Annotated in this window: 822 protein-coding genes, 12 tRNA genes, 6 rRNA genes, 2 other RNA genes, 19 pseudogenes and 1 riboswitch (2 of these 862 only partly in view); of the genes and pseudogenes, 504 read left to right on the top strand and 357 right to left on the bottom strand. The window is 60.2% G+C overall.

Annotated elements, in window-relative coordinates:
* Both lysA and C4J87_RS25070 read right to left on the bottom strand, forming a co-directional pair.
* Positions 1 to 962 carry the 5' portion of a diaminopimelate decarboxylase gene (gene lysA / locus C4J87_RS25075; protein WP_124368795.1) on the bottom strand. The gene continues 286 nt to the left of window position 1, outside the view, so only the first 962 of its 1,248 coding nucleotides appear in the window; its start codon is at positions 960 to 962; the stop codon falls past the left edge of the window.
* Positions 963 to 971: 9 nt separating this feature from the next.
* Positions 972 to 1,139: a lipoprotein gene (locus C4J87_RS25070; RefSeq protein WP_003195417.1), complete on the bottom strand. Its 168-nt coding sequence runs from the start codon at positions 1,137 to 1,139 to the stop codon at positions 972 to 974.
* Positions 1,140 to 1,377: 238 nt separating this feature from the next.
* On the opposite strand from C4J87_RS25070, the gene cyaY reads away from it, so the two are divergent.
* The 3 genes from cyaY (at position 1,378) to rnk (ending at position 2,476) form a co-directional block, all read left to right on the top strand.
* Positions 1,378 to 1,710 (top strand): iron donor protein CyaY, encoded by a 333-nt coding sequence (gene cyaY / locus C4J87_RS25065; RefSeq protein WP_124364942.1) that lies wholly within the window; start codon positions 1,378 to 1,380, stop codon positions 1,708 to 1,710.
* Positions 1,711 to 1,712: 2 nt separating this feature from the next.
* Entirely contained in the window at positions 1,713 to 1,931 is a 219-nt protein-coding gene (locus C4J87_RS25060) for a DUF1289 domain-containing protein (RefSeq protein ID WP_124368794.1), read from the top strand.
* A gap of 131 nt (positions 1,932 to 2,062) precedes the next feature.
* Positions 2,063 to 2,476 (top strand): nucleoside diphosphate kinase regulator, encoded by a 414-nt coding sequence (gene rnk / locus C4J87_RS25055; RefSeq protein WP_124364940.1) that lies wholly within the window; start codon positions 2,063 to 2,065, stop codon positions 2,474 to 2,476.
* On the opposite strand, the gene C4J87_RS25050 is transcribed toward rnk, so the two are convergent.
* From C4J87_RS25050 to C4J87_RS25040, 3 genes and pseudogenes are all read right to left on the bottom strand, one after another.
* Positions 2,473 to 5,313 carry a class I adenylate cyclase gene (locus C4J87_RS25050; protein WP_124368793.1) on the bottom strand — a complete coding sequence of 947 codons (2,841 nt, stop codon included), beginning with the start codon at positions 5,311 to 5,313 and terminating at the stop codon, positions 2,473 to 2,475. The genes rnk and C4J87_RS25050 overlap by 4 nt on opposite strands.
* A 169-nt stretch (positions 5,314 to 5,482) precedes the next feature.
* Positions 5,483 to 5,736 (bottom strand): annotated as a pseudogene (locus C4J87_RS25045) (TIGR02647 family protein).
* Positions 5,737 to 5,833: 97 nt separating this feature from the next.
* Positions 5,834 to 6,118 (bottom strand): hypothetical protein, encoded by a 285-nt coding sequence (locus C4J87_RS25040; protein WP_124364938.1) that lies wholly within the window; start codon positions 6,116 to 6,118, stop codon positions 5,834 to 5,836.
* Between the two features lie 126 nt (positions 6,119 to 6,244).
* On the opposite strand from C4J87_RS25040, the gene C4J87_RS25035 reads away from it, so the two are divergent.
* On the top strand, positions 6,245 to 6,904 hold the full coding sequence (locus C4J87_RS25035) for a glutathione S-transferase family protein (protein ID WP_124368792.1): 660 nt from the start codon (positions 6,245 to 6,247) through the stop codon (positions 6,902 to 6,904).
* Positions 6,905 to 6,942: 38 nt separating this feature from the next.
* On the opposite strand, the gene argH is transcribed toward C4J87_RS25035, so the two are convergent.
* Positions 6,943 to 8,337, bottom strand: coding sequence for an argininosuccinate lyase (argH, locus tag C4J87_RS25030; RefSeq protein ID WP_124368791.1), 1,395 nt, complete (start codon positions 8,335 to 8,337; stop codon positions 6,943 to 6,945).
* Positions 8,338 to 8,840: 503 nt separating this feature from the next.
* On the opposite strand from argH, the gene C4J87_RS25025 reads away from it, so the two are divergent.
* The 7 genes from C4J87_RS25025 to rsd all read left to right on the top strand — a co-directional run bounded on the left by C4J87_RS25025 (position 8,841) and on the right by rsd (position 15,229).
* Complete coding sequence (locus tag C4J87_RS25025; RefSeq protein WP_124364935.1) at positions 8,841 to 9,587, top strand: LytTR family DNA-binding domain-containing protein; 747 nt, start codon at positions 8,841 to 8,843, stop codon at positions 9,585 to 9,587.
* Positions 9,588 to 9,725: 138 nt separating this feature from the next.
* Positions 9,726 to 10,667 carry a hydroxymethylbilane synthase gene (gene hemC, locus C4J87_RS25020; RefSeq protein ID WP_124364934.1) on the top strand — a complete coding sequence of 314 codons (942 nt, stop codon included), beginning with the start codon at positions 9,726 to 9,728 and terminating at the stop codon, positions 10,665 to 10,667.
* Entirely contained in the window at positions 10,664 to 11,422 is a 759-nt protein-coding gene (locus C4J87_RS26505; RefSeq protein WP_256679929.1) for a uroporphyrinogen-III synthase, read from the top strand. Before hemC ends, C4J87_RS26505 begins: the two co-directional genes overlap by 4 nt.
* A gap of 18 nt (positions 11,423 to 11,440) precedes the next feature.
* On the top strand, positions 11,441 to 12,556 hold the full coding sequence (locus C4J87_RS26500) for a uroporphyrinogen-III C-methyltransferase (protein ID WP_256679928.1): 1,116 nt from the start codon (positions 11,441 to 11,443) through the stop codon (positions 12,554 to 12,556).
* 5 nt (positions 12,557 to 12,561) lie between these two features.
* Positions 12,562 to 13,803, top strand: coding sequence for a heme biosynthesis protein HemY (locus C4J87_RS25010; protein WP_124368790.1), 1,242 nt, complete (start codon positions 12,562 to 12,564; stop codon positions 13,801 to 13,803).
* A 237-nt stretch (positions 13,804 to 14,040) separates the two neighbouring features.
* Positions 14,041 to 14,553, top strand: coding sequence for a disulfide bond formation protein B (locus C4J87_RS25005; protein ID WP_124368789.1), 513 nt, complete (start codon positions 14,041 to 14,043; stop codon positions 14,551 to 14,553).
* Between the two features lie 217 nt (positions 14,554 to 14,770).
* On the top strand, positions 14,771 to 15,229 hold the full coding sequence (gene rsd, locus C4J87_RS25000; protein WP_124368788.1) for a sigma D regulator: 459 nt from the start codon (positions 14,771 to 14,773) through the stop codon (positions 15,227 to 15,229).
* A gap of 52 nt (positions 15,230 to 15,281) precedes the next feature.
* Here the strand turns inward: rsd and C4J87_RS24995 are convergent, their stop codons facing one another.
* Positions 15,282 to 15,959 carry an FKBP-type peptidyl-prolyl cis-trans isomerase gene (locus tag C4J87_RS24995; RefSeq protein WP_124368787.1) on the bottom strand — a complete coding sequence of 226 codons (678 nt, stop codon included), beginning with the start codon at positions 15,957 to 15,959 and terminating at the stop codon, positions 15,282 to 15,284.
* A gap of 191 nt (positions 15,960 to 16,150) precedes the next feature.
* Between C4J87_RS24995 and C4J87_RS24990 the strand changes: the two genes are divergently transcribed.
* A complete protein-coding gene (locus C4J87_RS24990) occupies positions 16,151 to 17,173 on the top strand; it encodes an AlgP family protein (protein WP_124368786.1) in 1,023 nt (340 codons plus the stop codon).
* Here the strand turns inward: C4J87_RS24990 and C4J87_RS24985 are convergent.
* Positions 17,170 to 17,634, bottom strand: a complete 465-nt coding sequence (locus C4J87_RS24985; RefSeq protein WP_177412803.1) for a TIGR02444 family protein — start codon at positions 17,632 to 17,634, stop codon at positions 17,170 to 17,172. The genes C4J87_RS24990 and C4J87_RS24985 overlap by 4 nt on opposite strands.
* A gap of 50 nt (positions 17,635 to 17,684) precedes the next feature.
* On the opposite strand from C4J87_RS24985, the gene C4J87_RS24980 reads away from it, so the two are divergent.
* The 5 genes from C4J87_RS24980 to C4J87_RS24960 all read left to right on the top strand — a co-directional run bounded on the left by C4J87_RS24980 (position 17,685) and on the right by C4J87_RS24960 (position 23,440).
* Positions 17,685 to 19,595: an ATP-binding cassette domain-containing protein gene (locus C4J87_RS24980; protein ID WP_124368784.1), complete on the top strand. Its 1,911-nt coding sequence runs from the start codon at positions 17,685 to 17,687 to the stop codon at positions 19,593 to 19,595.
* Positions 19,595 to 20,167, top strand: coding sequence for a mechanosensitive ion channel family protein (locus C4J87_RS24975; RefSeq protein ID WP_015886482.1), 573 nt, complete (start codon positions 19,595 to 19,597; stop codon positions 20,165 to 20,167). The genes C4J87_RS24980 and C4J87_RS24975 overlap by 1 nt, the downstream gene beginning before the upstream one ends.
* Before the next feature lie 88 nt (positions 20,168 to 20,255).
* A complete protein-coding gene (locus C4J87_RS24970) occupies positions 20,256 to 20,888 on the top strand; it encodes a LysE family transporter (RefSeq protein WP_124368783.1) in 633 nt (210 codons plus the stop codon).
* Positions 20,889 to 21,089: 201 nt separating this feature from the next.
* The gene (locus C4J87_RS24965; RefSeq protein ID WP_124368782.1) at positions 21,090 to 22,982 is read left to right on the top strand and encodes a cytochrome c/FTR1 family iron permease; all 1,893 of its coding nucleotides are present in this window, start codon (positions 21,090 to 21,092) and stop codon (positions 22,980 to 22,982) included.
* Between the two features lie 2 nt (positions 22,983 to 22,984).
* Complete coding sequence (locus C4J87_RS24960) at positions 22,985 to 23,440, top strand: YaiI/YqxD family protein (RefSeq protein ID WP_124368781.1); 456 nt, start codon at positions 22,985 to 22,987, stop codon at positions 23,438 to 23,440.
* Positions 23,441 to 23,546: 106 nt separating this feature from the next.
* On the opposite strand, the gene elbB is transcribed toward C4J87_RS24960, so the two are convergent.
* Positions 23,547 to 24,212: an isoprenoid biosynthesis glyoxalase ElbB gene (elbB, locus tag C4J87_RS24955; RefSeq protein WP_124368780.1), complete on the bottom strand. Its 666-nt coding sequence runs from the start codon at positions 24,210 to 24,212 to the stop codon at positions 23,547 to 23,549.
* Between the two features lie 113 nt (positions 24,213 to 24,325).
* Here elbB and C4J87_RS24950 point away from each other — a divergent pair, with 113 nt between their 5' ends.
* A complete protein-coding gene (locus C4J87_RS24950) occupies positions 24,326 to 25,561 on the top strand; it encodes a sterol desaturase family protein (protein ID WP_124368779.1) in 1,236 nt (411 codons plus the stop codon).
* Here the strand turns inward: C4J87_RS24950 and C4J87_RS24945 are convergent.
* On the bottom strand, positions 25,542 to 26,177 hold the full coding sequence (locus tag C4J87_RS24945) for a DedA family protein (protein WP_124364920.1): 636 nt from the start codon (positions 26,175 to 26,177) through the stop codon (positions 25,542 to 25,544). The genes C4J87_RS24950 and C4J87_RS24945 overlap by 20 nt on opposite strands.
* 208 nt (positions 26,178 to 26,385) lie before the next feature.
* Between C4J87_RS24945 and C4J87_RS24940 the strand changes: the two are divergent.
* Both C4J87_RS24940 and ppk1 read left to right on the top strand, forming a co-directional pair.
* Positions 26,386 to 26,634 (top strand): annotated as a pseudogene (locus C4J87_RS24940) (porphobilinogen synthase); the annotation flags it as partial.
* Positions 26,635 to 26,678: 44 nt separating this feature from the next.
* Positions 26,679 to 28,901 (top strand): polyphosphate kinase 1, encoded by a 2,223-nt coding sequence (gene ppk1 / locus C4J87_RS24935; RefSeq protein WP_124368778.1) that lies wholly within the window; start codon positions 26,679 to 26,681, stop codon positions 28,899 to 28,901.
* Positions 28,902 to 29,045: 144 nt separating this feature from the next.
* Here the strand turns inward: ppk1 and ppx are convergent, their stop codons facing one another.
* Positions 29,046 to 30,548 carry an exopolyphosphatase gene (gene ppx / locus C4J87_RS24930; RefSeq protein WP_124364918.1) on the bottom strand — a complete coding sequence of 501 codons (1,503 nt, stop codon included), beginning with the start codon at positions 30,546 to 30,548 and terminating at the stop codon, positions 29,046 to 29,048.
* 483 nt (positions 30,549 to 31,031) lie between these two features.
* Between ppx and C4J87_RS24925 the strand changes: the two genes are divergently transcribed.
* From C4J87_RS24925 to C4J87_RS24910, 4 genes are all read left to right on the top strand, one after another.
* On the top strand, positions 31,032 to 31,688 hold the full coding sequence (locus tag C4J87_RS24925) for a DUF1120 domain-containing protein (RefSeq protein WP_124368777.1): 657 nt from the start codon (positions 31,032 to 31,034) through the stop codon (positions 31,686 to 31,688).
* A gap of 135 nt (positions 31,689 to 31,823) precedes the next feature.
* A complete protein-coding gene (locus C4J87_RS24920) occupies positions 31,824 to 32,507 on the top strand; it encodes a fimbria/pilus chaperone family protein (RefSeq protein ID WP_218566964.1) in 684 nt (227 codons plus the stop codon).
* A 7-nt stretch (positions 32,508 to 32,514) separates the two neighbouring features.
* Complete coding sequence (locus C4J87_RS24915; RefSeq protein ID WP_124368776.1) at positions 32,515 to 35,016, top strand: fimbria/pilus outer membrane usher protein; 2,502 nt, start codon at positions 32,515 to 32,517, stop codon at positions 35,014 to 35,016.
* Positions 35,006 to 35,545 carry a hypothetical protein gene (locus C4J87_RS24910; protein WP_124368775.1) on the top strand — a complete coding sequence of 180 codons (540 nt, stop codon included), beginning with the start codon at positions 35,006 to 35,008 and terminating at the stop codon, positions 35,543 to 35,545. Before C4J87_RS24915 ends, C4J87_RS24910 begins: the two co-directional genes overlap by 11 nt.
* On the opposite strand, the gene C4J87_RS24905 is transcribed toward C4J87_RS24910, so the two are convergent.
* From C4J87_RS24905 to C4J87_RS24890, 4 genes are read right to left on the bottom strand one after another with little or no spacing between them, the layout of a single operon-like run.
* Positions 35,517 to 36,254, bottom strand: coding sequence for an amino acid ABC transporter ATP-binding protein (locus tag C4J87_RS24905; protein WP_124368774.1), 738 nt, complete (start codon positions 36,252 to 36,254; stop codon positions 35,517 to 35,519). The genes C4J87_RS24910 and C4J87_RS24905 overlap by 29 nt on opposite strands.
* Positions 36,241 to 36,891 (bottom strand): amino acid ABC transporter permease, encoded by a 651-nt coding sequence (locus C4J87_RS24900; RefSeq protein WP_124364913.1) that lies wholly within the window; start codon positions 36,889 to 36,891, stop codon positions 36,241 to 36,243. The genes C4J87_RS24905 and C4J87_RS24900 overlap by 14 nt, the downstream gene beginning before the upstream one ends.
* Positions 36,888 to 37,556, bottom strand: a complete 669-nt coding sequence (locus C4J87_RS24895) for an amino acid ABC transporter permease (protein WP_124364912.1) — start codon at positions 37,554 to 37,556, stop codon at positions 36,888 to 36,890. Before C4J87_RS24895 ends, C4J87_RS24900 begins: the two co-directional genes overlap by 4 nt.
* 17 nt (positions 37,557 to 37,573) lie before the next feature.
* Positions 37,574 to 38,359, bottom strand: a complete 786-nt coding sequence (locus tag C4J87_RS24890; protein WP_064454657.1) for a transporter substrate-binding domain-containing protein — start codon at positions 38,357 to 38,359, stop codon at positions 37,574 to 37,576.
* Positions 38,360 to 38,613: 254 nt separating this feature from the next.
* On the opposite strand from C4J87_RS24890, the gene C4J87_RS24885 reads away from it, so the two are divergent.
* The 7 genes from C4J87_RS24885 to C4J87_RS24855 all read left to right on the top strand — a co-directional run bounded on the left by C4J87_RS24885 (position 38,614) and on the right by C4J87_RS24855 (position 46,679).
* Positions 38,614 to 39,309: a FadR/GntR family transcriptional regulator gene (locus C4J87_RS24885; RefSeq protein ID WP_124368773.1), complete on the top strand. Its 696-nt coding sequence runs from the start codon at positions 38,614 to 38,616 to the stop codon at positions 39,307 to 39,309.
* 120 nt (positions 39,310 to 39,429) lie between these two features.
* Positions 39,430 to 39,759, top strand: coding sequence for a thioredoxin TrxA (gene trxA, locus C4J87_RS24880; RefSeq protein ID WP_124368772.1), 330 nt, complete (start codon positions 39,430 to 39,432; stop codon positions 39,757 to 39,759).
* A 234-nt stretch (positions 39,760 to 39,993) separates the two neighbouring features.
* Positions 39,994 to 41,253 carry a transcription termination factor Rho gene (gene rho, locus C4J87_RS24875; protein ID WP_003176825.1) on the top strand — a complete coding sequence of 420 codons (1,260 nt, stop codon included), beginning with the start codon at positions 39,994 to 39,996 and terminating at the stop codon, positions 41,251 to 41,253.
* A 157-nt stretch (positions 41,254 to 41,410) separates the two neighbouring features.
* Positions 41,411 to 43,393, top strand: coding sequence for an acyltransferase family protein (locus C4J87_RS24870; RefSeq protein WP_124368771.1), 1,983 nt, complete (start codon positions 41,411 to 41,413; stop codon positions 43,391 to 43,393).
* 59 nt (positions 43,394 to 43,452) lie between these two features.
* Positions 43,453 to 44,919 (top strand): 4-hydroxy-3-polyprenylbenzoate decarboxylase, encoded by a 1,467-nt coding sequence (ubiD, locus tag C4J87_RS24865; RefSeq protein ID WP_124368770.1) that lies wholly within the window; start codon positions 43,453 to 43,455, stop codon positions 44,917 to 44,919.
* Positions 44,919 to 45,887: a CDP-6-deoxy-delta-3,4-glucoseen reductase gene (locus tag C4J87_RS24860; RefSeq protein WP_124368769.1), complete on the top strand. Its 969-nt coding sequence runs from the start codon at positions 44,919 to 44,921 to the stop codon at positions 45,885 to 45,887. Before ubiD ends, C4J87_RS24860 begins: the two co-directional genes overlap by 1 nt.
* A gap of 138 nt (positions 45,888 to 46,025) precedes the next feature.
* Positions 46,026 to 46,679, top strand: coding sequence for a gamma-glutamylcyclotransferase (locus C4J87_RS24855; protein WP_124364902.1), 654 nt, complete (start codon positions 46,026 to 46,028; stop codon positions 46,677 to 46,679).
* On the opposite strand, the gene glpT is transcribed toward C4J87_RS24855, so the two are convergent.
* Both glpT and C4J87_RS24845 read right to left on the bottom strand, forming a co-directional pair.
* Positions 46,676 to 48,013 carry a glycerol-3-phosphate transporter gene (gene glpT, locus C4J87_RS24850; protein ID WP_124368768.1) on the bottom strand — a complete coding sequence of 446 codons (1,338 nt, stop codon included), beginning with the start codon at positions 48,011 to 48,013 and terminating at the stop codon, positions 46,676 to 46,678. The genes C4J87_RS24855 and glpT overlap by 4 nt on opposite strands.
* A 295-nt stretch (positions 48,014 to 48,308) precedes the next feature.
* Entirely contained in the window at positions 48,309 to 49,286 is a 978-nt protein-coding gene (locus C4J87_RS24845; protein WP_124368767.1) for an NADPH:quinone oxidoreductase family protein, read from the bottom strand.
* A 150-nt stretch (positions 49,287 to 49,436) separates the two neighbouring features.
* On the opposite strand from C4J87_RS24845, the gene C4J87_RS24840 reads away from it, so the two are divergent.
* The gene (locus C4J87_RS24840) at positions 49,437 to 49,844 is read left to right on the top strand and encodes a flagellar basal body-associated protein FliL (protein ID WP_124368766.1); all 408 of its coding nucleotides are present in this window, start codon (positions 49,437 to 49,439) and stop codon (positions 49,842 to 49,844) included.
* Positions 49,845 to 49,913: 69 nt separating this feature from the next.
* Here C4J87_RS24840 and C4J87_RS24835 read toward each other — a convergent pair whose 3' ends face one another.
* The 6 genes and pseudogenes from C4J87_RS24835 to C4J87_RS24810 all read right to left on the bottom strand — a co-directional run bounded on the left by C4J87_RS24835 (position 49,914) and on the right by C4J87_RS24810 (position 52,859).
* Positions 49,914 to 50,321, bottom strand: coding sequence for a hypothetical protein (locus tag C4J87_RS24835; RefSeq protein ID WP_124368765.1), 408 nt, complete (start codon positions 50,319 to 50,321; stop codon positions 49,914 to 49,916).
* A 320-nt stretch (positions 50,322 to 50,641) separates the two neighbouring features.
* Positions 50,642 to 51,091 carry an EVE domain-containing protein gene (locus C4J87_RS24830; protein WP_124368764.1) on the bottom strand — a complete coding sequence of 150 codons (450 nt, stop codon included), beginning with the start codon at positions 51,089 to 51,091 and terminating at the stop codon, positions 50,642 to 50,644.
* A gap of 348 nt (positions 51,092 to 51,439) precedes the next feature.
* Positions 51,440 to 52,068, bottom strand: a pseudogene (locus tag C4J87_RS24825) (5-formyltetrahydrofolate cyclo-ligase).
* Between the two features lie 58 nt (positions 52,069 to 52,126).
* A non-coding RNA gene (gene ssrS, locus C4J87_RS24820) (6S RNA) lies at positions 52,127 to 52,305 on the bottom strand.
* 30 nt (positions 52,306 to 52,335) lie between these two features.
* Positions 52,336 to 52,653 (bottom strand): cell division protein ZapA, encoded by a 318-nt coding sequence (locus C4J87_RS24815; RefSeq protein ID WP_005792389.1) that lies wholly within the window; start codon positions 52,651 to 52,653, stop codon positions 52,336 to 52,338.
* The gene (locus tag C4J87_RS24810; protein ID WP_003177365.1) at positions 52,650 to 52,859 is read right to left on the bottom strand and encodes a TIGR02449 family protein; all 210 of its coding nucleotides are present in this window, start codon (positions 52,857 to 52,859) and stop codon (positions 52,650 to 52,652) included. The genes C4J87_RS24815 and C4J87_RS24810 overlap by 4 nt, the downstream gene beginning before the upstream one ends.
* 138 nt (positions 52,860 to 52,997) lie before the next feature.
* On the opposite strand from C4J87_RS24810, the gene C4J87_RS24805 reads away from it, so the two are divergent.
* The 8 genes from C4J87_RS24805 to gcvH all read left to right on the top strand — a co-directional run bounded on the left by C4J87_RS24805 (position 52,998) and on the right by gcvH (position 62,063).
* Entirely contained in the window at positions 52,998 to 53,555 is a 558-nt protein-coding gene (locus tag C4J87_RS24805) for a YecA family protein (protein ID WP_124368763.1), read from the top strand.
* A gap of 20 nt (positions 53,556 to 53,575) precedes the next feature.
* Complete coding sequence (gene pepP, locus C4J87_RS24800) at positions 53,576 to 54,898, top strand: Xaa-Pro aminopeptidase (RefSeq protein ID WP_124368762.1); 1,323 nt, start codon at positions 53,576 to 53,578, stop codon at positions 54,896 to 54,898.
* Complete coding sequence (gene ubiH / locus C4J87_RS24795; RefSeq protein ID WP_124368761.1) at positions 54,895 to 56,082, top strand: 2-octaprenyl-6-methoxyphenyl hydroxylase; 1,188 nt, start codon at positions 54,895 to 54,897, stop codon at positions 56,080 to 56,082. Before pepP ends, ubiH begins: the two co-directional genes overlap by 4 nt.
* A gap of 61 nt (positions 56,083 to 56,143) precedes the next feature.
* Positions 56,144 to 57,361, top strand: a complete 1,218-nt coding sequence (locus C4J87_RS24790) for a 2-octaprenyl-3-methyl-6-methoxy-1,4-benzoquinol hydroxylase (protein ID WP_164487699.1) — start codon at positions 56,144 to 56,146, stop codon at positions 57,359 to 57,361.
* A 176-nt stretch (positions 57,362 to 57,537) separates the two neighbouring features.
* Positions 57,538 to 58,542: an extracellular solute-binding protein gene (locus C4J87_RS24785; protein ID WP_124368759.1), complete on the top strand. Its 1,005-nt coding sequence runs from the start codon at positions 57,538 to 57,540 to the stop codon at positions 58,540 to 58,542.
* A 228-nt stretch (positions 58,543 to 58,770) separates the two neighbouring features.
* Positions 58,771 to 60,387, top strand: a complete 1,617-nt coding sequence (locus C4J87_RS24780; RefSeq protein ID WP_124368758.1) for an iron ABC transporter permease — start codon at positions 58,771 to 58,773, stop codon at positions 60,385 to 60,387.
* Between the two features lie 156 nt (positions 60,388 to 60,543).
* Positions 60,544 to 61,626 carry a glycine cleavage system aminomethyltransferase GcvT gene (gcvT, locus tag C4J87_RS24775; RefSeq protein ID WP_124368757.1) on the top strand — a complete coding sequence of 361 codons (1,083 nt, stop codon included), beginning with the start codon at positions 60,544 to 60,546 and terminating at the stop codon, positions 61,624 to 61,626.
* A gap of 53 nt (positions 61,627 to 61,679) precedes the next feature.
* Positions 61,680 to 62,063 carry a glycine cleavage system protein GcvH gene (gene gcvH, locus C4J87_RS24770; protein ID WP_124368756.1) on the top strand — a complete coding sequence of 128 codons (384 nt, stop codon included), beginning with the start codon at positions 61,680 to 61,682 and terminating at the stop codon, positions 62,061 to 62,063.
* Positions 62,064 to 62,112: 49 nt separating this feature from the next.
* On the opposite strand, the gene C4J87_RS24765 is transcribed toward gcvH, so the two are convergent.
* The 6 genes and pseudogenes from C4J87_RS24765 to C4J87_RS24740 all read right to left on the bottom strand — a co-directional run bounded on the left by C4J87_RS24765 (position 62,113) and on the right by C4J87_RS24740 (position 67,361).
* Entirely contained in the window at positions 62,113 to 63,255 is a 1,143-nt protein-coding gene (locus C4J87_RS24765; RefSeq protein ID WP_124368755.1) for a DegT/DnrJ/EryC1/StrS aminotransferase family protein, read from the bottom strand.
* 163 nt (positions 63,256 to 63,418) lie between these two features.
* A complete protein-coding gene (locus C4J87_RS24760; RefSeq protein ID WP_124364886.1) occupies positions 63,419 to 63,733 on the bottom strand; it encodes a DUF2388 domain-containing protein in 315 nt (104 codons plus the stop codon).
* Between the two features lie 68 nt (positions 63,734 to 63,801).
* Positions 63,802 to 64,248, bottom strand: a complete 447-nt coding sequence (locus C4J87_RS24755) for an NfeD family protein (RefSeq protein WP_124368754.1) — start codon at positions 64,246 to 64,248, stop codon at positions 63,802 to 63,804.
* Between the two features lie 10 nt (positions 64,249 to 64,258).
* Positions 64,259 to 65,179 (bottom strand): SPFH domain-containing protein, encoded by a 921-nt coding sequence (locus C4J87_RS24750; protein WP_124364884.1) that lies wholly within the window; start codon positions 65,177 to 65,179, stop codon positions 64,259 to 64,261.
* 77 nt (positions 65,180 to 65,256) lie between these two features.
* A pseudogene (locus tag C4J87_RS24745) lies at positions 65,257 to 66,941 on the bottom strand (GspE/PulE family protein).
* An 81-nt stretch (positions 66,942 to 67,022) separates the two neighbouring features.
* Positions 67,023 to 67,361 (bottom strand): hypothetical protein, encoded by a 339-nt coding sequence (locus C4J87_RS24740; protein WP_124368753.1) that lies wholly within the window; start codon positions 67,359 to 67,361, stop codon positions 67,023 to 67,025.
* A 127-nt stretch (positions 67,362 to 67,488) separates the two neighbouring features.
* Here C4J87_RS24740 and C4J87_RS24735 point away from each other — a divergent pair, with 127 nt between their 5' ends.
* The gene (locus C4J87_RS24735; protein ID WP_124364881.1) at positions 67,489 to 67,959 is read left to right on the top strand and encodes an Lrp/AsnC family transcriptional regulator; all 471 of its coding nucleotides are present in this window, start codon (positions 67,489 to 67,491) and stop codon (positions 67,957 to 67,959) included.
* 117 nt (positions 67,960 to 68,076) lie between these two features.
* Here the strand turns inward: C4J87_RS24735 and C4J87_RS24730 are convergent, their stop codons facing one another.
* Entirely contained in the window at positions 68,077 to 69,444 is a 1,368-nt protein-coding gene (locus C4J87_RS24730; protein ID WP_124368752.1) for an inorganic triphosphatase, read from the bottom strand.
* Positions 69,445 to 69,601: 157 nt separating this feature from the next.
* Here C4J87_RS24730 and argE point away from each other — a divergent pair, with 157 nt between their 5' ends.
* The 11 genes from argE to C4J87_RS24675 all read left to right on the top strand — a co-directional run bounded on the left by argE (position 69,602) and on the right by C4J87_RS24675 (position 81,364).
* Positions 69,602 to 70,750, top strand: coding sequence for an acetylornithine deacetylase (argE, locus tag C4J87_RS24725; protein WP_124368751.1), 1,149 nt, complete (start codon positions 69,602 to 69,604; stop codon positions 70,748 to 70,750).
* Between the two features lie 136 nt (positions 70,751 to 70,886).
* On the top strand, positions 70,887 to 72,185 hold the full coding sequence (gene argA, locus C4J87_RS24720; protein WP_124368750.1) for an amino-acid N-acetyltransferase: 1,299 nt from the start codon (positions 70,887 to 70,889) through the stop codon (positions 72,183 to 72,185).
* Positions 72,186 to 72,320: 135 nt separating this feature from the next.
* A complete protein-coding gene (locus tag C4J87_RS24715; protein ID WP_124365247.1) occupies positions 72,321 to 73,469 on the top strand; it encodes a DDE-type integrase/transposase/recombinase in 1,149 nt (382 codons plus the stop codon).
* A 638-nt stretch (positions 73,470 to 74,107) separates the two neighbouring features.
* Positions 74,108 to 75,481, top strand: coding sequence for an OprD family porin (locus C4J87_RS24710; protein ID WP_124368749.1), 1,374 nt, complete (start codon positions 74,108 to 74,110; stop codon positions 75,479 to 75,481).
* A 271-nt stretch (positions 75,482 to 75,752) separates the two neighbouring features.
* A complete protein-coding gene (locus tag C4J87_RS24705; protein ID WP_015886425.1) occupies positions 75,753 to 76,391 on the top strand; it encodes a peroxiredoxin in 639 nt (212 codons plus the stop codon).
* Between the two features lie 307 nt (positions 76,392 to 76,698).
* Positions 76,699 to 77,292, top strand: a complete 594-nt coding sequence (ssuE, locus tag C4J87_RS24700; RefSeq protein WP_057723407.1) for an NADPH-dependent FMN reductase — start codon at positions 76,699 to 76,701, stop codon at positions 77,290 to 77,292.
* A gap of 94 nt (positions 77,293 to 77,386) precedes the next feature.
* Positions 77,387 to 78,355, top strand: coding sequence for a sulfonate ABC transporter substrate-binding protein (locus tag C4J87_RS24695; protein WP_124364876.1), 969 nt, complete (start codon positions 77,387 to 77,389; stop codon positions 78,353 to 78,355).
* Between the two features lie 25 nt (positions 78,356 to 78,380).
* A complete protein-coding gene (ssuD, locus tag C4J87_RS24690; RefSeq protein ID WP_124364875.1) occupies positions 78,381 to 79,529 on the top strand; it encodes an FMNH2-dependent alkanesulfonate monooxygenase in 1,149 nt (382 codons plus the stop codon).
* Positions 79,530 to 79,538: 9 nt separating this feature from the next.
* Positions 79,539 to 80,327 (top strand): aliphatic sulfonate ABC transporter permease SsuC, encoded by a 789-nt coding sequence (ssuC, locus tag C4J87_RS24685; RefSeq protein WP_124364874.1) that lies wholly within the window; start codon positions 79,539 to 79,541, stop codon positions 80,325 to 80,327.
* The gene (gene ssuB, locus C4J87_RS24680) at positions 80,324 to 81,130 is read left to right on the top strand and encodes an aliphatic sulfonates ABC transporter ATP-binding protein (RefSeq protein ID WP_124368748.1); all 807 of its coding nucleotides are present in this window, start codon (positions 80,324 to 80,326) and stop codon (positions 81,128 to 81,130) included. Before ssuC ends, ssuB begins: the two co-directional genes overlap by 4 nt.
* Before the next feature lie 18 nt (positions 81,131 to 81,148).
* The gene (locus C4J87_RS24675; protein WP_003176783.1) at positions 81,149 to 81,364 is read left to right on the top strand and encodes a molybdopterin-binding protein; all 216 of its coding nucleotides are present in this window, start codon (positions 81,149 to 81,151) and stop codon (positions 81,362 to 81,364) included.
* Positions 81,365 to 81,494: 130 nt separating this feature from the next.
* On the opposite strand, the gene C4J87_RS24670 is transcribed toward C4J87_RS24675, so the two are convergent.
* A complete protein-coding gene (locus C4J87_RS24670) occupies positions 81,495 to 82,124 on the bottom strand; it encodes a TetR/AcrR family transcriptional regulator (protein WP_124368747.1) in 630 nt (209 codons plus the stop codon).
* A 227-nt stretch (positions 82,125 to 82,351) separates the two neighbouring features.
* Positions 82,352 to 83,728 carry a glutamine synthetase family protein gene (locus tag C4J87_RS24665; RefSeq protein ID WP_124364871.1) on the bottom strand — a complete coding sequence of 459 codons (1,377 nt, stop codon included), beginning with the start codon at positions 83,726 to 83,728 and terminating at the stop codon, positions 82,352 to 82,354.
* 610 nt (positions 83,729 to 84,338) lie between these two features.
* Between C4J87_RS24665 and C4J87_RS24660 the strand changes: the two genes are divergently transcribed.
* The 7 genes from C4J87_RS24660 to C4J87_RS24630 all read left to right on the top strand — a co-directional run bounded on the left by C4J87_RS24660 (position 84,339) and on the right by C4J87_RS24630 (position 92,715).
* Positions 84,339 to 85,697 carry a glutamine synthetase family protein gene (locus C4J87_RS24660; RefSeq protein WP_124364870.1) on the top strand — a complete coding sequence of 453 codons (1,359 nt, stop codon included), beginning with the start codon at positions 84,339 to 84,341 and terminating at the stop codon, positions 85,695 to 85,697.
* A gap of 58 nt (positions 85,698 to 85,755) precedes the next feature.
* Positions 85,756 to 87,120 carry an aspartate aminotransferase family protein gene (locus C4J87_RS24655; RefSeq protein ID WP_124368746.1) on the top strand — a complete coding sequence of 455 codons (1,365 nt, stop codon included), beginning with the start codon at positions 85,756 to 85,758 and terminating at the stop codon, positions 87,118 to 87,120.
* Between the two features lie 192 nt (positions 87,121 to 87,312).
* Positions 87,313 to 88,407, top strand: coding sequence for a polyamine ABC transporter substrate-binding protein (locus tag C4J87_RS24650; protein WP_124369030.1), 1,095 nt, complete (start codon positions 87,313 to 87,315; stop codon positions 88,405 to 88,407).
* A gap of 208 nt (positions 88,408 to 88,615) precedes the next feature.
* On the top strand, positions 88,616 to 89,710 hold the full coding sequence (locus C4J87_RS24645; RefSeq protein WP_124368745.1) for a polyamine ABC transporter substrate-binding protein: 1,095 nt from the start codon (positions 88,616 to 88,618) through the stop codon (positions 89,708 to 89,710).
* 64 nt (positions 89,711 to 89,774) lie between these two features.
* On the top strand, positions 89,775 to 90,917 hold the full coding sequence (locus C4J87_RS24640) for an ABC transporter ATP-binding protein (protein WP_043046984.1): 1,143 nt from the start codon (positions 89,775 to 89,777) through the stop codon (positions 90,915 to 90,917).
* Positions 90,914 to 91,834, top strand: a complete 921-nt coding sequence (locus C4J87_RS24635) for an ABC transporter permease subunit (RefSeq protein ID WP_057014223.1) — start codon at positions 90,914 to 90,916, stop codon at positions 91,832 to 91,834. The genes C4J87_RS24640 and C4J87_RS24635 overlap by 4 nt, the downstream gene beginning before the upstream one ends.
* On the top strand, positions 91,831 to 92,715 hold the full coding sequence (locus C4J87_RS24630) for an ABC transporter permease subunit (RefSeq protein ID WP_124364867.1): 885 nt from the start codon (positions 91,831 to 91,833) through the stop codon (positions 92,713 to 92,715). Before C4J87_RS24635 ends, C4J87_RS24630 begins: the two co-directional genes overlap by 4 nt.
* Before the next feature lie 198 nt (positions 92,716 to 92,913).
* Here the strand turns inward: C4J87_RS24630 and C4J87_RS24625 are convergent, their stop codons facing one another.
* Positions 92,914 to 93,552 carry an HD domain-containing protein gene (locus C4J87_RS24625; protein WP_124364866.1) on the bottom strand — a complete coding sequence of 213 codons (639 nt, stop codon included), beginning with the start codon at positions 93,550 to 93,552 and terminating at the stop codon, positions 92,914 to 92,916.
* 210 nt (positions 93,553 to 93,762) lie between these two features.
* Between C4J87_RS24625 and C4J87_RS24615 the strand changes: the two genes are divergently transcribed.
* Positions 93,763 to 94,728, top strand: coding sequence for a GlxA family transcriptional regulator (locus tag C4J87_RS24615; protein WP_124368744.1), 966 nt, complete (start codon positions 93,763 to 93,765; stop codon positions 94,726 to 94,728).
* A 1-nt stretch (position 94,729) separates the two neighbouring features.
* On the opposite strand, the gene C4J87_RS24610 is transcribed toward C4J87_RS24615, so the two are convergent.
* Both C4J87_RS24610 and C4J87_RS24605 read right to left on the bottom strand, forming a co-directional pair.
* Positions 94,730 to 97,084, bottom strand: a complete 2,355-nt coding sequence (locus C4J87_RS24610) for a penicillin acylase family protein (protein ID WP_124368743.1) — start codon at positions 97,082 to 97,084, stop codon at positions 94,730 to 94,732.
* Between the two features lie 28 nt (positions 97,085 to 97,112).
* Complete coding sequence (locus C4J87_RS24605; RefSeq protein ID WP_124368742.1) at positions 97,113 to 97,688, bottom strand: DUF6436 domain-containing protein; 576 nt, start codon at positions 97,686 to 97,688, stop codon at positions 97,113 to 97,115.
* Positions 97,689 to 97,787: 99 nt separating this feature from the next.
* On the opposite strand from C4J87_RS24605, the gene C4J87_RS24600 reads away from it, so the two are divergent.
* Positions 97,788 to 98,729 (top strand): alpha/beta hydrolase, encoded by a 942-nt coding sequence (locus C4J87_RS24600; protein ID WP_124368741.1) that lies wholly within the window; start codon positions 97,788 to 97,790, stop codon positions 98,727 to 98,729.
* Positions 98,730 to 98,775: 46 nt separating this feature from the next.
* Here the strand turns inward: C4J87_RS24600 and C4J87_RS24595 are convergent, their stop codons facing one another.
* Positions 98,776 to 99,528, bottom strand: coding sequence for a DUF2059 domain-containing protein (locus C4J87_RS24595; RefSeq protein WP_124368740.1), 753 nt, complete (start codon positions 99,526 to 99,528; stop codon positions 98,776 to 98,778).
* 131 nt (positions 99,529 to 99,659) lie between these two features.
* Between C4J87_RS24595 and C4J87_RS24590 the strand changes: the two genes are divergently transcribed.
* Positions 99,660 to 100,292, top strand: a complete 633-nt coding sequence (locus C4J87_RS24590) for a 2OG-Fe(II) oxygenase (RefSeq protein WP_124369029.1) — start codon at positions 99,660 to 99,662, stop codon at positions 100,290 to 100,292.
* A 122-nt stretch (positions 100,293 to 100,414) separates the two neighbouring features.
* Here C4J87_RS24590 and C4J87_RS24585 read toward each other — a convergent pair whose 3' ends face one another.
* Entirely contained in the window at positions 100,415 to 100,894 is a 480-nt protein-coding gene (locus C4J87_RS24585) for a transporter substrate-binding domain-containing protein (RefSeq protein ID WP_124368739.1), read from the bottom strand.
* Positions 100,895 to 101,027: 133 nt separating this feature from the next.
* Here C4J87_RS24585 and C4J87_RS24580 point away from each other — a divergent pair, with 133 nt between their 5' ends.
* Complete coding sequence (locus C4J87_RS24580; RefSeq protein ID WP_124364859.1) at positions 101,028 to 101,468, top strand: DUF4399 domain-containing protein; 441 nt, start codon at positions 101,028 to 101,030, stop codon at positions 101,466 to 101,468.
* 68 nt (positions 101,469 to 101,536) lie between these two features.
* On the opposite strand, the gene serA is transcribed toward C4J87_RS24580, so the two are convergent.
* The gene (serA, locus tag C4J87_RS24575) at positions 101,537 to 102,766 is read right to left on the bottom strand and encodes a phosphoglycerate dehydrogenase (protein WP_034116292.1); all 1,230 of its coding nucleotides are present in this window, start codon (positions 102,764 to 102,766) and stop codon (positions 101,537 to 101,539) included.
* 205 nt (positions 102,767 to 102,971) lie between these two features.
* On the opposite strand from serA, the gene C4J87_RS24565 reads away from it, so the two are divergent.
* The 4 genes from C4J87_RS24565 to C4J87_RS24550 all read left to right on the top strand — a co-directional run bounded on the left by C4J87_RS24565 (position 102,972) and on the right by C4J87_RS24550 (position 107,211).
* A complete protein-coding gene (locus C4J87_RS24565) occupies positions 102,972 to 104,366 on the top strand; it encodes an FAD-binding oxidoreductase (RefSeq protein ID WP_124368737.1) in 1,395 nt (464 codons plus the stop codon).
* Between the two features lie 24 nt (positions 104,367 to 104,390).
* Complete coding sequence (locus C4J87_RS24560) at positions 104,391 to 105,056, top strand: fumarylacetoacetate hydrolase family protein (protein ID WP_124368736.1); 666 nt, start codon at positions 104,391 to 104,393, stop codon at positions 105,054 to 105,056.
* Between the two features lie 199 nt (positions 105,057 to 105,255).
* A complete protein-coding gene (locus C4J87_RS24555) occupies positions 105,256 to 106,182 on the top strand; it encodes an SdiA-regulated domain-containing protein (protein ID WP_124368735.1) in 927 nt (308 codons plus the stop codon).
* A gap of 120 nt (positions 106,183 to 106,302) precedes the next feature.
* Entirely contained in the window at positions 106,303 to 107,211 is a 909-nt protein-coding gene (locus C4J87_RS24550) for an SdiA-regulated domain-containing protein (RefSeq protein WP_124364855.1), read from the top strand.
* Here the strand turns inward: C4J87_RS24550 and C4J87_RS24545 are convergent, their stop codons facing one another.
* On the bottom strand, positions 107,212 to 109,158 hold the full coding sequence (locus C4J87_RS24545; RefSeq protein WP_124368734.1) for an autotransporter domain-containing protein: 1,947 nt from the start codon (positions 109,156 to 109,158) through the stop codon (positions 107,212 to 107,214).
* Between the two features lie 334 nt (positions 109,159 to 109,492).
* Complete coding sequence (gene rpiA, locus C4J87_RS24540) at positions 109,493 to 110,164, bottom strand: ribose-5-phosphate isomerase RpiA (protein ID WP_124368733.1); 672 nt, start codon at positions 110,162 to 110,164, stop codon at positions 109,493 to 109,495.
* Positions 110,165 to 110,302: 138 nt separating this feature from the next.
* Between rpiA and ilvA the strand changes: the two genes are divergently transcribed.
* Genes ilvA through C4J87_RS24520 form a run of 4 tightly spaced genes read left to right on the top strand, consistent with a single transcriptional unit; the run spans position 110,303 to position 114,011 of the window.
* Complete coding sequence (gene ilvA, locus C4J87_RS24535) at positions 110,303 to 111,817, top strand: threonine ammonia-lyase, biosynthetic (protein WP_124364852.1); 1,515 nt, start codon at positions 110,303 to 110,305, stop codon at positions 111,815 to 111,817.
* Between the two features lie 40 nt (positions 111,818 to 111,857).
* A complete protein-coding gene (locus tag C4J87_RS24530) occupies positions 111,858 to 112,271 on the top strand; it encodes a DUF2269 family protein (RefSeq protein ID WP_124368732.1) in 414 nt (137 codons plus the stop codon).
* Between the two features lie 10 nt (positions 112,272 to 112,281).
* A complete protein-coding gene (locus C4J87_RS24525; protein ID WP_124368731.1) occupies positions 112,282 to 113,547 on the top strand; it encodes an SDR family oxidoreductase in 1,266 nt (421 codons plus the stop codon).
* Positions 113,544 to 114,011 carry a DUF2269 domain-containing protein gene (locus C4J87_RS24520; protein ID WP_124368730.1) on the top strand — a complete coding sequence of 156 codons (468 nt, stop codon included), beginning with the start codon at positions 113,544 to 113,546 and terminating at the stop codon, positions 114,009 to 114,011. Before C4J87_RS24525 ends, C4J87_RS24520 begins: the two co-directional genes overlap by 4 nt.
* A gap of 95 nt (positions 114,012 to 114,106) precedes the next feature.
* On the opposite strand, the gene C4J87_RS24515 is transcribed toward C4J87_RS24520, so the two are convergent.
* Entirely contained in the window at positions 114,107 to 114,763 is a 657-nt protein-coding gene (locus C4J87_RS24515) for an HAD family phosphatase (protein ID WP_124368729.1), read from the bottom strand.
* A 143-nt stretch (positions 114,764 to 114,906) separates the two neighbouring features.
* On the opposite strand from C4J87_RS24515, the gene C4J87_RS24510 reads away from it, so the two are divergent.
* The gene (locus C4J87_RS24510) at positions 114,907 to 115,386 is read left to right on the top strand and encodes an RNA pyrophosphohydrolase (RefSeq protein ID WP_003176750.1); all 480 of its coding nucleotides are present in this window, start codon (positions 114,907 to 114,909) and stop codon (positions 115,384 to 115,386) included.
* Positions 115,387 to 115,408: 22 nt separating this feature from the next.
* Positions 115,409 to 117,688 (top strand): phosphoenolpyruvate--protein phosphotransferase, encoded by a 2,280-nt coding sequence (gene ptsP / locus C4J87_RS24505; protein WP_124364847.1) that lies wholly within the window; start codon positions 115,409 to 115,411, stop codon positions 117,686 to 117,688.
* A gap of 125 nt (positions 117,689 to 117,813) precedes the next feature.
* Here the strand turns inward: ptsP and C4J87_RS24500 are convergent, their stop codons facing one another.
* Positions 117,814 to 118,560: an NRDE family protein gene (locus C4J87_RS24500; RefSeq protein ID WP_124368728.1), complete on the bottom strand. Its 747-nt coding sequence runs from the start codon at positions 118,558 to 118,560 to the stop codon at positions 117,814 to 117,816.
* A gap of 218 nt (positions 118,561 to 118,778) precedes the next feature.
* On the opposite strand from C4J87_RS24500, the gene lgt reads away from it, so the two are divergent.
* Together lgt and C4J87_RS24490 are read left to right on the top strand one after the other, a co-directional pair.
* Positions 118,779 to 119,591, top strand: a complete 813-nt coding sequence (gene lgt, locus C4J87_RS24495) for a prolipoprotein diacylglyceryl transferase (RefSeq protein WP_122542012.1) — start codon at positions 118,779 to 118,781, stop codon at positions 119,589 to 119,591.
* 51 nt (positions 119,592 to 119,642) lie between these two features.
* Positions 119,643 to 120,476: a thymidylate synthase gene (locus C4J87_RS24490; RefSeq protein ID WP_124364845.1), complete on the top strand. Its 834-nt coding sequence runs from the start codon at positions 119,643 to 119,645 to the stop codon at positions 120,474 to 120,476.
* 133 nt (positions 120,477 to 120,609) lie between these two features.
* Here the strand turns inward: C4J87_RS24490 and cadR are convergent, their stop codons facing one another.
* Positions 120,610 to 121,050: a Cd(II)/Pb(II)-responsive transcriptional regulator gene (gene cadR / locus C4J87_RS24485; RefSeq protein ID WP_124368727.1), complete on the bottom strand. Its 441-nt coding sequence runs from the start codon at positions 121,048 to 121,050 to the stop codon at positions 120,610 to 120,612.
* 85 nt (positions 121,051 to 121,135) lie between these two features.
* Between cadR and C4J87_RS24480 the strand changes: the two genes are divergently transcribed.
* From C4J87_RS24480 to C4J87_RS24455, 6 genes are all read left to right on the top strand, one after another.
* Positions 121,136 to 123,388 (top strand): heavy metal translocating P-type ATPase, encoded by a 2,253-nt coding sequence (locus C4J87_RS24480; RefSeq protein ID WP_124368726.1) that lies wholly within the window; start codon positions 121,136 to 121,138, stop codon positions 123,386 to 123,388.
* Positions 123,389 to 123,404: 16 nt separating this feature from the next.
* A complete protein-coding gene (locus C4J87_RS24475; protein WP_124368725.1) occupies positions 123,405 to 124,268 on the top strand; it encodes a LysR family transcriptional regulator in 864 nt (287 codons plus the stop codon).
* 261 nt (positions 124,269 to 124,529) lie between these two features.
* Complete coding sequence (locus C4J87_RS24470) at positions 124,530 to 125,594, top strand: putative 2-aminoethylphosphonate ABC transporter ATP-binding protein (RefSeq protein ID WP_124368724.1); 1,065 nt, start codon at positions 124,530 to 124,532, stop codon at positions 125,592 to 125,594.
* A 7-nt stretch (positions 125,595 to 125,601) separates the two neighbouring features.
* Positions 125,602 to 127,308 carry a putative 2-aminoethylphosphonate ABC transporter permease subunit gene (locus C4J87_RS24465; RefSeq protein WP_177412818.1) on the top strand — a complete coding sequence of 569 codons (1,707 nt, stop codon included), beginning with the start codon at positions 125,602 to 125,604 and terminating at the stop codon, positions 127,306 to 127,308.
* Between the two features lie 20 nt (positions 127,309 to 127,328).
* On the top strand, positions 127,329 to 128,351 hold the full coding sequence (locus C4J87_RS24460; RefSeq protein WP_124364839.1) for a putative 2-aminoethylphosphonate ABC transporter substrate-binding protein: 1,023 nt from the start codon (positions 127,329 to 127,331) through the stop codon (positions 128,349 to 128,351).
* A gap of 128 nt (positions 128,352 to 128,479) precedes the next feature.
* Positions 128,480 to 129,610 carry a TIGR03364 family FAD-dependent oxidoreductase gene (locus C4J87_RS24455; protein WP_124368722.1) on the top strand — a complete coding sequence of 377 codons (1,131 nt, stop codon included), beginning with the start codon at positions 128,480 to 128,482 and terminating at the stop codon, positions 129,608 to 129,610.
* Positions 129,611 to 129,617: 7 nt separating this feature from the next.
* On the opposite strand, the gene C4J87_RS24450 is transcribed toward C4J87_RS24455, so the two are convergent.
* Together C4J87_RS24450 and C4J87_RS24445 are read right to left on the bottom strand one after the other, a co-directional pair.
* Positions 129,618 to 130,985, bottom strand: a complete 1,368-nt coding sequence (locus tag C4J87_RS24450; RefSeq protein WP_124368721.1) for a DUF3482 domain-containing protein — start codon at positions 130,983 to 130,985, stop codon at positions 129,618 to 129,620.
* Complete coding sequence (locus C4J87_RS24445) at positions 130,978 to 132,357, bottom strand: DUF2868 domain-containing protein (RefSeq protein WP_124368720.1); 1,380 nt, start codon at positions 132,355 to 132,357, stop codon at positions 130,978 to 130,980. Before C4J87_RS24445 ends, C4J87_RS24450 begins: the two co-directional genes overlap by 8 nt.
* Before the next feature lie 69 nt (positions 132,358 to 132,426).
* Here C4J87_RS24445 and C4J87_RS24440 point away from each other — a divergent pair, with 69 nt between their 5' ends.
* Positions 132,427 to 132,939 carry a dihydrofolate reductase gene (locus tag C4J87_RS24440; protein ID WP_124368719.1) on the top strand — a complete coding sequence of 171 codons (513 nt, stop codon included), beginning with the start codon at positions 132,427 to 132,429 and terminating at the stop codon, positions 132,937 to 132,939.
* Positions 132,940 to 133,126: 187 nt separating this feature from the next.
* On the opposite strand, the gene C4J87_RS24435 is transcribed toward C4J87_RS24440, so the two are convergent.
* Positions 133,127 to 134,191 (bottom strand): IS4 family transposase, encoded by a 1,065-nt coding sequence (locus C4J87_RS24435; protein WP_124368718.1) that lies wholly within the window; start codon positions 134,189 to 134,191, stop codon positions 133,127 to 133,129.
* A 207-nt stretch (positions 134,192 to 134,398) separates the two neighbouring features.
* A complete protein-coding gene (locus C4J87_RS24430) occupies positions 134,399 to 135,790 on the bottom strand; it encodes an L-cystine transporter (protein WP_124368717.1) in 1,392 nt (463 codons plus the stop codon).
* 241 nt (positions 135,791 to 136,031) lie between these two features.
* Here C4J87_RS24430 and C4J87_RS24425 point away from each other — a divergent pair, with 241 nt between their 5' ends.
* Positions 136,032 to 137,090, top strand: coding sequence for a haloacid dehalogenase-like hydrolase (locus C4J87_RS24425; RefSeq protein ID WP_124368716.1), 1,059 nt, complete (start codon positions 136,032 to 136,034; stop codon positions 137,088 to 137,090).
* A 193-nt stretch (positions 137,091 to 137,283) separates the two neighbouring features.
* Here C4J87_RS24425 and ilvD read toward each other — a convergent pair whose 3' ends face one another.
* Entirely contained in the window at positions 137,284 to 139,125 is a 1,842-nt protein-coding gene (ilvD, locus tag C4J87_RS24420) for a dihydroxy-acid dehydratase (protein ID WP_057723488.1), read from the bottom strand.
* 384 nt (positions 139,126 to 139,509) lie between these two features.
* Here ilvD and C4J87_RS24415 point away from each other — a divergent pair, with 384 nt between their 5' ends.
* The gene (locus C4J87_RS24415; protein ID WP_124368715.1) at positions 139,510 to 139,968 is read left to right on the top strand and encodes a transposase; all 459 of its coding nucleotides are present in this window, start codon (positions 139,510 to 139,512) and stop codon (positions 139,966 to 139,968) included.
* A gap of 123 nt (positions 139,969 to 140,091) precedes the next feature.
* Here C4J87_RS24415 and C4J87_RS24410 read toward each other — a convergent pair whose 3' ends face one another.
* Both C4J87_RS24410 and C4J87_RS24405 read right to left on the bottom strand, forming a co-directional pair.
* Complete coding sequence (locus tag C4J87_RS24410; RefSeq protein ID WP_124368714.1) at positions 140,092 to 141,252, bottom strand: MFS transporter; 1,161 nt, start codon at positions 141,250 to 141,252, stop codon at positions 140,092 to 140,094.
* 154 nt (positions 141,253 to 141,406) lie between these two features.
* On the bottom strand, positions 141,407 to 142,603 hold the full coding sequence (locus C4J87_RS24405; protein WP_053127951.1) for a class I SAM-dependent rRNA methyltransferase: 1,197 nt from the start codon (positions 142,601 to 142,603) through the stop codon (positions 141,407 to 141,409).
* A gap of 295 nt (positions 142,604 to 142,898) precedes the next feature.
* On the opposite strand from C4J87_RS24405, the gene C4J87_RS24400 reads away from it, so the two are divergent.
* Complete coding sequence (locus C4J87_RS24400; RefSeq protein ID WP_177412816.1) at positions 142,899 to 143,711, top strand: HDOD domain-containing protein; 813 nt, start codon at positions 142,899 to 142,901, stop codon at positions 143,709 to 143,711.
* A 21-nt stretch (positions 143,712 to 143,732) separates the two neighbouring features.
* Complete coding sequence (mutM, locus tag C4J87_RS24395; protein ID WP_124368712.1) at positions 143,733 to 144,545, top strand: bifunctional DNA-formamidopyrimidine glycosylase/DNA-(apurinic or apyrimidinic site) lyase; 813 nt, start codon at positions 143,733 to 143,735, stop codon at positions 144,543 to 144,545.
* Between the two features lie 116 nt (positions 144,546 to 144,661).
* On the opposite strand, the gene C4J87_RS24390 is transcribed toward mutM, so the two are convergent.
* From C4J87_RS24390 to C4J87_RS24370, 5 genes and pseudogenes are all read right to left on the bottom strand, one after another.
* Entirely contained in the window at positions 144,662 to 144,913 is a 252-nt protein-coding gene (locus C4J87_RS24390) for a YfhL family 4Fe-4S dicluster ferredoxin (protein ID WP_003195146.1), read from the bottom strand.
* A 102-nt stretch (positions 144,914 to 145,015) separates the two neighbouring features.
* On the bottom strand, positions 145,016 to 145,495 hold the full coding sequence (gene coaD / locus C4J87_RS24385; protein WP_049711086.1) for a pantetheine-phosphate adenylyltransferase: 480 nt from the start codon (positions 145,493 to 145,495) through the stop codon (positions 145,016 to 145,018).
* A gap of 103 nt (positions 145,496 to 145,598) precedes the next feature.
* A complete protein-coding gene (locus C4J87_RS24380) occupies positions 145,599 to 147,194 on the bottom strand; it encodes a GMC family oxidoreductase (protein ID WP_124368711.1) in 1,596 nt (531 codons plus the stop codon).
* 37 nt (positions 147,195 to 147,231) lie between these two features.
* Positions 147,232 to 147,777: a twin-arginine translocation pathway signal protein gene (locus C4J87_RS24375; protein ID WP_124368710.1), complete on the bottom strand. Its 546-nt coding sequence runs from the start codon at positions 147,775 to 147,777 to the stop codon at positions 147,232 to 147,234.
* A gap of 28 nt (positions 147,778 to 147,805) precedes the next feature.
* Positions 147,806 to 149,232 (bottom strand): annotated as a pseudogene (locus C4J87_RS24370) (coniferyl aldehyde dehydrogenase).
* A gap of 144 nt (positions 149,233 to 149,376) precedes the next feature.
* Here C4J87_RS24370 and C4J87_RS24365 point away from each other — a divergent pair.
* Positions 149,377 to 150,048 (top strand): TetR/AcrR family transcriptional regulator, encoded by a 672-nt coding sequence (locus tag C4J87_RS24365; RefSeq protein WP_124368709.1) that lies wholly within the window; start codon positions 149,377 to 149,379, stop codon positions 150,046 to 150,048.
* A gap of 33 nt (positions 150,049 to 150,081) precedes the next feature.
* Entirely contained in the window at positions 150,082 to 150,936 is an 855-nt protein-coding gene (locus C4J87_RS24360; protein WP_124368708.1) for a sulfurtransferase, read from the top strand.
* Between the two features lie 58 nt (positions 150,937 to 150,994).
* Here the strand turns inward: C4J87_RS24360 and C4J87_RS24355 are convergent, their stop codons facing one another.
* The 4 genes from C4J87_RS24355 to C4J87_RS24340 form a co-directional block, all read right to left on the bottom strand.
* The gene (locus C4J87_RS24355; protein WP_124368707.1) at positions 150,995 to 151,990 is read right to left on the bottom strand and encodes a hydrolase; all 996 of its coding nucleotides are present in this window, start codon (positions 151,988 to 151,990) and stop codon (positions 150,995 to 150,997) included.
* A gap of 132 nt (positions 151,991 to 152,122) precedes the next feature.
* Positions 152,123 to 152,728: a 16S rRNA (guanine(966)-N(2))-methyltransferase RsmD gene (rsmD, locus tag C4J87_RS24350; protein ID WP_124364821.1), complete on the bottom strand. Its 606-nt coding sequence runs from the start codon at positions 152,726 to 152,728 to the stop codon at positions 152,123 to 152,125.
* Positions 152,728 to 154,218, bottom strand: a complete 1,491-nt coding sequence (locus C4J87_RS24345; RefSeq protein ID WP_124368706.1) for a pitrilysin family protein — start codon at positions 154,216 to 154,218, stop codon at positions 152,728 to 152,730. The genes rsmD and C4J87_RS24345 overlap by 1 nt, the downstream gene beginning before the upstream one ends.
* On the bottom strand, positions 154,211 to 155,566 hold the full coding sequence (locus tag C4J87_RS24340; protein WP_124368705.1) for a pitrilysin family protein: 1,356 nt from the start codon (positions 155,564 to 155,566) through the stop codon (positions 154,211 to 154,213). Before C4J87_RS24340 ends, C4J87_RS24345 begins: the two co-directional genes overlap by 8 nt.
* A gap of 231 nt (positions 155,567 to 155,797) precedes the next feature.
* On the opposite strand from C4J87_RS24340, the gene ftsY reads away from it, so the two are divergent.
* The 4 genes from ftsY (at position 155,798) to rpoH (ending at position 159,858) form a co-directional block, all read left to right on the top strand.
* Positions 155,798 to 157,186: a signal recognition particle-docking protein FtsY gene (gene ftsY, locus C4J87_RS24335; RefSeq protein WP_124368704.1), complete on the top strand. Its 1,389-nt coding sequence runs from the start codon at positions 155,798 to 155,800 to the stop codon at positions 157,184 to 157,186.
* Positions 157,183 to 157,854, top strand: coding sequence for a cell division ATP-binding protein FtsE (gene ftsE / locus C4J87_RS24330; RefSeq protein WP_003213784.1), 672 nt, complete (start codon positions 157,183 to 157,185; stop codon positions 157,852 to 157,854). Before ftsY ends, ftsE begins: the two co-directional genes overlap by 4 nt.
* Complete coding sequence (gene ftsX, locus C4J87_RS24325; RefSeq protein WP_124368703.1) at positions 157,851 to 158,873, top strand: permease-like cell division protein FtsX; 1,023 nt, start codon at positions 157,851 to 157,853, stop codon at positions 158,871 to 158,873. The genes ftsE and ftsX overlap by 4 nt, the downstream gene beginning before the upstream one ends.
* Positions 158,874 to 159,003: 130 nt before the next feature.
* Entirely contained in the window at positions 159,004 to 159,858 is an 855-nt protein-coding gene (rpoH, locus tag C4J87_RS24320) for an RNA polymerase sigma factor RpoH (RefSeq protein ID WP_003176698.1), read from the top strand.
* 123 nt (positions 159,859 to 159,981) lie between these two features.
* On the opposite strand, the gene mtgA is transcribed toward rpoH, so the two are convergent.
* Complete coding sequence (gene mtgA, locus C4J87_RS24315; RefSeq protein ID WP_124368702.1) at positions 159,982 to 160,704, bottom strand: monofunctional biosynthetic peptidoglycan transglycosylase; 723 nt, start codon at positions 160,702 to 160,704, stop codon at positions 159,982 to 159,984.
* Between the two features lie 74 nt (positions 160,705 to 160,778).
* Between mtgA and C4J87_RS24310 the strand changes: the two genes are divergently transcribed.
* The 4 genes from C4J87_RS24310 (at position 160,779) to trmB (ending at position 163,015) form a co-directional block, all read left to right on the top strand.
* Positions 160,779 to 161,159 (top strand): DUF423 domain-containing protein, encoded by a 381-nt coding sequence (locus C4J87_RS24310; RefSeq protein ID WP_124364815.1) that lies wholly within the window; start codon positions 160,779 to 160,781, stop codon positions 161,157 to 161,159.
* Positions 161,160 to 161,230: 71 nt separating this feature from the next.
* On the top strand, positions 161,231 to 161,431 hold the full coding sequence (thiS, locus tag C4J87_RS24305) for a sulfur carrier protein ThiS (protein ID WP_124368701.1): 201 nt from the start codon (positions 161,231 to 161,233) through the stop codon (positions 161,429 to 161,431).
* Between the two features lie 54 nt (positions 161,432 to 161,485).
* The gene (locus tag C4J87_RS24300) at positions 161,486 to 162,280 is read left to right on the top strand and encodes a thiazole synthase (protein ID WP_124364814.1); all 795 of its coding nucleotides are present in this window, start codon (positions 161,486 to 161,488) and stop codon (positions 162,278 to 162,280) included.
* Positions 162,281 to 162,289: 9 nt separating this feature from the next.
* Positions 162,290 to 163,015, top strand: coding sequence for a tRNA (guanosine(46)-N7)-methyltransferase TrmB (gene trmB, locus C4J87_RS24295; RefSeq protein WP_124368700.1), 726 nt, complete (start codon positions 162,290 to 162,292; stop codon positions 163,013 to 163,015).
* 175 nt (positions 163,016 to 163,190) lie between these two features.
* Here trmB and C4J87_RS24290 read toward each other — a convergent pair whose 3' ends face one another.
* From C4J87_RS24290 to C4J87_RS24245, 10 genes and pseudogenes are all read right to left on the bottom strand, one after another.
* Positions 163,191 to 163,991 carry a pentapeptide repeat-containing protein gene (locus C4J87_RS24290; protein ID WP_124368699.1) on the bottom strand — a complete coding sequence of 267 codons (801 nt, stop codon included), beginning with the start codon at positions 163,989 to 163,991 and terminating at the stop codon, positions 163,191 to 163,193.
* A gap of 97 nt (positions 163,992 to 164,088) precedes the next feature.
* Positions 164,089 to 164,412, bottom strand: a complete 324-nt coding sequence (locus C4J87_RS24285; RefSeq protein WP_016972961.1) for a DUF3392 domain-containing protein — start codon at positions 164,410 to 164,412, stop codon at positions 164,089 to 164,091.
* A 19-nt stretch (positions 164,413 to 164,431) separates the two neighbouring features.
* Positions 164,432 to 165,634, bottom strand: coding sequence for a radical SAM family heme chaperone HemW (gene hemW, locus C4J87_RS24280; protein ID WP_124368698.1), 1,203 nt, complete (start codon positions 165,632 to 165,634; stop codon positions 164,432 to 164,434).
* The gene (rdgB, locus tag C4J87_RS24275) at positions 165,631 to 166,227 is read right to left on the bottom strand and encodes an RdgB/HAM1 family non-canonical purine NTP pyrophosphatase (protein ID WP_164487697.1); all 597 of its coding nucleotides are present in this window, start codon (positions 166,225 to 166,227) and stop codon (positions 165,631 to 165,633) included. The genes hemW and rdgB overlap by 4 nt, the downstream gene beginning before the upstream one ends.
* Complete coding sequence (locus tag C4J87_RS24270) at positions 166,224 to 166,658, bottom strand: DUF4426 domain-containing protein (RefSeq protein ID WP_124368696.1); 435 nt, start codon at positions 166,656 to 166,658, stop codon at positions 166,224 to 166,226. The genes rdgB and C4J87_RS24270 overlap by 4 nt, the downstream gene beginning before the upstream one ends.
* A 21-nt stretch (positions 166,659 to 166,679) precedes the next feature.
* Positions 166,680 to 167,300 carry a methionine biosynthesis protein MetW gene (metW, locus tag C4J87_RS24265; protein ID WP_124364809.1) on the bottom strand — a complete coding sequence of 207 codons (621 nt, stop codon included), beginning with the start codon at positions 167,298 to 167,300 and terminating at the stop codon, positions 166,680 to 166,682.
* 7 nt (positions 167,301 to 167,307) lie between these two features.
* A pseudogene (locus C4J87_RS24260) lies at positions 167,308 to 168,446 on the bottom strand (homoserine O-acetyltransferase).
* A 309-nt stretch (positions 168,447 to 168,755) separates the two neighbouring features.
* Positions 168,756 to 169,343, bottom strand: coding sequence for a YggT family protein (locus tag C4J87_RS24255; RefSeq protein ID WP_124364807.1), 588 nt, complete (start codon positions 169,341 to 169,343; stop codon positions 168,756 to 168,758).
* A gap of 25 nt (positions 169,344 to 169,368) precedes the next feature.
* Positions 169,369 to 170,187, bottom strand: coding sequence for a pyrroline-5-carboxylate reductase (gene proC / locus C4J87_RS24250; protein ID WP_124368694.1), 819 nt, complete (start codon positions 170,185 to 170,187; stop codon positions 169,369 to 169,371).
* 33 nt (positions 170,188 to 170,220) lie between these two features.
* A complete protein-coding gene (locus C4J87_RS24245; protein WP_124368693.1) occupies positions 170,221 to 170,907 on the bottom strand; it encodes a YggS family pyridoxal phosphate-dependent enzyme in 687 nt (228 codons plus the stop codon).
* 57 nt (positions 170,908 to 170,964) lie between these two features.
* Here C4J87_RS24245 and C4J87_RS24240 point away from each other — a divergent pair, with 57 nt between their 5' ends.
* A complete protein-coding gene (locus C4J87_RS24240) occupies positions 170,965 to 171,999 on the top strand; it encodes a type IV pilus twitching motility protein PilT (protein ID WP_124368692.1) in 1,035 nt (344 codons plus the stop codon).
* Positions 172,000 to 172,139: 140 nt separating this feature from the next.
* Here the strand turns inward: C4J87_RS24240 and C4J87_RS24235 are convergent, their stop codons facing one another.
* Positions 172,140 to 172,778, bottom strand: coding sequence for a C40 family peptidase (locus C4J87_RS24235; RefSeq protein WP_124368691.1), 639 nt, complete (start codon positions 172,776 to 172,778; stop codon positions 172,140 to 172,142).
* Positions 172,779 to 173,027: 249 nt separating this feature from the next.
* On the opposite strand from C4J87_RS24235, the gene C4J87_RS24230 reads away from it, so the two are divergent.
* Positions 173,028 to 173,456: an NINE protein gene (locus tag C4J87_RS24230; RefSeq protein WP_124368690.1), complete on the top strand. Its 429-nt coding sequence runs from the start codon at positions 173,028 to 173,030 to the stop codon at positions 173,454 to 173,456.
* 71 nt (positions 173,457 to 173,527) lie between these two features.
* On the opposite strand, the gene C4J87_RS24225 is transcribed toward C4J87_RS24230, so the two are convergent.
* From C4J87_RS24225 to gshB, 7 genes are all read right to left on the bottom strand, one after another.
* Positions 173,528 to 174,799, bottom strand: coding sequence for a dihydroorotase (locus C4J87_RS24225; protein WP_124368689.1), 1,272 nt, complete (start codon positions 174,797 to 174,799; stop codon positions 173,528 to 173,530).
* Positions 174,796 to 175,800: an aspartate carbamoyltransferase catalytic subunit gene (locus tag C4J87_RS24220; RefSeq protein WP_124364800.1), complete on the bottom strand. Its 1,005-nt coding sequence runs from the start codon at positions 175,798 to 175,800 to the stop codon at positions 174,796 to 174,798. Before C4J87_RS24220 ends, C4J87_RS24225 begins: the two co-directional genes overlap by 4 nt.
* A gap of 25 nt (positions 175,801 to 175,825) precedes the next feature.
* Positions 175,826 to 176,332, bottom strand: coding sequence for a bifunctional pyr operon transcriptional regulator/uracil phosphoribosyltransferase PyrR (gene pyrR / locus C4J87_RS24215; RefSeq protein WP_124368688.1), 507 nt, complete (start codon positions 176,330 to 176,332; stop codon positions 175,826 to 175,828).
* Positions 176,333 to 176,479: 147 nt separating this feature from the next.
* Positions 176,480 to 176,917 (bottom strand): Holliday junction resolvase RuvX, encoded by a 438-nt coding sequence (ruvX, locus tag C4J87_RS24210; RefSeq protein ID WP_003213744.1) that lies wholly within the window; start codon positions 176,915 to 176,917, stop codon positions 176,480 to 176,482.
* Positions 176,917 to 177,486, bottom strand: a complete 570-nt coding sequence (locus C4J87_RS24205; RefSeq protein WP_124368687.1) for a YqgE/AlgH family protein — start codon at positions 177,484 to 177,486, stop codon at positions 176,917 to 176,919. Before C4J87_RS24205 ends, ruvX begins: the two co-directional genes overlap by 1 nt.
* A 200-nt stretch (positions 177,487 to 177,686) precedes the next feature.
* Positions 177,687 to 178,592: an energy transducer TonB gene (locus C4J87_RS24195; RefSeq protein ID WP_124368685.1), complete on the bottom strand. Its 906-nt coding sequence runs from the start codon at positions 178,590 to 178,592 to the stop codon at positions 177,687 to 177,689.
* Between the two features lie 77 nt (positions 178,593 to 178,669).
* Complete coding sequence (gene gshB, locus C4J87_RS24190) at positions 178,670 to 179,623, bottom strand: glutathione synthase (protein WP_124368684.1); 954 nt, start codon at positions 179,621 to 179,623, stop codon at positions 178,670 to 178,672.
* Between the two features lie 239 nt (positions 179,624 to 179,862).
* Between gshB and pilG the strand changes: the two genes are divergently transcribed.
* From pilG to C4J87_RS24160, 6 genes are all read left to right on the top strand, one after another.
* Complete coding sequence (gene pilG / locus C4J87_RS24185) at positions 179,863 to 180,270, top strand: twitching motility response regulator PilG (RefSeq protein WP_124364796.1); 408 nt, start codon at positions 179,863 to 179,865, stop codon at positions 180,268 to 180,270.
* 46 nt (positions 180,271 to 180,316) lie between these two features.
* A complete protein-coding gene (gene pilH, locus C4J87_RS24180) occupies positions 180,317 to 180,682 on the top strand; it encodes a twitching motility response regulator PilH (RefSeq protein ID WP_034116227.1) in 366 nt (121 codons plus the stop codon).
* A gap of 12 nt (positions 180,683 to 180,694) precedes the next feature.
* Entirely contained in the window at positions 180,695 to 181,219 is a 525-nt protein-coding gene (locus C4J87_RS24175; RefSeq protein WP_124368683.1) for a chemotaxis protein CheW, read from the top strand.
* The gene (locus C4J87_RS24170) at positions 181,216 to 183,255 is read left to right on the top strand and encodes a methyl-accepting chemotaxis protein (protein ID WP_124368682.1); all 2,040 of its coding nucleotides are present in this window, start codon (positions 181,216 to 181,218) and stop codon (positions 183,253 to 183,255) included. Before C4J87_RS24175 ends, C4J87_RS24170 begins: the two co-directional genes overlap by 4 nt.
* A gap of 99 nt (positions 183,256 to 183,354) precedes the next feature.
* Entirely contained in the window at positions 183,355 to 189,168 is a 5,814-nt protein-coding gene (locus C4J87_RS24165) for an Hpt domain-containing protein (RefSeq protein WP_124368681.1), read from the top strand.
* A complete protein-coding gene (locus C4J87_RS24160; protein ID WP_124364792.1) occupies positions 189,161 to 189,616 on the top strand; it encodes a chemotaxis protein CheW in 456 nt (151 codons plus the stop codon). Before C4J87_RS24165 ends, C4J87_RS24160 begins: the two co-directional genes overlap by 8 nt.
* 112 nt (positions 189,617 to 189,728) lie before the next feature.
* On the opposite strand, the gene C4J87_RS24155 is transcribed toward C4J87_RS24160, so the two are convergent.
* Complete coding sequence (locus tag C4J87_RS24155) at positions 189,729 to 190,016, bottom strand: HigA family addiction module antitoxin (protein WP_124368680.1); 288 nt, start codon at positions 190,014 to 190,016, stop codon at positions 189,729 to 189,731.
* Positions 190,017 to 190,757: 741 nt separating this feature from the next.
* Between C4J87_RS24155 and C4J87_RS24150 the strand changes: the two genes are divergently transcribed.
* The 11 genes from C4J87_RS24150 (at position 190,758) to madM (ending at position 199,084) form a co-directional block, all read left to right on the top strand.
* Positions 190,758 to 190,997, top strand: a complete 240-nt coding sequence (locus tag C4J87_RS24150; RefSeq protein ID WP_124368679.1) for a DUF6124 family protein — start codon at positions 190,758 to 190,760, stop codon at positions 190,995 to 190,997.
* A 61-nt stretch (positions 190,998 to 191,058) separates the two neighbouring features.
* A complete protein-coding gene (locus C4J87_RS24145; protein WP_124368678.1) occupies positions 191,059 to 191,688 on the top strand; it encodes a nucleotidyltransferase domain-containing protein in 630 nt (209 codons plus the stop codon).
* A 266-nt stretch (positions 191,689 to 191,954) separates the two neighbouring features.
* Complete coding sequence (gene mdcA / locus C4J87_RS24140; RefSeq protein WP_124368677.1) at positions 191,955 to 193,625, top strand: malonate decarboxylase subunit alpha; 1,671 nt, start codon at positions 191,955 to 191,957, stop codon at positions 193,623 to 193,625.
* Positions 193,626 to 194,459, top strand: coding sequence for a triphosphoribosyl-dephospho-CoA synthase (locus C4J87_RS24135; RefSeq protein ID WP_124368676.1), 834 nt, complete (start codon positions 193,626 to 193,628; stop codon positions 194,457 to 194,459).
* Positions 194,459 to 194,758, top strand: a complete 300-nt coding sequence (locus C4J87_RS24130) for a malonate decarboxylase subunit delta (protein ID WP_124368675.1) — start codon at positions 194,459 to 194,461, stop codon at positions 194,756 to 194,758. Before C4J87_RS24135 ends, C4J87_RS24130 begins: the two co-directional genes overlap by 1 nt.
* Complete coding sequence (locus C4J87_RS24125) at positions 194,751 to 195,593, top strand: biotin-independent malonate decarboxylase subunit beta (RefSeq protein WP_124368674.1); 843 nt, start codon at positions 194,751 to 194,753, stop codon at positions 195,591 to 195,593. The genes C4J87_RS24130 and C4J87_RS24125 overlap by 8 nt, the downstream gene beginning before the upstream one ends.
* Positions 195,590 to 196,360: a biotin-independent malonate decarboxylase subunit gamma gene (gene mdcE, locus C4J87_RS24120; protein WP_124368673.1), complete on the top strand. Its 771-nt coding sequence runs from the start codon at positions 195,590 to 195,592 to the stop codon at positions 196,358 to 196,360. Before C4J87_RS24125 ends, mdcE begins: the two co-directional genes overlap by 4 nt.
* A complete protein-coding gene (locus tag C4J87_RS24115; protein WP_124368672.1) occupies positions 196,354 to 196,950 on the top strand; it encodes a malonate decarboxylase holo-ACP synthase in 597 nt (198 codons plus the stop codon). Before mdcE ends, C4J87_RS24115 begins: the two co-directional genes overlap by 7 nt.
* The gene (gene mdcH, locus C4J87_RS24110; RefSeq protein WP_124368671.1) at positions 196,947 to 197,846 is read left to right on the top strand and encodes a malonate decarboxylase subunit epsilon; all 900 of its coding nucleotides are present in this window, start codon (positions 196,947 to 196,949) and stop codon (positions 197,844 to 197,846) included. Before C4J87_RS24115 ends, mdcH begins: the two co-directional genes overlap by 4 nt.
* A gap of 67 nt (positions 197,847 to 197,913) precedes the next feature.
* Positions 197,914 to 198,318, top strand: coding sequence for a malonate transporter subunit MadL (madL, locus tag C4J87_RS24105; RefSeq protein ID WP_124364782.1), 405 nt, complete (start codon positions 197,914 to 197,916; stop codon positions 198,316 to 198,318).
* A gap of 1 nt (position 198,319) precedes the next feature.
* Positions 198,320 to 199,084: a malonate transporter subunit MadM gene (madM, locus tag C4J87_RS24100; protein ID WP_046069909.1), complete on the top strand. Its 765-nt coding sequence runs from the start codon at positions 198,320 to 198,322 to the stop codon at positions 199,082 to 199,084.
* Between the two features lie 119 nt (positions 199,085 to 199,203).
* Here the strand turns inward: madM and C4J87_RS24090 are convergent, their stop codons facing one another.
* Complete coding sequence (locus C4J87_RS24090) at positions 199,204 to 200,118, bottom strand: LysR substrate-binding domain-containing protein (protein WP_124368669.1); 915 nt, start codon at positions 200,116 to 200,118, stop codon at positions 199,204 to 199,206.
* Between the two features lie 143 nt (positions 200,119 to 200,261).
* Here C4J87_RS24090 and C4J87_RS24085 point away from each other — a divergent pair, with 143 nt between their 5' ends.
* Complete coding sequence (locus C4J87_RS24085) at positions 200,262 to 200,879, top strand: hemolysin III family protein (protein WP_124368668.1); 618 nt, start codon at positions 200,262 to 200,264, stop codon at positions 200,877 to 200,879.
* A gap of 15 nt (positions 200,880 to 200,894) precedes the next feature.
* On the opposite strand, the gene C4J87_RS24080 is transcribed toward C4J87_RS24085, so the two are convergent.
* A complete protein-coding gene (locus C4J87_RS24080; RefSeq protein WP_124368667.1) occupies positions 200,895 to 201,797 on the bottom strand; it encodes a LysR family transcriptional regulator in 903 nt (300 codons plus the stop codon).
* 107 nt (positions 201,798 to 201,904) lie between these two features.
* Between C4J87_RS24080 and C4J87_RS24075 the strand changes: the two genes are divergently transcribed.
* Together C4J87_RS24075 and C4J87_RS24070 are read left to right on the top strand one after the other, a co-directional pair.
* Positions 201,905 to 203,146 carry a D-amino acid dehydrogenase gene (locus tag C4J87_RS24075; protein ID WP_124368666.1) on the top strand — a complete coding sequence of 414 codons (1,242 nt, stop codon included), beginning with the start codon at positions 201,905 to 201,907 and terminating at the stop codon, positions 203,144 to 203,146.
* A gap of 27 nt (positions 203,147 to 203,173) precedes the next feature.
* Positions 203,174 to 204,076: a transporter substrate-binding domain-containing protein gene (locus C4J87_RS24070; RefSeq protein WP_124368665.1), complete on the top strand. Its 903-nt coding sequence runs from the start codon at positions 203,174 to 203,176 to the stop codon at positions 204,074 to 204,076.
* 137 nt (positions 204,077 to 204,213) lie between these two features.
* On the opposite strand, the gene C4J87_RS24065 is transcribed toward C4J87_RS24070, so the two are convergent.
* Both C4J87_RS24065 and C4J87_RS24060 read right to left on the bottom strand, forming a co-directional pair.
* Positions 204,214 to 204,933, bottom strand: coding sequence for a 16S rRNA (uracil(1498)-N(3))-methyltransferase (locus C4J87_RS24065; protein ID WP_124368664.1), 720 nt, complete (start codon positions 204,931 to 204,933; stop codon positions 204,214 to 204,216).
* Positions 204,934 to 205,017: 84 nt separating this feature from the next.
* Positions 205,018 to 206,424, bottom strand: a complete 1,407-nt coding sequence (locus C4J87_RS24060; RefSeq protein WP_124364775.1) for an adenosylmethionine--8-amino-7-oxononanoate transaminase — start codon at positions 206,422 to 206,424, stop codon at positions 205,018 to 205,020.
* A gap of 272 nt (positions 206,425 to 206,696) precedes the next feature.
* Between C4J87_RS24060 and C4J87_RS24055 the strand changes: the two genes are divergently transcribed.
* Both C4J87_RS24055 and C4J87_RS24050 read left to right on the top strand, forming a co-directional pair.
* Entirely contained in the window at positions 206,697 to 207,248 is a 552-nt protein-coding gene (locus C4J87_RS24055; RefSeq protein WP_124368663.1) for a cytochrome b, read from the top strand.
* A gap of 32 nt (positions 207,249 to 207,280) precedes the next feature.
* Positions 207,281 to 207,880, top strand: a complete 600-nt coding sequence (locus tag C4J87_RS24050; RefSeq protein ID WP_124368662.1) for a YceI family protein — start codon at positions 207,281 to 207,283, stop codon at positions 207,878 to 207,880.
* Positions 207,881 to 208,045: 165 nt separating this feature from the next.
* Here C4J87_RS24050 and C4J87_RS24045 read toward each other — a convergent pair whose 3' ends face one another.
* From C4J87_RS24045 to ahcY, 5 genes are all read right to left on the bottom strand, one after another.
* Positions 208,046 to 209,932, bottom strand: coding sequence for a DEAD/DEAH box helicase (locus tag C4J87_RS24045; protein ID WP_124368661.1), 1,887 nt, complete (start codon positions 209,930 to 209,932; stop codon positions 208,046 to 208,048).
* 222 nt (positions 209,933 to 210,154) lie between these two features.
* Positions 210,155 to 210,958 (bottom strand): ABC transporter substrate-binding protein, encoded by an 804-nt coding sequence (locus tag C4J87_RS24040; protein ID WP_124368660.1) that lies wholly within the window; start codon positions 210,956 to 210,958, stop codon positions 210,155 to 210,157.
* Between the two features lie 63 nt (positions 210,959 to 211,021).
* On the bottom strand, positions 211,022 to 212,104 hold the full coding sequence (locus C4J87_RS24035; protein WP_124368659.1) for a hypothetical protein: 1,083 nt from the start codon (positions 212,102 to 212,104) through the stop codon (positions 211,022 to 211,024).
* Positions 212,105 to 212,193: 89 nt separating this feature from the next.
* Positions 212,194 to 213,039, bottom strand: a complete 846-nt coding sequence (gene metF / locus C4J87_RS24030) for a methylenetetrahydrofolate reductase [NAD(P)H] (protein ID WP_124368658.1) — start codon at positions 213,037 to 213,039, stop codon at positions 212,194 to 212,196.
* A 282-nt stretch (positions 213,040 to 213,321) separates the two neighbouring features.
* Positions 213,322 to 214,731 (bottom strand): adenosylhomocysteinase, encoded by a 1,410-nt coding sequence (ahcY, locus tag C4J87_RS24025; protein ID WP_124364768.1) that lies wholly within the window; start codon positions 214,729 to 214,731, stop codon positions 213,322 to 213,324.
* Between the two features lie 21 nt (positions 214,732 to 214,752).
* A riboswitch (S-adenosyl-L-homocysteine riboswitch) is annotated at positions 214,753 to 214,859 on the bottom strand.
* Positions 214,860 to 215,057: 198 nt separating this feature from the next.
* On the opposite strand from ahcY, the gene C4J87_RS24020 reads away from it, so the two are divergent.
* Positions 215,058 to 215,462, top strand: coding sequence for an acyl-CoA thioesterase (locus C4J87_RS24020; RefSeq protein ID WP_124364767.1), 405 nt, complete (start codon positions 215,058 to 215,060; stop codon positions 215,460 to 215,462).
* Positions 215,463 to 215,606: 144 nt separating this feature from the next.
* Complete coding sequence (locus C4J87_RS24015; protein WP_124368657.1) at positions 215,607 to 216,494, top strand: formate/nitrite transporter family protein; 888 nt, start codon at positions 215,607 to 215,609, stop codon at positions 216,492 to 216,494.
* Here the strand turns inward: C4J87_RS24015 and C4J87_RS24010 are convergent.
* Positions 216,488 to 217,747: a sodium:proton antiporter gene (locus C4J87_RS24010; RefSeq protein WP_124368656.1), complete on the bottom strand. Its 1,260-nt coding sequence runs from the start codon at positions 217,745 to 217,747 to the stop codon at positions 216,488 to 216,490. The genes C4J87_RS24015 and C4J87_RS24010 overlap by 7 nt on opposite strands.
* Positions 217,748 to 217,935: 188 nt before the next feature.
* Between C4J87_RS24010 and C4J87_RS24005 the strand changes: the two genes are divergently transcribed.
* Positions 217,936 to 218,322 (top strand): MAPEG family protein, encoded by a 387-nt coding sequence (locus tag C4J87_RS24005; protein ID WP_124368655.1) that lies wholly within the window; start codon positions 217,936 to 217,938, stop codon positions 218,320 to 218,322.
* Positions 218,323 to 218,381: 59 nt separating this feature from the next.
* On the opposite strand, the gene C4J87_RS24000 is transcribed toward C4J87_RS24005, so the two are convergent.
* From C4J87_RS24000 to ubiE, 9 genes are read right to left on the bottom strand one after another with little or no spacing between them, the layout of a single operon-like run.
* Positions 218,382 to 219,089, bottom strand: a complete 708-nt coding sequence (locus C4J87_RS24000; protein WP_124368654.1) for a 16S rRNA (uracil(1498)-N(3))-methyltransferase — start codon at positions 219,087 to 219,089, stop codon at positions 218,382 to 218,384.
* Positions 219,086 to 219,877, bottom strand: coding sequence for a twin-arginine translocase subunit TatC (gene tatC / locus C4J87_RS23995; RefSeq protein ID WP_124368653.1), 792 nt, complete (start codon positions 219,875 to 219,877; stop codon positions 219,086 to 219,088). The genes C4J87_RS24000 and tatC overlap by 4 nt, the downstream gene beginning before the upstream one ends.
* Positions 219,874 to 220,260 (bottom strand): Sec-independent protein translocase protein TatB, encoded by a 387-nt coding sequence (gene tatB, locus C4J87_RS23990; protein ID WP_124364759.1) that lies wholly within the window; start codon positions 220,258 to 220,260, stop codon positions 219,874 to 219,876. The genes tatC and tatB overlap by 4 nt, the downstream gene beginning before the upstream one ends.
* 10 nt (positions 220,261 to 220,270) lie before the next feature.
* Positions 220,271 to 220,549, bottom strand: coding sequence for a twin-arginine translocase TatA/TatE family subunit (locus C4J87_RS23985; protein ID WP_124364758.1), 279 nt, complete (start codon positions 220,547 to 220,549; stop codon positions 220,271 to 220,273).
* Between the two features lie 25 nt (positions 220,550 to 220,574).
* On the bottom strand, positions 220,575 to 220,907 hold the full coding sequence (locus C4J87_RS23980; RefSeq protein ID WP_124364757.1) for a phosphoribosyl-ATP diphosphatase: 333 nt from the start codon (positions 220,905 to 220,907) through the stop codon (positions 220,575 to 220,577).
* 2 nt (positions 220,908 to 220,909) lie between these two features.
* Complete coding sequence (hisI, locus tag C4J87_RS23975; RefSeq protein WP_065893709.1) at positions 220,910 to 221,302, bottom strand: phosphoribosyl-AMP cyclohydrolase; 393 nt, start codon at positions 221,300 to 221,302, stop codon at positions 220,910 to 220,912.
* A 41-nt stretch (positions 221,303 to 221,343) separates the two neighbouring features.
* Positions 221,344 to 222,948, bottom strand: a complete 1,605-nt coding sequence (ubiB, locus tag C4J87_RS23970; RefSeq protein ID WP_124364756.1) for a ubiquinone biosynthesis regulatory protein kinase UbiB — start codon at positions 222,946 to 222,948, stop codon at positions 221,344 to 221,346.
* Positions 222,945 to 223,568: an SCP2 domain-containing protein gene (locus C4J87_RS23965; protein ID WP_124368652.1), complete on the bottom strand. Its 624-nt coding sequence runs from the start codon at positions 223,566 to 223,568 to the stop codon at positions 222,945 to 222,947. The genes ubiB and C4J87_RS23965 overlap by 4 nt, the downstream gene beginning before the upstream one ends.
* Positions 223,568 to 224,338 (bottom strand): bifunctional demethylmenaquinone methyltransferase/2-methoxy-6-polyprenyl-1,4-benzoquinol methylase UbiE, encoded by a 771-nt coding sequence (ubiE, locus tag C4J87_RS23960; RefSeq protein ID WP_003171186.1) that lies wholly within the window; start codon positions 224,336 to 224,338, stop codon positions 223,568 to 223,570. Before ubiE ends, C4J87_RS23965 begins: the two co-directional genes overlap by 1 nt.
* A 144-nt stretch (positions 224,339 to 224,482) precedes the next feature.
* On the opposite strand from ubiE, the gene C4J87_RS23955 reads away from it, so the two are divergent.
* The 3 genes from C4J87_RS23955 to C4J87_RS23945 all read left to right on the top strand — a co-directional run bounded on the left by C4J87_RS23955 (position 224,483) and on the right by C4J87_RS23945 (position 226,177).
* A complete protein-coding gene (locus C4J87_RS23955) occupies positions 224,483 to 224,758 on the top strand; it encodes a polyhydroxyalkanoic acid system family protein (RefSeq protein ID WP_124368651.1) in 276 nt (91 codons plus the stop codon).
* Between the two features lie 105 nt (positions 224,759 to 224,863).
* The gene (locus tag C4J87_RS23950) at positions 224,864 to 225,286 is read left to right on the top strand and encodes a phasin family protein (protein WP_124368650.1); all 423 of its coding nucleotides are present in this window, start codon (positions 224,864 to 224,866) and stop codon (positions 225,284 to 225,286) included.
* A 12-nt stretch (positions 225,287 to 225,298) separates the two neighbouring features.
* Positions 225,299 to 226,177, top strand: coding sequence for a phasin family protein (locus tag C4J87_RS23945; protein ID WP_124368649.1), 879 nt, complete (start codon positions 225,299 to 225,301; stop codon positions 226,175 to 226,177).
* Between the two features lie 217 nt (positions 226,178 to 226,394).
* Here C4J87_RS23945 and C4J87_RS23940 read toward each other — a convergent pair whose 3' ends face one another.
* The 10 genes from C4J87_RS23940 to C4J87_RS23895 form a co-directional block, all read right to left on the bottom strand.
* Positions 226,395 to 227,015 (bottom strand): TetR/AcrR family transcriptional regulator, encoded by a 621-nt coding sequence (locus C4J87_RS23940; RefSeq protein ID WP_124368648.1) that lies wholly within the window; start codon positions 227,013 to 227,015, stop codon positions 226,395 to 226,397.
* 28 nt (positions 227,016 to 227,043) lie between these two features.
* Positions 227,044 to 228,726: a class II poly(R)-hydroxyalkanoic acid synthase gene (gene phaC, locus C4J87_RS23935; RefSeq protein WP_124368647.1), complete on the bottom strand. Its 1,683-nt coding sequence runs from the start codon at positions 228,724 to 228,726 to the stop codon at positions 227,044 to 227,046.
* A gap of 89 nt (positions 228,727 to 228,815) precedes the next feature.
* Entirely contained in the window at positions 228,816 to 229,661 is an 846-nt protein-coding gene (gene phaZ, locus C4J87_RS23930) for a poly(3-hydroxyalkanoate) depolymerase (protein WP_124368646.1), read from the bottom strand.
* 149 nt (positions 229,662 to 229,810) lie between these two features.
* On the bottom strand, positions 229,811 to 231,490 hold the full coding sequence (gene phaC / locus C4J87_RS23925; RefSeq protein WP_124368645.1) for a class II poly(R)-hydroxyalkanoic acid synthase: 1,680 nt from the start codon (positions 231,488 to 231,490) through the stop codon (positions 229,811 to 229,813).
* 248 nt (positions 231,491 to 231,738) lie between these two features.
* Positions 231,739 to 232,116, bottom strand: a complete 378-nt coding sequence (locus C4J87_RS23920; protein ID WP_124368644.1) for a gamma-butyrobetaine hydroxylase-like domain-containing protein — start codon at positions 232,114 to 232,116, stop codon at positions 231,739 to 231,741.
* A gap of 149 nt (positions 232,117 to 232,265) precedes the next feature.
* On the bottom strand, positions 232,266 to 233,603 hold the full coding sequence (gene hslU / locus C4J87_RS23915) for an ATP-dependent protease ATPase subunit HslU (RefSeq protein WP_124364746.1): 1,338 nt from the start codon (positions 233,601 to 233,603) through the stop codon (positions 232,266 to 232,268).
* Between the two features lie 37 nt (positions 233,604 to 233,640).
* On the bottom strand, positions 233,641 to 234,171 hold the full coding sequence (hslV, locus tag C4J87_RS23910; protein WP_124368643.1) for an ATP-dependent protease subunit HslV: 531 nt from the start codon (positions 234,169 to 234,171) through the stop codon (positions 233,641 to 233,643).
* 224 nt (positions 234,172 to 234,395) lie between these two features.
* Positions 234,396 to 235,097 carry an SPOR domain-containing protein gene (locus C4J87_RS23905; RefSeq protein ID WP_124368642.1) on the bottom strand — a complete coding sequence of 234 codons (702 nt, stop codon included), beginning with the start codon at positions 235,095 to 235,097 and terminating at the stop codon, positions 234,396 to 234,398.
* Position 235,098: 1 nt separating this feature from the next.
* Positions 235,099 to 236,835 carry an arginine--tRNA ligase gene (gene argS / locus C4J87_RS23900; protein ID WP_124368641.1) on the bottom strand — a complete coding sequence of 579 codons (1,737 nt, stop codon included), beginning with the start codon at positions 236,833 to 236,835 and terminating at the stop codon, positions 235,099 to 235,101.
* Between the two features lie 235 nt (positions 236,836 to 237,070).
* Complete coding sequence (locus C4J87_RS23895) at positions 237,071 to 239,290, bottom strand: primosomal protein N' (protein ID WP_124368640.1); 2,220 nt, start codon at positions 239,288 to 239,290, stop codon at positions 237,071 to 237,073.
* A 251-nt stretch (positions 239,291 to 239,541) separates the two neighbouring features.
* Between C4J87_RS23895 and rpmE the strand changes: the two genes are divergently transcribed.
* The 3 genes from rpmE (at position 239,542) to C4J87_RS23880 (ending at position 242,042) form a co-directional block, all read left to right on the top strand.
* Positions 239,542 to 239,775, top strand: coding sequence for a 50S ribosomal protein L31 (gene rpmE, locus C4J87_RS23890; protein WP_005784030.1), 234 nt, complete (start codon positions 239,542 to 239,544; stop codon positions 239,773 to 239,775).
* Positions 239,776 to 239,789: 14 nt separating this feature from the next.
* A complete protein-coding gene (locus tag C4J87_RS23885; RefSeq protein ID WP_124368639.1) occupies positions 239,790 to 240,593 on the top strand; it encodes a thermonuclease family protein in 804 nt (267 codons plus the stop codon).
* A 180-nt stretch (positions 240,594 to 240,773) separates the two neighbouring features.
* Positions 240,774 to 242,042 carry a malic enzyme-like NAD(P)-binding protein gene (locus C4J87_RS23880; RefSeq protein WP_124364741.1) on the top strand — a complete coding sequence of 423 codons (1,269 nt, stop codon included), beginning with the start codon at positions 240,774 to 240,776 and terminating at the stop codon, positions 242,040 to 242,042.
* Between the two features lie 142 nt (positions 242,043 to 242,184).
* Here C4J87_RS23880 and C4J87_RS23875 read toward each other — a convergent pair whose 3' ends face one another.
* Positions 242,185 to 244,647 (bottom strand): penicillin-binding protein 1A, encoded by a 2,463-nt coding sequence (locus tag C4J87_RS23875; protein ID WP_372238446.1) that lies wholly within the window; start codon positions 244,645 to 244,647, stop codon positions 242,185 to 242,187.
* A gap of 220 nt (positions 244,648 to 244,867) precedes the next feature.
* Between C4J87_RS23875 and pilM the strand changes: the two genes are divergently transcribed.
* The 11 genes and pseudogenes from pilM (at position 244,868) to C4J87_RS23815 (ending at position 260,915) form a co-directional block, all read left to right on the top strand.
* On the top strand, positions 244,868 to 245,524 hold the full coding sequence (gene pilM, locus C4J87_RS23870; protein WP_256657828.1) for a type IV pilus assembly protein PilM: 657 nt from the start codon (positions 244,868 to 244,870) through the stop codon (positions 245,522 to 245,524).
* Positions 245,521 to 246,072 carry a PilN domain-containing protein gene (locus C4J87_RS23865; RefSeq protein WP_124368636.1) on the top strand — a complete coding sequence of 184 codons (552 nt, stop codon included), beginning with the start codon at positions 245,521 to 245,523 and terminating at the stop codon, positions 246,070 to 246,072. Before pilM ends, C4J87_RS23865 begins: the two co-directional genes overlap by 4 nt.
* Positions 246,069 to 247,037 carry a pilus assembly protein PilP gene (locus C4J87_RS23860; RefSeq protein WP_124368635.1) on the top strand — a complete coding sequence of 323 codons (969 nt, stop codon included), beginning with the start codon at positions 246,069 to 246,071 and terminating at the stop codon, positions 247,035 to 247,037. Before C4J87_RS23865 ends, C4J87_RS23860 begins: the two co-directional genes overlap by 4 nt.
* A gap of 141 nt (positions 247,038 to 247,178) precedes the next feature.
* A pseudogene (locus tag C4J87_RS23855) lies at positions 247,179 to 248,432 on the top strand (type IV pilus secretin PilQ); the annotation flags it as partial.
* A 4-nt stretch (positions 248,433 to 248,436) separates the two neighbouring features.
* Positions 248,437 to 248,955, top strand: coding sequence for a shikimate kinase AroK (aroK, locus tag C4J87_RS23850; RefSeq protein WP_124368633.1), 519 nt, complete (start codon positions 248,437 to 248,439; stop codon positions 248,953 to 248,955).
* A gap of 125 nt (positions 248,956 to 249,080) precedes the next feature.
* On the top strand, positions 249,081 to 250,181 hold the full coding sequence (gene aroB / locus C4J87_RS23845) for a 3-dehydroquinate synthase (RefSeq protein ID WP_124368632.1): 1,101 nt from the start codon (positions 249,081 to 249,083) through the stop codon (positions 250,179 to 250,181).
* 10 nt (positions 250,182 to 250,191) lie between these two features.
* Positions 250,192 to 251,754 (top strand): SPOR domain-containing protein, encoded by a 1,563-nt coding sequence (locus C4J87_RS23840; protein WP_124368631.1) that lies wholly within the window; start codon positions 250,192 to 250,194, stop codon positions 251,752 to 251,754.
* A 349-nt stretch (positions 251,755 to 252,103) separates the two neighbouring features.
* Positions 252,104 to 256,549, top strand: a complete 4,446-nt coding sequence (gltB, locus tag C4J87_RS23830) for a glutamate synthase large subunit (RefSeq protein ID WP_124368629.1) — start codon at positions 252,104 to 252,106, stop codon at positions 256,547 to 256,549.
* A gap of 32 nt (positions 256,550 to 256,581) precedes the next feature.
* Positions 256,582 to 258,000, top strand: a complete 1,419-nt coding sequence (locus tag C4J87_RS23825; protein ID WP_124368628.1) for an FAD-dependent oxidoreductase — start codon at positions 256,582 to 256,584, stop codon at positions 257,998 to 258,000.
* A gap of 243 nt (positions 258,001 to 258,243) precedes the next feature.
* A complete protein-coding gene (gene hemE, locus C4J87_RS23820) occupies positions 258,244 to 259,311 on the top strand; it encodes a uroporphyrinogen decarboxylase (protein ID WP_124368627.1) in 1,068 nt (355 codons plus the stop codon).
* Positions 259,312 to 259,811: 500 nt separating this feature from the next.
* Positions 259,812 to 260,915 carry a GlxA family transcriptional regulator gene (locus C4J87_RS23815; RefSeq protein ID WP_124364728.1) on the top strand — a complete coding sequence of 368 codons (1,104 nt, stop codon included), beginning with the start codon at positions 259,812 to 259,814 and terminating at the stop codon, positions 260,913 to 260,915.
* Here the strand turns inward: C4J87_RS23815 and C4J87_RS26490 are convergent.
* The 6 genes and pseudogenes from C4J87_RS26490 to C4J87_RS23785 form a co-directional block, all read right to left on the bottom strand.
* Positions 260,914 to 261,033: pseudogene (locus C4J87_RS26490) on the bottom strand (outer membrane lipoprotein carrier protein LolA); the annotation flags it as partial. The gene C4J87_RS23815 and the pseudogene C4J87_RS26490 overlap by 2 nt on opposite strands.
* Positions 261,030 to 261,293 (bottom strand): hypothetical protein, encoded by a 264-nt coding sequence (locus C4J87_RS23805; RefSeq protein ID WP_124368626.1) that lies wholly within the window; start codon positions 261,291 to 261,293, stop codon positions 261,030 to 261,032. The gene C4J87_RS23805 and the pseudogene C4J87_RS26490, both read right to left, overlap by 4 nt.
* Positions 261,294 to 261,517: 224 nt before the next feature.
* Entirely contained in the window at positions 261,518 to 262,009 is a 492-nt protein-coding gene (locus C4J87_RS23800; RefSeq protein WP_124368625.1) for a thioesterase family protein, read from the bottom strand.
* A gap of 26 nt (positions 262,010 to 262,035) precedes the next feature.
* A complete protein-coding gene (locus tag C4J87_RS23795) occupies positions 262,036 to 263,001 on the bottom strand; it encodes an L-carnitine dehydrogenase (protein ID WP_124368624.1) in 966 nt (321 codons plus the stop codon).
* 144 nt (positions 263,002 to 263,145) lie between these two features.
* Complete coding sequence (locus C4J87_RS23790; protein WP_124368623.1) at positions 263,146 to 264,033, bottom strand: 3-keto-5-aminohexanoate cleavage protein; 888 nt, start codon at positions 264,031 to 264,033, stop codon at positions 263,146 to 263,148.
* Between the two features lie 72 nt (positions 264,034 to 264,105).
* Positions 264,106 to 265,050, bottom strand: coding sequence for a choline ABC transporter substrate-binding protein (locus C4J87_RS23785; RefSeq protein ID WP_124368622.1), 945 nt, complete (start codon positions 265,048 to 265,050; stop codon positions 264,106 to 264,108).
* Positions 265,051 to 265,243: 193 nt separating this feature from the next.
* Between C4J87_RS23785 and C4J87_RS23780 the strand changes: the two genes are divergently transcribed.
* Positions 265,244 to 266,188 carry a GlxA family transcriptional regulator gene (locus C4J87_RS23780; RefSeq protein ID WP_164487696.1) on the top strand — a complete coding sequence of 315 codons (945 nt, stop codon included), beginning with the start codon at positions 265,244 to 265,246 and terminating at the stop codon, positions 266,186 to 266,188.
* Positions 266,189 to 266,366: 178 nt separating this feature from the next.
* On the opposite strand, the gene C4J87_RS23775 is transcribed toward C4J87_RS23780, so the two are convergent.
* Positions 266,367 to 266,783: a DUF3010 family protein gene (locus C4J87_RS23775; RefSeq protein ID WP_124368620.1), complete on the bottom strand. Its 417-nt coding sequence runs from the start codon at positions 266,781 to 266,783 to the stop codon at positions 266,367 to 266,369.
* A 40-nt stretch (positions 266,784 to 266,823) separates the two neighbouring features.
* Complete coding sequence (locus tag C4J87_RS23770) at positions 266,824 to 267,225, bottom strand: lysozyme inhibitor LprI family protein (RefSeq protein WP_124364720.1); 402 nt, start codon at positions 267,223 to 267,225, stop codon at positions 266,824 to 266,826.
* 218 nt (positions 267,226 to 267,443) lie between these two features.
* Here C4J87_RS23770 and C4J87_RS23765 point away from each other — a divergent pair, with 218 nt between their 5' ends.
* From C4J87_RS23765 to C4J87_RS23740, 6 genes are all read left to right on the top strand, one after another.
* On the top strand, positions 267,444 to 268,421 hold the full coding sequence (locus tag C4J87_RS23765; protein ID WP_005792153.1) for a dipeptidase: 978 nt from the start codon (positions 267,444 to 267,446) through the stop codon (positions 268,419 to 268,421).
* Positions 268,422 to 268,472: 51 nt separating this feature from the next.
* Positions 268,473 to 269,003 carry a DUF5943 domain-containing protein gene (locus C4J87_RS23760; protein ID WP_124368619.1) on the top strand — a complete coding sequence of 177 codons (531 nt, stop codon included), beginning with the start codon at positions 268,473 to 268,475 and terminating at the stop codon, positions 269,001 to 269,003.
* Positions 269,004 to 269,018: 15 nt separating this feature from the next.
* The gene (dgcA, locus tag C4J87_RS23755; RefSeq protein ID WP_124368618.1) at positions 269,019 to 271,079 is read left to right on the top strand and encodes a dimethylglycine demethylation protein DgcA; all 2,061 of its coding nucleotides are present in this window, start codon (positions 269,019 to 269,021) and stop codon (positions 271,077 to 271,079) included.
* Positions 271,080 to 271,251: 172 nt separating this feature from the next.
* Complete coding sequence (gene dgcB, locus C4J87_RS23750) at positions 271,252 to 273,195, top strand: dimethylglycine demethylation protein DgcB (protein WP_124368617.1); 1,944 nt, start codon at positions 271,252 to 271,254, stop codon at positions 273,193 to 273,195.
* Positions 273,195 to 274,415 carry an electron transfer flavoprotein subunit alpha/FixB family protein gene (locus tag C4J87_RS23745; RefSeq protein WP_124368616.1) on the top strand — a complete coding sequence of 407 codons (1,221 nt, stop codon included), beginning with the start codon at positions 273,195 to 273,197 and terminating at the stop codon, positions 274,413 to 274,415. Before dgcB ends, C4J87_RS23745 begins: the two co-directional genes overlap by 1 nt.
* 10 nt (positions 274,416 to 274,425) lie before the next feature.
* Positions 274,426 to 275,196 carry an electron transfer flavoprotein subunit beta gene (locus C4J87_RS23740; RefSeq protein WP_124368615.1) on the top strand — a complete coding sequence of 257 codons (771 nt, stop codon included), beginning with the start codon at positions 274,426 to 274,428 and terminating at the stop codon, positions 275,194 to 275,196.
* Positions 275,197 to 275,823: 627 nt separating this feature from the next.
* Here the strand turns inward: C4J87_RS23740 and gbcA are convergent.
* Positions 275,824 to 277,119, bottom strand: coding sequence for a glycine-betaine demethylase subunit GbcA (gene gbcA, locus C4J87_RS23735; RefSeq protein ID WP_124368614.1), 1,296 nt, complete (start codon positions 277,117 to 277,119; stop codon positions 275,824 to 275,826).
* A gap of 284 nt (positions 277,120 to 277,403) precedes the next feature.
* Between gbcA and gbcB the strand changes: the two genes are divergently transcribed.
* The gene (gene gbcB, locus C4J87_RS23730; RefSeq protein ID WP_124364713.1) at positions 277,404 to 278,504 is read left to right on the top strand and encodes a glycine-betaine demethylase subunit GbcB; all 1,101 of its coding nucleotides are present in this window, start codon (positions 277,404 to 277,406) and stop codon (positions 278,502 to 278,504) included.
* Between the two features lie 106 nt (positions 278,505 to 278,610).
* On the opposite strand, the gene C4J87_RS23725 is transcribed toward gbcB, so the two are convergent.
* The 3 genes from C4J87_RS23725 to C4J87_RS23715 all read right to left on the bottom strand — a co-directional run bounded on the left by C4J87_RS23725 (position 278,611) and on the right by C4J87_RS23715 (position 280,662).
* On the bottom strand, positions 278,611 to 279,144 hold the full coding sequence (locus C4J87_RS23725) for a transposase (RefSeq protein WP_124368613.1): 534 nt from the start codon (positions 279,142 to 279,144) through the stop codon (positions 278,611 to 278,613).
* 83 nt (positions 279,145 to 279,227) lie between these two features.
* Positions 279,228 to 279,428: a hypothetical protein gene (locus C4J87_RS23720; protein ID WP_124368612.1), complete on the bottom strand. Its 201-nt coding sequence runs from the start codon at positions 279,426 to 279,428 to the stop codon at positions 279,228 to 279,230.
* 193 nt (positions 279,429 to 279,621) lie between these two features.
* Positions 279,622 to 280,662: a low specificity L-threonine aldolase gene (locus C4J87_RS23715; RefSeq protein ID WP_057723604.1), complete on the bottom strand. Its 1,041-nt coding sequence runs from the start codon at positions 280,660 to 280,662 to the stop codon at positions 279,622 to 279,624.
* Positions 280,663 to 280,752: 90 nt separating this feature from the next.
* Between C4J87_RS23715 and C4J87_RS23710 the strand changes: the two genes are divergently transcribed.
* From C4J87_RS23710 to fdhA, 8 genes are all read left to right on the top strand, one after another.
* Positions 280,753 to 281,481, top strand: a complete 729-nt coding sequence (locus C4J87_RS23710) for a TraX family protein (protein ID WP_124368611.1) — start codon at positions 280,753 to 280,755, stop codon at positions 281,479 to 281,481.
* 252 nt (positions 281,482 to 281,733) lie between these two features.
* Positions 281,734 to 282,987, top strand: coding sequence for a serine hydroxymethyltransferase (gene glyA, locus C4J87_RS23705; protein WP_124368610.1), 1,254 nt, complete (start codon positions 281,734 to 281,736; stop codon positions 282,985 to 282,987).
* A 22-nt stretch (positions 282,988 to 283,009) separates the two neighbouring features.
* Positions 283,010 to 284,260 (top strand): sarcosine oxidase subunit beta, encoded by a 1,251-nt coding sequence (locus C4J87_RS23700; RefSeq protein ID WP_010207084.1) that lies wholly within the window; start codon positions 283,010 to 283,012, stop codon positions 284,258 to 284,260.
* Between the two features lie 15 nt (positions 284,261 to 284,275).
* Positions 284,276 to 284,578, top strand: coding sequence for a sarcosine oxidase subunit delta (locus C4J87_RS23695; protein ID WP_122487201.1), 303 nt, complete (start codon positions 284,276 to 284,278; stop codon positions 284,576 to 284,578).
* Positions 284,575 to 287,592, top strand: coding sequence for a sarcosine oxidase subunit alpha (locus tag C4J87_RS23690; protein WP_124368609.1), 3,018 nt, complete (start codon positions 284,575 to 284,577; stop codon positions 287,590 to 287,592). The genes C4J87_RS23695 and C4J87_RS23690 overlap by 4 nt, the downstream gene beginning before the upstream one ends.
* 133 nt (positions 287,593 to 287,725) lie before the next feature.
* Positions 287,726 to 288,358, top strand: coding sequence for a sarcosine oxidase subunit gamma (locus C4J87_RS23685; protein ID WP_124368608.1), 633 nt, complete (start codon positions 287,726 to 287,728; stop codon positions 288,356 to 288,358).
* A gap of 120 nt (positions 288,359 to 288,478) precedes the next feature.
* Positions 288,479 to 289,336 carry a formyltetrahydrofolate deformylase gene (gene purU / locus C4J87_RS23680; protein WP_124364704.1) on the top strand — a complete coding sequence of 286 codons (858 nt, stop codon included), beginning with the start codon at positions 288,479 to 288,481 and terminating at the stop codon, positions 289,334 to 289,336.
* A 137-nt stretch (positions 289,337 to 289,473) separates the two neighbouring features.
* A complete protein-coding gene (fdhA, locus tag C4J87_RS23675) occupies positions 289,474 to 290,673 on the top strand; it encodes a formaldehyde dehydrogenase, glutathione-independent (RefSeq protein WP_065885453.1) in 1,200 nt (399 codons plus the stop codon).
* A 140-nt stretch (positions 290,674 to 290,813) separates the two neighbouring features.
* Here the strand turns inward: fdhA and C4J87_RS23670 are convergent, their stop codons facing one another.
* The gene (locus C4J87_RS23670; RefSeq protein WP_124368607.1) at positions 290,814 to 291,272 is read right to left on the bottom strand and encodes an anti-sigma factor domain-containing protein; all 459 of its coding nucleotides are present in this window, start codon (positions 291,270 to 291,272) and stop codon (positions 290,814 to 290,816) included.
* A 125-nt stretch (positions 291,273 to 291,397) separates the two neighbouring features.
* Between C4J87_RS23670 and C4J87_RS23665 the strand changes: the two genes are divergently transcribed.
* Positions 291,398 to 291,970, top strand: a complete 573-nt coding sequence (locus tag C4J87_RS23665; protein ID WP_124364702.1) for a DUF2780 domain-containing protein — start codon at positions 291,398 to 291,400, stop codon at positions 291,968 to 291,970.
* Here the strand turns inward: C4J87_RS23665 and C4J87_RS23660 are convergent.
* On the bottom strand, positions 291,967 to 292,854 hold the full coding sequence (locus C4J87_RS23660) for an acyltransferase (protein WP_124364701.1): 888 nt from the start codon (positions 292,852 to 292,854) through the stop codon (positions 291,967 to 291,969). The two genes, C4J87_RS23665 and C4J87_RS23660, sit on opposite strands and share 4 nt — an antisense overlap.
* A 222-nt stretch (positions 292,855 to 293,076) precedes the next feature.
* Here C4J87_RS23660 and C4J87_RS23655 point away from each other — a divergent pair, with 222 nt between their 5' ends.
* From C4J87_RS23655 to creD, 4 genes are read left to right on the top strand one after another with little or no spacing between them, the layout of a single operon-like run.
* Positions 293,077 to 293,541 (top strand): ATP-dependent zinc protease, encoded by a 465-nt coding sequence (locus C4J87_RS23655; RefSeq protein ID WP_124369028.1) that lies wholly within the window; start codon positions 293,077 to 293,079, stop codon positions 293,539 to 293,541.
* Between the two features lie 9 nt (positions 293,542 to 293,550).
* The gene (gene creB / locus C4J87_RS23650) at positions 293,551 to 294,219 is read left to right on the top strand and encodes a two-component system response regulator CreB (protein ID WP_124368606.1); all 669 of its coding nucleotides are present in this window, start codon (positions 293,551 to 293,553) and stop codon (positions 294,217 to 294,219) included.
* On the top strand, positions 294,219 to 295,658 hold the full coding sequence (gene creC / locus C4J87_RS23645) for a two-component system sensor histidine kinase CreC (protein WP_124368605.1): 1,440 nt from the start codon (positions 294,219 to 294,221) through the stop codon (positions 295,656 to 295,658). The genes creB and creC overlap by 1 nt, the downstream gene beginning before the upstream one ends.
* 51 nt (positions 295,659 to 295,709) lie before the next feature.
* Positions 295,710 to 297,059, top strand: a complete 1,350-nt coding sequence (gene creD, locus C4J87_RS23640; RefSeq protein ID WP_124368604.1) for a cell envelope integrity protein CreD — start codon at positions 295,710 to 295,712, stop codon at positions 297,057 to 297,059.
* Positions 297,060 to 297,233: 174 nt separating this feature from the next.
* Here creD and C4J87_RS23635 read toward each other — a convergent pair whose 3' ends face one another.
* The 8 genes from C4J87_RS23635 to C4J87_RS23595 all read right to left on the bottom strand — a co-directional run bounded on the left by C4J87_RS23635 (position 297,234) and on the right by C4J87_RS23595 (position 306,272).
* Positions 297,234 to 297,863 carry a glutathione S-transferase N-terminal domain-containing protein gene (locus C4J87_RS23635; protein ID WP_124368603.1) on the bottom strand — a complete coding sequence of 210 codons (630 nt, stop codon included), beginning with the start codon at positions 297,861 to 297,863 and terminating at the stop codon, positions 297,234 to 297,236.
* Positions 297,864 to 298,041: 178 nt separating this feature from the next.
* Positions 298,042 to 298,224, bottom strand: coding sequence for a hypothetical protein (locus C4J87_RS23630; RefSeq protein ID WP_124368602.1), 183 nt, complete (start codon positions 298,222 to 298,224; stop codon positions 298,042 to 298,044).
* Positions 298,221 to 299,324 carry a PepSY domain-containing protein gene (locus C4J87_RS23625; protein WP_124368601.1) on the bottom strand — a complete coding sequence of 368 codons (1,104 nt, stop codon included), beginning with the start codon at positions 299,322 to 299,324 and terminating at the stop codon, positions 298,221 to 298,223. Before C4J87_RS23625 ends, C4J87_RS23630 begins: the two co-directional genes overlap by 4 nt.
* Before the next feature lie 63 nt (positions 299,325 to 299,387).
* Positions 299,388 to 301,817 carry a TonB-dependent siderophore receptor gene (locus tag C4J87_RS23620; RefSeq protein ID WP_124368600.1) on the bottom strand — a complete coding sequence of 810 codons (2,430 nt, stop codon included), beginning with the start codon at positions 301,815 to 301,817 and terminating at the stop codon, positions 299,388 to 299,390.
* A 206-nt stretch (positions 301,818 to 302,023) separates the two neighbouring features.
* Positions 302,024 to 302,992 (bottom strand): FecR domain-containing protein, encoded by a 969-nt coding sequence (locus C4J87_RS23615; protein ID WP_124368599.1) that lies wholly within the window; start codon positions 302,990 to 302,992, stop codon positions 302,024 to 302,026.
* On the bottom strand, positions 302,989 to 303,507 hold the full coding sequence (locus C4J87_RS23610) for an RNA polymerase sigma factor (RefSeq protein WP_124364692.1): 519 nt from the start codon (positions 303,505 to 303,507) through the stop codon (positions 302,989 to 302,991). The genes C4J87_RS23615 and C4J87_RS23610 overlap by 4 nt, the downstream gene beginning before the upstream one ends.
* Before the next feature lie 138 nt (positions 303,508 to 303,645).
* Positions 303,646 to 304,353, bottom strand: a complete 708-nt coding sequence (locus tag C4J87_RS23600) for a PolC-type DNA polymerase III (RefSeq protein ID WP_124368597.1) — start codon at positions 304,351 to 304,353, stop codon at positions 303,646 to 303,648.
* Positions 304,350 to 306,272 (bottom strand): putative nucleotidyltransferase substrate binding domain-containing protein, encoded by a 1,923-nt coding sequence (locus tag C4J87_RS23595; protein WP_124368596.1) that lies wholly within the window; start codon positions 306,270 to 306,272, stop codon positions 304,350 to 304,352. Before C4J87_RS23595 ends, C4J87_RS23600 begins: the two co-directional genes overlap by 4 nt.
* A gap of 246 nt (positions 306,273 to 306,518) precedes the next feature.
* Between C4J87_RS23595 and C4J87_RS23590 the strand changes: the two genes are divergently transcribed.
* A complete protein-coding gene (locus C4J87_RS23590) occupies positions 306,519 to 306,965 on the top strand; it encodes a response regulator (protein ID WP_124368595.1) in 447 nt (148 codons plus the stop codon).
* A gap of 665 nt (positions 306,966 to 307,630) precedes the next feature.
* Here the strand turns inward: C4J87_RS23590 and C4J87_RS23585 are convergent.
* Entirely contained in the window at positions 307,631 to 309,808 is a 2,178-nt protein-coding gene (locus tag C4J87_RS23585) for a malate synthase G (RefSeq protein ID WP_124368594.1), read from the bottom strand.
* 267 nt (positions 309,809 to 310,075) lie between these two features.
* On the opposite strand from C4J87_RS23585, the gene C4J87_RS23580 reads away from it, so the two are divergent.
* Positions 310,076 to 310,588 carry a glycine cleavage system protein R gene (locus C4J87_RS23580; RefSeq protein WP_124368593.1) on the top strand — a complete coding sequence of 171 codons (513 nt, stop codon included), beginning with the start codon at positions 310,076 to 310,078 and terminating at the stop codon, positions 310,586 to 310,588.
* A gap of 222 nt (positions 310,589 to 310,810) precedes the next feature.
* Here the strand turns inward: C4J87_RS23580 and rarD are convergent, their stop codons facing one another.
* The 5 genes from rarD to C4J87_RS23555 all read right to left on the bottom strand — a co-directional run bounded on the left by rarD (position 310,811) and on the right by C4J87_RS23555 (position 316,543).
* Positions 310,811 to 311,695: an EamA family transporter RarD gene (gene rarD, locus C4J87_RS23575; RefSeq protein WP_124368592.1), complete on the bottom strand. Its 885-nt coding sequence runs from the start codon at positions 311,693 to 311,695 to the stop codon at positions 310,811 to 310,813.
* A 168-nt stretch (positions 311,696 to 311,863) separates the two neighbouring features.
* Entirely contained in the window at positions 311,864 to 312,838 is a 975-nt protein-coding gene (locus C4J87_RS23570; RefSeq protein WP_124368591.1) for a serine/threonine protein kinase, read from the bottom strand.
* A 167-nt stretch (positions 312,839 to 313,005) separates the two neighbouring features.
* On the bottom strand, positions 313,006 to 314,904 hold the full coding sequence (locus C4J87_RS23565) for a PhoX family phosphatase (RefSeq protein ID WP_124368590.1): 1,899 nt from the start codon (positions 314,902 to 314,904) through the stop codon (positions 313,006 to 313,008).
* Positions 314,905 to 314,983: 79 nt separating this feature from the next.
* On the bottom strand, positions 314,984 to 315,748 hold the full coding sequence (locus tag C4J87_RS23560) for a TOBE domain-containing protein (protein WP_124368589.1): 765 nt from the start codon (positions 315,746 to 315,748) through the stop codon (positions 314,984 to 314,986).
* Between the two features lie 57 nt (positions 315,749 to 315,805).
* Positions 315,806 to 316,543, bottom strand: coding sequence for a ComF family protein (locus tag C4J87_RS23555; protein ID WP_124368588.1), 738 nt, complete (start codon positions 316,541 to 316,543; stop codon positions 315,806 to 315,808).
* A 92-nt stretch (positions 316,544 to 316,635) separates the two neighbouring features.
* Here C4J87_RS23555 and bioB point away from each other — a divergent pair, with 92 nt between their 5' ends.
* From bioB to C4J87_RS23505, 10 genes are all read left to right on the top strand, one after another.
* Complete coding sequence (bioB, locus tag C4J87_RS23550; RefSeq protein ID WP_124368587.1) at positions 316,636 to 317,691, top strand: biotin synthase BioB; 1,056 nt, start codon at positions 316,636 to 316,638, stop codon at positions 317,689 to 317,691.
* 129 nt (positions 317,692 to 317,820) lie between these two features.
* The gene (bioF, locus tag C4J87_RS23545) at positions 317,821 to 319,002 is read left to right on the top strand and encodes an 8-amino-7-oxononanoate synthase (RefSeq protein ID WP_124368586.1); all 1,182 of its coding nucleotides are present in this window, start codon (positions 317,821 to 317,823) and stop codon (positions 319,000 to 319,002) included.
* A complete protein-coding gene (locus C4J87_RS23540) occupies positions 318,995 to 319,726 on the top strand; it encodes an alpha/beta fold hydrolase (RefSeq protein ID WP_124368585.1) in 732 nt (243 codons plus the stop codon). The genes bioF and C4J87_RS23540 overlap by 8 nt, the downstream gene beginning before the upstream one ends.
* Entirely contained in the window at positions 319,719 to 320,531 is an 813-nt protein-coding gene (gene bioC, locus C4J87_RS23535; RefSeq protein WP_124368584.1) for a malonyl-ACP O-methyltransferase BioC, read from the top strand. Before C4J87_RS23540 ends, bioC begins: the two co-directional genes overlap by 8 nt.
* A complete protein-coding gene (gene bioD, locus C4J87_RS23530) occupies positions 320,528 to 321,208 on the top strand; it encodes a dethiobiotin synthase (protein WP_124368583.1) in 681 nt (226 codons plus the stop codon). The genes bioC and bioD overlap by 4 nt, the downstream gene beginning before the upstream one ends.
* A 106-nt stretch (positions 321,209 to 321,314) precedes the next feature.
* On the top strand, positions 321,315 to 321,596 hold the full coding sequence (locus C4J87_RS23525) for a pyrroloquinoline quinone biosynthesis protein PqqE (RefSeq protein ID WP_124364675.1): 282 nt from the start codon (positions 321,315 to 321,317) through the stop codon (positions 321,594 to 321,596).
* A gap of 333 nt (positions 321,597 to 321,929) precedes the next feature.
* Entirely contained in the window at positions 321,930 to 323,735 is a 1,806-nt protein-coding gene (locus C4J87_RS23520; protein WP_124368582.1) for a phenylacyl-CoA dehydrogenase, read from the top strand.
* A gap of 281 nt (positions 323,736 to 324,016) precedes the next feature.
* A complete protein-coding gene (locus C4J87_RS23515; RefSeq protein ID WP_124368581.1) occupies positions 324,017 to 325,306 on the top strand; it encodes a diguanylate cyclase in 1,290 nt (429 codons plus the stop codon).
* Between the two features lie 89 nt (positions 325,307 to 325,395).
* Positions 325,396 to 327,165, top strand: coding sequence for an acyl-CoA dehydrogenase C-terminal domain-containing protein (locus C4J87_RS23510; protein WP_124368580.1), 1,770 nt, complete (start codon positions 325,396 to 325,398; stop codon positions 327,163 to 327,165).
* A 139-nt stretch (positions 327,166 to 327,304) separates the two neighbouring features.
* Entirely contained in the window at positions 327,305 to 329,083 is a 1,779-nt protein-coding gene (locus C4J87_RS23505; protein WP_124368579.1) for an acyl-CoA dehydrogenase C-terminal domain-containing protein, read from the top strand.
* A gap of 227 nt (positions 329,084 to 329,310) precedes the next feature.
* Here the strand turns inward: C4J87_RS23505 and C4J87_RS23500 are convergent, their stop codons facing one another.
* A complete protein-coding gene (locus C4J87_RS23500) occupies positions 329,311 to 330,210 on the bottom strand; it encodes a LysR family transcriptional regulator (RefSeq protein WP_124368578.1) in 900 nt (299 codons plus the stop codon).
* A 209-nt stretch (positions 330,211 to 330,419) separates the two neighbouring features.
* Here C4J87_RS23500 and C4J87_RS23495 point away from each other — a divergent pair, with 209 nt between their 5' ends.
* Both C4J87_RS23495 and C4J87_RS23490 read left to right on the top strand, forming a co-directional pair.
* Positions 330,420 to 331,682 (top strand): aspartate aminotransferase family protein, encoded by a 1,263-nt coding sequence (locus C4J87_RS23495; RefSeq protein ID WP_124368577.1) that lies wholly within the window; start codon positions 330,420 to 330,422, stop codon positions 331,680 to 331,682.
* A 182-nt stretch (positions 331,683 to 331,864) separates the two neighbouring features.
* A complete protein-coding gene (locus C4J87_RS23490; RefSeq protein WP_003194776.1) occupies positions 331,865 to 332,023 on the top strand; it encodes a YqaE/Pmp3 family membrane protein in 159 nt (52 codons plus the stop codon).
* A gap of 5 nt (positions 332,024 to 332,028) precedes the next feature.
* On the opposite strand, the gene pqqE is transcribed toward C4J87_RS23490, so the two are convergent.
* The 9 genes from pqqE to C4J87_RS23445 all read right to left on the bottom strand — a co-directional run bounded on the left by pqqE (position 332,029) and on the right by C4J87_RS23445 (position 340,915).
* Positions 332,029 to 333,210 carry a pyrroloquinoline quinone biosynthesis protein PqqE gene (pqqE, locus tag C4J87_RS23485; protein WP_124364668.1) on the bottom strand — a complete coding sequence of 394 codons (1,182 nt, stop codon included), beginning with the start codon at positions 333,208 to 333,210 and terminating at the stop codon, positions 332,029 to 332,031.
* Complete coding sequence (gene pqqD, locus C4J87_RS23480; protein ID WP_124368576.1) at positions 333,152 to 333,427, bottom strand: pyrroloquinoline quinone biosynthesis peptide chaperone PqqD; 276 nt, start codon at positions 333,425 to 333,427, stop codon at positions 333,152 to 333,154. Before pqqD ends, pqqE begins: the two co-directional genes overlap by 59 nt.
* Complete coding sequence (gene pqqC / locus C4J87_RS23475) at positions 333,424 to 334,176, bottom strand: pyrroloquinoline-quinone synthase PqqC (protein WP_124368575.1); 753 nt, start codon at positions 334,174 to 334,176, stop codon at positions 333,424 to 333,426. The genes pqqD and pqqC overlap by 4 nt, the downstream gene beginning before the upstream one ends.
* Before the next feature lie 9 nt (positions 334,177 to 334,185).
* Entirely contained in the window at positions 334,186 to 335,097 is a 912-nt protein-coding gene (gene pqqB / locus C4J87_RS23470) for a pyrroloquinoline quinone biosynthesis protein PqqB (RefSeq protein ID WP_078739427.1), read from the bottom strand.
* A 71-nt stretch (positions 335,098 to 335,168) separates the two neighbouring features.
* The gene (pqqA, locus tag C4J87_RS23465; protein WP_003194766.1) at positions 335,169 to 335,243 is read right to left on the bottom strand and encodes a pyrroloquinoline quinone precursor peptide PqqA; all 75 of its coding nucleotides are present in this window, start codon (positions 335,241 to 335,243) and stop codon (positions 335,169 to 335,171) included.
* A gap of 158 nt (positions 335,244 to 335,401) precedes the next feature.
* Entirely contained in the window at positions 335,402 to 337,765 is a 2,364-nt protein-coding gene (gene pqqF, locus C4J87_RS23460) for a pyrroloquinoline quinone biosynthesis protein PqqF (RefSeq protein ID WP_124368574.1), read from the bottom strand.
* A 48-nt stretch (positions 337,766 to 337,813) separates the two neighbouring features.
* Positions 337,814 to 338,608 (bottom strand): carbon-nitrogen hydrolase family protein, encoded by a 795-nt coding sequence (locus C4J87_RS23455; protein ID WP_124368573.1) that lies wholly within the window; start codon positions 338,606 to 338,608, stop codon positions 337,814 to 337,816.
* A 10-nt stretch (positions 338,609 to 338,618) separates the two neighbouring features.
* Entirely contained in the window at positions 338,619 to 340,301 is a 1,683-nt protein-coding gene (locus tag C4J87_RS23450) for an NAD(P)/FAD-dependent oxidoreductase (RefSeq protein ID WP_124369027.1), read from the bottom strand.
* Positions 340,302 to 340,468: 167 nt separating this feature from the next.
* A complete protein-coding gene (locus C4J87_RS23445; protein WP_124364663.1) occupies positions 340,469 to 340,915 on the bottom strand; it encodes an Lrp/AsnC family transcriptional regulator in 447 nt (148 codons plus the stop codon).
* 738 nt (positions 340,916 to 341,653) lie between these two features.
* Between C4J87_RS23445 and C4J87_RS23440 the strand changes: the two genes are divergently transcribed.
* From C4J87_RS23440 to C4J87_RS23425, 4 genes are all read left to right on the top strand, one after another.
* Positions 341,654 to 342,106 (top strand): hypothetical protein, encoded by a 453-nt coding sequence (locus tag C4J87_RS23440; protein WP_124368572.1) that lies wholly within the window; start codon positions 341,654 to 341,656, stop codon positions 342,104 to 342,106.
* The gene (locus tag C4J87_RS23435) at positions 342,103 to 342,714 is read left to right on the top strand and encodes a hypothetical protein (protein ID WP_124368571.1); all 612 of its coding nucleotides are present in this window, start codon (positions 342,103 to 342,105) and stop codon (positions 342,712 to 342,714) included. The genes C4J87_RS23440 and C4J87_RS23435 overlap by 4 nt, the downstream gene beginning before the upstream one ends.
* 267 nt (positions 342,715 to 342,981) lie before the next feature.
* Positions 342,982 to 344,187: a nucleoside triphosphate pyrophosphohydrolase family protein gene (locus C4J87_RS23430; protein WP_124368570.1), complete on the top strand. Its 1,206-nt coding sequence runs from the start codon at positions 342,982 to 342,984 to the stop codon at positions 344,185 to 344,187.
* Positions 344,188 to 344,191: 4 nt separating this feature from the next.
* On the top strand, positions 344,192 to 344,866 hold the full coding sequence (locus C4J87_RS23425) for a uracil-DNA glycosylase (protein WP_124368569.1): 675 nt from the start codon (positions 344,192 to 344,194) through the stop codon (positions 344,864 to 344,866).
* Between the two features lie 157 nt (positions 344,867 to 345,023).
* Here C4J87_RS23425 and C4J87_RS23420 read toward each other — a convergent pair whose 3' ends face one another.
* The 7 genes and pseudogenes from C4J87_RS23420 to rpsU form a co-directional block, all read right to left on the bottom strand.
* Positions 345,024 to 345,869, bottom strand: a complete 846-nt coding sequence (locus C4J87_RS23420; RefSeq protein WP_124368568.1) for a hypothetical protein — start codon at positions 345,867 to 345,869, stop codon at positions 345,024 to 345,026.
* A 426-nt stretch (positions 345,870 to 346,295) separates the two neighbouring features.
* Positions 346,296 to 346,493: pseudogene (locus C4J87_RS23415) on the bottom strand (tyrosine-type recombinase/integrase); the annotation flags it as partial.
* Positions 346,494 to 346,556: 63 nt separating this feature from the next.
* Positions 346,557 to 346,633 (bottom strand) — tRNA-Ile (locus tag C4J87_RS23410).
* Between the two features lie 17 nt (positions 346,634 to 346,650).
* Positions 346,651 to 350,394, bottom strand: coding sequence for a bifunctional diguanylate cyclase/phosphodiesterase (locus C4J87_RS23405; RefSeq protein ID WP_124368567.1), 3,744 nt, complete (start codon positions 350,392 to 350,394; stop codon positions 346,651 to 346,653).
* Positions 350,395 to 350,527: 133 nt separating this feature from the next.
* A complete protein-coding gene (rpoD, locus tag C4J87_RS23400) occupies positions 350,528 to 352,378 on the bottom strand; it encodes an RNA polymerase sigma factor RpoD (RefSeq protein ID WP_124368566.1) in 1,851 nt (616 codons plus the stop codon).
* A gap of 67 nt (positions 352,379 to 352,445) precedes the next feature.
* The gene (gene dnaG / locus C4J87_RS23395; protein WP_124364660.1) at positions 352,446 to 354,416 is read right to left on the bottom strand and encodes a DNA primase; all 1,971 of its coding nucleotides are present in this window, start codon (positions 354,414 to 354,416) and stop codon (positions 352,446 to 352,448) included.
* 441 nt (positions 354,417 to 354,857) lie between these two features.
* Positions 354,858 to 355,073 (bottom strand): 30S ribosomal protein S21, encoded by a 216-nt coding sequence (gene rpsU / locus C4J87_RS23390; RefSeq protein ID WP_002551877.1) that lies wholly within the window; start codon positions 355,071 to 355,073, stop codon positions 354,858 to 354,860.
* A gap of 202 nt (positions 355,074 to 355,275) precedes the next feature.
* Between rpsU and tsaD the strand changes: the two genes are divergently transcribed.
* Complete coding sequence (tsaD, locus tag C4J87_RS23385; RefSeq protein ID WP_124364659.1) at positions 355,276 to 356,301, top strand: tRNA (adenosine(37)-N6)-threonylcarbamoyltransferase complex transferase subunit TsaD; 1,026 nt, start codon at positions 355,276 to 355,278, stop codon at positions 356,299 to 356,301.
* Between the two features lie 19 nt (positions 356,302 to 356,320).
* Here tsaD and plsY read toward each other — a convergent pair whose 3' ends face one another.
* A complete protein-coding gene (plsY, locus tag C4J87_RS23380; RefSeq protein ID WP_124368565.1) occupies positions 356,321 to 356,890 on the bottom strand; it encodes a glycerol-3-phosphate 1-O-acyltransferase PlsY in 570 nt (189 codons plus the stop codon).
* Positions 356,891 to 356,964: 74 nt separating this feature from the next.
* Between plsY and folB the strand changes: the two genes are divergently transcribed.
* Both folB and folK (C4J87_RS23370) read left to right on the top strand, forming a co-directional pair.
* Positions 356,965 to 357,318, top strand: a complete 354-nt coding sequence (gene folB, locus C4J87_RS23375; RefSeq protein ID WP_124368564.1) for a dihydroneopterin aldolase — start codon at positions 356,965 to 356,967, stop codon at positions 357,316 to 357,318.
* On the top strand, positions 357,309 to 357,827 hold the full coding sequence (folK, locus tag C4J87_RS23370; RefSeq protein ID WP_124368563.1) for a 2-amino-4-hydroxy-6-hydroxymethyldihydropteridine diphosphokinase: 519 nt from the start codon (positions 357,309 to 357,311) through the stop codon (positions 357,825 to 357,827). The genes folB and folK (C4J87_RS23370) overlap by 10 nt, the downstream gene beginning before the upstream one ends.
* A 54-nt stretch (positions 357,828 to 357,881) precedes the next feature.
* On the opposite strand, the gene C4J87_RS23365 is transcribed toward folK (C4J87_RS23370), so the two are convergent.
* The 11 genes and pseudogenes from C4J87_RS23365 to C4J87_RS23315 form a co-directional block, all read right to left on the bottom strand.
* Positions 357,882 to 359,114 carry a multifunctional CCA addition/repair protein gene (locus tag C4J87_RS23365; protein ID WP_124368562.1) on the bottom strand — a complete coding sequence of 411 codons (1,233 nt, stop codon included), beginning with the start codon at positions 359,112 to 359,114 and terminating at the stop codon, positions 357,882 to 357,884.
* A 63-nt stretch (positions 359,115 to 359,177) separates the two neighbouring features.
* Positions 359,178 to 360,743 carry a SpoVR family protein gene (locus tag C4J87_RS23360; protein ID WP_124364655.1) on the bottom strand — a complete coding sequence of 522 codons (1,566 nt, stop codon included), beginning with the start codon at positions 360,741 to 360,743 and terminating at the stop codon, positions 359,178 to 359,180.
* Positions 360,740 to 362,011, bottom strand: coding sequence for a YeaH/YhbH family protein (locus tag C4J87_RS23355; RefSeq protein ID WP_124368561.1), 1,272 nt, complete (start codon positions 362,009 to 362,011; stop codon positions 360,740 to 360,742). The genes C4J87_RS23360 and C4J87_RS23355 overlap by 4 nt, the downstream gene beginning before the upstream one ends.
* Before the next feature lie 113 nt (positions 362,012 to 362,124).
* Positions 362,125 to 364,047, bottom strand: a complete 1,923-nt coding sequence (locus C4J87_RS23350; RefSeq protein WP_124368560.1) for a PrkA family serine protein kinase — start codon at positions 364,045 to 364,047, stop codon at positions 362,125 to 362,127.
* Between the two features lie 285 nt (positions 364,048 to 364,332).
* Positions 364,333 to 364,661 (bottom strand): annotated as a pseudogene (gene glpE, locus C4J87_RS23345) (thiosulfate sulfurtransferase GlpE).
* 9 nt (positions 364,662 to 364,670) lie between these two features.
* Complete coding sequence (locus C4J87_RS23340; RefSeq protein ID WP_124368559.1) at positions 364,671 to 365,522, bottom strand: symmetrical bis(5'-nucleosyl)-tetraphosphatase; 852 nt, start codon at positions 365,520 to 365,522, stop codon at positions 364,671 to 364,673.
* Positions 365,522 to 365,902 (bottom strand): Co2+/Mg2+ efflux protein ApaG, encoded by a 381-nt coding sequence (gene apaG, locus C4J87_RS23335; protein WP_124364650.1) that lies wholly within the window; start codon positions 365,900 to 365,902, stop codon positions 365,522 to 365,524. Before apaG ends, C4J87_RS23340 begins: the two co-directional genes overlap by 1 nt.
* 195 nt (positions 365,903 to 366,097) lie before the next feature.
* Entirely contained in the window at positions 366,098 to 366,910 is an 813-nt protein-coding gene (gene rsmA / locus C4J87_RS23330) for a 16S rRNA (adenine(1518)-N(6)/adenine(1519)-N(6))-dimethyltransferase RsmA (RefSeq protein WP_124368558.1), read from the bottom strand.
* Positions 366,907 to 367,896 carry a 4-hydroxythreonine-4-phosphate dehydrogenase PdxA gene (pdxA, locus tag C4J87_RS23325; RefSeq protein ID WP_124368557.1) on the bottom strand — a complete coding sequence of 330 codons (990 nt, stop codon included), beginning with the start codon at positions 367,894 to 367,896 and terminating at the stop codon, positions 366,907 to 366,909. The genes rsmA and pdxA overlap by 4 nt, the downstream gene beginning before the upstream one ends.
* On the bottom strand, positions 367,893 to 369,227 hold the full coding sequence (locus tag C4J87_RS23320; protein ID WP_124365212.1) for a peptidylprolyl isomerase: 1,335 nt from the start codon (positions 369,225 to 369,227) through the stop codon (positions 367,893 to 367,895). Before C4J87_RS23320 ends, pdxA begins: the two co-directional genes overlap by 4 nt.
* A complete protein-coding gene (locus tag C4J87_RS23315) occupies positions 369,208 to 371,982 on the bottom strand; it encodes an LPS-assembly protein LptD (RefSeq protein WP_124368556.1) in 2,775 nt (924 codons plus the stop codon). Before C4J87_RS23315 ends, C4J87_RS23320 begins: the two co-directional genes overlap by 20 nt.
* A 130-nt stretch (positions 371,983 to 372,112) precedes the next feature.
* Here C4J87_RS23315 and C4J87_RS23310 point away from each other — a divergent pair, with 130 nt between their 5' ends.
* From C4J87_RS23310 to C4J87_RS23300, 3 genes are read left to right on the top strand one after another with little or no spacing between them, the layout of a single operon-like run.
* Positions 372,113 to 373,138: an aminoglycoside phosphotransferase family protein gene (locus C4J87_RS23310; protein ID WP_124368555.1), complete on the top strand. Its 1,026-nt coding sequence runs from the start codon at positions 372,113 to 372,115 to the stop codon at positions 373,136 to 373,138.
* A complete protein-coding gene (murU, locus tag C4J87_RS23305) occupies positions 373,135 to 373,809 on the top strand; it encodes an N-acetylmuramate alpha-1-phosphate uridylyltransferase MurU (protein ID WP_124368554.1) in 675 nt (224 codons plus the stop codon). The genes C4J87_RS23310 and murU overlap by 4 nt, the downstream gene beginning before the upstream one ends.
* A gap of 1 nt (position 373,810) precedes the next feature.
* Positions 373,811 to 374,578: a TerB family tellurite resistance protein gene (locus C4J87_RS23300; protein WP_124368553.1), complete on the top strand. Its 768-nt coding sequence runs from the start codon at positions 373,811 to 373,813 to the stop codon at positions 374,576 to 374,578.
* A 143-nt stretch (positions 374,579 to 374,721) separates the two neighbouring features.
* Here the strand turns inward: C4J87_RS23300 and C4J87_RS23295 are convergent, their stop codons facing one another.
* Positions 374,722 to 375,696 (bottom strand): alpha/beta hydrolase family protein, encoded by a 975-nt coding sequence (locus C4J87_RS23295; RefSeq protein ID WP_124368552.1) that lies wholly within the window; start codon positions 375,694 to 375,696, stop codon positions 374,722 to 374,724.
* A 77-nt stretch (positions 375,697 to 375,773) separates the two neighbouring features.
* On the opposite strand from C4J87_RS23295, the gene C4J87_RS23290 reads away from it, so the two are divergent.
* The 10 genes from C4J87_RS23290 to trpE all read left to right on the top strand — a co-directional run bounded on the left by C4J87_RS23290 (position 375,774) and on the right by trpE (position 387,580).
* Positions 375,774 to 377,768: a histidine kinase gene (locus C4J87_RS23290; protein ID WP_124368551.1), complete on the top strand. Its 1,995-nt coding sequence runs from the start codon at positions 375,774 to 375,776 to the stop codon at positions 377,766 to 377,768.
* A gap of 18 nt (positions 377,769 to 377,786) precedes the next feature.
* Positions 377,787 to 378,416, top strand: a complete 630-nt coding sequence (locus C4J87_RS23285; RefSeq protein WP_124368550.1) for a response regulator transcription factor — start codon at positions 377,787 to 377,789, stop codon at positions 378,414 to 378,416.
* A gap of 203 nt (positions 378,417 to 378,619) precedes the next feature.
* The gene (locus tag C4J87_RS23280) at positions 378,620 to 379,732 is read left to right on the top strand and encodes an ABC transporter ATP-binding protein (protein ID WP_124368549.1); all 1,113 of its coding nucleotides are present in this window, start codon (positions 378,620 to 378,622) and stop codon (positions 379,730 to 379,732) included.
* A gap of 43 nt (positions 379,733 to 379,775) precedes the next feature.
* Complete coding sequence (locus C4J87_RS23275) at positions 379,776 to 380,816, top strand: ABC transporter substrate-binding protein (RefSeq protein WP_124368548.1); 1,041 nt, start codon at positions 379,776 to 379,778, stop codon at positions 380,814 to 380,816.
* A gap of 211 nt (positions 380,817 to 381,027) precedes the next feature.
* A complete protein-coding gene (locus tag C4J87_RS23270) occupies positions 381,028 to 382,254 on the top strand; it encodes an ABC transporter permease (protein WP_124368547.1) in 1,227 nt (408 codons plus the stop codon).
* 12 nt (positions 382,255 to 382,266) lie between these two features.
* On the top strand, positions 382,267 to 383,091 hold the full coding sequence (locus C4J87_RS23265) for an ABC transporter permease (RefSeq protein WP_124364637.1): 825 nt from the start codon (positions 382,267 to 382,269) through the stop codon (positions 383,089 to 383,091).
* Positions 383,092 to 383,307: 216 nt separating this feature from the next.
* The gene (locus C4J87_RS23260; protein ID WP_124368546.1) at positions 383,308 to 384,456 is read left to right on the top strand and encodes an iron-containing alcohol dehydrogenase; all 1,149 of its coding nucleotides are present in this window, start codon (positions 383,308 to 383,310) and stop codon (positions 384,454 to 384,456) included.
* Positions 384,457 to 384,540: 84 nt separating this feature from the next.
* Positions 384,541 to 385,215: a ribulose-phosphate 3-epimerase gene (gene rpe / locus C4J87_RS23255; RefSeq protein ID WP_065937054.1), complete on the top strand. Its 675-nt coding sequence runs from the start codon at positions 384,541 to 384,543 to the stop codon at positions 385,213 to 385,215.
* Positions 385,212 to 386,030: a phosphoglycolate phosphatase gene (locus C4J87_RS23250; protein ID WP_124368545.1), complete on the top strand. Its 819-nt coding sequence runs from the start codon at positions 385,212 to 385,214 to the stop codon at positions 386,028 to 386,030. Before rpe ends, C4J87_RS23250 begins: the two co-directional genes overlap by 4 nt.
* Before the next feature lie 68 nt (positions 386,031 to 386,098).
* Positions 386,099 to 387,580, top strand: coding sequence for an anthranilate synthase component I (trpE, locus tag C4J87_RS23245; protein WP_124368544.1), 1,482 nt, complete (start codon positions 386,099 to 386,101; stop codon positions 387,578 to 387,580).
* Positions 387,581 to 387,716: 136 nt separating this feature from the next.
* Here the strand turns inward: trpE and estP are convergent, their stop codons facing one another.
* On the bottom strand, positions 387,717 to 389,639 hold the full coding sequence (gene estP / locus C4J87_RS23240) for an esterase EstP (RefSeq protein ID WP_124368543.1): 1,923 nt from the start codon (positions 389,637 to 389,639) through the stop codon (positions 387,717 to 387,719).
* A 424-nt stretch (positions 389,640 to 390,063) separates the two neighbouring features.
* Between estP and C4J87_RS23235 the strand changes: the two genes are divergently transcribed.
* The 4 genes from C4J87_RS23235 to C4J87_RS23220 all read left to right on the top strand — a co-directional run bounded on the left by C4J87_RS23235 (position 390,064) and on the right by C4J87_RS23220 (position 393,402).
* A complete protein-coding gene (locus tag C4J87_RS23235) occupies positions 390,064 to 390,657 on the top strand; it encodes an aminodeoxychorismate/anthranilate synthase component II (protein ID WP_124368542.1) in 594 nt (197 codons plus the stop codon).
* 9 nt (positions 390,658 to 390,666) lie between these two features.
* Positions 390,667 to 391,716 (top strand): anthranilate phosphoribosyltransferase, encoded by a 1,050-nt coding sequence (trpD, locus tag C4J87_RS23230; RefSeq protein WP_057723690.1) that lies wholly within the window; start codon positions 390,667 to 390,669, stop codon positions 391,714 to 391,716.
* Positions 391,713 to 392,549 (top strand): indole-3-glycerol phosphate synthase TrpC, encoded by an 837-nt coding sequence (gene trpC / locus C4J87_RS23225; RefSeq protein ID WP_124368541.1) that lies wholly within the window; start codon positions 391,713 to 391,715, stop codon positions 392,547 to 392,549. The genes trpD and trpC overlap by 4 nt, the downstream gene beginning before the upstream one ends.
* Positions 392,550 to 392,706: 157 nt before the next feature.
* Positions 392,707 to 393,402, top strand: a complete 696-nt coding sequence (locus tag C4J87_RS23220; protein ID WP_124368540.1) for a lipoate--protein ligase family protein — start codon at positions 392,707 to 392,709, stop codon at positions 393,400 to 393,402.
* On the opposite strand, the gene crp is transcribed toward C4J87_RS23220, so the two are convergent.
* Entirely contained in the window at positions 393,399 to 394,043 is a 645-nt protein-coding gene (gene crp, locus C4J87_RS23215) for a cAMP-activated global transcriptional regulator CRP (RefSeq protein WP_124364629.1), read from the bottom strand. The genes C4J87_RS23220 and crp overlap by 4 nt on opposite strands.
* A 245-nt stretch (positions 394,044 to 394,288) precedes the next feature.
* Between crp and C4J87_RS23210 the strand changes: the two genes are divergently transcribed.
* The gene (locus tag C4J87_RS23210) at positions 394,289 to 394,711 is read left to right on the top strand and encodes an OsmC family protein (protein ID WP_124364628.1); all 423 of its coding nucleotides are present in this window, start codon (positions 394,289 to 394,291) and stop codon (positions 394,709 to 394,711) included.
* A gap of 141 nt (positions 394,712 to 394,852) precedes the next feature.
* On the opposite strand, the gene coq7 is transcribed toward C4J87_RS23210, so the two are convergent.
* The 6 genes from coq7 to hemJ all read right to left on the bottom strand — a co-directional run bounded on the left by coq7 (position 394,853) and on the right by hemJ (position 399,266).
* Complete coding sequence (gene coq7, locus C4J87_RS23205) at positions 394,853 to 395,500, bottom strand: 2-polyprenyl-3-methyl-6-methoxy-1,4-benzoquinone monooxygenase (protein WP_124364627.1); 648 nt, start codon at positions 395,498 to 395,500, stop codon at positions 394,853 to 394,855.
* Between the two features lie 84 nt (positions 395,501 to 395,584).
* Positions 395,585 to 395,923 (bottom strand): histidine triad nucleotide-binding protein, encoded by a 339-nt coding sequence (locus tag C4J87_RS23200; RefSeq protein WP_124364626.1) that lies wholly within the window; start codon positions 395,921 to 395,923, stop codon positions 395,585 to 395,587.
* A 45-nt stretch (positions 395,924 to 395,968) separates the two neighbouring features.
* Complete coding sequence (locus tag C4J87_RS23195; protein WP_124368539.1) at positions 395,969 to 396,757, bottom strand: SDR family oxidoreductase; 789 nt, start codon at positions 396,755 to 396,757, stop codon at positions 395,969 to 395,971.
* A 62-nt stretch (positions 396,758 to 396,819) separates the two neighbouring features.
* Complete coding sequence (locus C4J87_RS23190) at positions 396,820 to 397,782, bottom strand: DUF805 domain-containing protein (RefSeq protein ID WP_124368538.1); 963 nt, start codon at positions 397,780 to 397,782, stop codon at positions 396,820 to 396,822.
* A 69-nt stretch (positions 397,783 to 397,851) separates the two neighbouring features.
* Positions 397,852 to 398,814 carry a nitronate monooxygenase family protein gene (locus C4J87_RS23185; protein ID WP_124368537.1) on the bottom strand — a complete coding sequence of 321 codons (963 nt, stop codon included), beginning with the start codon at positions 398,812 to 398,814 and terminating at the stop codon, positions 397,852 to 397,854.
* 23 nt (positions 398,815 to 398,837) lie between these two features.
* The gene (gene hemJ / locus C4J87_RS23180) at positions 398,838 to 399,266 is read right to left on the bottom strand and encodes a protoporphyrinogen oxidase HemJ (protein WP_124368536.1); all 429 of its coding nucleotides are present in this window, start codon (positions 399,264 to 399,266) and stop codon (positions 398,838 to 398,840) included.
* 135 nt (positions 399,267 to 399,401) lie between these two features.
* Between hemJ and argC the strand changes: the two genes are divergently transcribed.
* Positions 399,402 to 400,436 (top strand): N-acetyl-gamma-glutamyl-phosphate reductase, encoded by a 1,035-nt coding sequence (argC, locus tag C4J87_RS23175; RefSeq protein WP_010206935.1) that lies wholly within the window; start codon positions 399,402 to 399,404, stop codon positions 400,434 to 400,436.
* 164 nt (positions 400,437 to 400,600) lie between these two features.
* Positions 400,601 to 400,951: an iron-sulfur cluster insertion protein ErpA gene (gene erpA / locus C4J87_RS23170; RefSeq protein ID WP_003176443.1), complete on the top strand. Its 351-nt coding sequence runs from the start codon at positions 400,601 to 400,603 to the stop codon at positions 400,949 to 400,951.
* A 75-nt stretch (positions 400,952 to 401,026) separates the two neighbouring features.
* Here erpA and C4J87_RS23165 read toward each other — a convergent pair whose 3' ends face one another.
* Together C4J87_RS23165 and C4J87_RS23160 are read right to left on the bottom strand one after the other, a co-directional pair.
* Complete coding sequence (locus C4J87_RS23165; RefSeq protein WP_124368535.1) at positions 401,027 to 402,118, bottom strand: anhydro-N-acetylmuramic acid kinase; 1,092 nt, start codon at positions 402,116 to 402,118, stop codon at positions 401,027 to 401,029.
* A 3-nt stretch (positions 402,119 to 402,121) separates the two neighbouring features.
* Positions 402,122 to 403,534, bottom strand: coding sequence for a peptidoglycan DD-metalloendopeptidase family protein (locus C4J87_RS23160; RefSeq protein ID WP_124369026.1), 1,413 nt, complete (start codon positions 403,532 to 403,534; stop codon positions 402,122 to 402,124).
* Between the two features lie 208 nt (positions 403,535 to 403,742).
* Between C4J87_RS23160 and tyrS the strand changes: the two genes are divergently transcribed.
* From tyrS to bfr, 55 genes are all read left to right on the top strand, one after another.
* Positions 403,743 to 404,942: a tyrosine--tRNA ligase gene (gene tyrS / locus C4J87_RS23150; protein WP_124368534.1), complete on the top strand. Its 1,200-nt coding sequence runs from the start codon at positions 403,743 to 403,745 to the stop codon at positions 404,940 to 404,942.
* A 497-nt stretch (positions 404,943 to 405,439) separates the two neighbouring features.
* Positions 405,440 to 406,976: ribosomal RNA gene (locus tag C4J87_RS23140) — 16S ribosomal RNA — on the top strand.
* Between the two features lie 82 nt (positions 406,977 to 407,058).
* Positions 407,059 to 407,135, top strand: a tRNA-Ile gene (locus C4J87_RS23135).
* Between the two features lie 30 nt (positions 407,136 to 407,165).
* Positions 407,166 to 407,241, top strand: a tRNA-Ala gene (locus C4J87_RS23130).
* Between the two features lie 249 nt (positions 407,242 to 407,490).
* Positions 407,491 to 410,382 (top strand): 23S ribosomal RNA (locus C4J87_RS23125).
* Between the two features lie 168 nt (positions 410,383 to 410,550).
* A 5S ribosomal RNA gene (rrf, locus tag C4J87_RS23120) occupies positions 410,551 to 410,666 on the top strand.
* The 16S, 23S and 5S rRNA genes sit together here with 2 tRNA genes alongside, the layout of an rRNA operon.
* 158 nt (positions 410,667 to 410,824) lie before the next feature.
* Positions 410,825 to 411,781 carry a bifunctional biotin--[acetyl-CoA-carboxylase] ligase/biotin operon repressor BirA gene (birA, locus tag C4J87_RS23115; RefSeq protein WP_124368533.1) on the top strand — a complete coding sequence of 319 codons (957 nt, stop codon included), beginning with the start codon at positions 410,825 to 410,827 and terminating at the stop codon, positions 411,779 to 411,781.
* Complete coding sequence (locus C4J87_RS23110; RefSeq protein ID WP_124368532.1) at positions 411,771 to 412,520, top strand: pantothenate kinase; 750 nt, start codon at positions 411,771 to 411,773, stop codon at positions 412,518 to 412,520. The genes birA and C4J87_RS23110 overlap by 11 nt, the downstream gene beginning before the upstream one ends.
* 7 nt (positions 412,521 to 412,527) lie before the next feature.
* The gene (locus C4J87_RS23105; protein WP_124368531.1) at positions 412,528 to 412,974 is read left to right on the top strand and encodes a hypothetical protein; all 447 of its coding nucleotides are present in this window, start codon (positions 412,528 to 412,530) and stop codon (positions 412,972 to 412,974) included.
* 141 nt (positions 412,975 to 413,115) lie between these two features.
* Positions 413,116 to 413,200: transfer RNA gene (locus tag C4J87_RS23100), tRNA-Tyr, on the top strand.
* A gap of 23 nt (positions 413,201 to 413,223) precedes the next feature.
* Positions 413,224 to 413,297 (top strand) — tRNA-Gly (locus C4J87_RS23095).
* Between the two features lie 26 nt (positions 413,298 to 413,323).
* Positions 413,324 to 413,399, top strand: a tRNA-Thr gene (locus tag C4J87_RS23090).
* Between the two features lie 163 nt (positions 413,400 to 413,562).
* Positions 413,563 to 413,638 (top strand) — tRNA-Trp (locus C4J87_RS23085).
* 45 nt (positions 413,639 to 413,683) lie between these two features.
* Complete coding sequence (gene secE / locus C4J87_RS23080) at positions 413,684 to 414,052, top strand: preprotein translocase subunit SecE (protein WP_005791990.1); 369 nt, start codon at positions 413,684 to 413,686, stop codon at positions 414,050 to 414,052.
* Between the two features lie 9 nt (positions 414,053 to 414,061).
* A complete protein-coding gene (nusG, locus tag C4J87_RS23075; RefSeq protein ID WP_003176436.1) occupies positions 414,062 to 414,595 on the top strand; it encodes a transcription termination/antitermination protein NusG in 534 nt (177 codons plus the stop codon).
* Between the two features lie 116 nt (positions 414,596 to 414,711).
* Entirely contained in the window at positions 414,712 to 415,143 is a 432-nt protein-coding gene (rplK, locus tag C4J87_RS23070) for a 50S ribosomal protein L11 (RefSeq protein WP_003176435.1), read from the top strand.
* Positions 415,143 to 415,838 carry a 50S ribosomal protein L1 gene (rplA, locus tag C4J87_RS23065; RefSeq protein ID WP_003232403.1) on the top strand — a complete coding sequence of 232 codons (696 nt, stop codon included), beginning with the start codon at positions 415,143 to 415,145 and terminating at the stop codon, positions 415,836 to 415,838. Before rplK ends, rplA begins: the two co-directional genes overlap by 1 nt.
* Positions 415,839 to 416,037: 199 nt before the next feature.
* Positions 416,038 to 416,538, top strand: coding sequence for a 50S ribosomal protein L10 (rplJ, locus tag C4J87_RS23060; protein ID WP_003232405.1), 501 nt, complete (start codon positions 416,038 to 416,040; stop codon positions 416,536 to 416,538).
* 78 nt (positions 416,539 to 416,616) lie between these two features.
* The gene (gene rplL, locus C4J87_RS23055; protein ID WP_003176432.1) at positions 416,617 to 416,982 is read left to right on the top strand and encodes a 50S ribosomal protein L7/L12; all 366 of its coding nucleotides are present in this window, start codon (positions 416,617 to 416,619) and stop codon (positions 416,980 to 416,982) included.
* Positions 416,983 to 417,201: 219 nt separating this feature from the next.
* Positions 417,202 to 421,275, top strand: a complete 4,074-nt coding sequence (rpoB, locus tag C4J87_RS23050) for a DNA-directed RNA polymerase subunit beta (protein WP_057724824.1) — start codon at positions 417,202 to 417,204, stop codon at positions 421,273 to 421,275.
* A gap of 64 nt (positions 421,276 to 421,339) precedes the next feature.
* Positions 421,340 to 425,539 (top strand): DNA-directed RNA polymerase subunit beta', encoded by a 4,200-nt coding sequence (gene rpoC, locus C4J87_RS23045; protein ID WP_124364615.1) that lies wholly within the window; start codon positions 421,340 to 421,342, stop codon positions 425,537 to 425,539.
* A 216-nt stretch (positions 425,540 to 425,755) separates the two neighbouring features.
* Positions 425,756 to 426,127, top strand: coding sequence for a 30S ribosomal protein S12 (rpsL, locus tag C4J87_RS23040; protein ID WP_002555494.1), 372 nt, complete (start codon positions 425,756 to 425,758; stop codon positions 426,125 to 426,127).
* Between the two features lie 118 nt (positions 426,128 to 426,245).
* The gene (gene rpsG / locus C4J87_RS23035; RefSeq protein WP_002555493.1) at positions 426,246 to 426,716 is read left to right on the top strand and encodes a 30S ribosomal protein S7; all 471 of its coding nucleotides are present in this window, start codon (positions 426,246 to 426,248) and stop codon (positions 426,714 to 426,716) included.
* Positions 426,717 to 426,746: 30 nt separating this feature from the next.
* The gene (gene fusA, locus C4J87_RS23030) at positions 426,747 to 428,852 is read left to right on the top strand and encodes an elongation factor G (RefSeq protein ID WP_124368530.1); all 2,106 of its coding nucleotides are present in this window, start codon (positions 426,747 to 426,749) and stop codon (positions 428,850 to 428,852) included.
* A gap of 30 nt (positions 428,853 to 428,882) precedes the next feature.
* The gene (gene tuf, locus C4J87_RS23025; RefSeq protein ID WP_003176426.1) at positions 428,883 to 430,076 is read left to right on the top strand and encodes an elongation factor Tu; all 1,194 of its coding nucleotides are present in this window, start codon (positions 428,883 to 428,885) and stop codon (positions 430,074 to 430,076) included.
* A 159-nt stretch (positions 430,077 to 430,235) separates the two neighbouring features.
* The gene (gene rpsJ, locus C4J87_RS23020; RefSeq protein WP_003186070.1) at positions 430,236 to 430,547 is read left to right on the top strand and encodes a 30S ribosomal protein S10; all 312 of its coding nucleotides are present in this window, start codon (positions 430,236 to 430,238) and stop codon (positions 430,545 to 430,547) included.
* A gap of 81 nt (positions 430,548 to 430,628) precedes the next feature.
* On the top strand, positions 430,629 to 431,264 hold the full coding sequence (gene rplC / locus C4J87_RS23015) for a 50S ribosomal protein L3 (protein ID WP_003176425.1): 636 nt from the start codon (positions 430,629 to 430,631) through the stop codon (positions 431,262 to 431,264).
* Between the two features lie 12 nt (positions 431,265 to 431,276).
* Positions 431,277 to 431,879: a 50S ribosomal protein L4 gene (rplD, locus tag C4J87_RS23010; protein WP_057014518.1), complete on the top strand. Its 603-nt coding sequence runs from the start codon at positions 431,277 to 431,279 to the stop codon at positions 431,877 to 431,879.
* Positions 431,876 to 432,175 (top strand): 50S ribosomal protein L23, encoded by a 300-nt coding sequence (gene rplW / locus C4J87_RS23005; RefSeq protein WP_002555488.1) that lies wholly within the window; start codon positions 431,876 to 431,878, stop codon positions 432,173 to 432,175. Before rplD ends, rplW begins: the two co-directional genes overlap by 4 nt.
* Positions 432,176 to 432,189: 14 nt before the next feature.
* Positions 432,190 to 433,014 (top strand): 50S ribosomal protein L2, encoded by an 825-nt coding sequence (gene rplB / locus C4J87_RS23000; protein ID WP_003176423.1) that lies wholly within the window; start codon positions 432,190 to 432,192, stop codon positions 433,012 to 433,014.
* Positions 433,015 to 433,030: 16 nt separating this feature from the next.
* Complete coding sequence (gene rpsS / locus C4J87_RS22995) at positions 433,031 to 433,306, top strand: 30S ribosomal protein S19 (protein WP_002555486.1); 276 nt, start codon at positions 433,031 to 433,033, stop codon at positions 433,304 to 433,306.
* A gap of 11 nt (positions 433,307 to 433,317) precedes the next feature.
* The gene (gene rplV, locus C4J87_RS22990; protein ID WP_003103908.1) at positions 433,318 to 433,650 is read left to right on the top strand and encodes a 50S ribosomal protein L22; all 333 of its coding nucleotides are present in this window, start codon (positions 433,318 to 433,320) and stop codon (positions 433,648 to 433,650) included.
* Between the two features lie 13 nt (positions 433,651 to 433,663).
* The gene (rpsC, locus tag C4J87_RS22985; RefSeq protein ID WP_003176422.1) at positions 433,664 to 434,350 is read left to right on the top strand and encodes a 30S ribosomal protein S3; all 687 of its coding nucleotides are present in this window, start codon (positions 433,664 to 433,666) and stop codon (positions 434,348 to 434,350) included.
* A gap of 12 nt (positions 434,351 to 434,362) precedes the next feature.
* Positions 434,363 to 434,776 carry a 50S ribosomal protein L16 gene (rplP, locus tag C4J87_RS22980; RefSeq protein ID WP_003232424.1) on the top strand — a complete coding sequence of 138 codons (414 nt, stop codon included), beginning with the start codon at positions 434,363 to 434,365 and terminating at the stop codon, positions 434,774 to 434,776.
* Positions 434,776 to 434,967, top strand: a complete 192-nt coding sequence (gene rpmC / locus C4J87_RS22975; protein WP_002555481.1) for a 50S ribosomal protein L29 — start codon at positions 434,776 to 434,778, stop codon at positions 434,965 to 434,967. Before rplP ends, rpmC begins: the two co-directional genes overlap by 1 nt.
* Positions 434,968 to 434,969: 2 nt before the next feature.
* Positions 434,970 to 435,236, top strand: coding sequence for a 30S ribosomal protein S17 (gene rpsQ, locus C4J87_RS22970; RefSeq protein WP_003176419.1), 267 nt, complete (start codon positions 434,970 to 434,972; stop codon positions 435,234 to 435,236).
* 23 nt (positions 435,237 to 435,259) lie between these two features.
* Complete coding sequence (rplN, locus tag C4J87_RS22965; protein WP_002555479.1) at positions 435,260 to 435,628, top strand: 50S ribosomal protein L14; 369 nt, start codon at positions 435,260 to 435,262, stop codon at positions 435,626 to 435,628.
* A gap of 11 nt (positions 435,629 to 435,639) precedes the next feature.
* The gene (rplX, locus tag C4J87_RS22960; protein ID WP_003176416.1) at positions 435,640 to 435,954 is read left to right on the top strand and encodes a 50S ribosomal protein L24; all 315 of its coding nucleotides are present in this window, start codon (positions 435,640 to 435,642) and stop codon (positions 435,952 to 435,954) included.
* Between the two features lie 20 nt (positions 435,955 to 435,974).
* Positions 435,975 to 436,514 carry a 50S ribosomal protein L5 gene (rplE, locus tag C4J87_RS22955; RefSeq protein ID WP_003176415.1) on the top strand — a complete coding sequence of 180 codons (540 nt, stop codon included), beginning with the start codon at positions 435,975 to 435,977 and terminating at the stop codon, positions 436,512 to 436,514.
* 13 nt (positions 436,515 to 436,527) lie between these two features.
* Positions 436,528 to 436,833 carry a 30S ribosomal protein S14 gene (gene rpsN / locus C4J87_RS22950; RefSeq protein ID WP_003176414.1) on the top strand — a complete coding sequence of 102 codons (306 nt, stop codon included), beginning with the start codon at positions 436,528 to 436,530 and terminating at the stop codon, positions 436,831 to 436,833.
* Between the two features lie 209 nt (positions 436,834 to 437,042).
* Entirely contained in the window at positions 437,043 to 437,435 is a 393-nt protein-coding gene (gene rpsH / locus C4J87_RS22945; protein ID WP_003176413.1) for a 30S ribosomal protein S8, read from the top strand.
* 12 nt (positions 437,436 to 437,447) lie between these two features.
* Complete coding sequence (gene rplF, locus C4J87_RS22940; protein WP_003176412.1) at positions 437,448 to 437,981, top strand: 50S ribosomal protein L6; 534 nt, start codon at positions 437,448 to 437,450, stop codon at positions 437,979 to 437,981.
* 10 nt (positions 437,982 to 437,991) lie between these two features.
* A complete protein-coding gene (gene rplR / locus C4J87_RS22935) occupies positions 437,992 to 438,342 on the top strand; it encodes a 50S ribosomal protein L18 (protein ID WP_017135964.1) in 351 nt (116 codons plus the stop codon).
* A 3-nt stretch (positions 438,343 to 438,345) separates the two neighbouring features.
* A complete protein-coding gene (gene rpsE / locus C4J87_RS22930) occupies positions 438,346 to 438,846 on the top strand; it encodes a 30S ribosomal protein S5 (protein WP_003176409.1) in 501 nt (166 codons plus the stop codon).
* A 2-nt stretch (positions 438,847 to 438,848) separates the two neighbouring features.
* Positions 438,849 to 439,025 carry a 50S ribosomal protein L30 gene (gene rpmD / locus C4J87_RS22925; RefSeq protein ID WP_003176408.1) on the top strand — a complete coding sequence of 59 codons (177 nt, stop codon included), beginning with the start codon at positions 438,849 to 438,851 and terminating at the stop codon, positions 439,023 to 439,025.
* Between the two features lie 3 nt (positions 439,026 to 439,028).
* Positions 439,029 to 439,466: a 50S ribosomal protein L15 gene (gene rplO, locus C4J87_RS22920; protein ID WP_003176407.1), complete on the top strand. Its 438-nt coding sequence runs from the start codon at positions 439,029 to 439,031 to the stop codon at positions 439,464 to 439,466.
* Positions 439,467 to 440,795 carry a preprotein translocase subunit SecY gene (gene secY / locus C4J87_RS22915; RefSeq protein WP_003194637.1) on the top strand — a complete coding sequence of 443 codons (1,329 nt, stop codon included), beginning with the start codon at positions 439,467 to 439,469 and terminating at the stop codon, positions 440,793 to 440,795. It abuts the gene before it with no gap.
* A 28-nt stretch (positions 440,796 to 440,823) separates the two neighbouring features.
* Positions 440,824 to 440,940: a 50S ribosomal protein L36 gene (gene rpmJ / locus C4J87_RS22910; RefSeq protein ID WP_002555468.1), complete on the top strand. Its 117-nt coding sequence runs from the start codon at positions 440,824 to 440,826 to the stop codon at positions 440,938 to 440,940.
* Positions 440,941 to 441,069: 129 nt separating this feature from the next.
* Positions 441,070 to 441,426, top strand: coding sequence for a 30S ribosomal protein S13 (gene rpsM, locus C4J87_RS22905; protein ID WP_003210063.1), 357 nt, complete (start codon positions 441,070 to 441,072; stop codon positions 441,424 to 441,426).
* Between the two features lie 30 nt (positions 441,427 to 441,456).
* Positions 441,457 to 441,846, top strand: coding sequence for a 30S ribosomal protein S11 (gene rpsK / locus C4J87_RS22900; protein WP_002555466.1), 390 nt, complete (start codon positions 441,457 to 441,459; stop codon positions 441,844 to 441,846).
* Between the two features lie 18 nt (positions 441,847 to 441,864).
* Complete coding sequence (gene rpsD, locus C4J87_RS22895) at positions 441,865 to 442,485, top strand: 30S ribosomal protein S4 (RefSeq protein ID WP_003176404.1); 621 nt, start codon at positions 441,865 to 441,867, stop codon at positions 442,483 to 442,485.
* A 22-nt stretch (positions 442,486 to 442,507) separates the two neighbouring features.
* Entirely contained in the window at positions 442,508 to 443,509 is a 1,002-nt protein-coding gene (gene rpoA, locus C4J87_RS22890; RefSeq protein WP_003176403.1) for a DNA-directed RNA polymerase subunit alpha, read from the top strand.
* A 41-nt stretch (positions 443,510 to 443,550) separates the two neighbouring features.
* Positions 443,551 to 443,937 (top strand): 50S ribosomal protein L17, encoded by a 387-nt coding sequence (gene rplQ / locus C4J87_RS22885; RefSeq protein WP_007918448.1) that lies wholly within the window; start codon positions 443,551 to 443,553, stop codon positions 443,935 to 443,937.
* Positions 443,938 to 444,173: 236 nt separating this feature from the next.
* Positions 444,174 to 445,622, top strand: a complete 1,449-nt coding sequence (locus C4J87_RS22880; RefSeq protein WP_124368529.1) for a catalase — start codon at positions 444,174 to 444,176, stop codon at positions 445,620 to 445,622.
* 155 nt (positions 445,623 to 445,777) lie between these two features.
* Positions 445,778 to 446,242, top strand: a complete 465-nt coding sequence (gene bfr, locus C4J87_RS22875) for a bacterioferritin (RefSeq protein WP_003176400.1) — start codon at positions 445,778 to 445,780, stop codon at positions 446,240 to 446,242.
* Positions 446,243 to 446,307: 65 nt separating this feature from the next.
* Here bfr and uvrA read toward each other — a convergent pair.
* Positions 446,308 to 449,141 (bottom strand): annotated as a pseudogene (uvrA, locus tag C4J87_RS22870) (excinuclease ABC subunit UvrA).
* Positions 449,142 to 449,319: 178 nt separating this feature from the next.
* Between uvrA and C4J87_RS22865 the strand changes: the two are divergent.
* The 3 genes from C4J87_RS22865 to tam all read left to right on the top strand — a co-directional run bounded on the left by C4J87_RS22865 (position 449,320) and on the right by tam (position 452,095).
* Positions 449,320 to 450,714 (top strand): MFS transporter, encoded by a 1,395-nt coding sequence (locus tag C4J87_RS22865; RefSeq protein WP_124364611.1) that lies wholly within the window; start codon positions 449,320 to 449,322, stop codon positions 450,712 to 450,714.
* 9 nt (positions 450,715 to 450,723) lie between these two features.
* Entirely contained in the window at positions 450,724 to 451,239 is a 516-nt protein-coding gene (locus tag C4J87_RS22860) for a single-stranded DNA-binding protein (protein ID WP_003232445.1), read from the top strand.
* A 94-nt stretch (positions 451,240 to 451,333) separates the two neighbouring features.
* The gene (gene tam / locus C4J87_RS22855) at positions 451,334 to 452,095 is read left to right on the top strand and encodes a trans-aconitate 2-methyltransferase (RefSeq protein ID WP_124368528.1); all 762 of its coding nucleotides are present in this window, start codon (positions 451,334 to 451,336) and stop codon (positions 452,093 to 452,095) included.
* 16 nt (positions 452,096 to 452,111) lie between these two features.
* On the opposite strand, the gene C4J87_RS22850 is transcribed toward tam, so the two are convergent.
* On the bottom strand, positions 452,112 to 452,675 hold the full coding sequence (locus tag C4J87_RS22850) for a cysteine hydrolase family protein (RefSeq protein ID WP_124368527.1): 564 nt from the start codon (positions 452,673 to 452,675) through the stop codon (positions 452,112 to 452,114).
* A 249-nt stretch (positions 452,676 to 452,924) separates the two neighbouring features.
* Here C4J87_RS22850 and C4J87_RS22845 point away from each other — a divergent pair, with 249 nt between their 5' ends.
* Together C4J87_RS22845 and C4J87_RS22840 are read left to right on the top strand one after the other, a co-directional pair.
* Positions 452,925 to 454,034, top strand: coding sequence for a DUF3182 family protein (locus tag C4J87_RS22845; protein WP_124368526.1), 1,110 nt, complete (start codon positions 452,925 to 452,927; stop codon positions 454,032 to 454,034).
* Entirely contained in the window at positions 454,024 to 454,779 is a 756-nt protein-coding gene (locus tag C4J87_RS22840) for a S9 family peptidase (RefSeq protein WP_124364607.1), read from the top strand. Before C4J87_RS22845 ends, C4J87_RS22840 begins: the two co-directional genes overlap by 11 nt.
* 127 nt (positions 454,780 to 454,906) lie before the next feature.
* On the opposite strand, the gene C4J87_RS22835 is transcribed toward C4J87_RS22840, so the two are convergent.
* From C4J87_RS22835 to C4J87_RS22820, 4 genes are read right to left on the bottom strand one after another with little or no spacing between them, the layout of a single operon-like run.
* On the bottom strand, positions 454,907 to 455,860 hold the full coding sequence (locus C4J87_RS22835; RefSeq protein WP_124368525.1) for a lysylphosphatidylglycerol synthase domain-containing protein: 954 nt from the start codon (positions 455,858 to 455,860) through the stop codon (positions 454,907 to 454,909).
* The gene (clsB, locus tag C4J87_RS22830) at positions 455,850 to 457,112 is read right to left on the bottom strand and encodes a cardiolipin synthase ClsB (protein ID WP_124368524.1); all 1,263 of its coding nucleotides are present in this window, start codon (positions 457,110 to 457,112) and stop codon (positions 455,850 to 455,852) included. The genes C4J87_RS22835 and clsB overlap by 11 nt, the downstream gene beginning before the upstream one ends.
* Positions 457,109 to 457,885 (bottom strand): endonuclease/exonuclease/phosphatase family protein, encoded by a 777-nt coding sequence (locus C4J87_RS22825; protein WP_124368523.1) that lies wholly within the window; start codon positions 457,883 to 457,885, stop codon positions 457,109 to 457,111. Before C4J87_RS22825 ends, clsB begins: the two co-directional genes overlap by 4 nt.
* Positions 457,882 to 458,808 carry a DUF72 domain-containing protein gene (locus C4J87_RS22820; RefSeq protein ID WP_124368522.1) on the bottom strand — a complete coding sequence of 309 codons (927 nt, stop codon included), beginning with the start codon at positions 458,806 to 458,808 and terminating at the stop codon, positions 457,882 to 457,884. The genes C4J87_RS22825 and C4J87_RS22820 overlap by 4 nt, the downstream gene beginning before the upstream one ends.
* Before the next feature lie 187 nt (positions 458,809 to 458,995).
* Between C4J87_RS22820 and C4J87_RS22815 the strand changes: the two genes are divergently transcribed.
* A complete protein-coding gene (locus tag C4J87_RS22815) occupies positions 458,996 to 461,086 on the top strand; it encodes a mechanosensitive ion channel family protein (protein WP_124368521.1) in 2,091 nt (696 codons plus the stop codon).
* Positions 461,087 to 461,193: 107 nt separating this feature from the next.
* Here C4J87_RS22815 and C4J87_RS22810 read toward each other — a convergent pair whose 3' ends face one another.
* Complete coding sequence (locus C4J87_RS22810) at positions 461,194 to 465,441, bottom strand: DEAD/DEAH box helicase (RefSeq protein ID WP_124368520.1); 4,248 nt, start codon at positions 465,439 to 465,441, stop codon at positions 461,194 to 461,196.
* A gap of 166 nt (positions 465,442 to 465,607) precedes the next feature.
* Here C4J87_RS22810 and C4J87_RS22805 point away from each other — a divergent pair, with 166 nt between their 5' ends.
* Entirely contained in the window at positions 465,608 to 466,492 is an 885-nt protein-coding gene (locus C4J87_RS22805; protein ID WP_124364600.1) for a sugar nucleotide-binding protein, read from the top strand.
* Positions 466,493 to 466,618: 126 nt separating this feature from the next.
* On the opposite strand, the gene C4J87_RS22800 is transcribed toward C4J87_RS22805, so the two are convergent.
* The 5 genes from C4J87_RS22800 to C4J87_RS22780 all read right to left on the bottom strand — a co-directional run bounded on the left by C4J87_RS22800 (position 466,619) and on the right by C4J87_RS22780 (position 470,673).
* Positions 466,619 to 467,317, bottom strand: a complete 699-nt coding sequence (locus tag C4J87_RS22800; RefSeq protein WP_124368519.1) for an OmpW family protein — start codon at positions 467,315 to 467,317, stop codon at positions 466,619 to 466,621.
* 224 nt (positions 467,318 to 467,541) lie between these two features.
* Positions 467,542 to 468,063 carry a DUF3299 domain-containing protein gene (locus tag C4J87_RS22795; protein WP_124368518.1) on the bottom strand — a complete coding sequence of 174 codons (522 nt, stop codon included), beginning with the start codon at positions 468,061 to 468,063 and terminating at the stop codon, positions 467,542 to 467,544.
* A gap of 11 nt (positions 468,064 to 468,074) precedes the next feature.
* Positions 468,075 to 469,340, bottom strand: a complete 1,266-nt coding sequence (locus C4J87_RS22790; RefSeq protein ID WP_124368517.1) for an ABC transporter permease — start codon at positions 469,338 to 469,340, stop codon at positions 468,075 to 468,077.
* A gap of 1 nt (position 469,341) precedes the next feature.
* Positions 469,342 to 470,052, bottom strand: a complete 711-nt coding sequence (locus tag C4J87_RS22785; protein WP_124368516.1) for an ABC transporter ATP-binding protein — start codon at positions 470,050 to 470,052, stop codon at positions 469,342 to 469,344.
* Between the two features lie 6 nt (positions 470,053 to 470,058).
* On the bottom strand, positions 470,059 to 470,673 hold the full coding sequence (locus tag C4J87_RS22780) for a DUF2796 domain-containing protein (RefSeq protein ID WP_124368515.1): 615 nt from the start codon (positions 470,671 to 470,673) through the stop codon (positions 470,059 to 470,061).
* Between the two features lie 131 nt (positions 470,674 to 470,804).
* Between C4J87_RS22780 and C4J87_RS22775 the strand changes: the two genes are divergently transcribed.
* Positions 470,805 to 471,146: a hypothetical protein gene (locus tag C4J87_RS22775; RefSeq protein ID WP_124368514.1), complete on the top strand. Its 342-nt coding sequence runs from the start codon at positions 470,805 to 470,807 to the stop codon at positions 471,144 to 471,146.
* Here the strand turns inward: C4J87_RS22775 and trxA (C4J87_RS22770) are convergent.
* The 3 genes from trxA (C4J87_RS22770) to C4J87_RS22760 form a co-directional block, all read right to left on the bottom strand.
* Positions 471,143 to 472,015, bottom strand: coding sequence for a thioredoxin (gene trxA, locus C4J87_RS22770; RefSeq protein WP_124368513.1), 873 nt, complete (start codon positions 472,013 to 472,015; stop codon positions 471,143 to 471,145). The two genes, C4J87_RS22775 and trxA (C4J87_RS22770), sit on opposite strands and share 4 nt — an antisense overlap.
* Positions 472,016 to 472,119: 104 nt before the next feature.
* Positions 472,120 to 472,776, bottom strand: coding sequence for a methyltransferase (locus tag C4J87_RS22765; RefSeq protein ID WP_124368512.1), 657 nt, complete (start codon positions 472,774 to 472,776; stop codon positions 472,120 to 472,122).
* Positions 472,773 to 473,228 carry a YbaY family lipoprotein gene (locus tag C4J87_RS22760; protein WP_124364591.1) on the bottom strand — a complete coding sequence of 152 codons (456 nt, stop codon included), beginning with the start codon at positions 473,226 to 473,228 and terminating at the stop codon, positions 472,773 to 472,775. Before C4J87_RS22760 ends, C4J87_RS22765 begins: the two co-directional genes overlap by 4 nt.
* Positions 473,229 to 473,367: 139 nt before the next feature.
* On the opposite strand from C4J87_RS22760, the gene nrdR reads away from it, so the two are divergent.
* From nrdR to C4J87_RS22705, 11 genes are all read left to right on the top strand, one after another.
* Positions 473,368 to 473,832, top strand: a complete 465-nt coding sequence (nrdR, locus tag C4J87_RS22755; RefSeq protein ID WP_124368511.1) for a transcriptional regulator NrdR — start codon at positions 473,368 to 473,370, stop codon at positions 473,830 to 473,832.
* A complete protein-coding gene (gene ribD, locus C4J87_RS22750; RefSeq protein WP_124368510.1) occupies positions 473,829 to 474,956 on the top strand; it encodes a bifunctional diaminohydroxyphosphoribosylaminopyrimidine deaminase/5-amino-6-(5-phosphoribosylamino)uracil reductase RibD in 1,128 nt (375 codons plus the stop codon). The genes nrdR and ribD overlap by 4 nt, the downstream gene beginning before the upstream one ends.
* A gap of 48 nt (positions 474,957 to 475,004) precedes the next feature.
* Positions 475,005 to 475,667, top strand: a complete 663-nt coding sequence (locus tag C4J87_RS22745; protein ID WP_124368509.1) for a riboflavin synthase — start codon at positions 475,005 to 475,007, stop codon at positions 475,665 to 475,667.
* Positions 475,668 to 475,682: 15 nt separating this feature from the next.
* Positions 475,683 to 476,774 (top strand): bifunctional 3,4-dihydroxy-2-butanone-4-phosphate synthase/GTP cyclohydrolase II, encoded by a 1,092-nt coding sequence (ribBA, locus tag C4J87_RS22740; protein ID WP_124368508.1) that lies wholly within the window; start codon positions 475,683 to 475,685, stop codon positions 476,772 to 476,774.
* An 89-nt stretch (positions 476,775 to 476,863) separates the two neighbouring features.
* On the top strand, positions 476,864 to 477,340 hold the full coding sequence (gene ribE, locus C4J87_RS22735) for a 6,7-dimethyl-8-ribityllumazine synthase (protein ID WP_122539990.1): 477 nt from the start codon (positions 476,864 to 476,866) through the stop codon (positions 477,338 to 477,340).
* Positions 477,337 to 477,837 carry a transcription antitermination factor NusB gene (nusB, locus tag C4J87_RS22730; protein WP_101273191.1) on the top strand — a complete coding sequence of 167 codons (501 nt, stop codon included), beginning with the start codon at positions 477,337 to 477,339 and terminating at the stop codon, positions 477,835 to 477,837. The genes ribE and nusB overlap by 4 nt, the downstream gene beginning before the upstream one ends.
* 16 nt (positions 477,838 to 477,853) lie before the next feature.
* Positions 477,854 to 478,819 carry a thiamine-phosphate kinase gene (thiL, locus tag C4J87_RS22725; RefSeq protein ID WP_124369025.1) on the top strand — a complete coding sequence of 322 codons (966 nt, stop codon included), beginning with the start codon at positions 477,854 to 477,856 and terminating at the stop codon, positions 478,817 to 478,819.
* 54 nt (positions 478,820 to 478,873) lie between these two features.
* Positions 478,874 to 479,599: an ABC transporter substrate-binding protein gene (locus C4J87_RS22720; protein ID WP_124368507.1), complete on the top strand. Its 726-nt coding sequence runs from the start codon at positions 478,874 to 478,876 to the stop codon at positions 479,597 to 479,599.
* A gap of 129 nt (positions 479,600 to 479,728) precedes the next feature.
* A complete protein-coding gene (ribA, locus tag C4J87_RS22715) occupies positions 479,729 to 480,346 on the top strand; it encodes a GTP cyclohydrolase II (protein WP_124368506.1) in 618 nt (205 codons plus the stop codon).
* A complete protein-coding gene (locus tag C4J87_RS22710; RefSeq protein WP_124364584.1) occupies positions 480,343 to 480,762 on the top strand; it encodes a nuclear FMR1 interacting 1 family protein in 420 nt (139 codons plus the stop codon). The genes ribA and C4J87_RS22710 overlap by 4 nt, the downstream gene beginning before the upstream one ends.
* Entirely contained in the window at positions 480,759 to 481,544 is a 786-nt protein-coding gene (locus C4J87_RS22705; RefSeq protein ID WP_124368505.1) for a cobalamin-binding protein, read from the top strand. Before C4J87_RS22710 ends, C4J87_RS22705 begins: the two co-directional genes overlap by 4 nt.
* Positions 481,545 to 481,587: 43 nt before the next feature.
* Here the strand turns inward: C4J87_RS22705 and C4J87_RS22700 are convergent.
* The 5 genes and pseudogenes from C4J87_RS22700 to ycaC form a co-directional block, all read right to left on the bottom strand.
* A pseudogene (locus C4J87_RS22700) lies at positions 481,588 to 483,479 on the bottom strand (TonB-dependent receptor domain-containing protein).
* A 137-nt stretch (positions 483,480 to 483,616) separates the two neighbouring features.
* Positions 483,617 to 485,515, bottom strand: coding sequence for a 1-deoxy-D-xylulose-5-phosphate synthase (gene dxs, locus C4J87_RS22695; RefSeq protein WP_124368504.1), 1,899 nt, complete (start codon positions 485,513 to 485,515; stop codon positions 483,617 to 483,619).
* Positions 485,516 to 485,625: 110 nt separating this feature from the next.
* The gene (locus C4J87_RS22690) at positions 485,626 to 486,513 is read right to left on the bottom strand and encodes a polyprenyl synthetase family protein (RefSeq protein WP_124368503.1); all 888 of its coding nucleotides are present in this window, start codon (positions 486,511 to 486,513) and stop codon (positions 485,626 to 485,628) included.
* Positions 486,510 to 486,752: an exodeoxyribonuclease VII small subunit gene (locus tag C4J87_RS22685; protein ID WP_124368502.1), complete on the bottom strand. Its 243-nt coding sequence runs from the start codon at positions 486,750 to 486,752 to the stop codon at positions 486,510 to 486,512. The genes C4J87_RS22690 and C4J87_RS22685 overlap by 4 nt, the downstream gene beginning before the upstream one ends.
* A 329-nt stretch (positions 486,753 to 487,081) precedes the next feature.
* Positions 487,082 to 487,714 (bottom strand): isochorismate family cysteine hydrolase YcaC, encoded by a 633-nt coding sequence (ycaC, locus tag C4J87_RS22680; RefSeq protein WP_057724871.1) that lies wholly within the window; start codon positions 487,712 to 487,714, stop codon positions 487,082 to 487,084.
* A gap of 516 nt (positions 487,715 to 488,230) precedes the next feature.
* On the opposite strand from ycaC, the gene C4J87_RS22675 reads away from it, so the two are divergent.
* Positions 488,231 to 488,467 carry a hypothetical protein gene (locus tag C4J87_RS22675; RefSeq protein WP_124368501.1) on the top strand — a complete coding sequence of 79 codons (237 nt, stop codon included), beginning with the start codon at positions 488,231 to 488,233 and terminating at the stop codon, positions 488,465 to 488,467.
* Between the two features lie 293 nt (positions 488,468 to 488,760).
* Here the strand turns inward: C4J87_RS22675 and C4J87_RS22665 are convergent, their stop codons facing one another.
* The 9 genes from C4J87_RS22665 to C4J87_RS22625 all read right to left on the bottom strand — a co-directional run bounded on the left by C4J87_RS22665 (position 488,761) and on the right by C4J87_RS22625 (position 498,145).
* Entirely contained in the window at positions 488,761 to 489,531 is a 771-nt protein-coding gene (locus C4J87_RS22665) for a S24 family peptidase (RefSeq protein WP_124368500.1), read from the bottom strand.
* Positions 489,532 to 489,740: 209 nt separating this feature from the next.
* Entirely contained in the window at positions 489,741 to 490,268 is a 528-nt protein-coding gene (ppa, locus tag C4J87_RS22660; RefSeq protein ID WP_003176323.1) for an inorganic diphosphatase, read from the bottom strand.
* Positions 490,269 to 490,376: 108 nt separating this feature from the next.
* Positions 490,377 to 491,192: a zinc-dependent peptidase gene (locus C4J87_RS22655; protein WP_124368499.1), complete on the bottom strand. Its 816-nt coding sequence runs from the start codon at positions 491,190 to 491,192 to the stop codon at positions 490,377 to 490,379.
* Positions 491,193 to 491,198: 6 nt separating this feature from the next.
* Positions 491,199 to 491,855 carry a DedA family protein gene (locus C4J87_RS22650; protein WP_046069710.1) on the bottom strand — a complete coding sequence of 219 codons (657 nt, stop codon included), beginning with the start codon at positions 491,853 to 491,855 and terminating at the stop codon, positions 491,199 to 491,201.
* A gap of 301 nt (positions 491,856 to 492,156) precedes the next feature.
* Positions 492,157 to 492,615 carry an N-acetyltransferase gene (locus C4J87_RS22645; protein WP_124368498.1) on the bottom strand — a complete coding sequence of 153 codons (459 nt, stop codon included), beginning with the start codon at positions 492,613 to 492,615 and terminating at the stop codon, positions 492,157 to 492,159.
* 91 nt (positions 492,616 to 492,706) lie between these two features.
* Positions 492,707 to 493,540, bottom strand: coding sequence for an ethanolamine ammonia-lyase subunit EutC (gene eutC, locus C4J87_RS22640; RefSeq protein ID WP_124368497.1), 834 nt, complete (start codon positions 493,538 to 493,540; stop codon positions 492,707 to 492,709).
* Positions 493,537 to 494,931, bottom strand: a complete 1,395-nt coding sequence (locus tag C4J87_RS22635) for an ethanolamine ammonia-lyase subunit EutB (protein WP_124368496.1) — start codon at positions 494,929 to 494,931, stop codon at positions 493,537 to 493,539. Before C4J87_RS22635 ends, eutC begins: the two co-directional genes overlap by 4 nt.
* 53 nt (positions 494,932 to 494,984) lie before the next feature.
* The gene (gene eat, locus C4J87_RS22630) at positions 494,985 to 496,418 is read right to left on the bottom strand and encodes an ethanolamine permease (protein WP_124368495.1); all 1,434 of its coding nucleotides are present in this window, start codon (positions 496,416 to 496,418) and stop codon (positions 494,985 to 494,987) included.
* A 206-nt stretch (positions 496,419 to 496,624) separates the two neighbouring features.
* Positions 496,625 to 498,145: an aldehyde dehydrogenase family protein gene (locus C4J87_RS22625; protein WP_124368494.1), complete on the bottom strand. Its 1,521-nt coding sequence runs from the start codon at positions 498,143 to 498,145 to the stop codon at positions 496,625 to 496,627.
* Positions 498,146 to 498,416: 271 nt separating this feature from the next.
* On the opposite strand from C4J87_RS22625, the gene C4J87_RS22620 reads away from it, so the two are divergent.
* The 4 genes from C4J87_RS22620 to C4J87_RS22605 all read left to right on the top strand — a co-directional run bounded on the left by C4J87_RS22620 (position 498,417) and on the right by C4J87_RS22605 (position 502,718).
* Positions 498,417 to 500,324 carry a sigma-54-dependent Fis family transcriptional regulator gene (locus C4J87_RS22620; RefSeq protein WP_124368493.1) on the top strand — a complete coding sequence of 636 codons (1,908 nt, stop codon included), beginning with the start codon at positions 498,417 to 498,419 and terminating at the stop codon, positions 500,322 to 500,324.
* Positions 500,325 to 500,465: 141 nt separating this feature from the next.
* Positions 500,466 to 501,815: a UDP-N-acetylmuramate:L-alanyl-gamma-D-glutamyl-meso-diaminopimelate ligase gene (gene mpl, locus C4J87_RS22615; protein WP_124368492.1), complete on the top strand. Its 1,350-nt coding sequence runs from the start codon at positions 500,466 to 500,468 to the stop codon at positions 501,813 to 501,815.
* Positions 501,812 to 502,441: a flavin prenyltransferase UbiX gene (ubiX, locus tag C4J87_RS22610; protein ID WP_124368491.1), complete on the top strand. Its 630-nt coding sequence runs from the start codon at positions 501,812 to 501,814 to the stop codon at positions 502,439 to 502,441. Before mpl ends, ubiX begins: the two co-directional genes overlap by 4 nt.
* On the top strand, positions 502,434 to 502,718 hold the full coding sequence (locus tag C4J87_RS22605) for a YceK/YidQ family lipoprotein (RefSeq protein ID WP_124368490.1): 285 nt from the start codon (positions 502,434 to 502,436) through the stop codon (positions 502,716 to 502,718). Before ubiX ends, C4J87_RS22605 begins: the two co-directional genes overlap by 8 nt.
* 137 nt (positions 502,719 to 502,855) lie before the next feature.
* On the opposite strand, the gene C4J87_RS22600 is transcribed toward C4J87_RS22605, so the two are convergent.
* The 3 genes from C4J87_RS22600 to C4J87_RS22590 form a co-directional block, all read right to left on the bottom strand.
* A complete protein-coding gene (locus C4J87_RS22600; RefSeq protein WP_124364566.1) occupies positions 502,856 to 503,497 on the bottom strand; it encodes an oxidoreductase in 642 nt (213 codons plus the stop codon).
* Between the two features lie 29 nt (positions 503,498 to 503,526).
* A complete protein-coding gene (locus C4J87_RS22595) occupies positions 503,527 to 505,245 on the bottom strand; it encodes a C13 family peptidase (RefSeq protein WP_124368489.1) in 1,719 nt (572 codons plus the stop codon).
* A 105-nt stretch (positions 505,246 to 505,350) separates the two neighbouring features.
* Positions 505,351 to 505,806, bottom strand: a complete 456-nt coding sequence (locus tag C4J87_RS22590; protein WP_124368488.1) for a MaoC family dehydratase — start codon at positions 505,804 to 505,806, stop codon at positions 505,351 to 505,353.
* 180 nt (positions 505,807 to 505,986) lie between these two features.
* On the opposite strand from C4J87_RS22590, the gene C4J87_RS22585 reads away from it, so the two are divergent.
* From C4J87_RS22585 to C4J87_RS22570, 4 genes are all read left to right on the top strand, one after another.
* A complete protein-coding gene (locus C4J87_RS22585; RefSeq protein ID WP_124368487.1) occupies positions 505,987 to 506,340 on the top strand; it encodes a CidA/LrgA family protein in 354 nt (117 codons plus the stop codon).
* Positions 506,337 to 507,053 carry an LrgB family protein gene (locus tag C4J87_RS22580; RefSeq protein ID WP_124368486.1) on the top strand — a complete coding sequence of 239 codons (717 nt, stop codon included), beginning with the start codon at positions 506,337 to 506,339 and terminating at the stop codon, positions 507,051 to 507,053. The genes C4J87_RS22585 and C4J87_RS22580 overlap by 4 nt, the downstream gene beginning before the upstream one ends.
* Before the next feature lie 21 nt (positions 507,054 to 507,074).
* Entirely contained in the window at positions 507,075 to 507,665 is a 591-nt protein-coding gene (locus tag C4J87_RS22575) for an LON peptidase substrate-binding domain-containing protein (RefSeq protein ID WP_124368485.1), read from the top strand.
* A gap of 101 nt (positions 507,666 to 507,766) precedes the next feature.
* Positions 507,767 to 507,982 (top strand): hypothetical protein, encoded by a 216-nt coding sequence (locus C4J87_RS22570; RefSeq protein ID WP_124368484.1) that lies wholly within the window; start codon positions 507,767 to 507,769, stop codon positions 507,980 to 507,982.
* Here C4J87_RS22570 and C4J87_RS22565 read toward each other — a convergent pair.
* Positions 507,976 to 509,292 carry a bifunctional DedA family/phosphatase PAP2 family protein gene (locus C4J87_RS22565; protein ID WP_124368483.1) on the bottom strand — a complete coding sequence of 439 codons (1,317 nt, stop codon included), beginning with the start codon at positions 509,290 to 509,292 and terminating at the stop codon, positions 507,976 to 507,978. The two genes, C4J87_RS22570 and C4J87_RS22565, sit on opposite strands and share 7 nt — an antisense overlap.
* A gap of 146 nt (positions 509,293 to 509,438) precedes the next feature.
* The gene (locus tag C4J87_RS22560) at positions 509,439 to 510,122 is read right to left on the bottom strand and encodes a DNA-3-methyladenine glycosylase (protein WP_124368482.1); all 684 of its coding nucleotides are present in this window, start codon (positions 510,120 to 510,122) and stop codon (positions 509,439 to 509,441) included.
* A gap of 175 nt (positions 510,123 to 510,297) precedes the next feature.
* On the opposite strand from C4J87_RS22560, the gene C4J87_RS22555 reads away from it, so the two are divergent.
* From C4J87_RS22555 to C4J87_RS22495, 13 genes are all read left to right on the top strand, one after another.
* Positions 510,298 to 511,563: a glutamate-5-semialdehyde dehydrogenase gene (locus tag C4J87_RS22555; RefSeq protein WP_124368481.1), complete on the top strand. Its 1,266-nt coding sequence runs from the start codon at positions 510,298 to 510,300 to the stop codon at positions 511,561 to 511,563.
* Positions 511,563 to 512,207: a nicotinate-nucleotide adenylyltransferase gene (gene nadD / locus C4J87_RS22550; RefSeq protein WP_124368480.1), complete on the top strand. Its 645-nt coding sequence runs from the start codon at positions 511,563 to 511,565 to the stop codon at positions 512,205 to 512,207. The genes C4J87_RS22555 and nadD overlap by 1 nt, the downstream gene beginning before the upstream one ends.
* A 69-nt stretch (positions 512,208 to 512,276) precedes the next feature.
* The gene (rsfS, locus tag C4J87_RS22545; RefSeq protein WP_003176298.1) at positions 512,277 to 512,771 is read left to right on the top strand and encodes a ribosome silencing factor; all 495 of its coding nucleotides are present in this window, start codon (positions 512,277 to 512,279) and stop codon (positions 512,769 to 512,771) included.
* A 9-nt stretch (positions 512,772 to 512,780) separates the two neighbouring features.
* Positions 512,781 to 513,248, top strand: a complete 468-nt coding sequence (gene rlmH / locus C4J87_RS22540; RefSeq protein WP_003176297.1) for a 23S rRNA (pseudouridine(1915)-N(3))-methyltransferase RlmH — start codon at positions 512,781 to 512,783, stop codon at positions 513,246 to 513,248.
* Between the two features lie 15 nt (positions 513,249 to 513,263).
* Positions 513,264 to 515,162: a penicillin-binding protein 2 gene (gene mrdA, locus C4J87_RS22535; protein WP_124368479.1), complete on the top strand. Its 1,899-nt coding sequence runs from the start codon at positions 513,264 to 513,266 to the stop codon at positions 515,160 to 515,162.
* A 31-nt stretch (positions 515,163 to 515,193) separates the two neighbouring features.
* Positions 515,194 to 516,297 (top strand): rod shape-determining protein RodA, encoded by a 1,104-nt coding sequence (gene rodA / locus C4J87_RS22530; RefSeq protein ID WP_065952056.1) that lies wholly within the window; start codon positions 515,194 to 515,196, stop codon positions 516,295 to 516,297.
* A 17-nt stretch (positions 516,298 to 516,314) separates the two neighbouring features.
* Complete coding sequence (gene mltB / locus C4J87_RS22525) at positions 516,315 to 517,325, top strand: lytic murein transglycosylase B (protein ID WP_124368478.1); 1,011 nt, start codon at positions 516,315 to 516,317, stop codon at positions 517,323 to 517,325.
* The gene (locus C4J87_RS22520) at positions 517,325 to 518,329 is read left to right on the top strand and encodes a septal ring lytic transglycosylase RlpA family protein (protein ID WP_124368477.1); all 1,005 of its coding nucleotides are present in this window, start codon (positions 517,325 to 517,327) and stop codon (positions 518,327 to 518,329) included. The genes mltB and C4J87_RS22520 overlap by 1 nt, the downstream gene beginning before the upstream one ends.
* Positions 518,330 to 518,507: 178 nt before the next feature.
* Positions 518,508 to 519,665, top strand: a complete 1,158-nt coding sequence (locus tag C4J87_RS22515; RefSeq protein WP_124368476.1) for a D-alanyl-D-alanine carboxypeptidase family protein — start codon at positions 518,508 to 518,510, stop codon at positions 519,663 to 519,665.
* An 84-nt stretch (positions 519,666 to 519,749) separates the two neighbouring features.
* Positions 519,750 to 520,025 carry a DUF493 domain-containing protein gene (locus tag C4J87_RS22510; protein WP_048724650.1) on the top strand — a complete coding sequence of 92 codons (276 nt, stop codon included), beginning with the start codon at positions 519,750 to 519,752 and terminating at the stop codon, positions 520,023 to 520,025.
* Positions 520,025 to 520,672, top strand: a complete 648-nt coding sequence (lipB, locus tag C4J87_RS22505) for a lipoyl(octanoyl) transferase LipB (protein WP_124368475.1) — start codon at positions 520,025 to 520,027, stop codon at positions 520,670 to 520,672. The genes C4J87_RS22510 and lipB overlap by 1 nt, the downstream gene beginning before the upstream one ends.
* A gap of 25 nt (positions 520,673 to 520,697) precedes the next feature.
* A complete protein-coding gene (lipA, locus tag C4J87_RS22500; protein ID WP_164484599.1) occupies positions 520,698 to 521,699 on the top strand; it encodes a lipoyl synthase in 1,002 nt (333 codons plus the stop codon).
* 150 nt (positions 521,700 to 521,849) lie between these two features.
* On the top strand, positions 521,850 to 522,770 hold the full coding sequence (locus tag C4J87_RS22495) for an LD-carboxypeptidase (RefSeq protein WP_124368474.1): 921 nt from the start codon (positions 521,850 to 521,852) through the stop codon (positions 522,768 to 522,770).
* A 128-nt stretch (positions 522,771 to 522,898) separates the two neighbouring features.
* Here C4J87_RS22495 and C4J87_RS22490 read toward each other — a convergent pair whose 3' ends face one another.
* From C4J87_RS22490 to leuS, 5 genes are all read right to left on the bottom strand, one after another.
* Positions 522,899 to 524,224 (bottom strand): lytic murein transglycosylase, encoded by a 1,326-nt coding sequence (locus tag C4J87_RS22490; protein WP_124368473.1) that lies wholly within the window; start codon positions 524,222 to 524,224, stop codon positions 522,899 to 522,901.
* 62 nt (positions 524,225 to 524,286) lie between these two features.
* Entirely contained in the window at positions 524,287 to 524,451 is a 165-nt protein-coding gene (arfA, locus tag C4J87_RS22485) for an alternative ribosome rescue factor ArfA (RefSeq protein WP_003176285.1), read from the bottom strand.
* A 210-nt stretch (positions 524,452 to 524,661) separates the two neighbouring features.
* Positions 524,662 to 525,699 carry a DNA polymerase III subunit delta gene (gene holA / locus C4J87_RS22480; protein ID WP_124364548.1) on the bottom strand — a complete coding sequence of 346 codons (1,038 nt, stop codon included), beginning with the start codon at positions 525,697 to 525,699 and terminating at the stop codon, positions 524,662 to 524,664.
* Positions 525,700 to 525,738: 39 nt separating this feature from the next.
* Entirely contained in the window at positions 525,739 to 526,344 is a 606-nt protein-coding gene (gene lptE / locus C4J87_RS22475; protein WP_124368472.1) for an LPS assembly lipoprotein LptE, read from the bottom strand.
* Between the two features lie 90 nt (positions 526,345 to 526,434).
* Positions 526,435 to 529,041 carry a leucine--tRNA ligase gene (gene leuS / locus C4J87_RS22470; protein ID WP_124368471.1) on the bottom strand — a complete coding sequence of 869 codons (2,607 nt, stop codon included), beginning with the start codon at positions 529,039 to 529,041 and terminating at the stop codon, positions 526,435 to 526,437.
* A gap of 261 nt (positions 529,042 to 529,302) precedes the next feature.
* Between leuS and C4J87_RS22465 the strand changes: the two genes are divergently transcribed.
* Together C4J87_RS22465 and C4J87_RS22460 are read left to right on the top strand one after the other, a co-directional pair.
* Positions 529,303 to 529,620, top strand: a complete 318-nt coding sequence (locus C4J87_RS22465) for a hypothetical protein (RefSeq protein WP_124368470.1) — start codon at positions 529,303 to 529,305, stop codon at positions 529,618 to 529,620.
* Between the two features lie 92 nt (positions 529,621 to 529,712).
* Positions 529,713 to 530,474 (top strand): YdcF family protein, encoded by a 762-nt coding sequence (locus tag C4J87_RS22460; RefSeq protein ID WP_124368469.1) that lies wholly within the window; start codon positions 529,713 to 529,715, stop codon positions 530,472 to 530,474.
* Between the two features lie 121 nt (positions 530,475 to 530,595).
* Here C4J87_RS22460 and lnt read toward each other — a convergent pair whose 3' ends face one another.
* The 5 genes from lnt to miaB all read right to left on the bottom strand — a co-directional run bounded on the left by lnt (position 530,596) and on the right by miaB (position 535,948).
* Complete coding sequence (lnt, locus tag C4J87_RS22455; protein WP_124368468.1) at positions 530,596 to 532,119, bottom strand: apolipoprotein N-acyltransferase; 1,524 nt, start codon at positions 532,117 to 532,119, stop codon at positions 530,596 to 530,598.
* Between the two features lie 8 nt (positions 532,120 to 532,127).
* Positions 532,128 to 532,967: an HlyC/CorC family transporter gene (locus tag C4J87_RS22450; RefSeq protein ID WP_122483878.1), complete on the bottom strand. Its 840-nt coding sequence runs from the start codon at positions 532,965 to 532,967 to the stop codon at positions 532,128 to 532,130.
* A 27-nt stretch (positions 532,968 to 532,994) separates the two neighbouring features.
* Positions 532,995 to 533,468: an rRNA maturation RNase YbeY gene (gene ybeY, locus C4J87_RS22445; RefSeq protein WP_124368467.1), complete on the bottom strand. Its 474-nt coding sequence runs from the start codon at positions 533,466 to 533,468 to the stop codon at positions 532,995 to 532,997.
* Positions 533,461 to 534,465 carry a PhoH family protein gene (locus C4J87_RS22440; RefSeq protein ID WP_124368466.1) on the bottom strand — a complete coding sequence of 335 codons (1,005 nt, stop codon included), beginning with the start codon at positions 534,463 to 534,465 and terminating at the stop codon, positions 533,461 to 533,463. Before C4J87_RS22440 ends, ybeY begins: the two co-directional genes overlap by 8 nt.
* A 154-nt stretch (positions 534,466 to 534,619) precedes the next feature.
* On the bottom strand, positions 534,620 to 535,948 hold the full coding sequence (gene miaB / locus C4J87_RS22435) for a tRNA (N6-isopentenyl adenosine(37)-C2)-methylthiotransferase MiaB (protein WP_124368465.1): 1,329 nt from the start codon (positions 535,946 to 535,948) through the stop codon (positions 534,620 to 534,622).
* 132 nt (positions 535,949 to 536,080) lie between these two features.
* On the opposite strand from miaB, the gene C4J87_RS22430 reads away from it, so the two are divergent.
* Complete coding sequence (locus C4J87_RS22430; RefSeq protein ID WP_003194436.1) at positions 536,081 to 536,407, top strand: DUF1820 family protein; 327 nt, start codon at positions 536,081 to 536,083, stop codon at positions 536,405 to 536,407.
* Between the two features lie 12 nt (positions 536,408 to 536,419).
* On the opposite strand, the gene C4J87_RS22425 is transcribed toward C4J87_RS22430, so the two are convergent.
* From C4J87_RS22425 to C4J87_RS22410, 4 genes are all read right to left on the bottom strand, one after another.
* The gene (locus C4J87_RS22425) at positions 536,420 to 536,974 is read right to left on the bottom strand and encodes a tetratricopeptide repeat protein (RefSeq protein ID WP_057724919.1); all 555 of its coding nucleotides are present in this window, start codon (positions 536,972 to 536,974) and stop codon (positions 536,420 to 536,422) included.
* Between the two features lie 226 nt (positions 536,975 to 537,200).
* On the bottom strand, positions 537,201 to 538,484 hold the full coding sequence (hemL, locus tag C4J87_RS22420; protein WP_124364539.1) for a glutamate-1-semialdehyde 2,1-aminomutase: 1,284 nt from the start codon (positions 538,482 to 538,484) through the stop codon (positions 537,201 to 537,203).
* An 11-nt stretch (positions 538,485 to 538,495) separates the two neighbouring features.
* Positions 538,496 to 539,125: a thiamine phosphate synthase gene (thiE, locus tag C4J87_RS22415; protein WP_124368464.1), complete on the bottom strand. Its 630-nt coding sequence runs from the start codon at positions 539,123 to 539,125 to the stop codon at positions 538,496 to 538,498.
* A 49-nt stretch (positions 539,126 to 539,174) separates the two neighbouring features.
* Positions 539,175 to 539,972, bottom strand: a complete 798-nt coding sequence (locus tag C4J87_RS22410) for a hydroxymethylpyrimidine/phosphomethylpyrimidine kinase (protein WP_124368463.1) — start codon at positions 539,970 to 539,972, stop codon at positions 539,175 to 539,177.
* Positions 539,973 to 540,248: 276 nt separating this feature from the next.
* Here C4J87_RS22410 and C4J87_RS22405 point away from each other — a divergent pair, with 276 nt between their 5' ends.
* The 4 genes from C4J87_RS22405 (at position 540,249) to C4J87_RS22390 (ending at position 546,734) form a co-directional block, all read left to right on the top strand.
* Positions 540,249 to 542,648, top strand: coding sequence for a hybrid sensor histidine kinase/response regulator (locus C4J87_RS22405; RefSeq protein WP_124368462.1), 2,400 nt, complete (start codon positions 540,249 to 540,251; stop codon positions 542,646 to 542,648).
* Positions 542,649 to 542,716: 68 nt separating this feature from the next.
* Positions 542,717 to 544,369: an acyl-CoA dehydrogenase family protein gene (locus C4J87_RS22400; RefSeq protein WP_124368461.1), complete on the top strand. Its 1,653-nt coding sequence runs from the start codon at positions 542,717 to 542,719 to the stop codon at positions 544,367 to 544,369.
* 185 nt (positions 544,370 to 544,554) lie between these two features.
* On the top strand, positions 544,555 to 546,027 hold the full coding sequence (amn, locus tag C4J87_RS22395; RefSeq protein WP_164484569.1) for an AMP nucleosidase: 1,473 nt from the start codon (positions 544,555 to 544,557) through the stop codon (positions 546,025 to 546,027).
* A gap of 71 nt (positions 546,028 to 546,098) precedes the next feature.
* Positions 546,099 to 546,734 carry a pseudouridine synthase gene (locus C4J87_RS22390; protein ID WP_124368460.1) on the top strand — a complete coding sequence of 212 codons (636 nt, stop codon included), beginning with the start codon at positions 546,099 to 546,101 and terminating at the stop codon, positions 546,732 to 546,734.
* Here the strand turns inward: C4J87_RS22390 and C4J87_RS22385 are convergent.
* Positions 546,729 to 546,938, bottom strand: a complete 210-nt coding sequence (locus C4J87_RS22385; RefSeq protein ID WP_025999909.1) for a DUF2788 domain-containing protein — start codon at positions 546,936 to 546,938, stop codon at positions 546,729 to 546,731. The two genes, C4J87_RS22390 and C4J87_RS22385, sit on opposite strands and share 6 nt — an antisense overlap.
* A 197-nt stretch (positions 546,939 to 547,135) precedes the next feature.
* The gene (locus tag C4J87_RS22380) at positions 547,136 to 547,615 is read right to left on the bottom strand and encodes an Lrp/AsnC family transcriptional regulator (RefSeq protein ID WP_003194418.1); all 480 of its coding nucleotides are present in this window, start codon (positions 547,613 to 547,615) and stop codon (positions 547,136 to 547,138) included.
* Positions 547,616 to 548,033: 418 nt separating this feature from the next.
* Between C4J87_RS22380 and C4J87_RS22375 the strand changes: the two genes are divergently transcribed.
* On the top strand, positions 548,034 to 549,050 hold the full coding sequence (locus C4J87_RS22375; protein WP_124368459.1) for a DUF6515 family protein: 1,017 nt from the start codon (positions 548,034 to 548,036) through the stop codon (positions 549,048 to 549,050).
* Here C4J87_RS22375 and C4J87_RS22370 read toward each other — a convergent pair.
* Positions 549,047 to 549,940, bottom strand: a complete 894-nt coding sequence (locus C4J87_RS22370) for a cation diffusion facilitator family transporter (protein ID WP_124364531.1) — start codon at positions 549,938 to 549,940, stop codon at positions 549,047 to 549,049. The two genes, C4J87_RS22375 and C4J87_RS22370, sit on opposite strands and share 4 nt — an antisense overlap.
* A 10-nt stretch (positions 549,941 to 549,950) precedes the next feature.
* Entirely contained in the window at positions 549,951 to 550,370 is a 420-nt protein-coding gene (locus C4J87_RS22365; protein WP_124368458.1) for a polyribonucleotide nucleotidyltransferase, read from the bottom strand.
* A gap of 247 nt (positions 550,371 to 550,617) precedes the next feature.
* Between C4J87_RS22365 and hrpB the strand changes: the two genes are divergently transcribed.
* Positions 550,618 to 553,128, top strand: a complete 2,511-nt coding sequence (hrpB, locus tag C4J87_RS22355; RefSeq protein ID WP_124368457.1) for an ATP-dependent helicase HrpB — start codon at positions 550,618 to 550,620, stop codon at positions 553,126 to 553,128.
* An 83-nt stretch (positions 553,129 to 553,211) separates the two neighbouring features.
* Here the strand turns inward: hrpB and C4J87_RS22350 are convergent, their stop codons facing one another.
* The 4 genes from C4J87_RS22350 to C4J87_RS22335 all read right to left on the bottom strand — a co-directional run bounded on the left by C4J87_RS22350 (position 553,212) and on the right by C4J87_RS22335 (position 558,841).
* On the bottom strand, positions 553,212 to 554,168 hold the full coding sequence (locus tag C4J87_RS22350) for a TauD/TfdA family dioxygenase (RefSeq protein WP_124368456.1): 957 nt from the start codon (positions 554,166 to 554,168) through the stop codon (positions 553,212 to 553,214).
* 30 nt (positions 554,169 to 554,198) lie between these two features.
* Complete coding sequence (locus C4J87_RS22345) at positions 554,199 to 554,936, bottom strand: TSUP family transporter (protein WP_005791677.1); 738 nt, start codon at positions 554,934 to 554,936, stop codon at positions 554,199 to 554,201.
* A 327-nt stretch (positions 554,937 to 555,263) separates the two neighbouring features.
* Positions 555,264 to 557,720, bottom strand: a complete 2,457-nt coding sequence (locus tag C4J87_RS22340) for a membrane-bound PQQ-dependent dehydrogenase, glucose/quinate/shikimate family (RefSeq protein ID WP_124368455.1) — start codon at positions 557,718 to 557,720, stop codon at positions 555,264 to 555,266.
* A 218-nt stretch (positions 557,721 to 557,938) separates the two neighbouring features.
* Positions 557,939 to 558,841, bottom strand: coding sequence for a GntR family transcriptional regulator (locus C4J87_RS22335; protein ID WP_124368454.1), 903 nt, complete (start codon positions 558,839 to 558,841; stop codon positions 557,939 to 557,941).
* Positions 558,842 to 559,030: 189 nt separating this feature from the next.
* On the opposite strand from C4J87_RS22335, the gene C4J87_RS22330 reads away from it, so the two are divergent.
* Positions 559,031 to 559,783: a hydroxypyruvate isomerase family protein gene (locus C4J87_RS22330; protein ID WP_124368453.1), complete on the top strand. Its 753-nt coding sequence runs from the start codon at positions 559,031 to 559,033 to the stop codon at positions 559,781 to 559,783.
* Between the two features lie 18 nt (positions 559,784 to 559,801).
* Here the strand turns inward: C4J87_RS22330 and C4J87_RS22325 are convergent, their stop codons facing one another.
* A complete protein-coding gene (locus C4J87_RS22325) occupies positions 559,802 to 560,890 on the bottom strand; it encodes an endonuclease/exonuclease/phosphatase family protein (protein ID WP_124368452.1) in 1,089 nt (362 codons plus the stop codon).
* A gap of 41 nt (positions 560,891 to 560,931) precedes the next feature.
* Entirely contained in the window at positions 560,932 to 561,591 is a 660-nt protein-coding gene (locus tag C4J87_RS22320; protein WP_124364524.1) for a YciC family protein, read from the bottom strand.
* A gap of 180 nt (positions 561,592 to 561,771) precedes the next feature.
* Between C4J87_RS22320 and C4J87_RS22315 the strand changes: the two genes are divergently transcribed.
* From C4J87_RS22315 to C4J87_RS22305, 3 genes are all read left to right on the top strand, one after another.
* Entirely contained in the window at positions 561,772 to 562,503 is a 732-nt protein-coding gene (locus C4J87_RS22315) for a DUF2076 domain-containing protein (RefSeq protein WP_124368451.1), read from the top strand.
* Between the two features lie 118 nt (positions 562,504 to 562,621).
* Positions 562,622 to 563,098 carry an NYN domain-containing protein gene (locus tag C4J87_RS22310; protein WP_124364522.1) on the top strand — a complete coding sequence of 159 codons (477 nt, stop codon included), beginning with the start codon at positions 562,622 to 562,624 and terminating at the stop codon, positions 563,096 to 563,098.
* A gap of 42 nt (positions 563,099 to 563,140) precedes the next feature.
* Entirely contained in the window at positions 563,141 to 563,752 is a 612-nt protein-coding gene (locus C4J87_RS22305) for a PolC-type DNA polymerase III (RefSeq protein ID WP_124364521.1), read from the top strand.
* 124 nt (positions 563,753 to 563,876) lie between these two features.
* On the opposite strand, the gene C4J87_RS22300 is transcribed toward C4J87_RS22305, so the two are convergent.
* On the bottom strand, positions 563,877 to 564,185 hold the full coding sequence (locus C4J87_RS22300; protein WP_124368450.1) for a DUF3077 domain-containing protein: 309 nt from the start codon (positions 564,183 to 564,185) through the stop codon (positions 563,877 to 563,879).
* A 518-nt stretch (positions 564,186 to 564,703) separates the two neighbouring features.
* On the opposite strand from C4J87_RS22300, the gene yedA reads away from it, so the two are divergent.
* Both yedA and C4J87_RS22290 read left to right on the top strand, forming a co-directional pair.
* Positions 564,704 to 565,600, top strand: a complete 897-nt coding sequence (gene yedA, locus C4J87_RS22295; protein WP_124368449.1) for a drug/metabolite exporter YedA — start codon at positions 564,704 to 564,706, stop codon at positions 565,598 to 565,600.
* Between the two features lie 48 nt (positions 565,601 to 565,648).
* Positions 565,649 to 566,983, top strand: a complete 1,335-nt coding sequence (locus C4J87_RS22290) for a DEAD/DEAH box helicase (protein WP_124368448.1) — start codon at positions 565,649 to 565,651, stop codon at positions 566,981 to 566,983.
* Positions 566,984 to 567,105: 122 nt separating this feature from the next.
* Here the strand turns inward: C4J87_RS22290 and C4J87_RS22285 are convergent, their stop codons facing one another.
* Both C4J87_RS22285 and C4J87_RS22280 read right to left on the bottom strand, forming a co-directional pair.
* Positions 567,106 to 568,332: a TIGR03862 family flavoprotein gene (locus tag C4J87_RS22285; protein WP_124368447.1), complete on the bottom strand. Its 1,227-nt coding sequence runs from the start codon at positions 568,330 to 568,332 to the stop codon at positions 567,106 to 567,108.
* A 171-nt stretch (positions 568,333 to 568,503) separates the two neighbouring features.
* On the bottom strand, positions 568,504 to 569,424 hold the full coding sequence (locus C4J87_RS22280) for a histone deacetylase (protein WP_124368446.1): 921 nt from the start codon (positions 569,422 to 569,424) through the stop codon (positions 568,504 to 568,506).
* Positions 569,425 to 569,500: 76 nt separating this feature from the next.
* Between C4J87_RS22280 and C4J87_RS22275 the strand changes: the two genes are divergently transcribed.
* The 3 genes from C4J87_RS22275 to C4J87_RS22265 are packed head-to-tail and all read left to right on the top strand — an operon-like array spanning position 569,501 to position 571,562.
* Positions 569,501 to 570,070, top strand: coding sequence for a GNAT family N-acetyltransferase (locus C4J87_RS22275; RefSeq protein ID WP_124368445.1), 570 nt, complete (start codon positions 569,501 to 569,503; stop codon positions 570,068 to 570,070).
* Between the two features lie 38 nt (positions 570,071 to 570,108).
* Positions 570,109 to 570,978 (top strand): acyl-CoA thioesterase II, encoded by an 870-nt coding sequence (gene tesB, locus C4J87_RS22270; RefSeq protein ID WP_124364513.1) that lies wholly within the window; start codon positions 570,109 to 570,111, stop codon positions 570,976 to 570,978.
* On the top strand, positions 570,975 to 571,562 hold the full coding sequence (locus C4J87_RS22265; protein WP_124368444.1) for an HAD family hydrolase: 588 nt from the start codon (positions 570,975 to 570,977) through the stop codon (positions 571,560 to 571,562). Before tesB ends, C4J87_RS22265 begins: the two co-directional genes overlap by 4 nt.
* A 317-nt stretch (positions 571,563 to 571,879) precedes the next feature.
* Here the strand turns inward: C4J87_RS22265 and C4J87_RS22260 are convergent, their stop codons facing one another.
* From C4J87_RS22260 to C4J87_RS22250, 3 genes are read right to left on the bottom strand one after another with little or no spacing between them, the layout of a single operon-like run.
* A complete protein-coding gene (locus tag C4J87_RS22260; RefSeq protein WP_124368443.1) occupies positions 571,880 to 572,854 on the bottom strand; it encodes an alpha/beta hydrolase in 975 nt (324 codons plus the stop codon).
* Positions 572,855 to 573,745, bottom strand: coding sequence for a neutral zinc metallopeptidase (locus C4J87_RS22255; RefSeq protein WP_124368442.1), 891 nt, complete (start codon positions 573,743 to 573,745; stop codon positions 572,855 to 572,857).
* 55 nt (positions 573,746 to 573,800) lie between these two features.
* Complete coding sequence (locus tag C4J87_RS22250; protein ID WP_124368441.1) at positions 573,801 to 574,214, bottom strand: lipoprotein; 414 nt, start codon at positions 574,212 to 574,214, stop codon at positions 573,801 to 573,803.
* A gap of 186 nt (positions 574,215 to 574,400) precedes the next feature.
* On the opposite strand from C4J87_RS22250, the gene C4J87_RS22245 reads away from it, so the two are divergent.
* Positions 574,401 to 575,279, top strand: a complete 879-nt coding sequence (locus C4J87_RS22245) for a DMT family transporter (RefSeq protein ID WP_065935812.1) — start codon at positions 574,401 to 574,403, stop codon at positions 575,277 to 575,279.
* Here C4J87_RS22245 and C4J87_RS22240 read toward each other — a convergent pair whose 3' ends face one another.
* Positions 575,280 to 576,614 (bottom strand): MFS transporter, encoded by a 1,335-nt coding sequence (locus C4J87_RS22240; RefSeq protein WP_124364508.1) that lies wholly within the window; start codon positions 576,612 to 576,614, stop codon positions 575,280 to 575,282.
* Between the two features lie 210 nt (positions 576,615 to 576,824).
* Here C4J87_RS22240 and quiC point away from each other — a divergent pair, with 210 nt between their 5' ends.
* Positions 576,825 to 578,723, top strand: a complete 1,899-nt coding sequence (quiC, locus tag C4J87_RS22235) for a 3-dehydroshikimate dehydratase QuiC (RefSeq protein WP_124368440.1) — start codon at positions 576,825 to 576,827, stop codon at positions 578,721 to 578,723.
* Between the two features lie 74 nt (positions 578,724 to 578,797).
* On the top strand, positions 578,798 to 579,463 hold the full coding sequence (locus tag C4J87_RS22230; RefSeq protein WP_124364506.1) for a TetR/AcrR family transcriptional regulator: 666 nt from the start codon (positions 578,798 to 578,800) through the stop codon (positions 579,461 to 579,463).
* Positions 579,464 to 579,526: 63 nt separating this feature from the next.
* Here the strand turns inward: C4J87_RS22230 and C4J87_RS22225 are convergent, their stop codons facing one another.
* Together C4J87_RS22225 and aroQ are read right to left on the bottom strand one after the other, a co-directional pair.
* Positions 579,527 to 580,375 (bottom strand): shikimate dehydrogenase, encoded by an 849-nt coding sequence (locus tag C4J87_RS22225; protein WP_124368439.1) that lies wholly within the window; start codon positions 580,373 to 580,375, stop codon positions 579,527 to 579,529.
* The gene (aroQ, locus tag C4J87_RS22220) at positions 580,375 to 580,821 is read right to left on the bottom strand and encodes a type II 3-dehydroquinate dehydratase (protein ID WP_124364504.1); all 447 of its coding nucleotides are present in this window, start codon (positions 580,819 to 580,821) and stop codon (positions 580,375 to 580,377) included. The genes C4J87_RS22225 and aroQ overlap by 1 nt, the downstream gene beginning before the upstream one ends.
* A gap of 363 nt (positions 580,822 to 581,184) precedes the next feature.
* On the opposite strand from aroQ, the gene C4J87_RS22210 reads away from it, so the two are divergent.
* Positions 581,185 to 581,652 carry a DUF2442 domain-containing protein gene (locus C4J87_RS22210; protein ID WP_124368438.1) on the top strand — a complete coding sequence of 156 codons (468 nt, stop codon included), beginning with the start codon at positions 581,185 to 581,187 and terminating at the stop codon, positions 581,650 to 581,652.
* Positions 581,653 to 581,686: 34 nt separating this feature from the next.
* Here the strand turns inward: C4J87_RS22210 and trmA are convergent, their stop codons facing one another.
* On the bottom strand, positions 581,687 to 582,766 hold the full coding sequence (trmA, locus tag C4J87_RS22205; protein ID WP_124368437.1) for a tRNA (uridine(54)-C5)-methyltransferase TrmA: 1,080 nt from the start codon (positions 582,764 to 582,766) through the stop codon (positions 581,687 to 581,689).
* On the bottom strand, positions 582,763 to 584,058 hold the full coding sequence (locus C4J87_RS22200) for an NCS2 family permease (protein ID WP_124364502.1): 1,296 nt from the start codon (positions 584,056 to 584,058) through the stop codon (positions 582,763 to 582,765). Before C4J87_RS22200 ends, trmA begins: the two co-directional genes overlap by 4 nt.
* Before the next feature lie 188 nt (positions 584,059 to 584,246).
* Here C4J87_RS22200 and C4J87_RS22195 point away from each other — a divergent pair, with 188 nt between their 5' ends.
* The 4 genes from C4J87_RS22195 (at position 584,247) to C4J87_RS22180 (ending at position 588,480) form a co-directional block, all read left to right on the top strand.
* A complete protein-coding gene (locus C4J87_RS22195) occupies positions 584,247 to 584,693 on the top strand; it encodes a DUF4879 domain-containing protein (RefSeq protein WP_124368436.1) in 447 nt (148 codons plus the stop codon).
* 96 nt (positions 584,694 to 584,789) lie between these two features.
* Positions 584,790 to 585,314, top strand: a complete 525-nt coding sequence (locus C4J87_RS22190; protein ID WP_124368435.1) for a (2Fe-2S)-binding protein — start codon at positions 584,790 to 584,792, stop codon at positions 585,312 to 585,314.
* The gene (locus C4J87_RS22185; protein WP_124368434.1) at positions 585,311 to 586,300 is read left to right on the top strand and encodes a xanthine dehydrogenase family protein subunit M; all 990 of its coding nucleotides are present in this window, start codon (positions 585,311 to 585,313) and stop codon (positions 586,298 to 586,300) included. The genes C4J87_RS22190 and C4J87_RS22185 overlap by 4 nt, the downstream gene beginning before the upstream one ends.
* The gene (locus C4J87_RS22180; protein WP_124368433.1) at positions 586,297 to 588,480 is read left to right on the top strand and encodes a xanthine dehydrogenase family protein molybdopterin-binding subunit; all 2,184 of its coding nucleotides are present in this window, start codon (positions 586,297 to 586,299) and stop codon (positions 588,478 to 588,480) included. The genes C4J87_RS22185 and C4J87_RS22180 overlap by 4 nt, the downstream gene beginning before the upstream one ends.
* Before the next feature lie 129 nt (positions 588,481 to 588,609).
* On the opposite strand, the gene C4J87_RS22175 is transcribed toward C4J87_RS22180, so the two are convergent.
* Positions 588,610 to 589,860 (bottom strand): MFS transporter, encoded by a 1,251-nt coding sequence (locus C4J87_RS22175; protein WP_124368432.1) that lies wholly within the window; start codon positions 589,858 to 589,860, stop codon positions 588,610 to 588,612.
* Positions 589,861 to 590,178: 318 nt separating this feature from the next.
* Between C4J87_RS22175 and C4J87_RS22170 the strand changes: the two genes are divergently transcribed.
* The 3 genes from C4J87_RS22170 to C4J87_RS22160 are packed head-to-tail and all read left to right on the top strand — an operon-like array spanning position 590,179 to position 592,810.
* The gene (locus C4J87_RS22170; RefSeq protein ID WP_124368431.1) at positions 590,179 to 591,621 is read left to right on the top strand and encodes a cytochrome ubiquinol oxidase subunit I; all 1,443 of its coding nucleotides are present in this window, start codon (positions 590,179 to 590,181) and stop codon (positions 591,619 to 591,621) included.
* Position 591,622: 1 nt separating this feature from the next.
* The gene (gene cydB, locus C4J87_RS22165) at positions 591,623 to 592,630 is read left to right on the top strand and encodes a cytochrome d ubiquinol oxidase subunit II (protein WP_124364495.1); all 1,008 of its coding nucleotides are present in this window, start codon (positions 591,623 to 591,625) and stop codon (positions 592,628 to 592,630) included.
* Positions 592,631 to 592,642: 12 nt separating this feature from the next.
* Positions 592,643 to 592,810, top strand: a complete 168-nt coding sequence (locus C4J87_RS22160) for a DUF2474 domain-containing protein (RefSeq protein WP_065886906.1) — start codon at positions 592,643 to 592,645, stop codon at positions 592,808 to 592,810.
* Between the two features lie 66 nt (positions 592,811 to 592,876).
* Here the strand turns inward: C4J87_RS22160 and C4J87_RS22155 are convergent, their stop codons facing one another.
* Both C4J87_RS22155 and C4J87_RS22150 read right to left on the bottom strand, forming a co-directional pair.
* Positions 592,877 to 594,001, bottom strand: a complete 1,125-nt coding sequence (locus tag C4J87_RS22155; RefSeq protein WP_124368430.1) for a class I SAM-dependent methyltransferase — start codon at positions 593,999 to 594,001, stop codon at positions 592,877 to 592,879.
* A 142-nt stretch (positions 594,002 to 594,143) separates the two neighbouring features.
* The gene (locus C4J87_RS22150; RefSeq protein WP_124368429.1) at positions 594,144 to 594,854 is read right to left on the bottom strand and encodes a LuxR family transcriptional regulator; all 711 of its coding nucleotides are present in this window, start codon (positions 594,852 to 594,854) and stop codon (positions 594,144 to 594,146) included.
* A 430-nt stretch (positions 594,855 to 595,284) separates the two neighbouring features.
* On the opposite strand from C4J87_RS22150, the pseudogene C4J87_RS22145 reads away from it, so the two are divergent.
* Positions 595,285 to 596,060 (top strand): annotated as a pseudogene (locus tag C4J87_RS22145) (ferredoxin--NADP reductase).
* 43 nt (positions 596,061 to 596,103) lie between these two features.
* Here the strand turns inward: C4J87_RS22145 and mscL are convergent.
* Positions 596,104 to 596,520: a large-conductance mechanosensitive channel protein MscL gene (gene mscL / locus C4J87_RS22140; RefSeq protein WP_124368428.1), complete on the bottom strand. Its 417-nt coding sequence runs from the start codon at positions 596,518 to 596,520 to the stop codon at positions 596,104 to 596,106.
* Positions 596,521 to 596,807: 287 nt separating this feature from the next.
* Here mscL and katB point away from each other — a divergent pair, with 287 nt between their 5' ends.
* The 6 genes from katB (at position 596,808) to yjiA (ending at position 604,034) form a co-directional block, all read left to right on the top strand.
* On the top strand, positions 596,808 to 598,349 hold the full coding sequence (gene katB, locus C4J87_RS22135; RefSeq protein ID WP_124368427.1) for a catalase KatB: 1,542 nt from the start codon (positions 596,808 to 596,810) through the stop codon (positions 598,347 to 598,349).
* 58 nt (positions 598,350 to 598,407) lie between these two features.
* Entirely contained in the window at positions 598,408 to 598,947 is a 540-nt protein-coding gene (locus tag C4J87_RS22130) for an ankyrin repeat domain-containing protein (protein ID WP_124368426.1), read from the top strand.
* Positions 598,948 to 598,983: 36 nt separating this feature from the next.
* Positions 598,984 to 600,351, top strand: coding sequence for a DNA repair protein RadA (gene radA, locus C4J87_RS22125; protein WP_124368425.1), 1,368 nt, complete (start codon positions 598,984 to 598,986; stop codon positions 600,349 to 600,351).
* Between the two features lie 305 nt (positions 600,352 to 600,656).
* On the top strand, positions 600,657 to 602,723 hold the full coding sequence (locus tag C4J87_RS22120) for a carbon starvation CstA family protein (RefSeq protein WP_124364489.1): 2,067 nt from the start codon (positions 600,657 to 600,659) through the stop codon (positions 602,721 to 602,723).
* A 15-nt stretch (positions 602,724 to 602,738) separates the two neighbouring features.
* A complete protein-coding gene (locus C4J87_RS22115) occupies positions 602,739 to 602,936 on the top strand; it encodes a YbdD/YjiX family protein (RefSeq protein ID WP_003176208.1) in 198 nt (65 codons plus the stop codon).
* A gap of 138 nt (positions 602,937 to 603,074) precedes the next feature.
* The gene (gene yjiA / locus C4J87_RS22110) at positions 603,075 to 604,034 is read left to right on the top strand and encodes a GTPase (RefSeq protein ID WP_124368424.1); all 960 of its coding nucleotides are present in this window, start codon (positions 603,075 to 603,077) and stop codon (positions 604,032 to 604,034) included.
* A gap of 126 nt (positions 604,035 to 604,160) precedes the next feature.
* On the opposite strand, the gene glyA (C4J87_RS22105) is transcribed toward yjiA, so the two are convergent.
* Entirely contained in the window at positions 604,161 to 605,414 is a 1,254-nt protein-coding gene (glyA, locus tag C4J87_RS22105) for a serine hydroxymethyltransferase (protein WP_124368423.1), read from the bottom strand.
* Between the two features lie 397 nt (positions 605,415 to 605,811).
* The gene (locus tag C4J87_RS22095) at positions 605,812 to 609,663 is read right to left on the bottom strand and encodes a bifunctional diguanylate cyclase/phosphodiesterase (RefSeq protein WP_124368421.1); all 3,852 of its coding nucleotides are present in this window, start codon (positions 609,661 to 609,663) and stop codon (positions 605,812 to 605,814) included.
* Positions 609,664 to 609,948: 285 nt separating this feature from the next.
* Here C4J87_RS22095 and ettA point away from each other — a divergent pair, with 285 nt between their 5' ends.
* Positions 609,949 to 611,613: an energy-dependent translational throttle protein EttA gene (gene ettA, locus C4J87_RS22090; protein ID WP_124368420.1), complete on the top strand. Its 1,665-nt coding sequence runs from the start codon at positions 609,949 to 609,951 to the stop codon at positions 611,611 to 611,613.
* 87 nt (positions 611,614 to 611,700) lie between these two features.
* On the opposite strand, the gene C4J87_RS22085 is transcribed toward ettA, so the two are convergent.
* Positions 611,701 to 612,621 (bottom strand): LysR family transcriptional regulator, encoded by a 921-nt coding sequence (locus C4J87_RS22085; RefSeq protein ID WP_124368419.1) that lies wholly within the window; start codon positions 612,619 to 612,621, stop codon positions 611,701 to 611,703.
* Between the two features lie 95 nt (positions 612,622 to 612,716).
* On the opposite strand from C4J87_RS22085, the gene C4J87_RS22080 reads away from it, so the two are divergent.
* From C4J87_RS22080 to gdhA, 7 genes are all read left to right on the top strand, one after another.
* Entirely contained in the window at positions 612,717 to 613,910 is a 1,194-nt protein-coding gene (locus C4J87_RS22080) for an MFS transporter (protein ID WP_124368418.1), read from the top strand.
* A 34-nt stretch (positions 613,911 to 613,944) separates the two neighbouring features.
* Positions 613,945 to 614,769, top strand: coding sequence for a hypothetical protein (locus tag C4J87_RS22075; RefSeq protein ID WP_124368417.1), 825 nt, complete (start codon positions 613,945 to 613,947; stop codon positions 614,767 to 614,769).
* Between the two features lie 32 nt (positions 614,770 to 614,801).
* Positions 614,802 to 616,031, top strand: coding sequence for an MFS transporter (locus C4J87_RS22070; RefSeq protein WP_124368416.1), 1,230 nt, complete (start codon positions 614,802 to 614,804; stop codon positions 616,029 to 616,031).
* A 39-nt stretch (positions 616,032 to 616,070) separates the two neighbouring features.
* Positions 616,071 to 617,300, top strand: coding sequence for a pyridoxal phosphate-dependent aminotransferase (locus tag C4J87_RS22065; RefSeq protein WP_124368415.1), 1,230 nt, complete (start codon positions 616,071 to 616,073; stop codon positions 617,298 to 617,300).
* 23 nt (positions 617,301 to 617,323) lie between these two features.
* Entirely contained in the window at positions 617,324 to 618,169 is an 846-nt protein-coding gene (locus tag C4J87_RS22060; protein WP_124368414.1) for a hypothetical protein, read from the top strand.
* A 45-nt stretch (positions 618,170 to 618,214) separates the two neighbouring features.
* Positions 618,215 to 619,105, top strand: a complete 891-nt coding sequence (aepX, locus tag C4J87_RS22055; RefSeq protein ID WP_124364479.1) for a phosphoenolpyruvate mutase — start codon at positions 618,215 to 618,217, stop codon at positions 619,103 to 619,105.
* A gap of 210 nt (positions 619,106 to 619,315) precedes the next feature.
* Positions 619,316 to 620,653, top strand: coding sequence for an NADP-specific glutamate dehydrogenase (gdhA, locus tag C4J87_RS22050; protein WP_124368413.1), 1,338 nt, complete (start codon positions 619,316 to 619,318; stop codon positions 620,651 to 620,653).
* Here the strand turns inward: gdhA and C4J87_RS22045 are convergent.
* From C4J87_RS22045 to C4J87_RS22030, 4 genes are all read right to left on the bottom strand, one after another.
* Positions 620,650 to 621,147, bottom strand: a complete 498-nt coding sequence (locus C4J87_RS22045) for a GreA/GreB family elongation factor (protein ID WP_124368412.1) — start codon at positions 621,145 to 621,147, stop codon at positions 620,650 to 620,652. The two genes, gdhA and C4J87_RS22045, sit on opposite strands and share 4 nt — an antisense overlap.
* Positions 621,148 to 621,228: 81 nt before the next feature.
* Positions 621,229 to 621,585: a hypothetical protein gene (locus C4J87_RS22040; RefSeq protein ID WP_124368411.1), complete on the bottom strand. Its 357-nt coding sequence runs from the start codon at positions 621,583 to 621,585 to the stop codon at positions 621,229 to 621,231.
* A 290-nt stretch (positions 621,586 to 621,875) separates the two neighbouring features.
* Positions 621,876 to 623,729, bottom strand: coding sequence for a DUF4105 domain-containing protein (locus tag C4J87_RS22035; RefSeq protein WP_124368410.1), 1,854 nt, complete (start codon positions 623,727 to 623,729; stop codon positions 621,876 to 621,878).
* 92 nt (positions 623,730 to 623,821) lie between these two features.
* Positions 623,822 to 624,310, bottom strand: coding sequence for a DUF3015 domain-containing protein (locus tag C4J87_RS22030; protein WP_124364474.1), 489 nt, complete (start codon positions 624,308 to 624,310; stop codon positions 623,822 to 623,824).
* Positions 624,311 to 624,576: 266 nt separating this feature from the next.
* Here C4J87_RS22030 and C4J87_RS22025 point away from each other — a divergent pair, with 266 nt between their 5' ends.
* Positions 624,577 to 627,015 carry a Lon protease family protein gene (locus C4J87_RS22025; protein ID WP_124368409.1) on the top strand — a complete coding sequence of 813 codons (2,439 nt, stop codon included), beginning with the start codon at positions 624,577 to 624,579 and terminating at the stop codon, positions 627,013 to 627,015.
* A gap of 576 nt (positions 627,016 to 627,591) precedes the next feature.
* Positions 627,592 to 627,909 (top strand): hypothetical protein, encoded by a 318-nt coding sequence (locus tag C4J87_RS22020; protein WP_124368408.1) that lies wholly within the window; start codon positions 627,592 to 627,594, stop codon positions 627,907 to 627,909.
* 5 nt (positions 627,910 to 627,914) lie between these two features.
* Here the strand turns inward: C4J87_RS22020 and C4J87_RS22015 are convergent, their stop codons facing one another.
* Positions 627,915 to 629,738 carry a hypothetical protein gene (locus C4J87_RS22015; protein ID WP_124368407.1) on the bottom strand — a complete coding sequence of 608 codons (1,824 nt, stop codon included), beginning with the start codon at positions 629,736 to 629,738 and terminating at the stop codon, positions 627,915 to 627,917.
* Between the two features lie 163 nt (positions 629,739 to 629,901).
* Here C4J87_RS22015 and C4J87_RS22010 point away from each other — a divergent pair, with 163 nt between their 5' ends.
* Positions 629,902 to 630,390, top strand: a complete 489-nt coding sequence (locus C4J87_RS22010; RefSeq protein ID WP_057724985.1) for a TIGR00645 family protein — start codon at positions 629,902 to 629,904, stop codon at positions 630,388 to 630,390.
* Between the two features lie 15 nt (positions 630,391 to 630,405).
* Here the strand turns inward: C4J87_RS22010 and C4J87_RS22005 are convergent, their stop codons facing one another.
* The 7 genes from C4J87_RS22005 to C4J87_RS21975 all read right to left on the bottom strand — a co-directional run bounded on the left by C4J87_RS22005 (position 630,406) and on the right by C4J87_RS21975 (position 636,738).
* On the bottom strand, positions 630,406 to 631,845 hold the full coding sequence (locus C4J87_RS22005; protein ID WP_124368406.1) for a glycosyltransferase family 39 protein: 1,440 nt from the start codon (positions 631,843 to 631,845) through the stop codon (positions 630,406 to 630,408).
* Between the two features lie 122 nt (positions 631,846 to 631,967).
* Positions 631,968 to 632,375, bottom strand: a complete 408-nt coding sequence (locus C4J87_RS22000; RefSeq protein ID WP_124364468.1) for a hypothetical protein — start codon at positions 632,373 to 632,375, stop codon at positions 631,968 to 631,970.
* Positions 632,372 to 633,064, bottom strand: a complete 693-nt coding sequence (locus C4J87_RS21995; protein ID WP_124368405.1) for a helix-turn-helix domain-containing protein — start codon at positions 633,062 to 633,064, stop codon at positions 632,372 to 632,374. Before C4J87_RS21995 ends, C4J87_RS22000 begins: the two co-directional genes overlap by 4 nt.
* 204 nt (positions 633,065 to 633,268) lie before the next feature.
* Positions 633,269 to 634,165: a LysR family transcriptional regulator gene (locus tag C4J87_RS21990; RefSeq protein WP_124368404.1), complete on the bottom strand. Its 897-nt coding sequence runs from the start codon at positions 634,163 to 634,165 to the stop codon at positions 633,269 to 633,271.
* A gap of 132 nt (positions 634,166 to 634,297) precedes the next feature.
* Positions 634,298 to 635,197 carry a bestrophin family protein gene (locus C4J87_RS21985; protein WP_124368403.1) on the bottom strand — a complete coding sequence of 300 codons (900 nt, stop codon included), beginning with the start codon at positions 635,195 to 635,197 and terminating at the stop codon, positions 634,298 to 634,300.
* Between the two features lie 37 nt (positions 635,198 to 635,234).
* Positions 635,235 to 636,215, bottom strand: a complete 981-nt coding sequence (gene moaA / locus C4J87_RS21980; protein WP_372238445.1) for a GTP 3',8-cyclase MoaA — start codon at positions 636,213 to 636,215, stop codon at positions 635,235 to 635,237.
* A gap of 262 nt (positions 636,216 to 636,477) precedes the next feature.
* A complete protein-coding gene (locus tag C4J87_RS21975; RefSeq protein WP_124368401.1) occupies positions 636,478 to 636,738 on the bottom strand; it encodes a DUF6124 family protein in 261 nt (86 codons plus the stop codon).
* A gap of 623 nt (positions 636,739 to 637,361) precedes the next feature.
* On the opposite strand from C4J87_RS21975, the gene C4J87_RS21970 reads away from it, so the two are divergent.
* Positions 637,362 to 638,165, top strand: a complete 804-nt coding sequence (locus C4J87_RS21970) for an HNH endonuclease (RefSeq protein ID WP_124368400.1) — start codon at positions 637,362 to 637,364, stop codon at positions 638,163 to 638,165.
* 73 nt (positions 638,166 to 638,238) lie between these two features.
* On the opposite strand, the gene C4J87_RS21965 is transcribed toward C4J87_RS21970, so the two are convergent.
* Together C4J87_RS21965 and C4J87_RS21960 are read right to left on the bottom strand one after the other, a co-directional pair.
* Positions 638,239 to 640,110, bottom strand: coding sequence for a DUF2075 domain-containing protein (locus C4J87_RS21965; protein WP_124368399.1), 1,872 nt, complete (start codon positions 640,108 to 640,110; stop codon positions 638,239 to 638,241).
* 24 nt (positions 640,111 to 640,134) lie between these two features.
* Positions 640,135 to 640,518, bottom strand: coding sequence for a nucleotide pyrophosphohydrolase (locus tag C4J87_RS21960; protein ID WP_103387517.1), 384 nt, complete (start codon positions 640,516 to 640,518; stop codon positions 640,135 to 640,137).
* A gap of 1,075 nt (positions 640,519 to 641,593) precedes the next feature.
* Between C4J87_RS21960 and C4J87_RS21950 the strand changes: the two genes are divergently transcribed.
* The 5 genes from C4J87_RS21950 (at position 641,594) to C4J87_RS21930 (ending at position 648,262) form a co-directional block, all read left to right on the top strand.
* Complete coding sequence (locus C4J87_RS21950) at positions 641,594 to 641,872, top strand: type II toxin-antitoxin system HigB family toxin (protein ID WP_124368398.1); 279 nt, start codon at positions 641,594 to 641,596, stop codon at positions 641,870 to 641,872.
* A complete protein-coding gene (locus C4J87_RS21945; protein ID WP_124368397.1) occupies positions 641,862 to 643,076 on the top strand; it encodes an ImmA/IrrE family metallo-endopeptidase in 1,215 nt (404 codons plus the stop codon). Before C4J87_RS21950 ends, C4J87_RS21945 begins: the two co-directional genes overlap by 11 nt.
* On the top strand, positions 643,073 to 644,215 hold the full coding sequence (locus tag C4J87_RS21940; protein WP_124368396.1) for a beta family protein: 1,143 nt from the start codon (positions 643,073 to 643,075) through the stop codon (positions 644,213 to 644,215). Before C4J87_RS21945 ends, C4J87_RS21940 begins: the two co-directional genes overlap by 4 nt.
* Before the next feature lie 232 nt (positions 644,216 to 644,447).
* Positions 644,448 to 645,524 carry an RNA-directed DNA polymerase gene (locus C4J87_RS21935; protein ID WP_124368395.1) on the top strand — a complete coding sequence of 359 codons (1,077 nt, stop codon included), beginning with the start codon at positions 644,448 to 644,450 and terminating at the stop codon, positions 645,522 to 645,524.
* Between the two features lie 164 nt (positions 645,525 to 645,688).
* The gene (locus C4J87_RS21930) at positions 645,689 to 648,262 is read left to right on the top strand and encodes a hypothetical protein (protein ID WP_124368394.1); all 2,574 of its coding nucleotides are present in this window, start codon (positions 645,689 to 645,691) and stop codon (positions 648,260 to 648,262) included.
* Positions 648,263 to 648,549: 287 nt separating this feature from the next.
* On the opposite strand, the gene C4J87_RS21920 is transcribed toward C4J87_RS21930, so the two are convergent.
* The 6 genes from C4J87_RS21920 to C4J87_RS21890 form a co-directional block, all read right to left on the bottom strand.
* Positions 648,550 to 649,527 (bottom strand): integrase domain-containing protein, encoded by a 978-nt coding sequence (locus tag C4J87_RS21920; RefSeq protein ID WP_124368392.1) that lies wholly within the window; start codon positions 649,525 to 649,527, stop codon positions 648,550 to 648,552.
* A gap of 951 nt (positions 649,528 to 650,478) precedes the next feature.
* Positions 650,479 to 651,735: an integrase domain-containing protein gene (locus C4J87_RS21910; RefSeq protein WP_055128739.1), complete on the bottom strand. Its 1,257-nt coding sequence runs from the start codon at positions 651,733 to 651,735 to the stop codon at positions 650,479 to 650,481.
* Between the two features lie 187 nt (positions 651,736 to 651,922).
* Positions 651,923 to 652,319: a transfer-messenger RNA gene (gene ssrA, locus C4J87_RS21905) on the bottom strand.
* Positions 652,320 to 652,412: 93 nt separating this feature from the next.
* Positions 652,413 to 652,691, bottom strand: coding sequence for a hypothetical protein (locus C4J87_RS21900; protein ID WP_124368391.1), 279 nt, complete (start codon positions 652,689 to 652,691; stop codon positions 652,413 to 652,415).
* Between the two features lie 136 nt (positions 652,692 to 652,827).
* The gene (locus C4J87_RS21895) at positions 652,828 to 655,638 is read right to left on the bottom strand and encodes an FAD-binding and (Fe-S)-binding domain-containing protein (RefSeq protein WP_124368390.1); all 2,811 of its coding nucleotides are present in this window, start codon (positions 655,636 to 655,638) and stop codon (positions 652,828 to 652,830) included.
* A gap of 70 nt (positions 655,639 to 655,708) precedes the next feature.
* A complete protein-coding gene (locus C4J87_RS21890; protein ID WP_124368389.1) occupies positions 655,709 to 657,403 on the bottom strand; it encodes a lactate permease LctP family transporter in 1,695 nt (564 codons plus the stop codon).
* 250 nt (positions 657,404 to 657,653) lie between these two features.
* On the opposite strand from C4J87_RS21890, the gene C4J87_RS21885 reads away from it, so the two are divergent.
* Positions 657,654 to 658,421, top strand: a complete 768-nt coding sequence (locus C4J87_RS21885; protein WP_124364453.1) for a GntR family transcriptional regulator — start codon at positions 657,654 to 657,656, stop codon at positions 658,419 to 658,421.
* Positions 658,422 to 658,458: 37 nt separating this feature from the next.
* Here the strand turns inward: C4J87_RS21885 and smpB are convergent, their stop codons facing one another.
* Positions 658,459 to 658,941 (bottom strand): SsrA-binding protein SmpB, encoded by a 483-nt coding sequence (gene smpB, locus C4J87_RS21880; protein WP_003176160.1) that lies wholly within the window; start codon positions 658,939 to 658,941, stop codon positions 658,459 to 658,461.
* 169 nt (positions 658,942 to 659,110) lie between these two features.
* Here smpB and C4J87_RS21875 point away from each other — a divergent pair, with 169 nt between their 5' ends.
* Positions 659,111 to 659,545, top strand: coding sequence for a type II toxin-antitoxin system RatA family toxin (locus tag C4J87_RS21875; protein ID WP_124368388.1), 435 nt, complete (start codon positions 659,111 to 659,113; stop codon positions 659,543 to 659,545).
* Positions 659,538 to 659,840: an RnfH family protein gene (locus C4J87_RS21870; RefSeq protein ID WP_124368387.1), complete on the top strand. Its 303-nt coding sequence runs from the start codon at positions 659,538 to 659,540 to the stop codon at positions 659,838 to 659,840. Before C4J87_RS21875 ends, C4J87_RS21870 begins: the two co-directional genes overlap by 8 nt.
* Before the next feature lie 55 nt (positions 659,841 to 659,895).
* Here the strand turns inward: C4J87_RS21870 and C4J87_RS21865 are convergent, their stop codons facing one another.
* Positions 659,896 to 660,423 (bottom strand): outer membrane protein assembly factor BamE, encoded by a 528-nt coding sequence (locus C4J87_RS21865; RefSeq protein ID WP_124368386.1) that lies wholly within the window; start codon positions 660,421 to 660,423, stop codon positions 659,896 to 659,898.
* Between the two features lie 98 nt (positions 660,424 to 660,521).
* Here C4J87_RS21865 and fur point away from each other — a divergent pair, with 98 nt between their 5' ends.
* Positions 660,522 to 660,926, top strand: a complete 405-nt coding sequence (fur, locus tag C4J87_RS21860) for a ferric iron uptake transcriptional regulator (RefSeq protein WP_003194220.1) — start codon at positions 660,522 to 660,524, stop codon at positions 660,924 to 660,926.
* Positions 660,927 to 661,012: 86 nt separating this feature from the next.
* Here the strand turns inward: fur and recN are convergent, their stop codons facing one another.
* On the bottom strand, positions 661,013 to 662,686 hold the full coding sequence (gene recN, locus C4J87_RS21855) for a DNA repair protein RecN (RefSeq protein WP_124368385.1): 1,674 nt from the start codon (positions 662,684 to 662,686) through the stop codon (positions 661,013 to 661,015).
* A 254-nt stretch (positions 662,687 to 662,940) separates the two neighbouring features.
* On the opposite strand from recN, the gene grpE reads away from it, so the two are divergent.
* The 8 genes from grpE (at position 662,941) to C4J87_RS21815 (ending at position 673,409) form a co-directional block, all read left to right on the top strand.
* Positions 662,941 to 663,501, top strand: a complete 561-nt coding sequence (gene grpE / locus C4J87_RS21850; protein WP_057725007.1) for a nucleotide exchange factor GrpE — start codon at positions 662,941 to 662,943, stop codon at positions 663,499 to 663,501.
* A gap of 102 nt (positions 663,502 to 663,603) precedes the next feature.
* Positions 663,604 to 665,520 carry a molecular chaperone DnaK gene (gene dnaK / locus C4J87_RS21845; protein ID WP_124368384.1) on the top strand — a complete coding sequence of 639 codons (1,917 nt, stop codon included), beginning with the start codon at positions 663,604 to 663,606 and terminating at the stop codon, positions 665,518 to 665,520.
* Between the two features lie 318 nt (positions 665,521 to 665,838).
* A complete protein-coding gene (dnaJ, locus tag C4J87_RS21840; protein WP_124364447.1) occupies positions 665,839 to 666,963 on the top strand; it encodes a molecular chaperone DnaJ in 1,125 nt (374 codons plus the stop codon).
* A 10-nt stretch (positions 666,964 to 666,973) separates the two neighbouring features.
* Positions 666,974 to 667,780, top strand: coding sequence for a 4-hydroxy-tetrahydrodipicolinate reductase (dapB, locus tag C4J87_RS21835; protein WP_053137815.1), 807 nt, complete (start codon positions 666,974 to 666,976; stop codon positions 667,778 to 667,780).
* A 259-nt stretch (positions 667,781 to 668,039) separates the two neighbouring features.
* Positions 668,040 to 669,176, top strand: coding sequence for a glutamine-hydrolyzing carbamoyl-phosphate synthase small subunit (gene carA, locus C4J87_RS21830; RefSeq protein WP_124368383.1), 1,137 nt, complete (start codon positions 668,040 to 668,042; stop codon positions 669,174 to 669,176).
* A gap of 105 nt (positions 669,177 to 669,281) precedes the next feature.
* Positions 669,282 to 672,503 (top strand): carbamoyl-phosphate synthase large subunit, encoded by a 3,222-nt coding sequence (gene carB / locus C4J87_RS21825; RefSeq protein ID WP_124364444.1) that lies wholly within the window; start codon positions 669,282 to 669,284, stop codon positions 672,501 to 672,503.
* Complete coding sequence (gene greA, locus C4J87_RS21820) at positions 672,500 to 672,976, top strand: transcription elongation factor GreA (RefSeq protein WP_124364443.1); 477 nt, start codon at positions 672,500 to 672,502, stop codon at positions 672,974 to 672,976. The genes carB and greA overlap by 4 nt, the downstream gene beginning before the upstream one ends.
* A 28-nt stretch (positions 672,977 to 673,004) precedes the next feature.
* A complete protein-coding gene (locus C4J87_RS21815; RefSeq protein ID WP_124368382.1) occupies positions 673,005 to 673,409 on the top strand; it encodes an MFS transporter in 405 nt (134 codons plus the stop codon).
* A gap of 9 nt (positions 673,410 to 673,418) precedes the next feature.
* Here the strand turns inward: C4J87_RS21815 and C4J87_RS21810 are convergent, their stop codons facing one another.
* The gene (locus C4J87_RS21810) at positions 673,419 to 673,727 is read right to left on the bottom strand and encodes a YhbY family RNA-binding protein (RefSeq protein ID WP_124364441.1); all 309 of its coding nucleotides are present in this window, start codon (positions 673,725 to 673,727) and stop codon (positions 673,419 to 673,421) included.
* Between the two features lie 105 nt (positions 673,728 to 673,832).
* Here C4J87_RS21810 and rlmE point away from each other — a divergent pair, with 105 nt between their 5' ends.
* From rlmE to C4J87_RS21730, 16 genes are all read left to right on the top strand, one after another.
* Positions 673,833 to 674,483 carry a 23S rRNA (uridine(2552)-2'-O)-methyltransferase RlmE gene (rlmE, locus tag C4J87_RS21805; protein ID WP_032862906.1) on the top strand — a complete coding sequence of 217 codons (651 nt, stop codon included), beginning with the start codon at positions 673,833 to 673,835 and terminating at the stop codon, positions 674,481 to 674,483.
* 200 nt (positions 674,484 to 674,683) lie between these two features.
* Positions 674,684 to 676,594: an ATP-dependent zinc metalloprotease FtsH gene (gene ftsH / locus C4J87_RS21800; RefSeq protein ID WP_124364440.1), complete on the top strand. Its 1,911-nt coding sequence runs from the start codon at positions 674,684 to 674,686 to the stop codon at positions 676,592 to 676,594.
* Between the two features lie 8 nt (positions 676,595 to 676,602).
* Positions 676,603 to 677,454, top strand: a complete 852-nt coding sequence (gene folP, locus C4J87_RS21795; protein ID WP_124368381.1) for a dihydropteroate synthase — start codon at positions 676,603 to 676,605, stop codon at positions 677,452 to 677,454.
* Between the two features lie 16 nt (positions 677,455 to 677,470).
* Positions 677,471 to 678,808 carry a phosphoglucosamine mutase gene (gene glmM, locus C4J87_RS21790; protein WP_124368380.1) on the top strand — a complete coding sequence of 446 codons (1,338 nt, stop codon included), beginning with the start codon at positions 677,471 to 677,473 and terminating at the stop codon, positions 678,806 to 678,808.
* Between the two features lie 66 nt (positions 678,809 to 678,874).
* Complete coding sequence (gene tpiA / locus C4J87_RS21785; protein ID WP_003194193.1) at positions 678,875 to 679,630, top strand: triose-phosphate isomerase; 756 nt, start codon at positions 678,875 to 678,877, stop codon at positions 679,628 to 679,630.
* Between the two features lie 4 nt (positions 679,631 to 679,634).
* Positions 679,635 to 680,018, top strand: coding sequence for a preprotein translocase subunit SecG (gene secG / locus C4J87_RS21780; RefSeq protein WP_010206600.1), 384 nt, complete (start codon positions 679,635 to 679,637; stop codon positions 680,016 to 680,018).
* A 21-nt stretch (positions 680,019 to 680,039) separates the two neighbouring features.
* Positions 680,040 to 680,125 (top strand) — tRNA-Leu (locus C4J87_RS21775).
* Between the two features lie 96 nt (positions 680,126 to 680,221).
* Positions 680,222 to 680,298: transfer RNA gene (locus C4J87_RS21770), tRNA-Met, on the top strand.
* Positions 680,299 to 680,438: 140 nt separating this feature from the next.
* Positions 680,439 to 680,897 carry a ribosome maturation factor RimP gene (rimP, locus tag C4J87_RS21765; RefSeq protein ID WP_164484568.1) on the top strand — a complete coding sequence of 153 codons (459 nt, stop codon included), beginning with the start codon at positions 680,439 to 680,441 and terminating at the stop codon, positions 680,895 to 680,897.
* A gap of 47 nt (positions 680,898 to 680,944) precedes the next feature.
* Complete coding sequence (nusA, locus tag C4J87_RS21760; RefSeq protein WP_057725019.1) at positions 680,945 to 682,426, top strand: transcription termination factor NusA; 1,482 nt, start codon at positions 680,945 to 680,947, stop codon at positions 682,424 to 682,426.
* Between the two features lie 27 nt (positions 682,427 to 682,453).
* Positions 682,454 to 684,970 (top strand): translation initiation factor IF-2, encoded by a 2,517-nt coding sequence (gene infB / locus C4J87_RS21755; protein WP_124368379.1) that lies wholly within the window; start codon positions 682,454 to 682,456, stop codon positions 684,968 to 684,970.
* A 159-nt stretch (positions 684,971 to 685,129) separates the two neighbouring features.
* Complete coding sequence (gene rbfA / locus C4J87_RS21750; RefSeq protein ID WP_003176137.1) at positions 685,130 to 685,525, top strand: 30S ribosome-binding factor RbfA; 396 nt, start codon at positions 685,130 to 685,132, stop codon at positions 685,523 to 685,525.
* Between the two features lie 3 nt (positions 685,526 to 685,528).
* Entirely contained in the window at positions 685,529 to 686,446 is a 918-nt protein-coding gene (truB, locus tag C4J87_RS21745) for a tRNA pseudouridine(55) synthase TruB (protein WP_003176136.1), read from the top strand.
* Positions 686,447 to 686,560: 114 nt separating this feature from the next.
* Positions 686,561 to 686,830, top strand: a complete 270-nt coding sequence (gene rpsO / locus C4J87_RS21740; RefSeq protein WP_003176135.1) for a 30S ribosomal protein S15 — start codon at positions 686,561 to 686,563, stop codon at positions 686,828 to 686,830.
* 194 nt (positions 686,831 to 687,024) lie between these two features.
* Positions 687,025 to 689,130, top strand: coding sequence for a polyribonucleotide nucleotidyltransferase (gene pnp / locus C4J87_RS21735; protein WP_124368378.1), 2,106 nt, complete (start codon positions 687,025 to 687,027; stop codon positions 689,128 to 689,130).
* 296 nt (positions 689,131 to 689,426) lie between these two features.
* Positions 689,427 to 690,047, top strand: coding sequence for a BON domain-containing protein (locus C4J87_RS21730; protein ID WP_124368377.1), 621 nt, complete (start codon positions 689,427 to 689,429; stop codon positions 690,045 to 690,047).
* A 294-nt stretch (positions 690,048 to 690,341) separates the two neighbouring features.
* Here the strand turns inward: C4J87_RS21730 and C4J87_RS21725 are convergent, their stop codons facing one another.
* The 8 genes from C4J87_RS21725 to C4J87_RS21690 form a co-directional block, all read right to left on the bottom strand.
* Positions 690,342 to 693,275, bottom strand: coding sequence for a DUF748 domain-containing protein (locus C4J87_RS21725; protein WP_124368376.1), 2,934 nt, complete (start codon positions 693,273 to 693,275; stop codon positions 690,342 to 690,344).
* Positions 693,276 to 693,362: 87 nt separating this feature from the next.
* A complete protein-coding gene (locus C4J87_RS21720; RefSeq protein ID WP_124368375.1) occupies positions 693,363 to 694,379 on the bottom strand; it encodes a class I SAM-dependent rRNA methyltransferase in 1,017 nt (338 codons plus the stop codon).
* Between the two features lie 125 nt (positions 694,380 to 694,504).
* Complete coding sequence (acs, locus tag C4J87_RS21715) at positions 694,505 to 696,442, bottom strand: acetate--CoA ligase (protein ID WP_124368374.1); 1,938 nt, start codon at positions 696,440 to 696,442, stop codon at positions 694,505 to 694,507.
* Positions 696,443 to 696,546: 104 nt separating this feature from the next.
* The gene (pgi, locus tag C4J87_RS21710; RefSeq protein WP_124368373.1) at positions 696,547 to 698,211 is read right to left on the bottom strand and encodes a glucose-6-phosphate isomerase; all 1,665 of its coding nucleotides are present in this window, start codon (positions 698,209 to 698,211) and stop codon (positions 696,547 to 696,549) included.
* Between the two features lie 228 nt (positions 698,212 to 698,439).
* Positions 698,440 to 699,291 (bottom strand): pantoate--beta-alanine ligase, encoded by an 852-nt coding sequence (gene panC / locus C4J87_RS21705; RefSeq protein ID WP_124368372.1) that lies wholly within the window; start codon positions 699,289 to 699,291, stop codon positions 698,440 to 698,442.
* On the bottom strand, positions 699,288 to 700,088 hold the full coding sequence (gene panB / locus C4J87_RS21700) for a 3-methyl-2-oxobutanoate hydroxymethyltransferase (protein WP_124368371.1): 801 nt from the start codon (positions 700,086 to 700,088) through the stop codon (positions 699,288 to 699,290). The genes panC and panB overlap by 4 nt, the downstream gene beginning before the upstream one ends.
* Positions 700,089 to 700,410: 322 nt before the next feature.
* Positions 700,411 to 700,893 (bottom strand): 2-amino-4-hydroxy-6-hydroxymethyldihydropteridine diphosphokinase, encoded by a 483-nt coding sequence (folK, locus tag C4J87_RS21695; RefSeq protein WP_124368370.1) that lies wholly within the window; start codon positions 700,891 to 700,893, stop codon positions 700,411 to 700,413.
* A gap of 2 nt (positions 700,894 to 700,895) precedes the next feature.
* Complete coding sequence (locus C4J87_RS21690) at positions 700,896 to 702,299, bottom strand: polynucleotide adenylyltransferase PcnB (RefSeq protein ID WP_124368369.1); 1,404 nt, start codon at positions 702,297 to 702,299, stop codon at positions 700,896 to 700,898.
* A 193-nt stretch (positions 702,300 to 702,492) separates the two neighbouring features.
* Here C4J87_RS21690 and C4J87_RS26190 point away from each other — a divergent pair, with 193 nt between their 5' ends.
* Positions 702,493 to 702,828: a hypothetical protein gene (locus C4J87_RS26190; protein ID WP_164487674.1), complete on the top strand. Its 336-nt coding sequence runs from the start codon at positions 702,493 to 702,495 to the stop codon at positions 702,826 to 702,828.
* A 164-nt stretch (positions 702,829 to 702,992) separates the two neighbouring features.
* Here C4J87_RS26190 and C4J87_RS21685 read toward each other — a convergent pair whose 3' ends face one another.
* The 5 genes from C4J87_RS21685 to dksA form a co-directional block, all read right to left on the bottom strand.
* Positions 702,993 to 704,423, bottom strand: coding sequence for a sigma-54 dependent transcriptional regulator (locus tag C4J87_RS21685; RefSeq protein WP_124364425.1), 1,431 nt, complete (start codon positions 704,421 to 704,423; stop codon positions 702,993 to 702,995).
* 22 nt (positions 704,424 to 704,445) lie between these two features.
* The gene (locus tag C4J87_RS21680; protein WP_164487673.1) at positions 704,446 to 707,400 is read right to left on the bottom strand and encodes a sensor histidine kinase; all 2,955 of its coding nucleotides are present in this window, start codon (positions 707,398 to 707,400) and stop codon (positions 704,446 to 704,448) included.
* Positions 707,384 to 707,560: a hypothetical protein gene (locus C4J87_RS21675; RefSeq protein WP_003176118.1), complete on the bottom strand. Its 177-nt coding sequence runs from the start codon at positions 707,558 to 707,560 to the stop codon at positions 707,384 to 707,386. Before C4J87_RS21675 ends, C4J87_RS21680 begins: the two co-directional genes overlap by 17 nt.
* A 62-nt stretch (positions 707,561 to 707,622) precedes the next feature.
* Positions 707,623 to 708,510, bottom strand: coding sequence for a tRNA glutamyl-Q(34) synthetase GluQRS (gene gluQRS / locus C4J87_RS21670; protein WP_124368367.1), 888 nt, complete (start codon positions 708,508 to 708,510; stop codon positions 707,623 to 707,625).
* An 84-nt stretch (positions 708,511 to 708,594) separates the two neighbouring features.
* Complete coding sequence (gene dksA, locus C4J87_RS21665) at positions 708,595 to 709,038, bottom strand: RNA polymerase-binding protein DksA (RefSeq protein ID WP_003194150.1); 444 nt, start codon at positions 709,036 to 709,038, stop codon at positions 708,595 to 708,597.
* A 318-nt stretch (positions 709,039 to 709,356) separates the two neighbouring features.
* On the opposite strand from dksA, the gene C4J87_RS21660 reads away from it, so the two are divergent.
* Together C4J87_RS21660 and sfsA are read left to right on the top strand one after the other, a co-directional pair.
* Positions 709,357 to 710,529, top strand: a complete 1,173-nt coding sequence (locus C4J87_RS21660; protein ID WP_124368366.1) for a pyridoxal phosphate-dependent aminotransferase — start codon at positions 709,357 to 709,359, stop codon at positions 710,527 to 710,529.
* Positions 710,529 to 711,242, top strand: a complete 714-nt coding sequence (gene sfsA / locus C4J87_RS21655) for a DNA/RNA nuclease SfsA (RefSeq protein WP_124368365.1) — start codon at positions 710,529 to 710,531, stop codon at positions 711,240 to 711,242. The genes C4J87_RS21660 and sfsA overlap by 1 nt, the downstream gene beginning before the upstream one ends.
* Here the strand turns inward: sfsA and C4J87_RS21650 are convergent.
* Positions 711,239 to 711,556 carry a Rieske 2Fe-2S domain-containing protein gene (locus tag C4J87_RS21650; protein ID WP_124368364.1) on the bottom strand — a complete coding sequence of 106 codons (318 nt, stop codon included), beginning with the start codon at positions 711,554 to 711,556 and terminating at the stop codon, positions 711,239 to 711,241. The two genes, sfsA and C4J87_RS21650, sit on opposite strands and share 4 nt — an antisense overlap.
* 155 nt (positions 711,557 to 711,711) lie before the next feature.
* Here C4J87_RS21650 and C4J87_RS21645 point away from each other — a divergent pair, with 155 nt between their 5' ends.
* From C4J87_RS21645 to C4J87_RS21635, 3 genes are read left to right on the top strand one after another with little or no spacing between them, the layout of a single operon-like run.
* Positions 711,712 to 712,590: a hemin ABC transporter substrate-binding protein gene (locus C4J87_RS21645; protein ID WP_124368363.1), complete on the top strand. Its 879-nt coding sequence runs from the start codon at positions 711,712 to 711,714 to the stop codon at positions 712,588 to 712,590.
* A 50-nt stretch (positions 712,591 to 712,640) separates the two neighbouring features.
* Complete coding sequence (locus C4J87_RS21640; RefSeq protein WP_164487693.1) at positions 712,641 to 713,624, top strand: iron ABC transporter permease; 984 nt, start codon at positions 712,641 to 712,643, stop codon at positions 713,622 to 713,624.
* Positions 713,624 to 714,391 (top strand): heme ABC transporter ATP-binding protein, encoded by a 768-nt coding sequence (locus tag C4J87_RS21635; RefSeq protein WP_124368361.1) that lies wholly within the window; start codon positions 713,624 to 713,626, stop codon positions 714,389 to 714,391. Before C4J87_RS21640 ends, C4J87_RS21635 begins: the two co-directional genes overlap by 1 nt.
* 208 nt (positions 714,392 to 714,599) lie before the next feature.
* On the opposite strand, the gene C4J87_RS21630 is transcribed toward C4J87_RS21635, so the two are convergent.
* The 3 genes from C4J87_RS21630 to C4J87_RS21620 form a co-directional block, all read right to left on the bottom strand.
* Entirely contained in the window at positions 714,600 to 714,872 is a 273-nt protein-coding gene (locus tag C4J87_RS21630; protein ID WP_124364416.1) for a TfoX/Sxy family protein, read from the bottom strand.
* A 196-nt stretch (positions 714,873 to 715,068) separates the two neighbouring features.
* Positions 715,069 to 715,413 carry a pentapeptide repeat-containing protein gene (locus C4J87_RS21625; protein WP_124364415.1) on the bottom strand — a complete coding sequence of 115 codons (345 nt, stop codon included), beginning with the start codon at positions 715,411 to 715,413 and terminating at the stop codon, positions 715,069 to 715,071.
* Positions 715,414 to 715,505: 92 nt separating this feature from the next.
* On the bottom strand, positions 715,506 to 717,062 hold the full coding sequence (locus C4J87_RS21620) for a bifunctional aminoglycoside phosphotransferase/ATP-binding protein (RefSeq protein WP_124368360.1): 1,557 nt from the start codon (positions 717,060 to 717,062) through the stop codon (positions 715,506 to 715,508).
* A gap of 118 nt (positions 717,063 to 717,180) precedes the next feature.
* Here C4J87_RS21620 and mrcB point away from each other — a divergent pair, with 118 nt between their 5' ends.
* The 20 genes and pseudogenes from mrcB (at position 717,181) to C4J87_RS21515 (ending at position 744,489) form a co-directional block, all read left to right on the top strand.
* Positions 717,181 to 719,505 (top strand): penicillin-binding protein 1B, encoded by a 2,325-nt coding sequence (gene mrcB / locus C4J87_RS21615; RefSeq protein ID WP_124368359.1) that lies wholly within the window; start codon positions 717,181 to 717,183, stop codon positions 719,503 to 719,505.
* Positions 719,506 to 719,521: 16 nt separating this feature from the next.
* Positions 719,522 to 720,256: a M48 family metallopeptidase gene (locus C4J87_RS21610; RefSeq protein WP_124368358.1), complete on the top strand. Its 735-nt coding sequence runs from the start codon at positions 719,522 to 719,524 to the stop codon at positions 720,254 to 720,256.
* Positions 720,256 to 720,585 (top strand): YqcC family protein, encoded by a 330-nt coding sequence (locus tag C4J87_RS21605; RefSeq protein WP_124368357.1) that lies wholly within the window; start codon positions 720,256 to 720,258, stop codon positions 720,583 to 720,585. Before C4J87_RS21610 ends, C4J87_RS21605 begins: the two co-directional genes overlap by 1 nt.
* A 431-nt stretch (positions 720,586 to 721,016) precedes the next feature.
* Positions 721,017 to 722,740, top strand: a pseudogene (locus tag C4J87_RS21600) (acetolactate synthase 3 large subunit).
* Positions 722,741 to 722,742: 2 nt separating this feature from the next.
* The gene (gene ilvN / locus C4J87_RS21595) at positions 722,743 to 723,234 is read left to right on the top strand and encodes an acetolactate synthase small subunit (protein WP_003176102.1); all 492 of its coding nucleotides are present in this window, start codon (positions 722,743 to 722,745) and stop codon (positions 723,232 to 723,234) included.
* Between the two features lie 46 nt (positions 723,235 to 723,280).
* Positions 723,281 to 724,297, top strand: coding sequence for a ketol-acid reductoisomerase (gene ilvC, locus C4J87_RS21590; protein WP_003212125.1), 1,017 nt, complete (start codon positions 723,281 to 723,283; stop codon positions 724,295 to 724,297).
* A gap of 146 nt (positions 724,298 to 724,443) precedes the next feature.
* Positions 724,444 to 725,301, top strand: coding sequence for a CDP-diacylglycerol--serine O-phosphatidyltransferase (pssA, locus tag C4J87_RS21585; protein WP_070994366.1), 858 nt, complete (start codon positions 724,444 to 724,446; stop codon positions 725,299 to 725,301).
* A 63-nt stretch (positions 725,302 to 725,364) separates the two neighbouring features.
* On the top strand, positions 725,365 to 726,378 hold the full coding sequence (gene msrP / locus C4J87_RS21580) for a protein-methionine-sulfoxide reductase catalytic subunit MsrP (RefSeq protein WP_124368356.1): 1,014 nt from the start codon (positions 725,365 to 725,367) through the stop codon (positions 726,376 to 726,378).
* Complete coding sequence (gene msrQ, locus C4J87_RS21575; protein WP_124368355.1) at positions 726,378 to 726,998, top strand: protein-methionine-sulfoxide reductase heme-binding subunit MsrQ; 621 nt, start codon at positions 726,378 to 726,380, stop codon at positions 726,996 to 726,998. Before msrP ends, msrQ begins: the two co-directional genes overlap by 1 nt.
* Before the next feature lie 489 nt (positions 726,999 to 727,487).
* Positions 727,488 to 729,024 (top strand): 16S ribosomal RNA (locus tag C4J87_RS21565).
* 82 nt (positions 729,025 to 729,106) lie between these two features.
* Positions 729,107 to 729,183, top strand: a tRNA-Ile gene (locus C4J87_RS21560).
* Between the two features lie 30 nt (positions 729,184 to 729,213).
* Positions 729,214 to 729,289 (top strand) — tRNA-Ala (locus tag C4J87_RS21555).
* A gap of 249 nt (positions 729,290 to 729,538) precedes the next feature.
* Positions 729,539 to 732,430: ribosomal RNA gene (locus C4J87_RS21550) — 23S ribosomal RNA — on the top strand.
* A 157-nt stretch (positions 732,431 to 732,587) separates the two neighbouring features.
* A 5S ribosomal RNA gene (gene rrf / locus C4J87_RS21545) occupies positions 732,588 to 732,703 on the top strand.
* Between the two features lie 135 nt (positions 732,704 to 732,838).
* Positions 732,839 to 736,291, top strand: a complete 3,453-nt coding sequence (gene recC / locus C4J87_RS21540) for an exodeoxyribonuclease V subunit gamma (protein WP_124368354.1) — start codon at positions 732,839 to 732,841, stop codon at positions 736,289 to 736,291.
* Positions 736,288 to 739,959, top strand: a complete 3,672-nt coding sequence (gene recB / locus C4J87_RS21535) for an exodeoxyribonuclease V subunit beta (RefSeq protein ID WP_124368353.1) — start codon at positions 736,288 to 736,290, stop codon at positions 739,957 to 739,959. Before recC ends, recB begins: the two co-directional genes overlap by 4 nt.
* The gene (recD, locus tag C4J87_RS21530; RefSeq protein ID WP_124368352.1) at positions 739,956 to 742,025 is read left to right on the top strand and encodes an exodeoxyribonuclease V subunit alpha; all 2,070 of its coding nucleotides are present in this window, start codon (positions 739,956 to 739,958) and stop codon (positions 742,023 to 742,025) included. Before recB ends, recD begins: the two co-directional genes overlap by 4 nt.
* 142 nt (positions 742,026 to 742,167) lie before the next feature.
* Positions 742,168 to 742,734 (top strand): YfiR family protein, encoded by a 567-nt coding sequence (locus C4J87_RS21525; RefSeq protein WP_124368351.1) that lies wholly within the window; start codon positions 742,168 to 742,170, stop codon positions 742,732 to 742,734.
* Complete coding sequence (locus C4J87_RS21520) at positions 742,731 to 743,993, top strand: diguanylate cyclase domain-containing protein (protein ID WP_124368350.1); 1,263 nt, start codon at positions 742,731 to 742,733, stop codon at positions 743,991 to 743,993. Before C4J87_RS21525 ends, C4J87_RS21520 begins: the two co-directional genes overlap by 4 nt.
* Before the next feature lie 4 nt (positions 743,994 to 743,997).
* Positions 743,998 to 744,489 carry an OmpA family protein gene (locus tag C4J87_RS21515; RefSeq protein WP_124368349.1) on the top strand — a complete coding sequence of 164 codons (492 nt, stop codon included), beginning with the start codon at positions 743,998 to 744,000 and terminating at the stop codon, positions 744,487 to 744,489.
* A gap of 160 nt (positions 744,490 to 744,649) precedes the next feature.
* Here C4J87_RS21515 and C4J87_RS21510 read toward each other — a convergent pair whose 3' ends face one another.
* On the bottom strand, positions 744,650 to 744,940 hold the full coding sequence (locus C4J87_RS21510; RefSeq protein ID WP_124368348.1) for a DUF3077 domain-containing protein: 291 nt from the start codon (positions 744,938 to 744,940) through the stop codon (positions 744,650 to 744,652).
* Positions 744,941 to 745,652: 712 nt separating this feature from the next.
* Here C4J87_RS21510 and hxsA2 point away from each other — a divergent pair.
* The 4 genes and pseudogenes from hxsA2 to hxsC all read left to right on the top strand — a co-directional run bounded on the left by hxsA2 (position 745,653) and on the right by hxsC (position 748,845).
* Entirely contained in the window at positions 745,653 to 745,937 is a 285-nt protein-coding gene (gene hxsA2 / locus C4J87_RS21505) for a His-Xaa-Ser repeat protein HxsA2 (protein WP_124368347.1), read from the top strand.
* Positions 745,937 to 746,239 (top strand): His-Xaa-Ser system protein HxsD, encoded by a 303-nt coding sequence (gene hxsD / locus C4J87_RS21500; RefSeq protein WP_124368346.1) that lies wholly within the window; start codon positions 745,937 to 745,939, stop codon positions 746,237 to 746,239. Before hxsA2 ends, hxsD begins: the two co-directional genes overlap by 1 nt.
* The gene (hxsB, locus tag C4J87_RS21495; RefSeq protein WP_124368345.1) at positions 746,232 to 747,689 is read left to right on the top strand and encodes a His-Xaa-Ser system radical SAM maturase HxsB; all 1,458 of its coding nucleotides are present in this window, start codon (positions 746,232 to 746,234) and stop codon (positions 747,687 to 747,689) included. The genes hxsD and hxsB overlap by 8 nt, the downstream gene beginning before the upstream one ends.
* Positions 747,683 to 748,845 (top strand): annotated as a pseudogene (gene hxsC / locus C4J87_RS21490) (His-Xaa-Ser system radical SAM maturase HxsC). Before hxsB ends, hxsC begins: the two are co-directional and overlap by 7 nt.
* 52 nt (positions 748,846 to 748,897) lie before the next feature.
* Here the strand turns inward: hxsC and C4J87_RS21485 are convergent.
* Positions 748,898 to 749,848, bottom strand: coding sequence for a LysR family transcriptional regulator (locus C4J87_RS21485; protein ID WP_124368344.1), 951 nt, complete (start codon positions 749,846 to 749,848; stop codon positions 748,898 to 748,900).
* 125 nt (positions 749,849 to 749,973) lie between these two features.
* On the opposite strand from C4J87_RS21485, the gene C4J87_RS21480 reads away from it, so the two are divergent.
* The 4 genes from C4J87_RS21480 to C4J87_RS26185 all read left to right on the top strand — a co-directional run bounded on the left by C4J87_RS21480 (position 749,974) and on the right by C4J87_RS26185 (position 753,447).
* On the top strand, positions 749,974 to 751,491 hold the full coding sequence (locus C4J87_RS21480) for a CoA-acylating methylmalonate-semialdehyde dehydrogenase (protein ID WP_124368343.1): 1,518 nt from the start codon (positions 749,974 to 749,976) through the stop codon (positions 751,489 to 751,491).
* Between the two features lie 15 nt (positions 751,492 to 751,506).
* Entirely contained in the window at positions 751,507 to 752,394 is an 888-nt protein-coding gene (mmsB, locus tag C4J87_RS21475; RefSeq protein WP_124368342.1) for a 3-hydroxyisobutyrate dehydrogenase, read from the top strand.
* 303 nt (positions 752,395 to 752,697) lie between these two features.
* On the top strand, positions 752,698 to 753,234 hold the full coding sequence (locus tag C4J87_RS21470) for a GNAT family N-acetyltransferase (protein WP_124368341.1): 537 nt from the start codon (positions 752,698 to 752,700) through the stop codon (positions 753,232 to 753,234).
* A gap of 39 nt (positions 753,235 to 753,273) precedes the next feature.
* Complete coding sequence (locus tag C4J87_RS26185; RefSeq protein WP_164485272.1) at positions 753,274 to 753,447, top strand: hypothetical protein; 174 nt, start codon at positions 753,274 to 753,276, stop codon at positions 753,445 to 753,447.
* Between the two features lie 62 nt (positions 753,448 to 753,509).
* Here the strand turns inward: C4J87_RS26185 and C4J87_RS21465 are convergent, their stop codons facing one another.
* Both C4J87_RS21465 and C4J87_RS21460 read right to left on the bottom strand, forming a co-directional pair.
* On the bottom strand, positions 753,510 to 753,854 hold the full coding sequence (locus C4J87_RS21465) for a cupin domain-containing protein (protein WP_124364396.1): 345 nt from the start codon (positions 753,852 to 753,854) through the stop codon (positions 753,510 to 753,512).
* A 246-nt stretch (positions 753,855 to 754,100) separates the two neighbouring features.
* Entirely contained in the window at positions 754,101 to 755,249 is a 1,149-nt protein-coding gene (locus C4J87_RS21460; RefSeq protein WP_124365247.1) for a DDE-type integrase/transposase/recombinase, read from the bottom strand.
* A 248-nt stretch (positions 755,250 to 755,497) separates the two neighbouring features.
* Between C4J87_RS21460 and kynB the strand changes: the two genes are divergently transcribed.
* Both kynB and kynA read left to right on the top strand, forming a co-directional pair.
* The gene (gene kynB, locus C4J87_RS21455) at positions 755,498 to 756,148 is read left to right on the top strand and encodes an arylformamidase (RefSeq protein WP_124368340.1); all 651 of its coding nucleotides are present in this window, start codon (positions 755,498 to 755,500) and stop codon (positions 756,146 to 756,148) included.
* Positions 756,145 to 757,017 (top strand): tryptophan 2,3-dioxygenase, encoded by an 873-nt coding sequence (gene kynA / locus C4J87_RS21450; protein WP_124368339.1) that lies wholly within the window; start codon positions 756,145 to 756,147, stop codon positions 757,015 to 757,017. Before kynB ends, kynA begins: the two co-directional genes overlap by 4 nt.
* Before the next feature lie 43 nt (positions 757,018 to 757,060).
* On the opposite strand, the gene C4J87_RS21445 is transcribed toward kynA, so the two are convergent.
* The 4 genes from C4J87_RS21445 to antA form a co-directional block, all read right to left on the bottom strand.
* The gene (locus C4J87_RS21445) at positions 757,061 to 758,461 is read right to left on the bottom strand and encodes an amino acid permease (protein ID WP_124364393.1); all 1,401 of its coding nucleotides are present in this window, start codon (positions 758,459 to 758,461) and stop codon (positions 757,061 to 757,063) included.
* Between the two features lie 71 nt (positions 758,462 to 758,532).
* On the bottom strand, positions 758,533 to 759,540 hold the full coding sequence (gene antC, locus C4J87_RS21440) for an anthranilate 1,2-dioxygenase electron transfer component AntC (RefSeq protein ID WP_124368338.1): 1,008 nt from the start codon (positions 759,538 to 759,540) through the stop codon (positions 758,533 to 758,535).
* Between the two features lie 149 nt (positions 759,541 to 759,689).
* Positions 759,690 to 760,181 carry an anthranilate 1,2-dioxygenase small subunit gene (gene antB, locus C4J87_RS21435; RefSeq protein ID WP_124368337.1) on the bottom strand — a complete coding sequence of 164 codons (492 nt, stop codon included), beginning with the start codon at positions 760,179 to 760,181 and terminating at the stop codon, positions 759,690 to 759,692.
* Positions 760,181 to 761,572, bottom strand: coding sequence for an anthranilate 1,2-dioxygenase large subunit (gene antA / locus C4J87_RS21430; protein WP_124368336.1), 1,392 nt, complete (start codon positions 761,570 to 761,572; stop codon positions 760,181 to 760,183). The genes antB and antA overlap by 1 nt, the downstream gene beginning before the upstream one ends.
* Positions 761,573 to 761,884: 312 nt before the next feature.
* Between antA and C4J87_RS21425 the strand changes: the two genes are divergently transcribed.
* Positions 761,885 to 762,877 carry a helix-turn-helix domain-containing protein gene (locus C4J87_RS21425; protein ID WP_124368335.1) on the top strand — a complete coding sequence of 331 codons (993 nt, stop codon included), beginning with the start codon at positions 761,885 to 761,887 and terminating at the stop codon, positions 762,875 to 762,877.
* A 131-nt stretch (positions 762,878 to 763,008) separates the two neighbouring features.
* Here the strand turns inward: C4J87_RS21425 and C4J87_RS21420 are convergent, their stop codons facing one another.
* Positions 763,009 to 763,884, bottom strand: coding sequence for a LysR family transcriptional regulator (locus C4J87_RS21420; protein WP_124368334.1), 876 nt, complete (start codon positions 763,882 to 763,884; stop codon positions 763,009 to 763,011).
* A gap of 114 nt (positions 763,885 to 763,998) precedes the next feature.
* On the opposite strand from C4J87_RS21420, the gene C4J87_RS21415 reads away from it, so the two are divergent.
* Genes C4J87_RS21415 through catA form a run of 3 tightly spaced genes read left to right on the top strand, consistent with a single transcriptional unit; the run spans position 763,999 to position 766,400 of the window.
* Positions 763,999 to 765,126 carry a muconate cycloisomerase family protein gene (locus C4J87_RS21415; protein WP_124368333.1) on the top strand — a complete coding sequence of 376 codons (1,128 nt, stop codon included), beginning with the start codon at positions 763,999 to 764,001 and terminating at the stop codon, positions 765,124 to 765,126.
* 12 nt (positions 765,127 to 765,138) lie between these two features.
* Complete coding sequence (gene catC / locus C4J87_RS21410; protein ID WP_124368332.1) at positions 765,139 to 765,429, top strand: muconolactone Delta-isomerase; 291 nt, start codon at positions 765,139 to 765,141, stop codon at positions 765,427 to 765,429.
* Positions 765,430 to 765,470: 41 nt separating this feature from the next.
* Positions 765,471 to 766,400 carry a catechol 1,2-dioxygenase gene (gene catA, locus C4J87_RS21405; protein WP_124368331.1) on the top strand — a complete coding sequence of 310 codons (930 nt, stop codon included), beginning with the start codon at positions 765,471 to 765,473 and terminating at the stop codon, positions 766,398 to 766,400.
* A gap of 124 nt (positions 766,401 to 766,524) precedes the next feature.
* Here catA and C4J87_RS21400 read toward each other — a convergent pair whose 3' ends face one another.
* Positions 766,525 to 766,998, bottom strand: coding sequence for an Lrp/AsnC family transcriptional regulator (locus tag C4J87_RS21400; RefSeq protein ID WP_124368330.1), 474 nt, complete (start codon positions 766,996 to 766,998; stop codon positions 766,525 to 766,527).
* Between the two features lie 143 nt (positions 766,999 to 767,141).
* On the opposite strand from C4J87_RS21400, the gene kynU reads away from it, so the two are divergent.
* Together kynU and C4J87_RS21390 are read left to right on the top strand one after the other, a co-directional pair.
* Positions 767,142 to 768,392 carry a kynureninase gene (gene kynU, locus C4J87_RS21395; protein ID WP_124368329.1) on the top strand — a complete coding sequence of 417 codons (1,251 nt, stop codon included), beginning with the start codon at positions 767,142 to 767,144 and terminating at the stop codon, positions 768,390 to 768,392.
* Positions 768,393 to 768,548: 156 nt separating this feature from the next.
* Entirely contained in the window at positions 768,549 to 769,955 is a 1,407-nt protein-coding gene (locus C4J87_RS21390; RefSeq protein WP_124368328.1) for an amino acid permease, read from the top strand.
* On the opposite strand, the gene C4J87_RS21385 is transcribed toward C4J87_RS21390, so the two are convergent.
* On the bottom strand, positions 769,901 to 770,797 hold the full coding sequence (locus C4J87_RS21385) for a LysR substrate-binding domain-containing protein (RefSeq protein ID WP_124368327.1): 897 nt from the start codon (positions 770,795 to 770,797) through the stop codon (positions 769,901 to 769,903). The two genes, C4J87_RS21390 and C4J87_RS21385, sit on opposite strands and share 55 nt — an antisense overlap.
* A 92-nt stretch (positions 770,798 to 770,889) precedes the next feature.
* On the opposite strand from C4J87_RS21385, the gene C4J87_RS21380 reads away from it, so the two are divergent.
* From C4J87_RS21380 to C4J87_RS21365, 4 genes are all read left to right on the top strand, one after another.
* Positions 770,890 to 771,657 carry a sulfite exporter TauE/SafE family protein gene (locus C4J87_RS21380; protein ID WP_124368326.1) on the top strand — a complete coding sequence of 256 codons (768 nt, stop codon included), beginning with the start codon at positions 770,890 to 770,892 and terminating at the stop codon, positions 771,655 to 771,657.
* 29 nt (positions 771,658 to 771,686) lie between these two features.
* A complete protein-coding gene (locus C4J87_RS21375; protein WP_124368325.1) occupies positions 771,687 to 772,583 on the top strand; it encodes a LysR family transcriptional regulator in 897 nt (298 codons plus the stop codon).
* 103 nt (positions 772,584 to 772,686) lie between these two features.
* Positions 772,687 to 773,580 carry an NAD-dependent epimerase/dehydratase family protein gene (locus tag C4J87_RS21370; RefSeq protein WP_124368324.1) on the top strand — a complete coding sequence of 298 codons (894 nt, stop codon included), beginning with the start codon at positions 772,687 to 772,689 and terminating at the stop codon, positions 773,578 to 773,580.
* Between the two features lie 194 nt (positions 773,581 to 773,774).
* Complete coding sequence (locus tag C4J87_RS21365; protein WP_124368323.1) at positions 773,775 to 775,220, top strand: SulP family inorganic anion transporter; 1,446 nt, start codon at positions 773,775 to 773,777, stop codon at positions 775,218 to 775,220.
* 2 nt (positions 775,221 to 775,222) lie between these two features.
* Here the strand turns inward: C4J87_RS21365 and C4J87_RS21360 are convergent, their stop codons facing one another.
* Positions 775,223 to 775,597: a lysozyme inhibitor LprI family protein gene (locus C4J87_RS21360; protein ID WP_124364376.1), complete on the bottom strand. Its 375-nt coding sequence runs from the start codon at positions 775,595 to 775,597 to the stop codon at positions 775,223 to 775,225.
* 245 nt (positions 775,598 to 775,842) lie between these two features.
* On the opposite strand from C4J87_RS21360, the gene C4J87_RS21355 reads away from it, so the two are divergent.
* Genes C4J87_RS21355 through C4J87_RS21340 form a run of 4 tightly spaced genes read left to right on the top strand, consistent with a single transcriptional unit; the run spans position 775,843 to position 779,941 of the window.
* Positions 775,843 to 777,192, top strand: coding sequence for a gluconate:H+ symporter (locus tag C4J87_RS21355; RefSeq protein ID WP_256679910.1), 1,350 nt, complete (start codon positions 775,843 to 775,845; stop codon positions 777,190 to 777,192).
* Positions 777,193 to 777,217: 25 nt separating this feature from the next.
* Positions 777,218 to 778,078 (top strand): MurR/RpiR family transcriptional regulator, encoded by an 861-nt coding sequence (locus C4J87_RS21350; RefSeq protein ID WP_124364374.1) that lies wholly within the window; start codon positions 777,218 to 777,220, stop codon positions 778,076 to 778,078.
* A 1-nt stretch (position 778,079) separates the two neighbouring features.
* Positions 778,080 to 779,543, top strand: coding sequence for an amidohydrolase family protein (locus C4J87_RS21345; protein ID WP_124368321.1), 1,464 nt, complete (start codon positions 778,080 to 778,082; stop codon positions 779,541 to 779,543).
* Positions 779,544 to 779,572: 29 nt separating this feature from the next.
* Positions 779,573 to 779,941 (top strand): glyoxalase superfamily protein, encoded by a 369-nt coding sequence (locus tag C4J87_RS21340; protein WP_124368320.1) that lies wholly within the window; start codon positions 779,573 to 779,575, stop codon positions 779,939 to 779,941.
* Between the two features lie 47 nt (positions 779,942 to 779,988).
* Here the strand turns inward: C4J87_RS21340 and C4J87_RS26760 are convergent.
* Together C4J87_RS26760 and C4J87_RS26755 are read right to left on the bottom strand one after the other, a co-directional pair.
* Positions 779,989 to 780,582: pseudogene (locus C4J87_RS26760) on the bottom strand (methyl-accepting chemotaxis protein); the annotation flags it as partial.
* 309 nt (positions 780,583 to 780,891) lie between these two features.
* Positions 780,892 to 781,908 (bottom strand): annotated as a pseudogene (locus C4J87_RS26755) (methyl-accepting chemotaxis protein); the annotation flags it as partial.
* A 300-nt stretch (positions 781,909 to 782,208) separates the two neighbouring features.
* Here C4J87_RS26755 and C4J87_RS21330 point away from each other — a divergent pair.
* Positions 782,209 to 782,826 (top strand): FKBP-type peptidyl-prolyl cis-trans isomerase, encoded by a 618-nt coding sequence (locus tag C4J87_RS21330; protein WP_124364370.1) that lies wholly within the window; start codon positions 782,209 to 782,211, stop codon positions 782,824 to 782,826.
* 99 nt (positions 782,827 to 782,925) lie between these two features.
* On the opposite strand, the gene C4J87_RS21325 is transcribed toward C4J87_RS21330, so the two are convergent.
* The 3 genes from C4J87_RS21325 to C4J87_RS21315 all read right to left on the bottom strand — a co-directional run bounded on the left by C4J87_RS21325 (position 782,926) and on the right by C4J87_RS21315 (position 784,841).
* Entirely contained in the window at positions 782,926 to 783,183 is a 258-nt protein-coding gene (locus C4J87_RS21325; protein ID WP_124368318.1) for a hypothetical protein, read from the bottom strand.
* Between the two features lie 159 nt (positions 783,184 to 783,342).
* A complete protein-coding gene (locus C4J87_RS21320) occupies positions 783,343 to 783,684 on the bottom strand; it encodes a zinc ribbon domain-containing protein YjdM (RefSeq protein WP_017254008.1) in 342 nt (113 codons plus the stop codon).
* A 188-nt stretch (positions 783,685 to 783,872) separates the two neighbouring features.
* Entirely contained in the window at positions 783,873 to 784,841 is a 969-nt protein-coding gene (locus C4J87_RS21315; RefSeq protein WP_124364369.1) for a polyprenyl synthetase family protein, read from the bottom strand.
* 239 nt (positions 784,842 to 785,080) lie between these two features.
* On the opposite strand from C4J87_RS21315, the gene rplU reads away from it, so the two are divergent.
* The 7 genes from rplU to C4J87_RS21280 all read left to right on the top strand — a co-directional run bounded on the left by rplU (position 785,081) and on the right by C4J87_RS21280 (position 790,722).
* The gene (rplU, locus tag C4J87_RS21310) at positions 785,081 to 785,395 is read left to right on the top strand and encodes a 50S ribosomal protein L21 (protein ID WP_003176051.1); all 315 of its coding nucleotides are present in this window, start codon (positions 785,081 to 785,083) and stop codon (positions 785,393 to 785,395) included.
* A gap of 34 nt (positions 785,396 to 785,429) precedes the next feature.
* Complete coding sequence (gene rpmA / locus C4J87_RS21305) at positions 785,430 to 785,687, top strand: 50S ribosomal protein L27 (protein WP_003176049.1); 258 nt, start codon at positions 785,430 to 785,432, stop codon at positions 785,685 to 785,687.
* A 193-nt stretch (positions 785,688 to 785,880) separates the two neighbouring features.
* On the top strand, positions 785,881 to 787,104 hold the full coding sequence (cgtA, locus tag C4J87_RS21300) for an Obg family GTPase CgtA (protein ID WP_124364368.1): 1,224 nt from the start codon (positions 785,881 to 785,883) through the stop codon (positions 787,102 to 787,104).
* A 110-nt stretch (positions 787,105 to 787,214) separates the two neighbouring features.
* Entirely contained in the window at positions 787,215 to 788,333 is a 1,119-nt protein-coding gene (gene proB, locus C4J87_RS21295) for a glutamate 5-kinase (RefSeq protein ID WP_124369024.1), read from the top strand.
* A 15-nt stretch (positions 788,334 to 788,348) separates the two neighbouring features.
* Complete coding sequence (locus C4J87_RS21290; protein WP_124364367.1) at positions 788,349 to 788,813, top strand: CreA family protein; 465 nt, start codon at positions 788,349 to 788,351, stop codon at positions 788,811 to 788,813.
* Between the two features lie 102 nt (positions 788,814 to 788,915).
* Positions 788,916 to 789,398 carry a glutathione peroxidase gene (locus C4J87_RS21285; protein ID WP_124368317.1) on the top strand — a complete coding sequence of 161 codons (483 nt, stop codon included), beginning with the start codon at positions 788,916 to 788,918 and terminating at the stop codon, positions 789,396 to 789,398.
* Positions 789,399 to 789,618: 220 nt separating this feature from the next.
* The gene (locus C4J87_RS21280) at positions 789,619 to 790,722 is read left to right on the top strand and encodes an NADH:flavin oxidoreductase (protein ID WP_124368316.1); all 1,104 of its coding nucleotides are present in this window, start codon (positions 789,619 to 789,621) and stop codon (positions 790,720 to 790,722) included.
* Here C4J87_RS21280 and C4J87_RS21275 read toward each other — a convergent pair.
* Together C4J87_RS21275 and cysZ are read right to left on the bottom strand one after the other, a co-directional pair.
* The gene (locus tag C4J87_RS21275; RefSeq protein WP_124368315.1) at positions 790,691 to 791,893 is read right to left on the bottom strand and encodes a glycosyltransferase family 1 protein; all 1,203 of its coding nucleotides are present in this window, start codon (positions 791,891 to 791,893) and stop codon (positions 790,691 to 790,693) included. The genes C4J87_RS21280 and C4J87_RS21275 overlap by 32 nt on opposite strands.
* A gap of 54 nt (positions 791,894 to 791,947) precedes the next feature.
* A complete protein-coding gene (gene cysZ, locus C4J87_RS21270) occupies positions 791,948 to 792,712 on the bottom strand; it encodes a sulfate transporter CysZ (protein ID WP_124368314.1) in 765 nt (254 codons plus the stop codon).
* On the opposite strand from cysZ, the gene C4J87_RS26180 reads away from it, so the two are divergent.
* Both C4J87_RS26180 and trxB read left to right on the top strand, forming a co-directional pair.
* Positions 792,711 to 792,878: a hypothetical protein gene (locus tag C4J87_RS26180; protein WP_164485271.1), complete on the top strand. Its 168-nt coding sequence runs from the start codon at positions 792,711 to 792,713 to the stop codon at positions 792,876 to 792,878. The genes cysZ and C4J87_RS26180 overlap by 2 nt on opposite strands.
* Before the next feature lie 127 nt (positions 792,879 to 793,005).
* On the top strand, positions 793,006 to 793,968 hold the full coding sequence (gene trxB, locus C4J87_RS21260) for a thioredoxin-disulfide reductase (protein WP_003194076.1): 963 nt from the start codon (positions 793,006 to 793,008) through the stop codon (positions 793,966 to 793,968).
* Between the two features lie 125 nt (positions 793,969 to 794,093).
* Here trxB and C4J87_RS21255 read toward each other — a convergent pair whose 3' ends face one another.
* The 6 genes from C4J87_RS21255 to C4J87_RS21230 are packed head-to-tail and all read right to left on the bottom strand — an operon-like array spanning position 794,094 to position 797,020.
* A complete protein-coding gene (locus C4J87_RS21255; RefSeq protein WP_164487672.1) occupies positions 794,094 to 794,435 on the bottom strand; it encodes a HopJ type III effector protein in 342 nt (113 codons plus the stop codon).
* Positions 794,428 to 794,724, bottom strand: a complete 297-nt coding sequence (locus C4J87_RS21250; protein WP_124368312.1) for a DUF1244 domain-containing protein — start codon at positions 794,722 to 794,724, stop codon at positions 794,428 to 794,430. The genes C4J87_RS21255 and C4J87_RS21250 overlap by 8 nt, the downstream gene beginning before the upstream one ends.
* Positions 794,725 to 794,740: 16 nt before the next feature.
* Complete coding sequence (gene folX, locus C4J87_RS21245; RefSeq protein ID WP_003194073.1) at positions 794,741 to 795,112, bottom strand: dihydroneopterin triphosphate 2'-epimerase; 372 nt, start codon at positions 795,110 to 795,112, stop codon at positions 794,741 to 794,743.
* Between the two features lie 2 nt (positions 795,113 to 795,114).
* On the bottom strand, positions 795,115 to 795,675 hold the full coding sequence (folE, locus tag C4J87_RS21240; protein WP_124364359.1) for a GTP cyclohydrolase I FolE: 561 nt from the start codon (positions 795,673 to 795,675) through the stop codon (positions 795,115 to 795,117).
* Positions 795,676 to 795,694: 19 nt separating this feature from the next.
* The gene (gene folM / locus C4J87_RS21235; RefSeq protein WP_124364358.1) at positions 795,695 to 796,405 is read right to left on the bottom strand and encodes a dihydromonapterin reductase; all 711 of its coding nucleotides are present in this window, start codon (positions 796,403 to 796,405) and stop codon (positions 795,695 to 795,697) included.
* A 57-nt stretch (positions 796,406 to 796,462) separates the two neighbouring features.
* Positions 796,463 to 797,020, bottom strand: coding sequence for an antibiotic biosynthesis monooxygenase (locus C4J87_RS21230; RefSeq protein WP_124368311.1), 558 nt, complete (start codon positions 797,018 to 797,020; stop codon positions 796,463 to 796,465).
* A gap of 211 nt (positions 797,021 to 797,231) precedes the next feature.
* Here C4J87_RS21230 and C4J87_RS21225 point away from each other — a divergent pair, with 211 nt between their 5' ends.
* A complete protein-coding gene (locus C4J87_RS21225; RefSeq protein WP_124368310.1) occupies positions 797,232 to 798,191 on the top strand; it encodes a MerR family transcriptional regulator in 960 nt (319 codons plus the stop codon).
* A 2-nt stretch (positions 798,192 to 798,193) separates the two neighbouring features.
* Here C4J87_RS21225 and C4J87_RS21220 read toward each other — a convergent pair whose 3' ends face one another.
* Complete coding sequence (locus tag C4J87_RS21220) at positions 798,194 to 798,799, bottom strand: hypothetical protein (RefSeq protein ID WP_124368309.1); 606 nt, start codon at positions 798,797 to 798,799, stop codon at positions 798,194 to 798,196.
* Positions 798,800 to 798,856: 57 nt separating this feature from the next.
* Positions 798,857 to 799,324, bottom strand: a complete 468-nt coding sequence (locus C4J87_RS21215; protein WP_124364354.1) for a PAS domain-containing protein — start codon at positions 799,322 to 799,324, stop codon at positions 798,857 to 798,859.
* Between the two features lie 129 nt (positions 799,325 to 799,453).
* Between C4J87_RS21215 and C4J87_RS21210 the strand changes: the two genes are divergently transcribed.
* The 7 genes from C4J87_RS21210 (at position 799,454) to C4J87_RS21180 (ending at position 809,216) form a co-directional block, all read left to right on the top strand.
* Entirely contained in the window at positions 799,454 to 799,906 is a 453-nt protein-coding gene (locus tag C4J87_RS21210) for a flavodoxin (RefSeq protein WP_124368308.1), read from the top strand.
* Positions 799,907 to 800,095: 189 nt separating this feature from the next.
* Positions 800,096 to 800,878, top strand: a complete 783-nt coding sequence (locus C4J87_RS21205; RefSeq protein WP_124368307.1) for a class II aldolase/adducin family protein — start codon at positions 800,096 to 800,098, stop codon at positions 800,876 to 800,878.
* Positions 800,878 to 801,780 (top strand): alpha/beta fold hydrolase, encoded by a 903-nt coding sequence (locus C4J87_RS21200; protein ID WP_124368306.1) that lies wholly within the window; start codon positions 800,878 to 800,880, stop codon positions 801,778 to 801,780. Before C4J87_RS21205 ends, C4J87_RS21200 begins: the two co-directional genes overlap by 1 nt.
* A gap of 130 nt (positions 801,781 to 801,910) precedes the next feature.
* On the top strand, positions 801,911 to 802,822 hold the full coding sequence (locus C4J87_RS21195) for an SDR family oxidoreductase (RefSeq protein ID WP_124368305.1): 912 nt from the start codon (positions 801,911 to 801,913) through the stop codon (positions 802,820 to 802,822).
* A gap of 483 nt (positions 802,823 to 803,305) precedes the next feature.
* A complete protein-coding gene (locus tag C4J87_RS21190) occupies positions 803,306 to 805,087 on the top strand; it encodes a DUF1302 domain-containing protein (protein WP_124364349.1) in 1,782 nt (593 codons plus the stop codon).
* 25 nt (positions 805,088 to 805,112) lie between these two features.
* Positions 805,113 to 806,471: a DUF1329 domain-containing protein gene (locus tag C4J87_RS21185; protein ID WP_124364348.1), complete on the top strand. Its 1,359-nt coding sequence runs from the start codon at positions 805,113 to 805,115 to the stop codon at positions 806,469 to 806,471.
* Positions 806,472 to 806,714: 243 nt separating this feature from the next.
* Positions 806,715 to 809,216, top strand: coding sequence for a LuxR C-terminal-related transcriptional regulator (locus C4J87_RS21180; protein WP_124368304.1), 2,502 nt, complete (start codon positions 806,715 to 806,717; stop codon positions 809,214 to 809,216).
* Here the strand turns inward: C4J87_RS21180 and C4J87_RS21175 are convergent.
* Positions 809,213 to 810,088, bottom strand: a complete 876-nt coding sequence (locus C4J87_RS21175) for a helix-turn-helix domain-containing protein (RefSeq protein WP_124369023.1) — start codon at positions 810,086 to 810,088, stop codon at positions 809,213 to 809,215. The two genes, C4J87_RS21180 and C4J87_RS21175, sit on opposite strands and share 4 nt — an antisense overlap.
* A 136-nt stretch (positions 810,089 to 810,224) precedes the next feature.
* Between C4J87_RS21175 and C4J87_RS21170 the strand changes: the two genes are divergently transcribed.
* A complete protein-coding gene (locus C4J87_RS21170) occupies positions 810,225 to 811,127 on the top strand; it encodes a DMT family transporter (protein ID WP_124368303.1) in 903 nt (300 codons plus the stop codon).
* A 109-nt stretch (positions 811,128 to 811,236) separates the two neighbouring features.
* Here the strand turns inward: C4J87_RS21170 and norR are convergent, their stop codons facing one another.
* Positions 811,237 to 812,781, bottom strand: a complete 1,545-nt coding sequence (gene norR, locus C4J87_RS21165) for a nitric oxide reductase transcriptional regulator NorR (RefSeq protein ID WP_124368302.1) — start codon at positions 812,779 to 812,781, stop codon at positions 811,237 to 811,239.
* Between the two features lie 147 nt (positions 812,782 to 812,928).
* Between norR and hmpA the strand changes: the two genes are divergently transcribed.
* The 15 genes from hmpA to C4J87_RS21085 all read left to right on the top strand — a co-directional run bounded on the left by hmpA (position 812,929) and on the right by C4J87_RS21085 (position 829,907).
* Positions 812,929 to 814,110: an NO-inducible flavohemoprotein gene (gene hmpA, locus C4J87_RS21160; protein ID WP_124368301.1), complete on the top strand. Its 1,182-nt coding sequence runs from the start codon at positions 812,929 to 812,931 to the stop codon at positions 814,108 to 814,110.
* 220 nt (positions 814,111 to 814,330) lie between these two features.
* The gene (locus C4J87_RS21155) at positions 814,331 to 814,837 is read left to right on the top strand and encodes a disulfide bond formation protein B (RefSeq protein ID WP_124364343.1); all 507 of its coding nucleotides are present in this window, start codon (positions 814,331 to 814,333) and stop codon (positions 814,835 to 814,837) included.
* A 791-nt stretch (positions 814,838 to 815,628) separates the two neighbouring features.
* The gene (gene cyoA / locus C4J87_RS21145) at positions 815,629 to 816,570 is read left to right on the top strand and encodes a ubiquinol oxidase subunit II (protein ID WP_124359764.1); all 942 of its coding nucleotides are present in this window, start codon (positions 815,629 to 815,631) and stop codon (positions 816,568 to 816,570) included.
* A 3-nt stretch (positions 816,571 to 816,573) separates the two neighbouring features.
* A complete protein-coding gene (gene cyoB / locus C4J87_RS21140) occupies positions 816,574 to 818,592 on the top strand; it encodes a cytochrome o ubiquinol oxidase subunit I (protein WP_124364342.1) in 2,019 nt (672 codons plus the stop codon).
* Positions 818,593 to 818,595: 3 nt separating this feature from the next.
* Positions 818,596 to 819,222: a cytochrome o ubiquinol oxidase subunit III gene (locus C4J87_RS21135; RefSeq protein ID WP_124368300.1), complete on the top strand. Its 627-nt coding sequence runs from the start codon at positions 818,596 to 818,598 to the stop codon at positions 819,220 to 819,222.
* Entirely contained in the window at positions 819,222 to 819,557 is a 336-nt protein-coding gene (gene cyoD, locus C4J87_RS21130; protein ID WP_003194051.1) for a cytochrome o ubiquinol oxidase subunit IV, read from the top strand. Before C4J87_RS21135 ends, cyoD begins: the two co-directional genes overlap by 1 nt.
* An 11-nt stretch (positions 819,558 to 819,568) precedes the next feature.
* On the top strand, positions 819,569 to 820,456 hold the full coding sequence (cyoE, locus tag C4J87_RS21125) for a heme o synthase (RefSeq protein WP_124364341.1): 888 nt from the start codon (positions 819,569 to 819,571) through the stop codon (positions 820,454 to 820,456).
* Between the two features lie 102 nt (positions 820,457 to 820,558).
* Complete coding sequence (gene queC / locus C4J87_RS21120; protein WP_124368299.1) at positions 820,559 to 821,257, top strand: 7-cyano-7-deazaguanine synthase QueC; 699 nt, start codon at positions 820,559 to 820,561, stop codon at positions 821,255 to 821,257.
* Between the two features lie 774 nt (positions 821,258 to 822,031).
* Positions 822,032 to 823,117 (top strand): pyridoxal phosphate-dependent aminotransferase, encoded by a 1,086-nt coding sequence (locus C4J87_RS21115; RefSeq protein ID WP_124368298.1) that lies wholly within the window; start codon positions 822,032 to 822,034, stop codon positions 823,115 to 823,117.
* A 197-nt stretch (positions 823,118 to 823,314) separates the two neighbouring features.
* Complete coding sequence (locus tag C4J87_RS21110) at positions 823,315 to 824,028, top strand: helix-turn-helix transcriptional regulator (RefSeq protein ID WP_124368297.1); 714 nt, start codon at positions 823,315 to 823,317, stop codon at positions 824,026 to 824,028.
* A gap of 249 nt (positions 824,029 to 824,277) precedes the next feature.
* Entirely contained in the window at positions 824,278 to 825,342 is a 1,065-nt protein-coding gene (locus C4J87_RS21105) for a fatty acid desaturase family protein (RefSeq protein ID WP_124368296.1), read from the top strand.
* A gap of 4 nt (positions 825,343 to 825,346) precedes the next feature.
* A complete protein-coding gene (locus tag C4J87_RS21100) occupies positions 825,347 to 826,318 on the top strand; it encodes a proline dehydrogenase family protein (RefSeq protein ID WP_124368295.1) in 972 nt (323 codons plus the stop codon).
* A gap of 13 nt (positions 826,319 to 826,331) precedes the next feature.
* Complete coding sequence (locus C4J87_RS21095) at positions 826,332 to 827,582, top strand: ATP-grasp domain-containing protein (protein ID WP_124368294.1); 1,251 nt, start codon at positions 826,332 to 826,334, stop codon at positions 827,580 to 827,582.
* Positions 827,582 to 828,784 (top strand): MFS transporter, encoded by a 1,203-nt coding sequence (locus C4J87_RS21090; RefSeq protein WP_124368293.1) that lies wholly within the window; start codon positions 827,582 to 827,584, stop codon positions 828,782 to 828,784. The genes C4J87_RS21095 and C4J87_RS21090 overlap by 1 nt, the downstream gene beginning before the upstream one ends.
* A gap of 1 nt (position 828,785) precedes the next feature.
* Complete coding sequence (locus C4J87_RS21085; RefSeq protein WP_124368292.1) at positions 828,786 to 829,907, top strand: aminotransferase class V-fold PLP-dependent enzyme; 1,122 nt, start codon at positions 828,786 to 828,788, stop codon at positions 829,905 to 829,907.
* 9 nt (positions 829,908 to 829,916) lie between these two features.
* Here C4J87_RS21085 and C4J87_RS21080 read toward each other — a convergent pair whose 3' ends face one another.
* The 8 genes from C4J87_RS21080 to C4J87_RS21045 all read right to left on the bottom strand — a co-directional run bounded on the left by C4J87_RS21080 (position 829,917) and on the right by C4J87_RS21045 (position 836,952).
* A complete protein-coding gene (locus C4J87_RS21080; protein ID WP_124368291.1) occupies positions 829,917 to 830,633 on the bottom strand; it encodes a hypothetical protein in 717 nt (238 codons plus the stop codon).
* A 102-nt stretch (positions 830,634 to 830,735) separates the two neighbouring features.
* The gene (locus C4J87_RS21075) at positions 830,736 to 830,990 is read right to left on the bottom strand and encodes a Txe/YoeB family addiction module toxin (RefSeq protein WP_124368290.1); all 255 of its coding nucleotides are present in this window, start codon (positions 830,988 to 830,990) and stop codon (positions 830,736 to 830,738) included.
* The gene (locus C4J87_RS21070) at positions 830,987 to 831,241 is read right to left on the bottom strand and encodes a type II toxin-antitoxin system prevent-host-death family antitoxin (RefSeq protein ID WP_124368289.1); all 255 of its coding nucleotides are present in this window, start codon (positions 831,239 to 831,241) and stop codon (positions 830,987 to 830,989) included. The genes C4J87_RS21075 and C4J87_RS21070 overlap by 4 nt, the downstream gene beginning before the upstream one ends.
* A 93-nt stretch (positions 831,242 to 831,334) precedes the next feature.
* On the bottom strand, positions 831,335 to 832,585 hold the full coding sequence (locus C4J87_RS21065) for an aspartate aminotransferase family protein (RefSeq protein WP_124368288.1): 1,251 nt from the start codon (positions 832,583 to 832,585) through the stop codon (positions 831,335 to 831,337).
* A 105-nt stretch (positions 832,586 to 832,690) separates the two neighbouring features.
* Positions 832,691 to 833,704 carry a diguanylate cyclase domain-containing protein gene (locus C4J87_RS21060; protein WP_124368287.1) on the bottom strand — a complete coding sequence of 338 codons (1,014 nt, stop codon included), beginning with the start codon at positions 833,702 to 833,704 and terminating at the stop codon, positions 832,691 to 832,693.
* A gap of 117 nt (positions 833,705 to 833,821) precedes the next feature.
* On the bottom strand, positions 833,822 to 835,714 hold the full coding sequence (locus C4J87_RS21055; RefSeq protein WP_124368286.1) for an alkaline phosphatase D family protein: 1,893 nt from the start codon (positions 835,712 to 835,714) through the stop codon (positions 833,822 to 833,824).
* Positions 835,715 to 835,827: 113 nt separating this feature from the next.
* Positions 835,828 to 836,034: a hypothetical protein gene (locus tag C4J87_RS21050; protein ID WP_124368285.1), complete on the bottom strand. Its 207-nt coding sequence runs from the start codon at positions 836,032 to 836,034 to the stop codon at positions 835,828 to 835,830.
* Between the two features lie 129 nt (positions 836,035 to 836,163).
* Complete coding sequence (locus C4J87_RS21045) at positions 836,164 to 836,952, bottom strand: VacJ family lipoprotein (protein WP_124368284.1); 789 nt, start codon at positions 836,950 to 836,952, stop codon at positions 836,164 to 836,166.
* Between the two features lie 164 nt (positions 836,953 to 837,116).
* Between C4J87_RS21045 and C4J87_RS21040 the strand changes: the two genes are divergently transcribed.
* Positions 837,117 to 837,827, top strand: coding sequence for a response regulator (locus C4J87_RS21040; protein WP_124368283.1), 711 nt, complete (start codon positions 837,117 to 837,119; stop codon positions 837,825 to 837,827).
* Entirely contained in the window at positions 837,824 to 839,143 is a 1,320-nt protein-coding gene (locus tag C4J87_RS21035; protein ID WP_124368282.1) for an ATP-binding protein, read from the top strand. Before C4J87_RS21040 ends, C4J87_RS21035 begins: the two co-directional genes overlap by 4 nt.
* Before the next feature lie 15 nt (positions 839,144 to 839,158).
* On the opposite strand, the gene C4J87_RS21030 is transcribed toward C4J87_RS21035, so the two are convergent.
* The 3 genes from C4J87_RS21030 to C4J87_RS21020 all read right to left on the bottom strand — a co-directional run bounded on the left by C4J87_RS21030 (position 839,159) and on the right by C4J87_RS21020 (position 842,586).
* Positions 839,159 to 841,402 (bottom strand): ATP-binding protein, encoded by a 2,244-nt coding sequence (locus C4J87_RS21030; RefSeq protein WP_124368281.1) that lies wholly within the window; start codon positions 841,400 to 841,402, stop codon positions 839,159 to 839,161.
* The gene (locus tag C4J87_RS21025) at positions 841,399 to 842,013 is read right to left on the bottom strand and encodes a biliverdin-producing heme oxygenase (RefSeq protein WP_124368280.1); all 615 of its coding nucleotides are present in this window, start codon (positions 842,011 to 842,013) and stop codon (positions 841,399 to 841,401) included. The genes C4J87_RS21030 and C4J87_RS21025 overlap by 4 nt, the downstream gene beginning before the upstream one ends.
* A gap of 192 nt (positions 842,014 to 842,205) precedes the next feature.
* Positions 842,206 to 842,586 carry a response regulator gene (locus tag C4J87_RS21020; protein ID WP_124364322.1) on the bottom strand — a complete coding sequence of 127 codons (381 nt, stop codon included), beginning with the start codon at positions 842,584 to 842,586 and terminating at the stop codon, positions 842,206 to 842,208.
* Between the two features lie 225 nt (positions 842,587 to 842,811).
* Here C4J87_RS21020 and C4J87_RS21015 point away from each other — a divergent pair, with 225 nt between their 5' ends.
* A complete protein-coding gene (locus tag C4J87_RS21015) occupies positions 842,812 to 843,186 on the top strand; it encodes a cytochrome c family protein (RefSeq protein ID WP_124364321.1) in 375 nt (124 codons plus the stop codon).
* A gap of 48 nt (positions 843,187 to 843,234) precedes the next feature.
* On the opposite strand, the gene C4J87_RS21010 is transcribed toward C4J87_RS21015, so the two are convergent.
* The 4 genes and pseudogenes from C4J87_RS21010 to C4J87_RS20995 form a co-directional block, all read right to left on the bottom strand.
* Positions 843,235 to 843,576: a hypothetical protein gene (locus tag C4J87_RS21010; protein WP_305955278.1), complete on the bottom strand. Its 342-nt coding sequence runs from the start codon at positions 843,574 to 843,576 to the stop codon at positions 843,235 to 843,237.
* A 145-nt stretch (positions 843,577 to 843,721) separates the two neighbouring features.
* A complete protein-coding gene (locus C4J87_RS21005) occupies positions 843,722 to 844,009 on the bottom strand; it encodes a colicin E3-like toxin immunity protein (protein ID WP_124368279.1) in 288 nt (95 codons plus the stop codon).
* A 43-nt stretch (positions 844,010 to 844,052) separates the two neighbouring features.
* Positions 844,053 to 844,331, bottom strand: a pseudogene (locus tag C4J87_RS21000) (detoxification); the annotation flags it as partial.
* Between the two features lie 741 nt (positions 844,332 to 845,072).
* On the bottom strand, positions 845,073 to 845,444 hold the full coding sequence (locus tag C4J87_RS20995) for a PH domain-containing protein (protein ID WP_124364317.1): 372 nt from the start codon (positions 845,442 to 845,444) through the stop codon (positions 845,073 to 845,075).
* Between the two features lie 136 nt (positions 845,445 to 845,580).
* On the opposite strand from C4J87_RS20995, the gene C4J87_RS20990 reads away from it, so the two are divergent.
* Positions 845,581 to 846,210, top strand: coding sequence for a LysE family translocator (locus C4J87_RS20990; RefSeq protein ID WP_124368278.1), 630 nt, complete (start codon positions 845,581 to 845,583; stop codon positions 846,208 to 846,210).
* A gap of 1 nt (position 846,211) precedes the next feature.
* Here the strand turns inward: C4J87_RS20990 and C4J87_RS20985 are convergent, their stop codons facing one another.
* Positions 846,212 to 846,943 (bottom strand): NBR1-Ig-like domain-containing protein, encoded by a 732-nt coding sequence (locus C4J87_RS20985; RefSeq protein WP_256679907.1) that lies wholly within the window; start codon positions 846,941 to 846,943, stop codon positions 846,212 to 846,214.
* A gap of 194 nt (positions 846,944 to 847,137) precedes the next feature.
* Between C4J87_RS20985 and C4J87_RS20980 the strand changes: the two genes are divergently transcribed.
* On the top strand, positions 847,138 to 847,944 hold the full coding sequence (locus tag C4J87_RS20980) for a 2OG-Fe(II) oxygenase family protein (RefSeq protein WP_124368277.1): 807 nt from the start codon (positions 847,138 to 847,140) through the stop codon (positions 847,942 to 847,944).
* A 25-nt stretch (positions 847,945 to 847,969) separates the two neighbouring features.
* Positions 847,970 to 848,617 (top strand): LysE/ArgO family amino acid transporter, encoded by a 648-nt coding sequence (locus C4J87_RS20975; RefSeq protein ID WP_124368276.1) that lies wholly within the window; start codon positions 847,970 to 847,972, stop codon positions 848,615 to 848,617.
* Here the strand turns inward: C4J87_RS20975 and C4J87_RS20970 are convergent.
* The 6 genes from C4J87_RS20970 to C4J87_RS20945 all read right to left on the bottom strand — a co-directional run bounded on the left by C4J87_RS20970 (position 848,579) and on the right by C4J87_RS20945 (position 854,414).
* Positions 848,579 to 848,908: a hypothetical protein gene (locus tag C4J87_RS20970; RefSeq protein ID WP_124368275.1), complete on the bottom strand. Its 330-nt coding sequence runs from the start codon at positions 848,906 to 848,908 to the stop codon at positions 848,579 to 848,581. The genes C4J87_RS20975 and C4J87_RS20970 overlap by 39 nt on opposite strands.
* A 218-nt stretch (positions 848,909 to 849,126) precedes the next feature.
* On the bottom strand, positions 849,127 to 849,507 hold the full coding sequence (locus tag C4J87_RS20965) for a cupin domain-containing protein (protein ID WP_124368274.1): 381 nt from the start codon (positions 849,505 to 849,507) through the stop codon (positions 849,127 to 849,129).
* Between the two features lie 121 nt (positions 849,508 to 849,628).
* Entirely contained in the window at positions 849,629 to 849,964 is a 336-nt protein-coding gene (locus tag C4J87_RS20960; RefSeq protein WP_124368273.1) for a hypothetical protein, read from the bottom strand.
* A gap of 134 nt (positions 849,965 to 850,098) precedes the next feature.
* On the bottom strand, positions 850,099 to 852,456 hold the full coding sequence (locus C4J87_RS20955; RefSeq protein WP_124368272.1) for an FdhF/YdeP family oxidoreductase: 2,358 nt from the start codon (positions 852,454 to 852,456) through the stop codon (positions 850,099 to 850,101).
* Positions 852,457 to 852,609: 153 nt separating this feature from the next.
* Positions 852,610 to 853,290, bottom strand: coding sequence for a DUF4276 family protein (locus C4J87_RS20950; protein WP_124368271.1), 681 nt, complete (start codon positions 853,288 to 853,290; stop codon positions 852,610 to 852,612).
* Positions 853,287 to 854,414, bottom strand: coding sequence for an AAA family ATPase (locus C4J87_RS20945; RefSeq protein WP_124368270.1), 1,128 nt, complete (start codon positions 854,412 to 854,414; stop codon positions 853,287 to 853,289). The genes C4J87_RS20950 and C4J87_RS20945 overlap by 4 nt, the downstream gene beginning before the upstream one ends.
* A 651-nt stretch (positions 854,415 to 855,065) precedes the next feature.
* On the opposite strand from C4J87_RS20945, the gene C4J87_RS20940 reads away from it, so the two are divergent.
* Positions 855,066 to 856,529: a hypothetical protein gene (locus tag C4J87_RS20940; protein WP_124368269.1), complete on the top strand. Its 1,464-nt coding sequence runs from the start codon at positions 855,066 to 855,068 to the stop codon at positions 856,527 to 856,529.
* Positions 856,530 to 856,706: 177 nt separating this feature from the next.
* On the opposite strand, the gene C4J87_RS20935 is transcribed toward C4J87_RS20940, so the two are convergent.
* A complete protein-coding gene (locus C4J87_RS20935; RefSeq protein ID WP_124368268.1) occupies positions 856,707 to 858,221 on the bottom strand; it encodes a P-loop ATPase, Sll1717 family in 1,515 nt (504 codons plus the stop codon).
* A gap of 570 nt (positions 858,222 to 858,791) precedes the next feature.
* On the bottom strand, positions 858,792 to 859,370 hold the full coding sequence (locus tag C4J87_RS20930; RefSeq protein ID WP_124368267.1) for a hypothetical protein: 579 nt from the start codon (positions 859,368 to 859,370) through the stop codon (positions 858,792 to 858,794).
* A gap of 655 nt (positions 859,371 to 860,025) precedes the next feature.
* On the opposite strand from C4J87_RS20930, the gene C4J87_RS20925 reads away from it, so the two are divergent.
* A complete protein-coding gene (locus C4J87_RS20925; protein WP_065936621.1) occupies positions 860,026 to 860,334 on the top strand; it encodes a DUF3077 domain-containing protein in 309 nt (102 codons plus the stop codon).
* 163 nt (positions 860,335 to 860,497) lie between these two features.
* On the opposite strand, the gene C4J87_RS20920 is transcribed toward C4J87_RS20925, so the two are convergent.
* A tRNA-Leu gene (locus tag C4J87_RS20920) sits at positions 860,498 to 860,582 on the bottom strand.
* Positions 860,583 to 860,690: 108 nt separating this feature from the next.
* On the opposite strand from C4J87_RS20920, the gene queA reads away from it, so the two are divergent.
* The 6 genes from queA (at position 860,691) to C4J87_RS20890 (ending at position 866,766) form a co-directional block, all read left to right on the top strand.
* The gene (gene queA / locus C4J87_RS20915; RefSeq protein ID WP_124368266.1) at positions 860,691 to 861,740 is read left to right on the top strand and encodes a tRNA preQ1(34) S-adenosylmethionine ribosyltransferase-isomerase QueA; all 1,050 of its coding nucleotides are present in this window, start codon (positions 860,691 to 860,693) and stop codon (positions 861,738 to 861,740) included.
* Between the two features lie 5 nt (positions 861,741 to 861,745).
* The gene (tgt, locus tag C4J87_RS20910; RefSeq protein ID WP_164485297.1) at positions 861,746 to 862,861 is read left to right on the top strand and encodes a tRNA guanosine(34) transglycosylase Tgt; all 1,116 of its coding nucleotides are present in this window, start codon (positions 861,746 to 861,748) and stop codon (positions 862,859 to 862,861) included.
* 43 nt (positions 862,862 to 862,904) lie between these two features.
* On the top strand, positions 862,905 to 863,243 hold the full coding sequence (yajC, locus tag C4J87_RS20905) for a preprotein translocase subunit YajC (RefSeq protein WP_003175975.1): 339 nt from the start codon (positions 862,905 to 862,907) through the stop codon (positions 863,241 to 863,243).
* A gap of 62 nt (positions 863,244 to 863,305) precedes the next feature.
* The gene (gene secD / locus C4J87_RS20900) at positions 863,306 to 865,177 is read left to right on the top strand and encodes a protein translocase subunit SecD (RefSeq protein WP_124368264.1); all 1,872 of its coding nucleotides are present in this window, start codon (positions 863,306 to 863,308) and stop codon (positions 865,175 to 865,177) included.
* A gap of 9 nt (positions 865,178 to 865,186) precedes the next feature.
* On the top strand, positions 865,187 to 866,101 hold the full coding sequence (secF, locus tag C4J87_RS20895) for a protein translocase subunit SecF (RefSeq protein ID WP_124368263.1): 915 nt from the start codon (positions 865,187 to 865,189) through the stop codon (positions 866,099 to 866,101).
* A gap of 122 nt (positions 866,102 to 866,223) precedes the next feature.
* Positions 866,224 to 866,766, top strand: a complete 543-nt coding sequence (locus tag C4J87_RS20890) for a glycine zipper 2TM domain-containing protein (RefSeq protein ID WP_005791197.1) — start codon at positions 866,224 to 866,226, stop codon at positions 866,764 to 866,766.
* 221 nt (positions 866,767 to 866,987) lie between these two features.
* Here C4J87_RS20890 and suhB read toward each other — a convergent pair whose 3' ends face one another.
* A complete protein-coding gene (gene suhB / locus C4J87_RS20885) occupies positions 866,988 to 867,803 on the bottom strand; it encodes an inositol-phosphate phosphatase (RefSeq protein WP_003175971.1) in 816 nt (271 codons plus the stop codon).
* 145 nt (positions 867,804 to 867,948) lie between these two features.
* Here suhB and trmJ point away from each other — a divergent pair, with 145 nt between their 5' ends.
* From trmJ to C4J87_RS20780, 21 genes are all read left to right on the top strand, one after another.
* The gene (trmJ, locus tag C4J87_RS20880; RefSeq protein ID WP_124368262.1) at positions 867,949 to 868,719 is read left to right on the top strand and encodes a tRNA (cytosine(32)/uridine(32)-2'-O)-methyltransferase TrmJ; all 771 of its coding nucleotides are present in this window, start codon (positions 867,949 to 867,951) and stop codon (positions 868,717 to 868,719) included.
* 2 nt (positions 868,720 to 868,721) lie between these two features.
* The gene (gene cysE, locus C4J87_RS20875) at positions 868,722 to 869,504 is read left to right on the top strand and encodes a serine O-acetyltransferase (RefSeq protein WP_124364300.1); all 783 of its coding nucleotides are present in this window, start codon (positions 868,722 to 868,724) and stop codon (positions 869,502 to 869,504) included.
* 299 nt (positions 869,505 to 869,803) lie between these two features.
* The gene (iscR, locus tag C4J87_RS20870) at positions 869,804 to 870,295 is read left to right on the top strand and encodes a Fe-S cluster assembly transcriptional regulator IscR (RefSeq protein ID WP_003194020.1); all 492 of its coding nucleotides are present in this window, start codon (positions 869,804 to 869,806) and stop codon (positions 870,293 to 870,295) included.
* 50 nt (positions 870,296 to 870,345) lie between these two features.
* The gene (locus C4J87_RS20865) at positions 870,346 to 871,560 is read left to right on the top strand and encodes an IscS subfamily cysteine desulfurase (protein WP_124368261.1); all 1,215 of its coding nucleotides are present in this window, start codon (positions 870,346 to 870,348) and stop codon (positions 871,558 to 871,560) included.
* A 99-nt stretch (positions 871,561 to 871,659) separates the two neighbouring features.
* Positions 871,660 to 872,046: a Fe-S cluster assembly scaffold IscU gene (gene iscU, locus C4J87_RS20860; protein ID WP_003175965.1), complete on the top strand. Its 387-nt coding sequence runs from the start codon at positions 871,660 to 871,662 to the stop codon at positions 872,044 to 872,046.
* 28 nt (positions 872,047 to 872,074) lie between these two features.
* Entirely contained in the window at positions 872,075 to 872,398 is a 324-nt protein-coding gene (gene iscA, locus C4J87_RS20855; RefSeq protein ID WP_003209680.1) for an iron-sulfur cluster assembly protein IscA, read from the top strand.
* A gap of 8 nt (positions 872,399 to 872,406) precedes the next feature.
* A complete protein-coding gene (gene hscB, locus C4J87_RS20850) occupies positions 872,407 to 872,928 on the top strand; it encodes a co-chaperone HscB (protein ID WP_014719822.1) in 522 nt (173 codons plus the stop codon).
* 51 nt (positions 872,929 to 872,979) lie between these two features.
* Positions 872,980 to 874,842: a Fe-S protein assembly chaperone HscA gene (gene hscA, locus C4J87_RS20845; RefSeq protein WP_124368260.1), complete on the top strand. Its 1,863-nt coding sequence runs from the start codon at positions 872,980 to 872,982 to the stop codon at positions 874,840 to 874,842.
* Positions 874,843 to 874,845: 3 nt separating this feature from the next.
* A complete protein-coding gene (fdx, locus tag C4J87_RS20840) occupies positions 874,846 to 875,187 on the top strand; it encodes an ISC system 2Fe-2S type ferredoxin (RefSeq protein ID WP_057723961.1) in 342 nt (113 codons plus the stop codon).
* Between the two features lie 14 nt (positions 875,188 to 875,201).
* A complete protein-coding gene (gene iscX, locus C4J87_RS20835; protein WP_017846180.1) occupies positions 875,202 to 875,402 on the top strand; it encodes a Fe-S cluster assembly protein IscX in 201 nt (66 codons plus the stop codon).
* A gap of 91 nt (positions 875,403 to 875,493) precedes the next feature.
* Complete coding sequence (ndk, locus tag C4J87_RS20830; RefSeq protein ID WP_003175956.1) at positions 875,494 to 875,919, top strand: nucleoside-diphosphate kinase; 426 nt, start codon at positions 875,494 to 875,496, stop codon at positions 875,917 to 875,919.
* A gap of 29 nt (positions 875,920 to 875,948) precedes the next feature.
* Positions 875,949 to 877,097 carry a 23S rRNA (adenine(2503)-C(2))-methyltransferase RlmN gene (gene rlmN / locus C4J87_RS20825; protein ID WP_124368259.1) on the top strand — a complete coding sequence of 383 codons (1,149 nt, stop codon included), beginning with the start codon at positions 875,949 to 875,951 and terminating at the stop codon, positions 877,095 to 877,097.
* Positions 877,098 to 877,109: 12 nt separating this feature from the next.
* Positions 877,110 to 877,868, top strand: a complete 759-nt coding sequence (pilW, locus tag C4J87_RS20820) for a type IV pilus biogenesis/stability protein PilW (RefSeq protein ID WP_124368258.1) — start codon at positions 877,110 to 877,112, stop codon at positions 877,866 to 877,868.
* Complete coding sequence (locus tag C4J87_RS20815) at positions 877,868 to 878,839, top strand: RodZ family helix-turn-helix domain-containing protein (protein ID WP_124368257.1); 972 nt, start codon at positions 877,868 to 877,870, stop codon at positions 878,837 to 878,839. Before pilW ends, C4J87_RS20815 begins: the two co-directional genes overlap by 1 nt.
* Positions 878,840 to 878,841: 2 nt before the next feature.
* Positions 878,842 to 879,951 carry a flavodoxin-dependent (E)-4-hydroxy-3-methylbut-2-enyl-diphosphate synthase gene (gene ispG, locus C4J87_RS20810; RefSeq protein ID WP_124368256.1) on the top strand — a complete coding sequence of 370 codons (1,110 nt, stop codon included), beginning with the start codon at positions 878,842 to 878,844 and terminating at the stop codon, positions 879,949 to 879,951.
* A gap of 23 nt (positions 879,952 to 879,974) precedes the next feature.
* Positions 879,975 to 881,264 carry a histidine--tRNA ligase gene (gene hisS / locus C4J87_RS20805; RefSeq protein WP_124368255.1) on the top strand — a complete coding sequence of 430 codons (1,290 nt, stop codon included), beginning with the start codon at positions 879,975 to 879,977 and terminating at the stop codon, positions 881,262 to 881,264.
* Positions 881,265 to 881,305: 41 nt separating this feature from the next.
* A complete protein-coding gene (locus tag C4J87_RS20800; protein WP_124364292.1) occupies positions 881,306 to 881,947 on the top strand; it encodes a YfgM family protein in 642 nt (213 codons plus the stop codon).
* Positions 881,940 to 883,091 (top strand): outer membrane protein assembly factor BamB, encoded by a 1,152-nt coding sequence (bamB, locus tag C4J87_RS20795; protein ID WP_124368254.1) that lies wholly within the window; start codon positions 881,940 to 881,942, stop codon positions 883,089 to 883,091. The genes C4J87_RS20800 and bamB overlap by 8 nt, the downstream gene beginning before the upstream one ends.
* A 272-nt stretch (positions 883,092 to 883,363) precedes the next feature.
* On the top strand, positions 883,364 to 884,833 hold the full coding sequence (gene der / locus C4J87_RS20790) for a ribosome biogenesis GTPase Der (RefSeq protein WP_076949869.1): 1,470 nt from the start codon (positions 883,364 to 883,366) through the stop codon (positions 884,831 to 884,833).
* Between the two features lie 115 nt (positions 884,834 to 884,948).
* Positions 884,949 to 886,097, top strand: coding sequence for a pyridoxal phosphate-dependent aminotransferase (locus C4J87_RS20785; protein ID WP_124368253.1), 1,149 nt, complete (start codon positions 884,949 to 884,951; stop codon positions 886,095 to 886,097).
* A complete protein-coding gene (locus tag C4J87_RS20780) occupies positions 886,085 to 886,876 on the top strand; it encodes an amidohydrolase (RefSeq protein WP_124368252.1) in 792 nt (263 codons plus the stop codon). Before C4J87_RS20785 ends, C4J87_RS20780 begins: the two co-directional genes overlap by 13 nt.
* A 144-nt stretch (positions 886,877 to 887,020) precedes the next feature.
* Here the strand turns inward: C4J87_RS20780 and leuA are convergent, their stop codons facing one another.
* The 3 genes from leuA to xseA form a co-directional block, all read right to left on the bottom strand.
* Complete coding sequence (gene leuA, locus C4J87_RS20775; RefSeq protein WP_124368251.1) at positions 887,021 to 888,700, bottom strand: 2-isopropylmalate synthase; 1,680 nt, start codon at positions 888,698 to 888,700, stop codon at positions 887,021 to 887,023.
* A gap of 324 nt (positions 888,701 to 889,024) precedes the next feature.
* Entirely contained in the window at positions 889,025 to 889,846 is an 822-nt protein-coding gene (locus C4J87_RS20765; RefSeq protein WP_124368250.1) for a peptidoglycan DD-metalloendopeptidase family protein, read from the bottom strand.
* 3 nt (positions 889,847 to 889,849) lie between these two features.
* Positions 889,850 to 891,229 carry an exodeoxyribonuclease VII large subunit gene (xseA, locus tag C4J87_RS20760; RefSeq protein WP_124368249.1) on the bottom strand — a complete coding sequence of 460 codons (1,380 nt, stop codon included), beginning with the start codon at positions 891,227 to 891,229 and terminating at the stop codon, positions 889,850 to 889,852.
* A gap of 123 nt (positions 891,230 to 891,352) precedes the next feature.
* Here xseA and C4J87_RS20755 point away from each other — a divergent pair, with 123 nt between their 5' ends.
* The 4 genes from C4J87_RS20755 (at position 891,353) to guaA (ending at position 896,170) form a co-directional block, all read left to right on the top strand.
* The gene (locus C4J87_RS20755; protein ID WP_124368248.1) at positions 891,353 to 892,120 is read left to right on the top strand and encodes a sulfite exporter TauE/SafE family protein; all 768 of its coding nucleotides are present in this window, start codon (positions 891,353 to 891,355) and stop codon (positions 892,118 to 892,120) included.
* 138 nt (positions 892,121 to 892,258) lie between these two features.
* A complete protein-coding gene (locus C4J87_RS20750; protein ID WP_124364282.1) occupies positions 892,259 to 892,807 on the top strand; it encodes a sugar ABC transporter ATPase in 549 nt (182 codons plus the stop codon).
* Positions 892,808 to 893,041: 234 nt separating this feature from the next.
* On the top strand, positions 893,042 to 894,511 hold the full coding sequence (gene guaB, locus C4J87_RS20745) for an IMP dehydrogenase (RefSeq protein WP_015885726.1): 1,470 nt from the start codon (positions 893,042 to 893,044) through the stop codon (positions 894,509 to 894,511).
* 81 nt (positions 894,512 to 894,592) lie between these two features.
* A complete protein-coding gene (gene guaA, locus C4J87_RS20740; RefSeq protein ID WP_124368247.1) occupies positions 894,593 to 896,170 on the top strand; it encodes a glutamine-hydrolyzing GMP synthase in 1,578 nt (525 codons plus the stop codon).
* 68 nt (positions 896,171 to 896,238) lie between these two features.
* Here the strand turns inward: guaA and C4J87_RS20735 are convergent, their stop codons facing one another.
* The 3 genes and pseudogenes from C4J87_RS20735 to mltF all read right to left on the bottom strand — a co-directional run bounded on the left by C4J87_RS20735 (position 896,239) and on the right by mltF (position 901,154).
* Positions 896,239 to 899,286, bottom strand: coding sequence for a membrane-targeted effector domain-containing toxin (locus C4J87_RS20735; RefSeq protein WP_124368246.1), 3,048 nt, complete (start codon positions 899,284 to 899,286; stop codon positions 896,239 to 896,241).
* Positions 899,287 to 899,351: 65 nt separating this feature from the next.
* A pseudogene (locus C4J87_RS20730) lies at positions 899,352 to 899,525 on the bottom strand (UTRA domain-containing protein); the annotation flags it as partial.
* A gap of 168 nt (positions 899,526 to 899,693) precedes the next feature.
* Positions 899,694 to 901,154: a membrane-bound lytic murein transglycosylase MltF gene (gene mltF / locus C4J87_RS20725; protein ID WP_124369020.1), complete on the bottom strand. Its 1,461-nt coding sequence runs from the start codon at positions 901,152 to 901,154 to the stop codon at positions 899,694 to 899,696.
* A gap of 286 nt (positions 901,155 to 901,440) precedes the next feature.
* Here mltF and purL point away from each other — a divergent pair, with 286 nt between their 5' ends.
* Together purL and C4J87_RS20715 are read left to right on the top strand one after the other, a co-directional pair.
* On the top strand, positions 901,441 to 905,337 hold the full coding sequence (purL, locus tag C4J87_RS20720; protein ID WP_124368245.1) for a phosphoribosylformylglycinamidine synthase: 3,897 nt from the start codon (positions 901,441 to 901,443) through the stop codon (positions 905,335 to 905,337).
* Between the two features lie 4 nt (positions 905,338 to 905,341).
* Entirely contained in the window at positions 905,342 to 905,653 is a 312-nt protein-coding gene (locus C4J87_RS20715) for a YqfO family protein (RefSeq protein ID WP_124368244.1), read from the top strand.
* 65 nt (positions 905,654 to 905,718) lie between these two features.
* Here C4J87_RS20715 and C4J87_RS20710 read toward each other — a convergent pair whose 3' ends face one another.
* Together C4J87_RS20710 and C4J87_RS20705 are read right to left on the bottom strand one after the other, a co-directional pair.
* On the bottom strand, positions 905,719 to 910,392 hold the full coding sequence (locus C4J87_RS20710; protein ID WP_124368243.1) for a dermonecrotic toxin domain-containing protein: 4,674 nt from the start codon (positions 910,390 to 910,392) through the stop codon (positions 905,719 to 905,721).
* A gap of 159 nt (positions 910,393 to 910,551) precedes the next feature.
* Positions 910,552 to 911,631 carry the end of a membrane-targeted effector domain-containing toxin gene (locus tag C4J87_RS20705; RefSeq protein ID WP_177412802.1) on the bottom strand. It continues 4,920 nt past the right edge of the window, so 1,080 of the gene's 6,000 nt are visible here — the last part of the coding sequence; the start codon falls outside the window, past its right edge; its stop codon occupies positions 910,552 to 910,554.

Below are 911,631 nucleotides of genomic sequence, written 5' to 3'. Positions count from 1 at the left end.
TTCATCCAGGCCTGGTACAGCGCCGGGCGGATCAGGTCGTTCATCGCCGCGTCGACGATGGCGAAGTCCTTGTGTTCGGTGTGCTTGAGGTACTCGACCTGGGTGAGCAGCAAACCGGCATTGGCGACGATGTAGCGGCCCGGCTCGAACATCAGCGTCAGGTCGCGGCCTTCGATACGCTCGCGCACAGCCTTGATGTAGTCGGCGATCAACGGCGGTTCTTCATCGCGATACCGCACGCCCACACCGCCACCCAGATCGATGTGGTGCAGGTAGATGCCGCAATCGCCGAGGCGGTCGATCAGCGCCAGCAGGCGGTCGAGCGCATCCAGGAACGGCGGCAGGGTGGTCAGTTGCGAGCCGATATGGCAGTCGACACCCAACACGTCCAGGTTCGGCAATTGGGCGGCGCGGATGTACACGTCTTCGGCGTCGACAATGGCGATGCCGAACTTGTTCTCCTTGAGGCCGGTGGAAATGTACGGGTGGGTGCCCGCATCGACGTCCGGGTTGACGCGCAGGGAGATCGGCGCGCGAACGCCCATTTCGGCGGCCACGACCTGCAGGCGCTCCAGCTCGTCGGTGGACTCGATGTTGAAGCAGTGCACACCCACTTCCAGGGCGCGGCGCATGTCTTCGCGGCTCTTGCCGACGCCGGAGAACACGATCTTGTCGGCCTGGCCACCGGCGGCCAATACACGTTCGAGTTCGCCACGGGACACAATGTCAAAACCAGCACCCAGACGCGCCAGGACATTGAGTACACCCAGGTTGGAGTTGGCTTTCACCGCGTAGCACACCAGGTGCGGCACGCCTTCCAGCGGGTCGGTGAACGAGCGGTATTGCACTTCGATATGTGCACGGGAATACACATACGTCGGGGTGCCAAAGCGCTCGGCAATCGCAGACAGCGCCACGCCTTCCGCGAACAGCTCGCCGTCCCGGTAGTTAAAAGCGTCCATGAGGGTCCCTTAGTAAGTGTCGTGCTTGTGCGCTTTCGATGGCTTTTGCGACGACTGCGCCTGTTCGTTCGGGTCTTTGCTGTCGTCGGGCAGGTACAGCGGGCCTTTTTGACCACAGGCACTAACGAGGCAAGCGACCGCGACGAGCGCAGCAAGGGAAGAGATCAGGCGCTTCATGGCGAAATCCTTGAATATGCATTAATTGCGCCCGAGTATACCGACCACCCGCCAGCTTGCCTATGCGCCGCAATACCCGTCCGGCGGGGGTTTGCTGAGAGGGTCGGGAAGCGGACTACGCTGTTTGAGGATATTTCACGCAGTCAATCGCGTTGAAATCGGTATCCTTTGCAATCGGCGGGGCGCGTCCGTATCGTGCGGCGCTTGAGCAGAACCAGACACTTTTGAGGTTGCCACAATGAGTTTGACCGAAGCCCGTTTTCACGACTTGGTGGATGCCACCCAGGAGAAGCTGGAAGATATTTTCGACGACAGCGACCTGGATGTGGATCTGGAAAACTCGGCCGGTGTGCTGACCGTCAAATTCGAGAGCGGCCAGCAACTGATCTTCAGTCGCCAGGAACCGCTGCGTCAGTTGTGGCTGGCGGCGCGCTCCGGTGGCGTTCACTTTGACTATGACGAAGACAGCGGCAAATGGCAGTGCGACAAAAGTGAAGAGTTGCTGGGCGAGATGCTCACGCGGCTGGTCGAGGAATATACCGGCGCCGAGCTGGACTTCGACGAGATCTGACAGTGACCCAGCCTGCTCCCGTACGCCCGCCCAAGCCGCTGTTCAGCAACGTCAGCCCGGCGGTGCCGTCGCCTTGTATCAGTTTGTGTCGCCTGGATGAGCAAAAAATCTGCCTCGGCTGCTTCCGGCATGTCGAAGACATCCGTGAATGGCGCTCCGCCGACGATGCCCGGCGTCGAGTGATCTGCGCGCAGGCCGAGCAGCGCCGGGCCCACGCCTGACGCCATCTTGTTTATTTGTGACGCTGTGGTAGTGTCCGGGTACGCCTCAACTCATCGAGGCCCGTGAGAACCCCGCCTTTTCCTGGCGGGGTTTTGCTTTTTTGTGCAGAAAAAAGGAGTCTGCCTGAATCATGACCACCGCACCGTCCATCATTCTTACCCGTCTTGACGTGCAGCGTCTGGAGCAACTGATCGACCGCTTGGGCGACGAGTTTCCCGGCGTCGAAGCGTTGCAGGCCGAACTCGACCGCGCCGAAGACGTGGTTGGTCACGATGAAGTGCCTGCAACTGTCGTGACCATGAACTCCAGCGTGCATTGCCGTGAACAAGGCAGTGGCAAGGACTATCACCTGACCCTGGTTTACCCCAAGGACGCGAACGCCGACGAAGGCAAGATCTCGATCCTGGCGCCGGTCGGCAGTGCTTTGCTCGGCCTGCAAGTGGGCCAGCACATCGATTGGCCTGCACCGGGCGGCAAGACCCTCAAGCTTGAATTGCTGAGTGTCGAAGGCCAGCCCAAAGACGGCGGCGCCTTCCCGCTTTAAATCTGGCTCAGGGCTTCATTGAGCGCGAGCTCCAGCTCGGCCTTGTAGCGCAGGTACAGATTGCTCGGGCTTTGCACGTCGCCGAGCAGGCCCGACAGATCGAGGTCGGTGATGTAGCAACGGTAACGCTCGGGTTCCCGGCGTTGCCCGATGATCTCCCGGGCGACCACCGCAAACAGCTGGTCGCCAAACTCCATTTCGGAAAATTCCCGCTGATTGCAGTACAGCGTGACACCCACCTGGCCGGGCGCCGCCTTGCCGATAATCGCCTGCACGTCATAAAACGGCTTGTTGGCCGGGTGTTGCGGCGCCGGCCTTGGTTCGACAACGCGTGCGCGGGCGCTGCCCGATGGCAATAGTTGGTAGTACAGCGTTTGTACTTCGCCCAGCGGCTGTTGGGTGTCCAGCGGTGACAGCGCTTCGCGGCGATAGATGATCGACAGCAGGAACCGCTGCAGCGGTGCCAACAGGCTCTGTTCATCATGAAACGGCAAGCGCTGCTGCCAGAGCGCGTTGAATTCGTCGAGCACATACAGTTCGGCGAAGCCTTCATTGACCCGGTAGAACACTTGTATGCAATCGGCCTGGCCCATGGGCAGCAGCAGCGCCAGGTCGTGGTCTTCCAGCGCCATGGCGTCCAGGTGCCACGGGCTGTAGCTGGCCAGCTCTTCGCTGAGGTAGGCGACCAAGGCGTCCTGGGTCGGCAGTGACACGTGGGTGGCCTGGCCGGGAATCAGTTCCATGACGTGATAGTGCTGCTGCACCTGGAGCAGGTAGCGGTGGTTGCTTTGGCCGAGCAGCAGATGCTGTGCGGTGTCGAATATTTCTTCGACGCGCTGGGCAATGAACTGCGCTCGGTTGTGACAGAAACAGCGCACCCGCAACCGCGGCAAATGAGCCGGCGGCAGTTGGTTGAGGTAGTCGCGCAGGCAGTCGAGCAGCGCATGGGGCCCGTCGTAGCGGCTGACCATCACCTCGTTCCAGCTATTGAGCGTGACCTGGTCCAGGGTCAGTACCAGGTTTTCACGCACGCCGGCGTAACTCAGGGAGTCGGTGCGCTCGGTGGTCATCAGAATGTTCAGGTCGCGGTGATGCTTGAGTGGGTCGACGCCGACGTTGATCAGCAACAGCACTTCTTCCGGTACCGCCGAACGCAACAGGCGCGCCTCATCGACGCTGGCCAGGGGCAGGGCGATGGTCTGTTGCAGGCTGCCCAGCAGGTTGAACAACTCGAACTCGGTCATGTCGCTGGCGCCTGGGTGCAGCGCCAGGCGCGTGCTGCTGTCGATCACACCGTTGCGATGGCACCAGGTGAGCATTTCCAGCAGGTCGCGGCTGCGTTTGATCGGCGCGAAGTGCTCCCATTCCAGAGCCGTGAGGTTGCCGTTATACAGGCCCCAGTGGTGCTGGCCCGGCTCCTTGCGGTTAGGGGAGTGCACCAGGGTCAGGGTGTCTTCGGCCAGGTCCGGGGCAATCCCGGGGTTGATGAACTCGACCTTGCCGGCCTTGCGCTCAAAGGCTGCGTACAAGCGCCGGCCCAGCACATTGAGGTCGCGCTTGTTGATCAGGCTGACGGTCTGTTCCGTACGAGCGAACTGGGTGAGGAAGCGGTAGCTGTAGTTCAGCTCGTTGACCAGGGCACGGCGCTCGGAAGCGACCTGACGCACCTTCCATTGGCTGCGGCTGTCCAGCAGGGCCAGTTGGCGCTGGTCCCAACCCCACTCATCGGCCAGGCGCTCCAGTAGCAGTCGTTGCCAACTGGCGGTTCGCTGGCCGGCGCTGAGCTTGCGATTGACCTTCAGGTACAGGCTGCGCCGTACCAGTTCCAGACGCTCGGGTTCATTGCGGGCCTTGAGGTATTCCTCGATGCGGCGGTAGACCACGATGTACGGGTCCAGCTCGTCCAGGTCCAGCTGATTGGCAAACACCGCGCGCTTGAAGCGCAGGCTCAGGCAGTGCACGTTGGGATGTTCGCTGGCGTAGACCTCGGTCAGCAGCAGCTTGAGCACCGATTTATAGGGCGACTCGATGCCCTTGAACAGTTGCCACAGCCCGGCGCCGATGAATTCCCCTGGAGGAATGCGCGCCAGATGGCCGAGGTCGAGGGTTTCGTCGGCGCGAATGAAGCGTTTGGAGATCAGCGTGTGGGTGAACTCGGCGTAGCGGCTTTCTTCGTACACCGGGACCAGCCACCAGATCGGCGTGCGTCCGGCCAGCCAGATGGCGGTGCGGTAGAACTCGTCCAGCAGCAAATAGTGCTGGGTGGTGCCGCAATCGTCGGAACTCAGTTGGGTGTCCCGTTCACCGAGCACAAAGCGCGTCGGTTCGATCAGAAAGAAATGCGCCTCGGCACCCATGCTCTGGGCCCAGGCTTCCAGCAGTTGGCACTTCTTGCGCAGCTCGGCCAGTTCGTTTTCATTCAGGTCCGGAGCGTGACACACCCACACGTCCATATCGCTCTGATCCGCCTGGGCCAACGTGCCCAGGCTGCCCATCAGGAACAGGCCGTGGATCGGGCGGGGCGGGTTGCCATGGCGCGGCTTGTAGGAGAACGAACGGGTCAGGCGCTGGGCTTCGGCCAGGGCCTGGGCATCAGGTTCGAAATTCGACAGCCCGGCCGGTGTGCCGCTGGAGACATAGCCCGGCAGCAAAGGGTGATTAACGTGGAAAAACAGCGGCAACAAGGTGAGCACGCTTTGTTGGCGCGGGGTCAACCCTTCGACGGTCCGGGCCATGCGGCCTTCATTGAGGGCCATGAAACGCGCGCGCAATTGGGTCAGCACCTTACGGTCGATGCCTTCGTCCAGGTCGGGGCGGATTTCATGGGTGCGGGTCATGTCGAATTCGGTGGCTCGCAGGGCCCGACGTGGGCGGCCGTGTAGGAGTTTACAGACAGTAGCGTAGGAGGTTTAGAGGGAAATGGCGGTTGGCGCTAGAATTTTGCACCTTGCACAGCAACGCCCGTGGAATCCGCAGCGGGGCGGACTCCATGGGCGGGATCAGGTGTCAGGCGGCTTCTTTGGTGGAGGCGGTGGTCAAGATAGTCAGCAAGGTCTGCGCTTGCTCGGCGGCGTCCCGGCCAAGGCTGGTCAGATAGCCTCCATCCGGTTGGTCGATAAGCCCTTTCGCATGGAGACGCTTGGCAGCGGCGATGGCGGTGGGGGCGGCGGTCTGATGGACTTTCAGACCTTCCTTGGTGCTGTCCAGGGGAAGAGTACAAGGATTTCCAGTTCGGCAACCAACTCAGGGGTATACGACATAAGGACTCCAGACTTTCTAAAATTTATTAGAGGCTAGCAGGCCATAAGGTGAACGCACTTTGCCGAACTGTCCAGCGTGTTGCTGCGCGGCCGAGGGTTATTGTTTTTCCGGCGGCAACTCAGGCAATGCTCGCAGCGCTGTTTCATACCACTGGGTATCAAAAGCGCGGTCTTCGTCCAGCATTGCATCGATCTCGAAGGCCAGCACATGGGCCATGAGATTCAGAATCTCTTCGCGCTCATAACCGACCAGCGTCAGTTTGTTGAACGTGGCCTTGGCTGCTGGCGGGTTGTCGCTTTCGATCTGGTTTTCAATCGCTTCGATCAGCGTGTTTTCGGTGAATTCTTCTTCGTCATTGTCGATATCGGTCGGCTCGCTCATGGCAGGCTCCTCAAGGAAAGGGCGCCAGTCTAACTCCATTCAGGCGGGTGATGCTGCTGGTCAGGCCGTGCCTCAGCGTCTATAACGCTTGCAGCCAACCCCACACCCGGCCTGGAGGCGTTCGCAATGCTCAAGCTCTACGGTTTTTCGGTCAGCAACTACTACAACATGGTCAAGCTGGCGCTGATGGAGAAAGGCCTGCCTTTCGAAGAGGTGCCTTTTTATGCAGGACAAACGCCTGAAGCCCTGGCGGTAAGCCCACGAGGCAAAGTGCCGGTGCTCGGCGTCAAGCAAGGCTTCATCAATGAAACCAGCGTGATCCTCGAATACATCGAGCAGACTCAGGAAGGGCCTGCGCTGCTGCCGGCCGAGCCGTTTCAGCGCGCCCAGGTGCTGGCGTTGTGCAGGGAGATCGAGTTGTACATTGAATTGCCCGCACGGGCGTGCTTCGCCGAGGCGTTCTTTGGCATGCATGTGCCGGAGGCGATCAAGGAGAAAGCCCGAGCCGAATTGTTGCTTGGCGTCGGTACGTTAGGCCGGCACGGCAAGTTCGCGCCTTATGTAGCAGGGGAGCGCTTCACCATTGCCGATCTGTATTTCATGTACAGCATGAACCTCGCCTGTGCCGTGGGCGAGAAACTGTTTGGGCTGGATTTGCTGGCTGAAATGCCAGCGGCGAAGGCGCTGCTGGAGCGTTTGAATGCGATGCCCAATGCGCAAAAGGTCGAGGCGGACCGGCAGGCGGCGATGCCTGGGTTTATGGCGATGATTGCGGCTAAAAAGTGATCAAGTGTGGGAGGGGGCTGGCCCCTCCCACATTTTATTCAGCGGCTGGCGAGCAGGGCCTTGCCGCGTACCACTGCTGCCTTCACCTGCGCCGGCGCGGTGCCGCCTACGTGATTACGGGCATTCACCGAGCCTTCCAGGGTCAGCACGGCGAACACGTCCTGCTCGATCTGGTCGCTGAACTGGCGCAATTCTTCCAGGCTCATTTCAGCCAGGTCCTTGCCGGTGTCCACGCCGTATTTCACGGCATGGCCCACGATTTCATGGCAGTCACGGAACGGCAGGCCACGCCGCACCAGGTAGTCGGCCAAGTCGGTCGCGGTGGAGAAACCCCGCAAGGCTGCTTCGCGCATGATCGCGTGCTTGGGCCTGATCGCCGGGATCATGTCGGCAAACGCACGCAGCGAGTCGCGCAGGGTGTCGGCGGCGTCGAACAGCGGCTCCTTGTCTTCCTGGTTATCCTTGTTGTAGGCCAGCGGCTGGCCTTTCATCAGGGTCAGCAGGCCCATCAGTGCGCCGAATACGCGGCCGCTCTTGCCACGCACCAGCTCGGGCACGTCGGGGTTTTTCTTTTGCGGCATGATCGAACTGCCGGTGCAGAAACGGTCTGGCAGGTCGATGAACTGGAATTGCGCGCTGGTCCACAGCACCAGCTCTTCGGAGAAGCGCGACAGGTGCATCATCGCGATGCTCGCGGCGGCGCAGAATTCGATGGCGAAATCACGGTCCGACACACCGTCCAGGGAGTTGCCGCCGACGGCGTCGAAACCCAGCAGCTGCGCGGTGTACTCACGGTCGATCGGGTAGGTGGTGCCCGCCAGCGCGGCGCTGCCCAACGGCATGCGGTTGGTGCGCTTGCGGCAATCCACCAGGCGCTCGTAATCGCGGCTGAGCATTTCGAACCAGGCCAGCAGATGGTGGCCGAAGGTCACGGGCTGAGCGGTCTGCAGGTGAGTGAAACCGGGCATGATGGTGTCCGATTCACGCTCGGCCTGTTCCAGCAAACCTTTCTGCAAGCGGGTGATTTCAGCCAGGATCAAGTCGATTTCATCGCGCAGCCACAGGCGGATATCGGTGGCCACCTGGTCGTTACGGCTGCGACCGGTGTGCAGCTTTTTGCCGGTCACACCGATGCGATCAGTGAGGCGAGCCTCGATGTTCATGTGCACGTCTTCCAGGTCGACGCGCCAGTCGAACGTACCGGCTTCGATCTCGCCACGGATGGTGGTCAGGCCATCGATGATGCTGTCGCGCTCGGCGTCGGTGAGTACGCCGACCTTGGCCAGCATCGTGGCATGGGCGATGGAGCCCATGATGTCGTGGCGGTACAGGCGCTGGTCGAAGGTGACGGAGGCGGTGAAGCGCGCGACGAAGGCGTCGACGGGTTCACTGAAGCGGCCGCCCCAGGACTGGTTGGTCTTGTCGGTGCTCATGGATTCGCTCGTGATCTGCTTAAAAGAGGCGTGGAGGTGTGCCGCCGATAATAACAGGGTTGTCCGCAGACGCGGTGCTGTGGGCGGACGGCAATTTTATTTGTGCAAAGGATGGCTAAGTGCCTTGCCGCCGACCGCGTCCGGGACGAGACTGGGAGCAGGTTCTTATTGAAACGATATTTGACGATTGAGCAATATCGTCTCAGCGAGCGTCTACAGTTGGACTGAGAGTGTGCGAATGCACCAAAGTCGGGTCATGCGGTCAGAGCCCAGACTATCCATTAAAAAAGGGGGGTATTCGGATTGTGTATCAGCAAACCCTACGACGCTGCGCGAATGCAGCGGGTCTTGGGCGCTATTGAACAGGTCCGGGTAAATTTGGGTGCCGCTCCCAGGGCACTTTTTGCCGCTCGCGCTAGTCTTAGCGTGGATCGCTGTGACGCAAGTCACCGCACCTGTCTACGCTATCCTTGTGCGAGACTCACGCAGGAATCCAGCGCTATATGAATGTCCTGATCGTTGATGACGAACCCCAAGCCCGCGAGCGACTGAGCCGTCTGGTCAGTGAACTCGAGGGTTATACAGTCCTTGAGCCGAGCGCCACCAGCGGCGAGGAGGCGTTGACGTTGATCGACAGCCTCAAGCCGGATGTGGTGTTGCTCGATATCCGTATGCCGGGCCTCGATGGTCTGCAAGTTGCCGCCCGCCTGAGCGAGCGCGAGTCGCCCCCTGCCGTGGTGTTATGCGCGGCCGAGGAAGAGTTTTCTGCACAGACGCTGGAAGACAGCGGTGTCAGTTTTCTCGTCAAACCGGTGACTGGCGAAGCATTGCTCAAGGCCTTGAAGAAAGCCGAGCGCCCCAGCCGTGTTCAGCTCGCAGCCCTGACCCAGCCTGCCGCCCAGAGTGGTAACGGCCCCCGCAGCCATATCAGTGCACGCACCCGCAAGGGCATCGAGCTGATTCCCCTCGGTCAGGTGGTTTATTTTATCGCCGACCATAAATACGTGACCTTGCGCCACGAAGCCGGCGAAGTGTTGCTCGATGAGCCGCTCAAAGCCCTGGAAGATGAATTCGGCGACCGCTTCGTGCGTATCCATCGCAATGCGCTGGTGGCCCGTGAGCGTATCGAACGCTTGCAACGCACGCCTCTGGGGCACTTTCAGCTGTTCCTCAAGGGGCTCAATGGCGATGCCTTGATCGTCAGTCGGCGCCATGTCGCCGGCGTGCGCAAGATGATGCAGCAGCTTTAACCCAGAGGCCCTGGCGAGCTGCGCAGTCCTTATCCCGGTGCGACGCGGCCAGGGAGGCCCCGCACTTGCTGATTCAAATCAAAGCGTATTTGCCTGAGCTGTTATTATCTGCCGTATCTATTCAGTACGGATTGATCCATGTCTTCTCGCGAAATCCGCATCGCCACCCGTAAAAGTGCCCTGGCCTTATGGCAGGCCGAATACGTCAAAGCACGCCTTGAGCAGGCTCACCCTGGCCTCAGGGTGACCCTGGTACCCATGGTCAGTCGCGGCGATAAATTGCTGGACTCGCCACTGTCGAAAATTGGCGGCAAGGGCTTGTTCGTCAAGGAACTGGAGACCGCGCTGCTGGAGAACGAAGCCGACATCGCCGTGCATTCGATGAAAGACGTGCCCATGGATTTCCCTGAAGGCCTGGGCCTTTTTTGCATCTGCGAGCGCGAAGACCCACGCGATGCCTTTGTTTCCAACACCTATGCCTCCCTGGATGACTTGCCCCTGGGCAGCATCGTGGGCACCTCCAGCCTGCGTCGCCAGGCCCAGTTGCTGACCCGTCGCCCCGACCTGCAGATCCGCTTTCTGCGCGGCAACGTCAACACGCGCCTGGCCAAGCTGGATGCGGGTGAGTACGACGCGATCATCCTCGCAGCGGCCGGCCTGATCCGCCTGGGTTTCGAAGACCGCATCACCCATGCAATCAGCGTCGAGGACAGCTTGCCCGCTGGAGGGCAGGGTGCGGTCGGCGTTGAATGTCGCACCGCCGACAGCGAAATTCATGCACTGCTCAAACCGCTTGATCACGCGGACACCGAGGTTCGCGTCACCGCCGAGCGTGCCCTGAACAAGCACCTCAACGGTGGCTGCCAGGTACCGATCGCCTGCTATGCCGTGCTCGAAGGTGAGAACCTGTGGTTGCGTGGCCTGGTCGGGGACCCGGACGGCGGCACGCTGCTGACCGCGCAAGTGCGCGGCCCGCAACGTGAGGCCACGGCGCTGGGCATCCAGGTCGCCGAGGAATTGCTGAGCAAGGGCGCTGGCGCCATTCTGCAAAAAGTCTACGGCGAGGCCGGCCCGCAGTGACCCCGTGGCGATTGCTGCTCACACGGCCTGCCGAAGAATCGGCAGCCTTGGCGGCGACATTGGCCGATGCGGGTGTTTTCAGCAGCCAGCTGCCCTTGCTGGAGATCGAAGCCTTGCCGGTCACTGCTGAGCAACGGGCAGTCTTCGGGGCGCTGCAGCGCTACTGCGCAGTGATCGTGGTGAGCAAGCCGGCGGCGCGTCTTGCCCTGCAACAATTGAGCGCGCCCTGGCCGCGACTGCCGTGGTTCAGTGTCGGTGCCGCAACTGCACAGATACTGGCCGAGCAGGGTCTGGACGTGCACTATCCGCCAACGGGTGACGACAGCGAGGCCTTGCTTCAATTGCCGGCGTTGCGCGAGGCTATCGCACTCCCTGGTGCCAGGGTGTTGATCCTGCGCGGCGAGGGCGGTCGGGAGCTGCTCGCGGAGCGTTTACGCGAGCGAGGTGTTAGTGTCGACTATCTGGAGTTGTATCGCCGTTTGCTTGCGGCCTACGACCCAGGCGCACTGACGCAGCGCATCCAGTTGGAACGCTTGAACGGCGTGGTGGTCAGCAGTGGGCAAGGTTTTTTACACTTGCAGGCCGTGGCCGGCTCCGATTGGCCTGAGGTGGCGCAGCTGCCGTTGTTCGTGCCCAGCCCGCGCGTCTACGAGATGGCGCGGGCCGCTGGCGCAGAAAAAGTTGTGGATTGTCGCGGCGCGAGTGCTGCGGCTTTGTTAGTGGCGTTAGGGAGTCATCCCGTTCCCACTCTCTGATACGCAAAGGACGGATACGTGAGCGAAACAGCCTTGCCTAAAGATGAAGCTCAGCCCGCGCTCGATGCGCCGGTCGGAACGCCGGTCGCCGCGCCACGCCGTGGCAATGGCCTGGCAGTCGTCGCTCTGCTGCTTGGCGCTGCGGGCGTTGCCGCCGGCGGCTGGGGAATCTGGCAGGTCCGTGCCCTGCAAGCCAGCAGCCAGCAGCAACTGGGTCAGGTACAGACCCTGGATGAGCAATCCCAGAGCCTCAAGCAGAGCCAGCAACAGTTGGCCGCCCGCCTGGCGCAATTGCCCGGCGCCGATGAGCTGGAAGAGCGCCGACGCCTGGTCGCACAGTTGCAGGGTGACCAGCAGCGCCTGAACCAGCGCCTGGAAACCGTACTGGGTGCCAGCCGCAAGGATTGGCGCCTGGCCGAGGCCGAGCATCTGATTCGTCTGGCCAGCTTGCGTCTGTCGGCCTTGCAGGACATCAACAGCGCTCAGTCGCTGGTCCAGGGTGCCGACGAGATTCTGCGTGAGCAGAGCGACCCCGGCGCGTTCGCGGCGCGCGAGCAACTGGCCAAGAGCCTGGCGGCGCTGCGCAGCACCGAACAGCCGGACCGCACCGGGTTGTACCTGCAGTTGGCCGCATTGCGCGACCAAGTGGTGCAACTGGCGGCGATCGCCCCGGAGTATCAACTCACGGAGCCCGCTTCCCAGGGCCGCCCGACCAGCGATACGGGCAATCAGTTGAGCCAATGGTGGGAGCAGGTATCCCGTTATTTCCGTATCGACTTCAATCCCGATGACAACATTCGTCCGCTGCTGGCGGGCCAAGGGTTGAATCAGGTGCGCCTGGCCCTGAGCCTGGCGCTGGAGCAAGCGCAGTGGGCAGCACTCAACGGCGAATCGGCGGTGTATAGCCGGTCGCTGGGTGAAGCGCGCAGCGTACTGCAGGATAACTTCAACCAGGACAACCCGCAGAGCAAGGCGATGCTGGCGCGTATCGCCGAGCTCGAGCCCAAGGCTGTGTCAGTGGTGACGCCTGACCTGGCCGCGAGCCTCGCGGCTGTGCAGGCGTACCTTGAGCGTCGTCATCTGTCTGCCGACGAAGCCAAGGCTTCGGCTGCCAAGCCTGCGACCCAGGAGTAGAGCCGATGAAGCGTTTCTATGTGATCCTGGTGCTGGCAATTGCGATCGCCCTGGCGTTGGCCGTGGGTATTTCGAAACACACCGGCTACGTGCTGATTACCTATCCTCATGTGCTGCATTACGAATCGAGCCTGTGGGCCACCTTGGTGGCGGTGTTTGCCATAGGCCTGGCGATCTATCTGTTTCGCGTCCTGCTGAGCCTGGTCACTGCCTCGGGTGGCGTGGTCAACCCCTGGTCGCGGCGCAATCGCAGCCGCCGTGTGCAGATTGCAATCGAGCAAGGCCAGATGGACCTGGCCGAAGGCCGCTGGGCCAGTGCCGAACGCCACCTGCACCGCGCTGCGGAAGCGGAGCGCCAACCACTACTGTATTACCTTGGTGCGGCGCGTGCGGCCAATGAGCTGGGACGTTATGCAGAGTCGGATGGTTTGCTGGAGCGCGCGCTGGCTCGCCAGCCCCAGGCGGAACTGGCCGTTGCCTTGAGCCATGCGCAATTGCAGATGGACCGTGGTGATACTGAAGGTGCCCTGGTCACCCTGCAGGCGATGCATGAGCGCCATCCTCACAATGCCCAGGTCCTGCGACAGCTGCAGCGGCTGCACCAGCAGCGCGGTGATTGGTCGGCGGTGATTCGCCTGTTGCCTGAACTGCGTAAGGACAAGGTGCTGCCGGCCAGTGAACTGGCCGAACTGGAGCGCCGGGCCTGGGGAGAAAACCTCAGCCTGGCCGCACACCGTGAGGAGCCGGGCGAGGCCGGCTTGCGGTCTCTTGATCGCGCCTGGGAGCAACTGACTTCAGCCCAGCGTCAGGAGCCGCAACTGGTGTTGGCGTATGCTGACCAACTGCGTCGACTGGGTGCGGACGCCAAGGCCGAGGAAGCACTGCGCGGTGCGCTCAAGCGCAGTTACGACAGCCATCTTATTCGGCTCTACGGCCTGCTGCGCGGCAGCGACCCGGCCCGTCAGTTGAAGTTTGCCGAAGGCTGGCTGAAGGATCATCCGGGCGATGCCAGCCTGTTGCTGACGCTGGGCCGTCTGTGCCTGCAGAACAGCCTGTGGGGTAAGGCACGTGATTATCTGGAAAGCAGCCTGCAGGTGCAGCGCAATCCCGAAGCCTGCGCCGAATTGGCCCGCCTGCTGGCCCAATTGGGTGATACCGAACGCAGCAACCAGCTGTTCCAGGAAGGCTTGGGGTTACTCGACAATCGTCTGCTGGCCTCACCGTTACCAGCCCCCGCCCGAGCTTGAAGTAGGAAAGGAGCGATGGGTTGGCTCGGACGGATCCAGAAGCCAATCCCATAACCCTATGTAAACATTCGGCTTAAGTGGGCTCGTAACCAATTCTTACGTCTTGAAGGGCGATTTCCTCAGTGTGCTGGCGGGATCTCCCTGTGTTTTAGCGGAATTGTCTGCTCCAAGGCGTATTGAAAGGGGTCGGGCCTTTCCTCTACCGTAGCGACCTATCTCTTGCGGTGCGGATAAACAATGTCTTTGGCCCCCTTACGCTCCTTGTTTTTCCTGGCGTTCATGGCCGGTGCGCTGACGTTGGGCGTGTCTTTCTATCTGGAATATGGCGCACTGTTGCAGCCATGCTTTTTGTGCCAGGTGCAACGGTTGTTGCTCGCCGCCTTTGTACTGATCAACCTGATCGCGGCCCTTCATAACCCTGGCCGCTCCGGCGTGTATGTGTATGGGCTGGCGAGCATGGGATGTGCGGCTTTTGGCGCCGTCACCGCCGGGCGCCAGGTGCTGCTGCAGAACACTGCGTCGGACCAAATGCCGAAGTGCTGGCCAACCCTTGATTACATGATTGAAAACCTGTCGTTTTGGCAGGCTGCTCGGTCAGTCTTCAAGGGTACTGTCGATTGCGTCGAAATCAATTGGACGCTATTTGACCTCAGCCTGCCGGAGTGGAGTCTGTTGTTTTTCGTGGCGATGCTGATTCTGGGTGCCACGCCGCTTTCTCGCTTGTTGCTCAGTCGGCGTTATCTAGCGTAAAGCGAGGAAAATACGGTTCATGTCGTAGGACGGGATTAAACGCTTGTATGAACTTTCTCTCCTGCGTACCTTGAAGCCATAGTGATGCGGGCATAATCTGGCCCGCACGCGTTATCGAAACCGCTTGTCAGGCGTGGCCTTGTCCGACTGCCGCTTTAACCTTGAAGTGTTGCACGGGCACACGGCAGCAGCGTCCCCATAGGGAAGAGAGATCATCATGCTGGAAAGTTGTCAGAATGCTCAGGAACGCTGGGGTGGGGTGCACAAGCTGATCGACAGCTGGTTGAAAGCACGCCACGAACTGGTTCGGGCCTTTGATGCGCTCGGTGCCAAGCCAGAGGCACTGGCCGAGAAGCGCGAGCCGCTGCAAGATTTCTGCGCAGTGCTGGTGGATTATGTGTCTGCAGGTCATTTCGGCGTCTACGAGCAACTGACCAAGGAGGCAGAAGCGTTCGACGATCAGCGTGGCCTGAAGTTGGCAGAGACCCTTTACCCGCGCATCGATGTCATCACCGAAAAGCTGCTGGCGTTCACTGACCTGTGCGATGCGGGGAAGTGTGTTGCTGAAAAATTCAAGGAGCTGGGCGCTCTGTTGCATGAGCGCTTCGAACTGGAAGATTGCCTGATTGAAGTGCTGCACAACGCTCACAAAGAAGAGCCGGCTACACCGGCATGAAGCGTTGAGATGCAATTAAAAACGGTGCGCATGTCGCACCGTTTTTTATGGGCTAGTGGCGAGTCCCGAGCAATTCGATTTCGAAGACCAGGGGGGTGTAGGGCGGGATCAATTCGCCTGCGCCGTCCGCGCCATAGGCTTGGGCCGAGGGAATGACCAGGCGCCATTTCGCGCCCACCGGCATCTGTTGCAATGCACTGCTCCAGCCACTGATCACGCTGTCCAGGCGAAACCATTGGGGTAGTGCGCTCTGATCGAACACGCTTCCATCGGGCAGTCGACCCACGTATTTCACCTGCACTTCATCAGTTGCCAACGGCTTGTTGCCGGTGCCCGGCGTCAACTCGGTGACCAAGATGTCGTCCGCCAATTCGCGCACACCCTTTGCAGCTTTTTCCTTCGATAAAAATTGCTGTTCGGCAGCGAGTGCTTTTTCGCTCTGCGGCACTTGGGCGTCGGTGGCGTTCTGTGCCTCATGCTGAGCAAGAATTTGTTCGATGCGGGTGTCATCCAGTGCCAATGGTTTGCCTTGGTAGGCTTGTTTGAGACCGTCGACCAGGGCTTGGATCTGCAAGTCGGGCACCTCCTGGCGCAGACGTTCACCGAGGCTGGCGCCCAGGCTGTAGGCGAGGTCGTGCTGGTCTTGAGTAGCGGTTTTTGGCGGCGATTGCTCGCTCGCATCGGCGCTGAAAATCGCCAGGCCAAGCACTAGGAAAAGGTAACGCAACATGGGTGTTCTCCGCCGAAAGTGCGACGGATTATGCCAGCGTGAGTGGCTGAGCAGTGGGGTGGTTTTCTGTTATATCGATAAGAATTTTCGTACGTTGCAACGCAACGCAAACGATACTGTCAACATGGCCTAGCGGCGGTAAGAGCAGAGGGCTAGTATGAGCCGCACCCACGTCAGCCAGGAGGTAAACCATGTCGGCCAAACAGAAGCCTGTAAATACCCCGTTGCACTTGCTCCAACAATTGTCGGGCAGCTTGCTCGAACATCTGGAAAGCGCTTGTTCCCAGGCCTTGGCCGATGCAGAAAAACTGCTCGCCAAACTGGAAAAACAACGCGGCAAAGCGCAAGAAAAGCTGCACAAATCCCGCACCAAATTGCAAGACGCCGCCACTGCCGGTAAAGCCAAGGCACAAGCCAAGGCCAAAGACGCAGTTAACGAACTTGAGGACCTGCTGGACGCCCTCAAGGACCGTCAAACCGAAACCCGCACCTACATTTCCCAGCTCAAAAAAGACGCTCAGGAAAGCCTGAAACTGGCCCAGGGCATTGGTCGTGTGAAAGAAGCCGTCTCCAAGGCCCTTGGCGCGCGTACGCCGGCAAAAGCCGTCACCGCCAGCGCGGCCAAAAAGCCAGCCAGCAAAGCTGTTGCAGCGAAGGCGCCGGCTAAAATTGCCGCCAAGCCAGCTGCTAAAACTGCTGCTGCGAAACCAGCCACCAAGCCAGTTGCCAAAACCGCTGCTGCGAAACCAGCCGCCAAGCCAGCTGCCAAAACCGCTGCTGCGAAACCAGCCGCCAAGCCAGCTGCCAAAACTGCTGCTGCGAAACCAGCCGCCAAGCCAGCTGCCAAAACTGCTGCTGCGAAACCAGCCGCCAAGCCAGCTGCCAAAACTGCTGCTGCGAAACCAGCCGCCAAGCCAGCCGCTAAAACCGCTGCTGCGAAACCAGCCGCCAAGCCAGCTGCCAAAACCGCTGCTGCGAAACCAGCCGCCAAGCCAGCCGCTAAAACCGCTGCTGCGAAACCAGCCGCCAAGCCAGCCGCTAAAACCGCCGCTGCCAAACCAGCCACCAAGCCAGCTGCTAAAACCACTGCTGCCAAGCCAGCAACTCCTGCGGCACCTGCCGCTACTCCGGCAACGTCCTCCGCTCCAACCGCATCGGCCAGCAGCACCTCTGCACCGGTAGCGCCAAGCACCACCCCAACCAGCGCTTCCTAAGTGCGGGTGACCCCAACGCGCAGCTGCTGCAGCGCGTTGTGGTCAAGGTCGGCGGCTTCGCTTGCCAGGTCTTCAAGCCATTCGTATTGCCCTTTCCCCTCGTTGGTCGGCCATGTCTTCGCCAGCGCTTCCAGGCGTGTCAGTAATGCTCGCTCGGCCTCCAGTTCCAATGCTTTGACCTGACGCCGTAATTCAGCCAACTGCGCATCCTGCTGTGCCAGCGCCCGCCATTGCACGCGGACTTCGCGCAAGGGTTCGACGACACGCGTGCGCCATGGCCGCGCAAGCTGCTGCAGCGCCACCACGCGTTCGGGCAACCGCGCCACACCCCGTCGCTCGAGCCACGCACCACACAGCAACAGGCACACATCCGCGCCTTGCGCCTGCAACCGCAGGCAAGCAGCCTCCACGCCGGGGCGGGCGTAAGTCGAGAGGGCAAAGCTCCACAGGTCAGCGCACATATTCACACCCAAGCCAGCGGCCAACGAAGCTGGTAGACTCCGCCGCCATTATGATCCGACTTCAAAGCCTAACATTACAGCGTGGCCCGCAGCGTCTTCTTGAAGATGCCGAGCTGACCCTGCACGCCGGTCACAAAGCCGGCCTGATCGGTGCCAATGGCGCCGGTAAATCCACGTTGTTCGCCCTGTTGCTGGGTGAGCTGACCCCGGATTCCGGGGACTGCCTGCTGCCGGCCGACTGGCGCATCGCCCATATGCGCCAGGAGATCGACACCCTGGACCGCATCGCGATCGACTACGTGCTCGATGGCGACCTGCGCCTGCGCCAGGTGCAACACGACCTCGCCGCCGCAGAACAAGCCCAGGACGGCGCCGCCCAAGCCCGCCTGCATTCTGAGCTGGACAGCGCCGACGGCTACACCGCCGACGCCCGCGCCCGCAAGATGCTCGCCGGCCTTGGGTTTACCAACGAACAGATGGATCGCCCGGTCGCCGACTTCTCTGGCGGCTGGCGCATGCGCCTGAACCTGGCCCAGGCGCTGATGTGTCCTTCGGACCTGTTGCTGCTCGACGAGCCGACCAACCACTTGGACCTTGATGCGATCCTGTGGCTGGAAGACTTCCTCAAGAACTATCAGGGCACCCTGTTGCTGATTTCCCACGACCGGGATTTCCTCGACGCCGTGGTCGACAATATCGCCCATGTCGAACAGAAGAAAATCACGCTCTATCGGGGCGGCTACACCGCCTTCGAGCGCGCCCGTGCCGAACGCCTGGCCCAGCAGCAACAGGCTTTCGAGAAGCAGCAGGCGCAGCGCGCGCATATGGAAAGCTATATCGCCCGGTTCAAGGCCCAGGCCACCAAGGCGCGGCAGGCCCAGAGCCGGATCAAGGCGCTGGAGCGCATGGAAGAACTATCGGCGGCCCATGTCGATTCGCCGTTCGACTTCGTGTTCCGTGAGTCGGTGAAAATCTCCAGCCCCTTGCTCGATCTGTCGGATGCGCGCCTGGGTTATGGCGACAAGACCATCCTCGAGAAGGTCAAGCTGCAGCTCACGCCTGGCGCACGCATCGGTTTGTTGGGGCCTAACGGCGCGGGCAAGTCGACGCTGATCAAGAACCTGTCGGGCGAACTGGAGCCCTTGGCCGGCCGCCTGACCCGTGGCGAGAACACCGTGGTGGGCTACTTCGCCCAGCATCAACTGGACTCGCTGGATTCCAAGGCGAGCCCGCTGTTGCACCTGCAGCGCCTGGCGCCCACCGAGCGCGAACAGACCCTGCGTGATTTCCTCGGGGGTTTCGACTTCCGTGGCGCGCGTATCGATGAGCCGGTGCTGAATTTTTCCGGTGGCGAAAAGGCACGCCTGGCCCTGGCCCTGATCGCCTGGGACCGCCCGAACCTGCTGCTGCTCGACGAGCCGACCAATCACCTGGACCTGGAAATGCGCCTGGCGCTGACCATGGCCCTGCAGGAATTCAGCGGCGCGGTACTGGTGGTGTCTCACGATCGCCACCTGCTCAAAAGCACCACTGATAACTTCCTGCTGGTGGCCGACGGCAAGGTCGAGGAATTCGACGGCGACCTGGACGACTATGCGCGCTGGCTGACCGACTACCGTCTGCGCAATGCGCCGGCCAGCAACACACCGGTCAACCCGGACAAGACCGATAAGAAAGCCCAGCGCCAGGCTGCCGCCGCACTGCGTCAGCAGTTGGCGCCGCACAAGCGCGAAGCTGACAAGCTGGAGGTCGAGTTGGGCAAGGTGCATGAGCGCCTGGCCAAGATCGAAACCAGCTTGGGCGACAGCGCTGTGTACGAGGCCGCGCGCAAGGATGAACTGCGCGACCTGCTGGCCGAACAGGCCCGGCTCAAGGTGCGTGAAGGGCAACTGGAGGAATCCTGGATGGAAGCCCTCGAAGTGCTTGAAACCCTGCAAGCGGAGCTGGAGGCGCTGTCCTGATGGAAGCGTTGCAGCTGCCTTTGCCGGCGCAATGGATCGAGCCTGTGTGGATCGGCGTGCAAATCCTGCTGATCCTGCTGGCGGGTTATCTTGCCCAGCGTTTTGTCGCCAAAGGCCTGACCCGCCTGGGTGAACGCTATCCATTCCCGCCACAGTTGTTGATGCCGCTGCGCGGTGGCCTGCGCTGGCTGATCATGGGCAGTGCGCTGATCTTCGTCTTGGGCCGCCTGGGCGTATCCGCCACGGTGCTGTGGACGGCACTGTCAGGCTTTGTGGCAGTGGCGGCGGTGGCGTTCTTCGCCATGTGGTCCGTGCTGTCCAACTTGCTGTGCGCGATCTTGATCTTCACCGTGGGGCCGTTTCGCCTCGGCGACATCGTCGAACTGGTGGACACCGTCGACAAACCCGGTGTGAAAGGGCGCGTCGTGGCGATCAATCTGCTCTATACCACGCTGGTCGAGGTGGCAGAGGCCGGTACGGACAGCGCGATGGTACAAGTGCCCAACAGTCTGTTCTTCCAGCGCTCGGTGCGGCGTTGGCCCGGTACCCATGTGTTTCCTGGCGACCGCTAGAAATCACCGCCTGCAAAAATTGATAGCCAGCCTTTGGCCGGCAGCGTTAGCTTAAGGCACAACCGCAAACTCCTTTCCGAGGTGTGCAATGGCACTCGACACGTGGCTGGCCTTTTTCCTGGCCAGTTGGATCATCTCCCTTTCCCCCGGCGCGGGCGCCATCGCTTCGATGTCCAGCGGCCTGCAATACGGTTTCGTACGCGGTTACTGGAACGCCATTGGCCTGCAGCTGGGCCTGGCGATGCAGATTGCCGTGGTGGCGGGCGGCTTGGGTGCCATCCTGGCGACGTCCTCCACCGCGTTTTATGCGATCAAATGGTTTGGCGTGGCGTACCTGGTCTACCTGGCCATCAAGCAATGGCGCGCCTTGCCCATGGACATGACCGATGACGCTGCGGTGCGCCCGATTGGCAAGCCGATGGCCATGATGTTCCGTGGTTTTCTGGTCAACGCCAGCAACCCGAAGGCGTTGGTATTCATGCTCGCGGTATTGCCGCAATTCGTGAATCCACAGGCACCGTTGGCGGTCCAGTACCTGATCATTGGTGCAACGATGATCAGCGTCGATATGATCGTGATGGCCGGTTATACGGGGTTGGCCTCGAAAGTCCTGCGCCTGTTGCGCTCGCCCAAGCAGCAGAAGCGCGTGAACCGCACATTCGCCGGGTTGTTCGTCGGCGCCGCCGGTTTCCTCGCCAGCCTGCATCGCGCCACGGTGTAATTGACGAAACCGGATCAAAATGTGGGAGGGGGCTTGCTCCCGATGGCGGAGTATCAGTCAGCTCATCGCTAGCTGAACCACCGTTATCGGGAGCAAGCCCCCTCCCACATTGGTTTTGTGGCAATGCCAAATAACACCTTGAGTCAAATCCGTTAAAGCTCAACAATAGTGTTACTTCGTATTTCCACTTGAGATTCATTCATGACTGCCCCCTTCCGTTTTCTCGCCTGGCTGGTGCTGCCAGCGTTGATGTCGTGCAGCTTCAATCTGTTGGCCGCGACGGCCGAAGGCGCACCCCAGGCGTTGCATCTGCTTGACTACATTTGCGCCGACTATCCGCCCACTGTGGAGGCGGGCAAGGTGGTGGACGAATCGGAATTTCGCGAACAGGTGGAGTTCTTGGGCGTGCTGCAGGGTCTGGTTGCGCAACTGCCGGAAAAGCCCGAACGCGTCGAGTTAATCAAGGGCGTTGATGAGTTGCTCGCGGCAGTCACCGCCCATGCAGACGGCGCAACTGTCGCCCGCCAGGCCCGTCAATTGGGCGCCAGGCTGGCGGTGGCGTATGAAGTCAGCCAGGCGCCGGCGATCACTCCCGACCCTACGCGCGGTGCTCCGCTATATGCCCAGCATTGTTCGGTGTGCCACGGCACGGCCGGCGCTGGCGATGGCCCGGCAGGCATGGGCATGACCCCGCCGCCCGCTAACCTGCGCGATGCCACGCGCCTGGATCGCCTGAGCCTCTACGCGATCTATAACACCCTGGGCCTGGGTGTCGAAGGCACTGATATGCCGTCCTTTGCCGACCAGTTGGATGACCGCCAGCGCTGGGACCTCGCCACCTACATCGCAGGTTTCACGGCTGACCCGGCTGCGGTCAACAGCGAACACACCTTCAACCTGGCCGACCTGGCACGCCAGACGCCCAACGAAGTACTGGCCGCTGACGGCCCGGCGGTGGCAGCGACCTTCCGCGCCCAACGCGCACAGCCGCCGCAGGTCAAGCGTGGCCCGGCACAGTTGCTCGACTACACCGCTGCCACCCTGGACAAAAGCCTGGCCGCGTTCCGTAACGGCGACCACGAACAAGCCTATGACTTGTCGGTAGCCGCTTACCTGGAAGGTTTCGAGCTGGTGGAAAGCTCGCTGGATAACGTCGACGCCAACGTGCGCAAAGACACCGAGAAGGCGCTGATGGCCTACCGCCAGTCCTTGCAGGACGGGCTGCCGATCGAACAGGTGCAACAGCGCCTGGATGCAGCCAAGGGCAAGCTCAGCGAGTCCGCCGGCTTGCTCGGCGGCGATGGCTTGAGCTGGTCGTTGAGCTACATCTCCGGTTTGCTGATCCTGCTGCGCGAAGGCCTGGAAGCGATCCTGGTGCTGGCGGCGATCCTGGCCTTCCTGCGTAACACCGGCCAGCAATCGGCGGTGCGCAGCGTCAACGTCGGCTGGGGCCTGGCGCTGTTGGCCGGCTTGGCTACCTGGGCGCTGGCGGCGTATGTGATTGATGTCAGCGGCGCCCAGCGAGAATTGCTGGAAGGCTGCACAGCACTGTTCGCCAGCGTGATGGTGCTGTGGCTGGGCGTATGGATGCACGACCGGCGCCACGCGGCGGCCTGGCAGGACTACATCAAGAGCAGCCTGGTGGGCGGTGGTGGGCGTTTCGGCTTTGCGCTGCTGGCCTTCTTCTCGGTGTACCGCGAATTGTTCGAAGTGATCCTGTTCTACGAAACCCTGTGGCTGCAAGCCGGCCCGGCCGGGCACAACGCGGTGCTGGCCGGTGGCGCCACCGCATTGGTGCTGCTGGTGGGCCTGGCCTGGGTGATTCTGCGCGGTTCGGCGAAGCTGCCGTTGGCGCTGTTCTTCGGTATCAACGCCGCGCTGCTGTGCGCACTTTCGGTGGTGTTCGCCGGGCATGGCGTCAAAGCATTGCAGGAAGCGGGCGTCTTCGGCACGCGGCCGGTGGCGTTCTTTGACTTCGACTGGCTGGGCATTCACGCCGATGCGTATTCGTTGAGTGCGCAGGCCGTGGCGATCCTGGCGATTGTGGTGCTGTATGGCCGCAGTCGCCTGGCCGAGAAGCGGGTGGCGGCATAGTCATGCGGGTGTGGATCGATGCGGACGCCTGCCCGCGGGCGGCCAAGGATCAGGTGGTGAAGTTCGCCCTCAAGCGCCAGTTTGACGTGGTGCTGGTGGCCGGTCAGAGCCAGATCAAACCCAGCTTTGCCTGTGTGAAGCTGATCGTAGTGCCCAGTGGTCCCGATGCGGCCGATGACTACCTGGTAGAGCACGCCATGCCGGGCGAGTTGGTGATCTGCAGCGATGTGCCCTTGGCCGACCGCCTGGTCAAGAAGGGCATCACGGCCCTCGACCCGCGCGGCAAAGAGTTCAGCCCGGCAAACATGAGTGAGCGCCTGGCAGTGCGTAACCTGTTCACCGACTTGCGCGAGCAAGGCCAGATGGGCGGCGGGCCACCGCCGCACAGCGAGAAGGACAAACAGGCGTTCGCCAACGCGCTGGACCGCCTGCTCACCCGTTTGATGAAACCTGTGTAGGAGCGCGCTTGCTCGCGAAGAACGGCAACGATAACGCGGGCACTCCGGATAAACGCGGCGCCCTCAGGTTCTTCGCGAGCAAGCTCGCTCCTGCAGAAAGAGGGCGTTAGTCGTCTTCGTGGGTCAGTTCAAGCACCCGGTCCACGAGCTTGTTGATGCCCGACGCCACCTCGCTGATATTTTTGCCCAGCATATACGCCGGTGTACTCACCAACTTGCGTGCCTTGTCCTCAACGATATCTTCCACCGTGCATTCCTGATGGGTGGCGCCCATTTTGTCCAAGGCCGCTGCGGTATCGGTATCGTTGCCGATGGTGCAGATCACGCCCGGGCCGTAGATTTTTGCGGCCAGGGCCGGGGAAATGCAGATCAGCCCCACCGGCTTGCTCGCTTCGGCAAAGGCTTCCGCCAGCTCCAGCACCTGCGGATTGACGCTGCAGCCGGCGCCTTCCACTGCGAAATTCGACAGGTTCTTCGCCGCGCCAAACCCGCCCGGCACGATCAGCGCATCGAAGTCAGCCACGTTGGCCTCACGGATATCTTTCACCGCGCCTCGGGCGATGCGCGCTGACTCCACCAACACATTGCGCGATTCGGGCATTTCTTCGCCGGTAAGGTGGTTGATCACATGCAGCTGCGCAATATCTGGCGCAAAGCACTCAACCTGAGCGCCGCGCTGGTCCAGGCGCAGCAGGGTGATCACGCTTTCATGGATTTCTGCACCGTCGTACACGCCACAGCCGGAAAGGATCACTGCAATCTTTTTGCTCATGGGCATTTCTCCTGATTCATGGCGTTAAATGTCTACTAATTTGTAACCTGTTGCCAATGGGATCTCATGGGACTGCACTAATCTGATGTAACAAAAATAGACCGGACTAGCCCATGGACTTCGTGCCTTACGCGGTACCGTTTTTCATTGCCTTGATCGTGGTGGAGCTGCTGGCTGACCGCTGGCGCGGTGCGCGCAACTATCGAGTAGCCGACGCTATCAACAGCCTCAGCACCGGCGTGCTGTCTACCACCACCGGGTTACTGACCAAAGGCGTAGGTTTGCTCACCTACGCATTCGCCCTCAAGCACCTGGCGCTGATCGAATGGTCGGCCCAGAGCGTGTGGACCTGGGTGTGCGCCTTTGTGCTCTACGACTTCTGCTACTACTGGCTGCATCGCCTGGGCCATGAGCGCAATATCCTGTGGGCTGCGCACTCAGTGCACCACCAGAGCGAGGACTACAACCTCACCACCGCATTGCGTCAGACCAGTACCGGCTTTTTGTTGAGCTGGATCTTCTACCTGCCCCTGGCCGTGCTCGGTGTGCCGTTGGTGGTGTTCGTCAGTGTGGCTTCGCTCAACCTGCTGTATCAATTCTGGGTGCATACACGTCACGTGCCCAAGCTCGGCTGGTTCGAGGTGTTCTTCGTTACACCGTCCAATCATCGTGCCCACCACGCGCAGAACGCCCTCTACATGGATCGCAACTATGGCGGGGTGTTCATTTTTTGGGACCGCTTGTTCGGCACGTTCCAGGAAGAAGACGACAACGAACCGGTGATTTTCGGCGTGACCACGCCCCTGGCCAGTTGGAATCCGCTGTGGGCGAACCTGCAGTTTTATGCGCAGTTGTGGAGCGATGCCCGTCGTACTGAGAACCGCTGGGACAAGCTGCGCATCTGGTTCATGCGCACCGGCTGGCGCCCCGCAGATGTAAAAGCCAACTACCCGATAGCCAAGCCGGACCTGGCCCGGTTCCGCAAATTCGAGGTGCCGCTGGATACGCGCCAGCAGGTCTACGTTGCCGTGCAGTTTGCGGCTTATGTGGGGTTTGGCAGTTATTTGATGAATTTCGCAGAAGGCCTGCCCATGGCGGCGCTGGTGCTGGGCTGGGGCGCGATGGCCCTGGGGCTGTTCACGCTGGGGGTCGCACTGGAGAATCGCCCGTGGGCGCTGAAGGCAGAAGGGGTGCGCCTGGGGCTGAATCTGCCGTTGGTATGGCTGGCCCCGTGGGTCGGGCTATGGCCGGCCAGTACTCTGGGCTGGCTGGCCCTGCTGAGCTACAGCCTGCTCAGCGTGATTGGCCTCTACTGCTGCAGAAGCCGGGTTACTCGCCTGGCGTCTTAGGGGGTTCGACCGGGGCGGGTTCGGCAGCGAGCCGGGCCTTGGCTTCGGCACACGCCTCGCGGGCGATGCGGGCGTTCTTGACGCGGCGTCGCAGCCACAGGCCCAAGCCCAGCACCAGCAAGGCGCCCAGCACCCACAGCTCGTATTTCTTGACACTGCCGAGCATGCCTTCGAGTACCGCGCCGAAATGATAGGCCGCAGCCCCTAGCGCAGCCGCCCATATCGCCGCACCGATACCGTTGAGGATCAAATACCGCAGAGGTGGGTAGCCGGACAGGCCAATCGCCACTGGCATCACCGTGCGCAAACCGTAGACGAAGCGAAAGCTCAGCACCCAGATATCCGGATGCTTGCGGATATGTTCCAGCGCCTTGTCGCCCATCAATTGCCAGCGCGGTTTGCGCGCGAGCAATTTGCGGCCGTGCTTGCGCCCCATGTAGTACCACAGCTGGTCGCCGGCGTAGCTGCCGAAAAAGGCAACGACCACCACCAGGTTGATATCCATGTATCCACGGAACGCCAGGAAGCCTGCGAGCACGAGGATGGTCTCGCCTTCGAAGAACGTGCCGAGGAAGAGGGCAAAGTAGCCGAAGTCATGCAGAAATTGTTGAAGCATGGTCTAGGGTGCTGGCGAAATGAACGCGCAGCCTACGCCTTCACGAAGATTCATGAAAGTATCGAGATGTGTCACGAAGTGAACAATTCCTACGCAAATGCCGAATGCGACTTCAGGTCGCATCGATAAGCACAACTGTCATTCATTCGTCATAATGGCCGCTTATAACTGCACCGCCCGCCCGTAAACGCGGGCTCAGGAGTCTGTCGTGAGCTTTATCCCCGCCAACCGGCTATTTCCCGCCACACGTCTGCGCCGCAACCGCCGTGATGATTTTTCTCGCCGTCTGGTACGTGAAAATGTACTGACGACGAATGATCTGATCCTGCCGGTATTCGTGCTGGACGGTGAAAATCGCCGGGAAGCGGTGGCCTCGATGCCGGGGGTGGAGCGCTTGAGCATTGACCTGCTGCTCGAAGAAGCCGCCCATTGGGTGGAACTGGGAATCCCGGCGCTGCCCAATTGCTTAGAGAGCAACCATAGCCCTCACAGGAACACTCGATGAATACCGAAGGACTTACAGAAGTTGCCGTAAAAGACGCTCATCCGGTGGTTGAACAAGTCACCGAGACCCCGCCGGAGCTTGAGCCTGCCCCGCCTGTGGTGGCCGCCGAAGCGCCAGCGCCGGCGCCAGTGGCCGTGGTTACCAACCTGGATGACAGCAGCCTGTACATCCACCGCGAGCTGTCCCAACTGCAATTCAACATTCGGGTGCTGGAACAGGCGCTGGATGAGTCCTATCCGTTGCTGGAGCGGCTCAAGTTCCTGTTGATCTTCTCGAGCAACCTGGACGAGTTCTTCGAGATCCGCGTCGCCGGCCTCAAGAAGCAGATCACCTTCGCCCGTGAGCAAGCCGGTGCCGACGGCCTGCAACCGCACCAGGCCCTGGCGCGCATCAGTGAGCTGGTGCACGGCCATGTGGACCGCCAATACGCGATCCTCAACGATATCCTGCTGCCGGAGCTGGAAAAACATCAGGTCCGCTTCATCCGTCGCCGGCACTGGACCACCAAGATCAAGACCTGGGTGCGCCGTTACTTCCGTGACGAGATTTCACCGATCATCACCCCGATCGGCCTCGACCCGACGCACCCGTTCCCGTTGCTGGTGAACAAGAGCCTGAACTTCATCGTCGAGCTCGAAGGCATCGATGCCTTCGGCCGCGACTCGGGCCTTGCGATCATCCCGGCGCCGCGCCTGCTGCCACGGATCATCAAGGTACCCGAAGAGGTAGGGGGCGCTGGCGATAATTATGTATTCCTGTCGTCGATGATCCATGCGCACGCCGATGACCTGTTCCAGGGCATGAAGGTCAAGGGCTGCTACCAGTTCCGCCTGACCCGTAACGCTGACCTGGCGCTGGACTCCGAAGACGTCGAAGACTTGGCCCGTGCCCTGCGCGGAGAGCTGTTTTCGCGGCGCTACGGCGATGCGGTGCGCCTGGAAGTGGCGGATACCTGCCCGAAACACTTGTCGGATTACCTGCTCAAGCAGTTCAACCTGGCCGAATCCGAGTTGTACCAGGTCAATGGCCCGGTGAACCTGACGCGCCTGTTCAGCATCACCGGCCTGGACAGCCACCCGGAGCTGCAATACAAACCGTTTACACCGCAAATCCCGAAACTGCTGCAAAACAGCGAGAACATCTTCAGTGTGGTGAGCAAGCAGGACATTCTGCTGCTGCACCCCTTCGAGTCGTTCACCCCGGTGGTCGACCTGCTGCGTCAGGCCGCCAAGGACCCGCACGTCCTGGCTGTGCGCCAGACGCTGTATCGCTCCGGCGCCAACTCGGAAATCGTCGATGCACTGGTCGACGCTGCGCGTAACGGCAAGGAAGTCACGGTGGTGATCGAGCTGCGAGCGCGCTTCGATGAGGAGTCCAACCTGCAACTGGCCAGCCGCCTGCAAGCAGCCGGTGCGGTAGTGATCTATGGCGTGGTCGGCTTCAAGACCCACGCCAAGATGATGTTGATCCTGCGCCGCGAAGCCGGTGAAATCGTGCGTTACGCCCATTTGGGCACCGGCAACTACCACGCCGGCAACGCGAAGCTCTATACCGACTACAGCCTGCTGACGTCCGACGACGCCCTGTGCGAAGACGTCGGCAAGTTGTTCAGCCAGCTCATCGGCATGGGCAAGACCTTGCGCATGAAGAAGCTGCTGCACGCGCCGTTCACCCTGAAGAAGGGCATGCTCGACATGATTGCCCGCGAGACCCAGTTTGCCCTCGAGGGCAAGCCGGCGCACATCATCGCCAAATTCAACTCGCTGACCGATCCGAAGATCATCCGCGCGCTGTACAAGGCCAGCCAGTCGGGCGTGCGCATCGACCTGGTGGTCCGTGGCATGTGCTGCCTGCGCCCCGGCATTGTCGGCGTCTCGCATAACATCCATGTGCGCTCGATCATCGGCCGTTTCCTGGAGCACACGCGGGTGTTCTATTTCCTCAACGGTGGCGAAGAGCAGATGTTCCTCTCCAGCGCCGACTGGATGGAGCGCAACCTCGACAAACGCGTGGAGACCTGCTTCCCGGTGGAGGGCAAGAAGCTGGTCATGCGGGTCAAGAAGGAGCTGGAAAGCTACCTGACCGACAACACCCACAGCTGGAGCCTGCAGTCGGATGGGCGGTATGTGCGCAACACACCGACCGGCAACCAGAACCCGCGCAGTGCGCAGGCCACGTTGCTGGAGAAGCTGGGCAGCCCGATTCTGACGGTGAATTAAGCAAGGTTCGCTGCAATCCAATGTGGGAGGGGGCTTGCCCCCCGATGGCGGTGTCTCAGTCAAAGTATCAAGTGACTGACACACCGCATCGGGAGCAAGTCGAATCGTCGCACCGCCCCTCCCACATTTGTTTTGCGGTGTTCTTTAATGCAGGTTCAGGCTGAACCCCACCCGCGTCAGCCACTCCGCTTCCTGGGCGAAGTCCGCCTGGGTCAGCTGGTTTTCATCCAGCCAGCCTTTGGGGAACATCACTTCCAGGCTGTCGCCGTCGGCGCGCAGCTTCACCTGGGGCATTTCCTGGGTGCCACGGATGTGGTGGAACAGGATGGCAAAGCGCAACAGCGCGCACAGGCGAATCAGCTTGATGCCGTCTTTGCCGAACTCGGCAAATTTGTCCCTGGGAATATTGCGGCGGTGGCCGCGCACCAGCAGCGCGAGCATCTGTTGGTCTTCCCGTGAGAACCCGGCCAGGTCCGAGTGTTCGATCAGGTAGGCGCCGTGCTTGTGGTAATGGTAATGGGCGATGTCCAGGCCCACCTCGTGCACCTTGGCGGCCCAGCCCAGCAGTTCACGCCACACGCCGTTTTGCAGGTCCCAGTCATCGGCCACCTGGTCGAAGGCGTGCAGGGCTTTGCGCTCTACGCGCGCCGCTTGCTCCACGTCTACGTGGTAACGCTCCATCAACGAGCTGAGGGTGCGCTCACGCACATCTTCATGGTGATGGCGACCGAGCAGGTCATAGAGCACACCTTCGCGCAGGGCGCCGTCACAGTGGTCCATGCGTTGCAGTTCGAGGGCGTCGAAAATGGCTTCAAGAATCGCCAGGCCGGCGGGGAAGATGGCGCGGCGGTCAGGCTTGATGCCGTCGAAGTCGATCTTCTCGGCATCCCCCAGCTTGAACAGCTTGCGCTTGAGCCACGCCAGGCCTTCGGCATTCACCTCGCCGGTGCCATGGCCGCCGGCCTTGAGCGCCAGGCCGATGGCACGGATGGTGCCGGAAGAGCCGATGGCTTCATCCCAGCTCAGGCGGTGCAGGGCGTGTTCGATGCTCATGATCTCCAGCCGCGCCGCCGTGTAGGCCTGGGCATAGCGCGCCGGGGTGATCTTGCCGTCCTTGAAATAACGCTGCGTGTAGCTGACGCAGCCCATCTGCAGGCTTTCGCGCAGCAGGGGTTCGAAACGCTGGCCGATGATGAATTCGGTGCTGCCACCGCCAATGTCCGCCACCAGGCGTTTGCCCGGGGTGTCAGCCAGCGTGTGGGAGACCCCGAGGTAAATCAGGCGTGCTTCCTCGCGACCGGAAATAACCTCTACCGGATGCCCGAGGATTTCCTCGGCGCGATGGATGAATTCGTTGCGGTTACGGGCCTCACGCAAGGCGTTGGTGCCCACTATTCGTACAGCGCCAGGCGGCATGCCGTTGATCAGTTGCGCAAAGCGCTTGAGGCAGTCGAGGCCGCGCTGCATGGACTCTTCATTGAGCTGGCGTTCGTCGTTGATCCCGGCAGCCAGTTGCACTTTCTCGCCGAGCCGCTCAAGGATGCGGATTTCACCGTTCTGGGCCTTGGCCACGACCATGTGAAAGCTGTTGGAGCCCAGGTCGATGGCAGCGATCAGGGACAGGTTCTTGGCTTGGGATTGCGGCATGGTTTGGGGTCTCGGTCGATAACCTTGCCATCGTGCCACGATCGACCGCTGGAGCCAACGCGTTGTGCTTCGGTAATTTTTCTGCGGCTGTCTGTGGGGGTAATTTGTGAGATATGTGGGATGTCATCGAATGACAAGCGGGGGAGTAGTGAATTAATTTTGTAGGAGTTTTAACTTCGCCTCGTAGTAAAGCCGCGTTTTGATTTTCCCTACAGGACGCGTTTGATTATGTCATCGGGTATTTTGTTTTAGCCTACTTTTAAATTGGGTTTAAATGACCAGCAGGTTTTACCGTTCTCACATTAACCCAGGCGTTATCTGATTCTTTAATGAAGCACCAAGGCGACACACTGTCACCCGGCAATTTTGCCTTGGTGTTATTTATGTGTCGTTGTAGACATCCAGGAAGATAAACCGTTTGGCGATGGAACCGCCAAGACGAACGTAGAGAGCACCTGTTAACTTTCAAGTGACAGGTCGAATATGAAAAAAATTGTTGGATTGACCCTGGGTCTCGTTTGCCTGGCGGCAAACATTGGCGCACATGCTGCCACCAGCGCAGAACTGATCGTCAGGGGGGTCATCAAGCCCGCCGCCTGTAACCTCAGTATGAGCGGCGGTGGCATTATCAACTACGGCGATATTCCTTCGGGCCAACTGTCCCAGACGGCGTTTAACGCGCTCACCGAAAAAACCACGCCTATCACCGTCAGCTGCGGCAATACGCCTGTCCAGTTCGGGCTCAAATTTGTCGACCTGCAGGCCGGCAGCAAGGTAACGGGCATCCTCACTGCGCTCGGGGGTGGTTACACCGAGGCGAACAACTTTGGTTTGGGGACTGTGGCCGGCCGGAGAACGGGTGGCTTTGCCGTTACCCTCAGGGACCTGCGCTCGCCGACCGCAACACTGTTTCCGATCATGCGAATCAGCGCCGGCGCCTGGCAGAACAGTGATGGCAAAGTCGCACAAGCGCCCAGCCAATATTCCTGGCGCAGCAGCACGGCCGCCACACCCGCCTCTATCAACCAGTTGACCGGGACGATTGCTGTGCGCGCGGTGATCAATAAAGGCCAGGACCTGGACCTGAGTCGTGACGTTACCCTTGATGGGCGCGCAACACTTGAATTGAGTTACATCTAAGCGACATAACAACAGTCGACCAAGAAACATGTGTTTCTGGTCGGCTGTTTTAAAGCGCGCCCGACGCTAAATAGTCAACTTCAAGGTTGTGGGGAACACAGAGTGCTTAGTCGTCCCGTAAGAAAGAGTACGCGTTTGTTATATGCACTGTTGCTCTTGTGCTTTGTCGGTGTTGCGGTGGCTGATGGTATGTTGCCGGAAACCACGGTCATTGTATTGAACGAAGAGCAGGGTGAAGCGACGATAAACATCAAGAATACCGACGCGGCTCCAGCGCTGCTGCATTCGGTAATAGAAAACATACCGGAAGATGTGGAACCGCTCTTGATCGTGACGCCGCCTATTGCGCGGGTGGAAGGGGATGAAACGCAACTGGTGCGTTTCATCAGCACGTTGAAGGCCCCGTTGAAGACTCAGCGGCTCAAACGCGTGTCTTTCGAGGGCATTCCCCAGGCGCGTGCTGCGGGCGGTGCGACCATTGGTATCACCTTGCGGCAGAATTTGCCGCTGATCCTGCATCCCCAAGGCCTGCCGGTTCATCACACGCCCTGGGAGCTGCTGAAGTGGCGACGTACAGGGCAACGTTTGACGGTCCACAACGATAGCGCTTATGTGGTGCGCATGGCTCCGCAGGTTCGGTTATTGCCCCAGGGAGCCCTGGCTACGCTGCCGCGCACCTACATTTTGCCGGGCGAAGCGCTGGCGGTGAAGGTTGAAGGACCCTTGGAGGAACTGACTGATATAGAGATTCAACCGGCCACGATCTACGGCTTTTCGGTAGAAAACTACCGGGCCCCGATCAATACCGACGGGGGTTGATCGACCCATGACAAACCTGTCGAGTCACCGAACCGGAGCTTTTTTATGGACCCGCCGACCCACGTTGCTCATGGGGATGGCAACACTGTGGAGCTTGCCTGGCGTTGCCCCTGCCTTGGAACTGGGCGAGGGCTTTGACCTGGCGGCATTGACCACGCACGGCATTGACCCGAAAGTCTCGGACTACTTCCGCACGGCGGCGCGCTTTCGCGAGGGCACCCAGGTGGTGGGGTTGAAAGTCAACGGCAACCCGCTCGGCTTGGTGGACGCCCAGTTCGATGCCGATGGGCAATTGTGCTTTACCCCGGCATTGCTGGACAAAGCCGGGTTGGTCAAACCCACTGCCATCGTCCGCAAAGGCGCCACTGCCGACCAGGCATGCCATGACTTTCTGGGGGCGTTTCCCACGACCATGGTGCGGCTGCGCCCTGGCAACGATGAAGTGGCGCTGGTGGTGCCTACCTCATCACTGCGCGAACCGCAGTGGGAGGCCGGGGAGTTCGCCCGGGGCGGTGCGGCGGGCTTGTTCAACTATGATGTGCAGGGTTTCGACAGCCATTCGCGCAGTGGGAACAACCGATTCGTGTCGGCTTACACCGAAGCGGGTTTCAACCTGGGTGATTGGATTCTTCGCAGTCGTCAAATCTACGTCTCCGATAACGGCGTGACGCACAACGAGCACCTGTATGCCTATGCGCAGCGGGATATCGCCGCGTTGCGCTCGACTTTCCAGGCGGGCCAGCTGTCCAGCAACAACCCGCTGTTTGGTGGCATCCAGCTGTCGGGTGTGCAGTTTTCCCCCGACGGCCAGTCGCGCGTGCCGGCGGGCAGCAATAACGCGGTGGTGGAAGGCCTGGCACAGAGTCAGTCGCGGATCGAGGTGCGTCAGTCCGGTGTGTTGATCCACAGTACGCTGGTGCCCGAAGGGCCTTTCCGACTGACCGGTTTGCCGCTGCTCAACGGCACAAGCGACCTTGAGGTCAGTGTGATCGATGTACGCGGGGGCCGACGCAGCTTCGTGGTGCCGGCGGCTTCGTTCGCCGGCGCCGCGCCGGCGGCACCCGGTTATTACTTGTCCCTCGGCAAACTACGTGAAGAGACGCAGGGCGAGGGGCCATCGCCCGTCGTCGCCATGGGCAGCGGGACGTGGGGCCTGGGGCGCGACTCAACGGGTGGTTTCGGCTTGTTGAGTACCGACGAGTACTGGTCGGCAGGTGGCACGTTGAGCAGCGTGTTTTTCCAGCGAGTGTCGGTGGGCGCGCGTCATAACGTGTCCCGCGACAGCCGTCATGCCGTGTCCGGCTCACGCAGTAGCGTGTCCGTGAGCAGCCCGGTATCCGCCAACGTCGAGCTCAACCTCAGCGCAACCAGCCAGACCCGCGGCTATCGCGAGGTGATCGAGGCCGGCCGCCCGACCACGGCCGACGTGCTGGCGTCACGCTTCAAGAATCAATACACGGCGGGCGTGACATGGGTCGACGCCACCCTGGGTGCCTTCTCCCTGGGCTATACCCGTAGCGCTCAATTTGACGGGCAATCGAGCGAACACGTGTTCGCCTCATGGAACAAATCGTTTCGCTATGCCGATGTTGCGTTGATTGCCGACTCCCAGGTAGGCAGCACTCAGGCGCGCCGCGACGCCACTCGGGAGCGAAACCGGCGCGACACCGTCCTCGATGATGATTTGTCCTTGCGGTTGCAGGTCAGCGTGCCCCTGGGCGGTGATCGTCGTGTGAACAGCTATATCAGCCGCCGTGGGGGGCAATCCCGTACCGGTACGGCGCTCACTGAACGGGTCAATGAGTATGTGAACTATGAAGTGGGTGTCGAGCGCGACCTCAGTGCGCAGGAGCAATCGATGCGCGGCCAGGTAGACCTCACGCCGCGTTACACCCGAGTCGGTCTGGGTGTCAGTCGCGACCCGTTGGGCACCAGTTACACCGGGCAATTGCAAGGTGGCGTGGTCGCTCACCAAGGTGGGATTACCTTCTCGCCTTACACGGTGCAGGACACGTTTGGTATTGCGTCGGTGGGCGATATTGGCTCTGCAAAAATCGACACCCCGCAAGGCCCGGTGTGGACCGACTTCACCGGCCAGGCCGTGCTTCCAGGCTTGCCTGCCTACACCAACAGCCATATCGAGGTGCAAACCCAGTCCTTGCCAAAACGCGTTGATCTGAAGAACGGCACCCGTGTGCTCGCCGCAGGCCGCGGTTCCGTCAACACCGTGGCATTTGATGTGGTGAAGGTGCGCCGCATGCTGGTCAACGCCAGCGATGATCAAGGCCGGCCACTGCCTCAGGGCGCGGCGGTATTCGGCAAGGGCGATCGTTTTCTGACCAGCGTAGTGGGCGAAGGCATGATCTTTCTGAACGACGTGAACGAGGTGCAAGACCTGAGGGTTTCGTTGCCGGACTCGGCCAGTTGCCTGCTGAATATTTCCCCTGGGAGCCAGCCTGATAATGACAAGTTCTTCGATACAACAGCGGCGGTGTGCCATGGTCGGTAAGCTTATATGCCTCGGCTGTGCGCTGTTTTGTACGGTGTTGCTGGCTCAGGGGGCGCACGCCGAAAACTGCCGATTGTCCGTGAGCCAACCGCGTATCGACTACGGGGTCATTCGCCGGGAGGCGCTGGTCGAAAGCACCACCGTGACGCTCGACACGCGCACGCTGCAGCTCAACGTGTTGTGCGTCGAGCCGTCGGTGATGGCGTTGCGGTTTATCGGTGCCGCCGATGGGCAAGCGTTCCGTTTTGGCCGGCAGGGGCGGTTGCGGCTCAGCCTCAAGCATGCACAGGTGGATGGGCGTGCCGTCGACTGGGACCTGCCCGGCGGTGGTGCGGCTGGGCAGTTATTACCGGGCCAGGTCCTGACGGCACGCGTCGCAGGGAGGCCGGTAACAGGTCAGCGCTTGACCGCCCAGGTCGACATCGACACCGACCTGCCCGCCGAGGCGCTGCAAGTGCGGAGCCAGACGTCGCTGGAGGGGCAGGGTCGTTTCGAGCTGGTCAGCCCGGCTGTTCAACTGAACCGATGAAGTTGGCGAGCTCCGGCGTCTGCGGGTTGGCAAACAGGAGCTTGGGGTCGCCCACTTCATGCACCTTGCCTTGGTGCATGAACACCAGCTTGTCACCGACTTCCCGGGCGAAGCGCATTTCGTGGGTCACCATGATCAGCGTCATGCCATCTTTAGCCAGTTGGCGCACCACGCTGAGCACTTCGTTGACCAGTTCCGGATCGAGGGCCGAGGTGATTTCGTCGCACAGCAGCACCTTGGGTGACATGGCCAGGGCGCGCGCAATCGCCACGCGTTGTTGCTGGCCGCCAGACAGCCGGTCGGGGAAGGCATCGAACTTCTCTCCCAGGCCAACGCGTTCCAGCATCTGTTTGGCCAACTGCGCTGCCTTGGCTTTGGGCACTTTCTGCACCACTTGTGGCGCAAGCATGACGTTTTCGCCAACGGTCAAATGTGGAAACAGGTTGAACTGCTGGAACACCATCCCGACCTTCTGCCGCAGGCTGCGCAGGTCGGCGCGGGCGGCGTCGAGGTATTCGCCATCGACTTCGATCACGCCGTCGTTGATCGATTCCAGGCCATTGAGGGTACGCAGCAAGGTGGATTTACCCGAGCCACTGCGGCCGATGATCGCCACCACCTGGCCCTCTTCAACGGAGAGGTCGATGCCCTTGAGTACGTGATGATCGCCGTAATACTTATGCAGGGCGGAAATTCTAAGCAGAGGCATGCAGTCTCCTTTCCAGGTAGCGCGCACTGAGGGACAAGGGGTAGCAGAGCAGGAAGTAACCGAGGGCCACCAGGCCGTAGACCATGAAGGGTTCGAAGGTGGCATTGGCGAGCATGCCGCCGGTCTTGGTCAGTTCGGTAAAGCCGATGATCGAAGTCACGGCGGTGCCTTTGACCACCTGCACCGAAAACCCCACGGTCGGCGCCACGGCAATGCGCAGGGCCTGGGGCAGGATCACGTAGCGCAGTTGTTCAAGGGGGTTGAGCGCCAGGCTGGCCGATGCCTCCCATTGCCCATGGGCAATGGAGTCAACGCAGCCGCGCCAGATTTCGGCCAGGTAGGCGCTGGTAAACAGGGTCAGGGCGATGGCCGCCGCCAGCCAGGGCGAAATATCCACCCCGAGCAACGCCACACCGAAAAACACCAGGAACAGTTGCATCAGCAGCGGCGTACCCTGGAACAGTTCGATATAGGTGCGGGCGACATTGCGCGGGAATGCCTTGTGACTGATGCGCATCGCCATCACCAGCAGGCCGATCACACCGCCGCCTATGAACGCCACCAGCGACAGCAACAGCGTCCACTGCAGGCCGGTGAGCAGGTTGCGCACGATGTCCCAGAAGGAAAAATCACTCATCGGCTGTTCCTCATCACATAGCGGCGGCCGATCCAGTTGAGCAACTGGCGAATCATCAACGCCATGCACAGGTACACCAGGGTGGTCAGGGCATAGGTTTCAAAGGCGCGGAAATTGCGCGACTGAATGAAGTTGGCGGCAAAGCTCAGCTCTTCGGTAGCGATCTGCGAACAGACGGCCGAGCCAAGCATCACGATGATGATCTGGCTGCTCAGGGCCGGCCACACCTTGCCCAGTGCCGGCAGCAGCACCACATGGCGAAACGCTTCGAAACGCGTCATGGCCAATGCCGCCGCAGCCTCCAGTTGCCCGCGCGGTATGGCCTGGATACCGGCACGGATGATCTCCGTGGAATAGGCCCCCAGGTTGATCACCATCGCCAGTACGGCGGCTTGCCACTCGGTGATTTTCAAGCCCAGGGACGGCAGGCCGAAGAAGATGAAAAACAGCTGCACCAGAAAGGGCGTGTTGCGGATCAACTCGACATACACGCCGAAGCACCAGGCGAATGGCTGAATCTTCCATGCCCGCACGACTGCACCGACGGTGCCCAGGGCCACTCCCAGGAGTGCGCCGATAGCCGTCAGCTCAAGGGTAAACAGGGCGCCGCGTAACAACAGGTCGGTGTTGGCCAGCACCGGTACAAAGTCGAATTGATACGCCATCAGTCAGCTCCGTCGCGTCACAGGTCAGCCGGCAGCGGCTCTTTGAGCCACTGCATAGCGTTCTTTTCCAGACTGCCATCAGCCTTCGCCGCGACCAGTATCTGGTTGACCTTCTCCAGCAACGCCGGCTCGTTCTTGTTCACACCCACGTACACCGGGGAGTCCTTGAGCTTCACCTTCAGCGCCGGTACGCGTTTCGGGTTGCGCTCGCTGATCGCCACCATCACCACGTTGCCGCTGGCGATCAGGTCGACCTGGCCGGCCAGGTAGGCGGCGATAGTCGAATTGTTGTCTTCAAAGCGCTTGATGGTCGCCTCTTTGGGCGCGACAGCCGTCAGCTCGATGTCCTCGATGGCGCCACGGGTCACGCTGATGGTCTTGCCCTTGAGGTCGTCGGTGGTGCTGATCGCCGCGTCAGGCGGGCCGAACACGGCGAGGTAGAAAGGCGCGTAGGCCTTGGAGAAATCGATAACTTTTTCGCGCTCGGGGTTCTTGCCCAGGCTGGAGATCACCAGGTCGACCTTGCCGGTGGTGAGGAAGGGGATGCGGTTGGTGCTATTGACCGGAGTCAGCTCCAGCTTGACCTTGAGCTGGTCGGCCAGCAGCTTGGCGGTGTCGATGTCCAGGCCGCGGGGTTTCATGTCGGGGCCCACCGAGCCGAACGGCGGGAAGTCCTGCGGCACGGCGACCTTGAGGGTGCCTCGGGCAACAATGTCGTCCAAACCGTTGGCCTGGGCGGGTGCCTGGCTCAGCATCAGGCTGGCAAACAGGGCAGTGAGCAGGGCGCTGTAGCGCTTGGTCATGGCAACTCTCCGAGAAGGGCGAAGGAATTTTCTGAGTTTGCCCAGTGCACAGCCCATGCCAGCGCTCATTGAATTGTCTGTAAGGCACGGATCCGTTGGGGTGGGATGGTCTTACTGGTCTGAACAGTCATTAAGCTTTTCGCACCCTTTTCGAGCGCCGTAAAAACCCCGCGAGCCCCTTTGGGGCGTGGCTTGCCGGCAGGCGTGAATAGCTTTACAACTAGCCGCTCAGTTGACTGGAACCTTGAGTTTTTATGAATTCCATCGCCCAAGCCGTACCGGAAGCGGCCCTGCAGGCCATCCGCAAACTGATCAAGGAGCAGGGCTTCGGGCCGGGCGATGCATTGCCCTCGCAACGCGATCTGGCGGTGCGTTTGGGCGTGAGCCGGGCATCGTTGCGTGAGGCGTTATCGTCCTTGAGCGCCTTGGGTGTGGTGAGTGTGCAGCCGGGCAAGGGCGTGTTTGTGCAGGCGCCGGACCCACCGTCCGAACTCGCCTGGCCGTTTGCGGCGCAGGCCACGCCGCTGGAGATCTTCCAGCTGCGTTACGCCCTGGAAGGGTTTGCGGCAGGGTTGGCGGCGGTCACATTGACCACCGACGAGCTCGACAGCCTGGAAGACAATGTCGAGGCGATGCGCAAGGTGCTCAAAGCGGGTGACTTTGAAGCTGCCGCCCGGCTGGACTTCAAGTTTCACCAGCACATCCTGCTGGCCAGCGGCAACCAGGCGATGGTGAGCATTCTGAGCGCCAGCGCCGATGTATTTCTGGAAAGCCAGAAACTACCGTTCATCCGACCAGAGCGCGCCATGGAAACCTGGCAGGAGCATCGCAGGATTTTGCGTGCCCTGGCCCGGCGCACCAGTGCGGCGGCGCAGAAAACCATGCAGGAACATGTACGTAATGCCGCATTGCGCACGGGCATTGCCTTCGTCATACCCGTCGCACCGTGAACCGGCGATATGCAAAGTCATGCGTCGCCATAGCAAGACTCAATCAGAGGCGGCTTCCTGAACGGGGGAAGGGCGGCTATGATGGGCAACGTTTTTTTTGCTTACATTCCGGAGACATCCATGAGCAACGATCTTATCAAGCACGTCACCGACGCGACCTTTGAGGCCGAAGTACTCAAGGCTGCCGGCCCGGTGCTGGTTGACTACTGGGCCGAATGGTGCGGCCCTTGCAAAATGATCGCTCCGGTCCTGGACGACATTGCAACCACTTATGAAGGCAAGTTGACCATTGCCAAGCTGAACATCGACGAGAACCAGGAAACCCCGGCCAAGCACGGCGTGCGTGGTATTCCAACGTTGATGCTGTTCAAGAACGGCAACGTCGAAGCCACTAAAGTAGGCGCGCTGTCGAAGTCCCAACTGCAAGCCTTCCTCGACGCCAACATCTAAGCGTCGCCAAAAAAGCCCCGAAAATCTCGGGGCTTTTTCGTAAAACAGGGCTAGACGCTCCGAAATTCAGGTGGTACATTCGGCCCCGCACTGGTTTCTCCACTGCCCCCTGCAAGCCGTCGCCGACGCATTCCTTTTCGATTAGTACGCGATCCTGTCGCCTTCTCTGCGGCGCGGCCTCATTAAGCCAAAAGCTTAATTTCCCCCCTCCATAAATGATTACGTCATTCCTATATGAATCTGACTGAACTCAAGCAAAAGCCGATTACCGACCTGCTCCAACTGGCCGAAGAAATGGGCATAGAAAATATGGCCCGTTCGCGCAAGCAGGACGTGATTTTCTCCCTGCTCAAGAAGCACGCGAAAAGCGGCGAGGAAATCTCCGGTGATGGCGTGCTGGAGATTCTCCAGGACGGCTTCGGCTTCCTCCGCTCCGCAGACGCTTCCTATCTTGCCGGCCCAGACGATATCTACGTCTCGCCAAGCCAGATCCGTCGCTTCAACTTGCGCACCGGCGACACCATCGTGGGCAAGATCCGCCCTCCGAAGGAAGGCGAGCGTTACTTCGCTCTGCTCAAGGTCGACACGATCAACTTCGATCGCCCAGAGAACGCGAAAAACAAGATTCTCTTCGAGAACCTGACCCCGCTGTTCCCGACCGTGCGCATGAAGATGGAAGCCGGTAACGGTTCCACCGAAGACTTGACCGGCCGTGTGATCGACCTGTGCGCCCCCATCGGCAAGGGCCAGCGTGGCCTGATCGTTGCGCCGCCGAAAGCCGGTAAAACGATCATGCTGCAAAACATTGCAGCGAACATTGCGCGTAACAATCCTGAAGTTCACCTGATCGTGCTGTTGATCGATGAGCGTCCGGAAGAAGTGACCGAAATGCAGCGCACCGTGCGTGGCGAAGTGGTTGCCTCGACGTTCGATGAGCCGCCAACCCGCCACGTGCAGGTTGCCGAAATGGTGATCGAGAAGGCCAAGCGCCTGGTCGAGCACAAGAAAGACGTGGTGATCCTGCTCGACTCCATCACCCGTCTGGCCCGTGCCTACAACACCGTGATCCCGAGCTCCGGCAAGGTGCTGACCGGTGGTGTCGATGCCCACGCCCTGGAGAAGCCAAAGCGTTTCTTCGGCGCCGCGCGCAACATCGAAGAAGGCGGCTCGCTGACCATTATCGCCACCGCGCTGGTTGAAACCGGCTCGAAGATGGACGAAGTGATCTACGAAGAGTTCAAGGGTACCGGCAACATGGAGCTGCCCCTGGACCGTCGTATCGCTGAAAAGCGTGTGTTCCCGGCCATCAACATCAACCGCTCCGGCACGCGCCGCGAAGAGTTGCTGACTGCCGACGACGAACTGCAGCGCATGTGGATCCTGCGCAAGCTGCTGCACCCGATGGACGAAGTGGCCGCCATCGAGTTCCTGATCGACAAGCTGAAAACCACCAAGACCAACGACGAGTTCTTCCTGTCGATGAAGCGCAAGTAAAACCGCGTTTCAGGTCCGAAAAAGGGCGCCCCCAAAGGGGCGCCATTTTTTTTGCGTCGAGATTCATCGGGTTTTATGGCATAAGTGTCCGTTAAGTAACAAAAATTGTACGCACGACTACGCTCACTCCTTTCGTCACAGACTGACCACAATTCTTATGACCACTCTTGCTTACCGCAGAGACATCGATGGCCTGCGTGCCATCGCTGTCCTCGCCGTCGTGTTGTTTCACTTCGGCGTTCCTGGCCTTACCGGCGGTTTCGTTGGCGTTGACGTTTTCTTCGTTATTTCCGGTTTTCTGATCACGTCCATTATCTGGCGCGAGCGCCAGGCCGGACGCTTCAGTTTCATTGATTTCTGGGCCCGCCGCGCACGGCGCATCCTGCCGGCGCTGTTTGTAATGATTGCAGCGACACTGGCGGTGGGCTGGTTCCTGTTGGCGCCCAAGGACTATGAGGAGTTGGGGCGGTCGGCGCACTATCAGGTGACCTTTACCTCAAATTTGCTGTTCGCGCGTCAACATGGCTACTTCGATGCGTCCTCTGACATCAAGCCTCTGCTGCATACCTGGTCGCTGGCGGTAGAAGAGCAGTTCTATATTGTCTTCCCGCTGCTGCTCACGCTGCTTTCAAGCCGCTTGAAGCACTGGCGCCTGGCGCTGTTCGCGGTGTTGCTGGGCTCTTTTGGCATGAGCGTCTGGGCGGTTGAGCATGAGCCGCAAAAAGCGTTTTTCCTGCTGCACCTGCGGGCCTGGGAGCTGTTGGCCGGCGCGATGCTGGCGGTGCTGCCCAAATATGAGTGGCGCGCCTCGCCCGCCCTGGCGCAGGGGGTCAGCCTGGCCTCCCTGGCGCTGATTCTGATCGCCGTATTGGGTTACGACGCGAAAACCCCTTTCCCCGGCGCTACCGCGCTATTGCCGGTGCTGGGTGTAATCGGGCTGATCTGGGCCAACGGGCAGCAACACACCTGGGTCGGGCGCCTGTTGAGCACGCGGCTGATGGTCGGTATCGGGCTGATTTCCTATTCCTGGTACCTCTGGCATTGGCCGGTGTTCGTGTACGCCAACTATGCTGCGGTGGATGGCTTGAGCACCCTGGAATTGGCCGGGTTGATGCTGCTCTCGTTGGTGCTGGGCTACTTGTCCTGGCGCTTCGTGGAAACGCCGTTCCGGGAAAAACGCCTGTTGGCGGCCCGCAAGTCGATTCTGGCGGCAGCCATGGTCGGCATCCTGGGGCTGGGCTTTACGGGCCTTGCGATACGTGAATTCGACGGCGTACCTTCACGGTTGTCCGAGCAGGCGTTGCGTTTTGCCCAGGCGAAGAAGTGGAGCCCGGAGCTGCTGGCGTGCATGGCTGACAAAGACACGCCCGACGAGCGGTTGTTCTGCCATTTTGGTCCGCCAACCCAGTCCGTCTCGGCGCTGGTATGGGGTGACAGCCATGCCACCGCGCTGATTCCGGCACTCAAAGAGGGCGCTGATCGCCACGATATCAGCCTGGTTGAAGCCAGCTTCGCGGGCTGTATTCCGTTGGATGGCCTGGAGAATATTGCCCGGTGCGCGCATTTCAACCGTCGCGTCGAGAAGGCGATGGCCGAGAAAAAATTCAGCGATGTGGTGCTGGCGGCGCGCTGGAGCCTGTATGTCTATGGGCAAATGTCGGGTGACAAAGAGCATGCGCTCAAGGACCCCAGCACTGGCGAGTATGTGCGTGCGGTCGCCGAGCAGCGCTTTGCCCAGGGCCTGCGCGAGCGCATCCAGGCGCTGCGCGCTGCCGGGCATAAGGTCTGGCTGGTCAAGGAGGTGCCGCTGCAGGAAATCATCGTGCCTTACCGCCTCAGTCGCCTGGCAATGATGAACCGGCCGGTGGACGGTGAAGGGCTTGCCGTGGCCGAGCATGTGAAGCGCCAGGCCTTTATTACCCAGCTGTTTGACGAGCTGGCGGCGGCCGACAGCGGTGTCAGGGTGCTGGACCCCGCGCCCTTGCTGTGCGGCACCGACGGCTTGTGCCGGGTGGAACTCAATGGCCGCGCGCTGTACACCGATGATAACCACCTTTCCGACGTAGGCGCGCGGCACATCGAGGCCTTCCTGGAGCCGTTGTTCAGTTCGCTGCAATCACGGGGGTTGACGGCCAATTAAGCTGCCAGCCGCCTCTAGAGCAGGTAGGATGTACGCCTATTTTACGGGTGGCATGGTTAATGAAATTCAAGGATCTTCGGGATTTCGTGCAGCAACTTGAGCAGCGCGGAGAGTTGAAACGTATCCAGATGCCGATTTCACCGGTACTGGAAATGACTGAGATTTGCGACCGCACCTTGCGCAACAAGGGCCCGGCGCTGCTGTTCGAGAACCCGACCGGCTTTGACATCCCGGTGCTCGGCAACCTGTTCGGCACCCCCGAGCGCGTCGCCTTTGGCATGGGCGCCGAGGCGGTCAGCGAGCTGCGCGAGATCGGCAAGCTGCTGGCCTTCCTCAAGGAGCCCGAGCCGCCCAAAGGCTTGAAGGACGCCTGGTCGAAGCTGCCGATCTTTCGCAAGATCATTGCCATGGCGCCCAAGGTGGTCAAGGACGCGGTGTGCCAGGAAGTGGTCATCGAAGGCGATGACGTCGACCTGGCCATGCTCCCGGTGCAGACCTGCTGGCCCGGCGATGTCGGCCCGCTGATCACCTGGGGCCTGACTGTCACCAAGGGCCCGAACAAGGACCGACAGAACCTCGGCATCTACCGTCAGCAAGTGATCGGCCGCAATAAAGTGATTATGCGCTGGCTGAGCCACCGTGGCGGCGCCCTGGACTTTCGCGAGTGGTGTGAAAAGCATCCGGGCCAGCCGTTCCCTGTGTCCGTGGCCCTCGGCGCCGACCCGGCCACCATCCTGGGCGCCGTGACGCCGGTGCCGGACAGCCTGTCCGAATACGCTTTTGCCGGCCTGCTGCGTGGCAACCGCACCGAATTGGTGAAGTGCCGCGGTAATGATCTGCAAGTGCCGGCCACCGCCGAAATCATCCTCGAGGGTGTGATTCACCCCGGTGAGATGGCCGATGAAGGGCCTTACGGTGACCACACGGGTTATTACAACGAAGTCGACAGTTTTCCGGTGTTCACCGTCGAGCGCATTACCCATCGGATCAAACCGATCTACCACAGCACCTACACCGGCCGGCCACCAGACGAGCCGGCCATTCTCGGCGTGGCGCTGAACGAAGTGTTCGTGCCGATCCTGCAAAAGCAGTTTCCGGAAATCACCGACTTCTACCTGCCGCCGGAAGGTTGCTCGTACCGCATGGCCATCGTCACCATGAAGAAGTCGTATCCGGGCCACGCCAAGCGGGTAATGCTGGGCGTGTGGTCGTTTTTACGACAATTCATGTACACCAAGTTCGTTATCGTCACTGACGACGACATCAATGCCCGCGACTGGAATGACGTGATCTGGGCCATTACCACGCGCATGGACCCCAAGCGCGACACGGTAATGATCGACAACACGCCCATCGATTACCTCGATTTTGCCTCGCCGGTTTCAGGCCTTGGGTCGAAAATGGGCCTGGATGCCACTCACAAATGGCCGGGCGAAACTACCCGCGAGTGGGGCCGGGTGATCGTCAAGGATGACGCAGTGACTGCTCGCGTCGATGCAATCTGGAAAGAATTGGGAATAGATTGATGCGTGTAACCTTGCAACCTTCCGGCGCGGTCCTGGAACTGGACCCTGGCGAACGAATTCTCGATGGCGCGCGCCGCCTGGGCTACGAATGCCCGCAGGCCTGTCGCAACGGCGTCTGCCACGTGTGCGCGGCGCTGCTGGTGGAGGGCCGGGTGCAGCAGGCGGGTGAGGTGCGTGACCATGGTGAGTTCTACACCTGCATCGCCGAGCCGCTGGAAGATTGCATTGTCTTGTGGGATGGCGTGCTGGCGCCGGGAGAACTGCCGTTGCGCAAGTTGGCGTGCCAATTGAGCGAATGCGTGGAAGTCGGCGGCGATGTGTGGCGCGTGCGCCTGCGCGCCCCGGCGGGCAAGGCCGTGCGTTACCACGCCGGGCAATACCTGATGATCGAGCGTGAGAACGGCGAGAAGTCGGCGTTTTCCCTGGCGTCGGCGCCTCACTGTGGACGCGAGCTGGAACTGCACGTACTGGCCCGCGAAGACAGCGCACGCAACCTGTTGGACCAGCTCCAGCGCAATCAGATGGCCCGCATCGAACTGCCGTTCGGTGACACTCACCTGGCGGAGCTGCCGGACGGGCCGCTGGTGCTGATCGCCGCCGGTACCGGCATGGCTCAGATGCACAGCCTGATCGAGCATTGCCGGGCGTCCGGCTTCAAGCACCCGGTGCACTTGTACTGGGGCGTGCGTCGCCCGGAAGATTTCTACGAGATCGAGCACTGGGATCAGTGGCGGCAACTGCCCAACCTGTTCCTGCACAAAGTCGTCAGTGACCTGTGCGGCTGGGAAGGACGTTGCGGGTTGCTGCATGAAGCCGTGTGCGAAGACATTGCCGACCTTAAGGCCGTGCATGTATACGCCAGTGGATCCCCGGCGATGATCTACGGCACGCTGGATGCGTTGGTCGACGCCGGTATGGATGCGCACCAGATGCGCGCTGACGTGTTTGCCTACGCCCCACGGCCCTGAGCAGATCAAATCCGGCAGCACCATTGCGCCGCCAATCTCGCCTACAGCACTTTTTCGCCGTACGGTTACAGCGGCGCGTTTTATTACGGTAAAGTCGCTTACAACTGGTAATACATAGGAGGCGTACCGCTTTTCGCCATGACCGCCATTGAAACCGATCTTTTGCAGTTGGCTTACCCTCCGCGGCTCGACTTGGGGCCGCAACTCACTCACGAACAATTGATGAGCTCGATGCAGGCCACCATGGCTCGGCACAAGGGTGGGCCGGTCTGGCTATTTGCATATGGTTCGCTGATCTGGCGCCCGGAATGTTCATCCACCGAGCGGGTACGGGCGCGGGTCCATGGTTATCATCGGGGCTTGTACTTGTGGTCGCATGAGCACCGGGGTACGCCGGAGCTGCCGGGTTTGGTGTTCGGGCTGGATCGGGGCGGCTCGTGCAGCGGGTTTGCTTACCGCTTGCCGGAAGATCAGTTGGAAGCTTCGCTCTATGCGTTGTGGCAACGCGAGATGCCTTACCCGTCCTATCGGCCGCACTGGCTCAGTTGCCGGCTGGAAGATGGCAGCCAGGTACAGGCGTTGGGGTTTGTGCTGGAGCGGCACTTGCCCAGCTATGCCGGCAACTTGCCCGATATCGTGCTCAACCATGTGCTGCAAAGCGCTTGCGGGCGTTACGGCACCACTCGCGATTATGTCGAGCAGACCGTCAACGCCCTGCGCAGCCACGCCATGCCAGATAAAAACCTGGAGGCGCGGCTCAAGCGTTGTGCAAAGGATTGCTCAGGCGGTTAACGCGCCGAGCTGACACTGTTGGTGTGCCACAGCGTTGGGATCAGAAAGGCAATCGCCAGGACGCACGCGCCGATCAACAGCACGAAACCGCCGTCCCAACCGAAGTGGTCCACCGTGTAGCCCATCGCCGCACTCGCGGCCACCGAACCGCCCAGGTAGCCGAACAGGCCGGTGAAGCCCGCAGCCGTACCGGCGGCTTTCTTCGGTGCCAGTTCCAGCGCCTGCAGGCCGATCAGCATCACCGGGCCGTAGATCAGGAAGCCGATGGAAACCAGAGCGATCATGTCGACCGTTGGATTGCCCGGCGGGTTAAGCCAGTAAACCAGGGTTGCCACGGTCACCAGCGCCATGAACACGATGCCGGTCAGGCCACGATTGCCACGGAAGATCTTGTCCGACATCCAGCCGCACAGCAGCGTGCCCGGGATACCGGCCCACTCGTAGAAGAAATACGCCCACGACGACTTGTCGACCGTGAAATGCTTGGCTTCTTTCAAGTAGGTCGGAGCCCAATCCAGTACGCCGTAGCGCAGCAGGTAGACGAACACGTTGGCGAACGCGATGTACCACAGCATTTTGTTGCGCAGCACGTACTTGACGAAGATTTCCTTGGCGCTGAATTCGTCTTCGTGGCTGGCGTCGTAGCCTTCCGGGTAGTCGTTCTTGTACTTTTCGATAGGCGGCAGGCCCACCGATTGCGGGGTGTCACGCATGGTAATGAAGGCAAATGCCGCCACCGCCAGCGCCACCGTGGCCGGCACATAAAATGCCGCATGCCAGTCGTTGAACCAGGCCATGCCTAAGAGGAACAGCGGGCCGATCAGGCCGCCGCCGACGTTGTGCGCCACGTTCCACACCGACACCACGCCGCCGCGTTCCTTCTGCGACCACCAGTGCACCATGGTCCGCCCACTCGGCGGCCAGCCCATGCCCTGGGCCCAACCGTTGATGAACAGCAAAATGAACATCATGGTCACGCTGGACGTTGCCCAAGGCGCGAAACCGAAAATGAACATCACCCCCGCTGAAACCAGCAGGCCGAAGGGCAAGAAGTAGCGCGGATTGGAGCGGTCGGACACCAGGCCCATGAGGAACTTGGACAGGCCGTAGGCAATCGCGATGGCCGACATCGCCAGGCCCAGTTCCCCACGGGTGTAACCCTCGTCGATCAGGTAGGGCATGGCCAGGGAGAAGTTTTTGCGCAGCAGGTAGTAGCCAGCGTAACCGAAGAAAATACCGGCGAAGATCTGCCAGCGCAGTCGTCGGTAGGTAGTGTCTATTTTTTCTTCAGGCAGGGGCGCCTGATGTGCGGCAGGTCGAAAGAAAGCAAACATTCAAGAGCTCCAGATTTCTTGTTTTGACTGCGGATGCGAATGTTACAGTTTCGTTACCGAAAATAGCATTGCCTCTTATCTGCAAACACAGGAAATCAAAGCAATTGCATGTTCTCTTATGAACATGTCGCGAATAGATAAGGTGTGGTCGTAAGTGGATTCTGCAGGCGCTGGAGATCCAAATGTGGGAGGGGGCTTGCCCCCGATAGCGGTGGTTCAGTCAACATATGTGTCAACTGATCCACTGCAATCGGGGGCAAGCCCCCTCCCACATTGTTCGCATTTCAACTGGCTATCAGCGGGTCTGAACGACCACCTTACCCACCGCCTTGCGCTGCCCGAGATCATTGATCGCCTGGGCCGCCTGCGCCAGCGGATACACCTGCGACACCAACGGCTTCAACTTGCCCTCGCCATACCAGGTGAACAACTGCTGAAAATTCGCCGCATTGTCCTGGGGCTGACGCTGAGCAAACGAACCCCAGAACACCCCCACCACCGCCGCGCCCTTGAGCAGTGCCAGGTTCACCGGCAGTTCCGGGATGCGCCCGCTGGCAAAGCCCACCACCAACAAGCGGCCGTTCCAGGCGATCGAGCGGATGGCCTGGTCAAACAGGTCGCCACCCACGGGATCGTAGATCACATCGGCGCCGTTGCCACCGGTCAGGCGCTTGACCTCGTCCTTGAGGCTGGCTTCGCTGTAGTTGATCAGCTCATCGGCGCCGGCCGCCTTGGCCACCGCCAGCTTGTCGGCGCTGCTGGCGGCGGCGATCACCCGGGCGCCCATGGCCTTGCCGATTTCCACGGCGGCCAGGCCCACGCCACCGGAAGCGCCAAGCACCAACAGGGTTTCGCCAGGTTGCAGGTTGGCCCGCTGTTTCAGCGCGTGCATCGAGGTGCCGTAGGTCATGCTGAAGGCGGCGGCGGTGTTGAAGTCCATGCTCGGCGGGATCGGCAGCACGTTATAGCCCGGCACCGCGACCTGCTCGGCAAAGCTGCCCCAGCCGGTCAGGGCCATCACGCGATCACCGACTTTCAAGTGACTGACCTTCTCCCCGACCTCACTCACCACGCCCGCCGCTTCGCCACCCGGCGAAAACGGGAAGGGCGGCTTGAACTGGTACTTGCCTTCGATGATCAGGGTGTCCGGGAAATTCACCCCGGCCGCGTGCACGTCCAGCAGGATTTCGTTCTGCTTGATCGCAGGGCTGGCGATCTCTTCCAGCACCAGGTTTTCGGCGGGGCCGAAGGCTTTGCACAGCACAGCTTTCATCGGACTATTCCTTTTGGCGTCGTGGCCGATAAGTGTAGGAGGGTACGCCCGTGGGTCAACGAGCATGCCCGCGCCTGATGAGCCCCCATAAGCTTGTGCTCAGCCTTGCTAGCGTTATGCTACCCGGCAACCGAATTCGAGGAATGAACTGTGAAAGCGTGGATCCTATTGATGCTGGCCCTGACCTTGCCGATGGCGGCTCAGGCCGAAGAAGCCAAAGAGGGCGAGGCGCCGAAGGTCAGCTATATCAGCCTGAGCCCGCCGTTCGTGGGTAACTACGGCCTGGATGGCACGGCGAAACTCAAGGTGTTCAAGGCTGACATCGCCCTGCGCGTGACCGGGTCCGAAGCCGCCGCGGCGGTGAAGGCAAACGACGCCTTGATCCGTAACCAGTTGGTGGCGCTGTTTACCCAGCAGACCAACGAGGCCATGAGCACCGTTGAAGGCAAGGAAAAGCTGCGCCAGGAAGCCCTTAAGCAAACCCAGCAAGTGATGAATGACGAGACGGGCAAGCCGGTGGTTGAGGATTTGTTGTTCAATAACTTGATTATTCAGTAACTGTTGATTAACGAAGCCTGCGGCTCGCGTGGCAAGCCGCAGGCTCGTTGGTGTTTACAATTGAAGTAATTATTTGAGAATCACGCCTTTCCTGTCGTATCTGGTTGTTCCACATGGATCAACATGAAAGTTGAATAAAAATGTAAAAATCATCCCCGGAGGATAATAGGGCACATCCATAGATGAAGGCCAATTAATCCATTGTCCATTCTGTATTGGTTCTATCGCCAATATTGGGCCGAACCTAACTTCAAATCTCTGGTTCTGCCCTTGGTTCGCACCGCTGAATCTATACCTTCGAGTTTTAAGGGTGAATACACTTCCAGAAGCGGCGTACTCAACCTCTACGTCGCCCTTGAATCCCCATGATGGATATTCTCCTGTTACGGTCATTATTCCCGTGGGGTTGTTTTTATCGATAATGATGGTAGTAATATCACCACATTCGGAGTGCTTGGATGTCGTTATATCAGGCATGGCTATTCCCTTAAGTAATGAGTGCGACTAGTTGCTCAAGTTTCGGTGACAACCGTTACGCCAAAGTAAGCACTAAGGAGAAAGAGCCCGCTACTGTCATAAGTGACAGTTCTTTATGTTGTTTTCTCTGATTTCTATTCTTTTTATAACCGAAGGGTCTTAAGTGCTTGTCCCAAGAGGCAAGACTTCTCCTGAACCGCGACAGCGCCACCGCAAAAAACAACAGTCAATCCCCGCACCAGTAAGTCCGGTACATCACGCATACCCCGCATCCCGGTCCAGTGGCATACTGCCGCCTGATAGCAACAGCATCGGCACAGTTAAAGCAGTCGAAGAATCGCAGCCCATTGATCCGACGTGACCGACATCACCGAAAGCCGGCTGCCCTTCTGCACCAGTGGCAACTCGACGAGCGTGGTTTGCTGTTTCAAGTGACTCAGGCCAAGTACCTTGGGGAAGGTTTTGACGTGGGACACGGTGATCGCACTCCACGGGTTTTTCTCCGCGCTGGCCTTGGCGTCGAAATAATGGCTGTCCGGTTCCAGCGCGGTGGGGTCGGGGTAGGCGGCCTGGGTAATTTTGCCGATGCCGGCAATGCCGGGCTCCGGGCAACTGGAGTGATAGAAGAAAAACTCATCGCCCACCGCCATGGCGCGCAGAAAATTGCGCGCCTGGTAGTTGCGAACCCCGTCCCAGCGCGTTTCGCCGAGCTTTTCCAGGTCGTTGATGGAGAGCTCGTCGGGCTCGGATTTCATCAGCCAGTAGGCCATTTCGGGGCTCCTGAGAAAGGCATTGGGCAAGTTGTCGGGCAATGCCATGACAAACCGACAGTCGGTTGGCGTCAAGGTTTGCGTGTTGGTTCACGTTACCGCAGAATGCCGGCTTTTAAGCTTGGTGCAGCTGCAACGGACTACTTTGGAACGTTGTTGTCATCGTGTACGAGGTGCCTGAAGGGGGGCAATCGATGCAACGTAAACCGGATTTACTATGGATTTTGGTAATTTTGTTTGGTCTGGGCGTCGTGACCACCGGGTATGCCCAGAGCCTGTGGTCGAACAAGACCGATGCGCCGGTTGAACTCTCGCCTGTGCAACAGCAATTCAAGCGTTAACACGGTTTTAACCGCGTCGCGGTTCCAGCGACGTTTCTGCGACAAACCATTGCTTATCGGTGACAGTGCCCGCCAGCGGCACGTCCCAGCTCGCCTGCGCCAGGCGATCGACTTGCTGACATTCATGGGCCAGCCCCAGCAGCGTCGGCTTGCGCCAGGTTTTTCGCCTGGCGAGGTAGGCCAGGCTGCGGTCATAGAATCCGCCCCCATGCCCAATCGCCCACCCTCATTATCGAACCCCACCAACGGCAGCAGCACCAGGTCCAGCGCCCATACCTTGCGTTGGTGCCGTGCATTGGCCCGTGGCTCCAGAATGCGAAAGCGGTTGGGCAACAACTTATCCCCAGGCCGCACGCGTTGGAACACCATCTTGGTACGTGGCCACGCACTCAGTACGGGCAGGTAAGTGGCCTTGCCCTGGCGCTGGGCAGCGCGCAGCAGCAGACGCGGATCGATTTCGCCGTCCGTCGGTAGATATAAGGAAATATGTTTGGCCCGGCGAAACAGCGGGTGCTGTGCCAGTTGCCGATACAGGCCGCAGGCGGCCTGGCGCTGCTCGCGGGGCGTGAGGGCGCGGCGGGCTTTGCGCAACATGCGTCGAAGTTGCGGACGGGAAAGCGGCGCAGGTTCGGTCATGACTTTTCGGCTCATAAAACAATGCCAGTCCTGGGACTGGCATTGAGTTTGGGAATTCAGGCTCCCCGACAGAACCGCTGTCGACTAAGCCCTTGAACCCGAAAGTTCAAGGTGGAAGAAGCAGTAGGCTTTAAGGCTTTCCGTCTAGCGGACATGCACACCAGCCCAACGTGCAACTTCCAGGGTAGTGCGAATCGGCTCCGGGACATCGCCGACTGGCAAGCACGCCAGGGAGTGGGGCGAGTATACCTTAAACAGACTCGGCAATCAGCCCTTGGGTGCGTCTGAATCGGTGGAAAGCACCAGATCAACGCGTTCGAGCAGGTCACGCACTTGCTCGCGGGTCGAGCCGCTGGCCTGCACGTCAGGGCGTTCCTGCTTATGCAACAGGTCGTGGGTAATGTTCAGCGCGGCCATCACGGCGATGCGGTCGGCGCCGATCACTTTGCCGCTGCTGCGGATTTCACGCATCTTGCCGTCCAGGTAGCGGGCAGCGCTCACCAGGTTGCTGCGCTCTTCCTGGGGGCAGATGATCGAATATTCTTTGTCGAGGATCTGCACGGTAACGCTATTGCTTGAACTCATGAGTCTTGCTCCAGGGCCTTCAGGCGCGAAATCATCGATTCGACCTTACGCCGGGCGATTTCGTTTTTTTCAATGAGGTGAGCGCGTTCCTCGCGCCAGGTTTTTTCCTGAGCTAGTAGGAGTCCGTTTTGACTCTTAAGTTGCTCGACCCGATCAATTAGCAGTTCGAGTCTGGCCATCAGCGCTTGCAGGTCGGTGTCTTCCATTGGGTTCCACTGGATTTGTCTGATGAATGGCAACTGCAGGATAAACGATCTGACGCCCTCGATAGTCTTGGTACGTCTGCCGGTGCTAGGATACAGCGCTCCATTCTAGACATTGCGCCGTCTGGCGCCTAGCTCACCATGCCCATTCAGAACTCCCCGTACGACGCTTTTTCCAAACTGCTGAGCACCAGCGGCCATCCTTGCTCGCCTGCCGAACTGCACGGCGTGCTGTTGGGCCGCAGCTGCACCGGTGTCGGCTTCGATGCCGACAACTGGCTGGCCGATGTGGCCGAGCTGCTGGAGAAAGAACCCGAAGAAAACGTGCGCAATGCGCTGATCGGCCTGCAAGAGATGGTCAAGGGCGAGCTGACCGGTGATGACGTCACCGTGGTCCTGCTGCTGCCCACCGACGATGCGCCGCTGGCCGAACGCGCCGCCGCGCTGGGCCAATGGTGCCAGGGTTTCCTCCACGGTTTCGGCGTGAACGCCGGTGGCCTGGAGCTGAGCGACGACGCCAAGGAGGTGCTGCAGGACCTGGCCGCCATCTCCCAGGTGCAGGACGCCCTGGAAGAGTCCGAGGACGGCGAGGGCGACTACATGGAAGTCATGGAATACCTGCGCGTTGCGCCGTTGCTGCTGTTCACCGAGACCAAAAAGTCCGCTGAGCCTGCTTCGCCCAAGCCGTCGCTGCACTAAACGAGGAAGCCCATCTGCCCATGATCCATATCCCCAAAGCGGAATACACCCGTCGCCGCAAGGCGCTCATGGCGCAGATGGAACCCAACAGCATCGCGATCCTGCCGGCCGCCGCCGTGGCGATCCGCAATCGTGATGTGGAGCATGTCTACCGCCAGGACAGCGACTTCCAGTACCTGAGCGGTTTTCCCGAACCGCAAGCGGTGATCGTGCTGATGCCCGGTCGCCAGCATGGCGAGTACGTGCTGTTCTGCCGCGAACGCAATGCCGAACGCGAATTGTGGGATGGCCTGCGCGCCGGCACCGAAGGCGCGATCCGTGATTACGGGGCTGACGACGCGTTTCCCATCACCGACATCGACGACATCCTGCCCGGCCTGATCGAAGGCCGTGACCGGGTGTATTCAGCCATGGGCAGCAATGCCGAATTCGACCGGCACGTGATGGAGTGGATCAACGTGATCCGCTCCAAAGCGCACCTGGGCGCCCAGCCGCCGAACGAATTCGTTGCTCTGGATCATCTGCTGCACGACATGCGCCTGTATAAATCGGCGGCGGAAGTGAAGGTGATGCGCGAGGCGGCGCGGATTTCCTGCGCGGCCCATGTGCGGGCGATGCAGGCCAGCCGTGCCGGCCTGCATGAGTTCAGCCTGGAAGCCGAGCTGGATTACGAGTTCCGCAAGGGCGGCGCGAAAATGCCGGCCTATGGCTCCATCGTCGCGTCCGGGCGTAACAGCTGCATCCTGCATTACCAGCAGAATGACGCGCTGCTCAGGGACGGTGACCTGGTGCTGATCGACGCCGGTTGCGAGATCGACTGCTACGCCAGTGACATCACCCGCACCTGGCCGGTCAATGGCAAGTTTTCGCCCGAGCAGAAGGCGATCTACGAAATTGTGCTGGCTTCCCAGGAAGCCGCCTTCAAGCAGATCGCGCCGAACAAGCATTGGAACCAGGCGCATGAGGCGACCGTGCAGGTCATCACTGCCGGGTTGGTCAAGCTGGGGTTGCTGCAAGGCGACGTTGACGAGCTGATCGCCAGTGAAGCCTACCGCGCCTTTTACATGCACCGCGCCGGCCACTGGCTGGGCATGGATGTGCATGACGTGGGCGAGTACAAAGTGGGCGGTGAATGGCGCGTGCTGGAAGTCGGCATGGCCTTGACCGTGGAGCCGGGGATCTATATTTCACCGGACAACCAGAACGTAGCGAAGAAGTGGCGTGGCATTGGCGTACGCATCGAGGACGACGTGATAGTGACCAAGCAAGGCTGTGAAATCCTGACCGGCGCGGTGCCCAAGACGGTGGCCGAGATCGAAGCACTGATGGCGGCTGCCCGATGAGCCGGGTCAACCTGGCGATCATCGGTGGCGGCCTGGTGGGCGCGAGCCTGGCCCTGGCGTTGCAGGCCGGGGCCAAGGCGCGCGGCTGGAAAATCGCACTGATCGAACCCTTCGCGCCGGGTGACAGCTATCAGCCGAGCTACGATGCGCGTTCTTCGGCGTTGTCATTCGGCGCTCGCCAGATTTATCAGCGCCTGGGCGTCTGGCAAGCAATTTCCCGGCGCGCGGAGCCGATCAAACAGATTCACGTGTCGGACCGCGGGCGTTTCTCTACCGCACGCTTGTCGGCCCTGGAAGAAGGCGTGCCGGCCCTGGGGTATGTGGTGGAAAACGCCTGGCTCGGCCAATGCCTGTGGCAAGGCCTGGACAAGGACGTGGTGAGCTGGCGCTGCCCGGCGGAAGTGACGCGCATGGAGCCGCTGCCCGATGGCTATCGCCTGACCCTCAATGACGAAACCGTACTGGAATGCGAGCTTGCGGTATTGGCCGATGGCGGTCGTTCCGGTCTGCGCGAGCAGCTTGGCATCGGCGTGAAAACCCGGCCCTACAACCAGAGCGCGCTGATCGCCAATATCACCCCGAGCGAAGCCCACAATGGCGAAGCGTTCGAGCGTTTCACCGATGAGGGGCCAATGGCCTTGCTGCCGCTGCCGGACAACCGCTGTGCGCTGGTCTGGACCCGCATCGGCATGGACGCCCAGCGCCTGGCCAACCTGGATGAGCGCAGCTTCCTGAGCGAATTGCAGGGCGTGTTCGGCTATCGCCTGGGCACCCTGAAACAAGTGGGCGCGCGGCATCTTTATCCGCTGACCCTGGTGGAAGCGGAAGAACAAGTGCGCTCGCACCTGGTGGTGCTCGGCAATGCCGCGCACAGCCTGCACCCGATCGCCGGGCAAGGTTTCAACCTGTCCCTGCGCGATGCCAATGCCCTGGCCGAAGCCTTGCTGGCCGGGCCGGCAGTGCCGGGTGACCTGGCGACACTGCAACGCTATCGCGAGCGCCAGCGCCTGGACCAGCAACTGACCGTGGGTTTCTCCGACCAGGTCACGCGCCTGTTCGGCAGCGGGCAACCGTTGGTGGCGCTAGGGCGCAACATGGGCCTGCTTGGCCTGGACCTGTTACCGCCGGCCAAACGCTGGTTCGCCCGCCAGGCTATGGGGCTGGGGGTGCGCTCCAATGTTTGAGCCGGCCCATCACTTTATTGGCGGCCTGTGCCGCACACGAGACAAGGCTTAAAGCATGGACATGCACGCAGATGTGCTGATTGTCGGGGCCGGAATGGTCGGAAGCGCCCTGGCGCTGGCGTTGCAGGGCAGTGGCCTGCAGGTGTTGCTGCTTGACGGCAGCCCGCTGAGCGTCAAGCCGTTCGAGCCTGCAGCGGCGTTTGAACCGCGGGTGAGCGCGTTATCCGCCGCCAGCCAGCGCATTCTGGAGCGCCTTGGCGTGTGGGACGGCATCGTCCAGCGCCGCGCCAGCCCGTATGGTGAGATGCACGTGTGGGACGGCAGCGGCACCGGGCAGATCCACTTTTCGGCAGCCAGCGTACATGCCGAGGTGCTGGGACATATCGTCGAGAACCGTGTGGTCCAGGATGCCTTGCTGGACCGCTTGCATGACTGCGACCTGGGGCTGCTGGCCACTGCGCGCCTGGAGCAGATGCGTCGCTCTGGAGATGACTGGCTGCTGACCCTGGCCGATGGGCGCAAGCTGCGCGCGCCGCTGGTGGTCGCCGCCGACGGCGCCAACTCGGCGGTGCGCCGCCTGACCGGCACTCCCACCCGTGAATGGGATTACCTGCATAACGCCATCGTGACCAGCGTGCGCAGCAGCCAGCCGCACCGGCGCACGGCGTGGCAACGCTTCACCGATACCGGCCCGCTGGCGTTTTTGCCGCTGGTGCGCGATGGGCAAGAGGATTGGTGCTCGATTGTGTGGTCGACCACGCCGGCGGAGTCCGAGCGCCTGATGGCCCTGGATGATGAACGCTTTTGTGATGAATTGGAGCGCGCCTTTGAAGGGCGCCTCGGCAACGTGATCAGCGCCGACCCGCGCGTCTGCGTGCCGTTGCGTCAGCGCCACGCCAAACGCTATGTGGCCGAAGGCCTGGCATTGATTGGCGATGCGGCTCACGTCATCCACCCGTTGGCGGGGCAGGGCGTGAACCTGGGATTTCTCGATGCCGCGGTGCTGGCTGAAGTGCTGCTGGCGGCCAACGAACGCAGTGAACGTCTGGCGGATGTGAAGGTGCTGAGCCGCTACGAGCGGCGGCGCATGCCGCATAACCTGGCGCTGATGGCGGCAATGGAGGGCTTCGAGCGCTTGTTCCAGGCCGATCAACTGCCGTTGCGCTGGCTGCGCAATGCCGGTTTGAAAATGGTCGACCAGTTGCCCGAAGCCAAGGCATTGTTTGTACGCCAGGCCCTGGGCTTGACCGGCGACCTTCCGGAACTCGCCAAACTGTGAACTGAAATGCGGCACCCTGTGGGAGGGGCGGTGCGACGATTCGACTTGCCCCCGATGAGGCCATCAGCCCTCACGCATACCTCCGACCGTGCAACATCTGGTAACGCCTCCAGCAAGCGGTACCAAATGTGAGTCCTTATCATTTGCGCTCTTTTTGCAAATGAGCGACCGCACCCATGTTGGCACCCAAGCGCCTCCTGACTGCCCTGGCACTCACCCTGATCGGCAGCACCGTCGTGCAGGCCGCCGACGAAGTGGTGGTGTACTCCTCGCGCATCGACGAACTGATCAAGCCGGTGTTCGACGCCTACACCCGCAAGACCGGTGTACAGGTCAAATTCATCACCGATAAGGAAGCGCCGCTGATGCAGCGCATCAAGGCCGAAGGCGAAAACGCCACCGCCGACCTGCTGCTCACCGTCGACGCCGGCAACCTCTGGCAGGCCGAGCAGATGGGCATCCTGCAGCCGTTCACCTCCGAGGTGATCGACAAGAACATTCCGTTGCAATACCGTTCTTCGGCCCACGCCTGGACCGGCTTGAGCCTGCGCGCGCGGACCATCGCCTATTCCACCGACCGGGTAAAACCGGGCGACCTGACCACCTACGAAGCCCTGGCCGACAAACAGTGGGAAGGCCGGCTGTGCCTGCGCACGGCGAAAAAGGTCTACAACCAGTCACTGACCGCCACGCTGATCGAAACCCATGGCGCGAGCAAGACTGAAGAAATCGTCAAAGGCTGGGTGAATAACCTGTCCACCGACGTATTCTCCGACGATATTGCGGTGCTGGAGGCGATCAATGCCGGGCAATGCGATGTGGGTATCGTCAACACGTACTACTACGGTCGCCTGCACAAGCAGAAGCCGGACCTGGCGGTGAAGCTGTTCTGGCCGAACCAGGGCGACCGTGGCGTGCATGTGAACCTGTCGGGCATTGGCCTGACCAAGCACGCACCACACCCGGCGGCGGCCAAGGCCCTGGTGGAGTGGATGACCACGCCCGAGGCGCAGCAGATTTTCGCCGATGTGAACCAGGAGTTCCCCGCCAACCCAGCGGTAGCGCCGTCGGCGGAGGTGGCGAGCTGGGGCAAGTTCGTGGCCGACACCTTGCCGGTGGAAGTGGCGGGCAAGCGTCAGGCCGAGGCTATCCGCTTGATGGATCGCGCCGGCTGGAACTGATTTTGTAAATCGCCGCAGATCAAAAAATGTGGGAGGGGGGCTGATTCACCGCCATGCCACTGTAGGAGCGAGCTTGCTCGCGAAAAACGTACAGGCAACGCGTTCATTCTGGATAAACGCGGGGGCCCTGAGTTCTTCGCGAGCAAGCTCGCTCCTACAAAAAGCCTTAACAGGCTGTAGGGCACGTCCCCTCCACAGTGTTGTGTTCACCCTCCAGAGAATTAAGCCTTGGCCCATCCCGCCCAACGCCGCTGGTACCTGCCGGTCTTCAGCGTCGCCGCCCTGGTGCTGCTGCCGCTGAGCGTGCTGTTGCTGTCCTGGCAAAGCGTCGACGCCCAGATCTGGTCCCACCTCTGGGACACCCAGATGCCACGTTTACTGGGTAACACCTTGACCCTGGTGCTCGGCGTCGGCTTTGGCGTGACGTTGCTGGGCGTAAGCCTGGCCTGGCTGACCAGCCTCTGCGAATTCCCCGGCCGCCGCTGGTTGGACTGGGCACTGATGCTGCCCTTTGCAATTCCGGCCTACGTGTTGGCGTTCGTGTTCGTGGGACTGCTGGATTTTGCGGGCCCCGTGCAAACCCTGCTGCGCGACGTGTTCGGCGCCGGGCTGCGCCTGCCGCGTGTGCGCTCCACCAGTGGCGTGATCATCGTATTGGTGCTGGTGTTCTACCCCTATGTCTACCTGCTGGCGCGCTCTGCATTCCTGGCCCAGGGCAAGGGCTTGATGGAAGCGGCGCGGGTGCTGGGCCAGTCGCCCTGGCAAGCATTCTGGCGCGTGGCGCTGCCCATGGCGCGGCCGGCGATTGGGGCGGGTGTCGCCCTGGCCTTGATGGAAACCCTGGCGGATTTCGGTGCGGTCTCGGTGTTCAATTTCGACACGTTCACCACCGCCATCTATAAAACCTGGTACGGCTTTTTCAGCCTGTCCAGCGCAGCCCAACTCGCCAGCCTGTTGCTGCTGGTGGTGATGCTGGTGCTGTATGGCGAACGGCGCGCCCGTGGAGCAAGCCGACCCAGCAACGAGCGCCCGCGAGGCAAGGCGTTGTATCACCTGCGTGGGTTCAAGGCGGCAGCGGCCAGTGGCTGGTGTGGCTTGGTGTTCGCCTGCGCGTTTGTGATTCCGGTGCTGCAACTGGTGGTGTGGTTCTGGCAGCGTGGCCGGTTCGACCTGGATGAGCGCTACACCGGCCTGATCCTGCACACCCTGTATCTGGGCGGGATTGCGGCGCTGATCACCGTCGGCGTGGCGCTGATACTGGCGTTCGCCAACCGCCTTGCGCCGACTCGGGCGATTCGCTCCGGCATCAGCCTGGCCAATGTCGGTTATGCCTTGCCCGGATCGGTGCTGGCGGTGTCGATCATGCTCGCCTTCAGCTACCTGGACCGCGAACTGGTGGTGCCGCTGTCGGGCTGGCTGGGCGGTACGGGCAAACCGTTGCTGCTGGGCAGCCTCTCGGCGCTGGTGCTCGCCTATCTGGTGCGGTTCCTGGCGGTGGCCTACGGGCCGCTGGAAAACAGCCTGGCGCGTATCCGTCCGTCGTTGCCCGAGGCCGCACGAAGTCTGGGGGTGAGCGGCCCACAACTGTTTTGCAAGGTGTATCTGCCACTGTTGCTGCCCGGCACCCTGAGCGCGGCGCTGCTGGTGTTCGTCGATGTGCTCAAGGAAATGCCCGCCACCTTGCTGATGCGCCCGTTTGGCTGGGACACCCTGGCGGTGCGGATCTTTGAAATGACCAGTGAAGGGGAATGGGCGCGGGCCTCGCTGCCGGCGCTGACCCTGGTACTGGTTGGGTTGTTGCCGGTCGTCGGGCTGATCCGACGCTCCGCACGACAAATCGGTTAGGTGCCAGTCCTACAGCTTGCGGCTACAATGCGCGGCATTCGGTGTGCCGCGTCTTTCGAGGCGGGTTGGCGCATGTGTCTGCTGGCCTTGTAATCCAAGGCGCTCGGCACTGGCGGCAACTCTGCGCACCTTCGCCAAGCCCGGAAGGAGAAACCCATGGGACAGCGTACGCCTCTGTATGACCTGCATCTCGCCCTCGGCGCGAAAATGGTCGATTTTGGCGGTTGGGATATGCCTTTGCATTACGGCTCGCAGGTTGAGGAGCACCATCAGGTGCGGCGCGACTGCGGGGTGTTCGATGTATCTCATATGACCGTGATCGATGTCAGCGGCCTTCAGGCCAAGGAATGGCTCCAGCACTTGCTGGCCAATGACGTCGATCGATTGCACGGCTGCGGCCGCGCGTTGTACAGCGCCATGCTCAATGAGCAGGGCGGGGTAGTGGACGACATGATCGTCTACCGTACCGAAACCGGTTACCGGCTGGTGGTCAACGCCGCCACCCGTGACCAGGACATGGCCTGGATGCAGGCGCAACTGGGCAGCTATCAAGTGCAACTCCAGGAGCGCCCCGAGCTGGCCATGCTCGCCATTCAAGGTCCCTATGCGCGGCACAAGATCGCCGAATTGGTGACCCAGTCCCGTGGCACCCTGATCCATCAGCTCAAGCCCTTCGAAGGCCAGGCCGACGGCGACTGGTTTATTGCCCGCACCGGTTACACCGGCGAAGACGGCCTGGAAATTGTCCTGCCTGCAGACCAGGCGCCGGGTTTTTTCAACGATCTGGTGGGCGCCGGTATTTCCCCCATCGGCCTCGGTGCCCGCGACACCCTGCGCCTGGAAGCCGGCATGAACCTGTATGGCCAGGATATCCACCAGCAGGTATCACCCCTGGCCGCCAACATGGCTTGGAGCATCGCCTGGGAGCCCGCCGGGCGAAATTTCATCGGCCGCGCCGCGCTGGAGACGGAAAAGGCTGCCGGGGTGCAATTCAAATTAGTGGGACTGGTCCTGGAAGAACGGGGGGTTCTGCGCGCTCACCAGGTGGTTCGTATCGCCAATGTTGGCGAAGGAGAGATCACCAGTGGTAGTTTCTCACCTACGCTGAGCAAATCCATTGCCCTGGCGCGCGTACCGACGGCGACTGCCGACCGGGCCGAAGTGGAAATCCGCGGCAAGTGGTACCCGGTGCGAGTGGTCAAGCCGACCTTCGTACGCCATGGCAAAACCCTGATCTAACTATTTTCCGGCAGGCCTATGGCCGCTGACATTTCTTCTTGAGGACACAGACTATGAGCAATATCCCTGCCGACCTGCGTTTTGCCGAAAGTCATGAGTGGGCCCGTCTGGAAGCCGACGGCACCGTGACCGTCGGGATCTCCGACCATGCACAGGAAGCCTTGGGTGATGTGGTGTTTGTTGAACTGGCTGAGGTTGGTGCCACTTTTGAAGCGCAAGGCCAGGCGGGTGTGGTTGAGTCGGTGAAGGCTGCTTCGGATATCTACTCGCCGGTTGCTGGCGAGGTGATTGCGGTCAACGAAGAGTTGAGCGGTAGTCCTGAGCTGCTGAACTCTGACCCGTATGGCGCCTGGATCTTCAAGCTCAAGCCAAGCAACTCGGCTGATCTGGAAAAACTGCTCGACGCTGCCGGCTACAAAGCCGCTATCGGCGAGTAAACGCAAAACCCAATGTGGGAGGGGGTTTGCCCCCTCCCACATTATGTGATCAGCTTGCTTTCAGTACTGCTTTGACCGCCGCCACAGCCCGCTCTACATCCGCCTCTGTCATCGCCGTAAACATCGGCAACGACACGATCAGACGCCCAACACGCTCCGCCACCGGGAACATGCCTTCCTTGAACCCTTGTGCCCGATACAGGCTCAGCAGGTGGATCGGCGGGTAGTGATAACCGATGCCGACGCCGTGGGCATGCATCCGCTCCATAAAGGTGGCGCGGGCAGGCAAACCGTCCTGACGCTCCGGCAATACCAGCTGGAACAGGTGCCAGTTGCTGTTTTCGAAGTCGGCAGGCGGCAGTTGCGCGCCGTACACTTGTTCAAAATCACTGCCGAAGCATTCGAAGTAATGCCGAGCCAGGTTCTGGCGATGGGCGGTGATCTTCTCGATGTGGGCAAACTGCCCCAGACCAATGGCGGCGGCGATATCGGTCATGTTGAATTTGCCACCCAACACGTCCACATCCAGGCCATCAAAACCGCTGCGGGTCACGCCTTGCAGGCGGTATTTCTCAGCCAGACGGGCTTCTTCGGCGTTGTTGAGCACCAGGCAGCCGCCTTCGGATGAGGTGATGTTCTTGTTTGCCTGGAAACTGAACGACACAAAGTCGCCGGTAGCGCCGATGCGTTGCCCGTCCCAACTGGAACCCAGGGCCTGGGCGGCGTCCTCGATGATGCGCAGGTTGTACTTGTTGGCCAGCGCGTAAAGCATCGGCATGTCCAGGGGCAAGCCGGCCAGATAGACCGGGATGATCGCCTTGGTGCGCGGGGTTATCGCGGCTTCAACCTGGGCCAGGTCGATGTTGCGGGTCACCGGGTCGATATCGGCAAATACCGGAGTGGCGCCTACCTCCAGAATAACGTTGGCCGTGGCAACCCAGGAAATCGGTGTGGTAATGACTTCATCCCCAGGCCCGATACCGGCGATACGCAGGGCAATTTCCATGGTGCAGGTGCCGGAGTTGAAGGTGCGTACCGGCCGGCCGCCGAAATATTCCGACAGCTGCGCTTCGAACGCCTGCACCTTCGGCCCGCTGGTGATCCAGCCCGAGCGCAGCACATCGCCGACCGCCGAGATGGTGGCTTCATCAATGGTAGGTTTGGAAAACGGCAGGAAGGGCTGTTGGCTCATGACGAAGAGGGCATCCGTTTCAGGTAGGCGATGAGTAATGGACGTGTCAGCCCTGCATGGTTGCACGGCTCGACTGAATATAGCCTGTCGCCCGTGAATGATTCGTCACGCTCCAGGCAAAAAAATGCCGCTTGAAAAAGCGGCATTTTTTAACGTGCAGGTATTACTCGGTTACAGCGTTCTTCGCGAGGATGGCGTTGGCCAGTTCCATATCCGTGGCTTGCAGGCCAGGGTTATCAGCACGGACCTTCTGCATGGCCGCTTCCAGGTACGGGCCGCGAATGCCGCCGTTGCTGGCGACGAAGCTGCCGGCGTCGTCCTGGGCGGCGACTACCAGCTTGTGGTCCTTGAAGGTCAGGTAGGTCGAGCCGGTGGTGGCACCCGACGAGATGACATTACGCCAGAAGCTATCGGCCATGGCTGAGCCGACAGGGAGGGAGAGCACAGCGAGGGTTGCGACAGCATATTTAAGACGCATGATGGGTGACTCCGGTGGGTTATCTGTACATTTTGATTGTAGTTAACCTGATCCAGTTCCATCACTGACTAAACAGTTTCAACCTTTAAAACCACCCCATCCTGGCCAACCACGCGCACTTGAGCGCCTACGGGCGCATCGGCACCGGTGACCATCCATACGCCATCGCCGACTTTAACCTTGCCCCTGCCATCCACGATCGCCTGATGCACCACGAAGGTGCGTCCGATCAACTCTGAACCGCGCTCATTCAAGCCGGGTTGATCGCTGGCCTTGGCGCCGCTGCGTTGGCGTTTCCACCAGTACACGGCCGTCAATATTGACAACAGGGCGAACAGCAGCAGTTGCCACTCCAGCCCCAGGGGCGGGACGATAAACTTAATCACTCCCACGGCGGCTGCGGCGATACCCATCCACAGCAGGTAGCCTCCCGCGCCGAACACCTCGAGAATCAACAACACGGTGCCCAGCGCCAGCCAGTCCCAGAACGAAAGGTGCTGCAGGAAATCCCACATGATGGCGACCTCAGCCTTTCTTGTTGTCGAAAGCCGCTTTGACGATCTCGCCGATACCGCCCACGGCACCGATCACCTGGCTGGCTTCCAGCGGCATCAGGATCACCTTGCTGTTGTTGGCCGACGCCAGCTTGCCCAGAGCATCGATATATTTCTGCGCGACGAAGTAGTTCACCGCCTGCACGTTACCGGATGCGATCGCTTCCGATACCACCTGGGTCGCCCGGGCTTCAGCCTCGGCCTGGCGCTCACGCGCTTCGGACTCAAGGAAGGCGGCCTGGCGGCTACCCTCGGCCTCGAGGATCTGCGCCTGTTTCTTGCCCTCGGCGGTGAGGATCGCCGAGGCTCGCAGGCCTTCGGCTTCGAGGATCTGCGCACGCTTGATCCGCTCGGCTTTCATCTGCCCGGACATGGCCGCCATCAGGTCGGCAGGCGGGCTGATGTCCTTGATTTCGATACGGGTGATCTTGATGCCCCACGGTGCCGTGGCCTCGTCGACGGTGCGCAGCAGTTTTTCATTGATACCGTCGCGCTGGCTCAGCATCGCATCCAGCTCCATGGAGCCAAGCACCGTACGGATATTGGTTTGCAGCAAATTGCGGATGGCATGCTCGAGGTTGTTCACCTCATACGCGGCCTGGGCCGTGTTTACCACTTGGAAGAAGCACACGGCGTCGATCTGTACGGTGGCGTTGTCGGCGGTAATCACTTCCTGGGGAGGAATATCCAGCACGCTTTCCATCACGTTGATCTTGCGGCCGATGCGGTCCATGACCGGGATGATGATGTTGAGGCCAGGCTTGAGGGTGTTGGTATAGCGGCCGAAACGTTCGACTGTCCACTGGTAGCCCTGGGGCACCACTTTGAAACCCATGAACAGGATGGCAATGGCCAGCCCCACGAAAAGAAGCAGTACGGTTCCGATCTGCATAACGATTCCCTATCTGATGATGTCAGTGACACGACGTTCGGCCGAGTGTAACGGTCTCGTCACGGATAAGGACGGTTTCACTGCCCAACAAACAAAGGATTTGTTTCTGAATCCCCAGGGGTCACCCTCAGGACTTCCGCCATCGTCGTCAGCCCGGCCTTCACCTTTTGCAGGCCGGCCATGCGCAGGCTGTGCATGCCTTGCCCGAGAGCCGCATGGCGCAAGGCCTGCACGTCCGCGCCAGGGGTGATCAGCGCCTTGAGGGTTTCGTCCACCGTCATGATTTCATAGAGCCCGGCTCTGCCCCGATAACCACTGTCGCGGCATTCCACACAGCCGGCGGCTTCGTAAGCGTCGGCCACGGCGCGTTTGCAATGGGAGCACAGCACACGCACCAAGCGTTGTGCCATGACGCCTATCAGCGTTGCCTTGATCAAATAATGAGCGATCCCCAGTTCCTGCAAGCGGCTGATCGCGCTCGGCGCGTCGTTGGTATGCAGGGTCGACAGCACCAGGTGCCCAGTCAGCGCGGCCTGGATCGCCATTTCGGCGGTTTCCTGGTCGCGAATCTCGCCGATCATGATGATGTCCGGGTCCTGGCGCAGTAGCGCGCGGATACCGCTGGCGAAGGTCAGGTCGATGTTGTGCTGGACCTGCATCTGATTGAACGCCGGCTCGACCATCTCGATGGGGTCCTCCACCGTGCACAGGTTGACCTCCCGGCTCGCCAGTTGCTTGAGGGTGGCGTAAAGCGTGCTGGTCTTGCCCGAGCCGGTCGGGCCGGTGACCAGGATGATGCCGTGGGCCTGTCGGGTCATGGCCTGCCAGCGCTGTTGATCTTCGGCAGACAAACCCAACTGGTCGAAATCCTTGAGCAGCACCTGGGGATCAAAAATGCGCATGACCAGCTTCTCGCCAAAAGCGGTGGGCAAGGTCGAAAGGCGCAGTTCCACTTCAGCCCCGCCGGGGTTTTCATCTTGATGCGCCCATCCTGGGGTTTGCGCTTCTCTGCCACGTTCATACGGCCAAGGCTTTTCAGGCGGCTGACGACAGCGGTGGTGACCTGCGGCGGAAATTGGTAGACGTCATGCAACAGGCCATCGATGCGAAAGCGCACACGACCCTGTTCGCGGCAGGGCTCTATATGAATATCGCTCGCCCGCTGACCAAAGGCGTACTGCAGCAGCCAGTCGACGATATTGACGATATGCGCGTCATCGGCGTGCGGCTCCTTATCGCTGGCGCCGAGGTTGAGCAGGTCGGCATTGCCGGGCGCTGCCATTTTTTGATCAGCCCCACTGACCGATTTGGCCAACCGATAGAACTCGCTGATGCAGCGCTGGATCGCCTGGGGGTTGGCTACCACGCGCTTGATCGTGCGTTTGAGTACTTGGGAAAGCCCGGCCTCCCAGCCACTGACATGGGGTTGAGCGCTGGCGACGGTAACGCTGCGCGCATCTACGGCGACTGCGAGGATGGCGTGGCGCTGCGCAAAGGCATGGGACATCAGCGGCACCACCGTCGCGACGTCGATCTTCAGCGGGTCAATGCGCAGATAAGGTTGCTCGACCTGCCGGGCCAGCCATTGGGTTAACGTTTCCAGGCACGGCCCTTCGGCGGCGATACGCTCCAGGGGATGCTGGGCGCTGGTGGGCGCGGACGACAACCGTTGCGCCGTCTCTGCCGTGATCAGCTCCTGCTCGAGCAATGCAGGCAGCAGTTGATGCAGTTCCAGGGGGCGGTCTGGCAGGACGGCGGACATGAGGGTTTCCTGGCGGGCGTTGGGTGTAATCCCAGGCTAGCCAGCTTCTGAAAATTCTGCGTGTGCGTGTATTGCAGGTTTTTACCGCGACGTTGCGGCCACGGCTTGAAGCCGCGCGCAGTCAGCCGGCCGCAGTTCCAGGGAACACACGCTGATCAGGTTTCGAATCTTTTCACCGATCACCTGGGCGCGGTGCCAGCTCAGGCCGCCCATCATGATGTCGATGCGCAGCAGGTCGTCTTCCCTGTTCACGCTCACCTGATTGGGCGTGAGAAATTGCAGCGCGAAGTAATTCAACACTCGACACAGCACGTCCGGCTCCGCCTCCGCGACGATCCGATAATGCGCCTCGCAGTGCAGGCTATCGACGGCCCATGCATCGGCGCGGGTAACAGAGTGAGCGGTTTCGACGGCGTGCATGCTGATTCTCCAAATTTGACTGAAGAAATTTTTACACGCAGCGGCTGAGATTTCTTATCTAAAATCGAAGAGATTGGCAGATAATCGAATCAATCAATTCAACCTAATCAACTTATAAGGTATTTCTATGCAAAGCGAACTGGACGCTTATGACCGTCGTATCCTGGCCCTGCTCCAAGAGGACGCTTCGCTCTCCAGCGCACAGATCGCCGAGCAGGTCGGCCTCTCGCAGTCACCATGCTGGCGGCGTATTCAGCGGCTCAAGGAGGATGGCGTGATCCGTGGCCAGGTCACCTTGCTGGACCGCAAGAAAATCGGCCTCAACACGCAGATTTTCGCCGAGGTCAAACTCAACGCCCACGGTCGGTCCAACTTCACCGAGTTTACCGAGGCGATTCGTGGCTTTCCGGAAGTGCTGGAGTGTTATGTGCTGATGGGCGCGGTGGATTTTCTGTTGCGCATTGTTGCGTCGGATATCGAGGCGTACGAGCGGTTTTTCTTCGACAAGTTATCGATGGTGCCGGGGATTCAGGAGGTTAATTCGATTGTGGCGTTGTCGGAAATAAAATCCACAACCAGCCTGCCGGTATTGCGCTAGCAGGTCCGGCCCTATCGGGGGCAAGCCCCCTCCCACATGTGACTGCATTCCAAAGTAGGAACTCGGTCAATAGTGGGAGGGGCGGTGCGAAGATTCGACTTGCCCCCGATGGCGATATTACAGACGCAGCAAAGTCTTCCAGGCACGATTCTGATAAACCGCAATCGCCTGGTGCATCCGCGCATCCAGCGACTCATCGGTAATCGGCTGGTTAGCCAGGTGCGCCAGCTTGTTCAGCTCGCCGTACAAACGGTCCAGTTCCGGAATTTCCACCACCTGACGTGCATGGTGCAGCCAGGCCTGGATGCGTTCGATACGCGGCAGTTGCTCGGCCAGGTCTTCCGGTTGCTGCTGGTAGCGCGGCAGTTGCAGGGCAACGGCGTCGTCGGCCAGCAGGCGCGGTAGCCAGTTGGTGATTTGCGCAGCGCCCTGGCGGTTGCCGCGCACGTTACGCTCGGCGGTCCAGGTGCGGGCCAGCAGCCAGCGCGAGGTGTTCAGGGAGAACAGGCCCCAGCGTACGTCCTGCAGCTCTTCAACGAACTGCTCCGGCGCGGCTTTGCGGATGTCTTCATCGTCGTCACCGGCCTGGACCAGCGGGCGCCAGTCTTCCAGCAACGCATCCAGGACACTGCGCAATTCGCTGGTGGATTGACGCGGCGCGGCCTGGCCGAGGCTGCCGATCAGCGCGCGCAATTCGCCGAGGGTCTCGACCCAGTCCTGCAGCAAGCGCCAGTGGCCATTGAAACGATATTGTTCGGCCAGGCGCTGGCTGCTGCCCAGCAAGTGCCACATGATTGCGGCGAAGGCATCGTCCAACGGCATTTCGGCGTGGATCTGCGGTGCCGGCAGGCTCAAGGAATAGCTGCTGGCGTCGTACAGGCGATAGCCACGTTCGGCCTTGCTGATGTCACAAGGCATCAGCGCCAGGGTCGCGGCCAGTTCGGCGGCCAGTTCCAGCAGGGCGGCCGGTTCGCCTTCGCGCAGTTCCAGTTCCAGCTCGCAGATTTCTTCCTTCTGCTTGCCGACCACCACGTGGCCCAGGTCCAGGGCGGCTTCGATCACTACCTTGGCCTTGCCGCGACCCCAGGCGATTTCAGCGCGCTCGCGCACGAAGTCGGTGGTGAAGATCGGCTTGAGGGTCTTTTTGTCCAGCTCGACCAGTTGCTCGGGCCAGCATTCGCCGTCGAGTTTCTTCACGTCGAGCTTGGCCTTGGGCAGGTCCCAGTTGTATTCGTTGCGTTCCGACAAACCGGCGACGCTCTGACCACGGGTCTTGAGGGTCTGGATGATGTCGTCACCGTCCTTGCGCAAGCGCAGGGCCACCTTGGCCTGGGCCAGGTCGCGCTCGGGGGTGTCGAAGTACTGGTTCATCAACTCACGGCGTTCCCAGCCACTTTTGTTGCGTTTTTTCAGTAGCGGGTGCTCACGTAGCGCGGCGAGTGTTTCGCGGCTGACACGGAGCTTGATTTCGGTTTCTTTCTGCATGGCCGGAAAATCCAGGATCGGGAGCGCAGCCGGGGAAAAGTGTGGCTGCCAAGGTCGTGCAGTGTACAGGACTGAGCCCGGCAACGTGCCGCAACGGTTTATTGTGTCGTGCAGATGGCTCTATAGTGGGGTTCATCCGGGAAGTTGGAGACCGCGCATGCCGTTACCGTCCATGAAAGAGCAGTTCGCCGCGTTGATTGCCGCGCCGTCGGTCAGTTGCACGCAGGCGTCGCTCGACCAGACCAATCGCCCGGTGATCGACCTGCTCGCCACCTGGCTGGGCGACCTGGGCTTCTCCATCGACATCCAGCAGGTCAGCCCTGGCAAGTTCAACCTGTTGGCAAGTTTCGGCAGTGGCCCCGGTGGCCTGGTGCTGGCTGGTCATAGCGACACGGTGCCCTACGACGCGGCACTGTGGGAAACCGACCCGCTCAAGCTGACGGAAGTCGACGGCCGCTGGGTAGGATTGGGCAGTTGCGACATGAAGGGTTTTTTTGCGCTGGCGATTGAAGCGGTGCTGCCGCTGCTGGACCAACCGTTCAAGCAACCGCTGCTGATCCTCGCCACCTGCGATGAAGAAAGCTCCATGTCCGGTGCCCGCGCACTGGCCGAGGCGGGGCGGCCATTGGGCCGGGCGGCGGTGATCGGCGAACCGACCGGCCTCAAGCCGGTCCGCCTGCACAAAGGCGTGATGATGGAACGCATCGACATCCTAGGGCGCAGCGGCCATTCGTCGGACCCAAGCCTTGGTCACAGCGCCCTTGAAGCCATGCACGACGCCATCGGCGAGCTGCGCGGCCTGCGCCTTGCCTGGCAGCGCGAATACCGCAACCCGCAGTTCAGCGTGCCGCAGCCGACCCTGAACTTCGGCTGCATCCATGGCGGCGACAACCCCAACCGCATCTGTGGCCAATGCTCCCTGGAGTTCGACCTGCGCCCCCTGCCGGGCATGGACCCTGCGGTGCTGCGCGCCGCCATCCGGCAAAAACTCGAGCCCCTGGCCGAGCGGCATAAGGTCAAGATCGATTACGCGCCGCTGTTCCCGGAAGTACCGCCCTTCGAGCAGCCGGAAGACGCCGAGTTGGTGAGGGTGGCGGAACGTTTGACCGGCCACCGTGCCGAAGCAGTGGCGTTCGGCACCGAAGCGCCTTATCTTCAGCGCCTTGGTTGCGAAACCCTGGTGCTCGGCCCTGGCGATATCGCCTGTGCGCACCAGCCGGGTGAATACCTCGAAATGTCACGCTTGACGCCTACAGTGCGTCTATTGCGGGAACTGATCGAACATTACTGCCTGAAACCTGCATAAATTAACCCCTGCCTGTTCGTACATAGAAAGGAGAGTGAGCGTGTCGCCAAGCCTGTTCCGACGATAACCATCAGCCCGCTGTGCGCTTTCACGATTGATCCTTTTTTGGCTGCTTTTTATTACAGGCCCAGGTGTTATGCCCGACTACGTTAATTGGCTTCGTCACGCTTCGCCCTACATCAACGCCCACCGCGACTGCACCTTTGTGGTCATGCTGCCTGGCGATGGGGTGGAGCACCCGAACTTCGGCAATATCGTCCACGACCTGGTGCTGCTGCACAGCCTGGGTGTGCGACTGGTGCTGGTGCACGGCTCGCGTCCGCAGATTGAAGCGCGCCTTGAAGCGCGCGGCCTTACCCCGGCTTATCACGAAGGTTTGCGCATTACCGATGCGGCGACGCTCGAGTGCGTGATCGACGCGGTGGGGCAGTTGCGTATTGCCATTGAAGCGCGCCTGTCCATGGACATGGCGTCATCGCCCATGCAGGGCTCGCGCCTGCGGGTGGCCAGCGGCAACCTGGTGACCGCGCGGCCAATCGGTGTGCTCGAAGGCGTGGACTATCACCACACCGGCGAAGTGCGCCGGGTCGACCGCAAGGGCATCAACCGGCTGTTGGACGAGCGCTCCATCGTACTGCTGTCGCCGTTGGGTTATTCGCCCACCGGTGAGATTTTCAACCTGGCCTGCGAAGACGTTGCCACCCGTGCCGCCATCGACCTGGGCGCCGACAAATTGCTGCTGTTTGGTGCCGACCTGGGCCTGATCGATGAAAACGGCCGACTGGTGCGTGAGTTGCGTCCGCAGCAAGTGCCGGCGCACCTGCAGCGCCTGGGCAGCAACTATCAGGCCGAGCTGCTCGATGCCGCCGCCGAAGCCTGTCGTGGTGGGGTGGGGCGCAGCCATATTGTCAGCTACGTCGAAGACGGCGCCTTGCTCACCGAACTGTTCACCCGCGACGGCGGCGGTACGCTGGTCGCCCAAGAGCAATTCGAACTGGTGCGCGAAGCGGCGATTGAAGACGTCGGCGGTTTGCTCGACCTGATCAGCCCGCTGGAAGAGCAGGGCATCCTGGTGCGTCGTTCCCGGGAAGTGCTCGAGCGCGAGATCGAGCAGTTCAGCGTGGTCGAGCGTGAAGGCATGATCATCGCCTGCGCGGCGTTGTATCAGATCGCCGATTCGGATGCGGGTGAGTTGGCGTGCCTGGCGGTGAACCCGGAATACCGCCATGGCGCACGCGGCGATGTGTTGCTCGAGCGCATCGAGACCCGTGCCCGGGCCCAGGGCCTGAAGACCTTGTTTGTCCTCACCACCCGCACCGCCCACTGGTTCCGTGAGCGCGGCTTTGTGCCAAGCAGCGTGGACCGCCTGCCGTCGGCGCGAGCGTCGCTGTACAACTATCAGCGCAACTCGAAAATTTTCGAGAAGGCCCTGTAAACCTAATCCACCAAAACACACACGTATCCAAATGTGGGAGGGGGCTTGCCCCGGTACAAACCGGGGACATCGTTTACATTTCTAACCGGGGACATGGTTTACAGGTTAATACGCATGATCAGGAGGTAACTGATCATGCCCTGGAACCAAGAGTCTCCGATGAATCAACGAATCAGACTGGTCGCTGACTGGCTTTCTGGTAACTACACCAAAAGCCAGCTGGCGCGCCGCTTTAACGTAAGTCGGCCTACCGTCGACAAATGGATCGGCCGGCACAATGGCGATTTAAAGTCTTTAGCCGAACTGTCCCGACGCCCTCACAACAGCCCCAATAAAATCGACGATGAAATCCTGGCCCGTGTGGTGGCGATGAAGGAGGCGCACGATAAATGGGGTCCGAAGAAGCTTCTCGAGCTATTGCGACTTGAAGATCCCTCCATCGCCTGGCCTTCCCCAAGTACAGCAGGCCAATGGCTTGATCGACTTGGGCTCGTCCAAAAGCGGCGCTTCAAGCGCAGACACGGTACTTCCCCTGTAGCAATGCGCGAGGCCAACGAACCTAACCAGACATGGTGCGCCGACTACAAAGGGCAATTCAAAATGCATAACGCGCAGATGTGCTTCCCTTTGACCATCACAGACCACGCGTCCCGGATGATTTTGGCGTGCAGGGCTCATTCAAAGATCAAGACTGAACCTGTTAAACACGCCTTTGAGAGACTATTTGAGGAGTACGGCATGCCCGAAGTTATTCGGTCGGACAACGGTGTTCCGTTTGCCTCTCCTGGCCTGGCAAGAATGTCCACGCTGGCAGTTTGGTGGATACGTCTGGGCATCTATCCGGAGCGCACCATGCCAGGAAGACCGGCCCAAAATGGTCGCCATGAGCGGATGCACCGTAGCTTGAAACTGGAGCTGCCCTTAGGAGAAAACTTAATCGAGCAGCAGCTTTTGCTGGAGCATTTCAGGCATGAGTTCAATTACGTGCGCCCTCATGAAGCGCTCGGTATGAAGCGTCCAGGGGACGTGTATGTGCCGTCTACCCGGATTTACCCAGGATGCTTGCCGGATGTGGCGTATCCGTCCGAAATGAAGGTTCGAAGCGTCAGGCAGGACGGGTCGATCAAGTGGAAAGGCAAGTTGGTATTTATCAGCGAGGCGCTGTCAGGGGAGCAGATAGGGCTTAAAGAGGCTGAGGATGATGTTTGGGATTTGTACTTGTGTGATTATCCCCTGGGAAGGCTTGGGCGAGGTATGACCCGCGTCCAAGCCTCAAATGTGTAAACGATGTCCCCGGTTTCAGATGTAAACGATGTCTACGGTTCTACACCCCGATAGCAGTGGGTCAGTTAACTGATAAGTCGCTGACAGACCGCAATCGGGAGCAAGCCCCCTCCCACATTTGAGCCCTGCGCCTTCAAAAACTTTACCAAGGCTTCAGAACCTTTCATTCGTGCCGATACGATAAAAAGGCCGTCGCGTTGAAACCAAAAGAAAGTAATCCCGATACAAAAACTGTAACAAATTGACGGGAGGATGTGCCTTTGGCCATGATGGCGTCGCCTTTTTGATCGTGGGTGACGTATGCAGCAGAACGTCAACACTAAGCGATCTAAAAAAGCGCTGATAAATACCCTTTAGGAATTAGCTTATGGGATGGTCGGTCTAGCCTGACCAGCCCGGTGCGTGAATGCGCTTATTCCTGAATCGTATGAAAAAGAATGAAACAATTCTTTTTGGGTGTATGAAAAACTCATTACCCTGCAGGGACCAAATCAACTGCGGTTAGACGAAGGTAGTAGGCACGCAAGGTTAGGATTGACTTGGTGGTCACTATCTGGCGCTAATCGCGCATCTGTGGATCAAGGGCGTCAGACCCGAGACCAAAGAAATACAAAAATTAGAAATGAGAGGAGCGGTACATGAAGAAGTCCACCTTGGCTGTGGCTGTAGCGTTGGGCGCCATCGCCCAGCAAGCAGGCGCTGCCGGTTTCATCGAAGACAGTAAAGTAACGCTGGGTCTGCGTAACTTCTACATCAACACCGACAACCGCGACTCGGCCGCTGGTACTGCAGCCAACAAGCGTGCCGGTGTGCAAAACAAGCAGGAAGAATGGGGCCAGGGCTTCGACCTGCGCTTCATCTCCGGTTACACCCAAGGCACCGTAGGCTTCGGTCTCGACGCTATCGGCCTGCTGGGTGTTCGCCTGGATTCCGGCGGCGGCACCAACGGCGCCACGGCGAGCTCCTACGGTGGCACCGTGTTCCCGAGCAAGTCCAATGGCGAAGCCGTTGATAACTACTCGAGCCTGGGCCTGACCGCCAAAGCCAAGATATCCCAGACTGAACTGAAGCTCGGTACGCTGCAGCCAAAACTGCCGGTCATCGTGACCAACGACGGTCGTCTGCTGCCGCAGACCTTCCAGGGTGGCCAGATCACCAGTAACGATGTCTACAAAGACCTGACGCTGGTTGCCGGCCAGATCGAAAAAGCCAAGGGCCGTAACTCCAGCAACGTCGACAACCTGTCGATCGCCGGTGCCAACTCCCGTGGTGCAAACTGGCGCGACAGCAACAAATTCTACTACGCCGGTGGTGACTACAAGATCACCAAGGACCTGACTGCCCAGTACTACTACGGCAATCTGGAAGACTTCTACAAGCAGCACTTCCTGGGCCTGACCCATAACTGGGCCATCGGTCCTGGCGTACTGAAGTCTGACCTGCGTTATTTCAACAGCTCGGATGACGGCAAGAACGGCCACGAGTCGGCTTACTTCTCCTCGGGCAACTACAGCGGCGTGAACTCCGGTCGTGGCAAGGTCGATAACAACCTGTACAGCGGCCTGTTCCTGTACACCGTTGCCGGTCATACCTTCGGTGGTGGTTACCAGGTCAGCAACGGCAGCAGCGACTTCCCTTGGTTGAACCAAGGTGACGGCTCGTCGGCTTACCTGACCACTGACATGCAAATCGCCAAGTTCGCCCGTGCTGGCGAACGTACCTGGCAAGCTCGCTACTCCTACGACTTCGCCAAGGTTGGCGTGCCTGGCTTGACCGCCGGTGTCGTGTACCTCAAAGGCACCGACATCGATACCGTCAACGGTAGCCGTGCCGAGTTCACCGGCCAGTCCGAGTGGGAACGTGACATTACGGTTGCGTACGTTGTTCCAGAAGGCGTGTTCAAGAACGTCGGCGTTGCCTGGAAAAACGCTATGTGGCGCAACGATGTTGCTGCCGCGCGCGATCAGGACGAAAACCGTGTAATCGTCAGCTACACCTACGCGTTCAAGTAACTGCTTAAAGCCTTGCCCGGCGCAATGCCGGGCAAGGTGTGTTGCTTTCAAGTCGGGCTCAACCCCCGCAAGCCCTTCCTGAAATCCCTCTTGGTACAGCGTCTCAAGGCCTTCTCGAACCTTGAAACGATGTTGATCCTCGTCCGCTCCCAAGTCCAATGAACAGATTTTTATATTCCTTTATCGTCTAGATAAATCGATATTTATTCTTTTTAAAATCTTCCCAAACCCTGCACAGTGGGCTCCATAAGCACTCATCAGGAGCCCCACCATGAGCCTAAGACTGGGCGACATCGCCCCCGACTTCGAACAGGATTCCAGCGCCGGCAAGATTCGTTTCCACGAATGGCTGGGCGATAGCTGGGGTGTGCTGTTCTCCCACCCGGCGGACTTTACCCCGGTGTGCACCACCGAACTGGGCTTCACCGCCAAACTCAAGGATGAATTCGCCCAGCGCGGCGTCAAGGCCATCGCCTTGTCGGTTGACCCGGTGGACTCGCACCACAAGTGGATCGAAGACATCAACGAAACCCAGAACACCGTCGTCAATTTCCCGATCCTGGCCGATGCCGACCGCAAGGTCTCGGACCTTTACGATCTGATCCACCCCAATGCCAGCGACACCCTCACCGTGCGCTCCCTGTTCGTGATCGACCCGAACAAGAAAATCCGCCTGACCATTACCTACCCGGCCAGTACCGGACGTAACTTCCACGAAATCCTGCGGGTGATCGACTCGCTGCAGTTGACCGACAACCACAAGGTCGCCACCCCGGCCAACTGGCAGGACGGCGATGAGGTGGTAATCGTGCCGTCGCTCAAGGATGAGGAAGAGATCAAGAAACGCTTTCCCAAGGGCTATAGGGCGGTGAAGCCGTACCTGCGGCTGACCCCGCAACCCAATCGTTAACACAGGACCCATGTGGGAGGGGGCTTGCTCCCGATTGCGGTGGGTCAGTCAATGCACTTGTTACTGAAAGACCGCTATCGGGAGCAAGCCCCCTCCCACATTTTCACCGTTCACATAGCAGGGGTTTTTCAGGCCGTTTCGACGGCCTTTTTTTTCGCCTGGCGATCTGTTTATCCCATATGTTTTTATGGAATAAACAAATGAATAAATAAGATTTAAAGATATATAAATCTACTGCTAAGGTCTGTTCCATCTTGGCGCCATCGCCACACAGCGAACCGCCGACACTTGCTCAAGGAATACTTGCATGCTGGTCGTAACACTTGGAGGCAGTCCCAGTCAGCGTTCCCGCTCCGGGGTCTTGCTGGAGAAAACCCGTCAATGGTTGCAGGACCAGGGCGTGGAAGTGGTGAGTTACCAGATCCGCGACTTTCCGGCCGAAGACCTGCTGCATGCACGGTTCGACAGCCCCAAGGTCATCGACCTGTTGCAGCAAGTGGCGAATGCCGATGGTTTGGTGATCGCCACGCCGGTGTACAAGGCCTCGTTCTCCGGTGCCTTGAAGACGGTACTCGACCTGCTGCCTGAGCGCGCCCTGGCCCACAAGGTGGTCTTGCCGATGGCCACCGGTGGCAGCATCGCGCACATGCTGGCGGTGGATTACGCCCTCAAGCCCGTGCTGTCGGCGCTCAAAGCGCAGGAATTGCTCCATGGGATCTTTGCCGAAGACAGCCAGATCGCCTACGGCGAAGGCAGTGCCCAGGCGCAATTGGTGCCCGTGCTTGAACAGCGCTTGCAGGAAGCCCTGGAGCAGTTTTACAGCGCCATGGCCCGCCGCCCGAAACCGCTCGACCCGCATGTACTGAATGAACGCTTGTTGAGTGCTCGCTGGAGCATTTAAGCCTTACCCCGACATCTGGAAACACTCACCTTACTCAGCCGCCAACGGCCAAGCAGGTGCCGCCAATACCCTAATCGCACATTTGGAGAGCGCCATGCGCACTGTCATTTTGCGTCGCGGTCTGGTCGCACTGTTTGCTGCGGCTGTGTCCTTCGGCGCCATCGTTCAAGCCCACGCCGCAGAAACCCTGCGCATCGGTTACCAGAAATACGGCACGCTGGTGCTGCTCAAGGCCAAGGGCACCCTGGAAAAACGCCTGGCTGCCCAGGGCGTGCAGGTGCAATGGACCGAATTCCCCGGTGGCCCGCAATTACTCGAGGGCCTGAACGTCGGCTCCATCGACTTTGGCGTCACCGGCGAAACCCCACCCGTGTTCGCCCAGGCCGCCGGTGCGGACCTGCTTTACGTGGCCTACGAGCCGCCCGCGCCGACCAGTGAAGCGATCCTGGTGCCCAAGGATTCGACGATCAAAACGGTGGCCGAGCTCAAGGGCAAGAAGATCGTGCTGAACAAAGGCTCCAACGTGCACTACCTGCTGGTTCGTGCGCTGGAAGACGCCGGCCTTGCCTACACCGACGTGAAAACCGTGTTCCTGCCGCCCGCCGATGCCCGCGCGGCCTTCGAACGCGGCAGTGTGGACGCCTGGGTGATCTGGGACCCGTACCAGGCCGCCGCCGAGAAACAGCTGCAAGCGCGCACCCTGCGCGACGGCACCGGCATTGCCGACAACCACCAGTTTTACCTGGCGACCAAACCCTACGCCGAACAGCACCCCGAAGTGATCAAGGCGCTGGTGGAAGAAGTGCGCGCCGTGGGCGAATGGTCCAAGGCCAACCCGCAGGAAGTGACGGACCAGGTCGCGCCGCTGCTCGGCCTGCCCGCTGATATCACCCTGACCTCGGTGAAACGCCAGGGCTACGGGGCGCTGTTCCTGACGCCCGAAGTGGTCGCGGCCCAGCAGAAAATCGCCGACAGCTTCTACCAGCTCAAATTGATTCCCAAGCCCTTGAGCATCAAGGACGTGATCTGGACCCCACCCGCCTCGGTTGCCAAAGCGCCGTAATCCGACTTCTTCAGGAGACAACTCCATGAGCCTCAATATTTTCTGGTTCCTGCCTACCCACGGCGACGGTCATTACCTTGGCACCGCCGAAGGCGCTCGCGCCGTCGATCACGGTTACCTGCAACAAGTGGCCCAGGCCGCTGACCGCCTGGGCTTCGGTGGGGTGTTGATCCCCACCGGGCGCTCCTGCGAAGACTCGTGGCTGGTGGCCGCCTCGCTGATTCCGGTGACCCAGCGTTTGAAATTTCTGGTTGCGCTGCGCCCCGGGATCATTTCCCCGACGGTGGCCGCGCGCCAGGCGGCGACCCTGGACCGCCTGTCCGGTGGCCGTGCGCTGTTCAACCTGGTGACCGGCGGTGACCCGGAAGAACTGGCCGGCGACGGCTTGTTCCTCAGTCACGAAGAGCGCTACCAGGCGTCGGTGGAATTCACGCGCATCTGGCGTCGCGTGCTGGAAGGCGAGACCGTGGATTACGACGGCGAGCACATCAGCGTCAAAGGCGCCAAGTTGCTCTACCCGCCAATCCAGCAGCCACGCCCGCCGCTGTATTTCGGCGGTTCGTCCGAAGCGGCCCAGGACCTGGCAGCCGAACAGGTGGAAATGGTACTGACCTGGGGCGAACCCCCGGCAGCGGTGGCGGAAAAAATCGAACAAGTACGGGCCAAGGCCGCCAAGCTTGGGCGCACCCTGCGCTTCGGTATTCGCTTGCATGTGATCGTGCGTGAAACCAACGAGGAGGCGTGGAAAGCCGCCGATAAACTGATCTCTCACCTGGACGACGAAACCATCGCCCGCGCCCAAGCGTCCCTGGCGCGCTTCGACTCGGTGGGCCAGCAGCGCATGGCGGCCTTGCATGGCGGCAGTCGCGACAACCTGGAAGTCAGCCCCAACCTGTGGGCCGGGGTCGGCCTGGTGCGCGGCGGTGCGGGCACTGCGCTGGTGGGCGATGGCCCAACGGTTGCGGCACGGGTCAAGGAATATGCAGACCTGGGCATCGACACCTTTATCTTCTCCGGTTATCCCCACCTGGAAGAGTCGTATCGGGTCGCAGAACTGCTGTTCCCGCACCTGGATATCGAACGTCCCGAACTGCCGAAAAGCGCCGGCTACGTCAGCCCGTTCGGCGAGATGGTGGCCAACGACATCCTTCCCAAAGCTGCGTCGCAGAGCTGAGGGGGTGCCATGAACCTGGAAAAATTCAGCCATCGCGTAGCGCCCTGGGTGCTGCCGATTCTATTGCTGGCGGTGTGGCAGTTGTCGGTGACGGCAGGTTGGCTGTCCACGCGCATTCTGCCGGCGCCCAGTGCGGTCATCGAGGCTGGCATCAACCTGGTCCGCAGCGGCGAAATCTGGACGCACCTGGCGATCAGCGGCTGGCGCGCGGGCCTGGGCTTTGTGATCGGTGGCAGCATCGGCCTGGCCCTGGGCTTTATCACCGGCCTGTCGAAGTGGGGCGAGCGTCTGCTGGACAGCTCGGTGCAGATGATCCGCAACGTGCCGCACCTGGCGCTGATTCCCTTGGTGATCCTGTGGTTCGGGATTGACGAGACCGCGAAGATTTTCCTGGTGGCCCTGGGCACGTTGTTCCCGATCTACCTGAACACTTACCACGGCATCCGCAACGTCGATCCGGCGCTGGTGGAAATGTCGCGCAGCTACGGCTTGTCCGGCTTCAGCCTGTTCTGGCAAGTGATCCTGCCGGGCGCGTTGCCGTCGATCCTGGTGGGCGTGCGCTTTGCCCTGGGCTTTATGTGGTTGACGCTGATCGTGGCGGAAACCATCTCGGCCAGTTCGGGCATCGGTTACCTGGCGATGAACGCCCGCGAGTTCCTGCAGACCGACGTGGTGGTGCTGGCCATCGTCATGTACGCGATCCTCGGCAAGCTGGCCGACCTGGCGGCGCGAGGCCTGGAACGGGTGTGGCTGCGCTGGCACCCGGCGTATCAAGTGAATAAGGGAGGTGCGGCATGACGGCTCAACAACCCCCGCGCCTGCTCAAGGGCATCCCCCTGGCGGTGCGCAAATTGCGCAAATCCTTTGGCGCTCGCGAAGTGCTCAAGGACATCGACCTGCATATCCCGGCCGGCCAATTCGTGGCGGTGGTCGGCCGCAGCGGCTGTGGCAAAAGTACCTTGCTGCGCCTGCTGGCGGGGCTGGACAAAGCCAGTGGCGGCGAGCTGCTGGCGGGTTCTGCGCCGCTGCATGAGGCAATCGAAGACACGCGGCTGATGTTCCAGGAAGCGCGCTTGCTGCCGTGGAAAAAGATCATCGACAACGTCGGCCTGGGCCTTACGGGCAACTGGCGCCCCAAGGCGTTGCAAGCGCTGGAGGCGGTGGGCCTGGCCGAGCGCGCCGAGGAGTGGCCGGCGGCCTTGTCCGGCGGCCAGAAGCAGCGCGTCGCGTTGGCACGGGCCCTGATTCACCAGCCGCGCCTGTTGCTGCTTGACGAACCGCTGGGCGCGCTGGATGCCCTGACACGTATCGAGATGCAGCAACTGATCGAAAACCTGTGGCGCAAACACGGCTTTACCGTGCTGCTGGTCACCCATGACGTCAGTGAAGCCGTGGCGATTGCCGACCGGGTCATCCTGATCGAAGACGGCGAAATCGGCCTGGACCTGATGGTGGACCTGCCTCGTCCCCGCGCCCGAGGTTCACATCGCCTGGCTGCGCTGGAAGCCGAAGTGCTCAACCGCGTGCTGTCGCTGCCCGGCTCACCGCCGGAACCCGAACCTGTTTCACCGCTGCCGACGCAATTGCGTTGGGCTCAATAACTCGCAGAGGAAAAAATCATGACTATCAAAGCCATCAACGTGCGTAACCAGTTCAAAGGCACCATCAAGGAAATCGTGGTGGGCGATGTGTTGTCGGAAATCGACGTGCAGACGGCGTCCGGCATCGTCACCTCAGTGATCACCACCCGTTCGGTCAAGGAGCTGGAGTTGGTGATTGGCAGTGAAGTGATTGCCTTCGTGAAATCGACCGAGGTGTCGATCGCCAAATTGTGAGTGTTTTGATCGTTCCCACGCTCTGCGTGGGAATCCCGCCTGGGACGCTCCGCGTCCCGCTGCATAAAAGTGACGCAGAGCGTCATGGGATGCATTCCCACGCAGAGCGTGGGAACGATCATTAGAAGAATCACCGCTTGGGCAAATACGCCGGCAAATAAAGCCCCACATACGCATCAAACACCCGCATCCCTTCCTCCGCCATGCGCGGCGTGATCTGCCCATGCTGGTGCACCGAACGCGCATACACGCGGTCGCTGAGCTCCAATGCCAGGGCGAACACATCCACATCGCTGGGTAACGTCGGCACTTCGAAATGGCGATTGAACACGTCGAGCATCAGATCCCCCAATTCCAGGTCATGCTGACGATCCGCCTGGGTGACTTCGGTCAAGCCATGCTGGGCCAGAATCAACTGACGGGCTGCGGCATCATTGCTGTAGACGGTGAGCATGCGCTGTTCGACGATGCAGGACAGGTCGCGCCAGGTCTGGAGCGAGTCATGTTCGATGGGCGCCTGGATGGCCGCGCGGAAGGCTGCATGCACATCCGTCGTCAACGCCTCCAGTAACGCCGGCACGCTGGCGAAAAAGTGGTACACCGACGAGGGCGGGATCTGCGCGCGTTCGGCCACGCTGTAGATCGACAAGCCGGCCACGCCTTCGGCCGCCAGCAAGGCGCGGGCGGCGTCCAGGATCGCGTCGATCCGGGCCTGGCTGCGGGCGCGGGGTTTGCGAGGGGCGGCGGGGCGGGGGGGCATGGAAGTCTCCTACAGGGCAGCGGGCATTGTATGAGCAGGAAGGTGTGTTGTCTGCCCAGTCGCTATCGGGAGCAAGCCCCCTCCCACAGTTGACTGCATTCTAAAGTTGGAACTCGGTCAGTGTGGGAGGGGGCTTGCCCCCGATGAGGCCAACTCGGTCTTCCGAAAGAAACCCAAAAAAAAGCCGCAGGCTAGAAGCCTGCGGCGTTTTCTTATCCAGCAACCGCTTAAACGGTATGCAGATACCAGTTGTACTCAAGGTCGGAGATGGAGTGTTCGAACTCTTCCAGCTCACTTTCCTTACAGGCGACAAAGATATCGATGTATTTAGGATCGATGTACTTGGCCATCACCTCGCTGTCATCCAGCTCGCGCAGGGCATCGCGCAGGTTGTTCGGCAGGCTTTGTTCGTTCTGCTCGTAGCTGTTGCCTTCCACGGGAGCGCCCGGTTCGATCTTGTTGGTCAGACCATGGTGCACACCCGCCAGGACCGAAGCCATCAGCAGGTAAGGGTTGGCGTCGGCGCCGGCCACGCGGTGTTCGATACGCACGGAGTCGGCAGTGCCGGTCGGTACGCGAATCGCCACGGTGCGGTTGTCCAGGCCCCAGCACGGCGAGTTCGGCACGTAGAACTGTGCGCCGAAACGACGGTAGGAGTTGACGTTGGGGCACAGGAACGCCATTTGGGCGGGCAGGGTCTCGAGCACACCGCCGATCGCGTGACGCAATGCGGCGTTCTGCTCGGGATCCTCGCTGGCAAAGATGTTCTTGCCGTCTTTGTCCAGAATGGAGATGTGTACGTGCAAACCGTTGCCTGCCTGGCCTGGGTAAGGCTTGGCCATGAAGGTGGTGTCCATCTCATGGTCGTAGGCGATGTTCTTGATCAGGCGCTTGAGCAGTACCGCGTAGTCGCATGCCTTGATCGGGTCGGCGACGTGGTGCAGGTTCACTTCGAACTGCGCCGGGGCACTTTCCTTGACGATGGCGTCGGCCGGGATGCCTTGCTCTTTGGCACCTTCCAGAATGTCCTGGAGGCAGTCGACGTATTCGTCGAGGTCGTCGATCAGGTAGACCTGTGTCGAGTGCGGGCGTTTGCCGGAAATCGGCGAGCGAGGCGGTTGTGGCCGGCCGTTCACGTTCTCCTGGTCGATCAGGTAGAACTCAAGCTCGAAGGCGGCGCAGATGGTCAGGCCCATGTCGTCGAACTTGCTCACCACTTGGCGCAGCACTTCGCGCGGATCGGCGAAGAAGGGTTCACCTTCCAGTTCGTGCATGGTCATCAGCAGTTGCGCGGTGGGGCGCTTTTGCCAGGGCTCATTGCACAGGGTGTCGGGGATTGGATAACAGATTCGGTCAGCATCACCGATGTCCAGGCCCAGGCCGGTGCTTTCCACCGTAGAGCCGTTGATATCCAGGGCAAATAAAGAGGCAGGCAGGTTAATGCCCTTCTCGTAAACCTTGTGGAGGCTGGTGCGTTCGATGCGCTTACCGCGCACCACACCATTCATATCCGCAATTAGAAGGTCTACGTACAGAACCTCAGGATGATCCTTAAGGAACGCGTTCGCTTCGTTAAGCTGAACGGCACGCGGGGGTACCGACATGATGCAACACCTTTGTTGTTAAAAATATCAATCATTGATCTTTTCTGGTTTCAGTCAACCCGAACGGCATGCCGAAGTCAAGCGAGGCCTTTTTTGCCCTGAAAAAGCGCCAGGGCGCCTTTTTTGGGGCTTTTTGGGGCGGTTTTTTGGGTTTGAGGGTCTTGGGACCTGCAGGCTTGAGCGGGCCGTGTTGTATTTTTTACGGGGGTGTTGTGTAAAAAAATGAACAAGGCTAAGCTCGATTCAAACCCATAACAGCAATAATACCGGGGTGCTTCATGTCTCGCCTGCCGCCAACTGGCGTCTTGGCCTGCTTCAGCCAGGCTGTGTGTTCCGTTTATTCCTGCAGCGTGTATCCCTGCGCACCGGCCAATATTCTTGACGCTTGGGCCAACCCTCTCTTTTCCCCTTCGTTTGTCTCAACGGTGCCGCTCGGCAGCGCCAATGCAGAGTGCTGCTCATGATTCTGCACAAGTTTGGCGTGAGGAATGCAACGCTGCAGCAAATGGCAGGTAAGCTCCTACCCTGAGTGAACAAAACGACGCGGATGCTGCGTCAACCAACGCCTGGCCTTTTAATGGATGCCAGGAAACCCAGCCCAGAGGCATTTATGAGTAACAACCTCGACCAGCTCACCGATTGGTTGAAAGACCACAAGATCACAGAAGTCGAATGCATGATTGGCGACCTCACCGGCATCACCCGGGGCAAGATCTCGCCGACCAACAAGTTCATCGCCGAAAAAGGCATGCGCCTGCCCGAGAGCGTTCTGCTGCAGACCGTGACCGGCGACTATGTCGAAGACGACATCTATTACGAATTGCTCGACCCGGCCGACATCGACATGATCTGCCGCCCCGACCAGAACGCGGTATTCCTGGTGCCCTGGGCCATCGAGCCGACCGCCCAGGTGATCCACGACACCTACGACAAGCAAGGCAACCCGATCGAGCTGTCGCCGCGCAACGTGCTCAAGAAGGTCCTCAAGCTCTACGCCGACCGCGGCTGGCAGCCCATCGTGGCGCCGGAGATGGAGTTCTACCTGACCAAGCGCTGCGAAGACCCGGACTTCCCGCTGCAACCGCCAATCGGCCGCTCCGGTCGCCCGGAGACGGGCCGCCAGTCCTTCTCTATAGAAGCCGCCAACGAATTCGACCCACTGTTCGAAGACGTCTACGACTGGTGCGAGCTGCAGGAACTGGACCTCGACACGCTGATCCACGAAGACGGCACCGCGCAGATGGAAATCAACTTCCGTCACGGCGATGCGCTGTCCCTGGCCGACCAGATCCTGGTGTTCAAGCGCACCATGCGTGAAGCGGCGCTCAAGCACAACGTGGCCGCCACCTTCATGGCCAAGCCGATGACCGGCGAGCCCGGCAGCGCGATGCACTTGCACCAGAGCATTATCGAGATCGCCACCGGCAAGAACGTCTTCTCCAATGAAGACGGGACCATGAGCCAACTGTTCCTCAATCACATCGGCGGCCTGCAGAAATTCATCCCCGAATTGCTGCCTTTATTCGCCCCCAACGTGAACTCGTTCCGCCGCTTCCTGCCCGACACCTCGGCGCCGGTGAACGTGGAGTGGGGCGAAGAAAACCGCACCGTGGGCCTGCGCGTACCGGATGCCGGCCCGCAGAACCGCCGCGTGGAAAACCGCTTGCCGGGTGCCGATGCCAACCCGTACCTGGCGATTGCCGCCAGCTTGCTGTGTGGCTACATCGGCATGGTCGAAGGCCATAACCCGAGCGCACCCGTGGTGGGGCGTGGCTACGAGCGACGCAACCTGCGCCTGCCGCTGACCATCGAAGACGCGCTGGAACGCATGGAAAACAGCAAGACCATCGAGAAATACCTGGGTCAGAAGTTCATCACGGGCTACGTCGCGGTCAAGCGGGCCGAGCATGAAAACTTCAAGCGCGTGATCAGTTCGTGGGAGCGGGAATTCCTGCTCTTTGCCGTCTGATGCGCCGGGCGCGCTGCTGGAACAGCGCGCCCCCACCTGAAATGTCTAGGAGATCGGTATGTCCAGCAACAACCCGCAAACCCGTGAATGGCAAGCCTTGAGCAATGATCACCACCTGGCGCCGTTCAGCGACTTCAAGCAATTGAAAGAGAAAGGCCCAAGGATCATCACCAAAGCCCACGGCGTTTACCTGTGGGACAGCGAAGGCAACAAGATCCTCGACGGCATGGCCGGCCTGTGGTGCGTGGCGATCGGCTACGGTCGCGATGAACTGGCAGACGCCGCCGCCCGGCAGATGAAAGAACTGCCGTACTACAACCTGTTCTTCCAGACCGCTCATCCGCCGGTACTCGAACTGGCCAAAGTCATTTCCGACGTCGCACCCGCGGGCATGAACCACGTGTTCTTCACCGGTTCCGGCTCCGAAGGCAACGACACCATGTTGCGCATGGTCCGCCACTACTGGGCGATCAAAGGCCAGCCCAACAAGAAAACCATCATCAGCCGCAAGAATGGCTACCACGGCTCCACGGTGGCCGGCGCCAGCCTGGGCGGCATGACCTACATGCATGAACAGGGTGACTTGCCGATCCCGGGCATCACCCACATCGCCCAACCGTACTGGTTTGGCGAAGGCGGCGACATGAGCCCTGAAGAATTCGGGATCTGGGCCGCCAACCAGTTGGAAGAAAAGATCCTGGAGCTGGGCGTGGACACGGTCGGTGCGTTTATTGCCGAGCCGATCCAGGGCGCCGGTGGCGTGATCGTGCCGCCCGACAGCTACTGGCCGCGCATCAAGGAAATCCTCGCCAAGTACGACATCCTGTTTGTCGCCGACGAAGTGATCTGCGGTTTCGGCCGTACCGGCGAGTGGTTCGGCAGCGATTTCTACGACCTCAAGCCCCACATGATGACCATCGCCAAAGGCCTGACCTCGGGCTACGTGCCCATGGGCGGCCTGATCGTGCACGACGATGTGGTGGCCGTGCTCAACGAAGGCGGAGATTTCAACCACGGTTTCACCTACTCCGGGCACCCGGTGGCGGCGGCGGTGGCCCTGGAAAACATCCGCATCCTGCGCGATGAAAAAATCGTTAACCGTGTACACGACGAAACGGCACCGTATTTGCAGAAACGTCTGAGGGAACTGGCGGACCATCCACTGGTGGGTGAAGTGCGCGGCGTGGGCATGCTCGGTGCAATCGAGCTGGTGCAGGACAAGGCCACGCGCAAGCGTTACGAAGGGAAGGGCGCGGGCATGATCTGCCGCACGTTCTGCTTCGAAAATGGCCTGATCATGCGCGCCGTGGGCGACACCATGATCATTTCGCCGCCGCTGGTGATCAGCCAGGCCGAAATCGACGAACTGGTGACCAAGGCCCGCCAGTGCCTGGACCTGACTTTGGCGGCATTGCAGGGCTAAGTGCTAGGCTCAGTGCGCAGCGGCTTTCGGGTGCTGCGACTGTGTAGATAAATGTGGGGGCCTGTTGAAAGCGGGCCCCCGAACTTGCCAGACTGTCGTCCTGTTTTGTTGCCCTTTGGCTGGGCCCGAAACACCTACAACTTGCGGCCCCAAAAAGAAAAATCGGAGCATCACCCAATGAAGGCATTAGGTTTGAAGAACGCTGGCAAGACCCTCCTCGCCTTGTCCCTGATGGGCGCAATGGCGAGCGCGGCCCAGGCGGACAATAAAGTGCTGCACGTCTACAACTGGTCCGACTACATTGCACCGGACACCGTCGCCAACTTTGAAAAAGAGTCCGGCATCAAGGTGGTGTACGACGTGTTCGACAGCAACGAGACCCTGGAAGCCAAGTTGCTGGCAGGCAAGTCCGGCTACGACATAGTCGTACCGTCGAACAACTTCCTCGCCAAGCAGATCAAGGCCGGTGTCTACCAGGAGCTGGACACGTCCAAGCTGCCCAACTACAGCAACCTGAACAAATCCCTGCTTAAGGCCGTGTCGGTCAGCGACCCGGACAACAAGCACGCCTTCCCGTACATGTGGGGCTCGATTGGTATCGGCTACAACCCGGAGAAGGTCAAGGCTGCGCTGGGCGTGGACAAGATCGATTCGTGGGATGTGCTGATGAAGCCGGAAAACATTGCCAAGCTGAAAAGCTGCGGCGTGAGCTTCCTCGACTCGCCGACCGAAATGCTGCCGATCGCCCTGCATTACCTGGGCCTGCCGACCGACAGCCAGAAGAAGGCTGACCTCAAGCAAGCCGAAGACCTGTTCCTGAAAATCCGCCCTTCGATTGGCTACTTCCACTCGTCCAAGTACATCTCGGACCTGGCCAACGGCAACATCTGCGTGGCCGTAGGTTATTCGGGTGACATCCAGCAGGCCAAGTCCCGTGCGGCTGAAGCCGGTGGCAAAGTCAAAGTGGCCTACGACATTCCGAAAGAAGGCGCCGGCAGCTTCTTCGACATGGTCGCCATCCCGAAAGATGCTGAAAACGTCGAGGCCGCGTACGCATTCATGAACTACCTGCTCAAGCCGGAAGTCATGGCGTCGATCACCAACAGCGTGCGCTTCCCGAACGGCAACGAGAAGGCCACCGCGCTGGTCGACAAAGACATCACCAGCGACCCGGGCATCTACCCGTCGGCAGAAGTGCAGGCCAAGCTCTACGCGATTGCCGACTTGCCGGCTGCTACCCAGCGTGAAATGACGCGCAGCTGGACCAAGATCAAATCCGGTAAATAAGCCTTAAAACCTGTGGGAGGGGGCTTGCCCCCGATGGCGTTGTATCAGAAACACATGTGCAAGCTGACACACCGCCATCGGGGGCAAGCCCCCTCCCACACATTAGATGAAAGAAAGTTTTGCCGGATCGGTTTATCGAGGGTAAGTTGCGCGCCGGTTTTGTTGCCGGGCAACAACTCTAGGGCCAACTATTTAAGAGGACCTCCACTTGCCAATTTCTTTATTTCGCAAAGCCTTGCTGGTGGGTGCAGGTATCACGCTGGCTGTCAGCGTGCAGGCCGCACCGACCGTGCATGTTTATAACTGGTCGGACTACATCGGCCCCGACACATTGGCCAACTTCGAAAAGGCCACCGGCATCAAGCCCGTCTATGACGTGTTCGATTCCAACGAAACCCTGGAAGGCAAGCTGCTCGCCGGGCGTACCGGCTACGACGTGGTGGTGCCGTCCAACCACTTTTTGGGCAAGCAGATCAAGGCCGGGGCGTTCCAGAAGCTGGATAAGTCCCTGCTGACCAATTACGCCAACCTTGACCCGGCATTGCTCAAGCGTCTTGAGAAAAATGATCCGGGCAACGCCTACGCCGTGCCGTACCTGTGGGGCACCAATGGCATCGGTTACAACGTCGACAAAGTGAAGGAGGTGCTGGGCGTCGACAAGATCGACTCCTGGGCCATGCTGTTCGAACCGGAAAACATGAAGAAGCTCGCCACCTGCGGTGTTTCATTCATGGACTCGGCCGATGAAATGCTGCCGGCCGTGCTCAACTACATGGGCCTGGACCCGAACAGCACCAACCCGGCCGACTACAAGAAGGCCGAGGAAAAACTGCTGAAAGTACGGCCCTACGTGACCTACTTCCATTCCTCCAAATACATCTCGGACCTGGCCAACGGCAATATTTGCGTGGCGGCCGGTTTCTCCGGTGATGTGTTCCAGGCCAAGGCCCGCGCAAGCGAGGCGGGCAAAGGCGTGAACATCGCCTACGCGATTCCCAAGGAGGGCGGCAACCTGTGGTTTGACGTGCTGGCGATCCCCAAGGACGCCGCCAATGTCAAAGAGGCTCACGCCTTCATCAACTATTTGCTGCAACCTGAAGTGATCGCTCAGGTCAGTGATTACGTCGGTTATGCCAACCCTAACCCCGGGGCGGACAAACTGATGGAGCAATCGATACGCACCGACGCAGCGGTTTACCCACCGCAGGCGGTTCTCGACCGGACATTCGTCAACTTCGAGCTACCCCCGAACGTGCAGCGTTTAATGACCCGTAGCTGGACCAAGGTCAAGACGGGCAAGTAAGGCTCAAACTATTCAAGGTTCGCCTGCACCGGGCGAGCTGTACTCTTTTTTGGGAGTTTCGTAAATGGCAGTTGCCTCCGGCGCCTATAAGAAAGCCCTCGAGGGCGACCAGACACCGAAAAAGGTGTTGGTCAAAATCGACCGGGTCACGAAGAAGTTCGACGAGACGATTGCGGTGGACGATGTGTCCCTGGAAATCAAGAAAGGCGAGATCTTCGCCTTGCTCGGCGGTTCGGGGTCGGGCAAGTCCACCTTGCTGCGCATGCTCGCAGGCTTCGAGCGCCCGACCGAAGGCCGCATCTACCTCGACGGTGTGGACATCACCGACATGCCGCCCTATGAGCGGCCGATCAACATGATGTTCCAGTCCTACGCCTTGTTCCCGCACATGACCGTGGCACAGAACATCGCTTTCGGCCTGCAACAGGACAAGATCCCCAAGGCTGAAGTCGACGCCCGCGTGGCCGAAATGCTCAAGCTGGTGCAGATGAGCCAGTATGCCAAGCGCAAGCCGCACCAGCTGTCCGGCGGCCAACGCCAGCGTGTGGCCCTGGCCCGTTCCCTGGCCAAGCGCCCGAAACTGCTGCTGCTCGATGAGCCGATGGGCGCCCTCGACAAGAAGCTGCGCTCGCAGATGCAACTGGAGCTGGTCGAGATCATCGAGCGCGTCGGCGTGACCTGTGTGATGGTGACCCACGATCAGGAAGAGGCCATGACCATGGCCGAGCGCATCGCGATCATGCACCTGGGCTGGATCGCCCAGATCGGCAGCCCGATCGACATCTACGAAACGCCCACCAGCCGCCTGGTGTGCGAGTTCATCGGCAACGTCAATATCTTCGACACCCAAGTGGTGGACGACGCCGAAGGCCACGCCGTGCTCAAGTGCGCCGACCTGGACCGCGATATCTACGTGGGCTACGGCATTGCGACTGCGGTGGAAGACAAGTCAGTGACTTACGCCATCCGCCCGGAAAAACTGCTGGTCACAACAGAAATGCCGACCTGCGAACACAACTGGTCCAGCGGCAAAGTCCACGACATCGCCTACCTGGGCGGCCACTCGGTGTTCTATGTGGAGCTGCCGAGCGGCAAGCTGGTGCAGTCCTTCGTCGCCAACGCCGAACGCCGTGGCCAGCGCCCAACCTGGGGCGACCAGGTGTACGTCTGGTGGGAAGACGACAGCGGCGTGGTACTGCGCTCATGAACATGAAGAAATTCAAGCGGCGCTTGGATCGCATCGTGCCCAGTGGCAAGCAGGTGGTCATCGGGATTCCCTTCCTCTGGCTGTTCCTGTTTTTCGCCCTGCCGTTTTTCATCGTGCTGAAAATCAGCTTTGCCGAAGCCGATGTGGCGATCCCGCCCTACACCGAGATCTACACCTACGTTGAGCAAAAGCTGCAAGTGGTGCTGAACCTGGCCAACTACAGCTTGCTGGCGGGCGATGAGCTCTACATCGCCGCGTACCTGGGCTCGCTGAAGATGGCGTTTTTCAGCACGCTGCTGTGCCTGCTGATCGGCTACCCGATGGCCTACGCCATCGCCACCGCGCGCAAGGAAATGCAAACGGTGCTGGTGCTGCTGATCATGATGCCGACCTGGACCGCGATCCTGATCCGCGTCTATGCGTGGATGGGCATCCTCAGCAACAACGGTTTGCTCAACGGCTTCCTGATGTCCATGGGGCTGATCAACGAACCGCTGCAGATCCTCAACACCAACATCGCGGTGTATATCGGCGTGGTCTATTCGTACCTGCCGTTCATGATCCTGCCGCTGTACGCCAACCTGGTCAAACACGACCAGAGCCTGCTGGAAGCCGCATCGGACCTGGGCTCGAGCACCTTCAACAGCTTCTGGAAAATCACCGTGCCGCTGTCCAAGAACGGCATCATCGCCGGCTGCATGCTGGTGTTTATCCCGGTGGTGGGCGAGTTCGTGATTCCTGAACTGCTCGGCGGCCCGGAAACCCTGATGATCGGTAAAGTGCTGTGGCAAGAATTCTTCAACAACCGTGACTGGCCGGTGGCCTCTGCATTGGCCGTGGTGATGCTGGCGATCCTGATTGTGCCGATCATCCTGTTCAACCGCAGCCAGGCCAAAGAGCTGGAGGGCAAGATATGAAGCGCTTTCGTTTCTCCAGCTTCATGCTGGTCGTGGGGTTGCTGTTCATCTACCTGCCGATGCTGATCCTGGTGATCTACTCGTTCAACGAATCCAAGCTGGTGACGGTGTGGGGCGGTTGGTCGATCAAGTGGTACGTGGGCCTGCTGGACAACACCCAGTTGATGGGCTCGGTGGCGCGTTCCCTGGAAATCGCCTGCTACACGGCGGTGGCGGCGGTGGCGCTGGGTACGCTGGCGGCGTTCGTGCTGACACGCATCAGCCAGTTCAAGGGCCGTACGCTGTTCGGCGGCCTGGTCACGGCGCCGCTGGTGATGCCGGAAGTGATCACCGGTCTGTCGCTGTTGCTGCTGTTCGTGGCCATGGCGCAGATGATCGGCTGGCCCCAGGAGCGTGGCATTGTCACCATCTGGATCGCCCACACCACCTTCTGCGCGGCGTATGTGGCGGTGGTGGTGTCGGCACGTTTGCGTGAACTGGACCTGTCGATCGAAGAAGCGGCGATGGACCTGGGCGCGCGGCCGTGGAAGGTGTTCTTCCTGATCACCATCCCGATGATCGCGCCATCGCTGGCGGCGGGCGGCATGATGTCGTTCGCGCTGTCGCTGGATGACCTGGTACTGGCCAGCTTCGTCTCGGGCCCGGGTTCGACCACCTTGCCGATGGAAGTGTTCTCGGCCGTGCGCCTTGGGGTCAAACCTGAGATCAACGCGGTGGCCAGCCTGATTCTGCTGGCGGTGTCGCTGGTGACCTTCCTGGTGTGGTTCTTCAGCCGTCGGGCCGAGGAGCATCGCAAGAAAGCAATCCAGCAAGCGATTGAAGAAGCGGCGGCGGATGGCTGGAAACAGCCGGACGCGCGCCGGGCGCCCGCACCGGTCTAACTGCCGGAACTGGGTCCAAATGTGGGAGGGGGCTTGCCCCCGATAGCAGTGTGTCAGTCAGCACACCTGATACTGATACACCGCCATGATCGTTCCCACGCTCCGCGTGGGAGCGCCTCCTGTGACGCTCTGCGTCACGCTTTTAGAAGCTGACGCGGAGCGTCCTGGCCTGCATTCCCACGCAGAGCGTGGGAACGATCAAGTCCAGGGTGAAGTACGAATCACCTCGACAAAATTCATCGGCTTGAACCCCGGCTCCTGATCCACCAGCACGTCGGTCTTCACGTTGCCAAACGTGGTCTGCGGGCGATGACGCAAGCCGTCGGCGAACGCGCAGATGATGCATTCCTTGAATCCCTCACCGCGTGGATGCGCATGCACCACGGCTTCGCGCTGCACGTTGCTGAACGCGGCGTAGTCCAGGCCCAACACGTCCATCTCCACCCCTGCCGTCACCAGCGCTACGGTCGGGCGCAGATGCTGCGGCACGCCCGGCGTGGTGTGCAGGGCAATGGACAGCCATACCTGTTCGATATCGTCATCACTGAGCCCATAAGGCTTGAGGAAAGCGGCCGCCGCGTTGGCGCCGTCCACTTCGAAGCGTTCGTCGGCGCTGCGATGGCCTTCCACCAGGCCGAGGTCGTGGAACATTGCGCCGACGTACAGCAACTCCGGGTTGTACGCCAACTGCTTGCGCTCACCGCTCAATGCGCCGAACAGGAATACCCGGCGGGAGTGGTGGTAGAGCAGGTCGGACTCGATGTCGCGGATGTATTCAGTGGTGGCCCTGGCCAGGGCGCTGTCTGGGATCTTGATACCGGCGATGGTGGTGCTCATGGGGGTTCTCCTCTGGGAAGCATCCAGTCTGGTGGTGCTTGCGTGCGAGGGCTATTGCGGCGAGGGAGCGATCCCGGCCAATGTGCCGACACATCGTGCCAAGGCAAAATCGGCTAGGGTAAGGCCTGCGACAATCCAAATGTGGGAGGGGGCAAGCCCCCTCCCACAGGGTTCTGTGTTTTATTCAGCTAAGAAAAGGTGTCTGTGAGCATGGGCAAAACCGTCGCCATCCTGATCTTCCCTGGCGTCCAGTCACTGGACGTGACCGGGACTATGGATGTGTTCTGCGAGGCCAACCGCTTCCTCGCGGCTGAAGACCACTATCAGCTGGACGTGATCGGCTTTGCACACGGCAGCATGGCCTGTTCCAACGGGTTGTCATTGCAGGCCCACCGGCATTACAGCGAGGCCCTGCAGGCTTATGACCTGTTGCTGGTCGCCGGTGGCCCGCAGTTGCCGTTCGAAGATTTTGGCCCGGCCTTCGATGACTGGCTGCGCGCCGCCGCGGCGCGGGCCCGGCGTTTTGGTTCGATCTGCAATGGCGCCTTTATGCTGGCCCGCGCCGGTCTGCTGGACGGTAAAACCGTTACTACCCATTGGGGAGACGCCGCTGACCTGGCCCGGTTGTGCCCCTCGGCCCATGTCGAAGCCGACCGCCTGTATGTGCAGGACGGCAACCTCTACACCTCGGCCGGGGTCACGGCGGGGATCGACCTGTCGCTGTACCTGCTGGCCCAGGACCATGGCCCGGAAGTCGCGTTGAGCGTGGCCAAGCGCCTGGTGGTGTTCACCCAGCGCTCGGGCGGCCAGTCACAGTTCAGCCCATTTCTCACGCCCCATGCCGAAACCACCTCGGCGGTGGCGCTGGTGCAGTTGTACGTGCTGGCGAACCTGACCGGGGACCTGGGCATTGCCGACCTGGCCAGGGCGGCGAATATGAGTGCGCGCAATTTCTCCCGGGTGTTCGCCCGTGAAGCGCGGGTTACGCCGGCGGAATTTGTCGAGAGGGCGCGGGTGGATGCGGCGCGGGTCATGCTCGAAAGCACGCACGCACCGCTCAAGACGGTGGCCTACCAATGCGGTTTTCGCGATGCGCAGCACATGCGCAGTGTGTTCAACCGTCGGCTGGGCGTGACGCCGCAACAGTTCAGGCTCAATTTTGCAGCGCCCGTCTAGCTTATCTGGCCGGTAGCAGCTTGAGGGTGCCACGGGTATTGGCCGTGATTTCCTCTTCATTGAAATGCGCCTGCTCGTAGCCGCCTTCGATATAGGTTTGCGCCTGATCGCTGTAGTGAGCATCAAAGGGCACACCGCTTTGCCCCACCGGGTTGATGGTCAAGGCATGGGCAGCGTCGGCGAAGTCGATCAGGCGGCGGGTCGAGGGGCCGTAGGTCACCGGCCAGGGCGCCGGGCCGATCATGGCGGTCTGGTTGTTCGGCACTTCGTGACTGCCCGGTGCCGCGAAGGGGCCCACGTTGAATAGCCTGTCCAGCGGCTTCTGCATGCCCAGCGGGTGGCCGTGGGTCAGGGTGTGCGCCTTGCCCCACTGCCACTGGGACGGGTCATCGCCGAAGGTGGCTTTCAGGTGCGCCAGGCTGTTGTCCCAGGCCAGCTTGACGGTGCCGGCTCGCGTGCCGTTCCACCAGGGCGAATCCGGCGTGGCGACCAGGCGTGGCAGGGCGGCGTCGATCACGCGGGTGCCGAGCAGGGTCTTGAACATAGCGTCGCCCAGCTTCGGGTGGAAGGTGGCGTCAGCGAGGTTGAACAGCAATTGGTTGAACAGGGTGGCGCTGGTGGAATCCAGCGGGTAGTCGCCTTTCCAGCTTGCCAGTTGCTCCACCAGCTTTACCTGCGCCGGGTCTGTGACCACCTCACGCAGCATCGGCAACAGCGGCGCCAGCAGGCGCGGCCCAAAGGCAGTGGTGGTGCCCAGTTGCAGGGCCTGGCTGTTGTTGACGTCCCACTTCACGCTGTTGTCGCTCAACTGCGCATTCAGCTGCTGGCCACGGTCGGCCAGGTTGTAATAACCGGGGATCTCCATGCCGATGGGTGACGCCGGCTGGGCATTGGCGGAAACCACATAGCCGCGCGCCGGGTTTTCTTCCTGGGGGTTGGCGCTGAAAGGGTAGAAACCCAGCTTGTCGGCCTGGGCGGTACTGCCGTCGAGGATGAACGCCGGGTTGACGCCGGCCGGGCGTATCGGCAATTGCGCCGCCGCCCACCAGCCAATATCGCCCTTGGCATTGGCCCACACGATATTCAGCCCAGGCGCCGAGACGTTGGCCGCCGCCGCACGTGCCTTGGCCAGGGAGTCGGCACGGTTGAGCTGGTAGAAACCCTCGAGGATCGGGTTTTCGCTGTCGAGGAACGCCCACCACATGGCGATCGGCGTGGTGCCGGCGTTTTCACCTAGCACGTCATTGACGATCGGGCCGTGGGGCGAGCGGCGCAGGGTCAGCGTGACCGGGGCCTGGCCCTTGACCTGGATCTGCTGTTCGCTGCTGCTCATGTCGACCCACTGGCCGTGATACCAGACCTGGTTGGGGTTGGCCGGGTTGACCTTTTCGGCGATCAGGTCGAGGTCGTCGTTCTGGAACATGGTCAGGCTCCAGCCGAAGTCCAGGTTGTGCCCGAGGAAGGCCACCGGCACCAGCGCGTTGTGGTAGCCATACAACTCAAAGCCGGGCGCCGACAGCTGCGCCTCGTACCACACCGACGGCACCGAGAAGCGGATATGGGGGTCGCCCGCCAGCAATGGTTTGCCACTCTGGGTGCGACTGCCGCTGATGGCCCAGGCATTGCTGCCTTCAAATTGCGGCAAGCCGTTGTCAGCCAGGGCCTGCTCGCTCAGGCTGGCGAGAGCGCCAAGGGTCTTCCAGTCGCCGGCCGCCAGGTTAAGGGCGCCTTTGGCTTGCCAATCGAGGTCGAAGACCTTGAGGTAGTCGCTGCCCAGTTGGTCGCGCACGTAAGTCAGCAGCGGTTCGGTACGAAAAGCCGCAGCAAAGCTGTAGGCCATATACCCGGCGACACTGATGGAGTCCTCGGCGGTGAACGGGCGCTTGGGGATGCCCAGCACGTCGAACTCCATCGGGCTGGCGTGGCTGGCCTGATATTGGTTGATCCCGTCCAGGTAGGCTTGCAGGGCCTTCCAGGCGGCCGAGTCGGTGTTCATGTGCTCGACGTAGCTTGAGGCGCGCTCGCGAATCCGCAGACTGCGAAACAGCTTATCGGTCTCCAGCAGCTTGGGCCCGAGCACCTCGGCCAGCTCGCCACGGGCCAGGCGGCGTATGATTTCCATCTGGAACAGCCGGTCCTGGGCATGCACATAGCCCAGGGCGCGGTACAGGTCGGGCTCGTTGCCGGCGCGGATATGCGGCACGCCACGGTCGTCGTAGCGCACCGTGACCGAGCCTTGCAAGTGCGCCAGGGTGACCGTGCCCTGGCGGGTGGGTTGCTTGCTGTAGACGTACCAGCCGGCGCCGAGGGCGACCAGCACAACCAGCACCACGAGAGCCTGCAAGACACGCTTCATCGACTTTCCTTAACCCTGAATGGACAGACTACGGTTCCTTAGGCCACGAACAATAGCAGCCCACCGCCAGGGTGTGCGTGGCATTCACTTCGCGCCCGGCTTCGAGGGCCTTGAGGATCGGCTCGATAAAACTGTTGTTGGAATTGCACGTCAGCCCTTCGCTGTACGGCCCGAAATACGCCAGCTTGCCCGTACGGTCCCAGATGCCCACGGCCGGGCTGGCCGGCACCTGATCGGCGCCGGGCAGGGCGTCGAGGGTTTTCATCTGGCGCAGGGTGTCCGGCAGGGCGCCGTGGCTGCCGGCCTTTTGCAAGGCATAGAACTCGACACCCTGCGGCGCGTATTGCTCGATCAGCTCACTCAGGTGTTGCTGGTTACCGACATTGCACGGGCAGGCCGGGTCCCAGAAGTGCACCAGGCGAATCGGCCCAGGCCCGCGCAGTGCGGCGGGCAGTTGCAGCGTATCGCCGGAGAACACCGCCGTGTGTTCGCTGAAGGCGCGCAGGTAACGGCCCTGGAACCAGTCATACGCGGCCCACAGCACGGCGGTGCAGATAATCAGCACCAGGCTGGCGAACAAGGCAGTGCGGTAGGGCTGTCGCATTCAGAGGTATCCTCGCGGGTCGCGTAGCTTGCCATGCTTGTCCTGACAGATGAATATCGCAGCTCGATATTTATCTTCACCGTCAGTCTGGAAGCCTTTATGCCCGTTAACTTTGACCCTGATCATCTGCGCGAAAGCTTGCGGCCCCTGGTGGATGCGCAGCCTTTGTCAGCCGAGGCGCGGGTCTATCAACGTTTCTATGGCCTCGACCTGGGCGCACGCAAGGTGCCGGCCGTGAGCCGTCTGGGGTGCTTGGAGGTGGGCGGGTTCGAGGTGGTGGCGCAGGTATGGTGGCCGCCTGCGCCGGTGGCGACAATGTTCATGTTCCACGGCTTTTACGACCATATGGGACTGTACCGCCACGTAGTGGATTGGGCGCTGGACCAGGGTTTCGTGGTGATCGCCTGCGACCTGCCGGGCCATGGCTTGTCCAGCGGCGTGCGTGCCAGTATTGATGAGTTTGCGGTGTACCAGGACGTAGTGCAGGCGCTGTTCGCCGAGGCCCAGGCGCTGCAATTGCCGCAACCCTGGCACCTGTTCGGGCAAAGCACCGGCGGCGCCATCGTGGTGGATCACCTGCTCAACCACGGCTCCGAAAGCCCGGCCCAAGGCAAGACCTTTCTGCTGTCGCCGCTGGTACGTCCGCGTGCATGGGGCTGGTCGCAAGCCAGCTATTACCTGCTGCGCCCGTTCGTCAAAGGCATCGCGCGACGGTTCAGCGATAACTCCAACGACCCGGCCTTCAAACCCTTTCTCGAAGCCGACCCGTTGCAGCCGCGCCAACTGCCGACCGCCTGGGTAGGCGCCCTGGCGCGCTGGATCAAACGCATCGAAGCCGCACCGCGCAGCCCACGGCGGCCGGTGATTGTGCAGGGTGAAGAGGATATGACGGTGGATTGGCAGCACAATTTGCAGGTGCTGCGCAGCAAGTTCGACCAGCCCGAGGTGTTGATGCTCAAGCGCGGCAGGCATCATTTGGCCAATGAGATTCCAGAGATTCGCGAAGAGTATTTCCGATACTTGACGAGCCATCTGACCTGACACGATCCAAATGTGGGAGGGGGCAAGCCCCCTCCCACATTTTTTTCTACTGCGTAAGGCTTGAGGTGCTTTGGCCGACAGCCAGTCCTGCGCGGATGGCGGCGAGCGCTGCCTGGTAATACGCCTTGCCTTCCGGCGATTCGGCAAACGTCGCGAATTCTTCCAACTCCGGGTCAGACAAATCCCGATAGACATACAACAGCGTGTTATTCAGATCCTTATCGATCTGCTGCATCAGTCGCTCACGCTGCCCATTCAACATGCCCTGAGCCTGACCACCGCCCAACAGGCCGGGGATCATCTGGCTCAAGCTGTCCGCCGCCACGCCGGCAATCGCCAGGCTGACTTCGGCGCCCGCTTCCCGCGCGGGCAAAGCCTGGGCCAGGTGGCCGATGATCAGGCTGCGGGTGGCGTCGGCTTGGATTTTCGGCAGGCCCTGGGCGTTTTTCGCCAATTGGTCGCGACGTGTGGCGAGCAGTTCGGCGGCGACAATCTTGCGGCCCAGGGGCGACTGGAAAAAACTCAGGGCCGGTTTCGGGTCCGCCAGGTGCTTGCGCAACTGGGCCTCGGCGCGCTGGTCCATGGCCTGGGCCGCGAAGCGTTTGTTGCTGTTGTCCACCAGCGCCTGGTACACCGCCGGCGGCAGGCTGTTGCGGTAGCGCTGTTGGGCGGCACTGAGGGCGTCATTGAAATGCGCACGTTGTTCGGCCCAGCCGGCAACCTTGTACAACTGGTCATGGCCGTCTGCCCAGGCGGGCAAAACGCAGAACATCAGCAAGGAAAGAAACAAACGACGCATAAGGACTCCTGTCAGTCGGCCACTATTGTCCGTGTCGGGCGTAGGATTTGTCGAGAAGTCCTATCAGTCACCTGACTAAAGTGTATTCGAGCGCTCGACGGCGCTGTCGGATTTACAGGCGTATGGATACTATGCGCGCCATGCAAATGCCCCTTGATCACCCCCTGCTGCAACGCATTGTCGACGACCTGGCCGAACAAGGCTGGTCGCAGCAGAATGCCTTCCTGCCCCAGGCTCTGACCCTGGAGCTGGCGGCTGAGTGCCGTAAACGTGCGGCTGAAGGTGAGCTGGCGCCGGCGGCGGTGGGGCGCGGGCCCGCCCAGGAAATTCGCGAGGGGATTCGCGGCGACCACATCCAGTGGCTGGAAGAGGGCGATGCCGCCGTCTGCGATACCTACATGGCGGTAATGGACAGCCTGCGCCTGGCCATGAACCGTGGCCTGTTCCTTGGCCTGGAAGACTTCGAAAGCCACTTCGCGATGTACCCGCCCGGGGCGTTCTACCTCAAGCATGTGGATCGTTTTCGCGACGATGACCGGCGCATGGTCTCGGCCGTGATCTATTTGAACGACGCCTGGCTGCCCGAACACGGCGGGCAGTTGCGCATGTACCTCAAGGGTGGCATCGAACACGACGTGGCGCCTACCGGCGGCAGCCTGGTGGTGTTCCTCTCCGGCGAAGTGCCCCACGAGGTCCTGCCTGCCACGCGTGAACGCCTGTCCCTGACCGGCTGGTTCCGTCGGCGCGGTAACGAGCCGTTTTAAGCCGGCGTCAAGTCTTGCCTGGAACAAAATGTGGGAGGGGGCTTGCCCCCGATAGCGGAGTGTCAGTCAGTTGATCTCTGGCTGACACTCCGCCATCGGGAGCAAGCCCCCTCCCACATGGGTTATCGCGTATTTCCGTCGAGCCACTTCTCTTCCAGCGCCTTTAACCGACCATCATCCTTCACCCGCTTCAACGCATTGTCCAGGCTGCTCTTGAACGCCGGATTGCCTTTCTGGAACGGGATCACCAGCTCCGGCGTCTGGTGATACGCCGCGCTGAAATCGAACTGATCCTCAAGCTCGGCAGTCATAGCGATATGGTTAAGCGCCACGTCATATTTGCCGGTCGCCACGCCAGGCAGCAGGTCGGCATCATCGGTGGTGATAAACGAGGAACGCACGTCCATCTCCTTTGCCAGCAGTTCACCCAGCTCGACCTCAAAGCCGGTGAGCTTCTCGCCCTCCTTGAAATTGTAAGGCGGGGTGTTGGCTTCAAGGGCGATGCGCAGCTCACCGCGATCGTTGACATCATCGATCAGCTCGGCGTGAGCCGGGGCGCTCAGAAGGGGAAGCAGCAGTAACAGGCCAGGCGAAAAGCGCATGGTCACTCCTAAAGAATTCGTACGGGCGAGACGCCGTTCAGCATCGCTTTGCTATGGTGTCGAGTGCCTTGGACAGCAATTTGTCGCGAAGTTGTCATAACCCTACAGATTTCACGAAAAACTGGAGAAGCGAATGAAAGCCCTTTTGTCCCGTGCAACCCTGGCCTCTTTGATGCTGGGTGCTTCGATGTTGGCCACTGCCGCCGACGGCATCCCGCGCAGCGCGCCGCCTGAAGGCGCGAAAGTATTCATCGTCTCGCCCAAAGACGGCGCCACCGTCGATAAGACTTTCACCGTGAAGTTCGGCATGGAAGGCCTGAAACTGGCGCCGGCCACCGACCAGACGGCCGGCACCGGCCACCACCACTTGCTGATCGACCAGAAAGAATTGCCCGATGCGAAACTGCCGATTCCGGCCACCGACACCGTGATCCATTACGGCAAGGCTCAGACCGAAACCGAATTGACCCTGACACCCGGCAAGCACACCTTGCAACTGGTGGCCGGCGACAAACTGCACATGCAGTTCAACCCGACGGTCGCCTCGAAAGTCATCACGGTTAACGTCAAGTAAGCGCTGTTCAGGCATAAAAAATGGGAGGCCCCTGCGGGCCTCCCATTTTTTATGCCGCATTTAAAGCGTCAGAACAACACCCGGCTACGAATAGTGCCGTTGATGTGCTGCAGCTTCTCTTGCGCCAGATCCGAGTATTCGGCGTCAACGTCGATCACCACGTAGCCAACCTTCTCGTTGGTCTGCAGGAACTGACCGGAGATGTTGATGCCGTTTTCCGCAAAGACCTTGTTGATCTCCATCATCACACCCGGAATGTTCTGGTGGATGTGCAGCAGGCGGTGCTTGCCAGGGTGAGCCGGCAGGGCCACTTCCGGGAAGTTCACGGACGATACCGAGGTACCGTTGTCGCTGTACTTGACCAGTTTTTCCGAGACTTCCAGGCCGATGTTGGCTTGGGCTTCAGCGGTGGAGCCGCCGATGTGCGGGGTCAGGATCACATTGTCCAGGCCGCGCAACGGGCTTTCGAAAATGTCGTCGTTGGAACGTGGCTCTACCGGGAACACGTCGATGGCGGCGCCGATCAGGTGCTTGTCCTTGATCGCCTCGGCCAGGGCGTCCAGCTCGACCACTGTGCCGCGCGCGGCGTTGATCAGGATCCCGCCTTTCTTGATGGCGCGGATTTCCTTCTCGCCGATCATCCATTGGGTCTCGGCAGTTTCCGGAACGTGCAGGGTGACGATGTCGGACATGCCCAGCAGCTCGGTCAGGCTCGACACCTGGGTGGCGTTGCCCAAGGGCAGCTTGGTCAGGGTGTCATAGAAGAACACCTGCATCCCCAAGCCTTCTGCCAATACCGACAGTTGAGTGCCGATCGAACCGTAACCGACGATACCCAGCTTTTTGCCGCGGATTTCGAAGGAGTTGGCCGCGCTCTTGATCCAGCCGCCACGGTGGCAGGAAGCGTTCTTCTCGGGGATACCGCGCAGCAGCAGGATGGCCTCGGCCAGCACCAGCTCCGCTACGGAACGGGTGTTGGAGTACGGTGCGTTGAACACCGCGATGCCGCGTTCGCGCGCTGCGTTGAGGTCGACCTGGTTGGTGCCGATGCAGAAGCAGCCGACCGCCACGAGTTTCTTGGCGTGGTCGAAGATCTCTTCGGTCAACTGAGTGCGGGAGCGAATGCCGATAAAGTGCGCGTCGGCGATCTTTTCCTTGAGCTGGGCTTCCGGCAGAGAACTGGTGATGTACTCAATGCTGGTGTACCCGGCGGCTTTCAGAACGTCGACAGCCGATGGGTGGACGCCTTCCAGAAGAAGGAACTTGATCTTGCTCTTATCGAGAGAAGTCTTGCTCATCTGCGTAAACCTGTATCCCGGAGAAAAATGGCAGGGAATCGAGCAGCGCAAGCTGACCCGGACGGCAGGAAAGCCGTCACCGCAGAAAGGCCCTTGGGCTCTGTCCTGCGGGGGCGGTATGCTAGCATACGCGCCCCGCTAAACACCTATTCCTGCGACGTGAAGCGTTCTCAGGATGACCATGAATTGTTCGAGAGTTCTGTCGATGACCCATCCTGCCCTGATTGATGAGCTGAAGACCCTGGTTGAGCCCGGCAAAGTGCTGACCGACGCCGACTCCCTGGAGGCTTACGGCAAGGATTGGACCAAGCATTTCGCGCCCGCGCCGTGCGCCATCGTCTTTCCCAAGACCATCGGGCAGGTGCAGGCCATCGTCCGTTGGGCCAATACCCACAAGGTGGCGTTGGTGCCATCCGGTGGGCGCACTGGCCTGTCGGCGGCGGCGGTGGCGGCCAATGGCGAAGTGGTGGTGTCATTCGACTATATGAACCAGATTCTCGACGTGAACCTTACCGACCGCACTGCGGTGTGCCAGCCGGGCGTGGTCACCAAGCAATTGCAGAACGTCGCCGAAGAAAATGGCTTGTACTACCCGGTGGATTTCGCATCGTCCGGTTCCAGCCAGATTGGCGGCAATATCGGCACCAATGCCGGCGGGATCAAGGTGATTCGCTACGGCATGACTCGTAACTGGGTGGCAGGGATGAAAGTCGTCACCGGCAAAGGCGATGTGCTGGAACTGAACCGTGACTTGATCAAGAACGCCACCGGCTACGACATGCGCCAGCTGTTCATCGGCGCCGAAGGGACTCTGGGTTTTGTGGTGGAAGCCACCATGCGCCTGGACCGTGCGCCGAAAAACCTGACCGCCATGGTGCTCGGTACCACCGACTTCGACTCGATCATGCCGGTGCTGCACGCCTTCCAGAGCAAGCTGGACCTGACCGCTTTCGAATTTTTCTCCGACAAGGCCCTGGCCAAAGTCCTCGGGCGTGGCGACGTGCCAGCGCCCTTCGAAACCGATTGCCCGTTCTACGCGCTGCTGGAATTCGAAGCCACCACCGAGGAAGTCGCCAATCACGCCCTGGAAACCTTTGAGCATTGCGTCGAGCAAGGCTGGGTGCTGGACGGCGTGATGAGCCAGAGCGAGACCCAGCTGCATAATCTGTGGAAGCTGCGCGAATATATCTCCGAGACGATTTCCCACTGGACGCCGTACAAAAACGATATTTCGGTCACCGTTTCCAAAGTGCCGGCTTTCCTGAAGGAAATTGACGCTATCGTCGGCGAGCACTACCCGGATTTCGAAATCGTCTGGTTCGGCCATATTGGCGACGGTAACCTGCACCTGAACATCCTCAAGCCAGAAACCCTGAGCAAGGACGAGTTCTTCGCCAAGTGCGCCACCGTGAACAAATGGGTGTTCGAGACCGTCGCCAAATACAACGGCTCGATCTCCGCCGAACACGGCGTGGGCATGACCAAGCGCGATTACCTGACTTACAGCCGCTCACCGGTTGAAATCGAATACATGAAGGCCGTGAAAGCGGTGTTCGACCCGAACGGGATCATGAACCCAGGCAAGATCTTCGCTGTTTAAGGACGCTTTTTAAGGAGTCGTTCCATGAGCTACCAGCACAAGTATATCGACGGCACCAACATCCACTTTCCGGTAGGCAAAGTGGTGTGTATCGGGCGTAACTACGCCGAACACGCCAAGGAACTGGACAACCCGGTGCCGACCGAGCCATTGCTGTTCATCAAGCCGGGCAGTTGCGTGGTGCCGCTGGAAGGCGGTTTCACTATTCCTACCGAGCGCGGTTCGGTGCATTACGAAGCGGAAATCGCCGTATTGATCGGCAAGCCGTTGTCGAACAACCCAAGCCGCGAAGAAGTGCTGGACGCCATCTCCGGCTTCGCCCCGGCCCTGGACCTGACCCTGCGCGACAAACAGGCCGAGTTGAAGGCCAAGGGCCTGCCGTGGGAGATCGCCAAGTCGTTCGACGGCGCGGCGGTGATTGCGCCTTTTGTGGTCGGCAGCACGTTCGCGGACGTGACCGATATCGGCATTCGCCTGACCATCAACGGCGAAGTCCGCCAGAACGGCAACAGCGCGCAGATGCTCAACCCGATCGTGCCGATGATCCAGCACATGGCCGGCTGCTTCTCCCTGCAGGCGGGTGATGTAATCCTGACCGGCACCCCGGCTGGCGTAGGGCCGCTGAATGTCGGCGACAAGCTGGTGCTGGAGCTGTCGGGCGTCAACCGCTTCGAGAGCGTCGTGCGCTGACTGTGTGCACAAATGCTGTAAAAATGTGGGAGGGGGCTTGCTCCCGATTGCAGTGTGTCAGCCGGCTAACCTGTGCCTGACACTCCGCTATCGGGAGCAAGCCCCCTCCCACATGGGTTTTGCATTTTTTTCACACGCCATCCGCATAATCCAGCTTCTTGCTCTATTCCCTACAGCTGACTTCCGGAAAAAGCCCTCAATGGCCGTGCCTCTGCCCACCTCCAAACCTACGCTTCGCTCTCGCTTGACCATGCGCTGGTATTCCTGGGTGTTTCTGGCCGGCGCGATCCTGTATGGCATCGCCTGGGCCATGCACTGGGATGATCGCGGTGTGTTGTGGGTGCTGGAAGGTTTTGAAAGCCCGGCCGAACGCCGGGAAAGCGTGTGGCTGCCGGACTATCACGCGGTCATCGACGCCAAGTTGCTGCCCGGTATGGAGAAGGACGAGGCCTCGGACCTGTCCTACAACCCAAGCACCAAAACCCTGTTCTCCGTGATGGGTAAGAACCCGTTCCTGGTGGAGCTGAGCCTGCAAGGCGACGTACTGCGCAAGATGCCCCTCAACGGCTGGAACAATCCGGAAGGCCTGACGGTGATGGAGAATGGCTTGATGGCCGTGGTCGATGAGCGCGAGCACAGCCTGACCATCGTCAAGGTTGACGCCGGCACCACGGCGTTGAACAAGGCCGATTTCCCCAGTTATGACCTGGGCCCGTCCAAGGACCAGAACAAAGCCTTTGAAGCAATCACCTGGGACCCGCGCAACCAGCAGCTGGTGCTGGGCGAAGAGCGCCCACCGGCACTGTTTACCTGGAAGAGCGACGGCAGCCAGACCCTGGCAGGCGACAAGCAGAAACGGGCGAGTACCGAACTGGACGTGCGCAACCTTTCCGCCCTGGCAGTCGACCCGCGTACCGGGCACTTGCTGGTGCTGTCGGCCGACTCCCACCTGCTGCTGGAGCTGGATGAAACCGGCGAGCAAGTCAGCTTCATGACCCTGCTGGGCGGTTTCAACGGCCTCAAGGACACCATCCCGCGTGCCGAAGGCGTAACCATGGACGAGAGCGGTACGCTGTATATCGTCAGCGAGCCAAACCTGTTCTATCGGTTTGAAAAACAGAAATAACCTACGTCTTACGTCGGACGCGTCTTAAAAAGCGGCATTCACCAGACAGCCCGTTGCGTTTAAGTTTAAATTCAGGCGATCTTGATATCTATTCGCCAGTTTTTCTCTGAGCCCGCCACGATGCGTCGATTCGCCCGCCCCAAACCTGCTCTTTTAATCCTGCTATTGATTGCGCTGGTCGCTGCCGCGATCGTTGCTCAGCAATTCCGTCTGTTCGAGCGTGCCTGGTTCAACTGGCAGGTGTGGCACCAGCCAGCGGATGAACGCGGCATCGGCCTGGCCGATTACCGCGTCTCCCTGGAAGGCCAGGTGATCGAAGGGCTCGACGACGATGTGTCGGCCCTCACCTACGACCCGGTGCGCAAAAGCCTGTTTACCGTCACCAACAAAAACGCCGAGTTGGTCGAGCTGTCCCTGCAAGGCAAGATCCTGCGGCGTATTCCCCTGGTGGGGTTTGGCGATGCCGAGGCGGTGGAGTTCATCAGCGACAATATTTACGTGATCAGTGACGAGCGCCAGCAGCGCCTGATCAAGGTGCATGTGGACGATGACACGCAATTTCTCGATGCCGCCGATGCGGAGCAAATGACCCTGGGCGTGCACATCGGCAGCAACAAGGGTTTCGAAGGCCTGGCCTATGACTCGGTGGGCAAGCGCCTGTTTGTCGCCAAGGAACGCGACCCGATGGTGATCTATGAGGTCCACGGCTTTCCCCATTTCAAAGCGGAAAAAACCTACTCGGTGCATGTGATCAACAACCCCAAGCGTGATGCCGGGTTGTTTGTGCGCGACCTGTCGAGCCTGCAATACGACGAGCGCAGCGGCCATTTACTGGCGCTTTCCGATGAGTCGTTCCTGGTGCTGGAACTGGATATCGATGGTCGCCCGTTAAGCAGTCTGTCACTGCTCAACGGGCGCCATGGCCTGAAAAAACGTGTGCCGCAGGCCGAAGGGATCGCCATGGATGACGAGGGCACGCTGTACCTCGTCAGTGAACCGAACCTGTTCTACGTGTTCAAGAAGCCCTGATCAGAACATCCACTGCACACCCAGCGAGTAGCCGGTCTGGCTGCCCTCGGCATGGCCGAGCCGACTGTTCACTTCGGCGTACACCCCCAATTGCGGGGTGATTGCCAATTGGCTGCCGATCTGTGCGCGACCAAAATGTTTATCGACTGACCCCAGTTTGGCGGTGCGGGCCTGGCCATCGGCGCGGGCGGTCAGTTGCAGGTCGTCGAGACGCCCATCGGCCAATTCCTTGACCCACCCGATGTTGCCGTAAGGCATCAGGCTCAAGCCGTAAGGCAGAGCGACAGCACCGCGCACGCGCCAGCCCAGGCTGGCTTCCAGGGAATCGAACGACTGTTCTTCGTAGTCCAGCGCGGTGCGCAGGTTCTGCTTCTCGTCGAACTGATCGATGCGGTAGTGGCTGTAATCGAGCCCGGCAAAGGGTCCGCTCTGGAGGGCACCAAAATCGAAGTCATAGCCGCCCAGCACCCGTGCGCCGAGGGACAGCGCGTCGGTCTTGCCGGTCAGGTGCTGGTTGAGCAGCACCGGCCCGCCGCTGGCCTGGATCAGCAGGTTGCGTTTGGAATCGAAGCGCGTGTGGCCGGCGCTCAGGTCACCGGCCAGCCAGCTCGGCCCGCCGTCGTTGAGCAGGGCGTAGACGGCGGCCTGCCAGGTGTCGCTATCGAGTTTGCCGCGGTGCTCCAGCGTGTCGCGGCCGTTGCGGTAGCTCAGGCTGGCGCCGATGTTCAGGGCTGAGCTCAGCTGGTAGTCGCCCAGCGCATGTACGCCCAACTGCCGGGCCTCTGGGTTGGGCGCGCGGTCGAAACCGCTGTCCGGGTTGTATTGGCCCTCCACGCCGGCCTCGCCATCGAAGCTGCCCACTTCGCGACTGGCCGACTGCAAGGTCAGCCAGCGGCGCTCGTGCAAGCGCACGGCGGCCTGATGTTGACGCTGCAGGTTGTCCTGCATGTTGCGTGCAACGGCGCCGCCCGAGGCGCTCGAGGCCATCAAGTCGGCATTGGTCAGTTCCAGCACCAGGCGGCTGAGCAGGCGCGAATAATCGCGCAGGCGCTGGTCGATGCGCGCCTGGCCGAAGGCATCGGTGAGCACGGCTTTATTGTCTTCGTTCGGGTCGTGCCAGGTCGAGCCGCCGGGGATTTTCGGATTGTCGGTCTGGGTGTAGCCATCCAGGTCGCCCAGCTCCCAATTGGTCGCCTCGACATACAGGATCGGGATCTTCAGCGGTTCGAACGGTTCACCATCGCTGCAGCAGCCGGTGCCCTTGGGGTATTGCGGGTCCAGGCCGGGGTTGGTGAACAGGGGGATATTCAGTTCCCTGGCGATCTGGAAGGTGTGTTCGCGCAACGCCGCCAGGCCGGGGTTGGCCGCGCTGTTCTGGCCGGCGTGGGCATACATCATGTCGCCGGTAATCAGGCTGTCGAGGTTGATCATCGCGAGCATGTTGGCGCGTTGGCTTGCGCTCAGGGACTCAACGAAGGCCTTGGACCCTCGCAAGCCTTCTTCTTCCGCGCCGAAGCCCACCACCTGCAAGCCATTTTCCAGTTGCAGCCCGCCCAGGTTCTTCGCCACCTCGGTGAGCACGCTGGCGCCGGAGCCGTTGTCGTCCAGGCCTTGCAGGGCAGGGCGACCGAAGTAGGTATCGAAGTGCGCGCCGATCACCACGTACTGCGGTTTAGTGCCGGCGGCGTAGGCCACCACGTTTTGCGAGGCGCGGCTGCCGTTGTTCCAGGTGAAGTCCTGGCGACTGATGCTGTAGGCCGTGCCCATCTGGCTCTGCATCCAATCGGCCGCCCCGGCGAAATTGGCCGTGCCGCGATAACGCCCGGGGTAGTCGTTGATCAGTTTTTCCAGGGTGGTGGTGGCGTGCTGGCCGTAATCATAGGCCTGAAGATGCGTCGACAGCAGGGTGCCGGCGACGCTGAGAGCGAAGGCTAGGGGCTTTATCACAGGGTCTTCCTTGAGGTGATGAGAGGTTCAAGCGCAGACGCTTTGCACAATGCGCGCCTCATTCCGTGGGCGGCGGCGAATTGGCGCAATGTTAAAAGCGTGGGTCGCTTGGTTGTAATTTGTAACGGATTGGATACCAGGCGGGGCGTGACAGAGCGCACGGTTTTGGAGAGGAGTGCTGCGAAAAGTAGCGTTTGTGTTACAGAAATCCAGACCGGATCGCTATAAATGTGGGAGGGGGCTTGCCCCGATGGCGGTGTATCAGTACCAGATATTCTGACTGACACACTGCCATCGGGGGCAAGCCCCCTCCCACATTTGAACTGCGGTGTTATTAAGCTTTGAGGGTTTTCACGCCTTCCGGGGTACCCAACAGCAGCACATCCGCCGGGCGTGCGGCGAACAGGCCGTTGGTGACCACGCCAACGATGGCGTTGATCTGCGTCTCCAGCTCCACCGGATTAATGATCTGCATGTTGAACACATCGAGGATGATGTTGCCGTTATCGGTCAACACGCCTTCACGGTACACCGGGTCGCCGCCCAGTTTCACCAGCTCGCGGGCCACGTGGCTGCGGGCCATCGGGATGACTTCCACCGGCAGCGGGAATGCACCGAGCACCGGCACCAGCTTGCTGGCGTCGGCAATGCAGATGAAGGTCTTGGCCACGGCCGCGACGATCTTCTCGCGGGTCAGGGCTGCGCCGCCGCCTTTGATCAGGTTCAGGTGCTCGTCGCTTTCGTCCGCGCCGTCGATGTAGAACTCCAGGTCGCTCACGGTGTTGAGCTCGTACACCGGAATGCCATGGCCTTTGAGGCGCGCGGCGGTCGCTTCGGAGCTGGCCACTGCGCCATCGAACGCACCTTTATGCTGGGCCAGCGCATCGATAAAGCAGTTGGCAGTGGAGCCGGTGCCGACACCGACGATGCTCTTGTCGTCGAGTTTTGGAAGGATTAAATCGACAGCGGCCTGGGCCACTGCCTGTTTGAGTTGATCCTGGGTCATGCGGGCTCCGGAACGGGCGGGGGAGTAATCGAGGGCGGCGAGTATACCCCAACAAACCTTGGGATTCGTGTGGTCTCCCGGCCAAAAGCCGGGTTAGACTCCCTGGCCCTGCCCAACCCCTGAAGTAGATGCCTGCCGATGCTTGAACACTACGTCAAAAAGATCCTCACCTCGCGCGTTTACGACGTTGCCGTAGAAACACCCCTGCAGACTGCCCGCCAGCTTTCCGAGCGGCTGGGCAACCAGATTTGGCTCAAGCGCGAAGACTTGCAGCCGGTGTTCTCGTTCAAGATTCGCGGCGCCTACAACAAGCTGTGCCAGCTCAGCGCTGAAGAGCGCGCACGCGGCGTGGTCACCGCCTCGGCGGGCAACCATGCCCAGGGCCTGGCCCTGGCGGCCAAGGTGCTGGGGGTCAAGGCAACGATCGTGATGCCCAAGACCACCCCGGAAATCAAGGTCGAAGGCGTGCGCTCGCGTGGCGGCAAGGTGGTGCTGCACGGTGATTCTTTCCCGGAGGCCCTGGCCTATTCGCTGAAGCTGGTCGATGAAAAAGGCTACGTTTACATTCACCCCTACGATGATCCGCACACCATTGCCGGGCAGGGCACCGTGGCGATGGAGATCCTGCGCCAGCACCCAGGGCCATTGGACGCGATCTTCGTGCCGGTGGGCGGCGGCGGGCTGATCGCGGGGATTGCGGCGTATGTGAAATACCTGCGCCCGGACATCAAGATCATCGGCGTCGAGCCGGACGACTCCAACTGCCTGCAAGCGGCGATGGCGGCGGGTGAGCGCGTTGTGCTGCCGACCGTCGGCCTCTTCGCCGATGGCGTGGCGGTGGCGCAGATTGGCCAGCACACCTTCGACATCTGCAAAGACTATGTGGATGAAGTGATCACCGTCAGCACCGATGAAATCTGTGCGGCAATCAAGGATATCTACGACGACACGCGCTCGATCACCGAGCCGGCAGGCGCATTGGGCGTGGCCGGGATCAAGAAGTATGTCGAGACCCGTGGCGTCAGCGGCCAAACTTTCGTCGCCATCGACTCCGGCGCCAACGTCAACTTCGACCGCCTGCGCCATGTGGCCGAACGCGCCGAACTGGGTGAAGGCCGCGAAGCCATCATCGCCGTGACCATTCCCGAGAAGCCGGGCAGCTTCAAGGCATTCTGCGAGGCGGTGGGCAAGCGCCAGATCACCGAATTCAACTACCGCTATCACACCGGCAGCGAGGCGCACATCTTCGTCGGCGTGCAGACCCACCCGGAAAACGACCCGCGCAGCGCATTGATCGCCAGCCTCACCGACCAGGGTTTCCCGGTGCTGGACCTCACCGAAAACGAATTGGCCAAATTGCACATCCGCCATATGGTCGGCGGGCATGCGGCCAAGGTCAGTGACGAGCTGGTGTTTCGTTTTGAATTTCCGGAGCGGCCGGGGGCGTTGTTCAACTTTCTTAACAAACTGGGCGGGCGCTGGAATATCTCGATGTTCCACTACCGTAACCACGGCGCGGCTGACGGCCGGGTGGTCGCCGGCCTGCAAGTGCCGGCGGACGAGCGCCACCTGGTCCCGGCCGCCCTCGCCGAGATCGGCTACCCGTATTGGGATGAAAGCGAAAACCCGGCCTACCAGTTGTTCCTCGGTTGAGCGACTACGCTGACTGAGCGGCCTTCAAGGAATCGAGACTATGGAAACGCTTACCACCCTCAAGGTTATTCACATCGCCGCCACCGTGTTGCTGCTGCTCAGCGGCCTGGGCCTGGCAGTACTGGCCTGGCGCAAGCGCAGCGCCGGCCCGGCGATGATCGTGCAACGCCCGTGGGCGTTCGTCTGGCTGCTGATGGGCATTTGCCTGGTGAGCATGCCGTTCACCGGCTGGTGGATGGTGCACCTGGTCGGCTGGCCGCTGGGGCAAACCTGGATCCTGGGTTCCAGCATTCTGTATACCGTGGCGGCGCTGGCCTGGTTCTGGCTGGTGGCACGGCTCAATCGGCTGCGTAAAGGCGAGGGCGGTAGCCTGAATTTCACCTTGGTGCTGGCGGTGGTCAGTTTGGTGGGGTTTGTGGCGATTGCCGGGCTGATGGGGGCTAAACCGGTTTGAAAGGAGCTTCATGAACATTCTTCTGGTAGGCGCCACCGGGTTTGTCGGGCGCCACCTGTTGCTGGCTCTGCAGCAGGCGGGGCATCAAGTGGTCGCTACTTGTCGCGAGCCTCGAAGCCAGAATTGGCCGGGCGTGGAGTGGCGCCCGCTGGATCTGAACCTGCTGGCCGTCCACCCCGAAGGTTTCGACTTTCCCGAATCCGTTGATTTACTGATCAATGCAGCCGGTCTGCTGAGCGTGGATGCGGCCGAGCTGAGCCGGGTGCAGGACCGGGGCACTTGCGCGTTGTTCGATCTGGCGGCGCAGCGCGGCGTGCGAGTGCTGCAGGTTTCCGCCCTGGGCGCTTCAGCGCAGTCCGATGTGCCGTTTCTCGCCAGCAAAGGCGCGGCTGACGACTATCTGCTTGGCCTCGGGATTGAAGCGGTGATATTGCGACCCTCATTGGTGGTGGGTGAGGGCGGCGCCAGCAGTGCCTGGCTCGCCGCGCTTTCGCCGTGGCCGCTGATCCCGTTGCTGGACCTCAAGGCCCATCTGCAACCGGTGCATATCGCTGACGTCGTCGGGGCCGTACTGGCATTGCTGCGTCGGTGGCCAGTTGAAGCGATGGTGTTGCCATTGGTAGGGCCTGAACCGATGCGGCTGAGCCAGGTCATTGATCAGTTGCGCGCCGTACAAGGCTGGGCGCCGGGCCGATACGTCCAGGCGCCGCTGCTAGGGTTGAGCGGTCGGGTGGGCGACTGCCTGGGTTGGCGTGCGCTGAACAGACAAAGCATTACTCTGGCACAACAGGACAACGTGGCCGACCCCGAGGTGCTGGCTTCGGTCTGCGGTTATTCGGCGGCACCGCTGTCGTCGCGTTTGCAGGGCTGGCCGACAGCGGCCGTGAGCAGCCAGCTTACGGTCCGTCCCTTGATGCTGGCGGTGCTGGTGCTGATCTGGCTGGGCACCGCAGCGGTGTGCCTGGGGCCGGGGTACGAGTGGGGCTTGCGCATCATGGCGCAGGCAGGCGTGCACGGTGTTTGGGCGATGCTGGCGGTGATCGGCGGGTCGCTGTGCGATGGTCTGTTGGGCATCGGGCTGCTGATCAGGCGCTGGCGGCGCCACACCCTGCTATTGCAGCTGTTGTTGATGGCCGGATACACCGTAGTCATCAGCTTCGTTTTGCCCCACTACTGGTTCGACCCCTACGCCGCCGTCGCCAAGAACCTGGTGCTGATGGTGGCTACGTTATGGCTTTTTTGGACTGAACCTACTGTGAATGAGTGTCGCCGATGAGTGCTTACCTGCTGCTCAAAACCCTGCATATCCTTTCGTCCACCATCCTGTTCGGGCTGGGCGCGGGCTCGGCCTACTACGCGTTGCGCGCCTGGCGCAGCGGCAAAGTGGAAGTGATCGCCGTAACATTCAAGCACCTGGTCTTTGCCGACTGGGCGTTTACCGCGACCACGGCAGTGTTCCAGCCATTGAGTGGGATCGGCTTGATGCATCTGGCGGGTTGGTCGTTGCAGCAGAGTTGGTTGCAGTGGACGTTCGGTTTGTATGTGTTGGCGGGGATCTGCTGGCTGCCAGTGGTGTGGTTGCAGATTCGTGTGCACCAGATGGCGGAACAGGCGTTGCGCAAAGGTACGGCGATGCCACTCAAGGCCGCAACCTATATGCGCTGGTGGTTTGGCCTGGGTTGGCCTGCATTCCTGGCGTTCATGGCGATTTTCTACCTGATGGTGGCCAAGCCTATGTAAGGCTTAGGCCCGTGTCGCCTGCATCGGGAGCAAGCCCCCTCCCACATTTGAAATGCATTTCAAATGTGGGAGGGGGCTTGCCCCCGATAGCTTTATCAGCCGCGCAGCGTAATCACCGGCCAGCCCCGCTTTTCAGCCTCGGCCCGCAAATTCGGATCAGGATCCACCGCCACCGGGTGAGTCACCTGCTCCAGCAGCGGCAAGTCATTCATCGAGTCGCTATAGAAGTAGCTGTCTTCCAGGGTATAGCCGGTCTCTTCCAGCCAACGGTTCAAGCGCGTCACCTTGCCTTCACGAAAGCACGGCACATCGGTGCTGCGCCCGGTGTAGCGGCCATTTTCCATCTCGCACTCGGTGGCGATCAGGGTTTCAACCCCCAGCCGTGCGGCAATCGGCGCGGTGACGAAACGGTTGGTGGCGGTGATGATCACCAGCATGTCGCCAGCGGCGCGGTGCCTGGCCAGCAGTTCCACGGCCTTGGGCAGCATGATCGGCTCGATGCAGTCGCGCATGTAGTCGTTGTGCCATTCGTCCAACTGAGCCATCTCGGTGCGGCCGAGGATTTCCAGGCAGAAGTTCAGGTAAGCGGCGTTGTCCAGCTTGCCGGCCAGGTAGTCCTGATAGAACTCGTCGTTGCGGGCCTTGTAAGCCACCGCATCGAGAATCCCTCGTTCACACAGGTAATCGCCCCAGGCGTGATCGCTGTCACCGCCCAGGAGCGTGTTGTCCAAGTCGAATAAAGCCAGGCGCATTGCGGTTACTCGCTGAAAAGTCTGTAAAAAGGCGTCCAGAATACGGTCTTTTCACAAGAGTGCACATAAGGTAAGAAGCCTCGTTGCCGCTGGATGAACCTTTGTGGAACAATGCGGCGACATGCGTTTGCGAGGTTGTTGCCGTGATCGACCCCGATGGTTTCCGTCCTAATGTCGGGATTATTCTTACGAATGATGCCGGACAGGTGCTATGGGCTCGCCGAATCAACCAAGATGCCTGGCAGTTTCCTCAAGGTGGGATCAACCCCGACGAAACCCCTGAAGACGCCTTGTACCGTGAGTTGAACGAAGAAGTCGGCCTTGAGCGCGAAGATGTGCAGATTCTGGCCTGCACCCGGGGCTGGTTGCGCTATCGTTTGCCGCAACGCCTGGTGCGTACCCACAGCCAACCGCTGTGTATCGGCCAGAAGCAGAAATGGTTTCTCCTGCGCCTGATCTCCAATGAGCAGCGGGTGCGGATGGATTTGACCGGTAAACCGGAGTTCGATGGCTGGCGCTGGGTCAGTTATTGGTATCCGCTGGGCCAGGTGGTGACATTCAAGCGCGAGGTTTATCGTCGCGCTCTCAAAGAGCTTGCCCCGCGCCTTTTAGCGCGCGACTGACGACGGAGTTCGACCCCGAGCCATGCTCAATACGCTGCGCAAGATCGTCCAGGAAGTTAACTCCGCCAAGGATCTCAAGGCGGCGTTGGGGATTATTGTGTTGCGCGTCAAGGAAGCCATGGGCAGCCAGGTCTGCTCGGTTTACCTGCTGGACCCCGAGACCAACCGTTTTGTGCTGATGGCCACCGAGGGCTTGAACAAGCGCTCCATCGGCAAAGTCAGCATGGCGCCCAATGAAGGTCTGGTGGGCCTGGTGGGGACGCGTGAAGAACCCCTGAACCTTGAAAACGCGGCCGATCACCCGCGTTATCGCTACTTTGCCGAAACCGGCGAAGAGCGCTACGCCTCGTTTCTCGGCGCGCCGATCATCCACCACCGCCGCGTCGTCGGCGTGCTGGTCATCCAACAGAAAGAACGCCGCCAGTTCGACGAAGGTGAAGAAGCCTTCCTGGTGACCATGAGCGCGCAGCTGGCCGGGGTTATCGCCCACGCCGAAGCCACGGGCTCGATTCGCGGCCTGGGTCGCCAGGGCAAGGGCATCCAGGAGGCCAAGTTCGTCGGCGTGCCGGGTTCGCCGGGGGCCGCCGTCGGTACGGCGGTGGTCATGCTGCCACCGGCCGACCTCGATGTGGTACCGGACAAGACCGTTCACGACATCGACGCTGAAATCAAACTGTTCAAGACCGCCCTGGAAGGCGTGCGCGCCGACATGCGCAACCTGTCGACCAAGCTGGCCACCCAGTTGCGCCCGGAAGAGCGGGCGCTGTTCGACGTGTACCAGATGATGCTCGACGACGCGTCCCTGGGTAATGAAGTCAAGACCGTGATCAAGACCGGCCAGTGGGCCCAGGGCGCGCTGCGCCAGGTGGTTACCGATCACGTCAACCGTTTCGAATTGATGGACGACGCTTACCTGCGCGAGCGCGCCTCGGATGTGCGTGACCTCGGTCGCCGTCTGCTGGCCTACCTGCAGGAAGACCGCACCACCAATCTGGTCTACCCCGACAACACCATCCTGATCAGCGAAGAACTGACCGCCACCATGCTCGGCGAAGTGCCTGAGGGCAAATTGGTCGGCCTGGTCTCGGTATTGGGCTCGGGTAACTCCCACGTTGCGATCCTGGCTCGCGCCATGGGCATTCCGACGGTGATGGGCCTGGTGGACCTGCCGTATTCCAAGGTGGATGGCATCGACATGATCGTCGATGGCCATCGCGGCGAAGTCTTTACCAACCCCAGCGAATTGCTGCGCAAGCAATACGCCGAAGTGGTCGAGGAAGAGAAACAACTGGCGCTGGGCCTCGACTCGTTGCGCGAATTGCCGTGCGTGACCCTCGACGGCCACCGCGTGCCGCTGCTGGTGAACACCGGCCTGCTGGCCGATGTGGCGCGGGCGCAACAGCGTGGCGCTGAAGGGGTGGGGCTGTACCGCACCGAAGTACCGTTCATGATCAACCAGCGCTTCCCGAGTGAGAAGGAGCAGCTGGCGATTTATCGCGAGCAACTGCAGGCCTTCCACCCTTTGCCGGTGACCATGCGCAGCCTGGATATCGGCGGCGACAAGTCACTGTCGTATTTCCCGATCAAGGAAGACAACCCCTTCCTCGGCTGGCGCGGGATTCGCGTCACCCTCGACCACCCTGAAATTTTCCTGGTGCAGACCCGCGCCATGCTCAAGGCCAGCGAAGGCCTGAATAACCTGCGCATCCTGCTGCCGATGATCTCCGGCACCCACGAGCTGGAAGAAGCCCTGCACCTGATCCACCGGGCCTGGGGCGAAGTGCGCGACGAAGGCGCCGACGTGCCGATGCCGCCGATTGGCGTGATGATCGAAATCCCGGCGGCGGTGTACCAGGCCAAGGAACTGGCGCGGCAGGTGGACTTCCTGTCGGTGGGCTCCAACGACCTGACCCAATACCTGCTCGCCGTGGACCGCAACAATCCACGGGTAGCCGACCTGTACGACTACCTGCACCCGGCCGTGCTGCAAGCGCTGCAGCACGTAGTGCGCGACGCCCATGCCGAAGGCAAGCCGGTGAGTATCTGCGGTGAAATGGCCGGCGACCCGGCGGCGGCAGTGCTGTTGATGGCGATGGGCTTTGACAGCCTGTCGATGAACGCCACCAACTTGCCCAAAGTGAAATGGATGCTGCGCCAGGTTGAATTGAGCATGGCCAAGGATTTGCTCGCCGAGTTGATGACCATCGACAACCCGCAAGTTATCCACAGCTCGCTGCAATTGGCGCTGAAGAACCTGGGGCTGACGCGGATGATCAACCCGGCTTCTGCAAAAACCCTCTGACGCCTGGCGCCAATCAAAATGTGGGAGGGGGCTTGCTCCCGATAGCGGTGTAACTGTCAGCACATGTTTAGCTGACACACCGCAATCGGGAGCAAGCCCCCTCCCACATTTGATTTTCGGTGGGGTTAGAGATTGAGCTCGACCTCGCCCAACCGCCCACCCTGCGGGCCGAAACTACGCTCCACCATCCGCCGCGTCCCGTCGGCATTCACGATCAACGCTGTGCTTGCCCGCGTCCCGTAACTCGGGCTGGCAATAAATACACTCGACAACAGACTCTCCGTCGCCAGGCCCACACCGGTATCCGGCAGTTCAGCAAACGGTGCAGTCTGTGGGTCACTCAAGATCCTCAGCAACGCGTCCGGCTGCGGATCGTCGAGGATTTCAACGAGTGCCGCCTTGGCCTTGAGCAGCTTCGGCCAAGGCGTATCCAAGCCGGCATTGGATAAACCGTAAACGCCCGCCTCCAATCGCGTCGGCTCGGTCTCGTTGGCGTTGTAGTGCCAGAGCTTATCCCGCGTGCCCACTAATAGATTAAACCCGGCATATTCAATCGAACGTCCGTTAACATCCGCCAAATAATCGTCAATCGGCAGCGAACCACTGAGAAAGCGCGCCACCAGCTCACCCCGGGACTTGCGTGACGGCGGCTGGTGCGGGTCGCGGATATTGGTGAGCGCGGCAAAACGCCCCTCGGCGTTCACCCCCAGCCAAGTGCCGCCCGCTTCCTGATCGCGGCCGGCGTAGACCTGTGGCGCATCCGGCCATTGAGCCAGCGGCAGGCTGGGCCGGGCGTAGAATTCATCACGGTTGGCCGCGACGATCAGCGGCTGGGCATGGCCCGGCCGCCAGGCAAAAACAATCAGGCACATCGGGCGATCCCTTGTGTGTTTTTTCCTCACTCTACCCACAGAACCGCAGGCGTTCCATCGTAACGAAGTTGGGCCGCGCACCTTCCATCCGTTAACATGCCGGGCTGTTTGGTGTGTATGTGAACTTCTTAATTTGATCTCGCAGCTGTAACGCAGGCTTAATCGCGCATCGGCATGGTCCGGTGCGTCATGACTAAATGTTTTAACGAGGAGTCGCAATGCTGCCTTACCCGCAGATCGACCCGGTGGCCCTGGCCATCGGTCCGCTGAAAATCCATTGGTATGGGTTGATGTACCTGATCGGCATCGGCGGTGCCTGGCTGCTGGCGTCCCGGCGCCTGAACCGTTTCGACCCGACCTGGACCAAGGAGAAGCTCTCCGACATGGTGTTCTGGTTGTCGATGGGGGTCATTGTCGGTGGGCGACTCGGGTATGTGCTGTTCTACGATCTGTCGGCCTACATCGCCAACCCGACGCTGATCTTTGAAGTGTGGAAGGGCGGCATGGCGTTCCACGGCGGGTTTATCGGCGTGATGATCGCCGCCTGGTGGTTTGGCCGGCGCAACGGCAAGTCGTTTTTCCAGCTGATGGACTTTGTCGCGCCGCTGGTGCCGATTGGCCTGGGCGCTGGGCGTATCGGTAACTTCATCAACGCCGAGCTGTGGGGCAAGCCGACCGATGTGCCGTGGGCCATGGTGTTCCCGCCGTTCAGCGACCCGGCGCAACTGCCGCGCCATCCGTCGCAGCTGTACCAGTTCGCCCTGGAAGGTGTGGCATTGTTCCTCATCCTGTACATCTTCTCGCGCAAGCCACGCCCAACCATGGCCGTGTCGGGGATGTTCGCGCTGTTCTACGGGATCTTCCGCTTCATCGTCGAGTTCGTGCGCGTACCGGATGCGCAGTTGGGCTACCTGGCGTGGGGCTGGTTGACCATGGGGCAGGTGCTCAGCATTCCGATGATCCTGGTCGGCCTCGGCCTGCTGTGGTGGGCTTACAACCGCCCACAAGGCATCAAGAGCACCGCGCTTTAAATTCGAACGCCGAGGCGTGTGCGCCTCGGCTTCAACGATACGGGTACCCACATGAAGCAATACCTCGAACTCCTGCACGACGTCGTGACCAATGGCCTGACCAAGGGCGATCGTACCGGCACCGGCACCAAGGCCGTGTTCGCCCGTCAGTATCGGCATAACCTGGCCGATGGCTTCCCGCTGCTGACCACCAAGAAGCTGCATTTCAAAAGCATCGCCAACGAACTGATCTGGATGTTGAGCGGCAACACCAACATCAAGTGGCTCAACGAAAACGGCGTGCGTATCTGGGATGAATGGGCCACCGAAGACGGCGACCTGGGCCCGGTGTACGGCGAGCAGTGGACCGCCTGGCCGACCAAGGACGGCGGCAAGATCAACCAGATCGACTACATGGTCGAGACGTTGAAGACCAACCCCAACAGCCGCCGCATCCTGTTCCACGGCTGGAACGTCGAATACCTGCCGGATGAAACCAAAAGTCCCCAGGAAAACGCGCGCAACGGCAAGCAGGCCTTGCCACCGTGCCACCTGCTGTACCAGGCGTTCGTGCACGACGGCCATCTTTCGATGCAGTTATACATCCGCAGCTCCGATGTATTCCTCGGCCTGCCCTATAACACCGCCGCCCTGGCGTTGTTGACCCACATGCTGGCCCAGCAGTGCGACCTGATCCCCCACGAGATCATCGTCACCACCGGCGACACCCACGCTTACAGCAACCACATGGAGCAGATCCAGACCCAGCTCGCGCGCACGCCGAAAAAGCTGCCGGAACTGGTGATCAAGCGTAAACCTGCGTCGATATACGACTACAAGTTCGAAGACTTTGAAATCGTCGGCTACGACGCCGACCCAAGCATCAAGGCTGACGTCGCGATCTAACAGGCTACGCCGGTCCAAACTGTGGGAAGGGGCTTGCTCCCGATAGCGGTGTAACAGTCAGAGCATTGATTACTGACAGACCGCCATCGGGAGCAAGCCCCCTCCCACAGGTTGATTGGGTTTCTCCCCAGGCTCAGTGCCCGTGGCTTCTGCCCACATGCGACGGCTCGGCCTCGCTGGCCTGCACGCTGCCGCTGACCTCCAAACGCTGCAAAATCCCGCACTGCGCCCCGCCGCCACAGCGCTGGCGCAAGTCCAGCAATTGCTCCTGCAACGCCAGCAGCCCATCGATCCGCGCTTTTACATGGTGGATATGTTCGTCAATCAGCGCATTCACGCTTTCGCATTGATCCTGTGGGCTGTCACGCAGGCTGAGCAGGCTGCGGATTTCTTCCAGGGTCATGTCGAGGCTGCGGCAGTTGCGGATAAAGATCAGCCGCTCGGTGTGCGCCTGGGTGTACACCCGGTAGTTGCCCTCCGTGCGCGCCGGGGGTGGCAGCAGGCTTTCCTTCTCGTAATAACGGATGGTTTCCACCGGGCAGTCGGTCAGTTTGGCCAGTTCACCGATCTTCATCGAAGCAATCTCCAAATGGGTGCTTGACCCTATAGTGGCTACAGGGTCTTTACTTGGCAACAGGCACATCCACGGACGCGACAGCATGAGCGATTCCCTCCACACCCCGCATAAGCACGATCACGACCATGATCATGATCACGGCGAGCAAACGCTCAAGCCGGTGCATGACCACGGCGGCGGGTGCTGCTCCGGCACTCCGGCGCCTGCAAAAGTACAGCTGAGCGACGCCCCCACCGCCGGCTCGCGCCTGAGCACCTTTCGCATCGAAGCGATGGACTGCCCCACCGAACAAACGCTGATCCAGAACAAACTGGGCAAGCTCGCCGGTGTGCAGCAGCTGGAATTCAACCTGATCAACCGCATCCTCGGCGTCACCCACGACTTGCCGAGCACTGCGCCGATCATCGATGCCATCAAATCCATCGGCATGCAGGCCGACCCGATCGAAGAAGGCACCCCCGCCGCTGCGCCGCCCGCCAAGAAGCACTGGTGGCCGCTGGCAGTCTCGGGCGTGGGGGCATTGGGCGCGGAAGTCCTGCATTTCACTGGCGTGGCGCCGACCTGGGTGATCGCGCTGGTGGCGCTGGTGTCGATTCTCAGCGGTGGCCTCACCACCTACAAAAAGGGCTGGATTGCCCTGAAAAACCTGAACCTGAACATCAACGCGCTGATGAGTATCGCCGTGACCGGCGCCGTGCTGATTGGCCAATGGCCGGAAGCGGCGATGGTGATGTTCCTGTTTACCGTGGCAGAGTTGATCGAAGCCAAGTCCCTGGACCGTGCGCGCAACGCCATCAGCGGTTTGATGCAGATGACCCCGGAACAGGCCACGGTGCGCCAGGCCGATGGTTCCTGGCTGGAACAGGAGGTCAAAAGTATCGATCCAGGCGCCATCGTGCGGGTAAAACCCGGCGAGCGCATCGGCCTGGACGGTGAGGTGACTGCCGGTCAATCCACGGTCGACCAGGCGCCGATCACCGGTGAAAGCCTGCCGATCGAAAAAACCCTGGGCGATAAAGTCTTCGCCGGTACGATCAACCAGGCCGGTTCCCTGGAATACAAGGTGACCGCAGCGGCCAACAATTCCACTCTGGCGCGGATCATCCACGCGGTGGAGCAGGCCCAGGGCGCTCGGGCGCCGACCCAGCGTTTTGTCGACCGCTTCTCCAAGGTCTATACACCCGCAGTGTTCCTGTTTGCCCTGGGCGTGGCGGTCATACCGCCGCTGTTCATGGCGGGCGTCTGGTTCGACTGGATCTACCGCGCCCTGGTGTTGCTGGTGGTCGCGTGCCCGTGCGCCTTGGTGATTTCCACCCCGGTGACCATTGTCAGCGGCCTCGCGGCGGCGGCGCGCAAAGGCATTCTGATCAAGGGCGGCGTGTACCTGGAGGGCGGTTACAAGCTCAACTACCTTGCCCTGGACAAGACCGGCACCATCACCCACGGCAAGCCGGTGCAAACCGACTACGTGCCGCTGTTCGCCACCGTGCAGGACAGCGCGCCGGCGCTGGCCGCGAGTTTGGCCGGCCGTTCCGACCACCCGGTGTCTTTGGCGATTGCCAACGCGGCGGTGGATAAAAACCTAGCGTCCTACGTTGTGGATAACTTCGCGGCATTGCCCGGTCGTGGCGTGCGCGGAGACATAAACGGCGAAACCTACCACCTGGGCAACCACCGTCTGGTGGAAGACCTCGGGCTGTGCTCGCCGGCCCTGGAAGAGAAACTCTTCGCCCTGGAAAAACAAGGCAAGTCCGTGGTGCTGCTGCTCGACAAGTCGGGCCCGCTGGCCCTGTTCGCCGTAGCCGACACGGTCAAGGACAGCAGCCGCGAAGCCATCCGGCAACTGCACGAGCTGGGCGTCAAGACCCTGATGCTCACCGGCGATAACACCCACACCGCCCAGGCGATTGCCGCCCAGGTCGGTATCGACCAGGCCCAGGGCGACCTGCTGCCCACCGATAAGCTGCACGCCATTGAAACGCTCTACGGGCAGGGCCACCGCGTCGGCATGGTCGGCGACGGCATCAACGACGCCCCGGCCCTGGCACGCGCCGAAATCGGCTTTGCCATGGCTGCGGCGGGCACCGACACCGCCATCGAGACCGCCGACGTGGCGCTGATGGACGATGATCTGCGCAAGATCCCGGCATTCATTCGGCTCTCCAGGCAAACGTCGAGTATCCTCAAGCAGAACATCGCCCTGGCGCTGGTGATCAAGGCGATCTTCCTGGCGGTCACCTTCCTGGGCATGGCGACGATGTGGATGGCGGTGTTCGCCGACATGGGGGTCAGCCTGCTGGTGGTGTTCAATGGCCTGCGCCTGTTGCGCAAATAGACGATGAGAGGGTGGTGTGCTGAGTGCTGAGCTGAAGGCGTTTTTCATGGTCGCCCGCCTGGGCAGCATTACCCAGGCGGCGAAAAAGCTCGGCCTGAGCCAACCTACGGTCACTACCCAGATCCGCAACCTGGAAAGCCACTACGGCGTTGAACTGTTCTACCGTGGCGGCCGCCGCCTGACGGTCAGCGATGAAGGCGCGCGACTGTTGCCGATGGTCAAGGTGCTGTTGCAGCAGGAAGCGGACATCGAGTTTTTCCTGCGCAACAACGGTCAGGTCCAGGGCGCCTTACGGATTGCCGCCACCGCGCCGTACTACATTCTGGACCTAGTCAAAGCCTTTCGCGAACGCCTGCCGCACGTGGAGGTGTCGGTGGAAATCGGCAATTCCCAGCAGGTGCTCGAAGCGCTGGACGACTACCGCGTCGACGTCGCCGCCTCGTCGCAGTTGGTGGAAGACCCGCGTCTGGTGCGCCGCGTGCTGGGCACGGACCCGCTGGTGTTGGCGGTACACCGCAATCACCCGTTGGCCAAGCTTGATCACGTACCGTTGAGCGCGCTCATCGGGCATACCTTGCTGATGCGTGAAGCGGGTTCTACCACCCGCAGGCTGACGGAAGAGATGCTGAAGAACGCGGGCGTGGGGTACGGGCCGTTGCTGGAGATCGGCAGCCGTGAGTCGATTCGCGAGGCAGTGCTGCGCAATATCGGCATCAGCATCATCGCACGCCAGGAGGTGCCGCATGATCCGCAGCTGAAGGTGCTGACCATCGAGAATGCGCCGCAGATTCCGGAGTATCTGTACTGCCTCAAGGAGCGTAAAGGTGCCCGGTTGCCGGCGGCTTTCCTTGGCCTGGCCCAGGAAATGTCACCCTTGTAGGAGCGAGCTAATCGTTCCCACGCTCCGCGTGGGAATGCCTCCTGGGACGCTCCGCGTCCCGTCACTGCCGCCCACAGGTGACGCAGAGCGTCACGGGCTGCATTCCTACGCGGGAGCGTAGGAACGATCGGGACCCGGCACCACATTTCTAAGAATCCTACACAAATCCACCAATACCACTATCACCCCCTTTAGCCTTCCTGCCACACCAACGACGCATTCCCCCCTAGCATGGCCCCATCAGTTCGATGAGGTGCCACCATGAACACAGCCCTGACCCAACCCGGCGCGCCGATGAAGGTGCGCGGTATCCAGAAACGCTTCGGCGCCTTTACCGCGTTGGACAACGTGTCCTTGGATGTCGCCGCTGGCGAGCTGGTGTGCCTGCTGGGCCCGTCCGGCTGCGGCAAGACCACGTTGCTGCGCTGCATCGCCGGGCTTGAGCGCCAGGACAGCGGCGAACTTTACCTGGGGGACCGCGATGTTTCCCAGTTGCCGCCCCAGGCGCGGGACTACGGCATTTTGTTCCAGTCCTACGCGCTGTTTCCCAACCTCACCGTTGAAGCGAACATCGGCTACGGCCTTGCTGGCTGCGGCCGTGATGAGGTGCGCAAGCGTGTCGGGCAAATGCTCGAATTGGTCGGCCTGCTCGGCAGCGAAAAGAAATTCCCCGGCCAGCTGTCCGGGGGCCAGCAGCAACGGGTCGCGCTGGCGCGGGCCCTGGCGCCGGCGCCGTCGTTATTGTTGTTGGATGAACCCATGTCGGCCCTCGACGCGCGGGTGCGCGAGCATCTGTGTACCGAGTTGCGCCAACTTCAGCGCCGCCTGGGCATCACCACGCTGATGGTCACCCACAACCAGGACGAGGCCATGTTGATGGCCGACCGCATCGCGGTCATGCACAACGGCAAGGTCGAGCAGTACGCCACGCCGCAGGAAATCTATGACCGCCCGGCCACGCCGTTCGTGGCGGAGTTCGTCGGCCAGGGCAACTGGCTGCCGTTCAGCCGCAACAGCGCCAGCCATGCCCAGGTCGGTGGGATGAATGTGCGACTGGCCGATGACGCCGGCATCGCCAAGTCCGGGCGGCTGTTCTGCCGCCCGGAAGCGATCAGCGTGAACCCGCCGGTGCATGAGGAAAACCTGTTCCCGGCCAAAGTCCGCGAGATCACGTTCCTGGGCAATCGCTGCCGCATGAGTTTTGAGCTAGAGCAGTTGCCGGGCCACCCGCTACTGGCCGAGCTGGCACCGGAAGCCATGCCGCGCCTGGGGGCCCAGGACATTCTGGTGGCCCTGCCGCCGCGCAGCTTGCAGGTGTTTGCCTGAGATGGCCATGGAGACGGCGATGACACTGCCGCGTACTGTTTCCCGGGCTGAAACGGGCGACCGCCTGTTTGTGGTCGGCGGCAAATTAGTGTGGCTGGGCCTGTTGGTCGTGGCGGTGTTGCTGCCGCTGCTGGCGATTTTCTGGCGTGGCTTCAGCAGCGAAGCCGGGCAGGGTGGCGGGCTGACCGCCGCACGCGAGCTGCTGACCAGTGCCAACTTCCACTGGTTGCTCGGCAATAGCCTGAAAGTTTCCCTGAGCGTCGCGGCCATCGTCGTACCGCTGGCCTATCTGTTTGCCTACGCGCTGCAGCGCACCTTGATCCCCGGCAAGGTGATCTGGCGCGGCGTGTCGCTGCTGCCCTTGATGGCGCCATCGATGTTGCCGGGTATTGCGCTGGTGTATCTGTTCGGCAACCAGGGGCTGCTGCGCGGGTTGCTCTCGGACAACATCTACGGCTTCTGGGGCATTGTGCTGGGTGAGGTGATTTACACCTTCCCACACGCCCTGATGATTCTGCTGTCGGCCTTGTCGCTGGCGGATGCGCGCTTGTTCGACGCGGCCTCAAGCATGGGCGCCAGCCCGGCCCGAGCGTTTCGCAGCATTACCTGGCCGGCCACGCGCCAGGCCGTATTCGCGGCGTTCTGCCTGGTGTTCACCCTGACCATCACTGACTTCGGCGTGCCCGTGGTGGTGGGCGGGGACTACCAGGTGCTGGCGCTGGAAGCCTACAAGGCGGTGGTCGGCCAGCAGCAGTTCGGCCGCGGTGCGTTGATCGGTATGGTGCTGCTGTTGCCGGCGCTGTTCAGCTTTGGTGTGGATGCGTGGCTGCGGCGCCGTCACGGCGACGCCATGAGCGGGCGTGCCCAGATGTTTCAACCACTGCCGTCGCGTTCCAGGGATGGCTGCTACCTGGCTATCGTGCTGCTGATCTGCGCGGCGCTGCTGCTGGTGTTCGGCATGGCGGTGTATTCCTCGCTGGTCAAGTTCTGGCCCTACAACCTGTCGCTGTCCTTGAACCACTACCAGTTCGAAGACACTGCCGGCGGCGGCTGGCTGGCCTATCGCAACAGCCTGACCATGGCGCTGTGCACGGCGTTGATCGGCAGTGTGCTGATCTTCACCGGCGCCTACCTGATGGAAAAAACCAAGGGCCAACAGAGCCTGAACCTGGCCCTGCGCCTGCTCAGCTTTGTGCCGATGGCCGTACCGGGCCTGGTGCTGGGCCTGGGCTATGTGTTTTTTTTCAACCTCGGCGGCAACCCGCTGCATGTGTTCTACGGCAGCATGGCACTGCTGGTGGTGTGCACCATTGCTCACTATCTGACCACTGCGCAAATGACCGCCACCACTGCGCTGCGCCAACTGGACGTGGAATTCGAAGCCGCCGCGTTGTCCCTCAAGGCGCCGCTCTATCGCCATTACTTGAAAGTGACGGTGCCGATCTGCCTGCCGGCGCTGCTGGATATTCTGCGTTACCTGTTCGTGTCGGCGATGACCACCGTCTCCGCTGCGATCTTTCTCTACAGCCCCGACACCATCCTCGCCGCCGTCGCCGTATTGAACATGGACGACGCCGGCAATGTGGGCGGCGCGGCGGCCATGTCGACCCTGATTCTGTTCACCTCAGGCGGCGTCTCGCTGCTGCTGGCGTGGGCCTCACGTGGCGCCTTGCGCCGCTCCCAAGCCTGGCGCCAGACCGCGCCCGGGCAATGATCCTTCAAAGGAGGTATTCGATGTTCAAGCCACTGGCGCTGGTCGCTGCCGTACTCACCGCATTCAGCCTGAACGCCTTCGCCAACACCGAGTTGACCGTGTACACGGCCCTTGAAGCCGAGCAGTTGAAGACCTACAAAAAGGCCTTCGAGCAGGCCAACCCGGATATCCAGATCAAGTGGGTGCGCGACTCCACCGGCATCATTACCGCCAAGCTGTTGGCTGAAAAGGACCGCCCGCAGGCCGACGTGGTCTGGGGCCTGGCCGCCTCCAGCCTGGCGATCCTTGATCAACAAGGCATGCTCGATCGTTACGCGCCGAAGGACCTGGACAAGATCGGCAAAAACTACCGCGACGCCGCCAACCCACCGGCCTGGGTCGGTATGGATGTGTGGGCGGCGACCATTTGCTTCAACACTGTCGAGGCCGAGAAACAGGGCCTGAGCAAGCCGGTGAGTTGGCAGGACCTGACCAAGCCTGAGTACAAGGGCAAGATCGTGATGCCCAACCCGGCGTCCTCCGGTACCGGCTTTCTGGACGTGAGCGCCTGGTTGCAAACCTTTGGTGAGCAGCAGGGCTGGCAGTACATGGACGAGCTGCACCAGAACATCGGCCAGTACGTTCACTCCGGCTCCAAGCCGTGCAAGCTGGCGGCGTCCGGGGAGTTTCCGATTGGTATTTCATTTGAATACCCGGCCGTACAGCTCAAGCGCCAGGGGGCGCCGCTGGACATCATCCTGCCGAAGGAAGGCCTGGGCTGGGAAATCGAGGCGACGGCGGTGATCAAGGGCACGGCCCACGCCGATGCCGCCAGGAAACTCGCGGACTTCTCCGCCAGCCCGGCGGCGATGGAGCTGTACAAGGACAACTTCGCGGTGCTGGCCCAGCCAGGGATTGCCAAGCCACAGACCGAATTGCCCGCCGATTACGAGCAGCGGTTGATCAAGAACGACTTTGCCTGGGCCTCGAAGAACCGCGACAGCATCCTGGCGCAATGGCGCAAGCGCTATGACGGCAAGTCGGAGAAGGTGGCGGGGCAGTAAGGGTACCGATCGTTCCCACGCTCCGCGTGGTAACGCCGCTCCGGACGCTCCGCGTCCGCTCTTGAAGGTCGTGACGCGGAGCGTCACTGGATGAATTCCCACGCGGAGCGCGGGAACGAGAGGACAGTATGAGTAGTGATCTGTTAATTGTCGGCGCCGGCATCCTCGGCCTCTCCCATGCCTACGCCGCTGCCAGGCGCGGGCTCAAAGTCAGGGTTTTCGAACGCAGCGCTACCCCGCTGGGCGCGTCGGTGCGCAACTTCGGCCAGGCGCTGGTCACCGGCCAACCGCCGGGGCCGATGCTCGACCTGGCGCGGCAAAGCCGCGATATCTGGGCACACTGGGCGCAGGCCTGCGGCTTTCAGCTCAAGCGCAATGGCTCCTATCTGTTCGCCCGTACCGAAGCCGAAGAGCACCTGCTCGAAGCCTTCTGCGCCGGGCGTGCCCGCGAGCACGGCTACAACGTGGCGTTGCTGCAAGGCGCGGCGTTGAACGACCTGTACGGCGGCCAGTTCCGCCATCACCGCGCCGCGCTGCATGGCGAGGACGATCAGCAACTGTATTCGCGCGAAGCGATCCCGGCGCTGATCAACTACCTGGCCCAGGAACTGAACGTGGAGTTTCACTTTTCGACCCTGGTGCGCCACGTCGAGCCGGGCCAGTTGCACAGCACGGCGGGGCGTTTTCGCGGCGAGCAGATCATTGTCTGTTCCGGGCACGACTACCAGACCCTGCTGGCCGAATCGATCGCTGCGCTCAATCCACAGGTGTGCCGCCTGCAAATGCTGCGTGCACGGCCGGCGCTTGGGCTGAACCTGCAACACGCGGTGTTGACCGGCCTCAGTTGCGTGCATTACGGCGCGTTCGCCGACTTGCCGCAAGCTGCGTCGGTGCAGGCGCAGATCCTGCGCGAAGCACCGCACCTGCATGAGCACGGCATTCACCTGCTGATCAGCCCTACGCCCCATGGCGACCTGATCATCGGCGATTCCCATGATTACGGCAGCGATGCATCGCCGTTCAACGCCGAGCAGGTCGATGACTGGCTGATCGAGCTGGCCGAGCAGACCCTGGGCTGCACACTCCAGGTGCTGGAGCGTTGGCAGGGCGTATATGGCTCGCGTGGGCCCGCGCCGTTTTCGTTTGTGCCGGCGGCTGCCGGCATCAGCTTTGCGCTGATGCATACCGGTGTGGGGATGAGTGTGGGGCCGGCCATGGCCGAGCGAAATATCACGGCACTGTGGGGGCCGGCGCGCTAATGGCGGATCAGGCTTCGTCCAACCGCTGAGCCAGCGCCTCGATTTGCTCCTGACGCTCGGCCTGGCTCAACCTGGAGTGGGGGTTGAGCGATGACCATTGCGGATAGGCGCGCGCTTTGTTCAAGGCGTCCGGCAGCTTGCCTTCGCGCCAGGTTTTATCCTGGGGCGTATCGACCTTGATGCCGTGCATTGCCGCATGGCCGCGCAGGTTTAAGGCCTTGAGCAACTGGCGCTGGCGCAGGGCAAGCAGGCGCAGCACGCTGTCATCGACGGTCAGCTCGCGCTGGCCTTTGATTTTGCCGAGCAGGCGGCCGCCATAACTGCGTGCGGTCTGCAGCGCGCCACCGGCAATCGCACCGGCGATGGCAGCGGCGCCGAGGGTCAAGCCGCCGACCAACAGGTCCACGCCCGCGCCGGCTGCCGCGCCTGCGGCGATCCCGCCACCCACGCGCACCCCAAGCTGTTTGAGGGTTTCGGGGTTGAACAGGTCGTCGCCCCAGCGTCCGTCCAGCAGCGGCAGGTCGCTGGCGGCGGCGTCCTTCGGGCGGAAGCCGAACAGCTTGAGCAGGGAATCCACGCACTTTTGTTCGCGTTGGCGCACGGACTTGCGCAGTTCGCTGATCGCGTGCGGCTCATCTGCGGTCATTACGCTGCGCCGGCACGCTGCGCAGTCGATCAATAATTCGGCGATCAAGCGTGCGGCGCTTTGCTGGCGGGCCTGGCGTTGGGCTTGCTGGTCGAGGATCAACCGCTCCAACTGCGGCCGTGAGTTTTCCAGCAGCAGGGCCAGGCTTTCATACAATCGCCGCTCGCCGTCTTCCGGCGGCGCCACGCTGTCAAAGCGCACCAGCGCATGCAGGCCCAGGCGAGCCAGGGCTTCGCGCCACTGCGGTTCGCGGTGCTCGCTGCTGCTGACGAAATTGAGCACCGGCAGCAAGGGCTTGCCGCAGCTGGCCAGCACCTGCAGCTCGTCGCGGTACTTGGCCAGTACCGGCTCGCGGGCGTCGATCACGTACAGGCCGCCATCCGAGGCCAGCAATTGGCGCAGCACCTTGGCTTCCTGTTCGAAGCGTTGGCGCGCCTCGCTGCCTTCCAGGAACCGCGTCAGGCGGGCCGGGCCATCCAGGCGCTCGCCGGGGCGATCCAGGCGTTCCAGATAATCGAGCAGGGCGATGGCATCTTCCAGGCCGGGTGTGTCGTACAGCTCCAGCAAGGCTTCGCCGTCTACCGATAAGCGCGCACCTTCGACATGCCGCGTGGTGCTGGGGCGATGGGAGACCTCGCCAAAACCGACGTCGCGGGTCAGGGTACGCAGCAGTGAGGTCTTGCCCACGTTGGTATGGCCGACTACGGCGAGCTTCAGGGGTTTAGTCATGACCGCTCTCCAGCCAGTTCAACGGTGCGCAGTCGGCGAAGGGCAGCTCAAGCTGTTGCAGCGCGCTGTGCCAGTCGCCGAGGCGCTCGGCATCCAGCGCCTGGCCGGGCGGCGCTTGCAGCAGCCACACCCGTGTGGCCGCGGCACTGCGCGCCAGTTCGGCGATCAGCGCCAGGCTGCCACGGTCGGGCGAACGACGCGGGTCGCAGGCGATGGCCAGGCGCGCGGGCGGGAAACGTGTGAGCTGCTCCAGCAGTGTGTTGCGCGATTCACGGCTGTCGAGAATGCCGGCGTTCTTGACCGTGCCGGGCAGTTTGGGCGGCCAGGGGCGCTGGTCGTCCAGTTCGATGGCAACCAGCAGCGCGCCGTCGCTGTGCAGTTCACTGACGCCGCCTGCCACCTGGTGCAGGTGTTCGGGCGCCGCATCGTTGACCCCCAGCCGCTCGCTGCTCGGCATCAGGCGCTCGCGCAGTTGGGCGTAGCCGGGCTGGGTGAGGTCCAGGCCCAAGGCCGCGCGCCCACGTTTCCAGCGCCACAGGCACAGCAGTGCGAGGATCAGCCGAGGCAGCAGGCCGTAGACCAGCAACACTCCCACCAGCCAGGCGGCCCAGGCCTGGCGGGCGCTTTCGATATTCAGCGCGGAGTCGCCGCTGGCGCGGATCATCTCGACCGTCGGTACGTTGAAGCCGAGTAGGGCGGGCAGGGTGCCGAGGGCCTGGGTGACGGCGATGAAGGTATCCGCCCCCAGGATGGTGGTTTCCCACACGAAGCCGTAACGCCGGGTGGCGAGCAGCATCAGCAAAACCAGCAGGGCGCTGAGCAACGCCAGCAACCACAGGCTGTTGACCAGCACACCGACTGCCCAGCGGTTGAGTTTCTGGCGCTGCAGCAACAGCAGCAGTGCCGGTGCCAGCTGCGCGGCCTTGGCGTCGCGCGCAAGTTTTTCGCTGAGCCACAGCCACAGGCGACCGAGGCTGGCGCTGTGTTCGCCGGCAAACACCAGGCCCAGGGCCCAACTGAGCAGCAGGATCAGGTTCAGGCCGAGCAGGCTGCCCAGGGCCCAGAACACATTCACCGGGGCCATGCCGTTGCCCAGCGCGGCAAACGCCAGGCCGGCGCCGCTGATAACCGCGACTATCGCCAGCAGTACCACGGCCAGGCGCGCGCCTTGCAGCCAGCGACTGAGCGCGCCGGTCAGGCCGTCGCGTTCGGCCAGGTGCAGCGCACGCTGCGCGATACGCGTTGGCAGGTCGCCACCGGCCGAGCGGGCCAGGCGGTTGGCTTCGAGGTCTTCCAGGGGGCCGGCGTGTTCTTCGCGCAGGCGCACGGTTTCGGTCAGCCAGAGTGTGTGCAGCGGGTTCAGTGCAGTCACGCGCCATCCTGTTGTGTTCGTGAGGTTGGAGCATAACCGCTGACTCGCAGCTCTGGTATTCTCGTCGCCATGAAAAAAACTCTCCCTTTAAGCCTGATCGCAGCCCTCGGTGAAAACCGCGTGATCGGCGTCGACAACAGCATGCCCTGGCATTTGCCGGGGGATTTCAAATATTTCAAGGCCACCACCCTGGGCAAGCCGATCATCATGGGGCGCAAGACCTGGGATTCCCTGGGCCGACCGTTGCCGGGGCGCCTGAACATCGTGGTCAGCCGTCAGACCGGTCTGGTACTTGAAGGTGCGCAAGTATTTGCGTCACTGGAAGCTGCGGTTGAACGCGCCGAGGCGTGGGCACTGGAGCAGGGCGTGGATGAGCTGATGCTGATCGGCGGTGCGCAACTGTATGCGCAGGGGCTGGAACATGCCGATCGCCTGTACTTGACGCGGGTGGCGTTGAGCCCGGAAGGGGATGCGTGGTTTCCGGAGTTTGATCAGAGCCAGTGGAAGTTGGTGTCGAATCTGGAGAACCCGGCAGAGGGTGATAAACCGGCTTACAACTTCGAAGTTTGGGAAAAGGCCTAAAAGCATCGGGGGCAAGTCCCATATGCGCTAACCAAACCTCCCTCCCCACAACTCGTCCTGCTGGCGTCCTCGTTTTCGCGGGGATTCACGCAGTGCCTGGCTGATATCTCCCCACTTCTCGATACACGTAAACAACGACAAGTGGGGATTGATCGCGCTGCAAAGTAGCCAGTAAATAAAGGCCATCTCACGCCAGTGACAACGGAGTGGCGGCACTTCCTTTTTCTGTCTCGTCTCCCTCGATAGGGGAAAAATGCTCGCCCGCTGCGATTAACCGCTCAATCAGGCAAGCCACTAATAATTTCCCTTGCAACCATGCTTTTGCGCCTTCCGGATTTTTCTTTCTGAGGTGGGATAACCCCAGCAATGACTTCATCCGCTTGAACGCCAACTCCACCTGCCAACGGTGCCGATAGAGAGCCAAAACCTCCTGCGTATCCAGGCAGTCCGAGGTTGTTACCAGCACCACGTAACCGGCCGCTTCCATCGTTTCAGGTTTCAATTGCTTCTGCTTTTTTTGCCCGACTCTCTTGAGCTTGCACTCGCTTTGCGATCGCTGCTCGTCGGTTTTTCGATAGGCGCACACACGTACTGCAATATCCCCCTTTGAACCTTTCATCACAGCTGCCCACTCGCCCGTTTGCCCTGGCTGCAAGGTCCGTAGTCGCGCCAGTTGCTCAAAAGGCGACCCTTGCTCATCGCTAAGCGGCAGGCTGCTCAGGTTCATTCGTACCAGGATGTCACCGCCTGCATTGAGTACATGATTGACTCCACGCCGGTTGGCAAACCCTCGATCCGCGATGAAAACATCGCCCTGCTGCACCGAAAACCGAGTCAACGATTCGCCTGTTTTGGACGGTGTCACTTGCACTTCACAGCAACGCAACGTGCTGATATCCATCGTGTAATGCAGCCGCCATGTTGAGGTGACCGCGCCAGGCTCCATTACGACACTGCCATCAGCAGCCAGTATTCGTCTCCCCAGCAGCGCCGGGCATTGCATGGCCGCGACCGGCGATTGTTGGATCAACTGCTCTGTGATCCAACCTAGCCAGGCCCCCGATTTGTTGACCCTCTTGAGAAGGCCCACGTCTGATAACTCCAGCAGTTTCCCTGTACGCGCTCGCTCTACCGTTTCGACCATCGAGCAATCGGCGCTCATGTACATCAATAATGTGCGCAATAGACTCTCTGGCCCGCTGAATCGGCGACCGAACTTCAGGGCCCCCAGCTCTTTGCCTTGGCTTCCCATCCAGGCGGTAGTAGTGCCAGGAGCTTGGGCCAGTCTTCATTCAGTTTTTGTGTTGGGTCTATTGTCACTGCTCTCGCATCCTAAAGAGTCAGACTTGATTATATCTTTTGGGGTTTGGTTAGCGCATATGGGGGCAAGTCCCCTCCCACATATGAATGTATTCACAAATCAAAGTGTGGGAGGGGGCTTGCCCCCGATAGCGTCCTATCAGACCTGCGCCAACTCAGCATGCTCATCGGCATCGAGCAACGCTTTATCCGTCTGCCCCATGAGCTGGCTGGTAATCGCCCCCGCCGTCATCGAGCCATTCACGTTCAACGCCGTGCGGCCCATATCAATCAGCGGCTCCACGGAGATCAGCAGCGCCACCAGTGACACCGGCAAGCCCATGGCCGGCAGCACGATCAGTGCCGCGAAGGTCGCACCGCCGCCCACGCCCGCCACACCGGCCGAACTCAGGGTGACGATGGCTACCAAGGTCGCGATCCACAGTGGATCCAGCGGGTTGATGCCGACCGTTGGCGCCACCATCACCGCCAACATCGCAGGATAGAGCCCGGCACAGCCGTTCTGGCCGATGGTCGCGCCAAACGAAGCAGCAAAGCCGGCGATTGACTGTGGGATGCCCAGGCGGCGGGTCTGCGCTTCGATGCTCAAGGGGATCGAGGCGGCGCTGGAGCGGCTGGTGAAGGCAAACGTCAGCACCGGCCACACCTTGCGGAAGAAGCGTAGCGGGTTGACGCCGGCCAGCGACAACAACAGGCCGTGCACCACGAACATCAGGCCCAGGGCCAGGTACGACACCACGACAAAGCTGCCGAGCTTGATGATGTCCTGCAGGTTGGAGCTGGCGACCACCTTGGTCATCAGCGCCAGGACGCCGTACGGGGTCAGCTTCATGACCAGGCGCACCAGGCGCATCACCCAGGCTTGCAGGGTGTCGATGGCGTTGAGCACTTTCTGGCCTTTTTCCACGTCATCCTTGAGCAGTTGCAGCGCGGCAACCCCCAGGAATGCGGCGAAAATCACCACGCTGATGATCGACGTCGGCTTGGCCCGGGCCAGGTCGGCGAACGGGTTGGCCGGCACGAACGACAGCAGCAATTGCGGGATATTCAGGTCGGCGACCTTGCCCGCGTAATCGTTCTGGATCACTTGCAGGCGCGCCATTTCCTGGGTGCCGGCGACCAGGCCTTCGGCGGTCAGGCCGAACAGGTTGGTCAGGCCGATACCGATCAGCGCGGCAATCGCGGTGGTGAACAGCAGGGTGCCGATGGTCAGGAAGCTGATCTTGCCCAGGGACGAGGCGTTGTGCAGACGCGCCACGGCACTGAGGATCGAGGCGAACACCAGCGGAATCACGATCATTTGCAGCAGTTGCACATAGCCGTTGCCGACCAGGTCGAACCAACCAATGGAAGCCTTGAGCACCGGGTGGCCGGCGCCATAGATGGCATGCAACACCACACCGAATACCACACCAAGCACCAGGGCGAACAGCACCTTCTTGGCAAGGCTCCATTGAGTACGGCCGGTTTGTGCCAGGCCCAGCAACAGGGCTACGAACACCAGTAAGTTGAGAATCAGGGGAAGATTCATTGAAGCTCCGTTGAGAAGGCAGCCAATCGCGTGAGCCTGCGATTGCGAACCGGAGAGCCTAACAGCTTGAAATATATTGATTTAATACCGATATGGAATGGTCACTGTCGTTTTTGGAATAAGCGTTTGACGCTGTCGCGTATGCCCTTGGCGGAATCAGAACGCAGGCCGTCGTGCTCAACGCGAGGACTGTCATACAGATTTGTTAGCGTCGATGTCTTTCACTCAGGAAGGAACGCTTATGAAGCTCGCGCCGAAATTGCTTGCCGCCGCTCTCTGCCTTGGGCTCGCCAGCCAGGCGCTGGCCGCCACCGAGTTGAAACACTGGCCGGCGCCTGCCGCCAAACAATTGAACGAGATGATCGCTGCCAATGCCAACAAGGGCAATTTCGCGGTGTTCGACATGGACAACACCAGCTACCGCTACGACCTTGAAGAATCCTTGCTGCCGTACATGGAAAACAAGGGCCTGATCACCCGCGACAGCCTCGACCCTTCGCTCAAGCTGATGCCGTTCAAAGACACCGCCGACCACAAGGAAAGCCTGTTCAGCTACTACTATCGCCTCTGCGAAGTGGACGACATGGTGTGCTACCCGTGGGTGGCCCAGGTGTTTTCCGGCTTCACCCTCAAGGAACTCAAGGTTCAGGTCGACGAGCTGATGGCCTCCGGCAAGCCTGTGCCCGTCACCTATTTTGAAGGCGACGCAGTGAAGAAATCCGAAGTGCAGCCACCGAAAGTCTTTACCGGCCAGGCCGAGCTGTACAACAAGCTGATGGAAAACGGCATCGACGTGTATGTGATGACTGCTGCCTCGGAGGAACTGGTGCGGATGGTCGCCGCCGATCCGAAGTATGGCTACAACGTCAAACCCGAAAATGTCATCGGCGTGACCACTCTGCTCAAGGACCGCAAAACGGGCGAACTGACCACCGCGCGCAAACAGATCGCTGCCGGCAAGTACGACGAGAAGGCCAACCTCGGCCTGGAACTGACGCCGTACCTGTGGACCCCGGCGACCTGGATGGCCGGCAAACACGCGGCGATCCTCACCTACATCGACGAGTGGAAAAAACCGGTGCTTGTCGGCGGCGACACCCCGACCAGCGACGGTTACATGCTGTTCCACGATGTGGACGTGGCCAAGGGTGGCATTCACTTGTGGATCAACCGCAAAGACAAATACATGACCCAGCTCAACGGCATGATGGCCAAGCATGCGGCGGCGCAGGCCAAGGAAGGGTTGCCGGTGACGGCGGACAAGAATTGGGTGATCGTCAAGCCGGAGGACATCCAGTAACAGGCTGAACGCGGTCAAAAAAATGTGGGAGGGGGCTTGCTCCCGATAGCGGTGGGTCAGGCAGCTCATATATTGCCTGACACTCTGCTATCGGGAGCAAGCCCCCTCCCACATTTGATCTTCATCGGTCTTGGGGTTTATCTCCAGGCAAAAAAATGCCCCGCCAAGTGCGGGGCATTTTCATGGGAGACGGTTACAGGCCGTCAAGCATCGCCTTGTTACGCACCGCACCTTTATCGGCACTGGTCGCCAACAGGGCATAAGCTTTCAACGCGGTAGTCACTTTGCGCGGACGCTTCTCCACCGGCTTCCAGCCTTTCTTGTCCTGCTCGACCCGGCGTGCGGCCAGTTCTTCATCGCTGATCAACAGGTTGATCGAACGGTTCGGGATGTCGATCAGCACTTTGTCACCATCCTGCACCAGGCCGATTGCACCGCCGGCAGCGGCTTCCGGCGAAGCGTGGCCGATAGACAAGCCCGAGGTGCCGCCGGAGAAGCGGCCGTCGGTGAGCAGGGCGCAGGCTTTGCCCAGGCCTTTGGACTTGAGGTACGAGGTTGGATAGAGCATTTCCTGCATACCCGGGCCGCCTTTGGGGCCTTCGTAGCGGATGATCACGATATCGCCTTCTTTGACTTCGTCAGCCAGGATGCCGCGCACCGAGCTGTCCTGGCTTTCGTAGATCTTGGCGCGGCCTTCGAACACGTGGATGGACTCGTCCACACCGGCAGTCTTCACCACGCAACCGTCGAGGGCGATGTTGCCGTACAGCACGGCCAGGCCGCCTTCCTGGGAATAGGCGTGCTCGACACTGCGGATGCAGCCGTTTTCACGGTCGTCGTCCAGGGTGTCCCAGCGGGTCGACTGGCTGAACGCGGTCTGGGTCGGAATGCCTGCAGGGCCTGCCTTGAAGAAGGTGTGCACAGCTTCGTCGTCAGTCTGGGTGATGTCCCACTTGGCGATGCCTTCGGCGAGGGACGTGCTGTGCACGGTCGGCAGGTCGGTGTGCAGCAGGCCGCCACGGGCCAGGGAGCCCAGGATCGAGAAGATCCCGCCGGCGCGGTGCACGTCTTCCATGTGGTACTTCTGGATGTTCGGCGCGACCTTGCACAGTTGCGGCACGTGACGGGACAGACGGTCGATGTCGCGCAGGTCGAAATCGATCTCGGCTTCCTGGGCGGCGGCCAGCAAGTGCAGGATGGTGTTGGTGGAACCGCCCATGGCGATGTCCAGGGTCATGGCGTTTTCGAACGCCTTGAAGTTGGCGATATTGCGCGGCAATACCGACTCATCGTTCTCGGTGTAGTAGCGCTTGCACAGCTCGACGATGGTGCGGCCGGCCTGCAGGAACAGTTGCTCACGGTCGCTGTGGGTGGCCAGCGTCGAGCCGTTGCCCGGCAAGGCCAGGCCCAGGGCTTCCACCAGGCAGTTCATCGAGTTGGCGGTGAACATGCCGGAGCATGAACCGCAGGTCGGGCAGGCGCTGCGCTCGTATTCCGCGACCTTCTCGTCAGAAGCGCTGGAATCGGCGGCGATGACCATGGCGTCGACCAGGTCGAGGCCGTGGGAGGCAAGCTTGGTCTTGCCGGCTTCCATCGGGCCACCGGAGACGAAGATCACCGGGATGTTCAGGCGCAGGGCGGCCATCAGCATGCCGGGGGTGATCTTGTCGCAGTTGGAAATGCACACGATGGCGTCGGCGCAGTGGGCGTTGACCATGTACTCCACGGAGTCGGCGATGATCTCGCGGCTCGGCAGCGAGTACAGCATGCCGTCATGGCCCATGGCGATGCCGTCGTCCACGGCGATGGTGTTGAATTCCTTTGCCACGCCGCCGGCGCGTTCGATCTCGCGGGCGACCAATTGGCCCAGGTCCTTGAGGTGGACGTGGCCGGGGACGAACTGGGTGAACGAGTTGGCAATCGCGATGATCGGCTTCTTGAAGTCGTCATCTTTCATCCCCGTGGCACGCCACAATGCGCGGGCGCCGGCCATGTTGCGGCCGTGGGTGGATGTTTTCGAGCGGTAATCGGGCATTTGAGCACTCCGGGCGGCTAATCAGGTACTTAAGGGAAGTGAGCTTCTATTGACGTCTGGAACACTCAGAAATGGCCGTGTGTCCGGAAGTTGCCGCTCGCGTCGCGGGATCGCCGCTTGCTGGGGCCTCGAGCTCATAAACCCGCCGGGGGATGACTGGCGATGAATAGGGCCGATTCTACACCGTCTTCCTGTAGGCGCGAGCTTGCTCGCGAAAAACGTCAACGATAACGCAGCGCTATCAGGCAGCGCGCGTCGCCTGTTGGTTTTTCGCGAGCAAGCTCGCTCCTACAGGGGTAAGACATATTCAGAACTATTGTTTACAGGCTAGTCGACGCTTCGGCTCCTACCGTTTCTCTTCCAATCACAGAAGAGGACGAAGGAATGTCCACCCAGCAAAATGCCCATCGGCTACGCACCGGACGCTATTCAGAATCGGGCCGCGTGTACCTGATCACGGCTGTTACCTACCAACGACAATCAATTTTTCAGGACTGGCGCACGGGTCGCCTGCTCGTCAGCGAATTCAGGAAAGCTCAGGAAGACGGTGAGGCGACCTCGCTGGCCTGGGTCGTGATGCCTGACCATTTTCATTGGTTGGTCGAACTGCACAATGGCGACTTGCCAAGACTGATGCGAATCACCAAGTCGCGAAGTGCCCGCGCGATCAACAGTGCGAGGTGCTCTTACGGGACGCTTTGGCAAAAAGGCTATTTCGATCGGGCACTGCGTCGCGAGGAGGACTTGAAAGCAATGGCCCGCTATATCGTCGCGAATCCTTTGCGTGCTGGTTTGGTCGAGCACATTGGTCAATACCCGCTATGGGATGCCATCTGGATATGACGCACCTTCACTTGTAGGAGCGAGCTTGCTCGCGAAGAACGTCAACGATAACGCAGCGCTATCAGGTAGCCCGCGTCGTGTATGAGTTTTTCGCGAGCAAGCTCGCTCCTACAGGGGAAAGCGTCAGTGCCTGATCTGCGCATTGGTCAGCCAACCCCACAGACTGAAAATGATAAAGCTCAAGGCAATCGTGATCAGCAAATGACTGCCGGTTTGCGCAAGTGCTGCGCTGCTGATGGCGGCGGTGAGGAACATGATGCTATTACCCGCCGACGCCGCGGTCCCCGCGCTGCTGGAAAACAACAACATCGCCGCCGAAATGGCAGCGGGGCGAACCAGGGTGACTGCCAGTGCGCTGATCAGCATCGGGATGAGCAGGGTTGCCGTGGTAATGGCTTCAAAGATGACGATCAGCGTCAGCAGAATACCCGCGACGAGCAGTAATCCGAGGCCGATATTGATTTGCCGGGACAGCGCCATACGTTTTTGCAGGTACGAGGCAGCAACGCCGCCGAGCAGGTAGGCCACGCCGTACACCATCAGCACCAGCGCATATTGATATTCGGACAGCTTTAGCGCGTCCATGAAAATCAGCGGTGTCACGCTGATCAAGGCGAAGTAGCAGGCAAACACCAGGGCGGCGATCCACCAATAGCGCAGGAAGTCGCGATTGGTGGCGACGGCTTTGAGCGTGCCTAGGATCGAGATGGTCGCGCGATGCTGGCCGGCAGCCTTGGAAGGCAGGACGCAAAACGCATGGATCAACATGCCCAAGGCCATGAGCGCAAACCCATAAAAGCTCCCTTGCCAGTCGAAGGTGGTTTGCAGCCAGGAGCCGATCAGTGGCGACAGGGCAACAAACGAGCCGCTCAGGGTCATGTAATAGAGGCGTACCCGGGCGCGGTCCTGTTCGTCGAACAGGTCCTCCACCAGCGCGTGACCCAGTACGAAGAAGCCGCAGCCCATGGCCTGCACCGTGCGAAACAGCAGGAACGTCAGGTAATCCGAGGCCATTGCGCAGCCTATTGCCCCGAAGATCGACAGCGTGATGCAGCTGAGCAGTACTTCCTTACGCCCCCATTTATCCGACAGCGGGCCGGCGACCAGTTGCGAGATCGAAAACACCAGCGTGAACAGACTGATCGACAGCGCGATGTCTGCGCTGGGCGTGTCGAACCGGGTTGCCAGTGCGGGGAAAGAGGGCAGCAGGATATTGATCGGGAAGAAGCTGATCAGGGAAATGCAGGTGATGAGGATAGAGCGGGAGAGGGTGGGTCCAGACATTGTTTTTATTTTCCGGAGTAAAACCAGAAAACGATACTAGTCTGCGAAAAGTGGAATTCAATCAAAACTACTGTGGGCGGCGTCCCATAGTGGTGTACGCCTTTCCTGTAGGAGCGGGCGGCTAGCCCTCGCTCCTACAGGGGAGGTTCCGGTCTTAGCTGTTCGGCAACAACCGGCACGTAATGCTCTTGATATAGCGCGTCTCGACAATTGCCGGGTGCACCGGATGGTCCGGGCCCTGGCCGCCGCGTTCGAGCATCTGGATATTGCGGTCCAGGTGGCGGGCGCTGGTCAGCAGGATGTTTTGCAGGTCGTCTTCGGGCAGGTGCATGGAGCACGAGGCGCTGACCAGGATGCCGTCCTTGCTGAGCAGGCGCATGGCTTGCTCGTTCAGGCGGCGGTAGGCGCCTTCGCCGTTTTTCATGTCTTTCTTGCGTTTGATGAAGGCGGGTGGGTCGGCGACGATCACGTCGAAGCGTTCTTCGCTGGCTTTGAGTTCCTTGAGCGCTTCGAACACGTCGCCTTCGATGCAGGTCATTTTCTCGGCGACGCCGTTCAGCGCGGCATTGCGCTCGACGCCATCGAGGGCGAAAGCGGAGGCGTCGACGCAGAACACTTCACTGGCGCCGAAAGCCGCGGCTTGCACGCCCCAACCGCCGATGTAGCTGTACAGGTCGAGTACGCGCTTGCCCTTGGCATACGGCGCCAGGCGTGCGCGGTTCATGCGGTGGTCGTAGAACCAGCCGGTTTTCTGGCCCTGGATCACCGGGGCTTCGAATTTCACGCCGTTTTCTTCCAGCGCCACCCACTCCGGCACCAGGCCGAACACGGTTTCGACGTAGCGGTTGAGGCCTTCGGCGTCGCGCGCGGCGGAATCGTTCTTGAACAGGATGCCGCTCGGCTTGAGCACTTGGGTCAGGGCGGCGATCACGTCTTCTTTATGGGCTTCCATGGTCGCCGAGGCAATCTGCACGACGAGGATGTCGCCGAAACGGTCGACCACCAGGCCCGGCAGCAGGTCGGAATCACCGTAGACCAAGCGATAGAACGGCTTGTCGAACAGGCGATCACGCAGCGACAGCGCGACGTTGATGCGGTGCACCAGCAGCGACTTGTCCAGCGGCAACTTGATGTCGCGCGACAGCAGGCGGGCGCAGATCAGGTTGTTCGGGCTCATGGCCACGATGCCGAGGGTCTTGCCGCCGGCCGCTTCCAGGATAGCCTGGTCACCTGCCTGGAAGCCGTGGAGTGGGGTGGCGGCCACGTCGATTTCGTTGCTGTAGACCCACAGGTGGCCGTTGCGCAAACGACGATCGGCGTTGGCTTTGAGACGCAGGCTTGGCAGGGACATGACGTCGCTCCGGAAAAAAGAGCGGGAGTATACCGTGTTGTGTATGACTTGGCGGCGCCGCCGGACATGTGGGAGGGGGCTTGCTCCCGATAGCGGTATGTCAGAAACAGATGAGCTGACTGATCCACTGCTATCGGGAGCAAGCCCCCTCCCACATTAAGTCCGGTTTCAATCGGGCATTTGGGTGTCGGCCACGTCTGCATAAGGGTTAGAATCCCCGCCTAGCCCAGAGTGTGTACTTATGTCCCAAGAGCTTTCCGCCGAACAGATTCAGCAGGTGCTGCAAGGCATCAGCGTGCCGCCCCAGCCGCAAATCATGGTGGATTTGCAGATGGAACAGTACATGCCCGACCCGGACCTGGAAGTGATCGCCCGGCTGATCGCCCAGGACCCGGGCCTGTCCGGCGCGTTGCTGAAAATCGTCAACTCGCCGTATTACGGCCTGAGCAACAAGATCGCCTCGATCCAGCGCGCGGTGAACCTGCTGGGCAGCCGTTCGGTGATCAACCTGATCAATGCGTTGTCGATCAAAGGCGAGATGAGCGATGACACCATCGTCACGCTCAACCGCTTCTGGGACACGGCCCAGGACGTGGCCATGACCTGCCTGACCCTGGCCAAGCGCACCGGCTCTCAAGCGGTCGACGAAGCCTACGCCCTGGGCCTGTTCCACGATTGCGGCGTACCGCTGATGCTCAAGCGGTTCCCCAACTACATGACGGTATTGGAGCAGGGCTACGCCAATGCCGGCCCGGATTGCCGCGTAGTCGACACCGAGAACAACGCGTTCAACACCAACCATGCCGTGGTGGGCTACTACACCGCCAAATCCTGGCGCCTGCCGGAGCATGTGACCGACGCCATCGCCAATCACCACAACGCCCTGGCGATTTTCAGCGATGAGTCGTCGCGCAACCCTGCCGTTAAAAACCTGCTGGCGATCCTGAAAATGGCCGAGCACATTTGTTCGTCCTATCGCGTGCTGGGCAACCAGACCGTCGACCGTGAATGGGAGGCGATCGGCCATCTGGTACTGGATTACGTGGGCCTGTCGGACTACGACTTCGAAAGCCTGAAGTTGTCGATCCGCGAGCTGGGCGCGCACTGAGCCTTTCTTCCCGAGGTACACATGCCTGAGTTACCAGAAGTCGAAACCACCCGGCGCGGGATTGCCCCTCACCTGGAGGGCCAGCGCGTCAGCCGGGTGGTGGTGCGTGAGCGCCGCCTGCGCTGGCCGATTCCCGACGACCTCGATGTGCGCCTGTCCGGGCAGCGCATCGTGCTGGTGGAGCGGCGCGCCAAGTACCTGTTGATCAATGCCGAAGTGGGCACCTTGATCAGCCACCTGGGCATGTCGGGCAACCTGCGCCTGGTTGAAGTCGGCATGCCTGCGGCCAAGCATGAACATGTGGATATCGAGCTGGAATCCGGCCTGGCCCTGCGCTACACCGACCCCCGGCGCTTTGGCGCGATGCTCTGGAGCCAGGACCCGCACAACCACGCGCTGCTGATCCGCCTGGGGCCGGAGCCGTTGACCGCGCTGTTTGATGGCGAGCGCTTGTTCCAGCTGTCCCGTGGGCGGTCGATGGCGGTGAAGCCGTTCATCATGGATAACGCGGTGGTGGTGGGCGTGGGCAATATCTATGCGACGGAAGCGCTGTTTGCGGCGGGAATCGATCCGCGTCGCGCGGCGGGCGGTATATCGCGGGGGCGTTATCTGAAGCTGGCGATCGAGATCAAGCGCGTGCTGGCGGCTGCCATCGAGCGCGGCGGTACCACGTTGCGCGACTTTATCGGTGGCGATGGGCAGCCGGGGTATTTCCAGCAGGAGTTGTTCGTTTATGGCCGGGGCGGCGCGGCGTGCAAGGTCTGCGGGACCGAGTTGCGCAATGTGGTGCTGGGGCAGCGGGCGAGTGTGTTTTGTCCCAAGTGCCAGAGCTGATTGCTGTGTGATGGCTGATGCCGCCATCGGGAGCAAGCCCCCTCACACATTTGAAATGCGTTCACATGTGGGAGGGGGCTTGCTCCCGATGAGGCCCTTACAGGCGCTGAATAGCCTCAAGCCTTACCGGTAATCTTCCGGTACTTCTCCATCAACTGCTCTTCCGTCTCCGGATGGGCTTCATCCAATGGAATGCAATCCACCGGGCACACCTGCTGGCACTGGGGCTCGTCGTAGTGGCCGACGCACTGGGTGCACAGGTTGGGGTCGATCACGTAGATCTCTTCGCCCTGGGAAATTGCAGCGTTCGGGCACTCGGGTTCGCAGACGTCGCAATTGATGCAATCGTCGGTGATGATCAGGGACATGAAAACTCCTGCCAGGGCCGTCAGCCAAGGCATCTGAAAACTAATGCGCGCAATTGTGCCGCATTGGCGCCCGCAGCGCGAGCGGGCGCCGGTTGAGCGGTCTTACTTCTTGAAGCGTAGCGTCAGCGCGTCCGCAACGGCCGGATGCACGAACTTGGTGATATCTCCGCCCAAAGCAGCGATTTCGCGCACCAACGTCGAGGAAATGAACGAGTAACGTTCCGACGGCGTCAGAAACAGGCTTTCCACGTCCGGCGCCAGTTGGCGGTTCATGTTGGCCAGCTGGAATTCATATTCGAAATCCGACACCGCGCGCAGGCCACGCAGGAACACATTGGCATTCTGCTCCTTGGCAAAATGCGCCAGCAGCGTCGCAAAGCCCACCACTTCTACGTTAGGCAGGTGCTTGGTGACCTCACGGGCCAGCTCCACGCGTTGTTCCAACGGGAACAGCGGGTTTTTCTTGGGGCTGGCGGCAACCGCGATGATCACATGGTCGAACAGGCGAGAGGCGCGTTCGACCAGATCGCCATGGCCTTTGGTAATCGGGTCGAAGGTACCTGGGTACAACACTCGGTTCATCGCGTCGTCCTGGCGGAGTCCGTTGGGGAACCGGATGGTATCGCAGCCATCCCGGTCGGCCAAGTCGACTTATGTAGATAGATGCCGTGAATCCTGCGATTTTTCACGCTGTTTTCAGACGTTCGGACAAAGCCGACGCGAGTTGGGCAGTCAATCCATACACCGACAATTGGGGATTTGCCCCAATGCTGGTGGGGAACAGAGAGCCGTCGTGAATCGACAGGTTGCGCAGTTGGTGATGGCGACCGAGGCTATCGGCCACTGCGTTTGTCGGGTCTTCGCCCATGGCGCAACCGCCCATCACATGGGCGCTGCCCAGGGTGGTGCGATGCAGTTCGAGGCTCAAACCGTCGATCAAACTACGTGCATCTGCCAGGTTATTCACGTACCGGGCGTCGTGATGCAGGGGCTTGACCGATTTGGCGCCCGCCGCGAACTGAATCTCGGCCATGCTGTGGAAGGCCCGGCGCAGGCCGTCCCAGGCATAGGGCGAGACCTGATAGTCGAGCACCGGCGTACCGTCACCGCGTAATTCCACTGCGCCGCCAGGGCTGTCGGGGTGAAAGCCGTCTCGCAATAGCGCGAGCATGGCGTGGGTGTGGGGCAATTGGCTCATGTCCAGGGCGTTCTGCGCGCCGTAGCCGCCGAACAGGGTGGTAGCCAGTCCTGGATGCAGGGGCGGAGCTTCTAGTTTGTAGGACATTTTACCGGTGGTGCCGTCCTGCCACTGGAAGTGGTCGGAATAGATCGACTGCGGCGCACCGTAGAACGGGTTGATCACCTCGTCGAACAACCCGGCGGAGAAATTCACCAGGTGCAGGAAGGTGCGTTTGCCCAGGCGTGAATGCGGGTCGGGCGCGCCCGAGCGCATCAGCAATGCCGGGCTGTTGATGCCGCCGCCCGCGAGTACGTAGTGTTTGGCCTTCACGGTGATCTTGCGGCCGGTAGGCGCCACGCAGCGCTTATCCATGGCCACGCATTCCAGGCTGCTGATCATGTCGCCGCTGTATTTGAGGCGCTCGGCGCGAGCCAGGTAGAGCAGCTCGCCGCCTTTCTCCAGCGTGGCGGGGATGGTGGTCACCAGCATCGATTGCTTGGCATTGACCGGGCAGCCCATGCCGCAATAACCCAGGTTGAAGCAACCGCGCACATTGCGCGGGATCACGTGCCAGCTGTAGCCGAGCTTTTCGCAGCCTTTGCGGATCACGTCGTTGTTGGCATTGGGCGGCAGGGCCCATGGCGCGATGCCCAGGCGCTGCTCCATGGTCTCGAACCACGGCGCCATCTCGGCGCTGCTATGGCCCTTCACCGCGTAGTCGCTGGCCCAATGGGCGAGGGTGGCATCCGGTGTGCGGAAGCTGGAGGTCCAGTTGATCAGCGTGGTGCCGCCCACCGCCCGGCCCTGCAGGATGGTAATCGCACCGTCCTTGCTCATGCGGCCGATCCCTTCCTGGTACAGGCTGGCATAGGCTTCGTCTTCCAGCAGCTTGAAATCGCTGCTGGTCTTGAGTGGGCCTTCTTCGATCAACAGCACCTTGTAGCCAGCGGCGCTGAGGATTTCAGCGGTGGTGCCGCCACCGGCGCCGCTGCCGATGATGGCTACGTCGGCTTCCAGGGTCAGGTCGCTGTCGAGGGCGGCGCCGTTGTGGGTTTTCCAGCCGCGGGCCATGCCGTCGCGGAATAGATCGGGTACGGGCATCAGGTTCGTCTCTGGTTTTTATTGTTGGGGATGCAAATCAGATTTTCGGCGGGCCGGGATAGCCGCAATGGGCCCAGGACTCGGGCCGGAAGTACCAGGCCATGGTCACCAGCTTGAGCAGCGAGCCCTGGCCCATGCGCAGCAGGTTCAGGTAGCTGTTTTCCCAACGCTGCAGGAAGTTGCGGATCTGCTCCGCGCTGGCGTTTTCCCAACTGCCCCAGATACCCGTCAGCGGGCCTCGGGTAATGCCCATGCCGAGCACGTCGAACAGCTGCTGGGTGAGCTTGAACATCTCGGGTGACAGGTGCTGCAGGCTGTAGTCGAGCTTTTTCAGGGTGTCTTCAATCCCGGCGCTGACGGCCTGGGCGCTGGCTGCGCCTTCCAGCAGTACCGGGATGACCGCGCGCAAAAATGGCAGGTCACTGGTCCGCAACAGCGCAAAGCCGCTGGCCGGCGTGCTGCTCGAGCAGCCGCTGAGGCTCGCCCCCAGCCCGGCGGTGGCCAGGAACGCGCTGGCGCACAGGCCGATTTTCAAGACGCCGCGCCGCGACAGCGCAGGTGTTTCAGTCAGGCTGGGGTTCATTGTTTTTATTGTCCCGCAGGTGAGGTTATCAGCGAATAAACAGCTTCTGGATCAACTTCTGAATGGTTTTCCCGTAGGGCGGGTAGATCAGCTTCGCCGCGTTCAAACGCTGTTTGACCAGCACGCCCTTGGCCTTGCTGAACGTCAGGAAACCTTCGTGGCCGTGGTAGTGGCCCATGCCAGAGGGGCCGATGCCGCCGAATGGCATGTCGTCCTGGGCCACGTGCAGCAGGGTGTCGTTCAGGCACACGCCGCCGGAGTGGGTCTCGTGGAGCACACGGTCCTGTTCGCGTTTGTTGTAGCCGAAGTAATACAGGGCCAGCGGGCGAGGGCGTTGGTTGATGTAGGCAAAGGCCTGGTCGATGCCGCGATAGGGCACGATCGGTAATAGCGGACCAAAGATCTCGTCCTGCATGACCGTCATGTCGTCGTTCACATTCAGCAACAGGCTATGGGCCATACGGCGTGCCTGGCCCTGGTCGTAAAGCGGAATCAGGGTGGCGCCCTTGTCGGTGGCATCCTTGGCGTAGGCATTGAGCCTGGCCAGTTGCCGCTCGTTGATGATGGCTGTGTAGTCCGGGTTGTCGGCCAGGGTCGGATAAAACCCGCGAATCGCGTTGGCGTAAGCCTCGACAAAACCGTCCACACGTTCCTCCGGCACCAGCACATAGTCGGGCGCCACGCAGGTTTGCCCGGCGTTCAAGGCCTTGCCGAAGGCGATACGTTCGGCGGCGTCCTTGAGCGGCACATCGGCGGAAACAATAGCCGGCGATTTGCCGCCCAACTCCAGGGTGACCGGGGTGAGGTGTTCGGCGGCGGCCCGCATCACATGCCTGCCGATGCTGGTGGCGCCGGTGAACAGCAAATGATCGAAACGCAACCTGGAAAACGCCATGCCGACGTCAGCTTCGCCGAGCACCACGCACACCAGGTCCTCGGGGAAGATTTTTGCCAGCAATGCCTTGAGCAGTTCGCCGGTGGCCGGCGTGGATTCGCTGAGCTTGAGCATTACCCGGTTGCCGGCGGCCAAGGCTCCGACCAGCGGACCGATAGCCAGGTACAGCGGGTAGTTCCATGGCACGATGACGCCCACCACCCCAGCGGTTGGTAAATGACTTTGGCCGACGCGGGCTGAAAGGCAATGCCTACAGCACGCCGAGAAGGTTTCATCCAGCCTTTGAGGTGTTTAGTCGCGTAGTGAATGCCGTGCAGGCTGGGCATCAGTTCGGCGAACAGGGTTTCGTCCGCGCTGCGATGGCTGAAGTCCTGGCTGATCGCATTGATCAGCGCCTGGCGTTCATCGCTGAGCACATCGCGCAGAGCCTTGAGCCATTGCTGGCGTTGCGCGGCCGGCGGCATCGGGTTGGCGGCATAGGCGCGACGTTGGGCGTCGAACAGGATCTGGAGTTGATCCAGCGCCTGGGATTGCTGCAGGTAGGCAACGTTGGCAGACATGGCGCGGTCCCGGTTGTTATAGGTCTGCCTGGATTTTTAGAGTCATTACTCTAAATTGTCAAATAACATTGCAGTAACAACCAGATTTATCCTGATCCGGATAGGCCGTAAGATGCCCAATCCCGTGTTTGGAAGCTGAGCCCTATGGCACCACGAGTAAAGACCAGCGAGCGAATTGTGCAAACCAGCCTGGAGCTTTTTAACCAGCAGGGCGAGCGCAGTGTCAGCACCAACCATATCGCTGCCCATATGGAAATTTCCCCGGGCAACCTGTACTACCACTTCCCCAATAAGCAGGCGATTATCGCCGTGCTGTTCCGTGAATACGAAGCGTTGGTGGACAGTTTCCTACGCCCGCCTCAGGGGCGGGCGATGGTGGTGGAAGACAAACGCTTTTACCTGCAGGCGGTACTGGCCGGCATGTGGCGCTACCGCTTCCTGCACCGCGACCTCGAACATTTATTGGAAAGCGACCCCGAGCTGGCCACTGGCTACCGACGATTCTCCCAGCGCTGCCTGATTCAGGGCGGGGCGATCTACCAGGGCTTTGTCGACGCCGGCATCCTCACGATGGACCCGGTGCAAACCGAGGCCCTGACCCTCAATGCCTGGATCATCCTCACCTCGTGGGTGCGTTTCCTGTGCACCACCAATGAAAATTCCACCCATTTGAGCGCCGAAGCGATAAAACGTGGGGTCTATCAGGTGCTGGTGCTGGAGGCAGGGTTTGTCACGCCTCAGGCAAAAACGGCGGTGGATGGGTTGTTCAAAGAGTTTTACGTGCCATTGAACCAGGCATTGGAAGAAGTGAAGTAAGACCTTTCCCCTTTGCATGCACAGGAGTCAGTCATGCCGCTTGCCCAACTGATCAGCCCCCAGGCATTAGCCGAGCGCCAAACGTCGGCCGGGCTGGTGATCCTCGATTGCCGTTTCGCCCTGGAAGACCCGGATTACGGCCTGTGCAGCTATGCCGAAGGGCATATCGAAGGGGCGCAATATGCCGACCTGGAGCGCCATCTCAGCGGCCCGGTGATCAAGGGCGTGACCGGCCGTCACCCGCTGCCCGCGGCGCACGCCTTCATTCAGCAATTGCAGGCATGGGGCATCAGCGCTGATACCGACGTGGTGCTGTATGACGACGGCCCAGGGGCCTTTGCGGCTCGGGCATGGTGGTTGCTGGCCTGGCTCGGCAAGCGCGACGGTGTGTTTATCCTGGATGGCGGCCTGAAGGCGTGGCACGCGGCGGGCTTCCCATTGAGCCTGGATGCGCCGGTGGTTGAACCAGGCACGTTTGCCGGTACGCCGGATAATCGATTGGTGCTCGATGCCGAGCAGTTACAGAAACGCCTGGGCGAACCGGGCATGACGTTGATCGATGCTCGCGCCCAGGCGCGTTTTCGTGGCGATATGGAGCCCATCGACCCCATCGCCGGGCATATTCCAGGCGCTCAATGCGCGGCCTTCAATGAAAACCTGGGCAGTGATGGGCGCTTTTTGCCGGCTGAGCAGCTCAAACAGCGTTTTGCTGCGCAGTTGCAGGGCCGGTCGCCGGATGAGCTGGTGGCGTATTGCGGTTCGGGTGTGACGGCGTGCCATAACCTGTTTGCGTTGAGCTTGGCGGGGTACCCGTTGGGCAAGTTGTATGCGGGATCTTGGAGTGAGTGGATTACGGATCCCAAGCGGGAAGTGGCCACAGGCGATTGAGCAATCGGCCTGCGAACCCAATCAAAATGTGGGAGGGGGCTTGCTCCCTCCCACATTTTTATCCGTGTTGTGCCAGTAGCCATTGGGGGATGCGGCGTTCCAGGTAGTAGCCGGGGCGTTTCAGCGAACCCTCTACAAACCCCACATGCCCGCCCTTGGCCGTCAGCTCGAACTCGGTACAGTCTGATAGCTCACTGGCCTCGGGCAAACTGTGGGCAAACACGAACGGGTCATCAGCCGCCTGGATAATCAACGTCGGCGTGCGGATAGCGCCCAGGTAGTAGCGACTCGAGGCGCGGCGGTAGTAGTCCTCGGCGCTGAGGAAACCGTGCAGCGGCGCGGTGACCCGGCCATCGAAATCCCAGAACGTGCGCATTTTCTCCAACGGACCCAACGCCTCCAGGGTGTTGAGCCCGTCTTGTCGGCCGTCCTGCAAAAACTGGCGTTGCTTGACGCGGATATAAGCCAGCATCTCGCGCATAAAGTGCTTCTGATACACCCGCGAAAAGCCAATCCCGATGCGATCCGCGCATTGATCCAGGCGAAACGGCACCGATACCGCCGCCGCGCCTTGCAGCCCGGAGGCGTCGCCGGTTTCCCCCAGGTGCTTGAGCAATACGTTGCCGCCCAAGGAATAACCCACCGCATATAACGGCGCCAACGGCCGCTTGGCACGCAGATGGGCGATCGCTGCCGCCAGATCTTCGCTGGCACCGGAATGGTAGCTGCGGGCCAACAAATTCGGCTCGCCTGAGCAACCGCGCCAGTTCAAGGCTGCGCTGGCCCAGCCTTGGGCCGCGAGCGCCTTTTGCAGGCCGGCCACGTAGGGCGAATTGGACGAACCGGTCAGCCCGTGCAGCACCAGCACCAGAGGCGCGTGCACGTCATGTGGGCCGTGCCAGTCGAGGTCCAGAAAGTCGCCGTCCTCCAGCCACAGGCGTTCGCGCTGACGCTCGATATGCGTGGTGGGACGCCATAGCGGCCCCCACAGCGTTTGCAGATGGGGGTTGCCGAGGCCGAAGGCGGGGGTGAAGCGGTCCACAGATGCCGTCATGAAATACTCGCCGCCGGACGAACTTACCCTGACTCCTGTAGGAGCGAGCTTGCTCGCGAAAAACGTAAACGATAACGCAGCGCTATCAGGCAGCCCGTGTCGCCTGTTCGACCTTCGCGAGCAAGCTCGCTCCTACAGGGTGCGGTGCCACAACGCGTAATAAACCCGCCCGGACTTCTGCTCACGGTGCAAGCGCCAGCTCCCCGGCAGGCCGAGCGTCGACGGCGCCGTCTCGCTTTCAGTGTAGACCCACGCATCCGGCGCCAACCATTGGCGTTCTTCCAGCAATGCACACACGGTCGGCAGCAGGTTCTGGTTGAACGGTGGGTCGAGGAACACCACGTCGTATTCGCTGGCCGCCTGGGTTTCCAGGTAGCGCAAGGCGTCGGCGGTCTGAACCTGGCCGTTGGTGCAGCGCAACGTGCCCAGGTGTTCCTTGAGGCTGGACACCGCCACATTGCTCGCATCCAGCGCCTGGGCCTGGGAGGCGCCACGGGACAGCGCCTCCAGGAACAGCGCGCCACTGCCCGCAAACGGGTCGAGCACCTTGGCGCCGCCGATGTAGGGCGCAAGCCAGTTGAACAAGGTTTCGCGCACGCGATCTGGCGTCGGGCGCAGGCCCACGACATCGGGGAAGCTCAGCTTGCGGCTGCCCCATTCACCGCCAATGATGCGCAGTTGGCCCACACCGTTATGTACGTTGTGGACAGGTTTTTTCGGGCGAGATGAACTGGCCATTAATGCTCCGGAACCCCGAGCGGCTGCTCGGCAGGTTTATCAGTGGGGGGCGGTAGTGGCTTTTGCGCAATCGTCGGGCCGGCGGTCACGATGACCATCTTGTCGGCGCTCAAGTGTTTGTTCATTGCAGCCTTGACCTGCTCCACGGTCAGGGCCTGGGATTGTTTCATGAAATCCTCCAGATAGCTCAGCGGCAGGTTATAGAAACCCATGGCGCCAAGCTGCCCGACGATATCGGCGTTGCTCGCGGTGGACAGCGGGAAGCTGCCGGCCAGTTCGCGCTTGGCATCATCCAGCTCCTTCTGGGTGGGGCCGGTCTTGAGGTAGTCGGCCACGACGTCTTCGACCAGGCGCAACGTGCCGCCGCTCATTTCGGCGCGGGTCTGCAGGTTGATCATGAACGGGCCGCGCACCTGCATCGGCGAGAAGCCGGAGTACACGCCGTAGGTGAGGCCGCGTTTTTCACGCACTTCGCTCATCAACCGCGTGCCGAAACCACCGCCGCCCAGAATCTGGTTGCCCAGGGACAGTGCAGCGTAGTCCGGATCGGCGCGATCGATGCCCAACTGGGCAAACAGCAGGTGGGTCTGCTTGGAGGGAAACTCGATGCGGCTCAGGCCGGCCTTTGGCTCGGTTGGCTGGGCAATCTTCGCCAGGGCCGGGCCCTTGGGCAACGCGGCAGAGACCTTGGCGGTCATGGCTTCGGCTTCGGCGCGGGTCAGGTCGCCCACCACCGCGATCACGGCATTGCCTGCCGCATAAGCCTTGGCGTGGAATGCCTGCAGCTGTTGCACGGTAATCGCCGGCACGCTTTCTGGCGTGCCTTCGCTTGGGTGGGCATACGGATGGTCGCCGTACAGGCGCTTGAACAACTCGATGCTCGCCAGCTTGGCGGGATTCTGTTTCTGGTATTCGAAGCCGGCCAGGATCTGATTCTTGATGCGTGCCAGTGAGTCGGCCGGGAAGGTCGGCTTGCCGATCACGTCATCGAACAGCGCGAGTGCGGCATCGCGTTTGTCGCTGTCGCTCAAGCTGCGCAGGGACACCAGGGCCATATCGCGATAGGCGCCATTGCCAAAGTCGGCCCCCAGGCCTTCAAAGCCGCTGGCGATCTGGCTGACGTCCTTGCCCGGCACGCCTTCGTTGAGCATGGCGTTGGTCATCAACGCCAGGCCCGGCACGTTGCCGTCCTGGCTGCTGCCGGCGGCGAACAGGATACGCACGTCGAACATCGGCAGTTCATGGGCCTCGACGAACAGCACCTTGGCGCCTTCGGCGGTGGTCCAGGTTTGCACGTCGAGCTTGCGGTTGGTCGGCGCCTTGCCGTCCAGTTCAGCCAGCGATTGCAGTGTGTTGGCCGTTTGGGCCTTGTCCAGGGCCTGGCTGGCGACCGACTCGCTCGGGCGCAACAGGTACACGGCACCGGCCGCGATCAAGGTGACGGCGATCAGGCCGGGCAGAATCAGGCGGTTGCTCTTGCGGTCACTCATGAGCGGTCTCCTCAGGCAAAACATGGGCGACGCTCAGACGTTCGCGGGTGAAATAGGTGCGCGCAGCCTTCTGGATATCTTCTGGGGTCACGCTTTGCAGGTCGGCAAGCTCAGTGTCCATCAGCTTCCAGGACAGGCCGACGGTCTCCAGCGAGCCGATCGCCGTGGCCTGGGCGGTGATGGAGTCGCGCTGGTAGACCACGCCCGCAATCACCTGGGCGCGGATGCGCTCCAGTTCTTCGGCGGTTGGCGGCTTGGCTTTGAGTTCTTCCAGCAGGCGCCACAGGCCGGCTTCGGCTTGGGCGACGGTTTTTTTCTTCTGCTGGTTGGGCGTGGCGGTCAGCATGAACAGGGTGTCGCCGCGAGTGAAGGCGTCATAATCGGTGGACGCGGCGGAGACCAGTTCTTCACCCCGCTCCAACTGCTCGGAGATACGCGCGCTGTAACCGCCGTCGAGCAGGGCCGAGATCAGGCGCAGGGCTTGTACCGAGCGCTTGTCCTCGGCAGTGGCCAGGCTCGGCACGTTGAAACCGAGGAATACGCTGGGCAGCTGGGTTTGCACATGCAGGGTCAGCAGGCGCTCGCCGGGCTCGGCCAACTCCATCGGGACCTTGGCTGGCGGGACGTCACGCTTGGGGATCGGGCCGAAGTAGCGCTGGGCCAGGTTTTTCACCTCGTCCGGCGTGACGTCGCCGACCACTACCAGGGTCGCGTTGTTCGGCACATACCAGGCCTGGTACCAGTGGCGCAGTTCCTCGACCTTCATGCGCTCAAGGTCAGCCATCCAGCCGATGGTGGGCGTGTGATAGCCGCTGGCCGGGAAGGCCATGGCCTTGAAGCGTTCATAGGCCTTGGACATCGGGTTGTCGTCGGTGCGCAGGCGGCGCTCTTCCTTGATGACCTCGATTTCGCGGCTGAACTCATCGGCCGGCAGGCGCAGGCTGGCCATGCGGTCGGCTTCCAGTTCGAAGGCCACGCCCAGGCGGTCACGGGCCAGCACCTGGTAATAAGCGGTGTAGTCGTCACTGGTGAAGGCGTTTTCTTCAGCGCCCAGGTCGCGCAGGATCAGCGAGGCTTCGCCGGGGCCGACCTTGGCGCTGCCCTTGAACATCATATGTTCCAGGGCATGGGACAAACCGGTCTGGCCCGGGGTTTCGTAGCTCGAGCCGACCTTGTACCAGACCTGGGAAACTACCACCGGCGCGCGATGATCTTCGCGCACGACCACCTTGAGGCCGTTGTCGAGGGTGAATTCGTGGGTGGGTTGTGGGTCGGCAGCCAAAGCTGAAAAGGGCAGACAAACTGTGCTGAGCAGCAGGCCTGCGGCGCGGCGGGCTAGAGCATTCATTCGTTTTTTAACCTGTTGGACTGCCCGCTTGGTCTTAGCGTCGGCGGGCGAGGAGGTGCTAGGATACTGATCCGACCTAGGGACGGCCACTACGGCCGTCTTGTTGAGGCCCTATTTTGGCCTTCAAAATGTTGCGCATGAACGAGCTGGCTAAAAAACAGTCTGTTACGCATCGAATTTTATTTACCGAAGCGCCTGCTGGCGCGTCGCTACCTTGAGATAGCCGTCTCCATGTTTGGTTCCAACGACGACAAGAAGACCCCAGCTGCGGCTGGCGAGAAGAAAGGCCTGTTCGGATGGCTGCGCAAAAAGCCGCAGGAAACCGTCGTCGAACAGCCACAGGTTCAACCTGAACCTATCCCTGAGCCTATAGTAGAAGCCGACCCGGTTGCCGAAACACCGGCGCCGACGGCGCCGACGGTGTTGCCGATGGCCGAGCCGGTGCTGCAGCCTGCGGTCGAGCCAGAGCCAGAGCCAGAGCCAGAGCCAGAGCCAGAGCCAGAGCACAAGCCGTGGCCGCAACTGCCTGTGGCTGAGGAGCCGGTGGCGCTGGTTGAAGATGTGCAGGTTGAGCACGTAGCGCCGCCTATTCCTACGGTGGTTGAACCCGTAGCAACAGTCGTGCAGACGCCACCCGCCGTCGAGGCCCCCGCGCCTGCCGTCATCGAAGAACCCGCCGCTGAAACCAGCAAAACCGGCTTTTTCACCCGTCTCAAGCAAGGTCTGAGCAAAACCAGCGCCAGTATCGGCGAGGGCATGGCCAGCCTGTTCCTCGGCAAGAAGACCATCGATGACGAGCTGCTGGAAGACATCGAAACCCGCCTGCTCACTGCAGACGTGGGCGTCGAAGCCACCGCCGTGATCATCCAGAGCCTGACCCAGAAGGTCGCCCGCAAGCAGCTGACTGACGCCGACGCGTTATACAAATCCTTGCAGGCCGAGCTGGCCGCCATGCTTAAACCCGTTGAAGCGCCGCTGGTGATCACCCCGAAGAAGCCGTTCGTGATCCTGGTGGTAGGCGTCAACGGCGCCGGCAAGACCACCACCATTGGCAAGTTGGCGAAAAAACTGCAGTCCGAAGGCAAGAAAGTCATGCTCGCCGCCGGCGACACCTTCCGTGCCGCTGCCGTTGAGCAACTGCAAGTGTGGGGCGAGCGCAACAAGATCCCGGTGATCGCCCAGCACACCGGTGCCGACTCCGCGTCGGTGATTTTCGATGCCGTGCAGGCAGCCAAGGCCCGGAACATCGATGTGCTGATCGCCGACACCGCCGGCCGCCTGCACACCAAAGACAATTTGATGGAAGAGCTGAAGAAAGTCCGCCGCGTGATCGGCAAGCTCGACGCCGACGCCCCGCATGAGGTACTGCTGGTGCTGGACGCCGGTACCGGGCAGAACGCCATCAGTCAGGCCAAACAATTCAACCAGACGGTGCAACTGACCGGCCTGGCATTGACTAAGCTCGACGGCACGGCCAAGGGCGGTGTGATTTTCGCCCTGGCCAAGCAGTTCGGGTTGCCGATTCGTTATATCGGCGTCGGTGAAGGCATCGACGACCTGCGCACTTTTGAAGCCGAACCCTTTGTACAGGCACTGTTTGCCGAGCGGGAGCGTTCATGATTCGATTCGAACAGGTCGGTAAACGCTACGCCAACGGGCATGTGGGCTTGCATGAGCTGAGCTTTCGAGTACGGCGGGGCGAGTTTTTGTTCGTGACCGGGCATTCCGGCGCCGGTAAGAGCACCTTATTGCGCCTGCTGCTGGCCATGGAGCGCCCGACCACCGGCAAGCTGCTGCTGGCGGGCCAGGACCTGGCCACCATCAGCAATGCGCAGATCCCGTTCCTGCGCCGTCAGATCGGCGTGGTGTTTCAAAACCACCAGTTGCTGTTTGATCGCACCGTGTTCAACAACATTGCCTTGCCCCTGCAGATTCTCGGGCTGTCCAAGGCCGAGATCGTCAAGCGCGTGGATTCAGCCCTGGAGCGCGTGGCCTTGTCGGACAAGACCGACCTCTACCCCGGCGACCTGTCCACCGGCCAGCAACAGCGCGTCGGTATCGCACGCGCCATCGTTCACCGCCCGGCCTTGCTGCTGGCGGATGAACCCACCGGTAACCTCGACCCGCGCCTGGCGGCCGAGATCATGGGGGTGTTCGAAGACATCAACCGGCTGGGCACCAGCGTGTTGATCGCCAGCCACGACCTGGCGCTGATTGCGCGCATGCGCCATCGCATGCTGACCCTGCAACGTGGTCGTCTGATCGGCGACGGGGAGGCTGGCGTATGAGTGCAACACGCAGCCCTAAAGTATCCGAACGCGTGGCGCCGAAACCGGCCGACCCGCAACCGAAAAAGAAAAAACACGACGAAGACGACGGCCCGGACTTTGGCACCCTGTTGCGTGCCTGGATCGAAAGCCATCGTGCCAGCCTGCTCGACAGCCTGCGTCGCCTTGGCAAGCAGCCGATCGGCAGCTTTTTCACCTGCCTGGTGATGGCCGTGGCCCTGAGCCTGCCAATGGGCTTGTCGTTGCTGCTCAATAATGTGGAGCGCCTGGGCGGTTCGTGGCAACGCGCGGCGCAGATTTCCCTGTACCTGAACCTCGACGCCAGCACCAAGGACGGCGAGGGCCTGCGCGACGAGATCAAGAACCTGCCAGGGGTCGCGGATGCCGAATACATCAGCCGCGATCAGGCGCTGGAAGAGTTCCAACAACAATCCGGCCTGGGCGAGGCGCTTAAAGAGCTGCCGCAGAACCCGCTGCCAGGCGTGGTGCTGGTGACGCCCAATGAAGTGGACAAGCCGGCCCTGGAAGCCCTGCGACAAAAACTCGCAGAGATGCCCAAGGTGCAACAGGCGCAACTTGATCTAGTCTGGGTAGAGCGCCTGGCCGCAATCCTCAAGCTGGGCGACCGCTTCGTGTTCGGTTTGACGGTGCTGTTGGTGTCTGCATTACTTTTGGTGATAGGTAATACCATTCGTCTTCATATTGAAAACCGTCGCACCGAGATAGAAGTGATTAAACTGGTCGGCGGCACGGACAGCTATGTGCGTCGTCCTTTTCTGTACATGGGCGCGCTTTATGGCTTTGGTGCCGGGATTTTGTCCTGGGGCGTGTTGGCTTTTGGCCTGGACTGGCTGAACGATGCAGTTATCGGGCTTGCCGGCTTGTACGGCAGCGATTTTGCCCTGGCAGGGGTGCCGGTAGCCGATGGTCTGAGCCTCTTGCTTGGCGCGGTATTGTTGGGGTATATCGGTGCGTGGATTGCGGTGGCACGGCATTTACGTGAGCTGGCACCGAAGTAGTTAATGTCAGGGTAATGTAGTTTCGTTTGTATTGACCTTGTCAGCAGTTTAGGGAACTTGTCCTACGGTTCCCCGGTCAATTTTCGCAGTGCTGAACTGCACGAGTTATGTGAGTCGGAGGTTTTTTCGTATGACCACTTCTTTGCAACCTGCTTATGCCTTGGTCCCGGGTGCGAACCTGGAAGCCTATGTGCACACGGTAAACAGCATTCCCTTGCTGACGCCCGAGCAGGAGCGTGAACTGGCCGAGAGTCTCTACTATGAGCAGGATTTGGGGGCGGCTCGGCAGATGGTGCTCGCCCACCTGCGTTTTGTCGTACATATCGCCCGTAGCTATAGCGGCTACGGCCTGGCCCAGGCTGACCTGATTCAGGAAGGCAACGTCGGCCTGATGAAGGCGGTGAAGCGCTTCAACCCGGAAATGGGTGTGCGCCTGGTGTCTTTTGCTGTGCACTGGATCAAGGCGGAAATCCACGAGTTCATCCTGCGCAACTGGCGCATCGTGAAAGTCGCGACCACCAAGGCCCAGCGCAAGCTGTTCTTCAACCTGCGCAGCCAGAAGAAACGCCTGGCATGGCTGAACAACGAGGAAGTCCACCGCGTGGCCGAAAGCCTCGGCGTGGAGCCCCGTGAAGTGCGCGAGATGGAAAGTCGCCTGACCGGCCATGATATGGCCTTCGATCCGGCTGCCGAAGCAGACGACGACAGCGCCTTCCAATCGCCGGCCAACTACCTGGAAGACCACCGGTACGACCCGGCGCGTCAACTGGAAGACGCCGACTGGAGCGACAACTCCAATCACAACCTGCACGAAGCGCTGGAAGTGCTGGACGACCGCAGCCGTGACATTCTCTACCAGCGCTGGCTGGCGGAAGAAAAAGCCACGCTGCACGACCTGGCGCAGAAGTACAACGTGTCGGCCGAGCGGATTCGTCAGCTTGAGAAAAGCGCGATGAACAAGCTGAAGCTGTCGATCGCCGCCTAATCAGCGACGCGGTCAAAATGTGGGAGGGGGCTTGCTCCCGATAGCAGAGTGTCAGTCGACATATGAGTGACTGATCCACCGCTATCGGGAGCAAGCCCCCTCCCACAGTTGTTTTGTATTGTGTCAGTTGGACCAGGGGGCTTTTCGAGAGTTATTGAGCTCGACCAGATAACCCTCGCCACCCAACTGACTCATCTGCTGCCGAATCCACGCCGCGCGCCGCGCCACATAGGCGGTCGGATGGCTGGCACTCCACACCCGTGGGTTCGGCAACACCGCCGCCAGGTAGCTGGCCTGCTGACGCGACAGCCCTTTGGCGCTCACTCCAAAATGATGCCGCGCCGCTGCTTCTGCACCGAACACACCCTCGTCCCACTCCACGCTGTTGAGGTACACCTCTAGGATGCGCTGCTTGGGCCACAGCACCTCGATCAACCCGGTAAACCAGGCTTCCAGGCCCTTGCGCAGATAACTGCGGCCGGTCCACAGGAACAGGTTCTTCGACACCTGCTGGCTCAAGGTGCTGGCGCCGCGAATTGTGCCGCCGCGCTCGTTATGCACGATCGCCGCTTGAATCGCGCCAAAGTCGAAGCCCCAGTGCTGCGGGAAACGCTGGTCTTCACCGGCCATCACCGCCACTTTGAGGTCGTCGGAAATCTCGTCCCACGCCACCCAGCTGCGCTGCAGGTCGATAGGTTCGCCGTCGATCCAGGATTCGACCTTGCGCTCCACCATCAGCGCAGTGAACGGCGGCGGTACGACGCGAAACAGCAGCACCAGCAGCACACTGCCGATGGCGAACCATTTCACGACGTTGAGAAAGCGATTGAAGAGGACACGCAGCATAGAGATGGCTTGGCCGAACCCGTTGAGCGGGCCATTATACAGACCCTGCCCGATGAGTCTGACTGGAGTTCCTCATGCTGCGTAGCTTTCTGATGCTGGCTGCCTTTTTTGGCTTTACCGGCGTCGCCCTCGGCGCGTTCGCCGCCCATGGCCTGAAAAACCGTCTGAGCGCCGACTACCTGGCGATCTTCCACACCGGCGTGACGTATCAACTGGTGCACACCCTGGCGTTGTTTGGCGTGGCGCTGCTGGCCGCGCATATTCCTGGCCGACTGGTCACCTGGGCGGGCATTTCATTTGTGGTCGGCATCGTGCTGTTCTCCGGCAGCCTGTATCTGTTGACCCTGACCGGCATCAGCAAACTCGGGATCATCACGCCGTTCGGCGGGCTGGCGTTTCTGCTCGGCTGGTTTTTCCTCGGCTTGCTCGCCTGGCGCCTGCAACTGACCGCTTGACGCTTGAAGCTGACCTTCAGCGCCCAATCGCGTTAGAATGCCGGCCCCTAAAAACGATGGCGGCCCGTGGCATGCGCATTCAGTTGAACGGCGAACCCCTTGAACTGCCCGACGGTGAAACCGTCGCGGCCCTGCTGACCCGCCTGGACCTCACCGGGCGTCGTGTCGCAGTGGAGCTCAACCTGGATATCGTCCCGCGCAGCCAGCACGAAGGCACCACGCTCAGCGAAGGTGACCAGGTCGAAGTGGTCCACGCCATCGGCGGCGGCTAGTCGCCCCGGCCGTAACGCATTCTGCAGAACCTCACCCCATTACGAGGATTTCCCATGAGCATCGTTCGTAGCGACAAGCCCTTCGTCCTGGCCGGTCGTACCTACCAGTCCCGTTTGCTGGTCGGCACCGGCAAGTACCGCGACATGGAAGAAACCCGTCTGGCCATCGAAGCCTCGGGCGCCGAAATCGTTACCTTCGCCGTACGTCGCACCAACCTAGGCCAGATCGAGGGCGAGCCGAACCTGCTCGAAGTGCTGTCGCCGGACCGCTACACCTTCCTGCCGAACACCGCCGGCTGCTTTGACGCCATCGAAGCCGTGCGCACCTGCCGCCTGGCCCGTGAGCTGCTCGATGGCCACAACCTGGTGAAGCTGGAAGTGCTGGCCGACCAGAAAACCCTGTTCCCCAACGTGATCGAAACCCTCAAGGCCGCCGAGACCCTGGTCAAGGAAGGCTTTGACGTGATGGTCTACACCAGCGATGACCCGATCATCGCCCGCCAGCTGGCGGAAATCGGCTGCATCGCGGTGATGCCACTGGCTGGCCTGATCGGCTCCGGCCTGGGGATCTGCAACCCTTACAACCTGCAGATCATCCTTGAAGAAGCCAGGATCCCGGTGCTGGTGGATGCGGGCGTGGGCACTGCCTCCGACGCTACCATCGCCATGGAGCTGGGCTGCGACGCGGTACTGATGAACTCGGCCATTGCCCATGCCCAGCAACCGATCATGATGGCCGAAGCCATGCAACACGCAATCGTCGCGGGCCGCCTGGCCTACCTCGCCGGGCGCATGCCGAAAAAACTCTATGCCAGCGCCTCTTCGCCGCTGGATGGCCTGATCAAGTAAGAGCTATTGATGACTGAATCAAACGAAACGCCGAACCCCGTGGAAGCAGGCGACGAGTCCAAGCACCGCCGCATCAAGAGCTTCGTGATGCGCGCCGGGCGCATGACCGAAGGCCAGCAAAAAGGCCTGGAGCAAGGCACGTCGCTGTTCGTGTTGCCCCTGGCCGATGCGCCGGTGGACTTCGACCAGGTGTTCGGTCGCTCGGCCCCGCGTTCCCTGGAAATCGGCTTCGGCATGGGCCATTCCCTGCTGGAAATGGCGGCCGCCGCGCCGGACCAGGATTTCATCGGTGTAGAAGTGCACCGCCCAGGTGTCGGCGCGCTGCTGAACGGCGTGCTGACCCAAGGCCTGACCAATCTGCGGGTCTACGACTGCGACGCGATTGAAGTGCTCAACCGCTGCATTGCCGACAACAGTCTCGACCGGCTGATGCTGTTCTTCCCCGACCCATGGCACAAGGCCCGTCACCACAAGCGTCGCATCGTCCAGGCTTCCTTCGCGGAACTGGTGCGCAGCAAGCTGAAAGTGGGGGGCATCCTGCACATGGCCACCGACTGGGAGCCCTATGCCGAATACATGCTGGACGTGATGAACGTCGCCCCCGGCTACCGCAACCTGGCCGAAGACGGCAAATGCGTACCGCGCCCGGCAGAGCGCCCAGTCACCAAGTTCGAACGCCGTGGCGAGAAGTTGGGGCATGGGGTGTGGGATTTGAAGTTCGAAAAACAAAAATAAATTGCAACTTTCGTCATGGCTAAGTAGTATCAGAGCCCAACGAGCTGGTTGCTGATAACGGGGTTAATTCTCCGGGGCGGTACGCAACGCTAAAGCGTTGTTACTCCGTTAACTATCGTTTTTCGATTCGGTAGGAAGAGAGGTTCGATTCCCTCCTCGTTAAAATTACTTAGCTTTAAGCACCTACCTGTATATGGTCGGTGCTTTTTGCTGTGGCCAGCATTCTTTGTGTGAGATTTTTTGCGCCTTTGAAATTGGCAGAGCGCAGATCTGCGTTTGTAAAATTCACTCCTTTGCAATCAACGCCCTTAAAAATTGCGCTTCGCAAATTTGCATTGCTAAAGTCTACACGTTCTATTTTGCATCCTGAAAAATCCACACCCGATAAGTTTGCGGCGCAGAATTTTGATCTGTTCAAAGTTACGTTTTTTAAAGTTACATGATGAAATTTGGCGTTAATAAAATTTGTGGCGTCACATTGGCAATTTGTTAGCTCTACGTTTGATAGCTTGGCGTTTGCGAAATTTATTGCGATCATGTTTGTATCTTTTAGTTTTATATTCTCTATTTGCATGTCTTGTAAATTTGCTTCAAAACACGGGAAGTCGTTTGCCTCTAATGCTATTAGTCTCTTGATTGTACTAAGCGTTCTATGTGAGCAGTCGGAACCTTTATAAAACCTTAGGTCGGCCAACGTTTCTTTATGTCTTGTGATCGCGGCGGATCGCTCGGAGTTTTCTTTGGCGATTCTTTCCCGTTGCTCTGTTCTTCGTTCGAACCAAAACAAGACGATACCAACTAGGAATAAATCTATAACTGTTCCGTGCGCACCGACCAAGATGTTCTCGAAGAAACTTCTAGTATATAGACCCCATGTCGTAGTGGGGAGTATTAAACTAGAGAGGCTGGGCCAGAGGCCAGTTGCTAAAATTATAATTGCTGAAAAAATAATTAAAACTATTATCGGTGTGCGCATTTGTGACGTCCGTGTCCATATGTTTTTTCATTAAGTTGAGCATCTGACCAAGAAGGTCTGAAACCCTGAGATTTTAGATCAAGGTATTTCGGTCAAATCAGCGGCGGTCGGCGACGACGCCAATCAACACCAGCACCACCACCAGCACCGGCGCGAGGCTGTAGTTATTGAACTGGCTCAGCCCCCGCACGATCCACGGCGTGGCGTAGATCAGCGCCGCGCCGCTGCCGATCATGCACACCAACGCCATCAGGGGGACGCGCAACGCGCCGGCGATGCTGCCCAGGCGGGCTTCGACCCAGCCCTTGATGTCAGCGCCGAACAGCACCAGCAAACAGCCGACCAGCGCCAGGGAGATTTCCGACAGGTTGCTACGGCTCCAGCGGGATACGGTGGCGAGCAGGTCGAGTACCAAATCCATTCGATTTCCTTAAGAGCGATCAGCTCAAAAACGTCTGCAACAGGTCATTGAGAAAGAGTTGCCCGCGGTCGGTCGCCGCCAGGCGTGACGGTTCGACCTGCATTAAGCCACTTTGTTCTGCCTCGCGGCGGCCTTCGGCGAGGCTCGCCAGGTCAAGGCCGGTGCGCTCGGTGTAAAGCCTGGCGTCTACGCCCTCGGTGAGGCGCAGGGCGTTCATCAGGAACTCGAACGGCAGCTCTTCATTGGTCAGTTCTTTGGCCCCCGCCTGGAAGCTTTTGGCCGGGTTGAGGTAGTCCTTCGGTGCGCGGGTTTTCCAGGTGCGCACGATGCGCCCATCCGGATGGCTGAGCTTGCCGTGGGCACCGGCGCCGATACCGATGAAGTCGCCAAAGCTCCAGTAATTGAGGTTATGCCGCGCCGGTCGACCGGGTTGGGCATAGGCCGAGACTTCATATTGTGTGTAACCGTGCTCGGCGAGCAGCGCCTGGCCGGCTTCCTGGATATCCCACAGGGTGTCGTCTTCCGGCAGCGCAGGGGGCTGGTTCCAGAACACCGTGTTGGGTTCCAGGGTCAACTGGTACCAGGACAGGTGCGTCGGCTTTAATGCTATGGCTTGGCGCAGATCGGCCAGGGCGTCGTCCAGGGACTGATCGGGCAAGCCGTGCATCAGGTCCAGGTTGAAGTTATCGAACCCGGCCTGGCGCGCCATACCCGCAGCGCGAACGGCTTCATCGCCGTTGTGGATGCGGCCCAGGGCTTCGAGCTTGGCCTGCTGGAAGCTCTGGATGCCGATGGACAGGCGATTGATCCCCAGCTTGCGGTACGCCACGAACTTCTCTTGTTCGAAGGTGCCAGGATTGGCTTCCAGGGTGATTTCGATGTCGTCGGCAAACGCGATGCGCGCTTGCACCCCTTCGAGCAGCCGCCCCAACGCGGTGGCGCTGAACAGGCTCGGGGTGCCGCCGCCAAAGAAGATCGAGCTCAGTTTGCGGCCATGAACGGCGTGCAGGTCCTGGTCCAGATCCGCCAGCAAGGCGTCCACATACGCTTCTTCCGGCAGCACGGTGCTTGCGGTATGGGAGTTGAAGTCGCAATAAGGGCATTTGCGCACGCACCACGGGATGTGGATGTACAGCGCCAGGGGCGGCAGCACAGGCAACGCCGACCGGGGTGTTTGCGCGCCGCCGTGGATCAGTGGCAGCGCCTGGGTGTGGTGGGTCATTTCAGGCTCAGGCGTTGGCGCAGCAAATCCATTGCGCGGGCGCGGTGGCTGATCTGGTTCTTGTCGGCCGGGCTCAGTTCGGCGCTGGAGACATTGCGCTCCGGCACCCAGAACAGCGGATCGTAGCCAAAGCCATGCTCACCGCTGGCTGCCTGCAGGATGCGCCCGTGCCACAAGCCTTCGCAGAGGATCGGCAAGGGGTCATCGGCGTGGCGCACCAATGCCAGCACACAGACGAACTGCGCACCGCGCATCGCGTCCGGCACATCCTTGAGCGCTTCCAGCAGCTTGGCGTTATTGGCCGCATCGCCCTTGCCGTCGGCATAACGCGCCGAATAGATGCCCGGTGCGCCACCGAGGTAGTCCACCGCCAGGCCCGAATCGTCCGCCAAGGCCGGCAGGCCCGAGAGGCTCGCGGCATTGCGCGCCTTGAGGATGGCGTTCTCGACAAATGACAGGCCGGTTTCTTCCGGCTCGACCTGGCTGAACTCACCGATCGAGCGCAGCTTCACCGCGTCACCGAGCATGGCCTGCAATTCTTTGAGTTTGCCGGCGTTATGGCTGGCGAGTACGAGTTGAGTGAGGTTCATCAGTCGGCCGGAAACAGTTCTTGGTTGAATTGGAAACCATGGGCTTTGCCGCCGGTTTCAACATTGATGGTAAACGTCTTGTATTCCCGCTGGGTCACGGAGTAAGGCGCAAGGTAGCTGACACCGCCTTTCTCTTCGATCTGCTTGAACGTCAGGATTTCGCTCTTGCCGCCCAAATCCTTGATGGTGCCGGTCACTTGGGCGGCGACGGGGGTTACGCCCTTGATCACGGTCACATTGATCAAGCCCTTGTCCTTGCTGCGCACCACGCCGACCTTCTGGGCGGTCTCCGGCGACAGGAAGCTTGAAGTGAAGGTGTTGTAGTGAACGGTGATATCGCCGAAGTCTTTCTTGCGGTTAGCGTCGATAGCGCCCGCAGCCATGGCGCTGGCGCCCAGGCAGGCGGTCAGGAGAAAAACAGCCAAACGACTCATGAGCGTCCCTCTTGATAATGATTAGACGGCAATCTTGTGGTCGGTCAGGCCAGGGCTGCTGACCCGGTAGATACCGATTTCGCCCAACAGGTTGGGCCATAGCTTACTCGCCCAGCCGTGGCGATGTTGTTGATCGACGGCAAGGCGGTTGATCACCTTGGCCTCACGCTCGCCACACAGGGCTTCGAAGTCTTCGAAGGTGCAGAAGTGGATGTTCGGCGTGTTGTACCAGGTGTACGGCAGGAAGTCCGACACCGGCATGCGGCCCTTGGTGGCCAGGTACCAGCGGCAGCGCCAGTGCCCGAAGTTGGGGAAGGTGATGATGCACTGGCGGCCGACGCGCAGCATTTCGTCGAGGATACGGTCCGGGTAGTGCACCGCTTGCAGGGCCTGGGTCATCACCACGATGTCGAAGCTGTCGCTGGCAAAGTTGCCCAGGCCCTTGTCCAGGTCCTGCTCGATCACGTTGATGCCCTTGGCCACGCACTGGGCGATGTTGTCCGGGTCGTTTTCCAGGCCGTAGCCGGTGACTTGCTTGTTGTCGCGCAGCCAGCTCAGCAGCTCGCCATCACCGCAGCCCAGGTCGAGCACGCGGCTGCCGGCGGGGATCCAGTCTTGGATGATTTCCAGGTCGGCTCTCATGGCGTTCTCACAGTGCAATACGGTTCATGTAGTTACTGAACGCCTGCAGATAACGGGGAATCGGAATCAGGAAGGCGTCGTGGCCTTGCGGTGCATCGATCTCCAGGTAGCAGACGTCTTTGCGCGCAGCCATCAGGGCGTCCACCAGCTCGCGGGAGCGCGCCGGCGAGAAGCGCCAGTCGGTGGTGAACGACATCACGCAGAACTTGGCCGTGGCCTGCTCGAAGGTTTTCGCCAGGTCGTCATTGAAGTTCGCGGCCGGGTCGAAGTAGTCCAGGGCCTTGGTCATCAGCAGGTAGGTGTTGGCGTCGAAACGCCCGGAGAACTCCTCGCCCTGATAACGCAGGTAGCTTTCCACCTGGAACTCGACGCTGTGGAAGTCGTAGTTGAGCTTCTCGCTCTTGAGGCCACGGCCGAATTTCTCGCCCATGGAATCATCGGACAGGTAGGTGATGTGCCCGACCATCCGCGCCAGCATCAGGCCACGCTTGGGGATCACCCCCGCTTCCTGGAACGAACCACCGTGGAACTCCGGGTCGGTGAGGATGGCCTGGCGCGCAACTTCGTTGAAGGCAATGTTCTGCGCCGACAACTTGGGCGCCGAGGCGATCGCGAGGCAGTGGCGCACGCGATCCGGGTAGGTGATGGTCCATTGCAGGGCTTGCATGCCGCCCAGGCTGCCACCGATCACGGCCGCCCATTGGTCGATGCCCAGCCGGTCGGCGAGGCGCGCCTGGCTGTGCACCCAGTCTTCCACGGTGAGTACCGGGAAGTCGGCGCCGAAGGGCTTGCCGGTCTCCGGGTTGAGGCTGCTGGGGCCGGTGGAACCGTTGCAGCCGCCGAGGTTGTTCAGGCTGACCACGAAGAACTTGTTGGTGTCGATGGGCTTGCCGGGGCCGATGCAGCTGTCCCACCAGCCGGGCTTGCGCTCGTCGACGCTGTGGAAGCCCGCAGCGTGATGGTGGCCGGACAAGGCGTGGCAGATCAGCACGGCGTTGCTCGCCGTGGCGTTGAGTTGGCCGTAGGTTTCGTAGATCAGGTCGTAGGCGGGCAGCGAACGGCCGCAGGCCAGGGCCAAGGGTTCGCTGAAGTGCGCCATTTGGGGCACGACCAGTCCAACGGAATCGGGGGGAAGGCAGTTGGCATCGACCCTGCTCTCGTTTAAATGAGGCGTAAGTCTAAAGACCACTGGACCCAGCGGCAAGCAAAGGCCTGCGCTGGTACACAGATACAAAATGTGGGAGGGGGCAAGCCCTAATGCCAGTCAGTTAAGGACGAACACTGTACCTGTGGCGAGGGAGCTTGCTCCCGCTGGGCCGCGAAGCGGCCCCAAAAATGGGACTGCTGCGCAGTCCAGCGGGAGCAAGCTCCCTCGCCACAGGTTACTTTTACCCTTTCTACTTCTTAACTGACTGGCATTAGGGCAAGCCCCCTCCCACATTTTCCAGCGTATTGTCAGATCAGGCCGAACAGTTCTTTAGGCATGAACGCATAAAACGCCAGCCGTGGAATCACCCAGCTCTGGATCAGCTGGATCGCGATAAACGCGAAGATCGGCGAAATATCCAGGCCGCCCAGGTTGGGGATCAGGCGACGGAACGGCGCCAGCACCGGTTCGGTGATCTGGTAGACCAGCTCGGCGCCCGGACTGCGGCTGCCGGGGGCGACCCACGAGAGGATCACGCTGATGATCATCGACCAGAAGATGATCTTCAAAAACAGCGAGAAAATACCGATCAGCGCCCATGGCAACAGCAGCACCGTGAAGGCCTGGTAGCCATTGAGCATCAGGATCACCACGAACAGCAGGATCTGCAGCAGCAGTGCCAGTACCAGCGACGACATGTCCAGCCCGAACAGGCTCGGGATCACCCGGCGCAGCGGCTTGAGCAGCGGTTGGGTGGCCTTGACCACGAACTGGCACAACGGGTTGTAGAAGTTCGCCCGCACCAGTTGCAGGATAAAGCGCATCAGCACAATCAGCAGGTACAGGCTGCCCAGGGTCTGGATGATGAAGATGGCAGCGTCATTGATTCCGAGCATGTTTGTTTACCTTGGTAAGTGACGACTATTTGCCCAGTTGCTCAGCCATTTCGGCGGAACGGTGTGCCGCAGCACCCAGTGCTTTTTCCACCAGGGCCTCAAAGCCGCCGGCCTGGAATGATTCGATGGCGGCATGGGTGGTGCCGCCCGGGGACGTGACGCGACGGCGCAGCTCGGCCGCATCCACCTCGCTGGTCACCGCCATCTTCGCGGCGCCCAGGGCGGTTTGCTCGGCCAGTTGCTCGGCAACGTCGGCAGGCAGGCCCAGTTTCACGCCGGCGGCGGTCATGGCTTCGATCAACAGGAAGAAGTACGCCGGGCCGCTGCCGGAAACGGCGGTGACTGCGTCCAGTTGCTGCTCCTGCTCCAGCCACAGGGCGATGCCCACGGCGGATAACAGTTGCTGGGCCTGGTCACGCTGTGCGGCGCTGACGTCGGCGGTGGCGTACAAGCCGCTCACGCCCTGGCGCAACAAGGACGGCGTATTCGGCATGCAACGTACGATCGGTTGGGCACCGAGCCAGGTGTTCATGCTGGCGCAGGTGATGCCGGCGGCGATGGACACCACCAGCTGATGCGCCTGCAGGCTTGGGCGCAGGCTTTCGCACACGGCCTTCATGGCCTGGGGCTTGACCGCCAGCACAATGACGTCGACGCCCTGGGTGGCTTCGGCGTTGTCGGCAAAGGTTTCAATGCCGTGTTCGGCGCTGACGCGGGCGCGGGTTTCGGCGCCGGGATCGCTGGCGCGAATCTGCGCAGCGTCCAGGCCCTTGGCCCGCAGGCCGCCGATCAGGCTGGCTGCCATGTTACCGGCGCCGATAAAGGCAATACGCATGTCTTTCATGACAGGTCCTTAGCTAGATGAACGTCAGCCATTTCACGGCTGGCCGTAGTCGCGGGCGCCAAACAGCGCGGTACCGATCCGCACCCAGGTGGCGCCTTGAGCGATGGCCGACTCGAGGTCGTGGCTCATGCCCATGGAAAGTGTGTCGAGTGGCAGGTTCAGGCTGGCTTGCAGCTCGCGCACCGTGGCGAACGCCGCATCCTGCGCCGCGCGATCGTCAGTCGGCTCGGGGATCGCCATCAGGCCCCGCAGCTTCAGGCGCGGCAGGGCGCTGATGGCGTTGGCCAGGGCCGGCAGGTCGGGGGGCGTACAGCCGGACTTGCTGGCTTCGCCACTGACGTTGACCTGGATGCAGATATTCAGCGCCGGCAGGTCGGCAGGGCGTTGTTCGGACAGGCGTTGTGCGATTTTCAGGCGGTCCACGGAATGCACCCAAGCGAAGTTCTCGGCGATCGCGCGAGTCTTGTTCGATTGAATGGGGCCGATGAAGTGCCAACTCAAGGGCAAGTCGGTTAATTCGGCCTGTTTGCCCAGGGCTTCCTGCAGATAGTTTTCACCAAAGTCATACATTCCGGCGGCAAAGGCTTCGCGCACGGCTTGCGCCGGTTTGGTCTTGCTCACGGCCAGCAGGTGGATGCTGCTTGCGTCACGCTGCACGGCGTCGGCGGCGGCGCGGATGCGCTGGCTAACCAGGCCGATGTTGTCTGCTATCGTCGACATTCAAGTTGCGCCCGTGGATATGGAGTCCGCGGCATTCTACTGGAAATGGAAAGCCCTATGGATATCACTGAATTACTGACGGCCAGCGTGCGCCGAGGCGCCTCCGACTTGCATCTGTCGGCCGGCCTGGCGCCGATGCTGCGCATCGATGGCGAGGTCTGGCCGCTGGACAGCCCGATACTGGCCGGCACGCAAGTGGCGGATTTACTGAGCCCTTTGCTCAACCAATACCAACAAAAGGATTTCGAAACATCTCTTGAAACGGATTTTGCGTTCGAGCTGCCCGGCGTGGCGCGCTTTCGCGCGAATGTGTTCCAGCAGGCGCGTGGCGTTGGCGCAGTGTTTCGCACGATCCCCACCGACATCCAGAGCCTGGAAAGCCTTGGCTTGGGCGAGGTGTTCCAGCGTATCGCGCTGTTACCCCGTGGCCTGGTGCTGGTGACCGGGCCCACCGGGTCGGGCAAGTCCACCACGTTGGCGGCGATGATCGATTACCTGAATCGGCATCGGCGCCAGCACATCCTCACGCTGGAAGACCCCATTGAATTTATCCACAGGCCGAAAATGGCGTTGATCAACCAGCGACAGGTGCATCGCGATACCCACAGCTTTTCGGTGGCCCTGCGCTCGGCGCTACGCGAAGACCCGGATGTGATCCTGGTGGGCGAGCTGCGTGACCTGGAAACCATCCGCCTGGCGCTGACGGCCGCTGAGACCGGCCATCTGGTATTTGGCACCTTGCACACCACCTCGGCGGCAAAGACGGTAGACAGGTTGGTGGACGTGTTCCCGGCCGTGGAAAAGGCCATGGTCCGCTCGATGCTGTCGGAGTCGCTGCAGGCGGTGGTTTCCCAAGTGCTGGTGAAGAAGGTCGGCGGCGGACGGGTAGCGGCTCACGAGATCATGCTGGGCACGCCGGCCATTCGTAATCTGATCCGCGAAGACAAGGTGGCGCAGATGGTCTCGGCCATCCAGACCGGTGGGGCAGTGGGGATGAAAACGCTGGATATGAGTTTGAAGGCGTTGGTCGCGCAGGGCGTGATCAGTCGGGACGACGCACGGGAACAGGCGAGGGTGCCGGCAGACATATGAGATTCAGCAAACAATGAAACCAAATGTGGGAGGGGGCTTGCTCCCGATAGCGGTTGATCAGCCAACAAATCTGTTGAATGACACTCTGCTATCGGGAGCAAGCCCCCTCCTACATTGTTTAACTGTATTTCAGCTTGGAATCAGCGCTGCACGATTCGCAGGTTGCTGTTCTGCTCTTTGGGCAGCACCCGCTTGGCGATCACGTAGTTCTTGTCCCAGAACGGCTTTTTCAGCGTGTCGATGCTCACCGACTTGCCACGACGTGGCGCGTGGATGAAGCGGTCGTTGCCCAGGTAGATGGCAACGTGGTTGACCTGGCGGCTCTTGAGCTTGAAGAACAGCAAGTCGCCCGGCTTCAGGTCTTTGCGATCGACTTTCAACCCGTGGCCGGCGGCCATGGCGTTGGACGTACGCGGCAAATCCACGGCTTTGACATCGTTGAACGCATATTTCACCAGGCCGCTGCAGTCGAACCCTTTACTTGGGCTGCTGCCGCCCCAACGATAAGGAGTACCGAGCACGTTGACGGCACGGCTGAGAACATCGCTGCTTTGCTTGGTATTCACGGCCAGCTGGGTGGAAAGCGTTTTACCGTGGGCCTTGCTCAGTTGAGTCGGGCGGCTGACAGTCGGCTTTACCGATTTGGCGGTGCTGGGCGTGCTATGAACTTTAGGGGTAAAACCGTTAACGTTTGGAAGACGTTGCTCACGATTGGTGGCGTGGGCGGCCAGTGGCATTAATAGGCAAATGGTTAGCCATGTCTTGAAAAATGGTCGCATTAGGCGTGGCTCTTATGGGTTTGCGCGCAACTTTATAACAGGTTTTGGTGTCGTTCTCAGGCCGTTTGTCGACTGAACCTTGGGGTCAAATTCAGCAAAAACGCGACGATTCGCCGCAATTGTCCGACACAAGTCAGGCGGCATAAGGCTTTGAGGGCAGGAAGATACCATTTGCCGTACGTCGGGCGCTCGTAAAAAAGTCACAAAAAAAATGAACAAATTTATCTATTGAGTGAAAAGAGGTAGTTCATGAACACCTATCAACAGGTTACTTCGCAGCAAGACACCCACAGCAAGGTGATCGGTTACCTGCTATGGATTTTCGGTTTTACCGGAGCGCATCGCTTCTATTACGGCAAGCCGGTCACCGGCACGATCTGGTTTTTTACCTTCGGCCTGCTCGGCATCGGCTGGCTGATCGACCTGTTCCTGATTCCGGCCATGGACCGTGAAGCCGACCTGCGTTTTACCGCCGGGCCCATCGAGTACAACGTGGCCTGGATTCTGTTGGCGTTCCTGGGCGTGTTCGGTGTGCACCGGATGTACCAGGGCAAATGGATCACCGGCCTGATCTACCTGCTGACCGGTGGTTTGTTCCTGGTGGGGGTGCTGTATGACTTCTGGACGTTGAACAGCCAGATTTCGATCCGCAATGCCGAGCGCAACAACGGGCGCTGATTGCTTAAGCCTAATAGAGAACCAATGTGGGAGGGAGCAAGCCCCCTCCCACATTTTTTACCGTGCCCGCTTCAGGCCTGGTAGCTGATCCGCCCATCCATCAATGTGTACCGCACCGTTGCCGGCAGGCTGTGGCCAATGAACGGGCAATTCTCCCCCTTGGACAGCCAGTGCTCCCCGGCAACCGTGGAGCTGGCCGGGTCAAACAGCACCAGGTCCGCCGCCGCACCCACCGCCAGCTGGCCCGCCGGCAAGCGCAAGGCCTGGGCCGGGCCGGTGCTCAGCCGTGCCAGCAGCGTAGGCAGGTCCAGCAAGCCATCCTCCACCAAGGTCATCGCCAGCGGCAGCAGCAGCTCGACGCTGCTGATTCCCGGCTCGGTGGCGCCAAACGGCGCCAGCTTGGCATCGCGCTCGTGAGGCTGGTGGTGGCTGGAAATCGCCGAGACCACACCCGACTTCACCGCCGCGCGCAAACCTTCACGGTCGGCCAGGGTGCGCAGGGGCGGCTGCACGTGATAGAGGCTGGAGAAGTCGATCAGCGCCTCATCGGTCAGGATCAGCTGGTACAGCGCCACGTCTGCCGTCACCGGCAAGCCGCGCGCCTGGGCCTGGGCGATCAGGGCGACGCCGCGGGCGCTGGTCAGTTGGCTGAAGTGCGCGCGTACGCCGCTTTGTTCCACCAGCAACAAATCACGGGCCAGGGCCACGGTTTCCGCGGTTTCCGGGATGCCCGGCAAGCCGAGGAAGCTGGCCACCGCGCCTTCATGGGCCAGGCCGCCTTCGGCCAGGTCGCGGTCCTGGGAATGAAAGATCACCGTCAGGTCGAAGGTGGCCGCATATTCCAGGGCACGGCACAAGGTACGGCTGCTGCGAAAGCTTTCCAGGCCGTTGCTGAACGCCACGCAGCCGGCGTCGCGCAAGGCGATCAGCTCAGCCAGTTGTTCGCCTTCCAGGCCTTTGCTCAAGGCGCCGACAGGGAACACTTTGCAATTACCCGCTTCACGAGCACGGTCGAGGATCAACTCGGTGACCGCCGAGGTGTCCAGGATCGGCTTGGTGTTCGGCGGGCAGCACAGGCTGGTCACGCCACCGGCGGCGGCCGCGCGGGTTTCGCTGGTGATGTTGCCTTTGCGGCTGTAGCCCGGCTCGCGCAGGGCGACGTTAAGGTCCACCAGCCCTGGCGCGGCCACCAGGCCTTTGGCGTCGATGCTCTCGACGGCAAGAAAGCCTGCCGCCGCTGCGCCAATGGCGACGATCTTGCCGGCGTCCAGATGAAGGTCGGTAACGCGATCCAGGCCACTGGCCGGATCGATGACGCGGGCGCCGAGGATGCTGAGCTTCACTGGGCGTTCTCCTGCTCGAATTGACGTTGCGCGGTTTGCCCGCTCATGGCCATGGACAGCACGGCCATGCGGATGGCGATGCCGTAGGTCACCTGGTTGAGAATCACCGACTGCGGGCCGTCCGCCACCGCCGACTCGATTTCCACCCCTCGGTTGATCGGGCCGGGGTGCATCACGATGGCATCCGGCTTGGCACCGGCCAGGCGTGCGGTGGTCAGGCCGAACAGGCGGTAGAACTCGCCCTCGCTCGGCAGCAGGCCACCGGCCATGCGTTCGCGTTGCAGGCGCAACATGATCACCACGTCGACATCCTTGAGGCCTTCGGCCATGTCGGTGTAGACCTTCACGCCGTACTGTTCGACCCCAACGGGCAGCAAGGTTTTCGGCGCGATCACGCGAATGTCCGGGCAGCCCAAAGTCTTCAGGGCCAGCATGTTCGAGCGCGCGACCCGCGAGTGCAGGATGTCGCCGACGATGGCCACCGAGAGGTTTTCAAAGCTGCCTTTGTGCCGACGGATGGTAAGCATGTCGAGCATGCCCTGGGTCGGGTGGGCGTGGCGGCCATCGCCGCCATTGATGATCGCTACATTCGGGCAGACATGTTCAGCGATGAAATGCGCCGCGCCGGAATCGCCATGGCGTACCACAAACATGTCGGCGGCCATGGCCTCCAGGTTGCGCAAGGTGTCGAGCAGGGTTTCGCCTTTGCTGGCCGACGAGGTGGACACGTTCAGCGTGATCACGTCGGCCGACAGCCGTTGGGCGGCCAGCTCAAAGGTGGTGCGGGTGCGCGTGGAGTTCTCGAAGAACACATTGCAGATGGTCTTGCCGCGCAGCAGCGGGACTTTTTTCACCGCCCGGCCACCGACTTCGAGGAACGAGTCAGCGGTGTCGAGGATTTCGGTGAGCAGTTCGCGGGGCAAACCATCGAGGGACAAGAAATGTTGCAACTGACCCTGAGCATTGAGCTGCAGCGGGCGCTTGGCATCTAGAGGCGTCATCGCGGGGACTCTTTTACAAGGCGGGTTAAAGGGCAAGGTCTTGCAGTTCGAGTTCGAGCGGCGTTGGACCGGACAATTTTACCCGCTGGTGGGCTTGCAAAGACAGCGTCGCACCGACCACATCCGGGCTGATCGGCAATTCCCCAGCCTCCAGGTCCAGCAGGCACACCAGGGTGATACTGGCCGGGCGGCCGTAGTCGAACAGCTCATTCATGGCTGCGCGTATGGTACGGCCGCTCATCAATACGTCGTCGATCAGCACCAGGTGCTGGCCTTCGATCTCGAACGGCAGCTGCGAGGGGCGCACTTGCGGATGCAGGCCGTTCTGGCTGAAATCGTCACGGTAGAAGGACACATCCAGCGTGCCCAGGGGTGAGTCGCTGCCCAGCTCTCCCAGCAATGCCTGGGCCACCCACACACCGCCGGTGCGGATGCCGATAAAGCGCGGTTCGCTGATGGCGCGTTGCTCAAGGTGCGCCGTGAGGCGTATCGCCATCTGGCTGATCAGTTCGGCGGGATTGGGCAGGCTCATGGTGGCTCCTCATTAAGTGTGTAGGAGCGAGCTTGCTCGCGAGAAACGTCAACGATAACGCGTGAAGCCTGGATGTACGCGGTGCCTGTGAGTTCTTCGCGAGCAAGCTCGCTCCTACAAAAGCGGCATAGCAGCAAGCCGCGTCAGTCAGGATTCAAATAAAGCGGTGTTTTCATCCAGCCAGCCCTGTAGCAACAGGGCGGCGGCGATGGCGTCCACCGGGTTGTCGCGGTAACTGCCCTTTTGCCCGCCACGGTCACGGCGCTCGCCCTTGGCTTCAAAGGTGGTCAGGCGCTCGTCGTGGGTATAGAAGGGCAGGTTGTAGCGGCCATTGAGGCGGCGCGCGAACTTTTCGGCGCGCAGGCACATTTCGCTGGGCGTGCCGTCCATGTTCAGGGGCAGGCCGACCACGACGGCATCGGGCTTCCATTCCTTGATCAGCGCTTCGACCTGGTTCCAGTCCGGCACGCCGTTCTGGGCCTTCAATGTGCACAGCTCGCGGGCCTGGCCGGTAATCACCTGGCCCACTGCCACGCCGATCTGTTTGGTGCCGTAGTCGAACCCCAGGATCAGACGCAAAGCCATCAGGCGTGCCCCGCCTGGCTGGTCAACAGGCTGAGGTTGACCCGCAGCTTGGCGGCGGCGGCTTCCAGGCGCAGTTCGCTGGCGGTGTTGAAGAGGATGTCGGCGTCGAACGGGCAAGTCAGCCAGGCATTGCTGGCCAGTTCGGCCTCCAATTGCCCGGCTTCCCAGCCGGCGTATCCCAGGGTGATCACACTTTGCTCGGGGCCGACGCCGTCGGCAATCGCGAACAACACATCCTGGGACGTGGACAGCGAGACGCCCTCAAGGTCTACCGTGGCCTGGAACGTCGGCCCGGTGGGGTGCAACACGAAGCCGCGATCGGTCTGCACCGGCCCGCCGATGTAGATCGGCACGTCCTGGCAGCTGGCTGGCGGATCGATTTCCGGGCGCAGCTGCTCGAGGATATCGGCCAGGTTCAGCTCCTGCGGGCGGTTCACCACCAACCCCATGGCACCATTGGCCGTGTGCTCGACGATGTAGGTCAAGGTCTGCGCAAAGTTCGGGTCGGCCATATGTGGCATGGCGATCAGGAAGTGGTGCTTGAGGTAGGTCGGGCTGACATTTTTCATGTCCACTAGTGTGGCGTTGGAGGGGCGAACTGACAAGCTGGGAGTTTCCTGGTGGCGAGGGTCAGTGCTGATCGTTCCCACGCTCCGCGTGGGAATGTATCCGGTGACGCTCAGCGTCGCGGCTTTAAAACAGGACGCGGAGCGTCCGGGGCAGCATTCCCACGCGGAGCGTGGGAACGATCCGGCGAACGATCCGGCGATCAGTTGCTGGAAAGGCGGTCACCCTTGGCGAATTTCCAGGTGCGGATGATTTCCAGGCGGTCCACATCGTTCAAGTCGCCCGTAAAAGGCGCGAAGGGCGCGGCCAGGCGCACGATGCGCTGGGCGGCCTGGTCCAGCAAGGGCTGGCCGGACGACTCCAGTACCTGCACTTCATACAGCGAACCATCGCGGTTGATCGACACCAGCAAGCGCAAATTGCCGTAGATCTGCTGGCGGCGCGCCTCCTCCGGATAGTTGAGGTTGCCGATGCGCTCGACTTTCTTGCGCCATTCGTCCTTATACCAGGCGCCTTTGTCGCGCATGGTCGAGGCGGCGTTCAGGCGGTAGATGCGCGGGCGCTTGGCGTAGAGTTGCTGTTCGTGGGCCAGTTCGGCTTCGAGGCTGGAAATTTCGTCGGACAGCGTCGAACTGTCGAACGTCGGCGCAGGCTTGACGGGCTCGGGTTTGGGCTCGGTCTTGGTCTTTTCGCGCTGGGTCGGAGCTTTTTGCGGTTTGGGCGCAACCGTGGTCACGGCAGCCTTGGGCGTGGCCTGTTTGACTTCAGGCCTGGGAGCCGGCGGTGGGGTGACTTTGTTGACCTTGTTGTCCTGGAACGGCGCCACTTCGGTGGTCTTGGGCACGGCTTTCTTGTCGAGCGTGCCGCTGCCTTGCTGGTTCTCCTGGGCGAGAAAATCGGCCTTCTCGGGCTTTTTATCGCTCTTGAAGGTGGCCAGCGTGATTTCCAGGGTTTTGGTGATCTGCTTGGGCTCGACCATGGTGAAGCCCAGGCCGAGGATCAGTGCGAGGTGAATCAGCGCTGCCAGGAACAGGGTAAATCCGAGCCGATCAGCCGGGCGCACGCCGCTGTGGGAGAGTTCGGGGGGCAGTTCGGACGGGAGCGTCATGACAAGAAAACCAACATCGCGCGTTTCACAGGTGGCGCATGATAACGCAATGTTGGTTTATGTCCGGCTGTTCTATGTCACTTGGCTTGTAGCTTGCGCTCAATGGCCGCCATCAGCATTTCGCCGATGTTCGTGCCAAATGCGTTATCAATCTCGCGAATACAGGTCGGGCTGGTGACGTTGATCTCGGTGAGGTTTTCGCCAATTACGTCAAGTCCTACGAACAGCAGACCTTTTTCGCGAAGGGTCGGGCCGACTTGAGCGGCGATCCAGCGGTCCTTGTCCGACAACGGCCGCGCTTCACCACGGCCACCGGCCGCCAGGTTGCCACGGGTCTCGCCGGCCGCCGGGATGCGCGCCAGGCAATAATCCACCGGCTCGCCGTCGATCATCAGGATGCGTTTGTCGCCGTCCTTGATCGCTGGCAGATAGGCCTGGCCCATGATCTGCTGGGTGCCCAGCGCGGTCAGGGTTTCCAGGATCACCGAGAGGTTCGGGTCGCCCGCGCGGTGACGGAAGATCGAGGTGCCGCCCATGCCGTCCAGCGGCTTGAGGATCACATCACCGTGCTTGGCGGCGAACTCACGCAGCACGTCGGCGCGGCGGCTGACCACGGTCGGCGGTGTGCACTGCGGGAACAGCGTGGCGAACAGTTTTTCATTGCAGTCGCGCAGGCTTTGCGGCTTGTTGACGATCAACACGCCGGCGCGTTCGGCCTGCTCCAGCAGGTAGGTGGAATAAACGAATTCCATGTCGAACGGCGGGTCCTTGCGCATCAGGATCACGTCCAGGTCGCTCAGGGGGCTGTCGACTTCATCCTGCAGTTCGAACCACTTCTCGGGGTTGGCGAATACCTGCAACGGGCGCATCCGCGCACGGGCCTCGCCGTCGCCCTGGTAAAGGTCGCGCTGTTCCATATAGAACAGGCTCCAGCCGCGGGCCTGGGCGGCCAGGAGCATGGCCAGCGAGCTGTCCTTTTTATAGGAAATGCTGGCGATAGGGTCCATGACAATGCCGACGCGAACGCTCATGGGGGATTTCCTCTAGCAAATTAGGGCGCATAAAAGTGGCGTCAGAGTGGCGCTGCGGCTGTTGTGGGTCAAGGAAAAACCACCAGGCGGGCGCCTCGATAGATTGCGCCCGGAGACTGTGCTAAAAAGACTGCCACGGCGCAGCAGCCCTTGAATTCCAAGGCTTGTGGCGCTCATTCTGTGAGAGATCAGGCAGTACACACCGAAAACCGATTCGCTGTGGCGATGGTAGAGCAACTATGGAACAGCATTCCAACGCCTTGAGAGTGATGGTGATCGACGATTCGAAAACGATCCGCCGCACCGCCGAGACGCTGTTGAAGAACATGGGGTGCGAGGTCATCACGGCCATCGACGGTTTCGATGCCCTGGCCCGAATCGTGGACCATCACCCGCACATTATCTTTGTCGACATCATGATGCCGCGCCTGGATGGCTACCAGACCTGCGCGCTGGTGAAGAATAACCCGGCGTTCAAGTCGATCCCGGTGATCATGCTGTCCTCCAAGGACGGCCTGTTCGACAAGGCCAAGGGGCGTATCGTGGGTGTCGATCAGTTTTTGACCAAGCCTTTCAGCAAGGAAGAACTGCTGGGTGCGATCAAGGCCTATGTGCCTGCCTTCGCCGCAGTAGAACAAGCACACTGACGCCGCCTCAAAGGGGCCGGCGCCGACCAATGTAGTGGGGAAAACCATGGCACGTGTTCTGATCGTCGACGATTCGCCGACCGAAATGTACAAACTGACCGGCATGCTGGAAAAGCATGGTCACGAGGTTCTCAAGGCCGCCAATGGCGGCGATGGTGTGGCGCTTGCCCGCCAGGAAAAACCTGACGCGGTATTGATGGACATCGTGATGCCGGGCCTCAATGGGTTCCAGGCCACGCGCCAACTGACCAAAGACAAAGAAACCGAGCACATCCCGGTGATCATTATCACCACTAAAGACCAGGAAACCGACAAGGTGTGGGGCACTCGCCAGGGCGCCAAGGACTACCTGACCAAGCCGGTCGATGAAGAAACCCTGATCGCCACGCTGAACAAGGTGCTGGCCGGCTGACGGCACGCCATCATGACCGAGTCGCAAACCGCCTTTGAGCTGCTGCTGGACATCGACCGCCGCTGCCGCCTGCTGGCCGCCGACCTGCCGTCCCAGGAAACCCGCCTGCAACGCTGGAGCGGGATTGGCTTTCGCCTGGGGCAACAATGGTTTGTGGCGCCCATGGGCGAAGTCGCCGAGGTACTGCATGAGCCGCGCTGCACCCTGATGCCTGGCGTCAAGCCCTGGGTCAAGGGCGGGGCCAACCTGCGCGGGCGCCTGCTGCCGGTGATGGACCTGGGCGGGTTCCTCGGCCAGGCACTGTCCAAGGCGCGCAAGCAACGGCGGGTGCTGGTGGTGGAATTCAACGATCTGTTTGTCGGGTTGCTGGTGGACGAGGTGGTAGGCATGCAGCATTTCGCACTGGACGCCTGGCAGGCGAGTACCGCCGCTGGCGCGCCGTTTATCCAGGGCCAATTCGATGGTGACCCGCAGTGGCAGGTCTTCAGCCCCTTCGCCCTGGCCCAGGTTCCAGGCTTCATGGATGTCGCCGCATGAGCACCGTGACCACGCCCAAGCCCCAGGCCGCCTCGCGCAGCCGCTCGCAGATCATCGTGCTGTTTATCGCCCTGATCGTGTTCATCATGCTGCTGTTCGCCAACTTCGCGTACCTCAACACCCAGTCCACCTACGACAAACAGTACATCGGCCACGCGGGCGAACTGCGGGTGCTGTCCCAGCGCATTGCCAAGAACGCCACCGAAGCCGCCGCCGGCAAGGCGGCCGCGTTCAAATTGCTGGGCGAGGCGCGCAACGACTTTGCCCAGCGCTGGGGCTACTTAAAAAAAGGCGACCCGCAAACCGGCCTGCCGGCCGCACCCAGCGCCGTACGCGCTGAAATGCGTGCGGTGCAGACCGACTGGGAAGCCCTGCTGAAAAATACCGATGCCATTCTCGCCAGCGAACAGACCGTGCTGTCATTGCACCAGGTGGCCGCCACCCTCGCCGAGACCGTGCCGCAGTTGCAGATAGAGTCGGAAAAAGTCGTCGACATATTGCTCCAGCGCGGCGCCCCTGCGAGCCAGGTGGCACTGGCCCAGCGCCAGTCATTGCTGGCAGAGCGCATCCTGGGCGCGGTCAACACCGTGCTCGCCGGCGACGAAACCGCGGTGCAGGCCGCCGATGCCTTCGGTCGCGACGCCAACCGTTTTGGCGTGGTGCTCAACGGCAACCCCGGCCTGCGCATCACCCAGGTCGAAGACCCTGATGCCCGCGCCCGGTTGGGGGAAATTGCCGAACTGTTCGAATTCGTCTCGGGTTCCGTCGATGAAATTCTCGAAACCTCACCACAGCTGTTTCAGGTACGCGCTTCGGCGGGCAATATTTTCAACCTGTCGCAAACCCTGCTCGATGAAGCCTCGCACCTGGCCACCGGTTTTGAGAACCTGGCCGGCGGGCGCAGCCTGGATACCCTGGGTGGCTATGGGCTGGGGCTGCTGGCGCTGGCCTCGATCATCCTGATCGGCCTGGTGATGGTGCGCGAGACCAACCGCCAACTGCATGAAACCGCCGAGAAAAATGAGCGCAATCAGAACGCGATCATGCGTCTGCTGGACGAAATCGAAGACTTGGCTGACGGCGACCTGACCGTCACGGCCTCGGTCACCGAAGACTTCACCGGCACCATTGCCGATTCGATCAACTATTCGGTGGATCAGCTGCGCGACCTGGTGGCGACCATCAACCTCACCGCCGGGCAAGTCGCCGGCGCGGTGCAGGAGACCCAGGCCACCGCCATGCACCTGGCCCAGGCCTCGGAGCATCAGGCCCAGCAGATCGCCGAAGCCTCCACCGCGATCAACCAGATGGCCCAGTCCATCGACCAGGTGTCGGCCAACGCCGCCGAGTCCTCAGCGGTGGCGGAGCGTTCGGTAGAGATCGCCAACAAGGGCAACGAGGTGGTGCACAACACCATCCACGGCATGGATAACATCCGCGAACAGATCCAGGACACCGCCAAGCGCATCAAGCGCCTGGGGGAATCGTCCCAGGAGATCGGCGACATCGTCAGCCTGATCGACGACATCGCCGACCAGACCAACATTCTCGCCCTGAATGCCGCGATCCAGGCGAGCATGGCCGGGGATGCCGGGCGCGGTTTTGCGGTGGTGGCCGATGAAGTGCAACGGCTGGCCGAGCGCTCATCGGCCGCCACCCGGCAGATCGAAACCCTGGTGCGGGCGATCCAGGCCGACACCAATGAAGCCGTGATTTCCATGGAACAGACCACCACCGAAGTGGTGCGCGGCGCACGGCTGGCCCAGGACGCCGGGGTGGCGCTGGAAGAGATCGAAGGCGTCTCGAAAACCCTGGCGGCGCTGATCCAGAGCATCTCGAACGCGGCGCAGCAGCAGACCTCGTCGGCGGGGCAGATTTCCCTGACCATGAATGTGATCCAGCAGATCACCACGCAGACGTCGTCCGGTTCCACGGCGACCGCCGAAAGTATTGGTAACCTGGCGAAGATGGCCAGTCAGTTGCGCAGGTCGGTGTCAGGTTTTACCTTGCCGGCAGCCAAACAGGCAGATGACTGAAATGCGATCCAAATGTGGGAGGGAGCAAGCCCCCTCCCACAGTTGATCTCCATTGGTTTCAAGAACACCAGCAACTCATGAATTCTAAGCGGAGCAGTTATGGTTGATCGGCACGACTACGTGGCCCTCGAATGGGTCAAGGGCGACATTGCCGAAACCCTGAAACAGGCCCGTTCGGCGCTGGACGCTTATGTTGAAACCGGCGACGGCATTGATGCGTGCCTGGCCGGTATCCACCAGGTGCACGGCGCGCTGCAAATGGTCGAGTTCTACGGCGCGGCCCTGCTGGCTGAAGAGATCGAAGCCCTGGCGCTCGCGCTGCAGGCCGGGCAGGTCAGCCAGCGCGACGAAAGCATCCGCCTGCTGCAACAGGCCCTCGGCCAATTGCCGCTGTACCTGGACCGCGTGCACAGCGCCCGTCGCGACCTGCCGCTGGTGGTGTTGCCGCTGCTCAACGATTTGCGCAGCGCCCGCGGTGAAAGCCTGCTGTCGGAGACCAGCCTGTTCAGCCCGCAGCTGCTGACGATCGCACCGCTGCCCGATGAGGCGCTGGCTCAACGCACACCGCCGGACATTCACCAACAACTGCGCCAATGGCACGCACTGCTGCAGCAAGCCCTGGCCGGGTTGCTGCGCGAGGACCACGGCCCGAGCAACCTGGAAGACATGGCGCGGGTGTTCGCGCGCCTCGAAGCTTTGTGCCAGGGCGCGCCGCTGTTGCCGTTGTGGCAGGTCACCTCGGCGTTGGTCGAAGGCATGCTCACCGGGGTGATCGCCAACAGCCCGGCACTGCGCAGCCTGCTCAAGGCCAGCGGCAAGCAACTCAAGCGCCTGCTGGCCCAGGGCATTGTCGGGATCAACCAGCCGGCGCCGGATGAGTTGCTCAAGAGCCTGCTGTTCTACGTCGCCAAAGTCACCCGGCCGACGCCGCGCATGCAAAGTTTGAAGGAGCGCTACGGCCTGGACGAGGCCTTGCCCGACAGTGCCGTGGTGGATGCCGAGCGGGCGCGCCTGGCCGGGCCGGACCGCAACGCCATGGGCTCGGTGCTCGGCGCCTTGTGCGAAGAACTGGTGCGGGTCAAGGAACGCCTCGATCTGTTCGTGCGCAGCGACCGCCAGCACACCCAGGACCTTGACCCGCTGCTGGCACCGCTGCGCCAGATCGCCGACACCCTGGCGGTGCTCGGTTTCGGCCAGCCGCGCAAAGTGATCATCGACCAACTCGCCGTGGTATTGAGCCTGGTGCAGGGCCAGCGCGAACCCAGTGACGCCGTACTGATGGACGTTGCCGGAGCGTTGCTCTACGTCGAAGCCACGTTGGCCGGGATGGTCGGCACGGTGGAGCCGGAGAGCCGCGAAGAGAGCCGTCTGCCGACCACCGACCTGACCCAGATCCACCAATTGGTGATCCGCGAATCCTGCCAGTGCCTGCGCCAGGCCAAAGAATTGGTGATCGATTGCATCGAGGCCGATTGGGACCGCCAACGCCTGGAATCCCTGCCGGAACTGCTGAGCCAGGTGCGCGGCGCCCTGGCGATGATTCCACTGCCTCGCGCGGCAAGCTTGATGCGCGGCTGTACCGATTACGTCGATGAGCAGTTGATGGTCAACGATACCGCGCCCGGCCAAGCGCCGTTGGCGCATTTCGCCGAGGTGATCAGCAGCCTGGAGTACTACCTGGAACGCATGCTCCAGGACCCCGACGCCGCCGGGGAAAAAGTGCTGGAACTGGCCACCCAGGGCCTGAGCGCGCTGGGCTACCTGCCGGTGGAAAAACCCTGGCGCCAGGCACTGGCTGCGCCCGACGGCGCCCTGTCCGGCGACAGCGCGCCAAGCCAGTCCCAATTCGATGCGCTGGCCAGTCCCACCTCGCGCCTCAACCCTCCGGCCCTGCAGCGCCCGGGGAGCTTGCAGCCGCCCCCACCCGACGAAGCGCCGATTGACGATGAGTTGCGCGAAGTCTTCCTCGAGGAAGCCGATGAAGTCCTCGAAGTGCTGCACCGTTACCTGCCCGACAGCACGGAAAAAACCGCCCAGGGCGAAATGCGCCGTGCCTTCCACACCCTGAAAGGCAGCGGCCGTATGGTCCGCGCCCTGGTGATGGCGGAACTGGCCTGGGCCGTGGAAAACCTGCTGAACCGCGTGCTTGAGCGCAACGTCGCCATGGGCCCTGAAGTGCAGCAGGTGCTGGATGACGCGGTGGCACTGCTGCCGGAGTTGATCGCCGACTTCGCCACCGACGACCAGCGCCAGCGCGATGAGGTCGACGCCCTCGCTGCCCGCGCCCACGGGTTGGCCAGCGGCGCCCAGGTACCGGTTGCCGAGCCCCACGATCCGATGTTGCTGGAGATCTTCCGCAATGAAGCCCAGAGCCATCTGGACAGCCTCGACCAGTTCCTGCAACAGGCCGCCGAACACCTGCCGCTGCAGGTCAGTGATGAATTGCAACGCGCCCTGCATACCCTCAAGGGCAGCGCCTACATGGCCGGCGTGTTGCCGATTGCCGAACTGGTACGTCCGCTCGACCACCTGACCCGCGAATACAAGGCGCACCGTGTGCCGCTGGACCTGGACGAAATCGAGTTGTTGCTGGAAGCCGAGGGCCTGTTGCAAAAGGGATTGCGTGACCTGGACGGCGATCCCCTGGCGCCGATCAAGGGCGCCGCAGACTTGATCACGCGCACCCAAGGCCTGTTGGACCAACAGCTCGAAAACCTGCTCAACGCCCCCGGCACCGGCCTGCGCGTCAAGTGCGACCCGCAACTGATCAGCAACTTCCTGGCCCAGGGCATGGACATCCTGCTCGACGCCGAAAGCCTGCTGCGCCGCTGGCAGCAACACCCCGGCGAGCGCCAGGAGCTGACTGCGCTGCTGGACGAACTGACCACCCTGGGCGAGGGCGCGCACATTGCCGACCTGCACCCTATCGATCAATTGTGCGAAGCCTTGCTCGACCTGTATGGCGCGGTGGAAGAAAGCAGCCTGGCGGTCAGCGAGCGGTTCTTCCAGGAGGCCGAACAGGCCCATGAAGCGCTGATCAATATGCTCGACCAACTGGCGGCCGGGCAGGAAATCAGCCCGGCGCCGGCACGGGTACAGGCCCTGCGCGCGTTGCTGGATGACGCCCTCGATCCCTCTGCCACCGGCCTGATCAAACGTGACGGCAGTCGTGGCCTGAGTGTCGCCGAGCTGGGTGCTGCGACCGAGGAGCTGAGCCGGCACACGGCGATGGACGATGAGATCGTCGATATCTTCCTTGAAGAGGCGGTGGATATCCTCGACAGCGCCGGGCAATCGCTCAAGCGCTGGTTGCTGGAGCCCGACGGCCTGGCGCCGTTGTCCTCGTTACAGCGAGACCTGCACACCCTCAAGGGCGGCGCGCGCATGGCCGAAATCGGCCCGGTGGGCGACCTGGCCCAGGAGCTGGAATGTGTCTACGAGGGGCTGGTAGACCGCCGCTACAGCTATTCCACCGAGCTGTCCCAGCTGCTGATGGCCAGCCACGAACGCCTGGCCTTGCAGTTGGAGGAACTGCATCAGCACCAGCCCCTGAGCGACAGTGCCGAGCTGGTCACACGGTTGCGCGAACTGCGCCACAGCAGCCTTTCGGCGGCCCCGGTCGCGTCACCGGAAGCCTCGGGTGCCGACCCCGAGCTGCTGGATATTTTCCTCGAGGAAGCTGCCGATATTCTCGACAGCTCCGGCAGCGCGTTGCTGCGCTGGCAGGCCGAACCCGGCAACCGCCAGGAAGTGGAAACCCTGCTGCGTGACCTGCACACCCTCAAGGGCGGCGCGCGCATGGTCGAGATCGGCCCGATTGGCGACCTGGCCCACGAGCTGGAGTTTCTCTACGAGGGGCTGTCCGCAGGGCTGCTCGCGCCGTCACCCGAGCTGTTCGCGCTGCTGCAAGGTTGCCACGACCGGCTGGCGCAGATGATCGATGCGGTGGCGGACGGCTTGCCGGTGGGCTCGGTGGACAAGCTGATCGAGCGCATCAGAAGCCTGGTGCACCCCAGCGATGAGCCGGTAGTGCCGGTGGCATTGCCGGTGGGTAAGGCGGAAGCGGCGGGTGATCCGGCCGCCGACATGGTGAAGATATCCGCCGAACTGCTCGACGACCTAGTCAACCTGGCCGGCGAAACGTCGATCTTCCGCGGCCGTATCGAGCAACAAGTCAACGACGCACGCACTGCGCTCACGGAAGTGGAAACCACCATCGAGCGCATGCGCGACCAACTGCGCCGCCTCGACACCGAAACCCAGAGCCGGCTTTTCAGCCGCCAGCAGGCCGAGGCCGAACGCCTGGGCTACGAAGAATTCGACCCGCTGGAAATGGATCGCCATTCGCAATTGCAGCAGTTGTCCCGCGCGCTGTCCGAATCGGCCTCCGATTTGCTCGACCTCAAGGAAACCCTCGAGCGCCGCAATCAGGACGCCCATGACCTGCTGCAGCAACAGGCGCGTATCAACACCCAGTTGCAGGAAGGCCTGATGCGCACGCGCATGGTGCCGTTCGAGCGCATGCTGCCGCGCCTCAAGCGCATCGTGCGCCAAGTGGCGGGCGAGCTGGGCAAGGACGTGGAATTCGTGGTCGGCAATGCCGAGGGCGAGATGGACCGCAACGTCCTGGAACGCATGGCGGCGCCGCTGGAACACATGCTGCGCAACGCCGTCGACCATGGCCTGGAGTCTCGCGAGGTGCGCCTGCAGGCCGGCAAGCCGGAGAAGGGGCGCATCACCCTGGACCTGACCCACGAAGGCGGCGACATCGTCTTCGACATGCGCGACGACGGCGCCGGTGTGCCCCTCGAAGCTGTGCGCCGCAAGGCGATCAAGCGCGGCCTGCTCGACCCCAATCAAGAGATCAGCGACCGCGACGTGCTGCAGTTCATCCTGCAGCCGGGGTTTTCAACCGCCGAAAAGATCACCCAGATTTCCGGACGCGGTGTGGGCATGGACGTGGTGCACGAAGAAGTGCGCCAGCTTGGCGGTTCGATGGTGATCGACTCGATCCCGGGCGTGGGTGTGCACTTCAGGATTCGCCTGCCGTTTACCGTGTCGGTCAACCGTGCGCTGATGGTGCAGTGCGCGGACGATCAGTATGCGATTCCGCTCAATACCATCGACGGCCTGGTGCGCGTGCCGCCCCATGAACTGGCCGGGCACTACCAGCAAGATCCGCCGCGCTATGAATATGCCGGCCAAGGCTACGAACTGTTCTACCTCGGCGACCTGCTGCACACCGTCAGCCGCCCCAAACTGCTCGGCCAGTACCAGCCGGTGCCGGTGTTGCTGATGCAGTGCAATGAGCGGCACGTGGCGGTACATGTGGATGCCATGGCCGGCACCCGCGAGATTGTGGTCAAGGGCCTGGGGCCGCAGTTTGCGGGCGTTCAGGGCTTGTCCGGGGCGACGATCCTGGGCGATGGCCGCGTGGTGTTGATCATCGACCTGCTGGCGCATATCCGCGCGCGGCAACCGGCGTTGCCAGCGCAGTCGGTGGATGCGCCGCTGACCCTCAACGACCCGCTGAATAAGCGCCCGCTGTTGGTGCTGGTGGTGGACGACTCGGTCACCGTGCGCAAGGTCACCAGCCGCCTGCTGGAGCGCAATGGCATGAACGTGCTGACCGCCAAGGACGGCATCGACGCCCTCGCCGTGCTCGAGGAACACACCCCGGACCTGATGCTGCTCGACATCGAAATGCCGCGCATGGACGGCTTTGAAGTGGCGATTCAAGTGCGCAACGATCCACGCCTGATGCGCCTGCCGATCATCATGATCACCTCGCGCACCGGCCAGAAACACCGCGATCGCGCCATGGCCATCGGCGTCAACGACTACCTCGGCAAGCCGTACCAGGAGTCGGTGCTGCTGGAAAGCATCGCTTATTGGAGCAAGTCCCATGCTTGACCATCGCGCAAGCCAACTCACCGGGCTGTTGCTGCCGCTGGCTGACCGTCACCTGATAGTGCCCAACGTTGCGGTAGCCGAATTGATCGACTTCCAACGCGGCGAACCGGCCAGCGATGCACCGCCGTGGTACCTGCGCCAAGTGACCTGGCGCGATCGGCAAATCCCCTTGATCAGCTTCGAAGCCGTGTGCGGCGAAGCCAGCATGACCGGTGAGCGTTCACGCATCGTCGTGTTGAATGCCCTGGGTGGGCGGCCGACCTTGAAGTTCATTGCGCTAGTGATCCAGGGAATCCCGCGCTCGTACAAGCTCGATAGTGAACTGAGCTACGTGGACGTCCCGCTGTGCCCGCTGGAGCTGGCGGCGGTACAGGTGGGCGAACATGTAGCGAAGGTGCCGGACTTGATGGGGCTGGAAGCGTTGCTGGCCGAGTCCGGACTGGCCTGAGCCCTACGCAGATCCAATGTGAGAGGGGGCTTGCCAGTCTCAGCAACTGTCACTGAACCACCGCTATCGGGAGCAAGCCCCCTCCCACACTGATCGTGCTCGTCTCCAGACTTCAATCAATCCGCGCAAACCGCTCGATCACTGGCTGCTCACGATGCTCGGCCTGCCACAAGTCGTAGGCGCTTTGCATCGACAGCCATAGCCGAGCGCTGCTTACGCCAGCGCGCTCCAACCTCACGGCAAGGTCGGGGCTGACAGGCGCATGACCATGCAGGATCCTTGAAAAGGTTTCGCGGGCGAAGCCAAGCCGCCGTGCCATTTCGGTGATGGTAATGCCCAGGGCCGGGATCACATCTTCAAGCAATATTTCACCTGGGTGAGGTGGGTTGTGCATACCCATATCGATACCTCTACTTAGTGACGCTCTGCAATGGCCTTGCATCGGGTTTAACGATCGGATTCATGATGCCTGCCCGTGGCGCTATCGGATGGAAAAGGGTAGGGAGGTGAGTTCCGAGCAACAACCTGAAAAGCCTGTCGGAGCATTCTTTGCTGCCTATCGGAATGGAGATCAGCGGGAGCGACCAGCCCGGTCAATCAGTGGCTGCGTACGATGCTCGCCCTGCTACAACGTAGGGTTGGGATTTATATAACGTCTGAAATCGATGATCGTCCCCACGCTCTGCGTGGGAATGCATCCCGTGACGCTCCGCGTCACCCTTGCAAAGGGCTTTGGTGTTGCGCTGGCTGGCGGGACGCGGAGCGTCCCAGGCGGCATTCCCACGCGGAGCGTGGGAACGATCAGGCTGCTACAAGAGGCCCTTCGGATTTTTCCCGCAAGATTTTGGGCCGTGCATGAACTTGTCCCATGCAGCCCGCGCGCCTAGTCTTCGTCCCGTCATCGCAAAAAACGGTGACACGGACGTGCAAGTCCGGTTACATGTCGGCGCACCAACGCCCATAGCCATTCAGCGGGCGTTTTTCATGCCTGCTGTACTTGTTATGGCGGCTGTGCGCGGGAGATCCTTCGGGGTCTGCCGGGGTCCGATATGCCCGGTCTTGCACACCTGCGTACAGCTGCCACCTTATTCGCGTGCAAGTGAAAGAGGGCAGTCTCCATCACATATCGGAGCTGTAAATCATGGTCAAACCTACCCCCAATCCACCCCTCTTCACCGTAACCCCTCACCAAAACACCGAAACCCTGCTGGTCAACGCCAGCGAAACCCTGTCCTCCCTCAACGCACTCACCTGCAACCTGGCATTCGACCTGGACACCTCCCAGCGCGCAATCATGCTCGGGATCCAGCAAATGGCCGAGCTGGGGCAGTTGTTGGTGGATCAAGCGCTGGAGCAGATTTCCCCTTCCCCGGCGGCTTAAAACTTGATCGTTCCCAAAAAGGGACCTATCGTTCCCTTTTTGGGACTTATTGGTCGCCGCCATGCACACCTTACCGCTCAGCACCGCGCTCTTTACTGTCACCCAGCAAAAAGTGCTGGGCCTGCTTTTCGGTAAGCCCGACCAAAGTTTCTTCACTAATGAAATCGCGCGCTGGGCACAAGTGGGCAAAGGCAGTCTTACTCGCGAGCTGGAGCGTTTGCAGCTGGCGGGCATCTTGAGCATGACGCGCCAGGGCAATCAGACCCACTATCAAGCCAACCCTCAATGCCCTATTTACGCGGAGCTGCTTGCCATCGTGCGCAAGACGCTGAGCCTGGATGAGCCATTGCGCAATGCACTGGCACCGTTCGCCGAGCACATAACCTGGGCCTTTATCTACGGCTCCATCGCCAAGGGCGAGGCGCACTCATCTAGTGACATAGATCTGATGCTGATTGGCGAAAGCCTCAACTACAGTGAAGTCATGGAGCAGCTCATACCGCTGGAAGAGCACCTGGGCCGCACCATCAACCCGACTCTTTACACCCCTGAAGACTGGATCGGCAAATGGAATGCCGGGAACAGTTTTGTGCAGCGGGTCGTGCAGCAGGACAAGATCAATCTGATTGGGGCCAACCCCCTGGAATCCACGGATGGACAGCAAGGCAAACCTGGAGAATCTGCTGAATAAAAGTGGAAGGTTTGTTGGCTGGTCATAAGTGGATATAGCGGGCTCGTTCAGACACCACTGGACAAAATGTGGGAGGGGGCTTGCTCCCGATGACAGAGTGTCTGTCGATGGATGTGTCGACTGACACACCGCCATCGGGAGCAAGCCCCCTCCCACATTTTGATCATCGTTACTCCAGGCGTAACGGTTTGCTGCTGAGCTTGATTGATGCCCCCCTGAATCACTCCTAAGGTACAGCCCACGACAGCAAACCCTGTGGAGCGACCATGACAACCACAATAAACCCCGACTCGCGCTGGACGCGGCGGCGCGACGAGAAGCAGCGGCGGCTCGGGCGGGTCAAGCACTACGCAGACGGGGCGGTGTTGCCCAGTGACCGGATCGTCGAGGCGCTTGAGGCATTGATCCTTCCCGGCGACCGCGTGGTGCTGGAGGGCAACAACCAGAAACAGGCCGATTTCCTCTCGCGCTCCCTCGCCAAGGTCGACCCGGCCAAGCTCCACGATTTGCATATGATCATGCCCAGCGTCGGGCGCTCCGAGCACTTGGACCTGTTTGAAAAGGGCATCGCGCGCAAGCTCGACTTTTCCTTCGCCGGCACCCAATCCCTGCGCATCAGCCAGTTGCTCGAAGACGGCCTGCTGGAAATCGGTGCGATCCATACCTACATCGAACTCTACGCACGGCTGGTGGTGGACCTGATCCCCAACGTGGTGCTCTCCGCCGGTTTCATGGCCGACCGTGCCGGCAACATCTACACCGGCGCCAGCACCGAAGACACGCCGGCGCTGATCGAGCCGGCCGCGTTCAGCGATGGCATCGTTATCGTGCAGGTCAACCAGTTGGTGGACGACGTCACCGACTTGCCCCGCGTCGACATCCCGGCAAGCTGGGTGGACTTTGTGGTGGTGGCTGACAAGCCGTTCTACATCGAGCCGCTGTTCACCCGCGACCCCCGCCATATCAAGCCGGTGCATGTGCTGATGGCGATGATGGCGATCCGTGGCATCTACGAAAAACACAATGTGCAGTCGCTCAACCATGGCATCGGTTTCAACACCGCCGCCATTGAGTTGATCCTGCCCACCTACGGCGAATCCCTCGGCCTCAAAGGCAAGATCTGCCGCAACTGGACCCTCAATCCGCACCCTACGCTGATCCCCGCGATTGAAAGCGGCTGGGTGCAAAGTGTGCATTGCTTCGGCACCGAACTGGGCATGGAAAACTACATCGCCGCTCGCCCGGATGTGTTCTTCACCGGCCGTGACGGCTCGATGCGCTCCAATCGTATGTTCTGCCAACTCGCCGGCCAATATGCGGTGGACCTGTTTATCGGCGCCACCCTGCAGGTGGACGGTGACGGCCATTCCAGCACCGTGACCCGTGGCCGCCTCGCTGGCTTTGGCGGCGCGCCGAACATGGGCCACGACCCACGCGGCCGCCGCCATGGCACGCCGGCCTGGCTGGATATGCGCCACGACGATGCGCCGGTCGCACTGCTCGAGCGCGGCAAAAAGCTCGTGGTGCAGATGGTCGAGACCTTCCAGGAAGGCGGCAAGCCCACCTTCGTCGAGACCCTCGATGCGGTGGAAGTGGCGCGCAAAAGCGGCATGCCCCTGGCGCCGATCATGATCTACGGCGACGACGTCACCCACCTGCTCACCGAAGAAGGCATCGCCTACCTCTACAAGGCCCGGTCCCTGGAAGAACGCCAGGCGATGATCGCCGCCGTCGCCGGGGTGACCGCCATCGGCCTGCGCCATAACCCCAAGGACACCGCGCGCATGCGCCGTGAAGGCTTGATTGCCTTGCCCGAAGACTTGGGTATCCGCCGCACCGACGCCACCCGTGAACTGCTGGCCGCCAAGAGCGTGGCCGACTTGGTGGAGTGGTCCGGTGGCCTGTACAACCCGCCCGCCAAATTCAGGAGCTGGTAAATGCGCGCGCTCAAACTGCATGAAGTGAGCCTGGCCGATCGCCTGGCGGATATGGCTGTCGATGCGCTGATCGATGAAGCCGACCTGTCGCCTAAACCGGCCCTGGTGGACCGTCGCGGCAACGGCGCCCACAGTGATTTGCACCTGGGGCTGATGCACGCGTCGGCGCTGTCGCTGTGGCCGATGTTCAAGGCAATGGCCGAGGCTGCGCTTGAGATCGGTGAAATCGGTTTGCCCCTGCGTGAGGCCCTCGGGCGAATCGGTCGTGACGGTGAGCAGGCGATGCTCGCTACCACGGGCGGCGTGAATACTCATCGCGGCGCGATCTGGGCCCTCGGCCTGCTGACTGCGGCGGCAGCGCTGCAACCCCGCGCCATACCGTTGAACGCCGCCAGGCTCGCCCTGCTCAACGACCGCTACGCCCCGCAATCCTTGAGCCACGGCGCCCAGGTCGCCCAGCGCTACGGCGCACGCGGTGCCCGTGAAGAAGCGCAATTGGGCTTCCCGTCAGTGCTGCAACGCGGCCTGCCGCAACTGCACAAAAGCCGCCGGCAAAACGCCGGTGAACAGAACGCCCGCCTGGACGCCTTGCTCGCAATCATGACCGACCTGGCCGACACCTGCGTGCTCTATCGCGCCGGCCTGGAAGGCCTGCAGGCCATGCAGCGCGGCGCTCAGGCCGTGCTCGACGCCGGCGGCAGCGCGACCCTCGCCGGTCGCCGCCAACTGCACGCGCTGGACCAACAACTGCTGGCTCTGAATGCCTCCCCCGGTGGCGCCGCCGACCTGTTGGCCGCCTGCCTGTTTATCGACCGCCTCGACGGAGCGTTGTGATGGAAACCTTAACCTTTGAATTCCCCGCCGGGCAGCCAGCAAAAGGCCGCGCGCTGGTGGGGTGCGTCGGCTCCGGCGACCTTGAGGTGCTGCTGGAACCGGGCACCGCCGGCACGTTGACCATCCAGGTACAGACCTCGGTGAATGGCGCCGAACAACGCTGGCAGCACCTGTTCGAACGCATCTTTCAGGAGCAGACACCACCGGCCCTGAACATTGATGTCCACGATTTCGGCGCCACCCCCGGCGTGGTGCGCTTGCGCCTGGAGCAAGGCTTCGAGGAGATCGGCCATGACTGACTTGCTCGCCAAACACAGCTTTGTCGAACTGGGTGCGCGGCAGCGGGCCAAGGCCTTGTTGGATGCCGGCACCTTTCGCGAACTGATCGACCCCTTCCAGCGCGTCATGTCGCCCTGGCTCAGCCGCCAAGGTGTGGTGCCCCAGGCCGATGACGGCGTGGTCATCGCCAAGGGCAGCATCGGCGGCTTGCCTGTGGTGATTGCAGCCATTGAAGGCAACTTCCAGGGCGGCAGCCTCGGTGAAGTCGGCGGCGCAAAAATCGCTGGCGCCCTGGAACTGGCGGCTGAAGACAACCGCAACGGCATCCCGACGCGCGCCGTGCTGCTATTGGAAACCGGGGGTGTGCGGCTACAGGAAGCGAACCTGGGGCTGGCCGCGATTGCCGACATACACGCGGCGATTGTCGACCTGCGCCAGTACCAGCCGGTGATCGGCGTGGTGGCGGGCAGCGTGGGTTGTTTCGGTGGCATGTCCATCGCGGCCGGGCTGTGCAGCTACCTCGTCCTCACCCGTGAAGCGCGCTTGGGCCTCAATGGTCCGCAAGTGATCGAACAGGAAGCCGGACTGGAAGAATACGACTCGCGCGACCGGCCCTTTATCTGGAGCCTTACGGGCGGCGAACAGCGTTTCAACAGCGGCCTGGCCGACCGTTACGTGGCCGACGATGTAGCGCAGATCCAGCAGACGGTCAGTACATTGTTGCAGCAAGGCTTGCCCGCGCTACAACGCAGTCGCCAGGCTGACTATTACCTCACACGCTTGGCCGAATTGGACGCCGTACCGCAAATCGACCCGGCGACGGTGCGCGAGCTGTATCAAGGAGAACGCTCATGAGAGGCTTGCAGTGGTTCAACGCATTGAGCGCCGGCGCTGCGCCTGTAGCAGGTTTGCCGGCGTCGCTCCGGGTTGCCGACGCGGTCCTCGGTGGGCAAAAAGTGCGCTTTGTCGCCGTGGTCACTGACGCGCAAAACCGCTTCCCCCGGGCGCGCAATGGCGAAGTCGGCCTGCTCGAAGGCTGGGGCCTGGCCAAGGCCGTCGATGAGGCCGTCGCGAGAGGCGACAAGCGGCCCATCATCGCCATCGTCGATGTGCCTAGCCAAGCCTACGGCCGTCGCGAAGAAGCGCTCGGCATCCATCAGGCCCTGGCCGCTGCTGCCGACAGCTACGCTCGCGCCCGTCTCGCCGGGCACCCGGTGATCGCATTGCTGGTGGGCAAGGCCATGTCCGGTGCGTTCCTGGCCCACGGTTACCAGGCCAACCGCCTGATCGCCCTGCGTGACCCCGGCGTGATGGTGCACGCCATGGGCAAGGCTTCGGCTGCGCGGGTGACCCTGCGCAGCGTCGAAGAGCTGGAAGCCCTGGCCGCCAGCGTGCCGCCCATGGCCTACGACATCGACAGCTATGCCAGCCTCGGCTTGCTCTGGGAAACCTTGGCCGTCAGCCAGATTGAACAGCCGACGGCGGACGATGTGGCGCGGGTCAGCGATTGCCTGATGAATGCGATCAAGGATGTCGGCAGCACCGATTTGAGCGGGCGCCTCGGCGCGACTAATCGCGCAGCCTCCAGCCACGTTCGCCAACTGTTGCGGGAACAATGGTGAACGCCCACGACTTGCTCTGGGGCATGACCCCGGCGCATGTGCCCGCCGACGCACCGGCCTGGGTGCGGGAGACGCTCGGTGCCGGCCACCCGGTGGTGGTGCGCCGTGCCATCGCCGAACCGGGTTATGTGGCGGTCGGCGTGCGCGGGCGTTTGCGCGAGCACCGTTTTGCCGGGTGGATGCCGCTGGCGGCGGTGCAGCGGCGGGTGATCCCGGAAGCGTTGCGCGGGGTGATTTCGCCGAGGGATTTACCGGCGTTGCGCGCGCTCGACCAACTGCGGCCGGTGTTGGCGCAGGAGACATGGGGCGTCACAGGCAGCGCGGGTTTCGAGTTGGCCAGCGGGATTGAAGCGCTGCATGCCCAGAGTGACCTGGATTTGCTTCTGCGCACGCCCGAACCTTTGGCCCGTGATGATGCTGAGGACCTCCTGGCGATGCTTGATAGGGCAGAGTGCGCCGTCGACCTGCAACTGCAAACCCCGTTCGGCGCCGTCGCCTTGCGCGAATGGGCCAGCGGTTCACCCCGCGTGCTGCTGAAAACCGCCAGCGGTGCACACCTGGTGCTCGACCCGTGGCAGGCCGTGGCATGAGCAGCCTGCTGGTGTTTCCGGGGCAGGGTGCCCAACGGCCGGGCATGCTCCAGTCGCTGCCCGAAGCGGTGCTGGAAGAAGCCAGCGATGTGCTGGGCGAAGACGTACGCCTGCTCGATTCGGAGCAAGCCCTGGCAAGTACCCGCGCCGTGCAACTGTGCCTGTTGATCGCCGGCATTGCCCACGCCCGTCTGTTGGAGCGCACCCCGGATTACGTCGCGGGCCTGTCCATCGGCGCCTATCCCGCCGCTGTCATCGCCGGTGCGCTGGATTTCGCCGACGCCGTCAGGCTGGTCAGCCTGCGCGGTGAGTTGATGCAGCAGGCTTATCCACAGGGCTATGGCATGACCGCGCTGATAGGCCCTGATTTATCCACCGTTGAAACGTTGCTGGCCGAGATCCACAGCGCGCAAACCCCCGTGTACCTGGCCAATATCAACGCCGATAACCAGACGGTCATCGCCGGCAGCGACGAGGCGATGAAACAGGTGGCGGCGCGCATCAAAGGCAACGGCATCGCCCGGCGCCTGGCCGTCAGCGTACCGTCCCACTGTGCGTTGCTGGACGCGCCCGCCAAGGTCCTCGCCCAGGCCTTCGTTCCGCTCAAGACGCCGCGCATCACCTATCTGAGCAGCACCCGCGCGCGGCCGATCCACAACCCCGAACAGCTTTGCGACGACCTGGCCTTCAACATGTGCCGCGTCGTCGATTGGCGCGGCACCGTACAAAGCGCCTATGAGCGCGGTGTGCGCCTGCAAATCGAACTGCCCCCGGGCGCCGTGCTCACCGGCCTGTCACGCCGCGTGTTCGAACAAGGCACGGTGATCGCCTGCGAAGGCGCGCGCCTGGACACCTTGCAGGCCTTGCTGGAAGAGGAGGAGCGCCGCCACCGATAAAGCACTACCCAAGGCTTTCGAAGCACAACAACAACAATTTCGATCGAGCACTTTGAGGACAACAACGATGATTATCTACGGTGTGGCATTGCTGGCGATCTGCACGCTCGCGGGCGTGATCATGGGCGACATGCTCGGCGTTTTACTGGGCGTCAAATCCAACGTGGGCGGCGTGGGCATCGCCATGATCCTGCTGATCTGCGCACGGTTGTGGATGCAAAAGCGCGGCGGGATGACCAAGGAGTGCGAGATGGGTGTGGGCTTCTGGGGCGCCATGTACATTCCGGTGGTGGTGGCGATGGCCGCGCAACAGAACGTGGTCACCGCCCTGCACGGCGGCCCGGTCGCGGTGCTGGCGGCGATTGGTTCGGTGGTGGTCTGTGGTTGCACCATCGCCTTGATCAGCCGCACGCACAGGGGCGAGCCTCTGCCCGCCGAAGAGCCGCTGATCGTTCCTGCGGGAGGTCGCTGAGATGTGGGACCTCATCGAGAAAGGCTTGGAGCATAACGGCCTGATCACTGCGTTTGCCTTTGTGGGCGTGGTGATGTGGATTTCCGTGGTGCTGTCCAAGCGCCTTACGTTCGGGCGCATCCACGGCTCGGCGATTGCCATCGTCATCGGCCTGGTGCTGGCTTGGGTCGGCGGCACGCTCACGGGTGGGCAGAAGGGCCTGGCGGACCTGGCCCTGTTTTCTGGTATCGGGCTGATGGGCGGCGCGATGCTGCGGGATTTCGCCATCGTTGCCACGGCGTTTGAAGTGCAGGCCACCGAGGCGCGCAAAGCCGGCATGATCGGTGTGATTGCGCTGCTGCTGGGCACGATCCTGCCCTTCATCGTCGGCGCGAGCATGGCCTGGGCTTTCGGTTATCGCGATGCGATCAGCATGACCACCATTGGCGCTGGCGCAGTGACCTACATTGTCGGCCCGGTGACCGGTGCGGCGATTGGCGCGACCTCGGATGTGATGGCGCTGTCGATTGCCACCGGGTTGATCAAGGCGATTCTGGTGATGGTCGGCACACCGGTGGCGGCGCGCTGGATGGGCCTGGACAACCCGCGTTCGGCGATGGTGTTTGGTGGCTTGGCCGGCACCGTGAGCGGGGTGACGGCGGGGCTGGCGGCGACGGATCGGCGGTTGGTGCCGTATGGCGCGCTGACGGCGACGTTTCATACCGGGCTTGGGTGTTTGCTCGGGCCTTCGCTGCTGTACTTCATTGTGCGGGGGTTGGTGGGCTGAGTGATCGTTCCCACGCTCCGCGTGGGAATGCAGCCCTGGACGCTCCGCGTCCGCTCTTGAAGTCGGGACGCGGAGCGTCCCAGGAGACGTGTCCCACGCGGAGCGTGGGAACGATCATCTCAAACCTGGCGATTGGCATACATCCGGCACTCCGCCAACAGCGCCAGCAAGTTCGGGTCGCGCTCCTTGGCCTTCAAGAACACCACGCCGATATGCTGCTGCAGCCGATACCTGGGCTGCAGCGGTATCAGTTTCACGCGGTTCTCATACACCGCTGCAATCCTGCCCGGCAGCAGCGCATAACCCACGCCCGAGCTGACCATGCTCAGCAGCGTGAAGATGTCGTTGACCTGCATCGCCACCTTCGGCTCGAACCCGGCCTGCTTGAACACGCGGTTGCCGTCCTGGTGGGTGGCAAAGCCTTGGGTGAGGGTGATGAAGGTTGCGTCGCGCACGTCGGCCAGGTCGATCTGCTGTTCGCGGTCGAAGGGCGAGTCGGCCGGAGTGGCGAGGAAGATGTCGTCGCTGAACAGCGCAATCTGCGCGCAGTCCGGGTCGTTCGCATGGTCGTCGAGGGCGATGAGGATCGCGTCCACTTCCATGTTCTTGAGCTTGTAGAGCAGGTCGAAATTGGAGCCCAGGATCAGGTCGATATTCAGTTCGCTGCGCCTGATTTTCAGGCCCATGATCAGTTGCGGCACGGTCTTGACCGTCAATGAATACAGCGAACCCAGCTTGAATCGTTCGGCGGAAAAGCCGGCGGCTTCGCGGGTCAGGCGTACGCTGTCGACCACATCGGCCACCAGTTTCTGGGCGCGCTCTTCGAGTACGTAGGCGCTTTCCAGCGGCGTGAGATTGCGCCCTTCGTGCTTGAACAACGGGCAGCGCAGGGCGTTTTCCAGCGAATGAATGGCGCGGTGCACGCTGACGTTGCTGGTTTGCAGCTCGGCGGCGGCGCGGGCCAGGTTGCCGGTGCGCATGAATGCCAGGAAGATTTCCAGCTTTTTGAGGGTGAATTCTTCGTCGATCAACATGGCCGTGGCTCTTGTCCGAATGCCCTCGATTGTGCCCGCAAAACCGCGCGGCGTCGCCGGAACGTCACACGGCGCTTGCACTCTGATGCCCAAGGCTGGACGCTTGCCGCCAGTCGACAAGGGTAATGGGAGGTCAACGACAGATGTACCACGGGGAACGATTCAACGCCTGGAGCCATTTGCTCGGTGCAGTCGCGGCGTGTATTGGCGTCGTGTGGATGTTGGTGGTGGCGAGCCTGGACGGCAGCCCCTGGAAAATCGTCAGTGTGGCGATTTATGGCTTTACGCTGATGGTGCTGTACAGCGCCTCGACGGTGTATCACAGCGTGCGCGGGCGGCGAAAAGAGATCATGCAGAAGGTCGATCACTTTTCGATCTACCTGCTGATCGCCGGCAGCTATACCCCGTTTTGCCTGGTGACGCTACGCGGGCCTTGGGGCTGGACGCTGTTCGGGATTGTGTGGGGGCTGGCGGTGATCGGCATCCTGCAAGAGATCAAGCCACGCTCGGAGAAACGCATCCTGTCGATCGTGATCTATGCGGTGATGGGCTGGGTCGTGCTGGTGGCGGTCAAGCCGCTGCTCGCGGCGTTGGGCACGGCAGGGTTTACCTGGCTGGCGGCGGGTGGGGTGTTGTACACCGTCGGCATTATCTTTTTTGCTTTGGAGGATCGCCTGCGTCATTCCCATGGCATCTGGCATTTGTTCGTGATCGGCGGCAGCCTGCTGCATTTTGTGGCGATCATGCATTACGTGCTTTGAATGTGGGAGGTGTGTTTAGAGACGTTCCAGCAGCTCACAGGCGCGACTGCCAAAAATCTCCAGCAGCCTGGCCAGCATATGCGGCGGTGGCTCGTTGGCGCGGGTCAGTGCGTAGAGGGTGATCGGCAGCGGCGGGGTGAGCGTGCGGATGTGGGTGGTGGCCGTTGAGGCACCCAGCGCGGTGAACGGATCGATCACGGTGAGGCCGGCGCCGGATTCGACCATCGCACGGGCCAGGGAATAGGTTTGCACCGAGATCGTCACCCGTGGCGGCGGGTCGACATTTTCCAGATAGCTGCCCAACTTCGCCGCCAGCGGGTCGGCGCTGGACAGGCCGATCAAAGGCGCGCCGGCCAGTTCGGCCAGCGGCAAGGGCTTGTGCCGTTCAGCGTCCGACCAGTAGCCTTTTGACGCCAGCGCCACCAGTACACCGTTGGCCAGCACCTGGGTGGTGAGCCCCGGATGGCCGGAGAACGTGAGCGTCAGCGCCAGGTCGATCTCGCGCATCAACAGCTTCTGCACCAGCTCGCCGCTATGGTCGCTGGACAGCTCACAGGCGATGTCCGGGTAATCACGCTTCCATTCCAGGATCGACGGCGGCAGCAGCGACAGCGCCAACGCCGGGATCGCACCGATGCGGATGCTTTGCCCCGGTTCGCGCCGCAAGCTCTTGGCCAGACGCCGCACGCCTTGCAGGCTTGCGCTGACTTTTTCGACTTCGCTTTCCAGCGCCAGGGCTTCGGGCGTGGGCTGCAATTTGCCGCGTACCCGCAGGAACAACGCAAAGCCCAGTTGCAGTTCGGCGTGCTGCAACACTTTGGTCACCGCCGGTTGCGAGACGTGCAACAACTGCGCGGCGGCACTGATAGAACCGGTCTGGCGGATGGCCTGGAAGATTTCGATATGACGCAAGCGCATGGCGAGTCCCATAACCTTTGTTTATAGGTGAGCCATCTTTATTCATTGTCAGTGGCCTGTCACCTGGCTCTACGCTGGGCGCTGTCAGTTAACGGCGGGAGGCGGGGATGGCCAGGCAGGTTTGCATTATTGGCGGTGGGGTTATCGGCCTGGCGAGCGCTTATGCGTTGGTGCGTGCCGGCCATAGCGTGACGCTGATCGAGGCGCGCGACAGCCTGGGCAGTGAAACCAGTTACGCCAATGGCGGGCAGTTGTCCTACCGCTATGTTGCACCGCTGGCCGACGCCGGGGTGCCGCTGCAGGCGCTCGGCTGGTTACTGCGCGGTGACTCGCCGTTGAAGCTGCGGCCGCGTCTCGATCCTCAGCAATGGCGCTGGATGGCCGCCTTTATCGGCGCCTGTCGTGGTTCGGTGAACCAGCGCAATGCCGCTCACTTGCTGCGCCTGGCATCCCTGAGCCAGGACACCTTGCAACAATGGCGCGAGGAGGACCGCCTGGACGACTTCGATTGGCGACGCAATGGCAAGCTGGTGACGTTTCGCAACGCCAATACCTTTGAACATGCCCGCAGTAAAGTGACCAATGTCCTGCAACAGCAGGTGTTGTCCGCTACCGATTGCACGCGCCTGGAGCCGGCGCTGGCCGGTGATGATTTTGTCGGCGGGATCTACACGCCCAACGAGGAAGTAGCGGATTGTCATGCCTTTTGCCAGCAATTGGCGGCGCGGCTGGAAGCATCGGGGCGTTGCACATTTTTGTTGGGGCGCAAGGTTACCCGGATTCGTCATACCGACGCAGTGGTGCACGCCCTCCAATTGGGTGATGAGGTGATGCCGGTCGAGCAACTGGTGCTGGCAGCAGGGCATCGCAGCGCTGGACTGGGCTTGCCGGGGTTGTCGCTGCCGCTGTATCCGCTCAAGGGCTATAGCCTGAGCGTGCCGATTGGCGCGCAGCACCGGGCGCCGAATGTGAGCATCACCGACTACGACCGCAAGATCGTCTACGCGCGTATCGGTGAGCAACTGCGCATAGCTGCCATGGTGGATATCGTCGGTTTTGATGCCAGCCTTGAGCCCAAACGGCTGGCCCTGATGAAACGCCAGGCCCTGGAGACTTTCCCGCTGGCCGGCGACTACGCCCACGCGGTCGAATGGGCCGGTATGCGCCCGGCCACGCCCACCGGTGTGCCGCTGATTGGCGCAAGCCGCTACTGCAACCTGTGGCTGAACCTGGGCCACGGCGCCCTTGGCTTCACGCTGGCGTGCGGCAGCGGCCAACTGCTGGCCGAGTTGATCGATCAGCGCAGCCCTTCCATCGATATGCAGGGCCTGACGCCCCGCGCCGCTTGACCACCCGAAAACCAACGGAGAATAACAATGAAAAAGATCCTGTTGACCGGCTGTACCCTGGGCCTTTTGTTCGGCGCACAGGCCCATGGGGCCCAAGCGCCGCTGGAGGGCACCCTGGGCAAGATCGCCAACACCAGGTCCATCACCCTGGGATACCGCGATGCGTCGGTGCCGTTTTCCTACGTGGGTGATAACACTGGCAAACCCATGGGCTATTCAGTGGACCTGGCAAGCAAGATCGTCGAGCGTATCCAGCAGAAAACCGGGGTGACCAGCCTCAACGTCAAGTACACCCTGGTGACCTCACAGACCCGGATTCCGCTGGTGCAGAACGGCACCGTCGACCTGGAGTGCGGCTCTACCGGGGTGACGGCCGACCGGCAGAAGCAGGTGGCATTTTCCTACGGGTTTATTTACGTGAAGGGGCAATTGCTGACGGCGAAGGACAGCGGCATCAAGGGCTTTGCCGACCTTGACGGCAAGAACGTGGTCACCACCGCCGGTACCACCAACGAACGATTCCTCAAAAGCTACAACGCCGAACACAGGGCCAATATGTTTGTCATCAGCGCCAAGGACCACGGCGAGGCGTTCAAGATGCTCGAGACCGGCCGTGCGGCAGCGTTCTACATGGATGATGCGTTGCTCTACGGTGAACGTGCCAAGGCCAGGGACCCGCACAACTGGGTGGTGGTGGGCGAGGAGCAGTCGCGGGAGATCTACAGCTGCATGGTGCGCAAGGATGATCCGCAGTTTCTTGCGGTGGTCAATGAGACGCTGGGCGACCTGTACCGCTCGGGGGAGATCAACGGGATTTACCAGCGCTGGTTTGAACAGCCGATTCCGCCCAAGGGCCTGAACCTGGAGTTTCCGATGACCACCGAGTTGAAGCAGATTATCGCCAAGCCAGTCAGCGACCCGGTGGAGTAAAAAGTGGTAACCCAATCCAAATGTGGGAGGGGGCTTGCCCCCGATAGCGGTGTGTCAGTCGATACAGGTGCTGGCTCACTACCGCGATCGGGAGCAAGCCCCCTCCCACATTTTTGACTGGGTTTGCAAAGGGGTAGTTAGAAGTCGCCCCAGAGTTGTTGGGCAACGGCCAAGGCGACCACCGGTGCAGTCTCGGTGCGCAACACGCGAGGGCCGAGGCGGGCGGCGTGGAAGCCGGCGCCTTGGGCGGTGTCGACTTCGCTGTCGGTCAGTCCGCCTTCAGGCCCGATCAGGAAGGCCAGGCTCGAAGGCTTGGCGTGGCTGACCATCGGCTCGGCCACCGGGTGCAGTACCAGCTTCAGGTCTGCCTCGGCTTGCTTGAGCCAGTCCGCCAGTAACAGCGGCGGGTGAATCACCGGCACCGTCGAGCGCCCGCATTGCTCGCACGCGCTGATCGCCACCTGGCGCCAGTGCAGCAGGCGTTTGTCGGCGCGTTCGTCCTTGAGGCGCACTTCGCAGCGCTCGCTGAAAATCGGGGTGATGGCGTTGACGCCCAGTTCGGTGGCTTTCTGGATCGCCCAGTCCATGCGCTCGCCCCTGGACAGACCTTGGCCGAGGTGGATATGCAGCGGCGATTCGGCCTGGCCTTTGAAACTTTCCGTGAGTTGCACGCTGACGCGTTTTTTACCGACTTCCAGCAAGCTGCCGAGAAACTCCTGGCCGGAGCCGTCGAACAGTTGCACGGCGTCGCCCTCGCTCATGCGCAGCACGCGGCTGATGTAATGCGCCTGGGCTTCGGGCAACTCGTGATCGCCGAGGCTCAGCGGGGTGTCGGTGAAAAAGCGGGAGAGTCTCATGAGGGTTCTCTGGAAAAAGGTGTGCAGAGGGGACGCGGAGCGTCCAGGGCTGCATTCCCACGCGGAGCGTGGGAACGATCATGGTTAACCTGGGTCGCGAAAGCCTGGGTGAAAATCCTTCGGCACGGCAACGCTGACCTTGCTGTTGGTGGCGATATCGATGCCTTCACTCGCAACCTCGGCAAGGAAATCGATCTGCTCCGGGGTAATCACATACGGCGGCAGGAAGTACACCACGCTGCCCAACGGTCGCAACAGCGCGCCGCGTTCCAGGGCGTGCTCGAACACCTTCAGGCCACGGCGTTCCTGCCAGGGGTAGGCGGTCTTGGTAGCTTTGTCCTGCACCATCTCGATGGCCAGGACCATGCCGGTCTGGCGCACTTCAGACACATGCGGATGGTCGACCAGATGCGCCGTGGCCGTGGCCATGCGCTGGGCCAAGGCCTTATTGTTTTCGATGACGTTGTCTTCTTCGAAAATATCCAGGGTGGCCAGGGCCGCCGCGCAGGCCAGCGGGTTGCCGGTGTAGCTGTGGGAGTGCAGGAAGGCGCGCAGGGTCGGGTAGTCGTCGTAGAAGGCGTCGTAGACATCATCGGTGGTGACCACCGCCGCCAGCGGCAGGTAACCGCCGGTCAGGGCCTTGGACAGGCACAGGAAGTCCGGGCGGATGCCGGCCTGTTCACAGGCGAACATGCTGCCGGTGCGGCCAAAGCCCACGGCGATTTCGTCGTGGATCAGGTGCACGCCATAACGGTCACAGGCTTCGCGCAGCAGCTTGAGGTACACCGGGTGATACATGCGCATGCCACCGGCGCCCTGGATCAGCGGTTCGACGATCACGGCGGCGACGCTGTCGTGGTGCTCGGCCAGGGTCTGTTCCATGGCCTGGAACATCGTGCGCGAATGTTCTTCCCAGCTCACGCCCTCGGGGCGCAGGTAGCAGTCCGGGCTCGGCACTTTGAGGGTGTCGAGCAACAATGCCTTGTAGGTTTCGGTAAACAGCGGCACGTCGCCCACCGACATCGCCGCGATGGTTTCACCGTGGTAGCTGTTGGTCAGGGTGACGAAGCGCTTTTTGTTCGGCAGGCCACGGTTGAGCCAGTAGTGAAAGCTCATTTTCAGCGCGACTTCGATACACGACGAGCCGTTATCGGCGTAGAAGCAGCGCGTCAGGCCTTCGGGGGTCATCGCCACCAGGCGCTCGGACAGCTCGATCACCGGCTGATGGCTGAAGCCGGCGAGGATCACGTGTTCCAACTGGTCGACCTGATCCTTGATGCGCTGGTTGATGCGTGGGTTGGCGTGGCCGAACACGTTGACCCACCAAGAGCTGACGGCATCGAGGTAGCGCTTGCCTTCGAAGTCTTCCAGCCATACGCCTTCACCGCGCTTGATCGGGACCAGTGGCAGTTGCTGGTGGTCTTTCATCTGGGTGCAGGGATGCCACAGCACCGCGAGGTCGCGTTGCATCCACTGGTTGTTCAAGCCCATCGGTGATCTCCTCGAAGCGGTCCCGCAACCTGCGCGGGCGAAACAATCGCGCAAGCCTATGCAATGGTGGCGTGGGTCACAAGCCATTGTGGGGAAATTCGCGGTAAATGCAGGACGGTCTGTCACGTTTCTTGGGAATAGTCTTAATCCCTTGTTAATTTATGATGCATAGCCTTCAGATCGCATTTCTCGATATTTCAAAGCGAAATTTTTCGCTTTAATTCGATAGGTAAAGCGCTAGTCTTGGGCACAGTTCTTACGGGATTAAGTTCATGCAGTTACGCAATTCATCGGCCCGCTATGGCTGGGTCAGCATGGTTTTGCACTGGGGCGTGGCCTTGGTGGTATTTGGATTGTTCGCCCTGGGCCTGTGGATGGTCGGTCTCGATTACTACAGTGCCTGGCGCAAAGACGCGCCGGACCTGCACAAGAGCATTGGCATCACGCTGTTCGCCATCATGCTGGTACGTATCGTCTGGCGCCTGGTCAGCCCGCCGCCCGCACCGCTGGCCAGCTACAGCCGGCTGACCCGCCTCGGCGCCGCGTTTGGTCACGCGTTCCTGTATGTGGGGCTGTTTGCCGTGATGATTGCCGGTTACCTGATTTCCACCGCAGACGGTGTCGGTATCCCGGTGTTTGGCCTGTTTGAGATTCCTGCCGTGGTTTCCGGGCTACCGGACCAGGCAGACACCGCCGGCGTGGTGCACCTGTACCTCGCCTGGGTGTTGGTGGTCTTCGCCGGCTTGCATGGCGTGGCTGCGCTGAAACACCACTTTATCGATCGTGATGTGACCCTTAAGCGAATGCTGGGGCGCAAAGCCTGATGTTCAACCTCGACTCACAAGGAATAGAAAACATGTTGAAAAAGACTCTCGCCGCTCTGGCTATCGGTACAGCCCTGCTGTCCGCAGGTTCGGTGATGGCCGCTGACTATGTGATCGACAAGGAAGGCCAGCACGCCTTCATCGATTTCAAGATCAGCCACCTGGGCTATAGTTACATCACCGGTACGTTCAAGGACCTGGACGGAAAGTTCAGCTTTGACGCAGCCAAGCCTGAAGACGCCAAGATCGAAGTTAACGTGCGTACTGCCAGCGTATTCTCCAATCACGCCGAACGTGACAAACACGTCAATACCAAGGACTTCTTGGAGTCGGGCAAGTTCCCGGACGCCAAGTTCGTCTCCACCAGCGTCAAGCCAACCGGCAAAAATGCTGATGGCAAGCTGACTGCCGATGTGACCGGGGACCTGACGTTCCACGGCGTGACCAAGCCTATCCTGGTCAAGGCCACTTTCCTCGGCGAAGGTAAGGACCCATGGGGCGGCTACCGTGCCGGCTTTGAAGGCACTACCAACATCAGCCGCAAGGAGTTCAACAAGGACGGCATGGACGTAGGTCCACAGTCCGACAACGTTCAGCTGTACATCACGTTTGAAGGTGTGAAAGCGAAGTAATGCTTCGTATGTAGGAGCGAGCTTGCTCGCGAAAAACGCATAAGCGCCGCGTGCATTCAGAATGCCCGCGTTATCGTTAACGTTCTTCGCGAGCAAGCTCGCTCCTACAGGTTTAAAGCAAAAAAAGCCCCGCATCTTTCGAAGCGGGGCTTTTTTGTTTTAAAACTAGCGGTTGCGGGTCAGCAGCGCTGGTTTTTCACCACGAGGACGGCCAGGCAGTTGATCCAACTGCTCGGGTGTCGGGAAGCGATCCGCTTTCGACTCCTTGTGGATGATCTTCGGTGCCGGGCCACCGCGTGGGTTTTGCACGGCTGGCTCGGACAGCGGCTGGTCGTCACGGGCCGGGCGGCGATTGTTGCTGCGCGAGTCTTCGCGACGGGCCTGGCCGTCACGCGGTGCGCCGTTGCGCGGGCCGCTGCGTTTGGCCGGTGGTGTGCCGGTGGTGCCGCCGCTGCTGTTGCGCGGACCGTTCTGGCGCGCGCCCTGTGGCTGGCCACCACGTGGAGCGGCTGCGCCTGCGCCTTGTGCCGGGGCACCTGGGCGACGGCCACGGCCTTGCGCCGGCTTGGCTTGTGGCACGTAGTCAACGCGGTTACCGAAGTTATCCACATCGTCGTCGAGGAATTCGTCCGGGGCACGGTCGGATGCGGCGCGTGGAGGCTGGCTCGGCTGGCGCTGTTCGCGGGCCGGGGTGCCTTCACGGGGCTTCTGCTCGCGGGCCGGTCGTTCGCCACGGCTGCTGGTCGCAGTTTTTTCCTTGCCCTTGTCCTTGCCCTTGTCGCGACGGCCACCACCACCACCGCCACCGCCGCCGTTCGGGCCATCGCCCTTCGGACCGCGTGGGTTGCGTGGGTTGCGCACGTCCGGACGCTCGCGCGCTTCAGGCTTTTCGGCCTCCACGGCGCTGGAATCGAAGCCCATCAGGTCGCCGTCGGCGATTTTCTGCTTGGTCATGCGCTCGATGCTTTTCAGCAGCTTCTCTTCGTCCGGTGCAACCAGGGAAATGGCCTCGCCCGAACGACCGGCACGGCCGGTACGGCCGATACGGTGCACGTAGTCTTCGTCGACGTTCGGCAGCTCGAAGTTGACCACATGGGGCAACTGGTCGATATCCAGGCCGCGTGCGGCGATATCGGTGGCGACCAGGATGCGCACACTGCCGGCCTTGAAGTCGGCCAGGGCTTTGGTGCGCGCGTTCTGGCTCTTGTTACCGTGGATGGCGACGGCGGTGAGGCCGTGCTTGTCCAGGTACTCGGCCAGGCGGTTGGCGCCGTGCTTGGTGCGGGTAAACACCAGCACCTGTTCCCAGGCACCGTGGGTAATCAGGTGCGCGAGCAGCGAGCGCTTGTGGCTGGCGGCCAGGCGGAACACGCGTTGCTCGATACGCTCGACCGTGGTGTTGGGCGGCGTGACTTCGATGCGTTCCGGGTTGTGCAACAGCTTGCCGGCCAGGGCGGTGATGTCCTGGGAGAACGTTGCCGAGAACAGCAGGTTCTGACGTTTGGCCGGCAGGCGGGCGAGGACCTTCTTCACGTCATGGACAAAGCCCATGTCGAGCATGCGGTCGGCTTCGTCCAGCACGAGGATTTCGACGTGGGACAAGTCGACGCTGCCTTGGCCGCACAGGTCGAGCAAACGACCCGGGCAGGCCACCAGCACGTCAACACCACGGGACATGGCCTGAACCTGGGGGTTCATGCCGACGCCGCCGAAGATGCAGGCGCTGACGAACTTCAGGTCGCGGGCATACAGCTTGAAGCTGTCGTGCACCTGGGCGGCGAGTTCGCGGGTAGGGGTCAGGACCAGTACGCGCGGTTGGCGCGGGCCGTGACGCTGGGATTTGTCCGGGTGACCGTTGGGGAACAACCGCTCCAGAATCGGGAGGGCGAAACCACCGGTTTTACCGGTACCTGTCTGCGCCGCAACCATCAGGTCGCGACCTTGCAACACGGCGGGAATGGCCCGCTGTTGCACCGGAGTAGGCTCGGTATAGCCCGCTGCCTCGATGGCGCGGACTAAAGCCTCGGAGAGACCGAGGGAAGCAAAGGACATGAGTAATCCTGTTTTAGTTAGGGCTTGGCCCAGAGGGATAATCTTGCCGGGCGTGAATGGCGCTTAGGGGAGCGTAATCCCGTCCGGTCCTGCTGCGTCTGGCGGGCACTCCACCGGCTCGCGCGGGCTGCAAAGCTGCGCTGTAGCGGGGTTGGGTGCCTTTTTCAAGACCTCAGCGGCCGGGCGTAAGCCTGGCGGAAAGGCCGGAGTATAACAGAGCAATCACTGCGCGCTGCTTTCCTGCTGCTCAACGGTGTATTCGGAGGCGCTGATGGGCGCCGTTTGCGCCTGGATACCGCCATATTTGGCGCTCAAGGCGGCGTAGGCCGGCTCTTGCTTGAAGCGCCTGAGCTCAGCGGCAAAGCGCTGGACCAGCAAATCCATGCCCGCGCCACGGCGTACGGCAAGAAACTGCTGCTGGCGGCTGACCACCAGCGGCGCCTGGCTGACCTTGTCTTCCAGGCCCAATTGCTTGATCACGTGCTGCCCCACGCGACGGTCAGTGACCACCATATCGATGCGCCCCAGCATCAGCTTGCCGAAGTTGGCCTCATGGCTGGGGGCGGGTTCACGGGCAAAGGTGGCGGACGCGCCGAAGGCTTCGCCATACAGGTAACCGGGAGAGATCCCCACGCTCAGGCCGCGCAGATCGTCGAGGGTTTCGGCGGGGTGCGGACGCTCATTGGCGTAGAACAGCACGAATTCGACCGTCGACAAGGGTTCGCTGGGGTAGAGCAGCAAGGCGTCGCGCTCGTGGCTGTGGAAAATGTCCAGCGCGCCGTCGGCGTGGCCTTGGTCAAGCATCGCCAGGCAACGTTTCCAGGGCAGGAACTGCCATTGCACATCCACGCCGAGGCGCTGGAACACGATCACCGTGGTTTCGTAGTCCAGCCCACGCATGCTGCCGTTGTCGTCGTAGACGTAGGGCGCCCATGGTTCGGTGACAATGCGCAGTTTCTCGCCATAAGCGGCCAGGCTCAGGCAAGTGAAAAGCGCAGCGATCAACAACTTGAAAATGACGGGCATTCCCTGAGGTTACGACGCTACCGAGATAAAGAGAAGCTCTGGCACGCGCGTTGGCGCCGGGTCTCAGTTGACTGGCGCGTCCATCAGGTGAGCGTGGATCGCGGCACGCCGCTCGCCGAGGATCAGGCGCACCACCGGGTTGGCGAACCAGCGTTCGAGCTGGTGCGCGTCAATCGGGCGTTGCTGGCGCTCTTCCTGGTTCTGTCGGGCCTTGTCCCACCAAACGGGGCCGCAGGCCTGGTCGAACTCGTTTTCGTGTTCATAGCAACCGTAGAGGATTTCACGGATGAACTGCTGCTGGTGCTTGGGCAGCAACAGGGTAATCAGCTTGTACAGCGTGCGCTGCAAACGCGGCGGGCGCGGCAAGTGGGCGGACACTTGACGTGTGTCGGCCAGGGCCAGCGCACTGGTGGGTGCGGCGGCGTGCTTGGCGATCCAGGCCTTGACCTTGGCCCGGAACAGCTGCTTGCGGCTCCAGTAATGGTGGATCAGGTCCGGGCACTCGCGCACGTTGACGGTGCGGTAGGCGGCGATGGACAGGCAGAACTCTTCCAGTGTGTAGGCACCCTGGGCATGGGGAAACAGTTCGTCCATCAACTCGATCGAACGGTCGAGGATATGCGCGTCCTGCTGGGTCAGGCCCATCACGCCGGAGTTGAGGGTCATCATGTCATCGTCGGCCACACCTATCTCCAGCAGGCGCTGGCGCAGGGCGGTGTAGAGGATGCTTTCGTGGTTGTCGCCGTACTTGGTGTAGAAGGCGTTGCACAGCAAGGTGCCCGGCTGCACACGCTCGAACAGCGTCAGGGGGGAGTGGTGGAAAAACGTGTCGGTGTCGATCAGCAACGCTACCGGCGACTCTTGCAACACCTGGCGCAGCACAACGTGCTTGGTGCGAAAGTGATAACCGTGGGGTTCACTCCAGCGCTTGCGGGTCGCCTCGTCCAGCGGGCGTACACGCACCGGCAGCAGGCGATAGGGTTCGGGGTTGTCGCTGAAGACCTGGATATCCACGGCCGCATCAGGGGTGTCCTGCAGGAAAGCCAATGCGCTGGCAATGCTGAATACCGCTTCCTGGTGGTAGGTCTCGGCGCCGAAGACGAGGTAGACCAGCTGCGGACGGGAAGAGGAAGGCACTGTATTCATGGACTGCGGGGTTCCTGAGCACTTAAAACGACAAATGTGAAGCGACAAAGGCCCTCGTGAACGAGGGCCTTGGCACAACCGGGCAAGCCTTAGCGTGGCAGCTTGAGGTTGTTCCAGATGGCAAGGCTGGGTTCAGCCTGGTTCAGGGTATAGAAGTGCAACCCTGGCGCACCACCTTGCAACAATTGCTCACACATCTCGGTGATGACCTGCTCGCCGAACGCCTGGATGCTTTTGACGTCGTCGCCATAGGCTTCCAGCTGCTTGCGCACCCAGCGTGGGATTTCGGCACCGCAGGCGTCGGAGAAGCGCGCCAGCTTGCTGTAGTTGGTGATCGGCATGATGCCCGGCACGATCGGGATGTTCACACCCATGGCGCGTACACGCTCGACGAAGTAGAAGTAGCTGTCGGCGTTGAAGAAGTACTGGGTGATCGCGCTATTGGCGCCGGCGTTGGCCTTGCGTACGAAGTTCTTGAGATCGTCTTCGAAATTGCGCGCCTGGGGGTGCATCTCCGGATAAGCGGCTACTTCGATGTGAAAGTGATCGCCGCTTTCTTCGCGGATGAAGCTCACCAGGTCATTGGCGTAGCGCAGCTCACCGCTGGCCATGCCCATGCCGGAGGGCAGGTCGCCACGCAGGGCGACGATACGCTTGATGCCGGCGGCTTTGTATTGGGTCAGCAGGCCGCGCAGGTCGGCTTTGCTATCGCCCACGCACGACAAGTGCGGAGCGGCGGGAACTTTGACTTCACTTTCGAGCTGCAGCACGGTGTTGATCGTACGGTCACGGGTCGAACCGCCGGCGCCGTAGGTGCAGGAAAAGAAGTCGGGCTGGTAGCTGGCCAACTGTTTGGCAGTGGCCATCAGTTTTTCATGCCCAGCATCGGTCTTGGTTGGGAAGAACTCGAAGCTGTAGCGACGGTCTTGGGACATGGTCATACCCTTGGAAACTCATAAAACCGGAGATGTACACCGTCAATGTGGGAGGGGGCTTGCCCCAATGCCAGTCAGTTAAGCGTACACCGCCGTCTGTAGGAGCGAGCTTGCTCGCGAAAAACGTCAACGATAACGCGTGCTTTCTGAATGAACGCGGTGCCTGTGAGTTTTTCGCGAGCAAGCTCGCTCCTACAAAAAGCCTTAACTGACTGGCATTAGGGCTTGCCCCCTCCCGCATTAAAGCCCGCTCCCCCACAGGGAGAGCAGGCAGCAGGCATATCAGTAGCGGTAAGCGTGCGGCTTGAACGGACCTTCAACGGTCACGCCGATGTAGTCGGCCTGGGTCTTGGTCAGTTGGGTCACCACGCCGCCGAAGCCGCGGACCATTTCCAGGGCCACTTCTTCGTCGAGTTTCTTCGGCAGTACTTCCACGGTCAGGCGCTCGGCTTTCTGGGCAGGCGACAGGTCGGCGTACTTCTGTTGGAACAGGAAGATCTGCGCCAGTACCTGGTTGGCGAACGAGCCGTCCATGATGCGGCTTGGGTGGCCGGTCGCGTTACCCAGGTTCACCAGACGGCCTTCGGCCAGCAGGATCAGGTAGTCGTCGTTCTGCGGGTCGAAATCGCCCGAGCCGGTACGGTGAACCTTGTGCACCTGTGGCTTCACTTCTTCCCATGCCCAGTTCTTGCGCATGAAAGCGGTGTCGATCTCGTTATCGAAGTGGCCGATGTTGCAAACCACTGCGCGTTTCTTCAGCGCCTTGAGCATGTTCGCGTCGCAGACATTCACGTTACCAGTGGTGGTCACGATCAGGTCGATCTTGCCCAGCAGCGCCTTGTCGATGCTCGCTTCGGTGCCGTCGTTGATGCCGTCGATGAACGGCGAAACCACTTCGAAACCGTCCATGCAGGCTTGCATGGCGCAGATCGGGTCAACTTCGGAGACCTTGACGATCATGCCTTCCTGACGCAGGGACTGGGACGAACCCTTGCCCACGTCGCCGTAGCCGATCACCAGGGCTTGCTTGCCCGACAGCAGGTGGTCGGTGCCGCGCTTGATGGCGTCGTTCAGGCTGTGACGGCAACCGTATTTGTTGTCGTTCTTGCTCTTGGTCACCGAGTCGTTGACGTTGATGGCCGGAATTTTCAGCTCGCCCTTGGCCAGCATGTCCAACAGGCGGTGTACGCCGGTGGTGGTTTCTTCGGTCACGCCGTGGACGCGGTCGAGGATCTGCGGGTATTTCTTGTGCAGCAACTCGGTCAGGTCGCCGCCGTCGTCGAGGATCATGTTGGCATCCCAAGGCGCGCCGTCCTTGAGGATGGTTTGCTCCAGGCACCACTCGTACTCGGCCTCGGTTTCGCCTTTCCAGGCGAACACCGGAATACCGGCGGCGGCGATAGCGGCAGCGGCCTGGTCTTGAGTCGAGAAAATATTGCAGGACGACCAACGTACTTCGGCACCCAGGGCAACCAGGGTTTCGATCAGCACGGCAGTCTGGATGGTCATGTGGATGCAGCCGAGAATCTTCGCACCCTTGAGCGGCTGCTCAGCGGCGTACTTGCGACGCAGGCCCATCAGGGCTGGCATTTCGGATTCGGCGATAAAGGTTTCGCGACGGCCCCAGGCGGCGAGGGACATGTCGGCGACTTTGTAGTCGTTGAATTCTGCAGGCGTAATTACAGCGCTCATGAAGAGCCTCCATTCGTAGTGTGCGAATGGGCGCCGTTGTGCGTTTAGTATCGAGCCAGGTGAGCCAGGCCAGACAACGCCCCATCCGAGCCTGACAGGTTGAACCTGCTGCAGCGCCCCTCGGACAGGTGGCGGGAGAACGGTATCAACTGAAGATGACCGTTTTGAAGCGGAGGCGATTATAGCCGTGTACGCGGCACTTCCCAAGCCTTTCTGTCGGCGACATGAAGATCGCTCATGGGGTTGATAGGCAATGGCTCATAGAGCTTGGGCCCGGGCTCTGCCATGATATTGGCCATCATTGGGCAACACGCTTTGGAGTGACCATGAACTTCCACACCCGCAAATGGGTAAAACCCGAAGACCTCAACCCCAACGGCACCCTGTTCGGCGGCAGCCTGCTGCGCTGGATCGACGAAGAAGCGGCGATCTATGCGATCGTGCAATTGGGTAACCAGCGCGTGGTGACCAAGTACATCTCCGAAATCAACTTCGTCAGCGCCTCACGCCAGGGTGACATCATCGAACTGGGCATCACCGCAACCGAGTTCGGCCGCACCTCCATCACCCTGACCTGTGAAGTGCGTAACAAAATCACGCGCAAAAGCATCCTGACCGTGGAGAAAATGGTCTTCGTCAACCTCGGTGAAGACGGGCTGCCAGCGCCTCACGGCCGCACCGAAATCAAATACGTGAAGGATCAGTTCGAGGGCGACGGTCTTTCCGAGTAACAGCGTGGCGGTGTAAATACTGTCTTCAAGAATCCGATGGAGTTGGATCAAGGACTGGAAGATTGCGCTTTAGTTGCCTGGCCACTGAACAGCCACGGTGGCGGCGTGTCGTAGCTACACGCCCCCCTTGGACACCGGAACATCATGGCCACCGACGAAGCAGGCAAAACCCCCAACCTGTCCCACGAAGAGCAGCAGGACGTAGACAAGAACCAGCCGCCCCGCGCCGCGGTGCTGCATGAAATCATCCGTACCCAGGGCGACCAGGAGCTGGAGCGCAACGTCGCAGCGTTGTGGTGGTCTGCCTTGGCTGCCGGGTTGACCATGGGGCTGTCGCTGATGGCCATGGGCTTGCTCAACTCGCGCTTGCCGGACGGCGAAGCGTTCAAGGTCATCGCCAGCTTTGGTTATTGCGCGGGGTTCCTGGCGGTGATCCTCGCGCGCCAGCAACTGTTTACCGAGAACACCCTCACTGCCGTGTTGCCGGTGATGAGCAAACCGACCCTGTCCAATGCCGGGCGCCTGTTGCGGCTCTGGACGGTGGTGCTGGTGGGCAACCTGTGCGGGACCTTGCTGGTGGCTTATGTGATGTTGCACCTGCCGATCTTCGATGCAAAGACCGACCTGGCCTTCCTCGAAATCGGGCGCAAGATCATGGAAAACGATGCCGGCCAGATGTTCGCCAAGGGCATCGTCTCCGGCTGGATGATCGCCACCATGGTGTGGATGATCCCGTCGATGGAAAGCGCCAAGATGTTCATCATTATTGTGATCACCTACCTCATGGCGCTGGGGGACTTTACCCACATCGTAGTGGGTTCGGCGGAAGTGTCCTACCTGGTGTTTGCCGGCGAACTGTCCTGGCATGACTTCTGGCTGATATTTGCCGGCCCGACCCTGGCCGGCAATATCATCGGCGGCAGCTTCATCTTTGCGTTGATCAGCCATGCGCAGATTCGCAGTGAGGGCAGCTTGCCGGGCAAGAAGGCTGCGGACCCGAGGCATCCGCAGCAGATCGAGAAGAATCAGTGAGGCATGGACGTGGCCTCGGTTTCGCCCCGGGTCACGTGTTTGACCAGTTTGCCGATACTCAAGCCCTGGAGCAGGATGGACGACAGCACCACGATATAGGTGATGCTCAGCAACAAGTCGCGTTCCGGGCCCAGCGGCAGTGCCAGGGCCAGTGCTACCGAGACGCCGCCGCGCAAACCGCCCCAGGTCAGGATGCGGATGGTGCCGCGCGGTACCGTGCGCCAGCGGCGCAGCAGCAGGATCGCCGGGGCCACGGTCAGCAGGCGTGACAGCAGGATCGCCACAGCGAGCAAACTGGCCGCCAATACGTGCAGCCAGTTGAACGGCAACAGCAGCAGTTCCATGCCGATCAATGCAAACAGCAGGGCGTTGAGCATGTCGTCGAGCAACTCCCAGAAACCATCCAGATAGCGCCGAGTCATGTCGTTCATCGCCAGCTTGCGGCCCAGGTTGCCGATGATCAGCCCGGCCACCACCATCGCAATCGGTGCCGAGACGTGCAGTTCAGTGGCCATCGCCGAGCCGCCGATCACCAGCGCCAGGGTCAGCATGACTTCAATCTGGTGCTGCTCGATGCTTTTGATCATCAGGTACACGAGGTAACCGATCAGCCCACCGAACACCACACCGCCAATCGCCTCATGGGCGAAAAGCATGGCCGTGGCGCCGACGGTCGGTGTTTCACCGAGCTGCGCGATGCCCAGCAGGACGGTGAACACCACCACTGCGGTGCCGTCGTTGAACAGCGATTCGCCGACGATCGTGGTTTTCAGTGGTTTCGAGGCGTTGGCGGTACGCAGCACGCCCAGTACCGCAATCGGGTCGGTCGGCGAGATCAGCGCGCCGAACAGCAGGCAATACAGGAAACTCACGTGCCAGCCGAACAGGGCGAAGATGTAGTACGCCAGGCTGCCGATCACCAGGGTAGCGATCAATACGCCAAAGGTCGCCAACAGGCCGATGGGCCAGCGGTAGCTGCGCAGGTCGCTCAAGTTGACGTGCAACGCGCCGGCGAACAGCAGGAACGAGAGCATCCAGTTCATCAGCAAGTCGCCGAAGTCGATCTGGCCGATCAGTTGCTGGATGCGCTCTTCCAGGCCGGGGTAGCCGATGAAACTGAGGCCTTGCAGGATCAGCGAAAACAGCAGCGCAGTGACCATTACGCCGATGGTCGGCGGCAGGCCGATAAAACGAAAGTTCACATAGGTGAGCAGGGTAGTGAGGCAAATGAAGGCGGCGACAAGTTCAAGCATCCGGGGTCCTTGGGACGGGGAAATATAGGTGCACAGCGTGCGTCGGGACGTTGTTTAGTATAAACAGGTGCCCTTACAGGAAAGAACCTTTCGGCCGATCATGGCTCATAGCTTGAACGTCGGCGCAGATCGGCCTGTGAGTGATGACGCTCTGACTGCCTTGATAAAACCAAAAAAGGGAATGACTGATGACAGTGGCTTTCTGGTGTGTGTTGATCGCAATCTTTCTGCCGTACCTGTGTACCGGTGTGGCCAAGTTCAGCGGCGGCAAGTTCGCGCCGCGGCATAACCACGACCCGCGCGCGTTCCTGGACACGGTCGAAGGCGTTGCCAAGCGTGCCCACAATGCGCAACTCAACAGCTTTGAAGTCACCCCGGCCTTTGCGGCGGCGGTGATCATCGCCCACCTGGCCGGCACGGCCGAGCTGGTGACGATCAACGTGCTGGCGGTGCTGTTCATCACCAGCCGCCTGCTGTACATCATTTGCTACCTGGCGGACTGGGCGCTGTTGCGTTCGCTGGTGTGGGCCGTGGGGATGGCGTTGATCGCGAGTTTCTTCTTTGTTTCGATCTGACGGTTGACGCACGTACCTTGTGGGCGCTGGCTTGACTGCGCTGTGCATAGGTTATTGGGTTAGAACAACCGGGCAAGCAGGGCGGTCACGGCGGTTTCCACCCGCAGGATACGTGCGCCAAGCTGCACCGGTTGCAAGCCGGCCTTGGTCAGCAGCTCGACTTCATAGGGGATCCAGCCGCCTTCCGGCCCGATCGCCAAGGTCACCGGTTCCTCCAGGCCGCGGGGGCAGGGCGGGTAGTCGCCGGGGTGGCCGATCAGGCCAAGCGTGCCCTCAGCCATGGCCGGCAGGCGGTCTTCAACGAACGGCTTGAAACGTTTCTCGATAATGATCTCGGGCAGTACCGTGTCCCGCGCCTGTTCCAGGCCCAGGATCAGTTGCTCGCGGACCGCCTGCGGTTCGAGGAACGGCGTTTGCCAAAAGCTTTTTTCCACCCGATAACTGTTGACCAGCACCACCTTGGGCACACCCATGGCCGCAACGGTTTGCAGCACCCGGCGCAGCATCTTCGGGCGTGGCAGCGCCAGCAGCAGGGTCAGCGGCAGTTTGCTCGGCGGCGGTTGGTCGAAGCTGACCTGCAGCTCGGCCTCGCTGTCTTGCAGGCGCAGCAACTGCGCATTGCCCATCGCCCCGCCAATACGCCCGACCCGCAGGTTGTCACCCACTTCGGCGCGATGCACGTGCTGCATATGCACCAAGCGCCGATCACGCAGGATCACCCGGTCGGCCGCAATAAAATCGGCCTCTTCGAGCAGCAGCAGGTTCACGGCTGGGTCGCTGGCGGCTGGTCGTCGTCGGCGGCCTGATCATCCGGGTGTTCGCCACGCTTGCTGATCAAGCCGCTGAACAGGATGCCGATTTCGAACAGCATCCACATCGGCACGGCCAGCAGGGTCTGGGAGAAGATGTCCGGCGGGGTGAGGATCATGCCAACCACGAAGCAGCCGATGATCACATACGGGCGGATCTTCTTCAGGTACGCCACGTTGACCACACCGATCCACACCAGCAACACCACCGCCACCGGGATTTCGAAGGCCACGCCAAAGGCGAAGAACAGCGTCATCACGAAGTCGAGGTAGCTGGTGATGTCGGTCATCATCTCCACGCCGGCCGGGGTGGCGGCGGCGAAGAATTTGAAGATCAGCGGAAATACCAGGAAGTAGGCGAACGCCATGCCGGTGTAGAACAGCAGGATGCTCGACACCAGCAACGGCACGGCGATGCGCTTTTCATGCTTGTACAGCCCCGGTGCGATGAAGCCCCAGATCTGATGCAGGATCACCGGGATCGCCAGGAACAGCGAGACCATCATGGTCAGCTTCAACGGCGTCAGGAACGGCGACGACACGTCGGTGGCGATCATTGTCGCGCCCGCCGGCAAATACTGGCGCAGTGGCGTGGAGACGAAGGTATAGATCTGCTGGGTAAAGGCGAACAGCCCGGCAAAAATGATGAAGATGGCCGCTACGCAACGCAGCAGGCGGGTACGCAGCTCGGTGAGGTGCGAGACCAGCGGCATGTGCTGGTCGTTTTCCGGTTTATCAGCGCTCATGGGGCTCGCGGCGGCAATGTAGGGTCATGGGGCGCGGGCGACGCAACGGGCGTCGGCGCAGGCTCTGTCGGGGTGGTTGCGGCTGCTGGCGCGATGCTGTTTTCAACCACAGGCTCCGCGGGTTTGGCGGGCTCCTGCACCGGCGACAGAATCTTGCGCGTTTCCTGCTCCAACGACAGGATATGTTCGTTGTGCAGCTGCCGGCGGATCTCGTCGGCACCGATTTCCCGTTCAACTTCCTGTTTGATCGCGTTGAAACTGCGTTTCAGGCGCCCGATCCACAGGCCGGCCGTGCGTGCTGCACCGGGCAGGCGCTCCGGCCCCAATACCAGCAGGGCCACGAGGCCGACGAGCAGCAGTTCAGAGAAGCTGATACCAAACATTAGTCAGTGCTCACGAGTCTTTGCGGGTCGGCTCTTCGACTTTTTCAGCCTGCACGTCGAAGGTACGACGCTCGGTGATCGGCTGGGCGGCCTGAGGGTGCACCGGTTGGGCTGGCGGAACCGGATTCACCACCGGGTCGGCAGGTTTTTCGTCATCGTTCATGGCCTTGCGAAAGCCCTTGATCGACTCACCCACGTCGGTGCCGAGGTTTTTCAGTTTCTTGGTGCCGAACACCAATACCACTACCACCAGAATGACGATCCAGTGTTTCCAGTCGAAAATACCCATGCTGCAAATCCTCGATAAAAGTTATTCAGGCGGACGGGCGCGAGGCCTTCTCGGCGTGCCCGGACAGGCCGAAGCGACGGTCCAGTTCATCCAGCACGGCCTGTGGATGCTGCCCCAGCTGGGCGAGCATGACCAGGCTATGGAACCACAAGTCGGCGGTCTCATAGATGACATCGCTGCAATCGCCGCTGATCTGCGCATCCTTGGCGGCAATAATCGTCTCGACGGATTCTTCGCCGAGCTTTTCCAGGATCTTGTTCAGACCCTTGTGATACAGGCTGGCGACATAGGAGCTGTCGGCATCCGCGCCTTTGCGCTCTTCCAGCACCTGGGCCACACGGTTCAGGGTATCGCTCATGTTCAATGTCCTGCCGAATAGATGGCGTGCGGGTCTTTGAGTACCGGTTCCACCACCTTCCATTCGCCGTTCTCGAACACGCGATAGAAGCAACTGTGACGGCCGGTGTGGCAGGCAATGCCGCCGATCTGCTCGACCTTGAGGATCACCACATCGGCGTCGCAGTCCAGGCGCAGCTCGTGCAGTGTTTGCACATGCCCGGACTCTTCGCCCTTGCGCCACAGTTTGCCACGCGAACGTGACCAGTAGATGGCGCGCTGCTCAGCGGCGGTGAGGCTCAGGGCCTCGCGGTTCATCCAGGCCATCATCAGCACGCGCCCGGTCTTGTAGTCCTGGGCAATGGCCGGCACCAGGCCGTCACTGTCCCACTTGATCTCGTCCAGCCAGTCTTTCATGTTCGGCTCCGGCAATTTGCGACAGTGTATAACCGGATGGGTTATCGACGCACGATCAGATAAACGCCCACGGCCACCATGATGCCGGCCGGCCACTGGCCCAGTTGATTCAACGGGCCACCAATCGCCAGCATGACCCCACCCACCAGATGCGCGGCACCGAGCAGGCGCAGGAACCAGTCGTCCTTGCGCTTGCGCCACGGCGGCTCGGGATCCTTGGCGTGCGGCTGGGACATGCGCTCCAGCAAGTCGCGGGTCATGTTGGCCAGGTGCGGCAGCTGTTCCATCTGGCTGTGCAGGTTGCCCAGCATGGTCTTCGGGCTCATCCGCTCACGCATCCAGCGTTCCAGGAACGGCTGCGCGGTGTTCCACAGGTCGAGGTCCGGGTACAGCTGGCGGCCCAGCCCTTCGATGTTGAGCAAGGTTTTCTGCAGCAGCACCAACTGCGGCTGCACTTCCATATTGAAGCGCCGCGCGGTCTGGAACAGACGCATCAGCACCTGACCGAACGAAATATCTTTTAACGGTTTTTCAAAGATTGGCTCGCACACGGTGCGGATCGCCGCTTCGAATTCATTGAGCTTGGTTTCCGCCGGCACCCAGCCCGAGTCGATGTGCAACTGCGCCACGCGGCGGTAGTCACGCTTGAAAAACGCGAACAGGTTGCGGGCCAGGTAGTCCTGGTCTTCCGGCGTGAGACTGCCGACGATGCCGCAGTCGATCGCTATGTATTGCGGGCTCCACGGGTTGACGGTGCTGACGAAGATATTGCCGGGGTGCATGTCGGCGTGGAAGAAACTGTCGCGGAACACCTGGGTGAAGAAAATCTCCACGCCGCGTTCGGCCAGCATCTTCATGTCGGTACGCTGGTCGGCCAGGGTGGCGAGGTCGGTGACCTGCACACCGTAGATGCGCTCCATCACCAGCACTTTGGGACGGCACCAGTCCCAATACACTTGCGGCACGTACAGCAGTTGCGAACCTTCGAAATTGCGGCGCAGCTGGCTGGCGTTGGCGGCCTCGCGCAGCAGGTCGAGCTCGTCGTAGATGGTTTTTTCGTAATCGGCCACCACATCCACCGGATGCAGCAGGCGCGCATCGGCAGAAAAACGCTCGGCGGCGCGGGCGAGAATGAACAGCCACGCCAGGTCCTGGCCGATGATCGGCTTGAGGCCCGGGCGGATCACCTTCACCACCACTTCTTCGCCGCTCTTGAGCTGCGCGGCATGCACCTGCGCGACCGAGGCTGATGCCAGCGGCTCGACATCGAAGCGGCTGAACACCTCGGTGATCTTCTTGCCCAGCTGCTCTTCGATCAGCTTCATCGACACCTGCGAATCGAACGGCGGCACGCGGTCTTGCAGCAGCATCAGTTCATCGGCGATGTCTTCGGGCAACAGGTCGCGGCGCGTCGATAGGATCTGCCCGAACTTGATGAAGATCGGCCCCAGGTCCTGCAATGCCAGGCGCAGGCAGGCGCCTCGGCTCAGCTCCAGCTTTTTACGCGGCAACCAGCGCCACGGCAGCACATAGCGCACCGCCAGCAGGAACCATGGCAGGGGCAGGGCAAACAGCAGGTCATCGAGGCGGTAGCGGATTACGACGCGCTGGATACGAAACAAACGGCGGACGGCGAGCAGCTTCATGCGTTATCGCTTGGATCAAGGGAACGGCTCAGGCGCTCGAAGCGGGCATCGAGGCGTTCCAGGTCGATTTTGGCCTTGTCGAGCTCACGAAAGCGCGCTTGCGCTTCCCGTTGCCCGACCAGGGTGCGCGATTCTTCGCTCAGGTATTCGGCGAGGTTCTGGTTGAGGCTGGCAAACCCTTGCTGGTACCAGCGCGAACGGCTGCGCAGGTGACCGCTGATCAACTGGGTGGCGACCGGGCCGATCCAGCGTGACAGTTCGTATTCCCAGTCCAGCTCCAGGTCTTGCAGCACGGCGGCCAGGTCCATCAGCACCGCGCTGTCACCTTCCAGCGCCACTTCGGGGCTGTGCAGGATAGCGGTCTTGTTGCGGCTCAGCGCCAGGTGCAACAGGCTGGAGGCTGGCGCACGCAGGGTGCAGTCGGCCTCGGCGGCCCATTGCGTTGCGAGCAGCAGGCCTTCATCGCTGGGCAGGATAAACAGCTGCACGGCGGGGCTGCGGCAATCGACGGCGATGACTTTGCCGGTCAGGTGCGCAAGCCGCGCCAGGGCGGTGCTGTCCAGGCGCAAGACACGGTTGAGGCCGTGTTCGACGCTTGCCAGAAGACCTGCGAGCAACATCAGGGCTTGATGCCGCGGTGCAGGGCGACGATGCCCGAGGTCATGTTGTGGTAGGTCACGCGGTCGAAACCGGCCTCCACCATCATCGACTTCAGGGTTTCCTGGTCGGGGTGCATGCGGATCGATTCGGCCAGGTAGCGGTAGCTCTCGGCGTCATTGGTGATCAGCTTGCCCATCAACGGCATGAAGGCGAACGAGTAGGTGTCGTACACCTTGGACATCAGCGCGTTGGTCGGCTTGGAGAACTCCAGCACCAACAGGCGGCCACCCGGCTTGAGCACGCGCAGCATCGAGCGGATCGCGTCTTCCTTGTGAGTGACGTTGCGCAGGCCGAAGGCAATGGTCACGCAATCGAAGTGGTTGTCGGGGAACGGCAGCTTTTCGGCGTCGGCCTGGACGAACTCGATATTGCCGGCCACGCCCTTGTCGAGCAGGCGATCACGCCCAACCTTGAGCATCGAGCCGTTGATATCGGCCAATACCACCTGGCCGGTCGGCCCCACGAGCTTGGAAAACTTGGCCGCCAGGTCACCCGTACCGCCGGCGATGTCCAGCACGCGATTGCCGGTGCGTACGCCCGACAGTTCGATGGTGAAACGCTTCCACAGGCGGTGCATGCCGCCGGAGAGCACGTCGTTCATCAAGTCGTACTTGGCGGCTACGGAGTGGAACACCTCAGCGACTTTTTCCGCTTTCTGGCTTTCCGGGACGTTCTTGAAGCCGAAGTGAGTGGTGGGTTCGGCATCGCTGCCTTTGCGCTGATCAGTCATATCGCTGTCACCAAAAGAGAATGCGGGACATGATAATCCCCAGGGCCTGCTTTGTCTTGGCAAGGCTGAAGGTAAGATAGGTGCTTATCGAGACCTTTTGCCGCATCGAAGGTTTCCAGGCACTTATAGAGAGGAGTCATTGCAATGGCCCGTATAACCGTTGAGCGTGAGCATACCCTGGGTAAAGAAGGCGCCCGGGCCAAGGCCGAGCTGCTGGCGCAGAAACTCAAGGATAAATATGGCCTGGAGTCGTCATGGTCTGGCGATACCTTGAACCTCAAGCGGTCAGGCGTTAAAGGCACCGTTCTGGTCGCCGATGATTCATTGCGTATCGAGGTGGAACTGGGCCTGTTGATGTCGGCCATGAGCGGTACCCTCAAATCCGAAATAGAAAAAGCCGTGGATAAGGCCTTGGCCTGATGTGATGAAGCTTAGGGTGCCGATTCTAATTTTTCACCTTACTTTGTGCCCAAGCCCTCAACTCCTGCGGGCGGTTCCTCCACCCGATTTTGCGTGAGGTGCACCATGGCCAAAGTTATTTTGAAGAAAAAAATCGACAGTCAGACCACTGCCCTGAGTGAGGTCAAAGGCTATGTCCGCAAGATCTGGCTGGCGGGTCTTGGTGCCTACGCCAAGGTCGGCAGCGAGGGTGGCGAATACTTCAAAGAGCTCGTTAAGAGCGGTCAACATGTTGAAAGTAAAAGCAAAAAAGTTGTGGTTGAACAACTTGATGCTGCCAACAGTCAGATTGACCAAGTAACGAGTAACGTCTCCAGCATCAGCCGCCGGGTTGAAGTGCAACTGGATAAAGTCGAAAAAGCTTTTGACACACGTGTTGCAAGTGCCTTGAATCGAATCGGCATTGCGTCTAAACATGACGTGGAGACACTCTCTGCTAAGCTCGAAGAGCTGACGGCATTGCTCGAACGTGTCGCGCGTAAACACTAAGGAGACATCGGGATGGCTGTTAAAAAAACTACTCAGAAAGAAAGCAGCTCGTGGGTCGGGGAAGTTGAAAAATATTCCCGAAAGATCTGGCTTGCTGGTTTAGGCGTGTACTCGAAGGTTAGCAGTGACGGTGGCAAATACTTCGAGACGCTGGTCAAGGACGGTGAAAAAGCCGAGAAGTTGACCAAGAGCACCGTTGGTAAAAAAGTTGATGCGGCCAAGGCCAGCGCAGGTTCTGCCAAGTCGAGCATTTCCGACACCTGGAGCAAGTTGGAAGAAACCTTCGACAAGCGTCTCAACAGTGCTATTTCGCGACTGGGCGTGCCGAGCAAAGCTGAACTGAAAACGCTGCACAGCAAGGTCGACACCCTGACCAAGCAAATCGAAAAACTCACCGGCGCGAAAGCGACTCCCGTGAAGGCGGCTGCTGCAAACCCTGTGGCCAAGCCTGCGGCTAAAACCGCTGCGGCCAAACCCGCTGCGAAAGCCGCGGCCAAGCCCTTGGTTAAAGCTGCCGCCAAACCTGCGGTGAAGGCTCCAGCCAAAGCGGCTGCAAAATCGGCCGCCAAGCCTGCGGCGAAAACTGCCGCTGCCAAGCCGGTCGCCAAGCCAGCCGCAAAACCCGTAGCCGCCAAAGCTGCCGCTAAACCTGCAGCCAAGGCCGTCGCGAAACCCGCCGCTAAGCCTGCAGCTGCAAAAGCCGCAGCCAAACCCGCCGCCGCGAAGCCTGCGGCAAAACCCGCTGCTAAGAAGCCAGCGGTAGCGAAAAACCCAGCGGCAGCCAAGCCTGCTGCGGCAACCGCTTCCACAGCCAACTCAGTGTCCGCACCGACCCCTGCTGCTGTGGCCCCGACTGCTACGTCGACGCCGACGCCATCCAGTCAGTCCTGAGTTTTCCCAGGACACAAAAAATGCCCGGCCTGCAGAGGTCGGGCATTTTTTATGGCGCTGCATTTTAAAGATCATTCCCACGCTCCCGCGTGGGAATGCGGCCGTGACGCTCTGCGTCACCTGTGCGCGCGGTTGGCGGACGCGGAGCGTCCCAAGAGGCATTCCCACGCGGAGCGTGGGAACGATCATCCCACGCTCCCGCGTGGGAACGATCTGTTCAGTCAGTGTTATCCAGGTATTTGAGCGCAAATCGCTCGGTCGCCTGCCGCGCCGTCGGCAGCAGATGCGGGGCCACCAGCATCATGATCTGGTAAATCACCACCTGCACCTCGCCATCACGGTCGAGAATCCGTTGGTAATCCAGGGAAAACAGCAAGGTCAGGGTGATCTGCTCCACCAGTTGCCCCAGCGCCTGGGTGTTGCTGACCAGTTGGCCGGCTGCTTTCAATCGCGCCAGTAACGAAGCCAGGGTGCGCTTGAGCGCCGTGAGCAGGCTACGAATGCCTTTCGCCAGCTTCGGCAAACGCCCGGCCAGGTTCGACAGGTCCTGGAACAGGAACCGGTAGTGGGCCATGCGCTCCACGATCAGGTGCAGGAACAGCCAGTAATCCTCGGGCTCCAGTTGCGCGTCGGCGGGCGGATCGAGCAAGGGCGCCAGCTCAGCCTGAAAGCGCTCGAACAACCCGAGCACCAAAGGCTCCTTGCCGTGGAAGTGGTAATAGAGATTGCCGGGGCTGATCCCCATTTCATTGGCCACTTCCATGGTCGACACGTTCGGCTCGCCCTTGCGATTGAACAGCAGCAGGGCACATTCAAGGATACGGTCGCGGGTCTTCATCCAGCCTTCTTAAGTGGGATCGTTGAACTCAGCGCACGCGCACGTAGGTGCCTGGCGCCGCTTCCATCGGTGGGTAATTCTGGTTGCCCAGGGCAGTGAGGGTTTCGCGTTGCACGCCCGAACGTTGCTGGACCCACGCCAGCCACTGCGGCCACCAACTGCCTTCGACGTGATGGGCGTCGTAGTACCAGGCGCGCGGGTCGCTGCTCAGCTTGGGGTTCTCGACGTAATTGGCCTTGGGGTTGCCGGGCGGGTTGAGGATGCTCTGGATATGCCCGCTGTTGGACAGCACGAAACGCCGCTCACCGCCCAGCAGTTGGGTGGAGCGATACACGGCGTCCCATGGCGTGATGTGATCGTTGATGCCGGCCACGCTGAAGCTGTCTACCGTGACCTTGCGCAGGTCGACGGGGGTACCGCACACCTCCAGGCCCCCTGGATGGCTCAGCGGGTTGTGCTTGAAGAAATCCAGCAGGTCGCCATGCAACGCGGCGGGCAGGCGCGTGTTGTCGTTGTTCCAGTACAGGATGTCGAAGGCCGGCGGTTCCTTGCCCAGCAAGTAGTTGTTGACCCAATAGTTCCAGATCAGGTCATTGGGGCGCATCCAGGCGAACACCTTGGCCATGTCGCGGCCGTCCAGCACGCCTTTCTGGTAGGAGCGACGCTTGGCGGCTTCAAGGGTTTGCTCATCGGCGAACAACACGGCCGGGCTGTCGATCTGACTGTCCAGCAAACTCACCAGGTAACTGGCGCTGGCGACGCGCCGCAGCTGGTGCTTGGCTTGCAGGTGGCCTTGCAGCGCCGCAATGGTCAGGCCACCCGCGCAGGCGCCCATCAGGTTGACCTCGCGCGCGCCGGTGATCGCGCGGCAGACGTTGAGCGCTTCCTCCAGCGCGGCCACGTAGGTGGACAGGCCCCACTCGCGATGGCGCACATCCGGGTTGCGCCAACTGACCATGAAGGTCTGCAGGCCGTTTTTCAGGGCGTATTGCACGAAGCTGTTGGCCGGGCTGAGGTCGAAGATGTAGTACTTGTTGATTTGCGGCGGCACCACGAGCAAGGGCTTGGCGTATTGTTTTTCGCTCATGGGCTTGTACTGGATCAGCTCCAGCAGTTCGTTGCGAAACACCACTGAGCCCGGGGTGGTGGCAACGGTCTTGCCCACTTCGAAGGCGTGCTTGCTGACCTGGCGCGGCAGGCCGTTGTTGTGCAGCAGGTCTTCGAACAAGTGGCTCACGCCGCGCACCACACTGTTGCCGCCGGAATTGAGCAGCTCCTTGATCGCCAGCGGGTTGAGCAGGGTGTTGGACGGGGAGACGGCATCGTTGAGCAGGGTGAGGGCGAACTGCGCGCGAATGCGGTCATCCGCGCCGAGGGCGCTGTCATCGATCCAGTTGCGCGTCTGCTTTTGCCAGCTCAAGTAGGCCTGCAGGCTGCGCCGGTACAGGGGGTTGAGCTTCCAAGTGGGGTCGCTGAAGCGGTTGTCGTTGGGGTTGGGTTCATGCACCGTTTCACCCAGCAACACCCGGCCCAGTTGGCTGCCCAGGGCCAGGGCGTGGCGTGCGGTGTGCATTGGGTTGCGCAGGCCATGTGTCGCGACGGTGCGCAGTGTCGACAGCAGATCCTGGCCGCGCAGCCCAGTGATCGCATTTTGCGCGTTGATGAACGCAGCGGGGGTAGGCGCCGGGTTCGTCACGGGTCTTTCTCGCATGAGCCAACACTCCTTCGTCAAGCCATCAAGAGGCACGCCAATTGAGAACCATAGTCGGTTCCTGGCAAGTTGCGCGGTGGTGCGATCCTTCACACCGCCGGGCGCGGATGTATCACGGCGCGCAGGCGCTCCTCCTCGAGAAACTTCATGATGATCGGCGCCACGGCTTCAGCCCGGGTGATCAGGAATAAATGGCCGTCATCGATGATGTGCAGCTGTGCATTGGGGATGCGCCAGGCGAGCAGGCGCATGTTGATCAGCGGGATCAGCGGGTCGTCGTCCCCGGCCAATACCAGGGTGGGCTGACGGATCTTGTGCAACCAGTGAATGCTGGTCCAGCCCAGCCCCGCGAACAGTTGCCAGTAGTAGCCCAGCTTACCGGCCGAGCGCACTTTGCTGGCATGTTCGGCGGCCAGCTTGGCGTCGCGACGAAACGAGCCGCCATAAATCATCGGCGCAATACGCACCACGTGGGACGGTTGGATATAACGCCTGGGGCTCGCCATCAGCCACAACACTTTCGGCTTACCCGGCACCATCACCGCGCCCGCCGCCGTGGCCGCCAGGATCAGTTTTTTGCAACGTTCCGGGTAGTCATAGGCAAACTGCTGCGCCAGTGCTCCGCCCCACGACACGCCCACTGCGTTCACCTGGCCATAGTCCAGGTAATCGAGCATGCGCGCCGTGAGCTTGGCCAGGCCGGGGAAGCGATAGGGCCGGTTGGGCGTGGAGGAACCGCCCACGCCCGGCACGTCGAAGGCGATCACCTCCAGGTCCGGGTCCAGGGCCTGCACGAACGGAAACACCAACTCCAGGTTGGCGCCGATGCCGTTGAAGATCAGCAGCGGCGTCAAGTGCGGCTTGCCCGGTCGTACCGCCGTGCGGATGGCTTGGCCATCCAGGTCGATAGTGCGGAAGATGAACGGTTGCGGCATGCTCAAGCCCTGTGAAGTATTACAGGAGAAATGGGGGCAAAATGTGGGAGGGGGCTTGCTCCCGATGGCGGTGTGTCAGTCAGCACACCTGACACTGATCCATCTCTATCGGGAGCAAGCCCCCTCCCACATTTGGATCTCATTCCAATCTACCGCTCATGTACATAGGTGCCTGGCGCCGCTTCGGCGGCAGCATAGGTCTTACTGCCTAATGTCGTAGGCGCTTTTTTCAACTTGCCCGCCCGCTCCGCCTGCCACACCTGCCAGTGCAGCCACCACGAATCAGTATGCTTGGTCGCGTTTTCCTGCCACTCCAACGCTGTACCCGCCAACCCCTCGCTGGTCTGGTAGCGCGACTTGGGGTTGCCCGGCGGGTTGAGGATGCTCTGGATATGCCCGCTGCTGGACAGCACGAACTCCACCTTGCCGCCAAACAATTGCGCCGACTTGTAGCAGGACTGCCAGGGCGTGATGTGGTCATTGGTGCCGGCCAGTGAATAGATATCGGCCGTGACTTGCTTGAGGTCGATGGGCGTACCGCACACTTCCAGGGCGTTGGCGCGCACCAGCGGGTTGTTCTTGAACAGCTCGATCAGGTCGCCATGGAAGGCGGCCGGCAGGCGCGTGGTGTCATTGTTCCAGAACAGAATGTCGAACACCGGCGGCTCGTTGCCGAGCAGGTAATTGTTGACCCAGTAGTTCCAGATCAAGTCGTTGGGCCGCATCCACGCGAATACCTTGGCCATGTCGCGGCCTTCAAGCACGCCGGCCTGATAGGAATGGCGCTTTGCCGCTTCCAGCGTCTGTTCATCGACGAACAGCGCCACCTGGGTGTCCAGCGTGGTGTCCAGCACACTCACCAGCAGGGTCAGGGCGTTGACCTTCTTCTCGCCCAGCGCCGCGTAGTGGCCCAGCAGCGCGGTGCAGGTGATGCCGCCGGAGCAGGCGCCCAGCATGTTCACGTCCTTGCTGCCGGTAATCGCCCTGATCACATCCACCGCTTCCTTGAGCGCCTCGATGTAAGTCGACAGGCCCCACTCGCGCTGGGCCTTGGTCGGGTTGCGCCAACTGACGATAAAGGTCTGCTGCCCATTGCGCAGGCAGAAACGCGCCAGGCTCTTCTCCGGGCTCAGGTCGAATACATAGAATTTGTTGATCTGCGGCGGCACCACCAGCAGCGGGCGTTCGTGCACCTGCTCGGTGGTCGGCTTGTACTGGATCAGTTCCAGCACATCATTGCGAAACACCACGGCGCCGTCGGTGATGGCGAGGGTCTTGCCCACTTCGAAGGCGCCCATGTTGACCTGGCTCGGCATGCCGCCGTTGTGCACCATGTCTTTTGCCAGGTGGGACAGGCCGTCGAGCAGGCTTTTGCCACCGGTTTCAAAGAAGCGTTTGACCGCCGCCGGATTGGCTGCGCTGTTGGTGGGGGCCATGGCTTCGGTCATCAGGTTGATCACGAAGTGGCCACGGCTGATGTCCTGTTCCGACAGATTGCTGTCGCCGATCCAGTCGTGCAGTTCCTTGCGCCACGCCAGGTAGGTTTGCAGGTAGCGCTTGTAGAGCGGGTTCTGGCTCCAGGCCGGGTCGTGGAAGCGGCGGTCGTCGCTTTCCGGCACCAGCGCCGATTTGCCAAACATCACGTTCTTGAGCTCCACCCCAAAATGGGCGACATGTTTGACGCTGTGTAACGGTTGCTTGATGGCTTGGGTCAGCACCATCTTCGCCGAGGCCAATAGATCCTTTTTGCGTAACGCGATGATCGGGTTCAACCCCAGGGTGTTTTCCGAGGCCTGGCGTTTCAAGTCATCGTTATTCTTGTTACTCATCTACGACGCTCCATTGTCCGAAAGACGAGTACCGGCGATTGCTGCGCACCCATTTCGATACACGACACCAGCCTGGTACTGCGACTCGGGTGACCGTTGATACCGCATCGTCAAATGCAGGGAACTTGCCAGTTCCATTGGTTACCCGAGTTTAATTTTTTTCGCAAGCGGGCCAATCGTTGGCCGCCAGACAGGGCATTCAAGCAGATGAAATTAGAAAATGCCCTCTAAAGAGCAAGAAGCCTGGGCTAGAGCATCAGGCGCACGACCGACTGACTCGGGTCGCGGGTTTTTCCGGCAGCTTTCAGTTCGGCCAGGTAATCCGCCCACAGCGCGTCCTGACGCACGGCCAGTTGATACAGGTAGTCCCAGGTGAACAGCCCGCTGTCATGGCCGTCGTCGAAGGTCAATTTCAGTGCGTACTGGCCGGCCGGTTCCAGCTTGATCAACTTAACGTTGAGCTTGCCGAATTGCAGGATGGGTTTGCCGTGGCCCTGGACCTCGGCGGAGGGTGAGTGCACGCGCAGGAATTCGGCGGGTAACTGGTAAACCTCGTCGGGGCCGTAGGTGAGGCCGAGGGTGTTGGAGGTTTTGTGCAGGTTTACAGCAGTAGGAAACTTGGCCATATGAGGTACTCCTGAATAAACCGGCTTAACAATGTGGGAGGGGGCTTGCTCCCGATAGCGGTGGATCAGTCAGCTTATCTGTAGCTGACCCACTGCAATCGGGGGCAAGCCCCCTCCCACATTTGAAGCAAAGCAGTTCTGTGTGAGGCTTACAGGATATACCGCGACAAGTCTTCGTTCTGCGCCAATTCGCCCAGGTGGCTGTTGACGTAATCCGCGTCGATCTTGATCGCCACGCCATTCTGCAAACCTGCCATGTCCCCGGCGCTGAACGACACTTCTTCAAGCAGGCGCTCAAGCAGCGTGTGCAGACGCCGCGCACCGATATTCTCGGTCTTCTCGTTGACCTGCCAGGCAATCTCCGCCAGGCGCTTGATTCCGTCTGCCTGGAATTCGATCCCCAGGCCCTCGGTTTTCAGCAGCTCACGGTACTGCTCGGTCAACGACGCATGCGGCTCGCTGAGGATGCGCTCGAAGTCGCCCGGAGTGAGCGCCTTGAGTTCCACGCGGATCGGCAGGCGACCTTGCAGCTCCGGCACCAGGTCGCTTGGCTTGCTCAGGTGGAACGCACCGGACGCGATAAACAGGATGTGGTCGGTCTTGACCATGCCCAGCTTGGTGTTCACCGTGCAGCCCTCGATCAGCGGCAGCAGGTCGCGCTGTACGCCTTCGCGAGATACATCGACACCACCGGAGTTGCCGCGCTTGGCGACTTTGTCGATCTCATCGATAAACACAATGCCGTGTTGCTCGACCGCTTCCAGGGCCTTGGCCTTGAGTTCTTCCTCATTCACCAGGCGCCCGGCTTCTTCGTCGCGCACCAGTTTCAGCGCTTCCTTCACCTTGAGCTTGCGGCTTTTCTTCTTGCCCTTGCCCATATTGGCGAACAGGTTCTGCAACTGGCTGGTCATTTCTTCCATGCCAGGTGGCGCGGAGATATCGACGCCGGACACCTCGGCCACTTCGATCTCGATTTCCTTGTCGTCCAGCTGGCCTTCACGCAGGCGCTTGCGAAACAGCTGACGGGTGTTGGAGTCCGACGACGGCGCGGCATCTTCGTTGAAGCCCATGCGTGCCGGTGGCAGCAAGGCATCGAGGATGCGTTCTTCGGCGGCATCTTCGGCGCGGTGGCTGACCTTGGTCACTTCCTGCTCGCGCAGCATTTTCAAGGCGGCGTCGGCCAGGTCGCGAATGATCGATTCGACGTCGCGGCCCACATAGCCCACTTCGGTGAACTTGGTGGCTTCGACCTTGATGAACGGCGCATTGGCCAACTTGGCCAGACGCCGGGCGATCTCGGTTTTACCAACACCGGTCGGGCCGATCATCAGGATATTCTTTGGCGTTACTTCAACGCGCAACTCTTCGGGCAGTTGCATCCGGCGCCAGCGGTTACGCAGCGCAATGGCAACGGCGCGCTTGGCATCGTCCTGGCCGATGATATGGCGATTGAGTTCATGGACGATTTCGCGGGGAGTCATGGACATAGTGTTTGGCGGCCTCAAGCGGGAATAAGCCTACGGCTTACTCGGCGAGGTCCTGCTCCTCAATGGTCTGATTGTGGTTGGTGAACACGCAAATATCGGCGGCGATACCCAGCGCGGTCTCGACGATTTCACGGGCCGACAGATCGGTTTTCTTCAACAGCGCGCTGGCCGCGGCTTGTGCATAGCCGCCGCCCGAACCCATGGCGATCAGGCCGTGTTCAGGTTCAACCACATCGCCGTTGCCGGTGATGATCAAGGACGCGTCTTTGTTGGCGACCGCCAGCATGGCTTCAAGACGGCTGAGGGAGCGGTCGGTGCGCCATTCCTTGGCGAGTTCGACGGCGGCACGCACCAGGTGGCCCTGGTGCTTTTCAAGCTGGCCTTCGAAACGCTCGAACAGGGTGAAGGCGTCGGCTGTCGCGCCTGCGAACCCGGCGAGCACCTGGCCGTGGTACAGGCGACGCACTTTCTTGGCATTGCCTTTCATCACGGTATTACCCAGGGAAACCTGGCCGTCGCCGCCCATGACGACTTTGCCGTGGCGACGTACTGAAACGATGGTGGTCAAGGGGAGAGTCTCCACGCAGCGGGGCGAAAATGCCCTGATGGAAACTGATATGGGGGTGGTGGAGGGGATTTCAACCGTAGGACGGCAGCGCGGACGAGTGGTGGACTGATCGTTCCCACGCTCTGCGTGGTAATGCCGCAATTGACGCTCTGCGTCTTCTCTTGTGACGCGGAGCATCACGGCTGCATTCCCACGCGGAGCGTGGGAACGATCATGAGGGATGATCAGCGGCTCTGGCGCTGTTGTAACAACAGGTTGCTAAACCCTGCGCCGGCCAATTGTTTCTGCGCCACGGTCAACTGCTCGCGGTTGCTGAACGGGCCTACCAGCACGCGATACCAGGTCGCGTCCTTCACCGTGCCGGATTCCACCGTCACCGCCTGACCCAACAGAATGATCTGCGCCCGCACACGATCGGCATCCGCCTGTTTCGGGAACGAGCCCGCTTGCAGGAAGAACTTGGTCACCGGTGCGGCCTTGGTCTCTGCCACTGGAGGTGCCGGCGGCGGGGTGATACCTGCCAATGCCGCCTGCGCGCGCGCCGTGTCGATTTTCGCCGCTTCCGCAGGCGTCACCGGCGTGGTCGGCACTTGCGGCGTCGGCAGGGTTTTCTCCGGCACGGCGTCGGGCGGCACGATCACTTCCGATTCCGGCAGCAGTGTGTAGAAATCGTACTTGGGCTTCACCGGTGCCGTCGGGCTCGGTGCGGTCTTGTTGGCCTCGGCGATCTTCGTGGCTTTCTGCTGCTCCTGTTTGACGCGCTTGACGTCATCACCCTGGCCGGGCTCCAGCTTCATCAGAAATACCACGAATGCGCCGACCGTGAGGCCGATGGCCATCCACAGCCAGCCCGGAATCGGCTGCTTGGCCGGGGCCTGGTAGCGGCTGGCGCCGCGCTTGGGTGCAGGTTTTTTCTTGGCGGCCAACTTACATGCGCTCCAGAGTTTCCAGGCCCAACAGCTCCAGGCCTTGCTTGAGGGTCCGTCCAGCCAGTGCGGCGAGGCGCAGGCGACTGTGCTTCTGGGCTTCATCGTCGGCGCTGAGGATCGGGCAGTTCTCGTAGAAGCTGGAGAACAGGCCGGCCACTTCGTACAGGTAGGTGCAGAGGATATGCGGCGTGCCTTTCTCGCCGACGCTGTTGAGCACTTCGCCGAACTGCGCGAGCTTGGCGGCCAGTTCCTGCTCCTGGGGCGCGTCCAGCACGATCTGGCCTTGGACTTCGCTGAAGTCCTTGCCCAGTTTGCGGAACACACCGGCCACGCGGGTGTAGGCGTACAGCAGGTACGGTGCGGTATTGCCTTCGAAGTTGAGCATCAGGTCGAAGTTGAAGCTGTAGTCGCTGGTGCGATGCTTGGACAGGTCGGCGTATTTCACCGCGCCAATGCCTACCACGCGGGCGATGTTGCGCAGGTCGGCCTCGGACAGCTCAGGGTTCTTTTCCTTCACCAGGCTGTAGGCGCGTTCCTGGGCTTCGGTCAGCAGGTCGATCAGCTTGACGGTGCCGCCGTCACGGGTCTTGAACGGGCGGCCATCGGCGCCGTTCATAGTGCCGAAGCCCATGTGTTCCATGTGCATCGGGTGAGTGACGAAGCCGGCGCGGCGCGCCACTTCGAACACCTGCTGGAAATGCAGGGCCTGACGCTGGTCGACGAAATACAGCGCGCGGTCGGCCTTGAGCACGCCGCTGCGGTAGCGAACGGCGGCCAGGTCGGTGGTGGCATAGAGATAGCCGCCATCGGCCTTGACGATGATCACCGGCAGCGGTTCGCCCTCGGCGGTCTTGAATTCTTCAAGGAACACGCACTGCGCGCCGTTGCTCTCGACCAGCAGGCCTGCGGCCTTGAGGTCGTTGACCACGTTGATCAGGTCATCGTTGTAGGCGCTTTCGCCCATCACGTCGGCCATGGTCAGCTTGACGTTGAGCAGTTCGTAGATTTCCTGGCAGTGGGACAGCGAGATATCGCGGAAACGACCCCACAGTTCCAGGCATTCCTTGTCGCCCGCTTGCAGCTTGACCACCAGGCTGCGCGCGCGGTCGGCGAACTCTGCGGATTCGTCGAAGCGCTTCTTGGCGGCGCGGTAGAAGTTTTCCAGGTCGGCCAGTTCGTTGCTGGTGATCGGGTTTTCCTGCAGGTACGCCATCAGCATGCCGAACTGGGTGCCCCAGTCGCCTACGTGGTTCTGGCGGATCACGTTGTCGCCGAGAAATTCCAGTACCCGCGCCACGCCGTCGCCAATGATGGTCGAGCGCAGGTGGCCAACGTGCATTTCCTTGGCCAGGTTCGGTGCCGACAGGTCGATGACCACGCGCTGGCTGGCGCCGGCTTTGCGTGCGCCGATGCTGGCATCGGCCAGGGCGGCATCCAGGCGCGACGCCAGGGCCTGGGTGTTCTGGAAGAAGTTGATAAAGCCTGGGCCGGCGATTTCGGCCTTGGTGACACTGGCGTCGGCCGGCAGCGCCGCGATGATTTTTTCCGCCAGGTCGCGCGGCTTCATGCCCGCGGGTTTGGACAGCATCATCGCGATGTTGCTGGCGAAGTCGCCGTGGGTCTTGTCGCGAGTGTTCTCCACTTGGATCGCCGGCGACAGGCCTTCAGGCAACACACCTTCGTTGACGAGTTGGGTGAGGGCTTGCTGGATCAGCTGGCGAATGGTGTCTTTCATGGTGTTCTCTTTCGACCGCAAGCGGCGGCGCGCGATGCGCAGGTGGAAAAACTGGGCATTATCCGTGGCGAGGGCGGGCTTGCCAACCGTTCCAGACCTGTGGAGCTGTTTAAGGGCGTTGTGCCCCTGTAGGAGCGAGCTTGCTCGCGAAAAACCCGAGGGCGCCGCGTGAAATCAGGATACCGCGTTATCGTTAACGTTTTTCGCGAGCAAGCGCGCTCCTGCAGGGGACGGCTTAATACAAATCTACCGGGTCTACATCCAGCGACCATCGCACTTGCCGGCCGCTGGGCATTTGCTCCAGGGCAAGCAACCAGCTACTTAATAGCCGATGCAGCGGTGCGCGGGACGTTGCCTGCAAGAGTAACTGCGCCCGATAGCGCCCGGCGCGGCGCTCCATCGGTGCCGGCACCGGGCCGAGCAGTTCGATGCCGCTCAGACCCAGTTCGGCGAGCAAACGTTCGGCGGCGCTGCAGGCTTCGTCGAGAAAACCTTCAGCCTGGCCCGGTTTATGCGCCTCGGCGCGCAGCAGTGCCAGGTGCGAAAACGGCGGTAGCCCGGCTGCGCGGCGTTCGCTCAATGCCTGCTCGGCGAAGGCAAAGTAACCTTGCTCGGTCAGTTGAATCAGCAGCGGGTGGTCGGCCAGGTGTGTCTGGATAATCACCCGGCCCGGTTCTTCGGCGCGCCCGGCGCGGCCGGCGACCTGCACGATCAACTGCGCCATGCGCTCGCTGGCGCGGAAGTCGCCGGAGAATAAACCACCGTCGGCATCCAGGATCGACACCAGGGTCACCCGTGGGAAGTGATGCCCTTTGGCGAGCATTTGCGTGCCAACCAGAATGCACGGCTGGCCTTTCTGGATGGTGGCGAACAATTGGTTCATCGCGTCTTTGCGCGAGGTGCTGTCGCGGTCCACCCGCAGCACCGGGTAATCCGGGAACAGAATGCCCAGGCGCTCTTCGGCGCGCTCGGTGCCCGCGCCGACCGGGCGCAGGTCGACCTTGCCGCATTGCGGGCAGTGGCGCGGCACAGGCTCGACATGGCCGCAGTGATGGCAGCGCAGTTCACCGTAGCGCTGGTGCACGGTCATGCGTGCATCGCAGCGTTCGCATTCGGACATCCAGCCACAGTCATGGCACAACAGCGTCGGCGCAAAGCCACGGCGATTGAGGAACACCAAAACTTGCTGGCCGGCGGCAAGGGTCTGGCCGATGGCTTGCTGCATCGGGCCGGAAATACCGCTGTCCAGCGGACGGCTTTTTACATCCAGGCGCAGGAAACGCGGCTGCTTGGCGCCACCTGCGCGCTCATTCAGGCGTAGCAGGCCATATCGGCCGGTGTAGGCGTTATGCAGGCTTTCCAGGGAAGGCGTGGCCGAGCCGAGCACAATCGGGATGTCTTCCTGGCGTGCGCGTACCAGCGCCAGGTCGCGGGCGTGGTAACGCAGGCCTTCCTGCTGTTTATAGGAGCCGTCGTGTTCTTCGTCGATGATGATCAGCCCCGGATTTTTCATCGGGGTAAACAGCGCCGAGCGGGTGCCGATGATGATGTCGGCTTCGCCGTCCCGCGCCGCCAGCCACGACTCCAGGCGCTCACGGTCGTTGACCGCCGAGTGCACCAGCGCGATGCGGGCGTTGAAGCGCTGTTCGAAACGCGCCAGGGTTTGCGGGCCGAGGTTGATCTCGGGGATCAGCACCAGCGCCTGTTTACCGGCTTGCAGGGTTTCGCGGATCAACTGCAAATAGACTTCGGTCTTGCCGCTGCCGGTAACGCCGGCCAGCAGGAACGCGTGGAAGCTGTCGAACCCGGCGCGGATCGCTTCATAGGCGGCGCGCTGTTCGGGGTTCAACGGCAGCTCCGGTTGCGCCAGCCAGTGTTCGTGGCGCGGGTCGGGGGCATGCTTGCGGATTTCCACCTGCACCAGGCCTTTGGCGAGCAACAGGTCGAGGCTGTCTTTGCTCAGCATCAGCTTGCTCAAGAGCTGATGGGCGACGCCATGGGGGTGCTGGGCCAGGGTGGCCAGGGCTTCACGCTGGCGCGGGGCGCGGGCGATGCGCGGGTCATCCAGGCGGGCGCCGGGCGTCATCGACCAGAACCGCTCCTGGCGCGCTTCGGCCAGTTCGCCCTGGCGCAGCAGCACCGGCAGCGCCCAGCTCAAGGTATCGCCCAGGCTGTGCTGGTAATACTGCGCGGTCCACAGGCACAACTTGAACAGCGCGGGCGGCAGCGGCGGTGTGGCGTCGAGGATGGCGATGGCCGGCTTGAGTTTTTCGGCGGGCACTTCGCTGTGGTCGGTGACTTCCACCAGGATGCCGATCATTTCCCGGCGCCCGAACGGCACGCGCACGCGCATGCCTGGCTCCAGCTGCGCGCGCAGCACACCGGCCGGGGCCCGATAATCGAACAGGCGGCGCAGGGGCGAGGGCAGGGCTAGGCGCAAAATGGCGTCGGGCACGCGAGAAGTCTCATCTATAAAGGCAGGCGGTGGCACAGGGGCGGGAGCCTAGCAGACCGACGGTGGAGGTGTCCCGTCTCTGCTGCAGGAAGGAGAGACTTGCGCAGGCGCCGGGATTTTCTGATGAAAGGGCGTGCTCGGCCGTCACCGCCGCTTGCGCGATTGAAAAGGTCTGTTAGAATTCGCGGCCTAATTACGTGCGGTATTCGACAATAGTGTCGAGTGGCGGCACGCTAGCCCGAGGAAGTGCCATGAAAGCCGATATCCATCCAGCGTACGAAACCATCGAAGTCACCTGCAGCTGCGGCAACAAGTTCGAGACTCGTTCGAACCTGTGCAAGCCACTGGGTACTGACGTATGCAACGAGTGCCACCCGTTCTACACCGGTAAGCAGAAAACTCTGGACACCGGCGGCCGTGTACAGCGCTTCGCAGATCGCTTTGGTGCTTTCGGCAAGAAGCCTGCTGCTACTCCAGCAGAGTAAGGCTCAAAGGCCTTATGGGCTTTTGCCAGCTGTTGAAAAAGGCGTCCCTTGTGGGCGCCTTTTTTGTGCCTGGGATTTGGTTCGGCGCGGCCCAGGCCCAGGTGTTTTGCCCGGCGCCGGCCTCCGTGGCGCGTGTAGAAGTACAGCGCGTGGTGGACGGCGACACCGTGCGCCTCAAGGATGGCCGCAGCGTGCGGATGATCGGCCTCAACGCCCCGGAAACCGGCAAGAAGGGCCGCGCTGACGAGCCCTTTGCCATCGCCGCCCGCCAGCGCTTGCAAGCCTTGGTGAGCGCCAGTGGAGGGCGCATCGGCCTGGTGCCGGGTCAGGCCAAGGATCGCTATGGGCGAACCCTGGCGCACCTTTACGGCGCCGACGGCAACAACCTGGAAGCCCAATTACTGGCCGAGGGCCTGGGTTTTCAGGTGGGTGTCGCGCCCAACGTCGACCTCGTTGCCTGTCAGCAGGCGGCTGAGCACACTGCGCGGCAGGCAGGGCTGGGCCTGTGGCGGCAATCGCCGGTGCAAGGGGGGGACCGGCTCAAGCAGTCCGGCTTCGCTCTGGTCAGTGGCCGGGTCAGCAAGATCGAACGCAATCGCGGCGGAATCTGGATCGAATTGCAGGGTTCACTGGTATTACGCGTTGCGCCCGATCTGGCCCATCAATTCGACACTGCCATGCTCGGTGGTCTGCAAGGCAAGACAATCGAGGCGCGTGGCTGGGTGCAGGATCGCTCTCGGCGGGGTGGGCACAAAAATGACCAGGCACGTTGGCTGCTGCCGATCACCGACCCCAGCATGCTCAAATTGACGCAATGATAAAAATTGTAGACATTTTTTAAGCCGATTGTGAACAGTCAAGCCCTTGTATCCCGTGGCTTTAGACTAAAGTACGCCATCGCGGGGCCTTGACACCTGTGACCGACCAGTCTTGTAGGGGCTTTACGACACGCGTATCCTCGGCGGTCCGTCGACCAACAGTAAAAGCGGAATGCCGATATGTCTGATTTGAAAACTGCCGCTCTCGAATATCATGCCAATCCTCGTCCAGGAAAGCTGAGTGTAGAGCTCACCAAAGCCACTGCCACCGCCCGCGACCTGTCGCTGGCCTACAGCCCTGGCGTTGCCGAGCCCGTACGTGAAATCGCCCGCGACCCCGAGCTGGCGTACAAGTACACCGGCAAGGGCAACCTGGTTGCAGTGATTTCTGATGGCACCGCGATCCTGGGCCTGGGTAACCTCGGCCCACTGGCTTCCAAGCCGGTCATGGAAGGTAAGGGCGTGCTGTTCAAGCGCTTTGCCGGCATTGACGTTTTCGACATCGAAGTCGACTCTGAAAGCCCGCAGGCCTTCATCGACACCGTCAAGCGCATTTCCATCACCTTCGGTGGCATCAACCTGGAAGACATCAAGGCACCCGAGTGCTTCGAGATCGAAAAGGCCCTGATCGAACAGTGCGACATCCCGGTATTCCACGATGACCAGCACGGCACCGCGATCGTTACTGCGGCCGGCATGATCAACGCCCTGGAAATCGCCGGCAAAACCCTGAGCGAGGCGAAAATCGTCTGCCTGGGCGCCGGTGCTGCGGCCATTTCCTGCATGAAGCTGATCATCAGCATGGGCGCCAAGCTGGAAAACATCTACATGGTCGACAGCAAGGGCGTGATCCAGTCCGAGCGTACCGACCTGAACCAGTACAAGGCGATGTTCGCCCACCCGTCTTCCAAGCGCACCCTGGCGGATGCCCTCGACGGTGCCGACGTGTTCGTCGGCCTGTCCGGCCCGAACCTGCTGAGCGCCGAAGGCCTGAAGTCGATGGCGCCGAACCCGATAGTGTTCGCCTGCTCCAACCCGGACCCGGAAATCTCCCCGGAACTGGCGCACGCCACCCGCAGCGACGTGATCATGGCCACCGGCCGTTCGGACTACCCGAACCAGGTCAACAACGTGTTGGGCTTCCCGTTCATCTTCCGTGGTGCCCTGGACGTTCGCGCCAAGCGCATCAACGAAGAGATGAAGGTAGCGGCCGCCAACGCCCTGCGTGAACTGGCCAAGCTGCCGGTGCCGCAGGATGTATGCGACGCTTACGGTGGCGCCAAGCTGGAATTCGGGCGTGAGTACATCATTCCCAAACCAATGGATAAGCGCCTGATCACACTGATCTCCGATGCCGTGGCCAAGGCTGCAATCGAGACCGGTGTGGCAACCCTGCCGTATCCGAAGAACTACCCGCTCAAAAGCGTGGATGATGTGTTCAACGGCTAAGCCGTTGTAGCGCACCAACAAAAAAGCCCCGGCTCTCGCGAGTCGGGGCTTTTTTGTGGCTGATCGTTCCCACGCTCCGCGTGGGAATGCACCCCGTGACGCTCCGCGTCACATGTGCTTGACCACAAAGCCGTGCGCGTCATCAGAACAGATCGATCGGCGCACCTTCATCTGCCGGCAGCGGGCTGCCCGGTGCAACCCCGTTGCCCAGTTCGTTGACCGACGGTGGCGTGTCTTCGCTCTTGAACAGTTCGAAGTAGGCGTTCGGCGTGCTCGGCGAGGCTGCGCGGCCGCTTACCGGGTCGATGCGCAGGCTGAGGATGCCTTCCGGTTCCGGCTGGGTGTGCAGTGGCTTGTCTTTCAGCGCCGCGCCCATGTAACTCATCCAGATCGGCAGCGCGACTGTACCGCCGAATTCGCGACGGCCCAGGCTTTCCGGCTGGTCGTAACCGGTCCATACGGTGGTCACATAGTCGCCGTTGTAGCCGGAGAACCAGGCATCCTTGGATTCATTGGTGGTACCGGTCTTGCCGGCGATGTCCGCGCGGCCGAGGGCCAATGCGCGCCGGCCGGTACCCTTCTTGATCACGTCTTGCAGGATGCTGTTGAGGATATAGGTGGTGCGGCCGTCCACGATGCGCTCGGCCACTGTCGGTGCCTGCGGCTCGGCCGGCGCGGGAGTGTTTGCGGCAGGCGCCGTGCCTGGGGTCGGCTCGATGGTGATGCCGCCATTGCTCGGTGCGGCGAGACCATCGGTCGCCGCCACGCCGTTGACCACATCGCCGGGCACTCGTGGCGGGTTGGCGGTGAACAGGGTGTCGCCATTGCGGCTTTCGATCTTGTCGATCAGGTACGGCGAGATTTTGTAACCGCCGTTGGCAAAGGTGCTCCAGCCGGTGGCGATTTCCATCGGCGTGAGGGTCGCGGTACCCAGGGCCAGGGACAGGTTCGGCGGCAGGTCGGACTTGGCGAAGCCAAAGCGGGTCATGTAATCGATGGTCTTGCCCACGCCCATCGCCTGCAGCAGGCGGATCGACACCAGGTTACGCGACTTGTACAACGCCTCGCGAATGCGGATCGGGCCGAGGAAGGTGTTGGTGTCGTTCTTCGGGCGCCAGACTTTGTCCAGGTACTCATCGACAAACACGATCGGTGCGTCGTTGACCAGGCTGGCGGCGGTGTAGCCGTTATCCAGCGCGGCACTGTAGACGAACGGCTTGAAGCTCGAGCCCGGCTGGCGCTTGGCCTGGGTGGCGCGGTTGTAGTTGCTCTGCTCGAAGGCGAAGCCGCCGACCAGGGCGCGGATCGCGCCGTTTTGCGGGTCGAGGGACACCAGGGCGCCCTGGGCGACCGGGACCTGGCTGAACTTCAGGCTGTCATCCGCCTGGCGCTGCACGCGGATCAAATCACCTACCTGTGCCACGTCGGACGGCTGCTTGGGCATCGGGCCCATGCTGTTGGTATTCAGGAACGGGCGCGCCCATTTCATGCTGTCCCACGCTACATGCGCTTCGCCGGTGCGGGTCAGCACTTGCACGCCGTCTTTCTGCACCTGGGTGACGATGGCCGGCTCCAGGCCGCTGATCGAGCGCTGTTTGCTCAGCTCGGTGGTCCAGGCGCTCAGGGTCTTGCCCGGCAGGCGCGATTCAGGGCCGCGATAGCCGTGGCGCTGGTCATAGGTGATCAGGCCGTCGTGCAGCGAATGGTTGGCAATTTCCTGCAAGTTGCTTGGCACGGTGGTGGTGACGCGGAAACCTTCGGTGTAGGCCTCGCTGCCATACCGGCCGACCATCTCGGCACGCGCCATTTCGGCGATATACGGCGCATTCACTTCCGGCGTCGGCACGTGATAGCTGGCGTTCAACGGTTCGGCCACCGCGCTTTCGTAAGCCGCCTGGTCGATCTTGCCCAGCTTGTACATGCGCCCCAGGATCCAGTCGCGACGCTCCTTGCTGCGCGCCGGGTTGGCCAAGGGGTTGAAGCGCGACGGGGCCTTGGGCAGGCCGGCAATCATCGCCATCTGCGCCAGGCTGGCATCACGAATCGACTTGCCGTAGTACACCTGGGAAGCCGCCTCGATGCCGTAGGCGCGGTTGCCCAGGTAAATCTTGTTGACGTACAGCTCGAGAATTTCATCCTTGGTCAGCTGACGTTCAATCTGCAGCGCCAGCAGGATCTCGGTGGCCTTGCGCGAAAAACTGCGCTCGCTGGTGAGGAAGAAGTTCTTCGCCACCTGCATGGTGATGGTGCTGCCGCCGGATTGAATGTGTCCGCTTTTTACCAACTGCGTGGCTGCACGCACCAGGCTGCTGGGGTCGACGCCGTAATGGTTGGCGAAATTATCGTCTTCGGCCGACAGCAACGCGCTGATGAAATTGGGTGGAATGTCGGCGAAACGGATCGGGGTGCGGCGCATTTCGCCGAACTCCGCGATCAGTTTTTCATCGCTGCTGTAGACCCGCAAAGGAATCTGCAACTGGATACTTCTGAGAGCCTCTACGGACGGCAAACCCGGACTAAGGTAAAGGTAGGCCCCGCTGAGTACGAGCAGCAGCCCGCAGACGATCGCGACAATGGAGTACCCGAAAAACTTCAGCAGACGAATCAAGGCTTTTGGATTTCCAGAGAAATGAAAGAGTTATGCGTCGGGGCATGCATGGCAAACGATGGATCGACCCGGGCAGCAGATAAAAAGCGGGAAAAAACGCTGGGCATTAAAGCATTTTCGCCTTCGGGCGTCATTCGCGCGGCTCAAACAAGTCGACCGAATGCACGCTGCCCGGCGGCAATCAGGCGGTAAGACAGGCAAAGCTTTAGGGAGTTTTATGGGAAAGGGATTTTTCAGGCGAAAACTCGACGTCGTCCTCGGCGTCGACATCAATGACCAGGGCATCAAGCTGGTCGAGCTGGGCCGTTCGGCGCAGGGTTTCAGCATTCAGGGGTATGTCACGCAGGTATTGCCGGCACATGCGATGGTCGATGGCACATTGCTTGACCTCGACGGCGTAGGGCGGGCGCTGCACCAGGCATTATCCCGCCTGCACAGTGGCACCAGGCACGCGGCCGTCGCGGTGGCGGGCCCTTCGGTCATTACGCGGGTGATCGAAATGGACACGGGCCTGGGCGACGAAGAGATGGCCTGGCAGATACAGATGGAGGCCGACCAGTACATTCCTTATCCTCTGGACGAGGTCGCCATCGATTTCCAGGTGCGCGGGCCGTCGCCCCAGGAAGCGGGGCGGGTCGAGGTGTTGCTGGTGGCGTGCCTGCGTGAGCAGGTCGAGGCCCGCGAGGCGGCGCTGGCCCTGGCCGGGCTGGTGACACAGGTAGTGGATGTCGAAGCGTTTGCATTGGAGCGCGCTTGCCGTCAGGATTTTGCCAGCTTCACGCCGGGTCATCGAGTCGATGGCGCACAATGGGCCGTCGATGCCCAGGGGATGGGAGTGGCTTGCGGGTTAGCCCTGAGGAGTTTCGCTGGATGACACGAATCAATCTTTTGCCCTGGCGCCGAGCACTGGCGGAGCGGCGCCGCAAATATTTCCTGGCACTGCTGCTGGTATTTGCCTGCCTGGCGCTCGCGGCGGTGTGGTTGGCTGATCAGGTGATAGACCAGGCGATAGACCGGCAGGTCACCCGCAATGTGCGCCTGAACGGGGATGTCGCCGTGCAGGACTCACGCATCAAGACCATCGACGACCTGCAGGAGCGAAGCCAGCAATTGGCGCAGCGCATGAAGGTCGTGCAGGACCTGCACGATGCGCGCTCTTCCGGTGCTCGGCTGTTCGATCAGTTGGCTCGCGCAATGCCCGATGGCGTTCATCTGCATGAAGTGGTCGCGAGTGGCGATACCCTCAGCATCCGCGGCAGTGCCGACAGCAATCAGGATATCGCCCAGTTGATGCGTCGGTTGGAGGCGTCACAGGGTGGCCACTCCGCGCGGCTCGAGCGGGTGCGGGCAGAGGGCGAGCGCGGCGATCACGAGTTTCAGCTGATGGTGCGTCAGGGGGAAACCATCGAGGCGCAACCATGAGCCTGCCCAGGCTCGATTTTTCCGCGCTCTCCTACAACGCTGCAAAATGGCCCTGGCCTGGGAAGGCCCTGCTTGGCTGTGCGCTGGCCGGTCTGGTGCTGTTGCTTGGAGAGGGGGTTTACCTGGGGGCCTCGCGGGAGCGACTGCACGGCCTCGAGGCGCGGGAACAGGCGCTGCAAGCGCAGCTCGAAGAAAAAACCGGCTTGGCCGCCGAGCTTGAGGCGTACACCGAACAAGTCAGGGCGATGGAAGAGACTGTCGCGGGCCTTCAAGGGCAGTTGTCCGGTGAGTCCGCAGTGCCGGGCCTGCTGGAAGACATCGCCCGGCTGGCGGTTGCCAAAGGCGTCTGGATCGAGGGCGTCGCGGTGCTGGATGAGGCGTCGCTGCCGTTCCATGTCGAACAGCCCTTGAAGATTGCCGCTACGGGGGCCTATCACGACTTGGCGGCGTTCGTCAGCGCCCTGGGCGGGTTGCAGCGCATCGTCACGGTGCATGACGTGGCGGTGCGGCCTGAAGGGGCATTGTTACGTCTTGACCTGCTGGCCAAGGCCTATCGAAGTGCGTCCCCAGGCGGCAGCGCCCAGGCGGTCGTCCCGGCTCCGCGCTTTGTTTATGACTCATCATCCCTGCGCGACCCGTTTCAACGCCCCGCCTTGCAAGCGGAGCACACGCCTGGGCGAGCGGCCCTTGCTCCAGACCTCACTCGGCCTCGCGGGCCGCTCGAGGGCATCGCAATCGAGCAGTTCGCCATGGTCGGTACGCTGTCGGGCGGTGGACGGACCTACGCGCTATTGCGTGCCGGACCGACAGTGCACCGGCTGGCGGTCGGTGACTACCTCGGGCCCGATCATGGTCAGGTCATGTCCATCCAGGACAGTCATGTCGAGCTGATCGAGCGCTTTCCCGATGAACAGGGCCTCTGGCTGGAGCGCCCGCGAACCCTGGTACTGAACGTCAACTCATAACGGAATCAAACCATGAAAAGGATTTTCTCGTGCTTCGGTGTGGCGCTATGGATAGCGTTCACGGCGCCGAAGGCCGCTGCTGTACCCAATCGCCTCGACCTGATCCAATTGCCGCCGCCCGAAAGCGCATCTTCGGTCGGCTACACCGGCGACAAGCTGAATCTCAATTTCCAGAACATCGATTTGCGCGCAGCGCTGCAGCAAATCGCCGATGTTGCAGGCCTTAACCTGGTGGCCGGTGACGAGGTACAAGGTTCGATCACCCTGCGGCTCAAGGAGGTGCCCTGGGACCAGGCGCTGGACCTGGTGCTGCAAGCCAAGGGGTTGGACAAACGGGTGAAGGCCGGCGTATTGCTGGTGGCGCCGGCTGACGAATTGGCCGCTCGCGAACTGCTGACGCTGGAGGCGCGCAAGCAGATGGCTGAGCTGGCACCGTTACGCCGGGAGCTGCTGCAGGTCAATTATGCCAAGGCAGCGGACCTGGCCAAGCTGTTCCAGTCAGTGACCGGCTTTGAAGGCGCGACCGACGAGCGCGGCTCGGTGGCGGTCGACGACCGCACCAACAATATCATCGCCTACCAGACTGGAGAGCGGCTGGAAGAACTGCGGCGGATCGTGGCGCAGTTGGACGTGCCGGTGCGCCAAGTGATGATCGAGGCGCGCATCGTCGAGGCCAATGTCGATTACGACAAAGGCCTGGGCGCACGCTGGGGTGGGCGGCTCAATCGCGGCAATTGGAGCGCCGGCGGTATCCCCAAGCCCCAGGCGGACGGCGCGCAGCCACCAGAGAACCCGCCCAGCTCACCCTTCGTGGACCTGGGTTCGCTGACCGGCACCTCGGGCCTGGGACTGGCCTTTATCACCGACAACCTGCTGCTGGACCTTGAGCTGACCGCCATGGAAAAGTCCGGCAACGGCGAAATCGTCTCACAGCCCAAGGTGGTCACCTCGGACAAGGAAACCGCGCGCATCCTCAAGGGCACCGAGATCCCCTACCAGGAATCCACGTCCCAGGGCGCAACCTCGGTGTCGTTCAAGGAAGCCTCGCTGTCGTTGGAGGTCACGCCGCAAATCACCCCCGACGATCATGTGATCATGGTGGTCAAGGTCACCAAGGACGAGCCCGACTATCTGAACAAACTCAACGACGTTCCGCCGATCAAGAAAAACGAGGTCAATGCCAAGGTCCTGGTCAAGGATGGCGAGACCATTGTCATCGGCGGGGTTTTCTCCAATACCCAAAGCAAAGTGGTAGATAAAGTGCCATTTTTAGGCGATGTGCCGTATCTTGGCCGCCTTTTCCGGCGCGATGTGCGGGCGGAGAAAAAATCCGAGCTGCTGGTATTCCTGACTCCGCGTATCATGAATAACCAGGCGATTGCTGTGAGTCGTTGATTCTGTGCGAAATTTGATTCTTGTAGGGCCGATGGGGGCTGGAAAAAGCACCATCGGCCGTTTGCTGGCCAAAGAGCTGCGCCTGCCATTCAAAGATTCCGATAAGGAAATTGAATTGCGCACGGGTGCCAATATCCCATGGATCTTCGATAAGGAAGGCGAGCTGGGCTTTCGCGACCGCGAGCAGGCAATGATTGCCGAACTGTGCGGCTGCGATGGCGTGGTATTGGCCACCGGCGGTGGCGCGGTGATGCGCGATGAAAATCGCCGCGCCCTGCACGCCGGTGGTCGCGTGGTTTACCTGCATGCCTCGGTGGAGCAGCAGGTGGGCCGCACCGCCCGTGATCGCAATCGCCCGTTGCTGCGCACGGCCAACCCGGAAAAAACCCTGCGAGACCTGCTGGCACTGCGCGATCCGCTCTATCGGGAAATCGCCGATCTGGTGGTGCAAACCGATGAACGGCCGCCGCGAATGGTGGTGCTCGACATTCTTGAGCGCCTGCAACGGCTACCACCCCGTTAAAGCCTGGCCGCAAATGCGCTATTCTCGGCGGCGCGCCATGACCTCGCGGGGTGTGGCGTAGAGCCATCAGGCAGCGTCTGATCCAGGCGTTACCGGTCGTCAAAATATCTTCAACGCGGGGACACATGCAGACACTTAAGGTCGATCTAGGCGAGCGCAGCTACCCGATCCATATTGGCGAAGGTCTGCTGGACCAGCCCGAGCTGCTCGCACCGCATATTGCCGGTCGGCAAGTGGCGATCATCTCCAACGAAACGGTGGCGCCGCTGTATCTTGAGCGTCTGAGCCGCAGCCTGGCGGCGTACTCGGTGATCTCGGTGATCCTGCCCGACGGCGAAGCCCACAAGAACTGGGAAACCCTGCAACTGATTTTCGATGGCCTGCTGAGCGCACGGCATGACCGCCGTACCACCGTGGTCGCCCTGGGCGGCGGTGTGATCGGCGACATGGCCGGCTTCGCGGCCGCCTGCTACCAGCGTGGCGTGGACTTTATCCAGGTGCCGACCACGCTGCTGTCCCAGGTCGATTCGTCGGTGGGCGGCAAGACCGGTATCAACCATCCGCTGGGCAAGAACATGGTCGGCGCGTTCTATCAGCCGCAGGCCGTGCTGATCGACACCGCGACCCTCAACACCCTGCCACCCCGCGAGCTGTCGGCGGGCCTGGCGGAAGTCATCAAGTACGGGCTGATCTGCGACGAGCCCTTCCTGACCTGGCTGGAAGAGCACATGGATGCCTTGCGCGCCCTCGACCAGGTGGCACTCACCGAAGCGATTTCCCGCTCCTGTGCGGCCAAGGCGTTGGTGGTGAATGCCGACGAACGGGAGTCCGGTGTACGGGCTACCCTGAACCTGGGCCACACCTTCGGCCATGCGATCGAAACGCACATGGGCTATGGTGTGTGGCTGCATGGGGAAGCCGTAGCGGCTGGCACCGTGATGGCATTGGAGATGTCGCAGCGCCTGGGCTGGATCAGCGTCCAGGAGCGTGATCGCGGTATCCGTCTGTTCCAGCGCGCCGGTTTGCCGGTGATTCCGCCGTCTGAAATGACCGAGGCGGATTTCCTGGAACACATGGCGATAGACAAGAAAGTGATCGACGGTCGACTGCGACTGGTGCTGTTGCGCCACATGGGCGAAGCGGTGGTGACCGACGATTATCCGAAAGAGATTTTACAGGCCACGCTGGGAGCGGATTACCGCGCCCTGGCCCAGCTTAAAGGTTAATAAGATCCCGATGACTAGTTTGCATGCCGACGAGGCGTTCCTCGGCCACTACCACCTGAGCCACGACCCTTTCGCGCCTCGGGTGCCTGGCTTCAAATTCTTCCCTGCCCAGCGCAAGCCGGTACTGGGGCAATTGCACCATCTCGCGCGCTACAGCCAGTTGCTGCTGGTGGTGACGGGGCCGTTGGGCAGCGGCAAGACCTTGCTGCGCCAGGCGCTGGTTGCCAGCACCAACAAGCAATCGGTGCAGAGCGTCGTCGTCTCGGCCCGTGGTGCCGGTGACGCGGCCGGCGTGTTGCGCCAGGTGGCGCAGGCGTTGGACGTGGCCAACCCTGAGCCGAATGCGATTCTCAAGCAGGTGGTGCAACTGGGCCTGACCGGCCAGGAAGTCTATCTGTTGGTGGATGACGCCGAGCAGCTCGACGAATCTGCCCTGGAAGCCCTGTTGGCGCTGGCGGCGGGTACCCCGGAAGGGCGTCCCCATGTGTTCCTGTTTGGTGAGTCGTCGCTGATCGCCGATCTGGAGCAGATCAGCGGTGAACAAGAGCTGTTCCACGTCATCGAATTGCAGCCGTACGAAGAAGAAGAGACCCGCGAATACCTGGCTCAACGCCTCGAGGGCGCGGGGGCGGGTATCGAACTTTTCTCCGCTGCGCAGATCTCTGATATTCACGAAAGCTCCGATGGCTGGCCTGGCAACATCAATCAGGTTGCCCGCGATGCAATGATCGAAGCCATGATTGCCAGCCGCTCTGCGGTCAAGCGTCCAAAGATGGGGTTCACTATGCCTAAGAAGCACGTATTGGCTATTTCTGCCGTTGTCGTGGTCGCTGTTGCCGCCGCCTGGTTGATCCCGGGCCGCAGCAAGGCGCCGACAACCGCTGGCGCGCCAACCGAACAGGCGCAGTTGCCACTGGGCAAGCCCACGCCGAACGTCGAATTCGCCAATTCCGGCCAGCCGACCAACCTGCCGATGGTCGGCCAACCTGTGATGCGCGGCCCGTTGGCCGAAGAAGCCGGTGGCATCTCTGAAGGCGACGACGGCGTGCCGGTGGAAGGCTCCAGCGCGACACCGCCAACCGTGACCACCACCGCGCCACCTGCGGGCGTGCCTGCCGGTACGCCAGCGACGCCGGTTGCACCAGCTGCCAAGCCGACCCCGGCGCCGACGATTGCCACAGCCAAGCCTGCGCCTGCGCCGGTGACCAAGCCCGCGCCAACGCCTGCTCCAGCGGCCAAGCCTGCGGAAAAACCGGCGGCCACCGTTGCCAAGGCCGGCGCTGCCGGCAGCAACTGGTACAGCAGCCAGCCCACCGGCAACTTCGTGGTGCAGATACTCGGCACCAGCTCCGAGGCCAACGCCCAGGCGTTCGTCAAAGAGCAGGGCGGCCAGTACCGTTATTTCAAGAAAGTGCTCAACGGCAAGCCGCTGTATGTGATCACCTACGGCAGCTTCCCAAGCCGCGCCGCAGCCGATTCCGCCATCAAGGCCTTGCCAGCGAAGGTTCAGGCTGGTAAACCTTGGCCTCGCACTGTTGCCAGCGTTCAACAAGAACTGGCAACAACTCGCTGAAGATCCGGCGGCCTTACCCAGGCCGCCCTCCCGGCACCTCAAAAAACTACAACAGCGTGCAGCCCTGAAGGCCGCGCGCTTTGTGGTGTCTGCGTCACGGTAGCTTTTGAGTCGTAGCGGTCAGAATTAAAAAAGTTTTGACTAGCACAGCATATCGCTTTAAACCTTTCATAAATGCGACATAGATTTGCGACATTTCGTCGCTAAATTTGTGAGCGTCTGTGACGGTGTGTACAATGACCTCCCTTTTGCCCCCGCTAAGCCGGCGTACGTTCGGCGTGGAAGGTAACCGGTTGAATTGAAAAGAAATTTGCCTCGATATAAGAGGCAGCCTGGTGAGAAAGTGTCTATGAAAGCAGGTCTGTACCAACCCGATGAATTCAAGGATAACTGCGGTTTCGGCCTGATAGCCCACATGCAGGGCGAGCCCAGTCATACCCTTTTGCAAACGGCCATCGAGGCCCTGACCTGCATGACCCACCGCGGTGGGATCAACGCCGACGGCAAGACCGGTGACGGTTGCGGCTTGCTGATTCAAAAGCCCGACCAGTTTCTGCGCGCAGTCGCCAAAGAGCACTTCGCCGTCGAACTGCCCAAGCAGTACGCCGTGGGCATGGTGTTCTTCAACCAGGACCCGGTCAAAGCCGAAGCCGCTCGCGACAACATGAACCGCGAGATCGTTGCTGCCGGCCTGCAACTCGTCGGCTGGCGCAAAGTGCCGATCGACACCAGCGTACTCGGCCGCCTGGCCCTGGAGCGCCTGCCGCAGATCGAACAAGTGTTCATCGCAGGCGACGGCCTGAGCGACCAGGACATGGCGATCAAGCTGTTCACGTCCCGCCGTCGTTCGTCGGTGGCCAACGCCGCCGATACCGACCACTACATCTGCAGCTTTTCCCACAAGACCATCATTTATAAAGGCCTGATGATGCCGGCGGACCTCACCGCCTTTTATCCGGACCTGAGCGATGAGCGCCTGCAAACCGCAATCTGCGTGTTTCACCAGCGCTTCTCCACCAACACCCTGCCGAAATGGCCGCTGGCCCAGCCATTCCGCTTCCTCGCCCACAACGGCGAGATCAACACTATTACCGGCAACCGCAACTGGGCCGTGGCCCGTCGCACCAAGTTCGCCAATGATTTGATGGACCTGGAAGAGCTCGGCCCGCTGGTCAATCGCGTCGGTTCCGACTCCTCCAGCATGGACAACATGCTCGAACTGATGGTCACCGGTGGCATCGACCTGTTCCGGGGTGTGCGCATGATCATTCCGCCAGCGTGGCAGAACGTCGAGACCATGGACCCCGACCTGCGGGCGTTCTATGAGTACAACTCGATGCACATGGAACCGTGGGACGGCCCGGCCGGCGTGGTCATGACCGATGGTCGCTATGCGGTGTGCCTGCTCGACCGCAACGGCTTGCGCCCGGCGCGTTGGGTCACCACCACCAACGGCTTTATCACCCTGGCGTCGGAAATCGGCGTGTGGGACTACAAGCCTGAAGATGTGATCGCCAAAGGCCGCGTAGGCCCTGGCCAGATCCTCGCCGTGGACACCGAAACCGGGCAGATCCTCGATACCGACGCCATCGACAACCGTCTGAAGTCCCGTCACCCGTACAAGCAATGGCTGCGCAAGAACGCCCTGCGCATCCAGGCGACCATGGAAGACAACGACCACGGTTCGGCTTTCTACGACGTCGACCAGCTCAAGCAATACATGAAGATGTACCAGGTCACGTTCGAAGAGCGCGACCAGGTGCTGCGCCCGCTCGGCGAGCAAGGCTACGAGGCGGTCGGCTCCATGGGCGACGACACGCCGATGGCCGTGCTGTCCCAGCGTGTGCGCACGCCGTACGACTACTTCCGCCAGCAATTCGCCCAGGTGACCAACCCACCGATCGATCCGCTGCGCGAAGCCATCGTGATGTCCCTGGAAGTGTGTCTGGGTGCCGAGCGCAACATTTTCCAGGAATCGCCGGAGCACGCTTCCCGTGTGATCCTCAGCTCGCCGGTCGTTTCCCCGGCCAAGTGGCGCTCCTTGATGACCCTGGAGCGTCCGGGCTTCGACCGCCAGGTCATCGACCTGAACTACGACGAGAGCCTCGGCCTTGAAGCCGCTGTGCGCAACGTTGCCGACCAGGCTGAAGAAGCCGTGCGCGCCGGTCGTACCCAGATCGTGCTGACCGACCGTCATATCGCCCCAGGCAAGCTGCCGATCCATGCCGCCCTGGCAACGGGCGCGGTGCACCACCGCCTGACTGAAAAGGGCCTGCGCTGCGACTCCAACATCCTCGTGGAAACCGCCACCGCCCGTGACCCGCATCACTTCGCCGTGTTGATCGGTTTCGGTGCCTCGGCTGTGTATCCGTTCCTCGCGTACGAAGTGCTCGGCGATCTGATTCGTACCGGTGAGGTGCTGGGCGACCTCTACGAAGTGTTCAAGAACTACCGCAAGGGCATCACCAAAGGCTTGCTGAAGATCCTGTCGAAGATGGGCATCTCCACCGTCACCTCCTACCGTGGCGCGCAACTGTTCGAGGCCATTGGTCTGTCCGAAGAAGTCTGCGAGCTGAGCTTTCGTGGCGTGCCGAGCCGCATCAAGGGTGCGCGTTTCGTCGACATCGAAGCCGAACAGAAAGCCCTGGCGGCCGAAGCCTGGAGCGCGCGCAAGCCGATCCAGCAGGGCGGCCTGCTCAAGTTTGTGCACGGTGGCGAATACCACGCCTACAACCCGGACGTGGTCAGCACCCTGCAAGCCGCCGTGCAGCAGGGCGACTACGCCAAGTTCAAGCTGTACACGAGCCTGGTGGATAACCGCCCGGTGTCGATGATCCGCGACCTGTTCAAGGTCAAGACCCTGGACACGCCGCTGGCCATCAGCGAAATCGAACCGCTGGAATCGATCCTCAAGCGCTTCGACTCCGCCGGTATTTCCCTGGGCGCCTTGTCGCCCGAGGCTCACGAAGCCCTGGCCGAAGCCATGAACCGCCTGGGTGCGCGTTCCAACTCCGGCGAAGGCGGTGAAGACCCGGCGCGTTACGGCACTATCAAGAGCTCGAAAATCAAGCAGGTTGCCACCGGCCGTTTCGGGGTGACCCCGGAATACCTGGTCAACGCCGAAGTGCTGCAGATCAAGGTGGCCCAGGGCGCCAAGCCCGGTGAAGGCGGCCAACTGCCCGGCGGCAAGGTCAACGGCCTGATCGCCAAGTTGCGCTATGCGGTACCCGGCGTGACCCTGATTTCGCCGCCGCCGCACCACGACATCTATTCGATTGAAGATTTGTCGCAGCTGATTTTCGACCTCAAACAAGTCAATCCGCAGGCGCTGGTCTCGGTGAAACTGGTAGCAGAAGCGGGCGTGGGCACCATCGCCGCCGGCGTGGCCAAGGCCTATGCCGACCTGATCACCATCTCCGGCTACGACGGCGGTACCGGCGCATCGCCGCTGACCTCGATCAAATACGCCGGTGCGCCATGGGAACTCGGCCTGGCCGAAACCCACCAGACCCTGCGCGGCAACGACCTGCGCGGCAAAGTCCGGGTACAGACCGACGGTGGCCTGAAAACCGGCCTCGACGTGATCAAGGCCGCCATTCTTGGCGCCGAGAGCTTCGGCTTCGGCACCGCGCCAATGATTGCCCTGGGCTGCAAATACCTGCGCATCTGCCACCTGAACAACTGCGCTACCGGCGTTGCGACGCAGAACGAGAAGCTGCGCAAGGATCACTACATCGGCACCGTCGACATGGTGGTGAATTTCTTCACCTACGTCGCCGAAGAGACCCGTGAGTGGCTGGCCAAGCTGGGCGTGCGCTCGCTGGAAGAGCTGATCGGCCGCACCGATCTGCTCGATATCCTCGAAGGCCAGACCGCCAAGCAACAGCACCTGGACCTGACGCCGCTGTTGGGCAGCGATCACATCCCGGCAGACAAGCCACAATTCTGCCAGGTGGACCGCAACCCACCGTTCGACAAAGGTCTGCTGGCCGAGAAGATGGTCGACCTGGCCGGTTCCTCGATCAACGATGCCAGCGGTGGCGAATTCGCCCTGGATATCTGCAACTGCGATCGTTCCATCGGCGCTCGTGTTTCCGGCGAAATCGCGCGCAAGCACGGCAACCAGGGCATGGCGAAAGCGCCGATCACCTTCCGCTTCAAGGGCACTGCGGGCCAGAGCTTCGGCGTGTGGAACGCCGGTGGCCTGCACATGTACCTGGAAGGCGACGCCAACGACTACGTGGGCAAGGGCATGACCGGCGGCAAGCTGGTGATCGTTCCGCCACTCGGCAGCGTCTACAAGTCGCAGGACAGCGCCATCATCGGCAACACCTGCTTGTACGGCGCCACCGGTGGCAAGCTGTTCGCCGCCGGCACTGCCGGTGAGCGTTTCGCCGTGCGTAACTCCGGCGCCCACACCGTGGTGGAAGGTACCGGCGATCACTGCTGTGAGTACATGACCGGCGGCTTCGTCGCCGTATTGGGCAAGACCGGTTACAACTTCGGTTCGGGCATGACCGGCGGTTTTGCCTACGTGCTCGACCAGGACAACACCTTCGTCGACAAGGTCAACCACGAGTTGGTCGAGATCCAGCGGATCAGCGGCGAAGCCATGGAGTCCTACCGCAACCACTTGCAGCATGTGCTGGACGAGTACGTCGAGGAAACCGGCAGCGAATGGGGGCGTAACCTCGCCGAAAACCTCGATGATTACCTGCGTCGTTTCTGGCTGGTCAAGCCCAAGGCTGCCAACCTGAAATCGTTGCTTTCCAGCATCCGTGCCAACCCGCAGTGATATGCGCCTGAACAGTTTGATGAGGTTTTAACATGGCTGAACGTCTGAATAACGACTTCCAGTTCATCGATGTCGGGCGCAAAGATCCGAAGAAGAAACTGTTGCGTCAACGCAAGAAAGAGTTCGTGGAGATCTACGAACCCTTCAAACCCCAGCACTCGGCCGATCAGGCCCACCGCTGCCTGGGGTGCGGTAACCCGTATTGCGAATGGAAGTGCCCGGTGCACAACTTCATTCCCAACTGGCTCAAGTTGGTGGCCGAGGGCAACATCCTCGCCGCCGCCGAGCTGTCGCACCAGACCAACACCCTGCCGGAAGTCTGCGGCCGGGTGTGCCCGCAGGACCGTCTGTGCGAGGGTGCCTGCACCCTCAACGACGGCTTCGGCGCGGTGACCATCGGTTCGGTAGAGAAATACATCACCGACACCGCGTTCGCCATGGGCTGGCGGCCGGACATGTCCAAGGTCAAGCCGACCGGCAAGCGCGTCGCGATCATCGGCGCCGGCCCTGCGGGCCTGGGCTGTGCCGACGTGCTGGTGCGTGGCGGCGTGACTCCGGTGGTGTTCGACAAGAACCCGGAAATCGGCGGCCTGCTGACCTTCGGCATCCCCGAGTTCAAGCTGGAAAAGACCGTACTGAGCAACCGTCGCGAAGTGTTCACCGGCATGGGCATCGAGTTCCGCCTGAACATCGAGATCGGCAAAGACATCACCATGGAGCAACTGCTCGCCGAATACGATGCGGTATTCATGGGCATGGGCACCTACACCTACATGAAGGGCGGCTTTGCCGGTGAAGACCTGCCGGGCGTGTATGACGCGCTCGACTTCCTGATCGCCAACGTCAACCGCAATCTGGGCTTTGAAAAGTCGCCGGAAGATTTCGTCGACATGAAAGGCAAGAAGGTCGTGGTGCTCGGCGGTGGCGACACCGCGATGGACTGCAATCGCACCTCGATCCGCCAGGGCGCCAAGTCGGTGACCTGTGCGTATCGCCGTGACGAAGCCAACATGCCCGGTTCGCGCAAAGAGGTGAAGAACGCCAAGGAAGAAGGGGTGAAATTCCTCTACAACCGCCAGCCGATCGCGATTGTCGGTGAAGACCGCGTCGAAGGCGTGAAGGTGGTCGAGACCCGTCTCGGCGAACCCGACGCCCGTGGCCGTCGCAGCCCCGAGCCGATCCCGGGTTCCGAAGAAATCATCCCGGCCGACGCCGTGGTCATCGCGTTCGGTTTCCGCCCAAGCCCGGCGCCGTGGTTCGAGCAGTTCGAAATTCAGACCGACAGCCAGGGCCGTGTTGTGGCCCCGGAGCAAGGCCAGTACAAGCACCAGACCAGCAACCCGAAAATCTTCGCCGGTGGCGACATGGTGCGCGGCTCTGACCTGGTGGTAACCGCGATCTTCGAAGGGCGCAATGCCGCGGAAGGGATCCTGGACTACCTGCAAGTCTGACCCTGATCCCCGCTTGAAATGGGATCAAAATGTGGGAGGGGGCTTGCTCCCGATAGCGGTGTGTCAGTTTCAGTATCTATAACTGAACCACCGCAATCGGGAGCAAGCCCCCTCCCACATTTGTTTTGTGCTGTGTTCAAGCTACCGCGACAAATTGACCCGATAGACAAAAGGCACGGCGCATTCCGTGCCTTTTGCGTCGCGCTCTGAGAAAATGCCCGCACTTTTTTTGCGGATGCCGACATGACTGCCCTCAAGAACGACCGTTTCCTTCGTGCCCTGCTCAAGCAGCCCGTAGACGTCACGCCCGTGTGGATGATGCGTCAAGCCGGTCGCTACTTGCCGGAATACCGCGCCAGTCGCGCCAATGCCGGCGACTTCATGAGCCTGTGCATGAACCCTACGTTCGCCTGCGAAGTCACGATGCAGCCGCTGGACCGCTACCCGCAGCTGGATGCGGCCATCCTCTTCTCCGATATCCTCACCATCCCGGACGCCATGGGCCAAGGCCTGTACTTCGAGACCGGCGAAGGCCCGCGTTTCAGGAAAGTCGTCAGTACCCTGGCTGATATCGAAGCCTTGCCGATCCCTGATCCGCACAAAGACCTCGGCTACGTGATGGATGCCGTCAGCACCATCCGCCGCGAGCTCAACGGCCGCGTGCCATTGATCGGTTTCTCCGGCAGCCCATGGACCCTGGCCACTTATATGGTCGAAGGCGGCTCGTCGAAAGACTTCCGCAAGACCAAGGCCATGCTCTACGACAACCCGCACGCCATGCACCTGCTGCTGGACAAGCTGGCGCAGTCGGTCACCTCGTACCTCAATGGCCAGATCATGGCCGGCGCGCAAGCGGTGCAGATTTTCGATACCTGGGGCGGCAACCTGTCGGCGGCGGCGTACCAGGAATTCTCCCTGGCCTACATGCGCAAGATCGTCAGCGGCCTGATCCGCGAACACGAAGGCCGCAAGGTGCCGGTGATCCTGTTCACCAAGGGTGGTGGCCTGTGGCTGGAAAGCATCGCCGACGCCGGTGCCGATGCCCTGGGCCTGGACTGGACCTGCGATATCGGCGAAGCCCGCCGCCGCGTTGGTAACCAGGTCGCGCTGCAAGGCAACATGGACCCGACCGTGCTGTATGCCAAGCCGGAAGCGATCCGCACCGAAGTCGGGCGCATCCTCGCCAGCTACGGCAAAGGCACCGGACACGTGTTCAACCTGGGTCATGGCATCACCCCGGAAGTGAACCCGGAGCATGCCGGCGCGTTCCTGCGCGCGGTGCACGAGCTGTCGGCGCAATATCACGAGTAACACGCAAGACCAATGTGGGAAGGGGTTGCTCCCTCCCACATTTTGACCTGTGAATACATTTCAACGGTGGGTGGAGACTTGCCCCCGATAGCGCCAGTGCAGCCAGCACTGCTCATAAAGTGAACACCCGAGCCCAAAGCGCCACCTTTTAGCGCGTCGCAAATAGATAAGTAGCTCGCGAACGATTTCTCCCTCGACCACCCGTCTCCCGTGCGTTGGGTGACAGACTTCTCCTACGCCCGCAAAGCGCCTTCCCACAAGTGCTACCGATCTGCTCACGGCCCTCTGGCCTTCGGCCTCGTGCGTCATATCCCGCGTTTAATCGGCGGGCTTATATAGACGCATCAACAGGTCGTTTTCAGGATTTGTTGAATGGCCATTCAATTTCAGGCATGGCATTTGCTCTATCAATTCAAAGCCTCTCTCCCTCTCAGGAGATGAGCGCAATAACAAGAGCCTCGCCTGAGGCCATCACCCGCTTTGTGTGAGGAGATACTGCGATGACGTCGTTCAACTCAGGGGCCCAACCCCAGAACCGTGCGCCTCAATCCATCGGCTTTTTGCTGCTGGACAATTTCACGCTGATTTCCCTGGCGTCGGCCGTGGAACCGCTGCGCATGGCCAACCAGCTGTCCGGCCGCGAGTTGTATCGCTGGACCACCCTGAGTGTCGACGGCAACCAAGTATGGGCCAGTGACGGCCTGCAGATCACCCCCGACGCCGCCATGCACAAGGCCCCGGCCCTGGACACGGTGATCGTGTGCGGTGGCGTGGGCATCCAGCGCACCGTCACCCGCGAACACGTGTCGTGGCTGCAAAGCCAGGCGCGTCAATCCCGTCGTCTCGGTGCGGTCTGCACCGGCAGTTGGGCCCTGGCCTGTGCGGGCCTGCTCGACGGTTTCGATTGCAGCGTGCATTGGGAATGCCTGGCGTCGATGCAGGAAGCGTTTCCCCGCGTGGCCATGAGCACACGCCTGTTCACCCTCGATCGCAACCGTTTCACCAGCTCCGGCGGCACCGCGCCGTTGGACATGATGCTGCACCTGATCAGCCGCGACCACGGCCGTGAGCTGTCGGCCGCCATCTCCGAGATGTTCGTGTACGAACGCATCCGCAACGAACAGGATCACCAGCGTGTGCCGCTCAAGCACATGCTCGGCACCAACCAGCCGAAGCTGCAGGAAATCGTGGCGCTGATGGAAGCCAACCTGGAAGAGCCCATCGACCTGGACGAGCTGGCGGTCTATGTCGCCGTGTCGCGTCGCCAGCTGGAGCGGTTGTTCCAGAAATACCTGCACTGTTCGCCGTCGCGCTACTACCTCAAGTTGCGCCTGATCCGTGCGCGGCAGTTGCTCAAGCAAACGCCGATGTCGATCATCGAAGTGGCGTCGGTGTGCGGGTTTGTGTCCACCCCGCATTTCTCCAAGTGCTACCGCGAATACTTCGGCATTCCGCCGCGCGATGAGCGTGTAGGCTCCAATACCACCCAGCAGGTGGCGATGCTGCCGATTCCGCAGGCGCTGGTGTTGTCACCGTTGTCGGGGCCGATGTCGGCGTTGAGCCAGGCCAGGAATGAGTCGACTTTCGCGAGTGTAAGGCTCTAACTGTAGGAGCGAGCTTGCTCGCGAAAAAAGCAAGAGCGACGCGGGGTAACTGGGGCCCCGCGTCATCGTTGACGATCTTCGCGAGCAAGCTCGCTCCTACAGGGAAGGTGGCTGTCAGGCGCCGCGGTTCTGCTTGAACTGCACCAAGGCCGGCAACAACTGCTTATCGATCGCCTGACGCACCGCCGGCAGAATCGTCGCGCTGCCGCTGTACATCTGCTCAACCATACCCTTGAGCGCCTTGGCCCGTGCCTCGCTCAAACCGCGTACCGCGCACTCGCAAGCCTGCTCGGCGCTGGCACCGCTGGACACTTCGAAACCCAACGAGCGCAGTTGGCCCAGCAGGTCATCCTGGTCAATCAAATCCGCATGCATCATGACGTTTATCCTGGTGAGGGGAGCGGGGTTCGACCTCGATTCTGGTAGCCGCCCAGGCGGTCGGCAAGGGCAGAATGCGTGAATGCCTCAGATGGCTATGAGGGTGTCGTTTTCGGGCCATGCGCCAAGTGGACTTACCGGCACACTGGTCCCAGGCACGCAGCTTGATGGTTTGGTCACCCTCCGGATGCACGGCTCACACAAGGCACTCTGCCCCGATCCAGTCACGGCTGGCTCGGGGCTTTTTTTGCCGGCAAGCCAATGACACGGCCAAGCAGGGCGGGCATTGGCAGCTCGGCCTGTCCGGCGCCGATGGCAGCCAGACGTTCCAGCGTGGCCTCGGTGAACGGCGTGGCATGCGGCTCTGCCAGGTCGACATGCAGCAGCATCTGTTCGTTGCCGGCCAGTTCCTTGTCATCGTCCACCGGGTGCAGGCTGTGATAGAGATGCAGGCGCTTGGCGTCGTGGGCGATCAGTTGGGTGCGCACCTGCACCTTGGTACCCAGCTTCACTTCGTGCAGGTAGTTCAGATGCAACTCGAGAGTGAACAGCGAGTGGCCGCTGGCTTCGCGGTTGTCACTGTCCAGGCCCAGCATGTCCATCAGTGCGTCGGTGGCGTAGCTGAAGATCAGCAGGTAGAACGCGTCGCGCAGGTGGCCGTTGTAGTCGACCCATTCAGGCAGGATTTGAGTGGTGTAGGTTTTCAATGCGGGCATGGATCCAGGCTCGGTCAAAAATGTGGTTATTCGGCGAAGCTCATGCCGTGTTTGGCTTTAGTCACTTTGACTGCCTCCAATACCGCCAGCAGGCAATCATCACGATAGCGCTCCAGCGCCGCAATGCTGTGTTTGCCTAACTGGTCGCGGGTGCCATCGACCACATCGTCGATCAATTTGTCGGTGAGTTCCGGCGCCGGCAAATAGGTCCACGGCAACTGCAATGCCGGACCGAACTGCGCCATGAAGTGGCGCATGCCCGCATCGCCACCGGCCAGGGTGTAGGTGAGGAAGGTGCCCATGAACGACCAGCGCAGCCCGGCGCCAAAGCGAATCGCGTCGTCGATTTCGCCGGTGGTCGCCACGCCATCGTTGACCAGGTGCAGCGCCTCGCGCCACAGCGCTTCCAGCAGGCGGTCAGCAATAAACCCCGGCACTTCCTTGCGCACGTGCAGTGGGCGCATGCCGAGGGATTCATAGACCTTGATCGCGGCCTGGATCGCCTCCGGCGCGGTGTGCTTGCCGCCGACCACTTCCACCAACGGCAGCAGGTAAACCGGGTTGAACGGGTGGCCAACCACGCAACGTTCCGGGTGGGTCGAACCCTCATAAAACTCACTTGGCAATAGCCCGGACGTGCTCGAGCCGATCAACGCATTCGGCTTGGCTGCGGCGCTGATCTTGCTGTGCAAATCCAGTTTCAGCTCCAGGCGTTCCGGGGCGCTTTCCTGAATGAAGTCGGCGTCCCTTACACATTCCTCAATGGTGGCAACAAAGCGCAGGCGCGCCTGGGATGCTCCCGGCGCCAGGCCTTGTTGCTCCAGGGCGCCCCAGGCGTTGGCGACACGTTTGCGCAGGGCCGTTTCGGCGCCGGGCGCCGGGTCCCAGGCCACGACGTCCAGGCCGTGGGCGAGGGCGCGGGACACCCAGCCGCTGCCGATAACACCGCTGCCGAGGGCGGCGAAGGTTTTGATTTCGGTGATAAAGCTCATGGCGACATTCCTAAAGCGTTCGGTGATCCCTTGTGGGAGGGGGCTTGCTCCCGATGACGGTGTTTCAGTCATGCATCTTTAGGCTGATCCACCGCTATCGGGAGCAAGCCCCCTCCCACATTTTTGATTCGGTTTTGGCAGGGACTAGCCGCGTTTGGCCAGGCCCATCTTGATGCGACCTTCCGCCGGGGTCATGACTCGCGCGCCGAGGCGGCTGAGGATTTCACCGGCGCGCTCCACCAACTGCCCATTGGTGGCAAGCACGCCTTTGTCCAGCCACAGGTTGTCTTCCAGGCCGACCCGCACATTGCCGCCCAGCAGCACCGCCTGCGCCGCCATCGGCATCTGCATGCGGCCGATGCCGAAGCCGGCCCACACGGCGTCGGCGGGCAAGTTGTCGACCATGGCTTTCATGGTGGTGGTGTCGGCCGGCGCGCCCCACGGGATGCCCAGGCACAGTTGAAACAGCGGGTTGTCGAGCAGGCCTTCCTTGATCATCTGCTTGGCGAACCACAGGTGGCCGGTGTCGAAAATCTCCAGCTCGGCTTTAACGCCCAACGCCTGGATACGCTTGGCGCCGGCGCGCAATTGCGCCGGAGTGGACACGTAAATGGTGTCGCCATCGCCGAAGTTCAGGGTGCCGCAATCGAGGGTGCAGATTTCCGGCAGCAATTGCTCGACATGGGCCAGGCGCGTCAGTGGGCCGACCAGGTCGGTGTTGGGACCGAACTCCATGGGGTGCTCGCCACTGCCGATCTCCAGGTCGCCGCCCATGCCGGCGGTGAGATTGACGATGATGTCGATGTCGGCCTCGCGGATGCGCTCCATCACTTCGCGGTACAGCGTCACGTCGCGGCTGAACTTGCCGGTGTGCGGGTCACGCACATGGCAGTGCACCACGGTCGCGCCGGCCTTGGCGGCTTCCACGGCGGCGGCCGCGATTTGTTTGGGGGTGACCGGCACGTGCGGGCTTCTGGCGGTCGTGTCGCCAGCACCGGTGAGTGCGCAGGTGATGATGACGTCGTGGTTCATGAGGCGGTTCCTTGCAGGCGTGGGGGTGCCGTTCGCAGCCGGTCGGGGCTGCGAAGCGGTGTCTGGAAAAGGTTATTTAACGGTCAGTTGGAGGTTGGCTGCCGCCGGCTTGCCATCGAAGGTAGTCACACCTTCCAGCCAGCGCGCCTGGTCTTGCGGGTGATCCTTGAGCCACTGCTTGGCCGACTCGATGGGGTCCTTGTGATCCAGCAAGGGCTGCATCATCCGGCTCTCATCGGCGGCGGTGAAGGTCAGGTTGGTCAGCAGCTTGTGTACGTTGGGGCACTGCTCGGCATAGGTTGGCGAGGTGACGGTCCACACGGTCGCCCTGCCTTCATTCGGGCCCAGCGCGTCGTCGCTGCCGGTGAGGTAAGTCATCGCCACGTTGACGTTCATCGGGTGCGGCGCCCAGCCGAAGAACACCACGGGCTCCTTGCGTCGTACCGCACGGTCGACTGCAGAGAGCATGGCGGCTTCGCTGGATTCGACCAGTTGGAACTTGCCCAGGCCGAACTGGTTCTTGGCGATCATGGCTTTGATTTGGGTATTGGCGCCCGAACCCGGCTCGATGCCGTAGATCTTGCCGCCCAGCTCTTTTTCGAAGCGGGCGATGTCGGCAAAGGTTTTCAGGCCCTTGTCCGCCAGGTAAGTCGGCACGGCGAGGGTGGCGCGGGCGTCTTCCAGGCTCGGTTTGTCGAGCACTTTGACTTGCTTGGCGTCGACGAACGGCGTGATGGTCTGGGTCATCAACGGGTTCCAGTAGCCCAGGAACAGATCCAGGCGCTGGTCGCGAATGCCGGCAAAGATGATCTGCTGGGACGCGCTGGTTTGTTTGGTCTTGTAGCCGAGGCCGTCGAGCAGCACTTGGGTCATGGCGCTGGTGGCGATCACGTCGGTCCAGTTCACCACGCCCAGGCGCACGTTCTGGCAGGAAGCGGCATCCGCTGCCATGACGGGGGTGCTCAAAATAGCGCTGACGCTGAATGCAAGCACGCTGCGGCTGATCAGTCGGTTCATGGTGAATCCCTCGGCAGGTCGTTATTGTGGGGTCCGGCGTCTTTGCGCGCCGTGCAGCCAAGTTACGTACCTTGAGCAGCGCCGAAACGCACAGCGGCGACCGGCTCTTGCACTGCAGCGACCTGCGCGCTTGAATCCGCCCTTGAACGGGAGTATCACAGTGCCACGCTGGTCGTCCTACGAGAGCGCCATCATGTCCCAGGATTTTTATTTTTTGCTGATGCCGGGGTTCTCGGCGATTGGGTTTATTTCCGCGCTGGAACCGTTGCGGGTGGCGAATCGCTTCCGTGGCGAGCTGTACCGCTGGCATGTCTTGAGCGCCGATGGCGGTGCGGTACTGGCGAGCAATGGCATGTCGGTCAATGCCGACGCCGCACTGGAACCGCTGAAAAAGGGTGCGACGCTGTTGGTGGTGGCCGGCTTCGAACCGCTGCAGTTCGCCACGCCGACGCTGGATCACTGGCTGCGCCGTCTCGACCACGACGGCGTGACCCTCGGCGCCATCGACACCGGCGCCTGCGTGCTGGCCGAAGCGGGCCTGCTCGACGGCCACCGCCTGACCTTGCACTGGGAAGCCATCGATGCGTTCAAGGAATCGTATCCGCACCTGAGCGTCACCCAGGAACTGTTCGAGATCGACCGCCGTCGCATCACCTGTGCCGGCGGCACCGCATCCATCGACCTGATGCTCGACCTGATCGCCCAGGCCCACGGCCCGGACCTGGCGATCCAGGTGTCCGAACAGTTCGTGCTCGGCCGCATCCGCCCGCGCCAAGACCACCAACGCATGCAAATCGCCACCCGCTACGGCATCAATAATAAGAAGCTGGTGCAGGTGATCGGCGAGATGGAGCAACACACCGAACCACCCCTGAGTACCTTGGCCCTGGCCGACGCGATCAAGGTTACCCGGCGCCAACTGGAACGGCTGTTTCGCCTGCACCTGAATGACACGCCAAGCAACTTCTACCTTGGCCTGCGCCTGGAAAAAGCCCGGCAACTGCTGCGCCAGAGCGATATGAGCGTGCTGGAAGTGAGTATTGCGTGCGGGTTCGAGTCGCCTTCGTATTTCACCCGCAGCTATCGGGCGAGGTTTGCGAAATGTCCGAGGGAGGATCGGCGACGGGAGGTGGTTTGATCGTTTTTTAGTCAATTATAGTGGCGGCTATAATTTATAGTCGTTTCCATAATTAGGTATAAAAGCGGCCAAATGTGGGAGGGGGCTTGCCCCCGATAGCGGTCGGTCAGCAGCACATAGGTGACTGACACACCGCCATCGGGGGCAAGCCCCCTCCCACAGTAGATTTTGGTGTGGCTTATTTTTTCAGCAGGGCTGAACACGCTGTTTTGTAGGCCTCATGCTGATACTTGCTCAGCGTCGCCGGCAGTTCAAAGGTGTGCTTCTTGTTCTGCGCGTTAATGGTCTGCGGCGACAGCAAGGTCACCTCCACCCCCTCCAGCAACTGAAACACCCCTTCAATCTTGAACGTGGTCGGGCCACCGGCGAATTCGCCTTTCTTGCTGCGCTTCTTGATCGCGATCCGGGTGATGGCGTTTGCCTGCACGAACGCCTTCACCTGGGCGGCGAAGGCTTTGACGTTAGCGGCTTCGTCGTCGTCTTCAAGGGCGATTTTCTTGGTGGCCAGGGCGACGTGGGTCAGCGCCTGGTTGTCCAGGGAAGCGACGGCGATGATGGCTTCGCTGCCTTTGATTTCGATGCCGCAGATAGTCATGAAAAGCCCTGGTTCAGAAGGAAAGTCGCAGGATTGTCGCTTATTCCTGCCCAATCGACTCCAAAAACTCCGACCGCTCGTCACTCATCCGCGCCAGGCAATCATTCAGCGCAATCGCATACGCCTTGGTCCCGGTCGCTGCCGGGAAGGTGTCCACCGCGCAATCGGCATCGCGTAGTTTTTCCCACTTCTGCTGGGCATCCTTCAGACGAGCGGTAATGTCGGCGAGCTTGGTCTTGTCGCTGCCGTAGGTGGAACCCATGCGCTCCAGCAGGCCCTGATAGTTGTCTTTCAACAATTGCTCGGCGGTGGTTTTGTTGTAGGTGGCGCATTCCAGGGTTTGCTGGTCGTTCTCGATGCCGTCGCACGGCGTGCTGTCGGTGTCTTCGGCGGCGTGGACGCCGGTTGCGATGAGTGCCAAAGCCAGGAAAATCGATTTCATTGCGCCGTCTCATATCAGGTGATGCGGAATTCTGGCTCAAGCGTAAGACAAAGAACAGCCGCCAGTCAGGCATGTCTACACAGGCTTTGTCGCGGATTGACGCTTTCGGCAATTCCCCTGTCGTTTTTGCACCCGGCTCCGTCGGCCCCTGGGCATATGCTGGCCCCAAAGCGCCGGCAGACGATTCGGCGCATGAATCGCCAATAAGGGGACGCCTGATGAGCCCAGCCGAGTTGCACGCCGACAGCATCGTTATCGATGGTCTGATTATTGCCAAGTGGAACCGCGACCTGTTCGAAGACATGCGCAAAGGTGGCCTGACGGCTGCCAACTGCACGGTGTCGGTGTGGGAAGGCTTCCAGGCCACGATCAATAACATCGTCGCCAGCCAGACCCTGATCCGCGAAAACAGCGACCTGGTGATCCCGGTGAAAACCACCGCCGATATCCGTCGCGCCAAGGAGCAGGGCAAGACCGGCATCATCTTCGGCTTCCAGAATGCCCACGCATTTGAAGACCAGCTCGGCTATGTCGAGATCTTCAAGCAGCTCGGCGTCGGTGTGGTGCAGATGTGCTACAACACCCAGAACCTGGTGGGCACCGGCTGCTACGAGCGCGACGGCGGCCTGTCGGGTTTCGGGCGTGAGATTGTCGCCGAGATGAACCGCGTCGGCATCATGTGCGACCTGTCCCACGTCGGTTCCAAGACCAGCGAAGAAGTCATCCTCGAATCGAAAAAGCCGGTGTGCTATTCCCACTGCCTGCCCTCGGGCCTCAAGGAGCACCCGCGCAACAAATCCGATGAAGAACTCAAGTTCATCGCCGACCACGGCGGGTTTGTCGGCGTGACCATGTTCGCGCCGTTCCTGGCCAAGGGCATCGATTCGACCATCGACGATTACGCCGAAGCCATCGAATACACCATGAACATCGTCGGCGAAGACGCCATCGGCATCGGCACCGACTTCACCCAGGGCCATGGCCAGGATTTCTTTGAAATGCTGACCCATGACAAAGGCTACGCCCGCCGCCTGACCAGCTTCGGCAAGATCATCAACCCGCTGGGCATCCGCACCGTGGGCGAGTTTCCCAACCTCACCGAGACCCTGCTCAAGCGCGGCCATCCTGAACGCGTGGTGCGCAAGATCATGGGCGAGAACTGGGTCAATGTCTTGAAAGACGTCTGGGGCGAATAAGCCAGACACCACCGGCAACACCACTACGAATTTTTCTGGAGTTAAGTTTCCATGGCCAAGATCGCCCCGCAATTGCCAATCGAAGTCGACAGCGAAACCGGTGTCTGGACCTCCGACGCCCTGCCGATGCTGTACGTGCCGCGCCATTTCTTCGTCAACAACCACATGGGCATCGAAGAAGTGCTGGGTGCCGACGCCTACGCCGAGATCCTCTACAAGGCCGGCTACAAGTCCGCCTGGCACTGGTGTGAAAAAGAAGCCGAGTGCCACGGCCTGGAAGGCGTCGCGGTGTTCGAGCACTACATGAAGCGCCTGTCGCAACGCGGCTGGGGCCTGTTCAAGATTCAGGACATCGACCTGGATAAAGGCACCGCCAGCGTCAAGTTGGAACATTCGGCCTTCGTCTACGTGTACGGCAAGGTCGGGCGCAAAGTGGACTACATGTTCACCGGCTGGTTTGCCGGCGCGATGGACCAGATACTTCAAGCGCGTGGCAGCACCCTGCGCACTGTGGCCGAACAAGTCTACGGAGGCTCCGAAGAGGGCCACGATGATGGTTTGTTCACCGTCAAGCCGTTGTAAGCCGAGGACCGTGCCATGGCTTTCGAAGCAATGTTCCAACCGATTCAGATCGGCAAACTGACCATCCGCAACCGCGTGCTCAGTACCGCCCACGCCGAGGTGTATGCCACCGACGGCGGCATGACCACCGACCGCTATGTGAAGTACTACGAAGAGAAGGCCAAGGGCGGTATCGGCCTGGCGATCTGCGGCGGCTCCTCGGTGGTGGCCATCGACAGCCCCCAGGAATGGTGGAGTTCGGTGAACCTGTCCACCGACCGCATCATCCCGCACTTCCAGAACCTGGCCGACGCCATGCACAAGCATGGCGCCAAGATAATGATCCAGATTACCCACATGGGCCGTCGCTCGCGTTGGGACGGCTTCAACTGGCCGACCCTGATGTCGCCGTCCGGCGTGCGTGAGCCGGTGCACCGTGCCACCTGCAAGACCATCGAGCCGGAAGAGATCTGGCGCGTGATCGGCAACTATGCCAGCGCCGCCAAGCGCGCCAAGGCCGGTGGCCTGGACGGGGTGGAACTGTCCGCCGTGCACCAGCACATGATCGACCAGTTCTGGAGCCCGCGGGTCAACAAGCGCACCGATGAATGGGGCGGCACCTTCGAAGGCCGCATGAAGTTCGGCCTGGAAGTGTTGAAGGCCGTGCGCGCCGAAGTCGGTGACGATTTCTGCGTGGGCATGCGCCTGTGCGGCGACGAGTTCCACCCGGACGGCCTGTCCCACGAGGACATGAAGCAGATCGCCAAGTATTACGACGACACCGGCATGCTCGACTTCATCGGCGTGGTGGGCTCGGGGTGCGATACGCACAACACCCTGGCCAACGTGATCCCGAACATGAGTTACCCGCCGGAGCCGTTCCTGCACCTGGCGGCCGGTATCAAGGAAGTGGTGAAGGTTCCGGTGCTGCACGCGCAGAACATCAAGGACCCGAACCAGGCCACGCGCATTCTGGAAGGCGGCTACGTGGACATGGTCGGCATGACCCGCGCCCATATTGCCGACCCGCACCTGATCGCCAAGATCAAGATGGGCCAGATCGACCAGATCAAACAGTGCGTCGGCGCCAACTATTGCATCGATCGCCAGTACCAGGGCCTGGATGTGCTGTGCATCCAGAACGCCGCGACTTCCCGTGAATACATGGGCGTGCCGCACATTATCGAGAAGTCCACCGGGCCTAAACGCAAAGTCGTGGTGGTCGGTGCCGGCCCTGCGGGGATGGAAGCGGCGCGCGTCGCCGCCGAACGTGGCCACGACGTAACCCTGCTGGAGAAGAAAGAATTTATCGGCGGGCAAATCACCACCGCATCGAAAGCGCCGCAGCGTGACCAGATTGCCGGTATCACCCGCTGGTTCCAGTTGGAGCTGGCACGTTTGAAAGTCGATCTGCGCTTGGGCGTGGCGGCGGATGCCGAAACTATCCTCGACCTGCGCCCGGACGTGGTGGTGCTGGCCGTCGGTGGGCATCCGTTCATTGAACAGAACGAACACTGGGGTGCTGCCGAAGGCCTGGTGGTGAGCAGTTGGGACGTGCTCGACGGCAAAGTCGCACCGGGCAAGAACGTGCTGGTGTACGACACCATCTGCGAATTCACCGGCATGTCGGTGGCGGATTTCCTTGCGGACAAAGGCTGCCAGGTCGAGATTGTCACTGACGATATCAAGCCGGGCGTGGCCATCGGCGGTACGTCGTTCCCGACTTACTACCGCAGCATGTACCCCAAGGAAGTGATCATGACCGGCGACATGATGCTGGAAAAGGTCTACCGCGAGGGCGACAAGCTGGTGGCGGTGCTGGAGAACGAATACACCGGGGCCAAGGAAGAGCGGGTGGTCGACCAGGTGGTGGTGGAGAACGGCGTGCGCCCGGACGAGGCGATTTATTACGGGCTCAAGGAAGGTTCGCGCAACAAGGGCCAGATTGACGTCGAAGCCCTGTTCGCGATCAAGCCACAGCCGTGCCTGAGCGAAGCGGGTGAGGGGTACTTGTTGTTCCGCATCGGTGACTGTGTGGCCCAGCGCAATACCCACGCTGCCATCTATGACGCCCTGCGCTTGTGCAAGGATTTCTAAGCCGACACCGAGCCAAAGTGGACTCGGTCCGAATGTGGGAGGGGGCTTGCTCCCGATAGCGGTGGGTCAGCTACAGCTATATCAACTGACACTCCGCCATCGGGAGCAAGCCCCCTCCCACATTTCAAGGCCAGTTTCACAGTAGACCTGTGTGGTCTGTGGGAGCTTCACCATGTTGAACACCTTGCTGCCTATTCTTTTGTTTGCCGCCCTGGGCCTTGCCGTCCTCGGCGCTCTGCGCCGTGTGAACATGTGGCGCCGTGGCCGCGCCTCCAAGGTCGACCTGCTCGGTGGCCTTTTGGCCATGCCCAAGCGCTACATGGTCGACCTGCACCACGTGGTCGCCCGCGACAAATACATCGCCAATACCCACGTCGCTACTGCGCTGGGCTTTGTGCTGTCGGCGCTGCTGGCGATCCTTGTGCACGGTTTCGGCCTGCACAACCGCATCCTCGGCTACGCGCTGCTTTTGGCCTCGACCTTGATGTTTGTCGGCGCCATCTTCATGTACCTGCGTCGGCGCAATCCGCCCGCGCGCCTGTCGAAGGGCCCGTGGATGCGCTTGCCGAAAAGCCTGATGGCGTTCTCGGTCAGCTTTTTCCTGGTGACGCTGCCGGTGGCCGGCATCTTGCCCGCTGACTTCGGCGGCTGGCTGCTGGCCGCGTTGTTGAGCGTGGGCGTGTTGTGGGGCGTGTCTGAAATGTTCTTCGGCATGACCTGGGGCGGCCCGATGAAGCACGCCTTCGCCGGTGCCTTGCACCTGGCCTGGCACCGCCGCGCCGAGCGCTTCGGCGGTGGCCGTTCCACCGGTTTGAAACCGCTGGACCTCAGTGACAAGACCGCGCCGTTGGGCGTGGAAAAACCCAAGGATTTTACCTGGAACCAATTGCTCGGTTTCGACGCCTGCGTGCAGTGCGGCAAGTGCGAAGCCGCCTGCCCAGCGTTTGCCGCCGGCCAGCCGCTGAACCCGAAAAAACTCATCCAGGACATGGTGGTCGGCCTGGCCGGCGGCACCGATGCCAAATTCGCCGGCAGCCCCTATCCAGGTAAACCGATAGGCGAACACAGCGGCAACCCGCACCAGCCGATCGTCAACGGCCTGGTGGACGCCGAGACCCTGTGGTCCTGCACCACCTGCCGCGCCTGCGTGGAAGAGTGCCCGATGATGATCGAGCACGTGGACGCCATCGTCGACATGCGCCGCTACCTCACCCTGGAAAAGGGCGCTACGCCGAACAAAGGCGCCGAAGTCCTGGAAAACCTGATCGCCACCGACAACCCTGGCGGTTTCGCACCCGGCGGCCGGCTGAATTGGGCGGCGGATTTGAACCTGCCGCTGCTCAGCGAGAAAGGCAGTGCCGACGTGCTGTTCTGGGTCGGCGACGGTGCCTTCGACATGCGCAACCAACGCACCCTGCGCGCGTTCGTCAAAGTGCTCAAGGCGGCCAGGGTCGACTTCGCTGTGCTTGGCCTGGAAGAACGCGACAGCGGCGACGTGGCGCGGCGCCTGGGCGATGAAGCGACCTTTCAGTTGCTGGCTTCGCGCAATATCCAGACCCTGGCCAAGTACAGCTTTAAACGCATCGTCACCTGCGATCCGCACAGTTTTCATGTGCTGAAAAACGAGTACGGCGCCTTCAACGGCAACTATCTGGTGCAGCACCACAGCACCTTCATGGCCGAGCTGATCGGCGAGGGCGCGTTGAACCTGGGCCAGCACAAAGGCAACAGCGTGACCTATCACGACCCCTGCTACCTGGGCCGCTACAACGGCGAATACGAGGCGCCGCGCCAAGTGCTGCGGGCCCTGGGTATCGAGGTCAGGGAGATGCAACGCTCGGGCTTTCGTTCACGCTGCTGCGGCGGCGGTGGCGGCGCGCCGATCACCGACATCCCCGGCAAGCAACGCATCCCCGACATGCGCATGGACGACATCCGCGAGACCGGCGCCGAACTGGTAGCTGTGGGTTGCCCGCAGTGCACGGCGATGCTTGAAGGCGTGGTCGAACCGCGCCCGTTGATCAAAGACATTGCCGAATTGGTGGCCGACGCCTTGCTTGAAGATGCGGCACCGGCCAAGGCGCCCAACAAGCGTGAACCTGCGGAGGTGCATTGATGAGCGACATTATCCGCCGCGATCCCCGTGCCGAATGGATCGCCCGTAACCGTCTTCATCCTTTGCACGCGGCGATGCAGCCCGTGCAACAGAGCTGGATGGGGCCCAACGGTGTGATCCGCAAGAACGTGCATGGTGTTGGTTTTATCGGTCCCAACGGGATCAAGCGCATCGACCGCAGCGGCGCCCAGCAGGGCGGTGCGGCCAAGCGTACGGCGGCGGTCGAGGTGCTGTTGCCGCAGCACCAGGTGCCGACGCCGGCGTTCTACATCAACGTGGTACCGGACATGGTCGGCGGCCGCTTGAGCAGTCACGACCGCGACCTGCTCGGCCTGGCGCGGCAACTGGCCGGCAGTGACGGCGCGGTACTGGCGGTGGTGTTTGGTGAACACAAGGAAAGCGCGTTTGCTACAGCGGGTGTGGACCGCCTGCTGGTGCTGGACGGTCACGAGTTCGACGGTTATTCACCGGAGCAGCGCGTCCAGGGCCTGCGGGCTGTGGATAACCAGTTCAACCCGCGTCACTGGTTGCTGCCGGACAGCCGCAGCGGCGGCGGCGAGCTGGGTCGGCGTTTTGCCGCCAGCCTCAAGGAGCGCCCGGCCACGCGGGTGTGGCAGATCAAAGGCCAGGCGTGCATCGGCCGCGCCGGTGCGGGCCAGGAAGATCTGGCCCGGCCATTGCCGCGCCTGATCCTCGCGGCCGCTGAATGTGCTGATCCGGTCAGCGAGACGCGCCATGAAGTCTTGCCCGTGGAGTTATCCACAACCTTGACGCGCAGCCTGCCACGTATTGAAGACCTCGGCGCAGTGGCGGTAGACCCGGCGGCGATTCCCATGGCCGAAGCGGAATTCATTTTCTCTGGCGGCAACGGCGTGAAGGACTGGGCGCTGTTCCACCAGACCGCCGCCGCTTTGGGCGCCACCGAGGGTGCGTCGCGGGTGGCGGTGGACGATGGCTATATGGCGCGTGATCGCCAGGTCGGTGCCAGCGGCACCTGGGTCACGGCACGGGTGTACGTGGCCGTGGGCATTTCCGGGGCGATCCAGCACCTGCAAGGCATCGGTGCCTGCGACAAGGTGGTGGCGATCAACCTCGACCCGGGTTGCGACATGATCAAGCGTGCCGACCTGTCGGTGATCGGCGAAAGCGCCGCGATTCTGCAAGCCTTGATCGCTGCGGTCGAGGCCTACCGCAACGGCGCCAAGCGCGATGCAGCCTAGGGATATGACCATGACAACCAATGTAATCAGCCTGGTATCCGTCGGCGCCCACCCCACTTCCGGGCGCCCGCGCCGTGCCGATCAAGATGCGCGTGCGGTCGAGCTGGGGCTGCAGATGGCTGGGGATAAGTTGCAGGTACTGCACGCGGGCGACATCAGCGAGCCGACCTTGCGCAGCTACCTGGGCATGGGCCTGCCGCAACTGCAAGTACTGGAACAGCCGGCGGGCGCCGATGCGTTGCCGGTGTTGAGTGACTATCTACGCGACGCCGGTGCCCAGGTGGTGCTCACCGGCAGCCAGGCGGAAACCGGCGAGGGGTCGGGCATGCTGCCGTTCCTGCTGGCCGAACAACTGGGTTGGCCGCTGATTGTCGGCCTGGCCCAGGTGGAGTCCATCGAAAGCGGCGTGGCCCACGTGCTGCAAGCCTTGCCCCGTGGCCAGCGGCGGCGCCTGAAGGTACGCCTGCCTTTTCTCGCCACTGTGGATAACGCCGCGCCCAAGCCTCGGCAGAGTGCGTACGGCCCGGCGCAACGTGGCGAGCTTGCCGCCCACGAAGTCGAGATCGAACAGGATGAGTTATTCACAGACGCGCTGCTGCAGCCGGCCAAGCCGCGACCCAAGCGCCTCAAGGTGATCAAGGCCAAGAGTGGCGCCGACCGGATGAAGGCAGCAACGGCCAAGGCCAGCGGGGGCGGTGGGCAGGTGCTCAAGGGCGTGAGCCCTGAAGAGGGCGCGCAAGCCATACTCAAATTGCTCATAGAAGAAGGCGTCGTACGCTGAACCCCTGTGGGAGGGGGCTTGCCCCCTCCCACATTGGACCTGTGGTTTACCCACAATCGCTGTTGATCCGCCTGTGGATAAGATGTTCGCTGTCGGTTACAGGCCTTATAAACAAAGGCTATCCTCGAACTGCTCAAAATCTGATCAAAGGTTGTTTTTACAGTCCTGAAAGTGCTGAATCCCCCGATATATGCAGGTTTGACGCGGTTTTCCACAGCGTGAGCAAAGTTGCCCCCAAAGTCTGTTGGTGCTTCTGTGGATAAGGTGTTCGCGTTCCTCTGTAGCCCTTGAGTAACGTGGCTTACAGGCTTTAGATCAAAAAATGATCAAAGCGGGATAAAACCCCTGTCTATAAATAAGTCACGGATTTTCTTGATTTATTTCCAGAGAAAAAGACAGTTGCCCACAATTGCTGTGGGTGTCTTTGTGGATAAGTTGTTGGGCGAAGGCTGTAGGGCAGGCTTTTAGCGGTCCGCGCGAGAGTTGATCAAATATTGTTCAGCGCCTGGTACAAGTGTGGGAGGGGGCTTGCTCCCGATAGGGATGGATCAGCTTGCACATGCATTGGCTGATACTCCGCTATCGGGGAGCAAGCCCCCTCCCACATTTTGATCCACGGTGTGTCAGTTATTCGTGGGCGGCAACGCCTTTGAGGTAGGGCGCGGGCGCGGCACCGAGGTTGTTCAGCATGCGTTCGCTGTACCAATCGACAAAATTCACCACGCCGAACTCATAGGTCTTGGAGTACGGGCCTGGCTGGTAGGCGGTGGAGTTGATCCCGCGCTGGTTCTCTTCGGCCAGGCGACGGTCCTGGTCGTTGGTGGCGTCCCACACTTGGCGCATGCGCTCCACGTCGTAGTCCACGCCTTCCACCGCGTCCTTGTGCACAATCCACTTGGTGGTGACCATGGTTTCCTGGGCACTGATCGGCCACACAGTGAACACGATGATGTGATCGCCCATGCAGTGGTTCCACGAGTGGGGCAGGTGCAGGATGCGCATCGAGCCCAGGTCGGGGTTCTTGATCCGGCCCATCAGTTTTGCGCAGCCCTGCTTGCCGTCCAGGGTCATCGACACGGTGCCCTTGAGCAGTGGCATGCGCACGATACGGTTGCGCAGGCCAAAACTGGCGTGGGCATAAGGAATCTTCTCGGCATCCCAGGCGGCGGCGGAAGCAGCCACGTGGTCCTTGAACGCCTGGTCGGCGCGCGGGTCGGTGACGTCGTCCCATTCCAGCAAGGTTTTCAGCAGTTCCGGGTGCGAGGCGTTGCAGTGGTAGCACTCGCGGTTGTTTTCCAGCACCAGCTTCCAGTTGGCTTTTTCAAACAAGGTGGTCTGGATCGCCACCTTGGTGTTCTCCATGTCGTACGGTTCCATGTAATGGTTCAGGGTCGACAGGAAGTCATCGATGGCCGGTGGGTTTTCGGCCAGGCTGATGAAAATGTAGCCGCCGGCGGTCTTCACGTTCACCGGTTTGAGGCCGTACTGCTTCATGTCGAAGTCAGCACCCATCTCGGTGCCGGCGAACAACAGGCGACCGTCCAGCTCGTAGGTCCACTGGTGGTAGTGGCAAACGAGCTTGGCGACCTTGCCCTTTTCGCTGGTGCACAAGCGCGAGCCACGGTGGCGGCATACGTTGTGGAAGGCGTGCACCACACCGTCGGCGCCACGGATCACGATGATCGGGTTCTTGCCCACTTGCAGGGTCAGGTAGTTGCCCTTGGTGGGGATTTCGCAGGTCATGCCGGCAATCAACCACTCTTTCTGGAAGATCTCCTGCATGTCGATATCGAACAGTCGCTCATCAGAGTAAAACGGCTGTGGCAGCGAAAAGGTGCGCTCGCGCTCTTGCAGCATCTGCGCGGTGGCCTTGCGTGCGGGTTCCAGCGGATCGCCCAAGCTTAAGGTTGCGGTGACGTCCATCGTGTATGTCCTCATGGCCATTCTGTGTGGCCGGCGAATAGTGGCTACGGTTGGTGCTGTGCTAGGCGTAAAGAAAGTGTCTTTCGTTGGGAGCGAGTGTGGGCCCGGCGTTGCGTCGAACCTTATCCATGGGCGACATGGCCCAATCTGATCCCGACGCGCAACCCCCTGTCTTTGGGGGCTGGTCGCGGTAAGTATGTGAATGTCGCAGATAGGTAAATGGCGGATTCTCGCGTTACGCAGAATCGCCACCATAAGGCCGAGCCTCGGCGGTGGAGAACAGTATGTCCAACAGCTTCCTGAATCCGGTAACCACCCAGACCTGGGCCAATGGTCGGCACATCGTCCGTTGCGTCAAAGTCATCCAGGAAACCTGGGACGTGCGCACCTTCTGCTTTATGGCCGACCAGCCGATCCTGTTCTTTTTCAAGCCCGGGCAGTTCGTCACCCTGGAGCTGGAAATCGAAGGCCAGCCGATCATGCGCTCCTACACCATTTCCAGTTCGCCCTCGGTGCCCTACAGCTTTTCGGTGACCATCAAGCGCGTACCGGGCGGCAAAGTTTCCAACTGGCTGCACGACACGCTGCATGAAGGCCAGGAGCTGGCGGTGCACGGGCCGGTGGGGCTGTTCAACGCGATCGACTACACCAATCCGAAAGTGTTGTACCTGAGCGGCGGCGTCGGTATCACCCCGGTGATGTCCATGGCGCGCTGGTTTTACGACACCAACGCCAATGTCGACATGGTCTTCGTGCACAGCGCCCGCTCGCCGAAAGACATCATCTACCACCGCGAACTGGAACACATGGCGTCGCGGATCGATAATTTCAGCCTGCACCTGATTTGTGAGAAGCACGGTCTTGGAGAACCCTGGGCCGGGTACCGCGGCTATCTGAACCACAAGATGCTGGAACTGATGGTGCCGGACTTCCTCGAGCGCGAAGTGTTCTGCTGCGGCCCGACGCCGTACATGAGCGCGGTAAAACGCCTGCTGGAAGCCGCCGGTTTCGACATGACGCGCTATCACGAAGAATCCTTCGGCGCGACGCCGCCGGAAGCACGGGCCGACGCGGTGGAGCAGGCCGAACAAGCCGCTGATGCCCCTGAAGTCGACCTGGCGGACCTGCATCAGGTGGAATTCATTGCGTCCGGCAAGAGCATCCGCGTGGCGCCGGGCGAAACCGTGCATGCGGCGGCGGCCAAGCTTGGCCTGTTGATCCCGAAAGCGTGCGGCATGGGTATCTGCGGCACATGCAAGGTGATGAAGCTGGGCGGCGAGGTGGAGATGGAGCACAACGGCGGGATTACCGAAGAGGACGAAGCCGAGGGTTACATCCTGTCATGCTGCAGTGTGCCGAAGGGCGATGTGCGCATCGAGTTCTGACCCGAGCGCTGGTGACGCGGAGCGTGGGAACGATCTTGACCACACTTGATCGTTCCCACGCTCTGCGTGGGAACGCCTCCTGGGACGCTCCGCGTCCCGCCTCTCTTTAGAACCAAGGCTGGATGTTGATCAGCCCTTCCATCCCTGCATAGTTGCGAGCGCTGGAGTACCGCCAGTGTTCTGCGCGGTCCACATAGCCTCGTTTCACGGGGTTGTGATGGATGTAATCAAGCTTCTGACGCATGACGGCCTCGCTGTAGACCAGTTCTGCATGGGAGCCTTCCTGCCAGAGTTGATAAACACGATCTGCCTTGTGCGCACGTTTGCTGAAACGCAGGCGCTGTAACACGCGCTCCGCACCTTTGCTCTGCAGGTCGTCGATGATGGTGCGGGCAGTGAAGGATTTGAATTGGCTGACGCATTTTCCCAAGTCGGGCGCTTGGGCAACGAAGTGCAGGTGGTTTTCCAGCACGACGGAGCCAAACAGGTTTAACGCATGGTTAGTTTGTTGATATCGCCAGCAATCTAAAAGATGGTCCACCAAGTAACTGCGGGTGAAGAGTGGCAGCCACTCCATGACCGTACAGGTTAGAAAGTGCGGCTTTTCGGGCTCGGTGATGACGTAGCGGCTTCTACCCACGTGCTCATCCTTGAGTTGGGGTGGGACGCGGAGCGTCCAAGGGCGGAGGCATTCCCACGCAGAGCGTGGGAACGATCAGGGGGTTACTGGGCGTAGATGTGGATGACGAAGTGTTGGCCTGATGCTGTCATTTCGTAGACTTTGTCATAGATCCTGAGCGTTCTGGATGGCTCGCGGATGGTATCGCCGACTTTTGCGTGCTTCCTGAACTCGTCCCAGTCGATGACGGTGGTGCTGTCGGTGCCGTTGCTTTGCAGGGTATTGATGTTGTTTTGATATTCCATGATTAAGCTCTCCATTGGATAGGTATTTCCGGCCGATCATTCGGCAGGTAAGAGACCCGAAAGGTGGCAGGTATCGCTGCGTTTTCCTTCCGGGTTCCAAGAGGCTAGACAACGAAATCACATTGCGCTGCTGTCAGAAATATCAAAAAACAGACTCGGCAATCGGCCAGCACGGGCTGGGCTGATTTCTACTTCAAGCGTTCATCACTTCCCTGATATCGGCCGCCAATTCTCTTACACGCTCTTCCTCGGTATCCCACGCACACATGAAGCGTGCGCCGCCTTTGCCGATAAAGGTGTAGAAACGCCAGCCCTTGGCGGTCAACGCTGCGATGGCCGGTTCCGAGAGTTGCAGGAACACGCCGTTGGCTTGCACCGGGAACATCAGCTCAACGCCAGGAATATCCGCCACCAGGCTGCTGAGCAGTTGCGCGCAGTGGTTGGCGTGGCGCGCATGCTTGAGCCAGGCGTCGTTTTCCAGCAGGCCCACCCACGGTGCCGACAAAAAGCGCATCTTCGACGCCAGTTGGCCGGCCTGTTTGCAGCGGTAGTCGAAGTCTTCGGCCAGCTTGTGGTTGAAGAACAGGATGGCTTCACCCACCGCCATGCCGTTCTTGGTGCCGCCAAAGCACAGCACGTCTACACCGGCCTTCCAGGTCAGATCGGCCGGCGAGCAGCCGAGGAAGGCGCAGGCGTTGGAGAAGCGTGCGCCATCCATGTGCAGGTTCAGGCCCAGCTCCTTGCAGGTGGCGCTGATGGCGCGGATTTCCTCTGGGGTGTAGACGCTGCCGACCTCGGTGGCCTGGGTCAGCGTGACGACGCGCGGTTTCGGGTAGTGGATATCCTGGCGCTTGAGGGCGATTTCGCGGATTGATTCCGGGGTCAGCTTGCCGTTTTCGGTGCGGGCGGTGAGCAGCTTGGAGCCGTTGGAGAAAAACTCCGGCGCGCCGCATTCGTCGGTCTCGACGTGGGCGGTTTCCGAGCAAATCACGCTATGGTAGCTCTGGCACAGCGAAGACAGCGCCAGGGAGTTGGCGGCGGTACCGTTGAAGGCGAAGAACACTTCGCAGTCGGTTTCGAACAGATTGCGGAAACCGTCGGCGGCGCGGTGGGTCCATTCATCATCACCGTAGGCGCGTTGATGGCCCTGGTTGGCTTGTTCCATGGCGGCCCAGGCTTCCGGGCAGATGCCGGAATAGTTGTCGCTGGCGAATTGTTGGCTCTTGTCGGTCATGGCCCATTCCTGTGGTCGATGTTGGTGCGCACTTTAACCAAGATTGGGAGGGGGGCGCACGCACTGTAAATGCAAAGTCGTTGGGGAATTATGCACGGTACTGAAACGATTCCTGTCGGACGTATCCGCGATGGCGCTTTGGATCTGCTCAAGTGGCTGGCACTGCTGAGCATGGTGCTGGACCACCTGCGCTATGTGGGGTTGAGTCTGGATGGGCTGTACGTGCCGGGGCGCCTGGCGTTCCCGTGGTTTTGCCTGGCGATCGCGGCGAACCTGCATCGCGCGCGCAAGGCGCCGATGAGCGGCCAGTGGCGCTACCTGGGCTGGCTGCTGTTGTTCAGTGTGATCAGCGAAGTGCCCTATCGGCTGTTCATCGAGGATGCCGATACATTGAATGTGCTGCCGACCCTGGCACTGGGCGTGCTGGTTGCCAGGGGATGGCAGCACAAAGCCCTTGTTGATCGAGGATTGGCGCTGCTGGCGCTCGCAGCAGGCGCTGTCTTTTCCACGCAACTGATGTTCGGTTTTTTTGGTGTATTGCTGCCACTGGCGATGCTGCTGGTATTCAGCCGGCCATGGTATTTCAGCGTGTTACCGGGTTTGGTTTGCGTAGCCGCCAACCAATGGCAGATTTTGCTCAACAGCGGCTCGATCGTTGCGCTGATCGGGTTGGCCGCGTGCCTGATCGCGCCATTGGCCGGATTGGTCTTGTTGCGACATGCCAAAAGCGCCTCCCCGCCAGCCATGCGTCGCTGGGCGTACGCTCTGTACCCCGCGCATTTCCTCCTGCTACTACTCATCCGCCAGATCATCGCTTAACCCTTGTGGGAGGGGCGGTGCGACGATTCGACTTGCCCCCGATTGCGGTGTGTCAGCCAGCCTATGTGCAAACTGATGCACCGCTATCGGGAGCAAGCCCCCTCCCACATTTATTTCTGTGTTGTTTGAGCAATGTCGTAAACGCACCTTTGCGTGGCGTGCGCAGGCATTTGACCTGCACGCGCCAGCCCTACCATCGCATCAAAGGGCCCTGCACGGGCCTCAACAATACGAAAGGCTGGGAGAGACGCGATGTTCAGCAAACAAGACCAGATCCAGGGATATGACGACGCACTGCTGGCGGCGATGAATGCCGAGGAGCAGCGTCAGGAAGATCATATCGAGCTGATCGCGTCGGAGAACTACACCAGCAAGCGCGTGATGGAAGCTCAAGGCAGCGGCCTCACCAACAAATACGCCGAAGGCTACCCGGGCAAGCGCTACTACGGTGGCTGCGAGCATGTGGACAAGGTCGAGGCCCTGGCCATTGAGCGCGCCAAGCAGCTGTTCGGCGCCGATTACGCCAACGTGCAGCCGCACTCCGGCTCGTCCGCCAACAGTGCGGTGTACCTGGCGCTGATCAATGCCGGCGACACTATCCTCGGCATGAGCCTGGCCCACGGCGGCCACCTGACCCACGGCGCCAAAGTGTCGTCCTCGGGCAAGCTGTACAACGCGGTGCAGTACGGCATCAACACCGATACCGGCCTGATCGACTACGACGAAGTCGAGCGCCTGGCCGTGGAGCACCAGCCGAAAATGGTCGTGGCCGGTTTCTCTGCCTACTCCAAGACCCTGGATTTCCCCCGCTTCCGTGCGATCGCCGACAAGGTAGGTGCGCTGCTGTTCGTCGACATGGCCCACGTCGCCGGGCTGGTGGCCGCCGGTCTGTACCCGAACCCGCTGCCCTACGCGGACGTGGTCACCACCACCACCCACAAGACCCTGCGCGGTCCACGCGGTGGCCTGATCCTGGCCAAGGCCAACGAAGCCATCGAAAAGAAACTCAACGCGGCCGTCTTCCCTGGCGCCCAGGGCGGCCCGCTGATGCATGTGATCGCCGGCAAGGCGGTGTGCTTCAAGGAAGCGGCAGAGCCCGGCTTCAAGGCGTATCAGCAACAGGTGATCGACAATGCCCAGGCCATGGCCGAAGTGTTCATCAAGCGCGGCTACGATGTGGTCTCCGGTGGCACCGACAACCACTTGTTCCTGGTCAGTCTGATCCGTCAGGGCCTCACCGGCAAAGACGCGGACGCGGCCCTCGGCCGCGCCCACATTACCGTCAACAAGAACGCTGTGCCGAATGACCCGCAGTCGCCGTTCGTGACCTCGGGCCTGCGCATCGGCACCCCGGCGGTGACCACCCGTGGCTTCAAAGTGCCGCAGTGCATCGAACTGGCCGGCTGGATCTGCGACATCCTCGACAACCTCGGCGACGCCGATGTCGAGGCCAACGTGGCCAAGCACGTGTCTGCCCTGTGCGCTGATTTCCCGGTTTATCGCTGAGCGCGGTTTTGGAGTAATGACTATGCAACGCTACTCAGGCTTCGGCCTCTTCAAGCACTCCCTCAGCCATCACGAAAACTGGCAGAAGATGTGGCGCACGCCGACCCCGAAAAAGGTCTACGACGTGGTCATCGTCGGCGGCGGCGGGCATGGTCTGGCGACCGCTTACTACCTGGCCAAAGAGCACGGCATCACCAACGTGGCCGTGGTCGAGAAAGGCTGGCTGGGTGGCGGCAACACGGCGCGCAACACCACCATCGTGCGTTCCAACTACCTGTGGGATGAGTCGGCGCACCTGTACGAACACGCGATGAAACTCTGGGAAGGTTTGTCCCAGGACCTGAACTACAACGTGATGTTCTCCCAGCGCGGCGTGTACAACCTGTGCCACACCCTGCAGGACATCCGCGATTCCGAGCGTCGCGTCAGCGCCAACCGCCTCAACGGCGTGGATGGCGAGCTGCTCAACGCCAAGCAGGTTGCCGACGAGATTCCTTACCTCGACTGCTCCAAGAACACCCGCTACCCGGTCCTCGGCGCCACCGTGCAACGTCGCGGCGGCGTGGCCCGCCACGATGCCGTGGCCTGGGGTTTTGCCCGCGCCGCTGACGCTCTCGGTGTGGACTTGATCCAGCAGACCGAGGTGATCGGCTTTCGCAAGGAAAACGGCGTGTGCATCGGCGTGGAAACCAACAAGGGCTTTATCGGCGCCAAGCGCGTCGGTGTGGTCACGGCGGGTAACTCCGGGCACATGGCGTCACTCGCCGGGTTCCGTTTGCCGATCGAGTCCCACCCGCTGCAAGCGTTGGTGTCGGAGCCGATCAAGCCGATTATCGACAGCGTGATCATGTCCAACGCCGTGCACGGCTACATCAGCCAGTCCGACAAGGGCGACCTGGTGATCGGCGCCGGTATCGACGGCTACAACGGCTACGGCCAGCGTGGTTCGTACCCGGTGATCGAACACACCATCCAGGCCATCGTCGAGATGTTCCCGGTATTGTCCCGGGTGCGCATGAACCGCCAGTGGGGCGGCATCGTCGACACCACGCCGGACGCCTGCCCGATCATCTCCAAGACCCCGGTGCCGAACATGTTCTTCAACTGCGGGTGGGGTACCGGTGGCTTCAAGGCTACGCCGGGCTCAGGCAACGTGTTTGCCGCGAGCCTGGCCAAGGGTGAAATGCATCCGTTGGCCGCGCCATTCTCCATCGACCGTTTCCACAACGGTGCGCTGATCGACGAACACGGCGCTGCGGCCGTCGCCCACTAACAGGAGAAATTTCCTATGTTGCATATCTTCTGTCCTCACTGTGGCGAACTGCGCTCCGAAGAGGAATTCCACGCGTCCGGCCAAGCGCACATCCCGCGCCCGCTGGACCCGAATGCCTGCACCGACGCGGAGTGGGGCGACTACATGTTCTTTCGCGACAACCCCCGTGGCCTGCACCACGAACTGTGGATTCACGCCGCCGGTTGCCGCCAGTACTTCAACGCGACGCGCGACACCCTGACTTACGAAATTCTTGAAACCTACAAGATCGGCGAGAAGCCGCAATTCACCGCCAAGGCCGCTGGAGAGAAGGTATGAGCCAGATCAATCGCCTGTCCAACGGTGGCCGGATCGACCGTAACAAAGTCCTCACCTTTACCTTCAACGGGCAGAGCTACAAGGGCTTTGAAGGCGACACTCTGGCCGCTGCACTGCTGGCCAACGGCGTCGACATCATCGGCCGCAGCTTCAAGTACTCGCGCCCTCGCGGCATCTTCGCCGCCGGCGCCGAAGAGCCGAACGCGGTGCTGCAGATCGGCGCCACCGAAGCCACCCAGATTCCCAACGTGCGCGCCACGCAACAAGCGCTGTACCAAGGCTTGGTTGCCACCAGCACCAACGGCTGGCCGAGTGTCAACAACGACATGATGGGCATCCTCGGCAAGGTCGGCGGCAAGCTGATGCCGCCGGGTTTCTATTACAAAACCTTCATGTACCCGCAATCGTTCTGGATGACCTACGAGAAGTACATCCGTAAGGCGGCCGGTCTTGGCCGTTCGCCGACCGAGAACGATCCGGACACCTACGACAACTTTAACCGTCACTGCGATGTGCTGGTGGTCGGCGCGGGCCCGGCTGGCCTCGCCGCTGCACTGGCGGCTGCGCGCAGCGGTGCGCGGGTGATCCTTGCCGATGAACAGGAAGAGTTCGGTGGTTCGCTGCTGGATTCGCGCGAAAGCCTTGACGGCAAGCCGGCGACCGAATGGGTTGCCAGCGTGATTGCCGAGTTGAAAGCCCTGCCGGACGTGGTGCTGCTGCCCCGCGCCACCGTCAACGGCTACCACGACCATAACTTCCTGACCATTCACGAGCGCCTCACCGACCACCTTGGCGACCGCGCGCCGATTGGCGTGGTGCGCCAGCGTATCCACCGCGTGCGTGCCAAGCGCGTGGTGCTGGCCACCGGTGCCTGCGAGCGTCCGCTGGTGTACGGCAACAACGACGTGCCGGGCAACATGCTCGCCGGAGCCGTCTCTACTTACGTGCGCCGCTACGGCGTGGCACCGGGCAAAAAGCTGGTGCTGTCGACCAACAACGACCACGCCTACCGCGTGGCGCTGGACTGGCTCGATGCGGGCCTGCAAGTGGTCGCGGTGGCCGATGTACGCCACAACCCACGCGGCGCGCTGGTTGAAGAAGCCCGCGCCAAGGGCATTCGTATCCTCACCGGCAGCGCCGTAGTCGAAGCGCGTGGCACCAAGCGCGTGAGCGCTGCGCGAGTGGCTGCGATCGATGTTAAGGCACATAAAGTCACCAGCCCCGGCGAGTGGCTGGACTGCGACCTGGTGGCCAGCTCCGGCGGCTACAGCCCGGTGGTCCACTTGGCCTCGCACCTGGGCGGCAAGCCGACCTGGCGCGAAGACATCCTCGGTTTCGTGCCGGGCGAAGCGCCGCAGAAACGCGTGTGCGTCGGCGGTATCAACGGCGTCTACGGCCTGGGCGATTCCCTGGCCGATGGGTTCGAGGGCGGCGTACGTGCGGCCAGCGAAGCCGGGTTCGCCCCGGTTGAAGGCGTGTTGCCGAAAGCCTTGAGCCGTCTGGAAGAGCCGACCCTGGCGCTGTTCCAGGTACCGCACGAAAAAGTTACCGCACGGGCGCCGAAGCAATTCGTCGACCTGCAGAACGACGTGACCGCCGCCGCCATCGAACTGGCTACCCGCGAAGGTTTCGAATCGGTCGAGCACGTCAAGCGCTACACCGCGCTGGGCTTCGGTACCGACCAGGGCAAGCTGGGTAACGTCAACGGCCTGGCCATTGCCGCGCGCTCGCTGAACGTGACCATCCCGCAGATGGGCACCACCATGTTCCGTCCCAACTACACACCCGTGACATTCGGTGCGATAGCGGGCCGTCACTGTGGGCACATCTTCGAACCGGTGCGCTACACCGCGCTGCAAGCCTGGCACGTGAAGAACGGCGCCGAATTTGAAGACGTCGGCCAGTGGAAACGCCCGTGGTATTTCCCGCGCAACGGCGAAGACCTGCACGCTGCGGTCAAACGCGAATGCCTGGCCGTGCGCGACAGCGTCGGCCTGCTGGATGCGTCCACCCTCGGCAAGATCGATATCCAGGGCCCGGATGCCCGTGAGTTCCTCAACCGTATCTACAGCAACGCCTGGACCAAGCTCGACGTGGGCAAGGCGCGCTACGGCCTGATGTGCAAGGAAGATGGCATGGTCTTCGACGACGGCGTCACCGCCTGTCTGGCCGACAACCACTTCCTGATGACCACTACCACCGGCGGTGCCGCGCGTGTTCTGCAGTGGCTGGAAATCTACCAACAGACCGAATGGCCGGACCTCAAGGTGTACTTCACCTCGGTCACCGACCATTGGGCGACCATGACCCTGTCTGGCCCCAACAGCCGCAAGCTGCTGAGTGAAGTCACCGACATCGACCTGGACAAGGACGGCTTTCCGTTCATGACCTGGAAAGAAGGCCTGGTGGGCGGCGTACCGGCGCGGGTGTTCCGTATCTCGTTTACCGGCGAGCTGTCGTATGAAGTCAACGTGCAGGCCGACTACGCCATGGGCGTGCTGGAACAGATCGTCGAGGCCGGCAAAAAGTACAACCTGACGCCGTACGGCACCGAAACCATGCACGTACTGCGCGCCGAGAAGGGCTTCATCATCGTCGGCCAGGACACCGACGGCTCGATGACCCCGGACGACCTGAACATGGGCTGGTGCGTAGGCCGTACCAAACCGTTTTCGTGGATCGGCTGGCGCGGAATGAACCGCGAAGACTGCGTGCGTGAAGAGCGCAAGCAACTGGTCGGGCTCAAGCCGATTGATCCGAACGTGTGGCTGCCGGAAGGCGCGCAGTTGGTGTTCGATCCGAAACAGACGATCCCGATGAAGATGGTCGGCCACGTCACCTCAAGTTATGCGCACAACTCCCTGGGCTATTCGTTTGCCATGGGCGTGGTGAAGGGCGGCTTGAAGCGCATCGGCGAACGGGTGTTTTCGCCCCAGGCCGATGGCAGCGTGATCGAGGCGGAGATTGTGTCTTCGGTGTTCTTTGATCCGAAAGGTGAGCGGCAGAACATCTGATACCTGATCGTTCCCACGCTCGGCGTGGGAATGCATCCCCGGGACGCTCCGCGCCCCTGGAGCGGACGCAGAGCGTTCATGGCGGCATTCCCACGCAGAGCGTGGGAACGATCAATTTAAGACAAGGTGCTTTATGACAGCAGCCAACGTATACCAACAACGCCCCACCACCGGTGCCAAGGCCGAGTCGTCGCTGCACCATGCCGACCTCGCCAGCCTGGTCGGCAAGGGCCGCAAGAATGCCGGCGTGACCGTGCGTGAAAAGAAACTTCTGGGCCACCTGACCCTCCGCGGCGACGGCCACGATGCCGCGTTCGCCAGCGGCGTGCACAAGGCCCTGGGCATCGAACTGCCTGGCGCTCTGCGGGTCATCGTCAACGGTGAAACCAGCCTGCAATGGCTCGGCCCGGACGAGTGGCTGTTGATCGTGCCAGGCGGCGAAGAGTTCGCTGCCGAACAAAACCTGCGCGCGGCGTTGGGCGACCTGCATATCCAGATCGTCAACGTCAGCGGCGGCCAGCAAATTCTCGAACTCAGCGGCCCGAACGTGCGCGATGTGCTGATGAAATCCACCAGCTACGACGTGCACCCCAACAACTTCCCGGTGGGCAAGGCAGTGGGCACGGTGTTCGCCAAGTCGCAACTGGTGATCCGTCATACCGCAGAAGACACCTGGGAACTGCTGATCCGTCGCAGCTTCTCGGATTACTGGTGGTTGTGGCTGCAGGACGCCTCGGCCGAGTTTGGCCTGAGCGTTCAAGCCTGATCGTTCCCACGCTCCGCGTGGGAACGCATCCCGGGACGCTCCGCGTCCCAAGAGCGGACGCAGAGCGTCCATGGCGGCATTCCCACGCAGAGCGTGGGAACGATCAAGGAGTCAACCGTAATGAGCCGCGCACCCGATACATGGATTTTGACCGCCGACTGCCCCAGCGTGCTCGGCACGGTGGACGCGGTCACCCGCTACCTGTTCGAGCAGGGCTGCTACGTCACCGAGCACCACTCGTTCGATGACCGCCTCTCGGGCCGGTTTTTCATCCGTGTGGAATTCCGCCAGCCGGACGGTTTTGACGAGCAAGCCTTTCGCGACGGCCTGGCCACGCGCGGCGAAGCCTTTGGCATGATCTTCGAGCTGACGGCGCCGAACTACCGGCCCAAAGTGGTGATCATGGTCTCCAAGGCGGACCACTGCCTGAATGACCTGCTGTATCGCCAGCGCATCGGCCAATTGTCGATGGACGTGGTCGCGGTGGTGTCCAACCACCCCGATCTGAAACCCTTGGCCGACTGGCACCAGATTCCCTACTTCCATTTCCCGCTGGACCCCAACGACAAGCCGTCCCAGGAGCGCCAGGTGTGGCAAGTGGTGGAAGACACCGGCGCCGAGTTGGTGATTCTTGCGCGCTACATGCAGGTGCTGTCGCCGGAACTGTGCCGCAAGCTGGACGGCAAGGCGATCAACATCCACCACTCGTTGCTGCCGGGCTTCAAGGGCGCCAAGCCCTATCACCAGGCGTACAACAAGGGCGTGAAACTGGTCGGCGCCACGGCGCATTACATCAACAACGATCTGGATGAAGGCCCGATCATCGCCCAAGGCGTGGAGGTGGTGGATCACAGCCACTATCCCGAGGATTTGATTGCCAAAGGGCGCGATATTGAAGGGCTCACGTTGGCGCGGGCGGTGGGGTATCACATCGAGCGGCGGGTGTTTTTGAACGCCAATAGAACTGTGGTGCTTTGACTGACGCCATCGGGAGCAAGCCCCCGATGAGGCCCTCAAAAACAACGCAAAAACAGCATCTGTAACCCGAGCACTTAAACGCGCTGCCCACCTAACAGGGCAACGCAGTTCCATAAAAACAACAGCGAGGTGAAAGCATGTCTGGTAATCGTGGTGTCGTGTATCTCGGCAACGGCAAGGTCGAAGTACAGAAAATCGACTATCCCAAAATGCAGGACCCCCGTGGCAGGAAGATCGAGCACGGCGTCATCCTGCGCGTGGTCTCTACCAACATCTGCGGCTCCGACCAACACATGGTGCGCGGCCGCACCACCGCCCAGACCGGCCTGGTGCTGGGGCATGAAATCACCGGCGAAGTGATCGAGAAGGGCAGCGACGTCGAGAACCTGAAGATCGGTGACCTGGTGTCGGTGCCCTTCAACGTAGCGTGCGGCCGTTGCCGCTCCTGCAAGGAAATGCACACCGGCGTGTGCTTGAGTGTCAACCCGGCGCGCCCGGGCGGCGCTTACGGCTATGTCGACATGGGCGACTGGACCGGTGGCCAGGCTGAATACGCGCTGGTGCCTTACGCCGACTTCAACCTGCTCAAACTGCCGGACCGCGACAAGGCGATGGAGAAAATCCGTGACCTGACGTGCCTCTCCGACATCCTGCCGACCGGCTACCACGGTGCGGTCACGGCAGGCGTTGGCCCAGGCAGCACGGTCTACATCGCCGGTGCCGGCCCGGTCGGCCTCGCCGCTGCCGCGTCAGCACGTCTGCTGGGCGCTGCGGTCGTGATCATCGGTGACGTCAACCCGATCCGCCTGGCCCACGCCAAGGCCCAGGGCTTTGAAATCGCCGACCTGTCCACCGACACGCCGTTGCACGAACAGATTGCCGCGCTGCTCGGCGAGCCGGAAGTGGACTGCGCCGTCGATGCCGTAGGCTTTGAAGCACGCGGCCACGGCCATGACGGCGTCAAGGCCGAAGCCCCGGCCACGGTGCTCAACTCACTGATGGGCGTGGTGCGCGTGGCGGGCAAGATCGGTATCCCCGGCCTTTACGTCACCGAAGACCCAGGCGCTGTCGATGCCGCCGCTAAAATGGGCAGCCTGAGCATTCGTTTTGGTCTGGGTTGGGCCAAATCCCACAGCTTCCACACCGGGCAGACGCCGGTGATGAAGTACAACCGCCAGCTGATGCAGGCGATCATGTGGGACCGTATCAACATCGCTGAAATCGTCGGCGTGCAGGTGATCAGCCTGGATGACGCGCCACGTGGCTATGGCGAGTTCGATGCGGGTGTGCCGAAGAAATTTGTGATTGACCCGCATAAGCTGTTCAGCGCGGCATAAAGCCTTGGGCAAATGTCCCAGCCACTGAAAATCAAATGTGGGAGGGGGCTTGCTCCCGATGGCGGTGGTTCAGTCAGTGCCGCTGTGACTGACCTGCCGCTATCGGGAGCAAGCCCCCTCCCACAAGGGATTTAGGGTGTTTAGCGTGCGGCCAGCGCACCCTGGTAGACGGTCGGGCCGGTTGGCTGCTTGCTCAGCGAGCCACCCTTGGTTTCCGAACTCACCATCAGCTCCACCGGCTTGCTGATGCTTTCCTGTTGGCGTGGATTCAAGCCAATGATGCCTTTGCCATCTTCCGGCAAAAGTCCCAGAGACACAGGCGTGCCGTCTTTGGGGATGGCCCACAGCTCCAGGCTCTGGTCGGGCGCAGGCGCCGTGGCGGCAATCGGCTGTACTTCCAGATAATCCTTGTGCGCCATGATTTGCGCGGCCGGCTGCTGGGTCGTCGTCACCAACGTCGCCGCGGATTTGATGCTGTCCTGGGTGTAGAGCGCGCCGCCGATGCCGGCAGCCACTACGGCGCAGGCGCCGATGAACAGACGCGGGCGGCTCCAGAAGGCAGGCTTGTGCTCAATCACTTGGGGTTGGATCGCAGTCATAAGTCTCTTCCTGACAAATTTTGTAGTCAGTTCCTAGACCCGCTTATCCCCGATGGGTTCCGGAACAACCGACGGGATACCCAGTCCAACGCCTGCTTTTGCACCTATTTCCTGAGGTTGTCTTGATGAAGATTTCACGCGGTTTTGCCCTTTCCTGCCTGTTGACCGTGGCCGCCAGCCCGGTGTTTGCCGCAGGCTTCAGCCTTGGCGATGCGGCCAACGCCATTTCCGGCATGCAGGGTGGCAACAACAAGGCCGCCGCCGCTGCTCCAACATCGGAGACGGCCGACCTGCTGACAGCCCTGACCTCTCAACTCAATATCACCCCGGAGCAAGCCGTCGGCGGCACGGGCGCGATGCTGGGCCTGGCGAAGAACAAGCTGAGCAGCAATGACTTTTCGCAGTTGGGCGATAGCGTGCCGGGCCTCGATAAACTGTCGGGTAACAATGCCCTGGGCAGCCTGGGTGCCTTGAGCGGGATGCTCGGCCAGGCCGGCGGCAGCAAGACCAGCGGCCTGGACGGCCTGCTGGGCAACGTGAAAAACACTAATGATTTGAACACCGCGTTCAGCGCCCTGGGCATGGACAGCGGCATGATCGGTCAGTTTGCCCCGGTGATCCTGCAATACCTGGGTGGGCAGGGCGCCGATAGCTCTGTGCTGGGCAAGCTGGCCCAGGCCTGGGGCACCGGCAGCTAAGACTGCTGCGCGCGCAGCTGCTCGATGCGCGCATCCTTCTCCCGCCAGAGCTGGTTGACCCAGTTCTGGACGGTCAGGCGAAACGCCGGATCGTTCTCGTAGTCCCCCTGCCACAACGCCGCGTCCAATTCACGGGTGCGGATATCCACGATCACCTTCGGCACCGCGCCGCTGATCAAATCCCAGAACCCTGGAATCTTTGGCTGTGGGTACACCACGGTCACGTCGAGGACGGCATCCAACTGCTCGCCCAGCGCCGCCAACACGAAGGCCACGCCGCCCGCCTTCGGTTTGAGCAGTCGGTTAAACGGCGAGTCCTGCTGCTTGCGTTTAGCCTCGCTGAACCGCGTGCCTTCCAGGTAGTTGACCACCGTCACCGGCTGGCGCTTGAACAGCTCGCAGGCCTCTTTGGTGATCTTCAGGTCCTGCCCGGCCAGTTCCGGATGCTTGGCCAGGTACGCTTTGGTGTAGCGCTTCATGAACGGATAATCCAGCGCCCACCAGGCCAGGCCAAGGAAGGGCACCCAGATCAGCTCTTTTTTCAGGAAGAATTTGAAGAACGGCGTGCGCCGGTTCAATGCCTGGATCAGCGCTGGAATATCCACCCAGGACTGGTGGTTGCTGATGACCAGGTAAGAGGTGTCGCCCCGCAGGTCCTCACCGCCGCGAATATCCCACTGGGTGGGAATGCACACCGCGAAGATCAGCTTGTCGATCTCGGCCCAGGTCTCGGCGATCCACATTACCGCCGATGACGCATAGTCACGCGAGCGGCCCGGTGCCACCAGTTTTAGCAGGGCAAACACCAGCAAGGGGCCGATCAAAATCAGCGTGTTGAGTAACAGCAGCAGTGTGACCAAACAGCCGGTGAGCAGGCGGCGCATAAGCAACTCTTGAAATTCTGTGGGCGGGCAATGATAAGCAAGGTGCGTCCAGAGGCCAAATCGCAAATGGCTGTACGAATGTTTCACAACGTGCCGGTTATGCTCGGTGATCCAACTAAGTGCCGTGCGTGTGGTCTAGAATCCGTCCACTTCTTTCGAGGAAATCATGCCGTGAAATTGTTCCTTGGCGCGTTCGCCCTAGTTTTTCCCGTTATCACCGCCATGCCTGTGATGGCCGCCGAACCGACCCTCTACGGTCGCTACGAATACATTCAACTGCCGGAAATCGGCCAGACCTTCAAGGCCAAGATGGACACCGGCGCGTTGACCGCCTCGTTGTCGGCCCGCGATATCGAAACCTTCACCCGTGATGGCGACGACTGGGTACGCTTCCGCCTCGGCGGCAAGGACGCCGACAACAAAGTCTACGAGCACAAGGTCTCGCGCATCAGCAAGATCAAGAGCCGCGCCGACGAAGATGACGACAAGGACGAAGCCAGTGTGGCCAAGCGCCCGGTGATCGACCTGGAGATGTGCCTGGGTGACGTCAAGCGTACCGTCGAGGTCAACCTTACCGACCGCAGCAGCTTCAATTATCCGCTGCTGATCGGCGCCAAGGCCTTGCGTGAATTCGGTGCAGCAGTAAACCCGGCCCGTCGTTACACTGCCGACAAACCGGACTGCTGACGGACCCACATGCCGCATATCCTGATTGTCGAAGACGAAGCGGCGATTGCCGACACGCTGATCTTCGCCCTGCAAGGCGAGGGCTTTAGCACCACCTGGCTGAGCCTGGGCCAGGCGGCGCTGGAGCATCAGCGCCAAACCCCGGCCGACTTGATCATCCTCGACATCGGCCTGCCCGACATCAGCGGTTTTGAAACCTGCAAGCGACTGCGCCGGTTCAGCGAAGTGCCGGTGATGTTCCTCAGCGCGCGCGATGGCGAGATCGACCGGGTGGTGGGGCTGGAAATCGGCGCCGACGATTACGTGGTCAAGCCCTTCAGCCCGCGTGAAGTGGCGGCCAGGGTGCGGGCGATTCTCAAGCGGGTCGGCCCGACTGTGGCGCCTGCGGTGTTCCAGGTCGACCTGGAACGCATGCAAATCCACTATCGCAGCCAGCCGCTGAGCCTGACGCGTCACGAATTCCGCCTGCTGCAAAGCCTGCTGGAACAACCCGAACGTGTGTTCAGCCGCGAGCAACTGCTGGACGCCGTGGGCGTACCCGCCGACGCCGGCTATGAGCGCAATATCGACAGCCATATCAAAAGCCTGCGCAGCAAGTTGCGCAGCGTGGCCGCCGATGCCGAACCGATCCAGACGCATCGCGGCCTGGGTTACAGCTACAGCCCGAGCCATAGCTGATGCGCCTGGGGCTGCGGATTTTCCTGGTTTACGCGCTGTTTATCGGCCTGACCGGTTACTTTGTGCTCAACACAGTGATGAAGGAAATCCGCCCCGGCGTACGCCAGTCCACCGAAGAAACCCTGGTGGACACCGCCAACCTGCTCGCCGAAATCCTGCGCACCGATGTGAAGAACGGCACCCTCGGCCAGAGCCACTGGCCGCAGGTGCTCAAGGCGTATGGCAATCGTCAGCCGGGTGCGGTCATCTGGGGCCTGCCGAAGAACCAGGTCAACCACCGCATCTATGTCACCGACGCCAAGGGCACGGTATTGCTCGACTCCACGGGCGAGGCGGTGGGCCAGGACTATTCCAGGTGGAACGACGTGTACCTGACCCTGCGCGGTGAGTACGGTGCTCGCTCAACCCGCAACGAAGCGGATGACCCAACCTCGTCGGTGATGCACGTGGGCGCGCCGATTCGCGACGACGGCCGGATTATCGGCGTGGTGACCGTGGCCAAGCCCAATAGCTCGTTACAGCCCTACGTCGACCGCACCGAGCGGCGCCTGCTGTGGTATGGCGCCGGGCTGGTGACTCTGGGCCTGCTGCTGGGCGCACTGTTGTCTTGGTGGCTGAGCGTCGCCCTGAAGCGCTTGACCGCCTATGCCGAGGCCGTCAGCGAAGGGCGTCGGGCCGAGTTGCCCCATTACCGTGGCGGCGAGCTCAAGCAGCTGTCCACCGCTGTCGAACACATGCGCACGCAGCTGGAGGGCAAAGCCTATGTCGAACATTACGTGCACACCCTGACCCACGAACTGAAAAGCCCACTGGCGGCCATTCGCGGCGCGGCGGAGTTGCTGCAGGGCGACATGACCCGCGAACAGCAGCAGCGTTTTGTCGGCAATATCGACAGCGAAAGCGCACGCCTGCAGCAGCTGATCGAGCGGTTGTTGAACCTGGCACAGGTGGAGCAACGCCAGGGGCTGGAAGAACAATCGAGTATCGCGCTGGCGGGCCTGGTCGATGATGTACTCAAGGCGCAATGTGCGCGGATCGAAAGCGCCGGCCTGCAGGTCGAGCAAAGTATCGGCGCCGATGTGCGGGTGTTTGGCGAACCCTTCCTGCTGCGCCAGGCCCTGGGCAACCTGCTGGACAACGCCCTGGACTTCACCCCGCCCGGCGGCGAACTGCGGTTCAGTGCGCAGGTGCGGCACAACGACGTTCGGGTGAGCCTGTTCAACCAGGCCGCGCCGATTCCGGATTACGCCTTGCCGCGCCTGAGCGAGCGTTTCTATTCCCTGCCGCGTCCGGCCAGCGGGCGCAAAAGCACCGGCCTGGGCCTTAACTTTGTCGAAGAAGTGATGAAGCTGCACGGCGGCGCGCTGCAAATCGGCAACGTACCGGGTGGCGTGGAGGTGGTGCTGCATCTCCACACAATCTCCACACTGCCCACATAAATCCCCCACACAGGCTGCCCAGACTCTCCTTATCAAAACAGGGAGAGTCCCATGAACCGCAGCCTGCTTTTCAAACTTGGCGCGATTGCGCTGCTGATCCTGCTGTTGCTGATTCCGTTGCTGATGATCAACGGCATCATCAGCGACCGCCAGCAACTGCGCGACGGCGTACTGATGGACATCGCCCGCAGTTCCAGCTTCGCGCAGCGCCTCACCGGCCCGGTGATGGTGGTGCCTTATCGCAAGACGGTGCGCGAATGGAAGCTCAATGAAAAACTCAACAAACGCTACGAAGAAACCCGCGAGGAGCGCGGCCGTTTGTATTTCCTGCCGGAGCGCTTTGAGCTCGACGGCCAGGTGCAGACCGAGCTGCGCGCACGGGGCATCTACCAGGCGCGGTTGTTTCATGCCGACAACCGCATCAGTGGACGTTTCCAACTGCCTGCACAACTGGGCATCACGGAAAACTTCGCAGACTACCGTTTTGAACCGGCGTTTCTGGCGATGGGCATCAGCGATATTCGCGGCATCGAAAATGCGCTGACGCTGGAGCTGGGCGATCAGCGCCTGGAATTCGCGCCGGGCTCCCTGGTGGACTGGCTGGGAGAGGGCGTGCATGTGCTGCTGCCCGACCAGGACAGCCGGAAACCCGCCACCGTGGATTTCGCCTTCGACCTGCGCCTGCAGGGCACTGAACAACTGCAGGTGGTGCCCGTGGGCAAGACCAGCCAGGTATCACTTGCCTCCAACTGGCCGCACCCAAGCTTTATCGGCAACTTCCTGCCGGCGCAGCGGGACGTCACCGACAAGGGCTTTACCGCCCACTGGCAAACCTCGTTCTTCGCAACCAACCTCGAGCAGGCCCTGCAAACCTGCCTGGACCGCCAGGGTTGTGATGACTTCAATAACCGCAGCTTCGGCGTGAACTTCATCGACCCGGTGGACCAGTACCTCAAGAGCGAACGCGCGATCAAATACGCGCTGCTGTTCATCGCCCTGACCTTTGCCGGCTTCTTCCTGTTCGAAGTGCTCAAGAGCCTGGCCGTGCACCCCATCCAGTACGCCTTGGTGGGCTTTGCATTGGCGTTCTTCTACCTGCTGCTGTTGTCGCTGTCCGAGCATCTGGGGTTTGCCTTGGCGTACCTGATATCGGCCAGCGCCTGCGTGTTGTTGATCGGCTTCTACGTGTGCCATGTGCTGCGCAGCGTGATCCACGGCCTGGGCTTTTCGGTGGGCTTGGCGGCGTTGTATGGGCTGTTGTACGGGTTGCTGAGTGCCGAGGATTACGCGTTGCTGATGGGCTCGTTGTTGCTGTTCAGCCTGCTGGGCACGGTGATGGTGCTGACGCGCAGACTGGATTGGTATGGCGTGGGCAAGCGCAAGGCGGAGGCGGTGCAATGATCGGGTTGCGCGAAGATCAGCAAATGAAGGCCAGGATGATCGACGTCCTCAATCACACCGCCGCTCAATGTGGGAGGGGGCTTGCCCCCGATAGCGGTGGTTCAGAAACAGATGTGCTCAATGACACACCGCAATCGGGGGCAAGCCCCCTCCCACATGGGGTTTGCGTGAACATCAGGCGGGCGGTTGGGTCTGCTGCATCGAAGGCCGCTGGCTGACCTCGGCGTACCAGGCGGCAAGCCTGGGGTTATCCACGCGCCATTGCAGGTCGGGATGGCGGAAGTCGAGGTAGCCCAAGGCACAGGCCACGCTGATCGCGGCGATGTCGAAGTGGCTGGCCAGTTCGGCAATCGCCTCGGCTTCCAGCTCGGCCAGTGCGCGCCGCATCTTGTTGCGCTGCTCGTCCAGCCACTGGTCCCAATGTTTCTCCACCGGGCGCATCGCAGTCTCGTAGCGCACCAGCACGGCGGCATCCATGATCCCGTCGGCCATCGAGGCCAGAGTCAGGCGGCGCCAGCGGGCCGCACCGTCGCGGGGGATCAGCGGGTTGCCGACGTGCTGGTGGTCGAAGTAATCGAGGATCACCCGGCTGTCATGCAGTACCGAACCGTCGGCCAGGCGCAGGGCCGGGATCTTGCCGACCGGGTTGCCTTGCACCACATGTGCATCCGGGTTGACGGGGGTGGGCATACAGGCATGCAGGGCCACACGGTCCTGCTGGCCGGTCTCGATCAGCAGCACGCGGACTTTGCGCACGAACGGCGACGCGGGGTTGTGGAACAAGGTCATGCTGGGGGCGGACATGGGCATTCCTCGAAATGGGATGTGGCTAGCCTAGAGGCTTGCGCCGTGGCTGGCGAGGGAGATTTTTGGTGGTTTTGAAGGCCTCATCGGGAGCAAGTCGAATCGTCGCACCGCCCCTCCCACATTTAACAGTGTTCACAATTCAAGTGTGGGAGGGGGCTTGCCCCCGATAGCGCCCTCAGCCGCGCCGCTTGAACAACGCCCATGCACCAATGCCAGCAGGAACGCCCAACCCGACCCAACTCAACACATCCCACCCCCCATCCCCCAGCAACGCCGCAAACAACCCGGCGGCGCTGAGCAGGCCAATCCCCAGCGGAATGCCAAACACTTTCCAGAAACTCGACTGCCGGGGCTTCATGCCTTACCCGCCTTGCGCCGCACTATCCACAGGTAAATCCCGCTGACCAGCACGATGATGGTCAACACATCCAGCACCGCCCAGAGGATTTTCATCGGCATGCCGCCGTAGTCACCGAAGTGCAGCGGCTGGGACATGCCCATGGCGTCCATGTACCAGGGCCGTGCGGCGATGGCGGTCACGGCCAGGGTGCGGGCGTCGATCAATACCGGGGTGAGCAGATGGGAAGTGAGGTGGGTGCTGCCCTTCATGAACACGGCGTAGTGATGTTCGCTGGAAAAGCGCGTGCCGGGGAAGGCGATGAAGTCCGCTTGCATGCCGGGCGCGGCATTGGCGGCGATGCTCAGCAATTCGCTGGCCGGTGCGCGCTGGGTCAGCGGCGGGGCGTTTTTATAGGGTTCGATCATGGCGCTGAGGGCGTCCTCGCGCCAGGCGGCGATGATCAGGTCGGCGCAGGCGCTGATCACACCGGTCACGCCCACCACCAGTGCCCACGTCAGGGTGACCACGCCGATCAGGTTGTGCAGGTCGAGCCAGCGCAGGCGAGTGGACTTGTTTTGGCGCACGGTGGCGAACTTCAAACGGCGCATGAACGGCAGGTACAACACCGTGCCCGAGACGATCGCCAGCACGAACAGAACCCCCATAAACGCCAGCAACAGCTTGCCTGGCAGCCCGGCGAACATGTCCACATGCAGGCGCAGCAGGAACAGGGTGAGCCCACCATTGGCGGAGGGCATTTCCACCGCTTCGCCGGTACGCGCATCCAGCATGAAGGTGTGGGACGAATTCGGCTCGGTGCCGGCCGTGGCGGCCATGATCGCGATCACACCGTTCTGGTCGTCCTCATCCCACGCCAGGTACTGCATGGCCTCGCCTGGTCGATGGGCCTGGGCCTTGGTCACCAGTTGCTCCAGGTTGAGTTGCGGCGTCCCGGCGGGCATCTGCTTGAGCTGCGGCTCGTTGCCCAGCAGATGGTCGATCTCGTGGTGAAACACCAGCGGCAAGCCGGTTAGGGCGAGCAGCAGCAGGAATACGGTGCAGATCAGGCTGGTCCAGGTGTGGATGAAGGACCAGCGGCGGATGGTTTTGCTTTTCATGTTCTAGCCTTCAGACACACCAAAGCCGCCCCTGTGGGGCGGCCCGGTTGTTAACTCAGCCGATTACCACTGGTAGGTGGCACTGGCGACGACGCTGCGTTGGTCGCCGAAGTAGCAGTAGGAACCGTCACAGGTGGAAATGTAATCCTTGTTGAACAGGTTGGTCGCGTTCACTTTCACCGACGCGCCCTTGAGGCTGTTGTCCAGGCGGCCGAGGTCGTAGTGCACGGCGCCGTCGAATACGGTGTAGGCGTTGGCTTTGCCGGACCAGGTATTGGCCTGGTCGCCATAGGTATTGCCGGTGTAGCGGGCGCCAAAACCAATGCCGAACCCATCCAGTGCGCCGGTGTGCCAGGTGTAGTCGGTCCACAGGGAGGCTTGCTGGTTTGGCATCAGTTGCAGGCGGTTGCCTTTGAAGTCACCTTTTTGCACTTCGGATTTGGCCAGGGTATACGCCGCGATTACCTTGAGGTTTTCGGTTACGTCAGAGATAGCCTCCAGCTCCAGGCCCTTGACCTTCACTTCGCCGGTCTGGTCGGTGAGTGACACGCCACCGGACTGGAAGCTGGTGACCAGCACGTTTTTCTGAGTGAGGTCATACACCGCCGCACTCAGCAGCGTGTTCGAGCCCGGCGGCTGATACTTGACCCCCAGTTCCCACTGCTTGCCCTCGGTGGGCTTATACGATTCTGTAGGGGAGACGCTGGCGTTGCTCGCCGGTTGGAACGATTCGGCGTAGGAGATATACGGTACGAAGCCCGAGTCGAACACATAGCTCAGCGCCGCGTTGCCACTAAAGTTCTTGCTGCGGTCGGTGTTGGTCGCATCGTTCTTGTTGAAGTACGTGGTGCCTTGGTGCACCCAGTCTTCACGACCGCCCAGGGTCAGGCGCCAGTTGTCGAGTGCCATCTGGTCCTGGACGTACAGCCCTGTCTGCACGGTTTTCTGGTTGTAGTCATAGAACGCCGTGGAGCGCGCTGGCCGCACGACCGGCTGGGTATTGATCGGGTTGAAGATATTGACTGTTCCGGCGGGGCCAAAGATCGACAGGTATGAGGTATCGGTGCGCTGGTGATCCAGGCCCAGCAGTAACGTGTGGGTGATATCGCCGGTGGCGAAGTCCGCCTGGAAATTGTTATCCACCGCGAACTGGCTGATGTCCTCGTTCACGTTGGTCGACGAGCGGCTGATATTGCCGGCCGCGTCCGCTGGCGAGTAGGCGAACGAGCCCACGGTCAATTGTTGGAAAGCCAGTTCCGACTTGGTGTAGCGCAGGTTCTGTTTGAACTGCCAGGTGTCGTTGAAACGGTGTTCGAAGGCATAGCCCAGCGCGTAGTAGGTTCGGTCGTAGAACTCGTAATCGGGGTCACCGAGGTTCTTGTGGTGGGAAACGTCGCCCAGCGGCGATTTGATCTTGGTGCCCTGGATCGGCAGGAACTGGCTGGTGGTGCCCGTATCGTCACGGGTGAACTGCGACAGGAAAGTCAGCTTGGTATCGGTGTCGATATTCCAGGTCAGGCTTGGCGCGATGTTGTAGCGCTTGTTGTCGATGTGATCGACCTGGGTACCGGCATCGCGCACCACGCCGCCAAGGCTGTAGAGAAACTGGCCTTCATCATCGATCTTGCCAGTGCTTTCGAAATTGATCTGGCGGTAGTTGTCACTGCCGTACTGCACTTGGACAGCGTGGCTCGATTCTGCGCTGGGGCGGCGGCTGACCATGTCCAACAGGCCGCCCGGCGGGGTCTGACCATAGACCGACGAAGCCGGGCCGCGCAGCAAAGCGAGGCGATCCAGGTTCCAGGTTTCGGCTTTCGGGTTGGCGTACACGCCACGGGGCAGCGGCAGGCCGTCAAGGAACTGGGTGGGCTCGAAACCGCGTACGCGCATCCAGTCATAACGGGTGTCGCTGCCGTAGCTGGCGGAGACGATGCCGGGCATGTATTTGACGGCGTCGTCGAGGTTCTGCACGTTGCGATCCTGCATTTGCTCGCGGGTCGCCACGGAGATGGAACGCGGCGCCTCGACCAGGGCCGTGTCTGTCTTGCTGCCGGCGGCGGTGCGTTTCGCCAGGTAACCGTCGACCGGCCCCCACGCGCTCTCATAACTGCCCTGACCAATAATGCTCGTCTCCGGCAGCGCCACGACACCATCTGCAATTGCCACCAACGTAAACGTCCCGGCGCTGCTCTGCTCCAACTGTAACCCCGTGCCCCGCAACGCTTCACGCAACGCACCCTGGGCGTCGAACTGGCCTTTGACCGGGGCAGAGGTCTTGCCGGCGGCGAGCGCCGGGTTGAGGGTGAGGGCGAGGCCGGCCTGGCTGGCGATCTGGTTCAGGGTGGAGGCCAGTGGGGCGGGCGCCAGGTTGTAGGCGCGCACGCTGGTGGCCTGTTCGGCAGCGATCAGCGGGGCGCTGAGCAGCGGGGCGCCGAGGGCAATCGCCACGGCTAACAGGCTGGGGCGCAACAAAGTGTCTAGCGTGCGGGACATGGGCGGCTCCTGAATGGAAATATTTCTCAATTGCCTAGGTGCCGGACGAGAATTGGAAAGTGATAGGGCGGGGTGAAAATATTTTTTGGTGGTGTTCTTGAGGGCCTCATCGGGGGCAAGCCCCCTCCCACACTTTGATTTGTGAATACATTCAAAATGTGGGAGGGGGCTTGCTCCCGATAGCGATCGCCCAGGCACTGCAAACCCTAAGGCTTACCCGTGACGGTCACCCACCACGGCGTGTGCTGCTCGATCTGCACCGGCAGTGTGGGCAACAGCGCATTGAGCGCCAGGGTGGTGTCGTGCAGTGGGAAGCTGCCGGTGATGCGCAGGTCGGCCACGTTGTCATCCACGCCCAGATGGCCGGTGCGATACCGGCCGAGTTCCGCCACCACATCGCCCAGGCGGGCGTTGTCGACGACCAGCATGCCGCGGGTCCAGGCATCGGTGGCCGGGGGCACGGCAAGCAAAGGGCCCAGGCCATCGCTGCGCATCAGCACTTGCTGGCCTTGCTTGAACACCTGCTCCTGATGCAGTGCCTGGGGCTGGGCGGCCACGGCCGATTGCAGCACGCTCAGGCGCGTGGCGTGATCTTCGCGCCTGACGATGAACCGCGTCCCCAACGCCCGCAGGTTGCCGTCGCGGGTCTGGACAGAGAACGGGCGCGCATCGTTGTGGCCGGTCTCGACGAAAATTTCGCCTTCCTGCAACACAATCAAACGGTGCTTATCGTCGAAACGCACGTCAATTGCGCTGTGGGTATTGAGCGTGATCCGGGTGCCGTCAGCCAGCGTGAGTGTGCGCTGCTCGCCGGTGGCGGTGCGTTGATCGGCCAGCCAATAGTGGATCGGCACGTACCGCTCACCGGCAAACAACGCCAGCCCAACTACCAGCGCAATGCTCGCCAGGCCACGGCCCAGCTTGCGCATACGCTGGCGAACGCTTTCGCGCGACTGCAACAACGCGGCCCGCGCAGGGCCGCAGGCTACGCTGAAACGCTGGTCGAGCATGCCCAGCTGGCGCCAGGCGCGGGCGTGTTCTTCATCGCTGGCCAGCCATTTGGCGAATTCTTCCTGTTCCACCTCGCTGCCATCGCCTGCGTCGAGGGACAGTTGCCAGGCAATCGCGGCGTCCAGCACGCGGGCCGACACCGGCTTGGAGCTGATCAGCGTCACGTCGGCTCGCCATACAGCGCGATGTAGCACTGGCGAATGCCCTGGGCCAGGTACTGGCGCACACGCGGCACCGAGACACCCAGGCGCTGGGCGATTTCTGCATGGGCCATGCCGTCGAGGCGGTTATAGAGGAACGCGGCGCGGGCTTTGCTCGACAGTGTGCCGAGCAGGCGGTCGATGGCCTTGAGGTCTTCAAGGATCAGGTGCTGTTCTTCGGGCGAAGGGTGTTCGCTTTCCGGGATCAGCATCAATTCGGTGAGGTAGGCCTGTTCCAGGGCGGCGCGGCGGAAATAATCGAACAGCAAGCCCTTGGCAATCGCTACCAGAAAGGCGCGTGGTTCGCGGGGTGCGCGCAGCCCGTCTCGGCCCAGCAGGCGCATGAAGGTGTCCTGGCTGAGGTCTTCGGCGCGGCTCGGGCAGGCCACGTTGCGCCGCAGCCAGGCCAGCAGCCAGCCACGATGGTCGCGATACAACGCGCCAACAAGCTCACTGTGTGGGGGCTGGACCGACGACAAGGCATCACCGAATAAAGTTTAAACTAACGAGAATTATTCGCGATTGTGTCAGAGGCGTGGGATGGGCGCAATTGGCGTCTGTCGGGCGATCGTTCCCACGCTCTGCGTGGGAATGCCGCCCCGGACGCTCCGCGTCCACTAGAAAGACGGAGCTTGTTTACGCCGCTTCCACTGGGACAAGCGCTCTTGCAGCGCCTGGGGCGTGTCGATGTGTTGCTGGCGCGCACGGCTGAACAGAATCAGCATCAGCTCCGCCGTAGCCAGTGCATCGGCGCTGGCGTGATGGCGCTCGCCCACCTGCAATTTGAAATGGCTGATCCAGTCATCCAGCCCAGCCTCGCGGATGTTCGCTTCAGGGCATAACAGCGGGGCGATATCGGCCACATCGAGAAACGGGTGTGTCAGGCGATAACCCAGGCTGTCCATCAGCGCCCGGCCCAGCATGTGTTGATCGAACGGCGCATGGAAGGCCAGCAGCGGGCTGTCGCCAACGAACGCCATGAAGTCCAGCAGCGCGTCCACCGGGTCGCTGCCGGCCGCGATGGCGCTGGGGCCGAGGCCGTGGATCAACACGCTGGGGCTGAGTTTGGTGGCGGTGCGTTGCAGGGTGCGTTCGAACATCTGCGAGAAGTCCACCGCCCCGTCCTCGATCACCACGGCGCCGATGGACAGCACCTGGTCACGGTTGAGGTTCAGGCCGCTGGTTTCCAGGTCGACCACCACCCAGCGCTGGCTGCGCAATGTGCCATGGCCCAGCGCCGAGGGCCCGCGCAACTCGGCCAGGCGCTGCTGCTGCGCCGCGTCGAGCCTGGGTTTTTTCGCGCGCAGCCAACTGAACAGGCTCACAGTTGATAGCGCAAGGTCAGGCTGCTTTGCAGGCGCTGGGCCTGACGCAGGGATTCGCGCAGGATGCGACGGTCCAGGTGATTGAGGCTGTCCGGATCGACGCGGTTGGAATACGGCTGGTTTTCCCGCGTCTGTACCTGGTGCTGCTGCATGCGGGTTTGCTGGATGAAGTGATAGGCCTCCTCATACGCGGCGCCGTCCAGCGGCTCGATCACGCCTTTGGCGACCAACTGGCGCAGCCGCTCCAGGGTGTTGTTGGCATGCACGCCGTGGGCCAGGGCCAGCAGGCGCGCACCGTCCACAAACGGCGTGAGGCCCTGCACCTTGAGATCAAGGGTGGCCTTTTCCCCGCTTTTGCGCGTCAGCACGAACTCGCGAAAGCGCCCCACGGGTGGGCGTTGGCGTAGGGCATTCTCGGCCAGCATGCGCTGGAACAATCGGTTGTCCGCCACCTGATCCAGAATGCCCTGGCGCAGTTGCTCGCAACCCTGCTCGTCGCCCCACACCACCCGCAAATCGAAATAGATGCTCGACCCCAGCAGGTTCTCCGGCGTCGCCTCGCGAATGAAGGCGCCAAACCGCCGCGCCCACTCGGCCCGCGACAGGCACAGTTCCGGGTTGCCGGCCATGATATTGCCCTTGCACAGGCTGAAGCCGCACAGCGCCAGGCTCTGGTTGATCTGTTGCGCCAGGGGCAGCAGGCGCTCGCGAATGTCGGCGGCCTCCACGGCGTCTTTGGCCTCGAACAGGATGCCGTTGTCCTGGTCGGTGTACAGCGTCTGTTCGCGGCGACCTTCGCTGCCAAAACACAGCCAACTGAAGGGCACGCCGGGGTCGCCTCTTTCCGCCAGGGTCAGCTCAATGACCCGGCACACGGTGTGATCGTTGAGCAAGGTAATGATGTGAGTGATCTGGGTCGACGAAGCGCCGTGGGCCAGCATGCGCTCGACCAGTTGGCCGATTTCGCCGCGGATCGCCACCAGCTGTTCCACCCGGGACGCGTTGCGGATGGTCCGCGCCAGGTGCACCAGGTCGACGCGCTGCAGGGAAAACAGATCGCGCTCCGATACCACGCCACACAGGCGCCGGTCCTGCACCAGGCATACATGGGCGATATGCCGCTCGGTCATGGCGATCGCCGCGTCGAACGCGCTGTGGTCCGGGGACAAGAAAAACGGTGCCTGGGTCATATGGCCGGCTATGCCTTGACTGAAATCACCGGTACCGTCGGCCACTACCTGGCGCAGGTCACGCAAGGTGAAGATGCCCAGCGGCGCCTTGTGCTCATCGACAATCACAATGCTGCCGACCTGCTGCTCGTGCATCAGCCTCACCGCTTCGCGCAGCGCGGTGTCCGGGCTGCAGGTGACGGGATGGCGCATGGCCAGTTCCCCCAGGCGCGTGTTCAGGGAATATTGGGTGCCGAGGGTTTCCACGGCTTTTTGCTGCACCTGCTGGTTGACCTGATCAAGCAGGCTGCTGACACCGCGCAGGGCAAAATCCCGAAACGGGCTGGACAGGGCGAACAGCTTGATGAACGCCATCTTGTTCAGCTGCAGGCAGAAGGTGTCCTCGGCGGCTTTGTGCTCGGTGCGGGTGGCGCGTTCGCCGAGCAAGGCGGCGAGGGGGAAGCACTCGCCGGTGGTGATTTCGAACGTGGTATCTGCCGAGTCCGGGCGCTCGCCGACCACGCGGCCCTGCTTGACGATATAAAAATGCTCGACCGGCCCGCCCGACGGTTTGAGGATGCTGTCGCCGGGGCCATAGAAGCGCAGTTGGCACTGTTCCACCAGAAACGCCAGGTGCGCCTGCTCCATCTGATTGAATGGAGGGAAGCGTTGCAGGAATTGCAAAGTGCCATGGATGTTCTGCAACACGGCGGTTTTACCCGCCTGCGTGAAAGCATCAGCTTTACTCATAACAGTGACCGCAGTTTTTTTGTCGTTATCGTGCTGCATGGTCGACTGCCGCACGGCGGGTGCCCATTGGACGTAAGTCTAGGTTGGTGAAACCCACGCAAAACTAAGGAAAAACCTTACATGACTATCGTCCAAAACCCGTAGAACACCCACTAGGCAAACTTTCCGACGAAGTGCACATTGTTCGCCCTCCCGCAGATGTCTGACGAGTGTGCTGCGAGATTGATGAGAATTGCTGAGAACTGTATGTCCGACCACGATATTTTGAGTGATGCCGAGCGCGAGGCGCTGAGCGCCGTGATGCTGGAGCCCGATTTACCGCCCCAACGTGTATTGATCGTGGACGACGATAACGATGCGCGTGAATTGCTGGCGGAAATCCTCGGGCTGAACGGCATTCGCTGCATGACGGCTGACAGTGGCGAGGCAGCGTGGGATTTGTTGAAGTCCACCAGCTCCATCGGTTTGCTGATCACCGACCTGCGCATGGCACCGAGCAACGGTTTGGAATTGATCCGAAAAGTGCGCGAGTCGACCCGTGCGGCGTTGCCGATCATCATCATGTCGGGGGACGCCGAAGCGCCGGATGTAATCGATGCCATGCACTTGAGCGTGGTGGATTTTTTGCTCAAGCCGATTGATAGCGCGAAGTTGGCGAAGTTGGTGAAGCAGGAGTTGGGGATGGTTTCCTGATTCCTTATTGACTGTGCGGGCCTCATCGGGGGCAAGCCCCCTCCCACACTTTGATTTGTGAACACAGTCAAATGTGGGAGGGGGCTTGCCCCCGATAGCCATAGGTATCTACACAATTTTGTAGCAGCCTACTGTAACCACGATGCGAAGCGAGCCGCTCTTGATCTTGCTTTTGATCTAGGCGCCCCGTTAAACCACGCTGGCCGGAATTCGACAGTGATTTGGGGGGTAAACCGGCAGGGATGCCGGTTTAGCCGCCCCGCGCCATGGATGGCGCGTGGCGGCGGCCCCCCAAATCACTGTCGGATTACGGGCACACCGAGCCTAGGCGAGGTGCCGAGTGGTGGGGCAAGAGCGTTTTGCTTACTTTTGCGCTTTTCAAAAGTGAGACGCCGTAAGGGCGGAACCCATAGCAGCCGTTACCGCAGCAACGGATATGTACTCGCTCTGATCCAGCATCTTGGTCGGCTGTCAGGCCGCCATCGGGAGCAAGCCCCCTCCCACATTTGGAACGCGGGGCATCAGTTATAGAGACTTCGGGTCCCGAGCCGCCACAGGTTCAGGGCCATACCAAAGTTGTGTAGATACCCATGCCCCGATAGCGCCAGTCCAGCCACCGCAACCGCAAATAAAAAGCCCCGATCTTTCGATCAGGGCTTTTTCATTTACAGGCCGTTTTTAGCCTTGAACTCCCGACGCCTGCGGTGCAACACCGGCTCGGTATACCCGTTCGGTTGCTTGGTCCCTTCAATCACCAGCTCAACCGCTGCCTGGAACGCGATGTTGCTGTCGAAATCCGGCGCCAGCGGGCGGTACAACGCATCCCCGGCATTCTGACGGTCCACCACCGGCGCCATGCGCTTGAGGCTTTCCATCACTTGGGCTTCGTTGACGATGCCGTGGCGCAACCAGTTGGCGATGTGTTGGCTGGAGATACGCAGGGTGGCGCGGTCTTCCATCAGGCCGACATCGTTGATGTCCGGCACTTTCGAGCAACCCACGCCCTGGTCGATCCAACGCACCACGTAGCCAAGGATGCCCTGGGCATTGTTATCCAGTTCGTTGCGGATCTCTTCTTCGGACCAGTCGGTATTCTGCGCCAGAGGAATGGTCAGGATATCGTCCACGGATGCGCGCTCGCGCTTGGCCAGTTCGGCCTGGCGCGCGAACACGTCAACCTTGTGATAGTGCAGCGCATGCAGCGCGGCCGCGGTGGGCGAGGGCACCCACGCGGTGTTGGCGCCGGCCAGTGGGTGCGCGATTTTCTGTTCGAGCATCGCGGCCATCAGGTCGGGCATCGCCCACATGCCTTTGCCGATTTGCGCACGCCCTTGCAGGCCCGTGCTCAAACCGATATCGACGTTCCAGTTCTCGTAGGCGCCGATCCATTTTTCCGCCTTCATGGCGGCCTTGCGCACCATCGCGCCGGCTTCCATGGAGGTGTGTATTTCATCGCCGGTGCGGTCGAGGAAGCCGGTATTGATAAACACCACGCGCTCGCTGGCCGCCTTGATGCAGGCCTTGAGGTTGACGGTAGTACGCCGCTCCTCGTCCATGATCCCGACTTTGAGCGTATTGCGCGGCAGGTTCAGCACGTCTTCGATACGGCCGAACAGCTCGTTGGTGAACGCCGCTTCTTCGGGGCCGTGCATCTTCGGTTTGACGATGTACACCGAGCCGGTGCGGCTGTTCTTGCGCGTACTGTTGCCGTTGAGGCTGTGGATCGCCGCCAGGCTGGTGAGCAGGCCGTCGAGGATGCCTTCCGGCACTTCGTTGCCGTCTTTATCGAGGATCGCGTCGATGGTCATCAAGTGGCCAACGTTGCGCACGAACAGCAGCGAACGGCCATGCAGGGTCACGTCATTGCCATCCACGCCGGTGTAGACGCGGTCAGGGTTCATGGTGCGGGTGAAGGTCTTGCCGCCCTTGGCCACTTCTTCGGCCAGGTCGCCCTTCATCAGGCCGAGCCAGTTGCGGTAGATCACCACTTTGTCGTCGGCATCCACGGCGGCGACGGAATCTTCGCAGTCCATGATGGTGGTCAGCGCGGCTTCCATCAGCACGTCTTTGACGCCGGCCGCGTCGGTCTGGCCGACCGGGGTGCTGGCGTCGATCTGGATCTCGAAGTGCAGGCCGTTGTGCTTGAGCAGAATCGCAATCGGCTCGGCCGCAGGGCCCTGGAAACCGATCAACTGCGCGTCGTCTCGCAGGCCGCTGTTGCTGCCGCCCTTGAGGCTGACGATCAGCTTGCCGTCGACGATCTTGTAGCCGGTGGAATCAAAGTGGCTGCCCGCACTGAGCGGCGCGGCTTCGTCGAGGAACGCACGGGCGAAGGCAATGACCTTGTCGCCGCGCACTTTGTTATAGCCCTTGCCCTTTTCCGCGCCGTTGGCTTCGCTGATGGCGTCGGTGCCATACAGCGCGTCATACAGCGAACCCCAGCGCGCATTCGAGGCGTTGAGGGCGAAGCGGGCGTTCATCACCGGCACCACCAGCTGAGGGCCGGCCATGCGCGCGATTTCATCGTCGACGTTTTGGGTCGAGGCCTGGAAGTCTGCGGCTTCTGGCAGCAGGTATCCGATGTCTTGCAGGAAGGCTTTGTAGGCCACCGGGTCGTGGGCCTGGCCGGCATGGGTCTGGTGCCAGGTATCGATCTGCGCCTGGAAATCGTCGCGTTTGGCGAGTAGGGCTTTGTTCTTCGGGGCCAGGTCGTGGATGACCTTGTCGGCGCCGGCCCAGAACTGGTCGGCAGTGATGCCGGTACCGGGAATGGCTTCGTTGTTCACGAAGTCGAACAGGACTTTGGCGACCTGCAGGCCACCGACTTGAACGTGTTCAGTCATTGCTTGCCTCACTCTGCGGAGCTTATGCGCTTTTTCAGATTTTCATTATGTAGTGCGCGGTTGGGCATACTACATGATGACTTGCGGTTGTGAAAATTAGACTAAATACGTCGTTTAGCGACCCACTTTGGTCGTACGGTCACAGCGGAGAACCGGATGTTCTCAAAAAACTGTTGGATTGTTCCAGATAAATATAAAAATGGTACACGATTTGTTTTCGAGGGCTCGCGGGTCCACCTTGTATATTGAATTCCAGAGGGCTTCGCCATGGACCATCTTGTACTCACAATTATCGCCGCCGACAAACCCGGCCTGGTTGAGCGCATCGCGCAAAACATTGCCGCCCACGGTGGCAACTGGCTGGAAAGCCGCATGGCCCATATGGCCGGGCAGTTTGCCGGGATTCTGCGTGTCAGCGTTCCCGCAGAGAGTCGTCAGGCATTGGTGGGGGCGCTGGAGGATTTATCCACACACGGCATTCGCGTGCTGGTGGGTGAGGGCAGTTCCGGGCAGGCCTCGGCTTCAAAACCGATTGTGATGACCCTGGTGGGCAATGACCGCTCGGGCATCGTGCGTGAGATCACTGCGCTGTTGAGCCAGCAGGGCGTCAACCTGGAACGCTTGAGCACCGATGTGCGCCCGGCCCCGATGAGCGGCGATCCGCTGTTCAATGCCGAGGCCTTGCTGCAGGTGCCCTCGACGTTATCCCTGGAGACGTTGCAGGCCTCCCTGGAAACCCTGGCGGACGATCTGATGGTGGAACTGCGCGCCGACGAATAACCATGCACAAGGTTATGCATGGAAATCTTGCATGGGCCTGTGGATAACCTGTAGAGACCCGACGCCAGGCCACGCCGCCCGGGGATCTTCTCCACCTGAGCAAAAAACGAACAGTTTCAACGGCTTGTGCACAAATGGCGGGGATCAGGTTGTGGATAACCTTGGGGTGAATCGCTGCAAGCCACGAAAAATGTGGCTTGCAGGAAGTTGTACGTTATTTGATCAGCGTTTGCGCATGGTCAGCCAGGCGTCCAGGCTGTAGATAACCAGGCCGGCCCAGATAAAGGCGAAGGCGATCAATGTACTGGGCGCCAGATGTTCGCCGAACAGCAGCACGGCTTCCAGCAGCACCAGCGTGGGCGCGACGTACTGTAGAAAGCCCAGTGCGGTGTAGGGCAAATGCCGTGCGGCGGCGTTGAAACACACCAGCGGGACCAGCGTGACGGGCCCGGCCGCCACCAGCCACCAGGCCTCGGAGGTGCTCCAGAACGGCAGTTGTGCACTGTGCGCCGTCGGGTTGAACAGCAACCACGCGATGGCAATCGGTACCAGCATCCAGGTTTCCACCACCAGCCCCGGCAGCGCTTTGACCGGCGCCTGCTTGCGAATCAGGCCATAGAAGCCAAACGTCAGCGCCAACACCAATGACACCCACGGCAAGCTGCCGACCTGCCACACCTGTTGCGCCACACCGACCGCCGCCAGACCCACGGCCACCCATTGCAGACGACGCAGGCGTTCGCCGAGCAGAAGCATGCCGAGCAGCACATTCACCAGCGGGTTGATGTAGTAACCCAGGCTGGCCTCAAGCATGCGCCCGGTGTTCACCGACCACACGTAGGTCAGCCAGTTGGCAGCGATCAGCGAGCCACTGAGGGCGAGGATCGCCAGGCGCCTGGGGTTGTCGCGCAGCTCGCGAAACCAGCCTGGGTGTTTCCACACCATCAACAGCAAACCGCCGAACAGCGCCGACCACAGCACGCGATGCACGATGATCTCGGCGGCGGGCACACTGGCAATGGCTTTGAAATAGAGCGGGAACAGACCCCAGATGACATAGGCACTCAGGCCCAGGATGTACCCCTTGCGAGGGTTGACGGCGTGCATTGCAGAATCCTTGCTTAGGCAGCTAACAAAGCGCGATTGTAATTGGGTTTTTCGATCGTTCCCACGCTCTGCGTGGGAATGCCGATTTGGACGCTCTGCGTCCGCTCTTTGTGTGACGCAGAGCGTCACCCGATGCATTCCCACGCGGAGCGTGGGAACGATCAGCGGTCAGAAGAGTTTGAGGGGTTCTTCATTGAGCGCCGACAGTTGCTCACGCAGCGCCAGCACCTGGTCGCCCCAATAGCGCTCGCTGCCAAACCACGGGAAGCTGTGGGGAAATGCCGGGTCTTCCCAACGTCGCGCCAGCCAGGCGCTGTAGTGCATCAGGCGCAGGGCGCGCAGGGGTTCGATCAGGGCCAGTTCCCGTGGGTCGAAGTCGTGGAATTCCTGGTAACCGTCCATCAATTCCGACAGTTGGCCCAGGCATTCCTGGCGATCCCCGGCGAGCATCATCCACAGGTCCTGCACCGCCGGGCCCATGCGGCAGTCATCCAGATCGACGATGTGGAACATCTCGTCGCGGCACATCATGTTGCCGGGGTGGCAGTCGCCGTGCATGCGGATGTTCTTGTGCGGGGTGGCCTTGTACACCTCTTCCACACGCTTGAGCAGGTCGCGGGCCACGGACTCGTACGCCGGCAACAGGCTCTTGGGAATGAAGTTGCCTTCGAGCAACGTGGTCAGGGAATCGTGACCGAAGTTCTTCACGCCGAGCGCTTCGCGGTGTTCGAACGGGCGGGTGGAACCCACGGCATGCAAACGCCCGAGCAATTGCCCGAGGCGATAGAGCTGGTCGAGGTTACCCGGCTCCGGGGCCCGTCCGCCACGGCGTGGAAACAGAGTGAAGCGGAAACCCTGGTGCTCGAACAGGCTTGCGCCGTTGTGGATCAGCGGGGCGACCACCGGGACTTCGCAGTCAGCCAGTTCGAAGGTGAAACGGTGTTCTTCCAGGATCGCTTCGTTGGTCCAGCGTTGGGGCCGGTAGAACTTGGCGATCAGGGGTTCGGAGTCTTCGATGCCCACCTGATACACGCGGTTTTCGTAGCTGTTGAGCGCCAATACACGGGCGTCGCTGAGAAAGCCGATGCTTTCGACGGCGTCGAGCACCAGGTCGGGAGTGAGTGTTTCAAACGGGTGGGCCATGCGAACTCCTGCGCGCAGCAGGGCGCCGCGTCCGGCCGGGTATGGTAACGCACCGGGCTTGAGATAGGTGGGGGCTGTGCTATCGCCATCGGGGGCAAGCCCCCTCCCACACGGAATGTATCCGCAGGTCAAAATGTGGGAGGGGGCTTGCCCCCGATAGCGGTTTGTCAGGCGCCAACAACCCCACCATCATCCCGCCGAATCGCCACCACCGACGAACGCGGCTTGCCGTTCGCCAGGTGCTCCGGCCAGGTCGAGCCCCCGGTTTCACCCGGATGCTGAATGCCCACGAACAGGGTTTTCTGATCCGGCGAAAAGCTGATCCCGGTCACTTCACACGCCACCGGCCCGACCATGAACCGGCGGATTTCTCCAGTAGTTGGGTCTGCGCAGAGCATCTGGTTATTGCCCATGCCGGCGAAGTCGCCTGAGTTGCTGTAGTCGCCGTCGGTGAGGATCCACAGGCGGCCGGCCTTGTCGAAACCCAGGCCGTCCGGGCTGTTGAACATATTTTGCGGGTTGATGTTGGACGAGCCGCCCTTCGGCGAGCCCGCGTGCACGCCGGGGTTGCCGGCGACCACGAACAGGTCCCAGGTGAAGTCCGTGGCACCGTGGTTATCGGCGTCGGCTTTCCAGCGCAGGATCTGGCCATACACGTTCTTTTCTCGCGGGTTGGGCCCGCCTACCGGCTGGCCGTCTTCGCCGCGCTTGGCGTTGTTGGTGAGTGTGCAATAGACCTGGCCGTCGGTGGGGCTGACCACGATCCATTCCGGGCGGTCCATGCGCGTGGCTTTCACCACGCTGGCAGCCAGGCGTGCATGAATCAGCACTTCAGCCTGGTTGGCAAAGCCGCTGCTGGCATCGATGCCGTTTTTGCCGTGGGTAAGTTCGACCCATTGGCCTTTGCCCTTGGGGTGATCGGCATCGCCATCGCCCGCGTCGAAGATCGCCACGTACAAGGTCCCGTGATCGAGCAGATCCTTGTTGGCTTTCGGGTTGTTGTGGTCGATCCGATCGCGGCTGACGAACTTGTAGATGAACTCGCCGCGCTCGTCATCGCCCATGTACACCACGGCGCGGCCATCGCGGGTTTCTGCCAGGGCAGCGTTTTCGTGCTTGAAGCGGCCCAGGGCAGTGCGCTTGACCGGAGTGGATTGCGGGTCGAACGGGTCGATTTCCACTACCCAGCCATGGCGGTTGAGTTCGTTGGGGTTCTTGGCCATGTCGAAGCGCGGGTCGTGGGTGTGCCAGTGGATGTCTTTGCTGGCGGCGATCACGCCATAGCGTTTTTGCCCGGCGTCGAAGGTTTGCTGTGGGTCGCTGCTGCCGAAGCAGTCGGTGAAGTTCTCTTCACAGGTCAGGTAAGTGCCCCACGGCGTCTTGCCGTTGGCGCAGTTCTGGAAGGTGCCGAGGGCTTTCTTGCCGGTTTTGTCGGCGCGGGTTTTCAACCAGTCGTGGCCGGCGGCAGGCCCGCTCAGGCGGATCGGCGTGTTGCCGTGGATGCGCCGGTTGTAGCGTGAATCCTGGACGAACTGCCAGGTATCGCCCTTGCGCTGTATTTCGATCACCGAAACGCCTTCGCTGGCCAACGCCTTGCGCACGTCTTCGGCCGATTGCGGCGCGCCGCCATGGGCGTAGAGGTAGCGGTAGTTGGTGTATTCGTTGTTGATCGCCATCAGTGCGCGGCGGTCGTCACCGGGGAAGGGAAACAGGCTCATGCCGTCGTTGTTGTCGCCGAACTGTTGTTCCTGGGCCTCGGCGGTGCCGTTGCCGCTGGGGTCGAAGGCTGGGGCGCGCTTGCTCAAGGGCTGGCCCCAACTGATCAGTACCGAGGCGCTGTAGCCGGGCGGCAGGGTGAGGGTGTCGCTGGTAGCGGCGCCGATGCTGGAAAATCCCAGCAACGGGCTGGCAGAGGCGGCGTTCACGGCCAGTGCGCTGCGGCTGAGCAGGTTGCCGCCCAGGAACATCGCAGCGCCGCACAGGGCGCCGGCGCCGATGAAGCGGCGACGGGTGAGGCCGACCATCTGTTCAAGGTCGGTGGCTTGGTTTTCTTCTAATAAGTTCATGTCAGGCTCCCTACGGTTTTTGCAGATACCTTAAGGAGCGAGCGTGACGAAATTGTTGCAGTTTGATGGCGCGTGCTCGCTACACCGGGGTGCCGAGCAGTACATTGCCGGGGGCGAACTGCACCTGGATCGGCTGGCCTTGCGCGGCATTGAGCGCAGTAAGTGCGGCGGGCTGCGCCAGGGCACACAGCACCTGACCGTTGGGCAGGCCGATGCGCACTTCGCTGGGGCCGTCTTCAGCGTCGAGAACCGCCTCGATCACGCCGCTCATGCAATTGTGTCCAGGTGTTGCGGCTTGCCCGATGGCCAGCAATTCCAACCATCCGGCCTTGATCAGGGCAACCACTTCCACGCCAGCCTCCAGCTCCAGCCGTTGCGTGCTGTCGTGGGTGATCTGTGCATCCAGGTGCAGGCCGCCGGCCAATTGCAGGCGGACTCGGTCATTACGGCCCTGGCGCTCGATGGCGCTGACCTGACCGTGCAGTTGATTGCGCGCACTGGTGCGCAGCATCAGGCGCCCCAGCAGGTTGAAGTCGCGGGCCGCTTCGTCCGTGGCGAGCACTTCGGCTTGCAGCACCTGCAGGCGCTGATAGAGGCGCAGCACGCGCTCACCTTCGGCGGTCAGCCTGGCGCCGCCACCGCCTTTGCCGCCGACGCTGCGCTCCACCAGAGGTTTTTGCGCCAGATTGTTCAGTTCATCGATGGCGTCCCAGGCGGCTTTGTAGCTCAACCCCGCACTTTTGGCGGCGCGGGTGATGGAGCCCTGCTCGGCGATATGCCCCAGCAGGGCAATGCGCTGAGGGCGGCGGATGATGTGCTGGCTGAGCGGGGAGGTCAGAGGCATGTGGACACGCTTGGCTGGAATGAGCGGACGTTGCCGCCCAGCGGCACGGGAGTCAAGTCACGCGCCGGGTTTTGGCGTGCGGGCCAGGCAATACACATCGACCTGGCGCGCACCGGCCTGCATCAATAACCGCGCCAGGCTATGGGCGGTGGCGCCGGTGGTCAGTACATCGTCGACCAGCGCCAGGTGACGTCCCTGCACCCAGGCGCCGGGTGCCAGGGCGAAGGCATTGCGCAGGTTGCGCTTGCGCGTTTTGGCATCGAGGTCTTGTTGCGCAATGGTTTCATGGGGGCGCAGCAACAGGTGTTCATCGTAGGGGATGTTCAGGTCGCTGCTGAGCCAGCGCGCCAGCATTGCGGCCTGGTTATAACCGCGCTGGCGCAGACGTTTGGGTGGCATCGGCACCGGCAGCAAACAATCGGGGCGGCTGAGTTCGGCATTCTCGAACCGATGGCGCAGGAATCTTCCGAACAGGCGCCCCAGCAAGTGCCCCAAGGGCCAGCGTGCCTGGTGCTTGAACCGGCTGATCAGGCTGTCTACCGGGAAACTGTAGGTCCAGGGCGCGATCACCTGTTTATACGCGGGCGGTTGTTGCTGGCATTGGCCGCAAATCAACCCGTCCATCGGCAAGGGCAGGGCGCACACCTCGCACTGCTCCATCAGCCATGGCAGCTCGGTTTCGCAGGCGTTGCATACACAATCGACGCTATCAGCCCGTTCATCGCAGATTAAACAGGTTTGTACGCTTTTTAACCAGATGTAAACCTGGTGTTTGTGGGTTGGTTGACAGTGCATGAATCTTCCTTAAATATGCCGAGCATCCGTGTCGTACCTGTGGGTATTGCCCTGCCCGCAGCGTTAGCCTAAGCATAATCAAGGAATCACCCATGAGCGCCAGCACCTCTGCCACCCTGCGTCACGATTGGTCTTTGGCCGAAGTCAAAGCACTGTTCGTGCAGCCGTTCAATGACCTGTTGTTCCAGGCGCAGACTGTGCACCGCGCGCATTTCGACGCCAACCGCGTGCAGGTATCCACCCTGCTGTCGATCAAAACCGGCGCGTGCCCGGAAGATTGCAAATATTGTCCGCAGTCGGGTCACTACAACACCGGCCTGGAAAAAGAAAAACTGATGGAAGTGCAGAAGGTCCTCGAAGAGGCCGCCCGCGCCAAGGCCATCGGCTCGACGCGTTTCTGCATGGGCGCCGCATGGAAACATCCATCGGCCAAAGACATGCCCTACGTGCTGGAGATGGTCAAAGGCGTGAAGGCCATGGGCCTGGAAACCTGCATGACCCTCGGCCGTCTCGACCAGGACCAGACCGCCGCGCTGGCTCAGGCTGGCCTTGATTACTACAACCACAACCTGGATACCTCGCCGGAATTCTACGGGTCGATCATCACCACGCGCACCTACGGCGACCGCCTGCAAACCCTGGCCTACGTGCGTGAGTCGGGGATGAAGATCTGCTCGGGCGGCATCCTCGGCATGGGCGAGTCCCTGGATGACCGTGCCAACCTGCTGATCCAACTGGCCAACCTGCCGGAGCATCCGGAGTCGGTGCCGATCAACATGCTGGTCAAGGTGGCCGGTACGCCGCTGGAAAATGCCGACGACATCGACCCGTTCGACTTCATCCGCATGCTGGCGGTGGCGCGCATCCTGATGCCGCAATCCCATGTGCGCCTGTCGGCTGGGCGTGAGGCGATGAACGAGCAGATGCAGGCCCTGGCGTTTTTCGCTGGCGCCAACTCGATTTTCTACGGCGACAAGCTGCTGACCACCGCCAACCCGCAGGCGGACAAGGACATGCAACTGTTCTCGCGCCTGGGCATCTTGCCGGAAGCCCGCGAGGAGCACGCCGATGAAGTGCATCAGGCGGCCATTGAGCAGGCGTTGGTGGAGCAGAAGAGCAGCGAACAGTTCTACAACGCCGCTGTTTGACTGAAACCAAATCCCAATGTGGGAGGGGGCTTGCTCCCGATGGCGCAGGGTCAGTCAACTTATGTACCGACTGACACACCCCCATCGGGAGCAAGCCCCCTCCCACAGTTTTGACCGAGTTGAACCCGCATGTCTTTCGATCTCGCCGCGCGCCTCGCTGCCCGCCGTGCCGAACACCTTTACCGTCAACGCCCCTTGCTGCAGAGCCCTCAAGGCCCGGAAGTGGTGGTGGACGGCAAGCCGCTGCTCGCCTTTTGCAATAACGACTACCTGGGCCTGGCCAACCATCCGCAGGTGATCGAGGCCTGGCGCGCCGGTGCGTCCCGTTGGGGCGTGGGCGGTGGTGCGTCGCACTTGGTGGTGGGCCACGCCACGCCGCACCATGCGCTGGAAGAAGCCCTGGCCGACCTGACCGGGCGCCCGCGTGCGTTGCTGTTTACCACCGGCTACATGGCCAACCTCGGCGCGGTCACGGCGTTGGTGGGGCAGGGCGATACGGTGCTGGAAGACCGTCTCAACCATGCGTCGTTGCTGGATGCCGGCTTGTTGTCCGGGGCCCGTTTCAACCGCTACCTGCATAACGACGCCGCCAGCCTGGCCAAGCGCCTGGAGAAAGCCTGCGGTAACACGCTGGTAGTGACCGATGGCGTATTCAGCATGGATGGCGACCTGGCCGATCTGCCGGCGCTGGCCCGTGAAGCCAAGGCCAAAGGTGCCTGGTTGATGGTAGATGACGCCCATGGCTTTGGCCCGCTGGGGGCCAATGGCGCGGGGATTGTCGAGCATTTCGGCTTGAGCCAGGATGACGTGCCGGTACTGGTCGGTACCCTGGGCAAAGCGTTCGGCACCGCCGGGGCCTTTGTGGCGGGCAGCGAAGAACTGATCGAAAGCCTGATCCAATTCGCCCGCCCCTACATCTACACCACCAGCCAGCCACCGGCTTTGGCCTGCGCCACCCTGAAAAGCCTCGAGCTGCTGCGCAGCGAGCATTGGCGCCGCGAGCATCTCAACGCGTTGATCCGCCAGTTTCGCCAGGGTGCCGAACAGATCGGCCTGGCGCTGATGGACAGCTTTACGCCGATCCAGCCGATCCTGATTGGCGACAGCGCGCGTGCCCTGCGCCTGTCGCAGATGCTACGCGAGCGCGGATTGATGGTGACCGCGATCCGTCCGCCCACGGTACCCGCCGGCAGCGCCCGTTTGCGCGTGACCTTGACGGCGGCCCACAGCGCGGCGCAGGTGCAGCTATTGTTAAACGCGTTGGAGGCGTGTTTCCGTTTGTTGAACGCCACGGAGCCCGAACATGCGTGATCGACTGGTACTGCTGCCCGGCTGGGGCCTGGGGGGGTCGCCGCTGGAGCCGCTGGCTGCGGCGTTGCACGGTTTGAATGAACACCTGCAGGTGCAGGTCGAGCCCTTGCCGGCACTGGAGGGCAGCGAACTGGCCGAATGGCTCGACGAACTGGATGCCACGCTGCCGGACAATGTCTGGCTCGGCGGCTGGTCCCTCGGCGGCATGCTCGCTGCAGAGCTGGCGGCGCGACGCGGCGAGCGTTGCTGCGGTTTGCTTACCCTGGCAAGTAACCCGTGTTTTGTCGCCCATGCTGATTGGCCGCATGCCATGCCCGCTGAAACATTCGACGCGTTCCTCGCCGGCTGCCACGCGGATTCCCAGGTCACCCTCAAGCGCTTTGGCCTGTTGTGCGCCAAAGGCGCCGCCGACCCACGCGGGCTGTCGCGGCTGCTGGTCAGTGGAGCACCGAACACGGCGCCCAGCGTATTGATGCCCGGCCTGGAGTTGCTCGCCCAACTGGACACCCGCGCCGCCTTGCAGGCCTTTCGCGGGCCACAACTGCACCTGTTTGCCGGCCTGGACGGGCTGGTGCCGGCCGAAGCCGCCAGTGACCTGCTGGCGCTGCTGCCCGATGTGGAAATCGGCCTGATTGAACAGGCCGGTCACGCTTTTCTTCTGGAAGACCCCCACGGTGTGGCGGGGGCCATCCAGGCTTTTTTGCATGAGTATGCTGATGACTGATCTATCCCATCCTCCTCTGCCGGGCGCCTTGCCGGACAAGCGCCAGGTGGCCGCGTCGTTCTCCCGGGCCGCCGCCAGTTACGACAGCGTGGCCGAGTTACAGCGGGCGGTCGGGCACGCACTGCTCGCTCGGCTGCCGATGGGCCTTGCGCCCCAGCGCTGGCTCGACCTGGGCTGCGGCACGGGCTATTTCAGCCGTGCACTGGCTGAGCGCCTGCCGGCCAGCCAAGGCATGGCGCTGGATATTGCCGAGGGCATGCTCAACCATGCGCGGCCTTTGGGCGGCGCGCAGCACTTCGTCGCGGGGGATGCGGAACGCCTGCCGCTGAAGGCCGACAGCTTCGAGCTGATCTTCTCCAGCCTGGCGGTGCAGTGGTGTGCGAACTTCGATGCGGTCCTCAGTGAAGCGTTTCGCGTGCTGCAACCGGGCGGCGTGCTGGCCTTCGCCAGCCTGTGCGTAGGCACGCTGGATGAACTGCGCGAAAGCTGGCGCGCGGCGGATGGCCTGGTTCACGTCAACCGCTTCCGCACCTTCGAGGCGTATCAACAGCTGTGCGCCGCCAGTGGTTTTCGGGTGGCAAGCCTGGAGCGACGGGCCCATGTACTGCATTATCCGGACGTACGCAGTCTGACCCACGAATTGAAAGCCTTGGGCGCACATAACCTCAACCCAGGGCGCCCGGGAGGGTTGACCGGCCGTGCGCGAATCGCGGCATTGATCCAGGCTTACGAGCAGTTCCGTCAGGCCCAGGGCCTGCCCGCCACCTATCAGGTGGTGTACGCCGTACTGGAGAAATCGCTATGAGCGCCGCTTATTTCATCACCGGTACCGACACCGATGTGGGCAAGACCACCATCGCTGCCGGCCTGCTGCATGCTGCGCGTCAAGCCGGCAACAGCACGGCGGCGGGAAAGCCTGTGGCCTCGGGCTGCCAGGTAACGCCCAAGGGGTTGCGCAATGCCGATGCCCTGGCGCTGCTCGCCGAATGTTCGTTGCCCTTGACGTATGCCGAGGTCAACCCGGTGGCATTCGAACCGGCGATTGCACCGCATCTGGCCGCCCGTGAGGCAGGTGTCGCGCTCACGGTGCAATCGCTGCTCAAGCCGATGCAGCGGATCCTGGCGCACCAAGCGGACTTCACGTTGATCGAAGGCGCAGGCGGTTGGCGTGTTCCCTTGGCCGACCAGGCCAATCTGTCGGACCTGGCCATTGCGCTCAAGCTGCCGGTGATTCTGGTGGTGGGGGTGCGGCTGGGGTGTATCAGCCACGCGTTGCTCACGGCCGAAGCGATCGCACGAGATGGTCTGCCGCTGGCCGGTTGGGTGGCCAATATCATCGATCCGAAGACCTCTCGTCTGGAAGAGAACCTCGCCACCTTGGCCGAGCGTTTGCCGGCGCCTTGCCTGGGGCGAGTGCCCAAACTCAAGCACGCCGGGGCAGCCGCGGTGGCCGCCTACCTGGAAATGGACCTGCTTGACTGATTTTGGCTATCGCTAAGGCAATATGCCATTAGTGTTTTTAGCGGGCCTTTTGCCAGGATGTCTGGTTCAATTGGCTATCACGATTCTCTAAAGGCAGGCTTGCGCCATGGAAATCTCTGGAAGCAGCGCGTTTTATTCGGGCCTGAGCACCATTCAGGCCGGGCAGAGCCGTGTCGACCAGGCCGCCGGCAACATTGCCAGCGCCGCGACCACCCAGCCATCGGCCGCGCAAAGCGACCGTCTGCAGGCCAATGATCGTGCCCAGGCATCCAATTCGGCGAGCAATATGGTCGAAATGGCCCAGGGCAAGTTTCAAGTGGAGCTGGGGGCGAAAGTCGCCAAGGCTTCGGACGAAATGCTCGGTACGTTGATCGATACCTACGCCTGACCCTCCTGCCTTATGCAATTCAAAATGTGGGAGGGGGCTTGCTCCCGATAGCGGTCTATCAGTCGATAGCTATTTGACTGATGCACTGCCATCGGGAGCAAGCCCCCTCCCACATGTGTTCCGTGCCCTCCCGCCGAAATCCTACACTTCTTGATCTGTGGCATCACGCCACAGGCTTCGCTGTGCCTGCCATTGACCCGCATCAAGACAAACGGCATCGGGCCGACGCTTGACAACCCCAGGTCGTAAACGTATGTTTCAAACACCTGTTTGACCGCCATCACACATCCACGCGGTTGTTCATCCCAGATACATCAGCAGAGGTTTATCGCTATGCCTGACTACAAGGCCCCCTTGCGTGATATTCGCTTCGTGCGTGACGAACTGCTCGGCTATGAAGCGCACTATCAGAGCCTGCCGGCTTGCCAGGACGCTACCCCGGACATGGTCGACGCCATTCTGGAAGAAGGCGCCAAGTTCTGTGAGCAAGTGCTGGCACCGTTGAACCGCGTGGGTGACATCGAAGGGTGTACCTGGAGCGAGTCAGGCGTTAAAACCCCAGCAGGTTTCAAAGAAGCCTACAAACAGTTCGTCGAAGGCGGCTGGCCAAGCCTGGCTCACGACGTGGCACACGGCGGCCAAGGCCTGCCGGAGTCCCTGGGCCTTGCGGTGAGTGAAATGGTCGGCGAAGCCAACTGGTCGTGGGGTATGTACCCAGGCCTGTCCCATGGCGCGATGAACACCATTTCCGAGCATGGCACGCCCGAGCAGCAAGACGCCTACCTGACCAAACTGGTTTCGGGCGAGTGGACCGGCACCATGTGCCTGACCGAACCGCACTGCGGCACCGACCTGGGCATGCTGCGCACCAAGGCCGAACCCCAGGCCGATGGTTCGTACAAAGTCTCCGGCACCAAGATCTTCATCTCGGCCGGTGAACACGACATGGCCGACAACATCGTCCACATCGTCCTGGCGCGCCTGCCGGATGCACCGGCTGGCACCAAAGGTATCTCGTTGTTCATCGTGCCCAAGTTCCTGCCCAACGCCGATGGTTCGGTGGGCGAGCGCAACGCGGTGACCTGTGGCTCCCTGGAGCACAAGATGGGTATCCACGGCAACGCCACCTGCGTGATGAACTTCGACGCGGCCACCGGTTACCTGATCGGCCCGGCGAACAAAGGCCTGAACTGCATGTTCACCTTTATGAACACCGCGCGTCTGGGGACTGCGCTGCAAGGCCTGGCCCACGCCGAAATCGGCTTTCAGGGCGGCCTCAAATATGCGCGTGATCGCTTGCAGATGCGCTCCCTGACCGGCCCGAAAGCGCCGGACAAAGCCGCCGACCCGATCATCGTGCACCCCGACGTACGCCGCATGCTGCTGACCATGAAAGCCTTCGCCGAAGGCAACCGTGCGATGGTGTACTTCACCGCCAAGCAGGTGGATATCGTCAAGTACGGCACCGATGACGAAGCCAAGAAACAGGCCGATGGCCTGCTGGCCTTCATGACCCCGATCGCCAAGGCGTTCATGACCGAAGTCGGTTTCGAGTCCGCCAACCACGGCGTGCAGATCTACGGCGGCCACGGGTTCATCGCTGAGTGGGGCATGGAGCAGAATGTTCGCGACAGCCGTATTTCGATGCTGTACGAAGGCACCACCGGTATTCAGGCGCTGGACCTGCTCGGTCGTAAAGTGCTGATGACCCAAGGCGAAGCGCTGAAGGGTTTCACCAAGATCGTCCACAAGTTCTGCCAGGCCAATGAAGGCAACGACGCGGTCAAGGAGTTCGTGACGCCGCTGGCGGCGCTGAACAAAGAGTGGGGCGAGTTGACCATGAAGGTCGGCATGGCCGCGATGAAAGACCGTGAAGAAGTCGGTGCCGCCTCGGTGGACTACCTGATGTACTCCGGTTACGCGTGCCTGGCTTACTTCTGGGCCGACATGGCCCGCCTGGCGGCTGAAAAACTGGCCGCCGGCACCACCGAAGAAGCGTTCTACACCGCCAAGCTGCAGACCGCGCGCTTCTACTTCCAGCGCATCCTGCCGCGCACCCGCACCCACGTGGCAACCATGCTGTCGGGCGCGAGCAACCTGATGGACATGAAAGAAGAAGACTTCGGCCTGGCTTACTAAGCTGTACGGGATCTTCCGAAACCGCCGCCCTTAGGGGTGGCGGTTTTTTTTCGCCGGTTGTAACGCCGCAGGCCTGAGAGTGTAATGCGATCCCCTGTGGGAGGGAGCAAGCCCCCTCCCACATTTGGTCACTGTCGCCTATAAAAATGCGCTCCGAAGCTAAGGGATTATCAACCCGTGCCGTTACAGTGATGGCAATGTGATACATGCCGGACGAGTTGTGTTTAACTGGTCCCGCAGAGGCACTATGCCATCACTTTTTGCGGGTCGGAGTTTTACCCTTGTCACGCGTGTCTGCCCTACGGTTCAGCCATTTCCTGCCCTCGTTGCTGCTGTTGCTGGCCGGGCTCTCGGCTGCTTATCTCAAAGACCTCAACGTCTTCTTCACCTCGCTGTTCAACGTGCTGCCAACCTTGGTGCTGTTGCTCGGCGGTGCGTACTGCGCGGTGTATCGGCGCCAGCGTGAGCTGTTCCTGATGATCACGGTGTATGTCGCTTATTTCCTGCTCGACACCCAGACCGACTTCTACCGCGACAATGGCCGCGTGCGCGAAGACGCCGCCGTGGTGTTTCACCTGTGCTGCCTGCTGCTGCCCTTGCTGTTCAGCGTGTATGCGCTGTGGCAGGAAAAGACCCACCTGTTCCGCGACTTCGTCGCACGCTGCGCGGTGTTGCTGGCCGTCGGCAGTGTGGCGCTGGCGCTGGAGCAAAGTTATCCCCAGGGCGTGCTGGACTGGTTGGCCGAGATTCGCTGGCCGGTGCTGCATGGCGCCTGGATGAGCCTGATCCAGCTGTCATACCCGATGTTTCTGATCGGCTTTCTCACCCTGGCCGCCCAGTACTGGTATCAGCCGCGCCCGCTGCATGCCGCGCAGCTGGTGGGGTTGCTGGGGATGTTCTGGATGCTGCCGCAAACGTTCATCCTGCCGTTTACCCTCAACATCATGTGCAGCCAGGTCATGCTGATGATCGCTGCCGGTGTGGCGCACGAGGCGTATCAAATGGCGTTTCGCGATGAGCTGACCGGCTTGCCGGGGCGCCGCGCCCTTAACGAGCGCATGCAGCGGCTGGGCCGCAACTACGTGCTGGCGATGGGCGACGTGGACCACTTCAAGCGGTTCAACGACACCCATGGCCATGACGTGGGTGACCAGGTGTTGCGCCTGGTGGCGAGCAAGCTGTCCAAGGTCAACGGTGGCGGGCGCGCCTATCGTTACGGCGGGGAAGAGTTTGCCGTGGTGTTCGCCGGCAAGACCCTGGATGAATGCCTGCCGCACCTGGAGGAAATCCGCGAGATCATCGCCAACTATGCGATCAAATTGCGCAACCCGGACCGCCCCCCTGACGACCATCAAGGCCGCCAGCGTCGGGCCGGCAGCGGTGCCTCGAGTGTGTCGGTGACCGTCAGCATCGGCGTGGCCGAGCGCCAGGCCGAGCAGCGCAGCCCTGAAGAAGTGCTCAAGTGCGCCGACCAGGCGCTGTATGCCGCCAAGGGCGCCGGGCGCAACTGCGTGATTGCGGCCGGGCAGAACCGTCGCGGTGCGGTGCGTATGGAGCGTGCTGCCGGTTGAGTAATGGTGCTGTATTCAGCAGCGCTACAGTGATTGTCCGGGGCATTGGCCGGCAGTAGGTTGAACTATCTGCCGCCGGAGACATTGCCATGCCTGAATACAAAGCTCCCCTGCGCGACATGCGCTTTCTGATCGACAACGTGTTCGACTTCCACGGCCATTACGCGGCCCTGGGCGCGACGGACGCCAGCCCCGACATGGTCAATGCAATTCTCGAGGAGGGCGCGAAGTTTTGCGAGAACGTACTCGCGCCGCTCAATCGCAGCGGCGATGAAGAGGGCTGTCATTTCGATCAGGGTGTGGTGACCACGCCCAAGGGCTTCAAGGAAGCCTTCGCCCAGTACGTGGAAGGCGGCTGGCATGGCCTGGCGGCAGACCCGGCCTACGGTGGCCAAGGCTTGCCGCAGTCACTGGGGCTGGTGCTGAGCGAGATGATCGGCTCCAGCAACACCTCCTGGGGCATGTACCCAGGCCTGACCCACGGTGCAATGTCGGCGATCCACGCCCATGGCACCGACGAACAGAAAGCCACTTACCTGCACAAGCTCACCGCTGGCGAATGGACCGGCACCATGTGCCTGACCGAAGCCCATTGCGGCACCGACCTGGGCTTGATCAAGACCCGCGCCGTACCTCAGGCCGACGGCAGTTACGCGGTCACCGGCAGCAAGATCTTCATCTCGGCCGGCGAGCACGACATGAGTGCCAACATCATCCATCTTGTGCTGGCCAAACTGCCGGATGCGCCGGCGGGCACCAAAGGCATCTCGTTGTTTATCGTGCCCAAGTTCCATGCCGATTCCGGTGAACGCAACACGGTGCACTGCGGCTCCATCGAGCACAAGATGGGCATCAAGGCCTCGGCCACCTGCGTGCTGAACTTCGACGGCGCCAAGGGCTTCCTGATTGGTGAGGCGAACAAAGGCCTCAACTGCATGTTCACCATGATGAACCACGCGCGCCTGGGCACCGGGATGCAGGGTTTGTGCAACGGCGAGGCGAGCTTCCAGGGCGCGATCAAATACGCCAACGACCGCCTGCAAATGCGCTCGTTGACCGGCACCAAGGCCCCGGAGAAAGCCGCCGACCCGATCATCGTGCATGCCGACGTACGCCGCATGCTGCTGACCATGAAAGCCTTCAACGAAGGTAATCGCGCGCTGACCTACTTCACCGCCCAGTTGCTCGACACGGCGCACCTGAGTGACGATGCGGGCCAGCGCCAGGAGGCCGAGGACCTGTTGGCCTTCCTCACGCCGATCTGCAAAGCCTTCATGACCGAAACCGGGCTGGAGGTGACCAACCACGGTATGCAGGTATTCGGCGGGCATGGCTACATTCGCGAGTGGGGCATGGAGCAATTGGCCCGGGATGCCCGGATTGCGCCGATCTATGAAGGCACCAACGGTATCCAGGCCCTCGACCTGCTGGGGCGCAAGGTGCTGGGCAGCCAGGGCAAGTTGCTGCGCGGCTTTACCAGAATTGTGCATAAGTTCTGCGTCGCCAATGCCGAGCACGCGCAACTCAAGGCCGCTGTAGAACAGCTCAACCAGTTGAACCAGCAATGGGGTGAGCTGACCCTGAAGGTCGGCACGGCAGCGATGAAAAATCCTGACGAAGTAGGCGCGGCGGCCATGGATTACCTGATGTACAGCGGTTACATCATCCTCGCCTACCTGTGGTTGCGCATGGCGATCGCGGCGCAGGCGCACGATGAGCCCGGGTTTGCCCAGGGCAAAACTGCGACCTGCGACTTTTATTTCAAGCGCCTGTTGCCGCGCACCGCCATGCACCGGGCCGCCGTGGAGGCGGGCAGCGAATGCCTGATGAGCTTACCGGCGCAGGCATTTGCCCTATAGACGGGAGAGGTTTGGTGTGACTTATAAATACTTAATGGTCACGAACGGACCCTATGTGTCTGAAAAGTTGTTCGGGTACACTCGGAGTCTGTAAAACCGATCCTATCGAATCACTTTTCACCTTCTCACGAGGTTTGCCATGGCTGATTACAAAGCGCCGTTGCGTGATATGCGCTTCGTCCTCAACGAAGTTTTTGAAGTCGCCACGACGTGGGCCCAATTGCCTGTCCTGGCCGACACGGTTGACGCCGAAACCGTTGAAGCGATCCTCGAAGAAGCCGGCAAGGTTACTGCCAAATCCATCGCGCCGTTAAGCCGTGGCGGCGATGAGCAAGGCTGCCACTGGACGGACGGTGCGGTCACTACGCCGGACGGTTTCCCCCAGGCCTACGCGACTTACGCCGAAGGCGGCTGGGTCGGTGTGGGTGGCGACCCGGTATACGGCGGCATGGGCATGCCCAAGGCGGTGTCGGCACAGGTCGAAGAGATGATCAACTCGTCCAGCCTGGCTTTCGGCCTGTACCCGATGTTGACCTCGGGCGCTTGCGTGTCGATCAATACCCACGCCAGCGAGGAACTCAAGGCCACCTACCTGCCGAAGATGTATTCCGGCGAATGGGCCGGTTCCATGTGCCTGACCGAAGCCCATGCCGGCACTGACCTGGGCATGATTCGCACTAAGGCCGAGCCCCAAGCGGACGGTTCCTACAAAGTCAGCGGCACCAAGATTTTCATTACCGGCGGCGAACACGACCTGACCGAAAACATCATCCACCTGGTGCTGGCCAAACTGCCGGATGCACCGGCGGGCCCCAAAGGCATCTCGCTGTTCCTGGTGCCGAAGTTCATGGTGAACGCCGACGGCAGCCTCGGCGCACGCAACCCGGTGAACTGCGGTTCGATCGAACACAAGATGGGCATCCAGGCCTCCGCGACGTGCGTGATGAACTTCGACGAAGCGGTGGGTTACCTGGTCGGTGAGCCTAACCGTGGCTTGGCGGCGATGTTCACCATGATGAACTACGAGCGTCTGGGGGTGGGCATCCAGGGCCTGGCTTCCGGCGAGCGGTCCTACCAGAACGCGATTGAATATGCCCGCGACCGGCTGCAGAGCCGCTCTCCATTGGGCGCACAAGCCAAGGAAAAACCCGCCGACCCGATCATCGTGCACCCGGACGTGCGCCGCATGTTGTTGACCATGAAGGCGGCGAACGAAGGCGGCCGTGCGTTCTCCACCTACGTCGCGACGCAACTGGACATCGCCAAGTTCAGCGAAGACGCCGCCGCCCGCGAGCGCGCCGACAACCTGGTGGCGTTGCTGACGCCGGTCGCCAAGGCATTCCTCACGGACCTGGGCCTGGAAACCACCGTGCTCGGCCAGCAAGTATTTGGTGGCCACGGCTACATTCGCGAGTGGGGCCAGGAGCAGTTGGTGCGTGATGTGCGCATCACCCAGATCTACGAAGGCACCAATGGTATCCAGGCGCTGGATTTGATGGGGCGCAAGATTGTCGGCAGCGGTGGCGCGTTCTACACCTTGTTCGCCGATGAGATCCGTCAGTTCATCGCCACTGCGGGCGAGGCATTGGGCGAGTTCACCCGGCCGCTCGGCGCGGCGGTGGATAACCTGGATGAACTGACCGCCTGGGTGCTGGACCGTGCCAAGACCAACCCGAATGAAATCGGCGCAGCCTCGGTGGAATACCTGCATGCGTTCGGTTACATGGCGTACGCCTATATGTGGGCGCGCATGGCCAAGGCTGCGTTGGGCAAAGAGGCCGAAGAGGATTTCTATGCCAGCAAGCTGGGCACTGCGCGCTTCTACTTTGCGCGCCTGTTGCCACGCATTCACTCGTTGAGTGCGTCGGTAAAAGCCGGTAGCGAATCGCTGTTCCTGATGGATGAAGCGCTGTTCTAGGGGGTGAGGCGCGCATGTAAGCATTCTCTTACATGACGTGCTGCTAATCGTCCTCTATCGCCATATTGGATCCACGGATAATCTACTTCACATGGACGTCGCGCAGGAAGCGCAAAGCAACAACACGGACACGTAGGATTCTGCCAGGATGGCGGAGTGAAATGGATGTCAGGGAAACAGTCTGCAAAGCCCCGCTTCGGCGGGGTTTTCTTTTGCCCGCGAAAAAGTCAGGCGCCTGCCTGCGGGGCATTCATCACGTCTTCCAGCAACGTGCGCAGCAATGCCACCGTCGCTTGCTGGCGCTGCACGTCACGGCACACCAATCCGACTTTCAACGGCACCCTGGGTTCGCTCAAGGGTTTCCACAGCAACGACTGGCTGTTGTGTTCGTCCTGTGAGCGCCCCGGTAGCACAGTGGCCAACTGGGTGTGGGGCAGGCTGTCGAGAATCCCTACCATGGTATTGAGCTCCGCCTGCACCTGCGGGCGCCGGCCCAGGTTGGCCAACTGGGCCTGCCAAATCTGGCGCACCTGAAATTCCTCGCCCAATAGCAACATTGGCAACTCGGCTGCCTGTTTCAGCGAGACCTTCTTGAATTCCCGCAAGGGATGGTGCTCAGGAATGACCACCTTCAATTCATCTTCATACAACAACACGCCATGCAGGCCCGGCTGGCGCGGTGGCAGGTAGCTGATACCGATGTCCAGCGAGCCGTTGAGCAGCCGCCGCTCGATTTCCAGCCCGGTCAATTCGTAGATTTGCACCACCAAGTGAGGTTGGGCCTTGCGCACCCGCTCGAGCATCTGCGGCACCAGGCTGGTGTGCACGGTTTGCAGCACGCCGATGGCCAAGGTGCGCATCGCCTGGCCTTTGAAGTTGCGCAACGCCTCCACCGCTTGCTGCATGCCGTCGATCAGGGGCAAGGCATGGTTGTACAACGTGTGTGCCGCCAGCGTAGGGAGCAGGCGTTTGCTGCTGCGCTCGAACAGGCTCACGTCCAGGTTCTGTTCCAGTTGGCGAACCTGCTGCGACAAGGCTGGTTGGGAAATCGACAGACGCTCGGCGGCACGGCCTACATGGCCTTCTTCATACACCGCGACGAAATAACGCAGTTGCTTGAAATCCATAAGATTTGCTTATCGAAAAAGCTGGAAAATCGAAATGGCCGTGGGCCCATGAGACGCCTAGTCTAGCGCCTATTCGCAGGGCTTACAGGGCCGGATCGGGCAATGAATAACGTTTTTGGTAATGGCGTTTACATAGGCAAGGCAAAACATCTCAGCACCGGGCTTGCACCCGGTACCGACCAAGGTCCGCTTGCTGTCAGAGGTGAACTGTGAACCTGTTCCGGCGCGCCGCGCCTAGCCTTGACGACCTGGTGCTTCATGATCCGCATCGTGATTTTTCCAGCCATTGCCTGATGCCTACTGTCGCGCGCCCCTGCGAGGTGTTCGTCCAGGGTCACGGCTCCTGGCTGTCGGACAGCGACGGCCGTGCCTATCTGGATTTCAGCCAGGGCGGCGGTGCCAACAGCCTAGGCCATAGTCCACAAGCGGTGCGCGACGCCATTGCTGAACAGATGCAAACCGTGATCAATCCTGGCATGGGCTTGCACAACCGGGCTCAGCTCGACCTGGTTGAGCGCCTGTGCCATCACACCGGCAGCGATCAGGCCTATCTGCTCAATAGCGGTGGGGAAGCTTGTGAAGCCGCGATCAGACTGGCGCGCAAGTGGGGCCAACTGCATCGCGGCGGCGCTTATCACATCATCACGGCGGGTAACGGCTGCCATGGCCATGGTTTCGCAGCGATGTCGGCTTCGGCCGTTGCCCGCGAAAACCGTTTCGACCCGCTATTGCCGGGCTTCAGTCATGTGCCGTTCAACGATCTGCCGGCGCTGCACGCTGCCGTCGACGCGCACACCGTCGCCATCATGCTGGAGCCAATCCAGAGCGCAGCGGGTGTCATTCCCGCGACCGAACACTACCTCAAGGGCGTCGAACGCCTGTGCCGCGAGTTGGGGATCCTGCTGATTCTTGACGAAGTGCAAACCGGCATCGGCCGCTGCGCCAGCCTGCTCGCCGAACAGCAATACGGCGTGCGCGCCGACATCATTACCCTCGGCAAAGGCCTGGGCGGTGGCGTGCCCCTGGCGGCGTTGCTGGCGCGCGGCACAGCCTGTTGCTTCGAGGCGGGCGAGCTGGACGGCACGCATCACGGCAATGCGCTGATGGCGTCAGCGGGTAGCGCGGTACTCGATGCCGTGTTGGCCAGTGGCTTTTTCGAACTGGTACGCGAATCTGGCCACTACCTGGCAGAGGGCCTCGCGCGCCTGGCCCACCGTTATGAACACGGACAATTGCGCGGCAACGGTCTGCTATGGGGCCTCACGCTATCGGACGATTCTGCGGCTGCGGTGGTAAAGGCCGCGCTGCACGAAGGCCTGATCCTCACCGCTACGCAGCCTGATTGTCTGCGCTTTACCCCCGCCCTGAATGTCAGCAAAAACCACATCGACGAAATGCTTCTGCGCCTTGCCCGTGCCTTCTCTCGGGTACGTACCGCCCAACTGCAATGCCGCAAGGGCATCGCTGTCTGACCTCGACTTCCTGAACCGTCTCGCGGGGATACGCGGCGCCTCCAGCCTGATTCTTTTGGCTGGGGGCGTTTTTTTGTCTGTTGATTAAAGGATGGCCCAACGCCAGAACCCACTGAACCCTCACGAAGCGCCAAGGTCGATTAGCTACACGGCTCACACGAGCCGATTTCTGGAGCTGACCCATGGACATCATTCGTATCATCATCGCCATTCTGCTGCCGCCACTGGGTGTGTTCCTGCAAGTAGGTTTCGGCGGCGCGTTCTGGCTGAACATTCTGCTGACCCTGTGCGGTTACTTCCCCGGCATCATTCACGCGGTGTACATCATCGCCAAGCGCTGAGGCCCTCAGCCTTTGGCGATGAGGCGTGAATTGCGCTCATTGCGAAACGCCAGTTGCTCGATGGTCTGGGTGGCATGTTCGGCTTCTTCCCGCGCTTGAAGGATGATGCCGTGCTGCTCGGACTTGCTGCACACCGGGTCGGCGTTGCTCGCATCCCCCGTGAGCATGAAGGCCTGGCAACGGCAGCCGCCGAAGTCCTTTTCCTTCTCATCGCATGAACGGCACGGCTCGGGCATCCAGTCGTAGCCGCGAAAACGGTTGAAACCGAACGAGTCGTACCAGATGTGTTGCATGCTGTGGTCGCGCACATTGGGAAACTGCACCGGCATCTGTCGGGCGCCATGACAGGGCAGGGCGGTACCGTCCGGTGTCACGGTCAGGAAAATACTGCCCCAGCCATTCATGCAGGCTTTCGGGCGTTCTTCGTAGTAATCCGGCGTGACGAAAATCAACTTGCACGGGTGGCCTTCGGCTTCAAGCTTGGCGCGGTATTCGTTGGTGATGCGTTCGGCGCGTACCAGTTGTTCCCTGGTCGGCAATAACCCCACACGATTGAGCTGCGCCCAGCCGTAGAACTGGCAGGTGGCAAGCTCGACAAAATCCGCCTCGAGGGCAATGCACAGCTCGATAATGCGGTCGATCTTGTCGATGTTATGCCGATGGGTGACGAAGTTCAGCACCATCGGATAACCATGGGCTTTCACCGCCCGAGCCATTTCGAGCTTTTGCGCGAAGGCTTTTTTCGAGCCGGCCAGCAGGTTGTTGACCTGTTCGTCACTGGCCTGGAAGCTGATCTGGATATGGTCCAGGCCGGCCTTTTTGAAATCGCTGATCTTCTGTTCGGTCAGGCCAATGCCTGAGGTAATCAGGTTGGTGTAGAACCCCAGTTTGCGCGCTTCAAAGATCAACTCGGCCAGGTCCTGGCGCACCAGCGGTTCACCGCCGGAAAACCCGAGCTGCGCAGCGCCCATTTCGCGGGCCTCGCGAAAGACCTTGATCCATTGCTCGGTGCTCAGCTCCTTGCCCTGCTCGGCAAAATCCAGCGGGTTGGAGCAGTACGGGCACTGCAGCGGGCAGCGGTAAGTCAGCTCGGCGAGCAGCCACAGCGGCAGGCCGATGGCGGGTTTTTCAGGCAAGGGTGATCCAGTGCTCGGCACGGGCGACCTCCATGAATTGCTCGATGTCATCACCGAGTTCCGGCACGCCGGGAAATTGCCGGTCCAGCTCGGCGATGATGGCCGCCACGTCGCGCTCACCGTCAATCAAGCCACCAATCAGCGCGGCGCTGTCGTTGAGCTTGATCATGCCTTCGGGGTAGAGCAACACATGGCCTTTTTGCGCGGGTTCGTACTGGTAGCGATAGCCTTGGCGCCAGGCCGGTTTTCTGCTGCGATCAAAGCTCATAGGGTGATCCCTTTATGCCAGACCCGCTGCGCGGTCACGCTGTGATACGGCGGGCGGTTCAGTTCGTAGGCCATGCTCATGGCATCAAGCATGCTCCACAGGATGTCCAGTTTGAACTGGAGAATTTCCAGCATGCGCTCCTGGCCTTCACGGGTGGTGTAGTGCTGCAGGGTGATCGCCAACCCGTGTTCCACGTCGCGCCGGGCCTGGCCAAGACGGGTGCGGAAGTACTCATAGCCGGCCGGGTCGATCCACGGATAATGCTGCGGCCAACTGTCGAGGCGCGACTGATGGATCTGCGGCGCGAACAGTTCGGTCAAGGAGCTGCTGGCGGCTTCTTGCCAACTGGCGCGGCGGGCGAAGTTGACGTAGGCGTCTACCGCAAAGCGTACGCCGGGCAGCACCAGTTCCTGGGAGCGCAGTTGGTCCGGGTCGAGACCGACGGCTTGGCCCAGGCGCAGCCAGGCTTCGATGCCGCCGTCTTCTCCGGGCGCGCCATCGTGGTCGAGCAGGCGCTGGATCCATTCACGGCGGATTTCGCGGTCCGGGCAGTTGGCCAGGATCGCTGCGTCCTTGAGGGGAATGTTCACCTGATAATAGAAACGGTTGGCGACCCAGCCCTGGATCTGCTCGCGGGTGGCGCGGCCTTCGTACATCGCCACGTGATACGGGTGGTGGATGTGATAGAAGGCGCCTTTGGCGCGCAGGGCGTGTTCGAATGCTTCAGGGGTCATCGGTGTATCAGTCATATGAGTCTCCTACAACTCGATGCTCATGCCGTCGTAGGCTACTTCGACATTACGCCGCACCAGCTCCGCTCGCTCGGGGGAATCTTCATCAAGGATCGGATTGGTGTTGTTGATGTGGATAAGCACTTTGCGCTGCTCGGGCAACTGTTCCAGCACTTCGAGCATGCCGCCAGGACCGTTTTGCGCCAGGTGGCCCATTTCGCGGCCGGTGCGGGTGCCGACGCCACGGCGCTGCATTTCGTCGTCGTCCCACATCGTGCCGTCCACCAGCAGGCAGTCGCTGCCGGCCATGATGTCCAGCAGCGGTGCGTCGACCTTGCCCAGGCCTGGGGCGTAGAACAGTTTGCCACCGGTGCGCAGGTCTTCGACGATCAGGCCGATGTTGTCGCCCGGGTGCGGGTCGAAGCGGTGCGGCGAATACGGCGGGGCGGCGCTGCGCAGCGGCAGTGGGGTGAAGCGCAGGTTGGGGCAGGCCGGGATAGTGAAGCTGGCGTCCAGCTCAATACGGTTCCAGGCCAGGCCGCCGTTCCAGTGCGTGAGCATGGTGAACAGCGGGAAACCGGTGCTCAGGTCTTCATGGACCATATCGGTGCACCACACCTGGTGCGGGCAGCCCTCGCGCAGGCTCAGTAGGCCGGTGGTGTGGTCGATCTGGCTGTCCATCAGGATGATCGCGCTGATGCCGGTGTCACGCAGGGCGCGGCCCGGTTGCATCGGCGCAAACCCCTGCAGTTGTGCGCGGATATCCGGCGATGCGTTGCACAGTACCCAATTCACACCATCATCGGAAATCGCGATGGACGACTGGGTCCGCGCCTGGGCCCGCAGGCTACCATCACGAAAACCTGCGCAATTCACACAGTTGCAGTTCCACTGCGGGAAGCCGCCGCCGGCGGCGGAACCTAGAATCTGGACAAACATGATCGCTCCATCAAGCACAGCTCAAAACAAAAACGCCCCGGGCGAACCGAGGCGTTGTATTACCCAGCGGATTAACGGCTGGCGAAGTACATGGTGACTTCGAAACCGATGCGCAAATCAGTGTAAGCAGGTTTGGACCAGGTCATATTCATACTCCTATCAAGGGACGGGATGTTCACTACCAAGTAGTACATATAGTCCACCTCCCATGGGAGATGTTCAGATATTGCGTGGGAATATTACGCAATTCTTTTCGAGTTAGCGCTGTCTCGAAAGAAAAAGCCTGTTGCACGGTTGGCAATGATCATGCCGCTGGCTGCCAGCGCGCCCCGATGCACGGGCCATTGGCAATGCAGCGCCAGCCGCCTGTGGCGTTGTTCAGTTGTTGCACGGCGCGCCGCATATCGTCCCGCGAGCAGCTTTGTATCAAATCTTGTAATCGCTCCAGGTAACCCGATGAGTGGCCCGCCAACTGCGCATGCCACAGCAAGTCGGCGGCTTGGGCCATCGGCAGGGATTGGGCAGTGAATTGCTGCGCCAAGGCCTCGTTGCCCATGTCTGCGCTGCGCTCGATCAACGACGGCAGTTGTGCCAGGAACGTCTGCACCTGTTCGAGGATCTCACCCAGGGACGCGCTGGGAGACTGCACGCCGAACAGCAAGCCGGTCTGCCCATTGACCTGTCGGATGCCACTGAAAACGGCGTAGCCGATTTGTAGTTCGACCCGCAGGCGCTGGTAGAACGGCCCCTGAAGCAAATGACCGAGCAAGCGCCAGGCGGCTTCATCGGACAGGGCGTGAGTGGGTGTCGGGCAAAACAGCAGCATCGCCGCTTCGCTGGACGCGGTGTTGACCTCGTGCCAGCGGCGCTGGCCTTTGAGCGGTTGAGGCTCGTATTGCAACGGCGCAGGCTGCCCAGGCAAGCGGGCTGCTGCGGTCTTGATCGCCGCTTCACAGGCTGCCGGCAACCCTGAGCCCAGCCCTTGCCAGCGGGCGGTGGCCCACGAGGCTGGCGTCGCTTGGGGCGTCGGCTGAACGCCGGCACAGCAGGCGGGCAACGCCTTGAGCAATTCGCGGATGGCAATCATCGGTGCCGGGGGTGGAGGCGCCAAGTGTTCAGCGGCAGTGCTCAAGCAGCGCGTCAGCGCTTCAAGCACGGCCGGCATGGGCTCGTGGACACCGAGCATTTTTACCTGCCAGTCATTGGCGATGGTTTCGAAAACCAACTCGACGCCCGCTTGACCGGCACTGTCGCGCAGCGGTTGTAACAGGCCGTCCAGGCCAGCAGGCACGGCGCCCTCAAATCGCCAGCGCAGGTACAGGGCGCCTTCATCGGTGTCATTGGCCAATGCCTGGCTGAATATCAGCGCCGATGTTTCCCGTCGGCCCCGTAAGCGGTCCTGGGCAAATGTGCGCAAGCCCCGGTGGGCGCTGGTCTGGCCGCGAATCAAGCCGGCACGTTCTTCTTGAGCGGCGGGACGAAGAAACGGGTTAGCCGGTGGAAGCTGCCATTCATGTCTGGCGGGTGGCAGATGCAGTGCGTCGAGCATGGCCTTGAGCGCTGCGAGACTTTGGTCCGATACGTCTTCAAGGTCGTTGCGTGCCAGCGCCAGGGCGCTTTGGACTTGCTGTTGGCGAGCAGTGAGCAAGGCGAACTCTTCGCGTAGGGGCGTCCAGTCGCTGTGTGCGAAAAAACTCAGCCAGTCGTGCAGCAGCGCCTCGATCTGTGTCGTCGCTTCGCCTTGGATGTCGATATCCAGCACGGCCTGTCCGGCAAAGTGATACAGCACCGAGGCGTGCAAGGCAGTCGCCAGGCGTCGCGCTTTGAGTTCAGCGAGCAAGCCGCCCGGCGCCGGGCTGTTGAGCCAGGTACAGAGAAATGCCAGCGCTTCGGGCGGTGCGTCACAGGTGATGACCTGATGCAGATGATGATCGGCAACATGTTGATAGCCCCTGGCTTGCCCAGCCATCAGCGCCGGTGGGGCGGCCTGGGGATGCAGCGGGCCGCCGTTCAACTGCGCACTGAAGTGCTGCGCCAGCGCTTCCAGGTCTTGCTGCGATTGTGGGCCGGCAAGGCTCAACGTCATCTGCCCGCTTTGATAGAAGCGCTGATGAAATTCGCGCAACGCCTGCTGAAAAGCCTCATGTTCCACTGGCAGGCTGTCGCGATTGCCCGCATGAAAGCCGCGCAGCGGGTGATCAGTGGCCAGCCCCTCCAGCAAGGCCACCTGTTGCTGCGCCTTGGCATCTTGCGACCAGGCGACGAACTCGGAGTGCAGCACTTCGCGCTCGCGCAGTTGGTCGTCGAGGGCCAGGCGAGGGTGCGTCAGCATGTCGGCCAATCGCACGAGCCCATCGGCGAAGGTCGGAACCGGCAGCTCAAAAAAGAATTCGGTAGTGCGCTCGCGGGTGCTGGCATTCACTTGCCCGCCATGGCGCTGCACATAGGCCATCAACCCATCGTCTGCCGGAAAACGCTCGGTTCCCAAGAACAACAAATGCTCAAGGAAATGCGCCAGCCCCGGCCATGCCAATGGCGCGTCATGGCTGCCGGCAGCCACGCGCAAAACAGCCGCGCAGCGCTTCAAACGCGGTGCATGGCGCAGGCAAATGCGCAGGCCATTAGCCAGAGTGAGGTGCAGGGGTTGAGCGAGAACCGACGCAGGCATGGGCACTTCCGAAGCGGGGGAAGCGCCTATGCTAGCAAACCCGGTGGATCAGGGCTTGTGCAGCGCGCCGTAAAGCTCGGGGCGACGGTCATGCAGGTAATGATTGGCGGCGCGGGCATCGAGGATCGATTGCCGGTCCAGCGTGCCGACGATCAACGTTTCATCCAGGCCCGCCTGGGCAATGCGTTGGCCATCGGGCCCGGCAATGCTGCTTTGGCCGCAATAGTGAATATCGTCTTCGTGCCCGCAGTAATTGGCATAGGCCACGAAACATTGGTTCTCGAACGCACGGGCCCGCACGGTGACGTCGGCGACAAAGTCGAACGGCACCATATTGGCAGTCGGTACCAGGATCAGTTCGGCACCGGCCAGGGCCAGGCGCCGGGTGTTTTCCGGAAACTCCAGGTCGTAGCAAATCAGGAAACCCAGCTTCCAGCCGTTCACTTCCACCAGCGGGAAGTCATCCTCACCCGCGCTGAACATCGCGTGGTCGAGGTCGCCAAACAGGTGAGTCTTGCGGTAGTTGCACAGGCGTTTGCCGTGGGCGTCGATCAACTGCACGGCGTTGTAGATCTGGCCGTCTTCGGCCCGCTCCGGGTAACCATACAGAATCGCCAACCCGGCACTTTGCGCGATTTCAGCAATGGTGTGTGCCGACTCGCCATCCCGGGCCTCGGCCAAGGCGCCTGTGGCTTCGGCGCCAATGTTGTAGCCGGTCAGGAACATTTCCGGCAGCACCAGCACATCGGCACCCGACGCTTCATGCGCCAGTTGCTGCAGGCGCTTGAGATTACCGGCCACGTCCAGCGGCAGTGGCGGGCATTGGTACAGGGCGACACGCATGTCAGGCTCCTTATTCGGGCAGGGCGATTGGCCCTATCTCGTCAAACACATCGCCGGGCCCTGGGTTTTGCGGGTGGGTGCGGCCGCCGAAGTGGGTCATGATGCCCCACACCGCGTTCAGCGAGGTTTGTACCGCGCCCTCCACCCAGGCTGGGGTCCAGGAAACGTCGTCGCCGGCGATAAAAATCCCACGTTGTTCGGCGGGCATGTCCTTCTGCATGAAGTGCGCATACATGCGCTGGTTATACCGATAGTGGCCGGGCAGTGCACCTTTGAAGGCCCCGAGGAAATGCGGGTCGGCTTCCCAGGACACGGTGATCGGGTCGCCGATGATGCGCGCCTTGATGTCGACTTTCGGGTAGATCTTCGTCAGCGCATCGAGTGCCAGTTTGACCCGCTTATCGATGGGCTGGGGCAGCATTTTCAGCGCGTCGCTCATCCACGAGTAGGACAGGCAGATCACCCCAGGCTTGTCGTCGCCGTTGTCGAAAAGATAAGTGCCGCGCGTCAGGCGGTCGGTGAGGGTCATGCTCATCAGGTCGCGGCCGGTTTCCGGGTCTTTGTCTTTCCAGAACGGGCGGTCGACCATGACAAAGGTTTTCGATGACTGCATGTAGCGCGTGCGGTCCAGAGCCATCCACATTTTTTGCGAGAACAGGGTTTCGTCGCATTCGATCTGGGTGGTCAGCAGCCAGCTTTGGCAGGTGGTCAATACGGCGGCGTATTCGCGGGTGTCACCGTAGATGTCGGTAACGGCGAAACGGCCGTCGGCGGCGTGGGCAATACGCTTCACGCCGGCCCGTGGCGCGCCTCGATGCAATGAGCTGAGACTGGTGCCGGCAGGCCAGTGGGCGCATTGCTCCGGTACGTGACGCCAAATGCCCATGGGCACTTGGGCCACGCCGCCAACGACCAGGTGCTGATGGTCGTCGCAGTTGGTCATCACCACGCGGAAGATTTCCAGCATCGAGTTGGGGAAATCCGAGTCCCAGCCGCCGGTGCCGAAACCGACCTGGCCAAATACTTCGCGATGATGAAACGACAGCTTGGCAAAGGCTTTTGAGGTGGCGACGAAGTCGTAGAAGGTGCGGTCGTCCCACAGCGGCACCAGCTTATTCCACAACGCTTTGAGGCGCGGCACGTCGCGGTCACGGATCGCCTGTTGGATATCGCCGAACTGCGAACCGGCTTCCAGCGCGTCGGCCCAGGCGTCGGCGACTTCCTGGAACAGCACCGGCAGGTCGGAGAGTTTTTGCGCGTAGTGCGTCTGGCCTTCCAGATCGATAACGGTGCTGCCAGACGCCGGCGTCAGCGGGTTGGGAAAGGGTTTGGTTTCCAGGCCCAGCTTGTCCACATAGTGATAGAAGGCGGTGGACGACACCGGAAAGCGCATCCCGCCCAGCTCGGCGATGATGCCTTCGGCGCCTTCAAACGCTTGGGAGCGCAGGCGACCGCCCATCTTCGAAGCTTCGTATACCACCGGCTTCAAGCCCAGCTTCATCAGTTCGTAGGCCGCCACCAGCCCGGCAATACCGGCGCCCACAATCGCCACTTCGGCGCCGTGGCGGGCGGCAGGAATACTGCCCAGGCCGGCCGGGTGCTCGATCCAGTCATCAAAGGCAAACGGAAAATCCGGGCCGAAGATGGTGATGGGCTTTTTACCATTGACGGGGTGTCGGTTGGTCTTGCTGATGGTGCTGGACGGAATGCTCATGGCTGACCTTACTGACGACTCGGCGGGACAGGGCCCGTTGAGTATAGGAAAAGATGGCAGCCAGTTTAGGGAGCGTTGCGCTCGTTAATAAGACGCAATGTGTCGTCGGATTGCACTGGTTTTAGTCAATCTGACGAAGTTACTGGTCAGATAGGTTGTCCACGGTCTAATTTGTTACTGAGAATGATTGAAGTAGTGGTTTTTTCCACACCCTCGACACTGCCGATCTGATCCAGCAATTGATCAAGCTGCTCCGGCGACTCGGTGCGCAGCCACGCCACGTAATCAAATTCACCGCTCACAGCGCACAACTGCTGCACCTGAGCCATCGCGCTCAGCCGGCGCAGCACTTCCTTGCCCGAACGCGGTTGCACGGTAATGCCCACATACGCCTGCAACCCACCATCCGCCACGCGCTGACCCAGGCGCACGCCATAACCGGTAATCACCTGCGTCTTCTCAAGACGCGCCAGGCGCGAAGTCACCGTGGTCCGCGCAATCCCCAACTGCCGGGCAAGCATGGCCACGCTTTCGCGGGCGTTGAGCTGCAAGGCGGCGATCAGTTGACGGTCGATTTCGTCTAGGGCGGGCAAGGGTGAAGCTCCAGTGCGGGGGGCAGTGGGCAGGTATGTTACAGGCTTGGTCGGGCATACAGAACTGTGGCACCAGACATGCAAAAGCCGCGCAATGCGCGGCTTTTTGGAGTTGGTGGGCCCGGTAGGACTCGAACCTACGACAAAGGGATTATGAGTTGCCTAGACATGCTATGAGCTTGATGAAATCTTGCGTAGCTTACGACAGGTACACAGAGCTGAAAGGTGCGTAGCTAGTGGGTTAGAGGTAATTTAGAGAAAGGATCCATAGCTGACATGTGTACCGCATTTGTACCAGCATTTCGGCTTGCCAGTTAGCGTAAGTCGGTGGGGAGAGACGCTAAGATCGCCGTCGACGGGTTATCTAATAGGCTCAGGCATCAAAGCATTTCGCGCGCTAAGCGTTGTGAAGATCAGCGCCTAGCTGCTAATGCCGCATGCAAATGAAGAAAACATTTCTGCCAGCCGATCGGTCTTCGCTTGTGGCAAATTGGCATCATGTTGTAGATTCAGTAAGCCAACGTACTGACGCGAACGAAACCAGGCGGCCTTTGGTCGAGACGCCTATCAACCTTGCCGACTCGTGCATGGATATCTGCCAATCGGTGCGGTGACATTTCCCTGACCAGATGGTGACGAAGTGTCGGAGGTAGAGCGGTACATTGGCAATTACCGTCGAGCGTTTTGGCAAGACGATATTTTCAAATTCTACATTTGAGTCATAAAAAAGGAATATTTATGTCTAACGCGAAGGCATGCGTCGTATTTACCACAGGGCTAGAGAAAGAGGTTTTGAAAATTGTTTCTCAGCTTGCCGACGAAGGTTTCAAAGTATGCACGGCCGGGGCTGACCAAGAAATTGTGGAAGCCGCTCAGTCCGGGCTCCTTAGCCTCCCTGAAGCTGTAAAAAACTGCATCGACAGTGCGGCGATTTGTGTGTTTTTAATACCTAAAGAAAATCCTGAGGGCTTGATGGCCGCCGCTGGTTATGCCGGTGGTTCGGGTAAGACGATCGTTGCTGTTGTTGAAGACATCAAGTCCATCCCACAGATATTCGATGACCTAGCTAGCTCAATCGTTTGTGTGGGTAGCCCTCAGCTAGCCGATGTTATTAAAGGCAAGCCGGTGTGGGAAAGTCCGAATGGGTCTGCTGATGGAAAACGCGTCATCCCTAGGATCAAATGTCAATGAACGATCTTCCTAGGGTCTATTCCTACAAGCTTTCCAGAGATTACGGATTCGCGCCAAATCCATTCCATGGCATATGCACTCTTGCGACGTGTAAACCTCAAATTAGAAAAGGCGCGCAAGTTGGTGACATAGTAATCGGCTGCGGAAGCAAAGAGCTAAAGATGCTAGGGAAGATCATCTTTGCTATGCGAATTTCCGAGAAAATGACATTTCAGGAATACTGGGATGATCCTAGATTTGCCGTAAAAAAGGCCAATTTTCTCTCTAGCAATGCCGCAGCGTACGGAGACAACATTTATCACATAGGAGATGATGGCTGGATCCAAGAAGATTCCCATCACAGTTATGATGGTGGGATGGTGAACCCGGACAATTTAAAAAGAGATGTTGGTTCGGACAATGTCCTAGTCGGTACGGATTTTGTTTACTGGGGTTCGAATGCCCCAGTAATGCCCCCTAATCTGCGGGATCTGGATGGCGATGATTTATTTCCTAACGGTAGGAATCTCCGGTCAATATTTTCAGAAAAATTCAGAGCTGAAGTAGTAGCCTGGTTTAATTCGCTACCAGATAGGGGGAACTTGGGCCGTCCTACCTCTTGGCGATAATTTCACGCAACTCTAGGGTAGATGCATAATGGATTGATAGGAGTTATTTCCACCATAAGCTACAGTAGATGAAAGCGCATATGATGGGGGGAATTCTTATCTCGTGCAATTTTAAGATTGCACAGATTGACTCTAAGCTATTAGTTATTCTGTGCGTATCGTGTGCCGAGTTTGCGTCACGAGAGCAAGTTTTCATCGGTGCAAAGGAGAGGCGGATTTCGAGAAACATTGCGAGTGCCTCATGAATAATGGATAAAAGGAGTTTCCATGTCAAAGCCTGTGCCTCAACTTGCACCACTCTCACTTACTGATTATGAAGCCAAAGCTTTATTAACTAATCAGTTTCAACAGGATGAGAGCGGTTTTCAGAAAATCGTATTTGGCTATTTTGGAGAGATTGGCGGGTTGCTATCAGCCCTTAAAAAATCTGTGAGAGACAAGCTCGCATCTACCGAGACAGAGCTGGCTGGAGAAGAACTAGGCGATGCTTTGTGGTATCTCGTCAACATCGCGGGATTTCTGAAGGTGGATGCCAATGGAATCGGTGAGCAATGTATCAGGTTGCTGCGCACAAAATATGGCGAGTCCGAACAGGAGCCCGTATACCCCGTCACCTTCCGCCACATCGATAGCTTGATGGAGATTCGTAGGGTACCAGCATCCATAAGTCGCTCAGTTCAGCTTGGTAACCTGGCGTACCACGCTGGCACCATGGCCAAAACGACTTTGTCGGAATACCAGTTGATGGAGCCTCAAGCCCGTGCCCAAGATATGGGACTGCACCTCGCAGAGCTTGCTATAGCATGCGCCAGCTTTGATCTAAGGCTTGAAGACGTAGCACGCTCCAACCTTGCAAAGATTCATAGTCGGTGGCCTGGGGAAGAAGGCAAGTACCCCACTCCGTTTGATGCAGATTATCCTCAGCATGAGCGGTTTCCTCCTACGCTTGAAATAACTTTCATCGAAAGAGGCACCCGCGAAAACGGTCATGTAGTTCAAAGCCTCAATGGTGTGTTCATAGGTGATCGCCTTACGGACAATAGCAACGAACCCGATGACTATCGGTTTCACGACGTTTTCCATCTTGCCTACTTGGCGTTTCTCGGCTGGTCGCCAGTGCTTCGGGGGCTGCTTAAACGTAAGCGCAAATCGAATTCTAGAACAGACGAGAACGAAGACGGGGCCCGGGCGATGATCATTGAAGAAGGGATCGCTACCTGGATTTTTAATCATGCTAATCACCAAGATTCTTATGCCGACGATCGGCACCGTGGCTTGGATTACGGCGTTCTCAAGCAAATTTGCAGCATGGTGCAAGGTTACGAGGTAGATAAATGTCAAATCTGGCAGTGGGAAAAGGCTATAGTCGTCGGCTTTGAAATTTTCCGAAAGCTGCAAGATAACCGTGGAGGCACCGTGGTGGTCGATGTGCTTAAACACACCATGGATTTTCTCCCCCCTATCAAGAATTGACCCTATGACTCCTACAGCTTTCGTGAACGCCTTGTCCGAGCTAAAGCTAGACAATGTTTTCAATCCATATGCCGACACCTGCCCAGTCCACGACCGCGCCGATGCGGCGTCCTCACGCCGACGCAATCTGCGGGGTTACCTCACGGCGGCGCTAGACATTGGTGTGGATACAATTTGGATGGGGCGCGATTTAGGTTACCGTGGTGGCCGCCGAACCGGCCTTGCTTTGACGGACGAATACCACCTACCCGAGATGGCGCATCGCTATCCGGGTTCGAACTTCAAGCAGGCAACATTAGGGCCGGCCGTTGCCGAGCGTACTGCCTCTGAAATCTGGTCAGTGCTGCGTTCCGTCGCACTACCACCACTATTATGGAATGTTTTTCCGTTCCATCCCCATGAGCCAGGTAGCCCGTTTACTAATCGTAAGTTTACCGCCAGGGAGCTTCAAGCGGTCGAGATACTGAATGAAGTATTAATCAAATGGCTCAAAGTCCGTAGGGTGGTCGCGATCGGTCAGGACGCTTTTAATTATGCAAGCCGCTTCGGAGTTGAAGTCGTTGCTATTCGCCACCCTAGCTATGGCGGGATCAAAGATTTTCGTAATGGTATGAGCGCTCTCTACAACATCCCAATCGAAATCCTGAATGCTAAACAGCGCCAGGGCTCTTTGTTTTAACCGGCCTGGGATGCTCTTGGAATGTCCCCGTAACTAGTCTTCCTCCTCATTGATCGGGTGAATATGTCGCACTATAGGGTGCCGCTAGTGTTAGTTAATGTGGCAAGTCCCCGATTCATAACCCGCTCTGCGAAGCAATGGAAAAGAAATAGGGAAGCTAAGTTTGCCAGCTGATCGTTCCCGGGGACCGGCCTTCTAACATCGGCATTAGCCAATGGGCTCTGCTAGAGTTTTTGAGATAAAAGTTTGGGTGGTGCTCCCATAGTCCCGTATCGTCAACGGTTCCTGTATAATTATAGTCGCTGTAGCAAATATTTTTATTTTCATTTAGGAATTCGACAAAACCTTCAAAGCTAGTATGGCCGCCAGAACCCATATTGCCATTTAGATAAAAGCGTCCACTGTATCCAGCACTAATAGTCGGGTGCCCATCTTTGAGGCGAAACATTAATAGGGTTCCGTCATGCCTCCCTGGGAGATCGTCCTCGCCCTTATTTGAGCAGATGCGTACTAGCTTGATAATATTGCTTTTATCTTCTAATGCTGGCGCAAAAAACTCTCTATACGAACCGCCAATTTCAGGGTATGGAAACATCGATCCTGTGCCGCTAATAAGCCACTGCAAGCTGCAACTGAATTTTTCTGCTAGGCGGGTGGCCATATCAAAGGTTAAAGCAGCATGGCCGTCGATATAATCCATCAACATGGCGGGTGAACTCTCGCCTAACGACATGGCTAGGCTGGGTAGATCAAGACGTTCATTCCAAGCATAAGCATCGTCGTCACGTAAGCGTTGCAATAGACGACTGAGGCGCTGCCCTGTCTCGCGCTGCCAAGTCTCGCGTAGGGACGTAGGCGCACGTTTAGATTCTGTTAGAGACTGAACATACCGCATCAGGCCGTACCGTATCTCACCTTCCAGTGACCGCTGGCTCCCCGCAGCTGATCGCACCAACTGCATGTGGAGGTCGTCGGGTAAATCCCGAATGCTAATTCTGGCCATTGATTGAGCTCCGCTGTCATTTTGAGGGCGTTTTGACACAATAGCAGAAAATTTCTTCAAGGAGATCGCGAAACTGCTTTTTCGGAATTTAGCTCGACTACGAGCTAGCGTTTTCGGTTGTTTGCGTTAAAACTGATAGCTTTCTGGGAGAGTTTATGAACATCCCGGCGTGATGAAGAACTCCCAGACTTTAGAAACTGATGTTTCACGCTTTTTTGCTCTGACTGCTTCCCTCTCTCACCATGAGGGGCGGCGCAAATTTTCGCGCCCGTGTCCGGTCCGTACATCAATTTCAGCGAACGGCTTCTTCAGGCCGTTAGTTGCCCTCCCCGAAGGCAGATTTGGGGCGTTCTCTGCCGGTCATGGCATGCAAATCACTGGTCACGTCGAATGCAAACGGGAGGGCAAGTGCATGCAATTACTCAATTAGGAGTTTCTTGCCTCCAGCTTATCCAATTTGCCTACTAGATCTTCAGCTCGTAGGTGCGTGTAGCGCTTAAGCATCTGCATCGACTTATGCCCGCTGATGGCAGACACCTCCTGATCAGAAAGGCCGCCTTCTACCAGGCGGCTGACTGCCTCATGGCGTAGGTCATGAAAGCGCAGGTCAGGTATGCCTAGCTTGGTCTGACTGGTCTAGCCTTTTTTGCAGACAGCAAAAAGCCGCGCAATGCGCGGCTTTGGAGTTGGTGGGCCCACACGGACTTGAACCGTGGACCAAAGGATTATGAGTCCTCTGCTCTGACCAACTGAGCTATAGGCCCTTGTAACTGGACGCGGATTATAACGACGGTTTCCCCGCTGTGCCATCCGTAAAATCCCTCATCCGTGTACGAAGGAAGGTTGCGGCAAATTGCTCCGGTGGCAGGGGCAGGCTGACGATGTAGCCTTGCATCTGTTCACAGCCTTCTGCGGCGAGGAAGGCTTGCTGGGCGGGGTTCTCCACGCCTTCGGCGATGATGGTGAATTGCATGCTGTGGCCGAGGGCGATGATGGCGCGGACGATGGCGGCGTCGTGAGGGTCGTCGGGCAGGCCGCGGACGAAGGATTGGTCAATCTTGAGGAAGTCCAGCGGCAGGCGCTTGAGGTAGCTGAGGGAAGAATAGCCGGTCCCGAAATCATCGATTGCCAGCTGCACGCCCAGGCGTTTGAGTTGGTGCAGCACCTCCAGCGCTTCTTCGGCCTGGCTCATGATGAAGTTTTCGGTGATCTCCAGTTGCAGGCAGCCGGGCTCCAGGCGGTAGTCGCGCAGCAGTTGTTCGATGCGTGACAGCAGGTTGGGGTGACGCAGTTGCGCGCCGGCGAGGTTGACGGACAGTGGCCCGAAATCATCGAAAGCGCCTTGCCAGGCGTGCATCTGTCGGCAGGCCTGTTCCAGTACCCAGTCGCCAATTTGCAGGATCGTGCCGTTCTCTTCGGCCAGGGCGATGAAGTGTTCGGGCGGTACGTCGCCAAAGGTCGGGTGGTGCCAGCGTATCAAGGCTTCGGCGCCGATCAGTTGCTGGGTGAGCAGGCTGCGTTTGGGTTGGTAATACAGGCTCATCTCTTCACGTTCGATGGCGCGGCGCAGTTCATGCTCCAGTGCCACGCGTTCATTGGCCTGAGCCGTCAGGTCGCGGGTGTAGCTTTCAACGCGGTTGCGGCCCTTGGCTTTGGAACGGTACATCGCGGCGTCGGCATTTTTGACCAGGGTGGCGACATCGGTGCCGTCCTGCGGGTACAAACTTGTGCCGATACTCGCGCTGATAAAGAATTCGTGCTCGCCGGCCTGGAAGGGCGGTGTGAAGCAATCGAGCAGTTTGTTCGCCAGATATTGCGCATCGCTGGCCTGGTGCAGGCCGGGCAGCAGGATGATGAATTCATCGCCGCCCAGGCGGGCGACGGTGTCGATATCGCGCAGCTGGTCCTTGAGGCGTACGGCGATGTCTTTGAGCAGCAGGTCGCCGACCGGGTGGCCCAGGCTGTCGTTGATGTGTTTGAAGCGGTCCAGGTCAAGAAACAACACCGCGCCTTGATTGCCGCTTTCCTGCTGGCCGTTGAGGGCCGCCTGTAGTCGGCTTTCAAACAGCGTGCGGTTGGGCAGGCCGGTCAATGGGTCGTGATGGGCCTGATAGTCGAGGCGCGCCTGGGCGAGCTTGAGGCTGGAGATGTCGGCAAATACGGCGACAAAATGCGTGACCACCTGCTCGCGATTGCGCACGGCGCTGATGGTCAGCCAGCTGGGGTACAGCTCACCGTTCTTGCGCCGGTTGGAAATTTCGCCCTGCCAATGACCCTGGGTCGTCAGTTGGTGCCACATCGCGGCATAGAAAGCGCTGTCGTGCATGCCGGAGGCGAGCAGGCGCGGGGTATGGCCCAGCGCTTCGGCCTCGCTGTAGCCAGTGATTTCACTGAAGGCGCGGTTTACTGCACTGATGTTCTGCCGCGTGTCGGTGATCAATACGCCTTCGGCGGTGCTTTCGAACACTGTGGCGGCTTGTTGCAATTTTTCCTGCATCAGCTGGCGTTCGGTGATGTCGCGGGCGATGGTCAGCATGCAGTCTTCGTCGCCGATGGGCAGCGGGCGGCTGGACAGCTCGCAGAGGCGAATCTGGCCGTCGACGCGGCGGATACGGCAGATGAAGTCGCGGACAAAGCCGTCGCGCTGCATCAACTCCAGCATGTGCTTGCGCTCATTAAGGTCGACCCATATGCCAAGGTCCAAAGCCGACTGGTCGAGCGACGTGGCGCTGGTGTAGCCGGTCAGGTGGCTGAAGCCTTCGTTCACTTCGATCAGCAGCCCATCGCTTTGCCGGCTCAGCAACAAGCCATCGGGGGAGGCATGAAACGCCTTGGCAAACTTCTCCTCGGAAGTTTGCAGCTGCTGTTGGGTTTCCTTGAGCTGGGTGATATCTCGCACCACGACCACCAGTGCCTCGGTGGTATCGAGTTGGAACGGCTCGGTCGAAATAAGCCCGGTAAACGCCTGGCCATTGCTGCGCCAGAAAATCATCTCCAGGTTGCGGATGCTGGTGGTCTGCACGCGTTGCAGCAAATCCGGACCGACGCCTTCAACACCCCAGATATTCAGCTCGGTGGCGGTTTTGCCCACCACCTCCTGGGCGCTCAGGCCAATCTGGTCTTCAAAGGCCTTGTTGACTTCAAGCAGGCATCCGTCGGACAGGCGGGCGATCACCAGGATGTCCGGGCATTGCTGGAACACTGAGGCAAACTTCTGCTCGGACAGCTGCAGTGCCTCTTCCGTACGCTTGGCTTCGCTGATGTCGATCATCAAGCCGCGCAGCACCGGTTCATGGCCGTATTCGATCAGGCTGACAATGTCGCGTACCCACAGGCAGCGGCCATCGGCGGTGATAACGCGATAGTCGATGCTGTGATCACGGTTGGCGCGGGTTTCACGGTAGCAATACGTTTCGGCGCGGGTCAGGTCGGCGGGGTGAATGATGTTGCGCCAGAAACCGGGGATCAGCCAATGTGCGCGGGGGTAGCCGAGCAATTCTTCGGCATGGGGCGACACGTAGCTGTAGGTGAAATCGCTGATGTTGGCTTCCCAGGCGATAGCGGACAGGCTCTCCACCAGGCCGCGATAGTGGTACTCGCTGCTGCGCAGTTCTTGCTCAAGGGCGACCCGGCGGGAAATTTCCGAGCTGAGCCGACGATTGATTCGAATCACAACGGCCAGCACGGTGCTCAGCAGCAATACCGCAGGCAGACCGTACATCAGCAAATCCGCCCAGAGCGTGCGGTGATCGCTGAAGCTGCCGACCCAGCGCTGCTGGATCGCATCGGTTTCGGCTGGGCTGAGATCGGCGAGGACCTTGTCCAGAATGCCCACCAGTATTTTCTCATCCTGCGGGACGCCCATTGCCAACTGATAGCGGTAGGGCGTTTCGCCGCTCACGTACAAACCATCGAGTTTCAGTTGGCGCAGGCTCCACACGCTGGAAGCCAGGTCGCTGACGACCGCATCGACTTCATCGGTGGCCAGGGCCTGCAGCATAGAGCTGACGTTCGGCATCGCGACGAGATTGAGGTCCGGATGGTGGGTGCGCAGTAATTCATGAGGCGCATAGTTTTCCACCACGGCGATTTTCAGTCCGTACAAGTCCTTGAGATTGCGCGGCTTGGCGCCGCCTTCATGGGCCAGTATCACGATGGGAAAGTCGAGATAGGGGCGCGTGAAGGCCAGGAAGCCCTGGCGTTCCGGGGTAGACATGACGCCAGGTAGCAGGTCGAGCTGGTTGTTCCGCGCTTGTTCGAGCACAGCGGTCCAGTTTGCCGGCTCGATCAGCTTGACCCGGATGCCCAGGCGATCCTGGATCAGGCGCACATAATCGGCGGACAGGCCCTGGTAGCGGCTCTCTTCATCGCGGTATTCAAAGGGCGGCCAGGACGCATCCACCCCAAGGCGCAGCTCCTGATGGTCCGTCAGCCAGCTACGCTCATCATCCGTGAGAGTCAACGCGCCAGCCGTTGCGGTCCAGGTCAGCAGCGACAGCAGTATCACGGTCGGCAATCTGGGCATAACGGTCTCGTTATGGCACGGGGAATTTCTCGAGTGTAGACGGGCATTGCGGGGGAGGGGGGTTGCGGGGCAGTTATCTGTGGAAGTAATTGTTAGAAAGCAAAACCCCCGGCCTGGGCCGGGGGTTCTGGTATCACTCGTCGAGGAAGGAGCGCAGATGCTCGCTTCGCGTCGGGTGGCGCAACTTGCGCAACGCCTTGGCTTCGATCTGCCGGATCCGCTCGCGGGTCACGTCAAACTGCTTACCGACTTCCTCAAGGGTGTGGTCGGTATTCATGTCGATGCCGAAACGCATGCGCAGTACCTTGGCTTCACGGGCAGTGAGGCCGGAGAGTACGTCGCGAGTCGCTTCCTTGAGGCTCTCAACGGTGGCGACATCGATTGGCGACTGCATGGTCGAGTCTTCGATGAAGTCACCCAGATGGGAGTCTTCGTCATCACCGATCGGGGTTTCCATGGAGATCGGCTCTTTAGCGATCTTCAATACCTTGCGGATTTTATCCTCAGGCATTTCCATGCGTTCACCCAGCTCTTCCGGGGTCGGCTCGCGACCCATTTCCTGCAACATCTGCCGGGAAATTCGGTTGAGCTTGTTGATGGTCTCGATCATGTGCACCGGAATACGGATGGTGCGGGCCTGGTCGGCGATCGAGCGAGTGATCGCCTGACGGATCCACCAGGTGGCATAAGTCGAGAACTTGTAGCCGCGACGGTATTCGAACTTGTCCACCGCTTTCATCAAGCCGATGTTGCCTTCCTGGATCAGGTCGAGGAATTGCAGGCCACGGTTGGTGTACTTCTTGGCGATGGAGATCACCAGACGCAAGTTGGCTTCAACCATCTCTTTCTTCGCGCGGCGGGCCTTGGCCTCACCGATCGACATGCGACGGTTGATGTCCTTGATCTCGGCAATCGTCAGGCCGGTTTCAGCCTCCAGTGCGCTCAGTTTCTGCTGGCAACGGAGGATGTCCGGCTGCAGGCGACCAATGGCTTCGGCGTATTTCGCCTTGCCTTTGGCCAGGGTGTCGCTCCAGCTTTCGTCAACTTCGTGGCCCGGGAACTGGCGCAGGAAATCGGTACGCGGCATGCGCGCATCACGGACACAGAGCTGCATGATCGCACGCTCTTGTGCACGCAGACGCTCAAGGGCGCTACGAACCCGCTCAACCAGGCCTTCGAATTGCTTCGGTACCAGCTTGATCGGCATGAACAGCTCAGCCAGGGCCAGCAGCTCGGCAATGGCCTGCTTGTTGGCACGACCATGCTTTTTCAGGGCCTTGCGGGTGATTTCCATTTGATCGGAAACCGCACCGAAACGCTGGGCAGCGATGACTGGGTCTGGACCGCTTTCGACTTCTTCTTCGTCGTCGGTGCTGGCTTCAGCCTCGTCTTCGTCGGCGTCGTCGTCCGCTTTCGGCGCCTTCGGATCGACAGGCGGCGGTATTTCGGCGGCAGGCGGCGCAATGCCGTCGTCCGGGTCGATATAACCGCTGAGGACGTCAGACAGGCGGCCGCCTTCGGTGGTGACGCGAGTGTACTCGGAGAGAATGTGGTCAACCGTGCCAGGGAAGTGCGCGATTGCGCCCATCACTTCACGGATGCCCTCTTCGATACGCTTGGCGATTTCGATTTCGCCTTCGCGTGTCAGCAACTCGACGGTACCCATTTCACGCATATACATGCGCACAGGGTCAGTCGTGCGACCGATGTCGGTCTCCACCGCGGCCAACGCGGCAGCGGCTTCTTCAGCGGCTGCCTCGTCGGTATCGGCGTCGGCCAACATAAGGGCGTCCGCATCCGGAGCACTCTCGTGTACGGGGATCCCCATGTCATTAATCATGCGGATGATGTCTTCCACCTGCTCTGGATCTGAAATATCCTCAGGCAGGTGGTCGTTGACCTCTGCGTAAGTCAGATACTTCTGCTCACGACCAAGGGTGATCAACTCTTTGATACGAGACTGCTGTTGCGCTTTTCCGGACATAACACCCTATCCACTGAAGGTCTTGGCGGGCAAAAAACAAGCCGAGGATTATACCCGAGCTATGACCTCACACGCCAGCTGAGGTCGGGTTTGATGTGCAAACGTTCTGTTTTAAGAGGTCGCGCATCTGTTTTGCTATCTGAATCTGCTCTTCAGCCGACAATCCCGGCTGTCTTGCTCTCTTGATGAGCTCATCGAGGGTCTGTGTATGTTGACCCGCGGATAACCTGTTAATGGTGTCTAAAAACTGTTGTTCAAGGTTATCGCCGTCAATTAGCCACTCCTTTTCCGCGAGTGCCTTCAATAGGCGGCCCTGTTCCGTGCCATGCCAGCGAGCCATCAGCTGAATTGAGTTTAGCTTAGGATTTTTCTGCACGGCCTCGATCAGGGCGATAAGCACCTGAGCGTAGGTGTTGCTCTCGTTGGCAAAATGATCGGCGCTTTCAACCTTGCCCGCCAATTGCGGGTGGTGGATAAGCGTGCGCAACGCAATCAGCGTCGGCGCCTCTACGGCAACCGGCGTGCGCGGGGCATAGGCCTCATCGCGATCGCCGCGCTTGCCATTCTTGCTCCAGGGCTTCTTGTCCCACTTCTTGCCGCCGGCCCCGGGCTTCTTCGGCGTCCACTCCTGCTGGGGCGTAAACGCCTCCTGCGGTTGGTGGAAGTCGGCATAGTCCGGCATGGCGTCGTAATCCATGCCTGGGTCGTAGGCGGGCGGCGCATGCTGAGGAGCGCTGTGCACCAGCTGGCTCACGGCTTCGCCGCTCAATCCGGTGATTTCCAGCAGGCGCTGGCGCATCAGGGTGCGCAAGTTGGCACCTGGGACTTTGTCGATCAACGGGGCTGCGAGGGTGGCCATATGGGCCTTGCCTTCAAGCGAGCGCGGGTCGGCCTCTTCGGTCAACTGCTGGAAAAAATAGTCCGCCAGCGGTTGTGCATGTTGATTGATACGCGCACGGAACGCGTCGGTGCCTTCGGAGCGCACCAGGGTGTCCGGGTCTTCGCCTTCGGGCAGGAACAAAAAGCGTGCACGGCGCCCGTCCTGCAGGCTCGACAGCGTGGCCTCAAGCGCGCGCCAGGCGGCATTGCGGCCGGCCTGGTCGCCGTCGAAACAGAACAGCACGCTGGGCACGACGCGGAACAGGCGCTTCATGTGTTCTTCGCTGGTGGCGGTGCCGAGGGTCGCCACCGCATTGCGCAGGCCCTGCTGAGCCAGGGCGATGACGTCCATATAGCCTTCAACCACGATGATCTCGTCGAGGTTGCGGTTGTTCTTGCGCGCTTCGAACAGGCCGTAGAGTTCCTGGCCTTTATGGAACACCGGGGTTTCCGGGGAGTTCAGGTACTTGGGCTTGTCGTCCCCCAGCACTCGGCCACCGAACGCAATGATGCGGCCGCGGCTGTCGCGGATCGGAAACATCACGCGGTCACGGAAGCGGTCATAGCGTTTGCCAGTCTCGGCGTTTTCAATCAGCAGGCCGGCGTCAATCATGGCTTTTTGCTGGAGCGTATCGCTGCTCAGGTGCTTGTACAGGTTGTCCCAGCCGGGCGGGGCAAAACCGAGCCCGAAGTCCCGGGCGATTTCCCCGGTGAGGCCCCGGCCCTTGAGGTAATCGACAGCGGCTTTGCGCTGCGGATGGCTTTTAAGCGCCTGCCGATAGAAATCGGCAGCGGCGGTCAGCAGCGGATACAGCGGCGAGTCGGTGGGTTGTCGCGGTTTGTGCGCGCGGCCACTTTCTTCGCGGGGGATTTCCATGCCGGCGGCTTTCGCCAGGTCCTCGACGGCCTGGGGGAAATCCAGATTGTCGTGGTCCATCAGGAAGCCGAGGGCGTTGCCGCCGGCGCCGCAACCGAAGCAGTAATAGAACTGCTTGTCCGGGCTGACACTGAACGACGGGGTTTTTTCCTTATGGAACGGGCAGCAGGCGGTGTAGTTCTTGCCGGCTTTTTTCAGTTGCACGCGTGAGCTGACAACATCGACGATGTCGGTGCGGTTCAGAAGGTCGTCAATAAAGCTCTGGGGAATCAGCCCGGCCATGGCGTTCTCGTCATCACTGCGTGTAAATGAGGGCCCGTGAAATGTTCAAGCGCGCGTTGGGCGCTCGAGCATTATCGTCTGCATGGGGTGTCAGGGAGTGTATCTGCCGAACATTCGCTGACGTTAGTCTCTATCAGTGTCCGACGAATAAAAGTTGCCCGTGAGTCCGGTCTTGACCTGTGAGCGGTCTCGGAAGCTCATCGATGGGCACAGTCGACACAGTTGATCGCCTGCTTGAAGAATAGGTGTGCTCGTCAGTAGCCTTGTTAGGCTCGTCAGAAGAGACGTGCACCGCTGGCAAAAGAGCCAGTCCTGACGTGTGAAGCAGTGTCTCGGTCGCGTGTGCGGCGTCGACGATGAAGCATCAAGCGATATCCGCAAAATGCCAACAGCCCGGCTGAGGGCCGGGCTTGGCAGAAGCTTGCTACGAACGTCTGTGTATTAGTACAGACGAACGGCGCGGCGCTGTTCGCGCTGAACTTTCTTGGCGTGACGCTTAACAGCGGCTGCTGCCTTACGCTTACGCTCAGAAGTTGGCTTCTCATAAAATTCGCGGCTACGAACTTCAGCCAGAACACCGGCTTTTTCGCAGGAGCGCTTGAAACGACGCAGAGCTACGTCGAAGGGTTCGTTCTCTTTTACTTTGACGGCTGGCATCCAGAGCTACCTTCTTTCATTACCGGGATCAACGTTCTCGTCGCAAAAAATTCGCGGCTGAGGTCGTCGGTTTTTAAGGGTTGCGGATGTTAACCCCTCATTGGCAGGAATGCAAAGCCTCTGATCGAAAACCGCTAGTCGGGAGGGGGAGTGGCGACTATTATGCGCGCCTTCGAATTCAGCCTCTACAAGGCGCAAACCCATGCTAGTACTGGGACTTGAAACCTCCTGCGACGAAACCGGTGTCGCACTTTACGACAGTGAACGCGGGCTTTTGGCCGATGCACTGTTCAGTCAGATCGACCTGCACCGTGCCTATGGCGGCGTGGTGCCGGAGCTTGCCAGCCGTGATCACGTCAAACGCATGCTGCCGTTGATTCGCCAGGTGTTGGATGAGGCCGGCTGCGTGCCGACCGAGATCGACGCGATTGCCTATACCGCAGGCCCAGGATTGGTCGGAGCCCTTCTGGTTGGGGCTTCCTGTGCCCAGGCGCTGGCGTTTGCCTGGGGGATTCCGGCCCTCGGTGTGCACCACATGGAAGGGCATTTGCTGGCACCGATGCTGGAAAAAACACCGCCAGCGTTCCCGTTCGTCGCTTTGTTGGTTTCGGGGGGGCATACGCAGCTGGTTCAGGTCGACGGCATCGGCCAATACACGCTGTTGGGCGAGTCGCTGGACGACGCCGCAGGCGAAGCATTCGACAAGACCGCGAAGATGATGGGGCTCAATTATCCCGGCGGTCCGGAAATTGCCCGTCTTGCCGAAAAAGGCGTGGCCGGTCGTTACACCTTCCCACGGCCGATGTGCGATCGCCCGGGGCTGATGTTCAGCTTCAGCGGCTTGAAAACCTCGGCGTTGAATACCTGGCAGCAGAGCGTCAGCGCCGGAGACGACGGCGAGCAAGCCCGTTGCGACATCGCGCTGGCGTTCCAGCAGGCCGTGGTGGAGACTTTGACCATCAAGTGCAAGCGCGCCCTGAAGCAGGCAGGCATGAAGCGCCTGGTGATTGCTGGCGGCGTCAGTGCCAACAAGGCTTTGCGCAGCGCGTTGGAGAAAATGCTCGGTGAGATGAACGGCGACGTGTTCTATGCGCGCCCAGAGTTCTGCACCGACAATGGCGCCATGATCGCCTACGCTGGCTGTCAACGCCTGCAGGCCGGGCAGCATGAGAGCCTGGCGATCAGCGTGCAGGCGCGTTGGCCGATGGAGCAGTTGTCACCGCTGTAAGGGTTAGCCTGGACGCCCGTTAGAAATGCCGTTCGCGCCCGGCAAACAGGTCGCGTAGATTGCCGCGGTGGCGCCAGACGATCAGCAGTGTCACCACGCTCATCGGCAGCAGCGCCGCCGGTGCTTGCCAGGCCAGCAAGGGCAGGGTGAGCGGTGTGGCGATCAGCGCAGCCAGCGAGCTGGTGCGGGTCAGGTAGAACGTCAGCAGCCAGGCGAGCACCGCCAGCAAGGCTGCCGGCGGGTAGATCCCCAGCAGCATGCCGGCCGCCGTGGCGACGCCTTTGCCGCCGCGAAAGCGGAAGTACAGGGGAAACAGATGGCCCAGGACGGCGCATACGCCCACCCAGGCCTGCTGTTGCAGGGTAAGGCCGACGAGGCTGGCGAGCAGTACGGGCAGCAGGCCCTTGCAGATGTCGCCCAGCAGCGTCAGTACGGCGAGTTTCTTGCCGGCCAGGCGCAACATATTGGTGGCGCCGGCATTGCCTGAGCCACTCATTCGCGGATCGGGACTTCCCGTCAGGCGGCTGAGCAAAATGGCAAAGGACAGCGAGCCGAGCAGGTAGGCGAGAATCGCCAGTGACCAAAACATGCTAACTATTCCGGGCGAGGACGCCCTGATTCTAACGGGGCATCGCGCCCTTGTCGTGCTGCGGAGAAGAGTGCTTGGACAGAGTGTTTATCGAAGGCCTGGAAGTCGACACCGTGATCGGAGCCTACGACTGGGAGCGCGGAATCCGTCAATGCCTGCGCCTGGACCTGAGCTTTGCCTGGGATAACCGTCCGGCCGCCGCCGGTGACGACCTGGCCCTGGCACTGGATTATGCCAGCGTGTCCGCGCGTATCCAGGCCTTTGCCGAGCAATCCCACTACCAATTGGTGGAAACCTTCGCCGAACGCCTGGCCGAAGTGTTGATGAGTGAATTCCAGATTCCCTGGCTGCACCTCAAATTGACCAAGCCAGGTGCCGTCCCAGCGGCCAAAGGCGTGGGCGTGGAGATCGAGCGCGGATGTCGCTGACTCAGGTTTACCTTGGCCTGGGCAGTAATATCGAGCGCGAGCTCAATTTACGTGCGGGACTCGATGCGCTGGCGAGCTTTTTGACGGACATGCGCTGTTCGGCGGTGTTCGAAAGCCAGCCGGTGGGTATCAAGAGCGGGCCGTTCTTCAATCTGGTGGTCTCGGCCTGGACCGACCTGTCATTGATGGACCTGGACCGTCGGTTGAAATCCATCGAGGCCGACAATGGCCGCTATGCGCCAGATCGTAAAGGGCTGCCCCTGGATATCGACGTGCTGCTGTATGGCGATCTGGTGGGCAATTTCGACGGTTTGATCCTGCCGCGGGCAGAGATCCTGAAAAACGCTTTTGTGCTCTGGCCGCTGTCGATGATGGCGCCGGATCGTGTGCATCCTGAAGCGGGCAAGACCATGGCTGCGCTGTGGCGCGATGCGCAGATCGATCAGGTGCTCGCGCCTGTGGCGTTTGAGTGGCGGGGCCGGCCACTCACGGCAGATGTGCTTCTGTAGGAGCCGAGCTTGCTCGCGAAGAGCGTGAACGATAACGCAGCGCTTCTCAGGTTTTTACAGTGAACTTTGGCGTTCCTTGTAGGCTTTTAGGGCGTTAAGCCGTTCACGCTTGAGCGCCTCGCCCAGCTCCGGGCCTTTGAAGCCTTTTTCCAGCAAGGGCGCCGCCGCCACCTCGCGCGCAGCCTTCGCCGCCCCCCGCAAATAATCCGCCTGTGGATAACTGCGCTGTTCAAGACCCTTGCGGCCCCGCGCGTCCATCTCGCAGGCGACCACGAATTCCTCGAAGCGTTGCGGTCGACGGTAGACGTCAAAACTTTGCAGCAACTCCAATAGTGTCGACGCCTTCAGCTCCAAGGCTCGATGCCCGTGGGTGTGATATTGGCCCACCAGCAGCGCCAGCTCCTGGCAATCCTTTGGCACTTTGAAACGTTCATTAACTGCCTTGATCAGCTTCAAGCCCCGGTGTTCGTGGGCAATGTGCTGCGGCAACTTATCCACAGGCGTCAGCCCTTTGCCCAGGTCATGCAGCAAGCAGGCCCAGCGTACGGTCAGCGGTTGTTTGTGCACAGCAGCCTGTTCCAGCACGCTCAGGGTGTGCACGCCGGTGTCTATCTCGGGATGATGGGCTTCGGGCTGCGGTACGCCAAACAGCGCATCCACTTCCGGCATCAAGGTTTTCAGCGCATGGCAGTCACGCAGCACTTGGATAAACACCTGAGGCTGGTCTTCCATCAATGCCCGGTAAATTTCCTTCCAGCTGCGCTCTGGCGTCAGCGCCTCCAGCTCGCCGGATTCGCTGAGCTGACGCATCAGTGCCAAGGTTTCAGGGGCCACGGTGAATCCGAGGTGCGCATAGCGAGCGGCAAACCGCGCAACCCGCAGCACTCGCAGGGGATCTTCGGCGAACGCGGGCGAAACGTGACGTAAAACACGCGCGTCCAGGTCGCGTTGGCCGTGGTAGGGGTCGGTCAGATTGCCCTCATCATCTTCGGCCATGGCATTGATGGTCAGGTCGCGACGAACCAGGTCTTCTTCCAGCGTGACGTCGGGGCTGGCGTGAAACACGAAGCCGCCGTAGCCCCTGCCACTTTTGCGCTCGGTGCGGGCGAGGGCGTATTCATCGCCGTTTTTCGGGTCCAGGAACACTGGGAAGTCAGCGCCGACCGGCTTGAAGCCTTTGGCCTGCATCTCTTCGATGGTGGCGCCAACGACGACGCGATCGATATCGGTGACCTCGATGCCCAGCAGGCGATCACGCACGGCACCGCCGACTTTGTAGATTTTCATGAAAAAGCCTCCATTAGCGGCACAGGATACCGTCTGTGCCGGGCCAATGGAGGCTTTGCCGTTTCAGAGATGCACGACGGCCAGGTCCAGGCGGCCGTAGTCGGTGTCGTTATGATCGCTGCGCGGTGGAACATGGTGGGTTTTCACCACCTGGTCGCCCTGCAGGGTTTCCAAGTGGATATCGAAGCCCCACAGCCGATGCAGGTGCTTGAGCACCTCCTCGGTGGATTCGCCCAAGGGTTTGCGGTCGTGCTGCTGGTGACGCAAGGTCAGCGAGCGGTCACCCCGCACGTCGATGCTGTAGATCTGTACGTTGGGCTCGCGGTTGCCCAGGTTGTATTGCGCCGCCAAGGTCTCGCGGATAGTCCGGTAGCCGGGTTCGTCATGAATAGCGGGCACTACCAGGTCGTCCTTGAGGTCGTCATCCATGATGCTGAACAGCTTGAGGTCGCGAATCACCTGGGGAGACAGGTACTGCAGGATGAAGCTCTCGTCCTTGAAACTGCTCATGGCGAACTTGATGGTAGAGAGCCAGTCGCTGCCAGCGATTTCCGGGAACCAGCGACGGTCCTCCTCGGTGGGGTGTTCGCACATGCGCCGGATGTCCCGATACATCGCAAAGCCCAGCGCATAGGGATTGATGCCGTTGTAGTACGGGCTATCGAAACCGGGCTGGAACACCACACTGGTGTGGGAGGTGAGGAATTCCATCATGAACCCGTCGGTGACCAGGCCTTCGTCGTACAGGTCGTTCATCAGCGTGTAGTGCCAGAACGTCGCCCAGCCCTCGTTCATCACCTGGGTCTGGCGCTGGGGATAAAAGTACTGGGCGATCTTGCGCACAATGCGCACGATTTCGCGTTGCCATGGCTCCAGCAGTGGCGCATGTTTTTCCAGAAAATACAGGATGTTTTCCTGAGGTTCGGCGGGGAAGCGTGCATTGTCCTTGTCGCTGTTCTTGCCGGCGCGCTTTGGAATGGTGCGCCACAGATCGTTGATCTGTTTCTGCAAGTGTTCCTCACGTTCCTTCTGGCGCAGGCGTTCTTCTTCGGCCGAAATCGGATAGGGACGTTTGTAACGGTCAACGCCGTAGTTCATCAACGCGTGGCAGGAGTCGAGCAGGTCTTCCACCGCGTCGATGCCGTGGCGCTCCTCGCATTGCATGATGTACTGCTTGGCGAACACCAGGTAATCGATGATCGAACTGGCATCGGTCCAGGTGCGGAACAGGTAGTTGCCCTTGAAAAAGCTGTTATGCCCGTAGCATGCGTGGGCCACCACCAACGCCTGCATGCAGATGGTGTTTTCTTCCATCAGGTAAGCGATGCACGGGTCGGAGTTGATCACGATCTCGTAGGCCAGGCCCATCTGGCCGCGGGTGTAGGACTTTTCGGTGCTGAGAAAGTGTTTGCCGTAGGACCAATGGTGATAGCCCAGCGGCATACCGACGGAGGCGTAGGCGTCCATCATCTGTTCGGCGGTGATCACTTCGATCTGATTGGGGTAAGTGTCCAGGGCATAACCCGCCGCGATGCGGCTGATTTCCCGGTCATAGGCCTGGATCAGTTCAAAGGTCCACTCGGACCCGGTGGAAATAGGTTGGCGCTTATGCTCTTTTTTGGCGGTCATGACACTAACCTGCGCTGGAAGAGTTCACGGAAGACCGGATAGATATCGCCGGCCGAGACCAGTTGCTGTTGGGCGAACGTATCGGCAAAGGCTTCGCCGATGCGCTCGTATTCGAACCATAGCGCCTGGTGCTCACGGGGGGTAATTTCGACGTAGGTGTAGTACTGCACGAAAGGCATGATCTGGTTGATCAGGATGTCGCGGCAGATCGGCGAGTCATCGTTCCAGTTGTCCCCGTCGGACGCCTGGGCCGCGTAGATATTCCACTCATTGACCGGGTAGCGCTCGGCCATGATTTCCTGCATCAGCTTCAGGGCGCTGGAGACGATGGTGCCGCCGGTTTCGCGGGAATAGAAGAACTCCTCTTCGTCCACTTCCCGGGCGCTGGTGTGATGGCGGATGAACACCACCTCGATCTTGTCGTAGTTCCGCTTCAGGAACAGGTACAGCAAGATAAAGAAGCGCTTGGCGATATCCTTGGTAGCCTGGGTCATGGAGCCGGACACGTCCATCAGGCAGAACATCACGGCCTTGGAACTCGGGTTGGGCTGCTTGACCAGCAGGTTGTATTTCAAGTCAAAGGTATCGAGGAACGGCACACGATGAATGCGCGCGCTGAGCTTCTCGATTTCTGCCTCTATTTCCTGGATATCGCCGAAATTGTCCGGTTCTTCGCGCCTCAGGCGCTCCAGCTCTTCCTTGGCCTGCTTCAATTTTGCACGGCTGCTCCCCGACAGGGCGATACGCCGGGCGTGGGCTGAGCGCAGGGTGCGGATGATGTTGATACGGGACGGGTTGCCTTCGTTGCTGATACCCGCACGCACGGTTTTGAACGTGTCGGTGCCGGTCAGGTTGCGTTTGACCAGGTTGGGCAGTTCCAGGTCCTCGAACATGAACTCGAGAAATTCTTCCTGGGTGATCTGGAACACGAACTCGTCCATGCCCTCGCCGGAGTTACCGGCCTTGCCCGCGCCCTTGCCCCCACCGCCACCTTGCGGGCGCTGAATGTGGTCACCCGTGGTGAACTCCTTGTTGCCCGGATGCACCACGGTTTGCTTACCGCCCCGGCCATGGTGCAGCACGGGTTCGTCGATGTCCCGTCCGGGAATGCTGATTTGTTCGCCATGTTCCATGTCGGTGATGGAGCGGCGGCTGACGGCCTCTTCAACGGCCTTTTTGATGTGGTCACGGTAACGCCGCAGGAAACGCTGGCGGTTTACCGTGCTCTTGTTCTTGCCATTGAGGCGTCGGTCGATCACATAGCTCATGGGGAGCCCTCCGGGCAGCTTCACGTTACAAGCTTCAAGCCGCGAGCTGGAAGCTTAGGGACAAGCGGTCGACTGCCAGGTCGGATGCCTGGCAGTGGCCGCCTGTCGCTGCCTTACTGCGATTTGCGCACCCGCAGGTACCACTCGGAGAGCAGTCGTACCTGTTTGTCGGTGTAGCCGCGCTCGACCATTCGTGTGACGAAGTCGTTGTGTTTCTGCTGATCCTCCTTGCTCGCCTTGGCGTTGAAGCTGATAACCGGCAGCAGATCCTCGGTGTTGGAGAACATTTTCTTCTCGATCACCACCCGCAGCTTCTCGTAGCTGAGCCAGGTTGGGTTCTTGCCGTTGTTGTTGGCGCGGGCGCGCAGCACGAAGTTGACGATTTCGTTGCGGAAATCCTTCGGATTGCTGATGCCGGCGGGTTTCTCGATTTTCTCCAGCTCCTCGTTGAGTGCCACGCGGTTGAGGATTTCGCCGGTTTCCGGGTCGCGGTATTCCTGGTCCTGAATCCAGAAGTCGGCGTACAGCACGTAGCGGTCGAAAATGTTCTGGCCGTACTCGCTGTAGGACTCCAGGTAGGCGGTCTGGATTTCCTTGCCGATGAATTCGATGTAGCGCGGCGCCAGGTATTCCTTGAGGAAGCGCAGATAGCGCTCGCGGGTTTCGGCCTGGAATTGTTCCTGTTCGATCTGCTGCTCCAGCACGTACAGCAAATGCACCGGGTTGGCGGCGATCTCGTGAGGGTCGAAATTGAAGACCTTGGAGAGGATCTTGAACGCGAAGCGCGTCGACAGGCCGTTCATGCCTTCATCGACGCCCGCCGTGTCGCGGTATTCCTGAATCGATTTGGCCTTGGGATCGGTGTCCTTGAGGTTTTCCCCATCGTACACGCGCATTTTCGAGTAGATATTCGAGTTCTCCGGCTCCTTGAGGCGCGACAGCACGGTGAACTGGGCGAGCATCTTCAGGGTGTCGGGTGCGCAATGCGCCTTGGCCAGGGAACTGTTGAACAGCAGTTTGTCGTAGATCTTGATTTCATCGCTGACCCGCAGGCAGTAAGGCACCTTGACGATGTAGATACGGTCGATGAAGGCTTCGTTGTTCTTGTTGTTGCGGAAGGTGTGCCACTCCGATTCGTTGGAGTGAGCCAGCAGGATCCCGGTGAACGGAATCGCGCCCAGGCCTTCGGTACTGTTGTAGTTACCTTCTTGCGTGGCCGTGAGCAGTGGGTGCAGCACCTTGATCGGCGCCTTGAACATCTCCACGAATTCCATCAGGCCCTGGTTGGCCCGGCACAGCGCGCCCGAGTAGCTGTAGGCATCGGCGTCGTTCTGTGGGAATTCTTCCAGTTTGCGGATATCGACCTTGCCCACCAGTGCGGAGATGTCCTGGTTGTTCTCGTCGCCCGGTTCAGTCTTGGCGACGCCGATCTGGTTGAGGATCGACGGGTAGAGCTTGACCACGCGGAACTGGCTGATATCGCCACCGAATTCGGACAGGCGCTTGGTGGCCCAGGGCGACATGATGGTATTGAGATAGCGCCGAGGGATGCCAAAGTCTTCTTCGAGGATGGCGCCGTCTTCGGTGGCGTTGAACAGGCCCAGGGGCGACTCGAACACCGGCGAGCCCTTGATCGCGTAGAAGGGCACCTTTTCGATCAGTTGCTTGAGTTTTTCGGCCAGGGACGACTTGCCGCCGCCGACGGGGCCGAGCAGGTAGAGGATCTGTTTCTTCTCCTCCAGGCCTTGGGCAGCATGGCGGAAGTAGGAGACGATCTGGTCGATGCATTCTTCCATGCCGTGGAAGTCTTCAAAGGCCGGATAGCGGCGGATCACCTTGTTGGAGAATATTCGCGACAGCCGCGAGTTGTTGGCGGTTTCCACCAGCTGCGGCTCGCCGATTGCCAGCAGCAGGCGTTCGGCGGCAGACGCATAGGTACTGCGGTCCTGTTTGCACAGTTCGAGGTACTCTTGAAGCGTGAGTTCCTCCTCCTGTGTGGACGCGAAACGTTGTTGGAAGTGGCTAAAGATACTCATGACGTCGTCACCTCGCTCGATACGTGGAGCCGACGCCGGATCAATCAGTCGATGCTGGCAGTCATTGACGTTCGCCAATAGCTGTTTTCCCCCCAGAACACCCTGAAACGCTACCGATGACCCGCACGCCGGTGTACCGGCTCTCCCCTGATTTGGATGGCCTGCGCTTAAGGATAGTTCGGAATCGGGGAGGTCAAGGCGAGATGCGCAATTAGTTTGGCCGCGCCGTTCGTCAGAAACGGCGCAAGCCCAAGCGTCACGCGGGGTAGCGGGGTGTGAAAAAAATTATTGCGAATCGCCTGAAGATATTTCCGCAGGATAGGTCGCACGCCACAGCTCAAAGCCGCCGTCCAGGCTGTAGACGTCGGAGAAACCCTGGCTGACCAGATAGGCCGCTGCGCTCTGGCTGGAGTTGCCGTGGTAGCACGCAACGATCAGCGGCGCGTCGAGGTCGGCGGCGCGGATGAAGTCGGCGATGTTGACGTTGTCCAGATGCTGGGCGCCGGCAATGTGCGCAGCGGCATACGTAGGCTGGTCACGGATATCGACGACCACAGCGCCTTGTTCGCGCAGGGCTTGGGCTTGTTCGGGGGAATACGTTTGAATTCTGTCATGGCGGGCTCCTAGGGCTTGGCGGCGGCCGTCTGTGTATTGGTTGCGGGGGGTTCACACTGGCAGCTGATGCGCTCGCCGGTGTCGATGTTCATCAGGGTCATGGCACCACCCCACACGCAGCCGGTGTCGAGGGCGAACACGCCAGGTTCTTCGCATTTGCCTTCTAGGGCGGCCCAATGACCGAAGATGATTTTCGTGTCACGAGTTTTGCGTTCCTTGTGCGCAAACCAGGGTTTATAGCCAGGCAGCGCGGTATCGGCGCCTTCCTTGCTCTTGAGGTCCAGTCGGCCCTCGGCCGTGCAGAAGCGCATGCGCGTGAAGTAGTTGGTGATCACCCTCAGGCGGGCAACGCCGCTGAGGTCGCTGTCCCACTTCATCGGCTCGTTGCCATACATGCCGTCGAGGTAGGCGGTGTAGAGGTTGTCATCGCCCAGGGCGCTTTCGACTTCGGCTGCGCACTTGAGGGCTTTTTTCAACGTCCATTGCGGTGGGATGCCAGCATGGACCATGGCGATGTTGCGGGCCTCGTCGTAATGCATGAGCTTTTGTCGGCGCACCCATTCCAGCAACTCGGCCCGGTCCGGCGCTTCGAGGATTTCCCGCAGCGTGTCGCCTTTTTTCAGGCGCTCGATGTTGTGGCCGGCCGCGAGCAGGTGCAGGTCATGGTTGCCCAGCACGCACACCAGCGAATCACGCAGGTTATAGAGGTAGCGCAAGGTTTCCAGCGACTGCGGACCACGGTTGACCAGATCGCCGACCAGCCACAGGCGATCGGTTGCCGGGTCGAACGTGACGCGATCGAGCAGGCACTTGAGGGGCTCCAGGCAGCCTTGCAGGTCACCGACCGCATACGTTGCCATCAGTGCAGGGCTCCGGGTACGGCGAGGCGGAACGGCTTGATGATCGCGTCGAACAGCTTGCCGTCGGTAGCTTTCATTTGATAGGTGCCTTGCATGGTGCCGACTTTGGAGGTCATCACCGTGCCGCTGCTGTAGGTATGGCTGGCGCCGATGTCGATCAACGGTTGCTGGCCGACAACACCCGCGCCGCGTACTTCTTCGACCTGACCATCACCGTCGGTGATCACCCAATGGCGCGACAGCAGCTTGGCCGGCACCAGCCCGTTGTTTTTCACCGTGATGGTGTAGGCAAAGGCAAAGCGGTTGTGTTCAGGTTGGGATTGGTCCGCCAGGAAGCGGGTAACGACGCTGACGTCGATCTGGTAGCGAGGATCGGACATGCAAGAGGCCTTAAAAGCAGATGCGCAGGACAGCTGATGCGGGCCAGTCTAGGCCAAGAGGTGGGCACTAGGCCAGATATGTGATCCAAATGTGGGAGGGGGCTTGCTCCCGATAGCGGTGTGTCAGTTGAAATTTATCCACTGATACTCCCCTATCGGGAGCAAGCCCCCTCCCACATTGGATCGCGTTGAACCTTACCCTTCTGTCGGAGCAGGCTGAATCGCCAGCTGGTCGGCCAGGCGCACGAACGCGGCCAGGTCCAGTTGCTCGGGGCGCAGGCTGCCGTCGACGCCGGCCGCTTCGATTTCGGCGTTGCTCAACAGGGCCTTGAGCGTGTTGCGCAGGGTCTTGCGGCGTTGGTTGAACGCTTCACGCACGACGCGCTCAAGCAATTTGTGGTCCTTGGCCGGGTGCGGCAGCACGGCATGGGGCACCAGGCGCACGATGGCCGAGTCGACCTTCGGCGGCGGGTTGAATGCGCCCGGGCCGACGTTGAACAGATGTTCCACGCGGCAATGGTACTGGACCATGATCGACAGGCGACCCCAATCACCGCCACCCGGCCCGGCGGCCAAGCGCTCCACCACTTCTTTTTGCAGCATGAAGTGCATGTCGCGGATGATCCCGGCGTTGTTCAGCAGGTGGAAAATCAGCGGGGTGGAGATGTTGTATGGCAGGTTACCGACCACACGCAGGCTGCTGGGCGCAGCATTGAGCGTATTGAAGTCGAACTTCAGCGCATCGCCCTGATGCAGATTGAAGTTGGGCTTGTCGGCAAACTGCTGGTTGAGAATCGGGATCAGGTCCTTGTCCAGCTCAACCACGTCCAGTTGGCCGCCGCTGGCCAGCAGGCCCTGGGTCAATGCGCCCTGGCCTGGGCCAATTTCCAGCAGGCGGTCTTCGGGCTTGGCGTGGATGGAGCGCAGGATACGGTCAATTACGCCAGCGTCGTGCAGGAAGTTTTGCCCGAAGCGCTTGCGCGCCCGGTGTTGGTAATGCTCAGTCATATACGGGTCTCGGCCATCTGATAGGCGGTTTCCAGGGCCACGTGCAGGCTGCCGGTATCGATCTTGCCGCTGCCTGCCAGGTCCAGGGCAGTGCCATGGTCGACGGAGGTGCGGATGATCGGCAGGCCCAGTGTCACGTTGACTGCGGCGCCGAAGCCTTTGTATTTCAGCACGGGCAGCCCCTGGTCATGGTACATCGCCAGCACTGCGTCGCAGTGCTCCAGATATTTGGGGGTAAACAGAGTGTCGGCAGGCAATGGGCCACGCAGGTCCATGCCTTCTTGGCGCAGACGCTCTAATGTCGGTTCAATGATGTCGATTTCTTCACGGCCCAAATGCCCGCCTTCACCGGCGTGGGGGTTGAGCCCGCAGACCAGGATACGCGGTTGGGCAATGCCGAATTTGTGTTGCAGGTCGGCGTGCAGGATGCGTGTGACGCGTTCTATGCGCTCGGCGGTGATGGCGTCGGCGATGTCGCGCAGCGGCAGGTGCGTGGTGACCAGCGCGACGCGAAGACCCCGGGTGGCCAGCATCATCACGACTTGTTCGGTGTGTGTGAGTTCAGCCAGGAATTCGGTATGGCCGGAAAAGGCGATACCGGATTCGTTGATCACGCCTTTATGGACGGGCGCGGTGATCATGCCGGCGAAGTCGCCGTCGATGCAGCCTTGGCCGGCGCGGGTCAGGGTTTCCAGCACGAAGGCCGCATTGGCCTTGTCCAGTTGCCCGGCGATGACCTTGGCTTGCAGGGGCGTGTCCCACACATACAGGCTGCCCGCCGACGCCGGCAGGTCGGGCCAGTTGCCCGGTGCGACGCTCAGCAGGTTGACAGCCACACCCAGTTGCGCGGCCCGCTCAAGGAGCAGGTCGCGGCTGGTAATGGCAATCAGGGGGTATGGCTGGGGTTGCGAGGCGAGCAGCAGGCACAGGTCTGGACCAATGCCGGCCGGCTCGCCGGGTGTTACCGCGAAACGCTGGGGTTTCACTGGGTTGCCTGGTCGGTGCCTGTTTGCTCGGCGCCTGGCAGCTTGTTTTCTACGTAGGCTTCGTCACGGATCTGACGCAACCAGGTTTGCAGCTCTTCGTCGTACTTGCGGTTACGCAGTACGGTCAGGGCTTGCTGTTCGCGGGCCTGGTTGGTGTTGTCGGTGGCGCGACGGCCAAGGACTTCCAGCACATGCCAGCCGTATTGGGTCTTGAACGGCTTGGAGAGTACGCCTTGCGGAGTATCGGCCATCACCTGCTGGAACTCGGGCACCAGGGCTTTCGGGTCGATCCAGTTCAGGTCGCCGCCGTTGAGGGCAGAACCCGGGTCTTCCGAAAAGCTCTTGGCCAGGGTGGCGAAGTCTTCACCGCTTTCGATGCGGTCATAGATCTTCTGGGCCAGTTCCTTGGTTTGTGCCTCGGTACGGATTTCGCTTGGTTTGACCAGAATGTGACGAACGTGTACTTCGTCTTTCAGCGAGGTCTCGCCGCCGCGCTTGGCCAGCAGCTTGAGGATGATGAAACCGCCCGGGGTACGTGCCGGTTGGGTAATGTCACCCACGTTCATCGCACTCAGCTCGCGGTCGAACGGCGGTGGTAGTTGAGCGGCTTTACGCCAGCCCATGTCACCACCGTCGAGCGCGTTGTCGCTGCCGGACTGGGCAATCGCCATCTGGGCGAAATCAGCGCCGGCCTTGAGGCGATCATAGATAGCCTGGGTTTTGGCTGCGGCCGCATTGAGCTGCTCGGCATTGGCGCTGTCGGGTGTTGGGATGAGGATATTGGCCAGGTGCAGCTCTTCGGAAAGCTGCATCTTGCCCAGGTCCGAGGCCAGGAAGTTTTTCACTTCCTGCTCCGACACCTGCACCCGTTCGGCTACGCGACGCTGGCGTACACGGCTGATGATCATTTCACGCTTGATCTGGTCACGTGCGTCCTCATAGGACAGGCCGTCGTGGGCCAGGGCCGCGCGGAACTGATCGATGCTCATATTGTTGCGTTGAGCGATGGTGCCGACGGCCTGATTCAGCTCTTCGTCGGAAATACGAATGCCGGAGCGCTCGCCGATCTGCAGTTGCAGGTTTTCCACGATCAGGCGTTCCAGCACCTGGGGCTCCAGGACGCTGGTCGGCGGCACACCACCGCCACGCTTGGCGATGGTTTGCTGAACTTCCTTGACCCGTTGGTCCAGTTGGCTCTGCATGATCACGTCGTTATCGACGATGGCTGCGACTTTATCCAGCTGTTGCACCGCGGCATGCGCCGAGGCGGCACCCAGGAACAGCGCGCCCAGCACGAGCGGGCGCAAGCACTCAGAAAGCTTTGTCTTCACGTTCACGATAACCTTCAATGCCTTTGTCGAGGAAGCTCTCTACCTTGGCGCCGGTCAGGCCGCCGAGTCCTTTGAGGACAATCTGGAAGAAGAGCCCGTGGTCACCCTTTTCGTTCTGAGGGGCGATCTGCGTGTATTCGTCGTTGGAAACCCAGTAACGGTTGATGACACGAAGCTTCCAGCAGCAGTTGTCGTATTCGAAGCCACCGAAGGCTTCAAGCGTACGGTTGCGGGCATAGTCATACTGCCAGCGAGTGATCAGGTTCCACTGCGGAATGATCGGCCACATCATCGAGAAGTCGTGTTGCTGGATTTTGTAGTAATCCTTCACGAAGTTCGGATCACCTTCCTGGCCGAAGTCGCCACCAAACTGCCATTTGCCGGTCAGCTGGTTGTAGACAACCTGGTCATTGCGATAGCGGTAGCCGAGGTTAACGACCTTGTTCGGGTTGTCTTCCGGCTGGTAGTGGAACATCGCGCTGCCGGAACGAGGGCTATGGCTTTCGGTGTCCCAGTTGTAATCGGCCGTGGCGCGCCAGTCGCGGTTGAAGCGGAACTCGTATTCCAGCGCAATTGGCGAAACGTTCGAGTGCGCGTCATCACGCGTTTTGGCGTCGATGCCTGGCAATTGAACTTCACGATCCTTGAAGTACACCGCCTGGCCAATGGAAGCACGTTGGCGTTCGAAACCATTTTCTTCGATCCAGCGGCTGGTAAGGCCAAAGGACAGTTTGTTTTCGTCACCGATGCGGTCGGAGCCGCTGAAGCGGTTATCACGGAACAGCGAAGAGTAGCTGAACGAGTTTTCGCTGGTATCGAAAACAGGGATCTCGGTTTGGTCTTTATTCGGTACGTAAAGGTAGAACGCACGAGGTTCGAGGGTCTGGTTGTAGTCCTTGCCGAACCAATTGGTTTTACGGTCGAAGTACAGGCCGCCGTCGACACTCGCGATAGGGACGGCGCGATCTTGCGAACTCTCAAATGGCTGGCCAGCCGGCAATTGCGACTTGCCAGTACTATCAAGATCAAGATCGTACTTGGTGTAAACGTACTTCAACTTCGGCGTCAAGAAGCCGTAAGACCAGTTCATCGGATACGAAACAGCCGGCGCCAGGTTCAGGCGCGTCCCGTTTGCACGGGTCAGGCCGGTAACGTTGGTATCGAGTCGACGCGTGACCAGTCCGTTTTCATCGGTAAAGTTACCGTTCTCCAGATCCCGATCAAAGCGAACGGCTTCAGTTTCATAGCTGAAGTCCAGGCCACCCGGATGAAATGGTAATTGGCCATTCAGGGTGAGCTGCGGCAACCGATCATAGGGTGTGATCTGAGTGATCGTCGCCAATTGATAGGACTGGACATTCAAGCGGGCCTGATAAGAGTCGCCTCGATACGTCAGGGAACCCTGCTGGTTCAGAGCATCCTGGCTTTCAACGCCTTCCTCATACGACCTCAAATCCTGGAAGTAGTAAGGATCGCTGATCCGGGTGTAATCCACCTGCGACGTCAGACGCGAATCCAACCCACCCTTATGCTGCCAATTGAGCATATAGCGGGTTTTTTCGTAATCGGTCTGGTTCTTTCGCTCGTCGTTGTCGTCGTTGAGGTACGCCCCACCAAACTGCCCTTCGCTGGACTTGGTGAGGTAGCGGAATTCGCCTTCCATCAACATGCCGCGCTTGGTCATGTATTGCGGGTACAACGTGGCGTCGTAGTTCGGTGCCAGGTTGAAGTAGTACGGCGTCACCAGCGTAAAGCCAGTTTCACTGCCGGTGCTGAAGCTCGGCGGCAGGAAGCCGGACTGACGACGGTCGTCAATCGGGAAATAGATGTAAGGGGTGTACAGGATCGGGATGTTCTTGACCCGCAACGTCGCGTTGGTGGCCGTACCGAAACCGGTGGCCGGGTTCAACGTGATGTTGTTGCCCTTGAGCTGCCAGGCGTTGCTGTCCGGCTCGCAGGTGGTGTACGTACCGTCCTTGAGACGGATGATCGCGTTCTCGGCACGCTTGGCGTAGAGCGCGTTACCGCGGATACGCGACTTGTGCATCACGTATTCGGCGTTGTCGATCTGGGCGGCGCCGGTATCGAGCTGGACCTGGGCATGGTCGCCCACGATCAGCGCGCCGTTGTCGCGCAGGCGCACGTTGCCGTTCAGCTCGCCACGGTTCTCGGCCTGATACAGGCTGGCTTCCTCGGATTCGAGCTGCATGCTGCCCTGGCGCATGACGACGTCACCGGCCAGTGTCGCGACCTGCTGTTCCTGCTCGTAACGAGAGGCCTTGGCACCGATGAAGGTCGGCGCATCGCTCTTGTCCGTCTTGTCGTTCATGCCAGGACGAGTCGGCTCGATGTAGGCGCCGCCGCAGTAAGGGCCGGTTTCGGCCAGCTGCGCTGCGGTCAGCTTCTCGCGAGGCACCCAGTCCAGGTGGCTGTAGTCTTTGCTGCGCGAACGCAGCCCACGGCCCTTGGCTTCGGTGACCAGCATGGTCTTGGGCTCGGCGTCGACGCTGCCGCCAGCCTCGCCTTGCGGCGTGCTGTTGGCCGAGCTGACGGCAGAGCCGTCATGCACCGGGCGCGGTGGCAATGGGGCGGCGGCGGTTTTCGGCGCGCAGTCCCAGGCACCCGAAGCAGAGACTGAGCAGTCATACTGTTCCGCGGCGACCACGAATGAGGTGGCGAAGGGTTGCAAGGCCAGCAGACTGCCGGTTACCAGCAACGGAAATTTTCTACGAAACGCGGGGGATTTCAATGCCATCTTATTAGTCCGGGCTTCCTGCGTGCCATCTGCCCGCGGTTTGGGCCGCACGCCTCTCGATGGTCTGAAAAAGATGCGTGATAATAAAGCATGCCCCGCTTGACGGCTAGCGCCGTCGGAGACCCTTGTAATGCCCGAGCACGATCTACGTTTACAACAGCTGGAAGTCTGGCTGGATGAGCAGTTGCCGATCCTCTTCAACGCCCAGGACTGGGGCGCCGTACCCCCGGCCACATTGACTGCGGCCAGCAGCGACGCGAGTTTCAGGCGTTACTTCCGCTGGGAGGGTGGGGCGTATACATTCGTCGTGATGGATGCGCCACCGCCTCAGGAAAACTGCAAACCTTTCGTCGATATCGCGCATTTGCTCGCGAAATCGGGAATTAACGTGCCAAAAATTTATGCGGAAGATTTGCCGCGTGGCTTTCTTTTGCTCAATGACCTGGGCCGAAACACCTACCTGGACGTGATTGACGAACAAAACGCCGATCAATTGTTTGCCGACGCCATCGATGCGTTGCTGGCGTTCCAGCAGTTGCCGATGGACGCGCCGTTGCCCAGCTATGACGTGGCGTTGCTGCGCCGCGAGCTCGAATTGTTTCCTGAATGGTACATACGCCGGCACTTGGGTATCGAGCTGGATGCTCAGCAACAGGCCCTCTGGCAGCGCGCCAGCGAACAGCTGATCGACAGCGCCCTGGCGCAGCCCAAAGTGCTGGTACACCGCGACTATATGCCGCGCAACCTGATGATCAGCGAGCCCAGCCCCGGCGTGCTGGATTTCCAGGACGCGGTCTACGGCCCGGTGACCTACGACATTACCTGCCTGTTCAAGGACGCCTTCCTCAGTTGGCCCCAGGCTCGCGTGCGGGAGTGGCAGCGTGGCTATTGGGAGCGCGCCGGGCAGTTGGGGATCCCCGTGCAGGCCGAGTTTGAAGAATTCCTGCGCGCCAGCGACCTGATGGGCGTGCAGCGTCACCTCAAGGTCATCGGTATCTTCTCGCGGATTTGCCACCGTGATGGCAAGCCACGCTACCTGGCGGATGTGCCGCGCTTCTTTGCCTATATAGAAGCGGTGCTCGCCGACCGACCGGAGTTGAGTGACCTGGGCGAGCTGCTCGCCAGCCTGCGCCAACCGGCCGAGGCCTGCGTATGAAAGCGATGATCCTGGCGGCCGGCAAGGGTGAGCGCATGCGCCCGCTGACGCTGCATACGCCCAAGCCGCTGGTGCAGGCGGGCGGCAAGCGGCTGATCGAATATCACCTTGAAGCGCTGGCCAAGGCCGGCTTCACCGAGATCGTGATCAACCATGCCTGGCTCGGCGAACAGATCGAAAGCTACTTGGGCGACGGTGCCCAATTCGGCCTGCGTATCCGCTATTCGGCCGAAGGCGAGCCGCTGGAAACCGGCGGTGGGATCTTCAAGGCGTTGTCGTTGCTGGGGGATGCGCCGTTTCTGGTGGTCAACGGTGATATCTGGACCGACTACGACTTCAGCCAGTTGAAGCGACCGCTCCAAGGCCTGGCTCACCTGGTGATGGTCGACAACCCGGCGCATCACCCCTCCGGTGGCGACTTCTACTTGAACGACGGGTTGCTTCATGATGCGGCGCCCGGTGCCGATAACCTGACCTTCAGTGGCATTTCCGTGCTCGACCCCCAGTTGTTCGCGGGCTGCAGTGCGGGTGCCTTCAAGCTGGCGCCGCTGTTGCGGGCGGCGATGGACAAAGGTCTGGTAACGGGTGAACACATGAAGGGACGCTGGGTTGATGTCGGAACGCTTGAGCGTCTGGCGCAGGTCGAAACCTTGCTGACAGCGAGGCCGTAGGATGTTGTGGCCAGGGACGCTGATCGGCGCCGGGGCTGGCTTTGCGATTGCCAGTATTCCGGGGGCTTTGTTGGGTGCATTGCTGGGACAGGCGCTGGACCGGCGCCTGCAGTTGCACAGCTGGGCGCAGTTGCGCGAACGTCTTGGCGGGCGCCCCGCGTTGCGCAACGACGAGTTGCTGTTCGTGCTGCTGGGGCGCCTGGCCAAAAGTAACGGCCGGATCGTGGACGGGCATATCCAGCAGGCGCGCCAGGAAATGCGCGCACTGGAGATGACCGAGTCGGCCCAGCGCCGAGCCATCCTGGCGTTTAACCGTGGCAAGTCCGGCAGCGACCGGGTGCGCAGTTATCTGCGCGTGCTCAAGGCACAACCCCATGCCGCCGAGGGCGTTTTACGGGCCTGCTGGCGCATGGCCTGGGCGGACGGCCGGGCGGATGATGCCGAGCGCGACCTGATCGAGCTGTGGGGTAAATGGCTGGGCTGGACGCCGCAACAGGTCCGGGCCCTGGCGTCCGATTACGCGCCGGCGCGCAAGCCATTGGTCAATCGTAGCGGGGCTTATCAGGACGCGTTGCGGCTTCTGGGGGTGACTGCCACCGCCGAGCCTTCGGTGATCAAGCGGGCCTATCGCCGCCTGCTCAGCCGCCACCACCCAGACAAGATCGCCGGCAGTGGCGCCAGCCCCGCGCAGGTGCGCGAGGCGACCGAGCGAACCCGTGAGCTGCATAACGCCTATGCGTTGATTCGCGAGCGGCGCGACTTTCGCTGAGGCGATTGCCCTGACACCGATCCAATGTGGGAGGGGGCTTGCTCCCGATAGCGGTGTATCAGTATCAAATGTACTGACTGACACACTGCTATCGGGAGCAAGCCCCCTCCCACATTGTTTCGTGGCATTGGCGGACACTGTGTTCAGCCTTTGCTGGCCTGCGGGCTCAACCAGCCGCGAACGCGCCGGTACAGCTGTTCTTGCTCGGCGGCGCTGTTGCCGGGCAACGCCTTGAGCTGCACCTGCTTGTAGCCCTCATTTTTGCCGCGTTTGGCCGCCTGGCTACGGGCCAAAGCGTTTTTGCCGTCCTGGGCGCCGTCTTGATAGAACACATCCGCCGTAGGCAGTTTCAACGCTGGCGCCAATTGCTGCAGGTCCGGTTGACGCGCGGCGGGTGTCTTTCCGGCCACCATCACCAGCTTCTGCACCTGGGCAGGCTGTTTCTCGCTCAGATAACGCGCGGCCCACCATGCGCCGGTGCCATGACCGAGCAATACCACACTGCGGGCGCCCTGGGTCTGGGCGAACGCGACGGCGGCGTCGATCCGGTCGAAGATGCGTTTGGCATCGGTCTTGTCCTGTTCATCCGCGCCCGGTACCACCGCCGGGTCAGTGCCTTCGGCTTCTGCGCTGGCGGCCTGTTCGACCGGCTTGGCGACCGTGCTGCCGTCTTTGCTGCTGGTGTCGACCGCCGCTTTGGGCGGTTCGATGACGCGTGGCGGCAAGGTGTCCAGATTGACGTCCGGCAATGACAGGCTGAGGGTGCCCCAGGCAGCGTTCGGCAATTTACTGCGCAGCGGACCGATTGCTTGCGGCCAATCCGCATTTTCGCCGGCGCCTGGCACGATAATCACCACGCCCTGGGGTTCGGCGCTGTTGGCGGGCTTCCACAGGGCCAGGAACGTATCGCTGCCGGCCTGCAATTGTTGTTGTTCCTGTTGCGCGACCTGGCGTTCGAGGGCGCTGGCTTCTGCCTGGCTGCGCTCGACCAAGGGCTGGCGCTCGACGGGTGTTTCGGCGGCGGGCGCTGGCGCGTCGGCGGCCTGGACAGAAAAGGCGCTGGTAAATAGCAGCGACAGGCACAATGCTGGCAGTGCCGAACGGTTTCGAGGTGGCATCGTTAAATCCCGGCCAGAAATGATTCCAGCAGCCTAATGGGTTGATCAGTATTTGTCAGTGATGTGAGACGTGGATCATGGGTTTTCGCTTCCTGCTGGTTATCGGCTGTCTGTGGGTTGCCTTGATGGCGAACGCCGCGCCGGCACCTGCCACACCCCAGGCGCAACTGAATGCGCAGCAGCGCGAATGGCTGGCGCTGCACCCGCAATTGCGCGTGGGCTTGGTACTGCAGGCGCCTTACGCACAATACGACCGACGGCTGCAGCGCTTGTCCGGGGCCAATGTCGAGTTGATGCAGTGGCTGGCCAAGGCGTTGGGCATTGAGCTGACCTGGCGTAACTTTCCTGATCTGGAGCAGTTGGAAGCTGCCGTGCGTGACGGCGAGGTGGATATCGCTCCCGGCCTGCAGCAAACCCCGGCCGGCCTGCGCCTGTGGTTGTTCAGCGACCCGTATATGCGGGTGCCTCAGCATATCGTCGGTATTCGCGAAGGCGGCGGCGCGGTGGAGCTGGAAAAACTCGACGCACACTCGCGCATCGCCGTGCGCATGCCCAGCGCCGTGGCCGATTACCTGCGCAGTACGTATCCCAACCTCAACCTGCAAGGCGTGCCCATGGAACGCCAGGCCCTGCAGTTACTGGTGAGCCAGCAGGCGCGCTATGCGGTGGTGGATGAGGCGCAACTGAGCCGGTTGGCCGGCGAGGCGGAGTTTGCCGGGCTGGCGGTGGTCGGCGATATCGGCCTGCCGCAGTTGCTGCGGGTGGCCACGCGGCATGAATGGCCGGAACTGGCGAGCATCATGCAAAGTGCCTTGCGGGCGATACCCGCCCGCGACCTCGACCAGTTGCACAACCGCTGGCTGCAACCCCAGTACCCGCGTTTTTCCGAATCAATGGGCTTGTGGAAAAACCTCAGCGTGTTGCTGGGCCTGTTGCTGCTCGCCAGCCTTGCGGCGGTGCTCTGGCAGCGCCGCCAGCAGCGCAGCCTGGAGCACGCCCTGCTGGCGGCGCGGGAGGAAAGCGCAGCGCGTGCCGCCGGTGCCGAAGCGTTGCGGCTGACGCAGTTTTCCATCGATCAAAGTACGGTCGGCATCCTGTGGGTCAATTGGGACAGCCATGTGCGTTACGCCAACCGCGCCGCCGAAAGCATGCTCGGCTATGGCCCTGGCGCGTTGATCGAACGGCCGCTGATCGATCTTGACCCGGCCTTGAGCATGGACCGCTGGCTCAACCTGTGGAAGCGCGCGCGTGCCAGCGAGGACGGCGCCCAGACCTTCGCCACCGATTGCCTGCGCGCCGACGGCAGCATCCTGCCCGCCGATGTGTCCCTGAGCTTTCTGCGCTTTGCCGAGGGCGAGTACCTGGTGGTTTACCTGACGGACGTCACCGAGCGCCGCCGTTACGTGGCCGCCTTGCTGCAAAGCGAGGCGCAGTTGCGCGAATTGTCCGCCCACCTGGAAACGGTGCGCGAAGAAGAAAAGGCGCGTATCGCCCGCGAGGTTCACGACGAACTCGGGCAGATGCTCACCGTGCTCAAGCTGGAAACCTCAATGTGTGAGTTGGCCTATGCGCAGCTCGACCCGGGCCTCAACGAGCGCTTGAACAGCATGAAGCGCCTGATCGCCCAGCTCTTCCAACTGGTGCGGGATGTGGCAACCGCGCTGCGCCCGCCGATTCTCGACGCCGGCATTGCTTCGGCCATCGAATGGCAGGCGCGACGTTTCGAAGCGCGCACGCAGATTCCCTGCCTGGTCAAAGTCCCGGAAAACGTGCCGGTGCTGAGCGATGCCAAGGCCATCGGCCTGTTTCGCATTCTGCAGGAGGCCTTGACCAATGTGATGCGCCATGCCCAGGCGCATACTGTAGAACTCACGCTGGAGATGGACGGCCCAGACCTGCGGCTGACTATCAGCGATGACGGTATCGGCTTCGTGCAGGCCCAAGGGCGGCCGGTATCGTTCGGCCTGGTCGGCATGCGTGAGCGGGTGCTGATCATGGGCGGGCAGTTGTCCCTGGTCAGTGAGCTGGGGGAGGGCACCACCCTGAGCGTCACGGTGCCGTTGAATGCATGACACTAAAAGGAAATTCCCGTGATCCGCGTACTGGTAGCCGAAGACCACACCATTGTTCGTGAAGGCATCAAGCAATTGATCGGCCTGGCCAAAGACCTGCTGGTTGTGGGTGAAGCGAGCAATGGCGAGCAGTTGCTGGAGACTTTGCGACATGTGCCCTGCGAAGTGGTGTTGCTGGATATCTCCATGCCCGGCGTGAATGGCCTGGAAGCCATCGCGCGCATTCGTGCGCTGAATAACCCGCCGGCCATCCTGGTGCTGTCCATGCACGATGAAGCGCAGATGGCCGCTCGTGCCCTCAAGGTTGGCGCGGCCGGCTATGCCACCAAGGACAGCGACCCGGCGCTGTTGCTGATGGCGATTCGCAAGGTCGCGGCAGGCGGGCGTTATATCGACCCGGACCTGGCCGACCGCATGGTCTTCGAAGTCGGCCTGACGGACTCACGCCCCTTGCACTCGTTGCTGTCGGAGCGCGAGTTCTCGGTGTTCGAACGCCTGGCCCAGGGCGCCAACGTGAATGACATCGCCGTGCAACTGGCCCTGAGCAGCAAAACCATCAGCACCCACAAGGCACGCTTGATGCAAAAGCTCCATATCACCTCCCTGGCCGAGCTGGTGAAATACGCCATGGAACACAAGCTGCTGTAGCGGCGTATCCATTAACGACACCGCGCAAGCGCCGCCCAGCGAAGGCTTGTCGCTGCACTGTCCCATGCCCGCCATGTGTGTAGGGCGATCCCTACCCCGAACCTTCCATCCGGCTGATGCGATTCTCTCCTGGCCCCGATTTCCGGGGCCTTGCGCCTGGACTACGCTGGTGTCACAGCAGTCCAAAACACAAAGGTGCGGGTATGAGCGAGGTGGATTCAAATGATGTGCTGGTCAGCTTTCGTGGCGTGCAGAAAAGCTACGATGGCGAAAACCTGATCGTCAAAGACCTCAACCTGGAGATTCGCAAGGGCGAGTTCCTCACCTTGCTCGGGCCGTCCGGTTCGGGCAAGACCACCAGCCTGATGATGCTGGCCGGTTTTGAAACGCCCACTGCTGGCGAAATCCAGCTGGCCGGTCGCTCGATCAATAACGTGCCGCCGCACAAGCGCGACATCGGCATGGTATTCCAGAACTACGCCTTGTTTCCGCACATGACCGTGGCGGAGAACCTGGCGTTTCCCCTGTCCGTACGTGGCTTGAGCAAGACCGACATCAGCGAGCGGGTCAAGCGCGTGCTGAGCATGGTGCAGCTCGACGCCTTTGCCCAGCGCTACCCCGCGCAACTGTCCGGGGGCCAGCAACAGCGGGTGGCTCTGGCCCGCGCATTGGTGTTCGAGCCGCAACTGGTGCTGATGGACGAACCCCTCGGCGCCCTCGACAAGCAACTGCGCGAACACATGCAGATGGAAATCAAGCACCTGCACCAGCGCCTCGGCGTCACCGTGGTGTATGTGACCCACGACCAGGGCGAAGCCTTGACCATGTCCGACCGCGTGGCGGTGTTCCACCAGGGCGAAATTCAGCAGATCGCCGCGCCGCGCGTCCTGTATGAAGAACCGAAAAACACCTTTGTGGCCAACTTCATCGGCGAAAACAACCGCCTCAATGGCCGTCTGCACAGCCACACCGGCGAGCGCTGCGTGGTGGAGCTGGCGCGCGGCGAGAAGGTGGAGGCGCTGGCGGTGAACGTCGGCCAGATCGGCGGCCCGGTGACCCTGTCGGTGCGCCCGGAGCGCGTCAGCCTCAATGGGGCGAGTGACAATTGCATCAACCGTTTTTCCGGGCGGGTGGCGGAGTTCATCTACCTGGGCGACCACGTGCGTTTGCGCCTGGAAGTCTGCGGCAAGACCGATTTTTTCGTGAAACAACCGATCGCCGAGCTGGACCCGGCCCTGGCGGTCGGCGACGTAGTACCGATTGGCTGGCAAGTCGAGCACGTTCGCGCACTCGACCCACTTCTAGAGGCGAACTGATCGCCCCCTGGCTTCACCAACCCTGCACGTGGAGAGCACAACAATGTTGAGATCCCTTAAGTTTTCCGTCCTGGCTATCGGCCTGATGGGCGCGACACAGGCCATGGCAGGCCCGGACCTGACCGTCGTATCGTTTGGCGGCGCCAACAAGGCGGCCCAGGTCAAGGCCTTCTATGCACCGTGGGAAAGCGCGGGCAACGGCAAGATCATCGCCGGTGAATACAACGGTGAGATGGCCAAGGTCAAAGCCATGGTCGACACCAAGAGCGTGTCCTGGGACCTGGTGGAAGTGGAGTCGCCTGAGCTTTCCCGTGGGTGCGACGAAGACATGTTCGAGCCCCTGGACCCGAAACTGTTCGGCAACACGGCAGACTACGTCAAAGGCGCGATCCAGCCCTGCGGCGTAGGCTTCTTCGTATGGTCGACGGTGCTGGCCTATAACGCCGACAAACTGGCGTCCGCACCCGCCGGCTGGGCGGATTTCTGGGACACCAAGAAATTCCCGGGCAAGCGTGGCCTGCGCAAAGGCGCCAAGTACACCCTGGAATTCGCCTTGATGGCCGACGGCGTCGCGCCTAAGGACGTCTACAAAGTGCTGGCCGGCAAAGATGGCCAGGACCGTGCGTTCAAGAAACTCGACGAACTCAAAGCCTCGATCCAATGGTGGGAGGCCGGTGCGCAACCGCCGCAGTACCTCGCTTCGGGCGACGTGGTGATGAGCTCGGCCTATAACGGCCGCATCGCCGCCGTGCAGAAAGAAAGCAACCTGAAAGTGGTGTGGAACGGCGGCATCTATGACTTCGATGCCTGGGCCATTCCAAAGGGTCTGGCCAAGGACCGCGCCGAAGCGGCGAAGAAATTCATCGCCTTCTCGGTGCAGCCGCAGCAGCAGAAGACCTACTCCGAAAACATCGCCTACGGCCCGGCCAACACCCAGGCCGTACCGTTGCTGGCCAAGGACGTGCTGAAGGACATGCCGACCACCCCGGAAAACATCGCCAACCAGGTGCAGATCGATGTGAGCTTCTGGGCCGATAACGGCGAGCAGCTCGAGCAGCGCTTCAATTCCTGGGCAGCCAAGTAACCCATGTGGGAGGGGGCAAGCCTTGAGGCTTTTTGTAGGAGCGAGGCGGGCGGCTAGCCCTTGCTCGCGAAGAACTCAGGGCCCCGCGTTTATTCAGAATGAACGCGTTGCCTGGGCGTTTTTCGCGAGCAAGCTCGCTCCTACACTGGCATTAGGGCAAGCCCCCTCCCACAAGGGATCTGCATTTATCTTCAAGATCCGGAGTTCAGCCATGGCCCTCGCCATTCCCACCCTCAAGCAGCGCCTGGCTCGTGCCGAGCGGCTCAATCGCTGGAAAGCCCAGGCCTTGATTGCGCCATTGGTGCTGTTTTTGCTGCTGGTGTTCCTGGTGCCCATTGTTGCGTTGCTCTACAAGAGCGTCGGCAACCCGGAAGTGGTGGGCGGCTTGCCGCGTACGGTGGTGGCGGTGACGGCTTGGGATGGCCGTGGCTTGCCCGGCGAGCCGGTGTACCAGGCGCTCAGTGAAGACCTGGCTCAAGCGCGCAAAAACCAGACCCTGGGCGATCTGTCCAAACGCTTGAACATGGAACTGGCCGGCTATCGCAGCCTGCTCACCAAAACCGCGCGGGCGCTGCCGTTTACCGACGCGCCGGCCTCTTATAAAGCCGCGCTGGAAACCCTCGACGAACGTTGGGGCGACCCGGCGTACTGGCAGGCGATCCGGCGCAATACCAGCAGCCTGACGCCTTACTACCTGCTGGCGGCCGTCGATCACCGTATCGACGACTTGGGCGAAATCGCTCCGGCCACCCCCGACCAGGCCATCTACCTGGATATCTTCGCCCGAACGTTCTGGATGGGCCTGGTGATCACGGTCATCTGCCTGCTGCTGGCCTATCCCCTGGCTTACCTGCTGGCCAACCTGCCGGCGCGCAAAAGCAACCTGCTGATGATCCTGGTACTGCTGCCATTCTGGACCTCGATCCTGGTGCGGGTGGCGGCGTGGATCGTATTGCTGCAATCCGGCGGCCTGATCAACAGCGCCCTGATGGGCCTGGGCCTGATCGATGCGCCGCTGGAGCTGGTGTTCAACCGTACCGGTGTGTACATCTCCATGGTGCATATCCTGCTGCCGTTCATGATTCTGCCGATCTACAGCGTGATGAAAGGCATCTCGCCGACGTACATGCGGGCGGCGATTTCCCTGGGCTGCCATCCGTTCGCCAGCTTCTGGCGCGTGTACTTCCCGCAAACCTACGCCGGCGTCGGCGCCGGTTGCCTGTTGGTGTTCATCCTGGCAATTGGTTACTACATCACCCCGGCGTTGCTGGGCAGCCCGAACGACCAGATGGTCAGCTACTTCGTGGCCTTCTACACCAACACCAGCATCAACTGGGGCATGGCCACGGCGTTGGGTGGCTTGCTGCTGCTGGCGACGGTGTTGCTGTACCTGATCTACAACCGGCTGGTGGGCGCCAGTCGCCTGCGCCTGAGCTGAGGAGACCTTGCGATGCTGAGCCCTTATATGTCACCGGTGGAGCGGCTGTGGTTCTACAGCCTGCGGATTCTGTGTGGCCTGATCCTGCTGTTCCTGATTCTGCCGGTGCTGGTGATCATCCCGCTGTCGTTCAACAGCGGCAGTTTCCTGGTGTACCCGTTGCAGGGCTTCTCGCTGCAGTGGTACCAGGACTTCTTCGCGTCGGCCGAATGGATGCGCGCCCTGAAGAACAGCATCATCGTCGCCCCGGCGGCCACGGTGCTGGCGATGGTGTTCGGCACGCTGGCGGCGATTGGCCTGACCCGTGGCAATTTCCCCGGCAAAGCCTTGGTGATGGCCCTGGTGATTTCGCCGATGGTGGTGCCGGTGGTGATCATTGGCGTGGCCAGTTACCTGTTCTTCGCCCCGCTGGGCCTGGGCAACAGCTTTTTCTCGCTGATCGTGGTGCATGCGGTACTGGGCGTGCCGTTTGTCATCATCACCGTGTCGGCGACCTTGCAAGGGTTCAACCACAATCTGGTGCGGGCGGCGGCTAGCCTGGGCGCATCACCGTTGACCGCGTTTCGCCGGGTGACCTTGCCGTTGATTGCGCCGGGGGTGATTTCCGGGGCGTTGTTCGCCTTCGCCACTTCGTTCGATGAGGTGGTGGTGACGCTGTTCCTCGCCGGGCCGGAGCAAGCCACATTGCCCAGGCAGATGTTCAGCGGCATCCGTGAAAACCTCAGCCCGACGATTGCGGCGGCGGCGACGTTGCTGATCGGGTTCTCGGTGGTGCTGTTACTGACCCTGGAATGGCTGCGCGGCCGTAGCGAGAAGCTGCGCACCGCCCAGGTCTAAAGCCCGGTACAGATTAAAATGTGGGAGGGGGCTTGCTCCCGATAGCATTCTTTCAGTTGATGAATAAGTCGACTGACAACATGCTATCGGGGGCAAGCCCCCTCCCACAGTGGATTTGTATTGGCTCGGAAATCACTATTCGGATCCTGAATAGCAGACAACCTGTTTCGGTCAGCTATTCTTGTGCCAGCCCATCACCGACAAGAGGCCGCGCACATGAGTACTTCCTCATTCAAGATCGCCCACAAACTGCTGACCGGCGCTGGCGCCATTGAGCAACTCGGCGCCGAGTTGACGCGCCTGGATGTGGATAACCCGCTGATCGTCACCGATGCCGCGCTGGTCAAGTCCGGCACCGTCGCGCTGGCACTCGAACATCTGGGCGGGCGCACTTATGAAATTTTCGACCGCGTGCTGCCCGACCCGGAAATCGCCATTGTCGAAGATTGCATGCAGGCCTACCGCGATGGCGGGCACGACGGGTTGATCGGCGTGGGCGGCGGCAGTGCCATCGACATCGCCAAGAGCGTGGCCGCATACGCCGGTTACCACGGCGCCCTGGCGGATTTGTTCGGCGTCGACCAGGTGCCGCGCAAGGGCCCGCCGCTGATCGCGATTCCCACTACCGCCGGCACCGGCTCCGAGGTGACCAATGTGGCGATTCTTTCCGACAAGGTCGCCCAGCTGAAAAAAGGCATCGTCAGCGACTACCTGTTGCCGGATGTCGCGCTGATCAGCCCGCAAATGACCCTGACCTGTCCACGCAGCGTCACTGCCGCCAGTGGCGTCGACGCGCTGGTGCATGCCATTGAATCCTACCTGTCGCTGAACGCCTCGCCGATCACCGATGCCCTGGCGATCGGCGCGATCAAGCTGATTGCTGGCGCCTTGCCCAAGGTTTATGCCAACCCGGCCAACCTGCAGGCCCGTGACGATATGGCCACCGCCAGCCTGATGGCCGGCATGGCCTTTGGCAACGCGGGCGTCGGCGCGGTGCATGCGCTGGCGTATCCGTTGGGCGGCCGTTTCAATATCGCCCACGGCGTGAGCAACGCACTGTTGCTGCCCTATGTGATGCACTGGAACAAGCTGGCCTGTGTCGAGCGGATGCGCGACATCGCCCAGGCCATGGGGGTAAATGTCAGCGGGTTGAGCGTGAATGATGCCGCCGACCAGGCCGTCGAGGCGATGACGCGACTGTGCGCCGCCGTCGAGATCCCGTCGGGCCTGCGCAGTTTCGGCGTGCCGGAGGAGGCTATCCCGGCGATGGCCACTGAAGCGGCGGGTATTGAACGCCTGATGCGCAACAATCCACGCCAGCTCAGTGCGGCCGATATCGAGAAAATCTACCGGGCTGCGTACTAGCCGTTGAGTTAGGTCACGGTGCGCGGGGCAAAGCATGAGGTATACAATGCGCGCCATCGTGATTTAGCTCAAAAAAGGTGCGTCATGCAGCCCTTCGTCATTGCTCCATCGATTCTCTCCGCCGACTTCGCCCGCCTGGGCGAAGAAGTGGACAAGGTATTGGCCGCCGGTGCCGACTTCGTGCACTTCGACGTCATGGACAACCACTACGTGCCCAACCTGACCATCGGCCCGATGGTGTGCGCTGCGCTGCGCAAATACGGGATTACCGCGCCGATCGACGCGCACCTGATGGTCAGCCCGGTGGACCGCATCGTCGGTGACTTCATCGACGCCGGCGCGACCTACATCACCTTCCACCCGGAAGCCACGCTGCACGTCGACCGCACCCTGCAGTTGATCCGCGAAGGCGGCTGCAAGGCCGGCCTGGTGTTCAACCCGGCCACGCCGCTGAGTGTGCTGGAGTACGTGATGGACAAGGTCGACATGGTCCTGCTGATGAGCGTCAACCCAGGCTTTGGCGGGCAGAAGTTCATCCCCGGCACCCTGAACAAACTGCGCGAGGCGCGGGCGCTGATCGATGCGTCGGGCCGGGACATCCGTCTGGAAATCGACGGCGGGGTCAATGTGAACAATATCCGTGAAATCGCTGCGGCGGGCGCCGACACCTTCGTGGCCGGCTCGGCGATCTTCAATGCGCCGGATTATCAGGAAGTGATCGCCAAGATGCATGCCGAACTGGCGCTGGCGCGTCCATGAGCGGCTTTGAGCAGTTGTTCCCCGGCAAATTGCCACGGCTGGTGATGTTCGATCTGGACGGTACCTTGATCGACTCGGTGCCTGACCTTGCGGCGGCGGTGGACCAGATGCTGCTCAAACTGGGGCGCAAGCCTGTGGGGATCGAGGCGGTGCGTGAATGGGTCGGCAACGGCGCGCCGATGCTGGTGCGGCGGGCGCTGGCAGGCCATATCGACGCCACCGGTGTGGATGAGGTGGAAGCCGAACAGGCCCTGCAATTGTTCAATGCCGCCTATGAAAGCAGCCACGAACGGACGGTGGTGTATCCCGGCGTGCGTGACACCCTCAAGTGGCTGAGCAAGCAGGGCGTGGAAATGGCCCTGATCACCAACAAGCCGGAGCGCTTCGTCGCACCGCTGTTGGACCAGATGAAAATCGGCCGATATTTTCGCTGGATCATCGGCGGCGATACCCTGCCGCAGAAAAAGCCTGACCCGGCGGCACTGTTTTTCGTGATGAAAATGGCGAATATTCCGGCGTCCCAATCGTTGTTCGTCGGCGACTCGCGCAGTGATGTCTTGGCGGCAAAAGCGGCGGGGGTGCAGTGCGTGGCCTTGAGTTACGGCTACAACCATGGCCGGCCGATTGCAGAAGAATCGCCAGCGCTGGTCATCGATGACCTGCGCCTGTTAATCCCCGGTTGCTTGGGCGCGGGCGCTGAGATAACGTTGCCCGACATCGACCCGTCCCCTACTGGAAATGCCATCGTGGTGGTCACTCGCAAACTCTGGATGAAAGTCATCAAGGCCCTGGCCCGCTGGCGTTGGCGCGCCTGACTGATCCCCGCCGCGCTGCGGCCCGTTTGCCTACCTGACCGATTGACCCTCACACCACGAGGCACCTGATGATCCGCGAAGAATTCCTGCGTTTGGCCGCTGCCGGCTATAACCGTATTCCCATGGCCCGTGAAACCCTGGCCGACTTCGACACGCCGCTGTCGATCTACCTGAAACTGGCCGACGAGCCGAACTCTTATCTGCTGGAATCGGTACAGGGCGGCGAGAAGTGGGGCCGTTATTCGATCATCGGCCTGCCGTGCCGCACGGTACTGCGGGTGCATGACCATCATGTGAGCATCACCCATGATGGCCTCGAGATCGAAAGCCATGATGTAGAAGACCCGCTGGCCTTCGTCGAAGCCTTCAAGGCGCGCTACAACGTGCCGACCATTCCCGGCCTGCCGCGTTTCAACGGCGGTCTGGTGGGGTATTTCGGTTATGACTGCGTGCGCTACGTGGAGCAGCGTTTGGGTAAATGCCCGAACCCGGACCCGCTCGGCGTGCCGGACATCTTGCTGATGGTCTCCGACGCGGTGGTGGTGTTCGACAACCTTGCCGGCAAGATGCACGCGATAGTGCTGGCCGACCCTGCCCAGGCGGATGCCTTCGAGCAAGGCCAGGCCAGCCTCGAAGCGCTGCTGGAAAAACTGCGCCAGCCGATCACCCCGCGCCGTGGCCTGGACCTCAGCCGTCCGCCCGCCGCCGACCCGGTATTTCGCTCCAGCTTTACCCAGGCGGACTACGAGCGGGCAGTCGATACCATCAAGGAATACATCCTCGCCGGTGACTGCATGCAGGTGGTGCCCTCGCAACGGATGTCCATCGACTTCAAGGCCGCGCCGATCGACCTGTACCGAGCGCTGCGTTGCTTCAACCCGACGCCGTATATGTACTTCTTCAATTTCGGTGACTTCCACGTGGTGGGCAGCTCACCGGAGGTGCTGGTGCGCGTCGAAGACAACCTGATCACCGTGCGCCCGATCGCCGGTACGCGCCCACGTGGCGCCACCGAAGAAGCGGATCTGGCGCTGGAAGAAGACCTGTTGAGCGACGACAAGGAAATCGCCGAGCACCTGATGCTGATCGACCTGGGGCGTAATGACACCGGGCGGGTCTCGGAAATCGGCTCGGTGAAGTTGACCGAGAAGATGGTCATCGAGCGGTATTCCAATGTGATGCATATCGTGTCCAACGTCACCGGTGAGCTGAAGGCCGGCCTGACCGCGATGGACGCACTGCGCGCGATTCTGCCGGCCGGTACCTTGTCGGGCGCACCAAAGATTCGCGCCATGGAAATCATCGACGAACTGGAGCCGGTCAAGCGGGGCGTCTACGGCGGCGCCGTGGGGTATTTCGCCTGGAACGGCAACATGGACACGGCGATTGCGATCCGTACGGCGGTGATCAAGGACGGCGAACTGCATGTGCAGGCCGGTGGCGGCATCGTGGCTGACTCGGTGCCGGCCCTTGAATGGGAGGAAACCTTGAACAAGCGCCGGGCGATGTTCCGTGCGGTGGCGTTGGCTGAGCAAACGCCGCAGGGTTGAAGGCTGGCGCCGATCAAAATGTGGGAGGGGGCTTGCTCCCGATAGCGGTGTATCAGTCGCAGATGCAGTGACTGAGACTCTGCTATCGGGAGCAAGCCCCCTCCCACATGGGTTTGTGTTTGGTTTTACGAGCGCATCAGAAATCCAGACTCACCCCGACACTGACCCCTTGCTGGGTCAAATTGTCATCCTTCCTCACGTTATACGCCGCTCGTAACGCCAGTTCCTGCGTCAGCCTGTGGCTGACCCCCAGGCTCAAGCGATCCGAATTGCTGCGCGGCGTATACCCGTCCAGCTTGAAGTCGATCCCCTGCACGCTGTTGAGCGAAATATTCACCTTCTGGGTGTCATTTTCGAACTCGTGCTCGTGGGCCACTTCGCCAAACACCTGGGTGTGCGGTGTGATGCGGTAGCTGCCCTGCAGCCCGACGCCCAGGCGCTTGGAGTCGCGCTGCTGGTCATCGAAGGTCAGGGCGGTGGAGCGGCTGTCTTTTTCCGAGTAGCCGTTCACTTCGACCCGCGCGTAATCGGCGCTGATAAAGGGCGACAGGTGCCAGTCACTGTCCGGCGCGGCGATGTCATAACCCACGCGACCGCTCAGGGCCCACAGCCAGCCATCGGTGTCACCCTTTTCCGACCCCTCGCTGACGCCCAGGGCGAACTTGCGCTTGAGGCTGTCGAAGTCCAGCTTGCCGCCGGTCAAGGCGGCGTCGGCCCACCAGTGATTCTGCTGATACTGAGCGAATGCAGTGCCCATGTAGCTGTTGAGCTTGTAATCCGAACCGCTGGCGCCGGCTTCCAGTGTCTGGCGGTACAGGCCTGCGGCTACGCCCACGCGCCAGGCCTCGTTGAGTCGGTAGCTGCCACCGATGTTGAGGTTATAGCCACTGCCATCGCCGCTGGCCGAGCTGCTCTGGTCATCGAAATCCAGACGCTGGCCACCGCCCGCCACGATCGCTCGCCATTGGCCAACGGCTTGCCAGTGGCCGGTATCTGCCTGCCATTGATTGCGCAACTCATCTTGATGGGCGCGCAATGTGCCTTGGGCCATTTCCGGCAGCAAGGTCAGCTCCCAGGGCGCCGCGAGCAGGGAATAGGCGTAGTCGGCGATCAGCTGTTGCCCGGCGATGGTAGGATGGACCGAGTCGTTGTAGATCAGCTTGGTCGGGTCCGGATTGGTGCCGCCGATGCCGTAGACCGGGTTGGCGGTGCAGCTGTTTCCACTGAAACAGGTACCGGTCAAGTTTTGCCCGGTGGCGAGGCCGAAGCGGGCCGGATCGGCGAAGGCTTCGTTCAACAACAACGGAATGTTCAGCGGGATGACCTGTGCATCGATCTGCGACAGGCGCTGTACCAGGGACTGGTTGAAAATAGTGCTCAGGGCCGACGTCGCCGCCTGCTGCGGGGTGCCATTGATGGCCGGCGTCAAGCCGATGTCGGGCAGCATCCATACCATGATGTAACGCGCGCCGGCTTGTTGCAGGGCCTGGGCACTGTCCGCCAGTCGCCCGCCGGCGGCGACCGCTTGAGCGGGGCTGAGTACGCGACCCTGGAGGAAGTCATTGCCGCCACCGGACAGAAAGTACAGCGCATTTGGATCGGCCAGCCCGCCGTTGGCCGGCAGGTAACCCTGTCGACTGCGCAGCACCGTGCCGCCCCCTGCATTGCCGGGGGGGATCGCAGCGTTGGAAACCGAAGTAATGGAGTCGAGGATATTGTCGGTACGGTAGCCGCCGACCGCCCAGTTGTTGCCGTCCGGCAAGCCCTGGGCCGCGCGCACCGGTGAGGTGGAGGCATTCAGGTCGTTTGGTGCCACACCCAGTTTTGCGCCGAGCAAGGTCGAAGAAACGAGACCGTAATCCCCTTGGAACGTCGGCCCGGTGCGGTTGGTAAAGCGCAACGTCGATCCGGCGCTGCCGTCGGGGAACTGACCGGCATCAGCCAGGCTGTCGCCGAACACCACCATGGTTGAGTAGGGTGACGGTGCCGCATAGGCTTGCGCGCAAGCCAGGGAAAGCAGGCCGGCAGCCAGGGGCGCGAAAAACGGAGCTCTGAGCATGGAAAATTCCATTGAGTTGTTTTTATGTCTGAATCGAAACACTAGCAAAGTATTGAGCGTTTTCTATAGCGCAAAACCGAATTTTCCTACGGGTATCCCATCGAGCATAAGCCCGTATTTGCTGCTCCATATTGCACCGCTGGCGAGGCTACGTTACTGTGCCTGAACGTATGAATGAGACCCTCCCCGTGTTGATCATCAGCAAACTCTTGATGCGAGTAGTCAAGGCACACGCCCGTTGGCGTTGGCGCACCTGACATTTTTCCCTGCCGGCCTGGCCGGATCTGTACCGATTTGCCTTCTTTTACTTTTGTCTGACGCCCCTTGCCGTTCACCCCGGCAACCGGAACGTGCGTCTGGCAGCGGGCCACACGCTTGGAAGGCGGTCATTTGAAATCAGTGAATTCAAGAGGTTTGAACCCACATGTTGCTGATGATTGATAACTACGATTCCTTTACCTACAACGTTGTGCAGTACCTGGGCGAGCTGGGTGCCGAGGTCACGGTCGTGCGCAACGACGAACTGACCGTCGCCGAGATCGCCGCACTGAATCCGGAACGCATCGTGGTTTCGCCTGGCCCGTGCACACCGAACGAAGCGGGCATCTCCCTGGAAGCCATTCAGTATTTTGCCGGCAAGCTGCCAATTCTTGGCGTGTGCCTGGGCCATCAGTCCATTGGCCAGGCGTTTGGCGGCGACGTGGTGCGCGCGCGCCAGGTGATGCACGGCAAGACCAGCCCGGTATTCCACAAGGATCTGGGCGTGTTCCACGGCTTGAACCTGCCCGTGACCGTGACCCGTTATCACTCGTTGGTGGTCAAGCGCGACACCCTGCCCGAGTGCCTGGAACTGACGGCCTGGACCCAGCTGGAAGACGGCTCGGTCGACGAGATCATGGGCCTGCGCCACAAGACACTGAATATCGAAGGGGTGCAGTTTCACCCTGAATCGATCCTGACCGAGCAGGGCTACGAGCTGTTCGCCAATTTTCTCAAGCAGAGCGGCGGCACGCGCTAAGGACTTTCCATGGATATCAAGACTGCCCTGGGCCGTATCGTCGGTCACCTGGACCTGAGCACCGCTGAAATGAGCGATGTGATGCGCGAGATCATGACCGGCCAGTGCTCCGACGCACAGATCGGCGCCTTTATGATGGCCATGCGCATGAAGAGCGAAAGCATCGACGAAATCGTCGGTGCCGTATCGGTGATGCGTGAACTGGCGGACAAGGTCGAACTCAAGACCCTCGACGGCGTGGTCGATGTGGTCGGCACCGGCGGCGACGGTGCGAACATCTTCAACGTATCGACGGCGTCCTCGTTCGTGGTCGCGGCAGCGGGTTGCACCGTGGCCAAGCACGGCAACCGCGCGGTGTCCGGTAAAAGTGGCAGCGCGGACCTGCTGGAAGCGGCCGGCATCTACCTGAACCTGACGCCGGTACAGGTGGCACGCTGCATCGACAGCGTCGGCATCGGCTTCATGTTTGCCCAGTCTCACCACGGTGCAATGAAACACGCGGCCGGCCCGCGCAAGGACCTCGGCCTGCGTACCCTGTTCAATATGCTCGGCCCGCTTACGAATCCGGCCGGTGTGAAGCATCAAGTCGTCGGTGTATTCAGCCAAGCGTTGTGCCGGCCATTGGCCGAAGTGCTGCAGCGGCTGGGCAGCAAGCATGTGCTGGTGGTGCATTCCAAAGATGGCCTGGACGAATTCAGCCTGGCGGCACCGACCTTCGTGGCGGAGTTGAAGAACGACCAGGTTACAGAATATTGGGTCGAGCCTGAGGACCTGGGCATGAAGAGCCAGAGCCTGCATGGCCTGGCGGTGGAAAGCCCAGCGGCGTCGCTTGAATTGATTCGTGATGCCTTGGGGCGACGCAAGACCGAAAACGGTCAAAAAGCTGCGGAAATGATTGTGCTCAATGCTGGCGCGGCACTTTACGCAGCCGACCATGCCTATAGTCTTAAGGAAGGTGTCGCCTTGGCCCACGATGCGCTGCACACCGGTCTGGCTCGCGAGAAACTTGAAGAACTCGGAGCATTCACCGCCGTATTCAAGATGGAGAATGAAGCATGAGTGTTCCGACCGTTCTGGAAAAAATCCTGGTGCGCAAGGCTGAAGAAGTCGCCGAGCGCCGTGCCCGTGTGAGCCTGGCCGAGCTGGAAACCCTGGCAAAAGCTGCTGATGCGCCACGAGGGTTTGCCAGGGCCTTGCTCGAACAGGCCAAGAAGAAGCAGCCGGCGGTGATCGCCGAGATCAAGAAGGCCTCACCGAGCAAAGGCGTGATCCGCGAGCACTTCGTGCCACAGGAAATCGCCGTCAGCTATGAAAAGGGTGGGGCGACGTGCCTGTCCGTACTGACCGATGTTGATTTCTTCCAGGGTTCTGATCTGTTCCTGCAGCAGGCGCGCGCCGCGTGCACATTGCCGGTGATCCGCAAGGATTTCATGGTTGATCCCTACCAGATCGTCGAAGCGCGCGCCCTGGGCGCCGACTGTGTGCTGCTGATCGTTTCCGCGCTGGATGACGTGAAGATGGCCGAGCTGGCAGCGGTAGCCAAGAGTGTGGGCCTGGATGTATTGGTCGAAGTGCACGACGGCGACGAGTTGGAGCGTGCACTGAAGACCCTCGACACACCGCTGGTGGGGGTCAACAACCGTAACCTGCACACCTTCGATGTCAGCCTGGAAACCACCCTCGACCTGCTGCCGCGTATTCCCCGTGACCGCTTGGTGATCACCGAGAGCGGCATCGTCAACCGTGCCGATGTGGAGCTGATGGAGATCAGCGAGGTGTATTCGTTCCTGGTCGGCGAGACGTTCATGCGCGCCGAGAACCCAGGGGCGGAACTGCAGCGTCTGTTCTTCCCGGAGCGGGGTGGGGCGGTCAGCGGTTCCACACTGGATTGATTCCGGCGCAGTCGGTATGTGAAATGCAGTAAAAGTGTGGGAGGGGGCTTGCTCCCGATAGCGGTGGTCGGTTGACTGATTCACAACTGATACCCCGCCATCGGGAGCAAGCCCCCTCCCACATTGGTCTTGTGCTTATTCAGATAGGTCAATGTTGATGACTAAGCTGGTTTCGATGACGGTGCAAGCAGGCCTTGCCGCCGAGCAGGATTTGCTGGCCGCCGTCTGCGCAGGTGAGCAGGAATACGGGCTGTTGTTCTGGCAACCCAACGATCAAGCCTTGGTCATGCCGCGCCGTTTGAGCCGATTGCCGGCTTTTGAAGCGGCCAGCCGAGTCTCGGCAGAGGCCGGTTGGCCGGTGCTGTTGCGCGAAACCGGCGGTGAGCCGGTGCCGCAGTCGGCCGCCACGGTCAATATCGCCTTGGTCTATGCGCCGCCGCGCAGTGAGGGGGATCAAGGGCGCATCGAAACCGGCTACCAGCGTCTGTGCCAGCCGATCTGCGATGTGCTGCTTGAATTGGGCGGCGAGGCGTCTATTGGCGAAATTGACGGCGCGTTCTGCGACGGTCGTTACAACGTCAATCTCAACGGCCGGAAAATGGTCGGCACGGCCCAACGCTGGCGGCAGAGCGGTGGTCGCCCAGTGGGGTTGGTGCACGGTGCTTTATTGCTGGATAACGATCGCGATGAGTTGGTTGCGGCGGTCAATCGTTTCAATCAAGCCTGTGGCCTGGAACAGCGGGTGCGTGCCGAGAGCCATATTGCGCTGCATGAAGTGTTTCCCGTGCCGGACATGCTCAGCCGGCTCGACACCTTGTACCGTCAGATGTTGGCAGGCTTGCTGCCAGGTTAACGGGTTCCGAACACCACCATCGTCTTGCCTTTGACATGCACCAGATTGCGCTCTTCCAGATCCTTGAGCACACGCCCCACCATTTCCCGCGAACAGCCCACGATGCGCCCGATTTCCTGGCGCGTGACCTTGATCTGCATTCCGTCGGGGTGGGTCATGGCGTCTGGCTGCTTGCACAGCTCCAGCAGGCAGCGAGCGACACGCCCGGTCACGTCGAAGAACGCCAGGTCGCCGACCTTGCGCGTGGTATCGCGCAGACGTTGGGCGATCTGCCCGCTCAGGGCATACAGAATGTCGGGATCATGTTGGGCCAGTTCGCGAAATTTCGTATAGCTGATCTCAGCCACTTCGCACTCCACCTTGGTGCGCACCCAAGCGCTGCGCTGTTGCTCCTTGCCGGCCTGCTCGAACAGTCCCAGCTCGCCGAAGAAATCCCCGGTATTGAGGTAGGCGATGATCATTTCGCGACCGTCTTCGTCCTCGATCAGGATGGTGACCGAGCCCTTGATAATGAAGAACAGCGTTTCGGAGCGCTCGCCCGCGCAGATGATGTTGTGCTTGGCCGGATGACGCCGGCGCTGGCAATGCATCAGCAGCTTGTCGAGGTTCTTGATCTTGGGTGTGGGAGTAAGAGCAACCATGGTTGTATCCCGAAAAACTGCACGATGTGGTTGGATTTGTTTTTATCAGCGCGACCGGCATTGATACACGCTGTACAAACGATGGCAATGCGCCATTGATTTGGCGCCAGCTTACCAGACACATTCTGACTCGATTAGCGTATTTCACCGGCAAACGCTGTTATTGATCGTTTTCCTGCAGGGCGCTGCCGCTGCGGGGCCCTGTGCTAAGCTGGCGACCCTTTTTTAGCAGTGGAGTCTGGGCGATGAAGGCACGCATCCAATGGGCGGGCGAAGCCATGTTCCTCGGTGAATCGGGCAGTGGCCATGTGGTGGTGATGGACGGCCCGCCGGAAGCCGGTGGCCGCAACCTGGGTGTACGCCCGATGGAAATGTTGCTGCTGGGTGTCGGCGGTTGCAGCAATTTCGACGTGGTCAGTATCCTGAAAAAATCCCGTCAGGCCGTGGAAAGCTGCGAAGCCTTTCTGGAGGCCGAACGCGCAACCGAAGATCCCAAGGTGTTTACCAAGATCCATATGCATTTTGTGGTCAAGGGGCGCGCGCTGAAGGAAGCGCAGGTCAAGCGTGCCATCGAGCTGTCGGCAGAGAAGTACTGCTCGGCGTCGATCATGCTGGGCGCGGCCGGTGTGGCCATTACCCATGATTACGAAATCGTCGAGTTGGGTTGATCGTTCCCACGCTCTGCGTGGGAATGCATCTCGTGACGCTCCGCGTCACCCTTGCGCAGGTGCCGGATTTTGCGCTGAAAGCGGGACGCGGAGCGTCCTGGGTGGCATTCCCACGCGGAGCGTGGGAATGATCTTCATGCTTCAGATTCTGTAGGTGCTCTTGGTCATGACTTTGGCCAGCATGCTCATGCCGAATCTCACCGGCGCAGGAAAGCGGAAGCCGCCGGCATCCAGTGCGCTTTCAGCGTGGTGCTCTTCATCGATGCGCATCTGCTCAAGAATGGCCCGGGACTTTTCGTCCTCGGCCGGCAATTGTTCAAGGTGTTCGTCCAGGTGCTTGCAGACCTGGCGTTCGGTGGCTGCGACAAAACCGAGGCTGACCTTGTCACTGATCAGGCCGGCAGCGGCACCGATACCGAACGACAAACCGTAGAACAGCGGGTTCAACACGCTGGGATGACTGCCCAGCTGGCGAATGCGTTGTTCGCACCACGCCAGGTGGTCGATCTCTTCCTCGGCCGCGTGCTCCATCGCTGCACGTACCTGCGGTAACTTGGCGGTCAGCGCCTGGCCCTGGTACAACGCCTGGGCACAGACTTCACCGGTATGGTTGATGCGCATCAGGCCGGCCACATGGCGGGTCTCGGTCTCGCTCATCTGTGCGTCCGGCTGCACGATGGCGGGTGACGGGCGGTACGGTTGGCCGCTGAACGGCAGCAGCGTACGCATGGCTGTGTCGGCTTGCAGCAACAGACGGTCAATCGGCGAGTAGTGACGTTGGGTAGTCATGCTGACCTCCGGGAAGAATCTCGGCGGCCAGTTTACCGCAAGAGAGGACGGCGCGTTTGCGCTGAGTCAATTGCCCCTGCGAACTCAGCCCGGCGGCCAGTTCATCTGGCGCTGACCCAGCACATGCATATGAATGTGGTAAACGGTCTGCCCGCCGTCTTCGTTGCAGTTCATCACCACGCGGAAGCCTTTTTCGCAGCCTAGTTCCACCGCCAGGCGCTGGGCGGTGAACAGGATATGGCCGGCCAGGGCTTTGTCGTCTTCGGTCAGGTCATTGAGGGTGCGAATGGGTTTTTTCGGGATAACCAGAAAATGGACCGGCGCCTGTGGGGCGATGTCGTGGAAAGCCAGGACCTGGTCATCTTCATAGATGATGTTCGCGGGTATTTCCCGGTTGATGATCTTGGTGAACAGAGTATCCACAGCTGTTTCTCCAGGGTGAAAGTGAGGGTGAGTGTACTCAAGCGGTCAACGCGGGCAATAGGCCTTGTTGATGGCGCCAGCAATTTTGCGGGTCAGCCAGCGCGGGCTCAGACGTGGGCTGAATGCCAGCCAGCGGTTGCGCCGTCCGGGGATGATAATGGCCTTGTTCTTTTCCAGCGCACGCACGGTATAGAGCGCGACTTCTTCGGGGCTCATCAACTGTTGGCTGCGGTCGAGCTTTGCGGTGTCCATTTGCGCGGTACCGAAGAAGGCGGTGCGCGTAGGGCCTGGGCACAGCACCGAGACCTTGATGCCACAGGTCTTCAGTTCCTCGCGCAAGCCTTCGGAAAAATGCAGCACATAGGCTTTGCTTGCGTAGTAGCTGCTCATCCACGGGCCTGGCTGGAAGGCGGCGACCGAGGCCACGTTGAGAATCTGCCCGCCGCCGTGCAGCGCCATGGCATTGCCCAGCGCATGGCACATGCGGGTCAGGGCGAGGATGTTGACTTCGATCAGGTCCTGCTCGGTCATCCAGTCCTGGGCCAGGAACGGCCCGCTGGTGCCGATACCGGCGCAGTTGACCAGCAGGTCGATCTGCCGCTCACCTTCTTCGAGTTCCAGCAAAAAACCCGACAACCGCAGCGGCTCGCCAAGGTCACAGGCGCGAAACAGCACCTCGACGCCGAAACGCTGAGTCAATTCGATCGCAATGCTTTCCAACTGATCACGCTGGCGGGCCACCAGAATCAAGCTGCGGCCACGTCGGGCCAGGGCTTCGGCCAAAGCCAGGCCGATACCGCTGGAGGCACCGGTGATCAGAGCGTAACGGGTCATGCCTTTCTCCATCGCAACGCCGCCGGCCTGTGACAGAGGCATCACAGGCGGCGGGCGTTTCTTCACTGTTCTGGAGAGTCTACAGGTTCGGCCGCGTCGTCAGCACTTTGCGCGGCGTCTTCATCACCGATGACGCTTTGGTCGGCATCTTCATCGGTGCTCAGGGAGCTGCTTTCATAGCTGCTGCCCATGTTGGCTTCGAGTTGGTCCAGGTAGCCGTTCATGCCCAGGGTGACCACGACGATGAGCATCAACGGGATAAACGCCAGCCACAACGAAGCCAGGATTTTAACCGCTGTGGAGTTGCGCGGTGGGGGCGCACCGTACTGGTTGGCGCCAGTGTTACCCGGCAGTACCAGCAGCAGCAGAGGGAACACGCTGTTCACCAGCGGAACCAGGTTCAGCAAATACAGCCAGCCAGACCAGCCCAGGTCGTGCAGGCGCTGCACGCCGATTTGCACGCTTACCACGACGAGCGCAACGAACAGTGCAAAGCCCAGCAGCGAACCGAGAATGATCGCGATCGTTGGCGAGGCAGTGGCCACCGCGAAACCCACGGTGCTGATGATGCCTGCAGCCACAAGCATCGCGACGGTCAGTGCCAGCGTCCAGGCGAGATAGCGCAGGCGACCGATACGCCCGTGGATAGTGAAGACCTTGAGCGTGGCGTACTCCGGCAAGTTATCACCGACCGCAGCGCGTGGCGGTGCGTAAGGCGATGCGGCGGTGTGCGAGAAGTCCGAGGCCGATGCGCCTGTTTCGTGGGTTTCGGCAAGGCTGAAAGCTACGGGTTGTTCGGCTTCGATACGTGCCTCGACCCCGGCGTTTTGCAAGGCGGTGAGGTAGGTGTCGGCATCGGCGCGGGACAGATCGCGCTTGAGCGCGACCGGGCGGCCGGTGAAAAGCTTTTCGATCGCTTCGACATCGCTCTTGAACAGCTCGGCGAGGTTCAGTTTGGCGGTGGTGCTTTCGACACCCGGGCGCAAGGCTCCGTCGAACACAATCTTGAAACGGCTGTCGCTCATGCGGGCATCCTTGTCACTTGATCAGGGGAGGGTATGCAGGCTGCCCAATTGGCAGGCCTGGTATTAGGTTCAACGTGGCCAGCGCAATTGTGCCGCGTTTTCGCGTGCCTGGCGGTATTGCGCGTCCAGTCGCGCGACGAGTTCATCCACGCTCGGCAAATCATTGATCTCACCGACGCCTTGGCCGGCAGACCATACAGTCTTCCATGCTTTGGCCTCATCGCTCAACGGTTTGAGCTTGGAGCCGAGGTTGACCTCACCTTTGCCTTGAAGGGCAGCGAGATCAAAACCGGCGTTTTCCAGGCTCTGGCGCATAAAGCTTGCAGGTACGCCGGAAACAGCCGGAGTGTGCACGATGTCGGCGGCGCGCGCTGTGAGCAGCATCTCTTTATACGCATCCGGGGCGTGGCTTTCGGTGGTGCCGATAAAGCGCGTGCCGAAATACGCCAGGTCTGCGCCAAGCACTTGGGCGGCGAGAATCTCCCGACCGTGGTTGAGACAGCCGGCCAGCAACAGGGTTTTGTCGAAGAACTGGCGTATTTCGGCAATCAGCGCGAACGGGCTCCAGATGCCGGCGTGACCGCCCGCGCCGGCGGCGACCGCGATCAGGCCGTCGACGCCCGCTTCAGCGGCTTTTTCGGCATGGCGACGAGTAGTTACGTCATGAAACACCAGGCCGCCGTAGCTGTGCACGGCATCGACCAGTTCCTTCACCGCACCGAGGCTGGTGATAACGATGGGCACTTTGTGCTCGACGCAGATCGCCAGGTCGGCCGCCAGTCGTGGGTTACTGTTGTGCACGATCAGGTTGACGGCATAGGGCGCCGGGTTATCCAACAGCGCCAGGCCGGCTTCGATTTCCTCCAGCCAGGCCTTGAAACCGCTGCTTTCGCGTTGATTGAGCGCCGGGAAACTGCCGACGACCCCGTTGCGGCAGCAGGCCAGCACCAGTTGCGGGTTGGAAATCAGGAACATCGGCGCAGCCACCACAGGCAGGCGCAGACGTTGTTCAAGCAGGGCGGGCAGCGACATTGGAGGTTCCCCGGGTAATGACGTTAAAACGGTTTGACCACGACCAGAATTACGACCGCCAGCAATATCAGAACGGGCACTTCATTGAACCAGCGATAAAAGACATGGCTGCGGGTGTTTTCGCCACGGGCGAAGCGTTTTACCTGCGCGCCGCACATGTGGTGGTAGCCGATCAGCAGGACGACCAGGGTGAGTTTGGCGTGGATCCACGCGCCCGATTGGAAGATACCGGGGTTGAGCACCAGCAACCAGATGCCGAAGACCAGCGTGGCAACCATCGCCGGGCCCATGATGCCCCGGTACAGCTTGCGCTCCATGACGCTGAAGCGCTCCTTGCTGACGGTGTCTTCACTTTGGGCGTGGTAGACAAACAGGCGTGGCAGGTAGAACAGCCCGGCAAACCAGCAGACGATGCTGACGATATGGAAGGCTTTGACCCATAGATAGAGCATTTTCAGTAATTCCCAGGTTCACGGTAGCGAAGATAGTAGTAGCTCATGCGCCCGTACGTCACGTTGGCGGTTGTCGCAGGGCGATACGGCCCCTATTATCGACGGCTTTCCAGTGGGTTCGTTGAGGGCAGGTTTATGGTCAAGGTCGGTATCGTCGGCGGCACGGGTTACACCGGTGTCGAATTGCTGCGTCTGTTGGCTCAGCATCCGCAGGCTGAGGTGGTGGTCATCACTTCACGCTCCGAGGCTGGCCTGGCCGTGGCCGATATGTACCCCAACCTGCGAGGCCACTACGACGGCTTGGCCTTCAGTGTGCCGGACATCAAGACGTTGGGCGCCTGTGATGTGGTGTTCTTCGCCACGCCTCACGGGGTTGCGCACGCATTGGCCGGCGAGCTATTGGCGGCGGGCACCAAGGTTATCGATCTGTCGGCGGACTTCCGCTTGCAAGATGCCGATGAGTGGGCCAAGTGGTACGGCCAGCCCCACGGCGCGCCAGAGTTACTGGAGGAGGCGGTGTACGGCTTGCCGGAAGTCAATCGTGAGCAGATCAAGCAGGCCCGCCTGATCGCGGTGCCGGGTTGCTATCCGACTGCGACCCAGCTGGGTTTCCTGCCGCTGCTGGAAGCCGGCTTGGCGGATGCCTCGCGTCTGATCGCGGACTGCAAGTCGGGCGTCAGCGGTGCTGGTCGTGGAGCTGCAGTGGGCTCGCTGTACTCCGAAACCTCGGAAAGCATGAAAGCCTATGCAGTCAAAGGGCATCGTCACCTGCCTGAAATTCGCCAGGGGTTGCGCCGTGCTGCGGGTAAGGATGTGGGCCTGACCTTCGTACCGCATCTGACGCCGATGATCCGTGGGATCCACTCCACGTTATACGCGACCGTTGTCGATCGCTCGGTAGACCTGCAGGCATTGTTCGAAAAGCGTTATGCCAACGAACCGTTCGTCGATGTGATGCCGGCGGGCAGCCATCCGGAAACCCGTAGCGTGCGGGGCGCCAACGTGTGCCGGATTGCGGTGCATCGTCCGCAGGATGGCGACCTGGTGGTGGTGCTGTCGGTGATCGATAACCTGGTCAAGGGCGCATCGGGCCAGGCGGTGCAGAACATGAACATCCTGTTTGGTCTGGATGAGAAGTTGGGCTTGTCCCATGCGGGCATGTTGCCTTAAGGCGTCGCCCTGATGCGCAAAAGGCCCGTAAGTCGGGCCTTTTGTATTTTTACGGGGTGCAACGCAGATTGATATACCGTAACAATAGTTGACCGCTTTTCTAGGAGAAGCGGATAATACCGGCCATTACGCATATGGCGGCGCTACGCCGGGAGATTATCAGCATGAGCGTTGAATCCTTCACCCCCACGGCTTTGCAATTCACCCACGGTGCTGCGCACAAGGTGAAGAGCCTGGTCGATGAAGAGGGTAATGATCGCTTGAAGCTGCGCGTATTCGTTACGGGCGGCGGTTGTTCAGGGTTTCAGTACGGTTTTACCTTCGATGAAGATGTGGCCGATGACGACACCATCGTTGAGCGCGAGGGCGTGAGCCTGGTCGTTGATCCGATGAGCTTCCAGTACCTGGCGGGTGCTGAAGTGGATTACCAGGAAGGGCTCGAGGGGTCGCGTTTCGTGATCAAGAACCCTAATGCTACGACGACCTGTGGTTGCGGGTCGTCGTTCTCGATCTGATCGAAGCCTGATTTGCACGCATAAAAAAACGCCGCTTGGCTTTGATCGGCCAAGCGGCGTTTTGCTGCCTGGCGATCAGGCCGGGTAGATCGCGCCCAGCACGCGCAGCCCGCGAGCACCCGTGACGCTAGGGCGGTTCGCGGCGATGCCTTCCAGGCAGCAATGGGCCAGCCAGGCGAAGGCCATGGCTTCCACCCAGTCGGGGTCTACGCCATAGAGCGCGGTGCTACTGACCTGTGTGGACGGTAGCAGCGCGGCCAATCGATTCATCAGCGTTCCGTTGTGGGCGCCGCCGCCGCATATCAACAGGGTTTCTGTCTGAGGTTGGGCGCTTTGCAGAGATTCGACGATGGTCAGGCTGGTCAGCTCCAGCAAGGTGGCTTGCACGTCCTCGGGAAGAAACGCTGGCAGCCCGTCGAGATGTTGCTGCAGCCAACGCAGGTTGAAAACTTCCCGGCCGGTACTTTTCGGGCCTTTGGTCGCGAAAAAAGGGTCGCTGAGCAGCGTGTTGAGTAACTGCGGCTGAACCTTGCCGCTGGCTGCCCATTGCCCGTTACGATCAAAGTGTTCGCCACGTTGATGATGAATCCACGCGTCCAGCAAGACATTACCCGGGCCGCAGTCGAAGCCCGATACCGGCCTGCCGGTTTCTATCAGGCTCAGGTTGCTGAAACCGCCGACATTCAACACCGCACGCTTGCCGGTACTTTCACCGAACAGCGCCTCGTGGAAGGCAGGTACCAAGGGTGCGCCCTGACCGCCTGCGGCAACGTCGCGGCTGCGGAAGTCACTGACCACCGTGATGCCAGTCAGCTCGGTGAGCAACGCAGGATTGCCGATCTGTACCGTAAAACCTCGGGAAGGTTCATGGCGGATGGTCTGCCCGTGGCTGCCAATCGCACGGATGTCCTGGGGTGTGAGGTTTTGCTGGTCCAGCAAAGTGTGGATGCCTTGAGCGGCGAGTGTCACCCAGGATTGCTGGGCGATTGCCGAACGGGCGATCTCATCCGGGCCGCTGGCGCACAGGCTTAGCAGCTCGGCGCGCAGAGGGGCAGGCATGGGGATGTAATGGGTAGCGATCAGACTGATCGCCGAATCTTGTTCGATAAGGGCGATATCCAGGCCATCGAGGCTGGTCCCGGACATCACACCGATATAACGCGGCATGCCTTAACGCTTCGCCGAAGCCAGCAGGGTGGAGCGCTCCTGATCCATGCGGGCCATCAGCGGCTGGCTTTGTTGCATGAAGCGCGCGCGTTCTGCTTTGGCGATCGGGTCGGCCATTGGCAGTTTTTGGCCCAATGGATCTACGTGTACCCCGTTGACCTGGAATTCATAATGCAAGTGTGGCCCGGTGGACAGGCCGGTCGTGCCGATGTAACCGATCACTTGCCCCTGCTTCACGTTGCCACCGGTTTTGACGCCCTTGGCAAACCCTTGCATGTGGCCATACAGCGTACGGTAGGTGTTGCCGTGCTGGATGATCACCGTGTTGCCGTAACCACCACGACGCCCGGCCAACAGAACCTTACCGTCGCCAGCTGCCTTGATTGGCGTGCCACGGGGAGCGGCATAGTCGACACCTTTGTGAGCGCGGATTTTGTTCAGAATTGGATGCTTGCGACCCATGGAGAAACGCGAGCTAATACGAGCGAAGTCCACCGGTGTACGGATGAACGCCTTGCGCATGCTGTTGCCATCTGCGGTGTAGTAACTGGTATTGCCCTGTTTGTTGGTATAGCGCACTGCGGTGTAGGTTTTGCCGCGGTTGGTAAAGCGTGCAGACAGGATGTTGCCAGTGCCGACCACCTTGCCGTTGGCAACTTTCTGCTCGTAGATCACATCGAATTCGTCACCCTGGCGAATGTCCTGGGCGAAGTCGATGTCGTAGCCAAATACGCTGGCCATGTCCATGGTCATGCTGTGGGACAGGCCCGCCCGGGCGGCGGATTGCGACAGCGAGCTATTGATCACGCCGTGTACGTAGGCAGAGCGCATGACCGGTTTGGTGGTAATGCGATTGAAGGCAAAACCCTTTGCGCCTTTGCTCAGGCTGATGCTTTCCAGGTCATTGATATTGGTGTGCAGGTTGTTCAACTGGCCATCGGGCGTCAGTTCGAACTCAAGCTTCTGCCCATGTTTGAGCTGGGTGAATTGCTTGGCTTGCTTATCGGTGGCCAGGACGTCATTGACGGTGGCGGCAGGCAATCCAACCTTTTCGAACAGCGTTGACAGTGTGTCGCCTTTACTCACGATCACTTCGCGGTGCTGAGGACTCTTGGCTGCAACTGCTGCGGGCTTTTCCTGGGCGGCTTCCTGAGTCTCTTCGGGCGTGTTTTCAATCTGTGCGAACGGAGACTCAGCAGGGGTATTTGTGGCTTGTTGAGCGTCGGAAGCGTCTTGATCTTGTGTCAGTTGCTCAACAGGGCTTTCCAGGTCGAGGCTTAGGGATGTTCGTTTGGCTTCTACGTCACTGGAAGGGAATACCAGGAGTGCCAGGCTGAGAAGGGCGGCGATACCACTTGCGGCGAGCAGGTGGGTCTTCGGGTAAAGCGGCGGCGCTTTAGACGGTTCAGTGGTCATAGGTATTTTGACTTTGAAGATGAAATGGAAAAGATGAATGACATGATGAAGATGAAATAACTGTATAAAATATAACCAAATCATCTGTGGCGCAAGCTCGCGAACGCTGGGCTTGCGCAATGGTGTCCGTGCGCAGGGCAAAACTTGTAATTAGTCCCTGATCTTGTATGGTTGGTTCCCTTTTGAATCTGAGCCTTGCGGGTCTGTTATGAAGTCGGTTGAAGAGCAGCTAGCGCTGATAAAACGTGGTGCGGAAGAACTGTTGGTCGAAGCTGAGCTGGTCGAAAAGCTCAAGCGTGGCCAGCCCCTGCGTATTAAGGCCGGCTTTGACCCAACCGCGCCGGATCTGCACCTTGGCCATACCGTGCTTATTAATAAGCTGCGTCAGTTTCAGGAGCTGGGTCATCAAGTCATCTTCCTTATCGGTGACTTCACCGGGATGATCGGCGACCCGAGCGGCAAGAGCGCAACGCGTCCGCCGCTGACTCGCGAGCAAGTGCTCGACAATGCCGAGACCTACAAGACCCAGGTATTCAAAATCCTTGATCCGGCCAAAACCGAGGTGGCATTCAACTCCACCTGGATGGACCAGATGGGGCCGGCGGACTTCATCCGCCTGACGTCGCAATACACCGTCGCGCGCATGCTCGAGCGCGATGACTTCGACAAGCGCTATTCCACCAATCAGCCGATCGCTATCCATGAGTTTCTTTACCCGTTGGTCCAGGGGTATGACTCGGTGGCGTTGCGTGCGGATGTCGAGCTGGGCGGGACGGATCAGAAGTTCAACCTGTTGATGGGGCGTGAGCTGCAGCGTGCCTATGGGCAGGAAGCTCAGTGCATTTTGACCATGCCGTTGCTGGAGGGGTTGGACGGCGTCAAGAAGATGTCCAAGTCGCTGGGCAACTATGTCGGCATCCAGGAAGCGCCGGGCGTGATGTACGGCAAGCTGGTTTCCATTCCGGATTCGTTGATGTGGCGTTACTTCGAGTTGCTGAGCTTCCGCTCGATGGATGAGATCAATGCGTTGCGTGCTGATGTGGAGGCAGGTGCAAACCCGCGTGATGTGAAGATCAAGCTGGCCGAAGAGATCGTGGCGCGCTTTCATGGTGAAGAGGCTGCGGCCAATGCTCACCGTGCGGCGGGCAATCGCATGAAGGATGGCGAGTTGCCGGACGATCTGCCGGAGATCGAGTTGACGGCGGCCGAGGCGATGCCTATCGCAGCTGTCCTTAATAAGGCGGGCCTGGTGAAGAACTCAGCGGTTGCCCGTGACCTTCTCGGTTCGGGCGGTGTGCGTATAGATGGTGAGGTGGTTGATCGCACCTTTATATACGTGCTGGGCGCGACTCACGTTTGCCAGGCGGGAAAGAAGGCATTTGCGCGTATCACGCTCAAATCCGAATAAGTCGTTAATTAGGGCTTGACGGCGAATTATATCGCTCTATAATTCGCCCCACTTCCGGCGCAGTCGAAACGGAAAACTCCTTGGTAAACAATGAGTTAAGTAGTTTTCGGCAGCAGGTTGCTTCAGTCCATCGAAGCCAAAAGGAAGTTGAAAAAGAGGTGTTGACAGCAGCGTGTAACGCTGTAGAATTCGCCTCCCGCTTACGAGAGATCGCAAGCGCAAGTGGTTGAAGTTGTTGAAGAAATCTTCGAAAACTTCTGAAAATAACCGCTTGACAGCAAATGAGGCTGCTGTAGAATGCGCGCCTCGGTTGAGACGAATAGCTCTTAACCAACCGCTCTTTAACAACTGAATCAAGCAATTCGTGTGGGTGCTTGTGGAGTCAGACTGATAGTCAACAAGATTATCAGCATCACAAGTTACTCCGCGAGAAATCAAAGATGTAACCAACGATTGCTGAGCCAAGTTTAGGGTTTCTTAAAAACCCAAAGATGTTTGAACTGAAGAGTTTGATCATGGCTCAGATTGAACGCTGGCGGCAGGCCTAACACATGCAAGTCGAGCGGTAGAGAGAAGCTTGCTTCTCTTGAGAGCGGCGGACGGGTGAGTAATGCCTAGGAATCTGCCTGGTAGTGGGGGATAACGTTCGGAAACGGACGCTAATACCGCATACGTCCTACGGGAGAAAGCAGGGGACCTTCGGGCCTTGCGCTATCAGATGAGCCTAGGTCGGATTAGCTAGTTGGTGAGGTAATGGCTCACCAAGGCGACGATCCGTAACTGGTCTGAGAGGATGATCAGTCACACTGGAACTGAGACACGGTCCAGACTCCTACGGGAGGCAGCAGTGGGGAATATTGGACAATGGGCGAAAGCCTGATCCAGCCATGCCGCGTGTGTGAAGAAGGTCTTCGGATTGTAAAGCACTTTAAGTTGGGAGGAAGGGCAGTTACCTAATACGTGATTGTTTTGACGTTACCGACAGAATAAGCACCGGCTAACTCTGTGCCAGCAGCCGCGGTAATACAGAGGGTGCAAGCGTTAATCGGAATTACTGGGCGTAAAGCGCGCGTAGGTGGTTTGTTAAGTTGGATGTGAAATCCCCGGGCTCAACCTGGGAACTGCATTCAAAACTGACTGACTAGAGTGTGGTAGAGGGTGGTGGAATTTCCTGTGTAGCGGTGAAATGCGTAGATATAGGAAGGAACACCAGTGGCGAAGGCGACCACCTGGACCAACACTGACACTGAGGTGCGAAAGCGTGGGGAGCAAACAGGATTAGATACCCTGGTAGTCCACGCCGTAAACGATGTCAACTAGCCGTTGGGAGCCTTGAGCTCTTAGTGGCGCAGCTAACGCATTAAGTTGACCGCCTGGGGAGTACGGCCGCAAGGTTAAAACTCAAATGAATTGACGGGGGCCCGCACAAGCGGTGGAGCATGTGGTTTAATTCGAAGCAACGCGAAGAACCTTACCAGGCCTTGACATCCAATGAACTTTCCAGAGATGGATTGGTGCCTTCGGGAACATTGAGACAGGTGCTGCATGGCTGTCGTCAGCTCGTGTCGTGAGATGTTGGGTTAAGTCCCGTAACGAGCGCAACCCTTGTCCTTAGTTACCAGCACGTTATGGTGGGCACTCTAAGGAGACTGCCGGTGACAAACCGGAGGAAGGTGGGGATGACGTCAAGTCATCATGGCCCTTACGGCCTGGGCTACACACGTGCTACAATGGTCGGTACAGAGGGTTGCCAAGCCGCGAGGTGGAGCTAATCCCAGAAAACCGATCGTAGTCCGGATCGCAGTCTGCAACTCGACTGCGTGAAGTCGGAATCGCTAGTAATCGCGAATCAGAATGTCGCGGTGAATACGTTCCCGGGCCTTGTACACACCGCCCGTCACACCATGGGAGTGGGTTGCACCAGAAGTAGCTAGTCTAACCTTCGGGAGGACGGTTACCACGGTGTGATTCATGACTGGGGTGAAGTCGTAACAAGGTAGCCGTAGGGGAACCTGCGGCTGGATCACCTCCTTAATCGACGACATCAGCTGCTCCATAAGTTCCCACACGAATTGCTTGATTCATTGAAGAAGACGAAAAGAAGCAGCCCGAAATTGGGTCTGTAGCTCAGTTGGTTAGAGCGCACCCCTGATAAGGGTGAGGTCGGCAGTTCGAATCTGCCCAGACCCACCAATTTTGTGTGGGAAACGCCTGTAGAAATACGGGGCCATAGCTCAGCTGGGAGAGCGCCTGCCTTGCACGCAGGAGGTCAACGGTTCGATCCCGTTTGGCTCCACCACTACTGCTTCTGTTTGTAGAAAGCTTAGAAATGAGCATTCCATCGTTGTGATGGTGAATGTTGATTTCTAGTCTTTGACTAGTTCGTTCTTTAAAAATTTGGGTATGTGATAGAAAGATAGACTGGACGTTACTTTCACTGGTAACGGCTCAGGCTAAGGTAAAATTTGTGAGTCGCTCTTAATTGAGTATGATCGAATTTTCGGCGAATGTTGTCTTCACAGTATAACCAGATTGCTTGGGGTTATATGGTCAAGTGAAGAAGCGCATACGGTGGATGCCTTGGCAGTCAGAGGCGATGAAAGACGTGGTAGCCTGCGAAAAGCTTCGGGGAGTCGGCAAACAGACTTTGATCCGGAGATGTCTGAATGGGGGAACCCAGCCATCATAAGATGGTTACCTTACACTGAATACATAGGTGTATGGAGCGAACCAGGGGAACTGAAACATCTAAGTACCCTGAGGAAAAGAAATCAACCGAGATTCCCTTAGTAGTGGCGAGCGAACGGGGACTAGCCCTTAAGTGGCTTTGAGATTAGCGGAACGCTCTGGAAAGTGCGGCCATAGTGGGTGATAGCCCTGTACGCGAAAATCTCTTAGTCATGAAATCGAGTAGGACGGAGCACGAGAAACTTTGTCTGAATATGGGGGGACCATCCTCCAAGGCTAAATACTACTGACTGACCGATAGTGAACTAGTACCGTGAGGGAAAGGCGAAAAGAACCCCGGAGAGGGGAGTGAAATAGATCCTGAAACCGTATGCGTACAAGCAGTGGGAGCCCACTTTGTTGGGTGACTGCGTACCTTTTGTATAATGGGTCAGCGACTTATTTTCAGTGGCGAGCTTAACCGAATAGGGGAGGCGTAGCGAAAGCGAGTCTTAATAGGGCGTCTAGTCGCTGGGAATAGACCCGAAACCGGGCGATCTATCCATGGGCAGGTTGAAGGTTGGGTAACACTAACTGGAGGACCGAACCGACTACCGTTGAAAAGTTAGCGGATGACCTGTGGATCGGAGTGAAAGGCTAATCAAGCTCGGAGATAGCTGGTTCTCCTCGAAAGCTATTTAGGTAGCGCCTCATGTATCACTGTAGGGGGTAGAGCACTGTTTCGGCTAGGGGGTCATCCCGACTTACCAAACCGATGCAAACTCCGAATACCTACAAGTGCCGAGCATGGGAGACACACGGCGGGTGCTAACGTCCGTCGTGAAAAGGGAAACAACCCAGACCGTCAGCTAAGGTCCCCAAGTTATGGTTAAGTGGGAAACGATGTGGGAAGGCTTAGACAGCTAGGAGGTTGGCTTAGAAGCAGCCACCCTTTAAAGAAAGCGTAATAGCTCACTAGTCGAGTCGGCCTGCGCGGAAGATGTAACGGGGCTCAAACCATACACCGAAGCTACGGGTATCACGTAAGTGATGCGGTAGAGGAGCGTTCTGTAAGCCTGTGAAGGTGAGTTGAGAAGCTTGCTGGAGGTATCAGAAGTGCGAATGCTGACATGAGTAACGACAATGGGTGTGAAAAACACCCACGCCGAAAGACCAAGGTTTCCTGCGCAACGTTAATCGACGCAGGGTTAGTCGGTCCCTAAGGCGAGGCTGAAAAGCGTAGTCGATGGAAAACAGGTTAATATTCCTGTACTTCTGGTTATTGCGATGGAGGGACGGAGAAGGCTAGGCCAGCTTGGCGTTGGTTGTCCAAGTTTAAGGTGGTAGGCTGGAATCTTAGGTAAATCCGGGATTCTAAGGCCGAGAGCTGATGACGAGTTGTCTTTTAGACGACGAAGTGGTTGATGCCATGCTTCCAAGAAAAGCTTCTAAGCTTCAGGTAACCAGGAACCGTACCCCAAACCGACACAGGTGGTTGGGTAGAGAATACCAAGGCGCTTGAGAGAACTCGGGTGAAGGAACTAGGCAAAATGGCACCGTAACTTCGGGAGAAGGTGCGCCGGTGAGGGTGAAGGACTTGCTCCGTAAGCTCATGCCGGTCGAAGATACCAGGCCGCTGCGACTGTTTATTAAAAACACAGCACTCTGCAAACACGAAAGTGGACGTATAGGGTGTGACGCCTGCCCGGTGCCGGAAGGTTAATTGATGGGGTTAGCTAACGCGAAGCTCTTGATCGAAGCCCCGGTAAACGGCGGCCGTAACTATAACGGTCCTAAGGTAGCGAAATTCCTTGTCGGGTAAGTTCCGACCTGCACGAATGGCGTAACGATGGCGGCGCTGTCTCCACCCGAGACTCAGTGAAATTGAAATCGCTGTGAAGATGCAGTGTATCCGCGGCTAGACGGAAAGACCCCGTGAACCTTTACTATAGCTTTGCACTGGACTTTGAATTTGCTTGTGTAGGATAGGTGGGAGGCTTTGAAGCGTGGACGCCAGTTCGCGTGGAGCCAACCTTGAAATACCACCCTGGCAACTTTGAGGTTCTAACTCAGGTCCGTTATCCGGATCGAGGACAGTGTATGGTGGGTAGTTTGACTGGGGCGGTCTCCTCCTAAAGAGTAACGGAGGAGTACGAAGGTGCGCTCAGACCGGTCGGAAATCGGTCGTAGAGTATAAAGGCAAAAGCGCGCTTGACTGCGAGACAGACACGTCGAGCAGGTACGAAAGTAGGTCTTAGTGATCCGGTGGTTCTGTATGGAAGGGCCATCGCTCAACGGATAAAAGGTACTCCGGGGATAACAGGCTGATACCGCCCAAGAGTTCATATCGACGGCGGTGTTTGGCACCTCGATGTCGGCTCATCACATCCTGGGGCTGAAGCCGGTCCCAAGGGTATGGCTGTTCGCCATTTAAAGTGGTACGCGAGCTGGGTTTAGAACGTCGTGAGACAGTTCGGTCCCTATCTGCCGTGGACGTTTGAGATTTGAGAGGGGCTGCTCCTAGTACGAGAGGACCGGAGTGGACGAACCTCTGGTGTTCCGGTTGTCACGCCAGTGGCATTGCCGGGTAGCTATGTTCGGAATAGATAACCGCTGAAAGCATCTAAGCGGGAAACTAGCCTCAAGATGAGATCTCACTGGGACCTTGAGTCCCCTGAAGGGCCGTCGAAGACTACGACGTTGATAGGTTGGGTGTGTAAGCGCTGTGAGGCGTTGAGCTAACCAATACTAATTGCCCGTGAGGCTTGACCATATAACACCCAAGCAATTTGTTGCTCCTAGTTGAAAGACGAAAGAGGCCAGATTGCGGTGTGTGAAGACGCAATGAACCGAAAGTTCGATACTCACAAAACACCGACTTCTATCCCATACCCAATTTGCTGAAGCGAGGCCACATGGCCACGACTCAGTACCCGAATTTCTTGACGACCATAGAGCATTGGAACCACCTGATCCCATCCCGAACTCAGTAGTGAAACGATGCATCGCCGATGGTAGTGTGGGGTTTCCCCATGTGAGAGTAGGTCATCGTCAAGATTAAATTCCGAAACCCCATTTGCGAAAGCAGATGGGGTTTTGTTTTGGGCGGTCGAAAAGTGCCAAGGCCTATATCTCCGGCTGAGGGCGTGCGGCCTTTCTATGCAATGCCTCTTGGCATGGCTATTATGCGTGCCTCATTGTGAGGCGATACCTGCATGCTTACGCTGTTAGAACTTCTGAAAGATGGCCGATTCCATTCCGGGGAGGCGCTGGGTGCCGCCTTGGGCGTTAGCCGCAGTGCCGTGTGGAAGCAGCTTCAGCTTCTCGAGGCTGAATTGAATCTACCTATTCATAAGGTGCGTGGTAAGGGATACCAGCTAGCAGCGCCGCTGGTGTTTTTGAATGCAGAAGAGATTGCGCGAAGTGTGCCGTCGTTGCCGTGGCCTATCCACATTCATGGCTCGATTGATTCCACCAACGCTGAGGCGTTGCGCTTGGTGGGTGCCGCGCAAGCCGCGCCGGTTCTGGTATTGGCTGAGCAGCAAACAGCTGGCCGGGGCAGACGTGGTCGAAAGTGGGTCAGTCCATTCGCCCAAAACATCTATTACAGTCTCGTGCTGCGTATTGAGGATGGTCTCCGGCAATTGGAGGGCTTGAGTCTTGTGGTTGGCTTGGCAGTCATCCAGGCTTTGCGAGAGTCGGGTGTGCAGGGCGCAGTCTTGAAATGGCCAAATGACGTACTGGTCGGGCAGAAGAAGATTGCTGGAATATTGCTGGAGTTGGTGGGGGATCCGGCAGACATCTGTCATGTGGTTGTCGGCATCGGGATCAATGTGAATATGCAGAAGGCTGAAGTTGACCAGCAATGGACGTCGGTACAGCTTGAGGCGGGGACTGCTGCTGATCGTAATGCCTTGGTGGCCCAAGTCAGCTTGCAGCTCCAGCGCTACCTGGATCGGCACAGGGAGTCTGGCTTTTCAGCTCTCCAGGAGGAATGGGAGAGCAATCATGCATGGCAAGGGCGGGCGGTATCGCTTATCGCCGGTGTGAGTCGTATTGATGGAGTGGTACTCGGTGTTGACCGTCAAGGTGCGTTGCGCTTGAGCGTTGACGGTGTTGAGAAAACTTACAGCGGCGGTGAGCTAAGCCTGAGGTTGCGTGATGATTCTTGAGCTCGACTGTGGGAATAGCTTTATCAAATGGCGAGTGCTGGGTGCCGACAGGGTGGCCGCCGTGGCGGAGGGCGTTGTCGGTTCGAATCTCGCATTGATTGAAAGCCTGAATGCGGTGCCGGATATGTCGCTCACTCGTTGCCGGCTGGTGAGCGTTCGTGCGCTGGAGGAAACAAACAAGCTGGTCGAGACATTGGTCCAGGCTTTTGGCATCACTGTTTCGTGCGCGACATCGGCTGCGCAGATGGCGGGCGTTCGCAATGGCTATGACGATTTCGAACGACTTGGTCTTGATCGTTGGCTGGCGATCCTTGGTGGGTACAAGTTGGCGTCAGGCGCTTGCCTGGTGCTGGATTTTGGCACTGCGGCGACTGCCGATTTTATCGATGCCGATGGCGAACACTTGGGAGGTTTCATTTGCCCAGGTCTGCCCCTTATGCGCAACCAGCTGCGCACGCATACCCGCAAGATACGCTACGACGATGCTGCTGCTGAGCGTGCTCTGGAACGTCTAACGCCTGGACGTACAACCGCCGAGGCGGTCGAGCGTGGCTGTACACTGATGCTAAGGGGGTTTGTGTTGACACAGACCGAGCTTGCCAGAAGTTATTGGGGAAATGACTTCACGGTGTTCCTGACCGGTGGAGATGCTGACCTGGTGTTCGACGCTGTGCCGCAGGCGCGGCTTGTTCCTGATCTGGTATTTATTGGTCTGGCAATGGCATGTCCGTTGTTATGAGGTGTTTATGCGTTGGCTGTTCCTGCTTCTACTGATCCTCAACGTCTTTTATTACATATGGCATCAGCAAGAGGCGCCATTGCGCGCCAAGGACGTCACCCCCCTGAGCCTTTATCGTGGCTCCCAGCAGGACATACGATTGCTGAGTGAATCTTCCGAAACGATGGCTCGAAGAGATCGTGCAAAAACGCCCGACGCGCAAAATTCCTGCCTGTACATCGGAGGATTTACCGATCAGCGTCAGGCGCAAGCTGTCGAGCAGCGCCTCACCAGCCTGGATATAAAGGTCAAGGTTCAATTGCTGAACATGCCTGAGGCCAGCGGTTATTGGCTTCGAGTGGCCCCTGAAAGCAGGCGCTTGGCGGATGATCTGCCCTTTGAAAACCTTGCTAAGGAATTCAATGAGTTAAAACACAAAATAATGCTGTGCGAAGGCATTGCAACTCTCGAATAGTTTGCATAGAATGGCGCCCGCTTCGCAGTGAAGACCTTCAGAGGCTTTGGTGGGAAGCGGCGTCAATGCAGCTAACCTCATAATTTAAATGAGAAAATGCTTGACAGAAGGTCGGCGTGATGTAAAATGCCGGCTCGCTTAGGAGGGGTTCCCGAGCGGCCAAAGGGATCAGACTGTAAATCTGACGTCTACGACTTCGAAGGTTCGAATCCTTCCCCCTCCACCATTTTAGCGTGAGCTGCAAGCTCCGCGGGTATAGTTTAGTGGTAGAACCTCAGCCTTCCAAGCTGATGATGCGGGTTCGATTCCCGCTACCCGCTCCAAGTTTGCAGGTTGTGCACGGTGTTTTGCTCTTGTAGCTCAGTTGGTAGAGCACACCCTTGGTAAGGGTGAGGTCAGCGGTTCAAATCCGCTCAAGAGCTCCATATAACAAGGCAGATATGAAAATATCTGCCTTTGTTTTAACGGCTGCCTCGGCTTGTGTCGTGTTGTTTCTGGCGTTGGTTGTCAGTTGATTTCAAGTCTGTTGGGGTTGGTTGTTGTAAAGTCTTTTTCGGGCCTGCATAATGGTCGGCCTGATTTTGTTTTAGGTCAGTAGCTCAATTGGCAGAGCGACGGTCTCCAAAACCGTAGGTTGGGGGTTCGATTCCCTCCTGACCTGCCAGATTCACGTGGTGTGTCTGGCTTTCTTTTCACAGGATCTTCATAGATGACTCCTAAGGCTGAAGCTCAAAGCTCTCGTTTCGATCTGTTCAAGTGGCTCGCCGTAGTCGCCTTGGTGGTCGTAGGCGTTGTTGGCAATCAGTACTATTCTGCTTCGCCGATCCTGTACCGCGTTCTCGCTTTGCTTGCCCTTGCTGCTGTAGCTGCCTTTGTAGGTCTGCAGACCGCTAAAGGCAAGTCTTTCGCGGTCCTGGTAAAGGAAGCTCGCACCGAAATTCGTAAAGTCGTTTGGCCGACTCGCCAAGAAACCACACAGACCACATTGATTGTCGTGGCTGTCGTTCTGGTTATGGCGTTGCTGTTGTGGGGGCTTGATTCCCTGCTCGGCTGGCTTGTTTCCTTGATTGTTGGCTAAGGGTGTCCCGTGGCTAAGCGTTGGTACGTTGTGCATGCTTACTCGGGTTACGAGAAGCATGTTATGCGCTCTTTGCTGGAGCGCGTAAAGCTGGCAGGCATGGAAGATGGCTTCGGCGAAATTCTGGTTCCCACTGAAGAAGTGGTTGAAATGCGGAATGGTCAGAAGCGCAAGAGTGAACGCAAGTTCTTCCCTGGCTACGTGCTGGTACAGATGGACATGAACGAAGGTACTTGGCACTTGGTCAAGGACACTCCTCGTGTCATGGGTTTCATTGGCGGTACCGCTGATAAGCCTGCGCCGATCACTGACAAAGAGGCGGAAGCAATTCTGCGTCGCGTTGCTGACGGTAGTGACAAGCCTAAGCCGAAGACGTTGTTCGAGCCAGGTGAGGTTGTTCGTGTTACAGACGGTCCGTTCGCTGATTTCAACGGCACTGTCGAAGAAGTTAACTACGAAAAGAGCCGGATCCAAGTGGCAGTGCTCATTTTCGGTCGCTCTACTCCGGTAGAGTTGGAGTTCAGTCAGGTCGAGAAGGTCTAGCTGAGCAAGCATCCCAACCCCGCAGCCTAGGCTGTGGGGTTTTGTCGTCACTGGGATAAACGCGCAAGTAACCGGGGAGCCTTTCGAGGCGTTCGAACCCGTAATTGGAGTGCCTCATGGCCAAGAAGATTACCGCTTACATCAAGCTGCAAGTGAAGGCCGCTCAGGCCAACCCTAGCCCACCCGTCGGTCCAGCTCTGGGTCAGCACGGCGTGAACATCATGGAGTTCTGCAAGGCTTTCAACGCCCGTACTCAGGGTCTTGAGCCAGGTCTGCCGACTCCAGTGATCATCACTGTATACAGCGACCGTAGCTTCACTTTCGAAACCAAGTCGACTCCGGCTTCGGTTCTTCTGAAGAAAGCTGCCGGTCTGACTAGCGGTTCCGCTCGTCCGAACACCGTTAAGGTTGGCACCGTAACTCGTGCTCAGCTGGAAGAAATCGCGAAAACCAAAAACGCGGATCTGACTGCAGCTGATATGGATGCAGCCGTGCGTACCATCGCCGGTTCTGCTCGTAGCATGGGCCTTAACGTGGAGGGTGTGTAATGGCTAAGCTGACCAAGCGCCAAAAGGCTATCGCCGGCAAAATCGAAGCGGGCAAGGCCTACAATTTTGTAGACGCTGCTGCTCTGCTGACCGAGCTGTCGACTGTCAAGTTCAGCGAGTCCGTTGACGTTGCTGTGAACCTGGGTGTTGACCCACGTAAATCCGACCAGGTCGTTCGTAGCGCTACTGTGCTGCCACACGGTACTGGCAAGACCGTACGTGTTGCTGTCTTCACCCAAGGCCCGGCCGCTGAAGCTGCTCTGGCCGCCGGCGCCGATCGCGTTGGCATGGACGACCTGGCTGCCGAAATGAAAGGCGGCGACCTGAACTATGACGTCGTTATTGCCTCCCCGGATGCAATGCGCGTTGTAGGTCAGTTGGGTCAGATCCTGGGCCCGCGCGGCCTGATGCCTAACCCTAAAGTCGGCACCGTAACGCCAGACGTAGCTACCGCGGTTAAAAACGCCAAGGCTGGTCAGGTTCGTTATCGCACCGACAAAAACGGCATCATTCACACCTCCGTTGGCAAAGTCGGCTTCGATGCCGTCAAGCTGAAGGAAAACGTTGAAGCCCTGATCGCTGATCTGAAGCGTATCAAGCCTGCTTCCTCGAAAGGTATCTACGTCAAGCGCGTTACCCTGAGCACCACTATGGGCCCAGGTCTGGTCATCGACCAAGGCTCGCTGGACGTATAAGACACAGGTTGGCGCAAGTGATTGCGCCAATTGAAAGATTGGGGTCCCTGCCTGGCGGGGGCTATCCAAGACCGTAGGCGACGCAAGTCTTAAACCAACAAGCCTACGCAGATGGTGCTCCCGGTTCCTTACCGAATCAGACACCAAAACGACATCAGGCCTAGGCCAGATGAAACGGTAACAAGCAGGAGTTAAACCCGTGGCAATTAATCTCGAAGACAAGAAGGCCATCGTCGCTGAAGTCAACGAGGCTGCCAAAGCTGCTCTGTCCGCTGTCGTGGCTGATGCCCGTGGTGTGACAGTAGGCGCTATGACCGGACTCCGTAAAGAGGCTCGTGAAGCTGGCGTGTACGTACGTGTTGTACGTAACACCTTGCTCAAGCGCGCCGTTGCTGACACTGAATACAGTGTGCTCAACGACGTGTTCACCGGCCCGACTCTGATCGCGTTCTCTAAAGATCATCCAGGCGCTGCTGCCCGTTTGTTCAAGGAATTCGCCAAGAGTCAGGACAAGTTCGAGATCAAGGCAGCTGCGTTCGAGGGCAAGTTCCTCGCAGCTAACCAAATCGACGTACTGGCAACACTGCCGACCCGCGACGAAGCCATTTCGCAGCTGATGAGCGTGATTCAAGGCGCTACCAGCAAGCTGGCTCGTACTCTGGCTGCAGTTCGCGAGCAAAAAGAAGCTGCCGCAGCCTAAGGCTGAGCAACTTCTCTCGCGTATTTTTGTTTATTTCGATGGCCGCGTAGGCCGTCCCCCAATTCAGGAAATACAGCAATGTCTATCTCCCAAGACGATATCCTCAACGCCGTAGCTGAAATGTCGGTTCTGCAGGTTGTTGAGCTGATCAAAGCTTTCGAAGAAAAATTCGGCGTTTCCGCTGCCGCTGCTTCCGCTGGCCCAGCTGTTGCTGCTGTCGCTGCTGAAGAGCAAACCGAATTCAACGTCATGCTGCTGGAAGCTGGCGAGAAGAAAGTAAACGTGATCAAGGCAGTACGTGAACTGACCGGTCTGGGCCTGAAAGAAGCCAAGGCTGTAGTTGACGGCGCTCCTGCCCAGGTTCTGGAAGCTGTGTCGAAAGACGCCGCTGACAAAGCCAAAGCTACTCTGGAAGAAGCAGGCGCTAAAGTCGAGCTGAAGTAAGCATCGACCTTGCGTCTCCAGCCCACGCTTTAAGCTGAAGGCTGATGGCTGGTGGCTCTTGCCACCGGCCTTTTTCCGTTCTTGGCTGACGACTCGGTCGCCGCCATTAACGCGCTGTAGCCACCCGATGCGGTGGTGCAAACCATGGGGTTTGCAAGATTTTCTGGCTGCTCCCGTCGGGAGGGCCAAACAAGCAGGTGACCAAGCTGGGGAACGCTGATGGCTTACTCATATACTGAGAAAAAACGTATCCGCAAGGACTTTAGCAAGTTGCCGGACGTCATGGATGTCCCGTACCTTCTGGCTATCCAGCTGGATTCGTATCGTGAATTCTTGCAGGCGGGAGCGACCAAAGATCAGTTCCGCGACGTGGGCCTGCATGCGGCCTTCAAATCCGTTTTCCCGATCATCAGCTACTCCGGCAATGCTGCGCTGGAGTACGTCGGTTATCGCCTGGGCGAACCGGCATTTGATGTCAAAGAATGCGTGTTGCGCGGTGTTACGTACGCCGTACCTTTGCGGGTAAAAGTCCGTCTGATCATTTTCGACAAAGAATCGTCGAACAAAGCGATCAAGGACATCAAAGAGCAAGAAGTCTACATGGGCGAAATCCCACTGATGACTGAAAACGGTACCTTCGTTATCAACGGTACCGAGCGCGTAATCGTTTCCCAGCTGCACCGTTCCCCGGGCGTGTTCTTCGACCACGACCGCGGCAAGACGCACAGCTCCGGTAAGCTCCTGTACTCCGCGCGGATCATTCCGTACCGCGGTTCGTGGTTGGACTTCGAGTTCGACCCGAAAGACTGCGTGTTCGTGCGTATCGACCGTCGTCGCAAGCTGCCGGCCTCGGTACTGCTGCGCGCGCTCGGCTATACCACTGAGCAAGTGCTGGACGCCTTCTACACCACCAACGTATTCAGCCTGAAGGATGAAACTCTCAAGCTGGAGCTGATCGCTTCGCGTCTGCGTGGTGAAATTGCCGTTCTGGACATCCAGGATGAAAAAGGCAAGGTCATTGTTGAAGCTGGCCGTCGTATTACCGCGCGCCACATCAACCAGATCGAAAAAGCCGGCCTCAAAGAGTTGGAAGTGCCGCTGGACTACGTCCTGGGCCGCACTACCGCCAAGGTCATCGTTCACCCGGCTACAGGCGAAATCCTGGCTGAGTGCAACACCGAGCTGAACACCGAGATCCTGGCCAAAATTGCCAAGGCCCAGGTCGTTCGCATCGAGACCCTGTACACCAACGACATCGACTGCGGTCCGTTCATCTCCGACACGCTGAAGATCGACTCCACAAGCAACCAATTGGAAGCGCTGGTCGAGATCTATCGCATGATGCGTCCTGGTGAGCCGCCAACCAAAGACGCTGCCGAGACCCTGTTCAACAACCTGTTCTTCAGCCCTGAGCGCTATGACCTGTCTGCGGTCGGCCGGATGAAGTTCAACCGTCGTATCGGTCGTACCGAAATCGAAGGTTCGGGCGTGCTGTGCAAGGAAGACATCGTCGCGGTACTGAAGACCCTGGTCGACATCCGTAACGGCAAAGGCATTGTCGATGACATCGACCACCTGGGTAACCGTCGTGTTCGCTGCGTAGGCGAAATGGCCGAGAACCAGTTCCGCGTTGGCCTGGTACGTGTTGAGCGTGCGGTCAAAGAGCGCCTGTCGATGGCTGAAAGCGAAGGCCTGATGCCGCAAGACCTGATCAACGCCAAGCCAGTGGCTGCAGCGGTGAAAGAGTTCTTCGGCTCCAGCCAGCTCTCGCAGTTCATGGACCAGAACAACCCGCTCTCCGAGATCACCCACAAGCGCCGTGTCTCTGCACTGGGCCCGGGCGGTCTGACCCGTGAGCGCGCTGGCTTTGAAGTCCGTGACGTACACCCGACGCATTACGGTCGTGTATGCCCGATCGAAACGCCGGAAGGTCCGAACATCGGTCTGATCAACTCCCTGGCCGCTTATGCGCGCACCAACCAGTACGGCTTCCTTGAGAGCCCGTACCGTGTGGTGAAAGAGGGTCTGGTCACTGACGAGATCGTGTTCCTGTCCGCCATCGAAGAAGCTGATCACGTGATCGCTCAGGCTTCGGCCACGATGAACGACAAGAAAGTCCTGATCGACGAGCTGGTAGCCGTTCGTCACTTGAACGAGTTCACCGTCAAGGCGCCGGAAGACGTCACCTTGATGGACGTATCGCCCAAGCAGGTAGTTTCGGTTGCAGCGTCGCTGATCCCGTTCCTGGAGCACGATGACGCCAACCGTGCTTTGATGGGTTCCAACATGCAGCGTCAAGCTGTACCGACCCTGCGCGCCGACAAGCCGCTGGTAGGTACCGGCATGGAGCGTAACGTAGCCCGTGACTCCGGCGTTTGCGTCGTGGCTCGTCGTGGCGGCGTGATCGACTCCGTTGATGCCAGCCGTATCGTGGTTCGTGTTGCAGATGACGAAGTTGAAACCGGTGAAGCCGGTGTCGACATCTACAACCTGACCAAATACACCCGTTCGAACCAGAACACCTGCATCAATCAGCGTCCGCTGGTGCGTAAGGGTGACCGCGTTCAGCGTAGCGACATCATGGCCGATGGTCCGTCCACCGACATGGGTGAGCTGGCACTGGGTCAGAACATGCGCATCGCGTTCATGGCCTGGAACGGTTACAACTTCGAAGACTCCATCTGCCTGTCGGAACGAGTTGTTCAAGAAGATCGCTTTACCACGATCCACATCCAGGAACTGACCTGTGTGGCGCGTGACACCAAGCTTGGGCCAGAGGAAATCACTGCAGACATCCCGAACGTGGGTGAAGCTGCACTGAACAAGCTGGACGAAGCCGGTATCGTTTATGTAGGTGCTGAAGTTGGCGCCGGCGACATCCTGGTCGGTAAGGTCACTCCGAAAGGCGAGACCCAGCTGACTCCGGAAGAGAAGCTGCTGCGTGCCATCTTCGGTGAAAAAGCCAGCGACGTTAAAGACACCTCCCTGCGTGTACCTACCGGTACCAAGGGTACTGTCATCGACGTACAGGTCTTCACCCGTGACGGCGTTGAGCGTGATGCTCGTGCACTGTCCATCGAGAAGACTCAACTCGACGAGATCCGCAAGGACCTCAACGAAGAGTTCCGTATCGTTGAAGGCGCGACCTTCGAACGTCTGCGCTCCGCTCTGGTAGGCCACAAGGCTGAAGGCGGCGCAGGTCTGAAGAAAGGTCAGGACATCACCGACGAAATCCTCGACGGTCTTGAGCACGGCCAGTGGTTCAAACTGCGCATGGCTGAAGATGCTCTGAACGAGCAGCTCGAGAAGGCCCAGGCCTACATCGTTGATCGCCGCCGTCTGCTGGACGACAAGTTCGAAGACAAGAAGCGCAAACTGCAGCAGGGCGATGACCTGGCTCCAGGCGTGCTGAAAATCGTCAAGGTTTACCTGGCAATCCGTCGTCGCATCCAGCCGGGCGACAAGATGGCCGGTCGTCACGGTAACAAGGGTGTGGTCTCCGTGATCATGCCGGTTGAAGACATGCCGCACGATGCCAATGGCACCCCGGTCGACGTCGTCCTCAACCCATTGGGCGTACCTTCGCGTATGAACGTTGGTCAGATCCTCGAAACCCACCTGGGCCTCGCGGCCAAAGGTCTGGGCGAGAAGATCAACCGTATGATCGAAGAGCAGCGCAAGGTCGCAGACCTGCGCAAGTTCCTGCACGAGATCTACAACGAGATCGGCGGTCGCAACGAAGAGCTGGACACCTTCACCGACCAGGAAATCCTGGATCTGGCGAAGAACCTGCGCGGCGGCGTTCCAATGGCTACCCCGGTGTTCGACGGTGCCAAGGAAAGCGAAATCAAGGCCATGCTGAAACTGGCAGACCTGCCGGAAAGCGGCCAGATGCAGCTGTTCGACGGCCGTACCGGCAACAAGTTCGAGCGCCCGGTTACTGTTGGCTACATGTACATGCTGAAGCTGAACCACTTGGTAGACGACAAGATGCACGCTCGTTCTACCGGTTCGTACAGCCTGGTTACCCAGCAGCCGCTGGGTGGTAAGGCTCAGTTCGGTGGTCAGCGTTTCGGGGAGATGGAGGTCTGGGCACTGGAAGCATACGGTGCTGCATACACTCTGCAAGAAATGCTCACAGTGAAGTCGGACGATGTGAACGGTCGTACCAAGATGTACAAAAACATCGTGGACGGCGATCACCGTATGGAGCCGGGCATGCCCGAGTCTTTCAACGTGTTGATCAAAGAAATTCGTTCCCTCGGCATCGATATCGATCTGGAAACCGAATAACACGTGACGCGAATCGAGAGCGGGGCAGTGATGCCCGCTCTCTGCTCCGCCAGGAGGAAAGGCCTTGAAAGACCTACTGAATTTGCTGAAAAACCAGGGTCAAGTCGAAGAGTTCGACGCCATCCGTATTGGACTGGCATCGCCTGAGATGATCCGTTCGTGGTCGTTCGGTGAAGTTAAAAAGCCGGAAACCATCAACTACCGTACGTTCAAACCTGAGCGTGACGGCCTGTTCTGCGCCAAGATCTTTGGCCCGGTAAAGGATTACGAGTGCCTGTGCGGTAAGTACAAGCGCTTGAAGCACCGTGGTGTGATCTGCGAGAAGTGCGGCGTTGAAGTTGCGCTGGCCAAGGTTCGTCGTGAGCGCATGGCGCATATCGAACTGGCTTCGCCGGTTGCCCACATCTGGTTCCTGAAATCGCTGCCGTCCCGTATCGGCTTGCTGATGGACATGACCCTGCGTGATATCGAACGCGTTCTCTACTTCGAGAGCTATGTCGTTATCGACCCAGGCATGACCACCCTTGAAAAAGGTCAGCTGCTGAACGACGAGCAGTACTTCGAAGCGCTGGAAGAGTTCGGTGATGATTTCGATGCCCGCATGGGTGCCGAAGCTGTCCGCGAACTGCTGCACGCTATCGACCTGGAACACGAGATTGGCCGTCTGCGCGAAGAAATTCCGCAAACCAACTCCGAAACCAAGATCAAGAAACTGTCCAAGCGTCTGAAGTTGATGGAAGCCTTCCAGGGTTCCGGCAACTTGCCAGAGTGGATGGTGCTGACCGTTCTGCCGGTTCTGCCGCCAGATCTGCGCCCGCTGGTACCGTTGGACGGTGGTCGTTTCGCGACGTCCGACCTCAACGACCTGTACCGCCGCGTGATCAACCGTAACAACCGCTTGAAGCGCCTGCTTGATCTGTCCGCTCCGGACATCATCGTGCGCAACGAAAAGCGTATGTTGCAAGAAGCCGTCGACGCCTTGCTCGACAACGGTCGTCGTGGCCGCGCTATCACAGGTTCCAACAAGCGTCCTCTGAAATCCCTGGCTGACATGATCAAGGGTAAACAAGGTCGTTTCCGTCAGAACTTGCTCGGTAAGCGTGTTGACTACTCCGGTCGTTCGGTAATTACCGTAGGCCCGACCCTGCGTCTGCACCAGTGCGGTCTGCCTAAGAAGATGGCGCTCGAGCTGTTCAAGCCGTTCATCTTCGGCAAGCTGGAAATGCGCGGTCTTGCGACCACCATCAAAGCGGCCAAGAAAATGGTCGAGCGCGAGCTGCCAGAGGTTTGGGACGTTCTCGCTGAAGTGATTCGCGAACACCCGGTTCTCCTCAACCGTGCACCGACCCTTCACCGTCTGGGTATCCAGGCGTTTGAACCGGTACTGATCGAAGGCAAGGCTATCCAGCTGCACCCTCTGGTCTGTGCTGCGTACAACGCCGACTTCGACGGCGACCAAATGGCCGTGCACGTTCCGCTGACACTGGAAGCCCAGTTGGAAGCGCGTGCGTTGATGATGTCGACCAACAACATCCTGTCGCCAGCCAACGGTGAGCCAATCATCGTTCCGTCGCAGGACGTTGTATTGGGTCTGTACTACATGACCCGTGAAGCGATCAACGCCAAGGGTGAAGGTCGTGTGTTCGCTGACCTGCAGGAAGTTGACCGTGTGTTCCGTGCCGGCGAAGCCGCACTGCACGCCAAGGTCAAAGTGCGGATTCACGAAACCGTCAACGACCGTGACGGCGGCAGCGTGAGCAATGTTCGTATCGTCGACACGACTGTCGGCCGTGCGCTGTTGTATCAGGTTGTACCAAAAGGCTTGTCGTACGACGTCGTCAACCTGCCAATGAAGAAAAAGGCGATCTCCAGGCTGATCAACCAGTGCTACCGCGTGGTTGGTTTGAAAGAGACCGTGATCTTCGCTGACCAGTTGATGTACACCGGTTTTGCTTATTCGACCATTTCCGGCGTTTCCATCGGTGTTAACGACTTTGTTATCCCTGATGAAAAAGCTCGCATCATCGCGGCTGCAACCGATGAAGTGAAAGAGATCGAGAGCCAGTACGCCTCCGGCCTGGTAACCCAGGGCGAGAAGTACAACAAGGTGATCGACCTTTGGTCCAAGGCCAACGACGAAGTTTCCAAGGCGATGATGGCCAACCTCTCGAAAGAGAAAGTCATCGACCGTCACGGCGACGAAGTTGACCAGGAGTCCTTCAACTCGATGTACATGATGGCCGACTCGGGCGCACGGGGTTCTGCTGCGCAGATCCGTCAGCTCGCCGGTATGCGTGGCCTGATGGCCAAGCCGGACGGTTCCATCATCGAAACGCCGATTACAGCGAACTTCCGTGAAGGGTTGAGCGTACTCCAGTACTTCATCTCCACTCACGGTGCTCGTAAAGGTCTGGCGGATACCGCGTTGAAAACCGCTAACTCCGGTTACCTGACACGTCGTCTGGTAGACGTTGCCCAGGATCTGGTTGTAACCGAGATCGATTGCGGCACCGAGCATGGCCTGGTGATGACTCCGCACATTGAAGGCGGTGACGTTGTAGAGCCGCTGGGTGAGCGCGTATTGGGTCGTGTTATTGCCCGTGACGTCTTCAAGCCGGGTACCGAGGAAGTTATCGTTCCTGCCGGCACTCTGGTAGACGAGAAGTGGGTCGAGTTCATCGAACTCAACAGCATCGACGAAGTGATCGTTCGTTCGCCGATCAGCTGCGAAACCCGCTATGGCATCTGCGCCAAGTGCTACGGCCGTGACCTGGCTCGTGGTCACCAAGTGAACATCGGTGAAGCGGTCGGCGTTATCGCTGCCCAGTCCATCGGTGAGCCGGGTACCCAGCTGACCATGCGTACGTTCCACATCGGTGGTGCGGCAAGCCGGACCTCCGCAGCCGACAGCGTTCAGGTGAAGAATGGCGGTACTGTCCGTCTGCACAACCTGAAACACGTTGAGCGAGTGGATGGCCACCTGGTTGCTGTGTCCCGTTCCGGTGAGCTGGCGATCGCTGATGACTACGGTCGTGAGCGTGAGCGTTACAAGCTGCCGTACGGTGCTGTGATTTCGGTTAAAGAAGGTGACAAGGTCGACGCTGGCGCAATCGTGGCCAAGTGGGATCCGCACACTCACCCAATCGTTACCGAAATGAAAGGTACCGTGACCTACGTGGGCATGGAAGAAGGCATCACGATCAAGCGTCAGACTGACGAATTGACCGGTATGACCAACATTGAAGTACTCGACGCGAAAGATCGTCCAGCTGCCGGTAAAGACATCCGTCCTGCCGTGAAGATGGTCGATGACAACGGCAAGGACTTGTTGCTGCCAGGCACTGACGTAATCGCTCAGTACTTCCTGCCAGCCAACGCCTTGGTCGGTGTAGCGGATGGTGCGAAGATCGCGATCGGTGATGTTATCGCGCGTATCCCGCAAGAAACTTCGAAGACTCGAGACATCACCGGTGGTCTGCCGCGTGTTGCCGACTTGTTCGAAGCTCGTCGTCCGAAAGAAGCGTCGATTCTGGCTGAAGTCAGCGGCACCATCGCGTTCGGTAAAGAGACCAAGGGCAAGCGTCGTCTGGTCATTACCCCGAACGACGGTAGCGATCCGTACGAAGAGCTGATTCCGAAGTGGCGTCACCTGAACGTCTTCGAAGGCGAACAGGTAAACCGCGGCGAAGTTATCTCCGACGGCCCGAGCGACCCACACGATATCCTGCGTCTGCTGGGTGTGAGTGCGCTGGCCAAGTACATCGTTAACGAGATCCAGGACGTTTATCGTCTGCAAGGCGTGAAGATCAACGATAAGCACATCGAGACCATCCTGCGTCAGATGTTGCGTAAAGTTGAAATCGCTGAATCCGGCGATTCCAGTTTCATCAAGGGCGACCAGATGGAATTGACTCACGTACTCGTAGAGAACGAGCGTCTGGCTGGCGACGAGAAATTCGTTTCCAAGTTCACTCGCGTGCTGCTGGGTATCACCAAGGCGTCGTTGTCCACTGAGTCGTTCATCTCGGCGGCCTCCTTCCAGGAGACCACTCGCGTACTGACCGAAGCAGCGGTAACCGGCAAGCGCGATTACCTGCGCGGCCTGAAAGAAAACGTGGTCGTGGGTCGTTTGATCCCGGCTGGTACCGGTTTGGCTTACCACAGCGAGCGCAAGCGCCGCCGTGACGCTGACAAGCCGTTGCGCGTAAGCGCCAGTGAAGTGGAAGCTGCACTGACCGAAGCGCTGAACTCAAGCGGTAACTGAGTTCTGCGATAAATAAGTCCGGGCCCTGGCAGCCCCATTCGTCGGATCGAGGCATTTTTGCCCCGGTTCGACGGGCGGGGAGGTCGGGGCCTTGCCTTGACTGGGGGCAAGATCCTCTTTAGACTCTTGTACCCCTAAATTTGGCGGGAATTCGTTCCTGCCATTTTGCTTTTCTTGCAAGACAATAGCGTCGCAAGACAACAGTGGAGCTAGTAGATGGCAACTATCAACCAGCTGGTACGTCAGCCGCGTAAGCGTATCGTCGAGAAATCCGACGTGCCTGCGCTGCAGAACTGCCCGCAACGTCGTGGCGTATGCACCCGTGTGTATACCACCACGCCGAAAAAACCTAACTCGGCACTGCGTAAAGTATGCCGTGTGCGCCTGACCAACGGTTTCGAGGTTTCCTCGTACATCGGCGGTGAAGGCCACAACCTGCAAGAGCACAGCGTGGTACTGATCCGCGGCGGTCGTGTAAAAGACTTGCCAGGTGTTCGTTATCACACCGTACGCGGCTCCTTGGATACTTCCGGCGTTAAAGGTCGTAACCAGGGTCGTTCGAAGTACGGTACCAAGAAGCCTAAGTAGTAACGGCTTTTTGTAAACCTGAATCATCTTATTTTCTGAGTCGATAAGAGTAAGGTCGGAGGCGTCCCGAAAGGGCACCGATTCCGAGCGAACCTGAAGACCGTTTGAGGGCTTATCCATGCCAAGAAGACGCGTAGCAGCCAAGCGCGAAGTGCTTGACGATCCAAAATACGGAAGCCAAATTCTGGCCAAGTTCATGAACCACGTAATGGAAAGCGGCAAGAAAGCCGTTGCCGAGCGTATCGTTTATGGCGCGCTGGAAAAGGTTAAAGAACGCAAGAACAGCGACCCCCTGGAAATCTTCGAGAAAGCTCTCGACGCCATCGCTCCGCTGGTCGAAGTGAAGTCGCGCCGTGTAGGCGGTGCTACTTACCAGGTTCCGGTTGAAGTTCGTCCGTCCCGTCGTAACGCTCTGGCAATGCGCTGGTTGGTAGACTTCGCCCGTAAGCGCGGCGAGAAGTCTATGGCCCTGCGTTTGGCCGGCGAACTGTTGGACGCTGCTGAAGGTAAAGGTGCTGCTGTTAAGAAGCGTGAAGACGTGCACCGTATGGCTGAAGCTAACAAAGCTTTCTCGCACTACCGCTTCTAATTTTAGCTTCACTAATTTTGCGAGGGCTTTATGGCTCGTACTACTCCGATTAGCCGCTACCGTAATATCGGTATCGTCGCTCACGTGGATGCTGGTAAAACCACCACCACCGAGCGCGTACTGTTTTACACCGGCAAAAGTCACAAGATGGGCGAGGTGCATGACGGCGCCGCGACCACAGACTGGATGGTTCAGGAGCAGGAGCGTGGTATTACCATTACTTCTGCTGCTATTACCGCCTTCTGGAAAGGTTCCGAGAAGCAGTACAAAGACGAGCACCGCTTCAACGTAATCGATACCCCGGGTCACGTAGACTTCACCATTGAAGTTGAACGTTCCCTGCGCGTACTCGACGGCGCTGTCGTTGTGTTCTGCGGTACCTCGGGTGTTGAGCCACAGTCGGAAACCGTATGGCGTCAAGCCAACAAATACGGCGTTCCACGTCTTGTTTACGTAAACAAGATGGACCGTGCTGGTGCCAACTTCCTGCGCGTGATCGGTCAGATCAAGCAGCGTCTGGGTCACACTCCTGTGCCGATCCAGTTGGCTATCGGTTCCGAAGATAATTTCCAAGGCCAGATCGATCTGCTGACCATGGAAGCTGTCTACTGGAACGATGCCGACAAAGGTATGGTTCCTGTTCGCAAGCCTATCCCTGCTGAACTGCAGGAACTGGCTGACGAATGGCGCAACAACATGGTTGAAGCTGCGGCCGAAGCCAACGAAGAGCTGATGAACAAGTACCTCGAAGGTGAAGAACTCACCAACGCGGAAATCAAGGCTGCTCTGCGTCAGCGTACTATCGCTGGTGAGATCGTCCTGGCTGTTTGTGGCTCCTCGTTCAAGAACAAGGGCGTTCCCCTGGTTCTCGATGCTGTGATCGACTACCTGCCGGCACCGGTTGATATTCCTGCCATCAAGGGTACCGACCCGGATGACGAGACTATCGAGCTGGAGCGTCATGCAGACGACGCAGAACCGTTTTCCGCTCTGGCATTTAAAATTGCCACTGACCCATTCGTGGGTACCTTGACCTTCGTCCGCGTTTACTCGGGCGTGTTGAACTCCGGCGACGGCGTAATCAACTCGGTTAAAGGCAAGAAAGAGCGCGTGGGTCGTATGGTGCAAATGCACGCAAACGCCCGCGAAGAGATCAAGGAAGTACGCGCTGGTGACATCGCGGCCTTGATCGGCATGAAGGATGTCACCACTGGTGAAACCTTGTGCAACGCTGACAAGCCAATCATCCTGGTTCGCATGGACTTCCCGGAGCCGGTTATTTCGGTTGCCGTTGAGCCTAAGACCAAGGATGACCAGGAAAAAATGGGTATCGCTCTGGGCAAGCTTGCTCAGGAAGATCCATCTTTCCGCGTCAAAACTGATGAAGAGACTGGTCAAACGATCATCTCGGGCATGGGCGAGCTTCACCTGGACATCCTGGTTGACCGGATGCGCCGTGAGTTCAACGTCGAAGCCAACATCGGTAAGCCTCAGGTTTCCTATCGTGAGCGCATCACGAAAAGCTGTGAAATCGAAGGCAAGTTCGTTCGTCAGTCCGGCGGTCGTGGTCAGTTCGGTCACTGCTGGATCCGTTTTGCTCCTGCTGACGAAGGTCAGGAAGGTCTGCAATTCGTGAACGAAGTAGTAGGTGGTGTTGTTCCTAAGGAATACATCCCTGCTATCCAGAAGGGTATCGAAGAGCAGATGAAGAACGGTGTTGTTGCCGGCTATCCGCTGATCGGCCTGAAAGCAACCGTTTTTGACGGTTCTTACCACGACGTCGACTCCAACGAGATGGCGTTTAAGGTGGCTGCCTCCATGGCAACCAAGCAGCTGGCCCAAAAGGGCGGTGGTGAGTTGCTTGAGCCAATCATGGCGGTAGAAGTTGTTACACCTGAAGACTATATGGGTGATGTCATGGGCGACCTTAACCGTCGTCGCGGCATGATCTTGGGTATGGAAGACACGGTTTCCGGCAAAGTGATTCGCGCCGAGGTTCCGTTGGGTGAGATGTTCGGTTATGCGACCGACGTTCGCTCCATGTCTCAGGGTCGCGCAAGCTACTCTATGGAATTCAAAAAATACAACACAGCTCCGGCGCACATCGCTGAAACTGTATCCAAAAAACAAGGCTGATTCAGTCCTTTAGGCAAGGAGTTAATTGTCGTGGCTAAAGAAAAATTTGATCGTTCCCTACCGCACGTCAACGTTGGCACTATCGGTCACGTTGACCACGGTAAAACCACTCTGACTGCTGCTCTGACTCGCGTTTGCTCCGAAGTATTCGGTTCCGCAATCGTTGATTTCGATAAAATCGACAGCGCACCAGAAGAAAAAGCTCGTGGTATCACCATCAACACCGCGCACGTTGAATACAACTCGCTGATCCGTCACTACGCTCACGTTGACTGCCCAGGTCACGCTGACTATGTGAAGAACATGATCACCGGTGCTGCCCAGATGGACGGCGCAATCCTGGTTTGCTCGGCCGCTGATGGTCCGATGCCACAAACCCGTGAGCACATCCTGCTGTCCCGTCAGGTTGGCGTTCCGTACATCGTGGTTTACCTGAACAAGGCTGACCTGGTAGACGACGCTGAGCTGCTGGAACTGGTTGAGATGGAAGTGCGCGACCTGCTGAGCACTTACGACTTCCCAGGTGACGACACTCCGATCATCATCGGTTCTGCTCGTATGGCTCTGGAAGGCAAAGACGACAACGAAATGGGCACCACGTCCGTTCGTAAACTGGTTGAAACTCTGGACAGCTACATCCCAGATCCAGTCCGTGTTATCGACAAGCCGTTCCTGATGCCAATCGAAGACGTATTCTCGATCTCCGGTCGCGGTACTGTTGTAACTGGTCGTATCGAGCGCGGTATCGTCAAGGTTCAAGATCCACTGGAAATCGTTGGTCTGCGTGACACTACCGTCACCACCTGCACCGGTGTTGAAATGTTCCGTAAACTGCTCGACGAAGGTCGTGCTGGCGAGAACTGCGGCGTTCTGCTGCGTGGTACCAAGCGTGACGACGTTGAGCGTGGCCAGGTTCTGGTCAAGCCAGGTTCGGTTAAGCCGCACACCAAGTTCGAAGCTGAAGTGTACGTGCTGAGCAAAGAAGAAGGCGGCCGTCACACTCCGTTCTTCAAAGGCTACCGTCCACAGTTCTACTTCCGTACTACTGACGTGACTGGTAACTGCGAACTGCCGGAAGGCGTAGAAATGGTAATGCCAGGCGACAACATCAAAATGGTTGTCACCCTGATCAAAACCATCGCTATGGAAGACGGTCTGCGTTTCGCAATCCGTGAAGGCGGCCGTACCGTTGGTGCTGGCGTTGTAGCTAAAATCATCGAGTAATTATCTCTTCTGAGATAGTTCTGATGTTTTGAAAAGGCCCCCGCTCAGCGGGGGCCTTTTTTATTGGGTTGACACCTATCAGGGCCGTCTATAGAATTGCGCCTCCTTTTAACGGGCGTATTGCGCTCGCTGGGAATAGCAGCCGGAGTCTGAAATCCAATGCAAAATCAGCAAATCCGTATCAGGTTGAAGGCTTTTGACCATCGCCTGATCGACCAATCCACCCAGGAAATCGTGGAAACCGCGAAACGTACTGGTGCTCAAGTGCGTGGTCCAATTCCACTGCCTACCCGTAAAGAGCGGTTCACCGTTCTGGTCTCCCCGCACGTCAACAAAGACGCGCGTGACCAGTACGAGATCCGCACTCATAAGCGCGTACTGGACATCGTCCAGCCAACGGATAAAACCGTTGACGCACTTATGAAGCTTGATCTGGCGGCCGGTGTGGAAGTACAGATCAGCCTCGGCTAAGACTTGAGTCTTAGTCGTGTAACGCTCTGAAATGGGCGGCCATAGCGGGTGAAAGCCCCGTACACTCATGAGGTTTACAACATGACTATTGGTGTAGTCGGTCGTAAATGCGGTATGACCCGTATTTTCACCGAAGAAGGTGTCTCCATTCCGGTCACGGTCATTGAGATCGAGCCGAATCGCGTCACCCAGTTCAAAACTGAAGAAACCGATGGCTATCGTGCAGTGCAAGTCACTGTCGGCGAGCGTCGTGCTTCGCGCGTGACTGCTGCTCAAGCAGGTCACTTCGCTAAAGCAAACGTTGCAGCTGGTCGCACCGTCATGGAGTTCCGTCTTGAAGACGGCGACTACAAGGCTGGCGATCTGATCAACGCTGAAATCTTCGCCGCTGGTCAACTGGTTGATGTAACCGGTCAGTCCAAGGGTAAAGGCTTCCAGGGTACGATCAAGCGTTGGAATTTTCGTGGCCAAGACAACACTCACGGTAACTCCGTTTCCCACCGCGTCCCGGGCTCTATTGGCCAGTGCCAGACTCCTGGTCGTGTATTCAAGGGCAAAAAAATGTCCGGTCATATGGGCGCTGAGCGCGTGACCGTGCAGTCCCTCGAAGTAGTGCGCGTCGACGCTGAACGCAATCTGTTGTTGGTCAAGGGTGCTGTTCCTGGCGCTACTGGCGGCAACCTGGTTGTACGTCCAGCGGCCAAGGCTCGCGGTTAAGGGGAAGCTGACATGCAATTAAATGTAAATGACGCTCAAGCGATCGAAGTTTCCGAACTGACATTTGGCGGCGAATTCAACGAGACGCTGGTTCACCAAGCAGTCGTGGCCTACATGGCCGGCGGCCGTCAAGGTAGCAAGCAGCAAAAGACCCGTTCCGACGTACGTGGTGGCGGTAAGCGCCCTTGGCGTCAGAAAGGCACTGGCCGTGCTCGTGCCGGTACTATCCGTAGCCCAATCTGGCGTGGCGGCGGTACCACTTTCGCAGCTCGTCCACAGGATCATTCTCAGAAGCTCAACAAGAAGATGTACCGCGCAGCACTGCGCTCCATCCTTGCTGAACTCGTGCGTACTGATCGTCTGGTCGTGGTTCAGGACTTCGCTGTTGAAAGTCCAAAAACCAAAGAACTGCTGGGCAAACTGACCAACATGAGCCTGACCGACGTTTTGATCGTGTCTGAAGCTGTTGATCAGAACCTGTACCTGGCTGCTCGCAACCTGCCACACGTTGATGTACGTGACGTGCAAGGTTCCGATCCAGTTAGTCTGATCGCATACGACAAGGTGTTGATCACCGTGTCGGCCGTGAAGAAATTCGAGGAGCTGCTGGGATGAACCAGGAACGCGTATTTAAAGTTCTGCTTGGCCCGCACGTTTCCGAAAAGGCTACGGTTCTGGCTGACAAGAAAGGCCAGTTCGTTTTCAAGGTTGCAACTGACGCAACCAAGCTGGAAATCAAGAAGGCCGTCGAAAGCCTGTTCAGCGTGAAAGTAGAGCGTGTTACTACCCTGAATGTTCTGGGTAAGAGCAAGCGCACTGCTCGCGGTCTGGGCAAGCGTAATGACTGGAAGAAGGCGGTTATCTCCCTTCAACCAGGCCAAGATCTCGATTTCAGCAGCAGTGCTGAGTAAGGAAGGGGTGCATCATGGCAATCGTTAAATGCAAACCGACTTCCCCTGGCCGCCGTTTTGTGGTCAAGGTGGTCAACCAGGAGCTGCATAAAGGCGCTCCTCACGCACCGCTGCTCGAGAAGAAATCGAAGACTGGTGGTCGTAACAACAATGGTCGTATTACCACTCGTCACATCGGTGGTGGCCATAAGCAGCATTATCGTCTGGTCGATTTCCGTCGCAACGACAAAGATGGCATCTCCGCCACTGTCGAGCGTATTGAATACGATCCAAACCGTACTGCTCACATCGCTCTGCTGCTGTACGCAGATGGCGAGCGTCGCTACATCATCGCCCCTAAAGGCGTGAGTGCTGGTGACCAGCTGATCGCAGGTGCCTTGGCACCGATCAAGCCGGGCAACGCTCTGCAACTGCGCAACATTCCAGTTGGTAGCACCGTACACGGCATCGAATTGAAGCCAGGTAAAGGCGCGCAAATCGCTCGTTCCGCTGGTGCTTCGGCTCAGCTGATCGCTCGTGAAGGTGTCTACGTGACCCTGCGTCTGCGTTCTGGTGAGATGCGTAAAGTACTGGCTGAATGCCGTGCGACCCTGGGCGAAGTCTCGAACTCCGAGCACAGCCTGCGTTCGCTGGGTAAAGCTGGTGCCAAACGCTGGCGTGGCGTTCGCCCAACCGTTCGTGGTGTTGCCATGAACCCGGTTGACCACCCACACGGTGGTGGTGAAGGTCGTACCTCTGGTGGTCGTCATCCGGTATCGCCATGGGGCTTCCCGACTAAGGGCGCGAAGACTCGTGGTAATAAGCGTACCGACAAAATGATCGTCCGTCGTCGCAAGTAAATAGAGGGATACGACAGTGCCACGTTCTCTGAAAAAAGGTCCTTTTATTGATCTTCACCTACTGAAGAAGATCGAAGTGGCGGCGGAAAAGAACGATCGCAAACCAGTTAAAACCTGGTCGCGTCGTTCGATGATCCTGCCACAAATGGTCGGTTTGACCATCGCAGTACACAACGGTCGTCAACACGTCCCAGTTCTCGTTAACGAAGACATGGTCGGCCACAAACTGGGCGAGTTTGCCGGTACCCGCACTTATCGTGGGCACGTGGCAGACAAGAAAGCCAAGCGTTAAGGGGTTAGGAAATGGAAGTAGCCGCTAAGTTGTCGGGCGCTCGAATCTCCGCCCAGAAAGCCCGCTTGGTCGCCGACCAGATCCGCGGGAAGAAGGTGGGCGAAGCGCTCAACCTGTTGGCTTTCAGCAGTAAGAAAGCCGCCGAGATCATGAAGAAAGTGCTGGAGTCGGCCGTAGCCAACGCCGAGCATAACGAAGGCGCAGACGTTGATGACCTGAAGGTCAGCACCGTTTTCGTCAACGAAGGGCGTTCGCTGAAGCGCATCATGCCACGTGCCAAAGGCCGTGCTGATCGCATCGTCAAGCGGTCTTGCCATATCACTGTCAAGGTTGCTGACAAGTAACGGAGTCGAAGAGATGGGTCAGAAAGTACATCCCATTGGCATTCGCCTGGGAATCGTCAAGGAACACACCTCCGTCTGGTATGCAGACGGCCGGACTTATGCGGACTATTTGTTCGCTGATCTGAAGGTGCGTGAGTATCTCCAAGACAAACTAAAAAGCGCGTCCGTAAGCCGTATCGATATCCATCGCCCGGCGCAAACCGCACGTATCACCATCCACACCGCTCGTCCAGGTATCGTTATCGGGAAGAAAGGTGAAGATGTTGAGAAACTGCGTCAGGACCTGACCAAGCAAATGGGTGTGCCTGTGCACATCAATATCGAAGAGATCCGCAAGCCGGAGCTCGACGGTATGCTGGTTGCGCAGAGCGTAGCTCAGCAGCTGGAGCGTCGTGTCATGTTCCGTCGCGCTATGAAGCGCGCTGTACAGAACGCCATGCGCATTGGTGCCAAAGGCATCAAAATCCAAGTGAGCGGTCGTCTCGGCGGTGCTGAAATCGCACGTACTGAATGGTATCGCGAAGGTCGTGTGCCATTGCACACCCTGCGTGCCGACATCGACTATGCCAACTACGAAGCTCACACCACTTACGGTGTGATCGGTGTAAAGGTTTGGATCTTCAAAGGCGAAGTAATTGGTGGTCGCCAAGAAGAACTGAAACCACAAGCACCAGCGCCTCGTAAAAAAGCTGCTAAGTAAGGGGTACGCCAAATGTTGCAACCAAAGCGTACGAAGTTCCGCAAGCAGATGACAGGCCACAACCGTGGTCTGGCTCAGCGCGGTAGCAAAGTCAGCTTCGGCGAGTTCGCGCTGAAGTCTGTAGCTCGTGGTCGTCTCACCGCTCGTCAGATCGAGTCAGCGCGTCGTGCTCTGACCCGTCACGTAAAACGTGGCGGCAAGATCTGGATCCGTGTATTCCCGGACAAGCCGATCTCCAAAAAACCTCTCGAGGTTCGGATGGGTAAAGGTAAGGGTAACGTGGAATACTGGGTAGCCCAGATTCAGCCAGGCAAAGTCCTGTATGAAATCGAGGGTGTAACTGAAGAGCTGGCGCGTGAGGCTTTTGCCCTGGCTGCTGCAAAGCTGCCGCTCGCCACCGCCTTTGTTAAACGGACGGTGATGTGATGAAAGCGAATGAACTTCGTGAAAAATCCGCACAGCAGCTGAACGAGCAACTGCTCGGCCTGCTGCGCGACCAGTTCAATCTGCGTATGCAGAAAGCAACTGGCCAGTTGGGGCAGTCTCATCTGCTCTCGCAAGTTAAGCGTGACATCGCTCGCGTGAAGACTGTGCTCAACCAGCAGGCAGGTAAGTGATCATGGCTGAAGCCGAAAAGACTGTCCGTACGCTGACTGGCCGTGTTGTCAGCGACAAGATGGACAAAACCATCACCGTTTTGATCGAGCGTCGCGTTAAGCACCCGATCTACGGTAAATATGTTAAGCGTTCGACTAAGCTGCACGCGCACGACGAAACCAATCAGTGCCACATCGGCGACAAAGTCACTATTCGTGAAACTCGTCCGCTGGCCAAGACCAAGTCTTGGGCATTGGTTGATGTTCTCGAACGCGCTGTGGAAGTCTAAGGACTAGGGGTCGGAGAAATTATATGATTCAGACTCAATCCATGCTCGATGTGGCCGATAACAGCGGCGCTCGCCGCGTTATGTGCATCAAGGTGCTGGGTGGCTCCCATCGTCGTTACGCTGGTATCGGTGACATCATCAAGGTTACCGTCAAGGAAGCAATTCCTCGCGGTAAAGTGAAAAAAGGCCAAGTGATGACTGCTGTTGTAGTCCGCACTCGTCACGGCGTACGTCGTGCTGATGGCTCCATTATCCGCTTTGATGGCAACGCTGCTGTTCTTCTGAACAACAAGCAAGAGCCTATCGGCACCCGTATCTTTGGGCCAGTGACCCGTGAACTTCGTACTGAGAAGTTCATGAAGATCGTCTCGCTCGCCCCAGAAGTGCTGTAAGGAGATCCGACATGCAAAAGATTCGTCGTGACGACGAGATCATCGTGATCGCCGGCAAAGACAAAGGTAAGCGCGGTAAGGTGCTTAAGGTTCTCGCTAATAACCGTCTGGTTATCGGCGGTCTGAACCTGGTCAAGCGTCATACCAAGCCTAACCCGATGTCGGGCGTGCAGGGCGGTATCGTCGAAAAAGAAGCTCCGCTGGACGCTTCTAACGTCGCCATTTTCAACGGCGAAACCAACAAGGCTGACCGCGTTGGTTTCAAAGTAGAAGATGGCAAGAAAATTCGTGTCTTCAAGTCGACCCAAAAAGCGGTTGATGCTTGAACACTGCTAGGTAGAAGACCATGGCACGACTAAAAGAGATTTACTGGAAAGAAATCGCACCGAAACTTAAGGAAGAACTTAAGCTTTCGAACGTGATGGAAGTTCCACGCGTTACCAAAATCACCCTGAACATGGGTTTGGGCGAAGCGGTCGGTGACAAAAAAGTCATCGAGCACGCTGTTGCTGACCTGGAAAAGATCACCGGTCAAAAAGTCGTTGTGACTTACGCTCGGAAATCCATCGCTGGCTTTAAAGTCCGCGAAGGCTGGCCGATTGGCGTCAAAGTGACTCTGCGCCGTGAGCGTATGTACGAATTCCTGGATCGTCTGCTGTCGATCTCCCTGCCTCGGGTTCGCGACTTCCGCGGCCTGAATGCCAAGTCCTTCGATGGTCGTGGTAACTACAGCATGGGCGTGAAAGAGCAGATCATCTTCCCGGAAATCGACTACGACAAGATCGATGCTCTCCGCGGTCTGGACATCACCCTGACCACCACTGCCAAGAACGATGATGAAGGTCGCGCCCTGTTGCGTGCTTTCAAATTCCCGTTCCGCAACTGATTGGAGTAGGACCATGGCCAAGATGAGCATGAAAAACCGCGAGCTGAAACGTCAGCTCACGGTTGCCAAGTACGCCAAGAAGCGTGCAGCACTGAAAGCAATCATCGTTGATCTGAACGCAAGTCCAGAAGCGCGTTGGGAAGCTACAGTTGCTCTGCAGAAGCAGCCACGTGACGCAAGCGCCTCGCGCATGCGTAACCGCTGCCGCCTGACCGGTCGTCCACACGGCGTTTACCGCAAGTTCGGCCTCGGCCGTAACAAACTGCGTGAAGCGGCAATGCGTGGTGACGTACCAGGTCTGGTTAAAGCCAGCTGGTAAGTACTTTCAGCGTCAAGGTGGTTGGTATCGCAAGATACTGACCGCCGGTGACCTTGAATCTGGAACAAGCCCCTTTTGGGGCTTGTTTCATTTCCGGACTGTGTCTAAAATACGCGGCTCGCCTGAGCCCGTGTTTTTTACGCTCGGAGATTCTCGGCGACATATGTAGCCGCAAGGCTAATTTTTTGTGTATTAGGAGCGTCTAGCCCATGAGTATGCAGGACCCGTTAGCGGACATGCTAACTCGTATCCGTAATGCCCAGATGGCTGAAAAGTCCGTCGTAAGCATGCCATCTTCCAAGTTGAAGGTAGCTGTTGCCAAAGTCCTGAAAGACGAAGGTTACATTGCGGGTTATCAGATCAGCAGCGAAATCAAGCCGTTGCTGTCCATCGAGCTGAAGTACTTCGAAGGCCGTTCGGTCATCGAGGAAGTGAAGCGCGTTAGCCGTCCAGGCCTGCGTCAGTACAAGTCCGCTGAAGATCTGCCGAAAGTTCGTGGCGGTCTGGGCGTGTCTATCGTCTCCACCAACAAAGGTGTGATGACGGATCGTGCTGCGCGCGCTGCCGGTGTCGGCGGCGAAGTTCTTTGCACTGTGTTCTAAGGGGGGATAAGCATGTCTCGCGTCGCTAAGAACCCCGTTAAGCTGCCAGCCGGTGTCGAAGTCAAATTCGCAGGCCAACAGCTTTCGGTGAAGGGTGCCAAGGGCACTCTTGAACTGAACATCCATTCGTCCGTTGAGATCGTTGAAGAAGCTGGTGAGCTGCGTTTCGCTGCTCGCAATGGCGATCAACAAACTCGCGCAATGGCCGGTACCACGCGTGCGTTGGTAAACAATATGGTCCAAGGCGTAAGCCAAGGCTTCGAGCGTAAGCTCCAGCTGGTCGGTGTTGGTTACAAAGCGCAAGCAAAAGGCACGGTTCTGAACCTTGCCCTTGGCTTCTCGCACCCAGTGGATTACGAACTGCCGGAAGGCATCACCGCTGAGACCCCTAGCCAAACCGATATCCTGATCAAGGGCATCGATAAGCAGCTGGTAGGTCAGGTGGCCGCTGAGATCCGCGACTTCCGTCCACCAGAGCCGTACAAAGGCAAAGGTGTGCGCTACGCGGACGAAGTCGTCCGTCGTAAAGAAGCCAAGAAGAAGTAGGGCATAGCAAATGACCGACAAAAAAGTTACTCGACTGCGTCGCGCTCGCAAAGCACGCCTGAAAATGCACGAACTCGAAGTCGTGCGTCTCTGCGTGTACCGCTCGTCGCAGCATATCTACGCCCAGGTCATCTCGGCCGACGGCAACAAAGTCCTGGCAAGCGCCTCGACTTTGGATAAAGAACTGCGTGATGGTGCCACCGGCAACATCGACGCGGCCACAAAGGTTGGCCAGCTGGTCGCTACACGTGCTAAGGCCGTGGGCGTCTCGCAAGTGGCTTTCGACCGCTCTGGCTTCAAGTACCACGGCCGCGTTAAAGCGCTGGCTGATGCTGCTCGTGAAGCTGGGCTGGAGTTCTAAGTTATGTCAAATAACGACCAAAAGCGCGACGAAGGCTACATTGAGAAGCTGGTTCAAGTTAACCGCGTAGCCAAAACCGTTAAAGGCGGCCGTATCTTCACTTTCACCGCGTTGACCGTGGTTGGTGATGGTAAAGGGCGTGTTGGCTTCGGCCGTGGCAAGTCACGTGAAGTGCCTGCCGCGATCCAGAAGGCAATGGAAGCTGCTCGTCGCAACATGATCCAAGTTGATCTGAACGGCACCACTCTGCAGTACGCAATGAAGTCCGCCCATGGCGCTTCGAAGGTGTACATGCAGCCTGCTTCTGAAGGTACCGGTATCATCGCTGGCGGCGCTATGCGTGCTGTCCTCGAAGTTGCTGGCGTTCAGAACGTTCTGGCCAAGTGCTACGGCTCGACTAACCCGGTAAACGTGGTTCACGCCACTTTCAAGGGTTTGAAAGCTATGCAATCTCCTGAGTCCATTGCTGCCAAGCGCGGCTTGACTGTCAAGGAGATCTTCTGATCATGGCTACCGTTAAAGTAACGCTGATCAAAAGCATGACCGGCCGCATCCCTAACCACAAATTGTGCGTTAAAGGTCTGGGTCTGCGTCGCATCGGTCACACTGTAGAAGTCCAGGATACTCCCGAGAATCGCGGGATGATCAACAAGGCTTACTACATGCTGCGTGTAGAGGGTTAATCGATGAAACTCAATGATCTGAGTCCAGCGCCGGGTTCCCGTCGCGAAAAGCATCGTCCGGGCCGTGGTATCGGTAGCGGTTTGGGTAAGACTGGTGGCCGTGGCCACAAAGGTCAAACCTCCCGCTCCGGTGGCACCATTGCTCCAGGCTTTGAAGGCGGTCAACAGCCGCTGCATCGTCGCCTGCCTAAGTTCGGTTTCGTATCCCTGAAAGCCATGGACCGCGCAGAAGTGCGTCTGTCCGAGCTGGCTAAAGTGGAAGGCGACATCGTTACTGTGCAGACCCTGAAAGATGCCAACGTGATCAACGTCAACGTACAGCGTGTGAAAATCATGCTGTCCGGTGAAGTGACTCGCGCTGTCACTATCGGCAAGGGAATCGGCGCCACCAAAGGTGCGCGTTCGGCTATCGAAGCAGCTGGCGGCAAGTTCGAGGAATAAATGGCTAAGCAAGGTGCTCTCTCAGCGCTCGGCAAAGGCGGTATGTCTGAACTTTGGGCTCGTCTGCGTTTTCTGTTCCTGGCGATTATCGTCTACCGAATAGGCGCACACATCCCGGTTCCAGGTATCAACCCGGACCGACTCGCAGACCTGTTTCGACAGAATGAGGGGACCATTCTTAGCTTGTTCAACATGTTTTCCGGCGGCGCGCTGGAACGGATGAGCATCTTTGCACTGGGGATCATGCCGTACATTTCGGCATCGATCATCATGCAACTGATGACCGCCGTCAGCCCGCAGTTGGAGCAGTTGAAGAAGGAAGGTGAAGCTGGCCGTCGCAAGATTAGCCAGTACACCCGCTACGGCACTGTCGTCCTCGCCCTGGTTCAAGCTATCGGCATGTCCGTTGGCCTGGCTGGGCAGGGCGTTGCGTTCACTGGTGACTTTGGCTTCCATTTCGTCGCGGTATCCACTTTTGTGGCTGGTGCGATGTTCATGATGTGGCTGGGTGAGCAGATTACTGAGCGTGGTGTTGGCAACGGTATCTCGATGTTGATTTTCGCAGGTATCGTCGCCGGTCTTCCGAGAGCAATCGGGCAGTCTTTCGAGTCTGCGCGTCAGGGTGATATCAATATCTTCGCCTTGGTTGCCATCGGTTTGCTGGCAGTAGCGATTATCGGTTTTGTGGTGTTCATTGAGCGTGGCCAGCGTCGTATTGCTGTTCACTACGCCAAGCGTCAGCAGGGCCGTAAGGTCTTTGCTGCGCAGACTAGCCACTTGCCGCTGAAGGTGAATATGGCCGGCGTTATTCCGGCAATTTTCGCGAGCAGCATCTTGCTGTTTCCGGCTTCGTTGGGTACCTGGTTTGGTCAGTCCGAAAATATGGGCTGGCTGCAGGACCTCTCTCAGTCGATCGCTCCTGGTCAGCCGTTGAATATTCTGCTGTTTAGTGCAGGGATTATTTTCTTCTGCTTCTTCTATACGGCGTTGATGTTCAATCCGAAAGACGTAGCGGAAAACCTGAAGAAGTCCGGTGCCTTTATTCCGGGTATTCGTCCAGGTGAGCAGTCTGCGCGCTACATTGATGGCGTTCTGACTCGTTTGACCCTGTTCGGTGCTCTATATATGACGGCCGTGTGTCTGCTTCCCCAGTTCCTGGTGGTTGCAGCAAACGTTCCGTTCTACCTTGGCGGGACCTCGTTGCTGATCGTGGTCGTGGTTGTGATGGACTTCATGTCCCAAGTACAATCGCACCTCGTTTCGCACCAGTACGAATCCCTGATGAAGAAAGCCAACCTGAAGGGCTACGGCAGCGGCATGTTGCGCTGAGTACCCCATAAGGTTCGAGGAGTTGGTGATGAAAGTTCGTGCATCGGTGAAAAAGCTGTGCCGTAACTGCAAAATTATTCGCCGCGAAGGTGTTGTTCGAGTAATTTGCAGCGCGGAACCGCGTCACAAACAGCGCCAAGGCTGAGTGTGATCCGCTTGAAGCCCGGCAGCTAGTGCGCTGCCGGGTTGATTATTTGTTATTACAGCGATATTATCTCGCGCCCTATTTCTTGGCTTCCGGGGCGTAGGTAGCTGTCAATTGGAGTCCCACTGAATGGCCCGTATTGCAGGCGTTAACATTCCAGATAACAAGCACACTGTTATCTCGCTGACCTACATCTATGGTGTTGGTCGCACTACTGCGCAGAAGATTTGCGCAGATACTGGGGTAAACCCAGCCGCAAAGATCAAAGATCTGAGCGACGAGCAGATTGAGCTGTTGCGTGGCGAAGTGGCGAAGTTCACCACTGAAGGTGACCTGCGTCGCGAAATCAACATGAAAATCAAGCGTTTGATGGACCTCGGTTGCTACCGTGGTCTGCGTCATCGTCGTGGTCTTCCAGTACGCGGTCAGCGTACCAAGACTAACGCGCGTACCCGTAAAGGTCCGCGTAAGCCGATCCGCAAGTAATCGCCCACGCGAATCGACAGGAAAATTATCATGGCAAAACCTGCTGCTCGTCCTCGTAAAAAAGTTAAAAAGACAGTGGTTGATGGCATCGCCCACATCCATGCATCTTTTAACAACACAATCGTGACCATCACCGACCGTCAAGGTAACGCGCTTTCTTGGGCTACCTCCGGTGGTTCGGGTTTCCGCGGTTCCCGCAAGTCCACCCCGTTCGCTGCTCAAGTAGCTGCTGAACGTGCTGGCCAAGCTGCGCTGGAATACGGCCTGAAAAACCTCGACGTTAACGTCAAAGGTCCAGGTCCAGGTCGTGAGTCTGCTGTCCGTGCTTTGAACGGCTGTGGCTATAAGATCGCCAGCATCACCGACGTGACGCCAATCCCGCACAACGGGTGCCGTCCGCCGAAGAAGCGCCGCGTGTAATCCAGGAGATTGTAAAGAATGGCTCGTTACATTGGTCCAAAATGCAAACTCGCTCGTCGCGAAGGCACCGATCTCTTCTTGAAGAGCGGCGTGCGCGCGATCGAATCGAAGTGCAACATTGAAGCAGCACCTGGTATCCACGGCCAACGCCGCGGTCGCCAGTCCGATTACGGCACCCAACTGCGTGAAAAGCAGAAGGTCCGTCGTATTTACGGCGTTCTCGAGCGTCAGTTCAGCGGCTACTACAAAGAAGCTGCTGGCAAAAAAGGTGCAACCGGTGAAAACCTGCTGCAACTGCTCGAATGCCGTCTGGACAACGTTGTATACCGTATGGGCTTTGGTTCGACTCGTGCCGAATCCCGTCAGCTGGTATCGCACAAGTCGATCAGCGTTAACGGTCAGACCGTAAACGTTCCGTCCTACCAGGTTCGTGCTGGTGACGTGGTCGCAGTTCGCGAGAAAGCAAAAAACCAACTTCGCATTGTCCAAGCTCTCGATCTGTGTGCCCAACGTGGCCGCGTAGAATGGGTAGAAGTAGACACTGAGAAGAAGTCGGGCGTTTTCAAGAACGTTCCTGCTCGCAGTGATCTGTCCGCCGACATCAACGAAAGCCTGATTGTCGAGCTCTACTCCAAGTAAGGGCTAGAAAATAGGTGCATCCATGCAGATTTCGGTAAATGAGTTCCTGACACCCCGCCACATTGATGTGCAGGTTGTCAGTCCAACCCGCGCTAAAATTACGCTCGAGCCTCTCGAGCGTGGTTTTGGCCACACCCTGGGCAACGCGCTGCGCCGCATCCTGTTGTCCTCAATGCCCGGCTGTGCAGTAGTCGAGGCCGAGATTGACGGTGTGCTCCACGAGTACAGCGCCATCGAAGGTGTACAGGAAGACGTAATTGAAATCCTGTTGAACCTTAAAGGTCTGGCTATCAAGCTGCACGGCCGTGACGAAGTTACGCTGACCTTGTCGAAGAAGGGTTCGGGGGTGGTTACCGCTGCCGATATTCAGCTGGATCATGATGTCGAGATCGTTAACCCCGATCACGTAATCGCTAACCTGGCGTCTAACGGCGCCCTGAACATGAAGCTCACCGTAGCTCGTGGTCGTGGTTATGAACCGGCCGACTCGCGTCAGAGCGATGAAGACGAAAGCCGCAGCATTGGTCGCTTGCAGCTTGACTCTTCGTTCAGTCCGGTTCGCCGTATCGCATACGTGGTGGAAAACGCCCGTGTCGAGCAGCGTACTAACCTGGACAAGCTGGTTATTGATCTGGAAACCAACGGTACCCTGGATCCTGAAGAGGCTATCCGCCGCGCTGCAACCATTCTGCAACAGCAGTTGGCTGCGTTCGTCGACCTCAAAGGTGACAGCGAACCAGTGGTAATCGAGCAGGAAGACGAGATCGATCCGATCCTGCTTCGCCCGGTTGACGATCTGGAACTGACTGTACGTTCGGCTAACTGCCTTAAGGCGGAAAACATTTACTACATCGGTGATCTGATTCAGCGTACCGAAGTAGAACTGTTGAAGACTCCGAACCTGGGCAAGAAATCCTTGACTGAAATCAAGGACGTTCTGGCCTCCCGCGGTCTGTCCCTCGGCATGCGCCTCGACAACTGGCCGCCTGCAAGTCTTAAGAAGGACGACAAGGCGACTGCCTGATCGTCGTAATCACCGAACGTGAGTTTGGTAAGGAATGAACCATGCGTCATCGTAAAAGTGGTCGTCACCTGAGCCGTACCAGCTCGCACCGCAAGGCCATGTTCCAAAACATGGCGGTGTCGCTGTTCGAGCACGAGCTGATCAAAACTACACTGCCGAAAGCTAAAGAACTGCGTCGCGTTGCTGAGCCGCTGATCACTTTGGCCAAGACAGACAGCCTGGCTAACCGCCGTCTGGCTTTCGACCGTACTCGTTCGAAAGCTATCGTTGGTAAGCTCTTCAACGACCTGGGCAAGCGTTACGCTACCCGTGAGGGTGGCTACCTGCGCATCCTCAAGTGCGGTTTCCGCACTGGCGACAACGCGCCTATGGCGTACGTCGAGTTGGTTGATCGTGCTACTGCCGGCGAAGCTGTAAGCGCCGAGTAAGACGAGTCTGTAACGAAGAACCGGGCCTAGCGCCCGGTTTTTTGTGCGCGTAACAAAAGCGCGATATGTACAAGTTTCCCTATGGAGCAAGGGGCACTATGCGTATTGCCTTGGTTGGTAGTAATTTTCTATTGAAGTCCGCAATTTAATAAATTTGTGGGTGTCATGCCGTTGATCAATACTCCCTCCAAGCCGATTAGCCGGCAGTTTCAATTCCGACCTGAGGAAGATTGCGCATGAGCCAGAATAAAATCCTTACCACCGCAAGCGGAGCTCCCGTTGCGGATAATCAGAATTCCCGTTCCGCCGGCCCCCGTGGCCCACTGCTGCTCGACGACTTTCACCTGATCGAGAAGCTCGCTCACTTCAATCGTGAAAATATTCCGGAGCGCCGTGTACACGCCAAAGGTTCGGGCGCCTACGGTACGTTCACCGTTACCCAAGACATTACTCAATACACCAGCGCCAAGCTGTTCGAGTCAGTAGGTAAGCAAACGCCGACCTTCCTGCGGTTCTCCACTGTGGGTGGCGAGCGCGGTTCGGCTGACACTGAACGCGACCCACGCGGTTTCGCCTTGAAGTTCTACACCGAGGAAGGCAACTGGGACATCGTTGGCAACAACACGCCTGTGTTCTTCATCCGCGACCCGCTGAAATTCCCCGATTTCATCCATACCCAAAAGCGCTTGCCGCAAAGCAACCTGAAAAGCGCGCAGATGATGTGGGATTTCTGGTCGCACTCCCCAGAGGCGCTGCACCAGGTCACCATCTTGTTTTCGGACCGTGGCATCCCGGACGGCTACCGCCACATGCACGGCTTCGGCAGTCACACCTACAGCCTGATTAACGCCAAGGGCGAGCGCCACTGGGTGAAGTGGCACTACAAGACCAAGCAAGGCATCAAGAACCTGGCACCGGCTGAAGCTGCGCGCCTGGCGGGCACCGATCCAGACTACGCCCAGCGCGATCTGCTCGGCGCAATCGAGCGCGGTGACTTCCCGAAATGGCGCGTCTGCATCCAAGTCATGACCGAGGCCCAGGCCAATGCTCATTACGAAAACCCATTTGATGTAACCAAGACCTGGTCGCAGAAGGAGTTCCCCCTGATCGAGGTGGGTGAGCTGGAACTCAACCGCAACCCGCAGAACTATTTCGCTGAAGTGGAACAAGCCGCGTTCGGCCCAAGCAATATGGTTCCGGGCGTTGGCCTGTCGCCAGACCGTATGCTGCAAGGCCGCGTCTTTGCCTACGCAGATGCTCATCGGTACCGCGTTGGCACCAATCACCAGCAGCTGCCGGTGAACGCCCCACGTAACCCCGTCAATAGCTATCAGCGTGACGGTTCGATGGCCTTTGGCAGCAACGGTGGCGCAGCGCCCAACTACGAGCCAAACAGCTACGCTGATGCGCCAAAGCAGGCGCCACACTACGCGGAGCCTGCACTGGCCTTGAGCGGTGCAGCAGATCGTTACGATCATCGCGAAGATACCGATTACTACAGCCACGCCGGCGCGCTGTTCCGCTTGATGAGCGACGAGCAGAAAGCGCTGCTTACCAGCAACATCGCCGGTGCGATGGGCGGCGTTTCAAGTGATGTGGTCCAGCGCCAGCTGCAGCATTTCTATAAGGCGGACCCCGCTTATGGAGAAGCAATCGCAAAGGCACTGGGTGTATCGCTTAACTGACTCTAAACGATAAGCAGAACTGCCCTCATTTGGGCGGTTTTTGCGTTATTTCAGCTACTTTTCTCCGGAAATCTTCGCTTTTCTGCCGTTGATCCCGTGACCTTCAAGTCATCATGGTTCAAACTACAGACTTTCAAGCAGGGAGATGTAGGGCGATGCAAGGTCACCCCGACGTAATCGATTACCTCAACACGTTGCTGACGGGCGAACTGGCAGCTCGTGACCAATATTTCATCCATTCGCGCATGTACGAAGACTGGGGCTTTACCGAGCTCTACGAACGTATCAATCACGAGATGGAAGAAGAGGCGCAGCACGCTGACGCACTGATGCGCCGTATCTTGATGCTCGAAGGTACGCCACGTATGCGCCCCGACGACTTGGATGTGGGCACTACGGTGCCTGACATGCTCGCAGCCGATCTTCGCCTTGAGTACAAGGTGCGGGCCGCGCTCTGCAAGGGCATCGAGCTCTGCGAGCAGCACAACGACTATGTCACTCGTGAAATTCTGCGAGTGCAGTTGAATGACACCGAAGAAGATCACACCTACTGGCTGGAAAAGCAGTTGGGTCTGATCAAGCTGATCGGCCTGGAAAATTACCTGCAATCGCAGTTCTGATTCCGGCTGCAAAAAAGCCCCTGCCACCGATGAGGTGACAGGGGCTTTGTATTGGGCCCGATAAATCAGGCCCGGTCACGCTCCAGCAGCGGCTTCAGGTAGTAGCCAGTGTGGGACTGTGACATTTCGGAGACTTGCTCCGGTGTACCGACCGCAATGATCTGACCGCCCTTGGAACCGCCCTCCGGTCCTAGGTCTACCAGCCAGTCTGCCGTCTTGATCACGTCCAGGTTGTGCTCGATCACTACCACTGTGTTGCCGTGATCGCGCAAGCGGTGCAGCACGTCCAGCAGTTGCTGGATATCGGCAAAGTGCAGGCCCGTAGTGGGTTCATCAAGGATATACAGGGTTTTGCCAGTATCCCGTTTGGACAACTCACGGGACAACTTCACCCGCTGCGCTTCACCACCCGATAGCGTGGTCGCCGACTGCCCCAGCTTGATATAAGACAGGCCAACATCCATCAACGTCTGCAGCTTGCGCGCCAGCGCCGGAACCGCATCGAAGAACACCCGAGCTTCCTCGATGGTCATCTCCAGGGTTTCGTGGATGTTCTTGCCCTTGTATTTGATTTCCAGGGTTTCGCGGTTATAGCGTTTGCTCTTGCACACGTCGCACGGTACGTAGATATCCGGCAGGAAGTGCATCTCTACCTTGATCAGACCGTCGCCTTGGCAGGCTTCACAGCGACCGCCCTTGACGTTGAACGAGAAGCGGCCTGGCCCATAACCCGCGAGCGCGATTCCGGGACGCCGGCAAACAGCTCGCGAATCGGCGTGAACAGCCCGGTATACGTCGCTGGGTTGGAACGCGGCGTACGGCCAATCGGGCTCTGGTCGATATCGACCACCTTGTCCAGGTGTTCCAGGCCCTTGATGCTGTCGTGGGCCGCCGCTTCCAGGGTAGTGGCGCCGTTCAGGGCGGTGGCACTCAACGGGAACAGCGTGTTGTTGATCAGCGTCGACTTGCCCGAACCGGAAACACCGGTCACACAGGTCAGCAGGCCCAGGGGAATTTCCAGGTCCACATTGCGCAAGTTGTTGCCACGGGCACCCTTGAGGTGCAAGGCCATCTTCTTGTTGCGCGGGGTACGTTTGGCCGGCACTTGAATTTTGACCCGGCCAGACAGGTATTTACCGGTCAGGGAGTCCGGGTGAGCCATCACTTCGGCAGGTGTGCCTTCGGCGACAATATGCCCGCCATGTATGCCAGCCCCCGGTCCGATATCGACGACGTAATCCGCCAGGCGAATAGCGTCCTCATCGTGCTCGACCACAATCACCGTGTTGCCGATATCCCGCAGGTGTTTCAGCGTGCCCAGCAGGCGATCATTGTCACGTTGGTGCAAGCCAATCGACGGCTCGTCGAGGATGTACAGCACCCCCACCAGCCCCGCGCCGATCTGGCTGGCCAGGCGAATCCGCTGGGCCTCGCCACCCGACAAGGTATCGGCACTGCGATCCAGCGACAGATAGTCCAGGCCAACGTTGACCAGGAACTGCAGACGCTCGCGAATTTCCTTGAGGATCTTGTCGGCAATCTCCCCACGGCGGCCGGTCAGTTTGAGCACGCCAAAGTATTCACAGGCATCGCCGATTGGCAGGTTGGTCACCGCCGGCAAGGTCTTCTCGCCAACCCACACATGCCGCGCTTCGCGGCGCAGGCGAGTGCCGCGGCAATCAGGGCAAGGCTGGGTGCTGAGGAATTTGGCCAGTTCTTCACGTACGCTCGCCGACTCGGTCTCGCGATAGCGACGTTCCAGGTTTGGCACGATGCCTTCGAACGGGTGCGAACGTTTGACGATATCGCCCCGGTCGTTCAGGTATTTGAAGTCGACATTCTGCGAACCACTGCCATTGAGGATGACCTTCTGCTGGTCAGCCGGCAATTGGTTGAACGGCACCTCCAGGCTGAACTTATAGTGGGACGCCAACGACCCCAGCATCTGGAAGTAATAGACGTTGCGCCTGTCCCAGCCGCGTATCGCTCCCTCGGCCAGGGTCAGTTCGCCATTGACCAGGCGCTTGATGTCGAAGAACTGCTTAACGCCCAGGCCATCGCAGGTCGGGCAGGCGCCGGCCGGGTTGTTGAAGGAAAACAGCTTGGGTTCCAGCTCGCTGATGGCGTGGCCGCAGATCGGGCAGGCAAAGCGCGCAGAGAAGATGACTTCTTCGCCCGGCTCGTCGTCCATCGGTGCCACCAGGGCAATACCGTCTGCCAGCTTCAGCGCGGTCTCGAACGACTCCGCCAGGCGCTGCTGCAGATCGGCACGTACCTTGAAGCGGTCGACTACCACGTCAATGGAGTGCTTCTTCTGCTTGTCGAGCTTCGGCGCTTCATCCAGCTCATACAGCTTGCCGTTGATGCGGGCGCGCACGAAACCTTGCGCCCGCAGCTCTTCAAAGACCGACAGGTGCTCACCCTTGCGCTCGCGGATGACGGGCGCCAGCAGCATCAGCTTGGCACCTTCCGGCTGGGTCAGGACCAGGTCGACCATCTGGCTGACGGTCTGGGCTTCCAGCGGAATATCGTGGTCCGGGCAGCGGGGAATACCCACCCGTGCATACAGCAGACGCAGGTAATCGTAGATTTCGGTAATGGTGCCTACGGTGGAGCGCGGGTTATGGGACGTCGACTTCTGCTCGATGGAAATGGCCGGCGACAACCCTTCGATGGTGTCGACGTCGGGCTTTTCCATCATTGACAGGAACTGCCGGGCATAGGCCGACAGCGATTCCACATAGCGCCGCTGGCCTTCGGCGTACAGCGTGTCGAACGCCAGGGACGATTTGCCCGAGCCGGACAGGCCGGTGATAACGATCAATTTGTCCCGGGGCAGGGTCAGGTCGATGTTCTTCAGGTTGTGGGTTCTAGCCCCACGAATCAGGATCTTGTCCAAGATGGCCTCGCACGGCGGGCGTAAATAATGCCGGAGTATACGGCTAAAGACTGGATGAATATACACTGTCAAAAGGCCGCTTGCAGCCTTACATGAAAGCTGCGCGGCAAAGCGCCGCATATACCCCCTCAATCGATGGGACTGGTAGAATCGCCGCCGGTTCACACGAGGTTTTTCCATGCACGATCCCCATAGCGAACGCATGAGTAGCGGCGAGACCCGAGCGGCAAGCGGTCTGGCCCTGGTGTTCGCCTTCCGTATGCTGGGCATGTTCATGGTGTTGCCGGTGCTGGCGACCTATGGAATGGATCTCGCCGGCGCGACCCCCGCATTAATCGGCCTGGCGATCGGCGCCTATGGCCTGACCCAGGCGATCTTCCAGATTCCGTTCGGCATCATTTCCGACCGTATCGGCCGGCGCCCGGTGATTTACCTGGGGCTGATCGTGTTCGCCCTCGGCAGTGTGCTCGCGGCGCAGTCCGATTCGATCTGGGGCGTGATCGCCGGACGTATCCTGCAGGGCGCCGGGGCGATTTCCGCCGCGGTAATGGCGCTGCTGTCGGACCTGACCCGCGAACAGCATCGCACCAAGGCCATGGCCATGATCGGCATGACCATCGGTTTGTCGTTTGCCGTGGCAATGGTGGTCGGCCCGCTGCTGACGCGCGCCTTCGGCCTGCATGGGTTGTTTCTTGCCACCGGCGGCATGGCGTTGTTCGGTATCGTGATCGTGGCCTTTATGGTGCCGCGCTCTACCGGCACGCTGCAGCACCGTGAATCCGGCGTCGCGCGCCAGGCGCTGTTGCCGACCCTCAAGCATCCGGACCTGCTGCGCCTGGATTTAGGTATCTTTGTGTTGCACGCAATGCTGATGTGCAGCTTCGTCGCCTTGCCCCTGGCCCTGGTGCAAAAAGCCGGGTTGCCCAAGGAGCAGCACTGGTGGGTCTACCTGACCGCGCTGTTGGTTTCGTTCTTCGCCATGATCCCGTTCATCATCTACGGCGAGAAGAAACGCAAAATGAAACGAGTTTTACTCGGCGCCGTCGCGACATTGATGCTCACTGAACTATTCTTCTGGCAGTTCGGCGACAGCCTGCGGGCGCTGGTGATCGGTACGGTGGTGTTCTTCACTGCGTTCAACCTGCTGGAGGCGTCATTGCCTTCGCTGATCAGCAAGGTTTCACCGGCCGGCGGCAAGGGCACGGCGATGGGCGTGTATTCCACCAGCCAGTTCCTCGGTTCGGCGCTGGGTGGGATCATGGGCGGCTGGATGTTCCAGCATGGCGGTTTGTCGGTTGTGTTCCTCGGATGCGCCGGGCTGGCTGCACTTTGGCTGGCCTTTGCTGTTACCATGCGCGAACCTCCGTATGTGACGAGCCTGCGCCTGCCGTTATCGCCTGAAGCGATGCGCGAAGCTGGCCTGGCCGAGCGCCTCAAGGCCGTCGTTGGAGTAACGGATGCAGTAGTGATCGCGGAAGAAGCTGCGATTTACATCAAATTGGACACCGAATTATTGGATCGCGCGACGCTCGAGCAACTGGTCAACCCAGTGCCGACAGCGCGCCCAGCCTAGGAGAACGTTATGGCCCGTGGGGTTAACAAAGTCATATTGGTCGGTACATGCGGCCAGGATCCCGAAGTTCGCTACCTGCCGAACGGTAACGCCGTGACCAACCTGAGTCTGGCGACCAGCGAACAGTGGACCGACAAGCAGACTGGCCAGAAGGTCGAGAAAACCGAATGGCACCGTGTGTCGATGTTCGGCAAGGTTGCCGAGATCGCCGGTGAGTACCTGCGCAAAGGTTCGCAGGTATACATCGAAGGTAAACTGCAGACCCGCGAGTGGGAAAAAGACGGCATCAAGCGTTACACCACCGAAATCGTGGTCGACATGCAAGGCACCATGCAACTGCTGGGCGGCCGTCCACAGGGCGACCAACAGGGCCAGGGCGGCATGTCCAACTCGGCACCGCGTCCTCAGCAATCGCGTCCGCAGCCAAGCCAGCAGCCGCAGCGTGAGTCGCGCCCAGCGCCACAACAGGCCGCGCCGCAGCCAGCTCCGGATTTCGACAGCTTTGATGACGATATCCCGTTCTGAAGTCTGAGACCCAGAACCCCAAAAACCCCCGATAGCCCCTGGCATCGGGGGTTTTTTATGGGGCATGCTTAACCGCCAACGAAGGAGAACTGTGATGACCTGGTCCGCCAAGCAATACACGATGTTCGAGCAGCAGCGCACGCGCCCCGTCCGCGACCTGGTGGCGGCGATTCCCAATACCGACGTGGGCACAGCCGTCGATTTGGGCTGTGGCCCCGGCAATTCCACCCAGGTGCTGGCCGAGCGCTTTCCCCATGCGCACATCACCGGCATGGACAGCTCCGACGACATGTTGATCGACGCGCGCAAACGCTTGCCGACGCTCAGCTTCGAATTGGCGGATATCGGCGCCTGGACCCCGGCGCAGCAGTTCGACGTGATTCTCGCCAATGCTTCCCTGCAATGGTTGCCTGACCACGCCACGCTGTACCCCCACCTAGTCCACCAACTGACACCCGGCGGCACGCTGGCGATACAGACGCCGGACAACCTCGACGAGCCTGCCCACCGGCTCGCCCGCGAAGTCGCGGCGCACGGGCCATGGGCTGCAAAGATCGGCGCGGTCAGGCATAACGAGCGGCATTCGGCGAGCTATTACTACGAGCTGCTGAGTCGGTACTGCACTACCGTCGACGTATGGCGCACCACCTACCACCACCCGCTGGTGGACCACGCGGCCGTGGTGGAGTGGTTCAAGGCTTCAGGGCTGCGACCCTTCCTGGCCCCCCTGAATGATGGCGAACAAGCTGCGTTCCTGCAGGAGTACCAGGCGCGGATTAGCCAGGCTTACCCAGCCCTGAGCGACGGCACCGTGTTGCTGCCATTCCCGCGCCTGTTCATCATCGCCACGCGCTGAGGTTACTCAGCGGCGGTCAAGCCACCGCCGCTTGGGCCTTCAGATAGTCATTTGTCGACACCACGCCCGCATACCCGAAGGCCAGCGACGCCATGTATGCGCCATGCACTTGCGCGGCGGGAATCACCTGCCCATTGAACTCCTGGTCGCGGGTCGCGCACGCATCGTGAATCACCGTGACCTTGTAGCCCAAGTCCGCTGCTGCCCGCGCCACCGCATCGATGCACATATGGCTCATGCTGCCGACCACAACTACGTCGGTGATGCTGCGCTGTTCCAGCAACTCGCGCAGGTTGGTCTGGCGAAAAGCATTCACAAAATGCTTGAGCACCACCGGCTCATTGCCCTGATTCAGCACTTTGGCATGCAAATGGGCACCTTCTGAGCCCGGCGTGAAGAACGGCGCGTCATCGCCTTCGAACTCGTGACGAACATGAATCACGGCATCCCCGGCCTGACGAAAGACCTGCAGCACTCGCGCAGCGTTGTCTGCGGCGGCCTCCACACCATCAAGCGGCCACTTGCCCTGGGGGAAGTAGTCGTTCTGGATATCGATCAGGATGAGTGCTTGCTTGGCCATGTGGATTGCCTCGTGATGGGTTGATAGGCCCAGTATCTTAGCTGGCCCCGTCGCCGGATATCGGGTGCGATTCATGTGAATCGTGCAGAACGCCGCGTACCCGCAGCAGCGTCGTGCAGAATGACGCAGGCTAACTGCTATTGCGTTTGCCCCAACTGATTGATTTTCAAACGATCCTCCTCAGCCAGATATTGGCCTGATCCCTGCTACGCTTCCCCTAAACACATGGCCGAATGCCAAGGGGGATGCATGACCCCAATTTCACCGAAAAAATGGGTAGTCGCTCACTCGACACGCGCTGGTGCACCCCAGCATGAAGTCGACACCAATCGCGCCCTGGCGCGCTGGCTGGCGCAGATACTGGGGCTCAAGTTCGGCGGCAGCTACGATCCACAGAAGCATGCCGGCCGCGACCTGTACCTGCTTCCCACACAAACTCTGGTGGGGGCGGCCCAAGCCCGCGCGCTCAATATCAAAGGCCCGCAAGACCTGTGGGGCGGTTATGTCGATCACGGGTTCATCTGCACCAAAGCCATCAGTCATGGCCTGTTGAGCCCTGAAGCCAAGGCGCCGGAGGGCTGGTCGCCGTTGTTCAGTGAGCGGGTGCGCGACGTGGTGCTCGATGGCTTGAGTGTTTTCGCCGTGGAGGATGCACGGCCGGCCGCCACGCGCTTGCTCTACAGCGGGCCGATTCGCTTGAAACCGGTGAACGCCTGCGCTGGGCGCGGCCAGCAAGTCATCCGCAGCCTCGACGAATTCGACGCCCTGTTGTCGCGTCCTGAGGCTGCCGGGATATTCGATGACGGCGTGGTGCTGGAACAAGACCTGCACGACGTGGTCACTCACAGTGTAGGCCAGAGCTTTATTGGCGATCAGGTGCTGAGCTACTGCGGCGAGCAATACCTGACCCGGGACGGGCAGGGCGAGGACGTTTATGGCGGCTCCCAACTGCTGGTGGTGCCCGGTGGCTACGACGACCTGCTCACGCTGGACCTGCCCGACGATGTGCGTGAAGCCGTCAGGCAAGCGCAGGTCTTCGACAGAGCTGCCGACGAAGCCTACCCAGGCTTCTATGCCTCGCGGCGCAACTACGACATCGCCCAGGGCCTGGACAGCGACGGCCAGCGCCGCAGTGGTGTGCTCGAGCAGTCCTGGCGCATGGGCGGGGCCAGCAGCGCGGAAGTCGCGGCGCTGCAGAGCTTTATCAACAACCCGAGCCTGACGGCCATCCGTGTGGCCTCGGTGGAAACCTACGTGGACCAAGCGCTGCCGGCGGATGCCATCGAGGTGTACCGGGGCCCGGCTGAAAACAGCGACTTTCTACTCAAATACGTAACGGTTGAGGCTTATGACGGCTAGAAGCGAGAGCATTGCGATCGATATAGACGACGAACAGATGAGCGGGACCTTCCTGAGCCCCAAATCCAAAGTGCCGGGGGTGTTGTTCGTGCACGGTTGGGGTGGTAGCCAGGAGCGCGACCTGGAACGGGCCAAAGGCATCGCAGGGCTCGGTTGCGTGTGTCTGACCTTCGACCTGCGCGGTCACGCCGGCACGGGGATTCCGCTGTCCCGCGTGACCCGTGAAGACAACCTGCGCGATCTGCTGGCCGCCTATGACCGTCTGCTGTCCCACCCGGCGATCGACACTTCGGCGGTGGCGGTGGTGGGCACCAGCTACGGCGGCTACCTGGCCGCCATCCTCACCTCATTGCGCCCGGTGCGCTGGCTGGCGTTGCGTGTGCCGGCGCTGTACCGCGACCAGGAATGGCTCAAGCCCAAGCGTGACCTGGATAAAGCCGACCTGATGGACTACCGCAGCACCCTGGTGCGTGCCGAAACCAATCGCGCCTTGCACGCCTGCGCGCAATTTACCGGCGATGTACTGATTGTCGAATCGGAAACCGACGACCACGTGCCCCACGCCACCATCATGAGTTACCGCGCGGCGTGCCAGCAAACCCATTCCCTGACCCACCGCATCATCGACGGCGCCGACCATTCATTGAGCGACCCGGTGTCGCAACAGGCCTACACCTCGATCCTGGTGGACTGGATCACCGAGATGGTAGTGGGCGAACGGTTGAGCATCATTCAGTCGCAATAGCGATGCTCGATGATCGCTCCCACGCTCCGCGTGGGAATGCCTCCTGGGACGCTCCGCGTCCCGCAGATGACGCAGAGCGTCACGGGCTGCGTGCCCACACGGAGCGTGGGGACGATCATCACAGGTATCAAGCTGTCTTCTTGACCCGTAACGCCTTGGCCTTCGCTTCCACACCCAGATACATCACCAGCGCGATCAGCAGCGGGCAGATAAAATAGATCGCTCGATAAGCAATCAACCCGGCCAGCAAACTCCCGCGTGACGCCTCATGCTGCAGCAAGCCGATAAACACCGCTTCGAGCACGCCAAGCCCCGCCGGAATATGCGTGAGCACCCCGGCAATCGCGCTGATCAGCAGCACTCCCAACACCAGCGGATAGTCCAGTTTCGACGGCAACAGTGTGAAAATCACCGCCGCCATCAGCGACCAGTTCAACGCGCCCAGCATCAATTGCAAACACGCCATGCGCAGCGACGGCAGGTTGATTTCCATGCCGCGAATCGTCCACGCGCGTTTTTTCGAAAACCGGCAGGCGGCCAGGTAGCCCAGGCTGGCCAGCACCAGCAGTGCGCCGATGCCTTGCAAGGCCGTGGTGCTGACCTTCCAGCCCGGCGGCATGGTGACCAGGCCGCTGCTGAAAATCACCCCCGAGATCGCCATATAGCCGAACCAGTTGGTCGCCAGGCTCAGCCCCAGGATCTTGGCGATATTGCTGGTGCTCACCCCCAGCCGCGAGTACAGGCGATAACGCATCGCGATGCCACCCACCCATGCACTCAGGTTGAGGTTGAACGCGTAACTGATGATCCCCACCGGCAGGATCTGCTTCCAGCGCAACGGCTGGCGAATGTAGGTGCGGCCGATCAGGTCAAAGCAGGCGTAGACGATAAAGCTGCACACGGTGAGCGCGCTGGCGATCAGCAAGGTGCGCACTTTGAATTCGCTCAGGGTCTGCAGCACTTCGCTCCAGTCGATGCGCCGGGCAAGCAGGGTGAACAGCACGATCAGCAGCAGGAAGAATGCAATGGTCAGGGGTTTCTTCCAGCGCTGGAACCGTGAGCCGTGTTTTTCAGACGTCATGGGCCGGACTCTCGATGGGTTTTAAACGCGGCTTGTGCGCTGGCAGCCAGCCGGTCAGGACCGGGAAGTGGCGCATCACATGAAACACCAGGAAACCCACAGTCAGGCGCCACAACCACAAGCGTGGTTTGCGTTTTTCCGGCATGGTCCGGCAGTGGTTTCTGGCCAGCGCTTCGAGGCTTTCGTACAACTGCTGATTGAACGCGCGATCCCGAATCAGCACATTGGCTTCCAGGTTCAGTGCCAGGCTCAACGGGTCCAGGTTGCTTGAGCCCACGGTGCTCCAGTCATCGTCCACCAAGGCGACCTTGCCGTGCAGCGGGCGCTGGCAGTATTCATGAATCACCACGCCATCCTTGAGCAGATAGTCATAGAGCATGCGCGCCGCCAGCTTGGCGAGCAGCACATCCGGCTGGCCCTGCATGATCAGTTGGACGTGTACGCCACGGCGCGCGGCGTTGCGGATTTCGCGCAGCAGGCGGTAGCCGGGGAAGAAATACGCGTTGGCGATCACGGCGCGTGTACGGGCTTTGCTCAGGGCGTGGATATAGGCTTCTTCGATGTCATCGCGATGCTGCACGTTGTCGCGATAAATCAAGCGCACCAGGCCGTCTTCCTCAGACGTGGCCCACGGCGCAGGGCGTTGCGGGCGCCGCCGCCAGCCACGCCGTGTGCGCACCTGACGACCACTTTGCGCCAGGGCGAAGTGGTGCAGGTCGGCTACCGCCGGGCCGACGATTTGCACCGCATAATCCTGCTTGGCTTCAGGGCCGAAGTCGCCCAGGTGGTCGGCGGAAAAGTTGATGCCGCCGATGAAGGCCACAGCGGCATCCACCACCACTATTTTGCGGTGCAGGCGGCGAAACCAGTTGGTGCGAATGCCTAGCGTTTTCGAGGCCGGATCGAACATCTGCACCGCCACCCCGGCCTCGGCCAGCTCGCGCAAAAACGAAACACTCAATTCGCCGCAACCAAAGCCATCAAGGCTGGCAACCACCTTTACCCCGCGCTGCGCCGCCTCGATCAAGATGTCTTTGAGCTCAAAGCCGACCTTGTCTTCGAAGAGGATAAACGTCTCCAGCAGAATCTCGCGCTGCGCCGCGCGCATGGCCTCGAACACCTTGGGGAAGTAGGCCTCGCCATTCTCCAGCAGTTCGATTTGATTGCCACTCTGCCAGCCGTAATCCAGGTCACGCGCCTTGGCGTCATCCGGCGGTTGATCAGTGGCGATATGTTCTACAGCAACGTTCATAGCTCAATCTCCACCGACAGCGGCACATGGTCCGAGAGGTGCGACCAGGGGCGCGTGGTCAGCACGCGGGGGTTATGCACAGTCAGATTGCGCACGTAAATGCGGTCCAGCGGCAACAGCGGCAGGCGCGCCGGAAACGTGCGCGCAGGTTTGCCCAGGGTTTCGGCGAAGACCTCCTTGAGGCCGCTTTGGCTGAGGTCGGCGCGCTGGCGCCAGTCGTTGAAATCGCCGGCGACCACCAGCGGCGCGTCAGCCGGAATCTCGCTGATGCGCTGTTCCAGCAAGCGCAATTGCTGCTGGCGATGCACCTCACGCAAGCCCAGATGGATGCAGATCGCATGCACCTGCTGCCCGCTGCCCGGCAGGCGCAGGACGCAATGCAGCAGGCCACGGTTTTCATGGCCGCTTTGGGAGATGTCGAGGTTGTCGTGACGGATGATCTGGAATTTCGACAGCAACGCGTTGCCGTGGTCGCCGTGGGGGTAGACCGCGTTGCGCCCGTAGGCGAACTGCGGCCAGATGCTGTCGGCGAGGAACTCGTACTGCGGCATTTTTGGCCAGTCGCTGTAGCGCTGGGGATGGCGCTCGTGGGTGCCGTGGATTTCCTGGAGGAACACCATGTCCGCGCCGACGCTGCGCACCGCTTCGCGCAGTTCGGGCAGGATGAAGCGTCGATTCAAGGCGGTGAAGCCCTTGTGAATATTGACCGTCAGCACGGTAAAGCGCGTGATGGCGGTGGTGGGCGTGGTGGGGATCAACTCAGGCTGGGTCATGCCAGCACCCCCGGCTCGGGCAGTCGTCCGGGCTCGGTCAGCAGCTGTTTATCCAGCCCGAAGCGCTGCAGCAATTGGCGGGCATCGTACGGTGCGCGCACCTTGATGTCGTTGTCGAAAAAGCAGAATACGTCGCGCTGTTTGCGGGCGCGTGGCTTGTGTTTCGGATCAATCAAATGCGCATCCGTGGGCTGTTTGCCGTGACGCCAGCGCTCGATGCGGTCGCCCCAGCGCTTGAGGGCTTCGTCGGTATAGCCGCTGGCGTACAACTGTTTGTCGCCATGCAAACGCAGGTACATGAAGTTGGCGGTAACGTCTTCGGCATACGGCCACTTGCCGGCGGTGTCCGCCACCACCAGGGCCACGCCGTACTTATCCAACAACTGCACGAACTCAGGCACCGCAAAACTTGCGTGACGAATTTCCACGGCATGGCGCATAGGGCGCTTGCCGTAGGCCTTCATGCTCGCCTTGCCATTCAGGCGTGGCTCATGCTGATGGGCGAGGGCGGCCGCCTGCTGGGTGTCGGTGGGCAGTTCGGCGAGGAAGGCTTCGAACAGAGGCGGGTCGAACTTGAAGCTGGGCGGGAACTGCCAAAGGATCGGCCCAAGCTTTTCTTTTAACTCCAGTATCCCGGAGGCGAAGAAATTCGCCATGGGCTTGTGCACATCCCGCAGGCGCAGGATGTGCGTGATATAGCGCGGGGCCTTGACGCTGAACAGGAAGCCTTCAGGCGTGTCGGCATACCATTCGGCGTAGCGCTTGGGCGTTTGCAGCGCATAGAACGAACCGTTGATTTCGATGCCGTTGACGGCGCGTGACGCAAACTGCAACTCGCGTTTCTGGGTCAAGCCTTCGGGGTAGAAATCGCCCCGCCAGGGCGTGTAGCGCCAGCCGGAAATGCCGATATGAATCGCCGCCATGCTTACTCCCATTGAGGTAGGGTCGATTGCCCTGCGTGTTGGGATGACTGTGAGTTTTGACCGAAAGTTTCCACATTCCTACAAACGGTCGAGCGTCCGAAGGGAGGAAGCAGGTGGTTGAATCAGGGGAACGATCACGGCTCAAACCCGTCAGTTCCTAACAGACCCTCTGAAGGAGCCCGGTGTTTTGCTGAATTTCAAGACTGCATTACTGCTCGGCGCGCTGCTGTTCTGCGGCAATGGCGCACTGTATGCCGCGGCCACCGCGCCTGAGCCCGAAGCCCCGGCCAAGCCGGAATTGCTGGTGGAAGGCGGCCTGCTCGGGGCCATCAGCTCCAGCATCGATGATGTGCAGCAGAAGCTGGACCTCAACCAGAATTTCATCGACGAATGGCGCCTGCGCGCCGACCGCGCCGCTAACGAAGTAGGGCGGCTGGTCAACCAGACGGCCGCGCGCTCGCCGTGGAGCGTGGCCGGGGATTTCCTGTTGCTTTCGGCGGTGTGGATCGGCGCCTTTGCGCTGCTGACCCTGCTGGGGCGCCTGATCGTCCGCCGCTTGAGCCAGCGGGTGTTTTTCCAGCGCCGGGCGCGCCTGCTGGCGGTGCTGGGGTACGTGGTGCCTTACACCATCCCGGCGGTTATCTGCCTGCCGTTGACGCTGTCTGTCAGCCACTTTCTAGTCAACTCCGTGGGCCGGGCGCTGGCGCTGTGTTTTGCCTATGCCACCAGTAGCGGCATCTTTTCCACCTCAATGCTGCTGTGCGTCATCGTCATGTTCAACCTAGGCCACAAGCGCCCGGCGGTGCAGATCATTCGCGACTACTGCCCAAAACCGCTGTTTCTGATCGGTTTCCTCGCGGCCCTCAGCGATGCACTGACCAGCCCGCAGATCGCCCGCCAGTTCGGCGGCAATATCACCAGCAGCATCGCAGTGTTTACCGGCCTGTTCGCCACGCTGATCTTCGGCGTGCTGGTGGTGCGCCTGCGGCGTCCGGTGGCGCATCTGATTCGTAATCGGCCGCTGGCCCAGCGCCTCAAGCACCCAGCGTTGCAACAGTCATTGCGAGTATTTTCCGGGCTTTGGTATTGGCCGATTCTGCTGATGGTGCTGGTCTCGGCGATCAACCTGATCGGTGCCGGCGACGACAACCAAAAGGCCCTGCGCTGTGCCTTGTTCACCACGATCCTGCTGATCGGCACCGTGTTCCTCAGCACCGTGCTGCAACACCTGTTCAAGTCGCGCAGCCAGGTGGCGATCCAGCGCAGCAGCGCCTACAAGGAGCGCTTCCTCAGCCTGTTGCACGCGATATTGCGCATTGTCATGGCCATCGCCTTTATTGAAATCCTCGGGCGGATCTGGGGCGTGTCGTTGTTCGAGTTTGCCCAGCGCAACTCGGTGGGCCGGGCGATCAGCGATTCCCTCAGCAGCATCGGCCTGATCCTGCTGATGACCTGGCTGTTCTGGGTGGTGCTCGATACGGCGATTCAGGAAGCGCTCAAACCCCCGGTGAACAAGCGCTCCAGCCGCCAGCCCAGCACCCGCGTGAAAACCATCCTGCCGCTGCTGCGTAACGCGGTGAAGATTATCCTCGTGGTGATTTGTGCGATCACCACCATGGCCAATCTGGGTATCAACGTCGCGCCGCTGCTGGCGGGTGCCGGTGTGGTCGGCCTGGCCATCGGTTTCGGTTCGCAGCAATTGGTGCAGGACGTGATCACCGGCCTGTTCATCATCATCGAAGACACCCTGTCGATCGGCGACTGGGTGGTGCTCGACTCTGGCCATGCCGGCACCGTCGAGGGCCTGACCATCCGCACCCTGCGCCTGCGCGACGGCAAGGGCTTCGTGCATTCGGTGCCGTTCGGGCAGATCAAGGCCGTCACCAACCAGTCGCGGCAGTTCGCTTATGCGTTCTTCTCGGTGCAGTTCACCTACGACACCGACGTGGACAAAGCCGTGGAGCTGATCCGCGAAGCCGGGCAGTCGATTCGCGACGATGTGTTCCTCAAGTACAACCTGCAAGGGCCGCTGGAAGTGTTTGGGGTCGACAAGATGGACCTCAACGGCGTGGTGCTGACGGCGCAGTTCCGTACCGTGTCGGGTGGGCAATATGCGGTGAGCCGTGCGTTTAACCAGCGTCTGAAAAAGCTTGTGGATAACTGCGATGAGGTGCATTTCGCGCAGACTTATCCACAGCAGGTGTTGTTGCCCAAGCGCACTGCCCAAGTGGATGAGACTGAGGCGGTGATGCTGACCGAGCAGCCTCGCTCGCAATAATTGTGTTGCTTTAGCTGAAGCCATCGGGGGCAAGCCCCCTCCCACATTTTGATCTGTGAACGCAATCAACTGTGGGAGGGGGCTTGCTCCCGATGAGGCCCTCAAACTCAATGCCGGATCAACTTCTCCTGCACCGCCTGCCGATCCACCTCCGACAAAATCTGCTGCTTACCGCCCACCATCACCGCCGCCGGCACCCCATCCCGATACACAATCCGATTGCCACTCACCGCCGGCACCTTGCTGCCTGGTAACAGCGTACCCACCAGATTCAACGGATCCGCCCCGCACACGGCAATCAAGCTACCGTCGTGAGGGCGCCGCCGTACTTCGCGCAGCAACGGGATAGCCTCCGGCAATGCAAACTGCTCACCCGCCAACCCGCTGACAAACCGCCCACCGCGAATTTCGCCCCGGGCCTCCAGCCGATGGAAGGTGCGCAGCAATTCGCGCCAGCTCGGCAGCCAGTCCGCCTCGCGCTCCAGCAAGCGCCAGAACACCACGCCATAGCGGCGCAGCAGGGTCATCGCCACATGCTCCAGCGTCTCGGCCGAATGCGCACCGGCGTCGCTCGGCGCGCGGCGGATCAAGGCCCAGCGCCCGGCGTCGTCCATGCCGCCGATAAACGCGCCGCGCCCCCGCCGGCTGCTGCGCGCCTGGCGTTTACTGGCGGGCGTGGTCAGGGCGCGCAGCCCGGCGAAACTGTCGGCATTGACCAAGCCTGCGCCGACCAACTCCTGCAACGCGGTTTCCAGCTCGCTGCGCAGCAGGTGGGCTTCGTGCACCAGTTCATCGAAAAACAATGCGCCGTGTTCGCGCAGGGCCAAATGGACTTTTTGCGCCTTGGGTGACAGCGTCGTGCTGTCCGTCTGTTCGGTCAGCCCGCTCCACAGCGGCACCTGGCTGCGCGGCAACAGCACGATCGGCGTACTGCGCAAGGCCATGGCGCCGGCCTTGTGGCTCAGGCGCGTCCACACCAGCTTGCCGCTGCGGCACAAGTCGTCGAGCCAGGTCGACGAGTAGTCCTTGATCCGCGCGCTGAGCAGGTCGCTGTCCCAGGCCGAGGTGGCGGCGGCATAGCCTTCGAACTGGCCGACGATTTGCGGCAACACCGCGCTGCCTTGGCCACGCGCGTGGTCGGACAGGTGCTGCCAGTCGAACAGAAAGCGCATGAAATCCTGCAGCGCCACCGGTTCGATTTCCCGGCGCAGGCGCTTGACCGTGTAGCGATGAATACGCGCCAACAGGTGTCGTTCGCACCATTGCTCCTCAACGGCCCCGGGGCTGAAGTGCCCGCGCAGCACATAGCCTTCCTGTTCCAGCCGCGCCAATGCCTGGGCCACGGTGGCGGCGGGCAACGCCAGCGGCGCGGCAATCTCGGGCAGCGTCAACGGGCCGAAACCCCCCAGGCGTGCGCGCAGCACTTCTACCAACGCCTCATCGAATGTCCACGGCTCATCGAAACCGGGCAGCAGCGCCAGGGTGTGCGGGTAAATCGCCTGCAAACAGCTCAAGCGTTCCACGGCCACCCACAGGCCGTTGGGCAGCGGGTAAGCGCGTCCGGCCTCGGTCAATGCTTGCAGCCACTCGGCCCACTGCGGCGTGACTTCCTGGCTTGCAATGCAGGCCAGGCTCATCAGCGCTTCGTGCATTTCATCCGGCCCCTGGGGCGCCGGCCAGGCCTCTTCGCGTACGCCGGCGATGGCCTCGGCATCCAGTGCGCCGAGGTCGTCGGTACTTTGCGGGTCGCTCCAGCGGCGGTTGAGCACGGCCTGGGTGCGGCGTTCTTCCAGCGGCGCGTCATCGAGGAAGGTGTAGGGGCGCGCGCTGAGAATCTCGGCGGCCATCGGCGAAGGCGCGGGCAGGTCGCGGCTGACCATGCGAATGTCGCCCGCTTCCATGCGCCGCAGCAGGGCCAGCCAGCCATCGCTGTCCATGGCTTCGTGCAGGCAGTCGTCGAGGGTTTGTTCCACCAGCGGATGGTCGGGCACTTCGCGTTCGCCGGCGAGGTTTTCCAGGCAGGCAATCTGATCGGGAAACACACTGGCGATCAGGTCTTCGCTTTTCATGCGCTGAATCTGCGGCGCCACCTTGCGCCCACCGGTATAACGCGGCAACGCCAGCGCGACGCCGGCGTTCCAGCGCCAGCGCACACCGAACAGCGGCGCATCCAGCACCGCCTGGATCAGCAGGTGTTCAGCGCTATTGCTGTTGAGGTAACGCCACACTTCATCGAGGGCGAAGCTGTGGCTGGTGGACAGCGACAGCACAATCGCATTTTCGCTGGCCGCCGCTTGCAGCTCGAAGTTGAAGGTGCGGCAGAAACGCTTGCGCAGGGCCAGGCCCCAGGCGCGGTTGATGCGGCTGCCAAAGGGCGTGTGGATGATCAACTGGGTGCCGCCGGACTCGTCGAAAAACCGCTCCATGATCAACGTGTCCTGGGACGGCAACGCGCTGAGGGCAAGGCGTGCGCGGGCCAGGTAATCCAGTATCTGTTCGGCGCTGGCGCGGTTCAAACCCAGCGTACCAGTGAGCCAGGCGTGCGCCGGGAGCAGGTCGCCGGGGCTGGCGCTGAGCAGCTGATCCAGCTGCCCCTGCAAACGGGCCACCGCCGCCGACAACTCATTGCTGCGCCCCGGTGCTTCACCCAGCCAGAACGGAATAGTCGGCGGCTGGCCGTGGGCGTCCTCGACCCGCACCTTGCCGGCTTCTACCCGCAGGATGCGGTACGACGTATTGCCCAACTGGAAAATATCGCCCGCGATGCTTTCCACCGCGAAGTCTTCGTTGACGCTGCCGATGTTCAGGCTCTGGGGCTCCAGCAGCACGCTGTAGTCGGCGTTGTCGGGGATGGTACCGCCGCTGGTCACCGCCGTGAGACGGGCACCACGGCGGCCGCGCAGGGTATGGGTCACGGCGTCACGGTGCAGATAAGCGCTGCGGATACCCTGGCGCCCGTTGTAGCCATCGGTAAGCATGCGCAACAGCGCCTGGTAGTGGCGCTCATCCAACTCGGCATAGGGCGCGGCGCGGCGAATAAGCGTCAGCAGGGCTGCTTCCGGCCATTCGAGGGCACTGACCTCGGCGATGATCTGCTGGGCCAGCACGTCCAGTGGCGCCACGGGGATGTGCAAGGTGTCGAGTTCGCCACGGCGTACGCAGTCGAGGAGAGCGGCGCATTCGATCAGGTCGTCGCGGGTGGTGGCAAACAGGCGGCCCTTGGGCGTGCCGCCGACCTGGTGCCCGGAGCGGCCGACCCGTTGCAGAAAACCGTTGATCGAACCGGGCGAGCCGATCTGGCAGACCAGGTCCACATCGCCGATATCAATCCCCAGCTCCAAGGACGCGGTAGCGATCAGCACCTGCAGCTCACCGGCCTTGAGACGTTGCTCGGCGTCCAGGCGCATTTCCTTGGCCAGGCTGCCATGGTGGGCGGCCACCGCCGTTTTGCCCAGGCGCTCGCTCAGGTGCCGCGCCAGGCGTTCGGCCAGGCGTCGCGTGTTGACGAAAATCAGGGTGGTGCGGTGGTCACGGGCCAGTTCGGCGAGACGGTTATAGACCAGTTCCCACACATCATTGGCCATCACTGCCGAGAGCGGCACCGGTGGCACCTCGATATCCAGGTCGCGCGGGCGGGCGTGGCCGATGTCGACGATGGCGCATTCGCGCCCGGTGCCGACCAGAAACCGCGAGACCGCTTCGATGGGCTTTTGTGTGGCCGACAAGCCGATGCGCGTCAGCGGCTCGGCGCACAACGCCTGCAGGCGCTCCAGGCTCAGCGCCAAGTGACTGCCGCGCTTGCCGGCGGCAATCGCGTGGATTTCATCGACGATCACCGTGCGCGTGTTGGCGAGCATCTGTCGGCCCGAGTCCGAGCCGAGCAGCACATACAGCGATTCCGGGGTGGTGACCAGGATATGCGGCGCGCGCTTGCGCATCTGGGCGCGCTCTTTTTGCGGGGTGTCGCCGGTGCGCACTGCGGTGCGGATCACCAACGGCGGCAGGCCTTGTTTCTCGAGGTGCTCGGTGATGCCTGCCAGTGGGTTTTGCAGATTGATCTGAATATCGTTGGAGAGTGCCTTGAGCGGCGAAACGTAGACCACCAGGGTTTCATCGGGCAATTGGCCGCCGTTGGCCAGACCCTGATGGACCAGGTCGTCCAGCACCGCGAGAAAGGCGGTCAGGGTCTTGCCCGAACCGGTCGGCGCGGCGATCAGCGTCGAGCGGCGCTGCCGGATCAGCGGCCACGCCTGGGCCTGCGCGCCGGTCACTGAGGGGAAGGTGCTGCGGAACCAGGTACTGACGGCGGGGTGGAAGCCGTCCAAAGCCCTGTCCGTTGATTCGGGAGAGTTCATGTAGTGATTGATGCCACCTGCTCCAACAAGTTGCAAACACCTACTTTGTCCGTGACGGTTGCGCTACAAACCCGCAAAATGCAACGATTCTGGAATAAACCTACGGCAAGGCTCACGCGCCTGCCGACACAACCATCGTTCCAAACAGACCGGGCCTGCTCAATCTATGCGAATGCGCCTTATGTTACTGGGCGGCGGGAATGCCCTCGGGCAGGCGCTGATTCGCCTCGGTGCAGAGGAAGACATCGGTTTCCTCGCCCCCAAACCGCCCCAAGACGGCTGGGATGCCGCAAGCCTCACCCAGTTGCTCGACGACACCCGTCCCGATGCGTTGATCAATCTCGCCTACTATTTCGACTGGTTCCAGGCCGAAGCGGTCAGCGAAACCCGCCTGGCTTCCCAGGAATTCGCCATCGAACGGCTCGCCGAACTGTGCCAGCATCACAGCATTACCCTGCTGCAACCGTCCAGCTACCGCGTGTTCGACGGTTCCCGCGCCACCGCCTACAGCGAAAAAGACGAGCCGGTGCCCCTGGGCCTGCGCGGCCAGGCGTTGTGGCGTATCGAGCAGAGCGTACGCGCCACCTGCCCGCAACACGTGCTGCTGCGCTTTGGCTGGCTGCTCGATGACAGCGTCGACGGCACCCTTGGGCGCTTCCTGGCCCGGGCCGAACAGCCGGATGAATTACTGATGGCGGACGACCGTAGGGGCAACCCGACGCCGGTGGACGATGCGGCGCGGGTGATCATTTCCGTGCTCAAGCAACTCGATTGCGCGGCGCCGCTGTGGGGCACCTACCATTATGCCGGCCACGAGGCGACCACACCGCTGGCGCTGGGCCAGGCGATCCTCACCGAAGCGCGCAACTTCCACCCGCTGGCCATCGAGTCGCCGACCGCCCAGGCCCACGCGGCGCGGCCGGATGCGGCAGAAGAACCGCAACACGCGGTGCTGGCCTGCAAGAAAATCCTGCACACCTTTGGCATCAAGCCACGGGCGTGGCGGGCGGGCTTGCCGGCGCTGCTCGACCGCTTCTACCGCCACACCTGACACAACCCAAAACCCAATGTGGGAGGGGGCTTGCCCCCGATAGCAGAGTGTCAGTCAACATATTCATTGACTGATCCACCGCCATCGGGAGCAAGCCCCCTCCCACATTTTGGTTATGCGTGTTGCTTAGAACTTGTAGCCGATACCCACCATGTAAACCATCGGGTCGACGTCCACGTTGACCTTGGCCCGAGTGCCCTGGCCCAACGCATTGTTATCCACCGTCGCCTTGGTGCTGATATCGATATAGCGCGCCTGGGCGTTGATCATCCATTTGTCGTTGATCATGTAGTCGGCGCCGATCTGCGCGGCCCAGCCCCAGGAATTCTCGGCCTTGAAGTTGCTGAAGCCGGCCTGCTCGGCGCGGCTGCCGACGTGCTCGTCGTAGATCCAGGTGTAGTTGATACCGGCGCCCACATACGGTTGGAACGCCGACTGGTGGTCCAGCGGGTAGTACACGACGCTCAAGGTCGGCGGCAGGTGTTTCAGCGTGCCGAGCTTGCCGTTGGCGGCGCCGAGGGCGGTGTTCTTGATTTTTACGTCATGCTCGAACGGCGTGGCGGCCAGCAGTTCGATACCGACGTGATCGGTGAGCATGTAGGCGAAGTTCAAGCCCAGTTGGGTGTCGCTGCTCATGGTCGCCTTGCCGCCCAGGTTGGTGCCCGCCAATGGGCCTTGGTCAACCTTGACGCTGCTGCTGTCGGCCTTCGGATTCACGGTGATTGCACCGGCGCGAATCAGGATGTCGCCCGCTTGGTGAGCGTGAGCGACAGGGGCGACGAGGGCGAGCGCGAACAGGGACGCGCCGAGCAGGGACTTGTTCATGGGAGCTCCAAAAGGACGTTAAAAGTTGTACGTCCAATGGTAAAGATCGTTCCACTCGATCTGTTGACTCAGCTCAATGAAAGGGCAACCACGCGGTAAAAACTGTGGGAGGGGGCTTGCTCCCGATGGCGGTGGGTCAGCCAATAACTCTGTTGACTGGCACTCTGCTATCGGGAGCAAGCCCCCTCCCACATTTTGATCTGCGGTGTGTTTGCAGGTAAGGGTTATTCCTCCAGCTCGTACATATAAATCTTCTCGGCATCCATCTGGTAACCGGCGTCAGCCAGTTCACTGGACGACGGCTTGACCTGCATCGCGCCTTCGATCCAGTACGGCTGGTACAGCTCATCGAGTTTCACGCCGACTTCGCTTTTCACATGCACGATCTGGTTCGACGGCGGCGGCGGCACATGGATGCACGCGCCGAAATACGGCACCAGCAGGAACTCGGTGGTGCGGCCTTCTTCGCTCACCTCCAGCGGCACAATGTAGCCCGGCAGGCGAATGTGCTGACCGTCCAGGCTCTGCACCACCGGCGCGTTGGGCAGGTCCTGCCTGGCAGCCGGCGCGGCTTCGACGGACAAGGCATCGGCCATGTTCGACAGGTCATGCAGCGGCTTCATATTGGGCACTTCCGGTGGCGCATCCGGCGGGATCATTTCCTGCCACGACAAATCCCTGGGCTGCTCCTCGGCCCAGGCAGGCAAGGCCACCAGCAGTAACAGGGCAAACAGGGCACGACGCATCGACAGCTTCCTCATAAACGGATGGACAGGCCATCGGCCAACGACTGGCGATAGGCACGCCATGCGGGCACGCTGCCCATCAATAACGCCGCCGCCAGGATACCGGCGAGCAACGTCCATTCATATTCGCTCGGCCACGCCATCGGCAGGTCCAGGCCGTAATTGGTCTGCAAATAACCCCGCGATGCGGCAATGCACAGGTACAGCAAACCCAGACCTGCCACCACGCCGGCCAGGGCCAAAGCGAAAGCCTCGAAGATCAGCAGCGTTGCGATATGCCACGGCCGTGCGCCCACCGAGCGCAGGATCGCCATTTCGCGGCGGCGTTCATTGAGGCTGGTGAGGATCGCCGTGAGCATGCCGATCAAGCCGGTCAGCACCACGAACAGCGAAATCACGAACAAGGCTTTTTCGGCGGTGCCCATCATGCTCCACAGCTCTTGCAGCGCCACGCCCGGCAGAATAGCCAGCATCGGCTCGCCACGGAATTCATTGATTTCCCGTTGCAGGGCGAAGGTGGAAATCTTGTTGTTCAAGCCGAGCATGAAGGCGGTGATGGCTTGCGGGGTGAGGTCCATATTGCGCGCCTGGTCGGCGCTGATACGGCCTTTGCCCTGGGCCGGCACGCCGTTGTGCCAGTCGATGTGGATCGCCTCCATGCCGCCGAGGCTGATATGCAGCGTGCGGTCCACCGGCGTGCCGGTGCGCTTGAGGATGCCGACCACGGTGAAGGGCTTGTCATCGTGCTTGACCAGGCTGACGACTGCTACACCATGGGCCAGCACCAGCTTGTCGCCGAGCTTATAGTGCAGGGCGTCGGCCACTTCGGCACCGAGCACCACCTCGAACGGGTCGGTGGCAAAGGCGCGGCCGCTGGCCAGCTCAAGGTTCTGTTTGCGCCCGTACTGGTAATGCTCGAAGTACGACGCGTTGGTGCCCATCACACGGTAACCGCGATGGGAATCGCCGAGGGAAATCGGGATCGCCCACTTCACCTGGGGGCTGGCGGCGAAGTGCTCGTAGCTGTCCCAGCGGATGTTATTGGTGGCGTTGCCGATGCGGAACACCGAGTACAGCAGCAGGTTCACCGAGCCCGATCGCGCACCGACGATCAGGTCGGTGCCGCTGATGGTGCTGGCGAAGCTGTTGCGCGCTTCCACGCGCACGCGCTCTACCGCGAGCAACAAGCACACGGAAAGCGCGATGGCGAAGGCGGTGAGGATCGCGGTAAAGCGGCGGTTAGCCAGGCTGGCCATGGCTAGACGAAACAGATACATCTCAAACCTCTGCGGGCGTGGCGGCGCGATTGAGTTCGGCCAGCGACAGGTTGCGGTCGAACAGCGGCGCCAGGCTTTGGTCGTGGCTGACAAACAACAGGCTGGCCCCGGCGTCGCGGCATTCGGCGAACAGCAACTGAATGAATGCTTCGCGCGCGTCGTAGTCAAGGGCCGAGGTGGGTTCGTCGGCGATCACCAGTTCCGGTTGGCCGATCAGCGCACGGGCGGCGGCCACCCGTTGTTGCTGGCCGATGGACAGCGAGTCGGCGCGGCGCTCGAGCAGGTCCGGGTCTTTCAAGCCCAGGTGTGCCAGCAAGGTCGCCGCGGCCTGGTCGACACTGCCGTGGCGCTGGATCGCTCGCTGCGCACGCAGTTTGGAGAAGTGGCACGGCAACTCGACATTTTCGCGCACCGACAAAAACGGCAGCAGGTTGAACTGCTGGAAGATGTAGCCGGTGTGGTCCACCCGGAACCGGTCACGGGCGCCGGCCGAGAGTTCGGTCAGCTCCTGGCCAAGCAGGCGGATACTGCCCCGGCTGGGCGTCTGCACACCGCCGAGCAGTCCGAGCAAGGTGGTTTTGCCACTGCCGCTGGGGCCCTTGAGGAACAGGGTTTCCCCCGGCTCCAGGCGGAACGCGGGGATGTCCAGCAACTGCGGGTGACCGGGCCAGTTGAAACCCAGGTCGGACAGTTGGATCAATGCATGGGTCATGTGAACTCAGAACTTCAGGGTGGCTGCAGTGGCGGTCGCGTCAACACCTTGCTGGCCGCTCGGGCCGATCAGTTGTACCTGAATCTTCTGGGTGGCGGGAAAGGTCTTGAACACTTGGCTCAGGTCCAGGTTGCTCAGTGCCTCTGGCGTGGCGCAGGTGAACTGGTAGTGGGCGTGGATTTCGCTGTGGTCGTGATGGTGTTCGTGGGCGGCGACGCCTTTGCCGTCGGTGGCGTGGTCATTGTCATCGCCATCGTCGTCATCGTGATCGGCTTCCGGTTTGTCGCCGAACAGCGGGCTGTTGAGTTCCTGGGAGCTGACGACGCAACCGGCGGCCTTGGGCAGCTTGAACAACACCAGCGGGCTTTCCAGCTGTTTGCGCGCAGCGGCGACTTTGGCCTTGTCGGCGGCACTGGTCGCGACGTGTTCGAAACCCACCAGGTTCATGGCCGGGCTGTCCAGTTCAAGCTCCAGGGACTGGCCGTCGAGCACCGCATTGAGACGGCCCACGCCATGTTCATGGGCACCGAGGCTGGCGTGCTCATGGTCGTGATCTTCATGAGCATGAGCGACCGCCAGTGGCAGCAGGGCAAACGGCAAAGCGAGCAGCAGACGGCGCATGACAGGACTCCAAAGATGAAAGTTTTGTTATGTGATCTTATAACACTGGTGCCGAGAGTTTGACCGCCCGCTTGGCGTTGCGCAAGCTGCATGGGAGCATGCCCGTCAGAAAAAATGCAGGAGTAAGGACGATGTTGCGAATTCGTGGAACCGTCGGCGACCTGCCGGTGGACTTGACCCTGGAGTTGGACGACGGCGATTGGGCGCGGTTGGGCGCACAACTGCAGGCCGCCCCGGTGCCTACCGAGTCGACTGCGGTACCGGTCAGGCCAAGTGAGGATCTATGGCAGAACGCCCAGGATCTGTTGCGCAACGCCGGGCAGCTCAGCGGCTTGGAGTTACTGGATCAACTGGAAGGCCTGGCCGGCGATGCGGCGGCAGGCAAGCGCCTGTTGGTGCGCCTGCGCCACAGCGCCAAGGTGAAGGTGACCAGCGGCGGGGATACGCCGCTGTACAGCTGGATGGGCGATTAATACAACGCGGCAAACAATTTGCGGCGGTACGCCGTGACCAGCGGGTGATCGTTGCCCAGCAGCTCGAACACCTGCAGCAAGGTCTTGTGCGGCAGGCCTTCGCTGTAGCTGCGATTGCGGATAAACAGTTTGAGCAGGCCTTCCAGCGCGGCGTCGTATTGCTGGCGCGCCAGTTGGTGAATGCTCAACTGATAGGCCGCTTCGTCATCCTGCGGGTTCTGCGCCAGGCGGCTTTTCAGGTCGGCGGCGTCCGGCAGGTCGGCCGCCTGGCGCAGGAAGGTGATTTGCGCCTTGGCCCCGGCGAGGGCAGCTTTGTGGTCATCGCCTTTTACGGCGTCCAGCACGGTTTGTGCTTCATCCAGTTCGCCGCGCTCGGCCAGGCAACGCGCATACAGGATCAGCGCGGCGGCGTTGGTGTTGTCTTCGCCCAGCAGCACAACCAGCACGGCTTCGGCATCGCTGATGCGGCCTTCGGCGAACAATGCTTGTGCCTGCTCCAGCGGATCCGCCGCAGCCGGTGGCGGCATCTGCACATGGGGCTCGAGCATCGCCCGCACCGCCGACTCCGGCTGCGCCCCGGCAAACCCATCCACCGGCTGGCCGTCCTTGAACAGCACCACGGTCGGCAGGCTCTGAATACCAAAACGCGCCACGATGTCCTGCTCGGCCTCGCAATCGACTTTGGCCAACAGCAATTCACCGCGATAGCTCTCGGCAATTTGCGCCAGCATCGGCATCAGCGCCTTGCACGGCGCGCACCACTCGGCCCAGAAATCCACCAACACAGGTTTTTCAAAAGAGTTCTGAATCACCGCCTGGTCGAAGTTGGCGGTGGTGACGTCGAAGATGTACGGCGTGGGCTCACTCATGAGGCGTCTCGAATAAAGCGGGAATGGAGGCAACTATAAGGGCTGGCGCGGTCGGCTGAAAGCGAGCGCGGTCAAATGTGGGAGGGGGCTTGCCCGCGATGACCTCAAATGCGCCGCGAATGGTACAAGCTCACCTTGCGAAACTCCCAGGGCTCGGCCAGGTCCGGCAGGGTCAATGCGTCCAGCACCTCCAGGCGCTGATAACTCGCGTGCTGGAAGTCGCGCACCCGCGAATCGGCCACCAGGGCTTCGCGGCCACGGGTCAGGAACTGGTCCAGCAGCGGCAGGTTGGCGCGGTCGTAAAGCACGTCGGCCACCAGGATCAGGTCGAACCGATCGGCTTCGGTGAAGAAGTCCGCCGAATAACTCAGTTTCACCCGGTTGAGTTCGGCATTCGCCCGGCAAGCGGCCAGCGCCAGCGGATCAAGGTCGCAGGCCACCACCTCCAATGCCCCGGCTTTAACCGCCGCAATCGCGGCTACGCCGGAACCGGCGCCGAAATCCAGCACGCGCTTGCCCGCGACCCACTCGGGGTGCGCCGCCAGATAGCGCGCCAGCGCCAGCCCGCTGGCCCAGCAGAAGCTCCAGTAGGGCGGCTCATGCAGGATGCGCCGGGTTTCTTCCTGGCTGAAGGCGCGGTCCATGTTGTCGGCGTCGAGCAGCCACAACGACAGTTCGGTGCCCGGCAGCGTGCAGGGCACCAGCTGTGCGTCGCCGATCAACTCGCTCAGGGCGCGTTGCAGGTGCAGCGGTGGCGTCATGGTGCCTTGACGAGCTGCAGGGGGCCGGTGGTCTGGGTAATCGCCTGGGTGATGCGCACGGCGGGCAGGTGCAGGATCAACTGGCCGGACTGGCTGGCACGAGCGCGCAATTCCACCCGCGCACCGGCCGGGAACGCTTCGGGGTTGAAGCGCAGGCGAAAGGCCAGGGGCTTGCCGTTGCCGGTCAACACGCTGCTGGCAAGCAGTTGTTGCGGACGCGAGCGGTCGTCGATCACCAGCAGCGCCATTTCGACTTCGGCGCCGGCCGGCACGTTGGTCAGGTTGCCGCTGATTTCACGCTGGTAGGCGGGCAGGGGGCCGAGGTCTTCAATGCCGGGGACTTTTTTCTCTTGTGCAGGGGTTGGCTGCGGCGCGGCAGGCTTGGGGGCTTCGCTGCTGCAGGCGACCAGAAAACTGAACAGGGTGATCAAAACAAGTGGTCGTAACTGCATGTACGGCTCCAGAAAGGACAAAATCCGTGGCTTAAAAATATGAAACATATAAGCCTGCCTATATACCGTAAAGGCTATGGCTTGTCTTGCTACGGGGATGCGCTACCATGGCCCTCCCATTTTTTGTTGCCTGCCAACCATGCACTGTCCCTTCTGCGGTGCCAACGACACCAAGGTCATCGACTCGCGTCTGGTCGCCGAGGGCGACCAAGTGCGTCGCCGGCGCGAATGCCTGGCCTGCGGTGAGCGTTTCACCACCTTCGAAACCGCCGAACTGGTATTGCCACGTCTGATCAAGTCCGACGGCAGCCGCCAGCCTTTTGACGAAGAAAAACTGCGCGCCGGTATGCAGCGCGCCCTGGAAAAACGCCCGGTGAGTGTCGAGCGGCTGGAAGCGGCGCTGGCGCATATCAAGCACCAGTTGCGCGCGACCGGCGAGCGCGAGGTCAAGAGCCTGGTGGTGGGCGAGCTGGTGATGGGTGAGCTGCAAAAGCTCGATGAAGTCGCCTATATCCGTTTCGCCTCGGTGTACCGACGCTTCCAGGACCTCAATGAGTTCCGCGAAGAAATCGACCGCCTGGCCCGTGAGCCTTCCAAACAATGACCGCTGAACAGGCTGTGCTCGACGCCCATTACATGGCCCGCGCCCTCGAATTGGCGCGCAAGGGCCTGTACACCACCCATCCCAACCCACGGGTGGGCTGCGTGATCGTGCGCGATGGGCAGATTGTCGGCGAAGGCTGGCATGAGCGTACCGGCGAGCCCCATGCCGAACCTAACGCCTTGCGCGCCGCCGGTGACAAGGCGCGTGGCGCTACGGTGTACGTGACCCTCGAGCCGTGCAGCCACCACGGCCGCACGCCGCCCTGTGCCGATGCGCTGGTGAGCGCCGGTGTGGCACGGGTAGTGGCCGGCATGCAGGACCCCAACCCGGACGTGGCGGGGCGCGGCATGCAGCGCTTGGCCCAGGCCGGGATCGAGATTCGTAGCGGCGTGCTGGAATCTGAAGCGCGCGCGCTGAACCCTGGCTTTCTCAAGCGCATGGAACAGGGCCTGCCGTTTGTGCGGGTCAAACTGGCGATGAGCCTGGACGGGCGCACCGCGATGGCCAGCGGCGAAAGCCAATGGATCACCGGCCCTGCCGCCCGCGCCGCCGTCCAGCGCCTGCGCGCCGAAGCGAGTGTGGTGCTGACCGGCGCCGATACGGTGCTGGCCGACGGTGCGCGCCTGACCGTGCGCGCCGCCGAGCTGGGCCTGGATGCACACACCACCGCCCTGGCCATGTCGCGCCCGCCGCTGCGCGTATTGATCGACGGTCGCCTGCGCGTGCCGCTCAATGCACCCTTTTTCAAGGCGGGCCCGGCGTTGGTCATCACGTGCGTGACCGCGGAAAACCAGTTTCCCCGTGGTCCCGAGTGCCTGGTAGTGCCGGGTGTGGAGGGCCAGGTCGACCTGCGCTCAGCGTTGGTGGCACTGGCCGCCCGTGGCGTCAACGACGTGCTGGTGGAAGCGGGCCCAAGCCTGGCGGGCGCGTTTGCCCAGCAGGGCCTGGTCGACGAATACGTGATTTTCGTCGCCGGCAAGTTCCTCGGCTCCGCTGCCCGGCCCTTGCTGGACTGGCCGCTTGAGAAACTCGTCGACGCCCCCCACCTCAAGATCACTGACATGCGCGCGGTTGGCGATGACTGGCGAATCACCGCCGTCCCGCTGCCGGCAGCGAGCGTATAATTCCCGGCCTGCGCGCAAGCGTCAGCCCCCCGTTTTCAGGAGCACGACATGTTCACCGGCATTATCGAAGCCATCGGCAGCATCCGCGCCATGACCCCCAAGGGCGGCGACATCCGCCTGCTGGTTGAAACCGGCAAGCTCGATCTGGGCGACGTCAAGCTGGGCGACAGCATCGCCGTCAGCGGTGTGTGCCTGACCGTCGTCGAGCTGCCGGGCAATGGCTTTGCCGCCGATGTCAGCCGCGAGACCCTGGACTGCACCGCGATGAGCGATCTTGCGGCCGGCAGCCCGGTCAACCTGGAAAAAGCCCTGACGCCGACCACACGCCTGGGCGGCCACCTGGTCAGCGGCCATGTCGATGGCGTCGGCGAAGTCGTGGCGCGCAGCGAAAACGCACGCGCCGTGGAATTTCGTATTCGCGCGCCGAAGGAGCTGGCCAAGTACATCGCCCACAAAGGCTCGATCACCGTCGACGGCACCAGCCTGACCGTGAACGCCGTCAATGGCGCCGAATTCGAACTGACCATCATTCCCCACACCCTCAGCGAAACCATCATGGCCGCCTACCAGCCAGGCCGCCGGGTGAACCTGGAAGTGGACTTGCTTGCCCGTTACCTGGAGCGCCTGTTGCTCGGCGAAAAGGCCGCAGAGCCTGCATCGGGTAACATCACCGAAAGTTTTCTGGCCGCTAACGGCTACCTGAAATCCTGACCAAGGGGGTGCCGCGTGGCGCTCAATAGCATCGAAGAACTGGTTGAAGACATCCGCCAAGGCAAGATGGTCATCCTGATGGATGACGAAGATCGCGAAAACGAAGGCGACATCATCATGGCCGCCGAGGCCTGCCTGCCTGAGCACATCAACTTCATGGCCAAGCACGCCCGTGGGTTGATCTGCATGCCCATGAGCCGCGAACGCTGTGAATTGCTCAAGCTGCCATTGATGGCGCCGCGCAATGGCTCGGGTTTCGGCACCAAGTTCACCGTATCGATTGAAGCTACCACCGGCGTGACCACCGGCATCTCCGCCGCCGACCGCGCCCGCACCGTGCAGGCTGCCGCCGCCAAGGATGCCAAGGCCGAAGACATCGTCAGCCCGGGCCACATCTTCCCGCTGATGGCCCAACCCGGCGGTACCCTGGCCCGCGCCGGCCATACCGAAGCGGCCTGCGACCTGGCGCGCATGGCCGGGTTCGAGCCGAGCGGCGTCATCTGTGAAGTGATGAACGACGACGGCACCATGGCCCGTCGCAGTGAACTTGAAGCGTTCGCCGCCGAACACAACCTCAAGATCGGCACCATTGCCGACCTGATCCACTACCGCATGATCCACGAACGTACCGTTCAGCGGATTGCCGAGCAGCCGCTGGACAGCGAACTGGGCCAATTCAATTTGGTGACCTACCGTGATTCAGTGGAAGGCGACGTGCACATGGCCCTTACCCTGGGCAATATCTGCGCCGACGAGCCCACCTTGGTGCGCGTACACAACATGGACCCGCTGCGCGACTTGCTGATGGTCAAGCAGCCCGGCCGCTGGAGCCTGCGCGCCGCCATGGCCGCGGTTTCCGAGGCGGGCAGTGGCGTGGTGCTGTTGCTTGGTCACCCGCTGGATGGCGACGTGTTGCTGGCGCATATCCGCGAAACGGCGGAGCACGCGCCGGTGAAAAAACCGACCACCTACAGCATCGTCGGTGCCGGTTCGCAGATTCTGCGCGACCTCGGTGTGCGCAAAATGCGCCTGATGAGCGCACCGATGAAATTTAATGCGATATCCGGTTTCGATCTGGAAGTTGTAGAATACGTGCCCTCCGAATAAAGGCTGGCGATTTTTTGCCCCTTGTTCGCGGTTAAATCATCACTGAGGGACGCACTTTTCGCGTCCCGGCTCTTTAAGAGATTTGTCGAATGACCCTGAAGACCATCGAAGGTACCTTCATCGCCCCCCAAGGCCGCTATGCCCTGGTGGTTGGCCGCTTCAACAGCTTCGTGGTTGAAAGCCTGGTAAGCGGTGCCGTTGACGCCCTGGTTCGCCACGGTGTGAGCGAGAGCGACATCACCATTATCCGTGCCCCTGGCGCCTTCGAAATTCCACTGGTTGCGCAAAAGGTTGCCCAGCAGGGTGAGTACGCGGCGATCATTGCCCTGGGCGCGGTCATTCGTGGCGGTACCCCGCACTTCGAATACGTGGCAGGCGAATGCACCAAGGGCCTGGCCCAGGTGTCCATGGAGTTCGGCGTGCCGGTCGCATTCGGCGTGCTGACCGTGGATTCCATCGAACAAGCCATCGAGCGCTCCGGCACCAAGGCCGGTAACAAAGGCGCTGAAGCTGCCCTGTCCGCCCTGGAAATGGTCAGCCTGCTGTCGCAGTTGGAGGCCAAGTGATTTCCGACGAGAGCGATCGTTTCAACCCTCGCGACGAGCGTCCAGCTGACGCCGGCAAACCGTCGAAAAGCGAAAAGCGTCGCGCGGCCCGTCAGCTCGCGACCCAGGCTCTGTACCAGCGCCACATGGCCGGTACGTCGCTGAACGAAATCGAAGCGCAATTTCGCGTCGACAACGATTTCACCTTCGCCGACCAGAGCTACTTCCACGACATCCTGCACGGTGTTCCGGCCAACCTGACCGAGATCGACGCCGCGCTGTCGCCATGCCTGGACCTGACCCTCGAAGAGCTGGACCCGGTTGAACTGGCCGTATTGCGCCTGTCCACCTGGGAACTGCTCAAGCGCGTCGACGTACCGTACCGCGTGGTGATCAACGAAGGCATCGAACTGGCGAAAGTCTACGGTTCGACCGACGGCCACAAGTTTGTCAACGGCGTGCTCGACAAGCTGGCTCCGCGCCTGCGTGAAGCCGAAGTGAAGGAACACAAGCGCTGATTTGCGCTTGAGTCCCGTGGGCGAGTTCGAGCTGATCCGCAACTACTTCGCCGCCGCGCCCTGTGCGCAAGGCGGCGAAGGCATTGCCCTGGGGATCGGCGATGACTGCGCCTTGCTCGCGCTCCCCGCCGGGGAGCAGTTGGCAGTTTCTACAGACACCTTAGTGGCCGGCGTGCACTTTGCCGACCCGTGTGAACCGTTCCTGCTCGGCCAGCGCTCGCTGGCCGTGGCGGTAAGCGATTTGGCCGCCATGGGCGCCCACCCGCTCGCGTTTACTCTTGCCTTGACCACGCCGACCGTCGATGCCGACTGGTTGCAACGCTATGCCCAGGGTTTGAACGCCATGGCGCAACGCTGCGGCGTGGGCCTGGTGGGCGGCGATACCACGCGGGGGCCGCTGAGCCTGACCTTGACCGTGTTTGGCCGCGTGCCGGCCGGGCTTGCCTTGACGCGCAGCGGTGCGCGGCCGGGGGACCTGCTGTGCGTCGGTGGGGAGTTGGGCAATGCGGCCGGGGCCTTGCCGCTGGTATTGGGTCAGCGCAGCGCGGCAGCCGCCATCGCCGAACCGCTGCTCGCCCACTATTGGTCGCCGCAGCCGCAACTGGCGTTGGGCCTGGCCCTGCGCGGTAAAGCAACCTCGGCCATGGATATCTCCGACGGGTTATTGGCCGATTGCGGGCATATCGCCAGAGCATCGGCTGTCAGCCTGTTGATCGAGCGCGATGCGGTGCCGTTGTCGGCGGCATTGCTGGCGTTTGTCGGCAACGACGAGGCCCGTGTGGCCGCGTTGAGTGGGGGCGACGACTATGTGCTGGTGTTCACGCTACCCCAGGCCGAACTGGCACCGTTGCGGGCCAATGGCTGGCCGATCCATGTGATCGGACGGGCCGAAGCGGGGCAGGGCGTGACGCTGCTCGACAGCCACGGCCAGGACATTACCCCGGCAGTGCACGGCTATCAGCATTTCCGCGAGCTGCCGTAGCCGGCGCCCTGGGCTACCCTTCATATGAATATCTCCACGTAGGAAGCCGTCACTATGAGTGTGCGCCGCTGGTTGCTGATCATGCTGTGCGCCTTTACCGCTGTGCTCCAGGCGGATGAAGCCCCGGTGCCTGGCAAGATCATGCTGGCCAGCGAGGAGTGGAACGACTACACCGGCAAAGATGGCAGCGGCCTGGCCTGGGACGTGTTGCGCCGGGTGTTTGAACCGGCAGGCGTCGCCTTGCAAATCCACAGCGCGCCCTATACCCGCTCGATTGGCCTGGCCCAGCGTGGCGAGGTGGATGGCTGCGTCGGTGTCTATCGCGACGAAGCTGACCAGGTGCTGTACCCGCACTGGCCTTTCGATTCCGACCCTATCTATGCCCTCGGGCTGGCCACGTTGCCCACGCCCAACCTGGCGACGCTCGGCGATTACCGCCTGGCCTGGGTGCGTGGCTATAAATACGAGAAATATTTGCCGAATGTGCGCCGGTTCAACCAGATTCAGCGCCGCAGCGGCATTTTAGCGATGCTGCAATACGGCCATGCAGACTTCTACATTGAGGCCCTCACCGAAGCCAAGTACGTGCTCAGTCAGGCCGACGACCCGTCCCGGTTCACCCTCACGCACATCATGGAACTGCCGCTCTATATAGCCTTTGCCGATAACGAACGCGGGCGAGCATTGATGAAAGTCTACGACCAGCGCATGACTGTCTTGGTGAAAAGCGGCGAGTTGAAGCCGATTTTCGAACGCTGGAAACAGCCCTATCCGTTCTGACCTGCATAGAACCAAGCCGAAGGCCAATCGAACCTATTGATCTTTATCAGCGATCATTCAGCTTAAGCGTCTGTAGGAACAGGCTGTTACAATGCCCGCCTCTGTGAAATCTGAAATCAGGAGCACACGGTGCCCGTCGTTTTCGTCGCCGCTTCCAAGCTGCCTACCCCCTTTGCCACGTTCACCATGAGCGGCTTTCTCGAAGAAGCCACCGGGCGCGAGCACGTTGTGCTCAGCCTGGGCGATATCGCTGATGGTGCGCCGGTGCTGGGCCGCGTGCATTCCGAATGCCTGACCGGCGACGCGCTGTTCAGCCAGCGCTGTGACTGCGGTTCGCAATTGGAAGCCGCGTTGCAGGCCATCGCCCGTGAAGGCCGTGGCGTTCTGCTGTACTTGCGACAGGAGGGCCGTGGCATCGGCCTGCTGAACAAGATCCGCGCCTATGAATTGCAAGATGGCGGCGCCGACACCGTGGAAGCCAACGAGCGCCTGGGCTTTGCTGCCGACCAGCGTGACTACGCCATCTGCCTGCCGATGCTCGAGCACCTGGGCGTGAAATCCCTGCGCCTGATGACCAACAACCCGCGCAAGGTCAAAGCCTTGACCGAAATGGGCATCACCGTGGCCGAGCGCGTCCCGCTGCACACCGGGCACAACCCGCACAACAAACTCTACTTGGCCACCAAAGCCAGCAAGCTCGACCACATGATGGGCAATGAGCATCAAGGCGAGGTCGACCGCGCGTGACCCGCGGCCAGGTGAAACGGCGACTGTCCTTCAACTGGTGGCAGTACCTGGCCCTGGCATTGCTGCCATTGTTTGTGATCAACCTGGTGTTCGGCCGTGCCGAGTCCCTGCTTCCCGTACTGGCCATGCCGTTGTTTATCGCCGGCGTGGCCTCGATGTTTCTCAGCCTGCGTTATTTTCACGCCTATAAACACGCGCTGATCGCCACCTCCAAAGCCCTCGACACCCCTGAAGAACCCGCCGCCTGGATCGCCCTTGCGGCGCGTCGGCGCACGGCCTTGCTGGTGGCAGCGTTACCGGCCTGGATCGGCGCGCTGGCGGTGTTCGTCGGCCTGGAAGCGGTGCCGCTGTTCTTGCTGGCGCTGTCGACGATGGTGCTGTTTTACCTCTATCGCATACCGCGTCAGTTGGGATGAAGCGCTACGGGCTGGCGTTGCTGCTGGTATTCAGCGCCCAGGTGGTGGCGGTCGAGCGAGTGGTGAGCCTGGCGCCGTCGCTTTCCGAAATCGTGGTCGAGTTGGGTGCCGCTGACTTATTGGTCGGCGTGCTCGATGGCGGCGATCGTCCGGCAGAACTGGCAAACGTGCCATCGGTCGGCCGCTACGGCCAGTTGGACATGGAACGCCTGCTCAGCCTCAAGCCCGATCTGATCCTGCTCTGGCCCGGCAGCATCGGCGCGGCCCAGCGCGAGCAGTTGCAGCGCCTGAACCTGCCGGTGTACATCGCCGAGCCCCATAGCCTTGAACAACTGACCGCTCAGGTCCAAGCCATTGCCGAGCAATTGGTGCGCGGGGAGGCCGGCCGAGTACTTGCCGACAAACTGCGCCAACGCCTCGCCGACCTGCGCCAGCGCTATCAGCGCGCCGAGCCGGTGCGGGTGTTTTACCAGGTATGGAACCAGCCGCTGTACACCGTGGGCGGTGGGCAGATCATCAGTGATGCGTTGACGGTGTGCGGGGCGCGTAACGTGTTCGACGACCTCACGCTGCCGGCGCCGCAGGTCAGTGTCGAATCAGTGTTGCAGCGTGATCCCGAGCTGATCCTGGTGGGCGACCAGGCGCAACTGGACGCTTGGAAGGTCTGGCCAGCGATGATGGCGCGCGTGCGCTTGGTGCCGGACAAGGGCCTGGAACGGCCCAGCGGGCAGATGCTGGAAGCGCTGGCGCGGTTGTGTCGGGTGATTGCGCCGAATTTGTGAGGCCGCTATCGGGGGCAAGCCCCCTCCCACATTTTGTGCCGCCTCACATCTGCGGCGTCCACGTTACGCCGAACATCCAGACCCGGCCTTCTTCACGGTAATCCTGATTGCTCAGGAACGCCGGATCGTTATAGCTGTAGCGCGCACGGGAATAGGCCTTGTCCAACAGGTTATCGACCTTCAACGACAGCGACACCGCGTGGCTCAACGCCCAACTGCTGCGCAGGCCCAGCAAGGCGTAACCGCCCAGGCGATTACGGTTGGCTTCGTCATCGTAGCTGCTGCTGATCGCCTGCCAGCTTGCGCCTACGCCGAACTTATCGAACTGCCGGTCCAGATCCAGGTTCACCGTGCGCCGTGCACGGCGTGCCAAAGTATGGCCGCTGTCGCGATCACGCGGGTCGATCAGCGACACGCCCAGGTTGCCCTGCCAGCCATACAGCTCCTGCTTGAGCGCCGCCTCAAAACCATTGATCTGCGCCGACGCCACGTTCTGCGGCTTGCCGCCGTCGAGGATGATCGCGTCACTCAGGTCGGTGCGGTACAGCGAGGCCTCGAGCCGGGTGCTGTCGGTTAACTGACTGCGCCATTGCAGCTCGTAACTCTTTGAGCGCTCAGGCTGCAGGTTGGGGTTGCTGTACTGCGTATCGGGGTAATACAGGTCGTTGAAGGTGGGCGCACGGAAGCCTTCGCTGTAGCTGAGCAACACATCGTTGTCCGGATTGATCGGCACCGTCAGCGTGCCACTCCAGCTGTTCTGGCCGCCGAACTGCTGGTTCTGGTCGCGGCGCAGGCCCAGTTCGGTGGAAAACCACTCACCCTGGAAACGGTGCTGCACAAAGGCGGCGCGGTTCCAGCGGCTGTCTTCGGTAAAGGTGGTGGAGCCGTGGAAGCGGTCTTCGTACCAGTCGCCACCGACGATCAAGCTGTTGCGGTCGTCCAGCGTCAGGTCGTTCTGCCAGTTGACCGAGTCGCGGTAGGTATCGAACACGCTGAAATCATCGCTGAGGGTATCGCGCTTGGTGTCGCGGTTTTCGCTGTGGCCCAGTTCCAGGCGCGACTGCCAGCCTTCGCTGAGGGCGGCGTCGACATAACCGCTGGCACTGCTGACGGTGTAGTCGGTGTAGGGTTTCTGACCGAGGCTTTGCCCGCTGGCGAAGTCATAGCGCCCGAAGCTGTTGTCGTACTCTGACTTGCCGCGGTTATCCAATAGGTTGAAACCCACCTCCAGCTCGTCGCTGAACGAATGGCTGAGGTTCAGGCTCAGGGACCGGTTGCGGTAGGCATCGTGGTCGCCATCGCTGGGAAACGACTGATGGGTTGAATTGATGCCGGCGGTTTCATCCAGGCTTGCGCCCAGGTTGAAGCGCGTCTGTTCATCGCCGCCCGACAGGCCGAGGCTGCGCTGCCATGTCTGGTTGCTGCCAAAACCCAGCTTCAGGCGCGGTTGCAGGCCTTGCGCGGCGTTGCGCCGGGTAAACACCTGGATCACCCCCCAATCGCATCGCTGCCGTAAATCACCGAACGTGAACCGCGCAGCACTTCCACGCGCTCAATCTGGTCGACGTTCAGGTATTGCAGGCCGCTGTCACCGGACGTGGTGTTGGCAATGCGCTGGCCGTCCACCAGCACCAGGCTTTGCGCAGACTTGGTGCCGCGAATGTAAATGCCCGGCAAGCTGCCACGGCCGCCGGTGGGCGCAACTTGCACGCCGGGCACGCGGCTGAGCAGGTCGGTCAGGCTGGAAGGTTGCAGGCTGTCGATATCGGCGCGGGTAAATACGGTGTTGGCGGCGCTGCTGTCATTGCGCGCCTGCACCTGGCGGTTGGCGCTGATGACCACGTCGGAGAGCTTCAGGGCCTGGTCCCGGGTGTCGGCGAGCAGGTGCGAGGCTGGCAGAAGCAGCAGGGGCAGGGCGAGACGAAGATGTTTCATGGGCTACCCATGGCCTTTGAAGGTGACACAAATCAAATGTGGGAGGGGGCTTGCTCCCGATGGCGGTGGTTCAGTCATATATAAGTTGGCTGATCCACCACTATCGGGAGCAAGCCCCCTCCCACATTTGGATCCAGTTACTGATTCAGGAGCGCCAAGCGCTCGCGCACCGAGGCTTCGATACCGGCTTCATCCAACCCACATTCAGCCAGCATCTGCGCCGGTTTGGCGTGTTCGACGTACATATCCGGCAGGCCCAGGTGCAGCACCGACTTGAGGATATTCGCCCGCGCCAGGAACTCGCTGACCGCCGCGCCGGCACCGCCCATGATGGCGTTTTCTTCGACCGTCACCAGCAGCTCATGGCCAGCGGCAATCTCGCGCACCAACGCTTCATCCAGCGGTTTGACGAACCGCATGTCGACCACGGTGGCGTCGATCTTCTCGGCGACTTTCAAGGCTTCGGCCAGTTGCACACCGAACACCAGGAAGGCCGTCTTGCTGCCCTGGCGGCGCACGATGCCCTTGCCGATCTCGATAGGCTCCAGGTCTTTCTCGATGAGCGCATTCGGGCCATTCCCGCGCGGATAGCGCACGGCCGCCGGACCGTTGTACAGGTGGCCGGTGCTGAGCATCTTGCGCAGTTCGTTCTCGTCGCTGGGCGTCATCACCAGCATGCCAGGGATGCAGCGCAGGTAGGACAGGTCGAAACTGCCGGCGTGGGTCGGGCCGTCTTCGCCCACCAGGCCGGCGCGGTCGATGGCGAACAAGACGTCGAGGTTCTGCACCGCCACGTCATGCACCAGCTGGTCATAACCGCGTTGCAGGAAGGTGGAGTAAATCGCTACCACCGGCTTGGCGCCTTCGCAGGCCATGCCGGCGGCGAAAGTCACTGCGTGCTGCTCGGCAATCGCCACATCGAAGTAACGCAACGGGAAACGCTCGCTGAAGGCCACCAGGTCGGAGCCTTCCTTCATCGCCGGGGTAATCCCCACCAGGCGCGGGTCTGCGGCGGCCATGTCGCACAGCCATTCGCCAAAGACACCGGAATACTTCGGCCCGCTGGCCTTTTTCGGCGCAGCGGCGGGGGCGTCCAGCGGTTCCAGCTTGGTAATCGCGTGGTAACCAATCGGGTCGACTTCCGCCGGCGCGAAGCCTTTGCCTTTTTTGGTGACGATATGCAGGAACTGCGGGCCCTTGAGGTCACGCATATTGCGCAGCGTGGCGATCAGGGTCGGCAGGTCATGGCCGTCTATAGGGCCGATGTAGTTCCAACCCAATTCTTCGAACAGCGTGCCGGGCACCAGCATGCCCTTGGCATATTCTTCCGTGCGGCGGGCGATTTCCCACGCGCCGGGCAGGCGCGACAGCACTTTCTTGCTGCCTTCGCGCATGCTGGCGTAAGTGCGGCTGGAGAGGATTTTAGCCAGGTAATTGGACAGGCCGCCGACGTTTCGCGAAATCGACATGTCGTTGTCGTTGAGGATCACCAGCATGTTGGCGTCCACTTCCGGCGCATGGTTCAACGCTTCGAAGGCCATGCCCGCAGTCAGCGCGCCATCACCGATCACCGCAATTGCCTTGCGATCGCTGTTTTGCAGGCGAGCGGCAATCGCCATGCCCAGCGCTGCGCTGATCGAAGTGCTGGAGTGGCCGACGCCAAAGGTGTCGTACTCGCTCTCGGAGCGACGCGGGAAGGCGGCGATACCGTCCTTCTGGCGCAGGCTGGCCATACGCTCGCGACGCCCGGTGAGGATTTTATGCGGATACGCCTGATGGCCCACGTCCCACACCAGCCGGTCGTCCGGGGTGTCGAATACGTAGTGCAAGGCGATGGTCAGCTCGATCACGCCCAGCCCGGCGCCGAAATGCCCACCGGTCTGGCCGACCGTGTAGAGCAATTCCAGGCGCAGTTCATCGGCCAGGGTTTCCAGCTCGGCTTCACCCAGTCGACGCAGGCCGTCCGGCGTGGCAGCACGGTCGAGCAGGGGCGTGGACGGGCGCTTGCGGGGAATCTCTTGGAACGTCGTGGGCATCAGGCGAATCGTTATAGGTATAGAAGAGGCGGCAGTTTACCTCAAGCGTTGCAAACTGCCCACGCAGGGGCGCCAACTTGGCCGATATGCGGCGCTGATCGCCACGGTTATCAGTGGCGACGTTCGACGATATACCGCGCCAGGTCACGCAACGGCTCAGCCGCCGCGTCGAAAGGTCGCAGGGCGTCCAGGGCCTGGTCGCGCAGTTCCAGGGCATACGCCTTGGCGGCCGCAAGCCCGAGTAGCGCAGGATAGGTCGGTTTGTCCCGAGCGATATCGGCGCCCTGGCGTTTGCCGAGGGTCGCGGTGTCACTTTCCACGTCGAGAATGTCGTCCTGCACCTGGAACGCCAAGCCAACAGCCCGTGAATAGGCGTGCAGCGCCGCCAATTGCGCGGCTTCGGCCCGGCCACTGGCCAGGGCACCGAGCTGCACCGCAGCTTCGATCAACGCGCCGGTCTTGTGACGATGCATGTGTTCCAGGGCTGTTTGATCCAGCTTGAGGCTGACCGAACCCATGTCGATAGCCTGCCCGCCGACCATGCCGGCCGGGCCTGCCGCCAGGGCCAGGGCGGTGACCATGCGCAGGCGGATCTCGGCATTCACGCGGCTCAAACGCGGGTCGAGCAACGCGCTGAACGCCAGGCTCTGCAGGCCATCACCGGCCAGGATCGCATAGGCTTCATCGAAGGCTTTATGGGTGGTCGGCTGGCCGCGACGCAAATCGTCGTCGTCCATCGCCGGCAGATCGTCGTGTACCAGGGAGTAGGCGTGAATCAGTTCTACCGCACAGGCCGCGCCATTCGCGTCCTCGGCTGGCGCACCCAGCGCTTCACACGCCGCATACGCCAGCAACGGGCGCACGCGCTTGCCGCCATTCATCACGCTATAGCGCATGGCGTCGTAAAGACGCTTCATTTCCGGGCTTGGCGCAACAAACAAGGGCTCCAGCGCCGCATTCACCCGGGCTTGGCTACTGGCCTGATACGCATCGATCATTCGGGTTGTTCCGCATCGAAAGGTTCTTCGGCCAACTCCCCATCACGCTCAAGCAATACCTGCACTTTCTGCTCAGCCAGCGCCAGCGCGCTCTGGCAGTCACGGGTCAGGCCGATGCCTTGCTCAAACGCCGTCAACGAGTCTTCCAGCGACAACTCGCCGTTCTCCAGACGCTCGACCAGGGTTTGCAGGTCGGCGAGGGATTGTTCGAAATCGAGTGCAACTTTTTTGCGGGCCATGGCGGCAATTCCGGTAGACGGTAAACCGGCGCGACACTAGCAGACATGGGGGATTGGGGCAAATGAGTGGGGGTGTGCAGGCGGTGAGCCGATTAGCGGCGTTATTCGGCTCACCGCGTTTCAGCTTGCACTTCATCAGTGCACAATCTTAAATACATGCGTGCTTTGCCGGGGCGTGGCCGGATTCGGAGTTTGTGCAAGAGGGCTTGCACAATTCACTTAGTGCCATCTAATCGCGCTTCTGGACAAACTTACCGGCCCCGAGACGACGTCGGGCAAGCAACGAAAGCCTGCTTTTAAGGGCAGGCTTGTCATCAGGTTCGGTTCGCTTATTTCTGCTGCGCCGTCAACGCCGCATACCCATTCATCAAATTGCGGTAGTTAGGAATGCGCTGCGACAACAAATTCCCCAGCCCTTCGATATCGTTGCGCCAGTCGCGGTGCAACTCGCACGCCACCGAAAACCAGTTCATCAACTGCGCACCCGCCTGGGTCATCCGGCTCCATGCCGCCTGCTGCACCGTGGTATTGAACGTGCCCGACGCATCCGTTACCACGAACACCTCAAACCCTTCCGCCAGCGCCGACAAGGTCGGGAACGCCACGCACACATCCGTCACCACGCCAGCGATGATGATCTGCTTGCGCCCGGTGGCCTTGATCGCCTTGACGAAGTCTTCGTTGTCCCAGGCGTTGATCTGGCCTGGGCGAGCGATATACGGCGCGTCCGGGAACATTTCCTTCAACTCCGGCACCAGCGGGCCGTTGGGGCCTTGCTCGAAACTGGTGGTGAGAATGGTCGGCAGGTTGAAGAACTTGGCCAGGTCGGCCAGGGCCAGCACGTTGTTCTTGAACTCGTTGGGTGAGAAGTCCTGCACCAGGGAGATCAGGCCGGTCTGGTGGTCGACCAACAGCACGATGGCGTCGTCTTTGTTCAGGCGGTTGTAGGTTGGAGTGCTCATGGTTGAATCCTTTTTTGTTTAGGTTGGTTGGGCGTTGTGTTCAACATGGGCACAGATTAATGGGTGGCTCGTGACGGATAAATCGGGTGGGAGGAGTCTTACTGTCAACTTAAAAAGGACGATGGTTTTTTCTGGCTTGTGCAGTAGCCTGTTGCATAAATCAATGTGAAGAGCGATGGGGGATTTTTGACTTTGAAGGGCCAGCAGGTCCTATCCCTTTCATTCGCAGGACGTTTCCGAGAGAATCCCAACCGCATTGCGCCAGCGGAAATGGGTGACTAGGCTGCGGATTGTCACTGCACATTCAGTGATCGGGTTTAGTCGCCCGGAATCGATTGGCGCATAAGCAATTCATGAGTCAGGCATTTCTCCGCCTGCATCTTATGGTAGCTGTGCGCAGGGCACCTTCGGGTGCGCCGGGTTCCCAATCGACCGGTCGACTAACCTGCGTACAGCTGCCGCCTTTTGTTTAGTCGCGGGAAGTGGCAGCTCCAAATTATCGATTGGAGTTTTGCTATGGATAATGTTTGTTCGGATTCGCCGTCATCAGCTGTGACCAATCCGTTTACGGTCAGCGAAGAACTGAGTTTCGAGGACGCCTGGCTTCAGGTGGCTGAGCTGTTGCATTGTGCGGTGGCTACGTCGCATGTGCTCGGCGAACCAGTGGCTGCGCCGCAGAGGGCGGTGATGCATTTGGTGGAGATGGCCAAGATGGTGGCCGATCGGGCTGTGGAATGTTTGCAGGCCTCATGACGTGCAAGGCCGGCAAGTCGCTAAGCGGCCTCTTTTGACCATTCAATTGTCCAGCAGCTGTTGGACAATTGATCTGAGATAGACGGGCATTAAAAAGCCGGCTTGTGGCCGGCTTCTCGGGGACTGCCTCAGCTTGTTTTTGACAAACCTCACCAGCCTTCAAATCGCTCAGCCCACATTGCGTCGGGCTGAATAGTAGGGGCATCCGCGGGAACTCCTCCGCATCGCCTGGCAGGGTAAATAGCTTAAAGCCACCCCTGCCAAATGTGCGGCGCATGATACCCACATTCACCTCAGTTGCCCACCTCCGGTTCCGATTCAGAGCCTTCCCAGCCCAGCAGGTGTTCGTCCAGCGGCACCGGTGGGCGGCGGTTGTTGAGGGTGGACCACCAGAATACCCAGCCGACTATCTGGAAGTTCTGCTCGAAGCGTTCGTCATAGGTGAGGTATTCGTCCGGGTGTTCGCTGGCGTTGTGGCTGCGCATGCGCAGGCCGCCGCCAGGCCGGTTGTAGAGGTATTTGATGCGCAGCATGCCGTCGTGTTCGACGGCGTAGATTTCGCCGTCGATGATTTGAGTGCGGCCTTTATCGATGGCGAGGGTGGCGCCTTGTTGGATGATGTCGATCATGCTGTTGTCGACCATGTAGGCGCCTACCGCGCGGTCGGGGTTTACGTTGAGGGTTTCGAGGGTGTGCTGGGTGACGCGGATGCGTTCGGTTGAGGTGAATGTGGGGTGGAGGGGGATCTCCACGTCGGTATTATCCGGGCGGCAGGCAGGGCCTGTGAGGTATTTGCCGATGTCTTCGCGGGTCGGTGCAATCCTTGCGGTGGGGCCGTCCAACAGGTAGTTGACCGGTGGGTGTTTGGGGCCGCGACCGTCGCTTAACCAGCGACTGGAAACGCACAGCAGTTCTGCGAACTCGTTGAGTCGGCCCATGGGGACGCCGCGTTTGAACCAGTTGTTCACGTGCTGAGGCGTGACGCCGCGATTCTTGGCGAAGTCGGAGGCGGAAAGATGAACTTCCCGTAATAGCGCTTTTAAACGATCACCTGATGTATTCATAAACGCAGAGTTTACCGGCCAGGAAAACTATTCAAATAAACTATGCGTTGAGTTGCGTGTGTAGGTTTTTCCTTAGTTGTAGCTTGATTCTTCATTCATTCGTGTTAGTTAAACATGGAAATCAAACGTTGAACTCGGTGTTTAATGTTCATAAAAAAAGCCCCGAATAATCGGGGCTTTTTAATTGCCGTGGCAATGAGGCGCAAGTATCAGCCTTTGTAGGCGGCTACCGACTTCATGATTTCGGCACGGGCAGCGTCTGCGTTGCCCCAACCGTCGATCTTTACCCATTTGCCTTTTTCGAGGTCTTTGTAGTTCTCAAAGAAGTGCTTGATCTGTTCCAGCAGCAGTGGCGGCAGGTCGGTGTATTCCTTCACGTCGACGTACAGCTGGGACAGCTTGTCGTGTGGCACTGCGATAACTTTGGCATCACCGCCGCCGTCGTCGGTCATGTTCAGGATGCCGACCGGGCGTGCGCGGATGACCGAGCCTGGGGTGACCGGGTAAGGGGTCACGACCAGCACGTCGAGGGGGTCACCGTCGTCAGCCAGGGTGTTGGGAATGAAACCGTAGTTGGCCGGGTAGAACATCGGGGTGGCCATGAAACGGTCAACGAACAGGCAGTCGCTGTCTTTGTCGATTTCGTATTTGATCGGCGCGTGGTTGGCCGGAATTTCGATGGCGACGTAGATGTCGTTCGGCAGGTCTTTGCCAGCCGGAATCTTGCTGTAGCTCATTGGGCGTTGCCCCCGTAGTTGGCCATATGACATGGCCGGATTGGCCTAAAAGTGGCGGCGATTATAGGCATATTCTGACGCCGATGCCATGCGCCAAGCGTCGTACGGTCATTCGACCTGCGGCTGGTAGCGCGGGTCGTGGGCTTGCAGTTGGGTCAGGCGGGCCAGCGGGTCCTGGCGGTAGAAGCGGCTGAGTTGGGCGTACACCTGTGGGTAATGGCGGACCAGTAAATCCGGGGCGCTGAAAAAATACTCGCTGGTGACGGCAAAGAATTCCGCCGGGTTTTCCGCTGCGTACGGGTCGATCTCGGTGTCGGCGTCCGGGTTGGCGTCCAGTTGGTGATTGAGGTCGTCGAAGGCGCTTTGCATCACGCTGGCCCATTCCTGCACGCGCATGTCGTTGTGCAGTGGGGGCAGGCCGTTGGCGTCGCCGTTGAGCATGTCCAGTTTGTGCGCCAGCTCATGGATGACCAGGTTGTAGCCTTCCCATTGGCCGCTGGCCAGCACGCCGGGCCAGGCGAGGATCACCGGGCCTTGTTGCCAGGCTTCGCCGCTGTGCTCGCCGTCCCACTCATGTTCCACGCCGCTGGCATCGCGATGACGTTGCGGGCTGAGAAAGTCGTCAGGGTACAGCACGATTTCATGGAAGCCCTGATACCAGTCGAGGTCACCCAGGTTCATCAGCGGCAGTTGCGCCTGGGCCGCGAGCAGCAAGCGCTGTTCCTGATGCAGTTCGACGCCGGGCAGGGCGGTGAGGTGTTTTTCGGCGAGGAACAGCACACAGGCTTCGCGCAGCCACTGGTCTTGCTCGGCGGTGATGCCGTCGAGGAAGGTCAGGTGGTGACGCACCCGTTGCCAGGTGTCATCGGCAATCGGGTGCTTGGCCAGCAGGCGCCGGCGACGCCAGGCGCTGAGGGACCACATGGGCGATCAGTGCGGGTTGGCTTCGGAGGAGGTGCGGCCAAAGCGGCTGCGCACCACGCCGATGATCATCGGCACAAGGGATAGCAAGATGATGAACACCACCAGCAACGACAGGTTCTTCTTGATAAATGGCACGTTGCCGAAGAAGTAACCCAAAGTCACCAGGCCGCCGACCCAAAGGATGGTGCCCAGCACGCTGAAACCGAAGAAACGCGGGTAGGGCATCTTGGCAATGCCGGCGACGAACGGCGCGAAGGTGCGCAGGATCGGCAGGAAGCGCGCCAGGGTCACGGTCTTGCCGCCGTGCTTGTCATAGAAGTCGTGGGTTTTTTGCAGGTAGTCGCGGCGGAAAATTTTCGAGTTCGGGTTGCTGAACAAGCGCTCGCCCACGGTTCGTCCTATTACATAGTTGGTGCTGTCGCCGAGGATGGCTGCCAGCATCAGCAGGCCGGCCAGCAACACCGGGTCCATGCCGCCACCTGCGGCGACAGCGCCGGCAATGAACAGCAACGAATCACCCGGCAGGAACGGCATGACCACCAGGCCGGTCTCGCAAAAAATCACCAGGAACAGAATGGCGTAGATCCACGGACCATAGTTGGTTACCAGCATGTCGAGGTAAACGTCGAGATGCAGGATAAGGTCAAGCGGGTTGAAATCCATGGATGGCACCTGTGTGAATGGCCCGGCTCAGCAGGCCAGTGCGGGGACGACGGGGAATAAGGCTACACGTGTATGTCGAGATTCTTACAACCCTGAAAGGTCGGCATTATACGGATTGAATGGTGAAAAGCGTGTGGCTTTTGTAGCGGGGAGTGTCGTGAAAGTGTGAAGCGGTTGGGTGCCGGTTTAATGTGGGAGGGGGCTTGCTCCCGATGGCGGTGGGTCAGTGACATGAATATTGGCTGACATACCGCTATCGGGAGCAAGCCCCCTCCCACAGGGGATCGGCGGTGTTTGAGGGTCAGTCTTCGTTGATCGACAGCACGTAGTTTTTGAATTCGGTGTCTTCGCGAAACCCTATCGACTCATAAGTCTTTTGCGCCACGTCGTTGTCGCTGCTGGTAGACACCCGCAACCGCACCGCGTGGGTTTCCTTGGCCATCTTCTTCGCCGTGCGCATCAGATTGTCGGCGACCAATTGTCGACGTGCGTCCTCGGCCACGTAGATGTCATTGAGGATCCACACGCGTTTTAACGACAACGAGGAAAAGCTCGGATACAGCTGGCAGAACCCCAGCAGTCGCTTGTCATCATCATCGGCCAGCGCCAGGTAGATCACCGATTCCTTGCGCCGCAGGCGCTTTTCCAGAAAGGCCCGCGAGGAGTCCGGGAACGGCAGGGCACCATAGAACTCGCGGTATTTGACGAACAACGGGGTCAGCAGGTCCAGGTGTTCCAGGGTCGCTTGAATAATCCGCATGCCAGGCCTCAACATCCAAATGGGTATGACCACACGCGCGGTGGTGGCTTGATGCTGCCTAATGCCGCGAAAAAGCGCAATCGTGCCGCGATCAATCCGCAGGTGGGCTAAGCAGGAAGTTGCCTTTCATCAGGTCCGGGTCATCTGATTCGATCGTCTGCAGTTGCGCCTCATCCTTGAGATGGACCCCGGACAGTTGCCGGCGACAGGCCTCGCGCATCAGGTACAGCAGGCGATGGGCCGCCATGCCGTAGCTCAGGCCTTCCAGGCGCACATTGGAGATGCAGTTGCGATAGGCGTCGGTGAGGCCAACCTTGGGGTTGTAGGTGAAATACAGGCCCAGGCTGTCCGGCGAACTCAGCCCCGGCCGTTCGCCGATCAGGATCACCGCCATTTTGGCGCCGAGTAGCTGCCCGATCTCATCGGCCACGGCGACGCGGCCCTGTTCCACCAGGATCACCGGTGACAGAGACCAACCTTCGGCGTGGGTCTGTTCTTCCAGGCGTGTAAGAAAAGGCGCGGTGTGTTTATGCACGGCCAGCGCCGACAGGCCATCGGCGACCACGATCGCCAGGTCCACGCCATCGGGATGCGCCGCCGCGTAATCACGCAGGGTCTGCGCCGATTCATCGCTGAGGCGGCGTCCCAGATCCGGCCGTTGCAGGTACATATGCCGGTCGGTGGCGGCGCTGTGCAGCAACAGGCTGTCGCGGTCGCGTTCGGCGAATTGGCGGCTCAGCGCTTGATGGTCGAAGGGCAGATGCACCGCATCCCGCGCCTGGGCGTGGGCCAACTGGAAATCCAGCTGCGCGTTGGTGGGAATGCTGGTGCCGGTGCGGCCCAGGGCAATGCGCGCCGGGGTCAGGCGGCGCAGTTGCAGCCATGGGTTGTCAGGCAGGTCGAGTTGCACAGGCGGCTCCTTCATCCCAGTTGCGCCAACGCGTGGCGGAACGCCGGTGGCAGGCTGTTGCCGAAGCGTACCTTGCCGTCGGCTTGCGTAAAGATGCCCATTTTCGCCAGCCATTGCTCGAACTCCGGCGCCGGTTTCAACCCCAGTGTCTGGCGCGCGTACAGCGCATCGTGGAACGAGGTGGTCTGGTAATTGAGCATGATGTCGTCGGAGCCGGGGATGCCCATGATGAAATTGATCCCGGCCACGCCGAGCAGGGTCAGCAGGGTGTCCATGTCGTCCTGGTCGGCTTCGGCGTGGTTGGTGTAGCAGATGTCGCAACCCATCGGCACGCCGAGCAGCTTGCCGCAGAAGTGGTCTTCGAGCCCGGCGCGGATGATCTGTTTGCCGTTGTACAGGTATTCGGGGCCGATAAAGCCGACCACGGTGTTCACCAGAAACGGTTTGAAGTGCCGGGCCACGGCATAGGCGCGGGTTTCACAGGTTTGCTGGTCGACGCCGAAGTGCGCGTTGGCCGACAAGGCGCTGCCCTGGCCGGTTTCGAAATACATCAGGTTCTGCCCCAGAGTGCCGCGGTTGAGGCTCAAGCCCGCGTCATAGCCTTCCTGCAGCAGGCTCAAGCTGATGCCGAAGCTGGCGTTGGCCGCTTCGGTGCCGGCGATCGACTGGAACACCAGGTCCAGCGGCACGCCACGGTTGATCGCTTCGATGGAGGTGGTGACGTGGGTCAGCACGCAGGCCTGGGTGGGGATGTCGTAGCGCTGGATGATTGCGTCGAGCATCTCCAGCATGGCGCAGATCGAGGCGATGCTGTCAGTGGCCGGGTTGATGCCGATCATCGCGTCGCCGTTGCCGTAGAGCAGGCCGTCGAGAATGCTGGCGGCGATACCGGCCGGTTCGTCGGTGGGATGGTTGGGTTGCAGGCGTGTGGACAGGCGTCCGCGCAGGCCCATGGTGCCGCGAAATTGGGTGACCACGCGGATCTTCTGTGCCACCAGTACCAGGTCCTGTACGCGCATGATCTTGGACACGGCGGCGGCCATTTCCGGGGTCAGCCCCGGCGCCAGTGCGCGTAGGGATTGTTCATCGGCGGCGTCGCTGAGCAGCCAGTCGCGCAGGCCGCCGACGGTCAGGTGGCTGACCGTGGCGAAGGCCTGTTTGTCGTGGGTATCGATGATCAGCCGGGTGATTTCGTCGTTTTCATAGGGAATCAACACTTCTTCCAGGAAGTGCTTGAGCGGGGTGTTGGCCAGCGCCATTTGGGCCGCGACCCGTTCGCCATCATTGTGCGCCGCCACGCCCGCCAGGAAGTCGCCGGAACGCGCCGGGCTGGCCTTGGCCATCAGGTCCTTGAGGCTGTCGAAGCGGTAGGTCTGTGCACCCACCGCGTGGGAAAAGCTTGCCATACAGTGTCTCCTTGACGACGCGGGCAAGGCGCCCGCGTCGAGGTTTACGGCAGTTAGTGCAAGGCGGCCTCTGCGGCCTGGATCGCCGCGAATTCTTCTTCCGGCGTGCCCGCTACCAAGTGATGCCGGCTGTAGAAAGCAAAGTAAGCAATTAATACTCCATAGATGATCGCGGCGCCAATGACCACGCGCGGATCCACCAGAAAGCCCGCCACCACGGCCACGCAGGCCAGTACCAGCGCCACGCCCGAGGTGAAGATGCCGCCCGGCGTGCGGTAGGGGCGTTCCATTTTGGGGCGACGGATGCGCAGGGTGATGTGGGCGGCCATCATCAGCACATAGGAGATGGTGGCGCCGAACACGGCCACCAGAATCAGCAGATCACCCTGGCCGGTCAACGACAGGCCAAAACCGATGATGCCGGGGATCACCAGCGCCAACACCGGCGCCTTGCTCTTGTTGGTCTCGGACAGCTTGCGCGGCAGGTAGCCAGCGCGGGACAGGGCAAAGATCTGCCGCGAATAGGCGTAGATGATCGAAAAAAAGCTGGCGATCAAGCCGGCCAGGCCTACCAGGTTGACGAAGCTGCCCATCCAGGTCGAGCCGCCGTAGGACAATGCCAACGCTTCCACCAGTGGGTTGCCGGATTTGATCAAGGCGTAAGTGCCCGCACCGCCCGGCGCGATCACCAGAATCAACAGGGCAAAACTGGTCAGCACCACAATCGCGCCGATCAGCCCGCGTGGCAGGTCGCGTTTGGGGTTCTTGGTTTCTTCAGCGGCCAGGGGCACGCCTTCTACCGCGAGGAAAAACCAGATCGCATAGGGGATCGCCGCCCACACGCCGACGTAGCCGAACGGCAGGAAAGGGCTGGCACCCTTGGCTTCGGTCACCGGGATATCCAGCAGGTTGGCGACATTGAAGTGCGGCACCATCGCTACCAGAAACACGCCCAGGGCGATGGCTGCGATGGCGGTAATCACGAACATCAGCTTCAGCGCTTCACCCACCCCAAAAATGTGGATGCCGATAAAGATGATGTAGAACGCTAAATAGATCATCCAGCCGCCAATGCCGAACAGCGACTCGCAATACGCGCCAATAAACACCGCGATGGCGGCGGGCGCGATTGCGTATTCGATCAGGATCGCCGTGCCCGTGAGAAACCCGCCCCAAGGGCCAAACGCGCTGCGGGCAAAGCCGTAGCCGCCGCCTGCGGTAGGAATCATGGAAGACAGTTCGGCCAGTGAAAAACACATGCACAGGTACATGGTGGCCATCAGCAGTGTGGCGAGAAACATGCCGCCCCAACCGCCCTGGGCCAGGCCGAAGTTCCAGCCGGCGTAGTCGCCGGAGATGACGTAGGCGACGCCGAGGCCGACCAGCAACACCCAGCCGGCGGCGCCTTTTTTGAGTTCGCGTTGTTGAAAGTATTGGGAGTCGACTTTTTCGAAGTCGACGGAAGAACTTGTGGGTTCGCTGGGCATGGGAAGTACCTTCCATTCTTATTGTTTTAACTCGGCCTCTGTGTGCCGAATGCAGTTCGCAAGTACTTGTGAAGTTCTAAGTGTGGGAGGGGGCTTGCCCCCGATGGCGGTGTGTCAGCTACTGAGTTGTTGGCTGATCCACCGCTATCGGGAGCAAGCCCCCTCCCACCTTTGATTGCATTGCAAGGGTGGGAGGGTGTTGTGGGTTAGAAGAAGCCCAATGGATTAATGTCGTAGCTCACCAGCAAGTTCTTGGTCTGCTGGTAATGGTCCAGCATCATCTTGTGCGTCTCACGGCCCACACCGGATTTCTTGTAACCGCCAAACGCGGCATGCGCCGGGTACAGGTGGTAGCAGTTGGTCCACACGCGGCCGGCCTTGATCGCACGGCCCATGCGGTAGGCGCGGTTGATGTCGCGGGTCCACAGGCCGGCGCCCAGGCCGAACTCGGTGTCGTTGGCAATGGCCAGGGCTTCGGCTTCGTCCTTGAAGGTGGTGATGCTTACCACTGGGCCGAAGATTTCTTCCTGGAACACGCGCATTTCGTTGGTGCCCTTGAGCAGGGTCGGCTGGATGTAATAGCCGGTGGCCAGGTCGCCGCTGAGCTTCTCCACCTTGCCGCCGGTGAGCAGTTGCGCCCCTTCGCCCTTGGCGATTTCCAGATAGGACAGAATCTTGTCGAACTGCTGCTCCGACGCTTGGGCGCCAACCATAGTGTCGGTGTCCAGCGGATCGCCGCGCTTGATCGACTCGACCTTTTTCATCACCACTTTCATGAAGTCTTCATAGATCGACTCTTCCACCAGCGCGCGCGATGGGCAGGTGCACACTTCGCCCTGGTTGAAGAACGCCAGCACCAGGCCTTCGGCGGCCTTTTCGATGAATTGCGGTTCGGCTTTCATGATGTCGGCGAAGAAGATGTTCGGCGACTTGCCACCCAGTTCGACGGTGGACGGAATGATGTTCTCGGCCGCCGCATGCATGATGTGCGAACCCACCGGGGTGGAGCCGGTGAAGGCGATCTTGGCGATGCGCTTGCTGGTGGCCAAGGCTTCGCCGGCCTCTTTACCGAAACCGTGCACGACGTTGAGTACGCCGGGCGGCAGCAGGTCGCCGATCAGCTCCATCAGCACGTTGATACCCAGCGGCGTTTGTTCGGCGGGCTTGAGCACCACGCAGTTACCGGCGGCCAGGGCCGGGGCGAGCTTCCAGGCGGCCATCAGCAGGGGGAAGTTCCACGGGATGATCTGGCCGACCACGCCCAGCGGCTCATGGAAATGATAGGCGGCGGTGAGTTCGTTGATTTCGGCGCTGCTGCCTTCCTGGGCGCGGATGCAGCCGGCGAAGTAGCGGAAGTGGTCGGCGGCCAGCGGGATGTCGGCGTTGAGGGTTTCGCGCACGGCCTTGCCGTTGTCCCAGGTTTCGGTGACGGCCAGCAGTTCGAGGTTCTGTTCGATACGGTCGGCGATTTTCAGCAAGACCAGCGAGCGGTCCTGGGCCGAAGTCTTGCCCCAGGCGTCAGCGGCGGCGTGGGCGGCGTCCAGGGCGTTGTCGATGTCTTTGGCAGTGGAGCGCGGGAATTCGGCGATGGGCTTGCCGTTGACCGGCGACGTATTGGTGAAGTAATTGCCATCGACCGGGGCAACGAATTCTCCACCGATGTAGTTGCCGTACTTGGCCTTGAACGAAACGATAGCGCCTTCAGTACCGGGGTGTGCATAACGCATGGTGGGCATCTCCTGCTTTTATGTTTATTGGAGTACAGCGCGGCAAGCGCGTGATAAAGCGTAGAGCAAAGGTTGGGCCACTGCGTTGCAGGCCAGGTAAATCAAGGGGTTAATATTTTTACCGGGCGTTGCTGTCACCCCGTCGGTACAGGTGGGGTGACAGTGTGTGTCATAAACGATACGGCCCGTGACCGGCGGGTCGGGTCGGGATTGCAATGGCTGGGTGCCTGGAGGATGCTGGGCGTTCTCACGCAGGGAGAATAATAAGAACATGCACAACGATCAGTTCAGTCGCCATGCCCAGCAAGTCTTGACCGTCACACGCGGGCATGAACGCTCCCAAGGCCCCGGCAGCGATCCGTCCATTGCCCGCTCCTGGCTGCGCTGCCTGGAGGACTACCACCTCGATCCCGCGCAAACCATCGCCCCTACCGTGCTCGAACAGGGGCGCCTGCTGGAAAGTCGCGAACGCCTGCAGCAGGTGCTGCACATCGCCGGCAACGAGATGAACAGCCTGCATCAACAGCTCTCCGGCGCTGGCCACGCGGTGCTGCTCACTGACGCGCGCGGCGTGATCCTCAACTGCGTCACCGCGCCGTCCGAGCGCAAGATTTTCGAGCGCGCCGGGTTATGGCTGGGCGCCGATTGGAGTGAGGCCCGCGAGGGCACCAATGGCATCGGGACGTGCCTGGTTGAGCGCCAGTCCGTGACGATTCATCGCGACGAACACTTTCGCGGCCGTCACACCGGGCTGACCTGCTCGGCGAGCCCGGTGTTCGATCCTCACGGTGAACTGCTGGCGGTGCTGGACGTGTCGTCGGCTCGGGAAGCGGTGTCGCGCCAGAGCCAATTCCACACCATGGCGCTGGTCAACCTCTCGGCGAAGATGATCGAGAGTTGCTATTTCCTGCGCCACTTTGAGCACCATTGGCTACTGCGTTTTCACCTGCAGGCAGAGTCCGTGGGCCTGTTCAGTGAAGGGCTGCTGGCGTTCGACGGTGAGGGGCGCATTTGCGCGGCCAACCAGAGCGCGCTGAACCTGCTCGCCCGCGCGCGCAACGGTTTGCTCGGCCAGCCGGTGGAGATGTTTTTCGACTGCACACTGGATCAACTGCTGAGCCGCACCAGCGCCACTGCGAGCGCCAGTTGGCCGTTGCGTACCCGTGAGGGGCGCAGCCTGTTTGCGGCATTGAGAGGCCAGCCACGCCGGGTGCCCACACCGGCTACCCAGCCCGCATCGCCAAGGCTTTCCGGGATTTGCCTGGGCGACCCGGCGCTGCAAGACGAAATGCGCAAGGCGCTGCGGGTGTTCGAGCGCGATGTGCCACTGCTGATCAACGGTGAAACCGGGTGCGGGAAAGAAGCGTTCGCCAAGGCCGTGCACCGGGCCAGCCAGCGTTCCGATAAGGCCTTTGTCGCGCTCAACTGTGCGGCCATCCCGGAAAACCTGATCGAAAGCGAGCTGTTTGGCTATCGCGGTGGCAGTTTCACCGGAGCGCTGAAGGAAGGCATGCGCGGCAAGCTGCAACAAGCCGATGGCGGTACGTTGTTTCTGGATGAAATCGGCGATATGCCGGTGGCGCTGCAAACCCGTTTGTTGAGAGTGTTGGAGGACCGCCTGGTGGTACCTATCGGCGGTGAGCCCCAGGCGGTGAACGTGCGAATTATCAGCGCCACCCACCGAAATCTGCTTGAACGTGTGCAGGACGGCAGCTTTCGCGAGGATTTGTATTACCGCTTGAACGGCCTGGAAGTCGCCCTTCCGGCGTTGCGTGAGCGCCGTGACAAGTCGCAACTGCTGGACTTCCTGCTGGCGCAGGAGGCGGGTAAGCAGGCTGTTGGCCTGACGCCTGCAGCGCGTGAAGTTCTGTTGGTGTACGCCTGGCCGGGCAATATCCGACAGCTGCGTACGGTGTTGCGCACGCTGGTCGCGCTGTGCGACACAAGCCTGATCGGGCTTGAGGATTTACCTGCGATCATCCGCCAGGCTCGCGCGCAATCGAGTGAACAGCGCCCTGCACGTTCGCCCCTGGACGACGCCGAGCGGGCGGCTTTGCTGGCAACGCTGGAGCAGCAACGCTGGCACATGAGCCATACGGCGCAGCAGTTAGGGGTGAGCCGTAATACGCTTTACCGAAAGTTGCGAAAGTATGACATTTCACGCAGTTTGGTCGTTTAGCCGTGAAAAATGCAGTTCACCATGAAATCCATGGGTTGCTTCACAGGCCTGCCTACTGCCGGCGCACTTGGCAGAGTGACCTAAAGAGTGCCATTTCCTACTCCCTGCGCTAACCTGCCTCGATGATTTACGAGGTCAACTATGCACATTCATATTCTGGGTATCTGCGGCACGTTCATGGGCTCGATGGCGGTACTTGCCAAAGAGCTGGGCCATCACGTTACCGGCTCCGATGCCAATGTTTATCCGCCCATGAGCACCCAGCTACAAGCTCAGGGCATTGAGCTGACTCAAGGCTACGACCCGGCTCAGTTCGACCCGGTCCCCGATCTGGTGGTGATCGGCAACGCCATGTCCCGGGGTAACCCTGCGGTCGAGTATGTGCTTAATAAAGGCTTGCCGTATGTCTCCGGCCCCCAGTGGCTGGCCGACCATGTGCTGCAAGGGCGCTGGGTGCTTGCGGTTGCCGGCACCCACGGCAAAACCACCACCAGCAGTATGTTGGCCTGGGTGCTGGAGCATGCGGGCATGAGCCCGGGTTTCCTGATTGGCGGTGTGCCACAGAACTTCTCGGTGTCGGCGCGCCTGGGGGAGACGCCGTTCTTCGTGATCGAGGCCGACGAGTACGACAGCGCGTTCTTCGACAAGCGTTCCAAGTTCGTCCACTACCGTCCGCGCACGGCGATCCTGAACAACCTTGAATTCGATCATGCCGACATCTTCCCGGATCTGCCGGCCATCGAGCGGCAGTTCCACCACCTGGTGCGTACCATTCCAAGTGAAGGGCTGGTGATTCACCCGACCACCGAACCGGCGTTGCAGCGCGTGATCGAGATGGGCTGCTGGACTCCGGTGCAAACCACCGGCGCGGGCGGGCAGTGGCAGGTCAAATTGCTCAGTGACGACGGTTCCAGGTTTGAAGTGCTGTTCGAAGGCCAACCCCAAGGCACGGTCGAGTGGGACATGACCGGCCAGCATAACGTCGCTAACGCCTTGGTCACCCTGGCGGCTGCGCGGCATGTGGGGGTGGTGCCTTCCATGGGTATCGCGGCATTGAGCGCATTCAAGAGCGTGAAGCGGCGCATGGAAAAGGTAGCCGATGTGAATGGGATTACCATCTACGATGATTTTGCCCACCACCCCACGGCGATTGCCACGACGTTGGACGGCCTGCGCAAACGCGTCGGTGATGCGCAGATCATTGCCGTCGTCGAGCCGCGCTCCAACTCCATGAAGCTGGGGGCACACCGTGATGGCCTGCCGGAAAGCGTCAATGACGCCGACCAGGCGGTCTGGTATGCACCGGCCAACCTGGGCTGGGACCTGCCGGCGATCGCCGCGCGGTGCAGTGTGCCTTCGACCGTCTGTGACTCGTTGGAGGGCATCATCGAGCACGTCAAGCAACTGGCCAAGCCGGGCACCCATGTGGTGATCATGAGCAACGGCGGCTTCGGCGGCTTGCACGGCAAGCTGGCCGAGGCGCTCAAGTGAGCGGCCCGGAACGCGTCACCCTGGCGATGACCGGCGCCTCCGGTGCGCCTTATGGCCTGCGTTTGCTTGATTGCCTGGTGCGTGAAGACCGTGAGGTGCATTTTCTGGTCTCCAAGGCGGCGCAGTTGGTGATGGCGACTGAAACCGATGTCGCATTACCGGCCAAGGTGCAGATGATGCAGGCGTTCCTCACCGAATACACCGGCGCGGCGGCGGGGCAGATCAAGGTCTATGGCAAAGAGGACTGGATGTCGCCGGTCGCTTCCGGCTCCGGTGCGCCGGCGGCGATGGTGGTGGTGCCCTGTTCCACCGGCACGCTGTCGGCGATTGCCACGGGCGCCTGTAATAATTTGATCGAGCGCGCGGCAGACGTGACCTTGAAGGAACGCCGTCAGTTGATCCTGGTGCCGCGTGAAGCGCCCTATTCGAGCATCCATCTGGAGCACATGCTCAAGTTGTCGAACATGGGCGTGACCATATTGCCCGCATCGCCAGGCTTCTATCATCAGCCGCAGACCATCGATGATCTGGTGGACTTTGTGGTGGCGCGTATTCTCAACTTGCTTAATATCCCGCAAGACATGCTGCCACGCTGGGGCGAGCATCACTTGAGCGGCGATGAATAAGGCGCTGCTGGTCGTGCTGGCGCTGCTATTGGCCGGCTGCGCCACCGCTCGCACGCTGGATGCCGCGCAACCTGGCGCGCCGGTGGTGTATGCCGGCACGCGGTTGGACCTGTATGCGATCAATGGAGGCTGTTGTGCCAAGGACAGATTTGGCGCTGAGGCGCCGAGTTACCCGCATATCGACCTGCCGGCCAGTGCGCTGCTCGACACCCTGTTGTTGCCACTGTCGGCGTTGACGGTGCTGGGTGTGGGCTTCAACGCCACCGGCGGGCTATAACTCGACCTTAATGGCAACACAAAACCAAATGTGGGAGGGGGCTTGCTCCCGATAGCAGTGGTTCAGTCAACCCATCAGGCGACTGACCCACCGCGATCGGGAGCAAGCCCCCTCCCACATTTGTTGCTGTGTAGACTTTATTTACCGAGCTTGCGCAGCTCATCCGACTCCACCACGCGCACCCCGTCCTGCTCTTCCAGCGCCAGGCGCCACATGGCGCGGGCCAGTTCGCAGACTTCAATGCCGTGGTACTTGCCCGGAATCAGGCGTGACAGCGGCCCGGCCAGTTGTTCGGCCAGGCGCGGCTCGAGTCTTTCGCCCAACAGCAACGATGGCCGCACGATCGTTAGTTGCGGCCAATCCTGTGCTCTCAACGCCTGCTCCATTTCCCCTTTGACCCGGTTGTAGAACACCGAGGATTTCGGGTCGGCGCCAATCGCACTGATCACGATCAGGTGCCGCGCGCCCATTTCCCGTGCGCGCTTGGCGAAGGTCACCACCAGATCCAGGTCGACCGCACGGAACGCCGCTTCCGAACCTGCTTTCTTGATCGTAGTGCCCAGGCAGCAGAAAGCGATATCCACTTGGCCGCTCAGGTGTGGCAGGACCACTGCCGGGTCGCCCACCGGGTTTTCCAGGCGCGGGTGTTCAGCCAATGGTTTGCGGCTGGGTGCCAGTACGCGGGTCACGGTGGGTTCGTTGAGCAGGCGGTCCAGCAAGTGTTCGCCGGTAAGGCCAGAGGCGCCGGCCAGCAGGATATGCTGCGGTGTCAGGTACATGGTGTTTCCCCCTTGTTACACGTTACAGCTTAGTTGCCTTTGGCTTCCTTGCTATTCATTGAGACGCTTTCGAGCGCCTTTCGTGCCTGCTGTTTGCGTAATAATTGCCAATGGGCGATCACGCCCTTGGGGGCCCAGATCTGCGGTTCGGAGGCTTCGAAATTGTCCGCCTGTTCGCGTTCGGCCACATGCAGTTGTGCCAGTTTGAACGCCTGTTGCAAATCGTCTGTTTGGCTGAAAGCTTGTGCGAAAAGGGCATCACCAAAGTAGGTGAAGTCTGCTTCTTCTGAACAACCGAACGACACGCGATCCGCGCGCGAGGCGGTCATGATCAGCGTGCGTTCATCCTTCAATGCCGGGATGAATCCGCCGGAGTAACAGGCGGAAATCACGATGATCTTGTCGCGGTTTTTCAGCGGCGCGAGCACGGCGGCCAGCTCGTCGGCCGGCAGGTCGGCCAGCTCCATGCGCGGCTGGTCCAGCACCAGTTCGTGTTCATGAGTGCCGTGGCTGGTCATATAGATGAACACCAAGTCTTCCGGCCCGCTGCGTTCGGCCAGGGTTTGCACGGCACGGCGCAGATTTTCGCGGGTGGCCATGGGGCGGTCGGCGATATGGTCGCGGTGGTTGACCAGGCGAATCTGCCCATGTGCACCGAAGCGGGTGGCGAGCATATTGCTGACGTAATCGGCTTCGCGCAGGAATACGCTTTGCTTGCCGTCACCGGCCAGTGCCAGGGTGTACAGCTCGATGGCAGGCGTAGACGCGGGCACGGCGGCGAGGGCGTCAGCCAGCAAGCGACCCTGGGCCAATACGCCGATTTCCAGTGGGTCGGGCAGCAGCTTGCCCTCGGCATCGCGCACGCGCATGCCGTTGACCCAGGTGCCGGCCTGAACCGTGCCATCGGTGAGCACCAGCGTGCCGCGGCCCTGGTAGCTGTCGCTGTCGAAGCCGCCGATATAGAAGCTGCCATCGGTAAGGTTCAGGCGACCTTCGCCGCTGAAGCGCCAATCGATGAACTGGCCGACGTAGTGGCTGCCATCGACGCCGATCAATTCGCCCTTGCCGCTGAGCACGCCTTCCTTGAACTGGCCGATCCACACGTCGCCGTCGGCGTTTTCATAGCGGCCCTTGCCGTTGAGCTGGTTCTGTTTGAATTGGCCGACGTAGATATCACCATCCGCGCTGTTGAACGTGCCGTTGCCTTCCAGCTGACCATCGACGAAGTGGCCGCTGAACTGATTGCCGCTGTCGTCGTTGCGCTGGCCTTCGCCATTGGGCTTGCCGTGGGCGAATTGGCCCTGGTATTGGCTGCCGTCGGCCAGCTCCAGGCGTCCGAGGCCGGAGTACTGGTCGTCCTTGAATTCGCCGCGGTAGGTCATCTGCCCCTCTTTGAGGGTGCCTTCGCCGTTGCGTCGACCGTTCTTGAAACCACCGACGTAGCTGCTGCCCGCCGTGGTCAGGCGGCCCTGGCCGTCAAACAGGCCCTGCTTGAATTGGCCCTGATAGACTTCGCCGTTACTGCCATGCCATTCGCCCTGGCCATGCCACTGGCCCTTATCGAACTCGCCGGCGTACCAACTGCCGTTGGGGTAGTCGACACGGCCCTGGCCTTGCAGCAAGCCGTTGACCACATCACCACGGTAGCGGCCGCCATCGGGCAGGCGCGCGTCGGGCGGCAACAGCGATTCGCCGTCTCCGCACGCGGTGAGCAACAGGGCAAGGGCAAGGGGAGCGAGTGGGCGCATAGCGGGATCCGGATAATTGAGCGCCGAGTATGCCGCAGCCGAGAGGTTCATACATAAATTTACATACACTGTGGCAAGGTTTGTTGCCTCACCACAGGCAGCGTCCTACACGAAGCAGAGTGACAGCGACTCGGCGATGTAGGCAGGTTTCTCCTGGCCTTCGATTTCCAGGGTGGCGGTGGCCTTGAACAGCCATTGGCCGGGTTTTTTCTCGTGGACATCGGTGAGCGTGACGTTCAGGCGCACCTTGGAGTCGACCTTTACCGGCTGGATAAAGCGCACGCTGTCGAGGCCGTAATTGACCGCCATCTTCAGGCCTTCGGGCATGATCAGGATGTCTTCCATCAGCTTGGGCATCAGCGACAGCGACAGGAACCCATGGGCAATGGTGCTGCCGAACGGGGTTTGCGCCGCCTTGACCGGGTCGACGTGGATGAACTGATGATCGCCGGTGGCCTCCGCGAACAGGTTGATGCGCGCCTGGTCGATGGTGAGCCACTCGGAACGTCCGAGTTCCTTGCCGACATACTCTTTGAGCTGCGCTACGGGTACCTGGGGCATTGCATCTCTCCTGGTTTCATCGTTTTTATCCCCCGCCGATGAGGGTTTTTTATGGGATACAGAGAACCAATGTAGATCATCATGGGCAATCGGCCCGGTCAACGACATGCTTTTGGCGAATGCCGGAGCATAGGGCGGGCGTGCTTATAATGCGCGCGGGCTTTAAGGGGGAGAAAGCGGATGCTGTTACGTGGCCTGACCTGGCTGGTGTTGTTTCAACTGATCGGCACAGCGATCAATCATCTGCTGTTGCCGGTATTGCCGGGACCGATCATCGGCCTGCTGCTGATGCTTGGCTTTCTGATCTGGCGCGGCGAAGTCAGCGAGCCGCTGAGCCTGGCGGCCGGCAGCCTGCTGCGGTATCTGCCGTTGCTGCTGGTGCCGCCGGCCGTGGGCGTGATGGTGTATGCCAAGGACATCGTTGCAGACTTCTGGGCCATCGTCGGCGCGCTGGTGCTGTCGCTGGTCATCGCCATGGGCGTCGTCGGCGTGCTGATGCAACAGATGGTCAAGCGCAAGGAGAAGGGCCAATGATGTTCGATTGGCAGGGCGCCTGGACGGCCGTCATTCATCACCCACTGTTCGGGATCGGCATCACCCTGGGTGCTTATCAACTGGTACTGGCGGCTTTCGAGAAAACCCGCTGGATCTTCCTGCAGCCGGTGCTGGTCTCCATGTTGCTGGTGATTGGTGTGTTGCTCACTTGCGGCCTGAGCTACGTCGAATACCGCGAAAGCACCGAGATCATGGGCATTCTGCTGGGGCCGGCGACGGTAGCCCTGGCGGTGCCGCTGTATCTGAACCTGCGCCGGATTCGCCAATTGTTCTGGCCGATCTTTACTACGCTGGTGATAGGTGGGGTGTTGGCCACCGGCCTGTGCGTGGTGTTGGGCTGGTGGTTCGGCGCTGAACACAGGGTGCTGATGACCATGGCGCCCAAGTCGGTGACGTCGCCAATTGCCATGCTGGTGGCCGAGCAGATCGGTGGCGTGGCGGCATTGGCCGCGGTGTTCGTGTTGATCACCGGGGTGGTCGGCGCGATGATCGGCCCGGCGCTCCTGTCGCGCCTGGGCGTACACAGCCCCGAAGCACGCGGCATGGCCCTGGGTATGACGGCCCATGCCGTCGGCACCTCGGTGGCCCTGCAGGAAAGTGAAGAATGCGGCGCCTTCGCGGCGCTGGCGATGAGTCTGATGGGCGTGGCCACGGCGGTGTTCCTGCCGCTGGCCGTGTCGGTGATCGTTTGAACCGGGTTTAAGGAAACCTTTATGAATCTGGCGCTGTTTCCGCTCAACACTGTGCTGTTCCCTGGCTGCACCCTCGATTTGCAACTGTTCGAGGCGCGCTACCTGGACATGATCAGCCGCTGCATGAAAAAGGGCGAAAGCTTCGGCGTGGTGTGCATCCTTGACGGCAAGGAAGTCGGCCTGGCCCCGGACGGCTATGCGCTGATTGGCTGTGAGGCGCTGATTCGCGACTTCAAGCAACAGGACAACGGCCTGCTGGGCATTCGTGTCGAAGGCGGGCGGCGTTTCCGCGTACGTGACGCCCAGGTGCACAAGGACCAGTTGCTGGTGGCCGAGGTGCAGTGGCTCGAAGAGCTGCCGGACCAGCCGCTGGAAGAAGAGGATGCCGACCTGCTGGCGCTGCTGCAGGCATTGGCGGAGCACCCGATGGTCGCTTCGCTGGATATGGACGCCCGTGCCGAGGGCCAGCAGGCCCTGGCTAATCAGCTGGCGTATCTGCTGCCGTTCACCGAGGCCGACAAGCTCGACCTGCTGCAACTCGACGATCCGCAGCAGCGGCTGGATGCGATCCAGATGCTGCTGGATGAGTTGCAAGGTGAATTATTCACCTGAAATTCGGATTTCCCTGACGTGGTTTTCAGACTTTGTTTCGTTGCTTCCAGCAGCGTGGCTTGCACTATTTTCCGATCACAACCTAATGATCGGAGATGACCATGATTCGGCTGACACCCTCGGAACAAGAAGCCTGGGACGCGTACCTTGTCAGCGTGACCACGCAATTACTCCAGCAGGATGCCACGCGGGGCCCGGAATACATCGCCGAACGCGCCGCTGAAATCGCTGATGAAATGCTGCTGGAGCGACGCGAGCGTTGCGTTGAGCGCCGCTCGGCATCGGTGGAGTGGATCGGCCCGGCCAAGGATCAGTAAGCGTACCTGAGCAAAGCATGGGACGTGCCGGTAAAAGCAATAAACCCGAGCACGGCCACCACGGCGGGCAACACCAGCCACCAGGCTTTTTGCGTCATCGCGGGCAAGGGGCTGCGGTACTGACTGAAGCTGAGGCTGAACGCGCAGACGGTCATCGCCAGCAGCGTGCCGGCCAGGATGTCCGTGGGCCAGTGAGCACCCAGGTACACCCGCGACAAGGCAATGAACGCGGCGGGTATGCAGCCCAGTAGCAGCCAGGTAAGGCGTAACCGCGTGGGTTGGCCCCGGCCTGCCAGTACCGACAGGGCCAGAAAGAACGCAAACGCGCCGGAGGCATGGCCGCTGGGCATGCTGAAGCTGGTGAGCGGGTCGGTAAGGATTTCCGGGCGGCCACGGGCGAAGAAGAGCTTGGTGCCGGTGTTGATCACGGCGGCTCCCGCCAGTGTGACGCCAACGAATAGGGCATGACGCCACTGTCGCGCCAGTAGCAGCAGGCCGGTGAACACCGCGCTGGCCACGAACATTTTCTTGAACTCGCCCAGTTGGGTGATGCGCACCATTACTTCGTCAAGCCACGGGCTGCGATGTTCCTGCACAAGGGCGCTCAGGCCCTGGTCGAAATGGTTGAGGTGCGGGTAGCCGATGAACAGCGCGACCAGCAAGGTCAGGCTGGCGCAACCAATCCACAGGGTAGCGCGACGATGGCCGCGCAGGCTGCTGTTCAAGCTCAGCCCCAGCAGCACCGCCAGGCAGGCCGCGACAATGGCCGCTTCCGGCCAGAAACCTTCCGGCAATGGCAGGCGGAACGCAGCGCCAGCGGCCCATCCCGGCAGCAGATAAGCCACCGACCACCCCGCTGCCGCGATAACGCTCACGGCCGCGAAGCGCGGGAACGGCATGTCGCACATGCCGGCCACCATCGGCAGCATGGGGCGCAGCGGGCCGATGAAGCGCCCGACCAACAGGCTGGCGATGCCGTACTTATGGAAATAGGTTTCAGCGCCATTCATCCATTCGGGGTGCTGACGAAGGCCGGGCAGGCGTCGGATGTTCTGGTGGAAATGCCGGCCCAGGTAGTAGGAAACCCCATCGCCCAATAAGCCGCCGAGGAATCCCAGCAGCAGGGTTTCGCTCAACGACAGCGCGCCGCTGCCGGCCAGTGCGGCAATCGCGAACAGCAGCACCGTACCCGGCACGATCAGTCCGGCGATGGCCAGGCATTCCACGCACGCAACGATAAACACCGCCGCCGCCAGCCATTGTGGGTTCAGGGTCAGCCAGCCGGTAATGCTATCGAGCCATTGGCCCATACACTCCACTCCATTTCTGTAATGCATATGCTGAAACGCTGATGATCAACTGTGGGAGGGGGCTTGCTCCCGATGGCGGTGGGTCAGTATCAGATGGTCTGACTGACACACCGTTATCGGGAGCAAGCCCCCTCCCACATGGAGCATCAAATCAAAAAATAATCGCGGCCTTCGACCTGTCCCCGGCGCAGCGGGTTCCGTGTGCAATAAGGCGCATAGCCAGCATCGACGAAACGGTACATCAAATGCTCATCGCGCCCGCTGGGGATGCCCAGTCGTGTGGTCTGGATGATCTGCGTGGGCACCTGGCCTACGTCTTCCACATACAACAGTTCCTGATCGAAGCGCTTGGCATCCCACATCGGCACCTTCAGGCCCAGCGCCTTGCACAGCAGCGTCTGGCCCGCACAGAGTTTCTGCGCGGCGCGCGGGCTGCCGTCGGGGTTCGGGTTGTTCAACAGCATTTGCGCCAGACTCGCCGGGCCGGAAATTTCATCGACCCAGGGATACGCCGATTTGATCAGTACGGCATTGCCCGGGCCGTGGGCGCTGAAATTCAGCGAATCACCGCCACGGGCGTAGTACATGTAAATATGTCCGCCATCCAGAAACAAAGCCTTACGCTTTTCTGTGTAGCCGAGTGAGGCGTGGCTGCCTTTTTCGGCCACGTAATAGGCTTCGGTTTCAATAATTCGGGCTGAAAGCCAAATTCCGCCGACACGATGACGGATGACTTTTCCGAGCAGTTCTTGCGCGAGCAACTGTGCATCGCGGTCGAAGAAGCTGTCGGGGAGGGCGCTGGCAGGGAGTTCGGGCGTCATTGTGGGCATAACGTTCAAGGTGATTACGGCTAAATGTGACGGAATCATAACAACTCCCACCTTAATTACCGCTGAACCCCAGGTTTTTACAGTTCATTTCGACCATCCGCCCCTCACCGCTGTCAGTCGGGCGGCGTCACAGCTATAATCTGCCGCTTTCCTCTTTGCCAAGACTACCTGACCCATGACTGAGTCCGTTCTTGACTACATGACCCGCCTGGGTCGCGCTGCCCGTCAGGCCTCGCGGTTGATCGCCCGTGCGAGCACTGCGCAGAAGAATCGCGCGTTGTTGGCCGCCGCCGACGCTCTGGATGCTTCGCGCCCAGCGCTCACCGCCGCCAACGAACAGGACTTGGTCAACGGCCGCGCCAATGGCCTGGAACCGGCCCTGCTGGATCGCCTGGCGCTGACCCCGGCGCGTATCGACGACATGATCGAAGGCTTGCGTCAGGTGGCCAAGCTGCCTGACCCCATCGGTGAAATCCGCGATATGCGTTACCTGCCGTCCGGCATCCAGGTCGGCAAGATGCGCGTGCCCCTGGGCGTGATCGGCATCATCTATGAGTCGCGCCCGAACGTGACCATCGACGCCGCGAGCCTGTGCCTCAAGTCGGGCAATGCCACCATCCTGCGCGGCGGTTCCGAGGCCATCAACTCCAACCGTGCCATCGCTGCCTGCATTCAGCAGGGCCTGGCCGTGGCCGAGTTGCCCGCCGAGGTGGTGCAAGTGGTGGAAACCACTGACCGCGCGGCGGTTGGCGCGTTGATTACCATGCCGGAATTCGTCGACGTGATCGTGCCGCGCGGTGGCAAGAGCCTGATCGAGCGCGTCAGCCGCGACGCCAAGGTGCCGGTGATCAAGCACCTGGACGGCGTGTGCCACGTCTACATCGACATCGCCGCCGACCTCGACAAGGCGATCCGCATCGCCGACAACGCCAAGACCCACCGCTACGCGCCGTGCAATACCATGGAAACCCTGTTGGTGCACGCCGGCATCGCCGAGCGCGTGCTGCCGCCGCTGGCCGCCATTTATCGCGACAAGGGCGTGGAGCTGCGCGGTTGCGAGCGTACCCGCGCGTTGCTGGGCGCGGATGTGATCGAGGCGACCGAGCAGGACTGGTACACCGAGTACACGGCGCCGATCCTGTCGATCCGCATTGTCGACGACCTGGACCAGGCCATCGAGCACATCAATAAATACGGTTCCAAGCACACCGACGCCATTGTCTCCGAGCATTTCAGCGATGCCCGGCGTTTCCTCAATGAAGTGGACTCCGCTTCGGTGATGGTCAACGCCTCGACGCGCTTTGCCGATGGCTTCGAGTACGGCCTGGGGGCGGAAATCGGCATCTCCACCGATAAGCTCCATGCCCGTGGCCCGGTTGGCCTGGAAGGCCTGACCAGTGAGAAGTACGTGGTGTTCGGCGACGGTCACGTGCGCACTTGATGGCTAAACGCATCGGGCTGCTCGGCGGTACTTTCGACCCCGTGCACATCGGCCATTTACGCAGTGCCCTGGAAGTCGCGGATGCCCTGGCGCTGGATGAATTGCGCCTGATGCCCAATTTCCGGCCGCCCCATCGCGATACGCCGCAGGTGTCAGCGCAACAGCGCCTGGAAATGGTGCGCGTTGCCGTGGAGGGTATATCGCCGCTGGTGGTGGACGATCGCGAGCTCAAGCGCGATAAACCGTCCTACACTGTCGACACCCTGGAACTGATGCGCGCCGAGCTGGCCGCCGATGACCAGTTGTTTCTGCTTTTGGGCTGGGACGCATTTTGCGGCCTGCCCTCTTGGCACCGCTGGGAGGAACTCCTCCAGCATTGCCACATCCTGGTTCTGCAACGCCCGGATGCCGACAGCGAACCGCCGGATGCCTTGCGCAACCTGCTGGCTGCGCGGTCGGTAAGTGACCCCTTGGCCCTGACCGGGCCGAACGGGAATATTGCATTCGTCTGGCAGACCCCGCTTGCGGTGTCCGCCACCCAGATCCGTCAACTGCTGGCCAGCGGTAAGTCGGTACGTTTCCTGGTGCCTGACGCGGTCCTGGCCTACATCGATGCGCACGGACTTTACCGTGCGTCGAACTGAAAAGGCGCGCTTGTCGCTACGCACCGTCGTGCAGCGAGCGCCCGAACATACGAGCAAAACGAGTTTTATATGACGAACAAAGACGTAAGCAAAGTTAAGCGCAAAGGCACCTTCAAGAGCGCGCCGCTGCCGGTAGAAGCCCACGTTGGCCCGGAACTGGCTGGCGAAGAGCTGGTAAAAGTTGCCGTGGCTGCCCTGGAAGACGTGAAAGCCCAGGACATCCAGGTGCTCGACGTACGCGACAAGCAGAGCATCACCGACTTCATGATCATCGCCACCGGTACCTCCAACCGCCAGATCGGCGCGATGCTGGACAAGGTTCGCGAAGCGGTCAAAGCCCAAGGCGTGAAGCCACTGGGTGAAGAAGGCAAGGGCGACAGCGACTGGGTGCTGCTGGACATGGACGACGTGATCGTTCACATGATGACCTCCAACGCCCGCCAGTTCTATGACCTGGAGCGTCTGTGGAAAGGCGCCGAGCAGAGCCGTGCCGCCGATGGCAAGCACCACAGCCCGGAAGTGGGCCACGCGCACTTCGACAAGCTCAACAAAGACCAGGAATAAGGAACGGCTGTGCGCCTGCGTCTGATCGCTGTCGGTTCACGCATGCCCAAGTGGGTGGAAGAGGGCTGGCACGAGTACGCCAAGCGTCTGCCTGCCGAGCTGTCGCTGGAGCTGGTGGAAATACCGCTCAATACCCGGGGCAAGAATGCCGACGTGGCGCGCTTTATCCGTCAGGAAGGCGAAGCCATGTTGGCCAAGGTCGGGCCCAACGAGCGCATCGTTACGCTCGAAGTGCACGGCAAGCCCTGGAGCACCGAGCAGTTGGCGGTGGAACTGGACCGCTGGCGCCTGGATTCGCGCACCGTCAACTTCATGGTCGGCGGCCCCGAAGGGCTGGCGCCGGAAGTCTGTGCGCGAGCCGATCAGCGCTGGTCGCTGTCGGCACTCACGCTGCCGCACCCGTTGGTAAGGATTCTGATCGGTGAACAGCTGTATCGCGCCTGGACAGTTCTGTCCGGGCATCCTTATCACAAATAATCTGCGCCATTCCCGATGACCCAGCCGATCCGCATCAAGGACCACGAGAAAGACGCACGTCTGGTACGTGCGCGCGTGGTATTTGGCGCGATCATGGTGGTGGCGCTGATCGGGGTGCTGATCGCGCGCCTGTATTACCTGCAGGTCATCCAGTACGAATATCACTCCACCTTGTCGGAAAACAATCGGGTGCATGTGCAGCCGATCCCGCCGACCCGTGGGCTGATTTTCGACCGCAACGGCGTGGTGGTGGCGGATAACCGGCCCAGCTTCAGCCTGAGCATGACCCGCGAGCGTTCCGGCGACTGGCAACAGGTGCTCGATGTGATCGTCGAAGTGCTGCAGCTGACGCCGGAAGACCGAGTCATCTTCGAGAAGCGCATGAAGCAGGGGCGCCGACCTTTCGAGCCGGTGCCGATTCTGTTCGAGCTGAACGAAGAGCAGATCGCACGGATCGCGGTGAACCAGTTCCGCTTGCCGGGCGTGGAGGTGGTGGCGCAGTTGGTGCGGCATTACCCCCAGGGGCCGCACTTTGCGCACTCGGTCGGCTATATGGGGCGCATCAACGAGAAAGAGCTGAAAACCCTCGATCCGGTCAATTACAGCGGCACCCATCACATTGGCAAAACCGGCATCGAGCGTTTCTACGAGCCCGAGCTGCACGGCCAGGTGGGTTACGAAGAGGTCGAGACCAACGCTCGCGGCCGCGTATTGCGCGTGCTCAAGCGCACTGATCCGTTGCCGGGCAAAGACATTGTGCTGAGCCTGGACATCAAGCTGCAGGAAGCCGCCGAAATGGCGCTGGGCGGTCGTCGCGGTGCAGTGGTGGCGCTGGACCCGAAGACGGGCGAAGTGCTGGCCATGGTCAGCCAGCCAAGTTTCGACCCCAACCTGTTCGTGACCGGCATCAGCTTCAAGGCCTACGCCGAGTTGCGCGATTCCATCGACCGGCCGCTGTTCAACCGCGTGTTGCGCGGTCTGTACCCGCCGGGTTCGACCATCAAACCGGCGGTGGCGATTGCCGGCCTGGATTCGGGTGTGGTCACGGCGTCGAGCCGGGTCTATGACCCCGGCTACTACATGCTGCCCAACTACGATCACAAATACCGTAACTGGAACCGCACCGGTGACGGCTATGTCGACCTGGATACCGCGATCATGCGCTCCAACGACACCTATTTTTATGACCTGGCCCACAAGCTGGGTATCGATCGCTTGTCGACCTACATGGGCAAGTTCGGCCTCGGTCAGAAAGTCTCCCTGGACATGTTCGAAGAATCCCCAGGCCTGATGCCGTCGCGGGAGTGGAAGCGGGCGACGCGCCGCCAGGCGTGGTTCCCCGGCGAAACCCTGATCCTCGGCATTGGCCAGGGTTATATGCAGGCCACCCCGCTGCAACTGGCCCAGGCGACGGCGCTGGTGGCGAACAAGGGCATCTGGAACCGTCCGCACCTGGCCAGGACCATCGAGGGCGAGAAACCGCTGGACGAGAACCCGATCCCCGACATCGTGCTGCGCGACCCTTCCGACTGGAACAAGGTCAATCACGGTATGCAGCAGGTCATGCACGGCGCCCGTGGCACCGCACGCAAGGCGGCGATCGGTGCGCAGTACCGCATCGCCGGCAAGAGTGGTACCGCCCAGGTGGTCGCGATCAAGCAGGGTGAAAAGTACGACCGCTCCAAGGTTCAGGAACGCCACCGCGACCACGCCTTGTTTGTCGGTTTTGCCCCCGCCGATGACCCGAAAATCGTGGTGGCGGTGATGGTGGAGAACGGCGAGTCCGGCTCCGGCGTCGCGGCCCCGGTGGTGCGTCAAGTGATGGACGCCTGGCTGCTGACCGCCGACGGCAAGCTCAAGCCCGAATATGGCGGCCCCCCTTCAAGCCCCGAGGTTACGGCCCGTGAAGAGTAATTTTGACCGCATCCTCTCCAGTGAGGATGTGATGCGTCGCCGTGCGACGTTGCTGCAACGCATGCACATCGATGGCCCGCTGCTGGTGCTGCTGCTGATCTTGGCGGCGGGCAGCCTGTTCGTGCTGTATTCGGCCAGCGGCAAGAACTGGGACCTGCTGATCAAGCAAGCGTCTTCGTTCGGCCTGGGCCTGTTGTCGATGGTGGTGATCGCCCAACTCGAACCGCGCTTCATGGCGCGCTGGGTGCCGCTCGGTTATGTCGCCGGGGTTTTGCTGCTGGTGGTGGTGGACGTGATGGGCCACAACGCCATGGGCGCGACCCGCTGGATCAACATCCCTGGGGTGATTCGCTTCCAGCCGTCGGAATTCATGAAGATCCTCATGCCGGCCACCATCGCCTGGTACCTGTCCAAGCGCACGTTGCCGCCACAGCTCAAGCATGTGGGGATCAGCCTGGTGCTGATCGGCGTGCCGTTCATTCTGATCGTGCGCCAGCCGGACCTCGGCACCTCGTTGCTGATCCTGGCGGGCGGCGCGTTCGTGCTGTTCATGGGGGGCTTGCGCTGGCGCTGGATTCTCAGCGTGCTGGCCGCCGCCGTGCCCGTGGCCGTGGCCATGTGGTTCTTCTTTATGCACGACTACCAGAAGCAACGGATCCTGACGTTCCTCGACCCGGAGAGCGACCCACTGGGCACCGGCTGGAACATCATCCAGTCCAAGGCAGCGATCGGCTCCGGCGGCGTGTTCGGCAAGGGCTGGCTGCTGGGCACCCAGTCGCACCTGGACTTTCTGCCGGAAAGCCACACCGACTTCATTATTGCGGTGATGGGCGAAGAGTTCGGCCTGGTCGGCATTTGCGCGCTGCTGCTGATCTATTTGCTGCTGATCGGGCGCGGGCTGGTGATTACCGCGCAGGCGCAGACGCTGTTCGGCAAGTTGCTGGCCGGCAGCCTGACCATGACTTTTTTTGTTTATGTTTTCGTCAACATCGGTATGGTCAGTGGCCTGCTGCCGGTGGTAGGTGTGCCGTTGCCATTCATTAGCTACGGCGGAACTTCGCTGGTGACATTGCTGTCAGCGTTTGGGGTTTTGATGTCGATTCATACGCATCGCAAATGGATCGCACAGGTTTGAATAAGGTGAAGATGTCAATGCAAGTAATGCGCGGCTGGGCAACTCGGCATGCGTCCTGGATGGGCCTGATTGGGCTGCTGGGCGCAACGCAAGAGGTGCAGGCCGGTGACTACGATGGCTCACCTCAGGTCGCCGAATTCGTCGGTGAGATGACCCGCGACTACGGTTTCGCCGGTGAACAACTGATGGGCGTGTTTCGCGAGGCCCAGAAAAAGCGGGCGATCCTCGACGCCATCTCGCGCCCCGCCGAACGCGTGAAGCAGTGGAAGGAATATCGCCCGATGTTCCTCACCGACGCCCGCGTGGCCAGGGGCGTGGACTTCTGGCGCCAGCATGAGGCGGTATTGGCCCGCGCCGAGCAGGAATACGGTGTGCCGGCCCAGGTCATCGTCGCGATCATCGGCATTGAAACCTTCTACGGGCGCAATACCGGCAGTTACCGGGTGATCGACGCGTTGTCGACCCTGGGCTTCGATTACCCGCCCCGCGCCGAGTTCTTCCGCAAGGAGCTGCGCGAATTCCTGCTGCTGGCCCGCGAAGAACAGGTCGACCCGATGACTCTCAAGGGCTCGTATGCCGGGGCGATGGGCTTGCCGCAGTTCATGCCGAGCAGCTTTCGCGCCTACGCCGTAGATTTCGACGGCGACGGGCATATCAATATCTGGAGCAATCCCGACGATGCTATCGGCAGCGTGGCCAGCTATTTCAAGCGTCACGGCTGGGTCGGCGGTGAGCCGGTGGTCGTCCGCGCCGATGTGACGGGCGAGCGTGCCGCCGAAGGCCTGACCCAGGGTATCGACCCGGTGAAGACTGTCGGGGAGTTGCGAGCGCTGGGCTGGTCGAGTCAGAATGCGCCACGCGATGACATGCCGGTGACGGCGTTCCGCCTTGAAGGTGAAAATGGCCCGGAATACTGGATGGGCCTGAAGAATTTCTACGCAATCACGCGTTATAACCGCAGTGTGATGTACGCCATGGCCGTGCATCAGCTGTCAGACGAGCTGGTTCAAGCACGGGGCAACAAGTAATGCGGGTATCGCCGTTCAAAAAACCGCTCAAGCTGGTGGCGCTCGCCGCATTGTCCCTGCTGATCGCCAGTTGCTCCACGACGCCGAACCGAGCGCCGGCCAAGAAGGCCGGCGGCGCGGTGGTTCGCGCCCAGCCGGGCCTGGACATCAACCGTGCGCACAAAGACGGCGCGCCGTGGTGGGATGTGGATGTGTCGAAGATCCCCGATGCCACGCCCACCTTGCACTCCGGCCCCTACAAGGCCAACCCGTATACCGTGCTGGGCAAGAATTACTTCCCGCTGCAGGACTCCAAGACCTACGTGCAGTCCGGCACGGCGTCCTGGTACGGCACCAAGTTCCATGGCCAGAACACCGCCAACGGCGAAGTGTATGACCTGTACGGCATGAGCGCGGCGCACAAGACCCTGCCGCTGCCCAGCTACGTGCGCGTGACCAACCTGGACAACAACCGCACGGTGATCCTGCGGGTCAATGACCGTGGGCCGTTCTATTCGGACCGGATCATCGACTTGTCCTACGCCGCCGCGAAGAAACTCGGTTACGCCGAAATCGGTACCGCACGGGTCAAGGTCGAAGGCATCGACCCGGCGCAGTACTGGGCCCAGCGTGGCAAGCCGGCGCCGTTGATGCTCAACGAACCGCAAACCCCGCAACCACAAGTGACCGCATCGACCGGCAAGATCGAACAATGGACGCCGCCGCCCGCGCAGCATGCGCCGGATACGGTCGTCGTGCCCCGTGCCGCGCCCGGTGCCTCCACCGTGGGCGGGCAGTACCTGCAGGTGGGCGCTTTCGCCAACCCGGATGCGGCAGAACTGTTAAGGTCCAAGCTCAGCGGCATGGTCAGCGCGCCAGTGTTCATCAGCTCCATCGTGCGTAACCAGCAAACCCTGCACCGCGTGCGCATGGGGCCGATCGGCTCGCCGAGCGAGGTGGCGCAAGTGCAGAACAGCGTACGCCTGGCGAACCTGGGGCAACCCAGCGTAGTGACCGCAGAATAAGGCAATAAAGGACTGCAGGTTCAGGCGCATGCCTGGGCCCTGGTTGTTGGCTCGTTGAACAATAAAAACCCAGGGGCAAGGGGTGAGCGGGCAACCGAACACGTGACAGTCTGGAAGCGGGCTGTCTGAATAGTTTTGTCCGCGAGGGCAAGTTTCCATAAGCAATTTCGAGAGACGGATGAACATCACCACCTTAGCCAAACGTACGTGCCTGCTTATCTCGCTGATCATCACTCCGGCCGCCTGGGCGGTTGAGATGGTGCCGGCTTCCCCGCAACTGGCCGCCAAGGCCTGGGTCCTCATGGATGCCGCCAGTGGCAACGTGCTGGTCGAAAACGGCGGTGACATGCGCCTGCCGCCTGCCAGCCTGACCAAACTGATGACCGCCTACATCGCGACCCTGGAAATCCGTCGCGGCCAGATCGGCGAAAACGACCCGGTGACCGTCAGCGAAAACGCCTGGCGTACCGGTGGTTCGCGGATGTTCATCAAGGTCGGCTCGCAAGTCACCGTCAGCGACCTGCTGCACGGCATCATCATCCAGTCCGGTAACGACGCCAGCGTCGCCTTGGCCGAGCACATCGCCGGCAGCGAAGACGCGTTCGCCGACATGATGAACAAGACGGCCGGCGACCTGGGCATGACCAACAGCCACTTCATGAACCCGACCGGCCTGCCGAACCCGGAGCATTATTCGTCGGCGCACGACATGGCGATCCTGGCCCGCGCGATCATCCGTGTCGACCCGGTGCACTACGCCATCTACTCCCAGAAAGAGTTCTTCTGGAACAACATCAAGCAGCCTAACCGCAACCTGTTGCTGTGGCGCGACAAGACCGTCGATGGCCTGAAAACCGGCCACACCGACGAAGCCGGCTACTGCATGGTGTCGTCCGCCGTACGTGATGGCCAGCGCCTGATCGCCGTGGTATTCGGCACCAACAGCGAGCAGGCCCGTGCGGCCGAGACGCAAAAGCTGCTGACCTACGGCTTCCGCTTCTTCGAAACCCAGACCTTCTACCAGAAGGGTACGGAGCTGGCGACCGCGCCGGTATGGAAGGGCGCAACCTCCCAGGTCAAGGCCGGCCTGGCTGATGACCTGACCCTGACCATGCCCAAAGGCCAGCTGAAAAAGCTCGCTGCCAGCATGACCATGAACCCGCAATTGGTTGCCCCAATCGCCAAGGGCGACGTGATCGGTAAAGTCGAAGTCAAACTGGACGACAAGGTGGTGCACAGCGCCGACCTGATCGCACTGGATGCCGTCGACGAAGGTGGTATCTTCCGCCGCGTGTGGGATAGCATCCGTCTATTCTTCTACGGCTTGTTCAACTGATTGTGTGCACCTGCAAAGCCCCGCGTTGATCCGACGCGGGGCTTTGCCGTCGCCACGGCTTACCGCTTACGAGGCCGTTACGCCATGACCGATACCGAAGTAAAGGCGCCAAAGATCGAATTCCCGGTGGTGGACTACCCCATCAAGATAATCAGCGATACCGGTGTAGGCCGCAAAGACTTGATCCTCGAGATTGTGCGCAAGCACGCGACGATCAATGATCAGCGTGTGGACGAACGATCCAGCTCCACAGGCAAATACACCACGATCCAATTGCACATCGTTGCAATCGGTCAAGACCAGCTCTACGACATCAACAGCGAACTGCGGGCCACCGGCTTCGTGCACATGGTGTTGTGATGCCACAGGTCCTGGGCTTTCGCGAGCTCGGCCGGATGGCCTACGAGCCGGTCTGGCACGCCATGCAACGCTTCACCAACGAGCGCGGCAGCTCGGCTGCGGATGAAATCTGGCTGGTCGAACACCCGCCGGTATTTACCCAGGGCCAGGCCGGCAAGGCCGAGCACCTGCTGCTTCCGGGTGATATTCCGGTGGTGCAGGTCGACCGAGGGGGTCAAGTGACTTACCATGGGCCTGGCCAACTGGTCGCTTATCTGTTGCTGGATGTGCGCAAGCTGGGGTTTGGCGTGCGTGACCTGGTAAGCCGCATGGAAGCTTGCCTGATCGAGCTGTTGGCCAGTTACGGCGTGACCGCTGCGGCCAAGCCTGATGCACCGGGTGTGTATGTGGATGGCGCGAAAATCGCTTCCCTGGGATTGCGCATTCGTCACGGGTGTTCCTTTCATGGCCTGGCCCTGAATGTGGACATGGACCTGGCCCCGTTCCGGCGCATCAACCCGTGCGGCTACGCGGGGCTTGCGATGACCCAGTTGAGCGACCATGCAACACCCATAGAATTTGCCGAGGTAAGTGCCCGGCTGCGCGCGCAGCTCGTCAAACACCTCGACTATGCTGAGCAGACGACCCTGACGGGCGGAATCGATTGATATGACTACTGATGTTGTGCAAACCATGATCCCGACGCTGGACGTTACCGAGCGTCCAGCCCCGGCCCCGCGTGCCAAGGTGGAAGCCGGCGTCAAGCTGCGCGGCGCCGAGAAGGTTGCACGCATCCCGGTCAAGATCATCCCGACCACCGAACTGCCGAAAAAGCCTGACTGGATTCGCGTGCGCATCCCGGTCTCGCCGGAAGTCGACCGTATCAAGGCCCTGCTGCGCAAACACAAGTTGCACAGCGTGTGCGAAGAGGCGTCTTGCCCGAACCTGGGCGAATGCTTCTCCGGCGGCACCGCCACCTTCATGATCATGGGTGACATCTGCACCCGTCGTTGCCCGTTCTGCGACGTGGGCCACGGCCGTCCGAAACCCCTGGACGTCAACGAGCCGGAAAGCCTGGCTATCGCCATCGCCGACTTGAAACTCAAATATGTGGTGATCACCTCGGTCGACCGTGACGACTTGCGCGACGGCGGTGCCCAGCACTTTGCCGATTGCATCCGCGAAATCCGCAAACTGTCGCCAAACGTCATGCTTGAAACCCTGGTGCCCGACTACCGTGGCCGCATGGATGTGGCGCTGCAAATCACCGCCGCCGAGCCGCCGGATGTGTTCAACCACAACCTGGAAACCGTTCCGCGCCTGTACAAGGCCGCGCGTCCGGGTTCGGATTACCAGTGGTCGCTGACCCTGCTGCAGAAGTTCAAGCAGATGATGCCGCACATTCCGACCAAATCCGGCTTGATGCTGGGCCTGGGCGAAACCGACGAAGAAGTCATCGAAGTCATGAAGCGCATGCGCGAGCACGACATCGATATGCTGACCCTGGGCCAGTACCTGCAACCGTCCCGTAGCCACTTGCCGGTGCAGCGTTTCGTGCACCCGGATACCTTCGCCTGGTTCGCCGAGGAAGGGTACAAGATGGGCTTCAAAAACGTGGCCTCGGGCCCGTTGGTACGCTCTTCGTACCACGCCGACGAGCAGGCCAAGCTGGTCAAGGCGAGCCTGGTGTCGTAACACCGAACTATGTAACGCCGCAGGTCCAATGTGGGAGGGGGCTTGCCCCCGATGCGGTACATCAGTCGATCCTTTATTGGCTGTCACACCGCCATCGGGGGCGAGCTCCCTCCCATATTTCGTTATGCGTCATATTAAGGAGAATTGTGCATGACCGCCGCCGTACCCGCCCTGCGCCCCGAAGGCACCATCGGCCTGATCGCTCCCGCCGGCCCTGCCGCGCTGGACGTTGAAAAAGCCGGGCAATGGATGCGCGCCCGTGGCTACGAACTGCGCATTTTCCCAGGTGTGTATGAGCGCGACGGCTACTTGGCCGGCAGTGATCAAGTGCGTCTCAACGACCTGCATGCGGCCTTCGCCGACCCCGAAATCGACGCCATTTTCTGCCTGCGCGGCGGCTACGGCACGCCACGCCTGCTCGACGCGCTGGACTTCGACCTGTTACGTGCCAACCCCAAACCGTTCGTGGGTTACAGCGATATCACCGCCCTGCACCTGGCGATCAACCGCTATGCGGGCTTCGTCACCTTCCACGGACCAATGCTCAATGCCGACTTGCTCGGTGGCAAGCAACCCCCCACCGAATCATCGCTGTTCAGCCTGCTGCGCGGCCAGCTTGGCGCCGGCAGCCTGCTGACGCACCCGGTGGCCTACCCCTTGACCACCATTGAGCCTGGCGTCGCCTGCGGGCGCTTGTTGGGCGGCAACCTCTCGATGATCGCGGCGGTGATGGGTACCGCTTACGACATTGACGCTGAAGGCATCATTCTGTTTATCGAGGACATCAACGAGCCGCTCTATCGCATCGACCGCTTGCTGACGCACCTGCGCCTGGCAGGCAAACTCGACCAGGTGGCGGGGGTGTTGGTGGGGGATGTGGCCGGTGTGGATCAGGTGGGGCTGGAAAGACTGTTGAAACAGACTTTCGAGCCGCTGTGCATTCCGGTGCTGTCCGGCTGGCGCAGCGGGCATTGTGATCCGAACCTGACGTTGCCGATGGGGGCTTTGGTGCGTTTGGATGCGGGGGAGCAGCGGGTGGTGTTGGAGCAGGATGTCGTGTTTAGCCGCTGAGTTTTCGGCGCCTGCTAAACCGCATCGGGGGCAAGCCCCCTCCCACAATTGGACCTGTACACCCTTTGGAATGCAGTCAAATGTGGGAGGGGGCTTGCCCCCGATTGCGGTAGTTGCCTTAAGCAGATCTAGCGATCTTGCAGTGACTCCAACAATTTCACCGTCGGATACCCATCCGCCGGCCAGCCCAGCGCTTGCTGCGCCGCTCGAATCGCCTTGCGTGTGTTGGCGCCAATGATCCCGTCGGCATTGCCCGCGTCGTAGCCCTTGGCGCTGAGCGCCGTCTGCAGGTCGATGCGTTGCGAGCGGCTCAGCGGTAGCTCATCCTTCGGCCAGCTCCCGCGAATCACGCCACCGCCGCCAAATCGCTCCGACAGCAGGCCAACGGCCAGCGCATAGGACGACGAGTTGTTGTATTTCAGGATCGCACGGAAGTTATCCAGTACCAGGAACGCCGGGCCACGGTAGCCGGCCGGCAACAGCAGGGCGGCGGACAGTTGGTCGACATTGGCTGGCAGGCTTGCGCCAGGCGGCAGCTGGATGCCCAGTTGCAGCCATTCGGCGACGGTCTTGCGGATGCCACCATCGGCCAGGGAGTAGTCGAAGCCCGTTGGCAGTGGCTGCACCTCAACGCCCCACGGCTGGCCTTTTTGCCAGCCGGAGCTTTGCAGGTAATGGGCAGTGGACGCGAGGGCGTCACCGGGGCTGTTCCAGATATCGCGGCGGCCGTCGCCGTCGAAATCCACGGCATGGGTGTTGTAGGTGGTGGGGATGAATTGGGTCTGGCCCATTGCGCCGGCCCAGGAACCTTTCATCTGGTCGGCCGCAATATCGCCGTGCTGGATGATCTGCAGCGCCGCCAGCAGTTGCGCCTGTGCGAACGCCGGGCGACGGCCCTCATAAGCCAGGGTCGCGAGGGAGCGGATCACCGAGTTATTGCCCTGGAACTGGCCGAAGTTGCTTTCCATGCCCCACACCGAGACCAGTGCCTGGCGATCGACGCCATACCGCTCTTCGATGCGCTGCAGGATATCGGCGTACTTGACCAGTAACGCCTGGCCATTACGCACGCGCAGCGGCGACAGCGCGCCGTCGAGGTATTCCCACACCGGGCGGGAAAACTCCGGCTGGCTGCGGTCGGCGCGAATCACCGCCATGTCCGGGCTGACCCCGGCGAAGGCATTATCGAAGACGTCGGCCGTGATTCCGGCTTGCAGGGCCTGCGCACGGAAACCGGCCTGCCATTCGGCGAAGGTCTGGGTCGGTTGGATGTTCAGGTTGTCTACCGCCAACGGCGCAACGACGGCAGGCGCGACGGCCGGTACGGTCTTGAGCGTGGGCAGGGGTTGAGCATCCGCGGCGGTGGGTTTTTCCGCGCAGGCGACAAGCAGAATGAGGCTGGAGGCAGCGATCAATTGGCGAAGGTGCCAACGACGGGAAAGACTAGAGGGCATGCACAGGTCCAGGGGGTTACAAATCCAGTGCAGACCTTATCATGCCAGAGGGGCGCTTGCCTTCAGGCAGCCAGAAAGTAAGAAGCCTCCCAGCTATTAGACTGGAAGGCTTCGCGGCGGTAGCTGCCTTTGCCCTTGCCGGCGCGTTCCTGACGGCTGCGGAACAGTGGCTGGGCGATGATGGATTTGGCCTTGTTCGGGCCATGCTTGGATGGCTTTTTGCTCATGATCTTTCTCTCGTTCGGGTGGGTGGAGCGGCGAAAATAATCTGCCTATATTGCGGCGCTGTAAAGCCTGAGAATTGTAAACACAAACAAAATGTGGGAGGGGGCTTGCTCCCGATGGCGGAGTGTCAGTCACCAGATTTATCGACTGTTACATCGCTATCGGGGGCAAGCCCCCACCCACATTGTTCCGCGGTGTTGCTGATAGATGGGTTACTCGGCAGGCAACGCCAGGCGCTGGCCGGCCATCAACAGTGACAAACGGCTCAGGCTCATCCACGGCGAGCCGGCCGCCTGGCCTTTGATCTGTGCATCGATGCGCTGCGCTTCCAGCAACAGTTGCGCCCAGCGTTGCGCCGAGTGCCGTTGCAGGGCCTTGCTCATCAGGGGTTTGCGCTTGTCCCACACCGGCGGTCGGGCTTGGCTGAAGCATTTGTCCAGGGGTGTGCCCTGGCTGTATTGCAAAGCGATGTTAGCCAGCACCCGCAGTTCCCGGGCCAGGGCCCAGAGAATCACCGGCGGTTCCACACCCTCGCCGCGCAGCCCTTCGAGCATGCGCAGGGCGTGGGCCGGTTCACCGTTGAGGATCGCGTCCACCAGCCCGAAGACATCGAACCGCGCACTGTCAGCCACCGCGCCTTGCACGGTTTCGACGGTGATCTGCCCATCTTCCGCCATCAGCTTGAGCTTTTCGATCTCCTGGGCGGCGGCCAGCAGGTTGCCCTCGACCCTGGCGGCGATCAGCTCGACGGCGTCTTGCGTGGCCGACAGGCCGGACTGTGACAGGCGTTGGCGAATCCATTGCGGCAGCTGGCTGCTGTCCACCGGCCAGATCTGGATGAACTGGGTCTGCGGGCCTTCCACCAGCGCCTTGCCCCATTTGGTTTTCTGCGCACTGCCGTCGAGCTTGGGCAGGCTGACCAGCAGCACCGTGTCTTCAGCAGGGCGCGCGCAATATTCCATCAACGCCGCCGCGCCCTTATCGCCCGGCTTGCCCGAGGGCAGGCGCAGTTCCAGCAGGCGTTTTTCGGCAAACAGCGACATGCTCGCGCCTGCCTGCAGCAGCGTGCCCCAGTCGAAACTGGCATCGGCGCTGAACACCTGGCGTTCATCGAAACCTTGCTGGCGCGCCGCCGTGCGAATGGCGTCGGCCGCTTCCTGGCACAGCAACGGGTCATCGCCGCTGACAATATAGACAGGCGCGAGGCCACCTTGCAGGTGTTTGGCGAGTTGGGCTGGGGCGAGTTTCATAGGCAGGGTGAACGGGGCGCCATGAGCGCCCCGTTTGGCTTACTCGACAGGGACTTCAACAGGCGACTGTTTCGGCGTGTTGTCTTCATACTCCTGCGCGGCTTTCAGGGCATCGGCGTCAGCCTTGGCCTTGTTGTCGGCGATTTGCTGCAGCTCCGCGAGTTTTTCCGGGGTCAGCAGTTGCAGGCGAGTCATCATGCGCTGGACCAGCTCACGACGCATTTCCTTGCGCACCTGAAGGGTCTCGGAGTCTGAGCCCACCAGGTTGTTGCCGTCGTGGCTCACGACTTTCTGCACCTGGACCTTGTCACCCATCAGCGGCAAGTGATCGCGGCCCTGTACTTCGAAGTTGACGGTGGTGGTCAACTCGACATCCGACGCGCGGCCCGCACTGGCGTAGCTGATGTTGCGCTGGGTTTCGCGCTCATCGACCAGGTCCAGTTTGTAGGTGGCGCCGGTATAGACGCGCACACCGCTGTTTTCCAGGGCCTGGCGCAGCTGAATCACGGTCTCGCCGTAGGCATTGCGTGCGCTGACGTCGAGTTCCTTGAGCGACAATTCGTTGGTGCCGGTGCCGCGCAGCTGGAAGCCGCACGCGCTCAACAGAACGGCCAGGCCCATTACCAGCAGATTGCGTTTGATCATGTTTGTTGCTCCCCTTGAAACCAGGCGGGCCGTATCGAGGCCCTGAAGGTTTAGTTCGGCGCAGGGCTCAAGCCCTGCGCCCGATCCGATTTAGCTGGCGACGATATTGACCAGTTTTCCGGGCACTACGATCACTTTGCGGATCGTCAGGCCTTCGGTAAAGCGCAGCACGTTCTCGTTGCAGCGTGCAGCCGCTTCGACTTCTTCACGACTGGCGCTGGCCGGCATGTCGATCTGGCCGCGCAGTTTGCCGTTGACCTGAATCACCAGTTGCAGCGTGTCCTGTACCAGCGCGCTGTCATCCTGCACCGGCCAGCGGGCGTCGATGACGGCACCGCTGTGGCCCAGGCGGTTCCACAACTCGTGGCTGATATGTGGGGTGATCGGCGCCAGCAGCAGGGTAACCGTTTCCAGGCCCTCGTGGATCAATGCGCGATCCTGTGCCGTGGCCTGCGGGGCTTTTTCCAGCACGTTCATCAGCGTCATCACCTGGGCGATGGCGGTGTTGAACTTGTGGTTCTGCCCTACGTCCTGGCTGGCCTGGCGGATAGCCAGGTGGGTGCTGCGGCGAATGGCCTTCTGCTCATCGTTCAGGGCGGCGACGTCCAGCTTGCCCGGCAAGCCCTGGCTGACGTGGGCATGGGCCAGGCGCCAGACGCGCTTGAGGAAGCGGTGCGAGCCTTCGACGCCGGAATCGGACCATTCGGCGCTCATGTCGGGCGGCGAGGCGAACATCATGAACAGGCGGCAGGTGTCGGCGCCGAACTGATCGATCATCGATTGTGGGTCGACGCCGTTGTTCTTCGACTTGGCCATCTTCTCGGTGCCGCCGATTTCCACCGGCAGGCCGTCGGACTTGAGCTTGGCGCTGATGACCTTGGCTTTGTTGTCACGCTCGAGCTCGACGTCCGCCGGGTTGAACCAGGTGTAGGCGCCATTGGCTTCGCGGCGATAGTAGGTCTCGGCGATTACCATGCCCTGGGTCAGCAGGTTCTTGAACGGCTCGTCGGAGCTGACCAGGCCTTCGTCACGCATCAGCTTGTGGAAGAAGCGCGCGTAGAGCAGGTGCAGGATGGCGTGTTCGATGCCACCGATGTACTGGTCCACCGGCAACCAATGGTCGGCTGCGGATTTCTCGACCAGGCCACCTTCATAGTGCGGCGAAGCGTAACGGGCGTAATACCACGAGGACTCGACGAAGGTGTCCATGGTGTCGGTTTCACGCTTGGCCGGCGCGCCGCATTTTGGGCAGCTGCATTCGTAGAACTGCGGCATGCGTGCCAGAGGCGAACCGGCGCCGTCCGGGACGACGTCTTCGGGCAGGACGACCGGCAACTGGTCTTCCGGGACCGGCACGTCACCGCAGCTTTCGCAGTGGATGATCGGGATCGGGCAGCCCCAGTAGCGCTGGCGGCTGATGCCCCAGTCGCGCAGGCGGAACTGGGTGCGCGAGGCGCCGAGGTTTTTCTTGATCAGCGCGACTTCGATCGCATCGAACGCGCCTTGGAAGTCCAGGCCGTCAAATTCGCCGGAGTTGATCAGGGTACCGTGCTCGCCGTAGGCGTCTTGCCACGGGGCCGGGTTGGTCTCGCCCGCGCTGGTGCGCACCACGGACTTGATCGGCAGGTTGTATTTGGTAGCGAATTCGAAATCGCGCTCGTCGTGAGCCGGCACCGCCATGACCGCGCCGTCGCCGTAGTGCATCAGCACGTAGTTGGCGACCCAGACCGGCAGCTTCTCGCCAGTCAATGGGTGCTCGACGAACAGCCCGGTCGGCAGGCCTTTCTTCTCCTGGGTCGCGACATCGGCTTCAGCCACGCTGCCACCTTTGCATTCGGCGATGAACGCCTGCAGCTCAGGGGTGTTCTGTGCGGCCTGGGTGGCCAGCGGGTGTTCAGCGGCCACGGCGACGTAAGTTGCGCCCATCAGGGTGTCGGGGCGGGTGGTGAACACCTTGAGTGCGCCGGCTTCGCCGATCGAGTCGACGTTGTACGGGAACTGCACTTCCATGCCCTTGGATTTGCCGATCCAGTTGCGCTGCATGGTCTTGACCTGCTCGGGCCAGCCCGGCAAGTCGTCGAGGCTCGACAGGAGTTCATCCGCATAGGCGGTGATCTTGAAGTAGTACATCGGGATTTCGCGCTTTTCGATCAGCGCGCCGGAGCGCCAGCCGCGGCCGTCGATCACCTGTTCGTTGGCCAGCACGGTCTGGTCGACCGGGTCCCAGTTCACGGTGCCGCTCTTTTTGTAGATCACGCCTTTTTCGAACAGGCGCGTGAACAGCCATTGTTCCCAGCGATAGTAGTCCGGCTTGCAGGTGGTCACTTCGCGGGACCAGTCCACGGCCAGGCCCAGGCTGCGCAGCTGGGTCTTCATGTAGGCGATGTTTTCGTAGGTCCACTTGGCGGGGGCTACGTTGTTTTTCATCGCGGCGTTTTCCGCCGGCATGCCGAAAGCGTCCCAACCCATGGGTTGCAGGACGTTCTTGCCGAGCATGCGCTGGTAGCGGGAAATCACGTCGCCGATGGTGTAGTTACGCACGTGCCCCATGTGTAGCTTGCCGCTGGGGTAAGGGAACATCGATAGGCAATAGAACGTCTCCTTGCCTGGCTGTTCGCTGACTTCAAAGGACTTTTGCTCGTCCCAGAAGGTTTGTGCGGCATTTTCTATTTCACGGGGCTGATATTGTTCGTGCATGGCTACTTTTGAACTGAATAAGGGTGGCCTATTCCTCTTCGGTACAGTGTCCGGGTTGTTCGACACCAGAAAGCGGCGCGTCCATGCCCAAACCCTGCGGGAAGTGGAGTTACAGGAAGCGCCGTAGCATACATGACCCCACTCTATCGAGGGAAACCCTGATTGCGCAGGCAGGGCCGTCTGTCGCGGCATCGGGCAGGCGCAGCCACGGGGGCTACGCTGTTTATTGGGGAGCATGTATTTCTTCAATGAGGTGAGGGGATGGCTGAATCGCAGCGAACTTTAACGAAACCGCAATTATATGAAGGATTGATCGACCGTTTGGGTCGGGCATTGGATGCCGCAAGAACCGCAGGCCGATTGCGTGGTGAACGGCCTCTGGAGCTGGAGTTGCAAGGCCTGAGCCAGGCAGAGCTTGACCTGATCGAGAACTATCTGGCGTTGCACCACCAACGCGCCTCTGATGGGCAGGCCTCCCCGCCAGTCCAGGCGCCTTCCCATTCGGCCAAGGTGATTTGGCTGAAGGACCTGCCGGCCGGCTGCGGCCCGGAACGTTTCCGATCCGTACGGTGTAAGTAACCCGCGTTATCCGTCATTTTGCAAAATGTGCTGGTAAGGATTGTTGCCGAACCCCGTTGCATCTAGGCTTCGGGCATCTTTGGAGATGCCCGATGCCTTTTCGTTATTTCATCAAACAATTGTTGCTGCCGCCCGGTATTTTCTTGCTGTTGCTGGCGCTTGCCTGGTGGTTTCGCCGCAGTCGACCGCGCCTGGCGGGGTGTTGCTTTGCCTTGGGATTGGGCGGGATGTGGCTGATCAGCCTGCCGGTAATGGTGCAGTGGGGCGCGCACGCGTTGGAGACAGCGCCGCCTTTGGCCCGGGAAGACTGGGCAAGCCTGGCCCAGCGTGCCGATGCGATTGTGGTGCTGGGTTCCGGGCGCGAGCGCGGCGACATTGCCTGGGGCACTGACCAACCCACCGGCATCGGCCTGGAGCGTGAGCGTTATGCGGCGCGGCTGGCCAAGGCGTCCGGGTTGCCGCTGCTGACCACCGGTGGCCTGCATTACGGCACGCCGCCCAGCGAGGCGCAGTTGATGGCGGTGTCAATGCAGGATGACTTCGGCGTGACGGTGCGTTGGAAAGAAGAGCGTAGCCGCACCACCTGGGAAAACGCCCAGATGAGCGCCGAGATCCTGTTGCCTCAAGGCATCAAGCGGGTGGTGGTAGTGACCCAGGCCTGGCACATGCCGCGTTCGGTGTGGAGTTTTGAAAAGGCCGGCTTTACCGTGGTACCCGCGCCAGTAGGGTTCCTGGGCGTGGATAACGCGCGTCCACTGGGCGGCTGGATGCCGGAGGTCAAGGCGGTATGGCAGAGCGGGCAGTTGATCAATGAGGCGGTGGGGCAGGTGGGGTATCGGTTGTTCTACAAGTAGCACCGCAGGCCCAGTGTGGGAGGGGGCTTGCTCCCGATTGCGGTGTATCAGTATCAAATGTACTGACTGACACACTGCTATCGGGAGCAAGCCCCCTCCCACATTGGTTATGTGTCGGCTGTCAGACGGTTTTGGCCATTCGACCCGCCAGCAGCGCCCAGCCGAACAACAGCACGCACACAATGATCAACGGCCACGACCGCCATTGCAGGTACGGCGTGAGGTTGTGCATTGGCACCACTTCACCGTAAAGAATGCCGCGCTCGAATTGCGGGATCTGTGCGGTGATCTGCCCAAACGGGTTGATCAGGCCGGTCACGCCGTTGTTGGTGGCGCGGATCATCCAGCGGCCGGCTTCCAGCGCGCGCATCTGCGCCATCTGCAGGTGCTGCAGCGGGCCGATGGAGCGGCCGAACCAGGTGTCATTGCTGATGGTCAGCAGCAGGTCGCTCTGGGCCGACAGGCCGGCGGCAAACTCCGGGTACACCACTTCATAGCAGATGAACGGCGCAATCTGATAACCCTTGGCCTGAAGCATCGCCTGGTCGGAAGGGCCGCGGGCGAAGTCCGACATGGGCAGGTCGAAGAAGGCGATCAACCCGCGCAACATGTCCTGCAACGGCACGTATTCACCAAAGGGCACCAGCTTTTGCTTGAGGTAGGTGCCATCACCTTCGCCGACCACGGTGATGCCATTGAAGTAGCGCTTCTCATGGCGTACTTCCTGGCGAATCGGTACCCCGGTGATCAGCGCGGTATTACGCTCGGCGGCGAACTTGCCCATCATGCCCAGGTAGCCTTCGACCGACTCCTTGAGCACCGGAACGGCGGTTTCCGGCCATACCAGCAGGTCAACGCGCCTGGAGCTCAAACTCATGTCGCGGTACAGCGCCAGCTGCGCATTGAGCTGCTCGGGGTCCCACTTCATGCTTTGTTCGACGTTGCCCTGGATGGCGGCCACGCTCAAAGGCGGGCCGGAGGGCGAGGTCCAGGCATGGTGCTTGAGCGCCAGGCCAATGGCCCATGGCGCAACGAGCAGCACCAGGCCGGCGGCGATGAAGCTGTTGCGCTTGCTCGCCAACAGGCGCGGCAGGTTGCACAAAAGGGCTGCCGTCAGCGCCAGGGCGAACGAAATCAGCCACATCCCGCCCAAGGGCGCAAGGCCGGTCAGCGGGCCGTCGAGTTGACTGTAGCCGGAGTACAACCACGGAAAACCGGTGAGGAACCAGCCACGAAAGGCTTCCTGGCCGACCCACAACGCCGCGAAGGTCAGCGCATCGGCCAGGGGCGCTTCATTGCGGCGCAGCCAGCGCGCCCACAGCCAGGCGGGCAGGGCGAAGAACCAGGCGATGGCGGCGGTGAACAGCAGCATCAGGAAACCCGCCAGCAGCACCGAAGCGCCGCCGAAGTGGTGGATGCTGTAGTAGATCCAACTGGTGCCGGCGCCAAACAGGCCGAAACCGAAACACCAGCCGCGCCCCAGGGCGTGGCGGGGTGTCAGCTCGCGCAGGCCGATATAGAACACACCGACCGCCACCAGCGCCAGCGGCCAGATATCAAACGGCGCCAGCGCCAGGGTGGTGATGGCGCCGGCCACCACGGCCAGCAGATTACCGGGCCAGCCGGGTGCGATCAGACGGCGCATTTCAGTCCTTAACGGGCAATAGGAGTCAAACGGATCAAGTGGATCCGGCGGCTGTCGGCATTCAGGATGCGGAAGCGATAGGCGCCGATCTCGGTGGTTTCGTTACGCTTGGGCAGGTGCCCGAACGCACTCATCACCAGGCCGCCGACGGTGTCGAACTCATCGTCGGAGAATTCGCTGTCGAAGAACTCGTTGAAGTTCTCGATGGGCGTCAATGCCTTGATCAGGAAGTCACCGCTGGGCAGTGGCTTGATGTAGCTGTCTTCTTCAACGTCGTGCTCGTCTTCGATGTCGCCGACGATCTGCTCCAGCACGTCCTCGATGGTCACAAGGCCCGCCACGCCACCGTATTCGTCGATCACGATGGCCATGTGATTGTGGTTGGCGCGAAATTCGCGCAGCAGCACATTCAGGCGCTTGGACTCAGGCACGAAGGTGGCCGGGCGCAGCAGGTCCTTGATGTTGAAGTTGTCGCCATTCTCCTTGAGGATCAGCGGCAACAGGTCCTTGGCCAACAGGACGCCCATGACGTCGTCATGGCTTTCACCGATAACCGGGTAGCGCGAGTGCGCCGAGTCGATCACGGCCGGGAGGAATTCGCGCGGGGTCTGGGTCGCCCTGATGCTGATCATCTGCGAGCGCGGCACCATGATGTCGCGTACTTGCAGGTCAGCCACCTGGATGGCGCCTTCGACGATGGCCAGCGCTTCGCTGTCCAGCAACTTGTTCTGATGGGCCTCGCGCAGCAGCTCCAGCAGCTCCTGGCGGTTTTTCGGCTCGTGGGCAAAAGCCTGGGTCAGTTTACCCAGCCATGACTTTTGCCCGTTGCTCGATCGGTCTTCGCTCATAGCGATTACTCTAAATCCTTGATTGTTTCAGTTGAGTGTCGATTGGTTTTCGTCGTCGGCATACGGGTCGCGATAGCCCAGTTCTGCAAGCAACGTTCGTTCCAGTGCTTCCATTTCCAGGGCTTCGTCATCGTCTATATGGTCGTAACCCAAGAGATGCAGGCAGCCGTGGATGACTAGATGGGCCCAGTGGGCCTCAAGTTCCTTTTCTTGCTCCCGCGCTTCGCGCTCGACCACCGCGACACAAATCACCAGGTCGCCCAGCAACGGGATATCCAGAAACTCGTCCGGCACATCGGCGGGAAAAGACAGCACGTTGGTCGCGTAGTCTTTCTGGCGCCAGGTGTGATTCAGCTCACGGCCTTCGGGCTCGTCCACCAGACGAATGGTCAGCTCCGAATCGGCGGTGCGCTGGCGCAGGGCCAGCTCACACCACTGACGGAACTGTGCTTCGCTGGGCGCGGCCGCTTCGGTGGCCAGTTGCAGGTCAAGCTCAAGCATCGCGGCGCACGTCCTTGGACAGGCCGTCGTCGCGGTGTTCGAAGCGCTCATAGGCCTCGACAATGCGCTGCACCAGCGGGTGGCGCACCACGTCCTTGGGCATGAAATGCGTAAAGCTGATACCTGGCACGTCCTTGAGCACTTCGATCACCTGGCCCAGGCCCGACTTGGTGCCCTTGGGCAGGTCGACCTGGGTGATGTCGCCGGTGATCACGGCCGTGGAGCCGAAACCGATACGGGTGAGGAACATCTTCATCTGCTCGACCGTGGTGTTCTGGCTCTCGTCGAGAATGATGAAGCTGTTGTTCAAGGTGCGACCGCGCATGTAGGCCAGCGGCGCGATTTCGATCACCTGGCGCTCGATCAGCTTGGCCACGTATTCAAAGCCAAGCATTTCGTAGAGCGCGTCGTAGAGCGGGCGCAGGTACGGGTCGATCTTCTGGGCCAGGTCGCCGGGCAGGAAGCCGAGCTTTTCGCCCGCCTCGACGGCCGGGCGCACCAGCAGGATGCGGCGAACCTGTTCGCGCTCCAGGGCATCCACCGCACAGGCCACGGCCAGGTAAGTCTTGCCGGTACCGGCCGGGCCGATACCGAAGTTGATATCGTTACCGAGGATTTCCTTGACGTACTTCTGCTGATTCAAGCCGCGTGGGCGAATCATGCCTTTTTTGGTACGCAGGGCCACGCTGGCTTCGGCCACCGGATTGTTGGCCAGGTCGTCCACGGCGGATTCCTGCAGGTACAGGTGCACCGTTTCCGGCGACAGCTCACTGCCCTTGGTTTCGCGGTAGAGACGGCGCAGCAGGTTTTCCGCAGACGTGGTGTGTTGAGGTTCACCAATGAGCTCGAATTGATTGCCGCGGTTGCGGATCTCGATGCTCAGGCGTTGTTCGATCAGCCGCAGGTGCTCGTCGAACTGTCCGCACAGGTTGGCGAAACGGCGAGCCTCAAACGGCTCGAGGAGAAAACGATGGGGTTCTACTGTAGGTGCGTTCAAGGTCGCTTTTAGCCGCCCTTTGGCTGTTGAGGTGAAAGAGAGAATAACGCCACGCGCCGGTGTGCGAAAGCACTTACGTCATCGGAATGTTGCACGGTCTCAGTGTGGGAGGGAGCAAGCCCCCTCCCACATTGGATATGTGTTGACCGGGGAATTACTGGATCAACGAGCCACGCAACGAGTGCGGTTGCGCCGCATCGATGTGCACATCGGCAAATTGGCCGATCAGGGTCGGGTTGTCGCAGCGGAAGTTGACGATGCGATTGTTCTCGGTGCGGCCCTGCAATTCGCCGGGGTCTTTCTTCGAGTAATCGGTTACCAGGATGCGCTGGATCGAACCGACCATTTGTCGGCTGATCTCGAAACCCTGCTGATTCAGGCGATGTTGCAGCGCATTCAAGCGCTCCTTTTTCAACGCTTCCGGGGTTTCGTCCAGCAGGTCGGCCGCTGGGGTGCCGGGTCGTTGGCTGTAGACGAACGAGTAAGAGAAGTCGAAACCCACGTCCTCGATCAGCTTCATGGTCTGCTGGAAGTCTTTCTCGGTCTCGCCAGGGAAACCGACGATAAAGTCCGAACTGATGCAGATGCCCGGCACGGCGGCGCGCAGTTTGCGCAGCTTGGACTTGTACTCCAGGGCCGTGTGATTGCGCTTCATCGCCGAGAGGATGCGGTCTGAGCCCGATTGCACCGGCAAATGCAGGTGTTTGACCAGCTCCGGCACGTCGGCGTGGGCCTGGATCAGGCTGTCGGAGAACTCCAGCGGGTGCGAGGTGGTGTAGCGGATGCGCTCGATGCCATCGACGGCGGCGACTACGCGAATCAGCTCCGCCAGGTCGGCCAGGCGTCCGTCGTGGGTCTGGCCGCGGTAGCCGTTGACGTTCTGGCCCAGCAGGGTCACTTCGCGCACGCCGTTTTCGGCCAGGTGGATGATTTCCGCCAGCACGTCGTCAAACGGCCGGCTGACTTCTTCGCCACGGGTGTAGGGCACTACACAGAAGGTGCAGTACTTGCTGCAGCCTTCCATCACCGACACATAGGCGCTTGGCCCGTCGATGCGCGGCTCGGGCAGATGGTCGAATTTTTCGATTTCGGGGAACGACACGTCCACTTGCGGCAGCTTGGTGGCGCGTGCGGCATGGATCATTTCCGGCAGGCGGTGCAGGGTCTGCGGGCCGAAGACCACATCGACATAGGGCGCGCGGTCACGAATGGCCGCACCTTCCTGGCTGGCCACGCAACCGCCGACGGCGATCACCATGTCCGGGTTGGCCAGTTTCAATTCGCGCCAGCGGCCCAGTTGCGAGTAGACCCGGTCTTGGGCCCGTTCGCGGATCGAGCAGGTATTGAGCAGGATCACGTCGGCATCTTCGGCGCGAGCCGTGACTTCCAGGGCCTGATGCTCACCCAGCAGATCGACCATGCGCGAGCTGTCGTACTCGTTCATCTGGCAACCGTGGGTTTCGATGTAAAGCTTCTTGGCCATGGGAATCGTCAACTGGTGGTAAAGAACCGCGCATTATAGGGGGCATGTCCATTGGTTCCTAGCACTGTGCATCGGGTGCCATGCTATAGTTCGCGCCCTCATTTATATCCGCCGATGTGCTGCCCGCCCCCCATGACCAAACGTGAAGCTCCAATCTACAAGGTGATTTTCCTTAACCAGGGCCAGGTGTTCGAAATGTACGCCAAGCAGATCTATCAAAGTGATCTGTGGGGCTTCCTGGAAGTGGAAGAGTTCGTCTTTGGCGAGCGCACGCAGCTAGTCGTCGATCCAGGCGAGGAAAAGCTCAAGGCCCAGTTCGAAGGCGTGGTGCGCAGTTTTGTGCCGATGCATTCGATTGTGCGCATCGACGAAGTCGAGCGCCTGGGCACGCCGAAGATCAGCGAGGCGCGAGGCACCAGCAATGTGATGCCGTTTCCGATGCCAATGCCTGAGAAGTAATGCAATGCTGAATCAGGGAAGGGGTGAAAAGGGCGAACGCCCATCGGCGCTCTGCAATTCCTGCAGGTAATTGCGGAAAATCTGCCCCAGCACCTGGGTCGCTACTTCCAGTTCATCACGCTGCATGTGCTCGGCCACTTCGTCGGCGGTGTCCAGCGCGTCTTCGGCGCCGTTGACCGCCGCCATTTTCAGCACGATGTAGGCCTGGACGTTATTGGCCGGTACACCTTCGCCGCGGAAGAACATGTTGCCCAGCTGGAATTGCGCCTGGGCGTGGCCCTGTAGCGAAGCCTTCTCGAAATAGCTCAACGCTTTGTTGAGGTCGACGGCCGGGTTCTTGCTGTCGTGGTAGTACTCGCCCAACTCGTATTGCGCTTGCGCATCCCCTTCATCAGCCTGTTTCTGGCACGCGCTCAGGGCTTCGGCCTGGGTGTCGGGCTGGGTATTGAGGGTGCAACGACCCATCGCTGGGATTAACAACGAGTTGCCGCCTGCTTGTGCATGTGCCAGCAGCGGCTGAAGGAGCAACAGGCAGCCCAGAACCAGGGTGCGGCCGGTGCGTTTCATGGGAATCGACTTACCTCTGACGGGGCGCGCGGACCCTCGCGGGGTCCAATAAGCGCGCATTATGAAATAAGCAGGCCTCTGCTTACAAAGTCTTTACTCGTTTTTCTGCTGCTTGGGCAAGTTATCTGCCGGATTGCAGGGCAATTCTCGAAAAAAGCGAGAAATGTCTGTAAGCAAGGTAGCAAATCTGACGTTGGCACGGGCAAACGTCAGAGGATGCCGTCACTTATTTCAGGGCCGCAAAGGCGCGCTCGGCAGCGTCCAGGGTCAGCTTCAACTCGGCATCGCCGTGGGCGATCGAGGTGAAGCCGGCTTCAAAGGCACTGGGCGCCAGGTACACACCGCCTTCGAGCATCAGGTGGAAGAAGCGCTTGAACAAGTCGGCGTCGCTGCCCATCACGTCATCGAAGGTGACGATGTCGTCGGCGCCGCTGAAGTACAGGCCAAACATGCCGCCGGCCTGGGTGGTGACAAACGGGATGCCGGCAGCGTCGGCCCGCACTTGCAGGCCGTCCAGCAGGCGGGTGGTGTAGTCGGTCAGCTCGGCGTGGAAGCCAGGGCGGCTGATCAGGCGCAGAGTGGTCAGGCCGGCGGCCATCGCCAGCGGGTTACCGGACAGCGTGCCGGCCTGGTAGACCGGGCCCAGTGGGGCGATGTGCTGCATGATCTCGCGCTTGCCGCCGAAGCAGCCCACTGGCATGCCGCCACCGATGATCTTGCCGAAGGTGCTCAGGTCCGGTGTAACGCCGTAATGCGCCTGGGCGCCACCGAGGGCGACACGGAAGCCGGTCATCACTTCGTCAAAAATCAGCACCACGCCGTGTTTGTCGCACTGTTCGCGCAGGCCTTCGAGGAAGCCTGGGGCCGGTGGTACGCAGTTCATGTTGCCGGCGACCGGCTCGACGATGATGCACGCCACGTCCTGGCCGACTTCACCGAGCATCTGCTCGACCGCGGCGATGTCGTTGAACGGCAGGGTCAGGGTGTGTTTGGCGAACGCCGCCGGTACGCCGGCCGAACTCGGTACGCCCTGGGTCAGCGCGCCGGAACCGGCTTTTACCAGCAGGCTGTCGGAATGGCCGTGGTAGCAGCCTTCGAATTTGATGATGCTGTCGCGACCGGTGAAACCACGGGCCAGACGGATTGCGCTCATGGTGGCTTCGGTGCCGGAGCTGACCATGCGCACCATTTCCATCGACGGCACGATCGAGCAGACCAGGTCGGCCATCTCGGTTTCCATCGCGGTTGGAGCACCGTAGGACAAACCATGCTGCAACTGCTGGCGTACGGCGTCCAGCACGTCCGGGTGGCTGTGACCGAGGATCATCGGGCCCCAGGAGCCGACGTAATCGACGTAGCGCTTGTCATCTTCGTCGGTGACATAGGCGCCTTCGGCATGCTTGAAGAACAACGGCGTGCCGCCCACGCTCTTGAACGCACGCACGGGGGAGTTCACACCGCCGGGGATGTGTTTCTGGGCATTGGCAAACAGGGTTTCGGAACGGGACATGATCGGGCTCTCTACACTGAAGATTTAAGAAGATCGTTGAACGCACGGGCGCGGCGCGTGACTTCCTGGGTGCTGTCGGCGCCGAACAGGCCGTGCACCACGGCGAGCAGGTCGGCGCCGTGGGCTACCAGCGGCTCGGCATTTTCCAGAGTGACGCCGCCGATCACGCAGATCGGCAGGTGCAGGCGTTGGCGCGCCTCGGCCAGCATTTCAAGGCTGGCGGCCGGTGCGCCGGGCTTGGTGGTGGAATTGAAGAAGCGGCCAAAGGCGACATAACTGGCGCCCTCCCGAGCGGCCTGTTCGGCCAGCTCAATCTGGCTGTGGCACGTTGCGCCGATGATCGCCTTGGAGCCGAGCAGCGCTCGCGCCGGGGTCAGCGGGCCGTCGGTCTGGCCCAGGTGCACACCCACGCCCAGGCGCGCGGCCAGTTCGGCGTCATCGTTGATGATCAGGTGGGTCTTGTAGCGCGAGCACAGTTCCCGCAGTTTCTCGGCTTCACGCAGGCGGCGCGCTTCGTCGCTGCTTTTGTCGCGGTACTGCAGCAATGTCACGCCGCCGTCCAACGCCGCTTCGACGTAGGCGAGGAATTTGCCGGCCAACAGTAGGCTGTCGGTAATGGCGTAAAGGCCACGTAGTTTCATCGGGCAAGCCCCTTGCTGTGACGAGCGGTAAGTGGTGATGAAAGGTGAACTACGAGCAGAAATCCAGTGGCAACCGACGCGGTACGAACTGGCCCTGGCCGAGTCGTTCGGCATCGCGCAGGGTGCGCCAGGTGTAGTTGAGCGCCGACTGCACGGCGCTGACCAGGCCTTCGCCCTGGGCGAGCCGCCCCGTCAGCGCACTGGCCAGCGTGCACCCCGAGCCATGATAACTGCCGGGTAAACGCTGGCACGTGTAGGTATGGCGGCTGCCATCGCGGCTGTACAGACGATTGTGCACTTCGTGCTCGTCGCCGTGGCCGCCGGTGATCAGCAGATGCTTGATGTAGGGCAACAGCTTCTCGGCGCATTCGTCGGCGCTGCCGTCAGGCAATTCGGCCAGGATGCGGGCTTCGGGCAGGTTGGGTGTGGCGATCAGCGCCAGGGGCAGCAGCCGCTCGCGCATCGCATAACCGACTTCATCCTTGCCCAGGCTGCCACCGCCACCGGCGCGCAGCACCGGGTCGCACACCACCGGCAGGTGCGGGTGCGCCTGCAGCAGTTCGACCACCGTGTCGACCATCGCGGTAGAACCGAGCATGCCCAGCTTGACCGCCGCGACTTCTGAATCGCTGAGCACCGCATTGGCCTGGGCCAACACCCACTCGCGGTCGAGCACGCGAAAGTCACTGACGTTGACAGTGTTTTGCACGGTCAGCGCGGTGACGGCCGCAGCGGCGTGGCAGCCCTGGGCGAGCAGGGCTTCGATATCGGCCTGCAAGCCGGCGCCACCACTGGGATCATGGCCGGAGAGACAGAGAACAACGGGGCGAGAGCTGTAGATATTCATGGTGCGCGAGCTTACCACCAAACGCTTTTTGCGTGGCCGTCCGGCGATGAGGGAATGTTGCCCTGGGATGAGGCTTCTGTGTGGCTGAAAATTCTCTGCAAATACGCTGAAAGCCTCGTCCCAGGGCCATCTTAAAAATAGTTGCCATGGTGTCCAATGGCCTTTACCGGCTATGCTAAAGTGGATCCAAACAACTTACTGTATCGCCGGTGTACGTCTTCTCAAAAGGAATGGGGGAGCTTTTTGCCATAACCGGACAGGCCACGCTGGGGCTCTATGCGCTATTTGCTGATTTTATTATTGTGCGGGCTGCCGCTGCTGGCCGGCGCCGCCGAGTTCAATCAGAGCACCCGAAGCCTGCCATTGGGCCGGGTCATGCAAGTGCTCGAAGACCCAACCGGCACCCTCACCATCGCCGACGTCAGTTCCCCTGCCTACGCCGCTCAATTCAAACCCCATGACACACCCACCCTCAATGCCGGTTATTCGCACTCGGTGTTCTGGTTGAAGGTCAACCTGCATTACACCGCCGTTGACCCCCGCTCCCCGCGGACCTGGTTTGTGGAGCTGGCTTACCCGCCACTCAATCGCCTCGAGCTGTACCAGAACGACGGCACCGGTACTTATCGGCTGACTACCCGCACCGGCAGCGCGTTACCGTTTTCCAGCCGTGAAGTGCGCCAGGCCAACTACCTGTTCAAGCTCAACTTCCTGCCGGGCCAGCAGCAGACGCTCTACCTGCGCCTGCAAAGCCAAGGCTCGATCCAGGCGCCGTTGACCCTCTGGGCAGGTACGGCCTATATGGAAGAACAGCCGCTGCGCTTGTATGTGCTGGGCGCTATCTACGGCGTGTTGCTAGGTATGTTGGTCTACAACCTGTTCATTTATTTGAGCGTGCGCGACACCAGCTACCTCTATTACATTCTCTACATCGCCTCGTTCGGCCTGTACCAGCTGTCAGTCAATGGCGTGGCCGTGGAGTACTTCTGGCCGAACAACCCGTGGTGGGCGAACGCGGCGGTGCCGTTTCTGATCGGCTCGGCCGCCTTGTTCGGCAGCCTGTTCGCGCGCAGCTTCCTGCACACCGCACAGCACAGCCGCTGGCTCGACCGCATCCTGCTGGGGCTGGCGGCCTGTGGCGGGGTGGTCATGGCGCTGGCGCTGTTGACCAGCTACGCGGTGGCGCTGCGCCTGGCCACCGGCTTGGCCCTGGTGTTTACCGTGACCATCTTCATTGCTGCGATCAAGGCCTGGTATTGCGGCCAGCGCATGGCGCGCTATTTCATCATTGCCTGGTCGGCGTTTTTACTCGGCGGGGTAGTCAATACGCTGATGGTGCTGGGCTACTTGCCCAACGTATTCCTCACGATGTATGCCAGCCAGATCGGCTCGGCCATCGAAGTCGCGCTGCTGTCCCTGGCCCTGGCCGACCGCATCAACGGCATGCGCGAGCAGCAGGCGCAGATCCTGTTCGACGCCAGCCAGAAACTCGAAGTGCTCAACCAGCAATTGGCCCGCAGCAATCGGCTCAAGGATGAATTCCTTGCCACCTTGACCCATGAATTACGCACGCCGATGAACGGCGTGATCGGCTCTCTGGAACTGATGCAAACCCTGTCCCTGGACGACGACCTGGCGCAGTACCAGCAAACCGCCGCCGGTTCGGCGCGGGACATGATGCGCATGGTCAACGGCATTCTCACCCTGACCGAGTTGCAGGCTGGCCGCCTGGCTGCCCGCCCGCAGGTGTTCGGCCTGCGCGGCGTGCTGGAAACCGTGCGTCAACAGTTCGCGGCCAGCGCCCAGGCCAAGGGCCTGGCGTTTTCCATTGACGTCGCCGATGCCGTGCCGGACCGCGTGATCGGCGACGCCGACAAACTGATCCAGTGCCTGGATTGCCTGCTGGACAACGCATTCAAATTCACCCACGACGGCGCGGTGCGCATACGCGTGGTGGGCGTCCCCCAGGCGGATGGCGGATTACGCCTGAGCTTTATCGTGACCGACACCGGTATCGGCTTCGCCTTCCTTGACGAGGCCACGCTGTACCAGCGCTTCTTCCAGCTCGATGGTTCGATGACCCGCGAATACGGCGGCCTGGGCATTGGCCTGGCAATTTGCCGGCAGCTGATCGAGCTGATGGGCGGCCGCCTCACCCATCATTCAGAGCCACGCAGGGGCAGTCGCTTCCAGTTGGAAATGGACGTCAAGCCGGTGCCGCCCGAGCCCAAGCCCACCGCACAGTTGCGGCCTGCACAACGAGCGCCGCAGGATTGCACGGTGTTGTTGGTGGACGACAACAGCGTGGCGCAATTGGCGGTGCGGGGCATGCTGCTCAAGCTGGGTTATCGGGTCAAGGCCGTGGATGGCGGCCCGGCGGCATTGGCAGCGTTGCAGGAGCACAGGTTCGACGCGGTAGTGCTGGATGTGCCTGAGGGCGGCTTCTCATTGTGCTGTCAGATCCGTGCCTTGCCGGGCTGCGGTGAGTTACCGGTGATCGGCCTGAGCAGCGCGCTCAATGTCGCGGACCGTGAGCGCTGCCATGGCATCGGCATGAGCGATCACTTGGCCAAGCCGGTACGTTTCGAGGCTTTGCAGGCGACGCTGGAGCGGCTCGTGCTGTGTCCACCAGAGGGCGAAAGCGCCGAACATTCGGCGCGTATGCCACTTTTTTAAGGCCTGGGTCGGTGCTTAACTGAAATCAAGGCCTCGATGTCACGTGGCCTGTTTCCAAGAGGCCCGTCATGAACCTGCACCGGTTTGCCGAAACCCACGACGTCACCAACCAGCCACCGTCTTTGGACGGCACCAACCTGTACCGTATCGACCTGCCCCTGCAAGAGTGGGCGCGTCGCTTTGGCGCCGGCTGGGCCGAGTCGCGCATCGATGCCTATGGTGCACTGGCCGGCGGGCCGTTGATGGAGGCCGGGTTCCTGGCCAACCAGCACAAGCCGGTGTTCAGCAGCCATGACCGTTATGGTCATCGAATTGACCTGGTGGAGTTTCACCCCGCCTACCACGAACTGATGCGCACCGCCGTCGAGCACGGCCTGCCGTCGCTGCCGTGGGCCCATCCGCAATCCGGCGCCCACGTCGCACGCGCGGCGATGACTTACCTGCACAGCCAGGCCGAAGCGGGCACCGGTTGCCCGCTGACCATGACGTTCGCCTGCGTCCCGGCCCTGCGCTTGCAACCGGAGCTGGCGGACCTCTGGCTGCCGAAGATCCTCAGTACCCAATACGACCCGCGCAACGTCGGCATTGCCCACAAGGCCGGTGCCACAATCGGCATGGCCATGACCGAGAAACAGGGCGGCACCGACGTGCGCGCCAACACTACCCGCGCCTACGCGGTGGGCGCGGGTGGGCCGGGGCAGGCCTACGAACTGGTCGGTCACAAATGGTTCTGCTCCGCGCCCATGTGCGACGCCTTCCTCACCCTGGCCCAGACTGACAAGGGCCTGACCTGTTTCCTGCTGCCTCGGCATCGCCCGGATGACACGCGCAACGAGTTCTACATCCAGCGGTTGAAGAACAAACTCGGCAACTGCTCTAACGCCTCCAGCGAGGTGGAGTTCCGTGGCGCCCTGGCCTGGATGATCGGTGAAGAGGGGCGCGGCGTGCCGACCATCATTGAGATGGTCGCCATGACCCGCTTCGATTGCATGGTCGGTTCCAGCGCGCTGATGCGCCAGGCCTTGACCCAGGCAAGCCACCACTGCGCCCACCGTTCGGTCGGCGGCCGCGTATTGAGCGAACAACCGTTGATGCAGAACGTGCTCGCCGACCTGGCCCTGGAAAGCGAAGCGGCCTTGGCCTTGAGCCTGCGCATGGGGCGCGCGCTGGATCATCTGGGAAATGAACAGGAAGCCAAATTCGCCCGGCTGGTGACGGCGGTGGGCAAGTATTGGATCTGCAAACGCGCACCTGCCATGATCAATGAAGCCGCCGAATGCATGGGCGGCGCCGGGTATGTCGAGGACAGCATCCTGCCGCGTCTGTACCGTGAGGCGCCGGTGAATTCAACGTGGGAAGGTTCCGGCAACGTGCAATGCCTGGACGTGCTGCGGGCATTGTCCAAGGAACCGGGTGTGCTGGAGGCGTTGTTTGTCGAACTGGGCGATGGGCATGGCGACCCCCGGCTGGCGCGGCATATCGAGGGGTTGAAGTCAGCGTTCATGGACACCCAGGATATCCAATACCGCGCCCGTCAACTGACCGAGGATATCGCCCTGGCGCTGCAGGCCAAGTTGTTGCTGGAGGCGGGGAATGCGGCGGTCAGCGATGGCTTCACTGCCAGTCGCCTGGGTGAGTCATCGGGGCGGGTCTACGGCGCCTTGCCGCGCGGGGTGGATGTGCAGGCCCTTGTCGCCCGTTCAACCCCGTTATCTCCTTGAATAAACGCGGTCAAGTGTGGGAGGGGGCTTGCTCCCGATAGCGGTATGTCAGCCAAGAATCCAGTGACTGTCACACCGCTATCGGGAGCAAGCCCCCTCCCACATTTTAAAGGGCATTCCAACTCTGGTGTTTCAGTGAGGCAGGGATACAGGCAAGATAAAGGCCTGCAAGTCCAGAACACAGGATGCTTACCGTGACCGAAGCTTTTGTTGTCGTTCAAACCGCTGAAGAGGCCGTGGATCGGCTGGCGGCCCTGCATGAGCGTGCGACTGGCGCGCTCAATCAAGCCCTCAAGCAATACCTCAAGGACCGCGTCGAACCCGACGCCGCACAACGTGCGCTGTTTCGCTATCCGGAACTGCGCCTGACTTACCACTGCCACGGCGAAGTCCCACAGACCACCCGGGCGTATGCCAAGGTGCAGTTGCCGGGTACCTACAGCGTGACCGTCACCCATCCGGCGGCCTTCCGTAAGTACCTGCTGGAGCAACTGGTGCCGCTGATGCACGACTTCACCGTGACGGTGGAAGTGGGCGTCAGCCAGCAGAACATTCCGTACCCGTACGTGGTGGAGCAGGGCGATGAGCTGGCCGGTTCCGGCGTGACTGCCGCGACCCTGGCCCGCGTGTTCCCCAGCACTGACTTGTCGGCCGCCACCGATGGCATCGCCGACGGCCTCTATGACTGGGAAAACACCGACCCGCTGCCCCTGGCCCTGTTCGACGCGGCCCGCGTGGACTTTTCCCTGCGCCGCCTGGTGCACTACACCGGCAGCGACTGGCGCCATGTGCAGCCGTGGATTCTGCTGACCAACTACCATCGCTACGTTGACCAGTTCATCGTGCATGGCCTGGAGCAACTGCGCAGCGACCCGCGTTTTATCCGTATGGTGCTGCCGGGCAACGTGGTGATCGACAAGAGCATGGACCACGGCGAAGCGTCGGCGATTGCCGCAGGCGTGGTCTGGCACCGCTACCAGATGCCGGCCTATCACCTGCAGGCCACTGACGGCCACGGCGTGACCCTGGTGAATATTGGCGTGGGCCCGTCCAACGCCAAGAACATCACCGACCACCTGGCCGTGCTGCGCCCGCATTGCTGGCTGATGATCGGGCACTGCGGCGGCCTGCGCCAATCCCAGACCATCGGCGACTACGTACTGGCCCACGCCTATATGCGTCGCGACGGGATTCTCGACCGTGTGGTACCGCCGAACATCCCGATCCCGGCCCTGGCCGAGGTGCAGCTGGCGCTTCAGCAAGCCGCGGCCAACGTCACCGGCGAGAAAGGCGAAGAACTGAAAAAACGCCTGCGCACCGGCACCGTGTTGACCTACGACGACCGCAACTGGGAGCTGCGCTGGGCCCAGGAGCGACCGCTGATCAACCTGTCCCGCGCCGTGGCAGTGGACATGGAAAGCGGCACCATCGCCGCCCAGGGTTACCGGCTGCGTGTGCCCTACGGCACGCTGTTGTGTGTGTCGGACAAACCGCTGCACAGTGAGATCAAATTGCCGGGTTCGGCCAACGCGTTCTATGAGCGGGCCGTCAGCCAACACTTGAAGATCGGCATCGAAGCGGTCGACCTGCTGCGCACCGAACTCAATGCGCTGCACTCGCGCAAACTGCGCAGCTTCGACGAGCCGCCGTTCCGCTAAGCGGTGGGGATGGTCATTTAGCGGTCAGGCCACTAGCATTGTCGGTCCTGACCGTTAGATGTTCCTTCGCCATGTCCCGTCCTACCCGTCCCGATTCGTGCCGCCCTGGCGTGAAACCCCCGCATGCAGGCCCGCGCCGTGTCGCCAAGGCACCGCCGGCCGAGCCGAAGCTGATCCTGTTCAACAAGCCGTTCGATGTGCTGACCCAGTTCAGTGACGAAGGCGGGCGCGCGACCCTCAAGGACTTTATCGACATTCCCGGTATCTACCCGGCAGGCCGCCTGGACCGTGACAGCGAAGGCCTGTTGCTGCTGACCAACGACGGCCAGCTACAAGCGCGCATTGCCGACCCCAGGCACAAGCTGGCGAAAACCTACTGGGTGCAGGTCGAAGGCGAACCCACCGAAGCACATCTGCAACGTCTGCGCGACGGCGTGGAGCTTAACGACGGCATGACCCTGCCCGCCGAGGCCCGGCGGTTGGAGGAGCCTGATTTATGGCCACGCAACCCGCCCGTGCGCTTTCGCAAAAGCGTGCCCACCCATTGGCTGGAACTGGTGATTCGTGAAGGGCGTAACCGCCAGGTGCGACGCATGACCGCCGCGGTGGGCTTGCCGACGTTGCGCCTGGTGCGCGTACGGATTGGCGACTGGTCTATCGAAGGCCTCGATCAGGGCCAGTGGAAGGCAGTACCGCCACGTTTATAAGGCACCGGACTCGATCAGGCCGATCACCACGCTCTTGATGATGAACGCGGCCACGCCCAGGCCCAGCACGAAAAACAGAATGAACGAGCCAAAGCGCCCGGCTTTGGACTTTTTCGCCAGGTCCCAGACGATAAAGCCCATGAAGATAATCAGGATCGTGACCAGGCCGGTCATCATCCATTCTTCGAACAGGGCGGGGTCGATGTTGTTCATGGGGCTTCCTACTAAGGCAGGCGGGCAGTATACGGCAGCATCACAGGCACAACATTGACCTGGATCGAAGTGCAATCAAACTGTGGGAGGGGGCTTGCTCCCGATAGCTGAGTGTCAGTCAGTATATTTATCAACTGACCCACCGCTATCGGGAGCAAGCCCCCTCCCACATTTGAACTTCATTGTTCTCAGGTGCGCAGGTGGGTCAGGGGCAGTTCGGTGCTATTCAAGACTTGGTTCAGCACAAAGCTGGAACGCACACTGGTCACGCCTTCAATCCGGGTCAGATGCCCCAGCAGCAGTTTCTGGTAGTGATCCATATCTGGCACCACCACTTTCAACTGATAGTCGGCATCCATCCCGGTCACCAGGCTGCATTCCAGCACCTGGGGCAAGGTGCGGATGGCCGCTTCGAAATTTTCGAAACGTTCCGGGGTATGCCGGTCCATGCCGATCAACACGTAGGCGGTCAGGCTCAGGCCGAGCATCTTGCGGTCGAGCAATGCGACCTGACGGGCGATGTAGCCGTCGTCTTCCAATTGCTTGACCCGGCGCGAGCAGGGCGAAGGCGACAGGCCGATGCGCTCGGCCAACTCCTGGTTGGAGATCCGTGCGTCACGCTGCAATTCCGCCAAAATACTCAGGTCGTATCGATCAAGCTTGCTCATTGGGTTGGCCTTTGTCGTAACTATTGCGGTGAATTATCTATGAAGGGTTAAAAATTGCGCAAGCACTGTTTGTTGACGCAATCTTCGCAATCATCCACCGGGCGCGCGCCTGTATCTTTATCAACAGAATCACCGCCTGGACAACAGTCCACTCGCAGCGAGCCCAATCAGGCCCGCTGCGGCCGCCACCCGAGCAGGGTTGAGCCGGCCTCCAGGCTGCACACTGTCCACAAGACGGCGTGAGGTGAGCCAACGTCAAAAGCGTTGAGCCAGGACGAAATTCTCAAGGGGTGGCCGACGGGTCACCTCTTTTCTTTTGCGTTCAAGAAAATAGTTCTCGTGACTGATAACCTGTCTCAGAACCGGTCGAGGCTTTTCCAGTCTCATGATCGAGCCCTAATCCGCAGTGAGGAAAAGCATGAAGCGCATCTGGCGTATGGCAGGTGTTGGTTTGCTGGTGGCCAGCGTTGGCGCCCAGGCGGTGGCCGACGAACGCGATAACTCACCGGGCCAGGGGCAGCGCCCACAGGGCGGCGGCGGTCAGCATGAGCGGGGGCCGGAAGGCGGCGGGCGCCCGGAGAACAACCAGCCGCGCCCGCAGAATCCGCATATTGATCGCGGCGGCCAGAATGGCGGCGGTCAATGGCAGGGGCGCCCGCAGGCGAATGAACAGGGGCGGCCGCAACCGCAGCCACAGCCGTCGAACAACCTGCCAATCCAGGGGCGGCCCGATACCGTGCGCCAGACCCAGGAGCCGCGCCAGGGCTATTACCGCGATATCCCACGGCGTAACGACGACAACCGACATTGGGAAGCAGGCGGTCCAGGTTCGCGGCCTGGTGACCATGGCCGTCCCGGCGACAACCGCTGGCCGGGGCGTCCCGATGGGCACGGCAACGGTTGGGGGGCGGGCCCGCAATATCGTCCAGGCTATATCGTCGACCGGTTCCCCGACCGCAATTACCGCGTGCCCTACCGTGGCCAGGATTACTTTTTCTCCGGCGGTTACTGGTACCGTCCACAAGGCCCGCGTTATGTGGTGGTGAGGCCACCGTATGGCATCCGGGTGCAGTATTTGCCGGACTACGCGCGTGAAGTGTGGGTGGGCGGTTCGCTATTGTTCCTGGCGGCTGGCGCCTACTACGCCTACGAACAGAACACCCAGCAATACGTGGTGGTGGAACCGCCGGCGCAGGTGCCGGCGCCTCAGCCTGCGCCGCAAGGCAATGGCTATAATGTGGTGGCCTACCCGGCCAACGGGCAATCCCCGGCTCAGGTGCAGCAGGACGGTTACGATTGTTATCGCTGGGCCGCGCAGCAAAGCGGCTTTGACCCGCAGACCGCCACCTATGCCCCTGACCCGGCGGTGGTGCAAACCTACCGCCAAGCCCAGGGCAACTGCCTGAGCAGTCGCGGCTATCAGGTCCAGTATTAAGCGCTGGCGCCGGTGACCACTTCCTGCGGGTCGGCGTGCACCAGCACCTCGGCCTTCGGGTAGGCCTGATGAATGGCATCGGCGGCTTGGTCGCTGATGCCGTGGGCCACCGACAGCGTCAGTTCTCCCGGCAACTCCAGGTGCAACTGCACGAACCAGTGGTTGCCGGAAACCCGCGTGCGCAAGTCATGGGCGCCCAGCACGCCCGGTACGCTGCGGGCCAGGTCGAGCATGTGCTGGCTGATATCCGCCGGCAGTTCTTCGTCCATCAATACGGCAAAGCTTTCCCGGGCGATCTGGATGGCGCTCCACAAGATGTAGGCGGCGATGCCCAGGCCGAACCAGGCGTCCACCTGATGGAAGCCAAAGCCCGCGAGCACCAGCGCCACCAGGATGCTGCCGTTGAGCATCAGGTCGGAGCGGTAATGCAGCGAATCGGCGCGCACCGCGTTGGAGCCGGTTTCGCGGATCACCCGGTGTTGCAGCATCAACAACGCCACGGTCAGCGCCAGTGAGAACACGATTACGCCAATGCTCAGCCAGGGCGCGCCTACAGGCTCCGGGTGCTGCAAGCGTTGGTAGGCCTGGAAGGCGATCAACGCTGCGCTGCCACCGATAAACAGCGCCTGGGCCATGCCCGACAGCGACTCCGCCTTGCCGTGACCGTAACGGTGATCGTCATCGGCGGGGCGCAGGGCGTAGTGCACCGCAAGCAGATTGAGCAGCGATGTCACGCCGTCGAGCAGCGAGTCGGTCAACCCGGCGAGCATGGCCACCGAGCCACTGAACCACCAGGCGATGGCCTTGGTGATGATCAACGCACTGGCCACGCCCACCGAGGCGCGGGTGGCCAGGCGCAGGAGCCTGGCGTGTTCGGGACTGCTGGTCATGGCGCTGTCCTTATGCCGCAGGCTGCAGGCCCAGGGACGCCAGTTGTTGCACGCTGCCCTTGAATTGGATCAGGCGTGGATCGTCCAGCGGCAGGGTATGCCCGGTTTCCTTCTGGATGATGCCTTGCAGCTTGGCGTTGTCGACCGTGCCGTCGGCGCCGATGGCTTCGTGCAGTTTTTCCGGCGCGACCTGGGCGGTCTTGCCCGGTTCGAAGTAGATCGCCCCCGTGGCGAAGTCGACGCCGAACGCGATCAGGCCAGGGATCACATAGAACAGCAAGCCGACCGCATCGAGCACGGCAATCGCCGGGTCGATCTTGCCGTCGATCTGGCCACGGCGATCCGGGTAGAAAATCGAACCGCAGGCGGTGAGTTGGCTCAGCAGGGTGACGGCCAAGACGCCGCCAATGACACGGGAAGCGATACGCATGAAAAAGTCTCCTGAACACAATTGATAAATGACTATATCGCACTGCCTGATCGTTCCCACGCTCTGCGTGGGAATGCATGCCGTGACGCTTTGCGTCAACTTGCGCAGGTATTGGAACGCGGAGCGTTCCGGGCGGTATTCCCACGCAGAGCGTGGGAACGATCTCAGTATGGGAACGATGTTATTCAGACCCGCGCAAGCATCCGGCAGTTCGCCGTTATACTCGCCGCTCTGCTTTGGAGCCAGTATGAATTCGTTGCCGATTGATGATGTTTTACCCGCCCTGCGTGACGCCTTGGCGATTCGCCATGAAGCCGTGCTGGAAGCGCCCCCCGGCGCCGGTAAAACCACCCGCGTGCCCCTGGCCTTGTTGAATGAGCCCTGGCTCGCCGGGCAAACCATCTTGATGCTCGAACCCCGGCGTCTTGCCGCGCGGGCCGCTGCCGAGCGCCTGGCCAGCGAGTTGGGCGAGAAGGTCGGTGAAACGGTCGGCTATCGCATTCGCCTCGACAGCAAGGTCGGCCCCACTACCCGCATAGAAGTGGTCACCGAAGGTATCCTCACCCGGCGCTTGCAGGACGACCCGGCGCTGGACGGCGTGGGCCTGCTGATCTTTGACGAATTCCACGAGCGCAGCCTCGACGCCGACCTGGCGCTGGCCCTGAGCCTCAACGGCCGCGAGCTGTTTCGCGACGACCAACCGCTGAAAATCCTTCTGATGTCCGCCACCCTTGAAGGCGAGCGCCTGGCCGAGCTGCTGGATAATGCGCCGATCCTGCGCAGCGAAGGGCGCATGTTCCCGGTGCAGATGCGCTGGGGGCGGCCGTATCAGGCGGGGGAATTTATCGAGCCGCGCGTGGTGCAGACAATCCTTGAGGCCCTGCATGACGAGACCGGCAGCGTGCTGGTGTTTCTGCCGGGGCAGGCGGAGATTCGCCGGGTGCATCAACAACTGGCCGAAGCCTTGGGGGACCACCCCACCGTTTTGCTGTGCCCGCTGCACGGCGAGCTCGACCTCAATGCCCAACGCGCCGCCATCGACCCGGCGCCGGCCGGCAAGCGCAAAGTGGTACTGGCCACCAACATCGCCGAAACCAGCCTGACCATCAACGGCGTGCGTGTGGTCATCGACGCCGGGCTGGCGCGGGTGCCACGCTTCGACCCCGGCAGCGGTATGACGCGCCTCGACACCCAGCGCATCTCCCGCGCCAGCGCCACCCAGCGTGCCGGCCGGGCAGGGCGGTTGGAACCGGGGGTGTGTTATCGCCTGTGGTCCGAGGACCAGCATGAAGGGCTGGCCGCCTATGGCAGCGCGGAAATCCTTGCCGCCGACCTCGCCGGCCTGGCCTTGCAACTGGCGCGCTGGGGCGTCACGCCCGCGCAGTTGGTGTGGCTGGACCGGCCACCGACCGCCGCCTACGCCCAGGCCCAGGATTTACTGGTGCGCCTCGGCGCCTTGAATGACGACACACTCAGCGCCCATGGCCAGAAAATGGCCGAGTTGCCGGCCCACCCGCGTATCGCCCACTTGCTGTTGCGCGGACAGGACCTGGGCCTCGCCGCGATGGCCTGTGATGTCGCGGCGTTGTTGGGTGAGCGCGATATCCTGCGCGGCGCCGGTGCCGACTTGCACAGCCGCCTGGCGCTGTTGTCCGGCGAAGAGCGCGCCCGTGGTACCCAGGGTGGTGTGCAACGGGCCAAGCAGTTGGCCCGCCAATATCGCGGCTATTTAAGAGGCAAGGCCACCCAACCGGTGGCCGACCCCGACCATCCGCGCTGGCTCGGCGCCTTGCTGGCGTTGGCCTACCCGGACCGCGTCGCCCAACAGCGTCGCCCCGGTGGCGCCGAATACCGTTTGGCCAATGGGCGCGCCGCACTGTTTGCCGAAGCCGACAGTTTGATGAAACACGCCTGGCTGGTGATCGCCGACCTCGGCAGCCGCCAGGGCCAGCGTGAAGAGCGCATCTACCTGGCGGCGGCCTTCGACCCGGCGCTGTTCGACACGGTGCTGGCCGAGCAAGTGCGCAACGTCGACCAGCTCGACTGGGACGAGCGCGAAGGCGTATTGCGCGCCGAACGCCAGCGCAAGGTCGGTGAGCTGGTCCTCAGTCGTGAAGCGCTCACCGGTCTCGACGAGGCCACACGCAGCCAGGCCCTGGTTGATTTGGTCCGGCGCAAGGGCCTGGAGCTGTTGCCCTGGACACCGGAACTGCGCCAATGGCAGGCACGCGTCCTGCTGCTGCGCCAGCTCGATGCCGGCAAAACCAGCGAATGGCCCGACGTCAGCGACAGCGCTTTGCTCGCGGGCCTGGAACACTGGCTGATGCCCTACCTGGGCAAAGTCTCGCGCTTGAGTCATTTCGCCCACCTGGATATATCCAGCTACCTGCACAACCTGCTGCCCTGGCCACTGCCCCAGCGCCTCGACGAATGGGCACCGCAGCATGTGAAAGTGCCGTCTGGCTCATCGGTGCGCCTGGACTACAGCGAGCACCCGCCGATCCTGGCGGTGCGCCTGCAGGAGCTGTTCGGGCTGGCGGATACGCCACGGATTGCCGGCGGGCGCCAGGTGGTGAAGTTGCACCTGTTGTCGCCGGCGCGGCGGCCGGTGCAAGTGACGCAGGATCTGGCGAACTTCTGGCGCAGTACCTATGCCGAGGTAAAGAAGGATTTGAAGGGGCGATACCCTAAGCATTACTGGCCGGATGATCCGTTGGTAGCCGAAGCGACGGCGCGGATCAAACCTAGGAAGCCTTGAGTGTAAGTAACTCCCCAGTCTTTTTGATGACTGGGGTGTTTACCTGAAAGTGTGGAATCACAGCAGGGGGTGTCTTGAAGGACTTAAAGCTCTTCAGGCGCGCTATCAAATTCCTTATGCGCGTTTAGCAACGACTTGCTCGATAGGGCGTGGATGCCGCAGGTGTACTCGATAAAAGAATGCTCGGCGGTTTCAGACTGGGCAATATTGTAGTTCTCAAAGGGCTGCATGGCCCTGCGCACTGGGGACTGATCCAGGATATTTTTGAATGTGGTGCTTGCGTCATCAGCGATCCACAGCCTTCTTGTTTTTCTCTGCTGGTTGCCATCGATGAATTTATGCCGGGCATGCAGGACCCGCAGGTTATCCATTACCAGAATGTCCCCTGGCTGAAGGCTGATAGGGGTCATGTAACGCTCGTTGGTGGAGTAGTGGGTCTGGATGTATTTAAACGCAGCGCTGGCCCATTCGGGAATAAAAGCAGTGCTGTCATACCGGTAGCGAATTCTTAATTTTGTGTCATCGATTTTTTCAAAGACTGCGCAATCGATGGACAACAAATCGTCGCGGCAGTAAGTGACACTGCCGCTGGTCATCAATATTTTTAATGTGTCAGCGTGATTGGCACGCAGGTCATTGTAGATTTTCTGCCCATCCACCAGGAAGTTGTCGCCGCCAAATTCAGGCTTTGAAACGCATTGGAGAATAACGAATTTGGGAGGCGTGATTTTTTTCGCAGTCCCCGCTACGTAGGCGATGCCATTCAAGAATGACCCATCGGTATGTGGGAAAAAATCGCTCGACAGTTCGCCGTGATAATCATCCTTGAAACGTTGCCAGTCCTTGTTGATTGGCTCGCCACCGCCCACCACACCATGTTTATCGGACTTGGTATGAAACTGAATCAGCCCGAACTTGCCGGCGGTCTCTCTAAAGGCTTCCAGAGAGTGGTCTTGAGGCTTGATGACGCAATATCCATGCTCTTTCAGAAACGTTGAGATTTCTTTGGTTTCAAAAAAATCAAACTTACGTGTGCTCATTTCACGCTCCTTGTTTTATTGGAAAAACTTTTATAGGCCGTTGAAAAAATGATCGAAGATCATCTTCAAACCAAAAAACGTCACCCCTGCCTTTAAAAGCATCGCGCCGACACGCTGCGATATACGGTCTCTGAGAAAGCCGCCCAAGTACGAACCCAATGTAGAGGCGGTAATCATGATGATGATCAGGTTGGCGTAATCCATGAACGCAAAACCTGCAATAACAAAGGCGGCGACCTTGAGCCCGTGCAGCACGCTCATTTGCATGGCGTGGGTGACAATGACTTCGTTTTTATTAATATTCATCTTCATCAGGATGGGCTGCGATATCAAACCGGTTACTGCCACGAACAGTGAAAGGAAGGTTTGAAAAAAGCCTACCAATGCGAAGTTTTTAAATATAAAACCCAGGCGTGCGACGATCTTGGTCCAGGTGATGGCCAGAATGAAGAAGCCGAGAATCAGTGATAAATATTGCTCGGGAAATTTGCCAATGAAGAAGTAACCGATGAAAGCGCCGACCAGGCAGCCGATCACGTATTTAGGCAGGATTTCAACTTTTGCACTTTTGAAGTCAAACGCGAATCGGCTGGCATTGCTGACCATTTGAATCAAACCGTGAACCGGTACAACTGCGGAGATGGGGATAAATTGAGGCATTACCGCAAGCAATCCAATGCCGCCGCCCACACCAATGGCAGCCGTCATGAATGAGGTGATAAAACTGACGCCCACCAATAGATACAAACCATCAGAAAGTTCGAGCATTATTAATTCCTGTCCAATTTTATAAAACGTAAAGCGTACATATTGATGCGCTGGCTTTTCACAGGGTGAATTAACCGGGCGCAATCGCCTGCTAGCGCGCTGAAAGAGTCAGGCGCTTTAAATCTTGCGTAGAAGTGGGTATCGATACGTGATTAAAGGGCAGCCGTGATAGCCGTTACTTAACCTTCCCGCGATAAGTCATTAGAACTTCATCACCCTGAAGTGATGCGATACGTGCCGCAAGCTACGTCATGACTACCGGGGTAGAACATGTATATGTTTTACCCACAGACACGGTCATAGCGAGCCTCTCATACTGCCTGCGCTTTACTGCTCGGGCAGGGCCCAGGCGATGATGCTGTCGCCTAACTTGGTTGGGATCCGGTCATGACCGCCAACCACTGCCACAACGTACTGTCGACCCTGGCTCATATAGGTCAAGGGCGAAGCCTGATTGCCTGCCGGAAGGCGTTCTTCCCAGAGCAGTTCGCCGCTTTCGCTGTTGTAAGCCCGCATAAACCGGTCAATAGCGGCACCGATAAACGTCACGCCGCCGGCGGTTGTCACACCCGTTGCATCACTCGGTGTACCGATTTCGAAGCGCATCCGGGAGGCGATCCCCCAAGGTCCGCTGTCATAGCCTGTGCCGAACGGGCGGCTCCAGACGACATCGCGAGTGCGCAGGTCGATACCGGAGATAAAGCCCCAGGGTGGCGCAATGCAAGGCTGGTCAAGGGATGACATCCACGGGTCTTTAATCGCGCCGTAAGGCAAGCCGGCCTGGACGCGGAAGCCCTGGGCATTGCCCGGCGACTCCTGGAAAGACTTGGCATTGATGGCGTCGAGTTGTTCGCGAGGCACCAGCCCCTGCATATAAGGAAGGCGCTGGTTATTGATGATCAGCAGCCCTCGCTTGAGGTCTACCATCACACCGCCCCAGTTCAAGCCCCCATGATGGCCGGGGAAGATCAGGCTTTGCTGGCCCACGACCGGCGGGGTGAAGATCCCTTCGTAGCGTGCCTGGCGAAATTCGAGGCGACATTGCATCTGATCGAAAGGTGTCAGGCCCCAGGCATTGGCTTCGGTCAGTACTTCCGGTGTTTTCGATGGGCGCCCCATGGTGCTCGGCATATCAGGGGACAGTGGCTGGGTGGCTGCGGTGTAGTCTCCCGGGGCTGTGCCCTGTGGGACGGGAGCTTGCACGACATCCACCAGCGGTTCGCCGGTGGCGCGGTCAAGCACGAACAACTGGCCGGATTTGGTCGCTTGGATCACGGCCGGGCGTGGCCCGGCAGCCGACGGAAAATCAATCAGGCTGGGTTGCGGGCTCAGGTCGTAGTCCCATAGATCATGGTGGACTGTCTGGAAGTGCCAGCGGACCTTACCGGTGGTGGCGTCCAGTGCGACCAAAGAAGAGCTGAACTTGTCTTCTTGTTCTGTGCGAGTGCCGCCATAGAAGTCGCCCGCTGCGTTGCCGGTGGTGACGTATACCAAGCCCAGCTCATCGTCGGCCGACAACGGTGCCCACGAGTTGGGCGTGCTGAGGGTGTAGGTTTCGTTGTCGCGAGCGGGGGCGTTGGTGTCTGGACGGCCCAAATCCCAGGCCCACTTCTGTTTGCCGGTCACTGCATCGTAGGCGCGCACCACGCCCGAGGGGGCAGGGCGCACATCCGAGTCGAGCACTCGGCCCCCGGTGATCACGACCCCGCGAATGACCAGAGGGGCAGACGTGATGCCCGTCGAGCCTTTTCTGAAGGTGCCAAGCCCGTCTTTCAAATCCGCAAAACCTGCGTTGCCGAAGTCGGGGCAAGCCTGGCCGGTCAGGGCGTCTACCGCTCCCAGGCGAATATCATTGGTGCCCCAGATGATGCGCGAGGCGCACAAGCCACTGGCATTGGGGACTTCGAAATAAGAGACACCACGGCAGTAGGCGCCGCCATTGGCAAAGTAGTCCGGGTCGACTTTGGAGTCGAACCGCCAGTTCTCCTTTCCGGTGGTGGCATCCAGGGAAATGATGATTTGCTTGGGGGTGCAGGTGTAGAGCGAATTACCTACCTTGATCGGCGTGGCTTCGTTCAAGTACTTGGTTTTCTCACCGGGTTGCTTCACGTCGCCGTGGTGGTATTCCCAGGCTTTGACTAGGCCCGACACATTTGAAGGCGTGATTTGCGACGCGGCTGAATAGTGGTTGCCCAGGTTGGAGCCTGCATAGGCGGTCCAGTTGGTCTCGGTGTGTGACGCGGCAGTATTGCCGTCTGGAGAAGCGACGGTACTGCGGCTGAAGGCGGCGGTGGGGCGTATGGTGGCGAGCGCCGAATCGGCAAGGTGAACGCTTTTGGGGAAGAACAGCGGCACCAGGATGGTGGCCCCCATCACCAGCGGCAGCATTCCCATGATGATCAAGTAATGACTTTTTCTGGCGTTGGCAAAATCACGCCGTACCAGGGGCCAGAACGCCAGGAACGGCACGCTGAGAATCGCCAGCCAGGCCAGGCGTGGAATATAGGCCCAGCCATCGTAACCAGACTCCCACACCGCCCAGGCGTAGGTGGCCACAGAGGCTGCGCCATAAAGGTATAGGCCAAGGGACTTTTTCAGGCCCATGAGGATGGCCGATAACAACAACGCGGTGCCCATCATCGCGTAATAGGGTGAGCCGCCCGCAGCCATCAGCACGCCGCCGTTATAGGCCAGCATCACGCCAAGCAGGGCAACCACTGTGTTGTACACCCCGAACAGGAGGTTTGAGACTCCCGCTGCGCTACCCAATGTCCTTTCGTTCATGGCAACCATCCCTGTGCGATTCGATACGGATCCGTGTCCGAGCGGCGCGCATGATTGCCTATTGTTGTAATGAAATACAATATGCGGTGAAAAAATTAACTGTTTGGTGATTTTTTTGTATTCTGTTTTGAGAGGAAACAATTGTGTTAGGCTGCTTGGCCCGTTATTGGACGGGGTATGGCGAAGCTACGACACTGATGGGCAGTCAGTGAAGTGCTCTAGATTTGGCTATCTTCTGGCATGACGCGCTGATCAGTCTTGAGTCGGCCGACTTGATCCAGGTGGCGCCAGAGAAACTGTGCGGCTTCTTCACGCCGGTCAGACTCGATGAGGTCGAGCAAATGGATGTGTTCCTGGCATTGCGCCTTCAGACGCGTGCGATCGATATTGGCTTTGTAGCCCATAAAGCGCCTGAGCTGATTCTGGTGGCGTATGGCGTCGATGAAAAACACATTGCCGGAACACTGCACGATCATTTCGTGAAACTGGGCGCCCACCTGGAACAATTGCGCGCGGGACAAAGTCTGGATCTCGCCGTCGATCAGGGCTTGTTGCTGTTGCCTGGCCTGGGCAAACGCGGCGTGATTGATCTGGTAACCGGGCTCAAGCAGCGCCGCCGGTTCGATGGCCATTCGGAAACGGTAGCTTTGAATGTGCGCCTGCGTGTTATGCACGAAGTCCTTGAGGCCCCACCCTTGGCCCGGCTTACGCTCCACCATGGCTTCGCTGGCCAGCCTGTTCAGCACCTTGAGCAACTGCCCCCGGGGCACCTCGTAACGCCGCAACAACTGCGCTTCGAAAAAGTGCGCAGGTATTTCCCCGCTCAGGATGTCGTCGACCACACGCAGGTAAAAGTCCTCGAAAGGATCGCTGGCGCAAGGGACTGCGGCTTCCTGAATCTGCCCGGAACCTTGTTTAAGGAAGTAGCCACGATTGGGCTCCTGAATGGCAAGGTCCCATTCGGCGAGCAAGGCAAACACCCGCCGGATAGGCGAGCGCGATACCCCGAGCGCTTGCGCAAATGTCTGCTCGCGCAAGGGCTCACCGGCTTTCATCGAACGGGCGCGAACCATGTCGATGACGCGTGGGGCCAACTGCAGGGCGAGGTCTTTCTTGATCACAGGTTTTATTCCGAATGGTTAGCTTCAGTCCGTTCCCGTCGGGGCAGATGCCCCCACCGCACTGGAGTGGGAAAATACCATACGAAGAGCATGAGTATTTGCACTGACCACTTTCGATAGCGTGGCGCTGGAGCCGCGAAGGAGGCTCCAGGCTGATGATTTGTTTATTCCCAGGATGGATATTTACCCATGCTCAAATTCAATGCTCACCTCGGTTTTCAATTTAACGAATTGCCTTTTCTGCAACGCATCGAAGCCGCTGCCGCTGCCGGTTTCAGGGCGGTGGAGTTCCCGTCACCCTATGAATTCGACGCGAGCCTGCTCGCCGACCACCTGGCCCAATACAACCTGCCGTTGATTCAGTTCGCGGCACCGGCTGGTGTTACCAAGGGCATCGCTGCCTTGCAAGGCAAGGAGCAGGAATTTCGCGATGGGCTGCGCGAGGCGGCCCGCTATGCGAAGGCACTGAACTGCCCGGATGTGCACATCATGTCTGGCGTGACCACGCCCCAGGATGAGAGCGCGCCTGCCTATGCAAGTAACTTGGAATACGCGGTCAAGTACCTCGAAGATCAGGGTTTGCGAACGCTGATTGAAGTGATCAGCCCGCAAGCGATGCCAGGCTATTACCTGTCCGACTTCAGCAAGGCCCAACAGGTGCTGGAAACCTTTACGAGTGTCGGACTGATTCTGGATCTTTACCATGCTCAGCTGTTGACCGGCGACGCAGCCGGGGTGCTGGCGCAGTTTTACGATAGAACCGTCCATGTACAAATCGCCGACAACCCGGGGCGTCATGAGCCGGGCACTGGGAACATGGACTTTGCCGCCTTGTTCGCGGCGCTGGAGCAGCGTGGCTACCCTGGGTGGATCGGCTGTGAATACCGCCCATCCGGCACCACTGTTGCCAGCCTTGAGTGGCTTAAGCCGCTGCATGCCTAGGTGTTGAAAGGCTAGGGGTCATTGCGCGGCAGGCAGCAGGAACCGACCAATCACCGGCAAATGGTTGGAAATACGCAACGTGTCTTCCTGCCTTACCTTGGCCGCCACCCGCTTGATCCGCGCGCTGTAAAACAGGTAATCCAGCGTACGGTCCGGCCCTTCGAGGCTTGGGTCGTTGGGGAAGTGCGTCAGCCATTTCTCCCGGTCGATCCCGCTGGATTCACTGTTGCTCGGGATCATCGGGTATTTGTCCCACAGCAGGTGCAGCTCACTGTCCGGCGAATACTGGCCGCGTTTTTGCGCATCCAGGCGCAGGAACTGGCCCAGCGGCAGCGTATTGAAATCCCCGCCAATCACCCAGGGCGTGCCACGGCCTTCCAGTTTGTCCAGCAGCTTTACGGTCGCCTGTACTTGCTCCTGCACGGCACTGCGCCCAGGCATGCCGCCGTCCAGCCGCGTGTTGAGCACCGCCAGTTGGCCGCCGTCGCTCAGCGGCAGGTAAGTCAACAGCAGGGCAGGCTTGGGCTGGAACTGGCGGCTGATGAAGTTGGCCTGCGGGGTCGGCAATTGCAGGCGCTCGGCGTGTTCGATCTGGTAGCGGCTGAGGGTCGCCAATTTGCGGCCGACGCTGCCGAAGATATGCAGGTTGGGCACAAAGTCAGCTTTCCAGTCGAAGGCCTGGGCGCTGCAGGGGTAGAGGTCGACCAGGCGCTCCTGCAACAGGGCCAGCTGGTCCTGATAATGGGACGGCTTGGCGCCTTCATCGATTTCCTGCAACAGCAGGATGTCGGGCTGTTCGTCGCGGATCACCCGTGCCACTTCGTCAAGGCTGAAGGCCATGTCTTCAACCGTGGGGCGCTCGTCCGGGCCGCTGCCGTCGGCGGTGTCGTACCAGAACACGTAGTTCTTGCCGGCCAGGTATTGCACATTCCAGGTCATCACCTTGAGTGCCTGCCCCGGCAGCAGGGTCGGCGCACGCGGCGCGACGCAGCTGACGGGCAGGGTTTCCTTGGCGACGGGGCGCCAGGTCAGGCTGTAGACCAGGGCCGTCAGCAAGCCCGCAATCAGCAGCAGGCTCAACAGGGTGATGCGCAATAAACGGGTCATCGGCTCGGCTTATGTGCGTTTCAGGATGGGCACGGAGCATATCACCGCACGTCGGCGTCGCCACCGATCAACATGAATAAACGAAACAGCACCACACTGGTGAACAGCTGCAGGAAACTGTGGGCGCTGTCCATCAACAGCCCCAGCAATGGCGCGGGTTCGGGATAGGCCGCCACGCTCGCGCCCTTGAGCAGCCACAGCGGGGTCATCACGCACAACAGGCACACCAGGATTCGCCAGAAGTGCCCACGCGTCAGGCGCAGGCTTTCCTTCATCGCTTCAAGCGCCGACATGCCGCGCAAAACCAGCAGGTACTCGGCGAACGCCAGCACCACCATCAGCCACAGGCCCGGCAGGAAATACAGCGACAGCCCGAGCAGAATCAGCAGCGTGCTCATGGCGGTCAGCAGGGCGAAGCGCGGCCACATCGCCAATGCCATGGCCCACACGTCCTTGGTGCGTGGCGACTCGCCACGGGTGCGCGCGTCGAGAAACAGGATCAGCGCGCCGGTGTACAACGGGTACACCAGCAGTCCCACTACCACGCTGTAACCGCTGAAGGCATCCGGGCCCAGCGTGTGGTCGAGCACTTGTTGCAGCAGGGCTTCGAGGATTACCAGCGGCAGGCACAGCTGGACGATGGCGCCCAGGTTGCGTTGGGTGAAGCGGAAGGAGTCGCGCAGTACGTCTAGCGGATTCATCAGAGTCATCACAGGCCGAAAAAGCAGAGGCACACTTTAACCGATAGCGGGCGTGGGCAAGCAAACGTAAACCTTGCGTAAAGACCATTGAAACAATTGGTAACAGCCCCATAACTAGGGCGTACCTTGCCTGACGCCAGGCGGGACCCTGATTTTTACCGGCAATCTAACGAGGTCGCCATGAACAGCGAAGAACAAACCCTGATCGACGGACTGTTTTCACGGTTGCAGCAAGCCGAAACGGACTCAGCCCCCCGCGACGCCCAGGCCGAAGCGCGGATCAAGGAACACATGACTCGCCAACCGGCCGCCGGCTACTACATGACCCAGTCGCTGCTGGTGCAGGAACACGCGCTGCAGAGCCTCGATGCGCAAAACAAGCAGCAGGCCCAGCAGATCCAGCAATTGCAGGAAGAGCTGCAGCGCGCCAAGTCCGCGCCAGCGGCCCCGGCGAGCGGTGGCGGGTTTCTCTCGAGCATCTTTGGCGGCGGCGGTTCGCGGGATGCACAGCCTGCGCCGAGCAACGCGGGCGGCGGCTGGCGTGAACCGGCGCGGCCAGCCTTCAACCAGCCGGCACCGCAACAGAATTATCAACAGCCGCAACCAGCGGCCGCCGCCGCGCCAGCGGGTAGCGGGTTCCTCGGTGGCGCGATGAAAACCGCCGCCGGCGTGGCCGGTGGTGTGTTGCTCGCCGAAGGCATCAGCAGCCTGTTCCACCACAACCAGCAGCCGCAGGTGGTGGAAGAGATCATCGAACAACCGGCGCCCGCCAGTGATCAAGGTGGTTGGGGCAACGATGATCAGAAATTCGCAGGCAATGACAGCTGGGGCAGCAACAACGCGGACAGCTTCGCCGACAGCGATTATTCCGACGATTCCTCCTCCTTTGGCGATGACGATTCCTTCGTCTGACACGCCCGGCCGGGGCGCTACGGCGCTCCGGTCTGATTTTTTCCCGGAAACCTTCCCTTGGCTGGCATACTGGCACCCTTTCCGGGCGCTGGCGCCTGGCTGTCATTGAGGAAGTGCGGTGAAGAAAATTGCAGTGTTCGCCGATGTGCAAAACCTCTATTACACCGTTCGCCAGGCCTATGGCTGCCACTTCAACTACGCGGCGCTGTGGGCGGATATCAGTGCCCATGGGCAGATCGTGGAGGCGTACGCCTACGCCATCGACCGTGGCGACAGCAAACAGCAGCAGTTCCAGCAGATCCTGCGCAACCTCGGTTTTACCGTGAAGCTCAAGCCTTACATCCAGCGCAGTGACGGCTCGGCCAAGGGCGACTGGGACGTCGGTATCACCATTGACATCATGGACGCCGCCGCGAACGTCGACGAAGTGGTGCTGGCCTCCGGCGATGGCGATTTCGACATGCTGCTCGACCGCATCATCCACAAGCATGGCGTGCAGGCCGTGGCCTACGGCGTGCCGGGGCTGACGGCCAACTCACTGATACGCGCCGCCAGCCGCTACGTGCCGATCGAAGGCGCGTTGCTGCTTAAATAAGCGCTGTGGCTCACTCAATTGTCAGACGGAGTTGGAACAGGTTTGGAACGTATAGCGGTCATCGACTTTGAAACCACCGGCATCACCCCGAGCAGCCACTGCCGGGCCACGGAAATTGGCGTGGTCATCCTTGAGCGCGGGCAAATCGTCGACCGCTACCAGAGCCTGATGAATGCCGGCGTACGCGTGCCGGGCTTTATCGAACAACTCACCGGCATCAGCAACGCCATGCTGCGCAGCGCACCGCCGGCCGAGCGGGTGATGAACGAGGTCAACGAGTTCGTCGGCACCACGCCGTTGATGGCGCACAACGCCGCGTTCGACCAGAAGTTCTGGGACTTTGAGCTGAGCCTGATCCGCCGCACCCGCCTGCAAAAATTCGCCTGTTCTTTATTGCTGGCGCGTCGGTTGATGCCTTCGGCGCCAAACCACAAGCTCGGCACCCTCAACACCTACGCCCAACTGCCCCACACCGGCAAGGCTCACCGGGCGCTGGCGGACGCGGAAATGGCCGCCAACCTCACCGCGCACCTGGCCCAGGAACTGCGCCAGACCCATGGCCTGCGTGAGCTGTCACATGACTTGCTGTGCACGTTGCAGAAAGTGCCGGCGGCGAAGATCAATGAGCACCTGAAGAAACATCGCGGGTTTTAACAGAACAACGCCGTTCAAAATGTGGGAGGGGGCTTGCTCCCGATGGCGCCGGATCAGTCAGCTTATGTATAGCTGACCCACTGCCATCGGGAGCAAGCCCCCTCCCACATTAGTTATGTGGTGTTCATCGAGGCTGTGTGCACGCCAACGCCTGGTCCACCACCCCCTTCGCCATCTCCACCAAATGCATCACCGCCCGCTGCGGCGCCTTCATCACCTCTCCCGACGCATGTGCCGTCTCCACCGCGCAATGCAACAGATCCGCCGCATGGGCCAGGGCATCTTCGAAGCTCAGGTTGTCATTCAGGATAAAAGTGGGTGCATCCGGGGCGGATGCCTTGAGGTAGTAATCGATGGCACGACGGTGGAGCAGGGCGTCTTCGCTGAGGAAGTCGGCTTTGGACCTGGGTGGATCGGGGGTGACTTTGACCATGGTGAAACTCCTCTTGTTAAGCAGGAGCTGCGTCTATTCGCTTGCACGCAAACAGGGTGGCAGCGGTACGCGAGTGTGCAAGACCGGGACAAAAGGCAAACCCAGCAGATCCGAAGATCTCCCGCGCACAGCTGCCATAACAAATCCGCGCCATGTCGCAATAACTGGGCGTTGATCGTGTGAGGCATCTGAAAAGCTTTTGTTTAGTCGGACTTGCACGTCCGGTCACCGAACATTCGATGACAGGGCGAGACTAGCTACCGAATCCGACGGAAACAAGGCCGTGGGATTCTCTCGGAAACGTCCCGCAAATGAAAGGGATGGGTCTTGCTGGCCACTGAAATACCGGTGTTTTCAGCTCGTTCCCACGCTCTGCGTGGGAATGCCTCTTGCGACGCTCCGCGTTGCGATCAGCTCAACGACCAAGTGTACGGGCGGTTTAAACAGGTTTTGTAACTTATGTTTAGCCACCTGCCTTTCTAGAATAAGCCTCCCATCTCCTGCCATAGAGCCGCCCAATGCCTGGCCCACGTCGCTTTCCCTTACCGTTGATCGCCGCCTTTTTTGCGTTGTATGTGATCTGGGGTTCCACTTACCTGGTGATTCGCATCGGCGTGGAGTACTGGCCACCGTTGTTACTGGCGGGGATTCGATTTTGCACGGCGGGCGCGTTGATGTATGGCTACCTCAGATGGCGTGGCGCACCCGCGCCGACGTGGGCGCAGTGGAAGGCTGCCGGGATGATTGGCATTCTGCTGCTCACCGTGGGCAATGGCGGCGTCAGCGTGGCGGAACATATGGGCGTGTCGTCCGGCGTGGCCGCGCTGGCGGTGGCGACGGTGCCGTTGTTTACCCTGTTGTTCGGTTTTTTCTGGGGCGCGCGTAATACGCGGCTCGAATGGGCCGGGGTGATCCTGGGGATTATCGGCATCGCCATGCTGAATATGGGCAGCACCCTGCAATCGAGCCCGATGGGCGCGGTGTTGCTGTTGATGGCGGCGGCTTCCTGGGCGTTCGGTTCGGTGTGGAGCCGCCACTTGCCGCTGCCCCAGGGCGCGATGGCGAGCGCTGCGGAAATGCTGGTGGCCGGCGTGGCCTTGCTGATTGTCAGCGTGGCGTCAGGTGAGCAGTTGCAGGCGATGCCGCCATTGGAAGGCTGGCTGGCCCTGGCCTATCTGACGGTGTTTGGCTCGATCATCGCCTTCAACGCCTACATGTACCTGCTCAAGCATGTGCGTCCGGCGGCGGCCACCAGCTATGCGTATGTGAACCCCGCCGTGGCGGTGTTGCTGGGGATTGTGTTCGTCGGCGAGTCCATCGGCCTGGAAGAAGCCCTGGCGATGTTGGTGATCATCAGTGCCGTATTGCTGATCAGCCTGCCGCAGTGGCGCAAGCCGAAGACGGAAATAAGGTAAACTGCCGCGCATTACGCCCTTGCGCTGAATTTTTCCTACGGTAAACACATGACTTTCGCCTCCCTTGGCCTGATCGAACCCTTGCTGCGCGCCCTTGAGACGCTTGGCTACCAGACCCCGACGCCGGTGCAGGCGCAAGCCATTCCGGCGGTGCTGGCCGGTCGTGACCTGATGGCTGCGGCCCAGACCGGCACCGGCAAGACCGCCGGCTTTGCCTTGCCGCTGCTGCAGCTGCTGACGATGGAAGGGCCGAAAGTCGCCGCCAATTCGGCGCGTGCGCTGATCCTGTGCCCCACCCGTGAACTGGCCGAGCAGGTTCACGCCAGCGTCGCCGAATACGCCCAGCACCTGCCGCTGACCACTTACGCGGTGTATGGCGGCGTGAGCATCAACCCGCAGATGATGAAGCTGCGCAAGGGCGTGGACATCCTGGTTGCTACGCCGGGTCGCCTGATCGACCTGTTCCGCCAGAACGCGCTGAAACTCAACCAGCTGCAAACCCTGGTGCTGGATGAAGCCGACCGCATGCTCGACCTGGGCTTCTCCGAAGAGCTTGCCAACATCTACCGCATGCTGCCGAAAAAGCGCCAGACCCTGCTGTTCTCCGCCACTTTCTCCGATGACATCCGCCTGCTGGCCGGGCAGATGCTCAATGACCCGCTGAGCATCGAAGTCAGCCCGCGCAACGTCGCCGCCAACACCGTGAAACAGTGGGTGGTGCCGGTGGATAAAAAGCGCAAGGCGGAGCTGTTCGTGCACCTGATGCGCAAGGGCCGTTGGAAGCAGGTGCTGGTGTTTGCCAAAACCCGCAACGGCGTGGATGCGCTGGTGGATAAGTTGCAGGGGCTGGGCATCAACGCCGACGGCATCCATGGCGACAAACCCCAGGCCACCCGCCAGCGTGCGCTGGACCGCTTCAAGGCCAGCGACGTGCAGATCCTGGTCGCCACCGACGTGGCGGCCCGTGGCCTGGACATCGAAGACTTGCCGCTGGTGGTCAATTTCGACCTGCCGATCGTCGCAGAAGACTACATCCACCGCATCGGCCGCACCGGTCGCGCGGGCAACACCGGCGAGGCGATTTCGCTGGTGTGCGCCGATGAAGTGAACATGCTCTCGGCAATCGAGATGCTGACCCGCCAGACCCTGACCCGCAAGATGGAACCGGACTTCGAGCCGGAACACCGCGTGCCGGATACCGATGCCAGCGGGCAGGTGGTGAAGAAGCCGAAAAAGCCGAAGAAGCCCAAAACATCGGGTGGCGGTGGTAAGCGCAATTTGGGCAAGTGGGTGGAAAGCGGCGACGTGGCGCCGGCGGAGCCTTCGATCAAGCCGGTGCGCAAGGTGCCGGTTTTCAACACCGGGCCGCGTAAGAAGAAGTGATTTTGCGGTGGGGCTGATGGCCTCATCGGGAGCAAGCCCCCTCCCACATTTTGAATGTATTCACAGGTCAGAATGTGGGAGGGGGCTTGCTCCCGATGGCGGCTTCGAATCCACCACCCATCTCAGCGGTTAAGCCATTCCAACAGCCCAAGCCCAGCCGCCCGGCCGCTGGCAAAACACCCCGTCAGCAAATACCCCCCGGTCGGTGCCTCCCAATCCAGCATCTCCCCGGCACAAAACACGCCCGGCATTTGCTTGAGCATCAGCCGCTCATCCAGCGCTTCGAACGGCACACCGCCGGCCGTGCTGATGGCTTCGTCCAGTGGCCGAGTCTTGACCAATGTCAGCGGCAACGCCTTGATATCCACCGCCAACTGCGCCGGGTCATTGAAGTGCTCAGCAGGAGCCAGCTCACGCAACAGCGCCGCCTTGACCCCATCCAGGCCCAGTTGACTGTGCAAATGCTTGCTCATCGACCGCGACCCGCGCGGCTTGGCCAGTGCCGCCTGCACCTTGTGCAACGGCTTGCTCGGCAGCAGATCGATATGCACGGTGGCGGCGCCGTCGCGGTTGATCGTTTCCCGAATCGGCGCCGACAGCGCATAGATCAGGCTGCCTTCGATACCCGTGGCGGTCACTACGCATTCGCCCAGGCGAGGTTTAGCATCCCCCAGCCCAATGGCGACGTTTTTCAACGGCGCCCCGGCGAATTTGCTGACCATCAAGTCGCTCCACGCCGACACCTCGAAACCGCAGTTGCTCGGCTGCAGGCGCACATAGGGCACGCCACGCTCTTCGAATAAATTGAGCCAGGCTCCATCGGAGCCCAGGCGCGACCAGCTGCCACCACCCAAGGCCAGGAGCACCGCAGCGCTGCGCACGGTTTTCGCGCCCTCCGGGCTGTGGATAAGTAAGTCGCCTTCAGCATTCCACCCCAGCCAACGATGCCGGGTGTGGATAACCACACCTTGTTCACGCAGGCGCTTGAGCCAGGCCCGCAGCAGCGGCGCGGCCTTCATGTCCGTAGGAAATACGCGGCCGGAGGTGCCGATAAAGGTTTCGATGCCCAGGCCGTGAATCCACTCGCACAATGCTTCGGCACCGAAGCTGCGCAATAACGGCGCCATGTGCGGCGCGCGTTCGGCATAGCGCGAGAGGAACGCCGGGTAGGCTTCGGAGTGGGTGATATTCATGCCGCCCACGCCGGCCAGCAGGAACTTGCGCCCCACTGAAGGCATGCCGTCGTACAGCGCCACGCGCACGCCCGCCCGGCTCAGGACTTCGGCGGCCATCAACCCGGCAGGGCCGCCGCCGATGATGGAGACAGGGTGAAGAGAAGTCTGAGGCATGGGCAGGACTACGGTGCTGGGAATAGGTCGAGCATTCTACCCGACGAAGGCGCAGCTGCCTGATCAAAAAACGTACACATTCCTACAAGCCATACGGCTAAACGCTTTCAGACCGTTACGCTCAAGTTATCCACAGCTGGTTCCACAGGCATTGTGGGTAAGGTCCACAGTTCAATGACAACCTGATGACGTCCACACGCGCTGCGCGCTGTGGTGCAGGATGCCGTGGCGGCGCGCTAGGGCAGGGCGGTCCTTGCTGTAGCCGCCGCCAATCACGCCCACCACCGGAATGTCGCGGCCCAGGCAGTGCCGCATCACGCTTTCATCGCGAGCGGCGACACCGGCATCGGTCAGCTTGAGGTAACCGAGTGCGTCGTCCTTGTGTACATCCACGCCGGCGTCGTACAGCACCAAGTCCGGCTGGTAGAGCGGCAGCAGGTAGTTGAGCGCGTCATCGACCACCTTGAGGTAGTCGGCATCGCCCATGCCCATCGGCAACGGGATGTCCCAGTCGCTCTGCGCCTTGCGCGCCGGAAAGTTTTTTTCGCAGTGCAGCGATACGGTGATGGCGTCCGGTATGTCGTGCAGGATGCGCGCGGTGCCGTCGCCCTGGTGTACGTCGCAGTCGAAGATCAGCACACGGTTGACCCGGCCGCTGGCCAGCAGGTAATGGCTGATCACGGCCAGGTCATTGAAGATGCAAAAGCCCGCCGGGTAATCGTAGTGGGCGTGATGGGTGCCACCGGCGAGGTGACAGGCCAGGCCGTGCTCCAGCGCCTGCTCCGCCGCAAGGATCGAGCCACCCACCGCGCGCACGGTGCGTCGCGCCAGGGCTTCGCTCCACGGCAGGCCGAGGCGCCGTTGGTCCTCGCGAGACAACTCGCCGCTCATATAGCGTTCGATATACCCAGGTTCATGGGCCAGGCCCAGAATCTCTGCCGGGCACAGCTGCGGTCGCAGCAAACGGCTGTCCTCGGTCAGGCCGCTGTCCACCAGGTGATCGCGCAACAGGCGAAACTTGTCCATGGGGAAGCGGTGGTCCGCCGGGAACTCGGGGCTGTAGTCATCGTGGTAGATCAATGGCAAGGGCATGGGATTTTCTGACGGGAATCTGCGTCGGATCTTACCAGCGCTGTACACTCACGCACATGGCAAGGAAGGGGGCCCCATGGAGCCGATACTGGAATTGGAAAGCGCACGGCTGATCATGCGCCAATGGCGTGACAGCGACCTGCTGGACTTTGCGCAGATGTGCGCCGACCCGCAGGTGATGCGTTATTTCCCGGCTAAATTGAGCCACCTGGAAAGCGCTGCACTGATTGGCCGGATACGCGGCCACTTCGCCGAATATGGTTTTGGCTTTTGGGCTTTGCAGCGCAAGGATACCGGTGAATTCATCGGCCTCACCGGGCTGCAGAACGTCAGTTTTGAAGCGAATTTCACCCCGGCGGTGGAAATCGGCTGGCGTCTGGCCCGCGAGCACTGGGGCCTGGGTTACGCCAGCGAGGCGGCTTGGACCGCATTGCGCTGTGGTTTCGATCGCTTGAGCCTGGATGAGGTCGTCGCCTTCACCACTGAGGCCAATCTGCCATCACAAAAAGTCATGCAGGCCATCGGTATGCATTACGATCCGCAGGCAGATTTCGAACACCCCAAAGTCGCAGCCGATGACCCGCTGCGTCCGCATGTTTTATACCGCATCACCCGCGCCCAATGGTTGGACACGCTGCACGGATAAGCAGCCCGGAATGCCCTATCGAGTTTAGGAGTTGCTCTATGAGCCAAGTATTGGAAGATCTGGTGGACTTGCTGACCCTGGAGCCGATCGAGGAAAACCTCTTTCGCGGCCGCAGCCAGGACCTGGGTTTTCGCCAATTGTTCGGTGGCCAGGTGCTTGGCCAGTCGCTGTCAGCGGCCAGCCAGACCGTCGAAGAAGCGCGCCACGTGCATTCCCTGCACGGTTATTTCCTGCGTCCAGGCGACGCCGCGTTGCCGGTGGTGTATTCGGTGGACCGCGTGCGCGACGGCGGCAGTTTCAGCACGCGCCGCGTCACCGCGATCCAGAAGGGCCACCCGATTTTCACCTGCACCACCTCGTTCCAGTACGACGAAGCAGGTTTCGAACACCAGACCACCATGCCCGTGGTGGTCGGCCCTGAGAACCTGCCGTCGGAGCTGGAGCTGACTCAGCAGCGTGCGCACCTGATCCCCGAGCATATGCGCGACAAACTGCTGTGCCCCAAGCCCATCGAAGTGCGCCCGGTGACCGAAAAAGACCCGTTCAACCCGCAGCCGTCCGACCCGGTCAAGTACGTGTGGTTTCGTGCCGACGGCGCCCTGGCCGATGCGCCGGCGTTGCATAAATACCTGTTGGCCTACGCCTCGGACTTCGGCCTGTTGACCACCTCGCTGCTGCCCCATGGCAAGACCGTGTGGCACAAAGACATGCAGGTCGCCAGCCTCGACCACGCGCTGTGGTTTCACGCTGATCTGCGCGCCGATGATTGGTTGCTGTATGCCATGGACAGCCCATGGGCCGGCAATTCCCGAGGATTTTCCCGGGGCAGCGTGTACAACCGCGCCGGGCAACTGGTGGCGTCGGTGACCCAGGAAGGCTTGATTCGTCATCGCAAGGACTGGGCATGAGCCTGGCCGACGTCCGGCATTGGGTGTTTGACATGGACGGCACTCTCACGGTGGCCGTGCATGATTTTGCGGCCATCCGGGCGGCGCTGGAGATTCCTGCTGAAGACGATATTCTCACGCACCTTGCCGCATTGCCGGCGGATATCGCGGCGGCCAAGCATGCCTGGTTGCTGGAACACGAGCGCGAACTGGCGCTGGGTTCAGTCGCCGCCGCGGGCGCGGTGGAACTGGTGCGCGAGCTGGCCGGGCGCGGTTATCGCCTGGGAATTTTGACGCGTAATGCGCAGGAACTGGCGCATGTCACTCTGGCAGCGATTGGCCTGGCGGACTGTTTTGCCGCCGAGGACGTGCTGGGGCGCGAGGACGCACCGCCCAAGCCGGATCCGGGCGGCCTGTTGAAGCTGGCGGCGGCCTGGGATGTCACACCGAGCGAGATGGTGATGGTTGGCGATTACCGCTTCGACCTGGATTGCGGCCGGGCGGCCGGGACGCGGACGGTGCTGGTTAATTTGCCGCAGAACCCGTGGCCGGAGTTGGCGGATTGGCATGCCGAGGATTGTGCGGTATTGCGCCAGATGATCTAGCCCAGGCAATGAAGATCAACTGTGGGAGGGACGGTGCGACGATTCGACTTGCTCCCGATAGCGGTCTGTCAGTTAAAGAATTGCTGGCTGTTGCACCGCAATCGGGAGCAAGCCCCCTCCCACATTTTGAACCGGTTTCTTCAGTCAATCCTGGGGAAACAGGGCTCTCTGGCCCTCGGGCGCCGGATGATCCAGCCCAAACGCCGCCAGTCCAATGTGGGAGGGGGCTTGCTCCCGATAGCGGTCTGTCAGTTAAAGAATTGCTGGCTGTTACACCGCAATCGGGGGACTCCCACATTTTTATCCGGTTTCGGCAGTTATTGCGCGAACAGGACTTTCTGGCCCTCGGGCGAGGTAAACATTTTATCCCCGTCATGCCCCACTCCCGGTACTTCTACCAGCCTGTGACCCAACTGCGGATGCCGCTGCTTGAGGGCGTCAAAATAGTTGTGCCCGCGAATCAGCCGATACGCACCTTGGGTTTCGGCTTCGCAGCTTTTGTCCAGCGCCGGGTGGTTGGGGTCGGTGTCTTGTTGGCCCAGCAGGTACGTGACATCGCGTGAAACATAAGCCTGCTCCAGTTGCTCGGCGCCCTGGCCCTTGGCGTAGTCCGGTACACCTTGCATGCCGTACTTCCAGTCGTTGAAATCAGGGCAACCGGCCGTTTCGAACTTCACCGGGCGTTGTGGGCTGAAGTAGGCGTAGGACGATGGGTTGGCCACCACATACCGCAGGCGGATGCCTTCGGTCTGCAGCATTGGGTGAGCGTGGCCGGTGACCGCGAAGCGCTGTACCACCTGGCCGCCACCGGAATGCCCGGCGACGACGATTTCTTTCAGATGCGGGAACAGTGCGCGGTTGCCCAGGTGTTGGATGATCTGGTCGAGGGCGCCAAAAGAGCTGACCGCGCCCGGACCGATTGACGGCGCGCCGGCCATCCAGTCATTGCCCTTCCAGCGCAGCACCTGGTCATCCAGGTGGTGACGTTCAACGTCCGACTGGTTGAGAAACTGCGGCGCAATCACCAGCACGGTACCGCCAGCCCCGGCATGGGCCGCGGCATCGATCCCGCTTTTCAGATAGGTCTGCGCATTGCGCAGGCGGCCGTGCACGATAATCAGCGCGCGGGTGACCTCCGGCAGCGGCTGGCGCCAATCCTGGCTCAAGCCCAGGCTGAGCTCGCCCGCATCCACATGAAAACGCTCAGGGCTGACCAGGTTGACGCCGTGTTCGGCAGCCAACGCTGAACAGGACATCAACCACGCCAGCAGCCAGCCCACGCGTTTATGCATTTAAAGACTCTTGGCCGTAAAGGTGTCGCATTGGGAGATCTGGCCCTGAGCGAAGCCGGTCTTGAACCAGCGCACGCGCTGAGCCGACGTGCCGTGGGTAAACGAGTCCGGCACCACGCGCCCTTGACCCTGCTGCTGCAGGCGGTCGTCGCCAATGGCGTTGGCGGCATTCAGTGCTTCTTCGATATCGCCGGGTTCCAGCCAATTCAGGCGCTTTTGCGCGCGGTTGGCCCAGACGCCGGCAAAGCAGTCGGCTTGCAGCTCCTGGCGGACCAGCAGGCCGCCGTCGCCTTGCATCGGCCGACCCTGCTGGCGTGCGGCCTGGATCTTGGACGAGATGCCAAGCAGGGTTTGTACGTGATGCCCGACTTCGTGGGCGATCACATACGCCTGGGCGAAATCGCCGGCGGCCTGGAAGCGTTGCGACATTTCACGGAAGAAATCCAGGTCCAGGTACACCTGCTGGTCAGCCGGGCAGTAGAACGGGCCGCTGGCCGAGGTGGCGCCCCCGCAGGCTGAGTTCACCCGGCCACGGAACAGGATCAGTTTCGGGTTCTTGTAGGCTAGGCCGTTCTCCTGGAACACCTGGCCCCAGGTGTCTTCGGTATCGCCCAGCACCGCGCGCACGAAGTCGGCCTGCTCGTCGTTGGCCGGCGGAGCCTGACGCGATTGCGTGCTGACCGACGGCGCCTGCTCCATCTGGCCGGTCAATTGGCCGAGGATCTGCATCGGGTCCTGGCCGGTGAGCCAGCCGATGCCGACGATCAGCACGATAGCGGTCAGGCTCAGGCCCTTGCCGCCACCGAAGCGCATCCCGCCACCGCCGCCACCGCCGCTGTCATCGCGGGCATCCACCACGTTGTCGCTGCGTCGGCCTTTTTTCCATAGCATGGGGCAATCCTCTTGTTAACGGTCCGGCAAAAATATGGATGGAGTATGGTCGTAGTTAGCGGCAATAGCCTTCGCCGCTGGCGACAATCAGGCAGTCTTTTTTATCGGCCAGCCATTTCAAGCCAGTGGCTGCGCCATCCCCGGCGCGCAGCACCTGCGGGCCGTCCGGGCGGGTAAAGGCGATGCCATCATCGGTTGCCTGGCCTTTGAACGTGCCGGACGCATCGGCATCCAGGCCATATTGCATGGTCAGAAGGTAGTGGCCGCGGCCGATGCTGTCGTCCTTGGCGATGTTCAGGTTCAAGCCTTCGACGCCGATCCACTTGCCCACCCATTTATCGGTGGGTGGCGTTTCGGGTACCAGGGTCGCCTGCACGGACGCGGGGGCGGGCTTGGGGGCTTCTTTCGGCGTTTTATCGCAGGCAGAGAGCAGGGCGAGGGCAGACAGGGCAAACAGGATTTTTTTCATAGCGGCAGGGCCTTGATTAATAAGTGTGCAACGCCGGGGCGCGCGTGCTGGGTTGGACTCAAATCCACTGATTTAGTGCGCTGTTCGCCCGGTGTTTGGTTATGCTCTTGGGGCAGACGCCTGCCCGGCTGCTAGATTACTTCGGTTGAGTGCCACCGTGTTCAGCTCGCCACACAAGAGAATTCAATGACTGTCAGTACCCCGCTTTCCGGCGTCAACCATCCCTTCAAAGGCATCCTGCTGATTGTGCTGGCGACGTTCCTGTTCTCCAGCCACGACGCTCTATCCAAATACCTGGCCGGGTTCTACCCGATCGTGATGGTGGTGTGGGCGCGGTACATGGTGCACACCTTGCTGATGGCCGGGATCTTCCTGCCGCAATCGGGCCTGCGCGTGCTGCGCAGCAAGCGGCCGGGGATGCAGGTGGTGCGGGCGTTGTGCTTGTTGGGCACCAGCCTGTTCTTCACCACGGCGCTGCATTACATCCCGTTGGCGGAAGCCACGGCGGTGAACTTCCTTGCGCCGATCCTGGTGACCGCGCTCTCGGTGCCCCTGCTCGGCGAGCACGTCACGCGTGGCCAATGGCTGGCGGTGATCTGCGGGTTTGTCGGCGTGGTGATCATTATCCATCCGGGCGGTGAGCTGTTCACCCCGGCGGTGCTGCTGCCACTGTGCTCGGCGCTGTTCTTCTGCTTCTACCAACTGCTCACGCGCATCCTCAGCCAATACGACAGCCCCACCACCAGCAACTTCTTCGCCGGCCTGTGCAACACCCTGGTGATGAGTGCGATGGTGCCGTTCTTCTGGCAGGTACCGACCCTGTGGCATGGGGTGATGATGCTGGCGCTGGGCACCTGCGGGATGACCGCGCACTTGATGCTCACCCAGGCGTTCCGCTTCGCGGCGCCGGCCTTGCTGGCGCCGTTCGGCTATTGCCAGATCGTGTTTGCGGGGTTGTTGGGTTGGCTGGTGTTCAGCCACACCCCCGACATGACCACGGTGGTCGGTATCGGGGTGATCTGCATGAGCGGCTTGGCCGCTGCCTGGCAGCAGCGGCGGCGTTGATTACACCTCTACCGTAGGAATCTTGCGCGGCGCCATGAAGTACATCCACACCAGTGCGATGAAATACATCGCCGGAATCAGGGTGAACAACAGCGTGTAGTTGTTGTTGGTCACGGTCAGGATATGGCCGACGATCTGGGTCATGAACATGCCGCCGATGGCCGCGCACATGCCGCCGAAGCCGAACACCGTGCTCATCATGTGCTTGGGCGTGTAGTCCATCACCAGGCTCCAGATGTTGGCGGTCCAGGCCTGGTGCGCGCCGATGGCCAGGGAGATGGCGAACACCGCGACCCACAATTGGCTGGAGCCGGCCGCCATGATCACGCCGACGATGCAGCAGGCGAACAAGAACATCGACAGCAGCCGCGCCTTGATCGAGTTCATCCCGCGACCGATCAGGAACGAGGACAGAATGCCGCCGCCCACGCTGCCGAAGTCGGCGGTGAGGTAGATGATGATCAGCGGGATGCCCATCTGCGTCACGTTGATGCCCAGGTTGTATTGCTGGTTCAGGAATGGCGGCAGCCAGTACAGGTAGAACCAGAACACCGGCGCGGTCAGCGAGTACGCCAGCGCGAAGGCCCAAGTGCCGCGCATGCGCAGGATGCGGCTGAACGGTACGCGGGGTTGTTCCGGCTCGACTTCCTGTTGCACGTAGTCCAATTCGGATTGTTTAACGGTGGGATGCTCTTCCGGGTTGTAGTACTTCAAGCCCCACAACACCAGCCAGATACCCCCGAGCGCCGACATGCACAGGAACGCCGCCTGCCAGCCCCACACGTGCAGGATCAACGGCAGCAGCATGGGCGTCATCATCGCGCCGACGTTGGTGCCGGCGTTGAAGATGCCGGTCGCCACCGCGCGCTCGCCGGCCGGGAACCACAGGCGCGTGGTTTTCACGCACGCCGGGTAGTTGGCGGCCTCGGTCAGCCCGAGGATAAACCGGCAGACCATGAAGCCGACGGCCGAGGTAGCCAGGCCGTGGGCGCCGGTGGCCAGGCTCCACAGCAGCACCGCGCAGAAAAACACGCGCTTGACGCCTACCCGGTCGATCAAGCGGCCCTGCAGCACAAAGCCGATGGCGTAGCCGACCTGGAACCAGAAGTTGATGTTGGCGTAATCCATCGCCGTCCAGCTCATTTCCTTGGCCAGAATCGGTTGCATCACGCCCAGGGCGGCGCGGTCGATGTAGTTGAGGGTGGTGGCGAAGAACACCAGGGCCAGCATGCCCCAGCGGGTTTTACCCACGGCCAGGGCGCCGCGGATCTTGTCGCCGATGCCGGCGTGCGGGGTGCCGGGGCGCGCGGCCAGGGCGGAGTTTTGCAGAGGCATGAGGTCGTACCCGTTTTTGAAATTTTTATGGTGTGATCTGGGTCTTGGTGCAAGGTCGATGGTGCGCAGTGGTTAAAAAGTCGTCAATTCGCCAAAGGGGCATAGTGTTCGATAATCGCACCAAAAACTAACCGGTTCGTACATTTTAATTGCCGCGTGTAGGCTGTGGGCGAATAATTTGCCATAAACAACAATTGCCGGGAGTGACCCATGCAACGTTCCATCGCTACCGTGTCGTTGAGCGGCACCCTGCCGGAAAAGCTCGAAGCCATTGCCGCCGCCGGGTTTGATGGCGTTGAGATTTTTGAAAACGACCTGCTGTACTACGACGGCAGCCCCCGTGAAGTCAGGCAGATGTGCGCCGACTTGGGCATTGCCATCACCCTGTTCCAGCCGTTTCGAGACTTCGAGGGCTGCCGCCGTGATCGTCTGGCGCGCAACCTCGAGCGTGCCGAGCGCAAATTCGATCTGATGCAGGAGCTGGGCACCGACCTGGTGCTGGTGTGCAGCAACGCCTCGGCCGATTGCGTGGGCGATGAGCGCATCCTGCTGGACGACCTCAGCCTGCTGGCCGAACACGCGGGCCGTCGTGGCTTGCGAATCGGCTATGAAGCGCTGGCCTGGGGCAAGCATGTGAACACCTGGCAGCAGGTATGGAACCTGGTGCGCCAGGTGGATCATCCCAGCCTGGGTGTGCTGCTCGACAGTTTCCACACCTTGTCGCTCAAGGGCGACCCAAGTGCCATCGCCGAGATCCCCGGCGACAAAATCTTCTTCGTGCAAATGGCCGACGCGCCGATCCTGGCCATGGATGTGCTGGAGTGGAGCCGGCATTTTCGCTGCTTCCCCGGCCAAGGTGAGTTCGACCTGGCTGGGTTTCTCGCGCCGATCATCAAGAGTGGCTACACCGGGCCGTTGTCCCTGGAGATTTTCAACGACGGCTTTCGCGCCGCACCGACCCGGGCCAACGCGGCAGATGGTTTGCGCTCGTTGCTGTACCTGGAAGAGAAAACCCGCCAGCGCCTGGCGGCGGAACAACCCGCCGCGCCGCTGGATATCCTGTTCGAGACCCCGGCGGCCAGCGAGTACGACGGCATCGAATTCCTCGAATTTGCGGTGGATGAAAGCCTCGGCGCGAAGCTGACCCATTGGTTGGAACGCCTGGGCTTCGCCAAGGCCGGCCAGCATCGTTCCAAGAACGTGAGCCTGTTGCGCCAGGGCGATATCAACCTGATCCTCAATTGCGAACCCTATTCCTTTGCCCACAACTTTTTCGAGGCCCATGGCCCGTCGCTGTGCGCCACGGCGATTCGGGTCAAGGACAGCGCCAAGGCGTTGGAGCGGGCGGTGGCCTACAAGGGCCAGCCCTATCGCGGCCTGGTCGGGCCCAATGAGCTGGAGTTGGCGGCCGTACGCGCGCCGGATGGCAGCTTGATTTACCTGGTGGACCAAAGCGAAGGCGGGCTATACGACACCGATTTCAACCTGCAACCCGTCACCGCCAGCGGCGGCTTGCTGCGCATCGACCATATGGCCATGGCCCTGCCGGCCGATAGCCTCGACAGCTGGGTGCTGTTCTACAAAAGCTTGCTGGATTTTGAAGCTGATGACGAAGTGGTGCTGCCCGACCCTTACGGCCTGGTCAAAAGCCGCGCACTGCGCAGCCGCTGCAGTTCGATTCGCCTGCCGCTGAATATTTCCGAGAACCGCAATACGGCGATTTCCCACGCGCTTTCGAGCTATCGCGGCTCGGGCGTGCACCACATTGCCTTCGATTGCGCGGATATTTTCGCCGAGGTGCGCCGGGCCAAGGAGGCCGGGGTGCCGCTGTTGGATATCCCGCTCAACTACTACGACGATTTGGCTGCACGCTTTGATTTCGACGATGAGTTCCTCAGCGAGCTGGCGTACTACAACGTGCTGTACGACCGCGACGCCCAGGGCGGTGAGCTGTTTCATGTCTACACCGAAGCCTTCGAGGGCCGGTTTTTCTTCGAGATCATCCAGCGCAAGAACGGCTATGCCGGTTATGGCGCGGCCAACGTGGCGGTGCGTTTGGCGGCGATGGCCAAGTCGCGCAGCGGTGCGGTGCGTCAGGCGCGTTTATAACGGTGGGGAGGTGCTTCCTTCGGGGAGCGCCTCGGCCCATAATCGGGCCTGCATAAAAACGCCGTGAGCGCACCATGACCCTGACTCCCGACCTCTCTGCCGTGTCAGACGCACCGCGCAAGAGTCGCAAGAACAATCCGGAAAAGACCCGCGAGAATATTCTCCAGGAAGCCATTGTCGAGTTCGTTCAGCAGGGCCTGTCCGGCGCCCGCGTGGACGCCATCGCCGAGCGCATCCACACCTCCAAGCGCATGATCTATTACTACTTCGGCAGCAAGGAACAGCTCTACGTCGAGGTGCTGGAGAAGCTCTACGGCGATATTCGCAACACCGAAACGCGCATGAACCTCACGGCCCTGGAACCGCGCGAAGCGATCCGCCGGCTGGTGGAGTTCACCTTCGACCACCATGACCAGAACGTGGATTTCGTGCGCATTGTCAGCATCGAAAATATCCACAACGCCGAGTACGTAAAGCGCACCAGTACGATCAAGGACATGAACAGCAAAATCCTCGAGGGGCTCGGTGAGACCCTGCGTCGCGGCGCTGAAATGGGGCTGTTTCGCGAAGGGTTGGAGCCGCTGGATGTGCACCTGTTGATCAACTCGTTCAGTTTTTACCGTGTCTCCAACCGGCATACCTTTAGTGAGATTTTTCAGATTGAACTGTCGGACGAGGCGATCAAGCAGCGGCACCGGGAGATGATCTGCGAGTCGGTGTTGCGTTATCTGCAAGCTTGAATGCACCGAGTGACCATTGTGGGAGGGGGCAAGCCCCCTCCCACATTGAACTGTGTTTTTCAGTCAGCTGTTCATGCTCTGGAAGTGCGTCAGCATCCGGTCTGCATCCGCCGCCTCGCCACTGAACAACTCAAACGCCTTCACCGCCTGAAACACCGCCATATTGCCGCCATCCAACGTGCGGCAACCCAAGGCGCGTGCGTCGCGCAGCAACTCGGTTTCCAATGGGAAATACACGATTTCCGCCACCCACAGCCCTGCATGTAATAACGCAGCGGGCACCGGTGTGCCGGGCAGCTTGGCCATGCCCATTGGTGTGGTGTTGACCAGGCCGTCCGCCTCCGCCATGGCGTTGGTCAAGTCGCCGCCGACCTGGGCACGACCGTTGCCAAAACGCCGGGCGAGGTTATCCACAAGCTCGCGGGCGCGGAGGCTGTCCAGGTCAAAAATGCTCAGCTGTTCAACGCCCTCGGCCAGCAGCGCGTGCGCCACCGCCGCGCCTGCACCGCCGGCGCCCATCTGCACCACGCGCTGGCGCGGCACGTCATTCAAGTTGCGTCGGAAACCCTCAGCAAACCCCAGGCAATCGGTGTTATGGCCGATGCGCTTGCCGTCCTTGAATACCACGGTGTTGACCGCGCCAATGCCCTTTGCCTCGTCGGACAATTCATCGAGCAACGGCAGGACCGCCTGCTTGCACGGATAGGTAATGTTCAAGCCGGTGAAGTGCATCTGCTCGGCGGCACGTAGCAGTTCGGGCAGGGCGTGGCTGTCCAGGCGCAGCGCTTCCAGGTCGATCAGGCGATACAGGTAGCGCAGGCCCTGGGCGTCACCTTCCTGTTCATGCAGGGCGGGCGTGCGGGAGGCCTGGATGCCGGCGCCGATCAGGCCGGCGAGAACGCGGGGTTTCATCAGGCGCATCCTTTCAACGAGTGGCTGAAATGTTCCAGGGCCAAGTGGTAGCCATGGCTGCCAAACCCGGCCAGCACTGCCTTGGCGATGGGCGAGACAAAGGAGTGATGACGAAACGCCTCACGGGCATGCACGTTCGACAAATGCACCTCGATCACCGGCACCTCGCTAGCCACCAGCGCATCGCGAATCGCCACCGAGGTGTGAGTCCAGGCCGCCGGGTTGATCACGATCCCGGCGCAACGGGCGCGGGCGGCGTGGATCCAGTCGAGCAGTTCACCCTCGTGATTGGTCTGGCGAAACTCGATGGTCAGCCCGAGCTTTTCCGCGCTGCGCCCGCACAGGGCGGCGATATCGGCCAGGGTTTCGTGGCCATAGGTGGCAGGCTCGCGGGTACCGAGCAGGTTGAGATTGGGGCCGTTGAGCACCAGCACGATGGGTGGCATAGAGGTCTCCGCAGTTCTTATTGGTTGTGCGGATAAAATGTACTGGATGGTTAGTTTGGTCAAATGAAGTCGCTGAATCTGTTCGATTATCGAACCGTTAATCAGCTGGGCAGCTTCTGCTGAGGTATTACGCAGGATCGTTCGTCGTTACTAATCCTTGAAGCAACTTCGTGAGCATGTAATCGGTTGCCGGGTGACACGGAAAAATTGTTACCTGGCGGAAAATAACCTAACGGCTGGGTTACGATGAAAATAGATGCTTCAGCGGGGTGTTTATGTGATTGCACGTGCCCGGCACGATGTCGTAGGGCAAAAAACAATTTTGAGCCTGGTCAGGGCACCGGGGTCTGTGGAGATTGAATTATGAAAAAAATCGTAAAAGCCAAAGTCAAACCCTATGTGCCTCTCAGCGATGCCGACGTTGACAAGGCAATCGTCCGTGGGCGCAAGCTGAAGCGTCTGTATGCCAACGCCAGCAACGTGCGCTATCAAGACGACTGCATCTCCATTGGCTTCAGCGATGGCAGCCGTATCATGTTGCCGGTGGCCGGTCTGCCGGAGTTCGAGAAGTTTTCCCAGCAGGACTTCCAGCAATTGGAGGTCGGTTTCGGCGGCAAGGCGCTTTGCTGTGAGGCCCAGGACCTGGACGTTTCGATCACTGGCCTTATCGCCACAAGCCAGCCTCTGATGGACCTCGCTACAAGCCTGGTAGCCTCCCGAAACGGTCGCAAACGCAGCGCCGCCAAATCGGCCGCCGCCCGGGCCAATGGCAAGAAGGGCGGCCGGCCGCGCAAGGAAGTGCTGGAACCCGGCGACTCGACGGACACATGAATTTCAGTGTGGGAGCTGATGATGCCTGACAGCGTTATCGACGGGTCAGCAACACACCCGATTCCATATGGTGCGTCCACGGGAACTGGTCAAACATTGCGCACTGGCTAATGCGGTGCGTGTCGTGCAGTTGCGCGATGTTCGCCGCCAGCGTCTCCGGGTTGCAGGAGATATACAGGATGTTGTCGAAGCGCCGGGTCAGTTCGCAGGTGTCCGGGTCCATGCCGGCGCGGGGCGGGTCGACGAAGACGCTGCCGAATTCGTAGCTTTTCAGGTCGATGCCATGCAGACGGCGGAACGGGCGCACTTCATTCAGGGCCGCGGTAAGTTCCTCGGCGGAGAGGCGCACCAGGGTGACGTTATCCACGGCATTTTCATCGAGGTTGCTCAGGGCCGCATTCACCGAGGTCTTGCTGATTTCGGTGGCCAGCACGTTACGCACGCGGGTCGCCAGCGGCAGGGTGAAGTTGCCGTTGCCGCAGTACAGCTCCAGCAAGTCGTCCGGGCGATCACCCAGGGCGTCGTACGCCCAGTTGAGCATCTTCTGGTTCACCGTGCCGTTGGGCTGGGTGAAGGCGCCTTCGGGTTGGCGGTAGCTGAAGGTGCGGCCACCGACCTCGAGTTTTTCCACCACGTAGTCGCGGCCGATCACATCGCGCTTGCCCTTGGAGCGGCCAATGATGCTCGCGTTCAGCTCAGCCGCCAGCTTGTTCGCTGCGGTGTGCCAGTGTTCATCCAGCGGGCGGTGATAGCACAGGGTGATCATCGCGTCGCCGGCCAGGGTGGTGAGGAACTCCACCTGGAACAGTTTGTGGCTCAGGGCGGCGCTGGCTTGCCAGGCGGCCTTGAGCTGCGGCATCAACTGGTTGATGCGCTGGCTGGCGATGGGAAACGCTTCGATCAGGATCGGCGTGCGCTTGTCGTCCTGGGCGAACATCGCGTAGTGGCGCTCGCCGCCTTCGCGCCACAGGCGAAACTCCGCCCGCAGGCGGAAGTGCTGCAGCGGCGAGTCGAAGACCTGCGGCTCGGGGGCGTCGAACGGTGCCAGCAGGCCACGCAGGCGCGTGACCTTGTCTTGCAGTTGAGCGGTGTAGTGTGCGGCGTCGAAAGTCATGCGTTGAACCAGCCCAGCTTGATCACGAACAGAATCGACAGAATCACCAGGGCCGGGTTCAGCTCACGGTAGCGGCCCGAAAGCAGCTTGATGGCGGTCCAGGCGATGAAACCGAAGGCGATGCCGTTGGCGATGGAGTAAGTGAAGGGCATCGCCAGGGCGGTGATTACCACCGGCGCGGCCACAGTAATGTCATCCCAGTCGATTTCGGCCAGGCCGGACGTCATCAAGACGGCCACGAACAGCAGCGCCGGCGCGGTGGCGAAGGCCGGTACGCTGGCCGCCAGCGGTGAGAAGAACAGCGCCAGCAGGAACAGGATCGCGACCACGATGGCGGTCAAGCCGGTACGGCCACCGGCGCTCACGCCAGCGGCAGATTCGATGTAGCTGGTGGTGGTCGAAGTACCCAGCAGCGAGCCGGCCATGGCCGCCGTACTGTCGGCGATCAGCGCACGGCCCATTTTCGGCATGTGGCCGTCCTTGCCCATCAGGCCGGCGCGCTTGGCGACGCCGATCAGGGTGCCGGAGTTGTCGAACAGGTCGACGAACAGGAACGCGAAGATCACGCTGACCAGGCCGATGTCCAGCGCGCCCTTGATATCCAGTTGCAGGAAGGTCGGGGCCAGGGACGGTGGCATCGAGGTCACGCCGCCGAACGGGGTGAAGCCCATCACAATGGACACGATGGTCACCGCCAGGATGCCGATCAGCACCGCACCACGCACGGCCAGGGCTTCCAGGGCCACGATCAGCACAAAACCGAGGGTGGCCAGGATCGGCGCCGGTTGTTTCAGATCGCCCAGGCCCACCAGCGTGGCCGGATTGGCGACCACGATACCGGCGTTGTGCAAGGCGATCAGCGCCAGGAACAGGCCGATACCGGCGGCAATTGCCGAGCGCAGGGGCAGGGGAATGCTGTTGATGATCCACTCACGGATACGGAAGATCGACAGCAGGAAGAACAGCACCGCCGAAATGAACACCGCGCCCAATGCCACCTGCCAGGTGTGGCCCATGTGCAGGACCACGGTGTAGGTGAAGAAAGCATTGAGGCCCATGCCCGGCGCGAGGGCGATCGGGTAGTTGGCGATCAGGCCCATCACGGTCGAACCGATGGCCGCCGCGAGGCAAGTCGCGACAAACACCGCGCCTTTGTCCATGCCGGTTTCGCCGAGGATGCTCGGGTTCACGAACAGGATGTAAGCCATGGCCAGGAATGTCGTGATACCCGCGAGAATCTCGGTGCGCACGTTGGTGTTGTGGGCTTTGAGTTGAAACAGCTTTTCCAGCATGCCGGCTCCCTGTGACGCTATCTTGCGTCGTGATTTGTTGACCTCTAAGTCAAAGCACAAACTGCGCCAAGCGCTTGTGGCTTCAGAGAGGATCGGAAAAAGCGGCGCATCATACCAGCAGCCGAGGCTGTGTGGCGCATGGCCTTGAGGCATACTGCGCCGACGTTCAACAGCAGGTCATCGACAGCATGAAAAAAGCCAACGCGTGGAGTCTAGCTCTGATCCCTTGTCTGAGCCTGTGGCTCGGCGCGGCACCGGTGTGGGGCGCGGCTGCACCGGCCTTGAGCGAGGTGCGGGTGTTCAAGGTCGAATCGGCGAAGTGCAGCGAGGCCATCCCGGACCGTGTGCAGACCACCCAGATGTGCGAGCACCGTGGGCCGACGAAGGTTTCGGTAATGGAAGTCGGCCTGGGCAACAGCCCGATGGGCCGCTTCAACGGCGCCGAGTTGAACGGGCAACGCACGGCGGTGTGCCAGGTGGGCAACATCAGTGAGGCCTGTAACGGCGTGGGCACGCTGATGGGCTACATCTATGTGTTTGACCTCAACGTGCAAGCCCAGGGTTGGTTCGAATTCACCAATACCTCGATCAATCCTCCGCAAAATACCCTGAAAGCCCAGCTCAATATCCGCTGATCAATTGGCTTGAACGCTCAAAACCCTGGGAAGTCGTACCCCTGAGACGGCGATTTCCCTGAACGCCGCGGATGTACATCAACCCGTGAGGTGTTTATGAGCGCGACCCCCAATGGCGCGGCGGCCCAGCCGTTCGTCGCCCACCCGATACGCTTGACCTTGAACGGCCAGGATCGCCAATTGAGTGTGTTGCCCTGGACCACCTTGCTGGACCTGCTGCGCGAACAATTGGACCTGGTCGGCAGCAAAAAGGGCTGCGACCACGGCCAGTGCGGCGCGTGCACCGTCTTGCGTGACGGCAAGCGCGTAAACGCCTGCCTGACCCTGGCCGTGATGTGCGACGGCGCCGAGCTGACCACCATCGAAGGCCTGGCCGACGGCGACCAGTTGCACCCGATGCAGCAAGCCTTCATCAAGCACGATGCCTTCCAGTGCGGCTACTGCACCCCCGGCCAGATTTGCTCGGCGGTCGGCCTGGCCAACGAAGGCCGCGCCCACGACAGTGCGCAGGTGCAGGAATTGATGAGCGGCAATCTGTGCCGCTGCGGTGCCTACAGCAATATCCGCGCGGCCATCGAAGAGGCGCTGCCGGCGTGCGGCAACCGGGGAGGTGAGCAATGAACCCCTTCCATTACAGCAAACCCGCCGACGTGCACGAGGCGGTGCACCTGAGCAGCGCGGCATCGCGCTTCATTGCCGGCGGCACCAACCTGCTGGACCTGATGAAAGAGAACATCAGCCGGCCCGAACACCTGATCGATATCACCGGGCTGCCGCTCAATGCCATCGAAGAAACCGCCGAGGGCGGCCTGCGTATCGGCGCGCTGGTCAGTAATGCCGACCTGGCCTGGCACCCGCTGATTGAACAGCGTTACCCATTGCTGTCCCAGGCCATTCTCGCCGGGGCCTCGCCGCAACTGCGCAATATGGCCAGTACCGGTGGCAACCTGCTGCAACGCACCCGTTGCTACTATTTCTATGACGCCACGGTGCCGTGCAACAAGCGTGAGCCCGGCAGCGGCTGCCCGGCGCGCACCGGCTTGAACCGCATCCATGCGATCCTCGGCGCCAGCGAGCAGTGCGTCGCCACCCACCCTTCGGACATGTGCGTGGCCCTGGCGGCGCTGGAGGCGCGGGTGCATGTCGAAGGGCGCGGCGGGGCGCGGGTCATCGAGTTTGCCGACTTCCACCGGCTGCCCGGCGATGCACCGCAACGCGACAACCAATTGGCCGACGACGAACTGATCACCGCCATTGAATTGCCTGCCGATAACCTGGCCCGCCACAGCCACTATCTGAAAATTCGCGACCGTGCGTCCTACGCGTTCGCGCTGGTGTCGGTTGCCGCCGCGTTGGAATTGAACGGCGACGAGATCATCGACGCCCGCCTGGCCCTTGGCGGTGTGGCGCACAAACCCTGGCGCGACCGCGCGGTAGAGGCGTCGCTGATAGGTCGCAGCGTCAGCCGCGAAACCTTCAGTAACGCTGCCGATGCCCTGCTGCAGGATGCCGAGCCGCTGCAACACAACGGCTTCAAGATCAAGCTGGCGCGCCGCGCACTCATTCGTGCACTGAGCGACGCTGCGGTCGCAGGAGAACAGCCATGAGCGCCATCGGCAAACCCCTGGACCGTGTCGACGGTCTGCTCAAGGTCACCGGCAAAGCGCGTTATGCCGGTGAATTTCCCGAGGACGGCCTGCTGCATGGCAGCGTAGTCTCGAGCACCATCGCCAAAGGCCGTGTCCTGCGCATCGATGCCTCCAGGGCTTTGGCACTGCCGGGCGTGGTTGAGGTCATCCATCACCTCAATCGCCCGAAAATCGCCAGCTACGACGATGCCTTCGCCGATGCAGATGCCGCCGACGGCTCGCCATTCCGTCCGCTGTATAACGACCGCGTGCTCTACAGCGGCCAGCCCCTGGCCCTGGTGATCGCCGATAACCTGGAGCTGGCGCGGCATGCCGGCTCGCTGGTCGACATCGAATATGCACCGGAAGGCTTCGAAACCGACCTGATCGCCCAGCAGGAGTCGGCTCACCCTTCGCCCCAGACACCGCCTGGGCCGCGTGGCAACTTTCAGGCTGAATGGGCCGGTGCCGCCATCAGCCTCGATCTGCACTACAGCACGCCCATCGAACACCATAACCCGATGGAGCCCCACGCCAGCACCGTGCTGTACCAGCCCGACGGCACCCTGCATATCCACGACAAAACCCAGGGCCCGCAGAACTGCCAGGCGTATGTGCAAAAAGTCTTTGGCCTGGACAAGAGCCAGGTACGCATCTTCGCCGCGTTCGTCGGTGGCGCCTTTGGTTCGGGCCTGCGCCCGCAGTACCAATTGCCGCTGGCGGTGATGGCATCGCTGGCGCTCAAGCGCTCGGTGCGCGTGACCCTGACCCGCCAACAGATGTTCACCTTCGGCTATCGCCCGCGCACCTTGCAGCGCTTGCAGATGGGCGCCGCCGCCAACGGGCGCTTGCTGGCCCTGGGGCATACCGCGATTGGCCAGACTTCGCGCTTCGAGGATTTCAGCGAACACGTGGTGGAATGGAGCGGCATGCTCTACCACTGCGATAACGTGCAATTGACCTACAAGCTGGTGCCGCTGGACGTCTTCACCCCACTGGACATGCGCGCCCCCGGCGCCGCCTTGGGCGTGATCGGCCTGGAATGCGCCATGGACGAACTGGCCTGCGCCCTGGCCATCGACCCGGTGCAACTGCGCCTGATCAACTACGCCGAACGTAACCAGAATGAAGACAAGCCCTGGTCGAGCAAAGCCCTGCGCGAGTGTTACAGCGAAGGTGCCGAGCGTTTTGGCTGGAGCCAGCGCAACCCCGAACCGCGCAGCATGCGCGACGGCCGCCAGTTGATCGGCTGGGGCATGGCCGGTGGTGTGTGGGAAGCCATGCAGATGAAAGCCAGCGCCAAGGCGCGCCTCGATACGAGCGGCAAACTCACCGTCAGCAGCGCCACCACCGATATCGGCACGGGCACCTACACCGTGATGACCCAGATCGCGGCGCAGGCCAGCGGTGTGGCGGTGGAGGACGTGGTGTTTTTGCTCGGTGATTCCTCACTGCCTACCGCGCCGCTGCAAGGCGGTTCGTTTACCGTGTCGTCCGTCGGCACCGCCGTGCAGCAAGCCTGCGAGGCCTTGACCGCCAAACTGCTGGCCGTTGCCCGGCAGACTTACCCGGTGTTCCAGGATGCCGAGTCCGTGCGCTTTGAAGACGGCCAACTGCACACCGGCGACGTGAGTGTGTCGCTGGCCCAACTGGTCAAGGACAGCGGCGAGGACGGGCTTGAGGTGCAGATCGACAGCGAGCCCGACAAGAAGCGCGAGGGCTATGCTACGGCCACCCATTCGGCGGTGTATGTCGAAGTGCGGGTAGATGAAGACTTGGGCACCATCAAGGTCAGCCGCGTAGTCAGCGCGATTGCGGCCGGGCGCGTGGTCAACCCGAAAATGGCGCGCAGCCAGATCCTCGGCGGGGTGGTGTGGGGCATCGGCATGGCGCTGCACGAAGAGACCCAGGTCGACCATCAGCTGGGTCGCTACATGAACCACAGCCTGGCCGAGTACCACATCCCGGTGAATGCCGATATCGGTGAGATTGACGTGGTGTTTGTCGAAGAGCACGACGAGATCGTCAATGCGCTCGGGTCCAAGGGCGTGGGCGAAATCGGCATTGTTGGGGTGGCGGCGGCGGTGGCGAATGCGATCTACCACGCCACTGGCAAGCGGGTTCGGGAGTTTCCGATCACCCTGGACAAGGTGCTCTAAAACACACCGCGTAACTCATGTGGGAGGGGGCTTGCTCCCGATGACGGAGTATCAGTCGAGGATGATGTGACTGATCTACCGCTATCGGGGGCAAGCCCCCTCCCACATTTATCTTGTTCAAGGCTCAGGTTATGCGGTGGGCTTCAGCCCGGGCTCTTCTACCGGCACATGCATCCGGTCCCGATTCGCCAGGGTCGGGAACAGCTTGATCCACACCCCGGTCACCACCAGCGTACCAATCCCGCCCATGACCACGGCGGGCACGGTGCCGAACCAATGAGCGGTGATCCCTGATTCGAACTCACCCAATTGATTGGATGCACCGATAAACAGGCCGTTGACTGCGCTCACCCGGCCGCGCATCTCATCCGGCGTTTCCAACTGCACGAACGACGCCCGGATCACCATGCTGATCATATCCGCCGCGCCCAGCACCACCAGCACCGCCAGGGAAAACCAGAACGAGGTCGACAGCCCGAACGCGATGGTCGCCACGCCGAACACCCCGACTGCGGTGAACATCACGCGGCCGACCTTGCGGTCCACCGAAAAACGCGCCAGCCACAACGACATCAACAGCGCCCCCACCGCCGGTGCCGAGCGCAACAGGCCCAGGCCCCAGGGGCCGGTCAGCAGGATGTCCTTGGCGAACACCGGCAACAACGCGGTGGCGCCGCCCAGCAGCACGGCAAACAGGTCCAGGGAAATGGCGCCGAGGATGTCCGGCCGGCTGCGGATAAAGCGAATCCCGGCCAGCAGCGAATCCAGGGTGGCCTTGCCTTTGTTCAGCGGCGTCTGGCGCGCAGGCAGGTTCAGGGTCAAGCCGCAGGCGATCAGGTACAGCACCACCGTCGGGCCGTACACCCAAACGCTGCCGAACGCATAGAGCAAACCACCGAGGGCCGGGGCGACGATCGTCGCCAATTGCTGGGCCGATTGCGACGAGGCCACGGCCCGGGGGAACAGCGCGCTGGGCACGATACTCGGCAGCAGCGCCTGGGTGGTGGGCATTTCGAATGAACGCGCGGCGCCCAGCAGGAAAGCGAGGATGAAGATCATCTCGCGGGTCACGTTGCCGGTCAGACCGCCGATGGCCAGGGACAGGGCAATCAGCGCCTGTACGGTCTGGCAGATGGCGGCGACTTTGCGTCGCTCATAGCGATCGGCCACATGCCCGGTATGCAGCATGAACAGCACGCGCGGCACGAACTCCACCAGGCCGACCAGCCCCAGGTCCAGCACATTGCCAGTCAGTTGGTAGAGGTTCCAGCCGATGGCCACGGTCAGCATCTGGAAGCCGCTGGCGGTAAAGATCCGCGCCAGCCAGAACGCGATGAAGGGGCGGTGGTGACGTAACAGCAACGCAGGTTCACTAGGCATTGGGAGTAAAGGTCGAGACCGAAAGGAATGGCGAGATTAGCATTGTGTTGTAACAAATAGTTGCAATAACCCTGGTGAGGCAAGCTGTCACGCGGCAAAAGACCACACAACCGGGCAGCGCAAATGGGACTACTCTTTCAACGATGCTTGATCCAGATCAACACCCGCACCGGGATTGTTCTGGCGGCCGAAAGGCCAGATTCCCTACGTGACGGGTAAAAAAAGAAACGAATTGAAATTCGTCACACTCCATATCCGTGGGGGCAGTGGGTGCAGGCTCCGAGCCCGCAACCGGTATTACCTGACAGAGGAAGACTTATGTTCGGTTTGGAGGCGCTAGATCTCGCCCGAATTCAATTTGCGTTCACCATCTCGTTTCACATCCTGTTCCCGGCGATCACCATCGGCCTGGCCAGTTACCTTGCGGTGCTGGAGGGTTTGTGGCTCAAGACCCGTAACGACACTTACCGCGACCTCTACCATTTCTGGTCGAAGATCTTTGCCGTCAACTTCGGCATGGGCGTGGTCTCGGGCCTGGTCATGGCGTATCAGTTCGGCACCAACTGGAGCCGCTTCTCCGACTTCGCTGGCGCCGTCACCGGGCCGCTGCTGACGTACGAAGTGCTCACGGCCTTCTTCCTCGAGGCGGGTTTCCTCGGCGTGATGCTGTTCGGCTGGAACAAGGTGGGGCGCAACCTGCACTTCTTCTCCACCGTGATGGTGGCTATCGGTACGCTGATCTCGACCTTCTGGATCCTCTCATCCAACAGCTGGATGCAGACGCCACAAGGCTTTGAAATCGTCGATGGCCGAGTGATCCCCACCGATTGGTTCGCCGTGGTCTTCAACCCATCGTTCCCCTACCGCCTGGCGCACATGGCTACTGCGGCCTTCGTGGCCACGGCGTTCTTCGTCGGCTCGTCGGCGGCCTGGCACCTGCTGCGCGGCAAGGACAACCCGGCGATCCGCAAGATGCTCTCGATGGCGATGTGGATGGCACTGATCGTCGCGCCTATCCAGGCGGTGATCGGCGACTTCCACGGCCTCAACACCTTGAAGCACCAGCCGGCAAAAATCGCCGCGATTGAAGGCCACTGGGAAAACATCGGCAATGAACCCACGCCGCTGATCCTGTTCGGCTGGCCGGACATGAAGGCTGAAAAAACCAAGTACGCGGTGGAAATTCCCTACCTGGGCAGCCTGATCCTGACCCACTCGTTGGATAAACAGGTGCCGGCGCTCAAGGAATTCCCGCCTGAAGACCGTCCTAATTCGACCGTGGTGTTCTGGTCGTTCCGGGTCATGGTCGGCCTGGGCTTCCTGATGATCTTCACCGGCTTGTTCAGCCTGTGGCTGCGCCGGGGCGACAAGATGTATACGTCCAAGCCGTTCCTGTACCTGGCCTTGTGGATGGGCCCGTCCGGCCTGATCGCGATTCTCGCCGGTTGGTTCACCACCGAAATCGGTCGCCAGCCGTGGGTGGTCTACGGGCTGATGCGCACGGCGGATGCGTCCTCCGGGCATAGCCTGGCGCAGATGACCATCACCCTGGTGCTGTTCGTGGTGGTGTACTTCGCGCTGTTCGGTGCGGGCCTGGGTTACATGATGCGTCTGGTGCGCAAAGGGCCTGTGATTCAAGAAGAAGTCACCGAGCCGACCCATGGCGGTCCTGGCCAGAAACGCACACCGGCCCGTCCGCTGTCCGCTGCCGATGATGGCACCGACAACGACCACGACGACATCCAGCACAAGGGGAATTGAGATGGGCATTGATCTGCCGCTGATCTGGGCTGTGATCATCATTTTCGGGATCATGATGTACGTGGTCATGGACGGTTTCGACCTGGGGATCGGCATCCTGTTTCCGTTCGTACCGGGCAAGACCGACCGCGACGTCATGATGAACACCGTGGCACCGGTATGGGATGGCAATGAAACCTGGCTGGTATTGGGCGGCGCGGGACTGTTTGGTGCGTTCCCGCTGGCCTATTCGGTGGTGTTGTCGGCGTTGTACCTGCCGCTGATCCTGATGCTGATCGGGCTGATCTTTCGTGGCGTGGCCTTTGAGTTCCGCTTCAAGGCCAAGGACCACAAGCGTCACCTGTGGGACAAGGCGTTTATCGGCGGTTCGCTGACGGCCACGTTCTTCCAGGGCGTGGCGCTGGGGGCGTTTATCGATGGGATTCCGGTGGTCAACCGCCAGTTCGCCGGAGGCTCGCTGGACTGGCTCACGCCGTTCACGATGTTCTGTGGCGTGGCATTGATCGTGGCGTATGCGCTGCTCGGCTGCACCTGGCTGATCATGAAGACTGAAGGCAAGTTGCAGGAACAGATGCATAACCTGGCGCGGCCGCTGGCCTTCGTGGTGCTGGCCGTGATCGGTATCGTCAGTATCTGGACACCGCTGACCCACCCGGAAATCGCCTCGCGCTGGTTCACCCTGCCGAACCTGTTCTGGTTCCTGCCGGTACCGGTGCTGGTACTGGTGACCATGTACGGGCTGATCCGCGCCGTGGCACGCAATGCGCACTACACGCCGTTCCTGCTGACGCTGGTATTGATTTTTCTGGGTTATAGCGGCCTGGGGATCAGCCTGTGGCCGAACATCATCCCACCGTCGGTATCGATCTGGGACGCCGCCGCACCGCCGCAAAGCCAGGGCTTCATGCTGGTGGGCACCTTGTTCATCATCCCGTTCATCCTGGGCTACACCTTCTGGAGCTACTACGTGTTCCGCGGCAAGGTCACCCACGAAGACGGTTATCACTAGGAGGGTCGCGACATGGCGGGCAAACCTTCGTTGCACGACATCGAACAAGCCGAGAAACAGCCGCTGTGGCGGCGTCTTGGGTGGTTGGCGATGATCTGGACCGGCAGTGTGCTGGCCCTGTTCATCGTCGCCAGCCTGATGCGTATGTTCATGAATGCAGCGGGCCTTACCACGCACTGACATCCCGATCCGGGCCGTGCGGCCCGGCTCTTTCGGCCCTGTTCTTCTATAGAAGGCAGGGCTTTTTTATTTGCGCGCCTTGAGAATGACGAACTTGGGCGTGGCCGCCACCTGTTCGACGCCGCGGAACAGGCGCGCCAATTTGCTGTGATAACCCAGGTGACGGTTACCCACGATATACAACGCGCCGCCCACCACCAGGGCTTCCCGCGCCTGCTGGAACATGCGCCAGGCGAGGAAATCGCCCACCACCTGCTGCTGGTGAAACGGCGGGTTGCACAGCACCACGTCCAACGACTGCGCTTGCTGGCCGGCCAGGCCGTCGTCGGCACGCACGATCACGTTGCGTTCACCCAGGGCGGCCTGCCAATTCTCGGTGGCGGACTGCACCGCCATGAACGACTCATCCACCAGGGTGTACTGCGCGTCGGGGTTGTGCAGCGCGCTGGCAATCGCCAATACGCCGTTGCCGCAGCCCAGGTCCGCCACGCGGGCGCTGCCCAGGTTGTTCGGCAGGTGCGGCAGGAAGGCGCGCGTGCCGATGTCCAGGCCTTCGCGGCAGAACACGTTGGCGTGGTTGAGCAGTTCGATGGCCGGCGTATCCAGCGTGTAGCGGGTAGGGTAGGGCGATACTGCCGCAGGGCGATCGGCAACGGTGGCGATCAGCAGCCGTGCCTTTTTGACCGCAAGCGTGGCGTGCATCGGCCCGATATAACGTTCCAGCAATTCACCGGCGGCGCGTGGCAGGTGTTTGAGCATGGCCCCGGCGATCACTTCGGCGCCCGGCGCCAGCTGCCCCTGCAGCCGAATCAACTGTTCTTCCAGCAGCGCCAGGGTTTTTGGCACACGCAGCAGCACCCGATCGAAAGGCCCGACCGGCACTTGGCTGGACGGCACGAACGCCACTGCATCAAACGCTTTGCCGTTGCGCACCAGGTTTTTCTCCAGGCCCTGGGCGGCGAGGAACGAGTCCCCGCTGGTGGTCACCTGCACCCGGCCTTCAAGGCTGGCCGCAAGCGCGCCGAAGCTGTCATTGAGGACCAGCACACGGGTCGCCGCGTTGGGTTGCTGGCTGGCGAGGTGGCTGAGCAGGTACTCATCGGCGGCATCGAAGGCTTGCAGCGGGTCATTGGATTGCTCGGGCTGACGAATCAAATCGAGTTGAGCGAAGGGGCTGTCAAGCAGGGGCATGGCGGGGGAGGCTCTGGGTAATCGACGGAACCGTCTGAGTGAACAGCGAAGCAATCTCTGAAAGGGCAGCATCAACACTCAGAATTGGCCGTAAATGTTACTTTTTTTTGACCGTGATGACATGCGGTGTTTCTGGTCAGGGCTAAAACAGTCCTGCTTTAGAGGCGCTGAGTACGGCCTGGATCTTATTGTGAACCCCTAACTTCTTGAAAGTGCTGCTGATATGAAAGCCCACCGTGCGCTCGGACAGGCAGAGAATGGCGGCGATCTCGGAAGCGGTCTTGCCCATGGCGGACCACTTGAGCACTTCCGTTTCGCGTGCCGTTAACTTGCTGGGCGCGTTGACATGGGTTTCGTCGGCGTATTTTTTTGCCACGACCGCATGCATCGCATGGCAGAGCCACAACACCTGCCCGGCTTTTTCGTAAAGCTCTTCAGGGCTGACCTCGTCTGTGCCACGCGCCAGGGTCAGCATGCTGAACACGCCCTGGAAGTCATGAACCGCTTGGGTCCAGCCTAAGTGAACGCCAAACGACCGGGCCAAGTCCCACAAATGAGGGGCGTTCTTAAAGGTCTTCTTGTCCCAGACAACGGGCAGCACACTATTTTTACAATGGGATACAACGGGATCTATATCGAAGAAGTGCGCTTGTTGGTAAAGACTCCTCCATTCATTTGGATGATTACTAAGATAAACAGGCTCTGTTTGATTGCTATGGGCTTGGGTACTCATCGTAAATGAGCAATATTGGAACCCCAACTCATAGGTATGATTGACCACCACATCAAACACGCTGGTGATTTCGCTCTCGCCTTCCAGCTTGGGCAGCCGTGTATTGCGCCATCTGACCATCGGTAACTCTCCACAGGTTTCCATGTGCCTTGGGTACGCCCAGATCCCAGTGCTGCTCGAAACCAAGTGTAGGAGAGGTCCTACAAATGAGCCTTAAAATATTTTTATTTGTTGGCTTGTTTTAGGCCTTCAACACTGAACACGGAGTCAGCTTTTGTAAGGCGTTAGTGGGGGAGGACTTGTTTTTTCAAGAGCTTGTAAATGCTATCAAAATGACATCCCTTGCAGACTCGGCTTCAACTTGTGGTGTACTGCAAGTGCGGTAATAGCAAAATATTTAGTTCAATGCAGCGCGGCGCTGATTTGCCACTTTTTTCATAGCGCTGAAACATCGTCGGCGTTGGGATCGCGGTAATGCCAGTACAAATCAACGGTGTTTGCGCGGCCTGCTTTGAGGGACACTAAGGCCCTGTGCAAAACGGAGCCTCCCATGACGGCCAGTGCTGAGAAATTTACCCGCCAGACCTTGCTCGACGTGCAATCGCTGACCCCCAGCCTCTTCACCCTGCGTACCACGCGCGACGCCGGTTTTCGGTTTACCGCCGGCCAGTTCGTGCGCCTGGGCGTCACCAGGGCGGATGGCAGTACCGTATGGCGCGCTTACTCCATCGTGTCTTCGCCGTTTGACGAACACCTCGATTTCTTTTCCATTGTCGTTCCGGGGGCGAGTTCACCAGTGAGTTAAGCCGTCTTAAGGTGGGCGATACCTTGCTGGTGGAGCGCCAGGCCACCGGTTTCCTGACCTTGAACCGCTTTGTAGACGGGCGTGATCTGTGGCTGTTGGGCACCGGTACCGGTGTGGCGCCGTTCCTGTCGATCCTGCAGAATTTCGAGGTATGGGAGAAATTCGAGCGTATCGTCCTGGTGTACAGCGCCCGAGAGGCCAAGGAGCTGGCGTACCAATCGCTGATCACTGAACTGGGCGCGCGTGAATACCTGGCCGACTATGCCCACAAGCTCATCTACATCCCTATCGTCACCCGTGAACGGCATCCGGGCGCGTTGAACGGGCGCATCACCACGTTGATCGAGAACGGCGAACTGGAGCGCGCAGCCGGCGTCGCGCTGGCCCCGGAGTACTCCCGGGTGCTGATTTGCGGCAACCCGCAGATGGTCGACGACACTCGCCAGTTGCTCAAGCAGCGCGATATGCAACTGAGCCTGAGCCGACGCCCGGGCCAGGTGGCGGTGGAAAACTACTGGTAAAAAAAAGGCGCCTCATGAGGCGCCTTTTGCTTTGAGCCGCAGCTCAGAGCGGTTTGTCATGCTGTGCCTTGAGCAAATCGCGGATCTCGCCCAGCAGCACCTCTTCCTTGGTCGGCGTCGGCGGCAAGCTCGGGGCTACGGCCTCTTCGCGCTTGAGGCGGTTGATGGCTTTTACACCCATGAAGATGGCGAAGGCGACGATCAAAAAGTCGACCACGCTCTGGATGAACTTGCCGTACGCCAGCACCACGGCGGGTACATCGCCTTGCGCGGCTTTAAGCGTGATTGCCAGGTCGCCGAAGTCCACGCCACCGATCAACAGGCCGAGCGGCGGCATCACCACGTCCCCTACAAATGAGGAAACAATTTTGCCGAACGCGGCGCCGATGATGATACCGACGGCCATGTCGACCACATTACCTTTGACCGCAAAGGCCTTGAACTCACTGATCACGCCCATAAGTTATTCCTTGTTACAGATGAGAAGGGTGGAGGTCAGTGTAAGTCAGTCGTAGCGGGCTCGCGCGACACAACCGTTAACACTGTTGGTTTTTATCGACACATTAAATCGCAATTAGTTTGCAAAGTGCCACCAATCGCGCGCGAAATACGCCGTATTTCAGCGGGTTACCATATTTTTTTCTCAATCGGCCCTGTGGTGTTTTTCTATTTATCTTCTGACCCGCAGGTCACTAGCCTCTGGCAAGCACAACTGAATGTGCACTAAAAAAACCAGAGGAAACCTTGATGAACATTTCAATCAACCGCAGGCCCGTGTCCGCGCGCCATGCGCTGGTGTTGGTGACCGCCAGCCTGCTGACCCTCTCCGTACAGGCCGCCAACCTGACCCGCGATAACGGCGCCAACGTTGGGGATAACCAGAATTCGCAGACCGCCGGCGCCAATGGCCCTGTGCTGCTGCAGGATGTCCAACTGATTCAGAAGCTGCAGCGCTTCGACCGCGAACGCATCCCCGAGCGCGTGGTTCACGCTCGTGGTACGGGCGCCCATGGCACGTTCACCGTCACCGACAACCTCAGCGACCTGACCAAGGCCAAGGTGTTCGCCGCCGGTGAAGCCACGCCGGTGTTCGTGCGCTTCTCGGCCGTGGTCCACGGTAACCATTCCCCCGAAACCCTGCGCGACCCGCGGGGCTTCGCGACCAAGTTCTACACGGCAGAAGGCAACTGGGACCTGGTCGGCAATAACTTCCCGACCTTCTTCATTCGCGATGCCATCAAGTTCCCGGATATGGTCCACGCGTTCAAACCGGACCCGCGCACTAACCTGGACGACGACTCGCGTCGTTTCGACTTCTTCTCCCATGTTCCAGAATCCACTCGTACACTGACCGAGCTGTACTCGGACTCCGGCACACCGGCCAGTTATCGGGAAATGGACGGCAATGGCGTACATGCCTACAAGTTGATCAACGCCAAGGGCGAAGTGCACTACGTCAAGTTCCACTGGAAGAGCCTGCAAGGCATCAAGAATCTTGATCCCAAGCAAGTCACCGAAGTGCAAGGGCGTGACTACAGCCACATGACCAACGACCTGGTCACCCACATCAACAAGGGCGACTTCCCCAAGTGGGACTTGTATGTGCAGGTGTTGAAACCTGAAGACTTGGCCAAGTTCGATTTCGACCCGCTGGACGCCACCAAGATCTGGCCGAATGTGCCGGAGCGCAAGGTCGGGCAAATGGTGCTCAACCGCAACCCGGCCAATGTGTTCCAGGAGACCGAACAGGTCGCGATGGCCCCGGCCAACCTGGTGCCGGGTATCGAGCCGTCGGAAGACCGCCTGTTGCAAGGGCGGGTGTTCTCCTACGCCGATACGCAAATGTACCGCCTGGGCGCCAACGCCCTGCAACTGCCGATCAACGCGCCACGGGTGACCGTCAACAACGGTAACCAGGACGGCGCGCTGAATTTCGGCAAGACCACCACCGGCGTGAACTACCAGCCAAGCCGCCTGCTGCCACGGGAAGAGCCGCAGACTGCGCGCTACAGCCAGTCGCCGCTGTCGGGCAGCACCCAGCAGGCGAAGATCCAGCGTGAGCAGAACTTCAAGCAGGCCGGTGACTTGTATCGCTCCTACAGCAAGAAAGAGCGTCAGGACCTGATCGACAACTTCGGCGGCTCCCTGGCGACCACGGATGATGAGAGCAAGCACATCATTCTCTCGTTCCTCTACAAGGCCGATCCGGAATACGGCACCGGCGTGGCCAAGGTGGCCAAGGGCGACCTGGCTCGTGTGAAAGCACTGGCTGAAAAACTGACTGACTGATCCGTTGGCTGCGGCCGGCGCTCGGTTCTGGGCGCCGGCCCTTGGCAGGAGACTATCCATGCGTATTGCTATCGGACTGCTGATGAGCCTGCTGGCCTTTATCGCCCATGCCGAGTCCCCCGACCCGGCCGCGCTCAAGGCACAGTTGCAGGACTATTACTTCGACGCTGCCCGCCGTGGCGACCTCGACATGCTCGAGACCTTCATTGCGTCCGGCTACAGCCTCAACACCCAGGACGACAAAGGCTACACTGCCCTGATCCTGGCCGCCTATCATGGCGAAGGTGCCTACGTGGAGCGTTTGCTCGCCGCCGGCGCCGACGCGTGCGTGCAGGACAAACGCGGCAACACTGCGCTCATGGGGGCCATCTTCAAAGGCGAGCTGAGCATCGCCCAGCGCTTGCTGGCAACCGACTGTAACCCCGACCAACGCAACGGCGCGGGGCAGACCGCCGCCATGTACGCCGGGCTGTTCAAGCGGGTCGAACTGCTCGGTGAACTCAAGGCCAAAGGCGCTGACCTCAACGCCCAAGACCCCATCGGTAACACGGCTTCACGCTTGGCCAACGGCGAAATCCGGACCCCGGCGCCGCGCTGAGCTATCATCGCGGTTTTTCGGTTGGAGGTTTCTCGAATGGCAAAGGCCAAGCGCATGTACGGCTGCACGGAGTGCGGCGCGACCTTTCCCAAATGGGCGGGCCAGTGCGGCGAGTGCGGTGCGTGGAACACCTTGACTGAAACCATGATTGAAAGCGGTGGCGCTGCGGCCCCTGCCGGCCGCACCGGCTGGACCGGGCAACAGGCGCAGATCAAGACCCTGGCCGAAGTCAGCGTCGAAGAGGTGCCGCGCTTCTCCACGGCCTCCGGTGAGCTGGACCGGGTATTGGGCGGTGGCCTAGTGGACGGCTCCGTCGTGTTGATCGGCGGCGACCCCGGCATCGGTAAGTCCACAATCCTGCTGCAAACGCTGTGCAGCATCGCCAGCCGCATGCCGGCGCTGTACGTCACCGGCGAGGAATCCCAGCAACAAGTGGCGATGCGTGCTCGTCGCCTGGGCTTGCCCCAGGACCAACTGCGGGTCATGACCGAAACCTGCATCGAAACCATCATCGCCACGGCGCGGATCGAGAAGCCAAAGGTCATGGTGATCGACTCGATCCAGACGATTTTCACCGAGCAACTGCAATCCGCCCCTGGCGGCGTATCCCAGGTGCGTGAAAGTGCGGCGCTGTTGGTGCGCTATGCCAAGCAGAGCGGTACGGCGATCTTCCTGGTGGGCCACGTGACCAAGGAAGGCGCGCTGGCCGGGCCGCGCGTGCTGGAACACATGGTGGATACCGTGCTGTATTTCGAAGGTGAATCCGATGGCCGCCTTAGGTTGCTGCGGGCGGTGAAAAACCGCTTCGGCGCGGTGAACGAGTTGGGTGTGTTCGCCATGACTGACCGGGGGCTGAAAGAAGTCTCCAATCCATCGGCGATTTTTCTTACCCGCGCCCAGGAGGAAGTCCCAGGCAGCGTGGTGATGGCAACGTGGGAAGGCACCCGGCCGATGCTGGTGGAGGTCCAGGCGCTTGTGGATGACAGCCATCTGGCCAACCCGCGCCGGGTCACCCTTGGGCTGGATCAAAACCGCCTGGCGATGCTGCTGGCAGTGTTGCACCGCCATGGGGGTATTCCGACCCACGACCAGGACGTGTTCCTTAACGTGGTCGGCGGGGTCAAGGTGTTGGAGACCGCGTCTGATCTGGCGCTGATGGCGGCGGTGATGTCCAGCCTGCGTAACCGGCCCTTGCCCCATGATTTGCTGGTGTTTGGTGAAGTGGGCCTGTCGGGCGAAGTGCGCCCGGTGCCCAGCGGCCAGGAGCGCTTGAAGGAAGCGGCCAAGCACGGCTTCAAACGCGCGATCGTGCCCAAGGGCAATGCGCCAAAGGAAATGCCGCCGGGGTTGCAGGTGATTGGGGTCACGCGCCTGGAGCAAGCCTTGGATGCCTTGTTTGAGTAGCGCCCACACCACAAAACCAATGTGGGAGGGGGCTTGCTCCCGATAGCAGTGTGTCAGGCACTTATAGGTCACTGATACACCGCCATCGGGAGCAAGCCCCCTCCCACATTTTGGTCTGTGTTGGATTTTAGATTTCCAGCAATGCCGAATAGGCAAATTGTAGCCCTACGCCATCATTCGGCAGTTATTTCTGCTTTTTTTGCGCCGGCAAGGCTCTAGACCAACGTAGGGGGGTGGCCTTTAAGGCCAACAGCGCTAAACTCGGGCTGGCTGTCCTTTCTGTCCACCCTGGCTGGAATATAAAAATGAAAAATAATAATAGCCTGCTACGCCATCTACCCTGGCTGGTGCTGGCAATCGTAGGAGCGTGCGCCCTTGGCGTAGTGGCCTTGCGCCGCGGCGAGGCGATCAACGCCTTGTGGATTGTAGTCGCTGCAGTGGCCATCTACTTGGTTGCGTACCGTTACTACAGTCTGTTCATCGCCAATAACGTGATGCAACTGGACCCACGGCGGGCCACCCCCGCAGTGATCAACAACGATGGTCTGGACTATGTGCCGACCAACAAACACATCCTTTTCGGTCACCACTTTGCGGCGATTGCCGGCGCAGGCCCTCTGGTCGGCCCGGTATTGGCAGCGCAAATGGGTTACCTGCCCGGCACCCTGTGGCTGATCGCCGGCGTGGTGCTGGCCGGTGCGGTGCAGGATTTCATGATCCTGTTCCTGTCCACCCGGCGTAACGGCCGTTCCCTGGGCGACATGGTCCGCGAAGAAATGGGCCGCGTGCCGGGGACCATTGCGCTGTTTGGCTGCTTCCTGATCATGATCATCATCCTCGCGGTGCTGGCGCTGATCGTGGTCAAGGCCCTGGCCGAGAGCCCGTGGGGCATCTTCACGGTGATGGCGACCATCCCGATCGCGATGTTCATGGGCATCTACATGCGCTACATCCGCCCGGGCCGCATCGGTGAAATTTCGATCATCGGCGTGCTGTTGCTGCTCGGTTCGATCTGGCTGGGCGGGCAGATTGCCGCTGACCCGGTCTGGGCCAAGGCCTTCACCTTCACCGGGATCCAGATCACCTGGATGCTGATCGGCTATGGTTTCGTCGCGGCAGTGTTGCCGGTGTGGCTGATCCTGGCACCGCGTGACTACCTGTCGACCTTCCTGAAGATCGGCACCATCATTGCCTTGGCGATTGGCATCCTGGTCACCATGCCCGACCTGAAAATGCCGGCGCTCACTCAGTTCATCGACGGCACCGGCCCGGTGTGGAAAGGCGGCCTGTTCCCGTTCCTGTTCATCACCATCGCCTGTGGCGCGGTCTCCGGCTTCCATGCGCTGATCTCCTCGGGCACCACGCCCAAGCTGCTGGCCAATGAAGGCCACGCCCGTTACATCGGTTACGGCGGCATGCTGATGGAGTCATTCGTGGCCATCATGGCGATGGTTGCCGCGTCGGTGATCGAGCCTGGCGTGTACTTCGCCATGAACAGCCCGGCGGCGATCGTCGGTAGCGACGTTGTTACCGTGGCGCAGACCGTCAGCAGCTGGGGCTTTGCAATCACCCCCGAGGCGCTGTCGGCCGTGGCCCACGACATCGGTGAAACCACCATTCTGGCGCGTGCCGGCGGTGCACCGACCCTGGCGGTCGGTATCGCGCAGATCCTGCACAGTGTGCTGCCGGGTGAAAACACCATGGCGTTCTGGTACCACTTTGCGATCCTGTTCGAAGCGCTGTTCATCCTGACGGCGGTCGACGCCGGTACCCGTGCCGGTCGCTTCATGCTGCAGGACCTGCTCGGCTCCTTCGTGCCATCGCTCAAACGCACCGAATCCTGGACCGCCAACCTGATCGCCACCGCCGGTTGTGTGGCGATGTGGGGTTACCTGCTGTATCAGGGCGTGATCGACCCACTGGGTGGCATCAACACCTTGTGGCCGCTGTTCGGTATCTCCAACCAGATGCTGGCGGGTATCGCGTTGATGCTGGCCACGGTTGTGCTGATCAAAATGAAGCGTCAGCGCTACATTTGGGTGACCTTGCTGCCGGCGGTCTGGCTGCTGATCTGCACCACCACCGCGGGCTTCATCAAGCTGTTCGACGCCAACCCGGCGATCGGCTTCCTGTCGCTGGCCAAGAAATACAGCGATGCCCTGGCCAACGGCCAGATTCTGGCCCCGGCCAAGAGTATCGATCAGATGCAGCATGTGATCTATAACGCCTATACCAACGCAACGCTGACGGCGCTGTTCCTGTTCGTGGTGTTCAGTATCCTGTTCTATGCGCTCAAGGTCGGCATTGCCGCCTGGGGTAACAAAGAGCGTACGGATAAAGAAGCCCCGTTCCAGGCTGTACCGGACGCATAATCGAGGATTGCACCCATGTTCAATGACATCAGTCGCCTCGGTAAATACCTCGGTCAGGCTGCGCGCCTGATGGTCGGCATGCCCGACTACGACACTTACGTCGAGCATATGCAAACCAAACACCCGGACAAGCCGATGATGGACTACAAGGCGTTCTTCCGGGAGCGCCAGGAAGCCCGTTACGGCGGCAAGGGTGGGCCCAAGTGCTGCTGAATTAAAGTAGCACCCCTTGTGGGAGGGGGCTTGCTCCCGATAGCGGTGTATCAGTGCCACATAAGTGCCTGACACACTGCTATCGGGAGCAAGCCCCCTCCCACATTTGTTTCTGTGTTTCTTCAAGGAGAATTTCTTTTGTCCTCTCCCATTCCTGTCACCGTTCTCAGCGGCTTTCTAGGCGCCGGCAAAACTACTTTGCTGCGCCATCTGCTCAAGGCCGAACACGGCTTGAAGATTGCCGTGATCGAAAACGAATTCAGTGACGCCGGCATCGACACCCAACTGCTGGGCGCCGAGCCGGTGCAAGTCATGACCCTGTCCAACGGCTGCGTGTGCTGCACCATCCACACCGACCTGACCAAAGCCCTCTACCTGCTGTTTGAGCGCCTGGACAGCGGCGAGATCGCCTTCGACCGCCTGGTGATCGAGTGCACCGGCCTAGCGGACCCCGCGCCTGTGGCGCAGACGTTCTTCATCGACGAGGAACTGCGCGACCGTTACATCCTCGACGGCATCATTACGCTGGTGGACGCCGCCCACGCCGAGCAACACTTGGCCCAAACCATCGCCCAGGCACAGATCGGCTTTGCCGACCGCCTGCTGGTGAGCAAGCGCGACCTGGTGGACGATGCCACCTTCGACGCCCTCAGCGAACGCCTGACCCGCATCAACCGCCGCGCACCGATTCGGGTGGTGGACCATGGCGCCATCGACCTGGCCGAACTGCTCGATGTGCGAGGCTTCAACCTCAACGCCGGCATGAGCCTGCGCCCGGTCAGCGCGGCGCCGTCCATCGACCGCATCTCCAGCCTGGTGCTGCGCACCGACCAGCCGCTGGATATCGACCGCCTCAGTGAGTTCATGAACGAACTGCTGGAAGACCACGGCAAACAATTGCTGCGCTACAAAGGGGTGCTGAACATTGCCGGGGAAGAGCGGCGCATGGTGTTTCAGGGCGTGCTGAAGCTCTATGGCTTCGACTGGGACACCGAATGGGCCGAAGGCGAGGCACGGGAGAGCGTGATTGTGTTTATTGCCGATGAGTTGCCGGAGGACAAGATTCGCGAAGGCTTTGCCAGGGTCTACCAGGCATAAAAAAGCCCACCTGTAGGAGCGAGCTTGCTCGCGAAGAACTCACAGGTAACGCGTGCTTCCAGGATGCACGCGTTACCGTTGACGTTTTTCGCGAGCAAGCTCGCTCCTACAGTGGGCTTCTTAGTATTACGCGCCGTACACCGGCAGCTTCTTGCAGATAGCCTTGACCTTCTCACGTACCGCGTCGATCACGGCTTCGTTGTTCAGGTCCGCCAGGATGTCGCAGATCCAGCCGGCCAGTTCCTTGCACTCGGCTTCCTTGAAGCCACGGGTGGTCACAGCCGGGGTGCCGAAGCGCAGGCCGGAGGTGACGAATGGCGAGCGTGGGTCGTTCGGCACGGAGTTCTTGTTCACGGTGATGAAGGCTTTGCCCAGGGCAGCGTCAGCATCTTTACCGGAAATGTCCTGCTTGATCAGCGACAGCAGGAACAGATGGTTTTCAGTCCCGCCGGACACCACGTCATAACCGCGTTCGATGAACACGCCGGCCATGGCCTTGGCGTTCTTGACCACTTGTTCCTGGTAGGTCTTGAACTCAGGCTGCAGCGCTTCCTTGAAGCAGATCGCCTTGGCGGCGATCACGTGCTCCAGTGGGCCGCCCTGGGCGCCCGGGAATACCGCAGAGTTCAGCTTCTTCTCGATCTCGGCGTTGGCGCGCGCCAGGATCAGGCCGCCACGTGGACCGCGCAGGGTCTTGTGGGTTGTGGTGGTGACCACGTCAGCGTAAGGCACCGGGTTCGGGTAGACGCCAGCGGCGACCAGACCGGCCACGTGGGCCATGTCGACGAACAGGTAGGCGCCGACCTTGTCCGCGATTTCACGGAAGCGTGGGAAGTCCAGGATCTGCGAGTAGGCAGAGAAACCGGCCACGATCATTTTTGGCTTGTGCTCGACCGCCAGGCGCTCGACTTCGTCGTAGTCGATCAGGCCGTTGGCATCGATGCCGTATTGAACGGCGTTGTACAGCTTGCCCGAGGAAGAAACGCTGGCGCCGTGGGTCAGGTGACCGCCGTGGGCCAGGCTCATGCCCAGGATGGTGTCGCCGCCTTGCAGCAGGGCCAGGTACACCGCGCTGTTGGCTTGGGAACCGGCGTGCGGCTGGACGTTGGCGTAATCGGCGCCGAACAGCTCTTTTGCACGGTCAATGGCCAGTTGCTCAACCACGTCGACGTACTCGCAACCACCGTAGTAGCGCTTGCCTGGGTAGCCTTCGGCGTACTTGTTGGTCAGAACCGAACCTTGAGCCTCCATCACCGCAGGGCTGGTGTAGTTTTCCGAAGCGATCAGCTCAATGTGCTCTTCCTGGCGCACGGCTTCTTGCTCCATGGCGGCGAAGAGATCGGCGTCGTACTTGGCAATAGTCAAATCACGGCTGAACATGGCGGTCCTCAAGGATCGGGGCAGAAAAGGAGGGCATTCTAACCCAATGGGTTTTAGATGGCATATGAAAGGACATCATGTCGCGGACAAGCGGGGCTCATCTGGAATCGTGAGTGAATGTGCCGCCGCAATCGGGAGCAAGCCCCCTCCCACATTTGGAATGCATTTCAATGTGGGAGGGGGCTTGCCCTAATGCCAGTCAGTTAAGAAGTAGAAAGGGTAAAAAGTAACCTGTGGCGAGGGAGCTTGCTCCCGCTGGACTGCGCAGCAGTCCCATTTTTGGGGCCGCTTCGCGGCCCAGCGGGAGCAAGCTCCCTCGCCACAGGTACAGTGTTCGTCCTTAACTGACTGGCATTAGGGCTTGCCCCCGATGAGGCCATCAGCCCCACACAAAATCTCAGTCGAACATGAAGAGCGCATCATTGCTGAACTGCGCCTCGAACCGGTTCGCCGGCATCGGCCGGCCGAACAGGTAACCCTGCACCTCATCGCAGCCATGCTCGCGCAGGAAGTCCAGCTGCTCATGGGTCTCCACGCCCTCGGCGATGACCGCCAGGTTCAGGCTGTGGGCCATGGCGATGATGGCGCGGGCGATCTGCGCGTCCTGCTCGCCGGAGGGCAGGCCATCGACGAACGTGCGGTCGATCTTCAGCACGTCGATAGGGAATTGCTTGAGGTAGTTGAGCGACGAATAACCGGTGCCGAAGTCATCGACTGCAATGCTCAGTCCCAGGTTTTTCAGGCTGGCGAGGATCTGCAGGGCTTCGTTGACTTCGCGCATCAGGATACTTTCGGTCAGCTCCAGCTCCAGGCACGCCGGCGGCAGGCCGGTGTCCTTGAGGATGGTGGCGATGCGCGTGCCCAGTTGCCCGTCGGAGAACTGTCGCGCCGAGATGTTGACCGAGACTTTCGGCACCCGCACTTTGTTCTGGTGCCAGGTCTTGAGCTGACGACAGGCTTCGCTGATCACCCAGTCGCCCACGTCCACCACCAGCCCCAGTTCCTCCAGCACCGGGATGAAATCCCCCGGCGGCACCAGGCCCCGGCGCGGGTGGCGCCAGCGCAGCAGGGCTTCGGCGCCGGTCAGGCGTTTGCCGTCGCCGCTGAACTGCGGTTGGTAATAGAGCACGAATTCGTTCTGTTCCAGGGCGTGGCGCAGGTCGCTTTCCAGCTCCAGGCGTTCCAGGGCGCTGGCGTTCATGTCGGCCTGGTAGAACTGGAAGTTGTTCTTGCCGCGCTCCTTGGCGTGATACATCGCCGTATCGGCGTTTTTCATCAACTGGCTCAGCTCGTTGCCGTCCTGGGGGCTGAGGGCGATGCCAATACTGGCGGTTACGAAGAACTCGCGGCCCTCCAGCACGAATGGCTTCACCAGGCTAGCCAGAATCTGCTCGGCCACCGTGATCGCGCGGTTCAGCGCCAGTTCACGGCTGACGCGCGGTTGCAACAGCAAGGTGAACTCGTCGCCGCCCATACGCGCCACGGTGTCGTCTTCGGCCACGCAACCGAGCAGGCGCGTGGCCATTTCCTTGAGCATACGGTCGCCGGCGGCGTGGCCCAGGGAGTCGTTGATCGGCTTGAAACGGTCGAGGTCAAGGAACATCAACACCACCCACGACTTTTGCCGCTCCGCCGACTGCAACGCGGTGTGCAGGCGGTCCTGGAACAAGGTGCGGTTGGGCAGGTGGGTCAGGGCGTCGTAATAGGCCAAGCGGTGGATGCGCTGTTCACTGGCCTTGCGCTCGCTGATATCGCTGAAGAAACATACGTAGCTGGCCAGGTCGCCTTCATCGTCGAACACCGCCGTGATGCCGACCCAGGCCGGATAGTGCTCGCCATTGCGGCGCTTGAGCCACACTTCGCCTTCCCAGGTACTGTGCTGGTGCAGTTGCTTGAGCACGTAGCGCAGGTGGGCTTCTTGCTGTTCGTCGACGGTGAGCATGTTCGGCAGCTGGTCGAGTACATCGCTCACGGCGTAACCGCTGACCCGGCTGAAGGCCTCGTTGGCCTGCACGATATAGCCGGCCGGGTCGGTGATCAGGATGGCCGAGGTGGAGTGCTCGAACACCGTGGCCGCCATGCGCAGGTCTTTTTCGGCGCGGCGCTGTTGGCTGATATCGCGGCCTACGCCGAGGATGCCTTCAAACGCGCCATGTTCGTCCCACACCAGCACCACGCGCAGCTCGATGGGCACTTTGCGCCCATCGGCGCGCAGGCAGTCGAACAGGAACAGTTGGGTCTGCACCTCGTCGCGCAGGCTGTTCAGCGCTTCGGGGTTGCCCACCGCGCGGCTGACCTGTTCCATCAGCCCATAAATACCGCTGAGCTGTTGCGGGTTGGCAATGATCGACTGCCAGCCGTTCTTGAACACCCAGTCCACGTCATACCCCAATACGGCGTTGACCGAGGGGCTGACGTAGTTGAGGGCCAGTTGGCTGTCGGTGGAACAGATCACGTCACTGATGCTTTCGGCCAGCATGCGGTAGCGCTGTTCGCTGTCACGCAGGGATTCGCTGGCCTCGATCTGGTCGGTGATGTCCTTGGCCACGCCGATGATCCGTGTGACCACCGCCGACGTGTCCCTGGCCAGGGCCTGTTCGCGGATGTCGAAGCGTCGCCACTGGTTATTGCGGTGACGAAAGCGCAGCTGGCAGTGCAGTTGGGTGGTGTAAGTCACCTGGCGTTGCTGTTGACGCAAGTCGTGGTAATGCTCGGCGTCTTCGGGATGCAGCAGGATTTCCCAGAAGTACTCGCCCATTTTCTGCAGTTCGGCCTTGTCGTAGCCGAGGGTATGGCCCAGGTGATGGTTGCTGAAAATCATGCGCTGGCTGATCACGTCCTGCACATACAGGTGGTCGGGCACGGTGCGTACCACGTCCGACCAGAAACTCTCGCGCTCGACCAGCGACAGCTCGATCAGCTTGCGACTGGTGATATCGCTGATGCTGAGGATCACCGCCTTGACGTCATCCTGCTGTTCCGGCAAACGCATCACGAGCCACAGGTACTGGTCATTGCCCGCCACATCGTTGAGCTGGATTTCCAGCTCCAGCTGTTTTTGCCGGGTCAGTACGGCTTCCAGTACCTGGTGGCCGATAGACGTGGCATTGCTCGGGCAATCGTCAATCAGGCGCTCCCAGGCCTGCTCGCAGGAGGCCACGTTCAACAGGCGCACGGCCATCTGGTTGACCTCGGTCACGCGCAGCTCTTTGAGCAGTTTGCGCCGCTCAGCGGGGTTGGCCCGCAGCCAGGCGTGCAATTGCTCGCGGCCCTGCACCTGGGTCTTGTCGCAGAACGCCTTCAACCCCGAAAGGTCGAGCACGCACAGGGCCACGCCGGTGCCTTCGAAAATATCCTGATAACGCCGCCGGCCTTCGTGCACCTGGCGCTGACGGCGGCGCATGTTCAGCAGCACGATCACCGGGATCAGCGAAAAAGCCAGGCCCAGCAGGCATTTGCCGATGAACGCCGGCAGCAGTTGTTCGAGCACCGCGCTGCGGTCGAACAGCCCGCGCAGTTGCCAGTCGCTCTTGCTCAACGGCGTGACCAGCACGCTTTTATTCAATTCGTCCGGGGTCAGCGCACCGGCCCACGGAGCCGGCATGCCGTTGTCACGGCTGACCACGCGCTGGTTCAGGCGGTTCTCGATCGCCCACATCGGGCGCTGGCCCTGGGCATCCTGGCGAGTCAGGTTGGCCAGGTAGGTGGGCGCCAGGCGCAGCGCCCAGTACATCTTCGAGCCGCCGCTGGGCTGGTGCAGCAACAGATAAATCACGTTGCCGTCGTTGTCGTTGCTCAGGTAATAGGATTGGGCGTGGCTGCGCTTGACCAGTTCCTGGAGCAGGGCGCTGTCCTGGCTGTCGTTGGCGGTGTCGCTGATTAATGCGCCGCTGGGGGCGAGCAGGGCGACGCTGCGCAGTTCGGGCAATGAGCGCTGCAGTGTGAGGATCAGGGCCTGGTGTTGTTCGGCGTTGCGCGGCGGCTCGACGATCGGCAGCAGATTCAGGGCAATCTGTGCGCTCAGGGCCATGTTCTGGCTGATCTGCTCGGCCAGGTCGGCGCTGTAGTCGATGGTGTATTGCTGCTGGTTTTTCTGGTTTTGCTGCAATTGATCAAGCAGTTGCCAGAACAATAACGCGAGCAACATCAGCACAAGCGTCGCCAATGCGCCTTTGAGGGTGCCGTGCAGGGGCGCTCCCGGCGCTATATGAGCGGCGCGCAAGGGAGTAGGCGACGTGACTTTGGACAAGCTGTAATCCTGCGGTTTGGCTGGACTGGCGCGCGACGTGCACTATAAGCCGGACGCCCGGAGGGCGGCTAGCATGCCTTGAGTTGTGGCAAAGTGCCAGTCCCGCCTGGCTGGACTGCCCCAGCGCATTCAGGTAGCTTTGCCGGTTACGCGGGGGCGTTCCAGCCCCAGACATTCAGGCTTTTTCCGCTCGCCGGCATTGATGATAGTCAACGGCCCGCGCAGCGCATGGCCTGGCACGGGCTTCGCCCGCTTAATTCATCAGTCACTGACGCTAGGTTCACCATGGCTCAATACGTCTTCACCATGCATCGGCTGGGAAAAGTTGTTCCGCCGAAGCGGGAAATCCTGAAAAACATTTCACTGTCCTTTTTTCCGGGCGCCAAGATCGGCGTGCTCGGCCTCAACGGTTCGGGTAAATCCACGCTGCTGAAAATCATGGCCGGCGTCGACACCGAGTTCGAAGGCGAAGCCCGCCCGATGCCCGAACTGAACATCGGTTACCTGCCCCAGGAGCCGATCCTGGACCCGACCAAGACCGTACGTGAAGTGGTCGAGGAAGCGGTCGCTGTGATCAAGAACGCCCAGGCCCGCCTGGACGAAGTCTACGCCGCTTACGCCGAGGAAGATGCCGACTTCGACAAGCTGGCCGCCGAACAGGCCAAGCTCGAGGCGATCCTGCAGGCCAGCGACGGTCACAACCTGGAGCGCCAGCTGGAAGTCGCCGCCGACGCGCTGCGCCTGCCGGCGTGGGACGCCAAGGTCGAATTCCTGTCCGGCGGTGAAAAACGCCGTGTGGCCCTGTGCCGCCTGCTGCTGTCGGCCCCCGACATGTTGCTGCTCGACGAACCGACCAACCACTTGGACGCCGATTCTGTCGCCTGGCTGGAACATTTCCTTCACGACTTCCCAGGCACCGTGGTTGCGATCACGCACGACCGCTACTTCCTGGACAACGTCGCCGGCTGGATCCTCGAGCTCGACCGTGGCGCCGGTATCCCTTACGAGGGTAACTACTCCGGTTGGCTGGAAGCCAAGTCCGACCGTCTGGCCGCCGAATCCAAGCAGCAATCGGCCCATGAAAAAGCCATGAAGGAAGAACTGGAGTGGGTGCGCAAAGGCGCCAAGGCCCGCCAGTCCAAATCCAAGGCCCGTCTGCAGCGCTTTGAAGAAATGCAGTCGCAGGAATTCCAGAAGCGCAGCGAAACCAACGAGATCTACATCCCTGCCGGCCCGCGCCTGGGTGACAAGGTCATCGAATTCAAGAACGTGAGCAAAGGCTACGGCGACCGTGTGTTGATCGACAACCTGTCGTTCTCCATGCCAAAAGGCGCAATCGTCGGCGTTATCGGCGGTAACGGTGCGGGTAAATCCACACTGTTCCGCATGCTGATGGGCAAGGAAACCCCGGACTCCGGCAGCATCGAGATCGGCGAAACCGTGCAACTGGCCTGTGTGGACCAGAGCCGCGACGACCTCGACGGCAGCAAGACGGTGTTCCAGCAGATTTCCGACGGTTCCGACCAGATCCGTATCGGCAACTACGAAATCCCGTCGCGCACCTATGTCGGCCGCTTCAACTTCAAGGGCGGCGACCAGCAGAAGTTCGTCAAGGACCTGTCCGGTGGTGAGCGTGGTCGCTTGCACCTGGCCCTGACCTTGAAAGAAGGCGGCAACGTCTTGCTGCTCGACGAACCGTCCAACGACCTCGACGTTGAAACCCTGCGCTCCCTGGAAGAAGCCCTGCTGGACTTCCCGGGCGCCGCCATTGTGATCTCTCACGATCGGTGGTTCCTTGACCGTGTCGCGACCCACATCCTGGCGTACGAGGATGATTCGCAAGCGGTGTTCTTCGAAGGCAACTACACCGAGTATGAAGCCGACCGCAAGAAGCGTTTGGGCGACGCGGCGGCCCAGCCGCACCGCGTACGCCACAAGAAACTGGCCTGATTCGGCAACAGGCGCCGCCTCGGCAGCGCCTGTACGGAGCAGCCTGTAGAAAAATACCCCTCGCGCAGGGGTATTTTTTTGCCCGGATTATGCCAGCGGCGCCAGCGCCGGCCGGCCTTGCAGCAATTCACCGACCACCCCCATGAACGCCTCGACCAACAGCGAGCGTGACTGTGAGCGCGTGAGGATCAGCAGGTGGACCCAGGCTTCGGGGTCTGCCAAAGGTCGGTAGACCACGCCTTGCCTGGCCAGGGTGCGAGTGCACTGGGGCACCAGCGAGACACCCTGGCCCGCCGCCACCAGGGCGATGATCGAGGTGATCTGGCGCCCCGCAGGGCCCGGGCGCAACGCCAGGCCGTGGCGTTGATACAGGTGCTCGATGGAACCGTTGAGACCTGAACCGTAATCGCTGGGGAACAGAATCAACGGGAACTCGCTGAGCTGGGCGAGGGTGACTTCGTCCTGGCCAGCCAATGGGTTGTCGCTGCAAAGCGCCGCCACCAGGGGTTCTTGCCCCAACGACAACACCTCGACGTCGGTTTGCCCGGGCTCCGGCAGCAGGCGGCTCATGCCGATGTCGATGCGGCCGTCCAGCACATGCGCGTGCAGGCTGCCGGAAGCGCTTTCCACCAGGGTCAGTTGCACCTCGGGGAAACGCTGGGCGAAGGCTTGCAGGGTTTGACTGAACAGCTCCGACAGCGCGATCGAGCTGGCATACCCCACGACCAGTTGGCCGGTCGAGCCGGCGGCCAGCTTGGCGGCAATGTCCTGCGCAAGCCGGGCGTGCTCCAGCGCCGCGCGGGCATAGGGTAGAAAGTGCCGGCCTTGGGCGGTCAGCGTGACGGAGCGGCTGGTGCGGTCAAACAGGCGAAAGCCGAGCTCGGTTTCCAGGGCCGAGATCTGCCGGGTCAGGGGCGGCTGGGCAAGGTGCAGGCGCTGGGCTGCGCGACCGAAGTGCAGCTCTTCGGCGACCGTCAGGAAGTAACGTAACTTGCGTAGATCAAGCATTCTGTTTCCTGGGTATTGATCGGTCCGAATTCGGTATTGGTATTCGCCACGCTGCGCATTCTATAAAGATCCTCGACAATAAGACGAGAGGTCCCATGAACCCGCGCCTGCATCACGCCCGCTTTGCCGTGTTTCTGTGTGGCTGTGCGGCGTTTCTCAATCTCTACGCGACCCAGAGCATCCTGCCTGTGTTTGCCGAAAGCTTCCAGGTGAGCGCCCGGCAGGCCGGGTGGAGCATTACGGTGACCACCCTGGCAGTGGCCTTGGCTGCGCCTTTTGTCGGGCGCCTGACCGGGCGTTTCGAGCAACGCAACGTGATTGTCGTGGCCGCGTTGCTGTTGGCGCTGCCGGCGCTGCTGACGGCCTATGTGGACAGTTTTGCCGAGCTGCTGGTGTGGCGGTTTATCGAGGGTATGTTGATCCCGGTGGTATTCGCCACCAGCGTGGCCTATATCGGCGACCGCTGGCGCGCAGCGACTGTCACCGAGATCACCAGTCTCTACGTCGCAGGTACGGTACTCGGCGGGTTTGCCGGGCGCTTTGTCTCGGGGGTCATGACCCAGTATGTCGGTTGGCGGGAAGCCTTCGAGCTGCTGGCGGTGATCAGCCTGGCGGTCGGCCTGCTGATCCTGTTGCTGCTGCCGGCCAATCCAGTGGCGCGTCCCGGCGTCGGGGGCGTGGGCGCGCGCGGGGTACGCTGGCTGCTGCGCAAACCCTTGCTGGCGGCCTATGGCGTCGGTTTCTGCGTGCTGTTCTCACAAGTCGCGACCTTTACCTATGCCGGGCTGTATCTCAGCCAGGCACCGTTCAACCTGGGCGCAGCAGCCTTGGGGACACTGTATGCCGTGTTCCTGCTGGCGCTGGTGGTCATTCCCATTGCGGGTCGCTTGAGCAAATCGCGACCGCAATCGCAGCTACTGAGCGGCGCCGTGGCGCTCGGCCTCTGCGGTTCGGCCCTGACCTTGTTGCCGTCCCTGTGGCTGATCGTGCTGGGCCTGGCACTGAGCTCGACCGGCGTATTCCTGGCCCAGGCCTGTGCCAATGCGTACATCGCCACCACGGCCGGGCAGGACAAGTCCGGCGCCGTGGGCCTGTACCTGACCGGCTATTACCTGGGCGGCAGCGCCGGTGCAGTGGCCCCGGCGCTGCTCTGGGAGCAGTGGGGCTGGCCGGGCTGCGTGGCATTGATCGCAGGCTTTCAACTGTTGTCGCTGGCAATCGCCCTGCTGGGCTGGAAACCGGTAGACACCCAGGCGCTGATCGCCGGCCAACGCGGCAAACCGGCCTGATGTTTCATCCAATAATGGACTATGAGAGGTGAATATGACTGACACCGTGATCAAGCGCAGCCAGTTGCTGAAGATCGTCGAACCGGTATTGAATGACATGCCGGCCAGTACCTTGCGGCATGCCCTGTTCGAAGCCTTTTGGGCTCAGGAAGAGGCGCTGATGGATATCGAAGAGGCTTTTGCGCGACTCACCTCGCGTCGGCATTCGCCGGCGGTGCTGCGCAAGTTTTTCGCCAGCTGGTCCAAGACCAATAATTCGGCGGCCAGTGTGTCCGGCCTGGCCAACCGGATTACCTTGCTGGCGCGTTCCGACGCCGGCTCCACCGCCGCGGCGCAGCTGTACCGTGCCTGCGGCAGCCTGCAGCGCATTACCGATGAAGACTTGGGCGCGTTGGGCAACACCGTGCACGCGGACCTTTTCTACACCATGGCGACCGCGCTGTGCGGCGATGACCAGTGGATGTTGAAGGACAACTGCCTGCCCTCGGCGCAGGCGTTCAAGGATTGGACCGACAGCCGTCGCCTGCGTGATCGCGACCTGCTGCAGGGGTTGCTGACCACGCTGATCCACGAGGTGTACACCCACGGCGAAGTGGAGTTCATCCATCCGTTGTACTCGCAGTGGTTCGTGCGGGATATGGGCGTGCCGCCGGAGAGATCGCGTGCGACGGTGGCCTGGGTCACCGTGCACACCGGCGGCACCGAGAGCGACCATTTCGCCCATGCGGTGGCGGCGGTGAACGAGTTCACCGCCGCCCTGCAGATTGAAGCGGACCCCGCCACGGCGCGCGGTATTTTTGCCGAATACCTGCAGCGTAAAGCCAGCGTGATGAACGATTGCGCGCAATTGCTGGGTTGACCCGGCGTTTTGCCTGAGAGCCACTGACCCGGATGAACACCCTGAAGCAAACCGCAGCCCCGTCGTTGTCACCGCCTGACCAGGCAACTGTGCGCCGCCGCTCCCTGGTGGCCGGTTGTGGCGCGCATGCCGTGCACGACGGCCTGACCGATGTGATCTATGTGCTGTTGCCGATCTGGCAGGCGCAGTTCGGCCTCAGCTACGCCCAGGTCGGCCTGTTGCGCGGCGCCTATGCGGGCATGATGGCCGGCTTCCAGTTACTGGCCAGTCGCGCTGCGGCACGCTGGGGGCGCCAGCGCTTGCTGGTGGGCGGCACTGCGCTGGCGGGCTTGGCCTATCTGCTGGCGGGCCAGGCCGGTGGGCTGGCGGTGCTGCTGGTGGCACTGCTGCTGGGCGGGCTGGGCGCAAGTACGCAGCACCCGCTGGCCTCGTCGTTGATCACCGATGCCTACGAGGCGGGCGGGGAGGCGGGCGGGGGCGTCAAGCAAGCGCTGTCGCAGTACAACTTCAGTGGAGATATCGGCAAAACCCTGATCCCCGGGTTGATCGGCCTGTTGCTGGCGGTCATCAGTTGGCGCGCCAGTGTCACCCTGCTGGGTGTACTCGGGCTGCTGGCGGCAGGCTTGTTGTGGTGGCTGATTCCGGCGCGCACCGAAGGTTTGGCGGCGCCGCCCAAAGCCACCCGTGCGGGCGGCGGCACCGGCTCCGTGAGCGGGCTGCGTGCGCTGATCCTGACCGGCACGCTGGACAGCGCGGTGCGCATGGGATTTCTCACGTTCCTGCCGTTTTTGCTCAAGGCCAAGGGGGCCGGGCCTGCGGGGATCGGTCTGGCGCTGACGATGCTGTTCGTGGGAGGCGCCTTCGGCAAACTGTTGTGCGGTTACCTCGGTGCGCGCATCGGCATGATGAAGACGGTGTGGGTCACGGAGTTCACCACGGCGCTGCTGATCGTCATGGCGGTATACCTGCCCTACGCCGGTTTGATGGTGATGTTGCCGCTGCTGGGGCTGGTGCTCAATGGCACGTCGTCGGTGCTCTACGGCGCGGTGCCGGACCTGGCGGGGCCGGGCAGGCGCGACCAGGCTTTTGCAGTGTTCTACACCGGCACCATCGGCGGCGGCGCATTGGCGCCGGTGCTGTTCGGCAGCCTAGGGGATGCCACCGGCGTGCCCCAGGCCGTTTTGCTGCTGGCCGCCACCTTGTTGCTCACCCTGCCGCTGTCCTGGCGGGTTCAACGAGGGCTGGAGGCTCAGGCCCGGTAGGGCGAACGAATTTTTCAGCGTGTTCTGGCAGGTATAACAATGAACAACAGTGAACCGTCTGCCGTGTCATTGCCGTTGTCCCGGCGTGCGCAACGTCTGCGCGCACCGGGCACGTCCAGCATGCGCAGCAAAGCCAATGCCTTGAAAGAAGCCGGCGTCAACGTGATCAATTTTGCCGCTGGGGAATTGTCCTTCGATGCCTGCCCGGCCATGAAAGCCGCCGTGAGCGATGCGCTGGCCAATGCCCGCAACCGCTATACGCCGCCCATCGGCCTGCCCCAACTGCGCCAGGCGCTGGCGCAGCAGGTCACTCAGCGCTGCGGGGTGAATTACGCCGCCGATGAAGTGGCGGTGACCGCCGGTGCCAAGCAGGCGCTGTATAACGCCGCGATGGTGCTGCTCGATCCGGGGGATGAAGTCATCGTTGCGGTGCCGTACTGGGAAACCTTCCCCACCCAGATCCAGCTCGCCGGTGGCGTTCCGGTCTATGTCGATACCGCTGCGGATGACTACCGCCTCACCTGCGCGGCGGTGGAAAACGCCCTGACCCCACGCACCCGCATGATTGTGATCAACACCCCGAACAATCCGACGGGCACGGTTTATCAGCGTGAACAACTGTTGGGGATTGCCCGGCTCGCGTTCGAACACCGGCTCTGGGTGGTGTTCGACGAGTGCTACCGCAAGCTGGTGCGCGCGCCCCATGAACATCACAACATCGTGTCGCTGTTTGCGCCGCTCAAGCACCAGACGGTGCTGGTCGATTCGTTTTCCAAGAGCCACGCGGTCACTGGCTGGCGGGTAGGGTATGCGTGCGCACCCGCCCCGGTCATTGCCGCCATGCACAACCTGCAAGGGCACACGACGTCCAACCCCAGCAGCCTGTCCCAATACGCCGCGCTCGGCAGCCTGATGGCTGACGCGCCGCACTTTACCCAGCAGGTCAATGCCTTCCTCGACCAGCAGTTGCTCGCAGCCTGCACTTGCCTGGGGCATGTGGATGACATTACCTGCGCCCCGCCGGAGGGCGCGTTCTATCTGTTTATCGATGTGTCGCGCAAATTGGGTGGCCGCTACCTGGGCACCGTTATCCGTGACGTCGACCACCTGGCCGATCTGTTATTGACAGAGGCCCATATCGCGGTGGTGCCCGGCTCCGGCTGTGGCGACCGCAACAGCATCCGCATTTCCTACGCCGTTGAGCATGAAGCGTTGATCGAAGGCCTCACGCGCTTTGCCCGCTTCATGTCAGAAGTCGTTGCGCATTAACCCCACCCAAAAGGATATGAGCCGTGGAAAATCTGAGCCGCCAATTTATCGGGTACGTGAACCAGGCACTGGTGGATGTCGAAGACCGACATCTGGCCCAGGCCCTGCTCAGCGGTTTCAACAGCCAGCCCGCCGAGCTGGACAGGTACTGCGAGACCTATGTCGACATGACCTCCAGTAACTGGAGCGAGTCGTCGCTGTGTACGTTCTTCTGTGGCTGGCGCAGCCCGGACGGCGCCGCCCATGCCGTCTCGAGCATCATCGTGCGTATCCTTCAGGAGTCGGCATCCCTGGCCGATGACGCTCGGCTGAAGATGCTCGAAGCGGCGGCCCACTGTGGGGAGATCATCGTCGAGGACATCGGACTGGGCGAAATGCACGGGCATCCGCACCACTCCAAGCTGTATTACCGCATGGCTTCGGCGATCTGCGGTTCGGATGAATGGCGCCTGCAGGACAAGTTCCTGGACCCGATCACCAAGGAGTTTTCCGGTTGGGTCGGGGAAAAACGCCCGCTGGCGCCGCAGCTCATCGAAGCGCTGGAAATGATGGCCATGACGGAGTTGTTCAACACCGGCGAGTACAACCTGATGACGCCGTTATGGAAACAATGGTTGCGCGATGTGCGCGGGTACAGCGCCGGTGAGGCCAGCCGCGTGGCGAGCTTTCTCAGCGTGCACTGCGGCAGCGTGGAAGCGCGCCATTTCAGGCATGCGGCAGAGGCGTTGCGGCTTTACGCCAGCGCCACCGGGCAGGCCGTGGATTACAGCCGTATCGCGCAGCTATCCAGGGAGTACGTGGCCAGGGCCTGTGAACATCTGCAGAAAATGGCATCGGTACTCAAGTGTGAACAGTCCGCCTGGGATTGAACTGTCCGAAACTCCCGTTGTGCCGCTGACATGGAGCCTGAACCTATGATGGATACCGACGCGCGCCGACGCCCTCTGTCGGCGCTACTGGATAGCAATCGTTGCTTGCGCGTACTCGAAGCCCATAGCCCGATATCGGCATTGCTCGCGCAGCGCGCCCGGCTGGAAATCAGCCCAGGGCATACGGTGGGGTATGACGCCATCTGGTCGAGTTCGCTGACCGACTCGACCCAGCGGGGGTTACCCGATATCGAGATTCTTTCGCCCAGCAACCGCTTGCCCGGGATCCGCGAAATATTTGATGTGTGTTCGCTGCCGCTGATATTCGATGCCGATACCGGCGGCAAGGCCGAGCATCTCGCGATTCATATCAAGATGCTGGAGCGCGCGGGCGTCTCGGCGGTGGTGATCGAAGACAAGTGCGGCTTGAAGAAAAACTCATTGTTCGGCACCGAGGTCGACCAGGCGCAGGAGTCCATCGAGGTATTTTGCGCCAAGCTCCAGGCCGGCTGCGCCAGTCGCACTGGCTCAGGGCTGATGCTGATTGCGCGGTGTGAAAGCCTGATCCTGGATCGCGGCATGGAGGAAGCGATGGCGCGGTGCCTGGCGTATGTGGAGGCGGGGGCGGATGGCATCATGATCCACAGTCGCAGGCAGGATGGCCTGGAAATCCTTGAGTTCGCCAGGCAGTTTCGTCTGCAACGGCCCAAGGTTCCGCTGATTTGCGTGCCGACCAGTTATGTTCACCTGAAATTCGAGGTGCTGGAGCAGGCAGGTTTCAACGCGGTGATTTATGCCAACCATATGTTGCGCAGTGCCTACCTGGCCATGCGCGATACCGCTTTGGGCATACTCGCCCATGGCAGGACGCTGGAGCTGGAGCCGCGCTGTCTGGGCATCAACGAGATACTCGATCTGGTGCCCGGGACGCGGTAATGCGACACGCGGGGCTGTCGTCCAACCTTTCACTCATTGGTGCATGTGGCGGGTTGGAATCCCTGTTTCAGGGCGAAATACGCCAGTTATTTATAGAAATGCACCATTTAAATTCATAAAAGCGACATTTTGCCCTGTCATGGTGCGAAATGAATTGATAAAGTCCGGCTCAATCTCTGTTTAACAACAATCATTTTGCCGAGACTTTTCATGCACGAATCCGTCGAATCCTTCCTTGCCCGCCTCAAGAAACGCGACCCCGACCAACCGGAATTCCACCAGGCCGTGGAAGAAGTCCTGCGCAGTCTGTGGCCGTTTCTTGAAGCCAACACCCACTACCTGACCTCGGGCATTCTGGAGCGCATCTGCGAGCCGGAACGTGCGATTAGCTTTCGGGTTTCGTGGGTGGACGATCAGGGCAAGGTCCAGGTCAATCGTGGTTTCCGTATCCAGATGAACAGTGCCATTGGCCCTTACAAGGGCGGTTTGCGCTTTCATCCTTCGGTGAACCTGGGCGTGCTGAAATTCCTCGCCTTCGAGCAAACCTTCAAGAACTCTCTTACCTCGCTGCCCATGGGCGGTGGTAAAGGCGGCTCGGACTTCGACCCCAAGGGCAAGAGCGACGCCGAAGTGATGCGTTTCTGCCAGGCGTTCATGAGCGAGCTGTACCGCCATATCGGTGCCGACGTGGACGTACCAGCCGGTGATATCGGCGTGGGCGCCCGTGAAATCGGCTTTCTGTTTGGCCAGTACAAACGTCTGAGCAATCAGTTCACCTCGGTATTGACCGGCAAGGGCATGACCTACGGCGGCAGCCTGATCCGCCCGGAAGCCACGGGTTTTGGCTGTGTGTACTTCGCCGAAGAAATGCTCAAGCGCGACGGCCAGCGGGTCGAAGGCAAGCGCGTGGCCATCTCCGGTTCGGGCAATGTGGCGCAATACGCGGCGCGCAAAGTGATGGACCTGGGAGGCAAGGTGATTTCCCTGTCGGACTCCGAAGGCACGCTGTACGCCGAGAGCGGGTTGACCGAGGAGCAATGGTCAGCCCTGCTGGCGCTGAAAAACGTGCAGCGCGGCCGTATCAGCGAACTGGCCGGGCGTTTCGGCCTGGAATTTCGCCAAGGCCAAACCCCCTGGGCGCTGGCGTGCGATATCGCGCTGCCCTGCGCCACCCAGAACGAACTCGACGCCGACGCTGCCCGCGCCCTGTTGCGCAAGGGCTGCATCTGCGTCGCCGAAGGCGCCAACATGCCGACCACCCTTGAAGCTGTGGATATCTTTATCGAGGCAGGCATTCTGTTCGCGCCGGGCAAGGCGTCGAATGCCGGTGGCGTGGCCGTGAGTGGCCTGGAGATGTCGCAGAATGCCATGCGCCTGCTGTGGACCGCCGGCGAGGTGGACAGCAAACTGCACAGCATCATGCAGTCGATCCACCATGCCTGCGTGCATTACGGCGAAGAAAATGGCCGGGTCAATTATGTGAAGGGCGCAAACATCGCAGGCTTCGTCAAAGTTGCCGAAGCGATGCTGGCCCAGGGCATCGTCTAGACCCCGGGTTCGATACGCAACACTTCGATCGACTGATCGCCAACGGGGCGCTGCCACAGCACCTCGTCCCCCACCTGGGCGCCGAGCAACGCGCGCCCGAGGGGCGAACCCCAGTTGATCAAGCCTGCGTTGGCATCGGCCTGATCTTCGCCGACCAGTTGGATGCGCTGCTGCTCGTCCTGCTCGTTGGCGAAGGTCACCCAGCTGCCGATCTGTACTTTATCGGTAGAAGTGGCCGGCGCCACAACCTGGGCGCTTTGTACCCGCTGGTTGAAGTAGCGCAAATCCCGCTCAAGGTCGGCCTGGCGTTGCTTGTCCGCCTTTTCGCCCTTGGCGGATTCGGTGCTGTATTCCTGCTGCAACTGCGCAACCTTGGCCTGCAACTGCTCCAATCCCTGCGCGGTCAAGCGATTGGGTTGGGCACTGACTTGGCGCTCCACCGGCTGATCAGCCTGGGCGGCGGCGTTATCTTCATTTACAAAAGCTCGGCTCATGATGTTCTCCTTCAATGGAGTTTGGGCCATGTTCGCCGCGCGATCGTTCCCACGCTCTGCGTCCGCTTCTAACGCGGCGCGCTATTGCGAGCGATAAGCCTTGGCCGCATCGCGATCCTTCTCCTGCTGCCATTCGTGCTCGCGGTCATTCCTGCGGTTGTCCTGGTAGTCCCGCAGCTCCTCGTTCTCGCGCATGGCCTTGCACTGGCGGAAACCATCTTCCCAGCCTTCGGCGTACTGCCGGTCTTTCAGATAGCGGGGCACGTTCTTGCGAAACTCCCCGGTAATCACCCCAGCGGCCTGGCGACCGCTGCTGCAACCGTCGTCGAAGCCATCGGCAAAGGCGGGCGGATAACCTTTGGCCAATAAGTCTTGGTGGGTCGATTGGCAGCCTGACAACCCCACCACTACACACAGCATTAGCGCAGACCGCCACATGGCGTACTCCCTGGCCGATTTACGGCTGATAGGGGAAGTCTAGTCAGGGATTTGTCAGATGTGTGTGAAAGAGAAGTCGGTGGGATGTGGGCTGTGCAAAATGATCGTTCCCACGCTCTGCGTGGGAATGCCTCCTGGGTCGCTCCGCGTCCCGCCAACCGCTGCACGTTTGGATTACTGCGCACAGGTGACGCGGAGCGTCACGGGCTGCATTCCCACGCGGGAGCGTGGGAACGATCTTCTCCGGCAAATTTTGTTCATGCACAAATAAGTGTGGGAGGGGGTATGAATCAGTAGTGGTACCACTTCACTTCGAGCATTACTTCATTCACCGGTGTCGACAAGTGGCTGTACTCGCGCTGGGCGCTCAGGCGCAGGCCCAGGTTGCGTGACAGTTCCCACTGTTGGTTCAGGCTGATGCTGCGCCGTACTTCGCCATTGGTGAAAAAATCGCCCTTGGCTTCCAGGCTCAGGTTGCCCAGCGGGTTCTTCCACAATAGGCCGGTGTTGAAGCCGGCGGCGGGGGAGATGGCTTCGCTGAAGTCATTGTTGTGTTCCACGCGCACCGTGCCGAGGGCGAAGCCGAGCATGTCGTCGCTCAACTGCCAGGTGCCGCCCGCGCCGCCGTTGACGTGGGCGACCAGGGTTTCGTCGTCGTGTTTACCCGGTACGCGCTCCAGGCCACCGGTGACTTGCCATGACCAGGGTTGCAGCAAGGCGTTGCGTGGGGTCAGGGAGCGGATGGTGGCGAGGTCCAGTTGCTGCAGCTGCCAGTGATTGCCTTCGTACTGGCGCAGTTTCATCTGCAGGATTTCGATTTGTGCGCCCAGGGGGAAGCCTTCGGCGTTGTCGTTGAGGTCGTGATAGGCCATACGCAGGCCGTATTCGCCGAAGGCTTTGTCGCCACGGGTGCCGATGCCGGCCTGCCAGGTGCGCGACTCGTGGCCGTTCTCCGGCAGGCCGGGCGGGGTGATCTTCAGGTCGGGCGCAGGGTTCTGGTTGATCGCACGCAGCAGTTCGAAGCTGCGCTGAGAGCGTGCAGTGTCGCGCTCCAGGCCGTTGGCGCGGTAGCGACCGAGGCGATAGGCGGCGTCGACGATCAGCGCCTGGCGCTCGCGGGGCAGGGCTTTGAAGGCTGGCGCCTGCAATTGCTGCTGGTCATCGCTGATGGTGAGCGCCCACTGTTGCTCATCGCCGTCCAGCGGTTTGGCACGTTCGAGCAGTTCGCGTTCACGGGAGGGGCGATAGTCGATCTTTTCCACCAGGCCCGCTTCCTTGACCGCTTTGACGGTGTCGGTGGGGATCGCCGTCAGCGGGAACTGCTCGGTCAGGCGCAGGCCGGGGCGCGCCACTTGCAGCAGTTCCAGCAGGCGATAGGAGCAATTTTCATCGAAGAAAAAGTAGTCGAACTGGATCTGCTTGAGTTCCCACACATGCTCGACCATGCGCTTGGTCTCGACTTCGGTGAGGTTCAGGCGGTATTCCCACAGGTCACGGTTTTCCAGGCTGCGGTATTCGGAGAGTTTTTCCTGGTAGGGCACCAGGGCGAACAGGCCGGGGTAGCCGCCCATCAGGCCTTTCCAGGCATACAGAATGCTGTTGTCCGAGCCTTCGATATAGGCACCGAAGTTGATCGCGTAGCTGAGCAGGGCGGTATTGTTGCTCTGCACGTCAGCCTGGTCGATGCGCAGCAGGGTGTGGCCGAACATCGACGACGGGCTGTTGAGGTACGCCGCCGGGAAAATCATCACTGCGCTGTGGGGCGCGACGTCCGTGAACCATTGTTTGAATTCCTTGCAGTCCACCGCCGGCAGGTCGGTCAGTTGCAACTGGTCCTTGAGCCAGCGGGTGCGTGCGGGATAAACGCATTGGGCGTGCTTTTCACCCAGGCTGGCCGGTGCATACAACGCATCCACGGTGGCCTTGAGTTCGGCATCCGGATGATGCGCCCCGTCGGCGGCGAGAAAGAATTTCTTGTCGCTGACATAGCTGCGCCAGCCACTGATCTTGCCGGCTTCGTAATGGCCCAGCGACAGCCAGAACGGGTCATTGGCCAGTTGCTGCAAACGTTGATCGTCGAGGTGCGGTGCCGCATGCAGCGGGGCGCAGGCGAAGAGAGCCAGGCAAGCGAGGCGTTTGAGCATGGGGGCTACTTAAGTCGGACTGAAAAAAAGACCCAAGGGGGGCAGGTCGAAAAAACAAAACCCGCGCCTCGAAAGGCGCGGGTGGGTCGAGCTTAAGCCTGGGTAGCGTATTTCGCCAGACGGGCATCACTTTTCAGTACGGCAATGGTGTTGTTGTGCACGTCGTCAGCGGTCACGTCAGCCTTGCTGAAGATCTGCTGGAAGTGCTCGTGGGTCACGGCCGCGAAGTGCTCGCGATCTTCCGGCGCCACGCCCAGTACCACGGCGTAGGTAGTCAGCGCTTCGCCGTTACCCTTGGCCATGTCTTCGGACAGCTCGTTCATCATGCCATTCATGGCAATCCAGGACTTGCCGCCGTAGGTCAGGGAACTGTTGGTGCTGCAACCGTTGGTGCCCGAGGTCATGCCGAAGGTGGCGTTACCTGAAGTGCCGTTGGTGGTGGAGGCCAGGAAGTGGGCCGGAGTACCGCGCTGGCCTTCGAACAACATGTTGCCCCAACCGCAGTTCGGGCCACCTGGTGCTTCTGCCATTGCATTGAGGGAGACGACGGTGAAGAGAGTACCAAGAAGGATCCGTTTCATAGCTTTGTTCTCTTTGTGTGCAAACCAATGGACAAGGGTTCAGGCGCTTCGCAGCACCCTAGGGGCCAGTTATTAGTCCAACCCGCGCAGTTTGGAGTTTAGGCACGTTCCAGGGGTTCCGTGATTTTTTATAAAACATTCAGTCTCGAACGATTTTTTTATACGCCGCGCATGCTGTCTATGCTTTCCCGAAAGCGCGCCTTGCCAGAGCGCGCAACCGAGAGCCAGAATGCCCCCATCTGCCCCGCCTGATGTAAGGAAGCCCGATGCCTGATCCTGTTGCTGCCAGCTTGCGTCTAGCGCCCGAAGCGCTGACTCGCCCTTTTTCCGCTGAACAGTTCAGCTTCTCGACCACCAATGATCTGGAGCCCTTTCGCGGTGTGCTTGGCCAGGAACGTGCAGTTGAAGCATTGCAGTTCGGCGTGGCAATGCCACGTCCCGGTTACAACGTGTTTGTCATGGGCGAACCCGGTACCGGTCGCTTTTCATTCGTCAAACGTTACCTGAGGGCCGAAGGCAAGCGCCTGCAAACCCCGTCGGACTGGGTGTATGTAAATAATTTCGATGAGCCGCGCGAACCGCGCGCCCTGGAATTGCCAGGCGGCGCTGCGGCGGCGTTCATCGCCGATATCAACGGGTTGGTCGACAACCTGGTGGCGACCTTCCCGGCCGTCTTCGAACACCCGACGTATCAACAGCGCAAAAGCGCCATCGACCGGGCATTCAACCAGCGTTACGACAAGGCCCTGGACGTGATCGAACGCCTGGCCCTGGAAAAAGACGTGGCGCTGTACCGCGACAGCTCCAACATTGCCTTTACCCCGATGCTCGATGGCAAGGCCCTGGACGAGGCCGAGTTCTCGCAGCTGCCGGAAATCGACCGCGAGCGTTTCCACACGGATATTTCCGAGCTGGAAGAGCGCCTCAACGAAGAGTTGGCGAGCCTGCCGCAATGGAAGCGTGAGTCGAACAATCAACTGCGCCAGTTCAACGAAGAAACCATCACCCTCGCCCTGCAGCCTTTGCTCGCACCGTTGTCGGAAAAGTACGCAGAAAATGCCGCCGTCTGCGGTTATCTGCAGGCCATGCAGGTGTATCTGCTGAAAACCGTGGTCGAGCAATTGGTCGACGACGCCAAGACCGACGCCCAGGCCCGCAAGCTGCTGGAAGAGCAGTACTGCCCAAGCCTGGTGGTGGGCCATCCTGTCAACGGCGGCGCGCCGGTGGTCTTCGAGCCGCACCCGACCTACGACAACCTGTTCGGTCGTATCGAATACAGCACCGACCAGGGCGCGCTGTACACCACGTATCGTCAACTGCGCCCAGGCGCGTTGCACCGTGCCAATGGTGGCTTCCTGATCCTGGAAGCGGAAAAAATGCTCAGCGAGCCGTTTGTGTGGGATGCGCTCAAGCGTTCCCTGCAATCGCGCAAATTGAAGATGGAGTCGCCGCTTGGCGAACTCGGTCGCCTGGCCACCGTCACGCTCAACCCGCAAATGATCCCGTTGCAGGTCAAGGTGATCATCATCGGTTCGCGCCAGCTGTACTACGCGTTGCAGGATGCCGATCCGGACTTCCAGGAAATGTTCCGGGTGCTGGTGGACTTCGACGAAGACATCCCGATGGTCGACGAAAGCCTGGAGCAGTTCGCCCAGTTGCTCAAAACCCGCACCTCGGAAGAAGGCATGGCGCCGCTGACGTCGGATGCGGTGGCGCGGCTGGCGACCTACAGCGCACGCCTGGCGGAACATCAGGGCCGTTTGTCGGCGCGCATTGGCGATTTGTTCCAATTGGTCAGCGAGGCGGACTTCATTCGCCACCTGGCAGGCGACGAAATGACCGATGCCGGGCATATCGAGCGCGCGCTCAAGGCCAAGGCCACGCGCACCGGGCGCGTGTCGGCGCGGATTCTCGACGACATGCTCGCCGGGGTGATCCTGATCGACACCGCCGGCGCCGCCGTGGGCAAGTGCAACGGGCTGACGGTGCTGGAGGTCGGTGATTCGGCGTTTGGCGTACCGGCGCGGATTTCCGCCACGGTATACCCCGGTGGCAGCGGTATCGTCGACATCGAACGTGAGGTCAACCTCGGCCAGCCGATTCACTCCAAGGGCGTGATGATCCTCACCGGTTACCTGGGCAGCCGTTATGCGCAGGAATTCCCCCTGGCGATCTCGGCGAGCATCGCGCTGGAACAGTCTTACGGTTACGTGGATGGCGACAGCGCGTCCCTGGGCGAAGCCTGCACCTTGATCTCGGCCTTATCGAAAACGCCGCTCAAGCAGTGCTTTGCCATCACCGGCTCGATCAACCAGTTTGGTGAAGTGCAGGCCGTGGGTGGGGTTAACGAGAAGATCGAAGGCTTCTTCCGCCTGTGCGAAGCGCGCGGTTTGACCGGTGAACAGGGCGCGATCATTCCCAAGGCCAACGTGGCCACGCTGATGCTCGACGAAAAGGTCTTGCAGGCCGTGCGCGACGGGCAATTCCATATCTACGCGGTACGCCAGGCGGATGAAGCGTTGAGCCTGCTGGTGGGCGAGGATGCCGGTGAACCGGACGCCGAGGGGCAGTTCCCGGAAGGTACGGTCAATGCCCGCGTGGTGGAACGTTTGCGCGCAATTGCGGAGATGATCAGCGAGGAAGACCTGAAGGAGGCGGAAAAGGAACTGGCGCAGCAGGCGCTGGCTGAGGCCAAGCCCAGCTGATTTCTTAAAGCCACCTGGAGCAAAATGTGGGAGGGGGCTTGCCGCCTCCCACATTTAGATACGATACGATCATTCCCACGCTCCCGCGTGGGAATGTACCCCGTGACGCTCTGCGTCACTTGTGCTCAATTACCGAAACTTGCAGCGGTGGCGGGACGCGGAGCGTCCCAAGAGGCATTTCCACGCAGAGCGTGGGAACGATCAACATTTAGATACGATACGATCATTCCCACGCTCCCGCGTGGGAATGTACCCGTGACGCTCTGCGTCACTTGTGCGTAATTACCGAAACTTGCAGCGGTGGCGGGACGCGGAGCGTCCCAAGAGGCATTTCCACGCAGAGCGTGGGAACGATCAAACACACCGCTATCGGGGGCAAGCCCCCTCCCACATTTCGTTTTGTGGGTGCCATTAAATTGACGACCGTCCGCTATCCAATGCCGTTGGTCCCTACCACCTTGGTCTGTCGCGTTTTTATTCTATTCTGAGGATCAGGGATATCCACAGGAGTCGCAGGATAGAAACAGCCTCGCCTTTGCGCTGGGGCTGAACGCCGATCTACCGAGGGTCGCCGCCATGCCGCGCAACCTTTGCCTTACCCGCCAGTGCCTGGGCCTGGAAACCCGTATCGAATGCTCCATTCGCCCGCTCGCCGGGGAAAACGGGTTGTGGACATTATTGTTCGCCGCCGGCATGTCGGGCGAACAGCCTTCCACGGTCAAGTCCCAAGGCCCGTTTCATGGGCCATTCGTGGCAGAAACCATGTTGGGCTCCATCGTCGACAGCCTGACCCTGCATGGCTACGAGCAGTTGGACGAGCCGCAGATCTGGTGCCTGCATCTGCAGGCTCATCTGCGCCAACTCAACGGCGGCCAGGAGCAACTGGCCCTGTAATCGGGCTATTTGCTTTCCGGTTTGTCCAGCTTGGCCTCGAAACCATATTGCACGGTGTCGAGGTCGGTGCGCTGGTAGCTTTCCAGGGTGGTCGGCTGGCCGTAGAAATAATGCACGTCAAACAGCGCCGTGCCGTACTCCTCGGCGCGGTGGCTCACGCCGAGAATTTCCTTGAGGTAGTTGCCGCTGCCGTCCTTGGCGTAGAAGCGCCAGCTGTCGGCGGGAAACGCGCGCTGGTCGACGATCAACGCGTTGTCCTTGAGCACCAGGCCTTTGGGCAGTTTGCTGGTGTCAATCGAGGCCTTCTCGATGGTGGCGAGGAACAAGGGCACCGAGCCGACCACAAACGCCGGGGTTTCCGGAAACAGGTTGAGGTCGTAGGTCAGCGTGCCACTTGCCGCATTCATCTCGAACGCCTCGGTGGGCAACTCGATGGGTTCGCCGCGCTCGCCTTTATCGTCGGCCGTGAAAAACGTGATCGGCGCGTCGCTGTTGTTGCGCTCGGCGCCGACCAGGTCGTCATTGAAGGTGAAAGGGTGGTCGAACACGATTTTCGCGGCACTGGCGTCGTCGGTGGACTGGCTGATGGTGACGCTACTTTTCAATTGTTCTTCCGTCAGCGAGGCGTCTTTGAGCCAGCTGGCCGCAGCGTCGTCATACACCGTGACCGGCATCGGCAAGGGTTGCACGGTGTGTTGCAGGCTGTTTTTGTCGAAGCGCATCACAGGCAGGTCCAGCTCCTTGCGGGTCACTGTGGTCTTGGAAAAATCCAGCACATTGACCTGCAGGGTGTCGATCAATCCGTTGAAGTACACCTTGGCGTAGTGACTCTTCTGTGTGTGTTCGAAGGCTTTTTGCGCGTCGGTGAGTTGTTTTTCGAGCGCCTCGGACCAGGCCTTGTGCTTTTGCATCTCTGCCAGCTGCTTTTCATAGAACGCCACTTGCGCGGCATTTTCGTTGATCGAGCCTGAGCGGGTGAGAAATTGGCCGGTGCCGTCCCGAGCCTGTACCAGCAGCGGGTTGGGCGAGTCGTCGCCCAGCTCTGCGGCCAGGGGCGCGCTGTTGGTCAGTTCAAGCTCGGCGTAATTCTTGTCCAGTGATAGCAGGGTGAGGGTGATATTGCCCTCGGTGCGCGGGTGGCCGAGGTCTTTTTTCGACAGGTCGAAGGTCAGCACCTTGCCTGGCGCGGCAACCTCAATCGCACCTTTGAGGCTGACGGGCTGCGGCTGGCTCTTGTTTTCCGTCTCGATGCCCTCGATGAACGGGTAGGTCACCGTCAGGTCGTCGGGGTTGGTCAGGTTGGAGCTGCTCGGGCTGAGCTGGATGCCGGGGTCGGTTTCCGACCATTCCGGCTGGAAGGGAATGACTTTGTTGTTGCTCAAGGTCACCGACTGCCATTCCAGGCCATGGGGGAAGGGGAACTGGTCAGGGGCGTTGAAGGTGAACGGGAAGACCGGCTGCAGATCCGTCAGGTAGTCGGAATGAGAGGCTCTGCGCAGTACGAACAGGCCGTTGATATAGGTGTCCACCAAGGCCTGGGGTGTGGGGTAATGCTTGAGCAGGGCCAGCGTGTCTTCGCCGTATTCGGCTTCGATGGGCTTGGCGGCGAGCTTGAGGCGTGCACGTTCGAGCAACAGCAGCGAGCCGCCGAGGTCGGCGATGGCGTCGCGCAGCTTGGGGTCCTGGATGCTGTCCAGGGACTGTTCGAACTGGCTGGTTTTCTCTTCGAGGGTGGCCTGCTTCTGCTCTTCTTTGGGGGAGCAGCCGCTGGTCATCAGCAACGCCGCGCACAGGCCGAGAGTGGCCAAAGGGGATCGCACATCCATCATCAGAGTCTTCCTGTCCGACAGCATCGAGTCGAGTTGAGGGTCTCGACACTAGCAGAAAAACGCCCTTGCAGATGCCACTTCAAGTCAGTTTTCTCGCGGTGACAGGTGCCCGGTAGCGGCTGGTATACTCGGCTCCATTTTTAGCCAAGCTGTGTGAGATTCAATGGAACGCTTTATCGAAAACACGATGTATGCCGCGCGCTGGCTGCTGGCGCCGATCTATCTGGGTTTATCCCTGGGGTTACTGATCCTGGCGATCAAGTTTTTCCAGGAAATCATTCATGTGATCCCCAATATTTTCAGCTTGCTGGAGTCGGAGGTGATCCTGCTGTTGCTGTCGTTGATCGACATGGCCCTGGTCGGTGGCCTGCTGGTGATGGTGATGATTTCCGGCTACGAGAACTTCGTCTCGCAGCTGGATATCGATGAGAACAAGGAAAAGCTCAACTGGCTGGGCACCATGGACTCTTCGTCGCTGAAGATGAAAGTGGCGGCGTCCATCGTGGCGATTTCCTCCATCCACCTGCTGCGCATCTTCATGGACGCCAAGAACGTCGATCCACAGCACCTGATGTGGTACGTGATCATCCATATGACCTTCGTGGTCTCGGCGTTTGCCATGGGTTACCTGGACAAGCTGACCAAGCACTGATGGCGCGCGCTCGCCTTACTGCTCGACGAAGTAGTAAGGCTGGCGATTGATCGTCATTTCCTTGATCACTGTCACTTTCTCATTCAGTCGGTCCGTGTGGTCCAGCAGCGCAACGTTGCCGGGTTTGGCGTCGAGAAATGCACGCAATTGGGGCTCGGTCTGCAAAATCGGCAGATAGGCCTGCAGATAGAACACGCTGGCGCCGGCGATCCGCTCATTGGGTTGGAACAGCGCCACCTCCCTACCTTCGTCTTGCAGTGCCTGGACCTGACTGATCACGGGCACGAATGACTGACGCACATCAGCTTTGGGCGCGAACCAGAAGGCTGCGCTGAGGTAGCAGGCGATGGCCAGGGTGAACACGCCGAAGACAATGCGCCGGTGGTAGCGGTACAGCGCCGGTTTGTGGGCTTCCACCCACTCCAGCAGCACCCGCGCATATTCTGCGGCCAGCACGGCGGCGGCCGGGGTCAGTGCCATCAAATAGACGGTGCGTTTGCTCGAGGCCAGTGTCAGCAGGGTGAACTGCGCCACCAGCCATACGCTGAAAAACAGGCGGTAGCGGTTGCGCACCAGGCTTTTACGAAAGTGCCACAGGCCCAGGTACACCAGAATGTTCCACGGCAGGAAGGCCTCGGGCAGTTTGGCGAGGTAATAGTAGAACGGCTCGTAATGCCCGGCTTCGACAAACGAGCCACTGAAGCGCCCGACGCTGTTGGTCCACAGCACCTCACCGACGGCCTGCATGCCGCCGCGCTGAAACAGAAACCCCAGCCAGATCAGCAACGGCACCAAGGCCAGCAGCGTGAACAGCGCGGGCTTGAGCCAGTCGCCAAGGCGCAGGCGTTTATCCATCAGGCTGGTGCAGGCCAGGTAAACGAAGATTACACTCCCCGGCATCGCCAGGCCCAGCACGCCCTTGCTCAAGGTGGCGATGACCATCCCCGCCATAAACAATGCCCATGCCCAGGCAGTGGAGCCCTGGCGTTCGGACGCGGGGCGCATCGCCTGGTAGAACCCGAGCAACGCAGCGGTCACGCCCAGGCTGAGCAACGAATCCTCACCCACCCCGCGCACATTGCCCCAATAGCTGGCCATGGTCGCCAGGATCAACGCAGCGCTGAACGCCAGCGTGGTTGGCCGCCCGAACCGGCGCAGCATGCCGTAGAGCAGCATCACGCTGAACAACCCGGCAAAGGCCGATGCCAGCCGCACAGCCCCGGTGCTCGCGCCAAACAAGCGAATCGCCCCGGCATCCAGCCACAGGCTCAGCGGCGGTTTTTCCAGGAAAGGCTCACGAAACAGACGCGGCACCACCCAGTCATTGTCCAGGTGCATGGCCATGGCGATCCCGGAAACGCGGGCTTCGGTGGAACCTTGCAGTTCATGGTTATCCAGGGCGAAGAAGAACAGCAGCGCAACGAGCAGGAGCATCAGGGGAACGGGACGCGTCATTAGGGTGGCTACCGGGCAGGAGACCGCTCGGAAGAGCGACCGTGGCTGCCCGCCAGTATAGGGATGGGTTTCTTAACGATTCGTGAACGAGTGTGGGGTTTTTGTGAGGTCGGGTACGAGGCTTACAGTTTGATCTGATCGAATTTACCCGGAGCAGAGAAACGCCAGGGAACACTGAAAGCCGCCCCTCCACGTATCAACTCAGCTTGTTTCAAGATGGCTGGCCACCAGCGCACGAGATTGTGCGCTTTGCTCCAGTAGCTTTCACCACTCCAGTGTTTTGCTAGGCAGAAAATAGGCAGTGCGCAATCTCGAAAGGCTTTCTTCTCCGCATGCCCTTTCATAAATCGATCCTGAGAGATCACGACCCAGCCTCCCTCTTCACGCAGCGCTGATATCCAAGCAATGTCGCTGGTATTTTGGGGGAATTTATCCCGGAGCGGGAACACGCCATGTTCATGAACTTTTGACAGTTCGTTCAAGGCGCGTGCCAGCGCGGGAGGAAGGTTATGATCCAGGAGAAAGTTCAAGCAGCATGCCTTTGCTCGAACTCGACAGCTGCTTTCACTGCAACCGCTGGAATCTCGTAGAGCATGGCTACGCGCCTGGCGTCACGTCCTTCTGCTTCATACGCATTAAAAATGGCGGCGGTATCAATGCCGGCCCCGGTCAGCACGGGCTTACCAAAATTTCTGGCAGGGTCCAGCACTACCGCTTTGCTACGTTTGACCGGATACCAGCGTTGCGCCGACCCCTTGCCGGTGTAATCGATCCCTTCGTACAACGAGGGCTTGATGACTTGTTTGAACGCATATTGTTTTTTGATCAGGTCCAGCAGTGTCTCGTCACCCGTCTCATCCAGAACAGTGGCAAAAATACTACGGCCATCTGTTTGGAACCGCTTGCAGGTGAACGGATAGGGCTGGCCGAACAGTTCACTAGCTTGGCGTGAAGCGTTGCGTATGGCCTGCAAGCTCAACCCATGCTGTCGAAATGCATGCACGAAGCGAATTTCGAGCAGGTCATGAAAACCTAGAATGCAATCATTGATGCCTGTCAGTTCCGACTGCCAGAGCCCGGCATGCTGAACGCCATTGGCACTGTAGCCGAATAGCCAACGGCGTATGTCTGCGGTGGGGATGCCGGTATATAGCGATGCCTCGCCAGGGGTATAGAGACCCACCCCGACAAGAGGGCTGGGCGAAACAGTCGTTTGCATGGATGGCCTCCTTGTCGTTGAGTCGGGCGATGAAGTCTGGTGGCTTATGTGATCTCGTTCAACCTTGGGGGGACGAGCTGTAGTCCAAAGCGTATCCGTACAATTCATTCCACGCCAGTTCACCTGATGCACGCCAACTTGTAGGAGCTTTCCGGTGATTTATTTAAAGGTATATCGCCTTATTGGGTACTGTGCTCCGACACGTTAAACCGCGTCTTTGGCAGCAAACAATCTCTTAGCCTCAGCAAAACACTTCTCAGCAATCGCCGAGCGCGGTTCGGTTTTGCGCATCACCATGCCCAGTGGCGCGAGCACGCTGGCGTCCGGCAGGTTGATAAACGCGAGGTTTTCGATCGGGCTTTCCAGGGCGCTGTCCAGCGGCATGATTGCGCAGCAAAAGCCTTCGTGGATTGCCTGGAACAGCTGATAGGTTGAATCGCTTTCGAGTATCGGCTGGGGGGCGAGGCCGCGGCTGCGGAAGCTCAGGTCAATGGACTTTCGATAGTGCATGCCCGTGCTGATCATCCCCAGGGGCAATTGGGCGGCGTCTTCCCAGCTCATTTCGGTGCCTTCGAAGTGGAAGTGGCGCGTGTCGTACAGCAGGCCGACGCGGGTTTTGCCCAGTTCAAAAAAATCCAGGTAGCTGGAGTTTACGTGGTCCAGGTAACACACCCCCAGGTCCAGCTGATTGGTGCCCAGCGCTTCGATGATCTTGTCCGAACTCATGGAGGTCAGGCTGAACTTGAGTTCCGGGAAGGTGTGGGACAGGCCCTGGATGTAGCTGATCGGGTTGAAACCGCTGAGCGGCACCAGGCCCAGGCGCAAGTTACCCACCAACTGGCCGCGACACGCCGCCGCTTCGGCGAACAGCCCGTCATGGGCGGCAAGCAGGGTTCTGGCCCAGGCCAGCACACGCTCACCGGCCTCGGTGAACCCTTCGAAGCGCTGGCCCCGGGTGACCAACTCCAGGCCCAGTTCATCCTCCAGGTTGCGCAGGCGCATCGACAGCGTCGGCTGGGTGATATGGCAGCGCGCAGCCGCCTGGCCGAAATGACGGGTTTGCTCCAGCGCGATCAGGAATTTGAGTTGCTTTATGTCCATCAACACACCTGCCAGTCAGCCGTAACAATTAGGCAGCCATTGTTTAGGCGCTTGAGCCTCATGGCAATCGATTGATGGCGGCCTGCCGGAGAAAGACATGAGCGTAACGTCGGATGCGTTGTGTGTACGGCTTCAATTGAGTACACAGTCGACGGGCTGAAGGACAGGCGGCAGTTCTGTCGCGCCGTTGGCGTGCAGCACTTCGCGTTCGATGGTGCGCACGATGGCGTTGGTCGGCAGGTCGTTTTCGTCGTAGCCGAAGGGGTCTTCCAACTCGTCGCCAATCGCGTCTAGGCCAAAAAACGTGTAGCTCACGATGGCAGTGAACACCGGCGTCAGCCAACCCAAGGGTTCGGCCATGGCGAAGGGCAGCAAGATGCAGAACATGTAGCTGGTGCGGTGCAACAGGAGCGTATACGGGAAGGGCAGCGGGGTACTTTTGATGCGCTCGCAAATGGTTTGCGTGCGGGTCAGGCTGCTCAAGTGGCCGGCCATCAGCTGATAGCGCCATTCGCTGAGGCTCCCGGATTCGACCAGCGCCGAACATTGTTGGGTGACGCGACCGACAATGCTTTCCGGGATATTCGGCGTATTGGCCGGCGGCGGCGTGTCGAGCCAGGGGGCTGCCGCGCTGGGCTCGTCCTCATGGCGCAACCTGGCGTTCAACGCATGGGCGAACCCGCACAGGTTGCGCAGGATCTCGCTGCGCTGACGAGCGTCCTGGATCACCTGGGTTTCCCGGATCATGGCGCGCACATCCATCAGCATGGCGCCGAGCGCTTTGCGCCCTTCGTACCAGCGGTCATAGCAGGCGTTGTTGCGAAAACTCATGAAGATCGAAAGCGACAAGCCCAGCAGCGTGAACGGCGTGGCGTTGACCTTGGAGAAGTAGGCCGGATGAAGGGTTTCCACCAGCACAATCACCGAGGCCAGCAGTGTCACCAGCAGGCTGCGCAGTGCGATGCGCCGGGCCACGGAGCCCTTGAGCGACGTCAGTACACCGATCAGGTTGGGTTTGGCTCTGACGATCATGGAAATAGCCTAGTGCAATGGGTTGAAACCGGGCCGGTCAGCCGCCCGTCATGTTCATGAAGCGCACCACCTGCACCTCATCGTCGAGGGTGAAATTGTGCCGATACGGCTTGAGTTTCATCGACTCCACAATCGCGCGCTCCAAACGTTGCGGCTCGCCCGGATAGCGCCGCAGTACCGCCTTGAGGTCGACCGAATGCTCGTTGCCCAGGCACAGCAACAGCCGGCCTTCGACCGTCAACCGCACGCGGTTGCAGGTGCCGCAAAAGTTGTGGCTGTGGGGTGAAATAAAGCCCAGGCGAATATGCGGCGCTTCGGCCAGGCGCCAATAGCGCGACGGCCCCTGGGTGGATTCTGCGGAGTCGATCAGCGTGTAACGTTCGGCGATACGCGCGCGTACCTGCGCGCTGGAATAAAACGCCTCGGCACGGCTATGTTCGCTGATCACGCCCATTGGCATTTCTTCGATAAATGAAATATCCAGGCCGCGATCGATGGCGAAGGCCACGAGGTCGTTGATTTCGTGATCGTTGCGACCTTGCATCACCACGCAATTGAGCTTGGTGCGCTGAAAACCCGCGGCATTCGCTGCATCGATACCCTCGATCACCTTGGCCAAGTCACCGGTGCGCGTCAGTTCACGAAAGCGCTTGGGGTCCAGGCTGTCGAGGCTGATGTTCAAGCGCTTGAGCCCGGCATCGAACAACGGCGCGGCGAGCTTGCCCAGTTGCGAACCGTTGGTGGTCATGCACAACTCGCGCAGACCGGGCAGCGCGGCAATGCGCTTGCACAGGTCCACCACGCCCTGACGAACCAAGGGTTCACCGCCGGTCAGGCGGATCTTGCGCGTGCCCAGCGCGACAAAACTCTGCGCCAGTTGGTACAGCTCCTCCAGCGACAGAATCTGCTGGCGCGGCAGGAACTCCATGTCTTCGGCCATGCAATACACACAACGGAAATCGCAACGGTCGGTCACCGACATCCTGAGGTAGTCGACCCGGCGCGAAAAACTATCCATCAGGATTTGATCGGTCACTAAAAACCTCGGCGGCGACGTTGGGTATATACCCTGGCGCTTATAGGCGGGTGATTCAGGCGAGGCTAACGGTGTTTTCTGCGGGCGTCTAATCACTCTTAGCGACTGGTTGATCGATGGGGTCTATGGGCGGTTGGTTGACGGGGAATAGGAGGCGGCGGAGCGTTGGGTTCAATAGCGTACCTGTGGCGAGGGAGCTTGCTCGCCATAGGTACGGGTTGGTCGTTCAGCTGACAGGGATGGTTTATGGATTTGCGCCAGGCGGTTGCATAGTGAATACCTGAGTGTCCAGCATCCGCTCCAGCAGTAACTCACCCAGCACGATCAGTTGCTGAGCTCCCAGCAGCTTTTGGCGGTGCGAGCCTTCCAGTTCAAAGGCCAGATCGGTGGTCATGGCGTTCAGCGAGGCGAGGGTTTCACTGGCTTGGATGAGGAGGGTTTCGGCGGGGATGTCTGGGGCGAGGGTGAAGAGGGTTGTTGGGGGATTGGGGGTGATCTTTTTCATGATGAAGCTCCCACACTGTTTAAGGAGCTACCGCCCCCTGCTGTCAAACAGGATTGGGTGGCAGCTGTACGCGGGTTGACAGACCGGAAGTGTAGGAACCCGGCGCACCCGAAGATGCCCCACGCACAGCCACCATGAACGAGGCGGAATGCGTAAAGCATGCCGTCTTACCAAGGGGGTGTGAAAGGTTACACTTTTCGGCCTGTCAAAGCCGGTCGCTGATGAGCAGCGACGTGGGAAAGGTAGCGTGATGGAGGAGGGTGTGCCAGTTCATCGAGGGCGTGGCATGTTGAAGGAAAATTCTGAAGGCCCGCCTGCTGGGCTTTTCGAACACTAGAAACAACAAAACCTGCGCTAGGCGGGTTTTGTCGATGCTTCGAATTGATGGGCCGGGGGAAGCTGAAAAGCTTTCCCATCTTATTAATTTATATAAAGAATAATAATCTTAAATTTTTGCTGGAATACCAATTGGAATACCGCTCTACCGGGCGATACTCACCACGATCGGTGGTGTGAGTTCACCAGAGCGGAGCTGACGTTAAGCAAGGATGTAAATCTTAAATATCTTGTAAGAAACTTCCTCATTTTTGGTAGGCTTTCGCCATCAGTCTAGAGGAAATGGAATGCCCGCAGTCATCGTTGAAAACGACACATCGCAATGGCAAGACGAAACCGGTGCTGTCTATCACTTCCCCAAGCGGTACCAAGCCTGGCTTGCTGAAGGAACCGAAGTGATCTATTACAAAGGACGCATCACGGACAAAATTTTTGCTTCTGTCCGCCTCAGCGCCGATCCGCATTATTTTGGTATGGCACGCATCGGCAAGGTCTACGCAGACCGGAGGAGTGATAAGGGTGACCTTTTTGCTTTGATCGAAAACTTCACTCCGTTTGAAGGCGCTATCCCCTCGAAAATTAACGGAGTGTACCTAGAGACGATCCCCGCTACTCGAGTGAACAACTATTGGCGTGACGGGGTTCGGTCCATTTCCCAACTGGATTACGATGCAATCCTAAGTCATGCGAAGCTCCTGTCTTCCCAGGCTGACCAGGTCGCACCGAATTTCGAAGGCGATCCATTGACCTTCGAATCGGCCAATGAAGGCAGCAAATTAAGTTACTTTGGAACCCGCTACGAGCGCCGGAAAGATCTGAGGGTGAAGGCCATTGCTATCCACGGCCTTGACTGCAAGGCATGTGGCATTGATTTCGAACAGGCGTACGGCGAGCACGCGAAGGGGTTCATTCACGTTCACCATATAGTGCCGATTTCGGACTTCGGTGGTGAGAAAGCCGTGAATCCTGAGACTGACCTCGTTACGTTGTGCGCGAACTGTCACGCGGTGGTCCATCGCAAGCGGCATATGACTCTGAGCGTTGATGAGCTGAAAGGCATGTTGCGCGGGCGATGGGTAATCGAGCCTTAGTTTTCTACTGTGTTCAACCTACGTTTTTTTGTGAGGCTGAATCCTGGATAGTGACATCCTACCGGAGGGCGCATTAGCCGTTACTGTGCCTGGCAAGTCGGCTCTCAAAGTATTGCGCGGTCTCCTGATCAGTACAGTATAGGTAGCAGCCTTTCATCCCACGAGTCATCAATGTTCGATACGTGTTTTTGATGATCAGGTCTGTATCTTGCTGCGCCAGAGCAGGTTGCTCCTTCATCAACTTCTTCCAGCCACGAATCGATTTGTCGTTCTTATCTCGCTCATGCGGCGACGTTACCACCTGCCCATCACGCACGACCAGATCTGGTCCGATGATCACTCCAATATAATCAACTTCCAGCCCTTGGCAGGTGTGGATACAACCGACCTGTTCAATGGAATTCTCAGCGATGATCCACAAGCTGCCATCCTGATCCAGATTCCATTGGCGTGCGTAGTCATTGCCGATAACGATGTCAGTGGCCTTGGAATCTTTCTTGCTGAGCCAAGGCCAGCAATAGCCCGCGACCACACGAGCCTTGTTTCCATGGTTTTTCTCGTCAATGGCGTCATGCAGTGCCTGAGGTGAGTCGAATACCTTGAACTCGTACTCCGAAATGTTGAGCGTCGGATTTGCTGTCGAGCGAATGCCAAGCACGTCATCCAGCCATGCCATGTAACCGTCAGAACCACTGCAGCGAAACTGTGAAGACAGCACATATTCCTCGACCACAGCACCCTTGGCTTTGGCAAAGGCGCGTATTGCCTGCTTGCTGCCTATGTCGCTCAGGGTCACACGCTGATCTTCATCGATGAAGAAAATTGAGCATTTCGCTGATTCAATCAGCTCCTTGATCTGGTTTTCGCCAAGGTTCCCATAAAGCCCGCTTTTCTCATTCAGCCGGTGGGCTTCGTCCACGATAAGCGCATCGAATGTGTTGGGCTCAGTGTCGATGAACGCTCCAGAGCCTGAAAAGAAATTCGAGAAATGGCTGCGTTTGATGGTGCCAACCAGTTTGCTTTCGTAGACCTTGCGTGGGGCGGCATTCTTCGAGACATATTTGCTTAACAACCTCAATTCTGTGAGCCTCACCAGTAAATTGATAGCCAGAACAGTTTTTCCGGTGCCCGGGCCCCCCTCAATGATCAGCACCTTTGGTGCCTGGTCCGAGGCTTCGCTTGCTGCCGCAAGCGCTGATTCAAAAATTGCTTTTTGATCGTCAATCAATACGAACTCCGGCTTGCCTGTCATCAGCCCTTCGAGGGCCTCGGCTAGCGCTTTGGACGGACGGATTTTCCCATCGGACAGTTCGTAGAGAACCTCTTTGTTGTCGCCGTGAGCAATATGCTTTTTCAGGAAGCTTCTGAGTTTGGTGAGCTCCTCCGGCCCTTTCAGGAACAGTGGGGCTTTGCTGATGTGGGGCTCGTAGTGAGCTGAGTCGATGATGCCGTCGCTGACGTAGTTATGAAGGTAGGCACACGGACGGATCTCGATGCTTTTGTCATACACCGCCTCGTTGAAGCCCTCCAGCAGCGCGGCGTATGACCATACTTGATAGGACGGGTGAATGGTCTCAACGAGGCCACCACCCAATGCCGTTTTGACGATGGCATCCTTGGTAGTGGCGCTGGCCTTGCTCCATTGTTTTAATTCGATCAAGACGGCTTTTTTTGCCTGATTTTCGTCGCGACCGGTGAGCAGAAAATCGATGCGCTTCGACGACTGCGGAATGTGCAGCTCAATGGCCAGGCCCGCGTCGCTCGGCAGGCCTTCATCCCGAAGGACCTTGGCCATGTACGTTAGCGATCCTTGCCACGACCTGATTTCCGACCTGCCAACGTTCTTGCCGGTGGCTTCCTTGTAATGCCTGAGGATCACGTCCTCGATATCATCGTTATCGTTGTCTTTTAGAAATTGCTGTTTGGTCGCAGCGTAAACGATCACGGGTTGTCCTTAGATTCGGGTTGGTCAGAGTCGGTCGTACTTCTTGCTGTTGCTTCTGGCTTTATCCACGGGATATTTCTGGCCGTTTGAGGCCAGTTTCCGTGTCACCGCTTCGTTGAGGTCAACGCCGAGTACGCTGCTCAGGCGAACCAGGTACATCAGTACGTCTGCCAATTCGTCCTTAACGGCTTGGCCGATCTCGGGATCTGTTGCTGCGGAGAGCGAGTCGGCATCGCTCATCCATTGGAAAATCTCGCACAGCTCTCCTACCTCGCCAGTGAGAGCCAGGATGAGATTTTTGGGGGAGTGGAACTGCTGCCAGTCGCGATCATCTGCGAAACGCTGAAGGGATGCGGCAAGCTTCACTACGTCAACCAGTGGCGCGGATGAGCTGTCTGAGTCACTCACGGGGCTATCTCTTGGGTATCAGTGGGGCAAAAAAATTGTAGGAAATCCGGCCTTGGATTGTAAGAGTTTTCGTTGTTTGCGCGGGTTATTTTTGTGTTTTTCTCTAACACGCTGTCTGCTGGCCGAATTGCTTGCCAGCGTTCGCTATATCCTTTGAGCGTGGCGAAGTAGGCCGGCTACAAACAGGTCTTCCAGTGCCTGTCGGCGGGCGTAGCTCAGTTGGCCTCGGCGACTGTCATGCCCACCAACCAGCGTCCTGTTGTTCACCCTGTTCGATTGTTTGCAGATAGGGCGGCAACGCTTTCCAGTGGGGGCTGACGTTGTCCAATTGCCGCCAGTTTGCTAGGCGGATGAGGAGGGCGTTCTCCTGGTGTTGCAACAAAGCCCCTTCATCTTGCAACTGCTTCAACTAGCTGTGCGAGGTCGGCAGGCTCCAATTGTGGAGCGGTGACGCTGGCGACAACCTGCGCCGTTTCTGGCCTGGCACGTGGCGACAGAGCAGTGACTGTCGCGGCGACACAGGGTAATTCCGTCGATGACCGATGTCGCGGTTGGTGGCGGCGCACGGAGTCATTGAGGCGGCACCAGACGAACGGTAGCTTTTGGCGAGGCCAGGTTTCCTGCGGGTTTAGACGTCGGTGGAAAATTTGGCGTACCCCGACCAGTAACTATAAATAAATCAGCTAGTTATGGATCTTGTTGGAGTCGAAGCCGGTACGTCATCCACGTCTCGTCTTTAAAAGGCGTCTACCAAATCTCATGTTTTCTATAGCGTTCCAGAAGATGTCCATAGCCACCTACGACACAGACGTTTATAGATTTTTTCGTTTGATTCCAAGCGTATGTCATGACATGACGGCGTGAAAATTTTGAGTCTGTTGATCCCCCACGCTCTGAATCCTCTGCGACTTTCTCTAACCATGCACCTCCATATCCCCCACAGATTCAGCAGCTTGTTGGGGGTGATGATAAAACGCTACCATGAGGATACTCATGGTGTTCCCGTTTTGGGAATTTATGCGGTTGACGCGCGTTCGGAAGGGATTTATATTGATCCCAAATTGGGAACATTACTATGCATCTGGTTGGTAAGGACATACTCGATAGGTTGAGAGGGCGCGGACCAGAAATCGACACGTGGGTCAGCGCATGGGTAGCTGAAATTATCCATGCGGTGTGGACGCAGGACGCTGATCTCTTTGATCAATTTCCCTCGGCAAGAGAGCGGAAGACCGGTGTTTTTATTTTTGAAGTGAATTTAGCAAAGTGCTGGTTAGAGGTGAAAATTGTGTTTCCTCAAAAAATCGCGCTCATAACCGCGCTATTAGGTGCAGAAGAAATTGATGGACACTAAGGTCATAAGAACAGAAGAACAGCACCGAGCTTATCTGAGTGAGGTGGATAGGCTGATGTCAATGATGCCTAAACCTGGTTCTTCGGAAAGTAATCGCCTTGAGGTCCTGATTCTTCTTATTGAGGATTATGAGAATAAAAAACATCCGATTGATGCCCCCGACCCAATCGATGCAATTCTGTTTAGGATGCACGAAAGAAATTTAAAACAAGCGGATCTGATTCCTTACTTTGGGACTAGGAGCCGGGTGTCAGAAGTTCTGGGTCGCAAACGCCCGCTGACTGTTCCTATGATAAAAGCTCTTTCAGTTGGATTGGGGATTTCGGCAGAGACCTTACTTGGATTGTCCCATACAGAAGAAAAAAAATCGACGGACGAAGTTGACTGGTCTCGATTCCCAGTGAAAGAAATGGTCGCTAGGGGATGGATTGATAAAGCTATAGGTAAAGCTTCCAAAACTACTGAAGAGACGCTTCGGGAATTTGTGTCACTTATAGGATGGCAGTTTGGGGAGGCCGCATTCAGGCGTACGCCATTAGGTGATGCATACTCACCGACTACCAAATATTCTTTGTATGTATGGCTTCTTAGAGTTATTCAGCGCGCTAGAGAGAGTAGCCACCTTTTAGGTGCATTTGACCAAAGTAAGCTGTCGAGTTCATTTTTGAAGGATTTGGCCCAGCTAAGTTGGTTTGAAAATGGACCTCTCCTTGCTATCGAGTTCCTTAAAAAACATGGTATAGCAGTGATAATTGAACCGCATCTGAAGGGTACTATGTTAGATGGTGCCGCATTGAAGGATGTAGACGGAACCCCCGTGATAGGCTTGACACTTAGGTACGACCGATTAGATAACTTCTGGTTCACGTTGCTTCACGAAGTTGCGCATATATGGAAGCATATAGGAAATGAAGAGGCTTTCCTGGATGATTTAGATGCTTCTTCAGAAGACAGAAGAGAAGCGGAGGCAAATCGAATAGCAAGAGAGGCCTGTATCCCTAGGGTAACTTGGAAACGATCCGGCGCCTATTTGGACCCCAGCAGAGAAAGTATAGATAAGTTATCCAGAGAATTAAAAATACATCCTGCGATCATCGCAGGGAGAATCCAACGAGAAAAAGAAAACTACCAGTTGTTTTCTGATTTGTTGGGGCGTGGTGAAGTTAGAAAACTACTTTCTAATCATTCTAATGGTGAGTTATGAAACTTGTTTACGTCCCAATTTTGAAAGCAAAACCCGGTGAGCTCACCGCTCTTGCAGAGCTAAAGAAGTTCGCAGCGGAGAAAGTTATACCTTGGTTCGATATTTCACCAATTAACGACGATAAGCTTGAAAAGCTTAGCGGTCAGCTGTTTCCTCCAATTGAATCCTACTTGAGCGGTATTGCTGCGGAGATCTCCACGGTTTGGAAGACTCGTGAAATTTTCTTAGATATGCCGAAGTGGTCTACCAGTGCTCAAACAGAGGGTGGCGAGCATGTGATTCCATTTCTACGGAATCAGTTGGAGTCATTTCGTGTCACAGCTAATCTAGTTGTTGATTATGTTCGATGGGATGATCCTGTTTACGTTAATGCGCTTCGTGGGGCTCGGCTAGCCTCAGGGTGTGATTTTGTTCTGCGCCTTGTTATGGATTCGGATACGGTGGAGGAACTCTCTGAGGAAGAATTTGTATTAGAGCGTCTGAGCGAGATAACTGATACTTTGGATCTTGATCCGATCCTTGTAATGGTTATGATCGATTTTGGAGACGTATCTTCTCAAAAGCACACTGTGCCTGACATTATATTTAAGTCGGAAAAAGCAATAGCCCTGTTAAAAAGATCTGGATTTAATAATTTTAGGGTGGCTGGGTGTTCACTTCCTGCTTTTATATCTTCCGCGATTAAAGACAAAAATAGCACCGGCTTAGTTCTTAGGAAAGAGATGTCAGCATGGAGATCTCTTATTGTGCAACCTGGATTAGAGTCGCTAGGTTTCAGTGATTATGGCATCCGCGGGCCTAATTCCAAAGAAACAGGTGGGCCTTCGCATGCGAACGGAAAGATCCGTTATACAATTGATAAGGAGATATTCATCGCTAGAGGTTACCCTTTGACAGAGGGCCTCAAAGGTGCCCAGCATCAGGAGCTTGCAAGGTTAGTTATTGCATCAGGGCACTGGGCTAAAGAAAAGTTTAGTTGGGGCGACAATGAGATTCTCCGTTGCAGCCAAGGTGAGTTTTCGGGGACGTCTTCTGATTGGATATCTATTGATACCAATCACCATATACACTCGGTTGTGCGCGAAGTAATAGAGTATAAAGAACTTGTTGCTGCTAAATATGCAAGGCAACCTATGTGAGGTCGTTATTTTAATCCATTAATAATTTATCCCTTAGACGGTTAGCTGAGTGGGATATTTTTTAGAGTTTTTCATTGCTCAAATATTATTTAGCCATTTAGATTTCGTGTTTTGGCCAGTGACTGATCTGGTTTTGTGCGGGGTAGGCATGCGTGCGTTACGTAGCTGATCTCAATTAGTCTGCAACTAATAAAATAAACTAGATTGATGTACATTTCTGAGCTATGAAAAAATGGGATTACTTGCAAATAAATATCGTGCGCTGCAGCCTACCTTCGAGTATCTGACAGATAAAGTTGTGCTTGCCCAAGCCTGGAAAAAAGCACATCAGTATATTCGCTCGACGAATTGGTATGCTGATAACTTTGAACTCGATAGGTCGGCAATTGATCTGGATGAACGTCTCGAACATTGGCTCGCTGACTTAAAGAGTCCAGACTTTTCTTTCGACGATTTACGGCTAGTGCCTGCACCAAAAGCCGAACGTTGGACTTTTGTTAAAGCTCAGAATCTAAATATATTAGATATGGATGTGGTCGGTTGGGGTTTTGACGCATCTGAGGTTTCTACTCATAAATGGTGTCCGGAGGCAAAAACTCCGAAGCCACTTAGACCTTTAGCTCATGTTTCTATTCGTGATCAAAGCTTGTTGATGGCGCTCATGATGTGCTTGGTCAATAAGGTCGAATCTAGTCAAGGAAATACTGCTACTCATCTAAATGAGGTTCATCAGAAAAAAATAGTAAATTATGGTAATCGCCTCTATTGTCAATTTAAGGACTCTGATGCGACATTCGCATGGGGTAACAGTACGAGTTACAGCAAGTACTTTTCGGATTACCAAAAATTTCTTGCTAGGCCTTTGTATTTTGGAGCGGAGGCGCTGCAGCAAAAGCTCAAGGGGCAACACGTCTTCGAGGTTCATTTAGATATAGCTAAATTCTACGATAATATAGATCGTAGCAAGTTAGCATCTGGCATTAGAGCCTTGTGCGATAACAATCTGGATCCGATTGTTGAGAGGTTGTTAGCAAGCTTTGTTAATTGGAAGTGGGATGCAACTAGTCCAGCTATTTATGAAGCAGTATGCAAAAGTGATCAAGAAAATATTCCAAGTGGAATCCCACAGGGTTTGGTTGTGGGTGGGTTTCTAGCCAATATTTATCTTTTGAAGTTCGATGAGATTGCTCAGACTCTAATAGGTCAGGATCTTTCGGAAAACATTCATCTTGTGGATTATTGTCGCTATGTCGACGATATGAGACTGATTATTTTAGTAGATGACGGCATTCGTTCGGAAGAAAAATAAGGTCTGTAATTGATGAAAAGATAGGTGGTCATCTTTTAGCGCTTGGCCTGAAATTTAATCATGATAAGACTAAAATAGAAAAATTTAGATATAAGCGTGCTGGGATTTCTACGAAGCTTAAAGATATTCAAAGCAAGGTCAGCGGCCCGCTATCTGCCACGGAAGTGGATGAGCAACTAGGTCATCTGGAGGGATTGATTGGTCTGGCGGATAGTCTACGAGCATCCGAAACGGATCAGGATAACACCAACCCTTTGGCAATTATCGAAGCGCCTAGTAATGACGTTCGTGATGACACGCTGCTACGATTTTCAGCTAATAAGATTCATGCTTTGTTGAAGCAAAAGCGAAGTTTCTTTTCGCAGGAACTAGACGAGAATGGTAGCCCTAAACCAGGAGCCTGGGATTATTTACAAGAACGGATGGCTCGAAAATTTATTTCATGTTGGAGTAAAGATCCATCTTTAACTCTTTTGTTGAAAAAAGGTTTAGAGCTTTTTCCAGATAAACGAATCCTGAAGCCTGTATTGGGCCAGCTAACGTCAGTCACTAAGCGTGAGGCCGAACTCCAACAGCAGCAAGTTGCTCAATATTGCTTGGGAGAGATTTTTCGTCACGCGGCAACATTAATACATACAAAAGAAAAATGGACGTTTCCAGCACATGCTGACGTAAGTGGCTTTTTTGAGCACCTACAAAATCTAGCGGTTAAGATAATTTCTTCTCCGTCTACGCATAAAAATCTTCTTGACCAAGCAATGTTCTATTGCTTGGTTAGGAATGACTCACCTTTAGATCAAGATACGAATAGTGATAACTTTAATATCATTACAAAAATGATGAAGGGCTATCGTAATATCTCAGCAAAAATGAGTGCTGTTGATTTTGTAGCAAATGCACTTCTCTCCTATCAGTTATCACGCGACAAGGGCTTGGTTGTTCGCGCTGTCAGTTGTTTGTTAGAAAAATCTTTTGTAAAGGTGTTTCCTCTGCCTGCCGGCGGCCTATATAGAGCAGATGTATTCCGTTTTTGCAAAAAGATTGCTGTAGAGTCGCCAGAGTTTTTGTTTGCTTTAGCTGATTATGCGAAAAATAATGATTGCGGTTGGATATCTGAATGTAAGGGGGTTATGGAAAAGGCGGGCCTATTCCAGTTAGCAATCACGGGCGACCTTAACCGTTTTAATGGAAGACCTATTTCCCTTCTTGGGGTTGTTAAAAGGCCTGATAATCCGTTTGCACACGAGAATGCCGCTCTTGCTTTGTTGCTAGCATTGATGAGTGGTGGGGACTTCGATTGCAATTTGAATTCTTTAACTGACAATACGTTGGATCTTCCTGCTAATATTGATCTAGGTAATTGTAAGATAACTTGTTCAAATTGGGGTAAGATTCAATCGTTGGATGTTCGGTTCAATATTGTGATTGGTTTCGATGAGGATCCGATATTTCCTTTACCGGAATGGATTGAGGATAATCACAAGCCTCTATATAGGTTAGGTATCTTTCTGCGTAGTTGCCTCATGGGCAATGTAGACTGGTCTTCAATGACTCCGGCTGACTCAAGTCAGGCTCGATATATAGGCTTGAGATCGAGTTTTATGAAGCGGCAGTTAGGCATGATGCACTCTCCTGAAGCGTTGAATGGTGAGACGGCACCTATGTCTAACTGGGTATCCAGTCTTCTGTTTGCTTTATTGCAATGGCCAGGAACCAATTTGCATGAGGGAAATTATGAATGGCCAAAAGTATGGGATATTAAAGCCCTTCAGAAATTAACAATTGAACGCTTGGAATATCAGAAAGAACTATTCTGTAAAATGACTGGTATTCCTGCATATGTCGAAAAGCTTAGCTTTGATTGGCAGAAGGACAAAAAATCGCTAAAAGTTGTTATGGTCCAATCTTTGTTGCCGTTGAAGGGAGACTTTCAAGAGCATGGGCTTATGTTGGATACACCTAAATATAGGTCTAGGCATCGTAGGCATATAGCTTCTGTTGCTGAGTTAATTTTACACAAGGCTCATAGTCAGCGTAGTATCGATGACCTAAACTACAAGGATAGCAGTATAGATCTTATAATTTGGCCGGAGTTATCAGTTAGTGAGCAAGATGTTGATATTTTGCACCAGCTCGCGAATAAGACTGGGGCAATAATTTTTACAGGTCTAACTTTTATAAATCTCCCTGGTGTGGAGGGGCCCAATAACGTAGCGAAATGGCTCATACCTCAAAAGCTTTCGTCGGGTAAGAAGTTCATAAGCCGGCTTCAGGGTAAGTTTAATATGATGAAGGACGAGGTCGGTAAGGTGAAACCTTGGCGTCCTTATCAATTGCTAATTGAGTTGGTGCATCCAGCATTTCCGAAGGATAAAGGATTCACGCTTTCAGGGTCAGTATGCTATGACGCTACAGATATTAAGATTAGTGCCGACTTGAAAGATAAGTCAGATGCATACTTGGTCGTTGCATTAAATCAAGATGTGACCACATTTGATTCAATGGTGGATGCCTTGTATTATCACATGTATCAGCATGTTGCATTGGTCAATACAGGAGAATTTGGCGGTTCGGTTGCTAAAGCGCCATATAAGGAGCGACATGACAAACTTATAACTCATGTTCATGGCTCCCACCAAGTATCAATATCGTCTTTTGAAATGAATATGTTTGATTTTCGAAATGTTGGAGCTAGTTATAAATCTGGTAAAAAGGTAAAAACCAAGCCTGCTGGGTGACCTGATCTGTCATGGGTTATGCTTTAAAGCGTCTTGTTTACCAAGGCGCTTAATTATTAATTTAATTGTAAGCTTATAGTAATACCAAGTGGCTTCGCTTCGGCCATTTCTTTTGTTTATTAGAAACCAAGTAATATGTTTGCGTCTCCAGGTCCATGGATTATCTCGACTCCAACGCTCAGCGATTGCTGTTTGGATTGTCTTCGCCTGACAAATGTGGCGTTGGCGCGTGGAATACGACCCGGTCAAGACGCTTACTAGGAATAGCTCCATGTCGAATGGCTTGCTCATGCTCGACTACCAATGTAAGCCGACACCACGCCGATACGGCCGTGTCCCAGCTCATAGCTGATTCTCACTCGGGCATCCTTATCAAAGTGTTGGTCGAGCTGGCAGCAACGGCCATCGTTGATAGGTGCGGGATGATGGGTGATTTGTTCATAGCGTTCGCATGCATAGGCCGCGCGCAACTCGTGGAAACCTTTGAGACTGTACTGAAGGAGGATGTCCCGTGCAGGACGGACGATTCTCCGTTGGAAATCGAGGTAGCTTTCGTTGGGTGCAAGCAGGTTGTGGCTACCGTCGGGCGAGACATGATGAGCGAATGCCAGTGCACCGCGGATGTGATCGTTCACCGTGATCCAGCGAGGTGCCGACGCACCTGCGCGTCCACCTTTGGTGCCATTCTGGATGTTGATCTTGCCGTAGTGTTCGGCCTCACGTTTTAAACGCGGTAGGTCCGCCAAAATGGCCTCGCGTAAGCGCATGCCGGTGGCTCTCGCTAACTGAGCGATGGCCGCCGCGCGCAGCATTTTGTGTTCGCAGAGCGCGTCGACGATCTGCTTCACGTGTTCGGGGTCTTGGCCTTGCGGCACCGAGCAGCGAACACTGGTGCGCCGCATTCCCAGCGCCTTGCTCGGCGGCACTTTCACATACTGATCACCGCGAAGCGCAGCCATAGTCCGGTTAACGCTGGATAATCGATTTTGCGCAGTGGTGATGGCGAGCTCACCTTGTTCAACGTGGTGACGCAGATGTTCGGCATAGTCACGCAGGGTCTGTCGATCAATTTGCCGGGCATCGTTAAACCCCGGCCCATCCTCCGAGCGACACCAGTGCACAAACGCCTGCCAGCGATCACCGTGTGCTTTGACGGTCCCGTAATGCCCACCGCCAAACAGATCTTTCAATGCCTGTGGCCCGGCATAGCTCAACTGCCGACCGTAGCCAAAATTGCGTCCATCTCGCCTGCCCACCAGTGCCATGATCGAACTCCTCTCGAAGCCAAAACTTTTAAAACTTTCCCCACGTCATCCCGCCAAGAATGTTGAGTGTTATCAGGGATCAAGGCCCCTGCGACCTGTGAGGGTTGTCCACTAACGCGGGACTGACGGCTCTTTACGACCGGGAGCTTGGGCATCTCATGATCTGGCCTCCTGAACACCGATTCCGGTGGGCGGGTGGAGACTGCATTGGCTGACGAGGCCAATGCCGCGAGATCCTGAATCAGGTGAAGGCAGAGATGCGATGACCGGGGCATACCTGACTGTCAGTCAGGTGCAGCCCATTCCCTGGGCTGCGGCACCATCATCTGCACCGCTGTTGCTGGTGACTTCGGTGTTTGTCACGCCGATTGTCACGAGGGGGAATGCCGCAAAGCCTTGTACGAGTTGGGCTGCAGCAGCGGTAGGAGCGCCCGTCTCTTTCCAGAAGAAAGAGACGGGCACAGGTTGGCGCAAGAATCGGCCAAGCGAATAGGTTGCTGCAGTGCAGCGAGGTACGTTGTAGCCGGCGCACGAGGGCCAAGGGATTAGAGAGCATCCATCACCGGGAAGGTGACCGGGCGAGCTGCCGGATGCGAATCGCCATTAGGGAGAACCACCGCGAGAGCGGCGTGGCCTTGAAGGTTCGGGCCACCTGGGGTGCTGTCAACGACAGCGCTTGCACGGCCAGTTCTACGCCTGTGGATAAACCCGGTCAAGGGTCGAAATTCAGCGTTACTCAGGACTTAGAGTGAGCTTATCCACCTATGGAATTCCGTGGTGAATCCCGGACAGCGTTGTGGCTTTAGCTTTTCAAAGTGAGGTCCTTCCAAACAGGGCGGCTTTGCAGCCCTGTTTGGAAGGACCCGCGCTTACAAGCGGTTAAACGAGACTGCTTGCCCTGAATCTTGAGCGCTTAGTTGTTGTTGCTGCCGTTATTGCGCCTGTACAGCGCTAGCGGATCGGTACCACGTTCTTGTCCCTGACTTGACCGTATGCTGAGGCTAGCAGGCTACCGGTGGCAGCTTTCTGGATGTACTCACTCCACCAAGCCATCATCGGGCGTCGGCGCTCGATGTAGTCGGCTCGGTTGTAGGCGCTGCGCACCTCATCCTTGTCGACATGCGCCAGTGCGACTTCAATGAGTTCCGGGTCCCACCCATGTTCATTCAAGATGGTGCTGGCCATAGAGCGCATGCCGTGGCTGACTAAGCGATCCTGGAAGCCCATGCGTTTCAACGCCATGTTGGCCGTTTGGCTATTGGCGTGGGTACGCGGATTTCTGTCTGCCGGGAAGACGTATTCGCGATGGCCGCTGTGAGTCTTCAGTGACTCCAACAGTGCGACGGCGTGATCACTCAACGGGATACTGTGAGGGCGGCGCTTCTTCATCCGCTCCGGTGGGATAGTCCAGACACCCCTTTCAAAGTCGATGTCTGCCCAGCGAGTAGTTGCCGCCTCGGCGGGGCGAGTCATCGTGTGCAACTGCCATTCGATCAGGCAGCGGGTCGTGCGTTTGATACTGGCGTTCGCGATCTCCAGCATGAGCTCCGGGAGCTCTTCTGGCGGAAGCGCAGCCATGTTCTCTTTCTTGGGCTTCTTGAATACTGCCCTGATGCCGGTGAGTGGGTTGGCGAAGATCAGGCCGGAGTTGACGCCGTAGGTCATGATCTCGTTTAGCCGCTGGCTGAGACGCTTGACCGTTTCCAGGCTGCCTTTCGCTTCGATTGGGCGAAGCAGTCCGATCACCATCGGCGCAGTGATTTTCACGAGTGGGGTCGTCTTCAAATCGGGGAACACGTGCAGCGTGAGCGACCGCCAAATGTCCTCGGCGTAGGCCGGGGTAACCGAGTCTTTTTTGAGCTCGAACCAGGCGGTAGCCACGTTCTCGAAGGTGTGTTCCGTTTCTGCGCGCTTGGCTTCATTCAGCGTGTTGCGCTGCACCTTCGGATCGATGCCCTGTGCGAGTAACTCGCGGGCTTCGACTGCCATCTTTCGTGCATTAGCGAGTGACAATTCGGGGTAGGTCCCGAAGCCGATGTTGATGCGCTTCTTGGTGACCGGTTCGCGGTAGTTGAAATTCCACAGCAACGAACCGTTGCTGCGTACTCGGAGCTGCAAACCGTCACCGTCAGTAAGGACGTAATCCTTGGACGCGGGTTTGACTCCCTTGAGCTGTCGATCGGAGAGACGGAGGTTTTGAGCAGGCATGAGATTCTCCTCAGGCACTGATTCGGTATTCCAAAGATTAGCACCGGATGTGATGGAATACCCTCTGGAATACCCGAATGGCTGGAACTCAAAAACTCTCAAAAGACCGCAAAAGCGCTGGAGGCCGCGTATTTACTGGCTCGCAGGCACAAAAAAAGACGTCCGTGGACGTCTTTTTTTGATCATTTGGTGGAGCCGGGGGGATTTGAACCCCCGTCCGCCAGTACTCCGCTGTCGGTACTACATGCGTAGCCGTTTCTATTAAGTTAACCCTCAGCGACCCGAAGGGCAGGGTGCTTTGGGCGAGTTGTGTAAGTTTTAGCCGCTTCGTCCACAACGTACTGCACGGCGATTCTGTTCTATATGACAATCACTTTGGGTTTACAGACATCCCCTGGTGATTGCTGGACCCGAAGGTACCAGAAGCTCAGGGCTAAGGCTGCTTACGCAGCGAGAGCGAATTCCTGGCCGTAGTTTTCGTCATTGGCAACTATAAGAAGTTGCAACAGTGGATTTACGAGTTCTGTTACCAACTCGGCATGCACCTAAAGTTTCGCGACCGGCGTCGAATCCTAAACGGCCCCGTGCTTGTAACTCGTTGTTTCTAGTGAGTGACAAGCTTGTGTAGTGTACGCCAAACCTTCACGAAAGGCCAACCCGAAGGTCGGCCCTATCGCTTACTGACCGCCTTTGTCGCTGTTCTGCAGGTCTTGCAGGGCCTTGGAGGTGATTTCGATGCACTTCTTGTGATCGCCGGCGGCGCTGGCTGCTTTCGCCTGGGAGACGGCGGTGTCTATTTCGCCGCTTTTTCCACTGGTATCGGTGGCGAGCAGCGCTTTACCGTTGTTGATTTTGTCCAGGTTGATCTGGCACAGGTCTTTATCATCGGCCGCAAAAGCAGGGGATGCCAGCATCGCAGCGGTAATGAACAAGCCAGCAAGAGCGGAACGCTTCATAGGGTATCTCCTTGCACAATTGGGCTCGACGCTGCTGGCGTTGGGGGCCTGCCAGCGACATCACGGATGAGCCTCGTTTGTCGAGGCCTATGCAGATGACTACGCCGGCGCGCAGGGGTTCTGTTTTTTTGCAGGCTTAATGGGCGCGGGCCTGGGTCACGCGGTCTACGAGGTATACCAAGCCGTGATAATCGATGCCGCCGTGTTGGCTCAGGCCGATCTCGCAGGTGCGGCTGGTGGAGATGCCTTCGCTGCACTGTTGCACCGCATCCTTGAGTGTGCGCAGTGCGTGGGCGTTGAGTTCAGGGGTGGTAAAGCCTTTGTCGCCGGCAAAGCCGCAGCAGTGGATGCCTTCGGGGATGACGACGGTTTTGGCGCAGCGTCGGGCGAGGTCGATCAGCGCTTGGCTTTCACCCAGGTGCTGGGTGCTGCAGGTCACGTGGACGGCAATCGGCGCCTCCTGCGGCGTGAAGTCGAGGCGGTCCATCAGGTGGGTGCGGATAAAGCGTACCGGGTCGTAGAGGTCCAGGCGTGTCTCACCCAGGTCTTGCATCAGGCGCAGAGTGCACGGGCTGGTGTCGCAATAGATCGGGTCGAGGCCGCCACGGCTGGCGTGGAGCAGGGCGCCGAGCAGTTCCTGGCGCTTGTGTTCTGCCTGTTCGGCATAGCCTTTGGAGGCGAAGGGTTGGCCGCAGCACAGGTTGTCTTGACGGTCGGGAAAGACTACCTGGTAACCGGCTTTTTCCAGCAGTCCACGGGTCTTGTCGTACAGCGACATTTGCTCTTTATCCCCTGCCGCTGGGCCCATGGCGCGTGAGACGCATGCGGCCAGGTAGACCACCCGTGGTCGCTCATCGGTGACGGCCGGGCTGAAGCGAATGGCTTTTTCCGGTTGCGGCATGGCGTTGGTCCATTGTGGGACCTGGCCCTTGGACAGTCGGGTGACGCTGGCCGATAACTTCGCCAGGCGCGGCGCTCCCAGCAGCATGCGCGCGCCGTTGGCGACATGCAGGGTAAAGCGCGCACCTTGCAGTGCAGTGGCGAAATGGGTGGCGAGCCATTCGGCGGTTTTCGTACGGTCGGCGTCGCGGCTGCGTAGCTTTTTCACCAGGTCGCCGGTATTGATGCCGACAGGGCAGCGTTGGGCGCACAGCCCGGTGGCGGCGCAGGTGTCGATGCCTTGGTAGTGGTAGGCGGCTTCCAATTCGGTAGTGTCGACGCCGGCGCGTTGTTTGGCCTGGATATCGCGCCAGATCACAATGCGCTGGCGCGGGCTCAAGGTCAGGCCTTTGGACGGGCACACCGGCTCGCAGAAGCCGCATTCGATGCACTTATCCACAAGCTCGTCGGCGGCGGGCAGGGGCTTGAGGTGCTTGAGATGAATCTGCGGGTCATCGCTGAGCACTACATCCGGGTTAAGGATGCCGTTGGGGTCGAGCAGGCGCTTGAGCTGCCACATCATTTGATAGGCGTCACTGCCCCATTCCAGCTCGACAAACGGCGCCATGTTGCGACCCGTGCCATGTTCGGCTTTCAGCGAGCCACCGAACTCGACCGCCACCAAGTGTGCAACGTCGTCCATGAACGCCTGATAGCGTGCGATTTCTTCCGCGCTGTTGAAGCCTTGAGTGAAGACGAAATGCAGATTGCCTTCCAGCGCGTGTCCGAAAAGGATGGCTTCGTCGTAGTGATGCTTGTCGAACAGCTCGATCAAACGGTTAACGCCAATCGCCAGTTGTTCAACCGGGAAGGTGACGTCTTCGATGATGACCGTCGTGCCGGTTTTGCGTACGGCGCCCACGGCGGGGAAGGTGTCTTTGCGGATCGCCCAGAGCCGGGCGTTTTCCAGCGGGTCCTCGGTGAAGTCGACCTGTTTTTCCACTGGAAACGCTACCAGGGAAGCCATGATCAGCGCCATGTGTTCGCGCAGTAATGAAAGGGAGGCGGCGCGGGATTCGATCAACAGCGCACAGGCATTTTCCGACAGGTGCTGTACGAACGCCGGCATACCCGGTTTGTCCTGTACCGAGCGCAGACTGCGCCGGTCCAGCAGCTCAACCGCCGAGACCGGTTGGGTTTTCAGCACGCTTACCGCGTTGCAGCAGGTCTCGACATCCGGAAACACAATCAGCGCCGAGGCTTTGTTCGGGTGATCGATCACCGTGTCGTAGGTCACCGCGCTGATGAACCCCAGCGTGCCTTCGGAGCCCACCAGTAGATGGCTGAGGATGTCCAACGGGTCGTCGAAATCCACCAGGGCATTGAGCGACAGGCCAGTGGTATTTTTCAGACGGTATTTGTGGCGGATCTTTGCGCAAAGTTCGGCATTTGCCCGCGTTTCGCGGCCCAGTGTTGCCAGGCGTTCGAGCAGCGCGCCGTGGGTCTGGCGGAAGGCTTGGACGCTGGCGGGGTCTTCGGTGTCCAGGCGGCTGCCGTCGGCCAGCACCAGACGGATGCCGGCCAGGGTGTGGTAGGTATTTTGTGCTGTACCGCAGCACATGCCACTGGCGTTGTTAGCGACGATGCCGCCAATTTTGCAGGCATTGATCGACGCTGGGTCCGGCCCGATCTTGCGCCCGAATGGCGCTAGCCAGGCGTTGGCCTGGGCGCCGATGACGCCCGGTTGCAGGCGGATCTGCGTGCCATGCCCGCGTATTTCGCGGCCATTCCACTGATCCCCCAGCACGATCAGCACCGAGTCGCTGATGGCCTGGCCGGACAAGCTGGTGCCCGCCGCGCGGAAGGTCACGGGGACGCGGTCGCGCTGGGCCAGTTGCAGCAGCGTGACGACTTCGTCTTCCGACTCAACGCGAATCACCAACTGTGGGATCAATCGGTAAAAGCTGGCATCGGTGCCGAAGGCGAGGGTGGAAAGTGGATCGTCGAATCGCCGATCCTTCGGAATCAGCTGTGCGACGTCGCTCAGGAATGCTGCAGGCAGGCTCATCGGTCCTCCAGAAATAGCTGACGCCGGAATCGTTGCCCGGCGTCGGTTTTTACCCTATTGCGTGCAGGTCTCAGTGCACCAGCATACCGGTGAACCAATATGCCTGCGCCAAGGTGATCAACCCGACGAGGGTGGCAAAAAACAGGCTGTGCTTGAGGGTGAAGCGGAACAGGTCGGATTCCTTGCCCACCAGGCCGGTCGCCGCACAGGCCACGGCGATCGATTGCGGCGAGATCATTTTGCCGGTCACGCCACCACTGGTATTGGCCGCTACCAGCAAGGTGTCGTTAACGCCGATCTGGTGCGCGGTGGTGGCTTGCAACGAACTGAACAGTGCGTTGGACGAGGTGTCCGAGCCTGTCAGGAAAACCCCAAGCCAGCCGAGGAAAGGTGAGAAGAAGGGGAAGGCAGCGCCGGTGCCGGCCAGGACCAAGGCCATGGTGGAGGACATGCCCGAGTAGTTGGTGACAAAGGCGAAGGCCAGCACCATACCGATGGACAGGATTGGCCAACGCAGTTCGTAGAAAGTTTCTTTTAAAGTGGTAAGACCAGTTTTGAAGTCTATTTTCAGGACTGCCATCGAGATCAGCGCAGAAAAGAAAATCGCAGTACCGGTTGCTGAGATCGGGTCCAGCTTGAATACGGCCGGGATGGCGGTGGGGTTCGTTACGATCGGTGCGACTTTGATCACCAGTTGGTCCAGGTGCGGGATCGCAACGTTGAAGACCCAGCCGTACATCGAGCCGCCTGCGGCGAACATCGCTTTGAAGGGTTTGAGCGTCCAGATGGTGACCAGCACGGTGAGGATCAGGAACGGCGACCATGCCTTGAAAATCTGCCCCAGGCTGTACGGCGAAACAACGGTGTTGCGCGGCAAGCCGAAGCCGCCAGCGCTGGCGGTAACCGCCGTGCTCGAGGTGGCACCGGCAATCTGCGCGCCGGCGCTGCGCTTGGGCTGCCAGACTTTCAGGAATAGGGTCAGGGCGATCAGGCTGGCCAGTGCCGAGGTGATGTCCGGCAGTTCCGGGCCGATGAAGTTGGATGTGAAATATTGGGTGACGGCGAAACTCAGGCCCGCCACCAGGGCTGCGGGCCAGGTTTCGCGAACGCCGCGCAGGCCGTCCATCATGAACACCAGCCAGAAGGGTACGAACAGCGACAGCAGCGGCAGTTGGCGGCCGGTCATGGCACCGATCTTGAACGCGTCGATGCCGGTGACTTGGCCTGCAACGATGATCGGGATGCCCAGCGCGCCGAAGGCGACTGGGGCGGTGTTGGCAATCAGGCACAAGCCGGCGGCGTAGAGCGGGTTGAAACCCAGGCCGACCAGCAGTGCCGCGGTGATTGCCACGGGCGCACCGAAACCGGCCGCACCTTCGAGGAACGCGCCGAAGCAGAAGCCGATCAGCAGCACCTGCAAACGTTGATCGTCGGTAATCGACAGGACCGAGCTGCGGATTACCTCGAACTGACCGCTCTTGACTGTCAACTTGTAGAGAAATACTGCGGCCACGATGATCCACGCAATCGGCCACAAACCATAGGCAAAGCCGTAGCCGGCGGCGGCCAGGGCCATGTCTACCGGCATCTGGAAGGCAAAGATGGCGACCAGGATCGACAGCGCGAGAGTGATGCTGCCGGCCACGTGCCCCTTGAGACGGAACACGGCCAGGGCCAGGAAGAAAAACACGATGGGAATAACGGCGGCCAGTGCGGATACACCGAGGCTGCCGAGAGGGCTGTAGAGCTGTTGCCAGGTTTGCATATGGGGTGGCCCCTGATTGTTGTTGTTTGTATGGCTTGGGTAATTGGTAATACCAATTTACAGTCGCTGTGGGCTAGATTAAGAGGCTTGTTGGGGGTGTGTCAATTTGCCGCCCGCGAAACTTTGGTCGTACAGCCGGGCGTGGCTGTTCTGATGGGGTGAATCGAAGGCGTTCTGATAGGTGCCGCGAGCGCGGCGATAGGCCAGAATAGAAGCCCCGGCGAGTGGTCGGGATGGTGGAGAGTGGGTTATGGGGTTTGATCAGGTGCGTCAGCGCCGTTTGTCTGACGATATCGTCGAGCAGCTCGAGGGCATGATCCTTGAGGGCACGTTGAAGTCGGGCGAGCGCTTGCCGGCCGAACGTGCTTTGGCTGAGCAATTTGGCGTGTCACGGCCATCGCTGCGAGAAGCGATCCAGAAGCTGGCGGCCAAAGGGTTGTTGGTCAGTCGTCAGGGCGGTGGCAACTATGTCGTGGAATCCCTGGGGTCGACCTTCAGCGATCCTCTGTTGAATCTGTTGGAAAACAACCCTGAAGCTCAACGGGACCTGTTGGAGTTTCGCCAGACACTGGAAGCTTCTTGCGCGTATTACGCGGCATTACGAGCAACGGAAGTTGACCGTGAGCGGCTGACGGCGGCTTTCGAAGCGTTGCAGGATTGTTATGCGCGGGCCGATGAGGTGAGTCGAGTGGAGGAGGGTGCCGCAGATGCGCGGTTTCATCTGGCCATTGCCGAGGCCAGTCATAACGCCGTATTGCTGCATACCATTCGCGGGCTGTTCGATCTGCTCAAGCGTAACGTGGTGACCAACATTGGCGGCATGTATCAACAGCGCACCGAAACCCGCGACATGCTGATCAGTCAGCATCGCGACCTGTACCTGGCAATTATTGAAGGGCGAGCCGAGCAGGCGCGCGAAATTTCAACACGTCACCTGCTGTATGTGCAGGAAGTGCTGGAGGAGGTGCGTCAGGAAGTTCAGCGCGTAGCCCGGGCGGAGCGACGTAAAGGCATGTAGCCTCGGGCGAGTTGCCCGAAGCTGCATGGTCACAAGGTTATTCTTCCTTGCCCTTGTTGCGCACCGCGCGATGCAATTCGCGATTGGAGTCTCGCTCGCGTTCGGTATCGCGCTTGTCGTATTCCTTCTTGCCCTTGCCCAGCGCAATTTCGCACTTGACCAGGTGCTTGCTCCAATACCAGGACAAGCAGATGCAGGCGTAGCCTTTCTGTTGCACTGCCGCAGCGAGTTTTTCCAGCTCGCGGGCGTTGAGCAGCAGCTTGCGCGTGCGTACCGGGTCGGCAATCACGTGGGTGCTCGCGGTGGTCAGCGGGGTGATATGACTGCCAAGCAGCCATGCCTCGCCATCCTTGAGCAGCACATAGCTGTCGACCAGCTGCAGCTTGCTGGCACGCAGACTCTTTACTTCCCAGCCGGCCAGGACCAGACCAGCCTCGAACCGATGTTCGATGAAGTAATCGTGTCGCGCTTTTTTATTTTGCGCGATGGTCCCTGTGGGGTGTTTCTTTTGTTTAGCCATAGGGGCGGCATTATAGGGAGTTGCGAGCGAGTCGGCTACGGTCAACCTGCGTGCTTGAGCGTGTTCGATGAATCCCGGACAATGCCGGCAGTTCTTTGGTTTTTTTCTCTCGCGGATCTGGCTGTTCTTTCGCGATGTTTGCCCGCTCAGCTGTGGAAATAACGCTCACATGACGACGCATATTCAACGTTCGGCCCTGCTGCCCTATCCCGCGCAGGCGCTCTATGACCTGGTCAACGACGTGGCGCGTTACCCGGAATTCCTGCCGTGGTGCTCGACTGCCGAGGTGTTGGAGGGCGGTGATGAGTACATGGTGGCCAGCGTCGGCGTAGCCAAGGGTGGGCTTAGTCAGCATTTTGTTACGCGCAATGTGCTGGTACCTGGAAAATCCATCGAGATGAATCTGCAGGAGGGGCCGTTCACCCAGTTGCATGGGGTATGGGTATTCAAGGCGCTGACGGACAAGGCCTGCAAGATCAGCCTGGATCTGTCGTTCGATTACGCCGGGCCCATTGTCCGGGCGACACTGGGACCCTTGTTCAACCAGGCGGCGAATACGCTGGTGGATGCGTTCTGCCAGCGGGCCAAGCAGCTGCATGGTTGACATTGAAGTGGTGCATGCCGCCCTTGAGCGCCAGGTGTTACTGGCGGTTGCGGTGCCGGAGGGCACATGCCTGAGGGCGGCGGTGCACATGTCGGGAATTGCTGAGCAATTCCCGCAGTTGGAACTGGCTGAATGCCCGTTGGGAATCTTCGGTAAGGTGGTTGCCGACGCTGATACGCGTGCGGTGCAGCCAGGTGATCGAATTGAAATCTACCGGCCGTTGCTGGCAGATCCCAAGGAAGTGCGCAGGCAGCGTGCGGCCAAAGCGGCGAAGGCCAGACAGCAAGGCGCATAAATCAGCAAACAACAAAAAGCCCGGCATGCCGGGCTTTTTGTTGAGTGTCGCCTTGTTACTGCGGGCTGGTGTCCAGAGGCTGTGGCGTCGGGACTGGCACGGTTTCCACGCCATCGACGTCTTTCTGGATCTGGTCCAGCAAGGAGCCTGGCTTGGCCGGCACCTCGGATTTCGGCTTCTCGGCTTCCTGTGCGGGGGCGGTCACGCTGGTACCGCTGTCCTTGCCCATCAGCGCTTCATCGCGGCTTACGCCGGGCATGAAGTCACCTGACAGGCTGACAAGCTGGTCACTGCCATTGAAAATGACACTGACGCGCTCCTGCTGGCGCTCACCGCCGCCAGGCTGGATGCTGTAGAGATAATCCCAGCGATCGGCATGGAAAGTGTCGGTCAGCAGGGGATTGCCCATGATAAACCGTACTTGCCGTCGGGTCATTCCGGGGCGTAACTGGTCTATCATGTCCTGCGTGACGACATTGCCCTGCTGGATGTCGATTTTGTAAACCCCGGGGAATGAACAACCGGCGAGTGCGAGCAGTCCCACAAAGGTGAAACTGGTTAGCAAGAGCTTGGTGTTTTGCATCGGTGGGCGACTTCCACTATCTTGGCTGGGACAACGTAAACGCCGATCATACCCGTATTAAGAGAAGCTGCGAAGCAGCATCCGCGAGAAAGCTAACCATGGTTGAAAATAGCGAACTACGCAAAGCCGGTCTCAAAGTGACTCTGCCCCGAGTCAAGATTCTACAAATGCTCGATTCTGCTGAGCAGCGCCACATGAGTGCCGAGGACGTTTACAAGGCGCTGATGGAGTCTAATGAAGACGTCGGCCTGGCCACGGTTTACCGTGTCCTGACCCAGTTTGAAGCCGCAGGGCTGGTGGTTCGTCATAATTTCGACGGCGGTCATGCAGTGTTTGAATTGGCCGACGGCGGGCATCACGACCATATGGTTGACCTGGATACCAATGAGGTAATCGAGTTCACCAGCCCTGAGATCGAAGCGCTGCAGCATAAGATCGCTGAGGAGCATGGCTTCGATTTGGTCGACCATAATCTGGTGCTGTACATCCGTAAGAAAAAGTAAAAATCGACGCAGAGTTGCTCTGCGAAACGATTGAAGGCGACCCTAGGGTCGCCTTCGTGCTTTATATAAGAAGCAAAATGCTCGCCTCAAGCCTTCGCGGCGACGACCATTTTCTTCGCATGAGCCAGAGACTCCTTGGTCAAATCAATACCGCCAAGCATCCGCGCCACTTCTTCCACGCGCTCCGACTTGTTCAGCTTGGACACGGCCGTGCGCGTCGCGTCGCTGCCTCGCACCTTGTGCACGAACAAATGCTGATGCCCTTGGGCTGCCACTTGCGGTAAGTGGGTCACCGTAAGCACCTGGCCTCGCTCCCCCAGGCGTCGCAACAACTGGCCAACAATCTCTGCAGTTGGCCCGCCAATGCCTACGTCCACTTCATCGAACACCAGTGTCGGTACGCGCGAGGTTTGCGCTGTGATGACCTGGATGGCCAGGCTGATCCGTGAAAGCTCGCCGCCGGAGGCGACCTTTGCCAGGGCTTTGAGCGGTTGCCCCGGGTTGGCGCTGACCAGCAGCTCCACCTGTTCCAGGCCATGGGGTTGCAGCTCATGGCTGGTGTTGGCGTTCAACTGGATGGTGAAACGGCCACCGGGCATGCCCAGGCGCTGGATTTCCTGTTCTACGGCACCGGCCAGGCGGGTGGCGGCCTGCTGGCGGAGGTCGCTCAGCTCGCGAGCTTTTTCCTGATAATGCCGAGCGAAGGAGGCGAGTTCTTCGCCGAGGCGTTCAATGGACTCGTCGTTCGCGTTCAGGGTTTCGATTTCATCCAGCAGCTTTTGCTGCATCGCCGCCACTTCGGTTGGCTGGATTCGATGCTTGCGCGCCAGGGTGTAGATGGTGTCCAGGCGCTCTTCTATTTCCTGCAGGCGCGCCGGGTCGGCATCGAAATGATCCAGAAAGCGATTCAGCTCGCCGACCGCTTCCTCCACCTGGATTTGCGCACTGGTCAGCAACGTGGTGGCTTCACTCAGTGAGCCGGACGCGTTATTCACGCTGGACAGCCGATTGAGGCTCGCCGTCAGTGCGTTAAGCACATTGCCGGAATCGCTTTCGCTGCATTGCTCGATCACCTGGCGACAGATACCCAGCAGTGTTTCGGCGTTGGTCAGGTTCTTGTGTTCCTGCTCAAGCTGCTCCAGTTCGGTCTCGCCCAGGCCCAGGCTTTCCAGCTCTTCGAGTTGATAGCTGAGCAGTTGGTGACGAGCGCGTTGCTCGTCGCCGGAATTGGAAAGGCGCTCCAGTTCCTGGCGCGTCTGCCGCCAGCGTTGAGCGGCCAGGTGAACCTGGCGGGCAAGTTCGGTGGCACCGGCATACTCATCGAGCAAGCGGCGATGGGTGTCGGTTTTAAGCAGGGATTGGTGTTCATGCTGGCTGTGAATATCGATCAGCAATTCGCCCAGGGCTTTGAGGTCGCCAAGGGGGCAGGGCGTACCATTGATGTAGCCGCGTGAGCGTCCTTCGGCGGTGATCACCCGGCGCAGGATGCACGGCCCGTCATTATTGAGGTCGCGCTCGGCCAGCCAGGCCTCGGCTTCGGGAATGTCCACCAGGTCGAAGGTGGCCAGGATATCGGCCTTATCGGCGCCGGGGCGCACCACGCCGCTATCGGCGCGGTCGCCGAGTGTCAGGCCCAGGGCGTCGAGCATGATCGACTTGCCGGCGCCGGTCTCGCCTGTGATTACGCTCATGCCGCGATCCAGTTCGAGATCCAGATGTTCAACGATGGCGTAGTTATGTACGGACAGGTGCACGAGCATGAAGGTCGCTCCCAGGCTTTAGGTCTGGTTATTTATACAGTGTTTTGTTCTGGGCTGACAATCCTGGCGCTTAGCTCGATTTGCTTGATCGATGTGTTTTCTTAGCGCGATTAGGAATGTAGAGGCAGGAAATGATCCAAGACATGCGAAAGACTTTTGGTAACGCCTGCGCCCTTGAACCTGAAAATTGTGGCCCCATATACCGGAACAGAAGCGCGAGTTGAGTTCGCGCATGATTTTGAAAGGAGAAATCTATGGCTGACGAACAGACGCAGGATACGCAAACGCCAGACGCCAATTCGGCTGCCGGTGATGAACTGGGAACTCGTGTGCAAGTGCTCGAAGAGCAGCTGGCCGCAGCGCAGGATCAGTCGTTGCGTGTTGCCGCCGATCTGCAGAACGTCCGCCGTCGTGCCGAGCAGGACGTAGAAAAGGCTCACAAATTCGCGTTGGAAAAATTCGCCAACGACCTGCTGCCGATTATTGACAGCCTGGAGCGTGGCCTCGAATTGTCCAACCCGGACGACGAAAACATCCGCCCTATGCGCGAAGGGATCGAACTGACCCTGAAAATGTTCCAGGACACCCTGAAGCGTTATCAGTTGGAAGCCATCGATCCGCAAGGCGGTGAGCCGTTCAACGCGGAGCACCACCAGGCAATGGCGATGCAGGAAAGTCATGACCTCGAGCCTAACAGCGTATTGAAAGTGTTCCAGAAGGGCTACTTGCTCAATGGACGCTTGTTGCGCCCGGCGATGGTCGTGGTGAGCAAGGCGCCTGCACCCGTTTCGCCTTCTATTGATGAGCAGGCTTGAAATCCGCCGCAAGGCCCCCATTTATAAGTCAAGCGTTTAAGTGCTACCGCAGTTAGCCACAACTGCTGCGGCATCCAAATTCAAGTTTCGGGAGAGTGAATCATGGGCAAAATTATCGGTATCGACCTGGGGACCACCAACTCGTGCGTCTCGGTCATGGAAAACGGCAAGGCCAAGGTTATCGAAAACGCTGAAGGCGCGCGTACCACGCCGTCGATCATCGCTTACGCCAACGATGGCGAGATCCTGGTCGGTCAGTCGGCCAAGCGCCAGGCTGTGACCAACCCGCACAACACCCTGTACGCGGTGAAACGTCTGATCGGTCGTAAGTTCGACGAAGAAGTCGTACAGAAAGACATCAAGATGGTGCCTTACAAAATCGCCAAGGCTGACAACGGTGACGCCTGGGTTGAAGTAAATGGCAACAAGATGTCTGCGCCGCAGATCTCGGCTGAAGTCTTGAAAAAGATGAAAAAAACTGCCGAAGACTACCTGGGTGAAGCCGTGACCGAAGCGGTGATCACCGTTCCGGCCTACTTCAACGACAGCCAGCGCCAGGCGACCAAAGACGCCGGCCGCATCGCGGGCCTGGACGTAAAACGTATCATCAACGAACCTACCGCAGCTGCCCTGGCTTACGGTATGGACAAGGCCAAAGGCGACCACACTGTGATCGTTTATGACCTGGGTGGCGGTACTTTCGACGTTTCGGTCATCGAAATCGCTGAAGTTGACGGCGAGCACCAGTTCGAAGTGTTGGCCACCAACGGCGACACCTTCCTGGGTGGTGAAGACTTCGATATCCGTCTGATCGACTACCTCGTTGACGAATTCAAGAAAGAAAGCGGCATGAACCTCAAGGGTGACCCGCTGGCGATGCAGCGCCTGAAAGAAGCTGCTGAGAAAGCCAAGATCGAATTGTCGTCGAGCATGTCCACCGACGTGAACCTGCCGTACATCACTGCAGACGCAACCGGCCCTAAACACTTGAACGTGAAGATCTCTCGCGCCAAGCTGGAAGCGCTGGTTGAAGACCTGGTTCAGCGCACCATCGAACCTTGCCGCATTGCGCTGAAAGACGCCGGTATCGACGTTGGTTCCATCAACGACGTGATCCTGGTCGGTGGCCAGACGCGTATGCCGCTGGTGCAGCAGAAAGTAACCGAGTTCTTCGGTAAAGAAGCACGTAAAGACGTGAACCCGGACGAAGCGGTTGCCATGGGTGCTGCCATCCAGGGCGCGGTATTGGCTGGTGATGTGAAAGACGTGCTGCTGCTGGACGTCAGCCCGCTGACCCTGGGTATCGAAACCATGGGTGGCGTAATGACTGCGCTGATCGAGAAAAACACCACGATTCCTACCAAGAAATCCCAAGTGTTCTCGACTGCCGATGACAACCAGGGCGCCGTGACCATTCACGTGCTGCAAGGCGAGCGTAAGCAAGCTGCCCAGAACAAGTCCCTGGGTAAATTCGATCTGGCCGAGATTCCACCAGCTCCACGTGGTGTGCCGCAGATCGAAGTGACCTTCGACATCGACGCCAACGGTATCCTGCACGTTGGTGCGAAAGACAAGGCTACCGGCAAAGAGCAGAAGATCACCATCAAGGCCAACTCCGGCCTGTCTGATGAAGAAATTCAACAGATGATTCGTGATGCTGAAGCCAACGCTGATGCGGATGCCAAGTTTGCCGAGCTGGCTGGCGCCCGTAACCAGGGTGATGCGCTGGTTCATTCGACGCGCAAAATGGTCGCTGACGCTGGCGACAAAGTGACTGCCGAAGAGAAAACTGCAATCGAAGCTGCCGTGGTTGCCCTGGAAGCCGCTATCAAAGGCGACGACAAGGCCGCTATCGAAGCCAAGGTTGAAGAGCTGTCGAAGGTGTCCGCGCCAGTGGCTCAGAAAATGTACGCCGAGCAAGGCCAGCCGGCCGAAGGTGCTGCACAACAAGCAGAGCCTGAAGCCAAGCACGACGATGTGGTCGATGCCGAGTTCGAAGAAGTCAAAGACCAGAAGTAACTTGGTCGCCCGGTTGACCGCTCACAAGCGGTGACTGGTAGGATGTCGCCGCGCGGGAGCTTGCTCCCGCGTTGGCGTGTCTGGGGTATGCGAATTTTTACAGTATGCGACAGCGTTCGGATGCTGGCGGTGTGATCGGGAATGCTCCTGCTTTCCGAGCAGTAAATGCCGCGTTTTTAGTCGGGTGGCCGGCTAAAAAGTAGTAATGACCAGGATCGTTGAATTGACGTGAGTTGGGTCCGGGCCTGCATTGGGGCTCAACGAGTTTGGCGAGGCTCAGGAGGGTCTGGCTGAACGTCCTTAAGAGTGCAAAGACTTATGGCAAAGCGTGACTATTACGAAGTATTGGGTGTGGAGCGTGGCTGCGCCGATGCGGACCTGAAAAAGGCTTACCGCCGTCTGGCAATGAAGCACCACCCGGACCGTAATCCGGATAGCAAAGAATCCGAAGAAATGTTCAAAGAGGCCAATGAGGCCTACGAATGTCTGTCTGATCCGAACAAGCGTGCAGCCTACGACCAGTATGGGCATGCCGGTGTCGACCCAAGCATGGGCGGCGGCGGTGCCGGTTTTGGTGGGCAGAACTTCTCCGATATTTTCGGTGATGTGTTCAGTGACTTCTTTGGTGGTGGCCGTGGCGGCCAGCGTGGCGGTGCCCAGCGTGGCAGCGACTTGCGCTACACCTTGGAGCTGAACCTGGAAGAAGCCGTGCGCGGCACCAGCGTCAATATCCGTGTACCGACGCTGGTCAACTGCAAGCCGTGCGACGGTTCGGGTGCAAAGAAAGGCTCTTCGCCTATCACATGCCCGACCTGCGGCGGCATCGGTCAGGTTCGTATGCAGCAGGGCTTCTTCTCGGTGCAGCAAACCTGCCCGCGCTGCCATGGCCAGGGCAAGATCATCTCCGATCCGTGCGACTCCTGCCATGGCGAAGGCCGTGTCGAAGAGTACAAGACGCTGTCGGTGAAAGTGCCGGCGGGCGTGGATACCGGCGACCGCATTCGTCTGTCGGGCGAGGGGGAGGCGGGTGCCCAGGGTGGGCCCACGGGCGACCTGTACGTGGTCATCAATGTGCGCGAGCACTCGATCTTCCAGCGCGATGGCAAGCATCTGTTCTGTGAAGTGCCGATCAGCTTTGTCGATGCGGCCCTGGGTGGCGAGCTGGAAATTCCGACCCTTGACGGGCGGGTCAAGCTCAAGATCCCTGAGGGCACGCAGACCGGCAAGCAGTTCCGCATCCGTGGCAAAGGCGTTGCGCCAGTGCGCGGTGGTGGGGCGGGCGACTTGATGTGTCGTGTGGCGGTAGAAACGCCCGTCAATTTGAATCGCCGTCAGCGCGAGCTGCTTGAAGAGTTCCGCAGTTCGTTAGCGGGTGATGACTCCCACTCGCCAAAAACCACGGGCTTTTTCGATGGCGTGAAGCGCTTCTTCGGCGACCTGTAAGGAATTGAGTATGCGACGTATAGCCGTAATGGGCGCTGCCGGGCGCATGGGCAAGACGCTGGTCGAAGCGGTGCAGCAGCGCTCGCCGGCGTCCGGGCTGACCGCGGCGATCGTTCGCCCGGGCAGCACGTTGATCGGTGCGGATGCCGGTGAGTTGGCCTCGCTGGGCCGTATCGGCGTTTCGTTGTCCGGCAACCTGGAGCAGGTGGCTGACGAGTTTGACGTATTGATCGATTTCACGCTGCCCGAGGTGATGCTGAAAAACCTGGCGTTCTGTCGTAAGGCAGGCAAGGCGATGGTGATCGGTACCACCGGTTTGACGGCTGAGCAGAAGCAATTGCTGGTAGAGGCGGGCAAGGATATCCCTGTGGTCTTCGCTGCTAACTTCAGCGTGGGCGTGAACCTTTCTCTCAAGTTGCTGGACATGGCCGCTCGCGTATTGGGTGATGAGGCGGATATCGAGATTATCGAAACCCATCATCGTCACAAGATTGATGCACCGTCCGGGACTGCGCTGCGCATGGGCGAGGCTATCGCCGATGCATTGGGGCGTGACCTGTCGAAAGTGGCGGTGTATGGCCGCGAGGGGCATACCGGTGCCCGCGCGCGCGACACCATTGGGTTTGCGACAGTGCGCGGTGGTGATGTGGTGGGTGATCACACCGTGCTGTTCGCCACTGAAGGCGAGCGCCTTGAGATCACGCACAAGGCTTCCAGCCGCATGACGTTCGCCAAGGGTGCGGTACGTGCTGCGCTTTGGCTGGAGGGGCGCGAGCCTGGGCTGTACGACATGCGCGACGTGCTCGACCTGCACTAATCAGTAGCTTAAACAGGGCCTCGAGCTTATGCTTAGGCCCCGTTTTTACCCGCTAGGCGACGCCCTGTCGCATTCTCCTGCCTTTAAGGCTCATTAGCGGTGGACCCAAAAAGCCTTTTTCTGTAAGCTACAGCTTTAGTGTGTCCACTAAAAGCGCGCAGAATTATTCGGTGAAGAAGCGGGGTGACGTGTCCATACGTCACTCCGCTTTTTTACAACCTGCGATCGCCCTTTCAGGCTTTATTTACGGGAGGTCTTCTTGACTAAGCCAGCCATACTCGCCCTTGCTGATGGCAGCATTTTTCGCGGCGAAGCCATTGGAGCCGACGGTCAAACCGTTGGAGAGGTGGTGTTTAACACTGCCATGACCGGCTATCAGGAAATCCTTACCGATCCTTCCTACGCCCAACAGATCGTCACCCTGACCTATCCGCACATCGGCAACACCGGTACTACACCGGAAGACGTCGAGTCTGATCGTGTCTGGTCGGCCGGTCTGGTGATTCGTGACCTGCCTCTGGTGGCGAGCAACTGGCGTAACACGATGTCGCTGTCCGATTACCTGAAAGCCAACAACGTGGTGGCGATCGCCGGTATCGATACGCGCCGCCTCACGCGCATCCTGCGTGAAAAAGGCTCGCAGAATGGCTGCATCATGGTCGGTGACAATATCTCCGAAGAGGCGGCGATTGCCGCGGCGCAAGGGTTCCCTGGCCTGAAGGGCATGGACCTGGCGAAAGTCGTCAGCGTCAAAGAAAAGTACGAATGGCGCTCCACTGTCTGGGACCTGAAGACCGACAGTCACGCGACCATCGACGCGGCCGAGCTTCCATACCATGTGGTTGCCTACGACTACGGCGTCAAATACAACATCCTGCGCATGCTGGTTGCGCGGGGCTGCCGCGTCACCGTAGTGCCTGCACAAACCCCGGCCAGCGACGTGCTTGCCCTGCAGCCGGACGGTGTGTTCCTGTCCAACGGCCCAGGCGACCCTGAGCCATGCGACTACGCCATCCAGGCGATCAAGGAAGTGCTGGAAACCGAGATCCCGGTATTCGGCATCTGCCTGGGCCACCAGTTGCTGGCCCTGGCTTCCGGCGCCAAGACCCTGAAAATGGGGCACGGCCACCACGGCGCCAACCATCCTGTGCAGGATCTGGATACTGGCGTTGTAATGATCACCAGCCAGAACCACGGTTTTGCGGTGGATGAAGCGACCTTGCCGGCTAACGTGCGCGCCATTCACAAGTCGCTGTTCGACGGCTCCCTGCAAGGCATCGAGCGCACCGACAAGAGCGCGTTCAGCTTCCAGGGCCACCCTGAAGCCAGCCCGGGCCCGAACGACGTAGCGCCGCTGTTCGACCGTTTCATCAATGAGATGGCCAAGCGACGCTGACTGAGCGGCGTGCGGGCGGCCCCTGACTTCGGTGGCCCCCGCAGGCTCTTCAAGGATTGTTCAAGACGGCTTGCCGACTGACCTGCGGATTTGAGTGACAAACCCATGCCAAAACGTACAGACATAAAAAGCATCCTGATTCTCGGCGCTGGCCCGATCGTGATCGGCCAGGCCTGCGAATTCGACTACTCCGGCGCCCAGGCCTGTAAAGCCCTGCGCGAGGAGGGCTACCGCGTCATCCTGGTGAACTCCAACCCGGCCACCATCATGACCGACCCGGCCATGGCCGACGCCACCTACATCGAACCGATCAAATGGCAGACCGTTGCCAAGATCATCGAGAAAGAGCGTCCGGACGCGCTGTTGCCGACCATGGGCGGCCAGACCGCACTGAACTGCGCCCTGGATCTGGAGCGCGAAGGCGTCCTGGAAAAGTTCGGCGTAGAGATGATCGGTGCCAACGCCGACACCATCGACAAGGCTGAAGACCGTTCGCGTTTCGACAAGGCGATGAAGTCCATCGGCCTTGATTGCCCGCGCTCCGGTATCGCCCACAGCATGGAAGAGGCCAACGCCGTTCTCGAAAAGCTCGGCTTCCCGTGCATTATCCGTCCGTCCTTCACCATGGGCGGCACCGGTGGCGGCATTGCCTACAACCGTGAAGAGTTCGAAGAAATCTGTGCCCGTGGCCTGGACCTGTCGCCGACCAAAGAGCTGCTGATCGACGAATCCCTGATCGGCTGGAAGGAATACGAGATGGAGGTTGTCCGCGATAAGAAGGACAACTGCATCATCGTCTGCTCCATCGAAAACTTCGACCCAATGGGCGTGCACACCGGTGACTCGATCACCGTGGCTCCAGCGCAGACCCTGACGGACAAGGAATACCAGATCATGCGTAACGCCTCGTTGGCGGTATTGCGTGAGATCGGCGTTGAAACCGGTGGTTCCAACGTCCAGTTCGGCATCTGCCCGGACACAGGCCGCATGGTCGTGATCGAGATGAACCCGCGTGTATCGCGTTCTTCGGCGCTGGCCTCAAAAGCCACCGGTTTCCCGATTGCGCGTATCGCTGCCAAGCTGGCGATCGGTTACACCCTGGACGAGCTGCAAAACGAAATCACCGGCGGCGCCATGCCGGCCTCTTTCGAGCCGTCTATCGACTACGTTGTGACCAAGCTGCCGCGCTTTGCCTTCGAAAAATTCCCCAAGGCTGATGCGCGCCTGACCACCCAGATGAAGTCTGTCGGTGAAGTCATGGCAATCGGCCGCACGTTCCAGGAATCCCTGCAGAAAGCCCTGCGCGGCCTGGAAGTCGGTGTTTGCGGCCTGGACGAAAAGCTCGACCTGAGCAACCCGGAAAGCATGAGCATCCTCAAGCGCGAGCTGACCGTGCCGGGCGCCGAACGTATCTGGTACGTGGCGGACGCCTTCCGCGCCGGCCTGAGCGTTGAAGATATCTTCGGCATGAACATGATCGACCCGTGGTTCCTGGTGCAGATCGAAGACCTGATCAAGGAAGAAGAGAAGGTCAAGACCCTCGGTCTTTCGTCGATCGACCGTGACCTGATGTTCCGCCTCAAGCGCAAGGGCTTCTCCGACCAACGCCTGGCCAAGCTGCTGGGTGTGACCGAGAAGAACCTGCGTACCCATCGTCACAAGCTGGATATCTTCCCGGTCTACAAGCGCGTTGACACCTGCGCAGCCGAGTTCGCCACCGACACCGCGTACATGTACTCCACCTATGAGGAAGAGTGCGAAGCCGCACCGTCGGACCGCGACAAGATCATCATCCTGGGCGGTGGTCCGAACCGTATCGGCCAGGGCATCGAGTTCGACTATTGCTGCGTACACGCCGCCCTTGCACTGCGCGAAGACGGGTACGAGACCATCATGGTCAACTGCAACCCGGAAACGGTTTCCACTGACTACGACACTTCCGACCGCCTGTATTTCGAGCCGGTAACGCTGGAAGACGTATTGGAAATCTGCCGCGTCGAGAAGCCAAAAGGCGTAATCGTCCAGTACGGCGGGCAAACCCCGTTGAAACTGGCGCGTGCCCTGGAAGCGGCTGGCGTGCCGATCATCGGTACCAGCCCGGACGCCATCGACCGCGCTGAAGATCGCGAGCGCTTCCAGCAAATGGTTGAGCGCCTGAACCTGCGCCAGCCGCCGAACGCCACCGTGCGCAGCGAAGACGAAGCCATCCGCGCAGCCAGCAAGATCGGCTACCCGCTGGTGGTGCGTCCGTCCTACGTACTGGGCGGCCGTGCGATGGAGATCGTCTACGAAGAAGACGAACTCAAGCGCTACCTGCGTGACGCGGTGAAAGTGTCCAACGACAGTCCTGTGTTGCTCGACCACTTCCTCAACTGCGCCATCGAAATGGACGTGGATGCGGTTTGTGACGGTACTGATGTGGTGATCGGCGCGATCATGCAGCACATTGAACAGGCTGGCGTTCACTCCGGTGACTCCGCCTGCTCGCTGCCGCCTTACTCGTTGCCTGCGCATATCCAGGACGAGATGCGCGAACAGGTCAAGAAAATGGCCCTGGAGCTGGGTGTGGTCGGCTTGATGAACGTACAGTTGGCGCTGCAAGGCGAAGACATCTACGTCATCGAAGTCAACCCGCGCGCTTCGCGTACCGTGCCGTTCGTGTCCAAGTGCATCGGTGTGTCCCTGGCTATGATCGCTGCCCGCGTGATGGCCGGTAAGACATTGAAGGAAATCGGCTTCACCAAGGAAATCATTCCGAACTTCTACAGCGTGAAAGAGGCGGTGTTCCCATTCGCCAAGTTCCCTGGCGTGGACCCGATCCTCGGCCCAGAGATGAAGTCCACCGGTGAAGTGATGGGCGTGGGTGACACCTTCGGCGAAGCGTTCGCCAAGGCTCAGATGGGCGCCAGCGAAGTGCTGCCGACCGGCGGTACTGCGTTCATCAGCGTGCGTGATGACGACAAGCCACTGGTTGCGGGTGTAGCCCGTGATCTGATCAACTTGGGCTTTGAAGTCGTGGCTACCGCCGGGACCGCCAAGCTGATCGAAGCTGCCGGCCTGAAAGTGCGCCGCGTGAACAAGGTGACCGAAGGTCGTCCGCACGTGGTCGACATGATCAAGAACGACGAAGTCACGCTGATCATCAACACCACCGAAGGTCGCCAGTCGATCGCGGACTCCTACTCGATTCGCCGTAATGCCTTGCAGCACAAGATCTACTGCACCACCACCATTGCTGCAGGCGAAGCCATCTGCGAAGCGCTCAAGTTCGGTCCGGAAAAGACCGTGCGTCGCTTGCAGGATCTACACGCAGGATTGAAGGCATGATCAAATATCCAATGACCGTCCAGGGCGCCAAGGCCCTGGAAGAGGAGCACGCCCATCTGACCAAGGTCGTACGTCCAAAGCTGAGCCAGGACATCGGTACGGCCCGCGAGCTGGGTGACTTGAAGGAAAACGCCGAATACCACGCTGCTCGTGAGCAGCAGGGTATGGTCGAGGCGCGGATCCGTGACATCGAAGGCCGTATGCAGAATGCGGTGATCATCGACGTCACGACCATCCCGCACACCGGCAAGGTGATTTTCGGCACCACGGTGGAAATCGCCAACGTCGAGACGGATGAGCGCGTTGTCTACCAAATCGTGGGCGAAGACGAGGCTGACTTCAAACTCGGCAAGATATCTGTTGGTTCGCCGCTGGCCCGCGCCCTGATCGCCAAGGAAGAAGGCGATGTGGTTGCCGTGAAAACGCCGAGCGGCGTGATCGAGTACGAGATTGTCGAAGTTCGTCACATCTGAAAGACGGCGCCCGCTTCGTGCGGGCGCCATGCTTTGGCAGCTCTCCCAGATGCTTTGGGTTGGCGGCCTGTGGTTGTTGCACATTGGCGTGCTGCCAGCGCTGGGTTTGATCGGCCTGGCACCGCTGCTGATCGATGAGATCGACGGATTGCTGAGTGCGTTGCTGGTGGCGTTTGCCGCAGCGTGCGTGACGCTCCAGGCATTGGTGCTGGTCAAGGCTGAAGGCGTGGGGAGTTTGTGGCGGGATATTCGCGGCCAACTGCTGTTGATGGCGCTGTATGCGTGCGCAATGTATTGCATTGTGCATGTGTGGCTGCCGCAAGCGTTGCGCTGGCAGTTGTTCAGCTATCTTGTGCTAGGGTTTTCTGGCTTGGTGCTGGCGATACAGCCTGCGCCGGGATGGAGTGGCGGGGCGCGCGAAGCACGCCCTTGACCCTTGTCATCATTTGAAGCGATGAACGTTCGACAGTTGCTTGTTGACGTTGAAGTTCTTGCGATGCAGCAGCGCCATCTTGCCGATAACCTGAACCAGGTCCGCTTTGCCAACCTTGCACAGTTCTGCAATGGCGGCCAGGCGCGCTTCGCGATCAAGGATATTGACCTTGATCTTGATCAGTTCATGATCATTGAGTGCGCGTTCGAACTCGGCTAACACACCTTCAGTCAAACCGTTGTCTGCCACAATCAGAACTGGTTTCAAATGGTGGCCAATGGATTTGTACTGTTTCTTCTGCTCTTGAGTGAGCGGCATAATCTGACCCCTGCGTCTGATCTTGTAAAAAGCGGCGGCCAGTTTACCCGAGCGAGTCCGGGACCGCCCAGTTAATCACGACCCGTTTTATTTTCGAGGTGGCCCGTGGCCCGTTCCAAAACCAGCCTTAAGTGGCTACAAGAACATTTCAACGATCCTTACGTCAAAAAGGCGCAGAAGGACGGCTACCGTTCCCGGGCCAGTTACAAGCTGCTGGAGATCCAGGACAAGGACAAACTGATCCGGCCTGGCATGAGCGTTATCGACCTGGGCGCTGCTCCCGGAGGCTGGTCCCAGGTGACCAGTCGTCTGATTGGTGGGCAGGGCCGGTTGATCGCTTCCGACATCCTGGAAATGGACAGCATCCCCGATGTGACCTTTGTTCACGGGGACTTCACTCAGGACGCCGTGCTCGCGCAGATCCTCGAGGCCGTCGGAAATTCGCAGGTAGACCTTGTGATTTCCGACATGGCCCCCAATATGAGTGGATTACCGGCTGTTGATATGCCGCGCGCCATGTTCCTGTGCGAATTGGCACTGGATCTGGCTGGACGGGTGTTGCGTCCGGGTGGTGATTTTCTGGTCAAGGTCTTCCAGGGCGAAGGGTTTGATGAGTACCACAAGAACATCCGCAAGCTGTTTGACAAGGTTCAAACGCGTAAACCTGACTCTTCCCGGGACAGGTCCCGTGAGCAATACCTGCTCTGCCGCGGCTTTCGCGGTGTGGAAGGCGCGGCGAGCGAAGAGCGTTTTTGAGGAATTGGAGGAGGGCGATAGGTTTTTTTATATCGCTTTCGTCACGAAGCTTTACGAATATTGTGTAGTTAAAGTTTCACAAAGGGTTACAGACGGCGCCTGCCAGTGGTGTAGGTAATGTAGTAAGTTAGGCCGGTGAATATCATGCGAAGCGCGCGCCAGTAGCGGAGCTTGCTTCAGAGGGTAGTTAATTGAACGATATGGCAAAGAATCTGATCCTGTGGTTGATCATCGCGGCTGTCCTGGTGACGGTGATGAACAACTTCTCCAGCCCTAACGAGCCGCAGACCCTCAACTATTCCGACTTCATCCAGCAAGTTAAGGATGGCAAGGTCGAGCGCGTAGCGGTTGATGGCTATGTGATTACCGGCAAACGTGTCGATGGCGACAGCTTCAAGACCATTCGTCCGGCCATTCAGGACAACGGTCTGATCGGCGACCTGGTAGACAACAAGGTCGTCGTGGAAGGCAAGCAGCCTGAGCAGCAGAGCATCTGGACCCAGCTCCTGGTAGCCAGCTTCCCGATCCTGGTAATTATCGCCGTGTTCATGTTCTTCATGCGCCAGATGCAAGGTGGTGCGGGAGGCAAGGGCGGGCCGATGAGCTTCGGCAAGAGCAAGGCACGTCTGCTCTCGGAAGACCAGGTGAAAACGACCCTGGCGGATGTCGCCGGTTGCGACGAAGCCAAGGAAGAAGTGGGTGAACTGGTCGAGTTCCTGCGCGATCCGGGCAAGTTCCAGCGCCTGGGCGGGCGTATTCCTCGCGGCGTGCTGATGGTCGGCCCGCCGGGTACCGGTAAAACCTTGCTGGCCAAGGCGATTGCCGGCGAAGCCAAGGTGCCGTTCTTCACCATTTCCGGTTCTGACTTTGTCGAGATGTTTGTCGGCGTCGGTGCCAGCCGTGTTCGCGATATGTTCGAACAGGCCAAGAAGCACGCGCCATGCATCATCTTCATTGACGAAATCGACGCTGTTGGTCGCCACCGTGGCGCCGGCATGGGCGGCGGTCATGACGAGCGTGAGCAGACCCTCAACCAGTTGCTGGTGGAGATGGATGGTTTCGAGATGAATGACGGCATTATCGTCATTGCCGCAACCAACCGTCCGGACGTATTGGACCCTGCGCTGCTGCGTCCAGGCCGTTTCGACCGCCAGGTGGTCGTGGGCTTGCCGGACATCCGTGGTCGCGAGCAGATCCTTAAAGTCCACATGCGCAAAGTGCCGATGGGCGACGACGTGGCTCCGGGCGTGATTGCCCGTGGTACGCCAGGCTTCTCCGGTGCCGACCTTGCCAACCTGGTGAACGAGGCTTCGTTGTTCGCGGCCCGCACCGGCAAGCGCATCGTTGAAATGAAAGAGTTCGAGTTGGCCAAGGACAAGATCATGATGGGCGCTGAGCGCAAATCCATGGTCATGTCCGAGAAAGAAAAACAGAACACCGCCTATCACGAGGCCGGTCACGCCATTGTTGGCCGCGTTGTGCCTGAGCATGACCCGGTCTACAAGGTGTCGATCATTCCACGCGGTCGTGCGTTGGGTGTGACGATGTTCCTGCCGGAAGAGGATCGCTACAGCCTCTCCAAGCGTGCGCTGATCAGCCAGATCTGCTCGCTGTACGGCGGTCGAATCGCAGAAGAAATGACTCTGGGCTTCGATGGGGTGACTACCGGCGCTTCCAACGACATCATGCGTGCCAGCCAGATCGCACGGAACATGGTGACCAAGTGGGGCTTGTCGGAAAAACTCGGTCCATTGATGTATGCCGAGGAAGAAGGCGAGGTATTCCTGGGGCGTGGCGGTGGCGGTCAAAGCGCCAGTTTCTCGGGTGAAACAGCCAAGCTGATCGATTCCGAGGTGCGCAGCATCATTGACCAGTGCTACGGCACGGCCAGGCAGATCCTTACCGACAACCGCGACAAGCTGGACGCGATGGCAGATGCGCTGATGAAGTACGAGACCATTGATGCCGATCAGATCGACGACATCATGGCCGGTCGTACACCTCGGGAGCCGCGCGATTGGGAGGGTGGTTCGGGTACCTCGGGCACTCCGCCAGTGGTGCAGAATGAGCGTCCTGAAGCCCCGATCGGCGGCCCGGCAGCTGACCACTAAGGTTTGAAATGATTTTCGCGTCGTACTCCACCCGGTTGCCTTGCGGCAACCGGGTTCTTGATTTGGCCCATGCACATGTCATGGGCATTCTTAATGTCACTCCAGACTCGTTTTCCGATGGTGGCCGCTTCAGCCAGCAGGATGCCGCGTTGCGTCATGCAGAGGCGATGGTGGCTGCCGGTGCAACGCTGATCGATGTCGGCGGCGAGTCGACTCGGCCTGGGGCTCGCGCCGTTTCTCCTGTGGAGGAACTGGAGCGGGTGGCGCCGATTGTCGAGCGCATTGCCCGGGAGCTGGATGTGATCATCTCCGTGGATACATCAACGCCGGCAGTGATGCGTGAGACTGCGCGCCTGGGGGCGGGGCTCATCAATGATGTGCGTGCGTTGCGGCGTGACGGTGCTCTCGACGCTGCTGCGGCGACTGGCCTGCCGGTATGTCTGATGCATATGCTGGGCGAACCCGGCAATATGCAGGATAATCCGCACTACGACGATCTGGTGGGCGAAGTCTGTGGTTTTCTTGCCGACAGGGTCGCTCAGTGCGCCAGCGTGGGCATTGGTCCTGAAAAGATCATCCTTGATCCGGGGTTTGGCTTCGCCAAGACCCTGCAACATAATTTAAGCCTGTTCAAACATATGGAAGCCCTGCATGCCCTCGGTCGGCCCCTGTTGGTCGGCGTTTCGCGCAAGAGCATGATAGGGCAGGCCTTGAATCGCCCGGTGGGTGAGCGCTTGTTTGGCGGCCTCGCGCTGGCTGCGCTTGCCGTGACCAAGGGCGCTCGTATTTTGCGTGTGCATGACGTCGCCGAGACGATGGACGTGGTGCGCATGATTGCCGCTGTAGAATCAGCCGAATAAGAATGATGGAGCACTCATGACTAAAAAATATTTTGGCACCGACGGTATCCGTGGTCGGGTCGGTGAATACCCGATTACGCCGGATTTCATGCTCAAGCTGGGTTGGGCGGCAGGTATGGCGTTCCGCAGCATGGGCGCGTGCCGCATCCTGGTTGGCAAGGACACGCGTATTTCGGGCTACATGTTTGAATCCGCGCTGGAGGCCGGGTTGTCCGCTGCCGGCGCCGATGTAATGCTGCTAGGCCCCATGCCGACGCCGGCGATCGCCTACCTGACGCGTACCTTTCACGCTGAAGCCGGTATCGTGATCAGTGCTTCGCACAATCCCCATGACGACAATGGCATCAAGTTTTTCTCGGGGCAGGGCACCAAACTGCCGGACGAGATCGAGCTGATGATCGAAGAGCTGCTGGATGCGCCGATGACGGTGGTGGAGTCCAGCAAGCTGGGCAAGGTGTCGCGCATCAATGATGCCTCCGGCCGCTACATCGAGTTTTGTAAGAGCAGCGTTCCGAGCAGCACCAGTTTTGCCGGGCTGAAGATCGTCGTCGATTGCGCCCATGGTGCGACCTACAAAGTGGCGCCGAGTGTATTCAAGGAGCTCGGTGCGCAGGTCACCGTGCTGTCGGCCCAGCCTAACGGGTTGAACATCAACGACAACTGCGGCTCCACGCACATGGAGCAGTTGCAGGCGGCCGTTCTGGCTGAGCACGCGGACCTGGGCATCGCATTCGATGGCGATGGCGACCGCGTACTCATGGTGGATCACACCGGCATGATCGTGGATGGCGATGATCTGCTGTTCATCATTGCCCGAGACTTGCATGAGCGTAACAAGCTGCAGGGCGGCGTCGTTGGCACCCTGATGAGTAATCTCGGGCTTGAGTTGGCGTTGGCGGAGCTGGGCATTCCGTTTATTCGGGCCAATGTCGGTGATCGTTATGTGATCGCCGAGCTGCTGGAGCGCAACTGGCTGGTGGGCGGTGAGAATTCGGGGCACGTGGTGTGCTTCCAGCACACCACGACGGGCGACGCTATTATCGCTGCGCTGCAGGTGCTTCTGGCCTTGCGTCGCCGTCAGGAAAGCCTGGCCCAAGCGCGACAGGCGCTGCGCAAGTGTCCGCAGGTACTGCTCAACGTGCGTTTCGCCGGTGGCGCAAACCCGATCGAGCACCCTTCTGTCAAAGAAGCGTGCGAGCGCGTGACCCAGGCGATGGCTGGGCGTGGGCGTGTGTTATTGCGCAAGTCCGGCACAGAGCCTCTGGTGCGGGTGATGGTCGAGGGCGAGGACGAAACACAGGTTCGCGGCCATGCCGAAGACCTGGCAAAACTGGTAACTGAAGTTTGCGCCTGAATTCGGCTTGCCAGTGGTGATGTGGTTGGGTAACATCTGCGCCCACTTTGACCGACGGGGTACAGCATGCGTCGCACTATGGTAGCTGGTAACTGGAAGATGCACGGTACCCGCGCCAGTGTCGCTGAGCTGATCAATGGCCTTCGTCACTTGGCCTTGCCTAGCGGTGTTGATGTCGCGGTGTTCCCGCCTTGCTTGCATATCAACCAAGTGGTTGATGGCTTGAAGGGTAAGTCGATTCAGGTCGGCGCGCAGAACTCTGCGGTGGAGCCCATGCAAGGTGCGTTGACCGGTGAGATTTCGCCGAGTCAGCTGGTTGATGCGGGTTGTTCCTATGTGCTTGTCGGGCACTCCGAGCGTCGTCAGATGATGGGCGAGCGTGATGGAACCCTCAACCGCAAGTTCGCAGCGGCACAGGCTTGTGGCTTGATTCCAGTGTTGTGCATCGGGGAAACCCTTGAGCAGCGTGAGTCGGGCAAGACACTTGAAGTTGTCTCGCGTCAGCTGGGCAGTATCATCGAAGAGCTGGGTGTTGGTGCATTTGCAAAAGCGGTCATTGCTTACGAGCCGGTCTGGGCCATTGGCACCGGGCTGACTGCTACACCGCAACAGGCGCAGGATGTGCACGCAGCCATCCGCGCGCAGTTGGCGGCAGAGAATTCTGAAGTCGCACAAGGTGTGCGTCTTCTATACGGCGGCAGCGTGAAGGCGGCCAATGCGGTCGAACTGTTCGGCATGCCGGATATCGATGGGGGGCTCATTGGTGGAGCTTCCCTGAATGCAGATGAGTTCGGTGCGATCTGTCGCGCCGCGGGAAACTGAAAAAATGCTGGAAACAGTCGTAGTCGTTTTTCATCTGTTGGCTGCCCTGGGCGTAGTTGCCCTGGTTTTGTTGCAACAGGGCAAAGGTGCGGATGCTGGTGCGTCTTTCGGTGCAGGTGCTTCAAATACTGTATTCGGAAGCCAAGGTTCCTCTACCTTTCTTAGTAAGTTTACTGCTATACTTGCCGCCGGTTTCTTCATAACCAGCTTAGGGTTAGGTTACTTTGCTAAAGAGAAAGCTCATGTGCTGACTCAAGTAGGTTTGCCAAACCCAGCAGTGTTGGAAGTACCAAAAGCAAAACCGGCTTCTGATGATGTCCCGGTGCTTCAAGAGCAAAAGTCGGCTACTCCAGCGACTGACGTGCCTCCAGCTCAAGAGCAGAAGTAAGAAGGTTGTAAACGCTGTATTGCCGAGGTGGTGGAATTGGTAGACACGCAACCTTGAGGTGGTTGTGCCCATAGGGTGTAGGGGTTCGAGTCCCCTTCTCGGTACCAATTATCAGGAGAGCCCGCTGTTGCGGGCTTTCTTGTAGGTGGAAGGTTACATTGACCCTGTAAGGGATCGGTCGTATACTTCCGCCCCAGCTTTGTCGCGGGGTGGAGCAGTCTGGTAGCTCGTCGGGCTCATAACCCGAAGGTCGTCGGTTCAAATCCGGCCCCCGCAACCAGTTTTAGCGGAGCCCCTTTTAAGGGGCTTTTTGTTAGCTGGACACTTTCAACGCCGCTGTTCGACGGCGTTTCAAGGATGGGCGTTTCGCCCATTTTTTTATTTTGCACAGCATGCACATACATGCACGAGGGGGTTCAGGTGTCGAGCAAGCTAGAAGAGTTGCAGGCCTTGCTGGCCCCGGTGGTCGTGGCCCTAGGCTATGAATGCTGGGGTATTGAGTTTTCGGCTCAAGGTCGCCACTCAATGTTGCGCGTTTATATCGATAAAGAGGGCGGCGTGCTGGTGGACGATTGTGCCATTGTCAGCCGTCAGATCAGCGGTGTCCTGGATGTTGAAGATCCAATCGCCGTTGAATACACCCTTGAAGTTTCCTCGCCAGGCATGGAACGCCCACTGTTCACTATTGAGCAGTTTGCAAAATTTGCCGGTGAACAAGTGAAGATCAAGCTGCGCTCCCCCTTCGAGGGGCGACGCAACTTTCAGGGCCTTCTGCGCGGTGTAGAAGAGCAGGATGTCGTGGTGCAGGTAGAAGACCATGAGTTCCTGTTGCCGATCGATATGATCGACAAGGCCAACATTATTCCCAGTTTTGGCTGAGACGCGGATCCCGCGGATCCAATGGCTTGCGAAAGGCGAGGCGTACGATGAGCAAAGAAGTACTGCTGGTTGTTGAGTCGGTATCCAATGAAAAGGGCGTACCGGCAAACGTGATTTTTGAAGCGCTGGAGCTGGCCCTGGCCACTGCGACCAAAAAGCGTTTCGAAGATGAAGTTGATCTGCGTGTGGAAATCAACCGCCACACCGGTGCCTATGAGACTTTCCGTCGCTGGACGGTCGTCGAAGAAGCCGATCTTGATGATCCGGCGATTGAAACCTGGCCGAGCAAGGTTGCGCAAACGCACCCTGGCGCCAACGTCGGTGATGTCGTCGAAGAGAAGATCGAATCGATCGAGTTCGGCCGTATCGCTGCACAGACCGCCAAGCAGGTCATCGTGCAGAAGGTTCGCGAAGCCGAGCGTGCTCAAGTCGTCGATGCCTATCGCGAGCGCCTGGGTGAAATCATCTCCGGCACCGTGAAGAAAGTCACCCGCGACAACGTGATCGTCGACCTGGGCAACAACGCTGAAGCGTTGCTGGCCCGTGAAGACATCATTTCTCGCGAAACCTTCCGTGTCGGCGTGCGCTTGCGTGCGCTGCTCAAGGAAATCCGCACCGAGAACCGCGGCCCTCAGTTGATCCTGTCGCGTACCGCGCCGGAAATGCTGATCGAGCTGTTCCGTATCGAAGTGCCGGAAATTGCCGAAGGCCTGATCGAAGTCATGGCTGCGTCCCGCGACCCGGGTTCGCGCGCCAAGATCGCGGTCCGCTCCAAGGACAAACGCATCGACCCGCAGGGCGCTTGCATTGGTATGCGCGGTTCGCGCGTCCAGGCAGTGTCGGGTGAGTTGGGCGGTGAGCGTGTGGACATCGTCCTGTGGGACGATAACCCGGCGCAGTTCGTGATCAACGCTATGTCGCCAGCTGAAGTGGCGGCAATTATCGTTGACGAAGATGCCCATGCAATGGACATCGCCGTTGGCGCAGACAATCTGGCTCAGGCCATTGGTCGTGGTGGTCAGAACGTGCGTCTGGCCAGCCAACTGACCGGTTGGACCCTGAACGTGATGACCGAATCGGACATCCAGGCTAAGCAGCAAGCTGAAACCGGCGACATCCTGCGCAACTTTATCGAAGAGTTGGAAGTCGATGAAGACCTGGCTCAGGTGCTGGTAGATGAGGGCTTCACCAGCCTGGAAGAGATTGCCTACGTACCGTTGGAAGAAATGCTCAACATCGACGGCTTTGACGAAGACACCGTCAACGAGCTTCGCGCTCGGGCCAAGGATCGTTTGTTGACTAAAGCCATCGCTACTGAGGAAAAGCTGGCAGACGCCCATCCGGCCGAAGACCTGCTCTCGCTTGAGGGTATGGACAAGGATTTGGCGATGGAACTGGCGGTGCGCGGCGTAATTACCCGCGAAGACCTGGCCGAGCAGTCTATTGACGATCTGCTCGACATCGACGGCATTGACGAAGATCGTGCCGGCAAGTTGATCATGGCCGCCCGAGCCCATTGGTTCGAGTAATTAGGCGCGGCCTGAGGAGAGAAGTGCATGACGCAAGTCACGGTGAAACAACTGGCCGATGAGGTCAAAACACCGGTAGAGCGCCTGTTGCAGCAGATGCGTGAGGCAGGTCTGCCGCACACCGCCGCCGATGAAGGTGTGAGCGATAGTGAGAAGCAGTCTTTGCTGACTCACTTGAAGAGCAGCCACAAGGCGAAAGTGGAAGAACCGCGCAAGATTACATTGCAGCGCAAAACCACCAGCACCCTGCGTGTAGCGGGTAGCAAGAGCATCAGCGTTGAAGTACGCAAGAAGAAAGTCTTCGTACAGCGCAGCCCGGAAGAAATCGAAGCCGAGCGCAAACGCGAACTTGAAGAGCGTCGCGCAGTAGAAAATGCTGCTCGTCAGAAGGCTGAAGAAGAAGCCAAGCGTCGCGCCGAAGAAGAAGCGCGTCGCCAGCCTACTGCTGCGCAACCTGCTAACACTGACGCGGTTGCCGGTCCTGTTGAAGCTGTGCGTGAGGCCGCTCCGGTGGCTGCCGCACCTGCTCCTGCAGCAGATGCCCGCAAGCGCGACGAACCTCGTCGTCCGGACAAACCGCGTGCCGACGATAACAATCGTCGCGGTGGTGGTGGCGATGGCGAGCGTAAAAACGCTCCACATCGTGCCTCGGTCAAAGAGAAAGCGCCTGCTCCACGCGTTGCCCCACGTACTACCGACGAAGAGAGCGATAGCTTCCGTCGCGGTGGTCGCGGCAAGGCCAAGCTGAAAAAACGCAACGCCCACGGTTTCCAGAGCCCAACCGGCCCTGTCGTGCGTGATGTGCAGATCGGCGAGACCATCACCGTTGGCGATCTCGCCAATCAGATGTCGGTCAAGGCTGCTGAAATCATCAAGTTCATGTTCAAACTGGGTACTCCAGCGACCATCAACCAGGTGCTTGATCAGGAAACTGCTCAGCTGGTAGCCGAAGAACTGGGCCATAAAGTGACCCTGGTCAGCGACACCGCCCTGGAAGATTCCCTGGCCGAGTCCCTGAAGTTTGAAGGTGAGACGTTCTCCCGTGCGCCAGTTGTGACCGTAATGGGCCACGTTGACCACGGTAAGACATCCCTGCTCGACTACATCCGTCGTGCCAAGGTAGCTGCTGGCGAAGCCGGTGGTATCACCCAGCACATCGGTGCGTACCACGTTGAAACCGAGCGCGGCATGGTCACCTTCCTCGACACCCCAGGTCACGCCGCGTTTACCGCAATGCGTGCCCGTGGTGCCAAGGCGACTGACATCGTGATCCTGGTCGTTGCAGCGGACGACGGCGTGATGCCGCAGACCATTGAAGCTGTCCAGCATGCCAAGGCCGCAGGCGTTCCACTGGTTGTTGCAGTGAACAAAATCGACAAGCCGGGCGCCGATCTCGATCGCATCCGTAGCGAACTGTCGGTTCACGGCGTGACATCCGAAGAGTGGGGCGGTGATACGCCGTTCGTTTCGGTCTCGGCCAAGGTCGGTACTGGCGTGGACGAACTGCTCGAAGCAGTCCTGCTGCAGGCTGAAGTACTCGAACTGAAAGCAACTCCATCGGCTCCAGGTCGTGGTGTTGTGGTTGAATCGCGTCTCGACAAAGGTCGCGGCCCGGTTGCAACCGTCTTGGTTCAAGACGGTACCCTGCGCCAAGGCGACATGGTGCTGGTCGGTTCGAACTATGGCCGCGTGCGTGCCATGCTCGACGAGAACGGCAAGCCAATCAAGGAAGCCGGTCCTTCCATCCCTGTCGAGATCCTCGGCCTGGACGGTACCCCGGACGCTGGCGACGAGATGAGCGTGGTTGCCGACGAGAAGAAAGCCCGTGAAGTGGCTCTGTTCCGTCAAGGCAAGTTCCGCGAAGTCAAACTGGCTCGTGCTCACGCCGGCAAGCTGGAAAACATCTTCGAGAACATGGGCCAGGCAGAGAAGAAGACGCTTAACATCGTCCTCAAATCTGACGTACGCGGTTCCCTTGAAGCGTTGAACGGCGCCTTGAACGGCCTGGGTAACGACGAAGTGCAAGTGCGCGTTGTCGGTGGCGGTGTCGGTGGTATCACCGAATCCGACGCCAACCTGGCACTGGCTTCCAACGCTGTACTGTTCGGCTTCAACGTGCGTGCCGATGCTGGCGCTCGCAAGATCGTCGAGCAGGAAGGCCTGGACATGCGTTACTACAACGTCATCTACGACATCATCGAAGACGTCAAGAAAGCCCTTACCGGCATGCTTGGCAGCGACGTTCGGGAGAATATCCTGGGTGTTGCCGAGGTGCGTGACGTGTTCCGCTCGCCGAAATTCGGCGCGATCGCCGGTTGCATGGTTATTGAAGGTGTTGTGCACCGTAACCGTCCAATCCGTGTACTGCGTGAAGACATCGTTATCTTCGAAGGCGAGCTGGAATCCCTGCGCCGCTTCAAGGATGACGCTTCCGAAGTACGTGCCGGCATGGAATGTGGTATCGGCGTCAAGAGCTACAACGACGTCAAGCCTGGCGACAAGATCGAAGTCTACGAGAAGGTCCAGGTTGCTCGCAGCCTCTAACTCGCGCACTTCCGGAGCCACGCCGCGTGTGGGCATGCAAATGCCCCGCGCAGCGTACGGACTCTAAACGCAACGCCCGGTCTGGCTTTTGTCAGGCCGGGCGTTTGCCGCTTTCAGACCCCACGGGTTTCACCGTGTGGCAGCAACAGGTAACAAGACATGGCAAAAGAATACAGCCGTACCCAACGTATCGGCGATCAGATGCAGCGCGAGCTGGCCCAACTGATCCGTCGCGAAGTCAAAGACCCGCGCGTTGGCCTGGTCACCATCACCGCCGTTGAAGTGAGCCGTGACGTGGGTCACGCCAAAATCTTCATCACCGTGATGGGCCAGGACAACAGCGAAGAAATCGCGCAAAGCATCAAGGTGCTCAACTCGGCCGCAGGTTTCCTGCGCATGCAGTTGGCCCGTGAAATGAAATTGCGCAGCGTTCCGCAGTTGCACTTCCACTACGACGAAAGCGTCGTACGTGGCGCACACCTGTCGGCACTGATCGAGCGCGCCGTGGCTGAAGACAGCCAGCATCCGTCCACACCTGAAGACGCCAAGGAGTAAGCGGTGGCTCAGGTCAAACGTATCCGCCGTAACGTCAGTGGCATCATTCTGCTCGACAAGCCCATTGGCTTTACCTCCAATGCCGCGTTGCAGAAGGTTCGCTGGCTGCTCAACGCCGAAAAGGCCGGGCACACCGGTAGCCTCGATCCGCTGGCTACCGGCGTGCTACCGTTGTGCTTTGGCGAGGCGACCAAGTTCTCGCAATACCTGCTCGATTCCGACAAGGGTTATGAAACCCTGATGCAACTGGGCAAGACCACCACCACGGCCGACGCCGAAGGTGATGTTCTGCAAGTTCGCGACGTGACCGTTGGTCGTGCCGATATCGAGGCTGCCTTACCCGCTTTCCGTGGGCAAATCAGCCAGATACCGCCGATGTACTCGGCTCTCAAGCGTGACGGGCAACCTCTTTACAAGCTGGCACGTGCGGGTGAAGTGGTGGAGCGTGAACCGCGTTCTGTTACTATTGCCCGGCTGGAATTGCTCGCCTGTGAAGGTGACACCGCCCGATTGGCCGTGGACTGCAGCAAAGGCACCTATATCCGTACCCTGGTGGAAGATATTGGTGAGCAACTGGGCTGTGGCGCATACGTTGCCGAACTGCGACGTACACAGGCCGGCCCTTTCACCCTGGCCCAGACGGTCACGCTGGAAGAGCTCGAAGCGGTACACGCCGAAGGCGGCAACGAAGCGGTAGATCGCTTCCTGATGCCATCGGACAGCGGTTTGCTGGATTGGCCATTGCTGCACTTCTCGGAACACAGCGCGTTCTACTGGCTCAACGGCCAGCCGGTACGCGCCCCGGATGCTCCGAAGTTCGGCATGGTGCGAGTACAGGATCATAACGGTCGCTTTATCGGTATCGGTGAAGTGAGCGAAGACGGGCGCATCGCGCCGCGTCGACTGATTCGGTCAGAATGACCGAACGAGTGTGGCTGTTAACAGGCATGGTCAACACTCATTTTTAGATACAGGGATTTGTCCCTGGCCTGTTGAAACTACCCCTGGGTGGTTTCCTGAAAAAAGGATTGCCTCATGGCTCTCGACGTTCAAGAAAAAGCACAAATCGTAGCTGACTATCAGCAAGCTGTTGGTGACACTGGTTCGCCAGAAGTGCAAGTTGCACTGCTGACCCACAACATCAACAAACTGCAAGGTCACTTCAAGGCCAACGGTAAAGATCACCACTCCCGTCGTGGTCTGATCCGCATGGTAAACCAGCGCCGTAAGCTGCTGGACTACCTGAAAGGCAAGGATCTGGGTCGTTATCAGGCTCTGATCGGTCGCCTGGGTCTGCGTCGCTAATCAGCGATTGCGCTAGAGGTTGGTTGTCTGCCGTGTGTCAGTGGGATTCCCGCTGGCCCATGGCAGGCTCCCAGCCTCAAGTTTTATCTGGATACACGTTTTACCCTGGACAAAGGTTGGGCCGATTCCCGACGTTGCCCAAGAATTTCGCAAGAAAACAAGTTCCCCAAGAGCCACAAAGAAGGTAGGACACCGTGAACCCGGTTATCAAAAAATTCCAGTTCGGTCAGTCGACCGTTACCCTCGAGACAGGCCGTATCGCCCGTCAAGCCTCCGGCGCAGTGCTGGTTACCGTTGACGACGACGTTACCGTACTGGTGACCGTTGTTGGCGCCAAGACCGCTGACCCGAGCAAAGGCTTTTTCCCTCTGTCCGTTCACTACCAGGAAAAGACTTACGCTGCCGGTAAGATCCCTGGCGGTTTCTTCAAGCGCGAAGGCCGTCCTTCCGAGAAAGAAACCCTGACTTCCCGACTGATCGACCGTCCGATCCGTCCGCTGTTCCCAGAAGGCTTCATGAACGAAGTGCAGGTTGTCTGCACCGTCGTTTCCACCAGCAAGAAAACCGATCCGGACATCGCTGCGATGATCGGTACTTCGGCTGCACTGGCCATCTCCGGCATTCCTTTCGATGGCCCGATCGGCGCTGCCCGCGTTGCGTTCCACGAAAGCACCGGCTACCTGCTGAACCCGACTTACGAGCAGCAGAAGGCTTCGAGCCTGGACATGGTCGTTGCCGGTACTTCGGAAGCGGTATTGATGGTTGAATCGGAAGCTAAAGAGCTGACCGAAGACCAGATGCTGGGCGCCGTACTGTTTGCTCACGACGAGTTCCAGGTTGTGATCAACGCCGTTAAAGAACTGGCTGCCGAAGCTGCCAAGCCAACTTGGGCCTGGGCTCCACAGCCTGAAGCCACCGAATTGCTGGGCGCTATCCGCGCAGAATTCGGCGCTGCCATCTCCGATGCCTACACCATTACCGTCAAGGCCGACCGTTACGCTCGCCTGGGCGAGTTGAAGGAACAGGTCGTGGCCAAGCTGTCCGGTGAAGAAGGCCAGCCTTCCGCCAGCGAAGTCAAAGCAGCCTTCGGCGAAATCGAATACCGCACCGTTCGCGAAAACATCGTGAACGGCAAGCCGCGTATCGACGGTCGCGACACCCGCACCGTACGCCCGCTGAACATTGAAGTCGGCGTTTTGCCGAAGACTCACGGTTCGGCGCTGTTCACCCGTGGTGAAACCCAGGCCCTGGTAGTCGCGACGCTGGGCACCGCCCGTGACGCACAGCTGCTGGACACCCTGGAAGGCGAGAAGAAAGACCCGTTCATGCTGCACTACAACTTCCCTCCGTTCTCGGTGGGCGAGTGTGGTCGCATGGGTGGCGCTGGTCGTCGCGAAATCGGTCACGGCCGTCTGGCCCGTCGTTCGGTCCAGGCCATGCTGCCGGCCGCTGACGTGTTCCCGTACACCATTCGTGTTGTATCGGAAATCACCGAGTCCAACGGTTCCAGCTCCATGGCTTCCGTTTGCGGTGCTTCGCTGGCATTGATGGACGCTGGTGTGCCGATGAAGGCGCCAGTTGCCGGTATCGCCATGGGCCTGGTTAAAGAAGGCGAGAAGTTCGCCATCCTGACCGACATCCTGGGCGACGAAGACCACCTGGGCGACATGGACTTCAAGGTAGCCGGTACCGCCAAAGGCGTGACCGCGCTGCAGATGGACATCAAGATCAAGGGCATCACCGAAGAAATCATGGAAATCGCTCTGGGCCAAGCCCTGGAAGCGCGCCTGAACATCCTCGGCCAGATGAACCAGATCATTGGTCAGTCGCGTACCGAACTGTCGGAAAATGCTCCGACCATGATCGCGATGAAAATCGACACCGACAAAATCCGTGATGTCATCGGTAAAGGCGGCGCGACGATCCGTGCAATCTGTGAAGAAACCAAGGCCTCGATCGATATCGAAGACGACGGTTCGATCAAGATCTTCGGCGAAACCAAGGAAGCGGCTGAAGCTGCACGTCAGCGCGTCCTGGGCATCACCGCTGAAGCCGAAATCGGCAAGATCTACGTCGGTAAGGTTGAGCGCATCGTCGACTTCGGTGCCTTCGTCAACATCCTGCCGGGCAAAGACGGTCTGGTGCACATCTCCATGCTGAGCGACGCTCGCGTTGAGAAAGTGACCGACATTCTCAAAGAAGGCCAGGAAGTGGAAGTGTTGGTACTGGACGTGGACAACCGCGGCCGTATCAAACTGTCCATCAAGGACGTAGCAGCAGCCAAGGCTTCGGGCGTTTAATCACCCGCAAGCTTTACGCTGAAAGAAAGGACTCTGCGGAGTCCTTTTTTTATGCGTGCGAGAAAGTGAAGCAGAATCAGCTGTTTAGCCCATCACAAAAGCCGCAACTTGCATGCAGTCACGATGACCTTCATGCAAGTTGCACGATTTCGAAAATGGCGCTGTTTTTTAACTTATTGTTTTATAAGGGTTTTTATCTGAATGGCGACTTGGCACACTGCCTGCAATATCCCTGGTAGCGCTGCAGCACCAAGATTTACGTACTGCAGTCTTTTAATAAAACAGGAGTTACTCGTATGAAGAAGTTCGCTCTCGCTACTGCTACCGCTCTGACTCTGGCCATGGGTGCTAACGTAGCCTTTGCTCAGACTTCCCAAGCCCCTATGACCCTGGCGGCTGGTGAAGCGACCCAGGCTAAGGAAAGCGTTTCGGATACTTGGATCACCACCAAAGTCAAAGCTGACCTGCTGACTGAAAAAGGCATCCCAGGTTCGGACATCAAGGTTGAAACCAACAAAGGCGTGGTTTCCCTGTCTTCCGACGTAGCTATCTCGGACTCGCAGAAAGCGACAGCTGTAGCGATCACCAAGAAAATCAAAGGCGTGACTGCTGTTTCTGCAGACGGCCTGCTGGCTGGCGGTGCTACCAAGGCTGACGGTATCGACAAAACCAAAGGCGCAGCCCATAACGCTGGAGAGGCGACTAGCGACACTTGGATCACCACCAAAGTGAAAGCTGACCTGGTTACCGAGAAAGGTATTCCTGGCACCGACATCAAGGTTGAAACCAACAAAGGCGTAGTGTCCCTGTCGTCCCCTACTGCAGTGACCGCAGCGCAGAAAGAAACGGCTGTTGCGATCACCAAGAAAATCAAAGGCGTTAAAGCTGTTTCGGCCGATGGCCTGAAAGCAGAGTAACGCTGCAGGTTTCGTCTGAACTGAATGGCGGCGGCGTGGGGTGAGTTAGTTATCCATCCCATGCACCTCTGGAGTTCATGCGACGGACCACACGGATGTGGTCATTACAGGCCCCGGCACTTGTGTCGGGGCCTGTTCTATTTGGTGCGCAATAATTTGCCGGCCAGACGAGGATTGAAAAATGTGGGAGGGGGCTTGCTCCCGATAGCGGTAGGTCAGTCAATGATATGTCGACTGTTACACCGCAATCGGGAGCAAGCCCCCTCCCACATCTTGTTTTAGGTGAGCTTAGGGTTACTCGGCATCCAAGTGCATCGGCGTCACGACCCGACCATCCTTCTCAGCCTGCCCCAACTGCGCATCAATGAAGTACACGCGGTCGTCTTCCAGCTGCGCCTTATCCACCAGATAGTCCTTGATGGTACTGGCGCGGTCCTGGCCCAGCTGGCGCAGCAGCACGTCACTGCCACTCCAGAACTTGATCACGCCGTCCTTGAGCCTCGCTGTGCGCTCATCGTTACTCAGGTCTTTCCATTCGGCCGGTGGTTGCTGTTTCAGACGGGTACGGTAGATGCCCTCCAGCAAAGGCGGCTTTTCCTTCTCCGGCACGACAAGCAATGACGCCTGGGCCGGGACTTTATCGCCACGACGCTGCAGGATTTTGTAGTAGTTGTACTGGTACTCACGCTCCAGCCGTTGTGCGGCCAGCAACGGGCCGTCACTGCTGGCCGCTGCGGTCCCTTCGATTTCCAGGCGCAGGGCAGGGCGTTCCTTGAGTGCCTTGGCCAGCGTGTTGAGGGCGCCTTCGGCGTCTTTATTCAATTCACTTGAGCCTGCGGCGAACGACACATTACCCAGGTCTTCCGAGCCCCCGCCGGTAACCAGCCCGCCAATGAACTTGAAGGGTGCCGTCGCTGCGCGCACCACGAGGTTACGCAGGGTTTGCCACACAATCGGCATCACGCTGAATTGTGGGTTGTTCAGGTCACCGGTGACTGGCAATTCGATGGAGATCTTGCCGTCGCTGTCCTTGAGCAGGGCAATTGCCAGGCGAATCGGCAAGTCTACGGCATCGGCGCTGTCGACCTTCTCACCCAGTTGCAGCTGCTCGACCACCACCTTGTTCTCGGCCTTCAACTGGCCCTTGGTGATCATGTAATGCAAGTCCAAGTTGAGGCGACCCTTGCGGATTCGAAAACCCGCGAATTTGCCCGAGTACGGGGTCAGGGTGGTCAACTCGACGCGTTTGAAGCTGGTCGCGATGTCCAGCGCTGCCATGGGGTCAAACGGGTTTACGCTGCCCTTGATGGTCACTGGCGCATAACGGTCTACCTTGCCCTTGATGTCGACGCTGGCCGGCTTGGCCTGGCGACTGTCAATGGTGCCGATCTGGCCGTTGAGTTGTTGAATCGCGGTGGCGAAGTTGGGTGTGAGGCTGAAGTCGGCGAAATTGGCCGAGCCGTCGTTGATCGCAATCTGGCCGATGCGGATGCCCAGCGGCTTGTCTTTGCTTGATGCCGACTTGGCCGCTGGCTTGGTACCGCTGTCGGCCGGCTGTGGAATCAGCAGGTCGTCAATGTTGGTGGTGCGGTCATCGTTGATCATGAAGCGCGCATAGGGCTGCAGCAGGTTGACCTTGTCGATCGTCAGGCTGTCACCATGCTGGTAGTTGACGCCTTCCAGCACCAGCCGCTGCCATTTGAGGAAGTCGCGGGACTTGAGGGTGTCGAGGGTGTGCAGCTGATCTATCTGCGCCCGGCCGGTGACCTGGAGGGCCAGCGGCTCGGTGCTTTTCAGGTTCACGTCCAGGTTGCTGCCGAGCATGCCGCTGCGCAGCTCCAGGCGGATGAACGGGCTGATGTAGGCTTGGGCGACGCGCAAGTCGATGTCCTGGGTGTTCACCTTCAGCTTGGCGCTGACCGGGTTCAGGTTGACCTCGCCGGTTGCCTGGATCTTGCCTTGCTTGCCCAGGCCGGTGTCGACTTTCAAGCTAAAAGGGCTCTGGTTGAGGCTGTCGAAGTTCTGCACGTCGACGTTCAACGGGCCCAGCTCCAGGGCTACCGCAGGGTTGGCCTGACGGTCAGCCAAGTGCACCTGGTAATTGCGCAGTTGCACATCCTTGAGCAGCACTTGCCAGGGTTTGTTCGGCGCAACCGGTTGCGCTTCAGGCGAATCGGCCGTGGCTGGCGCGGAGGCGGGCTCCGGGGGTTTGGCCGGTTTGCCGGGTTGGCTGGCGAACAGCTTTTGCCAATCCAGTTGCCCGTCGGCTTCGCGGGCAGCCCAGGTTTCCAGCTTGTTGCTGCGGATTTTGCCGATCACCACCTTCTGTTTGGCCAGGTCCACCGTGGTCTCGCTGACGTCAAGGCGTTCCAGGCGTGCCAAGGGCCGGCCATCCGGCGCCTTGATCGCAAAGGGCGCGATGCTGGCGGCGGTGTTGGTCAGGTTCAGTTCGGTCTCTTTGGCCAGGCTGAATTTATAGTCGGTGCTGAAATTGAGCACACCGTCCTCGAGCACCAGCGGCAGGGCATCGCGCACATACGGCCACCAGGCTTTCATTTTGCCGTCGGTGACTTTCAGCGAGCCTTCGGAAGTGATCGGTACCAGGCTGAAGTTGCCTTTCCAGTCGATCTGCCCACCCTCGGGGCCGGCGGCCACCAGGGTCATGTCGGCGTTATCTTCCGGCAAGGTGCTGAGGTTTTTCAGCTCGAAGTCGAGTGTGTCGTAGAGAAATTCGATGGGTTCGCTGGGGCGCAGATCCTGGAAGTGCACATAACCGCGCGCCAGCTTGATGCTGTCGATACGCAGCGGGAAAGGCTTGGCATCGGGGTCGGCGGGGGTTGGTTCGCTCGGCGGCAACTTGAACAACTGTGCCAGGTTCAGTTGGCCGGACTTGTCGAAGAGCAGTTCGGTCTTGGGCTGATCGAGTTGCACATCGGCCAGGTGCAGGGCGCGGGTCCAGAGACTGTCGATCTGCAGGTTGGCGTAGAGGCGCTCGAAACCCAACTGTTCCTTGCCCGGTTCACCAATCTTCAGGCCCCATAGCGTCAGCTCCAGGCTGAACGGGTTGAGCTCGATACGCTCGATACGCGCCGGTACCGTCGCGTAATCGGCCAACTGTTGGTTGGCAATGCGAAGGGCAATGCCGGGCAGAATCAGGAAGCCCAGCAAGCTGTACAACGCAAGGGCGGTCAACAAGGCGCCTAGGGCGCGGATCAATCCTTTGGGCATGGGTGACGCCATCTATGTCGAACGAGAGTGCCTTGGAGTATGGCACGGGATTTCGGTTCCGAAGAACCGCGGGGCTTGGGAAACTTCCTACAATTGCAGGATCAGGGTCTTCAGCGGAGGTTGCTGATCTTTCGACGGAAAGTCCGCTCCCGGCGCCATGGCCTGCCAATCGCGTACAGGGCGGCCGGCTTTTTCCGCGCAACGCAGCACCTGTTCGCGCCAGTCCTCCATGCTCACTTTCGCCAGGTTGTTGCAGCAAATGAGCACACCATTATCGGCGGTGGCTAACAATGCCGGCTTGAGCAGGCTTTGGTAGTCGCGCAACAGGTCGACGGTGCCGAACGCGCTTTTGGCCCAGGCGGGGGGATCGAGTAGCACCAAGTCATATTGACTCTGTTCCAGGCGCGGATAGCTCGGCAGTTTCTGGCCACGGCGCTGGGTGATCGCAAGGCCGGCCAGCTGGCGAATGGCCGGGAAATAATCGGACTGCACGAATTCCATCGTCGGCACGTGCGGATTAAGCAGGCCGTTCTCGCGCCCTACGGCCAGGTTGCCCTCGGCAAAGTCCAAGTTGCAGACCTCGCGTGCGCCACCGGCAGCGGCGCTCAAGCCGACGCCGCAGGTGTAGGCGAACAGGTTGAGCACGCTTTTACCGGCGCTGTGGTCCTTGACCCAGCCACGGGTGTTGCGCAGGTCGAGAAACAGCAGCGGGTCCTGCCCGGCATGCCGTCCACGCACACGGTAGTTAAGGCCCCATTCGTGACCGACCAGGTCTTCCAGTGCGGCAGGTTGGGCGCGGTATACCGCGTCTTCACAGTCGATGCGCGAATTGCCACGGGAGCGGTCGTTGTATACCAGCAGCAACTCCAGGCCCATGTAGTGGTTGATCAGTTGGTGCAGGTCCAACAGATCAGCGCTTTGCAGGGATTGGTGGAAGCTTTGCACCAACAATTGCGGACCGTAGCGGTCGATTGTCAGGCCGCCGGCGCCTTCCTGGCTGCCGTGGAACAAACGGTAGCAATCGGTACCTTGGGCATGCAGTTCACTGATCAGGTCTTGGCGATGATCGAGAGCGGCGCGCAGCGCCTGGTTCAAGGGAGTCATGGAGCGCGCCTTGCTTGCGGGTAAGTGAGTACAAAGGGGGCGCGCAGTTTAACAGCCCCGGCCTGAACAGGCCGGGGGTTATTTCGAGGCTATCGGTTCAGGTGTTGCTATCCGTTCAAGCGTTGCTATCGGTTCAGGCGTGCGTCGATCAGGCCATCCACCACGCTCGGGTCGGCCAGCGTCGAGGTATCGCCCAGGCTGTCCAGCTCGTTGCAGGCAATCTTGCGCAAAATCCTGCGCATGATCTTGCCGGAGCGGGTTTTCGGCAGGGCGGGCGCCCATTGGATCAATTCCGGCTTGGCGAAGCTGCCGATTTCCTTGCTGACCAACTCCAGCAGGTGCTTTTTCAGCGCATCGCTGGGTTCGACACCGTTCATAGGCGTGACGAACGCATAAATGCCCTGGCCTTTGACGTCGTGGGGGTAGCCGACCACCGCGGCCTCGGCGACCAGGTCATGCAGCACCAGGGCGCTTTCGACTTCGGCAGTCCCGATGCGATGGCCTGATACGTTGATAACATCGTCGATTCTCCCGGTGATCCAGTAATCGCCCTGCTCATCGCGCCGCGCGCCGTCGCCGGTGAAGTAGTAACCGGGGTAGGGTTTGAAGTAGGTGTCGAGCATGCGCTGCGGATCGCCATAGACGCTGCGAATCTGCCCCGGCCAGCTGGCTTTGATTGCGAGTACGCCGCTGCCGGCACCGCTGATTTCCTTGCCTTGCTCATCCAGCAACACCGGCTGTACGCCGAACATCGGCTGGGTGGCACAACCTGGCTTGATAAGCTGGGCGCTGGCCAGCGGGCTGAGCATGATGCCGCCGGTTTCGGTCTGCCACCAGGTATCGACAATCGGGCAGCGCTGCTCGCCGACGGCGTTGAAGTACCAGTCCCAGGCTTCCGGGTTGATCGGCTCACCGACGCTGCCCAGCAGGCGTAAGCTGGCGCGGGAAGTGCTTTGCAGCGGGCCGTGGCCTTCACGCATCAGGGCGCGCAATGCGGTCGGCGCGGTGTAGAAGATGTTCACCTGGTGTTTGTCGATGACCTGCCAGAAGCGCGAGCTGTCCGGGTAGCTTGGCACACCTTCGAACATCAACGACGTAGCGCCATTGGCCAGGGGGCCATAGACGATGTAGCTGTGGCCGGTAACCCAGCCCACGTCGGCGGTGCACCAGAACACTTCGCCCTCGCGGTAGTCCAGTACGTACTTGAATGTCATCGCTACTTGCAGCAGATAGCCGCCGGTGCTGTGCAAGACGCCCTTGGGTTTGCCTGTGCTGCCGGAGGTATAGAGGATAAACAGCGGGGCCTCGGCGTCCATCGGCTCGGGCGGGCAATCGTCGCTCGCGGCCTCCACGGCCTGTTGGTATTTGAGGTCGCGGCCTTCGTTCCAGTTCACGTTTGCGCCGGTGCGCTGGACCACCAGGACGGTGCTGACGTTCGGGCAACTGGCCAGCGCTTTATCCACGTTGTGTTTCAGCGCGACCGGCTTGCCGCCGCGTACGCCTTCATCGGCGGTAATGACCGTGCGACAGTCGGCATCCAGTATGCGGTCGCGCAGGGCGTCCGGTGAAAACCCGCCAAACACCACCGAGTGCACCGCGCCAATGCGTGTGCAGGCCAACATGGCGTAGGCCGCTTCCGGGATCATTGGCATATAAATGCACACCCGGTCGCCTTTGCTTACGCCACGGCTCTTCAGCACGTTGGCCAGGCGGCTGACGTTTTGATGAAGTTGGCGGTAAGTGATGGTTGAGGATTGTGTCGGATCATCGCCTTCCCAGATGAAGGCCGGCTGATCGGCACGCAGGGGCAAGTGACGGTCGATGCAGTTGTAGCTGACGTTCAGTTGGCCGCCGGCAAACCATTGCGCAGCACCGGTGTTGATGTCGGCGCTATGGACGGTGTGCCACGGTGTTATCCAATCGAGAAAGCTCTTGGCCTGGTCGGCCCAGAAGGTGTCCGGCTGTTCGATGGATTGGCGATAGAGACGCTGATAGTCCTCTTGACTGAGTTGCGCAGCCCGGCGGACGGCATCGGCGCGGGGGAATTGGCTGATATCGAACATGAGCGCTCCTTATTCTTGTTTTGCGACAAGTCATAAAGATGCACCCTGAGGAGAGAGGGTTCAAGGCCAACGTCCAAACGGACATTGGCCTTGAAGTCGCCGGATCAGCCGCGGTGACGGCCGCGGAAGTAGTTGATCAGGCCCTGGGTCGAAGCATCCTCGGCCGAGGTTTCTTCGGCGCCGGTCAGGCGGTTGTAGACGCCTTTGCCCAGCTCCTTGCCCAGCTCGACACCCCATTGGTCGAAAGCGTTGATGCCCCAGATCACGCTCTGGACGAACACTTTGTGCTCGTACATGGCAACCAGCGCGCCGAGGCGACGTGGGCTGATGCGTTCAACCACGATGGTGTTGCTCGGGCGGTTGCCCGGGATCACCTTGTGCGGCGCCAGTTTCTGCACCTCGGCCTCGGGGATGCCTTTTTCGCGCAGCTCGGCTTCGGCTTCGGTGCGGGTCTTGCCGAGCATCAGTGCCTGGCTCTGGGACAGGCAGTTGGCGTACAGCCACTGATGGTGGTCGGAGACCGGGTTGAAACTCACGATCGGTACGATGAAGTCGGCCGGGATCAGTTGGGTGCCTTGGTGCAGCAACTGGTGATAAGCATGTTGCCCGTTGCAGCCCACGCCGCCCCAGATGACCGGGCCGGTATCGGTGGCGACCGGCGTGCCGTCCTGGCGCACGCTCTTGCCGTTGGATTCCATGTCCAACTGCTGCAAATGCTTGGTGATGTTACGCAGGTAGTGGTCGTACGGCAGGATCGCATGGCTCTGCGAACCCCAGAAATTGCCGTACCACACGCCCAGCAAGCCCAGCAGCACCGGCATGTTGTCTTCGAACGGCGCGTTCTGGAAATGCTGGTCCATGGTGTAGGCACCGGACAGCAGTTCCTTGAAGTTGGACATGCCGATCGCCAAGGCAATGGGCAGGCCGATCGCGGACCACAGCGAGTAACGACCGCCGACCCAGTCCCACATCGGGAAGATGTTTTCCTCGCGGATACCGAACGCCACGGCCGCTGCGTTGTTGCTCGACACGGCGATGAAGTGGCGGTACAGCTCGGCTTCCGAGCCGCCCTGCGCCAAGTACCAGGCGCGGGCGGCCTGGGCATTCTTCAGGGTTTCGAGGGTATTGAAGGATTTGGACGAGACGATAAACAGCGTGGTCTCGGCGCGCAGCTTCATGGTCAGCTCGTGAAACTCGCTGCCGTCGATGTTCGCCAGGTAATGACAGCGCACGCCTTTGTGGGCGTAGGACAGCAGCGCTTCGGAGACCAGCTCCGGGCCGAGGAACGAACCACCGATGCCGATATTCACCACGTCCGTGATCGGCTTCTCGGTGTAGCCACGCCACAGGCCATCGTGGATGCGGCCGACCAGGTCGGTGATCTGGTTCAGCACTTTGTGCACGTCCGGCATGATGTTCACGCCGTTGACCGACAACTTGTCGCCTACCGGGCGGCGCAGGGCGGTATGCAATGCTGGGCGGCCTTCGGAGGAGTTGACCGGCTCGCCGGCATACAGCGAGTCGATCGCGTCTTTGAGGCCGACTTCGTTGGCCAGGCCCACCAGCAGGTCGCGGGTTTCGCGGGTGATCAGGTTTTTCGAGTAATCGAGGAAAAGCCCGCAGCTGCTCAGGGTAAATTCTGAAAAACGCTGGGGGTCGGCATTGAAGGCCTCGCGCATGCTGAAATCCTGCATGGCTTGGCGATGTTGATTGAGCGCTTGCCAGGCGGGCAGCGCGGTAACGTCATGAGGGGTGCGGTAGTACGCCATCGCTGCGGGTTTCCTTTTTATTACAGGGACTGCCTTTTAGGACACTTCAAAATCCGGAACATCCAGTCTTTTAACTGGCCACGGTTTTTTCCGGACAGCGCTAACCATACGCGCAGGGCGATTACATTAAACCTAGCGTGTCGATATGTCTTGGCTTTGTCTGCGCTGTAGCCGGTACTTTTTTATACCGGCGCAGCGTTTAGGGCAATCGCGGGGTGTTGACAGGGGTCAGTCGAGGGTCAGATGCAGGTTGTCGATCAGGCGAGTCGCGCCCAGATAGGCCGCCACCAGAATCACAATGTCCCGATCCTCAGGCGTGGCTGGCCTCAAGTGTATGCCTTGGCGCACTTCCAGGTAGTCCATGCGCAAACCAGCGGCTTCGATCTGCTGGATGTGCTCGGCGCGCAGCCTGGCGAAATCACGCTCACCGCTTTTGATGGCGGCGGCAATCTGGCTGAGGCTGCGGTACAGCACCGGTGCAATCGCGCGTTGCTCTTCGGTGAGATAGCCATTGCGCGATGACAGCGCCAGGCCATCGGCTGCGCGGACGGTTGGCTCGCCGATGATCTGGATCGGCATGTTCAGGTCATGCACCATGGCGCGGATCACCGCCAGTTGTTGATAGTCCTTCTGACCAAATACGGCCATGTCCGGCTGGACCATGTTGAATAGCTTGCTGACCACCGTGGCGACGCCTTCGAAATGCCCTGGACGACTGGCGCCGCACAGGCCTTCGGACAGCAGCGGAACGCTGACGCGGGTCTGGCCGGTCATGCCGCCGGGGTACATTTCCTCCACCGTTGGCGCGAACAGCAGGTTGCAACCGGCTTGCAGCAGCCGTTCCTGATCGGCGGCGAGGGTGCGCGGATATTTGTCCAGGTCTTCGCCGGCGCCGAATTGCAGCGGGTTGACGAAAATGCTCGTCACCACGAAATCCGATTGCTGCGCAGCCTTGCTCACCAGGGTCGCGTGGCCACTGTGCAGGTTGCCCATGGTCGGCACGAAGCCGATGCGCTTGCCGGCGTTGCGCGCGTGGGTCACGGCGGCGCGCAGTTCGCGCAGGGTTTTAACGGTGTTCATGCAGAGAATCCGTGTTCGGCGCCAGGGAAGGTCACGGCCTTGACTTCGCTGACATAAGCGCTCAGTGCGGCGTGAATGCTGGGCTGGCCGGCCATGAAGTTTTTCACGAACTTGGGCACGTGGCCGCTGATCGACAGGCCGAGCATGTCGTGCAGCACCAGCACCTGGCCGTCGGTGGCGGAGCCAGCCCCGATGCCGATCACCGGTACTTTGACCGCCTGGGTGATTTCGGCGGCCAGTTCACTGGGTACGCACTCCAGCAGAATCATCGCGACGCCGGCTTGTTCCAGGGCGATGGCATCGGCGCGCATCTGGCGTGCCTGGGCTTCATTGCGGCCCTGGACCTTATAGCCACCCAGGAGGTTGACCGACTGCGGCGTCAGGCCCATGTGCGCGCACACCGGCACGCCGCGCTCAGCCAGCAGCCGGATCGACTCGGCGAGCCATACGGCACCTTCGACCTTGATCATGTGCGCACCCGCCTGCATCAGTTTGCCGGCGTTCTGGAAGGTCTGTTCGAGCGTGGCATACCCCATGAATGGCAGGTCGGCGATGATGAACGCACCGTCATTGCCACGCTTGACGCTGGCGGTGTGGTACGCGAGTTCATCGGTGGTGACGGGGAGCGTGCTGTCATTCCCTTGCAGAACCATGCCCAGGGAGTCGCCTACCAGCAACACCTCGACCCCGGCCTGGCAACAGGCGTGGGCGAAGGTCGCGTCGTAGCAGGTCAGCATGGTGATTTTTTCACCCTTGAGCTTGAGGCTCTGCAAGGTGGTCAGGGTAATGTCTGGCATGAAAAGGGTCCTCGTTCAGGCGCTTGGAAACAGCGAGTAACGCGCGTGAGTCTTCGTTTATACAGGCGCACCGTCTTGATAGCAGTGCTTATATGGCCTGGATTGCGCCCTTCAGCGCCGGGTTGGCGGCGGCGGGACGCCTATAGTCGTGAGGAGGACACGGGAAGTCAATTGGATGTGTTACCGCCTTGTTACGATGGCGGTGTTACCGCTGTTACTGACGCGATCGTAGGAGCGAGCTTGCTCGCGAAGAATCCAAGGGCACCGCGCTCAATCAGGCTGAGCGCGTGATCGTTGACGATTTTCGCGAGCAAGCTCGCTCCTACAGAGGCAAGCGTTCCAGGCCGACGAATGGGCAAGCTGTCAGCAGTTCACCCAGCGTTTGGCCCTCGGGCAACTGAAAGTCGGCAGGCACCAGCTCAGCCAAGGGATAAAGCACGAACGCCCGCAGGTGCATCTGGTAATGCGGCACCTTGAGGCGCGGCTCATCAATCAGGCGATCACCGAATAGCAGGATATCCAGGTCCAGGGTGCGTGGGCCCCAACGCTCAGTGCGCTCGCGGCCCTGGTGGTTTTCGATGGTTTGCAGTGCGTCGAGCAGGCCCAGCGGCGTGAGGTTGCTGTCCACGGCCGCCACCGCGTTGGTGTAGCGCGGTTGGCCTGGCAGCAGGGAGTCGCTTTGATAAAAGGCGGATACATCGACGAGGGCCGTGCCGGGCAAGTGCGCCAGGGCTTCGATAGCGTCGCGCAGTTGCTGCTGCGGGGCCGCCAGGTTGCTGCCCATGCCGATGTAGATACGTTCCACGATTATTCGCCGGTTGCGCCCGAGGCATCGGCGGCGCTGCGTTTGCGCTTGCTGGAGCTGCGGCGGCGCTTTTTTGGCCCTTCGCCGACGCTATCGCCTTTGCTGCCGAGCTCGCGAATCATCTCGCGGCGTTGGCTGTCATTGGCATCCTGATAGTCGGTCCACCATTCGCCCAGGCCGTCGGTCTGCTCGCCGGCGCTTTCGCGCAGCAACAGGAAGTCGTAGCCGGCGCGAAAGCGCGGGTTGTCCAGCAACAGGTCGGCGCGTTTGCCACTGCGGCGCGGCAGGCGCTCCTGCATGTCCCAGATTTCGCGGATCGGCAGGGTGAAGCGCTTCGGAATGGCGATGCGCTGGCACTGCTCGGTGATCAATTCGTGGGCGGCTTCCTGCATGGCAGGAATCGGCGGCATGCCACGGTCCTGCAAGCGCAGTACGCGTTTGGGCAGGGCCGGCCACAACAGCGCGGCAAACAGGAACGCCGGGGTCACCGGCTTGTTCTGCTTGATGCGCAAGTCAGTGTTGATCAACGCTTCGCTGATCAGCGTGTGGGTGTACGTCGGGTTGTGTTCCAACGCCTCGGCGCTGGCCGGGAACAGTGGATCGAACAACTGCAGGTCGACAAGCATTTCAAAGGTGTCGGCGGCGTAGCCCGAAAGGAACAGCTTGAGCACTTCTTCAAACAGGCGTGCCGACGGGATTTCCCGCAGCATCGGTGCCAGTTCGCGAATCGGTGCGGCCGTGTGCTTTTCGATACCGAAGTTGAGCTTGGCGGCGAACCGCACGGCGCGCAGCATGCGCACCGGGTCTTCCTGGTAGCGCTGCGTTGGGTCGCCGATCAGGCGGATCAGGTTGTTGCGGATATCGTGTACGCCATTGGCGTAATCGAGGATCCGCTCGCTGACTGGATCGTAATACAGGGCATTGATGGTGAAGTCGCGGCGTTGCGCGTCTTCTTCCAGGGTGCCGTAGACATTGTCGCGCAGGATGCGCCCGCTCTCGTTGCGAGAAGACTGATTGGTGTCTTCCTCTTCATCGTTTTGCGGGTGGCCGGCACGGAACGTCGCGACTTCGATGATTTCGCGACCGAAGTGAATATGCACCAGCTTGAAGCGGCGCCCGATGATCCGCGCATTGCGAAATTCGGCACGCACCTGTTCAGGCGTGGCGCTGGTGGCGACGTCGAAATCTTTCGGCGTGATATTGAGCAGCATGTCACGTACGCAGCCGCCCACCAGGTAGGCCTGGTAACCGGCGTTCTGCAAACGTTCGACGATGTTCACCGCATAACGGCTGAATTGAGCGCGCTGCAATGAATGCTGATTGCTGTTAAGCACTTCAGGCGTGCTGCGAATGTGTTGCGTACGACGCAAGGGAGAACGGAATGACTGGAACAACTTCTTCAGCATGGGATGCACTGTTTGAAGGAATGTTCGGCCATAACGAAGAATGACCGCATGATGGGCCGGGATTCTAGCATTTAGTCAGGGGATGGTGTAGGAACAAGCTGCAGGCGTTGCGCCATAAGCGTTTGAAAGGCAAATCCAGGGGCTAACTGTCGGAAACTACAAGGGGAGCCGAAGCTCCCCCAGAAGTAGTTGCGTGCTCTATTTTTATTATGGTGTCGGGCTTCTTGTTTTTGTTGATCGCCCTGGCCATGAAGCTTCACCTTCATGGCACTCCCAATCGGGAGCCAAGAGCAAACGGATTGCTTTGGTCGCTGTGTTGCTGATCTACGATCCAACCAGTTCAGGCTCTGCCTTAGGGCAGTTTTTGTTGTTCTCGGCCTGGTTGCGGGGCAAGCCCCAATGCAACGCCTCTCCAAAAGAATCAGTTAGCTGCGCCTCCGCCGTGTTGTTTTTGTTATGCGTGAGTCGATTCGTCTTATTTTTATTGTCTGGTACAAAGCTTGTTATTGTTTTTGTACTAAGCATATAGCAGGGTGCGTGCCAACTTTTGCGCCGCCCAGCAAAAGCAGGGGGTTGAGGCGGTTTCAGGGTTTTGACGGGCGAAAAAAAGCCGGGGCTCCGTTACCGTAAGCCCCGGCTTTTGTTACGCGACATATCTGCGGTAACAGTTTTTTCACATTAGCAGGTGTTACCTCAGCTCTCGCTGGGAACACCGGTCTTGCGCCGTGGAATGCCCAGGCGTTGGCGACGTTCCCACAGGCACTTGCGGCTTACGCCGAGCTTGCGGGCCAGTTCGGTTTCGGTCATGTGGTCCTGGTGCTCGAGGACGAAATGCTGGAAGTAGTCTTCCAGGGACAAATCTTCCGTCGGCTCATGGCTGGTCGCGCTACCTGCGCCCTGTTGTGGCGCCAGGCCGATGAAGTCGTCGTCGTCCAGATCGCTGAGCTCGATATCGATGCCCAACAGCTCGGCGGATATTTCCGGGCTTTCCGACAGGATGACCGCGCGCTCGACGGCGTTCTCCAGTTCGCGAACGTTGCCCGGCCAGGCGTAATGTCGGATCGCCTGCTCTGCGTCCGGCGCAAACTTCAGATCGGTACGGTTGATGCGCGCGCTCTGGCGCAGCAGGAACGCGCTGGCGATCTCGTTGACATCGGCGCCACGCTCGCGCAGTGGCGGCAGCTTGAGCGCAATCACATGCAGGCGGTAATACAGGTCTTCACGGAACTGGCCGATCTTGGCCAGGCTCTTGAGGTCACGGTGCGTCGCTGCGATCAGGCGTACATCGACCTTTTGCGATTGCACCGAACCGACCCGGCGAATTTCGCCTTCCTGCAGCACCCGCAACAAGCGCGCCTGGGCCTCCAGGGGCAGCTCGCCGATTTCGTCGAGGAACAGCGTGCCGCCGTCGGCGGCTTCGACCAAGCCCGCACGCCCGGCGCTGGCACCGGTGAACGCGCCTTTTTCGTGGCCAAACAATTCGGACTCGATCAGGGATTCGGGGATCGCCGCGCAGTTCACCGAGATCATCGGGGCCTTGGCGCGCCTGGACAGGTTATGCAGCGCGCGGGCCACCAGTTCCTTGCCGGTGCCCGACTCACCCTGGATCAATACATTGGAGTCGGTCGGCGCCACTTTGCGGATCTTGCTGTACAGGTCCTGCATCGGCGGGCAGGAGCCAATGATGCCGATTTCGCCGTTACTGTTATCGACGCCCGGTTTGTCGGCTGCTTTTCCTGCCGGACGCGGTTCGGCTGGCGCACTGCTGGCCGACTGGCGGTCACGCAGGATGCGCGCCACAGCCTGCAGCATCTCGTCATGGTCGAAAGGCTTGGCGATGTAGTCCACCGCGCCCATCTTCATCGAGTCCACCGCCGAGCGCAGGCTGGCGTAGCTGGTCATGATCAGCACCGGAGTGCCCTGGCCCAGCTTGATCAATTCGGTACCCGGAGCGCCCGGCAAGCGCAGGTCGCTGACGATCAGGTCGAACGTGGGAATGCTGAACCGCTCCTGGGCTTCCTGCACCGAGCCGGCTTCGCTGACCTGGTACTGATTACGTTCAAGCAGGCGACGCAAGGCAGAGCGGATAATGGTTTCGTCTTCGACGATCAAAATGTGCGGCATTGATTCAATTCTCTCGACGGTCTCAGTTCACAGCGGACGTCGCTTCGACATGACGCGGCAAGGTCACCCGGATACGGGTGCCGCGTTGGCTTTCGGTGTCAGCCGGGCTGTCGATGGTGATTTGTCCATAATGCTCTTCAACGATGGAATAGACCAGTGCAAGGCCCAGACCGGTACCTTCACCCGGGTCCTTGGTGGTGAAGAAGGGTTCGAACAGTCGGTCCATGATGTTCTGTGGAATGCCGCTGCCTTCGTCTTCGACGATCAGATCGACCGTATGTTCGAAAGCCTCGGTCTTGACGCGTACCGCGCCGCCGCCGGGCGTTGCATCGCGGGCGTTGGACAGCAAGTTGATCAGGACCTGGGCCAGGCGTTGTGAGTCGCCATCGACCCAGTGGTCCGGATCGCACAGGTTAAAGAACTGTACTTCGAAATTGCGCCGGTTCAAGGCCAGCAGCCCAATGGCATCCTGCGCCACCTTGGCCAGGCACACCGCTTCGTCTTGATTCTGATGGGCGCCGGAGTGGGCGAAGCTCATCAGCGACTGCACGATGCGCGACACGCGCTTGGTCTGCTCGAGGATCTGCCCGCTGATCTCGGTGATTTCACCGTCTTCCTCGCGCTCTTCCCGCAGGTTCTGCGCCAGGCAGGCGATACCGGTGATCGGGTTGCCGATCTCATGCGCCACGCCGGCGGCCAGGCGGCCAATACTGGCCAGGCGCTCGGAGTGCACCAGCTTGTCTTCGAGCATCTGGGTGTCGGTGAGGTCTTCCACCAGCAGCACCAGGCCGCTGTTGCCTGGGGCCAGGGGCTCGTCAATGGCGGCCTTGTGCAGGTTGAGCCAACGGGTCTGGCCGTCGAGGGCCAGGTGCTGCTTGTGCAAATGCTCGTCGGGCAGGTTGATAAAACCTTGCAACAATTCTTTCCAGGGGTCGCCGAGGGTATTGAGGCGAGAGCCGACCACGCGTTGCGCGGCGATGCCGGTAAGCTCTTCCATAGCCTTGTTCCACATCAGGATTTCCTGGTCCTTGGCCAGGGAACACACGCCCATCGGCAGTTCCTGCAGGGTCTGGCGGTGGTAACGGCGCAGGGCATCGAGTTCGGCGGCGAGCCCGGTGAGGCGTGAGTGATAGTCCTCCAACCGGCTTTCGATGAAATGGATGTCTTCGGTCACGTAGTTTTCGCCGCCCGCCTTGTAAGGCAGGAAGGTTTCCACCATGTCCTGGGACACGCTGGGGCCCATCAGCCCGGACAAGTTGGCTTCGATACGGTCGCGCAAGCGCCGCAGCGCATAGGGACGGCGCTCATCGAATGGCAGGTACAGATCGCGCAAGGCCTGTTCGACTTCCTTTTGCGCGGCCTTGGCGCCGAGCGGCTTGGCCAGTTGCGTGGCGAATTCCTGAGGCGAGGCCGCATGCAGCTCGCGGCGTTGCGGGCGACGCACGTTGTCTACTGCGCAGGCTTCGGCGGCGCTGGTTTCTTCGGGGCTGGCGTTGGTGAACAGCGAGATCAGGGTGAACATCAGGACGTTGGCGGCCAGCGAAGCGATTGCGGCCATGTGCCAGCTGGTATCATCCAGCACGTAAATCATGTTCAGCAACGGTATATAGAAACCCTGCAGGTTGCCGACCAGCGGTAGCAGCATGGTCACCAGCCACACCAGGATGCCCGCCAGCAACCCGGCGATAAAGCCACGGCGATTGGCGGTCGGCCAGTACAGCACCGAGAGTACGCCCGGCAGGAACTGCAAGGTGGCGACAAAGGCCACGATGCCGAGGTTGGCCAGGTCCTGCCCGGCGCCCAGCAGCAGGTAAAAGGCATAGCCGGCCATGATGATCGCGACGATCAGCGCGCGGCGCGTCCATTTCAACCAGCGGTAGATGTTGCCTTCGGCCGGTGGTTGGTACAGCGGCAGCACCAGGTGGTTGAGCGCCATCCCGGAGAGTGCCAGCGTGGTGACAATGATCAAGCCACTGGCCGCCGACAAACCGCCCACATACGCCAACAGCGCCAGGGCCGGGCTGTTGGCGGCGATGCCGATGCCGAGGGTGAAATACTCAGGGTTGGTGGTGGCCCCCAGTTTCAGGCCGGCCCACAGAATCAGCGGCACCGCCAGGCTCATCAACAGCAGGAACAGTGGTAAACCCCAGCTGGCGCTGACCAATGAGCGCGGGTTGAGGTTTTCGGTGAAGGTCATGTGGTACATGTGCGGCATCACGATGGCCGAGGCGAAGAACACCAGCAGCAGCGTGCGCCAGGGGCCTTCCTGCAGGGGCGTGTGCAAGGCGGCGAGGGCGGTCTGGTTTTGCAGCAGCCACAATTCCAGCTGTTGCGGGCCGTCGAACACGCCGTAGAGCGCATAAAGGCCGACACCGCCGATGGCGACCAGCTTGATGACCGACTCAAAGGCAATCGCAAACACCAGGCCCTGGTGTTTTTCGCGGGTGGCGATATGGCGTGAGCCAAAGAAAATGGTGAACAGGCTGATCAATGCGCAGAAGGCCAGGGCAACGCGATGTTGCACCGGCTCGCGGGTGAGGATGCTGATCGAGTCGGCCACTGCCTGGATCTGCAGGGCGAGCAACGGCAGCACGCCGATCAACATGAAAATCGTGGTGAGTGCGCCGGCCCAGGTGCTGCGAAAACGAAAGGCAAACAGGTCCGCCAGGGAGGACAACTGATAGGTGCGGGTGATTTTCAAAATCGGGTACAGCAGCACCGGCGCCAGCAGGAACGCACCGGACACCCCCAGGTAGCTGGAGAGGAAACCGTAGCCGTATTGATAGGCCAGGCCCACCGTACCGTAGAACGCCCAGGCGCTGGCGTATACGCCCAGGGACAAGGTGTAGGTCAAGGGATGGCGAATGATCGCCCGCGGAATCATTCCACGCTCACTGATCCAGGCGACGCCGAACAACGCCGCCAGGTAGGCGGCGCTGATCAGCAGCATCTGGGTGAGGCTAAAGCTCATCGGCATCTTTTTGGCTCTGCAGGATGAAGGTCACGACGATCAGGATCAGCCAGAGCAGATAAGGACGGTACCAGGCGCCCGTGGCATCGATCCACCAGTCCATGATGGCGGGGGAAAACAGGTAGATCCCGACGACCAGCAGCAGGACCAATCGATAGATGTACATGTTGGCCTCTGATTGAAGAATTGCGGCGATGGTAACGGATGGCTGGCAAGCTGCAAGCGCCTTCAGTTCAATTGCGCTTCGGCCAGGGTGAGTGTGCGCGGGATCCGTGTGGCATCCCACTGCCGAATGCCCCAATCCAGCAGTTCCCTGGGGCTTGCGTCAAGCAGCTCGTCACCGGCCGGCTGGCCAAGGGCGCGCAGCGCTCTGAGTAACAATGGCGTGGCCTGGTCTGCGGTCAGCGGTGGCGAACGGTACGACTTGCCCAGTTTGTGACCGTCCGGCTGGACGATCAGGGGCACATGCAGATAACGCGGCTGGCGCAGGCCGAGCAGTTCCTGCAGGTAAAGCTGGCGTGGCGTGGAGTCGAGCAGGTCGGCGCCGCGCACGATGTCGGTAACGCCTTGCCAGGCGTCATCCAGGACCACGGCCAATTGATAGGCGTACAGGCCGTCGCGGCGGCGGATGATGAAGTCGCCTGCATCGCGCCCCAGGTGCTGTCGGAATTCGCCCTGTACGCGGTCGGTAAAATGGTATTCAAGCTCGGGCACGCGCAAACGGATAGCCGCATCTTGCTGGTCGTGGCCGGCATTGCGACAAAGCCCGGGGTAAATCCCGTTGTAGGGTTCCAGCTGTTTGCGCGAGCAGGTGCAGGCGTAGGCCAGGCCGTGGTTGAACAAGTCGTTCAATACCTTGGCGTAGGCGTCGTGTCGCTCGCTTTGCCGAACCAGTACGCCATCCCATTCAAAACCGTAGCTTTCCAGGGCATGCAGGATTGCCGCCTGGGCGCCGGGTTCTTCACGGGGTGGGTCGAGGTCTTCCATGCGCATCAGCCAGCGGCCTTGATTGGCGCGGGCATCGAGGTAGGAGGCGAGGGCGGCGACCAGGGAGCCGAAGTGCAGATGGCCGCTGGGCGTGGGGGCGAAGCGCCCGATATAGGTAGAGGCAGTCATGAGCCGGATACTACTGGAAAATCGGTAAACGCCAGCAACAAAAATGGGGCGTTCGCACGCCCCATTCGTTCAGCTCGACAAGCATTACTTGCCGACCTGTTTTTCCTTGATTTCGGCCAAGGTCTTGCAGTCTACACAGAGGTCCGCGGTCGGGCGGGCTTCCAGGCGACGAATACCGATCTCGACGCCGCAGGATTCGCACCAGCCGTATTCTTCGTCTTTGATCAGTTGCAGGGTCTTGTCGATCTTCTTGATCAGCTTGCGCTCGCGATCACGGGCGCGCAGTTCGAGGGCGAACTCCTCTTCCTGGCTGGCACGGTCGGCCGGGTCAGGGAAGTTGGCTGCTTCGTCCTTCATATGGTCAACCGTGCGGTCGACTTCCTGCATCAAATCCTGTTTCCACTTGTTCAGGATTTTGGTGAAGTGCTCGCGCATGGGCTCGCCCATGTACTCCTCGCCCTTTTTTTCCACATAGGGTTCGAAGCCGCCGAGGCCTTGAGTCTGCTGTTGCTTTGCTTGGGTGGACATGAATAGACCGCCTCTCACTCTTCTAATCCATTGCGCAGGATTGCAACGTCACCGACACCTGCCGGCCCTGCGGCTGCAAGCGGGCGAACTTACCAGATAGATTCGGGGTGCGCCACTCCCGGTTGTCGAGCCTGTCGCGTCGGGGGTTGCAAACTGCAGCGGCCCGTCGTGGCTGGGTATGTCTCGTCTCGAATGTTGATTTTAGTCGTTTTGCCGGCGCTTGCCTGGCCGTGAAGTCGGCCGGGCAGGCAATAGAACATGTTTTATCGCGAGGGTTCGGTAGAATCCAGATTTTGTCCTCACCGTCTAGGAAGGCTAATGGCTCAGCCCTACAGTGCGCGTAGTCGCGCCATCGAACCTTTTCATGTCATGGCATTGCTGGCGCGCGCCAATGAGCTGCAGTCAGCCGGCCACGACGTGATCCATCTGGAAATCGGCGAGCCGGATTTCACCACCGCCGAACCGATCATCCAGGCTGGCCAGGCCGCGCTGGCCAACGGCAAGACCCGCTACACCGCCGCCCGTGGGCTGCCCGAATTGCGCGAGGCGATCAGCGGTTTCTACCAGCAGCGCTACGGGTTGAGCATAGATCCGCAGCGCATTCTGATCACGCCCGGTGGCTCCGGCGCGTTGTTACTGGCCACCAGCCTGCTGGTGGATCCGGGCAAGCACTGGCTGCTGGCGGATCCGGGCTACCCCTGCAACCGGCATTTCCTGCGCTTGATCGAGGGCGCGGCGCAGTTGGTGCCGGTCGGCCCGCAAGTGCGCTACCAATTGACCGCCGACCTGGTGGCGCAACACTGGAACCAGGACAGCGTCGGCGCACTGGTTGCCTCCCCGGCCAACCCGACCGGGACGCTTCTGACGCGGGAAGAATTGGCCGACCTGTCCAACGCCATCAAGGCGCGCGACGGCCATCTGGTGGTGGATGAGATCTATCACGGGCTCACCTACGGCGCCGACGCCGCGAGCGTGCTGGAAGTCGACGACGATGCCTTCGTCCTGAATAGTTTTTCCAAGTATTTCGGCATGACCGGCTGGCGCCTGGGCTGGCTGGTGGCGCCACCGGCGGCGGTGGGCGAATTAGAGAAGTTGGCGCAAAACCTCTACATCAGCGCGCCGAGCATGGCCCAGCATGCGGCCCTGGCCTGTTTCACCCCGCAAACCCTGAGCATTCTGGAGGAGCGCCGCGCCGAGTTTGGCCGGCGCCGTGACTTCCTGTTGCCGGCGCTGCGCGAGTTGGGATTCGGTATCGCCGTAGAGCCAGAAGGCGCGTTCTATCTCTATGCCGATATCAGCGCGTTTGGTGGAGATGCCTTCGCGTTCTGTCGCCATTTCCTGGAAACCGAACATGTAGCCTTTACCCCCGGGCTGGATTTCGGCCGTTATCAGGCGGGTCACCATGTGCGTTTTGCCTACACGCAAAACCTCGACCGGCTACAAGAGGCGGTGGAGCGAATTGCCCGTGGCTTGCGGAGTTGGCAAGGCTGATGCGTTTTCATCCTCCCCTCGAAGAAGGGCGGCTGATCCGCCGCTACAAGCGTTTTCTCACCGATATCGAAACCGTTACCGGCGAGTTGCTCACCATTCACTGCCCGAACACCGGTTCGATGCTCAACTGCATGGTCGAAGGTGGCCAGGTCTGGTTCAGCCGTTCCGCCGACCCCAAGCGCAAATTGCCAGGCACCTGGGAAATCGCCGAAACGCCCCAGGGCCGGCTGGCCTGTGTCAATACGGCACGCGCCAATCAGTTGGTGGAGGAGGCATTGCGGGCCGGGCTGATCAATGAACTCAATGGCTTTACCGCGTTGAAACGCGAAGTGCCTTACGGTCAGGAACGAAGCCGGATCGATTTTCGTCTGGACTACCCGCACGGGGCAGCGTTTGTCGAAGTCAAAAGTGTCACTTTGGGCTTTGATGGCACCTCTGTGGCGGCTTTCCCTGATGCGGTGACCCAGCGCGGTGCCAAGCACTTGCGGGAGCTGGCCCACCTGGCGCGTGAAGGTGTGCGGGCGGTGCAGTTGTACTGCGTTAATTTGTCGGGGATCGATGCGGTGCGCCCAGCGGTGGAAATTGACGCGGGTTATGCCGCCGCGTTGCGTGAGGCCAAGGCAGCGGGTGTGGAGGTGCTGGCGTACGGCGTGCGGGTCACGCCTGAAGAAATCTGTATCGACCGGCCGTTGAAGGTGCTGCTGGGCAGCTAGAGTTGCACCCACAGGCCCTGTGCGTCTTCGCGGCCGGGCAAGGCGGTGAGGCTTTGGCCTGCGCACGGGCCGGCGATGCATTCGCCGCTTTCGATCAGGAACAGCGCGCCATGGGTGGCGCATTGAATCAGGCTGGCGCTTGAGTCGAGGAAGCTGTCCGGTTGCCATTCCAGTGGGACGCCGCGATGGGGGCAGCGGTTGACATAGAAGTAGGCAACGCCAGCGCGCCGCACGGCCAACAGTTTGCAACCGTCGATATCAAAACCGAGGCTGCTGTCGGGCGCTAAAGCCTCGGAGGGGCAGAGAAACTTCATTTCAATCCTTAAGTGCCTTGACGTTCAAATGCAAACAATTATCAAATGCCCGCTTCACCCGTCAGCTGATCGGGTGCTCACTACGATGCCGGGCAGGGTTTATCTGTCACATCAATGAGTGCTTGAGCGGCCCCGCCTTGGAAGGAAACCCTGTTATGCGCCTGAGTGCCAGCGTTATTGCGCTAGTTGCCGGACTGCTGGTCAGCCACGCGGCCCAAGCCTTGGACCTGCCGCAACGCTGGGTCAGCGCCGGTGGCGCGTTATCGGAATGGGTGACGGCACTGGGAGGTGAGCCGAAGCTGGTCGGCGTGGACACCACCAGCCAGCATCCGGCCTCACTCAAGGCATTGCCCAGTATCGGTTATCAGCGCCAGCTGTCGGCCGAGGGCATTCTGAGCCTGCGCCCGCAGGTGCTGGTGGGAACCGAAGAAATGGGGCCACCACCGGTGCTGGCGCAGATCCGCAATGCGGGCGTGCAGGTAGAGATGTTCTCGGCACAGCCGGACTTACCCAGCCTGAAAGCCAACCTGGCGCACCTGGGCACACTGTTGGGCAGCGAGGCCAAGGCCAACGAATTGTTTGCCGGATATGAGCAGGCGCTGGATCAGCAGAAAGCCTGGGTGACCAAGGCCCGCTTGACGCGAAAAGCGCCTGGCGTGTTGCTGTTGCTCGGGCACGCCGGCGGCAAGCCGTTGATCGCCGGTAAAGACACCGCCGCTGACTGGATGCTGCAGCAGGCCGGCGGCCATAATCTGGCGACTCACAGTGGTTACAAGCCGTTCTCGGCGGAGTCGCTGGCCGGGTTAAGCCCGGATGTACTGGTAGTTGCTGATCGGGCGCTCAGTGGTGAAGCGGCCCGGGTGGCGTTGTTCAAGGAAAACCCCATCCTCGCTTCCACGCCAGCGGCCAGGAACGGCCGAGTGCTGGAGTTGGACCCGACGCTGCTGGTGGGCGGGCTTGGGCCACGCTTGCCGCAGAGCCTGGCGCAGTTGTCCGCAGGCTTTTACCCGTCCCAGGCTGAACCCGCCCCATGACCCGGTTGGTCAAACCGAAAACGCTGTTTATCGGGCTTGCGCTGTTATGTCTGCTGGCGATCTGGCTTTCATTGGCCCTGGGACCGGTCAGCCTGCCGTTGTTCGACACGCTCAGGGCTGCGTTGCGAATGATCGGAGTGCCGATTGAGGCCCAGGGGCTCGAACAGGCAGAGTTGATCCTGGGGCAGATTCGCTTGCCGCGCACGTTACTGGGCCTGGCCGTGGGCGGTGTGCTCGCCTTGTCGGGGGTGGCGATGCAGGGCTTGTTTCGCAACCCGCTGGCCGATCCTGGCTTGGTGGGCGTGTCCAGTGGCGCGGCGCTGGGGGCTGCGGTGGCCATTGTTGGCGGCTCGTTGTTTGGCGGGCTGCCGGAGGCGCTCGGGCCGTATCTTTTGTCGATTTGCGCGTTTCTGGGCGGCCTGGGCGTGACGGCGCTGGTGTATCGACTGGGCCGACGCAATGGCCAGACCAACGTCGCGACGATGTTGCTTGCCGGCATCGCGCTGACAGCCCTGGCCGGTTCCGCGGTGGGGCTGTTTACCTACCTGGCGGACGACGCCACCTTGCGCACCCTGACATTCTGGAACCTGGGCAGCCTCAATGGTGCCAGCTATTCACGTTTATGGCCGTTGCTGCTGGTGAGCGCGGGCGTGGCGCTGTGGTTGCCGCGCCGGGCGAAAGCCTTGAATGCGCTGTTGCTGGGTGAGTCCGAGGCCAGCCACCTGGGCATCGATGTGGAAAAGCTCAAGCGTGAGCTGGTGTTCTGTACGGCGTTGGGCGTGGGTGCGGCGGTGGCAGCGGCGGGCATGATCGGTTTTGTCGGGTTGGTGGTGCCGCATCTGGTGCGGTTGCTGGCCGGGCCGGACCACCGGGTGTTATTGCCGGCTTCCGTGCTGGCAGGCGCGAGTTTGTTGCTGTTGGCGGATCTGGTGGCGCGCTTGGCATTGGCGCCGGCGGAACTGCCGATCGGTATTGTCACCGCGTTTATTGGCGCGCCACTTTTCCTCTATTTATTACTGCGAGGGCGCGCCTGATGCTGCGAGTGGAAGCGTTGCAGATCCGCCGCGGGCGTAAAACCGTACTGGCAGATGTCACCCTGGAGCTGCTGCCGGGCGAAGTTCTCGGTGTATTAGGGCCCAATGGTGCAGGCAAAAGTACCTTGCTCAGCGCGCTGTGCGGCGAGTTGACGCCTGATCAGGGCAAGGTCTGGCTGGATCAGCAAGAGTTGAAGCATTGGAGCGGCGCGCAACGAGCACAGCGCCTGGCGGTACTGCCCCAGAGCTCGACCCTGGACTTCGCGTTCCGTGTCGAAGAGGTTGTAGGGCTGGGACGTTTGCCGCATCAGACCGGGCGAGTACGCGATGAGGAAATCATCAGCGCGGCACTGCAGGCGGCAGATGTAGGGCACTTGAGTGGTCGCAGTTACCTGGCCTTGTCGGGCGGGGAGCGTCAACGGGTACACCTGGCCCGTGTGTTGGCGCAATTATGGCCGGGCGAGGCGGGGCAGACACTGCTGTTGGATGAGCCGACATCGATGCTCGATCCGTTGCATCAGCACACGACCTTGCAGGCGATCCGGCGCTTTGCCGATCGTGGCGCAGCGGTATTGGTGATCCTGCATGACCTGAACCTGGCCGCCCGTTACTGTGATCGAATTCTGTTACTGGAGAACGGATGCCCGCGCGCCCTGGACACGCCCGCACAGGTGCTGCGCCCCGAGCCGCTCAAGGCGGTATTTGGTCTGGATGTGTTGGTGCAGTTGCATCCGGAGCGTGGTCATCCGTTGATCATCGCGCGTTGAACCGGCGTTTTGCAGGCAAAAAAAGACCCGGCAAGAGCCGGGTCAAATAACCGTGATTAGCCTGATGAGGAGATAATCTGAGAGTCCGAACCAATAGTCTTTCAGTTATCGGCTGATCTCGCGACCAGTTGCGATAATCATAACGATTCTCATTTGAGAGTCAACAACATTCCCCTACTTTTCTCAAAAATCCTGAAAATCGGTGGATTTACATCTTCTGGCGTGTTGAGAGCGCCTCCAACTGACGGTTCAACGCTTCCTTGCGCTCTGTGGGAATGTCATTCCAATGCACGTCCATCAGCGCGCCTTCAATCGCATACAGCAACACTTTTGATGCCCGGAACCCGCGAGTTCGCACGGCTCGGTAAGCATCGACCGCGCCCAGGCGGCGCAGGTCGGACGCGCTGTGGATGCCCGCCGCATGCAGCCACTGCGCCGACGTCTTGCCAAGATTCTTCAGGTGTTGCAGCTCATCGTTCATCGAGCCTCCTTGCGACGGCCGAATGGTGCGGTGGGTATCGTGACCAGGCAAGCCTGAAAATGAGTGTAGCGCTCAGTAGGAAAAGCGTGATTCTTTGCTCGAGAACGGCTGAAAAGCTTATAAGAATGACCCTACGTGTCAGGCACGGGAAGACGCCCGGCAAGCTTGAAAGCAGCCGGGAGCCGGAGTCTTGAGGTTATTTGGTGCGGTAACGCAGGCGGGTACCGAAATTCACCGACATCAGAATCTCGTCAGCCGTCAGGTCGGGTGAGAAGTAAGTACCGGAAATCTGCGCATGGGCCAGGCTGGCGCCTTCCAGTGAACACTCGCGCAAATCCAGCCCGCGCAGGTCGGCGGAGCGGAAATAGGCGTCGGTAAAGTCGATCCCCGCAGCGTTCAGCTCGCGCAGGTCCAACCCTCGGAAGTCGCCGCCGCGCATGTCGATAACGCCGCCTTCGGGGCGCTCTTGGTTGAAGCCCCGAATGTCGTCCTTGTGCAGGAGCGCATAGAGCGGTGTATCAAGAAGCTTGGGCTGACTCATGACGGCGACTCCTGTTGGAATTATGGCGCCATTATAGTGCCACTATTGCAGGGTCGTGCGCCAAAGTAGACGACACGACCAAGAAATATTTCTTACAGGCCGGGCAAGCGTTGACGAATATGCCCGACCAATGCATCGAGCGTCCCGCTTTCATTGGTCTCGACGCGTTTACTCAACAGCAGCTCTTGAGCGGTCAGCGGGTCACGACTGGCGTTTTGTTCTTCAATAACCACCAACGTTGCGTCGGACGGATCGTTTTTATCTGCCTGACGTTGTGCCAGCCAACTGGCGATGACGGCCTGGGGGGCGTTGCAATCCAGAATCAGGAACGGGGCCCCGGTGGCTTCGGCAACCCGGGCCGCCGCGTCACGTTGCTCGCGTTTCAGGAAGGTAGCATCCAGCACCACCGGGAAACCGGCGCGCAGCACGGTGTCGGCTATTTCATTCAGGCGTGTGTACGTCGCAGCGCTGGCATCATCGCTATAAATGCCGGCTTGCGGAGTGTTTTCGACCTGCTGCTCGCCAAACAGGCGCTTTCGCTCCACGTCCGAACGCAGGCGAACAGCGCCTAAGGCCTCGACCAGGCGCATGGCCACATGGCTTTTGCCCACAGCCGAAACCCCGTGGGTGATGGCCAGGAAGCGCGACGGAATCGTGCTGTAGCTTTCCGCCAGATTGGCATAATTACGGTACTGGCGCAGGGTGGTGGCGCGTTGCACCGGGTCGGCTTCGCTCGGCATGCTGAACAGGGCAACTTTCGCCCGCACCATTGCGCGATAAGCCTTGTAGAAATTCAGCAGCTCCAGGCCCTGATAATCGCCGGTCAGTTCCAGGTACTGGCTGATAAATCGGCGTGCCAGGCATTTGAGGCCACGGTCTTCCAAGTCCATCGCCAGGAACGCGGTGTCGGCGTACACGTCGGTGAAGCGGAACGGCTCGTTGAATTCGATGCAGTCGAAGATCACTACACGGCCATCGATCAGCGTGGCATTACCCAGATGGATATCACCATGGCATTCGCGGGTGAATCCATCGAGTTTGCGCTGTTGCAGCAGCGGCTTGAGGCGTTCGAAGCTGCTTTGCGCCCAGGCTTGCAGGGCTTCCAGTTGAATGAGGTCGGCCTTGTCACTCAGGAACGGGCGGATCTGTTCGAAGTTCTGGCGGACCGGTGCCATCACTTCTTCCGGGGTGCCGGCCGGGTGCTGCTGCGGGACCTTGGGCGCGGTGAGGTGAAAGTGCGCAATCTGCTTGGCCATTTCGTCAATGTGCGCGCTGCTGAGTTCACCGTTGGCTTGCAAGGTGCTCAGCATCTGGCTTTGCGGGAACTGACGCATTTTCAGCGCGTACTCGATCACCGGGCCGTCGCCCGCCAATTGCGGTGCGTCGGCAGTGCCGGTAATTGGCAACACTTCAAGATACAAATCTTCGGTCAGGCGCTGGTTGAGGCGCAGCTCTTCGTTGCAGAAGTGACCGCGTTTTTCCAGGTCGGTGAAATCGAGGAAGCCGAAGTTCATCGGTTTCTTCAGTTTATAAGCATAGGGACCGGTCAGGATCACCCAGGAAATGTGGGTTTCAATGACTTGAAACGCTTCCACCGGATGCGGGTACAACGCCGGGTTTTGCAGGGCGGCAATCAGGGACTGGCTCACGGGCGATCCTTCAAAGTCTGGGAGAAATCATGGCGAGCATTATGGCCGCTACGGGCGGTCGTGCAAACCGCTGTCCGGCTCATGTTGATCATCAATAAAGTGCGTATAATCCGCCGCCATGACTCGAACCCGATCTCCCCGTTCCCGTAAAAAACCTCCTTCGCGCAGCCTGCGCCCGTGGCTGGGCTGGGCGCTCAAGCTCGGCCTGGTTGGCCTTGTGGCGCTCGCCGGCGTGGCGGTGTATCTCGACGCCGTGGTCCAGGAGAAGTTCTCCGGCAAGCGCTGGACCATCCCGGCCAAGGTTTACGCACGCCCGCTGGAATTGTTCGCCGGCCAGAAGTTGAGCAAGGAGGACTTCCTCACCGAACTCGATGCGCTGGGCTATCGCCGCGAACCCGTGAGCAACGGCCCGGGCGCGGCGGCCGTCAGCGGCAATACCGTCGACCTGAACACCCGCGGCTTCCAGTTCTACGAAGGCCTGGAAAAAGCCCAGCCGGTACGCGTGCGTTTTTCCGGCGATTACGTGGCTGAGTTGTCGTCGCTCAACGGCGCCAAGCTGCCAGTGGTACGCCTCGAGCCGCTGATGATCGGCGGTATCTACCCGAAGAATCTTGAAGACCGGATCCTGATCAAGCTCGATCAGGCGCCGCCGTACCTGTTGGAAACCCTGGTAGCAGTAGAAGACCGCGACTTCTACAGCCACTGGGGCGTCTCGCCCAAATCGATTGCCCGCGCGGTGTGGGTCAATACTTCCGGCGGCAAGATGACCCAGGGCGGCAGTACGCTCACCCAGCAATTGGTGAAGAACTTCTACCTGACCAACGAGCGCAGCCTCACCCGCAAGCTCACCGAAGCCATGATGGCAATGCTGCTGGAGTTGCATTACAGCAAGCAGGAAATTCTCGAGGCGTACCTCAACGAGGTCTTCGTCGGCCAGGATGGTCAGCGCGCAGTGCACGGTTTCGGCCTGGCCAGCCAGTTCTTCTTCGGGCAGCCGTTGTCCGAATTGAAGTTGCACCAGGTTGCGCTGCTGGTAGGGATGGTCAAGGGGCCGTCCTATTACAACCCGCGTCGCAACCCCGAGCGTGCGCTTGAACGCCGCAACCTGGTACTCGATGTATTGGAACAGCAGGGCGTCGCCACGGCCGAGCAGGTCGCGGCCGCGAAGAAAATGCCGCTGGGTGTTACCACTCGCGGCAAGCTGGCAGATAGCTCATTCCCCGGCTTTATCGACCTGGTCAAACGCCAACTGCGCGAGGACTATCGCGACGAAGACTTGACCGAGGAAGGCCTGCGAATCTTCACCAGCTTCGACCCCATCCTGCAGATGAAAGCCGAAGCGTCGGTCAATGACACCTTCAAGCGCCTGACAGGCCGCAAAGGCTCCGATGAAGTAGAAGCCGCGATGGTGGTGACCAACCCGGAAACCGGCGAGGTCCAGGCCATGATCGGTAGCCGTCAGGCCAGCTTCGCCGGGTTCAACCGCGCGCTGGATGCCGTGCGCCCGATTGGCTCGCTGGTCAAGCCAGCGGTCTACCTGACCGCCCTGGAAAAACCGAGCAAGTACACACTGACCAGTTGGCTGTCGGATGACCCGCTGTCGATCAAAGGCGCCGATGGCCAGGTGTGGACGCCAAAGAACTTCGACCGCCGCTCCCACGGCACCGTGTTCCTGTATCAGGGGCTGGCGCATTCCTACAACATCTCGACATCGCGCCTGGGGCTGGAAGTCGGTGTGCCGAATGTGCTGAAAACCCTGGCGCGACTGGGTATCGAGCGCGAGTTCCCGGCGTTCCCCTCGATGCTCCTGGGCGCGGCGGCCATGAGCCCGATGGAAGTGGCCACCATGTACCAGACCTTGGCCAACGGTGGCTTCAATACGCCGATGCGCGGTATTCGCAGCGTGCTGACCGCCGAGGGCGAACCGCTCAAGCGCTACCCGTTCCAGATCCAGCAACGCTTCGACGCGGGCTCCATCTACCTGATCCAAAACGCCATGCAGCGCGTGATGCGTGAAGGTACCGGGCGCTCGGTCTACAGCGTGCTGCCGTCGAACCTGACGCTGGCGGGCAAGACCGGCACCAGTAACGATTCGCGCGACAGTTGGTTCGCAGGTTTTGGCCAGGACGTATTGGCCGTGGTGTGGCTGGGCCGTGACGACAATGGCAAGACGCCATTCACCGGAGCGACCGGTGCGCTGCAGGTCTGGACCAGCTTCATGCGCAAGGCAGACCCGTTGCCACTCAACATGCCGCAGCCGGACAATATCGTGCAGGCCTGGATTGATCCGCACACGGGCCAGGGTTCGGATGCCAACTGCCCGGGTGCGGTGCAGATGCCGTATATTCGCGGCAGCGAGCCACCAGCCGGTGCCGCATGCGGGGGCAGTGCCCCTGCTGATGCGGACTCGGTGATGGATTGGGTCAAGGGCTGGATGAATTAAGCAAAGAGGGTTTCAAGTGAACAAGTTGTGGATTCCAGCGATTACCGTTCTGGCTTTGCTCGGCGGTTGCTCCAGCGTGCAACGCGGCTCGATTCCGGTGGTGGATTCGAGTACTAACGTCTCCAATAACGACCGGATTTCGGCCAATGGCGGGTTTCGTCAAACCGTGACCAACCGTCCGGCACAGGCCAAGCCTCAGGCCATGCCGCAGGACTCGGGCGTGGTGGTGATGGTGCCGGGCAGTGGTGCTGCCACCGCAGCCCCGATCAGCGCCGAACCATGGACCCCAGGGCCAAACACGTCCGCGCCTATCGATTCCACGCCGATCCAGACGGCGCCGGTCAACCAGGGCACTTACACCATGCCATCGACGCCGAGCGGTATTCCTTCGTCGTCCACTGCTGGCGGCCTGTCGGCTGACGAACAACTGGATGGCCCGGTACTGGCGCTGCTCACCACCGCCCAGCAACAGCAGGCCGGTGGTGATCTCAATGGCGCTTCGTCGAGCCTGGAGCGTGCTCAACGCGTTGCCCCTCGCGAACCACAAGTGTTGTATCGCCTGGCCCAAGTACGCCTGGCCCAGGGTGATGCGCCGCAAGCCGAGCAGTTCGCTCGCCGTGGTTTGACCCTGGCCAACGGTCGCCCCGACCTGCAAGCCAGCCTGTGGGGGTTGATCGGTGACGCGCGTGCCGCCCAAGGCGACGCTGCCGGCGCTGCCCAGGCTCGGGCAAAAGCCAAGGTCAGCCTCTGATGGATGGGCGGTTCCCGGCGATTGCCGAGCAGTTGTTATTGATCGAGCGAGAGTTGCGCGTGCAGGGCTGGTGGGGTGAAGTGCCCCCCAGCGCCGAAGCGCTCAGCAGCGTCGAGCCTTTTTCGGTCGACACATTGGATTTTCACCAATGGCTGCAATGGATTTTCCTGGTACGCATGAAGCAGATCCTCGAACAAGACCTGCCTCTGCCCAACGCTTCCGGCATTCTGGAAATGGCCGAGATGGTCTACGCCGACCGTCCGCGAGAGAGCCTCGGCTTGCGTAATGCGCTGAAAAAGTTCGACCAACTGATCGCTGACGCTGGTTAATTGCCTGACTGTCGGGTTTTCCGGCAGTCTTGCGCATATTTCTACCGCTTGACGACATTCAGGCGAGTTTTATCCCTCCTCACAGGCCTTTCTCCTACGTTCTCATGCGCTTAGTTGGAAAAAAGCGCAATTATTGCTTGACTTGAAGGGCCTGAAACAGAAGAATCCAAAGTCCGCTGTATCGGGACTGCCAGAAGCAGGCCCGCTCGGCAGATCATGAGGCGCACACCCGCGCCGACCTGCAACACCCGCAACGCGTTACCTCGCGCTGGGTGGGAAAAGCCCGCAACACTTGGGACGATCCCAATACTTGCTCAGTCAGTGCTGACGTAGTCGGCGACCACCGTCGCTCATGCTCTGTTGAGAAGTAAACCTATTAAGACCCGTCGGTTTTTAACGGACGGTATTCTGGCGTTTTAGAGGTGAACAACGTGGAGCTTTTATCTGGCGGTGAGATGCTCGTCCGCTTTTTGCGTGACGAAGGCGTCGACTATATCTACGGGTACCCAGGTGGTGCTCTGCTGCATGTCTACGACGCACTGTTCAAGGAACCGGCTGTTACCCACATCCTGGTTCGCCACGAACAGGCCGCAACCCATATGGCTGACGGTTATGCCCGTGCCACCGGTAAAGCCGGCGTGGTACTGGTAACCTCCGGCCCAGGCGCAACCAATGCCATCACTGGCATCGCGACTGCTTATATGGACTCCATTCCCATGGTGATCATTTCCGGCCAGGTCGCCAGCACCATGGTCGGTACCGACGCGTTCCAGGAAACCGACATGATCGGTATCTCCCGCCCGATCGTGAAACACAGCTTCATGATCAAGCACGCGTCGGAAATTCCGGAAATCATGAAAAAGGCGTTCTACCTCGCACAATCCGGTCGTCCGGGACCTGTCGTGGTGGATATTCCCAAGGACATGACCAACCCGGCCGAGAAATTCGAATACATTTTCCCGAAGAAAGCCAAGCTGCGCTCCTACAGCCCGGCCGTACGTGGGCACTCCGGACAAATCCGCAAGGCGGCGGAAATGCTTCTCGCGGCCAAGCGCCCGGTGCTGTACTCCGGCGGCGGCGTGATTCTGGGGGCGGCTCCGCACCGCTCACAGAATTGGCCAAGCTGCTCAACCTGCCGGTGACCAATACCTTGATGGGGCTTGGCGCATTCCCGGGTTCGGACCGTCAATTCGTCGGCATGCTCGGTATGCACGGCAGCTATACCGCCAACCTCGCCATGCACCACGCCGATGTGATTCTGGCGGTGGGCGCACGGTTCGATGACCGCGTGATCAACGGCGCGAGCAAGTTCTGCCCGAATGCCAAGATCATCCATATCGACATCGACCCGGCGTCCATTTCCAAGACCATCAAGGCCGACGTGCCAATCGTGGGCCCGGTGGAAAGCGTGCTGACCGAAATGGTCGCCGCGCTCAAGGACATCGGCGAAACGCCGAACAAGGAATCCGTTGCCAGCTGGTGGAAGCAGATCGACGAATGGCGCGGTGACCGCGGCCTGTTCCCGTACGACAAGGGCGACGGCAGCATCATCAAGCCACAAACCGTGATCGAAACCCTGTGCGAAGTGACCAAGGGCGACGCCTTTGTGACCTCCGACGTGGGCCAGCACCAGATGTTCGCCGCGCAGTACTACAAATTCGACAAGCCTAACCGCTGGATCAACTCCGGTGGCCTGGGCACGATGGGCTTTGGTTTTCCGGCGGCCATGGGCGTGAAGCTGAGCTTTCCGGATGCCGACGTTGCCTGTGTCACCGGTGAAGGCAGCATCCAGATGAACATCCAGGAACTGTCAACGTGCCTGCAGTACGGCCTTCCGGTGAAGATCGTCTGCCTGAACAACGGCGTGCTGGGCATGGTTCGTCAGTGGCAGGACATGAGCTACGGTAGCCGTCACTCCCATTCCTACATGGAATCGTTGCCGGATTTCGTCAAATTGGTTGAAGCCTATGGCCATGTCGGCATGCGCATCACCGATCTGAAAGATCTGAAGCCGAAGATGGAAGAGGCGTTCGCCATGAAGGACCGCCTGGTGTTCATCGATATTCAGGTGGATACCAGCGAGCACGTCTACCCGATGCAGATCAAAGACGGCTCGATGCGCGACATGTGGCTGAACAAGACGGAGCGTACTTAATCATGCGGCACATTATCTCCCTGCTTCTGGAGAACGAACCCGGCGCTCTGTCTCGTGTTGTCGGCCTGTTTTCGCAACGCAACTACAACATCGAAAGCCTGACCGTGGCCCCGACCGAAGACCCGACCCTGTCGCGCCTGACGTTGACCACCGTGGGCCACGATGAGGTGATCGAGCAGATCACCAAGAACCTCAACAAGCTGATCGAAGTGGTCAAGCTGGTCGACCTGTCGGAAAGTGCCCACATCGAGCGCGAGCTGATGCTGGTCAAGGTCAAGGCCACAGGTGCCCAGCGTGCCGAGATCAAGCGCACCACCGATATTTATCGCGGGCAGATCGTCGATGTGAGCGCCAGCGTTTATACCGTTCAATTGACCGGTACGAGCGACAAGCTGGACAGCTTCATCCAGTCGATCGGGACGGCCTCGATTCTGGAAACCGTACGCAGTGGTGTCACCGGGATTGCCCGTGGCGACAAAGTACTCAGCATCTAACCCAATTAGCGAATGGCCTTACGGCCTGGATATATAGAGGAACCTCATGAAAGTTTATTACGATAAAGATTGTGACCTGTCGATCATCCAGGGCAAGAAAGTCGCCATCATCGGTTACGGCTCCCAGGGCCACGCTCAAGCGTGCAACCTCAAAGATTCCGGCGTTGACGTCACCGTTGGCTTGCGCAAAGGCTCGGCGACCGTTGCCAAGGCTGAAGCCCACGGCCTGAAAGTGACCGACGTTGCTTCCGCTGTGGCAGCTGCCGACCTGGTCATGATCCTGACCCCGGACGAATTCCAATCCGCGCTGTACAAGAACGAAATCGAGCCGAACATCAAGAAGGGCGCCACCCTGGCCTTCTCCCACGGCTTCGCGATCCATTACAACCAGGTCGTGCCGCGCGCTGACCTCGACGTGATCATGATCGCGCCGAAGGCTCCGGGCCACACCGTACGCTCCGAGTTCGTCAAGGGCGGCGGTATTCCCGACCTGATCGCGATCTACCAGGACGCTTCGGGCAACGCCAAGAACGTTGCACTGTCCTACGCTGCCGGTGTCGGCGGTGGTCGTACCGGCATCATCGAAACCACCTTCAAGGACGAGACTGAAACCGACCTGTTCGGCGAACAAGCCGTCCTGTGCGGTGGTACCGTTGAGCTGGTGAAAGCCGGTTTCGAAACCCTGGTTGAAGCTGGCTACGCGCCGGAAATGGCCTACTTCGAATGCCTGCACGAACTGAAGCTGATCGTTGACCTCATGTACGAAGGCGGTATCGCCAACATGAACTACTCGATCTCCAACAACGCCGAGTACGGTGAGTACGTCACCGGCCCGGAAGTGATCAACGCCGAGTCCCGTCAGGCGATGCGCAACGCTCTGAAACGTATTCAGGACGGCGAATACGCCAAGATGTTCATCAGCGAAGGCGCGACCGGCTACCCTTCGATGACCGCCAAGCGTCGTAACAACGCCGCCCACGGTATCGAAATCATCGGCGAGCAACTGCGCTCCATGATGCCGTGGATCGGTGCCAACAAGATCGTCGACAAAGCCAAGAATTAAGTCGCACGTATCAAGGGAAGACGCGGCTTCGGCCGCGTTTTTTCGTTTGGGTAAGCGGGTTCTGGTATAAAGCTGCATCGTTTGCGGGCGAACACTCGCCGCAAGTATCTGTCGAATTTTTTTCACACCGTTGCAAGGTAAAATCCATGAGCGAACGTCCCGAAGAGCCAAGCCAGGCTTCTGACGCCGAAAGCCTGCTGCCAATCGATGAACATGTCGAAGAAGGGCATGACGCGGAAGGCCGCAAGGTCCGGCATCGTGGCATCTATCTGCTGCCCAACCTGTTCACCACGGCGAACCTGTTTGCCGGCTTCTATTCCATCATCAACTCGATGAGTGCCCAGAGCGCATTGGCGGCGGGTGATGCCGCGAGTGCCAGCAAGTATTTCGGTTTTGCTGCCATCGCCATCTTCGTCGCCATGGTGCTTGATGGACTGGATGGTCGTGTGGCGCGCATGACCAATACCCAAAGCGCCTTCGGTGCCGAGTACGACTCGTTGTCGGACATGGTTGCCTTTGGTGTCGCCCCGGCGTTGCTGGCGTTTGCCTGGGCGCTGGGTGACATGGGTAAGGTCGGCTGGATGGTGGCCTTCATCTATGTGGCGGGCGCGGCGTTGCGTCTGGCGCGCTTCAACACTCAAGTAGGCACTGCCGACAAGCGTTACTTCATTGGCCTGGCCAGTCCGGCTGCTGCGGGCGTGGTGGCGGGTATCGTCTGGGCGTTCAGTGACTATGGCATCCAGGGTTCGAAGATGTCGTTCCTGGTAGCCTTGATGGTTGCGGCAGCCGGCATGCTGATGGTCAGCAACATCAAGTACAACAGCTTCAAGGAGTTCGACCTCAAGGGGCGTGTGCCTTTCGTGGCGATTCTAGTTGTGGTGCTGGTGTTTGCGGTGGTGTTCAGCGACCCGCCGAGAATTCTATTGTTAGCTTTCCTGGTCTACGCGGCGTCGGGGCCGGTGCAGTACCTGCTGCATCTTCGCCGGGACAAAACATTGCCTTAATGTAATTTCCCCCATACTCCGCAGTCTATTGGTGCACCTGTCCTCCAATGCTGCGGAGTTGCCATGTTAATCAAGATCCCCAAAGCGTCCGATTGCCACGAATCGGATGTCACGCCTGAATCGTTCTACCTCTCTCGCCGCAGCTTGCTTGGTGGTGCGCTTGCCGGTATTGCCGCGAGCAGCTTGCCACGTTGGGCCAGTGCCGAAGAGGCGGCACGTTATGCCGATGTCGAGCCGGGCAGGGCGCCTGACTGGTTTACGCAAAAGCTTCCAGGCACCAAGTGGCAGGCTGTGACGGTCAAGGGCGAGGCCATCACGCCGTTCAAGGATGCAACCCACTACAACAACTTCTACGAGTTCGGCACAGACAAGGGCGATCCGGCGGCAAATGCGGGTTCGCTCAAGACTGAGCCCTGGAGTGTTGTGATTGATGGTGAAGTTGCGAAGCCGGGGCGCTACGCCTTGGAAGACTTCATGAAACCTTACGAATTGGAAGAGCGCATCTACCGGCTGCGTTGCGTCGAAGCGTGGTCGATGGTGATTCCCTGGATCGGCTTTCCTGTTTCCGCCTTGCTCAAGCAGGTTGAGCCTACTTCAAGGGCGAAATTCATCCGCTTCGAAACGCTACAGGATCCAAAGAGCATGCCGGGTCAGCGCTCCAGTTTCGGCTTGATCGACTGGCCTTATGTAGAAGGGCTGCGTCTGGACGAGGCGATGAATCCGTTGGCGATCCTTGCCGTGGGTATGTACGGGCGGGAGCTGCCTAACCAGAACGGGGCGCCCCTGCGTTTGGTCGTGCCTTGGAAGTATGGCTTCAAGAGCGTGAAGTCGATTGTGCGGATCAGTCTTGTCAGCGAGCAACCTAAAACGACCTGGCAGAGTATTGCTGCCGATGAGTATGGGTTTTATGCGAATGTGAACCCTACGGTTGACCATCCGCGCTGGACCCAGGCACGGGAGCGTCGTCTACCGAGCGGCCTTTTCAGCCCGAATGTGCGTGAGACGCAGATGTTCAATGGCTACGCGGATGAGGTTGCTGCTCTCTATACAGATCTCGACCTGAAGAAGAATTACTGATGCGCTATCCGATCTGGCGCATCGGCGTCTTTATAGCCGCCGCTGTCTGGCCGTTGTTCTGGCTCTATGAAGCCTGGAGTTTTGCCCTGGGGCCCGACCCGGGCAAGGTGCTGGTGGATCGCTTGGGTCTGGGCACCTTGATCCTGTTGCTGATCACGCTCGCGATGACACCGCTGCAGAAGCTCAGCGGTTGGCCGGGGTGGATCGCAGTGCGCCGGCAGCTGGGTTTGTGGTGCTTTGCCTATGTGGTGCTGCACCTGGCGGCTTATTGCGTATTTGTCCTTGGGCTCGACTGGTCGCAGCTGGGCGTGGAGTTGCGTAAGCGTCCGTACATAATTGTCGGCGCCTTGGGGTTTTTGTCTCTACTGGTTTTGGCTCTGACCTCCAATCGTTACAGTCAGCGCCGGCTGGGCAGTCGCTGGAAGAAATTGCATCGCCTGGTGTACGTGATTCTGGGGCTCGGTTTGCTACACATGCTGTGGATAGTGCGGGCTGACCTCAAGGAGTGGGCTATCTATGCTTCCATAGGTGCACTGCTTCTGTTGCTGCGCGTACCGCCAGTGATGCGTCGGATCCCGCGTCTTATTACTAAAAAGGCACCGGCAGCAACAAAAGCGTAATTAACCCTTGACGGCAGATTCTGTGCGCCTATAATTCGCCCCACTTCCGGCGCAGTCGAAACGGAAAACTCCTTGGTAAACAACGAGTTAAGTAGGTTTCGGCAGCAGGTTGCTTCAGTCCATCGAAGCCAAAAGGAAGTTGAAAAAGAGGTGTTGACAGCAGCGTGTAACGCTGTAGAATTCGCCTCCCGCTTACGAGAGATCGCAAGCGCAAGTGGTTGAAGTTGTTGAAGAATTCTTCGAAAACTTCTGAAAATAACCGCTTGACAGCAAATGAGGCTGCTGTAGAATGCGCGCCTCGGTTGAGACGAATAGCTCTTAACCAACCGCTCTTTAACAACTGAATCAAGCAATTCGTGTGGGTGCTTGTGGAGTCAGACTGATAGTCAACAAGATTATCAGCATCACAAGTTACTCCGCGAGAAATCAAAGATGTAACCAACGATTGCTGAGCCAAGTTTAGGGTTTCTTAAAAACCCAAAGATGTTTGAACTGAAGAGTTTGATCATGGCTCAGATTGAACGCTGGCGGCAGGCCTAACACATGCAAGTCGAGCGGTAGAGAGAAGCTTGCTTCTCTTGAGAGCGGCGGACGGGTGAGTAATGCCTAGGAATCTGCCTGGTAGTGGGGGATAACGTTCGGAAACGGACGCTAATACCGCATACGTCCTACGGGAGAAAGCAGGGGACCTTCGGGCCTTGCGCTATCAGATGAGCCTAGGTCGGATTAGCTAGTTGGTGAGGTAATGGCTCACCAAGGCGACGATCCGTAACTGGTCTGAGAGGATGATCAGTCACACTGGAACTGAGACACGGTCCAGACTCCTACGGGAGGCAGCAGTGGGGAATATTGGACAATGGGCGAAAGCCTGATCCAGCCATGCCGCGTGTGTGAAGAAGGTCTTCGGATTGTAAAGCACTTTAAGTTGGGAGGAAGGGCAGTTACCTAATACGTGATTGTTTTGACGTTACCGACAGAATAAGCACCGGCTAACTCTGTGCCAGCAGCCGCGGTAATACAGAGGGTGCAAGCGTTAATCGGAATTACTGGGCGTAAAGCGCGCGTAGGTGGTTTGTTAAGTTGGATGTGAAATCCCCGGGCTCAACCTGGGAACTGCATTCAAAACTGACTGACTAGAGTGTGGTAGAGGGTGGTGGAATTTCCTGTGTAGCGGTGAAATGCGTAGATATAGGAAGGAACACCAGTGGCGAAGGCGACCACCTGGACCAACACTGACACTGAGGTGCGAAAGCGTGGGGAGCAAACAGGATTAGATACCCTGGTAGTCCACGCCGTAAACGATGTCAACTAGCCGTTGGGAGCCTTGAGCTCTTAGTGGCGCAGCTAACGCATTAAGTTGACCGCCTGGGGAGTACGGCCGCAAGGTTAAAACTCAAATGAATTGACGGGGGCCCGCACAAGCGGTGGAGCATGTGGTTTAATTCGAAGCAACGCGAAGAACCTTACCAGGCCTTGACATCCAATGAACTTTCCAGAGATGGATTGGTGCCTTCGGGAACATTGAGACAGGTGCTGCATGGCTGTCGTCAGCTCGTGTCGTGAGATGTTGGGTTAAGTCCCGTAACGAGCGCAACCCTTGTCCTTAGTTACCAGCACGTTATGGTGGGCACTCTAAGGAGACTGCCGGTGACAAACCGGAGGAAGGTGGGGATGACGTCAAGTCATCATGGCCCTTACGGCCTGGGCTACACACGTGCTACAATGGTCGGTACAGAGGGTTGCCAAGCCGCGAGGTGGAGCTAATCCCAGAAAACCGATCGTAGTCCGGATCGCAGTCTGCAACTCGACTGCGTGAAGTCGGAATCGCTAGTAATCGCGAATCAGAATGTCGCGGTGAATACGTTCCCGGGCCTTGTACACACCGCCCGTCACACCATGGGAGTGGGTTGCACCAGAAGTAGCTAGTCTAACCTTCGGGAGGACGGTTACCACGGTGTGATTCATGACTGGGGTGAAGTCGTAACAAGGTAGCCGTAGGGGAACCTGCGGCTGGATCACCTCCTTAATCGACGACATCAGCTGCTCCATAAGTTCCCACACGAATTGCTTGATTCATTGAAGAAGACGAAAAGAAGCAGCCCGAAATTGGGTCTGTAGCTCAGTTGGTTAGAGCGCACCCCTGATAAGGGTGAGGTCGGCAGTTCGAATCTGCCCAGACCCACCAATTTTGTGTGGGAAACGCCTGTAGAAATACGGGGCCATAGCTCAGCTGGGAGAGCGCCTGCCTTGCACGCAGGAGGTCAACGGTTCGATCCCGTTTGGCTCCACCACTACTGCTTCTGTTTGTAGAAAGCTTAGAAATGAGCATTCCATCGTTGTGATGGTGAATGTTGATTTCTAGTCTTTGACTAGTTCGTTCTTTAAAAATTTGGGTATGTGATAGAAAGATAGACTGGACGTTACTTTCACTGGTAACGGCTCAGGCTAAGGTAAAATTTGTGAGTCGCTCTTAATTGAGTATGATCGAATTTTCGGCGAATGTTGTCTTCACAGTATAACCAGATTGCTTGGGGTTATATGGTCAAGTGAAGAAGCGCATACGGTGGATGCCTTGGCAGTCAGAGGCGATGAAAGACGTGGTAGCCTGCGAAAAGCTTCGGGGAGTCGGCAAACAGACTTTGATCCGGAGATGTCTGAATGGGGGAACCCAGCCATCATAAGATGGTTACCTTACACTGAATACATAGGTGTATGGAGCGAACCAGGGGAACTGAAACATCTAAGTACCCTGAGGAAAAGAAATCAACCGAGATTCCCTTAGTAGTGGCGAGCGAACGGGGACTAGCCCTTAAGTGGCTTTGAGATTAGCGGAACGCTCTGGAAAGTGCGGCCATAGTGGGTGATAGCCCTGTACGCGAAAATCTCTTAGTCATGAAATCGAGTAGGACGGAGCACGAGAAACTTTGTCTGAATATGGGGGGACCATCCTCCAAGGCTAAATACTACTGACTGACCGATAGTGAACTAGTACCGTGAGGGAAAGGCGAAAAGAACCCCGGAGAGGGGAGTGAAATAGATCCTGAAACCGTATGCGTACAAGCAGTGGGAGCCCACTTTGTTGGGTGACTGCGTACCTTTTGTATAATGGGTCAGCGACTTATTTTCAGTGGCGAGCTTAACCGAATAGGGGAGGCGTAGCGAAAGCGAGTCTTAATAGGGCGTCTAGTCGCTGGGAATAGACCCGAAACCGGGCGATCTATCCATGGGCAGGTTGAAGGTTGGGTAACACTAACTGGAGGACCGAACCGACTACCGTTGAAAAGTTAGCGGATGACCTGTGGATCGGAGTGAAAGGCTAATCAAGCTCGGAGATAGCTGGTTCTCCTCGAAAGCTATTTAGGTAGCGCCTCATGTATCACTGTAGGGGGTAGAGCACTGTTTCGGCTAGGGGGTCATCCCGACTTACCAAACCGATGCAAACTCCGAATACCTACAAGTGCCGAGCATGGGAGACACACGGCGGGTGCTAACGTCCGTCGTGAAAAGGGAAACAACCCAGACCGTCAGCTAAGGTCCCCAAGTTATGGTTAAGTGGGAAACGATGTGGGAAGGCTTAGACAGCTAGGAGGTTGGCTTAGAAGCAGCCACCCTTTAAAGAAAGCGTAATAGCTCACTAGTCGAGTCGGCCTGCGCGGAAGATGTAACGGGGCTCAAACCATACACCGAAGCTACGGGTATCACGTAAGTGATGCGGTAGAGGAGCGTTCTGTAAGCCTGTGAAGGTGAGTTGAGAAGCTTGCTGGAGGTATCAGAAGTGCGAATGCTGACATGAGTAACGACAATGGGTGTGAAAAACACCCACGCCGAAAGACCAAGGTTTCCTGCGCAACGTTAATCGACGCAGGGTTAGTCGGTCCCTAAGGCGAGGCTGAAAAGCGTAGTCGATGGAAAACAGGTTAATATTCCTGTACTTCTGGTTATTGCGATGGAGGGACGGAGAAGGCTAGGCCAGCTTGGCGTTGGTTGTCCAAGTTTAAGGTGGTAGGCTGGAATCTTAGGTAAATCCGGGATTCTAAGGCCGAGAGCTGATGACGAGTTGTCTTTTAGACGACGAAGTGGTTGATGCCATGCTTCCAAGAAAAGCTTCTAAGCTTCAGGTAACCAGGAACCGTACCCCAAACCGACACAGGTGGTTGGGTAGAGAATACCAAGGCGCTTGAGAGAACTCGGGTGAAGGAACTAGGCAAAATGGCACCGTAACTTCGGGAGAAGGTGCGCCGGTGAGGGTGAAGGACTTGCTCCGTAAGCTCATGCCGGTCGAAGATACCAGGCCGCTGCGACTGTTTATTAAAAACACAGCACTCTGCAAACACGAAAGTGGACGTATAGGGTGTGACGCCTGCCCGGTGCCGGAAGGTTAATTGATGGGGTTAGCTAACGCGAAGCTCTTGATCGAAGCCCCGGTAAACGGCGGCCGTAACTATAACGGTCCTAAGGTAGCGAAATTCCTTGTCGGGTAAGTTCCGACCTGCACGAATGGCGTAACGATGGCGGCGCTGTCTCCACCCGAGACTCAGTGAAATTGAAATCGCTGTGAAGATGCAGTGTATCCGCGGCTAGACGGAAAGACCCCGTGAACCTTTACTATAGCTTTGCACTGGACTTTGAATTTGCTTGTGTAGGATAGGTGGGAGGCTTTGAAGCGTGGACGCCAGTTCGCGTGGAGCCAACCTTGAAATACCACCCTGGCAACTTTGAGGTTCTAACTCAGGTCCGTTATCCGGATCGAGGACAGTGTATGGTGGGTAGTTTGACTGGGGCGGTCTCCTCCTAAAGAGTAACGGAGGAGTACGAAGGTGCGCTCAGACCGGTCGGAAATCGGTCGTAGAGTATAAAGGCAAAAGCGCGCTTGACTGCGAGACAGACACGTCGAGCAGGTACGAAAGTAGGTCTTAGTGATCCGGTGGTTCTGTATGGAAGGGCCATCGCTCAACGGATAAAAGGTACTCCGGGGATAACAGGCTGATACCGCCCAAGAGTTCATATCGACGGCGGTGTTTGGCACCTCGATGTCGGCTCATCACATCCTGGGGCTGAAGCCGGTCCCAAGGGTATGGCTGTTCGCCATTTAAAGTGGTACGCGAGCTGGGTTTAGAACGTCGTGAGACAGTTCGGTCCCTATCTGCCGTGGACGTTTGAGATTTGAGAGGGGCTGCTCCTAGTACGAGAGGACCGGAGTGGACGAACCTCTGGTGTTCCGGTTGTCACGCCAGTGGCATTGCCGGGTAGCTATGTTCGGAATAGATAACCGCTGAAAGCATCTAAGCGGGAAACTAGCCTCAAGATGAGATCTCACTGGGACCTTGAGTCCCCTGAAGGGCCGTCGAAGACTACGACGTTGATAGGTTGGGTGTGTAAGCGCTGTGAGGCGTTGAGCTAACCAATACTAATTGCCCGTGAGGCTTGACCATATAACACCCAAGCAATTTGACTACTCGAGAGAGCATCAGATTGCGGTGTGTGAAGACGCAATGAACCGAAAGTTCGATGCTCACAAAACACCGAAACCTATCGCATACCCAATTTGCTGAAGCGAGGCCATATGGCAACGACTCAGTACCCGAATTTCTTGACGACCATAGAGCATTGGAACCACCTGATCCCATCCCGAACTCAGTAGTGAAACGATGCATCGCCGATGGTAGTGTGGGGTTTCCCCATGTGAGAGTAGGTCATCGTCAAGATTAAATTCCGAAACCCCATTTGCGAAAGCAGATGGGGTTTTGTTTTGGGCGGTCGAAAAGTGCCAAGACGCTCATTGCAGTGGCCTTCAGTGCTAAAGTCCACGCCTCGATTCTTGCTTTTCCAAGGAAACCGTTATGCCGGGTGCGACGTCCCTCAGCGCTGGATTCATGGTGGTTCACGGTAACCGCCTGGACGAGTTGCGCAGCCTGGTAGTCAGCTGGATGCGTCGTTATCCCCTGGCGCCTTTGGAAAACGAAATCGCTCTGGTCCAAAGCAACGGCATCGCCCAATGGCTCAAGCTTGCCCTGGCCGAAGATCCGCAAGAAGACGATATGGGCGGCTGTGGCATTGCAGCAGCAATCGATGTGCAACTGCCCGGCAGCTTCATGTGGCAGCTCTATCGCATGGTCCTGGGTCGTGACGAAATTCCCCCTAAGTCTTTGCTTGATAAGGCACCGCTGACGTGGCGACTCATGCGCCTGCTCCCGCAGCTTATCGACCAGCCCCATTTCGAGCCGCTGCAACGCTTCCTGACTCACGACACCGACCTGCGCAAGCGCTACCAGCTCGCCGAGCGCTTGGCCGACCTGTTCGACCAATACCAGGTGTATCGCGCCGATTGGCTGGAAGACTGGGCCGCAGGGCGTCATCAGTTACGCAATGGACGCGGCGAATCCAAACCCCTTAACACTGCGAACTGTTGGCAGGCTGAGTTATGGCGCGCGTTGCTGCTCGACGTCGGCGCGCAGGGCATGGCCGAGAGTCGGGCCGGCGTTCACCAGCGTTTTATCGAGCGCATCAACACGCTCGAGCAAGCGCCTCCTGGCCTACCTTCCCGAGTGATCGTTTTCGGCATTTCATCCCTGCCCGCCCAAGCGCTTGAAGCCCTGGCGGGCCTGGCCCGTTTCAGCCAAGTGCTGCTGTGCGTGCACAACCCTTGCCGCCATCATTGGTCAGACATCGTGGCCGACAAGGACCTGCTGCGTAACGAATACAAGCGCCAAGCGCGCAAAGCGGGCATGCCAGTCACCATCGACCCACAAACCCTGCATCAGCATGCCCATCCGTTACTCGCCGCCTGGGGCAAGCAGGGCCGTGACTACATCAGCCTGTTGGACAGTTATGACGACCCCAACAGCTACCGCGCCGCCTTCCGTGATGGGCGTATCGATCTGTTCAGCGACAGCCAGCCCACCACGCTGCTCAACCAGCTGCAGGACGATATCCTGGAACTGCGCCCACTCGATGAAACCCGCGAACTTTGGCCTGCGGTCGACCTGAAGCGCGACTCATCCATTCGCTTTCACATCGCCCACAGCGCCCAGCGCGAAGTGGAAATTCTCCACGACCAGTTGCTTCAACGCTTCAGCGCCGACCCCACCTTGCGCCCTCGGGACATCATCGTCATGGTCCCCGATGTCGACAGCTACGCGCCGCACATTCGCGCGGTTTTCGGCCAACTGGAAAGAAACGACCCACGCTTCATTCCATTCACCCTGACAGACCAGGGTCAACGCGGCCGTGACCCGCTGCTGATCGCCGTCGAGCACCTGCTCAAGCTCCCCGACAGCCGCTTCCCCGTCAGCGAGATTCTCGACCTGTTGGATGTTCCCGCCCTGCGCGAACGTTTCGCCATCAATGAACGCGACCTGCCGACGCTGCACCGCTGGATCGAAGGCGCGGGTATCCGCTGGGGGCTCAACGCCGAGCAGCGTGCCGGCCTGGGGCTGCCCGAGGCGCTGGAGCAGAACAGTTGGCGATTCGGCCTGCGACGAATGCTGCTGGGTTACGCCGTCGGCACCGGTGTCGCGTGCGACGGCATCGAGCCCTACGACGAAATTGGTGGGCTTGATGCAGCGCTGATCGGCCCACTGGTTGCCTTGCTCGACGCATTAAACGACGCGCATCAAGCCCTGTCGCAACCAGCACCTCCCCACGTGTGGGGCGAGCGTCTGCAACGCTTGATGCAGCAGTTTTTCCTGCCCAGCAGCGAGCACGATGACTACCTGTTGGGCCAACTCGAACAATTAAGAGAGACCTGGCTGGAAACCTGCGAGTCGGTCGGCCTGCAGGACGAATTACCGCTCACTGTAGTCCGTGAAGCGTGGCTAGCCGGGCTTGACCAAGGCCGTCTGTCCCAGCGCTTCCTCGCGGGTGCGGTCAATTTTTGTACCCTGATGCCCATGCGCGCAATCCCGTTCAAGCTGGTCTGCCTGCTCGGCATGAACGACGGCGACTACCCGCGTGCCCAGCCCCCGCTGGACTTTGACCTGATGGGCAGCGACTACCGGCCCGGCGATCGTTCCCGCCGTGAGGACGACCGCTACCTGCTGCTCGAAGCCCTGCTTTCCGCACGCGACCAGCTCTATATCAGCTGGGTCGGCCGCAGCATCCGCGACAACAGTGAGCGCCCGGCCTCGGTGCTGATCGGCCAACTGCGCGACCATCTCGCCAGCGGCTGGCATAACGCCGATAGCCAAGAACCCCTGATCGAAGCGATGACCCAGGAACACCCGCTCCAACCGTTCAGCGCCCGCTACTTCCATGAAGGCGACCCGCTGTTCAGTTACGCCCGCGAATGGCAGCTGCTGCACGAAGCGCCGGCCGCAATGGCCCACGACCACGCGCTGGCACCGCACCATCAGGAAGAGCCCCTGAGCCTAGGCCAGTTGCAGGATTTCCTGCGCAATCCGGTAAAGCATTTCTTCAGCCAACGCCTGAAAGTGTTCTTCGAGGCTGCCGAAGTACCGCTGGCCGACGAAGAACCCTTCGTCCTCGACGCACTGCAACGCTACAGCCTCAGCGACAGTCTGCTGAACGCCGCACTGGCCCGGCCCGACCAGCTTGATCAGGCCCTTAACGCCCAAGCCTTGCGCTTGCAAGGCAGTGGCCTGCTGCCTATGGTCGGTTTCGGCGAATGCCTGCGCAACGAGCTGATCGAGCCGTTGCCGGACCTGTTGCAGCGCTATCAACAACTCCTGGCGCTCTGGCCAACCCCGCACGCTGGCGCGGAACCGATCAGTTTCGAGTACCAGGGCATCCAGCTCGAAGGCTGGATCAGCGGCCTGCATCGACGCAGTGATGGCGGATTGTTAAGCGTGACCACCATTCCCAACAGCATCGGTTCGATCAAGACGCGCAAGTGGCACCGGCTGATTCGCCCCTGGGTCAATCACGTGGTCGCCTGTGCGTGTGGCGTGCCGTTGAGCACCGGGCTGGTGGCCAGTGACGACACCTTGCTCCTGGCCCCACTGGACACCGCCACCGCGCAGCACATCCTCGCCGACCTGCTGCTCGCCTGGCACACCGGCATGAGCAAACCGCTGCCCGTCGCGGTAAAAACCGCCTTTGCCTGGCTCGGCCAGACCGACCCCGCCAAGGCCCACGCTGCAGCCAGCAAAGCCTACGAGGGCGACGGCATCACCACCGACGGTGAGCGCCGTGAAACGCCCGCGCTCACTCGTCAGTTCCCCGACTATGCGACGCTGGTCGCCAGCGAAGAATTCGAAGGTTGGTGTGAAACCCTGTATCGCCCCCTGATCAGCGCCCCCTGGCGTTCACTGTCCAGCGCGGAGGCCGGCGCATGAGTAACAAGCCCTTGGCCCTGGCCTTCCCGCTCAAAGGCAGCCAACTGATCGAAGCCAGCGCTGGCACCGGCAAAACCTTCACGATTTCGGCCTTGTACCTGCGCCTGGTCCTCGGCAACGGTGGTGATGAGTCCGGCTTCGGCCGCGAACTGCTGCCGCCGCAGATTCTGGTGGTGACCTTCACCGACGCCGCCACCAAGGAGTTGCGTGAACGTATCCGTATCCGCCTGGCCGAAGCGGCGCGGTTCTTCCGTGGCGAAATCGAGCCGCCTGACGCCTTGATCGCCGACCTGCGTAATCAATACCCCGAGGAGCAGTGGCCCGCCTGCGCCAATCGGTTGGACATCGCTGCGCAATGGATGGACGAAGCGGCCGTCTCGACGATCCACAGTTGGTGCCAGCGTATGCTGCGCGAGCACGCCTTCGACAGCGGCAGCCTGTTTACCCAGACCCTGGAGACCGATCACAGCGACCTGCTCGGTGAAGTGCTGCGCGACTACTGGCGCTTGTTCTGCTACCCGATGCACGACGACGCACTCAACTGGGTGCGCAACAACTGGGGTGGCCCGGCCGCGTTGATGCCACGGGTGCGCGCGCTGTTCGGCAGTGAGCGGCCCGCCGAGGACAGCCGCGAGCCGGCCGACATGATCACCGCCTGCCTGCAGGAGCGCCGCGAGGCGTTGACCCGCATCAAGGCGCCTTGGCTGCAATGGGCCGCCGAGCTGCGCGAGCTGTGCTTGCAAGCCGTTGCTGCCAAGGCGGTCGATGGGCGCAAAATGCAGGCGCGTTACTTCGAGCCCTGGTTCGAAAAAATCAGCGCCTGGGCCGCCGACGAAACCCTGGAACAACTGGATATCGGCACCGGCTTTACCCGGCTGACCCCCGACGGCATGGCCGAAGCCTGGAAAGGCGAGCCGCCACGGCATCCCGGCATCGACGCCATGGCCGGCCTCAAAGCCGCCCTCGACGCACTGCCAACCCCGGACGCCGCTGTGTTGCAACACGCCGCGTCCTGGGTGGGCAAGCGCTTCGAAGAAGAGAAGCGGCGGCGCGCCGAAATGGGCTTCGACGACATGCTGATCCGCCTCAACGCCGCGCTCCAGGCCGACGGTGGCGAGCGCCTCGCCAGTGTGATCCGCGAGCAATTCCCGGTGGCCTTGATCGATGAATTCCAAGACACCGACCCCGTGCAGTACAGCATCTTCGACAGCATTTACCGCATCGAAGAAAACCACCTGGACAGCGGCCTGTTCCTGATCGGCGACCCCAAACAGGCGATCTACGCCTTCCGCGGCGCGGATATTTACACCTACCTGCGCGCCCGGCAGTCCACCACCGGGCGCCACCACACCCTGGGCACCAACTTCCGCTCCAGCCATGCGATGGTCGAGGCGGTGAACCATGTGTTCCAGCGTGCAGAAACCGGCCGGGGCGCCTTCCTGTTTCGTGAGCCCGACGGCCATAACCCGGTGCCGTTTCACCCGGTGCTGTCCCAGGGCCGCAAGGAACAGCTGCAGGTCGACGGCCATACGCTGCCGGCGATGAACCTTTGGCACCTGCCCACCGACCAGCCGATTTCCAATGTGCTGTATCGCCAGCAACTGGCCGCCGCCTGCGCCACGCACATCGTCGCGTTGCTCAATGGCGGGCAGCAAGGCAGCGCGGGTTTTGTCAAAGACAACACCTTCAACGGCGTGCTGCCGTCAGACATCGCCATCCTCGTACGAGACGGCAAGGAAGCCCAGGCCGTGCGCGCCGAGTTGGCGGCGCGTGGCGTGCGCAGCGTGTACCTGTCGGATAAAGACTCGGTCTTCGCCGCCCAGGAAGCCCACGACCTGCTGGCCTGGCTCAAGGCCTGCGCCGAACCGGACGTCGAACGCCCGCTGCGCGCGGCCCTGGCCTGTGTCACCTTGAACTTGTCATTGGCGGAGCTGGAGCGTCTGAACCAGGACGAACTGGCGTGGGAAAGCCGCGTGATGCAGTTCCGTGGCTACCGCACGATCTGGCGTACCCAAGGCGTGCTGCCGATGCTGCGCCGCCTGCTGCATGACTTCAAGCTGCCGCAAACCCTGATCGCCCGCAGCGATGGCGAGCGAGTGCTGACCAACCTGTTGCACCTCAGCGAACTGCTGCAGCAGGCGGCGTCGGAACTGGACGGCGAGCAGGCGTTGATTCGCCATCTTGCCGAGCACCTGGCGCTGTCGGGTCAGGCCGGTGAAGAGCAGATCCTGCGCCTGGAAAGCGATGAGCAACTGGTCAAGGTGGTGACGATCCACAAATCCAAGGGCCTCGAATACGACCTGGTGTTCCTGCCCTTCATCTGTTCGGCCAAACCGGTGGACGGCACGCGCTTGCCGCTGCATTACCACGACGAGCAGGGCAAATCCCACGTCAGCCTGCGGCCCACCGCGGAGTTGATTGCCCAGGCCGACGATGAGCGCCTGGCCGAAGACCTGCGCTTGCTGTATGTCGCCCTGACCCGCGCCAAACACGCCTGCTGGCTGGGCATCGCCGACCTCAAGCGCGGTAACAGCAGCAGCTCCGTGCTGCACCTTTCGGCGCTGGGCTATTTGCTCGGCGCCGGTGCACCGCTGGGGGAGTCCGCCGACCTGGCGCGCTGGTTGATGGCGCTGCAGGAAGGCTGCCCGACCATCAGCTATGCCCATGTGCCGCAAGCGCAAGACACTGTGTTTCATCCACCGCGCAACGAAGCCACCTTGCTGGCCCCGCTGCTGCCTAAACGCAAGGCCGCAGAAAACTGGTGGATTGCCTCCTACAGCGCCTTGCGCATTGGCGACAGCATGAGCGCCGCGAATCTCGAAGCGCCTGAAAGCCCACAGGCCCAGAAACTGTTCGATGACGAACGCCTTGATCCCGATGCACCACGGGAAGTGGCGGCGTCCGGCGGCGATATTCATCGTTTCCCACGCGGTCCCAATCCAGGCACCTTCCTTCACGGCTTGTTGGAATGGGCCGGTGAAGAAGGCTTCAACCTGAGCCCCGAGGCCATCGAAAGGGCCGTCGGCGCCCGCTGTAACCGCCGCCATTGGGAAGGCTGGATCATCACCCTCAGCGCCTGGCTTGGCCACTTGTTGCAAACACCGCTGCCTGTGTACGACGCCCGCGTCAGCCTCAGTGCCCTGCAGCAGTACCAGATCGAAATGGAGTTCTGGTTCGCCAGCCATAAAGTCGACGTGCTCGCCCTCGACAAGCTGGTGTGCCAGTACACCCACCACGGCGTCTCCCGCGTGGCGGCCGAACCGGTGTTGCTCAACGGTATGTTCAAGGGCTTTATCGACCTGACCTTCGAGCACGACGGTCGTTATTACGTGGCTGACTACAAATCCAACTGGCTCGGCCCTGACGATTCGGCCTACACCCTGGAAGCCATGGAACAGTCGATCCTCGAGCATCGGTACGACCTGCAATACGTACTTTACCTGCTGGCCCTGCATCGCCAACTCAAGGCACGCCTGCCGGATTACGACTACGAACGCCACATCGGCGGCGCCCTGTACCTGTTCCTGCGCGGTACGCAATCGGTGAGCCAGGGCGCGTATTTCACCCGGCCACCGCGAGAACTGATCGAAGGGCTGGACCTGTTGTTCCAAGGCAAGCCTATCCCGCCCAAAGCCGAGCCCGCCTGGGAACAAGGAGTGCTGCTATGAGCCTGTCGCCGTTACTGCCGCAAGAGCTGACACCTCTCAGTCGCGCCGCCGACCTGGTGCAATTACTCGAGCGTTGGGTCGAGCGTGGTTGGTTACGGGCCCTGGACAAAGCCTTCGTCGGCTTCCTGCATGAGCTTGACCCAGAAGCCGATCCCTTGGTGTTGCTGGCGGCGGCGTTGACCAGCCACCAATTGGGTCACGGCCATGTGTGCCTCGACCTGTTCGAAACGCTCAAGGCGCCGGACTTTGCCTTGTCGCTGCCGCCTGAAGGCGACCTGCAAACCGGCGCGATGCTGTTGCCGTCGCAATTGCTCGAAGGTTTAGACGGCGCCCACTGGTGTCATGCCCTGGCTGCCAGCCCCTTGGTCGCGCTGGCTGTCGATGGCAGTGAGTCGGCCCGAAGCCGTCCGTTGGTGCTGTCCGGAAAACGCCTCTATCTGCGCCGCTATTGGGCGTATGAACGGCGCATCGACAGCGCCTTGCGCCTGCGGCTGGCCAGCCACGAAAGCGTCGCCACCGATTTGCCGCAGCGGCTCAATGGTTTGTTCGATCAACCGGCGCCCGATGGCGTGATCGACTGGCAAAAACTGGCCTGTGCCCTGGCCACCCGTGGCGCGTTCAGCATCGTCACGGGCGGCCCCGGCACCGGCAAGACCACCACCGTGGTGCGCCTGCTCGCGCTGTTGCAGGCACCGGCTGTGGAAAGCGGCAATCCCTTGCGTATCCGCCTGGCCGCGCCCACCGGTAAAGCCGCTGCCCGTCTCACCGAGTCCATCAGCCAGCAAGTGCTGTCGCTGAAAGTGCCCGACACTGTGCGTGAAAAAATCCCGACCCAGGTCACCACGGTTCACCGCTTGCTGGGCAGTCGCCCGGGTACTCGGCATTTTCGTCATCACGTCGGCAACCCATTGCCGCTGGATGTGCTGGTGGTGGACGAAGCGTCGATGATCGATCTGGAAATGATGGCCAACCTGCTCGACGCCTTGCCCCCCCATGCTCGCCTGGTGCTGCTGGGCGACAAGGACCAGCTCGCTTCGGTAGAGGCGGGCGCGGTGCTCGGCGATTTGTGCCGCGATGCCGAGGCCGGTTGGTACAGCCCGGCCACGCGCCAATGGCTGCAAGCGGTCAGCGCTGAAAATCTCGCCGACAGCGGTTTGCAGGAGGACCTCGACGGCACTCATCCCCTGGCGCAGCAGGTGGTGATGCTGCGCTACTCGCGGCGTTTCGGCGAGGGCAGCGGCATCGGCCAACTGGCGCGCTGGGTGAACCAGCAGAACGCTGAGCAAGCGCGCCAGCTGCTGGCCGCGCGCAGTCATGACGACCTGTTCTGCCTCAGCCTCAAGGGCGAGCATGATCACGCACTGGAGCGCCTGGTACTGGACGGGCAGGGCGCCGGCGCCCAGGGCTATCGCTATTACCTGAATCTGCTGCAGTCGGCGCGGCCTGCATTGGAGACCCCGCGTGACGATCACGCCTGGACCCACTGGGCGCAACAACTGCTGCAAGCCTTCGACGCGTTCCAGCTGCTCTGCGCCGTGCGCAAAGGCCCGTGGGGCGTCGAAGGCCTGAACCTGCGCATCACCGCCGCCTTGCGCAAGGTGCGGCTGATCGAAGGCGACGAGCAGTGGTATGAAGGCCGCCCGGTGTTGATGACCCGTAACGACTACGGCCTGGGCCTGATGAACGGTGATATCGGCATCGCCTTGAAATTGCCCGAAAGCGACGGCGGGCCGCAGGTGCTGCGCGTGGCTTTCCCGCGTAATGACGGCCAGGGGGGCGTGCGCTTCGTGCTGCCCAGCCGACTCAACGACGTGGAAACCGTGTATGCCATGACCGTGCACAAATCCCAGGGGTCAGAGTTCACCCATACCGCGCTGATCCTGCCGGACGCGTTGAACCCGGTGCTGACCAAAGAACTCATCTACACCGGTATCACGCGTGCCAAGCGCTGGTTCAGCCTTATCGAGCCCCGTGCCGGAGTCTTTGAGGAAGCCGTACGGCGCAGGGTCAAACGCTTGAGCGGGCTGATGCTGGAGTTGGACGCCACGCCCGCAGAAGCTGACTGAGTGGTCATGTAAGATTTCTGATTCAGATGACTGATTTTTCTGAAAAAATAGTCAGCCCCGCGAAAACCCCTGCGTCGTGGGATTTTCCGCCGCTGTGCTATCGTTGCGGCATCACCTTGAAATTTCTTGAGAGAATTGCTGCATGAACGTGGCTGTCTCGCTCACCGAGCGTAGTTTGAGCTGGAGACGCCTGCTGCGGGTGGCAGTGCTATGCCTGCTCGCCCCGCAGGCATGGGCTCAAACATCCAGCCTGGCTGAACAGCGCGCCCAGGCAGTGACCCAGGTCGTGCTCGGTATCCTCAGTTACGCCCGCTGGCCGATGGAGCCTGCGCAACTGCGCTTGTGCATCGTCGGGCCCACCCAATACACCGACGACCTGATCAAAGGCACCACCCAGGCGACCGGCCGTCCGGTGACGGTGCGCCGCCTGCTGGCGAGCCATCCCGATATCGTCAGTGCCTGCGACGCTGTTTACATCGGCAAACTCAGCGCTGACGAACGCAGCGCATTGTTTACCTCATTGATAGGCCACCCGGTGCTCAGCATCAGCGAAGGCGGTGACCAATGCACCGTGGGCAGCCTGTTCTGCCTGCGGGTGAGTGATGCGCAAGTGTCGTTCGAGGTGAACCTGGACTCCGTCGCCCGCAGCGGCGTACGCATTCATCCCAGCGTGCTGCAACTGTCGCGCCGTCGAGCGCCGGCGCCATGAGGCCCGCCAAGGCGCGGCCGACCCTGGGTTCGGTCATCGGCCGGGGGCACCTGATTCTGGCGTTAGTGGCGGTGACCCTGGCGAGTGTGTCCCTGACCCTGCTCGGCGTGCTGGCATTGCGGGTGTACGCCGAACATAACCTGCATTTGATCGCCCGCTCGATCAATTACACCGTGGAAGCGGCGGTGGTGTTCGACGACAGTGCGGCAGCCACCGAAGCCCTCAGCCTGATTGCGTCGACCGAAGAAGTGGCCCAGGCCGAGGTTTTCGATGCAGGTGGCAAACTACTGGCGCAATGGGTACGGCCAAACACTGGCATGTTGTCACGGGTTGAGCTTGAACTGGCGCATGCCTTGCTCGAGCAGCCCATCAGCCAGCCGATCCTCCATCAAGGGCAAACGGTTGGCAGCATCCACCTGACCGGGCATGGCGGCAGCCTGTTGCGCTTTCTGCTCAGCGGCCTGGCGGGCATTGTGATCTGCACCGCGCTCAGCGCCTGGGTCGCGTTGCATCTGGCGCGGCGCCTGTTGATCGGTATCACCGGGCCGCTGCAAAGCCTCGCCGCCGTGGCCCACGCTGCGCGCAGCGAACGTGACTTCGACCGCCGCGTGCCGCCGGCGCAGATCGCTGAACTCGACAGTCTGGGCAGCGACTTCAACGCCCTGCTTGGCGAGATGGAAGCCTGGCAGAACCACCTGCAAAGCGAAAACGAAACCCTTGCCCACCAGGCCAGCCACGACAGCCTCACCGGCCTGCCCAACCGTGCGTTCTTCGAAGGTCGGTTGATTCGTGCCTTGCGCAGCGCCGCCAAGACCAATGAGCGGGTGGCGGTGCTGTTTCTCGACAGCGATCGTTTCAAAGACATCAACGATAACTTCGGCCACGCCGCCGGCGATGCGGTGCTGATGGCCGTTGCCGAGCGCGTGCGTGCACAACTGCGCGAAGACGACTTGGTGGCTCGGCTGGGCGGCGATGAGTTCGCCGTGCTGCTCGCGCCGCTGCACAAAGCCGAAGATGCACAGCGCATCGCCGACAAGATCATTGCCAGCATGGACGCGCCGATCCCACTGCCCGGCAACACTCAGGTGGTGACCTCCCTCAGTATCGGCATCGCTATTTATCCCGAGCATGGCGCCACACCCGGCACCCTGCTCAATGCCGCCGACGCGGCGATGTACCAGGCCAAACGGCTGTCCTCGGGCAGCCAGCAAACGGCGGAATCGGAGCATTCCGTCGTCAATGTCCAACACAGGAGTTAATTCCTTGTTCTCTAACCCACGCGTTCTATTCATCACCTTACTCGTCGCCTGCCTGGCCCTCGGCGGCTGCCAGACCCCACCGGCCAAAGGCCTGACCCCGGCGCAAGTCAGCGTGCTCAAACAGCAGGGTTTTGAGCTGACTGACGAAGGCTGGGCCTTCGGCCTGTCTGGCAAGGTGCTGTTTGGCAGCGACGTCGAAAGCCTCAACACGCCCAGCACCGACATCGTCGAGCGCATCGGCAAGGCCCTGGTGGGCGCAGGCATCGAACGCGTACGCGTCGAAGGTCACACCGACGCGTCGGGCAAAGAAACCTACAACCAGACCTTGTCCCTGCGCCGCGCCAAAAGCGTGGGCGAGGTGCTGACCCGGGTGGGCATGAAAGAACAAAACATCCAACTGCGCGGCCTGGGCAGCAGCGAGCCGGTGGCGGCAAATACAACCACGGCGGGGCGCACCGAGAATCGTCGCGTGTCGATCGTAGTCATCGCGGACTAAAGCATTTCTCCCATCTCAACCTGAAATGCACTCCAAATGTGGGAGGGGGCTTGCTCCCGATTGCGGCATGTCAGCCACTACATCTGATAACTGACACTCCGCCATCGGGAGCAAGCACCCTCCCACATTTGTACTTCAGTGTGCATAAGACGGTGTTCGCTTAACGGCTCGGCGTCATCGCCTGCGTCAAGTCATCCACCACCGCCTTGCCCATCTCACACAGATAATGCGCGGCCCAAGCGTACTGCTCGCCGCGCACATCCATGGCGGCTTCCATTGCGAGTTTCTTGGAGTAAAAAAGCAGGGTGGAGGCGTGTTCCAGGGCTTCCTCAATCGGCATGCCGGCGTTGACGCGGAACAACGGTTTTTGGTTTTCACCGTAGTCGCCGAAGGTGACGACACCGAGGGTGATGATCGAGGAAAGCGGTGGATCGGGGATGATTTTGCTCATGGTGATTGCTCTCTGCTGAATTAGAGCCGCCACATCACATCGCTAAACATGAAGAGGGTGGCAGCTGTGTGCAGGTTAGCGATCCGGGCCAGAGCGCATCCCGGGTAGACTCGAAAGTCTCCCGCACACAGCCGCCATAAAACGCTAAAAGCTGACGGACGCCAGCTAATACTGTTGGGGGCAGTGCCACGCTTGGAACCCGGATCGCTAAACCCGATCGCTGATATGCAGCGACCCAGGGAGGCTAGTGACCCAAACGCTACAGCGCAATAGGGTAGAGATTCTCTAGGAAACGTCCTGCAATTTAAAGGGAATCGTCGTTGATGGCCCTTTAATCCGCGAACGTGATCTCCCGCGTTTCCCCCATCAACAACCCCTGATTCTGCTCCGCTGACCTCCCTAACGTAATCCCCAACAACGTCTTGCGTAAGGTTGTAGGGTCTAAGGGGCGCGAGCAGGTGCTGTGTCGCTGAAAAAGGCGTTCGGAAACTGTGGTGTTTATGGAGAACTTGTAAGGTGCTGGGACCAGTATCATTTTCGCCGCGAGCATTTTCTCAACTTATAGCCAGCGGTAAGAGGTCCGGAATCAGAAGGGTGCCGATTGTCGCGTTGTGGATGAGTAAAAGGCCATTAGTCGATACTACATTGACATCATCAGCGCGAGTCACCGACACTGAAGCGAATAACCATCATGTTCATAAGGATATCTGCCATGAAAAAACGCTCCTTTCTGGTTCCTTTAGCCACTTTGGCTGCAGCCGTTGCTACAGAACAAGCTTCCGCTCTAAATATGTATGAGGTTGTCGAGCCAAGTCTTGAAGCCAAGAACACATTTCAAGCTGAAGCCCGAAGCGAAAACCTTTCGGTCCGTGGTGGCAACGATTTGTTTGCCTTTGTTCTCAAACGCGGCGACCAGGGGCAGATGATGGCTTATCACAGCTCCCATAGCTCCCACTCTTCGCACAGTTCCCACAGCTCCCACTATTCGGGTCGATAATGGATTTCTCTCATAAGCTCCTTTTTGATGAGCGGCTTTATGACGCACAGGTTTTGCAGAAAGCTGCATATCGATCGATCAATGCCCTGACGGTTGATATCACCCCCGATGGGGGACAGTTCGTCTGCGCTTTGTCATCGAATATCGGCGTGGACGAGCAGTCCTTTCTGTCTGCGGTCCAAGAGTTCAAGAAGGACGCTCTCGATTATCAGCTTCGCCACCGACTGGCAGTTGAGACGCAACCGATCAAGAACCTGATACTCGGACTGGCCTTTTCAAAAACCGGACTGATTAGTGAGTAAATTCCAAAAGCTGGAGTTCTACGCGCAGCAACGTCCGTACGAGTTGCTGCCCTTTAAGTTCGACCGTCTGAATGACGACGAGTACGTCATTACCAATATGGCAGGCGAGTTTCATGTCATACCTGTGCCGATGCTTGAACCGATCATTAGCAAGACGCTTCCGCTCACATCAGAGCTGATCCCTACGCTTCGATCCAAGCAGTTCATTCGCTTCACCAATGAGCAAGCGCCACTTCAGCTTCTGGCTCTCAAAATTCGTACGCGATTGTCCAGACTGGCCGAGTTCACCAATCTGCATATCTTTGTAGTGACGCTTCGGTGTGACCATAGCTGCCCGTATTGCCAAGTTTCAAGGCAGTCCGAGAGCAAAGGCGAATTCGACATGACCAAAGAGATGGCAGACAAGTCGTTGGATTTCGTCTTTATGTCTCCTAATCCTGCCATCAAAATTGAATTTCAGGGTGGAGAGCCGCTGCTGAACTTCGAGATGGTGAGGTACGTTGTTCTTGAGGCCAAAAAACGTAACGTCAAGGAAGGGCGCGACCTACAGTTCGTCGTTGCAACCACGCTGTCGCTACTGACCGATGATGTGCTCGACTTCTGTAAGCAGCACAACATAGTTCTTTCATCTTCGCTCGACGGACCAATGGATCTGCATAATGCAAATCGTCCACGCCCGGGCAGAGATAGTCATCAGCGTTTCGAAGAAGGCTTGAAGAAAGCCCGTGCAGCCCTCGGCTATGACCAAGTGTCAGCCCTGATGACAACCACAGATAAGAGCTTGATACGAGCACGCGACATCATTGATGAATACTTGCGCCTAGGCTTTGATGGCATCTTCCTCCGCGCGCTCTCCCCTTACGGCTTTGCGATAAAGACCAAAAAATTCATGTCGTATGATACAGAGCGCTGGCTTGAATTTTACAAGGAGGGCCTTGAGTACATCATTGAACTAAACAAGTTCGGCATACGATTTGTAGAGCAATATTCTTCGCTCGTGCTGACAAAAATGCTGACATCAGGGGACCCTGGTTTCGTTGATTTGATGAACCCTGCCGGCGCTGGTATCGCAGCCATCGTGTTCAACTACGACGGATCGGTCTACGCCTCAGATGAAAGCCGTATGCTTGCTGAAATGGGCGATCATACGTTCCGTCTGGGCAGCATTCTTGAACACTCATATGAGGAGATCATCCTCTCTGATCAGCTTCTGGATGCACTGGAAAATTCTTTCACCTTAAGCGCTCCAATGTGCTCTGACTGTGCATTTGAACCTTACTGTGGAGCGGAGCCTGTCTACCATCACGCCATTCACAAGGACGTTGTAGCAAGAAAACCTGAGTCCTCTTTCTGCAAGCGAAATATGGCGATTTTCAAGCATCTCATTGGACTGATGGAAAGTGATGAGCAAACAAAACGGATTTTTATGGGTTGGGCCAACCGATGCTGAAACTCGGCGGAAAGATTATCCGCATCCATGCGGTTGATGTTCGTAGGGAACTTACTCTGCTCAAGGTGTCGACCAGCCGGAATTTGCCAGAAGTCTTGCGACGGGAAATAGCCTACTTGGTTTCCGATCAGGAGATCCCCGAGGATTCGCGCACTACCTTTTGCTTGAGAAACATCGACAGTTGGTTGAGGTACTGCCGTCCGACTCCGATTACTCGCTCCTACCGAATGACTACAGCTACATCGGTGAAGGTGACATTATTCGGCTTTCAGCTGATCGTCAGAGCATCAGCGTACTGTTTCGAGCATCGTCGCCGCACAACAGCATCCTGGTCACCGAGCAATGCAATCATTACTGTCTTATGTGTTCACAACCGCCTAAAGCAGCTGATGACTCGTGGATACTTGACGAAATCGAGAGTCTGATTCCGCTTATTCCCAAAGATACCCGCGAGCTGGGGTTTACTGGGGGCGAGCCGACGACCAATCGGGAGCGCTTCCTTAAAATTATCAGCCTGACAAAAAGTTACCTGCCGAGAACCGCAATCCATATCCTCTCGAACGGGCGCAGCTTCAAAGACCCAGCGTTCGCTGAAAAATATGCGCGGATTGAATTGCCCGACGCAATGATCGGAATCCCTGTCTATTCAGACGATCCGACGCTGCATGACTACATCGTCCAGGCCCAAGGTGCGTTCGATGAAACCATTCAGGGTATCCTCAATCTGAAGCGCTTGGGTCAGAAGGTTGAAATCCGAGTTGTCATTCACAAACTATCAGTGCAGCGCCTGCCTGAACTGTGTGAGTTCATTGCACGCAATCTGCTGTTTGTTGACCATGTTGCGCTGATGGGCCTCGAGATGATGGGGTTCACCAGGGCCAATCTTGATGAGCTGTGGATCGACCCGGTCGAGTACAAGGACACGCTCAGCAAATCGGTTGGTATTCTGGCCAAATACGGTATGAACATCTCGGTCTATAATCATCAGCTTTGCCTGGTGAATCCGGACATTCAGCCCTACTACCGGAAGTCAATCAGCGACTGGAAGAATGAGTACGCGCATGAGTGCCAGAGCTGCACAAAACAGCGGGAGTGCGGGGGCTTTTTTGCATCAGGTATTAAATTCGGCTACAGCAAGCATCTAATCCCGTTCTGACTTTGGCTTCAAATCTGCAAGCCGCAATGTCCTTGATGCAAACCCAGCAGGCTTATTGACTGGCAAACCGCATCTCCCGCGTCTCCCCCATCAACAACCCCCGATTTTGCTCCGTCACTTCCCGGATGTAGTCCCACAACAACGTAATCCGCTTCAACTTGCGCAGATCCTCCCGGCAATACATCCAGAACTGCCGCGTAATCGCGATCTGCTCCCCCAGCACCGGCAGCAAGCGCGGGTCCTGCGCCGCTAGAAAGCACGGCAATATCGCCATCGACCGCCCCTGCTGCGCCGCCACGTACTGGGCGATCACACTGGTGCTGCGCAGGCTGGCGCTGGCGCCGGGCACTACATTTGCCAGGTACAGCAGCTCCGAGCTGAACGCTAAATCATCCACATAGCTGATAAACGGATGCTCGGCCAAATCCGCCGATTTGCGGATCGGCGGGTGTTGGTCGAGGTATTGCTGGGTCGCGTATAACTGCAGCTTGTAATCGCACAGTTTGCAGCACACGTATGGCCCGTGTTCCGGACGCTCCAAAGCGATGACGATGTCGGCTTCGCGCTTGGACAGGCTGATGAAGTGCGGCAGCGGCAGGATGTCGACCGAGATCGCCGGGTAGGTATCGACGAAATGACTCAATTGCGGGGTGATGAAAAAACTGCCGAAGCCTTCGGTGCAGCCCATGCGCACATGCCCGGACAGCGCCACGCCGGAGCCGGAGACTTGCTCGCAGGCCATGTGCAAGGTGCTTTCGATGGATTCGGCGTAGCCCAGCAAGCGCTGGCCTTCAGTGGTGAGCACAAAACCGTTGGTCCGGGATTTTTCGAACAGCAGGGTGCCGAGTGACACTTCCAATGAACTGATGCGCCGCGACACGGTGGTGTAGTCCACCGCCAGGCGCTTGGCGGCCACGCTGGCCTTGCGGGTGCGGGCCACTTCGAGGAAAAACTTCAGGTCATCCCAGTTCAGGGAGCCCAATGATGTGATGTTTTTTTGCATGTTGGACCGGCTTTTATGTGCGTTCTTATTAGAGATTTGCACATCTATACTCCAAAAACAGTCCGAACGCCTCCTTCTTCAAGGCGATTCACTCTCTGCATAACAACAAGATTCCGGAGACCCTCATGAACGCATCTGCCGATATTTCCGTCCAACAGGTCAAGTTGCTGATCAACGGTGAATGGGTCGAGTCCAGGACCACCGAGTGGCAAGACATCGTCAACCCGGCTACCCAGCAGGTGCTGGCCAAAGTCCCGTTCGCCACGGCCGATGAGGTCAACGCTGCCATCGACGCTGCTCATCGCGCCTTCCAGACCTGGAAGCTGACCCCGATCGGCGCGCGCATGCGCATCATGCTCAAGCTGCAAGCGTTGATCCGCGAACATTCCAAGCGCATCGCCGTGGTGCTCAGCGCCGAGCAGGGTAAGACCATTGCCGACGCCGAGGGCGATATTTTCCGTGGGCTTGAAGTGGTGGAACACGCCTGTTCCATCGGCACCCTGCAAATGGGTGAATTCGCCGAGAACGTCGCCGGCGGTGTCGACACCTACACCCTGCGCCAGCCCATCGGCGTCTGCGCCGGCATCACGCCGTTCAATTTCCCGGCGATGATTCCGCTGTGGATGTTCCCGATGGCCATCGCCTGCGGTAACACCTTCGTGCTCAAGCCGTCCGAGCAGGACCCGTTGTCGACCATGCTACTGGTGGAGCTGGCGTTGGAAGCCGGTGTGCCGGCTGGCGTGCTTAATGTGGTACACGGCGGCAAGGACGTGGTGGATGCGCTGTGCACCCACAAGGATATCAAGGCGGTTTCGTTCGTTGGCTCCACCGCTGTGGGCACGCATGTCTACGACCTGGCCGGTAAACACGGCAAGCGTGTGCAGTCGATGATGGGCGCCAAGAACCATGCGGTGGTGCTGCCGGATGCCAATCGCGAGCACACCCTCAATGCCCTGGTTGGTGCTGGTTTCGGCGCTGCGGGCCAGCGTTGCATGGCCACCTCGGTGGTGGTGCTGGTGGGGGCGGCCAGGCAATGGTTGCCGGATCTCAAGGCGCTGGCGCAGAAGCTCAAGGTCAACGCGGGCAGCGAAGCGGGCACCGATGTCGGCCCGGTGATTTCCAAGCGGGCCAAGGCGCGCATCCTGGAGCTGATCGAAAGCGGTGTGAAAGAAGGCGCGAAGCTGGAGCTGGACGGCCGTGACATCAAGGTGCCGGGTTTCGAGCACGGCAATTTTGTCGGCCCGACGCTGTTCTCGGGCGTGACCACCGACATGCGCATCTACACCGAGGAAATCTTCGGCCCGGTGCTGGTGGTGCTGGAGGTCAATACCCTCGATGAAGCCATTGCGCTGGTCAACGCCAACCCGTTCGGCAACGGCACCGGCCTGTTCACCCAGAGCGGCGCGGCGGCGCGTAAGTTCCAGAGCGAAATCGATGTAGGCCAAGTAGGTATCAACATTCCGATTCCGGTGCCGGTACCGTTCTTCAGCTTCACCGGCTCCCGTGGTTCCAAGCTCGGTGACCTCGGCCCGTACGGCAAGCAAGTGGTGCAGTTCTACACCCAGACCAAAACCGTCACCAGCCGCTGGTTCGACGACGATACAGTCAACGATGGCGTCAACACCACCATCAACCTGCGCTGACTCCGGGAGACGACCATGAAGATTGCATTTATCGGCCTGGGCAACATGGGCGCACCCATGGCCCGCAACCTGATCAAGGCCGGGCACGCGCTGAATCTGTTCGACCTGAACCAGACCGTGCTCAAGGAGCTGGCCGAATTGGGCGGCCGCATCAGCGACTCACCGCGTGACGCGGCCCAGGGCGCTGAACTGGTGATCACCATGCTGCCGGCCGCTGCGCATGTACGCAGCGTGTGGCTGAATGAAGACGGTGTGCTCGCCGGCATCGGCGAAGGCATTCCCGCAGTGGACTGCAGCACCATCGACCCGCAAACCGCCCGCGATGTGGCTGCCGCCGCCGCCAGGCAAGGTGTGGTGATGGCCGACGCCCCGGTCTCCGGCGGCACCGGCGGGGCGCAAGCCGGCACGCTGACCTTCATGGTCGGCGCCACCCCCGACCTGTTCGCCACCCTGCAACCGGTGCTGGCGCAGATGGGCCGTAACATCGTGCACTGCGGCGAAGTCGGCACCGGGCAAATCGCCAAGATCTGCAACAACCTGCTGCTGGGCATCAGCATGATCGGCGTCAGTGAAGCCATGGCCCTGGGCGACGCGCTCGGCATCGATACCCAGGTGCTGGCCGGCATCATCAACAGCTCCACCGGGCGCTGCTGGAGTTCGGACACCTACAACCCGTGGCCGGGCGTGATTGAGACGGCGCCGTCGTCGCGCGGCTATACCGGCGGTTTTGGCGCCGACCTGATGCTCAAGGACCTGGGCCTGGCCACTGAAGCGGCGCGGCAGGCCAAGCAACCCGTGATCCTGGGAGCCGTGGCCCAGCAGTTGTACCAGTCGATGAGCCAGCGTGGGGAAGGGGGCAAGGACTTCTCGGCGATTATCGACAGCTATCGCAAACCGCAATAGAGCGTTCTCCGGGGGCCTGCTATGCATGGGCTCCCGGTTTCTGCGGCTCAGCGAGCCTTCTGGTTTTCCTGCCAGCATCCCACCACGTAAGCATCAGGATTGATGCCTTTCCTTGCATGAATTCATCGCCGTCTATCGAAGTCAGCCGTCATGGAGTGGCTCCGTTGTGCGTGGCGAATCGGCTGAAAAATCTTGAATTCATCATTGGCCCAAGGCTACCCCCGTTCTTGCTACCGTTTGCGCCCATTCGCTGCAAGCGCGGCTTTCTGATGTTTCCACAGCACGGGTAAGACTTTAATCGTTATGGCACGTCGATACTTGCGCTCCCTCAAGTACCTGATCTTCCAATCTCAATCGAGAAAGAAGGCGCTGGCGTCATTCGTCGATCAGTGGACTGCCTTGGACTACCAATGGCTAGACGCAACAAAAGTCCGTTTCGACGTGATTGATAACCGTGCCCTTGAGGCGTGCCATCGCTGGGGAGGTGACGCGCAATTTCCATGGGAGGATGTTGCTGCCTGGAAGACGCTGGATGCCAAAGGTTTTGATTTGTCGATTTGGCATGATGAACAACTATGCGGCCTTTGTTATGCGACGCCTCGTGACAGTAAAGTCACGATTAAGATCGTGCTCCTCGAGGGCTGCTCGGATAGTAAACATCCCTTGAAAGGCTTGATAGCTGCACTTGCCTTGGGCGCTATCGATGCATACGCACGTGCCATCGGGTGTTCTCGCATCGAAATTCAAGAGCCGCGACCTGATGCCGTGCCCACTTATGAGCGACTCGGCTTCAATTATGATGAACAGCAGCGCCTTGTGATTTCAGTGGAGGCCACCTAGTATGAGGCGCATCTACAAGGCTTACGGAGGCTTGAATTTATGAAAACAGCTACCCGCAAAGCAAGCGCACAGTTGGTCGAGATATTTTGTGCCGAGGCTAATAAAAAACTTGGTGAGTCGGCATCTGCCAATCAAAAAAGATTTTTCAGCGTAGCTATTCAGCACGGCAGGGACATGGAGCCAGCAGGTCCGTTGGCTGGTCAAGTTCGCTGATTCGCACAAAAGAAAACCGCCTTTAAGGGCGGTTTTTTCGTTATGAACCCAGTTTTCGTGGCTCAAGCAAACACAAAGTACTTACGCACCGTCTCGACCACCTCCCACGTGCCCTTCATTCCCGGCTCGACCACAAAGATATCCCCAGCCCGCAGATGAATCGGCGCCATGCCTTCAGGGGTAATGACGCAGTAGCCTTCCTGGAAATGGCAGTACTCCCATTTCACGTATTCCACATACCACTTGCCCGGCGTGCAGATCCAGGTGCCCATGATCTTGCTGCCGTCTTCGCTGGTGTAGGCGTTGAGGTTGACGGTATGCGGGTCGCCTTCGAGTTTTTCCCATTTGCAGGCATCCAGGACCGGCAGGGGATGGGTGTCGCGCAGAACAGTAATCGGCTGGGGCATGATGACTCCGATGCAAGGAAACAGAAGTTGAACCCTATAGCGCCGAGCTGTTTGCCAGTGGTCTGAACTCGACATCGGGATGCCCAGAACCGCAGCACAAGGCGATCCAGCAGGCACTCTGCAGTCAAATGTGGGAGGGGGCTTGCTCCCGATAGCGGTGTGTCAGTCAGTGATTTATTACCTGAACCACCGCCATCGGGATGTAGAACCGTAGACATCGTTTACATCTGAAACCGGGGACATCGTTTACACATTTGAGGCTTGGACGCGGGTCATACCTCGCCCAAGCCTTCCCAGGGGATAATCACACAAGTACAAATCCCAAACATCATCCTCAGCCTCTTTAAGCCCTATCTGCTCCCCTGACAGCGCCTCGCTGATAAATACCAACTTGCCTTTCCACTTGATCGACCCGTCCTGCCTGACGCTTCGAACCTTCATTTCGGACGGATACGCCACATCCGGCAAGCATCCTGGGTAAATCCGGGTAGACGGCACATACACGTCCCCTGGACGCTTCATACCGAGCGCTTCATGAGGGCGCACGTAATTGAACTCATGCCTGAAATGCTCCAGCAAAAGCTGCTGCTCGATTAAGTTTTCTCCTAAAGGCAGCTCCAGTTTCAAGCTACGGTGCATCCGCTCATGGCGACCATTTTGGGCCGGTCTTCCTGGCATGGTGCGCTCCGGATAGATGCCCAGACGTATCCACCAAACTGCCAGCGTGGACATTCTTGCCAGGCCAGGAGAGGCAAACGGAACACCGTTGTCCGACCGAATAACTTCGGGCATGCCGTACTCCTCAAATAGTCTCTCAAAGGCGTGTTTAACAGGTTCAGTCTTGATCTTTGAATGAGCCCTGCACGCCAAAATCATCCGGGACGCGTGGTCTGTGATGGTCAAAGGGAAGCACATCTGCGCGTTATGCATTTTGAATTGCCCTTTGTAGTCGGCGCACCATGTCTGGTTAGGTTCGTTGGCCTCGCGCATTGCTACAGGGGAAGTACCGTGTCTGCGCTTGAAGCGCCGCTTTTGGACGAGCCCAAGTCGATCAAGCCATTGGCCTGCTGTACTTGGGGAAGGCCAGGCGATGGAGGGATCTTCAAGTCGCAATAGCTCGAGAAGCTTCTTCGGACCCCATTTATCGTGCGCCTCCTTCATCGCCACCACACGGGCCAGGATTTCATCGTCGATTTTATTGGGGCTGTTGTGAGGGCGTCGGGACAGTTCGGCTAAAGACTTTAAATCGCCATTGTGCCGGCCGATCCATTTGTCGACGGTAGGCCGACTTACGTTAAAGCGGCGCGCCAGCTGGCTTTTGGTGTAGTTACCAGAAAGCCAGTCAGCGACCAGTCTGATTCGTTGATTCATCGGAGACTCTTGGTTCCAGGGCATGATCAGTTACCTCCTGATCATGCGTATTAACCTGTAAACCATGTCCCCGGTTAGAAATGTAAACGATGTCCCCGGTTTGTACCGGAGCAAGCCCCCTCCCACATAGGACATCTTGCGAATTTCCGAGCATGAATTGACCGTTTCTTCGCAGTAAGTGCGAAAGATTTCCCGCTTTGCGCCAGAATTCGCAAGAAAATTCACAGCTGGCCCTCGTATCATTCACCTCAGTGACAGCCGAGAGCCTTGAAATGAACCCAATAAAAACGTGGTGGGATATCAGCCCGCCCTTGAGCGCGGCGACCCCGACCTGGCCGGGCGATACGCCGTTCCAGGAAGAGCGCGTGTGGCAGTTCGGTCCGGAGTGCCCGGTGAATGTGGGGCGTGTGACCTTCTCGCCGCACACCGGCGCCCATGTGGATGCGCCGCTGCATTACAGCGCCGACGGCGCGCCGATTGGCGAGGTGTCGCTGGATGTGTACATGGGCCCGTGCCGGGTATTGCACTGCCTGGGTAGCGGTGCTCTGGTGCAGCCCCATCAACTGCAAGGGCGTGTGGATAACCTGCCGGAACGGGTCCTGCTGCGCACTTATCCACAAGCGCCACTGACGCAATGGGATTCAAATTTCACCGCCATCGCCCCGCAGACCATCGAGCTGCTCGCCAGCCTTGGCGTGCGCCTGATCGGTATCGACACCCCGTCCCTGGACCCGCAACAGTCCAAGACCATGGGTTCGCACAATGCCGTGGCGCGCCATGGCATGGCGATCCTCGAAGGCATCGTGCTCGATGACGTGCCGGAAGGCGACTATGAACTGATCGCGCTGCCGCTGCGCTTTGCCCACCTGGATGCCAGCCCGGTCCGCGCAATCCTGCGCCCGCTTTTGGAGCCCGCGCGATGAGCCAATGTCCCTTCTCGCCAGAATATAAGCCTGCCGGCGACCAACCCCCGCAGGATTGGCACAACGCTGAGCTGAATTTTTCCGAGTCCATGAGCTACGGCGACTACCTGGACCTGGGCAAAGTCCTCAGCGCCCAACACCCGCTGTCGCCGGATCACAACGAAATGCTGTTCATCATCCAGCACCAGACCTCGGAGCTGTGGATGAAGCTGATGCTGCACGAACTCAAGGCGGCCCGCGAACATGTGCGCCTGGGCGAGTTGCCGCCGGCGTTCAAGATGCTGGCGCGGGTCTCGCGGATCTTCGACCAACTGGTGCACGCCTGGGCGGTTCTGGCGACCATGACTCCGTCGGAATACACGGCGATCCGCCCGTTCCTCGGGCAGTCGTCGGGGTTCCAGTCGTTCCAGTACCGTGAGATCGAATTCATCCTCGGCAACAAAAGCCCGGCGCTGTTGCGGCCCCATGCCCATCGCCCGGAGTTATTGCTGCAATTGCAGGTGGCGATCGCCACGCCGTCGCTGTATGACGAGGCGATCAACCTGATGCTCAAGGCGGGCCTGGCGATTGACCCCAAGCGCGCCGAACGCGACCCGACGGCCGCTACCGTGCACGATGAATCCGTGGAAGCCGCGTGGCGTGAGGTGTACCGCGACCCGAGTCGGTACTGGGATTTGTATCAATTGGCTGAGAAGTTTATCGACCTGGAGGATTCGTTCCGCCAGTGGCGCTTCCGGCACGTGACCACGGTGGAACGGATTATCGGCTTCCAGCCGGGCACTGGCGGCACCGAAGGCGTGGGGTATTTGCGCAAGATGCTCGATACGGTGCTGTTTCCCGAACTGTGGCGAGTGCGCTCTACGCTCTAAACGCGATCCAAATGTGGGAGGGGGCTTGCCCCTCCCACAGGAGTTACTGCGCTGTCACGAGTTTCGTGTTTCGGACCCGCAAGCGGTAGGCCACATAGATAATCGCTACCCACACCGGCATCGCATACACCGACTCACGTATTCCCGGAATGGCCAGCATCACGCTGATGATCATCAGCATGAACGCCAGGCACAGGTAATTGCTGAACGGGAACCAGAAGGTCTTGAACGACGGCGTCACGCCTTGTTCGCCCATGGCCTTGCGGAACTTGATGTGGGTGATGCTGATCAGCGCCCAGTTGATCATCAGCGAGGCAACCACCAGCGCGAACAGCAGCTCCAGGGCACTTTGCGGCGCGACGTAGTTGACCACCACGCACAGCAGGGTCACCGCCGCCGAAATTGCCAGCGCGCGCAACGGCACGCCTTGCTTGTTGAGTTTCATCAGCGCCTTGGGCGCGTCGCCTTGCTCGGCCAGGCCGAACAGCATGCGGCTGTTGCAGTACACGCCGCTGTTGTACACCGACAGCGCCGCGGTCAGCACCACGAAGTTGAGGATGTGCGCCGCGGTGTCATTGCCGATCAGCGAGAAGATCTGCACGAACGGGCTGCCGCTGTAGGCATCGCCCGAGGCGCCGAGGGTTTGCAGCAGTTGGTCCCACGGGTACAGCGACAGCAGCACGGTGAGGGCGCCGACGTAGAAAATCAGGATCCGATACACCACCTGGTTGATCGCCTTCGGGATCACCTTGCGTGGCTCGCTGGCCTCGGCGGCGGTGATGCCCACCAGCTCCAGGCCACCGAACGAGAACATGATGAACGCCATGGACATCAACAACCCCATGCCGCCGTTCGGGAAGAACCCGCCGTGGCTCCACAGGTTGCTGACCGACGCCTGCGGGCCGCCGGTACCGCTGAACAGCAGGTAGCAGCCGAGCACGATCATGCCGACAATCGCCACCACCTTGATGATCGCGAACCAGAACTCTGCTTCGCCGAAGAACTTCACGTTCAGGGTATTGATCAGGTTCACCGCGACAAAGAACACCAGCGCGCTGACCCAGGTCGGGATTTCCGGCCACCAGAACTGGATGTACTTGCCCACGGCCGTCAGTTCGGCCATGCCCACCAGCACGTAGAGCACCCAGTAGTTCCAGCCCGCCAGAAAGCCCGCGTAGCCGCCCCAGTATTTATGCGCAAAGTGGCTGAAGGAACCGGCCACGGGCTCTTCGACGATCATCTCGCCGAGCTGGCGCATGATCAGGAAGGCGATAAAACCGGCAATCGCGTAACCCAGGATCATCGACGGCCCCGCCGACTTGAGCACCCCGGCCGAGCCGAGGAACAACCCCGTACCGATCGCCCCTCCCAAGGCGATCAGTTGAATGTGCCGGTTTTTCAGGCCGCGCTTGAGGCCCACCGGGTTAACCATGTCATCCGCCATTAACGTTCCCTTCTACTTGTTTTTCTTAAGGGTGAGCGCAGGCCGCATCAGCCCCTCAGAAGTGCTGAGGGTCAGATATTACTCTGCGTAAACTTTTCGTAATACAGCTGAACGCCATCAAGTGCATGATCCGCCAGCCATTGTTGGATCGATTCGACCATTGGCGGCGGGCCACACACATACATATCCGCCGATCTGTCCCGTAATTCGGCCAGGTCGAAATGTTCGGTGAGGTAGCCGCGCTTGCCGGTCCACTGGGTCGAGGCGTCGCTGAGCACTTCGGTGTAGCGAAAATTCGCGATCTTCGACGCATAGCCATTGATGCGCACGGCTTCGCACAGGTCCTGCTCAGTGCGCACGCCATAGTAAAGGTGCACCGGTTGATCGCAGCCGCGGGCGACCAGCTCATCGAGCATGCCCAGCAACGCCGACAACCCGGTGCCGCCAGCGACCAGCACCAGCGGTTGAGTGACGTGCCGCAGGTAGAACGCCCCCAGCGGCGCTTCCATCAACACCTCATCGCCCACCTGGCACCGTTCGCGCAAGTAGTTGCTCATCACCCCATCGGGCAACAGGCGCACCAGGAACTGCACTTGATCGCCCGGTAGGTTGGCGAAGGAGTAGGAGCGCCAGCTGTCGGTACCGGGCACCGCCAGCCGTGCATATTGGCCCGGTAGAAAATCCAGCGCAGCGTCCACCTGCAGGCGCAGAATTGCCGTACCGGCCGACACCAACTGCACCTCGCTTACCGTGCCGCGCACGTGCACCGGCCCCGGCGCGTTGCACAGGCTCGAATCGAAGTCGAAGTAAAAGGTGGCGTCGGACTGCACCCGCGTCTGGCAACTGAGCATTTTGCGCTGTTGCACGTCGAAGCTCGACAGCGCTTCTTCGTCGACATAATCCTGGGTGTAATTGCCGGATTCGCAGCGCCCCTGACAGGTGCCGCACACGCCTTCGCGGCAGTCCAGTGGGATGTTGATACCGTTGCGCAAGGCAGCGTCCAGCAGGAGTTCATGGGTGCCCACCGGGAAGAACAAGGTCTTGCCGTCGGCGAAACTGAAAGCCACTTTGTGATTCATCCACAGTGCTCCGTGGGTTAAGTGTGATCTTCTGTAGGAGCGAGCTTGCTCGCGAAAAACGTCAACGATGACGCCGGGCAGCCTGGATGCACGCGGTGTACTTGAGTTCTTCGCGAGCAAGCTCGCTCCTACAGGGGAATGCGCCAACGTCAAAGGTGATAGAAGTCCAGCACCGAGTTGATGGTGTCGTTCAGCAATAACGCGTGCTTGCGGGTGATCAGCCAGCTGTCGCCGTGTGGCTTGAGGCGGTAAGTGGCCTGCCCGTAGAACTGCTCTGAAGTCGCCAGCCGGTAGAACAGCGTGTGCCAATTCAACTTCACGTCCAGCTCGCCGCCCGCCAACTCGACAATGCGCACGTTGTTGATCAGGTGCAGGGTGCGCGGCATCGGCGTGGCCGAGGCGGCCTTGCCGGTTCGCAGGCGGAATACCCGGTCCTCCAGCCCTGAGCGGTTGGCGTAATAGATCAACGACATCTCGCGCTTGGGGTCCTGGGTGTAGACATGTTCGGAGTCCCATTGCGGCAGGTGGAATTCGCTCTGTGGGTCGAACAGCTGCACATAGGCATCCCAGTCCTGGGCGTCGCACAGTGCGGATTTGCGGTAGAAGAATTGCTCGATCTGGTACTGCAACTGCGCATTCATCACTGCACCTCCCGCAGTTTCAGCGCTTGCTGGTCCAAGCCGTTGAGCAGGAACTGCTGCCAGTTGCGGTGCTGGTTGACGTACAGGCCTTCGTGGGTGAATTCGGTGCCGGTCATGGCCGGCTGGATACCGATGGCTTCGCTGTTGGGTGTCGGCCCGGTCTGCCAGCGATGGCTGCCGCGCGAAATATCGCTCCAGCGCTCCAGGCGGCCCTGGAAACCGCGCTGGGCTTCGCGAAACTCCACCAGGTCATCCGGCGTGCCCATGCCCGACACATTGAAAAAGTCCTCGAACTGGCGAATGCGGTTTTCGCGGTCGGCGTCGGACTCGTGCTTCACCCCCAGGCACTGGCTGATGATCTCGGTCTTGTTCCACGCCAGCGGGCGGATGATGCGCAGTTGGGAGCTGATCTGGTCGAGAAAGAACAGGCTCGGGTAGATATTCAGGTTGCGCAGGCGGTGCATCATCCATTCGGCCTTCTGCTGGCCGTGTTCGGCCACCAGGCGCGGCATGATGGTGGCGTAGCCGGAGCGTACGCTGGGGTTGGGCATGTCGCTGAACAACAGGCTGTGGCCGTTGTTGAAGGCGAACCAGCCGTCGTCGGTATTGGCGTCGCCGGCGCCGAGCTTGCTGTAGTCCAGGGTAGTGCCGGCACTGGCGCCGTTTTCGCTGTTCACCTGCTGGCGATGCTGCACCGTGGCCACGTAGTTATAGTGCACGGTGCTGACGTGATAACCGTCCAGGCCGTTTTCGTTCTGCAGCTTCCAGTTGCCGTCGTAGGTGTAGGCGGACTTGCCCGGCAGCACCTCCAATTCACCCGTTGCAGATTGCGCCACCATCATGTCGAAGAACACTTTGGCATCGCCGAGGAAGTCTTCCAGGCTGTCGGTTCCAGTCACGTCGAGGCTGATAAACACAAAGCCCTTGTAGCTGTCGATGCGCGCCTTTTTCAGGCCACGGGTGGCTTTGTCGAAACCTTCCGGGTATTCCCCCGGCGCCTTGACCTTCACCAAGCGGCCATCGCTTTTGTAGCACCAGGCGTGGAACGGGCAGGTGAACGTGGACTGGTTGCCTTTGCCTACGCGGGTGAGGGTAGTACCGCGATGCTGGCAGGCATTGATCAGCGCATTGAGCCGGCCTTCGCCGTCGCGGGTGATGATCATCGGCTGGCGCCCGGCGCGCATTGTTACGAAATCGTGGTTATTGGCCAATTCGCTTTCGTGGCAGGCGTAGATCCAGTTCTTCTCGAAGATCAGTTCCATTTCCAGGTCGAACAGTTCGGGCTCGGTGAACATGTCGCGGGCGATGCGGAACACTTCATCGGCCGGGCGAAAGTCCAGGCAACTTTCGATAAAGGTTTTCCACTGCTCGACGTTTCTTGCACCACTCATGGGAGGCACCTTGTTTGATCAGGGCTAATCGGTGGTTCATTAGAGGCAGCGGTGCAGGGTGCGGGCTATCCGCTTAATCGGGGAAGATGGGCCGCAAAGTTGGGCGGCAAATACTCAACCCGGTGCGCAGCGGTGACGTGATGCGCTACTGTCATTGCGGGTAAGGGCCGAAAACAGCCGGGCGTTATCCACTTAGTCGACCTTTGCTATCCACCCAGTGAGCAGTGCGCTGGCGTGGCGTGGAACTTGCTGTCGAACCCTGACGACGCGCCGCCAGAGCGCGCAAACGCCTGACCGCCGTGGGTGCACCTGATGAATAGCCAGACACGCGATATCCGTATTCAACGCTTCGACCTGGAGGGTGCCTGCAGCTGGATGTGCGGTATCTGCGGGCCCCATCGTTTGGCGACGGCCACGCCGGAACGCCTGCGCTTTCACCACAGCGCCAATGTGTTCAAGTCCCGCGCCACCACCCTGGGCGTGATCGAATACGGCACCGACGTGACCATCGACATCGAAGACGCCGAGCACTTCAGCAGCTACAGCCTGAGCCTGCCGTTGATCGGCGAACAGGAGCTGAGCAAGAACGGTGAGCGCCTGAGCTCCAACCGCGACCAGGGGGTGATCATTGCGCCCAACGAGCATCAGGTGCTGGCGATTTCCGGTGACTGCCGCAAGTTGCAGGTGGTGATCACGCGCGCGGCCATGAGCGAGTCGCTGGAAGGTTTGCTGCAACGGCCGATCGAGGCGCCGCTGCGCTTCGAACCGGTGATGGACGCGGTGGACGGCGCCCCGGCCTCGTGGTGGCGCATGGCACGCTACTTCATTGCCGAGTTTGAGCACCGTAGCGAGTTGTACGAGCAAGCGGCGTTTACCCGGGACCTGGAAAGCTCGCTGATCAAGGGCTTGATCCTGGCCCAGCCGAACAACTACTCCGAAGAACTGCGCGACGTGTTGGGCGTGAAGTTGCCGCACTACCTGATCCGGGCGCGCCAGTACCTGCACGACAATGCGCGCGAGGCAGTGCATCTGGAAGACCTGGAGGCGGTGGCCGGCGTGTCGCGCTTCAAGCTGTTCGATGCGTTTCGCAAGTACTTTGCGCTGTCGCCCATGGCGTATTTGAAGAAGCACCGGCTGGTGGCGGTGCGTCAGGAAATCCTCGAACAGGGTGACACGCGTACCATCTCCGAAATCGCCCTGGGCTGGGGCTTTACCCACTTGGGACGGTTCTCGGCGGAGTACCGCAAACTGTTCGATGAGTCTCCCAGCCAAACCCTGCAACGCAAGCGCCTGCGCAGTCTCTAAACGCCATGAAGATCCAATGTGGGAGGGGGCTTGCCCCCGATTGCGGTGTATCAGTGACAGATGTACTGACTGACACTCCGCCATCGGGAGCAAGCCCCCTCCCACATTTGAATTGCAGCGTCTGGGATAATTCAGAGCAGCTCTTCAACCAGTTGCAGGCAATGACTGAGCCCCGGCGATTGATCATTCACCCGTCGGCTGAGAATGATCGGCGAGGTCGCGGTCGCTTCCACAATCGGCGTGTAGCCGATATCCGCCCGGTGCAGCACCTGCACCGACGCCGGTACCAGCGTCACACCCATGCCGGCGCCCACCAGGCCGATAGCGGTCTGCAGCTCGTTGGTCCACTGCGCGACGTCAAGGCTCAGGCCATGGGCGTCGAACAGCGCGATCACGTGGTCGGCGTAGCTGGGTCGCGGGTTGCCGGGGTACAGCACAAAGGGTTCGGCGGCCAATTGCGCAAGGCTCGCGGGCGCGCCGAGCAATGGGTGACCACTGGACAACACCGCCACCAGTCGGTCTTGCACCAGTACACGCTGGACGATGGCCGGGTCGTCGATGCGGATCCGCCCGAAGCCCACATCGATGCGCCCGGCCTTGAGGGCTTCGACCTGCTGCACGGTGGTCATTTCCGACAAGCCCAGTTCCAACGCCAGCGACTCATGGGTGCGCAGCCGCCGAATCAGTTCCGGCAGCACGCCGTACAAGGTCGACGGCGCAAAGCCGATGCCCAGCCAGGTCTTCTGACCCAGGCCGATGCGCCGGGTGTTGTCGCACACCGTGCCCAATTGCTCGAGCAGCACATTGGCGTGCTCATAGAAAAACCGCCCGGCCTCGGTCAGCCGCAGCGGCCGGCCGCGCTCGAGCAGCACCACGCCCAATTCGTCTTCCAATTGCTGGATCTGCCGACTCAACGGCGGCTGGGCGATGTGCAGGCGTTCGGCGGCACGGGTGAAGTTGAGGGTCTGCCCCAGCATCTGGAAATAGCGCAGGTGACGCAGTTCCATGTTGGCTCCTTTAATACCTTCAAGGTATTGAACCAGACCAATTCTATATTGGAACCCTCCAACCACGCAGCACAGAATCGACGCAAACCTATAAAGAACCCAACGGGTATTGCCATGCCGATTTGTCCCATCGAGTCGATCGAAACGATCATCGTCGATCTGCCCACTATCCGCCCGCACACGCTGGCGATGCACACCATGCAAAACCAGACTCTGGTGATCATCCGCCTGCGTTGCGCCGATGGCATCGAGGGTATCGGTGAGTCCACCACCATCGGCGGCCTGAGCTATGGCAACGAGAGCCCCGAGAGCATCAAGGTCAACATCGACCGGCACTTCGCGCCGCTGCTGATCGGCCAGGACGCGAGCAATATCAACGCCGCCATGTTGCGCCTGGAGCGCAGCATCCGCGGCAACACCTTCGCCAAGTCGGGGATCGAAAGCGCGTTGCTCGATGCCCTCGGCAAGCGCCTGAACCTGCCGGTCAGCGCACTGCTCGGCGGGCGCGTGCGCGATGCCTTGCCGGTGGCCTGGACCCTGGCCAGCGGCAACACCGCCCAGGATATTGCCGAGGCCGAGAAGATGCTCGACCTGCGCCGCCATCGCGTCTTCAAATTGAAGATCGGTGCCGGTGCAGTCGAGCGTGACCTGGCTCACGTACTCGCGATCAAGCGCGCGCTGGGTGAGCGCGCCAGCGTGCGCGTCGATGTCAACCAGGCCTGGGACGAGGCCGTGGCCCTGCGCGCCTGCAAGGTGCTGGGAGACAGCGGTATCGACCTGATCGAACAGCCGATCTCGCGTAACAACCGAGGCGGCATGGCGCGGCTGAACCTGTCGAGCCCGGCGCCGATCATGGCCGATGAATCCATTGAATGCGTCGAGGATGCCTTCAACCTGGCCCGCGAAGGCGCGGCCTCGGTGTTCGCCCTCAAGATCGCCAAGAACGGCGGCCCGCGTGCGGTATTGCGCACGGCGGCGATTGCCGAAGCGGCGGGCATCGGCCTCTACGGCGGCACCATGCTTGAAGGCGGCATTGGCACGCTGGCCTCGGCACACGCGTTCCTCACGCTGGGCACGCTGGCATGGGGCACCGAACTGTTCGGCCCGTTGCTGCTCACCGAAGACATCCTCACCGAGCCGCTGCTGTATCGCGACTTCGAGCTGCATGTCTCCACCGCGCCGGGCCTGGGCCTGGCGATCGATGAAGAGCGCCTGGCGTTCTTCCGCCGGGATAAACACTAAGAGGCGCCTGCCATGTTGTTCCACGTAAAAATGACCGTGAACCTGCCGCTCGACATGCCCCCCGAGCGCGCCGCCAGCCTCAAGGCCGAAGAAAAAGCCCTGGCCCAGCACCTGCAACAAGAGGGCAAATGGCGCCACCTGTGGCGCATCGCCGGGCACTACGCCAACTACAGCGTGTTCGATGTGGAGAGCGTGCAAGACCTGCATGACACGCTGATGCAACTGCCGTTGTTTCCCTATATGACCATCGAAGTGAATGCGCTGTGCCGGCACCCGTCGTCGATCCATGACGACGACCGCTGAGCCTTTTTTGCACCCGATAATTACAAGATGAGGATTGCACCATGTCCACCCGACTGTCCCAGACGGCCCACGCCCAGCAGTTTCTCGAACAAGCCAGCGGCAATCTCAATGATGGCGGCAACCCGCGCACCAAGGCGCTGATCTACCGGATCCTGCGCGACACCGTGAACATCATCGAAGACCTGGAAGTGACCCCGCAAGAGTTCTGGAAGGCGGTCAACTACCTCAACGAACTGGGCAAACACCAGGAAGCCGGCTTGCTCGCCGCCGGGCTGGGCCTGGAGCATTACCTGGACCTGTTGATGGACGCCGCGGACATCGAAGCCGGCAAATCCGGTGGCACGCCACGCACCATCGAAGGCCCGCTGTACGTGGCCGGTGCGCCGTTGTCCAAGTACGAAGCGCGCCTGGATGATGGCACGGACGATGCCGTGCCGCTGTTCATGGGCGGGCAGGTGCGCGACACCGACGGCAAGCCGTTGGCGGGGGCGATTGTCGATGTGTGGCAGGCCAATACCGGCGGCACGTATTCGTGGTTCGACCCGACGCAATCGGAGTTCAACCTGCGCCGACGCATCGAGACCGACGCCCAGGGCAACTACCGATTTCGCAGCATCGTGCCGTCCGGCTACGGCTGCCCGCCGACCGGGCCGACCCAGCAGCTGCTCGACCAATTGGGGCGTCACGGGCAGCGTCCGGCGCACATTCACTTCTTCATTTCGGCGCAGGGGCATCGGCACCTGACCACCCAGATCAACCTGTCGGACGACCCGTACCTGCATGATGACTTTGCCTACGCCACGCGCGATGAATTGATCGCCGAGATTCGCTTCAGTGACGACCAGCAACTGGCGCGGGAGTTTGGCGTGGAGGGTCGGTTTGCGCAGATTGATTTTGACTTTGAATTGCAGCCAGCCGCGGCGCCGATAGAGCAGCAGCGCATGCAGCGAGTCCGAGCCCTCGAGGACTGAACGCGGTCAAAAAATGTGGGAGGGGGCTTGCTCCCGATAGCGATGTGTCAGTCAGTAAATATGTCACTGACCCACAGCTATCGGGGGCAAGCCCCCTCCCACATTTGAACAGTGGTGTTGCTGGTTATTTGCGCACCACCAGATCCAGCACCTCATCCCGATCCTTGATCTTCTGCAACACAATCTCCGAACGGATATCCATCACCCCCGCCGTGCGGTTCAGGTGGTTCACGATAAAGTCCGAAAAGTGCTTGAGGTTGCGCGCCTGTACCCGCAGCACATAGTTGCTGGCGCCGGTGATCACATAGGCACTGGCCACTTCCGGCCAGCCCTGCACTTTCTGGATGAACGTCTCATGCCAGTCCTCCACATCCTGGCGCAACGACAGATGCACGATGGCCTCAAGCTCAATGCCCAACTGCTCGGCATTGAGTACCGCGCGATAGCCGCTGATCACGCCCTCGCTCTCCAGCAGGCGCAAACGGCGCAGGCAGGCGGAGGGCGACAGTGCGACTTTTTCCGCCAGTTCCTGGTTGCTGATACGGCCATCCTGTTGCAGGAAATGCAGGAGGCGCAGGTCGGTGGCATCAAGAATCATGGTTGGCATAAATCCGCGTGTTTGCAGGTTAAATTCGAATTTCCTACAGCTTAAATAGCCCTTCGCCCACCACTTTGCACGAAAATTCTCTAAAAGTTCGTTCATTATTTGCTGCATATTCCCGATAAAAACCAGGACCACCCATGACCACCCGAAGCCATTGCCAAGCCCTCGATACCCAGGACGCGCTGGCGCCATTGCGCCGCGAATTTGCCTTGCCCGAGGGCGTGATCTACCTCGACGGCAACTCCTTGGGCGCGCGCCCGGTGGCTGCGTTGGCGCGGGCGCAACAGGTGATCGGGCAGGAGTGGGGCGATGGCTTGATTCGCAGCTGGAACAGCGCGGGCTGGGCGGATTTGTCCCAGCGCCTGGGCAATCGCCTGGCGCCACTGATCGGTGCGCGGGAGGGCGAAGTGGTGATCACCGATACCACTTCCATCAACCTGTTCAAAGTCCTCAGCGCCGCGCTGACCGTGCAGCGCCAGCGCCAGCCGGCGCGCAAGGTGATCGTCAGCGAAGAGAGCAACTTTCCCACCGATCTGTACATCGCCGAGGGTCTCGCCGAATTGCTGCAACAGGGTTACTCGTTGCGCCTGGTCAACAGCCCGGACGAACTGCCCCAGGCCATCGATGAGGACGTGGCGGTGGTGATGCTTACCCACGTCAACTACAAGACCGGTTACATGTACGACATGCTTGCGCTCACTGCCTTGAGCCATGAATGCGGCGCGCTGAGCATCTGGGACCTGGCCCATTCGGCGGGCGCGGTGCCCATCGACCTGCACGCGGCCGGCGCCGATTATGCGATTGGCTGCACCTACAAATACCTCAATGGCGGCCCCGGCTCCCAGGCGTTCGTGTGGGCCAACCCGGCGTTGGTGGACCTGGTGCGCCAGCCGCTGTCCGGCTGGTTCGGGCATACCCGCCAGTTCGCGATGGAATCCAACTATGCGCCGAGCGCCGGCATCGCCCGCTACCTGTGCGGCACCCAGCCGATCACCTCGCTGGCCATGGTCGAGTGCGGCCTGGAGATTTTCGAACGCACCGATATGAGCAACCTGCGCAGCAAATCCCTGGCCCTGACCGACCTGTTTATCGCCCTGGTCGAAGCGCGCTGTGCGGCCCATCACCTGGTGCTGATCACACCCCGTGAACATGCCCGGCGCGGCAGCCATGTCAGCTTCGAACACCCGCAAGGCTATGCAGTGATCCAGGCCCTGATCGCCCGTGGTGTGATCGGTGACTACCGCGAGCCGCGCATCATGCGCTTCGGTTTTACCCCGCTGTACACACGCTTTACCGACGTGTGGGACGCCGTGGAAATCCTCGCTGACATTCTCGACAACGCCACCTGGGACCAGCCGCAATTCAAGATTCGCCATAGCGTCACCTGAATACACCCAGATCCAAATGTGGGAGGGGGCTTGCTCCCGATAGCAGTGTGTCAGTAGGCATATCAGTGCCTGACACACCGCTATCGGGAGCAAGCCCCCTCCCACAGGGGATTTGTGGCAACAGCAGCAATCACAATAATAAAAGGGGCACATCACGTGACCACGCCAGACAACGGCTTTGCAGACATTACCCACCGCGAACTGGGCCTGAGGCGCCAGCTCACTTCGGGCCAGATGAGCATGATCGCCATCGGCGGCGCTATCGGGACCGGGCTGTTCATGGGCAGCGCCTACGCCATCGGCTATGCCGGGCCCAGCGTGTTGCTGAGCTACGCCATCGGGGCGTTGATTACCTTGATCTTGATGGGGTGCCTGGCGGAGATGACGGTGGCCCATTCCACCTCCGGCTCCTTTGGTGCCTACGCCGAGTTCTACATCAGCCCGCTGGCCGGGTTCCTGGTGCGGTATGCCTACTGGGCGGCAATTGTGTTGGCGGTGGGGGCCGAGGTCACGGCGGTGGCGATGTACATGAAGTACTGGTTCGCCAACGTGCCGGAATGGGTGTGGATCGTGTCGTTTTCCAGCGTGCTGATCCTGCTCAATGCGATCAGCGTGAAGACCTTCGGCACCTTCGAATACTGGTTCTCCACCATCAAGATCAGCGCCATTGTCGGCTTCATCATCCTGGCGCTGTACGTGGTGTTCGGTTCCGGCAATCCGGATTACGGCGTGCAGAACTACACGGCCCATGACGGGTTTTTCCCCCATGGGTTGAGCGGCATGTGGGTGGCGGTGATCGTGTCGATCTTCAGCTATTTGAGCGTGGAAATGATCGCGGTGGCGGCCGGCGAAGCGGCCGACCCGGAGCAGGCGGTGAAGAAAGCCTTTCGCGCGACCATCGTGCGCCTGGTGGTGTTCTACCTGCTGACCCTGGCGCTGATGCTCGCCATCGTGCCGTGGAACCAGGCCGGCCAAGCCCAGAGCCCGTTCGTCACGGTGATGCAGACCATCGGCATTCCCGGCGCCACCGGGGTGATGAATTTCGTGATCCTGATCGCGGCGTTGTCGGCGATGAACAGCCAGCTCTACATCACCACGCGCATGATGTTCAGCCTGTCCCGCGCGGGTTTTGCGCCCAAGTCCATGGGCGCGTTGAGCAAGAGCGGCATCCCGCTCAATGCCTTGCTGCTGTCCAGCTCCGGTATCGCCTTGGCGACCTTGCTCAACCTGGTGTACCCGGAAAGCTCGTTCACGCTGATGATGGCGATCTCGATGTTCGGCGCGGTCTTCACCTGGTTCATGATCTTCCTCACGCACCTGTTTTTCCGGCGCTACCGCAAGCGCCACGGTGGGGCGAAGTTGTCCTTCGAGCTGCGCCTGTTTCCCTACAGCACACTGTTGGGCCTGGTGCTGATGGGCGCGGTGATGATCACCACGTATTTTACTGAGGCATTCAAGATGACCCTGGTGTTTGGCGTGCCGTTCCTGCTGATCCTGAGCGCGGTGTACTACGGGTTTTTCCGCAAGGGCAGGGCCAAGGTATCGAACAAGGCCCTGGCATAACCCGGCAGGTGTTCGAACGAGCGTGCGCAGAGCAGCAAGTGGCGACAGGCCCAATCCTCCTTGAGCGGCTGGGCCTTGATGCGAACGTCCGGCGGCCAGCGGTCCAGGGCGGCCTTGGGCACAATGCCCAGGCCCGCGCCCCGGGCGACCATGCGAATCACCCCATCGAAACCCTCGGCGCGGATCCGCGTTTGCAGGCGAAACCCCGCATGCAGCGCCTGTTCCTCCAGGTACACCGCCAACGCACTGCTGGCGGCGAGACCGACGTAGTCGTGTTGCAGGCTGTCGATGAAACTCACCGTGCCGGCTGCCAGCGGATGCTCCACAGGCATGATCAGCACCAGCGGATCGTCGTGAAAGGGCAGGGTCTGCAAGCCGGTTGTGTCCACCGCATCGGAGATGATCCCCAGGTCGGCCGTGCCTTGGCGCAGCGCTTGGGTGATCCGCAGGCTGGGCAGCTCCTGCAGGTCGATATCGAGGTTGGGGTGCGCGCACAGAAAGTCCGCCAATCGCTCCGGCAGGTATTCGCTCAGGGCTGTGGTATTGCACAGCAGGCGCACCTGGCCTTTGACGCCGTTGGCGTATTCGGCCAGGTCTTGTTGCAGATGCTCGGCCTGTTGCAGCAGCAGGCGGGCGTGGCGGCCCAGGGCTTTGCCGGCGGGTGTCGGGGTGACGCCACGGCGGCCACGTTCCAGGCATTCGACGCCCAGTGAAGCCTCCATCGCCCGAATGCGTGCGCTGGCGGCGGCCAGGGATAAATGACTGCGGGCGGCGCCGGCGGTGATGTTGCCGGCGTCCAGTATGTGCAGGTAGAGGCGCAGGTCGATCAGGTCAAAGTGCATGGCTCAAGATTTCCTCTGCCTCATCCAAAACAAGAGGCTGCCTCAGTATATGGCGAATTTCCAACGGTTCATCCACACCGCACACTTACGTCATGACGACTTTACTGGCTTTCTACCAAACCCTCGGCCCGGCCCTGACACTGCTGGTGATCGGCACTTTCCTGCTGGCCGGCACGGTGAAGGGCGTGATCGGCCTGGGCCTGCCCACCGTGGCCATGGGCATGCTCGGCCTGGCTATGTTGCCGGCACAGGCTGCGGCGTTGCTGATCATTCCTTCGACGGTCACCAACCTCTGGCAACTGGCGCTGGGCGGTCACCTGGGCACCTTGCTCAAGCGCCTGTGGCCGATGCTGTTGCTGATTTTTTTCGGTGCCGGCCTGGGCACGCTGTGGCTGGGCATGGACGCCGGGCCGTGGGTGGTGCGCGCATTGGGCGGGGCGTTGTTGCTGTATGCGGTGAGTGGATTATGCCTGCCCACTTTCCAGGTCGGGCCGCGCACCGAGCGCTGGCTGGGCCCGCTGTGTGGGCTGATCACGGGCCTCATCACCGCGGTCACCGGCGTGTTCGTGATTCCCGCAGTGCCCTATCTGCAAGCTCTAGGCTTGAGCCGTGATCAGCTGGTGCAGGCGCTGGGGCTGTCGTTCAGCGTGTCGACCCTGGCGTTGGCCGCCGGGCTGGCCTGGCGCGGTGCGCTCGGCGGCGGTGAAGTCGGTGCGTCGTTGTTGGCGCTGGTGCCGGCCTTGCTGGGCATGTGGCTGGGCCAGGCGTTGCGCCAGCGCATCAGTGCGCTGTGGTTCAAGCGGGTTTTTTTCACCGGCATGGCGCTGCTGGGAGGCCATTTGTTGCTGAGTGGTCAATAATGAGCCCGAGCCGATAACCAGGACCGCCCGTGAAAGCCCGATCCGATGAACTGCAGATATTTGTCAGCGTGATTGAATGCGGCTCGATTTCCGCCGCCGCCGAGCAGGTTGGGCAGACGCCGTCGGCGGTCAGTCGCACCTTGTCGCGCCTGGAAGCCAAGCTCGATACCACCCTGATCAACCGCACCACGCGGCGCATGGACCTGACCGAGGAGGGCCGGTATTTCTTCGAGCAGGCCAAGGTGATCCTGGCGCAGATGCAGGCGCTGGAAGAGCGCCTGTCGTCACGCCAGAAAAAACCGGCCGGGCGGCTGCGCATCAATGCGGCGGTGCCGTTCATGCTGCACGGGATCCTGCCGTACGTCGGCGAGTTTCGTGACCTGTACCCAGACATCCAGTTGGAGCTCAACAGCGACGACGTGATCATCGACCTGCTGGAGCAAAGCACCGACATCGCCATTCGTATCGGCACCCTGGCCGACTCGACCCTGCATGCCCGCGCGCTGGGCAGCACGCCGCTGCACATCCTGGCCAGCGCCGACTACCTCAAGCAACACGGCACACCGAGCACCGTTGCCGAATTGGCCGAGCATACCTTGCTGGGCTTCACCCAGACCGACACCCTCAACCATTGGCCGCTGCGCCATGGCGAGGGCGACCGCTGGCTGATCCAGCCGGGCATCGCCGCGTCCAGCGGTGAAACCGTGCGCCACCTGGCTTTGCAGGGGCAGGGCATTTGTTGCCTGTCCAACTTCATGACCCACGAAGACATCGAGGCCAGGCGCCTGGTACCGCTGCTGGAAGCTTTCAATAGTGGCTATCGCCAGCCGATCCATGCGGTGTATTACCGCAATTCGCAACTGGCGTTGCGTATCCAGTGTTTCCTGGATTTCATCCAGGCCAAGCTGGCACGTTATGCGGTGTGATTCGTGACTGGCGCGCAAGAGTGAATTGGCCTGTACGGGGTTATTCGACGCCAGGGCGTGCTTGATACTGGGGTCATCACTTACCCAGTCAGGAGCACTCTCCATGAATGTATTCGTTACCGGCGCAGCCGGTTTTATCGGCGGCTCCATCGCCACCGGCCTGGTCAAGGCCGGCCACGCCGTCACCGGCCTGGTGCGCAGCGCCGAGCAAGCCGCGCAAATGACGGCACTGGGCATCACCCCGGTGATCGGGACTTTGGATGACGCCGCTGTATTGACCGAGCAGGCGCAGCACGCCGATGCGGTGATCAATGCCGCCAGCAGCGACCACCGTGCGGCTGTCGAAACCCTGCTGGCTGCCTTGAAAGGCTCCAACAAGGTGTTCCTGCACACCAGCGGTTCGAGCATCGTTGGCGATGCGTCGGGCGGCAAGGCCAGTGAGGTCATTTACGTTGAGGACAACCTGCCGGAGCCGACCGTCGACAAAGCCGCTCGCGTGGCGATCGATAACCTGATCCTGGCCGCTGCTCAGGAAGGTGTGAATTCGGCGGTGATCTGTAACACCCTGATCTATGGTCACAGCCTGGGCGTGAAGCGCGACAGCGTGCAATTGTCACGCTTGCTCAAGCAGGCCCGCAAGAGTGGAGTAGTACGCCACGTGGGGCCAGGGCAGAACATCTGGTCCAACGTGCATATCGAAGACGTGGTCGCGCTGTACCTGCTGGCGCTGACGAAGAATGTGCCGGGCACTTTCTACTTCGTCGAAAGCGGCGAAGCCTCGTTTATCGACATGACCACGGCCATCGCGCAAGCGCTTGAACTGGGCGAACCGCAGGATTGGCCGCTGGCCGAGGCCGAAGCCGAGTGGGGTTATGAAATGGCCAACTACGGCCTGGGCTCCAACAGCCGGGTGCGCGGCAAGCATGCCCGTGAGCTGCTGGGCTGGGCGCCGAAGCGTACGTCGGTGGTGGAGTGGATTCGCCACGAGATGGTGTGATGTTCGCTTGATATCGAGGTGAGGCTATCGGGGGCAAGCCCCCTCCCACACTGGACCGCGTCGCACCGGCTGTACTCGGCCAAATGTGGGAGGGGGCTTGCTCCCGATTGGCCGCGCCTCGGTCCCGAAGGCTAGCCCCGCGCCGCTCAATTCCGTACCATTCCTCGCCTCATCCCCCGCAACCCTGGTATTCCATGAAGCTCACCCGTCTGCGCGCCGATGCCCTGGCCGGCCTCACCACGTCATTTGCCTTGCTGCCCGAATGCATCGCCTTTGCCTTGGTGGCCCATCTCAACCCGTTGATGGGGCTTTACGGCGCTTTCATCATTTGCACCCTCACCGCATTGTTCGGTGGTCGCCCCGGTATGGTGTCGGGGGCAGCCGGTTCGATGGCGGTGGTGATCGTGGCGCTGGTGGTGCAACACGGCGTGGAATATTTGCTGGCGACTGTGTTGCTGGGCGGGTTGATCATGGTCGCTTTCGGCCTGTTGCGCCTGGGCAAGCTGGTGCGCATGGTGCCGCACCCGGTGATGCTGGGGTTCGTCAACGGCCTGGCGATTATCATTGCGCTGGCGCAGTTGGAGCACTTCAAGAACGGTGAAACCTGGCTCAGCGGTACGCCGTTGTACGTGATGGCCGGGCTGGTCGTGGTGACCATGGCCATCGTCTACCTGCTGCCACGCCTGACCCGCGCCGTGCCACCGGCCCTGGTGGCGATCCTCGGCGTGGGCCTGGCGGTGTACCTGCTCGGCCTGCCCACCCGCACCCTGGGCGATATGGCGCACATCGCGGGCGGCCTGCCGACCTTCGCCCTACCGCAGATCCCCTGGACCTTCGAAACCCTCGGCATCATCGCGCCGTATGCGTTCCTGATGGCCATGGTCGGTCTGCTGGAAACCCTGCTGACCCTCAACCTCACCGACGAGATCACCGAAACCCGTGGCTACCCCGACCGCGAAAGCGTGGCCCTGGGCGCGGCGAATATGGTCTCGGGCCTGTTCGGCGGCATGGGCGGTTGCGCGATGATCGGGCAAACCGTGATCAACCTCAGTTCCGGCGGGCGTGGACGTTTGTCCGGGGTGTTCGCCGGGGTGATGATCCTGCTGTTCATTCTGTTTCTGTCGCCGCTGATCGAGCGGATTCCGCTGGCGGCGCTGGTGGGGGTGATGTTCGTGGTGTCCCAGCAGACCTTTGCCTGGGCGTCGTTGCGGGTGATCAACAAGGTGCCGCTCAATGACGTGCTGGTGATCATGGCGGTGACGGTCATCACCGTGTTCACTGACCTGGCGACCGCAGTGCTGTGCGGCATCGTGATCGCGGCGCTGAACTTCGCCTGGCAACAGGCCCGCGAGCTGTATGCCGATGAACACCTGGAAGCCGATGGCAGCAAACTTTATCGTCTGCACGGCACGTTGTTCTTTGCCTCGACCACGCCGTTCCTGAATCAATTCGACCCAGCCAACGACCCGGCCCAGGTGACGCTCGATTGCCGGCACCTGAGCTTCGTCGATTATTCAGCGATTGCTGCGCTGATGACCTTGCGCGAGCGCTACCGCAAGGCGGGCAAGCAGGTGCGCGTGCTGCATTTGTCGGAGCGCTGCAAGAAGCTGCTCAAGCGGGCGAAGGTTCAACACGACTAGGGTTACGGCCCAACCAGGTCTTCCAGTTCCTGGGCGCGGGTCTGGGTCATGTCCAGTACGCAGCCGGAGCCGTTGACCTGGTCGATGGTGCCGCCAGTGGCACTGCCGGCAAAGGCGCAATTGGCGTCACGGTATTTGATCCACAGGCGCTGCAGGTCTTGCAGTTGGTCCTTGCGGTTGCCTTCCTGGGCGGCCAGCGCGGTCTTGTAAGCCTTGTTCAGCCGGGCATCCTGCACTTTGGCCTCCTTGACGTTGCAACCGACCATCTCGGCGGTGGTGTTGGCGCCGTCCATGCATTTTTTCAGCGCCGGGTTATCGGCGGCGGCGGCGCTGCCGCACAGGGTAATCAGCAGGGCGGCTAGTGTGAAACGCATCATGTTCGGTTCCTGGCAGCAGTGGATGTGCATTCTATGACTCAACCGCGTGGGTTGAGTTTCCAGCTTTTTCTGGTCCTCATGTAAGAACACTCCTCGAATTTTCATACGGCGGTGTCGGGCATATCCCACCGCGACAGCGCTTATCCCTGGGCGAAAATTACTTTCATATAATTTGAAAATCATCCTCGGTAATGATTTATGAGTTTCACAACCTATTCGACGTGACCCTTTCCGAGGAGTACCGCATGGCCGCATCACCGGGCTTCGGGCTATTGGCATACGCTGCCATCGCCATCATTGCTTTGATCGTGCTGATTGCACGTTACCGACTCAACCCGTTTATCGTTATCACGCTGGTGTCCATTGGCCTGGCGCTGATGGCCGGGATGCCGGCGGACACCATCATGGGCTCTTACGAAGCGGGGGTCGGCAAGACCCTGGGGCATATCGCTTTGGTAGTGGCGCTGGGCACCATGCTCGGCAAGATGATGGCCGAGTCCGGTGGCGCGGAGCAGGTGGCGCGCACGTTGATCAACCGTTTCGGCGAACGCAATGCCCACTGGGCCATGGTCTGCATCGCGTTTCTGGTGGGGCTGCCGCTGTTTTTCGAGGTGGGTTTCGTGTTGCTGGTGCCGATCGCCTTTACCGTGGCGCGGCGCGTGGGCGTGTCGATCCTGATGGTCGGCCTGCCGATGGTCGCCGGCCTGTCAGTGGTGCATGCGCTGGTGCCGCCGCATCCGGCGGCGATGATGGCGGTGCTGGCCTATAACGCCTCGGTTGGGCAGACCGTGCTGTATGCGATTCTGGTCGGTGTTCCTACGGCGATCATCGCCGGCCCCGTGTATGCCAAGTTCATCGTGCCGCGCATTCACCTGCCGGCGGAAAACCCGCTGGAACGACAGTTCATCGAGCGTGAACCGCGCACCCGTCTGCCGAGCTTCGCGCTGACCATGAGCACTATCCTGTTGCCGGTGGTACTGATGATGATTGGCGGCTGGGCCAATGTGATTTCCACGCCCGGCACCGGCTTCAACCAGTTCCTTTTATTCATCGGCAACTCGGTGATCGCGCTGCTCGTGGCGACCCTGGTGAGTTTCTGGACCCTGGGGCTGGCCCAGGGCTTCAACCGTGAGTCGATCCTCAAATTCACCAATGAATGCCTGGCGCCGACGGCGAGCATCACCCTGCTGGTGGGCGCGGGCGGTGGCTTGAATCGCATCCTGGTGGACGCCGGTGTCACCCACGAAATCCTTGGCCTGGCCAATGCGTTCCAGCTCTCGCCGCTGGTGATGGGCTGGTTGTTCGCCGCGCTGATGCGGATCGCCACGGGCTCGGCCACGGTGGCGATGACCACGGCCTCCGGCGTGGTCGCGCCGGTCGCCCTGGGCCTGGGTTATCCACACCCGGAATTGCTGGTACTGGCGACCGGTGCGGGTTCGGTGATTTTTTCCCACGTCAACGACGGCGGCTTCTGGCTGATCAAGGAATACTTCAATATGACGGTGATCCAGACCTTCAAGACCTGGACCGTGCTGGAGACGTTGATTTCGGTGGTTGCCTTCGCTCTCACCTACGGCCTGTCTCTGGTTTTATGAGCCGCATCCTGTCACTCGGAGCCCCATGGACATCCTCTACCAGATCCGCGCCCGCCAGGCGTCCTTCAGTGCCGGCGAAGGGCGTATCGCCAAGCTGCTGCTCGATGACGTGGGCTTTGCCGCGTCGGCCAGCCTGGAAGCGTTGTCGCAACGGGCCGAGGTCAGTACAGCGACCTTGTCGCGCTTTGCCCGCAGTGTCGGTTGCCGCGACTTGCGTGACCTGCGCCTGCAACTGGCCCAGGCCAGCGGCGTGGGCAGCCGCTTTCTGGACCCGGCGGGGTTGCCGGAACAGTCGGCGTTTCATCGGCAGATTCTCGGTGATATCGAAGCGACGCTGCGCCAGCACCTGTCGGGGTTCAACCAGGACAGCTTTGTCGATGCAGTGAGCCTGCTGGGCAAGGCGCGGATGATCCACGCGTTCGGCATGGGCGGCCCGTCGAGCCTGTGCAGCGATGAGTTACAGGTGCGCCTGGTACGCCTGGGCTATCCGATTGCAGCCTGCCATGACCCGGTGATGATGCGCGTGACCGCCGCGACCCTGGGGCCGGAACACGCGCTGATTGTGTGCTCGCTGACCGGCCTTACGCCTGAGCTGTTGGATGTGGTGACGCTGGCGCGCAACTACGACGCACGCGTTGTCGCCATCACCCTGGCCGATTCCCCACTGGCCGAGTTGGCGGATGTGCTGCTTCCGCTGCAACCGGCTGAAACCAGTTTTATCTACAAACCCACGGCTGCGCGCTACGGCATGCTGCTGGCTATCGACCTGCTTGCCACCGAACTGGCGCTGGCCATGCCTGACGCCAACCAGGAGCGCCTGCGCCGGATCAAGCTGGCCCTGGACGACTATCGCGGCGGCCCCGACAGCCTGCCGCTTGGAGACTGATATGAAGTACGACACGCTGATTCGCCAGGCGCAGATCATTGATGGCAGCAACCGTGCAGGTTATGTCGCTGACGTGGGCGTGCGTGATGGGCGCATCGAGGCGATCGGCGACTTGTCCACAGCGATGGCCGAGCATGAAATCGACGCGACAGGCCGCGTATTGGCGCCAGGGTTTATCGACGTGCACACCCACGATGACACGGTGGTTATCCGCCATCCGCAGATGCTGCCCAAACTCAGCCAGGGCGTGACCACGGTGATTGTCGGTAATTGCGGCATCAGCGCCTCACCGGTCAGCCTGCGCGGCAATCCGCCCGACCCGATGAACCTGCTGGGCAATGCCGAGGCTTTTGCCTACCCGCGCTTTGTCGATTATCGCGCGGCGGTGGAACTAGCCCACCCAGCGGTCAACGTCGCCGCCCTGATCGGCCACACGGCATTGCGCAGCAATCATATGGATGACCTGCACCGCACGGCCACGGCCCACGAAATCACGGGCATGCGCATGCAGTTGCAGGCGAGTCTGGAGACCGGTGCCCTGGGTTTATCCACCGGCCTTGCCTACGCCAGCGCCTTCAATGCAGACACCGACGAGGTGCTGCAACTGAGTGAAGAGCTGACGGCTTATGGCGCGGTGTACACCACTCACTTGCGCAGTGAATTCGAGCCGGTACTGGAGGCAATGGACGAAGCGTTCCTGATCGGCCGGCACGCCAGGGCCCCGGTGATTATTTCCCACCTCAAGTGTGCTGGTGCGGGAAACTGGGGACGTAGCCCGCAACTGCTGGCGGCACTTGAAGCGGCGGCGAAAACCCATCCGGTAGGGTGTGATTGTTATCCCTACGCGGCCAGCTCCTCGACCCTGGACCTCAAGCAGGTCACCGATGCGTTCCGCATCACCATCACCTGGTCCACACCGCATCCTGAAATGGGCGGGCGTGACCTGCAGGACATTGCCGCCGAGTGGGATGTTTCGTTGATGGACGCAGCCCGCCGCCTGCAACCGGCGGGAGCGGTGTACTACGGGATGGACGAGGCGGATGTACGGCGCATTTTGGCGCACCCTTTGTCGATGGTCGGGTCGGATGGGTTGCCTGGAGACCCGTTTCCCCATCCGCGCTTGTGGGGCGCGTTTCCTCGGGTGCTGGGGCATTTCAGCCGGGATGTCGGATTGTTCCCGTTGCACACCGCTGTGCACAAAATGACCGGGCTGTCGGCGGCGCGTTTTGGCCTGGCTGAGCGAGGCGAAATTCGTCAAGGGCACTGGGCTGACCTGGTGTTGTTCGACCCGTTACGCGTGCGGGATGTAGCGGACTTCAAAGAACCACAGCGGGCAGCCGAGGGCATTGATGGCGTGTGGGTCAACGGTGTGTTGAGCTACCGCGAAGGGCAGGCGACGGGGCTGCGCTCGGGTCGATTCCTGGCGCGCAACGGGGATTTGCGTCGGGGTTTTTCGCCTCTATAGTGAGTGCTTTCAAACAGGGAGCCATCGCGATGCACTTAGGAAAAGTCACCCCCATCCTGCGGATTTTCGACGAGGCCAAGGCGCTGGAATTCTATGTCGACTTTCTCGGGTTCAAGGTCGACTGGCAGCATCGCTTCGAGGCGGATTTTCCGTTGTACCTGCAGGTGTCGCTGGGCGAGTGCGTGCTGCATTTGTCCGAGCATCATGGCGATGCGTCGCCGGGCGCAGCGGTGCGTATCCAGGCGCAAGGGATAGACGCGTACCAGCAGCAATTGCAGGCCAAGGGCTACCGCTATGCCAAGCCTGGCGTGGAGGAAACAGCTTGGGGCTCGCGGGAGATGAGTATCAAGGACCCGTTTGGGAATCGGCTGGTGTTTGTCGAGGAGGGTGAAGAGTAATTGCAGCCCCGGTCAGTGACCGGGGCTACCTCTGTGGTGAGCTTCCTTTACACCCGGAAATGACTGACCATCTGCTGCAACTGGCTACCCAAACGCGCCAATTCCACGCTCGACTTGGCCGTCTCGTCACTCGCCGTAGCGGTCTGCTCCGACACATCGCGTACGTTCACAATGCTGCGGCTGATCTCTTCGGCCACGGCGCTCTGCTCTTCGGCGGCGGCGGCGATCTGCTGGTTCATCGACTGGATATTCGACACGGTACGGGTGATATTTTCCAGCGATACGCCAGCCTTGCGCGTCAGCTCGACGCTGCTGTCGGTGAGGCTGCGGCTGTTGTTCATCACGTTGGCCACTTGTTGGGTACCGTTCTGCAAGCCGGCCACCAGGCCTTCGATTTCCTCGGTGGATTTCTGCGTACGCTGGGCCAGGCCACGTACTTCGTCGGCGACCACGGCGAACCCACGACCGGCTTCACCGGCGCGCGCAGCTTCAATCGCCGCGTTGAGTGCCAGCAGATTGGTCTGTTCGGCCACGGCCTTGATCACATCCATCACGCTGCCGATCTTGTTGCTCTCTTGTTGCAGGTGGGCCATGGCGTCGGTGGAGCGCGCCACTTCAGCCGCCAGGCGTTCGATCTGGGCGATGGCCTCGGCCACAACTTTATCGCCCGCGCGCGCTTGGCCGTCGGCATCGGCGGCGGCCAGTGAGGCCTGTTCGGCGTTGCGTGCCACTTCCTGCACGGTGGCGGTCATTTCATGCATCGCCGTAGCGACCTGGTCGGTCTCGATCTTCTGGCTGTTGACGCCGGCGCTGGTCTGCTCGGTCACCGCCGACAGTTCCTCAGCGGCGCTGGCGATCTGGGTCACGCCATCACGAATCCCGCTGATCAATTCGCGCAAGGTGGTGCCCATGCGCTGGATGCCTTGTTGCAGCACGCCCAGTTCGTCACGGCGAGTCACCTGGATGTTGTGGCTCAAGTCGCCCGAGGCGATGCGTTCGACCACCGCCAGGGTGTCTTGCAGCGGACGGGTGATCTGGCGAGTGATCACTAGCGCCGCGATGATGCCCACCAGCAGGGCCAGCAAGGTGCTGATCAATTGCAGGCTACGGGCCTGGGCGCTTTCGGCGTCGCGACGTTCCAGCTGGATGTCGTACAGCTTGTCGCTGATCGTGACGATATCGGTGCCTTGGGTGGTCATCTCGGCACGGGCGGTAACGATGTTGGCGTTGGCGGCCTTGTAGCTCTGCACGGCGCTGCGATAGGCACCGAGTGCGGTGTCCAGCGCGGCCAGCGCGGTTTGCTGGCTGGTGCCGAAGACGGCGTTGAGGCTTTTCAAGCTCGCGATGGCTTTGTCGATTTGTGCAGCGGCGCGGGCTTCGTTTTCTGCGTTGACGGTGTTGGTGTAACCCCGCACTTCGTAGCGCGCCAGCATGAACTCTTCCTTGGCGTCGGTCACGGCCTGGAACTGAGCGAAACGCTCCGGGCTGTCGGGCATCTGCTGCACGCTGGTGTCCAGGGCGTTGATTTGTGCGTTGGCGATGTCGGCTTTGTCGCCCATGACCTGGCGCGCAGCATTGCCGTTGCGATAGGCCTCGCGCATTTTGTTCAAGGACTGCTGATAAGCCGTGATGACGGCTTTCTGTTCATTGAGCAGCTTGAGGTTTTCCGGGCTCTTGAAGCTGTCCAGCAGTTTCTGTTGCTGGGCGGCGAAGGCGTCGAGGCTGGTCTGCACGTTCTGCGCCACGGCTTCGTCACCGTTGGCCAGCATGTATTGCAGGCGCACGATGCGCAGCTTGGTCAGCGAAGCATTGAGCTGGGTGATGTCGCTCATCCAGTTGCTGCGGTCGATCAAACCGCCCAGGCTGGTCCAGCCGGTGAGTGCCAGGATCGAGGTGAGGACCAGTACCAGGCCAAAGCCCAGGCCGAGTTTGAGGTTGACGCTGATGTTACCGAACCAGCTGTTCATCGAAAGCTCCTTGAGAGTGATGTCTGTCTGCTGGACGGGGTGTTGTTGTTTGAGCCAGCCAAGATGTGTAGGGCTGTATCGGCGGCAAAGGGCAATTCTGAAATACTTTTCTTGCTGGCCGTCGAAAGGGCGCTCGATCCATGCCAGGACGGGGAGGATGATCGGATACCAGAGCTACGCCCCGGCGCTCCGGCAGCCGGGGAGGGGGCTGATCATAGGCCGGTCTTGTGTGCTAGTCTGCGGGCCCTTTTAGTTTTGGATGGCACGGGAAGCCGTGCTGTCCTACAGCGGAGCCTCTTCATGTCCGAAGTTAATCTGTCCACCGACGAAACCCGCGTCAGCTACGGTATCGGCCGTCAGTTGGGCGACCAACTGCGCGACAACCCGCCACCAGGCGTCAACCTCGATGCAATCCTGGCCGGCCTGACCGACGCGTTCGGCGGCAAGCCAAGCCGTGTTGACCAGGAGCAAATGGCGGCCAGCTTCAAGGTGATCCGCGAAATCATGCAAGCTGAAGCTGCGGCCAAAGCTGAAGCCGCTGCAGGCGCCGGCCTGGCATTCCTGGCTGAAAACGCCAAGCGTGACGGCATTACCACCCTGGCTTCGGGCCTGCAATTTGAAGTGCTGACTGCCGGTGATGGCGCCAAGCCGACCCGTGAAGACCAAGTGCGTACTCATTACCACGGCACTCTGATCGACGGCACTGTATTCGACAGCTCCTACGAGCGTGGCCAGCCTGCAGAATTCCCGGTGGGCGGCGTGATTGCCGGCTGGACCGAAGCCCTGCAGTTGATGAATGCCGGCAGCAAATGGCGCCTGTACGTGCCGAGCGAACTGGCTTACGGCGCTCAAGGCGTTGGCAGCATCCCGCCGCACAGCGTTCTGGTGTTCGACGTCGAGCTGCTCGACGTTCTGTAAGACCTGCTGTTGATCACCTGTAGGAGCGAGCTTGCTCGCGAAAAACGTCAACGATGACTTCGCGAGCAAGCTCGCTCCTACAGCATTTTGCAGGGTGGTTCATGGGTGGAACTTGCCAGTGAGCTCCGTCGCCGGGCGCAACGCTCGGGCATAGCAGAACAAAAACAGGTTCCTCACCACTTCCTTCAGCACCCCAGGCTCACTGGAGCTCAGGCCATTCACGTCCAGGTCGCCCTGGTCCTGCAGTTCATTCAGCGCTTCTTCTTCCAGCACAGCACAGACTTCGCCGGTTTCCCGATGCAGGATCCGCAGGTAGGGGTGTGGGCGGTCCAGCCAGGCGTCTATCAAATAAGTCATGGTCGTTCTCCTTGATGGGTTTCAATGAGAATAATTCTTATTCGTAGAATAGCAAGTGCCTATTGGCGGTTTGCGCTTTTTTCTGTGTGGAGATTGAGGCGGGTCAAGCAAGAGGGCGAAACGCCATCCCACGGCGGGCGTGGGATGGTTGCAGCAAGATCAGACTTTACGCACGAACTCGGACTTGAGTTTCATCGGGCCGATGCCGTCAATCTTGCAATCGATATCGTGGTCGCCATCGCACAGGCGGATGTTCTTGACCTTGGTGCCGACTTTCACCACCAGGGAAGTGCCCTTGACCTTGAGGTCCTTGATCACGGTGATGGTGTCGCCGTCCTGCAGGACATTGCCCACAGAGTCCTTCTTCACGGTTTCATCGCCGGCTGCTTCGGCCTCGCCATTGGCGGACCACTCATGGGCGCATTCCGGGCAGATCAGCTGGGCGCCGTCTTCATAAGTGTATTCGGAATTGCATTTCGGGCAGGGTGGCAACGTGCTCACTAAAGCTCCTTGAGATTCAGGATGGCTAAAAGTCGCACATTATATAGGGGATTGTGGTCTTGCAGGTTGTATGAAATCCAAATGTGGGAGGGGGCTTGCTCCCGATGGCGGTGTAACAGCCAACTTATCCATTGGCTGACACACTGCCATCGGGAGCAAGCCCCCTCCCACATTGGCCCGCGTGTATTTTAGTGCGTACGCGCGACCGCAAACTCACTCAGCTCAACCAATGCGTCCCGGTATTCGCTGGCGGGCAGGGCTTGCAGGCACTGGATCGCACGGGCTACGTAGTCACGCGCCAGTTGCGCGGTGTACTCCAGCGAGCCGGACGCTTCGACGGCGGCGCGAATGGCTTCCAGGTCTTCGATCCCGCCTTTCTGGATCGCCTTGCGCACCAGGGCGGCCTGTTCCGGCGTGCCTTCGCGCATGGTGTAGATCAGCGGCAGGGTCGGTTTGCCTTCGGCCAGGTCGTCACCGACGTTCTTGCCCAGAGTCTCGGCGTCGCCACGGTAGTCGAGCAGGTCGTCCACCAATTGGAACGCCACGCCCAGGTGGTCGCCAAAGGTGCGCAGCGCTTCGGCCTGTTCGGCGGTCGCGCCACACAGCGCGGCGGCGCTATGGGTGGAGGCTTCGAAGAGCATCGCGGTCTTGCCGCGAATCACTTCCATATAGGTTTCTTCGGTGGTGCTGGCGTCGCGTACCTTCGACAGCTGCAACACTTCGCCTTCGGCGATGATGCGTGTGGCCTGTGAAAGAATTTTCATCACCGGCATCGAACCCAGTTCGACCATCATTTCGAACGAGCGCGAATACAGGAAGTCGCCCACCAGCACGCTCGGGGCGTTGCCCCACATTGCGTTGGCGGTCTCGCGACCACGGCGCATACCGGACATGTCGACCACGTCGTCGTGCAGCAGGGTGGCGGTGTGCAGGAATTCGATGGTGGCCGCCAGCAGGCGCAGGTCATCGCCTTCGCGGCCCAGGGCCTTGCCGCACAGCAACACTAATAAAGGACGCAGGCGCTTACCGCCCGCCGACGTAATGTAGTCGCCAATTTTGGCGACCAGCGGCACTTTAGACGTCAGCTGCTGCTTGATGATGCCGTCGACGGCGCTAAAATCGTCCGCGACCGCGCGGTAGAAAGCTTGGGGTTGCATCAGCGACAGTCGCTCCAGAAGGGTTGCGCGGCATGCTAGGACCCATGCCCCTGGGTGTCAAGGCGCGATGGACGGCCTCTTGCAACGCGTCTATTGCTTGCGTACAATCGCGCACCCTGAACTTCCTGGGCAGCACCTGCCTTACGCAATTGCATTCGGGACGTCCATCCCATGCAGCCATGCCAGCCAATACCTCTTCTTATAAAGCGCTGGGTGAGCAGGATTATCGGAGAAATACCATGTCGTACGCAGTAATTGTTACTGGTGGCAAGCAATACAAGGTCGCCCCAGGTGAATACCTGAAGATCGAAAAACTGGAAATCGCTACTGGCGAATCCGTGACTTTTGATCGCGTTCTGTTGGTCGCCAATGGCGATGACGTGAACATCGGCGCTCCAGTTGTTGCTGGCGCTACCGTTGTGGCTGAAGTGATCTCCCAAGGTCGTCACGATAAAGTCCGCATCATCAAGTTCCGTCGTCGTAAGCACCACATGAAGCGTATGGGCCACCGCCAGTGGTACACCGAGATCAAAATCACCGGTATTCAGGCTTAATTTCAGCCTAATTCCTCACTAGGAGAATTGACTCATGGCACACAAAAAAGCTGGTGGTAGTACCCGTAACGGTCGCGACTCAGAAGCCAAACGCCTTGGCGTGAAGATGTATGGCGGCCAGAAAATCATTCCGGGCAACATCATCGTGCGTCAGCGCGGCACCCAATTCCACGCCGGTTACGGTGTTGGCATGGGTAAAGATCACACCCTCTTCGCGAAAATCGAAGGCGTGATCAAGTTCGAAGTAAAGGGCGCGTTCAACCGCCGTTACGTGAGCGTTGTCGCAGCTTAATTGCGAGATCGCTGGAAAAGCCCTGTCTTGCGACGGGGCTTTTTCGTTTGTGGAGTGAGTCTCTTGCAAAGCTGTTTGTAATGGCGAGGGCAGCAGGTTTTGCAGTCGTTGCTTGAGGTCGCTGCGCTCATTTTTGCAAGAGTCTTATGTCTTGGTTTCTTAAGCTCGTCCGTGCGGCGAGAGGCGTTTTGTTATGAAGTTCGTTGATGAAGTTTCCATCCGAGTAAAAGCAGGCGACGGCGGTAACGGTTGCATGAGTTTCCGTCGCGAAAAGTTCATTGAAAACGGTGGCCCAAACGGCGGTGACGGCGGCGACGGCGGTTCCATCTACATGATGGCCGACGAAAACCTCAACACCCTGGTCGACTACCGTTACACCCGGCACTTCGATGCCGAGCGTGGCTCCAACGGCGGCAGCACCGACTGCACCGGTAAAAAAGGTGAAGACCTGGTACTGCGCGTACCGGTCGGCACCACGATCATCGACTCGGCCACCCAGGAAGTGATCGGCGACCTGACCAAGGCCGGCCAGAAGTTGATGGTTGTGCAGGGCGGCTGGCACGGGCTGGGTAACACCCGGTTCAAGTCCAGTACCAACCGTGCACCGCGCCAGACCACGCCGGGCAAACCGGGCGAGCAGCGCGACCTCAAGCTGGAAATGAAAGTACTCGCTGACGTAGGCCTGCTGGGCCTGCCGAACGCCGGCAAAAGTACCTTCATCCGCTCGGTTTCGGCCGCCAAGCCGAAAGTCGCCGACTACCCGTTCACCACCCTGGTGCCAAACCTGGGCGTGGTCAGCGTCGACCGTTGGAAAAGCTTCGTGGTCGCCGACATTCCTGGCCTGATCGAAGGCGCTTCCGATGGCGCGGGCCTGGGGATTCGCTTCCTCAAGCACTTGTCGCGCACCCGTTTGCTGCTGCACCTCGTCGACATGGCGCCGCTGGACGAAACCAATGCTGCCGATGCCGCCGAAGTGATCGTCAGCGAACTGACCAAGTTCAGCCCGGCCCTGGCCGAGCGTGATCGTTGGCTGGTGCTGAACAAGTGCGACCAGATCCTTGAAGAAGAGCACGAAGAGCGCGTCAAGGAAATCGTCGACCGCCTGGAGTGGGAAGGTCCGGTCTACGTGATCTCGGCCATCGCCAAAGAAGGCACCGAGCGCCTTTGCCGCGACATCATGCGTTATCTGGAAGACCGCGCCGACCGCCTGGCGGCCGACCCGGTCTTCAAGGCCGAACTCGCCGAGCTCGACCAGCAGATCGAAGACGAAGCCCGTGCCCAGCTGCAAGCGCTGGACGACCAGCGTGCCCTGCGCCGCAGCGGCGTGAAGTCGGTGCATGACATCGGCGACGATGATTGGGACGAGGAAGACGTGGATGATGAAGACGGTCCGGAAATCATTTACGTGCGCGACTGATTCGTTGCGATAAACTTGAACGCCGCTCCTCTGGAGCGGCGTTTTGGTATCCGGGTATAACGTTATGGGCGGCGCTGGGTCGCGCGGCCCTCACTCTAAGGTTGAAGATGATGCGGAGCAAAGTGACAGGTGCGCAGCGCTGGGTCGTAAAGATCGGCAGCGCGTTGCTGACGGCCGATGGCAAGGGACTCGATCGCGCAGCCATGAGCGTCTGGGTCGAGCAGATGGTGGCCTTGCATGAGGCCGGTGTCGAGTTGGTGCTGGTCTCGTCCGGGGCGGTTGCCGCCGGGATGAGCCGCCTCGGCTGGACCGCGCGACCCAGCGCGATGCACGAACTGCAAGCCGCCGCCGCCATCGGCCAGATGGGCCTGGTGCAAGCCTGGGAATCGAGCTTTGCCGAGCACGGCCGCCACACGGCGCAGATCCTGCTGACCCACGACGACCTGTCCGACCGCAAGCGCTACCTCAACGCCCGCAGCACCTTGCGTGCGCTGGTGGAGCTCAAGGTCATCCCGGTGATCAACGAGAACGACACGGTGGTCACCGACGAAATCCGCTTCGGCGACAACGACACCCTGGCTGCCCTGGTAGCCAACCTGGTGGAAGCCGACCTGCTGGTGATTCTCACCGACCGCGACGGCATGTTCGACGCCGACCCGCGCAACAACCCTGATGCCCAGCTTATCCATGAAGCGCGCGCTGATGACCCGGCGCTGGACGCCGTGGCCGGCAGTGTCGGCGGCGCCTTGGGCCGTGGCGGCATGCAGACCAAGCTGCGCGCCGCCCGCCTGGCCGCGCGCTCCGGTGCCCACACCATCATCGTCGGCGGGCGCCTGGAGCGCGTGCTGGACCGTCTCAAGGCCGGGGAGCGCATCGGTACGCTGCTGTCGCCCGAGCGCGGCATGCTGGCGGCGCGCAAGCAGTGGCTGGCCGGGCACCTGCAAACCCGTGGCACCCTGGTGCTCGACGCGGGAGCGGTGTCGGCGTTGTCCCAGGGCAACAAGAGCCTGCTGCCGGTGGGCGTCAAGTTGGTGCAAGGCAGCTTCCGCCGCGGCGAGATGGTGGTGTGCGTGGCGCCGGATGGTCGTGAGGTCGCCCGCGGCCTGGCCAACTACAGCGCCCTTGAGGCGCAGAAGATTATTGGACAATCGTCTGAAGCGATTGTCGGACTCTTGGGCTACATGGCGGAACCGGAACTGGTGCACCGCGATAACCTCATTCTGGTTTAAACGAAGGAATACCCGATGCGCGTAATGAAGGGATTGCTTGGCCTGTTGCTCGCCATGCCACTGCTGGCCTCGGCCGAAGAGATTGCCCAGGTCTCGACGGTGTTCAAGTTTGTCGGCCCCAACGACCGGATTGTGGTCGAAGCGTTTGACGACCCCAAGGTCGATGGTGTGACTTGCTATCTGTCCCGTGCCAAGACCGGTGGCGTCAAAGGCGGCCTGGGCCTGGCCGAAGACCGCGCCGAAGCCTCGATTGCCTGCCGCCAGGTCGGCCCGATCCACTTCAAGGGCGAGCTCAAGGACGGTGACGAAGTGTTCAAGGAACGCACCTCGCTGGTGTTCAAGACCATGCAGGTGGTGCGTTTCCTCGACAAGAAGCGCAACACGTTGGTGTACCTGGTCTACAGCGACCGCCTGATCGAAGGCAGCCCGCAGAACGCGGTGACGGCGATCCCGATCCTGCCGTGGCCGACCGCTCAGTAACCTGCAGGCGGGTTTTGTTACGGGCGTCTATAATTGCGGGCTTGCGGGTTGTAAGCTCAAGGCGTCGCGAGGCGTAGAAAAATAGGATATCTGGAGTTCGTCATGAGTGCTTTCCACGACCTGAAACTCAAAGCGTTGGATGGGCAAGAGCTGCCGCTGGCGCCTTTCAAGGGGCAAGTTGTGCTGGTGGTCAACGTGGCCTCCAAATGCGGCCTGACCCCGCAATATGCGGCGTTGGAAAACCTCTATCAGCAGTACAAGGACCGGGGTTTCACCGTGCTCGGCCTGCCGTGCAACCAGTTTGCGGGCCAGGAACCGGGCACCGAGGAAGAGATCCAGCAATTCTGCAGCCTCAACTATGGGGTGACCTTTCCCCTAGGCAGCAAACTCGAGGTGAACGGGCCGGAGCGTCACCAGCTCTACCGCCTGCTGGCGGGCGAGGGCGCTGAATTTCCTGGGGATATCACCTGGAACTTCGAAAAATTCCTGCTCGGCAAAGATGGCCGCGTGCTGGCGCGTTTTTCGCCACGTACGCCACCGGACGATCCATCGATCATCCAAGCCATCGAAAAGGCCCTGGGCTAAGCCGCACTCACTGTAGGAGCGAGCTTGCTCGCGAAAATCGCCAACGATAACGCGTGTGCTCTGGATATGCGCGGCGTCCTCGGGTCTTTCGCGAGCAAGCTCGCTCCTACAGGTATTCGGTTGCTTTTATTGCCTTAATCACCCAGATCAATAGTGCTACCCAGTCCGTTGCGGCGCCCATATTATCCACATCATAAATCCGTCTTATGTGGAGTGCTCCATGCCTGTCCAAGCCTTGTTCAAACCATTCCAGCTCGGTGCACTGCAACTGTCGACCCGCGTGGTCATGGCGCCAATGACTCGCTCGTTCTCCCCGGGTGGCGTGCCCAACGCCCAAGTGATCGAATACTACCGCCGTCGCGCCGCCGCCGGTGTAGGGCTGATCATTACCGAAGGCACCGTGGTCGGCCATCAAGCCTCCAACGGTTACCCCAACGTTCCGCACTTTTACGGCGAAGCGGCGTTGGCCGGCTGGAAGAAAGTGGTCGATGCGGTCCATGCCGAAGGCGGCAAGATTGTTCCGCAGTTGTGGCATGTGGGCGCCGTGCGCCGTATCGGTACCGAACCTGACGCCAGCGTGCCAGCCTACGGCCCGATGGAGAGGCTCAAGGATGGCAAGGTAGTCGTCCATGGCATGACCACCCAGGACATCAAGGACGTGATTAACGCGTTCGCCCAGGCGGCCAAAGATGCTCAACGCATCGGCATGGACGGTGTGGAAATCCACGGCGCCCACGGCTACCTGGTCGACCAGTTCTTCTGGGAAGGCAGCAACCAGCGTACCGATGAGTACGGCGGCAGCCTGGCCAACCGTTCACGTTTCGCTATCGAATTGATCCAGGCCATCCGTGCTGCGGTCGGCCCGGATTTTCCGATCATCCTGCGTTTTTCCCAGTGGAAGCAGCAGGACTACACCGCGCGCCTGGTGCAAACCCCCGAGGCGTTGGGCGAATTCCTCAAGCCGTTGTCCGACGCTGGCGTGGATATTTTCCACTGTTCCACGCGCCGGTTCTGGGAGCCTGAATTCGAAGGTTCCGACCTCAACCTGGCCGGCTGGACCCGCCAGCTGACGGGGAAACCGACGATCACCGTGGGCAGCGTTGGTCTGGATGGCGAGTTCCTGCAGTTCATGGTCAACACCGACAAGGTCGCGCAGCCGGCCAGCCTGGAGAACCTGCTGGAGCGTTTGAATAACGACGAATTCGATCTGGTCGCCGTGGGTCGTGCGCTGCTGGTGGATCCGGATTGGGCCGTGAAGGTGCGCGAAGGTCGCGAGGCCGACATTCTGCCGTTCAGTCGTGAGGCGTTGACGAGCCTGGTGTAAGCGACGCCAGGGCGGGCACCGGAGGCCCGTCCTTGCATACATCGCGCAGCTGACGCTCGAATTGCTCGATGATCGCCGGCCATCCTTGGCGACTGGCGTGTTGCCGGGCATTGAGCCGCGCTCGACGCAGCGTCTCGCGCTCTTCCAGCAGCCACACGGCCGCATCGCAAAACGCGTTCTCATCCCCCGGCATCGCCAGCACACCGTTGTAGCCGTGGCGAATATGCTGGGTCGCGGCTGCCTGGTCGTAGGCCACCACACCCAGCCCGGACGCCATGGCTTCCAGCACCACATTGCCGAATGTTTCGGTCAGGCTGGGAAACAGAAACAGATCGCCCGAAGCGTAATGCCGCGCCAGTGCTTCACCGCGCTGGGCGCCGCAGAACACCGCGTCGGGCAAATCGCGCTGCAACAGGCTGCGCTGCGGGCCATCGCCGACAATCACCAACTTGAGCCGCCGCGATGGATAGGTGGTCTGCAACGTATCGAAACAGCGTTTGAGCAGCCCGAGGTTTTTCTCTTGGGCGAGGCGTCCTACGTGCAGCACCACAATGTCGTCGTTCTCCAAACCCCAGCTCGCGCGCAAAGCATCGTCGCGTTTCGCCGGGTGGAACAGGTGGCTATCGACCCCCCGCGACAGCATCCCAAGACGCTCGAAGTGCCGGCGCTCCAGCTCCAGGCGCTGACTCGCGCTGGGAACCAGGGTCAACGTCGACCGGTTATGAAACCAGCGCAGGTAATGGGTGACCAGGCGACTCAACACGCTCAAGCCGTACTGGTTCGAATACTGTTGAAAGTTGGTGTGGAAGCCGCTGACCACGCTGATGCCCAAGCGCCGCGCTGCGCGTAACGCCGACAAGCCCAACGGCCCCTCGGTGGCGATGTACAACACATCCGGACGCTGCCGGGTCCAGCGGCGCAGGAGTTTGTGCATCGACGATTGGCCCCACTGCAGCCCTGGATACCCCGGTAACGGCCAGCCGCGGCACAGCAGCAACTCATCGTCACTCGGCCGGCTCTGGTCGACGCCTTGGCGGGGACGCACCAGTTCGATTTGATGGCCGCGCGCGCGCAAACCGTCGCACAGGCGGCCAAGGGTATTGGCCACCCCGTTGATTTCCGGCGGGAAGGTTTCGGTGATCAGGGTGATGTGGAGCGAAGCTGTTGTCATGACCCACAGTGTCGCTGCGGGCCATGTCTTCATTGTGTCACTGGGATGATGGATTTATGACCGAGCCACCTGTTGCCCCGCCATCGCTTCGGCACCTTGCTCGCGCACCCAGAACAACGTCGCCCCGGCCACCGCCGCTGGCATCATCAGCAAGTTGACCACCGGCACCAGCAGCACCAGGTAGACGATCCCGCCAAAACTCATGCTCTGCCAGCGCTTCTGGCGCAGCCAGGCGAGCATTTCGTTCCAGCCCAGCTTGTGGTTGTCGGCCGGGTAGTCGATGTATTGGATCGCCATCATCCACACCCCGAACAGCAGCCACAATGGCGCGGCGATCAGGTTGACCACGGGAATGAACGACAGGATGAACAGGCCGATGGCCCGTGGCAGGAAGTAGCCGAGCTTGCGCATTTCCCGGGCCAGGGTGCGCGGGATCATCGCGATCAGCTCGGCCCAGCTGAACGGTGGGAAGTCGTCGGTGCCACGCACCACGATCTCGACTTTCTCCGCGAGAAAACCATTGAACGGCGCGGCGATGATATTGGCGAGCATGGTAAAGGTGAAAAACACCATCAACACCACCAGCACCACGAACAGCGGCCACAGCAGGTAATTCAAAAAGCTCAGCCAGCCGGGCAGCGTGGGCATCAGGTGGTCGACCCACAGGCTGAATTGGTGGCCTGCAAAGTAGATCAGGCCGACGAACAGCACCAGGTTGATCGCCAGCGGCAGCAGTACGAACAGGCGCAGGCCGGGGCTCAACACCAGTTTGAGGCCTTCGCGCAGGTATTGCGGGCCGGAAAGAGCGGGGGCAGGCATGGAAGACTCCGAGCAGAAGGGCGAACGCGCCGACCTTACCGGCTTTGCCGTGGCGGTGAAAGTGGCGACATCAGCGGTAACACCTGAGTGGACAAGAAGGTCGATCAAACCGGTCGACTGCATAGAGACCACCTATGAGCTGGATTGTTATTCCGTATTTCCTTAATCTTGCCCCCCTCTATACGCTGCACCCATTATTTTCAGGATCTGCGAGTTCAAGCCTTCCCCAAGTGCTTCGCGGTCCTTTTTTATTCCAGCCGTCTTGTTGTCCGGGCGGTCGATAGGAGTGAGTCATGTCTGATACCCGTCATTCGCGAGTGATTATTCTCGGTTCCGGCCCTGCCGGTTACAGCGCTGCGGTCTACGCTGCCCGCGCCAACCTCAAGCCGCTGCTGATCACCGGCATGCAGGCGGGCGGTCAGCTGACCACCACCACCGAAGTCGACAACTGGCCGGGCGACGTCCACGGCCTGACCGGCCCGGTGCTGATGGAGCGTATGAAAGAACACGCCGAGCGCTTTGAAACCGAGATCGTGTTCGACCACATCAACAAGGTCGACTTTTCCAAGAAGCCTTACAGCCTGACAGGCGACAGCGGCGTGTACACCTGTGACGCGTTGATCATCGCCACCGGCGCCAGCGCCCGTTACCTGGGCCTGCCATCGGAAGAAGCGTTCATGGGCAAGGGTGTTTCCGCCTGCGCAACCTGCGACGGTTTCTTCTATCGCAACAAGCCAGTGGCTGTGGTCGGTGGCGGCAACACTGCGGTGGAAGAGGCGCTGTACCTGGCCAACATCGCCAGCACCGTGACCCTGGTGCACCGCCGCGAAACCTTCCGCGCCGAGAAGATCCTGATCGACAAGCTGCACGCCCGTGTCGCTGAAGGCAAGATCATCCTCAAGCTCAACGCCACGCTGGACGAAGTCCTGGGTGACAACATGGGCGTGACCGGTGCGCGCCTGAAGAACAACGACGGCAGCTTCGACGAGCTGAAAGTCGACGGCGTATTCATCGCCATCGGCCACACCCCGAACACCTCGTTGTTCGAGGGTGTGCTGGAAGCCAAAGACGGTTACCTGGTAGTGCAGGGCGGCCGTGAAGGCAATGCCACCGCCACCAACATCGAAGGCATCTTTGCGGCTGGCGACGTGGCTGACCACGTCTACCGCCAAGCCATCACCTCGGCCGGCGCCGGTTGCATGGCGGCCCTGGACGCCGAGCGTTACCTTGACGGTCTGAAAGACGCCTCGTTCTAAGCAGCACTGCAAAACAAATGTGGGAGGGGGCTTGCCCCCGATAGCGGTGTGTCAGTCAGTACATTGGGTGCTGGACCACCGCAATCGGGGGCAAGCCCCCTCCCACATTTTGATCTGTGTATGACTCAGGATTTGCGGGTCAGCGGTTCGGCGGTGAACTTCACACCGGCCAGGCCATTGGCAATCAATGCGCGGATGTTCCCATGGTCACTGCCGTCAGGCGTAGCCACCACTGAACGGTAATGCTCGCCAAACGCCAGCAACGCTTCCTGATCGCTCAACCCTTCCAGCAACGCCAATCCAAGTGTCTTGCACGAACCTTCGTTCTGGCCGGCGGCATTTTCGACCTCGCCGTTGGTGAAGGCTTGCGGCTGGTAGTCGTAACCTGCGGCAACAAAGGCCAGGGTGTCGGCAAACGCGTGTTCGCCGCTGTTAAGGCTGGCGCGCAGGGTGTTCAGGTCAGTCATGGGCTTTTCCTTTGGCAAACGCCGCGTGTTGGTCGGCGCTGGCTTCTTTCTGGTATTGGGCTTTCCACTCGGCGTACGGCATGCCGTACACCACTTTACGGGCGTCATCGAGGCTCAGTTCGAGCTGGCGCTCATCGGCCTCGGCCTTGTACCACTTGGACAGGCAGTTACGGCAGAAGCCGGCGAGGTTCATCAGGTCGATGTTCTGTACATCCTTGCGGCTGTCCAGGTGTGACACCAGCCGGCGAAAGGCGGCGGCTTCGAGTTCGAGGCGTTGTTGGTCGTTCATAGGGCTCACTTGACTATCAGCGGCTGGCCGCCAGAGTGATCGAAACCGACTCGGCGAAGCGCAGCGCATGGGGTTTGTCGACTTCGACTTCGGCGTACAGCACCGACTCGTTGCTCATCACCAGGTCGAGCAGCTCCTGGGTCAGGCGTTCGAGCAAGGCGAAGCGGTTGCCTTCGACGTGGGCAATGATGGCCTTGGTGATGGTGCGGTAGTTCAGCGCGTGGTCGATGTCATTATCGCGCACGGCTTCCTGGGCGGCATACAGGATGGTCAGGTTGATCAGCACATCCTGCTTGTTGAGGATTTCGTCCTCGTTGATGCCGATAAAGGTGCGCAGGCACAGGTCCTTGACCCGGATGCGCGCCATGCCTGGTTGAAGTTGTGGCATTGCTACTTGCTCCGTCCAATCAGTTGCAGGAACTCCATGCGCGTGGTGTTCGACTCGCGGAACGCGCCGAGCATCACCGAGGTGTTCATGGTTGAATTCTGTTTTTCCACGCCGCGCATCATCATGCACATGTGCCTGGCTTCGATCACCACCGCCACGCCGGCGGCCTGGGTCACGTCCTGGATGGCGTCGGCAATTTGCCGCGTAAGGTTTTCCTGGATCTGCAGGCGCCTGGCGTACATGTCGACGATGCGCGCCAGTTTCGACAGGCCCAGCACCTTGCCGGTCGGAATGTAGGCCACATGGGCCTTGCCGATAAAGGGCAACAGGTGGTGCTCGCACAGCGAGTACAGCTCGATGTCCTGGAGGATCACCATCTCGTCGTTATCGGAGGCGAAGAGCGCGCCGTTGACGATTTCTTCCAGGTTCTGCTCGTAGCCATGACACAGGTATTGCATCGCCTTGGCGGCGCGCTTGGGGGTGTCGAGCAAACCTTCGCGTTCCGGGTCTTCGCCCAGGCCTTTGAGGATTTCGCGGTAATGGTGGGGCAGGGACAAGGTCATACAACATCCTCAAAACGGCTTACTTGATATGCCGCCCGCCGTTGACGGTCAGGGTGGTCCCGGTGACATAGGGGTTGTCCAGCAGGTAACGCACGCTCTGGTAGATCACCTCCGGCCCGGGCTCGATGCCCAGCGCCGACTTGGCCAGGACCTTGGCACGGTAGGCCGCGTCGTCGCCTTCATTGAACATCACCATGGCCGGCGCGATGCCGTTGACCTTGATCAGCGGCGCGAACTCTGCGGCGAACGACAAGGTAAGGCTGTCGAGCCCGGCCTTGGTGGCGCAATACGCGATGTGCTGGCGGCTGCCCTTGCGTACCACGTCATCGCTGATATGCACGATATCGGCCGGTGTCGAACGTTGCAGCAGAGGTGAACAATGCCGGTTGATCAGATACGGCGCAAGCATGTGCACGCTGAACATGTCGGTAAAGGCGTGGCTTTCGTCGTCAGGCGTTTCCGCGATCCAGGCCGACGCGTTGTGGATGATCGCGCGCAGCGAGTCGGTATGTGCCTTCAGCTCAGTGATGAACGCCACAATCCCCGCTTCGCTGGAAAAATCGGCAAACAGGCCGACCGCACCGCGTTCGCGCAGCAGTTGCACACCTGGGCGTTCGCTGCGGTAGCTGAAGATGACCGATTGCCCTGCATCCAACAGACGCTCGGCGCAATACAGGCCGACGCGCTGGCCGGCACCGGTGATCAGGATCGGGGCGTTGGTTGCAGTCATGGGAGGCTCTAGTCGCTGGCAGGTGGAAACTATACCAGCGACCCGTCTCCCCTGTACTCAGGCAGCGGCTTCGCTGGCCTTGCGTGGTGGCGTGGGATGCAGCCAGTTCGCCAGCAGGTGCGTCGACAACGGAATAAAGAAGTACACCATCAGCGGTGTGAGCGCCAAGGTACTGACCAGCACCCGGCAGAACAGGTCCAGTTCGCCGAGCAAGGGTGCCAGCCCAAAGTTGAACAGCAGCGACACCGGGAAAAACGCCAGCCAGATTGCCACCGCCTGTTTCCAGCGGGGTGGGCGGGCTCCCCCGGCGCCAAACCAGCCATCGATGCCGCTCACGCGGTGCTCGGACGGGTCGGCGAACAGCTCGCTGCCACGGCTCAGCCAGGCACTGCGCGAAGCGGAAAACTCCCAGGCATGCAGGGTTTTTTCGTCGGCGAAGCGGAAGATGATCTGGAATTCATCGTCGTTGGGCGGCGGGGCCAGCACGCCGGAACCCAGGTAACCGGGGAAGTCGGTGGCCAGTTGTTCGCCTTCGCGCAGCCAGGCCATCAGCTCTTCATAGCGTCCTTTGGCCACGCGGCGCGCGACCATCAAGGTGACGGGTGAGGTAGACATGGTATATCTCCAAATGTACGGGTGCGCTGAACCGGGTAGGTGGCGCACAAAGAGGCGGCCGGGTGAGGCCGCTCTCTTAAAAAACAGGCAAGGATTATTCCTCTTTTGCCGAAATACACCAGAGACATTGGTCCGATAAGTGCGGCCTTGAAAAAGACAGGTCGATAAGCGTTAAATACCCTTCAGCCAGCATTGCCACATTTGGTCACCAATGCCCTTGATTACTGCTCCGATTGATAGCCTTTCGCGTCTGATTTCGACAGATTCAGATCAGCTGTTTCCGATTCGGGAAGTCTCGAGATTGACAGGCGTAAACCCGGTCACCCTGCGAGCGTGGGAGCGGCGCTACGGGCTGATCCAGCCCGTGCGCACCGAAAGCGGGCACCGCCTCTACTCCACGGCCGATATTGAGACGGTCCAGCGTATCCTTGATTGGACTGAACGCGGCGTAGCGGTGAGCAAGGTTGGCAAGATTCTGGCGCGTGACGATCAACAGATCGAAGCGATTCGTGCCGAGCGCCACGCGGCCGAAGACAGCGAATGGCCGCAGTGGCGAGCCCGGCTGATGCATGCCATCAGTGCGTTCGACGATCGTCAGTTGGAGAGCGTGTACGGCCAGATTTTCGCTACCTATCCCCTGAGCATTGCGTTTCAGGACATTCTGATGCCGTTGTGGCGCGACTTGCTGCGCTACCAGGGCCGTTTCGGCCAGGCCAGTGAATGGCTGTTTTTCGATTCTTTTCTGTGTACGCAGACTTTACTGCGCTTGCAGGTGGCAAGCGCATCGCCCGCTCCCCAGGTATTACTGAGCGCCCTGCCGGGCGATTGCCGCAAATTGGAGCTACTGGTGGCGGGGCTGTTGATGAGCCGGGAGGATTTGCCCGTGAAGGTGCTGGGCTTGGACCAGCCGGTCGATGAGTTGACCCTGGTCTGTGAAAAGATCCGCCCTCAGGCGCTGGTCATGTTCTCCAATCACTCGCATAAGCATGACCAGGCTGCACGGCTGAACCGCTTGGCGTTGACCCTGGACTGCCCGCTGTTTCTCGCAGGCGCCGCATCGGACCTGTTGCAGGCCGATCTGGCCGGCACGTCCATCGGCTGCCTCGGCAGCGAAGGGCGCCAGATGCAGCGCCGTTTGCAGCAGTTTCTCAGTGGCGGTCTGGATACCTGATCTCAGGCATGTACATGGGGATGCACCAGACGATGCTGGTGCAGGATGAATTGGCGCAGGCGCTCGATTTCACCTGCGTCACTCTGATTCAGACGGTAGGCAAACAGGCCCCGGGCGGTTTCCCGCTCCAGCGTGCCACGCAACGCAATACGTTCGTAACCGGACGGACTGAACCATAAAGAAAAGGTTTTCGGCGGTCTGGCTCGGCCACGCCCTTCCACCAGCACACCCTTGAATGACACTTCGTGCACCCACAGCGCACTGGCGTAGCCCTTGATGTTCTCCAGGGCCACCGGTGTTTCAAGGGCCAGGCGCCACGGGCGGATCATCGGCCCGTCTTCAAAGATACTCGGCACGCCCAGGCGCAGATGCACCGCATGAAACTCATCTTCCACCAGGTGCAGGGGAAAGGTCAGTTGCTGGTTATCGAACTGCGCCTGGATGGTGACTTGGTCGTGAGCGGCCAACCGCGTGAGCAAATCGCGAATCTGCGCACCGCCATTCACCGTCAGGCTCGACCATGCATCCCGCAGGTTGAGCTGCGGGTTGTGCTGCATGTCCTGGATAAACGCCAGTTCGTCCTGGGTCAAAAGAGCATCGCGGTGCATGGATATAGCTCAAAGTTGGGCATTAAAAGGCCATTATCGCTCTAAAGACCGCCATTTTTACAGCTTGTTAATTCCACTCGTCACCTTGAGCGCCGCCAGCTCAGCTTTAAGCTCGGCTACCTGGGCTTCCAGCTGGGCGACGCGTTGCTGCGCTTTTACCTGGACGGTGACGTCTTTTTGCACGCCGACGAAATACGTCTGCTGGTCGGCCGCGTTGTACACCGTTGACAGTGATAACTCGTTCCAGAAATGTGTGCCGTCCTTGCGGTAGTTGCGCAGGATTTCCCGGCACGCGCCACCGCTGTCGAGCGCCTCGCGGATCGCCATCAGGCCTGGCTGGTCACGGTCGCCCGCCTGCAGGAAACGGCAATCCTGATAAAGGATGTCGTCCAGAGTGTAGCCGGTCAGGCGTTCGAAGGCCGGGTTGACGTAGATCAGTGGCTTGTCTTCGCCTTCTCGTTCGGCGACGACAATCCCGTCGTTGGAGGCGTTGATGACCATTTGCATCAGCTTGGCGTTGATCATTGAGCGGTCCATGGCTTGTTGTTGAGGTCTGAAGTTTATGACACGTCTTGAATGTTGCACGGCGCGCGCTGAGAAAACTGCGCCAGCTGCTAATATCCTACGCTTTCGCTCAATTACAGGATCAGATTGATGAAAGTCGCCATCCTTTCCGGCTCGGTCTACGGCACAGCTGAAGAAGTCGCTCGCCACGCCGAAAAAATCCTCAAAGCAGCGGGTTTTGAAGCCTGGCACAACCCGCGGGCCACGCTGGCCGACGTGCAGGCCTTCGCGCCCGAGGCGTTCCTGGCGGTCACATCGACCACCGGCATGGGCGAGCTGCCCGACAATCTGCAACCGCTGTACTCAAGCATTCGCGACCAGCTGCCCGCCGCCTGGCGCGGCCTGCCCGGTGCGGTCATTGGCCTGGGCGACGCCAGCTACGGCGATACCTTCTGCGGCGGCGGCGAGCAAATGCGCGAAGTGTTCAGTGAGTTGGGCCTGCGCGAAGTGCTGCCGATGCTGCGCCTGGACGCCAGCGAAAGCGTGACCCCGGAGACCGACGCCGAGCCGTGGCTGGCCCAGCTGATTGCCGCACTGCGCTGACCGACCCCGTGAGGCGCTGTCCGCGTACTTTTATTGACGGCGCTTCTCTGACACCGTTTGTACTATTCTCCAGGCTGACTCGCTCAGTCATCAAGCTGGCTGCGAAGGCAACTCCGCAAGCCAGGGCGTCTGACTAGACTGGCTCATCACTTAAAAAATAATAATAAATGCGCCAAGGAGGTCATTATTGTGAGCCTAGCCCCCGTTCTATCGTCACAGAATGTCAAAGATCAGGTCAGCGCGGCCGAATGGCAAGCCCGTGTCGACCTGGCGGCCTGCTATCGCCTGGTGGCGATGCACGGTTGGGATGATCTGATCTTCACGCATATTTCCGCCAAGGTGCCGGGCACCAATGATTTCCTGATCAACCCCTATGGGCTGATGTTCCACGAAATCACCGCCTCAAGCCTGGTCAAGGTGGACCAGGCCGGCAACAAACGCATGGACAGCCCCTACGAGATCAACCCCGCCGGCTACACCATCCACAGCGCCATCCACGAAGTGCGCCACGACGTGACCTGCGTGCTGCACACCCATACTGCCGCCGGCGTCGCCGTGTCTGCGCAAAAGCAGGGCGTGTTGCCGATCAGCCAGCAATCGCTGTTTGTGCTGTCGAGCCTGGGCTATCACGCCTATGAAGGCGTCGCCTTGAATCACGATGAAAAGGCGCGCTTGCAAGCGGACCTGGGCGACAACAACTTTCTGATGCTGCACAACCATGGCCTGCTGACGTGCGGCGCGACCATCGCCGACACCTTTCTGATGATGTTCACGTTCCAGCGTGCCTGTGACATCCAGGTACTGGCGCAGAACGGTGCTGCCGAGTTGATCACCATCGAGCCGCAGATTCTGGCCGGTGCCAAGGCGATGGTGGCGGCTGTCACAAAAAGCGCCCAAGGTATGGGCGGTGCGCTGGCCTGGCCGGCGCTGCTGCGCACATTGGATAACCAGGACCCCGGGTATAAAAGCTGATGCCACTTGCCGAGATACCGCTCAGCGCCTGGCGCAAACGCGGCCAGGATTTCGTCTTTCGCGGCCGCTCCATTCGTTATTGGGTGGCCGGGCAGGGCGAGCCGCTGCTGCTGATCCATGGCTTTCCCACGGCCAGTTGGGACTGGCATTACCTGTGGCAACCCCTGGCCCAGCGCAATCTGGTGATCGCCTGCGACATGCTCGGCTTCGGCGAATCGGCCAAACCGCTGGATCACGAGTATTGCCTGCTGGAGCAAGCCGACCTGCAACAGGCATTGCTTGAACACCTGGGGGTGGCAGAGCCGGTGCACATATTGGCCCATGACTATGGCGACAGCGTGGCCCAGGAACTCCTGGCCCGGCATTACGAAGGCCGGTTCCAGATGGCCAGTTGTGCGTTTCTCAACGGTGGGCTGTTCCCCGAAACCCATCGCGCAACCTTGGTGCAGAAATTATTGCTCAGCCCCCTGGGCTGGATGATCGGCCGAGCCTCTGGACGAAGTAGCCTGGCCAACAGTTTTAACCAGATTTTTGGTCCCCGGACGCTACCGAGCGAAAGCGCCCTGGATGATTTCTGGAGTTTGATTGAACACAACGACGGCCCGCGCATCCTGCACAAGCTGATCAACTACATTCCCCAGCGCCGTCGCCTGCGTGACCGCTGGGTGGCGGCAATGCAGCGCGGCGACGTGCCGTTGCGGGTCATCGACGGTGAGGTCGACCCCATTTCGGGTGCGCATATGGTGGAGCGCTATCAACAGCTGGTGCCGAATGCCGATGCGATCTTGCTCGCCGATATCGGCCATTACCCACAGATCGAGGCGCCGGTCCAGGTGCTCAGGCATTACCAGGCGTTTCGCGAGCGTATTGGCCTGCGGTCAGCGCGTGCGGCCTATTCCTGAGCCTTGCGCCCCCAGGCGGCATCATCCCGCTGCCTTATCGAGCACCATTCAGCGTCGGCCGTATTTATTGTGACCCAAGGCCCGGTGCCTGACACTCTGCCCATTGCCATCGTCGCCCAAGGAGTTCGGTATGAGTCAGTCAGTGCAGTTGCAGGATAAGGTCGTGATCGTCACCGGCGCCGGCGGCGGATTGGGCCGCGCCCACGCGCTGCTGTTCGCCCGGCACGGGGCCAAGGTGCTGGTCAATGACCTCGGTGGCTCGACCCAGGGCGAAGGCGCCAACGCCTCGGCGGCTGACCGCGTGGTGGCCGAAATCCGCGCAGCGGGTGGTGTTGCGCACGCCAACCATGATTCCGTCACCGATGGCGATAAAATCGTGCAGAACGCGCTGGATGCCTTCGGCCGTATCGATGTGGTGGTGAACAACGCCGGGATCCTGCGCGACAAGACCTTCCACAAGATGGACGACAGCGACTGGGACCTGGTTTACCGGGTGCATGTCGAGGGCGCCTACAAAGTCACCCGCGCCGCCTGGCCGCATCTGCGCGAGCAGGGCTATGGCCGGGTGATCTTCACCGCGTCCACCTCGGGCATCTACGGCAACTTCGGCCAGTCCAACTACGGCATGGCCAAGCTCGGCCTGTATGGCTTGACCCGCACCCTGGCGCTGGAAGGGCGCAAGAACAACATCCTGGTCAACGCGATTGCGCCCACCGGCGGCACGCGCATGACCGAAGGGCTGATCCCGCCGCAGGTGTTCGAGCGCCTCAAGCCGGAACTGATCAGCCCGTTGGTGGTGTACCTAGGCAGCGACGCCTGCCAGGAAACCTCAGGCTTGTTCGAAGTGGGCGGCGGCTGGATCGGCAAGACCCGCTGGGAGCGCAGCCTGGGCGTAGGCTTTGACCCCGAAGCGGGCTTTTCGCCGGATGACGTGGCGGCGCACTGGAAGCAGATCTGCGACTTCGAAGGGGCGGCGCACCCCAAAGACACGATCGAGGCATTGAAGGAGATGATGGCCAACTTGCAGAAGTTCAGCCTCTGATCGTTGCCGTAAAAACAGTGAATCCCGCGGGGCGTCAATGGCGCCCCGTTTTTATTTCAGGCATAAAAAAAGCCGCTGCACAGGCAGCGGCCGAAGTAAGACGTTGGATCAAGGAGCGATAAATCAACGTCAGTGAACACAGGTAACAGATTGAATGTCTTGGCAATCCGTTGAATTCAAGCTTTTCTCCAGAACCTCGGAGCGGGCTGTTTGCCCTGAAAGCGAGATAAGCATAGTCGGTTGTAACAGAATGAGTAATAGCGGTTCAGGACAAGGACTGTTACCAAAACGACAATAATTCGGCGCATGCCATCGATGCTTCTGATAGGCCACCATCCATCCAATCCATGACGCGCGCCGCACCTATGGCCCGCGCGGCCCGTCATCCTTTCGAGCGACAACACGAATACCTCCTTGGTGCGCTTATCGCTCCTCCTGAGCGGCAGTAGGGTGGGGCCTTCTGTCACTCACCGGGGAAGACGCATGACAAAAACAACAATGCGCGCCATCTTCACGCCACAGGCGCTGGCCGCTGCGGTTGCCTTGGGTTGCTGTGCCCAGGCCCACGCTGTTTCGTTCAACATCGGCGAGATCGAAGGGCAATTCGATTCCTCGCTATCGGTCGGCGCGAGTTGGGGCACGCGGGATGCCGACAAAAGCCTGGTTGGCACCGTCAACGGCGGCACGGGCCAGGCGTCCACCGGGGATGACGGGCGCCTGAACTTCAAGAAGGGCGAGACCTTCTCGAAAATCTTCAAGGGTCTGCATGATCTTGAACTGAAATACGGCGACACCGGTGTGTTCGTGCGCGGCAAGTACTGGTACGACTTCGAGCTCAAGGACGAAGACCGCGAGTTCAAGCAGATCAGCGACCACAACCGCAAGGAAGGCGCCAAATCCAGCGGTGCGCAGATTCTCGATGCCTTCGTCTACCACAACTATTCCCTGGGCGACCTGCCCGGTACCGTGCGCGCCGGTAAGCAAGTGGTCAGTTGGGGTGAAAGTACCTTCATCGGTAACTCCATCAACAGCATCAACCCGATCGACGTGTCGGCGTTCCGTCGTCCGGGGGCCGAGATCAAGGAAGGCTTGATCCCGGTGAACATGCTGTTCGCCTCCCAGAGCCTGACCAATCAGCTCACCGTGGAAGGTTTCTATCAACTGGAATGGGACCAGACCGTGCTGGACAACTGCGGCACCTTCTTCGGCGGTGACGTAGCGGCGGATGGCTGCACCGGTAACTACACGGTGGGCAGCCCGGGGATTGCACCGCTGCAACCGATTGCAGCGGCACGTGGTCAAGGCTTTGTGGTCACCCGCGAGGGCGTGGTGGTGCAGCGCGCCGCGGACCGTGATGCGCGTGACTCCGGCCAGTTCGGCGCCGCCTTGCGCTGGCTGGGTGACGACACCGAATACGGCCTGTACTTCATGAACTACCACAGCCGCACCCCGACCGTGGGCACGATTACCGCCAATACCAACCTGGCAACCATCGGCGCCATTGGTGCCGCCGCTCCGCCGGGCTTTGGTGGGGCCCTGGCCCAGAGCACCATGCTCGGGCGTGGCCAGTACTACCTGGATTACCCGGAAGATATCCGTCTGTTCGGTGCCAGCTTCTCCACCACCTTGCCCACCGGCACGGCGTGGACCGGCGAAATCAGCTATCGGCCAAATGCGCCGGTGCAACTCAACACCACCGACCTGACCCTGGCGCTGGTCAACCCGATTGCCGGCAACACCGCGTCGCCGATCCGCAGTTCGTTTGGCGCCGACAACAAAGGCTACCGTCGCAAGGAAATCACCCAGATCCAGAGCACCATGACCCAGTTCTTCGACCAAGTGCTGGGCGCCGAGCGCCTGACCCTGGTGGGCGAAGCGGCCGTGGTGCACGTCGCCGGCCTGGAAGACAAAACCCGACTGCGTTACGGCCGTGACTCGGTGTACGGCGCCTATGGGTTCCAGGGTGACACCGACGGTTTCGTCACCTCCACCTCCTGGGGTTACCGCGCGCGGGCGATCCTTGATTACAACAACGCGATTGCCGGGGTGAACCTCAAGCCCAACCTGTCCTGGTCCCATGACGTGGCCGGCTACGGCCCCAACGGCTTGTTCAACAAAGGCGCCAAGGCCATCAGCGTCGGTGTGGATGCGGACTACCGCAGCACCTACACCGCCAGCCTCAGCTACACCGACTTCTTTGGCGGCGACTACAACACCCTGACCGACCGTGACTTCCTCGCCCTTAGCTTCGGCGTGAACTTCTGATCTGGCTTAAAGAAGGACAAGAACTATGCGTAAGACAATTGCAGCGTTGGCCCTGAGTCTGCTGGCCGCCCACGTGATGGCCGCGGTATCGCCTGAAGAAGCCGCCAAGCTCGGCACCAGCCTGACCCCGGTGGGCGCCGAAAAAGCCGGCAACGCCGATGGCTCGATCCCGGCCTGGACCGGCGGCATTCCGAAAAATGCCGGCGCGGTGGACAGCAAGGGCTTTCTCGCCGACCCGTTTGCCAGTGAAAAACCGCTGTTCGTGATCACCGCCGCCACCGTCGACAAGTACAAAGACAAACTCTCCGACGGCCAGGTGGCGATGTTCAAGCGCTACCCCGAGACCTACAAGATCCCGGTGTACCCGAGCCACCGTACGGTCAACCTGCCAGCGGATATCTACGAGTCGATCAAGCGCAGCGCACTGAACGTCAAGGCGATCAACGACGGCAACGGCCTGGAGAACTTCACCGGTAACCGTTACTACGCGTTCCCGATTCCCAAAAACGGCGTGGAGGTGTTGTGGAATCACATCACCCGTTACCACGGCGGCAACCTGCGCCGCATCATCACCCAGGCCACGCCACAGACCAACGGCAGCTACACGCCGATCCGCTTCGAAGAGGAAGTGGCGGTGCCGCAGGCCATCCCCGATATCGACCAGGCCAAGGCGGCCAACGTGCTGAGCTATTTCAAGCAATCGGTCACGGCGCCGGCGCGGCTGGCCGGCAACGTGCTGCTGGTGCACGAAACCCTCGACCAGGTGAAGGAGCCACGCCTGGCCTGGATCTACAACGCCGGCCAGCGCCGGGTGCGGCGGGCGCCGCAGGTTTCGTATGACGGGCCGGGCACCGCCTCCGACGGCCTGCGCACCACCGACAACTTCGACATGTTCTCCGGCGCGCCCGACCGCTATGACTGGAAACTGGTGGGCAAGAAGGAACTGTACATCCCTTACAACAGCTACAAACTCGATTCGCCGACCCTCAAATACGACGACATCATCAAGGCCGGGCATATCAACCAGGACCTGACCCGCTATGAACTGCATCGCGTCTGGGAAGTGGTCGGCACCGTCAAGCCGAGCGAGCGCCACATCTACGCCAAGCGCCACATGTACATTGACGAAGACAGCTGGCAAGTCGCCCTGGTGGACCACTACGACGGTCGCGGCCAACTGTGGCGCGTCGCCGAAGGCCACGCGCAGTTCTATTACGACCACCAGGTACCGGCCTACACCGTGGAAACCCTGTACGACCTGATCGCCGGGCGTTATCTCGCGCTGGGCATGAAGAACGAAGAGAAAAGCAGCTTCGTCTTCGGCTTCGCGGCCAAGGCAGCGGATTACACCCCCGCGGCGCTCAGGTCTGAAGGCGTGCGCTAAAGATCATTCCCACGCTCCCGCGTGGGAATGCAGCCCGTGACGCTCTGCGTCACCTGTGCGCGGCGGTTGGCGGGACGCGGAGCGTCCCAGGAGGCATTCCCACGCAGAGCGTGGGAATGATTCGGGGGCCCCCTCCCACATTGGGTTTTGCGCATGTCTTTCAATCACCCCGCTGAATACTTCTTCAACAACCGCCCGCCACAGGACTAGGGTTGCATCACAATAAAAAAGCAGGATGCAGCAATGACCGCCATGACACGCTGCCTGGACCGTCCTGGATTCATGCCCCGGCTGTCCGCTCACCATCTGCTGCGCCCGCGCCTGGCCGCGCCTTTGCTCGCGGCACCGGCGCGGGTGAAGCTGCTGTGCGCGCCGGGCGGCAGTGGCAAGAGCGCGTTGCTTGCCGAGTGCGCGTTGCAGGCGCCGCCTGGGTGCCAGGTTCACTGGTTGGCGCTTAATGGCGTGGTTGCATGCCCGGTGGATTTCTCCCGGCGCCTGGCCCACAGCCTTGGGCTGTCTTACACCGATGAAGCGACGTTATTGCTGGACCTGGGGCGTTGGCAACACACGGCGTGGCTGTTCCTCGACGATTTTTGCCGCCTGCCCGCGCCTGCGCTGGACGCGCTGCTGGACCGGTTGCTCACCGCCAGCAGCCCGGCGCTGACCTGGTGGCTGGGCGCGCGGCGGCGGCCGGCGTGCAATTGGCCGCGCCTGTTGCTCGATGACGAATTGTTGGAGTGCGGCAGTACCGAACTTTCGTTCAGCGCGACGGAAATCCAGGCGTTGCTCGGCCCAGGGCAGAGCGTCGACAACATCATGCAATTCAGCGCCGGATGGTGCGCCGGGGTGCGCATTGCGCTGCTCGGTGACGGCCATCCCGATAAAACCCTGCTCGATTATCTGCAACACGAAGTGTTCAGCAGCTTGCCGGCGGAATTGGCCGAAGCCTGGCGGGTGCTGGCCAACCTGCCGCGCTTCAATACCGGCCTGTGTGAACACCTGTTCGGCTCGGGTGACGGCGCTCAGTACCTGCGCGAGCTTCAAGCGCTCGGTGCGTTTATCCAACCCTGGGAAGGCACCACCGATTGGCTGCACATTTTTGCGCCCCTGGCGCGTTTGCTGCGCGAAGAACCCTGGCCGGCCAAGCGCGCCTGGCACCGGCGCGCGTGCCAGTGGTTCAGCGCCGAGCAGGACTGGCAGGCGGCCTTCGAACAGGCGCTGCTGGCGCAGGAATATGAGGGCGCGGTGAGCCTGTTGCAGCATTTCAGTTTCGAAGACTTGTTCCGCGGGCAAAATGCTCTGCTGCTGTTGCGCCTGCATGAGCAGCATGGCGATGAACTGATGCTCGGCTCGGCACCGCTGGTGGGCCTGGTCACGGCGGCATTGTTGTTTGCCGGGCGGTTCGAGCAGGCGGCGGTGTGCATCGACCAGTTGGCTCGATTCGCGCCGCGACCGACGGCGGCGGCGCAGCGTCATCTGGTGGCGCGCTGGCAGGCGCAAGCCGGCTGGTTACTGCACCTGAGCGGCGATGCCGAGGGTTCCCGCGAGCATTTCCTCGAGGCCCTGCAAGCCTTGCCCGAGAGCGCCTGGACGTCACGCCTGATGTGCCTGTCGGGCCTGACCCAGCAAGCCATGCTGCGCGGTGAGCTGGACGTGGCCCAAGCGCTGAATCGCGAAGCGCTGTGCCTGGCCCGCGCCCACGGTTCGCTGGTGCTGGAGGCCTTGCTCGAGTTGGATCACGCCCAATTGCTGGAACAACGCGGCGCGCCTTACCGGGCGCAGAGCCTGTTGGAAAGCGTGCAGGCGATGCTGGTCGAGCAACGCTTGCAGGCTGGGCCGCTGATGGGGCGTATCGCCCTGCGACGTGGTCATCTCGCCTTGCGCCAAGGGCAGGACGCCTTGGCGCATGAGTGTTTCGAGGCCGGTTTGAACATCTGCCTGCACAGCCAGGACAAGCGGGTGCTCTACGGGTTTCTCGGGCTGGCGCTGCTGGCGGCGAATCGCGGTGATTACGCCCAGGCGTTTATCCAGTTGCGCGATGCCGAGCGGCTGATGCAGCAGCGCCATGTCCCCGACCTGGTGTACCGCGCGGTCCTGTTGTTGGTCAGCGCGCATTTCTGGTTGCAGCAAGGGCGCGCGGAGTTGACGGTGCAAGCGATGCGCCGCGTGTTGCGTCACTTCCATGGGCCCTGCGCCAAGCAGGCGCCGCCGGCCACGCTGGAATTGGTCCCGCGTCTTGAGTACCTGTTGGTGCTGGCCGAGGTCAGGCTGGGCTGCGCCGAACACCCGCTCGAGCGACTTGGTGCCTTGCTCGACAGCACCCGCCAACGCGGCATGCTTTGCCTGGAAACCGAACTGCAGCTGGTGCTGGGGGAGGTGGCCTGGCGGCTGGGCGAGCCGGCGCGGGCGCGTGTGGCCCTGCAAGCCGGCCTGGAACTGGCGGCGCGTTGCCAGGTGCAGCAGGCGGTGCGCGAGTTGCGTTTACGTGCGCCGGGGTTGCTCAGTGAGTTGGGGCTGGAACCGCAAGCCGCGCCAGTCGGCGCCACGCAAAATCCGCTGAGCCTGCGCGAACTGGAAGTGCTGCAGTTGATCGCCCTGGGCAACTCCAATCTGGAAATTGCCGAGCGCCTGTATATCTCCCTGCACACCGTCAAGACCCATGCGCGGCGTATCCACAGCAAACTCGGGGTAGAGCGGCGCACCCAGGCAGTGGCCAAGGCCAAGACGCTGGGCTTGATGGGCTAAGTGCGAAAGGCCTGGCGATAGTCCCCAGGCGCCGCCCCCATGGCTTGGCGGAAGCGCTGGTTGAAATGGCTGGCGCTGGAGAACCCGCACCGCCAGGCAATCTCACCCACGGCCAGGGCGCTGTTGCGCAACAGCGCCCTGGCACGGGCCAGCCGGCGCGCCAGCAGGTATTGGTGGGGTGGCAGACCGAAGCTTTGCCGGAACATGCGGGCGAAATGGTACTCCGACAGCGCGCACAGGCCGGCCAGTTGGCCGAGGCTGATGGCGTCCTGCAGGTGATGGTCGATGTACTCCACCAAACGCCGTCGCTGGTGCGCGGCCAGCCCACCTTTGATCCGCAGGCCTTCGCGGGCGCCGACCTGGCTGAGCAGGGTGTGACTGAGCATTTCATGCGCCAGGCTGCTGGTCAGCAGGCGTTCACCGGGCTCCTGCCAGTTGAGGGCAATCAACTGGTGAAAGCGTGCGGCCAGGCTGGCGTCCTCGAGGAAGGTGCTTTCGCGCAGTTGCAGTTCACGGGGTTCGCGGTCGAGCAGGGTGACGCAGCCGAGGGCGAATTGTTCGGGGCTGAAATAGACATGGGCCAGGCGAATCTCTCCATTGATCACCCAGGCCGATTGATGCTCGGCCGGCAGGATGCACAGCTTGTCGGGGCCGCCCTTGGTGCCCGGCTGGTCACGGCGAAAAGTGCCGGTGCCGCCGCCGATGTAGCACGACAAGGTGTGATGGCTGGGCGCCTGGTAATCCTGGGCATCGTGGTGGTTGCTCCACAACGCCGCAGACAAACCGTCACCGAGCTCGGCGCAGGCTTCCAGGCGTGCGTTGGGCGAGCGGTTAAGGGCTTGAAAGACGTGCAGCGATTGCAGCTCTGGCATGGTGTGTTCTCCGACGTTTTGCATCCTACTCCGCCGTCATGGCGCTGTGAGCCCCGCCCCCTGAAAAAGCGCAAGAATGTGCAAGAGCGTCGCACAGGGAAAACGCGACACTGTGGCTCACTCACCGGAGCCCGCTATGAACCTTTTCCTGTATGTACTCACTGTGCTGATCTGGGGCACGACCTGGATCGCGCTCAAATGGCAGTTGGGCGTGGTGGCGATTCCCGTGTCGATCGTTTACCGCTTCGCCTTGGCGGCCCTGGTGCTGTTCGTGCTGTTGCTGCTCAGCCGCCGGCTGCAGGTGATGAACCGGCGCGGGCACCTGATTTGCCTGGCCCAGGGCCTGTGCCTGTTCTGCGTCAACTTCATGTGTTTTCTGACCGCCAGCCAGTGGATTCCCAGCGGCCTGGTGGCGGTGGTGTTTTCCACGGCGACCTTGTGGAACGCGCTGAATGCCCGGGTGTTTTTCGGCCAGCGGGTCGCGCGGAATGTGTTGATGGGCGGCGGTCTTGGTTTGCTCGGCCTGGGCTGTTTGTTCTGGCCCGAATTGGCAGGGCACGCCGCCAGCCCACAGACCTTGCTCGGCCTGGGCCTGGCCTTGCTGGGCACGCTGTGTTTTTCGGCGGGCAATATGCTCTCGAGCCTGCAACAGAAGGCCGGGCTGCGGCCCTTGACCACCAATGCCTGGGGCATGGCCTATGGTGCGGCGATGCTGGCGGCGTATTGCGCAGCACGCGGTATTCCGTTCGAGATGGACTGGAGCACGCGTTACATCGGCGCCTTGTGGTACCTGGTAATTCCAGGCTCGGTGATTGGCTTTACCGCCTACCTGACACTGGTCGGCCGCATGGGGCCGGAGCGGGCGGCGTATTGCACTGTGTTGTTTCCGGTGGTGGCGCTGAACGTATCGGCCTTTGCCGAGGGTTATCAGTGGACGGCACCGGCCCTGGCGGGGTTGGTGCTGGTGATGTTGGGTAATGTGTTGGTGTTTCGCAAGCCCAAGGGTGTGAGCCCGGTCTTCAAGGCAAAGGCAGTCTAAATGTGGGAGGGGGCTTGCTCCCGATAGCGGTGGGTCAGCTGTAAATGTGCTGGCTGACACACTGCCATCGGGAGCAAGCCCCCTCCCACATTGACCGGGTTGACCCTGGTTATTTTATGCCAAGGCGCTTGGCCATGCGGCCAAGGTTGGCGCGGTCCAGGCCCAGTTCTCGGGCGGCGCCGGCCCAGTTGTGTTGATGGCGTTCCAGGCAGGCGTTGATGATCTGGCGCTGGTAATGCTCGGTGGCCTGGCGCAGGTCGCCGGTGACGTCGCGGGCGACAGCGGCCGGTGCTTCGATGGCGGCTGCGCTGACATCAGGCAGGTCCAGATCCGCCGCGCTCAGGCTGAGAATCTTCGGCCGCTCACGGCAATGCCCCAGGGCTTTGAGCGCACTGCGTCCGATCAAATGTTCCAGCTCGCGCACATTGCCCGGCCAGTCGTAGGCCAGCAGCGCCGCCTGGGCATCACTGGTCAGGCGCAGGCTGCCCAGGCCCATGCGTGAGCGGTTGTGTTCCAGAAAGAACCCGGCCAGCAGCAACACGTCGCGCCCGCGTTCACGCAACGCAGGCACTTGCAGCGGGTAGACGCTCAAGCGGTGGTAGAAGTCGGCGCGGTAGCGGCCATGGCGCACTTCTTCGGCCAGGTCGCGGTTGGTGGCGGCAATCAGGCGCACATCCACCTGATGCTCTTTGTCCGACCCCAGGCGCTGCAACTGGCCGCTTTGCAACACCCGCAGCAGCTTGGCCTGCACGCTCAGCGACAGCTCGCCCACTTCATCCAGAAACAGCGTGCCGCCATTGGCCAGTTCGAATTTGCCCCGGCGCTCATTCAGCGCGCCGGTGAAGGCGCCGCGCACATGGCCGAACAGCTCGCTTTCCACCAGGGTTTCGGGTAGCGCGGCGCAGTTGAGGCTGATCAGCGGTTTGTCGGCACGCGACGACGCGGCGTGGATCGCCTGGGCGACCAACTCCTTGCCGACCCCGGTTTCACCGGTTATCAGCACGGTCAGGTCACTGCCGCCCACCAGGTTGATTTCCTCGACCAGGCGCTTGTGCGCCTTGCTCTGGCCGATCATTTCCTTGTGCTGCTGGCCGCTGGCCTGGCGGTAGATCTCTGCACGCTGGTGTTCGTCTTCGGCGCGCAACGCCAGGCGCTCAATGCGCTCGGCGACGTTGACCGTGGCAGCGGCGAGGCTGGCGAAGGCTTGCAGGGCGTCGAGTTCGACCCGCTCGAAGCGCTCGGTGTCGAGGGCGTCCAAGGTCAGCAGACCCCACGGCTGGTCGTCGATAAACAACGGGCAGCCCATGCAGTCGTGCACTTCCAGCTGCCCGTGCAGGCCCTCCACCAGGCCGTCGTAGGGGTCGGGCAATTCGCTGTCGCTGTCAAAGCGGGTAGGGCCGGGGCTGCTCAGCAGCAGCGCAAAACGCGGGTGTTCGCTGATCTTGAAGCGTCGGCCCAAGGTATCGGCGCTCAAGCCATCCACGGCCAGCGGCACCAGCCATTCGCCCTCCAGGCGCAGCAAGGCGGCGGCATCACACGGCAGCAGGGCGCGCATGGCATGCAGCAGGCGTCGATAGCGCTCGCCTTCGGGCAAGTCCCGTGACAGGTCGGCCACGAGGGGCAGCAGGGTGGTGAGCAGCGATTGTGCAGTCATAATGACTCCTTGTAGTCCTTATGACTATAAACTGTAGGAAGTCATTCTGACTACGATGTATTTAAGTTGCTGAAAAAAATGGATTTATTAGTTGGCACGATTACTGAGTACCTGAGGGTAACGAATGAAAAGACCCAGGAGTCTCCCATGCTGAGCGCCCAAGACCGTGCCATCGTCAAATCCACTGTGCCCCTGCTGGAAAGCGGTGGCGAAGCGTTGATCACCCATTTCTACCGCATGATGCTGTCCGAATACCCCGAAGTTCGCCCGCTGTTCAACCAGGCCCACCAGGCCAGCGGCGACCAGCCGCGCGCCTTGGCCAATGGCGTGCTGATGTACGCGCGGCATATCGACCAGTTGGACCAGTTGGGCGACCTGGTGGCCAAAATCATCAACAAGCACGTGGCCTTGCAGATCCTGCCGGAACACTACCCGATCGTGGGGACCTGCCTGCTGCGGGCGATTTCCGAAGTGCTGGGCAGCGAGATTGCCACCCCTGAGGTGATGAGCGCCTGGGGCGCGGCGTATGGGCAGTTGGCGGACATCCTGATCGGTGCCGAAGCGGCTATTTACGACGAGAAAGCCCAGGCGCCCGGCGGCTGGCGCGGTGCGCGGCCGTTCCGGTTGGTCAAGCGCGTGGAGGAGAGCAACGAGATCACCTCGTTCTACTTCGCCCCGGTGGACAACGGCCCGATCCTCAGCGCTGCGCCCGGCCAATACATCGGCATGAAGCTGGTGCTCGACGGCGAGGAAGTCCGTCGCAATTATTCCCTGTCGGCCCTGAGCAATGACGGCCTGTACCGCATCAGCGTCAAGCGCGAAGCCGGTGGGCGAGTGTCCAACTATTTGCATGACCAGTTGCACGTCGGCGCGACCCTTGACCTGTTCCCGCCCTCGGGCGAGTTCACCCTGGCCGCCAGCGACAAGCCGCTGGTGCTGATCAGCGGCGGGGTGGGCATTACCCCGACCCTGGCGATGCTCGAAGCGGCCCTGGCTACCGAGCGCCCGGTGCACTTTATCCACTGCGCGCGTAACGGCGGGGTGCATGCGTTCCGTGATTGGGTAGACGCGCTGGCGGCGAGGCACCCGCAGCTCAAGCGCTTCTACTGCTATGCCGAGGATGACGGCGTAAGCCCGGCGGCGGACAAGGTCGGCCTGTTGAATCAGGAACAACTGGCGGCGTGGCTGCCCGAGGCGCGCGACATCGATGCGTACTTCCTGGGGCCTAAAGGCTTCATGGCAGTGATCAAGCGCCATCTCAAGGCCCTGGGCGTACCCGAGAAACAAAGCCGCTACGAATTCTTCGGCCCGGCTGCTGCCCTGGAGTAAGTTCTTCACAGCAACAGTGAACCAGTGTGGGAGGGGGCTTGCTCCCGATAGCGGTATGTCAGTGACAGACAAGCTGACTGATCCACCGCTATCGGGAGCAAGCCCCCTCCCACATTTAGCTCTTCATTTTTCCTGATTAATCCGTTGTTAACTCCTCTCTGTTTTAACGGGTGCCTGTGTGTAAACTTGTTGCCATTGGCACAAACAAAGGAAAACGGGGATGAGTGACGAATTGCGTTTGGGCAGGGAGCGGCGCTTTCTGGTGTTGCTGGGCATCATCTGCCTGGCGCTGATCGGCGGAGCGCTGTACATGCAAGTGGTGCTGGGCGAAGCGCCATGCCCACTGTGCATCCTGCAACGCTATGCCTTGCTGTTGATCGCGATCTTCGCGTTCCTCGGCGCTGCCATGCGCAGCAAGGGGGCGGTCACGTTCTTTGAAGGGCTGGTGGTCCTCAGCGCCCTGGGCGGTGTGGCTGCCGCCGGTCATCATGTGTACACCCAGTTCTTCCCTCAGGTCAGCTGCGGCATCGATGTGCTGCAGCCGATCGTCGATGACCTGCCCCTGGCCAAAGTGTTTCCCCTGGGCTTTCAGGTCGATGGTTTCTGCAGCACGCCCTATCCGCCGATCCTCGGCCTGTCCCTGGCGCAATGGGCGTTGGTCGCGTTCGTGCTGACGGCGATCCTGGTGCCCCTGTGCATCTATCGTAATCGTCACCCCAAGGCCTGAACCCGTTCACTAAAACGCCCCGGTCTCCTTGAGTGAGGGCCGGGGCGTTTTTGTGTGTAGGGATTTGTGAAAGAGCCGTGACGAGCGGCAATGAATAATACGCGCAGCGTGCGACATGTTGTCACACGGAGGCTGTCGCAGGGCATTTCTGAATGGCCGAACCGGCCGCCGAATTTGCATCCGGGGCACAAAACGTGCTGTCAATTCGTGGTTTGAAAGACACCGCCGGGCGCGTGAGGTTTGAGCCCATGAGCGCTCTGCGAATGCCTTGTTTTATGGGGACTTTGCCACGTTTGCCATGCCCTTACAGAGCGTAAGGGGAGTGGCAATCTGCCCAATAACAGCGCAATTTTTGTGGTTTTTGTTGAGAATTGAACGCGATAACATCGCGAACCCTTGCAGGAATGGTGAAGTATTATTGCTGTAATCGATAAAAATTATTTCTTTATCAGACATGGTTTATACATCGCTAGCTAACTACAATCGCCCGCACTGAATGTCCGGTGCTGTTCAATATTTGAGCATTGGAGCGGTCGAGGAGCAGATGGAAGGCTCTGTGCGATCCCAGGTTCCGGCAGCCTTTCAACTTTCCGCACCAAATGGAATTGGTCTGTAACAAGGCCTTTAGCCACGAAATCGAATAAGAACTCACCGCAGGTCCGTGCGACGTACAGCTATGACGTAACGGGCAGGCTCTTATTCAATCGAAGAGAAATGCCAACCCTTGGCAGGGTGAAGTGTTGGCGATCAAAACCCAACTGCATTGCGCAAGCTGCTTTAGAGGTCGTGAGATGAGTAAAAACAGGTACCCCCGATTACTAGGCTTTTTGCCGCTGCTTGGCATGATGTTAATGCTGGGAGGCTGCAAGTGGACCTTGCTCGACCCAAAAGGACAGGTCGGTCTGGATGAACGAAACCTGATCATCACCGCCACCCTGCTGATGCTGCTGGTCGTGATCCCTGTGATCATCATGACCTTCGCCTTCGCCTGGAAATACCGCGCGTCCAACACCAGCGCTACCTACGCGCCGAAGTGGTCGCACTCCACCAAGATCGAAATCGCGGTGTGGCTGGTCCCGATCCTCATCATCATTGCCCTGGGTTATGTGACCTACAAGTCCACCCATGCACTGGACCCGTACCGTCCGCTGGAATCCGACGTCAAGCCGATCAACATCGAAGTGGTCGCGCTGGACTGGAAGTGGCTGTTCATCTACCCGGACCTGGGTATCGCCACTGTGAACCAGATCCGCTTCCCGGAGCACACTCCGCTTAATTTCAAGATCACCTCCGACGCCGTGATGAACTCGTTCTTCATCCCAGCCCTGGGCGGCCAGATCTATGCGATGGCAGGCATGCAGACCAAGCTGCACCTGATCGCCAACCAGAAAGCTGAAATGGAAGGCATCTCCGCCAACTACAGCGGCGCTGGCTTCACCGGCATGAAATTCAAAGCGATCTCGACGAGCCAGGAAGAATTTGACGCCTGGGTAGCCGAAGTCAAGGCCGCACCTAAACAGCTTGATCAAGCTGAATACGACGCCCTGACCAAACCAAGCCAGAACAACCCTGTCGCCCTGTACTCCGCGTTTGAGCCGAACCTGTTTCAGAAAATCGTCGACAAGTACGAAGGTATGAAGCCAGGCAAGCCGGTCAAGCACGAGAAGAAAGAAGTGGCCGTGGTTGAAGGTTCTGACACAGGCGCGCATTCAACTGCTGGGGCAGAGGAGTAAACGATGTTTGGTAAATTAAGTTGGGACGCGGTCCCTTTCCACGAGCCGATTGTGATGATTACCATCGCCATGATCGCGCTGGGTGGTCTGGCACTGTTTGCGGGTATCACCTACTTCAAGAAGTGGACCTACCTGTGGACCGAGTGGCTGACTTCGGTCGACCACAAGAAAATCGGCGTCATGTACGTCATCGTTGCCATGGTCATGCTGCTGCGTGGTTTTGCCGACGCCATCATGATGCGTACCCAGTTGGCCATGGCCACCGAGGGTTCGCCTGGCTACCTGCCACCTGAACACTATGACCAGATCTTCACCGCCCACGGTGTGATCATGATCATCTTCATGGCGATGCCATTCTTCACCGGCTTGATGAACCTGGCCTTGCCGCTGCAGATCGGTGCGCGTGACGTTGCCTACCCGTTCCTGAACTCCCTGAGCTTCTGGCTGCTGGTATCCGGCGTTGTGCTGATCAACGTGTCCCTGGGCGTCGGCGAATTCGCCAAGACCGGTTGGGTTGCGTATCCGCCATTGTCGGGCCTGCAATACAGTCCGGGCGTGGGTGTGGACTACTACATCTGGGCCTTGCAGTTATCAGGACTCGGGACGACATTGACGGGGGTCAACTTCCTGGCCACCGTGCTGAAAATGCGCGCCCCTGGCATGAAACTGATGGACATGCCGATCTTCACTTGGACTTGCACCTGGGCAAACGTGCTGATCGTGGCTTCGTTCCCGATCCTGGCCGCTACCATGGCGCTGCTGTCGCTTGACCGTTACCTGGATTTCCACATTTTCACCAATGAACTTGGTGGCAATCCAATGATGTACGTGAACCTGTTCTGGGCATGGGGTCACCCTGAGGTGTACATCCTTATCCTGCCAGCGTTCGGTATCTTCTCCGAAGTGATCTCGACCTTTACCGGCAAGCGCCTGTTCGGTCACCACTCGATGGTTTATGCATCGGGCGCGATCTCGGTACTGGGCTTCATGGTGTGGCTGCACCACTTCTTCACCATGGGTTCGGGGGCCAGCGTCAACGCCTTCTTCGGCCTGGCGACGATGCTGATTTCCATCCCGACGGGGGTGAAGCTATTCAACTGGCTGTTCACCATCTACCACGGTCGTCTGCGCATGACCAGCCAGGTCCTGTGGACCCTGGGCTTCATGGTCACCTTCGCCATCGGCGGCATGACCGGCGTACTGCTGGCCATCCCGGGTGCTGACTTCGTGCTGCACAACAGCCTGTTCGTGATCGCTCACTTCCACAACGTGATCATCGGTGGTGCGGTATTCGGCTACATCGCTGGTTTCAGCTTCTACTTCCCGAAAGCGTTCGGCTTCAAGCTGCACGAAGGCTGGGGCAAGGCTGCATTCTGGTTCTGGATCTCGGGCTTCTTCGTCGCGTTCATGCCGCTCTATGCACTGGGCTTCATGGGTATGACCCGTCGTCTGAACGCTACCACCAACCCTGAGTGGGTGCCTTACCTGTACGTCGCCATGTTCGGTGCGGTGATGATCGCTGTGGGCATCGCCTGCCAGCTGATCCAACTGTATGTCAGCGTGCGTGATCGCAAGCAGAACCTGTGCGAATCGGGCGACCCGTGGAATGGTCACACCCTGGAATGGTCGACCTCGTCGCCACCACCGTTCTACAACTTCGCCGTGATTCCTACCGCGAACACCATCGATGCGTTCACCGAAGCCAAGGAAGACGGTACTGCGTACCAGCAACCCAAGCACTACGAGCCGATCCACATGCCAAACAACACCGCCACTGGCGTGGTGATGGGTGCGCTGTTGACCGTGTTCGGTTTCGCGATGATCTGGCACATCTGGTGGCTGGCAATCGCGAGCCTGGTGGGCACTATCGGTTACTTCATCATTCACGCTGCCCGTGATGATCAAGGCTACATGGTGCCGGTCGAAACGATCGAACGCATCGAAGCCGAGCAGCACGCTCGCCTGGTAGCCGAGAAGAAGATCCCGGCCAACCGTGTAGAAACCTCGTTGGAACAGGCTTAAACCATGTCGAACTTAGTGACCAATGCTGGACACGCCCATGTCGATGACCATGGGCACGATGACCATCACCACGACTCGGGGCCAATAACCGTCTTCGGTTTCTGGCTCTACCTGATGACCGACTGCATCTTGTTTGCGTCGATCTTCGCGGTGTACGCGGTACTGGTAAACAACGTAGCGGGTGGCCCGTCGGGCCACGACATCTTCGAACTGCCTTACGTGCTCGGCGAAACCGCCTTGCTGTTGTTCAGTTCGATCACCTACGGCTTCGCCATGTTGGCCTTCTACAAGGGCAACAAGAAAGGCGTCCTGAGCTGGTTGGCACTGACCTTCCTGTTCGGCCTGGGCTTCATCGGCATGGAGGTCAACGAGTTCCACCTGCTGATCTCCGAAGGCTACGGCCCGCACCGTTCCGGTTTCCTGTCGGCGTTCTTCACGCTGGTCGGTACCCACGGTCTGCACGTATCCGCCGGCCTGCTGTGGATGGCGGTGATGATGTATCAGGTCAATAAACACGGCCTGACCAACACCAACAAGACCCGCCTGAGCTGCCTGAGCCTGTTCTGGCACTTCCTGGACGTGGTCTGGATCTGCGTATTCACCGTCGTTTACTTGATGGGGACCCTGTAATGGCTAATGCACACTCCCATGACAGCCACGATTCAAGCCACGGCAGCGTAAAGTCTTACGCCATCGGCTTTATCCTGTCGGTCATCCTGACCCTGATCCCGTTCGGCCTGGTGATGTACCCAACCCTGCCGAAGTCGATCACCTTGATGATCGTGTTGGCGTTCGCGGTGATTCAGGTCCTGGTTCACCTGGTGTACTTCCTGCACCTGGATCGTTCCAAAGAGCAGCGCGAGAACGTGATTGCGTTCGTGTTCGCAGGCCTGGTGATCGTTCTGCTGGTTGGTCTGTCGCTGTGGATCATGTTCAGCATCCACACCTACATGATGGCGAAGTGAGGTAAAACCCGATGTCGCTTAAGCACTTTATCCAAATCACCAAACCGGGGATCATTTTCGGTAACGTGCTTTCTGTGGCGGGCGGTTTCTTCCTGGCCTCCAAGGGACATGTCGATCTGGCCATCTTCCTGGCTGCAATGATCGGCACGTCCCTGGTGGTAGCTTCCGGATGCGTGTTCAACAACTGCATCGACCGTGACATCGACGTCAAGATGGAGCGAACCAAGAATCGCGTGCTGGTCCAGGGCCTTATCTCCCTGAAGCTGGCACTGATTTTCGCGACCGTCCTGGGTGTTGCGGGCGTGGTGTTGTTGTACAAGGTGGCCAACCCGTTGGCGGCGCTGTTTGCCGTAATCGGTTTTGTCATCTACGTCGGCCTCTACAGTCTCTACCTCAAGCGCAAGTCGGTACACGGCACGCTGGTGGGCAGTCTGTCGGGGGCGATGCCGCCGGTGATTGGTTATGTGGCTGTAACCAATAGCTTCGACATGGCCGCGCTGGTGCTGCTGGTGATGTTCAGCCTGTGGCAGATGCCGCACTCCTACGCCATCGCGATTTTCCGCTTCAATGACTACCTGGCTGCGTCGATTCCGGTTCTGCCGGTCAAGCGTGGCATCCAGGTGGCCAAGAAACACATCCTGCTCTACATCCTGGCCTTCCTCGTGGCGACCCTGATGTTGACCTTCAGTGGCTACGCCGGCATGAGCTACCTCGCCGTCGCCGCGGCCATGGGCATGTACTGGTTGTACATGGCCTGGACCGGCTACAAGGCGGTGGATGACACCGTCTGGGCGCGCAAGCTGTTCGTGTTCTCGATCTTCACCATCACCGCGCTCAGCGTGATGATGTCCCTGGATTTCCAAGTGCCGAAAGAGCTGTTGCTGACTTACGCGCCCTGAGTGGTCTGGCAGTGAAAAACCCCGCCTTCGAAAGAGCGCGGGGTTTTTTATTGAGTGGCCTTTAAACTATTCCCCAATTCTTCGAATGCAGGAAGCCAAGCAATGAGTAAAAAAGCCGTGATGGTGTTCAGTGGCGGGCAGGATTCGACCACCTGCCTGATCCAGGCGCTGAAGCTGTATGACGAAGTGCACTGCATCACCTTCGATTATGGTCAGCGCCATGTGGCGGAAATCGAAGTGGCCCAGCAGTTGGCCAGGCAATTGGGCGCCACCGTGCACAAAGTGATGGATGTGTCGCTGCTCAATGAGCTGGCGATCAGCAGCCTCACCCGTGACAACATCCCGGTACCGACCGTGAACAGCTCGGGCGAAAGCCTGCCGAGCACCTTCGTGCCGGGCCGCAACATCCTGTTCCTGACCCTGGCCGCGATCTACGCCTATCAGGTGAAGGCTGAGACCGTCATCACCGGCGTGTGCGAAACCGACTTCTCGGGATATCCGGATTGCCGCGACGAGTTCGTCAAGGCACTGAATCAGGCCCTCAAGCTGGGCATGGAATACGACGTGCGTCTCGACACCCCGTTGATGTGGCTGAACAAGGCCGAGACCTGGGCCCTCGCCGATTACCACGGGCAACTGGAGCTGGTGCGCGAGCAGACACTGACCTGCTACAACGGCGTCATTGGCACCGGCTGTGGCGAGTGTGACGCGTGCAACCTGCGCGCCCGGGGCCTGAATGAATATCTGCAAAACAAGGCGGATGTGATGCAGAGCCTGAAGCACAAGTTGCAGTTGAAGTAATTCGATCCAGAGCCAGGTGAGGTCTACCTGATAGAGGCGATCAAAATGTGGGAGGGGGCTTGCCCTAATGCCAGTCAGTTAAGGCTTTTTGTAGGAGCGAGCTTGCTCGCGAAAAACGTCAACGATAACGCGTGCTTCCTGAATAAACGCGGTGCCTGTGAGTTTTTCGCGAGCAAGCTCGCTCCTACAGACGGTGGTATACGCTTAACTGACTGGCATTAGGGCTTGCCCCCGATGAGCATAGGTATCTACACAACTTTGTAGCAGCCAACAGTAACCACGATGCGAAGCGAGCCGCTCTTGATCTTGCTCTTGATCTAGGCGCCCCGTTAAACCACGCTGGCCGGAATTCGATATTGATTTGGGGGGGTAAACCGGCAGGGATGCCGGTTTAGCCGCCCCGCGCCATGGATGGCGCGTGGCGGCGGCCCCCCAAATCACTGTCGGATTACGGGCACACCGAGCCTAGGCGAGGTGCCGAGTGGTGGGGCAAGAGCGTTTTGCTTACTTTTGCGCTTTTCAAAAGTGAGCCGCCGTAAGGGCGGAACCCTAAGCCGCCGTGACCGCAGCAACGGATATGTACTCGCTCTGATCCAACATTCTGGTCGGCTGTCAGGCCGCCATCGGGAGCAAGCCCCCTCCCACATAAGTTTCGCGTTACTGGCAAACGCGGGTTGGCTAATCCGGTGGTGCTAAATCGGGCGACATTTTCCTCGTCATACTCTTCTGTATGACCCGTACGAATCCCCCGTCCGCCTACAAGGAGTAGTCACCATGGTCAGCGTCAGTCGTCGATCCCTTCTCGCCCTGGGCGCGGCCTTGCCTGTGCTCGGGCATCTCGATTGGGCAGTCGCAAGCCCTGCGCCGGCGGCCTCTGACGATGTATTGCTCAACTACAACGAAAGCCCTTACGGGCCGTCGAAAGCGGCGCTTGAGGCGATGCAGCGTGGTATTGCGGCAGCCGGGCGTTATCCCTACCCGCACATGTACGCGCTGGCTGCGCTGTTTGCCCAACAGCAAGGTATCAGCGAAGACAATGTGGCGGTGTTTGCCGGCTCCATGGCCGCGTTGCGCTATGCCGTATTGGCATTCACCCACCCAGCCCGTGGCCTGGTGATGGCCACGCCGTCCTACGAAGTTCCGCGCCAGGCGGCCGAATCGAACAAGGCGCCGGTGCACGAAGTCAGCCTCGATGCCCAGCATGCCCATGATGTACCGGCGATGCTCGCGGCTGATCCCCAGGCTGGCATGCTGTACCTGTGCAACCCCAATAACCCGACCGGCACCCTGACGCCGACCGAGGCTATCCGTCAGGCGCTGGAGAACAAACCCAAAGGCAGCGTGCTGGTGGTGGACGAAGCCTATATCGACTTCTGCGACGCCCCCAGTTGCGTGAGTTGGATCAAGGACCATGACGATCTGCTGGTACTGCGCACCTTCTCGAAAATTTACGGCATGGCCGGTGCGCGCCTCGGTTTGGCGATCGGCCATCCCTCGCTGTTGGAGCGCCTCGCGGTGTTTGGCGGCGACAATGTCCCGGCCGGTGCCAGCCTGCTGGGTGCCCATGCCAGCCTGGAAGACGTCAAGCTACTGGGCCAGCGCAAGGCGCTCAATGCCGGCGTGCGTGACGAGACCATCGCTTGGCTGAAGGGCCGGGGCTATAGGTGCACGGCTTCCCAGAGCAATTGCTTCATGATCGACGTGAAGCAGCCGGCAGAGCAGGTGGTTGCGCGCCTGGCTGCACAGAATGTGCTGGTAGGGCGCGTCTGGAAGGATTGGCCGCAGTGGGTGCGGGTGACGGTAGGTAATAAGCAGCAAATGCAGCGGTTTCGCGAGGTGTTTGCAACACAGATAGCCTGATCAGACACTGCTGCGCCTGCTCGCGGTCGGTTCAGCGCTGGAAGCACTGGACAAGGTTGGTAGGCATGTTTCATTCTTTCCCTGATATAGAGGAATTTTCCTACGGTGTAGGTCGATTTTGATCGGAAGCTTACGGATTGAAGCACTCCGGTCAGGTCGCTAACCTCATCCGTTGTCACTCATCAGGGACGATAGTCATGCGAAGCGATGGTCAAGCCAATAACAATACGCTCATGCAGCCCACCGATGTGCGCCAATTGCTCGATGTTGAGCTGAGCCGACGCGGCCTCGGGCATTTCGAGGTCTATCAGTGTGGGCCGACGCTGGATGAAGCGGAAATCATCACCAACTACCCCGACGCGCTGGACCGTGGTGACGCTGCGGATGACTTTTACCAACGCGGTCAATTGCTGTCCTTGTCCAAACGCCGCATAAAGCCGTTTTTCTGGAGCGATGAAAACATCCTTGCGCCCGCTGCAGACGCGGTCCCGGTGCCAGGGCCCTGTGCCCCCGTCGGCGAGGGCGCCAGTTTTATCGTGCATGGTAACCGGGGCTTTTATTCCATCCTCAACCTGTGCAGCTTTGGCGAACATCAACAGTTTCGCGAGCGAGTGCTGGCCAACAAAAGTGAACTGCAGATGCTGCTGGTCTCGGTTTACGACGAGGCGTTGGAAAGCACCACCGTGCTCCCGCCGGTTGTACCGGAAACCGTGCTGACACCTCGGGAAACGCAGGTGTTGTCTTGGACCAGTCAGGGCAAGACCTATAACGAAATAGCGCTTCTGGTCTCAATGAGCCCGCGTACGGTCAAGTTCCATATGAAGAATATCTTCAGCAAGCTGAATGTGCCCAACGGCAAGTCCGCCATTCGCAAAGCCTTGCAGCTGGGCTATATCCGCGAACAGGCCTGATTCGCCGGTACTTCTTTTTCCATTGCCACGCCCGCCGATAATTTATTACCGGCGGGCGTGCGCGTGCGCGTGTGATTTGGCGCTACCTGTCTAAAAGGGCAGCTTGTTCACTTTCAAGCGGTGCTTTAGTTTTTTTGCAGCCAATGAGTTTAGCTCAGGCAAAAAAACAAGAGCCGCAACATCCCAAAAAATCATCGTCGCTCTAGGCGATAGGCGTGTTGCAGCGTGCCGCTTAATTATGGAGTGATTATGCTGGTCGATAAAAACAAAGAGCCAGGTGGCCAAAACGCTGCGGGTATTTCCCGTGAAACCTTCGGGATGCTCAAGCACCTGTGCAAGAAAGATAACTACCATTGGGCCATCGCACTGGGTAAGGATTATTCAATCATCGCCTTTGCCATTTATCTGTCCGTGGGCGTCAGCTATTGGTTTTATCCCGTTTCGCTGTTTCTCATCGGCACCACTCAACGTGCCCTGGCGAACGTGTTGCACGAGTCAAGTCACAAACTGTTGGCGAAAAACCGGGCGATCAACTGGTTTGCCGGTACCTTTCTCTCGGGGTACCTGATCTTCCATCTTTACCAGTCCTACAGCACCTCGCACGTCAAAAACCACCATGTGCACCTGGGGCACCCGGAAAAAGACCCGGACTACAATTTCCATCTCAAGTGCGGCCTGTACGACCTCCAGCAAAGCGAGCGCGAGTTCTTCCTGAAGAACGTGGTGATGGCGTTATCGGGTTACCGCACCCTTCAATACATCAAGTACATCGTCAAGGACCGGCTCCAGGGCCAGGACGCACGCATCCGCAAGGAACGCGTGCTGATGTGGGCCTACTGGGCGGTAATTCTTGCGGTGGTCGCCTGGTTTGGCGTGATCCCTGAACTGGTGCTGTTCTGGATGGTGCCGCTGTTCACCACCGCCGTGGCCGTGGGCTGGATCATCGAGCTGGCCGAGCACTATCCGTTGCCCGCCGTTGAAAGCGAAAAGCTGCTGCTGACCCGTAACCGTAAAGGCAACGCGCTGGAAAACTTCTTTTTCGGCCGCCACGACGATAACTACCACCTTGTGCACCACCTGCACCCGTCAATTCCCCACTGGAACATGCGCAAGGCCCATAAGCTGCTGATGTCGCACCCCGAGTACGCACGCTGGGACAACCTGTGGGCGGGGATTTTTACCCGTGACCGGCATAGCCGCCACAAGGAAACCCTGCTCAGTTACGCGGCCAAATTCCGCGCCCACAAGATCGCCAACCACACCGACGATTCGAGTTTCGCACGTCGCATGCTCAACCAGTCCTACGGGGTTTAATGCCATGAACACGACAGATAACAGCCTGCTGGCAACCCTGGCCCTGAAGAAACTGGCGGCGAACAAGACCTATCGCGACTTGTTCCTGGAGAGCGAGACGCTGCGTGATTTCCTGCGACCTGCGGCGCTTCGCTACATCATTTCCGAAGATCGCCTGGAGATGCTCGACAAGCTTGGGGCCCTGTTGGCCAAAGGCTATCGCACCGGTGTCGAGTTCGTCGGCGAGGAAGCGACGACGCTGGCCGAGGTGACCACGGCAACCGATGAATACCTGCAGCTGATCGACTTGATCGCCCAGCATCCCAAGCTCGGTGAACCTCCTCAGTTGGGGTTCGATTTGTCGAACGTCGGTACCATCATTTCCCGCGAGCTGGCAGTCGAGAACTGCTCGAAGATCCTGGCCCATGCAGCCGATAAGGATGTCGGCGTGATCATCAGCATGGAGCGCTCCCAATGGACGGATTCGATCCTCGAGATCTTCCTGCACCTGAGCGGGCGTTTTCCCAACGTGGGCATCACCCTCCAGGCGCAGTTGAACCGAACCCCGGATGACCTGGGAGCGGTGCTGGAAACCGGCTGCAAGGTGCGCCTGGTCAAAGGCGTCTATGCTGAGCCTGCCGCCATTGCCTTGCCCCGTGGCGAGGCGCTCAACGAGCGTTACCTGGGGCTGCTGGACCGGATCAATGGTGGCCGCGGGCAGTTTGCTTTCGCCACCCAGGACCCGCTGCTGGTTGAAGAAATCCTCACCAGCCGCATCGCCGACCGAGGTGAGCTGGAGATGCTCCACGGCGTGCGCCCTGAGCTGATCAAGGCGGTAAAAGACCAGGGCCAGGTCAAGGCCCGGGTTTCGGCGGTTTACGGCACCAACTGGTACTTGCACCTGTTGCACCGTGTGGCTGAGTTTCCGCAGAACATTTTCCTGGCGCTCGATGACGTGGCGTCGCCACGGGCCTCTGAAACCGCCACTCATTACTGAAAAGGACATTCTTATGAAGCAGTACGTCGTATTGGTGGATGTCTACTCGAGCGGTAATTTCCTGCCGCAGTATTTCCGGGATGCCGGTTTCAGCCTGATCCATGTACAGAGTACGCCCGAGCTGATGCCAAGCATGCTCGGGCCGAACCTGTCTGAGTTCGAGCACAACCTGGCACTCAACGACAACGCCGAGGATATAGTGCGACGCTTGCGTGAGTTCAACGTAGTCGCCGTCATTGCCGGCCAGGAGCCGGGCGTGCCATTCGCCGATTACTTGAGTGAACAGTTGCAACTGTCCACCTCCAACGGCAGTGCAGGCTCACGCGCTCGCCGCGACAAGTTTGAAATGATCAACAAAGTCGCCGCCGCAGGCCTGTTGACCGCACGCCAGATCAAATCCTCGGACCCCGCCGAGCTGCTGGCCTGGGTCGAGGCCGGTCAGGTGTTTCCCTGCGTAATCAAACCGCTGAGTTCGGCATCCACCGACGGGGTTTCGATCTGCCACAACCTCGAGGACGTCAAGCGCGCCTGTGAGGAGGTGGTGTCCAACCCGGATATCTTTGGCCTGCCCAACACGGAAATTCTTTGCCAGTCCTACCTCAAGGGCCCGGAGTACATCGTCGATACCGTCAGCCGTGATGGGCAGACTTACGTGTGCGGGATCTGGCGCTATGTGAAGCGTGAAATCAGCGGCGGCAAGAACATCTACGACCGCGACGTGCTGATTGCCCCGGACAGCGCCGAGGCCAACGTGCTGGTGGACTACATCGTGAAGGTGCTCAAGGCGCTGGGTATCGATAACGGCCCGGCCCATTCGGAAGTGATCCTCACCGAAGCCGGCCCCGCGCTGGTGGAAGTCGGTGCTCGCCTGAACGGCAACATGGAACCAAGGTTCCATGACATCAGCCTGGGCGGCAACCAGGCGCAGCTCACCTACCTGGCGTACTGCGACGGTGAGGCGTTCAAGGCCAACTACGCCGGCAAGCGCTACCACAAGCTCAAGGAAGCCTGTGTCATCAACACCGACACCACGCTGCAAGGCGAGGTCACCGGCTTCAATGAATCGGCCATCCACCGGATCGAGGCGTTGCCTTCGGTGCACAAGCTGAGCGTCAAATACAAGGCCGGCAAGCTGATGAAAAAGACCGTGGACCTGCTCAGCAGCCCGCTGCGGGTGTTTCTGGTATCGGATAGCCAGGGCACTATCGACCAGGATTACGAGCAGATCCGCCAGTACAAAGACAACGTCTATGTGATCCGCTGATGATAGGCACTTATCGCGCGTTGCGCGGGCTCAACGCTCGCTTGCAGTTGCTGTTCCTGATCACCCTGGTGTTCCGCATGGGCACCATGGCGTTCCCTTTCTATGCGGCTTACCTGATTCATCAGCACGCCGTGTCGGCGGCAACCGCAGGGTTGCTGGTGGGCGTTTATGGCGCGGGCGCATTGTTTGTGGACTTGATCATCGGCGGGGTGATCAAACGGTTTTCCGCCAATCGGGTGATCCTCGGTTCGTTGCTGCTTAACGCGGTGCTGCTGCTGATCATTCCGTCGGTGGATAACACGGCGCTGCTGTTTGTGCTGTCGTTTCTGTGGGGTGCCTGTTACGAGGCATTCACGCCGGCGACATTCTCCGAAACAGTCACCCACAGCAGCAGTGAATCGCGCAAAGTGGCGTTCTCTTGCAACCGTTTGGCGATCAACATCGGCATGGCGATCGGGCCGCTGTTGGGCAGCCTGATTTTCTTGAGTAACGCCGACGCGGTGTTCTACCTCAACGCGGCGTTGTCCCTGGTGGCCTTCGTTGCCTGCCTGCGGTTCGGGCGTGCGGTGCCGGCGGCCCAAGGGGCTGCCGTCGTCAGCAAGGGCAACGGCTTGCCGGAGAGCGCAGTGCACGAGCGCTCGCGCTTGCTGGTGATTCTGCTGGCGGCATTGCCGGTGCACGTGGCCTATGCGCTGCCGCCGACGTTTCTGTCGGCCTACATCATCAATTACACCGAGTTGCCGGCGTACTACGTCGGGATCATCTTTTTCATCAATGCACTGCTGGTGATTCTGTTCGAAGTGCCGATCAACCAACGTATGTCGCACCTGTCGAGCAGCCGCTCGCTGGTGGCCGGGTTTCTCGTAGCCGGCGTGGGGTTTTTCCTGATGGGCTTCAGCCAGGTCGGCGCGCTGTTGCTGGTGGCCACCGTGCTCTGGAGCCTGGGCGAGATGATCGTCTTTCCCGGCATCACCCATTACGTCAGCAGTATCTCCAGCCGTCACACCGTGGACCGCAACCTCGGCTATTACTCGGCGGGGGTGAACATCGGCTTAATGATCACGCCTTCGCTGGCGTTCATGCTGGTGTCACAGCCCTCGCTGCCTTCGCCGTGGCTGCTGGCGGGCACGATATTGCTGCTGTTCGCGGTGGCGGTAGGCGTAATGAAAGGCTCGGCTGTCTTGTGGAACAAGGAAGCATGAAATGAACAGGATTCATCTGAACACCGCCGGCGCGGGCCTGATGTCACCGGCCACGCTGAATGCGATCCAGGGTTTTACCACCACTGAAGCGCAAATGGGCAGCTATGAAACCGAGCTGGCCTACGAGGCGTTGCTCAACGACGACCTGTACCGCCTGGTGGCCAAGCTGTTGAATGCAGAGCCTGCGCAGATTGGCTTTTTCAGCAGCGCCACCGAGGCCTGGACCAGCATTCTCGGCAAGTTGCAATTTCCCCGAGGTAAGCGGGTGTGGGTGTCGACCTCGGAATACGCCGCGAACCTGATCTTTTTCAACTACCTCAAGCAATCGCGTGAGATTCGCGTTGAAGTGATCCCAACCACGGCCACCACCCCGCTGGACCTGGATTGGGTGCGGCGTCATCTGGACGACGATGTGTTTCTCGTCAGCGTGTCGCACCTGCCGTCCTGCTGCGGGGTGATCAATCCGGTGGAAGCGCTGGGTGCGCTGCTCAAGGGTTCGAACGCACTGTATGTGGTGGATGCGTGCCAATCGCTGGGGCAGTTGCCGCTGGATGTGCGGGATATGCACTGTGATTTATTGACAGGCGCGGGGCGCAAGTTTCTCTGCGGGCCCCGTGGCAGCGGGATTGCTTATGTGTCGCCACGCCTGCTGGGCCAATTGCAGCTGAATTTTGCAGACCTGCACGCCGCCAGCACCGATGGCCAGGTCAACCAGGTGGATGCGTCCGGCGCTCGGGTGCTGGAGATCGCAGAAAAGAGCCTTTCGGCCCTGGTGGGTTTGCACACGGCGGTGCAGGAATACCTGCAAGTAGGCGGCGGGCAGGTGAGCACGGAGCCCTATGCGTTGCTGGCGCAGGCGTTGCGGCGCCTGCCGCAGTTAACGCTGATGTGTGACCAGTTCGAACAGACCGGGATTGTCTCGTTCGTGCCACACAACGTGCCGGCCAAGGCATTTGTTGACCAGGCCCGCGCGCTGGGGCTCAACCTCTGGGCAGGCACTGCCGCCCATACCCCGTTGCTGCTCAAGGACCTGGGCGTCAGCCACTTCGTGCGTGCCTCGGTGGGCCGGCATATCACCCTCGCCCAGGTCGAGCAGGCGCTGGTCATCCTGCGCAGCTTATAGCTTCGGCGCTTACTGGGCGGCGATGGAGTAACCGTCAAAAGCGCTTTGCTGTTGCAGTGCGGTCACGATGCTCTTGCGCGTGACCGGCTGCTCCACGCCGCTGTTGTCAACGAAGGTGTCACTTTCCAGCTCCGCCTCGTTGCCTTCACCTACAAAGGTAAGGCCCAGGAACTCCAGCGCTTCGCGGTCCACATTGAGCTTGGAGCGCGGCGTGCGCAGCGGCAGGGTGACGCTGATGCCATCCTTGCTGATTACGAACACCTCGGCTTCCTTCTTGGCGCGTGCGGCCTTGCCCTTGCCGGCGCTCGGGTTGCTGATGGCCTGGTGCGACTGGTTCAGCACCTTGAGGGCCAGGCCGTAGACCAGCTCCTGGAATTCGGGGTCGTCCTTGAAGCTGGACAGCAGGCGGCTGATGGAGAACTTGCTGCTCAGGTCTTCCAGGGCAGCGTTGTCGGCGGCTTCGGCGTCCTTCAATTGCTTGAGCTGGCCCATGAGGTCGTAGGCTTTGTCATCGTCGAAGGCGTCATGGGCCTGACGAATGGCCACGCGCAACTCGCGGATCTGGTCGCTTTCCTTGGAAGTGTGAAACGCGTCCAGCACCATTTCGCTGATGATCTTGGCCGCTGGCACATGCTGTGAAAGATTGATGGCGTTTTCATACTCGGCTTTGGCGTGCGAGACGACGACGGAGGCTTCGGCGGATTCAGCGGTGTACGAATCGGACATTGAAATTTCACTACTTCAGTAAACGGGGAGAGACAAAAAAGCGTCGGGCATTTTCAGGGGGCCGGGGAGTCAGGTCAAGGCGCCTCCTGAAGGTGGACCCGGTCAGTAGTGATAACGGCACATGAGGATCTGTACTACATCCTCCTCGATGCCATACACCAGACGATGCTCTGCTGTGATTCGCCGAGACCAGTAACCGCTCAGGTTGTGTTTGAGGGGCTCAGGTTTTCCAACACCTTCAAATGGGTCTCTTTGAATCGCTTTGATGAGCAGGTTTATACGCTTGAGCCCTGCCTTGTCGTTTTGTTGAAACCACAGATAATCGTCCCAGCCCTCAGGGGTAAAGAGTATTTTCATTCTTCAATCAACTGCCTTGGCTTGGCTTTGCCGGCTCGTAAGCTGTTGACTGAGTTGATGAGGCGTTCGGCATTTTTTGGCGAGCGCAGTAAATAGGCTGTTTCCTCGAGAGCATTGAATTCTGACAACGAGATCATCACCACCGGTTCGCCTTTTTGTCGGGTCAGGAGCAGTGGAATGTGATCTTCATTAACGCGGTCCATGGTTTCGGACAGGTGCGCACGCGCATGGGTGTAGTTGATAGTTTCCATGAAAACATCCTCGTTTTAAGCTTTGAACGTACAGAAATACGTACATATCTACAAGAGGCATCTTATCAGCGGTCGAATTTGTGGACGCATGCATCAGTCCAGCTGCTTGAGGCACGCTTCGAGCTTATCCAGGCCTTCCTCCAGCACGGCCGGCTCGATGGTCAGCGGTGCCAGCAAGCGGATGATATGCCGTGACTTGCCGCTGGGCATCAGCAGCAGGCCGGCAGCCCGCGCCAGGCTCAGCAATTGGGTCAGTTGCTTGGCGGCGGGCGTGCCGTCGGCATGCGCCAGTTCAATGCCGCGCATCGCGCCGACACCGGTGAGGCGGCCCAGATATGGCGACAGGTGCTGTGCGCGCCACGCTTGGTAACGTCGCACGATCGCCTCCTCCTGCCGGGAACCCCATACCTGCAGGTGTTCATCGGTCATCACATCGAGGGTTGCCAGCGCGGCGGCGCAGGCGATGGGATTGCCGGAGTAGGTGCCTCCCAGACCGCCCTTGGGCAGGTTGTCCATCAGTGCCTTGCGCCCCACCACCGCCCCCAGCGGCACACCGCCGGCGATGCTTTTGCCGAGCAGGATCAGGTCAGGTTCAATGCCCAGGCGCGAGAAGGCGAATCGCTGCCCGGTGCGACCGAAACCGGACTGGATTTCGTCGGCGATCAACAGGATGTTGTTCTCGTCACAAAAACGGCGCAGAGCCTGGGCGAATTCGGTATCCAGGGCGAGGAAACCGCCTTCGCCCTGTACCGGTTCAATGATGAAACAGGCTACGTCGTTGACGTCGATTTCCACGCTGAACAGGCGGTCCATAGCCTTCAGCGCTTCGGCACAGGTGACGCCGTTGTCGGCGCTGGGGTAGGGCAGGTGATACACCGGGCCGGGCAATACGCCGACTTTTTGCTTGTACGGCGCGACCTTGCCATTGAGGTTGAGGGTGGCCAGGGTGCGCCCATGAAACGCTCCGTCAAACGCAATCACCGCCGTGCGGCCAGTGGCGCCGCGCACAATCTTCAAGGCATTTTCCGCGGCCTCAGCGCCGCTGTTGGTGAGCATGCCGCTGACCGGATAGCTCACCGGAATAAACGCGGTCAGGCGCTCCATCAAATCGATGTAGGGCATGTGCGGCGCGGCGTTGAACGCGTAGTGGGTGAGTCTGGTCGCCTGCTCGCGAATCGCGTCCACCACGGCCGGGTGACAATGGCCGAGGTTGAGTACGCCGATGCCGCCGACAAAATCGATATAGCGCTTACCTGCGGTGTCCCAGACCTCAGCGTTTTTTCCATGGCTGAGGTTGATGGGATGGACGATGGAAATCGATTGGCTGATCGTTTCGCGGCTCATGAATCGTTGACTCGGCAGTAATGGGCTCGGTTTATCTAAGCTGCGTGAGCGCCTCTGCCGCAAACGAAATAAAGTCGCCGGGTCATTATTAAAAGTCGGGATCATTCATTCCGAGACTCCATTCTTCCCCGCCGCCTTGGATCGATATAACGCCTGATCGGCGCGCGCCATCAGGGCTGCCGGTGACTCCCCCACCCGCCGTTCCACCACGCCCAGGCTCAGGGTTATCTTGGGATCAGCGACGGCGAACAGGTTCTGGATTGTGTGGCGCACACGTTCGGCCTGTTCCTTCGCCGTCTGCAGAGTGCTGTTGGGCAAGACCAGCATAAATTCATCGCCGCCCCAGCGGGCCAGCACATCACCGGTACGTACGCAGGTTTCCAGGCCTTCCACTACCTGGACCAGCGTCTGGTCGCCTACGCCATGGCCATATCGATCATTGATCGGCTTGAAGTCATCGATATCCATAGCCACCAGCGCCAATGGCAAGCGAAAGCGCTCGGAGCGGTCGCATTCCTGGAGCATCACTTTTTCCAGGCGATAACGGTTGGCGATGCGCGTCAGGGCATCCCGTTCGGCCAGGGAGCGGTTTTCGACCAGTTGCAATTGCAACTGCTGATTGACGCGCGACAATTCAAGGGTGCGCTCGAGCACCAAGGTCTCAAGGGAGCGGTTACGCTTTTGAAGACGTTCAATCGAGCATTTGCGTGCATGGATATCGCGGTGTGCGCCCACCATGCGCGCTACCGAAGTGTCGGGATTGCGCGTAATGATGTAGCCACGGTCCTCGATCCAGAGGTACGTGCCGTCGTATTTTCGACAGCGGTATTCGGCTCGGTACAGGGGCGCGCGTTGGCAGACATAGTCATCAAATCCGGCCATCACATGGGGATAATCCTCGGGATGGATCACGCTTTCCCAGGTGAATACGCTGTTTTCCAGGGAGTGGCGCGGGTAGCCAAGCATTTCGTACCAGCCGGGATTGCGGTAGACGAACCCGGTATTGGCATTCCAATCCCATATCCCGTCGCTGACCAGTTCCATGATGGCATGCAACATGTCGGTGCTGATATTGGCAAGGTCATTACGCAGCGGTTCGGTGCCGGCTGTATCGTCCATTACACGCTTCCTGCATGAGCGGGCTTTCAAGGCCAGCTTTCGTTGACGCCGATACTCCGTGGCTGACGCTACTGTACAACGTGGTTGGCGGCCTTTGAATAGGGCAGGCAGACTGTTTCAGGAGCGCGGCGCAATCATTTTCGTCCGAGGCTTGCCATCCGCGTTGTGCTGGTAAATCGCCTCGGGCTGGCCCTGCCCGTTGAAAAACACTTGGCCGATCCCGGCTGAATTCCATAGCCGCTCGCCGGCTTCGGCATGTTCCGGAATGTGCGGTACCACCTGCATGGTGCGGCGCCGGGTAAACCAGTTCAGCGGCGAGCGTGGGGAGTAGAGCCAGCGGTTGAGACGGTCGAACCATTCGAGCAGGCGTGGTGGAAATTCGTTCTTGATGCCGCTACTGGTGATTTGCCAGATCCTGGGGCCACCGTTTCGGTGGCGGATCAACACTTCGTAGACGAACGAATAATGCACGTCGCCCGACAGAATCACGTAGTTACCCGGTGTGCGGGAGTGGCGGAAGATGTTGAGAATCACCTGGGCGGCGCCGCGATGGGCCATCCAGTTTTCAGCGTCTACCAGCAGCGGGTAACCGCACCAGCTGAATACTTTTTGCACGGTCTCGATCAGCTTCACGCCGAAAACCGGTGCAGGCGAGACGATGATGGCCGAAGGGTGGTCGAGCAGCTCCTGCTGCAGTTCGCTCAGGGCTTCCCAATCCAGCAGGCCGGAAGGTTGCTTGAGAGTGAACTCGCTGCGCCAGCGTCGGGTACGGGTGTCGAGCACCACCAACGCGGGGGTGGTAGGCAGTACGTAGTGCCAGTGTTGAAATTTACGCAGCGCCTCGAGTAATTCGTCCTGCGCGGCTGCGTCCAGGTGGTTGGCCCGGGCCTGGGTGGTCAACGCTTGGGTCTGGCTCACCAGTTCGACAAACGCATCCGGCTGGTTGCCCCAGCCCTGGCATAACAGGTAGGCCAGCAGGGCGTTGCCGATGATGCGTTTGGAGAAGGGGTGACCGTAGGCGGTTTCTTCCCATTGGGCGCTGAGGTTCCAGTCGTCGGTGATGTCATGGTCGTCAAAGATCATCAAGGTCGACAGGTGGGCAAATACCCGCGCGACACCGGGCAGGCTGTCGCGGAATCGCTCGATCTGGACCTCTTCGCGGGCGTAACGCTGCTGTCGTTCCAGGCTCAGTGGCGGGCCCTGAAGCGTGGTCAGCGCCCAGGGCGTGGGCGACCACACCAGCAGGTACATCGCGATGACTTCGGCAAAGGTCACCAGGTGGTTGTCGGCGGTGCTGCTGGTGAAAATCGGCTTTTTCACGCCGCCAAAGAAGCGCTCCCGCAAGGTCTCGTTGCTGTCCAAGGCCGGCAGCAAATCGGCACGGTGGTAATAACTGGCCGGATGCCCATAGAGGCTGGCGCTGTCATCGACCACAGCGCCTTCGAGGTATTCATCGAACAGGCCCAGCCGTGCTATCAACCCATGAATCGCCCGCAGCATCGGCCCGGCGACATCGTCGGCATAGACCTGATCGCCGCTCATCATCAACAAGGCCGGACGTTCGGCCGGGGTTTTGGCCTCGGCCAGCAGACGGTCGACGCACAGCAATCCTTCGTCGGCACTGTGATGGGGTTTGCGGCATGAGCCGTGCACCAACTGATGGATACGGCTATGCAACACGAAACTGGGGTATTGAGCATTCGCGTACAGCAGGTGCGGTGCCCAGTCGGCGATGCCGGTGTCGTCAAACAGCAGGTCGTAGCTGATCGCCACGTCCAGGGGCAGCGCTTCGTCCAGCGCCACATCGATCAAATGAATAAACGCCTGGCGCCCCACGGGTACCACCTGGCACTGGTCCAGGGGAATTTCCAGTGTTTGCGCCGGCAGGTGCAGCTTCAGCGTCAGTGCCAGTGCTCGACTGCCTACCAGCCACAACACCAGGCGCCGAGCTTCGAGACGTCGTAGCAGTGGGCCGGCTAATACGGCGGGCAGTGTGTCGGAGTGCGGCATGCAGACAGTTGCCCCAGGCTGGATTGAACCGGCGAGTTTAAGCGAGTGAATGTGATGGTTTTGTTAAGGGGGGATGTACGAAGGGCCGTGCACTGCCCTTCGTACGCGGCTAGTTAAAGAAGGTTGCCTTGACCCAGGCTGTCGAGCCCACCCCCTCTGTTTTTGCGTCGGTCATTGGTCGCCATGCCATCAGGCTCGGCGGCGTTGAGCTGCATATGGGTGGTGTCGATGCTGCGTTTCTTACGCTGGGGCTCTGCATCATCCTGTTGCAGAGGTGGGTATTGAAAGCTGCCCAGTGAGGGGTTGATTCCGCTGACCATGGATGTTTCCTTCTATGAGGAGAGGATGCTTCGCCCGTCGGGACGAAGTAAGGCCAACCTTAATAGCGGCAGAAACGAGGCTGCTATAAACGCACTGCTGCAAGATATGACTGTGGCTGACGAGCCTCTTCAGAAATCATCCGCAGGGCGGTTAGCGCAGTTGTCCATTCCCGCAGAGGTCGCGCCTTCCTCGCCTTCCTGCACAAAAGCCGCGCGATGTTCCGCCACCACATTACGCAACGCGCTGTAGTAATCCGGCAGTTTTTGCAGGCTGTCGGTGAGCGGCAACAGCGACGCGCGGGTGTCGATAGTACCGCCGACCAGGCTGATGGTGCCCAGGGTCTGCACCGTATCGCTGTCGCCCAATGGCGAAACCAGGAAGCTCAAGACCTTGCCCGCAGCATCCCGGCTGTTGTGGGTGCCCAGCAGTGGCAGTTCGACAATGGGGCCGTTGCCCACGCCCCATACGCCGAATGTCTGGCCGAAGTCGGCTGTATGGCGTGGGATGCCCAGGCGATCCGACACATCGAACAGCCCCACCACGCCCACCGTGGTGTTCACGGCGAAGCGCCCCAGGGTGTTGACCGAGCGCCGCGGGTTGCCTTGCAGCAGGTCGTTGATAAATACCTTCGGCTCACTGAAGTTGCTCGCGAAGTTATGCACACCCGCCTGGAAAAATTCCGGCAGGTAACGGTAACCGCGCGCCACAGGCGCCAGGACGTAGTTATCCACAGCACGGTTGAACGCAAATACCCCGCGGTTGACCGGTTCGGCAGGGTCATACACCGGATTGTTCACCTGCGCGCAGCGGGTGGTGGGTGTCAAGGGTGGAGGGCTCGCACAGCCCGCCAGGTAAGACACAGTCAGTAACAGCACGGCGTGGCGGGCCAGGTGCCGTGGGTTGGTCAACGCGTGCATGGGCACAGTCTCCGCAAAAGGGAGGCCGATGCTGGCATTGCCGCCTTGCGCAAAGATGTCTGCTTTATTGCGTTGCTGACGCTTTATTGCACGATTGAAATATATGACGGAGCGCGTCGAATAGTTTTAGATGGCGCCTTGACCCAGTCCAGTGAAGCCTGCCGGTGAGCAACCTGTTAATCGTCGACGATGACCTTGAAGTGCTCGCCCTGCTGAAGAAGTTTTTCCTGCGCCATGGCTATTCGGTAGCGACCGCGGCCAGTGGCGCTGAGCTGTGGGCGGCCATGGAGCGCCAGCCCGCCGACCTGATTATCCTCGACCTGATGCTCCCCGGCGAAAACGGCCTGCTGCTGTGCCAGCGCCTGCGCCAGCAATACGCTACGCCGGTGATCATGCTCACGGCGATGGGTGAACTCAGCGACCGCGTGGTGGGCCTGGAAATGGGCGCCGACGATTACCTGAGCAAACCCTTCGACGCCCGCGAACTGCTCGCCAGGGTGCGTGCGGTATTGCGCCGGGCGGGTGAAAGTCGGCCACCGATGGGGGAGGCCGCGCGCCCGCTGATCCGTTTTGCCGGCTGGCAACTGGACCTCACGCGTCGCGAGCTGCGCTCGCCCGACCAGGTGATGATTCCGCTGTCGTCCGGCGAGTTCGACCTGCTGCTGGTGTTTCTCGAGCATCCGCAACGCGTGCTCACCCGCGAACAGTTGTTGAACCTGGCGCGCGGCCATAGCCATGATGCCTTTGACCGCAGCATCGACGTGCAGGTGAGCCGCCTGCGCCGCAAGCTGGAATTCGATACCAAGCGCCCGGCGATGATCCGCACCGTGCGCAATGGTGGCTATCAATTCACCGCCAGCGTGACCCGTTCATGATCCAGCGTCCCCGCGACACGGTGGCGCGCTGGATCGCGCTGACTGTGCTGGTCGCAATGATCACCGCGCTGGCGTTCAACGCCTTGTTCGTGCAACTGGCCGGGGTATGGGCCAGGCCGCCGTTGGCTGAAACCGGCCTGCTGGAAAAAGTGGCGGTGGTGGTGCGCGTGATCGAGGCGTCCGAACCGACACAGCGAGCGCGACTTGCCCAGGTGATAGGGGATGGGTCCTTCAGGGTGACGTGGGCGGCGCAGCGGGCGGCGTTTAATCTGCCGGTGCTGGCTGACCCGGATTTCAACACGGGCGAGCAGGTGTTCAAGCACCTGCTTGAAGGCCCGACGCGCCCCATGGAGGCCTATGAACCTGCCGACTGGCCCGACGGCAACGGCCAGTACGTACTGTTGATGCAACTGACCGATCGATCCTGGCTGATGTTCAGCACCGGTACCCGCAGTTGGGGCCTGGACGATGGTGTGCGCAGCCTGATTGTGGCGCTGCTGGTGCTGGTCTCCACCGCCTTGGTCACCCTGGTCGCGACCCGACGCCTGGCCCACCCGCTGCAACACTTCGCCCGAGGTGCGCGGCGTTTTGGCAGCGATTTTCGCGCGCCGCCGATCGAGCCGGTGGGGCCTCATGAAATCCGCCAGGCAATTCTTGCCTTCAACAGCATGCAGGCGCAGTTGCGCCACTTCATCCAGGACCGTACCCAAATGCTGGCCGCCATCTCCCACGACCTGCGCGCGCCGCTGACCCGCCTGCGCCTGCGCGGTGAGTTCATCGAGGATAGCGACCAGCAACAGCGACTGTTCCGCGACGTGGATGAAATGCACGCCATGATCAACACCGCCCTGGAATTTTTCCGCGACGACGCGCGCCTGGAACAGGCCACCCAATTGGACCTGGCAGAGTTGCTGCAGACCCTGATCGACGATTATCGCGACCAGGCCATCGACTTCACGTTTAACGGGCCGCCACGTCTGGTGTATTTCGGCCGGCCCCTGGGCCTCAAACGGGTGATGACCAACCTGATGGACAACGCCATCCACTACGGCACGGCGCCGCAAATCGAGTTGCAGCACAAGCAGGATACGGTGGTGATTCGCGTGCTTGACCGTGGCCCGGGCATTCCCGCAGCGCATCGGGAGGATGTATTCCTGCCGTTCTATCGCTTGGAGGGGTCACGCAACAAAAGCACCGGCGGCGTAGGGCTTGGGCTCTCTACCGCACGAGCGATCGTGTTGGAACATGGCGGTACCCTGACCCTGGCCGAGCGTCAGGGGGGTGGGTTGGAAGCCGTGGTGATATTGCCGGTATGACATTCACAAGACGTATCAGGTAGGCGAGCCTTCAATCACCCTGGGCACCGTGAACCGGAACTCACTGCCCCGGCCCACCTCACTTTTGGCAGAAATTTCGCCGCCATGGGCCTGGACGATGCCTTGGGTGATGTACAGCCCCAAACCGCTGCCGGTGGGGTTGTTTTCGGTTTGTGTCCAGTAGCGCTCGAACACGTGAGGCAACTGCTCCGGTGCAATGCCTTCACCGGAGTCGCGCACCGAGAACACGATTTCTTCACCGTTGCTCATGGCGCTGACGCCGATATAGCCCAGGCGCGGGGTGAACTTGATGGCGTTGCCGATCAGGTTCGACAACACCTGGAACAGGCGCTCCGGGTCGGCATTGATCAATAGGCCGGGCTCGGCGTTGAACGACAGGTCAATGCCTTTTTCCAGCGCCAACGGTGCGAGCAACGAATAAGCCTCATCGAACATATGGCTCACATCCAGCGGCACGGGTTTGACGACATAGCGCCCGGCCTCGATTTTCGAGGTGTCGAGCAGATCTTCCAGCAGTATATTCATGCGCCCGGCCGCCTGTTGCATGGTGTCGATCGCCGAGGAGATGCGTCGCGAGGTGTGCGGGCCCTCGGAGCTGAACGCTTTTCGCATCATGCCGCAGAGCATGGAAATGACGGTCATCGGGTTACGCAAGTCGTGAGATACCACGGCCACCAGGTCATCACGCGCCCGCACGGCCTGCTGCTCACGCTTTACCTGGCGTGCCAGGTCGTTTTCCAGGGCCGAGCGGCGCAGGTCGTTGGCGGCGAACAGGTCGCCATGGCTCCACTTGGTGGAAATGCCCGCCATGACCACTTTCCACACTTCAAACGAGGTGCGTGGGCGAAGGTGCAGGCCCGCGTGGGAGCTTTCTAGGTCCAGCGGCTTTTGCGGGTCACCGCTCCAGTGGATGTTTTCCTTCACCTCCGGGCGGAACCACAGCACACCGTTATCCACAGGCTTGGGCAGATGCAGGGCCAGGACGCCGCTGGCCAACTGCTGGAACTCGGCGGCCGGCGGGTAGACCGACACCAGGTTGTGGCTGGCGAATACCGGTTCGTCGCGCTCTTGCAGCCACTTGTGCAGTGCGCGGATCTGCGCCGGTTCCGGGCAGTGACCGTAGCAGTGCAATTGCTTGCCCTCGATGATCGCCACGCCGCCTGCCTCTGTCAGGTCCATCAACAACTGGCTTTGTTGGGCCAGGCCGTCGAACACGCTGTCCGGCGAGGCCTTCAGCGCTTGATCGAGAAGTGCCAGCGCCTGAACTTTTTCCTCGCGTTGACGGCTCAGTTCCAGGGTCTCCATGGCGCTGATCTGCAACGACAGCACTTGACCGATGGTCTGGCAGGCGGTGCGCAACTCGTTTGGCACCAGCAGCGGCTCGCGGTTGCCGCAGCTGATCAGGCCCCAGAGCGTGTCGCCCTTCATCAACGAGATGCTCATGGACGACAGTACGCCCATATTCTTCATGTATTGGCAGTGAATCGGCGACACGCTGCGCAGGGTGGCGAAGCTCAAGTCCAGCGGCTCGCCGGTGTCTGGGCGCAGCTTGGGCAGCAACGGTACTGGCTCGTAGGCCGCGTTGGGGATGATGCGCAGCCAGTTGGTGCGGTACAGCTCGCGGGCCTGTTCCGGGATGTCGGAGGCAGGGAAAAACAACCCGTTGAACAGCTCCATGGACGGCGCTGACGCTTCGGCAATCACCTGGCCGTGGCCTTCGTCTTCGAAGCGGTAAATGAGCACGCGGTCGTAACCGGTCATGGCCTGGATTTCATTCACGCTGATTTCGTACAGCGCTTGCAGGGTTTTCGCCGCCTGCAAGCGTTGCAACATCTTGCCCAGGTTACTGGTGCGACCGTTCAGCGCGCGTGGGCTGAAGTCCTTGAGCCGCGGTTCGAACTCCAGCACCAGCACGTTCTGGTGGCGGTGCAGCAAGCCTTCGAAGGCTGCGCCATTGAGCGTGACGTGCAACGGTGGCACGTCGAAGAACGTGTCGGTTTGTGCCATGACCTGCACCGCCTGGGCGTGCTCTGCGCCGATCAGGCTGTGCAGCGGCTGGCCGAGCAGCGCTTCTGGCGCATGGCCGAACAAGCTGCCGACGTTAGTGCTGACCTGGATGATCTCCAGGCCGGGTTCCGACAATGTCAGCAGCACACCGTGAGGCTGGATCGCTCCGGGAAAGCGGATCGGCTCGTCGGCGCAGTTGGCAAGCAGCTCTTCAAAATCGTCGGGTTTCATAGCAGTACCTCCTGGCTGTCGAGCCATTGCTCAAAGCCGCTGAATGTGGCGCGGGCAGCCATTACTGCGCGCGCCCTGGCTGTTGTGTCCAACGGCAGGCGACTCAGGTAGTCGAGAAACGCTTTCCAGTGTCGGCCGGTCTCGGCGCCATAAATATCGAGAAACGCACCGCCGTTGTCGGCATCGATCCCCAGGCGCAGGGCCATTTCGCGGCGCAACACTTGCCCACCGAGGGTCGCGCCTTCCAGCACATACAAGGCGCCGAGGCAGGCAGCGGGTGTGTCCAGAGGCGGGAGCCGGGTGCAACGGGGCAGGGTGCTGATGGTGTGCTCATTCAGGCCGAGGGCGCGAAGATCACTGACCAGTGTCGGCGTTTTCGTACGCAATGCGGCGTCATATCCATGGGGAATCAAGCCGCCGTCATACAGCGCCGCTTCCATCGGCTGATAGAAACCGTAGTAGGCCTGGAGCAAGCGCCGGTACCAGTCTGTATCCAGGCGCTCGGAAAAGAACGGCAGGCGCTTTTCCAGCGCGACATGCAACAGCCCGGTGCCTGTGCGCAACGTTTCCAACAAGGATGGCGCACCAACGTCATGGGCTTCTGAGTGCATTAATGAGCTCGAACTGTGGGCCTCTCGGCCATGAATGACGCATGAAAATGGGCGACGATTCTACACAATTCATTGTCGTCAGCTTACGCAACAAGCGAAAAGGCTGACCATCAGATCAGAAAAGTCACTCCTTGTAGGTAAACGACCGCAGGCATTGGCACGAAGTTCGGGTTGAATGATATCGCCGCGCTATTAATGCACAGACGAACCTTGCTGGGTCAATGCTTTTTGCACGCACTCAAGCAAGTGGTCGGTACTCCAGGGTTTGGGCAAAAACCGCACCGAGCCGCCCAGTTGCGACGCTATCGTGGTGTTGCCGGACGTCAGCACTACTTGAACCTCAGGCCAACGATGCGCCACCACTCGGCTCAAGTCATAACCATTGAGCAAGCCGGGCATCTGAATATCGCTGACAATCAGGTCCACGGGATCATCGCCCCGCTCCAGATAGATCATCCCTTCATCCGCCGAAGGGAACGACTTTACCAATGCGCCGAAGTCCTCCAGCACATCCACCATCAACGCCCGAATGATCTCGTCGTCTTCCAATACTAAAATCGATGGCTGAGCCATGATCCTTACTCCACCATCAGGGTTCAGTAGGGTGGAGTGGAGGCGGGGCATATAGGTTCGATTGGATGTTTTTTAAACGATGGGTGGTCGTTTGGTGGTCTGCAGGAACGTGGCTGGGGGGGCCCAGTTCATAGCACAGGCCCGCACGGTTATCGTAAAGCGGCTGGGGAAACGGCTATTTAAACAGGGCATAATTGTCGGCAACACTCGATGCGGAGCCCTCTGATGAAGTACGCCTGGTTGACCCTTGCCCTGATCTTCAACACACATGGGGCCTTCGCTGCCGGCGATGCCGAGGCGGGCGGCAAGCTCTTCACCAAGACTTGCGGTGGCTGCCACAGTGTGGGCGAAGGCGCACGCGGCGGGTTCGGACCGCAGCTCAACGGCATCATCGGCCGGCCTGCGGGCACTACTACGGATTATCAGTATTCCGACGCGATGAAAAACTCAGGCGTGGTCTGGACCCGCGACAAACTTGCCGCCTACATCGAAGCGCCGAAGAAAGTGGTGAGCGGTACGCGGATGATCTTCTGGGGCATTAGTGATCAGGAGAAGATTGAAAATATATTGGCATATTTGGAGACGTTTCAGTCCAAATAAGCGTTGAGGCACGGCGGAACACCTTTGGAAGCTGTCGTACCCGACTGCCTACCGTTCGCGCGGTAAAGCGTGTGCGAACACCACGCCGTTGAACGTTTGGGTGCAGCAGTCGTAAAAGGGTTCCATGTGCTCGGGCGTCAGCTGCGGGTTGACTTTTTGCAGCAGGCCAGCCTCGTCTACCCACAAGCCGCTGTAGTAGCTATTCTCGTCCGTTCTCACGTATTCCTGCTTGTCGCTTTCATGCAGCGCAACCATCCAGAACACCGGCTCCGGACGGTCCAGGCGGGCGTTGGCTTCGCTGAAAACCTTGCTCCAGGGGTGGCCGACTTTGGACAGGAGAAAACGGAATAGAGGGGTGTAATCGAACCCGTGCCTTTGATGGCTGTGCATTGAGCCACGGGTTGATAGCGCTCGCTTTTCGCTTTTGCTGTGTCGTTCATATCTGTAAGCACAGCAACTCCCATGGCGTACGCCATGGGTTCGGGTGTTGACTGAGCGATAGAGGAGAGGCTTTTGCAGTGTAGGTCTCATTGCATCAAGACCTCTTCTTAGGTTGATTCGGAGGCGGTGGCCACGCGCCTTGGTAACGGAAGGAAATCTGGTAGTCGAGGTGGTCGGGTTCGATCATGTGCTGGAAATATGGCTGAATAATCGTTATCCAGTTAGGCAGCATATTGAATACATCGGCATATATCGCGGTTTCCTCGCCTAAACCCAACGCTTCGAGAATACTGTCTGAGTCCTCGATATCCGCTGAATACTCATCCGCCTTCAAGTTATTACTGTGTTTTTCGTACCACCGCAGTCTGATTTTCATGACCATTTTCCATGTTCCTCTTTATCGGTAAATTCGGCGTTTTGGGTCAGCCGCGCCCGTCCCCGCCCAACAGACTTAAACGGGCGAACTCTTTGAACAACTTCAGCGGCACATAACCAGTGGAGTCAGCGAAACGGGTGAAGCCGTCCGGCAGTTGGCACGGCTTGATGAAGACGCAGCCGGGAGGTTTGGCTGGCGTGGGGGCCGGGGCAGGAGATGACTCGAATGGAACAATCGCCGGCGAATAGGGCACGCCTGACGGTTGCGGGGTCAGGATTCGTTGCCTGCGTAGCTGTTCTTCAGTCGGTGGATAAAAACGTTCTGACATGACCGGCTCACTTCCTTGTGCGAGGGAGTGAGCCTACGGGGGAGAATCTGCCGCTGATATTGGCTTTGTTCGATGGCCTACGTGGGAAAAGTCAGTTGAGTGAAGCCATTCCTGGCGCGAACTGCTGAGGCGTAAGCGGGGAGTCTGGCGGCGTTTGGGCTGGCGCCTCGCAGCATAGGTATCTACACAAATTGGCACGGCTCTGAACCTGTGACGGTTCTGCAGCCGACGATTACCTAACTGATGCCCCGCGAGCTAAATGTGGGAGGGGGCTTGCCCCCGATGGCGGCCTGACAGCCGACCTGAATGCTGGATCAGGGCGAAAACATATCCGTTGCTGCGGTAACAGCGGCTTAGGATTGCGCCCTGACGGCGCTCCCCCAAATCACTGCCGGTTTGCCCCCCCAAAAAATCACTGTCGAATTCCGGCCAGCGTGGTTTAACGGGGCGCCTAAGATCCAGAGCGGCTCGCTTCGCATCGTGGGTAGATACCTATGCCCCGACGAGGGAGTTTCAGTAAATGCATCTGCTACTGACTTATCGCCATCGGGGGCAAGCCCCCTCCCACACTTAGGTCGCGGGCACCAGTAGAATAGTCTTTGGCTCCCGAGCCGTCACGGGAGCAAGCTCCCTCGCCACAGGTTCAAGCTACGCCAAAGTTGTGTAGATACCCATGGCCTTCGCAGGCAAGCCAGCTCCTACAGGTTGAGCGGTGTACATAGGTTGAATCGTGCCAGTGGTTTAGCCCAGCAGATGTTTGGAAATCAACCGTGAAATTTCCACAATCGACGTCTTGCCGGTGAACTCGAATTTCACCTTCCCCAGCGACGAAAAGTAAATCTCCAACTCCGAATCCAGATCAAACGTCCCCGACGTTTCCACCGAATACGCCACGATGTTCTTATAGGGCAGCGACGTGAAGTCCTTCTTGCTGCCGGTAATCCCCTGCACGTTCACCGCGATGATGCGCTTGGTGGTGAACACCACGCCGTCGCGCATGGCCTTGTACGCGTCCACTACCTCTTCGCCATCCAGCAGCAATGACGCCACGCGTTCGGCGTACTCGTTGTTTTGCTTGAGCTTGAAGAAGCCTTTGTTATTGAAGTCAATCATGTGCCTGCCCCTGGGTGAATGGTGTGGTCGGTGTATGACGTTTTGATCACGAATCTGTATCTAACGCGCGCATTTTGAACGCCCTACCATGGCGTCCAACCCTACAACGTTGACCAAATATTTCGGGAGCCCGACCGTGCCTGAGCTGTCCAGCTGGCTTGCCTATGCGCTGATATCACTCGGCATGGTGCTGACGCCCGGCCCGAACATGATTTATCTCATTTCGCGCTCGATTTGCCAGGGGCGCACCGCCGGGTTTATTTCCCTGGGCGGCGTTGCGTTGGGTTTTTTGGTTTATATGCTGTGCGCGGCCTTGGGTATTACCGCGCTGGTGATGGCGGTGCCCTTTGCGTACGACGCCCTGCGGTTTGGCGGGGCGCTGTACCTGGCTTATCTGGCCTGGCAGGCGATCAAACCGGGTGCCCGCTCGCCGTTCCAGGTGCAGCGTCTGCCCCAGGACAGCCCGCACAAACTATTCACCATGGGCCTGGTAACCAACCTGCTGAACCCCAAGGTGGCGGTGATGTACCTGTCGTTGCTGCCGCAGTTCATCGATCCCAACGGCAGTGTGTTGATGCAATCCCTGGTGCTGGGCTTCACGCAGATTCTCATCAGCGTGAGCGTGAATGCGGTGATTGCTACGCTGGCGGGGTCTATCGCAGTGTTTTTCGTCACCCGGCCGGGGTGGCAGGTGGTGCAGCGCTGGTTGATGGGCTCGGTGTTGATGGGGTTGGCGGTGCGGATGGCGGTGGAAGGGCGTAAGTAGATCAGCGCGCCATCACGTTTACGATCACATGCAAAATGAACTCAGGGCCGTAGCACGGTTGCCCATGTTCATCCTCGATCCGCCAGATGGAAGTGACCGTACAGGTCTCCTTGGGGGCGGCGAACTCTACGGTGATATGCACCGGTTGGCCGGGCAGTGTATCGGCGACAGAGGTTTCGTTGTTAAGGCTGCGCAGATGGGTGTCCATCACGACTTCCAATGGCGCGCCCATGGCGGTGCGTCGGGCTATGACATATTCACCGTCAACGCGTACCAGTTTTCGGCCCCGCCACGGGCGTGTGCCGAGGTTCTGGATCTCCCATGTTTTCTGAAAAATTTCGCCAGGCAGCACGACGGTCTGGTCGGGCGTGGTGACGTCTGCGTTGAAGACGGCGATGTCGCTTGAATCACGCAGGCCTACAGCCCGGTTGGTGGTCGCCATTGAGTTGGAGTCAACCGGAGCGCCCGCCAAGTCGGCGAAGTAACGGAACAGCAGCAGCGGGGAAACCTGCAGCACTTTGGCCAGTTTGATCAATGTGCGTACCGACGGATCTTGTGAGGCGCCGCCTGCCAGCCCGTATAGGTAGGTCCGGGAAATGCCGGCCTCCTTGGCCAGTGTTGTCATGGACTTACCCAGTTCCCGGCTGCGCCGTACGACCAGGGCTCGGAGGGTGTCGCGTGTCTTGATACTCATATTCGGTTGTGATCCCCAGTCCTCGGTGAGGCTGCTCAACTTGTTCGCCAAAAAGAACAACCTGCTCGCCGCTACGTGTAATGAGCAATGCACACTCACTCCCAGTTGGCGACGTTGTGAAGGACATGGATAGGTCCCTATTTTTAGTTGGCTATATCCAGTGTCGCGGTTTCTCACATGCTTGCGAACCTGGTGTGTGTTGCATTCCTTTACATCTATCTTTGGATATAGCTATGACTCAAATAAAAAAATGCTGTGAATCCATCGTTCGATCAGGCTTCGGTATCTTGCAAATACCTGAAGTCATGCTGGGAAACTACAAACAAATTGTTGATGGATACTCGTCAATCTCCCAAGCAACCAAGGCAGAATTTTCGTTCAGTCAGGACACAGACGGTTTTTTCCCATTTGGTGCTGAGTATTCAGGTATTGAGGACCAGCCTGATCTCTGTGAGCGATTCTGTTACTGGCCTGCGCATGCGTCCAAACGAATAGGTTTTGAATTCGCCCGAAGTGGTTTTTTCGCGGCGGTGGATATCTTTGAACAACAGATCAGCACGTTGGCGCAGGAGTTAATGGACGGCATCTGCGACGAGTTTGGAGTAGCCCCACTTGCCCCATTTCGCTTGGCTTCCTACGTGCAGTTGTGTGTCTACGGTGCTCAGGCTGTAAACATTGAGCGTCGATTCGCCCAGGATCCTCATGAAGACGGTCATATGTTGTCTTTTATCAAACCTACCCGCGAAGGGCTGGTTTTGGTGAAAGGGGGCTCGCTTGAACCTGTGCGTCTTTTGGAAAATGAGATTGCGGTGCTAGCAGGGTCTTTGCTGACTGAGCTGTCTGATCATGCAATTCCTGCGGCTTATCACGCGGTTCTCGCGCCTCAGAGGCCGATAGCCAGAAGCTCGTTGATCTACTTTGCGAACCCGAGCCCAGGGCAAGTGCTAACCAGTTTTTTCCGCAGGCAGGCAATTGACATGAGTGGCGCCGTAAACGCCCGTCACATCCGGTTTGGTAACCAGCCTATTCAGCTTCTCTAAATGTGCCCATGGGCACGGACACTTTATGGCTCCCTACTTCAGTGCGCTCTACCTCGAAGGCTTGCTCCTGGGCATCGGTCTGTTCGCAGCCCCAGGCCCGAAAGACACCTTGGTCATCCGCCAAGGTGTCAGCCGTGGCCCCATCTGGGGAGTGGTCGCCGTCTGCGTCGTCTCCGATATGCTGTTGATCGCAGTGGGCATCACAGGTTTGGGTTCGCTATTGGACAGCCGTCCCAAGCTGGTAGCGCTCTTGCTACTTTCCGGTGCGGCCTATTTGCTATGGTTCGGTGGGCAGCGCCTGCTGGCTTGCCTGCGTGACCAGTCCATGCCGGACACCCAGGTCGGCCATTCGCAACGAGGGCTGTTGCGTGCGGCAATGGTGCTGGGTTTTGCCAACCCCTATGCGTGGCTCGATACCGTCGTGCTGATCGGCTCGATTGGCGCCGCTAAACCGGCAGGCCAGCAAGCACTCTTTGCGACGGGGGCGATGACCGCGTCGCTACTGTGGTTTGTAGCGTTGGCGCTTGGCTGTCAGCGCTTGACGGGGTTGTTTCGAACGCCGGTGGTGTGGCGCTGGCTGGATGCGGGCGTGGCGGTGTTGATGGTGTATCTCGCCGGAATGCTGATCACCGATTCACTGGATGTCTTTCAGGTAGTCCTTGAGGGTGGTTAGCGGTGCGATCAGTGCGTCGAGCTGATCCGTACTGTTTACGGCGGTTGCCAGTCGTTGCAGTTCGCGCCCCATTACCGTATCGGTTCCACCCAGTGCAGTCAGCGCCTGCCTGATGCACTCATCGATTTTGAGCTGAATCGTCTCTACATCTCCTTGACGCACCAACAATCCAAACACCTCGCGGTCATACGCGTGCATCACCAGATCATCCCGCAAAACCGGACTGCCGCCGTCTGTCTCGTGCACCAGCTTCAGTGCAAAGAGCGCGACCGCTTCCAGCGTCAATTCCATGGTCTCTGTTCCTGGGGCTTTAGGGGAGGGCGATGATCACTGTTCTGCGCATGAAAAAAAGTCCCCATGTTGAGGCGTTTGGCAGTTGTTAGAGGCTTATGCGATACGTGGAGTAAGTGTCGCCATCCCTGAAGTATTTGCGGCTCAGTCATCGTTGCACCGGGTAATGGTCCGCCGTTCCTGGGCTCAGCGTGGAGACTTCAAGTAAATGCCAGCCTTCATATCCACTGATCATTCACGGCGGTACGGTCACCGCCTTCATGGCCTGTGTTCAAAATGCCGCGCGGCTCAATCATCATCAACTTGGCTTCGCCTTCGGCGGCCGTGCGGTGCTCTACGCAACGGGGGACCACATAGAGTTCACCTGGCTCTACATAAACTGGGCCACTTGGAAGGTCGATACGCAACGTTCCTTCCAGTACCAGAAAGGCCTCGTCGGTTTCGGGATGGGAGTGCCAGATGAACTCGCCCTCGATGCGCACTACCTTGAATTGGTAGTCGTTCATCTCGGCGACGACGCGTGGGCTCCATTGTTGGTCGATGAGCGAGGCTTTTTGCTTGAGGTTTACCGGTTTTTTTTGGAGCTGTGGCAGAACCATAACGGATACTCGGGGTGGGTGAGAGTCGTCAGGTTAGCGAGGGAGAGGTGGGAGGGCTTGTACGATCTTGCAAGTGGGTGGCGGCACGGCAGGCCTCGGCGACATCAGAAACAACAGGGCTTTATGGATTGATGTAGGCCTGCCGCAATCTGCCGGCGAGCCAAGATAGCGTTATCGCCGGAATTGAGAGAACAACCGCATACAGGATACCGACACCCAGCAACGGGGAAGCACCAGAAGCAACCAAGATCACCGGGATCTGAGCAAGCATTACGATGGCGCCTGCGGACCACTGGGCGTTTTTCAGCACTGCGCCAAGAATTACTGACAGAACGAGCGCGGCGGGATAGATGATGGTCCAATAACTAGCCAGGTCCCAAGGCTCCTTAGCTCCTGTGATTAATGAAACAACAGTCCAAAAAAACAGGGATACAACGCAGGTAGCAGTGAATGCCATGATTTCCTATGTTACTTCGTCGAAAGACCGGTGGACGCAATCGAAAACCCAAAAGTGGACAGTTTGATCGTCCCCTCGCAGAGCGTGGGAACGATCCTGTAAACAGGATGTGGCAGCAAGCTGTACCACGAGCCCTAACTGGCCGCCGCAATCAATCCGCGTCGTTCCAAAGCCACTTGCGCCTCCTCTGGATTCATCCGCACCAGGTTCACCGGGATGGATTTCGCCGCCGGTGTGTTACTGCGGCTATCCCGATTCGCCAGTGGCAGCAAGCCGTTGGTTTCCGGGTAATACGCGGCGCAACAGCCTTGCGGTACGTCGAAGGGGATGACTTTGAAGCCGGGCGCTCGGCGCGGTGTTGTGGTGTCGAGGGCGGTGTGGAATTCGACATAGTCTCCCGCCTTGAGCCCCAGACGCTCGATGTCCTGCGGGTTGAGCATCACCACCATGCGGTCGCCGTAGATGCCCCGGTAACGGTCGTCGTTGGAATACACCGTGGTGTTGAACTGGTCATGGCTGCGGATCGTCATCAACTGCAGATGATCAGCGCCCGGTGGCGTGTCGTCCTCGTCAAAAACCCCTGCCGGAAACAGGAAGTTAGCCTTGCCTGACTCGGTGTTCCACTTGCGCTCGCTGGCGCCATTGGGCAGGCGGAAACCGCCGGGCTCCTTGATGCGCTGGTTGAAGTCATAAAACTGCTCGGGCAGCACGGCTTCGATCTTGTCGCGAATGCGCGCGTAATCGTTCACGTAGCTGTCCCAATCCACATTGGGCTTAGGCGCAAGCGTCGCCTTGGCAATACCGGCGATGATCGCCACTTCGGAGATCAGGTGTTTCGACGCCGGCTCCAGCATGCCGGTCGAGCCGTGCACCATCGACATCGAGTCTTCGACCGTCACGGTTTGCGCCACACCGTTCTGCATGTCCAGCTCCGAGCGGGCGATGCACGGCAGCAAAAACGCTTTCTGGCCATGTACCGTTGCACTGCGGTTGAGCTTGGTATTGACCAGCACGGTCATTTTCAAGCGCTTGACGGTCGGGCATACCACGTCGATATCCGGGATGGCCCGGAAGAAATTGCCGCCCATCGAAATAAACGCTTCGACCTCGCCGCGCAGCAGCGCCTCACAGGCTTCGGCCACATCATGCCCACCTTTGCGGGACGCCTCGAAACCGAACACCTTGCTCATACTGGCCAGGAACGGCTTGTCGGCTTTTTCGTAGATGCCCATGGTGCGGTCACCCTGCACATTGGAGTGGCCGCGAATGGGGCAAGCACCCGCGCCCAGCTTGCCGATGTTGCCGCGTAACAGCAGCAGATTAATGATCTGCTGCATCGCGTCGCTACCGCGCTTGTGTTGAGTGATGCCCATGCCCCAGCAACAGATGACCCGCTCCGAACGCATGTACACCGCCGCCACCTCTTCCAACGCCTGACGAGTCAGGCCCGAATGACGCTCGATGATCTCCCACGGCAACTGTCGGCAGTAATCGGCGAATTGCTCAAGGCCGTGGGTGTGCTCGTCGATGAAGGCGACGTCCAGCACACGGGGCAGCCCTTCACGCTGAGCCGCATCGTCCGCTTCAATGACCACTTTGCAAATGCCCTGCAGGGCAATCATGTCGCCGCCGATTCTGACCTGATGGTACTGGGAGCTGATCTTGACGCCGCTGCGACTGAGCATGTCGCGCGGGTCCTGGGGTGATGCAAAACGCACCAGGGCCTTTTCGCGCAACGGGTTGAACGAGATGATGCTCGCGCCACGGCGTGCGGCGGCATGCAGCTCGGACATCATGCGCGGGCTGTTGGTCCCGGGGTTCTGACCGAAGATGAAAATGGCGTCGGCGTTCTCGAAGTCTTCCAGCGTCGTGGTGCCTTTGCCTACGCCGATCGACTCGGGAAGGGCCACGCTGGTGGTTTCGTGGCACATGTTCGAGCAGTCAGGAAAGTTAGCCATGCCATACAGGCGGCCAAACAACTGATACAGAAATGCCGCCTCGTTTGAGGTACGCCCCGAGGTGTACAACTCCAGTTTCCAAGGGTCGCTCAGTTGGCGCAGCTCCTGCCCGATCTCGGCGAAAGCCTCGTCCCAACTGACGGGCAGGTATTTGTCGCTGCCCGCGTCATAGCGCATCGGTTCGGTGATGCGGCCCTGATCTTCCAGGTCGTGATCGCTCCAGGTGGCCAGCTCACTCACCGTATGTTGAGCGAAGAACTCCGGCGTGACGCGTTTTTTGGTCGACTCCCAAGCCAGTGCCTTGGCACCGTTCTCACAGTATTCAAAGGTGTGCGGCTTCTTGGGGTCTGGCCAGGCACAGCTGGGACAGTCGAAACCGTCCGGTTTGTTCATGGACAGCAGGGTACGGTTGCCCTTGAGCAGGACGTGTTGGTGGAGCAGGTGTTTGTTGACGGCATTGAGTGCAGGCCAGCCACCGGCGGCGGAGCCGTCGGACTGGGAGCCTTGGAGCTGGGGATTTTTGGGTTCAGACATTGCGAGGTTCTCCCTGTTGAAGGCCGTGGAGGCGTGGTGCGTATGGTTGTGATGCATACGCGTGGGGAGAATTCGGCTTGATCGACGAGCGTTAGCGACCAGGTGGATGGGTGGGAGGTTCAGTCAGAATGGCGGCGGGTGTGGTCGGATCGATCATGGCTGGGCGATTGTATGCAGCGCTTCCATCTGCCTGATCCAGGCATCGAATCGAGCGCATTGTTGCCGAATGATCGGCAGGCCGATCTCAATGGCAGCAAGTGAACCGTGCAACGGTTTTTCATAGCCGGCGTACAGCTTCTGCAATCTTTTGCTCGGCGCGGTCATCGGACTGTTGTTAATCGCTTCCGGCGTTTCAAACTCATTTCGTATGTGCAAAAAACGGTCTTCGAGGGCCGGCTGGTTGATCCCGACAGCTAACCCTGTTGGGCAACTGAATAGCAGACCCTCGAATTCATACATTTGCACGTAGGGAATGAATCGACGCATGGCTTCATCACCCAGTTTGTTCGCCAACTTCTCCACCATCGCTTCAAGCAGGCACTCAGCTTTTTCATCCATGGTGTTCTTGCCACCGGCATTCGCCTTGCCAGGGAATTCTTCGGGTAGGCCATAAAAGTCAAAAAACGTGGTGCAATATGCCTGACGGTCACCTAACAGGCGCTTTTCAACATCACTGAGCAGACGCTCGAAACGAAAGTTGCCGCCCTTGTGGCCGGGCTTTCCGATCAACGCGGGCATCAGGTAAATATCCAGGTGCTGGAAGGCTTGAGCCAGCACCTCGTTGATGAACATCTCTTCTGTCTGGCCCTCGCAGATCACGTGGACTCGAATCATTTACGCGGCCTCCCGCCAAGGATGTTTTTCTCCCACAGCTCGCCTACCGAATAATCGTCCAGCCATGTTTCGAAGGCTTTTTCGTCGAGACGCTTGAAGACGGTTGCGCCTTTTTCCCGCTCGACGATGATCAGGTCGTCGATTGAGAACTCGTTCACCAGGGGAACTGACTGCGTTGAGACAATCACCTGCATTCGGGTGGAGGCTGATCGCAGCAGTGAACCCAATAGGGTGATGGCGTAGGGATGCAGGCCGAGTTCCGGCTCATCAATGATGATGGTCGATGGCGGGTCGGGCTGGAGCAGGGCGGTTACCAGGCATATGAAACGGATCGAACCGTCCGAGAGCTGGCTCGGCCAGAAGGTGTAGTCGCTGTCCTTCTGACGCCATTGCAGGTTGATCAATTCTTCCTGGCTGTCCAGTCGCACAGGCCTGAGCACAAAGTCGTCGAAGAATGGAATTGCCAGTTGGATCGTTTTTCGGATCTGCTCATACACCTCAGGCGTCTGGGTGGCCAAACGATGCAGATAGGCCGCCAGGTTCGACGCGTCTGGACGCAGATAGTCGTCGATATGGGCCGGTCCCCAGCGTTTGACGCTCGCGGTTTCGCTGGTGTCGTGGAAGTGGAACACCTTCCAGCTGGAAATTGATTCGTAGCAGTACGCCACTACGTTGTTTTTGTAGGAGGCTTGGAACTGCTTGATGTCGTAGGCTTTTTTAAGCTTGGTCTCCTGATGCCCGGAGCCCAGCGGAATCCACTCGGACCCATACATGGGGCCGTCAAAAAAGAGCCGCTCATTGGAAAAAACAAAGTCACCATCCACGGTCGGCTCCAACTCGAACTCATAGCCGTTCAAGCCAAAATGGACATAGGAACTGATCTTCTGAGTTTCCTTGACACCGAAGCTGACAATGCGGTCCGCCGAACCTTGTTGGGTCGTCCACTTTTTAAGGCGCAACTCCATCATTTCGCTGAGCATGCGAAAGTAGGAAACGAAGCTGCTCTTGCCCGCACCGTTGGCGCCCAGCAGCACGTTCAGGCTGCCCAGATGCAAGTCTTCAAGGTTCTTGATGGACTTGAAGCCTTTGATGGTGAGCCGGCTGATCGGGTTCTTTGTGCTCATTGCTGCTTGATTCCTTTAGCGGCGGAGCTCGTTGAGTCCGAAGCCGCTGTCGTTGATAGCTGTGGTGGATTCTGCCATTGATTTCGAACGCTGGCTCCCCACTTGATCGCGTCATCCTAACGCTAATTTTTACTACCTAATACCGGCGCTTTGGCTCGTGGGCATGCAGTCACGGCAAACGTCGCATGTCGGTATGGATCAAGTGGCTGCCGCGTCGGTCGCAGCGTGGAGGCTGAATTGGGAGAAAGCTGCGTAGCTATAAGACTGCTTCTCTTAGTCAAGGGCGGCTTTCGGCCAAAAGCGGCCATTGTCTCACTACCATTGCGGTAAGGCTGGGCGGCAGATACAAAAACGTGTGGTACAGCCGGGCTATCGGCCTCTGTCGTGGCACTACTGCTGGGGCAGTCGTTATCAGGATGGTGGATACGCCGCCCGGCGAACACTGGCCCTAGCGCGACGCCCCCTGGGGGCGGCACATTAGCAAACGCTGCGACCAGATAGCCGAAGTATGCCACCATCATGAAGGCGCGCTGCTTCACTGCTGCCACTGGGTGCATAACAGCTGGAATCTGCCGTGTTGATGCTGCTTGCAAAAGCATGAAAAACGGTTGTGCTTATATAGCACTTTGTATAAAGACGGGGAGGTGCTTTTTGGGCAGTTATACCAATTTTATGATGGGTGTAGTATGTCATATCGTTAAAAAGACACCGAGTTTATTTTCTGTGCGTATGAGGCTTGCTAGTGAGGGTTATTTCAGGAGTCTGGATGAAATCAGAAATAGTACTGATGTTCAGAGTTCAGAGTGTATTGCTCAATACAGTTTGCTATTTCCTCACTACGACTGGACATTTACGGGAATTCGGCATTTGCAACCCTTGTCTATGTCAGATGCCGTTAAAGCGATACGCTGGGGGGAAAGCAATAGTATTTGGAAGAAAAATCGTGTAGAGATCAATCCGACTGCTTCTCGTGAGGTAAGTTTGGATAGACTTTTTTTTCAGGGCACCATTGATGGTCAGAAGATACCGGAAAATCGGCGCATTAATGCTAATAGTCAATGGGTTACACACTGTTTCTTGTCTGTAGTTGAGCTTAAAGGTGGCTATTACTTTTTATCTACACACTGGTATTTAACCGATGCCGCAGCAACGCTACTGCAGCGTGTGTCAGTTGAGGATATCCCCCTCAGATCCATAAATTATGAGACCTGTAACCCTTTTAGGTACAATTTTTCCGCTGCCACCCTCCCTGGGCGCTTAAATAAAAGCGAGGATAGAATTGTTAGCAACATGGACAAGCTTCACCAGGAAATAACACGACTGGAAAAATTTGTGCGCGCGCGCCTGGGCATTAAAAAAAAGCATGAAGGAGTCTATACTCTGGATGCATACAATAATAGTGATCGCACTTACTTTGATCTTGATCTTCCGCATGCGTTCAGAGGAAACGCTGCTGCTGACAGGCATGTGATAGACACCAGCGTCTCCAGTGCTAGCCTTATTCTGGGGGAAAAGGGTGATAAGGAGTTTTTGATCACATCGAATACGCTGAAGCGTGCAAAAATTCCGTATCTCGCTATTTACTCCGTGCCTGCTGTCGATGAACAAGGAAACAGAAAGCATATCCCTCGCGATAAGGTCTTCGCATCAGTCGAGAATTCCGTTCATATTTTTCAATTATTATTTCTGCTGAGGCGAAAATTTGACGAAACTGTCAAGGTCTATAGCAAGGTCATTGTGTCTGGTCTCAACAGCCCAGGTAAGAGCTACAGTCGGCTGTATGATGCAAGCATTGAATTAATGGAAAGTGTTCGCATAGCAGAGATACTTAAAAGCGATGAAAGCCTCTATAAGTACAAGGTTAGAGATAAGCCTGCTGCCCGTATGCGGGATTTGGTTGTTCGGCACTTAAAAGATTTTAAAAGTATGAATGAAGATGTTGCGCTAATAAAAAAAATTTGTAGCGAGAAGGTTTCTGCTGAGAATCTTGTATATCAACGGAGAATGACGTATCTCGTTGTATTCCTCGCGGCCCTTCAGGTAGTGATTGCTGCTGCATCGATGAGTGAGTTGAGGGTGGGATTGGGGGCGTTTTGGCGCGCTCTCATTATGTAATTTTGACTTGTGACTGGATTTGCTAATGATCCTGTCAGTAGACACTGGAACTGATGCATGACCGGTGTGTCGAGACGGCTGTTTTAGGTCGTTAACTGCCACTCACAAACGGCTGCTTTCGACCCATAAGGGAGATTCGGCGTTGAGACCAACGCCGCCCCTCCGGCGCTAGGGTTCCTAGGCGTCCCGGCGGATGTCGATTCGTTTCTCGATGGCAAACCTCACCTTTGGGTCTTTCACCTCGTAGAGAGTGGCACCGTTAGGTCCTTTATCCTCGCACTTACGAATCAGCCCAATCCCTTCCATGCCAACCACATAGTTGGTTGTGGAGCTTCCGGTTCCTGCAGCGGTGGTGAGACTGTTGATTGTGAACTGACAGCCCGGCAGCTTCCGTAGGTGAGCGATATAGGAGTAAACATCTAGGCTATTGGCTCGTGCGTCGATCTTGCGCGGGTAGTATTCGTAATAACTAAAATCCTTAACGAACGTCTGCATGCCGGACTGCATTGCCTCTGTTGACAGCTTTTTCGCAGTTGGATCGAGTTGATACTGCTCTCTCAGCACTTGGTTCATAAGTTGCCACAAATCTCGCGGATTGGAATTCGCGAGTGGAAGCACGTTGCTTATGAAGAAAGCTGGATCGCCGAATAGCTGGGTATGCGAAGCGACCTTGTTCGCCGAGTGGTGTTGAAGCCGCTTGTCGAGCACGTTGATGAGCTCGTGATTACGCCATTGAACTTGTTCAACGCAAAATTTGTTTGCACGAAAATCGGACTTCACGTTCTGGAACGGAATGCTCCAGATGGAAAAAATAAACTGCAAGTCGCTGCCGTAAAAAATTTCGTTCTCTATCAGGAACGGCCGCAGGAAGTTCGCGATGACGGACGAATCGTTTCGCAATCGCGGGTCTTCGTCGATGCGGTCGAGTACGAGGGTAATTGGCTTTACGCCTAGTTTGTGACAAAGGGCGACGGTTTTCCTCAGCAAAAGCAAGTTGGCCTTACCTTCGTCGAAGTCGGAGTCGACTGCGAGCTCAATCCGCTCGAAGTAGTCCTTGGCACTGCTAGCGTCGTCCTTGGAAGAATCAGGCAGCCCGAGCGACTGGCGAATAGTCTGGCTGACAATGTCGACCCCGGTGCTTGTTGCTTGGTTAGCGACACCGCGAACCAAGTTGAACATCCACGTCGCTCCGCGCCTGATACGTCCGTATTGAATTTTGCGCAAGTCTTCACGGAGTGCTGCACGAGATAGGGTGGTCGTGTGATTCTTCAGCAGATAGGAGATAAGAACCTTGTCGTCTCGATCCAGTTTCGGCCTGTCAAACAAGATATTGGACATCTGCGGCAGAAGCTTTTTGAAAAGAAGGTCTGCAAGCGTAGAAACATACAGACCATAGATGTCGGCACGTCCAGGGACTATCGGTAGATCTGCGAAATCGGAAATTTGAGCGACCTTGGCCGCCTTCGAACGCTCGCTTACAAGCTCGAACAACAGTGCTGTCTTACCTGTCCCGCGTTCCCCGTAGAGAAAGATACTCTTGCCCTCCGTAGCAGCTTGAATCGCTGGAGAATAAGCTACGGGACGGACGAATGCGACATGAAGAAACTCCCTCTCTTCCTCCGCGGTGAACACTGAAAATGGGTATTTGTCTAACCCTAGACCTTGACTGAACTCGTTAAATTCGATTGCCATTGAAGCTCCCTTGGTTACTGACCTTGAAGTGCACGCGGCGTGTATTATGGGCCAAACCACAGGGCCGATCATCATTGAAACATGCGACGCTTTAGCCTGCGCTAAAAGCGCTACCCAAGATTTGCAGGCATCACACGCACCGCAATCGACGAGCCTCCGAATTGATGAGCAGATGCTCGCTCTATGTCTCTCCGCACGTGCGATTGACATAATCGATGTTCACCAGATGTTGGTAACAAAAATCGGCTTCGGGTGCGCGAAATGCTGAAGTGGGTCGAAAACGGGTGAACGCCGTCCGCTTATGGCCGATTTCTGCCCGTCACCATAGGTGGGACGGCCAATGCCAAGCTTACCTAGATCGCGTCAGACCTAATGCATACATCTGTGTCAGTGAAGATTATGTTATCGCAACAAAGAATCGCCATTTCGATTAATCTTCACATCATCTCGCGCTTAAATCGCGCTTCCCGCTTCAACTTTTTGGACATGTGACGACGCGCAGCTACTGGAGTCTAAAAAGAAAGAAATTTCCAACAGAAGCGTACAGAAACTAGTGCGCCGCTAAGAATTTTAACTAATTTCAGTCTGAGCTTCCTGGTCCTCGACTTGAGCTTGTCTTGTCAGTCTTTCATTAATCTCAAGGATTTGGCCGGCGATTGCTTCCTTTTGCTTTAGAAGATCTATCGCAGAGATACTATTGATCGCCACTGCTTGGTGATGCATTTCTGTAATCACTTCGAGAGCGGCTGCCAAGGACTGCAACTTTGCAGTTTCAAGAGACAGCCGTGTCTGATTAGAAAGCGCTTTTTGACTAGCTTCTGTATCTTTTTTAGAAAGCATCATCGCCTCTTGCTGAAGCAAGATGGTGAACACTAAACCGACCAAGGCAAGCAAACTTACCATTGGATTTAGTGTGCCTCCGACAAAGTCGCCAAATTGTCCCCACGCTGCCCTAGCGTTTAAAATCTGTTCGGGTGTCTCTGTGCCAAATAGAAACGTATGTATTGGGCCAAGAGCTGACGTAAAGCGAGCTAGGTATGCCCCCCATACGAGAGCTAGGGACCAACCGGCAATCTTCATAATCGCTTTTGCTGCGCGTATAAGGTCCTCACGCGACCATGCTACTGCCCCTGTTCGTACTGTTTGCATCTTGAAATCCTGAGGTGGTCGACTCGAGTCATTTGAAGAGCTGTCAAGTATTTTCATTGTTTTTTTGCGGTTTTTCCCCACTAGGTTCCTAATACCTTAAATTTTTTGAGTATATCTAAACCAAGTTTCACTCGTCCAAACTATGATTACAAAGTCCTTTAAGGCATGTCTATGGGCTTGTGGTGGGAATTTAGAGGCTTAGGTTGGGCGACCGGTGCCTGTAAGCTAGGCCAGCAAGCACTGTCAGGTAAGCGTCTATCATGACCGCCGGCAGCCTGCCGTTGGCCGTATTCTGCCGGTCGCCATCGGCAGCTGTTGGCCGGATGCGGGCGCTTGGGAACGTCCGCTTCTGGCCGAATGCGGCCTGCCGAATTTCCCACTAGCCGTTGAGATGATAGGAGGCGTAACACAACTTGTTTCCGCCGACTCTCGCTTAATCCCGATCCCCTTGCAGGAAACCTTTCGCCACAGATTCAGCCTTCCAGTCCCAACCGCTCCTGCGCTACCTTCCACCGTCGCTTCCAATCCAGCGACCGGACCTGAGAATCCGAAAACAATAGGCTCACTTACTTAGGAGCTTATCAATGAGCGTTTCTGATCAATCGTACCCTCGCAATTATGTAATCCACACCCCCACCCACCTGGGAGGTGCCCAATGATCAACCCACCCCTCAACAAAACCCTCGGCGTCATCACCTTTTCCACCTGCGGCAAACAGCCCAACCTCCACCGTCTATTCCGGGTCAATTCCGGCGTACCGATCCGCGATGCCCTGGAGCATGCCTCCGAGCTTCTGCACTGTTCAAAAATGCTGGCATTGGATGCAGCCATGGACAAAAGCGCCGATCGCTACGCCTGGGCCGCACATTATTTGGGGGAGATGGCGAAGGCGGTGGTGGATGATTTGGCGAATGGGATGTTGCCGAATGGGGTGACGGAGGAGGGTGATTCGGTTGGTGTGTAGGCAGGTGGTTTGAGGGTGTGTGGGCTGGCGTCTTCGCAGGCAAGCCAGCTCCTACAGTGGATCGTGTTTCAGGTCGGTAATGGGCGGTGAGCGATGAATCAGCTAACCCCACTTTTCTACAGACGAAAAAAAAGACCTTGAATTTCAGGGTCTTTTTTTAAGATGGTGCCCCGAGGGAGACTCGAACTCCCACTCCTTTCGAAAACGGATTTTGAATCCGCCGCGTCTACCAATTCCGCCATCAGGGCTCAATGGCGGCGAAGTATAGAGATGAGATTACCGTTGGTCAATCACGTTTCATGGTCAATTTTGACTATTTCCGCTAGACTTCCCGGCCCTGCTAGACGAACCCCATCATGCGCGTTGCTGACTTTACTTTTGAGCTCCCTGATTCGCTGATCGCTCGCCACCCGTTGGCCGAGCGTCGCGCCAGTCGACTGCTGACCCTGGACGGGCCGAGCGGTGCCCTCGCACACCGTCAATTCACTGATTTGCTTGAGCATTTGCGCCCGGGCGATTTGATGGTGTTCAACAATACCCGGGTGATTCCGGCGCGGCTGTTTGGCCAGAAAGCCTCCGGCGGCAAGCTGGAAATTCTGGTGGAGCGGGTGCTGGACAGCCATCGCGTGCTGGCCCATGTGCGCTCCAGCAAGTCGCCGAAACCGGGGTCGAGTATCTTGATCGATGGCGGTGGCGAGGCCGAGATGGTCGCGCGCCACGATGCGCTGTTCGAGCTCAGGTTTGCCGAAGAGGTGTTGCCGCTGCTGGAACGCGTCGGCCATATGCCGTTGCCTCCTTATATAGACCGCCCCGATGAAGACGCGGACCGCGAGCGCTATCAGACGGTGTACTCCCAGCGCCTCGGTGCGGTGGCGGCGCCGACGGCCGGGTTGCACTTCGACCAGCCGCTGCTGGATGCCATCGCCGCCAAGGGCGTCGAAAGCGCTTATGTGACCCTGCACGTGGGGGCCGGCACGTTTCAGCCGGTGCGTGTGGAGAACATCGAAGACCACCACATGCACAGCGAATGGCTGGAAGTCAGCCAGGACGTTGTGGATGCGGTTAACGCGTGCAAGGCGCGCGGCGGGCGGGTGGTGGCGGTGGGCACCACCAGCGTGCGCTCGCTGGAGAGCGCGGCGCGCGATGGCGTGCTCAAGCCGTTCAGCGGCGACACCGATATCTTCATTTATCCGGGCCGGCCGTTTCATGTGGTCGATTGCCTGGTGACCAACTTCCATTTGCCGGAATCCACGCTGTTGATGCTGGTGTCGGCCTTTGCCGGTTACCCGGAAACTATGGCCGCTTATCAAGCGGCCATCGCCAACGAGTACCGCTTTTTCAGCTACGGTGATGCGATGTTTATCACCCGCAACCCGGCGCCGCGCGGCCCTGAGGACAACTTATGAGTCGTATGTCGTTTGAATTATTGGCCACCGACGGTAAAGCTCGTCGTGGTCGCGTGACTTTCCCGCGCGGCACCGTGGAGACCCCGGCGTTCATGCCGGTGGGTACCTACGGCACCGTCAAGGGCATGCTGCCGCGTGACATCGTTGCCACTGGCGCCGAGATCATCCTCGGCAACACCTTCCACCTGTGGCTGCGCCCGGGCACGGAAGTGATCAAGAAGCACGGCGACCTGCATGACTTCATGAAGTGGCAGGGCCCGATCCTCACCGACTCCGGTGGTTTCCAGGTGTTCAGCCTGGGCGCCATGCGCAAGATCAAGGAGGAGGGCGTGACCTTCGCCTCGCCGGTGGACGGTTCCAAGGTGTTCATGGGTCCGGAAGAATCGATGCAGGTGCAGCGCGACCTGGGTTCGGACATCGTGATGATTTTTGACGAGTGCACGCCGTACCCGGCTGACGAAGACGTCGCGCGTATTTCCATGGAGCTGTCGTTGCGCTGGGCCCAGCGTTCGAAGAATGCCCATGGCGATAACACCGCGGCGTTGTTCGGTATCGTCCAGGGCGGCATGCATGAAAGCCTGCGCAAGCGCTCGCTGGAAGGCCTCGACAAGATCGGCTTTGACGGCCTGGCCATCGGCGGTTTGTCGGTGGGCGAGCCCAAGCATGAAATGATCAAGGTGCTGGATTACCTGCCGGGCCTGATGCCGTCTGACAAACCTCGTTACCTTATGGGCGTTGGCAAACCGGAAGATCTCGTAGAGGGTGTGCGCCGCGGTGTGGACATGTTCGATTGCGTGATGCCAACCCGTAATGCCCGCAATGGGCATCTGTTCATCGATACAGGCGTGCTGAAGATCCGTAACGCGTTCCATCGCCATGATGATTCGCCGCTGGATCCCACCTGTGACTGCTACACCTGCCAGAACTTCTCCCGTGCTTATCTGCACCATCTGGACAAGTGCGGGGAAATGCTGGGTAGCATGTTGAATACCATCCACAATTTGCGTCATTACCAAGTCCTGATGGCTGGTTTGCGCGAGGCTATTCAACAGGGTACATTGGCCGCCTTCGTCGATGCCTTCTATGCCAAGCGCGGGCTCCCTGTGCCGCCCTTGGACTGAGTTTCCCGACCCTAAGATTCACTATTTGCAACTGGAGTGCTAAATGAGCTTTTTTATCTCTAACGCCATGGCTGACGCCGCTGCGCCTGCCGCTGCCGGCCCGATGGGCGGTGGTTTCGAGTGGATTTTCCTGGTCGGCTTCCTGGTCATCTTCTACCTGATGATCTGGCGTCCACAGGCCAAGCGCGCCAAAGAGCAGAAAAACCTGCTGGGCAGCCTGCAGAAAGGCGACGAAGTCGTGACCACTGGCGGTATCGCCGGCAAGATCACCAAGGTTTCCGATGCTTTCGTGGTACTGGAAGTCTCCGACACCGTGGAAATGAAGTTCCAGAAGGGCGCCATCGCCGCCACGCTGCCTAAAGGCACGCTCAAAGCGATCTAAGTAACAACCTTTACCAATCGACGGGGCGCGCAAGGCGCCCCGCGTTATAAGCGGGCGGCGTGATGCTGAACAAATACCCTCTGTGGAAATACGTACTGATCCTGGCGGTGCTGGCGGTCGGTTTTATTTATTCCGCTCCCAATCTCTATCCTGATGACCCGGCGATCCAGATCACTGGCGCCAGCACTTCGCTGCAGGTCAACCAGGCTGATCTGGAACGCGCGAGCAAAGCGCTCAACGACGCGGGCATCCAGGTTAAAGCGGCAACATTGGCGGCTGGTGCGAAGGGCGGCTTGTTGCGCCTGACCAAGCAAGAAGACCAATTGCCGGCCAAAGACGTCGTGCGCAAGGTCATGGGTGATGACTATGTTGTCGCACTCAACCTGGCGCAGACCACGCCACAATGGTTGCGCAGCATTGGCGCGCACCCGATGAAGCTGGGTCTGGACTTGTCCGGTGGTGTGCACTTCCTGCTGGAAGTCGACATGGACAAAGCCCTCGACGCACGCCTGAAAGTCTATGAAGGCGACGTGAAGAGCCTGCTGCGCAAAGAGAAGCTGCGTTATCGCAGCCTGCCGCAGCTCAATGGCGCCATTCAGTTGGGCTTTGCTGACGAAGCATCCCGCGAACAGGCCCGTGCGCTGATCCGCAAGAACTTCAACGATTTCGACATCGTGCCAGCCGACTTGAATGGTCAGGCGGTGCTGCGTCTGGCGATGAGCCCGGCCAAGATCGCGGAAATCCGCGAATACTCCATCAAGCAGAACTTGACCACGGTGCGTAACCGCGTCAACGAGCTGGGTGTGGCCGAGCCGATCGTGCAGCGCCAGGGCGCCAACCGCATCGTGGTTGAATTGCCGGGCGTTCAGGACACCGCTGAAGCCAAGCGTATCCTGGGTAAAACCGCCAACCTGGAATTCCGCCTGGCGGCTGAGCCGGGTGCTTCGCGCGCCACTTCCGAAGAATTCGAATTCCGTGAAGGTAACCGTCCTCCGGCGCTGATCGAGCGTGGCTTGATCATCACCGGTGACCAGGTCACTGACGCCAAGGCTGGTTTCGATTCGCAGCACGGCACCCCTGAAGTGAACATCCGCCTGGATGGTCACGGCGGCGAACTGATGAGCCGCGCCACGCGCAGCAACGTCGGTCGCAGCATGGCGGTGATCTTCATCGAGCAGCGCCCTGTTACCACCTACACCAAGCAGATGGTCAACGGCGTCGAGAAAGACGTGCCGGTACAGACCTTCAAGGAAGAGAAGAAGATCATCAGCCTGGCGACCATCCAGTCGCCGCTGGGTGCGCAATTTCGCATCACTGGCCTGAACGGCCAGGGCGAGTCCTCCGAACTGGCGCTGCTGCTGCGTGCCGGTGGCCTGGCCGCGCCGATGTACTTCGCTGAAGAACGCACTATCGGCCCGAGCCTGGGTGCCGACAACATCACCAAGGGTGTCGATGCGGCACTGTGGGGCATGCTGTTCGTGTCCTTGTTCATCATCGCCATCTATCGCTTCTTCGGCGTGATCGCCACCGTCGCGTTGGCGGGCAACATGGTGATGCTGCTGGCGCTGATGTCGCTGCTGGGCGCTACGCTGACCCTGCCGGGTATCGCCGGTATCGTGCTGACCATGGGTATGGCGGTGGACGCCAACGTGCTGATCTTCTCGCGGATTCGTGAAGAAATCGCCGCCGGCATGACCGTACAGCGTGCAATCAACGAAGGCTTCGGCCGGGCATTTACCGCGATTCTCGACTCCAACCTGACCACTTTGCTGGTCGGCGGGATTCTCTTTGCCATGGGCACAGGCCCAGTCAAAGGTTTTGCGGTGACCATGTCCCTCGGTATCTTTACCTCGATGTTCACGGCCATCATGGTGACCCGCGCAATGGTCAACCTGATCTTTGGCGGACGTGACTTCAAGAAGTTGTGGATTTAAGGGGCTGCCATGTTACGTACAATCAACTTCATGGGCGTTCGCAACATTGCGTTCGGCGCCACCGTGCTCCTTACCGTTCTGGCCTTGTTCAGCTGGTTCCATAAGGGCCTGAACTACGGCCTGGACTTCACCGGCGGTACGCTCATCGAGCTGACCTACGAGAAGCCGGCCGACGTCACCCTGGTGCGCAACGAGCTGGTCAAGGCCGGCTATCACGAGGCGGTGGTGCAGAGTTTTGGCGCCACTACCGACCTGCTGGTGCGCATGCCTGGCGAAGACCCGCAACTGGGTCACCAGGTAGCCGAGGCCTTGCAGAAGGTCGGTGGCGACAACCCGGCATCGGTCAAGCGCGTCGAGTTCGTCGGCCCGCAAGTGGGTGAAGAACTGCGCGACCAGGGCGGCCTCGGCATGCTGATGGCGCTGGTCGGCATCATGATCTACCTGGCGTTCCGCTTTCAGTGGAAGTTCGGTGTCGGCGCCATTGTGTCGCTGATCCACGACGTGATCGTGACCGTGGGCATCCTGGCCTACTTCCAGATCACGTTCGACCTGACGGTGTTGGCGGCGGTGCTGGCGATCATTGGTTACTCGCTCAACGACACCATCGTGGTATTCGACCGGGTTCGCGAGAACTTTCGCGTACTGCGCAAGGCGACGCTGATCGAGAACATCAACATCTCCACCACCCAGACGCTGCTGCGGACCATGGCCACGTCGATCTCCACCTTGCTGGCGATCGCGGCATTGATGATCTTCGGGGGCGACAACCTGTGGGGCTTCTCCCTGGCACTGTTCATTGGTGTTTTGGCCGGTACCTACTCGTCGATCTACATCGCCAACGTGGTGCTGATCTGGCTAAACCTGAACAGCGAAGACCTGATCCCTCCGGCCAGCACTGGCAAGGAGGTCGACGACCGTCCTTGATGGGCGTTTGTTGATCAGCGGTTACAAGAAAGGCGCGAGATTGAACTCGCGCCTTTTTTTGGCTCCAAGGCTGGGTATAGCGCGGATCTTTCGGTCCGTTTGTGATGGTCAGGAGGTTCAACGTGAACAAGTCGTTGCTGGTTGGTGCGGTATTGGGTGCTGTCGGTGTGACTGCCGGGGGTGCTGTTGCCACCTACAGCCTGGTAAAAAGCGGCCCTGAGTATGCGCAAGTGCTGGCGGTGCAGCCGGTAAAAACCCAGATTAAAACCCCGCGTGAGGTCTGCAAGGACGTCACAGTGACCCGGCAGCGTCCGGTGCAGGATCAGCATCAAATCGCCGGTACCGTGGTCGGCGCCCTTGCCGGTGGCCTGCTGGGTAATCAGATCGGTGGCGGTAACGGCAAGAAGCTCGCCACCGTAGCGGGTGCGGTCGGTGGTGGTTATGCCGGTAACAAGGTTCAGGAAGGCATGCAGAACCGCGATACCTACACGACGACCCAGACGCGTTGTAATACCGTGAACGACATCAGTGACAAGGTGGTTGGCTACGACGTGCGTTACAACCTGGACGGCAAGGAAGGTACGGTGCGTATGGAGCGTGATCCAGGTGGTCAGATTCCAGTGGACAAGGAAGGGCGTCTGATCCTCGGTCAGAACCAGCAGTAATCTGAGTCTGGCGCAGGCCTCAAAGCTTGTGAGCTTCATAATGTGGGAGGGGGCTTGCTCCCGATAGCGGTGGATCAGTACCAGATATTCTGACTGACATACTGCAATCGGGGGCAAGCCCCCTCCCACACTTGTTAAGTGTTGCTGCTGATACATGGACCTGGCTCAAATCCCAGGCATAAAAAAAGCACCCCGCGAGGTGCTTTTTTGTGCCCGCTCGCTTAACGCTTCAGCGAAGCCGGCAGGTGCGGCTGGATCGCCGTCAGCACTGCCTTGAAGCATTTGGTGTTGCCGGCAACCACATGGCCTTTCTCCAGGAAGTCATGGCCGCCGGTGAAGTCGCTCACCAAGCCGCCCGCTTCCTGGATCAACAGGGCGCCCGCCGCCATGTCCCACTCCGACAGGCCCGACTCCCAGAACGCATCAAAACGACCGGCGGCAACGTAAGCCAGGTCCAGGCTCGCTGCGCCAGCGCGACGGATACCCGCAGTCTGGCCAACCAGGGCGCGGAACATGCCCAGGTAGTTTTCCAGGTTGTCCATTTGATCGTCACGGAACGGGAAGCCAGTACCCAGCAAGGCGCCATCCAGGCTGGTGCGCCCGCTCACGCGCAGGCGACGGCCATTGAGCTGGGCGCCACGGCCACGGCTGGCGGTGAATTCTTCCTGGCGAACCGGGTCGAGAACGACGGCGTGTTCCAGGCGGCCACGGTATTTGCAGGCAATGCTCACGGCAAAATGTGGGATGCCGCGCAGGAAGTTGGTGGTGCCATCCAGTGGGTCGATGATCCACAGGTAGTCTTCGCCTTCGCCGCTGCCTTTGTGCAGGCCGGTTTCTTCACCGAGGATGCCGTGGGTAGGGTAGGCCTTGCGCAGGGCGTCGATGATTTTCTGTTCGGCGGCGCGATCCACCTCGGATACGTAATCCTTGGCGTCTTTTTCGTCGACCTTGATGGTATCCAGGCGCTCGATAGAGCGGAAGATCAATTCACTGGCGCTGCGGGCGGCGCGCAGCGCGATATTCAGCATGGGCTGCATGGATGTGTCACCTAAGGTTGTTAAAGAAAGCCGGGCATTCTAGCAGAAACTTTCTGCAGGTGAAGGACGACGTTAGCTTTCATGGCATAACCTTGGGCGGTTCTGTAAGATTTGCTCCCCTTTCCCGTGTCCGAGAGCGCCTCCCTTGCTGCAAAACATTCGTGTCGTCCTGGTCAATACCAGTCATCCCGGCAACATCGGCGGGGTGGCGCGAGCCATGAAAAACATGGGGCTGACGCGCCTGGTGCTGGTCGAGCCGCGTGTGTTTCCGCACCACGAGGCCGATGCCCGCGCATCCGGTGCCAATGACCTCCTGGAAAACGCCCAGGTTGTCGCCACTCTGGAAGACGCTCTGGTCGGCTGCAACTTGGTGCTCGGCACCAGCGCCCGTGACCGTCGCATTCCCTGGCCGCTGCTGGATCCGCGTGAGTGCGGCACCAAAGTGGTGGAAGAGGCGGCGGGCGGTGCAGAAATCGCGTTGGTATTTGGCCGTGAAGACTCCGGCCTGACCAATGAAGAGCTGCAGCGATGTCATTACCACGTGCACATTCCATCAGACCCTGAGTTCAGTTCGCTGAACCTCGGCGCGGCGGTGCAGGTGCTGACTTATGAAGTGCGCATGGCCTGGCTGGCGGCTGCCGGTCAGCCCAGCAAGATGGAGAAGGATGAGGTTGCATCGACCAAAAGTGGCGAGCTCGCCACCATGGACGAGCTGGAACGCTTCTATGAGCACCTGGAGCAAACCCTGGTGGCCATCGAGTTCCTCGATCCTGAAAAACCACGGCACTTGATGGCGCGCCTGCGTCGCCTTTACGGGCGCAGCTCGGTCAGCCGGGCGGAAATGAATATATTGCGTGGCATCCTCACGGAGACCCAGAAAGCGGCCCGTGGCGAGCTCCTTAAGCGGAAGGATTAAAAATGTTCGAGCGTTTGCGAGAAGATATCCAGAGTGTTTTCCACCGTGACCCGGCGGCGCGCAACGCCTTTGAAGTGCTGACCTGCTACCCAGGCATGCACGCGATCTGGATTCACCGTTTGTCCGGCGCCTTGTGGGGTATGGGCTGGAAATGGCTGGCGCGGCTGGTGTCGAACTTCGGGCGCTGGTTGACCGGGATCGAGATTCATCCGGGCGCCAAGGTCGGGCGTCGTTTCTTTATCGACCATGGCATGGGCATCGTGATTGGCGAGACGGCTGAAATTGGCGATGACGTGACCCTTTATCAGGGTGTCACCCTCGGTGGTACCACTTGGAATAAAGGCAAGCGTCACCCGACGCTGGGCGACGGCGTGGTGGTGGGCGCGGGCGCCAAGGTACTCGGCCCGTTCACCGTAGGCGCCGGTGCCAAGGTGGGCTCCAATGCGGTGGTGACCAAGGCAGTGCCGCCCGGTGCCACGGTTGTGGGCATTCCTGGACGGATCATCGTCAAGCCGGAAGTGGGCGACGAGCAGGAGGCCAAGCGCAAGGCCATGGCCGAAAAGATCGGCTTCGATGCCTACGGCGTCAGTGAAGACATGCCCGACCCGGTCGCGCGCGCCATCGGCCAGTTGCTTGACCACCTGCAAGCGGTGGACGGCAAGCTGGACGGGATGTGCGGCGCGCTGAAGGAATTGGGCAGCAGCTACTGCGCAAAAGACCTGCCTGAGCTGCGCGAAGAAGACTTCGCCGAGATCAAGAGCGAAACCGCTACCAAGGCTGGCTGAGTTCTCACCACCACCACAAAACCAATGTGGGAGGGGGCTTGCCCTCGATGGCGGTGGGTCAGTCAGTGAAATATTGGCTGGCACACCGCTATCGGGGGCAAGCCCCCTCCCACATTTGGTCTTCATAGTGTCTGGAATTGCTGACCGTCCGCTGCCGCTGTTCCTCCCCACCCCATCCTGCTATGATTCGCGCGCCCTTTTTACGGGTAATCCTGACTAAAGTACTAGGTCTTATAGTTGACTTAAATACTCGGGAATCGCATACTTGCTCCCATTCTGAAACACCTTGGTACTTGTCCATGAGACTGACTACAAAAGGCCGATACGCGGTGACTGCCATGCTCGACCTGGCTTTGCACGCGCAAACTGGGCCGGTGTCCCTGGCCGATATCTCCGAGCGCCAAGGCATTTCCCTGTCCTACCTCGAGCAGCTGTTCGCCAAATTGCGCCGTAGCAACCTGGTTTCCAGCGTGCGGGGGCCAGGTGGTGGCTATCAGTTGTCCCGCGACATGCAGGGCATTCAGGTAGCCCAGGTGATCGATGCGGTCAACGAATCCGTCGACGCCACCAAATGCCAGGGCCTGGGTGACTGCCACGCCGGCGACACCTGCCTCACGCACCACTTGTGGTGTGATTTGAGCCTGCAGATCCATGAGTTTTTGAGTGGTATCAGCTTGGCTGATCTTGTGACTCGCCGTGAGGTGCAAGAAGTAGCCCAGCGTCAGGACCAGCGCCGTTGCAACACCAAGGCGCCGCGTCTGGACAAGATCGAAGCGTCCGCCGTCGAGTGACAGCCGCAGAGCTAACGGCACGCCAGCCAGCCTGATTTAGGAGAAAGTCCATGAAATTGCCGATTTACCTTGATTACTCAGCGACCACCCCGGTTGATCCGCGTGTCGCGCAAAAAATGAGCGAATGCCTGCTGGTTGACGGAAACTTCGGCAACCCGGCCTCCCGTTCCCACGTATTCGGCTGGAAAGCCGAGGAAGCGGTCGAGAACGCTCGTCGCCAGGTCGCCGACCTGGTTGGCGCAGACCCGCGCGAAATCGTCTGGACCTCCGGTGCTACCGAGTCCGACAACCTGGCAATCAAGGGCGCGGCGCATTTCTATGCGACCAAGGGCAAGCACCTGATCACTACCAAGATTGAGCACAAGGCTGTCCTCGACACCATGCGCCAACTGGAGCGTGAAGGTTTTGAGGTTACCTATCTCGAGCCGACCACCGACGGTATCGTCACCCCGGCCATGATCGAAGCCGCGCTGCGTGAAGACACCATCCTGGTTTCGGTGATTCACGTGAACAACGAAATCGGCACCATCAACGACATCCAAGCGATTGGCGAACTGACCCGTTCCAAGGGCATTCTGCTGCACGTCGACGCCGCTCAGTCCACCGGCAAGGTCGACATCGACCTGTCCAAGCTGAAAGTCGACCTGATGTCGTTCTCGGCCCACAAGACCTACGGCCCTAAAGGCATCGGCGCGCTGTACGTGAGCCGCAAGCCGCGGGTGCGTATCGAAGCGACCATGCATGGCGGCGGTCACGAGCGCGGCATGCGTTCCGGCACCCTGGCGACACACCAGATCGTCGGCATGGGCGAAGCCTTCCGCGTCGCCAAGGAAGACATGGCGGCCGAAAACGTGCGCATCAAGGCCCTGAGCGATCGCTTCTACAAGCAGGTCGAGAACCTTGAAGAGCTGTACATCAACGGCAGTATGACTGCCCGCGTACCGCACAACTTGAATTTGAGCTTCAACTACGTCGAAGGCGAGTCGCTGATCATGGCGCTCAAGGACCTGGCGGTTTCGTCCGGTTCGGCCTGCACCTCGGCGTCCCTTGAGCCTTCGTATGTATTGCGCGCCCTGGGCCGCAACGACGAACTGGCGCACAGCTCGATCCGCTTTACCTTCGGCCGCTTCACCACCGAAGAGCAAGTCGACTACGCCGCGCAGAAAGTCTGCGAAGCCGTCAACAAGCTGCGCGTTCTGTCGCCGCTGTGGGACATGTACAAAGACGGTGTCGACATTTCCAAGATCGAGTGGGCGGCACACTAAATATAGAAGCCGCCACCCAAGCTCTGTAGGAACGTGGCGGTCAACGCAGGCGTTTCTACAGGGTTCCAGAGCGGCCCTGATGAGTGAGGATTCAGTACCATGGCTTACAGCGAAAAGGTCATCGACCACTACGAAAACCCGCGCAACGTCGGCAAGATGAACGCGGAAGATCCTGATGTCGGCACTGGCATGGTTGGCGCTCCGGCGTGCGGCGATGTGATGCGCCTGCAGATCAAGGTCAACGACGCTGGCGTTATCGAAGACGCCAAGTTCAAGACCTACGGCTGCGGTTCGGCCATCGCCTCCAGCTCCCTGGCGACCGAATGGATGAAAGGCAAGACCCTGGATGAGGCTGTCACCATCAGCAACACCCAGCTGGCCGAAGAACTGGCCCTGCCGCCGGTGAAAATTCACTGCTCGGTACTCGCCGAAGACGCCATCAAGGCGGCCGTTCGCGACTACAAGCAGAAGAAAGGCTTGATCTAAGTATTTGGCGACGAGTAAGGAGTCAACGATGGCTATCAGCATGACAGAAGCGGCTGCGCAGCACATTCGCCGCTCCCTGAATGGGCGCGGTAAAGGTGAGGGGATTCGTCTGGGTGTTCGCACCACGGGCTGTTCCGGCCTTGCCTACGTGCTGGAGTTTGTCGACGAGGTGGTTGAAGAGGATCAGGTGTTCGAAAGTCACGGCGAGAAAGTGATCATCGACCCGAAAAGCCTCACCTACCTGGACGGCACCGAGCTCGATTTCGTCAAGGAAGGGTTGAACGAAGGCTTCAAGTTCAACAACCCCAACGTACGCGGTGAATGTGGCTGCGGCGAAAGCTTCAACATCTGAGGCTTCTTGTGGGTACTCCTTGTCATTTCGCTTTATTCGAGTTGCAACCGAGCTTTCGGCTGGACCTCGAGCAGCTTGCCACGCGCTATCGAGAATTGGCGCGTGGCGTGCATCCGGACCGTTTCGCTGACGCTTCCGAGCGTGAGCAACGCCTGGCGCTGGAGCAATCGGCCAGCCTCAACGAAGCCTATCAGACGCTGAAAAGCCCCCCCAAGCGCGCGCGTTATTTGCTCGCGATGAAGGGCGGTGAGTTGCCGATGGAAGTCACCGTGCATGACCCGGACTTCCTGATGCAGCAGATGCAGTGGCGCGAAGAACTTGAAGAGTTGCAGGACGAAGCCGATGTGGCTGGAGTCGCGGTCTTCAAGCGGCGTCTGAAAACCGCCCAGGATGAGCTCAACGAAAGCTTCGCAGCCTGTTGGGATGATGCGGCGCAACGCGAGCAGGCCGAGCGCCTGATGCGGCGCATGCAGTTTCTCGACAAGCTCACCTACGAAGTGCGCCAGCTAGAAGAGCGCCTCGACGATTAACCCAGTGCTGCCCGTGATGCACGCCTGATAGACAGATAAGACCTGATTACCATGGCTCTACTGCAAATCGCCGAACCCGGCCAAAGCCCTCAACCGCACCAGCGTCGCCTGGCGGTCGGGATTGACCTGGGCACCACCAATTCCCTGGTCGCCGCCTTGCGCAGCGGCCTGTCCGAGCCGCTGCCCGATGCCGATGGCCAGGTGATCCTGCCGTCTGCGGTGCGCTATCACCCCGACCGCATCGAAGTGGGCGAGTCGGCCAAGCTGGCAGCGTCTACCGACCCCTTGAACACCGTGCTGTCGGTCAAGCGCTTGATGGGCCGTGGGTTGTCCGACGTCAAGCAATTGGGCGATCAGCTGCCGTACCGCTTTGTCGGCGGCGAATCTCATATGCCGTTCATCGACACCGTCCAAGGCCCGAAAAGCCCGGTGGAAGTGTCAGCCGATATCCTCAAGGTGCTGCGCCAACGTGCGGAAACCACCTTGGGCGGCGAGCTGGTTGGTGCGGTGATCACCGTTCCGGCGTATTTCGATGACGCGCAGCGCCAAGCCACCAAGGACGCGGCCAAACTCGCCGGTCTGAACGTGCTGCGCCTGCTCAATGAGCCGACTGCGGCTGCCGTGGCTTACGGCCTGGATCAGCATGCTGAAGGCCTGGTCGCGATTTACGACCTGGGCGGCGGCACCTTTGATATTTCAATCCTGCGCCTGACCGGCGGCGTCTTCGAAGTGCTGGCCACCGGCGGCGACAGCGCCCTCGGCGGTGACGATTTTGATCACGCCATCGCGAGCTGGATTATCAGCAGTGCGGGCTTGTCTGCCGACCTGGACCCAGGTGCACAGCGCAGCCTGCTGCAAACCGCCTGCGCCGCCAAGGAAGCGCTGACGGATGCTGCAACTGTTGAAGTTTCCTACGGCTCCTGGTCGGCCCAACTGACGCGCGAAGCCTTCGATGCGTTGATCGAACCCATGGTCGCTCGCAGCCTGAAAGCCTGCCGCCGCGCGGTGCGAGATTCCGGTATCGAACTGGAAGACGTCGGTGCCGTGGTCATGGTGGGCGGCTCCACCCGTGTTCCGCGCGTGCGTGAAGCCGTCGCCGAAGCCTTTGGCCGCCAGCCGTTGACTGAAATTGACCCGGACCAAGTCGTCGCCATTGGCGCCGCGATCCAGGCCGATACCCTGGCCGGCAACAAGCGCGATGGTGGCGAATTGCTGCTGCTTGATGTGATTCCGTTGTCCCTGGGCCTGGAAACCATGGGCGGCCTGATGGAAAAGGTGATTCCACGCAACACCACCATTCCCGTCGCCCGCGCCCAGGACTTCACCACGTACAAAGATGGCCAGACGGCCATGATGATCCATGTGCTGCAAGGCGAGCGCGAGCTGATCAGCGACTGCCGCTCCCTGGCGCGCTTTGAATTGCGCGGTATCCCGGCCATGGTGGCGGGGGCGGCGAAGATTCGCGTGACCTTCCAGGTGGACGCCGACGGCCTGCTCAGCGTGGCTGCGCGCGAGTTGGCCTCGGGCGTTGAAGCCAGCATCCAGGTCAAGCCGTCCTACGGGCTGACTGACGGCGAAATCGCCAAGATGCTCAAGGACTCGTTCCAATATGCCAGCGACGACAAGGTCGCCCGCGTGTTGCGTGAGCAGCAAGTCGACGCCCAGCGCCTGCTCGAAGCGGTGCAGGGCGCCCTTGAGGCTGACGGCGAGCGCCTGTTGGATAGCGAGGAGCGCATGGTCATCGACCTGCAGATGCAGGAGCTGGCCGAACTCATGAAAGGCACCGATGGTTACGCCATCGAGCAGCAGACCAAGCGTCTGTCGCAAGTGACCGATGCCTTTGCCGCCCGTCGTATGGACCAGTCGGTAAAAGCCGCCCTGGCGGGCCGCAACCTGAATGAACTTGAGGATTAACTGATGCCGCAGATCATTTTTCTGCCACACGCCGAGCATTGCCCGGATGGTATGGTCGTGGAGGCTGAGACCGGCAAGTCCATCCTTGAAGTCGCCCACGACAATCATATCGAGATCGAAAGCGCCTGCGGCGGTGTGTGTGCCTGCACCACCTGCCACTGCATCATCCGCGAAGGCTTCAACAGCCTGGAAGAGGCCGATGAGTTGGAAGAGGACTTCCTTGACCGCGCCTGGGGCCTGGAAGCGACTTCTCGCCTGAGCTGTCAGGCCAAGGTCGGCACTGAAGACATCACTGTCGAAATTCCGAAGTATTCGCTCAACCATGCGGCCGAAGCGCCGCATTGATTCAAGGAAGTGTCATGAGTCTTAAATGGGTTGATGTGCAAGAGATCGCTATCCTGTTGGCCGACGGCAACCCGGATATGGATCCCTACTCCCTGAACTTTGTAGCTTTGCGTGACATGGTCATGGCCTTGCCAGGCTTTGATGATGAGCGCGATCGCGGTGGTGAAAAGGTTTTGGAAGCTATCCAGACTGCCTGGAAAGAAGAACAGGACTGAAGCCTCCCTTACGCAGTTAGGCAATACCCAATAACCCGCGTATAATTCGCGGGTTTAATTTTTCGTAAATTACCGTTTCTGGAGTTACACCATGGCTGTTCAACGTACTTTCTCCATCATCAAGCCTGACGCTGTTGCAAAAAACGTCATCGGCGAGATCACCACTCGTTTCGAAAAAGCCGGCCTGAAGGTTGTAGCTTCGAAACTCAAGCAACTGTCCAAGGCTGAAGCTGAAGGCTTCTACGCTGAGCACAGCGCTCGTGGCTTCTTCGGCGACCTGGTTGCCTTCATGATCTCCGGTCCTGTTGTTGTTCAGGTTCTGGAAGGCGAAAACGCTATCGCTCTGAACCGTGAGCTGATGGGCGCTACCAACCCTAAAGAAGCTGCTGCCGGCACCATCCGTGCTGACTTCGCTGAATCCATCGACGCCAACGCTGTACACGGTTCGGACTCCGAAGCCGCTGCTGCTCGCGAAATCTCGTACTTCTTCGCAGCTACCGAAGTAACCGCTCGCTAAGCATCGGCTTAAAGAGTGAGGGTGAATCCATGACAACATCGACTGTTAAAACCAACCTGCTGGGTCTGACTCAGCCGGAAATGGAGAAATTCTTCGACTCAATCGGGGAGAAGCGTTTCCGTGCCGGTCAGGTAATGAAGTGGATTCACCACTTTGGCGTCGACGATTTCGACGCCATGACGAACGTCAGCAAGGCCTTGCGCGACAAGCTCAAGACCATTGCTGAGGTGCGTGGTCCTGAAGTAGTCAGCGAAGACATCTCCACCGATGGCACCCGTAAGTGGGTGGTGCGCGTGGCGTCCGGCAGCTGCGTCGAGACCGTGTACATTCCCCAGGGCAAGCGCGGCACCTTATGCGTTTCGTCCCAGGCAGGCTGTGCCCTGGATTGCAGTTTCTGCTCCACCGGCAAGCAAGGCTTCAATAGCAACCTCACCGCCGCCGAAGTCATCGGCCAGGTGTGGATTGCCAACAAATCCTTTGGCAGCGTCCCGGCGACCGTCGACCGTGCCATCACCAACGTGGTGATGATGGGCATGGGTGAGCCGCTGCTGAACTTCGACAACGTGATTGCGGCCATGCACCTGATGATGGACGACCTGGGCTACGGCATTTCCAAGCGCCGTGTGACCCTGTCGACCTCCGGCGTGGTACCGATGATCGATGAGCTGGCCAAGCACATCGACGTTTCCCTGGCGTTGTCGCTGCACGCACCGAATGACGCATTGCGTAACCAATTGGTGCCGATCAACAAGAAGTATCCGCTTAAGATGCTGCTCGAATCTTGCCAGCGCTACATGGCGACTTTGGGCGAGAAGCGTGTGCTGACCATTGAGTACACCATGCTCAAGGACATCAACGACAAGGTCGAGCACGCGGTCGAGATGATCGAGCTGCTCAAGAACACCCCGTGCAAGATCAACCTGATTCCGTTCAACCCGTTTCCCCATTCTGGCTACGAGCGGCCGAGCAACAACGCCATCCGCCGTTTCCAGGATCAACTGCACCAGGCCGGCTACAACGTCACTGTCCGCACGACCCGCGGTGAAGACATCGACGCCGCCTGTGGCCAATTGGTAGGGCAGGTGCTGGATCGCACCCGTCGCAGTGAGCGTTACATCGCCGTGCGTGAGTTGAGCGCCGCCGACGATGCACCGCAAAGCGCTGCAAATCGAAACTGAGAGAGGACCTCTATGCCCTTGCGCCTTGCGCTGCTGTTGCTTGTTACCGGTCTCGCGACCGGTTGTGTTTCATCGGGCCATGACAGCCCTTTGCAAACCGGCAAGGGCCGTGACGCGGCGCGAGCGGCCTATGTGCAACTGGGCTTGGGCTATCTGCAACAAGGCATGAACGAGCAGGCCAAGGTGCCCTTGAAAAAGGCCCTCGAGCTGGATGCCGACGATGCTGATGCCAATGCCGCGCTGGCGCTGGTGTTCAAGGCGCAGGCCGAGCCCGAGTTGGCCGATCAGTATTTCACCAAGGCGCTGGCTTCCCGTCCTGGCGACGCCCGGTTGCTGAACAACTACGGCAGCTTCCTGTTCGAGCAGAAGCGTTATGAGCAGGCTGCCGTTTATTTCCGGCAGGCCAGTACCGATACCCTTTATCCTGAGCGTTCGCGCGTCTTCGAGAACCTTGGGGTGACGTCGGTACACCTCGGCCAGCGCGAGCTGGCGCGTCAGCAACTGGAAAAAGCCCTGCTCCTGAACGCTCGCCAGCCACGTGCCTTGCTTGAAATGGCTGAGTTGTCTTACGAAGACAGGCATTATGTGCCGGCACGCGACTATTACGAGCGTTTCAGCCGGCTCAGCGGGCACAATGCACGTAGTCTGTTGCTCGGTGTGCGCCTGGCGACGGTTCATGAAGAACGCGACACGGCCGCACGTTTTGGCCAGCAACTCGAACGACTCTATCCCGGTACGCCGGAATATCAGCAATACCTGTCGGAGCAATGATGAAAGCCGCGCACCCGGAAGTTGTAGCAGCTAATCGCGTCAACCCAGGCGAGACCTTGCGTCAGGCCCGCGAAAGCAATGGTTGGTCGCTGGCGGAAGTGGCCCTCAAGCTCAATTTGACCAGTACCTCCCTGGCCAATCTGGAGGCTGGCGCGTTCGACAAGCTGCCTGGGCACACGTTTGCCCGCGGCTATATCCGCGCCTATGCCAAATTGCTGGGCATCGACCAGACCGCGCTGGTCCAGGCGTTCGACCAGTACACCGGCACCGACTCCCAGGGCAGTAACGTCCATGGCCTCGGGCGTATCGAAGAGCCCACTCGGGTTTCCCACACGATTTTGCGCATCGTCAGCCTGTTGCTGTTGATTGCGGTGATCGGCGGTGGCTTCGTCTGGTGGCAAGACCAGGCCTCCCAGCGCAATAAAGACCTGACCAGCAACGCGCTGGAACACGTCGAAGTCGAAAGCGCCGATGGCACCACCCAGATTCATCCGCTGGATGAGCCGGAAGACCAGGCGGTTGCCGAATCACAAGCCGCGCCAGAAGCGCCTGCCCCCGTCGAACAGCCGGCTCCAGACGCCGCCAGCGCACCTGCTGCGACTGCGACCGTACCCGCTCCGGCTCCAGCAGCGCCTGTCGCCCAAGCCCCTGCACCAGCCGCTCCGGCACAGGCGCCTGCACCGGCTGCGCCCGCCATTTCGCCGCCCACCACGCCTGCGTTGATCGCCGGTGACGGGCGCGTACAGATCACCTTCGTTGCCGACTGCTGGACGCAACTCACCGATGGCAACGGCAAAGTGCTGTTCAGCGGCCTCAAGCGTAAGGGAGATACGCTTGACCAGGGCGGCAAGCCTCCTCTGACGCTGCGTCTGGGCTTCGCCCGTGGCGCGCAAGTGGCCTACAACGGCCAGCCTGTGGACGTGGCGCCGTTCACCAGTGGCGAGACAGCTCGCCTCAAGTTGGGACAATAGTCATGCACGGCGAATCTCCAATCAAACGTCGCGTATCGCGCAAGATCTGGGTCGGCTCGGTGCCGGTGGGCGGCGATGCCCCCATCGCGGTGCAGAGCATGACCAACAGCGACACCAATGACGTGGCCGCCACCGTCGCCCAGATCAATCGTCTGGAAGCGGCCGGCGTGGACATCGTGCGGGTTTCCGTACCGGACATGGACGCTGCTGAAGCGTTCGGCCGTATCAAGCAATTGGTCAAGGTGCCACTGGTTGCCGACATTCACTTCGATTACAGGATCGCATTGCGCGTAGCCGAATTGGGTGTGGACTGCCTGCGCATCAACCCGGGCAACATCGGTCGTGAAGACCGTGTGCGCGCTGTGGTCGATGCGGCCCGTGATCGCGGCATCCCCATCCGCATCGGCGTTAACGCCGGGTCGCTGGAAAAAGACCTGCAAAAGAAATACGGCGAGCCGACTCCGGCGGCGCTGGTCGAGTCGGCCCTGCGCCATGTTGAACACCTCGAACGCCTGAATTTCCAGGACTTCAAGGTCAGCGTAAAGGCTTCCGACGTGTTCATGGCCGTAGAAGCCTACCGCCTGCTGGCCAAGGAAATCGTACAGCCGCTGCACCTGGGCATTACTGAAGCGGGCGGTTTACGCTCAGGCACAGTGAAATCTGCGGTGGGTCTCGGTATGCTGCTCGCCGAAGGGATTGGCGATACTATCCGCATCTCCCTGGCGGCAGACCCCGTAGAGGAAGTGAAGGTCGGTTACGACATTCTCAAATCCCTGCGTTTGCGTTCCCGTGGCATCAACTTCATTGCCTGTCCGAGCTGCTCGCGACAGAACTTCGACGTGGTGAAAACCATGAACGACCTGGAGTTGCGTCTCGAAGACCTGCTGGTGCCGCTGGATGTGGCGGTGATCGGTTGCGTAGTCAACGGACCGGGCGAGGCCAAAGAGGCTCATGTGGGCTTGACCGGCGGTACACCGAACCTGATTTATATCGACGGCAAGCCGTCGCAGAAATTGACGAATGACAATCTGGTGGATGAGCTGGAAAAGCTGATCCGCCAGAAAGCGGCCGAAAAGGTCGCCGCTGATGCAGCGCTGATCGCTCGCGGCTGATTGAACGAATTTAAGGATTTGATGTGAGCAAGTCTCTGCAAGCCATTCGTGGCATGAACGACATCCTGCCGGAGCAGACGCCACTGTGGCGCTATTTCGAGAGCACGGTCGCGCGCCTGCTGGATAACTACGGTTACAAGCAGATTCGTATGCCGATCGTTGAATTCACCGAGCTGTTCAAGCGCTCCATCGGTGAAGTGACCGACATCGTCGAAAAAGAGATGTACACCTTTGAAGACCGTAACGGCGACTCCCTGACCCTGCGTCCGGAAGGCACCGCCGCGTGCGTTCGCGCTGTGCTGGAGCATGGCATCACCGGTGGCGGCCAGACCCAGAAACTGTGGTACATCGGCCCGATGTTCCGCCACGAACGTCCGCAGAAAGGCCGTTATCGCCAGTTCCACCAGATCGGTTGCGAAGTCTTCAACCTGGACGGTCCGGACATTGACGCCGAACTGATCGTTCTGACCTGGCGCCTGTGGGGCCAGTTGGGCATCCGCGACGCGGTCAAGCTCGAACTCAACAGCCTGGGCACCAGTGAGTCCCGTGGCCGCTACCGGGTCGCCCTGGTGGAGTACCTGTCTGCCCACCTGGATAAATTGGACGAAGACAGCCAGCGCCGCCTGAAGACCAACCCGTTGCGCGTGCTGGATACCAAGAACGCCGACACCCAGGCCGTGCTGCTCGATGCGCCGAAAATGGCCGATTACCTGGACGAAGAATCCCGCACGCACTTCGAGGGCCTCAAGGCTCGCCTGGATGCGGCGGGTATCCCGTATGTGATCAACCCGAAGCTGGTGCGCGGCCTCGATTACTACAGCAAGACCGTGTTCGAATGGGTCACCGACAAACTCGGCGCCCAAGGCACCGTGTGTGCCGGTGGTCGTTACGACGGCCTGGTCGAGCAGATGGGCGGCAAGCCGACCGCGGGCGTGGGTTTCGCCATGGGCATCGAGCGGCTGATCCTGCTGCTGGAGACCCTGGAGCAAGTGCCCGAAGAGATTTCCCGTCAGGTGGACGTGTATCTTTGTGCTTTTGGCGAGGCCGCCGAACTGGCTGCGTTGGCCCTGAGCGAAAAAGTGCGTGACCAGCTGCCGAACCTGCGTCTGCAGATCAATGCCGGTGCGGGCAGCTTCAAGAGCCAGTTCAAGAAGGCCGACAAGAGCGGCGCGTTGTATGCGCTGATCCTCGGCGATGACGAATTGGCCCAGCAAGTGATAGGTTTCAAACCCCTGCGTGGTCAGGGCGAACAACAGAACATTGCCTTTGATGCGCTCGCTGCGCACCTGGCCACCTGCGTCGTGCAGGGTTGAAGCTGTCGAACAGCCGAATTTAGCGATTAAGGAGTATTGGGGTGTCGAGTACTGATGATGAGCAACTGGCCGAGTTCAAGGACTGGTGGCAGCGTAACGGCAAGCCCCTGGTTACTGGCGGTCTGCTGGCTTTAGTGGTGGTGTTCGGCTGGCAGGCCTGGACCAAGTATCAGGCCAACCAGTCCCAGGGCGCCTCGATCGTTTATCAGCAGTTGCTGGAAACTACCCTGACGCCGGACGGCAAGCCCGACCCTGCCCAAGTGGCAGACCTGGCCGGCAAGCTGAAGAACGAATTTGGCGGTACTGCCTACGCGCAGTACGGCAGCCTGTTCGTCGCGAAAGTCGCGGTCGACACCGGCAAGCTCGATGATGCAGCCACTGAGCTCAAGGCCATCGCCGACAAACCGACCAACCCGACCCTGGGTGAAATCGCACGTCAGCGCCTGGCACAGGTGTTGGCGGCACAGAACAAGGCTGACGAAGCACTCAAACTGCTCGACGGCGATGCTGACAAGGCATTTGTAGCCACTCGCGAAGAGCTCAAGGGTGACCTGTTGGTCCAATTGGGTCGTACCGACGAAGCCAATGCTGCGTACCAAAAAGCCAAGGCGGCGCTGTCTGATGAAGCGGCGGTCGGTGGCTTACAAATCAAGCTGGACGACTTGGCCAAAGGGGATGCGTGACGTGATCCGTTGGAAACATGCAGCATTGCTGGCTCTGGCCGTTCTGGCCGCGGGTTGCAGCAGCAACAGTAAAAAAGAACTGCCGCCTGCGGAGCTGACCAGCTTCAAGGAAGAAGTGGTCCTGCAAAAGCAGTGGAGCCGCTCTATCGGTGACGGTCAGGGTGAAACCTACAATATGCTGGTACCGGCAATCGACGGTGACAACATTGTGGCCGCTGACGTCACTGGCATCGTGACCTCCATGGACCGCATGACCGGTGACGTGAAGTGGAAGAAAGACCTTGAGTTGCCCGTTTCCGGCGCCGTAGGCGTGGGTTACGGCATGGTCATGCTCGGCACGCTCAAGGGTGAGGTCGTGGCCCTGGATTCCAGCACCGGTGAAGAGAAATGGCGCGCTCGCGTGACCAGTGAAGTCCTCGCACCGCCTGCCACCAACGGCGATGTCGTCGTGGTGCAAACCCAGGATGACCGCGTGATCGGTCTGGACGCGGCCACCGGCAACCAGCGCTGGTTGTACGACAGCACCCCGGCGGTGTTGACCTTGCGCGGTACCAGCGGTCCGATTGTGACCAACAATCTGGCCGTTGCGGGCCTGTCGACCGGTAAAGTGGTCGCCCTGAATACCCAGAACGGCGTGCCGGCCTGGGAAACCCGCGTAGCTATCCCGCAAGGTCGTTCCGAGCTGGATCGCGTGGTGGACATCGACGGCGGCTTGTTGCTGTCCGGCGAGACCCTCTACGTCGCCACTTATCAGGGCCGTGTCGCGGCACTGGACCTGCAGAGCGGCCGTGTCAACTGGCAGCGTGATGCTTCCAGCTACGCCGGTGTCGCCCAAGGGTTTGGCAGCGTCTATGTGAGCCTGGCGTCCGGCACCGTTGAAAGTGTCGACGAGCGTTCCACCACGGCACTGTGGAGTAACGACTCCCTGGCTCGCCGTCAACTGTCGGCCCCGGAAGTCTTTTCCAGCTACGTAGCGGTCGGTGACTTCGAAGGCTACCTGCACCTGCTGAGCCAGGTGGACGGTCGCTTCGTAGGTCGCGAGCGTATCGACAGCGACGGCTTGCGTGCGCGTCCGCTGGTGGTGGGTAACATGCTTTATGTGTATGGCAACAGCGGCAAGCTGGAAGCCCTGACCATCAAGTAAGAACTATGCTTGGGGGCTTAGCCCTCTGGCAGCTTCACCTGTAGGAGCGAGCGTCATGTGGCGAGGGAGCTTGCTCCCGCTGGAGTGCGAAGCGCTCCCAAACCGGTCAAACAGGTGCATCTGATGCATCTCGGTCGAATGGTTTTGGGGCTGCTACGCAGCCCAGCGGGAGCTAGCTCCCTCGCCACGACAAGCTCGCTCCTACAGTCGAGCACCAGCCGCTGCCCTGCAGCGGCTTTTGTATTTTCTGAAATAACGAAGTGGAGAGCCGCATGGTTCCCGTAATTGCCCTGGTGGGCCGACCTAACGTCGGCAAGTCCACCTTGTTCAACCGCCTGACCAGGACTCGCGACGCCATCGTCGGCGACTTGTCCGGTCTTACCCGTGATCGCCAATACGGTGAGGCAAAGTGGCAAGGGCGCTCCTACATTATTGTCGACACCGGTGGTATCTCCGGTGACGAACATGGCATGGACGAAAAAATGGCCGAGCAGTCGCTGCTGGCCATTGAAGAAGCCGATGTCGTGTTGTTCCTGGTGGACGCCCGTGCGGGCTACACCGCTGCCGACCAGATGATTGGCGAGCACCTGCGCAAGCGCAACAAGCGTTCCTACCTGGTCGCGAACAAGATCGATAACATCGATCCTGAGGCGGCCCGTGCCGAATTCAGCCCGATGGGCCTGGGCGATGCGATCCCCGTTGCCGGTGCCCACGGTCGCGGCATCACGCAGATGCTGGAAATTGCCCTCAGCACCTTTCCCAAGGATGACGATGAGGAAGAAGAGGGTGAGGAGGAGATCGTCGCCGAAGGCGAGGAAGCCAAGCGAATTCCTGGCCCGAGCGAAAAAGACGGTATCAAGATCGCCATCATCGGCCGCCCTAACGTCGGCAAGTCGACCCTGGTCAACCGTATGCTCGGTGAAGACCGGGTCATCGTCTATGACGAACCCGGCACCACCCGCGACAGCATCTACATCCCGTTCGAGCGTAACGACGAGAAGTACACGCTGATCGACACCGCCGGTGTGCGCAAACGCGGCAAGATCCACGAGGAAGTTGAAAAATTCTCCGTGGTCAAAACCCTGCAAGCGATCAAAGACGCCAACGTGGTGATCTTCGTGATGGACGCCCGCGAAGGCGTGGTGGACCACGACCTGAACCTGCTGGGCTTCGCCCTGGAAGCCGGTCGTGCGCTGGTGATCGCGATCAACAAGTGGGACGGCATGACGCCGAGCGAGCGCGATTTCGTCAAGATCGAGCTGCAGCGTCGCCTGTTCTTCGTTGAGTTCGCCGATATCCACTTCATCTCGGCACTGCACGGCACTGGCGTGGGCAACCTCTACGCGTCCGTACAGAACTCATTCAAGTCCGCGGTCACCCGCTGGCCGACCAACCGCCTTACCCAGATCCTGGAAGACGCGGTGGGCGAGCACGCGCCGCCGATGGTCAACAACCGCCGCATCAAACTGCGTTACGCCCACTTGGGTGGTGCCAACCCGCCGATTATCGTGATCCACGGTAACCAGATCGAGAAAGTGCCCAAGTCCTATGTGCGTTACCTGGAAAACACCTACCGCCGTGTCTTGAAACTGGTCGGCACGCCGATCCGTATCGAGTTCAAGGGCGGCGAGAACCCATACGAAGGCAACAAGAACAGCCTTACCGACCGCCAGGTCAACAAGAAGCGTCGGATGATGACGCATCACAAGAAAGCCGATAAAAAGCGCCGCGACAAGCGCTGATATCGACGTGTCAAAAAAGGGCTCATTGCGAGCCCTTTTTTGTGCGTGACGGTTTGTGCCTTGACCCGATGCGGCAGGCAGCTTAAAACTTGGGGCTCACCTGCAGGGGCCTTTCATGATCACCAGCAAGCTGCCGAATGTCGGCACGACCATTTTCACCAGCATGTCGCAGTTGGCGGCCGAAACCGGCGCAATCAACCTGTCCCAGGGTTTTCCCGACTTCAATGGCCCTCAAGACTTGCTCGACGCCGTGGGTCGGCACGTCGCCAACGGCCATAACCAGTACGCACCGATGAGCGGCTTGCCCGTGCTGCGCCAGCAGGTGGCGGCGAAGATTGCCCGCAGCTACGGTGTCAGCGTCGATGCCGACCGTGAAATAACCATTACGCCGGGCGCGACCCAGGGCATTTTCTGCGCTATCCAGGCGGTTATTCGCAACGGTGACGAAGTGATCATCTTCGACCCTTGCTACGACAGCTACGCGCCCTCGGTAGAGCTGGCCGGCGGGCGCTGCGTGCATGTGCAGCTGGGCCTGCAGGATTTCAGCCTGGACTTGGAGCGCATCAAGGCCGCGCTGTCGCCGCGCACGCGCATGATTGTGCTCAATACCCCGCACAATCCCAGCGGCGCCCTGGTCAGCCGCGAGGAACTGGACCAACTGGCCGAGCTGATTCGCGGCCGCGATATCTATCTGCTCAGCGATGAAGTGTATGAACACCTGGTGTTCGACGACGTGCCCCACGTCAGCGTGCTCTCCCACGAGGAGCTGTACCCGCGTGCGTTCGTGGTCAGCTCGTTCGGCAAGACCTATCACGTCACGGGCTGGAAAACCGGCTATGTGGTTGCACCGCCGGCCCTCACCGCCGAGCTGCGCAAGGTGCATCAATACGTCAGTTTCTGTGGCGTGACGCCGTTGCAGTACGCTCTGGCCGACTTTATGGCCGAGCACCCGGAGCACGTGGCTGCGCTGCCGGCGTTCTACCAAGCCAAGCGCGACCTGTTCTGCCGGTTGCTGGCGCCGTCGCGGTTCAGCTTCAGCCCATCGGCGGGGACTTACTTTCAACTGGTGGATTATTCCAGGATTCGCCCGGACCTGGATGATGTCGCCATGGCCGAATGGATGACGCGCGAACACGGCGTGGCGTCGATCCCCATCTCTGTGTTCTACCGCAACCCACCCCAAGGCCAGCGCCTGGTGCGCCTGTGCTTTGCCAAACGCGAGGAAACGCTGCAACAGGCGGCGGAAAAACTATGCGTGATTTGAGCACCTTGCCAGACCTGAACATTGCCCTGATCCAGACCACCCTGGCGTGGCACGACCGCCAGGCCAATCTTGAGCATTTCGAGCTGTTGCTGGAGCAGGCCAGCGGCGTCGACCTGATGGTATTGCCGGAAATGTTCACCACCGGTTTCTCCATGGAATCGGCTTCCCTGGCCGAACCGGAAAACGGCCCGACGCACCGGTGGCTCCAGGCCCAGGCCGCGAAATACAACGCCGTGATCACGGGCAGTGTGATCATCCAGGCGGCGGACGGCAGCCACCGTAACCGCCTGCTCTGGGCGCGGCCTGACGGTGAGGTGCTGCATTACGACAAGCGCCACCTGTTCCGCATGGCCGGCGAGCACAATCACTACACCCCCGGCGAACGTCAGGCGCAGTTCGAATTGAACGGTTGGCGTATTCGGCCGTTGATTTGCTACGACCTGCGCTTCCCGGTGTGGAGTCGCGATGCCCAGGACACCGACTTGTTGCTTTACACCGCCAATTGGCCGGGGGCGCGGCGTCAGCATTGGAATCGACTATTGCCGGCGCGGGCCATCGAAAACCTGTGCTACGTCGCCGCAGTGAACCGCGTGGGCACGGATGGGAGGGGCTTTGCCTACACCGGCGATAGCCAGGTGCTGGACTTCCAGGGCGAGACGTTGCTGAGCGCGGGGGAAGCGGATGGGGTGTTTCAGGTGAAGCTGGATGCGGCTGAACTGGCGGCGTATCGCACGCGATTTCCGGCGAACCTGGATGCCGATAGCTTTCAATTTGTCTGACGGACCGCCATCGGGGGCTAGATCGTCCCCACGCTCTGCGTGGGAACGCCTCCTGTGACGCTCCGCGTCACGACTTTAAGGGCAGACGCAGAGCGTCCAGGGCTGCATTCCCACGCGGAGCGTGGGAATGATCAGGGCTGGTGCTTACGCCGCTTTCGCTTCCTGCTGGCTCAACGAGCGGTTCAGCGCGCTGAACAGCGCCTTGAAGCTCGCGGTGGTGATGTTTTCATCAATCCCCACGCCATGCACCGGACGCTCGCCATTTACGCGCAGTTCGATGTACGCCGCCGCTTTGGCGTTGGTACCCGCACCAATCGCGTGCTCGTTGTAGTCCATGATCTCCACACCAATCGGCAAGCCCGCCACCAGCGCTTCCAACGCGCCGTTGCCTTTGCCTTTCCAGTGCAGGTTGGTCTCGCCTTGGCCCTTGCCGGAGACTTCCACTTCGACGTAGCTGTTGCCGTTTTCTTCCTGCAGGCGATGGCTGACCAGCGCGTACGGGGTGTTGGCCTGCAAGTATTCGCGTTGCAGCAAGGCGTAGATCTGCGGTGCGGTCATTTCAAGGCCGACGCGGTCGGTTTCAGCCTGTACCACCTGGCTGAATTCAATCTGCATGCGGCGTGGCAGGCTGATGTCGTATTCCTGCTCCAGCAGGTAGGCGATACCGCCCTTGCCCGACTGGCTGTTCACACGGATTACCGCTTCGTAGCTGCGGCCGATGTCTGCCGGGTCGATCGGCAAGTACGGCACCTCCCACAACGCGTCGTCTTTCTGCTGAGCGAAGCCCTTGCGGATTGCATCCTGATGGGAGCCGGAGAACGCGGTGTGCACCAGGTCGCCGACATACGGGTGACGTGGGTGCACCTGGATCTGGTTGCACTCCTCGACGACTTTGCGCACGCCGTCGATATCGGAGAAATCCAGCTGCGGGTCGAGGCCCTGGGTGTACATGTTCAGCGCCACGGTAACCAGGTCGACGTTGCCAGTGCGCTCGCCGTTGCCGAACAGGCAGCCTTCGACACGATCGGCCCCGGCCATCAGGCCCAGCTCGGTGGCGGCGACGCCCGTGCCACGGTCGTTGTGGGTGTGCAGGCTGATGATCACGCTGTCACGGCGGTTGATATGGCGACCGAACCACTCGATCTGGTCGGCATAGATATTCGGCGTGGCGCATTCCACGGTGGCCGGCAGGTTGAGGATCATCTTGTGCTCGGGCGTCGGGTTCCACACCTCGATCACCGCGTCACAGACTTCCTTGGCGAACTCCAGCTCAGTGGCGCTGAAGGTCTCCGGGGAGTATTCGAAGGTCCACTGGGTTTGCGGCTGTTGCGCGGCGTACTTGACGAACAGCTTGGCGGCGTTGACTGCAATGGCCTTGACGCCGTCCTTGTCCTGGTTGAACACGATGCGGCGGAACGACGGCGAAGTGGCGTTGTACAAGTGCACGATGGCTTTCTTGGCCCCGCGCAGGGATTCGAAGGTCCGTGCGATCAAGTCTTCACGGCCCTGGGTCAGCACCTGGATGGTGGTGTCCTCGGGGATGTGGTTGTCTTCGATCAGGGTGCGTACGAAATCGAAATCGGTTTGCGACGCGGCCGGGAAGGACGCTTCGATTTCCTTCACGCCGACGGCCACGAGGGTCTTCCAGAAGCGCAGCTTTTTCGCGGCGTCCATCGGTTCGATCAGCGACTGGTTGCCATCACGCAAGTCCGAGCTGCACCAGATCGGCGCAGTGGTGATGGTTTTGGACGGCCAGGTGCGGTCCGGGATATCGATGATCGGAAACGCACGGTATTTCGAAGACGGGTCTTTGAGCATGCTCATCGGGAAATCCTTTGTTGTAGGGGCCGAGAAAAGGCGGCCTGCCGTAGAACTGTTATTGGGGATAAAGCTTAAAGACGAGGCAGATCGATTCAGCCTGGCAGTCGTGCGCTGACCAGGCACAGGCTGCGGTGCTGACGAAGCTGAATGAGGGTGTGAGAGGTTTTCATAAGCCCAACCCTAACCGTCGGGGTGAAAGATGGCAAGCAGTCGCGAAAAATTGAGATAAGTTCTCCTATTCGCGTAGGAATAGAGATTTTATGGCTAAAAATCAGGCGGCGGCTGACTTTAATTGCGCAGCCTTTATTGGGCGCGCAATTGGCCCATTCAGGGCTGGAAAGCGCCGATGAAGATCGCCGGGTCGACTCGTGCGTCGTTAAGGCTGACGTTCCAATGCATATGCGGCCCGGTTGCTCGACCGGTCGAGCCGACCTTGCCCACCACCGCGCCGCGCGTCAGTTGGTCGCCGACCTTCACATCGATCTTCGACATGTGGCAGAACATACTGATAAAGCCCTGCCCATGGTCGACGAACACGGTGTTGCCGTTGAAGAAGTAGTTGCCGGTCAGGATCACCTTGCCAGCCGCCGGGGTCTTGATCGGCGTACCTGCGCCAACGGCAAAATCCAGACCCGAATGCGGATTGCGCTCCTCGCCATTAAAGAACCGTCTTACCCCGAACTTGCTCGACAGCGGCCCGTTGACCGGCTTGTCCAGCAGCAGGTTGCTCGGCGTATTCGGGCTGAAGCTGCGGTAGGCCTTGAGCTGCACGGCCAGCTCGGCCTCGATGCGTTTGAGTTGCGCCGGTTCCGGATTGACCTGGCTTTTGTTCTTCAAGGTGATGCGTTGCTCGGGGTATTTCTTGAATCCCACCACGAACGGCAGTTGCTGCCCGCCGTGGACGATGCGTTCGGTACCCGGCTTGACCGTCAGTGGGATCCCTACAATCGCCAGCCAGTTGTTTTGCTCCTTTACCACCAGCACCGGTCTGTTCAGGTAGGTGGCCTTGGGCGCCGTTGCCGCAGGCCCCAGGTCCACCACCGCTACGCCACCGGGCACCGGCTTGTTCAGCAGGCGCGTGATGTAGCTGTCGGCGTGGGCATTGAAGGTCAGGCAAAGGAGCATCAACAAGCTGAGAAAGCGTGGCATCGGTCAATCCAGTAACGAAAGGGTGACGGGCGTCAGGTGGTTGTCTTCCACCCGCACTTGCAGTTGGCCCTCACCGAGACGCGCGGTCAGGCGCTGGCCGGTGTGGGTTTGCGCGGCGTTGCGGATCGCCTGGCCGCGCTCATCGAGCAGGATGCTGTAGCCACGGCCGAGGGTCGCCAGCGGGCTGACCACCTGCAGTGTCTGCACCTGGCTCTGCAGCTGCAGGCGTCGCGCCTTGAGGCCCTCGCGCATGGCCCGGGGCAGGCGTTCGGCGAGGCTGTCCAGGCGCTGGCGCAGCAGGGCCAACTGGCGGCCTGGGTGCTGGCCGGCGAGGCGGGTTTCCAGGCGGATCAAGCGTTCGCGACGGGTATTGAGGCCGCGCTCGAAGGCGCGGCGCAGGCGCATGTCCAAGTCGTCCAGGCGCTGGGCCTGCTGGCGCAGACGTTCACCCGGGTGACGCAGGCGGCGGGCCATGCCTTCCAGCCGCAGGCGGCTGTGGCTCAGGCGGTTGCGCATCAACATCACCAGGCGGCGATGCAGGTTCTCCACTTGGCGCACCAGGTGGCTGGCGTCCGGTGCCAGCAGTTCAGCGGCGGCGGACGGGGTAGGCGCGCGCACGTCTGCCACGAAATCGCTGATCGACACATCGGTTTCATGCCCGACGGCACTCACGATGGGCGTGACGCAGGCGTCTATCGCACGGGCCACGGCTTCTTCGTTGAAGCACCAGAGGTCTTCCAGCGAGCCGCCGCCACGGGCCAGGATCAGCGCGTCGAAGCCGCGGGCGTCGGCGAGTTTCAGCGCACGCACAATCTGCGCGATCGCCTCGCGGCCTTGTACGGCGGTCGGAATCAATGTCAGTTCAATGTTTGGCGCGCGTCGGCGGAATACGCTGATGATGTCGCGAATCACCGCGCCGGTCGGCGAACTGATAATGCCGATGCGCCGAGGGTGCGCCGGCAATGGCACCTTGCGCTCGGCACTGAACAGGCCTTCTGCGCTGAGCTTTTCCTTCAGGGCATCGAAGGCCAGGCGCAGCGCGCCGTCGCCCGCCGGCTCCACGGTGTCGAGGATCAACTGGTAGTCGCCACGCCCCTCGAACAACGAGACCTTGCCGCGCACCTTCACCGCCAGGCCATCCTTCAGCGCCTGACGCACCCGCGCCGCGTTGTTTCGAAACAACGCGCAACGTACCTGGGCGCCGCTGTCCTTGAGGGTGAAATACACATGGCCGGAGGCCGGGCGGGCGAGGTTGGAGATTTCGCCTTCAACCCAGATATTGGTGAACACGTCTTCCAGCAACACCCGCGCGCGGCCGTTGAGCTGGCTGACAGTCAGGACTTCGCGGTCCAGGCCCAGTCGGGCAAAAGGATCTTTAATCATGGGCCGCAGTTTATAGGCATTCGCGCAAGGTTTGGCAGAATTGCTCCACCAGCGCGCCCCTTCGTGCTGGCGCAATGCTCACGGATGACTAAAGTGTCGGCATTCTCTTTCAAGGAATTGCCCATGAATGTGGTTGAGCTGATGAGCCAGTGGTCGTTCGGCGCGGTTGAGTGGCTGGTGATCGGCCTCGGTATCGTCGTGGCCTATATCGTTTTCGGTATCGCCGGATTTGGTACGGCGCTGGTGGCAGGGCCTGTGCTGATTCTGTTCATGCCGTTGTCGAAGATCATCCCACTGTTGGTCTTGTTGGATTTTGTCGCAGCCTTTGGTGGCCTGCTGCAAACACGTCGGGACGTGAGCAAACCGGAATTGCTGCGACTGCTGCCGTGCATGGCGATTGGTTGCACACTGGGCGTGGTGTTTCTGCTCAACCTGCATTCGGACTTGCTGCTGTTGTTGATGGGCCTGTTTATCAGCGCATACGCGATCTACAGCCTGGCGGTGAAGGCGCGGCCCACGCAGTTGGCGGCGGGCTGGTCGATTCCCATGGGCACGGTCGGCGGCTTGTTTGGGGCGTTGTTCGGCAGCGGCGGCTTTTTATATGCGATCTACCTGAACAGCCGTTTGCCCAAGGACGCGGCGCGGGCCACGCAAAGCGCGTTGATCAGTTGCAGCACGGTGGTGCGCCTGAGCCTGTTCCTGATCGCCGGCGTGTATGCCGATTTGCCGCTACTGATGTTGGCGGTGTGCCTGTTGCCGGCGATGGCCCTGGGGCTGTGGTGCGGGCGCCGGTTGACGATGCGCATGTCCCGTGAGGCGTTTGTGCGGTTGGTGACGTGGTTGGTGCTGGCCAGCGGGATTGCGTTGATTGGGCGGTATTTGAGTACTTGACCTGGGTGGAGCAGGGATTAAGCTGCCAGCCTTCAGGGCGCCATCGGGGGCCCCCTCCCACAGTTAGCTGTGTTCACAATTCAAATGTGGGAGGGGGCTTGCCCCCGATAGCGTCAGCAGCCACACCGCAGGACTCCCATGAACTCCCAAAGCATCCTTGTCCCGAAAATCTCCACCTTGCCCGTCCACGAGCCGCGCGCGCGGGCAATCGTGCGCTGGCTGGTGCGCAAGAACATCATCAAGGAAGAACTGACCACCTGCGGCCGTACCGGCAATCGCATGGCCTACGCCTTGGCCGATGGCGCCCGCGCAGTGGTGCTGCACCCGCAGGCGCTGCCGTTCAACGAACCGGTCAATGGCCTGGAAATCATCTACAAACGCTGCATCTATACGCCGGCCAAGGGTTTTCTTGAAGAAGCCGGCTGCCCGGAGTGCCGCAAGGAAGTCGGTGAAGCCCTGTTCGACAGCCTGGAAGACTGGATGCCCGGCCACACCGACAACTTCACCTGCCCGCTGTGTGGGCACGAAGACGACATCAACGGCTTCCTGTTCCTGCAGGAATGCGGGTTTTCCAACCTGGGCTTTATCTTCAACAATTGGGCAGAGGCGGGGTTCAAGCAAAGCTTTATCGACGAATTTGCCGATTGGCTGGACCAGAAGATCGCCTGGGTCAAGGTCGAGCTGTAGGTGATCGTTCCCACGCTCCGCGTGGAAATGCATCCTGTGACGCTCCGCGTCACCTCAACGGCCGGACGCAGAGCGTCCAAGGCGGCATTCCCACGCAGAGCGCGGGAACGATCAGGCGAAGCCAGATTTCTCCATCTATCACTATTCCCAAATATGTCAGAGTTTTACGTTGAGACCTGAGGGGTGTCTGAGTATAATGGCGCGCTTCCATTTTCCCGCTCGGGAGCCCCCGCGATGCTGCGTATCAGCCAAGAAGCTCTGACATTCGACGACATTCTCCTAGTGCCCGGTTATTCCGAGGTGCTTCCTAACGAAGTCAGTCTCAAGACCCGCCTAACCCGTGGCATCGAGCTGAATATTCCCCTGGTTTCCGCTGCCATGGACACCGTCACCGAAGCCCGTCTGGCCATCGCCATGGCTCAGGAAGGCGGCATCGGCATCATCCACAAGAACATGACCATCGAGCAGCAAGCTGCCGAAGTGCGCAAGGTCAAGCGTTACGAAGCCGGTGTGGTGAAAGACCCCATCACTATCGAAGCTGACGCCACCGTACGCGATCTGTTCGAACTGACCCGCCTGCACAACATCTCCGGCGTTCCGGTACTGCACGATGGCGACCTGGTCGGCATCGTTACGTCCCGTGACGTGCGTTTCGAGAACCGTCTTGAAGTCACCGTCCGCGAAGTGATGACGCCTAAAGAGCGTCTGGTCACGGTCAAGGAAGGCGCCGACAAGAACGATGTGCGTGAACTGCTGCACAAGCACCGCATCGAGCGCGTGCTGATCGTCGACGACAAATTCGCCCTCAAGGGCATGATGACCGTCAACGACATCGAAAAAGCCAAGGCCTACCCGCTGGCCAGCAAGGATGACCAAGGTCGTCTGCGCGTCGGCGCCGCCGTTGGTACCGGTAAAGACACCGGCGACCGCGTGTCGGCCCTGGTCGCAGCCGGCGTTGACGTGGTGGTGGTCGACACGGCTCACGGTCACTCCAAAGGCGTGATCGACCGCGTGCGCTGGGTCAAGCAGAACTTCCCTGACGTGCAGGTGATCGGCGGCAACATCGCCACCGGCGCTGCCGCCAAGGCCCTGGCCGAAGCCGGTGCTGACGCGGTCAAGGTCGGTATCGGCCCTGGCTCGATCTGCACCACGCGTATCGTCGCTGGTGTCGGCGTGCCGCAAATCAGCGCCATCGCCAACGTCGCCGCAGCCCTTGAAGGCACCGGCGTGCCGTTGATCGCCGACGGCGGCATCCGATTCTCCGGTGACCTGTCCAAGGCCATCGTTGCTGGTGCTTCCTGCGTGATGATGGGCTCGATGTTCGCCGGTACCGAAGAAGCGCCGGGCGAGATCGAACTGTTCCAGGGCCGTTCGTACAAGGCTTACCGTGGCATGGGTTCGCTGGGCGCCATGTCCCAGGCGCAAGGTTCGTCCGATCGCTACTTCCAGGATTCCTCGGCAGGCGCCGAGAAGCTCGTCCCGGAAGGTATCGAAGGCCGTGTGCCGTACAAAGGCACCCTGAGCGCGATCATCCATCAACTGATGGGCGGCCTGCGTTCCTCGATGGGCTACACCGGCAGCGCCGACATCGAAGAAATGCGCACCAAGCCAGAGTTCGTGCGGATCACCGGCGCCGGCATGGCTGAATCCCATGTCCACGACGTGCAGATCACCAAGGAAGCGCCAAACTACCGCGTAGGTTGAGGCTTCCAGCAAAACGTTAAGTAACCGGGGCTGTTCTTTCAGCCCCGAGTTGTTTCTGATTCATTAGACGAGACTGACTTCATGGCCCTCGACATTCACGCCCACCGCATCCTGATCCTCGACTTCGGTTCCCAGTACACCCAACTGATCGCCCGCCGCGTGCGTGAAATCGGCGTGTACTGCGAACTGCACCCGTTCGACATGGATGACGCCGCGATCCGCGAATTCGCACCCAAAGGCGTCATCCTCGCCGGTGGCCCCGAGTCCGTGCACGAAGCCAACAGCCCGCGCTGCCCGCAGGCGGTATTCGACCTGGGCGTGCCGGTCTTCGGCATTTGCTACGGCATGCAGACCATGGCCGAACAACTGGGCGGCAAGGTTGAAGGCTCCGAGCTGCGTGAATTCGGTTATGCGCGGGTTGACGTGGTCGGCAAGAGCCGCCTGTTGGACGGTATCGAAGACCACATCGACGCCGACGGCCTGTTCGGCCTCGACGTGTGGATGAGCCACGGTGACAAGGTCACCAAGATGCCGGAAGACTTCCACATCCTGGCCAGCACCCCGAGCTGCCCGATCGCCGGCATGTTCAGCGATGAGCGTCGCTACTACGGCGTGCAGTTCCACCCTGAAGTGACCCACACCAAGCAAGGCGGGCGCATCCTGTCGCGCTTCATCCTCGACATCTGTGAGTGTGAAGCCCTGTGGACGCCGTCGAAAATCGCTGAAGACGCCATCGCCCAGGTGCGCGCCCAGGTCGGTACCGACAACGTGCTGCTCGGCCTGTCCGGCGGTGTTGACTCCTCCGTGGTTGCTGCGCTGCTGCACAAAGCCATCGGCGACCAACTGACCTGCGTGTTCGTCGACAACGGCCTGCTGCGCTTGCACGAAGGCGAGCAAGTGATGGCCATGTTCGCCGAGAACATGGGCGTCAAGGTGATCCGTGCCAACGCCGAGGAGCAGTTCCTCAACAACCTGGCCGGCGAGTCCGACCCGGAGAAGAAGCGCAAGATCATCGGTCGCACCTTCATCGACGTCTTCGATGCCCAGGCCAAGCACCTGGACAACATCAAGTACCTCGCCCAAGGCACCATCTACCCCGACGTCATCGAGTCGGCCGGCGCCAAGAGCGGCAAGGCCCACGTGATCAAGTCCCACCACAACGTCGGTGGCCTGCCTGAGGAAATGAACCTCAAGCTGGTAGAACCGCTGCGTGAACTGTTCAAGGACGAAGTCCGCCGTCTGGGCCTGGAACTGGGCCTGCCGTACGACATGGTCTACCGCCACCCATTCCCAGGCCCGGGTCTGGGCGTGCGCATCCTCGGTGAAGTGAAGAAGGAATACGCCGACCTGCTGCGTCGCGCCGACCACATCTTCATCGAAGAACTGCGCAAGGCCGACTGGTACCACAAGGTCAGCCAGGCGTTCGTCGTGTTCCAACCGGTCAAATCCGTAGGCGTTGTAGGCGATGGCCGTCGTTACGCATGGGTCGTGGCCCTGCGTGCGGTGGAAACCATCGACTTCATGACCGCCCGTTGGGCACACCTGCCGTACGAACTGCTGGAAACCGTCAGCGGCCGTATCATCAACGAAATCGAAGGCATTTCACGCGTGACGTACGACGTGTCGAGCAAGCCGCCGGCGACGATTGAGTGGGAATAAACATTGGCCGACATGGCCAGCGTTGAGTGACTGAAAAACCTGGCCGAGGCCAGGTTTTTTATTGTCTGTCAGATGGGCAGCCGGCTTTGCAGGCTCATGCCCATGTTAGTGAGCGCACTGGACAGCTTTTCCAGCGTTGGGAAGTGCACGTTATGGACGGCAGCCCAGGCCGGCCGGTCGATGTAGACGCTGCCATCGGCCAGCCGATTGATGGGCGTGCTGACGATGCCCCTGTCTCTGCTGTGGTGTAGCAGGGTGTAGTTGCCCTGGCTTTCATCTATCAGGTACATGCCCTTGCGAAACAACAGCCGATGGTTTTGCTGCACGGTGCGCCGCACCAGAGGCGCCTCTACTTGTACTCGCAGGTCGGCATGGAAAGTGTCGAAGCTATCGCCGGTGCTTTCAAGCTGGGGCGCATTGTCGCGATCCATGGCGACACCGGGGTCCAGGCGTACATCGTGACCTTGCCCAGGCAGCACCTCTTCGACACGCAGCCCGATGCCGCCTTCAAGCTCACTGAGGCCGGCGAATCCATTGAAGGTGTTGATGTTTCTCGCACCCGTCAGTACCAGCCACTTACCGCCACCGTTAAGGGCTCTATCGGTTTGGATAAGGGTGTGGGCGAGGTAATTGCTCGTGACTTGTTCTGACAGGTCGGCGACAGGGTCGGGGTATTTGTAATGGGCTGCGCAGTCGATTGCCTGAACACGTATGCCGTTGTCCCTGGCGACCTTGACCAGTTCCAGTTCGTTGAATTGCCCGGACGGGTCAGTGCCCAATTGGCTCAGATGATTTTCCAGGTCCTCGGACATAACCCCTGTGCGGAAGTAGAGGTTCAAATCGTCTTGGGCGAAGTCATTGAGCAGGCGGCGCATGTACAGGGTTTTGACGCCCTTGCGCGCAAAGAGTGGCATCTTTTCGATGACCAGGCGGGTGCTGGCGACACGATCGAGGGTTTCGCCGATGACGTATCCGGGTATCTCGTCGGGCAGGCGCTCGAGGGCTTCATCAAGGGTGGCGGTGGGTTCAAAGGCAGGAATATTCGGGCGAGCCGGTAACCGGGTCCAGGGCAGTTCGTTGTAGAAGTCTTGCGCCAATTGCAGCAGTTTGCGGTGGGTTGCGCCGTAGTAGTGAGTGAAACGGTCGATGCGACCGAAACGGCTTTGAACGTGAGTTTCATTGAGCCCCATTGCCCAGCGTTTTACTTCCGGGCGCGTCGATGGCGGGGTATCGAATTGGGTGGTGACCCTGCGCACGTCGTCAGACGGCTGAGCCACAGGTTGCGGCGGTGTGTGGCGCGAGGGCGCCGCTTCCTTTGCCGCTTTACTGGAGTTGCCGCCACCGCCTTTGAGGCCCGTGCCGCCGGACACTCGCTCCCATTCATTGAACTCATTCAGGCGCACCGGCAGTGATCCGGAAAAACCATGAGGGTTGTTCGGGTCGACGATGGCCCAATAACCACGGCCATTGGGATCGCCTTCATAACGTACGTAATAGGCCTGATCGTCCAGCAGGATGGCGTGCTGGGGCATGCCGCCTGTGGACCTGAGGGAATAAATCTGCTGAAACTTTCCGGGGGCGGTATCCAGGGTTTCGCCTTCCAGTATCAGGTTGGTCTGGTAGGCGGCGGGAACCGTAGGTTCGGGTATCGGCGGTGGCGCAGGGCGTTCTGTGGGAGGCGGGGTTTCAGCCGCCAGGGTTTCGGTCGCTTCGGCGATATCCGGCATGACCCCGTCGGCTTTCAGCAGTGCCAGGTTGAACAGGGTGTCGATGGCGCTGAGTATCGCGCCCAGCGCCCCGGCGCGGCGTTCGGCGAGGGTTTTACCGTTGATGGCCTGGTCGATATTCAGGCCGAGATTCGCCACGCTGGCCCCCACGACCACCAAGGCCACCGGCCAGCCCGCCACCGCCATCGGGCCGAAGGTTTTGCCAAAGGCATTCAGATAACCGATCCACAGTTTCTTGCGCAGGTCGCCGTTGCTGCGCAGCGAGAAGTCCGCATCGTTGTGCATGCGTGCCTGGCTCGATTGTGCCAGCCAGGTAAACGCATCGCCTTCAATCGTCTGGTCGGTCTGGTTGATCAGATGGTGATTCCAGGTGCCCCAGTCGATAAACAGCTGGTCGAGTTGGTGGTACAGGCCCTTGTCCACCCAGTCCGGCGGCAGGGTACCCGTCAGAGCCTGGGCGGTGCGATAGATCAATACGGGGGTGAGCAGCATCTGCTTCCACGTCACGGCGTCGGTGTCGTCCTGCTGGACTTGGGCTGACAGCGGGAAGTGGGCCATGAACCGGGCGCGGTTGTCCGGATGATTGGTCTGGTTCAGCAGCCAGAAATGCAGGTCGGCGGGTGTCTCGCAACAATGGAAAGCCTGGGCGTCGCCGGGGACGTAGAGGATTTGCCGGCCAGCGTGGTCGACGATACGCAGGATGTCCGTGGCGATATGCCCACCGATATCCAGCGCCGCCACACGCAGCCCATCCACCGTAGGTGACTCGGCGTGCAGATTGGACAGGGTCGGGGGCCAGGGCAAGTTGCTGGCCAAGGCCTGGAGGACCGTTTGCAGCTGGGGCTCGGTGAGGTGCCCGGCCTGGCGGGCTTGCAGCGCCTGGGCCAGGCAGTTGACCTTGGCCAGGGTGCGGAAGTCGTCGAAGTGGGCGCTCCAGAAGTCCTCCATGCGGGTGGTGTAGCGATCACAGAAGTTGATCGCCCAGAAATCGTCGAGCACTGTTCGGGCCGATAGCCGCACTTCGTTGTGGTGATCGAACAGCCGCGCCTCGGGCCCGTCGAGATAGAAGCCACCGTCGCCGTCGAGCAGGTCGGCATTGTCCTGGTCATGCACATTGAAGCGGTGAATGACCAACTGCGTCAGCGTCATCGACTCCTGCGGTTTTTCGTTATGGCTCCAACCGGTATAAGTCGCCGGGTCACTGTAGCCGCCGTTGAAGCGGTGCCAGTACACATGATCGGGGTCCAGATCCGCCAGGCCATGTTTGGTGAGAATCTCACGGGCGGTTTCGATGGCCATCGTCTGCATATTCGGGTAGGCATCCAGCACCACGGGAGCCAGGGCCTTGAGTTGTTGCTGGGCGGCGGGGGACGTGTCGGTAAGCGGCATGCTGCTCTCCTTGAGGGGGGAGAGCCGAGCATGCCAAGCGCTTCAGAAGGGCGGCGGGTAGATAATTATCGCCTGGCGATATCGCAGAAGTAGAACTTATCCAGGGTGTGTCGTGATTCGGTGTACTCGAACTGCCGGCCATCCTGCAAAAACGTCTGGTTACTCACCACGATCACATGGCTTTGGCCATCGAGGTCTAAATGTGCCTGGTCGTCCTTGCTGCGAGGCACGGCTTCGATGGCCGTTGGCGTCGTGGCTCTTTAGGAGCGAGCTTGCTCGCGAAAAAACTGAGAGCGCCGCGTTAAACCAGTATTGCTGCGTAATCGTTAACGCGAGCAAGCTCGCTTCTACAGAAGCCAAACCAATATTTTTATTGATCATTCTCACACGCTGCCTGGGAACGATCATCAGAGCTGCGGGGTGTCTTCCGGCGGCTTGGTCTTATCCACACCCGGCACATGCAAATTGCCTTCGACCACCTGGTTACCTTCCAACTGCGGCTGGGTCACCCAGGTCAGGATGTCGTAGTAGCGCCGGATGTTCGCCACAAAATGCACCGGTTCGCCGCCCCTGGCATAACCGTAGCGCGTCTTGCTGTACCACTGCTTCTGCGACAGGCGCGGTAGCATTTTCTTCACGTCCAGCCACTTGTTCGGGTTCAGGCCTTCCTTCTTCGCCAGCAGCCGCGCGTCGTCCAGGTGGCCGGTGCCGACGTTGTAGGCGGCGAGGGCAAACCAGGTGCGGTCGGGCTCGGCGATCTTGTCGTCCAGTTCGTCCTTGATCTTGGCCAGGTACTTGGCGCCGCCCATGATGCTTTGCCTGGCATCCAGGCGGTTGGACACGCCCATCGCCTGGGCGGTGTTCTGGGTCAGCATCATCAAGCCGCGCACGCCGGTCTTGGAGGTGACTGCCGGTTGCCACAGCGATTCCTGATAGCCGATGGCCGCCAATAATCGCCAGTCGACCTTTTCTTCCTTGGCGTAGGCGCGAAAGTGCTTCTCGTACTTGGGCAGGCGCTGCTGCAGATGCTGGGCGAAGGTATAGGCGCCGACGTAGCCGAGTACATCGACGTGCCCGTAATAGCGATCTTTCAGACGCTGGAGGGTGCCGTTCTTCTCGACCTTGTCCAGGTAACTATTGATTTCGTTGAGCAGGCTGTTGTCTTCACCAGCGGCCACGGCCCAGCTCTGGTTGCTGGCGTTGCCCAGGTCGAACGCCACCCGCACGTTGGGAAAGTACACCTGGTTCATGGCGACTTCGTTAGAGTCCACCAGGGTCAGGTCGATTTGCCCTTCGTCGACCATGCGCAGCAGGTCGACCACCTCGACGGCGTCGGACTCTTCGTATTCGATGGCAGGATTCTGCTTTTTCAGCGCCGCCAACTGCTCGGCGTGGGTGCTGCCCTTGAGCACCATGATCTTCTTGCCGACCAGGTCCGCCGCGTTGGTGGGCCGCGACTGGCCGTTGCGGTAGATGATCTGCGGTGTGACTTCGAGGTACGGGTGAGAGAAGCGCACCTGTTGCTGGCGCTGTTCGCTGCTGACCAGGCCGGCGGCGGCCAGCACCGGGCCGTTGGGCTTGCCCAGCTGGCCGAACAGGTCATCCAGATTGTCGGCGGTTTCGATTTTAAGCGTAACGCCCAGGTCATCGGCAAAGCGCTTGACCAGCTCATATTCGAAACCGGTTTCACCGTTGCGGTCCTGGAAATACGTCGCCGGGCTGTTCCGGGTAACCACCCGCAATACGCCATCCTCCTTGATTCGCTCGAGCGTGCTGGGTTTATCAACACAGGCGCTGAGCATCAGGAAGAGTCCGGTGGCGATGAGCCATTTGGCGCATCGCGGGCGCAAAACAGTTGGGGAGAACATCTGCGCAGTATACGCAAACGGCCCACGGCGCCATATCTCGACAGCGGTGGACTTGTCTGCTAGCGCCGCCAAAACTGTGCTGCAGCCCGCAGAAACGTGGCTTGGCGCCCGATTGTGACGGTTAAAATATCTGCGCCCGGTGCCGTGGATCACCCCAGGGCCCCGTGCAAACCGTGCCAACTGACGTTCGGCAGCGGCCACCGGTAGCGTTTCGGGTGCCGTTGGCGAAGGTTTACGCTAGAATGCACGGCCTCAAAGCACACCCCTTCCCGAGGCTGTCCCGAAGATGTTGATCCTGCGCGGCGCTCCTGCCCTTTCTGCCTTTCGCCACAGCAAACTCCTCAAGCAACTGAGCCAGAAGGTTCCAGCTGTTACAGGCTTGTATGCTGAATTTGCTCACTTCGCCGACGTAGCCGGCGTCTTGACCGCCGACGAACAGCAAGTGCTCGCACGCCTTCTGAAGTACGGCCCCAGCGTTCCCGTTCAAGAGCCGACCGGCCGCTTGTTCCTGGTTCTGCCACGGTTCGGCACCATCTCGCCCTGGTCGAGCAAGGCCAGCGACATCGCCCGTAACTGCGGCCTCTCGAGCATCCAGCGCCTGGAGCGTGGTATCGCGTTCTACGTTGCCGGCCAGTTCAGCGACGCCGAGGCCGAGCTGATCGCCGGCAGCCTGCACGACCGCATGACCCAGATCATCGTCAGCCAGCTGGAACAGGCTGCCGGCCTGTTCAGCCACGCCGAACCCAAGCCGCTGACCGCGATTGACGTGCTGGGCGGTGGCCGCGCCGCCCTCGAGAAGGCCAACACCGAATTGGGCCTGGCCCTGGCCGAAGACGAGATCGACTACCTGGTCAACGCGTTCATCGGCTTGAAGCGCAACCCGCACGACATCGAGCTGATGATGTTTGCGCAGGCCAACTCCGAGCATTGCCGTCACAAGATCTTCAACGCCAGTTGGGACATCGACGGCGAAAGCCAGGAAAAAAGCCTGTTCGGCATGATCAAGAACACCTACGTGATGCACAGCGAAGGGGTTCTGTCGGCTTATAAGGACAACGCCTCGGTGATCGTCGGCTCCGTCGCCGGCCGCTTCTTCCCGGACCCTGAAACCCGCCAGTACGGCGCGGTGCAGGAACCGGTGCATATCCTGATGAAGGTCGAGACCCACAACCACCCGACCGCGATTGCCCCGTTCCCCGGCGCAGCCACCGGTTCCGGCGGCGAGATCCGTGACGAAGGCGCTACCGGCCGTGGCGCCAAGCCCAAGGCGGGCCTCACCGGTTTCACCGTGTCCAACCTGCAGATCCCGGGCTTCGAACAGCCGTGGGAAGTGCCGTACGGCAAACCCGAGCGCATCGTCACCGCGCTCGACATCATGATCGAAGGCCCGCTCGGCGGCGCCGCGTTCAACAACGAATTCGGGCGCCCGGCATTGACCGGCTACTTCCGCACCTTCGAGCAGTCCATCACCACCCCTCGCGGCGATGAAGTGCGCGGCTACCACAAGCCGATCATGTTGGCCGGTGGCATGGGCAACATCCGTGAAGAACACGTCAAGAAAGGCGAGATCCTGGTCGGCTCCAAGCTGATTGTGCTCGGCGGCCCGGCGATGCTGATCGGCCTGGGCGGCGGCGCGGCTTCCTCCATGGCCACCGGCACCAGCTCGGCCGACCTCGACTTCGCCTCGGTACAGCGCGAAAACCCGGAGATGGAGCGTCGCTGCCAGGAAGTCATCGACCGTTGCTGGCAGTTGGGTGACAAGAACCCGATCAGCTTCATCCACGACGTCGGTGCCGGTGGCTTGTCCAACGCGTTCCCGGAACTGGTCAACGATGGCGAGCGCGGTGGCCGTTTCGAACTGCGCAACATTCCAAACGACGAGCCGGGCATGGCCCCGCACGAAATCTGGAGCAACGAATCCCAGGAACGTTACGTACTGGCGGTCGGCCCTGAAGACTTTGCGCGCTTCCAGGCCATCTGCGAGCGCGAGCGCTGCCCGTTTGCCGTGGTCGGCGAAGCCACTGCCGAGCCGCAGCTGACGGTGACCGACAGCCACTTCGGCAACAGCCCGGTGGACATGCCGCTGGAAGTGCTGCTGGGCAAAGCCCCGCGCATGCACCGTTCGGCGGTACGTGAAGCCGAGCTGGGCGATGATTTCGACCCAAGCGCCCTGGAACTGGCCGACAGCATCGAACGCGTGCTGCACCACCCGGCCGTGGCGAGCAAAAGCTTCCTGATCACCATCGGCGACCGCACCATCACCGGCCTGGTGGCCCGTGACCAAATGGTCGGCCCGTGGCAGGTACCGGTGGCCGACGTTGCCGTCACCGCCACCAGCTTCGACGTCTACACCGGTGAAGCCATGGCCATGGGCGAACGCACACCGCTGGCCTTGCTGGACGCGCCGGCGTCGGGCCGCATGGCCATCGGCGAAACCCTCACTAACATTGCGGCCTCGCGCATCGGCAAGCTGTCCGACATCAAGCTGTCGGCCAACTGGATGTCCGCTGCCGGCCACCCCGGTGAAGACGCGCGCCTGTACGACACCGTCAAGGCCGTCGGCATGGAGCTGTGCCCTGAACTGGGGATCACCATTCCGGTGGGCAAGGACTCCATGTCCATGGCCACTCGCTGGAATGAAGACGGCACCGACAAGAGCGTCACCTCGCCGCTGTCGCTGATCGTTACCGGGTTCGCACCGGTCACCGATATTCGCCAGACCCTGACCCCGCAACTGCGCATGGACAAGGGCACCACCGACCTGATCCTGATCGACCTGGGCCGTGGCCAGAACCGCATGGGCGCCTCGATCCTGGCGCAGACCCACGGCAAGCTCGGCAAGCACGCGCCGGATGTCGACGACGCTGAAGACCTGAAAGCCTTCTTCGCCGTGATCCAGGGCCTCAACGCCGACGGCCACCTGCTGGCTTACCACGACCGTTCCGACGGCGGCTTGCTGACCAGCGTGGTCGAGATGGCGTTTGCCGGTCACTGCGGCCTGAACATCGTGCTCGACAGCGTTGCCGAGGATGCTGCCGAAATCAACGGCATCCTGTTCAACGAAGAGCTGGGTGCGGTGATCCAGGTGCGTCAGGACGCGACTCCAGACGTTCTTGCACAGTTCAGCGCCGCTGGCCTGGCAGAGTGCGTGGCGGTGATCGGTCAGCCGATCAACAACGGCGAAGTGAATATCTCGTTCAACGGTGACACGGTCTTTACCGGCCAGCGCCGCCTGCTGCAACGCCAGTGGGCCGAGACCAGCTACCAGATCCAGCGCCTGCGCGACAACGCCGACTGCGCCGAGCAGGAATTCGACGTGATCCTGGAAGAAGACAACCCGGGCCTGAGCACCATGCTCAGCTTCGACGTCAACCAGGACATCGCCGCGCCCTACATCAAGAAAGGCATTCGCCCACAGGTTGCCGTACTGCGCGAGCAGGGCGTCAACGGCCAGGTGGAAATGGCGGCGGCGTTCGACCGTGCCGGCTTCAATGCGATCGACGTGCACATGAGCGACATCCTCGCCGGTCGCGTTGACCTCAATGAGTTCAAAGGTCTGGTGGCCTGCGGTGGTTTCTCCTACGGCGACGTGTTGGGTGCCGGTGAGGGCTGGGCCAAGTCTGCCCTGTTCAACAGCCGTGCCCGCGATGCGTTCCAGGGTTTCTTCGAGCGCAACGACAGCTTCACCCTGGGTGTGTGCAACGGTTGCCAGATGATGTCCAACCTCAGCGAACTGATCCCGGGCAGCGAGTTCTGGCCGCACTTTGTGCGTAACCGTTCCGAGCAGTTCGAAGCCCGTGTCGCCATGGTGCAGGTGCAGGAGTCCAACTCGATCTTCCTGCAAGGCATGGCCGGTTCGCGCATGCCGATCGCCATCGCCCACGGTGAAGGCCATGCCGAGTTCGCCAGCGAAGAAGCCCTGCTCGAAGCCGACCTGTCCGGCACCGTGGCCCTGCGTTTCGTCGACAACCACGGCAAGGTCACCGAGAACTACCCGGCCAACCCGAACGGCTCGCCGCGCGGGATCACCGGCCTCACCAGCCGCGACGGCCGCGTGACCATCATGATGCCGCACCCGGAGCGCGTATTCCGCGCCGTGCAGAACTCGTGGCGCCCGGAAGAGTGGAACGAAGACGGCGCCTGGATGCGCATGTTCCGTAACGCTCGCGTGTGGGTGAACTAAGGCGGTGTACAAGCTTGCCTTCTTTGTGCCCGACAGCCATGTGGAGACGGTGAAAACCGCCGTCTTCGCCGCCGGCGGCGGGCGCATCGGCACCTACGACAGCTGCGCCTGGCAGGTGCTGGGCCGCGGCCAGTTCCGGCCAATGGACGGCAGCCAGCCGTTTATCGGTCAGGTCGGGCAGGTTGAAGTGGTCCAGGAATGGAAAGTTGAATTGGTAGTGGCGGATGAGCTGATCGTGGCGGTAGTGGCCGCGTTGAAGCTCAACCATCCCTATGAAACACCCGCGTATGAGGTGTGGCAGTTGGCGGATTTTTGATCCGGTAGCTGTAAAAACAAAAAACCACTGGCCTGATTGGCCAGTGGTTTTTTATTAGGCGTCATTTACCAATAGTCCTTCCTCCCGTGGCGCTTGATTGAACGAGTGACGCTCAGAAACAGCGGTTCGGCCAGCCTGGGGCTGATACGGCTGTAGTAGATTGGGAGTATGTTCTCCTTCGGTTGCACGGCCAGGCTAGCAAAGCTCAGGTAGCGCTGTTCCGGCAATTTCAGATGGGCGGCGTTGAACTGAGGGTTGGCGGTATCAGCCGCTGAATAGTGGAAGTGAGCATAGGCCAGCACCTGCCGGTTTTTTTTATGAATCACATACTCTTGCAAGTAGTCGTTTTCTGACTTGAGTTTGACCCGTCCTTCTATAAGGGAAATGTCGATTTCCCCTTGAGCCTTCAAGTATTCAATCCCCGCTTCGTTAGGTAGATTGCGCTCGATGATGGCAACTCGAAGCAATCGACCTTGCTCCCGCAGGCCGGTGGCATCCTGGGTCAGCTTATCGACCAGCTGTTCGTCGGCCGCTTTTTTTCTTGCAGGATCTTGCGCCCAGATGTCACGAATTTTCCCTGCCACCTCATCCATTGCGTCGGCCAGGCGAGCCAGGTGTGCCTCGGTACTGTTCGGTGTTTTGGATTTCAGTGATTCTTTTTGCTCTCGACTTATCGTGGAGGGGCCCTTGGACAGCAAATCTCTTGCGTCAGCCAGCAGTTTTTTCAGCGACCGAGCGGGTCTGAAGGACGGTTTTTTGGGCACGATATTCTCCTCCCACTCCTCCGTCGTAGCGTTCTTGCGAAAACTGATCACCGGCTGGTTATCGACAGGTCCGATAACATCCATGATTTCTACGCCCAACTCCGGGGTGCGCTCGCGCTCCTGGCCGACCCAGACCCGCTGTTTGCGGTCACGTATCACTCGCTTGCCCGGGCTCAGGCTCGGAGTGGGTGTCGGTTGCCGTTCAGGGATGTGCGATTGCTCACTGATGGCTAAGGCCAGATTCTGTTCCGCCATCTGCCTTACTTTGTCGATCTGGCGCCAGAGCCCCATTAAATGCTCAGGGTCTATCAGTCCTGATTGGGCCTGCTTATAGTAAATCAGCCAGGACTGGGTATCCGTGTACTCATGAATGAGTTTTTCAAGCCCGCTAATCCGTAGCTCAGGCGAGACGAGGCCAGGGGCTTGCACGTACTTTTGCGACGCGGTGGCCAGCATCACGCTGTCACATAACTGCTTGAGGTGCACAAAGTCATCAAACTCCTCGGGCAGCGGCGGCCGCCTCAAAATCAGGCTCTTGTACACGTCCAATTGTGCGAACATCCAGTCAAGCGGTGCTGCCTGTACTGGATCCTGTGCCAACGTGCTGCGTGACAGATCAAACCCGGGGACGGACATCAGCTGCTGCAGGTTGTTTTTTTCCAGCGTGCTCAACTCAATCAGTCGGTCGTTAAAACCCGCAACCTTGCCCAGGTAGTCCTGTATGTTTTTATGAGCCGCCTGGGCGGTGCCCTCGTCGGTCTCATCGAGTTGTTCCAGCCACTGATTCTGAACGGCTTTCGACGGAGCAGCGTCGTGGCGCTCCTGAATGACTACAGCCATTTGATGTCGCAGGTTGTCTACCAGGGCTTCCTGTTGCTGTATCAGTTCCTGCTCGAATCCGGGGAGGGGCTGGTTGTGGTTTTTTGCGTACAGCAGATCCAACTTCTCGAATTGAAAACGCATCTGTTCCTCGAGCTTGCTGACGAGGCTTGCCCTGATTGCCGGCCGTTGCTGTATGGAAAGCGCGGGGTTTTCATCGAGTGTGGAGGCTATCTGCACGGCCCGTTCAGCCGTCATCAACCGGGCTGTCACATCGTGGTATTTGTTTTGCAGCTCTTGATTGTAGTGCTGGATTTGCGCTCGCCGGGCCGCCACTGTTTTTTTCGGCCCAGCGCCGCGCAAGCGCATTTGCAAATCAATGGTCCACACCCCCCTGTTATTGCGCCTGATCCAAGGGCCCCAGCGTCCCGGTTGTTTGAGGTCGACCACTCGTAAACACCCCTCGAACTTCTTGACGGCGTACAGTGCCCCTTGAAGGACTGCGAGATGATGCGGCTCAGCTCCGGTAACGGGTCTGCTGACCAGACCTCTCAGTGGCCCGGTTCTTTCAACGTTTTTGAGAATGTCCGGCGACTGTTCACCCGCAGCCGGTCGCCACTTGAAGGTTTCCAATGCTGTTTTCAGCCTCCCCGTCGGTTGACCGGATGGATCGGACCAGGACAAATTCATTTCTGTTATGTCTGCATGCAGACGCTGCCACGCAATTGTCGATGGAGTTTTTTTATGAAGCACGGGCGGACTGAAGTCGCTTTCTATAAGTCTGGGCCTGATGGGCATTTTTGCGGGATTCACCGCCAGGCGCTCGTCCAGCGTCAGTGCATGATTGAGCAGCAACGCCGATACACTGGAGAGCAGCTCTGCCAGTGCATCGGCCCGGGCTGTTGGATCAGCCTCTTGCGGTAATCTCACGTACGTGTGCAGGCTGCTCAGCAATGTGTACAGCCATCCAGCCGTCGCCACCAGGCCCCTTATCAGCGGTAAAAAGGCGCCGAACACCTGCCATAGATCATTCGTGAAGAGTGTCCAGCGCAACGCTTCATTGGAGGTCGACTGTTTTTCCGCGCGCTGCCACAGGCTCCTGGCGTTTTCATCAAATACGCTGGCCAGGAAATCCCCCGACACGGGTGTATCACTGAGCAATACCGGGCTGGGGGTATATAACGGCTCATGTTCATCGCCTTGCAGAAAGCGCTGGGTGTGGGGCTGCATAAACCCGCCGTTATGGAACAACGCTCGATCTTGCTCGGAGAAGCTCTCCAATACCGCCCCTTGTAATGTGCTATCGCCTTGAGCAATTGCCTGGAGCAGTGCTTCCCGGCTGGGAAATTGGCGCAGGGCTTCAGTGTGGCCAGGGCGATAGAGAATATGCGGCAGCGTGCTGTTGTCACGGGGGCCAATCACAAACATATTGCCGGCCCTGTGTGCAGCACTTCCCTCGTAGGTCAGGAATGCCAGGGGGCGCGCGACGATGGCTTCTCCGTCGATCTGACGCTGTGCCGGTTCATCCGCCAGCAGCGCCCGGACTACCTGAAAGCCGGAAAACGTGACGCCTTGCCGCTTGCTGAGGCAATACTCCAGCGCCTGCAAGGGCAACTGGACGGTCATCTGGTCGATAAACAACCGCCGGCGCCGACCGGACTCGACAGCGTTCAGAATCAAGCGATCCTTGAGGAGCGCCGGATAGTGCCGGCCTACATTGACGGTTTCGATCAGTTTCTTGAGGTAGGTCGGCTTGATCCACCAATCGGGTACGTAACCGGGTTCTGCCTGATTGCTGATCTCTACACGGGCATAGGGCGTGGCGAAAGGGTTTTCCAGCGCAGATTGCGTCAGGGTCAGAACGGTTTGCTGCGTCCAGCCCACCGTGCCACCCTGGGTTCGGGTAAAGGTCAGCCGGTAGTCGTCCGGGTTAATGAGTACTTCCTGTGGATAATCCAGCGCCATCTGGCGTTGCAGGGCCTTGCGGGCATACACATCAATCGGGTCAAGCCCATCCATGAATCCGGCCCCGGCTGTGCGTTGTTGCACCTGAGTCAGTCGGGAAAGCAACTGACCATAGGTGAGGCGATCAGCGGTCGAGGCGGTCTGCAACCAGAGAGGTAGTTGCTCCTCATTGATCAACGGGGTGTTGCGGTCGGGATCGAACCAGGCCAGTGGGTCGGTGAGGTCCTTGAACAGTTGCTCATAGTCGGCGATTTCGGCGTATTGCGACCAGTCGATGCGGGCCAAGTCCCTGAGTTGTTTTTCCAACAGGCTTTGCGCCAGGTAATCGAAGGGGTTGCTATCAATCTCCTTGAGGACCCACTGGATCGACAGCCCCGGGGTGTACTCGCTCATATAGCGGGGTAACAAGGCGCCCACATCCGCCAACTGATCGAGTTTCAACAGCTGAATGGGCGGGATGTAGACGAGGACAACCTCCTGCTGGTTTACCTGTCGGCGCAGTACCAGCAGGGGAGGCCACTGGCCGGGTTGTCCTTCACTGGCGGCATACACCTGATAGAACCGCAGCCCGTTATTGTCCCACGTAGTTCCTGTGCGGTTTGCCTGACGTGTGACGTACGCCTCGTCCCCCAACAGCATCTCCCGCTCTAACGAGTTTAACGGCGGATTCTGCCGTGCCCGCTGTAAACCCAAGTGCAGATGATTGCTTACGGCCCGCCAGCGTGTCAGTGAGGCATTCGCGGGCACTGCACTGTTCCAATACGCTACCAAATGGGAAGTAAACGCCTTTCCCAACTCGGGTGCCAAGGTGTTGAGCATGAGTTCGATGTCATCGATCGACACGGCTTCGGTCCCCGTCGTTGACACCGGTCCCGAGGTTGTCGAACTGGCCAGCAAACGATGGTGCCCAGGCGTGTAATTCAACGGCTCTCGACTCATGCAGCGCCGAATCAGGGCACCACTCAAGGTTTGAAGCTGACTGAAGCCTGGTCCCGCGCCCTCCCGTTGCACCCCCACCCACAGGTCGCTGGCTTGTAACGAGTTGCCCATCGCCCAGTCCTTGATCCACTCCTGGAGCAATGACTGAGCCACCGCCGTCAGCCGCGGTCGGGCGGCAAATAATGGTGATAGATAGTCGCGTGATGCGCTGGCCTGTTGAATCGCTGGAGAGAGTTCTAACGTAGTGCGCATGCCAATCTTCCCTGTTGGTTGATGCGTCTAACGTAGACGGGCGGATAGCGCATCGAGCGGTAGATAGATACTCGGCAAAGGCGCAGATGGCGGATATTTGTAGGGTCGATGTTGCCGACGATTGCTCTCCAGACAGCGGAGAGCAATCGAAAAAGCAGGTTACGGTGCTGGTGCGGGTCTCAGACCTGGATATATTTGGAGTGACTTGATCAGGGTGTCCTCGGAGTCGAAGCGTCGCTGCTCCATATTCCATCGAGTAATAAAATACTTCCCTGCATCGTCTTTCTGAATGGCTGTGACCATAACGCCATCGTTACGGGAGAGATGTATCAAATTAGCCTCGGTTTCCGATGGCCGTTCGATCACGTAGTGCCCGGTTTTTTTCAACCATGTCCTTTTTGCAGGTACAACAGGCGCCGGCGTCAGTTGCAGGTCCCTTGTCACTTTGTAGATCAGGTCTTTCTGGTATTTGAAGCGCTCATGGGCCATACCCTCCAGATCAATAAAGAACAGACCGGTATCGTCTATCTGAATAGGCGTAGAGATGATGCCCTGCGCGTCGGAGTAGCGCAGCAGATTGGTCTCAGGGTCCGATAGGCGTTCGATCAGGTAGTGGCGCGGGTCTTTCAAGGTTGACCTGTCGACAGGAACATCGGGGATACGTGCTGGCTGTCCGACAATGACCTCCTCCAGTTTGAAGTCGTTACGCAATGCGCTCCGGCCCTTTATGCTATCCAGTGTTTCCCAGCGACCGAGGTGAATTTTTTTGCCCAGGCCAGGCGCGACATCACGGACGTTCAGGCTGACCGCCTCCAGTAACTCTGCCAGCCCAGGTACCCCTGCGTAGTAATTGGCATGTGAGTTGCCGACGAAAGCGATCCATTTATGCGGCCCATGCGCCGCCTGGTCAGCTTGTATGACCCGTGAGGCAAAATAATTGAACATCTTGGTCCGGGCGTCGTCGGGCATTCCCTTGAGGTTATAGCTGGCGACGCAGTCCAGGGCTCTGATACGGATGCCGTATTTGCTGGCGGCTTGGTAGACCTCTGTGTAGGTGTAAGGGCCGGCATGACGGAAGTGCATGTGGCCTATGTCCTGTTGTTTCAGGTATCTCTTGAGGTTGTCAGGAAGCTGTTGGGTTTTAAGAAACACCTCCAGTTCGGCCTGATGAAGGTCGGTATACAGATGTTCGACATAGAGTGTCTTGAAACCCAACTTCTTGATGGTTTCCATCTGTGT

The sequence above is a fragment of the Pseudomonas sp. R1-43-08 genome, from assembly GCF_003852255.1.
Taxonomy (GTDB): domain Bacteria; phylum Pseudomonadota; class Gammaproteobacteria; order Pseudomonadales; family Pseudomonadaceae; genus Aquipseudomonas.
The sequence above is the reverse complement of the archived record's forward strand: the minus strand, read 5'-3'. Positions and strand labels throughout refer to the sequence as shown.

Coding starts and splice junctions, on each gene's coding strand:
- rpsK (WP_002555466.1), top strand. CDS start 441,457: ATGGCAAAACCTGCTGCTCGTCCTCGTAAAAAAGTTAAAAAGACAGTG.
- C4J87_RS23595 (WP_124368596.1), bottom strand. CDS start 306,272: ATGAGTAAAGCTGATGCTTTCACGCAGGCGGGTAAAACCGCCGTGTTG.
- gltB (WP_124368629.1), top strand. CDS start 252,104: ATGAAAGCAGGTCTGTACCAACCCGATGAATTCAAGGATAACTGCGGT.
- C4J87_RS21180 (WP_124368304.1), top strand. CDS start 806,715: ATGACCGCCATGACACGCTGCCTGGACCGTCCTGGATTCATGCCCCGG.
- C4J87_RS24740 (WP_124368753.1), bottom strand. CDS start 67,361: ATGCACGCCGTCGAAACCGCTCACTCTGTTACCCGCGCCGATGCATGG.
- C4J87_RS20970 (WP_124368275.1), bottom strand. CDS start 848,908: ATGGAATTGACGCTGGAAGCGGTCGCGCTCTTTGCACTGAAGCTGGTG.
- hslU (WP_124364746.1), bottom strand. CDS start 233,603: ATGTCCATGACTCCCCGCGAAATCGTCCATGAACTCAATCGCCATATC.
- C4J87_RS22690 (WP_124368503.1), bottom strand. CDS start 486,513: ATGATCGATGCGTATCAGGCCAGTAGCCAAGCCCGGGTGAATGCGGCG.
- C4J87_RS22340 (WP_124368455.1), bottom strand. CDS start 557,720: ATGAACGAAAGGACATTGGGTAGCGCAGCGGGAGTCTCAAACCTCCTG.
- C4J87_RS24835 (WP_124368765.1), bottom strand. CDS start 50,321: ATGCCTGATATAACGACATCCAAGCACTCCGAATGTGGTGATATTACT.
- C4J87_RS21885 (WP_124364453.1), top strand. CDS start 657,654: ATGGGGTTTGATCAGGTGCGTCAGCGCCGTTTGTCTGACGATATCGTC.
- C4J87_RS22705 (WP_124368505.1), top strand. CDS start 480,759: ATGAAGCGCTACGGGCTGGCGTTGCTGCTGGTATTCAGCGCCCAGGTG.
- infB (WP_124368379.1), top strand. CDS start 682,454: ATGACGCAAGTCACGGTGAAACAACTGGCCGATGAGGTCAAAACACCG.
- C4J87_RS24555 (WP_124368735.1), top strand. CDS start 105,256: ATGGCCGTGCCTCTGCCCACCTCCAAACCTACGCTTCGCTCTCGCTTG.
- C4J87_RS21720 (WP_124368375.1), bottom strand. CDS start 694,379: ATGACTCCCTTGAACCAGGCGCTGCGCGCCGCTCTCGATCATCGCCAA.
- phaC (WP_124368647.1), bottom strand. CDS start 228,726: ATGCGAGAAAGACCCGTGACGAACCCGGCGCCTACCCCCGCTGCGTTC.
- proC (WP_124368694.1), bottom strand. CDS start 170,187: ATGAAAGACATGCGTATTGCCTTTATCGGCGCCGGTAACATGGCAGCC.
- C4J87_RS22195 (WP_124368436.1), top strand. CDS start 584,247: ATGAAAAAAGCCAACGCGTGGAGTCTAGCTCTGATCCCTTGTCTGAGC.
- tatB (WP_124364759.1), bottom strand. CDS start 220,260: ATGTTTGGTATCAGCTTCTCTGAACTGCTGCTCGTCGGCCTCGTGGCC.
- C4J87_RS24360 (WP_124368708.1), top strand. CDS start 150,082: ATGCCGCTTGCCCAACTGATCAGCCCCCAGGCATTAGCCGAGCGCCAA.
- recC (WP_124368354.1), top strand. CDS start 732,839: ATGCCGGGTGCGACGTCCCTCAGCGCTGGATTCATGGTGGTTCACGGT.
- C4J87_RS24755 (WP_124368754.1), bottom strand. CDS start 64,248: ATGTGGGATTTCCTGCAGCACCTTTCGTTCTGGGACTGGCTGGCGCTG.
- estP (WP_124368543.1), bottom strand. CDS start 389,639: ATGCTCAGAGCTCCGTTTTTCGCGCCCCTGGCTGCCGGCCTGCTTTCC.
- tpiA (WP_003194193.1), top strand. CDS start 678,875: ATGCGTCGCACTATGGTAGCTGGTAACTGGAAGATGCACGGTACCCGC.
- C4J87_RS24580 (WP_124364859.1), top strand. CDS start 101,028: ATGAAAGCCCTTTTGTCCCGTGCAACCCTGGCCTCTTTGATGCTGGGT.
- C4J87_RS21285 (WP_124368317.1), top strand. CDS start 788,916: ATGAGTGCTTTCCACGACCTGAAACTCAAAGCGTTGGATGGGCAAGAG.
- glyA (WP_124368423.1), bottom strand. CDS start 605,414: ATGTTCAGCCGTGATTTGACTATTGCCAAGTACGACGCCGATCTCTTC.
- thiE (WP_124368464.1), bottom strand. CDS start 539,125: ATGAAACTACGTGGCCTTTACGCCATTACCGACAGCCTACTGTTGGCC.
- C4J87_RS23580 (WP_124368593.1), top strand. CDS start 310,076: ATGGACCATCTTGTACTCACAATTATCGCCGCCGACAAACCCGGCCTG.
- C4J87_RS21330 (WP_124364370.1), top strand. CDS start 782,209: ATGTCCGAAGTTAATCTGTCCACCGACGAAACCCGCGTCAGCTACGGT.
- C4J87_RS24270 (WP_124368696.1), bottom strand. CDS start 166,658: ATGAGTCGTTTGGCTGTTTTTCTCCTGACCGCCTGCCTGGGCGCCAGC.
- C4J87_RS24525 (WP_124368731.1), top strand. CDS start 112,282: ATGAACATTCTTCTGGTAGGCGCCACCGGGTTTGTCGGGCGCCACCTG.
- rsmD (WP_124364821.1), bottom strand. CDS start 152,728: ATGGCCAGTTCATCTCGCCCGAAAAAACCTGTCCACAACGTACATAAC.
- C4J87_RS24285 (WP_016972961.1), bottom strand. CDS start 164,412: ATGGATTTGGTACTCGACCTGCTCGCCACCGTATCCCGCTGGAGCCGT.
- erpA (WP_003176443.1), top strand. CDS start 400,601: ATGAGCGTTGAATCCTTCACCCCCACGGCTTTGCAATTCACCCACGGT.
- ssuB (WP_124368748.1), top strand. CDS start 80,324: ATGACGGCTCAACAACCCCCGCGCCTGCTCAAGGGCATCCCCCTGGCG.
- grpE (WP_057725007.1), top strand. CDS start 662,941: ATGGCTGACGAACAGACGCAGGATACGCAAACGCCAGACGCCAATTCG.
- C4J87_RS21095 (WP_124368294.1), top strand. CDS start 826,332: ATGAAGCAGTACGTCGTATTGGTGGATGTCTACTCGAGCGGTAATTTC.
- pyrR (WP_124368688.1), bottom strand. CDS start 176,332: ATGAGCCTGCCCAATCCCGCCGAACTGATCAGCCAGATGGCGATACGC.
- C4J87_RS23690 (WP_124368609.1), top strand. CDS start 284,575: ATGAGCCAGATCAATCGCCTGTCCAACGGTGGCCGGATCGACCGTAAC.
- trpD (WP_057723690.1), top strand. CDS start 390,667: ATGGATATCAAGACTGCCCTGGGCCGTATCGTCGGTCACCTGGACCTG.
- C4J87_RS24130 (WP_124368675.1), top strand. CDS start 194,459: ATGGAAACCTTAACCTTTGAATTCCCCGCCGGGCAGCCAGCAAAAGGC.
- C4J87_RS22650 (WP_046069710.1), bottom strand. CDS start 491,855: ATGGATTTCAACCCGCTTGACCTTATCCTGCATCTCGACGTTTACCTC.
- C4J87_RS21415 (WP_124368333.1), top strand. CDS start 763,999: ATGCCGATTTGTCCCATCGAGTCGATCGAAACGATCATCGTCGATCTG.
- dksA (WP_003194150.1), bottom strand. CDS start 709,038: ATGTCCACCCAAGCAAAGCAACAGCAGACTCAAGGCCTCGGCGGCTTC.
- C4J87_RS24595 (WP_124368740.1), bottom strand. CDS start 99,528: ATGCGTCGTTTGTTTCTTTCCTTGCTGATGTTCTGCGTTTTGCCCGCC.
- C4J87_RS21970 (WP_124368400.1), top strand. CDS start 637,362: ATGCCCGCAGTCATCGTTGAAAACGACACATCGCAATGGCAAGACGAA.
- trpE (WP_124368544.1), top strand. CDS start 386,099: ATGATCCGCGAAGAATTCCTGCGTTTGGCCGCTGCCGGCTATAACCGT.
- C4J87_RS23275 (WP_124368548.1), top strand. CDS start 379,776: ATGTTGAGATCCCTTAAGTTTTCCGTCCTGGCTATCGGCCTGATGGGC.
- ilvN (WP_003176102.1), top strand. CDS start 722,743: ATGCGGCACATTATCTCCCTGCTTCTGGAGAACGAACCCGGCGCTCTG.
- C4J87_RS23360 (WP_124364655.1), bottom strand. CDS start 360,743: ATGACCGCCAAAAAAGAGCATAAGCGCCAACCTATTTCCACCGGGTCC.
- C4J87_RS20995 (WP_124364317.1), bottom strand. CDS start 845,444: ATGATTGACTTCAATAACAAAGGCTTCTTCAAGCTCAAGCAAAACAAC.
- ispG (WP_124368256.1), top strand. CDS start 878,842: ATGCACGGCGAATCTCCAATCAAACGTCGCGTATCGCGCAAGATCTGG.
- catC (WP_124368332.1), top strand. CDS start 765,139: ATGTTGTTCCACGTAAAAATGACCGTGAACCTGCCGCTCGACATGCCC.
- cydB (WP_124364495.1), top strand. CDS start 591,623: ATGGGCATTGATCTGCCGCTGATCTGGGCTGTGATCATCATTTTCGGG.
- C4J87_RS24605 (WP_124368742.1), bottom strand. CDS start 97,688: ATGCGACAGCCCTACCGCACTGCCTTGTTCGCCAGCCTGGTGCTGATT.
- C4J87_RS21080 (WP_124368291.1), bottom strand. CDS start 830,633: ATGTCCGATTCGTACACCGCTGAATCCGCCGAAGCCTCCGTCGTCGTC.
- creB (WP_124368606.1), top strand. CDS start 293,551: ATGCCGCATATCCTGATTGTCGAAGACGAAGCGGCGATTGCCGACACG.
- C4J87_RS22805 (WP_124364600.1), top strand. CDS start 465,608: ATGCGAATGCGCCTTATGTTACTGGGCGGCGGGAATGCCCTCGGGCAG.
- C4J87_RS24960 (WP_124368781.1), top strand. CDS start 22,985: ATGCGGGTGTGGATCGATGCGGACGCCTGCCCGCGGGCGGCCAAGGAT.
- C4J87_RS24625 (WP_124364866.1), bottom strand. CDS start 93,552: ATGAGCACCACCATCGCCGGTATCAAGATCCCAGACAGCGCCCTGGCC.
- C4J87_RS24895 (WP_124364912.1), bottom strand. CDS start 37,556: ATGGCGTATCAATTCGACTTTGTACCGGTGCTGGCCAACACCGACCTG.
- C4J87_RS22320 (WP_124364524.1), bottom strand. CDS start 561,591: ATGAATCCGCTAGACGTACTGCGCGACTCCTTCCGCTTCACCCAACGC.
- C4J87_RS22430 (WP_003194436.1), top strand. CDS start 536,081: ATGACCAAACGTGAAGCTCCAATCTACAAGGTGATTTTCCTTAACCAG.
- C4J87_RS24640 (WP_043046984.1), top strand. CDS start 89,775: ATGGCAGTTGCCTCCGGCGCCTATAAGAAAGCCCTCGAGGGCGACCAG.
- ppa (WP_003176323.1), bottom strand. CDS start 490,268: ATGAGCTACAGCAAGATTCCGGCTGGCAAAGACCTGCCGAACGACATC.
- C4J87_RS21065 (WP_124368288.1), bottom strand. CDS start 832,585: ATGAGCCGCGAAACGATCAGCCAATCGATTTCCATCGTCCATCCCATC.
- C4J87_RS21200 (WP_124368306.1), top strand. CDS start 800,878: ATGCCACTTGCCGAGATACCGCTCAGCGCCTGGCGCAAACGCGGCCAG.
- mrdA (WP_124368479.1), top strand. CDS start 513,264: ATGACCCAGCCGATCCGCATCAAGGACCACGAGAAAGACGCACGTCTG.
- guaA (WP_124368247.1), top strand. CDS start 894,593: ATGGCCCTCGACATTCACGCCCACCGCATCCTGATCCTCGACTTCGGT.
- C4J87_RS24175 (WP_124368683.1), top strand. CDS start 180,695: ATGACCGAGTCGCAAACCGCCTTTGAGCTGCTGCTGGACATCGACCGC.
- C4J87_RS23405 (WP_124368567.1), bottom strand. CDS start 350,394: ATGCCCAGATTGCCGACCGTGATACTGCTGTCGCTGCTGACCTGGACC.
- C4J87_RS24450 (WP_124368721.1), bottom strand. CDS start 130,985: ATGACTAAACCCCTGAAGCTCGCCGTAGTCGGCCATACCAACGTGGGC.
- C4J87_RS21975 (WP_124368401.1), bottom strand. CDS start 636,738: ATGAAAAAGATCACCCCCAATCCCCCAACAACCCTCTTCACCCTCGCC.
- C4J87_RS22030 (WP_124364474.1), bottom strand. CDS start 624,310: ATGAAACGGATCCTTCTTGGTACTCTCTTCACCGTCGTCTCCCTCAAT.
- C4J87_RS24195 (WP_124368685.1), bottom strand. CDS start 178,592: ATGACGCTCCCGTCCGAACTGCCCCCCGAACTCTCCCACAGCGGCGTG.
- C4J87_RS24440 (WP_124368719.1), top strand. CDS start 132,427: ATGAAAAAAACTCTCCCTTTAAGCCTGATCGCAGCCCTCGGTGAAAAC.
- ycaC (WP_057724871.1), bottom strand. CDS start 487,714: ATGAGCACTCCAACCTACAACCGCCTGAACAAAGACGACGCCATCGTG.
- C4J87_RS20780 (WP_124368252.1), top strand. CDS start 886,085: ATGCGTGATTTGAGCACCTTGCCAGACCTGAACATTGCCCTGATCCAG.
- C4J87_RS22620 (WP_124368493.1), top strand. CDS start 498,417: ATGCACAACGATCAGTTCAGTCGCCATGCCCAGCAAGTCTTGACCGTC.
- C4J87_RS22635 (WP_124368496.1), bottom strand. CDS start 494,931: ATGGCAAGCTTTTCCCACGCGGTGGGTGCACAGACCTACCGCTTCGAC.
- C4J87_RS23940 (WP_124368648.1), bottom strand. CDS start 227,015: ATGAAGACCCGCGACCGTATCCTTGAATGTGCCCTGCTGCTGTTCAAT.
- C4J87_RS24890 (WP_064454657.1), bottom strand. CDS start 38,359: ATGACCAAGCGCTACAGCGCCCTGCTCACTGCCCTGTTTGCCAGCCTG.
- C4J87_RS22210 (WP_124368438.1), top strand. CDS start 581,185: ATGAAAAAAATCGTAAAAGCCAAAGTCAAACCCTATGTGCCTCTCAGC.
- argE (WP_124368751.1), top strand. CDS start 69,602: ATGCCGTTACCGTCCATGAAAGAGCAGTTCGCCGCGTTGATTGCCGCG.
- C4J87_RS24900 (WP_124364913.1), bottom strand. CDS start 36,891: ATGAGTGATTTTTCCTTCTGGGACATCGTGCGCAACCTGCTCACCGGC.
- rpmC (WP_002555481.1), top strand. CDS start 434,776: ATGAAAGCGAATGAACTTCGTGAAAAATCCGCACAGCAGCTGAACGAG.
- C4J87_RS24490 (WP_124364845.1), top strand. CDS start 119,643: ATGAAGCAATACCTCGAACTCCTGCACGACGTCGTGACCAATGGCCTG.
- C4J87_RS23590 (WP_124368595.1), top strand. CDS start 306,519: ATGTCCGACCACGATATTTTGAGTGATGCCGAGCGCGAGGCGCTGAGC.
- rpsM (WP_003210063.1), top strand. CDS start 441,070: ATGGCCCGTATTGCAGGCGTTAACATTCCAGATAACAAGCACACTGTT.
- ubiB (WP_124364756.1), bottom strand. CDS start 222,948: ATGAAGCTGCTCGCCGTCCGCCGTTTGTTTCGTATCCAGCGCGTCGTA.
- iscR (WP_003194020.1), top strand. CDS start 869,804: ATGAGACTGACTACAAAAGGCCGATACGCGGTGACTGCCATGCTCGAC.
- rpsG (WP_002555493.1), top strand. CDS start 426,246: ATGCCAAGAAGACGCGTAGCAGCCAAGCGCGAAGTGCTTGACGATCCA.
- C4J87_RS23765 (WP_005792153.1), top strand. CDS start 267,444: ATGAGCCCAGCCGAGTTGCACGCCGACAGCATCGTTATCGATGGTCTG.
- rplQ (WP_007918448.1), top strand. CDS start 443,551: ATGCGTCATCGTAAAAGTGGTCGTCACCTGAGCCGTACCAGCTCGCAC.
- C4J87_RS24950 (WP_124368779.1), top strand. CDS start 24,326: ATGGACTTCGTGCCTTACGCGGTACCGTTTTTCATTGCCTTGATCGTG.
- C4J87_RS24255 (WP_124364807.1), bottom strand. CDS start 169,343: ATGCTCGGAATCAATGACGCTGCCATCTTCATCATCCAGACCCTGGGC.
- C4J87_RS22045 (WP_124368412.1), bottom strand. CDS start 621,147: ATGAGCCGAGCTTTTGTAAATGAAGATAACGCCGCCGCCCAGGCTGAT.
- recB (WP_124368353.1), top strand. CDS start 736,288: ATGAGTAACAAGCCCTTGGCCCTGGCCTTCCCGCTCAAAGGCAGCCAA.
- C4J87_RS22560 (WP_124368482.1), bottom strand. CDS start 510,122: ATGCCCACAATGACGCCCGAACTCCCTGCCAGCGCCCTCCCCGACAGC.
- C4J87_RS23570 (WP_124368591.1), bottom strand. CDS start 312,838: ATGGCCCACCCGTTTGAAACACTCACTCCCGACCTGGTGCTCGACGCC.
- C4J87_RS25010 (WP_124368790.1), top strand. CDS start 12,562: ATGAAGCGTTTCTATGTGATCCTGGTGCTGGCAATTGCGATCGCCCTG.
- C4J87_RS22010 (WP_057724985.1), top strand. CDS start 629,902: ATGGAACGCTTTATCGAAAACACGATGTATGCCGCGCGCTGGCTGCTG.
- C4J87_RS24615 (WP_124368744.1), top strand. CDS start 93,763: ATGGGCAAAACCGTCGCCATCCTGATCTTCCCTGGCGTCCAGTCACTG.
- rplW (WP_002555488.1), top strand. CDS start 431,876: ATGAACCAGGAACGCGTATTTAAAGTTCTGCTTGGCCCGCACGTTTCC.
- rpsL (WP_002555494.1), top strand. CDS start 425,756: ATGGCAACTATCAACCAGCTGGTACGTCAGCCGCGTAAGCGTATCGTC.
- C4J87_RS22825 (WP_124368523.1), bottom strand. CDS start 457,885: ATGACCCAGCCTGAGTTGATCCCCACCACGCCCACCACCGCCATCACG.
- C4J87_RS23500 (WP_124368578.1), bottom strand. CDS start 330,210: ATGGATTTCAAGCAACTGCGTTATTTCGTCGCGGTGTATGAAGAAGGC.
- gcvT (WP_124368757.1), top strand. CDS start 60,544: ATGGGACAGCGTACGCCTCTGTATGACCTGCATCTCGCCCTCGGCGCG.
- C4J87_RS23695 (WP_122487201.1), top strand. CDS start 284,276: ATGTTGCATATCTTCTGTCCTCACTGTGGCGAACTGCGCTCCGAAGAG.
- ftsE (WP_003213784.1), top strand. CDS start 157,183: ATGATTCGATTCGAACAGGTCGGTAAACGCTACGCCAACGGGCATGTG.
- pqqF (WP_124368574.1), bottom strand. CDS start 337,765: ATGCCTGCGTCGGTTCTCGCTCAACCCCTGCACCTCACTCTGGCTAAT.
- eutC (WP_124368497.1), bottom strand. CDS start 493,540: ATGAAGGAGCCGCCTGTGCAACTCGACCTGCCTGACAACCCATGGCTG.
- C4J87_RS24340 (WP_124368705.1), bottom strand. CDS start 155,566: ATGAATGCTCTAGCCCGCCGCGCCGCAGGCCTGCTGCTCAGCACAGTT.
- C4J87_RS23520 (WP_124368582.1), top strand. CDS start 321,930: ATGCCTGACTACAAGGCCCCCTTGCGTGATATTCGCTTCGTGCGTGAC.
- cadR (WP_124368727.1), bottom strand. CDS start 121,050: ATGAAGATCGGTGAACTGGCCAAACTGACCGACTGCCCGGTGGAAACC.
- C4J87_RS21220 (WP_124368309.1), bottom strand. CDS start 798,799: ATGCACCGCGATGCTCTTTTGACCCAGGACGAACTGGCGTTTATCCAG.
- ssuC (WP_124364874.1), top strand. CDS start 79,539: ATGAACCTGGAAAAATTCAGCCATCGCGTAGCGCCCTGGGTGCTGCCG.
- C4J87_RS23185 (WP_124368537.1), bottom strand. CDS start 398,814: ATGTCGCTGCCCGCCCTGCTTGAACAACGTCTGCGCCTGCCTGTGGTG.
- C4J87_RS24730 (WP_124368752.1), bottom strand. CDS start 69,444: ATGCAGAAAGAAACCGAAATCAAGCTCCGTGTCAGCCGCGAAACACTC.
- rpiA (WP_124368733.1), bottom strand. CDS start 110,164: ATGACCCAGGATCAACTCAAACAGGCAGTGGCCCAGGCCGCTGTCGAT.
- C4J87_RS22020 (WP_124368408.1), top strand. CDS start 627,592: ATGCCGCGCAACCTTTGCCTTACCCGCCAGTGCCTGGGCCTGGAAACC.
- C4J87_RS21225 (WP_124368310.1), top strand. CDS start 797,232: ATGCCCTTGATTACTGCTCCGATTGATAGCCTTTCGCGTCTGATTTCG.
- rpsO (WP_003176135.1), top strand. CDS start 686,561: ATGGCTCTCGACGTTCAAGAAAAAGCACAAATCGTAGCTGACTATCAG.
- lipA (WP_164484599.1), top strand. CDS start 520,698: ATGATCCCGACGCTGGACGTTACCGAGCGTCCAGCCCCGGCCCCGCGT.
- C4J87_RS24310 (WP_124364815.1), top strand. CDS start 160,779: ATGCTGCGTAGCTTTCTGATGCTGGCTGCCTTTTTTGGCTTTACCGGC.
- C4J87_RS20960 (WP_124368273.1), bottom strand. CDS start 849,964: ATGGCATTCACTGCTACCTGCGTTGTATCCCTGTTTTTTTGGACTGTT.
- C4J87_RS22300 (WP_124368450.1), bottom strand. CDS start 564,185: ATGGTCAAAGTCACCCCCGATCCACCCAGGTCCAAAGCCGACTTCCTC.
- mdcE (WP_124368673.1), top strand. CDS start 195,590: ATGAGAGGCTTGCAGTGGTTCAACGCATTGAGCGCCGGCGCTGCGCCT.
- C4J87_RS22250 (WP_124368441.1), bottom strand. CDS start 574,214: ATGAAAAAAATCCTGTTTGCCCTGTCTGCCCTCGCCCTGCTCTCTGCC.
- C4J87_RS23625 (WP_124368601.1), bottom strand. CDS start 299,324: ATGAAAAGCAAAACCATCCGCCGCTGGTCCTTCATCCACACCTGGACC.
- C4J87_RS21725 (WP_124368376.1), bottom strand. CDS start 693,275: ATGCCCAAAGGATTGATCCGCGCCCTAGGCGCCTTGTTGACCGCCCTT.
- dnaK (WP_124368384.1), top strand. CDS start 663,604: ATGGGCAAAATTATCGGTATCGACCTGGGGACCACCAACTCGTGCGTC.
- proB (WP_124369024.1), top strand. CDS start 787,215: ATGCGGAGCAAAGTGACAGGTGCGCAGCGCTGGGTCGTAAAGATCGGC.
- C4J87_RS21250 (WP_124368312.1), bottom strand. CDS start 794,724: ATGAACGACCAACAACGCCTCGAACTCGAAGCCGCCGCCTTTCGCCGG.
- purU (WP_124364704.1), top strand. CDS start 288,479: ATGAGCCGCGCACCCGATACATGGATTTTGACCGCCGACTGCCCCAGC.
- C4J87_RS20755 (WP_124368248.1), top strand. CDS start 891,353: ATGAATGTGGTTGAGCTGATGAGCCAGTGGTCGTTCGGCGCGGTTGAG.
- C4J87_RS21865 (WP_124368386.1), bottom strand. CDS start 660,423: ATGCAAAACACCAAGCTCTTGCTAACCAGTTTCACCTTTGTGGGACTG.
- C4J87_RS23745 (WP_124368616.1), top strand. CDS start 273,195: ATGAGCGACATTATCCGCCGCGATCCCCGTGCCGAATGGATCGCCCGT.
- C4J87_RS23250 (WP_124368545.1), top strand. CDS start 385,212: ATGAGCGGCTTTGAGCAGTTGTTCCCCGGCAAATTGCCACGGCTGGTG.
- C4J87_RS22800 (WP_124368519.1), bottom strand. CDS start 467,317: ATGAACAAGTCCCTGCTCGGCGCGTCCCTGTTCGCGCTCGCCCTCGTC.
- C4J87_RS23420 (WP_124368568.1), bottom strand. CDS start 345,869: ATGGCCAGAATTAGCATTCGGGATTTACCCGACGACCTCCACATGCAG.
- C4J87_RS20975 (WP_124368276.1), top strand. CDS start 847,970: ATGGCTCCCTACTTCAGTGCGCTCTACCTCGAAGGCTTGCTCCTGGGC.
- mltF (WP_124369020.1), bottom strand. CDS start 901,154: ATGTTCTCCCCAACTGTTTTGCGCCCGCGATGCGCCAAATGGCTCATC.
- C4J87_RS24375 (WP_124368710.1), bottom strand. CDS start 147,777: ATGAACCCCAGCCTGACTGAAACACCTGCGCTGTCGCGGCGCGGCGTC.
- C4J87_RS24045 (WP_124368661.1), bottom strand. CDS start 209,932: ATGTCCTTTGCTTCCCTCGGTCTCTCCGAGGCTTTAGTCCGCGCCATC.
- C4J87_RS21100 (WP_124368295.1), top strand. CDS start 825,347: ATGAACACGACAGATAACAGCCTGCTGGCAACCCTGGCCCTGAAGAAA.
- quiC (WP_124368440.1), top strand. CDS start 576,825: ATGCAACGTTCCATCGCTACCGTGTCGTTGAGCGGCACCCTGCCGGAA.
- carB (WP_124364444.1), top strand. CDS start 669,282: ATGCCAAAACGTACAGACATAAAAAGCATCCTGATTCTCGGCGCTGGC.
- dapB (WP_053137815.1), top strand. CDS start 666,974: ATGCGACGTATAGCCGTAATGGGCGCTGCCGGGCGCATGGGCAAGACG.
- thiS (WP_124368701.1), top strand. CDS start 161,231: ATGCGCATTCAGTTGAACGGCGAACCCCTTGAACTGCCCGACGGTGAA.
- der (WP_076949869.1), top strand. CDS start 883,364: ATGGTTCCCGTAATTGCCCTGGTGGGCCGACCTAACGTCGGCAAGTCC.
- leuS (WP_124368471.1), bottom strand. CDS start 529,041: ATGCACGAACAATATCAGCCCCGTGAAATAGAAAATGCCGCACAAACC.
- hemJ (WP_124368536.1), bottom strand. CDS start 399,266: ATGCTCTATCTATGGGTCAAAGCCTTCCATATCGTCAGCATCGTCTGC.
- secY (WP_003194637.1), top strand. CDS start 439,467: ATGGCTAAGCAAGGTGCTCTCTCAGCGCTCGGCAAAGGCGGTATGTCT.
- nadD (WP_124368480.1), top strand. CDS start 511,563: ATGGCTAAACGCATCGGGCTGCTCGGCGGTACTTTCGACCCCGTGCAC.
- recN (WP_124368385.1), bottom strand. CDS start 662,686: ATGCTCGTGCACCTGTCCGTACATAACTACGCCATCGTTGAACATCTG.
- pilW (WP_124368258.1), top strand. CDS start 877,110: ATGCCCTTGCGCCTTGCGCTGCTGTTGCTTGTTACCGGTCTCGCGACC.
- C4J87_RS21105 (WP_124368296.1), top strand. CDS start 824,278: ATGCTGGTCGATAAAAACAAAGAGCCAGGTGGCCAAAACGCTGCGGGT.
- C4J87_RS22410 (WP_124368463.1), bottom strand. CDS start 539,972: ATGAATATCTACAGCTCTCGCCCCGTTGTTCTCTGTCTCTCCGGCCAT.
- rpsN (WP_003176414.1), top strand. CDS start 436,528: ATGGCCAAGATGAGCATGAAAAACCGCGAGCTGAAACGTCAGCTCACG.
- ftsX (WP_124368703.1), top strand. CDS start 157,851: ATGAGTGCAACACGCAGCCCTAAAGTATCCGAACGCGTGGCGCCGAAA.
- C4J87_RS22025 (WP_124368409.1), top strand. CDS start 624,577: ATGCCTGATCCTGTTGCTGCCAGCTTGCGTCTAGCGCCCGAAGCGCTG.
- C4J87_RS21875 (WP_124368388.1), top strand. CDS start 659,111: ATGACGACGCATATTCAACGTTCGGCCCTGCTGCCCTATCCCGCGCAG.
- gcvH (WP_124368756.1), top strand. CDS start 61,680: ATGAGCAATATCCCTGCCGACCTGCGTTTTGCCGAAAGTCATGAGTGG.
- secG (WP_010206600.1), top strand. CDS start 679,635: ATGCTGGAAACAGTCGTAGTCGTTTTTCATCTGTTGGCTGCCCTGGGC.
- C4J87_RS23440 (WP_124368572.1), top strand. CDS start 341,654: ATGTCTAACGCGAAGGCATGCGTCGTATTTACCACAGGGCTAGAGAAA.
- trmA (WP_124368437.1), bottom strand. CDS start 582,766: ATGACTTTCGACGCCGCACACTACACCGCTCAACTGCAAGACAAGGTC.
- C4J87_RS22665 (WP_124368500.1), bottom strand. CDS start 489,531: ATGAATACATCAGGTGATCGTTTAAAAGCGCTATTACGGGAAGTTCAT.
- C4J87_RS22265 (WP_124368444.1), top strand. CDS start 570,975: ATGAGCCTGGCCGACGTCCGGCATTGGGTGTTTGACATGGACGGCACT.
- C4J87_RS24590 (WP_124369029.1), top strand. CDS start 99,660: ATGCGCGCCATGCAAATGCCCCTTGATCACCCCCTGCTGCAACGCATT.
- trmB (WP_124368700.1), top strand. CDS start 162,290: ATGACTGAATCAAACGAAACGCCGAACCCCGTGGAAGCAGGCGACGAG.
- C4J87_RS24600 (WP_124368741.1), top strand. CDS start 97,788: ATGCCCGTTAACTTTGACCCTGATCATCTGCGCGAAAGCTTGCGGCCC.
- smpB (WP_003176160.1), bottom strand. CDS start 658,941: ATGGCTAAACAAAAGAAACACCCCACAGGGACCATCGCGCAAAATAAA.
- C4J87_RS22255 (WP_124368442.1), bottom strand. CDS start 573,745: ATGCTATGGAAAAAAGGCCGACGCAGCGACAACGTGGTGGATGCCCGC.
- bamB (WP_124368254.1), top strand. CDS start 881,940: ATGCGTGACGTGATCCGTTGGAAACATGCAGCATTGCTGGCTCTGGCC.
- C4J87_RS23270 (WP_124368547.1), top strand. CDS start 381,028: ATGGCCCTCGCCATTCCCACCCTCAAGCAGCGCCTGGCTCGTGCCGAG.
- C4J87_RS22880 (WP_124368529.1), top strand. CDS start 444,174: ATGAGCCAGAATAAAATCCTTACCACCGCAAGCGGAGCTCCCGTTGCG.
- C4J87_RS24405 (WP_053127951.1), bottom strand. CDS start 142,603: ATGTCCCTGCCAAGCCTGCGTCTCAAAGCCAACGCCGATCGTCGTTTG.
- C4J87_RS24160 (WP_124364792.1), top strand. CDS start 189,161: ATGCTTGACCATCGCGCAAGCCAACTCACCGGGCTGTTGCTGCCGCTG.
- tgt (WP_164485297.1), top strand. CDS start 861,746: ATGTCGTTTGAATTATTGGCCACCGACGGTAAAGCTCGTCGTGGTCGC.
- C4J87_RS21630 (WP_124364416.1), bottom strand. CDS start 714,872: ATGAACGATGAGCTGCAACACCTGAAGAATCTTGGCAAGACGTCGGCG.
- iscA (WP_003209680.1), top strand. CDS start 872,075: ATGGCTATCAGCATGACAGAAGCGGCTGCGCAGCACATTCGCCGCTCC.
- amn (WP_164484569.1), top strand. CDS start 544,555: ATGCTTACCGTGACCGAAGCTTTTGTTGTCGTTCAAACCGCTGAAGAG.
- C4J87_RS24910 (WP_124368775.1), top strand. CDS start 35,006: ATGGTCGGTAAGCTTATATGCCTCGGCTGTGCGCTGTTTTGTACGGTG.
- aroB (WP_124368632.1), top strand. CDS start 249,081: ATGCAGACACTTAAGGTCGATCTAGGCGAGCGCAGCTACCCGATCCAT.
- cyoE (WP_124364341.1), top strand. CDS start 819,569: ATGTCGCTTAAGCACTTTATCCAAATCACCAAACCGGGGATCATTTTC.
- C4J87_RS22555 (WP_124368481.1), top strand. CDS start 510,298: ATGACTGAGTCCGTTCTTGACTACATGACCCGCCTGGGTCGCGCTGCC.
- C4J87_RS24785 (WP_124368759.1), top strand. CDS start 57,538: ATGTTGGCACCCAAGCGCCTCCTGACTGCCCTGGCACTCACCCTGATC.
- C4J87_RS24670 (WP_124368747.1), bottom strand. CDS start 82,124: ATGCCCCCCCGCCCCGCCGCCCCTCGCAAACCCCGCGCCCGCAGCCAG.
- hxsA2 (WP_124368347.1), top strand. CDS start 745,653: ATGAAAAAACGCTCCTTTCTGGTTCCTTTAGCCACTTTGGCTGCAGCC.
- rplO (WP_003176407.1), top strand. CDS start 439,029: ATGAAACTCAATGATCTGAGTCCAGCGCCGGGTTCCCGTCGCGAAAAG.
- ssuD (WP_124364875.1), top strand. CDS start 78,381: ATGAGCCTCAATATTTTCTGGTTCCTGCCTACCCACGGCGACGGTCAT.
- C4J87_RS23760 (WP_124368619.1), top strand. CDS start 268,473: ATGGCCAAGATCGCCCCGCAATTGCCAATCGAAGTCGACAGCGAAACC.
- hrpB (WP_124368457.1), top strand. CDS start 550,618: ATGAATTCGTTGCCGATTGATGATGTTTTACCCGCCCTGCGTGACGCC.
- mutM (WP_124368712.1), top strand. CDS start 143,733: ATGCCTGAGTTACCAGAAGTCGAAACCACCCGGCGCGGGATTGCCCCT.
- mltB (WP_124368478.1), top strand. CDS start 516,315: ATGCAAGTAATGCGCGGCTGGGCAACTCGGCATGCGTCCTGGATGGGC.
- C4J87_RS24870 (WP_124368771.1), top strand. CDS start 41,411: ATGACCACTCTTGCTTACCGCAGAGACATCGATGGCCTGCGTGCCATC.
- C4J87_RS24220 (WP_124364800.1), bottom strand. CDS start 175,800: ATGACGCCTCTAGATGCCAAGCGCCCGCTGCAGCTCAATGCTCAGGGT.
- C4J87_RS23300 (WP_124368553.1), top strand. CDS start 373,811: ATGTTGTGGCCAGGGACGCTGATCGGCGCCGGGGCTGGCTTTGCGATT.
- C4J87_RS22380 (WP_003194418.1), bottom strand. CDS start 547,615: ATGAGCAAGCTTGATCGATACGACCTGAGTATTTTGGCGGAATTGCAG.
- C4J87_RS24055 (WP_124368663.1), top strand. CDS start 206,697: ATGCAGTTACGCAATTCATCGGCCCGCTATGGCTGGGTCAGCATGGTT.
- C4J87_RS20945 (WP_124368270.1), bottom strand. CDS start 854,414: ATGAGCACAAAGAACCCGATCAGCCGGCTCACCATCAAAGGCTTCAAG.
- C4J87_RS23815 (WP_124364728.1), top strand. CDS start 259,812: ATGACGTCGTTCAACTCAGGGGCCCAACCCCAGAACCGTGCGCCTCAA.
- C4J87_RS24070 (WP_124368665.1), top strand. CDS start 203,174: ATGAAAAAGATCCTGTTGACCGGCTGTACCCTGGGCCTTTTGTTCGGC.
- C4J87_RS22780 (WP_124368515.1), bottom strand. CDS start 470,673: ATGCGCCGTCTGCTGCTCGCTTTGCCGTTTGCCCTGCTGCCACTGGCG.
- C4J87_RS21155 (WP_124364343.1), top strand. CDS start 814,331: ATGAGTGACGAATTGCGTTTGGGCAGGGAGCGGCGCTTTCTGGTGTTG.
- C4J87_RS23105 (WP_124368531.1), top strand. CDS start 412,528: ATGCGTTGGCTGTTCCTGCTTCTACTGATCCTCAACGTCTTTTATTAC.
- argS (WP_124368641.1), bottom strand. CDS start 236,835: ATGAAAGACACCATTCGCCAGCTGATCCAGCAAGCCCTCACCCAACTC.
- C4J87_RS22425 (WP_057724919.1), bottom strand. CDS start 536,974: ATGAAACGCACCGGCCGCACCCTGGTTCTGGGCTGCCTGTTGCTCCTT.
- C4J87_RS21685 (WP_124364425.1), bottom strand. CDS start 704,423: ATGCCGCACATTTTGATCGTCGAAGACGAAACCATTATCCGCTCTGCC.
- antB (WP_124368337.1), bottom strand. CDS start 760,181: ATGAATGCGCAGTTGCAGTACCAGATCGAGCAATTCTTCTACCGCAAA.
- rplK (WP_003176435.1), top strand. CDS start 414,712: ATGGCCAAGAAGATTACCGCTTACATCAAGCTGCAAGTGAAGGCCGCT.
- pqqC (WP_124368575.1), bottom strand. CDS start 334,176: ATGACTGATACACCGATGACCCCTGAAGCATTCGAACACGCCCTGCGC.
- C4J87_RS22290 (WP_124368448.1), top strand. CDS start 565,649: ATGACTTTCGCCTCCCTTGGCCTGATCGAACCCTTGCTGCGCGCCCTT.
- C4J87_RS22080 (WP_124368418.1), top strand. CDS start 612,717: ATGAACCCGCGCCTGCATCACGCCCGCTTTGCCGTGTTTCTGTGTGGC.
- C4J87_RS20930 (WP_124368267.1), bottom strand. CDS start 859,370: ATGCAAACAGTACGAACAGGGGCAGTAGCATGGTCGCGTGAGGACCTT.
- C4J87_RS24610 (WP_124368743.1), bottom strand. CDS start 97,084: ATGAAGCGTGTCTTGCAGGCTCTCGTGGTGCTGGTTGTGCTGGTCGCC.
- C4J87_RS24830 (WP_124368764.1), bottom strand. CDS start 51,091: ATGGCCTACTGGCTGATGAAATCCGAGCCCGACGAGCTCTCCATCAAC.
- C4J87_RS22820 (WP_124368522.1), bottom strand. CDS start 458,808: ATGGCGGCGATTCATATCGGCATTTCCGGCTGGCGCTACACGCCCTGG.
- metF (WP_124368658.1), bottom strand. CDS start 213,039: ATGTCCCAAGACCGTCGCTACAGCTTCGAGTTCTTCCCAACCAAGACC.
- birA (WP_124368533.1), top strand. CDS start 410,825: ATGCTTACGCTGTTAGAACTTCTGAAAGATGGCCGATTCCATTCCGGG.
- C4J87_RS24565 (WP_124368737.1), top strand. CDS start 102,972: ATGACCCATCCTGCCCTGATTGATGAGCTGAAGACCCTGGTTGAGCCC.
- ppk1 (WP_124368778.1), top strand. CDS start 26,679: ATGAATACCGAAGGACTTACAGAAGTTGCCGTAAAAGACGCTCATCCG.
- C4J87_RS24345 (WP_124368706.1), bottom strand. CDS start 154,218: ATGAGTGACCGCAAGAGCAACCGCCTGATTCTGCCCGGCCTGATCGCC.
- C4J87_RS21215 (WP_124364354.1), bottom strand. CDS start 799,324: ATGATCAACGCCAAGCTGATGCAAATGGTCATCAACGCCTCCAACGAC.
- C4J87_RS25040 (WP_124364938.1), bottom strand. CDS start 6,118: ATGAGCGAGCCGACCGATATCGACAATGACGAAGAAGAATTCACCGAA.
- C4J87_RS22325 (WP_124368452.1), bottom strand. CDS start 560,890: ATGACCCGTTTATTGCGCATCACCCTGTTGAGCCTGCTGCTGATTGCG.
- C4J87_RS24145 (WP_124368678.1), top strand. CDS start 191,059: ATGCACACCTTACCGCTCAGCACCGCGCTCTTTACTGTCACCCAGCAA.
- C4J87_RS21445 (WP_124364393.1), bottom strand. CDS start 758,461: ATGGCGGATGACATGGTTAACCCGGTGGGCCTCAAGCGCGGCCTGAAA.
- C4J87_RS24965 (WP_124368782.1), top strand. CDS start 21,090: ATGACTGCCCCCTTCCGTTTTCTCGCCTGGCTGGTGCTGCCAGCGTTG.
- rplU (WP_003176051.1), top strand. CDS start 785,081: ATGTCGTACGCAGTAATTGTTACTGGTGGCAAGCAATACAAGGTCGCC.
- C4J87_RS21315 (WP_124364369.1), bottom strand. CDS start 784,841: ATGCAACCCCAAGCTTTCTACCGCGCGGTCGCGGACGATTTTAGCGCC.
- rplE (WP_003176415.1), top strand. CDS start 435,975: ATGGCACGACTAAAAGAGATTTACTGGAAAGAAATCGCACCGAAACTT.
- C4J87_RS21625 (WP_124364415.1), bottom strand. CDS start 715,413: ATGAGTCAGCCCAAGCTTCTTGATACACCGCTCTATGCGCTCCTGCAC.
- C4J87_RS22065 (WP_124368415.1), top strand. CDS start 616,071: ATGAACAACAGTGAACCGTCTGCCGTGTCATTGCCGTTGTCCCGGCGT.
- C4J87_RS22860 (WP_003232445.1), top strand. CDS start 450,724: ATGGCCCGTGGGGTTAACAAAGTCATATTGGTCGGTACATGCGGCCAG.
- C4J87_RS22765 (WP_124368512.1), bottom strand. CDS start 472,776: ATGACGCCACCGCTGCACCTGCAACGCGCCCTGAGCGAGTTGATCGGC.
- hmpA (WP_124368301.1), top strand. CDS start 812,929: ATGCTGAGCGCCCAAGACCGTGCCATCGTCAAATCCACTGTGCCCCTG.
- madL (WP_124364782.1), top strand. CDS start 197,914: ATGATTATCTACGGTGTGGCATTGCTGGCGATCTGCACGCTCGCGGGC.
- metW (WP_124364809.1), bottom strand. CDS start 167,300: ATGAGAGCCGACCTGGAAATCATCCAAGACTGGATCCCCGCCGGCAGC.
- C4J87_RS22160 (WP_065886906.1), top strand. CDS start 592,643: ATGGCGGGCAAACCTTCGTTGCACGACATCGAACAAGCCGAGAAACAG.
- C4J87_RS21045 (WP_124368284.1), bottom strand. CDS start 836,952: ATGCACGCGTTGACCAACCCACGGCACCTGGCCCGCCACGCCGTGCTG.
- serA (WP_034116292.1), bottom strand. CDS start 102,766: ATGAGCAAGACTTCTCTCGATAAGAGCAAGATCAAGTTCCTTCTTCTG.
- C4J87_RS23525 (WP_124364675.1), top strand. CDS start 321,315: ATGGAAATCTCTGGAAGCAGCGCGTTTTATTCGGGCCTGAGCACCATT.
- rplL (WP_003176432.1), top strand. CDS start 416,617: ATGTCTATCTCCCAAGACGATATCCTCAACGCCGTAGCTGAAATGTCG.
- mscL (WP_124368428.1), bottom strand. CDS start 596,520: ATGGGCGTGATCAGTGAGTTCAAGGCCTTTGCGGTCAAAGGTAATGTG.
- cgtA (WP_124364368.1), top strand. CDS start 785,881: ATGAAGTTCGTTGATGAAGTTTCCATCCGAGTAAAAGCAGGCGACGGC.
- crp (WP_124364629.1), bottom strand. CDS start 394,043: ATGGTTGCTCTTACTCCCACACCCAAGATCAAGAACCTCGACAAGCTG.
- ybeY (WP_124368467.1), bottom strand. CDS start 533,468: ATGCTTGAGCTTGACCTGCAACTGGCCACCGAAGCGGCCGCGCCCAGC.
- recD (WP_124368352.1), top strand. CDS start 739,956: ATGAGCCTGTCGCCGTTACTGCCGCAAGAGCTGACACCTCTCAGTCGC.
- C4J87_RS21175 (WP_124369023.1), bottom strand. CDS start 810,088: ATGCCAGAGCTGCAATCGCTGCACGTCTTTCAAGCCCTTAACCGCTCG.
- C4J87_RS24815 (WP_005792389.1), bottom strand. CDS start 52,653: ATGAGTTCAAGCAATAGCGTTACCGTGCAGATCCTCGACAAAGAATAT.
- C4J87_RS22075 (WP_124368417.1), top strand. CDS start 613,945: ATGACTGACACCGTGATCAAGCGCAGCCAGTTGCTGAAGATCGTCGAA.
- C4J87_RS22185 (WP_124368434.1), top strand. CDS start 585,311: ATGAACCCCTTCCATTACAGCAAACCCGCCGACGTGCACGAGGCGGTG.
- mpl (WP_124368492.1), top strand. CDS start 500,466: ATGCACATTCATATTCTGGGTATCTGCGGCACGTTCATGGGCTCGATG.
- rpsE (WP_003176409.1), top strand. CDS start 438,346: ATGTCAAATAACGACCAAAAGCGCGACGAAGGCTACATTGAGAAGCTG.
- C4J87_RS23785 (WP_124368622.1), bottom strand. CDS start 265,050: ATGAACCGACTGATCAGCCGCAGCGTGCTTGCATTCAGCGTCAGCGCT.
- C4J87_RS22170 (WP_124368431.1), top strand. CDS start 590,179: ATGTTCGGTTTGGAGGCGCTAGATCTCGCCCGAATTCAATTTGCGTTC.
- bioC (WP_124368584.1), top strand. CDS start 319,719: ATGACTGATCTATCCCATCCTCCTCTGCCGGGCGCCTTGCCGGACAAG.
- C4J87_RS22580 (WP_124368486.1), top strand. CDS start 506,337: ATGATGTTCGATTGGCAGGGCGCCTGGACGGCCGTCATTCATCACCCA.
- C4J87_RS21650 (WP_124368364.1), bottom strand. CDS start 711,556: ATGAAGTTTCTCTGCCCCTCCGAGGCTTTAGCGCCCGACAGCAGCCTC.
- C4J87_RS24715 (WP_124365247.1), top strand. CDS start 72,321: ATGCCCTGGAACCAAGAGTCTCCGATGAATCAACGAATCAGACTGGTC.
- C4J87_RS21480 (WP_124368343.1), top strand. CDS start 749,974: ATGAACGCATCTGCCGATATTTCCGTCCAACAGGTCAAGTTGCTGATC.
- pilM (WP_256657828.1), top strand. CDS start 244,868: ATGGGAAAGGGATTTTTCAGGCGAAAACTCGACGTCGTCCTCGGCGTC.
- C4J87_RS22790 (WP_124368517.1), bottom strand. CDS start 469,340: ATGTATCTGTTTCGTCTAGCCATGGCCAGCCTGGCTAACCGCCGCTTT.
- dgcB (WP_124368617.1), top strand. CDS start 271,252: ATGTTGAACACCTTGCTGCCTATTCTTTTGTTTGCCGCCCTGGGCCTT.
- C4J87_RS24630 (WP_124364867.1), top strand. CDS start 91,831: ATGAAGCGCTTTCGTTTCTCCAGCTTCATGCTGGTCGTGGGGTTGCTG.
- hemE (WP_124368627.1), top strand. CDS start 258,244: ATGACTGCCCTCAAGAACGACCGTTTCCTTCGTGCCCTGCTCAAGCAG.
- purL (WP_124368245.1), top strand. CDS start 901,441: ATGTTGATCCTGCGCGGCGCTCCTGCCCTTTCTGCCTTTCGCCACAGC.
- rplP (WP_003232424.1), top strand. CDS start 434,363: ATGTTGCAACCAAAGCGTACGAAGTTCCGCAAGCAGATGACAGGCCAC.
- ribE (WP_122539990.1), top strand. CDS start 476,864: ATGACCCTGAAGACCATCGAAGGTACCTTCATCGCCCCCCAAGGCCGC.
- hemL (WP_124364539.1), bottom strand. CDS start 538,484: ATGTCCCGTTCCGAAACCCTGTTTGCCAATGCCCAGAAACACATCCCC.
- C4J87_RS23265 (WP_124364637.1), top strand. CDS start 382,267: ATGCTGAGCCCTTATATGTCACCGGTGGAGCGGCTGTGGTTCTACAGC.
- C4J87_RS21370 (WP_124368324.1), top strand. CDS start 772,687: ATGAATGTATTCGTTACCGGCGCAGCCGGTTTTATCGGCGGCTCCATC.
- C4J87_RS24925 (WP_124368777.1), top strand. CDS start 31,032: ATGAAAAAAATTGTTGGATTGACCCTGGGTCTCGTTTGCCTGGCGGCA.
- xseA (WP_124368249.1), bottom strand. CDS start 891,229: ATGATTAAAGATCCTTTTGCCCGACTGGGCCTGGACCGCGAAGTCCTG.
- ppx (WP_124364918.1), bottom strand. CDS start 30,548: ATGCCGCAATCCCAAGCCAAGAACCTGTCCCTGATCGCTGCCATCGAC.
- C4J87_RS20785 (WP_124368253.1), top strand. CDS start 884,949: ATGATCACCAGCAAGCTGCCGAATGTCGGCACGACCATTTTCACCAGC.
- folK (WP_124368563.1), top strand. CDS start 357,309: ATGTCGCTGACTCAGGTTTACCTTGGCCTGGGCAGTAATATCGAGCGC.
- C4J87_RS21385 (WP_124368327.1), bottom strand. CDS start 770,797: ATGCACTTTGACCTGATCGACCTGCGCCTCTACCTGCACATACTGGAC.
- C4J87_RS20865 (WP_124368261.1), top strand. CDS start 870,346: ATGAAATTGCCGATTTACCTTGATTACTCAGCGACCACCCCGGTTGAT.
- C4J87_RS25070 (WP_003195417.1), bottom strand. CDS start 1,139: ATGAAGCGCCTGATCTCTTCCCTTGCTGCGCTCGTCGCGGTCGCTTGC.
- C4J87_RS22775 (WP_124368514.1), top strand. CDS start 470,805: ATGTTGCGAATTCGTGGAACCGTCGGCGACCTGCCGGTGGACTTGACC.
- C4J87_RS24805 (WP_124368763.1), top strand. CDS start 52,998: ATGCCCATTCAGAACTCCCCGTACGACGCTTTTTCCAAACTGCTGAGC.
- rplD (WP_057014518.1), top strand. CDS start 431,277: ATGCAATTAAATGTAAATGACGCTCAAGCGATCGAAGTTTCCGAACTG.
- C4J87_RS24915 (WP_124368776.1), top strand. CDS start 32,515: ATGACAAACCTGTCGAGTCACCGAACCGGAGCTTTTTTATGGACCCGC.
- C4J87_RS24365 (WP_124368709.1), top strand. CDS start 149,377: ATGGCACCACGAGTAAAGACCAGCGAGCGAATTGTGCAAACCAGCCTG.
- C4J87_RS22840 (WP_124364607.1), top strand. CDS start 454,024: ATGACGGCTAGAAGCGAGAGCATTGCGATCGATATAGACGACGAACAG.
- C4J87_RS21870 (WP_124368387.1), top strand. CDS start 659,538: ATGGTTGACATTGAAGTGGTGCATGCCGCCCTTGAGCGCCAGGTGTTA.
- rpsH (WP_003176413.1), top strand. CDS start 437,043: ATGAGTATGCAGGACCCGTTAGCGGACATGCTAACTCGTATCCGTAAT.
- C4J87_RS21070 (WP_124368289.1), bottom strand. CDS start 831,241: ATGGAAACTATCAACTACACCCATGCGCGTGCGCACCTGTCCGAAACC.
- C4J87_RS24995 (WP_124368787.1), bottom strand. CDS start 15,959: ATGTTGCGTTACCTTTTCCTAGTGCTTGGCCTGGCGATTTTCAGCGCC.
- C4J87_RS24860 (WP_124368769.1), top strand. CDS start 44,919: ATGCGTGTAACCTTGCAACCTTCCGGCGCGGTCCTGGAACTGGACCCT.
- apaG (WP_124364650.1), bottom strand. CDS start 365,902: ATGTCCGATCCTCGCTACCAGATCGACGTCAGCGTCGTTACCCGCTTC.
- C4J87_RS22490 (WP_124368473.1), bottom strand. CDS start 524,224: ATGCCCTCTAGTCTTTCCCGTCGTTGGCACCTTCGCCAATTGATCGCT.
- fusA (WP_124368530.1), top strand. CDS start 426,747: ATGGCTCGTACTACTCCGATTAGCCGCTACCGTAATATCGGTATCGTC.
- C4J87_RS22150 (WP_124368429.1), bottom strand. CDS start 594,854: ATGGTCAGATGGCGCAATACACGGCTGCCCAAGCTGGAAGGCGAGAGC.
- C4J87_RS24235 (WP_124368691.1), bottom strand. CDS start 172,778: ATGCGACCATTTTTCAAGACATGGCTAACCATTTGCCTATTAATGCCA.
- greA (WP_124364443.1), top strand. CDS start 672,500: ATGATCAAATATCCAATGACCGTCCAGGGCGCCAAGGCCCTGGAAGAG.
- lnt (WP_124368468.1), bottom strand. CDS start 532,119: ATGCGCCGTCTGATCGCACCCGGCTGGCCCGGTAATCTGCTGGCCGTG.
- ubiD (WP_124368770.1), top strand. CDS start 43,453: ATGAAATTCAAGGATCTTCGGGATTTCGTGCAGCAACTTGAGCAGCGC.
- mmsB (WP_124368342.1), top strand. CDS start 751,507: ATGAAGATTGCATTTATCGGCCTGGGCAACATGGGCGCACCCATGGCC.
- C4J87_RS24760 (WP_124364886.1), bottom strand. CDS start 63,733: ATGCGTCTTAAATATGCTGTCGCAACCCTCGCTGTGCTCTCCCTCCCT.
- C4J87_RS23585 (WP_124368594.1), bottom strand. CDS start 309,808: ATGACTGAACACGTTCAAGTCGGTGGCCTGCAGGTCGCCAAAGTCCTG.
- C4J87_RS24885 (WP_124368773.1), top strand. CDS start 38,614: ATGAATTCCATCGCCCAAGCCGTACCGGAAGCGGCCCTGCAGGCCATC.
- C4J87_RS22070 (WP_124368416.1), top strand. CDS start 614,802: ATGAACACCCTGAAGCAAACCGCAGCCCCGTCGTTGTCACCGCCTGAC.
- aroQ (WP_124364504.1), bottom strand. CDS start 580,821: ATGCCACCCATCGTGCTGGTGCTCAACGGCCCCAATCTCAACCTGCTC.
- C4J87_RS20980 (WP_124368277.1), top strand. CDS start 847,138: ATGACTCAAATAAAAAAATGCTGTGAATCCATCGTTCGATCAGGCTTC.
- C4J87_RS22760 (WP_124364591.1), bottom strand. CDS start 473,228: ATGCAGTTACGACCACTTGTTTTGATCACCCTGTTCAGTTTTCTGGTC.
- msrQ (WP_124368355.1), top strand. CDS start 726,378: ATGCGCTATCCGATCTGGCGCATCGGCGTCTTTATAGCCGCCGCTGTC.
- rpmE (WP_005784030.1), top strand. CDS start 239,542: ATGAAAGCCGATATCCATCCAGCGTACGAAACCATCGAAGTCACCTGC.
- C4J87_RS20950 (WP_124368271.1), bottom strand. CDS start 853,290: ATGATTCGAGTCCACGTGATCTGCGAGGGCCAGACAGAAGAGATGTTC.
- folE (WP_124364359.1), bottom strand. CDS start 795,675: ATGACCTTGTCCCTGCCCCACCATTACCGCGAAATCCTCAAAGGCCTG.
- C4J87_RS25050 (WP_124368793.1), bottom strand. CDS start 5,313: ATGACCCGCACCCATGAAATCCGCCCCGACCTGGACGAAGGCATCGAC.
- C4J87_RS20955 (WP_124368272.1), bottom strand. CDS start 852,456: ATGTCTGAACCCAAAAATCCCCAGCTCCAAGGCTCCCAGTCCGACGGC.
- C4J87_RS24750 (WP_124364884.1), bottom strand. CDS start 65,179: ATGCAGATCGGAACCGTACTGCTTCTTTTCGTGGGGCTGGCCATTGCC.
- C4J87_RS23660 (WP_124364701.1), bottom strand. CDS start 292,854: ATGCGCCGCCTGCTCACCGGCTGTTTGGTCACACTGCTGCTGTTACTC.
- C4J87_RS24515 (WP_124368729.1), bottom strand. CDS start 114,763: ATGCGCCTGGCTTTATTCGACTTGGACAACACGCTCCTGGGCGGTGAC.
- C4J87_RS21025 (WP_124368280.1), bottom strand. CDS start 842,013: ATGCACTCAGAAGCCCATGACGTTGGTGCGCCATCCTTGTTGGAAACG.
- argC (WP_010206935.1), top strand. CDS start 399,402: ATGGTCAAGGTCGGTATCGTCGGCGGCACGGGTTACACCGGTGTCGAA.
- pepP (WP_124368762.1), top strand. CDS start 53,576: ATGATCCATATCCCCAAAGCGGAATACACCCGTCGCCGCAAGGCGCTC.
- C4J87_RS21085 (WP_124368292.1), top strand. CDS start 828,786: ATGAACAGGATTCATCTGAACACCGCCGGCGCGGGCCTGATGTCACCG.
- C4J87_RS22495 (WP_124368474.1), top strand. CDS start 521,850: ATGACCGCCGCCGTACCCGCCCTGCGCCCCGAAGGCACCATCGGCCTG.
- rplR (WP_017135964.1), top strand. CDS start 437,992: ATGACCGACAAAAAAGTTACTCGACTGCGTCGCGCTCGCAAAGCACGC.
- lptE (WP_124368472.1), bottom strand. CDS start 526,344: ATGATCAAACGCAATCTGCTGGTAATGGGCCTGGCCGTTCTGTTGAGC.
- bioB (WP_124368587.1), top strand. CDS start 316,636: ATGAGCGCCAGCACCTCTGCCACCCTGCGTCACGATTGGTCTTTGGCC.
- rpmA (WP_003176049.1), top strand. CDS start 785,430: ATGGCACACAAAAAAGCTGGTGGTAGTACCCGTAACGGTCGCGACTCA.
- C4J87_RS23455 (WP_124368573.1), bottom strand. CDS start 338,608: ATGCGTGTCGCCCTGTACCAATGCCCGCCACTGCCGCTGGACGTGGCC.
- C4J87_RS24115 (WP_124368672.1), top strand. CDS start 196,354: ATGGTGAACGCCCACGACTTGCTCTGGGGCATGACCCCGGCGCATGTG.
- C4J87_RS24290 (WP_124368699.1), bottom strand. CDS start 163,991: ATGCGCACACCGATAATAGTTTTAATTATTTTTTCAGCAATTATAATT.
- C4J87_RS21485 (WP_124368344.1), bottom strand. CDS start 749,848: ATGCAAAAAAACATCACATCATTGGGCTCCCTGAACTGGGATGACCTG.
- C4J87_RS22585 (WP_124368487.1), top strand. CDS start 505,987: ATGCTGTTACGTGGCCTGACCTGGCTGGTGTTGTTTCAACTGATCGGC.
- C4J87_RS24500 (WP_124368728.1), bottom strand. CDS start 118,560: ATGTGCCTGATTGTTTTTGCCTGGCGGCCGGGCCATGCCCAGCCGCTG.
- cyoD (WP_003194051.1), top strand. CDS start 819,222: ATGGCTAATGCACACTCCCATGACAGCCACGATTCAAGCCACGGCAGC.
- holA (WP_124364548.1), bottom strand. CDS start 525,699: ATGAAACTCGCCCCAGCCCAACTCGCCAAACACCTGCAAGGTGGCCTC.
- hemC (WP_124364934.1), top strand. CDS start 9,726: ATGTCTTCTCGCGAAATCCGCATCGCCACCCGTAAAAGTGCCCTGGCC.
- C4J87_RS23805 (WP_124368626.1), bottom strand. CDS start 261,293: ATGATGCATGCGGATTTGATTGACCAGGATGACCTGCTGGGCCAACTG.
- C4J87_RS24980 (WP_124368784.1), top strand. CDS start 17,685: ATGATCCGACTTCAAAGCCTAACATTACAGCGTGGCCCGCAGCGTCTT.
- C4J87_RS21815 (WP_124368382.1), top strand. CDS start 673,005: ATGCTTTGGCAGCTCTCCCAGATGCTTTGGGTTGGCGGCCTGTGGTTG.
- C4J87_RS21005 (WP_124368279.1), bottom strand. CDS start 844,009: ATGGTCATGAAAATCAGACTGCGGTGGTACGAAAAACACAGTAATAAC.
- dnaG (WP_124364660.1), bottom strand. CDS start 354,416: ATGGCCGGGCTGATTCCCCAGAGCTTTATTGACGACCTTCTGAACCGC.
- C4J87_RS24205 (WP_124368687.1), bottom strand. CDS start 177,486: ATGAAAAATGTCAGCCCGACCTACCTCAAGCACCACTTCCTGATCGCC.
- C4J87_RS22865 (WP_124364611.1), top strand. CDS start 449,320: ATGCACGATCCCCATAGCGAACGCATGAGTAGCGGCGAGACCCGAGCG.
- C4J87_RS23865 (WP_124368636.1), top strand. CDS start 245,521: ATGACACGAATCAATCTTTTGCCCTGGCGCCGAGCACTGGCGGAGCGG.
- ssuE (WP_057723407.1), top strand. CDS start 76,699: ATGCTGGTCGTAACACTTGGAGGCAGTCCCAGTCAGCGTTCCCGCTCC.
- C4J87_RS24165 (WP_124368681.1), top strand. CDS start 183,355: ATGGTTGATCGGCACGACTACGTGGCCCTCGAATGGGTCAAGGGCGAC.
- coaD (WP_049711086.1), bottom strand. CDS start 145,495: ATGAACCGAGTGTTGTACCCAGGTACCTTCGACCCGATTACCAAAGGC.
- murU (WP_124368554.1), top strand. CDS start 373,135: ATGAAAGCGATGATCCTGGCGGCCGGCAAGGGTGAGCGCATGCGCCCG.
- gshB (WP_124368684.1), bottom strand. CDS start 179,623: ATGAGCGTTCGCGTCGGCATTGTCATGGACCCTATCGCCAGCATTTCC.
- mtgA (WP_124368702.1), bottom strand. CDS start 160,704: ATGCTGCGTGTCCTCTTCAATCGCTTTCTCAACGTCGTGAAATGGTTC.
- C4J87_RS21520 (WP_124368350.1), top strand. CDS start 742,731: ATGAGGCCCGCCAAGGCGCGGCCGACCCTGGGTTCGGTCATCGGCCGG.
- C4J87_RS23235 (WP_124368542.1), top strand. CDS start 390,064: ATGTTGCTGATGATTGATAACTACGATTCCTTTACCTACAACGTTGTG.
- C4J87_RS21635 (WP_124368361.1), top strand. CDS start 713,624: ATGCTGCGAGTGGAAGCGTTGCAGATCCGCCGCGGGCGTAAAACCGTA.
- C4J87_RS24020 (WP_124364767.1), top strand. CDS start 215,058: ATGAACTTCCACACCCGCAAATGGGTAAAACCCGAAGACCTCAACCCC.
- tesB (WP_124364513.1), top strand. CDS start 570,109: ATGAGCCAAGTATTGGAAGATCTGGTGGACTTGCTGACCCTGGAGCCG.
- C4J87_RS24425 (WP_124368716.1), top strand. CDS start 136,032: ATGAAGCTCGCGCCGAAATTGCTTGCCGCCGCTCTCTGCCTTGGGCTC.
- gdhA (WP_124368413.1), top strand. CDS start 619,316: ATGCACGAATCCGTCGAATCCTTCCTTGCCCGCCTCAAGAAACGCGAC.
- C4J87_RS22835 (WP_124368525.1), bottom strand. CDS start 455,860: ATGACGTCTGAAAAACACGGCTCACGGTTCCAGCGCTGGAAGAAACCC.
- clsB (WP_124368524.1), bottom strand. CDS start 457,112: ATGAACGTTGCTGTAGAACATATCGCCACTGATCAACCGCCGGATGAC.
- C4J87_RS21190 (WP_124364349.1), top strand. CDS start 803,306: ATGACAAAAACAACAATGCGCGCCATCTTCACGCCACAGGCGCTGGCC.
- arfA (WP_003176285.1), bottom strand. CDS start 524,451: ATGAGCAAAAAGCCATCCAAGCATGGCCCGAACAAGGCCAAATCCATC.
- C4J87_RS23700 (WP_010207084.1), top strand. CDS start 283,010: ATGCAACGCTACTCAGGCTTCGGCCTCTTCAAGCACTCCCTCAGCCAT.
- C4J87_RS22005 (WP_124368406.1), bottom strand. CDS start 631,845: ATGACGCGTCCCGTTCCCCTGATGCTCCTGCTCGTTGCGCTGCTGTTC.
- C4J87_RS21420 (WP_124368334.1), bottom strand. CDS start 763,884: ATGGAACTGCGTCACCTGCGCTATTTCCAGATGCTGGGGCAGACCCTC.
- queC (WP_124368299.1), top strand. CDS start 820,559: ATGAGTAAAAAAGCCGTGATGGTGTTCAGTGGCGGGCAGGATTCGACC.
- C4J87_RS23840 (WP_124368631.1), top strand. CDS start 250,192: ATGACTAGTTTGCATGCCGACGAGGCGTTCCTCGGCCACTACCACCTG.
- mdcH (WP_124368671.1), top strand. CDS start 196,947: ATGAGCAGCCTGCTGGTGTTTCCGGGGCAGGGTGCCCAACGGCCGGGC.
- C4J87_RS24005 (WP_124368655.1), top strand. CDS start 217,936: ATGACAGTGGCTTTCTGGTGTGTGTTGATCGCAATCTTTCTGCCGTAC.
- C4J87_RS23655 (WP_124369028.1), top strand. CDS start 293,077: ATGCCTGTGATGGCCGCCGAACCGACCCTCTACGGTCGCTACGAATAC.
- C4J87_RS22595 (WP_124368489.1), bottom strand. CDS start 505,245: ATGCGCCCACTCGCTCCCCTTGCCCTTGCCCTGTTGCTCACCGCGTGC.
- C4J87_RS21035 (WP_124368282.1), top strand. CDS start 837,824: ATGATCCAGCGTCCCCGCGACACGGTGGCGCGCTGGATCGCGCTGACT.
- C4J87_RS23685 (WP_124368608.1), top strand. CDS start 287,726: ATGACAGCAGCCAACGTATACCAACAACGCCCCACCACCGGTGCCAAG.
- C4J87_RS21605 (WP_124368357.1), top strand. CDS start 720,256: ATGGATGGGCGGTTCCCGGCGATTGCCGAGCAGTTGTTATTGATCGAG.
- C4J87_RS21400 (WP_124368330.1), bottom strand. CDS start 766,998: ATGATTCTTGATGCCACCGACCTGCGCCTCCTGCATTTCCTGCAACAG.
- C4J87_RS21075 (WP_124368290.1), bottom strand. CDS start 830,990: ATGAAAATACTCTTTACCCCTGAGGGCTGGGACGATTATCTGTGGTTT.
- C4J87_RS22190 (WP_124368435.1), top strand. CDS start 584,790: ATGAGCGCGACCCCCAATGGCGCGGCGGCCCAGCCGTTCGTCGCCCAC.
- C4J87_RS23490 (WP_003194776.1), top strand. CDS start 331,865: ATGGACATCATTCGTATCATCATCGCCATTCTGCTGCCGCCACTGGGT.
- tsaD (WP_124364659.1), top strand. CDS start 355,276: ATGCTAGTACTGGGACTTGAAACCTCCTGCGACGAAACCGGTGTCGCA.
- C4J87_RS22675 (WP_124368501.1), top strand. CDS start 488,231: ATGGATAATGTTTGTTCGGATTCGCCGTCATCAGCTGTGACCAATCCG.
- C4J87_RS24520 (WP_124368730.1), top strand. CDS start 113,544: ATGAGTGCTTACCTGCTGCTCAAAACCCTGCATATCCTTTCGTCCACC.
- rho (WP_003176825.1), top strand. CDS start 39,994: ATGAATCTGACTGAACTCAAGCAAAAGCCGATTACCGACCTGCTCCAA.
- C4J87_RS24970 (WP_124368783.1), top strand. CDS start 20,256: ATGGCACTCGACACGTGGCTGGCCTTTTTCCTGGCCAGTTGGATCATC.
- trpC (WP_124368541.1), top strand. CDS start 391,713: ATGAGTGTTCCGACCGTTCTGGAAAAAATCCTGGTGCGCAAGGCTGAA.
- ilvD (WP_057723488.1), bottom strand. CDS start 139,125: ATGCCCGATTACCGCTCGAAAACATCCACCCACGGCCGCAACATGGCC.
- hemW (WP_124368698.1), bottom strand. CDS start 165,634: ATGACCCACCACACCCAGGCGCTGCCACTGATCCACGGCGGCGCGCAA.
- C4J87_RS23160 (WP_124369026.1), bottom strand. CDS start 403,534: ATGACCACTGAACCGTCTAAAGCGCCGCCGCTTTACCCGAAGACCCAC.
- ptsP (WP_124364847.1), top strand. CDS start 115,409: ATGCTCAATACGCTGCGCAAGATCGTCCAGGAAGTTAACTCCGCCAAG.
- C4J87_RS22120 (WP_124364489.1), top strand. CDS start 600,657: ATGAAAAATAATAATAGCCTGCTACGCCATCTACCCTGGCTGGTGCTG.
- C4J87_RS24415 (WP_124368715.1), top strand. CDS start 139,510: ATGTCCACCCAGCAAAATGCCCATCGGCTACGCACCGGACGCTATTCA.
- pqqD (WP_124368576.1), bottom strand. CDS start 333,427: ATGAGCTTTGATCGCAGCAGAAAACCGGCCTGGCGCCAAGGCTATCGC.
- aepX (WP_124364479.1), top strand. CDS start 618,215: ATGATGGATACCGACGCGCGCCGACGCCCTCTGTCGGCGCTACTGGAT.
- C4J87_RS21055 (WP_124368286.1), bottom strand. CDS start 835,714: ATGCCGCACTCCGACACACTGCCCGCCGTATTAGCCGGCCCACTGCTA.
- C4J87_RS21060 (WP_124368287.1), bottom strand. CDS start 833,704: ATGGACGATACAGCCGGCACCGAACCGCTGCGTAATGACCTTGCCAAT.
- C4J87_RS24455 (WP_124368722.1), top strand. CDS start 128,480: ATGAGTAGTGATCTGTTAATTGTCGGCGCCGGCATCCTCGGCCTCTCC.
- C4J87_RS22625 (WP_124368494.1), bottom strand. CDS start 498,145: ATGCGTTATGCACACCCCGGTACTGAAGGCGCTATCGTTTCGTTCAAG.
- C4J87_RS21680 (WP_164487673.1), bottom strand. CDS start 707,400: ATGCCGATGAGCTTTAGCCTCACCCAGATGCTGCTGATCAGCGCCGCC.
- rpsD (WP_003176404.1), top strand. CDS start 441,865: ATGGCTCGTTACATTGGTCCAAAATGCAAACTCGCTCGTCGCGAAGGC.
- C4J87_RS22520 (WP_124368477.1), top strand. CDS start 517,325: ATGCGGGTATCGCCGTTCAAAAAACCGCTCAAGCTGGTGGCGCTCGCC.
- C4J87_RS24430 (WP_124368717.1), bottom strand. CDS start 135,790: ATGAATCTTCCCCTGATTCTCAACTTACTGGTGTTCGTAGCCCTGTTG.
- C4J87_RS23190 (WP_124368538.1), bottom strand. CDS start 397,782: ATGAGCGACAGCCGTTTCAAGATTGTGTTCGACGGAGCCTTGCGCCCG.
- trxA (WP_124368772.1), top strand. CDS start 39,430: ATGAGCAACGATCTTATCAAGCACGTCACCGACGCGACCTTTGAGGCC.
- C4J87_RS23620 (WP_124368600.1), bottom strand. CDS start 301,817: ATGTCCCGCACGCTAGACACTTTGTTGCGCCCCAGCCTGTTAGCCGTG.
- creC (WP_124368605.1), top strand. CDS start 294,219: ATGCGCCTGGGGCTGCGGATTTTCCTGGTTTACGCGCTGTTTATCGGC.
- C4J87_RS23315 (WP_124368556.1), bottom strand. CDS start 371,982: ATGGCATTGAAATCCCCCGCGTTTCGTAGAAAATTTCCGTTGCTGGTA.
- C4J87_RS24410 (WP_124368714.1), bottom strand. CDS start 141,252: ATGTCTGGACCCACCCTCTCCCGCTCTATCCTCATCACCTGCATTTCC.
- creD (WP_124368604.1), top strand. CDS start 295,710: ATGAACCGCAGCCTGCTTTTCAAACTTGGCGCGATTGCGCTGCTGATC.
- C4J87_RS24675 (WP_003176783.1), top strand. CDS start 81,149: ATGACTATCAAAGCCATCAACGTGCGTAACCAGTTCAAAGGCACCATC.
- C4J87_RS24075 (WP_124368666.1), top strand. CDS start 201,905: ATGGCCAGGCAGGTTTGCATTATTGGCGGTGGGGTTATCGGCCTGGCG.
- C4J87_RS24080 (WP_124368667.1), bottom strand. CDS start 201,797: ATGCGCTTGCGTCATATCGAAATCTTCCAGGCCATCCGCCAGACCGGT.
- C4J87_RS23510 (WP_124368580.1), top strand. CDS start 325,396: ATGCCTGAATACAAAGCTCCCCTGCGCGACATGCGCTTTCTGATCGAC.
- C4J87_RS23955 (WP_124368651.1), top strand. CDS start 224,483: ATGGCCCGTATAACCGTTGAGCGTGAGCATACCCTGGGTAAAGAAGGC.
- C4J87_RS23350 (WP_124368560.1), bottom strand. CDS start 364,047: ATGAGTATCTTTAGCCACTTCCAACAACGTTTCGCGTCCACACAGGAG.
- secF (WP_124368263.1), top strand. CDS start 865,187: ATGTTACGTACAATCAACTTCATGGGCGTTCGCAACATTGCGTTCGGC.
- C4J87_RS24635 (WP_057014223.1), top strand. CDS start 90,914: ATGAACATGAAGAAATTCAAGCGGCGCTTGGATCGCATCGTGCCCAGT.
- C4J87_RS21890 (WP_124368389.1), bottom strand. CDS start 657,403: ATGCAAACCTGGCAACAGCTCTACAGCCCTCTCGGCAGCCTCGGTGTA.
- phaC (WP_124368645.1), bottom strand. CDS start 231,490: ATGAGTAACAAGAATAACGATGACTTGAAACGCCAGGCCTCGGAAAAC.
- C4J87_RS21950 (WP_124368398.1), top strand. CDS start 641,594: ATGCATCTGGTTGGTAAGGACATACTCGATAGGTTGAGAGGGCGCGGA.
- C4J87_RS22345 (WP_005791677.1), bottom strand. CDS start 554,936: ATGCTCGAACTTTCTGATGGTTTGTATCTATTGGTGGGCGTCAGTTTT.
- pssA (WP_070994366.1), top strand. CDS start 724,444: ATGAGCGAACGTCCCGAAGAGCCAAGCCAGGCTTCTGACGCCGAAAGC.
- C4J87_RS24035 (WP_124368659.1), bottom strand. CDS start 212,104: ATGAATACAGTGCCTTCCTCTTCCCGTCCGCAGCTGGTCTACCTCGTC.
- C4J87_RS24040 (WP_124368660.1), bottom strand. CDS start 210,958: ATGCCCGTCATTTTCAAGTTGTTGATCGCTGCGCTTTTCACTTGCCTG.
- C4J87_RS21470 (WP_124368341.1), top strand. CDS start 752,698: ATGGCACGTCGATACTTGCGCTCCCTCAAGTACCTGATCTTCCAATCT.
- mdcA (WP_124368677.1), top strand. CDS start 191,955: ATGACAACCACAATAAACCCCGACTCGCGCTGGACGCGGCGGCGCGAC.
- hscA (WP_124368260.1), top strand. CDS start 872,980: ATGGCTCTACTGCAAATCGCCGAACCCGGCCAAAGCCCTCAACCGCAC.
- C4J87_RS21465 (WP_124364396.1), bottom strand. CDS start 753,854: ATGCCCCAGCCGATTACTGTTCTGCGCGACACCCATCCCCTGCCGGTC.
- gbcB (WP_124364713.1), top strand. CDS start 277,404: ATGTCCAACAGCTTCCTGAATCCGGTAACCACCCAGACCTGGGCCAAT.
- C4J87_RS21280 (WP_124368316.1), top strand. CDS start 789,619: ATGCCTGTCCAAGCCTTGTTCAAACCATTCCAGCTCGGTGCACTGCAA.
- C4J87_RS23665 (WP_124364702.1), top strand. CDS start 291,398: ATGAAGATTTCACGCGGTTTTGCCCTTTCCTGCCTGTTGACCGTGGCC.
- C4J87_RS23505 (WP_124368579.1), top strand. CDS start 327,305: ATGGCTGATTACAAAGCGCCGTTGCGTGATATGCGCTTCGTCCTCAAC.
- C4J87_RS21090 (WP_124368293.1), top strand. CDS start 827,582: ATGATAGGCACTTATCGCGCGTTGCGCGGGCTCAACGCTCGCTTGCAG.
- C4J87_RS23210 (WP_124364628.1), top strand. CDS start 394,289: ATGAAGGCACGCATCCAATGGGCGGGCGAAGCCATGTTCCTCGGTGAA.
- cysE (WP_124364300.1), top strand. CDS start 868,722: ATGTTCGAGCGTTTGCGAGAAGATATCCAGAGTGTTTTCCACCGTGAC.
- ubiH (WP_124368761.1), top strand. CDS start 54,895: ATGAGCCGGGTCAACCTGGCGATCATCGGTGGCGGCCTGGTGGGCGCG.
- cyaY (WP_124364942.1), top strand. CDS start 1,378: ATGAGTTTGACCGAAGCCCGTTTTCACGACTTGGTGGATGCCACCCAG.
- C4J87_RS22175 (WP_124368432.1), bottom strand. CDS start 589,860: ATGCCTAGTGAACCTGCGTTGCTGTTACGTCACCACCGCCCCTTCATC.
- glpT (WP_124368768.1), bottom strand. CDS start 48,013: ATGTTTGCTTTCTTTCGACCTGCCGCACATCAGGCGCCCCTGCCTGAA.
- C4J87_RS23280 (WP_124368549.1), top strand. CDS start 378,620: ATGAGCGAGGTGGATTCAAATGATGTGCTGGTCAGCTTTCGTGGCGTG.
- rnk (WP_124364940.1), top strand. CDS start 2,063: ATGACCACCGCACCGTCCATCATTCTTACCCGTCTTGACGTGCAGCGT.
- C4J87_RS22405 (WP_124368462.1), top strand. CDS start 540,249: ATGCGCTATTTGCTGATTTTATTATTGTGCGGGCTGCCGCTGCTGGCC.
- C4J87_RS22365 (WP_124368458.1), bottom strand. CDS start 550,370: ATGCGTATCGCTTCCCGTGTCATTGGCGGCGTCTTGGCCGTCACCCTG.
- C4J87_RS24245 (WP_124368693.1), bottom strand. CDS start 170,907: ATGTCGACGATAGCAGACAACATCGGCCTGGTTAGCCAGCGCATCCGC.
- rplA (WP_003232403.1), top strand. CDS start 415,143: ATGGCTAAGCTGACCAAGCGCCAAAAGGCTATCGCCGGCAAAATCGAA.
- C4J87_RS22400 (WP_124368461.1), top strand. CDS start 542,717: ATGAACCTGCACCGGTTTGCCGAAACCCACGACGTCACCAACCAGCCA.
- C4J87_RS21325 (WP_124368318.1), bottom strand. CDS start 783,183: ATGACTTATTTGATAGACGCCTGGCTGGACCGCCCACACCCCTACCTG.
- rsmA (WP_124368558.1), bottom strand. CDS start 366,910: ATGACTGAGCATTACCAACACCGGGCGCGCAAGCGCTTCGGGCAAAAC.
- trxA (WP_124368513.1), bottom strand. CDS start 472,015: ATGAGTGAGCCCACGCCGTACATCTTCGACGTCACCACCGCCAACTTC.
- C4J87_RS24990 (WP_124368786.1), top strand. CDS start 16,151: ATGTCGGCCAAACAGAAGCCTGTAAATACCCCGTTGCACTTGCTCCAA.
- C4J87_RS20935 (WP_124368268.1), bottom strand. CDS start 858,221: ATGGCAATCGAATTTAACGAGTTCAGTCAAGGTCTAGGGTTAGACAAA.
- C4J87_RS24135 (WP_124368676.1), top strand. CDS start 193,626: ATGCGCGCGCTCAAACTGCATGAAGTGAGCCTGGCCGATCGCCTGGCG.
- C4J87_RS21935 (WP_124368395.1), top strand. CDS start 644,448: ATGGGATTACTTGCAAATAAATATCGTGCGCTGCAGCCTACCTTCGAG.
- C4J87_RS24090 (WP_124368669.1), bottom strand. CDS start 200,118: ATGTTGATCGACGAAGAATTCACCCTCAAAAAGCTGGAAATCTTCCTG.
- C4J87_RS23635 (WP_124368603.1), bottom strand. CDS start 297,863: ATGTCCGCCCCCAGCATGACCTTGTTCCACAACCCCGCGTCGCCGTTC.
- C4J87_RS24470 (WP_124368724.1), top strand. CDS start 124,530: ATGAACACAGCCCTGACCCAACCCGGCGCGCCGATGAAGGTGCGCGGT.
- C4J87_RS21340 (WP_124368320.1), top strand. CDS start 779,573: ATGCACTTAGGAAAAGTCACCCCCATCCTGCGGATTTTCGACGAGGCC.
- C4J87_RS24155 (WP_124368680.1), bottom strand. CDS start 190,016: ATGGGTATGCACAACCCACCTCACCCAGGTGAAATATTGCTTGAAGAT.
- C4J87_RS22375 (WP_124368459.1), top strand. CDS start 548,034: ATGAAGCGCATCTGGCGTATGGCAGGTGTTGGTTTGCTGGTGGCCAGC.
- C4J87_RS24695 (WP_124364876.1), top strand. CDS start 77,387: ATGCGCACTGTCATTTTGCGTCGCGGTCTGGTCGCACTGTTTGCTGCG.
- fur (WP_003194220.1), top strand. CDS start 660,522: ATGGTTGAAAATAGCGAACTACGCAAAGCCGGTCTCAAAGTGACTCTG.
- C4J87_RS21425 (WP_124368335.1), top strand. CDS start 761,885: ATGAATAGCCAGACACGCGATATCCGTATTCAACGCTTCGACCTGGAG.
- C4J87_RS22240 (WP_124364508.1), bottom strand. CDS start 576,614: ATGCCTCTGCAAAACTCCGCCCTGGCCGCGCGCCCCGGCACCCCGCAC.
- bioF (WP_124368586.1), top strand. CDS start 317,821: ATGTCTTTCGATCTCGCCGCGCGCCTCGCTGCCCGCCGTGCCGAACAC.
- C4J87_RS21050 (WP_124368285.1), bottom strand. CDS start 836,034: ATGGTCAGCGGAATCAACCCCTCACTGGGCAGCTTTCAATACCCACCT.
- folX (WP_003194073.1), bottom strand. CDS start 795,112: ATGCCACAACTTCAACCAGGCATGGCGCGCATCCGGGTCAAGGACCTG.
- acs (WP_124368374.1), bottom strand. CDS start 696,442: ATGTTCGATATCAGCCAATTCCCCCGCGCCGATGCCGTCCGCCGGGCT.
- katB (WP_124368427.1), top strand. CDS start 596,808: ATGAACATTTCAATCAACCGCAGGCCCGTGTCCGCGCGCCATGCGCTG.
- C4J87_RS26185 (WP_164485272.1), top strand. CDS start 753,274: ATGAAAACAGCTACCCGCAAAGCAAGCGCACAGTTGGTCGAGATATTT.
- ahcY (WP_124364768.1), bottom strand. CDS start 214,731: ATGAGCGCTGTAATTACGCCTGCAGAATTCAACGACTACAAAGTCGCC.
- C4J87_RS21355 (WP_256679910.1), top strand. CDS start 775,843: ATGGCCGCATCACCGGGCTTCGGGCTATTGGCATACGCTGCCATCGCC.
- C4J87_RS24585 (WP_124368739.1), bottom strand. CDS start 100,894: ATGCGCTTTTCGCCTGGCCTGTTACTGCTGCTTCCCCTTCTGAGCGCC.
- C4J87_RS21985 (WP_124368403.1), bottom strand. CDS start 635,197: ATGATCGTCAGAGCCAAACCCAACCTGATCGGTGTACTGACGTCGCTC.
- C4J87_RS22685 (WP_124368502.1), bottom strand. CDS start 486,752: ATGGCCCGCAAAAAAGTTGCACTCGATTTCGAACAATCCCTCGCCGAC.
- C4J87_RS22085 (WP_124368419.1), bottom strand. CDS start 612,621: ATGCTTGATCTACGCAAGTTACGTTACTTCCTGACGGTCGCCGAAGAG.
- C4J87_RS23770 (WP_124364720.1), bottom strand. CDS start 267,225: ATGAAATCGATTTTCCTGGCTTTGGCACTCATCGCAACCGGCGTCCAC.
- C4J87_RS22515 (WP_124368476.1), top strand. CDS start 518,508: ATGAACATCACCACCTTAGCCAAACGTACGTGCCTGCTTATCTCGCTG.
- C4J87_RS21995 (WP_124368405.1), bottom strand. CDS start 633,064: ATGCAAACGACTGTTTCGCCCAGCCCTCTTGTCGGGGTGGGTCTCTAT.
- rpsC (WP_003176422.1), top strand. CDS start 433,664: ATGGGTCAGAAAGTACATCCCATTGGCATTCGCCTGGGAATCGTCAAG.
- C4J87_RS20710 (WP_124368243.1), bottom strand. CDS start 910,392: ATGCGCACTACGTTAGAACTCTCTCCAGCGATTCAACAGGCCAGCGCA.
- C4J87_RS24465 (WP_177412818.1), top strand. CDS start 125,602: ATGGAGACGGCGATGACACTGCCGCGTACTGTTTCCCGGGCTGAAACG.
- pilH (WP_034116227.1), top strand. CDS start 180,317: ATGGCACGTGTTCTGATCGTCGACGATTCGCCGACCGAAATGTACAAA.
- lgt (WP_122542012.1), top strand. CDS start 118,779: ATGCTGCCTTACCCGCAGATCGACCCGGTGGCCCTGGCCATCGGTCCG.
- C4J87_RS20925 (WP_065936621.1), top strand. CDS start 860,026: ATGATCAACCCACCCCTCAACAAAACCCTCGGCGTCATCACCTTTTCC.
- C4J87_RS23790 (WP_124368623.1), bottom strand. CDS start 264,033: ATGAACCACGACGTCATCATCACCTGCGCACTCACCGGTGCTGGCGAC.
- C4J87_RS23985 (WP_124364758.1), bottom strand. CDS start 220,549: ATGGGTATTTTCGACTGGAAACACTGGATCGTCATTCTGGTGGTAGTG.
- cyoB (WP_124364342.1), top strand. CDS start 816,574: ATGTTTGGTAAATTAAGTTGGGACGCGGTCCCTTTCCACGAGCCGATT.
- C4J87_RS23310 (WP_124368555.1), top strand. CDS start 372,113: ATGCCCGAGCACGATCTACGTTTACAACAGCTGGAAGTCTGGCTGGAT.
- C4J87_RS22810 (WP_124368520.1), bottom strand. CDS start 465,441: ATGAACTCTCCCGAATCAACGGACAGGGCTTTGGACGGCTTCCACCCC.
- C4J87_RS22115 (WP_003176208.1), top strand. CDS start 602,739: ATGTTCAATGACATCAGTCGCCTCGGTAAATACCTCGGTCAGGCTGCG.
- C4J87_RS22350 (WP_124368456.1), bottom strand. CDS start 554,168: ATGAGCACACGTAAGTTTGATTTTTTTGAAACCAAAGAAATCTCAACG.
- folP (WP_124368381.1), top strand. CDS start 676,603: ATGATTTTCGCGTCGTACTCCACCCGGTTGCCTTGCGGCAACCGGGTT.
- iscU (WP_003175965.1), top strand. CDS start 871,660: ATGGCTTACAGCGAAAAGGTCATCGACCACTACGAAAACCCGCGCAAC.
- C4J87_RS21900 (WP_124368391.1), bottom strand. CDS start 652,691: ATGAAGCGTTCCGCTCTTGCTGGCTTGTTCATTACCGCTGCGATGCTG.
- C4J87_RS21290 (WP_124364367.1), top strand. CDS start 788,349: ATGCGCGTAATGAAGGGATTGCTTGGCCTGTTGCTCGCCATGCCACTG.
- rplC (WP_003176425.1), top strand. CDS start 430,629: ATGACTATTGGTGTAGTCGGTCGTAAATGCGGTATGACCCGTATTTTC.
- C4J87_RS22230 (WP_124364506.1), top strand. CDS start 578,798: ATGACCCTGACTCCCGACCTCTCTGCCGTGTCAGACGCACCGCGCAAG.
- phaZ (WP_124368646.1), bottom strand. CDS start 229,661: ATGCCGCAACCGTTCATCTTCCGCACTATCGACCTGGATGGCCAAGCC.
- C4J87_RS20765 (WP_124368250.1), bottom strand. CDS start 889,846: ATGCCACGCTTTCTCAGCTTGTTGATGCTCCTTTGCCTGACCTTCAAT.
- rlmN (WP_124368259.1), top strand. CDS start 875,949: ATGACAACATCGACTGTTAAAACCAACCTGCTGGGTCTGACTCAGCCG.
- C4J87_RS21460 (WP_124365247.1), bottom strand. CDS start 755,249: ATGCCCTGGAACCAAGAGTCTCCGATGAATCAACGAATCAGACTGGTC.
- C4J87_RS24015 (WP_124368657.1), top strand. CDS start 215,607: ATGGCCACCGACGAAGCAGGCAAAACCCCCAACCTGTCCCACGAAGAG.
- C4J87_RS24355 (WP_124368707.1), bottom strand. CDS start 151,990: ATGACGGCATCTGTGGACCGCTTCACCCCCGCCTTCGGCCTCGGCAAC.
- rpsU (WP_002551877.1), bottom strand. CDS start 355,073: ATGCCAGCCGTCAAAGTAAAAGAGAACGAACCCTTCGACGTAGCTCTG.
- fdx (WP_057723961.1), top strand. CDS start 874,846: ATGCCGCAGATCATTTTTCTGCCACACGCCGAGCATTGCCCGGATGGT.
- C4J87_RS21940 (WP_124368396.1), top strand. CDS start 643,073: ATGAAACTTGTTTACGTCCCAATTTTGAAAGCAAAACCCGGTGAGCTC.
- ftsH (WP_124364440.1), top strand. CDS start 674,684: ATGGCAAAGAATCTGATCCTGTGGTTGATCATCGCGGCTGTCCTGGTG.
- ndk (WP_003175956.1), top strand. CDS start 875,494: ATGGCTGTTCAACGTACTTTCTCCATCATCAAGCCTGACGCTGTTGCA.
- C4J87_RS23710 (WP_124368611.1), top strand. CDS start 280,753: ATGCACGGTACTGAAACGATTCCTGTCGGACGTATCCGCGATGGCGCT.
- C4J87_RS22745 (WP_124368509.1), top strand. CDS start 475,005: ATGTTCACCGGCATTATCGAAGCCATCGGCAGCATCCGCGCCATGACC.
- C4J87_RS21660 (WP_124368366.1), top strand. CDS start 709,357: ATGGCTCAGCCCTACAGTGCGCGTAGTCGCGCCATCGAACCTTTTCAT.
- C4J87_RS23630 (WP_124368602.1), bottom strand. CDS start 298,224: ATGAAGCCCCGGCAGTCGAGTTTCTGGAAAGTGTTTGGCATTCCGCTG.
- pqqB (WP_078739427.1), bottom strand. CDS start 335,097: ATGTTTGTCCAGATTCTAGGTTCCGCCGCCGGCGGCGGCTTCCCGCAG.
- C4J87_RS22245 (WP_065935812.1), top strand. CDS start 574,401: ATGACTGTCAGTACCCCGCTTTCCGGCGTCAACCATCCCTTCAAAGGC.
- C4J87_RS23740 (WP_124368615.1), top strand. CDS start 274,426: ATGACAACCAATGTAATCAGCCTGGTATCCGTCGGCGCCCACCCCACT.
- C4J87_RS23340 (WP_124368559.1), bottom strand. CDS start 365,522: ATGGCAACGTATGCGGTCGGTGACCTGCAAGGCTGCCTGGAGCCCCTC.
- C4J87_RS21730 (WP_124368377.1), top strand. CDS start 689,427: ATGAAGAAGTTCGCTCTCGCTACTGCTACCGCTCTGACTCTGGCCATG.
- rpoB (WP_057724824.1), top strand. CDS start 417,202: ATGGCTTACTCATATACTGAGAAAAAACGTATCCGCAAGGACTTTAGC.
- secD (WP_124368264.1), top strand. CDS start 863,306: ATGCTGAACAAATACCCTCTGTGGAAATACGTACTGATCCTGGCGGTG.
- C4J87_RS22180 (WP_124368433.1), top strand. CDS start 586,297: ATGAGCGCCATCGGCAAACCCCTGGACCGTGTCGACGGTCTGCTCAAG.
- C4J87_RS22275 (WP_124368445.1), top strand. CDS start 569,501: ATGGAGCCGATACTGGAATTGGAAAGCGCACGGCTGATCATGCGCCAA.
- pilG (WP_124364796.1), top strand. CDS start 179,863: ATGGAACAGCATTCCAACGCCTTGAGAGTGATGGTGATCGACGATTCG.
- C4J87_RS24380 (WP_124368711.1), bottom strand. CDS start 147,194: ATGCCCGTACCCGATCTATTCCGCGACGGCATGGCCCGCGGCTGGAAA.
- C4J87_RS21135 (WP_124368300.1), top strand. CDS start 818,596: ATGTCGAACTTAGTGACCAATGCTGGACACGCCCATGTCGATGACCAT.
- ilvC (WP_003212125.1), top strand. CDS start 723,281: ATGAAAGTTTATTACGATAAAGATTGTGACCTGTCGATCATCCAGGGC.
- C4J87_RS22370 (WP_124364531.1), bottom strand. CDS start 549,940: ATGACCAGCAGTCCCGAACACGCCAGGCTCCTGCGCCTGGCCACCCGC.
- panC (WP_124368372.1), bottom strand. CDS start 699,291: ATGAACACCGTTAAAACCCTGCGCGAACTGCGCGCCGCCGTGACCCAC.
- rarD (WP_124368592.1), bottom strand. CDS start 311,695: ATGCACGCCGTCAACCCTCGCAAGGGGTACATCCTGGGCCTGAGTGCC.
- C4J87_RS22155 (WP_124368430.1), bottom strand. CDS start 594,001: ATGCCCCTGCTTGACAGCCCCTTCGCTCAACTCGATTTGATTCGTCAG.
- suhB (WP_003175971.1), bottom strand. CDS start 867,803: ATGCAGCCCATGCTGAATATCGCGCTGCGCGCCGCCCGCAGCGCCAGT.
- C4J87_RS22565 (WP_124368483.1), bottom strand. CDS start 509,292: ATGGGCCAATGGCTCGATAGCATTACCGGCTGGCTGACCCTGAACCCA.
- ftsY (WP_124368704.1), top strand. CDS start 155,798: ATGTTTGGTTCCAACGACGACAAGAAGACCCCAGCTGCGGCTGGCGAG.
- ilvA (WP_124364852.1), top strand. CDS start 110,303: ATGCTTGAACACTACGTCAAAAAGATCCTCACCTCGCGCGTTTACGAC.
- C4J87_RS23920 (WP_124368644.1), bottom strand. CDS start 232,116: ATGGCCAAGTTTCCTACTGCTGTAAACCTGCACAAAACCTCCAACACC.
- C4J87_RS21020 (WP_124364322.1), bottom strand. CDS start 842,586: ATGGCTCAGCCATCGATTTTAGTATTGGAAGACGACGAGATCATTCGG.
- cysZ (WP_124368314.1), bottom strand. CDS start 792,712: ATGCCTGCCCCCGCTCTTTCCGGCCCGCAATACCTGCGCGAAGGCCTC.
- C4J87_RS23220 (WP_124368540.1), top strand. CDS start 392,707: ATGACTAAGCTGGTTTCGATGACGGTGCAAGCAGGCCTTGCCGCCGAG.
- rpmD (WP_003176408.1), top strand. CDS start 438,849: ATGGCTACCGTTAAAGTAACGCTGATCAAAAGCATGACCGGCCGCATC.
- C4J87_RS22645 (WP_124368498.1), bottom strand. CDS start 492,615: ATGCGGATTATTCAAGCGACCCTGGAACACCTGGACCTGCTGACCCCG.
- C4J87_RS21230 (WP_124368311.1), bottom strand. CDS start 797,020: ATGTCTACCTCACCCGTCACCTTGATGGTCGCGCGCCGCGTGGCCAAA.
- C4J87_RS22850 (WP_124368527.1), bottom strand. CDS start 452,675: ATGGCCAAGCAAGCACTCATCCTGATCGATATCCAGAACGACTACTTC.
- secE (WP_005791990.1), top strand. CDS start 413,684: ATGACTCCTAAGGCTGAAGCTCAAAGCTCTCGTTTCGATCTGTTCAAG.
- C4J87_RS23555 (WP_124368588.1), bottom strand. CDS start 316,543: ATGCACTGTCAACCAACCCACAAACACCAGGTTTACATCTGGTTAAAA.
- C4J87_RS23715 (WP_057723604.1), bottom strand. CDS start 280,662: ATGACCGACAAGAGCCAACAATTCGCCAGCGACAACTATTCCGGCATC.
- C4J87_RS22460 (WP_124368469.1), top strand. CDS start 529,713: ATGCCTTTTCGTTATTTCATCAAACAATTGTTGCTGCCGCCCGGTATT.
- C4J87_RS23965 (WP_124368652.1), bottom strand. CDS start 223,568: ATGTTGCTCGCAGGTCTTCTGGCAAGCGTCGAACACGGCCTCAACCGT.
- C4J87_RS23430 (WP_124368570.1), top strand. CDS start 342,982: ATGTCAAAGCCTGTGCCTCAACTTGCACCACTCTCACTTACTGATTAT.
- C4J87_RS22130 (WP_124368426.1), top strand. CDS start 598,408: ATGCGTATTGCTATCGGACTGCTGATGAGCCTGCTGGCCTTTATCGCC.
- C4J87_RS23540 (WP_124368585.1), top strand. CDS start 318,995: ATGCGTGATCGACTGGTACTGCTGCCCGGCTGGGGCCTGGGGGGGTCG.
- C4J87_RS24655 (WP_124368746.1), top strand. CDS start 85,756: ATGTCCAGCAACAACCCGCAAACCCGTGAATGGCAAGCCTTGAGCAAT.
- C4J87_RS24460 (WP_124364839.1), top strand. CDS start 127,329: ATGTTCAAGCCACTGGCGCTGGTCGCTGCCGTACTCACCGCATTCAGC.
- radA (WP_124368425.1), top strand. CDS start 598,984: ATGGCAAAGGCCAAGCGCATGTACGGCTGCACGGAGTGCGGCGCGACC.
- C4J87_RS24125 (WP_124368674.1), top strand. CDS start 194,751: ATGACTGACTTGCTCGCCAAACACAGCTTTGTCGAACTGGGTGCGCGG.
- C4J87_RS23885 (WP_124368639.1), top strand. CDS start 239,790: ATGGGCTTTTGCCAGCTGTTGAAAAAGGCGTCCCTTGTGGGCGCCTTT.
- C4J87_RS22785 (WP_124368516.1), bottom strand. CDS start 470,052: ATGACCCATGCATTGATCCAACTGTCCGACCTGGGTTTCAACTGGCCC.
- folM (WP_124364358.1), bottom strand. CDS start 796,405: ATGACTGCAACCAACGCCCCGATCCTGATCACCGGTGCCGGCCAGCGC.
- C4J87_RS22200 (WP_124364502.1), bottom strand. CDS start 584,058: ATGCTGGAAAAGCTGTTTCAACTCAAAGCCCACAACACCAACGTGCGC.
- C4J87_RS23165 (WP_124368535.1), bottom strand. CDS start 402,118: ATGCCGCGTTATATCGGTGTGATGTCCGGGACCAGCCTCGATGGCCTG.
- C4J87_RS25005 (WP_124368789.1), top strand. CDS start 14,041: ATGTCTTTGGCCCCCTTACGCTCCTTGTTTTTCCTGGCGTTCATGGCC.
- C4J87_RS24710 (WP_124368749.1), top strand. CDS start 74,108: ATGAAGAAGTCCACCTTGGCTGTGGCTGTAGCGTTGGGCGCCATCGCC.
- C4J87_RS23800 (WP_124368625.1), bottom strand. CDS start 262,009: ATGCCCGCATTGAAAACCTACACCACTCAAATCCTGCCTGAATGGGTC.
- C4J87_RS22285 (WP_124368447.1), bottom strand. CDS start 568,332: ATGCCTCAGACTTCTCTTCACCCTGTCTCCATCATCGGCGGCGGCCCT.
- C4J87_RS23565 (WP_124368590.1), bottom strand. CDS start 314,904: ATGAACTTATTAGAAGAAAACCAAGCCACCGACCTTGAACAGATGGTC.
- C4J87_RS20735 (WP_124368246.1), bottom strand. CDS start 899,286: ATGCCGCTTACCGACACGTCCCCCGCCGCCCAGCAACAACTCAAGGCC.
- rplB (WP_003176423.1), top strand. CDS start 432,190: ATGGCAATCGTTAAATGCAAACCGACTTCCCCTGGCCGCCGTTTTGTG.
- C4J87_RS22465 (WP_124368470.1), top strand. CDS start 529,303: ATGGCTGAATCGCAGCGAACTTTAACGAAACCGCAATTATATGAAGGA.
- C4J87_RS24905 (WP_124368774.1), bottom strand. CDS start 36,254: ATGCCTCTGCTTAGAATTTCCGCCCTGCATAAGTATTACGGCGATCAT.
- gluQRS (WP_124368367.1), bottom strand. CDS start 708,510: ATGACTGCCTCTACCTATATCGGGCGCTTCGCCCCCACGCCCAGCGGC.
- C4J87_RS24230 (WP_124368690.1), top strand. CDS start 173,028: ATGAACACCTATCAACAGGTTACTTCGCAGCAAGACACCCACAGCAAG.
- C4J87_RS21525 (WP_124368351.1), top strand. CDS start 742,168: ATGAACGTGGCTGTCTCGCTCACCGAGCGTAGTTTGAGCTGGAGACGC.
- C4J87_RS23670 (WP_124368607.1), bottom strand. CDS start 291,272: ATGACTGCGATCCAACCCCAAGTGATTGAGCACAAGCCTGCCTTCTGG.
- C4J87_RS23980 (WP_124364757.1), bottom strand. CDS start 220,907: ATGAGCGATACCCTGAACCGTGTGGCCCAGGTGCTGGAAGAGCGCAAA.
- C4J87_RS24705 (WP_015886425.1), top strand. CDS start 75,753: ATGAGCCTAAGACTGGGCGACATCGCCCCCGACTTCGAACAGGATTCC.
- C4J87_RS24975 (WP_015886482.1), top strand. CDS start 19,595: ATGGAAGCGTTGCAGCTGCCTTTGCCGGCGCAATGGATCGAGCCTGTG.
- C4J87_RS23780 (WP_164487696.1), top strand. CDS start 265,244: ATGTCCCAGGATTTTTATTTTTTGCTGATGCCGGGGTTCTCGGCGATT.
- glyA (WP_124368610.1), top strand. CDS start 281,734: ATGTTCAGCAAACAAGACCAGATCCAGGGATATGACGACGCACTGCTG.
- C4J87_RS22575 (WP_124368485.1), top strand. CDS start 507,075: ATGAATCTGGCGCTGTTTCCGCTCAACACTGTGCTGTTCCCTGGCTGC.
- C4J87_RS23290 (WP_124368551.1), top strand. CDS start 375,774: ATGGGTTTTCGCTTCCTGCTGGTTATCGGCTGTCTGTGGGTTGCCTTG.
- C4J87_RS21110 (WP_124368297.1), top strand. CDS start 823,315: ATGCGAAGCGATGGTCAAGCCAATAACAATACGCTCATGCAGCCCACC.
- C4J87_RS24435 (WP_124368718.1), bottom strand. CDS start 134,191: ATGGGAAGCCAAGGCAAAGAGCTGGGGGCCCTGAAGTTCGGTCGCCGA.
- C4J87_RS22795 (WP_124368518.1), bottom strand. CDS start 468,063: ATGCGTCGTGCCCTGTTTGCCCTGTTACTGCTGGTGGCCTTGCCTGCC.
- C4J87_RS22605 (WP_124368490.1), top strand. CDS start 502,434: ATGAATAAGGCGCTGCTGGTCGTGCTGGCGCTGCTATTGGCCGGCTGC.
- ribD (WP_124368510.1), top strand. CDS start 473,829: ATGACCGCTGAACAGGCTGTGCTCGACGCCCATTACATGGCCCGCGCC.
- yedA (WP_124368449.1), top strand. CDS start 564,704: ATGCCTGGCCCACGTCGCTTTCCCTTACCGTTGATCGCCGCCTTTTTT.
- panB (WP_124368371.1), bottom strand. CDS start 700,088: ATGCCAGACATTACCCTGACCACCTTGCAGAGCCTCAAGCTCAAGGGT.
- rpsJ (WP_003186070.1), top strand. CDS start 430,236: ATGCAAAATCAGCAAATCCGTATCAGGTTGAAGGCTTTTGACCATCGC.
- argA (WP_124368750.1), top strand. CDS start 70,887: ATGCCCGACTACGTTAATTGGCTTCGTCACGCTTCGCCCTACATCAAC.
- nusA (WP_057725019.1), top strand. CDS start 680,945: ATGAGCAAAGAAGTACTGCTGGTTGTTGAGTCGGTATCCAATGAAAAG.
- rbfA (WP_003176137.1), top strand. CDS start 685,130: ATGGCAAAAGAATACAGCCGTACCCAACGTATCGGCGATCAGATGCAG.
- pqqE (WP_124364668.1), bottom strand. CDS start 333,210: ATGACATCGAGCAATTCATGGAGGTCGCCCGTGCCGAGCACTGGATCA.
- C4J87_RS24845 (WP_124368767.1), bottom strand. CDS start 49,286: ATGAAAGCTGTGCTGTGCAAAGCCTTCGGCCCCGCCGAAAACCTGGTG.
- hxsD (WP_124368346.1), top strand. CDS start 745,937: ATGGATTTCTCTCATAAGCTCCTTTTTGATGAGCGGCTTTATGACGCA.
- C4J87_RS21645 (WP_124368363.1), top strand. CDS start 711,712: ATGCGCCTGAGTGCCAGCGTTATTGCGCTAGTTGCCGGACTGCTGGTC.
- ettA (WP_124368420.1), top strand. CDS start 609,949: ATGGCTCAATACGTCTTCACCATGCATCGGCTGGGAAAAGTTGTTCCG.
- bfr (WP_003176400.1), top strand. CDS start 445,778: ATGCAAGGTCACCCCGACGTAATCGATTACCTCAACACGTTGCTGACG.
- elbB (WP_124368780.1), bottom strand. CDS start 24,212: ATGAGCAAAAAGATTGCAGTGATCCTTTCCGGCTGTGGCGTGTACGAC.
- C4J87_RS23560 (WP_124368589.1), bottom strand. CDS start 315,748: ATGCCTCTGACCTCCCCGCTCAGCCAGCACATCATCCGCCGCCCTCAG.
- tatC (WP_124368653.1), bottom strand. CDS start 219,877: ATGAGCGCTGATAAACCGGAAAACGACCAGCACATGCCGCTGGTCTCG.
- rpsQ (WP_003176419.1), top strand. CDS start 434,970: ATGGCTGAAGCCGAAAAGACTGTCCGTACGCTGACTGGCCGTGTTGTC.
- C4J87_RS24050 (WP_124368662.1), top strand. CDS start 207,281: ATGTTGAAAAAGACTCTCGCCGCTCTGGCTATCGGTACAGCCCTGCTG.
- gbcA (WP_124368614.1), bottom strand. CDS start 277,119: ATGGACGTCACCGCAACCTTAAGCTTGGGCGATCCGCTGGAACCCGCA.
- C4J87_RS21010 (WP_305955278.1), bottom strand. CDS start 843,576: ATGCACAGCCATCAAAGGCACGGGTTCGATTACACCCCTCTATTCCGT.
- C4J87_RS21170 (WP_124368303.1), top strand. CDS start 810,225: ATGAACCTTTTCCTGTATGTACTCACTGTGCTGATCTGGGGCACGACC.
- rpmJ (WP_002555468.1), top strand. CDS start 440,824: ATGAAAGTTCGTGCATCGGTGAAAAAGCTGTGCCGTAACTGCAAAATT.
- queA (WP_124368266.1), top strand. CDS start 860,691: ATGCGCGTTGCTGACTTTACTTTTGAGCTCCCTGATTCGCTGATCGCT.
- miaB (WP_124368465.1), bottom strand. CDS start 535,948: ATGGCCAAGAAGCTTTACATCGAAACCCACGGTTGCCAGATGAACGAG.
- C4J87_RS25035 (WP_124368792.1), top strand. CDS start 6,245: ATGCTCAAGCTCTACGGTTTTTCGGTCAGCAACTACTACAACATGGTC.
- rpoH (WP_003176698.1), top strand. CDS start 159,004: ATGACCACTTCTTTGCAACCTGCTTATGCCTTGGTCCCGGGTGCGAAC.
- C4J87_RS23295 (WP_124368552.1), bottom strand. CDS start 375,696: ATGCCACCTCGAAACCGTTCGGCACTGCCAGCATTGTGCCTGTCGCTG.
- C4J87_RS20750 (WP_124364282.1), top strand. CDS start 892,259: ATGAACTCCCAAAGCATCCTTGTCCCGAAAATCTCCACCTTGCCCGTC.
- plsY (WP_124368565.1), bottom strand. CDS start 356,890: ATGTTTTGGTCACTGGCGATTCTCGCCTACCTGCTCGGCTCGCTGTCC.
- C4J87_RS22590 (WP_124368488.1), bottom strand. CDS start 505,806: ATGCCCCAGGTACCCGTAGCGCAGCTCAAAGAGTATGTCGGCAAGGAA.
- rodA (WP_065952056.1), top strand. CDS start 515,194: ATGCGTCGCCGTGCGACGTTGCTGCAACGCATGCACATCGATGGCCCG.
- pgi (WP_124368373.1), bottom strand. CDS start 698,211: ATGGCGTACTACCGCACCCCTCATGACGTTACCGCGCTGCCCGCCTGG.
- moaA (WP_372238445.1), bottom strand. CDS start 636,215: ATGGATAGTTTTTCGCGCCGGGTCGACTACCTCAGGATGTCGGTGACC.
- C4J87_RS21990 (WP_124368404.1), bottom strand. CDS start 634,165: ATGGACATAAAGCAACTCAAATTCCTGATCGCGCTGGAGCAAACCCGT.
- C4J87_RS23720 (WP_124368612.1), bottom strand. CDS start 279,428: ATGGAATATCAAAACAACATCAATACCCTGCAAAGCAACGGCACCGAC.
- C4J87_RS21895 (WP_124368390.1), bottom strand. CDS start 655,638: ATGAGCCTGCCTGCAGCATTCCTGAGCGACGTCGCACAGCTGATTCCG.
- C4J87_RS21275 (WP_124368315.1), bottom strand. CDS start 791,893: ATGACAACAGCTTCGCTCCACATCACCCTGATCACCGAAACCTTCCCG.
- C4J87_RS24660 (WP_124364870.1), top strand. CDS start 84,339: ATGAGTAACAACCTCGACCAGCTCACCGATTGGTTGAAAGACCACAAG.
- C4J87_RS22015 (WP_124368407.1), bottom strand. CDS start 629,738: ATGATGGATGTGCGATCCCCTTTGGCCACTCTCGGCCTGTGCGCGGCG.
- C4J87_RS22390 (WP_124368460.1), top strand. CDS start 546,099: ATGTCCCGTCCTACCCGTCCCGATTCGTGCCGCCCTGGCGTGAAACCC.
- dgcA (WP_124368618.1), top strand. CDS start 269,019: ATGGCTTTCGAAGCAATGTTCCAACCGATTCAGATCGGCAAACTGACC.
- lipB (WP_124368475.1), top strand. CDS start 520,025: ATGCCACAGGTCCTGGGCTTTCGCGAGCTCGGCCGGATGGCCTACGAG.
- C4J87_RS23365 (WP_124368562.1), bottom strand. CDS start 359,114: ATGAAAATCTACAAAGTCGGCGGTGCCGTGCGTGATCGCCTGCTGGGC.
- C4J87_RS24300 (WP_124364814.1), top strand. CDS start 161,486: ATGAGCATCGTTCGTAGCGACAAGCCCTTCGTCCTGGCCGGTCGTACC.
- C4J87_RS24765 (WP_124368755.1), bottom strand. CDS start 63,255: ATGAGCCAACAGCCCTTCCTGCCGTTTTCCAAACCTACCATTGATGAA.
- C4J87_RS24735 (WP_124364881.1), top strand. CDS start 67,489: ATGCAAAGCGAACTGGACGCTTATGACCGTCGTATCCTGGCCCTGCTC.
- fdhA (WP_065885453.1), top strand. CDS start 289,474: ATGTCTGGTAATCGTGGTGTCGTGTATCTCGGCAACGGCAAGGTCGAA.
- C4J87_RS22225 (WP_124368439.1), bottom strand. CDS start 580,375: ATGAAACCCCGCGTTCTCGCCGGCCTGATCGGCGCCGGCATCCAGGCC.
- antA (WP_124368336.1), bottom strand. CDS start 761,572: ATGAGTGGTGCAAGAAACGTCGAGCAGTGGAAAACCTTTATCGAAAGT.
- ubiE (WP_003171186.1), bottom strand. CDS start 224,338: ATGACTGATCAGCGCAAAGGCAGCGATGCCGAACCCACCACTCACTTC.
- C4J87_RS22510 (WP_048724650.1), top strand. CDS start 519,750: ATGACCGATACCGAAGTAAAGGCGCCAAAGATCGAATTCCCGGTGGTG.
- C4J87_RS21195 (WP_124368305.1), top strand. CDS start 801,911: ATGAGTCAGTCAGTGCAGTTGCAGGATAAGGTCGTGATCGTCACCGGC.
- rplN (WP_002555479.1), top strand. CDS start 435,260: ATGATTCAGACTCAATCCATGCTCGATGTGGCCGATAACAGCGGCGCT.
- C4J87_RS22845 (WP_124368526.1), top strand. CDS start 452,925: ATGACCCCAATTTCACCGAAAAAATGGGTAGTCGCTCACTCGACACGC.
- rplX (WP_003176416.1), top strand. CDS start 435,640: ATGCAAAAGATTCGTCGTGACGACGAGATCATCGTGATCGCCGGCAAA.
- C4J87_RS22280 (WP_124368446.1), bottom strand. CDS start 569,424: ATGCCCTTGCCATTGATCTACCACGATGACTACAGCCCCGAGTTCCCG.
- C4J87_RS24170 (WP_124368682.1), top strand. CDS start 181,216: ATGAGCACCGTGACCACGCCCAAGCCCCAGGCCGCCTCGCGCAGCCGC.
- C4J87_RS24240 (WP_124368692.1), top strand. CDS start 170,965: ATGGATATCACTGAATTACTGACGGCCAGCGTGCGCCGAGGCGCCTCC.
- C4J87_RS23110 (WP_124368532.1), top strand. CDS start 411,771: ATGATTCTTGAGCTCGACTGTGGGAATAGCTTTATCAAATGGCGAGTG.
- C4J87_RS21675 (WP_003176118.1), bottom strand. CDS start 707,560: ATGTACATCTATCGATTGGTCCTGCTGCTGGTCGTCGGGATCTACCTG.
- C4J87_RS24010 (WP_124368656.1), bottom strand. CDS start 217,747: ATGCTTGAACTTGTCGCCGCCTTCATTTGCCTCACTACCCTGCTCACC.
- rpoD (WP_124368566.1), bottom strand. CDS start 352,378: ATGTCCGGAAAAGCGCAACAGCAGTCTCGTATCAAAGAGTTGATCACC.
- C4J87_RS22655 (WP_124368499.1), bottom strand. CDS start 491,192: ATGTGGTCCCTCAGCGCCTGGCGTCGCCGGCGCCTGCTGGCCAAGCAC.
- cyoA (WP_124359764.1), top strand. CDS start 815,629: ATGAGTAAAAACAGGTACCCCCGATTACTAGGCTTTTTGCCGCTGCTT.
- C4J87_RS23950 (WP_124368650.1), top strand. CDS start 224,864: ATGGCCAAAGTTATTTTGAAGAAAAAAATCGACAGTCAGACCACTGCC.
- C4J87_RS22315 (WP_124368451.1), top strand. CDS start 561,772: ATGAACAGCGAAGAACAAACCCTGATCGACGGACTGTTTTCACGGTTG.
- C4J87_RS20815 (WP_124368257.1), top strand. CDS start 877,868: ATGAAAGCCGCGCACCCGGAAGTTGTAGCAGCTAATCGCGTCAACCCA.
- C4J87_RS23945 (WP_124368649.1), top strand. CDS start 225,299: ATGGCTGTTAAAAAAACTACTCAGAAAGAAAGCAGCTCGTGGGTCGGG.
- C4J87_RS23775 (WP_124368620.1), bottom strand. CDS start 266,783: ATGACTATCTGCGGCATCGAAATCAAAGGCAGCGAAGCCATCATCGCC.
- C4J87_RS23425 (WP_124368569.1), top strand. CDS start 344,192: ATGACTCCTACAGCTTTCGTGAACGCCTTGTCCGAGCTAAAGCTAGAC.
- C4J87_RS22330 (WP_124368453.1), top strand. CDS start 559,031: ATGCTCAAATTCAATGCTCACCTCGGTTTTCAATTTAACGAATTGCCT.
- rpe (WP_065937054.1), top strand. CDS start 384,541: ATGCAGCCCTTCGTCATTGCTCCATCGATTCTCTCCGCCGACTTCGCC.
- C4J87_RS24560 (WP_124368736.1), top strand. CDS start 104,391: ATGAGCTACCAGCACAAGTATATCGACGGCACCAACATCCACTTTCCG.
- C4J87_RS24390 (WP_003195146.1), bottom strand. CDS start 144,913: ATGTCCCTGATCATCACCGACGATTGCATCAATTGCGACGTCTGCGAA.
- C4J87_RS23260 (WP_124368546.1), top strand. CDS start 383,308: ATGAGTACTTCCTCATTCAAGATCGCCCACAAACTGCTGACCGGCGCT.
- C4J87_RS23825 (WP_124368628.1), top strand. CDS start 256,582: ATGGCTGAACGTCTGAATAACGACTTCCAGTTCATCGATGTCGGGCGC.
- madM (WP_046069909.1), top strand. CDS start 198,320: ATGTGGGACCTCATCGAGAAAGGCTTGGAGCATAACGGCCTGATCACT.
- C4J87_RS21920 (WP_124368392.1), bottom strand. CDS start 649,527: ATGGCACTGGTGGGCAGGCGAGATGGACGCAATTTTGGCTACGGTCGG.
- C4J87_RS21360 (WP_124364376.1), bottom strand. CDS start 775,597: ATGATGCGTTTCACACTAGCCGCCCTGCTGATTACCCTGTGCGGCAGC.
- C4J87_RS21365 (WP_124368323.1), top strand. CDS start 773,775: ATGAAGCTCACCCGTCTGCGCGCCGATGCCCTGGCCGGCCTCACCACG.
- nrdR (WP_124368511.1), top strand. CDS start 473,368: ATGCACTGTCCCTTCTGCGGTGCCAACGACACCAAGGTCATCGACTCG.
- catA (WP_124368331.1), top strand. CDS start 765,471: ATGTCCACCCGACTGTCCCAGACGGCCCACGCCCAGCAGTTTCTCGAA.
- C4J87_RS23860 (WP_124368635.1), top strand. CDS start 246,069: ATGAGCCTGCCCAGGCTCGATTTTTCCGCGCTCTCCTACAACGCTGCA.
- C4J87_RS21115 (WP_124368298.1), top strand. CDS start 822,032: ATGGTCAGCGTCAGTCGTCGATCCCTTCTCGCCCTGGGCGCGGCCTTG.
- C4J87_RS24985 (WP_177412803.1), bottom strand. CDS start 17,634: ATGTGCGCTGACCTGTGGAGCTTTGCCCTCTCGACTTACGCCCGCCCC.
- C4J87_RS23795 (WP_124368624.1), bottom strand. CDS start 263,001: ATGAGCTTTATCACCGAAATCAAAACCTTCGCCGCCCTCGGCAGCGGT.
- C4J87_RS21945 (WP_124368397.1), top strand. CDS start 641,862: ATGGACACTAAGGTCATAAGAACAGAAGAACAGCACCGAGCTTATCTG.
- guaB (WP_015885726.1), top strand. CDS start 893,042: ATGCTGCGTATCAGCCAAGAAGCTCTGACATTCGACGACATTCTCCTA.
- bioD (WP_124368583.1), top strand. CDS start 320,528: ATGAGCGCCGCTTATTTCATCACCGGTACCGACACCGATGTGGGCAAG.
- C4J87_RS26180 (WP_164485271.1), top strand. CDS start 792,711: ATGGAAGACTCCGAGCAGAAGGGCGAACGCGCCGACCTTACCGGCTTT.
- C4J87_RS22600 (WP_124364566.1), bottom strand. CDS start 503,497: ATGTACCTGACACCGCAGCATATCCTGCTGGCCGGCGCCTCTGGCCTT.
- C4J87_RS21210 (WP_124368308.1), top strand. CDS start 799,454: ATGAAAGTCGCCATCCTTTCCGGCTCGGTCTACGGCACAGCTGAAGAA.
- msrP (WP_124368356.1), top strand. CDS start 725,365: ATGTTAATCAAGATCCCCAAAGCGTCCGATTGCCACGAATCGGATGTC.
- C4J87_RS21255 (WP_164487672.1), bottom strand. CDS start 794,435: ATGACTGACCTGAACACCCTGCGCGCCAGCCTTAACAGCGGCGAACAC.
- C4J87_RS22720 (WP_124368507.1), top strand. CDS start 478,874: ATGAGTGTGCGCCGCTGGTTGCTGATCATGCTGTGCGCCTTTACCGCT.
- norR (WP_124368302.1), bottom strand. CDS start 812,781: ATGACTGCACAATCGCTGCTCACCACCCTGCTGCCCCTCGTGGCCGAC.
- C4J87_RS22035 (WP_124368410.1), bottom strand. CDS start 623,729: ATGCTCAAACGCCTCGCTTGCCTGGCTCTCTTCGCCTGCGCCCCGCTG.
- C4J87_RS21345 (WP_124368321.1), top strand. CDS start 778,080: ATGAAGTACGACACGCTGATTCGCCAGGCGCAGATCATTGATGGCAGC.
- C4J87_RS24060 (WP_124364775.1), bottom strand. CDS start 206,424: ATGGGCTTGAACAACCAGTGGATGCAACGCGACCTCGCGGTGCTGTGG.
- rplV (WP_003103908.1), top strand. CDS start 433,318: ATGGAAGTAGCCGCTAAGTTGTCGGGCGCTCGAATCTCCGCCCAGAAA.
- C4J87_RS24065 (WP_124368664.1), bottom strand. CDS start 204,933: ATGAGACTCTCCCGCTTTTTCACCGACACCCCGCTGAGCCTCGGCGAT.
- eat (WP_124368495.1), bottom strand. CDS start 496,418: ATGCCCAGCGAACCCACAAGTTCTTCCGTCGACTTCGAAAAAGTCGAC.
- C4J87_RS21380 (WP_124368326.1), top strand. CDS start 770,890: ATGACGACTTTACTGGCTTTCTACCAAACCCTCGGCCCGGCCCTGACA.
- C4J87_RS21510 (WP_124368348.1), bottom strand. CDS start 744,940: ATGAGCAAAATCATCCCCGATCCACCGCTTTCCTCGATCATCACCCTC.
- C4J87_RS24945 (WP_124364920.1), bottom strand. CDS start 26,177: ATGCTTCAACAATTTCTGCATGACTTCGGCTACTTTGCCCTCTTCCTC.
- C4J87_RS24480 (WP_124368726.1), top strand. CDS start 121,136: ATGAGCGATTCCCTCCACACCCCGCATAAGCACGATCACGACCATGAT.
- C4J87_RS21015 (WP_124364321.1), top strand. CDS start 842,812: ATGAAGTACGCCTGGTTGACCCTTGCCCTGATCTTCAACACACATGGG.
- C4J87_RS23355 (WP_124368561.1), bottom strand. CDS start 362,011: ATGAGCTATGTGATCGACCGACGCCTCAATGGCAAGAACAAGAGCACG.
- C4J87_RS24665 (WP_124364871.1), bottom strand. CDS start 83,728: ATGTCGGTACCCCCGCGTGCCGTTCAGCTTAACGAAGCGAACGCGTTC.
- hisI (WP_065893709.1), bottom strand. CDS start 221,302: ATGAAAGACTGGCTGGACGAGATCAAGTGGGACAGTGACGGCCTGGTG.
- C4J87_RS23435 (WP_124368571.1), top strand. CDS start 342,103: ATGAACGATCTTCCTAGGGTCTATTCCTACAAGCTTTCCAGAGATTAC.
- rplF (WP_003176412.1), top strand. CDS start 437,448: ATGTCTCGCGTCGCTAAGAACCCCGTTAAGCTGCCAGCCGGTGTCGAA.
- C4J87_RS22450 (WP_122483878.1), bottom strand. CDS start 532,967: ATGAGCGAAGACCGATCGAGCAACGGGCAAAAGTCATGGCTGGGTAAA.
- dnaJ (WP_124364447.1), top strand. CDS start 665,839: ATGGCAAAGCGTGACTATTACGAAGTATTGGGTGTGGAGCGTGGCTGC.
- C4J87_RS22260 (WP_124368443.1), bottom strand. CDS start 572,854: ATGCATAAACGCGTGGGCTGGCTGCTGGCGTGGTTGATGTCCTGTTCA.
- C4J87_RS24550 (WP_124364855.1), top strand. CDS start 106,303: ATGCGTCGATTCGCCCGCCCCAAACCTGCTCTTTTAATCCTGCTATTG.
- rsfS (WP_003176298.1), top strand. CDS start 512,277: ATGACGAACAAAGACGTAAGCAAAGTTAAGCGCAAAGGCACCTTCAAG.
- antC (WP_124368338.1), bottom strand. CDS start 759,540: ATGAATCACAAAGTGGCTTTCAGTTTCGCCGACGGCAAGACCTTGTTC.
- C4J87_RS21690 (WP_124368369.1), bottom strand. CDS start 702,299: ATGCTGAAGAAGTTGTTCCAGTCATTCCGTTCTCCCTTGCGTCGTACG.
- tam (WP_124368528.1), top strand. CDS start 451,334: ATGACCTGGTCCGCCAAGCAATACACGATGTTCGAGCAGCAGCGCACG.
- glmM (WP_124368380.1), top strand. CDS start 677,471: ATGACTAAAAAATATTTTGGCACCGACGGTATCCGTGGTCGGGTCGGT.
- C4J87_RS21030 (WP_124368281.1), bottom strand. CDS start 841,402: ATGAAACCCGACGATTTTGAAGAGCTGCTTGCCAACTGCGCCGACGAG.
- C4J87_RS20965 (WP_124368274.1), bottom strand. CDS start 849,507: ATGGTTCTGCCACAGCTCCAAAAAAAACCGGTAAACCTCAAGCAAAAA.
- dxs (WP_124368504.1), bottom strand. CDS start 485,515: ATGCCCACGACGTTCCAAGAGATTCCCCGCAAGCGCCCGTCCACGCCC.
- C4J87_RS24085 (WP_124368668.1), top strand. CDS start 200,262: ATGTACCACGGGGAACGATTCAACGCCTGGAGCCATTTGCTCGGTGCA.
- C4J87_RS23195 (WP_124368539.1), bottom strand. CDS start 396,757: ATGACCCGTTACGCTCTGATCACCGGTGCCTCCAGCGGTATCGGCCTG.
- C4J87_RS24530 (WP_124368732.1), top strand. CDS start 111,858: ATGGAAACGCTTACCACCCTCAAGGTTATTCACATCGCCGCCACCGTG.
- C4J87_RS22570 (WP_124368484.1), top strand. CDS start 507,767: ATGATTCGGCTGACACCCTCGGAACAAGAAGCCTGGGACGCGTACCTT.
- sfsA (WP_124368365.1), top strand. CDS start 710,529: ATGCGTTTTCATCCTCCCCTCGAAGAAGGGCGGCTGATCCGCCGCTAC.
- kynA (WP_124368339.1), top strand. CDS start 756,145: ATGAGCCAATGTCCCTTCTCGCCAGAATATAAGCCTGCCGGCGACCAA.
- C4J87_RS24855 (WP_124364902.1), top strand. CDS start 46,026: ATGACCGCCATTGAAACCGATCTTTTGCAGTTGGCTTACCCTCCGCGG.
- C4J87_RS22040 (WP_124368411.1), bottom strand. CDS start 621,585: ATGTGGCGGTCTGCGCTAATGCTGTGTGTAGTGGTGGGGTTGTCAGGC.
- ruvX (WP_003213744.1), bottom strand. CDS start 176,917: ATGGCTTTGCGTCTGATCCTGGGGTTCGACTACGGCACCAAACAGATC.
- rpoA (WP_003176403.1), top strand. CDS start 442,508: ATGCAGATTTCGGTAAATGAGTTCCTGACACCCCGCCACATTGATGTG.
- coq7 (WP_124364627.1), bottom strand. CDS start 395,500: ATGACTACCCAACGTCACTACTCGCCGATTGACCGTCTGTTGCTGCAA.
- C4J87_RS21810 (WP_124364441.1), bottom strand. CDS start 673,727: ATGCCGCTCACTCAAGAGCAGAAGAAACAGTACAAATCCATTGGCCAC.
- mrcB (WP_124368359.1), top strand. CDS start 717,181: ATGACTCGAACCCGATCTCCCCGTTCCCGTAAAAAACCTCCTTCGCGC.
- tyrS (WP_124368534.1), top strand. CDS start 403,743: ATGAAGTCGGTTGAAGAGCAGCTAGCGCTGATAAAACGTGGTGCGGAA.
- leuA (WP_124368251.1), bottom strand. CDS start 888,700: ATGAGCATGCTCAAAGACCCGTCTTCGAAATACCGTGCGTTTCCGATC.
- C4J87_RS23880 (WP_124364741.1), top strand. CDS start 240,774: ATGTCTGATTTGAAAACTGCCGCTCTCGAATATCATGCCAATCCTCGT.
- C4J87_RS25025 (WP_124364935.1), top strand. CDS start 8,841: ATGAATGTCCTGATCGTTGATGACGAACCCCAAGCCCGCGAGCGACTG.
- C4J87_RS24150 (WP_124368679.1), top strand. CDS start 190,758: ATGGTCAAACCTACCCCCAATCCACCCCTCTTCACCGTAACCCCTCAC.
- rsd (WP_124368788.1), top strand. CDS start 14,771: ATGCTGGAAAGTTGTCAGAATGCTCAGGAACGCTGGGGTGGGGTGCAC.
- C4J87_RS21185 (WP_124364348.1), top strand. CDS start 805,113: ATGCGTAAGACAATTGCAGCGTTGGCCCTGAGTCTGCTGGCCGCCCAC.
- iscX (WP_017846180.1), top strand. CDS start 875,202: ATGAGTCTTAAATGGGTTGATGTGCAAGAGATCGCTATCCTGTTGGCC.
- argH (WP_124368791.1), bottom strand. CDS start 8,337: ATGAGCACCGACAAGACCAACCAGTCCTGGGGCGGCCGCTTCAGTGAA.
- kynU (WP_124368329.1), top strand. CDS start 767,142: ATGACCACCCGAAGCCATTGCCAAGCCCTCGATACCCAGGACGCGCTG.
- C4J87_RS21350 (WP_124364374.1), top strand. CDS start 777,218: ATGGACATCCTCTACCAGATCCGCGCCCGCCAGGCGTCCTTCAGTGCC.
- kynB (WP_124368340.1), top strand. CDS start 755,498: ATGAACCCAATAAAAACGTGGTGGGATATCAGCCCGCCCTTGAGCGCG.
- C4J87_RS24790 (WP_164487699.1), top strand. CDS start 56,144: ATGCACGCAGATGTGCTGATTGTCGGGGCCGGAATGGTCGGAAGCGCC.
- trxB (WP_003194076.1), top strand. CDS start 793,006: ATGTCTGATACCCGTCATTCGCGAGTGATTATTCTCGGTTCCGGCCCT.
- C4J87_RS24810 (WP_003177365.1), bottom strand. CDS start 52,859: ATGGAAGACACCGACCTGCAAGCGCTGATGGCCAGACTCGAACTGCTA.
- yajC (WP_003175975.1), top strand. CDS start 862,905: ATGAGCTTTTTTATCTCTAACGCCATGGCTGACGCCGCTGCGCCTGCC.
- C4J87_RS21910 (WP_055128739.1), bottom strand. CDS start 651,735: ATGCCTGCTCAAAACCTCCGTCTCTCCGATCGACAGCTCAAGGGAGTC.